This is a genomic window from Streptomyces sp. BHT-5-2, from assembly GCF_019774615.1.
Taxonomy (GTDB): Bacteria; Actinomycetota; Actinomycetes; order Streptomycetales; family Streptomycetaceae; genus Streptomyces.
Genome location: NZ_CP081497.1, coordinates 740,452 through 1,663,197 on the forward strand (window position 1 = coordinate 740,452; position 922,746 = coordinate 1,663,197).

Here is a 922,746-nt window from a genome sequence, read left to right on the forward strand (position 1 = left end):
ACATCGTCTACTTCAACGGCAACCGTTGACCGGCGGCGGGCCCGGCGACCGGCCTCGCCGGCCGCCACCGACCTGCCAGGCCCATCGGCCTTCACCCCGCGCCGATCAGAACGCCGCGGCCACCAGGCGCATGTAGCGGGGCCAGTCCCAGAGCGGGCCGGGGTCGATGTGGTCGGCGCCGGGGACCTCGCTGTGGCCGATGATGTGGCGGCGGTCGACCGGGATGCCGTAGCGGTGGCAGATCGCGGCGGTCAGGGCCGCCGACCGCTCGTAGAGCGCGGCGGTGAACCACCGCGGTTCGTCGACCCGCCCCTCGTGCTCCACGCCGATGCTGCCCCAGTTGTAGCTGACGTTCCCGGCGTGCCAGGCAACGTCGTGCTCCCGTACGGACTGGGCGAGGTGGCCGTCCTCGGAGCGCACGGTGTAGTGGGCGGAGGCACGGTAGCCGGGGCGGCCGAAGAGCATCAGGGTGTCGGGGAACGTCTCCTGGGTGACGTGCACGATCACCATCCGGACCGGATGACTGGCCGGCCGGTCGGCGGGGGTGTAGTTGGTGATGTCGGCGGGGACCCACTGTGCCTGTGGATAGCCCGACGCCGTGCGACCGGCGCCGGGGTTGGGAGCGGTGCCGGAGCCGGCACAGGCGCTGGTGGCGGCGAGCGCGGCCATGCCTGTCACCAGATGCCGTCGGCTGAGCGCGGGCTTTGCACCGTTCACCGTTGCCCCCGCGGCCCGGGGGAGAAGCGCGGACGCACCGTGGAACGCTCCTTCCGGCCTCAACGCCTGATCCTGACCCCGGCTCTGACACATGGGGAACGGGTGACTGCCGCCCCGAAAACTACCCGCGACCTGTCCGGGGTGCGGGCTCCGACACGGAGCATGGCGGCCACGGCGGCAAGCGGATCTTCGGGGCGGGCCGGGCATCGGGCATCCGCCCCGTATGACCCCTCCAGCGGTCGTACGGGGCCGTCGTGGTCGGTGTCAGAGGGGGAGGACGACGCGCATGTCGAGGCCGCCGCCTTCGCGGGGTTCGGCGGTGATGGTGCCGTCGTGGGCGCGGACCACCGAGCGGACGATGGACAGCCCCAGGCCCACCCCCTTGTCGCTGCCGGTCCGCTCCGTGCGCAACCGACGGAACGGCTCGAAGAGGTTCTCCACCTCATACGCCGGCACCACCGGCCCCGTATTGGAGACCACCAGCACCGCACTCCCCGGCTGCGGCTCGGTGGACACCTCCACCCAACCCCCCTCCGGGATGTTGTAGCGCACCGCGTTCTGCACCAGATTCAACGCGATCCGCTCCAACAACACCCCGTTGCCCTGCACGGACACCTGCTGCCGCACCCCCCGCAGCTGCACCCCCTTGCCCTGCGCCTCCTCCCGCGTCTGATCCACCGCCTGCGAAGCCACCTCCGACAGATCCACCGGACGCCGATCCACGATCTTGTTCTCACTACGCGCCAGCAACAGCAGCCCCTCCACCAACTGCTCACTGCGCTCATTGGTCGCCAACAACGTCCGCCCCAGCTGCTGCACCTCCGGCGACGCCTGCGGATCGGACAACTGCACCTCCAACAACGTCCGATTGATCGCCAACGGCGTCCGCAACTCATGCGAGGCATTCGAGACGAACCGCCGCTGCGACTCAAACGCCCGGTCCAACCGGTCCAACATCTCGTCGAAGGTGTCCGCCAACTCCTTCAGCTCGTCATCCGGACCCCCCAACTCGATCCGCCGATGCAGATCCGACCCCGCCACCCGCTGCGCGGTCCGCGTGATCCGCCCCAACGGCGACAACACCCGCCCCGCCATCGCATAACCGAACGCGAACGCCACGATCGTCAAACCCAACAACGCCAGCAACGAACGGTTGAGGAACTGGCTCAGCGCCAGCGAGCGCTGGTCCTGGACGCAGCTGCTGATCGCCGCGTTGATCTCGCCGACCGTGCCGGAGGTCGGCAGGACGGGGCAGTTGACGTTGCTGACCCGGAGGTTGGTGCCGAAGACCCGGAAGTCCGGGGTGCCCTCCTTGAGGGTCTCGGCCGCCAGGAAGTAGATGATCGCCAGCAGGACGACACCGGCCATCAGGAACATGCCGCCGTAGAGCAGCGTGAGCCGTATCCGGATGGTGGGCCGCAGCCACGGCACGGGGCGGCGCGGATCGGGCAGCGGGACGCGGGGGGCCTGCGCGACGACGGGACGGGGCGGCACGGCGGTGTGCGGGGAGTTCGCCACGGTGGTCAGCTCCGATGCCCCTGCCGCGCGGGTACGGGGGGCGGGTGACGGGATGGCGGGTGGGCGCACGGTGGTCCTCTGGTTCTTCCTCAGGTGTCCTGAGGCACACGAAAGTTGCCAAGACGCACCCATAGTGCTCAAAGAGCCCGTAAATCGGCAGTAAGCAAGGGGAGCGTGGTGGCTGTGAGGCGACGACTTCAGCTCGTTGCGGCCCCGATGGGTACGGGGCCCGGCCATCGTTTTCGATAAATGTCAGGCCAATGCGTTACTGTGCGTGCTGTACTTGCCATAAGCGGACATACGGATACACAGGGGTGGGCATGCAGAAGGGGGTCGCACGGCGCACCGGTGCCTCGCTCGTGGCCGTGGCCGCACTGGCGGGCGTGGCGAGCTGCCAGCAGACTTCCGGGAAGGCCGACGGGCCGGGCCGCAGCGCCGAGCGCACTCCGGTGCAGGCGCTCGACGCCGCGTACCGGAAGACCGCCGCGGCGAAGTCGGCCAAGGTCACGATGAGCATGTCGATGCCGGCGGGCCTGCCGGACGGCGGCGAGACGAAACTGTCCGGCGTCATGGGGTGGGACCCGATGGTCATGGACGTGACCATGAGCGAGAGCCCGCTCGGCGGCAGGTCGGACGGTGCCGAGAAGTCGCACATGGTGTGGCTCGACGACACCGTCTACGTCGATCTGGGCAAGCCCTCCGAGGCGTTCGGCGGCAAGCGCTGGGGCAAGTTCGATCTGCGGGCCGCCGCCGCTCAGTCCGGCGACAACGCACTGATGCGGCAGGTCACCGCGGGCCTGGACGACATGAACCAGGACCCGGCGCAGCAGCTCGCGCTGCTGCTCGGCTCGCCGGACGTCAAGCACCTGGGCACGGGCGAGGTCAACGGCGAACGCGCCGAGCACTACCGCGGCTCGCTGGCCGTCGAGGACGGCCTCGCCTCGCTCAAGTCCGTCAAGCACCTCACCGACGAGCAACGGGAGAAGCTCGTCGCGAACGTCAAGAAGTCCGGCATCAAGAGCTACGACTACGACGTCTGGGTCAACGGCCACGACTACCCCGTGAAGATGGCCGTGGACGTCAAGACCCCTCAGGGCACCGTCAAGTCCACGGCGGACTACTCCGACTACGGCACCAAGGCGGCGGTGCAGGCCCCGCCCGCCGCCGACACCGCCGATGTGCTGGCGGCCCTGCGGGACCTGCTGGCGCAGGGCGGCTGACCTGCGGCGGAACCGGTTACGTCCCGGCTGCGGAGAAGCCGGTGCGGCGTCACCTCCGGTTCACCAACGGCTGGTGGGCTGGGGCGCGTTGGACGAAAAGTCCGCGTTCCCCGGATCCGCAAGGAGACGTTCCATGCACAGACCCTCCCGCCGTCGCGTCGTGGCCGCCACCGCCCTGGTTGCCGCCACGGCGGCCGCCGCGGCCGTGACCACCACGGCCGGGGCCTCCGACACCAGGCAGCAGGCCCAGCACGCCATCAAGGGCGGCAAGGCCAAGAACGTCATCCTGCTGATCGGTGACGGTATGGGGGACTCCGAGATCACGCTCGCCCGCGACTACGTGGTCGGCGCCAACGGCCGCCTGAACATGGACGCCTTCCCGCTCACCGGCTCCTACACGACCTACGCGGTCCACGCCGACGGCACACCGGACTACGTGACCGACTCCGCCGCCAGCGGATCGGGCTGGGCGACCGGGAGGAAGACGGTGAACGGCCGGATATCCAAGACCCCGGACACCGACAAGGCCGTCCCCACCATCCTCGAACTGGCCCAGAAGAACGGCTACGCCACCGGCAGCGTCACCACCGCCGAACTCACCGACGCCACCCCCGCGGTGCTCGCCTCGCACGCCACCGACCGCTCCTGCCAGGGCCCCGGCGACATGGCCAAGTGCCCGAGCGACACCATCGCCAAGGGCGGTCCCGGTTCGATCGCCGAGCAGTCCGTCAACCACAAGGTGGACGTCCTCTTCGGCGGTGGCAGGCAGCGCTTCGACCAGAAGATCACCGAGGGGCCGTACCGCGGGCTGACCGTCACCGAGCAGGCCCGGAAGCTGGGCTACCAGGTCGTCACCGACGGCGCCGGTATGAAGGGCGTCAAGGCGGGCAAGCCGGTGCTCGGCCTGTTCGCGCCGGGCAACGTGCCGACCGAGTGGACCGGCAGGCCGGCGGCGGTCGGCGGCACCGACCCGCAGCGGTGTGTGACCGCCAACTCCGCCCGCCCGTCGGCCACTCCGAGCCTGGCCGACTCGGCCGCCAAGGCGATCCAGCTGCTGGAGGCCAAGCAGCAGCACGCCAAGAAGGGCTTCTTCCTCCAGATCGAGGGCGCGTCGATCGACAAGCAGGACCACGCGGCCGACCCCTGCGGCCAGATCGGCGAGACGGCCGCCTTCGACCGTGCGGTGAAGGTGGCCCGCGACTACGCCGCCAAGCACCCGGACACGCTCGTGGTGACCACCGCCGACCACGGCCACACCAGCCAGATCGTGCCCCTGGAGGCCACCCCGCCCGGCCTGTCCTCGACGCTGGTCACCAACGAGGGCCAGCGGCTGAAGGTCAACTACTCGACCAACACCCCGGGCAAGTCGCAGGAGCACACCGGCACCCAGGTGCGGATCGCCGCCCAGGGCCCGCAGGCGTACCGGGTCCTCGGCGTGACCAACCAGACCGACCTGTTCACCACCATCCGCTCGGCACTGGGCCTGCGGTGAGCGTTGCGGTGATGTCGCGCTGACGCGACGGTGGGCTGGCGGTGACGGAGCGTCAGTCCGCGTCGGCTCGCGTGGGCTCGCATGGGGTCGCATGGGGTCGCATGGTGAGGGGAGGCCGTCGCCCGGCCTCCCCTCACCCGTGGCCGCGGACGTACGTTTGGGCGGCCCTTCGCCGGACGAGAATTCCCCTCGCGGAGTCACGCCCACCCTCCGCGCCACGCCCCACACACGTCGCCCGCACCGCCCGTTCGTCACCGCCGCGGAGGTCCCCAGTGCGCCGTCCCACCGTGCCAGTCCTGTCAGCGCTGTTGACCGTCGTGGCGGCGAGCGCGCCGGCCGCGGCCGTGCCGGAGCGGGCGCCGGCCGCCGCCGACCGCCCGGTGATCTTCGTACACGGCCGCAACGCCGGCCCCGGTGTCTGGGACAGCATGATCAGCCGGTTCACCGCGGCCGGAAGGCCCGCGGGCCGGCTCTTCGCCTGGGACTACGACACCGCACAGTCCGCCAACGAGACCCTCGCCCCGCAGTTCCAGGCATACGTCGACGAGGTGCTGCGCCGGACCGGCGCATCGCAGGTGGACATCGTCGCTCACAGCCTCGGCAGCCTCACCACCCGCTGGTACGTCAAGTTCGGCTCCGGCGCGACCAAGGTCCACCACTGGGTGTCCCTGGCCGGCCCCAACCACGGCACGCAACTTGCCTGGCTCTGCGCCCCGTACGACCAGGGATGCCGGGACATGACAACGGGCTCCTATGTCGTGACCAGGCTCAACGAGGGGACGGAGACGCCCGGCCCGGTCCACTACACCACCGTCCACTCGCGCTGCGACGAGCAGATCGCGCCCGTGACCAGTACGGCACTGGCCGGGGCCGACAACATCGAGGCGCCGTGCCTGAAGCACAACGAGCTGCTGACGGACGAGACGGTGGCGACGGAGGTGCGGACGGCGCTGGACTCCGACTGATGGCGTGAGCCCTCTGGTTGCGGAATCAGCCCGCCGCCCGACCCGGTGGCATCCGCTCCAGCGCCTCCCAACTGACGTCCCGCTCCCGTACGGCGGCCTCCGCGCGGCCGCCGCCGCGCACGCCGAACAGCCGCTTGGCGAAGAGCAGATAGATCACCACCGCGAGGTTGATGACCAGGGTGAGGACCTTGGTGACCGTCACCCGGGACAGCAACTCGTAGACTTCCGGGGCGAGCAGCACGGTGGTGGCGACGAACGTGAGGTACTCCGCCCACCGCCTGGCGAACCACAGCCCGATCGCCTCTACGCCCTCCAGCACTGCGTAGCCGGCGATCACCAGCCCGATCAGCCACAACGTCGAGGAGCGCACCGCGAACGCCTTGGCCACCTCGCCGAGCAGCCCGCCGTGGGAGACGCCGCCGGTCCCGCCCACACCGTTCTGCAACAGATCCATGAACCGGTAGAACGGCGCCTGGAGGCTGGCACGCTTGTCCGCGAAGACGAAGATGCCGGTCGCCAGTGCCCCGAGCACCACGAAGTGCAGCAGCCGGTCGAGCGCGATCAGGCGCAGCACATAGCGGTCGCGCAGCGGCTTGCCGCGCAGGGGGAGAGCGATCTCGTGCCGGTCCGGCGGGTACGGACGGTCGGTCGGTGTCTGCCCGGTCACCGGTACCCAGGCATCGCACCGCAGACAGCGGTGCCAGCGCAGTCCGTCCCGGTCCTCCCGGACCAGCAAGCCGTCGCCGGGCCGTACCCGTTGCGCCCCCACGCCTTCGAGGCGGTGACCGTGCAGTGCGCAGCTCAGCAGCTCGTAGCGCAACCGCCGCTTGTCGCCGCCCGTTCCGGGCACCGGTGCCGGCGCGTTGCGGTTCTCCTCCGCCATGCGTTCCTCCGTCGTGACCGGGGGCCTGCTCCTGCGGGTGCCTGCGGTGGGAACCGCATGGCGTGCCCGGGGCCAGTTTCCGCCACGGTGGCCGGCGATCCGGGGAACGGCACGGAAGCGGCGCGTACGGCCGGAACGTATCGCTTACGCTGGAACGATCGAACTGCGGATGGAGGATGACCACATGAAAGCCGAACTCGGCCGCCTGATGTCCCGCATCGCCGGCTTCGTCCTGCACGGGCGACGCCCCCGGCTCGACCACCCCGACGCCCACCGCGCCGCCCGGGCCAACCAGCACGCGGGCCTCATCGACCACTACCGGCCCTCCGCCCCCGCCACCGGCCCCACCTTCGGTGGCAATGGACTCTAGGACACGCCGCCCCGGCCGGACCACAGTCTGAAATCAAGTCAACTGGGCATGGTCTGCGGAGAGTTGAGGTGAGGGTCGGCCGGTCTCGTCAGGTGTCCGGCGTCAGATGGTATTCGACGGCGCGTCGGGTCGTCGGGGCGAAGCCGAGCGAGAGGAGAGCCGTCTCGAAGGTGTCGTCCCCGGGCGCCAGGCAGGTCTCCGCTGCCCGGATTCCCGGGGATTCGGTCGTCACCCGACGCAACGCCAACGACATGAGTGCCGCCAGTGCGTCGGCGGTCCCTTCCTCCTGTCGGTCGTGCACCAGCACCGCCCGGTCGCCGTCCACCTCCACATCGCACCAGGCATCACCCATGCTCACCCGGAACGGGGCACCCCCGGCCGCCGATGACTTGCGCCCCCGGCTGTCAGGTGCGGGCTCCGGCGCCGTCGGCAACTCCCTCCGCCACCAGCGATGGACCTCGTCCCCGGCGGTCGCTCCCAACCGTTCCAGGGCGGCAGCGGCGGTCAGGGACAGCTCGCCGGTCTCCTCGACCCAACGAAGCGTGCGGCCACCGGCGTCCCGCACCACCGACGCCGCTGCCTCCACCAAGGGCACCCGAGCCTCCGCGGACCCCTCGGCCACCCCCACGAACCGGAGATCGGGATCGTCCGCGCCCAAGTCCAGTACCGCGAGCGAGCCGACGACCGAGCCCGCCTGCCGCGCCACCGCGACCGCGCACGTCCGGTCGTCGGACCACAACTCGTGAGCTGTGCCGCGATCCCGATGGACCTGTACAGAAACCGACATAGCGAGAGTATTTCACTTGCGGGTGTGTGGGGATCCCCTGGTCCGTCAGCGGACCGTGACGGTCACGGGGCGGGAGATCGAGCGCGTCCTGGGGTGCTTGTCCTGGGGGGATCGGCCTTCGAGGAGCAGCGCGCGCAGTTGGAGGTGGCCGCGCTGCTTGGCGCGCAGGGTGGCGTTGACGGCGCCCCCGGCGTGGCGGGCGGGCTTGGAGCACGCCACGTTGTGCCAGGCAGTGGCCGCCCAACGCTGTTGTACGCAGACCCTGTTGAACGTGGAGTTGTCGTCGCTCGCCCTGGCGGTTGCGCGGACGAGTCCGCCCTGGCCGACCGAGTGCGGGCCGGCGGCGAAGGAGAGCGAGGACTTGGCCGAGGCCGGCGCGGTGGCGGCACCCCATGAGGCGACCGCCAGGGCGCCGATGAGGGCGGAGTGAAGGGTGCGGCGGGGGTGACTGGTCATCCTTTTCTCCTCCATGGCCTGTCCGACGGTGTGGGCATTCGACGCGGCGGGAAGCCGCCGCACCGTGCGCCTACCCGGCTGATCACGTCACCTTACGTCTGCTTTACGCTGCCGATGACAGTTTTTGGTCATTTCTTGGGCAAGTGGGTGTACTGAGTGAAGATGGCTCGCGTTTCGGCCGTTGTCGCGGCCGCTGCGATAGCACCGGCCGTTCTGTTCTCCTCGCCGGCGGCTGCCGCCGACCGCGGCGCCGGAGTCGGGGAAGTCGGCCGGGCAGGGTGACGCGGCCGCCGACCAGGACCGGATGGCCATCCTGAGGATCCTCGCGGACAAGAACATCGGCAAGGGGCTGTACCGCGAGGCCCAGCTGGCGCTCGACGGTGGCCCGGAGGCCGTGCGCCACTTCCTGGAGGTCGGCCTGTGGCCGCCGCCCGCCGCCGTACCTCGGCCGGCCACTGACGCACCGTCCGGGCCCTCCTCGCACCACCCGGTCGGTGAGGGCCCGCACAGTACGCGCCACGTGGCCGGCAGGGCGCCGGTGCCGGGTCAGCCCGCCAGCGCGGTCAGGCTCCGCGGCAGCGTCCCCGTGTGGAGCACGCCCAGTCGCTGCGTCGCCCGCGTGAGCGCGACATACAGATCGCTCGCCCCGAACTCCCCAGGTTCGGCCACCAGCACCGTGTCGAACTCCAGCCCCTTGGCCTGGCGCGGGTCCAGTATCACCACCGGGTTGGTGAGGTCGGGGGCCGGGCCGGCGGAGGCCGTCGGGAGGGCGGCCGCCAGGGCGGCACAGCGCTCACGCGGGGCGATCACGGCGAGCCGGCCCCCGTGGTCGCCTTCCGCTTCGCGGGCCACGGCTTGGGCGACGGCCGCCGGCAGGTCGTCGGTGCGCCGGGCCCACGGGTGGACGCCGGTCGAACGGATCGACTTCGGCGGCACGAACGACGGGTCGAGGGACCGGGGGATCTCCGCCGCGGCCTCCATGATCTCCGTCGGCGTACGGTAGTTGACGCCCAGTCGGACGTGTTCCCAGCGTTCGCCGACGTGCGGCGTCAGGATGCTCTCCCAGGCACCGCAGCCACCCGGTTCCGAGGTCTGCGCGGGGTCGCCGACCAGGGTCATGGAACGGGTCGGGCAACGGCGCATCAGCAGCCGCCACAGCATCGGCGAGAGCTCCTGCGCCTCGTCGACGATGATGTGGCCGAAGGCCCAGGTGCGGTCCGCCGCGGCGCGTTCGGCGGCGGTGCGGTGGTCGGCCTCCTCCTGACGTTCGGCGAGCCGGTCGGCGTCGATCAGGTCGTGCGCGGCCAGCACCTCGGAGTCCTCGTCGTCCCGGTCCTCGAACTCCTGGGTGCGCGAACCGTAGGAGAGGTCCAGCACGCCCTGTGCGTAGGCGATGAGTTCCTGGCGTTCGGCCTCGGCGGCGGCCCGCACGGCCGAGTCGTCCTCGCCGAGGAGTTCGGCGGCCTCGTCCAGCAGCGCGACGTCCGCCGGGGTCCAGGCACCGCCGGTGCGGCGGATCGCGGCCGCGTCGGCGTCGGGCAGATGGACCGGCTCGGCGAGGAAGTCGGCGACCAGCTGCTGCGCGGTGAGGGACGGCCACAGCTCCTCGATGGCGCCGTGCACCGCGCCGCTGGTGGCGATGGCCTTGCCCAACTGGGCGATGTCGTCCGGGCCGAGGAGGTTGGGGCCGCCGTAGGGGTCGGCGCCGATCCGCTCGGCGAGTTGTGCGGTGAGTGCGTCGATCACGTGGAAGGCGAAGTGCGGGCGCGCGAGGTTGTGCGGCAGCAGGGTGGCCCGGGCCTGCCGGCGGGCCTCCGCCGCGATCGTCGCGTCCAGATGCAGTTCGCCGTCCTCGTGGTCGATGACGAGGACCGGGTCGGGGAGGGACTGTTGGTCGGTCACGGACCGCGCGAGGGCGTCGGCCATCGCCGCGCCGCCCTTGACCTCGGCCGCGCGGGGCGTGTCGGTGCCGGTGGCGGTCACGCCGGGGAACAGCTCCCCGGGCGTCGCCAGCAGCACACCGGTCTCGCCGAGCGAGGGCAGCACCTGGCCGATGTAGCCGAGGAACGCCGGGTTGGGTCCGACGATCAGCACCGCGCGCCGGGCGAGCTGCGCGCGGTGTGCGTACAGCAGATACGCGGCCCGGTGCAGCGCCACGACGGTCTTGCCGGTGCCCGGACCGCCTTCGACGACGAGGACGCCGTCGTGCGGGGCGCGGATGATGCGGTCCTGGTCGGCCTGGATGGTCTGCACGATGTCGTGCATGCGGCCGGTGCGGGCCGCGTCCAGCGACGCCAGCAGGACGGCGTCCGCGTCGGCCCCTTCGTGTCCGGTGCGCTCGGAGTCGGCGAGGTCGAGGATCTCGTCGTGCAGCGCGGTGACCCGGCGGCCCTTGGTGGTCAGGTGGCGCCGGCGCCGCAGTCCCATCGGGGTGTGCCCGGTGGCGAGGTAGAAGGGGCGGGCGACGTCGGCCCGCCAATCGATGACCAGCGGAGTGCGGTCGGCGTCGTCGCGCCGGATGCCGATCCGGCCGATGTGGTGGTCGCGGCCGTCCCGGAAGGCCAGTCGGCCGAAGCACAGCCCGTGCTCCCCGGCTTCGAAGCCGGCCAGCAGTTCGGCCTGTTCGGCGACCAGCACATCCCGTTCCAGACGTGCCTGGAACGTGCCCCCGGCGTGCGGGAGGGCTTCGTCCATAGCCGACCGCGCCCCGGACCGCAGGGCGTCGAGGCGTTCGTGGAGCAGGTCCACGAATTCCTGCTCCTTACGCAATTCCTCGTTTGACAATTCAACTCCGCTCGAATATGCTGTGCAGCAGTGAGGGTTTGGGTTGCACTTTATGAATGGCCCCTTGAGTCGCTTTCTCGGCACATGCAAACGCTCAATATACGTGGAGAAATCCCCCCACTGTCAATCCCCGATCGCATCGTATTGCGACGGGGTTTTTCTTTTGCCCGATTCCCGGCTGCCCGGCTCCCGGTCGGTCTACCGGCTCCCCGGCCGGGCCGCCGGCGTCTGGCCGGCGACCGGGCCGTGCGGGAGCTCCCCCTCGTGCGAGGCGCTCGGGTGGCGGGTCAGCGCCCCGGTGTCCGTGCGGCCGGGCGGCCGACCGGCCGGTCTCCGTCGGGCCGGGACCACCACAGCGCCTCACCACGGGTCAGCCCCGGCAGCCGGTGCTCGGCGGTGCGCACCCCGCTGGCCGGGATCATGCCCTTGACCAGCCATGACGTCGTACCGCCCGCGGTCTCCGAGAGTTCCGCGCCGAGCCCGGTGAGGCACGAGGTGACGGCCGGCAGGGTGTCGAGGGGGATGTCCACGTCGAAGGTGTGGCAGGGCTCGTAGAGCTGCGTCCCGGCGTCGTCCAGGGCCCGCCGGAGCACCAGCGGGGTCAGGCCCCGGAAGTCGCCCGCCGTGCTGAGCGGGCCCACGAAGCCCGAGCGGGTCAGGGTGACGGCGCAGTCGGTGACCGACCAGCCGCGCGGGCCGCTGCGGAGCGCGGAATGCACCGTCTCCTCGATGGCGGTGTGGAAGGCGTGCGGGAGGGCGCCCAGCTCGGTCTCGTACCGGAAGGCGACGCCGGAACCGCGCTGCCCGGGCTCGACGCGCAGCCCGACCGTGGCCCAGAAGCCGCTCGGGGCGGGGACCCGCCGCCCGATCTCCTCGGTCGCCTCGCCGACGCCCACCGGCCGTTCCAGAAAGACGGTCCTGGTGGGCTCGAAGACGGCCTCGATCCCGAAGTCGTGGGCGAGCGTCGCCGCCAGGATCTCCTTCTGGATCTCGCCGTAGAGCAGGACCGTCGTGGCGCCGTCGGGTCCGGCGTCGGCGTGGATGAGGGGGTCCTGCTCGGCGAGGTGCTGGAGGGCCGCGTGCAGCCGGGACGCCGCGCCGGGCGCCGCCTCACGGGGGCGGACCAGCGTCCGGAGGGTGGGGGCGGGGAAGCGCGGCGGGCGTGGGCCGTCGTCCAGGCCCGCCGGATCGGTGAGCCGGTCGCCGACCCGTACCTCCGCCAGACCGCCGATCTTTGCGATGTTGCCCGGCGTCAACTGCCGCGTGCCGTCGCCGCCGTGGCGCCGTCCGACGACGTGGAGGGAGGTGATCTGGCCGTGGTGCGTCAGTCGAGCGCCGTCCGGGCCGTTGCGATGGAGGGCCACCCGTTGGCGCGCGGCCAGCGTGCCGGTGAACAGGCGCAGACAGGCGGTCTTCTTCCCGGACGGTTCGCGCTCGACGGCGAAGACCGTGCCGCGCGGTGGCGCCGCGCGGTTCGGAGTCGTGTCGCCACCGGCGGGTGCCGGCCGGAGCAGGCCGGTGATCCCGTCGATCAGCGCACCGATGCCCGCTCCGCTGCGCGCCGAGCCGAAGTGGACGGGGTGGGTGGTGCCGTTCCGCGTGTGTGCGGCGAGTGCGGTGCGCAGCTCGTCGGCCGAGGGGTACGGGCCGTCCACGACGCGGGCCAGCAGTGCGTCGTCGATCTCGGCCAGCGCCTCGGCGACCCGGGTGCGGAACTCCGGGTCGTCGTCGAGCGCGGGCGAGAGCGCCCGGGCGGACGGCGTGCCGAGCTCCCGTACCGTCGTCATCGGGACGAGGTGCGGGACCAGCTTGCGCCGGATGTCGGCGAGCAGGGCGTCGTCGCGGGCGCCCACCCGGTCGATCTTGTTGACGAAGAGCAGCACCGGCAGCCGCATGTCCCGCAGCGTCCGCATCAGGACACGGGTGTGCGCCTGGACGCCCTCGACGGCGGAGAGCACCAGCACGGCGCCGTCCAGGACGCCGAGGACGCGTTCCACCTCGGCGACGAAGTCGGAGTGCCCGGGGGTGTCGATCAGGTTGACCTGCGTGGTGCCGGCCGTGAAGGAGGCCACCGCCGAGCGCACGGTGATGCCGCGCTGCCGCTCGATGAGGCCGGTGTCGGTCTGGGTGTCGCCGGCGTCGACGCTGCCGAGCCGGCCGATGGCGCCGGTGTCGAACAGCAGGCGCTCGGTCAGGCTGGTCTTACCCGCGTCGACGTGGGCCAGGATGCCGATGTTCAGGGTGTGCTGGATGTGCATGGGTGCCGAAGTCCTCGAAATTCACCGTCCGGTAGGGGCGCTGGGGGTTTTCGAGGAATCGGCGCATGGGGGTGCTCCCGCTCTGTGGACGATCGGCCGGCGAACAGCCTGGTGGCCTCAGGGCGGCGTCGGCAACTGATTTTCCCGGTCCGCGCGCAAGGGCCGGACGGCGCCGTGCCGTCCGGCCCTTGCGGTGTATCGGTCTGTGCCCGTTCGGACGCGCGGTCAGCGCGCGTGATGGCGCCCCAGGGTGAGGCGGTAGAGGAGCAGGACGATCAGGGAGCCGACGATGGCGGCGATCCACGTCGACAGATGGAAGAAGCCGTTGATCGAGTGGACCCCGAAGATCACCTTCCCCAGCCAGCCGCCCAGCAGGCCGCCCGCGATGCCGATCAGCATGGTGATCAGGCAGCCGCCGGGGTCCTTGCCGGGCATCAGGGCCTTGGCGATGGCACCGGCGAGCAGGCCGATCAGGGCCCAGGCGAGAATTCCCATGTCCGCAACCTCTCCGCAGGGATTCTTTCGATTCTCTCGATGCGTAAAGACTGGTTCCCGCGGCGACGGCTTTCACGCCGGCCTGCTGCAAACGCGTGACGGGACGGGGCGCGGGCGGTGCCCTGCGCACAGGCCCGGTGCGTCCGTCAACCTCGGTTGATTGCCTGACCTGCTCAACCATAGGCTTACGGCCATGACTCAGGGCTCGGACGTCGAGGACTTGGCCGGCGCGCTCTACGGAAGCATCGGTCTGTTGGCCAGGCGCCTGCGCCAGCTCCAGGCACCCGGCGAGCTCTCGCTGCCCGAGCGCGCCGCGTTGGCGCGGCTGGACCGGGGCGGCCCGGCCACGGCGGCCGAGCTGGCCCGTGCCGAGCAGATCACGTCCCAGGCCATGGGGACCACCCTGGGCGTGCTGGAGGAGCGCGGCTTCGTCGAGCGCCGGCGCGATCCGCACGACGGCCGGCGGATCATCATGTCGCTGACCGAGGTCGGCGTCGAGGTGCTGCGGCACAAGCGGGACGCCCGGGCCAGGCAGTTGGCGAAGGCCATCGAGGAGCAGTTCACCGGCGCCGAGCTGGCGACGTTGAAGGCGGCCGCCCCGCTGATCGAGCGGCTGGGCGACAGCCTCTGACGCGACGGCCCCGCCGACCGCTCGGACAGGCACCGGTCCGAACCCGGGCCGGAGCCGTCGCGCACGCGCCGATCCGGTCCCGCGCGGCCTCAGTCCCGCCCGCTCGCAGGCCGAGCGGATCGTTCGTACGTGCCCACCAGGCGCGCCAGTTGACGGCCGACCGTGCGCAGGGGTTCCTCGCTGCGGGTGACCTGCGCGGTGACCTCGGCACCTTCCAGGGCGCCGATGATGGTGGTGGCCAGTTCCCCGGCGTCCCGGGCGGGCAGGCCGCTGCGCAGCAGCTTGTCGCGGACAAGCTGTTCCCAGTCGTGCAGGGCCGCCGCGCACGCCTGTTGGATCGGCGAGTCGGTGCCGAGCGTTTCCAGGGCCGCCGCGGTGACCGGGCAGCCCTCGATCCAGCCCGACTCCCTTAGTTCTTCGGCGAGTTGACCGGCGCAGGCGTCCACTGCCGCCGCCGGATCGGGCTCGGCGTCCAGCGCGCTCTTCAGGAGTGCGGCGAATTCCCGGCTGCTGTGCTCGATCGCGGCGACCGCGACGGTCTCCTTGCCGCCGGGGAAGAAGTGGTAGACGGAGCCCAGGGTGGCCTGCGCCTCCTGGGCGATCTGCTTGATGCCGGTGCCGACATAGCCCTGCCGTTGGAGGAGGCGGGCTGCGGTGACGATGATCCGGTCCCGGGTGCTGGTCTGCATGGTGCCACCGTACCCACTGGTGAGTAGAGCGCTCGTTCTAGTGGTGTGGTACGTTCTCGGCACGCGCTAAATAGAGCGTTCGTTTTAGTGAGGGGCGGAAGGATTTCCCATGAGCAGCAACACGAGCACCGGCACCGGCGAGAACACCGCGAAGGGCGCGGCCGCCGACCGGCGGTCGGTCACCGTCATCGGGCTCGGACCGATGGGCCAGGCGATGGCCGACGCCTATCTCGACCAGGGCTACGAGGTCACCGTCTGGAACCGCACGGCCGCCCGCGCCGACGCCCTGGTGGCCCGCGGCGCGACCCTCGCAGCGGGCGTGGCGGATGCCCTCGCCGCCAACGAGCTGGTGATCCTCAGCCTCACGGACTACGAGGCGATGTACGCCGTACTGGAGCCGGCCACCGCCGCGTTGGCGGGCCGGGTGCTGGTCAACCTCAGCTCGGACACGCCCGAGAAGGCCCGGGCCGCCGCCCGCTGGGCCGCCGACCACGGTGCCGTCCAGCTCACCGGCGGCGTCACCGTCCCGCCGTCCGGGATCGGCCGCCCGGAGTCCGCCACCTTCTACAGCGGGCCGCGCGCGGTGTTCGACGCCCACCGCCCCGCGCTCGAAGTGGTCACCGGCCGGACCGACTACCGGGGCGAGGACCCCGGAATCGCGGCGCTGTACTACCAGATCGGCATGGTGATGTTCTGGACCTCCATGCTCGGCTACTGGCAGGCACTCGCCCTCGCCGACGCCAACGGCCTCCCCGCGTCCGAGATCCTCCAGCACGCCACCGAGACGGCGCAGTCGCTGCCGGGCTTCTTCGCCTTCTACGCCGAGCGCATCGACGCGGGCCGGCACCAGGGCGACGTGGACCGCCTGGCGATGGGCCTGGCCAGCGTCGAACACGTCCTGCACACCAACGCCGACGCGGGCGTCGACACCGCACTGCCCACCGCCGTCGTCGAGCTCTTCCGGCGCGGCGTCCAGGCCGGACACGGCGCGGACAGCTTCTCCAGCCTGCTGGAACTGATGAAGAAGGGTTGAGGGAGGGATGCGGGCGAGATGAGGGAGGGCGGTGAGCGCCGACGGTGGGTGGCGCCCGGGCCGGCGGTTCTCCACCCGGCGGTTCTCCATCTGGCGGCTCTCCACCCGGCGGTGGAGCGGGCGGGTGGAGGCCCGGCCCGACGGGTCCGGCCCGCGGGCCGATGCTTCTCCACCCGCCCGGCTCCTAGCGTCGGTTCAGGTCACCGAAGCGCCGGACCGCCCGGCGCCGGACCGTTGGAGGCCGTCGTGGAAACCGAGGACAGGCGTGGTGCGCGGCGGGGACGCGCCATGGGTGTATCGCTGACCGTCAACATCGTGCTGCCGCTGGTCCTGTACTACGTGCTGCGGGCGCAGGACGTCGCCCAGTGGCAGGCGCTGTTGCTGAGCGGAGTGCTCCCGGCCGTGCATGCGCTGGGCACCGCCCTGGTGCGTCGTCGAGTCGACTTCTTCGACCTGCTCGTGGTGGGGCTGCTGGCGGTGTCCGCGGGACTGTCGGCGGTCGGCGGCAGCCCCCGGCTCCTGCTGCTGAAGGACGCGGCCCTGCCCGCCGCTCTGGGGCTGTGGATCCTGGGCAGCCTGTTCGCGGCCCGGCCCTTCCCGTACCACTTCGGGTGCCGACTGGCAGGCTCCGCGGGCAGGTCGGCGGCCGAACGTGCCTGGCGTGAACTCCCGGAATTCCGGGCCGCGTTGCGGGGGCTGACGTTCCTTTGGGGCGGTGCCCAGCTGCTCGATGCCGCGCTGAGCACGGTGGCCGCACTGGCACTGCCGGTGGACCTGGTACCGGTGATCGGCAAGATCCAGTCCTTTGCGATTCTCGGCGCGGTGGTGGTGCTGACGGTGCGTCGCAGCCGTGCCTTCCGCGACCGGCACGGCCTCCCGCTGTTCGGCCTGCGGACGCCGGCCGACGCCGGGGCCCCGGCACGCGTGGCGCACGGCGCGGTGCGGACGTGATCCGGGCGTGCGGCCTCCGACGCAGGTCGGCGAGGCGGTGGGGGACTGGGGAGCGGGTGGGTTGACGCGGCCGACACGGTGTGGCCGGTCCGTCGTTGGACTCGTCGACAACCTGCTCCCCCTCTCAACTGGAGTCCCTGATGAACTCAGTCGTACGTGGTGGTCGGCGTCTGCGCGGACGGGTGCGCGCGGCGCTCTCGCTCGCGGTCGGCGCGGTCATGATGTCGGCGGCGGCCGCCGGTGCGGCCGACCTCGGCATGATCACCTACACCACCCCGAAGGGGAAGGCACAGGTCCTCAAGCAGCCCGAGCCCGGCCAGTGCTACGCCATCGCCGGCGAGGGCCTGACCTCCAACCTCTCCCTGGTCCGCAAGACCGCCCACTTCTACGCCGGGCGGCACTGCGCTGGAAAGCCGGTGGCCGAACTCGGCCCCGGCATGCACAAGAAGCTGAAGCGCTTCGGCTCCCTCCGCGTCGACGCGGACTGAGCTGCGGACACCGCGATCGATCAACCGCCGGCGTGGCCCTTCGGGCCCGCCGGCGGTCGGCTGTCATGCGGGGACGGCGATATGGCGGGACCACGTGCGCAGTGCCGCCCCGCCGTGGAAGTCGCCGATGCTCGTGTCGAGGGGCTGGTCGGTGTACTGATGGAACAGCCATGGGCACTGGATGTCCGGCCGGCCGGGCCTGTTGTTGTACTGCGCGATCCACAGTCCGTCTGCGGCGAAGGACGTGGTGTCGCGGTTCAGCCAGGAGTCCCGGTTGCAGTACAGGATCGTCTTGTGGCCGGGGGTGTGCTGCTGCACCTGCTTGAGCCAGGGGTCCTTCCAGGTGTTCGAGACGCGGGCGTCCTCCCAGTCGAGGATCAGAATGTCCCCGTCGACCAGATCGATTTTCGAGAGAAAGTAGTTGACCTGGGCGGCGGCCGGTCCCGGCCGGGCGAAATGATAGAGGCCGGTCACCAGGCCCGCGTTTCGCGCGGCCTTTCGCTGGGCCACCCACTGGGGTCTATGTAGGTGGTGCCCTCCGTGATGTTGATGAACACGAAATCGCTGCCGGAAGTCGGGTATTTCTCCGACTGGGCTGACGATACGTCGATTCCTTTGACGCTCATGGTCGGGTGTTCCCTGTCGAGTGCTGCGCCGGATACTGCTGTATGGGCACCGGGCCCCGGTCGGTGTCCCGGTGGGCGACGGCATGCGGATGCGCGCCGTGGCGTTGAGGGGGCGTCGCAGCGCCGGGGGGCATAGGTCCTTTTCATGATCTCGCGGCGGTGCGGGTGCGGCATCTGGATCACCTGGTTGTGGATTGGTCGCCGGAGTGGGGCAGTTGCCGGCCTTTGCCCGGTGGCGGCCCTCGCCCGGTGGGCGTGCGGCCTTTTCGGTGGCGGTGCCCCGGGACTCCGGTTGAAGCGGAAATTATTGCCGTCGGGGGTTTTCCGGGCCAGGTGTGCCGTGGTGTGGAGCGCTCGACAGGGGCGGGCGACGCACGCAGGATGGAAGCAGGAAAAGGGCGTGGCATATGACCCGGCCATCTGTGGCTCCCACGGGTCGTATGAGCCCGCGCCCCGATCGGAGTGTCCGGCCGGCCCTCAGGAGATGCGGAGGCGATGAGCCGCAGTACCGGGACGGAACTCGGTGTAGCGCGCCAGGCCCCGGCGGTGTGTCCGCCCGAGGCGGGCGAAGCGCACCACGGATCGCCCCCGGTCCGCGACGACGACGCGCGCATCGAACTGCTCGGCGGCTTCCGGCTGGTCACCGGCCGCGAGCCGGCGCGGATCCCCGCAGGCGCGGAGCGTCTGCTCGCCTTCGTCGCACTGCACTACGGCGCGGTGCCGCGGAGCGTGGTCGCCGAGAACCTCTGGCCGGACACCTCCGAATGCCGGGCCTACGCGTCCCTGCGGTCCGCGCTCAACCGTCTGCGCGGTGCGGGCTGCCGCCTCCTGGAAGCGGGCCCCGCCGAACTGGCGCTCGCCGGTGGTGTGGGGGTCGACTTCCGGGATCTCAGGCCACTCGCGCAGCTGCTCGTCGACTGCTCGGTGGTGTCGCCGGGCGGCAACGCGTGCCTGGGACTCGGGGCGTCGGAAATCGAGGCGCTGTCGCAGGACCTGCTCCCCGGCTGGTGCGAGGACTGGGCGCTGCGCGAGGCCGAGGAGTGGCGGCAGCTGCGGATGCACGCCCTGGAAGCGCTGGCCGCCCGCTTCATCGACGCCCGGCACTTCGGCCACGCCGTGTGGGCCGCCGGTGCCGCGGTACGCGCCGAGCCGCTGCGGGAGACCGCCCGGGCCGTCCTGATCAAGGCACACCTCGCCGAGGGTAACCAGTCCGAGGCCCTGCGCGAGTTCCAGCGCTACCGGTCTCTGCTGCAGGCGGAACTGGGGCTGTGTCCCACGCCGCGGCTGCTCGGACTCGTCGCCGATCTCCGGTCGGCGGCGGCCCGGTGCGCGCCGACCGCGGATCGGCCACGGCATGACGCCTCGGTCACGTCCGGGTGACGGCGGATCGGCCACGATGACGTCAAGGCAGCAGGAAACGTGTGCGGCCGTCCGTGTCGCCTCGGTGCGGTGCGGCCCGGCCATGAAGTTATGGCACACCGTGGTCGCTCGGTGAGGGCGGTGGAGCCGGAATCGGGGCACCGGAGGAAGACCGACGCCTTGAGGCACTGCACACCACGACAGGCACCGCACGCCATGAAGGGGATGCCATGCCGGAGCGCGAGAACATTCTGCATGTGCGGGTGACCGCCGCCGACGCCGACCGACTGCGCAGGCTGCTGCGGGAGGAGCCACTGGACATCGGCGGCCGTCCCCGTGAGACCCCGGGGCCCGGGACCGAGCTGACCATCGAGGCGTTCGTGCCGCGGGGGAAAGCTGAACGGCTGGCGCGCGATGGCGTCGCCGTGGACGTCCTCCGGGACGCGACCGAGACCGGGCGGGCCCGCCAGGCGGAGGTGGGGCACGGCAACCGGTTCGCCGACCCGCGCGAAGTTCCTTACGGGCTGGGGGAGTTGCTGAAGGACGAAGGGGCGGGAGGGTGAGATGTCGTATCTCAACAACACCGAGGTCGACTCGGCGTTGACGAACCTGTCGGGGGCCTACCCGACGCTCTGCGAGGTGGTCGACCTGCCCGAGCGGTCGGTCGAAGGCGTTGCCTGTCGTGCCCTCCGCCTGGGTGCCGCTCCGGCCGGCAGTCGTGACTGCGTGGTGCTCATCGGGGGTGTGCACGCCCGTGAATGGGGCAGTTGCGAAATCCTGGTCTTCTTCGCCGCCGACCTGCTCAGGGCGTACAGCACGCACTCCGGACTGGCCTACGGTGCGAAGAAGTACACCGCGGCCCAGGTGAAGGCGATGCTGGACGACCTGGAGCTCGTGGTCTTCCCGCTCGTCAACCCGGACGGCCGAAGGTACAGCCAGGACGTCGAGCCGATGTGGCGGAAGAACCGCAACCCGGCCTATGGGAACGGCGAGGGTGACTGTGTGGGCGTCGACATCAACCGCAACTTCGACTTCCTCTTCGACGCCGCGACGGCCTTCGCGCCCACCGCGGGCGTGCGGGTGTCGACCGATCCCTGCGACCCGCAGCTGTACCACGGCCCGGGGCCGTTCTCCGAGCCCGAGACGCGTAACGTCCGGTGGCTGCTGGACGCCTTTCCGTGGACCCGGTGGTTCATCGACGTGCACAGCTTCTCGGAGGACATCCTCTATGTCTGGGGCGACGACCAGGACCAGTCCGACAATCCGTCGATGAACTTCCTCAACCATGCCTTCGACGGAGTGCGGGGGGACGCCGACGACGCCCGGTACCGCGAGTTCATCCCCGGGATCGACTTCGAGCACGAGACCGGACTCGCCCGGGACTTCCGGGACGGCCTGCACGGCGTCCGCGGCAGGTCGTACACCGCCAAGTCGGGCTTCGACCTGTATCCCACCTGCGGGACCAGCGACGACTACGCGTACGGCCGGCACTTCGTCGACCCGTCGAAGGAGCGGATCCTCGCCTACACCATCGAGTGGGGCACGGAGTTCCAGCCGCCCTGGAACGAGATGGAGAACATCATCAAGGACGTCGACGCGGGGCTCGCGCAGTTCTGCGTCAAGGCACCGTCCACGGTTGCGATGCCCACCGTGGCGGCCTGAGCGAACCGACGCTGCCCCGGATACGACAGATACGGCCAACAGATACGGCCATGGGCGCTGTCCCGGGCCGGCGGGGTGGAGGCCGGCCCGGGGTGGTTGCGGTACGGCCCTGGTGCGGGCCGTGCCGGCCCCTGGTCGGGGCTATGCGGGTATGCGTTGCTGGCGGCGGAACGCCTGTTGGGCCAGGGCGTCGCCGGCGGGGAGGACCGCACTGTCCTTCTCGACGGCCAGGCCCTCGGTTTCGCCGGACATCTCGGGGCGGTGCCCGCCGCTGGGCGCGACCAGGTGCCTGGCGTACGGCGAGTCGGGGTGGGCGGCCAGCACCCGTACCCGGCCGTCGCCGGAACCGCGCGGGGCGACCGGGACGACCGCCACCGACAGGCCGTTGCTGTCCTGGACGAACAGGTTGAAGTCGTCGAAGCGGAAGTAGTCGATGTCCACGATCGGCTTCGGGTAGTGGTGGTAGCCGGCCGCCGTCGGGAGCACTCCGGAGTGGGTCCCGGCAGGCAGCGGCACCGAGGCGTTGAAGATCGAGTCCGTCCAGTTGGCGACCTGCTCGGCGGTCTGTATCGGCGTGTTCAGGAGATCCTCGCCGTCGTGGTAGCCGAACGACGCATAGCCGGGCAGCGTGTCCGGGAACGCGGCGACCACGCGGGCCGCGAGCTGGCGGATCTGGTCCACCTTGGCCGGGTCCGCGCAGAACTGCGCCGACCACTCGACGCCCATCAGCGTCAACAGGCACATCCACCCGTCGTGGTCCTTCACCCAGACACCGCCGCCGTGGTGGTCCTGATACGGGCCGGGGGAGAACGTCCAGTCACCGACGGTGTCGACGAGCTTGTTCATCAACGCCCGACTGGCTTTGTAGCCCGGGCTGTCGGTGCGCTGCGGGTGGTCCGCCACGGATATCGTCCATGGGTGGTTTTCGTGCTCGGTGTGGGTATCCGCTGCCGCCTGGCCCGCTGCCGTGTTCTGGTTCCCTGATGTGGTCTTCATGGTGCTCTCCGTCCGAGGGCCGGGAGATGCACGGAGAGAAGGGGGAAACGGCTCGTCGGGCCGCCCGTCCTGCGCCAACTCCCGGAATGCGGCGACGGTATGAGTCGCCCTCTCTAGCAAATGCTACCGCTGTTCGCCCTGCCCGGAACGGGCTCCTCGGCCCCTCTCTGGCGGCGACTGGGGTGTCACGTGCGGTAGTTGTCGCCCGGCGGAGGAAGGCGTTGGCGGTTCTTTCGCGGCGTATTGGAGAATTGGAGAGGGGGGAATGCTGTTATCGCGACTCGATTTCCCGTGAATGGCGGTGCAATGGCGATGCCGGCCGGCGCGCGAAATGGCGAGCGGTGATGATTCAGGAAAGCGGATCGTCCAGTCGGCCCGGATCGGTGGCGATCGATTCCCAGAACTCCGCATGGGCGCGTTCGTGCAGTACGCCGAGGCGCAGCAATCGGGCCCGGGATCGCTCTCGTGAATCCTTTCCGGGGTCGAGTTCGGCGCGCAGCGAGGTGTAGTGCGCGAGCCACTTCCGGTGCCGCTCGGCCTGACGGGCGGCGAGCGCGACGATGTCCGACGGGTCGCCGAGGTCGGCGAAGAAGAGCTTGAGTTGGGCCGGGTCGCGGGTCTCCGCCTCGGCGGTGTCGGGGTCGGCCAGCCAGCGGCCCAGCGCGGTGCGGCCGGCGGCGGTGAGATGGAAGATCCGGCGGCGCCGCCCGGTGGTCTCGGCCTCCTCCCGCAGCAGGCCGGCCTCGGCCAGTTCGGGCGGGATCCGGTAGAGCTGCGCGTGCAGGATGGGCCAGAAGGGCTGGATGTCGTCCTCGACGCGTGCCTTGAGCTCGTACGGCGTCATCGGTCCGTGCCGGGCGATCAGGCCCAGTACGACGTACCTGGCCGGGCTGTACTCCGCCATCGTTCCCTCGTCGTTCCCTCTGTCTGATCCGTTTCCTTGACATGGTCTCATTGAGACCGTACCTTCCATCTCGTTGCGACCATATCAATGAGATGATGTCGGGAAGGGCGGGCCGAGTCGTATCGCCGCAGCCGCGATGCGGCCCCCTGGTTGCCCACCCGGCCGACTGCCCGCCTGCCGAAGAACGGGGACGAATACCGCATGAATGCCCAAACCAACTCGACGCACCTCGCCGTACACCCGGAACTGGCCGACGTCCTCGCCGCGTTGCCCGAGCGCCCGGAGAATCCGTACACCGACGTCGCGGCGCTCCGGGCCGACTTCCGCAGGCTGATGGCGCCGTCGATGCCCGCGCACGACCCCCGCGTCACCGTCCGGCACGCCGCCCTGTCCGGCCCGGACGGCAACACCCTGGACGTCCAGGTGCTCCGCCCCGCCGGCGCGACGGGCGTACTGCCCGGCGTGCTCTACCTCCACGGCGGCGGTTTCGTCTACGGAGAGCTGGACGGGCCCGGTCCCATGGCGCGCGAGGCATGCGCCGCGGCCGGTGCGGTCGTGGTCGACGTCCGCTACCGCCTGGCCCCCGAACACCGTTACCCCGCGGGCGTCGAGGACTGCTACGCCACCTTGGAGTGGATGGCCGCACACGCCGCGGAACTGGGTCTGGACGCCGACCGGATCGCCGTCACCGGGGCCTCCGCGGGCGGCAATCTCGCTGCCGCGGTCTGCCTCATGGCCCGTGACCGCCGAGGCCCCGGCATCGCCTGGCAGGGGCTCCTCATCCCGTGCCTGGACGACCGCCTCCGCACCACCTCCGCGCGGCGGATCACCGATCGCCGGATCACCAACTCCGTGAGGCTGGCGCACACCTGGGACACGTACCTCGGCCCCGACCGGGCCCCGTACACCCCCGCCTACGCCGCGCCCGCCCGGGCCACCGACCTCTCGGGCCTCCCACCCGCCTACGTCCTCACCTGCGGACTCGACCCGCTGCGCGACGAGGGACTGGACTACGCCCGCCGGCTCACGGAGGCCGATGTCCCCGTCGAGACCAAGGACGTCCCCGGTGCCTGGCACTTCTTCGAGGGCTACGCACCGCACACCGAACTGGCCCGCCGCACCACCGCACACTGGCTGGCCGCCCTGCGCGCGGCCCTGACGTCCACATCGCGGACACCGGCCGCGCGGGCCTGACCTCCGCGGATCCGACCGCATCAGGGCCGGGTGTCCGCCACGTCACACCGCGCCAGACATCCGGCCCGCATCGGACGTGCGGAATTGGGCAGGTGGTCAGGATCCGCTCCGGCTACGGTGGGCCCTGCCCCGCGTCCGCCGCGACCGCCGGCGGACGGGGAAAGGGCGTAAGGGACGAGGAAGGACGAGGAATGGAACTGACCGCACTCACGCACGCCGAGCTGTCCGAGCGACGCACCGCGCTCCGCGACGAACACCGGCGCCTCAAGGAGCGGGGCCTGCGCCTGGACCTGACCCGCGGCAAGCCGTCCGCCGAGCAACTGTCCCTGGCCAAGCCCCTGTTGGGTCTTCCGGGTGCCGACGAAGGCCACGCCGCCCAGGACGGTACGGACTGCCGCAACTACGGCGGGCTGCACGGCCTGCCGGAACTGCGGGCGACGTTCTCCGGGCCGCTCCAGGTGCCGGCCGAGCAGCTGGTGGCCTTCGGCAACTCCAGCCTTGAGCTGATGTACGAGTGCATGGTGGACGCCGTGCTGTTCGGCGTACCGGGTTCCACCGCGCCCTGGCCGCGGGAGGGCCGCACGGCCGTGCTGTGTCCCGTACCCGGCTACGACCGGCACTTCGCGCTCTGCGAGAAGCTCGGCATAGACATGATCCCGGTGCCGATGACCGGGACCGGCCCGGACCTGGACGAGGTCGAACGCCTCGTCGCCGACGAGCGGGTCAAGGGCATCTGGTGCGTACCGAAGTACAGCAACCCCACGGCCGTCACCTACTCCGCCGAGACGGTGCGGCGCCTGGCCGCGATGGAGACCGCCGCCCCCGACTTCCGCATCTTCTGGGACAACGCCTACGCCGTGCACCGCTTGGCGGGCGAGGACGAGCCCCTGGCGGACGTCCTCGGCCTGTGTGCCGAGCACGGCCACCCCGACCGGGCGTTCGTCTTCGGCTCGACCTCGAAGATCACCATGGCCGGCAGCGGTGTCGCCTTCTTCGGCTCCTCGCCCGCCAACGTCGCCTGGCTGCTCGGCCACCTCTCGAAGCGGACCATCGGACCCGACAAGGTCAACCAGCTGCGGCACGCCCGCTTCCTGCCCGACGCGTCCGCCGTGGACGCCCACATGGAACGGCACGCCGCCGTGCTGCGGCCCAAGTTCGAACTGGTCGACACCGTGCTGGAGAAGCGGCTCGGCGGCACCGGGATCGCCTCCTGGACCCGGCCCCGGGGCGGCTACTTCGTGAGCCTGGACGTCCCGGACGGCTGCGCGGCCCGCGTGGTGGAGCTGGCCGGCGACGCCGGCATCGCCCTGACGCCCGCCGGGGCCACCTTCCCGCTCGGCAAGGACCCCCGGGACCGCAACATCCGCATCGCGCCCAGCTACCCCGGCCCCGACGAGCTGCTCGACGCCGTGGAGGGCCTGGCCCTGTGCGTCGAACTCGCCGCCGTGGAGGGGCTGTTGACGTCCTCCGGCGACCCGGCCTGAGTCGACGGGCCGGCCGCCGGCTGCCGCGGCGCCGCGTCGGCCCGGGGTGATCGGGAGGACGCCGGCCGCGCCCGTGGCGGGTGTCGTCGTGTGCGGCATCCGGCCGGGCACGCTGGGTGGTTGGCGGCACACATTGCGGAACGGCGGCAGGTCCGGCCGGTCCGGGTGGCGCCGTCGGGTGCGGCGGTCGTAGCCTTCTCCGCAGAGAGAGGCAGCGACAGCCCCGCGGGGACGTGTTCGGGCCGTGACGGCGACCGCACCCTGCGTCGCAGCCGGTGTCCTAGGTGTCCACGCCGCGCGACGCGGCTGAGGAGCGGTTATGCGAGTTCACAGGGCAACGGCAGCACTCATGGTCTGTGCCGGGGCGGCGCTGGCTATGGCCACCGCACCGGCCTCCGTCTCCGCGGCCGCCACGCCGCCCGGCGCCGAGCGCGTGGCGGTCATCGACTGCGTGGGGAAGGCCCAGGAGCGCCCCGGCAGCTTCATCCTCGCCTGCGGCGACGGCAACAACGTTCTGAAGTCCCTGCGTTGGTCGCACTGGACGTCCCGGTCCGCGGCGGCGGTCGGCACGGACATGGTCAACGACTGCCGGCCGTACTGCGCCGCGGGCCACTTCCACGGCTACCCGGTCCGGGTGCGCCTCGACAGCCCGCAAGCCCGGTCCGGGCACTCCGGGCAGCAGCACTACACCCGGGTGACGTTGACCTACCCCGCCGACCGGCCGGCCGGCACGCCCCGGGTCGTCACCACACAGCTCTGGAGCTGACGGGGGCGGCACCGACCCCGGGTGCCGGTACCCGTGCCGCAGGGGCGGTTCACTTCAACCGGCCCGCCTTGTAGGGCTGTTCGCCAGCCGGCCTTGGTGCGGGGCCTGCCCGGCCCGTTGTCCCGCCAGCCGGCCGCCGCCAGCAAGTTGCCCTGCGCGGTCGGTGTCGCGCTTCCCGTACGCACCTGAATTGTCCTGGTAGCCCTCCTGGTTGGGCATGAAGAAGTGGTTGCCGAGGACCCGGCCCGGCCATGCCGTGGCGAAGCTCTCCGGGGTGGCGTTGAGCGAGGCCGGCAGCAGCGGGTCGAACCGCCGCTGCCAGTCGGCGTACGGGGTGGCGAAGGTGACCGTGACCTCCTGGTCGTCGGCAGCCCGGGCCACGTCGGACATCTGGGGGCAGCCGCTGGTGTCCGCGGCGGCGAACCGCCTGTCCGAACCGCTCAGCGCCTGCCACCGGGCCGCGAAGTCCCGCCGGCCCAACGGCTTTCCGTCGGACCACTTCGCCTTCGGGTCCAGGCGGTAGCGGACCACCTGCGGACGGGTGGAGACGACCTCGGCGACCACAGGCAGTGAGCACCACGGCGGTCGACAGGGTCACGACGGCCAACGCCATGGCGCTGCGGGCCCGGTTCATACGGCGGTTCCTCTCGGTGGACGAGCGCCGCACGACCGCGGCACACAGGCACCGTAATCCGGTCCAGACCTTTCCAAAGAGCCAGTTCAGGGCATTTATCAAGGCTGCAATGAAGGGTTCACGCAACGGACCGGCGTCCGGCGGACGGTGCGGTAGCGTCTGGCCGCACCGCTTCCCGCGAAGGATGCCCACCCGCGATTCCCACCTCGTCAAACGCCTGGGTCATTACGCTCTGTGGCCGGCCCCGGCCGTCGTCATCTCCTACGTCCTGTCCTCGCTGGCCCTCTCGCCGCGCGGCTACTTCGAATCCGGGCCGCCGCAGCTCCACAAGAGCCAGGCGCCCCGCCCACACCCACCACCCAAGGGAACGAGCACCATGCACCACCACACCACCCCATGCCTCGCACCCCGACGTCCCGCGTCCCGACGCCGGACGCTCCTCACCGCCGGCGCCGTCGCCCTCACCCTCCTCGTCGCGGGTTGCGGCACCTCCGGAACCGACGCCCACCGCATCCGGGTCGGCGTCAGCGGCGACGCCGCCGAATGGGACGTCCTGGCCAAGGAGGCGAAGAAGCGAGGACTCGACGTCGAGGTGGTGCCCTTCGACGACTACTCCCTCCCCAACAAGGCACTCGCCGCCGGCGACATCGAACTGAACGCCTTCCAACACCTGGTGTTCCTCGCCCAGTCCAACACCGAGAACGGCACCGACATCGTGCCGCTCGCCCCCACCACCGTCGTCCCCATGGGCCTGTACTCCAAAAAGGCCGAGCGGCTCACCGACCTCCCCGACGGCGCACGCATCGCCCATCCCAACGACCCCGCCAACGAAGGCCGCGCCCTGCGACTGCTGGCCCGTGCCAAGCTGATCGAACTGAAACCGGGCACCGGCCTCTACGCCACCGCCGACGACATCAGCGCCAACCCCCACCACCTGCGGTTCACCCCCGTCAACGCACAGCAGACGCCCCGGCTGCTCGCCGACGTGGACGCAGCCGTCATCAACGACGGCGTCGCCGCCCTCTCCGGAATCCGCGCGGAGACCGCCCTGTTCAAGGACGATCCGCACAGCCCGGACATCCGCCCCTACCTGAACGTCATCGCCGCCCGCGCCGCGGAGCGGGACAACCCCGACTACGCCGAGATCGTCAAGCTCTACGCCGGCAAGGCGGTACAGGACGAGGCCCGACGCAACTCCAACGGCACCGCGGTCCACCTCGACCTCTCCGCCACCGAACTGGCCGGAGAACTGGCCCGCGTGGCCAAGCAGCTCAAGGGGGCCTCGTGACCGCTCACCAGTCACCGGCACCACCACGTGGCCGCGTCACCTCACAGGGCACCCGAGTCGTCGACCGCAGCAACGACCACATCGTCGAACTCCGCGACATCAGCAAGGAGTTCACCGGCGGCACCCTCGCCGTCGACCGGGTCACGCTCGCCGTCGAACCGGGCGGTGTCTTCGGCATCGTCGGCCACAGCGGCGCCGGCAAGTCCACCCTGCTGCGCCTGATCAACCTGCTGGAGACCCCCACCACCGGCACCGTCACGGTCGACGGACAGGACCTCACCGCCCTCGGCAGTCGTCAACTCCGCGCCGCCCGCCGGGACATCGGCATGGTCTTCCAGCAGTTCAACCTCTTCCGCCCCCGCACCGTCCTCGGCAACGTCGCCTACCCGCTGCGGCTGTCCGGCGCCTCCCGGACACAGGCCCGGGACCGGGCACAGGAGGCCCTGCGTTTCGTCGGACTCGCCGACCAGGCACGGCGCTATCCCGAACAGCTCTCCGGCGGCCAGCGGCAGCGCGTCGGCATCGCCCGCGCCCTGGCGACCCGCCCCCGCCTCCTCCTCTGCGACGAGGCCACCTCGGCCCTCGACCCGCAGACCACCCAGGAGGTACTGGCCCTGCTGCGGCGGATCAACGACGAACTCGGCGTCACGATCGTGCTCATCACCCACGAGATGGCGGTCGTGCGGGCGCTCTGCGACCGGATGGCGGTCATGGACGCCGGACGGATCGTGGAAACCGGCCCGGTCCGCGAGCTGTTCGCCGCCCCGCAGCACCCCACCACCCGCGCCTTCGTCCGCAGCGCCGTCCAGGCATCACCACTCCTCGACCTGCTCCCCGCGGCACTGCGCAGACACGGTGTGGACGAGGCCGTCGCCGCATCGGTGCTGGCGGAGGTGAGCACATGATCCAGCAGGACTGGGGCCTGCTCTGGCCCAAGATCGCCGAAGCCACCGGCGAGACGCTGTACATGGTGCTGGCCACCCTCGCCCTCGCCGGCGTCCTCGGCCTGGTCGTCGGACTGGCCCTCTACGCCACCCGCAAGGGCGGCCTCCTCCAACAGCGGGTCGTCTTCGCCGTCCTGAGCACACTGGTCAACATCGTCCGGCCGGTGCCCGCCCTGATCGCCATCGTCGTACTCTCCCCGATGACACGGGAGTTGATCGGCACCGCGGTGGGCACCGACGCGGTGATCCTCCCCATGACGGTCATCGCCACGTTCGGGGTGGGCCGCATCGTGGAGAGCAATCTCCTCGCCGTCGAGCCCGGCGTGATCGAGGCGGCCCGCGCGATGGGCACCGGACCCGTACGCATCCTGCTGACGGTACTGGTGCCCGAAGCGCTCGGGCCGCTGATCCTCGGCATGACGTTCATGCTGGTGGCACTGATCGACTTCTCGGTCATCGCCGGCACGGTCGGCGGCGGGGGAGTCGGCAATCTCGCCATCACCCACGGCTATCTGCGCTTCGACACGGGTGATGGTGGTGACCGTCGTCATCCTCATCGTGCTGGTCCAGGCGGCCCAACTGCTCGGCAACTTCCTGTCGCGCAAGGTCCTCAGGCGCTGAGACCGACCGCCGCGCACGACGGCCTGGCCACGGGCGGCCACGGCCAGGCCGTCGCACCCCACCAGGACGGCGTCTTCGGCCTGCCGGCCGACCTCCGCCACCCGCCCGCACCTGGTCCCCACCTGCACCGATGCCATCAGGCAGGTCAAGCACACCAGGCGCAGCGGCCGGACCGAGAAGACCTGTACACCACCGAGCACTACCAGGACTACCGGAAGACCCGCAGGGGCACCGAGACCTACCGGCGGGTGGTCCGGCCGGAGCGCTGGTGCGTGAAACTGGACGACGTCAGCGGCGATCCCAAGAAGGACGACGTCTGGAACCGCGTCACCTCCGCCATCTGGTGCCGGGCACTCGGCACCGACGCCCATGCCCGCCTGCGGCTTCGCCCCGACCGGAACCGGTTGCCGAACCGAACCAGGCGGCCGTTCGCTCCGTACGGCCGCCTGCCTCGGCCCGGGTGCCTCAGAGCGTCCGGCCGAAGAGATCCAGCAGCGCCCGCCAGTGCCGCTCGGCCGCCTCCGGGTTGTACACCGCGGTGTCCTTCTGGGTGTACCCGTGGTGGGCGCCCTCGTACAGCTCGCTGCGGTACCGCACCCCGGCGGCGTCCAGGGTCCGCTCCAGCGTCTTGATCTGCTCGGGCGTCATCGACGTGTCCTCGTCGGCGTGACCGAAGTACAGCTCCGCCGTGATGCGGTCGGCGAGCCGGTGCGGACTGTCCTCGGCGTCGGTGACCACCCGGCCGGCGTGGAAGGCGGCCGCGGCCGCGATCCGGTCCGGGTACGCCGCGGCGGTACGGATGGCCAGCACACCACCCATGCAGTAACCGGTGGTGCCCACCGGACCGTCCGCGACCAGGGGCGACGCGGACAGCCAGTCGAGATACACACCGGCGTCCCGCATCGCCACGTCCGGGGTGAGGGCCTGCAGGATCGGGCCGAGCTTGGCGAAGATCTCGGGCCGCTCGGTCAGGTCGATGTGCTCCGGCAGCTCCACCACCGGCGCGCGCCCGGCGCGGTGGACGACATTGGGCATCAGCACCGTGTATCCGTGTCCGGCCAGGCGCCGGGCCATCTCCTGCAGCGCGGGGCGCACCCCGAAGGCGTCCATGTACAGCAGGACGCCGGGGTGCGGAGCGCCGTCGTCGGGGTGGGCGAGATAGGCGTCGGCGGTCCCGTCCGGTGTGGGCAGGTCGATCGATTCACCATGCACGTTGGTCATCTTCACACCTTTTCTCAGACATCCGGGCGACGCACCACAAGCGGCCGCCCCTCCACCGACCGGCTTCACGGCCGGCGGACCTCCACACGGTAACCCCTTGCCGCGTACAACTTCCGCCCAGGGAGCCCGGGTAGGGGTTCCCGGACCGTACGCGGGCAGGGGTGCGAGGACGTACGGGTCGGGAACCGGCGGCGGAACCTCGTGCCCGGCCCGTGCCTGGCGGAGCGGACCTGACGTCGCGTCAGGCATCTGCTCCGTCCACAGTCCCCGCGTACCGGCGGACAACCGGTGCCAGATAGTCCACGCACGGCCCGTCCAGGCCCGCCAGCTCTTCCGGCGCGCGCACCAGGCGGATCCGGTCGAGTTCCGGTGCGCGCCCCTGCGCCGCCTCCGACGAGGCGACCGCCGCATACCGTTCGAGCAGCCAGGACGCCGGCCGGACGGGCGCGCGGAACAGTACCCCGACACTTCTGCGCACCCCGCGCGTGACCAGCCACAGGCTCAGTTCCTCGGGTGACGCCTCGTGCCCGGTCTCCTCGGCCAGTTCCCGGGCGGCGTACCACCGGAGCGTTGCGAGATCGAGCGTCACGTGGGGAGCGGGTGGTTCGAGGGAGCCGCCGGGCAGCTGCCAGCGCCCCGGCGCGGCCGTCCACGAGGACTGCCGACCCACCAGCATCCGTCCGTCGTCCGAGGGCTGCACCACGGCGACGAACAGGCCCGGCAGCCATGCCGTGACGCCCGGGACCCGGCGCACGGCGTAGTGCCGGTAGGTCGTCCGCACCCAGGAGACGACCACACCGTCGGGGCCCTCCTGCGCCAGGCCCGCACATGCCACCACCGGCCCGTCGAACAGGCTCGGGTTGGCCCGCACCGCCGCGTCCCAGGCACGGTCCATGACCAGCCGTTCGTCGGACGACAACCCCGGTGCGGGGACTTCCACCAGCCGCACCCGCCGCACCTCCAGCACCTCCGCGCCGGAGGCGGCACCCGAGGACGACTCCGTCACGACCGCACCTCCCCACGCCGCGGTCCGGCCGCACCCGCCGCCCACCATGGTTCGAGTGGAGCAGCGCCTCGAATCCGACGGCGAAGTTCCAGGCCGGCACCATGACGGCGAGTACGGCAGGCGATCTCGAAGAGCGGCAGCAGCATGTCCACAGGATCGCGCACCGCGCCGTGGTGGTGATGCCCTCGCGGCCGGGTCGTGCCGTGGGAACGCCCGCCGTCCGGGTGAGGACAGGCGGGCGGGAAGGTATCGTGGGCGCACCGGACCGGGCGGGAACTCAACCCCTGCAAAGCTTCCAACTGGGCTGGTTCATAGGGGAGTTGCGAGGGCGAGCGGCACGCTGACGGCGCGCCGGCAGGCACGCCGCGGATCGGGTCGGGGAGTGGCTGGGGCGTGCGGGCCCGCCGGTGGGGTGATCCACGCGGCAGGCACGCACCCACGCCGTGTCCGGCGGTGTCAGGCAGCCGCGTAGGTACCCCGACCCGGGCGGGTGACCAGGTCGGTCTTCTTCACGGCCCGGTCCAGGGTGTTCCGCACGGACTCGATCTGGCCCGGGGTGGCATCCCGGCCCAGTGCCGTGTTGATGTCCCGGGGACGCATCGGCTCGCCGGCCTTCTTCAGCACCTCCAACGCGGCGTCCAGCAGGCTGCCGGACTCCTGCTCCGCCGCGCCCGGCTGCTTGGCCGCGACGGCAGGCTTGGTGGCTGCCTTCTTCGCCCTGGGCTTCGCCGCCGCGGGCTTCTTGGCGGCCGCCTTCTTCGCCGGGCGACGCTTGGTACGGGGCGACGTCGCAGTTCGCGGCTGCGGAACGACGGACGCCTCGACGGCAGGCTCCGCAACGGCCTCCGCTCCGGGCTCGGCCGCAACCGCCGCCGAGGCCACCTCGGCGCCAGTCGCGTCGGCCGACACTCCGGCGAAGGCCGAGCCGGCGGCCACGGGCTGCCTGTCGGAGTGATCGGCGCTGGTCAAGACACGAAGGTGTTCCAGGGCACTGCGGGCGGAAGTCGCCTGCTGCACCACGGCGTCGAGTTGGTTGCGAAGGTGCCGCTCCTGCTCTTCGAGCTCGGGCAGCACGCCTTCGAGATTCTGGATGGTCTGATGGAGAACGGACTCAGTCATGTGTTTCCTAACCTCACGGGGGAATGAGATTCCAGTCACCATACGCCCAACGACCGTGAGGCGGGAGAGGGGACGGCCTTGCAGTGACGAACTGACCGACTCGTGACCTGGTATCGAAGGCCGATCCCTGACTGTGGGAGATGCTTCGGGCATAGGACCGTCGGCTGACTGGAAGTGCCCGGGCCGGTGGCGATACCCGCGGGAGCCGTGCGGCAACTGGTGCCTTGGCGGAAGTCGGCGGCAGTCGGGGCCAACGCGCCGCCTGCGCCCGGCCGGTGTTCGGGGCGCACCTCAGGCGGCCCGGGTTCCATAGGCGTTCAGGCGTGCGACGCGTACGTCCCGCGTGTGCGGAGCCGGTGCCGATTCAGTCGTCCGGGGTCTGCGCCAAGCGGAGCGCGTTGTCCTGAACCCGGCGCAACAGGCGCTGCAACTGGTCGCGTTCGGTTGCGCCAAAACCTGCGTAGAGGGCCTCCTCGGCCCGTTCCTCAACGGCCCACAGGGCGGCGATGGCCTGCCTGCCCTGGGCGGTGAGGACGAAGTCGGCAGGGTCGTCCGCGGCGGGCTCGACATGTCCGCGGTCGAGCAACGGCGCGACCGCGTCCCGCACTTCCGCCGAACCGGCACCGATATCGCGGCCCAGTCGTTCGAGCGGCGTGCGCAGTTCGCAGGCGAGCACCATCAACGGCACCGCTAGGAATCGGATGCCTGGGCCGGCGCCGGGAGATGGGCGACCGCCAGCCAGTCCACCGGTTTCGCGGCTCCGGTGATCTTGCGCAGCAGCCCTGCGCGCACGGGGGGACGGGCACCTGCGCGTCGTTGAGCTCCTGGTACGGGCGCCGGTCGGCGGTCGCGGCGTCCACCGTCGTCAGCGCGTACGCCAGGCGTGCGCCGGCGGCCCGCGACTGGCGGATCAGACCCGCTCCCTCGACCAGGCAGGGACCGGCGGCGTTTCGGCGGCGAGAGCCGCGGTGAGGCGTGCGGATTCCGTCGGGCGTCGGGCGTCGAGTGTCAGACGTCGGTCACGACCCGTTCGGTGATCAGTTCGGCCAACTGCCGTGCGGGAGCAGTGGGGTTGACGGGGTGGACGAGCTCCGTGCGATGGACCAGGCGGGGTTCGGAAACGGTGATGGCGGCGACGCCCGGGAGGGTGGTTGCCACCGACAGCGGCAGTGCGGTCAGGCCGTGCCCGGCGGCAGCCAGGGCCGCCAGGCCGTGCAGGTCGGTGCCGCGGTGCCGGATCCGTGCCCCGAACCCCTCGGTGCGGCAGACCGCCCGCAGCCGGTCCAGGGGGACAGCGGTGTCGGGGGCGTCGATCCACTGTGCCTGGGACAGATCGGTCAGCCGCACCGCACGGCGCCGCGCCAGGGGGTGACCGTGCGGGAACAGCACCGACAGGGCCTCCTCGGCCGCCGCGAGCGTGACGGTGGGACCGAGATCGGGCATCGGGAGCGGATCGCTGGGGGCGGCCGCGCCGTCGACGAACCCGGCGTCGGCACGCCCGGTGAACACCTCCGCCAGCACCGCCTCCCGGCCCATGACCCGCACCTCCAACTCCAGCGCGTGGGTGGCGGCGCGCAGTTCGGCGAGAGCCTTCGCCACAGTGGGGGCGAGGGCCGCCGGCGAGCAGGCCACGGTCAGCCGGGTGGGTCGGTCCTGGTGCAGCCGGGCGATGTCCGCACGGGCGGCGTCCAGCCGCAGCAACAGGGCCGGGGCGTGTTCCATCAAGCGCGCTCCGGACGCTGTGGGCGCCACCGGCCGGCGCTCGACCAGCCGACTGCCCAAGTCGGTTTCCAGGGCGGCGATGTGCTGGGAGACCGCGGACTGGGTGTAACCGAGCGCCACCGCGGCACCGGAGAACGAGCGGTGGTCGACAACCGCAACAAAGGTGCGCAGCAGATGCGGATCCATGGACCGCAGTATCGCATCTGCATCAGAATCCCTTATCCGTAGTGCATGAATCATCGTTGGACCTGATGCCGCGGCGCACAGCAGGATGACTGCCATGAACGACAGGACATCCATCCCACGCGCCTCAGGCTCCCCACGTACCGCGGGCCCCGCACCCCTCGCTCCCGCCGCGCCGTCGGAGCGCAGCGCGCCCCTGGCCCGCCTCGCCCTCGTAGGCGACCGCTCCGAAGCCGTCCGCTCGCACCACCGCATCCCCGGCCTCCTCGACGCGCTCCGCGTCCGCGACGGACTCGACCTGGACGCCTACTGGATCCCCTCCGACGACGCGGACGAGGACCTGACCGGCTTCGACGCGATCTGGGTGCTGCCAGGCAGCCCCTACCGCAGCGAGGCCGGCGTCCTGGCCGCGATCCGCACGGCCCGCGAATCCGGCATCCCCTTCCTGGGCACCTGCGGCGGCTTCCAGCACGCGCTGCTGGAGTTCGCCCGCAACGTCTGTGGCCTGACCCGCGCCGGCCACGCCGAGAACGATCCGCACCTCGCCGAGGAGGACGCGGTGTTCATCCCGCTCGCCTGTTCACTCGTCGGCCATGAGGGAACCGTCGACGTCATCCCCGGCTCCCGCTCGGCCGCTCTGCTCGGCACCGAACGCACCCGGGCCCGCTACCACTGCAGCTACGCCCCCAACCCCCGCCACCTGGACGTGCTGCGCGCCCACGGGCTGGCCTTCACCGGGACCGACGCCGCGGGCGAGGTCCGCATCGCCGAACTGCCCGGCCACCCGTTCTTCCTCGCCACCCTCTTCCAGCCCGAACTGGACGGTGACGGCACCCGCGCCCACCCGCTGATCACCGGCCTGGCCACCGCCGCCGTCCAGCACGCCCGAACCCGGTGAACCCGAACGCCGGACGCGGCCGACCGGGCGCCCTCCTATATGCCTGGCTCCGCGCGTGCACCGTGCCGGACGCCCACGCCGGCAGCCCGCTGGCCCCCGCCCCGGACGCCGCACTCGCCGCCCTACGCGTGGACGGCACCGCCCACCTCACCAGCGCACCATCGGAACGAGCCGCGACCACGGACCGCGCCTGAGCCCGGCCAGTCCGGCCAGGTGTGTCCAGGTCGCCGCCGTGCGAGAGGAGGGGAGGGCAGCCACGGGGCGGTGCTCATCACCGTGAGGTGTGATGGAGCCGATACGACCCGGCAAGGTCCCGTACCTCCACCGAGGACACCACCTCGTGCGCCTCGTCCCCGGACAGATGCTTGCCGAGCAGGGCCAGCACATCCTCCGACAGCCGGCCCTTCAGCTCGTCCGGACGCCCCGGCAGCAGCCCGACGGCCACATGCACGAAGGCCACCTGCTCGCCCTCCTGGTCACCGACGTAGGTGTCCGCTGCCGGACGGAAGAAGGTCTTGCACACCCCCGCCGAGCCGCTCCCTTCGAGCACCATGGGGTGCAGCTCCCGCGCGAACGCCTGCCGGTCGAAGACGCCGGCCAGCTGTGCGGAGTAGTCGACGGTGATGTGGGGCATGGGGGACCTCTCGGATGCGTCTTCGCTATGCAACCATTTTCCGCCATGCACCGGACGGGCTGTGCCGAGCCCCGGTACTCACCCCCGTGCCGCGGGGTGCTACGCGCCCGGGCGCTCGGCCGCGTCGAGGAGGACGCGGGCCAGCTCGTGCGGCTGGGAGAACATCGGCCAGTGGCCGGTGGCCATCTCGACCAGCTGCCACCGCTCGCCGCTCAGCAGCGCGGCCACGTCAGGCGTCGGCTCGGGACCGTCGAGCAGGCACTTGACGTACGTCGTGGGCAACTCGCCGAGCGGGCGGGAGAGAACGGCGGGCTCGGTGAGGGTGGCACCGGGATGCGGGGTGGCACCGGCCACGAGCCGGGCCACCTGCTCGCCGGTGAGCCCCTGGCCCTCGAAGCCGGCCGGGCCCAACGGTGGACAGACCCCTCCGTTCGCGGCTGTCGACGCCTCCACCACGGCCCGCCCCTCCGGCCAGCCGCCCGCAGCTGCGGCACCACCTCCTCCCACGCCGAGGACCCCAGCCATGCACCGGCAACCAGCACGAATTCCGTCATGAGGGAAAGGTAACGGAGGCCACTGACAACGAGCCCGCAACGGAGTGCCCCACCATGGGAATTGGATAGCGTCGAACGACGCTTACCGATCAACTCACCCCACTCACGCGCCACTCCACTCAACTCCCCACTCCACGCAACTCCCCGTTTCCCATCTCCCACTCGACTGATCGCGAGCCCGTGCATGAAGATCGTCGTCATCGGCGCCACCGGCACCATCGGTTCGTCCCTCGCCGACACCCTGGAAGCGCATCCGGAGCACGAGGTGATCCGTGCCTCCCGGAGCGGCCCCGTCAAGGTCGATCTGGCGGAGCCCGCCTCCATCGACGCCCTGTTCGCCACGCTCGGCCCCGTCGACGCCGTGGTCGCGGTCGCGGCGAGCGGCGCGATCTCCCGGATCGACGCCCCGTCCGACGCCGACTACTTCACCGGTCTCGACGCCAAGCTCCTCGGCCAGGTCCAGTTGGCCCGCCGTGCCGCCCGCTACCTCGCCGATGACGGATCCGTCATCCTCACAAGCGGCATCTTCGAGTTCAGCGAGCCCGGTTTGTCCTTCACCGCACTGGTCAACGCCGGTCTCGCCGGATTCGTCCGGACCGCGGCGCAGGAGATGCCGCGTGGCATCCGCCTCAACGCCGTGAGCCCCGGCTGGATTTCGGAGACCCTGCGTGCCATCGGGCGCGATGCGGCGGTGGGCACCCCCGTTGCCGAGGTGGTCCGCGCCTATGTCGCATTGCTGGCAGGCGCCGACCGTGGGCGCATCGTCGAACCGGGGACACCGGAGGCCCGCAAGGGCTGAACGCTGTCGGCGGACCCGGCGGTGCGCCCGGCCCGGACCGGCAAATATCCGACAGCCGGGCGGTCGTCCGGGCTGCCGCATGAGTAGGGTGCATCCATGCAGACCAGCGGGGAGGAACAGCGCGGCCACGTGCTGCTGATCGCGGGGGCCAGGGCCACGCACCGACGCACCGTCCAGGTGATACCCAGCGCCAATTTGGCCGCGCTGACGGCCGTTCCCGTCCCCGTGCTGCTCGGCAGCACCCTGCCGGCCGACCTCGTCCACCTCGATGGCGCACGTGACCAGAACACCATGCTCATCAGGTTGCGCACGGCCGCCGCGGCCTCCGGGCCGCTGCTCGTCTACCTCGCCGGACTGCTGACCGTGGACCGCAAGAACCACCGGCTCCACCTCGCGTCCCCAGGCTCGACCGCCGGCACCACCCGCTACACCGGACTGCCCTGGGAATGGGTGCAGAACGAGCTGCGCCGGCGGCCCGGACCCACGACCGTGCTGATCGACGTGGCCGCCGACAAGGGCGCCTGGTCCGTACTCCGTGAACGCGGCGGGCTGCCGGAAGTGAACGCCGAGGTGTACGGGGTCATCACGCCGCCCGGCCTCTCCGGGACGGCCGACGGCATCAGCGTCTACACCCAGCACCTGATCGACGTGTTGCGCTCCCAGCCGGAGCGGCCCGCGGACACCCGACTGCACACGCTGGCGGTGGCGGCCGCCGCCATACCGCCCGGCACGCTTGTCCTGCCGAACGCCCCGCAGGGCCAGGGTACTTACCCGTCCGACACCGCTGAAACCCAGCCAAAAGCACCGATCAAGCGACTGCTGTCCGGCGACCGCTCCTTCCTGCCCGTCCTCCGCCGCCGGGATGCCGCGCCCGCGCCCGTGCCGGCTCCGGCGGAGTTCGACGCCTTCCCGCCGTACCCGACGGCCGCGGCGTACGAGGGCCGGCCCCACATCGGCGACCAGCCCTGGTACCAGGAGCAGCAACCCGCGCACCAGGAGCAGCAACCCGCCGCGCCGAGTCCGTTCCCCGTACCGGCACCGCAGCAGCCGGCGGCCCTTCCGCCCGCTTCCGCGCCCGCCACCGCGCCCACCCCTGCCTCTGCCCCTGTCCCGGACCCGACGCCTGCGCCTGCCTCGGCGCCGCTTCCCGCCGCCGCATGGTTCGCCGGCGATCCCGACTCCTCCGGTTCGGCCGCCCCTCCGGCCGAACGGAACGCCCCCCAGGCACCCCCGCTCTCGTCTCCACCTCCACCCCCGCCGCCTGCGGGGCCTCCAGCACCTCCGGTGTCACAGCAGCACCGGCCCGCCCCTGACCCGCTCCCGGAAGCACCCGCGGCACAGCCCACTCCGCCACCGCAGCCTGCACTCCCGCAACAGTCCACGCCGACCCCCACACCGCCCCCCGCGTCCCCGTCGCCGACCCCCGTGCCCGACCCCAAGCCCCTCATCTGGCAGGCGGCGCAGGCCGGTCGGCACGACCAGGCCGCGGAGATGGCGGCGGCCTGGGAGCAACAGGCACTGCAGCGCTATGGGTACGATTCGCCGCAAGCCACCGAATGGGCGGAAATCCGGGCCGATCTGGCCCGTATCGCCGGCCGCTGGCCGCTGGCCACGCAGCTGTGGGTGGCGGCCGCCCGCACACGACTGGCCCATCAGCCGTCCGACTCCGCCGAAGTCCTCAACGCGGCCCGCGGCGCCCACTATTGCTGGAACCAGATCACCATCCCGGACCAGGCCATCGAGAACGGCCCTGAGCTGATCAATCTGCTGCGCCAGCTGCCCGCGCTCGACCCCCGCCATGTCTCCACGGCGCAGAGCCGTCTCCAGTATCTGCACCAGCATCCGACCGGGGGCTCGTGACCGCCCTGCACTGACCGCCCTGCACTGACCGCGCACGCACGGCGCCATCACTGCGCCGACATGTCGGCGTTGACGATGGCGCCGTCGGACACCGTGTAGGTCCCCTCGAACACCTTCACCGAGCCGTCCTTCTGGAGGGCCCGGACGACGGTGTGGACCTCGTCGCCGCCGTCGGAGTCCTCCGTGCTGAGGTCGATGTGGACGGTGCTGTCGTAGCCGGAGACCCAGTCGGTGTAGCTGTCGCCGCCGATGTTCTTGCCACCGAGGTCCCAGGCCGTCCTGAAGTCCCGGGAGTTGATCGCGTCGTAGAACTTCTCGACGATTGCGTTCGGGGAGTCGGTATCGGTGTCGCTGTTGGGCGTCGGTGTCGGCGTCGGCGTCGGGGTTGAGGTTGGGGTTGGGGTCGGTGAGGTGTCCGGAGTGATGGGCAGGTCGGAGTCGGGTGTCGGGGTGGGGCCGGCATCCGTGGTTGTGGGCGGCGGACCGCCGGACGGCCCGAAGTCGATGGACTGGGAGGCGCCGTCGGCGGAGTGGATGACGACGTAGGCCGTGATGCCACCGCCGACGAGCAGGACGGCCAGCAGCCACAGGAGCCACTGGGGGAGGACGGTGGGACCGACCCGGACGTAGCCGCGCGTGGGGGAGTGGGGCTGGTAGGCGTGGTCCCTCGCGCCGTCGTCGTTGGGCATACCGCATTGCGGGCAGGAGGCCGCGAAGGGATCCCCGAGGGGAGCGCCGCAGTGGATGCAGGATGGCATGGTTCCCTCCGTTCCTCGGCCTCCGGCCGCTGCCTCGCCCGCCCTCTGACGGGCTACAGACCGTGAATGGCCTCTTCGATGGTGACCGCCAGGGATGTCAGTGCGGTGAAACCGGGGACGGCGTCCACGAGGGCTCTGGCGAGGAGCCTGAGTTTGCCGCGGCGCGGGGACTCGGTGGAGAGTTCCTCGCGGGCGTCCTGCGCGGCCTCGATCAGGTCGGCACGCTCGGGGTGTTCGGACCGGCCGAGTGCGTCGACGAGTTGGGCGAGCAGTTCGGCGATCTCCTGGGGCGTGCGCTGTTGCCGGGGTCCTTCGGCCTGGCCCGGGCCGGCATTGTGGACCTCGGCTTTTGCGTTCTTGCCGCTGGCGACGGCGTTGCCGACGACGGACGAGCCGCCGGTGGCGGTGATGCCGTTGTTGCGCTGCATGGTCATGGTCCTTCGTCTCGGGCGGCGCTGGTGCGCGTCAGCTCGCGATCTTCTTGAGGATGTTCATCGAGATCCGGGACTTCTCACCGGAGGCGACGGAGCTGGATTCCACCTTCGCTCCCTCGCCCGCGATGATGCCGTTGTTGATGATGACTTCCTGACGCTGGATCAGTTCATCGACATCGATGCCGTGCGCCTCGGCGAATTCCACGAGGGCGGCCAGGACCCGCCGTTCGACCGTTTTGATGACCATTCCGCTGTCAGCCTTCTGGAAATAGCGGAGGTGCTGTGTGGTCGACGCCTGCTGGCGGACGCTCTGCCGGGCACCGTAGTTGAATCGGCGTAGCCGGGTGATGAGTTTGTCCTGGCGGCGGATGCGCCATTTCATGGCGTAGTCCGGAAAGAATCCGGCGATGGCCCGTACCGGCGCGGCCAGCAGCACGAAGATCGTGCCGGCCAGCGTCCGAGCGAGCAGGACGACGAGTTCGCCCAGGCGCGGGCGGGGCATCAGGGTGTCGATGATGCGGTACTGGGCCCGCAGCGGGAACAGCACGGTCTGTACGGCCTCCACGAAGAGATTGGAGTCCGAGCGGAAGAATCGGAGGAAGAGGGAGGTGACGAGTTCGCCGCGCCAGCTGGTGGAATGCACGGCCAGGTAGGGGCGGGCGCCTTCTTCGGGGGCGCGTTTCAGAGAATCCAGCAGCTCGGCGGGAATACGGGCGACGGGCCGGCCGAGCGGCTGCGGCAGAAAGCGTTTGTCGCCCAGTACCGTCGCGCCGTCGACGAATACCCTTTCCTCGATTTCCAGGCACGGGAGGGAAAGGGTGCCGACCCGTTCGGCGATGTGCTCGTAGAGTTCCTTGACGTCGAAGTTCCGCGGTGTGCCGCCCGGCCGGCTCGATGTGGTGACGTCGAACGAGAGGGACCACGACTCGAGTTCGGTTCCGTAGCCGATGAAGGGTGAGTAGCCGCTGTAGGTGGTGACGTTTCCGCCGGCGTACGCGGCGATCTGGCCGAGGCGTGTCGCGACGCTTCCGTTGAGCGGACGCGGCGCGTTCTTGGGGTCGAAGCGGTCGGGGCGGAGGTTTTGCAGATAGCGGCCGTAGAAGGTCGACAGTTCGAAGGAGAGCACCGTCACCCAGGAAAGGAGGAACGTCAGCAGGACGGGAAGAGGCCCGCCCCAGAAGAGGAAGACGAATCCGAGCAGGAACAGTACGGCGAGGACGAGATCCCGGCCGTGCCGGCGGGCCTTGGCCAGATACGCGTGCCGGAGCACCACCGGCACATCGCAGGCAGGGGCTGCGGCCACCCCGAGGTGGGGTTCGGCGGCGATCTCTTTGATGAGCGATCTGGCGAAGTCACGGTCGAGATAGGCCGCCGCGCACAGATACCGGGTCAGATCCCGTTCACCGCCCCAACGCGGCCCGGCGGAACGGCGGTCGGCGATCCCCTTGGCGGTCTCGTGGCCGGGGACGGGGGCGGCGGCCCGGGCCGCCGCTGCTGAGGCCGGTATCGAGGGGACGGCGGGCGACGGAAGCTGCGCGGTAGGCGCTTCGGTGTCCATGGCCGTGCCGCAGGCACTGCAGGACGCGTCCCCTGGAACGGTGTCCCGGCCGCATCCGGGGCACGCTGCTGAACGTGTCATAGCTCCCCCGTACCTGATAGGCACCACGTCCCTCCAGTGCACCACGGGGGCCGACTGAGGGAGCGTCACCGTCGCACTTCGAAGCGGGACCGTTACCTGGCGCGCCCCCGACCGCCCCGGCTGCTCCTGTCTTGTTGCCCTGGCGCCGGCGTGAACGTTCCGCGTCTCCGCCCGGCGGACCCGAACCACGATGCCGAGTGCCGGAGGCGTGGCGGCGGGAGTGCCTGGGGTGCGGTGACGGTCGGGCGCCGACGCACGGTAATTGATGTTGACGTCCGACTCGTGCGGCGAATAAATTTACGCTCGTCGTAACTTTCATGGGAGGGGCGGCGGTCTGCGGCCTTGATTGCAGGCATCCGATTTGCACCCAATTCGCCTGCAAGGAAAGGGAGTTGGCTGCCCGGGTCGGCGGTCGCGCCGTTCTGCCTTGCCGCTCTCAGGGGACGCCCGCAGGCATCACCCCCACTCCCCACCCCGCACACGGAGGATCGTTGCTGAACGTCACTGTCGTACCCGCGGCGCCCGGGCAGGCGCAGGCCGTCCGCGACCACGCCGATGCGCTGATCGCCGCCCCGCTCCCGGCCGATGCCGAGGTGCGCGGCGACTGGGTGCGTGCGCCGGGTGTCGGGGGCGGCGCGGTGCTCTATGTGCACGGCGGTGGGTTTGCCCACTCCATGCCCGAAGCCGAGCGTGTGATGGCCTACCGGCTGTCCCGGGCGACCGGACGACCGGCCCTGCGCGTGGACTACCGTCTGGCGCCCCCCGACCCCTACCCCGCCGCGCTGGAGGACGTCCTCACCGCCTGGCAGACCGTGTTGGACGAGGGCGTCGCCGCCTCCGAGGTGGTCTTCGTCGGTGAGTCGGCCGGCGCCACCCTGGTGCTCTCCGCCCTGCTGGAGCTCAGGCGCACCGGCGGTCCGCTGCCCGGCGCCGCGGTCGTGATCTCCCCGATCACCGACTTCGCCCTGACCGGTGCGTCGCTGGTCGCCAACGACGGGAAGGACGTGCTCGGTCAGGGCGTCCTGGACGCCGTGGCCCGCGCGTATCTGGCCGGCGCCGACCCGAAGGAGGCGCCCCAGTCACCGCTGTACGGCGATCCGCGCGGACTGCCGCCGCTGCTGGTCGCCGTCGGCACCGACGAGGTGCTGCGGGACGACGCGCGCCGCTTCGCCGAGGCCGCGGACGCCGCCGGAGTGAGCGTGTGCCTGGACGAGTACACGGATCTGCCACATGCCTTCCATCTCTCCGGGGCGGGCGAGGGGCTGCTCGACCGGCTCGGCCGATGGCTCGCCGATCCGGTACGCGATGTCACCGTGAGCGGCCCGGAGGCAGGTCCCTACGCACTCGCGGAGGGACCCGACGGGGCCCTGTGGTTCACCCTGGTCCACCAGGGCGCGATCGGTCGCCGGGACGAGGACGGCCAGATCACCGTACATCCGGTCGGTGCGCGTCCCACCGTGATCGCCCAAGGGCCCGACGGTGCCCTGTGGTTCAGCGAGTACGGGACCCACCGCATCGGCCGGATCACCGTCGACGGCGAGGCCACCTCCTTCGCGCCGCCGACCGCGGACGGCGGGCCATTCGGGATCGCCGCGGGCCCGGACGGTGCGATGTGGTTCACGCTGTCCGCCGCCGACCGCGTCGGCCGGATCACCATGGACGGTGAGATCACCGAGTACCCGTCACCCGGCGCCTTTCCTTCCGCCCTGACCGCCGGCCCCGACGGCGCCCTGTGGTTCACCCTCAACCAGGGCAACGCCATCGGCCGGATCACCGTCGACGGCGAAGCCACCGCGTACCCGCTGCCGACGGCGTCCGCCGCCCCGGTGGGCATCACGGCGGGACCGGACGGTGCCCTGTGGTTCACCGAGATCGGTGCGGGGCAGATCGGCCGCATCACGGTGGACGGCACCGTCACCGAGTACCCGCTGCCCGATCGCCAGGCACGTCCGCACGCCCTCACCACCGGCCCCGACGGCGCCGTGTGGTTCACCGAATGGGGCGGCAACCGGGTCGGGCGGATCGGCACCGACGGCCGGATCACCGGCTACGACCTGCCCCGCCCTGCCTGTGAGCCGCACGGCATCGTCCAGCACCGCGGTGCGGTCTGGTGCGCCCTGGAGACGGGTTCCCTGGCCAGGATCGCGGTACCCGCCGAATAGACGGTCCGCCGTGCCTGGGACGGCCGAGGATGACTTGGTGCCGCCCAGGCACGGGCGGCGGTCGTGGAGGGTGGTAGGTGGGCGTGCGGGAGTGTTGCGGGGGCGCAGGCGCCGGGGTGCGCCCGGTACGCACGCCGCAGTGCCTCGACGGCGGGGCGAAGAATCCGGAAAACCGCCCCATCGCGGCCTGGGCATCGGCCGATACTGGCGGCGGTTCCACGACTGGCCGTTGGCTTCGCCGACGGCAGTGGTCTTCCCGCCTACACCGAGGAGCATTGCCATGCGTCGCATGCGTTCGTTCGCCGTCGCTTCGGCCGCCCTGGCGGTCGTGTTCGGTCTCGCGCCCACCGCAGCCGCCGCCTCCGCGGCGCCCGCCCACCGGGCGTCCTACCGTTGTACTCCCGGCTACTTCTGCATCTACAGCGGCTGGAACGGCGGCGGGACCCGCTGCCAGTGGTCGCAGCGGAGCAAGGCGAACACCGCGGACGACTGTTCCTTCATCCGGAGGGGCCTGAAAGTCCGGTCCGTGTGGAACGGCACCGGTCACCGGGTGCAGTACTACACCCAGACCAACTACCACGGCCGGGTCGGCTCCACCCGTGCCGGAACCGGCGGCAACCTGATGGGCAACTACCAGATCCGTTCCTTCCGCCCGCAGTGACGGACGGCCTGGGCTGACGGACTGCCTGGACTGCTGGACCGTGAACTGCCTGCGCTGACGGACCGACTTCCGGCCGGTGACGCTGTGGGGCACAACAGTGCGTGCTCCACAGCGCCTTGGCCGCGGCTCGTACAAAGTCGAGGGCGAGGAGAGCGAGGGGACTAGATTCAAAAGGAAGAGGAGAAGGAAGTCCCGTCATGGCCTCGCCGCGGCCAACGATAACAGTCAGGCGGGTATCAGGTCGCGGAGATTGCCGGGGGTGATGACCCGGGAGTCCGGATGCAGACCGTCGGGGCGCGCCAGGCCGAGGTAGGTGACCGGTTCGTCGGGGAGTGCCCGGCCCTCCCACAGGGTGACCGAGGTCGCGGAGTCGGCCATCAGATCGGCGAGGTACCGGACCGTGAGGTAGTCGCGTTCCACGATGCCGCGCAGCAGGGTGGCGACGGAGACGCGGTTCCCCTCGACCTGGTTGGACGTCGGTGTGCCCCTCAGGCAGAGGTGCAGCCACTTGGCGCGCCAGCGGCCGTCGGCGCCGCGCTGGAAGGCCAGCGGCAGGGCGACCCGGCCGGGGCCGCGGAGCTCCGACTTCATCCGCACGGTACGCGGTTCGAACGGGCGGCCCCGCTGCTCGGCGTCGCGCAGCATGAAGCCGAAGAACGACTCCTCGACCTCGTCGAAGCCCTCGCCGGAGTAGATGTCGACCTGCGGGACGATGAAGGTGCCGGGCACCGCGTCCAGGCGCAGGTCGATGAACTCCGAGGCGCCGTCGGGTGCTTGGGTGATGTCGCCGGAGTGCTTGCCGCCGACGGCGGTCAGGGCCGTGTAGGACAGCCAGGAGTGCGTGGAGTAGTCGGCGTTGAGCATCAGAGCCGACAGGTCGAAGTCGGTGTCGCGGGCGGTCTGCTTCCAGTGGACGAAGAAGCGCAGCAGTTCGCCGTCGACGGGTGAGACCGAGCCGCGCGGCAGCACACCGAGGCCGGAGGCGGTCGCCTTGCCGCTGAGCGGAAGCGCGACATCCAGCATGGCGGGGTCGACGAGCAGACGGCCCGGGCTCGGCAGACGGCGGCGGATCTCGGCGTCCACCGTGGCCGTCAGTCGCTTGTGCTCGGCCGGTGGCACGGGTCGGCGGGAGTCGAAGGTGACCCAGGCACGGCCCCGGCGGTTGACGAAGACCCGGCGGTCGCCGGGCTCCTCGGTGCGGTTGTGGAGGTGTTCGCGCACCGAGAGCAGGACGCGGCCGGAGACCTGGGGCGCGACCCGTTCGGCGGCGGCCGCGACGGCGTCCCGCTCCTCCTGGGTGGGTGCGTCGCGCAGCAGCCGGTCCAGGACGCGGAACAGCTTGCCCGGTGCGGCGGTCAGCAGCTCCAGTGCGCCGGTGAGGTCGTGCCTGGCCAGGCACTCTTCGACGCGGCCGTCCAGGGAGCGGGCGGACACTTCGCCGCGGGCGACGGCGAACACCGAGGCGGCGTACGGCCGGCGCGGGTACTCGTGCGGGTGGAGCCGCTCGCCCAGCCGCTTCCACGGCTCGCGATGGGCCGCCACGTCCGCGACCTTGGCCGGGGACGCGGCGACCACGCGGTCGAGCCCTGCGAGGAGGGCGCGCCGGATCGGCCGGGACAGGGCATGGAAGCGGGTCGGCTCCTGGAGCGTCACATCACCGTCCGACAGCGCACAGGCCAGGCGGAGCACGTCCGTGACCGTGTCCAGGAGGAGGTCGGCGCCGATGGCCAGGCGTGCCTGGTTGACCAGCGCGCGGTTCTCGCGGACGGGGATGGTCTCGGGCTGGGGGCCGGTGGCGCAGTGCTCGGCGAGCAGCCGCAGGTCGTCGCGGACGTCGTCACCGAGAGGCGTGCTGCTCCCGGCCAGCGCGAGGTAGGCGGCGGTGGTCTCGTCCGCCAGGCTGCCGCCCAGGTGCAGCACCGTCAGACGGTCGCCGGCCGCCGCGATCAACTCGTCATGGGCGGCGAGCATTTCGGTGTAGGTGTGCTGGTAGACGCCGTAGGTCGGCAGGGTCAGCAGGTCCAGCACGCCGCTGCGGAGCTGTCCGAGAGTGCGGTCGCGGGCGGCGTCGTCCGCCAGTGCCTGGCCGATGCAGTGCATCCAGAAGTCGAACGTGGCGGGCACCCGGGACGGGAAGTCGCGGAAGTAGACGTTGTGTTCGACGTGGTCGCCGACCATCGTGCGGACGGTGCGCAGGGTGTGCACGGCGGTCTCGACGACCGTGTCCGTGGACAGCCCCGACAGGTGCGCCAGCAACTCCCCGGAGAGTTTGAAGCCCACCGACATCAGCGCGGAGTCGAACTGCCGCGCCGCGACGTCACCGTCCCCGGCCGGCCCCGAAGGGGCGGGCAGGCGGTGGGTGTGGCGGATGACCAGTGAAGCGAGGCCGTTTCCCATCCCCGCATGGTCCCAGACACGCGTTCGCCGGTGCACCCGGGTTTCGCTTCGCCCGCCCGAGCGCTCGCCCCAGGCAGCCGCTCCGATGCCGCAGTACGCGACAGCCCAGCGTACTGCGGCAGTTCATCGGGATTAAGGTGGGCCGCACAACGGATATCGAGGGGGCGGAACGTGGCGAATCCAGGGCAGGAAACCGGGGCGGACACCACGGGCGGGGGAGCGGCGGCGCGCGGCGGGCGGCGGCGCGTCGCCCTGCTGCTGGCAGTGGCGGGTTGCGTCTATCTGATCGACCTGCTGAGCAAACTGGCGGTGGTGGACAAGTTGGAGTTCCACGCGCCGTTCCCGGTGCTCGGCAGCTGGCTGGAACTCCGGGTGACGCGTAACTCCGGTGCGGCCTTCGGTCTGGGCGGGGCGATGACCATCGTGTTCACGCTCATCGCGGTGGCCGTCGTCGTCGCGATCGTCCGCCTGGCGCGCAAGCTCTACAGCCTCCCGTGGGCGATAGCACTGGGCCTCCTGCTGGGCGGTGCCCTCGGCAATCTCACGGACCGCCTCTTCCGGGCCCCCGGCGGTCTCCAAGGCGCGGTGGTCGACTTCATCGCCGTCCGCGGCTTCAGCGTGATGAACCTCGCCGACTGGGCGATCGTCTGCGGCGGCGTCCTGATCGTTTTCTGCTCCTTCCGGGGCTGGGAGCTGGGCGACGCCGGGAGAACGGCGGACGAGGCGACCGCCTGAGCCGCCCGGCCCGGCGGGTGCCGTCTCAGGCAGCCACCCCAGGCGCCCCCCCAGGATCTCCCCATCACGCACCGTCCGACCGACCCCACCTCTCTCCGACCCTCTCCCGACCAGTCTCCGGCCAGTCCCCGACCGGTCGTCGACCGGTCGTCGATCACAACGGTGGTACTCCATGGCAGACCATGACCTGACCGGATTCGACCGCGAAACCTTCACCCACGGCGGCGTCACCCGCCGCACCCTTCGGCGCGGCACCGGGCCCGCGGTGATCGTGATCACGGAGGTCCCGGGCATCACACCGAAGGTGCTGCGGTTCGCGGAACGGGTCGCCGCCATCGGCTGCACAGCCGTGCTCCCGGTCCTCTTCGGCACCCCCGGTCGTGAAGTGGACCCCACCGAGGTCGGCTGGCTCAAGTCCACCCTCTACGCCGCCTCGACGATGCGAAAGGTCTGCGTCAGCCGGGAGTTCACCGTCCTGGCCACCGGAAAGTCCTCGCCGGTGGTGACCTGGCTGCGGGCCCTGGCCGCCCACGAGCACGAGCGCTGCGGTGGGCCCGGCGTCGGGGCCGTCGGCATGTGCCTGACCGGCGGGTTCGCCCTGGCCATGGCCGTCGACGACCGGCTGCTCGCCCCTGTGGTCTCCCAGCCGTCGCTGCCGCTGGCCGTCACCCGCAGCCGGGCCGGCGGCATCGACATCTCCGCCGAGGACCTCGCCACCGTACGCGGCCGCTGCGAACGCGAGGGCCTTCAGGTGATGGGACTGCGGTTCCACGGCGACCGACTGGTGCCGCGCGACCGCTTCGCGTTCCTGCGCCGCGAACTGGGCGACGCGTTCACCGCCGTGGAACTCCCCGCGTCCGCCGCGAACCCGCGGTCCGCGATGGCGCCGCACTCCGTACTGACCGAGCACCTCGTCGACGAGCCCGGCCAGCCGACCCGCGAGGCGCTGGACGACGTACTCGACCTCTTCCGCAAGCGGCTGCTCGAATCGCCCGACGAGGCGGACAGGAAGACACCCGCGGGGAATTGACGGCCGATCGGCCGCGGGTGCCGCGCAGCAGCACCCTGGCCGTCCGGCCGCCTGACGGCGGAACGAGTCACGGCTGGGCGGAGTACGCGCCCTCCGCCCAGCCGGCCACCTCAGCGGCGACCGGCCTTGCGCGGCCGTTCCAGAGTGAAGGCGTCCACGGGCGTCAGCTCGCCGTAGGGTCCGTCGAAGGTGTAGTACGTGACGTGGATGCGGGTGCGGCCGGTACGGGCATCACCCGGATCGACGTCGAACGCGGCGAAGCCGTGGGTGTGGACCCGGTCCTGGACGGCGCGCCACGGCGCGTCCTCGGTGATGAAGACGGCCTTGCGGTGGCGGCCCTCGGTCTCCTTGCTCAGATCGACGACGACCCGCCCCTTGGGCTCCTCGAACAGATCGTCCTGGGTGGTCGCGAAGTTGCCCCCGCCACCGATGATCATGTGGACCGTGCCCTGGCTGGTGTTTGCGACATCGGTCCTGGTCGAGACCGGTATGGGGGTGCGCGCCTCGTTCGGCAGGGCGCCGCGGACCGGTAGCGACCGCTCGTAGTAGTGCTCGTGCCCGCACAGCACCAGGTCCACCCCGTACGCGTCGAACAGCGGGCCCCACGCCGTGCGGATGCCGAGGTCGCTGCCGCTGCCACTGCGGCTGCTGGAGATCATCGGGTGGTGCATGAAGACCACGATCCAGTCGATGCCGTCGTGCGCCCGCGCCGCCCTCAACTCACGCTCCAGCCAACGGCGTTGCGCACCATCGGAGAAACCGTGCACATAGGTGTCGCCGGTGTCCTGGATCGCCACGTCGTCGTTGGCCAGGCTGATGAAGCGGACGGCGCCGACGGTGAAGGCGTACCACAGGCCCCGTGTCCCGGGATCGGCGTCGGCCGTCGAGCCGGGCAGAGTGTAGTACGCCTGGTATCCGGTCACCCCCAACGGCCCGTTGCCCTTCTCGTTCTCGCCGTTTCCCAGGCAGGGCATCCAGGGGCGCAGGCGCGTCGAACGGCTGTTGCTGATGAACCAGTCGGCCCAGGTCGCGACGCGGTTCTGCCCGAAGACGCCGGCCGCCGAGGCGTAGCACAGGTCGCCGTTGACCAGGTTGAACAGCGGCTCGACCCGCTCCACCGCGGCCACGATGTCGGCGGACGCCGGTGTACCGGCCTGGCTGCTGGTGTAGAGCGGAAACCGCCCCGAGGGAGAAGGAGCGCCTCCCGCAGGCCATTTGACGGAACGTCGGAGATTGGGCGCGCCCTGGTCGCCGAAGCTGGTGAAGGTGAACGCGGTACGCCCGCGCGGCGCCGTCGTGAAGGTACCGCTCTCCGCCGCCGCACCGTCATGCCCGGCCGCGTAGAGATAGGTGGTGTCGGGCCGCAGCCCGCCTATCCGGGCATGGTGCACATACACCTCCTCGCCGGACAGCCCGTCCCGATAGGTGCGGGTCTCGGCCTCGACGACCTGCCCGGTGCCGCCGTCCGGCGATCCCAGGCGCACCTGCGGACGGCGAACGGACCGGGGACTGATCCAGGACACGGTCATCTCGGTGGCGGGGTCGGCGCCGAACTGGAGGTGCAGCCCGGTCACTCCGGGCACCCCGAGACGGCTGGGTGTGCGCTGGAGCAGCGGGTGCGGGGCGGCGGCCTCGGCGCCCCCCGCGGCGCCGAGTGCGGTGGCGGCCGCGGCCGCCGTCGAGCCGGTCAGGAGCGATCTACGCGCGATCGACATATAACACCCTCCGTGAAGAAGGAAGTTGGCGGCAGGTCGGAAAGAGGTGCGATGGTCAGGTGCACTGTATGCCGGTCGATGCCGGGCCGACCTGCCGGGCCGAGGAACGGGCGAACCCGGCACTGGCGGCGGTTCCGGACGGCAACGCCCACCAGCTGCGCTGCCGGGTCGCTGTCGTGGCGCCCTGGGGCCGCGGTAGTCCGGGGGTGGCGATCCGGGGGTGGCGATCCGGTTGGGGTGGACGGCGGTGGTGTCCTCCGCGGCGCGTCCTCGTTGGCCGGGCATGGAGTCTTCCGTCTCCGACCCGGAAAGCGCAGGTACGCCGCAGCTGCGCGGGGCGTACTGGCTGGAGCAGCGGCGTGTCAGAGCGGATCGCTGTTGTTCGTGGTGCGTGCCACGGGAGCTGCCGGCGGTGCCGTGCGTGAATCGCGGGGTGATCGCCGTCGCCGGCGGGGTGGTGGCCGCCCTGCTCGTCCTGACCGTCGTACTGGGGGCGGCCTACTTGCCGTGAGTTCGGTCCTTCCGGCGCCGCCCGGGCAGCGGGTGCACCTCTTCGGGAGCCGACGAGGGCCGATGGCGCAGGTCCAGATAGGCGCGGACGGAGACGCCGGGGCGGCCCGGGGTGTGCCAGGGCGCGGAGGGGCCGCTGGAACGCCACAGGCGCCCCAGCTCGGCCGCGGCAAGGGTGGCGGTGGCTTCGTCGGCGGCGGTGACGTCGATGACGACCATGCCGGGCTCGCTGACATGTTCCTCGTGGATATGCACAGTTCTGTATGACCTATTTCGCCCTGTGGCGTAAGGAGAAGCGGGCAGGGTTCATCCGAACGTGGTCCGTGGGGATGGTGGGTTGACCGTGGGCGGCTGTGGTTCGCCCCCGCTCAGCCGGGCGGCACGGTGCCGGGCCGGAACGGGACGGGACGGCCGGAAGGGCACCGTGGATGCCGGGGCGGCCGCAGGATGTCTGCCCGGGTCAGGGGCGGCGGGCGGCAGTCGGCTCCTGCCAGAGGGCCAGTGGTGTGGCGCCCACCCGGTAGCCCTCCTCGTCGAGGAGATGCCCGCCGTGCTTCATGTGCCAGAGGGCGACCGCCCGTTCGGCGACGGTCAGATCCGGGGCCCGCTCGGCCAGGCGGACCTCGAAGCGTTGGGCGTCGTCGAGAGAGCGCACCCAGGCGACGAGATGCAGGTTGTGCCGGCTGATGACGCTCGCGCACAGGCGGACCTCGCGCATCCCGGTGACCCGCCGGGTCACCTCGCGCAGCCGGGCCGCCGGGACCCGGCCCCAGAACGTCACGGTCACCGGCCATTCGGACAGCGGGCGGGCGACCTCGCACCGGGCGTGCAACATGTCCGCGGCGAACAGGCGCTGGACGTGCCGGCGCACCGTGTCGGGGCTCGCGTCGCACTGTTCGGCCAGCGCGCGGTAGGTGGCCCGGCCGTCCACGGACAGCGCCGTGACCAGCCGTTGGTCGAGGTCGTCGAGGACGAAGGCGGGGGCGGCCGGCCCGCGGCGGGGCGCGTCGGCGGCGAGCCGGGCGACCTGCTGCCGGCCGAGGGCGCGCAGGCGCCACCGGCTGCCCTCGGCGTGCACCGGACCGGCCAGATGCGTACGGGCGGCCAGCACGCCGTCCAGCGCGGCGAGGTCATGGGTCACCCAGCGGGAGAGCATCGCCGGATCGCGGGCCATGACGTTGAGTTGGAGGTCGCGGTCCCCGGTGACGTGCGACAGCGCCACGACATGCGGCGCGTCGGCCAGTGCGCGTGCGACGGCGAGCAACCGGCCGGGCGCACAGCCGATCTCCACGAACGCCAGGCACCCCTGGCCCGACGCGGCCAGCACCGGGGCCGGATGGCAGCTGATCCATGCGGCACCTGTCCCGGTCAGCCGGTTCCAGCGTCTGGCGACCGTCACGGCGTCCAGTCCGAGGATGGCGCCGATCCGGGTCCAGCTGGCCCGCGGCGCGATCTGCAGGGCATGCACCAGCGCCTGGTCCACATGGTCCAGAGAGTCCGGAGTTCGGCCGGAATCCTGCGTCACAGGCACCTCCTTGCGTTTTTCCGGCGAAATCGGGCCGTCGGACGGCTCGACCTTCAGCCTGGACTCGGTACGGACGGACCGTACCAGTCACTCCCGGAGCAACAGGAACAGGACGCGAGATGTCGGCACTGGAACGCGCCAAGGAACTGCAACCCGAACTGGTGCGGCTGCGCCGGTCGCTGCACCGGGAGCCGGAGCTGGGCCTGGAACTGCCGCGTACCCAGGAGAAGGTGCTCACGGCCCTCGACGGACTGCCGTTGGAGATCACTCTCGGCACCGGCCTCACCTCGGTGACTGCCGTGCTGCGCGGCGGCCGGCCCGGCGGGGCGGTGCTGTTGCGCGGCGACATGGACGCCCTGCCGGTCACCGAGGAGACCGGTGTGGACTACGCCTCCCGGATCCCCGGCCGGATGCATGCCTGTGGGCACGATCTGCACACCGCCGGACTCGTCGGCGCGGCCAGGCTGCTGGCCGAACGCCGGGAACACCTGCACGGCGATGTGGTGTTCATGTTCCAGCCCGGCGAGGAGGGCTACAACGGGGCCGGCGCGATGATCGAGGAAGGCGTGCTGGACGCGGCCGGCAAACCGCTCGACGCGGCGTACGCCCTGCACGTGTCCTCCAACCAGGTGCCCGGCGGCGTGGTCATCACCCGCTCCGGCACCATCACCTCCGCCTCCGACCTGCTGACCGTGACGGTGCGCGGCGAGGGCGGCCACGGCTCGACGCCGGCCACGGCCAAGGACCCCGTCCCGGTGGCCTGCGAGATGGTCACCGCCGTGCAGAACTGGGTGACCCGCGCCTTCGACATCTTCGACCCGGTCGTCGTCACCGTCGGCACCTTCCACGCCGGCACCAAGGCCAGTGTCATCCCCGACACCGCCGAGTTCCAGGCAACCGTGCGCAGTTACTCGGAGTCCGCCCGGGACCGGCTCGCCGAGGGACTGCCGCGCCTGGTGCGCTCCATCGCGGCCGCGCACGGCCTGGACGCGGAGGCCGACTACGGCAGGCACTACCCGGTCACCGTCAACAACGTGGCGGAGACGGCCTTCGCCGTGGCCACCGCCCGCGACCTCTTCGCCCCGAGCGAGGTGTGGGAGTCCCCGGTACCCACCAACGGCTCCGAGGACTTCGCCTACGTCCTCAACCGCGTCCCGGGCGCGATGCTGCTGGTGGGCGCGGCCCCGGCGGGGAGTGACTGGCAGCACGCCCCGATGATCCACTCGCCGCGCGCCGTCTTCGACGACGGGGTGCTGCACCGGCAGGCGGCGCTGCTGACGGAACTGGCGGAGCGCCGACTGGCCGACACGGCGCAGGCGGTGGCGGGGACGGGGGCGACGGTCACCGCTCCCTGAGCCGGCCCCCTTCAGGGCATGCCTTTCGGCCTGGTCGGCAGCGGCAGGTGAGCCCGGCGCATCGATGTCGCCACGTTCCCTGATGTGAGAGGGAGTTGAGGGATGGGTGGGGTCGGCATGGTGCGCACGCGTCCGTGACGGTGAAATGCGGTGGTGACGGGTGGGGCGGGTGTGCTGCGATGGTGGTGTGCGGGATGACAAGGCAGCCGAGAAGACACCCGGCAGGGCGGCCGACAGGGTGGCCGGCCGGTCAGCTGACGGGGCGATGATGGTGGATCGCGGTCGATATCCGACGGCAGTCACGCCATGGGAGAGCCTGGCGTGGCGGGATGCCGCCCTGGGATGGGTGCGGCAGGCGCTCGACGCCCGTGGTCTGCGGATGGTGGCCGAGGGGGCCGTGCGGGTGCGGCTGCGGCCGTGGTCGGTTCTGATGCGGTTGCCGGTCGCGGGGCGGGGCGATGTCTGGTTCAAGGCCAACCCGCCGGCCAGCGCCTTCGAGGCGGCGCTGACCGAGGCACTGGCCCGCTGGGCGCCCGGTCAGGTACTGGAGCCCCTCGCCGTCGAGGCCGGGCGGGGCTGGGCGCTGCTGCCCGACGGCGGGGAGCTGTTCCGGGACGTCCTCGACCACGGCCCCGCCGACCCGCGCGCCTGGGAGCAGCCGCTCGCCCAGTACGCCGACCTGCAACGCGCACTCGTCCCGCACACCGCGCACCTGGAACGCCTGGGCGTCCCCGGTGCCCGTACGGCCCAACTCCCGGACATCTTCGACCGGATCGTGGCGGGCAGCACCGCACTGTCCGCGGACGACCGCAGCAGACTGGGGGCGCTGCGGCCGCGCCTGGCGGACTGGTGCACGGAGCTGGTCGGACTGGGGATCGCGGACTCACTCGACCATGCCGACCTGCACGACGGCCAGCTGTTCGCCCCGCGGGCCGGCCGCTTCACCTTCTTCGACTGGGGCGACGCCACCGTCTCCCATCCCTTCTGCAGCTTCCGGGTCCCGGCCGCGGCGGCCCGCGAACGCTACGGCCCGGACGTCCTCCCGCGGCTACGCGACGCGTACCTCGAACCCTGGACGGGCGACGGGCGGACGACGCCCGAACTGCGGCGGGCGCTGCGTCTGGCCTGGCGGCTCGGCGCACTCGGCCGCGCCCATTCCTGGGGACGGCTGTTTCCCCCACCAGCCGGCGCGCCCGACGCCACGGCCACGGGAGCCGCCGAGAGCGCTGCCTGGCTGCGGGAACTCTTCACCGAACCCGCCGTGTGAGGGGCGGGGCGCAGGGCGGGACGGACGGATGCCGACCGGTGGCGGCCCGGTGCGCAGGGCCCGTACGCCGCCGCGTACGGGCCCGGGCCGGTCGGCTGGTTCTCGCCTACGGCTACCTACGCGCGGGGCACTCCTTCCACGCGAAGTGGTACAGGGTGTTGATGCTGCCGTCGGTGGAGTCCATGGCCATGTAGCTGGTGGCCGTGGGGGCGGCCGAGGAACCGTCCACCCTCAGTTCGGTGTTGATGTTGAAGTAGCGCTCCTCTCCGCAGGGTGCGTAGACCAGCTGGTCGACGTCGGTCTCGTCCGAGCTCTGCCAGTTGTCGTTGTAGGGCCCGGCGTAGGCGTGGCTCTTGCGGGCCGTCTGCTGCTGGCCCTGGAAGTAGTAGTTCGCCTGCTCCAGGCCCTTGGCGCCGGGCGCCAGGGAAGCGTAACCGCGGTAGTCGGCCCGCGCGATGGCGTAGGTGAAGCCCTGCGGCACGTGCACGTTGAGGGCGATCTGGCAGTTCTTGCGGGCGTCGGTGGGCTTGCTGGCGCCGCCTGCCTGGGCGAGGTACTCGCTGTAGGTGACGGTGAAGGCGGTGTTGTCGGGGGCGACGGCCACGGCGGCGCTGCCGGGTCTGCAGCCCGAACCGTTGACCGTGGCGACGTCTATGGTGATCTGTCCGGACGGCGGGTCGTCGCCGAACCGGGCCGGTGTGGTGGGGGATGCCGATCCGAGGAGCAAGGCTGCCGCTGCGGCACCAGCACTGAGCGTGCTGAGCATGGGCTCGTCCTTCCGGTCGTCCTGGACCCGCGGGTGCGGGCACATCAGGGGTGGGTGACGAGCGCATGCCAGCACGGGGATCTCGGCTTGAACAGCTGTGCATCCGAGGATTGGGGCGAATCTACGCCTTGATTCGGACGTTTGGGCCGCGCCGCCGAGCCGGGTCGACCAGCCGCGCTTCCGTGCGGGGCCACAGGCGCGTCCCCCAACCCTCCGCGCCGGGGCCCGTGGCGGAACAGCCACGGCGGCGCCGGTGACGAATGCCGTCACGAAAGCGCTCTCTGCTTGCTTTCCCGTCGTGCGAAGACGTCCTCGCGGCGGTCGTCCATCTGCCGGAGTGCCTCCTTGCGGTCGCGCTTGGCGAGCCGGTCGAGGTAGAGGTGACCGTCGAGGTGGTCGGTCTCGTGCTGCAGACACCGCGCGAAGTAGCCCGTCCCCTCGATGGTCAGGGGCTTGCCGTCCTTGTCGAAGCCGCGCACGACGGCCCGGTCGGTGCGCGGGACCTCCATGGTCGCACCGGGGACCGACAGGCATCCCTCGAAGTCGTCGATCAAGTGGCGGTGCCCCGGGTCGGGGAGCGTGAGCACGGGGTTGGCGATGTGGCCGACATGTCTGATTCCGCGGTCGTCCGGGCAGTCGTAGACGAACAGTCGGAGGTCGATGCCGACCTGGTTCGCGGCGAGGCCGGCGCCGTCGGCGATGTGCATGGTCAGGAACAAGTCGTCGACCAGCGCGGAGAGTTCGGGGGTGCCGAACTCGGTCACCTCGCGGCACGGACGGCTCAAAACCTCCTCGCCCACCTCCGTGATCCGGCGCACCGCCCCGCGTCGGGCCTCCGGCGGCAGGGCGGGGAAGGAATCGACCGGCTCGCCCTGGACGCGGACTCGCCGGTCCCCGGGACCGGGCTGTGACCGGCCACGGCGACGTGGCTGTTCGTCGTGGGTCGGCAGCACGATGTGGTGTGTCTGCTCGTCGGGTTGCGGCCGGTCGTTCCGATGCGACATCGGTGTCTCCCCCTGGGAACATGGGACTTGCACGGCTCTTTGCAAAGTAGCAGACTTTGCAAAGTGACCGAAGAAGACCTCACCCTCCCGGCCGGCCAGCCCTCCCGCACCGGTGAGGAGTTGCCCGAGCACGAGGTCCGCACGGCCCTGCTGGCACTGCTCGCCGACGTGGGCACGGTCACGGCGACCGAGGCCGCCGCCCGGCTGGGCTACAGTTCCGGGCTCTGCTCGTTCCATCTGCGGCAGCTCGCCCGCCACGGCCGTATCGAAGGGGCCCCGCACCACGGCGGTGGCCGGGCACGTCCCTGGCGCCTGCGGCAGTCGGATCCGGTGGCCGGGCCTGCGACGGAGGACTTCGGTGACCTCGCCCACGGCCTGGAGGACGAGAGTTGGCAGCGCTGGCTCGAACAGCGGGGCCAGGCACCCGCGGCCTGGCGCCGCGACGAGGCGTTCAGTGCCGTCGCCTATCTGACGCCGGACGAAATGAGCCGGGTGGCCGCCGCCATCCGTAAGGCCCTGGCACCCTACCGCGACCGCGAACAGCGGCCGTTGGCCCGTCCCGACGGTGCCCGGCCGGTGGCGCTGATCAGCCGTCTGTTTCCGCTGCTCCCGCATCCGCAGGCGCAGTCACACCCGCACCCGCCTCGCGATCCGGACCCCGAGCAGGGAGACGGTGACGGTGTCCGATAGGGCGGGTCCGACGGGGCGCGGCCGGGGCGGCCGTTGAGCGAGGTGCCGAGCGGCGCTTCGCCTCGCGTGGTGGATCGGCCAACGGGGCACTGGTGCGCGGCGGTGCGAGACGGTTCACTCCTGTCCCATGAGACGACTGCTTGTTGCGCTGTGCGCCGCCGTCACCGGTCTGGTGCTGGGTGTGGGCCCGGCGGCGGCCGCGGCGCCGCCCGGTGAGTTCGGCACCCACTGGCACGACCCGGTCACCGCGGGCCCGCCGGTGTCCGTTCCGGACACGCCCTCCTGCCAAGTGACGCTCGCCGACACCGAGTTCCGGGACTACACGCCGTACAAGGGGACCTACACACCACCCGCGAAGTGCGGCCACCGGTGGAACAAGGTCGTCCTCCGGCTGGAAGGGGCCGTCGCCGGGCGGCAGTTCGACCGGCTCGGCTATCTGCACATCGGCGGGGTGGAGGTGCTGCGCACCTCGACACCCGAGCCCTCGCCCCAGGGCATCACCTGGAAGGTGGAGAAGGACGTCACACGGTACGCGTCCGTGCTGCGCGCACGGCAGCCCGTCGAGATGCTGATCGGCAACACCGTCGACAGCACCTACACCGGCGCCATCAAGGTCAAGGCGACACTGACCTTCTATACGGCCCGCGGCCCGGTGAAGGAGGCCGCAACCCCCGACAAGGTCCTCACCCTGGACGGCGCCCGCACCGAGGGCGGGGTGTACGCGGGGCGGCTGACCGCTCCGCGCAACAGTGAACGCATCGTCGCCGAGGTGTACGCGACCGGCTCCGGCGGCGGCTGCGAGGAGTTCTGGTATCTGACGGTTCCGGACACCGCGCCCTACTCCTGCAAGGCCAGGAACGGCCCGTACCGCGAGGTTCAGGTGACCGTGGACGGCAAGCTCGCCGGAATAGCCGCTCCCTACCCGACCGTGTGGACAGGCGGTTGGTCCAACCCCTTCCTCTGGTACGTCATTCCCGGACCGCGGGCGTTCGACGTCCGTCCGGTGGAGTACGACCTCACCCCCTTCGCCGGGCTGCTGAACGACGGGCGTCCGCATCGGGTGGCGGTGTCGGTCGCCGGGTTGCCGGCGGGGCAGGAGGGGTGGAGCACCCCCACCAACATCCTGGTCTGGCAGGACGCCAAGGCGGCGCGGGTGACCGGCGGGCTGCTCACGAGCCGGGCGGGCGAGCCGGTCGACCGGACCAGCTACGAGCCGGGCGACGAGCGTCGTCTGACGGCCGAGGGCAGGCACTCCCTGACGACCGCCGGTTACCTCGACACCTCGCACGGTCGGGTCACCACGACCGTCAGTCGGAGTCTCGCCGCGGACTTCGCGCACCGTTGGAACGCGGACGAGTCGACGGACGCCCTCCAGGCGCGTTGGTACGACGACGAGACGGTGGCCGTGCACGGGCGGGGACCGGCGACCCTCGCCCGGGCCCACCGCGTATACACCATGGACGGTGCGACCGTCGTGGGCGCGGGCAACCGCCTGCGCACGACGATGGCCATGGGCGACCGCGCCGACACTGCCACCCTGCAGGCCGGCCGCCGCATCGACTGGGCGCGGCTGGACGACACTTACCGTGGTGACGCCGCCTACAACCAGAACGTGCCCCGCGAGGAGCGGCACGCCACCGGCACCTCCCGCGAGCGCTACCGCCTCGCCGGGCCGGGCGTCTGCTACGACCGGACGTTGGCCACGGCGCAAGGGGAGTTGACCGAGGACCGGACGCTGCCTAGCGCGGGCGTGCGGTGCGGTCTTCGCGCACAGCCAGATACGCGCTGAGCCGACCGGCGGCGTCGAGCATGGCGACGCCCCGAGCGGTGAGCCTGCGCTGCCAGTCCTCCAGGGCGTCGGACAGGGTGTCGGTGCCGCCCGCCGAGCGGACCTGGCGGACCACGGTGGCGACGTGGGCCAGCGGATAGCCCCCGCGCCGGAGGAGGTGGGCGAGCTCGGCGTCGCGGACGTCGCTCGGGCGGAAGACCCGGTAGCCGGTGACCGGTTCGCGCTCCGGGGCCAGGATGCCGGCGGCCTCCCACTTGCGGAGGGTCGCCGGGGTGACCTGGAGCCGGCGTGCGACATCGCCGACGGTGCGGGGCGCGGTGCCCGCGGGCGGCCCGGCAGCGGTTTCGGGACCGGTGGTACGGAAGGCCGTCAGGTGGCCGACGGCCTTCCGTACCGCGTCGAGGGTGTCGCGGTCGCGGAGCAACTGGTGGTGGCCGCGGTCGACGATCACCAGGGCGTCGTCGAGGGCGTCCCGGTGCAGCGCCCGCATGATCCGGCCGGCGGCCGCGTGTCCGTGGGCCGGGACGAGCGAGAGGAAGGCGCGGAGTGCGGCCGCGTGGACTTCGGTGTAGATCCGATAGCCGCTGGGCGTACGCTCGGCGGGTGGGAGGAACCCGTCCCGCTCGTAGTTGCGGACCGCCTGGGTCGAGATGCCGTGTTCGCGAGCGAGGTCGGTAGGGCGCAAGGTGATCACCGGTCGGGGACTCTACCGCACGACCGGGCAGCGGAAGTCGGCGGCAGGTTCGACTCGACGGGGGCGTGATGGCACGGACGGCGGATGCGGGGAGTGCGGGCGCGGCCGGCACGGAGGCCGGGCGGGTGCGGGTCGGGAAGGCGAGCGCCGACCGTGCCGTCGGGGTGATCCTGCTGCTCCCCTCGGTGGGGGCGGGGGTTGCCTGCGGTCAACTGGCCTTCGGTGCCGAGCAGTTGGCGTGGCGGCTGTACGGTCTGGGTGCCGTGGTGGTCTGGGCGGTGGTCGTACTGCGGTCGGGGTGGCGGCTGTGCGAGCCGGTGGCCCTGACGGTGTCGGGGGAGGGGCTCGAACTCCGGGGCGGCGGGCGGCGGTTGTCCCTTCCCTGGCAGGAGGTCGCGGGGCTGTGTCTGGTGCCTGTCCCGCGTACACCGCCTACGGAGGCGGCGACCGGTTTCCAGGGGCTGCTGCTCGTCCGGACGCTCGCGGGGTGTCCGCGGGGCCTGACGGGGTGGGGTTCGCTCCGGTGGTCGGTGGCCTGGCAGGGCGTCGTGCTCGACCTGCGGCGGCTGGAACTCAAGCGCGAGCGCCTCGACGAGCTGATCGGGCCGCATGCGCGGGAACGGTGGTACGGCGCGGTCCGGCTGCCCCTCGACCCGGACGGCGGTGTGACGGTACCGGGCGGTCTGCTGACGTGGCGCGGGCTCGTCCTGCTGCGCCTGCGGCCGGTGCTCGCCGTGGCGGGGGTCGCCGCCCTCGTGGCGCAGACCGCCGGTCATCGGCTGGGCTTCCTGCCGGTCGTCGGCACCTTGGGCGGATGGATCGTGCTCGTCGTGGCGGGTGGGTCGCGACTGGCCGGGCTGCTGTCGTGGGATTGCCGGCTCCGGGTGGAACGGCGCGGGCTGCGGCTGAGCGTGGCCGGCGCCGAGCGGGTGCTGCCGCGCGGCACGGTCCGGACCGCGGAGGTCGGCAAGGGCGCGGGCGACGGAAAGCGGGATGTGGTCCTCTTGCGGCTCGCGGCCGGCGTCGAGCCGCCCGTGCCGCTGCCGCACCGGCCCGTCCCGTACCGGGCGGCGGAGCGCACCGCCGAGCTGGTGCCCGTCCGCTCGGCGCACCGCGGTCACCGCCACGGACTCGCCGTCTTTCCCGGGCAGTTGACCGATGTGCTGGACCTCCTCGGATACGCCGAGCCGCCGCCCGAGGCGGAGGTGCCGACGACGGGAGAGGCCGTGACGCTGCGGGTGTCCGCCGAGGACGGGGCGGAGCACCGCACCGTCGCCTCGGCGTTGGCAGCGGCACCGCAGGGGCGCCCGTTACGGGTCCTGATCGAGCCCGGCCGCTACGACGAGAGCCTCGCGCTTTCCGGGACGGTCGAGCTGTGCGCGGCGCAGGGGCCGGACACCGTGGTGATCGAGGGCCCGGACGAGGTGACCGTCGAGTGCACCGGCCACGTCGCGCTCGTCGGCCTGCGGCTCGTCAACCGCTCCTCGGCCGCCGTGCGGACCGCCGGCCGAGGCCGTGTCACCCTGCGGCGGTGCGTGGTCGAGGGCCTGGGGGAGTTCGCCGTCCGGGCGGTGCGGGACACCCAGGTGAACGTGGACGACTGCGAGGTGCGGGTGGGCCGCACCGAGCTGGCCGGCGCGCGCGGCACCCTGCGCGGCAGCCGGTTCGTCGCCGCCAAGGGAGACGCGATCGTGGTCAACGACGGTGCCGAGGCCGACATCATCGGCTGCACGGTCACCGAGAGCCGCGGCCACGGCATCCAGGTCTCCGGCGCCACGGCCCGTATCGAGGACTGCGAACTGCGTCGCGTCGGCAGCGCCTCCCTCGCCGCCGGCGACCACGCCGAGGTCCACATCCTCCGCTGCCGGGTGCACGAGGCCCACCGGACCGGCATCTCGTACCACGACCAGGCCCGCGGCACCGTACGCGACAGCTCCGTCCACGGCGCCCGGGACGGCCTCTACATCGCACGCGGCGCCGACCCCGTCGTCCGCGGCTGCCGCTTCGACCACTGCCGCAACACCGGCGTCAACATCCAGGAACAAGGGCTCGGCCGGCTGGAGGAGTGCCGGATCGAGGCCGCGGAGGACACCGGCGTCAGCATCCTGACCGGCGGGGCGCCCCAGCTGCACGCCTGCCGGATCATCCGGGGCCGCAACGGCGTCGTGGTGAACGACTCCCGCGGCTCCTTCACCGACCTGGCGGTCAGCGGCCAGACCTCCAACGCCATGGTGGTGCGGGACGGAGCGTCCGTGCAGCTGCGCGGTGTGCGCCTGGAGGACTGCGACAGCGGACTGTTCGCCCGGGGCAACGGCGTCACCGTAGAGGTCGCCGACGCCACGGTGACCGACCTGTCCAGCTCGGGCATCGCCCTCCAGGACGGCGCCCGGGTCACCGTCGAGCGGGCCACCATCGAGCGGACCCGCCTGTTCGGCTTCAACTGCCGCGACGACAGCCACCTGGTGGCCCGCGAGTGCACGGTCGTCGAGCCCGGCGAGGCGGGCCTCCTCACCGTCGGCAGCGCCACCGTCGTCGCCGACCTGCTCACCGTCGTCCGCTCGGCCGGCTGCGGCATCCTCGCCCGCGACAACAGCCGGCTGACCGTCACCCACGCCCGGGTGCGGGACGGCGAGAGCGACGGCATCCGCCTCGACCCGCAGGCGGTCGGGCGCTTCGAGGACTGCGAGATCACCGGGTTCAAGGGAGAGGCCGTCGCCGGCAACGACCGCGTGGTGCTGATCGACGTCCGTACCGGAGCCACCGCCGAGGACGCCCGGCAGCCGGAGGCCGGACCGCTCGCCGAACTCCAGAGCATGATCGGCCTCGGCGCCGTCAAACAGCAGGTCACCGTGCAGACCGACCTGATCCGACTGGCACGCTGGCGCGCGGAGGCCGAACTCCCGGCCCCGCCCATGGCCCACCACCTGGTCTTCTCCGGCCCGCCCGGCACCGGGAAGACCAGCGTCGCCCGGCTCTACGGGCAGATCCTCGCCGCCCTGGGAGCCCTGAAGAAGGGGCATCTGATCGAGGTCGCCCGCGGTGACCTCGTCGGCGAGTACCTCGGACACACCGCCCAGAAGACCCAGCGGGTCTTCGACCGGGCCCGCGGCGGCGTGCTCTTCATCGACGAGGCGTACAGCCTGGCCCGCCGGTTCGGCGCCGGGACCGACCTCGGACAGGAGGCCATCGACGTGCTCACCAAGCTGATGGAGGACCACCGCGACGACGTCGTGGTGATCGCCGCCGGCTACACCGAGGAGATGCGCACCTTCCTGGAATCCAACCCCGGTCTGCGCTCCCGCTTCTCGCGGGTGCTGGAGTTCGGCGCCTACGAGCCCGCCGAACTCACCGAGATCGTCCAGCTACAGGCCGCCCGGCACGCCTACCTGCTGGCCTCCGACGTCGGCCCGCTGCTCACCGAGCGTTTCGAACGCCGGCGCCTGCGGGGCGACGCCGCCAACGCCCGGGACGCCCGCACCCTCCTCGAAGGCATGGTCGAGCGGCAGGCCGCCCGCCTCGCCGACCGCACGGCACCCACCCGGGACGAACTCCGCCTGCTGCTGCCGCAGGACGTGCCCGACACCGGAGCGGCCGGCCCCGGCGGAAGGACGACGCCATGACGGACGCCACCGCCGCGGAAGAGGCGGCCCGCCGCATCCTGGCGCAGGTCGAGCGGGCGGACGCCGACCCCGGCACCCTGCGGTGGTTCCTCGGCCCGGAGGCCGCCGAGGCCGCCGACGCGGTCCGCGCCGAGGCCGTACTGCCCGACGGCCGGGTACGCACCCTGGCGGTGTACACCCTCGCCTTCGCCGACTGGTGCCGCTACCTCGCCGGCGACGCCCAGGACCGCGCGGCGCTGGGCTCCGCCGTGCTGTCCTTCGCCGCACTCGGCGACCCCGACCATGTGCCACCCGCCCTGCACCCGCTCCTCGACACCCTCGCCGGCCGGCGGGCTGGAGCCGCCACCGACCCCGTCCTGGCCTACGAGGCCGGCGTCGGCGCGTCGATGGTGTACCAACAGGGGCGCCACCCCGGCGCACTGGGCGCCGCCGAGCAGCTGCTGCGGCACGCCGCCGCCGGCTTCCCCGCCGGCAGCGCCGAACACGGCACCTGCCTGTCCGACCTCGGACTCGTCCTCGTCAACACCTTCCGCGACGGCGCGGGAGCGGCGACGCTCACCGAAGGCATCGAGACCAACCGCGCCGCCGTCGCCGCGCACCCCGCCGATCAGGGCGAACAGGCCCGCAGACACGGCAACTTGGGCTTCGCCCTGCGCATCAGGGCCGCCGCGGACCAGGACCCGGCCGCCGCCCGGGAGAGCGTGACGGTGCTGCGCACGGCCGTGCGGCTCTGCTCCCCGGACGACCCGAACCGCCCGCTGTTCCGCGCCTCGCTCGGCTCCGCACTGACCGTCGCCGCCTCCACCCTCGACGACCCCGCCCTGCTGCCCGAGGCGATCGGCCTGCTGCGCCAGGCGGTCTCCGGGCCGACCCCGGCCCCGCAGCCCGCCGCCGTCCTGTCCGACCTGGGCATGGCGCTCGTCATGCGCGCCATGGACGACGGCGACGACCCCGCCCTCTACGACGAGGGCATCGAACTCTGCCGCCGCGCCGCCTACCTCGCGCCCAACCCCGTCGAGCGCACCGTCTACCTCACCAACCTCGGCCTGTTCCTCCAGGGCCGCGCCCTGCGCACCGACCGCGCCGACGCCCTGGCCGACGCCCACACCGCCGCCCGCGACGCCGTCGAGGGCGCACCGCCCGGCCACCCGGTGCACGCCCGGGCATGCCTCGTCCTCGCCGGAGTGCTGCGCTCCCGCAACGTGACCAACGGCCGGCTCGCCGACCTGGACGAAGCCGCCGCCCTCGCCCGGCAGGCGTTCGGGGCCACGCCGGCCGGGGACCGTCGCCAACGCGTCGCCCGCGGCACGGAGTTCGCCGATCTGCTGCGGCTGCGCGCGCTCGCGGCCGGCGACCCCGGCGCGCTCGCCGAGCCGATCGCACTGCTCCGCGGCCTCGCACGGGACATCCCGGAGCGCTCGGCGGAGCGGGCCGAGGTACTGCTCCAGCTAGCCCGCTGCCTGACCGCCGCCGGCGGCAACGGCGGCGCCGTCGAGGCCGTGGCACCCACCGCGGGCCGCGGCGCCGGCTCCGCCGACGCGGACGAGGCCATCGACTGCTTCCGCGCCTGCCTGACGCTGCCGCAGCCCACCGGGACCTTCGAGGCCACCGTGCGGTTCGCCCTCGGCGCCGCCCTCGCCGGCCGTGCCACCCCCGACGACGCGGCCGCCTGGCGGGAGGCGGCCGAGGAGATGCGCCGCGGCATCGCCCTGCTCCCACCGCGCGACCTGCGCCGCTCGGAGTACCTGTCCGACTTCGGCAGCAGCCACCTACGACGAGCCGTCGCCACCGGCACCACCCGTCTCTACGAGGAAGGCGTCCGCCTGCTGCGCGAGGCGCTGGCCTGTGCGCCGGGCACCGACAGCTCCGAGAAGGCGGTGCGCCACTCGAACCTCGGCGCCGCCCTGGCGACGTTCGGCCGGCGCACCGGCGACGTCGACCTGCTCGCCGAGGCGGTCCGAGCCCACCGCGCCGCCGTCGCCCTCACCCCGCCGGACGACCACTTCCGCGTCCACCGCCTCGGCAACCTCGGCGACGCCCTGCAGCACCTGGCGGAAGTCCGCTCGGACCGGAACCTGCTGACGGAGGCCGTCGAGGTGCTGCGCGAGGCGGTGACCGACGCCGGTCCGGACACCCCCAGCCGGGCCGACGCACTCACCCGCCTCGGCCACGCCCTCCGCTCCCTCACCCGCTTCACCGGCGACCCCGAACCGCTCCGGGAGGCCGTCCAGCGGCACCGCGAAGCCTGTGCCGCATCGCCCGGACCGCCCGCCCCGCGCGCTCTCCTCGGTCTCGCGAACGGCCTGATGGAGCAGTACAGCCACCACCGCGACGAGCAGATCCGCGAAGCGGCGCTGGAGCACTACGCCGCCGCCCTCGCCGCCACCCCGGCATCGTCCGACGAACGCTTCCTGGTCCTCACCAGCCTCGGCTACGCCGCCTGGGGCCGCGCCGCCACCACCGGCGACGAGACGCTCATGGACACCGCCGTCGAGCGGCTCCGCGAGGCCGCCGCCACCGTGCCCGCCGGCCACGCCGGCGCCGGCAACGTCCTGACCAACCTCGGCGTCGCCCTGCTCCAACGCGCCCAGATCACCGGCGACCGCACCTGGCAGGCCGAGGGCGTGGCCGTGCTGCGCCGCGCCGTGGACGAGGGCCCGCCGGACGCCTTCGACCGGGCCGGGCTCCTCAACAACCTCGCCGAGGCGCTGCGCGGCTGGTACGACATCACCGGCGACCCGGCCGCCGCCGACGAGGCCGCCGCCCTGCTGCGCACCGCGTTGGCGCGCGAGCACGGCGAGCGGCTCGGCCCCCAGTTCGCCGCGCTCAACCTCGGCCTGCTGCTCCAGAGCCGCGCCTTCACCGAGGAGGAGACCAGCGGCCCCCTGGCCGCCGAGGCCCGGCGGGCCCTGGAGGACGCGGTGGCCGGCCTCGGTGAGAACCACCCCTGGCGCCCCTTCGCCCTGACCAACCTGGCCGGCGCCCACCTGACCGCCGCACAACTCGCCGACGACACTCCCGATCCCGCGGTGGCGCACGGACTCCACCGCGCGGTCACCGCCGCCCGGGAAGCCCTCGCCGGCACCACCGACGGCCACCCCGACCAGGCCCGCGCCGAGTGGATCCTGGCCGCCGCCCAGGTACGCCGCGCCCTCCTCGGCGAACCCGTCGACCTGGTGGCGGCGGCCCGCCTGGCACGCCGTTCCGCGCAGAACCCGGCCTCCCCCCTCACCACCCGCCTGCTGGCCGCCCGTGCCTGGGGCGAGGCCGCCGCACACGCCGGCTGGGACGCCGGCGCCCTGGCGGGCTACTCCTACGCCGTCGAGCTGCTGCCGCGCCTCGCCCCGCGCAGCCTCGCCCGCACCGACCAGGAAGAACGCCTGCGCGCGAGCAACGGCCTGGCCGGCGACGCCGCGGCGTTCGCCCTGCGCGCCGGCGACCCCGGCCGGGCCCTGGCACTGCTGGAACAGGGGCGCGGCGTGCTGCTCGCCCAGGGCCTGGAGAACCGCGCCGACGCCTCACGGCTGCGCACCGTCGCCCCCGCCCTCGCGGCCGAGTTCGAAGAACTCCGCGAGCGGCTGAGCGCCGCGCCCGCGCGCGCTCCGGTGATGCTCGACTCCGCCGGCGCCGCCCCGCAGAACGCCGGGCAGAGCGCCGGACTCGACGCCCAGGCCCGGCACGCCCTGGCCCGCCGCTGGGACGAACTCCTCGCAGAAATTCGGGAGTTACCCGGCTTCGGGGACTTCCTCCGCCCGCCCGCGACACCCCACTTGCTCACCGCCGCCGAGGGACCCGTCGTCGTCCTCAACGTCAGCGCCTACCGCTCCGACGCCCTGTTGCTGACCGACGCGGGCATCGAGGTGCTCCCGCTGCCCGACCTCACCCCCGCCGCCGTGGTGGCGCGGGCGGCGGCGTTCGTCGAGAGCGTCGACGAGGCGTACGGCGAGCACGGCGTACCGCGCGCGGTCGCCGCGATGCGCACCCTCGGCGACATCCTGCACTGGCTGTGGGACGCGGTCGCAAAACCCGTCCTCGACCGGCTCGGCCTGCGGACCGTCCCGTGCGACGGCGAACCCTGGCCCCGGGTGTGGTGGTGCCCCACCGGCTGGCTGTCCTTCCTGCCGCTGCACGCCGCAGGACACGGCGACCCGGGTTCCGGCACCTGGGTCCTCGACCGGGCCGTCTCCTCCTACACGCCCACCGTGCGCGCCCTGCTCCAGGCACGCGCCCGCCGGGACCGCGCCCCCCGTCCGCAACCGGCCCCGCTGGTCGTCGCACTCTCCGAAACCCCCGGCGGCACGCCCCTGCCGGGCGCCTCCGACGAGGCGGCGCTGCTGGCCGAACTCTTCCCCGGCGGACGGTTCCTGACCGGCGACGCCGCCACCGTCGCCGCCGTGGGCCGGGCCCTGGCCGAGCACCCCTGGGTGCACTTCAGCTGCCACGGCGTCAGCGACCTGCTCAACCCCTCGGACAGCGGACTGATCCTCCACGACGGCCGGCTCACCGCCTTCCAGGTCGCCGCCCAGCGCCCGAGCGGCCCGGAGCTGGCCGTGCTGTCCGCCTGCTCCACCTCGCAGGGCGGCATCACCCTGCCCGACGAGGCGGTGCAACTGGCGTCCTCCTTCCAACTCGCCGGCTACCCGCATGTGATCGGCACCCTGTGGACCGTCTCCGACAAGCTGGCGACCCGCCTCACGGGGGAGTTCTACACCGCCCTCGCCGACGACCTCGCCCACCACCGCCCCCTCGACCCGGCGCTGGCCCTGCACCGGCCCCTGCGCTCGCTCCGCGACCGTTACGCCCGGGCACCGCACCTGTGGGCGGCCCACATCCACACCGGTGCCTGAAGGGCGGACCGGCGAGGGACGAGTCGCTTGGGGTGAGCGGCCGCGGCGAAATCCTGTTGCCTACGAGGGAGGCCGCCGACCATCCTCCGGACATGCACCCCGACAGCCAGCCGGCAACGCACCCCGGCACACGCCCCGATACACACCCCGACACGCACTTCCCCCGGCCCGTGATCGACCTCGGTGACGTGACACTGCGGCGTTTCCAAGCCGAGGCGGACCAAGGGGAGTTCCTCCGGGCCGTCGAGGAGGCGCGGGACCACCTCCTCCCCTGGATGCCCTGGGCCGCGGACCGGAGCCCGTCCAGAACCATCGAGTTCCTCGACAGCCGGGACCAACTCTGGGCCGAGGGCAAGGACTTCACCTACGCGATCGTGCTGAACGGGTCGATCGTCGGCTCCTGCGGACTGTTCCGGCGCGACGACACCCCGCCCGACGGCCGTGAGATCGGCTACTGGCTGCACCCCGCCGCCACCGGCCGCGGTGTGGCGACCAGGGCCGCCCGCGCCCTGGCCGCGGAGGCGTTCCGGCTGCCCGGCGTCGAGTGGGTCGAGATCGTCCACGACCCGGCCAACCACGCCAGCGGCGCCATCCCGGCCCGCCTCGGCTTCACCGTCCGCTGCCGCCGCCCCGCCGCACGCATCGCCCCGGCCGAGACCGGCGAGGAACAGATCTGGCGCCTCACCCGCAGCCAGGCACCCCGGGCCCACGCCACCCCACCGGACGGCGACACGACGACCCACGACAGGGCCTAGGACGCCTCCGGCGCCCCGCCGCCCGGCCCGGCGCGTCCTCACCCCTCGCCGTCGGCCTCACACGCCGCCGTCCCCGACGGGCCCTGCGGCACCTCCTCGGGCTCCGTCAGGTCGTCCGTGGGCCGGTAGGTCCTGCGCGCCGAGAACTCCCCGACCAGGTCCTCCAGTTCCTCCTCCGCCCCGCTCCGGTCCGTCATCGCCCTCTCCTTCCGTCACGCCTGCTGCTGCCGCCGGCGGCAGCAGGACCTCCAGGACGTCCACGTCGGCCGCCCGCAGATACACCCCCGCCGTGCCGGGAACCCGCCCCAGGAACCTGCCGTCCGGCCCCATGCGGTACTGCGCCTGTAGATAGAGGTCGGCCGGCTGCGGATACGCGGAGGCCGCCGACCGCGAACCGAGCCAACCTCCCACCCACAGCCCGCTCTTGAGCCGCACCCGCACGAAGCAGGACCCGCGGTCGCGGAAGAGGGCGTCCCAGGCGGTCGGCGTGGGGTCGTACCGTGCGGACGCGCGCCGCCGGTGCCAGGCGTGCTCCGTCCAGGCAACGGCGGACGGCACCGCGACGACCAGCAACAGCGCGGCCGCGCCCGCACGTTGGGGATGCCGCAGCACCCCGGTGAGCGGTCCGTGCCCGCCCCCGGCCAGCAGGTCGACCAGCCACGGCCCGGCCACCACGGCGTACCCGGCGTCCAGCAGCGCACCCGCGGCGATGGCGCGCACCAGGCGGTTCTGCGGCTCCTGCTCGGCGGCCGAACTGCCCTCCAACCGCTCCCGCACCGCCTGGTAGAACACGCCCGGCAGCACGAGCACCAACAGGATCGTCAGCTGCGCCACCGTCCCCGGAACCATCGAACCCCCACCTCGGCACCTTCACCCGACGAGCCCAGCATGACGCACACCGCGCACCGCCGCCACGGCGGGCCCGTGCTCGCGACGGTCGCGCTCGCCGCCTGCGCCGGGGCGCAGCCACATAGTTGGCGAAGCGTCAATGCAACGTGCGACGGCGCGGGTCGGACCAGGCGTGGTCCTCCCGCAGCCGCCGTACGTCGTCGTCCCGTCCCTACAGCACCCGGTCGGCCCGTGGCAGGCGGCGGACGGCGTAGGCCACGGTCCAGCACAGCGGCAGTGCCAGCGCGCCGACGAGGGCGAACTTGACTGCGGCCGGGGCGTGCAGCCAGCGGAAGGCCAGGCCCAGTCCGACCAGTACCGGTGCGTGCAGGAGGTAGACCGCGAAGGCGTGCCGCGAGAGGAAGGCGGCCTTCGGGCCCTGGTGGTTGAGGCGTTCACGGAAGAGCACGGTCAGACCCACGACGATGCTCACCGCGAACGTCGACTCCCAGGTGGCCGCGGCCAGGGACTGCCAGGTGCCGTTTCCGTCGACCGTTCCGCTCGCCGCCGTGGTCAGGATCGGCAGGTAGGCCAGCGTCGCGACGCCCGCGACCACGAAGCCCAGCCGTCCCGTCCGGCGGGAGAGGGTCTGTGCCCAGCCGCGGCGGTGGGCGAGGACGCCCAGCACGAAGAAGCTGGCGTACTGCGGCAGGAAGCTGGGGGTGGGCAGTCCGAGCACCGGGACGTACACGTCGCTCGGGACGAGGATGCGCCAGGCGTAGGTGGCGAGGGCCAGGCAGACGGTGAAGACGATGATGCTGCGCGGGCGCAGCGGTCGCTGCGGCTGCGGCGTCGGTCGGGAAGGCGCCGCCTCGACGGGCGCGGCCTGTGTGCGGCGCGCGGCACGGAACCGGACGAGGGCGTAGACCAGGGCGAACGCCAGCAGCACTTCCACGAACCACAGCGGGCCCGGGTCCCAACTCGCCAGGTAGTAGAACCAGTAGGGGAGTGCCTGGCCGCGTTCCGCCATGGTCGACTTGAGCTGGAGGTAGGCGTCGATGCCGGAGAGGGGGCGGAGGACGAGCAGGAAGGCGAGCAGCGGGATGCCCAGTCGCCTCAGACGGTCCCGGAGGAACGGGCCGGGGCCCTTGCGGTCGTAGGACGGCGGCGTGAAGTAGCCGGCGATCATGAAGAAGAAGCCCATGAAGAACGCCTGGTTGATCATGACGAAGGCGTCCAGGAGCAGCCCGCTGCCGTCCTTGGCGGGCTCGGTGTAGTACCAGAGCGGGATGTCGCCGTAGGTGACGGCCGTGTGGTGCAGCACGACCAGCACCGTCAGGGTTATGCGCAGGTTGTCGACATAGTGCAGGCGCGGGCGCCCGGGCCCGGCGGTGTCGGCGGGCGCCGTTGTGCGCCCGAGGTCGTGTGCCATGGAAGTTCCCCCGTTTTCGGTGTGGTTCAGGAATCGGCGCGCTGGTCGGCCCGGGTGGCCTGCCAGAAGAGATCGGTGATCTCACGGGCGTGCGCCATGAGGTCGTGCTCGGGGTGGACGCTCCAGTACGCGAACATGTTGTCGATCGCGGCCTGGAGGCTGACGGCCATCACCCGCACGTCGAACGGACGGAGTTCCCCGCTCTCCTGGCCCGCGCGGAAGATGCCCTCCGCGTGGGCGTAGATCGGCTCGCTGGAGGCGATCCCGTAGCGGAGGTCGCCGTCCTCGGAGCGGAAGTGCGTGAAGATCTCGCCGAGCGCGGCGAGTTGGGCCCGGTGTTCGGCCATGTACTCGGCGAGCGAGCCGATGTAGACGCGCAGCCAGACGTCCGTACCGGACTCTCCCGCGAGGCGGGACGCGACGAAGGTGCCGAGCGCGTCGTAGACCTGCTCGACGGCCCGCTCGATCAACTCGTTCTTGCCGGCGAAGTGATACGAGATCACGCCCTTGCTGATGCCCGCCCGTTCGGCGATCTGGGCCATCGAAGCCTTCGCGAACCCCCGTTCCGCAATGACCTCGATGGCAGCTTCGATGATCTGGGCCCGGCGCACCTTCTCGATGAGGGAGCGTTCTGGCTCCGATGCCTTCCGTCCGCCGCTCCCGCTGCCGTGCTGGCCGCCTGGCCCACTTTCTGACCGCATGGCCAAAAATTTAGCCGGTCGGCCAAGCTATGTCCAGGTGACGACCGGGCGAGGTCGGAGGCCGGGGGCGATCACGCCAACTCGGGCTCCATGGGCGGGAGGTGGCGTGGTGCGTCGGAGCGGGTGTGGCACGATGCCGTGATGAAGTCCAGTTCGCTCCGGCCGGCCACCGCGCCGGTCGCTGAGCCAGTCACCGTGCCGGGCGCCGTACCGGCCGTCGTGCCCGCCGGTCGCATGGCCCGAAACGCCCAGCCGGTGCTCGACCTGCCCGATGGAGGGGAACTGCGCCCCTGGCGCCGCTCCGACGCCGAGGTCCTGCTGACTGCCGCCCAGGACCCGGAGATTCGCCACTGGAACCGCCTTCTGGTGGCGACGACCGAGGAGGCCCACCAGCGCATCGAGCGAATGCACCAGCGGTGGCAGGCCGAGCAGAGCGCGATCTGGGCGATCGCCCGGCCGGACGGTGCGGCCGTGGGGCTGATCGGCTGGGGCGATATCGACCTCGGGGGCGGCAGCGCCGAGATCCTCTACTGGATTCTGCCCGCCGCCCGCGGCGGCGGGGTCGTCGTCGAGGCCACCCGGCGCGTGAGCCGGTGGGCACTGGACGACCTGGGGCTGCATCGGCTGCGGCTGTGCCACTCGGTGGCCAATCCCGCGTCCTGCCGGGTCGCGGTCAAGGCCGGCTACACCCTCGAAGGCACCATGCGCAGCGCCCTGTTGCACGCGGACGGCTGGCACGACGAGCATCTGCACGCGCTCGTACAGGGAGATATCTGATCCAGGGCGACATCTGACCCGCCCCACTTGGCGGATCAGGCGCCGCGGATCGCGTCCACCAGTCCGGCGACCAGTGCCGCCCGCTCGGCCATGGTGTCGACGAGCAGGTACTCGTGGTCGGCGTGGGCGCCGCCGCCGACCGCCCCCAGGCCGTCGAGCGTCGGCACGCCCAGTGCGGCCGTGAAGTTGCCGTCGCTGCCGCCGCCGACCGCCCGGCCTTCGATGCCGGGCAGCAGCCGCTGCGCCATGGCGAACAGCTCGGTCGAAGCCGACTCGGGCATCGGCGGGCGGCCGACGGATCCCTCGACGGTGATCCGCGCCCCGTCGAGATGCGGAGCCAGCGTCGCGAAGGCGGACTCGATGCGCTCCTTCTCGTCGGCCGACTCGACCCGGACGTCGACGACGACGGTGGCCTCGGCGGGCACCACGTTGTCCAGGGTGCCCGCGGAGGCGACGGTCGGCGTGACCGTCGTGCCGATCTCCGGCCGCCCCAGCGCGGCGATGTCCAGCACCTGATGGGCCGCCTCGACCAGTGCGTTGATGCCGGCCGCGGGCTCCAGACCGGCGTGCGAGGCCCGGCCCGCGACGGAGACCACGAACGTGCCGCAGCCCTTGCGCCCGGTCTTGAGGCCGCCGCCGTCCGCGGCCCCCTCGAACACCAGCACCGCGCCGCAGGCCCGGGCGCGTTCCTCGATGAGGGCCCGGGAGGAGCGGGAGCCCACCTCCTCGTCCGCGGTCACCAGGATCTCGACGCCCGACCGGTCCGCCAGTGACGCCAGACCGTGCACGGCCTGAACCAGTCCGCCGAGCATGTCGAAGACCCCGGGGCCGGTCGCCCGCCCGTCCGCCACCTTGAACGGGCGGCGAGCGAGGGTGCCGAGCGGGAACACCGTGTCATGGTGACCCAGGATCAGTACCCGGGGAGTGCCGCCGCCGGACCAGCGGACGTGCGGCCCGGCCGCACTCCCCACCAACTCGGCCCGCCCGCCGAGGCGGTTCTCGATGACGCCGGCGACGGCCTCGGCCGATGCCGTCAGGGCGTCCGCATCGCGCGAGGGGGACTCGACTTCCACGAGCGTCCTGAGGTCGTCGAGCATCGCTTCGACGCTCGCGCCGGGGGTGTTGTGCATCGTCATGGGGCGAGGGTATCCGGCCGCGGCGGTGCCGCCCCGCCCGCCGATTATCGGCGCAGCGCGAAGGCTTCGAAGAGAGCGGGAAGCGGCCGCGGAGAGTCCAGGAAGTAGCCGGGAAGAGTCCAGGAAGTGGCCGGAGCGAAGAGCCCGGGGAGCGGCGACCGGAGAAGTCTCGTAATCGCGGCTCGTTCGTGCCGGAAATCCGAGTGGTGAGGTAGGTCACCGCATTCAAAAGGAACCAGTTGGGTGTGTAGGCCATCGAGTGTGTCGGTGATGGCTAAAAATGGTCTTTGCGGACGCTACGCTGGTAACCCGGCGCTTCGTTCATGACATACCATCACGGATCGAAGTGCCCAGCGCGATGACGCTCTCGGGAACGACCCTGACCGGGTTTTCCCGAGTCCACCGCTGTTGACCCCTACACCGAGAACTGGTGCCGCACACCCCGCGGTACCGGTCCTTCAGAGTGCCAAAAAACAGGAAAACAATGCCCGTTCAACAATTGACGGATCTCATACGCTTCGTGCGTCACAACTCACACTTCTATCGGGATCTCTACGCCGGTCTTCCCGATGACGTGGACGAGCTGACGGCCTTGCCGGTCGTCCCGCACGACGCATTCTGGCGAGCCAACACTCCCCGCCGGAACAGCCTTTTGACCGGGCCGCTCGACGAGGCCGTGGTTTTCAAGAGCGGCGGCACGACCGGTGCACCGAAGTTCTCCGTCTATACCCGTGAGGAATGGCGGGAATTCACCTCCGCCTTCGGTGCCGGACTCGTCGCCGCCGGGCTCCGTCCCGGACACCGGGTCGCGGACCTCTTCTACGCCGGCGAGCTCTATGCCAGCTTCACCTTCGTCCTGGACTCCCTCCACCGGGCACCCGTCGGGAACGTCCGGCTGCCGATCGGCGGCGGCGCGCCGCTCGCCTCGACCGTGCACACCCTGGAGGAATTCGACGTCGACGTGATCGCCGGCACCACGACGACGCTCTGCGGCCTCGCGGACCACCTCGTGCGGGAGGGCCGTCAACTTCCCGGCGTGCAGATCCTGTTCTTCGGCGGCGAGGGGCTGTTCGAGGACCAGCGACCGCTGTTGCGCAAGGCGTTCCCGCACGCACAGGCCCGCTCCATCGGCTACGCCGGCGTCGACTCCGGGCTCCTCGGACAGGCGGTACCGGGCGCCGACGCCCGCATCCACCGCGCGTTCACGCCGTACACCGTCGTCGAGATCCTCGACGAGCACACCGGCGAGCCGCTGACCCGCGAGGGCGTGGCCGGCCGCGTCGTCGTCACGGACCTGCGCCGGCGGCTGATGCCGATCATCCGCTACCCCGTGGGCGACCGGGCCGAGTGGACCGACGTGGCACAGGGGCACTTCCGCATCCTCGGCCGGGCCGAGGAAGGCGTACGGATCGGCGCGATGTCGCTCTACACCCAGGACGTGCACGACCTGGTGCGGGCCGCCGACCCGACCGACCGGGTGATCGGTGTGCAGCTCGTCGTCCGCCGCTGGGACGGCCGGGACGGACTGGCACTGCGACTGGCCGTGGCCGAGGGCCCGGCGGACGGGCAGCCGCCCACCGGCCGGGACATCCGCACCGCCGACGTCGACGAGCTGGATTCCAGCGGGCTCGGGCACCTCGCGTCCGCCATCGCCAAGGAGATCGACGCGGCCCGCCCGATGTACGCCACGGAGGTCGAGGCCGGGCACATCCACCCGCTCCGCGTGGAGTGGGTCCGGCACGACGAACTGTCCGTCAACCCGCGCACCGGCAAGCTGCTGCGGGTCATCGACGAACGGCCGCACTCATGACCGTGAACCCGACCCCGCGCCGTCTTCCCGTCGTCCTGCGCAACCCGGCCTTCGGCGCCGTCTGGGCCGCCCAGGTGCTCACCCAGGCAGCCGGCCGGATGTTCCAGGTGGGCGTGGTGTGGTGGCTGGTCGGCCACGCCGTCGGCGGCGAGGGCGACCGCGGCCTGGCCTCGGGGGTGTTCCTCGCGGTCAGCACCCTGCCCGCGGTGGCGCTCGCCCCGCTGGTCGCCACCGTCATCGCCCGCTGTTCGCACCGTACGGTGCTGGCGTCCACGGCCGCCGTGGCGGGCCTGGTCGCCGCCGTCACCGCCGGATGGACCTCGCTCGCCTCGCCGCCCGCCGTCGTGGCCTACGGGGCCGCGCTGCTGCTCGCGGGCTGCCAGGCACTCTTCGACCCCTGCCTGACCACCTCCGTCCCCGAACTCGTCGACGACGCCGACATCGAGTCCGCGACCGGCTTCGAACTCGCCACCCAGTCCCTGGCCGGCTTGGCCGGCGGACTGCTCGGACCGCTGGTGGTGGACGCCTGGGACCTGACGGGCATCGTCGCCGGATGCGCCGGCGCATACCTCGTCGCCGCCCTGCTGGTGTCCGTCACCCGCTTCCCCCGCAGCGCCGCAGCGACGGGGGACGACGGCGCGGCGGCACCGTCCGGTACCGCCCCGCCCCGGCGGACACTGCGTCAGATCCTCGCCGACCACCCCTTCATCCGACGGGTACTGCTCTGCTTCGCCGCGGTGAACCTCTTCAGCACCGCGCTCTATGTCGTCATGCCCCTCTACACGCGGTCGGTGCTGCACGCGAACGGTTCCACGGCGGCCGCCCTGGAGACGGCACTGGGCATCGGCACCCTCCTCGGGTCCTTCACCGGCGCCCGGATACCGGGCTCGCCCACGGCCGTCGGCGGCGCCTGCCTGGCAGTGATGGCCGCGGCCCTCGCGACGCCCGGCCTGCTCGCGGACCGGGCCGCGATCGTCGGCGCGCTGATCGTCGCGGGCTGGTGCGTGGGGACCATCGGCGTACGGTTCGTCGCGCTCTTCCAGCGACTGGTCCCGGCCGCCGACAAGCCGGGCTTCTTCGCCATGATGCAGGCGCTGCTCGGCGCCACCTTCCCGCTGTCCTCGCTGCTGTTCGGCGCACTCGGCGACCACCTGTCGCCGCGCGTCCTGTGCGTCCTCCAGGCCGTCGGACTGGCCCCGCTCGCCGTGGCCCTGTGGTGGGCCGGACGCCACCCGGACGCCCCGACCGGCGCCGCCCACGAGTCCGGCCCGGCCGCCTCCGACGCCGCCCCGGCCACGGTTTCCGCCGCCGGCACCGCGCCCCTGGAGGAGGTCCGATGACCACCACCCTCCGCCCCGCCGCGCCCCACGACATCGCCGAACTCCGGCAGTTGTACTTCGAGGTGTACGGCCACGGCTATCCGGTCGCCCTGGGCAGCGACCCCACCGAGATGCACCGGCTGATCACCGACCCGCACAGCCACTGGCTCGTCGCGCGCCGCGCGGACACCGGTGAACTGGTCGGTTCCGTGGTCGTGCAGACCGATCCGGGCAACCGCCTGGGCAAGCTCGTCGGCCTTGCCGTCCACCCGGAACACCGGGGCGGCGGACTGGCCGGCCGGCTGACCGGCGCGGTCACCGCCGACGCCTTCGCCACCGGCGCCCTGGACTCCATCCACACCACCGTCCGCCTGGTCACCCAGGCCCCGCAACGCGTCGTCGCCCGCAACGGCTACCGCCCACTGGGCCTGCTGCCCAACGCCGCCGACGTGTCCGGCTGCGAGACGCTGGCCCTGTTCGCCTGCTACGCCGAGGGCGTCCTCGAACGCCGTGAGCAGGTGACCGCCGTGCCCCGGGAACTGCTGCCCCTGCTGGGAGCGGCCGAGGAGAGCATCGGCATCCCGTACACCGGGACGCTCGCCCTCCCCGCTCCCGTCCCCGACACCGATCGCCCACTGCCCCAGATGGGCGGTATCGGCAGCACCGGCGGCACCGGCGGCACCGCACTGGCCGAAGCACCCCCGGGGACGCTGCTGACCGCACCCGCGGTCACCCACGCCGAGCCCCGCACCCGCCCCCGTACCCGGACCCCCATGGAGGTCATCACCGCCCCCGGCTTCGTCCGCCGGCGGTTCCGTGAGCTCTTCCCGGACCCCGCGGGCGCCTACTCGCCGCTCCGCACCCCGAACACGGTGCTGGCGTCGCCGGACGGCGAGTTCGAGATCTACGCGGACCTCGACCGGGCGGCCGGCAGCTGCGCCCTGGTCGCGGTGCACCCGCACCCGTGGGCCGCCACCGGGGCCCTCGACTCGCTCATGACGGTGCTCGGCCGCGCCGGCGCCGACTACGTCGAGACGCTGGTGCCGCTCTCCGACACCGCCGGGCTGTACGCCTTCCTGGCCTCCGGCTTCGTCCCCAGCGCCGGCTACCCGGCCATGCGCCGGGTCGGCGACCGCTTCCACGACTACGTCCTCCTCTCCCGCACCGACCGTCAGATCGACTTCCGCAGCACGGCCGTCGGCCCGCTGGTCCGGCCGTACCAGAGCGCCTACCTGACCGCCTGGGCGTCGATCTACCTGCCCCCGCACGAGGTTGTCCGATGAACCCGCATCTCGCCCCCGTCGAGGTCCCCGACCCGACGGCCCTGGCCCACGTCCAACGCCTCTGCGACCTCCCGTCGCCCTACACCGCGGGCCCCGAGGCGGACGCACTGTTCGAGGCCGCGATGGCCGAGGCCAACGCCTGGCACGCCGAGCGCTCCCCGCTCTTCCGCGCCCTGCTCGCCGACTCCCCGGAGGTCCCGGCCCCCACCGTCGGCCCGCACACCCGCACCCCGCTCCTCCACGCCAACTTCTTCAAGCGCCACGAGGTGCTCTCCATCCCCCGCGACGAGGTCTTCCTGCACCTGACCTCCTCCGGCACCACCGGGCAGAAGTCGCAGATGTTCTACGACCGGTGGACCATCCGCTCCGCCCAGCGCATGGTCGCCCGCATCTTCGACCACTACGGCTGGATCACCCCCGACCAGTCCGTCAACTACCTCCTCTACAGCTACGAGCCCGCCCCGCAGCTCCGCCTGGGCACCTCGTTCACCGACAACTACCTGTGCGACTTCGCACCGGCCCACCACACCACCCACGCCCTGCGGCACACCGGAAGCGGCCACGCCTTCGACGTGCACGGCTGCATCGACGCCCTGCGCCGCTACGCCGAGGACGGCCGCCCGGTCCGCATCCTCGGCTTCCCGGCCTTCCTCCACTTCACCCTGGAGCGGATGCGCGCCACCGGCGTCCCGCCGCTCCAGCTCCCGCCGGGCTCCCTGGTCGTCCTCGGCGGCGGCTGGAAGGGCCACGCCGACCGGCAGATCGCCAAGGCGGACTTCTACGACGAGGTCACCCAGCAGCTCGGCATCCCCTCGGACCGCATCCGGGACACCTACGGCTCCGTCGAACACTGCGTGCCGTACGTCGAGTGCAGCCACCACCGACTGCACCTCCCGGTCTGGTCCCGCGCCGCCGTACGGGACACCCGCACCCTGCGGCCCCTGCCGTACGGCCGGCCCGGCTACCTCCACCTCGTCTCGCCGTACATCACCTCCGTCCCCGCCCACAGCGTCGTCATGGGCGACCTGGCCTCCCTGCACCCCGGGGACGACTGCGCCTGCGCGCTGTCCACACCGTGGTTCACCATCCACGGCCGCGCCGGGGTGAGCCGCAACCGCAGCTGCGCGGTGGCCGCCGCCGAACTCCTGAAGGGAATGTCATGACCAATCAACTCCACTTCTGGCAGGGCGAGTTCATCGACGACGCCGAAGCGGCCGAACGCCTCGCGCAGCTGCCTTCCCTGGTCGAACGCACCCTGGCCGAACCGCTCTCCACCGAAACGGTCCTGGTCGCCTGCGACACCCTCAGCCGGGCCCTGCACCAGCCGCACGGCGACGTCCACGCCCGCCTCATGGACCACCTCGCCGGCACCGCGGACGGACCCGACCGGGCCGAAGCCGGCGCCCTCCTCGCCGAACTCGCCGACGCCCTCGCCCGGCCGGCCCTGGAACGCAAACTCCGCCGCGAACTCGGTGGACCGCGCCCGGAGCGGTTCACCCGCCCCGACGCCCGCGAGACGATCTACGAGGCATGGGCCCCGGTCGGCCTGCTCGTCCACATCGCCCCCGGCAACGCCGCCGGGGTCGCCCCCCTGAGCGTGGTCGAGGGCCTGCTCGCGGGCAACGTCAACGTGCTCAAGACCAGCAGCGGCGACACCGCGCTGCCCCAGCACCTGCTCGCCGAACTCGCCGCCGCCGATCCGACGGGCGCCGTCGGCCGCCGGATCGTCGCCCTGCGCTTCCCCTCCAGCCGCCAGGACCTGATGCGGGCGATGTGCGCACCGGCCGACGCGGTGGCCGTATGGGGCGGCGAGGGCGCCGTGGAAGGCGTCGCCGCCCTCGTTCCGCCCGGGTGCCGGCTCGTCGAATGGGGCCACAAGATCTCGTTCGCCTATCTGACCCGCGAGACCTGGACGGACCGGACCGCCCTCACCGCGCTCGCCACCGATGTCTGCCGAGCCGAGCAACAGGCATGCTCCAGCCCGCAGGTCGTCTATCTCGACCTCGACGACGGTGCGGGCCTCGACACCGGCATCGGCGCCGAGGCCCGGGGCGAACTCTTCGCCTTCGCCGAGCAGTTCGCCGCCGTCCTGGACGAGGTCTCCGCGAAGACCCCGCGCCCGGAGGAGCCTGCGGAGGGCGGCGGAACCGACCTGACCGCCGCGGCCGAACACGCCGAACTCACCACCACCGAAATGGTCGCCCGAGCCGAGCAGCACCTCGGCCTGACCAAGGTCATCACCGCGGACGACGGCAGCTGGCGGGTCATCGCCGACACCCGCCCCGCTCTGGCCGCCTCTCCCCTCCACCGCAGCGTCTGGATCAAGCCGTTGCCGCGCCGGGAGATCGTCGCGACCCTGCGGCCGATGCGCCGCTACCTCCAGACCGCCGCGGTGGGCGGCGACCGCGCCGACGTCGCCCAGCTCTCCCGCACGCTGATCACCGCGGGCGTCCAGCGGATCACTCCGCTCGGCGCCATGCTCGACAGCTACCACGGCGAGCCCCACGACGGCGTCTACGCCCTGCAGCGCTACAGCCGGCGGGTCGACGTCCAGACCACCGGCACCGCGTTCACCACCGTCCCGTGCCTGGACGACCTGATCGCCCCGGCCGCACCGCCCGCCACCCCGACCGGCCCGCTGATGGGCAAGGCGGAGGCCCAGGCCCAACTGCGCTCCCTCGCACCCGAACACGCCCAGCTGTACTTCCGCAGCGGAGGCACCACCGGCACCCCCGCCCTGTCCGTCTTCACCTGCGACGACTACGACACCCAGATGCGCGCCTCGGCACACGGCCTGCTGGCCGCCGGTTTCGACCCGGCCCACGACCGTGCCGCCAACCTCTTCTTCTGCGGAGAGATGTACGGCAGCTTCATCAGTTTCTTCTCCATCCTCGAACGCCTGGGCGCCACCCAGATCCCGATGGCCGCCGGGCCCGACCACGAGGCGATAGCCGAGGCACTGGTCGCCTACCGCGTGGACACCCTGTTCGGGATGCCGTCCTACCTGTGGCAGCTGCTCCACAGTCAGTCCGAGCGGCTGCGCGCCTACGGCGGCATCCGCAAGATCTACTACGGCGGCGAGCACTTCACCGCCGAACAGCGCCGCATCCTCACCGAAACCTTCGGCGTGCAGGTGATCCGCTCCGCCGCCTACGGCAGCACCGACCTCGGCCCGCTGGGCTACCAGTGCGCCCAGGCCCAGGGCACGATCCACCACGTCCTGACCGACCTGCACACCCTGGAGATCCTCGACCCCCGGGAAGACCGACCGGTGTCCCCGGGGCAGCCCGGCAGACTGGTCTTCACCACCCGCACCAGGGCCGGTCAGCACCTGGAGCGCTACGAGATCGGCGACCTGGGCCGGGCCGTCGACGGGGTGTGCCCCTGCGGCAGCCACACCCCGCGCATCGAGCTCCTCGGACGCTACGGCGACGTGTTCCGCATGGGCACCTACCACTTCAACTACCGCCGCTTCACCCAGGTCGCCGAGGAACACCTCGGCTACCGCGGCGAGTTGCAACTCGTGCTGACCAGCACCGCCGACCGCGAACACCTCACCGTCCGCGTCGACGACCACTACGCGCCCGACCCGGAAACGGCCCGCACGGCGCTGCTGGCCCACATCCCCGAACTCGGCTCGGCGGCCGGCCCGGAGGCCCTCCTGACCTGCACCGTCGAAACCCTCCCCGGCGCCGCCTTCGAACGCACCCCGACCAGCGGCAAACTCCGCACGGTCATCGACCGCCGCACGCCGACGTCCTGACGCAACACCGCAACACAGCGGGGGCCGCGACGCGTGTTCGCGGCCCCCGCCCTTCGCCGTGCCCGGCCGTTCTCCGCTACTTCAACGCCCCCACCAGGGCCGGGACATCGGCGAACGCGGCATCGGCCGGCTGCCCGCAGACCTTGCCCGCCGTCTCACCGGCGAAGCTGAACACGCCGACCAGCTCCGGGCCGCGCCGCCCCCGGACGACCAGCGGACTGCCGCTGTCCCCGAAACACATGGTGGTGCGGCCGCCGGGCACGTCGCTGGCGCAGAAGACCGACGCGTCGTCCACGACGGCGGGTGTCTGGGCCGCGCACTGGGCGTGGGTCCGCACCGTGAGGTCACCGCGGCGCAGCACATCGCCGCGGATGTCCCGCTCCGGGTGGGACGGGTCCGGTGCGGCCGTGGTGCCGTGACTGAAGAGGGAGACCCGGGTCCCGGGGGCCGGCCGGCGGTCGGCGACGGGCAGCGGCCGGACGCCCGACACGGGCGAGGCCAGGCGGATCTCGGCGAGGTCGTAGGCCGCCGAGGACAGCTCGGGAGCGTGCGGGTCGACGGGGGAGGGCAGCAGCTCGTACCGCGGGTGCAGGGTGACCGCACGGATCTCGCGCACCGTGCCCGGATCCTTCGAGAGCACCGAGGAACCGATGTGCACCTCGGCCTTGTGGAAGTCCGCACCGTCCAGGCAGTGGGCCGCCGTGAGCACCCGGTCCGGGGCGATGAGCGCCCCGCCGCACGAGGCGCGGTTCGGCAGCGGGCCGTCCCCCTTGACGGCCAGTGTGGCCAGCCACGGTGCCGCGCCGGGCTGCGGCAGCTGTGTCCCACCCGACATCGCCTGTGCCGGACCGGCCGTGCCCAGGGCCGTCGCCACGCTCACCGCCGCCGCACCGACCGCCACCCCCGCACGCACCCGACGGCCGTGCCCGGCCCTCCGTCGCCGTCCCGCCCCGCCCAGCGCACGCGCTGCTTCGCCACTCATACCGCTCCGTACCTCTCGTATACCGGTCGCATGCCGGATGACCGCTTCGGTCCATCGATCGCTTCGAGCCATCGATCTCTTCTCAACCGCCGAACGTAGTACGTGAGTTGAATACCGTCGTCAGACCAAGGTCGCGTCCGACGTCATCCTGTGGGCTCATCCGGCCCGGTTCGTTGCGCCTGATCACGGAGGAGTGGGCTTGCCTAAAGGCTTTAGGCAAGTGCATAATCATTTCAGGTAAAGGAAGGGGAGGGTATGGCAGCGCGTGTAGGGCTGACCGTGGAGCGTCTGACCAGGGCGGCGGCGGAGCTGGCCGACGAGGTGGGCTTCGACCAGGTGACCGTCTCGGCGCTGGCCAGGCGGTTCGACGTCAAGGTCGCGAGCCTCTACTCGCACCTGAAGAACTCCCAAGACCTCAAGACCCGGATAGCGCTGCTGGCACTGGAGGAGCTCGCCGACCGGGCGGCGGACGCCCTGGCCGGCCGGGCCGGCAAGGACGCCCTCGCCGCCTTCGCGAACGTCTACCGCGACTACGCCCGGGAGCACCCCGGCCGCTACGCCGCCGCGCAGTTCCGGCTCGACCCGGAGACCGCGGCCGCCAGCGCCGGCGGCCGGCACGCCCAGATGACGCGGGCGATCCTGCGCGGCTACGACCTGACCGAGCCGGACCAGACCCATGCGGTTCGGCTGCTGGGCAGCGTCTTCCACGGCTACGTCAGCCTGGAGATGGGCGGCGGGTTCAGCCACAGCGCCCCCGACAGCCAGGAATCGTGGTCCCGCGTCGTGGACGCCCTGGACGCCCTCCTGCGGAACTGGCCCGCACCTCCCATGCCTCCCGCACCTCCCACCTCTCGATCGACAGGCTGAGGCGATGAACACCGAGCACCACCACCGGGCCACCACCCCCATCACCACTCCCATCACCACCCCCATCACCGCCGACATCCTGCGCGGCGCCCTCGACCTGGAGCGCACCGAGCACGGACTGCTGCCGCACCGGCTGCCCGCACGGGCCCGCGCCCAGTGCGCCGACAGGCAGCTCGCCATGGCCGAGTCCCAACCCTCCGGCGTACGCCTGGTGTTCCGCACCCGCGCCACCGTCGTCGAACTGGAGACCCGCCCCACCAAGCGCGTCTACCTCGGGCTCCCGCCCCGCCCGGACGGCCGCTACGACCTGCTGGTCGACGGCCGCCCGGCCGGCCAGGCAAGCGTGTCCGGCGGCAACACCCTGACCCTCGACATGACCACCGGCGCCGCCCGGCACGAGTCCGGGCCGACCGGCACCCTCCGCTTCACCGACCTGCCCGACCGCGTCAAGCAGATCGAGATCTGGCTGCCGCACGACGAGACCACCGAACTCGTCGCCCTGCGCACCGACGCCCCGGTCGAGCCCGTACCGGACCAGGGGCGCAAGGTCTGGCTGCACCACGGCAGTTCGATCAGCCACGGCTCCGACGCGGCCAGTCCCAGCACCACCTGGCCGGCGCTCGCCGCCTCCCTCGGCGGTGTGGAACTGATCAACCTGGGCCTGGGCGGCAGCGCCCTGCTCGACCCGTTCACCGCCCGCGCCCTGCGCGACACCCCGGCCGACCTGATCAGCGTCAAGATCGGCATCAACGTGGTCAACGCCGACCTGATGCGCCTGCGTGCCTTCGCCCCCGCCGTCCACGGCTTCCTCGACACCATCCGCGAAGGCCACCCCACCGCACCGCTGCTGGTCGTCTCGCCGATCCTGTGTCCCATCCACGAAGACACCCCCGGCCCCAGCGCGCCCGACCTCACCGCCCTCGGTGCCGGCCGGCTGCGGTTCCGGGCGGCGGGCGATCCGGCGGAGCGCGCGAGCGGCAAGCTGACCCTCAACGTCATCCGGGACGAACTCCACCGGATCGTCCAGCAGCGGGCGGCCGACGACCCCCGTCTCCACTACCTCGACGGCCGGGAGCTCTACGGCGCCGCCGACGCCGCCGAACTCCCGCTGCCCGACGAGCTGCACCCCGACGCCGCCACCCACCGCCGCATCGGCGAACGCTTCGCCAAGGCGGCCTTCACCCCCGACGGCCCCTTCGCCGGATAGCGCCGCCGCCTGCCGGTCACCCGCCCGCCTACCGGTCGCCCGGCCGCGAGCCACTCATCCATCCGGCGACTCATGCATCCGGTGACCCCTCATGCATCCGTCGCCCGACAGGTCAGTGGTCCGCCAGCACCGCCCGGATCACCTGCCGGGCGGTGCCGGCCATCGCCGGGTTCGTCGTCCGGTAGTACGGCAGCGCGATCAGTGCCTGGGAGAGCGCCCGCGCCCGGCCGCGCCGCCAGGTCGCGTCGTCCACGCCGAGCGCCGTGCGGAAGACCTCCCTGGCATCGGCCGGCAGCAGATTCCACGCCGGGAGCAGATCACAGGCCGGATCGCCCACCCCCAGGCACCCGAAGTCGATCACCGAGGTCAGTCTGCCGCCCGCCACCAGCAGATTGCCCGGCATCAGATCGGCGTGCAGCCACACCGGCGTACCGTCCCAGCCGGGAGCCCGCAGTGCGTCGTCCCATACGGCGGCCACGGCGGCACAGTCCACACCCTCCTCCGGGATACCGCGCAGCGCCTCGATCGCCGCCCGGGTCTCCACGTCGAGCGAGGCGACCGGCCCCCCGCGGTGGGCCTGCGGCGCACCCGGCAGGGTGATGCTCCGCAGCGCCGCCACGAACCCGGCCAGATCCCGGGCCAGCGCCCCGGGCTCGGCCAGCTCGCCTGCCCGCGGATTCTCCCCGGGCAGCCACCGGCACACCGACCACGGCCACGGATACCCCTCCGCGGGCTCCCCGGCCCCCAGCACCTCGGGAACCGCCCGGGGAAGCAGGGGCGCCAGACGCGGCAGCCACTCCCGCTCCCGCAGCACATCGCCGGCACCCCCCGCCACCATCGGCAGCCGCACCACCATCTCGTCGCCCAGCCGGAACATGGCGTTGACCGTCCCGCCCGAGGCAATCCGTACCACCGGCAGCCCGGCCCACCGCGGAAACCGGCCGTCGACCAGCCGTCGTACGAGACCGGCGTCGACGGGGTGCATGTCCGGATGCATCTGGCCGTTGCTCATGCGCGTCATCCGATCGCCCAACACCACGTGCGTCAAACGCATTTCACGCCCCGAAGACCTCACAAGTCATCGCCACCACCCGCCCCGCATCCGGAGATCGCCGAGTACATCGAGCGCATCACCGGCACCTTCGAGCCGTTCGGCGGCCGCTTCCTGGTGCACGCCACCCAGCACGAGGTGAAAGAAGGTGCCTGGCCCGGACATGTCGTGGTGATCGGCTGCGCCGGGATCGCTGAGGCACGGGCCTGGTGGGACTCACCTCGGACCGGTCCTAGCCGTCACTTCCGGCCGAAGCAGCGTTCCAACTCCTCCAGGTCGTAGAAGTGACTGCCCTCGGCGACGGGCCGGCAGCCTGCCTTGAACGCGGTCTCCTTCTCGTTGTAGAGCATGCGCACCAGGTAGGTGCCGCCCTTGCGGAACACGTCCCACTGGATGTTCGCGGCCAGCGGAGCCACGGACGCGCCGCGCCAGGGGTTGTCGGCGTAGGTGTAGGGATGTGCGGGCGCCGCGGGCCGGGTGCTGCCGGGCAGTCCCATCAGCGCGGCGAGCGGGACGATCTCCTCGGCGTGGGTGAAGCGCAGTTCGGCGCCGCGCCGGCTGGTGCCGTCACGCCTGGCCTCGACCTGCTGGAAGAAGTCGTCGAGGAGGACCCCGGCCATCTTGTAGGTGATGTCGCTGTCGGCGAAGCTCGGGCCCTTCTCGTAGAACTCCTCGGCGTCGTCGACATATCCGAGCCAGTCGGCGTCGCGCGGCGGCAGGTACCGGTCCAGGTGCCAGCCGCGGCCGTGCGGGCTCTCCGCTTTCATCGCCGGTGCGATGCTGTACAGGTTGTGGACGGCCTCGGCGGCGGTGACGTCGTCGCCGAGGGACGAGAACTCCCCGTCCACGATGCGCTGTACGAACGCCGGCCGGAAGATCCTCGCCAGTACCCGTCGGGCGGAACTGCGGGTGGCGGGCTGGTCGGTGATGCGCTTCAGGGTGCTCGCCAGGCGCTGATCGTGGGCGAGCCAGTACCGGTAGGCGGCGCCGCCGGCCGACTTGTGGAAGTAGAGCAGGTCCTTGTCCGTGCGGGCGGGCCCGATGTGCGGTTTCAGGGCCGGGTCGGCCTGGGCGAGGGCGTCGGCATAGATCGTTCCGCTGTCGACGGCCCGGCCCTGCCCGGAACTGACGACGTCGATCGACTCGCCGTCCTTGGCGATCGTCCTGAGCAGCTGTGGCAGCCGCCGCGCCATCCGCACGGCCGTGCCGCGCAGCTCCTGCGCACCGCGCCCGCTCAGCCTGCCGTAGCCGACCTTCTCCATGGCGGCCAGCAGTGCGCGCACATCCGGCCCGAAGTCCCGCCCGAGAGAGGTGAGTTGACCATCCTTTCGGGCCCGCTCCCACAGCCCCAGGACGAGGGCGCCGTCCGCGCTGTCGGTGGCGGTCCGGGAGCCGTGCCGCGAGACGTTCTCGGTGAACACGGGCACAAAGCCCCTGGGGGCCCGCTGATAGTCCCGCGGATGCTGCGCGGGCTCGTACGGCGCCTTGGTGCTGTAGCTGTAGCGGTGGGCGTCGTCGACACCGTTCCCGGCATGGGCGGCGGGCACGGAGGCGGTCAACAGCGTCCAGGAAGCGACCAGGGTGACGGCTGCGCTACGTCTCATGCGCCGCATCATTTCAGCCGGACGTGAACGCGGCGTGGCCGAGCGCCGACGGTGATGCATGCCCAACGCCCCGTCCGGATCTCCTCAGTGGCAGGCCGGTCCGGCGCCGGGCGATCTGAACGGGGCGTTGGGGGGAGGCGCGGGGGGCGCCTCGGGTGGTGGGCTTCCTAGCGCGGGTTGAAGATGACGCTGGCGAAGTGGGTGCCGGACGGTGCGGCCTTGCCCGGCGCCAGGCGCGTCGCCTTTCCCGTGCAGCGCTTGCCGGCGTAGACGGCCAGCGGCTGCTTGGTGTTGTTGCGCGGGCCGCGTGCCTCCTGGCTCATGTTGAGGCACTTGCTGTTGGGCGGGTTCTGGAGGAAGTACGACTGGCCCTTGGGCCCCATCCATGCGAACTTCCCGTTCGAGGCGAGCGCCGTGCCGGCGGGCAGCGCCAGGGCCAGCGCAATACTGCTGAGACCGATTGTAATCGGGTGGAACAGACGCATCAGGTGCCTTTCATGAGCAGAGGTAACGAATGACACCAGGACCAACGGCCGAGCCGACGGGAGGAAACGGCCTGGACCACAGCCGAAGCCATGGGGAGAGGAGTGGGGCCGGTGACTCGCTCGGGGCCGCGCTCACGCCGGATGCGGCACGTCGTCAGGCGTACGCCCGGTCGTCCGTGCTCATGCGGAAGGTGCGCCGATAGGCCAACGGTGCGACGCCGAGGGAGGCGTGGAAATGCTGGCGAAGGGACGTCCCCGTCGCGAAGCCGACCCGGCCCGCGATGTGGTCGACGGACAGCTCACTGGACTCCAGCAACTGCCTGGCGCGCTCCACCCGCTGGGCGATGAGCCAGCGGCCGGGGCTCATGCCCACCTCGCTGCCGAACCTGCGGGCGAAGGTGCGGCGACTCATCCGGGCGTGCTCGGCGAGAGTGTCCAGCGTCAGCGGCAGGTGGAGGTTCTCCAGCGCCCAGTGCCTGGTGGGCGCGGTGCCTGTCGTCGTCGGGTCGGGGACCGGCGCTTCGATGTACTGTGCCTGGCCACCGTCGCGCCACGGCGGCACCACGCAGAGCCGGGCCACGCGGTTCGCCGCCGCGCTGCCGTGATCCGCCCGGACGATGTGCAGGCAGACGTCCACCCCCGATGCGGCCCCGGCCGACGTCAGGATGTCGCCGTCGTCGACGAACAGCACATCCGGATCGAGTGACACCCGGGGGAACAGCGCACGGAAGTGGTCGGCCAGCTGCCAGTGGGTGGTCGCCCGGCGGCCGTCCAGCAGACCAGCCGCGGCCAGTACGAACGCGCCGGTGCAGATCGACACGATCCGGGTGCCCGGCCGGATCAGTGTCAGCGCTTCGAGGACCGACCGGGGGAGCGGCGGCGTGGTCAGCGCCAGGTCGTACGGCGGGATCACCACCGTGTCCGCCGTGCGCAGCGCCTCGGGGCCGTGCTCGACCGTGATCGTGAAGTCGGCGCACGTCCGCACGGGGCCGCCGTCCGCCGAGCACGTCAACACCTCGTATCGGCTCCCGGCGCTGTCGAAGATCCGCTTGGGGATGCCGAGTTCGAACGGGTACACGCCGTCCAGCGCCAGGACCACCACACGATGCATGGCATGATTCTATCGGATATTGGCTATCGTGCCATTTCGCTCGCGGGCCGGCGACGGCAGCCTGGGGGCATGACAACAGACACCACACCCACCACAGTTCCCACCACCCGCGCGATCAGCCAGGACGTCCTGGGCGGGCCGGAGGTCCTGCGGGAGGTCGAACTTCCCCGCCCGGAGCCCGGTCCGGGCCAGCTGCTCATCCGCGTCCACGCGGCCGGCCTCAACCCGACAGACTGGATCCACCGCGCCACCCCCGGCCTGCTGCTGCCCGAGCCCCCGTTCGTCCTGGGCTGGGACGTCTCCGGAGTGGTCGAGGAAGTCGGCCAGGGCGTCACGCTGTTCAAGCCCGGCCACGAGGTCTTCGGCATGCTGCCGTACCCGCACGGCCACGGCTCCCTAGCGACCCATGTCACCGGGCCCGCGAGGGCCTTCGCCCACAAGCCGGCCGGCATCGACCACATCCAGGCAGGGGCCCTCCCGCTGGCCGCGCTCACCGCATGGCAGGCGCTGGTCGACACCGCCGACATCCGGCCCGGGCAACGGGTGCTGATCCACGCCGCCGCGGGCGGAGTCGGGCACCTCGCCGTCCAGATCGCGAAGGCCCGGGGCGCGTACGTCATCGGCACCGCCAGCGCGGCCAAGCACGACCTCTTGCGTGCCCTGGGAGCCGACGAACTGATCGACTACCGCACGGTGGACTTCGCCGAGGCCGTCCGCGACGTCGACGTCGCACTCGACGCCCTGGGCGGCGACCACGGCCCCCGCTCGATGGCCACCCTGCGTCCCGGCGGCCTGTTGGTCACCATCAAGCTCCAGGGACTGGACGTCCGGGAGCTGCGTGCCGAGGCGGCCCGGCGCGGGGTGCGGGTCGAAGCGATGATGGTCGAGGCCGACCACACGGGCATGAAAGCGATTGCCGATCTCGTCGCGTCGGGCAGGCTGAGGGCGCACATAGCCGGGACGTTCCCGCTCGCCGACGCGGCCAAGGCGCACGAGCTGGGAGAAACGGGCCGCACCACGGGCAAATTGGTGATCGCGGTGCCATGACCACCCCGGGGGCGCGATGATCGGGGACGGCCCGGGACACGGGCGCAGGACGAGCAGTGTGGAGAGGGCGGCGCAGAATGACACATCCCGCACAGGAATGGCACCTGGTCGCGCGGCCGGTGGGGCGCCCGAAGCCGGCGGACTTCCGTCTCGTCGAGCGCGAGTTGCGAGCACCGGAGGACGGCGAGGCGGTCGTCCGCAATCGCTTTCTCTCCGTGGACCCGTACATGCGGGTGCTGATGGGCACCGCCCAACCCGGCGTGCCCGTCTACCCGTTGGGGCGACCCATGACGGGTGGGGCGGTCGGTGTGGTCGTGGAGTCGCGGGCCGCCGGCCTGGCCGCGGGAGATCTGGTGCTCGGCGACCTGGGCTGGCGGACCGCCGCGGTCGCCCCGGCCAGGCACTTCACGAGGTTGGAACGGGTACCGGGCGTGCCCGACTCGGCGTTCCTGGGCGTCCTGGGCATGACCGGGTTGAGCGCCTACGTCGGACTGACCCGGATCGCCGAACTGCGGCCGGGCGAGACGGTGTTCGTCTCCGGAGCGGCCGGCGCGGTGGGCAGTCTGGCGGGGCAGATCGCCCGGCTGTGCGGAGCGAAGGCGGTCATCGGCAGCGCCGGATCGGCGGAGAAGGTGGAGTACCTGACGGCCGAACTGGGCTTCACCAGTGCCTTCAACTACAAGGACGGCAATGTGCACCGACAGCTCGCGGACGCCGCCCCGGACGGGATCGAGGTGTACTTCGACAACGTCGGAGGAGACCACCTGGAAGCCGCCATCGACGCCCTCAACCCGGACGGCCGGGCCGCACTGTGCGGTGCCATCTCCGGGTACGACCTGGCCGAACCGCCGCCCGGCCCGCGCAACATGATCGAGCTGGTGAAGAAGCGGCTCACCCTCCGCGGCTTCGAGGTCGGCGACCATATGGCGCTGCGCCCGCGCTTCGTCCAGGACATGGGCGCCTGGCTGGCCGAAGGGAAGATCGGTTTCCGGGAGACCGTGGAGCACGGCATCGCCGGTGCGGTGGACGCCTTCCTCGGCCTGCTGGACGGGCGCAACACCGGGAAGGCCGTGGTCCAGGTCTGAACAGGGGCGGTGCACGGCCTGCGGTATGTCGCCCGGCGCCTCAGCGGGCGTCGGTCGCCGTCACGTGTATCAAAGCCCCGGGCTGCGCGGCCGGGAGCAGCAGTCCTGCCTGGCCGGGGCCGATCACCTTCGCCGCCGGGCCGCCGCCGGTGACGGAGAGCCGGGCGCCGTGCGGGAAGGCGGTGGCGGGGAGGGAGATGACCGTCCAGGCACGGCGGGTGGTGTGGTCGGCGGTCAGGGTGAGCGTGTAGGTGTGGGTGGCCCGGGTGTAGGACTCGGTGCCGGGGAGGCCGGCGACCGCCGGTGCGTAGGGGGCGAAGACCGGCTCCTTGCCAGGGGCGGGGCTGCCGTCGCGGTCGTAGACGCAGTAGCCGCCGCCGCGGTCCGCGCGGCAGTCGTACCACGCCGTCCAGCCCGTGGCGAACCGCTCCATGGACGGTACTTGACGACGTATCATTTCTGCATTGCCGGGGGTGGTGGCCTGGGGCGGGCCCCATTCGCCGACGAGGACCGGCAGCCGGTGGGCGGCGGGGTAGCCGCCGATGGCGGCTTCGTAGCGCTCGATGAAGCGGTCCGCGGGGTCCCAGTCGGCGCCCGACTCGACGGCGGTGTCGTAGTAGTGCGGCGCGTAGCCGATGCGGTCGGTGCCGGGCCGGGGGTCCGTGAAGCCGGGCAGACCGGTGGGGACGCCCTGGCCGACCAGGACGGTGGGTTCGACGAAGAGCCAGGCATCGCGGTCGGCGGAGCGGACGGCGCCGATCAGCCGCCGGTACATGGCCGCCAACCTGCCGCGTTCCAGTGCCGCCGCGGCATCGATCTGGTTCTGGGGATCGGTGGGGTCGCCCGGCACCGGTCCGAACGGCTCGTTGAACAGGTCGTAGCCGAGGAGGGAGCGGTGGCCGCGCAGCACGGACGCGACCTTGGCGTACACGGTCCGCTGGGCGGCGCGCAGATCGGGGTCGTCGTAGAGGTGCCTGAAGGCGGCCTGGACGGCGGGCTGGAAGTAGTCCGCGAACCAGTCGTCCGGGTCGGGCTCGAAGGGCAGACCGTCGGTTCGGGTGGCCCAGGCGGGGATGCCGTTGTGGCCGAACGCCGGGCCGAAGACGTCCTGGTGCCAGTCGATCAGGACCAGGATCCGGTAGCGGTCGGCCCAGTCCAGGACGCGGTCGAGATGGCGCAGATAGCCGGTGTCGTAGCGTCCGCGGTGCGGTTCGGCCTTCTCCCACCGGATGTTGAGCCGCATCAGGTTGAAGCCGTCGCGCGCCAGCTGGGCGACGTGCGCCTCGGCCACCGTGTCGGTCTTGCCGATGTTGAGCCCGCGCAGCCGCAGGACGCGTCCGTACCGGTCGGTGAACAGCGTGCGGCCGTCGGGTGAGGTGACGGTGCCGGTGGGGGAGGGCCTGGCCGTCGCCTGACCGGGCCGGGCATGTGGTGGCCGGGATCGGGCGGCCGGTGCGCGGCTGTCCGCCTGCGCGGCGGGGCCGGTTGCGGGGACGGCGCACAGCAGGGCCGCGCCGAGGGCGAGGGTGAGGGCGGCGCGGCGCGGTCGCATGGTGGCCTCCCGTTGACTGCGGCGGTCGGTGTCGGCGGGTGTTCGCCGACGGGATTCTGCGGCACGGAAGGCGCGGAAGGAAGACGTGTGAAGGAAGCGGAGGAAAGCGGAAGGAAGCCGTGTGAAGGGAAAGGCGGAGGGACGGGCGAAGGGCCGGGGCGGGAGGCGCTGTCCGGAACGCGCCGGGGCGGAACTTTGGCCAACACCCGCGCGTGCGGGGGAATTTAACTGATTTCCTGGTCACCGTACTGCCGCGGGCTGCACCATGTCGCTGACGACAACGGGTCGTCGGAAAGGTCGAGGCTCATGGCGGAACGCGATACGGCTCCAGAGGACAACGACGTCGACGGAGCGTCGGGGAACGAACGGGCGGGCACCGCGCCGTTCCATGCGACCCGGGCCGCCCGGCTCACCGCCGCGATAGCGGCCGCCCACCTCGCCCCCGTCAAGCGCACCCCCAAAAGGTCCACCAGCGCCAACCCCTGGATCCGGTGAGCGGCGTCGCGTCCCGTCCGCCGCGCTGCGGCGGGTGACGCGGGGCCACGCCGCAGCGCGCGAGGACCGGTATCGGCAGCGGCGGCAGTGGGCGGCAGGCGGCGGGGTCAGTTCAGGCAGCGGGCCGCGGTCGACAGGGCGTGTGCGGTGCGGCGGACCTGTTCGACCAGCGTCGTCACACCCACGCCCGGGCATCCGCCGCCGATCTCCACGGCGGCCACGACCCGGCCGGCCCGGTCGGACACCGGGGCGGCGGCATGGAACACACCGGCGCCCCAGGTGTCGGTGTGCACGGCGATCCGGCGGCGCCGGATGTCGGCCAGGCACCGTTCCCAACCCGTGACCGCGGTCGTCCGGCCGATCCCGCACGGCCGCTGCGTCTGCGCGAAGGCCAGCAGTACGCGTCCCGCGGCCGTCTTCCCGGCCGGCAGCCGGTCGGCGTCCTCGCCATCGTCGTCGAGCCGGTCGTGCCCGTAGATCCGCTCGACGAACTCCACCTCGTCGCCCACCAGCACGCCCAGGCCCACCATCTGGTGGGTCCGCTCGTAGAGTTCGACCAGGTGGGGCAGATACCAGCGTCGTGGCAGGGCGAGGGACGGCCGGGCGGGCGCGGGCGGCCCGGCCCGGGGTGCGGCCAGGCCGAGCAGATATCCGGTGGCGCCGCGCCGCGCCAGTCCCGCGTCGCACATCGACGCCAGCAGCCGGTGGGCCGTGGTCTTGGGCAGCCCCGTACGGCCGGTGAGTTCGGTCAGGGACAGGGGAGTCGTCGACTGCGCCAGTTCGGCCAGGAGGGCGCCGACCCGCTGTACGACATTGGTCGTCCGGGGAGGATCGCCGGACATCCTCGCCCGGTCGGGAGCATGGTCCGGGGCTCCGGACGCCACACTGAACACCACATGTACACCTCTGATATGGGTCCTGCCGGCCCGCCGCGGCCAGGAGGCGGCTCGGGCACCTGCAACGACCGGGTCGATCCGACTTCTCGCGGGTTCCCGGGGACCTGAAGCGAACCCGGGCGACCTCGGCGAACTTCGGCGAAGGAGAGCGGTCAGGCCACCCGCCCGGCATCTCGCGCTTCCTGGCCAGGCAAGCAGCCGGCTCTCTGTCCAGTCGACCCCGGCCCGCAGACGAGGGCAACCCCTTGCGCACAGCGCATGGTTGCGTGGCCGGCGCCCGGTCCGCGACTGCATGTGCCACCGGCCAGTGCGGACGACGCACGCCCCCGGCCGTGAGACACGCGCCGGTGCAGAAGCCCAGCTGGGCGGGGTGCGTGGCGGCCCCAGGGCTGGGCAGGAGTGTAGGGGAGGATGCCGCCGGTGTCAGCGCGACGGGGCGGGCGGCATCGCCGAACGGTCGAGCAGCGGCCAGAGTTTGGCACGCGCGTTGGCGTCGGCGCGGGCGGCCAGCTCGGCGGCGAGCCGGCAGGCGGTGGGGTTGTACTTGACTTCCTCCTCGCAGGCCTCATCCATCTGGATCAGGCTGATGACCGCCGAAGGAATGTCGGAGACCGCCAGATAGACCTTGCTGAGCTGTAGGAACGTCCGGGTTCGCCAGTCCACACGGTGGCGGGCGGCGGTCAGGTCGAGGGCTTCGGCGGCCCGCAGCGCCTCGCGGTCGCGGCCCGAGGCGTGTTCCACGGCCATCGTGGCCAGGACGGCCTCCTGGGCGACCGCCTGCCCGTGCGCGTCCCCAGGCACCTCGGCGCAGAGCGTCCGCGCCTCCCTGAGGAGGCCGTTGGAGCGGTCCCAGTCGGCCTCCCTGGCCGCGATCTGGGCACCGGCGAGCAGGGCCGACACCTTCCACGCGGTCCCGCGGCCGCCGGCGTGCAGGGACTCGGCGAGCGCGGCCAGTTCGGCCCGGGCCGCATCCAGCATCCCGCCGTCGGCCAACGCACATCCGTACCGCATCCGCAGCGCGGCGATGGTGTCGGGCTCCCCGGACGCCAGGGCCGCGGACAGTCCGCGGTCGGCGGCGAGCAGGGCGGCGGTGGTGTCGTGCATGCGGTGCAGGATGACGGAGGCGAGGTGGTACGCGTGCGCCCCGGTCCCGGCCTGCCGGCCGACCCGCGCGGTCCAGGCGGTGCCCGCCAACAGCCCGGGCAGCACCGACATCCCGAAGCTGTAGCGCTGGGACCGTTGGTGCCACGCGTGCCAGGCCCGGTCGACCGCGTCGGCGACCGCTTCGGCGGTTCTGCCGACGGGCGGGTCGGACGGTCCGCCGCCACCGGTCCGGTGCCGTGTGAGAACGGCGTCGCGGAGGGCGGAGCAGGGCGGTCTGCGCAGGGCCGGCGGCATGGCGGCCGGCGCGCCCAGGAACTCCGACAGGTCCTGGATGCCCAGCACCCGGGCCAGTTCCAGCAGCACCGGGAGGTTCTGCAGGGGCCGTTGTTGCCGTTCCACCTGCCGCAGCCATTCGCCGCTGCGGCCCACCAGCTGCGCGAGCACCTCCCGGCTCATACCGCGGCGCAGCCGCAGGAGTTCGATCTTGCGTCCGATCGGCACCGCCATCGCCATCGCCCCAGTCCTGTCGTCGTCACAACGAGGCTGACAGGCACCTTCGGCCGCTGCGCAGGCATGTCGCGGGCCGAAGGAAACCGGGCGCTGTCCGCCTACCGGATCTCCATTGAGCGACAGCCGCCCGGGAACGGCAACTAACAGTATGAAACGAGGTGTTGAAAGCCGTGCAAGATCAGGCAGGCGAGGTGTGGAGGAGCGAGGAGGCGAGGGGGCGTGCGGGTGGGGCGGGCCGCGCCGGGCGGGACGCTCAGCCCTCCGGGCAGGCTCCGGCCCGTGCCCGCGGCGCGTACCACAGCGTTCCCTCATGACCCGGTGCGGGTACCCGCACCGGGAGCATCGCGGACTCCGTACGTGCCGCCCGGAGCGCCGGCAGACCGCCCGAACGGTGCAGCGCCAGGGCCCGCGGCAGCGGCGTGCCGGTCAGCTTTGACCACGCCTCGATGCTGGTCCAGGTCCGGCACAGCTGATGGGACGTCAATGTTCCCGTTGTGCACGACAGTTGTCCGCCGATCATGCGGAGCAGATGGCGAGCGGCGGTGGCGTCGGGGACGGCCTCGATGTCGAGTCCGAGGTCCCACACCTCGCTGACGGCCACGCTCAGCAGCACGGAGGTCGCGGAGACGGAGACGGCGAGCTGCGGATGATCCGGCAGTCGCGGTGGCCGGGCGGGCCGGTGGACGATCCTCATCCACCGCGGATCCTGGTCGAGCAGCCCTCCCAGGGCGCGGCGCAGCGCGATGCGACGGGCGGCGAACGAAACCCGGGCCCGGGGAACCAGCCTGGCCAGGGCCGCTCGGTCCGCGGGCGCCAGTTGGGCCGCCAGCACTTCGGGTTCGGTCCCGACGAGCCGGGGAAGCGGGACGTGCCGCATCCTCAGCCGGCTGCCGAGCGGTGCGGCGCCGCCGTTCGGGACGGCTCGGGCGGTGGTCATGACACGGCCACCGGGGCGGGTTCGTAGTGGAGGCGGGCCGTCCACGGGTCGGCTCCGGTCAGCGTCCCCTGGCCGTGGTGTTCCACGGCGGCCAGTAGTCTGACCAGCGGGTCCGCCCCCAGATAGGTGCGGTCGGCGAGCGCTCCGGTCGTGGGCGGAGCCTCGTCGGCCGTCGTGGCCGGCCGGCCCCCTCCGGTGTCGGTCCGCAGATACGCGAGTACCGGAAGGCCCTGGGCCGAGGCCACCGAGGCGCGGCTGAGGGCGAGCACGAACGCCCCCTCGGCGAGGGCCCGTTCGTGCGTCCACGACTCGGTGGCGAGCCGCAGTTCCCGCAGGGTGTTGCCGTTGACGCCGGCGACCAGGGCGACGTCGAGCGTACGGCCGCGCAGCAGCAGGTCCGCGGTGCGCAGGGCCGCCAGGCCGGAGTCGGGGCCGGTGTCCACGGTCATGTTCAGTCCTCGGTAGTCGCGCACGGCGCAGACGCGGGCGGCGATGATGTTCGGCATCAGCCCGGGCAGCGTCGCGTCGTCGCCGGCCGGCACCGCGTCGAGGACGGCCCGCTCGACCGCGGCCCACTCCGGCGGCAGCCCGTCGCAGGCTCCGAGCACACGGGCGACGGCGAAGCGATGGCAGCGCAGGGCGTAGTCCAGGGCGTGGCGGGTCGGTCCGGTGTGCCCCACCACGACCCCGGTCGTGTCCCGGAGTTCGTGGCAGGTCGCGAGAACGGCCGGGGGCAGCTTGCCGACCGCTACGGCGGTCATGAGCTGGGCCCGGTCGGTGCCGGTCAGGGCCGGGGGCGGCAGCGGCACCTGGCCGAAGGCCGGCAGCGGGTAGCCGTCGCGGTGGGCGAGGGCGGGCGCGGGGCCGCGCCCGGTCAGCCAGGAGGTGACCGCGGCCGCGTCGGGGCGGCCCGGCAACTCCGTGCTCCAGCCCACCAGGACGGTGGGATCCCGGCCGGTGCCGGCCACCGTGGACACCGGTGGCGCGCCGGCGGGCTGCTCGGCACCGGTCAGGACGACATGGGCGTTGGTACCGCCGAAGCCGAAGGCGGACACCCCGACGTTCCGGGTGGGCAGGGGAGTGGCGACGGTGGGTACGGTGAGACCGCTCACCGTCACCTCCGGGATCGGATCCCGCACGAAGCGCTGGGGCGGGGCCAGATCGTGCTGTAGACCCGTCACGGCCTGGATCAGCGACACCGCCCCCGCGGCCCAACCGGTGTGCCCGAGCAGGCTCTTGTTCCCGGTCACCACCGCGCCGTCGGCGTGCGCCGCGGCTCCGGCGAGCGCGGACAGCTCCACTCCGTCACCCGCCGGGGTCCCCGTCGCATGGGCGACGATCCAGCCCATGTCTCGGGCCACGACGCCGGCGGCGCGGTGGGCGCGCTGCACGGCGCGGCGCTGCCCGTCCGCGCCGGGGGCGTAGATGGCCTGCCCGCGGCCGTCGCACGACAGCCCGACGCCCCTGACCACCGCCAGCACGCGGTCCCCGTCGCGCTCGGCGCGGTCCCGGGTCTTCAGGACCAGGGCGGCCGCCCCGTCGGAGAACAGCACGCCGTCCGCGGAACGGTCGAACGCCCGCACCGCCCCGGACCGCGACAGCCCCTGGATCTTGGCGAACAGCACATGCACCCGGGGCACCAGCGCGAAGGCACCCCCGCACACCGCCGCATCGCAGTCCCCCGCCAGCAGATTGCGGATCGCCAGGTCGAGCGCGTACAGCGAGGAACTGCACGCCGTGTCCACCATGACCACCTCGGTGCGCGGCGGGAGCACACCCGCCACGGCGGCCCGGCCGATGCGGTGGGGGAGGAGGGCCTCCAGGCCGGCACCGGCCCACGGATATCCCGGTCGGAGCCGGGCGCACCACTCCTCCTCGCGCGTGCCGCCCGCCCGGGCGAGCCGGTGGGCGTAACCGCGCAGCACATGCTGGCGTTCGCCCTCGTCGCTGCCGTCCGGGGTGTAGCCGAATCCCGCGAAGACGCGGTCCCGGGCGGTGATCCGTACACCGCGTACGGCCTGGTACAGCGCCTCGCGCAGCCACAGGACGGAGGGCTCGGGCAGGGGCACCGCGTTGTCCTCCAGGTCCGCGGCCAGCTCCGGGCCGGGGCGGAAGTCCTTGATGAAGCCCGAGACGGGCACGTAGGCGCGGTCGACGGCACGTGGGTCCGGGTCGTGGAAGTCCGCCATGTCGAACCGTTCGGGGTGGGTGAAGACCGACCGGCTGCCGTTCAGCAGCCGCCACATCTCCGTCGGACCGGCGGCGCCGGGCACCACCGAACCCATGCCCACGATGACGACGGGACCGGCGGCGTCCTGGTCCGACCGGCCGTGCGAGGAAGGGGACTGTGCCATGTCGGACTGTGCCATGTCGCTCTCCTGGTTCCGGCTGCTGCGGCCCAGAGCACGTCTGGCACTCCACGGTGTGGCCGACCGTCGTGGGCACGGCCAAACGCGGATGGAGCTTGTGACCGTACGGAAGTTGCCGCGCCGGCCCAACGGAAGTTGCCCGCACTCCGTTTGCCGCCCCTGGGCCGGAAGCCTGCTGCCATGGGAGGGCCAGGACGCTCCATCCCCCCACCGCCGGGAGCACCGTGAGATCTCCAGCCGAGTCCTATCGCGCCTCGTTCCACCGAATCCGGGCCCTTGTCGGGCGGCTGCCCGCGCAGCGGTTCGACACCCGTGTCCCGGCGTGTCCGGAGTGGTCGGTGCGCGACCTGCTCGCCCATCTGGTGGGCGTCGCCGACGATCACGTCGGCGGCCGGCTGGACGGTGCTCCCGGTCCTCTGTGGACGCACCGTCAGGTACGCGAGGGCCGCTGTCGTTCCCCCGCCGACCTGTTGAACCGCTGGCAGGAACTCGCCGCCGAAATACGGCCGTTGCTCCACGGCCGCACCGCACGCACCACCCTGGTCCACGACATCGTCCAACACGAGGCCGACCTCCTGGCGGCCGTGGGCGCCCCGCAGCCCCTGCCCCGCGACGCCTGGCTCCCGCTGCTGGACGACCTGTGCCGCACCGCCGACTCCTGGATGGAGCCGGACGGTGTCCTGGTGATACGGAGCGCCGGCCGCAGCTGGTGGATCGGGCGGGGCCCGCACCCGACGGCGGTGTTGGACGCCCCCGCCTTCGAGCTCTGGCGCGCCTTCTTCGGGCGCCGCAGCCTCCGCCAGATGACGGCGTGGCCCCTGGAGGGCACCGACCCGGGGCTGGCCCGCCTGCCGCGCTTCCCGCCCCGGGAGAGCGATCTGGCCGAAGACCTTCCGCAGTCATGACCGACCCGTACGGCAAGGAGCCCGCCATGGCACAGACCGCCCTGCTCTTCCCCGGCCCCGGGTCGTTCCTGCCCGGCGCCCTGTCCGCCCTCGCCGCTCCCGGCAGCGCGACCCTGCGCACCCTGGAGGCCGTGGACGCCGTCGCCGTCGAGCACGGCTGGCGGCCCGTCACCCCCCTCCTCACCGCTGCCCCCTCGACCCCATCCGATCCGACGCCCGACGAGGAACGCTCACTGCTCTGGCTGGGCTTCTTCGCCACCTCCCTCGCGCTGGCGCACGAATCCCCCGAGGCCAAGGTCGAGCCCGAGGTGCTGATGGGGCACAGCGGCGGTGAGATCACGGCGCTGGCGGCGGCCGACGCCTTCTCCGCCGGGGACGGGGCCCACATCCTCGTCGCCCGGGTGACGGCCCTGGCCGCGGACGCGACGGCCGGCGGCGCCATGACCGTGCTCGACGCCTCCGCGCGCCGCGCCGCGGGCCTGGCGACGGCCGTCGGCGACCGGTCCCTCGCACTGGCCGTGGACAACGGGCCGCGGCAGAGCGTGATCAGCGGGAGCACCGCCGGCGTCGCCCGCCTGGAGGCCGCCGCGACGGCGCTCGGGTGGCGCACCCGTCGCCTGGCCATGCCGTACACCCTCCACAACCCCCGACTCGCCGACGCCACCGAACGTTTCCTCGACGCGATCGCCGACCTCCCGCTGCACGGACCCCGGCTGCCCGTCTACTCCCCGTTGCTGAAGAAGTTCGTGGTGAGCGCCGCGGACGTGCGGGCGGTGCTGGCCGTCCACCTGATCCGGCCGGTCGAGTTCGGCCGGGCGCTGCAGCGCCTGTACGCCGACGGGTTCGACCGGTTCGTCGAGTGCGGGGCCCGCTCGGTCCTCGCCGACCTCGTCGGAGAGGTCCTGCCGCTCGCGGCGCAGTCCGTCACCCTGCTGCCCCGGCGCCTCACCCGCGAGGAGTTCAACGACCTGGCCGGGGGCCGCCGCCTCCCCGAGGCCCCCGGCCTGCACGAGACCGAACTCCCGCGGACCGAGACGGAAACGGAGGACGCGGTCCGGGCGCAGCCCGCGCCCACCCCCGCACCCGCGTCCGCACCGGCACCCACGTCCGCTCCCGCGCCCCACGCGGCCGCGCCGCCCGCCGCCGGGAGCCTCCCCGCCGACGACGAGGAGCTGCACCGCCAACTGCGCGCCGTCTACGCCTCGGTGCTCCAGTACCCCGAGGAGGTCTTCAGCTCGGACGCCGACCTGGAAGGGGACCTGGGCGTCTCCTCCATCAAGCAGACCGAGATCTTCGCCCGCCTGCTGGACCGCTTCGACCTGCCCACGCCCTCGGCGGACACCCGTGTCTCGGCCTACCGCAACCTGGGGCGCATCGCCGGCCTCCTGCGGTCCCTCGCGGAGGACTCCTGACGCACCCTCATGCCGACCCCTGCGAGGCACCCCGTGACCGACCGCGCCGACACCACCCGCCCGCCCGAACCGGCCGTGCCCGGCCTGGCGCGGGACCAGCACGTGGCCGTCGTCGGCATGGGCCTGGTCGTCCCCGGCGCCGACACCCCCGAGCGCTTCTGGGCACTCCTGCAGTCCGACGACACCGCCCTGACCGCACCCACCCGCTTCCGCGCGGCCCCGCTGACCGCGTCCCGGACACCGGGAGAGCACAGCACCGGCACCCGTGCCGGCTTCGTCCGCACCTTCGCACCGCACCCCGTCCTCGCCGCGGAACGCTCCGCCGGCGACCTCGACGACGTCCCCGACGAGACACTCTGGCTGCGCCACAGCGCGCTGCACGCCCTCAACGGAGTGACCGTCCGGCCCGACGACCGGGTCACCCACGCCTTCGGCGCCTGGAGCCACAGCACCCAGGCCATGGAGGACACCCTGGTCGCGGAGGGGATCGCCGACCTCATGGCGCAGGAGTGCGCCGACGGGCGGTTCGCGCGACTCGCCGCACACCACCGGCACCGGGGCCGGCTCGGCGCGCACTTCCGGCACGCCCGGCGGCGCCCTGCCGAAGCGCTGCCGCACACCGTGCTCGCCCGCGCCCTCGAAGGACTCACCCCCGACCCCCGCGACACCTTCCTCGTCGACGCGGCCAGCGCCTCGTCCCTGTACGCCCTGCAACTGGTCTGGGAGCAACTGCGCGCCGGCGCGACCGACGTCGCGTTGGTCGGCGGCTTCAACAACGTCGGCCGGCTGGGCATGACCCAACTCACCGCCTTCCACGGCATGTCCGCCTCCGGCCGCCTGCGGGCCTACGACCGCGCGGCCGACGGCACCCTGTTCGCCGAGGCCGCCGCTGTCCTCGTACTCAAGCCACTGGGCCGCGCGATCGCCGACCGCGACCCCGTCCACGCCGTCGTCGGTGCCGTCGCCACCGCGGGCGACGGCCGCGGCACCCATGTCGCCGTCCCCAACCCCCGCGGACAGACCCGCGCCCTGACCGCCGCCCTGACCACCGCCGGGCTCACCGTCGACGACCTCGCCCGGGTGGTCGGCCACGGAGGCGGCTCGCCCGTCGGCGACCGGACCGAACGCGCGGTCCTGACCGAGCTGTGGCAGGACGCCCCTCTGGAATGCACCTCGAACAAGCCGCACATCGGCCATCCGTCCTGGGCGGCGGGCGCCGTCTCGGTCATCCACGCGGTCCTCGCTGTGCAGCACCGGCGCCCGTCCGCCGCGTCGCCGCCCGGCCCCGCCCGCCCGCGCGCGGCCGCCGGTGTGACCGCGATCGGACTGGGCGGGGCCAACGCCCACGCCGTCGTCTGCGCACGGCACCACGCCCCCGCCCAGGACCGCAGCCGCCCTCCCCTCCCCACCGGCCTCGTCGTCGTCGCCTGGAGCGCCGTCCTGCCGGGCCACCCGGACCGCCGACGCATCGGCCACCTCCTGCGCACCGGGACCGCACGGCGCACCTACTCCGCCGCCGACCTCGACCTCCCCTTCGACATCACCCGTCTGCCCCCGGCACTCCAGCCCTCGCTCGACCCGCACCAACTCCTCGCCCTGGACGCGGCCCACGCCCTGGTCGCCGCAGCCGGCGAACTGTGGGCCGCACACCGCGGCACCACCGGCGTCATCGCCGCGCTGCCGCTTCCCTCCCCACGACTGGCGGCCGTCACCCTGCGGTCCGCGCTCCCCGAACTCGGCGAACTGCCCTGGAAGGGAAGGGACTTCGATGCCTGGGCACGCGTGCGCGCCCACCTCCGGGAGACGCCCGTCTCCGAGGAGACCATGGCCGGCCTCGTGCCCGGCGTCGCCGCGGGCCGGGTGGCCAACCGCTGGGATCTGCGCGGCCCCAGCATGGCCCTCACCGGCCCCGAAGCGGGCCGAGCCGCCCTGGCCGCCGCGGCCGCGCTGCTGGCCGCCGGCCGCCTGGACATCGCCCTGGTGCTCGGCACCGCCCTGGGCACCGGACCGCTGTCCGCCGCCCTCGCCGAGACCCCGCCCGATGCGCTGCGCGAGGGGACCTTCCTGCTGGCCGTCACCACCGCCGACCTCGCCGCCCACACCGGCCTGCCCGTCCTAGGCACGCTCAACGACCCTGCGAACACGCCCACTTGGACCACGACCCGCACCGACCGCCCCACCGCCTACTTCGGCATCGACCCCCTCGCCGACACCGTCGCCCGACTGGCCGCCCCCGCCGAGCCCCCCGCCGAGCCCCGCGCCGATCCCTCCGCCGCCGTCGCACCCACCGCACCCCCTCGCCGACCGGAGGACGACGAGATGCCAGGCACCCTGCCCCTCCCGGTGAACGCCCAGCCGCCACACCTCGGCCGAACAGGGCCCGCCGCCCCCGCCGCCACCCTGCGCACCGCGCTCGTGCTGCGCCGCTCCGCACTGCCACCCGCCGACCACGGCCCGGACCGCGTCGGTGCCTTACCCCCGGGCTGCCTCGTCCTCACCAACTCCCACGCCCTGGCCGCCACCGTCGCCCCGCGCTGCCGGGCCCGCCGGGCACTGCTCGTCAGCACCGACGACACCGACGGCGCACCGCCTGACGGAGCCCGCCGTTGGACGGGCCCGCCCGACGGCGCCGCACTGGCCGGAGAACGCCTGGCCGCCCTGCGGCCGCACGTCCGCGTGCTGGTCGACGTCCGCCCCGAAACAACGCCCTGGCCCGGCCCCGCCCCCACCGCCCTCACCCGCCTCCACGACGCCCTGCTGACCGCGCTCAAGGGCTTCGGCCCCCGCATGGCCGACGGCTCCCTGGCCGTCGTCGTCCACGACGCCCTCACCGCGGGCCTCGGCCACCCGCACGGAGCCCTGCTGACCGGCATGGTCCGCAGTCTGGCCTGGGAGCTGCCGCGCCGGCACACCCTCGCACTCGTCACGGACGCGGCACCGCGCCAGGCACTGAGCCAACTGGCCACCGAACTCGCCGCCGACCGCGACCGCCCCGTCGTCCACTACAGCAACGGCACCCGCCTCACCGAACACCTCCTCGCCGCCCCGCTGCCGGCGGACCGCGAAACCGGCAGCCCCCTCACCGCGGACAGCGTGCTCGTCGCCGCCGGCGGCGCCCGCGGCATCACCGCCACCATCCTCCGCGATCTGGCGGCCCGCCACCGACCCACCATCTGGCTGCTGGGCACCACCCCCATCGACGGCATCGGCGACGACCTCGCCCTCGCCGCCCCCGAAGCCGAAGGGACCCTGCGCAGAGCGCACATCGCCCGGGCCGTCTCCGCCCGGCCACCGCGCAGCGTCGCCGCGGCCAACCGGGAGTTCACCGCGCTCTGGCAGGGTCGCGAGGTGGTCGCCAACCTCAGGCGCCTGCGCGCCCTGTGCGGCGCCGACCGGGTGCACTACCTGCGCTGCGACATCACCGACGCCGCAGCCACCGCACGCGCCGCACGCACCGTCCTCGCCCACCACCCCCGGATCGACCTGCTCATCCACGCGGCCACCCGCAGCCGCCCGGCACTGCTGGCGGCCAAGACACTCCAGGACGTCCACCACGTACTCGACACCAAGGTCGGCGGCTACCTCAACCTCAAGGCGGCCTTCGCACCGTCACCCCCCGCCCTCTGGTGCAACTTCGGGTCCGACGTCCCGCTCTTCGGCTTCCCCGGCGACCTGGACTACGTCGCCGCCAACGCCTTCCTCGGCGCTGCCGCCCGCTACGACTCCGCACTCGGCACCGGGCGGGAGATCACGATCGGCTGGGGCCTGTGGACCGAGTCCGGCTTCGCCGCCGGAGAACTCGAACGCGAACGCACCCGCCGCTTCGGACTGGCCACCGGCCTAACCGACGCCGAGGGCACCGCCGCCTTCCGCAGCGAGATCGCCGACCCCCGCACCCTCGAAGCACACCCGCTGTGGACCAGCCCCAGCGAACGGGCGCTGGCCGAACGCCACTCACCGGGCATCACCGCCGCCCTGCACCCCGACCCGCCGGCCTCCCGTACCCTGCTGGGCGCCCCCGACCGCCAAGGCGCCGACCACGCCGAGTGGACCTGGACACTCGACCCCCACCGCGACACCTACCTGCTCGACCACACCCTCGACCAGCGCCCCGTCCTCGCCGGAACCCTCTTCCTGGCCCTCGCCGCCGAAGCCGCCGGCGCCCTGGCGCCGGGCGCCCCGCCGACCACCCTGGAGAACGCCCGCTTCCACGAGTACGTGTGGGCCGACCCCACCCACCCCGGCCCCACCAAGTACCGCATCACCGCCCGCCGTAGCGGCCCCACCCGCATCCAGGTCGCGATGCTCTCCGACATCACCGCGCCCGACGGGAAGACCCTCGTCAAGGACCGCAGGCACGCCGGCGTCGACATCCGCACCCCCAACGCCACGGCAACCGCACCCCACCCCGCCCACGGCACCGACGGACAGCCCCCCGCCACCCGCCTGCGCCGGCTCGACCCGACCTGGCAGTCCCGGTCCCCGCTCCGCCTCTTCGGCCCCTTCCGCAACCTCCTCGACGTCGAACAGACCCCCACCCACATCCACGCCCGCTGGCACACCCACCTCGGCCCGCACGACCCCTACGCCCAACTGCCGCTGCCCGCCCTGCTCCTCGACGCCATGGTCCGCACCACCTTCTTCAACGCCGGCGAGCCGGAGCACACCCATATCCGCGTCCTGCGCGGCATCGACCGCATCGAACTGCCGACCGCCTGCTCCGACCGCGAGCTGTCCCTGCGCCACCCCGAAGGCATCCCGCTCACCTGCGACCTCGCCACCGACGACTGCACCGCGACCACCCCCTCCGGCCGGCTCGTCGCCCGTCTCACCGGCGTGGACACACCTGCCGTCGCCCGCATCGCCTCCCCACCCGTACGGACCCCAAGGACCCCGCGATGACCCGCAGTTACGACATCGAACTCGTCGCCACCACCGGTGACACCAACATGGTCGGCAACGTCTACTTCGCGACGTTCTTCAAGTGGCAGGGCATGTGCCGGGAACTCTGCCTGGCGGAGCACGCGCCCAAGTACCTCCAGGAACTCGACGGCGAGAACACCGCACTCACCGAGTCCGCGTCCTGCACCTATCGTGACGAACTCTGGGTGGGGGACCGCGTCTCCATCCGCATGACCATCCCGTGGATCCGACTGCACCTGATGCCGCTGCGGTTCGCGTACCACCGCATCACCGACGAGGGCGAACAACTCGTCGCCACCGGCGAGCAGATGATCGCCTGTATGCGCAAGCACGGCCGCACCTTCTCGCCCGGCCCCTGGCCCCCCGAAATGCTCGCCCTCGGCAGCTACCTGGGAGCCGACATCCACCGCGCGTTCACTGCGTGACCTGCGCCGGGCCGTGTCACAGCACGCGCCCGCTCCCGCCCCCGATGTCGCCGTCGCCGTCGCTCAGCGACGCAACCCGGCCAGCAGGGCGTCCAGTGCGAGGTCGAAGCGTGCCTGGTGGTCGTCGGGAGTGCCCAGTCCGCCCTCGACGGCGGCGGAGAGCGTGGGGAAGGCCGTGACGTCCAGGGCGTGTTCCGGTCCCGGGTCCGGTTCGGGGTGACCGGGAGTGGTGGCGGCCTCGGCCAGACAGTGCCCGATCACCAGCGTGCTCACGGAGTTGACGATCCGCATCGCCTCGACCGGTGCGATACCGGCGCGCCCGAGCGCGGCGGCGGTGTCCTCGACTGCCTGGAGCGCGGCGGGTGACTGGACGGGCCGGGTGGCGATCAGCACGATCACGCCGGGGTGCCGCAGCAGTTCGTCCCGGAAGGCGACCGCGAAGGCCCGCAGCTCTCGCGGCCAGTCCTCCGCCGGATCGCCGAAGGACGGTCGGACGGCCGAGACCACCCGCTCGACCAGACCGTCCAACAGGGCTGCCTTGTTGGGCAGATAGTGGTAGAGCGTCATGGCCTCGACGCCGAGTTCGGACCCCAGTCGCCGCATGGACAGCTTCTCGATGCCGTCCCGGTCGACCACTTCCAGGGCCGCGTCCAACACCTTCGCAAGGCTCAGCCCCGCCCGTCTGCCGGTCATTTCCGCGCCCGCCTCCCTTGACGTCCTTACGCCGTAAGGCTCATAGTACTGCCCATCGGATTCTTACGGCGTAAGGGAGGCCCTGAATGGGCGTCAGTCAGCACAAGCAGCTCGTCACCGACTTCTTCACCGCACTCGGCGAGGCCCGCATCGACGACCTCGGCAGCTATCTCGCGGCGGATGTGGTGGACCACAACAAGATCATCCACGGCGAGCCGGACGAGCCCGGCGCGGCCTTCGACGCCATCGCCGCGCAACTCGCCGCCCTCGCCCCCTACCGGGCCCGCGTAGACGAGTTGATCGCCGAGGGCGACAAGGTCGTGGCCCGGATCACCCAGAGCGGCGTAAGCTCCGGCGCCCATCCCCGCATGCCCGTACCGACCGGCCGCAGCTTCGAGAACGAGGCCGTCTTCGTCTTCACCGTCGCCGACGGCCGGATCAGCGAGATCCGCGGCGTCTCCGACCGCCTGGGCCTCTTCCTCCAACTCGGCTGGAACTGGCCGACCACCGACTGAACGCGCTGCTTCCTCCGGAGCCCCGTCCTGCGGTCAGAGGGTCGAAATTCGCCAAACGTGACGTCCCCGCATCGGAATTCGCCGCTGCTGGTGTGTCGAGTGTCGTGTCGATTCCCGGCCGTGCCACAGTCACCGCGGCACAACTACGAACAGGGGAGATCACCTTGACCGACCGCATATCACCGCGACCGATCGCCCGGCGGCAAGGGACGTATGGCGTGGACGCACCCTATATCCCGGCGGTTTACGGCGCCGTGGGCATCGGGCTGCTGGCGTGCGGCATCGTTCTGCTGACCGCGTACGGTCTAGCCTCCGCGCTCGGGGCGCTCCTCTCCGGCATCCTGGTACTGGTGTCTGCGGGCCTGTATCTGTACGTCACCCGCCGAGGCAAGTTCGTCGTCTGGGAGAATCTCCTCGACGGACTGGCGCTACGCGGTGACGAGCACGTACTCGACCTGGGTTGCGGGCGTGGCGCGGTGCTGCTGGCGGCAGCCCGACGCCTGCCCGAGGGCCGGGTGCACGGTGTCGACCTCTGGCGCAGTCAGGACCAGAGCGGGAACGACCCGGCCGTCACCCGACGCAACGCACAGGCGGAGGGCGTGGCCGACCGCATCGAACTCCACACCGCGGACATGACCCGACTTCCCTTCGAAGACGGCCAGTTCGAAGCCGTCATCAGCAGTCTGGCGATCCACAACATCTCCGACGCGGCCGGGCGCACCGCGGCCATCGAGGAGGCGGTACGGGTGCTCCGGCCGGGCGGCCGCCTGGTCGTCGCCGATATCCGCAACGCCCGCCAGTACGGCGCCGACCTGCAACGGCTCGGCATGCGCGACATCACCCGCCGTGGTGCGGGGGCGCGCATGTGGTGGAGCGGCCCCTGGATGCCGACCACGGTCGTCTCCGCCACTAAGCCGAGCTGACCCGCGTTCGACCCCGGGCCGGGCGGATCGCCGGGCATCTGGTCCGCGGGACCCGTCCCGTCAACCAAACGGGCGTCGAACGCGTCCTATCGACGGCAGCAGTCCGCCGTCCGCACGACAGAAAGCCCGGCAGTCATGTCCTTGCAGACTCGTCGCCGCTCCCGTGGCACCCTCTATCTCGCGCTGGGCGGGCTCGCCCTGGCCGGCCTCGGGTTCGGCGGCGGACTGTGGGCCAAGGACCACACCGTCTGGTTCAAGCGGTTGCGGGGCGGAAACGCCTGGTCCCTGACCTACCAGGGTGGTGCCGCCGGCGGCCGGGGCCAGGCCACCGCCGTCCGCTACCGCTTCAACCCGGACAGCTTCAGGCCGGCCCACCACATCGCCCGGCTCGTCCGCACACCGCTCCCGTGGAGCACGCAAGTGCTGGTCAACACCGGCGAGTTGGCGCGGGTCGAGGTGGAGCCGGACGCGCACACCGTCGCGACCTGCCGCATCCTTCTCGACGGGGTCCGGGTCGTCGCCGAGGGCGCGTCTCCGGCTCCCGGCCGTCCCGCCGTGTGCCAGGTCACCACCAGCAGCACACCGGAGAAGTGGCCTCGCTGACCCGAAGAGCCGCCCAGCCGTCCCACGTCAGTCCGCGCTGCCGGCGACGGTGCGCAGATCGACGCCCCAGTCCAGTTGGGCGAGCAGCTTGTCGTCACCGGGGCGCGCGGCCGCAGGGGCCCCGCCGGTGCGCGCCGGAGGGGTGCGGGTGCCGCGGGACAGCTGTCCGCTGACGGTGATGTTGTGCTCCACGCGGGGCCGGCGGCAGGACTCGTACAGGGCGAGCGCGCTCTCCGGATCAGGCGTGTCCCGAAGCGACTTGGCCAGGATGACGGCGTCCTCCAGCGCCATCGAGGCCCCTTGGCCCGTCGCCGGTGAGGCCGCGTGCGCGGCGTCGCCGATGAGCAGCATCCGGCCGGAGCGCCAGGGCGTGCCCGGCGGCAGCTCGGTGGCGTTGGTGGCCATGATGCCGTCGGTGGAGGCCGCGACGATGTCCGCGGCGGGCGTGGCGTCCTTGCGCAGCGCCGCGACGAGGCGTTCGCGCCAGGCGGCGGGGGCCGGGTCGGCGAGTTCCGCGGCGGTGATCGCCCGACCTGCGACGCGGGCGAACCAGTACGTTTCCCGGTCCGGCGAGACCGCGTAACCGAAGGCGGCGCTGCTGCCCCGCACCATGGTGATGAGGCCCGTGTCCTCCGCCACCGGGGCGCTGCGGGTGTAGCCGTAGAAGACGGACTGTCCTGCGTAGACGGGCTCGGCGCCCGGCGCGATCGACCGCCGGACGGTCGAGTTCAGGCCGTCCGCGCCGATGAGCAGATCGCCCGTCGCGACGCTGCCGTCGGCGAAACGCGCGGTCACCCGATCCGGGCCGTCCGCGACGGACAGCAGCCGGGACCCGTGCGTCATACGGATGCCGCGGCGGATCGCCTCGGACTGCAGCGCCGCGTTCAACTCGCCGCGGCGGATGCACCGGTACCGCAACCGCGCGTCGTCGGCCTCGCCGAGCGGTACACGGGCCACCTCGCCGCCCTGGTCGTCGAGAACCCGCATCCAGGGCAGCGGAAAGCCGATCGCGGTGACCGCATCCGAGGCGTCGAGCTGCGCCAGGGCACGCATACCGTTACTCGCCAGGGTCAGGAACGCCCCGATGTCCTCGGCAGTGTCGGGATGCGCCTCGTACACGGCGACGTCCAAGCCTGCCTTGTGCAGGGCCAACGCGGTCGCCGTACCGGCGATGCCGCCCCCGATGACCAGTATGCGTGTCACGTTCCACTCCCATTCGTCCTGCTGCGCGGGCCCCTCGGGCGTCCAAGTCAATGATGGACCCTGGGCGGCCGAGCAACGCAGGATCGGGCGAACCTGAGTGCCTGCGTAAGCTGGTCCGGTAGCCGAGTCGAGGGAGCGAGAGCCGGTGTCTGGGGACGTGGGGCCCTGGGAGGCGGTGGTGCTGCTGGTCGGCGGGCTCCTGGTGTATTTCCTGCCGTCCTTGTCAGTGCGGATGTCGCCGCGGGTGCCGGTGGCGGGGCCCGACCGCCAGGGGGACACCGGTGCGGCGCGCCTGGGCGACGGCGGCGGGCGAGTCCTTGCTGCGGGCGGCCTCCAACGGGATGTCCGCGGGGCGCGTCGGACGCCCGACGGGCGGTTGGTATCCGGGCAGTCGCAACGGGCCCCAGACATAGGGATCGGCCTGGGCGCTGCCGAACGGGGACCAGGCGAGCCGGCTCTTGCCGGTCTTGTCCTTGGTGTCGGAGTCGTAGACGAAGACGTTGGCGGTGAGACGGTTCGGGTCGACGGCGGCCGGCAGGGCGCTGAAGGGGATCTTCGCCTCGACGGTGTAGCCGGTGTACGGCTCGGTCACCGTGGCCGCGACGGCCATGCCAGGCGCGGTGGTCGCCGCCGGCCCCTGGCGGTTGTCGCCGTCCCGTTCGGCGCACGGCCCGCCGCGGTGCGCGGTGAACGGCAGGATGCCGGTCTTGAAGGTGGTCGAGGTGTCGTCGGAGTCACCGCGCGGATCGAGGTCGATCTCCACGGAGTCGGTACGCCAGTGCCGCTTGCAGTCGGTCCGGGCGTCCAGGGCCGCGCCCTTGATGTTGTCGCGGACCTGCACCAGGACGTAGAGGGCCGCGCCGTGGCGGGAGATCCGGGCGGTTGCCGAGCAGTCCGCCGGCGTGCACTGCTCTCCGTCCCAGTGACGCAACGTCAGCTGCGGGCCGGGGTACTCGCCGGGGCCTGCCCTGCCGTCCACGACCGGGGCCCTGGCGACGGCAGGGGCGGTGGTGCGAGGGTTGGCGGGGTAGTCGGGCTGGGCGTCGTCGGCGAGCCAGGGCAGCCCCGTGCGCTCCGCCCACTCCCGGAACTCGGCGTAAAGCGGCCGCAGACCCGACTGGTTCCGCACCTTCGCCCGTACGAATTCGCCGTTCCTGGCCAGGACGGTGAACCACTCGCACGGAAGCCTGCGGCGCGGCGTGGTGACCTTGCGCGGCAGTGCGCCGAGGCCCTGGGTGAGATAGGCCCGTGCGGCGTTCCGCTCGATCTGGGCCCAGGTCCTGCCGTTGGGCGCTCGGACGCCGGTCCAGTAGCCGACGACGGGGAGGCCGGTCGGCGGGTCGACGGCCCGGTGCCCGGCACATCCCGGCCCCACCGGCCCCTTGAACCCCCAACTCTGGGCGAGCAGTTCGGATGGCCTCCAGGGGCGGTACTTCTCCTTGCGGATCTGCTCGGGGAAGGCCGTGGGATCGGCGGCCAGGCGGAACGCCTCGATGGCCAGTCGCGCGGCCTGCTGGTGTGCGCCGTGTTGGTTGAAGGGCCGCGGGTCCATCGTGACCACCGTCTTCGGTGTGGTCGCGCGGATCAGCCGGACGATGCGTTCCAGGGTGTCCGTGCGCCGTTGCGGCGCCCGGTTCCAGATCTTGCCGGTGAGCGGCACCGACAGCGTGTACCAGAAGTCCGGCTTGTCGAGGTAGTAGACGTTGCGGATGCCCACCAGTCCCACGGCCTTGCGTTCCTCGCGTTCCCGGATGAGGCCCAGCTCGGCCCCCTCCTCCGGGCCGACCGCGTTCCCGCCGCCCTCGCCCCGGGTGATGGTGGCCACGCCGGCCGACTGACCCCGGCGCTGCCGCCACTGGCCGAAGGTCGCCAGTGACTGGAACTCGTCGTCCGGGTGCGCGCCGATGAACAGCACGTCCGTGTGCGCGCGATCGCGGGACGGGGCGACCGCGGGACGGACGTCGGGTACCGCCCGGGCACCGGAGGAGGGAATGGCGGCGCTGGACAGCAGGACGACCGCGGCGACCAGCGTCGACGCGAAGTGCAACGGCAGACGTGGCATCAACAGATCACTCGTCCTCGGTCGTGGACCAGGGCGTGTCCGACGGGTCGGGGTCGGACAGGCCCCTGGTGGGAACCATGTCAGGCTTTCCGGGGTGCCGAAAAGTAGGCGATAAACCACCTTTCGGGGTAGTCCGGACGGCGGCGGTGGCGGTAGTAGCGACGCCTTCCCTGTGCCCTCGCGCACTCTTGCGCACCCTTGTGCCAACTCCTTGGGAACGAAGCGAAACATTTCCTCCGCCCAACGCATCGAAGAGGTGAGGAAAGCAGTGCACACGCACACCCATACCAAGATGTACAGGCACACGCACACACATGCAGGCAAACCGGATCACCGGGGCAGGGAGAACAGATGAGGCAGGGCCGCGCGGAGGAGTGCGCGGAGTTCGCGGCGGCACGGGCCGGACACCTTTTCCGGTCCGCATGTCTGTTGACCGCGGGCGACACGCATCTCGCGGAGGACCTGGTGCAGGAGACGCTCGGCCGGCTGTACGTCCACTGGGGACGGGTCAGCCGGGCCGAGAACCCCGCCGCATACGCACAGACCGTTCTCACCCGCACCTTTCTCGCCCACCAGCGGCGCCGCAGCAGCACCGAGCGCACCATGGGCGTGCTGCCCGACCAGGCCGACGCGACAGACGGCGGTGACACGGCGTTGCGCGTCACCCTGCTGGACGCGCTCGGCCGACTGCCCGCCAAGGACCGGGCCGTGGTCGTCCTGCGCTACTGGGAGGACCGGTCCATCGCCGAGACCGCCGATGCGCTCAACGCCAGTTCGGCGGCCGTGCGCACCCGGTGCGTGCGCGCGCTCGGACGACTCCGGGAACTCCTCGGCGAGGACGTCGGGGCGTATGCCCACCCCTGACAGCGGCTTCACCGCCACGCCCCTTCGCTGTTCGTCACCTCGCCCTCCCGTCCTCCTGTTCGCCGTATGCGTCTCCGGACGCGCCAACTCCCTCGACTCCCTCGACTCCCTTGATTCTCTCGATTCTCTCGACCTCGCGGAAACGGTGATTCCTCATGCCCGTTGAGCAGCACAGCGATCCTTTCGAGGAACGGCTCTCCGCCGCCCTGCACCAGGTCGGCGGGGCCTTCGACGCCGACCGGGCCGCCCTCACCACCGCCGGTGCGGCGCACGGACGGCGGCTGGCGCTGCGCCGCCGGGCCGCCTTCGTCTCGGGCGCGGCCGGCGTCGCCCTCGCCGGTGTGGGCGGCGTACTGCTGGTGCCCTGGGGCGGTTCGCCGGCCGACTCCCGGCAGGCGTCGGTGGCCGCCGACGGGCCCCCGGTCAGGTCCGCCTCCTCGCCCAACGCCGCAGTCGGCAAGGAGGAGATGATCCGCACGTTGGAGAAGCTGCTGCGGAAGTCGCTGCCCGAGGGGGGCACGATCAGCAACGAGGAGGGGCGGGGCATGGGCGGCCAGGGCCTCGATGCGCGGCCGTTCGCGTCGGCCGTCTACGACGACGGCAAGGGACCCGCCGCCCTCTCCGTCTCCCTGGGCCGGGTCGAGCCCGGCGGTCCGGAGGCCCGCAAGCAGACCGAGTGCCCGGCCAAGGCGTTCGTCCCGTACGACGCCTGCTCCACCGAGCGACTGCCCGACGGCTCGGCGTTCATGGTCCTCCAAGGCTACGAGTACCCCGACCGTCGGGTGGACACCAAGTTGTGGACGGCGAACCTGGTCACGCCGAGCGGGCAGCACGTCTCCGTGCGGGAGTGGAACGCCGCCGCGGAGAAGGGCGCATCGGCCAGCCGACCCCAACCACCCTTGTCCCAGGCGCAGTTGAAGGCGTTGGTGTCGGCTCGGGAGTGGCGGCGGATCGTCGACGCGATCCCGGAGAACCCCCCGCGACGGGCCGGGAATCCGTTCGCTCCCCGGCAAGGCGCGGGCGCCCCGGCCGTCGACACGCTCTCCGGCCTGATCCCCAAGGGCCTCAGGGTGGTCGAGAAGAACGACGACGGCGGCCCCGAATTCGCCTATGCCGTCGTGGACGACGGACGGGGCCGCAGCCTCGTGGAGGTCAACGTCCAGCCGGGCATGGGGGACGTCGCCGGCGACCTCTTCCACCCGGGCGACGAGACCCTGCCCGACGGCACCCGTATCGCCGTCCACCGGGGCCCCGGCGAGAAGGGGGGCGACGGAGTGCGGATGTGGACCGTGGACACCCTGCGGGCCGACGGCAGGCGTGTGGTCGTCAGCGCCTTCAACGCCGACACGCAGCAGAGCGCCGCGACCCGCAGGTCTCCCGCCCTGACCATCGAGCAGCTGCGGCAGATCGCCCTCAGCCCGAAGTGGTGGCAGGGCTCCTGACAGCCGACCGACCCGCCCCCGGACAGAGGCTTCGCAAGAGGGGGCTCCGGAGCGGGGAGGCACAGGAGGCATGGGGAAGGGCGGCTTCGAAAAAGGGGCTTGCCTCTCCAGCTACTGGAAGGTCGAGAGTTGTTCCCGTGAGCGACCCCACCGAAATGCTGACCATCGGCGAGCTTGCCCGGCGTACCGGAGTCGCCGTGCGCACGATCCGCTTCTGGTCCGACAGCGGCGTCATCGCGCCGAACGGCCGCACGGCAGGCGGCTTCCGGCTCTACGACGCCGGCGCCGTCGCCCGTGTCGAGCTGGTCCGCACCCTGCGCGAGCTGGGGCTGGACCTGGACACGGTACGTCAGGTGGCCGACAGGCAGGTGACGGTGCGCGACGTGGCCAGGGCCCATGTGCGCGCACTGGATGCGGAGATCCGCACGCTGCGGGTGCGGCGCGCGGTGCTGGATCGGGTCGCCCGACAGGACAGTACGACCGAGGAGCTGAGACTGATGCACGAGCTGGCACGGATGTCCGCCGACGAGCGGCAGCGGATCATCGACGACTTCGTCCGGGAGACCTTCGACGGCGTCGATGCCCAGGCGCCTGGCGCACACATCGCCCAGGCCATGAGCACCATGCCCGCCCACCTGCCCGCCGATCCGACTTCCGAACAGGTTGATGCCTGGGCGGAGTTGGCGGAGCTGGTGAGCGACGAGGCGTTCCGTAGGCGGGTACGCGAGATGGCGGTGGCCGGAGCGCGGGGCGGCCCGCGGCCGGCGGGGCCCGACCCGGCGAAGGTCGCCGAGCACGCCGGAAAGGCAGTACGCGACGAGGTCGCCCCGGCCTCGGGCGAGGGGCAGGAGATCCTGCACCGGATCGTCGACCCGCACCTGCCGATGTCCGAACGGGCCCTGCTGGCCGGCCAGTTGGCAACCTTCACCGACCGCAGGGTGGAGCGGTACTGGCAACTGCTGGCCGTACTGAACGGCCGGCCGCCGGTCCCCTCGCACGTCCCCGCGTTCGAGTGGCTGATCGCCGCGCTGCGGTCCCACGCGTAGCGACGCAACGCTGCTGTCGCCGACCTGAGGGGGCATCAGCACAGACACACCGTGCGTGCGCACGTCCTCGGATCGGACGTGCGCACGCACGGTGTGCACCGGCCCCTGGCTCAGGACAGCATATGGACCTTGTACTGCATGAACCGGTAGTTCCACGGGTCGTACCACTGGCTGACGACGATGTGGAAGTTGCCGAACGTCGAACCGGGGACGACGAACCCGCCGTACGGAGCGGCGACGAAGTTGCCCACCTCCTGGCCCGGAGCGCCAGGCACGATCATGGTCTGCTCCAGCGTCCTGGTCAGGTCCGACGTCGGGAGCGGGAAGACCATCGCCCGGATCGACAGCGGGTTCATGTTCAACCAGGTGAGGACGTACTTGCCGTCCATGGCGCGGAAGCAGATCTCGCCCCACTTGCGGGTGCCGAACACGGTCGTCGGAGGGGCACCCCACCGCCAGCCACCGTCGGCGAAGCCCCACGGCTCGTAGGCGTCCGGGTTGCCGAGGCTCTCCTTCCGCACCCGGTGCAGCAGCATCCCCGACTCCACCTCGCGGTTGAAGACCGAGGACAGGACGTAGCAGTAGCCGTCGTCGGCCACCGCGTAGGTCTTCTGCTGGAACTGGCCGCCGTGCAGGTCCCCCGGCCACTGGCACAGGTACTCCCAGGTCTCACCGTTGTCGGTGGAACGCCAGAAGTCCGTGTGGTGGGTGTCGTAGATGACACCGCGCATCAGGTGCATGTACATCACGCCGTCGACGACGAACACGTCGGAGGGGATCGCCGTGGTGGCCTTGTCGCCGACCGGGTTGTGCGGTTCGTCGACCAGGCTGTTGGCGTGCCCGCCGCCGACGCTCCCGTCGATGTGCAGATTGTTCAGATCCGCACTGCTGGAACGCAGGCCGACCGGGGCGCGCCAGTCGTCGGCGGGCTCACCGGGCCGCGGTACGTGGTCGCCGTTGAAGGTGTCGCCGCCGACGAACAGCATGGTGCCGTCGGGGCACCGCACGGGGATGCCGAGGTCGGTCCAGGGTGAGGCGAACGGGCCGGTCTCGGCCGGTCCGCTCAGGTTCTTCACCTTGTACGCGACCGTCGGGCTGGACGGGTCGTTCGGCCCGCCGGCCCTCGCGATCCCCGCGGTCGAACCGATGACTCCCGCCCCCACGGCGGCGCCAAGACCCAGCTTGAGGAGCTTGCGGCGGGAGTGCCCGCCGGCCGTCGCGTCCTTCTCGTCCGATGGACGTGTCATTGTGTCGATGCCTTTCCGAGCCGGCCCAGTTGTACGAGGAGTTGCCCTCGGTGCCACTGGCCTGGGCGAGGGCTGCCCGAGCGCTCACCTCGTCGGGAGTGCCCGACCTTAGAGACGGCCGATGAAATGACGATGACTTGGCGGTGGCCTTCCTGGCGGGACCGGGCGGGACCGGCAGCACCGGGCGTCGAAGTCCGCTCCGGAGTGCCGCGGGCAAGCCGCATGACCGACGCAGCCGGTGGCCGTTAGGGTCGGCCGCATGAGTCTGTCGAAGCGAGAACGAGAGCTGTTTCTGGCCGAACCTCATGTCGGTGCGCTGTCGGTGGTCGAGCGCCCGGACCGGGCACCGCTGACCGTCCCGATCTGGTACCACTACACGCCGGGCGGCGAACTCTGGGTGCGCACGGGCCCCGACTCCCGTAAGGCGCGGGCGATTCGGCAGGCGGGGCGCTTCAGCCTGCTGGTGCAGCGGACCGAGCCGACCGTGCGCTACGTCTCCGTGGAAGGGCCGGTGATCAGGACGGCACCCGACAGCCACGAGCTGTCCTGGGAGATGGCCGCGCGGTACCTTCCCGAGGACAAGGTCGCCGGCTTCGTCGAGTACGACAAGGCACACCTCGGCGAGCACATCGCCATCTACATGAGCCCGGAACACTGGATCTCCTCCGACATGGGAGCGTTCTGAGCCGAACGAGACGGCCCGCCGCCCCGTATCGCATCGCCGCTCAGGCGTTCGCCGACGTGTGGATGCCCAGGCGTTGGTGCACCAGGCGGGCGAAATGGGTCAGCCCGCGGCCGCTGCCCAGGAGTTCGGTGGGCGCGAGCCGGATGTCGAAGTGCTCCCGGGCACGCACCAGGAATTCCGTGGTCATCAGCGAGTCCAGACCGAGGTCCTCCAGGCCGCGCTCCGCGTCGAGTTCGTCCGGATCGGCGCGCAGCACGCCGGCGAGCAGACGGGTGAGGATGTCGGTGATGGCGCGTACGGCGTCGTCCGGGGTCATCGCGGTCAGGGAGCGCAGCAACTCCTCGCGGCCGTCGTCCGATGCGGCGAGGCCGGCCGGGACGAGAGCGGCGTAGCGCGGCGTGGCCAGGGCCGGCAGGACGCGGCGGGCGCGGGCCCAGCGATAGCGGCCGACACCGGCGACCGCGGTGTCCGTGGTGAGGAGCCGGTCGGCGGCCGCGAACGCCTCGGGCGGCGCGAGGGGTTCGAAGCCGAGGGCGGCCATACCGGCGCCGAGGTCGTTGCGGGCCACATAGCCGGTCTCGGCGATGGGCCCCCAGGCGAGGGCGGTGGCCGCCCGCCCGTCGTGCCGACGGCGTCGGGCCAGGGCCTCCAGGTAGGCGTTCCCGGCGGCGTACGGGGCCTGCGCCGGATTGCCGGTGCCGGCGCTGACCGAGGAGTACAGCAGGAACACGTCCGGATCGAGATGGGCGGTGACGCGGTCCAGGACGTCGGCGCCGCTCGCCTTGGGGGCGAGGACGTCGGCGAAGCGGTCGTCGGTGAGCTCGGCGAGCGGGGCGTCGTCGAGGTGCATGGCGCAGTGGACGATGCCGCGCAGCGGATGGCCGGTGGCCTCGATGGTCTCGACGACCTGGCGGACGGCCCGCTCGTCGGTGACGTCGACCGCATGAGCCGTGGCGTGGACGCCGGGCCGCTGGAGGCGGTCCAGGACGGTGGCCGCTTCCGGTGCGGTGGCCCCGCGGCGGCTGATCAGGGCGAGGTGCCGGGCGCCGCGGTCGGCGAGCCAGTCGGCGGTGGCGGCGCCGAAGCCACCGAGTCCGCCGCTGATCAGATAGGTGCCGTGCGGGTCCAGGGCCGGGAGGGCCGGGGCGGGCTCGACGGCGACGGGTTCGTCCAGCGGGTCGAAGGAGACGACCACCTTGCCGATGTGCCGGGAGTGCTGGAGGACCCGGAACGCCTCGTCCACCTGGGCCGCCGGATAGACGACGTGGGGGAGCGGACGGTAGTCGCCGTTGGTGACCCGTGCGGTGAACTCGCGCATCAGGTGGGGGCCGCGGACCGGGTCGTAGATGACGCGGTCGAGGTTGAACCCGAGGAAGGTGAGGCTGCGGTCGAAGGGGCGCAGCAGGAGGGGGTTGTTGCGGAAGACGTCGCGCTTGCCCAGTTCGATGAAGCGGCCGTTGGGGCGCAGCAGGTCCAGGCCGTGGGCGATGGCCTCGCCGCTGAGGGAGTTGACGACGACGTCCACACCCTGACCGCCGGTCAGCTCCCGGATCCGCGGTGCGAAGTCCAACGTCCTTGAGTCCAGGACGTGTTCGACACCGAGGGTGCGCAGCAGGTCGCGCTTGACCTCGGTGCCCGCCGTGGCCATGACCCGGGCGCCCAGGCTCCGGGCACACTGGACGACGGCGAGCCCGACGGCTCCGGCACCGCCGTGGACGAGCACGGTCTCGCCGGGGACCGGCCGGGCCTGCTCCGCGAGGGTGTGGTGGACGGTGAGGAACGCCACCGGGAAGGTCGCCGCCTCGGCGAAGCCCATGCCGTCGGGGATCCGGACGATGCTGTAGGTCGGTACGACCACGTGCGAGGCCAGCGCCGCAGGCATGAGGCCGCAGACCCGGTCGCCGGGCGACAGGCCGGTGACCTCGGGCCCGACGGCCCGGACGACGCCCGCCCCGTCGGTGCCCAGGCCGCGGCTGAGCGGGCTGCCCTCGACGGCCTCGGGCGGCAGCAGACCGTTGGCCCGCATCGGGTCGCGGTAGTTCAGGCCCACCGCGCGGATCTCCACCAGGACCTCGCCGGGGCCCGGCCGCGGGGGATCCATCGCGCGCCAGACGAGCCGGCGGGAGAGCCCCGGGTCGCGGACCTCCAGGATGTAGGGGGCGTCGGAGGGCATGGCGGCGGGTTGGTCGTACGGGCGCTCGGTCTGGCGGGGGACGAAGCGGCCGGCCCGGGTGAGCACGATCTCGTCCTCGTCGCTGGGGGACAGCAGCTCGTCCGCCAGCCGTCGGGCGTCGACGGCGGGGGCCTCGGCGCGGTCCAGGGAGATCCGTCGCAGCCGCAGGTCGGGCCGTTCGTTGGCCAGGGTGCGGGCCACTGCCCAGATGGCGGCGTCGACGGGGTGGGCGGGGCGCTCGGGGCCGGGGAACAGGCCGCTGGGGCGGGTGACCAGCCACACCTGGACGTCCGGTCCGGCGGCGGTGTCCGCGAGGGCTCGTAGGACGGCGGCACGGCGGGTGGTCCGGGAGGTGACAGTGTCGGAAGCGTCCGCCGCGGAGAGCAGCAGGACGACTCCGGGGGCGGCGTCCTCGGCGGCGAGCGCGGCGGCCCAGTCGGCCCGGCGGTCCGTGGCGGCGATCGTCCCGGCCCCGCCCAGGAGTTCGGCGAGCGCACGGGCCGTCGGTGTCTCGTCGGGGGTCTCGGTGGCGACGACCCAGGTGGTGCCGGCGGGCGGGGTGGGCGCGGCGGTTTCGGGGGGCGGGAGGTGGTCGGCGGCCGCCAGGAGCACCGAGCGGTCCTCGCAGCCCGTGCGGACGGCGCCGGTGAAGCCGCACTCCGTCAGGAGCGGCACCCAGCGGTCCGGGGGCAGCAGCCGGGTCTCCGGTCGCAGCGCGCGGTCGCGGCGCTGCCAGAAGGACTCGGTGGTGCCGAGGAGGAAGCCCGAGCGCGGTGTGCGGTGGGGTTCCGTGGCGAGCAGTACGCCGCCGGGCGCGAGCAGGGTGTGGACGTGGCGCAGCGCTGCGGTCAGGTCGGCGGCGGGGTGCAGGGCGTCACCGGCGAGGACCAGGTCGAAGCCGTGGCGGGGGAGACCTTGCGAGCCCGGGTCGGAGTCCGGATCGAGGGTGCGGAAGTCCACGAAGTCATGGGCGGAGAGCCGGTGTTCGGCGAGGGCGCAGCCGGACGTGGTGGTGGCGGTGCAGGTGTAGCGGGTGCGTTCCGGAGGCAGCAGGGGCAGCAGTGCCGTGCCGAGCCCGGTGGTCCCGGCGCCGACCTCCAGCACCCGCAGCGGCCGGTCCGGCGGCCAGCGCCGCACGACCTCGGCCAGCAGCGCCCGGGCGACACGGTCGGTGCAGCGGTGGCCGGGCGCGGTGGCGTGCAACCGCTCGTATGCGACGTCCCCGGCCGGGAGCAGCTCCAGCGGGTCCGTGGTGCCGCACAGCACCTCGGGCAGGTGCCGCAGCTGTCGGTTCAGCAGTACGGCCTCGGCGCCGAACGCCGGGTGCTCCTCGACGAGGCTGCGCAGCAACTCCGCGGGGCGGAGCGGGCCCTGGACCAGCCGCCAGCGGGCGTCGGCAGCCGGCTCGACGTGCCCGCTGCGCTCCAGGAAGGGAAGCATCAGCCGGACCAGGCGGCGGTGCTGGGGCTGGAGCCCGCCGGCCGTCAGGTCGGGGATGCCGAACACCGCGGCGGGGTCGCCGAGCAGGCCGGCGAGAGCGGCACTCCAACAGTGCGCGCCGGCCCGCTCGGCCGCGGCGACGAACCGGTCGTGGCCGGTCTCCCGCAGGGCCGTGCGCGCGGCGGTGATCCGGTCGGCGGCCGCCGCCGCGAGTTCGGCGGGAGGCGGCAGCGGCGAAGGGGCGGCCGGGGCATGCGGAGGCGGCGCGGCACGCAGCACGGTGTGCTGGACCGTGACCGGGGTGTGGTCGGTGTTGTGCATCCGCCGGGTACGGCAACCCTCGATCTCCGCGGTGACCGTGCCGTCCTCGTCGGCGTAGGTGATGTCCCAGCAGAACTCGTTCTCGGTGCGGGCACGCCGGCGCAGATGCACCAGGCCGGACGGCGCGGGGGTGCGCCAGACCCGGATCGTGCCGAACACGGACGGCAGATAGGCCCGGCCGCCGCCCATCTGCTCCTCGGCCAGTGCGACGGTGGCCTGGAGCGGGCCGTCCAGCAGCACCGGGTGCACCGTGTACCCCTCGCCGGTGCCTTCGTGGCGATAGGCGGCCACCAACTCGTCGGCACCGACGCGTAGTTCGTCGAGCAGCTGGAAGGCCGGCCCCAGCTGGAGGCCGACGCGGTGGCAGGTGCGGTAGTAGTCCGGGCGGCTGATGCGCCGCGGGCAGCGTGCGCGCAGGGCGGCGGGGTCGACCGGGTCGGGGGCGGTGCCGAGCAGGGTGCGGACCTCGGCACGGACGACCGGCTGACTCGGGGCGCCGCGGGCCTCGCTGCTGCTGATGGTCAGGACGCCGCCGTCCGGGACGACCGCGGTCTGGAGCCGGAGACCTCCCGGGTCGGGCCAGCCGAGGGGCAGCGGGCGGCCGATCTCCAGATGACGCACCTCCACCGGGCGGTCGAGCGCCAGCCGCCCGGCGGACAGGGCCATCTCGACGTATCCGGCGGCCGGCATCAGCACCGTCTCCGCGATCCGGTGGTCGCCCAGCCAGGGGACGAGCTGGGGTTCGACGGAGCCCTCCCACAACGGGTGCGGGGCGGGGAGCCGTTCGCCCAGGAGCGGATGTTCCCACAGTCCGCTGCCGCTGGTGCGCATGACGTGGTCCTGCGGGGTGCCGTTCCAGTGGCGCTCGCGCTGCCAGGGGTAGGCGGGGAGGTCGGTCACCCGGCCGGGGCGGGGGAAGTGGGCCCGCCAGTCCAGGGCGGCGCCGGCCGCGATCAGAGCCGCCACCGCGGCCGCCATGTCCCGGGCGTCGTCGCCGTCGCGCCGCAGCGTGGGGACATGGGTGGCGTCGGTGCGGCGCACATAGGACCGCAGCACCGGATGCGGGCCGATCTCGACGACGATGTCGGCCTCCTCCGCCAGGACATGGCCGATCGCGTCGGCGAACCGGACCGGCTCGCGGACATTGCGCCACCAGTAGTCGGCGGTCAGCTCCTCGCCGGCCAACGGTGCGCCGGTGACGGTGGAGACGAACGGGATCCGGGCCGCGCCGGGGGCCAGTCCGGCCAACGCTGCGCCCAACGGGGCGGCGAGCGCGTCCATCGCCCGGCTGTGGAAGGCGTAGTCGAGGTCCAGCTCGCGGAAGAAGACGTCCCGGGCCCGGAGTTGGTCGCCGAGCGCCGCCAGGGCCTGCGGGTCGCCCGCTACGGTGACGTCCCGATCGCTGTTGATGCCGGCGATCTCCAGGGCGCCGTCGTGGTCGGCGAGCGCCTCGCGCGCCGCCGTCTCGGACAGGCCGACCGCCGCCATCCGACCGGCGCCCGCCGTACCGCCCTGGGTGCGGCTGCGCTCGGCGATCACCCGGGCCGCCTCGTCCAGCGTCAGGGCACCGGCGGCATGGGCGGCGGCCACTTCGCCGACGCTGTGTCCGACGACGGCCGCCGGGTGCACGCCCCGGTCGGCGAGCAGGGCCACCAGCCCCACCTGCACGGCGAACAGGGCCGGTTGGGCGATCTCGGTGCGCTGCCAGCGCGGCGGGTGCGGGCAGGCCAGCTCCGTCGCCACCGACCAGCCCGTATGGCGGGCGAGAGCCGCGTCCGCCTCCTCCACGGCCGTGCGGAAGGCCGGCTCGGTGGCGAGCAGCCCGGCCGCCATGCCGGGCCACTGGGAGGCGTTGCCGGAGAAGGCGAAGGCGACCGTCTCCCGCCGGGCCTTGCGGACCCTGGCGCCGGCGGCGGGCGCCTCCGCGAAGAGCCGCTCCAGCTCCTCGGCGGCCCGGCGGGGGCCGTCGGCCAGGACCGTGGCGCGGTACGGGTGGGCGCTGCGGCGCCGGGTGCTGGTGTGCGCCAGGTCGAAGAACTCCTCGGGCGCCGCTTCCCTCAGGCGCGTCGAGACCCGCTCGGCCAGTGCGCGCAGTGCCTTGGGCGAGCGGGCCGAGAGGGTCACGGGGAGCGGTCCCTCGCCCCGTTCGGTGTGCTCGGGCGGTGGTGGGGGAGTCGTCAGCACGGCGTGCGCGTTGGCCCCGCCGAAGCCGAAGGAGTTGATGCCCACCGCGGCCCTGGCCGGACGGGGGAGCTCCACGGCTTCGACGGTCGGTGCCAGGCACAGTCCGTCGAAGTCGATGGCGGGGCTGAGCGGGCGGGCGTGCAACGTGGCCGGCGCCACACCGTGCCGGAGCACCAGCAGGGCCTTGCACAGGCTCGCCATTCCGGCGGCCGGCTCCAGATGCCCCACGTTGGACTTGACCGAGCCGATCGGCAGCGGCCCACAGGTGCGGAGCTGCCCGAGCGCCCGGCCGATGGCGGCTGCCTCCGCCGGGTCGCCGGCCGGTGTGCCCGTGCCGTGCGCCTCGAAGTAGACCAGTTCGTCCGGGCTCACCCCCGCCCGCTCGTAGACCACCCGCAACAGCGCTTCCTGGGAGGTGGAACTGGGCAGGGCCATGCCCCGGGTCCGGCCGTCGCAGTTGGTGCCCGTACCGGCGATGACCGCATGGATGCGGTCGCCGTCGGCCTGCGCGTCGGCCAGCCGCTTGAGGACGACGACACCTCCGCCCTCGGCCCGGACGAAACCGTCGGCGTCGGCCGAGAAGGCCGCGCACCGGCCGCGCCGCGACAGCATGGCCGCGTGTGAGAAGCCCGCGAAGCCGGCGGGGCCGATCAGCACGTTGACGCCGCCGACGAGGGCGGTGCGGCTGGTGCCGTCCAGCAGGGTGCGGCAGGCCCGGTCCAGGGCCACCAGCGCCGAGGAGCAGGCGGTGTCGATCGACATGCTCGGTCCGCGCAGGTCGAAGAAGTACGACAGGCGGTTCGCGGCGATCGAGAGGGTGGCGCCGCTCATGGCGTACGGGCTGGCGTAGGTGTCGAGTGTGCTCTGGAGCTGCCCGTAGGCCGGGTCGGAGATGCCGACGTAGACGCAGGTGTCCGACCCGGCGAGCGACTCGGCGGGGAGGCCCGCGTCGTCCAGCGCCTCGACGGCCATCTCCAGCAGGAGGCGCTGCTGGGGGTCGATGTAGGGGGCTTCCTTGGGGGCGATGCCGAAGTAGGCGGCGTCGAATCCGCTCACGTCGTCGAGGAATCCTCCGGCGGCGGTGTAGCTCCGGCGTGTGCGCACGGCGCCGGGATCCACGAAGCGGGACTTGTCGAACCGGTCCGGCGGGACCTCGCCGACCAGATCGCGGCCGTCGCGCAGTGCCGCCCAGAGTCCGGCCAGGTCGGTGATGCCGCCGGGCAGTCGACAGCCGGCTCCCACCACGGCCACGGCCGCGTCGTCATGCTGCATCTCAGCCTCCCGTCGCCCCACGTACGACTGGTTCAGCCATCCCGGTCGACCTACCCGTTCGCTGGTCGGCTAAGGCTTATTTAACTACTTCGGGTGAACTACCCAGATACATACGGAAGTTGATGTTGCGTCCTTTTATGGTGGCGGTATGGAGCCGGATGCCCCGCGTGCCCGTCTGACGGCGATCGCCGCCCATCTGCCGTCCGGTTACCGGACGATGGAGGAGACCCGGGCGAGGATCGCCGCCTCCGGCGGGGCCTACGCACCGCCGCCCGGTCTGCTGGAAGACCTCACCGGCGTACGCGGCGTCCACGTGCGAGGCGAGGGCGTCCAGGCCTCCGACCTCGCCGTGACCGCTGCCGAGCAGGTGCTGGCGCAGTCCGGCATCGGGATCGGCGAAGTGGACCTGCTGCTGTTCGCCGCGACCTGCCAGGACCTCGTCGAGCCGGCCACCGCGCACATCGTGGCCGCCAAACTCGGCGCCACCTGCCCGGTCTTCGACATCAAGAACGCCTGCAACAGCGTGCTCAACGCGATGGAGACCGCCAACGCCTTCATCGCGACCGGTCGCTACCGCACCGTCCTGATCGCCTGCGGTGAGACCGCCACCGAGGTCACCCGTTGGCGCGTGCCCGATCACGACGCCCTGCTCCGGGCCATGCCCGGCTACACCGTCTCCGACGCCGGGGCCGCACTGCTGCTGACCGCGACCCCGGCCGAGGCCGACGGTCCGGGACTGCTCGCCATGGCCTTCGGCGGTGACTCCAGCGCCTGGCGGGCGTGCACCGTGGCTGGAGGGGGCTCGATGCACACCCGCTCCGTCGACGACGAGCACACCACCCTCCGCCTCGGCGGCAACCTCCTGCGCAACGAGCTCGACGCGCTGCCGTTCATCCTGGAACCCCACCCCGAGATGGCGGCCATCCGCGCGAGCGCGTTCATCGCCTTCCACCAGATCTCGATGCCCCAGTTCCACGACACCCGCGACAAGCTCCGTCTGCCCGCCGACCGCTGCCTGGCGACCGTCGCCGAACACGGCAACTGCGCCGCGGCCTCCCTGCCGCTGCAACTGGCCAGGGCACAGCAGTCGGACCGGATCGAACGGGGTGACACCGTCGGCCTGATCGGCCTGGCCAGCGGGACCAGCTTCGGTCTCGCCCTGATCCGGTTGTGAAGGCGGCGGACGCGATGGCACCACGACCCGCCGACCGGCCGCCGCCGATCGTGCCCCACCGACTGCTGCCCGGCTATCCGGCCCCAGACGACTGGTGGCGCGTCCCGGCGACCGGCCAGCACTACCTCGACGCCGGCGCGGGCGCCCCCGTACTCCTCCTCCACGGCAACCCGTCCTGGAGCTACGTCTGGCGACGCCTGCTGCCCGTGCTGTCCCCGCACGTCCGCTGCCTCGCCCCGGACCTCCCGGGACTGGGACTGTCCCCCCGTCCCGTGCCACCACCGAGCAACGCCGACCGCTATGCGGCCCAACTCGACTTTCTGGACTCCCTGTTCACCCACCTCGTCGATCACCGCCGCATCCCGCCCCGCGGCTGGACCTTCGTCATGCACGACTGGGGCGGGCCCCTCGGCATCGCCTGGGCCCTGCGCAACCCCGGCGTGGTCGACCGCCTGGTCGTCCTCAACACCATCGGCTTCCGCTGGCCGCCGGGATACCGGTTGCCGCTCTCCCTCAGGTCCATCAGGGGCGTGGCCGCCGTCGCCGCGCTCGCGCACCTCACCAACGCCTTCCCCCGAGCCGCCGTACGCGCCGGTGTCGTCCACCGGCTCCGCGTGGAGGTACGGCGCGCCTATCTGCTGCCGTACGCCCATCGCCGGGACCGCGGGGCCGTCGTGGAATTCGTCCGCAGCATCCCCCGCGACGACGACCCGGCCTGGCGGCTCCTGGAACCTCCCGAGGGCCGGAGCCGCCTGGCCCGACTCCCGGTCTTCGTCGGCTGGGGCATGCGCGACCCGGTCTTCACCCCACTCGTCCTGGACGAATGGACCCGCAGATTCCCCCAGGCCCGCGTCCACCGCTACGCCGACGCCGGCCACTACGTGATGGAGGACGCGGCCGACGAACTCGGCCGCGACATCCGCGACTTCCTCCTGGAGACGGCACGACGATGACCGAGGCAGGCTTCTTCTCCCAGGTGACACGGCGGGCCCAGGAGCGCTCCGACGCCACCGCGCTGGTCCGCGGACGCCGGGACGGCTCCGGCGAGGCGATCAGCTTCGCCCGACTGCTCGCCGGCTGCGACCGGACGGCCCGGGCACTGCGGACGGCCGGCGTCCGCCGCGGCCAGAAGGCGGTCACCATGACCCGGGACCCGTACGAACTCGTCACCGCCGTCTACGCGCTGCTGACCCTCGGCGCCGTACCGGTCCTGATCGAGCCGGGGCTGCCCCCCGCGCACCTGCGCGCCTGCCTGGACGAGGTCGCCCCGCAGGTCTTCGTCGGCGAGCCGCTCGCGCACCTGGCCCGCCGGGCCCTGGGATGGGGACGCCGGCACGTCACCACACCCCTGGTGACCGGCCCCGCCGTCCCCGGCCTGGGACGACGGTTGCCCACCGCGGTCCCGCAGTGCGACGGGCCGGCCCCGGAGGACGTCCGGGAACCCTCCGCCGACGACCTCGCCGTCATCGCGTTCACCTCCGGCTCGACCGGAGTGCCCAAGGGCGTGGAGTACCACTACGGCACGCTGACGGGACAGACCGAGGCCCTCGCCCCGGTGCTCGCCACGGAGCCGGGCGGGGTCCTGCTCGGCGGCTTCCTGCCCGTCGCCCTCCTCGGCCCGGCCCTCGGACTGACCACCGTCGCCCCGGCCGTCAACCACCTTGCCCCCGCCCGCACCCGCCCCGAGAGCATCCTCCGCCCCCTCCTGGAACACCGCGCCTCCGTCGTCGCCGCCGCACCCGCCGTGCTGGGCCTGCTGGCCGCCCACTGCGCCCGCCGCGGCCTGACCCTCCCCTCGGTCGACCGCGTCCTCTCCTTCGGCGCCCCGCTGCGCCCCGGCCTCGCGGACGCCCTGCACGCCGTGCTCCGCCCGGACGCCGAGGTGCTCAGCGTCTACGGCGCCACCGAGTGCCTGCCGGTCAGCGCCATCAGCGCCACCGAACTGCGTTCGCTCCGCACACCGGCACGGACCGTGCGCGCGGGGACGTGCCTGGGGCGTCCGGTGCCAGGCGTCCGGGTCCGGGTCCTCGAAGCCGACGCGGCCGGGGTCGGCGAGATCGCCGTCGCCGGCCGCAACGTCAGCCCCGCCTACCACGCCCGCCCGCAGGCCACCGCCGCCTCCCGCGTCACCGACGACTGCGGGTCGCTGCACCGCACCGGCGACCTGGGACGGCTCGACGACCGGGGACGCCTGTGGTTCCACGGCCGCAAGGCGCACCGTGTCACCGGACGAGGCTTCGCCCTGACGACCGAGAGCATCGAAGCGACGGCCGACACCGCAACGGGCGTGGCGCGCACCGCCCTGGTCGGCGTCGGCCCGACGGGCGGTCAATGCGCCGTCCTCTGCGCCGAGTTGACGGCGGGCAGGGTACGTGATCCCCGCGCCGCCACCGCCGCGCTGCGCTCGGCGCTCGCCGGGCACCCGGACGGGCACCACGTCGAACGGATCCTGATCCACCCAGGCTTTCCCACCGACATCCGTCACAACTCCAAGATCGACCGGGAACGGCTGGCCGACTGGGCCACCAAGCGACTGCGGAGGGCCCGATGACCGGCCCGGAGCGGGTCCTCGTCACGGGCGGTACGGGTTTCCTCGGCACCGAGATCTGCCGGCGCCTCATCGCCCGCGGCACCGAAACCCACTCCTTCAGCCGCCGCCCCAGCATGGCGCTGAGCCGCCTCGGGGTGCACCAGCACCGGGGCGATCTCGCCGACCCCGCGGCCGTCGCACGAGCGGTCGCCGGCTGCGACGCCGTCATCCACACGGCGGCCCTGGCCGGTGTGAGCGGCCCGGCGCGCCCGTACTGGCTCACCAACGTCTACGGGACCCGCAACGTCCTCAGACAGTGCCGCATCCACGCCGTCCGCACCCTCGTCCACACCTCGACGGCAAGTGTCGTCTTCCGTCCCGCCGGCCTGGAGTACGCCGACGAAACCACCCCGTACCCCACCCGTCACCTGGCCGCCTACCCCCGCACCAAGGCCCAGGCCGAACAACTCGTCCTGGCCGCCAACCGCCCCGCCCTGGCGACCTGTTCCCTCCGTCCCCACATCATCTGGGGGCCCGGCGACCCGCACTTCCTCCCGGCCCTGCGGCGCGCGGTCGTCGGCCGTCGCCTGGTCATGCCCGGCGACGGCTTCAACCTCGTCGACACCACGCACCTCCGCACCGCCGCCCACGCCCACCTCGTCGCGCTCGACCGCCTGCACGCCAGGCACTCGGCCGACGGCCAACCCGTCGCCGGGCGCGCCTACTTCATCGCCCAGGGCGAGCCCCGCCCCCTGCGTCTGATCGTCACCCTCCTCATGGCCGCCGCAGGTATCCCCGCCAGCTGGCTGTCCGCACCGGCCCGACTGGCCCGCGCCGCCGCCACGGCCCGCGAGACCGCCGCCCTCCTCACCGGCACCTCCGGTACCCGTGAACTGAGCCACTTCCTGATCGCCGAACTCACCAGCCCCCACTGGTTCAACCTCACCGCCGCCAGGCAGAACCTGGGCTTCTCCCCACCGATCTCCTTCGCCGAGGGACTGGGGCAGCTGCATGACGCGCTGCGGCCGCGCACCTGACGGCCGCGCCGCCACCGTCTACGCAAGTCGGCATGCGTCTGTGATCCTTATGTGATCGAACTCCCGTAATGTCCAACTGGTCATGAAGTTCATTGGATACACGACAAGTCGGGGGACCAGATGACATACCGGCGCGCAGCGATACCGGCGCTGGCCGGGGGGCTGTTGCTCTTGGCGCTTGTGTGGTGGGCGGGGGCGAGTGCGCATGCGCTGGACCTCCCGGGGGCCGCCAACGTCATCGGCATTCCGGCCGCCGGCGAGCTCAAGGGCTGGCTCGCCCCCTGGACGTACGGTTCCCCGGCCTCGGCCCAGTTGGGCAACGAGGCGTTCGGCGGAGCCGGGGGCACGGCCTCGACCGACGGTATGAACTACGCCGAGCTGTACACCACCGCGCAGCAGATTCGGTACGTCGCACTCTTTGTCTTCTTCGTGGTGGGGGCGCTGTTGCTGATCCGCCGGTTGGCGCCGGCCAAGGGCCGCACGACGGCCGCCCTCCTCGCCGTGTGGACCTGGGGTCTGGTGGCCGGGACGCTGGCGGTGACCGTCTCCGCGCCGTGGATGATCGCCTCGGGGGGAAACGGCAGTTACCGTCTTCTGCCCCAGTTGTCGAGCATCATCTCCACCGGGCGGGAAGTCGTGCTGGTGGCCGCGCTGGTCGCGGCGGTGGCGGCCGTACTGCTGGCCCGGATCATCGGCGCGGGGCCGGAGCGGGAGCAGAAGGTCGTTCCGGTGCGTGCGGCCCGTCTGGCCGCCACCGTCGGGACCGCGGTGATCGCACTGTCCCTGTTCGTCCTCTCGTACACGCCGGTCGCCGCCGCCATCCAGAGCATCTCCCCGCGCACCGGGTTGCTCTCCGAACCGGGCGACCTGCTGCGTCAGTGGCTGCTGCTCGGCGGCTGGGACTGGCCAGGAGGCGGAGCGCTCGTTGGTTGGCTCCTCGACCGCGCCGTCGATGTGCTGCTGCTCGTCGTGGTGTGGTGGTCGCTGCGGCGACTGCCCGGCCTCCTCACCCGCGCCACCGTCCCTGCGATGGCCATGGCCACGGTCTGCGCGACCGTCCTCGGGCTGCTGGTCGGCCAACTGCTGCGGATGCTGATCAACGGGGCGAGCCTGGGCGAAGACCCGCTGCGCCTGGTCTCCGGCTTCGGCATCGGTGCCCCGGCCGCCCTGACCTGCGGACTGGTGGCGGGCGTCGCGGCCGCGGTGACGCTGCGGACGGCCGGTGGACGTACGGTGCCCGCCGACGCCGCACCCTCCGCCCAGGACCACCCTGCCGGCTCCTGACCCACCGCACGGCCACCGTCCGAACGCGGCAGTGCCCCGGACCTGACTTCCGGCGTCGTCCGGGCGCTGCCGCACGGTGCTCCGATTCACCCCTCGGCTCAGCTCCACCACACGTGGAACGCGGTGGGAAGCTCCCTCAACGCACCCAAGGTTTCCGTCAGTTCGGGAGTCGACACGTCGATCGGCTGCCCCTCCACCAGTGGCACCGAGCTGTAGATCTTCTGTAGTGAGAAGCCCCAAGCTGCAACCCGATGGCGTGACGGTCCAGCCCGGAAATGCCTTCCAGGGCGCGACCACGGCGCCGCCGAAGCCCTGCGACGCACTCTGCTCCAATGGCTACCCATCAGGTCACTCCAGGGCCGGCATCGAGGGGTGAGGGAGGGGGCCGACGGCACGCGCGGAGTGGAGTAGCCGAGACTGGCCTGGGTATTGCTGATGATCTTTCGCCTAGTGCTGAGTAATGTGAGCACGTCGGGCGTCAGTCAATGGGTGCGCGATGCCCTTGGAATCGGCGACGGGCATGCGCTCGACGCCGTGGAGATCAGAAAGTGGGTAGGCAGATGCAACCGACGGTCGTTCTGGTTCACGGAGCCTTCGCGAACTCCTTCTCGTTCGCGCCGCTCCAGGCCGAACTCGGCCTGCTCGGGCACCGTTCGGTCGCCGTCGACCTGCCCGGCCACGGGTTCGGGGCGACCTACCTGCGCTCCTACCAGGCGCCGCAGGACCTCGAAGGGCTGGCCACCGAGCCGGGCTCGATCAAGGGCGTCACGCTTTCCGACAACGTCGCGCATCTGATCGGGATCCTGGAACGGGCCAAGCGGAACGGCCCGGTGATCCTTGTCTCGCACAGCCGCGGCGGCATCACGGCCACGGCCGCGGCCAACGCGCGACCGGACCTGATCGACCGCATCGTGTATGTGTCGGCCTGGTGCCCGGTCGACCTCGACGCCAACGGCTACTACGCCGAGCCGGAGATGGCCACGGTCGACGTCGCGGCCCTGGCTCCGGCGATGGCCGGCAACCCGGCCGAACTCGGCCTGCTCCGCACCAACTTCCGCACCGCGGATCCGGCCGTGCTCGCCGTGTTCAAGGCGGCCTTCCTCCACGACGGCACGGACGAGGAGTTCCTGACGTTCCTGAACACCTTCCAGCCCGATGAGAACCTGGACGCGGGCACCTCCGCCGACCGGGCGCAAGCCGCGACCTGGGGTCGGATTCCGAAGACCTTCGTCCGCCTGGCCGACGACACGAGCATGCCGCTCGCCCTTCAGGACAGGTTGATCCGCGAGGGCAACGCACTGACGCCGGACAACCCCTACGACGTCCGCACGTTGGCGGGCAGCCACCTGAAGTGGCTGGTCGACCCGGCGCCGACGGCCCGACTCCTGGGCGAACTCGTCGGGTTGCTGGACTCGCCTGCCGGGTCGTGATCGGGGGGAAGCTACCTGTCGAGGGCAGAGATCCGCGCCGCCGGGGGGGGCTGTAGTCTCCCGGTATGGCCGTTCGAGCTTTTGTCCCCGACACGTTCGTAGTGCCGCGGGACCTCACCGGTGCGGGCTTCCGCCTGGAGCCGTTGGGGCCGCAGCACAACGAAGCCGATCACGAGGCATGGATGTCGAGCATCGAGCACATCCGTGCCACCCCGGGCTTCCGGGACCGCGGCTGGCCGCCACCCGCCGGTATGAGTCCCGCGGACAATCTGCACGACCTGCAGCGCCATGCCGACGACTTCGCGAAGCGGGCCGGCTTCACGTACACGGTTCTCGACAACGACGATCAGGTGATCGGCTGCGTCTACATCTACCCGGCGCGCTCCGAGCAGCCGGATCAGCCGAATCAGCCGGATCAGCCGAATCAGCCGCATGGGTCGGAACAGTCGAACGGGTCGGAACAGCCGGCGCAGTCGGGACACGGGATCGCGGCGGTGCGTTCGTGGGTGCGGGCGGATCGGGCCGCACTGGACGGTCCGCTGCACGACGCCGTGGCTGCCTGGCTGTCGTCGCACTGGCCGTTCGAGGGGGTCCGCTACCGCACCGAGCGACTGTGAACCCCCTCCGAAGCCCAGGCCCCCTCCGAAGCTCAGGCCCCTGCCGTGGCCGGTCCCTTCGTCGACCAGGCGCCCGGTCTAGCGATCGGCGTGTGCCCGGAAGAGGGCCCGGAGGTGGGACAGACTCTGCTCGGCCAGCGGGCGCAGGGCCGGGGCCGCGGCTCGGGCATCGGCCCGTAGCGTGTCGACGGCCTGGGAACCGAGAGCTTCTGCCGCCTCGGCGGTGAAGGCGGCTTCACCGAGCCAGTCGTCGAGGAGGTCCGGGGTGACCTCCAGGTGGAACTGGAGGCCCCAGGCGACCGGCCCGGCCCGGAACGCCTGGCACTCGGTGGTGTCGGTACGGGCCAGTACGCGGGTGCCGGGGGCGGGAACGATGCGGTCGCCGTGCCAGTGGAGTACCGCGGGGGCGTCCGCCAGCGGGCCGACGACGGGATCGTCGCGGTCCACGTCGCGCAGCGGTGCCCAGCCGATCTCGCTGCTCCGACCGAGTTCGCTACCAGGCCGCACCGCCAATCCCTGGGCGCGGGCGAGAAGTTGGGCTCCCAGACACACGCCTAGCGTCGGCACTTCGTGCCGCAGCGCGTCGGCCAGGAGGTTCCGCTCCACCTTCAGGGCCGGATGGCCCGCCAGGTCGTCGGCGTTCATGGGTCCGCCCATCACGACCAGACCCGCCAGGTCGGAAACCGGAGGAAGGTCGTCGTCCGAGGCGGCCGGGAGGTCGATCAGGTTGCGGATTTCGACGTCGAGGCCACTGCCGTCCAACGCGTCGAGGATCATGCCGGGCTTCTCGACCTCGACGTGTTGCAGGATCAGGACGGTTCGTGCGGGCATGTAACGGTCTCCGGGGCAACCAGTGAGCGGGGTCAGGACTCCGACACCGTAACGTGGCAGGTCAGGAGGGTGCCTGGCGGGTCGGTCAGGCAGTGGGGCGGTGCCGGCGGGCCGGGAGGGCGGTCTCCGTGCGGGCGCCGTGGCGGCGCCAGACGAGTACCGTCACGGCGGCGAGGGCGACCAGGACGGCGACGGTGCGGTACCCGGCGGCCATGGCTTCGGTGAAACCTCTTACCACTGAGGCGTGTTGAATGGGAGTCAGGTGACTTGCGGCGGTCATCGCCTCCGCGGTCGAGTGCGTGCTGCGGGCGACGGTCGACGGCAGATGGGCGAGGAACTGGGTGGTGACGACGGTGGCGACGACGGCGATGCCGATGGCGCTGCCGATCTCCCGGGCGGTGCTGTTCAGCGCGGATCCCAGACCGCTTTGGGCCCCGGGCAGGGAGGCGACGATGCCGCCCGAGAGGGGTGGGGTGGCCAGTCCCATGCCGGTGGCCATGATCAACAGATCGAGCGCGTACAGCCGGTACGGCGTCGCGGAGGTCGCCAGGGAGAGCAGCGCCAACCCGGTCACGATCAGTACCATGCCGGTGGCCACCACCCGGTGCGTGCCCCACCGGGCGGCGAGCCGGGCGGCGCGGGGCGAGACCAGTTTCATGCACAGGCCCTGCGGAAGGACGGCCAGGCCCGCCTCCACGGCGCTGAAGCCCTTGGCGTAGTGCAGGTACTGGGCGTTGAGGAAGAAGAGGCTGAACATCCCGAGGAAGGCGGCCGCGACTCCCAGCGCGCCGGAGCCGATCGCAGGTCTGGCCAGCAGCCGCAGGTCGATCAGGGGGTGGTCGCTGCGCAGGGAGTGCCGGACGAACAGCACGCCGAAGACGACGGTCGCGGCGAACGCCGTCAGGACGGATGCCGATGTCCAGCCCAGTTCCCGGCCTTCGATCAGGCCGAAGAGCAGGGTGGTGAGGGTGGCGACCAGCAGCATGGTGCCTGGCACATCGGAGGGTGCCGAGTGGCGTTCGGTGGGCGGGACCCAGCGGCCGGCCAGCCCGGCGAGCACGGCGGCGGCCGGGACGAAGAGCGTGAAGAACACCGGCCAGGAGAAGAACTGCAGGGTGGTGCCGGCGAGGAGGTTGCCGACCATGCCGCCCAGTCCGGTCGCGCCGGACCAGGCCCCCACTGCCTTGCCGCGCTCGCCGGGCGGTGTCACCGCCAACGAGAGGGCGAGCGTGGCGGGCATGACCAGCGCCGCGCCCAGTCCCGCGACGGCCCGTCCGACGATCAGCATGGTGACGTTCGGGGAGAGCGCGCAGCCCAGGCAGCCGGCGGCGAACAGGACGAGACCGCCGATGAGGACCGGCTTTCGCCCCAGGCGGTCGCCCAACGCCCCCGCCGGGATGAGGAGTCCGGCGAAGACCAGCAGATAGCTGTCGACGATCCACACCAGCTGTGTCGCCGACGGGTGCAGGCCGCTCCCGGACAGCTGGGGAACGGCCAGATTGACGCCGGAGACCATTGCCTGGATCGCGATGACGGCGGCGTTCATGAGGCGCGGAACCGTTCGCCCGCGTGCCACGGGGCGTGGGGACCGGCCGGGCCGATGCTGCGAACGACCTTCGCCCGGACGATCCTCGGTGGCGACGTCACCTGCTGCTGCGCTGTCGACAGTCATGGTCCTTCCCTTCTCGAAAGGTGCGCCAACGACCGTAGGAACGAGCCCAGTTAACTTCAAATGCATGGGAGTGATACATAAAATGCATCCCGTGCATACGAAGCTGGATTTCAATCTGCTCGTCGCCCTAGACGTACTGCTGGAGGAGTGTTCGGTCACCGCGGCCGCCGACCGGCTGGCGATGTCCGAGCCGGCGATGAGCCGGACCCTGGGGCGGATACGCAAGGTCGTCGAAGACCCGGTCCTGGTGCGGGCAGGTCACACCATGCAGCCCACGCCCCGTGCGGTGGCCATGCGCAGCGAAGTGCGCGCACTGGTGCAACGCACCCGCGCGGTGCTCGCCCCGGCCGGCGAACCGGACCCCGGCTCGCTCACCCGCACCTTCACGATCTCCGCCAACGACGCCATGGTCACCTCCGTCGGAGACCACCTGCTCACCTGCGTCGAACAACAGGCGCCCAAGGTGACGTTGCGGTTCCTGGCCGAACCGCCGGGCGATCATGCCGGGCTGCGGGACGGCAGCATCGACCTCCAGATGGGAGTCCTGGGCCCGCTCGCCCCCGAGGTCCATACCGAACTCCTCGCCACCGACCACACCGTCATGGTCATGCGCCCCGACCACCCCTTGGCCGGGGGCGAACTCACCGCCGAGCGGGTGGCCGCCGCCAGGCACATCGTCACCTCCCGCCGTGGCCGGCTGAGCGGGCCGGTGGACGACGCCCTGGCCGTACGGGGACTGGGCCGCCACGCCGCAGTCGTCGCGCCGACGTTCGCCGCCACGCTGCTGATGCTGGCCAATCGGCACGATGTGGTCGGCCTCTTCCCCTGGCGTCAGTACCGCACCAATGTGCGCACCCTCGGCCTGGTCGCCAGGGAACTGCCCATGCCCCTGCCGCCGCTGCAACTGTCCATGGCCTGGCACCCACGCGACGACGCGGATCCGGCCCACCAGTGGCTGCGCTCCCGCATCCGCCACTCCGCCAAGGCAGTGCTGGAGCCCGAGGACGTTCCCATCGGCTGAGGCGCGCCCGCTCACTCGAACGCGTCGTTGCGGTCACGACACGTGGCCACCGGAGCCTGGGACAGCGGTGGGGTGACGGCTCATCAGGTGATTTGGCGCCTGGCACCGAAAACCATGGTCACAGGTGGACAGGCTTCCACTGTCACCGCTGACGACGAAGGGAAAACCAGGTGTTCAACTTCCATCCGTCTCGTATCGCCGCGGCCGCGGTACTCGCCGCGCTCCCCGCGGTGGGGCTCGCCGTAACGGCCGCCCCCGCCCACGCCGACGCGCCCAACCCCGTGCAGCAGCCCAAGGACGGCCATGATGACGACTCCATGGGGGGCATCGACGGCATGGGCGCGGTGGGCAACGGGCTCCTCGACCATGACCGCGGAGGCCAGGGTGACGACAAGGGCGGCAAGGGCGGTCACGGATCGATGATGGGCGGTCCCAAGGGGGACCAGGGCAGCCGCGGATCGATGATGGACGGCCTTGGCTGACGTGTTCGCCGGCTGATGTGCCGGTGCGCGCGAGGAACGCATGGAGCGGGACCGGGCCGGCCGACCGACCGGGCGTCGTCGGCCGGCCCTGCCGTACCCGCTGTCCCTCGACTACCGCCGCCCTTCGCTCACGTCCTCAACGCGGATTCCACGCGGACCTTCGGACGTGGAACCGTACGCGGACACCGACTCGGAGCGTGACCCGGATTCGGCGTTGGACCCGGATGCGGAGTTGGGTCCGGCCTTGGAGGCCGGCCCGGACTCGGGGCGTGGTTCGGTCCGTCGGGCGAGGCGGTCGGCGCGGAGCGCGGTGAGCGTACCGAGGGCGGAGACGGCGGCGAAGCCGAGCAGCAGGCAGCGCGCGGAGTCGACAGTCGACGGGCCGCCGAGGCTGACGAGGAGGCCGGCGACCGCCGCACCGCAGGCGGTCGACAGCGTGAGCACCGTCGCGATCGCCGCGGCGGCCTTCGCGCCTTCCTCCTTGTCCGGCGTGCCGGTCATCGCGGCAACGGACAGATGGGGCATGGCCAGTCCGATGCCCGCGCCGGCGAGCAGAAGAACGGGCAGCCATGCGAGGACCAGAGACCGTGGTGCGTCGTGGCGCTGCATCAGGGCGAGCACGGCCAGTCCGGTTGCCAGGAGGGCAGGACCGGCCACTCGTAGCCATCGGGCCGTCCGCTCCCTGCGTGCCGAGGAGCTCGCGATCTGACTTGACGACCAGCCGAGCGACAGTGCCGCTCCGAAGAATCCGGCGGTGATCGGCGGGAGTCCGCCCAGACGCTGGCCGAACAGGGGCAGGAAGGTCTCCACGGCAACGCCCGCCGCGAGGCACACGATGGTCGAGTAGACCCATCGCAACGCGGAGCCGGGCTGGTAGGTCGAGCGGGGCAGGACTCGGACGCGGCTGCGTTTCTCCGTCACCACGAAGACCAGGATCGAGGCGAGCGCCAGGCCGAGGAGCATCATCATCGTCGGGGTGTCGGAGACGATACCGGCGATGCTCACGGCACCTGCGGCACCGATGATCGGCAGCAGGGAACCAAGCGGGGTGCCTGCTTCTGCTCCCGTCCCGGTTCTGTCGCTGGTGGGGAGTACCCGGGGGACGAACGCACCCATCAGCACCGAGGTGAGGGCCAGGGCCACGAACGCCAGGCGCCAGGAGCCGAACTGGGCGAAGAGGCCGCCGAGCGCCGGGCCGACGAAGTTGCCGAGGCCGAACATGGCGGAGACCAACGCGCTGCCCCGTACCCATAGACGGCGTGGCAGTGCCGAGTAGATCAGGGTGAAGCCCAGTCCGGTCAGCAACCCCGCTCCCAGTCCCTGGCCGGCGCGGCCGACCAACAGCACCGGCATGTTCGGAGTGGCCGCGCAGACCACCGAGCCGAGCGCGAAGACACCGAAGCCGAGCAGGTAGGAGCCGATGTTGCCGCGACGGGAAAGGATTTGGTTCACGAGCATGGTCGCCACGACCTGGGCGGTCAGGAAAACCGTCATGTTCCAGGCGTAGAGGCGTTCACCGCCGATGTCGGCGACCGTCGTCGGCAGCAGACTCGCGGCCAGGTAGATGTTGACCGCGCCGATGAGCACGCCCCCGGCCAACACCGCGGCCGTGCCGGCATGGCTCCTCAGCTCCCGCCATGAGCCGACGCTTTGCCTGTCGACCCGTCCGCCGCCTTGTCCGTCCTCTCGCCCGTCGTCCTGCGCTGAGTGTTGTGTCTGGTCTTGCCTGTCGTCCACCTGTGTGCCTCGTTCCGGTCGCAGAGTTGCTTCGTGGAGACAGGCATCATGGCGGGGCGGGGCGCCCCGGTAATCCGGCAAATCGGACGTGATATGCGTCACTTGTGATGGTGGTTGGCGTGCTGCGCCCCGGCGGCCTGGGCGGGGCGGCGGGCATGTGATCATGCCGCCATGACATCTGGCCGGATCATCTTCCTCAACGGCACTTCCAGTTCAGGCAAGTCGAGCATCGCCCGGGAGCTCCTGGACATCCTGGACGATGGTGTCTACTTCCATATGGCGGTCGACGGATTCGGCGCGATGCGCACCCGGCGGGACCTGGACGGGGCGGAGCTCGACGCCGCGCTGCGACGGACCAGGATGGGCTTCCACCGTTCGATCGCGGCGATGGCCGAGGTGGGTAACGACATCGTCGTCGACCATGTGCTGAGCGAACCCTGGCGGCTGCTCGACTGCCTGACCGTGCTGCCGCCGGAGGAGGTGCTGTTCGTCGGTGTGCACTGTCCGCCGGACGAACTGGCCCGCCGTGAGCGGGCCCGGGGCGATCGTCCGCCGGGCCTTGCCGCGTACCAGTACGGCCTGGTGCACAGTCACGGCGACTACGACCTGGAGTGCGACACGGGCGCGGCCGGCCCGCGCGAATGTGCTCAGCAGATCAAGGAGTTCCTCCCGCACCTGCCCGCCCCCAACGCCTTCACCCGCCTGTGCCGACGCCTCCTGCCGGGCGGCGGGCCGGGCCCCGCCGAACCCACCGCACCCGCCGACGCCGTGATGTGACTGGCGTCACGTCGCCTCGCTGTCACAGTCGGGGCCGCTGCGGGGTCCTCAGGGCGTGAAGTCGTCGTTCGGTCAGGAGGCGGTCGTGTTGGCACGGGTAGTGGTGGTCGGCGCGGGATATGCGGGTGTGATGGCCGCGAATCGACTGGCGGCCGCGGGGCGGTCGCAGCTGCGCGTCACGATGGTCAATCCCCGCCCGGACTTCGTGGAACGCGTCCGGTTGCACGAGCACGCGGCGGGGGTGTCGAGTGCGGTACGGCCGTTGAGCGGGCTGCTGCACCGCGATGTGGGGCTGCGGGTGGCTACGGTGGACTCGATCGCCGAGCGGTCGGTGCAGCTCGATGACGGTGGTGCGCTCGACTTCGACTATCTGGTGTACGCGGTGGGCAGTACGGTCGGCCGTGGTCTGCCCGGAGCAGGGCATGCGTGGGGCGTTGCCGACCTCGACGGCGCCGAGGCGCTGCGCACGCGGCTGCGGTGTCTGTCCGCAGGGGCTCGCGTGGTGGTGATCGGCGGTGGACTCACCGGAATCGAGACGTCCGCCGAGATCGCCCGTCGGTACCCCGCGCTGCGGGTGGAGTTGGTTGCGCCGTCGGTTGCCGCCTGGCTGCCCGCGTCCAGCCGGTCGACCGTGGAGCGCAAGCTCGTGGCCGCCGGGGTGGTGCTGCGCACCGGACTGCGGGCCGTGGCCGTCCGCCCGGACGGGGTCGAGACGGACGCGGGCCGGCTGGCCAGTGACTGCACGGTGTGGGCCGGCTCGTTCGATGTGCCGGAGCTGGCGCGGCACAGTGGCCTTCCGGTGGCCTCCGATGGGCGTCTGCGCACCGATGAGGCCCTGGTGAGCGTGGGGAACCGGCGGATCGTGGGCGTCGGTGACGCCGTTGCACCGCCTCGGCAGGTCGGGGCTCATCTGCGGATGAGCTGCCAGGCAGCGCTGCCCATGGGCGCCCACGGTGCCGACACGGTGCTCGCGTTGATACGGGGCGAGCGACCGGCACCGCTGTCGATCGGCATGGTGGGGCAGGGCATCAGTCTGGGGCGGCGGGACGGGTTCGCCCAGGCCACGGATCGCGACGACACCCCTCGGGACTTCGCGCTGTCCGGGCGGGTGGCGGCGGTGGTCAAGGAGTGGGTGTGCCGTCTCACCGTCGGCTCGATGCGGTTCCCGCGCGCCTATCGATGGCTGTCGGGGCCGACCTCGAACGAATCGAGGGGGCCGGGGGAGTCGAGGGAGCCCGAGTCGGCTCCGGCCGCGGCCGTGTCCCGATGAGCGAAGTGCGTTCCGTTGGGAGAGGGAAGGCGAGATCATGACCCGACCCTGCCGGACCGGAACCGCACTGAACTCGCCCGGTGGATCACGCAAGTGGACCGCGTCGGTGGATCGCGCAAATGGATCGTGGAAGTGAAGGGAGCATCATCATGAAGGCCATCATCGTCTGCACGTCCGTGTCTCATGGCAACACCAGGAGGGTCGCCGACGTCATGGGGCAGGTGCTGGAGGCCCCGGTCGTCGCGCCGGAACAGGCCGATGCGGCGGAACTGGCCGCCTGCGACCTCGTGGGATTCGGCTCGGGCATCTTCCTGCAGAAGTTCCATCCGAACCTGAGCGAGTTCGTCCGGTCGCTCCCGAAGGGGGAGGGGCGCAGGGCGTTCGTCTTCGCCACCAGCGGGCTGCCCGAGCTGCCGTTCCGGCCCTTCACCCGCCCTCTGGTACGGAGTCTCAGGCAGAAGGGCTTCGAGGTGGACGACACCTTCTCGTGCCGGGCACGGGACACCTGGTTTCCGTTCAAGCTCGTCGGCGGGATCAACAACGGGCGACCCGACGCCACCGACCTGGCGGCGGCGCGCACCTTCGCCGAAGGGCTGCGTGCGCGGACCGGTACGGCGTCCTGACCGCGGTGGGCAGATGGGCAGACGGGCAGGGGCGACTGGGGCCGCCGGGCGTTCCGGCGGCCCCGGCCGGGCAACACTCCTCGAACTCCACCTCAGGGAGGGGTGTGTGGCGGGCGTGGCGATCAGCCCGGCCTGACTGCGCGCCGTGCCGTCTACTCGCCGGGCGTCAACCGTAAGGCGTGCAGCGCCACGGCCAGGTCGGCCACCGCACGGGGGTCGCGCAGCGAACGCCCCGTCAGGTCCTCCAGTCTGCGCAGCCGGTAGCGGACGGTGTTGCGGTGGCAGTACAGGAGTTCCGCCGCCCCGGCCGTCGAGCCGGCCGCCGCGAACCAGCAGTCCAGGGTCTCCAGCAGACGGTCCCGCTCGTCGGCAGGCAGCCGCAGTACGCCGTCGAGGGTGGACCTGGCGATCCGCCCGGCCTCGTCCGGAGCCGCGGCCACCAGCAGGGCGGCCGGACTGTTGTCGAAGCGGGCGATGCCTGTGGGCACACCGTGCATTCCGGTGAGGGCCAGGCGGGCCAGCCGAAGGGCCCTCGGGGTCTCCCGCAGGTCACGGAACGTCGGGCTGACGCCGACCCGCACGGTGAGCGCACGCTCCAGCACGCGCACCAACGCTTCCTCGGCCGCGGGCCGCTGGACGGCGACCACGCCGACATGCAGATCCGGCAGCAGACGCCAGGCGGACCGCAGCCGTTCGGTGAGCAGGCGGGCCTCGATCCCGGGCAGTGCCTCCCGGCCGGGGCCAGGCACCTCGGCGGCCACCACGACATACGGCCCACCGGTGGGCAGGCCGAGGACGTCGGCGGCCTCCCACAGGGTCGTCCGGTCGGTGAGCAGACCGGTGAACAGCGCCTCGACCAGGGCCGAACGCTCACGCTCGCGTTGCAGTACCAGTTCGGAGACCTCCTCGCGGTACGCATCCGTGGCCGATGCCGCGAGACCGCCGTTCACCCACCACGCGGCCAGCGACATGATGACCTCGGCGGTCAGGCCCTGGGCGGAGCGGGCCTCGGCGGCGATCGCCGACCACAACACCTCGGACCCGACGCGATAGGCATGCAGCAGCTCGGCCAACGGGGTCCCCTGGCGGGCCCGTTCGCGACCGGTCTCCTGCGCGGGCGCCATGTCCCCGGCACCGCCGTCGACGAGTTGTCGGAGCACATGCTCACAGTTGCGCCGGCACGATGCCGTCAACTCCTCGAAGGGAACGTGTTCGTCACCCCGGTAGTACGCGACCTCGGAACGTATGCGGCGGGCCATCCGTGCGCCCAGTTCCTCGCTGCGGGGCAGCAGCGAAGCCGCGAGGGGCGCGATCTCGGCGGGTGCGTCGGGCGTGCGGCTCATGTTCGCAGGTTACAAAGGGTCGGGCGGGGGAGGGGCGGATTGTGCCCTGTGACAACAGAGACCCATGTGGTGCTGTGCGTCGGAACATGGCCCGTACGGTGTTTGACCGCCACGATACGAGGACGTTACCGGCAGGTAGCGGAACTGTCCCCTCGTGCTGCCTCCCCAGGAGGAACCGTGCCCAGAGCCGCAACACCGCGCACCACAAGCACCACCACCAGCACCACAGTCAGCCCGGGCGCCGTCGCCGTGCGCGCCCCAGGCACCGGCAGGTACGCGTCCGTACTGACCGGTGCCGCCCTGCTCGCCGCCGCCCTCACCATGGCCACCACCCCCACCTCCGCACACGCCGCAACCCCGGTCCCAACCGGTACCGGCACATATGTGGCCCTCGGGGACTCCTACGCCGCCGGGGCCGGCGTTCCCGCCCAGTCGGCGGGACTGTGCCTGCGCTCCGACCACAACTACGGGCATCTCGTCGCCGCGGCCCTCTCCCCGTCCTCGTACGTGGACAAGACCTGCGCCGGCGCCAAGGTGAGCGCGCTGACCACGTCTCAGACCGACGTCGGGATCGTCGTCAACGGCCCTCAGCTCGATGCCGTCACACCCGACACCTCCCTGGTCACCCTCACCCTCGGCGGCAACGAACTCGGCACCTCCGACCTCGGCTTCGTCGACGTCGCGGTCGCCTGCTCGGGCCTCTCCCTCACCAACCCCTTCGGCTCGCCCTGCCACGACTTCTACGGCAACACGCTCAGCCGACGACTCGACTCGGCGGCGACCCGCCTGGCCGACGGCCTGCGCAAGCTGTCCGCCAAGGCCCCCAAGGCCAAGGTGGTGGTCGTGGGCTACCCGGCCGTGCTTCCCGACGATCCGAAGAAGTGCCTGGGCAAGATGCCCGTCACCACCGGTGACCTCCGCTTCCTGCGCTCCGTCCTCGGCGAGCTCAACGACAAGGTGGCCAGGACCGCCACCGCGGCGGGCGCCGCCTACGTCGACACCTTCGGCCCGACCAAGGGACACGACAGCTGTTCCACGTCGCCCTGGATCGAAGGTCTCCTGCCCACCTCACCCGCCGCGCCCCTGCACCCCAACGCCACCGGCGAACGTGCCATGTCGCAGGCGGTGTTGAGGGCTCTCGGCCACTGAGCCACCGCACGTACACCGCCCCGCCGGATCGGCTCCGGCGGGGCGGCGTGGTGGTGCCGAACCTGTGGCGGGGACGCTGCGGAACGGGCGTAGCCGCCGCTCCATCGGCTCTGCCGCGCGGACCTATCCGGTCGCCGGCCTGTTCCCGTGCCCGTTCCCCTGCCTGGTGCCCGCCTGGGCGAGCAGCCGCCGGAGCCAGCGCGTGCGGGCCTCACGCGCGTCCTGGCTGACGGCCGCATTCGGCGCCAATCCGTCGAAGCCGTGACAGGCACCGGGCCAGACATGCAACTCGGCCTGGCCGCCGGCCTGCCAGATCGCGTTCGCGTACGCCACGTCCTCGTCCCGGAACATCTCGGCCGACCCGACGTCGATATAGGCCGGGGGCAGCCCGGACAGGTCCGTGGCACGAGCCGGGGCCGCGTAGGACGGCAGGTCCGCGGCGCCGTAGCGGTCGCCCAACAGTGCCTGCCATGCCGTCGCGTTGGAGGTGAGGTCCCACACGCCCAGTCCCGTCATCTGATGACTGGAGAAGGTGCTGTCGCGGTCGTCGAGCATCGGGCACAGCAGCAGTTGCCCCAGCGCCCTCGGCCCCCCGCGGTCACGGGCCAACAGGGCCAGGGCCGCCGCGAGCCCACCCCCCGCGCTCTTTCCGCCGATGACGACGCGGTCCGCGTCGATGCCCAGTTCGGCCGCATGCTCGGCCGCCCAGACGAGCCCGGCGTAGCAGTCCTCCAGTGGCTCCGGATACTGCGCCTGCGGCGCCAACCGGTACTCGACCGAGATGACGGCCAGTCCCAGCGGAAGGGCCCACTCGCGAAGCATCCGCGGCAGCACGGACCAGGCGTTGCCCATGATCATGGCGCCGCCGTGCATGTAGTAGAGCAGCGGCAGTGGCCCGACGAGTCCGGCGGGGCGTGCGCTCACCAGCGTGACCTCCGGTCCGCCGCCCGGCGGCCCCGGTACGCGGTACTCCGTCACCTCGAACCGGCCGTCGGCACGCAACTGCTCGACCGTCGGCCTGGGCCGGCTCCGGGCGTCCCGCTCCTGCCGGACCGCCAGACCGTCCGGCGTGATCGGCGCCCTGGCTTCCTCCCCCAACGCCGCGAGCACGACGCCCAGTTCGGGATCGAACGGCGGCGGTGCCGCCCTCGATGCCGAGACCTGTTCGTCCTCCGACGACACGCGACGATCAGTCATGCCTCACCCCACCGTCCTGCGGCAGCCCACCGTCCGCCACCCACCCCGACACGCCTCGACCCCGCACCCGCTCACCCGCCCGGAGCGCGCTCGCCTGATTCTCATAGGCCGTAGCCAACCACATCACCAGCCACCACGACCGCCCGTCGACGAACCGCTGCGACCGGTCTGTCTGCCGCGCTCGCCGCACCGTTCCTGGCGAAGGTCGGCGTGACGATCGCCTCCGCCAGCGTCCCCGGTGGTGAGGTGACCGACCCTGATGCCATCGGTCGCATCGTCCCGCTCAGCCACCACCAGGCTCGTCCGCCGGCACGGACGGTGTTCGGGTGACTGCGAGCAGTGCCATGTCGTCTGCGATCCGGCCCTCGGTGTGATGGTTGACCTCGGTGAGGAGGATGTCCAGCAGCGCGTCCGGGCCGGTGAAGGCCACTCCGGTCAGGCCCGCTGCCGGGTCGTAGAAGTCCCCGGCGCGGTTTCGTGCCTCGTACAGGCCGTCGGTGTAGAGCAGCAGCGTGGCTCCCATGGGAAAGGGCACCGTGTCGATCCGGTCCGGTTCGCCGTCCGGCTCCGCCAGTCCCAGAGGAAGGGCCGGCTCGGCGGGGTCCACGCTCTGGATCCGGCCGGCGTGCAGCAGCAGTGGCGCCGGGTGTCCGCGATTGACCAGCCGCACCTCGTCGTCGCCGTACGGGATCTCCACCAGAACGCCGGTGACGAACCCCTCGGTCCGTTCGGGCCCCGTCCGCCGGGCCTTTTCGCGCAGCAGTGCCCGTTCCAGTCTGACCGCCACCCCGGCGAGCGAAGGTTCCTCCTCCGCCGCCTCCCGGAACGCCCCCATGGCCACGGCCACCACCTTGACCGCGTCCAGGCCCTTGCCGCGTACGTCGGCGACCAGGCAGCGCATGCCGTACGGCGTTTCCTGTGCGCCGTACAAGTCGCCGCCGATCTGCGCCTCTTTCGCCGCTGCCTGGTAGCGCACCGCGATCTGCAGTGCCCCTATCGAGCCCGGTGGTTGCGGCAGTACCGCACGCTGTGCGGCCAGCGCGACCCTGCGCGCGGACTGCAGGCGCACATAGCTGTAGTACATGAGGCGGTTGACGACGATGGCGAGGGCGGAGACGGTCACCACCGCCGCCAACTCGCTCCACCCACCGGAGTCCCCGATCATGCCGAAGTGCGTGAGCAGCGCGACGTCGGCGGCACAGGCACCGATGCCCGCCAGGATCGTCGCGCGTAGCGACAGCAGCGCGGCGGCCGTCATCGGCGCGGCCGTGTAGAGGGCTTCTCCACTGACATGCGGAGGGGTGTAGTAGTCGAAGACGGCACCTCCGACGAGCATGATGACGGGGACGAGTTCGAGGTGGTGCAGACACCATCGACCGACGCTGGTGCGCCCTGCACTCCGCGCCCTCACGTCCACGCTCCCGCTCTGTCGTGCAGCAACACACCTCAAGCATCCTCGGGCCGGATGGCGCCTGCCAGTCGTGGAAATGCCGGTGTGTGTGCGTGTGATTACACACCGCGCCTGTGAGTCCGGTGTTGGCACGCCCGCCACCGTTGCACCCCGGCCCGAACGTCAACATCGCGCCCGCGGGCATGAGGGGGTGTTGGCGCAACACCGTCACCGGTGGAGCGGCCCTGAGCTGCGGCTCTCGAACGTTGCGGGATGTCGACCGATGGCGCAACAGCCGCCGGGTGTTGCCGGTTTGCGAGTTGTCCGGCGCAACCCGTTCGCCTGCCGCCATTGTGTGGCGCATGGCAGGGCGGGCCCAATCGGGGCGCGCCGTCCCGGCCGGTCTGCGGCGGGTTGAGGAGGCGGGTGCGATGGATGATCGTTCAAGGGCGGAGCGTTCGGGGAAGGGCGGCAGCGTCCGTGGGTGAGCTGCGCCCCCTGGGGCAGAACCTGACGCCGGAGTCCCGGGCGCTGGCCGTGGCGCTGCGGGAGTTGTTCGAGGGCCTGGGAGTGTCGGTGCGCCGCTACGCGGCCCGGCGCGTACGAGACGCCGGGACCTTTTCCCGCTACCTCAGCGGTACCCGCGTCCCGCCATGGGAAGTGGTGATGGATCTCTTCACCGATGTCGCCGAACACCGTGGCATGGCGGCCACCCCGGAGGCCATCGAACTGGTACGGCGACTGCACCGGGCGGCGGTGGAAACCGGCGCCTCACCCCGTCACGCGGTCGAAGTCCTTGAACGGCAACTCGCCGAAGCCGACCGTGTTTCACGCCGCTCGACCGCCCGCGGGGACGCACTGGGGGACGCCTTGCTGGACCGCAAGCACCGCATCGCGGACCTGGAGGTGCGCCTCAACCAGCTGGAGGCCGAATGGGGCGCGGAACGCGAGCGAGCCGAACGCCTGGCGGCCGCGGCCGGCCCCGACGTCACGGAGCTGTTGTACGAACGTGATCGGCTGCGGGTCGAAGTCGCCCGCCTGTCGGCCCAGTTGCAGGAGGCGCAGGTGCGGCGCGACGAGGCCGAGGCGCGTTGTGCCCTGCTGGAACGGCAGTTGGAGGCGGTCGAGCAGGTGCAGCAGGCCGCCGCAGACGTGACCCCCGCGGTGCCTCGGGCCATGCCCAGGATTCTCGTCGTCGACGATCAGCCGGACAACCTGCTGGCCATGACCGCCGTCCTGTCCACCCTCGACCAGGAACTGGTCGCGGTCTCCTCGGGCCGCGACGCCCTCAAGGCGCTTCTCGACCACGACGACTTCGCCGTGATCATCATGGATGTGCAGATGCCTGACATGGACGGCTACGAAACCGCCGCCCACATCAAGCGGCGGCCGCGCACCCACGATGTGCCCATCATCTTCCTGACGGCCATGGGGACCGACCCCGAGCATTCGGCGCGCGGCTATGCCGCCGGCGCGGTCGACTACATCGGCAAGCCCTTCGACCCGTGGGTTCTACGGGCCAAGGTCGCCGTCTTCACCGGCATCTACCTCGAACAACGACGCCTCGCCGGAGAGCAGTGAGGGACTGGAGAACAGTGATCTGAGGCGCGAAGCGCGAAGCGTGAAGCACGAAGCGCGCAAGGTCAGGGCTGCTCGCCCGGCCTTGAGCGCTGTTGTTCCAGCGCGATCGGCCGAACGTGCCCGGCGCGGGCGGACCCGACGGGAGCGGACCGGGAATCATGGGAGGAAGGCAGACTTGACATGAATCTTGGCATATTCACGTCAAAAATCATGGAGCATCTGCCTTGTTCTCTTCAGGGGTGCGTGCCTCAATTGGCATCCCCTCACAAAGGCGGTCTCCCATGAGACACAGCAAGCTCGGCACGGGTGCGTTAGTCGGTGTCGGCGTCGCGCTCGCGGGCACTCTCGCGATGGCGCCGGCCTCGGCCGCGGTGACACCGGACACCGCGACCCTCTCGTTCGACTGCGGGAGCTATGGCTCCGGAACGGCCACGCTCACCGCCACCCAGAGCGGAACGCAAGCGACCATCAACCTCTCCACGTCGGCGATCACTTCGCCCATCGACATCGGGGCGAACTCGGTCTCGTCCCAGCTCACACTGACCAAGAACGGCTCGGATACGACGGTCTTCAGCGGTAGTTCCAACCCGGCGATCCCGGCCGGTGGCGCGGTCTCCACCGGACCACTCACCGGCACCGTCGCCACGGGCGACCAGCTGTCCGCCTCCTCGCTCCAGGTGGTGGTGCTGGGCATCACCGCGACCTGCAACGCCACTTCGCCGCAGTCCCCGGGCCCCTTCGTCTTCTGATTCCGACGACAGGCGCCCGACGAGGGGTCGGCGGACGGCCGCCGCCGGCCCCTCTCGACGCGGCCCCGCGTGTCGGCTGCCTGTGGGCCGTATATAGGCTCACGGCCGTAGCGAGACCGACGGGGAGAACAGAAGAGTGGAGAAGCTGCGGCAGGACGATCCACCGCGGATCGGGGATTTTGTGACGTTGGCGCGCCTGGACGCCGACGGCAGCCGGGGCGTTCCCGAACGCCGCTATCTGGCGCGCAGCGCCGACGGCGGGCACACCGTCGTGGCGTGTCTGCCGCCGCCCGGTGGCGACCCGGCGCGGTGGGCCGCCGAGGCGCAGCAGGCGGCCCGGCTGACGCAGCCCGGGTTCTGGCCGGTCGCCCAGCTCGGGGGAACGGCGGCCTTCCCCTGGTCCGCCACGCCCTACCGGCCCGCGCTGCCGCTGCCGGCCGTGCTCGCCGCATACGGCGGACCGCTGCCGGAGGCGTTGGTCCGTACGCTCGGCGGTGCGCTGGCCGAGGCGCTGGCCTCGGCGCATGTGCTGGGCATCGTGCACGGCGGAGTGTGTCCGGCGGGTGTACTGCTGACCGCCTGTGGGCCGTTGTTGGGGTGTTTCGGCGCAACCCGTGCGCACCCGCTGACCGAGACGTCCGAGACAACCGAGACAACCGAGACGTCCGAGACAACCGCGACGTCCGCCACACCGGCAGTCGGCCTGGAGACCGGTTGCCTGGCTCCGGAGCTGGCGGCGGGCGGGTCCGCGGACCGGGCCGGCGACGTCTACGCCCTGGGCGCCGTGCTGGCCTACGCGGCGACCGGTCACACCGTGCCGGAACGCGCCGAGGTCCCCGTCGGCCTGCGCGACATCGTCACCGCATGCCGCTCGCGCGACCCCCGGGGCCGGCCCGAACCGGCAAGGGTACTGGCGGAGTTGCTGCCCGGCGCGGCGTACGGCGGGCTGGCCGGCGCCACCGAGCCGATCTCGTTGCCCGGCCGCGTCGTCGAGGCGTTGTCCCGTCAGTCGGCGGAGGTGCTCGCCGCCGCACTCCCCACCCACGAGCGCTGAGGCCATGATCTCCCCACTTCTGCACGACGATCCGCACACCGTCGGCCCGTTCCGGATCCTGGCGCGCCTCGGCGGAGGCGGCATGGGCACCGTCTACCTGGCGCGTTCGGCGGCCGGCCGCACGGTGGCGGTGAAGACGCTGCACACCCGCCTCGCCGGGGACGCCACGCTGCGGACCCGTTTCCGGCTGGAGGCGGACGCGGCCCGCGTCATCGGCTCCGAGCACGGCGCGGCGGTCGTCGACGCCGACCCCCAGGCACCGACCCCGTGGCTGGCGACCGAGTATGTCCTCGGCCCGCCGCTGGACATGGCCGTCGAGACGGGCGGGCCGCTGCCGGAGCCGGCCGTGCGCGCCCTCGGCGCGTCGCTCGCCGCCGGACTGGAGCAGCTCCACCGGTCCGAGGTGGTGCACCGCGACCTGAAGCCGTCCAACGTCCTGATGACGGCCCGGGGCCCGCGGATCATCGACTTCGGCATCGCCCGGGCCTTCGGCGACGAGCACCTCACGAACGTGGGCAGCGCCGTGGGCACACCCGCGTTCATGTCGCCGGAGCAGGCCGCGGGCCTGGAACACGCGGCGGCCGGCGATGTGTTCGCGCTGGCCGGCGTGCTGGTCTTCGCCGCCACCGGCGTCGGCCCGTTCGGCGGCGGCGCCCCCACCGACCTGCTGTACCGCGTACGGTTCGGCGAACCGGAGCTGGGCCGGGTCCCCGTGGCGCTGCGCCCCCTGCTCACCCGCTGTCTGGCCAAGGACCCCGCGCAGCGCCCGTCCACCACCGAGCTGCGGACCGCACTGGGCGGCGCCGGACACGCCCCGGCGGACCGCGGCGGTTTCGCGGAGCTGCTGCCCGACGCGGTGCTGCGGGAGATATCCCGGCGCAGCGACGAGGTGTGGCACGAGCCGCCGCACCGTCTGCCGCCGCCCGCGCCCGCCGAGCCGCCGCGCACCGAACCGGCCGCCGCACCGGGCGTCTCCAGGCGGCGGCTGCTGACGGTGGCCGGGGGCGCCCTCCTGGGCGGCGGGCTCCTCGGCGGCGGGGGCTGGGCGCTGTTCGCGGGCTCCGACGACGGCGGGGGCGGCACCACGAAGAAGGACGCCGTCGACCGGCCGAAGCCGCCGACGGCGCTGTGGTCCACGCCCCTGTGGTGCCCGTCCACCGGCGGCGAGGTGATGCGGGTCGGCCGCAACCTGGCCATGCGCGCGGGCATCGTACTGTGCGGCATCAACGCCGAATCGGGCAGCTCGACCTGGCAGGCGAGCATCGAGGAGACCTGGCGGTCGGCGAGCGACGGCACGCGGATGTACGCCCTGCGGGGCTACCAGGACGCGGTGTCGCTGGCGGTGTGCGAGGTCGCCCAGACCGACGGCTCGCTGGGCAAGCCCCTGGTGGAGCTGTCCGCGTTCGCCGGCAAGGAGAAGCTCAACCAGCTGCTGTGCGTCGTCGACGGCGTCGCGTACCTGGTGGCCAAGGCCGCCTCCGGCGGGCACTGGTACCTCGTCGCGGCCGATCTGGGCACGGCCAAGGAGCGCTGGCGCAGCCCGGTGGAGGGGCCGCAGACCGAGGGCGCTCCGCCCGCACTGTGCGGCGCCGTGTCGGGGGCCCGGGTGGTGCTGTGCGGCAGCCCCGCGGAGGGTTCGAAGTTCATCCGGCTGTCCGTGCACGACAAGGCCGACGGCCACCAACTGTGGGACCTCTCCGAGACGTTCGCGGGCACCCCGCCGTCCCGCCTGGTCCTCGACGACCACAACGTCTACCTGGGCTCGGACGGCCTGACGGCTCGTCAGCTGTCCGACGGGAAGCTGGCATGGGTCTTCGGCATGCAGCGGGACGTCGGCGACAGCGCGGGGGAGGAGCGGAAGTACGGCACCCCCATCGTCCAGGACGGCGTCGTCTACTGCACCGAGGCCGACCGGGGACTGATCGCCGTCGACGCCCTCTCCGGCACCCTGAACTGGCAGGAGAAGGGACTGTCCGGCAGGAAGAGCCTGCGGGACGTGGCACCGGCGGTCGGCAAGCGGTACGCCTACTGCGCCGACGACAAGGGCGTACGCGCCGTCGACCTCCAAGCCCGCAAGGCCGTGTGGACCTACGAGGCCACGCCCCTCGTCCTCACCGGCGACGCCACGGCGGGCCGTCTGTACGTCCGCCAGGAGAAGCGTTCCCTCGCCCTCCCGCTCGCCTGACCGACCCGCCCCTCCACCCCCCATCCAGGAGACGACCACCCGTGAAACCCCTCGGCCAGGGAGACCCGCTTCGCCTGGGCCCCTACCGCCTCCACGGCGTCCTCGGCGAGGGCGGCATGGGCAAGGTGTACTTCGGCGCGGACGCCGCCGGCCGCCCCGCCGCGGTGAAGGTCCTGCTGCCGGAACTCGCCCACGACGGGCATCTGGCCGACCGCTTCCTCCGCGAGGCACGCACCGCGCAGGCCGTGACCAGCCAGGGCGTGGCACATGTACTGGCCGCCGAGTTGGAGGGCGGCAGGCCGTGGATCGCCACCGAGTTCCTGGCCGGCCCGACGCTGGACGACGCCGTCACGCGCTTCGGCCCGCTCGGCGACGCCGCCGTACGGGAGTTGGCGCGGTCCCTGGCCCGCACGCTCCAGGACGTGCACACCACCGGCCTCGTCCACCGGGACGTCAAGCCCCCCAACGTCGTCCTCACCTCGCGCGGCCCCCGCCTGATCGACTTCGGCATCGCCCGCCCCGAACACGGTCTGACCCTCACCCGCACCGGACAGATCCCGGTCACCCCCGGCTACGGGGCGCCGGAACAGGTCCTCGGCCGGCGCGTGGGACCGGCGGCCGACGTCTTCTCCCTCGGCGCCGTCCTCGCCTTCGCCGCGGGCGGCCGGCCGGCGTACACCGGCGCCGAGATCACCGCCGTCCTGTACGAGGTCGTGCACGGCGAACCGGACCTGGGAGCCGTGCCCGAGGCGCTGCGCCACCTCCTCATACCCTGCTTCGCCAAGGACCCGGCGGCCCGCCCGCTGCCCGGCCAGGTCGCCGAGGCCGCGGCGGCACCGGGCCGGCCCGAGAAGCTGTGGAAGTCCGGCCCGCTGGGGGACGAGATCCGGCAGCGCGAAGCCGCCGCACGCCGCCTGACGACGCGGCCGACCGGCCCCACGCCCACCACCGGTTCCGGAGCGGCCGGCGGCGGCCCCGGCCTCACCCGGCGCCGGTTGGTCGCGGCCGCCGGCGGCGGGGCGCTGCTGGCCGCGGCGGGCGGCGGCACCGTCTGGTGGCTCGCCCGCGATGACGCCCCGGCCGACCCCTTCGACATCCCGCCGGCCGCCCAGGTGCGGATCGCGCCGCTCGGCTCCGCCGACGGCACCCCGAAGCCGCTGTGGGGACCCGTCCAGGACATCGCCGACGCCGGGTCACCGGCTCCGCTGCCGGTGCGCGACGTGGTGGTGTTCGCGGCCTCTGGCGGCGGCATCGCGGCCCGCGAGGTCACCGACGGCCGGGAGCGGTGGCGGGTCGGCGACGCGAAGGCGGGCGCCGGCTACCTCTCGATCGGGGACCGCCTGGTGGCCACCGCCGACGGCGAGGGCACCCTGCGCACCTGGGTAGCCGCCACCGGATCGCCGCGTTGGACCGTGGACGCGCAGGTGGGCGCCCTGCTGGCGGCCGACGCCCACGCCGTCTACCTACTGACCACCGACGGCCGGCTGCGCTGCGTGGGAACCGACGGGAGGGTGCGCTGGACCCAGCCGCCGCCGCTGCCGCTGTCCGGCGGCCACCCCGTCGCGGCCCTCGGCGCCGGCCACCTGGTGTTCTGCACCGAGACGGGTGACGTGGCCGCGGTCCGCGCCCAGGACGGCGCCCGCGCCTGGGTCCGCAAGGGCCAGGCCGCCGGGGCGCTCCGGCCCGCCGTCGACGGCGGAACCGTCTATCTCGGTGGCAACACCCTGGCGGCCGTGGAGGTCGTCGGCGGCCGCCAACGCTGGGCCCTGGACCCGATGCGACCGCCCAGGCGGGGCACGGCCGGCTGGGGCCCGCCCGCCGTGGCCGGCGGGGTCGTCTACGCACTGGACTGCGACGCACTGCGGTCGGTGCGCACCGACGGCAGCCAGGCGGTGAACCCGATGATGATCGCCGGCGTCGCCCCACCGTGGCAGCCACCGGTCGTCCAGGGCGGCGGCGTCTGGATCGTGGAGAGCGAGGACACCGGCGTGAGCGGCCTCCCCCGCTCCGGAGAGGGCCGGCCCCAGACCTACGCCCTCTCCGGGGGCCGGCCCCGCTCCATCGCCGCCGACGGCAACCGCCTCTTCGTCCTCAACCACGCGACTCTGCTGGCGTTGCCGGTGTACTAGGCCCGGTGTGCCCAGGCCCGGTGTCCCTAGGCCGCGGGGCCGCGGCGGCCGCCCCGGCGCTCGGGGTTGCGGCCGCCCGTGCGGCCGGCTCCGCCGGTGGCCTTGCCGGCCCTTCCCCGGTGGGCGGAGCCGCGCCCGCCCGTACCGGAGCCGCCGCCGGTGGTGGTACCGGCCGCCGTCCGGCGGTCCGAGCGCTGGCCCCCCTGCCCGGTGGCAGTGGTGGCCGAGGCCGCGCCCCCGCCGCCCGTGCGGCGTCGGCGGGACTGCCGCCTGCCGGCTTCGGCGCCGGCCTTCCGCGGCGGGCGGGACGCCGCCGGTGCCGCCTGCTGGGGGACCTCGATGGTGACGGCCACACCGGACGGCTCGCGCGCACCGGTGAGGGTGGCCAGCTCCGCGTCGCTCGACCTCATCTTGGCCGTCCGCGGGCGGATGCCCGCATGGGACATGAGCCGGGTGACGTCCCTCTTCTGCTCGGGCAGGACCAGCGTGATCACGCTGCCGGAACCGCCGGCCCGGGCCGTGCGGCCGCCGCGGTGGAGGTAGTCCTTGTGATCGGTGGGGGGATCGACGTTCACCACGAGGTCGAGGTCGTCGATGTGGATGCCCCGGGCCGCGACGTTCGTCGCGACCAGCGCGGTGACCTGGCCGTTCTTGAACTGCTCCAGGGTCCGGGTGCGCTGCGGCTGGGAACGGCCCCCGTGCAGCGCCGCCGCCCGGACACCGACGGCCAGGAGCCGCTTGGCGAGCCGGTCCGCGGACCTCTTGGTGTCGAGGAAGAGCATGACCCGGCCGTCACGGGCCGCGATGCGCGTGACGACGGCCTTCTTGTCGGTGTCGTCCAGGACATGGAACACGTGGTGCTCCATGGTGCTCACCGCTCCCGCCGACGGGTCCACGGAGTGCACCACGGGGTCGGTCAGGAACCGCTGCACCAGGCGGTCGATGTTGCCGTCGAGCGTGGCGGAGAACAGCATGCGCTGCCCGTCGGCCCTCACCTGCTGGATCAGCTTGGTGATCTGCGGCAGGAAGCCCATGTCGGTCATCTGGTCGGCTTCGTCCAGCACCGTGATGCGGACGTCGTCGAGCACACAGTCCCCGCGTTCCACCAGGTCGTTGAGCCGGCCCGGGGTCGCCACGAGCACCTCGGCCCCGCGGCGGAGCGTGGTGGCCTGCTTGGTGAGGGAGAGTCCGCCGACCACGGTGGCCAGCCGGAGGTTCACCGCCGTCGCGTAAGGGGTCAGCGCGTCCGTCACCTGCTGGGCGAGTTCGCGGGTGGGTACCAGAACGAGGGCCAGCGGTGCCTTGGACTCCGCGCGCAGTCCGGCCGTGCGGGCCAGCATCGCCAGCCCGAACGCCAGGGTCTTGCCGGAACCGGTGCGGCCCCGTCCCAGCAGGTCGCGGCCGGCCAGCGAGTTGGGCAGCGTGGCGGCCTGGATGGGGAACGGAGTGGTCACACCCTGTGCGGTGAGGGTCTTCAGCAGCGCCGGTGGCATGTCCAGACCGGCGAAGTCCTCGACGGCGGGAAGTGCGGGCGTCGTGCTTTCCGGCAGCCGGAACTCCCTCGGCGACGATGCGGCGGACGGCGAGGACGCGGTGCGCCGGTTCGACTTCTGGGACCTACGGGCCATGCAGTGTTCTGCCTTCCTGGAACAGCGCAAACCGGGGTCCGCACCATTGTGGTGCGGACCCCGGTGAGCGAAAACGCGACCGGATTTCGGGCCCGATATCAGGCCCTTCGTCGGGCCGTTATCAGGCGGGGACGATGTTCTCCGCCTGCGGGCCCTTCTGGCCCTGCGTCACGTCGAAGGAGACCCGCTGGCCTTCCTGGAGCTCACGGAAGCCCTGGGACTGGATGTTCGAGTAGTGGGCGAAGACGTCGGGGCCGCCGCCGTCCTGCTCGATGAAGCCGAAGCCCTTTTCGGCGTTGAACCACTTCACAGTTCCCTGTGCCATAACTTTCTCCTTCTGTAGGCAGAGGCCCCATCCGGAGATGCCGGAAACAAATAACGCGCCCGAAGGAAGCATTCCTGTCAGGCGCACATAGGTTCATGGGTACCACAACTGCAACTTCAAAACCGTAGCACAGCTCGGGCCCCGGCGGCGGTGCCTCGGTCGGCGGATTCGCCCGTTCCCTCCGGCGCCGCCTTCCGTTCATGATCAACTCGCCATGGCCCCGCATCACTTGGGTGGCTCGCCGAGCGGCTCCGCCCGATCGTCGCCGTCCCCGGCCGTCGGCCGGCTCGGCCGTCACTCCGCGTTCGCCCTGACGCGGACCGGCCGGCATCGGGCCGTGCGGACCGGCGCCGGCGAGGGCCACGTCGATCATCAGCACCCCATCGGAAAACCTGCGCATTCCGGCCGGTGACGGAGAAAAGTGCCGGTGTTTCGCGAATTCCCGATTTCCGCCGCCTCGCTTCTTTTCTCGTCCGCCCGGGTCTCGAACCCCTTGTCCGGGTCCTCGAACCCCTTGTAGGGCCCGCGAACGTGCCCCTAGCCTCGCTCCAGGCGCACCGCCACTCACGACATGGGGGCAGCTCGTGACGACACCGGAGCCGTTATTCCACCGCCCGCTCGTTGAACTCCTCGGCCGACATGCCGGATACGCCTTCGTCGGCGACGGTGTGCAGACGGCCGTCGGCAACCACACCAGGGCGGAGGTGGACCTGCCGGCCGCGAGCGAACTCCTGACGTGGGGGCGCACCTACAACTCGCGGGACGACCGCACCGGCGTCCTGGGCCGCGGCTGGAGTCAGTGGTTCGGGACGAGACTGGACGTACCGGCGACCGGGCCGGTGGTGCTGCACGACCGGGACGGCCGGGCGCTGCCCTTCCACCCGCTGCCCGAGGGCGGCTACCGCAGACCGCAGGACATCGACGCCGACCTCTTCCAGGAGGAGTCCGGCGCCTTCGTGCTGCGCCACTTCTCCGGCCGGACCTGGCGTTTCCATCCTTCGGGACGACTGGCGGCGGTCGCCGACGACGGGGAGAGCGTCGCGGTGGAGCACGACGCCGACGAACGCGTGCACACGGTGACGCACTCGGCCGGTGCGCGACTGGAGTTCGCCTACCACGCCGACGGCACGCTGGCCCGGGTGGCCGCCGACGACGGGCGCACGGTCTCCTACGCGTACGAGCACGGGGACGACGAGGGCGACGCCCGGCTGTGCGCGGTCACCGGCGCGGACGGCGCGGTGACCCGCTACCACGGTGACGGTGCCGGCCGGCTGGTCCGGGTGACCGACCCCGACGGCGTGGTCACCGTCGTCAACCACTACGACGCCGCCGGCCGCATCGTCCACCAGGACCTCGCCGGAGCCGGCGGAATCGGCCTGGCCTACGACGACGCCTCCGGCGAGACCGTGGTCACCGACCGCCCGACCGGCGCGCGGACCGCGTTCCGGCACGACGCCGCCGCCCGGGTCGTACGGGTCACCGACCCGCTCGACGGCACCACCACGCTGGCCTACGACGCCGAGGGCCGCTTCACCGAAGGCAGCACACCCGGCGGCACGACGGTGCGGCGCGAATACGACGACGCGGGCAACGTGATCGCCAACTCCTGGGGCGGGGCCGCCACGCGCTGGACCTACGACCGGCGGCACCGGGTCACCGGCGTCACCGACCCGGCCGGTCTGCTGACCACCTACACCTATGACGGCGACGGTCACCTCCCGGCCACCGCCACCGACCCGTCCGGCGCGGTCACCCGCAACACCGTGCGCGACGGACTGATCACCGCCCGGCAGGAACCGGACGGCGGCCGGTGGCGCTACGACTACGACCGGCGGCGCGGCCTGATCGCCCGCACCGACCCCACCGGCGCGGTGACCCGCTACACCGTGGACCGCGCGGGCCGGCGGACCGCCGAGACCGACCCGGTCGGCCGGCGGACCGGCTACGCGTACGACGCCGCCGGGCGACCGACCGCCGTCACCGGCCCGGACGGCGGCACCACCCGGTACCACTACTCGGCCGCCGGCCGGCTCACCGAGACCGTCGACCCCGCGGGCACCCGCACCGCCCGCTCCTACGACGACGCCGGCCGCCTGGCGGCGGACACCGACGCGCTGGGCGGACGGACCGCGTACGACTACGACGAGGCCGGCAACCTCGCCTCGATCACCGACCCGGCCGGGGCCCGGACCACCGTCGAGTCCGACCTGCTGGGCAGGATCACCGGCGTCGTCGACCCGCTCGGCACGGCCGTCCGCTACGACTACGACGCGGACGGCAACACCGTCTCCCGGCACGGCCCGTACGGCACCACCACGACCGACTACGACCCGCGGGGCAACCCGCTGTCGGTCACCGACCCGACCGGTGCAACCACCCACCACGCCTACGACGCCCTGGACCGTCCGGTGGCCTACACCGACGCCACCGGCGCGACCTGGCACACGCACTACGACGACAGGCACCGCACCGTCACCGTCACCGACCCCCACGGAGCCGTCACCGCAAGGGAGTTGAGCGCGGGCGGGCGGACGAGGGTGCACACCGACCCGATCGGCGGGCGCACCGAGTACCACTACGACGCGGCCGGCCGGCTGGTCGACCGCGTCGACCCGGAGGGCGGTCACACCCGGTTCGACTACGACGGGGCCGGGCGCCGGCTCGCGGTGACCACCCCCGCGGGGCTGGTGACCCGGTTCACGTACGAGGACGGCCGCCTCGTCGCGGTGACCGACCCGCGCGGCTGGATCACCCGCTACCGCTACGACGCGGCGGGCCGCCGCACCGAGGTGATCACCCCGGGCGGCGCCGGTACCCGCTTCGGCCACGACGCGGCCGGCCGGCTGATCAGCCGCACCGACAGCCGCGGCGGCATCACCCGCTACTACTACGACGCGGTCGGCGACCTGACCGCGATCACCGACGCCAAGGGCGCCCGCCACACCTTCACCCACGACGCGGCCGGCCGCCGCACCTCCGCCACCGATCCGCTCGGGCGCACCACCCGCCGCGAACTCGACGCCGCCGGCAACCTGGTGGGCCTCGTGGAACCCTCCGGCCGGACCCAGCGGCTGGAGTACGACGCGGCGGGCCGCCTGCTGCGCCGCTCCGCGCAGGACGGCACCGAGGTGCGGTACGCCTACGACGCGGCCGGCCGCCGCACCCGCATGACCGACCGGACCGGCACCACCCGGTACACCTACGACACGACGGGCCGGCTGCTGACCGTCACCGACCCGGACGGCGGGGTGCTCACCGCCGCCTACGACGCCGCCGGCCGGCGGACCCGCTGGCAGTATCCGGACGGCGCCGAGGTGCACTACCGCTACGACCTGTGCGGGCGGCTGACCGGTCTGCGCGACTCCCAGGCCGGCGAGGCCGTCTACGCCGTCGACCCCGACGGCCGGCTGCTGACCGAACAGCTCCCCGGCCGCTGGGCCCGCCGCTACCACTACGACGGCGGGCTGCTGTCCCGTTTCGCCGAGATCCGGGCCGGCGTGCCGGTCACCGACACCACGCTGACCCGCGACGCCGACGGCCGGATCGTCGCCGACGCCACCAACGGCGTCCACCGCGCCTACGGCTACGACATCGCCGGGCAGCTCGTCTCGGTGCACACCAGCGGCGCGGCCACCGGCGAGACCCACCTCGCCTACGACCTCGTCGGCAACCGCACCGACCTCGTCCACGACGGCGCGCAGACCCGCTACCTCTACGACGTCGCCGACCAGCTCGTCGCGGTCGAACACGCCGGCCGGCGGGTGGAGTACACCTACGACCCGTCCGGGCGGCTGCTCGGCGAGAACGACGGCGACCGGCGGCTGGCCCTCGGCTACGACGGGCTCGGCCTGCTGCGCGAGGCCACCCGCACCCGGCCGTGGGCCCGCGAGCAGACCCGGCTGACCTTCAACGGCGACGGGCTGCTCACCACGTTCGCGCTGGCCACCGGCGACGACGACGCCCCGTCGAGCACCGTGGACTACCGGTGGAGCGTCGGCGACCGGCTGCCGCAGATCCTCGGCCAGCGCGTGCGCACCCAGGTGCCGGAGGCGGACGACACCGCACCGGTCGGCCGCGACCTGGCCAGCGCCCGGTTCACCTACGGCCACGGGCGGACGTTCGCCACCGCCGCGCACGGCTCGGCCACCTTCGCCCGGGACGCCTACGGCTCGACGCTGCGCACCGAGGAGACCCGCCCCTGGACACAGAGCGAGAGTTACGACCCGTTCGGCGGCCCGCCCGGATCCCGGCCGGACCGGGCGCCACGGCTCGCGCCACACCTGCCGGCCTTCGGCTACCGCGGCGAACTGGCCCACGGCGGAGCGCTGTACCTGCGGGCGCGGATCCACGACACCACCGTGGGCCGGTTCACCACCCCCGACCCGGTGGCGCTGGTCGGTGCGAGCAGCCAGGCCAACAACCCCTACGCCTACGTGGGCAACGACCCGATGAACCAGGTCGACCCGAACGGCACCTGGGCGTTCACCGACCTGGTGGGTGGCGCGCTGGGCGCGGTGGTGCCGGCCGGCCTGACCGACTGCGCCAACTGTGCCGGCGACCCGGGCAACGACATCACCCGGCACTGGAAGTGCTTCCAGGGCAAGGGCTGTCTGCGGGTCCGCGGCTACTTCTCGGAGGGCGCGCTCAACGCCGAACCCGGCTCGCTCAAGGGCCTGTACTACACCCGCCGCCCGGAGCGCGCCGCACACGCCCTGACCCTGCACGAGCTCAACAGCCGCCGGGAGGGCGGCTGGGACTCCTTCTGGGGCAAGGTCTTCGGCTACACCACGGTCAGCCCCCGGGTCGACTGGGAGGTGGGCGACCGCCAGTCGCCCCGCTTCCGCGTCGACATCACCACCGAGGAACACCGCATCTTCGAGGTCAAACGCTGGGACGGCCCGGCGACCACGGCCGAGGTCGCCACCCAGCTCGCCGGGTACGTCACCCTCGTCGCCGCGCGATACGGGATGGTCTTCCAGCCCAGCGACGAGCTGAAGGACTGGGCCGACGGCTTCGACGTCACCACCGGCTTCTGGTCGTGGGTGCGCACCCCGTTCACCGACTCCACGGTGTACGTGTGGGGCCTCGACAATCCACCCGGGCACATCTACTTCGCGCAGGACGACAAGGCCCGCGACAAGGTCAGGACGAAGGCGGACGAGAAGCACGGAGTGGGCGGCATACCGGCGGCCCCGCCGATCGAGATCCCCGGCGTGCCGGACGCCCCCGCCCCGGTGGAGCCACCGATCCTGGTGCCATGAGGGGAGCGGCGAGGGAAGGGTGAGACCGGTGAGGGGAGCGGCGGCATGGCCATCCGTGTGCTGCGCGGCATGAAGCAGCCGCTGCGCGGCGGTCCGACGGTGGTCGTCCTGGTGCGCTCCGGGGCCGCGGCCGAGGCGCTGGCCCACGCGCTCCGGGCGGTCACCGGCGATCTGACGGCACGGTTCGTCTCGGAGCCCGCGGCGGTGCCCGGCGGCATGCTGCTGATGGTCGACTTCGGCGAGGACGTGCCGCCGGCCGAGCGGGAACGCCTGCCGGACGCCCTCGCCCGGCGGCTCGCGGAGGCGGGCGTGACGGACGCCGAGATCGGGCCCGCGCCCCGGATCGGCGACCGCTACACCGCGCTCGACCGCTTCGTACCGGTGGCCCGGGCCTGGCTGCTGGGCCGGGTCGGCCCGGGCGCGCCGCTGGTCGCCGACCGGCCCGCGCCCGCCCTCGTCGATCTCGCCCTGTCCTGGCTGCGCGCGGCGCACCGCGACGGACACCAACTGCTGGCCCTGGTGGTCTCCACCGAGATCCCGCTGACCTGGCGCACCGCCCGCCCGGTCGTGGACGCCGCGCTGGACTCGCACGGCTCGCTGTACGTCCTGTCCACCGACTTCGCCACCGGCGGGTCGGTGGTCGGCCTCGGTGAATTCCACCGCCACGGCCTGACCCTCGGCACCGGCGGCACCGACCGCTCCCCGGCGGAACTGGCCGCTGCCCTGCGCCGGCAACGGGACCTGCTGCGCGCCGGCGCCGACGCACTGGACTGGGCCTGCGCCGGAATCTACGAGGAGGACCGGTTCTTCCTCGCCTCCCACCCCCACCCGGCCGACCCTCGCTCCGCCGAGCCCCGCCCGCGCTGGTACCAGATCCTCTCCCCGGAACGCCTGGCTCTCCTGGACGGCCCACCGGAGGGTGGAAACGAACTTCCTGGCGGCCGGCTGGAGTTGACGTCCGGCAGCCCGGAGGACTGGCTCACTGGGTACCGGGGAGGCTAGGGCGCTTCTGACGGATCTCCGCGGCGTCCACGGAGATCCGTCAGCAGCGCCCTGGGCGTTCAGCCCCCGGGGAGGTCCTGGGGGAGGGCCGGGTCCAGCAGGTGGGGGCCGTTGTTGCGGACGCTGTTGACCGCGGTGCCGACGGCCAGGGCGTCGAGGTTCCCGTCGGCGGGTGTGGTCAGCAGGGCCCGCAGCTCGTCGCTGTCGTGGTGCGCCGGGTCCAGCCACTCGTCGTAGTGATCCGGTGCGATGGCCAACGGCATGCGCGGGTGGATACGGCCGGCGGCGTCGGTGGCCTCGGTGGTGATGATGGTGCAGGTGGCCCGCCATGCCGCCGGGTCGTCGTCCGATGCCACGCCGGGGTCGCGCCAGAACTCGTACAGGCCGGCCAGCGCCATGACCTGCCCGTCCTCGGGGCTGATGAAGTACGGCTGCTTCCGGGGCTTCGCCTTGGCGCCCTCGGCGGGCGGCAGCACCTGCCACTCGTAGAAGCCGTCCGCGGGCAGCAGACAGCGTCGCCTGGTGAAAGCGCGGCGGTAGGCGGGCTTCTCGTGCACCGTCTCCACCCGCGCATTGATCATCTTCGCGCCGACGCTCAGGCTCTTCGCCCACGACGGCACCAGCCCCCACCGCAGCGCCCGCAACTGCCGCTCCACGGCTCCGGTGTCGCGGTCCAGGCGTTCCAGCACCGTCCACACGTCGTCGGTGGGTGCCACGTTCCAACTCGGCGCGACGAGGTCCGCCGGATCCCACTGGGTGACGTGGAAGAGACCGGCCAGGCTCTGCGGGCTGCGGGTAGCCACGAATCGACCGCACATGTGCTCACGATGCCACGGCCGGGCGGCCGGCCACGGACGGACACCGGAAACAGGCAGGGCGGTCCGCCCGTTCCGTGTGCGCCGTCCGTGCCGGCCGCGTCAGTGCAGCGGTTCAGCAGATCCGCTCAGCTGCCCGCCCAGCCGATCTGCCCGGTCTCCGCTCAGCTGATCTGCGCCGGTGTCACCGTCAGCCAGCGCTTGTCCGCGGTGACCTTCTGCCCCAGCTCCTTCTGCCGCTCGGCGTTGGAGCGCTTCATCTCGTCGAGCTCCTTCATGGAGCTGTCCTTGCGGTTCACCCAGACCCGGACCCCGCCGTGCTCCACATCGGTGGAGTGGAAGAGCATCGGGCCGTCGCTCTTGGGGGTGTCGCCCGCCGCCAGGATCGGCTTCTTCCACTGGTCGATGTAGGTGTTGATCGCCGCCGGCTTGCCTTCGTACCAGGTCAGCGGGGCCCAGAGGGTCGGCGTCAGCTCATGGCCGGCGAGCTTCTTCGGGTCGAAGCGGCCGGCCGCGATCTCCTTGCGGGAACTGGTCACCTCGCCCGTCCTGCGGTCCTTGAGCAGCATGGAGACGCCGAGGACGTTCTGCGGCTTCACGTCGTAGCCGTACCTGGGGTCGCTCAGGACCATCCGCACCAGGTCCTCGGAGGCCGCGCTCACCACGTACACCTCGATGCCGTGGCTGCGCAGCGCCTTGTAGAGCTCCTGCATGCCCGGGGTGGGGCGGGGAGGCTGCACCTCGGTCCTGGTCAGCTTGCCGCCGTCGTAGTACTCGGCGGGTATCGGCTTCCCGTACGCCATGAGCTCGTCGACGTACCCCTTGAGCTGCTTCAGCGTGAAGCCCGAGAAGATCTGCGCCGCCCAGGGGTAGCAGACCTGGTCGTCCACCTCGCACAGGCGGTTGTAGTAGCTGTAGAGGCTCTCCTTGTGGGTCGCCGTGTCCTTGAAGGGGATGACCTTCAGGGACGGGTTCATGGTCTTGCGGGTCAGGACGCCCTTCTGCTCCAGGAAGGGGAGCAGGGCCTCCTCCAGGTCGTTGCGGTACGTGGTGTTGTCCGCGTCGAAGACCGCGTACGCGCCCTGGTGGCCGTGGTCCGTGATGACCTTGCCGAGCTTCTCGGCCACGGGCGCGGGCCAGTGCTTCAGCTCCACCGACGCGACCCGCGACGCCGACCCGGCGGCTTCGGCCTCGCTGCCGCCCGGCCACAGAGCACTGCCCGCGAAGACCGCGGCGGCCAGCGCCCCCACGGTGCCGAAGATCGCAAGCTTGCCTTTTGCTCGTACTGCCATGCTGTCCGTTCCCTTGAGAGCTGCGTGCCGCCCCGAGCGGAGCAGCGGGCAATCGTATGAGGCCGGGCGCGAGTTGCCCATGATCGATTTCACCGTGAACGGGGCGTGTGGATTCGGTGAACAGGGGTAGCAGTCGACGTCCGGGGTGGTGGGCCGGCCCTGCGGCCGCCTCGCCCTCGTCCAGGCACTGACCCGTCGGCCGGGCCCCGGGTCCTAATCGGCGCGGCCCGTCGCCGCCACCGTCACACCCAGGCCGATCATGGCCAGCCCGCCCGCCCCGCCCACCTTCGACAGACGGCGGTCCGAGCGGGCGAACCAGGAACGGGCCGCCGAGGCGCCCAGGCCCCAGAGAGTGTCCGTGACCAGGCCGATGGCCACCGGAATCAGCCCCAACTCCATCATCTGGAAGGGCACTTGGCCGGCCGAGGGGTTCACGAACTGGGGGAGCACCGCTGCGAAGAAGACGATGCCCTTCGGGTTGGTGGCACCCACGAAAGCACCGTCCAGGACGGTACGCAGATCGCTGCGCCGCTCAGCCGTCGGCGCGTCCAGGTCCGCCGCGCGCAGGTCCTTGCGGTGCCGGAACGCCTGCACGCCCAGGTACACCAGATACGCCGCACCGGCCAGTTTCACGCCCGTGAACACTGCCGCCGAGGTCTCCACCAGCGCCCCGAGGCCCCATGCCACCGCGAGCACCAGGACGTAGGAGCCGAGCAGGTTGCCGAGGACCGTCGCCAGCGCCGTGCGCCGGCCGTGTGCCAGGGCCCGGCCGATCACGAACAACACGCTCGGCCCCGGAATCGCGATCACCAGCAGCGACATCGCCGCGAACCCCAACAGGCTCTCCGTGGACACCATGTCCGCCTCACCCCTCCGTGTCTGCCGTCCGGTGCGTATCCAAACAGACGGCACGCCGCTCGCTCCAGGCTTCTGGCCGAGCCGAGGGGAATCCTCCACCCACACCAACGCTCCCGGCCTCCTCCCAGACGGCCGTTAGTGAGGCGTTACCGGCACGGTAGCGATCTCCCGCAGAGTCATAGGCGTCCAAGGGCGTTGAGCGAGGGCCGCCGAGGTCGTCATGGTCCTGCCGCCCATCGAACGGGGAGCGCGGTATGCGGAAGTCAGCGAGCGACGGTTGCGCAGTCAAGGCTGCGGGCGCGCTGCCGGGGTTAGCACGCAGGCCGTAGCCATCCGGTACGTCGCGGTCGGGCAAGGGTTGGTTCGGCAGACGGCCCGTGCGGCTGCGACGAGGGCAGGCCCAGCCGCTCGGCATCGGCACATCGGCTTTCCCGCTCTCTTGGGCGTCCCACTTCCCGGGCCGTCCCCACCACCAGAACTTCGAACGAATGCATGGGGATCCGCTATGCGTGAAATCAGCCGCCGGGGCATATTCGGACTCGGGATAGGGGCGGCGGCCGCGCTCTCCGTGGCCGGCTGCTCGCTCTCCGGGGCGTCGACGAACTCCGACCGGGTCGCAGCCACGTCAGGAGGGAGGACGCCGGGCAAGCCGATCGGCGACGGCTCGACCGCGTTCACCGGAAGGCAGCCCAACCAGCCGTCCACGCCGGAGAAGCTGGAACCGGGCCAGAAGCCGCCGCAGTTCGTCGTCTTCTCCTGGGACGGGGCGGGCGAGGTCGGCAACGGCCTCTTCCCGCGCTTCCGCAAGCTCGCCAAGGACCACGGCGCGGCGATGACGTTCTTCCTCTCCGGGCTGTACCTGCTGCCCGAGGCGAAGAAGCGCATGTACCGCCCGCCGAACAACCGGGTCGGCGCCTCCGACATCGGCTACCTCAACGACGACCACATCAGGGCGACGCTGACGAACGTGCGGGCGGCGTGGCTGGAGGGCCACGAGATAGGCACCCACTTCAACGGGCACTTCTGCGGCACCGGTTCGGGATCGGTCGCGCACTGGACCCCCGCCCAGTGGCAGTCCGAGATAGACCAGGCCATGGCCTTCGTCACCAACTGGCGCACCAACACCGGCTTCACCGACCTCGACCCGCTGCCGTTCGACTACCACAAGGAACTCGTCGGCGGCCGCACCCCCTGCCTGCTCGGCCAGGACAACCTGCTGCCCACCGCCCGCAAGCTGGGCTGGCGCTACGACGCCAGCTCGCCCGGCGGCCTCCAGGTCTGGCCGGTCAAGAAGCAGGGCCTGTGGAACTTCCCGCTCCAGCAGGTACCGTTCCCCGGCCACTCCTTCGAGGTGCTCTCGATGGACTACAACATCCTGGCCAACCAGTCCAAGAACTCCACCAAGGCGCCGCCGGCCAACTACCCGGGCTGGCGCAAGCAGGCCACGGAAGCCTACATAGCAGGCTTCCAGCGGGCCTACGAGACCAACCGCGCGCCGTTCTTCATCGGCAACCACTTCGAGCAGTGGAACGGCGGCATCTACATGGACGCCGTCGAGGAGGCCCTCAAGCACATCGCCGACGACAAGCGCAAGGACGTCCGGCTGGTCTCCTTCCGCCAGCTCTGCGACTGGCTGGACGCCCAGGACCCGCAGGTCCTGGCCGACCTGCGCCGACTCGGCGTGGGCCGGCACTTCACCGGCCGGGGCTGAGGACGTCGGGAGCGCCGTTGCCGTCACCCCTCAGGCTCGCATACGCCTCGGCCAGCCGTTCTTCGTTCTCCGCCCCGGACGCGGCACCGCGAACGATCCCCCGCGCCAGGCGAGACGCGAAGTAGAGCACGTGGCACACCCATCGCAGTCTGACCAAGGCGTCGAAATGGCGCAGCTCTCCGCCGACTTCGAGGGCACGGAGCCGATAGCCCTCCAGGCACGGCAACAGTGCTCTCGGCGTCCCCCGAGTCATCACCCCGAAACTCGCCAGGTCGTAAAGGAGGGGTGCCTCCATCGCGGCGCCCCAGTCGATGAGGCCATCGTCGCGGACGGACCCGGCACACAAACGGAAGGCGTCCAGCCCCGGATCCCCGTGCACCACTCCCATCCGCGGTGAAGAACGCGCGGTGACCGCCCGGGCCTCGTCCAGGGCACGCGCCGCCGCCGCGCGAACCCCGGGCGCCATGGGCACCTCCCGCAAACAGACATCGGCCCACGCCCACGGCCACCTGTGCTGCTCGCTCACGCACTCTGCCGCTTCCCTGACCGCGAGTTGGGCCCGGGCCAGGGTGCTCCCCACGCGTCGCAGGTCCGCCTCCGACGTCGCCGACGGCGACCGTCCGGGAACGTACCGGAGCAAGCCGAGCACGCCCTCCGGCACATCGACGGTCAGCCGGCCGTCGACCGTGGGAACAGGTGCGCCACTCGGGAATCCACGCACAGCGGCAGCGCCCGCCACCCGCAACCCGCTGCGGAACGCGTCACCATCCGCCGAGTCGGCCAGTTTGGCGACGTGCAGCGTGTGCCGGTCTCCGGAGGCCCCTCGGACCAGCCAACTGGTCGAGTTCCAACCGCCGGCAAGCCTCTTCACCGACGTCACGGGCCTGCCCCACAGACCGAGCACGTGCACCAATTCATCAGCGTCGATGACCACACCTCTTCCTCGGGCCGTCCATGCGCTTCCTCGGGCCGTCCATCCGTCCATCCGGTCTTTCGTCCATCCGTCGGCCGGGCCTCCCCGTCATCGACAAGCCACGAAATTCGCTTGCCCCGCCCGTCGACGGAGGTCATGGTCTCCTCCATGACGACGATCTCCGTGCGGCGGCTGGCATCGGATGACTGGCCCCTCTACCGCACGCTTCGCCTGGCGGCGCTGGCGGACGCCCCCGAGGCATTCGGTTCCACTCTGGAGCAGGAGCAGGCGTTCACGGAGGAGGCGTGGCGCGAGCGCCTCGCCCGACGCAATCAGTTCGTCGCGGAGGACGGTGACCGGGCGCGCGGACTGATCGGCATCGTTCCGGACGCGCCGGGCACCGCCCAGCTCGTGTCGATGTGGGTACACCCTGCCGCACGCGGGCGCGGAGCCGCCGACCTGTTGGTGCGGGCGGTGTTGCAGTGGGCTTCGGACCACGGCATTCCGCAGGTGGAGCTGTGGGTGACGGAGGGCAACGGACACGCGGAACGGCTCTACGCCCGCCATGGCTTCCAGCGGGACGGGCGGGTGCAACCCGTACGGGAAGGGGAGCCCGGGCTGGAGTTCGGCATGGTCCGCTCCGGGCCCGTAGGGGACGGCCACACCGATGCGACGGCGGGGAGCCGGAGGTAGGGAGGCGTCCGGCCGCCTTGGCCCGGTCGCTCTCCTTCCCCCCCCGACTCCCCGTGCGTGATCGAGGCGTCCGCCAGGGCGGGCAGGGCTACTTGGTGCGGATCTTGAACGGCAACGCCTGGTAGTAGAACGAGGTGTCGCCGGTGCCCACCGTCACACCCGCGTCGACGTCGGTCACCGGAGCGTCTCCCGCGACAGCCAGCCGCATCCGGTAGACGGCGGTCGCGCCGGGCGCCAGCGGCGTCTTGGCGGTCGGGATCAGCTCGGCGCTCATGCCCGGGTCGCAGCCGCCGGGCACCAACGAGACGCGCTGCCACCCACGGCCGGGCACATACTGCTGCAGTACCAGATCCTTGGGCGCCACGGCACGACTGCCGCTTTGCCCGTAGGCGAAGTAGCCCGCGTTCAGTGCCGGGTAGGCCCGCTTGGTGGTGTTCTTGACCGTGAGCGCGAACTCCTTCGCCGTACCGCCACGAACCAGGCCGGTGCCGCGCGACCAGCCCGTGACCGTGGTCGTGGGCCGGTCGACGACGGCGTTGCGCGTCGGTGCGCGATAGGTGTGGCCGTGGCCGTCGTCCACCGAAGCGGTCACGGCCAGGCGGCCGGGGCGGTCGATGGCCTGGACCCGCAGGGCCACCGTGGTGGGGCGGCCGGGGCCCGCCGCGACGGAGAGGGGGAAGGAGAACCTCCCCGTGTTCGGTCGATCACCGCTGTCCGGCCGGACGTTGAGATCGAGCCAGCGGTGGCTCTTCTCGTCGTAGCGCTGGATCATCAGGGAAGCGGCGATGAAGCCCTGCGTGGTGACGTCCAGATGGACGGTGCCTTTGGAGACCGGAGTCCGCAGGGTGACGTTCGAGGACGACCAGAGGCCGATCGGTGCCTCCGGCGCGAGGCTGTAGGAAAGCTTCTGCGCCGCACTTCCGGTGCCGACGGCCATGACGGCATCACCTGTGGTGCCGGTGATGCCTGTGGTGCCCCCGACGTCTGTGGTGCCCGCGACGCCTGTGGCCGGCGCGCCGCAGTTCGGCACCGACCGTGCCCCGGCAGCCGCCGCTGCGGGGACCGCCTGCCCAGGGGCCGCCGCCCCGATCACCAGGGCCATCCCGGCGGCCAGCGCCGCCGCGGAGCCGGCGGTCGCCCTCCGCGCTCCCATCGGCCGTTGCGCCATACGTGTCATTCTGCCCCCACTTCGCGTCAGACGCACCGGTGTGCGTCTCTACGAGAGTGGAGTCGACTGTGCAGCGCAGGGTTCCCGCAAGCTCCTGAAATGGCGTGTTTTGATAGGAAAGTTATGCCCCCGGAGCGTCGGGCGGCTCTCAATGTCCATGCGGTGCATGGACATTGTCGACGATGAGGGCATTGTTTTCGGCCCGCTCCTCGCGCGGGTCGTAGGGACTGTGCATCGTGAGGTAGCGGATCTCCAGATCGCGCTCCAGGTAGTCCATGCGCCGCTCCCAGAAGTCCCGGAGGTGGGGGAGGGCGAGGTGGGCGTTCAGATCCGCCTCGCTTCGCCATGCCTCGTAGAAGACGAACACGCCCGGCTCGTTGCGGTCCTCGTGGAAGTGGTACTCCAGGCAGCCGGGCTCCTGCCGGGTCGGCTCGACGAACGAGAGCAGGAGCCGGCGCAGGTCCTCCGTGCGCTCGGGCTTGGGGTGGGCTGTGCCGACGAGGGTGAAGGGTTGGGTCATGGAAGCCTCCGCTGGGATAGGTACGATTGTTCTCGTACCTTGACGAGGGGACGCTAGCGGCCGGCAAGGTGCGATGCAAGCCGTACCTGAGGTGGAGGTGATGGTGATGCCCGACGAGGAGGGGCACCCCGAGCTGATGGAGATGGAACTCGGCAGGGTCCTCTCGGCGTTGGCCGACCCCCTGCGGCGACGCGTGGTGCGGGAACTGGCGGCCGGGCCCGACGGCGAGGCCCGTACCTGTAGTTCCTTCGCGCTGCCGGTGGGCAAGGCGACGGTCACCCATCACTTCCGCACGCTGCGCGAGGCGGGGCTGATCCGCCAGGTCGACCGGGGCAACAGCCGTATGGCGACGCTCCGTCGGGCCGATGTCGAGCAGCGGTTTCCGGGCCTGCTGGCGCTCCTCGTGGCCGAGGGCGTCGCCGCTTCCGACGCGACCTGAGCGCGGACCGTGTCGGTGATGAGGCGGACACCCCGCACGAGTTGAGCGGCCGGCGTGAGGAACCGCCCGTGTGCGGGAGGCGCAGGTCACATTCGTGCGTGTCACAAGGGGTGGGGGCTGTCTCGTCCAAGGGGGTGTAACCACTGACGACGACATAGGAGTGCACGATGGAAGCTCGCCTGAACCCCATGACCAGCCCGGTTGCCGCGAAGGCCATGAAGCACCTGATCGCCGCGGGCAAGGCGCTCGCAGAGTCGACGGTCCCGGCCGCCACGCGCGAGCTGATGATGCTCCGCGCCAGTCAGATCAATGGTTGTGCCGGGTGCATCGACATGCACACCAAGGAGGCCGCCGCGGCCGGGGAGACCGCGGTGCGGCTCAACCTCGTCGTGGCCTGGCGCGAGGCCACGGTCTTCACCGACGCCGAGCGCGCCGCGCTGGAGCTGGCGGAACAGGGCACCCGCATCGCGGACGCGGCCGGCGGTGTCCCGGACGAGGTGTGGGCGAACGCCGCCAAGTACTACGACGAGGACCAGCTCTCCGACCTGGTCGTGCAGATCGCCGTCATCAACGCCTTCAACCGTGGAAACGTCATCACCCAGCAGCCGGCCGGCAACTACCAGGCGGGTCAGATCCACTGACGGACGGCCCGGGGGCCGTGGCGACCGGTGTCGTCGTGCGGCACGGCGGCGCACGGTTCGGGCCGTACCGCTTCGTGCGGGGCGGCGCTGCGCAGACCGTGCGCCGAGGGATGGCGCTCAACGCGGAATTTCCTGGTCGGCTTCGTGCCGTCGCTCCTATGATGGCCGGATCCGACCATCACCGGCGGCCCCGGGCCGCCCTGCCCGCGCCGGCCGGGGCACCTGCCCCGGCCGGCGCACGGACGAATGACTGCTGATCACATACCGCACACCTTCCAGGTCGACCTCCGCGGACTGGTGGACCTGCTCTCCCACCACCTGTACTCCAGCCCCAAGGTCTATCTGCGGGAACTGCTGCAGAACGCCGTGGACGCGATCACCGCGCGCCGAGCGGAACAGCCCGACTGCCCGGCCCGCGTGCGGATCACCGCCGGCGCCGAGGGGCTGCACGTGGCGGACACCGGCGTCGGCCTGACGGAGGCCGATGTGCACAGTCTGCTGGCCACCATCGGGCGCAGTTCCAAGCGCGACGGCCTGGAGTCGGCCCGGGCCGACTTCCTCGGCCAGTTCGGCATCGGTCTGTTGGCCTGCTTCGTCGTGGCCGAGGAGATCCGAGTCGTCAGCCGCTCCGCGCGCGATGCCTCGGCACTGCCTGTGGAGTGGACCGCCCGCGACGACGGCTCGTACACCGTGCGGACGCTCCCCGCGGACGCCCATCCGGAACCCGGCACCACGGTGCACCTCACGGCCCGGCCCGGCGCCGCCGAATGGCTGCGCGAGGAGCGGGTACTGAGCCTGGCCAAGGACTTCGGATCGCTGCTGCCGCACGACGTGCGCGTCGGGGACCAGCCGATCACCGACCGCCCGCCTGTCTGGGAGCGCCGCCACCCCAACCCGTCCGCGCGGCGGGTGGCTCTCGCCGCCCACTGCCACCAGCAGTTCGGCTTCACCCCGCTCGACGCCATCGACCTTGACCTCCCGGTCGCGGGCGTCCGCGGCGTCGCCTACGTCCTGCCCTCCGCAGTCAGCCCCGCCCAGCGCGCCGGGCACCGCGTCCACCTCAAGGGCATGCTGCTGACCGAACGGGCCGACGAACTCCTGCCCGACTGGGCGTTCTTCGTCCGCTGCGTCATCGACACGGACAGCCTGCGACCCACCGCCTCGCGGGAGAGCCTGTACTCCGACGAGACCCTCGCGGCCGTGCGCGAAGCCCTCGGCGCGCGCCTGAAGGACTGGCTCACCGAACTGGCGGCGGGCGAGCCCGAACGCCTGGCGCAGTTCCTGTCCGTGCACCACCTCGGTGTGAAGTCGCTGGCCAGGCACGATCGGGACGTGCTCACCACCATGCTGCCCTGGCTGCCGTTCGACACCACGGACGGTCCGCTGCCGCTGGCGGAGTTCGCCCGCCGGCACCCCGTCGTCCACTTCACCCGCACCGTCGAGGAGTACCGGCAGGTCGCCGCGATCGCCGCCGCCCAGGGCATCGGCGTCGTCAACGGCGGCTACACCTACGATGCCGAACTGGTGGAGCTGCTGCCGACGGTACGGCCCGGCACCGCGGTCGCCGAACTCGACGCCGACACCGTCACCGCCCACCTCGACCCGGTGGATCCCGCCGAGGAACTGGCCCTGTCCGGATTCCTCGCCGCAGCCCGGAACAAGCTCGACCCGCTCGACTGCGACGTCGTCCTGCGCACCTTCCACCCGGTGACCGTCCCCGCCCTCCACCTCGACGACCGCTCCGCCCGTCAGGAGCGGGCCCGCGCCGAGGAAGAGGCCCAGGCGGACGACCTGTGGGCCGGCATCCTCGGCAGCCTGCGCGGCGGCGCACCGCGCGCCAGGCTCGTCCTCAACCACCACAACCCGCTGGTCCGCAGGATCGCCCGGATCGGCGATCCGGACCTCGCCGGCACCGCCGCCCAGGCGCTCTACGGCCAGGCGCTGCTGATGGCCCAACGCCCGCTGCGGCCCGCCGACTCGGCCCTGCTCAACCGTGCCTTCCTGGACCTGCTCCAGTGGGCCACGCACCCCGAATCCGACGGCCAGGGGGAGGCCCGATGACGACCGACGCCCACCCGCTCCACACGCCCGAGGAGATCCGCCGCGCCCTGCGGGAGATCGACTCCCAACCCAACGGGCCGGCCCGCAACGCCCGGGCCGAACAACTCGTCGCCCTCGCCGAGACCACCGACGACCGGGCGCTGCTGCTGGACGCGCTGCTGCAACTGGTCACCTCGTACCAGTTCAGCTCGGAGAGCGGCAGGGCACTCGTGCCGTTCGCACGGCTGCTGCGCATGTGGGACGAGCGCCCCGAGGACTTCGGCGGTCCGGCCCTGCACCGGCTGCACTGGCAGTTCAAGTGGATGGTGTACGGGTTGGTCGGCAACCCGGACATCCCGCTGGTGTCCGTGCGCCGCTGGCTGCCGGACATGGAGCGGCACTACCGCCTCGCCGGGCACTCGCCGCGCCCCGTCCGCGCGGCCGAGTTCTACCTTGCCCAGCACATCGGGGACGAGGCGGCGGCCGTCCGGCTGCTCACGGAGTGGAACGCCGCCGACCGCGACCGCATGAGCGACTGCCTGGCCTGCGAACTCAACGAACAGGGCGAGTGGCACGCCGAGTCGGGGGACGACGAGCGCGCCCTCGACGCCTGGGCACCCGTGCTGAACGGCGAGCAGTCCTGTGCGGAGCAGCCGCACCACATCCTCGCCCTGTCCCTGCTCCCGCTGCTGCGACTGGGACGCTTCGACGAGGCGCGCCGCAACCACCTCCGCGGCTACCGCCTGGCCCGCGGCAACGGCAGCCTGGTACCGGCCATCGCCCGCCACGTCGAATTCTGCGCACTGACCGGCAACGAGGCCCGCGGCCTGGAGATCCTCGCCGAGCACGCGACGTACCTCGACATGGCGGACGAACCGCTCTCCCGGCTCCAGATGCAGGGCGCCGCCGCCCTGCTGCTGCGCCGCCTGGTGGAACTGGGCCACGCCGACCGCCCCGTACCGATGCCCGGCGCCGCCCTCGTCACCACGGAACAGCTCCTGACCCGCACCCGGGACGCGGCCCACGACCTCGCCCGCCGCTTCGACCTGCGCAACGGCACCGACCGGGTGGGCACCTGGCTGGCCGACCGGCTGGCCCAGACCCCGCTCACCGACCGGCTCCCGCTCGGCGTGGGCGGCGCCCGGCTCGCCACGGGCGCCCGCACCGGCTCCCCTGCGGCGGCCTCCGCGCCCGTTCCGGCGCCGCCGGCCGGCACCCGGCACGCCGACGCACTGCCGGACGCCGGCACCGACGACGTCGACGCACTGCTGGCGGAGGCCCAGCGGCGTACCGCGGCGCAGCATCCCGAGGCCCGTGCCGCCTGGCGGGCGGTCGCCGTGGCGGCCGAGCGCACCGGCACCGCACTGGACGCGCGCGCCCGCGCCGAGGTGGCCGACCACGCCGGTATGGACGCCTTCGCCGATCCGGACACCGCCGTCGCGCTGTTCCACGAGGCCGCCGAGCGGTACGAGGAGGCGGGCGACGCCGGCGAGAGCCTGGCCAGTCTGGCGCGGGCCGCCCACGCCACGGCAGTCGGCGGGCACCTGGTGGAAGGTCTGGCCGAACTCGACGCGCTGGCTGTGAAGTTGAGCACCCTGCATGCCGAGGGCCGGGCCACGGCCCGTCAGCTCACCGGCGTGCGGCTGGCCGCCGTCCGCGTCCGTCTGGGCACCCTGCACCGAGCGCCGGATCCCGAGGCGGCCGCGGACGCCCTCGCGGACGAACTCCGTGCGCTGCTCGCCCTCGCCGAGGAACACCGCGCCGAGGACCCGCGGATGCCGTCCCGGATCGCCGACGCCGCATCCCTCCTGGGGCGCCTGCTGGCCGGGCGCGGCGAGCTGCCGCACGCCGCTGAGCTGTACGGCCGCGCGGTCGAGCTGTACCACGAGGCCGCCGTCCCATGGCTGGCCGCGGACACCGAGGCCCGACTCGCCGAACTCTTCCTCGCGTCGGGCCGTCCGCAGCAGGCCGTCCAGGCCGCCCGCGCGGCCCTCGACCACGGCGCGGAACTGTTCGCACCGATGGGCTTCGCGCGTCTGCACCTCCTCCTCGCCGAAGCGCTGGCCGCGACAGGGCAGGACGACAACGACGTCGCCGCCCATGCCTTGGAGGCCACCCACTGGGCGGACGCGTCCGAGGAGGCGGACGAGGGCGACGGGCTCGGGGCGTGGGCGGGACTGCTGCTCGGCGGTGCGCTGCTCCGCCTCCGACGGTTCGACGAGGCGGCCGCGGTCCTGGAGAGCGCTCTGCCGGCTCTCCGGGAGCACCATCAGGAAGGCCAAGTGGTGCAGGCCCACTGGTGGTTGGGCGAATGCCTGGCGGTGCTCGGTGAACCCCGGCAGGCCGGCGAACACTTCCTCCTCGCCGCCGACATCGCCAAGGGCTGGGAGGAACAGCGCGACCACGCCGTCCTCGCCCACCTCGCCGCCGACGCCCTGAACCGGGCCGGGTTCGACGAACAGGCCGCCGCTGCGTACGCCCGGGCCGAGGAACTCTGGCTCGGCCTCGACCGTCCCGACAGCGCGGCCCGCGCCGTGCGCGCCCGTGCCTGGCTTCTGCTGCGCGACTCCGACAGCGGGCTGCCGGCCGCCCGGGACCTCATGGCCAGGGCGGTGCGGATCCTCGCGGACGCCGTCGCCGGAGTCCCTGAGGACGCGGACGGTTCCGGCGGGGCGGACGATGCGGACGGCGCGGACGGCGTTCACGACGACCGGCGCGCCGAGCTGCGGTCCGAGCTTGCCGGTACCCACCGGCAGACCGGCGAACTGCTGGTCCGTGCCTGTGAGTCGGAACCGGGGGAGGAGGACCAGGACGGCTCGGCCCGGGCCGCCTACGAGGCCGCCCTCGTCCATCTGGAGCGGGCCCTTGAGGTCTACGCCGCCCTCGGCGGCTCCGCCCGCCACGACCACAGCGGCACCCGGCTGATGGCCGCCTGGCTGGAGGCCGATCTCGGCCGCACCTCCGCGGCAGCCGCCCGCGCCCGGTCCGTCCTGGACGACTACGCCGACCACGGCGACGAGGAGGGCGCGGCCGCCGCCGACATCGACACCGATGCCAACGTCGATGCCGATGCCGATGCCGATGCCGATGCCGATGCCGGTGTCGGCGCTCATGCCGATGTCGATGGGGACCTTGCCAGGCGTCGTCGTGCGGAGGCGCAAGCCCTGCTCGACCACGTCGCCTAGCGACTAGCTCGCCTGGCGACTGCCGTGCCTGGCCTCGGCAGCCAGGCACCTCGTCCGGCGTCGCCCCGGCCGAGCGGCTCAGGCTCTCGCCGGGGCGCTCGCATGCCGGGGCAGCAGCGAGGCAGGCAGGAGGCCGAGCGCCGCGCATCCGGCCAGGACCAGCAGGGCCAGGCCCATGGCCGGGGCGAATGCCGTGGCCGTGGTGGCGGGGGAGCCGTGTGCGGACGGTCCGGTCGCGCTGGCGGCCAGGGCGATGCCGAGCGTCGGGCCGATGTTCATGGCGGTCTGTTTGAGCCCGCTGACGACCCCGGCGTATCCGGGCGGCGCGTCACCGACGACGGTCCCGGTGGCGGTGACCATCACGGTGGCGAATCCCGTGCCCATCACGGCGAACGTCAGCCCCGTCGCCGTCCAGGCACTGTCCGGACCGAGCCGGGACAGTTCCGCGATGCCGAGGGCGAGCAGGGCTATGCCCGTGGTCGCGGTGCTGCGCGGACCGTATCGGCGCAGTGCGCGGCCGGCGGCGGGCGCGCCGAGGACCATCAGCGCGGTCAGCGGCAGGACGCGCAGACCGCTGGCGAGCGGATCCAGGCGCAGTACGTCCTGCAGATAGAACGTGGCCGTGAACAGTGCGCCGAACAGGCCGGCGGAGCCGGCCAACAGGATGGCCATGGACGCGGTGACCGGGACGGACCGCGCCACGACGGGTGGTACGACCGGGTACGCGATTCGGCGTTCGTGGCGGACCAGGACGACGGCGAGGCCCACGACGGCGACGAGCCCGAGCAGGGTCGGCGCGGCGGTCCAGCCATGTGCCGGCACCCCGGCCAGGGTGTGCACCAGCACCACCAGCATGGCGGTCAGGACGGTGGTACCGATGAGGTCGAGCCGCTCCGAACGGGCGGGGGAGGGCGGTGCCGGTGCCCGTACGACCAGGGTGAGTGCGGCGATCAGGAGCGCGAGGGGAGCGTTGATCCAGAACACCGAACGCCAGCCCAGATGCGCGACCAGGACGCCCCCGAGGAGCGGACCGGCTCCCGCGGCCACCGCGATCGCGCTGGTGCGGACGGCGACCGGCGTACCGAGTCGGTCCGCTGGATAGGTCATTCGCAACAACGCCAGGGTTGCCGGTTGGAGCAGCGCGCCGAACACGCCCTGTGCGGCGCGCAGTCCGATCACCCAGCCGATCGACGGCGCGAGTGCGATACCGGCCGAGGCGGCTCCGAAGCCGAGCACGCCGGCAAACAGCAGCCGCCCGTGTCCGTACCGGTCCCCGAGCCGTCCGGCGACGACGAGGAGCGAGGCCACCGCGAGCAGATAGCCGGTGCTCGTCCACTGGACCTGCGCCAGGCTCGCGCCGAGATCGCGCTGCAGACCGGGTTGTGCCACCAGCAGCACCGTGCCGTCCAGCGCGACGAGCATCGCACCGGCCACACTGACCAGGAGCGCGACATGCCGCCGCGGCGACGCCGCCCCGTGCGCGATCACGTGCGCACCGGGCCGAGGTGTGTGTCCAGCACCGCCGCCACCAGCCGATCGAGCTGATCGCTCTGATCGGGCTGTTGGAGTTGATCGAGTCGGCCGCCTTGCTGTGATGTATCGCCGGGCAGTCGGGCGTTCCCCAGGGCGAGTTGCAGACTTCCCCAGGCCCACAGCTGTGCCATGCCGTGCAGGTTCGACCACAGGACGGCGGTCGTGACGGAGGGTGCCAGGGTCGCCAACTCGCCCGCACTGTCCGGCAGTTGCGTGGCATCCTTCTCCGCCCGGCATCTGTCGACAAGGGTGACCATGCGGTCGAACAGCGGCAGGGTCGACTCGCGCAGTCGCGGCTGGTCCGAGGTGTGCTGCTGCTCGCTGTCGAGCAGATCGTGACGGAACATCAGCTCGAACATGCCTCGGCGCTCCAGCGCGTACCCGACGTACGTTCGCGCGAGAGCCTGCAACTGGGCCCGTGGAGTGGTCGCTTCGGCGAGGGCGGCCGTGAACCGTTCCCCGAGGTCCGCGAAGCCGCGACGGGCGATCGCGGAGAGCAGGGCGTGGTGCGTGGGGAAGTGTCGGCGCGGCGCTCCGTGCGACACCCCGGCCCGGCGGGCGATCTCGCGCAGCCCCAGTGCCGCGGAGCCCTCGGACAGCACGAGGTCCACTCCGACGTCGATCAACCGCTCCCGCAGGGAGCTCTCAGTGTGCATGGACACTGTCTACCAGGGCGAGTAGACAGTGTCTACTCGGGCCCGGCCGGGAGGGCCTGCCCCTGGCCAAGGGCCGCCGGGCAAGGGCCGTCGGGCAGGGGCCGCCGGGCAGGGGCGTTCAGGGGCGTTGTCCCACTCCGGTGGCCAGTTCGCGGAGCCGGCCGCCCGGCAGCCGCGCGGCCAGGGGGGCGGTGTCCATGCCTGCCATGTCCCTGAGCCCGTGCAGGAACTCGTCGAGGGCTTCGACGGCGCCGTAGCGCGGGGTCCACTCCAGTTCCGTGCGGGCGCGGGCCGTGTCCAGCAGCGGCAGACGCAGTACCGCGTCGAACAATTCGGGAGAGGCCGGCACGAGGTGCAGCCGCCAGGCAGCCGCCACCGCGTCGCGCACCGGCCGCTGGGGCAGCCGTACGGCGCGGGCGGCCAGCAGGTCGGCGAGCCGGGAGCCGTCGATGACCGGGTCGGCGGCCAGATTGAAGGCGCCCCGCACCTCGCGGACCACCGCACGACGGTAGGCGTCGGCCGCGTCGTCCGTGTGCAGTGCCTGGAACCGCAGGTCGGGGAGGTCGGGGACGATCGGTATCAAGGACGGCCGGACCAGTCGCTGCGGCACCAACGGGCCCGCGATGAGCCGGCGCTGTTCGGAGGCCGCCTCCCGTTTGAAGAGGAAGCCCGGGCGCATACGGACCACCCGGATATCGGGGTGGCGTTCCTCGAAGGCGTCCAGGACCCGCTCCAGGTACGCCTTCTCCCGGCAGTAGGCCGCCTCCGGCCAGCCGTGAGTGGGCCAGGACTCGTCGACGTAGCGGTCCTTCGGTCCGGGGCTGTAGGCGCCCACCGAGGAAGCGTGGATCAGGGCGGGCACACCGCTGCGCGCCACCGCGTCGAAGACCCGCAGACTGCCCAGCACATTGGTCTCCCACGTGGTGGCCGGGTCGTGGGTGGGTTGGAACAGCCAGGCCAGGTGGACCACCGCGTCCGCGCCCCGGAAGTGGGATTCCAGATTGTCCTGCGGATCCGCCACGTCCACGCAGGCCCAGGCGGCCTTGGCGATCGACAGGCGACAGGGCCGGCGGGCCAGGCCGAGGGTGGAACCCACCGCCTGTTCCTGGCCGAGGGCCCGCATCAGGCTCGTGCCGACGTTGCCGGTCGCCCCCACGACAACCACGCGGAGTCCCGCCCCGCGACCCTCCGTACGGTTGCTCTCCGTACGGTTGCTCTCCCTACGGTTGCTCTCCATGGGGCTCCCTCCGCGGGGGCGCCGCCCACCCGGGCAGCTGCCCGCGCACCGGATGGTCCGACCCCTCTGTCGTCGTGCCCTCCTCCACGCTATGGGGACGCCTGTGATGGCGCCAACGCGTCCCGCCCGGCGCCCACGAATATCGCGTTGTGGGCGCCGGGCGATCGACATAGGGTCACCGCCATGTCTGTGCGTCTACGTATGCGTCAAGCCCTGCCGGAAGCGATGCGCGCCCGCGACAAGGCCGCGGTGAGCGCGCTGCGCGCCACGCTCGCCGCGCTGGACAACGCCGAGGCGGTGCCCCAGGACGGAGTCGGGCTGCGCGCGGCGGCCCTGGAGCAGTCGCCGGTCGGCGCCGGTGCCACCGAAGTGGCGCGGCGCGAGCTGAGCGAGCACCGGGTGGTGGAGATCATCCGCGCCGAGGTCGCCGAACGCCTCGAAGCCGCAGCGCAGTTGACGTCACCCGTGCATGTAGACCGAGCCGCCGGGCTCCACGCCGAGGCCGCCGTGCTGCTCGGGTTCCTTGACGGCCCGGGCGCTGCTTAGGACCCGTATACGACGACGGAGCGCGGGGGTGCCGGGTGTCGCGCTGCCGGCCGGGTCAGTCCTGGGCTGTGCGCGGGACGAGGGTGCCGGCACCGCGCTCAGTGTCCCAGGCGCTCCAACGCCGCCGCCGGGTAGCGTTCGCCCGCCACCGCCCCCTCCGGCACGGTCCGGCGCAGCAGATCACGGTCGGCGTCGGACAGGGCGACAGCCACCGCGGCGACGTTCTCCCGCAGATAGCGCCGGTGCTTGGTGCCGGGGATGGGCACGATGTCCTCACCCTGGGCGAGCAGCCAGGCAAGCGCTGCCTGGGCGGGCGAGCAGCCGATGCGCTCGGCGACGTCCCGTACCGCCTGGACGAGCGCCAGGTTGCGTTGGATGTTCTCGTCGGCGAAGCGGGGCCAGCGCCGGCGGTTGTCGTCCGCGGCGAGTTCGCTGCGGGAGGAGAGGGCGCCGGTGAGCATGCCGCGCCCGAGCGGGGAGTAGGCCACCACCGCGATGCCCAACTCCCGGCAGGTGGAAAGGAGTTCGCCCTCCACGACGTTGCGGGTGAAGAGGGAGTACTCCACCTGGACCGCGCTGACCGGGTGGACCGCATGGGCCTTGCGCAGCGTCGCGGGACTGACTTCGCTGAGCCCGATGTGCCGCACCAGTCCGGCCTCCACCAGCCGGGCCATGGCACCCACCGTCTCCTCGATGGGAGTGGCGGGGTCGCGGCGGTGGGCGTAGTAGAGGTCGATGTGCTCGACGCCCAGGCGGCGCAGCGAGGCCCGGCAGGCGAGGGGCACGTACTCGGCGGAGGTGTCGACGTCGCCGACCCGGCCCGTGGTGGCGTCATGGCGAAGCCCGAACTTGGTCGCCACCACCATCCGGTCGCGTTCCTGGGCGTGTCTGCGCAGCCAGCGTCCGACCAACTCCTCGTTGCCGCCCTGGCCGTAGGCGTCCGCGGTGTCCAGGAGGGTGATGCCGGTTTCGAGTGCCTGGTCCAGGGTGCGCTGGGACTCCTCCTCGTCCGGCACCCCGTAGGCGATCGACATCCCCATGCAGCCCAGGCCGATCGCGGACACCTCGGGGCCGTCGCTGCCCAGCTTGCGGTACTTCAACGAACTCTCCTCTCCCTGCACCGGTCGGTGGACCGGACGGTGGCGTAGGCGCGGGCGACATCCAGCAGCCGGCCGACTTCTTGGGTGTAGTCCCCGCCCCGGGCGGCCTCCGGGCCGACCGCCACGGAGCCACGGACCGGCGGACGGTCGTCGTGCTTGGCGCGCAGCGCCGACACCAGTGTGGTGGCCTGCACCATGGCGTGCAGCCGGTCGCCGGACAGTCCCGCCGCCTCGGCCGACTGCCGGGCGTCCTCGGCCGCGCCGGACGCCACGTACGGCCGGAGCGTGAGCAGGCCGTCCTGGATCTCGATGACCATGCGGTACAGGCGGTAGCTGATGTCACCGGGCAGGAAGCGGGCGAGGCGGCCGGCGTGCTGCGGATTGAGCGCGATGTCCGGCACCGCCGTGTACAGCGCCGCCCACAGGGGGTGCAGCCGCTGATAGGTGACGAAGTTGCGGGCCAGTCGCCGCCATTCGGCGATTCGCGGCCCCCAGGAAGGCATGGTGAGCCCTGCCACCAGGAAGAAGATACCGGTCCCGTTGGCCACCGGCGTCAGCAGTTCCCAGTCGAGCGGGTCCAGTCCGCACTGCACCGCGATCAGCGAGACCAGCCGGTTCAGGCAGTACACCAGGCAGGCGCTCGCCCCGATCGCCGTGCTGTACAGGCCCCTTCGCAACCACTGCCGGCCGGCCACCCGCCCGTAGCGGCGGCACAGCCGGATGATCTCGATCATGCCGGCGCCGAACGCGCTGACGTAGAGCAGCAGATAGGCGGCGACCACCGGCCGGTGCACGTTCTGCAACAGATAGTGGGCGCTGCGCCGCTGGTCCCCGCTGCCTGCCGCCGCCCACATGGTGACCATGGCGACCGCACACAGGGCTGCGATGAGCAGCCGGACCAGGGCCCGCCGCCGGGCGGCCTCGGGCGGGTACACCCAGAAGACGATCGCCGTCAGAAAGGCGGCACTCGAGGCGACGCCGCCGAAGAGATGGATGCCCAGCGCCCCGAGATCGGCCACCCCCACGTACCCGTCCACTGCCCGTGAGACGGAGGGTGTGGAGAGCGTGAACGAGATCCCCTTGCAGAAGAACGCGATGAGCAGCGCGAGCAGGGCCGGATCGCGCCGGTGATGCCGCAGGTCGCGCAGCTTGTACAGCAGCGCGAGCACACAGAGGACGGCGCACGCGGGGAAGACGGCGGCCTTCACCGCGTTCATGAGACACCCTGCCGTCCCACGGCCGGGCACCGTGCGAAACCGCTACTGGGCATGGGGCCCCGCGCCGCGGTTGAGCGAGCTCTCGATGCGCCCGACCGTCTCGGCATCGGCGGACGGCACACGCCACACCGACTCCACCGCGGGGCGGGTGACGCGTTCGAGGATGAGGGAGGCGACGATCTCCGCCTCCTGCTCCTCCGCGGTGGAGTAGCTGGTGCGCCCCAGCATCTCCCGCACCCGCTTGGGGTCCAGATTGGGCATCAGGCCGCGCACCGTCGCCGCGTCGAATCCCGAGGAGTCGCGGTGGTGGCACAGCATGTGGGCGAGCTCATGGGCGATGATGTGGTCCTGGTGCAGACGACTGGTGTCCGCCTCGACCACGATGACGTCGAAGGCGTCCGTCGCCAGCCACATACCGCAGGGAGCCGCCGCCCCCAGGGGAAGCGGTACCAACTGGATGGGCCGCCCCCGGTCGGCGCTGAGCCGCTCCATCACCGTGGCGATACTGCATCCGTCGGACAGGTCCAGGCGCGCCAGTACCGCGGCAGAGGCCCGGCGCAGTTCCTTGAGTTGCTTCTTGCGGGGCTGCTGGTGAGCCCTGGAGGACAAGTCCGCCACTCCCGTGCCTACTCCTTCCGCTCCACTGGCCGCTTCGTCCCGCCCGACGAGGACTCGTCCGGAGGGGCCGTGGCGTGCCGTACGGACACGCGAACACAGTAGCCGCTCTCCCGTGGTGAGGCGCATTTTCCGGGCTGCGCACGGATCGTGCCACGCCGGTGAAGCAGGGCAAAGAAAGAGGTGGTCGGCCCGGGCTCGTTGGCCCGAATTCGTCGCTCGGGACGCGGCGGGCGGGGTTTCACGACGATTCCACCGGCTCTCTCTAGCGTCGCGTCCGGCGTGTTCGCGGTGCACGAAGCACGGGGACGAGCACGCCCGATTCGGCCGAACCGAGAGGAAAGCCATGACACTTCGGACGACCCGGCACACCGCCGTGAGGGCCATGCTGGCCGCAGCCGTGGCGGTGCCGTCCCTGATGCTGGCCGCGGGCCCGGCGTCGGCCGCGCCCGAGGACATCGTCGGGGTCGCGAACGCCAATCTGGACCATCACGCCTGTGACACCAACAGCGCGGGCCAACAGGGCTACAACTCCAGTTGCACAGGCGACGGCGGCTCGCCGGAGAACTGGTGCGCGGACTTCGTGGCCTGGGCCTGGGCGCAGGCGGGCTACGACGTCAACGGCCTGTCACCGGCGGCCGGCAGCTTCGCGGAGTACGGCGCGGGGCTGCATCCGGATCCCCATGTCGGTGACGCGGTCGTCTTCGACTACCGGGGCAACGGGAGCGCCGATCACGTCGCCATCGTCACGGCGGTCAACGGTGACGGCAGCATCGAGAGCACCGGCGGCAACGAGGTCACGGAAGACGCCGCGACCTCCACCGTCCACCACGACGGCCCCTACAGCGGCGCGGTGGGCGACAGCTCGTACTGGAACATGGCGATCAGCGGTTACGTCTCTCCGACCAACCGGCCCTGATCGCCGGTGTGGCAGGTGCGGAACACCGGCCCGTCGGCCCGCCGGTCCGAAGGGCGGCGGTGGGCCGACGGGCCGGTGGTGTCACGCTCCGGGGATCGTGGCGCGGAACTTCTTCGTCAGATCGGTGCCGCGGATCACCCCGCCCTTGTGGTACTTCAGTCCCCAGGCGTCGATCACCGAGCCGTCGGCGAACATGCAGGCGGAGGTCGCCTTCGACGGGTCGGTCTCGTTCCTGGGGCCCCAACCGCCTCCGTCGGTGGGCCGGTTGCCGAACAAGGCGGTGCCGTTGATGCCCTGGCAGTAGGCGATGGACGGGTTGCCGGGGCTGCTCGGGCCGTCGGGCTTGCGGACGTAGGCGAGCGCGGCCAGGGTCGGCTTGTCCGCGGCCAGGGTGTCCGCGGCGATCATGATCTCGCTGCCGTCGGTGGCGCTGAACAGGCACATCTCGCGCTCCCCGCCCAGCGAGGTGATCTTGTTGCCGGTGCCGGTGTAGTAGGGGACGCGGGTCTCCGCCCTGCCGCCCTGCCGTGCGCACCAAGCCGCGTCCGCGGACGGGGAGTGCTGGACGGGAGCGGCGGCAGGTCGGTGGGGCGCCGGGCCGGTGGCGTTGGCCGCGTTGGCCGCCACGGCCGTGCCGGAGACCAGGGCGAGAACGGACACGGCAAGGGCATAGGAGCGCTTCACGCTTCCTCCTCAAGGACGGTCGGTGGGGACGACGTCGCCGGCCGGGCGCGGTGTGCAGGCCCATCCTCGGCAACCCCGCGCCGCATGGTCAACGCACCACCACCGGCCTGCCGGCAGCCCCGGCGACATTGACGCGTTCCCGCGGTCGCACCCCGGTCGACATGCCCCGACCGGCGATCGGATCCGGCCAGTAACGCCGGTGTAACGCCCTTGTCTGCCACAGTGGTTCGGAATTGATGAGAGTGTCCCGCCCATGAACCCTCCACTGCTGCACGTCCGTCTGCTCGGCGGCTTCCGGCTGGTACGCGAGGACGGGGCGCCGCTGGTGGAGCGCTGGTCCCGGCCCGGCGCCCGGACCCTGGTCAAGCTGCTGGCGCTGGCCCCCGACCACGCACTGCACCGCGAGCAGATCATGGCCGTGTGCTGGCCGCACGCCGAACTCCGCGCCGCGCTGGGCAGCCTGCGGGTGGCGCTGCACACCGCCCGGCATGCGCTGGAGCCCGAGCTGCCGCCGCGCGGCGCCTCCGCGTATCTGACCGGCGACGGCGAACTGCTGCGGCTCGCACCGGACACGGTACGCGTGGACGTCGACGAAGCCGAGGCCCTGGCCCGGCGGGCCCTGAACGGTGGCGACCGCCGCGAACTGACCGGCGCCCTGGACGCGTTGACCGCCGAGCTGCTGCCCGAGGACCGCTATGCGCCCTGGGCCGAACCGGCCCGCGAACGGCTGGCACACCGACGGGCCGACCTGCGCCGCGCACTGGCCGAATACCGCCGCCCGCAGGGAGGCGGCGCGGTCCGGGCCGAGGCGGACGCGGCGCGGGTCCGGCTCGACTGGGCACTGCACCTGGACCGCGCGGGACGCTACGGGGAAGCCCTGACCGTCGCTCGCGAGGCCCTCCACACCTACCAACGCCAAGGGCTGCGCGACGCCGCCGCGTTGGCCGCCGCCCGGCTGGCCGAGGTGCTCGGCCGTGGCCGCGGCGCCGACGAGGCCCTGGCGGTCCTGGCCGCCCATCAGCCGGACTCCGACGCTCCGGACGACATCCGGGCCGCCCACCACATGGCGCGTTCGGCGGTCCTGTCCTACCGCGGCCGGTACGCGGAGGCCCTGGCGGCGGCCCGGGCGGCGGAGTCCTGCGCCGGTGCCGCCCGGGGGACGGGCCGTCCGGTGCTGCTGGCCCGTTCGCTGGCGCAGCAGACGGTCTGCCTGGGCCTGTCCGGCCTCGCCGCCGAGGCGGCCGGCCCCGCCGAATCGGCGCTGGCCCCGGCCGAGGAGTCCGGTGACCGGGCGCTGCTGGCCACCGTGCTGTCCGTGCTGCGGGAGACCGAGCGGCGCGCGGGGCGGCACGGGGAGGCACTGGCATACGGGCGGCGCGCGCTGGCACTGGCCGAACAGGCGGGCCGCCCCACGGCCACCGCCTTCGAACGCGCCAACCTCGCGGAACTGCACCTGCTGCGCGGCGAACGGGCCGACGCCCAGCGGCTGGCGCTGGCCTCGGTCGAACTGGCCGAGCCGTTCGGCGGCACGGCCCTGGCCTTCGCCCTGACCGCGCTGGCACGCGTCCGCGGCGGTCCGGCGCCGCAGGAGGCCCGCCGGCTGCTGGAGCGGGCCGGACGCTGCGCGGCGGACGGTGGGCATCTGCAGGCCATCGACGAGGTGCGGTCGGCCTGGGCAGAGGTGGTGCAGGCACGCCACGCGCTGCGCTGAGACGCGCCGCGCCGGCGCCCTCAGGCGCAGTCGGGACAGACGCCCCAGTAGGTCATCTCGACGGCGGAGAGGGTGAAGCCGAACCGCTCGGAGGCGGGCAGATCCGTCAGCGGGTCGCCGTCGGGGTGGACGTCGCGAATGGCGCCGCAGCGTGAGCACACCAGGTGGTGGTGGGGCCGATGGGCGTTGGGGTCGTAGCGCTTGGCGCGGCCGTCGGTGGTCACCTCGACCACCTCACCGAGCGAGACGAGCTCCCCGAGGGTGTTGTAGACCGTCGCGCGGGAGATCTCCGGCAGCCGGGCCGTGGCGCGCGCCAGCACCTCGTCCGCGGTGAGGTGGACGTGCTCGCCGTCGAGAACCTCGGCGACGACGCGGCGCTGGGCGGTCATCCGCCAGCCACGTCCGCGAAGCCGTTCCAGCAGGTCACTCATGGTCACCAGCCTAACCGTGCGTCGTCCGGCGAATGAATTCGGTACGGATCTGGTCGCCTTATTGACTTGGATCCGGTCCATCGTAGGATCGGTTCTGGCGATAGCCAAGGGACGAGACAATCGCAGGGACAGTACGTGACGGTTCACCAGATGGGTCCGCTCACCTCCGAACCTCGCTGCTCCGGTCGCGGACACCCGCAGCGGCGAGCAGACGAGCGCCGGCGTCCCGAGGCGCGCCGCCCGTACGCTCGGCACCGGCGCCCCGGCCGTGATCAGCTGGGCGTCGAGGCGACCGCCCCCGGGGCACGCACCGGCCGTCTCCTGCCGCACTTTGCGTACGGCCCGCGCCCGACTGCTCCACCATCGCGACTTCTGAGCACCGTGATCCGCCCCATCCGGAGGGATTCCCATGTCTGAGTCCGAGATCCATGACGCAAAGGCCGCAGAGGCGACGGACGCCGCCGGTGGCTGCCCGGTCGCGCACGGGCGCGCCGCGCACCCGACCCAGGGCGGCGGAAACCGGCAGTGGTGGCCGGAGCGGCTCAACCTCAAGATCCTCGCCAAGAACCCCGCCGTGGCGAACCCCCTCGGTGAGGAGTTCGACTACGCCGCGGCGTTCCGGAGCCTGGACCTCCCAGCCGTCAAGCGGGACATCGCCGAGGTGCTGACCACCTCGCAGGACTGGTGGCCCGCCGACTTCGGCAACTACGGCCCGCTCATGATCCGCATGGCCTGGCACAGCGCCGGCACCTACCGCGTCAGCGACGGCCGCGGCGGCGCCGGCTCCGGCCAGCAGCGCTTCGCCCCCCTCAACAGCTGGCCGGACAACGTCAGCCTCGACAAGGCCCGCCGACTGCTCTGGCCGGTCAAGAAGAAGTACGGCAAGAGCATCTCCTGGGCCGACCTGCTGATCCTCACCGGCAACGTCGCCCTGGAGACGATGGGCTTCGAGACCTTCGGCTTCGCCGGCGGCCGGGAGGACTCCTGGGAGGCGGAGGAGGACGTCTTCTGGGGCCCCGAGACCGAGTGGCTCGGCGACGCCCGCTACACCGGCGACCGCGAGCTGGAGAACCCGCTCGGCGCCGTCCAGATGGGCCTCATCTACGTCAACCCCGAGGGCCCCAACGGCAATCCCGACCCGCTCGCCGCGGCCCGCGACATCCGGGAGACGTTCCGCCGGATGGCGATGAACGACGAGGAGACCGTCGCCCTGATCGCCGGCGGCCACACCTTCGGCAAGACCCACGGCGCGGGCCCGGCGGACAACGTCGGCCCGGACCCCGAGGCCGCCCCCATGGAGCAGATGGGCCTCGGCTGGAAGAGCACCTTCGGCACCGGCGCCGGCGCGCACGCGATCACCAGCGGCCTGGAGGTCACCTGGACCACCACGCCCACCCAGTGGGGCAACGGCTTCTTCAAGCACCTCTTCGAGTACGAGTACGAGCTCACCAAGAGCCCGGCCGGCGCCCACCAGTGGGTGGCCAAGGACGCCCCGGAGATCATCCCGGACGCGCACGACCCGTCGAAGAAGCGCCGCCCGACGATGCTCACCACCGACCTCTCGCTGCGCTTCGACCCGATCTACGAGCCGATCTCGCGGCGCTTCTACGAGAACCCCGCGGAGTTCGCGGACACCTTCGCCCGCGCCTGGTACAAGCTGACGCACCGCGACATGGGCCCGGTCGCCCGCTACCTCGGCCCGGAGGTCCCCTCCGAGGTGCTGCTGTGGCAGGACCCGCTGCCGGCCCGCGAGGGCGCGCTGATCGACGCCGCGGACATCGCCACCCTCAAGGAGCAGGTCCTCGGCTCCGGCCTCACGGTCTCCCAGCTGGTCTCGACCGCCTGGGCCTCGGCCTCCTCGTTCCGCGGCTCCGACAAGCGCGGCGGTGCCAACGGCGCCCGCATCCGCCTGGAGCCGCAGCGCAACTGGGAGGTCAACAGCCCCGACGAGCTGGCGCAGGTGCTGCGCACCCTCGAAGGCATCCAGCAGTCCTTCAACGCCGCCGGCGGCAAGCAGGTCTCGCTGGCCGACCTGATCGTGCTCGCGGGCGGCGCGGCCGTCGAGAAGGCGGCCGAGGACGGCGGCTTCGCCATCGAGGTGCCGTTCACCCCGGGCCGTGTGGACGCCGCGCAGGACCAGACGGACGTCGAGTCGTTCGACAACCTGGAGCCGGCCGCCGACGGCTTCCGCAACTACGTCGGCAAGGGCAACCGCCTGCCCGCCGAGTACCTGCTGCTCGACAAGGCGAACCTGCTGACGCTGAGCGCCCCCGAGATGACCGTGCTCGTCGGTGGTCTGCGCGTCCTGGGCGCCAACCACGGCCAGTCCAGGCACGGCGTCCTCACCGACAGGCCGGGCACGCTGACCAACGACTTCTTCGTCAACCTGCTCGACATGGACACGGCGTGGAAGTCCACCTCCTCGGCGCAGGACGAGTTCGAGGGCCGCGACTCCGGCGGCGCGGTCAGGTGGACCGGCACCCGTGCGGACCTGGTCTTCGGCTCGAACGCCGAGCTGCGGGCGGTCGCCGAGGTCTACGCCAGCGACGACGCGAAGGAGAAGTTCGTGAAGGACTTCGTCGCGGCGTGGGACAAGGTGATGAACCTCGACCGGTTCGACCTCGCGTGATCACCTGACCCCCGGGTAGCTCCTCCGGTGACGTCCGGGCCGGCCCCCACGGGCCGACCCGGGCGTCCGCCGTTCTCCCGCCTTTCCGTCCTCAGCGGAAGTCCGTTGCCGGCTCGGTGGCGTAACGGCTCATCGTCCGGAGGTGTGCCTGCGGGCTCGGTGCCCGGCCGCCGGCCGGCATGTCCTGGAGGTCCCGGAAGTACTGCACATACAGGTCCGGCGTGAACATGCTGAGCATGACGGCCGGTTGGTCGGTCACGTTGGCGAAGGTGTGCGAGGACGGACTCGGCGACTCCCAGGCGGTGTCCGGTGTTGCCGCCGTCTTCCACAACGCGCATCCGCGTGGCGCCCAGGACGAGCCGCTCGCCGTCCTCCGGCCGCACCACCGATACGGCGGGGGCGGCGATCGGCCCACCGGCCTCCTGCGCATGGGGCTTGTCCGATTCGACAGTCACGTCTTGACTCACGTCTTGAGCGATGTCCTGAGCAACGTCCCGAGCGATGTCCTGAACCATGTCTTGAGTCATGTCTTGATTCCACGGCCAGGCCGTGCTGACTGTCCAAGACCTGTTCTGCGGCCTCGATACCGAACGGGTATCGTTGCACCGTGGAGCTACGCACCCTGCGCTACTTCGTGGCGGTGGCCGAGGAACTCCATTTCGGCCGCGCCGCCGTTCGGCTGCACATGAGCCAGCCGCCGCTGAGCCGGGCGATCAAGCAACTGGAGACCGAGGTCGGCGCCGCGCTCTTCGACCGGTCCCCGGCCGGTGTCAGGCTCACCCCGGTGGGAGCGGTACTGCTCGACGAGGCGCGCGCTCTGCTCGCCCGGGCGGACCGGGTACGCGACCGCGTGGCCGCCGCGGCCGGCGCCGCGGCCCTCACCATCGGCATCCTGGGCGACAGCACCGACCCGCGCGCCGTGCGACTGGCCGGTGTCTACCGCCGACGGCACCCGCGCATGGAGATCCACATCCGCGAGACCGACCTGACCGATCCCACCTGCGGGCTGCGTGCGGGGCTGGTCGATGTCGCCCTGACCCGCAGGCCGTTCGACGGGACCGGCCTGACCGTGCACGAGCTGCGTGCCGACCCGGTGGGTGCGCTGCTGCGCACCGACGACCCGCTGGCCCGCCGTGACAGCCTGAAGCTGGCCGATCTCGCCGACCGCCGCTGGTTCCGCTTCCCGGACGGCACCGACCCCCTCTGGCAGTCGTACTGGAACGGCGGTGAGGCCCGCGAGGGCCCGGTGGTGCGCGCCGTCCAGGAATGCCGACAGGCCGTCCTCTGGAACGGAACGGTGGGGATGACGCTCCTGGGCCACGAGCCGACCGCGGGACTCACCGTGGTGCCGGTGCTCGACATGCCGCCCAGCCGCCTGGTGGTGGCCTGGAACGAGGGCGACACGAACCCGCTGCTCCGCTCCTTCGTCCAGATCGCACTCCGCGCCTACCGCGGCTGACGCCGACGACTTCCATGTCCTCGGGGTGCCTCGGCGCTCGTCAACACGGCCTGGAAGCCGTCGAGTTCGGTCCGTACCGAGTGTGGCAAGCATGTGCCGTGGATCACCTCCGGGTCATGTCACGTCTGGGCGGTCAGCCTGCATCTGGTGGTCGTCAGCAGCGAGTCGTCGATGGCCATGCTGGTGGTGCTGGAGACCCTCAGCCAAGGTCCGCCAGGCACTGCGCCCGGTCGTGGGCGCGGACACGGTGGCTGCCTGGTTCGCGGCCGTCGGTACCGTCACCTACCAGGGCATCGAGCCCGCCGACATGAAGACCGAACTCGTCCGGCTCAACGGCGGGGCCGGGCATCGTCTTCAGCGGGCCGGGACGCGGTAACCGACCTCACCAGGTGTCAAGGATGCGTGAATTCGGTGCCCCATCCACGTGATCCGCGGTGATCGTTTGTCTACGCTCGCCGAGCGGAAACGATCACACACGGCTTCAGCAGGGGGAACCGCGATGGCGGCGCATACGTACCATTCTCATTCGTTTCGGCCCGGGCCAGTCACGGCTCTGGCCGAGAACTTCACCACCTCGGCCGACCAACTCGCCTGTTCGGCAGGGTACTTCGCCACGCGTGCGTACCGCGTGGACGATGCCTGGGGGGCGATACCCGAGTCGGCCGAGGTTCTGTCCCAGTACCGGGAGGTGACCCAGCGGACCACGGTGGTTCTCGAAGGAGTGGTTGCCGGCCTGCGGCACTACGCCGTCGGCCTGCACCACGCGGTCGCCTCCTACGAAGCGGCCGAGACCGCGCGGGCCCAGCAGTTCGGGGGGAAGTGACATGACCGATCAGCAGCAGGACCTGGAGCACCCGTCGCAGGCAGGGGAGATCTGCGATCTTTTGAGTCCCGACGGGGACCGGTCGTCCCGCCTGCGGGCGTGTGCCGAGGTCTGGCGGGACACGGCCCGCAGTCTGGAGGGCACCATCGAAGCGCAGGGCAGGGAGGTCGCCCGGCTCGGGGACAACTGGCGGGGCCCTGCCGCGGATGCCTTCCACGCGCACTGGAACCACACCAGGCGCCAGGTGACGGAGGCGTTGCCGCAGTTCGAAGCCGTGGCCGAGCAGTTAGAGGCCGCCGCCGACGCGGTCGCGGCGCATGCGGCGGCCGCGGACGTCGCGGAGGCGGCGGACGGGGCCGCCCGACTCGGGCAGCTCCTGATCCGGGTCGCCGCGGCGCTGGAGACGGCGAGGGAGGCGATGTCGAAGAGCGAGCTGCCGGCCTGACCGGACGGGAGAGGGCGGGGTCGATCGGTGCGGGGCCGCTCAGCGCGTGGGCGCGGGTGACTGGCGCCGTTCGTAGACGCTTATCCGGCGGCCTCGTTGGACGCTGTCCGAGCGGCGGACGAAGTACGCGTCCAGGACGTGTTGCTTGGTGCGGTCGCGCACGGACCCGGCACGTCGGGGCCCCGGGTCCGTGACGAGCACGATGCGCTGTGCGGCGAGCATCGCCCGCTCTATGTCGCGCGGCTCGGCCTCTATGCCCTTCAACGTGCCGGACTCCACCGCCCCCTGGGCCAGGGCCAGGTCCCGTAGGCCGGCGAACTGACGGGGCGAGACGAGGGCGGTGTCGCGGCGGGCGGCGGGTATGTAGACGACACCGTCGGCGGCCTGGCGGACACGGCCGACCGTGGTTGCCGCCGTCAGGACGTCGTCGACGCGGCTCTCCACCGTCCGCAGGCGGAGCTCGATCGGGAGCAGTGCCAGGAGGGCCAGCGCCACGGCGGCGGGGAGCAGTACGTGTATGCGGACTCTGAGCCGCGTGGTGAGGGCGACCAGGAGGGCGCCGATGAGGAGGGCGAGCCCCGCGTAGGCGAACAGCACGTAGCGGGTGATGTAGAGCGGCTTGACGACGGAGATCAACGCCAGGGACACCTGGGGGACCGCGCAAAGGGGGAGCGCAACGGCGGCGAGGTTGATACGGGGGAGCGCGGCCGGGTCATGGGTGGTGTCTGTCCGGCGGGCCTGCGGCAGGCGTGAGCAGAGGGCCGCGAGCGCGATGGTGAGCAGCACCCCGAGCGCCGTCGACCAGCCGAGGGGTTTGATCCAGGAGACCAGGGATGCCTGGCTGCGGCTGGTCAGGATGATCGGCAGGGTGCCGACAACGGCGCCGCAGGCGGCCAGTCCCCACCCGGCACACCGTGCACGGCCCGGGCGCACCCAGGCCACCGTGACGCCGTGGGCGACCAGCGCGAACAGTGAGAACCAGTTGAGCCAGGCGGCGATCAGCACCGCTCCCGCGTAGCAGACCCAACGCCATCCGCCCGGCAGGAGCAGGGCCTCGGTGAGGAGCCAGGTCGCGAGGGTCACGAAGGCGAGGACGAGGGCGTAGGAGCGCCCTTCCTGGGCGTGCTCCTGGACGGCCGGGACGATCGCCAGGGCCAGTCCGGCCGCGATCCCGACCGGGCGGCCGGCGAGCCGGGCGCCCACGAGGGCCGTCAGTCCGCACGCGGTGGCCGTGGCGAGCACCGAAGGCAGTCGCAGGGTGATCAGGCTGTCGCCGAAGAGGGCGAACGCCTCGTGCATCACCGCGTAGTACAGGCCGTGGACGACGTCGGCCCGGCCGACCATGTGCCATATCTCGGCCAGGGAACGGTGCGCCGCCTGCCAGGTCGCCGCCTCGTCCCGCCACATGCTGTGCTGACGGGTGAGGCCCCACAGCCCCAGGGAGAGGGCAAGGAGAGCCGGCCAGACGAAGATGGATAGGCGACCGTGTCGCACTGTTCCCCCCACAATCACAACGATGTCAGGCGCCGCCGTCTCCTCGGACGAGCCCCGGGCAACGGCCGGACAGGTCAGTGTTGCCGCCGCCGCATTCCTCCTCGGTCGGTCACCACAGTCGGGCGGTTGGGGAACCTGTTCCCCAACCTCTCGCCGAACGGGCACAAGAGAGCGGTACCTTACCAAAGGGGCAGGTGGGAGGGTTTTCGGGCGGATTCTCCGGTTTGTCCGTCGTAGGACTGGAGCTCGATCAGAGTGCCTTCCGGGTCCCGGAGATGGGCGGTGCGCAGGGTCGGTCCCCACTCCGGACGGTCCGTGGCCGGGGTGACCGGCACCCCGCCGTGGGCGAGGCAGAATCCCCACGCCGCATCGACGTCGGGCACCCGCGAGACCGGCATCACGCCGTCCTGGGCCGGCCCGGCGGAGGACGGCAGATCCGAGGTGCCGACCACGCCGGCCATCGCGGCGCGGTCGAACAGCACCAGGACGCCCTGCTCGGCGAGGTCCCAGTTGGCGTACGGACCGGACTCGTCGCCCTTGCTGCGGACCGCCCCCAGCAGCTCGGGGAGCACGGCGTCGTAGAAGCGGAAGCATTCCGCGAAGCGGGTGACCAGCAGGCGGGGGCAGAGGACATCCATCTCGGCCTCCAGGCTGAATGACGGGCAGTCGCCCGTGAGTTGGGGCCAACGTACAGCCGTTCGCCCGTCGGGCCCGTCGGCGGCCGCGCGGGCAGCGCAGGCTGCTGCGCGGCGGCTCCATTTTCCGGGTCGCGGCCAGGGGCCGCGGCTAGCTTGCCGGCATCGCCTGGTTGGCGAAGCCGGCCGCTGCCGGGTTCGCTGCCGGTCGGCCGGCGGTGATCGTCTCCACCGGGGTCAGCATGTACCTCACCAAGGACGCCACCGCGGCCACCCTGCGGCAGATCGCCGGGCTCGCACCGGGCTCGACGCTCGCCATGACCTTCCTGTTGCCGGCCGAACCGCCCGTCCGGTGGGGAGGCCCTGCTGCCGGCCACCGTCTGAGCCGGCCGGCCCGGGCGGCATACCCGGGGCCCGTCGCCAGCCCCTCTCTGCCTGGGGTTCCGTCCGTGCCACTGTCCCTGTTGTCGCGGTGCCTTCTCCGTGTCTCTGTCTTTCGGCAGAGGTGGGGATCGGCCGCGAGGTTCATGCCGTCGGGAGGCCGGGCGTCGATACTGGTCGGCGTGCCAGGTACCAGCCCGTTTCGCCCGCCCCGTGCGTTCCGTCCGCTCCGTCGTACCGCCTGGCGTCCGCTGGTGTCCGGAGCGTGGCGGGGTGGGGCGGCGCGCGTGGTTGTGGCGGAGACCGCGGGCGTGGCGGTCGTGGGGTTGGGGGTCTATGGAGCCGTCGGATACTTGTGGGGCGTGCCGTACCCGGAGTTCGTGCTGGCGGTGCTGGTCGCCGCCGTCGGGTTGTTCCCGTTGCGCCGCCGGTACCCCACGGCGGTGCTGCTGGTGCTCGCCGCGCTGACCGGCCTGTCGCCCGCCGTCGGACCGGTCACGGCCGCGACCGCGTACGCCGCCGCGCGCCGGACGGTCCGCGCGCGCCGGCGCGCCCGACTGCTGGCCGTGGCCGGTGTCCTCGTCGTGGGAGTGGCGACGGCGGCCGCGCCCTGGCTCGGTCCCGGACCGGTGCCGTACGGGGTGGCGCTCGGCCTCGTCCTGGCGCCGACCGCCGTGGTCGTGCCCGGCCTGGCCGGCACGGCGCAAGGGCAGCAGGGACGCCTGCTGCGGGCGCTGCGCGAGCGCGGTGACGCCGCGGAGCGGGCGAGCCGACTCGCCGACAGCGAGGCGCGCATCCACGAGCGGACCCGTATCGCCGCCGAGATGCACGACCTGGTGGGGCACCGGCTCAGCCTGATCTCGCTGCACGCCGGCGGGCTGGAGCTGGCCCTGGACCGGGCGGCGCCCGAGCTGCGCGACGAGGCCGCCCTGGTGCGGCGGACCACCCGGGACGCGATGCGCGAACTGCGGCAGGCGCTCGGGGTGCTCGGCCCGCTCGGCCGGGACACCGGGCCCGATGTGCTCACCGACGCGACCGGCACCCGCGCCGACGTCGAGTCGCTGGTGGCGACGTCCCGCGACGGCGGGATCGACGTACGACTCCAGTGGACGGGGCCGGATCTCGACACCCGTCCGGTGCGGGTCCGCCGGGCGGTGCACCGGGTGGTGCGGGAAGCCCTGACCAATGTGCACCGGTACGCGACCGCGGCGCACGTCACCGTGACGGTGGTGCACGACGAGGAGCAGGTGCGGGTCGTCGTCCGCAACGGTGCGCCGCCGCGGCCGTCGACGGTGGCCGGGGAGCGCGGCACCGGCCGTGGCCTGACCGGCCTCAGGGAGCGGGTGGAACTGCTCGGGGGGACGTTCGCGGCCGCCGCGCTGCCGTCCGGCGGGTTCCAGGTGGCGGCGACCGTGCCCGCCGAACCCGGTGACGCCCCGGCCCCCGAGCGGCCCGGGGAAGGGACGGACGTCTCCGATCCGGCGGCGGACGCCGACGCGTCCTCCGACGGCGGCCGGTCCGCCGGCACGGCACACGTCGTGCCCGCGCGCCGGGACACAGAGGCGCTGACGCTGGCCTTCGGGCTGGTGGCGCTGAGCGTGCTGATGGTCCTCGGGATCGGGTTCGTCTACGCCACCCGGCCGCACCAGCTGGCGCCGCCCCCGATGCCCCGTATCGGCATGACCTACCACGAGGTGGCGGGCGCGGGAGTACTGGACAACGCCGCGGTCCGGGCGGCGGCCACCGGCCGTGAACCGCCGCGCCCCGCCGGCACGGCCGGCTGTGTCTATCCGTTCAACGGCGCCACCGAGATCCACCCCGGTGGCCTGACCATCGCCCGCTACTGCTTCGACGCCGCACAGCGTCTGATCGCCATCGACCGCTTCACCGTCCCGTCGGTCCGGGACGCCACGCCCTGGGAGACCCCGTGACCGAGCCCAACCGGCCCATCCGCGTCCTGCTCGCCGACGACGAGGCGATGATCCGCCACGGCGTCCGCCTGATCCTCCGGCACGCCGACGGCATCGACGTCGTCGCCGAGGCCGCGGACGGGCGGCAGGCCGTCGACCTGGCCGCCGCCCACCGTCCGGACGTGGCGCTGGTGGACATCCGGATGCCGGTGTGCGACGGCCTGGCCGCGATCGCCCCGCTGCTCGCCCTCGATCCCGCGCCGCGGGTGGTGATGCTGACGACCTTCGGCGACGAGGCCAACGTCCTCCGGGCGCTGCGCGAGGGCGCGGCGGGCTTCCTGCTGAAGGACGAGGGCCCGCAGGAGCTGATCAGCGCGGTCCGGGCGGCCGCGGCCGGGGACGCGGTGCTCTCTCCGGGCGTGACCGGGACGGTGATCGCGCGGATGCTGAGCGGCGCCGGTCCGGCGGACGCCGGCGACCCCGGACGTGTGGACGAGCGGATCGCCCGTCTCACCGGCCGGGAGCGGGAGGTGCTCGCGATGCTCGGCGAGGGGCTGTCGAACCAGGACATCGCCGGGCGGCTCGGCATCGGGATCGGCACGGTCAAGACGCATGTCGGCGCGATCCTGGAGAAGACCGGTTCGGCGAGCCGGGTGCAGGCCGCGCTGCTGGCCCATCGGACGGGACTGTCTTCCTGACCGGCCCGTGCTCCTGCTCGTTCGTGGTTGTCGCCGCTGCCCGGGCCGCCTCTGACCAAAGGGAGAGGCCGCGCTCCCGGGGCCGGTCCGAAGACAGGGGCCGGAGGGCTTCCTCCCCTGCCTCCGGCAGAGGCCAAGTCCACCCGCCGGAACGATGTTTTCGCTGGTCAGCGCAGTGAGGATGGGGAAGTCCATCCGGTTCGCGGCGTGCTGTCCGCGGACCGTCGCATCCCCGGCGGAGTTCATATGTCGCAGCTGTCCTCTTCCCCACTCGCCCTCGTCGGCGAGCCGGCCGCCCGCGCCACGGGCCTGACCAAGGTGTACGGGAAGGGGGAGACCCGGGTCACGGCGCTGGACGCGGTGTCCGTGGACTTCGCCCGGGGCCGCTTCACCGCCGTCATGGGCCCCTCCGGCTCCGGCAAGTCCACGCTGATGCACTGCCTGGCCGGGCTGGACCGGGTGAGCTCCGGTTCGGCCCGCATCGGTGACACCGAGCTCTCCGGCCTGACGGAGAAGCAACTCACCGCGCTGCGGCGGGAGAAGGTGGGCTTCGTCTTCCAGGGCTTCAACCTGCTGCCCACGCTCACCGCGTCGGAGAACATCCTGCTGCCGCTGCGGATCGCCGGCCGGCAGCCCGACCGTGCCTGGCTGGAGGTGGTCATCGCCACCGTCGGGCTGGCCGACCGGCTGGGCCACCGGCCGGCCGAACTCTCCGGCGGCCAGCAACAGCGGGTCGCGGTGGCACGTGCGCTGGTCTCCCGGCCCGAGATCGTCTTCGCCGACGAGCCGACCGGCAACCTCGACTCCCGCTCCGGCACCGAGATCCTGGGCTTTCTGCGCGACTCGGTGCGGGAGTTGGGACAGACGGTGGTGATGGTCACCCACGATCCGGTGGCCGCCGCCCAGGCGGACCGGGTGGTCTTCCTCGCCGACGGCCGGGTCGTCGACGAACTGCACGAGCCGACCTCCGGTGCGGTACTCGACCGGATGCTCCAGTTCGAGATCGGGACGCGCACCCGCTGACGCGCACCCGCTGCCTCCTCCGTCTCTTCCGCCTCCGCTACTTCCTCGCTCCCGAAAGCTCCCCATGCTGCGAACAACCCTGCGCAACCTCCTTGCGCACAAGGCCCGTCTGGCCATGACCGCCCTGGCGGTCTGTCTAGGTGTCGCGTTCGTCTCCGGCACCCTCGTCTTCGCGGATTCCGCCGCCGCGGCATACCGCGGCGCCGCCGCGAAGAACTTCGCGGACATCGCGGTCACCGTCACCCCGAAGGCCCCGCCGCCCGGATCCGCCGCGAACCAGCCCACCACGGTCCTCGACGACGCGCTCGTCCGGAGACTCGCCCAGGTGCCGGGCACCGCCGCGGTACGCCCCTCGGTCGACGGCTCGGCCACCCTGAACGCCGCGGACGGCACTCCGCTCAGGGCCGGCACGTCCTGGGCGAACCTGGCCGGCGCCTACGTCCCGGGCAAGGACGCCAAGGACAGCCGCTACCCGCTGGTCAAGGGCCATGCCCCCCGCAACGGCGACGAGCTGGCCGTGGACAGCGGCACCGCGGCCGCCGGGCACTTCGCGCTCGGCGACCGGGTCACCCTGGCCACCGACGGTCCGGTCCTGACCAAGCGCCTGGTGGGCATCGTCACCACCGAGGACAGCCGGGTCACCGCGGGCGGCACCCTCGCGCTGTTCGACAAGGCCACCGCCCAGCGGCTGTTCGCCTCCCCGGGCCACTACACCGGGATCGACCTGTCCGCCTCGCCCGGGACGTCCCAGTTCGAGCTGGCGGACCGGGTCGGCGCCGTCCTCCCCGCCGACCGGGCCGAGGCCGTCACCGGTACCGCCCAGGCCACCCAACAGGCGGCCTTCCTCGACACGTTGACCCGTGGCTACACCAAACTGCCGCTGGTCTTCGCCGGGGTCTCGCTGTTCATCGGCTCGTTCCTCATCGTCAACACCTTCACGATGCTGCTCACCCGGCGCACCCGCGAGATCGCACTGCTGCGGGCGATCGGTGCCTCGCGCCGCCAGGTGGTCCGCTCCGTGCTCGCCGAGGCGGCGCTGCTCGGTCTGGCCGCCTCGATCGCCGGTTTCCTGCTCGGCCTCGGCATCGCCGCCGCGCTGCCCGGCCTGCTGAGCACCGCACAGGACCCGCTGCCGCACAGCACGTTGGTGATCGGCGTGCGTCCCGTGGTGGCCGCGCTCGGCGTCGGCGTGGGCATCACCGTCCTCGCCGCGTGGCTGCCCTCCCGCAAGGCGGCGGCCATCGCGCCCGTCGAGGCGATGCGCTCGGCCGAGCAGCCGCCCACCACCGCCCGGTCCCGCTTGCGCGGCGCGGCAGGACTGGTCCTGCTCGCCCTCGGTGCCGGACTGCTGGTGTCGCTCACCGGGGCGAAGGACGCCTCGGTCGAGAACCTCCAGAGCGCGCTGCTCGGTTGTGGCGTCCTCGCCGTCGCCATGATCGTGCTGGCGCCGTTGCTCGCCCGCCCCATGGTCCGCCTCACCGGCCGGCTGACCGGCCGTTTCGGCGCCGTCGGCCGGCTCGCGCGGGAGAACGCGCTGCGTGACCCGCGGCGCACCGCGGCCACCGCGTCCGCCCTGATGATCAGCACCGCGCTGGTCGCCGGGCTCGCCGTCATCGGCAACTCCACCGGCCGGGCACTCGACCGTCAGGCCTCCGCCGGCCTCAGCGCCGACTACGTGATCGGCACCCGTACTCCCACGGTCGGCATCGACCCGGCGGCCGTCAGCAGGGTGGCCGGCACCGCCGGGGTGCGCACCGCGGCCGCCGTCACGGACTCCACGCTCTTCGCCGGCGGCCAGGTCCGCGAGATCTCCGGCGTCGACCCGCGCACCGTGGACACGGTGATGTCGCTGCGCTTCCTCAGCGGCTCCGCCCGGGGCCTCGGGCCCGGCAGGATCGCCCTGTCCAGCACCGTCGCCCGGGAACAGGGCCTGACCACCGGCGGCCACCTGACGGCGCGGATGGGACGCGACCAGCAGTTCACCCAGTACACCGTCGTCGGCGTCTACGAGGACAATCCGGTCGCCCGCGACGCCCTGGGGGCCCGTACCGAAGTGCGGAAGAACAGCTTCACTCCGGGTTCGACGCAGCGGGTCCTCGTTCGCACCGACGACGGCGGTGCCGCACGCACCACCGGGAACCGGCTGCGCGCCGCGGTCGGCAACAACCCGCTGCTGAAGGTCCAGGACCGGGCGGAGCTAGTCGACGAGGCCGCCGGCGCCCTCGGCAACCTGCTCACGCTGACCTACGGACTGCTGGCCATCGGCCTGGTGATCACCTCGCTGGGCATCGTGAACACCCTGGCCATGTCGGTGGCGGAGCGGACCCGGGAGATCGGTGTGCTGCGCGCCATCGGCATGGACCGGGCCGGCATCCGCCGCATGATCCAGCTGGAGTCCGTGACCATCGCCGCGTTCGGCACGCTGCTGGGGCTGGCGGGCGGGATGTTCGGTGCCTGGGCGGTCGGCGCCTTGGCCAACGGCGCGATGGCGCAGTACACGTTCGCGCCCCCGTGGGGCACGCTGCTGCTGGTGTGCCTGCTCTCCCTGGTGATCGGCGTGGCCGCGGCGGCCGTCCCGGCCCGCCGGGCGGCCGCCCTGAGCCCCCTGCAGGCGGTCGCCGGCGCATAGCGGCAGCCGCCCCCTGCCCCGAGCGGCGCGCCGGTCCGCGGGCGCGCCGCTCGGGTTGTCCGTGGCCGGCGGAACGAACGCCCCACGACGGCTGTTGGGCGGCCGCAAGGACCGGCTCACCCCGCGCGAGCTGCCGGCGCACCGTTCCGGCGTCGGCGTCGGCGGCGGCTTCACCATAGGGGAGCGGGGAGTTGGCCGACCGGTCGGGTGCTACTCCGACGGCTTGCGTCCCCAGGCGGAGATCAGCGGGGCGGTCGTGGTGTCCAGGTGTCCGGCGGCGATGTTGGTCAGGTGTCGCTCGATCTCCTCGGCGGTGGCCAGTCCGGTCTCGATCAACCGCCCGCGGATCTGCCGCACGGTCGCGGCCTCCAGGGCACTCCCGGCCGGGGAAGTGATCGGGAAGTACGCCTCGGCCTCGACCTCGGCCAGTCCGGCCGTACGCAGCAGCCGGGGGAGCGTCCGCCCGAAGGAGAGCTGCGCGCCCCGCTCCGCGAGCAGGGTGCGGAAACCGCGCCGGATCCGGTTGGCGAGCTGCTGCTCGGGGCCGTACTCATCGGGGCAGGCCAGCGGTTGCAGCGCCGGATCGGCGTCCTCCAGCAGCAGCCACCCGCCGGGGCGCAGCGCCCCCACCATGGCCCGCAGGGCGGCCTCGCGCTGCGGCACATGCACCAGGACGAGCCGCGCGTGCACCAGGTCGAACGGTCCCTCCGGGGCCTCGTCGGAGCCCACGTCGTGCCGCACCACCTCGTACGGCGCCCCGGCCTGCGGCATCCACGAGGTGTCGAGGTCGGTGGCCAGCACCCGGCCCTTCGCGCCGACCCGCTCCGCCAGCCATGCGGGCACGCTCGGGCCGCCCGCTCCGACCTCCCAGCAGCTCCACCCGTCCGCGACCCCCAGTGCCCGCAGCCGCCGGAACGTCACCGGATCGAACAACTCCGCCAGCGCCGTGAACCGCTCCCCGGCCTCGGCCTGCCGGTTGTCGAGGAGGTATCCCTCGGGGTGCTGCCTGCCGTCTTCGTAGTCCGTCACGGCCTGAAAATAACAGGGCCGCCGACGGACCGGCCGATCCGTGTCATGAAAGCGTCAGGGTCCCGCTCTCCTGCGCAAAGGACACGCCAACACTTCGCCGGAACCGTGTCCCTGCCGCTTCGATGGAGCGATGTGGAGAGGGCGCAGGGCAAGGAGCTGACCCCATGACCAGACCTGGCAACCGCGTCGTGGCGGGAGTGAGCGGTTCACTGGGCAGTCTGACCGCTCTGCACCGGGCCGCCGCGGAGGCCCGCGCCACCGGCGCCGCACTGTGGACCGTACTGGCCTGGGAACCCCCGGGCGGCAACATCGTCCATCGCGGCGGACCCTGCCCGGCGCCCATGGCCGCCTGGCGCAACATGGCGGCCGAACGCCTCGTCGAGGCGCTGGAGACCGCGTTCGGTACCGCCGGGCCCGGGGTGCCGCTGGAGCCGCGCATCGTGCTCGGCAAGCCGGGCACGGCCCTGCTCATGGTCGCCGATCACCCGGAGGACCTGCTGGTGATCGGAGCCGGCGCGCGCGGCCCGCTGCGCCGGGCGCTGTGGCCCTCGGTCTCCCGCTACTGCCTGGCGCGCGCCCGCTGCCCGGTGCTGGCCGTACCGCGCTCTCCGCTGCACCGCACGCTGCACGCCGTGCACCGCCGCAACACATGGAAACTCCCGTTCCGCACCGAGGAGTTGACCGGGCGGAGCTGACGCCGTATCCGCTCACGGCACGCCGCTCGCGACCTCGCTGCTCACGGCGTCGCGCGGACGATGACCAGCGACCCGTCGTACGTCGGCCGACGGCGCAGCCCGCCGAACTCCTCGTCCCAGGCACCGGAGTCCAGATCACGGCGCAGGGTGGTGTCGAAGTGTTCGCGGACCCGGTCGTCGACGAAGCTCCAGGCCGAACACGCCTGGCGGGCCCCCGGGTCGAGCAGCATCTCGGGGCGGCCGTAGTACGCCTCGTTGAAGCCGTCCGTGCAGTCCAGGGGGATGGGGACGGACCGGACCGTGGTGCTGCCGCCGAGGGCGGCGGCCAGTTTGTCGACGGCCGGGTAGCGGCCGGCCTCGGTGTCGAGGACCTCGGGTGCGTAGTGGTACAGCCAGAAGTCCCGCACCAGGGCGGGGTCGCAGGTGAGGAGGAGCACCGGCCCGCGGGTCACCCGCCGCATCTCGCGCAGTCCGGCCTCGACGTCGGACCACTGGTGCACGCTGAACAGCGTCATCGCACCGTCGAACTCCCCGTCGGCGAACGGAAGATCCTCGGCGACGGCGTCGATCGCCGGGGCGAGCCGCGCCGGTCGCTGGGCACGCATCGACTCCGAGGGCTCGACCGCGGTCACCTCCCGGGCGGCGGTCTCGTACGACCCGGCGCCGGCACCGACGTTGAGGACCGTCCGGCACCCGCCCAGGGTCTCCGCGATGAACTGGGCGATCCGCGGGTCCGGCCGGCGGAAGGAGGAGTAACCCGAGCCGATCGCGCGGTAGTCGACGTCGCCGGCGCTGCCGTCCGGGGAGCGTGTGGTCATCGAGCCTCGCCTCGCCTTGTGAGCAGGATTCAGGGAACGAGAGCCGGTGTGCTCTCGTGCGCCGGCCGGTGCGCAACCCCATCCTGCATCTGCGGCCGGGAATCAACAATGATCTGCCAATTGCTTGGCATTTCAGCCAAATTGCTTTGCGGGCAGGCGTGGGATATTGGAGGTAGTGACAGCCGGCCGCGTGTTTTCTGGTGTCTGTGGTGTGGCTGTCGGCTCGCGAGGCACGGGCCAGGGAGGGGAGGGGCTCGTGACGAACGGAGACGGCGGAGGTGCGGGAGGCCCGGCGGGCCGAGGGGCTGGTCGCCGCCCGGAAGAAGGCCCTCGCGCTGTTCGACGAGGTGGCGGCGCGCGGTCCGGTGGCCCCGGGCCGGGGCGAGCGCGAGGCCGGCGACCTGATCCGCGACCCGGCCAACGAGATGTTCGGCACCGCCAAGCACTGGCACAAGCGGATCGTCCGCTCCGGTCCCAACACCCTCCTGCCGTACCGGGAGAATCCCCCGGACCGGGTCACCGGGTCCGACGGCATCGCGTTCGCCGACTTCGGCCCGATCTTCGAGGAGTACGAGGCGGACCCGGGCATGCGTGGGCCCGGCGGCAGCGCCGGCCCAGGCACCTCACACGGCACTCCGGTGACATGTGCGCGAGGCGTAACCCCGGGCGCTCCCGGCGTGTGACGGGCCGGAAATTCGTTCCTCCTACGATGCTGGCCGTGGGCCGCACACCACGGTGGAATGGTCCCGGCTCGGACAGGCACACGTACGACGGGGTGGGGTTTCGGTGGCAGCTGGCTCGTCGGACGGCAGGGTCCGCACCGTCTGCTCGTACTGCGGCGTCGGCTGCGGGATGGTGCTGGACGTGGCGCGCGACCCGGCAAACGGCCGCCGGCGGGTGGTCAGGGCGTCCGGCGACCAGGCACACCCCGCCAACCGAGGCCGCCTGTGCACCAAGGGCGCGACCAGCGCGGACATGATGGCGGCGCCCGGGCGGTTGGAAACGGCACTGGTGCGGGCCGAGCGCGGCGCCCAGCCGGTCGGGACGGAGGTGGACGAGGCCATCGCGTCGGTCGCCGGGCGACTGCGGGCGATCCTGGACGAACACGGTCCGGACGCGCTGGCCTTCTACGTCTCCGGGCAGCTGTCGCTGGAGGCGCAGTATCTGGCGAACAAGCTGGCCAAGGGCTTTGTGCGCACCCACCGCATCGAGTCGAACTCACGACTGTGCATGGCCTCCGCCGGGTCCGGCTACAAACTGTCGCTCGGCGCGGACGGCCCGCCGGGCTCCTACCAGGACCTCGACCACGCCGACGTCTTCCTCGTCATCGGCGCCAACATGGCCGACTGCCACCCGATCCTCTTCCTGCGCATGATGGACCGGGTCAAGGCCGGCGCCAAACTGATCGTCGTCGATCCGCGCCGCACCGCCACCGCCGCCAAGGCCGATCTCTTCCTGCAGATCAGGCCGGGCACCGACCTCGCCCTGCTGAACGGGCTGTTGCACCTGCTGGTCGCCGACGGCCACACCGACGAGGAGTTCATCGCCGGGTTCACCGAGGGGTGGGAGGAGATACCCGACTTCCTCGCCGACTACCCGCCCGACCGGGTCGCGGAGCTCACCGGCCTGGCCGAGGACGACATCCGGCAGGCCGCGCGGTGGATCGGTACGGCCGGTGAGTGGACGAGCTGCTGGACCATGGGCCTGAACCAGTCCACCCACGGCACCTGGAACACCAACGCCCTGATCAACCTGCACCTGGCCACCGGCGCCATCTGCCGCCCGGGGTCCGGACCCTTCTCGCTGACCGGCCAGCCCAACGCCATGGGCGGCCGCGAGATGGGCTACATGGGGCCCGGCCTGCCCGGACAGCGTTCGGTACTGGACGACGCCGACCGCGCCTTCGTCGAGGACCTGTGGCAGATCCCGGAGGGCTCCCTGCCGACCGGCGCCGGGCGCGGCACCATCGAGATGTTCGAGCAGATGGCCGCCGGCGACATCAAGGCATGCTGGATCATCTGCACCAACCCGGTCGCCTCGGTCGCCAACCGCAGGACCGTCATCGCCGGCCTGGAAGCCGCCGAACTCGTCGTCACGCAGGACGTCTTCGCCGAGACCGAGACCAACGCCTACGCCGACGTCGTCCTGCCGGCGACGCTGTGGGCGGAGTCCGACGGCGTCATGGTCAACTCCGAGCGGAACCTCACCCTGGTGCAAGGGGCCGTCGACCCACCCGGACAGGCCCTGCCCGACTGGCAGTTGATCGCCCGGGTGGCCTGCGCGATGGGCTTCGCCGACGCCTTCGGCTACGCCTCCGCCGAGGAGGTGTTCGAGGAACTCAAACAGGCATGGAACCCCCGGACCGGTTGGGACCTGCGCGGCGTGACCTACGAGCGGCTGCGCAGCACACCGGTGCAGTGGCCGGCCCCGACCGCCGACGGCCCGGACCGCAACCCGATCCGCTACCGCAACGACGGCGTCAGCCAGACCCCGCGGGAACGCGAGGACGGCACCCGCCCCCGCCTGGCCTTCCCCACCGACAGCGGCCGCGCCCGCTTCTTCGCCCGTCCACACCTGCCACCGGCCGAACTCCCCGACGACGACTACCCGTTCGTGCTGAACACCGGCCGTCTCCAGCACCAGTGGCACACCATGACCAAGACCGGCAAGGTCGCCAAACTCACGAAACTCAACCCCGGCCCGTTCCTGGAAGTCCATCCCGAGGACGCCGCCGCCCTGGGCGTCGCGGAGGGCGACCAGGTCGAGGTCGCCTCCCGCCGCGGCCGCGCCGTACTGCCCGCCACCGTCACCGACAGAGTCCGGCCGGGCACCTGCTTCGCGCCCTTCCACTGGAACGACCTGTTCGGCGAGTACCTCAGCGTCAACGCCGTCACCAACGACGCCGTCGACCCGGTCTCCTTCCAACCCGAGTCCAAGGTCTGCGCCGTCGCCCTCGCCAGGACGGCCGCCCCCGTCCCCGCCGCACGCCCCGGCGGCCGGCCCGAGTCCGCCCCGGCGACCCCCGCACACCAGGAACCGCCCGTGAACCCCGCACCCGACCCGGCCGCCACAACCACCCCTGCGGACGGCGCGGTAGCCGCGCTCGCCACGCTGTTCGGCCTCACCGACCTCGCCCCCGTATCCCTGGCCGAGCCGGAGCGCCGCTACCTCGCCGGCTACCTCTTTGGCCTCGCCGCGGTCCCGCACGACGGGCGCGTCCCCGCGCTGCCGCCCGACGCGCCCTTGGCCCCGGACACCGCGCTGTGGGTCGGCGGTGTCCTGGCCGGCATGTTCTCCCGCACCGCCGCACCCACCGCACCGGCACCGGAGTCCGCGCGGACCGCCACCCGGACCTCAGGTACGGACACCCCCTCCCGTCGCCTGGTCGTTCTGTGGGCCTCGCAGACCGGCAACGCGGAGGAGTTCGCGGCCACCGTCGCCGCCCGGCTCGCCGAAACCGGCCGTGACCCCGAACTGCTGCCCATGGTGGACCTCGCCCCGGCACAACTCACCCCGGACACCGACCTGTTGATCGTCACCAGCACCTTCGGCGACGGCGACGCGCCCGACAACGGCGCCGACTTCTGGCAGGCCCTCGCCGCCCCGGATTCCGGGCCGCTGGAGGGAGTCCGCTACGCCGTGCTGGCGTTCGGCGACTCCTCCTACGACGACTTCTGCGGCCACGGCCGCCGTCTCGACGAACGGTTCCACGCACTGGGGGCCACCCGGCTCCTCGCCCGCACCGACTGCGAGCCCGACTACGAGGAGGCCGCTGCACAGTGGCTCGGCCGGGTCTCCACCGCCCTGGCCGCCCCCGGCGACCGGCATCCGGCGGCCGCGCGCACGGCCGGGACGCCCACCGCGCAACCCACCGCCTCCCAGTCGCCCGACCCCGCCCCGACCTCGGCCCACCACACCAAGGCAGACCCCTTCGCCACCCTCCTCGTCGGCAACCGGCTGCTGAGCCTGCCCGGCTCCCAGAAGGAGGTACGGCAGTTCGCCTTCGACACCCGCGACGGCGAACTCGCCTACGACGCCGGCGACGCCCTCGGCGTATGGCCGGTCAACGGCGCCGGCCTGGTCGCCGAATGGCTGGCCCTGACCGGACTGGATCCCGACGAACCCGTCGAACTCGGCGACGGCACCCGCCTGCCCTTCGAAGAGGCACTGCGCACCCGCCTGGACATCACCCGCCTCACCGCCGACCTGCTGGCCTTCGTGGCGGACCGCACCGGCAGCCAGGACCTGAGGCGACTGCTGCGCCCGGACAACAAGGACGCGCTGGCGCGGTGGAGTTGGGGCCGCCAGGCCGCCGACCTGCTCGCCGAGTTCCCGGTCCGCGCGTCCACCGCGGAGTGGACCGCCGTCCTCAAGCGCCTCCAGCCCCGGCTGTACTCCATCTCCTCCAGCCCGCTGGCCCACCCCGGCGAGGTCCGCCTCACCGTGTCCGTCGTCCGCTACACCAACGACCTGGGCCGCGACCGCAAGGGCACCTGCTCGACGTATCTCGCCGACTGCGCCAACGACGGCCCCGTACAGGTCTTCGTGCAGCGCTCACCGCACTTCCGTCCGCCCACCGACCCCGCTACCCCCATGATCATGGTCGGTCCCGGAACCGGCGTGGCACCCTTCGTCGGCTTCCTCGAAGACCGCCTGGCCCGCGGCCACACCGGCCCCAACTGGCTCTTCTTCGGCGAACAGTGCCGCGCCACCGACTTCTACTACCGCGAGGAACTGGAGGGATACCAGGCATCCGGCCACCTCGACCGCCTGGACCTGGCCTTCTCGCGCGACCAGCGCAACAAGGTCTACGTCCAGGACCGGATGCGCGAGAACGGCGCCCGCCTGTGGCGGTGGCTCCAGGACGGTGCCCACTTCCGTGTCTGCGGCGACGCCGGCCGCATGGCCAAGGACGTCGACCAGGCACTCAGGGACATCGCCGCCACGCACGGCGGTATGGACGCCGACGAAGCCGACGCCTATGTCAGGCGCCTGACCGCCGACAAGCGCTATGTCCGCGACGTCTACTGACTGGCGGCGAGACCCAGGGGGCAGGGGGGTGGGGCGGCTGGCCGGAGTATGAGCGTCGGTTATCGGCCACCTCGCAGACCGGGTCCATGGCGTCCCATGCGCTCGACCATCGCGCGTATCGGTCGGGCCAAAAGGCCGGTTAACCAGGCATAGCGGATGTCCAGGGCTGCCGCGCCCCTCGTCGCGTGCCGAGGACGGTGGACTCCGACCGGTCGGATGCCTGGCGCAAAATGATCAACGAGCCTCCGGTCGTCTCGACCAACGTCGCTACCCGCTGGTTCACTTGCGCAACAGGAGCCTCTCGTCACCCACTCGGGTGATTCCGAGGGCTCCTTCTTGATGCATGCGCCCCCATGGAAGGACCAGGATGTCGACCGCAGCGTACCGGCAGCAGCCCGAGCAGCCGTCGGGCCGGGCACAGCTCAGCCTCGGGATCGCCGCGGCGCGGAACCTGGCGACCACCACCAAGACCGCCCCGCAGATGCAGGGCACCAGCTCGCGCTGGCTGCTGCGCACCCTGCCCTGGGTGGAGGTGAAGGGCGGCACGTACCGGGTCAACCGGCGCCTGGTGTACGAGGTCGGCGACGGCCGGGTCACCTTCGTCCAGGAGGGGAGCGCGGTCCGGGTCGTCCCGGCCGAGCTCGGCGAACTTCCGCTGCTGCGCGGGTTCGAGGACGACGCGGCGCTGCGGGCGCTCGCCGACCGGTGCCGTCAGCAGCAGTACGGGCCCGGCCAGCTGATCGCCGAGCGCGGTGAGACCGTCGACCACGTCTATCTGATCGCGCACGGCAAGGTGGAGAAGGTCGGCCCCGGCAGGTACGGCGAGGAGACCCGTCGCGGTGTGCTGTCCGACGGCGGGTTCTTCGGTGGCCGGGCCGTGGCCGAGGAACCGGGGGACTGGGACTTCACCGCCCGTGCGATGACGGCGTGCACGATACTGGCCCTGCCCCGGGCCGCGTACGAGGAAGTGGCCGACCGCAACCACGGGTTGCGGGCCCACGTCCGGCGGCGCCAGACGGAGCAGGCACGGCCGCAGAACAAGAAGGGCGAGGCCGAGATCTCCCTCGCCTCCGGCCACACCGGTGAGCCGGTGATCCCGGGGACGTTCGTCGACTACGAACTGCGGCCCCGCGAATACGAGTTGAGCGTCGCCCAGACGGTCCTGCGGGTGCACACCCGGGTCGCCGACCTCTACAACGAACCGATGGACCAGGTCGAGCAGCAGCTGCGGCTGACCATCGAGGCACTGCGCGAACGCCAGGAGTCCGAGCTGGTCAACAACCCGGAGTTCGGGCTGCTGCACAACGCCGACCACAGCCAGCGCATCTCCACCCACTCCGGCCCGCCCACCCCGGACGACATGGACGAACTGCTGAGCATGCGGCGCGGAACCAAGGCGTTCTTCGCGCACCCGCGTGCCGTCTCCGCCTTCGGCCGCGAATGCAACAAGCGGGGCCTGTCCTTCGACACCGCCGACCTGGGCGGACACCCGGTGCCCGCCTGGCGGGGCGTACCGATCCTGCCCTGCGGCAAGATCCCTGTCTCGGAGGAGGGCACGTCCGCCATCCTCGCGATGCGCCTGGGCGAGGAGGACGAAGGGGTGGTCGGCCTGCGCCAGACAGGCATCCCCGACGAGTACGAACCGGGCCTCAACGTGCGGTTCATGGGCATCAACGACCAGGCGCTGATCTCCTACCTGGTCAGCACCTACTACTCGGCGGCCGTTCTCGTGCCCGACGCGCTGGGCGTCCTGGAGAACGTCGAGGTCTTCCACACCCCGTCCTGACGTCGACGGCGCGAACGGAGAGAAGAACCGGTGTCACAGCTGTCCCGGATGGCCGCGCCCATGGCCCACCACCATGTGGCGCGACTCGTGGCCACGCTCCTCACCCACGGCAACGGGATCCGCCCACCCGCCCCGAAGGCCCTGCCGGGCACCGCGCTCCGGCGGGCGCGCACCGCCGTGCCCACCGGGCCGACGGGGCTGGGCACCTCGGCCGCCCGTATCACGGCCGGGAAACCGGCCGCCGGCACGTCCGGCACGGCGGGTGGGCACGACAGCGGCGTCCCCGAGTTGTACTGCCCGCCCGCGATGCGGGACGACCAGGCACTCGGCCGGGAGGTCAACGGCCGACTGGTGGACTGGGCCGATCAGGTCGGCCTCTACGCCGGGCGCCTCGAACGTGTGCGTGCGGCCGACTTCGGCCGCCTGATGATGCTGGCCCACCCCGACAGCGACGACCCGGACCGGCTGCTGGCCGCGGCCAAGTGCGCACTGGCCGAGTGGGCCACGGACGACTACTACTGCGACGACGAGACCATGGGATCGCGGACCGACCTCCTCGGCTCGCACCTCGGCCCCGCCTACGCGGCCCTCGACCCGGCCCACCTCCCGTCCGGATACGCATCCGCATGGGAACAGGACATGGCCGGCGACCCCGTACGCGTGGCGCTCCGTGCGGGACTACGGGACCTGGCAGGCTACGCGGACCCCTCCCAGCTGGCCCGGCTCCGCCATGAGGTCGCCGTCCTCTTCGTGGGCTACGGACAGGAGGGCTCCTGGCGTTCGCGCGGCCAAATGCCCACTGTCCGTGAGTACTTGGCGCACCGTCAGATCAACAGCTTCCTGCCCTGCATCGCCCTCGTCGACGTGGTCAGCGGCAACCCGCTGGCGGCCGCCGAGTACTCCGCGCCGCGGGTCCGCCGCGCCGTGACCATGGCCGCCACGGCCAGCACCCTCGTCAACGACCTGTACTCGATGACCAAGGAACACCATTCCTCGGGAGTGGAGTTCAACCTGCCCACCGTGATCGCCGCGGAGGAGGGGTGCACGCCGCAGGAGGCGGTCGAACGCAGCGTCGCCATCCACGACGAGCTGGTGCGCACCTTCGAGACGGAGGCCGCGGCCCTGGCCGTCACCGGCTCGCCGCAGCTGCGTCACTTCCTCGCGGGTGTCTGGGCCTGGCTCGGCGGCAACCGCGAGTGGCACAGCGGCAGCCTCCGCTACCACGCCGCCTGAGCCCACCCCCAGCCTCTCTTCCCACCCCCCTTTCCCACCGCCACCACGCGGTCTTGCCTCTCCCCTCCCTCCGCATGCAGTCAAGGAGCACCCGCATGACCACCACCCCCCTTTCCCCCGCGGCGCCGGTGCTGCGCACGGCCTACCAGAAGTCCGTAGCGGAGTACTGGAACAACGAGAAGGACCCGGTCAACCTCAGCCTGGGCGATGTCGACGGCCTGTACCACCACCACTACGGGCTCGGCGACTACGACCCCTCGGTCCTGGAAGGGCCCGAGGAGACTCGCGACGCCCGCATCATCGAGGAACTGCACCGACTGGAGTCGGCACAGGCCGACACCCTCCTCGACCACCTCGGCCCCATCGCGCCCGAGCACCGCCTCCTCGACGCCGGATGCGGCCGCGGCGGCAGCAGCATCATGGCCAACGCGCGCTTCGGCTGCCAGGTCGACGGGGTCTCCATCTCCCAGGCACAGGTCGACTTCGCCAACGGCCAGGCACACAAGCGCGGTGTGGACGACAGGGTGCGCTACCACTTCCGCAACATGCTGGACACCGGCTTCCCGACCGGCGCCTTCCAGGGCATCTGGAACAACGAGTCCACCATGTACGTCGACCTGTTCGCGCTCTTCGCCGAGCACGCGCGCCAACTGGCCTTCGGCGGCCGCTATGTCGTCATCACGGGCTGCTACAACGACGTGACCGGCGGCCGTTCCAAGGCGGTCAGCCGGATCGACGAGCACTACACCTGCAACATCCACCCCCGCAGCGCCTACTTCAAGGCACTCGCCGCCAACGGCCTGGTGCCGATGAACGTCGTCGACCTCACGGCGGCCACCATTCCGTACTGGGAGCTGCGCGCCCGGTCCTCCCTCGCCACCGGCGTCGAGGACCCGTTCCTGACCGCGTACCGCGAGGGCAGCTTCCACTACCTCCTGATCGCCGCCGACCGCGTCTGACCAGCCCTCCGGGCGTCATCCCCCGGGTCGCCGGAGCCGCAGTGCCAGGGCCGGGCACTGGTTCACGGCCCGCCGGGCGCCGTGCTCCTGCCAGCGGGAGACCGGGACGGCGGGGGCGGCGGGGTAGCCGTGCGGGCCGAGCCGGACGAGGCCGGGGGCCAGCACGGCGCACAGACCGTGGCCGGCGCAGCGGGACCAGTCCACCTCCAACCGGGCGCCCTTCGCCGGCGGCAGGGGCAGTACACCACGGACCGGACGGCCGCAGCCGGGGCCGGACAGGTGGGCCGCGACGTCCGCGGAGAAGACGTCGAGCGCGGTGAGCACGAAGCGGGCCGTGCCGTCGGGGTGCGAGCAGGCACCACCGCCCTGTGCCGCGCCGAGGGCCCGCCGGGCGCTCTCCAGCACCGCGGGCTCGGCAGCACCGGCGGCCAGCAGCGCCAGGGCCTCGGCGGCGTCGGGCAGGCCGTGCCTGCACGGTCCGCACTGTCCGGTGGACTCGGTCGCCAGCCATGCCGTGACCCGGGCGAGCTCGCCGAGCGGGCAGGTGTCGTGGGGAAGCACGACGATCGCGCCCGCACCGAGGGCTCCGCCGAGGGCGGTGAGCCCGGCCCGGGAGAGCGGTGCGTCCACGGCGACCGACGGGTGCAGCCAGGCACCGTGGTAGCCGCCCACCAGCACCCCGGCCCCCGGCTGGAGACCGCAGGCAGCCAGCACCGGGCCCAGCCGGGCGCCGGTGGGAACCTCGACCACCAGCGGGACGGCGCCCGGCCGGTTGACGGTCAGCAGGGTCGTGCCTGGTTCGGCGGCGGTGCCGACCGCCGCGTAGGCGTCGGGCCCGAGCCGGGCCGCGATGGCGAGCTGGGCCCAGGTCTCGGCGTTGCAGAGCAGCGTCGGGCGGCGCCGCACCCCGCCCGCACCGCCGTCGGCCGCGCGGGCCTTCAACGGTGCCGGCACCACCGGCAGACCGTTGATCCCGCGGACCAGGGCCCCGGACTCGCCGGAGGCGAAGCGTTCGGGCAGGCACACGGTCCGGGCCGGACAGGGCAGTTCGCGCTCGGCGAGGGCGGCCGGGACCGATATCTCGCCGGGGCTTCCGGCGGCGACGCCGATCACGATCTCCTCGGCGCCGAACGCGGCCGCCGCCAGGCAGGCACCGTCCAGCACCAGGTGCGGCGTGCGGGCCAGGAGCATCTTGTCCTTGGCGCTGGCCGGCTCGCCCTCGGCGCCGTTGATCACGATGACGGGCGGCGCCCCGGTGCGGTCAGAGGCGGTGAGCGTGGCCCGCGCCTTGCGGGCGAACGGGAAGCCGGCGCCGCCGCGGCCGGGCAGGCCGACGGCCTCGGCCAGGGTGAGCAGCGCGTCCCGGCCCGGTGCCGGGAGCGGCGGATGGACCCGGGCGTGCGCGGCCAGGTCCAGGCGCTGGTGGCGGTCCAGTCCCGCGGCCAGCCGGGCCGCATCCAGCCAGCCGACCTCGGGCAGCTCCAGAGGGGTGCCTTTCACTCGCCGCTCCCCGGCCGGGCGGCCCAGGCGTTCGGGCGGACGCCGGTGTGGGGACGGGCGGACAGGGCGGCCAGTGCTGCCGGGCGGGTGGCGGTGGGACGGTATGCCTTGACACCCCGCCGGCTCCGGCTCAGGTTCCGGCGCCCGCCCAGGTAGGAGAGGCCACGGACGATCAGCGCGAGGGCGATCAGGGCCGCGCACAGACCGTAGCCCCAGACCACCCAGGCGTGTGCCCGGCGTCCGGCCGTCAGCCCGTGCGCCAGCGCGATCGGCCAGCAGACGTACGCCGTCGAATGCAGGACGCGCCAGAGCCAGGGGCGGCGGCTGCTGGCGAACCGGCCGCGGAGCACGCCGGTGACCGCGACCAGGACGAGCAGATCGGCGGCGACGGTGCCCAGGCACACCGCGAGGGCGGCGCCGCCGGTGAACGGGGCCACCGCGGTCTGTGCGGTGGTGTGCCGCTCGATCACCTTGACTGCGATGTGGGTGGCGAGGAAGCCGAGGGCCGCGACGGCGCTCGCCCGGTGCACCGACTGCACGGCCACCCGCAGCCGTGGGGTCAGCACCAGCCGGTCGGTGGCGGCCAGACCGCAGGCCACCACGGCAGTCAGTGAGAGCAGGGTGAAGACGCCGGCGAAGTGGTCCAGGAAGGCCATCGCCCGGCCGGCCACCCCGGCAACTCCGGCCGGCGCAGCGCCGACCGGCGGTCGGACGAGCAGGGCGACGCTGGACATGGGACACCTTCTTCCGTGCGCTCGGGCCGGGAGGCCGAGGCCAGGGCGGGGCCGGATGCGGAATCCCGCATGCCCGCGTCGGGGAAGGGCACCGCCGGGGTGGGGCATCGGCGGCACTGGACGACAGCGGACATTGTTAGCGCGTACCGCGGCCAGTGACAACGGTCGCCGAGGGGGCCCACGACCGTGCCGTATCCCCGCATCGGCACCGGTTTGTCGGACGCCGACCGGGAGTTGTGGTCCACGGCCCCGCGTAGTAGACGCCCGGACCCGCGTGACCAAGCTCACCCGCGCGGGAGGCGCCGGCCATGATCCCGGTCCCGGCCGTACACCGCCCGGGTCCACCCGTCATTCCGTGGTGCCCGAGTGCTCCGCGGGGCGCCAGGCCCGGGACCTCCTCGCCCCGCTGCGCGCCGTCGCCCGGCCGCTGCTCGGCACCTGGGGTCCGGCCACGCCGCCCGCCGTGGTCCGCACCCGTATGGGCCCCACCGCCCCATGCCCGTCGTCGGAGGGCGGCCTGGCTCACGCGGAGCCGGAACGATGTCGAATCCCGGCCACCGGCACCGACTTACCGGCGAGTGACGTCCGCAGGAGGCTTCCGCCGTGAGGAGCGCAGGTGAGGTACATGCTGATGCTGCACATGGATCCCGCCGCGTGGGACACCCTCGGTGACGCGGCCCGGGAGGAGTTCGTGCAGGGACACCGTGCCTTCCACCACACCGTCGCGGACGCCGGCGAACTGGTCGCCGCCCACACCCTGACCCATGTCTCCCAGAGCACCGTGGTCCGGGTGTCCGACGGCGCGGTCTCGGTCACCGACGGCCCGCTCCTGGCCACCCCGCTTTCGTTCACCGGCTTCTACCTCGTCGACTGCGAAACCGTCGACCGCGCCCACGAGTTGGCCGCCCTGCTCCCCGAGGCCCGCACGGCCGGACTGGGCATCGAGGTGCGGCCGCTCATGCTGCCGTCCGGCATCGAGATGTAGCCGGGCGGACGACCTCGACCGCGCACCCGCTCACGAACGCCGAGTGCGCCGCCTTCAGCAGCGCCGCACAGGCGACTGGCCTCGGCCGCGGCCCCCGCGACGGTCTCCCGTGCCCGCTCGGTGGCCGCCGCGTCCCGCCCCGCCGGCAGGGCACCGCCAACCCGAGGGCGCCACCGAGGTGTTTGGCGGTCTCGGCTGGCGACGCGGCCGAACCCGCGCGCTCGGGCGGAACCGAACCGACCACCAGCCCGGTAGCCCAGCACCGTCTGGCGCAGCTGGGTCACGGTCGGACCGGCACCCGCCAGGACCCTGCCGGCCGGCGCCAGTGTCGACAGGATGAGCGTGAACGAGCGACATGCCGTGCGTCTCCTCGCTCGTCAGGATGGCGTTCACGACGTCGTCGGAGCGGACGGCGGATTCTTGGGCCGGAGCGCGGAACTCTTTCCCCGACGGGCGGTGCCGCGCGCGGGTCAGCCGGCGGTGTCGCTCAGGCGGTCCGCCCGGGACTCCAGGAACCGCCGCTCGGGCAGGCTCGCGGTACGGCGCGCCGCCTCCCGGTAGCTCTCGCGGGCCGCGGCACGGTCACCGGCCATCTCCAGCAGATGGCCGCGCACGGCGTGCAGCCGGTGGTGGTCGGCCACCCGGCCGTCCTCCGCCAGCGGCCGCAGCAGGTCCAGGCCGGCCCGGGGGCCGTGCGCCATGGCCGCCGCCACGGCGTGGTTGAGCGTCACCATCGGGTTGGGCGAGACCTGCTCCAGAAGGCGGTAGAGGATCACGATCTGCGGCCAGTCGGTCTCGTCGGCGGCGCCCGCCTCGGCGTGCACCGCGGCGATGGCGGCCTGCAACTGATACGGGCCCATCGGCTGACGGGCCAGCGCCTCGGCGGTCAGCTCGATACCTTCCTTCAGGGCCACCCCGTCCCAGCGGGTGCGGTCCTGTTCGGCGAGCGGGACGAGACCGCCGTCGTCGTCGGTCCGCGCGGGGCGCCGGGCATCGGTCAGCAGCATCAGCGCCAGCAGGCCCGTGACCTCCGGGGTGTCGGGCAGTGCCCGGCGCAGTGCGCGGGTCAGCCGGATCGCCTCACGGGTCAGCTCGACCTGGTGCAGATCGGCGCCGGAGGTGCTGGTGTACCCCTCGTTGAAGATCAGGTAGAGCACGTGCAGGACGACGCCGAGCCGCTCGGGGCGGTCCTCGGGCGGGGGGAGTTCGAACGTCGCGCCGGCCGTCCGGATGCGCTGCTTGGCGCGGCTGATGCGCTGCGCCATCGTCGCCTCCGGCACCAGGAAGGCCCGCGCGATCTGACTCGTCGTCAGTCCGCCGCAGGCCCGCAGGGTCAGCGCCAGTTGGGACGAGGGGGAGATGCTGGGGTGGCAGCAGAGGAAGAGCAGGATGAGCGAGTCGTCCTGGCCGGCGGCGTGGAAGTCGGCGGGGCCGGACTCCGCCGGCTCGTCGGCGCGGACCATGGCCGCGACCGTGGCCTCCCTGCGGCGCCGGGCGATGTCGCTGCGGGCCCGGTCGGCGAGCCGGCGGTAGGCGACCGTCGTCAGCCAGCCCAGCGGATTGTCCGGGACGCCGTCCTTGCGCCACTGCACGATCGCGTCGAGCAGCGCGTCCTGGGCGGCGTCCTCGCAAGCCTCGAACCGGCCGTGGCGGCGCACCAGGGTGCCCACCACCTGGGGAACGAGGTCCCGCAGCAGCGCCCCGACGTCGCTGTCGCCGTTCACCGGGCGCCCCGGCGACGCCCCGGGAACGCGGGGCCGACACCCGCTGCGGCACTCATCCGAATTCCAACCATCCCCGAAGACGTGGCTCGCGGTGCTGGCGGGCGCCCCGGCAGCGCACGGCGACACGGTACCGCAGGCCCCGGGCGCCGTGCCGCTGCCAGGCATCCGACGAACTTCCTGACCTCGTCGGTCCACATCGGGCCCGGCGCCACGCTGTTGACCCGGACGCCCTGCGGTCCCCGCTCGGTGGCCAGGCTCTGCGCGAGCGCCGGCAGCCCCGACTTGGGCGAACAGCACGGACAGCCGCGGCGCCGCGTAGACGTCCACCTCCGCGCCCAGGAGGATGTCGTCGCGTTCGGTCTCGCAGCGCCCGGTGTGCGGCGGCACCACTCGATTCCGGGCGGCCGGACACCCGAGGGGGAGCGGGGCCCGGGGGCACGGGACCCCCGGGCGGGAGTCACGCCGAAGCGCCGTCGCTGAAGACGATCGGCCGGACCTCGATTCCCAGTCCCTCCACCGCGGCGTCCGGGATCATCGCGGCGAGCTCGTGGGCGCGGTCCCGGTCCTTGACCTCGACGACGTAGAAACCGCCGACGAATTCCTTGGACTCGGCGTACGGACCGTCCGTCACCGCCGGCACCCCGCCGCGCACCCGCACCACGGAGCTCTGGTCGGTACCGGCCAGCGCCAGGGTGCTGACGAACTCGCCGGTCTCCTTGATCTTGTTCATGAACTCGCCATGGCCCTGGAAGACGGCGTTCCGCTCCTCCTCCGACAGCGCGTCCATGACCTCGGCGTTCGGGTACATCATGATCAGGTACTTCATGGTGTTGCTCCTTACGACGTGAGGCGTCCAGTGCGCCTCGTTCGCCCCTTCGTCGGTGCCGGTGCGCCGTTCTCTACATCGACGCCGAAGATTCTTTCCGGCCGCCGGTCACCCGGCAACGCACCGGCTCCGACCTGCGGCGATTCTCGCCGTGCGGGGCGCCGGCGGCCGGTCAGCGGGTCACCACCGCCCGGCACCGCACGTCCCCGGCAGGCGTGGGACGTCCGTGGCGGCCCGGTAGGACGGGCCGGTGGCCAGGATGACGTCGGCGCCGCCCGCCGCGCGCCGCCCGCCGCGCGCAGGGTGCGGCCGCGTCGCACGTCCCGGTGGGGTCAGGGCCGTCCGGTCGGAGCCGGGTTTCCCGACGTGCCGTTGCGCGGGGTCAGGCACAGGAGGTAGGTGTGCGTGATCCGGTGGTGGTGGACGGTGGTGTAGTACTGGCCGTGGTACCGGAAGGTGGCCCCGGGGACGTCCTGGCAGCTGCGGGTGCCGATCAGGCCGTCGTACTCGTACCGCTTCGCCACGGTGTAGTTCGCCGTGGCGTCGGAGCACTTGACCTTCTCGACCTTGCTGCCGGGAGCGGTGTTGGCGGCGTGCACACAGTCGCCGACCTTGGCGTGGCGCGGGCTGGTGTCGGATCCGCCCAGGAAGAAGAACTTCACCACCAGTCCGACGACGATGGCCAGGCACACCACGATGACGCCCCAGCCGACGCAGCCGAAGTTCCAGCGACTCCTGGCCGGGCTCGGGGCCGGGGCCGGGGGTACGGGCTGTGGCGGGTAGGGCTGCTGTGGCTGCTGTCCGTAGGGCGGATACTGGCCGTACTGGGGCGGCTGTTGGGGCGGGAAGCCGTACGGCTGCTGACCGGGCGAACCGGGCGGCGGTGTGGTCATGAGTCCCCCGAAGGCTTGACGTGGATCTGACATGCGCTGGGCAGCCTAACGGGAGGAGCGCAGATCGAGGTGCCCGGGGCAGGCCACCGGCGCCGCACACGTCGGTGCCCGGGCACTCAGTCCCGCAGGCTCTGCGGACGCGGCAGCAGGTCCGGGAAGTCCACCGCGCGGACGGCGCCCTCCGAGGCCGGATGCGGTCGCCAGTCAGGGTCCGAGCACAGCACCAGGGGGCCGCCGGCGGACGAGTCCGGCACGCGACGGTGCGAGCCGCGGACGCACGACGGGTCCAGCGGCACCGCGTCCATGGTGTAGCGCAGGCCCAGGGTGGCAGGCCGGCACGCCACCGGGCCGCGGCCACCGCTCACCGCGGCCGCGGCCCGGCCCCAACCTCGTCGACCACGTGCGGCGCCCGGCCCGCGGAACCCGCGGGCCGGCCGCTGCGCACCTGACCCCATGCGCGATGCGGACGACAAGGCCGGTATGACGTCACCCGCCCAGCGCGGCATGCGCCCTGCGCGGGTGACCGTATGTGGGTGCTCAACGCCTCCGGAACACCAGGTGCGTGACCCCGCCGGCGCTGGGCACCGACTCCAGATGGAAACGGTCGGGCAGTTCGGTGTGGCTCTTCCGCAGCCGCTCGCCCCGTCCGGTCACCGGCGGCCTCCGTCGCCCGCGCCAGTGCCTCGGCCGGCTTCGCGTCGAGGAAGTGGAACGTGGTGTCGCCCAGGGCGGTTCACCCAGCTGGCAGTGGCGCCTGCCCGGGAGAAGAGCGGAGCGGGGTCCGCGTGCCCGAAGGGCCGCTCCAGGCACTGCCCCTCACCGGCACCGACCCCGTCCCGGGAGACGTTGAAGCACTGCACCCGCAACAGCTGTGACATGCGTCCTCCATCTGGCGCCGCACCGAACCCAGCGCCGGGAAGACGACAACGAACGAGGACAAGGCGCTTACGGTGCTCGTGCGTTGAGCAACGAGCCGCGTCCCGCCGGGGAACTCCGCCGGACGGATGATCCGGGTGCGACCGCCGGTGCCCGGATGCGCACCGTGTGCCCCTGGGGTCACTTCGTCCGTGGGGCACGCTGAGCAGCCGCAGCGAGCGATCGGCCGTCGACGGGCCGTCGCCGGCGCCCGCCGGCAGCCCGTGGACCTGGGCGGCGAGAGCGCTCCGCGTCGTAGGGCGGGATCGGGAAGCCGCCGAGCTTCAGCGTCACCAGCCCGTGCAGGGCGATCCACATCTGAGAGTGCGGAACTGCCGTGCCTGGCAAGTCAGTCGGCCTCGGCGGTGATTCTCTGCCTGGCAGGGACCGCCTGGCAGGGGCCGGCTGGTAGGGTCCCAGTCATGTTCTGCATGTTCGTTCCCCTTCGGATCGCCTGAGACGTCCGTCGCCGCAGTCGCTCGGCGACCGGCACCGACCCAGGAACCCGCGGCAGGCCATCCCCTCTCACGGCACCCGTCCCGCGGACGCGCTGGGCCCCGACCTTTCACGCGCACCGTTGCCGGTGGGCGTGTCCACCTCGCGCGTTGCCCCTGACCAGGCGGTACGCGCTGGTCGACCGCCGCCGTCGGCTTCCGTGCGCCAGGCCACCGGACATTGGACTGATCCGTATGACATCCACCTCCACCTCCACCTCCACCTCCACCAACTCGTCCCGTCCGCGCCGGGATCGCGCGGCGAGCCCGACGTTCGTCCTGGTGCACGGCGTGTGCACCAATTCGTTGATGTGGGCCCCGCTCCAGCGGGAACTGGCGCTGCTCGGTCACCGCAGCCTCGCCGTCGACCTTCCGGGGCACGGCTTCGACGCGCAGTACCCGACCGCCTATCAGGCGCCGCAGGACCTGGACGCGTGGGCGGCCGAGCCGTCGAAACTGGCCGGGGTCACCCTCCAGGACAACGTCGACATGGTCGTCGACGTCGTCCGGCGGATGGCCGGTCACGGGCCGGTGGTACTGGTGGGCGCCAGCCTCGGCGGAACCACCATCACCGGCGTGGGCAACACCGTCCCGGACCTGGTGAGCCGGCTCGTCTACATCTCCGGCTGGTCGTGCGTACAGCGCGCCAACCCCATCGAGTACATGCAGGAGCCCGAGTTCGGTGACAACCTGCTCGCACCGCTGGCCGCGCTGAACGTCGGCGATCCCACCGAACTCGGCGTCGGCCGGGCCAACTACCGCACCGCCGACCCGGTCATGCTGTCCGCGCTCAAGGCGTCGATGATGGCGGACGCCACCGATGAGCAGTTCCGGGCCTTCCTGAACATCCTGCAACCGGACGAGTCCCTGGCGGTGATGACGTCCGACGCGCGTGGTCACGCCGACACCTGGGGCACCATCGCCCGCACCTACATCCGTCTCACCGACGACCGGTCGCTCCCCGTGGCCATGCAGGACCGCCTGATCGCCGAAGCGGATGCCCTGACGCCCGACAACCCGTACGACGTGCACACGCTGGCCACCAGTCACGTCGGGTTTCTGCTCAGGTCGGCGGAGGTGGCCGGCATCCTCGATCAACTGACCGTCTGATCCGAAGGCGCCGGACCGGGCCGCTTTCCGGCGGGCGCTCTCGCCTTCCCGCCCCCTGCGGGATTCCGCACTGATTGCTGTTTGCTGATCGACGATTGGCAAATGCTGAGCCCGGCAGGGATCTGGTGTGGCAGCTGCCGCCGTGAAAAGGCCCTCAGGATATTTTTTGCAGTGGAACGGGATTTTCTCGTGGCGGGGGGGGGGTGGGCGAGGTCTTTGCGGGAACGGCTCGTTGTCTCAACTTGCCTGTGGCCTTGCGCGGAATGCGCCATGCGGCTCCGCGCATTCGGTTGGCAAATGTGACACGATCACAATGGCCGGGGTTTCCGTCCGATAGCGTCAGTCACGATGTCGGTCACACCGTGCCCGCCATTCCGATTCCGGATTTGTGAGGGGTTCGAGCCATGGGTATGTCCATTCGTAACCAGATTCCCGGCACCGTCACCGCCGTCGCCGTCGGCGAGGCCATGGCTTCTGTGAAGGTGCGCCTGGCCGGCGGTCAGGACATCACCGCCGCGATCACCGCCGAGGCCGTCAAGGACCTGGGGCTGGCCGAGGGTTCCGCCGTCAAAGCCCTGGTGAAGTCCACCGAGGTGGCCCTCGCGACCGGCCCGGTCGAGGGCGTCTCCATCCGCAACCAGATCCCCGGCACCGTCGTCGACGTCGCGACCGGCGGGGCCATGGGCTCGGTGAAGGTCACCGTGGAGGGCGGCGAACTGACCGCCGCCATCACCAAGGACGCCGTCGAGGCTCTCGGCCTGGCCTCCGGGACCTCCGTCGTCGCGCTGATCAAGTCGACCGAGATCTCCCTCGCCGCCGCCTGAGCAGCCCCGCAGCACCACCCACGAGGGCCGCGCACGTCATCTCCACGGTGCACCCGACGCACAACGGGGTAGGTCGGAACGACACCACCGCACACCACCGCACACGTGGAGCTGCTTGTGAGGATCTTTGTGTCGTCCGACATGGAAGGCACCGCCGGCGTCGTCGACTGGACGCAGTGCCGCCCGCCGGAGCCCGAATACGCCTACTACCGGGGCCTGTTGCAGGAGGAGGTCAACGCCGCCATCGAGGGTGCCATGGCCGGCGGTGCGACCGAGTTCCTGGTCAACGACTCGCACGGGAAGATGGCGAACCTGCGCCCCGACACCCTGGCGGGCCGGGCGCGTTGTCTCTCCGGCCGGCACAAACCCCTGTACATGATGCAGGGCCTGGACCCGTCGTTCGACGGCGTCTTCTTCGTCTCGTACCACGGCTCGATGGCGGGTGCGCCGGCCGCCCTCTCGCACACCTACAACCCGCGGGCGATCAGCGAGGTGCTGCTCAACGGCGTCACCGCGGGGGAGAGCGGGATCAACGCGCTGGTGGCGCTGGGACACGGCGTGCCCGTGGTGCTGATCACCGGGGACGATACGACGGCCGCCGAGATCGAGCCGTTCTGCCCGCGCATCCACAGCGCCGTGGTCAAGTCGTCGGTGTCCCGGTTCGCCGCCGACAGCCTGCACCCCACCGAGGCCCGGGCCCTGATACGCCAGGCCGCCTACGAGGCGGTGCGTGCCCTGCCCCAGGCAGACCCGCCGGGCATCGTGCTGCCGGCTACCCTCACCGTACGTTTCCGCAACCCCGACCTTGCGGAGATGGCCACCTGGATCACCGGCATCGAACGCGCCGACGCCGTCACCGTCCGCCTGACCGACGAGGACCCGATCCGTCTCTACCGCAGGTTCGTCACCGCGGTCCTGCTCACGCGGGGTATCGCGGAGTGACGGTGCGGTGCGGCGAACGGGCCGGATTCGTGCAGGGGGCGCAGCAGACCACCCCCTGTCACGAGGCGACTCCCGACCGTTGCGGGGTGGGCGCCGGCTCTCCCCGAGCGGGACGGGGCCGAAGGAGTGACGATGGAACGGAACCGGAAAGCCCTGACCTGATCGAGCTGGGCCCTGAGAGAGGGAGGCAGGCAGCATGACATTCCCCTCCGATCCTGCGGGCGGTGGCCCGCCACGTGAGTCCCGGACCGAGGCGATGTCCTCACCGGCCAACGAAACCCTGGGCGCCCTGGCGAACCTCGGCTGGCAAGCCCTGATCACCATCGGTCTGGCATCGATCGCGCTGGGTGTGGTCGTTCTGGCCTGGCCGCACGGGACACTGCGCGTCGTCGGAGTGGCCTTCGGTGTCTACCTGTTGGTCAGCGGTGTCTTCCAACTCGCCGCGGCCTTCGGCGCGCACGTCCCCGGACACCTGCGGGCACTGCACTTCATCACGGGCGCGGTCAGCGTGCTGCTCGGGCTCATCTCCTTCCGGGGCACCCTGCAGTCGATCTTCCTGCTCGCCCTCTGGATCGGCTTCAGCTGGTTGCTGCGCGGCATCATGATGACGGCGGCGGCCGGGTCTGCACCCGCCATACCCGCACGCGGGTGGCAGATGTTCCTGGGAGTCATCACTCTCCTCGCCGGCGTCGTGCTGATCGTGTCGCCGTTCTCCTCGATCGCCGTGCTCACCTTGGTGGCCGGCATCATGGCCATCGTCCTGGGCGTGGTCGAGGTGTTCCACGCCATCCGGCTGCGCGTCGAAGCCGGCCGCCTCACTCCCGGAACCACCGCCAGGCACCACAGGTCCCTGCGGTCCATGTTCCACATGCACCCGCATCCCCAGCACTGACCTCCACACGACTCCTCAGTACTGGCATCCTCAGCACTGGCCCCGCAGCAGTGAACACCTGCTGCGGGGCCAGTTGCGTGAGTTGAGCCGGTTGGGCCCGTCGAGTCAGCGGGCCGGTTCCGTCGGCTGCGTCAGCTGCGGAGGAAGCGCTCCAGGGCGGTGGCGAAGGCCACCGGGACCTCGTACATCGGGTAGTGGCCGGAGTTGGCGAGTACCTCCAGCTCGGCCTGGGGATAGTGGGTGAGCCAGGTGCTGCGCATCGCGTCCGGAGTCAGGGCGAGGTCGTGCTCGCCGACGAAGACCTTCACCGGATGGGGGCTGCCGGCCACTTTGGCGGCGAAGTCCTGGGTGGTCCACTCGGTCAGGTAGGCGGCGAAGGCCCCCGGCCGCGAGACGGCGACCGAGCGGGACGTCATCGCATCCAGCCACCGGTCGCATGCCCGGTGGCCGGTGACCAGGTCGAGGATGGCCCGCCGATGGGCCGGGTTCTGCGCCGCGCCGTGGAACAGCTCGTAGGCGTCGCCGTCGAGTGCGTAGGCGCTGGCCGGGACGGGTGCGACCCCCACCAGCTTGCGCACCCGCTGCGGCGACTGGGCCAGGATGCGCTGTGCCGCCTTGCCGCCCATGGAGTGACCCACCACGGAGAAAGTGTCCCAGCCCAGCTGGTCGGCCAGGGCGAGCGCGTCCGAGGCGATCTCGGCAAGCGTGAACTCGCCGGTCACGTCCCGCCGGTCGCCGTAGCCGCGGTAGTCGAGAAAGGCGTAGCCGAACTCCTCCGGATCCAGATGGTCGAGGAACTGCCCCCAGGCCGCGCTGGTGCCGAACCAGTCATGCAGGACCAGGACCTTGTGCGCGCCGCTTCCGATGGTGCGGTGACTGATCGTCATGCCGAGAGCTCCCGTCGCGTGGAGTGACGGCCGATATTTTCCCCGCCACCGCAGCACTACTCCGCTTTCTCTCGGGTGATGTCGCGGAAGGTTTGGCATGGGCATGATCTTGCTTGATATGACCCGGCCTCACCGTGCGGGCCTTGGCGGCGAGTTCCATGCCGGCGTGCTTTGCGTGCCCCACCCAATCCCATGAGAGAGGAAAGAGAAGGAAAAGGAAGGCGGCGTGGTGGGTGGTGCGTACATCGTTCGCCGGGTCGGCCCCGTCGGTCGTTCGCGCCTCTCTCGACGGTGGCGTCCACCGCGCCCAACCGCCTTCCGTCAACCGTATCTCCCCTGGCCAGGCAAGTGAACCCATGGCCGGCGGCGCCCCACAGGCACCACCAACACCACCGGACGACAAGAGCGGACAACCATCCTGCATCGTGACACACCAGCATGCTTGAGATGTTTGGGTTGTTCACGTCGCATCTGTCTCAACTGGCGGCCGCACCAGGGCTTTCGACGAGATTGACGCGCGGTGCCGGAGCCGCATAACTTCCCACCCCAAGTCGGCCCGCCGAACAGAAGTTCCACCGGAATTCACCGATGGAACCTCCGGCCTCGGCAGTCCGACGCTGCAGGCTCCTTCCCCCCACCCCTGGGAGCCGCCCGAGCACCCCGGCCACTTCCCGACGGCCGGCGGGCACAGGCTGCTTCCCTATGCAAGGAGACTCCGTTGCGGACCTCGCCTGGATCTCGACCACGCCGCCCCGGCGTACCCGCCACCGCACCCTGGCACCCGGCCACAGGCACCCCTGGAGCAGTCCCGAGGTCCCGGCGCTCCATGCGATAGTCAGGCACACGCCTCGGCTCGACAGTCAGCGGCCGCGCCGCTTCCCCGACGGGGTTGTCCCACTCAACGCGCCTGCCCTGCAAGGCCGTTGATGCGTTGCCTGCCGAAGGCCAGTAGGTCGGCCGGTCAGGCCCAGTGCCCAGTGCGGCCCGCCTTGGTCGGCACCGGCGGAACGGACCTCGCAACGGTTCCGTACCGGCACCGGCTCGCGTGACTCCGCACCACCCGGTCACGCACCGCCGGACAGCGGATGCCGGGCACGCCCACCCCCACCCCGTCGCCCGTTCAAGCTCCGCCGGCCGGTCCCGGTCGGCGGCGGTGACCCGCACCGGGTCACCAGAACCGCCATACCTCCATCCCCCTGAGGAGACCCCCCACATGAACCCCTCGCACAAGAAGAAGACGAACAAGAGAGCCCGCGCCATCATCGCCGTGGCCGCCGGCGGTGCCATCGTCGCCGTCTCCGGCACCATTGCCCTGGCCTCGGGTGCGCCCGACAACCCCACCACCGCACACCGCCACTTCGCACTCGGTGCCAAGCTGCCGTCCGGCGGCAAGGTGAGCACCTTCGCCACGCACACCTCGGTCGCCTCGCGCCTCGCGGCCCTCTCTCCGCACAAGGACGGCGCGCCCAACGGCGTGCCGGACAGCGTGGACCTGAGCAAGTACGCGATCGACCCGGGCAACCAGGGACAGGTCGGTTCCTGCGTGTCCTGGGCCATCGACTACTCCGGCTACAGCATCCAGGAGAAGCAACAGGGCATCACCACCGGCCCGCAGGCGCCGATGTACACCTACGCCCAGATAGCCAAGGGCAACGACCAGGGCAGCACCCCGGACGCGACGTTCGGCATCGCGGAGTCGCAGGGCGTCGACTCGAAGGCCGACTACACCCAGGGCGACTTCGACTTCACCAGCCAGCCGACCGACGCCGAGCGTCAGAACGCCGCGCACTGGAAGCTGTCGGGCCACACCCAACTGCACACCGGCAACCAGATACAGGCCGACGTGAAGCAGGCCCTCGCGGACGGTGAGCCCGTCGCCATCTCCCTCCCGGTCCACCAGAGCTTCCAGGACATCACCCAGCAGCAGGCGGCGGACTACTCGTATCAACCGGGCGGCGCCGACGACCCGGTGCTCGGCGGCCACGAGATCACCATCGTCGGCTACAACAACCAGGGCGTCCGCGTCGAGAACTCCTGGGGCGGCAACTGGGGCGACGGCGGCTACATCAACCTCTCCTGGGACTTCCTCGCCGGCCAGGTCCAGGAGGCCAACGCCATCGGCAAGCTCGTCCAGTAGTGCCGGCCGGACGACGGGTGTCGTCTGCGGGCCGCACACCGTGCCGCCCTCGCCTCCCGCACCACGTCGTGCCGCATCGTCCGACCTCTGACCGGTAGCCGTCAGCACGGCAGGGCCCGCACGGAGACTCCGTGCGGGCCTGTGGTGACCTACGGGGAGGGAGCTGTGGAGCACTCTGCGGGGTACGGACGGACCCCTCCCGCCCCGCTACTGGCCCACCCTTCCGTCGACGCACTCGCGCAACAGGTCGGCGTGCCCGGAATGACGGGCGTACTCGTCGATCCTGTGGACCAGCAGTTCCCGCACCGCGATCCCGTCCCGCCCCACGCGCTCGCCCAGGTCCGGATGCTCGGCCAGGGCGGCATCGGTCGCGGCCTGCTCGCGCTCCAGGTCGCGGAAGGCCGCGTCGACCACGGCCGGCTCGGCGATCGCGCCGTGGAAGTCCGAGTCCCGCTCGCCGTACAGCTTCGGCAGCGGGTCGCCGTCGCTGATCCAGTTGCGCCAGCCCCGTTCCACCTCGGCGAGGTGGCGTACCAGACCGAGCAGCGACATCGTCGACGGTGGGACCGACCGGCGTGCCAGTTGCTCCGCATCCAGGCCCTCGCACTTCATCCGCAGCGTCAGGCGGTAGTCCGTCAGAAAGTCCTGCAGCGTCGCCAGCTCGCCGTCCGGACTGGGCCCGTCGTTGTTGCGGGGATCGTCGTCCGGGTCAACCCACATGTCGGGGTGGACAGTTGCCGTGGTCCATCGCGCGGGCTGTTCGCTCATGCGTTGCATGTTGGTGTCCGACGGCCCAGGTGCGCCACTGGGTTTCCTGGGCGACAGGTAGGTTGGTGACACCGTTTGCAAGGAGACGCACCATGTCGATGTCCGACCGCCCCAGAGTTCTGTTCGTCACCGACCTCGCCTACCAGGCCCGGGGACGGCGCTACTGCGACGAGGACATCTTCCTGACCTCCCGGCTGCGCGACGACTTCGATGTCGCTCTGTGCCACCCGCTGGATGCCGCCGCCCTCATGGATGCCTTCGACGCGGTCGTGGTCCGCAACAGTGGGCCCGTCCTGCACTACGAGAAGGAGTACAGCGCCTTCCGGGAACAGGCCGTGGCCGGCGGAACCCGGGTCTACAACCCGCTGTCCGGCCGGGGTGACATGGCCGGCAAGCAGTACCTGCTGGAGCTGACCGCCGCTCGGTACCCGGTCATCCCCACCATCGACCGGCCCGAGGACCTGCACCTGCTGCCCGAGGCCGGCCAGTACGCGGTGAAACCGAAGGCGGGCGCGGACTCCATCGGCCTGTCCTTCGTGTCCCCGCAGCAGTTGGACGGCCTCGCCTACGGCGACATCCTGGTCCAGCCACGCATCGACTTCCGCTACGAGGTGTCCTTCTACTACGTCGACGACGCGTTCCAGTACGCCCTGCACGCTCCCGATCCCGAGCGGCGCTGGGTCCTCGAACCGTATGAGCCCACCGGCGCCGACCTGGCCTTTGCCCGGCGCTTCATCGACTGGAACACCCTCGACCACGGCATCCAACGCGTGGACGCCTGTCGTACCAGGGAGGGCGAACTGCTCCTCGTCGAGTTGGAGGACCTCAACCCGTACCTGTCCCTGGACCTGGTCTCCGACCGCACCCGGGACGCCTTCGTGACGAGCATGACGGAATCCCTGCACCGGTTCCTGGACGCTCGGCCCCGCACCTGAGGCGCAGACGGGCCCGGTCAGGGGCCGCAGCCAAGGCCGTGGGTTTCAACGGGCTTCCGGCCTTACCGTCCGGCCCTCCGCAGTACGCAGTCTCCGCACAGTCCTCCGCCGGGAACGCGGTAGTACAGGCAGCAACTGCGGCGGGAGAACTGCGGAACGGCAGGATCCAGCGTGCCCGAGCCGCGCAGGAGGGGGTCGTCGAGCACGGCTGCGGTCAGTGCCACGGCCCGCTCCGCCGCCTCCTTGCGGCCTGTCCTGCGGCACCAACCGTCCAGCACGCGGAGGGCGCCGACCAGCGCCGATGCCGCGTTGCCCCGCAGCAGCCGGGGAGAGATCGGGCACACGGTGCTGATCGCCCGTTGCAGCGGCACCAGATGACCTTGCACGACCGCTGCTCGCAGTCGGCTCGTCAGGTCTTCCTCGGGGGGCGATGGCCGTGTGGTCGGGGCGGGTAGCCAGAACTCGTCCGGTACGCTCCGGGCCGGATGCCACCACAGGGTGTCGTCGCCGAGGTCGGGGACGCGTCCCGCCAGCGCCGCCGGTGCGAGGGCGATCGACCACAGACGTCCGGCGAGACCCTGGTGGACGAGGGACGCGGCGACTCGCTGCTCTGTCGTGCCGAGCCGCGCGGCCACCACCTCCACCCGCTTGTGCAGCGCCGGTGAGGAGTCCTGTCGGTACAGCTCGGGCAGGGGGAGAAAGCCCTGTTCCCGCGGTGCTCCGGCGTTGGTCCGTACGGAGAAGAACGGGCCCACGGTGGCGGTGTGGCTGAGGGTTTCCGCCATCGGCTCCGGTGGTGGCAACGGTCCTCCTCGGTTCGGGTCGGCCGGTCCGGCCGGGCCCGGTGGCTGCTTCCCCGGCACTCTCGCGGTGCCTGACACTATCGGCTCCGGGCCGGCCCTCGACCTCGGACAGTCGGATCACCTCAACCGCCTCCACGGGGCGTCCGGACCGGCAGAGTGCCCGACCGCCAGACAGGACGTGTATCCGGGCAGTACGGTGGTGCGGTCCCGACCGGGGGACTTGAGGCGGAGAGGTGGGGCCCATGCCGCTGAGCGCAAGTCAGCCGCCGGGCAAGGCACGTTGCGGTCGGCCGTGACCGGCGACGAACACCGAAACCGGAATGGCGACGACCGGGACCCGGGACCCCACGACCGCCGCCGACGGGGCACCACGTCGCGAAGGCATACCTCGGAAGTCGGCTCGGTGACCAACACGCTGCGCGACAGCGTCGTGCACGGCCCCGTCATCATGGCCGGCACCGTCGGCGATGTGCAGGTGACCGTCCAGCAGTCCCCGCACGCCGTACTTCCCGGCCAGGTGGCGCTGGGTGCGATTCCCCTGCTGGCCAGCGCCTTCCAGCCGCGAACGGCGATCCGTGCAGCCTTCGAGGCGGCGGCCCGCGACCGGGCGGCCGGTGTGCGGACTGTGCTGCTGTCAGGCGCGGGCGGGGTCGGCAAGAGCCAGCTCGCCGCGTGGTACGCCCATCAGGCAGTCGCCGACGGTACGGGTCTGGTGCTGTGGGTGGGCGCCGCCGATCCGGCCGGTGTCACCACCACCTATGCCCGTGCGGCCGCCGTCGTCCAGGCCCCCGGCGCGACCGGCGAGAGCGCCGAGCAGGACGCCGCCTGTTTCCTGTCCTGGCTGGCCGGCACCGAGCGCAGCTGGCTGATCGTCCTCGACGATGTCACCGACTTCGCCGCCGACGGTCTGTGGCCCACCGCCGCCAGGCCCGGCCATGGACTGGTGCTCGCCACCACCCGCCGGCGCGACGCCGTGGCGACTGCCGCCGGCCGGGCCCTGGTGGACGTCGACCGCTACACCCCCGAGGAGTCCGCCGCCTACCTGAGCCGGCGGCTCGCCCAGGCAGGCCGCGAGCGTCTCCTCGACGGCCGGGCAGCCGAGCTGGCCGCCGCTCTCGGACACCTTCCGCTGGCACTCGGCCACGCCGCCTCCTACCTGATCAACACCGATCGGACCACCGGCGACTATGTGGAGTTGTTCGCTCGACGCAGTGTCGAACTGGACGCCGTCCTCCCGTCGTCCGCGGACAGTGAGAACTACGGACGTCCGGTCACCACCGCGCTGCTGCTCGCCCTCGACGCGGCCCAGTCACAGGAGCCGCAGGGCCTGGCACTGCCGGCCCTGCGGCTGGCCGCTGTGTTCGCCCCCTCCGGCCACCCGCGAGAGCTGTGGACCACCCAGGCCGTCACCGGCTACCTCGCCAGGCACCGCACCCCACCCGAGGCGCCCGCGGAGAACGACCGTCCCCGGCCCGACTCCCGTTGGTGGCGGCGGTTGCTGCGGCGCAACCGGGCCGCCGGCGCTGCGGCCGACGGCGCCGCAGCCCTGCGCGTCCTGGCCATGCTGCACAACTACAACCTGCTCACCGACCTCGGCCCCGACGGCGGTGCCCACGCCATCACCCTGCACCCTCTGACCGCCCGCGCCGCCCGGGACGCCACGGCCGACGCCGGAAGTGCCCACCGAGCCGCCGTCGAGGCCGTCGGCGAACTGTGGCCGGAGGACGACCGCACCCACCGCGAACTCGCCGCGGCCTTGCGCGCCTGCGTCGACAACGTGGTCGCGTTGGCCGACGACCGGTTCTGGCGGACCGTCGGTGTCGGCATCCGGCACCGGGCCGGTGAGAGCCTCGTCAGCGCGGGCCTGCACGAGGCGGCCATGACGCACTGGCAGCGGCTCCAGAACGACGCCGCACGCATTCTGGGCCCCCGGCACATCGACGCGATCAACTGTGCCGCCGGTCTCGCCGTCGCCTACCAGGCCGCGGGCCGGACCCGCGAGGCCGTCAAGCTCCACGAGCGGCTGCTCACCCGCGCCGAGCGGACGCTCGGCCCGCGGCAACCGCTCACCGTGGCCATTCGGAGCAACCTAGCCGCCTGCTACAGCCGGTCCGGGCGGACCCACGACGCGCTGCTGATCCAACGTCAACTGATGGGTCGGACCAGTCGGGTCGACGGTGGCGACGACGGTTTCGACAGCATCGCCGCCCGGCAGAACCTCGCCGGCTCATACCTGCAGGAAGGCCGACTCGAAGCAGCCCTCACCCTGCTCGAGGAATCCACCGCGGACGCCGAACGGGCGCTGGGCGGCGATCACCCGGACACCCTCGCCGCCCGCCACAACCTCGCGCTCGCCTACCGGACGGCCGGGCGGGTGTCCGAGGCGATCGACGTGGCGGAACAGGTGGTCCTGGCGCGCGAACGGGTCATCGGCGGTGACCACCCCCACACCATCGAGTCCCGTCTCGGCCTCGGGGCCCTCTATGTGCAGAACGGCCGGATCGATGAGGCCGTCACCCTGCTCGAGGAGACCGTCGCGGACGCCGAACGGGCACTGGGCCGCGACCACCCGGACACCCTCGCCGCCCGCCACAACCTCGCGCTCGCCTACCGGGAGGTGCAGGGAGGCGAGGAGGCGCAAGCCCTGCTCCGGCGGTCGCTCGAGGACAGCGAACGAGTACTGGGCACCGACGACCCCATGACCATCCGCCGTCGGCGCGCCCTGGCCGACACCTGCCACACGGCCGGTGACCTCGACCTCGCGATCGAGCTGGAGGAGCGGGCCGTCAGCGATGCCAGGCGGGTGCTCGGCGACAGCGCTCCGGAGACCGTCTTCGCACTGGAGACCCTCGCCGCCTACTACCTGGAGGCCGGCCGTGGTGAGGACTCCATCGCCGTCTTCGAACAGACCCTCCCGGCCGCCACCAAGGCGTTCGGCCCTCACGACCCGACCACCATGGCCGCACGGGGCAACCTCGCGTTTCTCCTGGTGGTGCGGGCCCGCCGGTCCCTGGAGGTCGGCCGGGCCGCAGCCGCGCTCCACGACACCGGCACCGTCATCCGCAGCCTGAGCCCCTATCTGGACGTCGCTGAACCCCAGTACGGGCCCATCCTGCGGGACGCCCGGCAAGTCGCCGAGTCCGCCGGCGGCCGGGGCCGCACTGGTGACGGCTGATCAGCTGGCGGCCGGGAACACCCAGCAGCCGGATCGGGGCCGGCACCGCGGCCGCCCGGCCGGCTCACCCGGCTCGGTTGCCGTGGGGACGGGAGGTGGGGTGCAGCTGGATCACGGCGTCCAGGCCGCCGGTGGGGTGGGCGTGGAGTTCGATGGATCCGCCGCTGGCCTGGGCGAGTTGGCGGGCGATGGTCAGGCCGAGGCCGGTGCCGCCGGGGGAGGTGTTGGGCGCGCGCCAGAAGCGGTCGAAGGCGCGCTCCCGTTCGGCGGTGGTCATGCCGGGGCCCTGGTCGATGATGTGGAGTTGCGCGGGTGGAGCGGTCCGGTGGTGCGGGGCCCGGGCCGGGGCGCGGTGGAGGGTGACGGTGCTGCCGGGGGGCGTGGCGCGCAGCGCGTTGGCCAGGAGGTTGTCGAGGATCTGCTCCAGGGCTCCGGGGATGGCCTGGACGTGGCCGGTGGGTGCGCCGGTGAGCCGGAGGGTGACGTCGAGGTCGGTGGCGAAGGCCGACCAGGTCTCGACCCGGTCGTGGACCACGGCGTCGGCGTCGACGGGGGTGGGGGCGGTGTGGTCTTCCTCCAGGCGGGCCAGGGCGAGCAGCCCGTGGATCATGCGCACCAGGCGGTCGGTCTCGGCGATGGCCTGGTCGAGATGGTGGCGGGCGTCGGCGTTGATGTCGGGTTCGAGGTTCTCCAGGCGGAGGCGGAGCGCGGTCAGGGGGGTCTTGAGCTGGTGGGAGGCGTCGGCGGCGAACCGGTGCTGGGCGCGGAGGAGGTGCTGCAGGCGGGTGGCGGTGCGGTTGAACGTGGCGGCCAGGCGGCGGAGTTCGCGCGGGCCGACGTCGGCTGCGGGGGGCTCGGTCAGGGTGCCGTCGGCGAGCTGGGCGGTGGCGCGTTCGAGCTTGCGCACCGGCCGGGTGGTCCATCGGGCGAGCGTGAGCCCTATCGCCGTCATGGCCGCGAGGACGGCGAGCCCGGCGCCGGCCAGCAGGGCCCAGGCGGTGTGGATGCGTGCGGTGGTGCCGCGGGTGGGGGCGGTGATCCGGACGGCTCCGCGGACGGTGGGCCCGGAGGCGGCGGGCACGGTGACATAGCGGGCCTCGCCGCCTGAGAGGGGGTCGCGGGTGGTGCCACTGGTGCGGTGGTTGTGCAGTGCGGCGATGATGTCCGGTGCGCCGGCGAGGTTCCGTGCCGGTGGGGAGGGGGCCGTGGGGGCGGTGGTGAGCACGGTTCCGTGCCGGTCGACGACCACGGCCTGGGTGTGGTCGCGTCGGATGGCGCCGTTCAGCAGGTGGGGCAGCGCACGGGTGTCGGCGTGCTCGATGTCCTCCTCGGCGAGTTCGGCCAGGACGACCGCGTCGCGTTCGAGGGTGGTGGTGAGCGCGGAGGTCCGGCTGCGCGCGTAGAGGATCCCGAAGGGGATCTCCAGGGTGAGCAGCACGAGCACGGTGAGGGTGAGATAGCTGAGCAGGACGCGGTGGATCACCGGTGGTCCTCGCCTCCGGCGCCGGGGGCGGTCAGCCGGAAGCCGACTCCCCGGACGGTCTCGATCCAGGCGGGGCTGCCGAGTTTGCGGCGCAGGGCGGCGATGTGGACATCGAGGGTCTTGGTCGGGCCGAAGTAGTTGGGGTCCCAGACGGTGTCGAGAATGTGCTGGCGAGAGTAGACGGCGCCGGGGTCCTCGCAGAGCAGGGCGAGGAGGGCGAACTCCTTCGGGGCGAGCGCGACATGCTCCCCCGCGACGTGGACCTTCCTGGTCCGTCGGTCGATGACGAGGTCTCCGACGCGCTGCGGTGCGCTGCGGACGGGGCGCACCCCGTCACCGGGCGTCATGTCGTGGGCCGTCGTGTCGGTGAGGTGGGCGCGGCGGGTGACGGCGCGCATGCGGGCGACGAGCTCCCTGATCCCGAAGGGCTTGGAGAGGTAGTCGTCGGCGCCCAGTTCGAGGCCGACGACGCGGTCGGTCTCGTCACCCCGCGCGGTGATCATGATGATCGGCACACGGGAGCGGGTGCGCAGGGTACGGCAGACGTCGATGCCGTCCATGTCGGGCAGCCCGAGGTCGAGCAGGACCATGTCGGGCACCGGAGCGGCGAGCGCGGCCGCTCCGGTGCCGACCCGGTCGATCACGAAGCCGTAGCGGCCCAGGCCCTCGGCCAGGGGTTCGGCGATGGCGTTGTCGTCCTCGATGAGCAGCACCCGCATGGCCGCAGCGTCACACATCTCGACGGCCGCCGACGGCTGGATCACGGCAGGCTTCCCCTTTCGGGTGAGCGGGGGCCGGGCAGCTCACGGCCACCGCCCCGGCGGCCAGCAGACCGGCCGCCCCGCCGAGGACGAGCCCGTACCGGGCGCCGAAGGTCTGGGCGATCCAGCCGATCAGGGGGGCGCCGAAGGGGGTGCCCCCGAGGAGGACGAGGAAATAGACGGACAGCACGCGTCCGCGCATGCCCGGATCGGTGCTGAGCTGGACGAGCGTGTTCGCCATGGTGGTCACCAGGACGGCGGCGGCTCCGGTCGGAACCAGCACCACGGCACATGCGACGGGCGTGGGCATGACGCCGGCCGCGGCTTCGAGCAGACCGAACCCCGCGGCCCACCCCACGAGCAGCCGCAGCGACGGCGGTCGGCTGCGGCCCGCGGCCCGCAGCGCCCCGAGCAGACTGCCCGCGGCATAGGCGGCGGACAGCGCGCCGAACGCCGCCGCGCCGGTGTGGAATTCGGTGACCGCCAGGAGGGAGATCGTCACCTGGAAGTTCAGGCAGAAGGTGCCGATGACGGCGGTCAGGGCGATGGTGCGGCGCAGCGGGGGAGTGGCGCGGATATGGCGCAGGGCGTCGGTCAGCCGTACGCCGTTCGCCGCCCGACGGCGCGTGGCGGCGGGGTCGGGCGGGCGCATGGTCGCCAGCCCGGCGAGGACCGCCGCGTACGAGAAGGCGTTCAGCAGGAAGACCCAGCCGCTGCCGAGGGCGGCGATGACCACCCCGGCGACGGCCGGCCCCAGGAAGCGGGCGGCGTTGAACTGCGCCGCGTTCACGCTGACCGCGCTGGGCAGCCGTGCGCGGCCGACCAACTCGCCGATGAAGGCGTTGCGCGCCGGCCCGTCCAGCGCGGTGGCCGCCCCGAGGGCCGTGGCCAGGGCGTAGACGTGCCAGACCCGCACCGTGCCGCCGAGCGTCAGTGCTCCCAGGAGCAGGGCCTGACCGGCCATCAGACTCTGGGTGAGGAGCAACAGGGTGCGTTTGGGGTACCGGTCGGCGATGACGCCTCCCCACAGGCCGAGCAGGCTCTGGGGGAGGAACTGAAGAGCGGTGACGATGCCGACGGCGGTGCCGCTGTGTCCGGTGAGCTGGAGGACCAGCCAGTCCTGCGCGGCCCGGTGCATCCACGTTCCGGTGTTGGACACCAACTGGCCGAGCACGTACCGGCGGAAGGCGCGGACGCGGAGCGCATGCGGCGCGGCCTGCTCGGGCGGTGGGGTCTCCGCCTGCGTGGCCTCAGCCGCGGCGCCGGGCAACATGGCCTCCCCCGGACGGCTGGGCGTGCACGGTGGGCGGGGGCGCCTCGCAGTCCGGGCGAGCGGAATCCGGGCGAACGGGATCCGGGGGTACGGAATCCGGTGACGCGGTGTCCAGGTAGTGGAACCCGGGCGCCGGGTGCATGAGGAAGTCGTGGTGGGAGATGTTCCAGGCGTAGGCGCCGGCCATCGCGAACGCCACGCGGTCGCCCGCCCGCAGCCGCCCGACGGGTGCGCGTCGGGCCAGGACGTCCTTGGGAGTGCACAACTGCCCCACCAGCGTCACCGGTTCGTCGGCGACGGCCGGCCGTGCCCACGGCCAGGGCCAGTCGTCACGGGCCACGACCTCGAAGGGCTGGTCGTGGCCCTTGGCGGCCGGAGTGCGCAGATGATGGGTGCCCCCGGCCAGCACGGCGAACGCCTCGCCGTGACTGTGCTTGACGTCGAGGACCCGGGTCACGTACCAGCCGCAGTACGCGCTCACCGACCGGCCTGGTTCGATGCGCACCCTCAGCCCCGGGTGGTCCGCCAGGATGCGGCGCAGGCCGCTGCCGAAGGCCGGCCAGTCGAAGCGGCGCCCCGGATCGGCGTAGTCGACGCCCATTCCTCCGCCGATGTTGACCTCGTGCAGCCGGATGCCTCGGGAGCGGGCCCACTCCACGGCCCAGGTGATCACGTGCTCGGCGATCCGCAGCTGTGCCACGGCATCCAGACCGGAGGCCAGATGCGCGTGCACACCCCGCAGCCGGATGCCCGGGTGGGCGGCCAGGAGCCGCAGACAGGCATCCAGGCGGGTGGGGTCGATGCCGAAGGGACTGGGCCGCCCGCCCATCGCCAACGACACCGCTCCCAGGCCGATGGGCAGATTGACCCGCAGGAGCACCTCCACGGGGCGGGCCGCGGCGAGCGCGCCGAGCATCTGCAGTTCGTGCTCGCTCTCGACGTGCAGTCGCTCCACCCCGACGTCCAGTGCCTGTGCCAGTTCCGGAGCCGACTTTCCCGGTCCGCCGAAGGCGAGGCGGGCCCGGGGCAACTCCTCGCAGACATGCCGGAGTTCGCCGCCCGAGGCGACCTCGAAGCCGTCGACGACGTCCCGCAGGACCCGCAGCAGCCGGGGATCCGGGTTCGCCTTGGCGGCGTAGAACAACTCCACCCGTTCGGGCAGTGCTTCCCGGATGGTGCGGACATGGTGGCGCAGTCCGGCCAAGTCGTGGACGTAGGCGGGAAGTCCGTCGTCCGCCAGGCGCCGCAGGTGGTCTTCCAGGTGTGCCTTCACGGGGTCACCTGCCGGGTGAAGTCGTCGGACAGCGGACTGGGCAGCGGCACATAGGTGGCGTGCCGGTCCGCCTGGCGGGCCCAGCGCAACCGGAGGTTGGCCTTGGCGGGCAGTGGCACGCCGGACAGCAGCGCCCGCAGCCTGGGCGGGTCGCCCGCGTCGGCCGCATAGGCCGCGATGTGGTCGTGGACCAGCCCCCACAGGGACGCCTCCAGCGCGGGTGCGGTGTCGGCCAGTGCGCTGACCATTTCCGCGACGTGGTTGACCAGCAGGCAGTATGCGACGCGGTCCCAGCCGTGGGCGGCGCTGTAGGTGAGCGGGCCGCCGGTCGCCTCGTCCAGCGCGGCCAGCGTCCGGTGGTGGCGCTCGGGGACGAGCTTGGTGCCTTCCAGGTCGCGGAAGAGGACGTGTGCGGGCATGCCGTCCGGGCGCACGCCGACGACCACGTTCTGCAGATGCGGCTCCAGGACCACGCCGTGCTCGAAGTACGCGGCCAGGACCGGCGGCAGCAACAGGCGGAGATAGGCGTCCCACCAGGCCAGCGGGTCGGAGCCCCGGCGGGCCAGGAGCCGGGAGATGTGCGCCGGGCTGTTGGGGTACTCGTCGGCGACGGCGGCGGCCAGCAGGGGGGTGACGGCGGGCGGCAGATGCCGGCCGAAGCCCTCGCGCACGATCACCCCGAAACCCTCGTGGATATCGCGGTCGCCGTCGAGGTCGAGGCTGCGATAGCCCGGCTCGCCCAGCATGCCGCACCCCGGGTACCGCGCGCGCAGTGCCGCGAACACCGGCCGGACGACCCTGTGCAGGACGACCGCACCGGCCAGCTCGTAGGCGGAGTTCTTCCGCACGCAGTTGGTCAGGCGCACATTCAGGCTGAACTTCAGGAACACGTCGGCAGCCGGCTCGTACACGGTGCGCACCGAGGCCGTGGGCGCCACCGGCGGACCGCCGCTGCCCAGATCGTGCACGTCGCCGCGGGCGAGCGCGGTACGCAGGGCGGGGTGGCCGGACAGCATCCGGTACTGCCACGGGTGGACGGGCAGGACGAGGTGGTCCGGCCGGCCCGGACCCAGGGCGTCCAGGGCGCCGGAGTCGCCTTCCGCGCGGAGCAGTTCGGGACGTACGGCGAGATAGCGCAGAGCGAACCGGCTGCTGGTCTCCGGCCCGTACTCCAGCCACTCGTGTGGGTCTCCGCCACGGGACTTGGGGGTGGGGTGGAAGCGGTGCCCGTAGACGAGGGACTGCTCGGAGGCGAGATAGGCGTCGGGCGCGGGCCGGTGGGCGCGCCGGGCCTGGAGCACGGAGTGGATGGTGGCCCGGCTGGCCGCCACCTGGGCGGTGAACTCCTCGTTGTCCGCGCCGGTGCACAGGGTGAGTTCCGCGCGGATCAGATCCGCCAGGGCGGCCGAGCCGAGCGGGGACCAGACGGTGCCCTCGCGGCGCTCGGGCGGCCCGCTGAAGCGGTGGGCGCCGATCAGCGACAGACGACGCAGCGCCACCCGCAGCAGCACCCCGCGGCGCGGCAGACGCACCAGGAGGTGTCCGTCGGCGACGGTGACCTGGCGTTCGGGTCCGGAGACCTCACGCACCAGGCAGTTGAGGAGGGTGTGCGCGGTCACCACGTCCGCCGTGGCGCCGTCGACGTCGGTGGCGGTGGTGCCGGGGGCCGGTGTGCCGAGGGTCGGAGAAGTCATCGCCGGGCCTCCCCTCGGACGCCACCGCGCTGGGCGGCCACCGGGTTGGGCACCTCCACCCACTGGGCCATGCCGGGGGTGTCGGCCAGTCGCATGGCGGTGGTGGCCTTCAACGGCCAGGCGGCGGCGAAGAACGCCTCCTCGTCACCGTCCTCGGTACGCAGCGCGGCGAAGACCCTCCGGGCGACGCCGGCGACCACGGCCCACAGGTCGTCGGGATCGGCTCCGCGCGCCCGGGTCAGCACGGCCACCAGCTCGCCGAACACGCCGCTCAGCAGTGCGCCGAACAGCTTGGTCCGCAGTGCGAACGGGTCCTCGCCCGCACGGCTCCCGGCCAGCCGCGGCAGTTCGAGTCCGCAGGCGGCCAGGCGCCGTCCGCTCACCCGCACGCCGTCCAGATCCCGGTACAGCACCCGTACCGGGCGGCCCTGCCGAAGCACCACCAGCGTGTTCTGCCCGTGCGCCTCCAGTGCGACCCCCATGGACAGCAGCGTCAGGGCGGGTGGCAGCACCAGTTCCGCGAACTCCCCGAGCCAGTCCGCCGCGTCACCGGTGATCAGTGCGGCTTCGGTGGCGTGGACGGCGGTCAGGGGGGCGGCGATCTCGTCCGGGCCCGTGTACCGGTCGCTCGACTCCCGCACCATCGAGGCCAGGGACGGGCACGGCCGGCCGTCCACGCGCACGGCTCCGCCGCCCAGCTCCCGAAGCACACACAGCCGGTCCGCGTGGCCGGACTTGTCGACGACCGCCGCCACCAGGTCGGACAGCGCGGGACCGTCGGCGACCTCCGCCGGAGCGATGGTGCGTCGGTAGTTGGTCAGCTGCACGTCCAGCGATGTCTTGACGTGGTGGCCGGGCAGGGCGGTCAGCGGGGCGAGGGTCCGCAGGGACATCAGCGGACGCGCCGTGAGCGACCTCCCGGAGAGCGGCAGGCCCGCGAACCGTGGGAGGACATGGTCGCGCTGCCAGGGATGCAGCGGCACCAGCACGGTGTCGTCGTCGCGCAGTTCCGCCGGCCAGGCGCCGGCCTGCTGCCACCGGTGGGCGGGAACGGCCAGCAAGGGCATGTCGACCAGGGGCCGGTGCTCGGGTGCGTAGGCCAGCACCTCGGCCACCGACAGACCGGTGCGGGTCCGGCAGCACGGGTGCTGGGGGTGGCCGTCGACCACGGCCTGTTCGGCGTCCACGCTGTCGCGCACCACGGGCAGGCCGGCTCCGACGGCGGCCCGGGCCAGGGCCAGGTTGGCCACGCTGTTGGCCAGCTCGGCACCCAGTGTGCGGGCCGCCGGCGTGCGCAGGCCCAGCCAGGCCAGCAGCCGCACCGGGTCCGACACCGGTCCCGCCGGTGTTTCCACGGCGAAGCCGGGCGGCGTCCGGACGAACCGCTCGGCGAAGACCGCGTCGCCCGTCAGACACCCGCCGTCCTCCAGGGAGACGGTCAGGGTGCCACCGGTGCGGCGCCGGCCGGCGATTCCCGGCAGCGGCTCCCGGGCGAACGCCCCCCACAGGCGCCCCAGCACCGTGGCCTGCGCTCCGGGCAGGGAACGTAAGAAGGGCCCCGTCAACTCGGGCCGGGCTGCTCGTACTTCATCGGCCGCCACCTGGAGCGGATCGTCGTGCGCCACGGACGGGGCCGGGCGGAGGTCTTCGAGCTCTCGCATCATGTGTCCCTTCGGGCCGGGTGACCTCGGGCATGGCCATCCGCGCCAAGAGCCGCTGCGAGCTTCTTCCGCCCCGGCTCTTCACGCCGATGACAACGCTACGCAGCGGCAGGTGAACACACCGCCAGCAAAGGGAGAGGGGACGGACAGCACCAGGCCAAGAAACCGAAGCCCGTCCGCAGGAGACCAAGAGACCAGGAGGTCAGGAGACGGGGCCGAGGGGCGGGGCCGAGGGACGGGTGCCGTGGGCCCGGACCGGCCGGGACCACGGCCGCCCCGCGTTCAGCAGCGGCCCGACGGCTCGTCGGAGAGGTAGGGCGGTGCGGGCTCGTACTGGATGTAACGGCGCACCGCGCGGGCGTGGTCGCGGCCGTGCAGTCGGCCGATCAGCCACAGGGCCATGTCGATGCCGGCGGACACGCCCTGGCTGGTGACCAGTTGGCCGTCGACCACATAGCGTGCGTCGCGGACGACGGTGATGTCCTCGCGTGCCTGAAGAGTGTCCTCGAAGGCGTGATGGGTGGCCACTCGGCGGCCGCGGGCCGGGCCGGCCTCGTGCAGCAGCAGGGAGCCGGTGCACACGCCGGTGGTCCAGGCGGCCTGGGCGGAGGTCTTGCCGATCCACTCGACGAGTGCGGGGTTGGACACCTGGGTCCGGGTGCCGTTCCCGCCGGGCACGAGCAGCACGTCGAGCGGCGGGTGGTCGTCGAAGGTGCGGTCGGGCAGCACCCGCATGCCCTTGCTGCAACGGACGGGGCCCGGCCGCTCGGCGATCAGCACGGTGGTGTCCGGCCGCTCGGCGGTGTTCTGCTGCTCGCGGATCATGCCGGAGGAGGTGAACACCTCCCAGGGCCCGACGAAGTCCAGTTCCTCGGCTGCCTCGAACAACAGCAGTCCATAGGTCGTCATGCAAACTCTTTCGTGTTCATGGATCGGAAACGGTCCCGGTACTCGGACGGTGCCACGCCGACGTGCCGGTGGAAGGAGCGGCGCAGCGTCTCCGCGGTACCGAAGCCGCAGTGGTGGGCGATGGCCTCGACGGGATCGTCGCCTTCGACCAGGGCCCGGCGTGCCGCCTCCACGCGCACCTGCTCCACGTAAGCCGCCGGGGGCGTGCCGAGTTCGGCGGTGAACCGGCGCTGGAGATGACGGGTGCTCAGGCCGGCGTGCGTGGCCAGGTCGGATATGCCGTGCCGGGCCCGGGGGTCGGCGTGGATCGCCGACACCGCGGCCCGGATCGGGTCGGTGGACGGCTGGCGCGACCACAGCGGCACGCTGAACTGCGACTGGTTGCCCGGTCGGCGCAGGAAGAGCACCAGTTCCTGGGCGACGGCCCGGGCGATGTCCTGGCCGAGGTCGTCCTCCACCAGGGCGAGCGCGAGATCCATGCCGGCGGTCACCCCGGCCGAGGTCCACACCCGCCCGTCCCTGATGAAGATCGGGTCGCAGTCCACCTTCAGCTCAGGGTGCTGCCGGACCAGCTGCCCGGCCCGGGACCAATGGGTGGTGACCCGGCGGCCGTCGGCGAGCCCGGCGGCCGCCAGCAGGAACACTCCGCTGCACACGGAGGTGACGCGGCGGGCGGACTTCCCGGCCGCGGCGATCCATCCGGTCAGCGTGGCGTCCCCGACGGCGTGGTCGACGCCGTTGCCGCCCACCACCACCAGGGTGTCGATGCCGTCCGGCCCCAGGTCGGCCACACCGTGCCCGGCGTGTACGGCCAGGCCGCTGGAGGACCGGACGGGCCCGGCGGCGGGTGCCAGGACCTGACAGTCGTAACCCCCTGCGAGCTTTCCCGCGTACTGGAACACCTCCTGCGGACCGACCAGATCCAGGGCCTGGAAGCCGTCGAAGACCACGAAGACAATGCGACGTTGCTGCACGTCTTCAGCCTGCTGGCTCCGGCGTGATGGCGTCAACGACATGCATCCCACGATTCGCGCCATCACCCGAGGGCGCTTCGAGGCCCTGGCCGATGCCGCCGGATTCAAGCGGGAACGGGGCCCGGGGTGACGGGCTCCGGGAACTCCAGGCGGTTGCCGACCGGGTCCGTGGTCTGGAAGCGGCGGCGGCCTCGCACGCTGACGTGCCACACCACCGGTGCGCCGTGCGCCTCCAGACGGGCGGCGAGTTGGGCATGGGCGAGTGCGGTGAGCATGGCGAACGGGCCTCCGTTCGGTGCGGTGAGAGGGGTCCGGGGCGCGATCGACTCGCCCCGGAAACAATGGCGTTGGACTGCCTCAGCCGCCGAAGGCGACCTGGGCGAGCGTGATGACGGCCAGGTCCGTCGCGACGAGGAGACAGGCGCGCAGCGCGCCCATGCCGAGCCTGCGCGCGGTGGACATGGTCGGCCTGGTCAGCGTGGCGAGCGGGGGTATGCGCCAGGTGTCCCGGCCGGTGCGGTCGATCGGGTCCTCCTTGGTGCCGGTGCGGCGGCGGGTGAAGGCGTACCCGGCGGCCAGCACCCCGACGACGCCGCAGGCGGCCATGATGTCCAGGATCGCGCCCGCGGAGATGTCCGGGAAGAGGACCGAGGCGGTCAGGATGATCGACAGGGCGACCAGGACGCCTACGACGGCCGAGGTGAACGCGTTGGTCCTCGGCCCGTTGACCCAGGGGCCGAGGACGGCCTTGTCGTTGCAGAGGAGGAGCAGGAAGACGCTGGCGGACGGCAGCAGCACGCCGGCGAGGGTCTGGACGCCTTCGGTGAGCAGGCCCCGTGGCGAGCCGGGGATCAGCACGAGCGCGGCGGCGGCCGCGACCAGGCCGGCGCAGACGGCGTAGGAGCCCTTGGCACCACCGCGATGCCGATGAAGTCGCGGGCCGTCTGCGACGCGGCGGGGTGGATCGTGCAGTAGATCGGTACCAGCAGCAGCGAGGCGGCGCACAGCGCGATGGCCATCCGCTCGAAGCGGCGGAAGGATCCGGTGAACGCGGACGCGATGATGATCGCGGCGGCCAGCACCACCGACGCCGCCCTCGGCAGGCCCAGGTAGCCGGTGGCCAGCGTGATGCCGATGAACTCGGTCACCAGCGTCAGCGCGTTCAGCAGGAACGGGTCGATGACGGAGAACGCGTCCCAGAACTTCCCGAACCGCGCCAGGATGAGCCGGGCGTGCCGGACGCCGGTGACGGCGCCCAGGCGCAGCACCATCTCCTGGTTGACGTAGAGGACCGGTGTGAGCAGGAGCAGGGTCCACAGCAGGTGCGTGCCGTAGTTCTGACCTGCCTGACCGTAGGTCGCGAACGCGCCGGCGCGCTCAGCCGCCCGGTCGAGCGCAGTCGTAGAGGGTGAAGCTGCCCTCCGAGGCGCGGCCGTATGCGCCCGGCGGGACGCGGGTGCAGCTCCGCCGCACCCAGGCCGTGGCCGGTGTGGACGGGCGGTGCGTGGTCAGCAGGGCGTAGCGCAGTTGGTGGGCGGCGACCAGGTCGCGCAGTTGGCGTGGGGCAGGGTACGGCGTCAGGCCGGTGAAGCCGCCCATGACCAGCATGGGGCGGGAGGTCGCGCGCAGCAGGGGCTCGGCGCCGTAGGCGGCCTGGGTGGCGAGCAGGTACTTCTCGCCCGAGCGGTGCCCGGAGAGGTAGTGCAGGAGCGCGGTGTCCCGGGCGGAGGGCTCGTCCAGGGGGTTGCGCGGGATCCTGGCCCGGTGGTGGAGCGCATCGCGGTAGCCGGGGCCGACCGGCCCGGCCAGCGGCTCGACCGGTGAGCCGGGGTACCGCGGGTTCAGGCAGGAGGCGGCCCATACGGCCGGGGCCAGCAGCGCCGATGCCAGGCAGGCCGCGAGGGCGCTGTGCACCGCCCGGCGCGAGGTGTGCGGACCGCCGGTCCACAGGCCGACGGCCCCGCACAGGCCGAGCATCAGGACCACCGGCAGCAGCCAGGGCGCGAAGTGACTGTGCGGGCCGTGGATCACCGCGGCCCACAACGTCGTGACGCCGACCGCGATGGGCAGCGCCGCCCGACGCCGGCCGCCGGCGCGGTACTCGGCCCAGAAGACGGCGGCTCCCGCACCGGACAGCGCGGCCAGGGCCGGGGCCAGTACGGCGGTGTAATAGCCGTGGTTGCCGTTGGAGTTGCTGAAGACCACGATGTGCATCAGCAGCCATCCGCCCCAGAGCAGAAAGCCCGCCCGCGACCCGTCGGTGCGGGGGTGCCCGGCCCGCCACCACACGCCCAGCACCAATGCCAGTACGGCCGCCGGCAGGAGCCAGGCGATCTGCGGACCCACGCTCTGGTTGACCAGCATCGTCCAACCGGTGTTGCCGGTGGTGCGGCTGGCGGCGGTGCCGGCGACGGCGCCCAGCGCATGCGGGTCGTGGCCGAAGCGGCTCAGCCCGTTGTAGCCGAAGACCAGGGTGAAGGGGTTGTTGTTGGTCGTGCCGTCGACGTACGGACGGTCGGTGGCGGGGGTCGCCCAGACCAGCAGGAGCCAGAAGCAGGAGACGGCCAGGGCGGTGGTTCCGGCCAGCAGCAGCCGCCGGGCGCGGTCCAGGCGGGAGCCGGGAGCGGCCAGTTGGTAGACGGCGGCGAAGACCGGCAGGACGAGCCATGCCTGGAGCATCTTGGCCTGGAAGGCCAGTCCCACCCATGTCGCGCACAGGAGCAGCGGCCCCGGCCTCCCGGTGGCGACGGCCTTCTGCAGCGCTCCCGCCGCCAGGACCAGCAGCAGGACCAGGAGCGTGTCGGGGATGGTGTGCCGGTCGAGGGCGACGGCGATCGGGGTGAGCGCGAGGGCCAGCGCGGCGAGCAGCCCTGCCGTGGGGCCGGCCCAGGCACGGACGATCCGGTGCAGTGCCCCGACGGCGAGTACGCCCTCCAGGACCTGCGGCAGTACCGCCGCCCAGTTGTGCGGCCCCAGCAGCCGGACGGAGAGGGCCTGCGGCCAGAGCGCACCGGGGATCTTGTCCACGGTGATCGAACCGCTCGGGTCCAGCCCGCCGAACACGAAGGCATGCCAGTCCGCGGCCATCGACCGCACGGCCGCGCTGTAGTACGGGTGCACCCCGGCACGGTCGATGCCCCAGGCGTAGAGCACCGTGGCCGTTGCCAGGATCAGCAGCAGCGCGGACGACTCCCGGCTGAGGGAGGGCCGCCGGCAGTGCCTGGCGTGGACGGCCCGGGTGGGGCGCCGGCGGCGGTCGGTGGGTTCGTGGGTGGGGGAGGCGGTGGCCACGGTGGGGTCTCTCCGGGGGCGGCGGATGGGTGTGGAAGGGGCGCGTCGGCTTCACAGGCGGCGGGCCGTGCGCAGCCCCCGGGCGTAGAAGCCGTGGCCGTCGAGCGTGGCGCGGCCGGCCAGGTCGCCCATGGTGGGGCCGTTCGCCTGCGAGCGGCTGGAGTAGAAGCGCGGATGCCCGTCGTCGTCCGGCCCCAGGTACATGCCGCAGTGATCGATGCCGTGTGGCCGGCCGATGTCGATGGAGAAGAAGACCAGGTCGCCGGGGAGCAGCGCACCGAGGTCGGCAGGTGGCGTGCCGGTGTCCGGGATCAGGGACACGCCCGGTGCCCGGGCGGCGATGGCGTAGGCCCGCCGGGGCAGGCCCACCCCCGTGTCGTTGGTGGCGTGCAGGGGGTATCCCATGCGGTAGCCCCAGACCAGGCGCATGAAGCCGGAGCAGTCCACATCCCCGTAGCGCTCCTGCTCCGGGTGCTTGCGGGTGCCGTCCGGGAAGGTCCAGGGGATGCCGAGGTAATCGTAGAAGTCGGACTTCTCGTCGCGGCGATGGAACGACCCGGGCGGCAGCCCGGGAACCTCCGGCCCGAAGTGGGCCCTGCCGGCGTAGCGCAGGCCCGATGCGGTGCGCCGGTCGGGCGCCCCGTCGCCGTACTGGAAGGCCACTGCGAGGACGTCCGGACCGCGGTCGGCGAGGGCCTTGGGAAACCACTCCCGGAACCAGCGGGTCGCTTCCTTGCCCTGGCGCCAGGCGCCGGGCATCAGCCGTACCCAGGCATCGCCGCGCACCACGGCATCGGTGGTGCGCGACTCGCTCCAGACCCGGGTCGGGCCGGCCAGTACCGCGCTGCGCGCGCCGTCGGTGAAGGTGGCCAGCACCCGGCCGTCGGTGGCGCGCGCCACCGTGCGGGCGGGCGCGGTGCGCCGCTCGAAGTGATAGCCGCCGGTCGGTACCGGGAAGTCGTCGCCCGGTGCGCCGCGGTGGGAATGGTGCCAGGCATATCCGCCGACCGCCCCCGCGGCGGCCAGGCCGACGGCGGAGCCGAGGATCTGACGGCGACTGGGCCTGCGGGGCGGAGCGGGCTCGGTGCCCATGGTGGCCTCCTCGACGTGCGGACGGGTGTGGTGGGCGAGGGCGGCCGGATCAGCCGACCGGCAGTGCCCCCAGCAGCAGGCCGGCGACCAGCACCACGTACGTGCCCAGGGTGACCGCGGTGGTGGAGACCACGGTGGCCGCGAGCGGTTGCCGGACCAGCTGATAGGCGATCAGGCCGGGCACGATGAACCCCAGTGTCTGGGCGGTGTAGAGCTGTGGGAACTCGTGCTGGAGCGCGAGCGCCACCGTGGTCTGCAACAGCACCGCGGCGAGCACGACGGCGGCGAACAGCCGCTTCCCGTAAAGGATCACATGACGCTGGAGGACCTTGGTCGCGAGGAGCGTGAGCACGGTGACGCCGATCACCATCGCGGCCCGGGCCATATCGGTGACGAGGGTCAGCGCCAGCCAGCCGGGGGTGATCATGCCGCCCGGAGAGAGGTTGGTGGTCAGATAGCAGATCAGCGAGAAGACCAACCCGAGGGCGATTCCCAGTGCGGCGGTCTGTGGAGTGACGTCGACGGGGATCACGACAGTTTCCTTGCGGGCTGGCGCCGGGCTTCGGCACGGACGGAGGACGGGATCGGAACAGGCGGGCCGGATGCCGGGGCGTTCAGCGACGCCACCCAGCTGTACGGCTCCGGCTCGGGCGGATGGGCCACCGGAAGCGGCTCGTCGACGTCGTCCGGGGGCAGCTCGGCCAGGCGCTCCAGGAACAGCTCTCCCTGACCATGGATGTTGCCGATGGCCACCAGCGAGGAATCCGGGGCCACTTCGGCGAGGATCGCGCGGGTCAGCTCCCGTGCGTCGCGCCGCTCGCCGCCCAGGTCCACCACCCGGCCCGAGGACCAGTCCGGCGGGATGCCGTCGCGGGCGCTCTTGGTCGGATGCCCGATGAGAAAGACCGTCTCCGGGGCCAGGGCGGGCACGATCGCTCCCATCTGCCCGTTGCGTTCCACCCGGTCCGGACGGCAGTTGACGACCACGTTCAGCGGGCGGCGGATCGCACCGAGCTGCTCCAGCTGCCGGACGTTCATCAGGGTCGACTCGGGGTCGTTGGCGGCGAAGACGTTGGCGAACCGCAACCGCCCCCCGCCAGGTGTGCGGTAGCGCTCGACGGAGAGCACGCCGGGGTCCGGTGGCGCCTCCCACATACCGCGCAGTGCGGTGGCCCGGTCCACCCCCAGCAGCTCGGCCACGGCCAGCGCGATCGCGACGTTCTCCTTGAAGGTGAACCAGCTGAACCCGCGCAGCTCCTCGTCGGTGACCGACTCCGGATCGACGGTGATCAGCCGGCAACTCCGTTTGTCGGCCTCCTCCTTGAGGATCGGCAGTCGTTCCTGCTCCGCGGTGACACAGATCCCACCGACCGGCATCGAACGGGACAACGAGCGCGCCACGTCGTCCAGCGTCGGACCCATCTCGTCGAGATGGTCCTCGCGCACATTGCACAGCACGCCGATGGTGGAGCGGATCAGTTTCTCCTGGTTGATCTCCTGCAGTGCCGGCATCACCGCCATGCACTCGATCACCAGGGCGTCCGGCCGGTACGCGGCCGCACGCCGTACGATGCCGATCTGCTCGACGACATTGGCGATGCCCAGCTTCCGGTACACGGGCTCCTCGGTGGCATCCGGGTGGATGAACCGGGCGGCGGTGCCGGTGGTCTTGGCGACGGTGACCAGACCGCCGCCGCGCAGCGCCCCCGCGCACAGCCGGGTGATCGAGCTCTTGCCACGGATGCCGTTGACCAGCACCCGAGCGGGGATCTGCGCCAGTGCGGCGTAGTGCCGCCGCTGTTCCAGCACACCGGCGACCACCAGCACGGCACAGGTCAGCAGCAGCACAACGTAGAGGAAGAGCACGTCAGTCGGTCCTTTGCTGCCATGGCGCGGTGCCGCGCCGGGACGAGGGGGCGGCGGGGGCCGCATCGGATCCGGTACCTCGGTCCCGTTCCACCAGTGCCTGCCGGAGCAGTTCCAGGTTGCGGGTGACCGAGCCGCACTCGTCGTGGTGGACCGGGTACAGCACGGTGCGACGGTCTCCACCGGCCAGGCGCTCCGCGCACCTGGTGAGGGCCCGCAGCGGCCTGGCGACGACGATGTGCAGCCAGGTCAGACCGGCGACGCCCAGGGACAGGGCGAGCAGTCCGGCCAGCATGGTGCGCGCCTGGAGCTGATACCCCGTCAGCTCAAGGTCGGCGGCGGCCTCGGCGGAGACCACCCGCCAGCCGAGTGCGGCCACCGACCCGGTACGGGCCAGGGGTGCCGCGGCCGCGACCGACGGGCCCTCGCCCGGGGCGGTCGCCGCGTCCAGGACGGCCGATGCCGGGTCGCCCGCGCCCCCGTGCGCCGCGCCGTTCCTGGCCACGAGACGGGCCAGGCCCCGGGTGGGCAGCGGCTGGAAGGCCCGGAAGTCGGTGTTCGCCGCGAGCACCCGATGGCGCTCGTCGGTCAGCCACACCCGGCCCAGCCCCGGCCGCGCGACCACGTCGTCCAACGCGCCAACGCCGATCTCCGCGACGACCACGGCCGGTGCGGTGGCCCCTTCGGCGTTCTTGGTCGCCGGGATCCGGGCGTAGGCGGCGAGTGTGGGGTTCCGGCCGGACGTGGTGACCTGGGCGAGGCCGTCGCCGGCCGGTGCGTCGGCGAGGGGGTGCAGCGGCCGCCTGCCCGCCCGCAGCACGATCGCGCCGGCGCGGTTCAGTACGTACAGCGACCGGTACACGGGATGGTCGGCGCGCTCCCGCCGCAGGATCTCCTCCGCCCTTTCCGGCGGCGCGTCGGAGAGGGCCGGCGCCACCGCCGCGAGGTCGGTGCGGCTCTGGTCGAGGGACTGCCGGACGCGGTCGGCGGCGGCTTCGGTACGTGCCTGTTGGTCGGCGACGGCGGTGGCCGGAACCGCCTGGGCGGCCGGTACCCGGTTGAACAGGAACAGCAGGGGCATCGCCCACGCGGCGATCACCAGCGCGCAGACAAGAAGGACGGACCGCACCCCGGGCCGACACCGCACCGGACGTACGCGCCGCGCGGGCCGCACTGGTTGCACGGGCTCCGGCCCTGCCCCGCCCAGCAGTTGACGGCGTATCGACTCCAGCGCCCGGCCGACCCTCGCGGGCTCACCGAACGCCGCGACCGGCACCGGCCGCGCCAGCCCGGCCCGCGCCGCGGCTGCTTCGCCCCGTGCCGCGGGCATGTCGCAGACGCCTCCGGCCAGCCGGGCGGCGGACAGATGCAGCCGCAGCAGCGGACGCTGCACGGCGCCCCACAGCACCAGGGTGACCAGCACGGCGATCACCACCAGTGCGCCCGCGGCAGCGAGGGCGAACGACATATGGCCGCCCCCGCCTCCGCCCTTGGCCGACGCCACCTCCCGGAACGTGACCACCGTCAGCCCCAGTTGGGAGCCTTCGTCCTGGCCGTCGCCCCGGCCGGCCTTGCCGTTCGCCGCCGCGACCGATGCCCACCCGGTGACCCGGCGCAATCCAGCGTGCTCGTCGCCGAGCACGCTGCCGGAGGTGTCGCCGGCGGACCGTCCGGCGTCGGCCGCCCGCACCACCGCGGCGGACCGGGTGCCCTCCTCGGCGTCAGGCGCCGGGGCGGTACCGGCGCCGCCGGTGGTGGCGAGCACCTTCCCGTCCCGATCCACCAACTGGCCGGTGCGCCCGTCTCCGTACACCACCGGAGCGGCGAGCTTCTCCGCTACGACCAGCAGGAGTTGGTGCCCCGCACGGGGCACGGTCACCCGGGCGAAGAGCAACAGCAGAGGTCCGTCACTCCCCGACGGGACCAACCGGGGGGCCGGGTTCGCGGTGTCCGGCCGCATGAGGGCCGCCGCATCCACACCCGACAACGGAACCGCCGCACCGCTGGACGCGAGCGGACTGCCCGTCTGCGGGTCGAGCAGTACGCCACCCAGCGCCGGCGCCGGGGGGCCGATAGGGACAAGGGACTTCAGTACGGCCGCCGGAGTGCTGGCGTCGGCGGGCGTGGCGGACGCCGCGGAACGGCGCACCGCAGTGGCACCGGCATCGACGGCGGCCCGGACCGAGGCCGCCGCGTCCTCGGCGATCCGGCGTTCCGCAACGCGTACCGCCTGCGGGACTTCCTGGTCCTGGACGGTGCCGAGAGCGAGGGTGGGGAACGCGGCGACCGCCAGCAGTGCGCAGAGCAGAGCGGCGATCGGCGGGCGGACACCTCCGAGCAGAGGCATGTCGGCACGGCGTCGCGCACGGTGGGGGCGGGGCGCGTGAGCTACCGGGGGCAGGGCGGAAGTCCTCTCGGCACGTGGGGGGATGCGGGCGGATGGCCGTGACATGCCGTCGCGCTGTGCAGTCGTCGCAGTCGTCGGGCGGTGGCCTTCCGCTGGTTCAGCGCACGAAGGCGACCTCCGGGTAGCGGTGTGAGGGGCCGTCGAGCAGATGACCGTGCCGGTCCCGCAGGTGCTTGTCGAAGAAGGCCGCGAGATACCTGCGTTGGATCTCGATGGCGCGGTCGGGGGCGATCGTGCCGAGTATCGGCACCAGTTGAGGCGGGGTGTACCCGTATGCGCCCGGTGCCTGGGGGAGCAGGGCCTCGGCATCGGTGAAGGAGTTGTGCTCGGCGCCGCGCAGCCTCAGGTCGAGCCGCTCCCCGTGCAGGTGTTTCCAGAACTGCGCCCAGCTCCCGTCGGTGCCGCGGTTGTGGTGCTGGGAACTGAACAGCAGGAAGGGACGGTCGAGCGGTTTTTTGACCTCGGAGCCGAAGAGCTGCCCGTCCAGGTTCGCGCCGGCACGGATCCTGGAGTCCGCGTGCATGGCGGCCGGCACCGCTCCTCCGCCGAGGGAGGCGCCGAACATCCCGATCCGGTGCATGTTCACGGCATGGGCCAGGCCGTGGGGGAGCGGGGCGTGTTCCACGTCCGGGTTGTGGCCGTGGGCGAGCGCGGCCAGTTGGTTGATGACGAAGTGGGTGTCCGCCGCCCGCACGGCGATCGTATGGGACGCATGGGTGCCTGGCGGCATGGTGTTCACCTCACGCCGCCCGCCCGGGAACAGCACCTCGGAGGCATCGTGGGTGTGGTCGATGGTGACGACCAGGTATCCGCGGCTGGCCAGGTCCTGCACCAGCGAGGTCCCCGATGCCCGGCTTCCGTGCAGCCCGGGGGAGTAGAGCAGCACGGGCAGCTTGCCGGCCCGGCGGTCGACCGGGGCGCCGAGATGGCCGGCGGTGGTGGGCAGGATCGCCCCGCCCGGCAGCACCTGCTGACTGTTCGGGAGTCGCGCGGCGGGATAGCGACCGGTGTGCGTGGCCGGATACCACAACGAGACCATCAGCTCGCGCGGTTGGTTTCCGGGCACCCACGGATCCGCGCGGGTGGCGTCGCGCAAGTGGAGGTCGACCGTTCCGACGCGATAGCGCCCGGTCGGGGCGGGGAGAGTCAGCTGGCCCGGAGCCGGCGGTGGATCCAGGGCCGTCGCCCTGGCCATGGGTGCACCGGCGGTCTTCTCCGCGGCGGTGGCGGGGCCGATACCGGCTCCCAGCACGACGGCCAAGGTCCCGGTGGTGCCGACGACCCGGGCGCGTAAACGACTCTGGCGCCTTCGTGCGTGTTTCCCCATGGGCAACTCCTCTCCCAGACGACGAACGCCACCTGTCCGGCGATCGGTTGGCGCTCATCGTAATAGGTAATTCGCAGTGGTCGGCCCAAGTGGCTTTCCCGTACGGAGAGTTCTCATTACCGCACAGTTGGCCACCTTTGGCCCGACCGGACTCCCGTTTCCGGGCCACGCCGTGCGCGTGATTGCGCAGGAGAAGAAAACCGGGGATTTGACCGTGAGTGGCGAGGTGTTCCACTCAGCGCCACGTCACGAACTGCCCAAACATGCCCAGCGACAGGCAATCTGGTGCGCCGGCCAAGCCCCCCGGCGGTATCCCATTGCCCTGTGCATTTCACCGAACTCGCCAGTAGCAGTGGCCGAGTTGGCGTCAGGACATTTGAACGCCTCGTGAAGATGAGGTACTAATTCCTTCTGCGGATCGCGAGCGGAAGCCCTTGCCGGCTGTCGCTGCCATTCGCCGTCGTGCGCCTTGCGCGCGCCCGATTCGCTCATGTGCATTCCCCGGGTCAAAACTGCGTCAAAACTGCGGGGAAGGCAATCGCATTGCCCACGACCACCATGTCCGCGACCACCATTGCCCACGGTCCGTCCGGCGCCGCGATGAAGGCGCCCGTCATCACAGCGCGCTGCCCGCCTGCCACTCGGACCAGGAGAGGTTCCATCCGTTGAGGCCGTTGTCCGGCTTCACGGTCTGCTCGGGCGAGTTCTTGACGATCACGACGTCGCCGACGAGTGACTGCTCGAAGAACCACCTGGCCGGGGTGTCGCCCCCGCCGCCCTGGTTGTCGTGCAGGCCGATGCAGCCGTGGCTGGTGCCGGAGCGGCCGAAGAGCGAAGGGCTGCTCCAGTAGTTGCCGTGGAGGAAGGTGCCGGAGGCCGACAGTCGCATCGCATGCGGCACGTCCGGAATCTTGTACGTGTCGTTGGGGTTGTTGAAGCCGACGGTCGAACCGTCCATCCGGGTCTGGGCGAGCTTCTCCGAGATCACCATCTGGCCGTTGTAGGTCGGGTGCTTCGGGCTGCCACCGGAGACCGGCAGGGACTTGAGGGGTTTGCCGTCCCGGACGACCGTCAGGGTCTGGGTGTTCAGATCGACGGTGGAGACCTGCGACCGGCCGATGGTGAAGGTCACCGTCTTGGACTGCACGCCGGTGATGCCCTTGCCGCCCCGCACGCCCGCCAGGTCGATCTTCATCGTGACCGTCGAGCCGGCCTTCCAGTACTCCTGGGGGCGGAAGTCCAGGCGCTGCCCGCCGAACCAGTGCCCGACGACCTTCTGGCCGCTGCCGGCGGACACCGTGAGGTGGGATTCGACGTCCTTCTTGTTGCTGATCGGCTTGTCGAAGGTGAAGGACACCGGCATGCCGACGCCGACGGTCGTGCCGCCGTCGGGGGTGTAGGAGGCGGTGAAGCTGTTCTTCGCGGAGACCGTCGTGAAAGTGGACTTCTCGGCGGCCGAACGCCTCTTGCCGTCCTTGGCGTTGGCGACCAACTGGTATCTGGTGCCGCGCTCCAACGGGGCGGAGGGCTTCCAGGAGGTGCCGTCGGCGGCTATCGAGCCCTTGACCGTGACACCGCTGTCCACCCGGACCAGCCGCACATCGGTCAGCCTGCCGCCGCTGACGCTGACGCCGGTGTCGAGGCCGGCATCGGTGGCGCCGTTCCGCGCCGAGACTTTGATCTTGATACTCGACGTGTCCTTGCCGGCCCCCTCGCCGCCGCCCGACGCGCCGCCCCCGCCACATGCGGACAGGGCCAACGCACCCGCCGCGAGGAGAGCCGAGGTGGCGAGTGCGCCCTGCCTGCGCCGGGGTCGGCGGGTAACAGGCACAGGGGTTTCCGACGCTGTCATGAGCAGCTCCGCAGGAGGTAGGGCCAAGGCCGGGAATGTCGCCGCCGACCGTACGGACAGCTCCTTAAACGTGCCTCTTAGATCTCCTGCCCCGACCCGGGCAGCCGCCGCCCTCGGTCTCAATTGCGCCCTACTGCGGGGCGGTTGGGCTGACTACGGTGCGGCGGGTGGCCAACTCATACTCCGCGCTCTCGCAGTACTACGACCTCATCGTGACCTCGGGCTACTACGACTACGGCGCCTACGACGCCTATGCGCGCACCCTGCTGGCACAGCTCGGCGACCGGAGAGAGGTCCTGGAGATCGGCGTGGGAAGCGGACTGGTCTGCGAACGCCTGCTGGAGCTGAGCGGGGCCGCTCTGCGGATCACCGGGATCGATCACGCCGAGAGCACGATCGCCCAGGCGCGGGCCAGGCTCGGGCACCGCGTACAGCTCGTCCGGCACGACATCGCGGAGCTGACCGGGCTGCCGGCCTTCGACGCCGCCTACTCCGTCGCCGGTGTCTGGTACGAGGCCGAGGACGCGACCGGCACCGCGCTGTGCAGCCACCTCCTGGAGGAGAGCGACGACATCCGGGCACTCAGGAACCTCGCCGCCGCGGTCCGGCCCGGAGGGCCGCTGCTGCTCGCCGTCCACCAGGGCCACCGGACCTACCAACGACCGCTGCCCGGCGGACTGGTGTATGCGCAGGAGGTCCGCACGGAGGGCCGTACGAAGGGCTACATGACGGGCGATCGGTATGTGCAGGACTGCTTCGTCCGGCGGGCGGGCGAGGTGGTGGCGCACCAACGCCGCCGCTTCCGCGTCTACCCCCAGGACCGGGCCGACCAACTGCTGGCGGAGTGCGGCTTCCGCTTCGATGCGGCCACCGGCGACGGGCTGCTGCGACAGTACCTGCGTACGTAGACGGCCGGCCGGCTGGCCGATCGGCTGGTGGCGGTGCCGGCGGTTGGACCGTGCGGCCGGGCGAGGTCAGCCGTTGAGGGCGTGCAGGGTGCGCTGGACGGTGTCGCGGAGGTGGGTGAGGACGTCGGGGTCGGCGTCGAGGGTGTAGTCGGCATCGAGGCCGGTGAGGGTCCGGGCGATGCGGGGCAGCTGGTCGTCGGAGGCGTCGAGGCGGCAGGTGCGGTCGTCGAGGGGCCGCAGTCGGGTGCCGAGACCGGGGGTGCGGGCGCGTATCTGCTCGGCGGGTGCCTGGACGGTGGCGATGGCGCGGTAGCGGGTGGGGGCGGTGGAGAGCCGGGCGGCGACGAAGGCGGTGGGGTCGTCGCCCGGGACCGGGCGGGGCGGGACGCGTCGGCCGGTGGGTGTGACGCCGGTGATGCGGTCGAGGCGGAAGAGACGCCAGTCATCCTTGGTGGTGTCGTGAGCGAGGAGGTACCACAGGTCGCCAGAGGCGACGAGATGGCAGGGCTCGGCTCGGCGGCCCGTGGTGGCGCCGCGCCGGGCGGTGTAGTCGAAGGCGACGATCTCGTGGTCGCGGCAGGCGACCGCGAGAGCGGCCATCAGCGCGGGGTCGGCGCGCGGACCGCGGGTCTCCCAGGCGATGCCGGAGGCGGTGCTCTGGAGGGCGGTGACCTGGCCGCGCAGGCGACGCGGAAGGACTTGTTCCAGTTTGGCCAGGGCGCGCAGGGCGGTTTCCTCGATGCCGGTCAGGCCGCCGGCGGCGGTGCGCAGGGCGATGGTGACGGCGACGGCCTCGTCGTCGTCGAGGAGCAGCGGCGGCAGGTCGGTACCGGGGGCCAGGCGGTAGCCGCCGGCGTGGCCGCGGGCGCTGTCGACGGGATAGCCGAGGTCGCGCAGGCGGTCGATGTCACGGCGGACGGTGCGCACGGTCACGGAGAGTCGCTCCGCGAGATCGGCTCCGGACCATTCCCGCCGGGTCTGCAGCAGGGACAGCAGCCGCAGCACGCGGGCGGTCATGTCGCTCGTCATGAATTCCATGATGCCCGGGTCAGAGGACACGGACTGTCCTGAATTGCTTCTACGGTGGGTGACGTCCGCATGGAGCAAAACGGGAGGTTTCCGCATGAAGATCGCTGTTCTCGGTACCGGTGGCGGTGCCCGCTGCCACATCGCCAAGCTGCTGGAGCTGGGCCACGAGGTGGTGGTCGGCACCCGCGACGTACAGGCCACGCTGGCCCGCACCGAGCCCGACATGATGGGCAACCCGCCCTTCAAGCAGTTCCTCGCCGATCACCCGGGCGCCACGCTGCTGTCCTTCGGCGACGCCGCTGCCGCCGCCGACGAGCTGGTCATCAACGGCATCGACGGCCACAACGCGGTGGCGGCCCTGTCCGCCGCCGCCGACGCTCTGGCGGGCAAGACGCTGATCGACTACGCCGTCCCGTTCGTCTACCAGCACCAGCCGGAGCACCCCTGGCCCACGCCGTGGGGAATCATGCCGAAGCTGGAGCCGGTGGACACCGACAGCCTCGGCGAGCAGATCCAGCGCGCCCTGCCCCGGACCAAGGTCGTGAAGTCCTTCGTCACCCAGGAGCAGAGCACCGTCGTCGCCCCGGCGAGCGTCGGCGGCGGGGATCACACCATGTTCGTCGCCGGTGACCACGCCGACGCCAAGCAGCAGGCCACCGACCTGCTCAAGGAGTACGGCTGGAGCGACATCCTCGACCTCGGCCCGCTGGTGTGCGCCCGCGGCATGGAGATGTACGCGCACATGCACTCCGCGATCGGCTTCGGCCTGGGCCAGCAGTTCGGCGGCCACTTCGGCATCAAGGTCGTCCGCTGAGCCGACCGCCTCGGCGGCGGTTGGTCCGGCGGAAACCGCGGGAATCAGGGAAGCCGCCACTCGTGGCCGCTTCCCCTTGCCTCCCCGCCCTGCCTGGCGGCCCGGCGCGCCGACGCACGCGACCTGCCCGCTCGGCGAGCCCACGGCACAGCGCCTCGCCTCACTTCACCTCACAGGACACTTCCCCATGCCCAGCCAAGCCCCCGCCCCCCTGTCCGGAAAGATCCTCTGCCAGGCCATGTGGGCCCGCGACGGCCGCCGGCTGGCCGATTTCTACGCCGCCGCCCTGGGCACCGAGGTCCGCCAGACCTTCCCGGACGAGCACGGCAACGAGGCCGCCTGCGCCTTCTACGTCGGCGCGACGATGTACCTCTTCTACACCTCCGGATCGTTCGCCGCCCCCAACTGGCCCGAGGAAGAGCTGCCCTTCCACATGGACCTCGCCTTCGACGACGTCACGGCGGCGGAGCAGCGACTGCTGGAAACGGGCGCCACCAAACCCGCCCATCAGCCCGGCGGAGACCACTGGACCGTCCTGCTCGACCCCTCCGGTCAGCCCTTCTGCATCCACGCGGCCCACTGAAACCACCGACCCCGCTGAATCGACCGAACCCGCTGAACCCACTGCATCCATGACCACGACCGCCCTGCCCCGCGTCACTCCCGCCCAGCGCCGTTCCCGCCTCGTCCGCCGTCACCTCCTGGCGCCCGCCCTGCGCAAGGACACGGCCGAGGCGGTCGCCGAGGCGCTGGTCGGCCTGCACGCCACCGACCCCGCCACCGTCTATCTGACCGCCGCGGCCCGCATGCACACGCCGACCGCGGCCGCCATCGACCACTCCCTCTACCACGCCCCCAACGGCACACCGGGACTGGAACGCATCCGCTGCATGCGCCGCACCATGTTCGTCGTTCCGGCCCACCTGGCCCCGGCCGTCCGGTCCGCCACCGTTCGCGACGCCCCTCGTCAACGCGCCGCCACCACCGCCCAGTTGGTCCAGGCCCTCGGCTGGGACGAGCGTCGCTGCGCCGAGGTGGAAACGGCCGTCCTGGCGGCCCTCACCACACACGGTGCGGCCACCGCCGCCCAACTCGCCGCCGAAATCCCCGCCCTGCGCGAGCAGATGGTCACCTTCCCGGGCAAGCCGTACCAGTCCCGGCAGCGCGTCAGCTCGCCCATCCTGGGGCTGCTGGCCGCAGAGGGACGCATCCGCCGGACCCGGCCGGCCGGGTCGTGGACGTCCGCACAGTTCCGTTGGGCACCGGCCCGTCCGCTGCGGGCTGTACCACCCGCCGAGGCGAAGACCCAACTGGCCCGCCGCTACCTCACCGCCTTCGGCCCGGCCACCGTGGCCGACCTGAAATGGTGGACCGGCTGGAGCCTCACCGACACCCGCGGAGCCCTCGCCGCCACCGGCGCCCAGGCCGTCGAACTCGACGAAGGCACCGGCTATCTCCTACCCGAGGACATCGAAGACATCGAAGACCTCGGGGGTCGAGACGGTCTCCAAGGCGCTGAGGGCGCTGGGCCCGCGGTGGCCCTGCTGCCCAGTCTCGACCCCACACCCATGGGCTGGCGTCATCGTGACTGGTATCTCGACCCGGACCACACCAAGGCACTCTTCGACCGCAACGGCAACATCGGCCCCACGATCTGGTGGAACGGCCGCATCATCGGCACCTGGGCCCAGCACCCCGACGGTCACCTCAATCACCACCTCCTGACCGACCCGGGAGGCCAGGCCCGTACCGCCATCGAAGCCGAGACCGACCGCACCCGGGCCTTCCTGGCGGACACTCGCGTCACCCCGTGCTACCGCACACCCCTCGAACGCAGCCTCACCACCTGACGCTCCGCCGAGCCACGTCAGCACATCAGCGGAAGGCGGCGGCATGCTCCGATGCCCACTGCCGCCTCAAGGCCCCGGCGATGAACTCCACCTGCTGACGGGGCGTCACCCGATCCGGGCCGGTCGGGCCATGGGTGTGCAGCCATAGGTGTGCCCTTGGCGACCGACCCGGTTCGGTCAGCGCCCTCCAAGAGGTCGGAGGCGTCACACCGCACTGCGCCGCCAGTGTCGGTACGGGCATTCGTTCGCGACGGCCGTGGCCCGGCGCGTCACCGAATGCCGACGACTTATCTCGTATTAGCCTCTTGTCGCTGAACGGAGTCCCTATATCACGGATTGCATTGCTCGACAACCGGAGATGAAATGCGCAAGCTTCAAAAGGCCGCCGTCGTGGCCGTCGTCCTCGGAAGCTTCGGCTTCCTCGGTGCCCGCACCGCCTATGCGGACGGCGGGCAGCAGGGCGGGATGGGCGGCACTGGGTTCGAGATCAGGCAGGGCAGCTCGTGCCGGTCGCACGACACGAACGTCGACGTCCTCGGCGAAGTCGGGGTCCTCAACGGCGTGCTGGGCAACGCGCTCGGCGGTGAGGGCTCCCCGGGTGCGCAGAGCACCACCATGGGCTCGTCCATGGGCTGCAACAACAGCTTCGACGGCACGGCAGCCATGGGAGGCGGCGGCGAAAGGGGTGGCGGCCCGGAGGGTCGAGAAGGCCACGGCGGGGGCGAAGCCCGCGGCGGGGACGAGGACAAGGGCGGCAGCCCGGACGGCGGGGAGAGCCACGAGGGCAAGGCGGGCAAGGCGGGTAAGGAAGACGGGGGCGAGCGGATGGGCGGGGAAGGCCCCGTGCACGCGGTCGGTGGGCAGGGCGGGGAGTGACACAGGGGGCGGGAAGGTAGAGGCCGCTGCGCCGGGCATCTCGGATGTGCCCGGCGCAGCGGCCGTCGCGCCTCACATGCAGGGTGGCGGGTCGTGGGGGGCGTTGCGGGAGAGGTGGTCGGCGTTGATGTAGACGTCTCTGCGGCCCAGGTCGTTGGTGGTTGCGACCCAGAGGTCGCTGGCATGGCCGAGCGCGTTGAGCCGTTCGCCGTGGGTCCAGCTCCTGGAGGCGACGACCAGTCGCTGCGGGCCCGGCGGTGTACGAGCCTGGTGGAAGGCGCCGACGCCCGGAGCGCGAGAACGGTAGCGGTTGCGGACGGCGGCGCGGTGAGGGCGAGCAGTCCGAAGAGGCGCGGTCGGGTGTGCCGGCACGGCTGCCCGGAGTGGGTCATCCGCGACGACACTGCAACTGGATTGGTGTCGCCGCGATGTGAGGGGTAATCAGTTGCTGGAGCGGACGCCGTCCGCTTTGGCTCTTCCGTTGCCCGTATGTGTTTTTCTGGTTTCCGGGACATGGCGGGATATGGACGCCGAGGCAACGGGAATCGGGTTCCGGGGAGCGGATTCCCGGAGAGTTCGGAAGTGTCCGGGGGTGACCAGAGTGGCGCGCTCCCCGCTAATTCCCCTGTGCTGTAAGGGATATGGGCGGCCCGGCTGCTCGGGGTGGGGTGTGGGCGAGCGAGGGGCGGCGGAGGTGGCAGAGTCCCAGGTCAAGAAGTCATCAAAAGCTGACGGCGATCCTTCGGGGGGTGGTGCGGGGAGCGGGGATCTACTCGACGGTAATTTCCGTCGAGGGGGGGAGAGTGGGCCGAAGAAAGCCCCCGGAGTCGGTTTTTCGTGGGGCGCGATGTGCAATTCGTGTGAAGAGGGTCACGTTGCGTCAGGCTGTGTGGCTGCTGCTACGTTGAGGAGTGTTGCAGGGCGACCGAGGGGGCGCACGACCATTTGCCACGTCATTATTGTTGCGGAATCAGATTCCTGTCGGTGTGGTGAATCCGCTGTAGCGGGAGACCGAAAAACCGGACGGTGAGCCGGTGGTGAGTCGGTGGCAACGACGAGGAGTGTCGCGTCAGTTGTCGTGAGGGTCGGGTCCGGGTCCGCGGTGTGACGTCCTGTCGTCCTCCGCCGGCCAGACGCCGTGACGCCCCGCCACCACCTCGCCCCCCATCACCCCACCCCCCCCAACCCCATCACTTCATTACCGTTCCACCGCGACGGCGCCTCGGGCGACCCCCGATGCCCGTCGGTTCGTATGCGTGCCCAACCGGCGCGTGACGTGAAAGGTCCATCCGTTGATGAACACGGCGCCTGTGCCAGGCACCAGTCAGCATCCGTTACTCGAAGAGCTCTTCCGGGAGCAGGTCGCACTCCGCCCCGACGCGCCGGCCGTGGTCGACGGCGAGACCACGCTGTCGTACCGCGAACTCCACGAACGTGCGGGCCGGGTGGCCGCCGGACTGATCGCGTCGGGGGTGCGCCGGGAGACGCCGGTGGCCATGGCCTTCCCGCGCTCGGCCGACGCGATCGTGTGCACGTTGGCCATCGTGCTGGCCGGCGGCGCCTATCTCCCGGTCAACCCCGACTTCCCCGGCGAGCGCCTGGCACACATGCTCGGTGACAGCGGCGCCGAACTGCTGGTCTGTGCACCGGGACTGGCCGGAACGCTGGCCCCCGCGTTACCGCAGGCGACCCGGGCCATGACGCTCGGGGCACTGATCGCCGAAGGGGAACGTGCCGGGATCTCCCCGCCGGCCGAGGCCGTGCCCGGTGTGGGGGAGCGGTCCCCGCTGGCCTACGTGATGTTCACCTCCGGATCCACCGGGCGCCCCAAGGGTGTGCTGGTGGAACAGGCCGGCATCGTCCGACTGGTCAGGGACAACGGCTTCTTCCGGTTCTCGGCCGACGAGCGGCTGCTGTTGACCGGCGCCCTGGAGTTCGACGCGGCGACCTTCGAGATCTGGGGGTGCCTGCTCAACGGCGCGACGCTGTATGTGACCGGCAAGGAGACGCTGCTGGTCCCCTCCGCGCTGAAGACCTTCCTGCATCAGCACGCCATCACCGTGATGTGGATGACCGCCCCGCTGTTCAGTCAGACCGTCGACGCCGACCTCGCGGTCTTCGCCGGGCTGGGTGCGGTTGTGGTGGGCGGCGATGTGCTCCCCGCCCGCCAGGCACGCGAACTGCGGACCACGTACCCGGGGCTGCGGATCATCAACGGCTACGGCCCGACGGAGAACACCACCTTCACCACCACCCACGAGGTGCGTGACGAGGAGCCGGGCGCGGTGCCCATCGGGCGCCCGCTGAACGGCACGACCGTGCGGGTGCTGGACGAGGAACGACGGCCGGTGCCCACCGGCACGCCGGGCGAGTTGTACACCGGCGGGAGCGGACTGGCTCGCGGCTACCTGGGCCGGCCGGATCTGACCGCGGAACGCTTCGTGGTGATCGACGGCGAGCGCTGCTACCGCACCGGTGACCGCGTGACCATGGACGCGGACGGTCTGCTGCACTTCCACGGCAGGGTGGACGACCAGGTCAAGATCCGTGGACACCGGGTGGAGATCAAGGAGGTCGAGGCGGCTCTGCTGGGCTGCCCAGGTGTCCTGGACGGATGCGTGATCGTCGCATCGGAAGAGGCGGACAAGGCGGACGAGGCCGGGAAGCGGCTCGTCGGCTACGCGGTCCTCGGTGAAGGCGCGGATGCCGAACGGGTCCGGGCGGCACTGGCCGGGCGGCTGCCCGACTATCTGCGGCCGGACCGCCTGGTGGTGCTCGACCGGCTCCCGCTGAACGCCAACGGAAAGGTCGACAAGGCCGCACTTCCCGTTGGAGAGACGGAAAGTGACGTCGCGTCAAACAATGATGAGACGTACGCCGGGTTGTCTCCGGAGCAGCGGCGGCTCGCCGAGGTGTGGGACGTGGTGCTGCGGCTGAAGGGCCGCGCCGTACGGCCGGAGGACGACTTCTTCGCGTTGGGCGGCAACTCCCTGGCCGCCGGGGCGCTCATCGGGCGACTGGCCGTGCAGGACGGAGTGGCCCTGTCGTACCGTGAGGTGTTCGACGGCCGCACCCTGGCGCGGATGGCGGAGGCCGTACGACGGGCCGGGCAGGCATCGTCGTCGGCCGGTCTGCCGCCGGTCGCGCCGGCCCCGACCGGTGTCCCCACCGCCCTCCACCCGCAGCAGCACGGACTGCACACCCATGCCCAGGTGGCCCCGGCGTCGGCGGCCTACCACATTCCGCTCCGTATCGACCTGGACGGACCGGTGACCGCATCGGCGGTCAGGTCCGCGCTCGGCGAACTGGTGCGTCGGCACGACGCGTTGCGGACGCGCCTGGTCGTCACCGGCGAGGGAGTGCGGCAGCTGACCGAGCCGCATGCGGTGGTGGAGATGGTGGGGCCGCCCGACTCCGACGTGTTCGCAGGTGAGGACGACCGGTCGCTGCTGGCCTCCTTCGTCCGGCCGTTCGACCTGGAGGGCGGGCCGCTGTTGCGGGCGTTGCTGATCCGCCTGGACGACAGCTGCCATCGGCTCTACCTCGACGTCCACCACGCGGTGTTCGACGGGGTGTCGCTGCGGATCGTCGCCGAGGAGCTGACGGAGCTGCTCTCGGGCGGCGTTCTGCCGGAGCCCAAGTGGGGCTACGCCGACGCCGCGCAGTGGTACGCCGAGCGGCTCGCCGAAGGGGCGTTCGCGGCGGACGAGCGGTACTGGACGGAGGTCCTGGCCGATCCGCCGCGGCTGGAGCTGCCCACCGACCATCCCCGCCCGCCCGTGCGCGCCGAGAGCGGAGCGGTGGTACGGCTGGCGCCGACGCCCGAGCGCGACGCGGCGGTCCGGCGGGTCGCCGAACGTTCCGGCAGTACGCCGTTCGCGGTGCTGCTCAGCGCCTACACCGCAGCGCTGATGCAGCTGTCCGGCCAGCGGGACGTGGTGGTCGGCAGTCCGATGAGCGGACGGATCCATCCCGACTTCGAGTCCGTGGTGGGGATGTTCGTCAACACCGCACCGCTGCGCCTCACCGTCGGCGAACCCGCCACTCTCGCCGACCTGTTGGAAGCCGCCCAGCAACGGCACCAGGAAGCCCTGGAACACCAGGCGTACCCCTTCGACCGGATCGTCGGACAGTTGGGACTACCCCGGGACACCGCCCGACTTCCCCTGCTCGACGCCTTCTTCGCCTGGCAGAACATCGACTTCCACGGCTTCGCGCGCGACGGACTCCAGGTGGACGTCACCCTGCTGCATCCGGGCTCCTGCCGCTTCGACCTGAACCTCCAGGCGTACCAGCGGCCCGACGGCACGGCGCTCGAATTGGAGTACAGCACGGCGCTGTTCACCGCCTCCTCCGCGGAATACCTGCTCAACCGCGTGGCCGAGCTGATCGACGACCTCGACGCCGCCCCGCACACCCCCCTGTTCGACTCCCCGGCGTCCACGAGCGCGGTCACCCCCGCCTACGCCGACTTCTCTTTCTAGAAGGACCCCATGACCAGCGCACTTCAGGTCCAGCAGGCCCTCCGCAACCACCCCCGCCAGCAGGAGTTCTGGGAGACCCGCAGCCAGGGCTGGACCGAACCGGTCCAGGTCATCCGCGACCACCTGCGCCCCGGCGCCGGCGAGCACCGCACCACCGGCGTCCCGTTGGACCCGGCCACCTCGGCCGCCCTGGCGCGGATCACCTCGGGTGACGCGGTGCTGCTGCGCACCGTCGCCGCCACCGTACTGGCGCTGCTCGCCGCGCGGACCACCGACCGTGACGACGTCGTCGTCCAACTGCCCGTCCCGCCCCAGCACTTCGGCGCCCCCAACCGCGCCGTCCCGCTCGATGTGCGGATACCGGCGCAGACCGCGGCCAAGCAGCTCCTCGGGGCCGTCCGCGCCGGATACCTCGACGCGGCGGCCCATCTCGACGTGCCCGTACGGCACCTGTTGGAGCGCGCCGGCAGCCGTCCGACCGACTTCATGATCGCGGTCGACGGCGACCTCGGCCCGCAGGACGCCGACCAGGCCGGTGCCCCCCTGCTGTTCACGCTGACCACCGGCGCCGACCCGCGCCTGGCCCTGCGGTACGACCCGACGCTGTTCACCGAGGCCACCGCGGAACGCCTCCTGGACGGCTACCGCACCCTGCTGCACACCCTCACCACCGCGCCGGACACCACCACCGACGCCCTCCGCGCCCCGTCGGACGCTGAACTCGCCCTGTTGGAAGGCGAGTTCAACGACACGGACGCGGAGTTCCCGGGCGGGCGGCTGCTGCACGGCTTCCTGGAGGAGCGGGCCCGCGAACACGGTGACCGGATCGCCGTCGCCGACGGCAGCGGGACCACGTACGCCCAGCTCAACGCGGACGCCAACCGACTGGCCCGCACCCTGCGCGCCCGCGGCGTGACCGCCGGCAGCATCGTCGGCGTCTGCATCCCCCGGTCCGCCGCGATGCTCACCGCCATCTACGCCGTGCTCAAGGCGGGCGGCGCCTACCTGCCGATCGACCCCACCCTGCCCGACAACCGCATCGCCTACCTGCTGGAGCACAGCCGCACGGAACTGGTGCTCACCACCGGCGACACCGCCGAGGTGCTCGGCACCCACCCCACCCTCGACCTCGACGACCCGGCGAACCGGTCGGCCGAGGACGGCGACCTCGAACCCGTCACCGGACCCGACGACGCCTGCTACGTCATCTACACCTCCGGCTCCACCGGCCGCCCCAAGGGCGTGGTCGTCGAGCACCGCGCCATCGTCAACCGACTGTGGTGGATGCAGCGCCGGTACCCCCTGGGCGCCGACGACGTCATCCTGCACAAGACGCCGTTCACCTTCGACGTGTCGGTGTGGGAGATCTTCTGGTGGTCGCTGGCCGGCGCCTCGGTCGCCACCCTGCCCAACGGCGCGGAGAAGGACCCCGAGCGGATCGCCGCACGGGTCGCCGAGAGCGGGGCGACCACCCTGCACTTCGTGCCCAGCATGCTGCACGCCTTCCTCACCTTCACCCGGGCCGCCGGCACCACCTCCGAACTCCGCACGCTCCGCCAGGTCTTCGCCAGCGGAGAGGCGCTCGCCGCCGCCCATGTCGAGCTGTTCCGCGAGGCGCTGCCGGACGCCCGGCTGAGCAACCTCTACGGCCCGACCGAGGCCGCCGTCGACGTCAGCTACTTCGACTGCGACACCGTCGACACCACCCGCTCGGTGCCCATCGGCCGGCCCATCGACAACATCAGACTGCTGGTGCGCACCCGCAGCGGCGCGCCCGCCCCGATCGGGGTGCCCGGCGAGCTGTGCATCGCCGGCGTCGGCCTGGCCCGCGGATACCTGCACGCACCGGAGTTGACCGCGGAACGCTTCGTGGCCGGCCCGGAGGGCTTCGGCCGCCTCTACCGCACCGGCGACCTGGCCCGATGGCTGCCCGGCGGGATCCTGGAGTACCTCGGCCGGCTCGACACCCAGGTGAAGATCCGCGGCTACCGCATCGAACTGGGCGAGATCGAGCACCTCGCCGGCGGCGTGGCCGGGGTCGTGGAGTGCGCGGTCGCGGCCGTCGAGGGCGACCGCGGCGAGAAGGCGCTGTGCGCCTACGTCGTCACCGGGACCGGCTTCGAGGAGTCGGCGCTGCGCACCGCGCTCGCCGCCGAGCTGCCGTCCTACATGGTCCCGCAGTTCGTCGTCACCGTCCCCGCCATCCCCACCAACCACAACGGCAAGCGCGACCTGGCCGCCCTGCCGCGCCCGGCCCAGCAGAACGTCGAGGAGCAGCACGTCGAACCGGCCACCGACACCGAGCGCCTGATCGCCGCGGTGTGGGCGGACGTCCTGGGCACCGCGCGCGTCGGCGCGCAGGACAGCTTCTTCGCGCTGGGCGGCGACTCCATCCTCGGCATCCGCGTGGTCGCCGCGCTGCGACAGGCCGGCTACGAGGTCACCGTCGGCGAGGTCTTCGCCCACCAGCGACTGGCCGAGCTCGCGGCGGTGGTGCGCCCGGCCGGGCAGTCGGCCCGGCCCGAGCCCGCGACCGGGGACACCGGCTCCTGGCCGGCCTCCGCGCTCCAGCAGGGCATGATCTACCACAGCAGCGTGGACACCGAGGTGCCCGTCTACCACGACATCTTCCGCTACCACGTGGACGTCCCCCGCGTCGACGACGACGCCCTGGTGGCTGCCTGGCACCGACTGACGGAGCGTCACCCCGTGCTGCGGGCCCGCTTCGACCTGGAGACCTTCGACCGGCCCCACATGGTCGTCGAGGACGCCCCGGAGCTGCCGGTGGAGGTCACCGACCTGCGCACCGACGCGGACCCGGCCGCCGCCGTCGCCGCCTGGGCCGAACAGGAGAAGCGCACCCCCATCGACCCGGGCACCGCCCCCGTCTACCGCGTCCGGATCTTCGTCACCGCCCCCGACCGCGTCGTCCTCGGCCTCAGCTTCCACCACGCCCTCCTGGACGGCTGGAGCGTCGCCTCCCTGGTGGAGGAGTGGGTCCGCGGCTACGGCGACCTGCTCCAGGGCCGGGACGAGACCCCCACCCCCGCCGTGACCCTGCAGTCCCAGTACGCCGTCCTGGAACGGCAGGCCGAGGAGGACCCCGCCCAGCGGGACTTCTGGGCGGCCGAACTCGACGGCGCCGAGATGACCGAGGTGCCGCGACTGGGCACCGACCGCGGCCACGGAGTCACCTCCGAGGTCGTCGTCGCCGCCCGCGCCCTGGACCCGGAGCTGCTGGCGACGCTGCGCCGCCGCGCCCAGGAATGGTCCGTCCCGCTCAAGAGCGTCTTCCTGGCCGCACACCTGCGGGTGCAGGCTTTCGTCGCCAACCGGCGCCAGGTGACCACCGGACTGGTCGCCAACGGCCGGCCCGAGGTCGACGGCGCCGAGACCGCGCTCGGCATGTTCCTCAACACCCTGCCGTTCCGACTCGACCTCGACACCGAACAGAGCTGGCGCGAACTGGCCGAACGCTGCTTCGCGTTGGAACAGCGGCTGCAGCCGCACCGCTGGTACCCGCTGCCGGCCATCCAGAAGCTGCACGGCGGCCCGGTCTTCGACGTGCTGTTCAACTTCACCAACTTCCACGTCCACCGGCACCACGCCCCGGCCGACGGCCCCGCCGTCCGCGCCGTCGACTACTTCGAGCAGACCAACGCACCGCTCGTCGTCTACGTCGGCGCCAACGCCTACGAGGGCGGCTGGGAGTACCGCATCGGTTACGACCCCGGGCAGTTCACCGCCGAGCAGATCGACCGCTACCTGGGCTACTACCGCAGCTGCTTCCAGGCACTGGCCGACGCCGGCGAACGCCCCTGGGCCGACACCGTCCCGCTCACCGCCGAGGAACGTGCCGAGCTGCTGCCCGCCGTCACCCACCCCACCGTCCCCGAACTGGACGGCAGCGCCACCCTCGTCGACCGCTTCACGGCCATGGCCGACAAGCACGGCGACGCCACCGCCGTCTCCTGCGACGGACGACGGCTGACCTACCGCGAACTGGACCGCCGAGCCAACGCGTTGGCGCACCACCTGGCCTCCCGAGGCGTGCGCCCCGGCGATCTCGTCGCCCTGGCGCTGGAGCGCGACGTCGAGATGGTCGTCAGCATCCTGGCCACCCTCAAGGCCGGCGCGGTGTACGTGCCGATCGACCCCGGCTACCCCGAGGACCGCATCCGCACCACCGTCGAGGACGCCGGCGTCCGCCTCGTCCTGGCCACCGCCGAGGTCTGCGCGCTCTTCCCGGACCGCGCCACCCTCACCGGCACCGCGGACGCCCTGGACACCCTCGTCGGCGAGGGCGCCGACCACGGACCGGAGCACCGCCTGACCGCCGACTCCCCGGCCTACGTCATCTACACCTCCGGCTCCACCGGCCGCCCCAAGGGTGTTCTGGTGACCCACGGGAACGTCCTGCGCCTGTTCTCCCGGACCGAGGACTGGTACGGCTTCTCCGAGGACGACACCTGGGCGCTGTTCCACTCCTTCGCCTTCGACTTCTCCGTGTGGGAGCTGTGGGGCGCCCTGCTGTACGGCGGCCACCTCGTGGTCGTCCCCTACTGGGTCAGCCGGTCCGTTACGGACTTCGCCGACCTCCTCGTCGCCGAGGGCGTCACCGTCCTCAACCAGACCCCGTCCGCGTTCGGGCAGGTCAAGCAGGCCCTGATGGACCGGGTCGGCCCCGACGACGTCCGCCTGCGGCACGTCGTCTTCGGCGGCGAGGCGCTGGACTTCGCCGGCCTGGCCGACTGGTTCGACCACTTCGGCGACGCCCGCCCCGAGCTGGTCAACATGTACGGCATCACCGAGACCACCGTGCACGTCACCTACCGCCCGGTGCGCGCCGCCGACACCGGCGCCCCCGGCAGCATGATCGGCGAACCCATCCCCGACCTCGGCCTCTACCTCGTCGACGACCTGGGCCGGCCGGTGCCGCTGGGCACCCCCGGCGAGATCGCGGTCACCGGCGGCGGCGTCGCCCTGGGCTACCTCAACCGGCCCGAGGAGAACGCCAAGCGGTTCGTCGCACTCGACCTCGGCCACGGACCGACCCGCGCCTACCGCTCCGGCGACCTGGCCCGCCGACTGCCCGGCGGCGACGTCGAGTACCTCGGCCGCGGTGACGCCCAGGTCAAGATCCAGGGCTACCGCATCGAGACCGGCGACATCGAGTCCGCACTGGTCGCCCACCCGCGGATCGACTCGGCCCTGGTCGTCGCCTTCACCCGCCGCACCGGCGGCAAGGCCCTGGCCGGCTACTACGTCCCGCTGCCCGGCGAGACCCTCGACCGGCAGGAACTGCGCACCCACCTCACCGAGCGGCTGCCCGGCTACATGGTGCCCAGCTTCCTGGTGGAGGTCGAACGCTGGCCGCTGACGATCAACGGCAAGACCGACCGCCGCGCCCTGCCCCATCCCGAGGACCACTCCGGCGGCACCGACCGCGCCCACACCGCGCCGCGTAACGCCACCGAGGCCCGCCTGACCGCCGTCTGGCAGGACGTCCTCGGCCTGGAGCGGGTCGGCATCGACGACTCCTACTACGACCTGGGCGGCGACTCCCTCCAGGGCATCCGACTCGTCGGTGCCCTCCGGCGCGCCGGCTACGAGGTGCCGCTGCACGAGCTGTTCCGCCTGCAGACCATCCGCGCCCTGACCGACCAGGGCATGATCACCGGTACCGGCGCCCCATCGGTCCGGGCACCCGAGAGCCGGCCCTTCGACCTGCTCGACGCCACGGACCGCGAGCGCCTCCCGGCGGACGTCGTGGACGCCTACCCCGCCACCCGGCTCCAGCTCGGCATGATCTTCCACACCGACCTCGAACCGGCCCAGGCGGTCTTCCACGACCTGATCCGCTACCGCGTCGACCTCCCCTTCGACCAGGAGGCCCTGACCCGACTGCTGACCGCCATGGTCGACGCCGACGGCCACGAGATCCTCCGCACCTCCTTCGCCCTGGACGGCCACCGCCGGCCGCTGCAACTGGTGCACCCGCACGGCCGGGTCGAGCTCACCGTCCACGACCTCACCCACCTCGACCAGGCATCGCGCACCGCACACGTCGACGCCTGGTTCGAGGCGGAGAAGAGCACCGGGTTCGACTGGCACCTGCCGACCCAGATGCGGTTCTTCGTGCACCGGGCGACCGAGAACTCCTTCTACCTCTCGGTCAGCTTCCACCACGCGATCATCGACGGCTGGAGCTTCTCCGGCCTGATGGCCCGGCTGCTGGGCGACTACCGCAACGTGCTGGCCGGCCGAGCCCCGGCGCCGCACCGTCCGGCACCGCTGGCCTACCGCGACTACGTGGCCCTGGACCTGGCCGCCCAGCAGGACACCGCGGCCCGGGACTACTGGACCGGCCTGCTGGCCGACGCCCCCGACACCACGCTGCCCCGACTTCCCGAGGTCGGACGCCGCTGGTCGGAGGCCGAACTCCTGCTGGACGAGGGGCAGTACGACCGGCTGATCGCGCTCGCCGCCCGGCACGGAGTGTCCGTCAAGCACCTGTGCCTGGCAGCGCACTTCCGCGCCCTGTCGCTGATCACCCGCACCACCGACGTGACCACCGGCGTCTTCGGCCACGGCCGCCCCGAACACCTCGAAGCCGACCGCATGGTGGGTCTCTTCCTCAACATCGTGCCGCTGCGTACGGCCACCGACGGCTCGTGGGACGAACTGATCGCCGCGGTCAACCGCGTCGGCCACGAACACCTCCCGCACCGCCGCTACGCCTACGCCGGCATCCAGCAGGCCATGGGCGGGCGCCGCCTGGTCGAGACCGCGTTCAACTTCGTCAACTTCACCGCGTACTCCGACCAGTTGGGGGAGGACGGGGGGCAGCTCATCGGCGACCTGAAGTGGTTCGAGCACGCCGACTTCGCCCTGCTGGTGACCTTCAGCGCCGACCTGTTCACCCGCCGCATGCGGGTCAACCTCAACGCCGCGGCGCATGTCCTCGGCAGCGACGCGGTCCGCACCGTCGCCGACGTCTACCGCGCCGTCCTCGCCGACCTGCTGGACGAGTCGGGGGAAGGGGCGAAGCCGGGGGAGGGGCCGGACCTCACCGCGCTGCTCGCCCAGCTCCCGCCGCCCGCCGACGGCGAGCGCCACCCCTACGACCGCCCGGCACCGACCGACCGCCCGGCACCGACCGAGCGGACGGCCGGCCTGGACGCCGTCGACCCGGCGGCCCTCCGCGACCTGCTGACCGAACTCCTCGGCGAGACCGACACCGAGACCGACACCGAGACCGACACCGAGACCGCCACCGACGGAAGCACCCCCGACGGCACCGTGCCCACCCTGGACTCCCTGACCACCCTCCGTCTCGCCCACGCGCTGAACCACCGCTTCGGCATCGACGTCCCGCTGGCGGCACTGCTCGACGGCACCGCCCTGACCGACGCCCTGGGGCGGTGACATGAAGGCGACGTTCTCCACCATCCTCCTCAGCTCCCTGGGATCGACGGTCCTATGGCTCCTGCTGGTGCCCAGCTTCCAGGCCCAGACCCACTCCGACGGACTGGTCGGCCTGCTGGGCATGGAGCGCCAGGTGCTCGGGGTGGTCGGCGCGCTCCTGGTCGGTGTCTGGGCCGACCGGGGCCGCATCGGCCGGAAGTTCGCCCTGCTCCAGGGCCTGCAACTGGCCCTGGCGGTGGTCTTCCTCCTGCTCACCTGGCTCGGCACCGCAGGGCCGGACTTCGTCCTGGTGTGGACCGCACTGCGGTTCACGCTGGTGGGCGCCAGCTCCGTCCTCGCCTACCGGCTGCTCGCCGACGCCTCCGGCTCCAGTGCCCAGGGCGCGGTGCTCCAGATGGTGACCTCCCCGCAGGGCGCCATGGTCTTCGCCGCCGTCATCTGCGCGGCGGTACCTGCCTGGACGGCACACACCCTGGTCACCGCGCTCGTCTTCGACATCGTCTCCTCGCTCCTGGTGATCTGGCTGCTGCTGGCCCGCCCGGAGCACGGCGAGGGTGAGTTCGGCTTCGAGTGGCGCCACGTCCTGCGCCGCGGCGCCGCCGCCGTGCGCAGCTACTGGCTGCCCCAACTGTGGCCGTGGAACCTCCTCCAACTGGCCTTCCTGGTCAGCCTCTCCGGCATGATGGTCTACGCCAGCGTGATCGCGGAGGCCCAGACACTGGTCCCGACCGGCATCGCCTTCTCCGGTGGCTGGTTCTTCTACGGACTGGCCTTCTGGCTGACCGCCCCCCTGCTGCGGAACCCCGAACGGGCCCGCCGCTGGGCACTGGCCTTCGCCGGCGTCCTGATCGCCTGTGGCGTGCTCGGCACCCTGATCGGCCGCTCCGCCTTCCCCGTCCACATGGCTCTCTACGTGGCGCTGACCTTCGTCAACGCCTACTGGATCCACTTCACCAACGCCCGCATACTCGAACCGGCACCCGCCGCGCACCTCGGCCAGATCCGTGCCAGCATGATCTTCTACCTCGGCCTGGTCTTCGGCATCGGCGAACAACTCGTCGGACTGCTGCTGGAGTTGAGAACGGGACTGCTGCTGCTCGGCCTGGCCCACGTGGTGGGCGGAATCGCCCTGGCCGGCGCCCTGCTCACCATCCGCACCCGCACCCGCCGCCGCGCCCTCGTGCCGGTCGCCTGACCCAAGGAGTTCCCATGACGCCCGAAGAGATCGTCGACGGCCAGCTCGCCGCCTACAACGCCCGCGACCTCGACGCCTTCCTCGGCTACTACGTCGAGGACGTCCCGGTCCACGCCTTCCCCTCCGGCGAGGTGCTCGCCGACCGCTCGGGCCCGGCCTTCCGCGAGCGCTACCGCGCCCTCTTCGACGCCAGTCCCGACCTGCACGCCGAACTCGTCTCCCGGGTGACCCACGGCCGCATCGTCATCGACCAGGAGCGGGTCTCCGGCTTCCAGGGCGACGAGGTCCGCCCCGCCGTCGCCCTCTACGAGGTCGGCGAGACCCACATCGAACGCGTCTGGTTCGCCGTCTGACCAAGCCCGCACCGGCACACCATCCCGGAGGATGAGCCGGGCACCGATCCCGGCGGCCGCCTCACCGGACGGCTGATCCACCGTCGCCGAATCCGCGAAGTCCCCAGGTCACCTGGGGACTTCGCCGTTTCTCCACACCTCCACGGGGGTGCCTGGCCAGGCACCCGCCCCCGCACCGACGACGTTCCGCAAGTACGCCGATCGAGCCCCGATCGCCGCTGTCCGAAGACCTACTGGTCCGTGATCCCCGCGGATCGGAGCCTGTACGTATGCCTTCGGGAACACGTGCGATCGCCGTACTGGACGTCGACGGCACCCTCACCCCCTCGATGCTGGGCATCGAACTCCTGCAAACCCTCAGCCAGGACGGCGCGTGCCAGGCAACCGACGTGAGCGCGCTCGACGCGCTCGTGGAGCGGAGCTGGACGGAGCGGGGCAGCTCTTCCGCGCGCACGATCGCCGCGGCCAACAACGGGTTCGCCGCCGTGCTCGCCGGGCTGTCCGCGGCGCACGTCACCGACGCCGCCCGCCGTACCTGGCACCGGGTGGCGGGAGACCTGTTCCCCTTCGTCCCCGACCTCCTGTCGACACTGCGGGGACACGGACTGCACCTCGTACTGCTCTCCGGCAGCCCCCACGAGGTGATCCAGGCGATGGCCGACCACCTGGGCGTACGCACCTGCCAGGGCGCCGTGATGGCGGCACCCAACGGTGTGTACAACGGCCGAGTCCAACTCCCCACCGGGGTTCCCGGCGTCAAACGACGCACGCTCCACACACTGCTGCGAGGCCACCGGGTCGACGCCGCCCGCTCCTACGCCCTGGGCAACTCGGCCGCCGACGCACAGATCCTGCAACTCGTCGGCGTTCCCGTGGCCTTCGAACCCGACCAGCGGCTGAGGGTGCGGGCCGAGCGTGCGGCATGGCACATCACGGACCGCCGTTCCGTCGTGGCCTGCACACAGACGGCCCTGCGGCGAGCCGGACACACCCCTGACGGGCGGAGAAAGGTGGACAACTGCTGAGCAGACGCGCACCGGAGCAGGACTCTCCAACCGGGGCGACCTGCCCGGCCACAGGCGACCGCAGCCGACACCAGCACACCACAGGGAGTTGACCCGATGCAGGACGCAACCGCACCCACACCCACACCGTCGGACCAGGCATACCCGGACGCGCCATGGATCCTGGACGGGCGCATCGTACTGGGACAGGTGACCGCCCGCCGCCCGATCACCCCGACGAGCGGCCTGCGCCACCTCCTCGACCGCCGCCTGTTGCTGTTCCTCGGACGCTATCGGCAGGGCACGCTGGACTACAGCGAACTGGTACTGGCCGCCTACGCACGCCGGGGCCTGCGCCCGGGCCTGGAAATCCGCCACATCTGGGTCGACAACGAACCGGCACTCCTCGGCGGAGTCCACATCTGGGGCCTGCCGAAGAAGCTCGCCACCTTCGACTGGAGCCACCACCACGTCCGCGTCAGCGACGACCACGGCCCCGTCACCACCCTCACCTGGACACCGGGCAGGAACGTCCCGGGGCGACTGCCGGTGCCGCTCTGGTTCTTCGGCACCCGCGACGGCGCGCTGCTGCACACCACGGCCAAGGCCCGCTGCCGTCTCACCCCGGCCCGGTTGACGGTGGACGAGTGGACCGATCGGCTCCCCGCCCTCACCAGCCACCGAGCCCGGCTCGGCGCCGTCTGCGACCCCAGCCGCGCGATCGTCCCGCCGGCCCGCGTCCTGACCCACCTTCCCGCCCCCTCGACCGGCGCGGACCACCACAGGCAAGGAGTCTGACGTGAACGTCATCGAACTCGCTCCGGAACTCGATCCCGGGGTGCTGAGCGGCTACTACGACGGCATGACGGCCAAGCTCAGGAACAAGTACGGGCCCGGCCCGCGCGTCCACTACCACCTCGGCTACTACGCCGACCGCACGGCGCCCACCCACGCCTCCGGGACCCCGCCCGAGACGGTCCGCCACAGCATCCGGCACCACCAGGAACTCCACCTGCGGCGCGCGGCGGAACTCTGGGACGCGCCCAGGCGCTTCACCGGCAGCGTGCTCGACGTCGGCTGCGGCCTCGGCGGCGGTTCCCTCTTCTGGGCCCAGGAGTACGGCGCACAGGTCACCGCCGTCACCATCGCACCGGAACATCCGCCGGTCCTGCGCGACTTCGCCAGGCAGGTCGGTGTGGAGGCCCAGATCCGCACTCTCGTGTGCGACGCCACGGACGTGCCGGTCGACCAGCGGTACGACACCGCTGTGGCGATCGAGAGCAGCTGCCAGATCGCCCGTGGCCCCTGGTTCCAACGCCTGGGCCGGCTCGTCCGCCCCGGCGGCAGCGTGTGCATCGAGGACGTCTTCCCCCTGCGCCCCCGGGGAGCGGTTGTCTGGGCCGACTACTTCCACGCCCGCCCGGGCACCGTGGAGGAGTATGTGACGGCCGCGGACGCGGCCGGCTTCACCCTGGTCGACGACGTCGACATCACCGCCGAGACCACCCCGTTCTGGCGGGAGAGCATCGACTGGACCCGGGCCGTACTGGACGACCAGGGCAGCGAGACGATCGACAGCCGGGAACGCCGACGCCTCCGCATCTCGCTCGCCATGCAGCACCAACTGGAAGCCGAGTGGAAGTCCGGCGGCATGCGCCAGGCATTCCTCCGCTTCGAGAAGCGCCGGGTGTAGCCCCCGCATCAGGGCCGAGCGAGTACGGCCCACGTCATGGCCGACCGGCCACCAGCAGATCGACGACATAGGTCTCCTCCACCGTCTCCTCGGGGAAGACCTCGCGCAGTCGCCGGCGCTCCTTGGCGAGAAAGGACCGGTTCGCGGCCTGGTCGAGGACGAGGAACGCCGAGCGGCTGCCGATGTTGGCGAGGTGCGTGTCGAGGGAGACCCTGCGCTGCCAGCGGATCTGCCGCCGCACCACCCGCAGCCCGGTCAGGCCGGCGAGCCGGACGGCTTCGCGGTCGTCGGGACGCACCGAAGAACGCGGCGGCGCTCCGCAGTGCCGTGCGATGCGCTCGTGCTGGGCACTCGACCACGGAACGTCGAAGGCCGTGGTGTTCCACCAGATCGCGAGCGCACCGCCGGGCCGCAGAACACGCAGCGCCTCGGGGACCGAACGACCGGTATCGGTCCACTGCCACGACTGCGCATACGTGACGAGGTCGTGGGACGCATCGGCGAGCGGGAGCGCATTGCCGTCGCCCCGGACGATCGGCACGTCCGGCAGCACCCGATGGAACTCGCCGGCCATCGCCTCCCCCGGCTCCACGGCCACCACGTCGGCGCCCCGCTCGCACAGGAGCGCCGTCGCGATCCCCGTACCCGCACCCACATCGGCGACCCGGGCACCCGCCAGAGCCCGCCCCAGGAACTCCTCCACGACGTCGAAGAGCGCGACCGGATACGAAGGGCGGCTCGCCTCGTACTGGGCAGCCACCGAGTTGAACGAATGAGCACGCGACCTGGCATCCATCCCCTCATCATCCCTGCTCGGCCTTGCCCCTGTCCCGGCCCTTGCCCCGGTCCCTGAAGAGACGCGATAGCCGGGCATCCCAGCCGGGCCGGATTCGGCAAGTACAGGTCAACTCGATTCTCCTGGCGTTAAGTTGGCCGTGTGAGGATTCTGCAACAGGAGATGCGCGAGGTCACCGAGGAGCCCGACCCGTGAAGTCCGTCGCCGTTTCGATCGACGTTCCACAGACGCCCGAGCAGGTCTACGACTTTCTCGATGTCATGGCTCACCACGAGCGCTTCACCCACCACTATCTGACCGACTGGCGGTACAGCGGCCCCGGCCGCGGCGTTGGTTCCTGCGCCACGGTCACCGCCGCTCTGGGCGGCAGCAGGACCGATGTCACCATCGAGGTCGTCGAGGCCGAAGCGCCGCGCCGCATCGTCGAACGCAACGTCAGCGCGGGCGGCCGGCGGCTGGCCCACGGCACCTACGTCATCGAACCCCTGCCAGGCGGCGGGAGCCGAGTCTCGTTCCGGTATGCCTGGGAGCGCGCCCCTTTCGCCGACCGCCTGCTGGCGCCCGCGGTTCGGGCCACGATGCGGCGCGCCAACCGGACGGTCATGCAACGCCTGGCCGCCGAGTTGGCTCGCCAGGCGACTGCGGGCGGCTGCTGACCGCCGAGGGTCGGGTGTCGGGGACGGGCAGGGGCGGCGTGGCGATGACCGGGCCGGTCACTGTGAACGGGGCAGGGTCACCGTGAACTCGGTGTGGGTCGGGTGACTGTGCAGTGCGACCCGTCCGCCGTGGGCGGTGACGACGGCCTCGACGATGGCCAGGCCCAGTCCGGTGCCGCCGGCCGCGCGCGAGCGATGGTGGTCGACGCGTACGAAGCGGCCGAAGATCTCGTGCCGGGCCGCCTCGGGGATGCCGGGGCCGTCGTCGACCACGGCCAGTCGGACCTCCCGGCCGTCGGTGGCCAGGCGCACCGTCACGGCGGTACCCGGCGGGGTGTGCACCCGGGCGTTGGCGAGGAGGTTGGCGACGACCTGGTGCAGGCGGTGTTCGTCGCCCACCACCGTGACCGCGGTCGCCGGCAGGTCGAGCAGCCATCGGTGGTCCGGTCCGGCCGCCCGCGCGTCGTCGGCCGCGTCGAGCACCAGGCGCGTCAGGTCCACCGGCGTGCGTTCCAGGGCCCGGCCGGCGTCCAGGCGGGCGAGCAGCAGCAGATCGTCCACCAGGCGACCCATCCGCTCCGACTCCGCCTGGATGCGCTCCAGGGAGCGCCGGACCGCACCGGGCACCGGCGCGTTGTGCCGGAGGGCCAGCTCCGCATGGCCGCGGACGTTGGCCACCGGGGTCCGCAGTTCGTGACTGGCGTCGGCGGCGAAGTGCCGCAGTCGTTCCTCGCTCGCGTGCCGGCGCTCCAGGGCGTTGCCGACGTGCCCGAGCATCCGGTTGAGGGCATTGCCGACCTGCCCGACCTCGGTGCGCGGGTCGGCCACCGGCACCGGCGCGGGCATCGCGACCTCCCCGCTGGCCAGCGGCAGCTCGGCCACCCGCGCCGCCGTGGTCGTGACGCGGCGCAACGGGCGCAGCGACAGACGAACCCACAGGGCACCCACCACGCCGGTCACCACCAGAGCCCCGCAGAACACCACCGCCTCGACCGCCTCCAGGCGGTGCACCGTCTCCTCGACCGGGTGCAGCGGCAGTCCCGTGATCAGGACGTCGCGGTCGTCGCCCTCGACCGCGTTGACGCGGTACCGCCCCAGCGCGGACAGCCGGATGTCGTGTCCGGACCCGTCGGTGGGCAGGCCGGCCAGTGCCCGGAGGTCGTCGGCGGTCAGCGGCACCCGGGCATCGGTCCGGTCCCGTACGACGGCGGCCCGGGTCGGTGTGCCGCGCAGCAGGCGGGCGCCGAAGGTGCCCTCGGACTGGCCGCGGGTGTCCGGCTGGTTGTCGGCGTCCGGCTGGGCCTCGTGTTCCAGACTGGCCGCGAACCTGCCGGCGGAGGCGGAGAGCTGCTGGTCGAGGCGGCTCACCAGGAACCCTTCGAGCGCCACGACCGTGGTCACCCCGACCGCCAGGCAGGCCAGCGCCAGGAGCGCCATCAGCCCGGCGGTGAGCTGACTGCGCAGGGTGCGCGGCAGGAATCGTTTCACGCGGGCTCCGGCTTGAGGACGTAGCCGACGCCGCGGACCGTGTGGATCATCGGGGTCCGGCCGGCGTCGATCTTCTTGCGCAGGTAGCTGATGTAGAGCTCGACGACGTGCGCCCGGCCGCCGAAGTCGTAGGACCAGACCCGATCGAGGATCTGTGCCTTGGACAGCACCCGCCGGGGGTTCCGCATCAGGAACCGGAGCAGTTCGAACTCGGTGCGGGACAGTTCGATCAGCTCGCCGCCGCGGACCACCTCCCTGGCCTCCTCGTCCATGACGAGGTCGCCGACGACCAGGTGGTCGCCGTCCCCTTCCTGTTCCTGCGCCATGCCGGCCCGCCGCAGCAGACCGCGCAGCCGTGCCAGCACCTCCTCCAGGCTGAACGGCTTGGTCACGTAGTCGTCGCCGCCCGCGGTGATGCCGGCGATCCGGTCCTCGACCGCGTCACGTGCGGTGAGGAAGAGAACGCAGACGGTGCTCAACTCCTCTCGCAGCAGGTGCAGGACCGCCAGGCCGTCGATGTCCGGCAGCATCCAGTCGAGGACGACGGCGTGCGGGCGGAAGGTCCTGGCCATCGCGAGCGCGGCGGCGCCGTCGGCCGCGCTGCGGACCTCCCAGCCCTCGCCGGCCAGAGCACCGGAGAGCACCTCGGTGAGATCCGGCTCGTCGTCGACGACCAGGACGCGTACCGGTGAGCCGTCGGTGCCGCGCAGCGGGAAAGGGGAGCGGTGACTGTGCATGGTGACTCCAGCATCCCTCCCCGCAAGGCGTGCGCAGGCATGAGCCGGCTCTGAGTTTCCTGTGAATCGCCCGGCGCGGCGCTGCTCAGAGGTTCCTCAGAGGTTGCGCTGCGACGCTGGCGCCGATCACGGAAGGAACGCCCATGAGCACCCTCTCGCACGCCCACCGCGGGGCTCGCGGCAGCGCCCCGCCGCGCCGGCTGCCGCCCTTGGCCCCCCTGCTGGTGCAGGGCGCCATCGGGGCGGGAGCGGTCGGCGTCCTGGTGCTCTGGTGGACCGGCACCTCGTCCGTCGTGGGCCCGGCGGGCTGGCTCACCGGCGCCGGACGGATCACCGGACTGCTGGCCGGCTACGCCTGCGCCGTACTGGTCGCGCTGATGGCCCGCGTGCCACTGCTCGACCACACCCTGGGCACCGACCGCCTCGCGCGCTGGCACGCGGCCGCCGGGCGCTACACGATCTCGCTGGTGCTGGCGCACGTCCTGCTGATCGTCTGGGGCTACACCCTCACCTCGCAGGGCGGTGTCGTGCAGGAGACGACCACGCTCGTCCTCCACTACCCGGACCTGCTCAAGGCCACCGCGGGCTTCGTCCTGCTGCTCGGCACCGGCATCCTCTCGGCACGGGCGGCCCGGCGCCGGATGAGCTACGAAACCTGGCACCACCTCCACTTCGCCACCTACCTGGCCCTCTTCCTCACCTTCGGTCACCAGCTCTCCGACGGCGCCGATTTCGTGGGTCGACGCCCCGCCCAACTCGGTTGGTACGCCCTGTACTTGACCGTGACCACGGTGCTCGTCTGGTACCGCTTCGTGGTGCCGGTACGGCGGGCCCTGCGGCACCGGTTGCGGGTCGCCGACGTCCGCCAGGAGGCGCCGGGAGTGGTGTCGGTGTACCTCACCGGGGAACGCCTGGCCGAACTCGGCGCCCGGCCCGGCCAGTTCTTCCGCTGGCGCTTCCTCGCGCCCGGCCTGTGGTGGTCCGCCAACCCCTACTCCCTCTCCGCGCCCCCGCTCCCGCGCCACCTGCGCATCACCGTCAAGGCGGCCGGCGGGCACAGCGCCGCCCTGGCCCGGCTGCGGCCGGGCACCCGGGTGTGGGCCGAAGGACCCTACGGTGCCTTCACCGAAGCCCGCCGCCGGTCCGCGAAGGTGCTGCTGCTCGCGGGCGGCGTCGGCATCACCCCCCTGCGCACCCTCTTCGAAACCCTCCCCGGCGAGGTCACGCTCGTCTACCGGGCACGGCGCCCGGCAGACCTCGCACTGCGCGCCGAACTCGATGCCATCGCCGCAGCCCGTGGTGCCCGCGTGCACTACTCCGTCGACGAACCCGCCGGCCACAGCACGCCGTTGACCGCTCGCGCACTCAAGCACCTGATCCCGGACCTGGCCGAGCACGAGGTGTACCTGTGCGGTCCGCCAGGCATGACCGTCGCCGCCGGGCACGCCCTGCGCGGGGCCGGGGTGCCCCGGCACCGCATCCACCACGAGTCCTTCGCGTTCTGAGGAGCCGCCGTGCGCCGAGCCGTTCTGACCACCGCGTCGACCAGCGCACTGGTCGTCCTCCTGCTCTCCCTCAAGCCGCATCAGCCCGCCGGCCTGACCGGTGGCCTGGCCCGGGCCGGGACCGCACCGCCCTCGACGCCCACCGGCCGTCCATCGCGGGCCGGCCATCCGTCCAACGGCACCTACACCGGCGATCGGGTCCGCACCCGATACGGAACCGTGCAGGTCGCGGCCACCGTCACGGCAGGCCGACTGACCGCCGTCAAAGTGCTGCAGGCCCCGTCCGACAACGACCGCGACCGCGAGATCGCCGGATACGCGGTGCCGCGCCTGACGCAGGAGGCACTCAGCGCCCACAGCGCCGGCATCGACGCGGTGTCCGGCGCGAGCTACACCAGTGCCGGGTACATCCAGTCACTCCAGAGCGCCCTGGACCGGGCCGGTGTCTGAGCCCCGCCGCGGACTGCGCCATGTCGAGCGGGCGATGGGCACGGTCTTCTCGTTCGACATCCGAGACATTCAAGACATCCGAGTCGCCCGCCGTGCGCCCGACGCCCGCACCGCCGCCATCCGGTCCGCCCTGCTCGACGCCGTTGCCTGGCTGCACCACGTCGACGCGGTCTTCTCCACCTACCGTCCGGACAGTGCGGTCAGCCGACTGGCGCGCGGCGCGATCGGACTCGACGACTGTCCCGCGGAGGTCCGCGAGGTCCTCGACCTCTGCGAGCGGGTGGGGCACACCACCGACGGCTGGTTCAGCGCCACCGCGCGCGGCAGCCTCGACCCGACCGGACTGGTCAAGGGGTGGGCGGTCGAACGTGCCGCGCGGCTGCTGCGGACCGCCGGTGCCCGCGACATCTGTGTCAACGGCGGCGGCGACCTCCAACTCTGCGGGGAGGCGGCCCCCGGCGTGCCCTGGCGCATCGGGATCGCCCATCCGCAACGTCCGGGCGAACTGTGCACCGTCGTCACCGGAAGCGACCTGGCCGTCGCCACCTCGGGCACCGCCGAGCGCGGATCCCACATCCTCGACCCGCACACCGGCAACCCCGTGACCGCTCTCGCCTCGGTCACCGTCGTGGGCCGAAACCTCACCACCACCGACGCCTACGCCACGGCCGCCTTCGCCATGGGACCGAACGCCCGGGACTGGCTGGCGGCCCTCGACGGCCATGAGGGCTTCACGGTCACCCCGGACGGCAGCACATGGCACACGCCGGGGTTCCCGACCGGCCCGGCCCGGCCGGTACCGCTTTAGCGGCGCGTTAGTGCCCCATTAGCCGACTGACAGTGCCTGGGAGCAGGCTCGGACGCACCACGGAACGGACCGACGCTGGAACGCCGACGACGGAACGGACGGGCCGACGACGGAACGGATCGGCGGCCTCATCCCGTCCTGTTCAGGGACGGTGTGGGAGGGACAGCACGGGGTAGCCGGTGAGCGAGGCGCCCCAGGCGTCGCAATCTGCCACTCACCGGGCACGGAGAGGTGGGGCGGCCCGCTTCCCGCCCGAGTGAAACCGTCCTGTGACCTGGCCCACGACCTGTAGCGCGACCGATGGGTTACCGTTTCCGGACTTGTCGGATCGTCGCAGAGCCATGCGGAGAGAACGTTTGACTTCTCACGTCCCAGCCCCTGCGCCTTCCGGGCCTTCTGAGAGCAGCGCCATGCCCCACGCCGCTGGCCGGCGCCGGCCTCGTACCGCCGTACGGGCGGTGGCGCTGGCGGCCGCGGCGGCGGGCACCGCGGCGCTGCTGGGCGGGTGTACGGAGGCCGGTGCGCCGAAGAGCGCGGGGCACGCCGCCCCCGTCACCGGCCCGGTGGCCCTGTGGCCCGGCAGCAAGCCCGCGCCGGCGACGCCACCGCAGACGGGCGGGGAGGAGAAGCCGAAGCCGCTGACCGCGTTGCCGCGGGTGCCGTCCGCGGACATTCGCAAGGTCTCCGTCGGCTCCGTCCTCCTGGCGCAGATCGACCTGGACAAGCGCAACGACCAGGCGGTCTTCGAGAAGGACGAGGAACGCAAGATCCGCGCCTGTGCCGACAGGCCGGGCTCGGCCTCCTGTCCGATCCGGGCGCCCGAGTACCACGACCTGACCGGCGACGGCAAGGACGAGCTGATCATCGGCGTCCGGAGCGGAAGCAACCTCCTGATCATGTACGCCTACACGCTCAGGAACGGGGTGGTGACCTCGATCCTGGATTCCACCAGCTCCCCGCAGCTGGTGGAGGTCGCCGACCACAAACTGGTCATCCACGAACCAGGCGATGCGCCCGGCTTCGAGAGCCGCACGGTCTACGTGTGGGATCCGCGGCACCACGTCATGACCATCCAGGACGTGGGATACGGCCGGCGGGCCCCGTCCGCCACGATCCCCTCGGGCAGGTGAGCGTGCGTACTCTCCGGCCCCGTGCGCCGCGGTGGCTGCATGCCTGGACGGCGACGCTCTACTGGAAGGCCGCCGTCTTCATCACCGTCATGTGCTGCCTGCTCGCCGCGGTGCTCGGCATCCTGGTGCACGTCCTGGTCGACCGGCAGACCCAGGACCGTGCGCGCCACACGGCACTGGCGGAACTGGAGCGCAACCAGTCCGCGTACGTCGCAGGCACCCCCCTCGACCGCAACATCTCGGTCAACCCGACGGACCTCCCCGCCCCGCTCCGCGACATGACCCTGCAACGACACGAGCGCGGGACCCAACTCGCCACCCACCAGGGCCACCCCGTGATGTGGGCCGCCACCCCCGCCACCGGCGGAAAGGTGCTCGCACTGCGGCTGGACTACAGCGAACAGGCAGCCTCCCTGCGCGGTCTGGACGCGGCCATCATCGGCTCCTCCACCGCCGCGATCGCCCTCACCCTGGGGGCCGGCCTGATCTCCGTCTCCCGCATCACCCGCAGACTGCACCACACCGCCCGGGTTGCCCGGCGGATCAGTACCGGCGATCTCGACGCCCGCGTCAACGACCCCCGCTCCCGGTGCCCCGACCGCGCCCAGGACGAGGCCGCCGCCGTGGCGACCGCGCTCGACGCGATGGCCGCCAGTCTCCAGGGCCGGCTGCACCGCGAACAGCGCTTCACCGCCGACGTCTCCCACGAGCTGCGCACCCCGCTCGCCGGTCTCCACTCGGCGGCCGAGCTGCTGCCGCCCGGCCGGCCGACCGAGATGGTGCGCGACCGCGTCCAGGCACTGCGCGGACTGACCGAGGACCTGCTGGAGATCTCCCGGCTCGACGCCCAGGTCGAGAGCGCCGACATCGACGTCCACCAACTGGGCCCGCTGGCCGAGCGCGCGGTACGGGCCACCGGAACGGCGACCGAGGTCCGCGTCGTCGGAGACGACCGGGTCGAGACCGACCGGCGCAGGCTCGAACGGGTCCTGGGCAACCTTGTCATCAACGCCCACAAGCACGGCTGTGCGCCCGTCGTGGTCACCGTCGACGCCCCGGTCATCACCGTGCGCGACCACGGTGACGGCTATCCCGCCTATCTCCTCGACCAGGGCCCGCAGCGCTTTCGGAGCCAGTCGGGCGGATCCGACGCCGGCAAGCGGACCGGCCACGGCCTGGGCCTGACCATCGCCACGGGCCAGGCCCACGTCCTCGGCGCCACCCTCCGCTTCTCCAACGCCCCCGACGGCGGAGCGGTCGCCGAACTCCACCTCCCGCCTCCCCCGGAGCAGCCCCAGTAACCGACCTCCGGCACCGGCCTCCGGAACCGGCTTCCGACCGTCGTGACGTGCGACCACAGACACGGATCGCAGACATGGACACAGACACGGACACACACCGGCGGCCCCGGCTCAAAAACCCGAGCCGGGGCCGCCGTTGTGCCGCCGGAGACGCTCAGCCGAGGTCTGCCGGGGCCTTGGGGAAGGAGATGGTCTTCACCGTTTTGCCGTCATGCCTGTAGACGATCTTGGCCGTGGCATCGGCCTGCGCCGCGGGCTTCGGCTCGGACAGCGTGAAGGTCCCGTTCGGATCCATCCGGCTCGGCACCGGGCCGTGCTTGTCATGGTTGAGCACCCTCGTGACACCGTGCTCGGGGTCCTTGATGGTGGCGGTACCGGAGTAGCCGTCCAGCGTGACGGTCTCCCCGCTGTCGACCTTGACCTGCTTGACGTAGTCCGTCGGCATGGCGGATGCCGCCCCGACCGGCAGGGCGACGGCCGCGCCGGTCACCGCGACAGCAAGGGTGGTGCGGAGCGCGGTGCGCTTACCACGTCGGTCGGAGGGCTTGGCCTGGGTACGCATGATTGCTCCTCTACGGATGCGTATGGTCTGGCGTCCGGGACTGGCCGGACCTTGCCGGGCGTTGGCGAACGCCCATGACCTGCAAGCTAGGCGGCCCTCGTCTCGGCCTGCCCAAGGTTGTGTTTCAGGCACCGCTCGGTCGTCGGCCGAGGTCGTTGCATGGTTGTGCTTCGTCGGGTGGTGGGGGAGCGGTCCCCATGCGGGGCCGGGCGATGTGCGGGGCCGCGTTGTCAGTGGGCTGTGGGAGCTTGGGGACATGCTGATCGAACGGGCTTATGTGGATCTCCCGGAGGGGGCAGGGGCGGCCGAGGAGGGCTGGCCCTGGACGGTGCCGTGTGTGCGCCAGTTGGTTCAGGAGGGGCTGGCGTTCCGGGCGCCGGTGACGTTCTTGGTGGGCGAGAACGGGTCGGGGAAGTCGACGCTGGTCGAGGCGCTGGCCGAGGGGTTCGGGCTGGACTCGTACGGCGGGTCGGCGGGCTACAAGTACGCCGGCTCGCGGGAAGTGTCCCCGTTGGGCAGCCGGATACGGTTCGACCCGACGCGGGAGGGACGGGCGATGGTGCGTGCGCCGCGGGTCCGCCGGCGGGGATTCTTCCTGCGGGCCGAGACGGCGCTGGAGGCGCTGAGCGGCGAGCGGGCCTCGCAGCGGATCTCCCGGCATCCGGACGAGATGAGCCACGGGGAGGGCTTTCTGCTGGCCTTCCGCGAGCGGTTCGCCCAGCGGGGCCTGTATGTGCTGGACGAGCCGGAGGCGGCGCTGTCGTTCTCCTCGTGCCTGGAACTGGTCGCGTTGATGGACGAGTTGGGGAGGGCCGGCGCGCAGGTCGTCTGTGCCACGCACTCTCCGCTGCTGACCGCGTTGCCCGGTGCGGAGATCGTGGAGGTGGGGGAGCACGGGATGCGGTCGGCGCAGTGGGCGGAGCTGGGGCTGGTGGACCACTGGCGGCGCTATCTCAGCGACCCGCGGGCGTATCTGCGGCACGTGCTGGCGCCGTGACGACGGCGGCCCGCTGCGCCCGTATGCCTTGAGCGCACGTTTTCGCACCCACGCGTCCTCGCGTTCACCCGTCCTCGCATTCACATGTCTTCGAGGTTGTCGACCACGGTGGAGGTCGGGGTGTGGAGGATGGCGTCGAACGCATCGAGGACGGGGCTGTTCATGTAGCCGCTCTGGAGGCGGATGCGGTCGGGGATCGGCGCAAGGTCGGCGTTGCCGTGGGCCGCCGAGCGTGCCCGGCGGAGGTCGGCGATGCCGAGGCCGAGTCCGGCATCGGCGAAGGCGGCTTCGATGCTGCCCGGCTCGGGCGGCTCCAGGGCGGTGGCGTCGACGGTGAAGCCGAAGCGCGCGTTCTCGTCGCGGGGCATGTCCGCGGTGTGTCCGGTGGTGCTCGTCAGGCCGAGCGCGAAGTAGTGGTCACCGAGTGCACGGTGCAGGTGTTGGCCCATCGGGAGACCGGTGAGGTGGCCGTCGAAGGAGATCGGTGATTTCTGGATGTGGGCGTTGTGGGCGGCCAGCACGACGCGGGTTCCGGGTTCGAGGCGCTCCAGGTGCCACCGGACCGACCCGGCCATGTAGATGTCCCGGGCCGAGGTGTCGGCGGCCAGCCCCCTGCCGGCGAAGAGGTCGGCCATGGCCCGGAAGGTGTAGTCCGCGTGGCAGGCGCCTTCGAGGCGTTGCAGGGCGGTGTCATAGCTGCGTTGGTCGCTGCGGGAGACATACAGCGGTTCGACGGAGCGGAAGCGGACGAGCAGGCGCATCAGGGTTGCGCTGAGGGTGTCCTGTTCGGTGCTGGTCAGCCGCGCCCAGGCGGGCGCGGCGACGGCTCCGGAACCACCGGCGAACGATTCCGCGATCTGCATGGCGGTTCGGACCGTCGGCAGGATCTCGGGGTCGGTCCGACGCAGGTAGTCGGCGACCGGAGCCAGGGCGGGGAGCAGGGAACCGCCGGCCGCGGGGATGTCGACGCCGGCGAAGCGGACCGGTTGCGCGGCCGCGCGGTTGTACCGGCGCATCCAGCGCAGCGGTTCGTCCAGTCCCACGGGGATCGCTGCGGCGAGGTGGTCCGACAGGCCGTCGTCGGTTCCCTCGCCCTGAGCCCACGCGTCAAGGGGGAAGCCCTCGCTGAAGCCGTACTCGAAGGCCAGTACGGTGAATCCGCAGCGTTCGACCAGGAATCGCAGGATGCGCTCCCGCATGACGGCGAACTCGTCGATGAAGTGGGAACTTTCGCCGATCGCGACGACGCGGGCGTCGCCGATGAGCGAGCGCAGCGGCTCCAGGTCGTCCAGTGGTGCCGCGCGGTCGAGATGGGTGAGGGGGACGGCGTGGGTGCGCAGCCAGTCGGCGAAGGGGTTGCGGGGAGTGGAAGCAGGCATACCGGTAACTCGATTCCCTGGCTCAGAACTTGAAACGCAACTCTGACGTGCGGAAACGCGAGGTCACCCCTCCGGGAGCGGGGGCGCGGCGTTCTCCAGGTCGTCGATGCTGCCGGACATGATCGTGCGGAGGTGTTCGGTGAGGTGCTGGAGTGGCCAGTCCCACCAGGCGAGGTTGAGCAGGCGGTTGATGTCGGCGTCGCTGTGGCGGCGGCGGATGAGGCGGGCGGGGTTGCCGCCGACGATGCCGTAGTCCGGGACGTCGTCGACGACGACCGATCCGGAGGCGATGACCGCTCCGTGGCCGATGCGGACGCCGGGCATCACCATGGACCGGTAGCCGAACCAGACGTCATGGCCCACCACGGTGTCACCGCGTCCGGCCAGGCCGGTGATGAGGTCGAAGTGCTCGGACCAGGCACCGCCCATGATGGGGAAGGGGAACGTCGAGGGGCCGTCCATACGGTGGTTGGCGCCGTTCATGATGAACCGCACGCCCTCGCCCAGCGCGCAGAACTTCCCGATGGCCAGCTTTTCCGGCCCGTAGTGGTACAGCACGTTGCGGGTTTCGAAGGCGGTCGGATCGTCCGGGTCGTCGTAGTAGGAGAAGTCTCCGACCTCGATCAGCGGCGAGGTGATCAGCGGCTTGAGCAGCACCACCCGCGGCTGCTCGGGCATCGGATGCAGCACGGTCGGGTCGGCGGGAACAGGGGGTGTCACGGATGGTTTCCTTCCTGCGGGCGGTGGGGTGTCTGTGGAGGGAGCGCGAGGTGCGTGTGCCCGGACCTCAGGCGCTGGTCGTGGCGGGCGTCGGGGCCGCCTGCAGGTTCAGCCGGGTGCCCTGCCAGCGCCGTCGCAGCCGGCGATCGTGGCTGACGATGACGAGGGTGCCGTCGTAGCCGGCCAGAGCGGATTCCAACTCCTCGACGAGGGCGGGTGACAGATGGTTGGTCGGTTCGTCGAGCAACAGGATGTCCGACGGCTCGCTGAGCAGCCGCGCCAGGGCCAGGCGCTGCAGCTGACCCGTGGACAGCCGGCCGACCGGCGTCGTCAGCTGGTCGCGCTCGAACAGGCCCAGGGACAGCAGCAGTTCGGTGTGGCCGGCGGCTTCCCCTGCCCGCCCCCGGGCGAAGGCGGCCAGCACGGTCTCGTGCGGCTCCCCGGGTTGCGGCTCCTGGGGGAGGTAGCCGATCCTGCCGTGACGGGTGACGCTCCCGCTGTCGGGTGCGACATCCCCGGCCAGAACGCGGAGCAGGGTGCTCTTGCCCGCTCCGTTCGGCCCCGTGATCAGCAGGCGCTCGCCCGCCTTGACGGTGAGGCCCGTCCGGTCGAGCCGGTCCCGGACGACGATGTCCGCGGCGTCGAGTACGACGTCCGGCAAGCGGCGGGCCCGCAGTACGGGGGCGAAGTGCAACGGCTCCGGCGGCGGCGGAACGGGGTCGGCCAGGAGTCGCCGCAGGCGCTCCTCGGCGTTGCGCACCCGGCTGGCCAGTGACTGCTGCACCCGGCCGCCTGCCCGGTCGTAGGCCATCTTGTTGCCGTCCTTCATGGGACGGCCGGGGGCCACCTGGCGGGCGGTGGTTGCGGCGGTCTCGCGGAGCCGGTCGATGTCGGTCTGCCACTGGTCGTGTGCCTGGGCCCAGCGCTGTCGGGCGGCGGTCTTCTCGGCGAGGTAGCCGGTGTAGCCGTTGCCGTACCGGACGACGCGGCGCCGGTCGGCGTCCACCTCCAGCAGGGTGGTGGCAACCCGATCCAGGAAGTCCCGGTCGTGGGAGACCGCGACCGTGGTGCCCCGACGGGACCGCAGGTGTTCCTCCAACCACCTCATCGCGGAGTCGTCGAGATGGTTGGTCGGCTCGTCCAGCAGCAGCACCTCCGGCGCGGCCGCCAGGACGGCCGCCAGCCGCAGCCTGACGCGTTCGCCGCCGGACAGGCTGCCCACGGTACGGTCCCGGGCCACCAGTCCCAGGCCGAGACCGTGCAGAGCGCGTTCCACACGGGCGTCGGCGTCGTAGCCGCCGCGCAGCTCGAAGACCGTCAGCAGTTCGCCGTACTCGGCCATGACGGACTCGTCGCCGTCGGCCATCGCGGCCTCCAGGCAGCGCATGCGCTGTTCGACGGCGCGCAGGTCGCTCAGAGCCCGGTCGACGATCTGCTGGACCGTCGCCTCCGGCGCCAACCGCTCGTCCTGGGCGAGATAGCCGACGCCGCCGGTGGCCTGGACGACGACCTCGCCCTGATCGGGCCGTTCACGACCGGCGAGCAGCCGCAGCAAGGTGGACTTGCCGGAGCCGTTCTCACCGATGATCCCGGTCCGTTCGCCCGCGGTGAGCGAGCAGGTCACGGAGTCAAGGACGAGCCGGCCGTTGAAGGACTTGCTGACGGCGAGTGCAGTGATCTGTGTGGGCATACGAGGTCTCCAGAGCATTCGGGAAGGAGGCGGCAGTCACGGGCCGCGCGGCCGGGCGAACGCTTTGGATGAGCATGGATCACTCCACTAGTGCGACAACTGATGCTTTAAGATGTTGCCACAGCCAAGTCCCCCCGAGCAAACGGAATTTCCACGATGACTCCCACAGGTCCGGAAAAGTCCCCCGAAGAAGCCGCAGAAGAAGCCCCGGAAGAAGCCGCGGAACCAGAGCCGGACGTGGATGCGGATGCAGCCCCGGCATCAGCAGGCACCCGGCCGACCCCGACCCGACGCCGCCCAGGCGGCCGCACCGCGCGCATCCGCAGACAGGTACTCGATGCGGTCCTCGCGGAGCTCGGCGACCACGGTTATGACGGGCTCACCACGGACGGTGTCGCCGCCCGCGCCGGAGTACACCGCACCACGGTGTACCGACGTTGGGGGGATGTCGGCGGCCTGCTCGCCGACGTGCTCGACGCGGCGAGCGACGATGACTGGCAGCCACCGGACACCGGCTCACTGGAAGGCGATCTGACGGCGCTGAACCAGGAGATCCAGGAAGCCCTGACCGGACAGCCACCGATCGTGACGGCCCTGATCGCCGCCTCGTTCCGCTCCGAGAAGGCCGCGCACGCCCAACGCCGGCTCTGGGAGGACCGGTACGCCCGCTGCGAGATCGTCGTCGACCGGGCGGTCCGGCGCGGCGAACTCCCCCCGCACACCGCCGCCCGGCCACTGCTCATCGCCGCCACCGCGCCCATGTACCACCAACTGCTGCTCCTCGGCACGCCCGCCGACCCCCGGCTGCCGGGCAGCGCGGCCAGAACCGCGGCGCTGGCCGCAACGGCCGGCGCATTCGCCGAACCCGCCTGAGACATGCCGGCCCGGTCGACCGCGTGGTACTGCTCCGGCGAGAAGCCGACGGGCTGGATGGTCCCGGGGCGGTTCGGGCCGTTCCGGTAGGCCGTACGCGGCCGGGACGTGGTGAAGTGCCGGCCGAGGTGGTACGGCTCGGTCGAGGGAGGCGAGCATGGAGCTGCCCGAAGACTCCCCGCTGCTCGGCGGGCACCGCAGCGTTCCGCACACCGCGGACCTGCGGATCGAGGCGTGGGGTCCGACGCGTGCGGCGTGCCTGGCGCAGGCGGTGCGCGGGATGTGCGGATCCTTCCTGGACCTGGCCGGCGCGGCCGGCGTGCGTCGGCGGGAGGTCGTGGTGCGGGCGGACACGGACGAGGATCTGCTGGTGGCCTTGTTGGAAGAGGTCGTGTACTGGCTCGACACCCATGACGAGGTTCCGGTCGAGGTGCGGCTCACGGCCGTGCCTGGCGGGCTGCGGGCCCTGCTGTGCATGGCGGACATCGGGACGCTTCCGGTGCTGGGAGCCGCCCCGAAGGCGGTCACCTTGCACGGCCTGACGTTCGCTCCTGGGCCAGGCGGCTGGCAGTGCTCGTTCACGCTCGATGTGTGACGCTCCCTCCCGGTCACCCCTTGACGACGCCCAGCGGGACCAGCCGGGCGACCAGCCGGGCCAGCCCGGCGCCCACGGTGGCGGTGGCGACCGCGTCGACGTCCTTGTAGGCGGCGGGCGCCTCCTCCGCGAGGCCGCGCCAGGAGGAGGGCCGGACCGCGATGCCGCAGGCGGCGAGGGCGTCCCGCACCTGCTCGCCACGGACCTCGCGCAGGGCCCGATGGCGGCTCCAGACCCGTCCCGCCCCATGGCACGCGGACAGGAACGCGTCGTTGCCGGGCGTCCCGACCATGACGTACGAGGCGGTTCCCATCGTGCCGGGAACGAGGACGGGCTGACCGGCCCCGGCGAGGTCCGCCGGCAGATCGGGGTGGCCGGGCGGCAGGGCGCGGGTGGCGCCCTTGCGGTGGACGCACAGCCGACGCGGCACACCGTCCACCTCGTGGGTCTCGATCTTGGCCATGTTGTGGGACACGTCGTACACCAGGTCCACGCCCACACCGGCGGTGGTGGCGAACGCACGCCGGGCGGCCTCGGTGAGCAGCTGTCTGTTGGCGCGGCCGTAGTTCGCCGCGGCGGCCATCGCCCCGAGGTAGTCGCGGCCGGGAGGGGAGACGACGGGCGCGCAGGCCAGCTGCCGGTCCGGGAGAACGATGCCGTAGGCGCGCAGCGAGTGCTCCATGACCCGGACATGGTCGGTGCACACCTGGTGACCGAGGCCGCGGGAGCCACAGTGGATCATCACGCAGACCTGCCCCTCCCGCAGGCCGAACGCGGTCGCCGTCCGCTCGTCGTACACCCGGTCCACCGCCTGCACCTCCAGGAAGTGGTTGCCCGAGCCGAGGCTGCCCACCTGCTGTAGTCCACGCTCCACGGCACGTTGCCCGACCTGCCCCGGGTCGGCGCCCGTCAGCGCTCCGCAGTCCTCGCAGCGAGCCACGTCCCGCGGGACGCCGTGGCCCCGTTCGACCGCGTACCGGGCGCCGCCGGTGAGCAGCTTCTCCATCTGGGCGCGCCCGGACAGCTTCCACAGTCCGCCGCGTCCCGCGCCGCGCGGGGTGGTGTCCCCGAGGACGTCCATCAGGCTCCGCAGGTGCGGGGTCAGCTCGGCCCGCTGGATGCCGGCGGCCAGTAGCCGGACCCCGCAGGAGATGTCGAAGCCGACGCCGCCCGGCGAGACGACCCCGGCGGCGTCGACCTCCGTGGCGGCGACCCCGCCGATCGGAAACCCGTACCCCCAGTGCACGTCGGGCATGGCGAAGGAGGCACGGACGATGCCCGGCAGCGTCGCCACGTTCACCACCTGCTCCAAGGCCCGGTCACCGGTCGCCTCGGGCAGCAGCTCGCGGCTGGCGAAGACGACGCCCGGCACACGCATGTCGCCCTGCCGGTCGATGCGGAACCGGAACGGGCACTCCTTCGTGACAGCGACGTCCATGTCCGCGTCCACCGTTCCCACTGGGGGCTGTGCTTCCACTCTGACTCCGTTCGGCGCACGCCGCACGGGCGGGATCTCCACGGGCCGGCGTCACTTCTCCAGCCGGGCGGCGTGGTCGGGGACGTAGTGCTGCAGGGCGCGTGGTGGGCGCCGGTACCCGGTGCCCGGCGGGCGAGGCGGCAGTTCCAGCACCGGTGGTGGCACGTCGCGGTACGGCACGGTCGACAGCAGATGGGCGATCATGTTGAGCCGGGCCCGGCGTTTGTCGTTGCTCTCGACGACGTACCACGGCGCTTCGGGGAGGTCGGTGTGCACGAACATGTCGTCCTTGGCCCGGGAGTACTCCTCCCAGCGGGTCAGCGATTCGAGGTCGACGGGGGAGAGCTTCCAGCGGCGGGTCGGATCGTCCAGTCGCTGCCGGAAGCGCTGTTCCTGCACGTCGTCGCTGACCGAGAACCAGTATTTGCGGAGCAGGATGCCGTCCTCGATCAGCATGCGTTCGAAGACCGGGCACTGGTGGAGGAAGCGCTGGTACTCGGTGGGCGTGCAGAAGCCCATGACCCGCTCGACTCCGGCCCGGTTGTACCAGCTGCGGTCGAACAGGACGATCTCGCCGGCCGCGGGCAGATGCTCCACATAGCGCTGGAAGTACCACTGGCTGCGTTCGCGTTCGGTCGGGCGGGGGAGCGCGACGATGCGGGCCACCCGGGGATTGAGGTAGGCGGTGACGCGCTTGATGGTGCTGCCCTTGCCGGCCGCGTCCCGTCCCTCGAAGATCACGACGAGCCGGGCGCCCTCGGCCCGGACCCACTCCTGGAGCTTCACCAACTCCGTCTGGAGGTGGTACAGCTCGCGTTCGTACCGGGCCTTCGGCAGCTTCCCCGAGCCGTGCCCCTTGCCCTCCTGATCGTCCACCATGCATCGACGGTACGGAGCGCGGGGGCGGTTGCGGTTCGGCAAGGGGCCCGAACGGGGGACCAACGGACGCCGGGGTGCCACTGCGGTATGGAAGGGGCCGGACGGCCCTGTCCGGCCGGTGCGGCACGTCGCAGGCTGAAGGGAGATACGGGACAGAGCGTGCCGTACGGCTCTCCGAGGACTGTGCGGCGCGGAGCTGCTTCCGATTCCGAGGAGGCGCCACCATGCCGAACACTCCACACCGGGTCGGCGACGTCATGACGCAGCCGGTGGCGGCCGTCGATCGTGCGGCCGGCTTCAAGACGATCGTCGAGACGATGCAGCGATGGCGGGTGAGCGCCCTGCCGGTGGTCTCGGCCGAGCGGCGGGTGGTCGGTGTGGTCTCCGAGGCCGACCTGCTGCCCAAGGAGGGGTTCCGGGAGGCGGACGAGGACCGGCTCGAACGTCTGCGACTGTCCGACGACGTGCGCCGGGCGGAGGCCGTGACGGCCGGGGAGCTGATGACCAGTCCCGCGGTGACGGTGCACGGCGACGCGCCCCTGGCCCAGGCGGCACGGACGATGGCCACGGCCTCGGTCAAACGTCTGCCGGTCGTGGACGGCGACGGCCTGCTGGTGGGCATCGTCAGCCGCGCCGACCTGCTGAAGGTGTTCCTGCGCTCCGACGACGAGCTCGCGCAGGAGGTACGGCGGGTGCTGGGGACGTACTTCGCATCACCGACCAGGGACCTGCGCGTCGCGGTCACCGACGGGGTGGTCACGCTGAGCGGACAGCTGCGCGACCGGTCGCTGGTGCCCGTGGTGGCGCGTCTGGTGCGCGGCATCGAGGGAGTGGTGGACGTGGAGTACGACGTGACGGGCGTGGCACCGGTACGTGTCGGCCCGCCGGCGGAGCGCTCCTCCCTGTGAGCGTTCGGACGGGTCTGCCGGCGTGGTGACACTCCGCGGGCCGATCCGCGACAGTGCGCTGCTGCCGTCGTAGCCCGACTGGTGCGAGGCTTGGAGGTGTGGTCGGTGGGGGTGGTGTGGGGGCTGTTCGGCCCTGGCGGGTCGGCTTGGGTGGGGTGAGGATGGAGCGGGGGGTGGGGTTTGTGGACGGAGGGCCTGATGAGCGAGACGGGTGTGTTCTCCCCGCAGTGGCCGATCCGGGTGTTCCTGGTCGATGATCATGAGGTGGTCCGGCGTGGTGTGCAGGATCTGCTCGATGCGGAGCCGGACATCGAGGTGGTGGGTGATGCCGGAACGGCCGATCGTGCGTTGGCGCGGGGGCCGGCGTTGCGGCCCGATGTGGCGGTGCTCGATGTCCGGTTGCCGGATGGCGACGGGATCTCGGTGTGTCGTGAGTTGCGTTCGCGGATGCCGGAGGTGGCCTGCCTGATCCTCACCTCGTTCGACGATGATGACGCACTGCTCGATGCGATCATGTCCGGGGCTGCTGGTTACGTTCTGAAGGAGATCAAGGGCACGGATCTGGTCGCCGCGGTGCGTACGGTGGCGTCGGGGCGTTCGATGCTGGATCCGGCCACCACGGCGCGGTTGATGCGTCGTCTGCGGGGTGGGGAGGAGGACGTGGCGCCGTCGGAGGAGGATGCTCTGTCTGGGCTGTCGGCGCGGGAGCGGGAGATCCTCGAGCTGATCGGGGAGGGTTTGACGAACCGTCAGATCGGTGCGCGGCTCTATCTGTCCGAGAAGACCGTCAAGAACCACATCTCCCGGCTGCTGGCCAAGCTCGGCGTCGAGCGCCGTATCCAGGCGGCGGTGCTCGCCACGCAGCACGGGGTGGGGGCGGGTATGGAACGGGGAAGCTAGAGAGCCGTGCGGCAGCCGGCGAAACGGCGCATCGGCGCATCGGTGCGTCAGGGAATCGGTGCGTCAGGGCCTGGTCCTGCCCCGCCGAGGATCGTATGTGCCGCAGCGCCTGTGGCAGCTCCAGGCCGGTGCCCACCGACAGCACCGCTTCCAGCAGCAGGTGCTGCGAGCCGCCGAGGTGAGGCGAGCCACCGACAGACACTTCCGCGGAACCACCGCGACCGGACAGCGCGAGTGGTGCAACACGGCGAGCACGGACGGCCCGACAGGCATCGGCGCGCGTTCGACACAACGCCCGATGGCCGGCAGCCCGGCCCGGGAACAGGCTGCCGGCAGCACGGGCACGGCCCTGCCCCGTCCGCCACTCGCTCGATCACCTCGACATCGGGAAACTTCTCCCGCCACGGTGCGATGCTCGCGGACAGCAGCTCCCGCTCGCCCGCCGCACCGTCGCGGTGCCGCTGCGTTCCGCCAGGGCGTCGGCGGCCTCCTCGTCCACCCGCTCCGCCGTCACCGCGATCCCGGGGTGGCGGCCCCTGACCATGGCTTCGGTCCGGTCGAGCGCTTCGGTTCCGTACCTGCGCTGCTCGGCCGCCGCCGGGGTTCCCAGGCGGTCAGGAGCCGCAGTCGGGACTGTCGTAGGCGCGCTTCGTGTGCCGCCCACGTCGCTGCCGCCAGGGCATGGGGGGTACCGTCCACGCCGACGGTGATGACGTTCTTCGTGACGGCGCTCTTCATGACGGCGGTCTTCATGATGGCGTCCGGCTTTCCTTGGTTCGTCCTTCGCCGATCCGGACGGTCCGGTCGTCGGCCGCCGGCGTCGGCTTGAGGTCCTCGGACACCGACACCACACCGTCGACGCTCGCGCACATCCGCACCAGCACCGGGATCAGCAGTGCGTCCGTCACGGTGCCGTGCAGGGCGACCTGGCCCCGATTGACCTCGGCGGTCACGCCGGCGGCGCCGAGCCGTGCCGTGCGCCCGAGGACCTCGCGGGTGATCTCCTCCCGGATCGCCCGGTCCTTGCGCAGGAAGACGCGCAGCAGGTCGCTGCGGCTGACGATGCCCAGCAGGACATCCGCCTCGTCGACCACGGGAAGCCGCTTGAGGTGCTGCACCTCCATCAGGCGGGCCGCCTCCACCACCGTCCAGTCCGGGTGCGCGCACACCGCCGGGGCGGACATCAGCTCTCCGGCGGTGCGCCCCTCCGCGCGGGCCTTCTCCCACGCCTCCAGATGCGGCAGCGGCGTCCGGCCGGACAGATCCGACCGGTCGGCGGCCTTCCGCAGCAGATCGGCCTCCGAGACGACGCCGGCCGGCCTGCCGAGACTGTCGAGCACCGGCACGGCGCTCACCACGTGGTCGGCGAGCGTCTGCGCGATCTCCTTGAAAGGAGTCTCCAGCCCTACGCTCACGACCTTCCGGGTCATCAGCTCGCCTATCGTGCGATGCTCCATCTCCGGCTCCTTCCGCCCCGGCGGCCCAGGGTGCGGCCACACCTCCAGCGTGGGCGGCCCGGTGGGCGCACCGGTATGAGCCACTTGGCCCTCTCGACCGGCCGGCCGTCCCCGGCCGGGCCGACCGGTCCCCAGGCCCTGGAATGGCCCGACCTGTGCTGGCTGCTGCGCGACCCGCTCTCCGGCCCCGGCCACGTCCAGATGGTCCTCCGCCTCGGCTACGGCCCCGACGGACCACCCACCCCGCGCCGCCCAGTGGACGAGGTCCTCACCATCACAGCGTGAGCACCACCTCAGCGGGCCCGACCCCGGCACATCACCGGCCGCGAACGTGCCCCTCGGCCGGCCTCGGTGCCGGGAGCGGGTTGGCGGCGCAGGTGGTGTCGGTGCGCGGGAGGGTTCCGTTGACGAGATAACCCTCGACCAGGTCGTCGACGCAGGCGTTGTGGTTCTGGAACTGTCCGTGGTCGCCCCCGCCGGCGACCGTCACCAGGCGCGAGGTGGGCAGGGCCCGGTGGTCGCGCAGGGCACCCTCGTAGTAAGTGGCGGGATCATGCGTGGAGTTCAGCATCAGGATGGGCGGCAGGTTGCGCCCGGTGATGTGGATGCGCGGTGCGGCGGAGCGCGGCCAGGCGGCGCAGATCGCGGTGTAGGCCAGCGAACGGGCGCCCACCAGCGGGTAGTTGCGTGTCATGCGGTCGCTCTGGGCGATCCAGTAGGCGGCGCTGCGGTTCCAGGGAGTGTCGTTGCAGGTGACGGAGAAGAAGTCCGCGACGAAGCCCGCGTTCATGGGCTGTGCCAGTGCCTGGGCGAGCGACTGCTTGACGGCGGGCGGTGCGCTGTCGGGGTGTTCCAGGACGGTCAGGGCGGTGGCCAGTTTCTCGAAGCCCGGGTCGGCCTGGTAGATGGCGCTGCTGCTGAGGGCGTCCAGATGGTCGGGCGTGATGGTGGTCCCGTCGAGGACGAGCGGGTGTTGGTGCAGCCTGGCGCGCAGTCCTTCGAAGGATGCCTTGGCCTGGGCGGTCGTGCGGCCCTGGTGGTAGACGCCGTCGTTCTTCGCCAGCCACGGGAGGAAGTCCTGGTCGAATCGGCGTTGGAAGCTGAACGGTTGGGATTCCATGAACGCCTGCCAGGTGCGGGTGAAGTCGATGTTGCTGTCGAGGACCATGCGTGCCACACGACGGGGGAACTCCGTTGCGTAGGAGGCGCCGAGGACGGTGGCGTAGGACGGGCCGTAGTAGGAGAGGGTGTCCGCTCCGAGCAGGGAGCGGTAGAGGTCCATGTCGTGGACGGCCTGCTCGGTGGTGATGTAGGGCAGCAGGTCGCCGGAGTCGCGTTGGCAGTCGCGGACGAAGGCGCGTGCCCGGGCGAAGGTGGTGCGGACGGCGTCGGCGGAGCGGTCGCGCTTGTCGCCGGTGAAGTAGGCGTCGACGGCCGACTGGTCGGCGCACGTCACTCTGGTGCTGTTGCCGACCCCGCGCTGGTCGAAGCTGACGATGTCGTAGGCGGCAGCGAGGCCGGGAGCGTAGGCGGCCAGACCCGCGGGCCGCTTGAGGCCGGAGGCGCCGGGGCCGCCGGCGGCCATCATCAGCACCCCGCGCCGGCCGGCGGGACCGGTCGCCCGGTGCCGGGAGACCGCCACGGTCAGACTGGGGCCCTGCGCCGGATGGTGCCAGTCCCGTGGCACGGACATGGCCGCGCACTCCAGCGCACCGGAGGCACAGGGTTGCCAGTCGAGATGCTGGTTCAGGTAGCGCGCGGGTGTGCGCACGGTGCCTGGCCGCGGTGCTGTTGCGGCCGTGGCACTGCTCGCCCCCGCGACCGGCAGGGCGCCGGCCGTGAGGAGCACGGATGCGGCGACGGCCGCCCAGCGCGCGGACTTCCCGGATACGGGCATCGGTTCCCCCTTGAGGAATAGCGGTGCCCTCGATACTGGTCCGCACGCCCCTGGCGATCCATGAAGCCAACTGCCGAATCCGGGGTGGTACCAGTGCCACCCCCTGCACCCCGACGCGGTGCAGGGGACGCCGGCTTCGCCACCGTGCGCGGTGCGCCGTCACTGCTCCCGTGGTGGGTCCGGCAGCAGTCGTGCGAAGGCGACCGGGAGCCGTTCCGGGCCGCGCAGGATGGCGTTCTCCCGGTACGGCGGCGGGTCGGCGACCAGACGGGGGGAGTCCAGGCGGCGGGCGAGCGCGGTCAGCGCGATCTGCGCCTCGGCGCGGGCGAGGGCGGCACCGATGCAGTAGTGGATGCCGCCGCCGAAGCCGAGGTGGGCGTTGTCGGCGCGGTCGGGCAGGAAGCTGCCGGGGTCGGCGAAGCGCCGCGGATCGCGGTTGCCTGCGGCCAGCAACAGGCGGATGCGCGCCCCCTTGGGGATGGTGGTTCCGGCGATGTCGATGTCCGCCAGGGTGCTGCGGCCGGACATCTGCACCGGCGGGTCGTGCCGCAACACCTCCTCCACCAGCGGTGTGACCAGGTCGGGGTCGTTGCGCAGCCGGGCGAGGAGGCCGGGGTTGCGCAGCAGCGCCAGGGTCCCGTTGGCGATGAGGTTGACAGTGGTCTCGTGTCCCGCGATCAGCAGCAACCCGAGGGTGACGCGGAGATCGATGGCGTCCATGGGCCCGCCCGGGCTCTGGCCGTTCATCAGGCCGGCCAGCAGATCGCCGCCGCCGTCGGCGTCGTGCCGTGCGATCAGTCCCTCCAGGTACTCCGCCAACTCGACGCGGGTCTGCTGGAGTTGGTGGATCTCCTCCTCGGTCTGGGTCTCGACCGGGTCCAGGCCGCGGGTCAGCCGGCGGGCCAGACTGCCGAAGAGGCGCTCGTCCTCGCGCGGTACGCCGAGCAGTTCGCAGATGATGGTGACCGGAAGCGGGTAGGCGAGGTCGCCGACCACGTCCAACTCTCCGGGCGTTTCGCTGGTGTGCGCGTCCAGCAGACTGGTGACGAGGCCGTCGATGTGGCCGCGCATGCCCATGATGCGCGGGACGAACTGCCGGGTCACCGCCTGGCGCAGCTGGTCGTGCCGGGGCGGGTCCGCTATCAGCAGGCTCTTGCGGATCGGCTGCTGTTGCGGGTTGAGCCGGTCCGCGCTGATGCGGGGGTCGCGGAGCAGCAGGCCGATCTCACGGTGCCCGGTCGCCAGCCAGGACCCGTCGGTGAGCCGTACCACCGGTTCCTGGAGCAGCTGCTCGTACAGGGGGTAGGGGTCGGCGCGGTTCTCGTACCGGAGGGCTTGGGCGAACAGCTCTGCGGCGGAGCGCTGTTGGACGGCGGAGGTCATGGTGGGCTCCCTCACTCGTGTGCGGCCAGGGCGGACGCCGTGGGCGTGGTACGCGGTGTGTGCGGTGTGTGCGGTGCGGGCGGAGCGACGGGGACCGGCGGGTCGGACGGAGCGGGCAGGCGTCCGAGTGCCGGACCGGTGGGCCGGTCGGTCGCGGTGGGGGCAGACCGGGGGAACGCGGCATCGACGGGTTCGAGCCGGTCGGGTCCGTCGGTGGCGTTGATCACCGGCGGGAAGGGCGCCCCGGCCTCGATCAGTGCCGCGTACCCGTCGAGGACGCGGGGCGAGTCCACCGCCACGACGGCGACCAGACGTCCCCGGTGCCCGTAGGCGGCGACGAACTGCCGCTGGTCGAGGGCGCCTTGGGTGACCACGACCTGGTCGGCGAGGGCCGGCAGGCCGATGCACTTGAGGTTCGTCCCGAACTGGTTGGACCAGAACGCCGGCAGCGGTCGGTGGTCTCGGTGGGCGTGCGGTGGGTGGGTCATGTTGTGGGCGGCGGTACGTGCCTGGGCGACGGCGTTGTCCCAGTGGTCCAGGCGCAGCAGCTGCCCCGGGTAGAGCGGATGCGGCCAGCGGGCGACGTCGCCGGCGACGAAGACGTCCGGCAGCGGTGTTCCGTCCTCGGCCAGGGCCCGGCAGGCCGCGTCGCAGGTCACGCCGTGGTCGTCGGCGGCCAGTCCGGAGCCGGCCAGCCACTCGGTGTTGGCCAGCGCGCCGGCGGCGACGACGGCCACGTCGGCGGTCACCGTCGTGCCGTCGGCGAGGACCGCGCGTCGCAGCCGTCCGTCGGCATCGCCTTCCAGGGCTCTGACGGTGGTGTCGAGCCGCAGGTCGACGCCCGCGTCGCGGTACCAGCGGGCCGCGACGCCGCCGATCACCCCGCCCAGCGCGCTCGCCAGCGGGGCGCCGCTGCGCTGGGTCACGGTCACCGCCAGGCCCAGGTCGCGGCAGACCGAGGCGACCTCGCCGCCGGTGAAGCCGGCGCCGATGACCAGCACCCGGCCCGGCCCGTCGGCCAGTACTGCCCGCAGCCGGTCCGCGTCGTCACGGGAGCGCAGCAGGTGCACGCCGTGCAGGGCGCCGCCCCGCTCCGCGGGCCAGGGCCGGGACCGGGTGCCGGTGGCGATCAGCAGTCGGTCGTAGTCCACCTGCCGCCCGTCGGCCAGCGTCACCCGACGGGCCCGCGCGTCCAGGCCGGTCGCGCGGGTGCCGAGCAGCCATCGGGCGCCGATGTCGCGCACCCGGGGCAGCTCGATGCGGTCGGTGGACAGCCGGCCGGACAGCACCGCCTTGGACAGCGGCGGGCGGTCGTAGGGCGGGTACGGCTCGTCGCCGAGGAGGGTGAGTTCGCCGGTGAACCCCTCGTCCCGCAGCGCCTCGGCGGCACGCAGTCCGGCCAGGGAAGCGCCGACCACGACGATGCGCTCGGGCGCGGTCATCGCACACCCTCCGGCGCTCGCGGGGCGGGCTCGGTGGCCCTGCCCAGGGTGATGGCCTGTACGGGGCAGGCCGCGGCGGCCCGCTCGACCTCCCGACGGGTGCCGGGGGCGGGCGCGTAGTCGTACTCCAGCACCTCCTCGCCGTGGAACCGGAAGACGGTCGGCGCGGCGTAGACGCACTGCCCGTAGTTCTGGCAGCGGTTCAGGTCCACGACCAGCCGGGGCCCGTCGGGCGGGGAAGCGGTGGGATCGGTCGGGTCGGCGGCTGCGCCCGAGTCGGGGAGATCAGCGAAATCAGTGGATCCGGGGAGCATGTCTGCGCTCTCCTCCCAGGTCAGTGGGGTGTGGCGGCGCTTTTCGGCGATCGGTGGCGGGCCCGGCACGGCCCCGCACTTCCGATCGTGAGCACCATCCAGATAGCGATCACTATTCAGACTGTACACGCTATCCAGGCATTGACATAGCAACCACTATGCGAATAGCTTTTTCGATATGAGTGCCGAGCAGAACGAACCCGTACGCCAGCGCCTGACCCGCGCCGAGGCCAAGGCCCGCACCCGCCGCCTCCTGCTGGACGCGGCGGCCCGGGTCTTCGCGCGCAAGGGGTTCGCCGGGGCCTCGGTGGAGGAGATCGCCGAGTCCGCCGGCTTCTCCATCGGTGCCCTGTACTCCAACTTCGGCGGCAAGGAGGCGCTCTTCCTGGAACTGATGGCGGAACGCGGACTGGGACGCGTCGCCGAAGCCGCCCAGACCCTCGAACGGCACGAGGCCGGCACCGGAGAGGCCGCCGCCGAGCTGGGGCGCCTGCTGGTCCACGTCGCCGACAAGGACACCGACTTCGCCCCGCTCCAGGCCGAGTTCTGGCTCTACGCGGTACGCAATCCGCACGTCCTCGACACCATGGCCGCCGCGCTCCGCGAACCACGCCAGGCACTGGAGGGCCTGATCGACACCTGGCTCACCGAGCAGGGCGCCCCCACGGACATCCCCGCCGAATCCGTGGCCACGGTCGTGGCCGCGCTGTTCCAGGGGCTGGTGCGCCTGCGGCGGGTCGATCCGGACAGCGTCCCCGAAGAGCTCTTCGGCCAGGCACTGGTCTGGATGTTCGCCGGCATCGTCTCCGGCGCCGCCCCGGCAGGCGGTACGGACCACAGCTGACAAGTCACCGGAGCGCCCTGCCCGCCTCCCCTTCGGTCACCCGCGAGGGCCGGTCGCACACGAGGGCCCTCGCCCCTCCCACCTGCCGGAAGCAGCCGTCATGACTCCGCACGTGCCGAAGCGCAACCCCGCCGGGAACATCCGCACGATCTACGCAGTGTCGGGCACCGTCCTCGCCCTGATGTGGCTGGGCGAGACCGACGAGCCCGCCTGGGCCCACGGGCTGCGCACCGTCGTCCTCCTGCTGATCCTCCCGCCGCTCCTGCTGCCGACCAACCGCCGCCTCACCGCCGCGTTCCACTCCGCCAGGCACCCCGCCCGCGCACTCGCCCGGCTGATCGCCGCCCGGATCCTGATCGTCACCGCGGCCCTGACCGTCAACACGTTCCTCGGGCACCTGCTGGACCCCCACCCCGACCACCACTTCCGCGCCCTCGCGGTCCGAGTGCTGTTCGTCCTGCTGACCATCCCCCTCCAGGTCCGTGCCGCCCACCGGGCGCGGGATCGTGGCACCCCGCCGTCGGCCCGCCCCACACTGTCCGCACCCCGCCTGATGTGCGCCAAACTGGCGCTGGTCGGCACCGCCCTGCTGGCCCAACTCCTCCTGGAGCCCTACGTGGCCAACACCCAACTGGTGATCGCCGCCGCACTGGCCGTCACCGTCACCGCCTGGGGGCCGAAGATCCACACCAGGCTGCTCACCACTCCGAACACCCCGGAGACCCCGAGCCCCGTCCGCGCCATGACGTGAACACCGTGCCCTCCCCGCCGGACGGACGGCAGACCTCCACGAACCCGAATTCCACGCCCGGGTGCGAGGAACGACGATGATCGGCACCCTACGGCGTGTCCCACAACGTCGCGGTCAGTTCGAGGGCGGGGCTCGGTGAGTTGGTCTCCGCGCCACTTTCGCGGGGTGGTCCCACCTTGGTGAAGGTCACCTTCGCCACCCGGTTCTCGGTGGTGATCACGCACCAGACGAGTCCGGGGGTGATCCTTGTGACCTCGATGGGCTGGGGCAGCGGCGAGCGCCCGGCCGCGGCCCGACAGTCACCGGCCGTATGGGTATCGGGTGCGGCCAGACCGACTTTCACCCGCGGGTTGTCGGAGTTGTACGCGAGAGCCCCGTAACAGCCCGAGTAGGCGAGGTCGGCGTCCTCGGTGTAGGCCAGGGCATCGGCGGTGATGGTGGTGACGGCGGGCTTGTCCAGGTCGAGCAGCTGGATCGTGCTCGGCTTGCAACTCGCCTGCAGGGTGATGGACTTGTCGTGATAGCCGGCCTTCTTCGATGCCAAGGGGTCGGGGCGCGGGTGCGGAGAGGGGGAGGAGGACGTCGGCGGGGGAGTGCTGCGGGGAGTGGGTTGTGGCGTGGCGGAGTGCGGTGTGCTGCCGTTGCCCAGTGCGCTGTCGGCGGACTGGCCGCTGGCATGCATCGCCCACAACCCCAGGGTCGCCACCAGCGCCGTGGCCAGCACGCCGCCGGCTGCGGCCGCCACCACTCGGCGTCGGCCGCGTCCGCGAACGGCCGGGGGTGGAGCCGGCGCAGCGTGTTGGAACGGGGGCGGGTGGAGCGGTGGTCCGCCGGACGTCCCTGCCGGCGTCCGCATCAGGACCAGCGACCCGGCCGCGCCCGCGGACCAGCGCTGCGGCGGGGGCAGCGCGCGGCCGGTCAGTTCGCGGTGCACCGCGACGTAGACCTCGTCGAGGGTGAGCGCAGGCGCCGTGGCCAGTGCCTGGAGCAGCGCGCCGGTGAACGCCGTGTGGCTGGCTCCTTCGGGCGCGTGCGCCGGTTCGTTCCTCGTGGTGGAGGTGAGGGTGTAGGTGCCTGACCAGTCGAGTTGGCCCACGGCGAGGTGGCTGGGCTCGGCCATCGCGGACCCCGCCCGGCCCGAGAAACAACAGTCTACCAGCAGCACCCGCGACGTCGCCCGGGCCTCGCCCACGATCCGCTTGACCAGGTCGATCGGGACGGCGGTGAAACCGGCGTGCGCGGGGTCGGTGTGGACGAGCGCCAGGTGCAGCAGCCCGTTCCCATCCAACACGCCGTGCCCGGCGTAGTACACCAGCAGCAGGTCGTCGGCCTCCTGGGCCGCCCAACTCAGCGCCGCCCCCACGGCCTTGTGGTCGGCGGGATCGGACACCAGTCGGCAGTGCTCAGGGGCGAACAGACCGTGCGTCGGATGCGTCAACGCGGCCCGCAGTGAGCGGATGTTCGCCTCGACGGCGGGGACGTGGTGCAGAGCGTCGTCCGTGAACCTGCCCGTGCCGATCAGCACGGCCCGACTGGCGGGGCCGTGCGGCGACCATCGTTCGATCACCTCTCGGGCCCGTCGGGCGGAGTGAGCAGGCTCGCTATCTCGCGGATCACGGCACGTTCGTCGTGGGCCCGTTTGACGTCGACGCTGATCTTGCGGCCGTTCGGGAGTTCGACGGTCAGCGAGACGTCGGGGCGACGGCTGGACAGCCAGGTGCAGAGCGGGGTGACGAGTGCGGCGACCCCGCCGGTGCCCAGGACGACGGTGAGGGTGTCCAGTGCGGCGCCCATATGACCCTGCTGCGGCGGCCGTCGCAGCCACTCCACCCGCCCGCGCAGCCGGTCGTCCGATACCAGCCACTCCTGCAGCGACCGGAGCCGGTCCTCGGCCTCGGCCCCTTCGGCCGTCACCGACCACCGTTCACCACTCGCACCCGAACCAGACATCAATTCCCTCCGCATGAACAGAAGTTGAAGTCTAACTCGGCCATCCTGGCACGAGGAGCCGGAAGGGGAACCCGTTTTACGGCGGTGCGGCGGTCCCGCCCGGCGTGGGACCGCGGGACCGCTCCGGACGTCAGGTGCCGTGCACGCAGGTCGCCCCCCGGAAGCCGGCCCGCGGATCGACCGACCTCAGCCCCGCAGTTCCGTCAGGAACTCGACCAGCGCGGTGTTGACTTCCTCGGGACGCTCCTGCTGCGTCCAGTGGCCGCAGCCTGGCAGCACGATCGGCGCACGACGCAGGCCGGGCATCAACTCCGGGAGTTTCGCGATGAGTTCAGGCGTACCCGGGAAGGCCGGGACCAGGTCGCGGTCGCCGTAGAGGTACAGCGCCGGCGTACGGACGACCGCGCCCTGCCAGGCGGCGGTCAGCTCCCAGTTGCGGTCGAGGTTGCGGTACCAGTTCAGGGCGCCGGTGAAGCCGTTCGCGTAGCTCTCGGTCAGTTCGTCCAGGTCCTTCTCGGTGAGCCAGTCCGGCAGCACCTCGGGGTCGGTCATCTCGGCCAGCCAGCCGCGGGCCGGGTCGGCCACCAGTGCCTGGTCGGGACGGCCGGCGCCGGGGCCGTCGCCGGACGCGGAGTAGAACAGCTTGCGCAGGGCGGTGCGGGTGTCCTCGGCGAACTCGGCGTCGGCGACGCCGGGCCGGTTGAAGTAGTTCCAGTAGAACCGCCCGCCGAACCGCTCCTGCATGGCCGCCAGCGGAGGCCGCTCCCCGCGGAACGGCGGCGGCACGCTCAGCCCCGCCACCCCGCGCACCACGTCCGGCCGCAGCAACGCGGTGTGCCAGGCCACCGGTGCGCCCCAGTCGTGCCCGACGACGAACGCCTCCCGCTCGCCCAGGGCGTGGATCAGCCCGATCACGTCCCCGACCAGATGGAGGATGGTGTACGCGTCCACGTCCTGAGGGTGGTCGCTGCGGCCGTATCCGCGCTGGTCGGGGGCGACCACCCGGAACCCGGCGGCGGCGAGCGGGGCGAACTGGTGACGCCAGGAGTGCCAGGACTCGGGGAAGCCGTGCAGCAGCACGACCAGCGGCCCCTCGCCTTCCTCCGCGATGTGCAGCCGGATGCCGTTCACGTCGATCATGCGATGCTCAACCATGGGGCGAACATACTCCTGCGCGGTGCGGCCAACGAGGCTCCTGCAGGTGATCCCGGCCGACGCGCCAGGGCGGCCCGGCCTGCCCGGTCAGTCCTCGGCGTCCTCCAGGAAGTCCGCGACCCGGAAGAGGGCGGGCAGCGCGGCCCGGACGGCGTCGCGGTCGACCTCGTCCAACGACCCCAGGGCGGCCTCAAGGCGGTTCTCGTGCGCACGCGTCCAGGCATCGAGCTGTGCGCGGCCTGCCTCGGTGAGGGTGACGACGGAGGCCCGGCGGTCCGCGGGGTCGACGGCGCGGGCGACCAGGCCCGCGTTGATCATCTGCCCGATGAGGCCGCTGACCGTGCTCGCGGCCAGCCGCTGCCGGGACGCCAGATCCCCGATCCGGGCCGGTGGGTGCTCGGCGAGGACCTGGAGCAGCTCGACCTGGGCCATGGGCAGCGTCTCCCACGGATAGTCGGTGCGGATCGAGGCACGCAGGGCCCGGCGCAGGCGCGTGACGGCCTCGGTGAGCCGACGGGAGTCGGTGGTGTCCCCCGGCTGGGTGGCCGGGAGGCGGGAACGGGACTGCGAGGGCATGAACGGCACTCTACCCACGTCACTTGCGCGGGATCCTGGGAGGAGTTTCGGTGTCCGTTGTAATCTCGGGCCCGTACCTCCCGGCAGACGACCGGGCCCGCCGCGTGAGAACGGTCGACCGCATGAACCTGGCGTACCTGCCGAGCCCTTCGCAGGGGGTCTGGCACCTGGGCCCCGTGCCCATCCGCGCGTATGCGCTCTGCATCATCCTCGGCATATTCGTGGCGGTGTGGCTGTCACAGCGCCGGTGGGCGGCGCGCGGTCGGGACCCGCAGGAGGTCGCGGACATCGCGATGTGGGCGGTGCCGTTCGGTCTGCTGGGCGGCCGGCTCTACCACGTGATCACCGACCCCGAGCTGTACTTCGCACCGGGCAAGCACCCCATCGAGGCGCTGTACGTCTGGAACGGCGGGCTCGGCATTCCCGGCGCGGTCGCCCTCGGCGCGTTCGGTGCCTGGCTCGGCTGCCGTCGGCGCGGCATCAAACTGGCCGACTTCGCCGACGCGGTCGCCCCCGGCCTGGTGCTCGCCCAGGGCATCGGCCGCTGGGGCAACTACTTCAACCAGGAGCTCTACGGCGGCCCCACCAACCTTCCGTGGAAGCTCCTGATCGACCCCGCGCACCGGCCCGTGGACACCCCCGGCGTCGCCTTCTACCACCCCACGTTCCTCTACGAATCCCTGTGGGACATCGGCGTCATGGCCCTGCTCCTGTGGCTCGACCGGCGCTACCGCCTCGGCCGTGGGCGCTTGTTCGCCTGCTACGTCCTGGCGTACGCGACGGGCCGTGTCTGGATCGAAGCCCTCCGTATCGACCACGCCAACCACTTCCTGGGCATCCGGCTCAACGACTGGGTCTCGGCGGTCCTGATCCTCTCCGCGCTGATCTACCTTCTCGTCACCAGGGGCAGGCGCTCGTCCGACACCGGCGGCGGAGAAGGCGACGGGGCGGTGGTCGCCGACGGGGGAGTCCCGGACCCCGACGACGGTGGCGCTCCCGAAGGCGAAGGCGGCGCGGACGGTGCGACCGGCGGAGCCGCGGGACGCGAACAGGGCGCGCGGCGACGGTAGTTGCCGGGCCGGCCGGCCCGGCCCTTCGCGGCAGACGCTATGACTGGCCGCGGCGCGGTGCGCCCGGCCCGGGCCCCAGCGGCTTCCGCGGGCCCAGCCAGGCGGCCGCCACGGTGATCACCGCGGCGGCCAGCAGGATCAGCACGGCCCACCGCGCGCCGTTCAGGCCCGTACCGCCGGGCGGGGCGATGTGCAGGGCGAGGGTGACCAGGGCGACCCCCAGCGCGGTGCCCAGGCCCCGCGCCATGTTCACCAGGCCACCACCGGTGCCCGACGAGCCGGCCGGAATCGACCCCATGATCATGGCGTTGTTGGCCGGGGTGAACGTGCCCAGCCCCAGTCCCAGCAAGGCAAGGACCAGGGGCAGGGTCCGGTCCGTCATCGGGAGCACGACCATGGCGGCCAGCGCGCCCACACACCCCAGCGCGCCGAGCAGGCAACGCGCCCGTTCGGACAGGCCCCTCGGCAGCAGACGGTCGGCGGCGGTCGCGCCGAGGGCGAAACCGCCGGGCAGCGCCGTCAGCACCAGGCCGGCAACCAGCTCCGAGGTGCCGCCCGTCGTCAGCGTGATCGGCACCAGCACCAGCGGGCCGAACAGCACCAGATAGCCGCACAGCGCACCGACCAGCCCGGTCGACACGGCCCGTCCGCGCAGCAGTGCCAGATCCAGCAACGGTGCCGCGGCCCGCCGCTGCCGGGCGACGAAAGCCCACCCCGCGGCACCGGCCACGACGAACAGCACGGCGATGCCCCAACCAGGCACCGGGAGCCCGGACGCGGCCGAGACCCCCAGCAGCGCGGACGTCGTCGCCAGCGCCAACCAGCCCAGCCCGGCCCAGTCGAATCCCGAGGAGGGATGGTGGGCGCGGGTCCGCGGCAGCAGGTACTGCCCGGCGACCAGTGCCAGCAGTCCGATGGGCACGTTGACGCCGAAGACCCAGCGCCAGCCCAGCGTCGCGACCAGGGCCCCGCCCACCGTCGGCCCCAGCGCCAGGCCGAGTGCCTGGGCCGCCGCCTGCACGCCCAGGGCCGTCCGCATCCGGTCCGGCGGTGCGCTGGTGGTCACCAGGGCCACGCTGTTGGCCTGCATCAACGCCGCCCCCACCGCCTGCAGGATTCGGAAGCCCACCAGCGCACCCAGTGCGGGCGCCAGGCCGCAGGCCGCCGATGCCACGGTGAAGACGACGAACCCGTAGAGGTACATCAGCTTGCGCCCGTGTGCGTCCGACAGCCGGCCCATGGGCACCAGCAGCGCGACCAGCGTCAGCAGATACGCCAGCGACACCCACTCCACCGCCGCCAGCGAGGCGCCGAACTCGCGCTGCAGGCTGCCGTACGTCAGCGTCACGATGCTGGCGTCGAGCTGCCCCATGAACGCACCGAAGCAGACCGTCGCCACCGCCAACCACCAGGCCAGCGGATGCGTACGTATGCGATCCGGCCGCGGCCGCTCGCGCGTCAGAACCTTCAGCGCCGAGCGGGGCCGAGGCATCGTCGGTCCGGTCACGCTTCCCCCTGCTCCATGGCTCGAGGCTTTACCACGCTCCAATTGTATCGGTGACCGAAATATTTTGTTACCGATGCACTGTCCGCGACGGCCCGGTCCACACAGAGCGAGCGGCGGGGTTACGCGTCATCCGGCGAGTGCCCCTCCAGTGGGAACAGGATCGGGCTCAGCAGGTGGAGGCGGCGGCCCGGTGCGGGCTCGTTGTGCCTCTTGGACTTGATGGCGGTGACGATCTCGTCGACCAGTTCGGCGAGTTCGTCTCGGTCGAGCCAGAGCGGAATCTGGGTGTAGCCCACCGAGTCGGCGGTCGGTTCGGAGCCGGCGCGGCCGAGGTAGGCGTTGAACTCGGCATGCAGGCTCGCCAGGGCCGCAGTGAAGGCTTTCTGGTGGTCGTCCAGGGACATCGACGCGGCCTCGTCGGCGTTGATCACTGCACGCTCGCGCCGCAGTCGGTAGTGCCGTTCGACGGCACCGCGCACCCGCTGCTCGTCGGTGACCTCCAGTACGTCGGCGTCGGCCAGCAGGCCGACGTGCCGGTACACGGTGGTCTTCGGGATGTCGGGGAGGCCGGCGCACAGGTCGGAGGTGGTGTGTGTGCCTCCGCCTGACATGGCGTGCACGATGCGCAGGCGTACCGGGTGCAGGAGCAGGTCGAGCTTGTCCACTCGCACACGATCCCATATCTGCTACCGTTCCCAAAGTTGGGAATGGATTGGAATGCACGAGGAGGGGCCACCCATGTCCGAGCAACAGCCTGAAACCCGGTCGGAGGCGACGAGCGACGTCCCGCCGCCGCTGGGCCGGTTCTACGAGATCGACGGTCGGCGTCTGCTGCTGCACCGGGCGGGGAGCGGCGGCCCGTCGGTGGTCTTCTTGCCGGGTGGCGGCGCGGTCGGCCTGGACTACTGGAACATCCACCACCAAGTCGCCGAGCTGACCACGAGCGTGGTCTACGACCGGACGGACACCGGCTGGAGTGACCGTGTCGAGGAGCCGCCCGGCTGCGCAGAGGTCGCCGACGAGCTCCGCCGGCTGCTGCGAGCCGCCGAGGTGCCCGGCCCCTATGTCCTGGTCGGCCACTCCCTCGGCGGCCTCTACGCCCGCCTGTATGCGACGCGCCACCCGGACGAGGTCGCCGGCCTGGTCCTGATGGAGACCGATCACGAGGACTACAGCGCCTACACGCCCCAGGAGTTGCGCGAGATGCGGGAAGCCTGGGACCCGCAAGAGGCGCTCCCCGACGGGATGCCCGAGGAGGCCGTCCGCCTCTACCGTCGGCTGCTCGGGGAGATGATGGCGGACTGGCCTCGGGAGATCCGCGAGCCACTCGTCGACCGCCACGTCAGCCGAGAATGGATCATGGATGGGTACAAGATCCTGCCGCACCGTGACCGGTTCCATGACGAGATGCGCCAGGCAGGCCCGTTGCCCGACGTACCGCTGATCCTCCTCACCGCCATGGACATCGACGACTTCAAGAAGGCGGTCCTGATCGGCGAGTCCGAGGCCCAGCTGCGCCAGGAGATCGACGGCAAGCGGCGGCTCTACACGGACCTCGCCGCGTCGGTCCCGCGAGGCGAGAACCGCCTCGTCGAGGGCGTCGGCCACGCCTCCATTCACTGGCGCCGCCCCGACGCCGTGCTCCAGGCGGTCAAGGACCTGCTCGGTCGGTGACGTACGGAAAACAGGCATATCGCGGCGCGTCACTCGGATCACGACTGGCGGCAATGAGTGTGCCTTGGAAGAGTGTGTCCTGGGGGAAAGGTGCGGGGGAGGGGCTGGCTGTGCAGTTCAGCGCAACATCACCACCGCCGCGACGGTGACCGCCAGCGCCGAGCCCATGGCCATCAGCGCCAGGCGCCCGTTCCGCGCGTGCGCCGCTGGATACCGTTCGCGCAGCAGGACGGCGGCCGCGGTCGCACCGCGCAGCAGTACGCCCGCCACCACCGCCATCAACAGTGCGTCCGTGCCGTCGGGCAGGGGCACGGCTTGAGTGACCAGGCCGCCGAGCGGCGGACCCAGGCAGGCGAGGACCAGCCATGGCGAAAGCCGTCGCCGGCCGCTGGCCTCCAACAGCGCCGTCAGCGCCAGCCCTTCACCTCCCGCATGGACCACCAGTGCCGCTATGACCGGCACTGACGGCAGCAGGACCACCGTCATCCCCTCGACGGCCCGGTGCAGTACGAGGGCGACGGCCGTACCCAGGCCGTGACCCCGCCCGCGTCCGCCGATCCGGCACAGCAGCGCTCCGCACGCGGGCACGACCACATAGCCCGCGGCTGCCCCGGCAGGCACCGTCCAGGCAGGCAACCCCGCTGTCCGCGCATCACCGAGAGCGTGCGGCAGAAGATCGAACACCGCCAGGGCGAGGAGGACGCCGCCGGCCGCAGGCAGCAACACTCCTCCGCGCCGCGGCCAACGTCGTACCGACCAGGCGCCGGCCAGGGTGCCCAGCGCGACCAGCGCCAGTCCGGCATAGGCCCCGGGTGTGAAACCCAGTGGTGCGAAAGCCAGTTGCGTCATTTCGACGGTCCGAGCGTTCACCGCATTCACCGCTTCCACCTCACGCGGCGGCAGGACTCCAGTACGCCACGAACCAGGCTCCCGCCAGCAGACGCGGTCCGCCAGCCGGGTGACGCGGGGCGGAGTGTGGGGGCCGGACGACAGTGCGTGATGGCATGCGGGCCATGGCGGCGGCGACCGGCAGATCGTCCAACGACGGGAAAACAACGGGACGTTGGCCGGTGTCGCGGCACGGTCAGCCTCGTTCCGTCGTGCGGCCGCCCGCTGCAATTGCATCTGCAAGGTCTGTTGGGTGGCGCTGACCCGCTCGGGTGGTAGCACCTGCCGGATCGGTTCATCGTTGGGAAAGGCACGATTCCCACCAGCAACGCAACTCCGAAGGAGAACACGCATGGCCAAGTACATCCGGCGTGACGCAACCGCCATGGCTACCTGGGACCCGGTGCTGTACTGGTACGCCCGGGCCGTCGGCGAAATGCAGCAGCGAAACCCCGACGAGGACCCCACCGGCTGGGTCTACCAGGCACGCATCCACGGTGTCGAAAAGAGCAGGCTCACCAAGGACACCCGACCGGGCTGGAACCAGTGCCCGCACGGCGGATGGTTCTTCCTGCCCTGGCACCGAGGCTACCTCTGGTACTTCGAGAAGATCGTCCGGGCCGCCATCCAGCAGATCGCCACCCGCGAGGGACACATCGCACCCAAGGACTGGGCCCTGCCCTACTGGAACTACGCGCGGGACCCCGCAGGCGAACTCCCCGCCTTCACCTCGCGCGCACTTCCGGCCGCGTTCCGTGAACCGACCATGCCCGAACACCCGGACGGCAGCGGCCAACAGGTGCCCAACCCGCTCTACCTCCCCGACGCAGCTGTCCCCGAAAAGGACTTCTGGAAGAAACCGCACCGTGGAGTGGGCAAGAACTCGGCCGCCGAGGTCGTCCCCTACGACGAGGCCAGCCCGTACTGCGCCATGCTGCGGAACCTCTTCTCCCTCCCGCTGGGACCTCCGGTGCCCCAGCCCAGCTTCGGCAGCGGAAACACCGACCACGACATGCCGCACTACGAGAAGAGGGGGCCCGGAGTCCTCGAACTGACCCCGCACGGGATGATCCACGACGGTGTCGCGGGCTGGATGGGTGAAGTGGCAGGCTCTGCCCGCGACCCGATCTTCTGGCTGCACCATGCCAACATCGACCGCTTCTTGTCCGGTGCAGCTCGACAGTGCATCGTTCATTGATGGTGACCAGCGAGATGAAAGGTATCCCTGCACGGCAGGTGTGCGAGTTGCGTAGATTTACCTTGCATCGTGAGGCCCGGCTACCCGGTTGGGACGCTGGTCTAGGCAGTGTCCTACGGGTCTGGTGACTGGGCGGCGTCCATGTCGTTCCGACTCTTGTGGGGCGGGGTGATCTACCCGACGCCGAGTGGGCCCGGCTGAAGTCGCACCTGCTGCGGAACGTCAGGCGAGGCGGGCGGTGGAAGGAGCCACCGCAGGGTGATCAACGTCCCCGGACGGTCCCTGAAGGCTCCTGACTGGCAACGGTCCTGCTGAACAGGAGAGGCGCGGGATATGGGGCGAGCACCCCGGCAAGGTGTGTTCCAGCAGCCGAGGTATGACGTTTCCTGTTCGGGCCCTGTTCGTGCCGTTATTCCGTAGTGCCGCGGCAGAGGCCCTCGACGCGGAACCACAGGCCCGGGGCGTAGACCGCATGGATGACGGCTTCCGCTCCTCTCATAACCCGGAGGATTCTCAGGGCCCCGCTGGGAAGTACGTCGTATTGGTAAGAGATCTCGGAATTCTCCTCAACGGTGTCGTCGTAGGAGATATCCGCCCTACGCTCGTTCGCGTACTCCTTTGGCGGCCGATTCTCCACCAGCTTGATGAAGACGCTCATGGGCCAACGCTACGGTACTTTCGTGAGCTTCGCCCTCGGGGACGAGGGGAGGTCGCGGCGTCCACTGGCTGGGGCCCTGCTCCTGCTCACGGCAGCCTGGCACGGGGCGGAGCCTCCTTCACACGGGTGAAGCCGATCAAGTCGAGGTGGCGATTCACCGATGCCCCTCAGGTCGCTGACCTGAGGGCTTGTGCAGGGGCATGCACTGCACGGGCAGTTCAGACGTCGCCGTGCTGTGGGCGGTCGGCGGCCGAAGCCCGGCTGGTCGCCAGCCAGGATCGCGCGGGTTCGGCGGAATGCGTTGTGTCCACAGTGAAGTGGAGTCGGGTACCGCCTTCGCGGCCGGCCGGGTAGCTGCGTTGTTCGGTGGAATCGAAGCAGTGCCGGAGGACTTCCGCGACGCGGCGGGCGGTCTCGGGGGACGCGGCGACGACGCGGATGTCGGCGTATCCCGCCGGGGGTACCGGATCCGCTGGTGCGGGGGTGGGCGTGGCGTGTGCGGACGTCATGATCACCGCCTCCGTCCGGAGTAGATCCGGCGGCGTCCGCGGTCCCCGTGCGGTTGCTCGCGGCGGTTACGGGCGAGGAGGGGGCCGGCGGGGTCGATGGTCGACCGGGGGCGCTTCCGGCTGCTGCTGTCGCGCCACGGCAGGACGCCGCTGTAGTGGAAGCTTGCGATCCTTTCGTCGTGCTGGGCGTTGAGCCGACGAATCAGGACGGCTCCCACAGTGATCAGGCCCAGGATCAAGGCCAGGATGACGGCGATCTCCACTGCCCTCACATCCCTCGGGCGGAGGGCGGAGGCCCGGTCGGGTTCCCGGCCGGTGGTGGTGTGGTCCCACCCTCGGTCTCCCATTCCTCTTCGCGGTCCCGTGACTCCCTTGCGTCGTCGGCCGCTCGCTCGTCCTCCATCAGCCTGCTCGCGGTGAGGAGGCCTCCGGGGGTGGTCGCGGCGGACATCAGCCTGGCGGCCGCGGCCGGGGCGGTCTCCGGCGGGATGATCAGCAGGTCCAGGCGCTCTGCGGTGTAGGAGAACACGAGGAGCTTGTGCGGGTCCTGCTCATTCGTGAACCACCCCACGTGCACCGTGTGTCCGGTGACGGGAACCTTGCGCGGGATCACGGGCCAGAAGGCCGGATTCACCGTGACGTGGGTAACCCGCCCCCAGGAGTGGTCCAGCCTCTCCGCCAGTGCGGGGAGCTCGCGGGAGAGGTCACGCGAGCGAGGCCACCAGGCACCATCCAGAAGCCCCGGCACCGTTCCCGGCGTCAGGGACAGGCGAGCGGGCGGCGGAGGGGCATGCTCGTCGGTGGTCATACGGTCGACAGTGACAGCCATGATGCGAACCCTGCCCCGGGCTCGTCGTCGACGGCCCGGCAGTGCGAATCGCCGGGAACGACACCCGCATGGGCGCCGGTGCGCGAAGTGTTCTCGGCTTCTTCACCCTACTCCGGCAGGCGGGTCCGCAGGCCTCGCGCGACCAGGCAACCTTGCGGGAACGCGGGCGTGCGACGACCCTGTGGGCGACCCGCCGCCGGCCTGCGGAGTACGGTGGGATTACTGCGAGCGCTTCGCCCGGTGCTGCCGGCACATTCCGGACGACGAGCGAATGCGCGGAACTCTCGGAGACAGGCGAGCACCTCATGGCCGATTCCGGCACCCCACGCCTTCCCGGGCTTCTGCCGGATGCGATTTACCATTCTGTGAGACCTGGGACGGCGCTCCTGCGGCTGGAGACGACGCAAGAGCGCGGGGGAGTCCTGGACGGCGCGTGGTGGCCGCGCTCCCGCGACATCGGTGCCGAGCTTCCCGGTCTGATCACTGCCCTGACCGAGCACCTCGGCCCCGTCACGCGCGTCGGCTTGGACGAGAGTGCCTGGCAGGAGCTCCCGACGCGGCTGGCCATTGACGACCGGGTCGTGCGCATCGACTCCTTCCCGGTCGGTGACGACACGGTCCTCATTACCCGGGGCGAGAACGATCACTTCGCTTTGCTGGTGGTCCCGCCCGACGCGGCACCCGACGCGGCACGGGCCGCAATGACCAGAGCCGTATGGGCCGACAATGTCACCCGGGCCGAACAGATCCTCATCGACACCGGCAGCACTCCGCGGACCTGAACGCCTGGGCAGCGCGGCGTACGGTCAGCCGAGGAAGGACAGCCGGATCTTTCGGTCGGGGGTGTCCCGGCCGGTGGTCACCAGAACGACGGACTGCGAGGTCCCCAGCTCCAGCTCACCGCCGACCACGGGCAGCGTGGCGTGGGGCGGGACCAGGGCCGGGAGCATGTGATCGCGGCCGGGGACCGCACCGCCGTGGCGGTCCTGCCAGCGGTCGTCCGCGCGAAGAACCTCACGGAGGGCCGCCAGCAGGTCGTTGTCACTGCCGGCCCCGGTCTCGATGACGGCCAGGCCGGACGTCGCGTGCGGGGTGAAGACGTTCAGCAGTCCGTCTCTCCCGTGAGCGACCTCCCGGAGGAACGCGGAGCACGCGTTCGTCAGGTCGTGCATGGTTTCGGCGGAGCCGGTTGTCACGTCGACGGTGCGGGTGGTGAAGGTGCCGGTCATGGTTCACCAGTACCCGCTGTACAGGAGCAGCGCTGACGGCTGGACGGGTTGTTCCGCCGGACTCCGATCACCGAAGCCGCCCCGCCGCTCGACCCACGTCAAGGGCCGGTCGGTTCATCCCTGTTCGCGACGTACAACTAGGGCGTGTCCGGTGGGTCACCCGTGACCCACCGGACACGCCCTAAGGCAGCGGGCGGCCGGGAGGTTCTGCGAAATTTGATCTTGCGGTTTCCGTGCGCTGGTGCGGCAGGCGAGAGCATGTGACTTCGAGTGCCCGGCGCATTTTCGCGGCCTGTTCCTTCAACTGATCGTCAGTGCGCGTGCTGTGCCAGATGGTGCCCTCCCACTTCACGTACTGGGGTTCGCCGTCGCGCAGGAGGACCGGCTTGAGGTGGCCGTGGAAGAGGAGCGTGCGGCCCTGGTTCCGGCGGAGCCGGCTGAACCACAACGCGCTCTTTTCGTGCCGGGCGAGCCGGTTCGCGGCGACGCCGGGCAGGGTGCCGCGGACGCGGCCGGGCGTGTAGGTCGTCAGGGGCCGGCTGGGCGGTCGCCAGGAGTCGGAGAGCGCCCAGTGGGCGACGGCGTCACCGGTCCGGTCGGGCGGGCTGTAGGGGTAGGTGACGCGGCCCGCGACCTCCGCGAAGAACCGGGCCTGCTCGGCTTCGGTGCCGCCGGCCAGCCGACGCCAGTAGGGGGAGGCGATCAGCGGTGCGAGGGCGACGGCTTCGGGATAGACCGCGGCGAACAGCTTCGAGGTGCTGAAGCCGACGTAGTCCTGCTTCTCCCGGTCGAAGGGGATCAGGACGTCGAGGCGGTCGTCCCAGACGTCCCAGCGGCCGAAGGGCGACGGGCGCCCCTCCGGAGACCACATATGCGCGCAGAGCATGAGGCCGGTCAGCACCGCGTCGTAGGTGGCGGCCCAGCCGTAGCGCCGCAGCACGAGCAGGTGGCGCCGCTGTGCGTCGATGATGTCCGGGAGCCGGGTGAGATCGACGGCGGGGTGGTCGATGTCGGGCGGCCCGATCCAGGTGCCGTGCCGCAGGCAGACGTAAGCGTGGTGGGGCAAGAGCCGCACCACCCGGCCGCCGGGATGGCGGGCGTCGCAGAGGTGGCAGCCGGTCTGCGGCTGGTGGCGGAACATCTCCCAGTTCGGCGGCGGGTCGCGCAGTTCCGGCATCGCCCCGGCCAGGGCGTGGACGCTGCGGCCGGTCAGCGCGGCGAGCCGTTCGGGGACGACGACGCGGCGGCCTGCCCCGGGGTATGCGGGCTGGGTGACCTGTAACCACAGGCCGTTGACGTCCAGGCCGTGCAGGGTGGCCAGGCGGCTGATGTAGGACGGGGGGATCTCGTGCCGGGCGGGCGGAACGGGGTCGGGAAGCGTGCGGAGCATCAGGCCGCGCGCCTCCGCCGCCCGGTCGCCTTGGCCGGAGCGGTGAGTTGCTCGGACTGCTCGGCGGCGAAGTCGATCGGGACAAGGGCCAGCAGGTCCTCGGTGATGCGTTCGCTCTCGTCCTCGATGGCCAGCACGGCGGCGCCGCGGATGAGCTGCGACAGGCTGCCGATCATGCCGCCGGTGCGGTGGAAGAGGTAGTCGCTCATCGCGCTCAGCGTGCCCGGCGCGTGCTCGTGGAGGCGGAGCATGGATTCCAGCGTGCCGACCAGGCCCCGCCAGGCTTCCTTGTCGCCGGTGGTGGCGTAGGAGAACGGGGCGGCGCGGATGACGACGAACCGTCCGGCGATCTGCCGGCCGCGCGTGCCGGCGAACAGGCCCTGGCTTTCGATGTCGATGCCCGCGTAGGCGAACGTGGCCGGCAGCCGCTCGGCGAAGTACTTCAGCTGGTCGGATGCTTCCGCCCCGGAGCGGGAGCCGAGGTTGAGGTTGTGCAGCTCGTCCACCAGGACCAGGTCGACGTGGACGTGCGCGGCGGTGGCGCAGACGGCGTCGACGATGTCGGTGTGGGTGGCCCGGGCCGGGAAGGTCAGCCCGAAGAACCGGGCGAACTCCTGCGCCAGCATCTTCGGGGTGGCCGCCGGCGGGACGGTGACATAGACGACCGGCAGGCGGGAGCGGTCGTGCGGGTGGCGCTTGCGGGTGGCCAGCTCGTGCGCGCGGCCCAGCTGGGTGAGCGCGGTCGTCTTGCCCGTGCCGGAGGCGCCGGAGAGGATCACGCCGCGGCGGGCGGAGACCTGGTGGCGGTTGAGCTGGATCAGCAGCCGGGCGGTGGAGATCACCTTCCGGATCGTCGGGGTGTTCACCAGCGGCAGGTCCGCGTGATACTCCCGCCGCCGCTCGTCCACCCGGGCCCGTTCCCGCCCGGTCAGCGCGGCCCGCTCGGCGGCGGGCAGCAGCTTCGGCGCCGCGGTCTCGTGCTCGACGTAGCGGCGCCAACCCTCCTTCGTCGTCAGCGGGGAGTCCGGCGGCGCCTGCTCGTCGGTGTCCGGCTGCGGGGTCGCGGTCGCGGGCGTGCTCATAGCCACCTTTCGGCTTCGGCGTGGGCGTCGAAGACCCCGAAGGGCACCACCTCCGCGGACGGCGCGGAGTCGGGCCCGGCGGGGTCGGGCGTGTTCTCGGTCTCGGGTTCCGCCGCGGGCGCGGGGAGTGCGGCGGCGGTGCGGGTGCGGCCCAGGACCCGGGCGGTGCGGATGTCCGGTCCGTGCTCGGCCCGGGTCAGCAGCGCGTCCAGGACCCGCGCGACGTCGGCTTCGTTCGCGTCGTCCAGGCCGGCCGCGGCGGCCAGGCGCCGGGCGTGGTCCCAGGTGAAGTCCGCGAAGGGGGCGTTCACCAGCGGCAGGTGGACCCAGGGTGCGGTGATCCAGCCGCCGGTGGTGCGGACGAAGACGCGGGTCAGGTCGTAGGGGTCGTAGTGCACCTCCCACAGACCCCGCTTGGCCGCGTGGCCGGAGTGCTGGCGCCGCCACGGCCCGAGCTCGGGCGCGTCGTAGGTGCGGTGGCCGATGCGGATGCCGTAGTCGTTGATCGCCCGCCAGGCCACCGGCAGCAGCTCCAGGTAGTCCTCCCCGCGCAGCACCAGCGGCAGGTAGCCGGCCGCCGCGACCAGGGAGGCGTACTTGTCGTTCGGCGACATCGCCTTGCCCGGCCGGAACGGGTCGCGCAGGGCGTCGTGCGGCCGCATCTGCCACCCGGCCAGCAGCCACTCCTCCAGCAGGTCCTGTAGTTCGGGGATCGTCCAGACGGCGGCCTGCTCGATCTTCTCGCCGCGGCGGGTGACGTCCCGGCCGGTGTAACCGGCCAGGTGCTGGCAGAACAGCGTGTTGATCGCGGAGAACGTCGCCTCCACGATCGCCTTGTCCGTCGGCGTGCGCGGACGCGCCCGCTGGACGGAGATGCCGAGGCGTTCGCAGGCCCGCAGGAAGGTGTCGGAGATGAACACCTTCCCGCCGTCGATGACCACGGTGTCCGGCACGATCACCGGCTTCGCCGCGGCCTGCTCCATCCGCGCGTCGACGCCGAGCAGCTGCCTGTGCGGCATCCGCGAGACCGCCATCCGTAGCGACGCGGACCAGCCTGGCCGCATCGGCTCCGGGACCAGCATCCGCGCAAGCAGCAGCGAAGCGTCCACCGCCTTGGTGCCCACCGGCCGCAGCACCGCCGCGCAGATCGTGCGGGTGGCGACGTCGACCGCGATCGTCAGATCCGCCCGCGCCCTCACCCCCGAGTCCAGGACCACCATCACATCCAGCGGGGTGGAGTCGATCTGCACCTGTTCCCCGGGCCGGTCCGCGAACGTCGGCGTGAACGGCCCCGCCGGCCGGTTCGCCGTCTGCCGCCGCGTGACCGCCGACCCAAAGGCGTGCCGCCCGGCCGAGAGCGTGTCGATGAGGCGGTAGAAGGTGTTCCGGCTCGGCAGGGGCACCACCCCTTCGCCGTGGGTGGCCTCCACCAGCTTCACCACCCGCCGGATCACCCGCGACCGCGTCCCGGTCGACACCTGCGTCTGGTCGTCCAGCACCTGGCGGATCGCCGCGACCACGCGCGCATCTGCCCGCCCGGTCGCCTCCCTCACCCGCACCAACCGCTGATCAACCAGCCCCCACAACCCCTGCCGGGCGTAGCGGGACCGCTTGTCCATCACCGTGCGCAGGCTCACGCCCAGCTCGTCGGCCTTCGCCTGGGCCCGCTCCACCACCGTCCGCGACACCAGGTCGTACTCCGGCCGCGCAGGTGTTCCCGGCTCGGCGCCGGGCGGCAGCCCGGTCTCCACCTCCACCACATGCCGCTGCCACTCGACCGCCGCCGCCCGCGCCGGCTCCGGCAGCGTCTCCAGCAGACCGAACGGCTCCATCTCCGGCAGCGGCTCGGCGCCGGTAACAGCGAAGTCCGGCGCCGCCATCAGATACGAGGCCAGCACCACCGATTCCGCCCCGGCAGCGGACCGCAGCCGCACCGCCGTCCCGGCCAGAGCCACCACCTGATGCTCACCGCCGTCGAAGGTCACCCAGTCACCCGGCCGCAGCACCGAGCCCCCGCCCGCGGTCACCGGCCCGCCCCCGGCGAGACCAGCGAGCCGGAGTGCAGCGGCACCGACACATCCACCGTCAGCTCGTGCGACCACAGCAGGTGGAACAGCACCGGCAGCACCGCCAGCGGCTCACCCGCCGCCGCGGCCCCGTCCATCAGCGGCAGCGGCTCGGCGAACACCTCCCGCAGCCGCGAGGCGGCCGGCTCCACCCCATGCCGGGGGTGCCGGTAGCCCGCCAGCCACCGGACGTTGCGGACCACGACCGCATCCGGGGCACCCAGCAGCCGGAACTCCCACCCCACCTCGGCGCAGGCCGCCGCCGTCGCCTCGAACTTCACCACGTCCCGCAGGCCGCGGCGATCGGCCGGACGGCAGTCGACGACCACACCCGTCCCGTCCTCGCGGCGGGCGAAGTAGTCCGGCGCGTGCGAGACCGGCCGCCCGTTCGCCGCCGACCAGAACAGCCAGAACGGCTGCGAGGAGATCCCCACCACCGCCGGATCGAAGTCCAGCAGCGTGACCTGGTCGCGCTCCAGCCAGGACTCGTACCCGACGTGCCCGCCGGTGGTCGCCGACCACCACAGGCCCGGCAGGTTCCGCTGCCGCCGGTACGACGCGAAGGCCCGTACGGGACGGGCGTGCTCGAACGACACCGCCCACGCCTCCGGCAGCGGACGCCGCAACCCCGTCCCGTCCGGGGCGACGTACGCGACCTCGAACCCAGACGCCGGAGGCCCAGCAGAACCACCCGGCAGGACCTCTAACGCATGCACCACGTCCGGCTAACCCCACCGCTCGATGCAAGGTCACGTTGACCACTGCAAGATCAGATGCAGCTTAGAGCTGACATGTGCAGAGTCAAGCCGTACCGGACACTTCTGGCCGGCATGGCTGCGAAGAGGCGACGGCCGCAAGAATCCGAACGACCAGAGCTGGCTGACCAGGAAGTACACCTTCTTCGACGAAGCGGGGACGCTGCTGACCCCCACCACCGAGGAAGTCCTGACCAGCGCAGGCGACTACGAGTACCAGTCGCTGGACAGCGGAACGGGAGAACAACCGGCCGTGTGCGCACGCCAGTTGGCACCGGCCGAGGAGAGGGTTCTGGTCATGTCCAACCCCGGCCACCCGCTCAGCCTCGCCGGCCCGACCGAAGTCCCGCTGGAGGCCGCCAACGACTCCAGCCAGACGCAGGACTTCCTCGCCGGCGGAGCCGTGCCCGAGAACGGTCTGATCCTGACCGTGCGGGGTATCCGTTCCAACGTCCCTCCGGGGACTCCGTACCGCATCTACCTCAACCCGCCGCAGGGCCAGGGCGAGGGCCGGCCTGATGACGCCTACTTCGTCGGCTGGGTCTCCTTCTTCGGATCGAGCGAGGGCGAACACCACGGCAACGGAGACGGCAACGAGTTCAGCTACGACATCACCGAACGCGTGCGCCAGCTCCAGGAACAGGGGATGTGGGCCGAAGGACCCGTCACCGTCTCCCTCGTGCCGTCCACCACCATCCCCGGCGAACTGGCCGCCGGCCCCCACGCCCCGCAACCCACCATCGACCGGGTCACCATCACCACCCGGTGACGTCGCCGCCCCAGGCGGTCAACTCCCTGCCGGGACGCTCCACCCCCCCCGTGCCACTGTCGGTGACGGTGGCACGAGTGCCGGCAGGCGCAGCCCCTGAAGCTGCCTCACTGAAGGGCCGTCAAACGACCGGTGACATGGGCGATTCCGGCGACACCGCCCCCGATACCTCGGCCAGTAGCCGCTCGACATCTGCGCCCCAGCGCGAGACGATCACCAGATCGCGTGCCGGGTCCACCCACAGCAGATGGTTGCCCCCGTTGCCACGGGCGCAGCGGCCGGTGCGCGGAGCCTGGGGCCAGACGGTGCGGTCGTCGTTGAGCCACCAGGACAGACCGTAGTTGGGCTTGGCCCGGCAGGGCGTCCACAGCTCCTCGATCCAGCGGCGGGAGAGGACCTGACGCCCGGCCCATGTGCCACCGCGCAAACAGAGATGGCCGATGCGGGCCAGGTCCAGGGCGCCGATCCACAGACCGCCGCCCCAGTGGGCGCCGCCGGAGACGACCGGCACCTGGGTGCCGTCGACGTCGACCAACGAGTTCTGGTAGCCGTGCCAGGACCAGCCGCCGGAGGCACCGATCGCCGTCATGACGCGTTCGCGCAGGACCTCCGGAAGCGAGCGGCCCAACACGACCGTCAGGGCCAGCGCCGTGAGGTTGACACGGACATCGTTGTAGGCCCAACCCTGGCCGGGAGGCCCACCGGCCGACTCGGTCCCCTCACGTGTGCTCTGGGCGTCCGCCCACGTCGGCTTGCCCCACAACTCGCCCTCCCACTGACTGGTCTGGTCGAGGAGATGACGCCAGGTGATCGCATGCCCATGGGAGTCGCCGAACTGCGGCAGGTCCACGGACTCGGCCACCGGCTCGTCCAGGCGCAGCCTCGCGTCGTCGAACGCGACGCCGCCCACCAGCGAGAGCACGCTCTTGGTGGCGCTGAACGCCATCTCGGTCCGAGTCGGGTCGCCCCACGAGGCGAGGACCGTACCGCGCCGGACCACGACACCGCTGGGCCCCTGTCCGTCCAGGAGGGGGCCCACGACCTCACGGTGGGAGGCGTCCGACACCTGCGCGGCGAGGTACGAGGCCATGTCCCCGATCCCCGACACCGGCCGTCCCGCCTGCGCCCGGACCGCCCGCGCAAGTCCCGCCCGATCCACTCCCTCCCAGGGATCGGCGGGGCGATGCACCCGTTCCAGGCACTCACCGTCATGCCGCGACGTGACTGCATCCATGCCATGCCTCCCACAGAAGTCGGAAAGCGTCTCACCGCACAGTGGAGACGAACCCAGGAACCCTACTGGCACGGGGAGTTGACCGCAGTGATGCCTGGCACATACTCCGCTGACGCGCCGATGCCCACACCACGCCGACGCTGCACGTCGTTGCCAATACAGCAACAACGTTTGCCGTCGCGGTCATGGTGGTCGCAGCCTGGTGTTCGACCAAAGGCCGTCGACAACAGCCAGGAGGCCACACGATGACCACCCGCGAAGGCGCCGGGTCCGCAACGAGCCCGGACGACACGGCACCGCCGAACAACCGCGTCCACCACGTGCGAGCCGGCGAGTTGGACGGCTACACCGCTCTCAGCGGCGGCACCGTCGGCTCGAAGAAGCTGTGGATGGGGCTGGTCGAGAACCCACCGCTGAGCGCCACGGACAACCATCACCACGGCGATTCCGAGGCGGGCATCTACGTGGTGGGCGGACACCCCGTGTTCGTCTTCCACGACGGCACACAGGAGGTGCGGATCTCCGCGGGCCCGGGCGACTTCCTCCTCGTCCCTCCGTTCGTTCCGCATCGCGAGGAGAATCCGGACCCGAACGAACCCGTGGTCGTCGTCATCGCGCGGACCACGCAGGAGCCGATCAAGGTGTCGGTGCCTGAGCTGTATCAACTCAAGGAAGCCGGCACCCGGTAGACAGGCACGTAGACAGGCACAGGCCGAGTCGCCGGTCGTGTGCCGGTCGTGCGTCAGGGGCCGCGCCCGTCACAGGCGCGGCCCCTGATCCCTACCCGGTCCTCACACCCGGTCGGCGACGATCAGCAGGTACTGGAAGCTGCCGTTGCGGTAGGCGTTCAGGAACGTGTCCTCGATGCCGGTGACCAGGTGGTCGGCCTGCCGGCGCAGTTCCCAGTACGGGAGCGCGGCCTCCGTCAGGTCCTCGACGTGCACGGGGACGAGCCGGTTGCGGGCCATGGCGTTGAAGTACGCCGACCGGGGGTGGATGTCGCAGATGTAGTGGGCGTTGATCAGGGACACCTCGCGGGAGGCGCGCCCATAGGCGTCGTTGTAGCAGCCGGTGATCGTCACGTAGCGGCCGCCGCGCCGCAGCAGTCGGGCGTGCTCGGCGAACAGCAGGTCCAGTTCGACGTACATCGTCGACTCGTTGTTCCAGGACGCCGCGTACGCGCCGGCGGTGAAGCCGGTGTCGAGCATGTTGCGGTGGTGGTAGCGGACCTTGTCGTCGATTCCGCGTTTGCGGGCCTGCTCGTTGGCGAAGTCGGCCTGCTTGGCGGAGATGGTGGCCCCGTCGGCGTGGCAGCCGTAGCGCAGATGCGCGACGACGCTGCCGCCGCCGCGTCCGCACCCGGCGTCGAAGACGCGGTCGGCGGGGGTGAGGTCACCGAGGTGGGACGCGAGGAGTTCGGCCTGGGCGTGTTCCAACCGGTGCAGCTCGCTGGTGACCCGCTCGCGACGGCGGTCGGCGTCCGGCTCGTCCAGCACCGAGCAGTCGGCCTCCCCGATGCCGTAGTGGTGGTGGTACAGGTCGTCGATCCTGCCGAGTTCCAGGTTGACCGGGTTCTCCTCGGCGTTCCAGTAGTCCGCGACCCGGGACTGGTACGTGGACTGGGTCGGCACCGGCGTGCGGGTGGCGGTGTCGGTGTGGGTGATCGTCAACGGTGACTCCTTGTGACGGTACGTGCTTGTGCTCTACCAGTAGTTGGGCAGCTGGTAGCGGTCGGTGTTGGTGGCGTGCCATTCGTGGTTGCCGGCGACCCAGTCGGTCAGTCCTCGGACGTATTTCTCCAGGAGGGGGGAGAGGGCGGCCAGCGGGGCCGACTCCGCCTCGAACGCCTCGTAGACCTGGTTGTGGATCTCGACGCTCTTCAGGTACGCGGCCTTCAGACCGCGCTTGTCGTTGGCGGCCACGACCTGCGGCAGGTTGAGGTGCGTCGGGTCACTGGCCAGCTCCTTGGTGAAGGAATACAGGTCGTTGACGATGGTCGTGGCATTGCACGCCAGGGCGGTGACCCGCTGGACCTCGGGACGGACGTAGAGCGCCTCGGGCAGCTCGTAGCCGTCCACGGCGTCCACAAGAGACAGGCAGGGACGGAAGTTGTTGAACTGCCGCATGACCAGGTACTCCCAGACATGTGGTGTGTGCCGCGTCCCCGCCCAGGACGCCTCGGCGAGATAGCCGAGGTGCAGCCGGGCCATGTCGTGCACGAACCGGTCCGTCTGGCTGGGCGTCGCGACGGCCGCGAAGTCCTTGATCGCCCAGTAGTACGAGCGCAGCGGCCCGTCGGCCTGCATGCCCTCGTGCCACTCCGCCTCCAGCGCGGGCGTGCCGTGGAACGGGTCGAGGGCCGACTGGGCCAGGATCAGACGGCCGCCCAGTTCGCTGCGCGAGGCGCCCCGGCCCTCGTCCTCCTCGCAGTAACAACTGTCGACGACGTTCTCGGCGAGCAGGAACTTGCCGGCGACGGTGAGGTGTTCGAGATCGAGTGCGCCGGGGTGTTGCAGGACGACGGCCCGGCCGCATTGGAACTCCGCGAAGTCCCCCGTCCACTGTGGGGGGAAGAGGTCCAGGCCACGGGCCCAGGCTTCCAACCTGCGGTCGATCTCCTCCGCCTTTTCCGGGTCGGCGGGAGTGGCCGGCCGGTACTTCAGGCCGGGGACGGCTCCGCCGCGGCGGGCTCGCAGGTCCCGGACGAGTCGGGGCGGTCCCGGCATCGAGAATCCGGAGTCGGTCTTGGGGGGCGTGCTCATGGTTGGTACTCCACCGGGGTTCAGTCGGCGCTCCGGCCGAGCTGGACGTTCTCCAGGATGCCGACGGCGTCGGGCACGAGGATGGCCTGCGAGTAGTAGGCGGTGACGAGGTACTTGATGATGGCTGCCTGGTCGATGCCCATGAAGCGGACGTTCAGCCCCGGCTGGAACTCCTCGGGGATGCCGGTCTGGTACAGGCCGACGACGCCCTGGTCGGCCTCACCCGTACGCAGCGCGATGATGCTGCTGGTGTGCGTGTCGCCGATCGGGATCTTGCCGCACGGGAAGATCGGGACACCGCGCCAGGCAGGGACCTCGTGCCCGTCGACGTCGGCCGTGCCCGGCGCCAGACCGCGTTTGTTGCACTGCCGGAAGAAGGCGGCGATCGCCTTGGGATGGGCCAGGAACAGCCGCGTCTTGCGGCGCATGGACAGCAGCTCGTCCATGTCGTCCGGGGTCGGCGGGCCGGTGTAGGTGCTGATGCGCTGGCCGTAGTCGGTGTTGTGCAGCAGCCCGAACTCGCGGTTGTTGACCAGCTCCCACTCCTGGCGCTCGCGGATCTCCTCGACGGTGAGCCGGAGTTGCTGCTGGGTCTGGTCCATGGGTTCGTTGTAGAGGTCGGCGACCCGGCTGTGGACCCGGAGCACGGTCTGCGTCAGCGAGAGCTCGTACTCGCGCGGAGCGAGGTCGTAGTCGACGAAGCCGCCGGACAGCGTCGGCTCGCCGACATGCCCTGCCTGTACCGGTACATCCGCCTCACCCTTGCGGTTCATGGGGCGCTGCTGCCGCTCCGCGTACGCCGACAGGTGCGCGGCCAGGCTCGGCGCGCGGCCGGTGAACTCCTGGAGCACGTCCCAGGGCAGGACCATCACCACGGCCGCGGTCTCGGCCCGGACGGAACTCAACCACCGCGGGTCGGGCCGGCCGATCGCCTCGTCCCCGATCTGGTCGCCGTCCGTGACGACGCCGATGACCTCCTCGTCGCCGTACTTGCCCGGCTTGTAGCGGGCGAACCGGCCGTGCACGACGAGGAACGCCTCGGTGACGGGCTGCCCCGCTTCGAAGAGGACCTGCCCGGCCCGGACCTCCCGGACGCGGAAGCGGCCGGCGATCTCCTTGAGTACCTCGATGTCCTCATAGCCGCGCAGCACCGGGAGTTCGGTGAGGGTCTGGGGGATCACCCTGATGTCGTCCGCGCCGTTCTGCTCGAACTGGACACGTCCCCGACCGACCCGGAGCTGCAGCCGTCGGTTGACCCGGTAGGTGCCACCTTTGACGTCCACCCACGGCAGCATCTTCAGCAGCCACCGCGACGTGATGGCCTGCATCTGGGGCACGGTCTTGGTGGTGGTGGCGAGTTGGCGTGCGGCCTGTGTGCTGAGGCTGCTGCCGGAGCCGTCCGCGAGGGCTTGGGGTACGGGCTCTTCGGCGACGGAACCGGTGACGCTGTCCGGTGTGGACACATTCCCTCCCGGGACGTGAACAGGGGTGGGCAGTACGGCGATTGGCGCGCAGGAGGACGTAGGCCGCCGTCCGCAGAGACAAGCGAAACAGGCAGGAGATCATCACTGATACGGCGTGAAGGGGGGCGCTCTCGCGTTCAGGGGGCGCAAACACCGGATTGATGCAGACGGATCACCATCACGGATTCCGCGCGCCCCCGGCTACCACGTTTCCCGGGCACGCATGCACCGTGACCAGCACCAATCGTGTCCCTCGTTGGTGACCCGCTTCGCACACTGATCCGAGGGCGAGTGATTGGGGGTTGGAGAGCCCGCCGGCGGGCGTGTCGACGACGAAGTCGTCCCAGGGCACGCCGCGGACCACTCCCCGCCGCTGCCTGCTGCCCCAACTGCTGCCCACGCTCACACCGCTGAGGCATCACCCCTGAGGCATCACCCCTGAGACATCAGAGGGTCATGTCGATCGGTGTCGGCGACGCGGGTGGATGGCCTGCCACTGGTGCCGGACGGAACGCCGGCCACCACCGCACGGTGCCCCGGATCGGGAACGGCGTCGAGCCCACGCCCCGGAACGTGGCGCGGGGTACGGGGTACCTCATCGCCCAACGATCGAAAGCCCCTCGGCGCCCGCTCCTCGTTCCCCCTTCCTTCCAGGCTTGGGCGCTGCCGGCAGCCCGAAAAGGTCGGGACGCCTGGCGGGTGGAGCAGCCAGGGCTTGCCGGCGCGTCGCTGTAGTGCCCGGGCAGACTTGGTCGAGGGTCCCTAGCCGAGGGTGGAGGCGCAGGTGGTGGGGGTGGCATGGGCCGGGTCGAGTGCGTTGGCCGTCTCGTGGAACGCGATCCGGTCGAGGAGACCGATGGTCGCATGCATGGAGATGTCGAGCGGGCACAGGTCCTGGATCAGGATGTTGTGGACGTCGGGACCGTGGAGGAACTCCGAGCCGAGGGGCGTGACGACCTCGTCGTACTTGGTGGCGATGACGGTGTAGTGGACTCCGGGGAGGGTCTCGCGCCCGGCGTTGAGGCGGCGCAACAGGGGGGAGCCGGCCTTCTGCTGGATCAGTCCCGGTGTGAGCGTGTGGAGGGTCTGCTTGATCGGGGCGAGGTCCACGAGCTTGGACAGGCCGTGCAGGTCGGTGCCGTGGTTGTCGGGGGCCAGCCCGACCAGCGTATGGACCTTGTGGCGGCCGCCGTGGAACTTCATGTACACCCGCGGCATCATGCCGCCCTGCGATTGGCCGACGATATCGACCTTCCTCGCGCCCGTCGCGGCCAGCACCCGGTTGACGAATCCGGCGAGCTGCCTGGCCGAGTCGTCGATCGGACCGAGCCCCCCGACGACGGGGAGGACGGGCAACTGGCCGTAGGTCAGGGAGAAGACGCAGTAACCGCGGGCGACCAAGTAGGGCGCGAGGCCCAGCCAGTTGTCGATGCCGTTGGCGAAGGTGCCGTGGGTCAGGACGACCGGACGAGGATGGTGGTGGGAGGGTTTGCAGGAGAAGTTGTTCCAGCCGCTGCTGACGGAGGCCGTCCAGGGAGCATGGTGTGGGATGGCGGTGGCCGACGGCCGGAGGAGCGGCAGTCCCAGGGGGCCCCGTAGGGAAGCGAGCGAAGCGATGGCCGGTGCTTGGGCGGGCGCGACGAGCGGTTTGCCGGTGGGGGCGGTGGCCGAGGGGCGGGCACCAGCGGAGGGCGAAGCGGTGAGGCTGATGGCCAGAGTGGCCGCCGGGACGGCGGTGAGCAGTCTCGACCAACGCAGCTTCATACGGTGCTCCTTGCGGGGAGGAGGGCTCCGAAGTGATTCGTGAGCCGTTCGTCAGAGATCCGGATCGCAAGGGCCAACGTGGCGACCGACGGGCAAGTTACGGCCGGTAATCATTCTGTCGCAGCGGATTCACGGGGGTGGACGCGACGGGCGGCCGCTCGACCGGCGCCGACGACGTCGGGTCGGCTTCACCACACTCCAGGGATCAGCCTGGGCGTCCGGGCTGCGTACGACTGGTACTCCTCGCCCAGGGCGTCGAGCAGCATTCGTTCCTCGACGCGTATCCGATAGCCCACCGCGATCAGACAGCAGACAGTCATCACCAACCAGGAGGCCGCGTTGTCCAGGAGCAGCGCGAGATCCGTTCCGGCGAGCAGGATTCCGGTGTAGGCGGGGTGGCGGACGTAGTGGTACGGCCCTTTGGTGACGACCTGGTGGCCGTGCTGGATGTGCACCGTGCCGCGGAAGAAGCGACCCAACGTGATCACGGCCCACAGCCGGATCCCGATCCCGGACCAGGCCACGATCAGCACCGCAATGCGCACAGCCGACAGGTCCGTGGAGTAGGAGAGGGCCGGCACCGCTTCCCGGACGGGTGCGGCCAGTGTGGCCCCGCCGTCGATCAGAACGGCGAAGACCAGCAGGCTGAGCCACTCGGTCCGTTTCGTCCGCTCGCTACGGATTCGCTGGCGTATCTGGAGCAGGATCTCCGCCGCCGCCCAGACCCAGGCAGTGACGACGAGCGCGGTGTTCACGACGTGGTGCAGCACGGCACCTCCCGGCTGTTCCCGGACCCCGTACCCCGGCGCGGGGTCGTACGGCGTCAGCTTTGCACCGGGAGCGGGTGGAGCGGATCCACTCAGGGGTGGAGTCCGGGTGGATACCCGCCCGCGGAGTGCTCGACTGTCGCTCGACCTTGCTCGCGGAGCGGGTACGGGCCAGGCAGTGCACGGGTGTCGTGGCAGGATGGCGGCATGGTGACGAATCAGTCGTGGGCGGGGCTCCACGGGGACCTGCTGGTGGCGAAGGAGTCGGTGTACGGCCCGGGCGGTTTCACCTGCTCACGGCCGGTGTCCGAACCGGAGAGCGCCGAGTACGCGGCTTGCGGGTTCACCCTTGACGGCCGGTCGGTCCGGTTCCGCGTGGCCAAGACCACCCCGACGAAGGTGGGTCAGTTCGTCACCGTCTGGCAGCGGTCCGAGGAGGGGCCGATCCGGCCCTTCGACGCCGATGACGGGGTCGACCTGTTTGTGATCAGCAGTCGTGACGACAGCGGCTTTGGACAGTTCGTGTTCCCGTCCGAGGTGCTGTGTGAGCGCGGCATCGTCTCCCGCAACGGCTCCGGTGGGAAGCGCGGATTCCGCGTCTATCCGCCCTGGGTGACCACGACCAACCGACAGGCCCGCGGCACCCAGGCATGGCAGATGAGGTACTTCTTCGACCTCGGCCACGACGGTCCCGCAGACCTGACGCGTGCCCGCGCCCTGTACCACCGGGCCGCGTCGAGGAACGTCAGTCGGTTGTCCTCCAGGTAGTCCCGTACGCTCTCGCCGTCCGGCAAGCCTTCCCACACGGTCCGGTTGAGGCCGAGGGAGTACGCGCGTGCCGCGTCATGCACGGGCCGAGGAAACTGGATGCGGACGAGCCGCTCCGCGACCCACAGCCTGTTCATCACGTCCTGAGTCCGGAGGAACCAGGCATGGGTGTCGTCGAACTCGGGCGGCCGGCCCGAACGCGGAACGCTCCGCCTCGGCCGGCCACCTCGATGAACCGCTCCAGCAGCGCCAGCCGTTCGGCGCGCCGGGCTTCTGACCGGGCCGTCTGTTGCCGTTGCTGTTCAGCACGTTCCGCGGACAGCTGCGTTCTGTGCTGGACGAGGTAGGACAGCATGCCGCCGAGGACGACGCCACCCAACGATATGAGTGCCACCCAGATCTGACCGGTCATGGCGGCCGTCGTCCCACGCTGTCGATCCGTGGGGATCGAGGGCTGATTTGAGGGCCGCGTCGGCCCGGTGAGGCAGCAGCCGTTGCTCAAGGCAGCCGCCGCAGGATGAGGAGGAGGTTCCAGGTGGCGAACTCCCGTATGCCTGGGAGGCGGGGGAGGGCTTCGGCGAGGAACGGAGCGTAGCGGGATCGGGCCGTCAGCACGGTGACGTCCGCACGGCTGCGCACGTGGCGCATGGTCGGGCCGATGTGGACGGCGAAGAGGTTCCTGCCGAGAGTGTGCTTGGCCGGGTGGCCGGTGCGCTTCAGATAGCGCCGGCGGGCGCGATCGGCGCCGAAGTAGTGCCAGGGCGCGGTCTCATGGCCGCCCCAGGGCGAGAACCAGTTGGTGAAGGCGCAGTAGATCAGTCCGCCGGGCCGGGTGACGCGGACCATTTCGTTCAGGAAGGTCCGAGGCTCCGGCACATGTTCCAGGACGTTGGAGGAGAAGCAGACGTCGGCCGCGCCGTCGGCGAAGGGAAGGCGGCAGCCGTCGGCCATCACCGCGTGGTGGGGAGCCCGTCCCTGGGCGGTCAGTTCGCGCAGGTCGGGCTCGACCAGGCAGGTCCGCGCGCCTCGGAGGCGGAACTCCTCCGTGAAGTACCCACTGCCACCGCCGATGTCGATCACGAGGGCATCGTCGAGGGAGATGTGACGTTCGATCTGGTCGGCGGAGTCGCGAGCGAGCAGTCCGTAGCAGTTCTCCGGGTCGGTCTGCTCCTGCCGGAAGGAGCGGAAGAGGGCCAGGGAGCGTCGCAGGGACGGGTCGTGCGGGGGCCGGTCGGGCGTCGAGCCTTCGAGGGTGGTGGGTGAACTCACCGTGGGGGCGCTCCCTTTGGGGAAGACGGGACGGGGCAGAGGACGGGGCAGAGTGCCCGAGCGTCCGCCGCACTGCGTCGTCGGCAATGGGGCGGACGCTCGGGCATGACTACTTCTGGTCTGCCGGCCGGATCACCGGTGCCCGTCCTCCAGCTCGGCGATGACCAGCACCTCGACCCAACCGCTGTACGCGAAGCTCGCGTCGCGTCGTGCGTCCCTTCGGGGGCTCAGCTGGGCCCGTACCGTGATCTCGGCATCGTGCTGGTACGCGTTCGGGTCGATCGACAGAGTGATGTCCTCGAGTCCGATCTCGAAGTCCTCGGACCTGCCGTTCTGGGTGACTTCCAGGTGGAACGACCGGAGCGCGACGTCGACGATGGGGCGGCCCTTGTCGTTCGACCGGATCTTGCCCTGGAAATCGACCCCCGCCGCGGCTACGGCGGGCTGGTCGAGACCGGTGGCGCTGATGGTGAGTTTCTGCGGCACAAAGGCGATCATGAGGAATTTCCTCCGCTGGAAGTCAGTGCCGGCGGGTCGTGTCGGCATGACGGGTCGGTTTGGGGATTACCGGGTCAACGGTGGCCGTCTTCCAACTCGGCGATAACCAGAGCGATCACCGTGCCGGTGCAGAGCCAGTTTCGGTCCGGAGACGCCGGCCGCAGGTTCAGCTTCGCCGCGACCGTGCCGTTCCGGCTGGCCCCCGATGTCACCTCCACCCCGATCTCTTCACGGCCGATGACGGATTCCTTGGGGTTCTTGTACTCGAGGGCGAACGTGCTGATGGCTGCGTTGATGATCGGCACACCGTCGTCGTCCCGCCGGACCTTGCCGGGGATGGTGAAGTTGCCCGCCCCCAACATCCCGTCCACGCAGTTGCCGCTCACATCGATCGGAACACGTTCGAAAAAGAGTGTCATTGCTTCGTTCTCCTGTTCGGGTTGGTGTCGCGACTGTCCTGCGATGAGTCGAGGTCGCTCGCAAGCTGGCCACGGTCGGCCCCGCCGCCAGGGGGACTGCCGGTCTTGAGTTCGGCGCGCCTGTGCTGACGTCGAAGAGCCACGGGAAGACGCCGGCCCGATTGAGGCGGGGATGGCGACCTCCGCTCTCACGGACCGCGAACGCTGCGATGCCCCCGTCTCGTTGGACCAGTCTCAGGTGCGGATTTGCGAGCGAGCAAGAACCCGCCGAAGGGAAATTCGTGTGCGTTGGCCGAATTGCCACGCCCGGGGCCCGGGCGAACCGTTTGATCGTGGTTCTCCCATGGAAGTGTGAGTGACCCGAGGTGGCTTGTTCTCGTTTTCCGGGATGATCGCCGGATTCGAGCCGTACTGCCGGGTCAAATATCCCCTGGTCGCGGTGCATTGACAACGCATCGGCGACGGGGGTATCGCGCGTTCGATGCCCAGTTGGCCGAGATGGGGGAGTGCCGTCGGACGGCTGGCCTGATGTGCATGAACGCGTATGAAGCATAAAACTTTTGCGCGTCACGGGATTTGGCCTCGGGTAGCGTCTCCTCCCATCCCAGCCGGACATGCGAGAGGGGACAGTCATGGCCTTCATCATTGCCCAGGGATTACCGCTGCCGGTGAATCTCCAGCAGGGCGAGTACGGGTTCTTTCCGATCGATCTGCTGCTGACGCCGCACAGTGAGCCCATCAAGGGCGAGAAGCTTGTGCTCGCCGTCACACTGCCCGAAGGGGTCACCTTCCCCGACGACGGCAAGGTCTTCTACAACGCCCCGGGCGTGGTCCGGCACGAGCTGCACGTCCTGGACTACGACAAGGCCAACCGCTTGCTGCGGTTCGAGAACACCGTTCACCTCGACGACGGTTCGCCGGAGGCCGGCGGGTTCTACTCGGTCGGCGTCAGGGTGCTCGACGACGCGCGGCCCGGACTGGTCTGGGGCCAGGTCGAGATCGGCGCGAGCAAGGCTCCACTGCGCATCCAGATCACCGTCCCGCAGCCGACCGAAAACCTCATCGTCAACGGTGGGTTCGTCCACTACGAGTGGAAGTCGGCGGAGGGCTGGTACGACAACAAGGGCACCGAGTACGCCAAGGACCTCCGGAAGATCGGCTCCTGGAAGGTGGGCCAGTACGAGGGCAAGGGTGCCTGGCACACCTCGGAGACCGGGGAGCCCGGGACCCTTGTCGATCTGCTCAAGGGCGACACGATCGGGAACTTCCCGCAGGACACGGAGTACCCCTTCGTCCCGCACGAGAACATCGTCGACATCGACGGGGCCAAGACCTGCGGGTTCATCAAGCAGACCGTCACGGTGAGCCCAGGCTCGTGGTACGAACTGTCCTTCTACACCGGCTACCACTTCCTGCGGACGCCGGTTTCCGCACCCACCTACCTCCGGGCCGAGGTCCTCGTGGGAGATCCCGCAGCCGAGGGCCCCACCCTGGTCTGGGACGACTACGTCCAGTACTACACCGGGCAACAGGAAACCCCCGCCAAGGCGAAGCTCAACGCCCCTGGCTGGCGCAAGCGCCGGCTCCGCTTCCGGACGCCGGCCGGCGTCTACCAGGTGACGGTGCGGTTCGCCAACCCCGGACGCGCGGGCTTCGACCACGAGCTCAGCGCCGATCCGGACGGTGACACCGGCATGCTCCTCGCACACATCCGCCTCAGCCCCGCGCCGCCCGCTCCATAGACCTGGGCGCCCGGAGCCGGTGGTCTCGTCCGTCACGTCGGCACGTGTACGGCGGGACCGCCGGCTCCGATGCGATCCGCCAGAGTCCCTCGGCCCCACGCAGGACCGCAAGAGCACCCAGGCATGGCAAGAAGGAGACCTCAGTAGTGCAAGCGCCCCAGGTGGCAGGCATAGACGTTCCGGTCCCGATACCGGCAACCGCTTCCGATCCGGCCGTCGGCTCCTGTGACCTCGAACTCCTCATCCCCGCCTACAACGAGGAAAACCGCCTGGCCCCCACCGTGCAGGCCCTCTCCGAGCATCTGCGCGGCCTGCCGCTGACCGCCGCGCTGCGCGTCATCGACAACGGCAGCAGCGACCGCACCGCCGAGTGCGTGGACCGCCTCTCCGCCGCCGGCATCCCCGTCACCGTCACCGGCTGTTCCCGGCGCGGCAAGGGAGCAGCCGTCTCCCGAGGCATGATCACAACCCGGGCGACCCGATGGGTCGGCTTCTGCGACGCCGACCTGGCCACGCCCGCCACCGCCCTCGACGACGCGCTCGCCCTCCTACGAGACGGCTGGCAGGTCGTGCTCGGCTCGCGCCGCTGTCACGGGGCACGCATACCGGTGCCGCAGTCCGCTCTCCGACGGCTTGGCGGCGCCGGCTTCCGGTTGCTGACCCGACGGCTCTGCGGCCCCGTCGCAGACACCCAGTGCGGATTCAAGTTCTTCCAGGCACCGGCCGCGCGCCGGCTCTTCGCCGACGTCACCGCCACCGGCTTCGCCTTCGACCTCGAAGTGATCGCGCGAGCCAGGGCCCGTCAGCTCAGCCTGACCGAGTTCCCCGTCATGTGGAACGACCAACAGGGTTCCACCTTCCGTCCGTTCGCAGACGGCCGACGGGTGGCCGCAGAGCTGTGGCGGCTGCACCGCACACTGCCCCGTATCCCCTCCCGCCTGTCCGAGGGAGCAGGATGAGCCAGGACGATGCGTCAGCCGAGGCCGGTGACTGGCGAGGCCGCCACGTGGTGGTGTGCAACTGGCGGGACGGCCGCCACCCCCAGGCCGGCGGCGCCGAACTGTACTGCGAGGAGACCGCCCGTGAGCTGCGCAGGGCCGGTGCACAGGTCACCTTCCTGACCGCCCGCCCGCGCGGCACGGCCCGCCGTGAGCACACCGACCACGGCGCCGTGGTGCGCGGCGGCGGCCGGTCCACCGTCTACCTCTTCGTGCTGCTGTGGCTGTTGCGGCACCGCCGCTCGGTGGACGGCGTGATCGACTCCCAGAACGGCATCCCCTTCTTCACCCCACTGGTCGTTCCGCGCCGCACCCCCGTGGTGCTCCTCATCCACCACGTCCACCAGGGCCAGTTCGCCCTGTGGTTCCCACCGCCCCTGGCAGCCCTCGGACGCTGGCTGGAGAACCGGGGCAGCGGTCTGGTGTACGGCCGCCGGGCGATCTGCGCGGTCTCGCCCTCCACCCGGACCGAGGTCCGCGGGCGTCTTGCGCTGCGTGGACCGGTGCACTTCGCACCGGCGGGCCTGACCCCCGATTCCGTTGCCACCGGGGTGACTTCGGCCAGCACAGCAACGCCGCCCAGGCAGCGTGCCACCAGACCACGCATCGTGTGTGTCGGCCGGCTCGTCCGGCAGAAGCGCGTCGACTGCCTGGTCAGGGCCATGTTCGCACTGCGCCGCGAGGTACCGGACGCGGAACTGCACATCGTCGGCGACGGCGAGGTCTACGACGGGCTGCGCGCTCTCGTCGACGACCTCGGCCTCGACAACACGGTCGTCCTGCACGGCCGGGTTGCGGCGGAGGACCGGGATGCACTGGTCGAGTCCGCATGGATCACCGCGTCCGCCTCACGCGCCGAGGGATGGGGCCTGTCCGTGATGGAGGCCGCGGCGGCCGGCATCCCCGCCGTGGCCTTCGATGTCCCGGGACTGCGCGACACGATCCGGCACGGCGTCACCGGCTGGCTCCTGGAACCCGAAGCGGACCTCGCGGCCGGCCTCGCCAAGGCACTGCGAGCCGTCGAGACCCCGCAAGAGGCCGCTCGCTGGGAGGCGGACTGCCGAGCCTGGGCGGCCCGATTCACCTGGACGGCCACCGGCGGCCACCTCCTCGCAGTGCTGACCGCCGAAGAACACCGGCTGCACTGCAGGACCCGAACCGACCGCCGCACCGTCACCGACACCTGCACACTGGTCAGCGCACCCGCCGCACTGCTCCGGCGCGCGGAACCCGGTGCGCTGCGCGCCACCGACCTGGTGGACACCACCGGTCCCGACCCCGGCCTGCTCCTGCTCGGCGCGGACGAGCGGGACGCCGAACGCATCCTGCAGCGCATCGGACTGGATCCGCACGACCCCCGCATCTCGATACGCCTCGCCAGGCACGGCGACATCCTCGGATGGCCCGCCCACCCGCCGCCCCGACGGCAAGAACCACAGCGACTCCGAGCCACGGATCAGCCCCCGGGTCGGTCGGCTCCTCGAACCGCCCCGCCCTGGCTTCCCACTTCCTTCCGCGCTCCCTGCACGCTCTTCGCCCTCTTCGTCGTCGCACTGGCACTCCGGCTGACCTTCATCCAGCGTTCCTACGACGTCTTCGTCGACGAGGTCTACTACACCGTCATCAGCCACAACCTCGCCGACGGCCACGGCCCGACGTTCGACGGGCAGTTCTTCGCTCTCCACCCACCCGCCGTCTTCGCACTGCTGGCAGCCGTCATGAGGATCACCGGCCTGGGCTCCGCCGACCTGCTCCACCTGGTACTCCAGCTCCGACCGGTGCTCGCCGTGGTCGGCTCGCTGGCCGTGGTCGCGGTGACCGTGCTGCTGCGCCGCGCCGTCCGGTGGCCCATCGCACTGACCGCCGGCCTCTTCCTGGCGCTGGACCCGTTCCTCAACCGCTTCGACAGCCGGGTGCTCCTGGAAGCGCCGGCCGTCGCGGCCGCCGCGCTCGGCTGGCTGACCCTCGCTCGCAGGCCCGCAACCCCACGAGGCCGCATCGCCGCGGGCGCGGTCGCAGGGCTGCTCTTCGCCGCGGCCGTCACCTCCAAAGAGCCGTACGCCCTGGAGACGTTCGTACCCGTGACGATGCTGGCGTGGTTCGGACACCCTTCGGTCCGGAGCATGCGACTGACCGCGGCCGTCGTCACCCTCGCCGGCTACGCGGTCTACCTCGCCTCGACGGTGGCCGCCGGAGCCTGGCCCGCATGGTGGGCGCAGAAGACCGACGGCATCGCCCGCGCCCTCGGCATCAAACAGATCAGCGGCTTCAACAGCAATGACGGCTCGGTGAGCTTCACCGCACGACTGCTCGCCCAACTCGGCCAGTTCGCCGTCCCCTACGCGCTGATCGCCTTCGGCTCGGCGGCCACCGTATGGCTGCTGTGGCTGAGACTCCGGCGACCCATGCGCCTCGCCGGCCCGCCAGGACGGACACCGGTGATCGCCTGGGCCGTGTGCACCCTGCTGCATCTGGCATACGCGATAGCCGTCGGCACCCTGGAAGAGCAGATGTTCTACCCCCTGGTCGTCACGAGTACAGCCGCACTCGCCCTCACCGCCGACCTCGCCCTTCCCCTCCGCCCCTCCACCTCCACACTGCCCCGACGCCGCGAACGTCCCCAGCGCCGCCACCGTTTTCGACGCACCGCGCCGGGCAGGGCCCTCACCGCGCTCGCCGCCGTCGCGCTCACCGTCGACGCCCTCGTATGGGTACGCGTCCACACCAGGCACGACGACGCTTTCCGACGCACCTTGGCCTGGGTCCGTACGCACCTCCCGCACGACAGCGTCATCGCGGCACAGGAGGAAACCGCCGACTTCCTGCTGCCCGGCACCCGCCTGGACGCCTGGCGGTCACCGGCGGACCTGGCACGAGTACACGCCGACTACGTCGTGCTCTCCACCGAGTTGCAAACACAGGGATACGGGCGGTTGGGACGACGATTGGCCGGCCAGTTGGAGCGGCACGCACGACTCCTCCACCGCGAACCGGGGCGGACCGCCGGCGAGCTGCGCGTTTACGACGTACGCCGACTGGCCGCCGTGCAGGGGAACGAGAAGGCGGACGAACGGTGACCGTGCCACTCTCCCGCCGATCGCCCGCGCCCACTGCCTCCGGCCCGACACCCGCGCCCTCGCCGTCCCCGACCGAAGGGACCGCGGTCCGCGGCGCCGGCCTGCTCACCCTCTCCGCCGTACTGGTGGGGGTGAGCAACTACGGCCTCTCACTCTTCCTGGTCCGCCTGCTGCCCCCGGCCGAGTTCACGGTCTACTCCTCCGTCTCCTCGGTGCTGCTCAGCGTCGGGACGCTCGCCGGCGCCACCGTGCCCTGGGTGCTCGCCCGCGAGGTGGCGATCACCGCGCCGGGCAGCGTACGGCGGCGACTGGCGTTGCGTTCCTGCCTGTTGCTGGCGCTCGGACTGTCACTGCTGTGCGCCGCAGCGGCCTGCGGGGCCGTCGCCTCCTACGCCGGGCCGGGCCCGCTGGCCGGACTCTCCGCGGCATGTGTGACGGTTTGGCTCAACTCGGTCGGCGCCGGACACCTCCAGGGGAGCCGCCGCTTCGTCGGGCTGGCCCTGCTGCGCGTGGCCGAAATGGTCGTACGGATCGCTGTGACCATGGGTGCGGTGCTGGCCGGCTGGGGCAGCGGCGGCGCCATCGGCGCGTTCGCCGTCGGCGCGGCGGTCACCTCGGCCGCCGGACTCACCGCTGTCGCACGGCAGGAGACGACAGGACAGCGGCGAGAAGGAACAGAAAGCCGGCACGAGGAGCGGCAGCAGCAGAGGAAGGGGAAGAGGAAGGGGAAGAGGAAGGAGAAAGGGGAGAAGAAGGAGCAGGCGAGCCAGGACGATCAATCGCCATACGACGACCGCCTTTGGCGCCGCGCTCTGCCCATCGGCGGCATCCAGGTCCTGACCTGCCTTCTCTTCACCCTCGATGTGCTGGTCGCCGCGGCGGTGCGGGACGGCTCCGCCGAACTGGCGCCCTACCAGGCACTGCTCGTCCTCGCCCGGATACCGCTCTTCCTCTCCACCGCCCTGGCCACGGTCGTCTTTCCCCGCCTGGCCGCAACCAACATGTCGGCCAAGAACCGCCACATCGTTGCGGGCTTCCGGGAAGCCGTCCGGGTGCACTGGATCAGCGGGGTCGTGGTAACCGCAACCGTCGCCACCTGCCCGGGACCCCTGCTCGCCCTCGTCCTGCCCCGGCACTACGCCTCCTCGGCCGGGCTGCTGCCGCCGCTCGCCCTCGCCGGCTTCGCAAGCGCCACCACGGTCCTGATGACCACCGTCTTCCAGGCATGGGGCCCGGCTCGTACGGTCACCGTCACGCTGGCAGCCGCCGGGCTGGCCGGCGGCGCCCTCTACGCCGCCCTGGCCGCCAACCTCCAGGCCCTTGCCTGGGCTTCGGCCGGTGTCACAGGCACCGTCGCCGTCACCGCAACCTCGCTCGCACGCCGCCGGCTCGTCGGGCTCGGCCCACTCTCCGGGGCCCTCGCCCCACTCACCGCAGGCGCCGCAATCACCACCGTGTTGCTGGCGCTCCGCGCCCACCCCGCACTGTGGGCCGCAGCCGCACTGACCACCGTGAGCTGCGCCGCCTGCGCCGCCTGCGCCGCCCGGCCGCGTCGGCGCCGCCCGGGCCCCTATCGCGTACTCCACCTGGGCTTCGAGGATCCCCAGCAGCCAGGCGCCGGCGGCGGCGCACTGCGCACCCACGAGGTCAACCGGCGACTGGCCGCACGCGGAGTCGAGATCACCGTTGTCTGCGCACCCTGGCCAGGTTGCTCCGCAACGGTGCGCGACGGGGTCCGCTACCTGCCCCTGCCCGCCCACCTCGGCCCGCTCGTCCACCGCCGCTTCGTGCCCCAACTCGCCTACTACGCAGCGGTCGTCACGACACTGGGGCGCCTGACCCACCGATACGATCCGGACCTCGTCGTAGAGGAGTTCGGCGTCCCGTTCTCGTCCGTCTGCATCCCGTACCTCACCCGCCGACCCGTCGTCGGTGTGGTGCAGGCGCTGGCCGCGGAGGCCAAGGCCCGCGAGTACGGGCTGCCGTTCGACGCCGTCGAACGGCGCGGGATCGCCTCGCACAGCTCGCTCATCGCGGTCAGCGACGGCCTGGGCGCCGAACTGCGCCACCGCAACACCACCGCAACCGTCACGGTGATCCCCAACGGACTCGATCCGGCAGCCTTCACCCGCCGCACCATTGTGCGCGGGGACCACTTGCTCTTCCTCGGCCGACTGGAGATGGCCTCGAAGGGGCTGGACCTCCTGCTGCACGCCTATGCCAAAGCCGCCCCCGCCGTCCCCGGCGACCTCCACATCGCTGGCGACGGCCCGCACGCCCAACGTGCCCGTACCCTCGCCGACGAACTGGGCATCGCCGCCCGCGTCCACTGGCTCGGCCGGATCGAAGGCGCGGACCGTTTCGACCTCCTCGCCTCGTCCCGTCTGCTCTGCATGCCCAGCCGCTACGAAACCTTCGGCATGGTCGCCGCCGAATCCCTGGCGACCGGCACACCGGTGCTCGCCTTCGACATCCCGCACCTGCGCGACCTGGTCACCGACGATGTCGGCGTCCGCGTCCCACCCGCCGACGTCGACGCCTACGCAACCGCCCTGACCGCCCTGGCGAACGACCCGTCCCGCTGCACGTCCCTGGGTGCCAACGGCCCCGCCCGCGTACGCCACTTGGACTGGGACAAGACCGCCACCGCCCAACTCAAGGCATACCGAACAGCTTCCGCACTGCCTCACGCCACGGACGACGAACCGACCAACCGGCACCGAGACAGGGCCTGACCACGGCGTCACCCGTCACCCGTCATGAGGATTCCAGGTGAAGAGAACACTCTTGTCGGAGGGAAATCTGCTGACCTTATCCATTTACTGCGCCGATACCCTGAGGCCGCCGAGAGTGCGAGTTATCCGATAAGCGAGACGTATCCAGGTCGCGGCAGTCGTGAAAACCAGCGTGTCACCGAGGAGTTGCGACATCTTCCGCATTAGTTTTCATAGCCGTACGAAGTCGATCAACTTCTGATCGCTTCCGTTCGACCTACCGGAGATGAAATGCGCAAGCTTCGTAAGGCCGCCGTTGTGATCGCCGTACTGGGCAGCGTTGGCCTCCTCGGCGCCGGCACCGCAAACGCCTATGGCGGGAACCAGGGCGGGACGAACTCCTTCTCCAGCGAGGGGCAAGAAGGCGGAAAGGGAGGCGGGAAGGACGGACTCTTCAACGTCTCCCAGGGCACTCAGTGCCGGTCGCACGACCTGAACATCGACGTCCTCGGAGCGGTCGGCGCCCTCGACGGCGCGCTGGGTAACGCGCTCAACGGCGAGGGCTCCTCGGGTGCGCAGCAGACCAAGCTGGGCTCCAGCATGGGCTGCAACAACGGCGCCTTCCAGAAGTAAGCGCCAACGGACAGCCCCGGTGCCGAGCCGCTGCCTGGGCACCGGGGCTCACTCCTGTCGCGCGTAGCTGGACGTGCCCGCGCTCGTGTCCGCGCCTGTGTATGGCGTGGTGACTGCTACGCGGAGGGTGGGCCCGACAACTCCAGAACGTCCAACAGCCGGTGCCGGGTGTGGGCGTATGCCTCCTGGGCGTTGCGCCTCCCCACATCCACGTTCAGCACGTGCCACGGAGTCTGTGCGAGGAGGCGCCTGGTCAGATCGGCTTCGAAGCGGAGGTGGGCGGCCGCCGACGAGAGGTCGTGAACGGCCCGAGTGCCAGGGGAGTCGGCAAGCTTCCGCACGTACCAGTCTTCCCAGGCAGCACCCTCTCGCTCGATGGCGCGGCGCAGTGCCTTCTCCGGGTCGTCGTGGACGTAGACCACGGTGACCTGGGCCGGCTCCACGGCCCGGGAAAGCTGTTCCACTACGTCGACGAGGGTCGCCTCGTCGTGCCCCCATGCCACAAGGGACGGAATGAAGGGGAGAAGGGCGTCGGTCACCAAGTAGTCCTTGCCCTCGGTGAGGGACTCCGCGACGTAGGCGCGAGTGCACTCGACCAAGGTCGCCGGCCGGACCGCGACAGCCCCTCCCACGAACTCTTCAGCAACGGGCTTGAAGGCGGACCGGGTGAGGATGTCGGCCTCCTCGAAGTGGTCGACCGATGCGCCGAGGCCGGTGAGCCACTCGGCCACCGCACGGCACAGGGTGGACTTTCCGACACCTGGGCTACTTCCGATCACGGAGATGAGATGCGTCGTCATGACGGCAGTCTCGCAGTCGTCGGCCGGCCTGTTCCCCCCTGTTCCTGATGCTGCGGGCGTTGGGTTCGCGGCCTGCACGTACTGCCGTCAATCTCAATCCGCATCCCGTGGGCGAGGCGGCGGTGCCTTGACTCAAACTTGACCGTCGAGTCCGGGTTGGTGGGGTCTTCAGCGCGCTGAGACGGCTGTCGTCGGCGCCACGGGGACAATGCGCACTGCGGCAAACCGGTCGGTCTCTACGGCTTCACTGTGGGAAAAGACGGCCATCAAAGGTTCTTGGGGCTCGGTTGGGCGGCTGTTGACCGAAACATGCACCGGGTGTACGCCGCCCGGGCGACACTGTCATAGTTCAACGATTGCGCAACTGGCGGGTGGTAGCGTCCCGCCCAGTCCGGATCCCCGGCTGGCCGCGCAGTACGCGGACAAAGTGACCGCGAGTGGGGTACCTGGGAGGGAAATCGTGCGGGAGCGTCTCGCGCCGGTGGTGGATTCGGGCGGTGGGAAGGCCGGGCCGGTTGCCGTCCTGGCCTCTGCCGAGCCGGTGTCCGTATCAGGCCCCGTCCCGAGGTGTGGTGCGTCCGTCTCCTCGCCCTGGTCAGGTGGTTGGCAGTGAAGGTCCGGAGCGAGTCGTTGGGGATGTGGCGGGTCCGGCCGACGGGATGGCGGGCCCTTGTGGCGCCTGGCTCGATCCTGCGGCGGTTGGACTGGCCGCTGTTGGGTGCCGCGTTGGCCCTGTCCGCGCTCGGCGCGGTGCTGGTGTACTCCGCCACGCGCGGGCGTACGCAGCTGACGGGCGGTGACCAGTACTCCTTCCTGATCCAGCATGTCGTCAACACCGTCATCGGCATCGCCCTGGCGGCGGGCACGGTGTGGATCGGCGCGCGCCGACTGCGGGACCTGGTGCCCGCGCTCTACGGCGTCACCCTCGTGCTGGTGCTTCTGGTGCTGACCCCGGCCGGCGCCACGATCAACGGGTCGCGGCGCTGGATCATCATCGCCGGGATGTCGATCCAGCCCGCGGAGTTCGTCAAGGTCACCATCGTGCTGGCCATGGCCGTGCTGTTGGCTACCAAGGTGGACGTCGGCGACCGCCAGCGTCCCGACCATCGCAGCGTCATGCAGGCGCTGGCGGTCGCGGGTGTGCCCGCGGCCCTCGTGCTGCTCACTCCGGACCTCGGGCAGTTCATGGGCATCGGTGTGATCGTGCTCGGGGTGCTGCTGGTGTCGGGCGCGTCCAGGCGGTGGATCGCCGGGCTCCTGGCCGTCGGCGTGGTCGGTGCGCTGGCGGTGTGGCAGCTGCATCTGCTGGACCAGTACCAGGTCAACCGGTTCGCCGCGTTCGCCGATCCCGCCCTGGACCCGTCGGGGGTGGGCTACAACACCAGCCAGGCCCGTATCGCGATCGGATCGGGAGGGCTGCTGGGGCAGGGCCTTTTCCATGGGGCGCAGACCAGCGGGCAGTTCGTGCCCGAGCAGCAGACGGACTTCGTCTTCAGCGTCGCGGGGGAGGAGCTGGGCTTTGTCGGCGCCGGTGCGCTGATCGCCCTCCTCGGGATCGTATTGTGGCGGGCGCTGCGCATTGCGCGAGAGTGCCCGGACCTGTACGGGACGGTGGTCTCGGCGGGAATCGTTGCCTGGTTGGCGTTCCAGGCGTTCGAGAACATCGGCATGAACCTCGGCATCATGCCGGTCACCGGTCTGCCGCTGCCCTTCGTCAGCTATGGCGGGTCATCCATGTTCGCCGGGTGGATTGCGATCGGCATACTGCAGTCCATTCGTCTCCAACGCCCGGTGGGCGCCTGAGTGGTTGTCGGAGCACTGCCGTCGGGTCGGCGGCGAAGTCCTTGATTCCGGGGGTGAATTGAATGGATGCGCTGACCTCCCGGAGCCGATCCTCGGAAACCGCCCGGCACCCGTGAAAACCGACCGCCTGAACTTCTGTGACCTCGCAATGGCCCCCTCGTTGTACTCCGGCGGGCGCCTTAGAGGGGAAGGGGAGTTCGGTATGGCCTGGATCTGCCCACTGTGCAGCAGTCCAAATGCTGTCCCGTATTGTGTGACCCCACCGGGTGGTCTTCATGCGCTGCCGTGCATGGAGTGTCAGCGGAGTGTTGCCGTCGCGCATGCCCCGCTCGCCGAGGTGGTGGGTTCCGCGCCGTGCGGCACCGATGGCTGCGTCGGCGCGGTGGTTGACCGGTTCCGGTACGGCGCGCAGGCGCAGCTCGTCGGTGTGGCCGAGGGGCGCTGTGCGGTGTGCGGCCAGCGGAAGCTGCGCGAGGCGACACGGGTGGGGTCGAAGGGGAGTCGTCGCGTTTCGGTGCCCGATCCGAGGACGCGCCTGCCATCGTGAATGACAGATACCCGAGGAGGTGGCGATGACTCCCGTATGCCCCACCTGTGAGCAGCCGATGCAGCTCAACCAGCCGTCAGGGAACGTGCCTGCCGGCTTCTGGTGGCTCTGTTGCGGCAACGTCATCAGGCGGTCCGAGGGCGAGTACGAGATGCCGGCGGATCATCCACTGCGCCTCATGGGGATCGTGCGATAGCGGCCTGGCGGCCTGCGAGTGCCGGTGGCGCGGTGCTCTTGCCCAAGTCCGCCCGGGCGAGAGCACCGGCTCTCAGGCTCGGCCGGGTGTCCGGCGTAGGACCAGGGAGACGAAGCCCCAGGTGTCGCGGTAGGTGCGCAGCCATTCGGAGCGGCGAATCGTGGCTGTGTCGAGCGCGTAGGAGCTGTCCGGGTCGGCGGGGTGGTCCAGGGCCCAGGCGGCCAGCGAACCCCAACAGGCCCACTCGTAGTCGTCCAACTCCTGGCGGGTGCTGACGTGCCCGTCCACGGGAGTCCAACCGTCGGCGACGACTCGGTCCACAGTCGTCGCCAGGTCGGTGAAGTCCCCGAGCATCTCGATGGCCTCCTGCGACGGTGGGCGATCCCAGAATCCCTCACCGATGAGCACCCGGCCGCCGGGCGCCAGGTGTCTGCGAGCCGCGGCAAGGGTGGGGAGCAGGCCACCGAAGGCATGCGTGGCTCCGAAGCTGAGGACGACGTCGAACGGCTCTGCGGACACGAACTCTTCGGCCTTCCGATGGTGCAGGACGAGGCGCTCCTGGACGCCGAGACCAGTCGCGGCAGCGGCGGCCTGGTCCAGGGCGTCCCGGGAGATGTCCACGCCCTCGGCATGGAGCTGCGGTCGTGTGGCCAGAGCGCGCAGGAGCCATTCCCCGCTGCCGCAACCGAGGTCGAGGACGCGCTCGTCTCCCCTCGGGAGCCCGCGTTCCAACAGTCGATGGACCGAGTCGTCGTCGAGCGGAGACTTGATCGGGTGCTCGGTGTGAGCGATACCGGATACCTGTTCACGATTCACCGGCGCACCTTGTCACCGATGGGGGGCGCGCGCACCTCGTTTTCTCCGACGTGCCGGGGTCCGGGCCCGTTCGTGATGCCTCGGTTCTTCAGGGCGGGAAACCGGCGGCGTGGTGTGAGCACGGTGACCGGGGAAATGCTGTGGGATGTCCATGGTCGGCACGGGAAGGGAGCGGACATCGGGTGGACAGCGCGCGGCTGATCTTACGAGGAGTACGGAAGGCCCATGGGCGCCGGCTGGTCCTGCGCGGGGCATCGTTGACGGTGCCGTCCGGGATGCTGGTGGGGGTGGTGGGTGAGAACGGTGGGGGCAAGAGCACGCTGTTGCGGATCGCGTGCGGGCAGTTGGCACCGGACGGGGGCGAGGTCCGCAGGACCGGGGCGGTCGGGTACTGCCCTCAACGCCTGGTGCTCGACGACGCGTTGACTGTCGAACAGCACCTTCGCTACTTTCAGGTCGCCTACCAGCTGCCGGATCTGAGGTGGTCCGAGGAACTGCTGGAGATCCTGGCGCTCGCCGGCTTCCGCGGGGAGCGGGCCGGGGTGCTCAGCGGCGGCACGCGGCAGAAGCTCAACCTCGTCCTCGCCCTCATGCACGACCCCGATCTGTTGCTCCTGGACGAGCCGTATCAGGGCTTCGACTGGGAGACCTACCAGAGATTCTGGGAGCTGACGGTCCGACTGCGGGAACGTGGCAGAGCCATTGTCATGGTCTCTCATCTGGCCTTGGACATCGGCCGCTTCGACGAGGTCCACTATCTGCGCGAGGGTCTGCTGTACGACTCCTCGGGCGTAGCGGAAGCGGCGGCCACGGTTGCGAACGGCCGTGGGGTGGTGGGCGGTTGATGCGCAGGAGGCGTCCGCTGTGGACCGCGGCAGGCTTCGCGCTGCTCGGTCACGTCCGCAACCGGCTGGCTCTGGGACTGGCCGTCTTCTTCCTCCCCCTGTTCGTGTTCGTGACCGGCACGGCCGCGCCGTCCACCGGACTGCCGCTCGCGCTCGGCGACGCGGCGGGTCCGGCGGTTGCTGCCGCGGACCGTGTGATGCGCGTGTCCTGCGCGCTCAACGCCGTTATCCTCCTGACCGGCCTGATGATGTTCATGGCGACCACCAGGGCCGGGGAGTTGGACCACCGGCTCGTTCTGGCCGGCTATCCCCGCCTTCGCCTGCTGCTGGGCAAGACACTCGCGCTGTGCGCCGTTGCCTGCCTCCTTGCCCTTTACACCACTGCCTTGCTGAGCGCCTTCTTCCCGGTGCGCCGGCCCTGGTCGCTTGCCTGCGCGGTGGGCACGGCCGCGCTGGCCTACGGGGGGATCGGGATCCTGCTCGGCGCGCTGTTGCGCAGTGAGCTGGCCGGCGTCTTCGTCGTGGTCATGGCGAGCATGATCGACATGGGGCTGCACAACCCCGCGGCCAGCCAGCTCGCCGGCGGGCCCAGTCTGCGCCTGCTTCCCATGCACGGCCCCACGCAGGCCGCTCTCGTCTCGGCCTTCACCACCGGCTTCCCGGCGAGCGGGCTGCTGGCCGGCCTCACCTGGTGGGCCGTCGCGACGGCAGCCGCCTTCACCGTCTTCCACATCCGCACCCGTCACGGCTATGTCGCAACCCCGGCACTCCGCGGCGGCAATCCGGCACGCGCCGGTCGCCAGTCACCCCACGAGGAAGGAGCACCCCTTCGATGAGCATGACGCCCCAAGCGCCGTTCCCCGACGGCTGGTTCGCTGTGGCGTTCAGCAGTGACCTACGACCGGGCCGGGTGCGTCGCTCACGGATCGCGGGGAGCGAGGTCGTCGTCTACCGCACCCGCAGCGGCCTCGTCCGGGTCACCGACCCCCACTGTCCGCACCTGGGCGCGCATCTGGGTCATGGCGGCCGGGTCGAGGGCGAGCGGCTCGTCTGCCCCTTCCACGGCTTCGCCTTCGATGCGGACGGGACATGCGTCGCGACCGGCTACGGAACCCGTCCGCCCAGGACGGCCTTACGGCTCCGTCACAGCCAGGAGGCCAACGGATTCGTCTTTGTCTGGCAGCACCATGCCGGGCTGCCGCCGCAATGGGAACTACCCTGCCTGTCCGACAACGCATATCCGGACACCGTGGAGACCTCCCACTGCTTCCGAGGCCATCCCGACGATCCCGGGGAGAACAGCGTCGACCTCGGCCACTTCGCCCAAGTCCACCGCATCACCGGGGCCCGCCCCGTCCACGCGCTCACCACGGACCTGCACCGTGCCGAACTGACCGTCAGCGGCACGAAGACCTTCGGCCGCCATGGCATCGGCGCCGAGATCAGCTACTGCTACTGGGGACTGGGCTTCACGGCCATCGACACCCACATCCCCCGGTTACGCATCCGTGGCCGTGTCCTGAACGCCGTCACGGTCACCAGTCCCGGCCAACTCCAGATGCGCACCCGCATCAGCACCGCCCTGGACAGACGTAGGGCGGACAGCGGTAGGGCCCCGACGAACGCACCCCTGTGGGACAGGCTCCTCGCCACCGTGCTGACCCGTGCCGGTCAGCCCCAGTACCTGCGCGACATTCGTCAGGACATCCGCATCTGGCACCACAAGTCCTACCTCGAACGACCCCGACTCGCCGAGGGCGACGGTCCGATCACCGCCTGGCGCCGCTGGACCCGCCAGTTCTATCCCACCACCTGATTGCGAGCCCACGAATGTTTCAGACGGGCCAGACGGGCCTTGTCGTAAGAATTCCGGAGGCGGAGTCGGCGGTCCGTGCCTGGCGTGAGCGGTTTGATCCGTCAGCGCGAGCAGGAGTGCCCGCACATGTCACGGTGCTTTTCCCGTTCCTCGACGAGCGGCGAATAGATGCGCGTGTCTGCTCGGTGCTTGCTGATGTGCTTGGCCGGCACGGCGCGTTTGGCCTGCGGTTTGCGCGCTGTGGACGGTTTCCGGGGGTGTTGTATCTCGTTCCCGAGCCGGACGGGCAGTTGCGGCGGCTCACCGAGGCTGTCGCTGGTCGGTGGCCCGAAGCGCAGCCCTACGGTGGGAAGTTCACTGAGGTCGTGCCCCATCTGACCGTTGCAGACAGTCAGGACGATGGTGTCCCGGATGAGCTGGACGAGATCGAGGCCGAGCTGCTCGGCAAGCTTCCCTTTACGTCGTGGGTTTCCTCGGTTGACCTCATGGTGCATGACGGTGCGAGGTGGCAAGGGCGTGCATCGTTCGCACTCGGTGAGACGCGTGAGATGGGGGAGACGGGTGAGAGGTGATCCGTGAGCCGCACCTTCGCCGCCGGGGCCGCGGAGGTGCGGCTCCGGCGGCGAGCCGTTCAGACTGTTGCGGCCCTGGGGCTTCGTGAGGTGTTGCTGCCGGGGACCGGTTCGGAGGCGTCGGTGCCGAGGGCCGCGATGCGGTTGTTCGCGTCGACGTGTACGACCCGCGGTCGGAGGGCGCGGGCCTCGGCGTCGTCCACCTGCGCGTAGCTGATGAGGATGACCAGGTCGCCGGGGTGGACCAGATGCGCGGCGGCGCCGTTGATGCCGATGACGCCCGAGTTGCGTTCGCCCTCGATGACGTAGGTCTCCAGGCGGGCGCCGTTGTCGATGTCGACGATGTGGACGAGCTCGCCGGGCAGCAGGTCGGCGGCCTCCATCAGGGCGGCGTCGATCGTGACCGACCCCACGTAGTGCAGGTCGGCCTCGGTCACGGTGGCCCGGTGGATCTTGGACTTGAACATGGTGCGCAGCACAGCGTCACACTCCTGCCAGAAGAAGGTCGCGCCCGCGGGTGAGGTGCGCGCCGGACCAACCATGCTAGCGGCGAGGTCGGCGAGCGGGACAGGGGCCTGCCCCCGGCCAGTCACTCTCTGTGGTTGGGGGCCGGGGTGTCGGGGTGTTCCGAAGCCCCGGTGCGGGTCGGCCGGAGTCGTGGCGCATGATGGCGGGCGTTGTTGTGGGCGGCCAGTGGAGGCGGGATGGGCAGCGGGGGCGGGGCCGGGCGGGTTCTGGTGGTGGACGATGATGCCGCCATTCGGCGTTCGCTGGGGCGAGGGTTGCGGTTGAACGGGTTCAGCGTCGATCTGGCGGAGGGCGGCCGTGCCGCGCTGGCGAAGGCGGCGGACCAGGCACCCGACGCCATGGTGCTGGACATCTCGATGCCCGACCTCGACGGCATCACCGTGTGCCGTCGGCTGCGGGCGGACGGCAACGACATACCGGTGTTGATGTTGTCCGCGTTGGACGAGGTCGCGGACCGGGTGGCCGGCTTGCAGGCGGGCGGGGACGACTACCTCGTCAAGCCGTTCGCCCTCGACGAGCTGGTGCTGCGGCTGCACGCGCTGCTGCGCCGGCGGCCGCCCGCCGCCACCGGCACGGTCCGGGTCGGCGGACTGGTGCTGGACACGACGGCGCGGACCGTCAGCCTCGACGGTCGGCAGCGCGAGCTGACCCGGCGGGAGTTCGAGCTGCTGGAGGTGCTGGCCCGCAACGCGGGGCTGGTGCTCAGCCGCGACCAGTTGCTGGAGCGGGTGTGGGGCTACGACTTCGACGTGCGCAGTGACGCCGTGGACACCTTCGTGAGCTATCTGCGGCGCAAGCTGGAGAGGGACGGGCGTCCCAGAATCATCCATACGGTGCGCGGTGTGGGGTTCGTCCTCCGTGATGAGGGGACGGATGCGGCGGCGGGCACGGGCGCGCCATGAGGCTGTCGACCCGTATAGCGCTCGTGGTGGGTGCCGTCGTTCCGCTTCTGGTGCTGGCCTCGGGGTGGCTGCTGGTGGACCTGGTGGGCAGGGACCTGCACGCGCAGGCCGACCAGCGGCTCGCCGAGCGCGCCCACGGCGTGGCGGCGGCCGCCCGGGGGCTGCTGCGCGCCGCCTCCCAGGACCGGCCGCGGGCCGAGCACGCCCGTCAACGGAAGCTGTTCAGCGCGGCGTTGGACGTCGGCATCCGGCTGGAGGGACCGGACCGCACCGTGCAGGAGGGCCCGCAGCCGGATCCGTCCGTACGGCTGCCGACGGTGCCCGGCAAGCCGGTCAGCGTCCATGCGCGGGGCGAGACCTGGCGGGTGCTGGCCGAGCGGGTCACGGGCAAGGCGCCTGGCGTGCGGGGAACGGTGTGGCTGTTCTCGCCCGACTCCGTCAACCAGGCCCAGATCGGGCTCGTGCGCGGCCGGGTGATCACCGTCGCGCTGCTCGCCGCCCCGGCGTCCGCGGGCCTGGCGTGGGCGCTGGCCGCCGGTGCCGCCCGGCCGTTGCGGCGGCTCCAGCAGCGCACCAGCGGCCTCGATCCGCGCACCAGCGACGTCCGGCTGGAACACCGTCCGACCCGGATCACCGAGGTCGACGACCTTGCGCACACCGTGCAGACGGTGCTGACCCGCTACGACGAGCAGGCCGCCCGGACCGCGGAGGCGCTGGCGACGGCCCGTTCGTTCTCGGCCGCGGCCTCGCACGAACTGCGCACACCGCTGACGAGCATGCAGACCAGCCTGGACATCCTCGACGCCTTCCAGGAGCTGGACGCCCAGGACCGGGCGGAGACCGTGGAGGATCTGCGGCGCGGCCACGCCCGGCTGTTGGCGCTGCTGGTGATGTTGCGGGCGCTGGCCCAGGGGGATCTGGTCGAGGCGGATGCGTTCGCGTCCGTCGATCTCGCCGATCTCATGGACGTCGCCGTGGCCGATTTCCGTCGTGCGCACCCCGACGCAGAGGTGGGGCTGGAGTGCACCACGGGACTGGTGGTGCACGGCTGGCAGCCGGGACTGCGGTCGCTGGTGGACAACCTCCTGGCCAACGCCCTGGCACACGGCCGGTCCGCCGATGGGCGGGCCCGAATCGCGGTGGCGCTACGGGGCGCCGACGAGGACGGTGCCCCGGTGGCCGTGCTCACCGTGGACGATCAGGGGCCCGGTGTGCCGCCGGAGGAGCGGCAGACGATCTTCGAGCGGTTCCGGCGACGGGCCGACAGCCCCGGGTCCGGCCTGGGGCTCACCCTGGTCGCCCAGCAGGCCGGTCTGCACCGTGCGCGGCTGGAGGTGCGGACGGCTCCCGGCGGTCGGGGAGCGCGTCTGGAGGTCGCCTTCCCGCTCACCCGCCCCGGCCCCGATGGACCGGCGGAACCGCACTGGGACTGGCTGTCGGACACCCACGACCTTCGACAGGAAATCCACAAGAACCGTTCCTAAGGTGCTCCTTGTGCGGAACGGCGACGTTCACGCCACAAGGAGGACACATGCCCGTGCCGGCCACGAAGACCGCAACCACGCACGTTCGCGAGGAGAGCCGCGGCCGGTTGCCGGTCGCCCGTACGACCGAGGTGGTGCTCGCCCTGCTCGCCGCGGCGGTACTCTCCCTGGCCCTCGTCCTGTGCGGCGCCCTGATCGTCGAGGACGGCAGCGGCGTGCGCGACGAGGGGCCCGCCACCGACCCGTCACGGGGCAGCTGACCGGGCCACAAAGAAACCACAAGATCGGCCCCTACCTTCGCCCACACCCGGCCCGCTCCGCGCTTCCGGCGCAGCGGGCCTTCGTACAGCACGGCGAACGGAGAGAGACATGCACGGACGCAAGCGGACGCTGAGCGCGGTCCTGGCCGGTCTGGCCCTGGCGGGAACGGTCGCGGCCGGCGCCCCGTCGTACGCGGCGGACAGCGCGGCACCGGCTTCGACGGCCACCGCCCACGCCAAGGGCCCGAAGGGGGACGGGGCCAAGGCGCTGTGCCGCCGGGTGCCGAAGCTGGAGAAGCGGATCGAGAAGCGGATCACGCGCATGACGGGCGACGTCGGCACCCGCGGCTCGATCAAGTACCTGGAGCAGCGCATCGCCAACGCCAAGAAGGCCGACCACCAGGCCATCGCCACGTTCCTCGGCGACCGCCTCACCACCCGCAAGACGCTGCTGCCGCTGCTGAAGCAGAAGCAGACCGACCTCAAGGCGGTCGCCACCTGGTGCAGCACCCACAACGACGGCACCTCGGCCGCGGCCTCATGAGGCGCCGCCGCGGGCCGTCCGCCGTCCTGCTGACCGCGGCCCTCGCGCTGCCCCTGCTCGGCACGGCGGCCTGTTCACCCTCGTCGCCGTCGGGCAGTGCGGCCCCGGCCGCCAGCAGTACGGCAACCCCGCAGGACCAGCTGCCGCAGATGCGGAAGAAGGCCGACGGGGCCCAGCAGGCCGTAGCCTCGGCGGACGCCAACGGCAACGCCGACAACGTCGGGAACTGAGGCGGGAAGGTCGCCCGTGCCGGGCCGGGGAGACCCTCCGCGGTCCGGCACGGGCGACGGCCGGCACCCCGACACCTGGCGGGCGCGGACTGCCGCGCCCTCACCTGCCCCAGATCCTCCGGTACGCCGCGCGATAGCCGGGCGGGTCCCAGGTCGTCGCCCCGTGGCTGTTGGCGGCCGTGGCGATGTGCACCGGAGCGACGTAGCCGCTGGCGGGCGCGCCGGCGAAGGCGCGGTTGAGCTCGTCGAGGATCTGCCAGCCCTGCTGGGCGAACGGCTCGGGGACGGTGGCCGCCTGGAACTGCCGGCTGTTGATGCGCTGGAACGCGGACGGATCCCCGTCGCCCGCGCCGATGTTGAACGGGGCCCCGGCGCCTTTCCGGCGCGCGGCGCGCAGGGCCGGGGCGGCGTCCGCGAAGTACAGGTCGTTGATGGCGACCGAGTGGGTCCAGGAGTCCGGGAAGCGGGAGAGCAGTGAGGCGGCCTCGACGGGGGTGCGGCTGCTGCTGTCCGAGATCGGGATGTTCTCCTCCGCCAGCACCTGTACACCGGGGCAGGTGGCGAGTTCCTGCTCGATCAGTGCGGACTTGGTTCTGGCGAACGGGACCGAGGCATCGGTGAACACGACGACTCCGGCGTGACCGCGGGAGTGCACGATGACCCAGTCCGCGCCGGCCTTCGCGACGTCCCCGACCCTGGTGGTGACGTTGCTGAAGAGCGCGGGGTGCCGGCTCGGGCCGGGGGAGCCGACCGCGTGCCAGCCGACGAGCGGGATGTGCCTGGCGGCGGCCCCGGCGACCTGAGTCGACGTCAGATCGGGGTCGAAGCCACCGACGACGATGCCGGCGGGCCGAAGGCCGATGGCCTGGTCGAAGGCCGCCTGGATTCCGGTGGGGGTGCCCTGGCCGTCGATCAGCCGGAGGCGCCAGCCGATGACCCGGGCGGCTTCCCGTACCCCCTCGGCGGCTGCCGCGACGCCGGGGTTGGTCATGGTCTGCGCGACATAGACGATGGTCCTGCCGGAGACCGCCCGCGGACCGTCGGCAGGGCCGGGCGTGGCGGGGACGCTCTTCTCGGCCCGCGCAACGGCCGCCGTGGCGCGGGCCAGGGCGGCGGGGCAGCCGGTCTTCGCCGGGCCGGGCGAGAACGATCCCCCGCCGACCGACGCACCGCGCTCGCAGCCGACGACGGCGACGCCGGTGAGAACCGCGACCGCCAGCGACCAGGCGGCGACCGCACCGCCCGGGGCCGTCCGGCGCCGCGAGCGTACGAGGACGCCGCGCGCGGCGCCGGCGTGCCGACCGGAGGTGGTCACGAGGTGACCTTCGGCAGGTCGGAGAGTGTCCGCGGAGGTCCCTTCCGCCGTTGCCGCGCCTGCCGGCGGGCGGTGTAGCCGGCCAGGCCGACGGCGAGCAGCAGCGTGGCACCGTTGAACAGCGGGATCACCCAGAACTGGGCGCCCAACTGCTCGATGCCGGCCAGCCCGATGGCCAGCACGACGACGGCGACCAGTGTGCCCGGCGCGTTGGCCCGGCCCGGTCTGATCGTGGTGGAGCCGAGCAGTGCACCGACGAAGGCGGGCAGCAGATAGTCCAGTCCGACGCTGGGGTTGCCGATGCGCTGCTGTGCGGCGAGCAGCACACCGGCGATGCCGACGACCAGTCCCGAGCCGACGAAGGCGTGGACGACATGGCGCCGGGCGGGGATGCCGACCAGTTCGGCGGCGCGCGGGTTGGAGCCGATGACGTACAAGTATCGGCCCAGGGGCAGCCGTTCCAGCAGCAGCCACAGCAGGGCGGTGAGGATCAGGACGTAGTAGGCGGACACCGGCAGCCCCAGGAATCTGGAGTCGTACAGGTCGGTGAAGGCGGCCGGCAGGCCCTGTGGACCGGGCACGATCCGCGCCCCGCCGGTGATCCGGCCGGTGACGGCGTAGAGGATGCTGCCGGTGCCGAGGGTGGCGATGAAGGAGTTGATCCTCGCGAACTCCACGACCACACCGTTGAAGGCGCCGACGACCGCCCCGCCGAGCACCACCACCAGGCAGGCGAGCGGCCAGGGCCGGCCTTCGACGGCGATGAGCTGCATCGTCGTCACATGCGCCAGGCCGAGGCCGTAGCCGAGGGAGAGGTCGAACTTGCCGGTGACGATGGGGAGCGTGGCGCCGAGCGCGAGCAGGGCGGGGATCGACTGGTTGGACAGCACCGCGGAGATGTTGTCCAGGGTCGGATAGGTGTCCGGCAGGGCGAGGGAGAACGCCAGGAACAGCAGGACGGCCAGGGCCAGGAGGCCGTAGGCGCCGAGGAGATGCCCGAACCGGCGGCCCGGCGGGCGACGGGCCGAGCGGGTCACGGGCCCGTGGTCCCGGTGAGCGCCGGCATGGCCGAGGAGGCCCGGGTCAGCGCGCCGACGGTGAGTGCGGTACCGCGCAGCTCCGCCGTCATCGCCCCGCGGACGAACACCAGGGCCCGATGGCACACGTCGGTGACCTCCTCGAAGTCGGTGGACAGCAGCAGGACGGCGAGACCGTCGGCCAGCGCCTCCCGGAGCAGGTCGTAGAGCGCCGTCTTGGCGCCGATGTCGACCCCGGCGGTCGGTTCTTCGAGGATCAGCAGCCTGCGGTGCGTCCCGAGCCACCGGCCGATCATGACCTTCTGCTGGTTCCCCCCGGACAGGGTGGAGATCGGCGCCTCGCTGTCCCGGGGGTGCACGGCGAACCGGGTCAACAGGGCGTCGGCCTCGGCCCGTTCGCGCCGCGGGACGGTCCAGCGGAGCGCCGGGTGGCCCCTCGCCCGTGGGTTGGCCAGGAGGTTCTCCCGCACGGTCAACTCGGGGGCGCAGCCCTCTTCTTGGCGGTTGCTGCTGACGAAGCCGACCCCGGCGCCGACCGCGGCCGCGACCGAGCCAGGTCGGTAGGGGCGTCCGTCGAGCAGGACCCGTCCGCCGACGAGGTGCCCGGCGCCGGCGAGGGCGCGGCCCAGTTCCAGGTGTCCGGCGCCGGTGAGTCCCACCATGCCGAGGATCTCGCCGGCGTGCAGCTCCAGGCCGACCGGTGCGGTGTCGAAGGTCCGTACCCGGTCCAGGCTCAGGACGGTGCGGCCCGTGGCCGGGGCGAAGCGGCGGCGGCCGGGTTCGTGGCCCACGATGTCGCGCACGAGCCGGGCCGGATGGTGGCCGGCGAGCGGGCCGTGGCGGACCAGGCGGCCGTCGCGCAGCACGGCGAAGGCGTCGGCCACCTGGTACACCTCGTCGAGCCGATGGGTGACGTGGACGATGGCGTGCCCCTGGTCGCGCAGAGCGTGCAGGACGTCGAAGAGCCGGGCGCAGTCCGCCGCCGGGAGACTGGCCGTCGGTTCGTCGAGGACGATGACCCGGGCCCGGGTGGACAGCGCCCGGGCGAGCGCGACCAGGGAACGTTCGGCGCGCGGGAGGTCGGCGACGAGGGTGCGCGGGTCGAGATGGGCGGCGATGACGCCGAGCGCCTCGGTGCAGCGCTCACGGGTCCTCCGCCAGGAGATCAGTCCGGCGCGGCGGGTGTAGCCGGTGCCCAGCGCGATGTTCTCGGCGACCGTCATCCACTCGACCAGTCCCAGGTCCTGGTGGATGAACGACATGGCGCGGGCGGCCGCTTCGGTGCCGAGCGGATGGCCGGCGACCGTCACCTCGCCCCGGTCCGCGTGCTGGACACCGGCCAGGATCTTGATGAGGGTGGACTTTCCCGCGCCGTTGGGACCGAGCAGGGCGAGGACGCTGCCGGAGCGGATGTCGAGGTCGACGTCGTCCAGCGCGAGGGTGCCGCCGAACCGCTTGCCAAGGCCGCGGATGCGGACCAGCGGCTCCGGGCCGTGGGGAGCGGGAGGGCTGCTGTCGGGAGTGTCGGGCACGGAGTTCTCCGGGGATCGGCCGCTCGGTGCACTGCCGGTATCCGGCACGTTCGCGCATGCTACGGCCCCTGTTGCCGTCCCCTCGGCCTCCCGACCCGGGGATGTCGCTCAGATGGCGGGAACGTCGGCGAGGTGGGCCGCGGCGGCGTCGGGCCGCCCGCCGGACACCTTCAGGGCGCACTCGGCCCAGATGACCTTGCCGTCGGGGGTGTAACGGGTGCCCCATGCCTGGGCGAGCTGTGCGACGAGGAACAGGCCGCGGCCGCCCTCGTCGGTGGTGGCCGCATGGCGCAGATGGGGGGCGGTGCTGCCGCCGTCGGCGACCTCGCAGGTCAGGGCACGGTCGTAGAGCAGGCGGACCTGGATCGGTGCGGTGCCGTAGCGGATGGCGTTGGTTACCAGCTCGCTGAGCACCAGTTCTGCGGCGAACGACACCTCGTCCAGTCCCCACGCGGCCAGTTGACTCGTCACCTCGGCGCGGATGCGGGAGACCATGGCCGGGTCGTCGGGCAGCGCCCAGGTGGCGATCCGGTGCGCGTCCAGTGTGTGGGTGCGGGCCACGAGGAGGGCTATGTCGTCGGTGGGGTGGCGGGGGACCACCGACCGGAGGACCTCCGCGCAGGTGTCCTCGGGCGGGCGGTTCGGGAACGCCAGGGCTCGGCGCAACCGGTCGAGGGCGGTGTCCAGGTCGCGGTGGCGGTCCTCGATCAGTCCGTCGGTGTAGAGGACCAGCTGACTGCCTTCGGGGAGATGGAGTTCGGCGGTTTCGAAGGGCAGACCGCCCAGCCCCAGCGGTGGGCCGGCAGGCAGGTCGGGGAAGACGACGGTGCCGTCGGGATGGACGAGCGCGGGCGGCGGGTGGCCGGCCCGGGCCATGACGCACTGCTGGGACGTGGGGTCGTAGACGGCGTACAGGCAGGTGGCGCCGATGATGCCGGTGATTCCGTCGGGCTCCTCGCCGCCGTCGTCCCGGGCCAGGCGCGCCACGACGTTGTCGAGGCAGGTGAGCACCTCGTCCGGGGGCAGGTCCAGTTCGGCGAAGTTGCGGGCCGCCGTGCGCAGTCGGCCCATGGTGGCGGCGGCGTGCAGCCCGTGCCCGACGACGTCCCCGACGACGAGCGCGACGCGGCTGCTGGAGAGCGGAATGACGTCGAACCAGTCGCCGCCGACCCCGGACTCGGCGGGCAGATAGCGGTGGGCGACCTCGACGGCGTTCTGCTCGGGGAAGCCCTGCGGCAGCAGACTGTGCTGGAGCGCCAGCACCATGTTGTGTTCGCGGGTGTAGCGGCGGGCGTTGTCGATGCAGATGGCGGCACGGGTGGCGAGTTCCTGGGCCAGCGAACGGTCGTCGTCGCCGAAGGGGGCCGGATCCCGTGAGCGGTAGAAGCTCGCCACGCCCAGGGCGATGCCACGGGCGATGAGGGGGACCGCGATCAGGGAGTGCACGTTGTGGTCGAGGAGGCGCTGGGCGTGCGCGGGATCCTGGGCGATCCAGCCCGCGGCCGTCCTCAGGTCGGGCTCCAGCACCGCCCGCCCGCCGGCCAGGCAACGGAGTTGGGGCGTCGAGGGACGCAGGTCGATCGGCTCACCGGCAGGGTAGAAGGGGCAGTCCTCCCGGTAGCCGTGCAGTACGACGCGGTACAGACCGGCGCGCGGGTCGGTCGGCTCCTCGCCGCGCAGCACCGCTTCGGGAAGCTCGATGGTGACGAAGTCGGCCAGGCGGGGCACGGCCGTCTCGGCGAGCTCCTGTGCGGTGCGGGACACGTCCAGGGTGGTGCCGATGCGGGTACTGGCCTCGGACAGCAGCTCCAGGCGGCGCCGGGCCGCCACGGCGTATTTCCCCACCCCCGGCTCGCCGACCAGCACCAGCCCGCTCGCCGCGTGCCCGGAGACGGCTTCGGGTGTGTGCTCCGTGGTGGCCGCTCGTCCGGGTACGGCGCCGGAGGCCGGCCGGAGCCGCCGGGTCGCGGGCTCGGCGCCCTGCGTTGCCGGGGGACCGGACGGGGTCTCGGGCGGGGCGGTGACGACGACGGGCAGGTGCCCCGTGGAGAGGAGCGCTTCGACGGCGATGCCCTCGACCCCGGCAGGGCTGGTGACCGGCCGGCTGAGCAAGGTCACGCACCGACCGCCGGGAAGCGGCACCTCCATGGCCGCCCGCTGGGCCAACGCCATGAGATCGGCGGCCTTCTCCTTGAGGATCATCTGGTCCCGCCAGTCCAGCACGCTGCCGGTCGGCTCGCCCGGCTGACCGTCGCCGGGCGGCATCTGGCGCCTGGCGTCGAGGTACGCCTGGAGCAGGGCGCGCTCCCGCTGCGAACTCTGCTCCAGAAGGCGTCGTTCGATGGCGCCGGCCGCCTTGCGGATCACGGTGTTCAGCGTGGCGTCCACGTCGGTGAGCGGATAGCCCAGGCAGAGCACGCCCTCGATGCGACCGCTGAGCGGGTCCCGGACGGGGATCGCCGAGCAGGCGTTGGACTGGGAGCGTTCGGCGAAGTGCTCGGCACCGTAGACGTTGATCAACTGCCGTTCCGCGAGCGCCAGACCGATGCCGTTGGTACCGCCGAACTCCTCGGCGAACACGTAGCCCGGGACGCTCTGGATCGCCGCCAGCCGTCTGACCAGGGACGGACTGCCGAAGCGGCGCTGCAGCACGGCGCCCCGGCCGTCGGCTAGGGAGACGTTCATGTTCCGGTCCGCGAACAGCTCCTGCAGCCGGTCCAGCACGGGCCCGGCCGCCCGGGCGAGCCGGCCCTCCAGATCGAGATCGGCGCGGTAGGGGAGTTCGCATCCGGCCGGCGAGAGGCCCAGGGCGAGCGAGCGCTCCCAGGAGTTCAGGATCGGGCCTCGTACGGCCTCGGCGACCGACTCGCCTCGAAGGAACTGGTCACGGGCGCGTGCGGGGCCGACACCAACTCCCACCAGCCCCATCGGAATCACTTCCCTTTCGGTACCTGCCGCAGGGCCGCCAGTCACCCTCCTGCCGTCCGCTCGGAGCAGCTGTACCGTTTGCTCCCGATTGTAGGGCTTTTGTTTCGGGGGAGTGGCGGTCGTGCCGGGGCAGTGGAGGGGCCTCACAGAACCGCGAGCGGGGTGACGGGCGAGCCCGTGCCGCCGGGGATGTTCAGCGGGGCCACCACGAACAGGAAGGCGTAGCGGCCTGCCTCCGCACAGGCGTCGGAGAGCGCTTCGAGATCGAGGTTGTCCAGGAGCGGGACTCCCATCGCGGCGATGGCCAGTGCGTGGACGGGGGAGTGCACCCCCTCGACCGGCGAGGGCCGCACATCGCTGTCGCCGTCGTTCCCGAGCAGTGCGATCCCGCGCGCGGCGAGCAGCGGCACGGCGTCCACATGGAAGCCGGCACTGGCCGTGCCGGGGTCCCAGGCACCCAGCTCCCCGCGTCGCCGGATGCTGCCGGTCCGCAGCAGTACCGCGTCGCCCTCGCCGATCGTCACGCCCAGTGCCCGCTCCGCCGCGGTGACGTCCTCGGCGTGCACCGCGTGCCCGGGCTCCAGCCAGGCGCTCCCCGAGACGCCGGGCAGGTCGAGCAGCACGCCCCGGGTCACCAGGGAGCCGAGTGCCGACACGGCGCCGAACCGGGCGCCCCGCGCATCGACGCACGCGTCGGCGGGCCGGCCGTCGTACAGCTGCCCGCGGTAGGCGATGTGGGCGAGCGCGTCCAGGTGGCTGACGGCCTTGCCGTGGTAGTCGGCGCCGACGAAGTCCTTGTACGAGGTGGGCTCCGGGGCGGGCTCCCGGGTCTCGACCTCGCCGAGCGCGGACATGAAGTGCAGGGCGGGCCTGCCGTTGTCCGGGCCGGCGGCGGTGTCCCACGGGCGCGCAATCGGGACGACCGTGCCGGTCCGGACGAGGGCGGCGGCCCGCCGCACGTGCTCCGGGGCCACCCGGTTCCAGGCGCCGCGATCGGCCGGCGTCCAGCGTCCCCAGGTACGGACCGCCGCGAAGAGCGCGTCGAACTCGCCGCGCGGGACGGCGGGCCCGTTGCCGTCATCCGCCGGCGGGGGAGACGAGGCGTTGCCGGGATTGCCGGTCATGTGGGTGCTCTTCAGTGCTCCAGGGCGGCGGTGCCGTCGTCCGGCCTCGCCGTACCACTCTCCCCAGAATGTCCCTTCCGGGCGGCGGCCCGCATGTGATCGCCAGGCCGTTCATCGCCGGGAAGCGCAAAACAGTAGGCGCCGAAAAGTAATGCCAGTGGCCTGTGATTTCAAAGTTTTCGCCAAATTGAATTCCCGCATTGAGGGGATGAATGGATGATCGAATATCTCCGGCAAGGTGCTCGGATCGACTCATCGGCCCCAACTGGCCCAATATTCGGCTGCTTTACCACGACCCCGAATCTATGAGTCCGCCATGAATTTTCTGCGGAAAGTAACTTTTCCGTTACCGCTATTTGCAGAACCTCGAAAGCTCTCTACGCTGAGGCAACTTTTCGGCCAGCTGTCTTGAAAGGCCCCCTCATGGCAAGCGTTGACCAGATCACGCCACTGAAGGCACGCTCACCAGGCTCTCTGCGCAGGGATGTCGGACTTATCGGCCTGATGTGGGCCTCGGTCGGCTCCATCATCGGATCCGGATGGCTCTACGGCGCCCAGAAGGCCGTGGTCGTCGCGGGCCCCTCCGCGATCATCTCCTGGAGCATCGGCGCGGTCGCGATCGTTCTGCTGGCACTGGTGCACGCCGAGCTCGGTGGTCTCTTCCCGGTGGCCGGCGGCACCGCGCGCTATCCGCACTACGCCTTCGGCGGCCTGGCCGGCATGTCCTTCGGCTGGTTCTCCTGGCTCCAGGCGGCGACGGTGGCCCCGATCGAGGTCGAGGCCATGATCGGCTACGCCGGGCACTGGTCATGGGCCAAGTCGCTCCAGCACGCCAACGGAACCCTCACCGCCAGCGGGTTCGTCGTCGCGGTCGTCCTGATGGCGATCTTCGTCGCGGTGAACTTCCTGGGCGTGAAGGTGCTGGCCCACACCAACAGCGCGGCCACCTGGTGGAAGATCGCCGTACCCCTCGGGGCGATCTTCGTCATCGCGGCGACCAACTTCCACCCGCACAACTTCACCTCCCACGGCTTCGCCCCGTTCGGCGCCAAGGGCGTGCTCAGCGCCATCAGCACCAGCGGCATCATCTTCGCGCTGCTCGGCTTCGAACAGGCCATCCAGCTCGCGGGCGAAAGCCGCAACCCCAAGCGTGACCTGCCGCGCGCCACCATCGGCTCGGTCGTGATCGGCGCCGTCATCTACACCCTGCTCCAGGTCGTCTACATCGGCGCCCTGCCGCTGGCGTCCTTCGCCCACGGGTGGGCCAAGCTCGACTACGCCGGCATCAGCGGCCCGTGGGCCGGCCTGGCCACCGTGGTGGGACTCGGCTGGCTGGGCTGGATCCTCTACGCGGACGCGATCATCTCCCCCGGCGGCACCGGCCTGATCTACACCACCTCGACCTCGCGGATCTCCTACGGCCTGAGCAAGAACGGCTACGCGCCCCGGCTGTTCGAGCGGGCCGACCGCCGCGGAGTGCCGTGGTTCGGCCTGATCATCTCCTTCGTGACCGGCGTGATCTGCTTCCTCCCCTTCCCGAGCTGGCAGGAGCTGGTCTCCTTCATCACCTCGGCGAGCGTCCTGATGTACGCCGGCGCCCCGTTGGCGTTCGGTGTGTTCCGCGGGCGCCTGCCGCACCGCCAGCGTCCCTACCGCCTGCCCGGCGGCAACGTCCTCGCGCCGCTGTCCTTCGCGGTGGCGAGCCTGATCATCTACTGGGCCGGCTGGACCACCCTGGAACGGCTCGGCTGGGCGATCGTGATCGGCTACGTCCTGCTCGGCAGCTATGCCTGGTACGCCACGAAGAAGCGGCTGCCGAACGCTCCGCGACTGGACTGGAAGGCCGCGCAGTGGCTTCCCGTCTACCTCATCGGCATGGGCGTCATCTCCTGGCAGGGCGGCTTCGGCGGCCAGAACCACATCCCGATGTGGTGGGACATGGCGATCATCACGGTGTTCTCGGTGGGGATCTACTACTGGGCCCTCGCCACCGCCGTCCCGCCCGAGGCGATCGAGCAGAACATCGAGGAGATCGCGGTCGTGGACGAGGGCGGCCACTGACCGAACCCCTGAACTGAAGACCCCTCGGACGAACCGCTGAGTCCGGCCGGCCACCCGGCCGGACTCAGCGCGATGTGCCACTTATCCCCGCCCAATTCCCCACTCATTAGGGCGAGTTGATCGCCAGGGTCGATGGTGACCACTGATGACCCACCGATGCCCCGCCGACGGTCCACCGATGACCCATCGGTGATCCGCAGCCGACTTTAAATGGGTTGGGCTGTTCGGCACCTGCTGCTACGGTCTGAGCAGCCGTGAGAGAACGCGAGGAGGTGAGACCCATGAAGGCTGTATCCATGTGGGTGCTCCCCCTTTTCGTCACGGTGGGCGATTGACGCAGGTGTCGCCGGGAGCGCCTCGGACAAGGCACTCCCGAGAGGCAACACCTATGAACTCTGCACATTCCACTTCGGGCACGGGCAGCCCCGCGGTCGTGGTCACGCGGGTGTCGGACACGCAGTGGCACGCCGTCGAGGACGACCGGACGGTCGGCCGCGGCGATGCCTCGCGCCGACCCGACGGGCGGCTCTTCATCAGCATCGACGCCTGGCACCGCGAGGTCTTCGACCGCATCGCCGACGCGATGCCGGCGGACCTGCCGACACCGCTGTACACCGTCGTCGACGAGGCCGACCACGAATCGAGGTCCGCCTGGGAGCGGGCCGGTTTCGCTGTCGCCCGCCGCGAGTGGGGCTATCACGTTCCCACCGATCCCCAGGCCACCGGGCTCGCCTCGATGCGGCCCCCGTCGGGCGTGACGATCCTGCCCGCCGGCGAGGCGGCGGAGGGCCCGCTGCGCGCCCTGGACCGCGCCATCCGTGACGAGGTCGAGGCCGCCGTCGGATGGCACACGATGCCGGCCGAGGTACTGCCCCGTCCCGCGGGGACCACCCTGATCGACCCCTCGAAGTACGCGGTGGCACAACACCTGGACCAGTACGTGGGACTGGTCCGGGTGGCACCGCTGACCAGGCAGCCCCGGATCGGGCTGATCGCCGTCCGGGCCGACCGGCACCGCCGCGGCACTGCCCGGGCCCTGCTGGCCCAGGCACTCGGTTCACTGCACCGCTCCGGTACGGCTTCGGCCTGGGCCGAGGTGGACGAGTCCAACGCGGCGGCCACGGCCCTGTTCGAGGGCATCGGTGCCCGGCGCACCGGCAGCACCCTGGAGCTCGTCCGTCACTGACGCTCCGCCACACCGCACCGAACGACCGGCCGAGCCGCGCCCACAGCAGGCGCGCCGACGGCCGTGCCAACCCGCCGGTACGCAGTCGACGCACCGTCAACGCACCGTCTCAGAACGGGAGAAGTGAGAGACCATGTCAACATCAGCAGGCCGAATAGAAGTCGAGGGCACCGTCACCGAGTGCCTGCGCAATGCCAGCTTCAGGGTGGAACTCCAGACCGGGCACACGGTGCTCGCCCACATCAGCGGGAAGATCCGCAAGAACCACATCAAGATCCTCCCCTACGACCGGGTCCTCGTGGAACTCAGCCCCTACGACCTCACCCGCGGCCGGATCCGATACCGCTACCGGTCGTAGCGGGAGCAGCCCATCGGCTCAACTCCGGTGACGAGCCCCTCGCTGGAGCCCCGGTCCGACGTGACCGGGGCTTCGGCCTGCCAAGCGGCGCCCGAGGGGTCGGGAATCTCGTGATCATCGCGTGGGTTGCACCGTGCGTCAGCAGCACTTGAACGAAGGGCTCTCCGTGCGCGCTCTACAGATCGACCGCTTCGGCACACCCGATGTCCTCGGCCTCGTCGAGGTCGCCCGGCCCGAGCCGGGGCCCGGGGAGGTGCTGATCCGGACCGTCGCGACCAGCATCAACCCCGTCGACGACAAGACGCGGGAGGGAGCCATCGGCGAGGGGACGCCGCCGCTGCCGATGACACTCGGCTGGGATCTGGCCGGCATCGTGGTCGACGGCGGCGACAGCGGGTTGCGCACGGGGGAGCGCGTCATCGCGATGTCGCACCAGCTCAGCTCCGGCCGCGGGACCTGGGCCGATCTGGTCGCCCTGCCGGCGGCGGCGGTGGCCGCCGCGCCGCAGGCGGTCAGCCTGGTGGAGGCGGCCACTCTGCCGCTGCCCGGATTGACGGCTCTCCAGACACTGGACTGGCTCGCGGTGTCCCGTGGCCGGCGGCTCCTGATCGCCGGTGCCGCCGGCGCCGTGGGCGGGATGGCGTTGCAGATCGCCCGGGCACGGGGCGTCGAGGTCGATGCGCTGGTCTCTCGGGACGCGCAGGCCGCCTTCGCCCGCGACCATGGCGCCGGCTTCGTCACCACCGACCGGAACGGCTTTGAGGACCGCCGTTACGATGCCGTCTTCGACACCTTCGGGGCCTTCCTGACCGAGGCGGTGGCGGACGGCGGCCGGTACGCGTCGATCGCCACTCAGGCCGGACCGGTGCCCGACCTGTCCGCACGCGGCGTCCGCACCATCGTCAACCAAGTGCACGAGGACGGGGCGGGGCTGGGCGAGCTGACCGAGCTTGTCGACAGCGGCTCCCTGCAGCCGCGGGTGCACTCCACCTTCGGCCTGCACGAGATCCATGCCGCACACCAACGCTTCCGCGCCGGAAGCCTGGCCGGAAAGATCGCCGTGGCCTTCTGAGCCGGCGCGGTACTTCCGACGCGAGGACATTCCGCTCAGTCGTTACGGTCTCAGGACATTTCTCGGGCCGGTTGGTGGGGAGGAGTGACGTGAGCAGGGGTTCCGGTGGAACGCCTGTGAGCCGCCGAGCGAAGAGGGAGAGTTCGTGATGCGTACCACCAGGAAGTTCGCCGTTGTCGCTGCCGCTGCCGTGATGGCGGGTGCGACGGCAGCGGGAGCGGCCCAGGCGACGCCGAAGGCGGCGGCCACGGCCCCGGCGGCCGGCAAGGGTGCACCGTCCGCCGCCGGCAACAGCCGTTGCCACGCCGGTGAGTTGCGCTACAGCTGGGACTCCGCGCACGGCGGTCGCCCCGACATGGACGCCACCGACCAGCAGATCGCGGCGGTGCGACTGAAGAACAACGGTGGGCGCACCTGCACCCTGCACGGCTTCCCGGGGGTCCGCCTGATCGGCAAATCCGGTGAGGCATGGGACCTGCGCCGGTCCGCGGACCGGCCGAGCACCATCACCCTGCGGCCCGGTGACGACACGGCCCTGGTCACCCTGACCATCCTGCCGGTCGCCGAGCACGGCGCGGGTGCGTTCGTGCCGAGCAAGGTCCTGATCACCCCGCCCGACGAGAAGGCGCACGTCACCCTTGCCTGGCCCTACGGCGGAGCCATCCTGGACCAGTCCGGCGCCACCCACCCCGGTACCTACGTCAACCCCGTCGGCGTGGGCTGAGCCCGGCGCGGACGCCGACAGGCCCCGGGTTCCGAATCGATGGGATCGGAACGCCGGGGCCCATCTGCCCTACCTGATTCCGTTACATGTCACCGCCGCCGTGGCCGCTGTCTTCACCGCCGCTCTTGCCGCCGCCTTCACCGCCGCCGTGGCCACCGTCCCCGCCGCCACCGTGGTCACCCATCCCGCCGCCGTGGCCGCCGCTGCCGCCGCCCTCGTGGCCGCCGCCACCGCCGCCACCGTGGCCCTCGCCGCCACCCGTCTCGCCGTCGACCGAGTTGTTGCAGCCCATGCGGGAGCCCATTGAGGTGCCCTGCGCACCCGCGCTGCCCTCGCCGCCGAGCGCGTTGCCCAGCAGGCCGTTCAGGATCCCGACCTCGCCGAGCACGTCGACGTTCAGGTCGTGGGAGCGGCAGGAGTTGTGCTGGGAGACGTCGAAGCCGCCGCCACCACGGGCGGCCGCTTGGGCGGTGCCGGCGCCGAAGAGGGCGAAGCTGCTGAGGGCGGCAGCCATGACGGCCGCCTTGTGAAGCTTGTGCATTTCTTCTCCGGAAGTTTGGGGTGATTCGGCATGGGATTTGCCGAATCCGTACAGTTGCGGAAGGCTAATACGAAATATGATGCAGGCATCTGTCGACGCGCCGGATCGATTCCGACCTTGGCGAGCGCTGCCATGCCCCAGTGCGGGCGTGTCGCGGGCCCGTTGAACGGGGTCCGCCGACGGCTTTCTCCGGGTACGCCGACGTCAGAGCGTTGCCGACGCCTCCGAGAGGCGCGCAAGTGCGACGCCCGGACCTCCCCGCCCAAGCGCGCCGACCCAACTGACCGGGTCACTGCAACTGCCGTGTGCCGCCACCCGGTCGGCGGTCCGGGGTCCTGCGGATTCCGCGCGGCCACAGGGGCGCGGCTCAAAGGCCCTTTCGCATCAGCACGCACATCGTCTCGTGGCGGCGGATCGACCCGTCCGGCCCCTCCTCGTCCCAGGCATCCGGTTCGCGGCCGTAGGCGACATAGCCCAGGCGCTCGTACAGGGAGCGGGCCCGAGGGTTGTTCTCCTCCACGGCGAGTTCGGCCCTGCGCAGACCGCGGTGCCCGATCCGCCGTTCGGCGGCACGGACCAGCAGAGTTCCCAGGCCGCGGGACTGGAGCGCGGGGAGCACGGCGAGCTGCCACAGGGTTCCGGCTCCCGGTGAGACCTGGTAGTCGATGCCGCCGATGGCCACCGGCAGATCCACCGGAGTACAGACGGCCAGGTAGTCCACCTCGCCCGCCGCGGTGCGCGCCAGCTCGCGCTCCACCTGGCGCAGGTGGGTGGCCGAGCCGGACCATGTGCACGCGGGCAGATCTCGGGGCAGCAGGTCGCGCACACTGACGCGCATCACGACGGTGGCGTCGACGGAGAGACCGGCCGTGGCGTCGATGGAGTCGTCTTGTGCGGGCATGGCCGTGAGCATGGCGCCCGAAACGGGGTCACGACAACGCATTTCTCCCGTCACGGCTCCGGACGGCGGGTGGCGGTGGTGGAGAGGACGTGGTCCGGTCCGCCGGGGCCGGCCTCGGCACGGGGAGGAGCCTCGGCACGGGGAGGAACAGAACGAAGGGCGTTAGGACCGGCCTTCGATAGTCTGGCAGGCGATGACTCATGTCCGCCATCAGCCGGTGGCGCCGACTCACATGCGGTGTCTGGCGCCGGGCGCCGGCATCGATGCCCACCGCCACGACGACCACCAGATCGCCTACGCCAGCCGCGGAGTACTGGCCGTCACCACCGACGCAGGCTCATGGGTGGCGCCGGCCAACCGCGCCGTCTGGATACCGGCCGGGGCCCCGCACGCCCACCGTGCCCACGGCAAACTCGAACTGCACCTGGTCGGCCTGCCCGCCGCCGACAACCCGCTCGCCCTGGAGTACCCGACGGTACTCAAAGTAGGCCCCCTGCTACGGGAGTTGATCCTCGCCTACACCCGCGACACCGAGGCCGGTGACAGTCCGCAACGGGCGCGGCTGCGTGCGGTCCTGCTCGACCAGTTGCGCATCTCCCCGCAGCAGCCACTGCACCTGCCGGCCCCCAACGCGCCCCGCCTCCGGGCGCTGTGCGACATCCTGCACGCCGACCTGGCCGACAACCGCACCCTGGCCGCACTGGGCAGGCAGATCGGAGCGAGCGACCGCACCCTGTCCCGGCTCTTCCAGGCCGAGCTCGGTATGACGTTCAGTCAGTGGCGGACCCAACTACGGCTCTACCACGCGCTGGTGCTCCTCGCCGAGGACATGCCGGTGACCACCGTGGCGCACCTGTGCGGTTGGGCTTCCGCGAGCGCGTTCATCGACGTCTTCCGGCGCGCTTTCGGACACACCCCCGGGTCGTTCAGGCAGCGGGCTCCTTCGACGCAGCGCCGGAACGGGGAGGCGCCTTCGGCCGAGGGCGGAATGCGAACGGGTTCGGGCTAGAGCCCCAGGGCCGTGGCCACTTGGGAGGTGTGGTGGTCGGCGTCGCCGAAGGCCAGGGCGGTGGCCGTCGCATGGCGGGTGAACAGATGCAGGTCGTGTTCGGCGGTGAAGCCGATCGCGCCGTGGACCTGATGGGCCAGTGCACACACCTCCTGGTACTGCTCGCTGGCGCAAGCCTTGGCCAGCGAGACCTCCAGGGCGGCGGGGAGATCGTGCGACAGCCGCCAGGCGGCCTCGTAGGCGAGCAGGCGTGTGGTGAGGACGCGCACGGCCATGTCGGCACAGTGCTGCTGGACCGCCTGGAAACTGCCGATGGGGCGGCCGAACTGGGTGCGGGTCTTGGCGTAGTCCACCGTCATGTCGAGTACGCCCTGGGCCGCGCCGGCCATCTCGGCGCAGGTCGCCGCGGCGCCCAGGTTGGCGACGGTCTCGGCCACGGCGCCGCCGTCGCCGACCTTGCCGATCACCTGCGAGGCGGGCACGGCGGCAGCGGTGAAGTCCACACGGTATTCGGGGGTGGTGCCGACGACGTCGAGGCGGTGCCGGCCCAGGCCCGGGGTGGTCGTGTCCACCAACAGTGCCGTCAGTCCTTCCCGGTAGTCGGTGCGGGCCATGACCACGAGGGCGTCGGCTGCCTGGGCGTACGGTACGAACAGGGCCGTTCCGTCGAGCCGGAAGCCCTCGCCCGACGGGGTCGCCGTGATGTCCGAGCCGGCCGCGCCCCAGTGGCCGTGCGGTGCCGCACGGACGTAGCTCAGGATGCGGCCCTTGGCCACCGCGCTCAGCCACTGCGCGCACTGGGAGGGGTTGCCGTGGCGCGCGAGGGGGAGCGCCGCGCAGGCCACGGTGGTCAGCAGTGGGCTCGGTGTCTGGTGGCGGCCGAGCTCCTCGCAGAGCAGCCAGAGATCCATGAAGTCGCCGCCCAGTCCGCCGTGTTCCTCGGGCAGTGCGAGTGCGGGCCAGCCGAGTTCGGTCATCTCGTCCCACAGCGTCGGCGAGTGGCCGAGTGGGGTGTCGCGTACTGCCCGTGCGCCGGCCGTGGCACGTCTGTCCGTCAGGAGGTCGGTCGCCGCCGCCCGGATGTGCCGTTGGTCCTCGGTGGCCGTCAGGTCCATAGCCGCTCCGATGTCGAGGATGTTGGGGATATGGGGATATGGGGATATGGGGAAGTGGGGAAGTGGGGATATGGGATCGAGGGGGTTGCTGGGGGTCAGGACCGGGGGAGGCCCAGGCCGCGGGTCGCGATGACCCTTCGCTGGATCTCCGTGGTGCCGCCGAGGAGCGTGGCGGCCACCGCGTCGAAACGCATATGCGCGAACGCGGCGGCCATCGGGGCCGGGCCGCGCTGCCACAGTTGTGCGTAGGGGCCGAAGGCGCGGGCGCCGGTGCGGGCGAGCCGCTGGTGCAGTTCGGCGCCCAGGAGCTGGCTGACCGACGCCTCGTAGCCGGGCACCGCTCCGGCGGCGTGACCGGCGGCGGTGAGGCGCGCCACCGCGTACTGCGCACGCATCTCGACATAACGCCGGGCGATCTCGTGCCGGAGGACGGTGGTGTCCGCGCGGACGAGCTCCTGTCCCTCGGCCGAGCGCAGCCGGCCGACCAGTCGCTTCAGCAGCTGCTCGAACTTCACGGGGGCGCCGATGCCCGCGCGTTCGAAGCCGAGTGCGGCCATCGCCACGTACCAGCCCTGGTTCTCCGCGCCCACCCGGTGGGCGACCGGGACCCGTACGTCGTCGAAGTGGATCTCGGCGAAGGGGGTGGCACCGCGCATGTCCTCGATGGGGCGGATGCTGACGCCGTCGCTGGTGGCGTCGATGAGCAGGAAGGTGATGCCCTTGTGCCTGGGCGCGTCCGGGTCGGTACGTACCAGGACGAACAGCCAGTCGGCGTACTGGGCCGACGAGGTCCACACCTTCTGCCCGGTGACCCGGTACGCCTCGGGCCCGGCCGGGCCGGCCGGCTCACGGACCGCCGTGGTACGCAGTGCGGCCAGGTCCGAGCCGGCGTCCGGCTCCGAGAAGCCCTGGGCCCACACCGTCCGGCCGCACGCGATGCCCGGCAGATGCGCCCGGCGCTGCTCCTGGGTTCCGAACTCCATCAGCGTCGGGCCGAGCAGCATCGCCCCGATGCCGTTCACGGTGGGCACCTCGGCGCGCACCATCTCCTCGCGGAGGATGAACTCCCGCATGGGGGAGAGTCCGGCACCGCCGTATGCGGCCGGGAGGTGCGGGGCGATCCAGCCCCGCTCGGCGAGGGCCGCCGCCCAGGCAAGGGCGCCGGCGCGCCGCTCCGGGTCCGGGGAGCACCGGTCGGCCGGCCAGTCGTAGCCCCAGACATCCTCGGGCTCCAGGCTGTTCTCGGCCTCCGGGTCCGGCCGGTAGCAGGCGGGGAAGGACTCCCGGACGAAGGCGCGTACCTCCCGGCGGAACTCCGCGTCCTGAGCCGTCTCCTCCCAGTGCGCCCCGGTCACCGGGCACCGCCCCTCGGCAGCAGGTGCTTGGCCACCTTGTCGGTGGCGGTGCGCGGCAGTTCGTCGAGGAACTCCAGATAGCGGGGGACCATGTGCCTGGGGAGCCGCTTCTGGCAGAACTCCAGCAACTCGGCGGCTTCCAGGCCGGATCCGGGGTGTGCGACGACGAACAGCTTCACGTCCTCCTCCTCCAGCTCCGACGGCACACCGACGGCGGCGCACTCCACCACTGCCGGGTGCAGATTGACCTCGCACTCCAGGTCGAAGGCGGAGATGTTCTCGCCACGCCGGCGGATGGCGTCCTTCATGCGGTCCAGGAAGTAGAAGTAGCCGTCCGCGTCGCGCCAGACCCGGTCGCCGGTGTGGAACCACAGGTTGCGGAAGCAGTGCGCGGTGGCCTCGGGAGCGCCGTAGTACCCGCTGGTGATGATGGACGGCTGCTTGGGGCGGAGTACCAACTCGCCCGGCTCGCCCGGGCCGACCTGCCGGTCCAGTTCATCCACGACGCCGGCCTCGAAGCGCTCGTGGTGTGCCTGGCCGCACGAGCCGAGCCGCCACTCGCCGTACGGGCTGCCGGTCGCGATGCCGGCCTCGGTGCTGGTGTAGCACTCCGCGGAGCGGACCCCGAAGCGGTCGTGCAACGGCTTGTCGAGGGCAGATTTGCCCATGTAGAAGACTTCGAGGGGGTGGTCCTTGTCCCGCTCGGTCGGCTCCTGGTTGAGCAGCATGGGGATCATCGAGAAGACGCTCAACGCCACCTGCGCGTCGAAGCGCCGCACATCGTCCCAGAACCGCGACACATGGAACCGGTCGGCGACGGCCAGTGGACTGCCGGACAGCAGCGCGGACAGCACGCCGTCCCACAGGCCCGCGGCGTGGAAGAGCGGCAGTGGGCAGTAGGCCGTCTTGCCCCACCGGTCGAGGAAGTCCAGCGAGTCCAGGGCACAGGCCAGGGCCAGCGAATGGGAGACCATCGCGCCCTTGGACGGGCCGGTCGTCCCCGAGGTGTACATGATTGCCTGGAGGTCGCAGAACGACACATCGGCGCGCGGGGTCTCGGCGCCGTAGGACAGCAGACTGGCGAGCGAGACGGCCGGCTTGCCCAGCGCCGTCAACGGCACCGAGGAAGCGTCATGGGTCCGTACGACGAGGTGCGCCAACCCGGGCAGACAGGGGGTGAGGGCCGACAGCTCCTCGGCGTACCGGGCGTCGATGACGAGATAACGGGAGCCGGAGTCGGCCAGGATGCGACGCAGGAGGTTGCCGCACAGGGCGGTGTTCACCGGAACCGCAACGGCCCCGAGGCGGCTCAACGCGAAGACGGTGTGGAGGAGTTCGGGGCAGTTGGGCAGCATCACCGCGACATGGTCGCCGGGGCGGACGCCGAGGGCCGCCAGGCCCTGGGCCACCCGGTTGGACATGTGGTGCACTTGTCCGAAGCTGAGGTCACCGTCGTGGAACCTCAGGAAGGTCTCGTCACGGTGGCTCCGTGCCCGCGTCGCGAGCACTTCCCCTATGGTCATCGACTCCAGTGCGATGTCAAACATCGGTGCCTCCGTCGCCACTGCCGTTGTGTCCCGCCGAACTCCCCGCCGGGCGCGCCCGGTTCGCGGGTGCCGTGCCTGGGAATTCCGGATCGACCTCGCCGGGCCTGGGCGGTCCGACCAGGTCGGCGTCGCCTTCCCCGCCGTCGCAGGCGGTGAGGGTGTAGCCGCGCCCCCACGCCGTGCGGATCTCCAGCCGCAGCGGGGTGAGCCGGCGGCGGATTCTCATGATGTGGAGGTCGAGCGCGTTGCGACTGGCGTGGCGGTCGCCCTGGCACAGCCGCTTCCTGAGGGATTCGCGCGAGACGACCTCGCCGAAGTTGACGGTCAGCAGCCGGACCAGTTCCGCCTCGGTGGGGGAGACGGTCACGGTGCACGAGCCGCGGCGGATGACGCCGTTGGGATCGACCTGCGGAGCGTAGTGGCCGAGGTTGCGGGCCCGGAGCGTGGCGATACGGACCTGGATGTCCTCGTTCCTGGTCGGCAACCGGATCCAGTCCTCGCGGATGTCCGCGCACACGGGTGCGTCGGTGCCCTCGTCGATGACCAGCAGCCTCAACTGGCCGGACTTCCGGCACCATTCCCGCTTGTACGCCTCCCGTGGCCAGCGGATGATCTTCACACAGGGGTGGCAGCCCGGACTGTTCAACATCGTTTCTCCTCGGCCATCCGCCGGTACCTCCGATCGTCGGTGTCCTGGAAAACCACGGTGCGGAGCGCCGCAGTCGGCTGGTCTGCCGGGGTCATACGGCTACACCACCCTGCGCAACGAGGTGCGGAACCGCCGGGCGGTCGCGACGTAGTCCTCGACGATGTCCGCGACGGCGTCCATGGGGAACAGGGTGTTCTCCCGGTTCTTCGCCGGAACGCCGAGTGCGATGCAGCCGGTCGGCACATGGCCGTCGAAGGTGATGACCGCGCCCGCCGCGACCATGGCACCCGACTCGATCACCGCGGAGTTGAGCACGATCGAACCCGACGCGACCAGGCAGCCGTCGCCGATCCGCGCGCCCTCGATATGGACCATGTGCCCGATCACCGTGCCGGAACCGATGACGGCGGGTGTCTCGGGGGCCGCGTGGATCACGCTGCCGTCCTGGATGTTCGTCCGCGCGCCCACCTCGACTCGGCCGTCGTCGCCGCGCAGCACCACCTGCGGCCAGACGGACGCATGGGCGGCCACGTGCACATCGCCGATCACGGTGGCGTCGGGGTGGACATAGGCATCGGGATGGATCTGCGGTTCCACGTCGCCCAGGGCGTAAACGGGCATGCCGGAACGTTCCTTTCCGTCGGGGGAGGAGAGAGGGAGGGGAGAGGTTGGGGGCGCCGGGCAGGGGAGGGAAACGTCAGGCGTAGATGCGGTACACCACCTGGGCGACGCACGCCGGTTTGGGATCGCCCTCGACCTCGACGGTGGCGTCCACCAGCATCTCCATTGCCCCGCCCCGCACTTCGGCGACCGTGCCGACCACGGCGTGCAGCCGCACCCGCGCGCCGACCGGTACGGGACTGGGCAGCCGGAGCCGGTTCACGCCGTAGATCACGTTCATCCGGATCTCCTGGAACTCCAACAGCCGGTCGACGAGCGTGCCCACCAGGCCCAGAGTGTGGAAGCCGTCCGCGACGGGTCCGCCCAGCGGCGGGGCGGAACCCTCCTCGGTGGCGTCGCAGTCGTGGGTGCGCCCATGGGTGGCGTGCGCAAAGGCCGCCACCTGCGCCTGGTCGACCGGCACCCACGGCGTCCGGCCCAGGTCCGTTCCCGCGAGCCCCGCGAGCTCGGCGAGTCCGTGCACGGTGGTCGTCATCGGCTCTCCCGTGCCTGGCCGCGCTGCCGCAGTGGCGTCCCGGTCGGCTGTTGCGGACTGCGCGGTGGTGGGGCGTGCCGTCCGTCGTTCCCGCCGTTCGGAAGCGCTTCGGCCCTGCGGGGGTCGCGCAGTCGCCACGCCAGGGCGGCCGGTACGAGGAGGATGCCGATCAAGGTGGCGAGCACGGCGCGCACGCCCCAGGCATCGGCGAGCATGCCGAACAGCGGAGAGAGGAGCCCGCCGGCGGACAGGGTCACGCCCAGCGTCAGCCCGCTCGCGGTGCCGATGCGGGTGGGCAGGTAGTCCTGGGCCAGGGTCACCTGCGCGGCGAACGGGACGAACAACACCGTTCCGTAGACGAGCGCACAGACCAGCACCCCGGCGATGTTCGGCATGAGCACCATGCCGGCGACCGCGAGGACGGAGACGAGATAGCCGTAGCGCAGGGACGGCAGGCGGCCCCAGCGCTCGGCGCTCCAGCCGCCCGCGAGGGTGCCGATGACACCGCCCGCGGTGAACGCGGTCAGAGCCGCCGCCCCGGTCGCCGCCGAGACACCGAAGCGGCTGATCACATACGGCGCGGCGAGTGCGCCCATCACGACGTACGGAATCGACCAGAACACCGAGATGACGGAGAGCTTGCCGAAGGCCCGCCAGTCATCCGGTCGTCCGGCCTGCGCCGTGCCGCCGTCCGCTCCCTGCGCGCGCGGCCCCGTCGCGGGGGCCACCCGCCAGAAACGCCGGACCAGACAGCAGGCCACGCCCATTGCGAGGGCGGGGAGCGCGAGCAGCCAAGTGCCCGGGATTCCCGAGCCGTTGATCACCAAGGACACGTAGAGCGGGGCGAGGGCGACGCCGATGTTGCCGCCGACGGCGAAGACGCTCATCGACCGGGTGTCGCCACCGCCGATGACGCGTGCGGCCATGGCGCCCGACGGGTGGTACGCGGCCAGCCCGATTCCCGCCAGCGCAACGGCCAACCAGGTCCACACATAGGTGTCACCCAGGCCGGAAAGACCCACGCCCACGCCCGCGGTGACCATTCCGGCCGGGACCAGCCAACCCATCGGCCGACGGTCGGCCAACAGCCCGACCACCGGCTGTATCAGACTGGACAGGCCGGTGGCGGCGAGCGTGATCCCGGTGATCAGGGTGTAGCTGTAGCCGCGTCCGGCCTGTAGGAACGGCAGCAATGCGGGGATCGCGCCCTGATACATGTCGTTGACCCCATGGGTCACGGTGAGCAGGCCCAGGTCTCTCTTGCTCTTCACAGGTCCCCCGTTGGTTGATGGACGGTCTCCGGTTCTGGCCTGACTTTGCGTCAGGCGCGTTCTTCGGCGCCGCGTACGGGATACGGCTCGCCTCTGGCCACGACGAGGCGCACCGCACGCAGGACTGACAGATCGACGCGTGGATCACCGTCGACGACCACCAGGTCCGCATCGAGACCCGGCGCGACACGTCCGGTCGTCCCGGACAGGCCCAGCGCACGGGCGGAGGAGAGGGTGGCCAGTTCGATCACTCGCTCGGCGGGGAAGCCGAGCCAGGCATAGAGCTCCAGCATGCTGACGTAGTCGTCGAACACGGCCTGCGGGATACCCGCGTCGGTGCCCGTGATCAGGGCTACACCGAGTTCGTCGAGCCAGCTCAGCCGGTCGTAGAAGGCGCGGGTGGCGGCTTCCCCGTCCCGCGCCAGTTTGGTCCGCCAGTCATACCCGCACAGGGAGCCGCAGACCGCGATCCCCTGTGCGGCCATCGACCGGGCGACGGCGGTGCGGCGGTCGACGCCCTCCGGTCCGTCCATCCACAGGCAGTGCTCGACGGTGCTCACCCCGGCGGCCACGGCCGAGGCGACGGCTGCCGCACTGTGTGCATGGGCGGCCACCGGAAGCCCGAACCGGTGCGCCTCGTCGACGGCCATGGCGAGTTGTTCGGTGCTGAACTGGGACTCCCACATCGCCGCGCCGCCCTCGGTGATGTGCCCGCCGCTGGCCATCACCTTGATCACATCGGCTCCGGCCTCCGCGTTGCGCCGTACCAGCGCCCGCAGTTCGGCCTCGTCGGCCACCTCGCCCCCCAGGAACCAGCAATGCCCGCCCGGAGGGGTCAGCGGGGACCCCGCGGCGAGAATCCGCGGACCCCTGACGTGGCCGGCGGTGATGGCCTCGCGCAGCCGGATCGCCGCGGCCCCGCGGTCGCCGAGGTCCCGGACCGTGGTCACCCCGCAGTCCAGCAGCCGACCGGCGCGCCCGGCCATGGCGTCCAGGAGCCTGGGTGTGGGCACCTCGCTCTCCATCAGTGCCCTGAAGGGTTCGGGGCCCGCGTCGAAACTCAGGTGCACATGGCCGTCGATCAGGCCGGGCAGCAGCGTCCCGCCGGGGAAGTCCCACCGGGCCACGGATGCGGGTGCCCGGGCCACGACCGCTTCGCGCGGGCCGACCGCGGCGATCTTCCCGTCCCGGACCAGGACGGCCGCGTCCGTGGTGCGTTCCCCCACGGGCCCGTGCAGTAACTCACCCACCGTGATCAGCATGCGGGCTCTCCGGTCAGGGCGTGGGGGAGGCCCTCCCGGTGGGATCCGGTGCCTGGACGTGATGCGGTGTCGGAGTCCGTACGGGCCGACGCGCGAGGCGCAGCGCCCGCCGCACCGCCCGTCGCCGGGCCCGTTCCGGCTTCCGCCGTCTCGGCCAGGCGATCCAGGAGCTGCTCCAGCAGCGGTCCTGACGTGGCGAAATTGAAGCGCACGAACCCGTCGCCGCCCGGGCCGAATCCCGGGCCGGAACCGAGTTCCACGGCCCCGCGTTCCCGGAACCGGGCTGCCGGGTCCGCGCCCCAACCCAAGGCCCGGCAGTCGAGCCAGGCGAGATAGGAGCCCTGCGGCGGATGGTGCCCGATCTGCGGCAGCCGTTCGGCCAGCCCGGCGGCGAGCCGGTCCCGCAGGCGCGTCAGATGCTCCCGAACGGCGTGCAGCCAGGCATCCCCCTCCGTCCAGGCCAGCAACGAGGCATGCACACCGAGCACGTTGGCGGCTCCGTACAGTTCGACGGGCTGGTCGTCCCAGGCCGCGCGCAGCCGGGCCGGGCCCAGGTGCCCCACGGCGCAGCGGAGGCCCGCGAGGTTGAATGCCTTGGTCGCCGAGGTGAGCGTGACGGTGCGCCGCTCGATCTCGGGGGAGAGCGAGGCAAAGGGGATGTGGCGGTGCGGGGCGTGGGTCAGGTCGGCGTGTATCTCGTCCGAGACGACCAGGAGGTCGTGTCGCTCGGCGAGTTCGGCGAGTTCGAGAAGCTCGGCCCGGGTGAAGACCCGTCCCGTGGGGTTGTGCGGGTTGACCAGCAACAGGGCACGGCAGCCGTGGTCCGCCACCAGACGGGCGAGTTCGCCGGAGTCCCAGGTCCAACCGCCGGGGCCGTCGTGCAGGGGAATCGGGACGAGCCGCCGGCCCAGCCGGGCGAGGCCCTCACGGAAGGGTCCGTACACGGGGGTGTGCACGGCTATCGCGTCGCCGGGTTCGGTGCCCAGGTGGACCGCGAGATGGACGCCCTGGGTGACGGTCGCGAACTCCCTGACCGCTCCGGGCTGCGGGTGCCAGCCGAATCGCCTCGCCATGCGTTCGGCGAAGACCTCTCGCACCGGGCTGCCGTCCGGCCAGTACGGATAGCCGAGGGCGCCGCGGCCGAGATACCGCCGTAGTCCCTCGCGTATCGGCTCCGCCACGGGGAAGTCCATCTCGGCCAGCCCGGCCGGCAGCACGCCGGCGGCCGCCTGCCGCCACTTCTTCGAACCGATGCCGGAGCGGAGAACGTCCGGGTTCACCGCGTCGAAAACGTCCCAGGCTCTCGACGGCGCATCGGACGCGCCGATCTCCCTCACGTTCATGTTTTCCTCCCCCGGTCCGTGCCTGTGCGCACGGTGTGCAGTACGGCACGTCATCGCGCCGCATATGCGTACGGCCCCTTCACTCCCATTGGTTGAATTCCGAATTTATTTCGCAAGTGACGGGGCGAAGCGGTTGCGCGTGTATCGGTCACGGCGGACGCTAATCGATCGCCGTCGCGCAGCACAGGGAATATTGCAGACATCTGTCAAAGGTAAATGGAACTTTAACTGCTGACACTCCGACAGGGTTCCATGTCCAGCTGGTCGAACGGATGGGATGCCCGCTTTGCGGTGTCGCGGCCTCCCGGCCGGCCCCTGATCTGGCGTTACCGGTCGGTATTCCACGCCGACCGGGCGGCAAATCATCGAAAACCAGACTCTCTCGCCGACTCCAAGTGGAATATCGGCGATGCAGCGCAAATCCACTTCTCGAAGCCGAATTCCAGACGAAACGCAAAAGCGACAGGCGGGTCTGTTTTTTGGGGTGTGGGTGCGGATGAGGCCGCCCCGGCATGGCTGCCGGGGCGACGCTGTCAGTTGCTCAGTTACGACCGTCAGTTATGGCTGTCGTGAAGGAAGTCGCGGATGAGGGCGGCCCATTCCTCCGGCCGTTCGACGAAGGGGAGGTGCCCGGAGGCGATCTCGGCGTAGCGCGCCCCCGGAATGGCGTCGGCGAGCTGCCGGTGGTGGTGCGGGGAGACGAGCTGGTCGAGCGCGGTGGAGATGACCAGGGTCGGCACGGCGACGGCCGCGAGGTCGGCCCGGACGTCGACACCGTCGATGATCAGCTCGACGTGCTCCGGCGTGCCTGGCGGGATCGTGGTCGCCGTGGTCGTGATGGCGGTGTCGAGGTCGCCCTGGGCGATGGCGTCCAGGGCGGGGGAGCTGAGGGCCATCAGGGTCAGGAAACGGGCCAGTTGCTCCGTCTCGCCCGCACGCAGCAGGTCGCGCCACAGTCGGGCCGTCAGCAGGAACCGCGGGTCGGGATGGGCGAAACCCGCCGTGAGGACCAGGGCCGTGACGCGGTCGGGGTGCCGGGTGGCGGCCCGGACGGCAACCGGGCAGCCCAGCGAGTACCCGGCGATGGCGAAGGTCTCCAGGCCCTCCTCGACGGCGGCGGCGACCAGTTCGTCGGCCAGTGCGTCCAGTGCGAGGGGCGTGTCGGCGCGCTCGGTCCGGCCGGTGCCCGGGTAGTCCGGGCCGACGACGGTATGGTGCGCGGCCAGTACGTCCATGACGGGGCCGTAGTTGGCGTCGATGCCTCCGCCTGCGCCATGGGCGAGCAGCAGGCCGGGGCCGTTCCCGCGCACCACGCGGCCGAGACGGGGAGCGGGCAGAGCGCTGGGCATGGGGTCTCTCCTGATTCTGTCGGAGCGGTTCCGGCCGAGCAGATCGCGTCGGCCGGACCGCCGGTCGTCGAGGGCGTCGTGCCGATGGTCATGACCGGGTGCTGGTGGTGATGGCCGGAACGCTAGAGCCTCACATCGATGTGAGAGTCAAAGCGGTCAGGGGCGGTTCGCGCGGATCGACGCGGTCCGGCTACCGCGCCGTCATGGCGGCGACCAGTTCCTCCAGTCCGTTGAACTGCCGGTCGAAGCGGTCGGAGTCCGCGGGCGGATCGCCGACCGGCCGTCGGACGTAGGCGGTCCGCATGCCCTGTGCCTGTGCTCCGCGAAGGTCCCAGGCGTGGGCCGCCACCATCAGCACGCGCTCCGGTGGGCAACCGGCGGTGTCGAGGGCGAGCTGATAGACCTCGGGTGCCGGCTTGTAGGCGAGGGCGGACTCGGCGGACAACGCCTGGTGCCAGCGCAGCCCGGCATGTGCGTTGAGCCGCAGCAGAGCGGTGCGGCTGGCGTTGGAGAGCCCCAGCACGGGGAATGTCCGCGCGAGCCGCCGGAGGCCGGCGACCGAATCGCCCCACGGTGGCAGGCGTTGACCGGCGGTGGCCAGCCGGGCGACGGCCGCCGGATCGGCGAGCGCTGCCCGGTCCGCCACCCGTTGAGCGGCCTCCCCGTCGATGATCTCGGTGTTGGCGTACGCGCGCCGTCCTTGCGCAATGCGGTGCTGCTCCTCTTCGACGTACCCCTGCCACACCTTCAGCAACTCGTCGACGGGCGCTGCCGCGTCGGAAGCCGCCACCGCCTCGCGAATCGCCGCGCGCAGCCCACTGGGTTCGTCGACCAGGGTCCCCAGGACGTCGAAGACCACGACCGCGATGTCGCGGATCTCGGTCAAATCGGTCATAACTCCTCCTCCTCCTTTTCCTTCCTTCTTCTCCTTCTTGTCCTTCTTCGCCGTGTCCCGTTCGCCCGCGTCACCATCTCAACAGGTGACGGATCTTGTCGCGGCGGCGCGTCACCGGTCAAGATGGTGACGTGGATTTCGCGTTTGTGAGCGGCGACCCCGCTCTCGATCTGACCGGCACCGTGGGATCTCGTCGAGACGAGCCCAACGACCTCTTGGCCACGCCCGCGGACCTCGAACGGTGGGTGGCGGAATGCGACGAGCTCCCCGACCGTGTTGCCGTCGACTCCGCAACCTTCGAGTCCGCACTGGCACTGCGGGAGGCGCTCTACCGACTGGCTCTCGACCGTGTGCTCGATCGGCCCTTCGACCCGGCCGGCCTTGAGATCGTCAACGAGATGGCCGCCGGGCCGGTGCTCACGCTCAGGCTCAGCGACGCCGGGCTGCACAGGTCGGGGAACCTCCGTGCAGTGCTCTCCCACATGGCCAGGAGCGGTATCGCCCTGCTCGCCGATCCCCATGCCTGTCTCAAGGAGTGCGGCCGCGCTGACTGCACCCGTATCTACCTCGACCGCTCGCGTGGCGCCCGACGCACCTGGTGCGGGATGGACGCGTGCGGCAATCGCGTCAAGGCCGCGGCCTATCGAGCCCGCAGACGCGCTTCGACCACGACCGACACGCCCGTGGCTCCGCATGGCGCACTCCCAAAGCGAGATCAGCGCTGAGCTGCTCCGGCGCCGTAGCCGATCCTGTCTGATGGAGGATCAGCTGCCCGCTTGCGGCGCTTCGTTGGGGACGGGCAGCGAGCGCCACAGTCCGCCGCCGGCAACGTCGGCGAGGTTCGGTGCGGCGTTGCGCAGACAGTGTGCGGTGGCATCGGGATCCGGTACGGAGACGGCGAGAAGGCTGAAAGGCGACGACGGGCACAGCCCGATGCACAGCACGGGGCCGCCGGGCCGTACTGCCACGAAATCCCTGCCGGCCGAGTGCCGGCGGACGCCGACACAGACCACTTCGGGTACCCACACGCCTCGTCCCCGTCTGCCACGCAAGGCGCGCCACCAGTCCCGTTCGACCACCACGGTGCGCACCGCGGCGAGCGGTACGCGGATCCGGACGCGACGTGCGGCCACCATCTCGGGCCACGTCAGGCGGAGGAGGAACTGGTCCTCCCCGATCGTCAGATGTGCCATGGGCGCGACAGCTCCTGGTCGTGTTGCGCGGGGCCGGTCCGGCGTCGGGCCGGCGGTTCGGTCTTCGGTGCGGCAACCGTTGCCTACCAGGCTCGGGCGGCGCGGCTGGCCGGTGGCGACGGCGTGGCGCACGAGTCGGGAGAGGCGCAACGACCCGACTGGCGGAGGCAGGGTCTTACGAAGTCATGACGTGAGCGTCGTGGCGCACCTCGGAACGGGTCGCCAGGCTTAGCGTGATCGGCATGCGAGTACTGGTAACCGGCGGTGCCGGATTCATCGGATCGCAGGTCGTCGAGGCACTTCTCGGGCGGGGCCATGAACCCGTCGTGCTCGACGCACTGCTGCCCTCGGCCCATCCGGAGCCCCCGCCGCCGCCCCCGGGGGTGCACCGTGTCGTCGAGGACGTACGCGATCGGGCGGCTGTCGAGACAGCCCTCGCCGGCGTCGACGCGGTCTGCCACCAGGCGGCGATGGTGGGCCTCGGCAAGGACTTCGCGGACGCGCCCGACTACGTCGGCTGCAACGACCTGGGAACGGCCGTACTGCTGGCGGCGATGGCCGCGTCGGGGGTGCGTCGACTGGTGCTCGCCGGATCGATGGTGGTCTACGGGGAGGGGCACTACAGCTGCCCCGCCCACGGCGCCGTGCGGCCGGGGCCTCGGGCGGTCGCCGAGCTGGAAGCCGGGCGGTTCGAGCCGGACTGCCCGCGCTGCGGTGCCGCGTTGCTGCCCGGCCTGGTCCACGAGGACGCGCCCGTCGATCCGCGCAATGTGTACGCGGCGACCAAGCTCGCCCAGGAGCATCTGGCCGCCTCCTGGGCCCGGGCCACCGGCGGCCGGGCCATCGCGCTGCGGTACCACAACGTCTACGGGCCAGGCATGCCACGCGACACCCCGTACGCGGGGGTGGCGTCGTTCTTCCGTTCGGCGCTGGCCCGTGGCGAGTCGCCCACCGTCTATGAAGACGGCGGTCAGCGGCGGGACTTCGTCCACGTCCGGGACGTCGCGGCGGCGAACATCGTCGCTCTGGAGGCGCTCCCGGAACGACGGGAAGGCACACTGACCGCTTACAACACCGGCAGTGGGCGACCGCACACCGTCGGCGAGATGGCGTGCACGCTGGCCGAGGCGTACGGCGGGCCGGCGCCGGTGGTGACGGGGGAGTACCGGCTGGGCGACGTCCGGCACATCACCGCCTCCTCGCGGCGGATCGCCGACGAACTGGGGTGGCGGGCGGAGACCGGATTCGCCGAAGGGATGGCGGAGTTCGCGCGGGAGGGCATGCGGGAGGGCCCGGAACAGCGTGCGGTGCAGCGTGTGGTGCAGGGGGCGGGCACGGCCCGGCACGGCACGGGTCCGGCGGCGGGGCCTGCCGGTGGTGGGCCCGGTCCCGCCCCGGTGGACGTCGTGCTGCCCTGCCTGAACGAGGCGGCCGCGCTGCCGTGGGTGCTGGCGCGCATCCCTGACGGCTGGCGGGCCGTCGTCGTGGACAACGGCTCGACCGACGGCTCCGCCGAGGTCGCCCGTGGCCTCGGCGCCACCGTCGTCCACGAACCGCGGCGCGGCTTCGGCGCTGCCTGCCACGCCGGACTGCTCGCCGCCGAGGCCGACATCGTCTGCTTCTGTGACTGCGACGCCTCGCTAGACCCGGCGCTGCTCGCCCCGTTCGTCCACGCCGTACGCGACGGGGAGAGCGACCTCGTACTGGGCCGCCGCCGCCCGCAGGGCCGTGGTGCCTGGCCGCCGCACGCCCGGGCCGGCAATGTGGTCCTGGCGCGGATGCTGCGTCGGCGCACCGGTCTGCGGCTGCACGATCTGGGCCCGCTGCGGGCCGCCCGCCGCGACGCCCTGATCGGCCTGGATCTGACGGACCGTCGCAGTGGCTATCCGTTGCAGATGGTCGTCCGGGCCGCCGACGCCGGCTGGCGCATCGAGGAGCGGGATGTGCCCTACCGGCCGCGCACCGGCCGCTCGAAGGTCACCGGCACCTGGCGCGGCACCTGGCACGCGGTCCGCGATATGCGCCGCGTCCTCAACCAGCCGCCGCTGACGGCACGGGTACCGGAGGTGGCGCAATGACCGGGGCCGCACAGCTTCCACCGGATGGGCAAAGTCTGCGGGGCTCCCACGGTCCCGCGGGCCGGCCCGATCGGCCGCGGCCGGCAGTCGGCCCGACGACGGTCCTGGTCATCGCCAAGGAACCGGTGCCCGGACGGGTCAAGACCCGTCTGACGCCGCCCTACACCCCGCACGAGGCCGCCCAACTGGCCGAAGCGGCGTTGTGCGACACGCTGCGGGCCGTCGGCGCGCTGCCCGCCCGGCGACGGGTGCTGGTCCTCGACGGGCGGCCGGGCGACTGGTTGCCGCCCGGTTTCGACGTGCGACCGCAGAGCACCGGCGGCCTCGACGAGCGGCTCGCCGCGGCCTTCGCGGACAGCACCGGACCGACGCTGCTCATCGGCATGGACACCCCGCAGGTCACACCACAACTCCTCGCCCCGGCAGTGGACTTCGGTGCCTGGGACGACTGCGATGCCTGGTTCGGGGCGGCCGACGACGGCGGATTCTGGGCGCTCGGCCTGGCCGTCCCCGACCCCGGGCTGCTGCGCGGCGTCCCCATGTCCACCGCCCGCACCGGTGCCGCGCAGCGCGCCAGGCTGACCGCGGCCGGGCTGCGGGTGCGGGATCTGCCGCCGCTGTGCGACGTCGACACCGCGGACGACGCCGACCGGGTCGCGGCCGGCGCACCCGACGGCCGGTTCGCCGCCACCCTGGCCAGGCTGCGACGGGTGGGCAGCCGATGACGCCGCGCCAAGTCCGCCGCCAGGACCGCGGACTTGTGGGGAAGGACGGAGACCAGGCAGGGCCGCTTGCCGAGGCCGCTCCGCCGTCCGTGCCCGTGCGGTCCGTGCGGCCTGTACGCAAGCGGACGGTCGGCCGCGATCTTCGGGCGGTGGCGGCCGCGGTGGTGCTGTTCGTGCTCGCGGTGGTCGTCGGGCGCGCCCTCAACCGCACCGTCTACGGAACCGAGGGGATTCTGCGACTGGGGTGGCCGCCGCTGTACGCGTCATGGCTGCCGCACCTCGGCCCCGGTACGCCGGCAGCCCTCGTCGTCGCCGCGCTCGTGGTCGTCCACGGCCCGCGGATCGCGCAGTGCCTGCGGTGGCGGGCGCTGGTGCCGGCCGTCTGGGGCGCGTCGATGGCCTGGACCTGGTCCTTGGCACTCGTGGACGGCTGGCAGCGCGGCGTCGCCGGGCGGCTCACCAGCAGCATGGAGTACCTGCGATCCGTCGCCGACGTACATGAAGTGCCCGCCTTCCTAAGGGACTTCACCCACCACATCCTGGCCGACTCGCCGCACAACTGGCCCGCGCATGTGGCCGGACACCCGCCCGGCGCACTGCTGACGTTCGTCGGCCTGGACCGGATCGGGCTGGGCGGAGGTGCCTGGGCGGCGGCCTGGTGCATCACCATCGGCTCGTCCGGCGCGGCCGCGGTCATGGTGACGCTACGGGCGCTGAGCGGTGAGCGGTGGGCCCGGACGGCAGCCCCGTTCCTGGTACTGGCCCCCGCGGCGGTGTGGATCGGCGTCAGCGCCGACGGCTACTTCGCCGGAGTGGCCGCCTGGGCCATCGCCCTGCTCGCGCTCGCGGCCACCCGCACCACCCGGGTGCCCCGCCTCGCGGCCCTGGGGGCCGGGCTGCTGCTGGGGCTCGCCTGGTACCTCTCCTACGGTCTGACCGTCCTGGTCGTGCTGGGTGCCGCCGTTCTCCTCCTGGCCCGTTCCGCCCGGCCCCTGCCGTTCGTGGTGGCGGGGGTGCTGCCTTGGGTGGTGGGCTTCACCGCGCTGGGATTCTGGTGGCCCGAGGGCTATACGACCCTCGTCGAGCGGTACTACCAGGGGGCCGCGAAGGTGCGCCCGTACGCCTATTTCGTCTGGGCCAACCTGGCCGCCCAGGTGGTGACGGTGGGACTGGCGACGGTCGCGGGACTGGGCCGGGCGGCCGCCGGGCTGTGGCCGGCCCTGCGCGGGATGCGGCGTGCGGCGCCACGAGGTAGCGGTGCGCTGGCCGTCCTGGTCGGAGCGGCGTTCTGCGCGATGCTGCTCGCGGACGTGTCCGGAATGAGCAAGGCGGAGACCGAACGCATCTGGCTGCCCTTCGCCATCTGGCTGCTGCCTGCCTGCGCACTGCTTCCGCGCCGCATGCACGGCAGGTGGCTGGCCGGCCAAGCCGTCCTCGCACTCCTGGTCAACCACCTTCTGCTGACGGGATGGTGACGAACACTCAACAGGGCATGACCATTCCTCAGCGCGGCCTGCCGGCCGGTGCCGGGCCGTGATCGGAGCCGGTGCGATGGGGGCGCCGCAGTACCAGGAAGTGGCGGTCGTCGAGCGTCCAGTGGTCGCCGGTCTGCCAGCCGGTGGCCGCCGCTTTGCGGCGCAGCGCGGGGAGGCCGACCCGGGCCCAGGGGAACGGGCGGCCCAGGCGGCCGCGGCCGTCGTCGAACCGCACGTCCAGCCGTTCGTCGATGTCTTCGGGGGCCGCTTCCACCAGCAGGGTCCCGTACGGCGCCACAAGAGAGCCGATGCGCGCCAGCAGTGCCCTGGGGTCGCCGCCGATGCCGATGTTCCCGTCCATGAGCAGGGCGGTGTTCCACAGCCCCTCACCCGGCAGTCTGTCGAAGACGGACCGGCACAGCGCGGGGCCCCCGGTGTGCTCGGTCCGCGCGACGGCCGCGTGACTGATGTCGATGCCGAGCACGACATGGCCGCGTGCGCGGAGGGCGCCGACCAGACGCCCCGGCCCGCAGCCGATGTCGAGCACCGCGCCGTGGCAGCGCCGCAGGACGCTGCGGTCGGCGGAGTCCGGTGCGGCACACCAACGGTCCACCTCCGACAGCAGGATGCCGCCGTCCGTACAGCGCATGTACAACGGGCCGCGGCCTCTGGCGAGCGCCTGGGCGTAGGGGTCCTCGTGCCGGGACTCGGGGACCGCGCGGGGCTCAGGTGTCTGTTCGTCGGTGCTCATCGGATCCGGGCTCCACGGCGGCCGGCACGTTCGGGGAGGTTCATCGATCGCTTGATCCCGCCTTCGGACGGCGCGGCCGCGCGCGCCACACCGACACCAACAGGCATACCGCGGAGACCGCGAAGAGCACGGCGGTGATCAGCAGCCAGCGCCCCCAGAAGACGTCGGCCGGCAGGCCGGTGTAGGCGCTGAAGCCCGAGACCCGGCCGAGGACGAGCGGGTACCAGACAAGGAGCAGCAGAAGGGCCAGGCAGGCGGGCACCCGGACGTAGTCGATACGGCCTGCCACCGGACGGGAGCGGCTTGCTGCCTCCCTGCTCCGGCGCCTCCGGAACAGGTGCTGCACCGCGCGGTCGGTGACGGTGTAGAGGGGGAGGAGGACCAGATCGTGCAGAAGTGCCGCGCCGACGAACCAGATGACGATGCCGAGCGTGTCCCCTCGCAGCAGCCGGAGTCCGGCGTAGCCGGTCAGGGCGAACGAGCCCAGGACCAGGACGAGGTGCGCGAGCGAACCGCCGTAGCGCGCCCGGATGCCCCTGGCCACACCCATGCCCATGCTTCTGGCCGTGCCCGTCACCCTGGCCATGGCCTGGCCCAGACCCCTCGCCAGCTCTTTCATCCGGGCCCTTCCGCGGCCTGTCATCGCGGTACTCCGAAGGTGAGGCGGGTGACCCATTTCGTGTTGTGCACACCGGGGTTGGCGGGGACGATGATCCGCGCCGGATAGCCGTGGTCCACCGAGAGAGCCGCGCCGTTGACCCGCAGAGCCAGCAGCGACCTGGGGTCCCGGACCTGGTTGTCGCGCAGATGGGCGGAGCTGAAGGCTCCGGGGCGCTGGGCGGACTCGACGAAGACCCCGGGCGGGCTCTCCCGCAGCCCGACCAGGGCCGCCAGGTCGGACAGCCGTACGCCGCTCCAGTGCTGGTCGTCGGTGGACCAGCCTTCCACGCAGGCGATCGGCAGGGCGGCGGTGTGCTGCGGCAGGGCCAGCGCCTGTTCCCGGGTGAAGCTCCGTTCCCGGCCGGGGCCGCGTACGACGAGGCGCCAGTCCGGGCCGATGTCGCGGGCGCGGATGCCGACCGCCGCGGCGGTCTTGTTGATCTGGAAGCCGTTGGGTCCGGTGCCTGGTTCCTGCCCGTGCGGAGCCAGCAGCGCGGTCCTGCGGAGGGCTCCGCCGATGCTCTGACCAGCCGTCACGACGAGCAGTACCAGCGAACCGGCGCCCACCATGCCGAGCGCGCCACGGCGCGACGTGGTGGGCGGTGCGGGGTCGGGGGTCACCAGCCCGGTGTCGTCCGGCGGTTCGGGCCGGGTACGCGTGACCGGGGTACGCAGCTCGCTGCGCCAGCTGCGGCTGCGCAACGCCGTCGTCATGGCGGGGATGCGGAAGGCGACGTGTACGACGAAGGCGCCGATGAAGATCCAGGCACCGTAGAAGTGCAGGGGGTAGAAGGACCCGGGGAAGATGTAGTGCAGCTGGATGTTGAGCACGCCCGTGACGAACTCGAACAGCACACCGCCCACGAGCAGCAGCAGCGAGAGCCGTTCCAACGCGTGGCGGGGGGAACGCAGCGGTGGCCACCCGAACAGCTTCGGGATGACCGACCACAGCTTCGCCAGCAGGACGGGGACGAGCACCACGCCCAGGGTGACGTGGACCCCCTGGGTGAGGCGGTAGAGCCAGTACGGCCGGGTCGGCCAGGGGAAGAGATAGAAGCCCAACCAGCCCTTGTCCGGCGTGTGGTCGTTGCCCGGTGCCAGGTCCGGGTTGTACGCGGCGTACGACAGCAACCCGGTCACGAACAGCACGGTGATGCCGATCAGCAACACCAACCCGAGCACCGACGTCAGCCAGGGCCCGCGCAACGGGCTGCGCCAGAAGTCCGGGCGCGCGGGGCCCGGCGGGGGAGTGCCCAGCAGCGCGGTCAGGCGACGAGGAGTGCGGGCGCGCCGCCGTCCTGCCTGCCTGTCCCGGTCCGGCGGGCTGCCGCCAGTCTTTCCGCCCGGCTGTCCGTCCGCCTGGTCGTGCTTGGGGCGGTGCGCCTCGTCACCGCGGTCACTACTCCCCACATCCGTCCCTTCCGGAGGCCGGCGCGTTGTGACAGTCACGCACAACCGCCATATACGGCATATCTCTCATAACGGACAAGGGTCCCACTGTTTGTCGGGTCGACCGGGCGCGCCACGTATGCGCGTCATTACCGTGCCCGTTGATGAGTCACGGGTAGATCTGGCACCCGGCCCCACCCCCGACCTGCAGCTTCGGCTATTTGATCGATAATCGATCGATAATGGGGCAGCGATTTCAACGCTCGAACGAAATGCGAAAAAGTTGAATTAGGGTGTGTGCGGATCACTTCGCACGGCAGAACGGACGTAGCCCGCCATGGACATGAGCGCGGCCAGTAAAAAGAACCTCAGTCTCTTCGCCCTGATCATGATCGGGCTGGGGTCCATCTTCGGCTCCGGATGGCTCTTCGGAGCCGGCCAGGCCGCACAGGTCGCAGGCCCCGCGGCGCTGGTCGCCTGGGTGATCGGAGCCGTCTTCATCGGCATGATCGCCATGTCGTACGCCGAGGTCGGGGCCGCCTATCCGCTCCCCGGTGCCATGGCGCGCTTCGGTTCGATCTCACACGGGCCGGTGCTCGGCTTCGTGAGCGGTTGGGCGGTGTGGATCGCGATCGCCTCCCTGATCCCGATCGAGTCCATCGCGGGCACCCAGTACATGGCGTCCTGGAACTTCGGCTGGGCCAAGGCGCTCGTCGCCGACGGCAGCCTCACGGCCTCCGGCATGGTGATGGCCCTCGCCCTGACCTTCGCCCTGTGGTTCGCCTGCTACTGGTCGGTCGCGCTGCTGGCCCGCGCCAACACGGTGCTGACGCTGGTGAAGTTCGCCATCCCGGTGCTCGCGGTCGCCGCCCTGATCGCCTCCGGCTTCCACACCGGGAACTTCACCGACCACGGTGGCTTCGCCCCCAACGGCTGGTCCGCCGTGATGACGGCGGTCACCACCTCGGGCGTCGTCTTCGCCTTCAACGGCTTCCAGGCCGTCGTCAACCTCGGCGGAGCCGCCCGGAACCCGGGCCGCTCCATTCCGCTCGCGCTGGTCGGTGCACTCTCCCTGGGCCTGGTGATCTACCTCGCGTTGCAGATCGCCTTCCTCGGCGCGGTCCCGCCGGAGCAGCTCGCCCAGGCGGGCGGCTGGCAGGGGATCAACTTCGCCTCCCCCTTCGCCGACCTGGCCAAGCTCCTGATGCTGCACTGGGTCGTCACCCTGCTCCAGTTCGGTGCCTTCATCTCGCCCTCCGGCGCCAACATCGCCAACGTGGCCTCGGCCTCGTACCTGGCGCAGAACCTGGCCGAGACCGGCTTCTTCCCCAAGAAGATCGCCGAGGTCCACCCCCGCTACGGCACCGCCCGCCCCGCGATGTGGCTCAACCTCGGCGTCTCCGTGCTCCTGCTGCTCACCATCGGCCACAGCTGGGAGGCCCTGGCCAGTGTCGTCTCGGCCGCCATGGTCGTCTCGTACCTGATCGGCCCGATCGCGGTGGGCGTCCTGCGCCGCACCAAGCCGGACCTGCCGCGGCCATTCCGCCTGCCGGCCGCCTCGGTGCTCTGCCCGATCACCTTCGCCTTCGCGGCCTGCGCCCTGTACTGGTCGAAGTGGCCCAACACCGGCAAGGTGACCCTCCTCGTGCTGGTCTCCGTGCCGATCGCGGCGCTGGTGCTGCGCCGCCGGGGCGAGCGGAATCTGGCCCGGCAGTTCAACGCGGCCTGGTGGCTGATCGGGTTCCTGCTGTGGCTGTCGGTGGTCTCGGCGCTGGGCGGCAGGGAGTTCGGCGGCTACGGCGTCCTGCCTGGCGGTGTGGACGTGGCCGTGGTCGGCGTATCGGCTCTCGGCTTCTACTTCTGGGCGGTACGCGCCGGTGTCCAGGCTCATCGCGCGGGCCTGACGGACCCCGATCCCCTCCACCCCGACGAGCCCGAGCCGGCGGCGGAGCCGACCGTCCTGCCCGGCCAGCGGTCCGGGGAACGTGAGGCCGTCGCCTCCTGAGACGGCACGGCTCGGACAGCCGCCGGAACCGACCACGGACGGTTCCGGCGGCTGTCTGTTTTCCGCAGGTGCCTCGCCTTTCCGGCACGGTGCTGATCTTGTCCGTCAACTCGGCCCGTGGCGAGCCGAGTTGTTCGACTCAGGCAGCGAGGACGGGCCCGGCGACGGGGTGCAGCGCGGCGTACTCCAGCGGCGCGGACGGGTCGACGGACATGCTCAGTTGGGCGGGGGCGGCACCGGCCCGTACCAGCAGATCGCCGACGGCGGCGATCATCGCGCCGTTGTCGGTGCACAGGGTCAGCGGCGGGACCCGCAGTGCCACCCCGGCCGCCGCGCACCGCTCCTCGGCAAGCGCCCGGACCCGGGAGTTGGCGGCCACCCCGCCCACCACGACCAGCGTCCCCACCTCGTACTCCCGGCAGGCGGCCAGCGCCTTACGGGTCAGCACGTCCGCGACCGCCTCCTGGAGCGAGGCGGCGCCGTCGGCCAACGGGACCTCCTCGCCCCGAAGGCGGTGGGTCTCGGCCCAGCGCGCCGCGGCCGTCTTCAGACCGGAGAACGAGAACGCGTACGGGTCGCCCTTCCCGCTGGTCAACGGCCTGGGGAAGGCGACCGCGCACGGGTTCCCGCCCCGGGCCGCCCGGTCGATCGCAGGGCCGCCGGGATAGGGCAGGCCGAAGACCCGGGCCACCTTGTCGAAGCACTCGCCGGCGGCATCGTCGACGGTGTCGCCCAGGTGCACGATGGGGTCGCGCACCAGGTCCCGCACCAGCAGCAGCGACGTATGGCCACCGGAGACGATCAGCACCAGGCACGGGTCGGGCAGCGGGCCGTGCTCCAGGGTGTCGGCCGCGACATGGCCCGCCAGGTGGTGGACGCCGTACAAGGGAACTCCGGCTGCGTAGGCGAGGCTCTTGGCTCCCGCCAGCCCCACCTGCAGGGCGCCCGACAGGCCGGGGCCGGTGGTCACGGCCACGGCGTCGAGATCACCCACCCGCAGCCCCGCCTGGTCCAGGGCCTCGCGCACCACCGGGGCGAAGGCGTGCAGATGCGCACGCGCGGCGATCTCCGGCACCACGCCACCGAACCGGGCGTGCTCGTCCATGCTCGACGCCACCACATGTGCGAGCAGCCGCCCGTCGGACACGATCCCGGCCCCGGTCTCGTCACACGACGACTCGATACCGAGCACGATCCGGCCCTGCGGCATGGCCACTCCCTCACGACTGCCGACATATTGCGTGAGTAGTGTAGTTGCAACCTATTCGCAATAAGGGCGGAGGTCGGGCACCGGGCGCCGTCCTCACACCTGAATCCGCTGCCACCGGCCCCGGAGGCGCCACTCGCCGTCGTCCTGCGCCCAGCTAGTGACGAGCGCCGCGACCTCGTCGTGGCCCTTCATGGCGTACGGCGGCGCCACGATGGTGCGGAAGTGCTGGTCGGGGCCGCCCTCGCGGTACTCCACCAGGCAACTGCCGTCCTCCGCGAGGTGCACCTGGATGTAGTGCTGCTCCGGATCCCGGCCGTCCGCGCGTTCCACGACGAGGAACGGAAGCGCCAGGTTCAGCTCGCTGAGCAGGTCGTAGAGGGTCTCCGCGTCGGGGTTGTCGTGGACGGCACCGGTGGCGGTGAGGGCGCGGGTGGCGGTCACGCGGCCTCCTCCGGGTGCAGCACCGACTGCTCGGCCAGCGCGACCAGGGCGTCCCCGGTCGTCGGCTGTGCTCCGTCCGCTCCCCGCACCGTCAGCTCGGCCGCGCACTCGGCCCGGAAGACGGCGCCGAGGCGGTTCTCCCACTCGACATGGCTGCCGGGGGAGCCGGGCAGCAGGGACAGTTCGTGCCGCAGGACGTCCAGGGTTGCCAGGCCGCGTTCGGCGCCCTCGCTGTGACTGCCGGTGCGCTCATTGCGGTAGCTCATGCGCAGGAAGGGGACCACCTCACGCCGCAGCCGCGTCGGCTGGAGGCCACGGTCGAACTGGTGGCGGGCCTCCGCGAGGGTCTCGGTGCCGGAGAACTCCCGCCGCCAGGCCGGGAAGAGCGCCACCGTCGCCTTGTGCAGATCGGCGTCCTCCTGCCCGTGGTACTCGTGCACCTCCGGTCCGACGGCGGCGACCGCGTCGAAGTCCCAACCAGGGCAGGCGAGCCCGTCCAGCACCACGAGCGGACGCTCACCGCCGACGACCTGCTCGGCGCGGTCCCGGGCCAGTTCCAGCACGGCACGGGCCAGCGCCGGGTCGTACTCGCCCATCACGCGCATCTCCAGTACGCGGCCGCGCGCGACCACGGCGTCGAACGAGAAGATCATGCGTGACCAGTGCCAGGCGTCCGGCACGCCGGGTACGGGCTCCGCGCCGGGCTGGTCGGCCAGCTTCGACGTCAGGTCCATGGTAGGTGGCTCCTCTGGGGTGGGGATCGTCCTGCTCAGGTGCAGGAGTAGTTCGGGCCGGTGTCCTGGCGGTAGGTGGAGGTCATCTTGCCGCCGCCGCTGGAGTTGTTCTTGCGGGACATGGGCTCCATGTTATTGAAGTCGTTGTAGAAGTCGTTACGGGTGGCCCGGTCGGCGTCGTAGCCCGTCTTGTTCCAGTGGTCGACCACCGGGTGCAGGTGCTCGTAGGTGAGCTGGTCCTTGCCGGCGGGTACCGATTCCCCCTTGGAGTTGAACCAGTTGAGCTGATCCCGTGGTATGCGCTGGCCGGCCTCCGGGTGGCCGGCGGGGAAGCGGGGCACGCCGCCCTGGGCCTGGCCCTCGACCGTCCACTTGGCCGCCATCGCGTCATGCGTCGACTGCCGGTAGCTGCTGGGGTATTCGGTGTCGCGGTTGTGGGTCGCCGGGCCGTTCGGGTTCGGGATGAAGCGGCCGTTCGGCCCCCGCTGCGGCGCCAGGCCCAGCGGGTCCGCGGTGGTGAACGGGTTGTCGACGTAGGCGTAGTGGTTGGGCGCCGCCGCCAGACCCAGCGGGTCGGCGGTCAGATAGCGGGCCGTCTCCGGGTCGTAGTGGCGGAAGTAGTTGTAGTTCCACCCGGTCTCGGGGTCCGCGTACTGGCCGGGGAACCGCAGGGGGCAGCCGTGCTCGCCGGTCCCGTCGCCGACGGGTCTGCCCCAGGCGGTGGTGCGCAGCCGCCAGGTGATCCGCCCGTCGGGGGTGACCAGTTCCGTCGGGGCGCCCGAGACATCGGTGACCACGGTGTGGAAGTCACGGTGGCCCCCGGCGTGCACGACGGTCTGGGTGAGCGGCCGGTGGGTGCCGGAGTGGTACTCCCATGCGGTGGCGGTCCCGTCTGACGTCACCTGCTCCGCGAGCCGGGTGCCGTCCCAGACGAAACGGATCTCCTCGGCCGTGCCGCCGTCCCCGTCGAGACGGCGCTTGGCGGTGCGCCGGCCTGCCGTGTCGTACTCGTACGTCCAGTGGGACCCGTCGGCCAGCACGGCGTCGGTGAGCTGGTCCGCCCGGTTCCACGTGAAATGCGCGGTACGCGTCCGGCCGTTGAGGAGCCGCGTGGTGCGGCGCACCATCCGGCCGTCCTCGTCGTACGCGTAGGTGTGGCGGCCGCACCGCTCGATGCGGTTGCCGGTGAAGGTGCGCTCGGTACCGGCCGGGTCGTCACCGGGGGTCGCGGCGTGCGTGAGGTTGCCGGCGCTGTCGTACGCGTAGGTCTCGGTCCAGTCCTGGGCGCGCACGGCGGTGACCCGGCCGTCCGGGTCGAGCTCGAAGCGCCGGGTGCCGCCCGTCGAGTCCGTGACCCCGTGGAGCCGGCCGTCGGCGCGATAGGCGTAGGCACGGTGCTGGAGGGTGTCGGCGCCGCGGACGACGGCCTGGGTGCTGAGCCGGCCCACCGCGTCCCACTCCTGGGACAGCACCAGATCGGGCCCGATGAGCCGCCGCACCTCCCGGTCGGCGTCGTCGAACGCGAAGCCCACCCGGTCGCCGCCGACGTCCAGGGCGGACGGTCGCCCCGCGGCGTCGTACGACCAGGTGGACAGCACCCCGCTCGGGGTGCGCCGGCCGGTGCGCCGGCCCAGTGCGTCGTAGGTCCACGTCGTGGTGCGGCCGTTGACGTCCTCGGAGAGCTTGCGGCCGAGGATGTCGTAGGTCTGGGTGACGGTGGTGGTGGCGTTGGCGGACCGCAGCAGACAGCCGGCCGGGTCGTAGGCGAAGGTGGCGACACCGTCGGCCGAGTGCTCCTCGACGGTGCGGCCCAGCTCGTCGCGGACGAACACGGTGGTGTGTCCAGCGGCACCGGTGCGGGCGGCGAGTTCACCGGTGGGATCGGGCCGGTACGCAACGGCCCGGCCCTGGAAGTCGCTCTCCCGGACGAGGTGGCCCACCGCGTTGTACGCGTAGTCCCAGGTGTGGCCGCGCGGGTCGGTGACGGTGGTGAGCCGCAGTTCGGTGTCGTGCGCGAAGGTGTGGGTGGTGCCGTCGGGCGTGGTGCGGGTGACGGGTGTCCCGAAGTGGGTGTAGGTGAACCGCGACACCTGGCCCAGGCGGTCGGTGTGGGCCACGAGATTGCCCTCGCCGTCCCACTCCCACATCTCGGTCGTGCCGTCGGCGAACTGCCGCCAGGCCGGCTTGCCTTCGCCGGTCCAGCCGAACCGCTCGGTGCTCCCGCCGGCGTCGGTGAACGAGCTGACCCGGCCGAACGCATCGCGCTCGACGGCCGTGGTGTGGCCCAGCGGATCGGTGACCGCCAGCGGCAGACCGGCCGGATTGCTCGCGATCGTACGGGTGTTGCCCAGGGCGTCGGTGACGGCGGCCAGCCTGCCGCGGTCGTAGGCGAAGGCGGTGACCGCGCCGGTCGGGTCCGTGGTGCGGGTCTGGTTGCCGTGGGCGTCGTACTCGTGCCGCCAGGTCGCGCCGTCCACCTCGACGATCTCCACGGGCAGGCCCAGTGCGTCGTAGGCGGCACGGGTCGTGCGGCCGTCGGGGCGGGTGACCGAGGTGAGGTTGCCGTGCTCGTCGTAGGCGTAGCTGCTGGTGTGCCCCAGCTCGTCGGTGACCGAGGCGAGTAGGTCCGGGCCGGTCCAGGTGCGGTGGGTGCGGTGGCCCTCGGCGTTGGTCCAGCCGGTCGGGCGCCGCTGCTCGTCGTAGTGGTAGACGGTGGTGTGGCCGAGGGAGTCGGTGTAGCGGTTGGCGCGGTTGACGGGGTCGTAGGAGAGCGTGCAGGAGAGGTAGCCGTCGGACCCGGTGCCGCGGACGCAGCGGTCGGCCGCGTCGTACTCCCAGCGGTACCAGCCGCCGTTGCGGTCGACGCGTTCGACGATGCGGCCCGCTTCGTCGTACCGGAAGTGCGTGGTGTGGCCCAACGAATCGGTCACGCCGACGAGCCGGCCCTGGTCGTAGGCGTAACGCCGCAGCACCGTGCCGGTGTCGCCGTCCTCGGTGCCCAGGAGGCGGAGCGCCACGACGCGGTTGTCGTCGGTGTCGACGGCGAGGCGGTAGCCGCCGCTGTGCCGGATCTCGAAGGGGGTGCCGTCGTCGTCGCGCCAGATGTCGACCCGGTTGCCGTTGCGGTCGGACAACGCCTGGAGGGGGAGGGACACCCGGCCGGCCGCGGCCTCCGTCGGCGTCACGGTGGCGGGCAGGAAGTGCAGGGTGTGCCCGGTGCCGCGGTCGGTGACGAGGATCTCGCCGGCCGGCGTCCCGTCCCAGTACAGCTCGTGGCGCGGGCCGTGGTGGGGGAGGACCACGGCATCGGGGCTCGGCACGTCGTACGAGAGCAGCATGCCGTCGGAGGTCGCCAGGACGAGCCCGTGCTCGTCGGCCTCCAGGCGCTGGTCCAGGGTCGAGGCCCACGAACCGCCGAACCACTGGCCGCACCGGTAGGACGACAGATGGGTGCGCTCGACGACGAGATCGAGCAGGCCGGGCAGTCGCACATCGGTCTCGGTGAGGATCATCTCGCCGGACACCAGGTCGACGGGGTCGCCGCCCTTGCAGCGGCCGTTCGCGGGCTTGGACGATCCCACGCCGTCGCGGTTCGCCCCGTCCCGCAGTGAGGGGTCGGTGGAGCCTGGCCGCCCGGACCCGGGGCCCTTCGAGGGGCCCTTGGGACCGTCCGTCCCCGGGGACGGGTGCGGTGACGAGGACGGATGCGGCGCCGAGGACGGGCCCGTGTGCGGGGCCTTGGGCAGGTCGCCGTGCCGGCCCTTGAGGATGCCGTCCATGTCCGCCGCGTGCTTGGCGTCGGTTTCCGCGTGGTTCTTCGCCACCTGCCGCAGGCGTTCACCGGTGTCGTGGTAGAGGTCCTTGACGGCCTTCCCGGCGTCGTCGCCGAGCGTCTTGCCGAGTCGCACCGCGCCGTCCTCCAGCGCCTTGACGATGCGGTTCGTCACGCGAAACTCACCCCGCTCAGCTTGCTCTTGAAGTCCTCGGCGTGCGCCGCCACCTTCTCGGCGTGTGCGGACAGCTTCTGCGAGCGGGCGTGCAGCTCCTCGGGATGGACCGAGAAGCTCTCCCCGACGCCCCCGCCGGCGGCCACGCCGAGGGCCTTGGCGGTGCCCTCGTAGACGAGCCCACTCACCGCCTTGCCGACCACGTCGACGAGCGGGGTGATGGCGGCCTCGATCACCTGGCCGACGACGTACTGCTCCAACTGCTGTTCCAGATAGCTCGTCGCCTTGCGGGCCGCCGCGATGATCCCGGCCTCCGCGACCTCGGCGAGCCCGAAGGTGACGGCCGCGGCGGCCTGGTCGGCGACGAACGTCACGGCCAGCGCGACGAGTTCGGCGATCGCCGCCGCCTTCATGCCCACGATGACACCGGACGCGGCGTCGAGCGCGGTCGCCACGGTGTGACAGGCCGTCACCAGCTCGTTCATGTGACTCGACGACATCTGGCCCCACTTGGCCATCAGGGCATCGTAGGACGCGCCCTGGTAGATCTGGGACAACTGCTCCACCGAGGAGGTGGCGTCCTGGTGACTCTGCTGCAGATTGTTCGCGAAGTCCCGCACATGACTGGCGAATTCGCTGACCTTGTCCTCGTTGACGTTCGGCCAGTGCACGCCGACGAAGTCGAGGAACGTCACCACCGCATCGGGTAGTTCCAGTGCCACCGCTTTCCCCCCAGGTGAGATACCGTCAGCCCCGCGGTTGCAACGTATCGCCGCCGGTTAAAGCGGGGGCAATACGTGGGTCACGTTTGTCTCAGGGGTCGTTGAGAGGCGCTGGTGCGCGGCAGCACAACGCCCCCGGCCGTGGTGACGACCGGGGGCGGCTGAGGGCGGCCGCGTGGCGCGGCGCGGGCGCGGTTTGCTGGGTGGGAAGGTGCCGGACGGCGGGGAGTCCGGCTCAGGTGTTGGGCAGTTGGCCCTTGTCCGGCTCACCGGCGGGCACCGGCTCCAGCACCGCGACATCCATCGGGCCGGCCAGCGCGTCCGCGATCTCCCCGCCCAGCGCGGCCAGTACCGGCCCGGCCGAGTGGGCGTCGAGGGCGGCCTGATCGGCCCAGTTCTCGACGACGGTGACCCGGTCGTCGCCGGCATGGGCGGCGTAGAGCAGGCAGCCGGGTTCGGCGTGCACCGCGGAGGCGTGCCGACGGAACGCCGCGAGCACCTCCTCCCGGCGGCCGGGCTTGGTCCGGAGAGTGGCGACAACGATGGGCACGTCGACTCCTTGGGTATGTGTCCGTCCGTAGCGCGGACGAGAACGGCTGGTCACCGGCACTCTATGCCAGGCAGGGCGCCGCCGCCCCGCCAGGATGCCTGGCCGGGTGCAGGGCGGTCGGCTGTGCGAGCATGCCGTCCGACACCGCGGCCGATGTCGGCACGGACGACCTCGCCGCAGGGGTGGGGAGCCGGAGGGCTACCGCGCATGGCGACCGGACCGGCCAAGAGGGGACGCTCCGGCCCCTTGTGGTCGTCAGCCCCGCAGGTGTTTTGTGCGGGCGCCGACTTGACGCCGCGCCGGCTTCGGCGGGCGGGGAAAGGCCGGGGCGCGGCAGCTGGGTAACGGGCTCCCGCCGGCGGGTCGGCGCAGCGCCGCCCGGCATCACTCATTTGCTACCTTGCGCAACTGTATAACCTTCCTCAAGGGAAACCGCCCCTCTTCTGCAGGAACCGGACGGACATGGGTGCACAGTTGACAGGCAGCCAGGAGGCACGGGCCGGACGCCACAGCAATCGGCCCGTCTCGCGGCGGCGGCGCAAACGCGGCAGCAAGGTGGGCATGGCTGCCGCGACAACGGCTTCGCTCCTCGTGCTGCTTGTCGGGGGAGCGGGCTGGGTCTACCTCCGCCTCAACGGGAGCATCGCCACGTTCGGCGCGGACGGCGTGAGCGAGGACCGGCCGCCCGAGGGGGCCGGCGGCAGCAATGTGCTGGTCATCGGCTCCGACTCGCGCTCGGGCGGAAACCGCAGACTGGGCGGCGGGGAAGGGGACGTGGGCCGCTCGGACACCGCGTTCCTGCTGCACGTCTACGGGGATGCCAGGCACGCGGTCGCGGTGTCCATCCCCCGGGACAGCCTGGTCGACATCCCACCGTGCCGGCTGCCCAACGGCGACTGGGCCCGGCCGCAGCGCAACGTGATGTTCAACTCCGCCTTCACCGTGGGGCTGACGGCCAAGGGCAACCCCGCCTGCACCCAGAACACCGTCGAGAAGCTGACCGGCTTACGCGTCGACCACACCGTGGTCGTCGACTTCGAGGGCTTCTCGAAGATGACCGCGGCGGTCGGCGGGGTACCCGTATGCCTCCCCAAGGACATCTACCAGGGCGATCTCAACCCCAACCGGGGCTCGAAGGGCAAGGTCCTCTTCGCCAGGGGGCCGCAGCTGGTGTCGGGGCAGAAGGCGTTGGAGTACGTCCGCATCCGGCACGGCATCGGGGACGGATCCGACATGGGACGGATCAAGCGTCAGCAGGCGTTCGTCTCCAGTCTGATCAAGAAGATCAAGTCGGAGGGGATCAATCCCTCGACGCTCCTTCCGCTGGCGAACGCCGCAACCCAGTCGATGACCGTCGACCCGGGACTGGGGTCGGCGAACCGGCTGATCGCGTTCGTGATGTCGATGAAGGACATCGATCTGCACAACACCAAGTTCGTCACCATGCCCTGGCACTACCAAGGCGCGCGGATCGCCGTGGTGCATCCGGCGGCCGACGCCCTGTGGGCCGCGCTCAGGGCGGACCGGACCATCGACGGCAAGGACGCCAGTGCCCGGCACGGCAGGAAGAACGAGGACGCCGAGGACGGGCCCAACGGCTCCCGCGCCCCGGCCTCTTCGGTCTCGGGGGCCGGCATCAGCGTCGTCGTCCGCAACGGCACGCGGGTGGCGGGACTGGCGGCCCGCGCCGCCGCCGAGCTGAGGGCCGTGGGTTTCACCGTCACCGGCACCGCCACCGCCCCGACCCAGGACCGCACCACCACGGTGATCACCTACGGACCGGGCCGGGAAGCCGAGGCACACACCCTGGCCCGTCTCTTCCCCGGCGCGGACCTCCAGCAGGCCACCACCCCCGGCATCGCCGTCACCCTCGGCCGGTCCTACGCCGAGGCCCCCGCGCCCGCCCGTGCCGCCTCCGCCGGCGACATGTCCTCCGGCGCGGCCGACAAGGCCCGTTCCGCCGACGACGACCCCTGTTCCAACCTCTCCTACGGGTAGTACGCAGGCCGGTCGCGCATCACTCCGTCGTGGGGCCCGGCACCGGGCGCGGAGCAGGCCGGCGTCGACGAGATCGGGGCCTGGGCGGGCGGCGACGAGGGCTACGACGAACGCGTCCTGGCGCGCAGCATCCCCGTTCGCTCGGTCTGCGAACACCATCTGCCGCCGTTCGTCGGCACCGCCCACGTCGGCTACCTGCCCGGCCGGCGCACCCTCGGTCTGTCCGAACTCGCCCGCGTCGTCGAGAACTTCGCGTGCTCCTGGGCACCCTCCGCAACGACGCGCGCTCCCGTGTCGAATTCCTGGCCCTGGCCGGCCTCATCTGACCCCGACAGCCGACGACGGGACGACAGTCGTGGGCCGGACACCCGAGTCGGTACGTTCCGTCATCCGGTAGGCCGCAAGCGGCGCCGGCGTCCCACCGCGGCAGGCGACGTGGTCGATGGCGAAAGCGTTGCCGGTCGGCACGGCCACGGTGAGCGTGGCGGTTGGGGCGAACGCCACGGCAATGGAGCGCACGGTCTTCTTCGTGCAGCCACCACGTCGTCCCGTCTCGTGCTTGCACAACGACGATCCTCGGCGGAGTGCGGCGGAGGCGGAATGGAGTGTGCGGCGCGGTGACTCGTGCCGGTGATGCCCAAGTTGAGGCATCAGGTCAGTGGGTGGGCTTCTCCCACACGAGCGAGTACCGGCGAAGCACATGGCGGCGATAGCGGACGCCTGGCAGCAACCGTCGGGCGGCAGCGCGCACCTGCCCGTAACTCATCTGCGGATCGACGACCGGCATGCCCGGCGGGCCGCCGGCACGGCGCAACACCTTGGTGATCCGCACGACCGGGGCGGCCGCGATCAGCGCCGCCCACTCGGCCGGACTCGCCTCACGCGCCAGGCCGACCACCACCAGCGTGCCGCCGGGCCGCAGCAGATCGCGCATGCGGATCAGGGCTGCCGTGAAGTCCATGTGGTGGATCGCGGTGACCGAGCAGACGAAGTCATAGCTGGCGGCGGGAAGGTCCGCGGCCAGGAAGTCGCCCTCGACGAAGGCGAGATCCTGGTGGTCGGCGGCCAGTTCGCGAGCGCGGGCGATCATCTCCGGCGACTTGTCCATGCCGGTGACGTGCTCGGCCCGCTCGGCGAGCTTCCGTACCAGCAGTCCGTCGCCGCAGCCGACGTCCAGGGCGTTGCCGCACCCGCTGGGGACGGCGCGCAGGATGCCCGGGTGCCTGGCGACGTTGGTGTTCCAGTACGGCTTCAGGTCGGACCGGTTCATGGCGCCATCGTAGGAGCTCGGACGGGAATATCCCTCCGGGGATGGTCAGTTGACTGCAGCCGAAGCCGGCGCGGCCGTAGGACACCCGGTCCTGCCCGCTGCCTGTCAGGCGAGGCCGGCGGCCTGTTCCCCCGCGTTCCGAGGAGCGTGCCCGCGGAGCGGGAGCAGGAGCGGGGTGGCCAGGAGGATGACTCCGGCGAGGGCGATCGCGGTGCGGGGACTGGTGACGGCGGCCAGCAGGCCCCACACGGCGGTGACGGCCGCGATGCTGGTGCTGCTGCTGACGGACCACGCGGACAGGGTGCGGGCGACCCGGTCGGGAGCGGCGTGGTCGAGCCGGTACGTGGCCAGTACGGGATTGAAGACGCCGCAACAGGTCACCAGGCCGAATTGGACGACGATGATGAGCACGATCCCGGGGACCCCGGGCTGGACGAACGCCAACCCGACGGACCAACAGGCGCGCAGCGCCCCGACGGTGAGCAGCACCTTGCGCTGCCCGCAACGCGTCACGAGCCGGCGCGCGAGACGTGAGCCGACGAGACCACCGATGCACGGCACCGCGAACACGAGGCCGTACTGCCAAGGCGCGAAGCCGAGGTGGTCCAGCAGGAGCACGGCGAGCAGCGGTTCGGAGGCCATGATCAGGCCGTTGACCGTGATCGAGTTGAGGAACAGCGGGCGCAGCGTGGGATGGGCGAGGATGTGGCGCCATCCTTCGAGGAGATCGCCGGCCCGCAGGCGTGGTGCACCGGTACGGGCGGGGTGCGGTTCGCTGCCGCCGATGGCGCGGATACCCAGCGCCGAGAGCAGATAGCTGAACGCATCGGCCAGCACGGTCGTCACCGGGCCCAGCAGCCCGATCGCGGCCCCGCCGAGCGGTGGTCCGACCACGGTAGCGGTCCAAGTCGTCGACTCGAAGCGGCTGTTGGCGACGAGCAGATCCGCCGGCGGCACGAGTGCCTTCAGATGTGCGCCGCTGGCCGTCTTGAAGGCGATGTCCGCCGCGGCGACGATGACGGAGACGACGAGCAACTGGGCGAAACCGAGCCAACCGAGCGCGAACGCCACGGGGACACTGATCAGGGCAGTGAACCGGGCCAGATCCATCGCCACCATGACCGGACGTTTGCGGCGGAACTCCATCCACGGACCGAGCGGCACCGCCACCACGGCGCCCACGGCCCGCCCCGCGGCAGCCAGCGCGGCCACCTGCGTCGGCCCGGAATGCAGCACGAGGACCGCGATCAGGGGAAACGCGCCGAACCCGAGCCCGGTCCCGTACGCACTGACCGCATACGCGGCCCACAACCACCCGAACTGCCGCCCCAGTCCCCGCCTGCCTGACATTCCCACGCCGCTCTCGTCGATCCGGACAACCACACACCGCTGACCCATCGGCATCCAAGCGGTACGAGGACGTTCGGATCAAACAACCGACGTGGCGGGAGACACAACCGCGTGTTGTGCGGATGCGCCGGTCGACGCGGTCGAAGCGGTCGACGCCTGCCGATGCCGGTCGATGTCATCGGCGGCGCGCTGAACGCGACCCGCAACTCCACGGGTGCGTGTACAGCTGCCCCTCCGACCGGATGTAGCGGGTGCCGCCCCACTTGGCCGCGGATGCCACATCAGGGAAGAATCCCGGCCGTTCAGGTTGGCGCTGGTGTCGCACAGCACCGGAACGCCGCCGAGCTGCTCGTACGCGGCAAGGGTGCGTGCGGTGGCGGTGCTCAGGGACGCATCGGTGGTCTGCGGTCGCGCGGTGCCGTCCAGCCGGGTCGGTGGCACCGCCGATCGCCGCACCGGAATCGTTCGGAAACGGCGCGATCCAGGTGACCGGTGATAGCCGCGCAAGCGCGATACATGCGCTGTCGGGGCCGGTGCCGAGCGGTGTGGAGCATGCCTGTGGTCACGCCAGGATGTTGTTGGTGTGGGAGAGGCGGCGGGCGGTGGCCAGGAGGGCGTGGATCTGGGGAGCGGCCTGCTCGATCTGTGTCAGGGGAGTGGTGAACGGCAGACGGACGTCGTGAAAGGTGTGCGGGTGTTCAAGGCGGAGGGTGATGCCGTAGCGGTCCATGGCCACCGGAAGGGCGCGCAGCACGCCGTTGGGGACGGGGCGGACCAGGCGGAGCAGGAGCGGGACGATCTCGCTGTGTGCGTCGACGAGGTGCGTCAGCATCTCCGCCTCGCTCTTCGCCAGCGGGTCGAGCTCGGCTTCCTCCAACTCCCGGAGCGTGACGTAGGTGCGTTCCGAGGTGTCTTCCAGGACCGCCTGGCCGAACTCCAGGCAAGTGCTCTTGTCGGAGTGGGGGTTGTACGGGGCGGTGAGGAGCCCGGCCACGGTGACCCGGGCACGCAGCCGGTCGCGTACGGACGTGGGGGCGATGTCGGTGAGTTCCAAGCGGACCGGCACGCGCCGGGTCGGGGCGGCGTCGGTGGCCTCGCACGGGGCGTGCAGGTGGAAGAGGCCCGTCGCCCCGCCGCTGAGACGGTGGATTTCGCTGCGGAGTCCGTCGCTCACCACCGTCATGGAGTGGGCGACGGTCAGGATCGAGCGGATGCGCTCGGCTGGGGTCGGTGTGATGGCACGGGTACGAGTCGCACGCATCCGGTCCTCCAAAGGAAGGCTACTTAGGTTTGCCTAACCTAACTTACTTCCCGCTGGCTCGCGAGCAAGGGGGGAGGGGGAAGCGGGAGGGGTTGATGTCGGGAGTCGCCTCCCGTCCCGACGGCACTCCGGCCGACCTGGCCGACGGCTCCGTCGTGTTGACGACTCCCTCGCCGTCCCCTCGCCCACTCTGTCGTGAAGTACGTCACCAGTCAGAAGAGAACCGGACTTTTCGCCCGTACGTCTCTCCACTCGACATCGGCCGCCCGACCCACGGGATTCGGAATCGAAGGAGAGTGTCTGTGTCTTTTCCCCTCGCCCTGAGCATCGGTGTTCTCGGCTGCGTTGCCATCGCGGTGGTGACGTTTCTGACGGGGCGTCCCCGGAAGGTGTCCCATCGCGTGTGCGCTGCCTTGGGGTGGTTGTGGGTGGCCGGGGTCGTGGGCCTGACGTTCGGGACGCGCTCCGGCGGCGGCCAGGCGTTGAACTTCAAGCTGCTCGACCTCTCCAACCCCGCCGATGCCTGGGACTTCTTCCTCAACGTGCTCATGTTCGTCCCCGGCGGCCTGCTCCTGGCGAGCGCAGGCGTGCGTCTTCTGGGTGCGGCGACCTGGGGGTTCCTCGGTTCCTTCGGCATCGAGACGATGCAGTACCTCACCGCCTCGGGGCGTACGGCCGACATCAACGACCTGTTGGCCAACACCCTGGGTTGCGTGGTCGGGTTCGCCTGCGCCGCAGCGGTCCGGACCTTGTTCCGCCGGACGCGGGCACTCGGCGGGCCACGTCTGCGGACCTGAGACCGGCCTGCGCACGCGCTTCAGATGCCGGTGAGCAGGCCGTGGGGGCTCCACGGCAGGGCCTCACGCTGGGTGCGGCACGAGGGGGGCCGGGGTCGGCCGGCGGGAGTCGATGTGGTGTTCACGTGGTCCGCCTGGTTGTGGCCTCGGCCAGTCGGCGCAGGGCGTCCTGGGCTTCGGGGTGGATGGCGTGGGCGGTGCCGAGCTGCCGGAGGACGCGTTCACGGCGTTCGTGGATCATGCCCTCGACGTGGGCGCGGGCGCCGGTGACGGTGAGGATGTTGCGGATCTGGGTGGCGTCCGCCTCGGTGAGGTGTGGGTTGCCGATCAGGCGGCGCAGGACGGCGGCATGTGCGGGGGAAGCGTCACGCAGGGCGAGCGTCAGCAGCATGGTGTGTTTGCCCGCGCGCAGGTCCTCCAGCCGGGACCGGCCGGTCGCCTTCGGGTCGCCGAAGACTCCCAGCAGGTCGTCACGGAGCTGGAACGCCTCGCCCAACGGCTGGGCGTAGCCGGTGAGTTCGCGAAGCAGGGACGGCCGTGCGCCACCGAGGACGGCGCCGATGTGCAGGGGGCGCTCGCAGGTGTATTTCGCGGTCTTGTAGCGGACGATCGCCAGGGCGCGGTCCAGGTCGACGGTGGGGTGTCCGGTGGCGGTCACGTCCAGGTACTCGCCGTAGATCACCTCGGTGTGCATCACGTCCAGGACCGGTAGTACGGCGAGGAGTTGACTGCTGGTCAGCCCTGCGGTGTGCAGGATTTCGTCGGACCAGGTCAGGGCGAGGCTGCCGATGAGCAGTGCACAGGAGGATCCCAGGTGCTCGGCGAGGGGCTCCGGGTGGTGTGCGGTGTGACGGGTGGCCAGGGTGCGGTGGACAGTCGGTGCGCCGCGGCGGGTGGCCCTGTCGTCGATGATGTCGTCGTGGATGAGGCGGAAGGCGTGGAACATCTCCAGACTGGCCGCCACCCTCACCACCGGCTTCGGCGGTGGCGTTCCGGTGGCCGCCTGCCAGCCGAGTGCGCACAGGACCGGGCGTAGCCGCTTTCCTCCGGCGGACAGGAATTCCTCCAGCGTCCGGGCGGCCTGGTCAGGGAGGTTGCGGGCCGCGGCAGCGGCGGTCTTGCCCTGAAGGAACTGGTGGAGCGCGGCGTCGACATCGCGGCGCAGGCTCTTGAGGTCCAGTGGCGTGGGGATGCGCTGGGCGGGGACGGTGGCGGTCACGAACGGTCACCTGCCTTGGGGAAGTTGAGGGCGTCGGGAGCGCCGGGGGCCTTGGGGTCCGTCACCGTGGTCCGCTGGCCGTGCTCGCCAGGAACGGGGCCTCGTCGAGCGGGGCGCCGACGATGCGGGATTTTCGGCACGCTGACCGGTGCGCCGCCGACGACGGGTACTGTCCCGACACGGATCTGCCGGGAACGGCGGCGCACCGGAGCCTGAGAGGAGCGCGGCGATCAGGGGCGTCGTTGCAGGAAGGATGCGGAGGGCGGCAGGGCCGGCCACTCCTTCGAGCGGTGACATAGGGCGGTCCGATGCGGTCGTCGCCATCCGGTCCTCCTCCCGCAAGGCGCGCGGCACGCCGGCCACAGGCTGCGTGCAATTCCAGGAGACCGGGTAGGCGCCGGGCAGCGGAAGCCGCTCGCGCTGCCAAGTGCGTGAACTTGTTGAAAGGCGGCACCTGCGGCGGGCCCACTGGGGCGGTTGGGGCGCGGCTGGTGTCGTGCCGCAGGCCGCGAGCACGGGTTCATGAAAGTGCCGGCATCGGCGAGGGCGATGTCTGCGTGCCGGGCCTACCCGCCGACCGCAGGAAGACGACCCGTCAGCGGGGCCACTTTTCGGGGGTGCTGCTGGTGGTCACCTGGCATACGGCCGGGCGGCCCGGCACAGGTGACTTGCCTTGTGCGACGACCCGGACGCCGTCGAGCAGGATCCGGCACGAGGCGACCGTCCCCGGCTCCGGTTCGATCACCACCCGGGCCACCTGGCCGGTGTTGACCAGGGCCTCCTTGCGCCACGGCAGGGGAGTGGTCCCGACCTGTTCATCCTTGTACTCCGACTTGAAACGGTCGGGATTGCGCCGGTAACGCACCGTGACGGCCCGCGCGTCACCGCTGACGGCGTTGCCCTCGTAGACCAGGTCCCAGGCATTGCCGCCGCGTGCCTCCTTCAGCGTGCCGATGTTGGCCCTGACCCAGAGCGCGCCGCCGATGAGGAGGGCGGCCACGGTCAGCCCGACACATGCCAGGAGGATGCCGCCGCCGCGGGAGCGACGGCCCGGAGGAGTGGGAGAGGCCATGGTGGGGTGACTTTCTGCCTGGGGGCTCGGGGATGCCTGTCGCGCCGAGCTTGTGGAACCAGGCTGCCAGACTCCGGCTGTGAGCACGGAGACGCTGATCGGGGTGGCGGGGGTCGCGTCGGCATGCGTCGCCGACCGCCGTGACGGCGATGGGTGCTGGGATGTCGACCACCTTGCCGACATCGGCAAGAACCGAGCTCGGGTCAGGTCTGTGGCGGCCGGGGGTGGAGGCATCAACGTCGCCCGCGGCGTGGCGCGACTCGGAGGACGGGCAACCGCCGTCCGCACCGCCGGCCGCGAGGTCGGCTGCCGCCTGAACAGGTTGCTGGACGAAGAGGGCATCGACCACATCGCCGTCGACATCGAGGGCGAGACCCGCGAAGCACTCGTGCTCTTCGAGACCGCGTCGCGCCGCAGCCAGCACATCGTCCCGCCCGGCCCGGACCTCGACTACGGAACGTTGCAAGGACCCGAAATTTGCCCATTGCTGCCACATGGATTCAGTTGTGCCCGAAAAGGCATTTTCTGTAAAAATTGAATCAGTGTCGCACCGGGCCGCGCGTTGGCCTCCGCTCGGACCGCACGTCGACCGGGAACGGGAGAGGTGAAGGACATGCTGGAGAGAGCCAAGGACGCACCTGCCGGCGTCGACGTGGTAAAGGCGATCGGGACTGTGTCGAAGAGCGACTACCAGTCGGTGGTCGAGCCACTCATCGAGGATGCTCGCAGGGAAGGCCGCCGCATTCGGATCCTGTGCGAGATCGGCCCTGAGTTCACGTCCTTCACCCCCGGAGCCGCCTGGGAGGACCTCAAGGTCGGCATGGGGGCCATGAGGCTGTTCGAGGGGTGTGCGGTCGTCAGTGACGCGCGCTGGATCCGTGAGTCGACCCGGTTGACGAGCTTTCTGATGGCCTGCCCGGTGCGCGTCTTCGGAAGCCAGGAGCGTGACGAGGCCCTGCGCTGGCTGGCGTCGCTTCCCGAGGGCCCCGGCATTTCCCACCGGCTGACCGAGTCCGAAGTACTCGTGGTCGAGGTCGAACAACCCCTGCGTGCACAGGACTTCGACGCCCTTGCACTGACCGTGGACACCTGGCTCGGGACGCACGCCGAATTGGCCGGCGTCGTGATCCACGCGCGAGAGTTCCCCGGATGGGAGAACATCGGCGGCTTGATCCGTCATGTGCGGTTCATTCGCGACCACCACCGGAAGGTAGGGAAGATCGCACTGGCGGCTGACAGCAAGGTCGCCGCCCTGGTACCCCAGCTTGCGAATCACTTCGTTCGGGCCGAAGTGCGGCGGTTCGAGTACGACGAACTCGATGAAGCCCTCGTATGGGCGGCCAGGCCACGGTTCGTCAGTCGTTGACGCTCCGCTTGGCCCCGCCGTCCACGCCGCGCGGTTGCCGCGCCGGATGCGGCCACGGATGCATCGCTTGCCAGGTTGCGGACAGCCTCCGACGCGAGGTGCGGCCGACGCCACGGACGAGGTCCGGGCCAAGGCCGCCCTCCGGGCAGGAGAAGACCCGGCAGTGAGCTTCCCTTGCTCCTGAAGTTGGTGCAGAGGTCGCTTCCCCAGGTGGCTGTTGCACCCCAACTGCCCTGCTCCTGGGCAAGGAAGGTTCCAGGCTGCTCGATCGACCTCTGCCGTGGCGGATGATGCCGGTGCCGGTGCCGGTGCCGGGGTGAGCGGATCACCGTCTGGGCTCTTGGGTGCCGGTCTTGCTGTGGGGTTCTTATGGTGTTGGTCAGTCCCATGGCGTTCCTGATCCGGTGGATGGCGCGGCATTCGAGGCCGAATCCTGCCCGGTAGCCCTCGCTGTAGTAGTGGCTGGCGCCCCGCCGGCCCAGCATGGGGTTCTCTTCAGGCGGCTCGAAGTCCTGCCCGCCGATGAGTTTGGCGTACTCGTTTGACGCGTGCGACCGCGCCTCGTTGCGCGGTCTCACTGCGTGTCTGATCGCGCGTGGGCGACGAGGAAGTCGGCGCTGCCGGACAGCGTGGTGAGCTGGGGGGTGTCCTCGTCGTCGATGCGGATGCCGGTGCGTTCGCTGAGGGTCTCGACGTAGTGCAGGAACTCCAGTGAGTCCATGTCGAGGGCGTCGCGGAACGTGTCGTGGGGGCCGAGGGTGGTGACGTCGGCGTCGGGGATGACGTGGGCGATCGATGCCTTGACGATGCCCAGTGCTTCGGTACGGTTCACAGCTCCTCCGGCTTCTGCAACAGGCGGTCGACCGCTGTCAGGTAGCGCGCTCCGACGGCGCCGTCGGTCGCGCGGTGGTCTGCGGACAGGGTGGCGGTGACGACCGGCCGTACACCCAGCAGGCCGTCGACGGCGCAGGGCCGGTCGATGAGCCGTCCGAAGCCGACCAGGGCGACTTGTGGCGGGTAGATGACGCCGAAGACGGTTTCCACGCCCTGGTCGCCGAGGTTGGTGACCGTGAGGGTGGAGCCGGAGACTTCGGAGCCGCGGAGTCTGCCGGTGCGGGCGCGGGTGACCAGGTCCTTCAAGGCAGCCATCAGAAGGGGGAGTTCGAGGGCGTCGGCGTTGTGCAGGGTGGGGGCGACGAGTCCGCCGCCGCGCAGGGATACGGCCACACCGAGATGGACCCCGTCGCCTGGTGTGAAGTGGTCTTCGGTCCAGAAGCCGTTGAGCTCGGGGACCTCGTGGGCCGCCAGGGCCGCGGCCTTGAGGAGCAGGGCCGCGGGAAGCAGCCGCTCGCCGACCGGGGCGCGACGGTTGTGCTCGTGCAGCCAGTCCATGGCGGTGGCCATGTCGACGGTGGTGGACAGGTAGTAGTGCGGGATCTCCTGATGGGACCGAGTCATCAGGTTGGCAATCGCCCGGCGCATCGCGGCTGTCCGGTCCTCGGAAGAAGGACGCGCGGGAGCGGGGGCGACGTGGCGCGGGGACGGGGGTGTGGCCGGTCCTGGTGCTGCCGTGCGGACGTCGACGGCGCGGACGGCGCCGCCCGTGCCCGTCCCCGTCACCGAGGCCAGGTCGACGTCCAGTTCGGCGGCCAGCCGCCGGGCCAGTGGAGTGGCCCGGACGCGTGGGGGCCGAGCGGCAGCGCCGGCCGCCGCTTGCTCGACGTCGGCCCGGGTGAGGCGCCCTCGGGGCCCGGAGCCTTCGAGGGGCTCCAGCGCGATGCCGGCGCGCTCCGCGAGGTGCCGGAGCAAGGGCCCCGCCTCGGTGCGCCCTGGCTGAACCGGCCCTTCGCCCTCGGCTTCTCGATGCCGCTCGTGTCTCTGGGGTGCCGTGTCCCGAGGCTCCTTCTTGAGCGGTTCCCGCTTCCGCGGCTTCTCTGCGCCCGGTTCGATCAGCGCGAGTGCCGTCCCGACCGGCACCGTCGTACCTGGCGCGACGAGCAGCTTCCTCACGGTCCCGGTCTCGAAGCACTCCACCTCGATGGTGGACTTCGCGGTCTCGACGACGGCAACGAGGTCGCCCTTGTGGACCTCGTCGCCTGGTTGGACCAGCCATTCCTGGAGCGTGCCCGCGTCCATGTCGGCACCCAGGGACGGCATGGTGAACTCGGTCATGGTCAGTCCACCGCCCGGTGTGCCGCCGCGACGATGCCGGCGGTCTGCGGCAGGGCGGCCTCCTCCAGCCGCCGGGCGTACGGGATGGGGACCTCCGCGCTGCACACCCGCTCCACGGGCGCGTCCAGTTCGTAGAACGATCCCTCGGCGATGCGGGCGGAGACCTCAGCGGCGAGACTGCCGGTGCGCCACGCCTCGTCGACGATCACGGCGTGGTGCGTACGCGAGACGGAGCCGGCGATGGCCGCGCCGTCGAGGGGACGGAGCGTGCGCAGGTCCATCACCTCGGCACTGATGCCCTCGGTGGCCAGTTCGTCCGCCGCCGCGAGCGCCTTGGGCAGCGAACCCCCGTAGGTGATCAGGGAGATGTCGGTACCGGACCTGCGCACCGCGGCGTGGTCCAGGTCCACCGGTGCCGTGAGAGGAGCGAGCTCACCGGCGGCGTTGTAGAGACTTCCGTGCTCGAAGATCAGCACCGGATCGGGGTCGGCCAGCGCCGGGGCGAGCATGTAGCGGGCGTCCTCGATGGTGGCCGGCGCGAGGACACGGATGCCGGGGATGTGCGCGTACCAGCCCTCCAGGCTGTGGGAGTGCTGCGCGGCGAGCTGCCGCCCCGCGCCCGTGGTCATGCGGACGACCAGCGGTACGGGGAGCTGGCCGCCGGACATGTGCAGCAGGGTGGCGGCGTTGTTGAGGATCTGGTCAAGGGCCAGCAGGCTGAAGTTGACGGTCATGATCTCCACGATCGGACGCATTCCGGCTACAGCCGCGCCGATGCCCGCGCCCACGAATGCGGACTCCGACAGCGGGGTGTCACGGATCCGTTCCCGCCCGAACTCCTCCAGCAGGCCGAGGCTGACGCCGAAGCAGCCGCCGTACCGGCCCACGTCCTCGCCCATGAGAAAGACCCGGTCGTCGGCGCGCAGTGCCTCCCGCAGCGCCTCGCGCATGGCTTCCCGGTAGGTCGTCTGCGCCGCTGCCGGCTGCTCGCCGGTGCCCATGGTCAACTCACCTCCGCCGACCTGCTGGTGACATGGCGGAGCAGGTCGCAGGCCGGCTCTTCCGGCGCCTGCTCGGCCGCTTCGACGGCGCGGTCGACCTCGTCGGTGACCCGGCGCTCGATGCCGGCGAGTTCCTCGTCACCCAGCTCGCCGTCCTCACGCATGCGGTCCGCGAGCCGATTGATCGGATCCCGGGCCTGCCACCGCTCGATCTCCGTTTTGTCGCGGTAGCGGTCCGGGTCGTACATGGAGTGGGCGCGGAAGCGGTAGGTGTGCGCCTCCAGGAAGTGGGGTCCGGCGCCTGCCCGGATGGCCTCTGTGGCCCGGTGGGCGGCCTGCTCGACGGCCTCGACGTCCATGCCGTCCACGGCCCAGGCCACCATGCCGTACGAGGCGGCCCGCATCGCCAGGTTGGTCTGTGCCTCGTGCCGTGCCAGGGCGGTGCCCATGGCGTAGAGGTTGTTCTCGCAGACGAGCAGCAGCGGAAGCTGCCACAGGGCGGCGAGGTTCGCCGTCTCGTGGAACTCGCCCTCGGCGAACGCCCCGTCACCGAAGAAGCAGCAGGTGACGCGGTGCTGTCCGCGCATCCGGTCGGCGAGGGCGAGCCCGGCGGCCAGCGGGAGCCCGCCGGCGACGATCGCGTTGCCGCCGTAGAAGCGGCGGCTGGCGTCGAACAGGTGCATGGATCCGCCGCGGCCTCCGCTGCAGCCGGTCGTCCTGCCGTACATCTCGGCCATGACGGCCTCGGCGGGGATGCCGCGGGCGAGCGCATGGCCGTGTTCGCGGTAGGTGGAGACCACCGCGTCCTCGGGGTTCAGCGCCCCGTTGACACCGACGGCGACGGCTTCCTCGCCGATGTAGAGGTGGACGAAGCCGCGGATCTTCGCCGCACTGTAGAGCTCGACGCACCGCTCCTCGAACCGCCGGATGCGCAGCATCGCGGTCAGCAGCTTCCCCCGGTGCTCGGTGGCCGGCCGGCCGGTGCGAGGCTCTCTCCCCGCCTTCCGCCTGCTCGTCTCGGCGTTCTCCGCAGGCTTCGGGGGTACCGGGGCCCTTCGGGCGTGAGTGGCGCGGACGGAACTCATGACGGCCCCTCCAAACTCGACAAGTCACCGACAGGCAGGCCGAGTTCACGCGCGCGCAGCACTCGGCGCATGACCTTGCCGCTACGGGTCTTGGGAAGGTTCTGATCGAAGGCGATCTCCCGGGGCGCCACGGCCGGGCCCAGCCGGCGGCGGGCGAAGGCCAGCAGCTCCCGCTCCAGATCCCCGGCCGGCTCGATGCCCGGGCGCAGCGACACGAACGCCTTGACAACGTTCCCCGCAACCGGGTCCGGCCGGCCGATGACGCCCGCCTCCGCGACCGCCGGGTGTTCCATCAGCGCGCTCTCCACCTCGAACGGGCCGACCAGATGGCCCGCCGACTTGATGACGTCGTCGGCGCGCCCCACGAACCAGAACCAGCCGTCCCGGTCGCGCCGGACCAGGTCGCCGGTCAGGTACCAGCCGCCGGCGAACGACGCCGCGTAACGCTCGTCGTCGTGCAGATAGCCGCGGAACATCGACGGCCAGCCCGGGCGCAGCGCCAACTCGCCCTCGACGTCAGGGCTTTCCACCTCCGTCACCCTGCCGTCGGCGATCAGCGCCCGGCCGGACTCGCCCCGCTCCAGCACGGTCGCCTCGACACCCGGCAGCGGCCGTCCCATCGAGCCGGGACGGATCTCGCAGGCCGCGAAGTTCGCGATCATGATGCAACCGGTCTCGGTCTGCCACCAGTTGTCGTGCACCGGCAGGCCCAGCACCTCCTGACCCCACACCACGGCCTCGGGGTTGAGGGGCTCGCCGACCGAGGCGATGAACCGCAGCGCCGACAGGTCGTACGAGCGCGGCAGGTCGTACGGACCTTCGCGCGGCGTCGTGCGCATCAGCATCCGCAGGGCGGTGGGCGCGGTGTACCAGACGCTGACCCGCTGCTCTGCGAGGATCCGGTACCAGCGCCGGGCGTCGTAGTCGCCCTCGTCGACGACGACCGTCAGGCCGTGTACGAGCGGGGCGATGATGCCGTAGGACATGCCGGTGACCCAGCCGGGGTCGGCGGTGCACCAGTAGACGTCCTGCGGGTGCAGATCGAGCGCGTACGCGGCCGTGGCGTGATGGGCGACGACCGCTTCGTGGACGTGGACCGCACCTTTGGGGGTGCCTGTGGTTCCGCTGGTGAAGTGCAGCAGCGCCATGTCCTCGGGCGAGGTCGGCGGGATGGTGAACCGCTCCGGTGCCGCGGACATCAAAGCGTCGAAGGAGACCGTGCCGGGAAGCTCCTGGGCACCGGGACCCACGATGAGCACGTGCTTGAGGCCGGGAAGGGATGCGCGGCGGTCCGCGACCTTCCGCCGGTACAGCACAGCGGTGGTCACCAGCACGCGAGCATCGCCGAGCCGCAGCCGCTGCTCCACCGGGTCGGGGCCGAACGCGGAGAAGAGCGGGCACAGCACACTGGTGTTCTTCAGCGTGCCGAGCACCGCCGTGTACAGCTCCGGACAGCGGCCGAGCAGGGTGAACACCCGATCCCCCCGGCCAATGCGGAGCGACCGCAGGACATGGGCGAAGCGGGCCGTACGGCGGGCCAGTTCGGCGTAGGTGACCGTCGAAACGGTGTTGTCACGGGATACGCACCGCAACGCGATCTTCTCCCCGTGGCCGGGTCCGGAATGCCGGTCGACTGCCTCGTGGGCGATGTTCAGCCCGCCGCCGGGCAGCCCGGACAGCGCGGTGCGCGCCTGCGACCAGTTGAACGCGGAACGAGCCCGGTCGTAGTCGGAGAGATTCGGCGTGACGCTCGGCGCGTTGTCCTTGCGAATCGTCTCCCCACGCATGGACATGCTCCTCCCGACGTCTGCCGCTGGGCCGCCGGGCCCGGCCCGAGCCGCACACGACGGCAGATTCCGATGGGTTGCTCTCGGGTCGCTTCCACGGCACCACCGACCGCCCGGCACGCGGCAGGGCCGAACGGTCCAGGCCGATGGCCCAGCATGCCCTGCTGTAGGTGCAGCGTCAGGCCACGCCTGCGCTTCGGCCCGGGCCGCTGCTCGCGACGCAGCGCGACCTTGAGGGCGCCGGTGTCGGTGCCGTGGGAGAAGACCTCGTAGGCGTCCGCCATCCTGTTGAGGCCGAAGGCGTGGGTGACGAGCTCGGAGATCTGGTGGCATCCGGATGCCACCAGATCGAGCACGGAACTGTCCGGATCCCCGGCGGCCTCGACAGCCACATCCTGCGCCAGTCAGTTCGGCCGAATCGGCGCCGAGGCGTGCGGAGGCCGCCGGCCGGGAAACAGACCGTCGCCCCCGAAGGCCCTCCGGGCAACAGAAGCCGTCGGACCCTGCACAGAGCAGCCGCTGAGCCATGGTGGCCCAACTCAGACATGGGGAACGACGGCGAGCGGGCAGCGTGCGTGATGGATGGCGGCCTGTGCTACCGGGCCCAGGCGCGGCGCCAGGGCGGGACGGTGCTCACGTCGGCCGACAACCAGCAGTCCCGCGCCCTCTGCCGCTCGTACGACGGCCCGGGCCGGGCTTTCGAGACGGACGGCGTCGGTGACCACCACGCCCGGGAACTTCTCGCGCCAGGGGCCGAGGACCCGGTTCAGACGCTTCCGCACGTCCTGCGTGATCTCTTCGGTGATGGTGTGGTCCACACCCCAGGGAACGTACGCATGAAGCGGCACGCTTCGGCCGTGGACGGCTCGAAGGGGCACGTCCCGCGCCGCGGCCGCACCGAACGCGAACGCGAGCAGGTCATCGCACGGACCGTGGAGTTTCAGCGCCACCACCACGTCGCCTGCCGCACGAGGAACGGGCGATGGCTCTCGTTCGCCCACTCCAGCACGCACCAGGACCACCGGCCGCTCGGCCCGCGCAACGACCGCCGTGCTGACGTCGCCCAGAAAATAGCTCTCTACGGTCCCCAGTCCACGCGAGCCGAGCACCAGCATCTCGGACTCCGATGCCGCTTGAAGCAGTGCGTTCCGGGCGTCGTCGGCCACCAGGTTGCCGACGACAGTCACGGCGGGGTGGCGCGCCTGGAGCTCCGCCCGCGCGTTGTGCACGATCCGCTTCGCCCAGTAGTTCTGGTCGACCTCCGCGAGGACAGGAGGCGGTTCCGGTGCCAGCAGGGGCCACGCATGGAGCAGACGCAGGGTGAGCTTGCGCCGCTCGGCTTCCGCTGCGGCCCAATGCGCGGCGGCAAGACTTTCGGGTGAGCCGTCGAGGCCCACGGTGAGGACTGGTTCCATGGCGCCTGCCTCCCTCTCGTAAGAGCCTGGAACGGCGGTGGAGGCGCTGCTGCCGTCCCCAGTACGCCGGTGGCCGTGAAGCCGACGGTGAGGGGTACGTGACGTGCGAGCGTCCGCGCCGGCGTGCTGAAGGACTGCGCTTCTCATTCGATGACTACCGAGGCGGACCTCGCACGTCGTCTGCCGGAGGAGCAGGTGGGCCACTTCGTCGAGGTCGTCTGCGCGACCAACTGACCATTAGGCGGGGGCGACGGGGACGGGGGCAGCTTTCCACCGTTCACCGAAGAACCAGGAGTCTCCGTGTCGGTCGATGCGTGCCATGGCGCGGGACGGCGAACTGCCGCTTGCCGAGGAGACTGATGACGAGGCAGGGCAGCGGACCACCGATCGGATCTCCGGGAGGCCGGCGAAAGTGGTGGCGGCTCAGCGGACCAGGACGTTCTCTCCTGATCGTGGCACGACCGCGTGCCAGCCCAGTTCCCTGGCAATACGGTCCCGCAGCGCCGTGGAGGCGTCCGGTTCGCCGTGCACCAGGTAGGTGGTGTGCGGAGGCGGCGCGGCACGCAGCCAGTCCACGATCTGCGCCGCGTCCGCGTGGGCCGAGAAGTGCGGGACGTTCGCCACCTCGGCGCGTACGGGAACGTACTCGCCGAACATCTTGAGCGCGCGGGCCCCGTCCACGAGGTCGCGGGCGCGGGTGCCCTCGGCAGCGAACCCCACGATCACCACGGCGTTGCGGGGATCGGGGAGTCGTCGCCGCAGGTGGTGCAGCACGCGTCCGCCGGTCGCCATGCCCGCCGACGACACGATGACCGCCGGGCCCTGGGTGTGGTTGATGTCGATCGACTCCTGGACGGAGCGGGCGGCGGTGAACGGTTCGGGACTCAGCGCGGCCACTCCGGTGGACGTGATGTCGGGCAGCAGCTCGGCGGCGCGGGAGTGGATCGCGTCCCGGTACACGTCCAGGGCCTTCAGAGCCATGGGGCTGTCGACGTACACCGGGACCTTCTTGGGCAGCGTGCCCTGGATGCGCAGGGCGGCCAGCTCGTTGAGGACGATCTCCGTGCGGTCCAGGGCGAAGGCGGGAATCACCACGATTCCGCCGCGTCGCAGCGTGCGGGCCAGCACGTGGGCGAACCGTGCCCGGCCGGCTTCGTCGTCGTGCCGGCGGTCGCCGTACGTCGACTCCACCAGCAGCACGTCCGCGCCGGAGAACGGCTCGGCCGGGCGCAGCAGGGGGTGTCCGGGGCGTCCGAGGTCGCCGCTCACCGCGAGGGTGTGTCCGTCCTCCAGCGCCAGGTGAGCCCACGCGGAGCCGAGGATGTGGCCGGCGCGGCGCAGGGTCAGGGTGGTTCCGGTGGTGACGTCGACGGCGGTGTCCACGGGCACCGGATCGAAGTACTGAAGGGTGCGCTCGACGTCCGCGTCGTCGTAGAGCGGTTCGGCGATCCGGTGCTTGGACCAGCCGTGTGCGTTGGCGTGGGCCGCCGCCTCCATCTGCAGACGGGCGCTGTCGCGCAGCACGATCCCGGCCAGTCGCGAGGTGTACGTGCTGGTGAGAATCGGCCCGCGGAAGCCCTGGCGGACGAGGCGGGGCAGATAGCCGCAGTGGTCCAGATGCGCGTGGGTGACGACTACGGCCTCGATGTCGGCGGCGTCGCGGGGAAGATCCCGCCAGTTGCGGCGGCGGAGCTCGCCCAGCCCTTGGAAGAGCCCGCAGTCGACGAGGATCCGGGTGTGATCGCTCTCGACGAGGAACTTGCTGCCGGTGACGGTGCCCACGCCGCCCATGAACGTCAGCAGTGCCGGCCTGGGCCGGGCCGCTGCGGGCGCTGTGGACATAGGAAGTGCAGGGGGCATGGCGGAACTCCTCACGCCGTGAAAGTCGGCCGCCTTCACCGTCACGCTCCGGACGTCGCGCCGGATGTGCCGACAGGGACCAATGGTCGGAACCATCTGGCCCGAATGTGGAAGGCCGTACCCGTCGCAGTTCCGTAGTCAGCCGTTTGGTCGCTGCGGAAGGCAGCTGTGCACGGTGAGCAATGGCGTTCGGTCGGGACTTCCTTGTGGGCCGATGGCCCGGCAGCGCCAGCCAGTTTTCGGCCGCACGGGGTGGAGCGGGCAGCGTGATCGGCCGTGATGTGCCACACCCGTCCGGAAGCGCCAGTCGTCGGGGGACCGGTGCGCATCTCGTGCACAGCGTCTCCCAGCCTCTCGCGGGGTGGAGGGCAGGGAATCTGGCCGCCGCGTCCAGCACCCCGACCGGTTCCGTCTGCCCGCCCGTGCAATCCCGCGGCACTCTCGGCTACACCTTGTCCGAGCTGGGCCGTGCATCGCCGGTCGGCAGCTGGGCGGTGCCCGGAGAGGAGGAACTCCGTCACCGCGCGGTCGCCGCAGGCGTTGCCGTTGGCCAGGTAGGCGCCGTGGCCGCCGTGGTCGACGGTGACCAGACGGGCGCGCCTGCCGAGGGCGGCTCGCATGCGCAGTGCACCGAAGTAGGGCGTGGTGGGGTCCCGGAGGTTCTGGATCATCAGGACGTTGGAGGGTCCGTCCGGTGTGATGTGGACCGGCTTGTCGGCCGGCTCGCTGTGCCAGAAGGCGCAAGGGGTGATTGGGGAAGCCGGCGTCCTCGGTAAGCGCCTGTTGGATGGCCTGGCGCAGGAGGTTGCCGGTGAGCGGCTGGTTCGATGTGGTGGCGGGCCGGGGCGCGCGGTCGAGTCGGTCGGCGAGGGCCAGCACCAGCGGCCTTATCGCGCCAGGGTGTTGGGCGAGGCGCAGCCCGTCGCGGTCGCGGGCCGGGTCGGCGGCCCGCGGCGCGGCCGCGCTGCTGCTCCTGCTGTCGACCGCCTGTGCCATCACCGACACCGGCCCGACGTCGGCCGGCGCTCCGGCCACGGGGCTGCCCGGCGCACCCGCCACCGCGCCGCAAGAGCTCCGCTTCGGCCCGGACGCCGCCGAACGCGTCCGCGGCCTGAGCAGCTACGCACCGCGCAACGCCGCCGCCCCCGTCGTCACCGCCCGCAGACCCGGCACGCTGGAGGTCTTCGCATGGCGCGTCCGCGTTCACGCATGGTTCGCTCGTGGTCACCAACAGTCGTCCCCGGCTCCGTCGGTCGCCCCGGGCTCCGCCCGCTTTTCAGCCAGCTGTTGCCGCACGCAACCTGCCCGGCCCCTTGGTGGAAGGAGGCGACTATGGTGAAACGTCGACGGGAACGTGGCCGAAAGCTGGTGGAGGGCAGGCAGTGTCGGACGAGGGGAGGCTCGTCGCCGGGCGCTACCGGCTCACGGAGCAGATCGGCCGTGGCGGCATGGGCACGGTGTGGCGGGTACAGGACGAGGTCCTGGGCCGCGAGGTCGCGCTGAAGCGCCTGCACGCGCAGCCTCACCTGTCCGACGACGAGCGTGCCACCCTCTACGAGCGCATGCGCCGGGAAGCGCGCAGCGCCGCCCGCATCGTGCATCCCAACGTGGTCGTGGTCCACGACGTCGTGGATGACGCGGGGCAGCCCTGCATCGTCATGGAATACGTGCCTGCGGTCACCCTCGGTGACCACATCAAGCACCATGGGCCGATTGCACCGGCGGAGGCGGCCCGTATCGGACTGGGCATGGTCGCCGCCCTGCGGGCCGCGCACAGCGCAGGCGTACTGCACCGCGACGTCAAGCCCGGCAACGTCATGCTCGGCGCCGAGGGCCGGGTGGTGCTCACGGACTTCGGCATCGCCATGACCGCCGGCGCCTCGACCCTGACCAAGACCGGCGAAATGGTGGGTTCCATCCACTACATGGCGCCGGAACGGGTACGTGGGCGGAAGCCCGGACCGGCTTCGGACCTGTGGGCGCTGGGTGCCACGCTGTACCAGGCGGTGGAGGGCCGGCCGCCGTTCCACCGGCCGACTGCGATGGAGGTCGCCTACGCCATCGTCGTCGACCCGCTGGAGCCGATGAGACTGGCCGGGCCGTTGGAACCGCTGATCTCGGCCCTGCTGTCCAAGGAGCCCGACGAGCGGCCGTCCGCGGAGGCGACCGAGCAGGCCCTGCGGGCCGCAGGGGCCACGCGGTCCAGCGGGGGTGCGACTGCGCCCGTCCCGCGAACCGCCGCCGACGCCCCGACCGCGCCCGTCGCGCCGACGGCACCGACCGCACCGCAGGCAACGAGCGGACCGACGTTGGCCCGGCCCACGTCTCCGGATACCGGCCAGGCACTGTCCCGCCCCACCGGCGAGGAGACGGTGCATACCGAACTCGCCCAGGCCGAACCCACCCGGGCCGAAAGTGCCGGGGAACGGCGTCGACGAGGCAGGCGCCGCGGCCTCGTGACAGCCGTGGTCGCCAGCACGGTGGCGGCCGCGGCCGTCGCAGGCGCGCTGTACGTGACATCGGAACGCGACGGCAGTAGCACACCGCAGACACCCGGTACCGACGCCGGTCGGAGCCCCGGTTCGGCAACCCCCTCGTACCCCCCGCCGCCCATGCCGCAGGGGTTTCACCAGGTCAGCGAGATCGGCGCGGCCTTCCGCGTGCCGGACGGCTGGACGGCCATCAAGCGGACGAGCGATACCGTCATCTACGCGGACAAGTCCCGTCGGGTCAGCATCACGGTCGGAATGACGTCGCCCGCGGGGTCGAACCCCATGCCGCACTTCGCGGACATGGAGGCGAACACCAAGCTCAACTACTCCGTGTACCGGCGACTGCGGATGCAGCAGACCTCTTTCCGGGACCAGCCGGCCGTCGTATGGGAGTTCACGTTCGGGGGGCGGGAACGCTCGTACCGTGGCATCGAGCTCGGCTTCGGCCGCGAGGGCGGCCGGGAGTACGACATCTACCTCTCGGCGCCGGAGACGCAGTGGGACACCTACCGCCCGATCTTCGACAAGGTCACGGACGGCTTCACGAAGAGCGGGAGCTGAACTCCCGCCGTGCACCGCTGTTCTCCGCCCCGTCGGAGAGTCCCAGTCTGGCGTGCAGGCGGCGCAGGGGAGGCGGAGCCCACCAGTTGGCCCGTCCCGCGAGCCGCATCACGGCCGGCACGAGGACGCCGCGCACCAGCGTGGCGTCCAGCAGTACGGCCAGTGCCAACCCCACGCCCAACAACTTCAGGAAGGTGATCCCGGACGTCGCCAGCGCGATCATGACGACGGCGACCAGCACGGCCGCGGCGCTCACCAGGCGTCCGGTGCGTTCCAGCCCGACGGCGACGGCCAGGGTGTTGTCTCCGGTCTCGTCGTACACCTCCTTGATCCGCGACAGCAGGAACACCTCGTAGTCCATGGACAGTCCGAAGGCGACGCAGAACATCAGCACCGGCATGGTGATCTCCACCGAGCCGGTCACCGTGAAGCCGCCCACCAGGGCACGCAGATGGCCTTCCTGGAAGACGTACACCATGGCGCCGAAAGTGGCGGACAGACTGAGCACATTGAGCAGTACGGCCTTGACCGGGATCAGCACGCTGCCGGTGAAGAGGAACAGCAGCACCATGGTCGTGCTGCCGATGACCAGCATGGCCAGGGCGAGCCGGTCGACGAGCGTGGCGCGGGTGTCCTCAAGCACCGCGGCGTCACCACCCACGAGCACCGGGCCCGGCGCGCCGTCCGCCCGCAACCGCTCCACCAGCTCCGTCCCGGCGGCGGAGAACGGCTCGACCGACGGCACCACGGAGAGCCAACTGGCGCCGCCCGCGGCGAAGGAGGCCGACCCGGTGGAAGGAGGCGCCACCCGCCGTCCCGCGGCGTAGGAGCCGGTGACGGTGTCCACCCGCGCCACGCCGGGCAGGGCCGACAGGCGCCCGGCGTAGTCGGCGAGCTGCTCGCGGTCCGCCGAGCCGCTGACGGTGGGCAGCACCACGGACAGGGCGGAGGACTCACGACTGGCGAACTCCTCCCGGACGAACTGCGCCGTTCGGTGCGCGGGTGCGTCGGCGGGCAGCACCCGGTCGTCGACCATGCCGAACGAGACCCGGGTGAACGGCAGTCCCAGCACCACCAGGACGGCGACCACGGCGACCGCGCACAGCACCGGCCGCCGCATGACCGCGGAGGCGAGCCGCCGCCAGAAAGAGCCCTTCCGGGCGCCCGGCGCGGAACCCATGTCCGGGTCGGTGCCCGGCCGCCTTCCGCGCCGGAACAGCCGGCGTACGTCCAGCGCGTCGATGCGCGGGCCGAGCAGCCCCAGAGTCGCAGGCAGCACCACCAGCGCGGCGAAGGCCGCCAGCGTCACCACCGCCACGCCCGCATAGGCGAAGGAGCGCAGGAAGTACAGCGGGAAGACCAGCAGGGCGAGAAGCGAGAGGGCCACCGTCAACGCGGAGAACAGCACGGTGCGGCCGGCCGTGCGGACGCTCTGCGCGACCGCCTCGGTCGTTCCCAGTCCGCGGGCCAGCTCCTCCCGGTATCGGGTGACGATGAACAGGCTGTAGTCGATGGCCAGTCCGAGCCCCAGTGCGGTGGTGATGTTGGTTGCGAAGACGGACACCGAGGTCAGTTCGGAGAGCACCCGCAGGACGACGAACGTGCCCAGGATGGAGAACAACCCGATGAGCAGCGGCAGCACGGCCGCCGCCGCACTCCCGAACACGAAGAGCAGAATGAGCAGGATGACCGGGGCCGCATACGCCTCGGCCTTGAAGAGGTCCTGCTGACTGCGCTTCTGGACCTCCACCGCGACCTGCGCGGACCCGGTCGCGGAGACCCGCAGCGCCCCCTGACGACCGGTGAAGTGGGGACCGAGTTGCCTGGCGGTCCTGCGCACCTGGTCCTCGTCGCCGGCCAGGCGTACGAGCACCAGTGCCGCATGCCCGTCGCGGGCCTTCAGCGGGGCTGCCGAGTCGTGCGGGACGGTCCAGTACGAGGCGACGGACAGGACGCCTGGCTGCCGGGCCAGCCGCTCGGCGAGGTCCCGCCCGGCGCTCGCACTCCGTGGCGCGTCGACCGGTCCGGGAGCACGTGCCAGTAGCGCCAGGTTGGGGACACCCGAGCCGAAATGGTCGGTGAGGAACGTCTGGGCCTTCGCCGACTCCGCTCCCCGGTCGGTGAAGCCGCCACTGGACAGCCGGTCGGTGACACCCCCGCCGATCGGGATCGCCACGATCATGGCCAGCAGCGCGAGCAGCAGCACCGGCAGGCGGAGGCGGACCACGAGGCGTCCGAGAGCGGCGAGCCGGGAGCGTTCGGCCGTTGTCCCGGGACCGACCCCGTCGGGCCGGTCGTCGGCCGCGGTGGTGGTGCTGATGGGTCTGGACACGGTGATTCCTGTGGATCGGCTCGGAGCCTGCCCCTGCGCGGGGTCAGACGCCGAGGAGCAGTACCGCGTACAGGGTCAGCCCGGGGCCGAAGGCCAACGCCAGGCCGTACTCCTTGGGCGCCAACGGGGACCGGCGCTGCAGCTCCTCGATCACGAGGGGCAGGCCCGCGGAGGCGCAGTTGCCGTGCTCCTGCAACACGTACCGGGAGGCGGTGAGGGCCTCGGGCGGCAGGCCGAGGCTGCTCTCGGTGGTGTCGAGGATGCGGGGCCCACCTGGGTGGACCGCCCACCAGCGCACGTCGTCGAGGCTGATCGAGTGACGTGAGAGCAGATCGCCGACCATCGTCGGCAGATAGCGTTCCAGTACCTCGGGCACGCGGGGCGACAGACCCATCCGGAAGCCATGGTCCCCGACCGTGAGCGACATGTAGTCCTCGTGCTCGGTGTCGGTCTGCGCCGCCACATCGATGATCTTCAGCCCGTGCTCGACGCCGGCGGGGCGTTCGGGCCGGATGACGGTGGCCGTGACGGCATCGCCGAAGAGCGCGTTCACCACCTGTTGGGTGGAGTTCCAGGGCGGCGGCTGGAGGTGCAACGACGACAGTTCCGCGTTGACGAGCACGGCCGACTGCTGCTGCGCACGCACGAAGTTGGCGCACGCGGCCAGAGCCGGCAGCGCTGCCAGGCAGCCCATGTGCCCCACCAGGAGGCGCTGCACTGTCGACGGTATCCCCACGTCCCGTGCCAGGCGCGTGTCCAGGCCCGGGGCGGCGTATCCCGTGGAGGACGTCACGCATATCAGGCCGACCTCGGCCGGTTCGGTGCGGGTCTCGGCCAGGGCCGACGCCACGGCGTCCTTGCACAGCGGCAGCGCCTCTTCCTGGTAGCGGCACATGCGTGCGGCCGTGGACCAGTGCTTGACGTCGTCGAGCAGTGGGCTCACCGCCACATGACGCCGCGAAATGCCTGAGCATCCGACGATCCGGTCGATGAGCCGTCGCTTGGCGTCGTTGCCTCCCAGGCCCCCCAGGCGCGCGCACTCCTCCTGACTGTAGGAGATCGCCGGCAAGCCCACCGCAACGCCGGTCACCACTGCCGAACCGCATCCGCCACCCATACGCCCGACCACCTCCCGCAGTCATGTCGATACGAACAGTAATCATACCGGCGTGGAGTGGAGCTGCCATGTGTGCCTGGTCCACGCGCTGCGGCCGCCGGGCGGAGCTGTCTTGTCGGGGCGGCAGCGGATGCGCAGGCCATGGGGATCAGCCGTGGACAGGGCTCCGGGTTGCGGACGACTGTCGCGCATAGGGTGTCCTGGGCCCGTACGGCAGTGGTGTGGTCGGCGGACTGCGACCGCGGACACCCGCCGGACGACAACGTCCAGACAACCTCCAGGGGGCGGAGAAGATCACGACCGATCACGGAGCCGATCTGGTGATCCGGGCCGGAGCGGTGCACACCCTGGTGCCCGGCCGGGCAGCACAGCGGGCGCTCGCCGTACGGGGCGACCACATCGCGGCCGTCTCGGCCGATCCGAACGGACTGGACGACCGGGCGAGTTCACGCACCACGGTCCGTGACCTGCCCGGCGAGGAACACCTGCGCGGCAGCCTCGCCCCCGGCCGCCTCGCCGACCTCACCATCTGGGACCGGGACCCGGCGCACTGCCCCGCCGACATCCTGCGCGACCTCAATCCCGTCGAGACCGTCGTCGGCGGGAGGGTGGTCGCAGGCGCCGGTCCTCGGTAGGGGAGTGCAGCGCAGGAGGGCGAGCCGTACCCGGACGGGCTCCTCGATGTCGGTGTCGGTGGATTTCAGGCTGCGAGCCCCGGGGCGCGGGTTGCCGGCTGCCCGGTGAGGTGGTGGACATACTCGTGTTCCAGGCGGAAGCCGGCGGTCCAGGCAAGGAGCCGGCTGGGGCGGTTGTCACGCGAGCAGGTCCAGCTGGGGGTGTGGCCGCGGGCCGCGATGTCCCGGCACAGGGCGGTGACACAGGCCAGGGCCAGGCGCTGGCGGCGGTGTTCGGGGACGGTGAGGCAGGCGATGTCTTCGTACCGGCTGCCGCGGAAGTAGGTGCAGGCCAAGGCGAGCACCCGGTGCCGGTCGAAGGCCGCCCAGCCGTGACCGGAGGCGGAAAGACCGGCCGGTCCGCCCCAACTGGAGTGGATCCAGGCCGACTCGGTACCCAGTGCCGCAATCGCAGGGGCGTCGTCGGGCGTCAGTCGACGCACCGTCACTCCCCGGGGCGGGTGCGGACATGCCACCGGGACGCGGTGGACGTAACCCATACGTTCCCACGGCACCAGCCGGTCGAACGCGCAGGCCAGCAGGGGGAGGAAGCGGGCCGGTGCCTGGACGTGGTGCGCGGCGAACGGGGCGAGCGCCAGCGGGGCCAGGGCGGTCGGCTCGCCACGGAGCAGCAGGTGGTCGGCGCAGGCCACGGCAATGGTGCGGGGGTCGACGGGACGATCGGCCCACCAGCGACCGGCTCCCGAGGTCAGTGTGTGTTCGGCCAGTGCCGTCGTCCCAGGGGGACCGGCCGCGAACCAGTGGGAAACTGCGGCGGCTTGTCGGGGTGAGAGCTTGATCACGGTGCTCCTTGTGACGCTCGCGGGTGGTGCCGCGGGGTGCCTGGCGCCGCCCCGCTCGGTGGTTCAGCTCCGGCCGGCCTTGCCGGTGCGGTGCGCCTTGTTCTTGCGTTTGGGTTTTTGCGCATGGACGTGTGAACTTGGCCTGCCGGCCGTTCGTTTGATGAGGTGTCATGCAGTGCCGCCGGGGCGCTGACGGGCCGCCGGGCGTACGGCAGTGGGGTGTTCCGAAGGAGGGCGGATGGCCCCTCGGAGGGGCGAGACGTCTCAGCGGGAGGCGGACGTCTTCACTTGGTACGGCGCGTCGCGCGTCGCGGGTCCGTCGGATGAGGAGGGCGGCCGAAAAGGAGCCAGGCGCTGTTCACATCGCTCATCCAATTCCGTACCGACGCCCGCCTTCAAGGGGGGCGCGCCGCAATTGATGCACCCCTGACGAGCGGGCGGCAGGGACGGGCGGAGCGCAGGGCGCCCAAGGGGGCGGCCGGGCCGTTCCGACCGGGCGGAAGTCCACGGCGTGAGCCCCGGCCCCGTTGCGCGTATGGTTGGGTTAAGTATCAGTGAAGTTCCCCGTAGGGAACGGAAACCCGGCTGATCGGCTGGAGAGCTGGTGAGGGCCGCACTGCCGCCCCCGGCGCACATCCGGCGAATCGGAGATGGTGTCGTGCGCACCTGTGTACTGTCTGTCACGCACTTGCCTGGCCCGCTCGTGGATGCGGGGCCAGGCACACACCAACGGGCAGGGCCGCCGTAGACGGAGTGGCTGCCGTTCGTGGCAGTTGATGGCCGGTGACGTGGTGCGGCCGTGGTCCCATCACCCCTCCCTGCAGGGCTGTTCGAGCCGCCTCTCCGGCGCCACCGCGGCCGGGCCCGCGTACATCGGTGTCATGAGGACGCAGAGGAAGACCGTGAAGACCGCACCGCATCGCGCACCGATCGACCACAGCGGCATGGGCTGTCTGCCCCACCTGCTCAGGCAGCAGGTCGAGGCACGGCCCGACGCCGTCGCAGTGGTCTGCGACGACCGCAGTCTGACGTACCGCGAACTCGATGAGGCGGCGCGCGGACTGGCGGCGTACCTCCGCCAGGTCGGTGCGGATGTGGAGCAGAGCGTCGGGCTGTTCGTCGAACCGTCCCTGGAGCTGATGACCGGGGTGTGGGGCATCCTGTACGCCGGAGCCGCGTATCTGCCGCTGTCGCCGGAGTACCCGGAGAGCCGGCTGCGCTACATGATCGACGACAGTCGCACCCGCGTCATCGTCACCCAGCCCCACCTGGCAGCCCGCCTGGCCGAGCTGGCCCCGACAGGCACCCGGATCGTCACCCCGGCCGACGTACTGGGCAACCGCCGCACCACGATCGCCCCGGTGGCGGTGCGGCCGGACTCGCTGGCGTACGTCATCTACACCTCCGGCAGCACCGGCAGGCCGAAGGGCGTGATGATCGAGCACCGCAGCATCGCCTCCCAGATGCGGTGGATGTACCAGTACGGCCACCTGGGCCAGGACGTCACCGTGCTGCAGAAGACACCGATGAGTTTCGACGCGGCGCAGTGGGAGATCCTGGCCCCCGCCGTCGGCGGTCGCGTGGTGATGGGGACACCGGGCATCCACCGGGATCCGCAGGCCCTGGTCGCCGCGGTGGTGCGGCACCAGGTGACCGCGCTGCAGTGCGTGCCGACGCTGCTGCAAGCGCTCCTGGACTCCGAGGAGTTCGGCCGGTGCACCTCGCTGCGACGGGTGTTCTCCGGAGGCGAGGCACTGTCGTGGCGGCTCGCCCGTGCGCTGGCCGCGGAGCTTCCGTGGGTCTCGCTGGTCAACCTGTACGGACCGACGGAGGCCACCATCAACGCCACCGCCTGCCTGGTGGACCCGCACGCGGCCGGTGCCGGTACGGGCAGTGTGTCCATCGGGGCGCCGGTCGGCGACACCGAGTGCTTCATCCTCGACGCCAACCTGGCGCCGGTGGGCATCGAGGAGACCGGCGAGTTGTACATCGGCGGCATCCAACTGGCACGCGGGTACCTCAACCAACCCGAACAGACCCGGGAGCGCTTCATCCCCTCGCCGTTCAGCCGAACCGAGCGCCTCTACCGCACCGGCGACCTGGCGTACTGGAACCGCGACGGCACCATCCAGTTCGCCGGCCGGGCCGACAACCAGGTCAAACTGCGCGGCTGCCGGGTCGAGCTCGACGAGGTCGCGCTGGCCATCGAGGAGCACATCTGGGTCAGACGCGCGGCCGTGGTCGTCACCGACAACCAGCGCACCGGCTCGCCGAACCTGATTGCCTGCGTCGAGCTGAACCCCAAGGAAGCGGCGCTGATGGACCAGGGCAACCACGGCGCCCACCACCAGTCCAAGGCAAGCCGGCTCCAGGTCAGGGCGCAGTTGTCCAACCCGGGACTGCGCCGCCGCGAGCAGCTGGCCGGTCGACCCGTGGTCGAGTTGCCCGGCAGACAGGAGACACCCCGGCAGCGCCGGGAGGTCTTCGCCCGCAAGACCTACCGGTTCTACGACGGCGGACCGGTCACCCGCGACGCCGTACTGGCCCTGCTCGCCGAACGCCCGGTGGGCGGCCCCTGCCGCGGACTGGACGAGCTGACCTTCGCGGAACTGGGCGAAGTGCTGCGGTGGTTCGGTGCGTACCACAGCGACCAGCGGCTGCTGCCGAAGTACGCCTACGCCTCCCCGGGCGCCCTGTACGCCACGCAGCTGTACCTGGAAACCGGCGGTGGCGTGGCGGGACTTGCGCCCGGCGTGTACTACTACCACCCCGTCGACCACACTCTCGTACGGATCGGCCCCGCTTCCCGCCGACCCGGCGGCTACCTCTCGGTCCACCTCCTCGGTTGCAAGCGGGCCATGGAACCGGTGTACAAGAACAACATCCAGGAAGTGCTGGAGATCGAGGCCGGGCACATGGCCGCACTGTTCGAGGACGTGCTGCCGGAGTACGGGCTGACCATCCGTCCGCTGGCCCACGACGAGTCGGTCAAGGACCTCCTGGACGTCTCCGTCGAGGACTACTACCTGGGCACGTTCGCCATCGGCCCCGCCGGCGGGGGAGCCTGGCCGGACCCCACCGAGATCTATGTGCAGTCCCACCAGGGACGCGTCCAGGGCCTGCCCGCCGGCCAATACCGCCACGTCGACGGCGAGTTGGTGCACATCTCGGACGAACTCGTACTGCCCAAGCATGTCATCGCCATCAACCAGCAGGTCTACCGGCGCGCGAGCTTCGGCATCACCGCGGTCAGCCACGCCGACCGACCCTGGCTGGAGTACGTGGCCCTGGGCAGAAAACTCCACCACCTGCAACGCAACGGCGTGCGCCTGGGCATGATGTCCTCGGGATACAGCTCGAAGACGGGCCACCCCCTGCCCGCCGCCCAACGCATCGACGACATCCTGGCCGCCTGCGGCCTGCCCACCGGCCCCTCGTACTTCTTCCTCGGCGGCAAGGTCAGCGAGGAGCAGATCCGCGGCGAGGGCATGCGCGAGGACATCGTCCACATGAAGGGCCCGGCTGAGATCATCAAGGACGAGCTGCTCCGTATCCTGCCCGACTACATGGTCCCCGACCGGGTCCTGGTGCTCGACCGGCTGCCCCTGACGGCGAACGGCAAGGTCGACGTCAAGGCACTCACCGCCTCCGACCACGTCCGTTCGGCGGACCGCGCCACCCCCTACCTCGCTCCCGCGACCAGGCACGAGAAGTGGCTCGCCGAGGCGTGGGGCAGGGCCCTGAAGTACGACCAGGTCTCGGCCGAGGACGACTTCTTCGCCTGTGGCGGCGACTCGCTGACCGCCGTCGAGCTGGTCCTGACGATCAACCGCGAGTTCGGCACGCGGCTGCCGCTCCAGGTCGTCTTCGAGCACCCGAAGCTGGCCGACCTCGCCGCCCGCATCGCCGACTGCACCGTCCGGCCCTCCTCCCGCCTGGTGCCGCTGCACGACACGGGCCTCGGCCGACCGGTCTTCTGCTGGCCCGGGCTGGGCGGCTACCCGATGAACCTGCGCCTGCTGGCACGCCAGGCAGGCATGGGACGGCCCTTCCACGGGATCCAGGCACACGGGATCAACCCGGGCGAGGAGCCCTACCCGACCATCCGGGAGATGGCCGCCGCCGACCTCGCCGAGATCCGGCGGGTGCAGACCGAGGGGCCGTACACCCTGTGGGGCTACTCCTTCGGGGCCCGGGTCGCCTTCGAGGCCGCCTGGCAGCTGGAGCAGGCCGGCCAACCGGTGGACAACCTACTGCTGTTGTGCCCGGGCAACCCGAAGGTCCACCATGCCAACGCCGACCGTCACGGGCACCGGGCGTCCTATACCAACCCGGCCTATCTGACGATCCTGTTCTCCGTCTTCACCGGCTCCATCACCGGGCCCGACCTCGACGAATGTTCGGCGGCGGTCCGCGACGAGAGCAGCTTCGTCGCCTTCATCCACCATCTGCTCCCCGCACTGGACGAACAGCTGATCCGCCGGATCACCCGGATCGTCGCGCTGACCTACGAGTTCCAGTACAACGTCCGCGAACTCGCAGCCCGGCAGCTCCATGCGCCGGTCACCCTCTTCAGGGCCACCGGTGACGACTCCTCGTTCGTCGACACCTGGTCCGGCTACTCCGCCACACCCCCGACCGCGATCGATCTCGACACCGACCACTACAGCGCCCTGCGGGACACCGGCGTCGCCGAACTCGCCGCGGCCATTCAGGCCAGGCTGAACGGCTGAGCTGCGGCCCACCGCCCGATGCCTGGACTCAGGCGCCGGTCAGCGCCACGGCGGACCGCTTCAGGGCACGCAGCAGCCAGTCGACATGGTCGGACTCCAGAATCGCCGGCGGGGTCAGCCGGATCACCGTGCTGGCGTTGAGCGTGTACGAGGTCAGCACCCGCTCGCGGAGCATATGGGTCAGGAACAGCCCGGTCAGCGCCTCGGACGCGAACTCGATCCCGATGAGCAGCCCGCGTCCACGGACCTCCACGACGAGCTGCGGACCGGCGGCGGCGAGCGCATCGGAAATCTGCGGCAGCAGCCGGCCGCCGAGCTCTCTGGCCCGTTCCACCAGGTGATCCCGCCGCAGCACGTCGATCGTGGTGGCCGCGGCCACGGCCGCGAGCGGATTGCCACCGTAGGTCGAGGAGTGGAACAGCGGGTCCTGGTTGAGCACCTCGTAGACCTCGGGCGTGGCCAGTGTCGCGGCGACCGGAACGACCCCGCCGCTGAGCACCTTCCCCGTCGTCAGCAGATCCGGGCGCACCCCCTCCTCGGCACAGCCCCACCAGGCACCGAGGCGGCCGAGCCCCGACTGGATCTCGTCCATCGCGAGCAGGGCGCGGAACTCGTCGCACAGCTCGCGCACCTGCCCGAGATAGCCCTCGGGGGGGATGCGCACCCCGCCCTCGGCCTGCACCGGCTCCAGCAGCACACAGGCCCGTGTCGGGTTGTCGCGCAAGGTGGCCTTGAGGGCGTCGACGTCACCGAACGGGACGAACTCCACATCCGGCAGCAGCGGTTCGAGACCGGTCCGGTAGCGGTCGTTGCCGGTCGCGCTGAGCGCACCCAGGGTCTTCCCGTGGAAGCCGCCCCGGGCGGCGATCAGCCGGCGGCAGCCGTTCGCCCGGGCGAGCTTCATCGTCAACTCCACCGCCTCCGTACCGGAGTTGGCGAAAAAGGCGTACTGCAGACCGGTGGGTGCCACCGAGATCAGGGCCCGTGCCGCGGACGGCAGGTTCGGCTCGATCAGGGCGCGCGTCGCCAGCGGATGCCGACCCAACTGCCCCGCGACGGCGTCGACGACGTCCGGGTGGCGGTGACCCAGGAGGAACACCCCGTACCCGCCGCAGTCGAGATAGGGGCTGTCCTCCTCGTCGTACACCAGGGCGCCTTCGGAGCGCACCTCCAACGGCAGGCCGAGCAGCGAGGCGATGCGGGAGTGGCCGCGGTTGACGTGCTCGCGGAGGTGGTCCAACGCGACCGCTCGCGCCCGGCCGGTACCCGCCGGAGTCACCGCACCGCTCCCGAGGTGTCGCGGGCATGCATCCCGTTCGCCTTCGCCCACCTCAGCAGGGAGACGCGCAGTGTCTCTCTCTGGTCGGGGAGTTTCGCCACATCACTGGGGAACGGGTGCCGTACGGACAAGTAGGGGGTCAACTGCTCGGCCAGGGCCTGGATCAACCTCCGGGCCTCCTCCGGCAGGGACTTGAGGAACACCGGCACGATCAGCCGCTCGTACATCTCCTCCTCGACGAAGCGGGTGGCCGGAAAGGGACGCCCCAGTTCCTCCGCTGCGGCATGGATCTCGCTGGTCATCTCGTCGATCCGCAGGGCGCGAGATCCGGCCGTCAGCCACAGCTCCGTCCGGTCGGACTCCGCTTCGAGGAGGCCGGCGATGTACTCCGCCACGACGTCCTGAGGCACGAAGTCGACCAGCCGGGTGGGATCCAGCGGGATGATGGGCAGGTGGCCGCCCATCAGCGCGCCGCACACTTTGTGGAACCCCTGATGCCTGGCGATATGGCCGGTAAGGGAGTCGCCGACGATGATCGAGGGCCGGACGACGACCGCCGACAGGCCACTGGCGCGCACCAGCTCCTCGGCCTGCGCCTTGGTCCTGGCGTAGGCCGGTGCGGAGGATTCACCGTCGGCGCCCAGCGCGGAGAACGCGGTACTGACGTACACCAGTCGCGCCTCGGCCTCCCGGGCGAGTTCGATGATCCGCTGGGTGCCCGCGACATTGGTTTCGGCCAGCGCGGGCGCGGCGCCGAAACTGGTGTCGGCCGCGGCGTGCACGATCACATCGATCTCCGTGCAGACCTCCTTGAATTCGCTACGGGACAGTCCCAGGCAGGGCAGTCTGATGTCTCCGCGCACGGTCTTCACCCTCGGCGCGCTCAGCGCGGTCTCGTGGAGGAGGCAGGTGACGTGGTGCGCGCCGAGGCGCGGCAGCAGAGCACTGCCCACGACTCCGGTCGCGCCGGTGAGCAGCACATTCAGTGGTCGGCCCCCGACTTCGGTCTGCCGCATGGGTGTTGTGTCCTTCCATCGGGAATTCTCCGCGGGAGAACGGGCCGGCGGCGCCGGCCCGGGGCGCTGGGAAGAAGAGATACCCACGGTTCACCTCCTCCCGTCGGGGCGGCCGGAGAACTGTCGGACGTAGCGCACCGTTACTTCAGGAACCGAGGAACATGCTATGGAGGTGTCGGAGCGGCCACCACCGGAGACACCATCAGGCCGGCCCGCTTCCAGAATGCGTTCACCCCGCGCACCACCCGTATCCGGCAGCGGCGCCATTCCCCGTACCTCGTGCCGCGCTCGTTGCGGCCTTCCCCGGATGGCGGAAGGTCGCAGCTCCCGGCAGGCGTGCGCGCCGCACCGGGACCTAGCATGACGGTACGCAGTGCCTGGCGTTGTCGGGCTGCCGAACATCACGCCTTCCCTCCACCCACGGCTCGGAACAATTGGGGGCGCAGTGCACGAGGTCCGCGTTGCTCTTCACATTCCCGGTGAACAGCCGAGGAAGGTATTCGACTCGCTCTCGGATTTCGCCAGCTTTCCCCGGCATTCCGATGTGGTGCACTCCGTATCCCTGGAGGACGGCCCGGACCGCGACCGGATCTCCACCTGGGAGGTCGACTTCGCCGGCGGAATCCTCAAGTGGCGGGAACGGGACCGCCTGGACGAGCAGCGGCTGAGGATCGACTTCGAACTCATCGACGGCGACCTGCTCGCCCTGGCCGGTGACTGGTCGATCGCGCCGCACCCGGAGGGGAGCGCGCTCCGTTTCGGCGCCCGTTTCGACCTCGGGGTGCCCGGAATGGCGGACCTCCTGGAGCCCGTCGCCGGCCGGGCCATGACGGACACCGTGACCAAGATGATGCACGGGGTCTTCGGCCCGACCGCAGAGGTCACCGAGTGCCAGGACCTGGCCGTCGCGCCATTGGAGGGTGGCGGTGGCCAGCCCTGAAGGCACGGTGCCGGCCTCCCGGGCCACCTGGCGGGTCGAGGTGGTCGACAGCGTCTCCGAGATCCCGCCGGAAGTGTGGCGGGGACTCGCACCGCCCGACGACCCCATCTACGAGTACGCGTTCTTCCAGGCCATGGAACGGACCGGAATCGGCCCGGACGCCTATCGATACCTCGTGCTCAGAAAAGGGCAGCAGATCAGGGCCGTCCTGCCGACCTGCGTCTATCGCGCGCTGTCGCTGGAAGACATTCTGGGAAACGAGGGCCGGCGAGCACTGCGGCCGCTGCACCGCATCATGGGCAGACCGCTGCGGATGAGACTCCTGATGTGCGGACACCTCCTGGGAGAAGGGAGAGTCCTGCACACGGACGGACTCGATGAATCCGCTCCGCACCTCCTGATCGAAGCGCTGCGTAAACTCTCCGCTTCGGCGGGCACTCGGTGGACCGTTTTCAAGGACTTTCCGCAGGCTGACCTGGAGTGGTTGGACCCGGCACTGCGAAGAGCCGGATACTTCCGAGCCCCCGCGATGCCCGACGCCCATGTCTCCCTGCACGCCACGACGTTCGAGGAATTCGTCTCCGGTCTGTCCAGGAACAACCGGAGTACCGCCCGACGCAATCTGGCGAGGTTCTCCGAGCACGACGACGTGACCATCGAGGTGCGCGAGCGTTTCGACGACCTCGTACCGGCCATGATGCCGCTCTACGCGGCGGTGCTCGACCATGCGGAGAGCCGGCTGGACGTGTGGACACCGGAATTCCTGTCCCTGCTCTCCACCGACCCCAGGATTTCGGCCAAGGCGGTCACCTGCTGGCAGCAGGGCCGTCTGGTGGCGTTCCTGGTCTGCCTGTTCGGGGAGAAGCACGCGGTGGCCATGCGGATCGGCATCGACTACGGCTGCTCGCGGGACCTACGGCTCTACCAGGTCACCTACTACCGCGGCATCGACGAGGCGATTCGGATGGGAATGGCCGACATCAACCTCACCCAGACCGCCTATGACGGGAAGCGCAAGATGGGGTGCCACCTCGTCCCGTTCGAGCATGCCGTGACGCACCGCAACCCAGTGTGCAGGGCGATCCTCAGGCGCTTCTTCCCGATGGCGCTCAACCGGTCCGGAAACCGTGGGCAGGACGGAGCCCGCGGGTAGGACGGATCGAGTGGGCGGGACGGGGCCGAGGCGGCAACGCCCGTATGGCTCGTGCCGCCCCCACGTACTTGCCCTCCGCAAGAGATCGCCAATAATTCCGCCTGGACGGTCCGGCCCCCACGCCGGACGCCTGGGGCATGAAACGCACGATATGAGCGACGACTCGTGTATGAAGTGCCCGCTGCGCGCGGCGCCCGCGTCATGCGCCGGCCGAACGGGAGGAGAGTGCACGTGGAGCTGGAGCTTCGGCACCTGAGAGTGCTGTGCGCGATCGCCGATGCCGGCAGCGTGGGCCGGGCCGCGTCCGAACTGGGCTACTCACAGCCGGCGATGAGCACCCAACTCCGCCGCATAGAGCGGCATTTCGGTACACCGCTCTTCGAACGGACCATGTCGGGCGTCGAGTTGACCCCGTACGGTGCGGAGGTGCTGGCGCAGGCCCGCGACGTGCTGGCCCGTGCGGATGCGATAGGGCGCCGTCCGGCCGGCAGCGGTGCCGCGCCACTGCGTCCGCTCCGTCTGGCGGCGACCAACTCCCCGGTGCTCTCCGGCATGGTCGTCCGACTGCGGAGCCGGCTGCCCGACGTCGCGCTCACGGTCAGCAGCGTCTACCCGTCCTCGGAGATCGTCCAACTCCTGGAGGACGGAGCGGTGGACGCGGCGATCGCCGCCGACTACCCCGGGCTGGAGCTGCGGCACTCGGCCGCGGTGTCGCATCGGGGCATCGTCACCGAGCCGTCCTTCGTCGCCCTGCCGGCCCGGCACCGGCTCCGGCACAGTATGGAGGTGGGGCTGGCGGATCTGGCCGACAGTGCCTGGTTCGTGACGCCGGACGACGGGGCCGGCTGGCCGGGAGTGTTCTATGCGGCCTGCGAGTCGGCCGGCTTCACCCCGGCGGCGGTCCATGAATTCCTCGGTGACCAGCTCCAGTTGCAGAGCATGATCGCCGAGGGCCTGGGGGTGGCGGTCGTCCAGGCGACCCTCCGGCCGATCTCCGGTGTCGTCGTCAAACCGCTGATCGGCACGCCGTTGTGGTGCCGCTACGTACTGGCCTGGCGGCGGGGGAGCGTCGCCGACGAGATCGCGGACACCCTCGTCGGCGCGGCCTCCTCGGCGTACCGCGCGCTCATCGCCCAGTCGCCCCATCTGCGGACCTGGGCCACGCGGACCTGGAACGTGGCCAGGCCGTAGGGGCGGCGCGGGCCGGTCGTCGGGGCCGCACGGGGCTGCCGCCGGCCGACGCGGCCGAGTTCGTCCGTGGGCGATGTTATGGCAGGCCAGCCCCATGTGCTATGTCACACCTCATTGTCGGCGGCGGGAGGCCCCTGAGAAGGTGCCGATCACGCCTCAACCTCCCGAGGCGCATCTGTCCACAAAGGAGCAGGGATGCGCTATCGCTTCACCTGGCCCAGATGTGTGGTCGGCGGCCTGGCCGCCTTCGCGACGATCGCCAGTCTCGTGGCGACGCCTGCGCTGGCCACACCCTCACCGGCGGACGCCCCCACGTCCACGGCCGGGCCCCATGCCACAACTCACCTGGCACCGCCGCCGACCGGCCCGCTCACCGGGGCGAACGAACGGCCGGCGGTGCAGGGCCGCCCGCTCAGTCCCGCCCGACTCCGCCCGCTCAGCGCGAAGAATCCCCCCACTTCTTCGACTGCGGCGGCGGAGCACAAGGGCAACAAGCACCCCGCCCCGGCATCCTGCGCCCCGGGCGACTTCGGCGGCCGGACCGGCGCCGATCTGGTCACGGCCGTCAAGGCCGCGTCCATGGACTGCATCAACACCCTCTTCTCGGTCACCGGCAAGGACGCGCACGACGTGTTCCGCGAGGAGCAGATGGTCACCATAGCCAACGCCTTCAAGGACGGGGCGGCGTCGTATCCCGGCGACGACTCCACAAAGGTGTGGCAGCTGGTGCTCTTCCTGCGGGCCGGCTACTACGTGCAGTCCAACCACCCCTCCGACGTCGGCCAATACGGCAAGGACCTGGCCACCGCGACCGAAGGCGGCCTGGACGCCTTCTTCGCCAACGCCCACTCCAAGGACGTCTCCGCGGGCAACGGCGACGTCCTCGGCGAGGTCCTCGTCCTCTCCGACAGCGCCAACGAGCAGGGCCGCTACCTGAACGTCTACAAGCAGGTACTGACCGGCTACAACAGCTCCTACGACGCCATCCCCAGCATGCTGGCCGCCGTCAACGACGTCTACACCCCGCTCTGGCGCGGCAACTGGAACGACGACTACGTCAAGGCGGTCACGGCCGACCCGAGCATCATCGACACGCTGGACTCGTTCGCCCGGGACCACCTGGAACTGCTCGGCACCGACAAGTCCTACCTGGACTCCAACGCCGGTATGAACGTGGGCCGTTACGTCGAGCACCAGCCGCTCCAGGACAAGGTCCGTCCGCTCATGAAGGGCCTGTTGGACGCCTCGAAGATCACCGGACCGACCGCGCCCCTGTGGGTCACGGTCGCCTCCCAGGCCGACTCCTACGACAAGGGCAACTGCTCGTTCTACGGAGTGTGCAACCTGGCCGACCAGCTCACCAAGGCGGCACTGCCGGTCACCCACTCCTGCGACAAGACGCACTCCATCAGGGCACAGGCACTGAACGCGGCCGACCTCGACGCCGCCTGCAGCAGCCTCCTGGCCCAGGACCCGTTCTTCCACGAACTCGTGCAGGACAACGGGCCGATACCCGGCCAGTACGAGTCGACCATCCAGATCGTCGTGTTCGGCAGCCGCGAGGACTACCAGACCTACGCCGGGGCGATCTACGGCGTCGACACCAACAACGGCGGCATCACGCTGGTCGGGGACCCGACCAAACCCGACAACCAGCCGATGTCCATCGAGTACCAGAAGAGCCCCGACGACGGCTTCCCGGCCGGGATCTGGAACCTCAACCACGAGTACACCCACTACCTCGACGCCCGCGACGACATGAAGGGCGACTTCAACCAGCAGACCACGGTCCCGGACGTCTGGTGGATCGAGGGACTGGCCGAGTACGTCTCCTACAGCTACCGCAAGGTCACCGACACCGAGGCAGTCACCGAAGCGGGCAAGCACACCTACAAGTTGAGCACGCTCTTCCAGAGCACCTACGCCAACAGCGACGTGACCCGCACCTACCCCTGGGGCTACCTCGCGGTCCGCTACATGTTCGAGAAGCACCCCCAGGACATCGCGAACATGCTGGGGCACTTCAGGACCGGCGACTACGCGGGCGGCTACGCCGTCTACAACAACGACATCGGCAGCCGCTACGACGACGACTTCGACACCTGGCTCACGGCCTGCGCCGCCGGCGCCTGCAAGGCCCAGCAGTCACGGTGACCGCGTCGCACCGAGCGGTACCGAGCACCTGACGCGAGGCTCCTGGCCCGGCCCGCTCGGCGCAGGCCGGGCGGGATCGCCGGGAGCCTCGCATCTGCCGGAGCCAGGACCGCTCCGCGCGGCCGGTGGCGCGGGCGATGGTGAGCATGCCGCGGCGGTACGGGTCGTCGGTCTGTTCGACGCGCACCGGGCGGTCGCCGTCGCAGAAGAAGCTCGCCGGCTGCGCCAGGAAGTCCGGTCGCCGGCGCAGCACCGCGCGTCGATCGGCGGTGTCGGGAACGTGGGAGAGAAAGGCCAGGACCGTGAAGTACCGGGTGCTGTCGCTGATGTCCAGGCCGTCGGCGTCCCGCAAACCGACCGGCCGGGCGTGACCGGACAAGACCGCAATGCGGTGGCGCAGTTGGTGGCCGTGCAGCGGACCTTCGGCGAGGAATCCCAGGATCGCGAGTTCGAGCATGCACCCCGCTCGACACCGTGCTGCGCGACCTCGGCCGCGACGCGGTCATCGTCACCGGAACGCTCACCAACTACTGCTGCGGCACCATGGCCCGCCAGGCATACGAACGCGGCTGCCAGGTCGTCTTCGGATCGGACGTCACGGCCACCGACGACGAATCCCGGCAGGAACCGGAACTCGCCGTCCTGCGCAAGGGTTTCGCCCTGGTACTGACGGCCGAGGAGATCGCGAAGCGGCTGGCCGCAGCCGGCTCCGTGTCGGAGCGCGGTCCGGCGCCGCGGTACGACTGAACAACTCCGCCAGGTCGACGACGGGCGCAGACAGGATGGCTATGCGCGGCCGGTCACCACGATGTTGCCGTCCGGTGTGCGCCGCGCGAGCGCACCGGTGCGGAAGTAGCCGTCGGCGGTGAAAGAGCGTGCGTTGTGGTCGGGGGCCCGGTAGTAGCCCCGCACGGTGTACGGGCCGCGGCCGAGGAGTTCGCCGGGCTCTCCGTCGGGCACGTCCTCGCCGTCGATGCCGACGATGCGGATCTCGTCGTCGGGCGAGAGCGGGCGGCCCTGCGTGGTGAGCACGGTCTCGTCCGGATCGGTCGGCCGGGTGAGAGTGAGCAGCCCCTCGGCCGTACCGAAGACCTGCTGGAGGCGACAGCCCAGTTCGGGCCCCACGCGTTCGGCGGTCGGCAGGTCCAGGGGTGCGCCGCCGATCTGCACCAGGCGCAGGCTGCTCAAGTCGGCCTGACTCGTGGGGAGTAGGTCGAGCCAGCGTCGGGCGGTGGCGGATTCGACCGATGTGAGGGTGACCCGCTCCCGTTCGATGGTTGCAAGGCATGCGCTCGTGGTGGGTTCCTGGTCGTCGGCCAGGACGACGGCGCCGCCGACGGAGAGGGTGCCGACGATGCCCGGGCCGCCGAAGGCGAAGTTGAACGCGGCGGGCTGCGCGGCGAGATACACGTCGTGCTCGGTGAGCGACACCAGCTCGGCGGCGGCCCGTGCCTGGTAGGCATAGTCGTTGTGGGTGCGCGGAACAAGTCTGGGCGCCGTGCCCGTATCACCGGAGAGCAGGAAGAACGCCACCTGGTCGGCGCTCTGCGCACGCGCCCGCTCCGGCGGGGCGTCGATCGACCCCAACGGGAAGTAGTGGCAGCCCGACGGGTCGGTCGAGAGGCCGCCGCCGAACGGGGACGCGCCGCCGCCAGGATTCGCGAGGGTGAACACCCGGCGCAGGAAGGGCCCTTGGGCGGCGATGTCTGCGGCCATCGCCCTGTGGTCGAAGCCCTGGTACGTCGAGGGCCCGACATAGCCGACGGCCTCGGTGACCCGCACGACGTGGGACACCTCGGCCGCGCGGTGCGTGACCGGGCAGAGCACGGGGACCGCGCCGACACGCATCAGCGCGAACACGCTGAGGACGCATTCCGGAACGTTCGGCAGTTGGACGACGACCCGTTGACCGGGGCGGAGGCCGCGCAGCCGGAATCCGGCGGCCATGCGGTCCACCCGTCGGTTCAGGTTCGCGTAGGTGAGGCGGGTGTCCCCGTGGACGAGTGCGGTCCGTGGCCCGTACTCCAGGGCCCAGCCGCGCAGCAGGTTGTCCAGCGTGTTGCCGCGCCAGTGCCCGACCGCCCAGTAGCGGTCGACGAACACCTCGGGCCAGGGCGTGCAGCCTTCGAGCATGGTGGTCATTCGCTTCCTTCCACCGCCTTGAATCGGAAGTCTGAGGGGACTCGGAGAGGAGTCGGAGGGGAGTGCAACGGAATCCGACGGGAGTCCCGTGGCAGTCCCACGGCGGCCCCACGGCAGTCCAACCTTCCGACGCCCCATAGGCAATGCGCTTTCCCGACCATGGATGCCGAGTCCCCTCGGTGGAAGGTCCAATGACCGGTTCGAGGACCGTCGCTGACCGGCAGGAACGGCCGGGGCTCAACCCGGTCAGCGCACCGGCGGCGGGATTTCATCGGCATTACATCGCTGCGCGAAAGACTCCCGTCCGCCGCTTCGGGTCCTCGGGTGCGCCTGTCCAGGGTTCGGTGCACGGGACTGGGGCACAGGGGACTTGGCTGTGCCGGTCCCGGCGGCGAAAACCGAACGGACTAAAGCGAGTTGACCCGTGAGTGAGATGTCGAAGCCGGACCCCCGAGAGGGTTTCGGCGCGAGCCGCCCCACCCAGCCCCTCCGGCAGGGAGCGCAGGGCCGGGAACCCGCGGCCCAGGTCCCCGAGCCGGCCCAGGCCCCCGCCCAGGCCCAGGCTCCGGCCCAGGCAGTGCCGCCCATGCCGGGTCAGGCACCGCCTCCGGTGCCGGGCCGGTCGCCGGGGGTGCCCTCGGCCTGGTCGCAGCCCGGCCCGTCGACGCCGGCGTACAACGGCGCCCCGGGCGCGGGACGGATGCCCGGCAGCGCCCGGCCCTGGCTGATCGGCGGCGGCGCCGCGCTGGCCGTGGCCGCGGTCGTCGGGGTGGTCGTCGCCGTGACGGGGGGTGGGGGCGCGAGCGACGCGTCGGGGAAGCCGCCGGCCGCCTCGGCGCCCGAGGCGGGACCGGGCGCGTCCGAGGGGAAGACGTACACCAAGGTCCCCGAGGGTTGCCAGCTGATCAAGGCGGCCACCGTCGCCCGCATCGCGCCCGGCACCGAGTGCAAGCCGTCGCAGTTCGACAACGCCACCATGCCCGCGATGATCACCAGGATGCCGGGCTGGAGGGCGCCCTTCGGCTCGGGCGGCGCGTATCTGGACCTGAGGGTGAACCTCTCGGTCAGCCCGGGCGCGAAGGGTCTGTACGACATGCACAAGAAGACCGCGCTCCACGCCCTGGGCAAGATGCGCAAGATCACCGACTCCCGGCCGCTCAGCGGCCTCGGCGACGAGGCGCACGTCGTCCACGGCGTCGACAACGAACCGATGCGGCTGGCCGAGGCCACGGTGATCGTCCGCTCGGGCAACGCCGAGTACACCGTCGGCTACACCTATGACACCGGCCGCTCCGGCATGAACCAGCAGCAGGCCGAGGACGCCGCCGTCGCCGCCGCCCACGACGTGCTCGGCTCCCTCGGCTGACCCCGCCGCCACACAGTGAACGCACACCGACAGGGCCGCAGCAGCGACGCGACGCTGCGGCAGACCCCTTCGCGCACCACCCCTCCGCACACCATCCTCCCGCAGCCGCACGGCCCGGGCCCGCAGCAGCGGGGTCCGGGCCGGATCGGCCCCTACGAGGTCTTCCAACTCCTCGGCGAGGGCGGCATGGGGCAGGTCCACCTGGCCAGATCACCCGGGTCGCGCCTGGTCGCGTTGAAGGTCATCCGACCGGAATACGCCGAGTTGCCGGCCTTCCGCGGGCGCTTTCGGCGCGAGGCCGACGCCGCCCGCAGGGTCAGCGGCTTCTTCACCCCGCCGGTGCTCGACGCGGACGCCGACGCGCCCCAACCCTGGCTGGCCACCGCCTACATCCCCGCACCGTCCCTGCACGACGTCGTACGCCGCTTCGGTGTGCTGCCGGAGCCGGCCCTGCGGGCACTGGGCACGGGCCTCGCGGAGGCGCTGCTCGCCATCCATGCGGCCGGCGTCGTCCATCGCGACCTCAAGCCGGGCAATGTGCTCGTCGCCGACGACGGGCCCCGCGTCATCGACTTCGGCATCAGCCGGGCCGTGGACGCCACCCAGCTGACCCGGACGGGCACGGTGATGGGAACGCCCGGCTTCATGGCCCCCGAACAGCTCGTCTCCAGCCACGAGGCCGGTCCGGCGGCCGATGTCTTCTCCCTCGGCTGCCTGCTCGCCTTCGCGGCCTCCGGGCAGGGGCCGTTCGGCGCCGGGACTCCCACCGAGGTCCTCTACCGGGTCGTGCACGCCCCGCCGGAGTTGACCGACGTACCCGAGGCGCTGCGCTCCCTGGTGACGGCCTGCCTGGAGAAGCATCCCGCCCGCCGGCCGCCTGCCACGGAAGTGCTGTCCGCGCTGGGGCCCGCCGACCCCTCCGCCCTGCTCACACCGGGCCTGCGGGAGGACCTCGCCACGCGCCAGGCGCACGCCGCCGTCCTGATGGCCGCGCCTCCGCTGCCCGACACCCCGCTGGAGACCGTGGCCCCGAGCGCGCCGAGCCGCCGCCGTTTCCTGTGGCTCGCCGTGGCCGGCGGAAGCGCCGCGGCGGCCGCAGGCGCTGCCGTCCTGGCCGGATGGCGGACGGCGCCCGACCGCGCCCCGGGCCGCGCCACGGGCGCCACGATCCGGCCCAATGCCAAGGTCCCCGCGGGCCCGGCACCCCAGTGGTCGCGCCCACTGCGGAAGTTGCAGAACGGACAGTTGCGGCTGCTCGGCGACACCCTCGTGCGCTGGGACCAGACCACGGCGATCGGCTACGACACCGTCACCGGAGAGGAACGCTGGACGGCCGCGCCCCGCCTGCCCTCCGGCACCAGCGGCCGGCCCGAATGGCTCGGCGTCCAGGGCTCGACGCTCTACGCCACGGCCTGGGGCGACCGCGGCCATCTGCTCGGCCTGGACGGCAACGGCGCAGTGAAGTTCAGCCACGCGGTGACCGGGCCGGAGGCGGGCAGTACCTTCCCCGCCCACATCCACGACGTCTTCTGCACCACCGGTTCGGTCGCCCTCCTGGGCACCAGCAGCGACAACGGCTACGGCGTGTACGCCGTGGACCTCGTCACGGGGAAGGCGCTGTGGTCCCGCAAGGCGGCCGGCAGCGACTTCCGGGCCCACTCCGACGGGCGCCGCTGCTTCCTGCTCGACGCAGGCACCCTCCACGGCCTGGACCTGCGGACCGGCACGGCGCGTTGGACGGTCGAGGACATCGCCAGGCCCGGCGACTATCCGCACCTGGCCACCGACGGCAACGCCCTGCTCGTCACCAGCACCAAGGTGCAGGCGTTCGGCGCGGCCGACGGCCGCAGACTGTGGACCGCCGTCGACGAGCCGACCACCCTCGACCCCACCACCGTCCTGGGCACCACGGCCTACGTCGTGGACGGCCAGGGCACCCTCTTCGCCCTCGACACCCGCACCGGCAAGCAGCTGTGGCACACCGCCGGCCCACTGTCCCTGGCCCCCGCCGGCGCCACCGATCCAGGCCCCGCCGTCTCCTCGTCCCTGCTGGCATACCCGCTGTTCAGCGCCGTCACCCCGGGCTTCCTCGTCCTGCGCGCCACCGACGGCAAGGTCCTCTGGGCACACCAGGACTCCGGCGCCGCAACCACGAACAAGACCACTGCCTGGCGGGTGCAGGCCACCGGCACCACCCTCTACGCCGCATCCGACACCACCCTCTACGCCTTCCGGAGCACCCCCCGATGACGACGCCGACCACGCGGCCCGCCGCCGCCCCACACATCGGGCCGTACCGGCTGATCCGGGAACTGGGCGCCGGCGGCATGGGCCGCGTCTACCTGGCCGCATCCCGCAGTGGCCGCGCCGTCGCCCTCAAGGTCGTCCGCCCCGAGCTGAGCGCCGACCCCGATTTCCGGCGGCGTTTCAAGGCCGAGGTGGACGCGGCCCGCGCCGTCGGCGGCGCCTTCACCGCACCCGTCGTCGACGCCGACGCCGACGGGCCGCAGCCCTGGCTGGCCACCGCCTACATCCCCGGCCCCGCACTGGACGAGGCCATCGAGGCACACGGACCGATGCCCGAGGCCACCCTGCGCGTGCTCGGCGCGGGCCTGGCCGAGGCACTGGCCGCCATCCACTGTGCGGGGCTGATCCACCGCGACCTGAAGCCGTCCAACATCCTGCTCACCTTCGACGGGCCCCGCGTCATCGACTTCGGCATCAGCCGGGCCGTCGACGGCACCGCACTCACCGCGCAGGGCCAGATCATCGGATCGCCCGGCTTCATGTCGCCCGAGCAGTCCACCGGGGGTCAACTCACCCCGGCCGGCGATGTGTTCGCCCTGGGCGCCGTACTCGCCTATGCCGCCACCGGCAACCCGCCCTTCGGCACCGGCGCGATCCACGCACTGCTCTACCGCGCCACCCACGAGCCACCCGAACTGGACGGCGTCCCGCACGGCCTGCTCGGCACCGTCGCCGCCTGCCTGGACAAGGACCCGGCCAGGCGCCCCACCATCGCCCAGCTGCAACAGTGGCTGCGCCCGCCCCACACCACAGGCTGGCTGGGCGCCGTCGAGCTCCAGGTGGCCGAGTCCGAACGCACCTTCCACCACGAGGTGCGCACCGCCCTGCCCGGCCGACGCCGGATACTGGCCGGCGGCGCGGTGCTCGCCGCGGCCGCCGCCACCACAGGCACCCTCCTGCTGCTCCGCTCGCGCGGCGAGGACCCGCCCGCCACCCCCGAACTCGCCTGGACCGCCGACCTCCCACAGCCCGACATGGGGCTGATGGCGATGGCCCCGTCCGCGCTGCTGTGTGCCGGCAAGACCTCGGGAGCCTGCTTCGACCGCACCACAGGCAAGCTCCTGTGGAAGGACCTCAGCGGCCAGAACACCGCCGCCCTCGCCGACGACCAACGTGTCTACACCGTACGCACCGACGGAAAGGTCCACGCCGTCGACGTCCGGTCCGGAAGGGCACTGTGGGCCGCGTCCCCGACCGGAACGGGCGCGCCCCACCTGGAGTTCGCCAACGGCTCACTGATGGTGACCATGGACAACACCGGGCGCTTCCACTGCCTGGACGCGTCGACCGGGCGGCTGCGCTGGCAGTCCCCGCTCACCGGCGGACTGGCGGCCGTGGGCACCACCCGGGCCGACCAGTTGATCGTCTGGGGCCGCGCCGCGACGACCTCCACCACCGCCACCCTCAACGGATACACCGCCCTGGCCCCGGACACCGGAGCCCGCCTGTGGTCCAGGGACCTCGTCGCCCTCTACCCGCCGTCCGTGGGCAAGGTGCTCTACGCCCTCGACGGCGGGATGAACCTCCTCGTCCTCAACCCCGCCGACGGCCGCACGCTCCGGCACCAACCCACCCGACTACCGCCCACCAACAGCCAGTTCCTGATGTACGAAGGGTCCCTGAGGCTCCACGACGACATCCTGTTCTGTTACCCGGGCACCGGCGCCAACGGCGCTACCAGCGGGTTGCTCGCGGCCTTCGCCCCCGCGACGGGACGCAGCCTGTGGAGCGTGCGGACCGCTGCCCGGGGGAACCGGGGCTACGACCGTTCCGGCGCGACCGTCTGCTATCTCGACAAGGCCCTGCATGCCGTCGACGCCCACACCGGGGCGGCCCGTTGGACGGCCGGCGCCGGCCTCGGCACCCTGCAGTTCCTGGGTGCGGCGGGCGATCTCTTCCTCGCCGCAGGGCCGAAGGGCCTCTACGGCTTCCACGCCGACACGGGCCGGCAGGTCTGGCACTATCCGGTCACCGGCGGCTCCGGCTCCTGGTCGCCCTTCCCCGCCGAAGGCCGCTTCTTCGCCAGCTCGTCCGGCAGGCTCTTCTGCTTCTCGGTACCCGGCTCCTCGGTATCCGGCGCGTAGCAGCCACCGGGCAGGCGGCCACGCCAACCGCCCGGGCACGATACGTGATCAATCGGCTACCAGCAGTCCGAAGAAGGTAAGGGGAATTGCGTACCTTTTCCTGAATTTTCACAAAAATCCTTGTTTGGTCTGCTGGGGCGACGTAGTGTCGACTACGCCGCAGCCAGGCGTTCCAGCCGGGCGAACCTCCAACGGCGAACCTCGCGAACGCACTGAATCGCCACCGGAAGACGATCCGGGAAGGCTGCGGCGAGGCTCGATCACAGGAGGCGAAGATGACCTTCAAGGTGTTCTTCCCCCGCAACCGCAAGACCAGCGGCTGGGACTGCGACGACTGGGGATACGGGTGCCGCGGCGACGGCTACGGCTACTGGCGCCGTGGGGGATGGCGTGGTGGTTACGGCGGCATCGTCGTGATCGTCCGTTGACGACCCGGCCCGTCGGTGCCGTACTCGGCCGACACTGAGTACCACGTCGACGACGACCGCCTGATCAGGCGGCTCACAGCGTGCCCGGCGTGCGCCGGAAGAAGCGGCGCACGCCGGGCGTCGGCACGTTCACGGAGAGAAGGGCGCCCGCGGAGCGTCGAGGCTCCCCCCGGCGTGGGCGCCCGCCGCCACGTCAGAAGCCGGCGGCGAAATCCTGGGTCCACCAAGGCCCGTTGGGGGAGAGGTTGACCCCCACTCCGGTGGATTTGTAGGAGCAGTTGAGGATGTTGGCCCGGTGGCCGGGGCTCTTCATCCAGCCGTCCACCGCCGTGGCAGGGTCCTGCGGACTCTTGAAGATGTTCTCGCCCCAGCTCTGCCAGTGGAACCCCGCGTTGGTCATCCGCGTGCCCGGGTCGACACCCTCCGGGGTCTCGTGGGCGTAGTAGTTGCGGGCGGCCATGTCGTCGGAGTGCCCCTGGGCCGCGGCCTGCACATGGGGATCGACGGTGAGTGGCGCACAACCATGCTGGGCCCGCTGGGCGTTGACCAGATCGACCACCTTCCGGGCGAACTCCGCGGCGGTGCCGGTCGCGGCCCCGGACCGGCCGGGAACGGGGGCTCGGCCGGCCCCGGATGCCACGCGCGGCGCACTGGGCACGGTCTGCTGGGCCGCGTGCGAGTGCTCCGCGGAGCTGCTTGTGGGGGACGGAGTATGCCCGTCGTCCTGCTGCCGGGAGGCCGAGGGAGTGGGCGACGGCTTGTGGCGGCGCGGCGAGTGCCAGGTACTGCTCGGCGACGGCGGGAGGGAGGCGAGCGTGGCGGGCCGCCTCGGCGTGGCCAGCTCGGCCGCCAGCTCCTGTTCGGCCCCGGACCCGGGACGTATCAGGACCAGGCAGGTCCCGCCCACCGCGAGGACGGCCGCCATCGCCGGCACCGCCACCTTCACACCGGAGCGGGCGGCGTCGGCACGGTGGCTCCCCCCTTTCCCTCCCGGCCGGCGCCCGGGACGCGACGCGGCATGACGCCGATGCACGGTGGGTCCGTCGGCCCGCCGTCCGCCGCCGATCGTCGACTCCTCATACGATGCGGGCTCAAATCCCTCGTTGCGCTCCATGATTCCGCTCCGCTCCGTTCCGTTCCGTTCAGATTCGTTTCCAGCTGGCGACCCCGGTCGTGGCGCGGTGCGCTCCGTGCCGTTGGCCGTCACTGGGGGAGACCTTCGAAGCGGACCCGGACAACAGAAAGTCGACGGCTTTTTCCACGTAACTTTTCTGTTGTCGCCGGGCGCCGGACGGGTCTCCTGAGCGCGGGGGCGATGAACGTGTACGCGAAAGAACAGGACCGAACAGGCGTGAAGTGGGAAAACGGTACGGCGACCGTCGAGGCGGCCAGGGCGGGGGACGACGATGCCCGGGAGCAACTGGTCTCCGCGTACCTGCCCCTGATCTACAACGTCGTCGGCCGGGCGCTGGACGGCCATGCGGACGTCGACGACGTGGTCCAGGAGACCATGGTGCGCGCCCTGGAGTCGTTGGCGGAACTGCGGGAGCCCGCGGCGTTCCGATCCTGGCTGATCGCGATTGCCATGAACCAGGTACGGCGGCGTTGGGCCACCGCGCACAAGGCCCCCACGATCGGCCTGGACCAGACAGCCGAACGGCCCGACCGCGCCGCCGACTTCGTCGACCTCACGATCCTGCGACTGGGACTGTCCGGCCAACGTCGTGAGGTGGCCGAGGCCACCCGCTGGCTGGACGAAGGCGACCGGTCACTGCTGTCGCTGTGGTGGCTGGAGGCCGCCGGCGAGATCAACCGGCCGGAACTCGCCACCGCCATCGGCTGCGGGACTCGTCACACCGCGGTCCGCGTCCAGCGGATGAAGCAGCAGTTGGAGACCGGACGCGTCGTCGTCCGCGCCCTCGCGGGGAACCCGCCCTGCCCCCAACTCACCGAGCTGACCGCCGCCTGGGACCACACCCCCGCGCCCCTGTGGCGCAAACGCATAGCCAGGCACGCGCGCGACTGCACCACCTGCTCCGAGCACTGGAACGACCTGCTGCCCGCCGAGGGCCTACTGGCCGGCCTCGCCATGCTCCCGCTCCCCGCACACCTCACGCTCCCCCACACCCCGGCCGCGGCAGCCTCGGCCATTCCCACGACAGCACCACCCACCAGCGCAACGACGCCGACCACGTCAACGACGCCGACCACATCTGCGAAGCCGACCACCCCTACGGCGCCGAGCACCTCAACGGCACCGACCGCGCCGCAGCCAACCCCCCGCCCACACCGGGCGGCCGTCAAGAAAACAGTCGTCGTCGGAGCTGCGGCCCTCACGCTGGCCGCCGTCGCCGCCCTGTGGTGGCACCCGCGCACGACCCGCGACGACGACCACCCCGCGCCCAGAGCAACGCCCACGGCGGAACAGTCCGCGATCACCACCACCGCCACACCTCAGCCCACTCCCACACCTACCCCCACCCCATCGCACACCGTCGTCACCACCCCGACACCCCCGATGACCTCCGCCCCGCCCACCCCCACCGCCTCCGCCACCCCACCCGACCTGGAACAACAGGCCACCGCCCTGGTCAACGACAAGCGTGCCCAAGCCGGCTGCGGCCCGCTCCACATCGACCCGCGACTGCACCTCGCGGCCCAACGTCACTCCGACGACATGGCGGCGCGCAACTACTTCGACCACATCACACCCGAGGGCGTCGGCCCCGACGCGCGGATCACCGCCGCCGGATACCGGTGGAGCAGTTGGGGCGAGAACCTCGACCGGGGCTCGGACAGCGCCACGACGGTCGTGGGGGACTGGATGGGCGACGCCATGCACCGCGACAACCTGCTCGACTGCAGATTCACCGCGGTCGGCATCGGCGTCGCACACGGCCCCGGCGGCCCCTGGTGGACCCAGGACCTCGCCGCACCACGCTGAATTCGGTACCCGAAGGCGGCGTCTATGACCGGGATTTGATCGGCGGGTAGTCGAGCCAAGGGTCCTGGAGGAACTGGTTGCGATGGGATGCGTGGTCCCGGGCGCTGATCCGGAAGTACAGTGCGCGTCGCGTCTGCTCGGATGCGTGGTTGCCTCCGACGTTGTGGCCGAGGAGGTAGTGCGCGAGCAGCAGGTCGCCGGCCCGTCCCCTGATCTGCTCGGGCTCGGGCAGGTCGATCGGTGGGTATGCGCAGAACATCTCGGGACCGTGGTCGCGGAAGTACGCGGCGTGGGTGAGATGCGTGCCCGGCCAGACCCAGAGGTTGCCGGAGTTCTCCGCGAGCTGGTCGGAAAGCAGGACACCGGCCAGCAGCGTGAACGTGTTACGGACCGGCCCGCCGGTCGGCTCGGGGTCGGCGGCGTCGATGTGGGGGAGGCCGGGACGGTGTGAGTGCGGCGGGATGTTCAGCGCCACCTGGACCTGCCAGGGGACGTCGAGCGTCCCGGCCCCGGCCAACTCCTCGGCGAGACCAAAAGCGGGGCTTTCGGTCAATGGCGCCAACAGCGCCGGATGCTCCTTGGCCGGCAGGAAGTAGAAGTGGGCGCCGCGCTTGTCGGCGGCGGGCGGATCGGCGGCGATGACCTCGTCGATCCGCTGGGCCGCCCGACCCAGTACGTCGTCCTTCACCACCTGCGGAACCAGGACGAAGCCCCGCTCGATGAACTCGTTGACCTGACTGACGCTCAGCACGCTCGCGACGATAGAGGGGCGGCGCCCGCGGAGGCGAAGGGTTTTCCCGCGAAGGATTCTCCCCGTCTGCGGACCCGTCCGTGGAGGAGAGCCACCGGCGGCTCGCGCGCCGAACGGGCCCTCCTGTCGGCTCCAACGGGCCCGCCCACCGACTCTACGGATTCGTCCTGCGCTCCAGGAACTCCAGCCGGTTGCCCAGCTTGTCGGACGCGTAGAAGCGGTGGAACCCGGGGAAGTTGTCGTCCCAGGTGACCTCCACGCCGTGGTCTTCCAGGCGCCTGGCGAGGGTGTGCAGCGAGGTGGACCAGCGAGGTACCAATCCGGTACCTTGCCCGTATGCCATCGCTGAATGTGACGTTCACCGACGACGAGATGCAGGAGGTCCGCGCAGCCGCCGCGGCCGAAGGCAAGTCCCTCAAGCAGTATCTTCACGACTTGCCGTTGCGCGAGAGGTACCGCCTGCAGTTCGTCCGCCACGCCGTCAGCTGGGGCGAGGACCACCGCGCGGAGTTCGACGACGCCTTCCCCGACGAGGTGCCGCCGGCCGCCCGGCGCGGCGAGGGCCGCGCCGCCTGATGCCCCTGCATATCGACGTCGCCTGGCTCCTCGACGTTCAGGAGCAGGCCGTCCCCGAGGACGTCTCGGTGGCCGACTATTCCGCCCTGGTCGCCGCCGTCGCCCGTCACAAGACCCGCATTCCCCGTGCCAGCGTGGTCGAGCCCGATGCCGCCTGGCGGGCGGCGTCGTTACTGGACACGCTGGTGCGGTTGCAGCCGCTGCCGCACCGCAACGCGCTCTACGCCTGCCAGGTCGCCGTGGCCTACATGCACGCCGCCGGCGAGGGCATCGACCCGCCCTACGGCGCCCTGGTCGACCTCGTCCGTGAAATCCAGGCAGGCAAGACCACCGTCTACCAAACAGCCGGTCGCCTCCGCGCCTGGCGCATCTGATGGCCCGGCCCAACCGACCGGGACACTGATTGATCGCGGTTCGTGAAGGGTGCGTTCATGGAGTGAATCTTGGTCGGCGCGGTGCCTGCGGGTTGACTGTGGGTCGGGCGGAAGAGCCGCCCACAGCAGGCAACGACTGACGGGAGCACCTCATGAACAGCACTGAGCCCAAGGACGTGGTGCGGCGCTACTTCGACGCGCTGGCGGCCGGCGACCAGGACGTGATCTGGGAGTCCTGGGACGCGGACGGCAGCTGCTGGTACGGCGGTGACCTGCCGATCTCCGGTACCTGGCAGGGCCGGGAACAGGTGATCAACGGTTTTCTGGCGACCGCTTTCGCTCACCTGGACCCGGAGCGGGAGGTCGGCGTGCGCGTGACCAATGTCTTCGGGGAGGGCGAGCAGGTGTTCGTCGAGTGGGACTCCTGGGCGACCGGCAGGACCGGCCGGCCGTACCAGCAGAAGAACAGCGCCGTCTTCACCGTCCGCGACGGGCGGATCGTCACCATGCGCGAGTACGCCGACACTCAGCACTGGGAGCGCGCGCTGGTGGCCGACCCTTCCTGACGGCGGCCGGGGGACTGCGGTTTCCAGATCGCCCCTTCGTCGGGCCTCAGCACGGGGGAGCCGGCGCTGGTGGAGGCCCCCGGGGCGGTGGTCAGGTGCCGCGCCCAGCGGCGGTCTCCCAGAACCCGGTCGATGGGGATCGCACGGTCGGTCAGGTTCAGGGTGATGAGGAGAGGCTCGGAGCCGGAGCCGGATGCGAAGGCGGTTTCCGGGGGTGCGGAGCGGGTGTAGGCCAGTACCTCCGCGGGGCCGTCGAGGAATTCGACGGTGCCGGTGCCGGCGCCGAGTGCCGGGTGGTTGCGGCGCAGGGCCAGCAGGGCGCGGGTGAGGGAGAGGAGGGATCGGGGGTCGACTTCCTGGGCTGCCGCGGTGCCTCCGGGGGGAAGCGTCAGGGGGAGCCAGGGTCGGGTGCCCGGTGTGGTGAACCCGGCGTTCGGGCCGTCGTGCCATGGCATGGGGGAGCGGGCGGGATCGCGGCTGAGGCCGGGGTTGCGCAGTCCCCAGGGATCCCGGATGTCCGCAGGGGCGATGTCGGCGTTCGGCAGGCCGAGTTCGTCGCCGTTGTAGAGGACGGCCGTCCCGGGCAGGGTGAGCAGCAGCATCATGGCGTTGGGGGCCTGCGCCGCGCCGACGCGTGCGGCCACCCTCGGGTCGTCGTGACTGCCCATGACCCAGGTCGGCACCGCGGCGTGCGGGAGGGCACGGAGGACTGCCTGGACGAGTTCCCGCACGGCACCCGGCCGCCAAGGTGTCTGGAGCAGGCCGAAGTTGAGGGGAAGGTGGATTTCGTCGAGGTCGCGGCCGAAGTAGCGGCTCCAGGCGGACCAGTCGTATTCGTGGATCTCCCCCAGGGAGATGCGTTCGCCCGGTGTATCGCCGTAGGAGTCGAGCAGCGTGCGGAAGTCGCGGTAGATTCCGTGGATATCGGGGTGGCCCTGGTCGTTGAGGTGTTGCTGACTGTCGTAGTCGCCCATGGGGCGGTGATGGGCCAGGGTTCCCGCGGCGGCCGGGGGATTGTCGCGCAGTTCGGGGTCCTTGGCCAAGAGCGGGGCGCAGTCCACGCGGAATCCGTCGACGCCCCGGTCGAGCCAGAAACGCGCCACGTCGAACATGGCGTTCCGGACGTCCGGGTTTCGCCAATTGAGGTCGGGCATGGACGGCAGGAACGAGTGCAGGTAGTACTGGCCGCTTTCGGGTTCCCGGGTCCAGGCGGATTCGCCGAACAGGGTGATCCAGTTGTTGGGCGGTCCGCCGCCCGGTGCCGGATCCCGCCAGGTGTACCAGTCGCGCCGGTGGCTTCCTGGTCCTTTTCTCGATTCCTGGAACCAGGGGTGTTCAGCGGCGGTGTGGTTGGGCACGTAGTCGATCAGTACGCGCAGGCCATGGCCGTGTGCGGTGTCGATGAGCTCGTCGAAGTCCGCCGCTTTTCCGAAGAGGGGGTCGACGGCGGTGTGGTCCCGGATGTCGTAGCCGAAATCCTCCATGGGGGAGGAGAAGAACGGTGAGAGCCACAGTGCGTCGACTCCGAGCGAGGAGAGATAGGGGATCCGGCGGCTGATGCCGCTCAGGTCCCCGACGCCGTCGCCATTGGTGTCCAGGAAACTCCGCGGATAGACGTGGTAGATCACGGCGCCGTTCCACCAGGAACGCTGCCTCATCGGCGGGTGGCCCCTTCCGCGTTCAGAAGGAGCCGGTTTCGCAGCGGCGGACCCAGTCGGTGGCCGCGGTGGCGTACACCGGATCGGGGCTGAGGGCGTCTTCGCGCCGGCAGGCTTCCACGTATTTGATGGCGTGCGGGTCCTCGCTCCGCACGGCCCGTTCGGCGAGCGTGACGTAGTCCTGGACCGGCTCCTCGGGGTGGTGTTCGCGTCGTCCGGTGCCGTAGGCGCTGCGGATGGCCGCCGAGAACCGGACGGCGGCGGCGACGCTGGGCCAGTGGAGTTCGGTGGGCAGGCTCGGCAGGGCCAGGCGCACCGCCGCGGGCGTGGTGAGCGCGTGGACGAAGGCCATGGGCGTCTTGTGCTCGTCGGTGAGATAGCTGCCGGCGGCGGCGCGGGTGAGCCGGCTCAGTGCCTGCTCCGCGTCGCCCTCGGGGAGCAGGGAGTCCACGGCCGGTGCGAAGTCCGGTTCGAGCCAGACCGATTCGAGGCGGATCCGGAAGATCATGCCCATGCCCTGGTCGCTGCGGAGTTTCGGGACGGCCTCCCAGGTCTGGGCCAGGTCCCGGGCACGTGGTGTCGAGGGGGCCTCGGGGAGTTCCTGGTAGCGGGCGGCCCAGTAGCCGAGCCCATGGGCGAGTTCGTCGACCCGCCACGGGGTGTGGGCCTCGGTCAGCATGCGGACCGCGTGCCCGGTGCGGATGACGCCGTGCCCGCCACCGGCGGCGAAGCCCGGCAGCAGGCGTGGCCACCAGCGGGCGAGGACATCGGTCCAGGCGGCGCCGTCGAGTTCGCGTCGGAAGAATTCGGTCCAGTCGCCGAGGAGACGCATGTTGCCGAGGGCGGGGCGCCAGTTGTCGTGGGTGATCTCGTGGAAGTGCCCGTAGGTGTCGTCGTAGAGGAGCTTCCGGTAGGAGGACACCCACGCTCCGATCGCCGCGGTGTGCCCGAGTTTTCCCAGCGCCTCCGCAGCCATGGGCCCGTGGTTGCTGACACCGGGGCCGAACTCCGGCCCGGAGCCGCTGAGGTACTGCAACGCGCCGTCCAGCTCGTCCACTGTGCCCCCTCAAAAGATCGCTTCCTCTCCATGGAAGGGTGAGGTGCGGCTGCCCCGTGGGCAACATGGCCGATGGACATTGGCTGATTCCCGGGCGGCCGGGGTGCCGGCGTCCGTGGTCCCTGCGACGTGACCGGACGGATTTCAGCAGGGCGGGTGAGGATCGACGGCGGGGCGTATGCCGCAGGTCTATGCAGGCCGGACCGGGCCTCGCCACCCCCGAGTTGCTGCGATCTTGGCTCGATTCCGCGATCACGGCGCGCTGGTGGAGATATGTGAAATCGAGACAGTTGCCTTTGCGGTGTTGACGTGGGAATTTCGCCAAAACTAAAGTCCGTCCTCGTCCCGCATGCCGTGCTCGCTCATCTCCGCACGGCTCAAAGAAAGTTGTCACAGGCACTTGGCGAATTGTTCGTCTTTCCTTCACTGACTATTCGGTCGGCGGACTTCATCCGCACCACCAATGTGGCGTCATCGCTCCGGGTGCGTACCCCTTCCCGTCTGTTCGGGCTGACACGTGACGACAAGGAGAGTCCATGATCAAGCACACCTCGCCGATCAGTGGGATCGATGCTCACGGCGATCTTGTGGTGACTGCCGGATACGACAACCGGGTCATTCTCTGGAATGCGAAGACGCGCACCGCCATCACCGAGGCGCGCCACGACCATCTCGCGAACCAATGCCGGTTCTCCGCCTCCGGCCGTATCGTCGTGACGTCCAGCAGCGACTATTCCGCGCGTTTATGGTCCGTCCCCGACCTGCGTCTCATCACGGTCCTCACGGACCAGAAGGACGACGTGGAGATGACCGTGGTCTCACCCGACGAGACCCGGGTGGCCACCGCCTCGCGTGACCACAACGCGCGGATCTACGACCTGGACGGTCGGCTCATCCACCGCCTGGAAGGGCATCGGGCCGACGTCCTGTCCGTCGAATGGGTGCGAGACGGCACCGAGTTGGTGACCACCAGCGACGACGGCACGGTACGGCGCTGGGACGCGGCCGGCGGATCCCAACTGAGCGTCATCGACCTGGGAGAGGTCGAGACGGACACGGTCGCGGTCCTCGGCGTGGACCGCTTCGCGCTCGGCAACGACGAAGGGGAACTGATCCTGATCGACCCGTCGGGCACCAAGCGCCACCGTGTCCACGACGCCGGGATCAAGCGCCTCGCCCACGACGCCGAGAGCGGCATCCTGCTCAGCTCCAGCTACGACCGCACGGTGCGACTGTGGCACTTGGAGCAGGGCGCGGACCCCGTTCACCTCCTGACCAGCCAGGTGCCGGCCGATGTCTGGCTGCGTTCCTGCGCCAAACTGGACGCCACCCGCTGGGTCTTCGGGACGTTCGGCTCCAGTTACGCGGTCTTCGACCGGGAGACCGGTGACTGGGACCTGTCCGCCGTGGCACCCACGCCAGGACTGAACGCGGTGGCGAGCACCCCTCTGGGGCGGTTCACGGTCGGCGACAGCGGCACCGTCCGGCGCGACGGCGAGGCGGTCGCCGAACTCGGCAGCTGCTGCAACTTCGTCGTCCCCGTCGCCGGCACGGTCGTCAGCGGCGGCCAGCTCGGCGCCCTGTACGACGCGACCACCGCAACGATGCTGTACCAGCACCGCTCCCCGCTCAACTGCGCTGCCGTGCACGCGACTTCGGACGGTGAAACGCTGGTCGTCGGCACCTACACGGGTGAGGCGCTGGTGCTGCGAGACGAGGCGGGCGCCGGGCTGAAGCTGGTCGGCGAGCACCGCATCCAGGACAACGCCATCAAGGGCCTGGCCATCCAGGGCGACGTGCTCTTCAGCGTCTGCGCCACGGGCGCCGCACGGTGGCACTCGCTGCCGGACCTCCGGCTCGTCGCCGGCAACGACGAGGCGCACGCACGCATCGCCAACGGTGCGGCGGCCCTACCGGACGGGCGGTTCGTCAGCGTGAGCCGCGATCTGACCCTGCGGATCTGGACCGCTGTCGGCGAACGCCAGGCAGTGGTGCCGACGCCACACCGCAACAGCATCAAGTGCGTCGCGGTCGACCCGCACACCAGCCTGATCGCGACCGGCGGATACCACGGCCGGGTCGCCGTCTACGACCCCGCCTCCGGGCAGTGGGTGCGCGACGAGCGGCCGACGACCGCCGGCATCTCGGCCCTGACCGCGGCCGATGAGCCGGGGTGGTTCCTGGCCTCCTCCTACGACGGCCGCGTGTACGAGATCGCCGCCCCGGCCGCCGTGAACTCCCGCCGGAGCAGGTGAGCCACCCGATGACGCCCTCTGAGGAGACCGCGCAGGAGACCGCCGAGGAGACCGCGGTGGCGCGGCTCGCCAGTGCCCCCTTACCGGTCGGCTCCACCCTCATGCAGCTGACCGTCTTCGGACAGGTCGGAACGGACGGCCAGGAGACCGAAGAAGTGGTCACCCTGCGGACCATCGCCCCGCGCAGCGAATCCGTCGCCCCGCCACTGGCACGGATCCACAGCGCCTGCTTCACCGGCGACGTCCTCGGTTCCGAGAAGTGCGACTGCGGACCCCAGCTGTCCGCTGCCCTGAACGCCATCGTCCAGTCGTCCAACGGCGTTCTCGTCTACATGCTCCGCCAGGAGGGCCGCGGCATCGGCCTGGCCAACAAGATCCGTGCCTATGCGCTGCAGTCCGCCGGACACGACACCATCAGCGCCAACCTCGCCCTCGGCTTCCCCGCGGAAGGCCGGAACTTCCGGACGGCCGCCGACTGCCTGCGGCATCTGGGCATCAGCCGGGTCCGGCTGATGACGAACAACCCCGAGAAGGTCGGACAGCTCACCGCCGAGGGCATCGTGGTCGAGGACCGCGTCCCGCTCGGAGGCTTCCGCACCCCCTTCAACGAGGCGTACCTGGAAGTCAAGGACCGTCTGATGGGCCACCTCGACGCCCTGGGCACCGCCCGTCCGCTCACCGGACTGCCGCTGGGCGTCTCGCCACAGGGGGCACCGTGACGGCCGACGCGCCCGACGACGCACAGACCTACGCCGAGGAGGAGCGGGCCGCGATGCGCCGCGCCGTCTCGCTGGCCCGGCGCGGGCTGGGCACCGTGGCTCCCAACCCCGTCGTCGGGGCGGTGGTCCTGGACCGGGCGGGCCGACCGGCCGGCGAGGGCTGGCATCGCAAGGCCGGCGGGCCGCACGCCGAGATCCACGCACTGCGCGCCGCGGGACCACTGGCCGAGGGCGGCACCGCCGTGGTCACCCTGGAACCGTGCAGCCGGCAGGGGCGCACCGGCCCCTGCACCCGGGCACTGCTCGACGCCGGGATCCGCCGGGTCGTCTACGCCGTCGCCGATCCCACCCTGGCGGGCCAGGGCGCGACGGCACTGCGCCGAGCCGGAGTCGAGGTCCGCTCCGGGCTCCTCGCCCGGCAGGCCGCGGAGGTCAACCATGCCTGGCTGGCCGCCGCGGTCACCAAGCGTCCACACGTCACCCTGAAACTCGCGGCCACCCTCGACGGGCGGATCGCGGCGCGCGACGGGAGCAGCCGGTGGATCACCGGCCCGGAGGCCCGCCGGGACACCCATCTGCTGCGGGTCCGAACCGACGCGATCGCCGTCGGCAGCACCACGGTCCTGGTCGACGACCCCCAACTCACCGCCCGCGACACGGCCGGCCGCCCGCGACCGCGGCAACCGGCCCGGATCGTCTTCGACCGCCGGCTGCGCACCCCCGTCGACGCGCGCCTCGCCTCCGACGGCGCCGCCCCCACCTGGATCCTCACCACACGCACCGCGGGGGAGGGGCGCCACGGCACGGCCGAACTGCTCACGGTCGCTCCCGGGGAGCACTTCCTGACCGCGTCCCTGCACGCGCTGTACGACCGGGGGATCCGGTCGCTCCTCGTCGAGGGCGGGGCCACACTGGCCGGCGCCCTGCTGGGCGAGGAACTGGTGGACCGGATCATCTGGTACAGCGCCGCCCGACTGCTCGGACAGGACGGCGCGCCCGCCGTGCGCGATCTCGACATACCGTCCTGCGCCGCGGCGCCGGGCTTCCGCATCCTCGGCACCCGGCGGCTCGGCGAGGACCTGCGCACCGTACTGGAACCGGAAACCGTCCGCGGGAAGCAGGAGACGTGACGTCCCACATCGCGCACACCAACCTGGTCGACGCCGACATCAACTCCCTCACCGACAGGGCGGCGATGGGACTGCCCGAAGGCTACGTGGAACCCAGAGCGGAACGCCTGGCGCACTTCGCGCAGGTCGCCGGCACCCCGCCCGCCCGGCTGGCCGACCTCGTCGAGGACGCGGCACTCCCGCTCGAACACCGCCTGGCGGCCGGCACCGCACTCGCCCTCGTGGGCGACCCGCGGATCGACTGGGAAGCCCCGGAGATGCTGCCGGTCCCCGCCGGTCGCGCGCTCCTGGGCACTCCGGACAGCGAGGTCGACGCACTGCACGCCGACTCGGCCCAGTTCGGTGTCCAGCGGTCCTGGGTGGCGAAGGAATGCCCCCGCCACACGCTGCCGATCGCGGCCTTCAACATCGCCAAGTATCCAGTGACGAACGGGGAGTTCGCGGTCTTCCTGAAGGACACCGGTCATCCGGAGCTGCCGAGCAACTGGAACTACGGCCGCTTCGATCCCGCCGCCGCCAACCACCCCGTCTACACGGTCACGGCCGAAAGCGCCGACGCCTACGCACACTGGCTCGGCCGCCGCACCGGCCGCCGCTTCCGGCTCCCCACCGAACAGGAATGGGAGTACGCCGCAGCCGGACCGGAAGGACTGCGCCACCCCTGGGGCGACACCTTCAGCGCCCAGGCGGCCAACACCCTGGAGACCGGCCTGCTGATGACCAGCCCCGTCGGCGCCTTCCCCGAGGGCAGGTCCTGGTGCGGAGCCCTGGACATGGCCGGCAACGTCGAGGAGTACACCAGCAGCACCTACGGCCCCTACCCGGGTGGGGAAATCGTCCACGACGACCTGTACCGCAGACTGGGGGCCTACCGCATCGCCCGCGGCGGGGCCTTCAACCGCTTCCGCGACCTGGCCAGATGCCAGCGCCGGCATGGTCCCTACCCCCGCTCGCTGTACGCGATGGGCTTCCGGCTGGCCGAGGACGCCCAGGCATCCGGAAAGGAGTGACGAGCGGTGCGCATCCTCCATGTCCACTGGACCGGACTGCCGGTCACCGGTGGCGTCGAGACCCATCTGCACGCGGTCGTCCGCCAACTCGGCGCCCTGACCCGCGACATACGGGCCGTGGTCGGCACCCGCCGGTCACCCGGCTGCGACTACGATCCCGCCCTCGACATCGCCGAACCCTTCGTCCCCGCCCGCGCCGCCGCACTCGCCGAACGGTGCCTGGAAGCGGACATCGTGCACTGGCACAACCCCCAGTGGCACAAACCCGAGGTCGTGACCGCCGTCGCGGACCGGCTGCGGGAGCGCCGATGGCGCGGCCACCTCGTCCTCGACCTGCACAACATCGACGAACAGCCGGAACAATGGGAGTTCCTCGCCACCCTCCCCGGGCCGGTCGTCGCCCACTCCGCCTTCGTCGCCGACGAGGTCCGGCACCGGCTGTCCGATGCCGACGTCACCACCCTCGCGCTCGCCCTGCCGCTGGAGGAAGAACCCTTCCGACTCCCGGGCGAAGGACACCCCACCGTTCTCCAACCCAGCAGAATGACCCGCTGGAAGGGCTCCCACCTGAGCCTGGAGGCGTCGATGTCCCTGCTGGACGAGGGTGCCGAACTGCACTTCGTACACGCCGGAACCCAACACCTCATCTGGCCCCCGGGCATCCCCCGTGCCCTCCTCGAACGCGCCGAAGCCTGGCAGGAGAAGGGACGCGTGCACTTCACCCACTACCGTCCCCCGCAGAGCTGGGCCGCGATCCGCGCCAGCGACATCGTGATCCACCCCACCGTCGACCGGGGCGCACACGGAGAGCCGTTCTCGCTGTCCGTCGCCCAGGCCGTCATCTGCGGACGCCGCATCCTCGCCAGCGACTCCGGCAACCTGCCGTTGCTGCTGGCCGACTACTCGGCCGCCACCCTCGTCCCCGCCGGCGACGTCCAGGCACTGACCAGCGCACTCAGGGACGCCGTACACCGGCCCCCGGTCGTACCCACGGCCGGCGACCGCGCACTGGCCCAACGCCTCCGCGACGGCTTCGCCACCGCCGGCCGAAACCACCTGACCTACTACCGAACCCTCGCCGCCCAGGCATGACGAGGCCACCGCCCGCGCCCGCGACACCGTCACCCATCCGCCACAGCCTTCGTACCGGACACCTGGAGCCTCCATGCCCACCCCCATCATCCTGGACTGCGACCCCGGCCACGACGACGCGATGGCCATCCTGCTCGCCGTCGGCGACCCCCGCGTCGAGCTGAAGGCCGTCACCACCAGCGCCGGCAACCAGACCGTGGAGAAGACGGCCCTGAACGCACGGCGCATGTGCTCACTGGCCAAGGCCCTCGACGTGCCGGTCGCCGCCGGCTACCCCAAGCCGCTCACCGGCAAGCTGCTGATCGGCGACGACGTACACGGCGAAACCGGCCTGGACGGCTGGGACTTCCCCGAACCGGAGGTGCCGCTGCACTCCGCGCACGCCGTGGACCTGATCCACAACCTGCTCTCCGACAGCCCCGAACCCCTCACCCTGGTCGTCACCGGACCCCAGACCAACATCGCCGGACTCCTCGCCCGCCACCCGCAGGACAAGGAGAAGATCAAGGAAATCGTGTGCATGGGAGGAGCCACCCATCGCGGCAACACCCAGCCCTACGCGGAGTACAACATCCTCGTCGACCCCGAAGCCGCCCACGAAGTGCTCGCCAGCGGCGTCCCCCTGACGTACTGCGGCCTCAACGTCACACACCAGGCACCCGTCACCCGCGAGGTGCTCCAGCGGATCACCGACGTGGGCACCCACATCAGCAAGGCGTCCGCGGCCCTCCTCGGATTCCGCTCCAGCACCTACGACCAGATCTGGGACCTGCCCGACGCGCCCCTGCACGACCCCGTCGCCGTCGCCCGCGTCCTCGACCCGACCCTCGTGGAATGCGTCGAAGCCCCCGTCTCCATCGAGCTCCATGGTGAGTTCACCCGCGGCGCCACCGTGATCGACCTCTACGGTGTCACCGGAAGGACCCCCAACGCCCGGGTGGCGACGCGCCTGGACACCGAACGGTTCTGGGACGTGTTCATGACGGCGCTCACCGCCCTGGGCTGACCCGTCGACCTACGGAGGCTGACCGACCGTGCCCGTTTCCCCCGCTCCGACGCCCGGTGCCCGCTTACTGACGGCACTGGCCGGGGCACAACTGCTGGTGGCGCTCGACTTCTCCATCATCTACGTCGCGCTGCCCGGCATCGGGGCCGGCCTCCACTTCTCCGCCGTCGCCCTCCAGTGGATCGTGAGCGCATACGCCATCTTCTTCGCCGGTTTCCTGCTGCTCGGTGGGCAACTGGCGGACGTCTTCGGCGCCGGCCGGATCTACCTCACCGCCCAACTGGTCTTCGCCGCCTCCTCGACCGGTGCCGCACTCTCGACCTCCGCCGCGGTACTGATCGCCGCCCGGGTCGGCCAGGGAGTGGCCGCGGCCCTGCTGGTACCCGCGACACTGGGCCTGCTCAGCTCCGCCTACCCGGCAGGGCCGCAGCGCGACCGGGCGGTGAGTGTCTGGGGGACCACGGGCGCCGTCGGCCTCGCCCTCGGCGTCACGGCCGGCGGCGGCATCCTCGCCGTCGCCTCCTGGCAGTGGATCTTCTGGCTCAACCTCCCCATCGTGGCGCTCTGCCTGCTCACCGCCGGCACCGCACTCCGCTCCCCGGCAACCGGAACACGCACCCCCGTCGCCACCGCCGCCACACTCTCCGCCTGCGCCGCGGTCGTCGCCCTCGTCCTCGCCTGCACCGAACTCTCCCGCACCCGCCCCGCCCTCCCCGTCGTCGCCGCCGCGCTGGCTGTCGCGGTCCTGGCCGGCGGCCTCCTCGCAGTCAGCCAGACCAGGCGCAGGCCGCTCGTCCCCCGGCCCCTGCTGCGCGTACGAACCCTCCAAGTCGCCTGCCTGGCCGCCGCGTTGTACATGGCCAGCTTCGGCGCCGAGTTCTACCTCGTCACCCTCTACCTCCAGGAAGTCCGCGCCTACACCGCGCTCGCCGCCGGCCTGGCCTTCCTCCCGCTGGCCGGCGCCATCACCGTCGGGAACACGGTGGCCGGCCGACTCGCCGGCCGGATCCCGCTGCGACGGCTGCTGTCCACGGCGTTCCTCACCGGCGCGGCCGGCCTCCTGGGACTCGCCCTGGCCGTCGGCCTGGACGGCGGATACCTCCTCGGCCTGCTGCCCGGCCTGCTGCTCAGCGGCTTCGGCCAGGGCATGGCGTTCACCGGCATGTTCATCACCGGGACCCGCGACCTCCCCCAGGCGAGCAACGCGACCGGGAGCGCCCTGGTGACCACGGCGCAGTACATCGGCGGCTCGCTCGGCCTGGCGCTGCTGGTCCTGCTCCACGGGGAGCACCCGACGGCCCCCGACTTCGTCCTGACCTTCAGCGTCACCGCGGTCATCGCCACGGCGGCCGCGCTCTCGGCGCTCTTCCTCCTCGTCCGCACCGGGCGAGCGCCCGCCCCGATGTCCCGACCAGACCAGACCTCAGAGCCCAGGACCGGAGGCCGTCGATGACCGCTGCCCGCCTACTCGCCAGGACCGAACTCCTCCCGCAGGCCCGGCACACGGTGGACGACTTCGAGAAACACCACGACACCTACTTCAGCCACCTGGTCCACTTCGACCCCCGACTGCTGGAGGCGCTGCACGCCCCGGGCACGCTGCCGGACACCGTACGCGTCGCCTCCACCGGCCGTTCCGGAGTGATCGAGCGGATGGCCACCGTCACCGCGGTCGCCAACCTCCCCCAACAGCGCGTCGCCGACCGCAGCCGCTACCTCCGGGCACTGCTGGACATCTACGGAATGCTGCCCATCCAGGCACAGCACAGCGCATCCGCACCCGGTACGACCGTCATCGCACCCGAACGCGAGGGCCGCATCCTCGCCGAACGCCTCGGCGTCCTGCCCCACCGGCGGGGCTGGACACCGCACGCCAAACGCATGCCGGTGGACGGCGGACTGCTCGTCGGCGTCGACGCCTGGCTGCCCTCGCCGACTGACCGACTGGTCGTCGTCGACGGCGTGGTGGCCAGCGGCGTCACGCTCATGGCGATGCTGCAGCTGACCCTCCGGCCCGGAGCCCACGCCGAGATCTTCACCTGCCACGCCACCCGCCAGGGGGCACTGGCCCTGGCCAGGTACGCCGAACAGCTGGAGGTCACCCTCACCCTCCACGTCGGCCATGTCTCAGGGACGCTGAACGGAAAGTTCTACGCCGTCCAGCCCGACGATCCCGACCGGGTGCTGCTCGGCGACGTCGGAGACACCATCAGCCCCCTCACGCCCGCCTTCCCGCCCCGCGGACCGCGACGTGACCACGCCTGAACGGCCCGGACTCCGCGCCAAACCGCCGTCACCCGCACCCGAGTCCGTTCCCGGAGCAGTCGACCGGTACTTCTCCCTGAGCACACGAGGCTCGACCTGGCGCCGCGAGATCGTCGCCGGCGCATCGACCTTCCTGGCCCTGTCCTACATCGTCGTCGTCAACCCGGCCGTCCTCGGCCGGGCAGGCATTCCGCACGCCGCCGCCTTCTTCGCCACGGCGGCCGTCGGCGGCCTCGCCACCATGGCCATGGGGCTCTGGGCCAGGCTGCCGTTCGCGGTGGCACCCGGCATGGAGATGAACGCGATGGTCGCCTTCTCCGTGGTCGGCACCCTCGCCTACACCTGGCCCCAGGCACTGGGCATGGTGTTCTGGTCCGGCATCGCCATGCTCGCCGTATCCCTGCTACGGCTGCGCGAAGCCGTGATCAACGCCATTCCGCCACAGATGCGTTCGGCACTCGCCGCCGCGGTCGGCACCTTCATCGGCCTCGTCGGCCTGCAGATCGCCCACCTCGTCACCACCTCCCACGGCCGGCTGTCCGGACTGGGCGACTGGACCGGGCCACCGGCCGTTTCCCTCTACATCGGCCTCACCACCGCCCTGGTCCTGGACGCCCTGGGCGCACGCGCCACAGCGATCCTTTGCGGCATCGCGGCCGCCGCCGTCTACTGTGCCCTCGCCGGCATCCGCACCCAGACCCTCCACGACGGCATCCACGGCAGCGGGGCCGCACTGCTCCGCTTCGACCTCACCGTCGTCGCCGACCCCAGGGCCTGGAGCGTGGTCCTGGTGCTGTTCGCCCTCGACTTCTTCGGCAGCATCGCGAAAGTCGTCGGCCTGTCCGCGCACACCCCCTTGCAGGACGGCAACGGAAAGGTGCCCGGCATGCGCCAGGCACTGCTCGTCGACGCCGGCGCCACCGTCGCCGGATCCGCAGTCGGATCGTCCAGCTTCGTCGCGTTCGTGGAGAGCGCGGTCGGTATCCGCGCCGGCGCCCGCACCGGGATCGCGGCACTCGTCACCGGACTGCTCCTGCTCTCCTGCCTGTTCCTCGGCCCGTTGCTCGCCCACATACCCGTCGAGGCCACCACCGGCGCGCTGGTCTTCGTAGCGGTCAAAATGCTCACCGCACCCCTCCCGGACCGAACCAACCGGCCGAACCGAACGAACCGACAGGCTCCGACCGACCAGCCGACCCCAACCGGCCGGCCGGACCCACCGGACCGCCTGGGCCCGGCCGTCACGGCGACCGCCGTCGGCGTCACCCTCGCCACCCTCGCGATCGACCAGGCCATGGCCGCCGCCTTCCTCGTGACCACGGCCGCCGGCCTCCTCGGCCGCCGCCGACCCCACCCCGCTCTCTGGGTGACGACAACGGTCCTCACCGCCAGCGTCCTCCTGCAGTACCTCAACCTCTGAACAGAATCGGAACAGCGCACGCCACCGCGTCAAGGAGCCTCCCCATGCCCAACGACGACACCGCCCGCCTCGCCGAGTCCATCACCCAGCCCGACGGCACCCCCGAACGACTGCGCCGCCAGATCGAGTTCATCATCGAAGTGGACCGGCTCAAGGACGTCTTCCGCCGGAGCCCCCTCCTCGCCGCCGACCGCAGGGAGAACGACGCCGAGCACTCCTGGCACCTCTCCCTGATGACCCTCGTACTCGCCGAATACGCGGACGAGCCCATCGACACCGGCAAGGTCCTCGCCCTCGTCGTCCTCCACGACCTGGTGGAGATCTACGCCGGAGACACCTTCCTGTACGACACCGCGGCCGCCGCGGACCAGCGGGAACGCGAACAAGCCGCAGCGGACAGGCTCTTCGCCCTCCTGCCCACCGACCAACAGGCCCACTTCCGCTCCCTATGGGACGAGTTCGAAGAACGCCGCACACCCGAAGCACGCTTCGCCAAGGCCATGGACCGACTCCAACCCCTGCTCCTCAACTACGGCAACCGCGGCGGGACCTGGCGCACCCCGGGAGTGACGGAGCAGGACGTCCTCACCCGCAAGTCCGTGATCAAGGACGCCTCCGCGGACCTCTGGCGCTACGCACAGGACCTGATCCACACCGGAGCCGACAACGGCTGGGTCCCGCGCGCCGACCCCACCACCTGACACCAGTCGGACCGGACCTCGGTCAGCCCGGCTTCAGCGGTCCGACTGAACAGCGCTACCGGTCCTGCACACGGGCGATGAGGAGGGCGACGTCGTCGTGGTTGTCGGGGTGGCGCAGCGCTCGCAGGAGATGGTCACAGGTGTCCTCGATGGGGCGCCGGGGATCATCGAGCAGGGCGAGGAGTTTCTTCAGCCGGTCGTCGAGGTGCTGGTGCCGGGTTTCGACCAGGCCGTCGGTGTAGAGGATCAACTGGTCCCCGGGGGAGAGGTCGAAGGTGGTGGTGCGGAAGGCGACGCCACCCACCCCCAACGGCGCGCCCGTCGGCACTTCGAGCAGCTCCGGATCCCGGCCGGTGCGTACGCGGACGGGAGGCAGGTGTCCGGCGTTGGCGATCTGGCATCGCCGGCGGTGGGGATCGTAGATGACGAACAGGCACGTGGCGATGTAGTGGACGAGGCGGGCCGTGATCTTGTCGAGCTGTTCCAACAACCGGTCGGGGGCCATTTCGAGTTCCGCCAGGGTGCTGGTCGCGGTGCGCAGCCGGCCCATGGTCGCCGCGGCGTCTATGCCGCTGCCCATCACATCGCCGACCACGAGTGCGGTCTTGTCGCCGTCCAGGGGGATCACATCGAACCAGTCGCCGCCGACCTCGCTCGCGGCTCCGGCCGGCTGGTAGCGGGAGGCGACCTTCAAACCCACGGCGTGGGGCGGGTGGTCGGGCAGCAGGCTGCGCTGGAGCGTGACCGCGGTGTTGCGCGCGTTCTGGTACCAGCGGGCGTTGTCGATCTGCACGGCCGCCCGGGCCGCCAGCTCGCGCGCCAGGACGACGTCGTCCTGGGTGAACGGCAGCGGATTGCGGGTGCGTTTGAGATCCAGTGCGCCGAGCACCTCCCCGCGGGCTGTGAGCGGTACCGCGAGATAGGAGTGGAGTCCCGCCCGGGAAAGGAGCGCGGCCGCCTCGTCGCTGCAGGCGATACGGCTCAGGTCCCGTTCGTCCACATGGCGCACCAGGACCGGACGGTCGGAGCGCACGCACTGGGTGACCAGGCGGTCCGCGCCGTACCGGGCGATGTGTCCGGGCGGGTCGGCGGCGCGGAGGGCTTCGGTGGGGTGGTCGGTCTTGACGGCGAGGGCGCGGATGACGATCGGGCCGCTGGGCGAGACATGGGCGCGGTCCCCTTGCAGGACGTCGTCGAGCAGGTCCACGGCGGCGATGTCGGCGAGGTCGGGCACGACGACCTCGGCCAGTTCGCAGGCGGTCCGGTCCAGTTGCAGGGTGGTGCCGATGCGGGCGGAGGCGTCGACGAGAAGGGAGAGCCGACGACGGGCGCGGTCGGCCTCGATCTCCGCGAAATACCGCTCGGTGACGTCCATCACGGAGATGACCACACCCAGCGCGGTCCCCGTGGCGTCCTCCAGCCGGTGATAGGAGACCGACCAGGCGTGGTCCTCGTCCGGGGCTGCCGGAGTACGGCCGACGGAGGGCTGATCGATCAGTGGGGTCCCGGTGTCCAGAACCTGGCGCACCGCGGACTCGATGTCATCGACGTCCAGGAACGGCAGGACCTCGCCGACCGTCCGGCCGAGGTGTGCGTCGGCGGGTATGCCGTTGATCCGCTCCAGGGCCGGGTTGACCGCGACGTACCGCAGTTCGGTGTCCAGGACCGCCAGCCCGTAGGGCGACTGCGAGACCATCTGCACCGACATGGCCCGGTCCCGCTCCACCCTGTGCACGGCCGCCCGGTCACTCGCGATGCCCAGGGCGTAGACGTCTCCGCCGCCGTCCATGAGGCGCATGTTGCGGAACTCCACCACCCGCGTGCTGCCGTCCTTGTGCCGGACCGGAAACGCGCCGGCCCACCCCTGGCCGGTCGACATCACCTCGTCGAACAGCTTGATCACCGTGTCGAAATCCCGCTCGTGGACCATGAGCTGCCCCGCGTACTGGCCCAGCGCCTCCTGAGCGGTGTAGCCGAACAGCTCCTCGGCCTGCGGGCTCCACAGCACGATGCGCCCCTGGGCGTCCAGCACGACGGCCGCCACGCCCAGCACGTCCAGCAGCCCGCTGGGCTCGAACGGCCCGGACGCCGACGCGCCGCCTTCCGCCCACAAGGATCCGGCAGTGCTCATCCCGGGCCCGCCTCCGCCGTCCACGGTCTCCACTGACTTCCATCGTCGCCCCGGACCCGCCGATAGCCCAGTCCTTGCCGGCCGGACGTGACATCGGGCCAGGCGCAACGTCACGCAAAGTGGCCACATGACCGCCCTGCGGCGGCAAACCGCCGGGCGGTGACCCTGCCCCTGGGTCGCCGACCAGGCTCCCTCGACACGATCCCAAGGCGACATTCCCCGCCACCGACTTCAACTCCCCGTGATCCAGCGGGAACCGGTCGCGGACCGGACTGCCGGCCGTCGGCCGGCGTCAGCCGGGCAGGAACTGCTGGCCCGCGTCGTAGACCAGCACCCGGCGCTCGGGCCACAGCCGCGCCTCCGGGCTGGGCAGATGCGGGCGCAGCGTGCCGTCGTGCATCAGGTGCAGCACCTCGACCTGGCGGGCGAGCACCAGGAAGTCGGCGATCAGTTTGCGGTGACAGCGCCACCACACGGTCTCGGCGCACATCACCGCGGTGCGCTCCACGGCGGCGTCGGCGAGCAGATCGTCGACCGCGGCGAGGAACTCCGCGGAGCGCATGTGCGCGGCGTACCCGGCGAAGGCCCGGTTGCGCAGTGCGGTATCGGGTGTGTCCGGCCGTGCCGTCCGCCGACCACCGAGCCGCTGCTCCCAGCGGTACGCGATGCCGCCCTGCGGCAGCCACCGCTCCATGGCGTGGCGCCCGGCGTCGGGATTGTGCCGACTGCCGGGCGCCCTGCGCACATCGACCAAGCGGCGCACCTCGGCCCCCTGCAACAGGTGCGTCATCTCCGCGGCATCGGCCGTCCCATGGCCGAAGGTCAACAGGAGCATGGCGGCGGCGGGCCTGAGGGGCGCGCTCCTGCAGACTCGGTCGACCTACTTCTCGTCGTGGCCGGCCTTGCCGGAACCGAAGGAGTCGTTGCAGCCCATGTCCGAGCCCATCGTGGTGCTCTGGGCGCCCGGGGAACCCTCGCCGCCGAGCGCGTCGCCCAGCAGGCCGTTGGCGATCCCGACCTCACCGAGGACGTCGACGTTCAAGTCGTGCGACCGACACTGGTTTCCCTCGCTGATGCCGGACTGACTGCCGCCATGTCCGCCCATCCTGGCGTGGGCGGTGCCGGCACCGAGGGCGCCGAGGGTCCCGAGGGCGGCGAGCATGACGGCAGCCTTGTGAAGCTTGCGCATTTCATCTCCGTAGATTGAGGCGGATGCGATCGGCGATTGATCGACTCCCTGCGGTGCGAAAGATTAGTGGGTCTATCGTTTAACCATGGAGTGACTCGCCGGATTCCACGATTGTCGGGAAAATTCCTGCCCGGACGCCGTCCGAGTCGGTTAATACTATCGATCTTATTTATAAGGGCTCTGGGATTTCCCGTTCTGCACTCACGGCATTACGGGTGTCCGCCCGCTCCGATCGCCGCACGGTAAGCGGAAAAGCTGCGGATGCAATGCTGCAGGCATATGCGTGTCCTTGCCTGCCGGGCATGCAGTGGCCCCTTAGAGTTGGCTCGCGGCCCGGGCTTGGTCGTCGTCCCCATGGGTCGTGAGTGCCTGCTGGACTGTGTACTCGGGGTATATCGCCGGCACAAGGCACTTCTGCAGTCCCCGGCTGGCGCTGGAATCTCCCGAACAGGGCGAGTCGGGGACTGCTGCCTCGCAGCGATACCTGACCTCGACCGCTCTCGGCATTTATAACGCGACGAAGACGAACCTTCCGGAGCGGCCTGCCCGGCCCGCACCGCCGGAATAGGGCGGGGCATGGGAAAAGGGTCGTCAGCCGGTTTTTCCGTAGGTATCCGAGTGCGCCGCTGACTTCGCGCATGCGGATGTGAACGGTGCAGCCCGGCGCGGGGCCGCGCGCCGGGCTCGGGGGTCATATGTGGTTCACCGGGAGACCGGCTGCCTTTCTCGGTCCACCGTGTCGCGCAGCAGGTTCGCGGCCACCGTCGCCCCGTCGGTACGGATCAGGCCCGCCATGTGCTTCGCCTGTGCGCGGGTCTGTGGGGACAGGACCGTCTTGAGGGCGGCCGACAGGGACTCGAAGGTCGGGGTGGGGCCGTCGTGCGCCGCGCCGATGCCCAGCTCGGCCACCCGGGCTGCCCAGTAAGGCTGGTCCGCCAACTGCGGGACGACCACCTGGGGCGCGCCGGCCCGGGCGGCCGTCGTCGTGGTGCCTGCGCCGCCGTGGTGCACGACGGCGGCCACTCGGCGGAACAGTGCCTGCTGGTTGACCTCGCCGACGACGAAGCAGTCGTCCCCTCCATCGGTCAGCGCCAGATCGGCCCAGCCTCGGGAGACGAGTGCGCGGCGGCCCTGTGTGCGGATTGCTTCGATGGCCGCTCGGGCGACGTCCTGCGCATCGCGTATGGGCATGCTGCCGAAACCCACGTACACCGGTGGTGTGCCGGCGCCGAGGAACGCCTCCAGGTCGGCCGGGAGCGGGCGTTCGTCCAGGCGGATCCAGGCACCGGTCTGCACCACGTCGAGGTCCGAAGGCTGCAGCCAGGGGGCCAGGTTGGGGTCCGCCGCCAACCACGGTCGGTCCGTGAAGATGTGGTCGCGGACGTTGTCCACCGGGGGCAGGCCGATCGATGTGCGGTGGGTGTTGACCGCCGCGCCGAAGAGGGCGTTCATGTTCTCCGTGTTCAGGTCCCACAGCACCTGGTTGTCCGTCACGTCCGGCGGGAGCGGCCGGCCCGGCCACACGAGCGGCGGGTGGTGCGGCGAGGGCAGGTAGGTGGGGAAGTAGGCCACGAACACGTAGGGGATGCCGAGTTTCTCGGCCGCCGACCGTGCGGCGGCCGCCGCGGGGATCAAACCGGTCGCCACCACGGCGTCGCATCCCTCGGCCACCGTGGCGATCTGCTCGTACGTAGCGGTGACCATCTGGGCCGCGCGTTCGGAAATGCCAACCCCCGGCGCCGGCTTCGTCGTCCCGGTCATCGCCTTGGTCGCCATCTCGCGCACCGACTGGCCGAGCGGCACCAACGGGAGGCCGAAGCCGTCCAGCAACTCCCCGAAGTCGGGCGGCGCGCACATCTGCACCTCGGCGCCGAGTGATCGCAAACTCACCGCGAGGCCCACCATGGGCTCGACGTCCCCACGCGACCCGTACGCCAACAACAACACACGCATATCCCGACTCCCATGCCCTTGCGTTTCGGCTTCGGTCGGCGATTCTGCGGTATGACGGGGGCCTTGCCGCAAGCCCCCCGGTACGCTATATGTTGATCTTGGCCGAGCTTCTACGCATGCTCCGTGCCCGTGATCGAGGTCAGGACCTCGTCCAGAGCGGTGGGGTCGCCGCCCGTCCGGGAGCGCCAGTCAATGAAGCCGTCGAGGTGTGCCTTACGCAGATCGATGCTGGGCGAGCCGCCCACCTTCCGTGCCGCGCTTCGCACCAGTCTTCCCCCGCGGTCCGGCCAGTACCGCGAAGCGGGAGGCGTTGAGGTCCAGGGTGGATACCTCCGAGCCGTTCAGCCAACGGTGCGGAACGCGCGACCCCGACGCTCCGTCCAGGCTCGCCGCGACGTCCTCCGTCGACGGGACGTCCGCGACCGGGCCGGCGCGCGTCCGCGGCCGGCGGGTCCCAGTGCGGCCGAGGATTCTCCCAGCGCAACAACGCCTGACGCGAGACCAGTTCGGCGACCGCGTGGCGCTCTTCGTGGTAGCTGTCGAGCAGGCGGTCGCCTGCCTGGCCGGCCCGCACCATGGCCAACTTCCAGGCCAGGTTGCGGGCGTCGGCCATCCCGGTGTTCAGACCGAACGCTCCCAGAGGTGTCACGGCCCGTGCGGCGTCACCGACCAGGAAAGCCCGCCCGGACCGGAAACGTTCTGCCATCCGTAGGGTTCCGCGCCATGGCAGCACGCTGAGGATCTCCACCGGTATGTCGGCCGCTCCGACCGCCGTGTGCACCGCTTCCGTGCAGTGCTCCGCGGACAGGCTTCCGTCCGGGGACGGCCGGGTGTGCAGCACCCAGCGCCGCTCGCCCACGGCCGGCAGGGTGCCTGCCACGTCGGGATGGTGGATCTGCGTCATGGCCGGCAACGCCCCGAAGCGGCCGATGAGATCGGCGTGATAGTCACCGGCGTGCCGGCACACCGCTGACCGGAGGCACACTGCAGTGACCGAACCAACGAAAGGCAAGGCATGCGCCACATACGCCGGGCCCGCACGGCCGATTACCCCACTCTCGTGGAGTGTGTCCAGCAGTGGTGGGGCGACTCCCGCACCCCCGAACAGGCACGGGAGCTGTCGCTTCTGCTGCCGCGGCTGTTCCTCCAGCACTTCGCCGCGACCAGCCTGGTCCTGGAGGACGAGACCGGCATCCGCGCGTTCCTGGTCGGCTTCCACTCTGCCGACGACAACCATCAGGCGTACATCCACTTCGTCGGCGTCGACCCGCGACTGCGCCAACAGGGCATCGCCCGCAGGCTCTACACGCTCTTCCTCGAACGCGCCGCAGCGGCCGGCCGCACCGAGGTGCGTGCCATCACCTCACCGAAGAACGCCGGCTCCATCGCCTTCCACCGGGCCATGGGATTCGAGTTGGACCCCGGCGACCACGAGTCCGACGGTGTGCCCGTCCATCGCGACTACGACGGCCCCGGCCAGCACCGTGTCGTGTTCCGCGGGAAGCTCGGTGCACAGTCCCACGACGACATACTGCGGCCCTTCACAACCCGTCGCGCGAAGCCCGAGGACTTCGACGCCATCGTCGAAGTCGTCGACGAGTGGTGGGGCCGTCCCGCCTCCCGCGACCTGACGCGCGTCTTCGTCGACCACTTCTTCGCAACCAGCCTGATCGCCGAGCGCGACGGCCGACTGGCCGGCTTCGTCATCGGCTTCCTCTCACCGTCCAAGTCCGACGAGGCGTACATCCACTTCACCGGCGTCGCCCCCGCCTGGCGCCGTTCCGGCCTCGGCCGCCACCTCTACCAACGCTTCTTCGAAACGGCCCGCGCCGACGGCCGCACCGTCGTCAAGGCCATCACCTCCCCGCAGAACGCCAGTTCCATCGCCTTTCACAACGCCATGGGCTTCACCGACTCCACCCCGATCCCCAACTACGACGGCCCCTCCCTCGACCGCGTCACCTTCACCCGTCCCCTCTGAACAAGCCCCCGAACATGCCCGACCCCCGGCCCGGCCGGGGGGCGCAACGCGGTGCCCTGCACCGGCAGGCCGGGGGCCCAGCCCGGGACCCGCAAATGCCTGGCGTTCCTAGGACTCCTAGGTTATAACTAGGATCCCTAGGAGATTGCGGGAGGACGTATGGCGCGGGCCGGGCTGACGGCGGAGCGGGTGACGATCGCGGGCGCCGAACTGGCGGACGAGGTCGGGCTCGACCAGGTGACCATGTCGCAGGTGGCGCGGCGGCTCGGTGTGAAGGACGCGAGCCTCTATGCGCACGTGCGGAATCTGGCGGACCTGCGCGGACGGATCGCCCTGCTGGCGGCGGACGAGAAGACCATCCGTATCGCGGAGGCAACCGCCGGACGGGCAGGCAAGGACGCGCTGGTCGCGTTCGCCGATGCCTGGCGGGAGTACGCCCACGAGCACCCGGGCCGCTACACCGCGACGCAGACACCGATCCAGATCGACCCCGAGCTGGTCGCACAGGCACCCGGACCGCGGCGCGCGATCGAGCTGACCTACGGCATGCTGCGCAGCTACGGACTGGCCGAACCCGACCTGACCGACGCGGTCCGGCTGCTGCGCAGCACCTTCCACGGGTTCGTCGCCCTGGAGGCCGTCGGCGGATTCGCACACGAGCGTACGCCCCAGCAGTCCTGGGTCCGTGCCCTCGACGCCCTGCACAACCTCCTGGAGCACTGGCCCCCGTCCCGAGAAGGAGAGCCCTCATGACTGCCCCGACCATCGGTGGCCTGCCCGTTTACGGCGCGACCCTGCACTACCAAGTGCGCGGCCACGGACCGCTGTTGCTCCTGATACCCGGAGGGGCGGGTGGCGCCGCCGCCTTCGACGGCATCGTCGACGACCTGGCCGCCGAATACACCGTCGCGACCTACGACCCGCGCGGCATGTCCCGCAGCACACTGGACGATCCCGATGCCGAGCAGTGCGTGGCCGAGCACGCCGACGACGCGTCGCGGATGTTGGAACTGCTGTCGCCCGACGAGCCCGCCCGCGTGTTCGGCGCCAGCTCGGGCGCGATCACCGCCCTCCATCTGCTCACCGCCCACCCCGAACGCGTCGAGCGCCTCATTGCACACGAGCCGCCACTGGTGGAGGTCCTGCCGGACGCTGCCGAACACCGCGCGCTCATCGTTCGCGTGCAGGAGACGTTCCGTGCCGAGGGGCTCATGCCGGCGATGGCCGTGTTCGCCGCAGGGATGAAGAAAAAGGACGCGGACACCGCCGAACCGGAGCCGGAGGCAGAGCTCGAACTTCCGCCGCAGGCGGCGGCACGGGCCGAGCAGACGATGGCCAACCTGCCGTTCTTCGTCAGCCGCATCGTGCCCCGCTTCATGCCCTACTCCCCGGACGTCGACCGGCTGCGGACGCTGTCGGAACGCCTCGTGGTCGCCGGCGGTCAGGACTCGCACGACGAGCTGCCGTACCGCACGGCCGCTGCCCTGGCCGAGCGCCTCGGCACACCGCTGCTGCACTTCCCGGGCGGGCACACCGGCACGACCACGCACCCCGCCGAGTTCGCCGAGCACCTCCGCAAAGCCTTCCGCGGCTGAACGCGGGCCCTCCTCAGCTGTCGGGAGACCGAGGAGGAGGTGGGGCGGTGGTCGGCTCCAACTATCCAGCCATCCACGGGTGTTGGGTGGACTTGACGACGGCCGCCAGATCCGTGCCCGCTTCGAGCAGTGCCACGGTCCGCAGGGCGATCTGGTCCAGACGTTGTTGCAGGATGCGTTCGGTCTCCTCCAGGCCGTCGGGCCCGGGCAGGCTGTCGATGATCTCGCGCACCGCGGGAATGCCGTAGCCGGCGTTGCGCAGCGCCGCGACGATACGGGCCGCCCTGATGTCGGAAAGTCCGTAGCGGCGCGCTCGCAGGGATGTCACTCGCTCGGGAGCGACCAGGCCCTCCTGCTCCCAGAATCGCAGGGTCGAGGGACGCACACCGAGCGCACCGGCGAGCTCCGTGATCGTCATGGTGTCGCGCTCCGCGGCACTCTTCGCGGCGCTCCCCGCACTGCTCGCTGACCGGAACGTGGGCGCGGGGTCCTCTGCCTGGATCGCCCGCAGTGCCTGCTGGGCGCGCAGAGCCTCGTCGCGTTCCTGGGCGAGCCGGACATGCAGCGTGCCGACCGCCGAAGCCGCCTCCGCGATCGTCGCGGTTCGCAACTCCGTCAGCAGCTGCCTGGCCGCGACCGGGCCGACGGCGCGTGCGAGTCCTCGATAGGCGCGAAGGGCTTGTACATGATGGGGCGCGTAGGCCCGGTAACCGTTGCTCGACCGGGTGGCCGGGGGGATCACACCCAGGCGCTCCAGGTCGCGAACCTGTTGCAGCGAGTACCCCGACGCGCCGGCGACATCCATCGTGCGGAGCGGTGCCCGCGGCGGACCGTTCGTCTGCTCGTCCAACGCCAACCCCACATAAGCACTTTAAGGTGATGCTTGAACCATGAGTATGGAACAGATCATCGCGACCGTGCGAGGCTTCGACGGTGCACTCGTGGTCGTCCCCGAGCCGGGAGGCGTCTTCCCGGAGCTGGTGTGGGGAGACGCGTTCTTCTACTACGCACCCGACGGGCAGGTCCCGCAGAACGTCCAGCCCTACGGGACGATCGTCACCAAGAACTACCCGGGCGACGACGCGTCCGACCTGGACGCTCCGGGCCGCTGGCGGGTCAGCATCCATGTCGACCGCACGACGTTCGCGCAACTCACCGGGGAACAGCCGCGCCACCTCGCCCGCCACCGCGACCACGCGAGCACCGACACCGTGCTGCCGCACCCGGTGTACGGCGAACTCGGCTGGGTCTGTGTCGTCAGTCCTGGTGAGAGGACGACGGACATGGTCGGGCAGCTGCTGCGCGATGCCCATGACGCCGCTCGGGCCCGCCTCGAACGGCGGCAGGAACGCGGGCAGGGCACCGGAGACTGACGCCCGCCGGCGCGCTCAGGCCCGGGTGGGCGTTCCGGCGACCAGGCTCGATCGGATCGATGCCGCGGTCTGGCACAGCAGCAGGCGGTAGCGGACGGACCCGGGAGCGGCCGGGTCCAGGAGGTCGTCCGGCCCGGTGACGCTCAGTGCGGCGGCGCACTCCGGTGCCTCCGGACAGGGTACGACGGTGGCCAACTCGGCGATGTGCGAGTTCGGTTGGCGTACGAACGCACAGCGCCCGTCGTGCGGTGCGGCCAGCACTCGCGCGGCCGCGGAGTCGTGCGGCAGTACGTCACCGGTGGCCAGTCGTTGTGGACTGTTGTCGGGTCGGAACACGTGGTGGATGAGCTGCACGCCCCGCGGGTGAGCCACCGCGATCTGCGCACTCATGCCGCTGAGTGCGACCAGCTCGTCGGTCCAGATCATGGCTGCGGCCCGCAGGCAGTTGCAGTCCTGCGATGGGGCGGCGGTCCGTTCGTCGATGTGCTGGGCCGCCAGTCGCAGGGACGAAAGGGCGCGGTGCAGCACGGCGGATGTGCGATCCATGGCAACAAGCTCCTCACCTGGGATCAAGGGGGGATTCCGTTTGTCGACCGGCCTGCCCTGTCAACAGTACAAAACGGACAGCGTTTGGGTGTCGGTCGTGTGGTGGGTCCGGAGGGGGACCAAAGAGAGGAGAGCGGCGGCCAGGCAGTCCGCTGATCGGTGGAGGCAGCGGTCCGCCGCCCGGTTCGCACCGGGCCGACCAGGCCACCGGCCGTGGGCTGCGGGCCGCCGCGGGCCATGCCGGTCATCCGGCACGGCGCGCGGCGGGCCACAGCCAGCGATGCGCCAGTACGGCCAGCAGACCGCCCAGCAGGTTGAGCGCCACCCGCACCACCGCCGCGTACCAGGGCACCGGCCTGTCGAAGTCGCTCAGCAGCAGGAGCAGCACCGGCGAGGCCAGGGCCCAGTAGGCGTAGTTGGCGGGTCGGAAGGCGTAGGCCGCCGCGCCGGAGATGCCGACGATCGCCGCCACCGCGTACGCGCCTGGGCGGGCCAGCAGCAGTAGGGCGGCGACGACCCCGCCCAGGCTGTTGCCCAGCACCCGCTTCTCGGACTTGGTGCGGGTGCCCTCGGGGGTGGGTTGCAGCGTCAGCAACAGCGAGGTCACCAGCCAGTGACCCTCGCCCCACAGCGAGCCCTGCCAGCCGGTGGCCACCGTGGCAGCCCCGCTGAGCAGCGCCAGGCGGCCGGCATGGCGGACGGCGACGGTCGATGGACCGACCGTATGCGCCTGGCCGGGAGCGTCGCTGCGGACCGCCTCGGGCAGCAGTGGCAGCAGCAGGGCGGTCGTCCACAGACACCCCACCAGCTGGGGCAGCCCCGGCAGCAGCACAGGATGCCCACGGTTACCGGTGATGCCCACCAGCAGCAAGGCCAAGGCGGCGGTGGTCCCCATCCGGGGCACCAGCGCGCCGACGAAGGCCGCCATCGCCACCCCGGGCGCCAGGGCCGCCACGCCGCTGCCCGCCAGGGCCACATAGATCCCGGCCACGGTCACGCCCACCGTACGAACCGCCAGGCAGCGGGCCCGCTCCGCGCGGCCGGCGCCGGCCGGGAAGGGCATCGCCACCAGTACCGCGGGCATGGCCACGGACGCGCCCGTGGCCGCATGGCCGGCCCAGGCACCCACCACGAGCGGGCCGGCCAACGCCACCCCGGCGGCGACGCCGTCGGCATACCGGGGCCGTCCCTCGGGGCGCAGCAGTGTGGTGACCGCGTCCGAGGCCGCGCGAGCACGCGAACGGATCACCACGGTACGAGCACAGCCGTGGCACCACCTGGGAGGCGCCTTGCCGGCCATGACTCATTGCCGTTCGGAATCCGACTGGCGTCGCTCGACGAACATGGCGCTCACATACGGCGACACCGTCGCGGCCGCATACCGCGACACCGTCGTTCCCCGCACCTGTGGCAGCACGCTGGCCGCCCGAAAGGCGGGCTGCCTGACTCGGGCCATGATTTCACCGTAAGGGCGTCGGTCCGCGCGCTCATCCCGACGCCGGAGCGGCCCGGATCGGCCGGGGCGGATGGCCCCCCACGAGGGGCGGTCACTCGAGCAGATGTCGCCGCATCGCCTCGGCCACGGCGGCCGCCCGGTCGGAGACGCCCAGTTTCTCGTACAGCCGCTGGGTGTGGGTCTTGACGGTGCTCGCCCCCAGATACAGTTCCGCGGCCAACTGCGGGATGCTCTTGCCCTCGGCGAAACCGCGCAACACCTGCCGCTCGCGCTCGGAGAGCACCGGCGCGTCATGGTCCGCGCGCATCCTGATCTCTTCCGCCAGGCCCCCGGACACGTCCTCCGAGATCACATGACCACCCCGGGCGATCTTCACCACCGCATCCACGATCCGCGAGCGCGGCGCGTCCTTGGCGAGATAGCCGTACGCTCCCTCCTCCACCGCCTGGTACACGACCGCGCTGTCCGTGGTGGCGGTCAGCAGCAGCGCCCGGGTCGGCAGCCCGTCCCGGGTCATGGCGTGGATGATCGCGATGCCGTCCATCCGCGGCAGCCGGTAGTCCAGCACGGCGACCTGAGGGCCCGCGTCGCGGATGGCCTGGAGAGCCGACTCGCCGTCCGTGCACTCGGCCAACACGTCGACCTTCCCGCTGAGTTGGAAGCCCCGGGCAAGACCCTGGAGATAGACGGGGTGGTCGTCGGCGATCACCACGGTCACCGGCGTACCGGAATCGGTCTCCATGGCATCCACTCCCGTCAGGTGCGGAAACCGGAAACAAGCGCTCGAGACACAACGTAACCGCCAGCCATGTTGATCACAAAGGCTGGACGGGGGAGGAGGCGTCGACCGTCCGATGGCCCACTCGGCCGATCCGCACGGTGGCGGGCCGTTCCTATCGTGGAATGCGGCGAGCAGAGGACTCGCGAGGGACGAGGAAGGAGTGCTGACGGTGAACACGATGACTTCGGTGCGGCGTGTGGTGGTCGGCATCAACGGCTCGGCCGGGAGCTCCCGCGCCCTGCGGCGGGCCGCCGACGAGGCACGCCGCCACCGGGCACAACTGTGCCCGGTGATGATCTACTCCTCACCGCAGGGCGACTACGTCGACATGCTCTGGCCCCCGGACGCCGACATGGAGCGCGAACTCGCCAGCGCGGCCAGGCACCGTCTGACCTGCATCTGTGACAGCGTCCTCGACGATCAGCGCGACTGTGGGGCCTGTGCTCCCTTGGTGGCCCGCGGTCTGCCGGGCCCCCTGCTGGTGCGGGCCGCAGACCGGGAGGGCGACCTGCTGGTCATCGGCGGTGGCTCACGGGGCCCGCTCAGCCGCCTGGTCAGCGGCTCGGTGGGCCGGTACTGCCTGCGGCACGCGGCCGGCCCGGTGTTGGTGGTACCCGATGGGGAACCCGAGCCGGCGGCAACCCACCCCGCCCCGTAAACGCCCGCTCGCACGAGCAATACAGCGATCCGCACGAGCGATCCGCGCGGGCGACGGCACGCCGCCCCGATCGCTCAGGCGGGCAGGCGCACCTCGACCGTGGTCGGGCCACCCGGCGAACTCTCCACCTGCCACTGCCCACCCGCGCTCTCCACCCGCGCACAGTGACTCGCCAGACCGATATGCCCCTCGCGCAGGCGCTGTTGAACCAGCGCCGGGTCGAATCCCTGGCCGTCGTCGCGCACCGAGAGCACCGTCCCACCCTCCTCTGTGGTGCGCAGGCGCACGGAGACCTCGGTGGCCCGTGCGTGTTTGACGACGTTGGTCAGCAGCTCCCGTGCCACGGAATAGAGGAGTTCCCGGTGGGCGACGGGCTCGGGTGCCTGGATGTCGTAGTCCACACTGAAGCCGCCGCGCTGGGCACATCGTTGGCCCATGGCTTTGAGCGCGGGCCCCAGGCCCTTCGTGGACAGGACCTGCGGGTGCAGATCGACGATGATGCCCCGGATCTCCCCGATGGTTCCGCGCAGCTGTGAACGGACCGGTGTGAGTACATCGCCGTCGCCCCGTTCGGCCACCTCGTCCAGATCCTGTACCGCAACCGTCAGGGTCTGCACCGGCCCGTCGTGCAGCGCGTCCGCGAGGTCGCCCCGCTCGCGGCTCTCTGCCTGGAGCGCGTCCTCCAGCAGCATTTCACGGGCGCGGAGCAGTTCATGGACCCGATTGGTGCGCCGCCTCAGCAGCTTGGCGATGACGATGGACGCCAGCACGGTCCACAGCAGGTACGTCTCGTCCGACAGTACCGACCAGGTCCAGTCGGTGTACTGCGACGGCGGTCCCGGAACCGACAGCACGGTGTACCCCACCACACAGATGAGGCCGAACACCGCGGTCACCAGGGGAAGCTGCCACAGGACCGTGGCCATCGGCCACATGAAGTAGGCGTAGCGCACAGCCGAGTTCCGGCCACCGGACACCGCTGCCAGGGCGGTGATCAGCGTGAGGTCGACAATCAGCGCGGCCGCCGCGCCGCGCACGTCGGTGACCGGCCGCCGGTACACCCACAGCAGACGGGCCCCGGCCCACAGCGCGTAGCCGACGGCCAGCAGGCCGAAAGGGAGCGCCGCGATGGAACGGCCTGCCTGCAGCCCGGCCGGCACCAGTGGCACCAGCATGAGCAGGCGGACCCAGGCCACATTCCGAGAGGCTTCCGCCGCCATGTCGCCGGCCGTACCCCGGGGCCACGGCGTCGGCAGTGGAACCAGGCGACCACGCGGGCGGTCGCTGCTGCGACGGTGCATGCTGCGACAGTAGCGAACAGCCGCCCCCGGTCACGCAGGCACGGCCGACCGGCTCACGGCTCGTAACGCAGCAACAGCGCCGCGGCATCGTCGTCGAGCGCGCCTCCTGTATGCGCCCGGACATCCGCATGGAGGCGGGCCAGCAACTGATCCGGGGCGCCCGTCTGCAGTGCGGCCAGGCGTTGCCGCAGCCCGTAGAACCGTCTGGCGGCGTCGCGGGCCTCAGTGATGCCGTCGGTGTAGAGCAGCACCGCGTCGCCGCGCCGTACCGGATGGTGCAGCACAGGCGGGCGCACGTCCTCCGGCGACAGCACGCCCAGTGGCGGCACCGGTTCCGGGGGATCCAACGCCTCCGGTGCCTGGCCCGCCCGGAGCAGCAGGGGAGCCGGGTGACCGCAGTTGACCACCTGGAGGTCGGCCGACCCATCGTTCGGCGACGACGGCAGGCACAGCACGGCCAGCGTGACGAACTCCTCCGTGTCCGGCGGAAGGCCGCGGTCCAGGGAGAAGGCGATACGGCGGACGAGCGCCGACGGGCAGCGCTCGTCGTAGGCCGCCTCACGGAAGGCGCCCAGCACCACGGACGCGGTGGACACCGCCGGCAGGCCCTTGCCGCGCACGTCACCGATCAGCGCCCGCACACCCCACCGGGTCAGCGCCACGTCGTACAGGTCCCCGCCGATGCGCGCGCAGGCCGCCGCGGCCGAGTAGTCCACCGCGATCCTTGCCGGTCCCAGTCGTTGGGGCGGCGGCCGCAGCAGGACCTGCTGGGCCACCTCGGCGGTGACGCGGACCTGCGCCAGCTCCCGCTCCTCGCGCGCCCGCGCCCACACGGTGGCACAGCCGATGATCGTGGTCAGCGCGACCGCATCCAGCGTGGCCAGATGGCCGACGACGAAGATCCCGTCGTTGTGGGAGGCGTCGATGAAGCTGGCGGCGGCGGAGACCACGCCAAGCTCCACCGGGTACGACGCCCGACGTCCCACCGCCGCGGCCAGTGCGGGCACCGCCGCCAACGCGGGAGCGATGACCACCCAGGCCGGGAGCGCCACATCGACGGACACCAGCACCACCAACAGTGCCCAGGGCAGAAAGGGCGCCCATGCCCGGCGGGAGAGCACCACACCGTCCGTGGGCGCACGGCGGGCAAGTCCGCCGCCGGTCGGCAGGCCGCCGCCGAGGTGCCGGTGCTGCTGGCTGATCGCGTACATCGCACCCTCGGGATCGGCAGGCGGATCGCTTCGCTCCCCGCTCGGGCGCCTTGCGCCAGCAGGGACCAACGTCCGATGGGACAGGGCCGGACACACGGCCGCTCACGTCTCGTCGTCGGTGGAGTGCACCAGGAGCACCGGGCAGTGCGCGTGCCGGAGGCAGTAGCGGCTGACCGAGCCGTGCAGCAACCGGTGCACGGGGCCGTGCCTGTTCTCGCCCACCACCAGTACGTCGGTGTCCCGGGCCGCATATGCCACCAGGGCCATTCCGGCCGGTGCACGGACGGTCCTGGGCTGCATCCGTGCCCCGTTCCCAACGGTTCCGAACGCCTCCTGACAGGCCCGTGCCAGTCGGCCGTCGGCATCACGCTCCCAGTGCGCGCGCACGTCCGCCGGCGCCGGGTAGACGGCGTCCGCCGCCTCGCCGCCCGGGGGCGCCCAGGCATGTATCGGACACAGCAGCGCCTTGTGGCGAGTGGCTTCCTGGGCACCCTGCCGGAGCGCGGCGACGCTGGCGGGCGAACCGTCCACGCCGACCACCACACGCTTGACCGTTGTCGACATAGCACTGCACTCCTTCTTTGTTGTCTTCCTCGTCGTCTTCTTGGCCGTCGGGAATTTCGACGGTAATGCGCTCCCGCGATCAGGGGGTATCGGTCAGATAGTTGATTGAGCGGGGGAGTGGGAATCGGTCGGATCGTGGCAGAAGCAGTGCAGTTCAGGACGCTACGAGAGTCGTACGTCGGTCCTTACGAAGCCCCATCGGGGGACGGTCCGGGTCCACCGGAGAGCTGAAATTCTGCCCAACCGGTTGAATCGTCCAGAATCCTCTTCGTGCCGTTCCCCCCGCCGCCTAACGTCAATTCCGTGACAGCGAAATAGTCCGCCGTGCCATCCGGACTCCTGCTCCTCCTGCACGCCGTACGAGACGGGGCGGTCCAGACTGAGCACTGCCAGGACTTCGCCCTCGAGGACCAGGAACATGGCGGAAACGAAAACTGTCGACGGAAACCCGACCCCCGGAACCCCGGGAGGCTGGTGGCGGTCCCGAGGCCCGCTGCTGGCGGTGTGCGCCGGGTACTTCATGGTGATCCTGGACGTGACGATCATCAACGTGGCCGTGCCGGTGGTGGGCCGGAAGTTGGGCACGTCCCTCACCGGGATCCAATGGATCACCGATGGGTACACCCTGGTCTTCGCGGGGCTTCTGCTGACCGGCGGCGCTCTGGGCGACCGACTGGGCAGCCGACGGGTCTTCTGCTGGGGCGTGGCGGTCTTCACCCTGGCCTCACTTGCCTGCGCACTGGCGCAGGACGCGGCCTTCCTCGTTGCCGCCCGGTTGGTGGAGGGCGGCGGCGCGGCGCTGATCGTGCCCGGTTCCCTGGCCCTGCTCCAACAGGCATACCCCGCACCGGACGCACGCTCGCGGGCCTTCGGCCTGTGGGGATCCATGGCCGGCATCGCGGCATCCGCCGGGCCGCTGCTCGGCGGGCTTCTGGTCACCACGCTGGGCTGGCGCTGGGTCTTCCTCATCAACCTGCCTGTTGGCGCCGCCTGTCTGGCGCTGACCCTACGGTGCGTCGGCCGGTCGCCCAGGCACGCCGCCCGGCCCCTGGACTGGCCGGCCCAGTGCGCCGTCGCGGCGATGGTGGCGTTGCTGACCGCCGCCCTCAACGAAGCAGGCAGACGCGGCTGGCTCGACCCTGCCGTCCTCGCCATGGCGGGACTTTCGGCGCTGTGCGCAGCCGCCTTCGTGGCACGCGAGTGTCTGGCACGCCTGCCGGTGCTGCCACCACGCCTGCTGCGCTCGCGTCCGATGGGAGGTGGAGCAGCCATCGGTCTGCTGTTCAACTTCGCTTTCTACGGCATGGTGTTCACCGCCAGTCTCGATTTTCAACGACAGCGCGGCTACAGCGCTCTGGCGACCGGAGTGGCCCTGTTGCCGGCGGTGGCGATGACCACGTTCGCCTCCGCCCTGTCCGGCCGCCTGGCCCGCCGCACCGGTCACCGACCCCTTGTCGTCTCCGGCATGCTGCTGGCCGCGGCGGGTCTGGCCGGCTGGACGGCAGCCGGTCCCCACCCCGCCTATCCCTTGCTGGTGGCCCCGATGATGGCTGCCGGATTCGGTACCTCCTTCGCCCTGACCGGTTCCACCTCGGCGGTGATGGCGGCCGCGCCCACCGGCTACGCGGGCACCGCGTCCGCGCTGTTCAACACCACTCGCCAGATCGGCAGTGCCGCAGGAGTCGCCCTCGGCGGCACGTTCCTCGCCACGGCGACCGACTACGGGAACGGACTGCGCCTCAGTATGGCCATCGGCGCCCTTGCCTACTTCGCCGCCGCCCTCCTCGCCTCGGCCTGCGTACCGGCAAAGGACCAGCCGAGGCCGCGAGGACGGAGCGAAGCCTGAGGGCGCCTGGTTCACGTGACGGCCACCGATCCGATCGGTTATCCGAGGGCGTCCTGCTGTGGGCCGCCTGCCTGCTGTATGGCGGCGATGATGGTCCGGGCCCAGTCGGCGGGGGACGGGGTGGTGAGGAGGGCGGCGAGGCGGGCGATGTGGGTCTGTCTTTGGGCCGGGGGCATGTCAAGGGCCTGGCGGAGGGTGTCGACGAGGTCCTGGGGACTGTGTGGGTCGGTCAGGAGTGCGGCCGTGCCGAAGTGTTCGGCGGCTCCTGCCTGGCCGGACAGGACGAGGGTGCCGGCGAGGCCGGTGGCCGACTTGGCGGCGATGTATTCCTGGGCGGTGAGGTTCATACCGTCGGCGAGAGACGTCACCCAGAACACGTCGGCTGCCAGATAGTGGTCGACGACCTCGGGGAAGGGCAGGGACTGGGGACGGTAGTCGACGGGTGACCAACCTTCGGTACCCCAGCGGGAGTTCAGTCTGCCGATGGCCGCTTCGAGCGCGTCGCGTGTGGTGTCGTAGGCGTGGATGCCCGGTTCGGGCGGTGGGCAGATCAGGCGGAAGCGGAGGCGCCCACGTAGCTCAGGAGACTGTTCGAGGAGTGCGGCGAGGGCGCAGATCTTCTGGACCGGGGCCTTGGCGTAGTCGAGGCGTTCGACGGACAGGACGAGCACGGAGCCGTCGTCGGGAGCGGGAGTGTGCGGCGGGCGCGAGCGGGCTATGGCGGCGACGGCCCGGCGGTCGATTCCCAGGGGGTGGACGCCGATGCGCGGAAGGTGGTCGGCGCGGTCCGCCTGCTCGGAGCGGTCGTAGTGGTCGGCGCGATCGGGGTCTTCGGAGAGGAGGTTCTGGAAGTTGCGGGCGGCGGTGGCTGTGTGGAAGCCGACCCAGTCCAACTTTCTCAAGGAGTCACGTAGTTGTTCGGCCACGGGGAGCTGGCGGAAGGTATCGGGGGCGGGGAAGGGCGTGTGGTGGAACAGGCCGGTGCGCAGGTCGGGTCGTTGGGATCGAAGGATGCCGGGGACCAGCCAGAGGTTGTAGTCGTGCAGCCAGACCGTCCCGCCGTGTTGCGCGTGCGCGCTGATGTGTTGGGCGAAGGCCTCGTTGAACGCCTCATAGGCGGCCCACTGGGGTGCCGTGTGCCGGATCAGCTGCGGCTGGGACATCAGCGCAGGCCACAGGGTTTCCTTGCAGGCACCGTGGAAGTACCCCGCCCACCGTTGGAACGGAACCGTCAGCAGCGCCATGGGGAGACCGGCAGGAGGTTCCGGGACACTGGCCGGGCGGTCGTGGACAAGGGCGGCGGCCCAGACCGTAGCGGAGGCAGGGGCGCTTTCGTCGGTGAGTGCGGAAGTCAGGGCCGGCAGGATTCCGTTGGGGCTCAGGGGGCGGTGCCACCGGCCGCGGGACCACTGCACGGGTGGGCGGTGGTAGGCGATGACCACCGGCGAGGGGGTCCGTAACCACCCCAGGCGTTCCAGGGCGGCGAGGACCCCGGAGGCTCCGTGCCTGGAGGTTCGGTGGACGCGGGCGTTCGTGGGTGCTTGGGCGGACAGGCCCGGTTCGGCGTTGCCGACGATCACTCCGTGGGTGCCGAGGCGGAACATCGACAGGTCGTTGAGCGAGTCGCCGGCCACGAGGATCCTGGATGCGGGCCACTGGAGTTTGCGGGCGAGTTGCTGGACGGCCGGTCCCTTGCCTGCCTGGGGCGGCAGGACGTCGAAGAAGCGATCTTCGGAGTACGACCACGAGCAACCCAGTTCCTCGACGGCTGACTTGAGGCGCTCGGTGAGGTGTTGCGGGGACAGGTAGTAGGAGCAGCGGCCGTCCTGTGCCACTTCCTCCTGGTAGCCGAGCTGTGGGAAGTGACCGGACAGGGCCGTGCGGACGTGGTCGTGTCCCGGCCAGCCCGCCCGGAGCTGGGCTTCCAGGACATCGACGTGGCTCATGTCGGTGGCGTCGACGACGCTCGCCCCGACGTCCGCGATGATCCACCGTGGTGACGGGACGAGGGGGTCGCGATCCAGCAGCGTCCGGACGGAGGGCAGGCCGCGTCCCGTCGCGAAGACGACGGTGATTTCCGGGTGTTGGTGCAGTGCCTGGCGTAACCGTCGCCGCTCGTCCTCGTCACCGCCGAGCAGGGTGCCGTCCAGGTCGGTCACCAAGATCTTGACGTGCGTGTGCGCCGGCCGCACACCGGTGTCGGCCTGGCTCGTTTCGTCGGCCATGGGACCCTCTCGTCGTCGGTGTGGCGTTGTCGGTGCGGCCGTCGGGCCTCGCCGACAGAATGCCAGGACCGAGTGCCGGGGCGACAGACCAGCCTGCATACCGAGCCACGGTCGTGGGGGAAGTGGCCGACGGGCGAGTGAGGTTCGAGGGCAAGCTCGTCTTGACTGTGCGACGGCGGTGGGAGGAGGGCCGTACACACCTCGTTCGTGCCTGAACCTTCCCCCCCGTCGCGATGCGACCGCTGCCGCCCATGACGCACCGCAAGCCATGTCGCCTGCGGCACTACGGCGGTCAGTTCTTGACCGGGTTGATGGTCATCAGTCCGGTGAAGAACGTGACGGGCACGGTGTCCGTCTTGTTGGTGGTCGTGCCGCTGCTGGTCGACGAGGTCTCGGACGAGCTGAGGCCCGCGCCGAACGAAATCACCTTGTCGAAGCTGGCGTTGATCTGCCCCGACACCGCCGTCTCCAGACCCTGCTGCCGGATCTGCTGCTCACTCAGGGTGACCGAGGTGAATTTGACGTCCCGTTGGATCGAGAACACATAACTGCGTTGCCTGGGATCCAGGCCGGCCAGGGTGAGCTTGCCGACCAGATGTGTGGTGATCAGCAGGCCGCGCGGCGTGCCCACGGCGGCCGGGTTTCCGGCTATGGCGGAGGAGTAGATCGAGGGGTAGGTCACCCAGTGGGTGGACGAGCCGTCGACGACGATGTCCAGCGGTTTGTCCGAGGCGATCCTGCCGTTGAGGATGATGCTGGGAGCCGCGGGCACCACATTGTCCTGGCCGAGCACTTGCCGGTTGTCCTGGAAGACGGCGATGGCGAACCTGCCGCGTTCCCAGTCCGCCTCGCTCGGGCCGAAGCTCACCGGGGCGAAGCTGAAGACGAACGACCGGTTGTCCGAGCTGATCGGCACCGGCGGCCGCGGGGTGGGACGTGGCGCGGGCGCGGGCGGGCGCGGCGTACCGGATCCGCCGTCGCCGGAGCCGGGTTGCGTACCGGGGCCCGTGGTACCGGGGGCGCCGCCGGGGTCGGGAGCCGTTCCGCCGGTGCCTGGGGCCGGACTGCCGGTCGTTCCGGTGCCGCCGCCCGGCGTTCCCGCGCCGCCCCCGGTCGGCGTGCCGGGACCGGTTCCGGTGCCTGGTGTGCTGGTCCCCGCACCGCCGCTGCCTGCTCCCGCGCCCGGCGTCCCACCGGTGCCTGGCGTCCCGGGCCCGCCGGGCGTGCCGGGGTTCTTCCCGGCCAGTCCGGCCGCGTTGCTCGCCAGTGAGGTCAGCAGCGCGGCGACCTCCTTCTGCATCGACTCGTCGCGGAAGATGTCGCCCTTGCCCAGGAGTTGCAGGGCTGCCGCCATGCCGACCGGGTCGGGCGCCGATGGCGGCTGGACGATGGTGACTGCCGACGCCGGCAGACCGGAGGGCGTGGTGGAGACGACCACCTCACGGCTCGCCGTGGAGACCGGAGCGATCTGCGGAGCACTGTCCGGGTCCGGCGACTTCTGCCAGTCCCAGAAACGCGTGTTGTCGATGACCTCCGCCGCATTGCAGTGGCCGAGTTTGGCCTCGGCGAAGACACCGCGCGTGGGCAGACTGACCAACTGTTCGCTGCGCGCCTGCGCCACCTCGGGCAGGCGTACGCGTCCCTCACCCGGGCCCTCGAACAGGGCGGGATCGAGCGGAAAGGCCGTGGCGTCTCCGAGCACTTCCAGGGCGCGGTTCTCGATGGCCTGGAACAGCGGACGCGTGGCGCCCCCGACGGTGAGGCGGCTGCCTGCCAGCTCCGTCCACCGGGCGTTGGGATCCTCCCCGAGCCGGATCAGCCGGAAGTAGTGCTCACGGTTCTGCACCAGGTGTCTGCGCAGCCGGATCCGCAGCAGGTTCTCCTCGTCGCTGAGCCGTTGGAACGGGGTCGGTGCGGGGGCGGGTTCCGGTGCCTGGCGGACGGCCAGTGCCCAGGTCGTGGACGGCTTCTGGAAGAGCTTGCCGCTGGGCTCGTCGACCAGGAGGTGGGTGTTGCCCGCGGTGTCCACGGCCGTGACGACCAGATGCTCCACGGCGACGTCGTCGTTCCTGCCCTCGGTGTGCGGCGGGATCATCGTCACCGAAATCGTGCGCAGATCACGCCAGTTGACCCGTTCGTCGGCCCTGGGCACACCGGCGAGGTCGACCATCGAGTGGGTGTGCTGGAAGTCCCCGGGATTCTGCAGATGTGTCGGATCGGGATCCCAGTCGCTGTGCTGCGGGCGGACCAGGTTGGTGTCCTTCTGGCCACCGTCCGGCGCTCGCTGGGTCAGGGTGACTGTCGTGGGCACGCGGTCCTGGAAGCTGGACAGGTCGCCGATGGTGAAGCGGAACTGGAAGAGGATGAACTGCACACTGCCCGGGTCGGGCGGGACCGGCACCTCGGGTTGGAGCTCTCGCCAGGCAGCGTACTTCTCCACCGCGTCGAATCCACCGGCCAGTTGCGGGTCGAGCAGCCCGGCCTCCAGCAGGCGGCGGTAGCGGACGATGACCAGCTCGTCGTCGAGGTTCGGCGACCCCGCGGGCAGCAGGACGGCCGGACGCACCCTGCCGCGCTCGACGAGCACCCGGAAGTGCCGCAGCACCTCGTAGTAGAGCAGCGTCATCGCGTGCGCGTGATTGTGGTTGCGCACCGTCCGGGTCTGCGCGGTGGACGTCTCCGCCTGCCGCGACTGCACGACGACCGTGCTGCGCATATCGCGTACGGAGGTGGAGTGCTGCCGGATCTGGTCGTGCAGGTTCTGCACGGTGTCCGCCGAGACACTGCGGTCACCGGACGTCGTGGCGTAGCCGCCGCCGAGCGCGGCCGAGCCACCGAACATGCCCATGGACGCCGCACCCGCCGCGCCGGCCATGACCGAACCACCACGCTGCCACTCGTTGACGGCACCCTTGACGACCTCGTCCACCGTCCGGTCACGGGTGAGGGCGTGCTCCAGGTCGTCCGTGAGGGCGATGTCCTCCAGCCGGCTGTCGGTCGACGTCCGCGACCAGTCCACGACCGCGAGCTGCACCTGCTCGCCCGGCGCCAGCGGGAGGCTGTAGGTGACCTGCCCGAGCCCGTGCCCCACCGGGATCCAGGTGACGTCGTAGCTGATGACCAGCACGATCGGCACCGGAAAACCGGCGAACCGGTCGGCGGCGCCACCGCTCTCGGCGGGGGCCGCTTCCTGCGCACCGTAGTCCAGGAGCGCCACGAGATCCGGCACGGTCACGATCTGGTGCACCTGGTACTGCTGGGTGGCGACGTTGGACGGCAGCAGGGTCTCGCAGCCGTCCTGCCCGATGAGTTCGGCCGGTACGTACGCGAAGGAGCCCGGCGAGAGATACCAGTCGAGCAGCGAGGGTGACTGCATCGACGGAAAACCGGTGGTGGAACCGGTGAAGACACCACCGCGATCCACACCGAGCCGCAGGACCAGTGCCTGGGCCTCCTCGTCGGCCTCGGCCAGGACGTCCACCGCGCTCTGCAGGGGACCGCCGAGGTACAGCCAGACATGGCCGAGCCGTACGTCCGCGGTGGATCCGTCGGGCCGCTCGGTCAGTTGCAGCACCTGCCGCCACAGCGGCGCCAGGTCCCACGAGCAGTACCCGGCGTGGTCACTGCCGAGCAGGCCCAGTGGGATGCGCACCGTTCTGTCGGCGCGGGCGGCAGCCCCCACCTCGCGGCCGGAACCCTGTTCGGAAACGGTCAGTTGGGCTTCGAGGAAGGCCAGTGCCCCGGACACCGGGCCGCCGGTCCGGTTCTCGAAGAGAAACACACAGCAGCGGGCCGGGCCACCGGTGTCGTCGGTCGGAAGTGCGATGTCCATGGTTCCCCCCATCGACCTCGCGCCTGAAGAGGAGCCGCAACGGCGGACGGTCAGGCGATGGCAGGAAGGTAACGCAAGAAGGATCGAGCAAATCTCGAACTTCTTGTGGAGTATTTGAACAGGCCGTGCAGCCCGTGACCGGACCGCGCAGAGGACAGGCCACTCCGTTCCCTCCAGCGCCACCGGCACCAACCTCACCGCGCTTTAGAGACAGTCCTATTGCTGTGTGAGGTGAAGATTGTCCTGAAGCAAGCGAGGCGGCACTACGCCTCTTCCGGAGGTCGGGGGGCACCTTGAAACCGCGTGTTCTTCACGATCTCTCTCCTTTATACGGAATACGTTAAGGGCCTTGGCAGGTGTTGAACATCGGCGAGTTGTTCCACGCGGTTTCAAAGGACGAACGACCCATCCTGAGCCACTCCAACCACTGCGGGACGGCCGAGCCGAGGGAGGAATTGCGCGATGGGCCCTGGCATCGGTACTCCACAGGCCGTCACCCTCAGCGGCGTCCCGGAAACGCTGATGTGGAACCTGTATCAGCGTGCGTGGGAAGCGCGCCGTCCCCGACCAGTACTCCACGACCCCAAAGCGGTGGAACTGGTCGACACGCTCGGCTTCCCCTTCGAGCGGCGCTTCGGGCGCCCCAACAGCCTCATCGCCCAAGGCCATGCCCTGCGCGTCCGCATGTTCGACGCCGTGGTGAAGGACTTCCTCGCCGCCCATCCGTACGGCACCGTCGTTCAACTGGCCGAAGGGCTGGAAACCCAGTTCTGGCGCTGCGACAACGGCCACGCCCAGTGGCTCGGTGTCGAGCTGCCGGAAATCGCCGAACTGCGGCGCTCCCTGCTTCCGGACGGCGATCGCCGACGCACCCTCGGGTGTTCGGCACTCGACCTCTCCTGGCGCGATGAGATCGACCCTTCGCGAGGAGTGCTGATCACTGCCCAGGGCCTGCTGATGTACCTGCGGCCGGGCCAGGTACGCGACCTGCTCGCCGGCTGCGCCGAAGCGTTTCCCGGGGGCGCGCTCGTCTTCGACACCGTGCCACGCTGGTTCAGCGCCCATACCTTTACCGGCGCCGTCCGCACGGCGCGCGGATATCCGGCACCACCCATGCCGTGGGCGATCAACCGGAGCGAGCTTCCGCGGCTGGCCACTGCGCATCCCGCCATTGCCTCGATCCGTCAGCTCCTGCCGTCTGTGGGGCGAGGTCTTTACCACGGCGCGGTAGCTCCCCTCCTCAGCCACATCGGTGTCCGCAACGCTCTGGTGCTGGTCGCGGCAGTGGCGCAATTCGCGAATCAGCGGCCCGAGAGGAGAATTTGAGGATCGCTGCGATGAAGGTCTTGCTGGTGTCCCATGGCACGCGCGGTGATGTCCAGCCGTATGTGGCCCTGGCCTGCCGTTTGACGGCGGCCGGGCACGAGGCGACGCTGATGGGCCCGGACGCATTCCGGGAACTGGCTCGTTCGGCAGGAGTTCCCTACGTTCCGGTGGTCGACGGGCCTCTTGAACTCCTCGTCGATCCCGTTGTCCTGAAAGCCAACGAGGACTGCCGCGGGCCTCGCGGCGTGGTGCGCGGAATGCGCTGGTTCAGCAGAAACCGGCCGTATTACGCGAAGCTGCTGGAAGACCTGATCGCCAAGGTCAAAGGGCTTCCTCGGCCCGACGTGGTGGTTTTCGCGCCCTGGGTGCAGGCGCACCATCTCGCCGAATGGCTCAAGGTGCCCGCTGTGCCGGTGTGTTTGCAGCCCGGTTGGGCTCCCACGCCCGACTTCGTCAATCCGCTGGTGCCCGTGCGTCTGCCCGCCTCGCTGAGTCGGGCCTCCTATGCCTACGCCGGGTGGCTGGTTCGTCTCCTCTACGGATCGTCCGTGATGCGACTGCGAGCAGAATTGCCGGGGTTGCCGACTCGGGCGCGTGGACCCGGCATTCTGTCCCGCCCCGATGGACGGCCGGCCACCGTATTGCAGGCATTCGATCCCGGTGTGCTGCCCGGCGCACCTCGTTACCCTCCGACCGTACACACCACGGGATTCTGGTATCTGCCGACCACGGGCGAGTGGCGCATGCCCGCGGATCTGCGCGCGTTTCTGGAGGCGGGTGATCGGCCCGTGTACATCGGATTCGGCAGTATGGTCGTGAGCCGTTCTGCCGCGAGAGGGCGGGCTGTTCTTGCGGCGGTGCGCAAAGCCGGGGTCCGAGCCGTGATTTCCGCCGACTGGGGCGGCGAAATGACCTCCGCACGGGAGCAGTTCCAAGGCACCGACGAAGTCTTCTTCTCCGACGAGGTGCCGCACGACCGGCTCTTTCCCCACATGGCTGCCATCGTTCACCACGGCGGCGCCGGAACCACGGCATCGGCCCTGCGGTCGGGGCGTCCGCAGGTCATCTGCCCGTTCACCTTCGACCAGCCGTTCTGGGCCGGGCGTATGCACGCACTCGGCCTCGCGTCGGCGCCCTTGCCGCAGTACGACCTGACCGAGGATCGCCTGGCCGCCGCACTCCGCCTGGCCGTCAGCGACAGCCAACTGGCCGAAAAGGCCGAACAGTTCGGCATTCGGACCCTCGCCCGGGATGGCGTGGGCAAGGCCGTCGAGGTCCTGGAAACCGTCGTGGAGTCCTCCTGACGGACGGTGCGCTGGTGCGTGGGCGATGCATCGTCCTGCGCGAGCCTGACCGACCCGGAAACCGGCCTGGCCGGCCTCCCCGCCCGGGACTGCTGACACGCCTGTGCGCACAGACCATGGCGTCGCAGCGGTGGTCCGCGTCAGCGCTCGCGACGGAGGAAGTCGCGTGCGCCGCGCAGTGTGGTGCGCAAGGTGCGTTGCGTCCGAGTGCTGTCCAAGCGGACGTCCAGCGCTCCCGGGGAGCCGGTGCCGGCGCGGCGGCCGGAGGCCAGCCGGGAGGCGTCCAATGCGTCGCGTTCGGCGATCAGGACACCGAGTTCGTGACGGCTGATGGCATCCGATCCGGCAAGGTGGCAGGTGCCGGCGCAGTCGGAGGCGGCCAGTTCGAGGACGGCCTGTGCGAGGTCGGCGACATGGACGGGGCACCGGATGTCGTCGGTGAACAGCATGCCCTTGCGTCGCCCGGTGGCCAGCTCGTGGACGAGTGTCTCGTGCACGGAGCCGCCGTCGCCGATGATCAGCGAGGTGCGAGCGATGACGGCGGCCGGAGCGAGCAGGCGGATCGCCGTTTCGGCCGCGGCCTTCGCAGCCCCGTACGGGGTGACCGGATCCGGCAGGGCCGATTCGTCGTAGTGGACGTCGGACCCGGAGAAGACGGCGTCACTGGACACGTGCACCAGCCGCGCTCCGTAACTAGCGGCGGCCATCGCCAGGTGGATCGCGCCGTCGGCCGTAGCGGCCCAATCAGCCTTGCGATAGGCCGCGTTGATGACCACGTCCGGCCTGGACTCCCTGAGCACCGGTGCGATCTCCGAACTGCGGCGGAGGTCCATGGGCAGCCAGCGGATCCCGCCGACGTCGCCGGCGCGGGTTGCGAAGGTCGCCGTCACGGTGTGCCCGGCTGCCTGCGCCTGCTTGCCCAACTCGCGGCCCAGGAAGCCGCTGCCGCCTACGATCAGGATGTTCATGACCGGTCAGGGTAACCCGGTCCCCACCGGATCGGGGCTCGTCATCCGGGCAACTACGGCGGCGGCCGGTAGGTGCGGGTTGTCCGACCGCCACCTGGGAGACTTCGGCTTCACCCAACGGCGGGTTGCGGATCCGCCGCGGCGAGGGCGACGGCCTCCCTGACGTTTTCCAGTGCGACTTCCCTGGCCTGGTCGGTCATATGGGCCGGTCCGTAGGTGATCACGGGGGCGAGGGTCTGGTAGCCGACGAACTCCAGCATCCCGCGGTGGATATGGAAGAGGAAGTCGTCGATCGAGCCCAGGGTGCCACCAGGCTGGAACGACTCGCCGGGTCCACCGGTCGTGACCAGGAGCATCGCCCGCTTCCCGGCGAGGGCTGCGTTGTCGAACAGTCCGTAGTCCCCGCCGAAGACCCCGCCCATCACGAAGACCCGGTCCACCCATCCCTTGAGGATGGCCGGCAGCGAGAACCACCACAGCGGGAACGAGAGCACCAGCAGATCAGCGGCGAGCAACCGATCGAGATGATCCTTGACCGTGGCGTCGAGCGTTCCGTCCTTCACGGCCCGCATCTGCTCGGCCTGCGGCTTGAAGTGGCCTTCCACCGGCGCGAATTCCTCGCGGCCGAGGACCGGAGCCCAGGCGTCGGAGTAGAGGTCGAGGACGTCGACCCGGTACCCGGCGTCGCGCAGCGTCCGGGCCGCGGTGGTCATCTGGGCGGTGCTGAACGAAAGGGGCTCGGGGTGAGCGTGAACTATCAGGGCGGTGGGAGCAGCATCGAAGGTCGACATGAGGAGATCATATCGACGTATTCCGATGTGTCAATCGATGGGAGGAGCTGTGTGCAAGGGAGTTGGTGATTCCGCCGCCGGGACGACAAGCCTTACGAGGGCGACGCAGGCGCCTCTTCCAGATGGGCCTTGAGGCGGACGAGTGTGGTGCTGATGTGGGACCCGTTGGCTCCCATCCGGTCGCGTACACCGGTGACGAGGACGGCGGCGGGGATGAACCACAGGGGCACCCGCATCCAGTTGGTCTCGGTGACGGCGCAGCCCTCCTCGGTGGGCGCGATGTCGTACTGCCAGCGCGCGATGGGGAGGGCGAGAGGTGTCGCCGTGACCTCGTAGGCGAAGCGCAGGGACGGGGTTGCGTCGGTGACGCGGCACTGGGTGGTCCAGCGGCGCCGACCGTTGCGGTTCCAGCCCTGGAAGCGTGCGCCCACCGCGGCTCCGGTGCCACCGCCCAGCCAGCGGACGCGGTACGCCTCCTCGGTGAAGCGCACCATGGCGATCGGATCGCTGACGACCGCGTATGCCTGGGCCGGGGTGGCACGGACCGTGACGGACCCGACGGCGGCAGGCTCGGGGAAGCGGGGTATGCGCATCGGTGTCTCCTCGGCTGACGTACTCGGCGATCACATCAGCGGGGTAGGCCCCCGTCAAGGCATTCACCGCAGCCGATGACGGGTCCGAACCCCCTGGGCGGAGGGGTGGGCAGGAGCGATGACTGGCGACTGGTCACCCGCGACGTGGATGTATGACGGAGCGGTCGCGGCCGACTGGGATCAGGCTGCCGACTCGTGCTCGGGTGCGGGCGATGGTGAGCCGGCCCATCGGCGGAGGGCGGCTTCCAGGCCGGTGGCCGTGGTGCTGTCCGCGGTGTCGGCGGCCCAGGCGACGACGCCGTCCGGGCGTACCGACACCCCGGTCGGTGTCGCATGGTCGTCCCTCACGCTGCCGACTCGCCCGGTCCGAGCGGCCGCGGCGCGGGTGAACCCGCGGTCCGGAGTGTGGTCGAGCAGCAGGAACCCGCCGCCGTGACCGTGGTCCGCCAGGCGGGAGCCGTCTCTCAGCCGCAGGTCGGGGACGGGCCGGCCGGTCAGCGGATGGCCACCGGGCAGGTCGATGCGCTGGGTGGCCCCGGAGATCTTCCTGACCGCGTAGGTCGCGCCCTCCCGAGTGCTCAGCAGATCGGCGACGACCTCCCGGATCGCGGCCGACTTGGCGTCCCCGCGCAGCACGCCGGTCTGGGCCCGCGTCCGGTCCAGCACCCAGGCACCGAGCGGGCGACGTTCGGCTTCGTAGGTGTCGAGCAGCCCCTCGGGTGCCCACCCGGCGACCACGGCACCGAGCTTCCAGCCGAGGTTCATCGCGTCACCGACACCGAGATCGAGCCCCTGGCCGCCGAACGGCGTCGCCGGCCAGCAGCACCCGCCCCGAGCGGTAGGCCGCGGCCTGGCGGGCGTTGCCCGTACAGCGGGTCGCGGCACCGCGCAGCGCGGTCAGTGTGACGTCGGTGCCCGAGACCCGGCGCAGACTGGTCTGCAACTCCTCCAGGGCCCTGGTTCTCCCCGCCCCTGCCGACCAATGGAACCGGCCAACGCCCTTGAGGCGTCCCACAGTTGCCGAATGGCGAGAAAGCGAGTAATCCATCCGAATAGCGACTGAGCGAGTGATCGGCTGCGTGCCCGAGCCGGTCAACGCACCTGAAGTCGCCGACAAATAAGCTCTGTTGAGGAGGAATCTGTGGCCAAGCGTCGGAAGGTGTCCCGCAGGTTGAAGTACGGTTCCGGTCGCTCACGCCCCGAGCTGAGCCCGGATGACTTCACCGACGAGGGCAACGATGAGGGCGGCCAGGCTGGGGTGCGCGAGCCACGAACACCACTGCCCAACGCCCCGGGCCCGGTGGCCCTGGAGCCTCCCACGGACTGAGCCTGCGGACGACGCGGTAGAGCGCCGGGGACGGGGGACGAGGATGACGGGGATGGCGGACGCACCAGACGTGAGGCGTGCGGACGAGGCCGCGAAGACCGGCAAGGCGGGCGAGGTCGACGGGCGGATCGCACCGCTGGACTGGCGGGTGCTCGCCGTCACAGGGGCGACTGCGCAACCATGCGTGACGCCCCACCACCGCGACAGGGATCGAGGTAGGGATGGACCGACGGCATGCCGCATCCGCGCGCCTCGTCAGGCAACTTCGCCCCGTCCCGTCCCGCCCCGCGACCGCAGCCCGCAACTGCCTCGTCCCGTCTCCCACACGTCCAGGCGAGACTTCCCCGACTGACGCGGTCACGCGGAAGCCGACGTCACAGGTTGGTACGCGTGGTGACTACTGGATCAGGTGCGTCTACCGCATCACAAGAAACGTTCCTGCGGGACTTCCACGCCGAGCACCCTGCGGTGACGACGGAGGCGTTCAGCCGTGGCCGTGCTCCGGACGGTCGGTCCAGTTATGAGACCTTGCGTGATCGAGTCGCTGGAAGCCGGTGTGTGCTGGACCTCGGGTGTGGCGATGGCCTGCTGCTGGAACTGCTGGCCCGGACCGACGGACGGCAACTGGCGGGGCTGGACCTGTCCGCGGAGTCGCTGAGGCTGGCACGAAGGCGACCTCAGCTCTCCCGGGCGAGGCTGGAACAGGGCCGAGCGCAAGACCTTCCCTTTCCCGACGCAGTCGTGAGGGGCTCGACGAAATCCTCGGGCCAGTCGGCTTCGCGGAGACGGAGTGGGAGACGGTCCCCATCGATCCCAGTGGCCCGGTGGAGCAGGTCTGGGCGCTCGTGTCCGGCCTCCATGACCTTGGTCCCTTCGACCGGGCAATGGTCGAGAAGCTGCGCCAGCCCTTCTTCACGGAGACGAGAGAACTCACCACGCCGAGCGGACGTGTGCCCTGTGCATTCAAGGTACATCTGGTGACAGCACCTCTTCGGTGAAAATGGCGGCAGGTCATTTCGCCTGCGCTCCGGCGGGATTTCGGCCTCAGCCGAAAGAGGCCCACCGGCGGTGGCCGATGGGCCTCAAGGAGGGGTTGTGGTGCGCGCGACGTATCCGTATCAGATCAGAGCGGAATTCCGAGGACGCTCCAATTGACCGGGGTGCCACTGTCGGTGAGGAGCTCGCTGAGGGGCATCTTGATATGCGATTGGATCGGGGTGCCGTCCTTCGGAGTGGCCACGGCCGACACCGGCATGGCGCCAAGAAGCACAGTCACCAGCGCGAGCCCGAAGAGCGTGCGACGCGTATTTTTCATGCCGTGCCAACGACTCGACGGTATCGACGTCACCATAAGGAGCCCCCACCTTAGGCCGGTTGGGCTATCGCCGCTGGCCGGTCGGCCGCCTTCCGAGGCCGAACCCGAACACCATGCCGGGCCAGCCGGTATCCGGAAATCCGTCGTCGAGTGCTTCGCTGATCGCCCGCTCTTCGTAGCTGAAGTGGGATTCCATGATGGCTGCCAGGCCGTCAAGCTCACGGCCGATCGTTTCCAATGCCGGACCGTGCAACCCGACGGCTCGCTCGGCGAGTTCGCGCACCCGGGACAAGATCGAGGCGATCATTTCGTGATCCTCGACCAGCTTCGCAACCGTCGTGGTGAGATCCGGGCGCTCTCGCAGCAATTGCGAGAACATCCCGTCGTCCTCACCCTTGTGGTGCGCGGTCAGCGAAGCACAGAAGGCCAGACAGTGGGTGAGAAGCACGTCGTCGTTCAATTCTCGGCGTCCGAGACCGTTCCTGATCTCGTCGACCTGGTGGAGGAGTTCCTGATGCGTTTGCGCGAGCTGTCGGCTCAAGGCGATTACGCGGTCGCCGTCGTGGGAGGCCATCGATGGCGGTCCCTTCGATTCCGCACCTCCATGCCTGACGCAGTCCGTCACCGGCACGCGATGCTGGCATTATCTGACCATGCGGAGGACGGGACGGCAAGCACGGCTGTCCACGCCGGGCCGTCGCACCAGTGGAGTCGGGGTGTCCATGGCAGTTCATGAGGGCGGTGTCGGGGGCTTTGAGGTCTGTACGGGCACGGAACCTTCCGAATGGTGGGAGAACGAGGAGCGAGCGGGGCAGCTCGAAGCTGCCGTGGAGGGACTGCGGCAAATCCGCCGCCTGGCCAACGTGGGTGTGTCGCAGCCGGCGGCGCTACCCGCCGAGTGGGAGCGCCGCCAACCACTGCGCGCCGTCAGTCTCCTGCTGGAGGCGGGAAGGATCGTCCCGGCCGCCGTCGACCGGTCCGGCGCGGTGACCAGAAAGGGCTACCGGACGAGCCCGGCGACCGATGGTGGGGATGGACGGGATGGTCGGGACGGAGGGGGCGGCGGTCGGGTGCGCGTGGAGTGGGTCGGCCCGCGGGGGAGCGGAGCCCGCTACGAGGAACACGAGCAACTTACTTGCTGTGCCTCGGCGTTGCGGCTGTGGGGATTCGACGCACTGATGGTCAAGGGACCTGGCCGACGCTGGCACTTGGAAGTCGAACCTCGTCCGCGCGGACGCTGAGGCGATACGAGAATCTGTTGGCTGCAGCGGCCATCGCGCACCGCCCGCGAACAACCTTGGTCGTGGGGGAGCAAGTTGGGCCGCTCCGTGAGGAGCGCGATAATTTCGGCAAATTAACCTATAGCTGCACTGGGAGTGCGGCGTCACCGTTCCGGTGTGGGTGCGGCGGCGAGGGGCTGGGGTGCCGGTCGCTCCACCGTCATTCTCAACTTCTGGAAGCTGTAACGGAGTTGATTGAGCTCTGCGGCCGTTCAGAGGAAGCTGCGGGCGCGTCTCCCGTGCCTGGAGTTGCCCGGGGTGGACTCTCGCGGGCTCACTCGGGAAGCTCTCCCTAGGCGTGTCCGGCGGGCCGCTGACCAGGTCTGCCCGTATTGTCAACCACGGACCGGAGAGTGGTCGATTCATCGCATCCACCGGGTGGATTCGCTCTTGCAGACATGTCGCTGCGGGCCAGACGCGGCGGCGTTACCCAGCACCCCGTTACCTGCCGTAGGAGGAACGCCATGCCCCGTAGCAGTCGCCGAGCCGTGTCCGTCGTCGTCGGAGCTGTTGCGCTCGTCGGACTCGTGGCTCCTCAAGCCAGCGCCGACGAGGCCGCCAGCCCGGTCAAGAGGGTCATCACGAAGCTGGGCTTTCCGACGGGGAACGTCGACAACCTCGTGATCGATGCCGCCGGCGCCGCCAGCGATCTCGTCTGACTGCGTCCCGTGAGGGCGTGAACGGCCGCGGGGCGGGGCAGTGAGACTGCCCCGCCCCGCGTCGGTGAGGTCGTGCCGTTGTTGCCGGTTCTGCAACCGCCGGGGAAGCGAAGCCGGTCAGTGCCTGCGGCCGCGGTGGAGTTCCAGTCGCTCTCCCGGGAACCGTTGGCGGAAGCCGCGGTCGTGCGAGACCGCTACGACTGCCCCGGGGAATGCCGCGAGCGCGGCCTCCAGGTCCTCGACCAGGTCGAGCGCGATGTGATTGGTCGGCTCGTCCAGTATGAGCAGGTCCGCGGGCCGGGTTATCAGGTGCGCGATCTGCAACCGTCGTTGCTGCCCCGCGGACAGGGCCGCGACCGGGACGTGTAGGTCCTCCGCGCGGAACAGGCCCAGGGCCAGCAGTTGTTCGGCGTACTCCTCCTCAGGCGGACCGGGCCGGCCGACAGCGAACGCGGAGAGCAGCGGCAGGCGTGTGCAGTGCATGGGTGGTTCCTGCGGCAGGTATCCGATCCGGGCGGCGCGGCGTACCGTGCCGGTATCCGGTTCCAGGTCGCCAGCGAGGATGCGCAGCAGTGTTGTCTTGCCTGCGCCGTTCTCGCCCGTGACCAGGAGTCGCTGCCCGTGCCTGATGGCCAACGGCCCGGCCAGACACAAGCGTTGGCCGACCGCGACGGTGTCGAGCTCGACGAGCGGGCGGTCGACGGGAAGCTCGCCGCCTGATGCCGGCAGTGCGACCGTGAACCGTAGCGGTTCCGGCGGTGCCGCCACGGGGTTGCGCTGCAGAAGAGCCAGCCGTTCCCGGACGGCCCGCACCTGACCGCCGAGCTTCGCCTCGTGCGACCGGCGGTGCTTGCCGAAGCCCTGGCGCGGGTCCTTGCCGGTGATGGCCAGTCGCTTTCCGGCGGCCTGGAGGAGCTCCTCGGTACGGGCGACGTCCCGAAGCCAGTCCGCGTGTGCCTGTTCCGCGCGGATTCGGGCGGCGGCCTTGGCGGTGCGGTAGCCGGCCCATCCGTCACCGTACCGGCGCACCGTACGCGCATCCCGGTCGACCTCCAGGATCGTGGTCGCGATGCGATCCAGGAGGCCGCGGTCGTGGGTGACCGCGATGACGGTGCCGCGGTGCGCACGCAGGTGCTCCGCGAGCCAGCGCACGGCCGATGAGTCCAGGTGGTTCGTCGGTTCGTCGAGCAGCAGCAACTCGGGGGCGGCGGCCAGGACGCAGGCGAGCGCGAGCCGCGACCGCTCACCGCCGGAGAGTGAGCCGAGTACCCGGTCGCGGCTGATCCCGGCCAGGCCGAGCCCGTGCATGGTCGCGTCGACCCGGGCGTCCGCCTCGTAGCCGCCACGATCCTGATAGGCCATCAACAGCTCGCCGTACGCGGAGAGTTCGTCCGGGGATGCGTCGCCCAGACGCTGTTCTGCCGCACGGATTCGGTGTTCCATGTCGCGCAGGTCGCTCAGGGCGTGGTCGACGGCGTCCTGCACGGTGCGGTCCGGACCGAGGCCGAGGGTCTGGGTGAGGTGGCCGGAGCCGCCTGGAAAACTGACGGTGATCTCCCCGGCGTCCGGCTCCTCGGTCCTGGCGAGCAACCGCAGCAGGGTGGACTTGCCGGAGCCGTTCTCGCCGATGACGGCGGCCTTCTCGCCCGGGCGGACGGTGAAGGAGACCTGGTCGAGGACGGTCCGGGTGCCGTAGGACTTGGTGATGTGCTGGACGGACAGCTGGGCCACGGCAGCGGGCACAGTGGTATGGGCGCGTTCGCGCATGTGACTTTCCCTGAGAGTGCGAAGTGTCCACGGGCAGCAGAAACGGCGGCGTCGGCCGTGCCCGGACTCAGAGGAAGTAGAAGAAAGCCATGCCGTCACCATAACAAGGCGCTTCGGTTGCCCGATGGCACTGGTTGCGCCGGCAAGCGGCTGCTGCTCAGTCCGTGGTTGCTCACGGTGCGACCATCACCGGCGTGGCGTCCTCGACCGGCCGGAGGGAGCCGGCCTGGTGTGGCTCAAGCGGCGCGTGGTTGCATCTGTCGGCTTGTGAGGGTCGGAAAGCTTCCGTCCGGTCGGATATATCTTCCGTGGTACTCCGATCGGACGGAGTGGGTGGCAGCATGGCGGGGTCATGTCCGCAGCATCGCTGTCGAGATGGGTGCGCGCCGCGCTGTTCGCCGCGGCGTGCGTCGTGCTGTCCGCGGCCGGCCATGTGATGATGTCCGGTCGCGATGTCGCGTGGTGGGCGCCGGCCGCCGCGTTCCTGGTGACATGGACGGGCGCCTGGGCGGCGGCTGGTCGACAGCGTGGGCCGGTGGCGATCGTGGGCGGGACGCTGGGCACGCAGGTGCTGCTGCACCATCTCTTTGCGTGGTCGCAGCGCGGAACCCACGAGGGCATGCCGATGAACATGCCCATGCCCGTGGCCACTTCTGTGCCCGTGCACGCGGAGATGCCCATGCCGGCGAATACGGGCCTGGGGCTGGAAACGGGCATCGGCATGGGTCATGTGGCGCATGGCGGGCACGGTTGTCTCGGGATGGTTGTTGCGCACGGGCTGGTCGCCGCGGTGTGCGGGCTGTGGCTGTGGTGGGGGGAGAGCGCCTTCTTCCGGCTGCTGCGCTGCCTGGGCATGTTGGCCGTACGAGCCGTCGGGTCGTTCAGGCTGCTGATCGTCTGCTTCGTCCGTCCCGTACAGCGGACCGGCGTGTGGTCCCTGGCCCGTGCGGAGCTGCCCGTCGACCGGTTGCGGGCGGTGTTGCTGTGTCATGTGGCGTCGCGGCGCGGGCCGCCGTCGGGGTCGGCCTGCTTGGCCTGTTGCTGAGCGTCCATCGAGCGCTGCCGGGCTGCCGGACCGTCGGGCTGCTGAGCCGGCCCGTTGGTCGGTGGCGCCTGCGCGCGGGCGATGGACGTGTGGAGTGAGCGACCGTCGCGGCTGCCCGTGATCCCCGTGGTCGAGGGTGCGCGGCGGGATCTGTGCTGCCTTGCGGCCGCCCGTCCCGGTCCGGCACCCATGCGGTGGCGGTGACCGTCCTCGGACGGCGGTCGTCCATCTGCCGTGCCCTGGTGCGTTGGGCACCGGCGCGGCCGTATACCGAGGACTGAACCCCGATGACACGCATACATTCCCGGCGTGCGCGTGCGCTCGACCGCGCCGTGGTTCGCCGGCTGAGGGCCCCGTTTCGGGTTCCCTGTCGTTTCCCGTCCAAGCTCAGGAACTCAGTTGTCGCCCGGACCGTCCCGGTGGGCCGTCAGCGACTTCAGCAACCGGTCCGTCCAATCAGGGGCGGGGTCGGGTGTCGTACTGCTCGTGGTGCGCAGTCGTTCGGCGTCGGCGGCCCAGCGGCGGCAGTCCGCGCACCGGGCGAGATGCCGGTCGAGGGCCTCCGACTCGGGGGCGTCGTGGTCGAGTTCGCCGTCGAGGCGGGCGGACAGGGCGGCGCGGTGGGGGGCGCAGATCATGCCTCCATTGTCGCCCCTTGGAAGCCCCCCGTGGGTATACGTGCCGTCGCTTTCCCGGGGCCGGGGGTGTGCGATGGACGATGAGCAGGTGACCGCCCTGGCGTTGGCCGCCCGTGCCGGCGACTCGGCGGCGGTGGAGGCGTTCGTCCGGGCCACGCAGCGGGATGTGTGGCGGTTCGTCGCCCACCTGACCGATGCGCAGTCGGCGGACGACCTCGCGCAGGAGACGTTTCTGCGAGCGCTGGGCGGCCTGTCGCGTTTCGCCGGGCGCTCCTCGGCCCGTACGTGGCTGCTCTCGATCGCCCGACGGGTGGTGGTGGACCGCTACCGGGCCGCCTCCGCCCGGCCGAGGAAGGCGGATGTGGCGGACTGGGAGGCGAGCGCGGAGCGCTGTCAGCCGCACGGCCTGCCGGGCTTCGAGGAGGGAGTGGCGCTCGACGAACTGCTCGCCGGCATCCCGGACGACCGGCGGGAGGCGTTCGTGCTCACGCAGGTGGTGGGCCTGCCGTATGCGGAGGCTGCGCAGGTGGTCGGCTGTCCGGTGGGCACGGTGCGGTCGCGCGTCGCCCGGGCGCGGGACCAACTGATCACCATGCTGCGGGCCGCCGAGGCCCCCGCGGAACGGACCCGCGCGGGGGGCGACGAAAAAGGCCGGGAACCGAAGGCGTTCGATGTCCGACAGCTGTCCATGGCCGGGGTGCACGCTCCCGGGACGCGGCACGCGATGAGCGCGGGGAGGAGGGGGTGATGGACGGGCTCGGCGTATGCATGGCCGAGGTCTCCTGCCGTCACGGCCGGCAGGAGGTGGTGCACGAGGTGGATCTCGACATCGCCGCCGGTGAACAGGTGGCGTTGACCGGGACCAACGGGTCGGGCAAGACCACGTTGCTGCGTGCGGTACTGGGACTGCACCGCAATGTCGACGGCCGGATCATGGTGGGCGGCCGGCCGGCCGGCACGGCGGCCGAGTGGGCATGGCGGCGGCGGGCCTGTGCCTGGATTCCGCAACGCCCCGCTGCCGGCCGTTTCCCGCTGCTGGTAGGGGAGTTGCTGGCCAGCAGCGGGGAGGCGCAGGAGGCGGCGCAGGCGGCCGGGCGGCTGCGTGTCGGTGAACTCGCCGACCGACCCCTGCACACCCTCTCCGGCGGTCAGCTCCAACGGGTCCATCTGGCCAGGGCGGTCGGCTGTGTGGCGGCCGGCGCGGGAGTGCTGCTGGCCGACGAGCCCACGGCCGCACTGGACTTCGACGGGCAGTCGGAGGCGGCCGAGGTGCTCACCGGCCTTCCGGCGACGCTGATCGTGGTGACCCATGACCGGGGACTGGCGCAGCGGTGCGACCGGGTCCTGGAAATGGCCGCCGGGCGGCTCAGGGAGGTGCGATGAACGGGTTCGAGTTCGGGCACCTCGGCGAGCTGCTGAGCCTGGTGCCGGTGCAGCGCGCGGGCCTCGCGCTGCTGCTGGCGGCCGTCGGGCTACCGGTGGTGGGTGTGGTGATCGTGGGGCTGGACATCATGCCGGTCCGCTTCGCGATGATGCACGTGGCGCTGCTGGGGATCGCGATCGGGATGCTGACCGGACTCGACCCGGCCGTCTGCGCGATCGTCACCTGCGCCCTGGCCGGAGCCGGGATCAGCCCACTGGCCCGTACACCCGACGGGCTGTCCGGTGCGATGGGGCTGCTGATGAGCCTGGCCATCGCCGCGGCGCTGCTCGTCCTGGCGGTCTCCGGCGTCAACGCCGCCGGGGCCTTCGCGCTGCTGTGGGGGTCGATCCTGTCGGTGGGCGACGGGGACGTGGCCGTCCTCGCCGCTCTCGCGGTGGTCGTCCCCGGGCTGTTCCGGTGGCGGCGCCGCCAGGTGGCACTGCTGCTGCACGACCGCGAACTCGCCGTCTGTGCCGGGGTTCCGGCGCAGCGGCTGACCCTGATCCTGCTGGTGCTCGTCGCGGTGGCGGTGGCCGGCGCGATCCGGCTCACCGGTGCACTGCTGGTGGACGCGCTCACCCTGCTGCCGGCGCTGGCCGCCCGCCGCCTGGGCCGCTCCCTCGGCTCGATCGTCGGCTGGGCGATCGGCATCGGCACGGCCGTCAACCTCGTCGGCTTCCTGCTGGCGCTGGTCCTGGACCTGCCGCCCGGACCGATTCTCGTCCTCGTGGCCGGGGCGACCGCCCTGGTCGCGCACCTCGTCCCCGAACGGAGGAACCGCTCATGGCACGTATCCACGTCTCCTTCCTCTCCGCCGTCGCACTGACGACGGGACTGTCCCTGCTCACCGCCTGCTCCGGCGGCGGCAGCACCGACGACTCCGCGCACACCGGGTCGCACGGCAAGAAGCACGGCGGGCCGGTGGTCGTGGCCACCACCACCTGGGAGGCGGCCTTCGCGCACGCCGCCGGTGCGCAGGACGTCAAGGTCATCGTGCCGTCGACCGTGCAGCACGCCCCCGACTACGAGCCCAAGCCCTCCGACCTCGCCGCGGTCGCCGGCGCCGACTATGTGCTCTACGCCTCGTTCGAGCCCTTCGCGGGGAAGATCAAGCAGGCCGCGGGGTCGAAGGCCGAACTCGTCGAGGTGGACCTCGACAACACCGCCGACAAGGCAACCGCCCAAGTGGCGGCGCTGGGAAGGAAGTTCGGCACCCAGCAGACGGCGGCTGCCTGGACGAAGACCTTCCGCGCCGAGTACGGCAAGCTCTCGGCCGAGGTGAAGAAGGCATGGCCGGGCGGCCGCCGTCCGTCGGTGGTGGCCCAGACGTTCTCCACCTGGGCCGCGCAGCTGGCGGGCGCCGACCTGCTCGGCACCTACGGGCCGGACCCGGTGACCCCCGGCCAGGTGTCGAAGCTGTCGGCGAAGAAGCCGTCGCTGGTCCTGGACAACGTCCATATGTCCACCGGAACCGTTCTGCCGGACTCCGGCGCCAAGCAGGTGGAGATCGTCAACTACCCGGGCAAGGACCTGGATCTGCTGAAGGTGTACCGCGAGGCGGCGGTCGCGATCGAGCGGAGTCTGTCCACGTCCTGAGAGAGCGGCGTGGGAATCGACGGACCATCAGGTTCGTTGTGCATCAGGCCAGTTGGCTGTTCGGTCGGCAGGTCGGCAGGTCGGCAGGTCGGCAGGTCGGTGGGGCGACGGTGCTGTGAAGGGCCGCGGATCTGCGCCGCGGCCCTCTTCTCTTGCCTGCCCGGGCCCGTGGGTGCACCTACTCCGCGTGGGCGCCACCGGTCTCGGCAAGCCGTTCACGCAGCGCCGCCCGGTCCGGCTTGCCCGCCGGGGTCAGTGGCAGTTCGTCCAGGAGCAGCAGCGCCTCGGGGTGCTTGCGGCGCTCCAGGCCGCGGTCGTCCAGGTGGTGGCACAGCTCCTTCAACGTCAGTTCCGGCGAGGGTGGTTCCGGGGTGGTCGGCGGCTCCTGGCCCGGTTTGGGCACCACACAGGCGCCGAGCCGTTCACCCATCAGCCGGTCCGGTACGCCCACGCACATCACCTCCCGCACCTGAGGATGTGTCAGGAGGTGTCGCTCCACCTCGTTGGGACTGATGTTGACGCCGCCCCGGATCACGACGTCCTTCAGCCGCCCCATGAGGCGCAGCGTGCCGGTCTCGTCCAGGATGCCGAGGTCGCCGGTACGGACCCAGCCGCCGGGGGTCCGATAGCGGGCGTCGAGTTCGGGGGAGCCCACGTACGACAGCGGGGTCATGGGGCCACGGGCGACGATCTCACCCGCGACACCCGGAGGTGTCGGCAGGACCTCGCCGTGCGGGGCGTCCAGGTCGGCGATCAGGATGTCGGCCGCCAGGGGATCCGGGCGTCCTGCCGCGATGCCCGGTCCGTCATCGGGCTCGGTCCGCTCGGCGAGTCCTGTGTGGCAGTTCACGCCGTCCGCCGACCCGTAGAGGTTCACCACCGCGCAGCCGAAGGCGCGCCGGGCCTCGGCCGCGGTGCCCGCGTCGAGGGGAGCGCCGCCCAGCACCATCGCGGTGAGGGACGAGGTGTCGGTCGGTGTTCGAGCGAGGCGCTCCAGCAGCATCCGGATCATGGTCGGTACGGCGAAGAGGTGCGTGGGGCGGTGCCGGGCTATCGCGGTGAGGGCGGTGCCGGCGTCGAAGCGGTCGAGGAGGATCAGGGTGCCGCCGTGGCGGGCGAGGGTGACGGCGGTGCCGCTGCTGCCGAATGCCGAGGCCAGCGGCACCAGGTAGAGATTGCGCGGCGGTTGGCCCGTGCCCAGCAGGGACGCCATGACGTTGCCGCGCCCGCCGGCCAGCGCGTTGTGCGAGTAGGCGACCATCTTGGGTTCGGCCTCGGAGCCGGAGGAAACCAGGATGCGCACGGCCGCGTCGGGATCCGGGCGGGCGGGCGTGCAGGCGGCGCCGTCGGCCGCCAGCAGCTCGTCGAAGCAAACAGCGCCGGGCGGGGGATCTCCGGGGCCGGCGGCGAACACCGCGTGGAGCGAGGGAAGTTCGGCGGCGAGCGCGACCAGGTCCGCGGCGTGACGGTTGCCCCGGTGCTCGGTGGCGCCGATGACGGCGACCGCACCGGAGCGGCCGAGCAGCGAGGCCGCCTCGCACCTGCCGCGCCCGACCGGAAAGGGCAGCACGACCGCACCGAGGGCCGCCAGCGCGAGGTCGGCGATGACGGCCTGACGTCCGCTGGGCAGCTGGACCCCGACGATGTCGCCGGAGCGCACGCCGGCGGCGGCGAGGCCGGCGGCCAGACGTCGCACCAGCTGGTCCAGTTCCGCGTAACTCGCCTCGCCCTGAGGGTCGATGACGGCACTGCGGTGCGGGTCGGCGCAGCGCCGGGCCCGGAAAAGCGCGTACAGATCGAGGTCGGGGCAGCTGCCGTCGGCCGCCCAGGAGCGGCGCAGCGCGGCCGGCACCAGATCGCGGATCGGTTCGCGCACCTCGGTGCTCTCCGGGGCGACGGGCGTCCTGGCCACGGAGGTCGAGTCGGTCACGGTCACTGTTCGGGTCACGAAAGACTCCAAGGGGACGGGACGGCGGGTGCACCGTGGGCGTCACGGGTCAGGGCGCCGGCGATCCGGGGGTCGCCCGGGAGGCCGGCGAGATCGGTGCTGACGGCGGTGCCGGCCAGCCCGCGGGTGCGCAGGTCGACGAGGGCCTCGACGGTAGGCAGCCGCCGTAGGCGCCCCGCGCGGCCGGCGGCTTCGGCGGCGTGCACATCGGCCGGTGCCAGCCAGCCGTCCGCGGTCCGCAGCGGACGGCGGAAGCCGGCCGGACGCCGGGGGTTCCGGCCGGCCGCCGCGCGGCGCAGGGCCGGCGCGGTGAGCATCTCCGCGGCGCCCAGCAGCGAGGAGTCGACGCGGATGCCGTGCCCGGTGCGTTCCCGGGCGAGCAGGCCGGCCAGGACGGCCTCCGCGCCCAGCAGCCCGCCCAGCACGTCCAGCAACGTCATCAGGGAGGGCGCCGGCGGCTCGTCGGCAGGGCGGACGGCCTCGCCGACGCCCGCCCTGGCCTGCACCATGAAGTCCGTGCCCACCGGTGCACCGGGCAGCTCCCGGCCGCCGAAACCACTGGTGTAGGCGTAGACGAGACCGGGGTTGGCGACGGACAGCGCCGCGGAGTCCAGACCCAGCTGCTCGGCCTTCCCCGGCGCCCAGTTGTGGAGGAACACATCCGCCCCGGCCGCCATCTCCCGCAGCCGGCGGCGTTCGGACGCGGACTTGATGTCGATCTCCACGGCCTTCTTGCCCCGGTTGAGGGCCAGCCACCGTGCGGAGAGACCGGAGCACGTGGGCGGCATGCCGCGCAACGGGTCACCGCCCGGAGGCTCTATGCGGATCACCTCCGCCCCGAGCAGACCCAGCAGGTGCGCGGCGAGCGGCGCCTGGATCCGGCGCCCGGCCTCCAGGACCACCAGGCCCCCCAGCGGACGGGCGGACGACGGTATTCGGGCACGGGCGGCAGGCGGGGCGGCCCGGCCGGGCGCGAGCGCCCACGGCACACCCGCAGCACCGCCCTCCGCCGCCCGCTCCGCCAGAGTGTGAAGCCGGCAGACGTCCGCCCCCGAGGCGTCCGCGGCGTGGCGGACCTCCGCCCAGCCACGGGTGCGGGTGACGGCGTGCAGGGCGTCGGGCAGCGGGGCGCAGCCCGTCGCGTACCGGAACTGGAACGGCCGCCAGCCCGCCCGTATCGCCTCCTGCGGCGCGCCCACCGCACGCCAGAAGGCCGCCCACACCACGGGATCCAACGCCTCCAGTTCAAAGCGCGTCCCGTCGGCGGTGGTGAACGGCGGCCCGCCCGGCCCGATCGGAGCCGCTTCCCCCTCCTCCGCTCCGGCAGCGGCTGCGTACTGGGAGACCGACAGCAGCGCCGCCCTGTCCACCGCGGTGGAGACCGGGCCGAACGCGCCGCCGCGTGCCTGGCCGACCAGCGCGGCGAGCAGCCCCTGCACCGCGAGGACACCGGCGGCGGTCGCCGCGTAGTCGACGGCCAGTCCGCGCGGGCCACCGTCGCGCTGTCCGTGGACGGCCATCACCCCGCAGACCGCCTGCGCGGTGGCCTCGTCGCACACGTCCTGCGGAGGGCATACGTCCGCCCAGCCCACGCGGGCCAGCACGGGCGGATGTCCCCTTCCCGCCAGGACCAGCCGGGCGCGTTCGGCCGGACCGCGGTCGGCGGCCGGCGCGCGGCGGGCACCCAGCGCCCGCAGATGGCCGACGGCCGTACCGGCCAGATCGGGCGGTCCCGAAGCGGTCAGTTCCAGTCCGTCGAGCGGCAGCGCCGTCCCCGTCGTCGTGGTGTGTGCCATGGGTGTTCCTCCTCCGGCGGCGATGGCCGCCGCGTCGGCACCGGACTCGGCGCGGGAACCCGATGGCGGCCGGATCCGACATCTGTCCCGCGAGCCGAGCAGTCGGACGGCGGCGACGCCTGGTTCCCGGAAGGAACGGAGAAATCTGATGGAGTTTCCGCGATCTGGGTGTGCGGCCCGGACATGGAGCGATGGATACCGCGTCGCAGAACTACGGGAACGCGTAACGGCATTCGTCACCGAACGCGTCATCCCGCAGGAGCCCCGACTCGACGCGGGCGGTCCGGAGGCGGCGCGGACCCTCGCCGCGCTCCAGCAGGCGGCGAAACGGGAAGGTCTGTGGGCCCTACCCCTACCGGCCGAACTGGGCGGCCAGGGGCTCCCGTTGACCTCGTACGTCCCCCTCGCCGAGGCCGAAGGGGTCAGCGACCACGGCCCGGCCGCACTGGGTTCCGCCACCCTCCTGGACGCCCTCATGCTCCACCGGCATGCCACGCCCCGAGTCCGCGGACGCTTCCTGCACCGGCTGACGGCCGGGGAAATCCGCGCCGCCTACGCGATGACCGAGCCCGAAGTGCCAGGCAGCGACCCGCTCCTGACCAGAACCCGGGCCGAAACCGGGGGCGACGGCTCCTGGCAGGTGCGCGGCCGCAAGTGGTTCACGACCGCGGCCGCCGAGGCCGACATGGTGACCGTCCTCGCCCGTACCGACGGCGAGCCGCCCGATCGGCACGGTCTGTCCCTGCTCCTGGTCCCCACCGACGCCCCGGGCTTCCGCCTCGTCCGGGAACTGCCCGTGCTGGGCATCGGCGGCCAGTGGGAGATCGAACTCGACGACGTACGGGTCCCCGCCGACCACCTCATCGGCGAACGCGGCCAGGCGCTGGCCGTCGCCGGGCAACGTCTCCAACTCGGCCGCACGCTGCGCTGTCTGCGGTGGCTCGGCCAGGCCGAACGGGCCTTCACCCTCATGCGCACCCGGGCCCGGGAACGGACCCTGCGCGGTGGGCCACTCGGCAACCACCAGCTCGTCCAACAGCAGCTCTTCGAAGCGCTGCTCGCCATCCGCTCCACCCGGCCGCTGGTGCACGAAGCCGCCCGGCTCATCGAGGCCGGTCACGACGCCCACATCGAGGTCGGACTGGCCAAGGTCGCGGCGGCACGCATGCTCCAGCACGTCGCGGACGCGGCGGTCCAGGTCCACGGCGCCGCCGGCCTCGGTCCGGACACGCCGCTCCCCGCTCTCTTCCGTATGGGCCGCCTGGCGCGCCTTCTCGACGGCCCGGACGAACTGCACATCACCTCCGTGGCGCGACGGGTGTTGCGGGACGAGTGAGTGACAAGGGGGAGAGCGATGCGGTGCCCCCGGCGAGTTACGGACGCCGTGGGCACCGCCCGTCGCGCACCTGTCACACGTCGTCGGCGCTCACCAACCCCGTGACCAGCGCCAGCCCAAGGGCGAGAAAGAAATCGCCCCACACCAACTCGTGTCTGACGGCAACGCCCTGATCGAGGTCGTAGCAGCCATGGAGCAGCATCCCGGGCGGCCGACCCGCGCCCGGAGGAGTCAGATGCGTGGTGACCAGATGCTCCAGGATCGTGGTCGCCCGCCCCCGCAACCCTTCCGCTTCGGACGCCCCGACCGTCGTCGCGAGCTTCAGCAACGCGACGGCTTCGATCGCGGCGGCGGACGTGTCCACCGGTCCGTGAGACGTCAACCCATCGTCAAGTACAGGTAGTTGATGAGGCATCACCTTGGCGAACGGAACGAGGCCGCCGGCCATTCCCCCGTTCCTCCCGAGCACCTCCCGGGCAACCTGCGCGTACGAACCGTCCGCCAGACACACGGCGGCGTCGGCGACGGCCAGCAGCAACCACGCCCGCCCGCGGCTCCAGCCCGGCGCCGGACGTGGGCAGTCGACCCACCGTCCCGCCGCGGTCCGTTCCCACGCCGGCCGTAGCGGCTCCGTGCCGAAGCACAGCGCGAGATGCCGGTCGAGATGGGACCGGGCGGCACGTCGCCCCTCGGCCGTTCCGGCGGTCGCGAGCAGCAGCACCATCCCGGCCACCCCGTCCACCCGCGCCACCAGGCGAGGCCCACCGAAGGCGGCGCCCCACGGCACGATGCCGAGCACGGCGTCGAAGGCGTCGAGACATACCCGAGCCGCCCGGTCCCGCAGGTCCGCCGCGCAGGGATCCCCACCGGGCCCCGCGCCCAGCGCCGTGCCGTACCAGAAGATCAGCCCCCGGGCCGCCGTATCGGCGTCCAGCCAACCCGCCAGCCGCCCGGTGCACCCGGCCGCCCCCGCCTGATCCCGTACGTCCCCGGAGTGCAGCGCCCGCAGCCATCGCAACGCCGCCCAGAAGCCCCCGGTCCACGAGCCGCGCGAAGTCGTCGTCCACCGCCCGCTCTCCGGGTCCGCATACAACGGGAACCGCTTCCCGACCTCCGCGGCCGTCATGGCCACACGGTCCAGGACGAGGGCGAGAGCATCGCGTGCCCAAGGCATCGTCCTCGGGTCGTCGGCCCGGGGTGCCTTCCTCGACCGCGGGGTCATGCTCGTGCCCCGCCGCCGGTCCGGCACCGCTCCCGCACCGCCCACGCCGCCGCGACCAGGCACGCCGCCGCGAACTCCACCGCCACCAGCAGCCACCCCGGCCCGTACCCGGACGACTCCACCAGCGCGCCGAACGCCGGCGGGCCGGCGGCGAACCCCGCGAAGAAGCCCGCGGACACCAGAGCGGAGTCCCGCCCGGCCCGACCCGGCGCCGCCCGCTGGATCACCACCACCATCGACACGGCGTTGCCGGCGACCGCGAACACCCCGACCGCCACCGCAGACACCCACACCAGCACCGGGACGCGCAGCGCGGCGACCAGCAACAGCCCGGCGACCACCGCACCACCCGCCAGCACCGCGGGCAGCACCACCGCCCGCCCCGGCCGTCCGGCCGCCCTCGACCAGCCCATCCGCCCGGCGATCCCCGCCAGTCCCAACACCGCCACAAGAACACTCGCCGAGGTCGGAGCCAACCCGAGCCGCTGCGCCCCGAACAGGGCCAGATACGTGTTCACCGAAGCTACCCCCGCCCCGAGCAACAGCGAGAACACCAGCAACCACCCCACCACGGAACCCACCACGGAATCCGCACCGGGCCCGGCCGACGACATCCCGCCACCGTCCGGCTTCCCCACCGCACACAGAGACGGACCGTCGGGCAGCGCATCGGCGGGTAGCCCACGGACCGCCCACAGCGCCGCGACCACGGCCAGGGACGCGGCCACCCACACCGCACCCCGCCAACCGATCCCGCCCGCCAACGCGGCCAACGGCAGGCCGGCGGCAAAGGCCCCCAACTGCACACCCGACTGTTTGGCCCCCGTCACCGCACCACGCCGCGCCACCGGCACGGCGGCCCGTATCACCTTGTTCGTCGCCGGGTTGGCCAGCGCCTGCGGCACCCCGCCCACCGCGACCGCGGCCAGCAGCACGCCGTACGCCGGGGCCCAGGCGATCAGGGCAAGGGCCACACCGACGAGCCACAGCAGCGCGATCAGACAGCGCCGTGGCCCCACCCGGTCCACCACCCGCCCCGCCACGGGGGACAGCACGGCGGCGGCCCCGAAGCCCGCCGTCGTGGTCAGCCCCAACATGGCCCGGCTCATCCGCAGTTCCCCCACCAGCAGCGGACCGAGCGCGCCCAGCAGGAACAACTGCAACATGGAAAACGCCATCGCCGACGTCAGCAACAGGGTCAGCGCTGCCCCCGCACGCCGTTCGGCGCCCGTGTCACCACCCCTCCGGGATTCCGCTGGTATCGAGGACGGCGGGAACGACCGATCTGCCTGCACACGCACTCTCCCTCCATGCCCGGACCACGCACCGCACGAGGCCCACGGCAGAGAGTCGTACGCACCCACCCGCCGGTTCCCGCCCGATGCCTCGGGGCGAGGCGCCGCCACCACGCCGCCACGCGTGTCATCTGCACCACCCGCGCGTGACGGGCATCACACTGACGCATGTCGACCGGATATGGGGCGCGGAGCGTATGCCTTCCGAGACCGAAGAGATCCAGGAGCTGATGGGTGACCGTCGAGGAGTTTGAAGAGTTCTATGCACAAACGGTCACCCGCTTGACGGGGCAGTTGTTCGTGATGCTGGGCGATCTGCACGAGGCCCAGGACGTGGTGCAGGAGGCGTTCGTCAAGGGTTGGGGACGCCTGCGTCATCTCGACCGCGACGGTGCGCCCGAGGCGTGGATCCGTACGGTTGCCTGGCGACTGGCGGTGAGCCGTTGGCGTCGGCTGCGCCGCTCGGCGATTGCCTGGCAGCGCAGTGGCGCCCCGCCCCCGGCCGAGGAGCCGGGCCTGGAATCGGTGGCGCTGGTGGAGGCGTTGCGTGGGCTGCCGGTCCAGCAGCGCCGCACGCTGGCCCTGCACTACGTCTGTGACCTGACCGTCGAACAGATCGCCGGGGAGACCGGACTCTCCGCCAGTACCGTCAAAACCCACCTGTCCCGGGGCCGGGCCACGCTCGCGGACCGCTTGCAGGACCCGCGTATCGAGGAGGCCCGTGGTGAGTGAATCGCACGACCCCCTGCGGTCCTTGTTCCAACAGGCCGCCGCAACGGGGCAGTCCCGCGCCCAGGCCGCGCCCGTCTCCACGATCACCCGGCGCGGACGCCGCGCCCATCGCAATCTGCTGACCGCCGTGGCCGTGGGCGTCGCACTGGTCGTCGGCGGTGCCGGTGTCGGAGTGGCAGCACTCGTGGGACGGCACCCGAGCGGCTCCGTGCCGGCCACGCCGCCCTCACCGTCGTCCTCGTCCTCGTTGCTGCCGTCGCACCCGCAGGGGACGACAGCGACCGCGCCGCCCCCGTCGCCCCTGCCGACCACGACACCGCCGCCCGGGATCTCCCCGAGCCGTACCGGTCCGCCACCGACCCCGACCCGGACGACCACGGGAGTCCCCACCACGACGCCACCGCGTTCGCAGACAGCCGGCTCGTTCCCGACGGGCGCGCCACCCCACTGACCCGTGCCCGCTCCCCGCCTCGCCGGCCGCCGCGAGGCGATTCCGCGCGCCCCGATACCGTCCAGGAGCCACACCCTCATGCCCATACCCGCCCCGCATCGTCATCGCCAACGGCATCAGCAGCGCCAGTGGCGTGACAGGCACCAGCGGCGTGCACCGCAGCCACCCGACGCCGACGGTGGCGTACCAGGGCAGCAAAGCGGGAGGACCCGAGCCATCCGGACCGGCCTCGGGCTGCCTGCGTGGGCACCCGGCGTGCCCCGCATCCCGGCCGACGCCCCGCGCCGGAAGCCGTCCTACCGAGCGGTGGCCGGTCGCCTGGGCGCTCGTCTCGGCCGTGACGACCGCGAGGTGCTGTGGTTGTATCTGCTCACCCGCGTCGGCCTGTGGGCCACCGCCTACTGCGTCCGCTGGCTCTTCCCCCAGAGCAGTGCCGCCCACGCCCCGCAGTCGCTCTTCTCCGCGTGGCAGCAGTGGGATTGGTGGCACTACCTCCACATAGCCCAGGACGGGTACTTCCCCCAAGGGGCCGGCCCGTGGCTACCCCGATGGGACAACCGGGAAGCCTTCCTCCCCGGCTTCCCCCTCGTTCTGCGCGCCGTGCACACGGTCGTCCCGCACTGGACCGCGGCCGGCCTGCTGATCTCGTTCGTCGCCGGAGCCATCGCCGTGGTGGCCCTCGCCCGCATCACCCGGCTCGCCCTGGGCAACACGACCGCCGGGCGTCGTGCCGCCCTGTTCTTCCTGCTCTCCCCGTGCGCGGTGTTCCTCGCCGCCGGCTACACCGAGGCTCTGTTCCTCGCCCTGGCCCTGCCTGCCTGGCTCGCCGCCCAACGGCACAACTGGCCCCTTGCGGCCCTCCTGACCTGTCTGGCCACCACCGTCCGCGTCAGCGGACTCTTCCTCGCCGCGGCCCTCGCCGTCCACTGGCTCACCACCGTGCGCCCCCGCCCCCACTGGCACGCGCTGCCGTGGCTCGCCCTCCCCGCGCTCCCACCGCTCCTCCACAGCTGGTACCTCCAGCGGAACACCGGTGACTGGATGGCCTGGAAACACGCACAGGAACGCGGCTGGCACCGTGAGTTCCACACTCCCTGGGACGCCTTGCAACACACCTGGACCGACGCCTTCGGACACACCCAGACCACCGGCTACGCCATCGAGTTCCAGGCCGAACTGCTCGCCATGCTCGTCGGCCTCGTCCTGACCGGTCTGCTCCTCCGCCGCCGACGCTGGGCGGAGGCGGTCTACACCGGCCTCAGCCTGTGGGCACTGGGCACCTCGTACTGGTACATGTCCATACCGCGCGCCACTCTCCTGTGGTGGCCGCTGTGGGTCCTGGTCGCCGCATGGAGCCTGCGCAACCCCCGCGTCACCACCGCCTACGCCTGCCTCGCCGCCCCGCTCATGACCGTCCTCACCGTCACTTTCATGACCGGCCGTTGGGCCGGCTGAGACGGAGCGTCCGTACTCGACCGCGGCACCGCGCCTCCACGACCGGAGCTACCCGCAGCGTCAGGATGCGTCGGAGGTCGCCGGGCCGGCGACCGGTGGCGCCGACCGCCGCTCCGTCCGCCGGCGTCGCCAGGCAAGGACGAAGCCGGCTCCCGCCAACAGCGCCGGAACGGCCGATGCGGTCGCCGACGACGCCACCCAGTCGGGGTTCAACTGCCCCGTCATGCCGCTGGTGTACCGACAGGTCGCCTGCGGGGGAAAGAAGCCGTACGCCACCGTCGTCGGCGCACTGGATTGCCAGTCGGCACCGGCGGCACAGGCCGACGAAGGACCCGCGAGAAGCCGCCATCCGGCCAACCCGTAGACCATCACGAACACGGAGCCGAACACGAAGAACGCCGTCCCCGTGCGACGAAGCTTGTCCCTTCTGGACATCGGCACCACCAGACCGCTGCCGAGTCGCGGATCCAGACACTCCGCGATCAGGGCCGCCAGAAGACAGGCCGCCAGCACCAGCAGACCGGCCCAGAGCACCACGCCGAGCACTCCATGGCCTCCGACGGACGAAACCTCTCCACGTTGGAACTCGCAGATGGTCGCCGGGGGAAACGCCTGGTCCCGCACTCGCAGGAACCGACCCGGCCCCTGCGTCAGACCCTGCATGCACCGCTCGTCGAACTCCATCATGCCGAACAGGGCAAGCCCCGATCCGACCACCACGATGCCGAGCGAAATGCCCACCGTGGCCCACAGTCCGCTCGTCCGATAGCCACCGTGTACGGGTATGTGTGACATTCGCGCACAGTATCCGATCCTGCGGCCGTCCTGACGTCCCACCGTCCACCGCCGTACAAGCCCCCACTGGCTCGTCACGGTGCTGGAGGCGGTGGGGTCGAATTACCCGGTGAGCTGACGGATCCTGCCGTCCTGGTCGAGTTCGAGCAGGCCGATGCGGCCGTTGTCGTAGGTGCCGCCGTGGATGAGTTCCGCGTGGGTGTGCCAACGGGCGAGGACGCGTTCCGGATCCCGGAGCGCATCGATCCGCAGGGCACGTATCTCGGGTGCGGCGTAGCTGCTCACCTCAAGGCGAGCACGGTAGTGGGCCGGCACGGATCAGCCTTGTGTTGCCGCACGCTCGATGCGGGCCAGGAGGCGGTGGCGGCGTACCGCGTGGGCGAAGTCAGGTACATCGTGGGTGCCGTTGGCGAGGTCCGCATGGATCTGCTCGTAGGCGTGGGCGACGGTGTACGCCATCTCGGTGCGACGACCGGCGAGTTGGGGCAGTGTCTCGTAGGAGGTGGGGACCGGCAGTTCCTTGAGGGCGGTCTCCTCGCCCCGGGCGCCGTGCACGGTGACCTGGCCGAACTGGAGGTGGCCGGAGGGCCCGGTGAGCAGCAGATCGCCTTCGGTTCCGTTGATCTCCCAGTGGAAGTCGGTCGCGCGGGACAGGCCGCCGCGGAAGTGGACGGAGGCGACCGCGCCGCCTTCCAGCACGCCGTTGAGGGCGAGCTGGTCCGGCGCGGTCATCGGCAGGACCTCGCCGGTTGCCGCGTCGCGCACGGACCTACGACGGGTGGCCATGGTTGCGCCGAGCTCGGTGAACTCTCCGAGGGCCATGGTGAGCGCGTCGATGGTGTGGCCGAAGGGGACGGTCAGCATGGTGGCGCCGTTGGCCGGGTCCAGGGTGTAGGCGTTGCGGCCCGGGATGTCGCCGCCCCACCCGCGTCCCGAGGCGATGATGCTGGTGGAGAGCACTTCGCCGACGTACCCCGACGCGATCAGATCGCGGACGTAGCGGACCGGGGGAGCGGAGCGGGCCTGCAGGCCGACGAAGGTGCGCAGTCCCTTGGAGTCGGCGAGGGTCGCCAGCTCTTCGGCTTCGGCGAGCCCATTGCCGAGCGGCCACTCGCTCAGCACCATCTTTCCGGCGTGCAGCGCGGCCAGTGCCAACTCCCGGTGCTGGGGGACCTTCACGGTGATGACGACCAGGTCGACCTCGTCGCGCCGCACCAGTTCCTCGTGGGTGCCGAAGGCGAGCGGGATGCCGTATTTCTCGCCGGCCGCCTTGGCGGAGGCGGCGCTGGACGCTGACAGCGCGCGGACCTCGAAGCCGTCCAGCGCACGCAGCGCGGGCAGATGTGCGGTGGCGGCCCAGCCACCGGAGGCGCTGAGGCCGATGATGCCGACGCCGATGGGGGTGTGGGGTGCAGGGGTGGCAGGCATGGATGTCTCCTTGGTATTGCCGACTGGCGCGGAGCGGGGCGGGGCCTCCTGCGGCCTGGTGCTTCCGGCAGCCTGGGGCCTCCGGCGGTCTGGAACCTCCGGCGGTTGATGATCACGACCGTAGCTCATGTTCGCATCGATGTGAACATGAGGCGGTGGTCATGGATACTGGAGCCATGGCCAGCCGTACCTCTTCGCCCTTGGTCCACCCCGACGAACGGGACCTGGACCTCTTTGTGATCATGAGCGCCCTCGCCGACCCGGTCCGATTGAGCATCGTGGTCACGCTCGGCCGCCACGCCGAGGTCGCCTGCGGGACCTTCCGGCTGCCGGTCGCCAAGTCCGCGCTCAGCCGCCACTTCAAGATCCTTCGGGAGTCCGGACTGCTCCGGCAGCGCGACGCGGGCACCCGACGCGTGAACACGCTGCGCTGCGAGGAGCTGGACAGACGCTTCCCGGGGCTGCTCGACCTCGTATTGCAGGAGGGGGCCGGACGGGAAGTGCCGGTTGGTGACGCGAACTGAGCCGCTTTTACGGGGACTTGGTCGGTGTGTGTCCGGGGAGGCGTCACCTCGGCGTGCCCTGCTGACGGTTCACATCAGGACGACGCACCCGCCTTCTTCCAGGCTTCGCAGCGAGCGGTGGGGGAGCGTGCAGGCGTTCCAGCGAAGATCCAGCTTTTCCAGGGCGGGCAGCTGTGCGACCCAGTCGGGAATCCGGGCCAGGCGGTTGCTGCGCAGGTCGATCTGCCGAAGCCGTGGGAGGCCGGCCAGGCACTCGGGCAGTTCGGTGAGAGCGTTCTCACGCAGGTCCAGGTGCCGTAGTTCATGCAGGTCGGCCACGGTGGACGGCAGAGTGTTGAGTGCGTTTCCCCGGAGCCAGAGCTCGCGCAGCTTGTGGAGGTGGCCGATGCCGTCAGGCAAGGTGGTCAGCTGGCTGTGCTGGGCTCGTAGCTCGGTCAGTTCCGCGATCCGGCCGATGGTTTCGGGCAGGGAGGTCAGGGGGTTCTCGCCGACGTTGAGGTAGCGCAGCCGCGTGAGGTTTCCCAATGTCTCCGGGAGCCTGGTCACATGGTTGTCGTGGAGGTAGAGGCAGCCGCTCAGTTCGACCAGGTCGCCCAGGCTGTCGGGAAGCGACGTGAGCTTGTTGTGGCCGAGGTCCAACGTGCTGAGGCGCCGCAGTCCGCCGATCTTCGGCGAGAGCGTCGTCAGGCCGGTCTCGGCCAGGATCAGTACGCGCAACTCGGTGCGCTGCCAGACCCATTCGGGCACTTCCCCGAGCTCCCGGCGCCAGAGGTTGACTGTGGGCTGCACTGCCGCGTCCCTTCCGTTGACGGTCCTGACGGAGATGCTGCCGGTGGAGGTGGGGACCGTGTGGCAGCGGAGGGTATCAGTGCCTGGAGTTCCCGTCCCGGTGCTGTCAATGATTCTCTCCCCAACGAGCTTGTGGAGTAGATGATTTGAGGATGCGAGGCACGAGCCCCGACCCTTGCTGCCCGTCGACCGGTCCGCACGGGTGTGGGCAATCCTTCGCCGCCGGTCAAGGCCGCCGGGTGAGTGGCCAGGCAGGGACGGCCGGGCGAGACGCCAAGATGGCCCGCAGGCCGCCTACCGTCCGGGACGCGGCGCCGCGCCCAGGTCGTGGGCGTCAGGCACCCTTCCTCCGCGTCGGACGCAGCCGCTCAAGCAGGGCGTAGAGCGTTGTGCTCTCGACTTCGGTCAGGGCGTCGAGGGTGCCGTGTGTCTCCTGCATCTCTTCTCGCACCCGGCGGATGATCTCGCGGCCCGTTTCCGTCGCGACGACGTTCTTCACCCGGCGGTCCGCGGGGTCGGCCTCGCGGCGGACCAGCTCGCGGGCCTCCAGTCGGTCCACGATCCCCGTGACATTCGACGCGTCGCATGCCAGCAAGGCGGCGAGGCCGCGCATCGGCAGCGGGTCGTCGAGCTGGGCGAGGACCTTCGCCTGCGTGGCGGTGAGGCCGTGATGGGCGGCGGCGGCCGCGAAATCGCGCCACTGGGCGGTGCCCACGGCGGCGAGCAGTTCCAGGAGCTGGAGCTTGGTGGGTGCCGGCCCGGGTGTGGTCCTCATGGTCGGAGCGTACCCACTGATGCTTCACGTCATCAATTGTTTACTTGACTATCTGAACTATTGAGGACTACCGTCTGTGGAAATACTTGATGCCATGAAACATCTATGGCCTGAAGCACCGAAGGTCCCCGCCAGTCATGAGCCACGCCGCATCCGCATCCGCCCCCGCCGTGGGGCGACGGCACGAGACGCTCGTCATCCTCGCCCTGAGCCTTGCCGCGATGGTCGTGTCGATGATGCAGACCCTGCCCGTCCCGATCCTGGGCCTGATTCGGAACGACCTCGGCGCCTCGGCCGCCGACGTCAGCTGGGTGACCACCGCCACCCTGTTGTCCGCCGCGGTCTTCACCCCGCTGCTCGGCCGCTTCGGCGACCAGCACGGCAAGAAGCCCACCCTGGTGGCCGTCCTCGTCGTCATGGTCGCGGGCTCCGTCATAGCCGCGGTCGCCGGCTCGCTGCCGCTGCTGATCCTGGGCCGGGTGCTCCAGGGGGCCGCCACCGCGATCTTCCCGCTGGCCCTCTCCGTCCTGCGTGAAGAGGTCCGGCCGGAGCGGCTGCCCGGCGCGATGGCCCTGGTCAGCGGCACCCTCGCGTTCGGCAGCGGGCTGGCGCTCGTCGCCACGGGCCTGCTCACCTCCGGTGCCGACGCCGACTACCGCAACGCCTTCTGGATGGCGACCGGCTTCGCGGTCCTCGCCCTGCTCGCGGTCGTCTTCCTGGTCCCGGCGACCCGGCACAAGACCGGCGGTCGCACCGACTTCCTCGGCGCCCTCACCCTCGGCGTCGCCCTGCTGCTGCTCCTGCTGCCGATCTCCCAGGGGCACGAGTGGGGCTGGGCCTCCGGCCGCACGCTCGGCACTTTCGCCGGCGCGGTCGTCATGATCGCGGTCTGGGTCCTGACCGAGCTCAAGGTTCGCCAGCCCCTCGTGGACATGCGGATGTTCGTCCATCGCCCGGTCCTCATGGCCAACCTCGCCGGTGTGCTGGTCGGCTTCGGTATGTTCGCCAACTTCCTCGGCGTCTCCTACCTCGTGCAGATGCCCAAGGCGCTCACCGGCTTCGGCTTCGACGCCTCCATCCTGCGGGCATCCGTCCAGTTCCTGCTGCCCGGTGCGGTCGTCTCCCTGCTCGCCTCGCCCCTCGGCGGCCAGCTCGTACGCCACCGAGGCCCCCGGTACGTGCTTGCCATGGCGGCCGCATTCGGAGCCGTGGGCTTCGGCTGGCTGGCCCTCGACCACGACCAGACCGCCTCGGTGATCGGAGCCGGCCTGCTGACCGGTGCGGCCGTCAGCTTCGGCTACGCCGCCATGCCCGCCGTCATCATGGCGAGCGTCCCGCACCACCAGAGCGGCATAGCCAACGGCATCAACTCGATCTCCCGCTCCACCGGCAGCGCGATCGGCAGCGCCATCGTCACCACCATCCTGGCGTCCAGGACCATCGAGCACCTGCCGGCGGGCGTGGCACCGCTGCCCGCCGAATCCGGGTTCACCCTCACCTTCGGCATCGGGGCCGTCGCCTTCGCGCTGGTCGCGGTGATCGGCTGGCTCGGCCTGCACGCACAGCAGGAACAGCAGGAACAGGGGCGGGGGCAGCAGGCGCCACTGGCAGAGCGCGGGACGCTCGACACCGGGGCCGTCCCGGCGGGCGCGACAGGTTCTGATGCTTCGCCAACTCAGGCTGCGCAAGCAACGGTTGTCGAAGTCATCACGGAGCTCGCGGCCCAGTCCGACACCGTTCCGACCGGCACCGCTCGGACCGGCGCGGCCCCGAGCGCCGTCGTCCCGGCCGACGCGGTCTCGGCCGGGGACGCCGTCCCTGCCGGGGCCGGGTTTCACGGCCTGGTGCGGGACGCCGGCGGCGAGGCGCTGGGCGGTGTCGCCCTCACCCTCATATCGCCGGACGGACGGCAGGTCGGCCGCACGCTCTCCCACCCTGACGGCCGCTACGCGCTGCCCGCCCCGGCCGGCGGTCCGTACGTGCTGATCACCGCCGCCGACGGCCATGAGCCGCAGGCCGCCACGGTCATGGCAGGGGCCGGCCCGGTGGCGTACGGCGTGCGGCTCCCGCGCGCCGTAGGAGCGACCGGCGCCCAGGTGCGGGGCACCGTCCGCGCCGGGAAGGCCGGCGATCCGCTGCCCAACGCCCGACTCACGCTGGTCGACGCCGCCGGGAACGTAGTGCGCACCACCCTCTCGGACGCCGACGGCGCATACGCCTTCACCGACCTGACCGCGGGCGAGTACTCGCTCATCGCCAGCGGCTACCCACCCATGGCGTCGGCGCTGGCCGTCGAGGGGCGCGGCACGGACGACTTCCATCTGGAACTGGCACACCCCGCACCGCAGTGAGCCATGACCTCCGGGCACGCCGAGCAGCTCGCCGGACCGCCGGACTACTGCGCCCCGACGGCCCCGGGCCCAGGGTCCCCGGTACCCCTACGCCACTCCACCCACATTGCTCACGCCTACTGATACCGACAAGGAGCACCCGATGACCGTCTCTACGTCCCCCGCCTCCCGCGCGGCCGAGATCCTGTCCCGGCCCGTCGAGCTGAACGGCCTGACCGTCCCGAACCGCATCGTGATGGCGCCGATGACGCGGATGTTCTCCCCGGGCGGCGTCCCCGGTGAGGATGTGCGGTCGTACTACGCCCGTCGTGCCGCCGCGGGCGTCGGCCTGATCGTCACCGAGGGGACCTACGTCGGCCACGAGTCGGCGGGGCAGAGCGACCGCGTTCCGCGCTTCCACGGCGAGGAGCAGCTGGCCGGCTGGGCGAAGGTCGCCGAGGACGTGCACGCGGCCGGAGGCACGATAGTGCCGCAGCTGTGGCACATCGGCATGGTCCGCAAGCAGGGTGAGCCGCCCTTCGCCGACGCCCCCGCCGTCGGCCCCTCCGGCATCCGCGTCGACGGTACCGAGGGCACCGGCAAGGCGATGACCCGAGGCGACCTGGACGACGTCATCGGTGCCTTCGCCGAGGCCGCCGCGGCCGCCGAGCGGATCGGCTTCGACGGCGTCGAACTGCACGGCGCCCACGGCTACCTCCTCGACCAGTTCCTGTGGGAGGGCACCAACCGCCGTACCGACGCCTACGGCGGCGACCCGGTAGCCCGGACGAAGTTCGCGGCGGAGATCGTGGCCGCCGTCCGGGAAACCGTCTCGCCCGACCTCCCGGTGATCTTCCGCTACTCGCAGTGGAAGCAGGAGGCGTACGACGCGCGGCTCGCTCAGACCCCGCAGGAGCTGGAGGCGATCCTGGCGCCGCTCGCCGCGGCCGGCGTCGACGCCTTCCATGCCTCCACCCGCCGCTACTGGCTCCCGGAGTTCGAGGACTCGGACCTCAACCTGGCCGGCTGGACCAAGAAGCTCACCGGCAGGCCCACCATCACCGTCGGCTCGGTCGGCCTCGACGGCGACTTCCTGCGCGCGTTCGCGGGTGAGGGCGCTGCGGTCGGCAGCATCGACAACCTCCTGGAGCGCCTGGAGCGCGACGAGTTCGACCTCGTCGCCGTCGGTCGCGCCCTGCTCCAGGACCCGCAGTGGGCGGCGAAGGTCCTGGAGGGCCGGTTCGAGGAGCTCAAGCCGTACGACGCGGCGGCGCTGAAGTCCCTGAGCTAGCCGTACCTGCCAGGGGCCGCATCTGCCCCACACGCAACGGCAGATGACGACACATGAGCGCACATGACGGCAGCACATGGCGGAGGGTACCGGTTCGTTCTTACTGACCGGTGCCCTCCCGTCGTTCCCGATCAGGCCGGGAACCGCTCTGGACGTTCGGCGGTGTGCACGTCTCGCCCCCCGCCTGCCGCTGCCGCTTGGCCGTGTTCGGCTACGAGCTCTTGTGTTCGTTGCTGTTCTGCACAACACTCTCGATGCACAGAAACGCTCACCATTGAACATGTCCGAGCCCTGGGCGGCGACCGGTCGAGTCGAGGAGAGCAGGCATGACGCACTTCAGCCGACGTGGATTCCTGAGCACGGCCATGGTGGGAGCCGCGTCCCTGGGCGTTCCTCTGGGCACCCCCCTGGGCAGCAGCCGTACGACCCTCGCCCAGGCCGGAAACCCGCGGGGACTCACCCTCCGCGGCAACGAATTCCTGCTGGACGGCAAGCCGTTCCGCATTCTCTCGGGTGCCTTCCACTATTTCAGAACGCACCCCAAGGACTGGCGCGACCGGCTGACACGGATGCGAGCCATGGGCCTGAACACGGTGGAGACCTACGTCGCCTGGAACTTCCACCAACCGTACGAGAAGAAGGCCGACTTCACCGGTTGGCGCGACGTCGCCGCATTTGTACGGACCGCGGACGAGGTCGGACTGAAGGTGATCGTGCGACCGGGGCCGTACATCTGCGCCGAATGGGACTTCGGCGGCCTGCCCGCCTGGCTCCTGAAGGACAAGGGTGTGCCACTGCGACGTTCCGACCCCGCATACGAGCGAGCGGTCGACGCCTGGTTCGCCGAACTACTGCCCCGATTCGTCGATCTGCAGGCCACGCGTGGCGGTCCCATCATCGCCATGCAGGTCGAGAACGAGTACGGCAGCTACGGCAACGACCACGCGTACCTGGAACACCTGAGGGACACCATGCGGGCGCAGGGCATGGAAAGCCTGCTGTTCTGTTCCAACGGAGCCACTCGACAAGCGCTGGAGGACGGCAGCCTCCCCGATCTCCTGTCCACCGTGAACTTCGCCGGAGATCCCACCGGCCCCTTCGCCGAGCTGCGCAAATTCCAGCCGGACAAGCCGTTGTTCTGCACCGAGTTCTGGGACGGCTGGTTCGACCACTGGGGAGAGCCCCACCACACCACCGACCCGGTGCAGACCGCCGCCGACGTGGAGAAAATCCTCGAAGCGGGGGCGTCGATCAACTTCTATATGGCGGTGGGCGGAACGAACTTCGGCTGGTCCGCCGGTGCCAATCTCAGCGGCAACGCCTATCAACCCACCGTCACCAGCTACGACTACGACGCTCCGATCAGCGAATCCGGTGAACTCACCGAGAAGTTCCACAAGGTGCGCGAGGTACTCGCCAAATACACCACGCTGCCGAACACACCCCTGCCGGAAACGCCGCGCCGGATGCCGCCCCAGCGGATCGTCGTCCGCGAGTCGGTGCCGTTGATGGATGCCCTCGATGAACTGAGCGACACCCCGGTGCGTCGTACCGGTCCCGTCCACATGGAGGCCCTCGGGCAGCCGCACGGACTGATCCACTACCGCACTCGGGTGCGCGGGCCGCAGCGCACCAAGGGGCTGAGGGTCACGGGGCTGGGCGACCGTGCGCTGGTGTTCGGCAACGGCAAGCGGATCGGTACCTTCGACCGCAACCAGCCCAACCACTCCGTCGACTTCACGGTGACCGACGCGTCCAGCACCCTCGACCTCCTGGTGGACCCCACCGGGCGGGTCAACTTCGGCCGGGGTCTCAACGACCCCAAGGGCATCAGCGGCACGGTGTCCCTCGACAACGAAGAACTGCATGACTGGGAGGTCCGCCGACTGCCCCTGGACGATCTCTCGGCGCTGAGATTCGCCAGCGGAGACACCCCGACCGGCCCCGCGTTCCACCGGGCCCGGGTGCAGATCGACACCCCCGCGGACGGCTTCCTGGCCTTCCCGGGCTGGGACAAGGGCATGGTCTGGCTCAACGGATTCGCACTCGGTCGCTACTGGTCCCTCGGCCCACAGATCACGCTCTACGCGCCGAGCCATCTGTGGCGCAGGGGACGGAACGAACTCGTCGTCCTGGAAATGGAGCGCACGGGCGAACAGATCGAAGTGCGGTCCGCGCCCGATGTCGGCTAGGACTTGTCCCCTCGATCAGGTGCCGGACACACTCACTCGCCCCGGCCTCCGTACCTGCCGTCGACCCACGTTACCGACCGTTAATCTCGTCGTTGATCAACACATGACGAAACCTCGCACTGTTCTTGCCGCGGTTGCCCTTGCGGTGTCCGCTACCGCACTCATCGCGCCAGTTGCCAACGCCGCCCCCGCACCGGGGGCCGGTGCGGAAGCCGACGCAGACCCGCAGATGTGCCCCTCCTGGTCGCAGGCAGGCTGCACCGTGGCGACAACTTTCGGCAAGGCGCTGCACACCGTCCGGGACCTCTACGACGGCTCAAGCTACTCCGATACAGAGGACTCGGCCTGATCGACTGAAGGGCCCAGAGCCCACCGGAGCCAACCGGCCTCGCGGCCTGGACGTCGTACGTTCAGAAACCGGCGCCGAGTGCCGTATCAGTCGGCGCAAGGCCGGCAGCGCGGGCGCAGCTGGTGTCGTAACGAATGGTCGGAGCCTGCCGGGCTCCGACCATTCTTGCGCCACGAGGCGCGCGAGCCCGGCAGGTTCCCGCGGTGCCAAGCCCCGACGACGCCCCACCAGCCGGTCTTCGCGGCTAGCCTGGCGGTTATGGAAGCAATTCTCGTCAGCGCGTGTCTGCGCGGGGTGCCGTGCCGGTTCGACGGGCGTCACAAGGCGGCGCCGCAGATGGAGGCGGTGGTGGCCGGTCGCGAAGTCGTCTCCTTCTGTCCGGAGGTCGCCGGCGGGCTCACGACACCGCGACGGCCTGCGGAACTGGTGGGCGGCGATGGGTACGACGTGCTCGACGGGACGGCGCGGGTCGTCGAGGACACCGGGCGTGATGTGACCGCGCAGTTCGTGGACGGAGCGCAACGCGCACTGGCGGCGGCGCGGAACGGCGGCTGCACTGAAGCCCTGCTGATGCCGCGCAGCCCCTCGTGCGGACGCGGTGCGGTCTACGACGGGTCGTTCTCCGGAGAGCTGGTGCCGGGGGACGGGGTGACGGCGGCGCTCTTCGAGCGGAACGGCATCGCCGTGCGAACCGCACCCGGAGTATGAGGGTGCGCCGCAGACACCGTTGCGGCATCCCGAGCCCGTGACCCGTTGACTGCGGAGCGTGCCGGGCGGGCGAAGCGTCCCCCGATGGCCGGCCGGCTGCCGGAGCAGTGCAGGCCAGGCATGGGGTAAGGAGGGGCCACGGCGCGCAGGTCGGGTGTTGTGGGGTTCGCACAGCTGCGTCTTGCCAGGTCTGACGGTGGCCCCACCGCCGTGGCCAGGTGTCTGCGCAACCATGGGCGGGTGCGACTTGATCCCGCGGACCCCGCCTTCTCCCACGACCCCTATCCGTACTACGGAAGACTGCGCGACCAGGGGCCGGCTGCCCGGGTCGAGTTGGCGAACGGGACGCATGCCTGGCTGGTCACCGGCTACGAGCACAGTCGCGCGGTACTCGCCGACCCGCGCTTCTCGAACGTGCCGCCGCAACGCGCCGGCCGCCCCAAGCCGAGCTCCCCGGCACAACGTGCCCGAGCCTGCCTGGCACAGCACATGCTCAACACCGACGCTCCCGACCACACCCGGTTGCGCCGCCTGACGGCCGCCGCCTTCGCACCACCTCGCGTCGACGCGCTGCGGCCGAGGATCGAGCAGCTGGCAGCCGGACTGGTGACGGAGCTGACCGGTCGGCTGGCCGCCGGCGAGACTGTCGACCTGGTCGATGGCTTCGCCTTTCCGCTGCCGATCCTGGTGATCAGCGAGGTGTTGGGGGTGCCGGAAGCCGACCGTGAGGGACTGCGGGAGTGGACCTACCGCGTCGGCTCACCCGCCGACGCGCTGCCCCAGGGCGCCGTGGACGAGGCATGGGTTCTGCTGCACACGTACGTCACATCACTGATCGCCGAGAAGCGGAAGACGCCGGGCGAGGACGTTTTCAGTGCGCTGGTCCGCAGCTCGGCCGAGGACGGTCTGGACGACGGCGAGTTGCTCGCCATGGCCTTTCTCCTGCTCTTCGCAGGCTACGAGACAACGATGAACCTTCTTGCCTCGGCCTCGCTGCGACTGCTCACACACCCCGGCGAACTGACTGCCGCCCGACGGGATCCCGATGCCCGCTGGGCCGCGGTGGTGGAGGAAACACTGCGGTACGACAGCCCGTTGGAAGGGGCAACCTGGCGGCGCGCGGCCGAGACGGTGGATCTCGGCGACGGTGTGGAGGTGCCGGCCGGGGACTCCGTCCTGGTCGTGCTGGCGGCAGCGAACCGGGACCCTGCGCACTTCCCGGACCCCGACGAGTTCCGGCCGACGCGCTACCTCGCCGCGGCCGACGGCAAACGAGCCGCTCCGCACGCTGCGTTCGGCCACGGCCCGCACTTCTGCGTAGGGTCACGACTGGCCCGAATGGAGGCGGCGATCGCGCTCCCCCTGCTCTTCGACACACCCCTGGACCTGCGTCTCGCCGCCGACCCGATGGACTTGCCGTACCGCCCGGGCCTGCTCGTCCGTGGGCCCCGTCGCGTCCCGGTCACCATCCAGGCAACGTAGGGTCCGGCCGAGCCGCCCTGGCGCCAGGACGCTGACGCCGATGAGCAGAGTGCTGACGACCCACCTGCCTGGATCTGCCTGCCTGCGTGCCTGCCCGCAACTGCCTGGTACCTGCGCCAGATGATGTCAGAGCCGAAACGCCGTGGTCACCCGCTCAGCGAGATCATCTTCCGTCATCGTGGTGTCGATCTGAATGGCAGGCAGTTGGAGACGTTCGGTCTCCTGCCTGAGGTGTGCGGTGAACATGCGATCACGTTCGGCGAGATTGCGACCGGCCCGCGCCGGATTGCCGGTCCTCCATACGAAGTCTTCCCCTGGTACTGACCGGCTCCGGATGGCCGCCTGGCGGAAGTCGGGTGTGGGAAGAAGCCAGACAGCGTGCTCAGGTGCGTCAAGCAGGGGCTTCACAAGGTGGGGGAGCAGCCGGAATCCCTCGACGACGACCCAGGGGCCCTGAGGCAGGCGAAGGAGGTCTTCGACGATCAGGCCGAAACCCTCGCCTCGAAACCAGTGGAAGGTCTCAAGCATGGTCTGCGGGGACCGGTTGACCCACCGCTCGTCCATGTCCATGGCGATGAACTGGTGCAGCAAGGGCGCCTGATCGGGGGTGGTCCGCCCGGCATGGTCCCGCATCACGTCGTCGGTCGCGTAGAGGTGCCATCCGTGGCGGTCGGCGAGTCGGCGGGCGATCGTCGACTTGCCGGCTCCGCTCCCACCACCGATCCAGAACACGTGCCGCAGCCGCGTTCGAAGCTCTGCGAGGTTGGTTGCCTCGCCGTATCGTCCGGACTTCCTGGGCTGCATTTCTCTCCCCGGTCCCATGAGACGACCAAGACGAACGTCATTATGGCCGTCCCGATGGGCGGTTGCGCTCGGAGAACGGGTCGGCCACGTTCCTGAACGTGTTCAGTGAACAGGTTCAGTCGAGGGCGGCGAAGCGGGCGGTGACGCGGCAGCAGGTGCTGGCCGCGGCCGAGCGCCTCTTCCACGACCAGGGAGCTCACCGCGCTGTTGACGCTCGTGTAGGCATGCGGCCCGGCTCGGCGGAGCCGTTTCCCCGCCATCGCCCCTCATGCCGGTGGGTGTTGGCCAGGTGTGGCTTCAGGCGCCGACGGCCCGTGACTACGTGTCCAACGCCATTGCCTTTGCCTGCCCTACCGAGCCGCACCGGCGGTTGCCGGACCGTACTCGGGCAGCGCGATGGCCCCGGCCTTGGCGAACTGTGCCGCGAGCAGGTTGCGCATCGGCCAGCGGGTCATCGACCGCATCGAAAGGTCACGCAGTCGGATGCCGAGTGCACCGGAGGGCGCGTAGCCGGCGACGCCGCGTGGTGGCAGTTGCTGAGCCTGGCTCACGTACGGGCGCATCACCGCGTCGTAGCGGGCAAAAGCGATGCGGTGGTCACCGTCGGCGGTGGCGAGTTCACCGGCCAGGACGTAGGCACCGACCAGGGCCAGACTGGTCCCCAGACCGGTCAGCGGGGTCGCGCAGTATCCGGCGTCGCCCAGCAGCGCCACCCTGCCGCGGGACCATTGGTCGAGACGGACCTGGCCCATGGAGTCGAAGAAGAAGTCCGAGGCCGTGTGCATCGCTCGCAGCAGGCGCGGGACTTCCCACCCGACGCCGGCGAAGCGTCGGGCCACGAGTTCCCGCTGGGCTGCGACGTTGCGACGGTCGTACTCGATGGGCGCCGACCGGAAGCTGAAACCGGCCTTGATCTGCCCGGGGAGTCGGCCCGGACGGGCGGAGGCGACCAGTCCGCCGGGCGCGTTGTGCATCAGATACCAGCCATCGAGATCCAGGTCGTCGGTGGCGGTGAACCAGGCGGTGTAGAGGCCGAGCGGGTGGACGAACTCCTGCTCCGGACCGAAGGACAGGCCGCGTACGACGGAGTGCGGTCCGTCTGCGCCGATGACCAGGCCGAATCGGCGGGGTGCCGCCTTTTCGAAGGTGACGGTGACTCCCTCCGCGTCCTGCGCCAGCCCGGTGACGGTGTCGTCGAAGAGGTACTCGGTATCCGGCAGGGTGGCCTCGTACAGCAGTCGGGCGAGATCCCCACGCAGAATCTCGATCTCGGAGACGATGCCCTCGCCGCCGAAGCTGTCGGCGGGTATCTGTGCGGTGGCGCGGCCGGAGGCGTTGACGAGCGCGAGGCCGCGCTGGTCCACGCTGTGTGCCCTGGCCTGGTCCATCAGGCCCATGCGCTCGATCACGGTGCGGCCCGCGCCGCGCAGGTCCACGGTCTGGCCGCCCGGCCGGGGCGCCGGCGCCCGCTCGACGACGGTCACGGTGAGACCTGACCTGCGTAGCCAGTACGCCAGCGCGGGCCCTGCGATACCGGCGCCGGAAACGAGTATCTCGGTGTTCTCCATGGCGGGGAATGTACGACGTACGCAGTGCAGTGCGCAAGCAGCAATTTCCAGCTCTCATTGGGGATTTCGGGCGTGAATGCACTAGTGCGCGGGCGAGACGTCGGTGCGAGGGGCGGGAATGCCGTGCTCGCCGACGCCTAAAATGGGGGCCGGCCTAGTGCACTAGTGCGGGAGGGGTATCGATGGGCGGACAAGCGGTGCCGCGCTACCAGCAAATCGTCGCCGAACTGAGGCGGCGGATCGAGACGGGCGAGCTGACACCGGGGGAGCGGGTGCCCTCGACCCGCGAGATCACCCGGCAGTGGGGCGTCGCGATGGCGACTGCGACCAAGGTGCTCGCCGAGTTGCGCCGTGAGGGGTTGGTCCGTGCGGCCCCGGGCATCGGGACTGTCGTCGAGGCCCGGGTGGAGACTCGTGCCGATGTGCCTGTCGAGGACCGTGTCGAGCCATCGGGTCGTCCCGCAGGCACCGTCCGCCCCCCGGTGGCCAGGCATCCGGGTGCGTCTGCCGAGGTACCTACTGGGGCGGCGCTCACGCTCGGACGGATCGTCACCGCCGCCGTCACGGTTGCCGATGGGGAGGGGCTGGCCGCGGTCTCGATGCGCAGGGTCGCCGCCGAACTCGGTGTGGCGACCATGTCGTTGTACCGGCACGTGGCGGACAAGGACCACCTGCTGGCACGGATGATGGAAACGGTCTTCGCCGAGTGTCCTCTGCCGACCGACCCACCACAGGGCTGGCGCGAGCAGATCGGGCTGGCCGCCCGCCTGCTCTGGCAACTGTTCCGTCGCCACCCGTGGCTCGCAACCGCCCTCTCGATGACCCGCCCGCAAATGGTCGTAGCGGCACTGCCGTTCACCGAGTGGATGCTTGCCGCCCTGCACGCGCACGGGCTCGACCGCCAGTCCGCCTTCACCGCACACCTCGTGCTCTTCAACTACACCCGTGGCATCGCGGTCAACCTGGAGGCGGAGCGGGAGGCGGAGGCGCTCAGCGGCCTCGACAGCGAGGAGTGGATGGACATCCAGGAGCCGGCCCTCCAGGAAATCCTGGACACCGGGCGCTTCCCGGAACTCTCGCACCTCGCCGCGGCGGGCTACGACCTCGACCTCGACAACCTCTTCGAGTTCGGCCTCGAACGCCTCCTCGACGGTCTCGCCGCACTTCTCGGCGAGAGGTCTGATCCGTGAAGAAAAGGCTGTGGGCGGACCGTGCCCGCGCGTCCGATCAACGGACCGAGTCGCGCACCGTCTTGAGGCTTTCCCTCCAGATGGCCAAGGGTATCGGGAAAAAGTTTCCACGGAAGGTTCAACGATAGCGTTCAAGGCATGGCTACTGACATCAAGGACACCATCCATGCCGTCGATGCCGGCGCCGTCATGCGGCTGTTCCCGGTGCGGCCGCGGTTGCTCGCCCTGGGCGAGCCGACCCATGGCGACAACACTCTGCTCGACCTCCGCAACGAGCTCTTCCGGCAGCTCGTCGAGCAGGAGGGGTACCGGACGATCGCGGTTGAAAGCGACTGTGTGAGGGGCCTGGTCGTGGACGAGTACGTTGCCTCGGGCGCGGGCACCCTCGATGAGGTCATGGAGACTGGATTCAGTCATGGCTGGGGCGCCTTCGCCGGCAACCGCGAGCTCGTGCGCTGGATGCGCTCCTACAACGACGGCCGGCCCGCGGCCGAGCAGGTCCGCTTCGCCGGTTTCGACGGCCCGCTGGAGATCACCGGCGCTGAAAGCCCCCGGCAGGTCCTGACCGCACTCCACGGTTACCTCGCAGCCCAGGTGGACGCGGACCTGCTCCCCTGCACCACGGAAAGCCTCGACCGCCTGGTCGGCGACGACGACCGGTGGACCAACCCCGATGCGATGATGGACCCTGCGCAGTCCGTGGGGCAGTCGGCCGATGCCGGACAACTGCGTTTCCTCGCCGATGAGTTGGTGGCACTGCTGGACGCGCAGACGCCGCATCTGCTCGCGGCGACCTCACCGGACGACTGGGACCGGGCGCGCCTGTACGGGCGCACCGCAACCGGCCTGCTGCGCTATCACCACGCGATGGCCGACACCTCACCGGCTCGCATGACGCGGCTGTGCGCGCTGCGGGATCTGATGATGGCCCACAACCTCCTCGCAGTCTCCGCCAGGGGACCGGCGCTCATCTACGCCGGCAATTCACACCTCCAGCGCGAGAAGAGCAGCATGCGGATGTGGCAGGGGTCGGTGCATTGGTGGAGTGCCGGTGCGCTGGTGAGCGCCCAACTCGGCGAGCAGTACGGCTTTGTGGCCACGGCTCTGGGCACGCTCCGGTGCCAGGGAGTGGACACGCCGCCACTGGACACCGTCGAAGGTCTCCTGTACGCGCTGCCTGAGGACCGTTGCGTTATAGACGCCCCGCGGCTGGCCACCGCCCTTGGCGACACACGGCCGGTGCTCCGAGTGTCCCCCTGGTTCGGCTACGCCCCGCTCGACCCGGCACACCTGACCGGATACGACGGGATCGTGTTCGTCAAGGACGTCTCACAGAACTAGCGCTACGGACTCTGGAGCGGCGGGGGCATTCTGCTCGAAGTGTCCGATGAGAGTGTGGCGTTGGCCTCAGGTCGCTCACGGACTGGGAAGGGTGGCGTGCAGCGGGGTGTTCCCTGCCGTGCCGGATATGGATGCGGGGGAGTGGGGGGTGAGGGTGTTCCAGGTGATGTCGATGGTGATACCGGATGCGGGGGTGGGGCCCGGACCATGACCCAGGTTGGTGTTGGTGCCGGGGGCAGGGTCGGGGGTGACGTTCAGGTGAGCGGTGACGGCGCCGTTTGCCTGGTCCCAGGAGGCGGTGCCGTTGACGGTGGCGTCGGTCACCCAGCGCACGTCGGTGAGGGTGAAGTGTGCTTGGGGCACGCCGGAGACGGTCCAGGTGCCGCCGCGCAGTCCGGTGTCGCTGCCGTGGGTCAGATAGCCGCTGCGGGCGATTGCATCGCTCAGTGCCGATGCACCGACGGCGGCCGCGCGTAGTGCTGCAGGGCGGGCCTGGTTGCCGGGCGCGGGGGTGGCAGGGGTGGTGTCGGCGAGGCGGGTGGGGTAGTCGGCGAGGGTGGGGACGGCGGGGGTGTGCTGGGTGCAGGAGGTGTCCAGGCGCTTCAGAGCGGTGGCAGGAGCGCGTAGGAACTGGCGGTACAGCAGCTGTCCGCACGCTTCCGGGCCCGGCCGGGTCGGGTCGGACATGGCGGTGATGTGGGTGAGGTTGGGGACGGTGATGAAGCGGGCGGAGGGCCCGAGTTGGGCCGCGACACGTCGGCCGCCGATGGCGGGGGTGAGCGAGTCGAGGTCGCCGCCGAGCACGAGGGCGGGAACGGTGGCCGGCACCAGGGGCGGACGGGTCGTGATGGGGGTGTGGGAGCGTTGCGGGGCGGGCCAGTCGAGGCAGCCGTCGTAGGTGTCGGTGTAGGCGTTGACGGTCGTCCATTCGGCGGCGGTGAAGGGGGCGAAGGTGGCGGCGGGCTGGGCGGATATCCGGTCGTGGAGCCTGCGGGCGCGTTCGGCGCTCGGGCTGGTCATGGCGAACAGCTGCGGGTAGTCGGTGCACGCCACGGCGAAGTACAGGGCGCTGGAGTAGTCGGGGGGCGGGAGGTTGGTGCCGTCGTGGGCGGCGGTCTGTTCGGCCAGGCGGAGCAGTGGAGCGCTGTCGCCCCTGGCGAGCAGTGCCTGGGCCGCGGCTTGCAGACTCCGGTAGATCCCGGAGTCGACTCCGGCGTCGTTGACCAGGTCGACCAGGGTGGTCACGGTTACCGTTACGGCTATGGGGTCGCCGTCCACGCCGGTGGTGGTACCGGTCAGCGGTGCGGTGCGCAGGCGGGATGCCAGGGCGGATATGAGGGTCCACGCGTCGCTGGAGGTGTGGGCGGCGCATTGCGGTGAGCGTCGGCAGACGAGGGCGAACGCGGTGCGGGCGGTGGTGGCGCTGGTGGTGTACCAGGGGTCCAGGCCCAGGACTTCGTAGGTGGCGTCCAGGGTGAGCGAACGCAGCAGGGAGGGGTGGCGTGCGGCGAAGACCTGGGCGAACCAGCCGCCGTAGGAGTCGCCGTACAGGTCGACGCCGGAAAGGCCGAGCTGGGTGAGGACATCGGCGAGGTCCTGGGCGGCGTCGACGGTTCCGAAGAGCTCGGAGGCGTGGATCCAGCTTCCGTCGGGGCGAAGCCAGGTGTGATCGAGTTGGTCGGCGCAGGCGCCGACGACCTGGGCGAAGTCGGGCCCTGAGGGCTGGCCTGCGTAGTGTTCCAGGTCCGGGCAGGTGAGGGCCTGTGAGCGGCCCGTGCCGCGCAGGTCGAAGAGCAGCAGGTTCCGGCTGGCGCGGAGTGGTCCGAGCATCTTGAGGTAGGCATCACGGGAGTGGCGCGTTGCCCAGCCGGGTCCGCCGTCGACGACGACCACGGTGCCCTGGGGCTGTCCGGTGGCCGGCACCCATTCGAAGCCGATGTCGATGGTCGGGCTGTCGGGGGCCTGGCGGTCCAACGGGAGTGCGGTGGTTCCGCACCAGCCGGTCGGGCGCTGCGTGCACGGGGTGAGCTGCAGAGACCCGAGCCGGAGCTCGGCTCTGGCTCCGAGGGCGGCGGTATGAGCGGCCGGAGTGAACATCGCCGTGAGGACCAGGGCCGCCAGTATCGCGACGGCAAGGAGACCGCGGTGGGTGGCTCCCCGGCGGATGACGGTGGAGCGCGGGAAGGGGCGTGAGCCGGGAGAATCGGGAGCAACGGTCATGTCGATCCTCCGTGGCGGACTCGATGCGGTACGAGTCGACGCCGCGCGCTGCTGCGCTGCCGACTCGTGGAGCACGTTTTCTGGCTCATCTATGCCCGACGGGGCGCCAACGACTCGTGCTCGTGGCGGGGTTCGGCCGGTTCCGTGTCGTGATGGGTGTCATCTGTCGTCCGGGCGGTTCATGACGAGAGTTGCCTCTCTGCACGGTGGGACTGAAGAGCCCGGAGGGACGGCTCGGCGGGCGGGTTCGTCGGTGGGGTTCTGGAGGCGTGGGAGGCCAACGTTCGGGCCCACGGGTTCTACCTCAAGCACGGCCGGTGTGCGGACGGCGGACGACGGCCCGGCCCCGGGGAAACCGACTGCGTGCGTATGCGGTTGCGGCCCGGCTGAAACATCCGGCGTTTCCCCGGGAGTTCGGGAAGGCCGGGAGCTTCGAGCGCCAAGGTGCGCGGTGCAGAGGAGGCAGGCTCCTCTGCACCGCGGGGCCTACGCCAGCGACAACTTCCACGTGACGCTGATCACCAGTCCCGAGACCACCACCAGGAAGACCTTGCGGACGAAGGTGGAACCGCGCTTCATGGCCAGCGAGGCGCCGAGGACGCCGCCCACGAGGTTGCACACGGCCATGGCCGCGCCAAGGCCCCACAGCACCTTGCCGGCGGGGATGAAGAACACCAACGCCCCGAGATTGGCTGCGATGTTGACGACCTTGGCGACGGCGGAGGCACGCAGGAAGGCGTAGCCGATGACTCCGACGAGGAGGAACACCAGGAAGGAGCCGGTGCCGGGCGGGCCGAGGCCGTCCCAGAAACCGATGGCCGCGCCGCCCACCGCCATGGCGACCAGTTCGCCGCGGCGGCCGAAGCGGCGGTCCTCGTCCACGCCGAACTCCGGTTTGCGCCAGGTGTACAGGCCCACGATCACCAAGGCGCACAGCACCACGGTGTTCAGGACCGACTTGGGCAGGGCGGAGGCGACCGCAGCCCCGGCGACCGAGGCCGGAAAGGTCGTGGCGGCCATCTGCCCCACGGCTTTCCAGTCAAGGGGTGTCCTGCGGGCGAAAGTGACCGCCGCGGCGGAGGTGCCCACCAGGCCCACCATCTTGCTGGTGGCCAGCGAATGGACCACCGCGCCACCGGGGTTGACCAGGAGCATCGCAGGCAGCTGCAACAGCCCGCCGCCCCCCACGATGGCATCGATCGCGCCGGCGAGAACGGCCGTCACGCAGAGAAACACCAGGGCTGCGAGGGCGACACCACCGAATCCCGGCCAGTCGAGCGGCGTCCACAGATCCATGTGCGTCATCGTTTTCCGGCCGGAGAGGGCTGTCGGTCGGCCACCTGGTGCAGGCGCCGCACGGCGTCGCGCACGACCGCTTCGTCCACGCCGAGGCGGGTGACGATCCGGACCTGTGTGTCTGTCCAGCGGGCAACCCTGACGCCGGCCTCCGCGGCGGCGGAGACGAATGCGGCGGAGGTGAGACCGGTGCCTGAGATATCCGCGATGACCATGTTGGTATCGGGCTCCCGGGCGGTGAATGCCGGGTTCTCGACGAGGAGTTGGCGCAGAAGACGGGCGTGTGCGTGGTCCTCGGCGAGTCGGTCGATGTTGTGCTCCAGGGCGTACAGTGCGGCGGCTGCCATGAAGCCGGACTGGTGCAGACCGCCGCCGTACCACAGGCGGTAGACGGCGGCCCGCTCGATCAGTTCGGACGGACCGGCGAGGACGCTGCCGAAGGGTGCGCCGAGAGCCTTGGCGAACGAGACCGCGACGGTGTCGACGGTGGCCGCGTACTCGGCGAGCGAGGCGCCGGTGGCGACGCTCGCGTTGGGCAGGCGGGCGCCGTCCATGTGCGTCGGCAGTCCTTTGGCGAGCGAGGCCGCCCGCAGGCCGGCCAGATCCGAGACCGAAATCACGCTGCCACCAAAGTAGTTGACGGTGTTCTCGACCCACACGAGGGATGGTGCGGAGGTGAGCCTGGCGCGCCGCTTGCGGTCCACGGCCGCGTCCAGGAGACGTGGAGTGAGGATGCCGTCCGGGCTGTCCACCGGGTTGAGTACCACGCCGCACAGGTCGGCGGTGGCCGCGCTCTCGAAGAAGTTGATGTGGTACTTCGCATCGGTGATGACTTCGCTGCCGCGTTCCGTGTGCACTCGGATCGCCAGCTGGTTGCTCAGGGTGCCGCTCGCCGTGAAGAGTGCCGCCTCCTTGCCGAGGAGCTCGGCGCACCGGCCTTCGAGGCGTTGGGTGGTGGGGTCTCCGCCGTACAGGTCGTCGCCCACCTCGGCATCCGCCATGAAGCGGCGCATCTGCGGGGTGATGGTGCTTAACGTGTCGCTGCGCAGGTCGATCGGTGCCAGCACGGTATCCCCTTGTCGCTCGTTCCGCACGCGGGCGGATGCGCTCGCGTCGTCGCGGAGGACGCTAGCGATCAACTCCGAGAATGGAAAGAGTATTTCGGATGATGGACTCGCTTGGTGGGGGTGGAGGTGGAGGTCGAGTCGGCGGGCGGTGGCGCGCCCAAGACTTGCCCATCCGACCCCGCTGGGCCTCTGGCAATGCCTCCCAGCCGCACGCAGTACCTTCCGAACCTTCCAACTCGATGGGGTGCGGTTGTCGGGCGGTGCGGGGAGTAGGTTCGTGGTCATGCGAGCAGTTGTGATCGACGGTAGGGGCGCGTTCGGTCTTGAGCGGCGTGCTGATCCGGTGGTTGGGCCGGGCCTGGTGGTGGTGCGGGTTCGCGCCGCCGGGCTCAATGCGGCTGACCTGCAACAGGCCCGGGGCGACTATCCGGCGCCGCCGGGCTGGCCGGCCGACATTCCAGGATTGGAGATCGCCGGTGAGGTCGAGCAGGTCGGTACGGGGGTGACGGGAGTGGGCGTCGGTGACCGGGTGATGGCGCTCGTGGGTGGCGGTGGCCATGCCGAGAGGATCGCGGTGCCTGCTGACTTGCTGCTTGCGATGCCTGAAGGGTTGGGTTGGGACGAGGCGGCGGGTTTCCCGGAGGCGTTCAGCACCGCCTGGGATGCGCTGGTGGTCCAAGCCGGGGTGCGCGCGGGAGAGCGGGTCCTGGTGACTGGGGCTGCGGGCGGTGTGGGTACGGCCATGGTCCAGGTGGCCGCTGCCTGCGGCGCTCATGTCGTTGCGAGTGTGCGCCGGCGCGAGTTGCATGACCGGGTGAGGGAACTCGCCCCGCTCGGCAGCAATGTGGAGGTGGTGGTCCCGGGCCAAGAGGGCGGAGGGGCGCCGTATGACGTCGTTGTCGAGTTGGTCGGAGGGGAGGACTGCCTGCGGCGGGTTGAACTGCTGCGTGCTCGGGGGAGGATCCTTGTGGTGGGAGTGCAGGGCGGGGCCGTGGCGCCGTTGCGGATGTTCGACTTGATGCTTGCGCGCGCCCAGTTGATCGGTACCACCATTCGGGGCCGCTCGCATGCGGAGAAGTCTCTCCTCGCGGCGACGGTGCGCACGTGCGTCGTACCGCTGCTGGCTGAAGGGCGGCTGCGGGTGCCTGTCGACGCGGCCTTCGGGCTGGCGCGTTACTCCGATGCCTATGCTCGGCTGGCCGGCCCGGGGAAGTTCGGCAAGGTCGTCATGCTGCTGTGAGGGTGCTGCGCCGGATGGTTGCTGTCCCGTACCAGCCCGTGCCCCGCCATCACCTACCGGAGGAACCGTATGGCGGTATGGAGCACGAAGCGTTCCTGGGCGAGCAGATGGCTCATGGTCTGGTAGCGGTCACACGCGAGGCGGTCGGACAGGAACTCGGCTTCCGCCGTGGACGGTTCGAAGCCGGAGCGGAGGGCGAGTCCGGTCTCCTCGGTGTCTGGGGGACCGGCTCGCAGGTGTTCGCATCAGGCGGTGGCGTAGTCGGACAGGGCGGGTTCCAACAGGCCGAACGCTTGGGTGGCTTCGGTGGCGATGATGCGGGCGATCTCGTCGTTGGGGCGGCCGGCGAGGGTGAGGGTCTGGATGCGCTGGAACAGTACGCGGTGGACGGTGCCCAGCAGGCCGGCGGTGGTCTGGACGGTGACGTCGTCGGGTTCGGCACCGGTGGCCTCGGCGAGTGCCTGGGCGAGGTGACGTTCGCGCTGCTCGTGCAGGCCGTGCAGGCAAGTGGTGAGGGTGGGACTGTCAACGATCATGCGGGCGAAGTCGTGGCCGGAGAAACCGGCGACCGGGTTGTGGGCAGCCGTCGCATCGGCGAAGGCGCGGCGCAGTGCGACCAGCGCTGATTCGCCCGGGTGTCGGGTGGTGACAGTGTGGCCCAGGGAGGTGGCGAACTCCTCCTGGTGGTCCAGGGCCAGGTCTTCCTTGCGGGCGAAGTAGTTGGTGACGGTCTTCTTTGCGACGCGGGCGGCGGTGGCGATCTCGGCGATGGTCGTCCGTTCGAAGCCCTGGGCGATGAACAGCCTGGTGGCGTGATCGGAGATGAGTTGCCGGGTCTCCTGCTTCTTCGCCTCGCGCAGCCCGATGGCCGGGGCGGATGGTTGTGTGGCCATGGGGCAATCTTACCCCCGTGGCATTTTTACGTTGACGCCCTCGTGGTCGTTGGGTTAATTTTGCGTCCGTCGTAAGTTTCCGTTGAGGGGGTGTCTGGTCCAAGGGGGCCGTGTGCAAGCGCCACTCAACTCCGTCGCCCAGTAGTGGAGTTCACGTCCCTGTCCCCTCTGCCTCGGCCGGAGCAGCCGGAGTCGTCCGTGCCCTGCCTCGCCGCCGCAGCTGCTGATCCCGCCCTGCCCCATCCCACCTCACGCCACCGCGCCGTACCCAGGAGACCCCGTGCAGTTCACCGCCTCCACCGTCTCGCTGACCGTTGACGACGTTGCCGCCTCCCAGGCGTTTTTCACCAGCCACCTCGGCTACGCCGTCCGGCATGCCGCTGATGGTTTCGCCTCCCTCTCCCGGCCCGACGCGGTCGATGTCGTCCTGCTCGCCCGCGGCCTCCAGGTGCTGCCGCCAGAGCAGCGCGACCGGCACGCCGACGGTCTGATCCTGGCCTTCACCCTCGACGGCGGCCTGGACGAGCAGGAGAAGCGACTGCGCGACGCCGGAATCGAGATCACCTTGCCGCTGCGTCAGGAGCCCTGGGGCGAGTGCCTGTTCCAGGTCACGGACCCCAACGGCGTGATCATCCAGTTCGTCGAATGGGTCACTCCTGAGCACGACTGACCCACGCCCACGACCCGAGGAATCCGAAGCTCGCGGTCTGCTCCGACGACCCTGCCCAGGCTTCTGGCCGCGCCTGCTCTGCCGCGCCCGCGGCCCTAGGTGTCCGCCCGCGACCACTGGTGGCGCCGGGTGGGTCGTCCGTGGTGCTCAGATCCTGCGCGGATGTGAGAACTTCGTCTGCAGCAGGTCGGTGAAGAGGCCGATGGGGTCGTCCCAACCCTTGTCGATCCACGCCCAGCTCGCCCCCGGTACGAAGGTGACCGGTTGGGACATGGCGATCTGCACGAGCGACTGCGGGGTGTGGGCCTCCTGGCTGTTCAGGGCTTCCCGGTCGTCTGTGTAGTTGAAGATCCATCGAGCGTCTCCTTGCTGGTGGGTGAGTGGCGTACGGCAGGCAGCGCAGGGCGGGTGTCGTCCTCGGCGATCAGGGATCTTCGCTGCTCGGCAGCTGCTGCACGCAGTTCGTCAATGCGGTCAGGTCGACGGCGGCCAGAGCCAGAGCACGTGGCACGGTGTCGAGCCGGGACTGCATGGCTTCGTCCATCTCTGGCGACAGTGTTTGTCGAGGGGTTTGTCCGTTGACAATGAAGTTAGTCCGGCCGAGCTCGGTGACCTGCACGGACTAACTTCACTGTCAAGGCGATCTTTTGACGCTGCCCGTATGCCAAGTCCGTGTCCGACTGGGTGGATGGCAAGGGACCTCCGACTCGGTTCGGCGGTCGGCCTGCCAACGGTCTCGGCGCCATCGACGGCAGGGCGGGTGCCCAGTACAGGGGAACCTCTGGCTCCCCCGAAGTGCCCTGCGCTACAAGGAGGTTGAGTGGAGAGCGCGCCGGGGGTCGGTGGCGTACGATCTGCGCAACGGAGTGCGCTTGGAGGTTTCGGCGGTGTTGGATGAGGCGATGACAGCTCTGGCGGCGGCGGGTGGAACCGCTGTCGTGCAGGCGGCGGGCACAGACGCGTGGGCTGGATTGCGGCAGGCGATAGTCCGGTTGTTCGGTCGCGGTGATGACCAGCGCGCGAGCGCTGCTCTGGAGCGCCTTGACGGGACGGCCGCTGCTGTGAGTGCGGCTGATGGCGCGGAAGCCGAACAGGTCCGGACCCATCAGGAGGCCGTGTGGCAGGGACGGTTCGAGGCCCTGATGGAGAATGCCGATGCGTGGGAGCGCGATTCAGTGATCGCCGCGCTGCGGGCCCTGGTTGCCGAGCACTATCCACCCGGGCAGGCCGGCGGGGGTGAGGTGTCGGGTAACACGTTCAACGGCCCCACCATCATGCAGGTCGGCACTGGCAACCGGCAGGACAACCGCTTCGGGAACGGTGCATGACCACGGGCCTGGGCGGGGGCGGTTTATTCGACAACACCTTCAACGGCCCTGCCGCCCTGCAGATCGGCGACCACAACCAGCAGAACAACACCTTCCACTTTCACGCCACCCAGCCACCACCTCCGCAGCCTGCCGCCCCGGAGGTGCCCGGCTGGTGGGTGGTCGATCGTGACGAAGCCGATCAGGTCATCTCCGCCGTGTGTTCACCCGCCTGCGGGCCGGTGGGGATCACGACGGCTCTGGAGGGCGCGGGCGGCTTCGGCAAGACGACCCTGGCCCACATCGTCCGCGCCAGCCCCCGGGTGCGGCAGCATTTCCGGGGAGGGGTGTACTTCTTCGTCGTCGGCCGCGAGGTGGACAGCGCACAAGCCGTCGCCCGGCTGGTGCACGATGTGACACTCGCCATCACCGGCAGGGACGTATCGTTCGACAGCCCGGATCGGGCGGGCGAGTACCTTGGCCAGCTCCTGGACCAGCGCCCCGACCAGCCCACCCTGCTGATCTTTGACGACGTTTGGACCCAAGAGCAGCTCGGCCCCCTTCTTGCGGGAGGCGAAGGCTGTGTGCGACTGGTCACCACGCGCGTCCCCGCGATCCTGCCGTCCGACGCGAAGACGGTGCGGGTCGGCGCGCTGTCCCAGGACCAGGCTCTGCAGGTGCTGACCTGTGAACTACCGAACCTGCCTGAAGAGGTGACCAGGCGCCTGGTGCAGGTCACCGGCGGGTGGCCCTTGCTGCTGCGCCTGGCCAACCGGCTGATCAACCGGCGGATCCGGACGGGAGCCAACGCGGCCTCCGTCGCCGCGGGTCTGCTGCGGAGCTTGGAGGATCGAGGACCGGCCGCAGTGGACAAGCCCACCGCCGTACCCGACCTTGGCGACCCCAAGCAACGCGCAACGACGGTACGGGCGACCGTCGAAGCCTCGATCGCGGACCTGTGCGCCGACAGCCGGGCGCGGTTCGCCGAACTGGGGATCTTTGCTCACGGCGAGGCCGCGCCCATCTCCGTCGTAGCCACGCTGTGGCGCGCCACAGCGAATCTCGACGAGTGGCAGACGCGGGATCTGTGCGCGGACCTGAACGACCTGTCCCTGATCACCGTGGACGACACGGACGGGGGGCGCTTGAGCCTGCACGATGTCCTCCGTGACTACCTGCGAGCCGAACTCGGCCCTGACCGCCTTGCTGAACACCATGGCGCACTGGTGGACGCCGTCCAGGCCGACCTGCCCCCGGCAGCCCCGCTCACCTCGACCGCGCCGCGCCCCACTGCCGCGTGGTGGGTACTGACCGACCCCTACCTGCTCGACCACGCCATCATCCATCTCCTGGCCGCACACCGCATCGCACCGGCCGAAGCCCTCGCCTGCGACCTGCGCTGGATCGAAACCCGTCTGCACCACGGCGGCCCAACCGCTCCCTGGACGGACTGCGCCCAGATCCCGACCCCCGCGGCCGCCCAGCGGGCGCGCGACCTCTCCAGCGTCACGCACCTGCTCGGACCGACCGAGCCCGCCCACGCATTGACCGCCATTCTGTACAGCCGACTCCGCCCGCTCCCTGCGTGGCACGACCAGATCGCCGCCCGGGAGAGCCGATGGCTCCACCCTGCTCTCCGCAATCACTGGACACCACCCGACCTGCCAAGCCCTGCTTTTCTGCGTACCCTCACCGGCCACACCGATACGGTGAACGATGTGGCGGTCGCGCCGGACGGCGCGTGGCTCGCCACCGCCAGCGACGACGCGACAGTGCGGATCTGGGACCCGGTCACCGGCCGGGAGACCGCTTGCCTGGCCGGCCATGAGGACAAGGTGTGTCGGGTGGCGATCGCGCCGGACGGCACCTGGCTCGCCAGCGCTGGCCGGGACAGGACGGTGCGGATCTGGGATCGGGACAGTGGCCAGGAGATCAGCTGCCTCACCGGCGATACCGGGCCGGTGCACGATGTGGCGGTCGCGCCGGACGGCGCGTGGCTCGCCACCGCCAGCGACGACGGGACAGTGCGGATCTGGAACCCGGCCACCGGCCAGGAGACCGCCCGTGTCACCGGACACAGCCTCCTGGTACATCGAGTGGCCATCGCGCCGGATGCCGCCTGGCTGGCCACCACCGGCAGCGACGGGAACGTGCGGATCTGGGATCCCGCCACCGACCAGGTGACCGCATGCCTCTCCGGCCACAAAGGTCCGGTGAGAGGGCTGACGGTAGCCCCGGATGGCACGTGGCTTGTCACCGCCGGCGACGACAAGACGGTGCGGATCTGGGACTTGGCGACGGGTCAGGAGACCGCCTGTCTGACCGCCCATACCGACCTCGGGCGTGATGCGGCGGTCTCACCGGACGGGACCTGGTTCGCCGCCACCGGCGACAACACCGTGCAGATATGGGATCGGGCCACTGGCACGAGGACCGCCTGCCTCACCGGCCCCTCCTTCTCGCTGAACGGCGTCGCGATCGCGCCGGACGGCACCTGGCTCGCGACCACGGGCGGCAACACAGCTCAGATCTGGAACCCGGCCATCGGCCAGGGCACCGCACCCCTCACTGGATACTCCCTCCCGGTCACGACAGTGGTGGTCACACCGAAGGGCACCTGGCTCGCCAGCTACGGCTACGACGGCAGAGTGCGCGTCTGGGACCAGGCCACCGGCCAGGAGATCGCCTGCCTGGCCGAAGCATGGGCGCAGGTGGAGGCGATCGCATCGGATGGCACCTGGCTCGCCACCATCCACTACGACACGGTACAGATCTGGGACTCGGCTACTGGCAAGGAGACCGCCCGCCTCACCGGCCACACCGGGCCGGTGAACGGAGTGGCGATCGCGCCGGACGGCACCTGGCTCGCCACCACCGGCAACGACAAGACGGTACGGATCTGGGATCGGACCACCGGCAAGGAGATCGCTCGCCTCACCGGCCACACCGGGCCGGTGAACGGAGTGGCGATCGCGCCGGACGGCACCTGGCTCGCCACCACCAGCAAGGACGGAACGGTGCGCATCTGGGACCGGGCCAACGGCCGGGAGACCGCCCGCTTCCCGGGAGCCACCGTTTCGACGGGTCCGGTGGCGATCGCGCCGGACGGCGCCTGGTTCGCCACCACCAGCGACACCGGGACAGTGCGGATCTGGGACCGGGCCACGGGCCAGGAGACCGTTCATGTCACCGGACACCCCGGCTGGGTGCATGTCGCGGCGATCGCGCCGGACGGCACTTGGTTCGCCACCACCGGCGGCTACAACGCGACGGTATGGATCTGGGACCGGGCCACCGGCCAGGAAATCGCCTGCCTCGTCGGCCACACCGGCCGGGTCACCAGGGTGGCGCTCTCACCGGACGGCGCCTGGCTCGCGACCGCCAGCGACGACGGCACAGTGCGGGTCTGGGACCCAAAGTCGGGGCGAGCCATCACCATGATGCGCACCGACGGGATCTTGTACGCCTGCGCCTGGACTCCCGACGGTCTCGGCGTCGTCGTCGGCGGTACACGGGGCGTGTACGTCTACGAGTTCCACCGCGGCACGTCTGCCGGGTGATCATGCCTTCGAGGCCGCGCGACGTAATGGATCGCGACTCGCACGCAGCGGCACGGCCTCGTCTGTCCCAGCCAGTACGGCCTTACAACACCCCCAGTGTGCTCGCCCCACACGACTAGATTCACTGTCAGAGAAGCTGAAACGGCTGGGTTCGCTGTCAAACGACTCGATTGGATGACAAGGGACAGGGTTCCGGAGTCACTTAGTGATCAGTTTGCTTGTGACTGTCGATGAGAAATGACGGCAGTGACGTGGCAGGGAACGCCTGCGGCGGCTGTCCGTCAGGTCTGCCAGCCGCTGGGGTGCGCCGACGAATGCCTTTGAGTGCGGGTATGAACATGCTCAGCGGTGCGTCCCCTAACACGGTAAGCGGATGATGCCTCCGGTAATGTTGGCGAGGACTCTTGACGCCTTCTCGGACGGTGGGGGACTGGATGATTCTTGTGACAGGTGCGACCGGGACCATTGGCCGGTACCTGGTACAGGCTCTTGCGGAGGCGGACGTGCCCTTTCGGGCGCTGGTGCGGGACGCGCGCAAGGGCAAGGAGCTGGACTGCGAGTTCGCGGTCGGAGACTTCGACGATCCGGTGTCGATGGTGTCCGCCCTGAAAGGGGTTGACCGTCTTCTGCTCAACAGTGGCGGCGCGCTTCCCGTGGATGGGCAGCAGCCGATGGTCCGGCAGCAGACCGGCGTCATCGATACGGCGCGGGCTGTCGGGGTCTCGGGGGTGGTGAAGGTATCGGCGTGGCAACCCGGCCCCGACGCGAAGCTGTCCGTACGCGCGCACTGGGAGATCGAGCAGTACCTCAAGGCGTCTGGGCTGCGGTGGGCGTCGTTGCAGCCCACCGGTTACATGCAGAATTTCTTCACGGGCGAGGGCGGCTTCACCCACAGCGGTGCCTTGGAAGGTCCGTACGATGCAGGACGTGTGGCGTACATCGACGCCTACGACGTCGCTGCCTGTGCGGCAGTGCTGCTGACAGGCCCGCTCCGGGGCGACGAAACCTATGCGCTCACCGGGCCGGAGGCGCTGACGCATGAGGAGATCGCCGCCAAGCTCGCCATTCCCTTCCGAAATCTGACCCCTCAGGAGGCAGCTGAGGGTCTACAGGCACAGGGGTTGCCCGACTGGTTCGTAGATGACCTTCTGCGACTCTACGCAGAGATGGCAGCTGGCACGATGTCTGAGGTGACGACGGCGGTGCGGGAACTAACCGGGCGTGCGCCTCGTGCGTTCGACGAGTTCTTGGCGAACCGGTAGGACACGCTCGTAGAACCGTCAATCCCGCAACAACCGGGATCGAAATCAGGAACGCTGAAGCCCAAACCGGGAGACCGGGTGTCAAGTCGGCTGTTCTTCTGATGACGGCTCGCCGCCCGTGAGGGCGGTGAGCCGCCGGGGCGGCGGGCCTGCAGCTGTGTCAGCTGGCCTTGACGGGTTCCGCGGCCCGGGCTCGGGTGCTGGCGAGCCGACAGGAGTCGGTGCCGGTCTCGATGATGGTGCAGTTGAAGGTGAGCCGGTCGACGATGGCCGCGCAGAGACGCGGGTCGGTGAAGGTCTTCGTCCAGTCATCTGGGGCTGGCACTTGTTCCCTCACGAGAGTTGCCGCTGCCACCTGCCCGTATCCCGCTCCTGCGGCCCTCGTTGGTTCTCGCGGTAGCACCCCGTTTTGCAAGGTGCTGCCTTGACCGTTCAGGTGCGAGGAACGTGTGCCGGTGACGGAGGCGAGACTCCAGGTCATCGCGGGAGGGGCGGTTCCGAAGGAGCCGCTGGTCACGGATCCGTGGCAGTTTCAAACCGCATGCGTCGATGCGTTCGTCGCCTCGTGGCGAGCCCGCGGATTCAGCCCGGTGACCATCGACAACGACATCGGTCTGTTGGAGCGGACCTTGGCTGCCCTGGGCCGGCCAGCGTGGGAGGTCACCCCGGAGGACATCGATCGTGTCGTGGGCGACCTCGCTGTGAAGGGCCGCAAGACCTCAACCTGTCGCGAGTATGTCCAGGTCTTCAAGGGGTTCCACCGGTTCCTGCAAGCCCGCAAGGCGGCCGAGATCGAGGCCGCATTCGGCGTCCGACTGGTCTGCCCGGTCGACGAGTTCAACGCGTCCCGACATGTCGGCGACGATTCCCCAGCTCTGGTACCGCCTCCGACACCGGAGCGGGTGGCAGAGTTCTTCGACTTCATGAAGCAGCGGATCGCCACCGCGAGGAAGTATGGACCCGCCGCCCGGGACTATGCGATGTTCCGGACGCTGCATCACGCCGGGCTCCGCTCGGAGGAGGCGTCGCTGCTGGACAAGCCGGACGTGCACTTCACCCGCGGCCCGTTCGGCAAGCTCCACGTCCGTTTCGGCAAGGGAGCCCACACCTCCGGGCCGCGTCCGTGCTGGGTTCCCATGCTCGACGGCATGGACCTGGTGCTGCGATGGTTCCTCGACGACGTGCGGCTCAAGTTCCCGGAGTCTCCGGTGCTGTTTGCCGACGAGTCCGGCGGCCCTCTGCATCGCGGGACCATCCGCAACCGGCTCCGCTATCTCATGGAACTCGAAGGACGCCCGCCGGCCCAGAGGTTCAGCCCGCATGACTGCGGAGAGCCTGCGCGACCCGCAACTACGAACGCGGCGTCGACCTTGTAGCGATCCAGCAGATGCTCGGACATTGGACCGTCAGCTCGACCATGCGGTATGTCCGGCCCTCCGCGACCTTTATCGAGGACGCGTATCAGCGGGCTGTGGCCAGCACTCTCGTCGAGCTGACGGGGAAGGACACCTCGACATGAAGATCCGATGGCGGCTTCGGATGGCTGCCGCCCAGTGCGAGGTCTGGACCGGCACCGAGTTGCGGCGGTTGCTGGCTGAGAAGGCTGGCCTGGAGTTGTCCTCCGCATCGGTGTCCGCGCTGTTCACCAAGGAACCCTCGCAGGTGAAGATGACCACGCTGGCCGCATTGTGCACCGCGCTGGAGTGCACCCCCAACGACCTCATCGAGGTCGACACGACCCCCGTCGAGCGGCCCATCGCCCCACCTCGGCCCGTCGTAGACCTCCCCAAGGCCGTCGGCTCCGCCCGGGGCCGGTCGATGCCGCCCTTGTGACCCGCGGACATCTTTATGGGTAAGAAGCAACGGGACTGCGTCACCTGCGGTGCCCCTGTCGGCTACCTCGACCGGCAGCACTGCTGCCGGTGCTGGCGCCGCATGAAGGAACAGGCAGCGAAGGCGGAATGCCCTTCCTGCAGCAAAGACCGCGTGCTCCAGCCGGACACCGGCCGGTGCATCACCTGCTCGCGCGTCTGCGAACAGTGCGGCCACCCGATCCGCTTGCCCCAGAACCGCCTTTGCCGAGAATGCCGCCGTCGGGGCGACCGACTGGCAGTCCAACAACCCTGCCCCCGCTGCGGCAAGCACGGCTATCTCCGCGAGGCGACCGGGTGGTGCGGCCCATGCTCCCGGCCCAGGCAGGGCAAGCAGCCGCCGCGGATCTGCCGAGAATGCGGGCCCTCCGTCGGCATGCCGGACTGGACTCTGCTCAGCCTGCTGGCAGAAGCACCCCGACCGCCCCTTCATCCGCGGCGAACGCCTCCGCCAACGACTCGACAACCCACCAGCCTGGCTCTACGACTTCGTCGCGCATGTCGCCGCCCACAACTGCGTCGCCCGGGCCTGCGGCTTCATCACCAGCCTGGACCGGCTCCTGCACGATGGCCAGCCCAACTTGCCCCAGGCTCTCCTGAAGCGGTCCCGTCGCCCCGGACGGTCGATGGGCTCCTTCGCTCGCGCACTTGAGGACTTCTTCACCCAGCGCGGCTTGGCCCTTCCCGCCGACCAGGCCGAACGGCTCGCCGCCGGGCGGCGCAAGGGCCGCATCGACGTGGTCCCCGAACCTCTCAGGCCGGCGGTCATCGCCTTCGACGCCGCCCGGATGCGAGCCCAGGACCGGGCCCGACGGGCCGGAACCCGGCCTCGCAGTGACCACACCCTGGAAACCGCCCTGGTACCATGCGCGACCTGGCCAACTTCCTTGTGAACCAATGCACCAAGAACGACTGGGCCCTGGCGGACGTGCACGACATCGAGGCATTCCTGGCCACTCTGCCCAGGGCCCGCAAGCGGCGGCTGACTGTGCTGCGTCAGTTCTTCCGCTTCGCCCGCTCGCAGCACATCGTGCTGGTCGACCCGACCCGTACCCTGACTGCGAAGACGCCCAGCGGCTTCCGCGGCAGAATGCTCACCCTGGACCAGCAGCGGGCCCTCTTCCGGCGCTGGACCACCGACCAGCACGTCCACCCGCACGAGGCCCTGTTGGGCATGCTCGCTCTGCTGCATGGCGCCTCCAGTGCGGAAGTCCGCATGCTCCAGATCGCCGTGGACCCTGCCTCCTGGACAGTGCTGGAACGGTGCCTGGCCCATCGCGAGGCATGGCCGGCAGCCAATCCTCACGTGATGGTCACCAAAGGAACAAAGGCCGGGCGAAGCCCGGCATCAACTGCCTATCTATCCCACGTCCTTGACGACTGCGGATACCCACCCCGGATGATTCGCAGCACCCGACTCGTGGATCTCGTGAACACCATGGACCCCAAGCTCGTCGCGGCGGCCTTCGGCATGGACGCCCAGGGCGTGCTGGCCTATCTCGCCGACCGCATCGATCCCGGGCGCTTGCCGAACCCGTGAAGCTTCGGCAGCACCTCGGACGAGTTCGCCGGAACATGTGCGCTTTTCCGAAGGACTCGTTGGAGGCGATGGCGACGCTGTTCTTCTCCTCGCGCTTGGTCAGAACCTGGAATAGGAGTTCGGCGCCGTGCCGGTCCAGCTCCATGTAGCCGAGCTCATCGATGCAGAGAAGATCGACACGGCTGTAGCGGGCGATGGTCTTGTTCAACTGCTTCTCATCGGCGGCCTCGACCAGTTCGTTCACCAGCTTCGTGGCGAGCGTGTAGCGGATCCGGTAGCCCTTCATCGCCGCCTCGGTGCCCAGAGCAATGAGCATGTGTGACTTGCCGGTGCCGGAGTCGCCGATCAGACAGAGCGGTTGCCCCAGCTTGATCCATTCGCAGCTGGCGAGGGTGTGGACGGTGGCCGCGTCGATGTTGGGGTTCGCGTCGAAGTCGAACAACCGAAGGGATTTCTCCCGCGGGAAGTTCGCCGCCTTGATTCGCCGCTCCGAACGGCGGCGGGCCCGGTCGTCGCACTCGGCCATCATCAGTTCGGCGAGGAAGCCCCGGTAGTTCATCTGCTCCTTCAGCGCACGCTCGGCGATGTCGGAGAACTCCTTGCGGATCGACGGTAGCCGCAGCATGCGGCAGGCAGTGTCAATGGCGGTGTCGGCAGCCTGCTCGGTCAAGCCTCGCTGGCGGGGCAGGGGCGTCGCTGTGCTTCTCCCTCACGGTGGTCACCGCCGCTGTCGCGGCGGCGTCGGAGCAACTGGTCATAGGGGGTCACCGAGGGCAGCGGCCTGGTGTCCGGCGGAAGATGCGCAAGGCGCCACTCGTTCAGGGGCGTCACGGTCGCTGGCAGCTTGCTGGAAGCCAGGTGGTCTGCCCTGGGGCCGGGTTCGGTCTCGGCCTGGGCGGCCTTGCGCGCCTCCAGCGCGACAGCGTCCGCGGTCAGGGCCCCGGCACGAAGGGCCGCGGCGAGGCCGGCGACGACATGCTCATGTGGAAGGTGCCGGCCCAGTAGCAGGACCTCGATCAGGGCGCGGGTGCCGTCTCGCTCGCCGTGGATCTTCTTGGCCTGGTCCCACCAGGCGTCGTGGACTGGGGTGAACTTGCCTGCCGAGCGGGCCTGTTCGAGAGCGGTGAAGCTGGGGAAGGCAGCGGGCTTGCGGACCAGAGCCTCCAGGTAGTGGTCCAGGTCCAGGCGGACGGCGCCTTTGGCGATGAGTCTCTCGTGCTGGGCCACTTCCACGTTCTTGTCGTAAACCACCAGGTGAGAAGCGTGCAGCATGACCCGAACCCGCTTCCCGATCAGCCTGATGGGGACCGAGTAGCGGTTGGTGCGGACAGGGATCTGGCCGTAGCGATCGACTCTCGGCGTGAACAGCCGGCCCGTCTCGAATGGTTCGTCGGGCAGCGGCGGCAGCAGCGGCTGTTCGAGCGCGAAACACTCCGCGACCGTCTTGGATCTCGACCCAATGCGGCGAGCGTCGTCCTGCCGGTCCCACTGCTCGACCATCTTGTTCAGCTCAGCGAGCGAGGAGACCTCGGGGACCGGAACGAAGTGATTGCGGCGGAAGTAGCCGATCTGGCCTTCGACTCCGCCCTTCTCATGGGCCCCTTCGATGCCAGGCCGGCAGTAGAAACTTTCGATGCCGAAGTGCGACTTGAACGCGATCCACCGATCCGTCTCCACCCGGGCCCGGCTCAGTCCCAACACCTAGGCGATGGCCGCCTTGAGGTTGTCATAGCGGACCTTGCTCCGCGGGACACCGCCCAGCGTCCGCAGCGCGTGCACGTGCCCTTCGAAGAAGGCTTCCTGACTGGCCGAGGCGAACACGCGGTGGACGGCCTTGCCCGAGTACGACAAGTGGAAGGAGAACAGGTAGCAGGTCACCAGCTCGCCGGCCAGCCGCACGCTCACGTCGCCGAAATCGACCTCCGCCTCGTGGCCGGGCTGGTGGGTCTGCGGGACGAACGCCTCCAGCGGCGCCTTGCCGGACTCGACCAGAATCTCGGGCTTCCGGCTGGCGACGTAGTAGCGGACGATCCCGTAGGAGACATCCGCCCCGTGTTCCTCGACCAGCCGGTGAAAGATCCGGGTGACCGTGTGCCGCTGCTTGCGCGGCGCATCTAGATCCGATCGCAGGAGCTCGTCGATCAACGGCTTGAAGGGATCCAGGGCGGTGGCCCGGGGCGGGAGCTTCTTGCGCGGCTCAGGCCAGGCCGAGTCCAGCGCTTTGCGCACCGTCCGCCACGTCACGCCGTGCTTGCGCTCAAGCTCCCGCATCGACATGCCGTCGCGATGGTCACGCCGGATCGCCGCGTGCAGCTCGACCTTCGACATCTGCGGCATGACCAGCACCTTTCACCAGGAGCATCCCGATGCTGCCCTGGCAAGAGACCTGGTGCCTCCCAAACTCATCAACATCACCCGACCGTGGATCAGGGCGCCTCCCAAACCCATCGACAAGTGCCGTCGCTACTGCTCGATAAAGCCAGACTGCAAGATCCCGAGCAACATATGGGCCGGCCGCAGGTCCTTCTTGCGGCCGACGGAGGCGAAGCTTCGCTCCAGCGCGAGCCTCGCCGAGGCACCGATCTTCGGCTGCCCGGAAGTGGGACTCGGCCGTGGCAGGGCATAGGTGGCCGGGGAGACCCCGACCGTCTGCAGGCTGTGTTCGAACTCCCGGACGGCGCAGCGCCACGACAGCTGCCAAGGCGTCAGCAGGCTCTTGCGGCACAGGATTTTCAACGGCAGACATGCAAGCAGCCCTGGTTGACTCATCCCGATAGCCAACCCCGGTTGCTACCGGCGTCGTCCTGATGAGGGGTGGTAGGGAGGTCGCGGTGCTCTCGGCAACGCTGGTTGAATCGGATCTGCCTGGCCGACCCCGCGGCGTCGCACGGCGCTGCCACCACCAGTTGCCGGTTCGACGGCGGACTCCGGCAGGCCATGGCTCATCGCTGCGGAGTCAGTGGGGCAGGCGAGTCGATGCGACGTGATCAGGCCGCCGCGGTCGACATCGGAGAGAACTTGTTGGAGTCTGCGTGAGATTATGGATAGCCATCACTGCCGAGCCGATACCTTCGCATGTGTCCGCGCTCGATTACGCCATTGTTCCGGCCCTTGAGCAGGGCCACGATGTCGCGCTCTACGCCCCGCTGATGTTCCGCCGCGAAGCCCGGCGGCGGGGCGTGGAGTTCCATCGGGCGGGTACGGACTGGACCTGCGATGCTGCCGTTGAGCGGGCAGCAAGCGAGACCTGGAAGGAGTTCGGGAACGGCCCCTTCAACCGCTTTCTCTTCGGTCGGCTCTGGCCGGATCAGGCCGAGGCGAAGGCGCGTGATCTGATCACTGCCTGGACGCGGGTGCGGCCCGATCTGGTGATCGCCGAGTGCAGCGATCTCGGTGCGCATCTTGCTGCGAGGGTCCTGGAACTGCCTGTGTTCGCAGCGGACAATGGGCTTGGCCCGGTGCTCCGGGAGCTCTGGGAGACCGACATCGCGCCCGCGTTGACCCCCGTCTACAACTCCTGCTACGGCGTAAACATGACGGCCGCCGACGCCGAGCTGTCGCGGTTGCCGTCGCTGGACTTCGCGCGGCTGCGGGACGCGGTGTGATGGTGAGGCCCCTGTCGCCACCGCGCCCGCTGCGCCGCGCGCTTTCCCTTGCGGGCCTGGGCTCTGCTCTCCTGCATGTTCTGACAGGAAGTCAGCCGGGCGTTCAGACTGGCATTCAGGCGGGCATCGTGGAGCACATCGGCACGCACCGGACCGGCCCCGACGCGCCCGCCGCGGCCGCTGATCGTCACAGGCGGGCCAAGTCTTCTGGAGTGAGCGTGAGGTCGGCGGCGGCCGCGGAGGCGCGGATGGTCTCCGGCCGGCTGGAGCCGGGGATCACGATGGTTGTCGGGGCCAGGTGCAGGTGCCAGGCCAGGCAGATCTGTTGCGGGCTCACGCCCTTTTCCGCGGCGAGCTGATGGAAGCCGGCGAACTTGGGCGGTGTGCCGGTGCCGAGGTTCGAGGGCCCGTCCAGGGAGCTGCGGGAGATGCCACCGAGCGGGCTCCAGGGCAGGAAGGCCAGTCCGAGCTCGGCGCAAAGACGCAGCTCCGGCGCGCTGTCGCGGACCGAGGGAGAGAACTCGTTCTGAACCGACACGAGGTCGTCGCCCAAGATCGCGTGGGCCTGGCGGATCTGGTCCACGGTCACGTTGGAGAGGCCGACCTTACGGACTTTTCCCTCGCCGACCAACTCGGCCAGCGCGCCGACGGAGTCGGTGAACCGCACTGCGGGGTCGGGCTTGTGCAGCTGGTAGAGGCCGATGACGTCGGTGCCCAGGCGCTTGAGTGAGCCCTCGCAGGCCCGCTTGAGGTGCTCGGGGGTACCGGTGACGGTCCAGGAGCCGTCGCCCGGACGACCACGACCGCCCTTGGTGGCCACCAGGATGCCGGAGGTGTCCTGACCGTAGGCAGCCAGGGCGCGGGCGATGAGGAGTTCGTTGTGGCCCGTCTCATCGGCGTGCCAGTGGTAGGAGTCCGCGGTGTCGATGAGGGTGATGCCCGCATCCAGGGCCGCGTGGATGGTGGCGATGGCACGAGCCTCGTCGGGGCGGTTCTCGATCGACAGCGGCATGGCGCCCAGTCCGACGGCGCTGACGTGGGTTTCGCCGAGGTTGCGGTAGTGCATGTGCGTGCTCCGAAGGCTCATACGAGGCATCGGCGGCCGTGTTCGGTCGCCAGTCGCCGGTGTGCGAGAAACGGAACAGTATCCCGGAAGACGCCCACTTCCCCCGGGGGTGAGACGCAGGTCACGGGCGTTGGCGAGGTCGGATATGGAGCCTTTCACCGAAGCGCCGAAGCGCCGAAGCGCCGAAGCGCCGAAGCGCCGAAGCGCCGAAGCGCCGAAGCGCCGGAGCATTGAAGCGAGGTGACGCTGCGTCGGAAATCGGTGATGCTGCTGGGTGGCGCCGCCCGCGCCATGACCCCTTCCTCGCCCAGGGAGCGTGCCGGGCACTGGAGGACGCCGCGGTCCTGTCCGCCGAACTCGCCGACACCGCCGTCGACATCCCAACGCGCTGACGCACTACGAACACGCCCGCCGCCCCCGCAGCCAACGTAGCCAGCGGATGGCCCGTGTCAGTCCGTGGACGGTGCCGCCGCCAGGTTCGCGGTCCCGGACTTCTCTTCCCTCTCCGCATCGCCGGGGTGCCGGCGCAGTGTTGCGGTGGCGATGTCCAGGAAGTCCGCCACGGGGCCCGTGCAGTTGCTCTCCGGTACCGCCAGGCAGGTCTCGACGGGCAGGGCGTCGGTGACGGTCAGGTAGACGAGGTCAGGGCGGGAGTACGAGTCCGCGATGCTGACGGGAACGAGTGCGATTCCCTGGCCGGAGGCGATGAGCTCGAACTTCTCCTCCGGTGACGAGGTCCGCCGGGCTCTGCCGTCGAGCATCGGCTCACCGTCGAGATCGGCCGATGTGACAGCGCGGCAGTCGGCCAGTGGATGTGTCACCGGCAGGCACGCGACCTTGGTCTCGCGACCGATGGGGACGGAGCGCAGCCCCGAGTCGTCGAAGGGGCGCCGGAGGTATCCGGCGTCCGCGCGGCCATCGCGAAGGGGCGCGTCCCGCTCCCACCAGCGCAGCGGAAAGACATCGATCGCGACCTTCGGATGGCTCGCGGTGAATGCCCGGATCGCCTCCGAAGTGCCCGGATTCCGTTGCGGCGGGGATGGTCCAGCCCGCAGGTTCGGATCGCCGAGCACCGCATTGCCGCTTCAGCCGGCGACTGTGAAGTGAGCGGTTCGCCATTCAAGGAGGAGAGTTTTGTGATCTCGAAGACGAAGAAGGTCGCGCGTTCCGTGGGTGTGGCATTCGCCGCGGCCGCGACTCTGACCATCGCCGTGCCGACGGGCAACGCTTTCGCCATTGACCATGTCACCTGCCGCGGTGGTGAGAACTTCCTGAAGATCTGGTCGCGCAACGGCGGAAGTCAGAGCGTGGACTGCTACGCCAACGCCGGGAAGACCGACTTCGGCGGATGGTGGGTCGACAAGATCTCCACGGGGAACAACGACCTGATCTACTACGACGCCAACGGCGACTCGGTGAGGGTCGAACGGTGGCATGAGATCACCTTCCCCAACCGTCCGCCGAAGGTCACCGCCATCGAAATTCTCTGAGCGGCTGAAGGGTTGGTCGTGGGGGGCGACCACTTTTGTCGGTGCTCCATTCCTGGACACCGCGGTCTCGTGGGTGAACTCGGGTTCGCCGTAGCGTGAGACTGCCCGTATCCGGAGCACTGATGCTGGCCGCGCCTTTACGGGCGTGGCCGGCATTGTTTTGTGGGGGCGCTGTACTTCCCGGGTCTCACGCCCCCGCGTTCCGGTGCCCGTTCCGTCGCAGTGTGAGTGTGGTGGCTGCGGTGAGGGCGAGTCCGGTGGCCGCGGTGAGCATGCTCCACTGCATGCCGGTCCGGAAGGTGTCGGCCCCTGCCAGGAGTGCTCCGAAGAGGGCTACCGCGAGGGCTCCGCCGATCTGGCGGCCGGTGTTGAGGAGGGCGGATGCGGTGCCGGCGCGGTTGGCGGGGACGGCGTCGAGGAGCATGGCGGTCAGCGCGGGGACGGCCAGGGCCCCGCCGAGGCCGACGGGCACCATCAGGGCCGCGACCGTCCACAAGGGGGTGTGGGGGCCGACGGTCAGCAGGGTCAACAGCCCGGCGGCGCCGAGGAGTTGCCCGGCGATCATCGGTACGCGCGGGCCGAACAGCGCGGCCAGTTTCGCGGAGGCGAGGTTGACCACGGCCACCAGCGCGGTCATGGGGATGAACAGTACGCCTGCGTGGAGGGCGGACTGGCCGCGTTGTTGCTGGAGGTAGAGGCTGAAGATGAAGACGCTGCCGTAGTAGGCGGCGTTGAGCATGAAGCCGATGGCCAGGGAGACCGCCACCACACGGGAGCGGAACAGCTGCAGGGGGAGCATGGGGTGGGCGCCCTTGGCCTGCGCGGTCAGGAAGCCGGCCGCCGAGGCCACGGCCACCACCAGCGAGCCGACCACCAGCGGCCGGCCGAAGCCTTCGGCACCGCCCTCGATCATGCCGTAGGTCAGCCCGCCCATGGCGATGACGGCGGTGACCTGACCGGTGAGGTCCAGACGGGCGGGCAGACGCGGCGAGGCCGGTATGCGGGCGAGGAGGATGAGGGCGAGAAGACCGGCGGGGAGGTTGACGTAGAAGATCCACCGCCACCCGACGGTTGCCGTCAAGGCGCCGCCCAGGACGGGACCGGCGGCCACCGCGACGGCCCCGCCGACCGTCCAGATCGCAATGGCACGGGCGCGTTGGGCCTGGTCGGGGAAGCCCTGGCGGACCAGCGCCAGGGAAGCCGGCATCATCACGGCCGCCGCCGCGCCTTGGAGGAATCGGGCGGCGATGAGGGTGGTGAGGTTGGGGGCGAGTCCGCAGGCGGCGGAGGAGAGGGCGAAGAGGATCAGGCCGGCGGCGTAGGACTGGCGGGCTCCGATGCGGTCGGAGAGGGCGCCGGCGGAGAGCATCAGGGCGGCGAAGAGGAGGGTGTAGCCGTCGACGACCCACTGCAGGCCGGACATGCCGCCGCCCAGGCTGCGGCCGATGTCCGGCAGCGCCACGGTGACGATCAACGCGTCCAGGGAGATGAGGAAGAAGCCCAGCAGGGCGGCACCGAGAACGACCAGGGAACCACCCCCAGCCGCCGCCGGGGCGCTCACCACGGCGCCGGAGCCGGGGGAGGACTTGAGTGGGGATTTCATTGGGGCACTCCTGCGGGCGTCTTGAATGTGTGTATTCGGGAGGGAGGGCCAGGGGCTGCCGCTGACGGGCCGGCCGGTAGCGGGGCACCCTGGCGCGGTGAAGGGGGCGGATGCCGGGCGGCGAAAGCTCCGCCCGCCCGCCGCCTGGTGTAGCGGTACGTGACTGTGACTGTCAGCCGGCTGCCTGGGCCGGCAGATCCTTGTTGCCGTCGCCCCAAGTGGCCGTCACCGTCACTGCGTGTCGAAGTCGGTCCCCCGCGAGACCTTCTCCCACAGGGCGAGTTCGGACCGCACCGAGTCCAGGTGCCCGACGAGGAAGTCCACCGCGTCGCCGCCGAGGGCGAGCCGAAGCGGGGTGTTCTCGGCGTCCAGGGCCAGTCGGATCGCCGCCGCGGCCTTCACCGGGTCCCCGGGCTGTGTGCCGGCGCCGTCCTGCACCAGCTTCCGGGTGGCGCCGACCTTCTCCGCGTACGCCGGGTGCTCCCGGGAGAAGTGGGCCGAGCCCTTGCCGAACAGATTGGTGCGGAACGCGCCGGGCTCCACGATCAGCACCTTGATGCCGAACGGCGCCACTTCGTCGGCCAGTCCCTCCGACAGCTGCTCCAGTGCTGCCTTGGTCGCGCTGTACGCGGAGAACCCGGCGAAGGACAGCTGTCCGCCGAAACTGCTGATGTTCACGATCGATCCGCTGCCGCGCTCCCGCATCTGCGGAAGCAGCGCCCGGGTCAGCCGCGCCGGGCCGAACACGTGCAGCTCAAACAGGTCGCGCAGCTCCTGGTCGGTGGTCTCCTCGAACGCCCCGACCTGCGTGCGCCCGGCGTTGTTCACCAGCACGTCCACCCGGCCGTAGCGAGCCAGCACGTCGGCGGCGACCACGTCGGTCCGCCCACCGTCGGTGACGTCCAGAGCGATCGCCTCCACCCGGTCGGGATGCGCGGCGACCAGGTCGGCCAGTCCCTCGGGCCGGCGGGCCGTGCCGATCACCGTGTCACCGGCGGCGACCGCGGCCTCGGCGATGGCCCGCCCGAAACCGCTGCTCGCACCGGTGACCAGCCAGACCTTGCCGTTGTCCGTCATCTCTTCGTCTCCTTGGTCGTTTTCCGTTCGGGGCCTGCCCGCCGACAGGTCCCATCCTTCGCCGGCATCCGGCACCACGTCCAAGACCTGTTGTGATAGCCATGAGTTATGGATGTCCATGGGCGCGATCTGCGCTACTTCGCCGCAGTCGCCGAGGAGTTGAACTTCACGCGGGCCGCCGAGCGGCTGTTCGTCTCCCAACCCGCGCTCAGCAAGCAGATACGGATGCTGGAGAAGCAGCTCGGCGCGTGTCTGTTCCACCGGGACCGGCGGTCGGTGCGACTGACCGCGGTGGGGGAAGCCCTGCTGCCGCACGCCCGCGGAATGCTGGCCGCATGGGAGGCCGCCGAGGCGGCGCTGGAGGAGGCGAGGACCGCCGGGCTGAACACATTGGTGATCGGCATGTCCACCAGCCCGGGCCGCGGGTTGCTGCCCGCCTTGCGAACCAGGCTGGTGTCCCGCTACCCGCAGGCACGTCCCGTCCTACGGCAGGTCAACTGGGCCGATCCCAGTGCCGGGTTGGCGGACGGGACCAGTGATGTCGCCTTTGTCTGGCTGCCGCTGCCGGACGGCGACCGTTATCAGTATGCGGTGGTGGCCCAGGAACGACGCTTGGTGGCGCTGCCGCAGGAGCACCCTCTGGCGGCGCGGGCGGCAGCCGACAGCGAGGGGGAGTTGGACTTCGCCGAGCTCCTGGACGAGCCGTTCCTCGCCCTCCCCTCCGAGGCCGGCCCGCTACGGGACTACTGGCTGGCCCTGGACGCCCGGGACGGTCGCGCGCCGCGGATAGGCGGGGTGGTGGGCAGCGCCGAGGAGACCCACGAGGCGGTCGCCAACGGCCAGGGCGTTGCGCTTCTGGCCACCGGCAACGCGCCGCTGGTCGTCCGGGACGAGGTGATCGCCGTGCCGGTCCGCGGCATCTCCCCGTCCCGCCTGGCGGTAGCAGCCCGCCGGGGCGACGAACGGCCCCTGGTACTGGCCTACTTGGCCGCGGCGGCGAAGGTGGGAGCCAGCACTTCCTGAACCGAGCCGCCCGAAGAGACTTCACGCGGCCGTTCCACTGCCCGACCTACCGAAATCCGCGACAACGATCCGGCTGCCGCGCGTTCGGCCCAGCCGTCTGAGCAGTTCGCGCTGTAGCGGATGCACCGCCCGGCGGCCCCTGTCCTTCGCGGCCGCGGGGCTTCGTCAGCCAAGACACCGGACGTCGTGCCGCCCGCAGCCGCTCCGGAATCCGGTATCCGGCCGAGTCAGCGTTCCCAGTACTTGGCGACTGCCTGTGCGTAGGCCACTCGGTGGTCGAGTTCTGCGCTGTGGACGCGGAAGCGGCCGCGTGCGGACTCGGTGAGGGCCGCCCGGCTGAAGGGCTTGCCTGGCCTCTTCCAAACCGTTCGCAGCGGCGCGGTGGTGGCGCCGGCGGGGGAGTCGGAGAGAGCCAGGGCAGCCATGTACAGCAGGACGAGGGGCAGCAGCACCAGGCACAGCAGCAGCGACGGCGTCGTCCCTTCCCGTCCGTGCAGCACCGTGCTGTCGGGCAGGTGGATCTCGTATGTGGGGCGCCACCGCCTCTTGCGCGGTGGCAGGCGCAGTTCGGCCAACTCCTCGTGATCCGGCGTGAGTACGGCGAGGCGGCCGCCGTCCTTGCGGACGACGACGGCCAGCGGTGCGGCGTAGGCAGGTCCGGCCGCGAGGGTGAAGCGTGGCTTGTGCCCGTGGCGGAGGGCATGGCCGTCGGGGACGCCGCGGAGTACGTGGACGGGGGCCGAGCCGCGGGGACGCAGTTCGTATCGGTCGGCGTCGGGGTGGCGGGTGAAGACAAGCGTCATGGGGTTCCGTCAGGTCGTGTCGGGTTGGGGCGCCGTTGCCGATGGTCGGGGTGGACGGGGGAGAAGGACGTGGGGGCCGATGCGCATATCGGAGGGCCCGTTGGGCGGTTGCTCCCGCTGACTGGGGCAGTCGTCACAGCGTGTCCGCCTGTCCACCATCCCCGCTCCGGACTAGCCGAAGACCGCACGGATGTCGTCAGCGCCCGGTGTCGTCGCGGAGGTCTCGTCCGATTGCTCCGCCGGGCGGATGGCCAGCGACTCGCCGATCTGCCGCAGGATGCCGGTATACCGCGGCAGATCGGCGAAGCACGGAGTGGTCAGCGCGAGCACGATCAACCAGCCTTGAATCGGCGAGGGGACGTACAACTCGATCTGGGCGAACTCCAACGCCGGGAGGACGGCCTCGCCCTCGGTCTCGGTGGCGTGCAGCGAGAGCACGGCTGGGCCACACGGCAGGTCCACGCGGGCGACGCTGCGATGCTCGTCGAGGGACAGCGTTTCCTGAAACGAGGCGGTGATGACTTCCGGGGCCTCCGGGGCCACGGTCTCTGCACGTACCAGGAGATGAGCGGTGCTTGCCGCGCCGTCCTCCGTCTCGTAGAGGGCGACCGAGGCGTGCAGAACCTCGTCGGCGGTCAGAGACGCGGTGAGGTCGGAGTAGAGGGTCGCGGTGGTCTCGCGCTGGAATTCTGTACCGCCTGGCCAGATCTTCTCCGCCAACTCCCACAGGGCGGCGTCGAGGACGTCCGCGGGGAGGTGCAGCGGCAGTTCGTGGAAGCCTTCGGGGGTGTCCAGGGCGATCGACACGCTTTGCGGGGACAGCGCCATCACAGCCTCCCCGCAGCCGGCGTGCCGGTATCGGTGATCTGAGTGTGGGTGTCGATGGCGATGCCTGGCAGCTGCTGGGCCACCTGCGGGCCCTTCGACCACCAGGAGAGCGGGTCGATGGAGCCGTCGGCCCGCATGGCTCCGCGCAGGGAGGTCTTGATCGCATCCGGGGTGAGGCCGCTGTCCAGGACCTTGGTCAGCCCCTTGCTGATGCCTGCCTCCTTGATGCTCGCGCCCACCACGTCCTGGACGTGGCTGTTCCAGGCCAGCTTCATGCGGTTGCCGACCCCGGTGGTCGTGAAGACCTTGCTGCCGCCGACGTATTCCTTGCCCATCCCGAAGAGCGACTTTCCTTCCAGAGCCCGGCCGGTGAACCCGGCGTCACGTAGGGCGCGGATCTTGTTGACCTTGTCGATCGAGGCGACGGTACGGCCTTCCACCTGCACCAGCTTCATGGGGACCTTGGCCCCCTTCATCGCGACGGAGCCGAACTTCCCGAACGGGATCACCCCGATTCCGTCACCCACGAGGTCCATGACCCCCACATCGGCTCCGCCGAGTTTCGCCGCTCCGTGCGTGGCGAGGGCCCCGAGGGAAGCACCGGCGCTCGCGAGGGCCAGTGCACCGGAGAGAGGCGGGCACCACATGGTGAGCAACGAGGCGACTCCCAGGATGCTGGAGGCGATCGAGAGCCAGTCGCCGATCTCCTTCAGCAGGTCGGCGTGCTTGGCACACCACTCCTGGATGCTGTGTCCCATGCGGGTGAAGAAGTCGCCGAGACCTTCCCAGAACCCCGGGTCCGGTGCGTTTTCCGTGGCGCGCCGGATGCGGTCGGCGATGCTTCGGGCCTCGTCCTGGTGATGGCCGAGGAGCTCCTCGGCCTTCTTGAGGATGCCTTCCAGCTCCTCGGTCGCGGAGTCCAGCCGGCCGCGGGCAGTGTCGAGGGCCCTGTCCGCCCGGTCCAAGCGGTCGCTGGCGGCGTCCATCCTCTTCTGCGCGGCGTCGAGGGCGGCCTGGTCGGTGTAGAAGGTGCCGGCAAGGCGGAGGTCCGGGTTGGCGGCGGCCTCGTTGTAGGCCCTTTCCGCCTGCTCGTTCTCGGTCTTCCTGGTGGTCACCGTCTGCTTGGCCGCGGCGGCCTCCGACTCGTACTGGCGGCCCTTGCTCTGGTACGAGGAGAGCGCGGTGTGCCAGGAGCGGAGCTGAGTGACCGCATCGCGCATGGCATCGCGGCTGTCACTCACGTATTTCGGCAGGTCACCGACGTTCTCGGCGAACGCGTTCGCCGCGTCACCCTGCCATTCGCCACCGCTCTTGCCGATGCGGGACAGTACGGCGTGGGCGGACTCCAGGGAGCGCTTGGCCGTATCGAGCTTGCCGGTGAGGGAGTCGACCGATCCCAGGTCGCCGGGGGCCGGATTGAAGCCGAGGGCGGGGAAGTCCCGCGTGGTCATGAAATCCCCTGTCGAGTGGTCAAAGGTACGGATGGCTCGGGTGAGTGCAGGCCGTGCGGCGCTACTTGGCGTTCTTCGCGAAGGCGTCGCGCAGCGCGTGCTCCACCGATTCGTAGTTCTGCTTGACCAACTTGAGCTTGTCCTCGATGGCTTGCGTGCCGTCGGCGATCTTCTTGATCGCGTTGTCCCAGCTGTCGTGGAACTCGTCGCAGGCGTTGTCCAGGGCCTCCGCCCCCATCGACTTCGGACCGGTGTCCTTCAGTGCGTCCAGCGCCTTGCGCATGTTGTCCTGGCTGTCGTGCAGATCCTTCAGCAGACGTCCGAGACCGTCCGCCTCGACCTGGAAATAGCCGCCCATGCGCCCCCCTGGTGATCCCTGTATCTCGGCATGGCCAGGCCAACATTACCTGCACATGACCCATGCTTTGCCAGTGGATGGCTCTTGTTCGCGTCGGAGTGTCCACTCCGACGTCGCTCCACCTGCCGCGGCCTCGGTCGCGGACCGGGCGGCGTTCGGCTTCTCCGCGGGCGAGGCCGCCGGTGTGGGGCGCGGGTGGTGTCAGAGCGGCCGTCGCTACGTCGGCACCCTCGCCACCGCCGCGGTGGTCGTGGCGGTGGCGACGGCTCGCCGCGTACGCCGGAGAGGCAGTCAGGGATAGCGGCTGGTTCCCTCACCGGTAATTGTGCGGCCGGAACACCAGTCACCCGCTGTTCCCGCGATCCATGTGGGCGCTGCCGCTTCCCCGCTCAGCGATTGAGCTTCTCTGTCGTCCCGGCGAATGGTCGTCGTCCCGGCGAATGGTCGAGGAGGAGATCCCCGCCGGTCAGCAGACCGGAGGATTGGGTGTCCCCCAGTCGCGCAGCACCTGGTTCGGTTGCCATACCCAGCCGTTGGCTTCGGGGGCATTGAGGTTCAGCCAATTGCCGTCAGGGGTTTGGCAGTTGATCGTGACCGGCTGGCCGTTGTGACCCTTGCCCACGAGCGCTCCGTCGGGAGCCGAGAGGATGTCGGCATCGGCGACGAAGCGCCCGGGCACTCCCGCCGCGGCCTGAGCCGCCTGTGCCTGTGGGGCTATCAGCGTTACTCCGAGAAAAGCAGCGGACAGGCCGACCAGCGTCAGCCGCGAAGTGAATTTCCGCACCAGGTCTCCATGGTTCGAGGCGATACTCGCGATTGCCGGAATATCGCTTGGTCAATTTCGTGTGCAGGCTATTGAGCCGTGATGAAATTCCGGTGTATCGGCTGTATCGGCCGGCGCTTCCCGATCTGGCGGGTCTCGTGTGCCGCGGCCGCAGTCCCCCACCGCAGGACCGCCGCCCATCGTGGCCGGCTGCCGACTTCAGATGCTGCTCGTCGCTGTCGTCTGTTCGGTCCCGGCTTCGCAGGGGCACGAAGAGTCGGTCGGCCGGTCGGCGGGCGAACCCGTTGATGACCAGGTCCGGCAGGGCCCTCGGGCGTAGTTGCGGAGGACCGAGCTGGGTGGCGACGGGTGTTACCGGAGGTCGTGGTGATCGAGGCGGTGGAGGAGACCGGGGCGGCGTTGATGGTCCTCGCGCAGGCGGGTCAGGCGCTGGTCTCCTTGGTGGCGATGCGCGCCGCGATCTGCTGCCAGACCGGCTCGGCCTCGTTCGCGAGGGCGGGGAGATGGCGCGCAGTCGGTCCTGCTCCTGGCGGCTGAGCGGTCGGTCAAGGGCCTGGAACTCGCAATACTGGTACTCGCTCACGTCGCGGACGCTATCGCCGCCGCGGGTGGATGTGGACGTGGAGCCGCCGCTACAGCGGAGCCGACCGGATGCCGTGGGCGAACGCCGGTGGATGAGCCGAGGCGAGCAATTCCGGGGCGGGGCAGCGGAGTTGGCGGATGCCGTTGACCAGACGGCCCGCACCGACCGCTGCGGTGACCAGCGCGCCGAGGACGGCGCCGACCTGCTTCCCGTCCATCGCGATCGTGAGCGTGGCGGCGCCCAGGCGCGCCAGTTTCGCCGCTTCCCGAGTCCCTTCGGCCTCGCTGTCACGCAGTGGCTCAGCTGTCGTGGAGTCCTGATGCTCGGCGCTCAACTCGTGGAGCTCCTGGAGCGTCGCCCGTCGGGCGGCCTCGGGACTGCCGTAGCCGTACTTCGAGCCGAACCCCTTCGCCGGGTTCCTGCCGCGGCCGAAGCGCATGACTGTTACGTACGCCCATTTCGCCACGGCAGACAGACTGTGCACCGCCCGCGGGCGGCCGTCGTCCGTGGGGACGACTGGCACACCCAGGGCGGCGAATTCCCGTCCGCTCTCCAGCGCGTCCGAGCCGGGGCGGGCGCGGGTCCTCCTCGGCATTGAGGGCGGAGGGCCGGGTGGGACTTCAGCGGGTCGGGAAGCTGTAGGTGTAGCCCTGGGCGTCGAGCTGGTCCAGCAGCTTGGCGAGTGCTGCGATGCTCTGTGAGCGGTCGCCGCCGCCGTCGTGCATCAGGACGATCGAGCCCGGGTGCAGGTTGCGGTTGATGTTCTGCAGGATGGTGGCGACGCCCGGCCGTTTCCAGTCGTCGGAGTCGTCGCTCCAGCCGATCGATCGAAGCCCGTGCTGGGCGGCGATGTTGCGGATGAAGGGTTTGAAGTCACCGCCGGGTGCCCGGTAGTACCAGAGCTTGGCCCCGGCGCCGGCCGCGTCGGATATCTCCTGCTGGGCGTCGGCGATCTCGTGGACGTTGTAGTCCAGCGGCATGCTGCTCTGCCGCTCGTTGTGGTGTACGGAGTGGTCGCACAGCCGGTCACCGGCGGCGACAATCGCCTTGGTGAGGTAGGGATAGCGCTGCGCGTGCGGACCTATCTCGCAGAACGTGGCCTTGGCGTGGTGCTGGGCCAGCAGCGCCAGTACCTGGGGCGTCCAGCGCGGGTCCGGACCGTCGTCGAAGGTCAGCGCGACTGATTTACCGCCGTCCTGGGTCTTGAGCTGGAGCGCGTTGCTCACTTTGAGCCCGTTCGGCGAGCCGGCCCGAGCGCTGCCCGGGCCGCCCGGCCAGGCGGCGGCCGAGGAGGAGGGGGCGGCGGGTGAGGGGGAGGTCGACGACGAAGGTGACGGCGCGATGCTCGTCGCCGAGGACGACGCGCTGTGCGACGGGGGAGGGGTGGCCGAGCCGGTGGCAACGACGGGGCGGGCGGCTGAAGTGGGTGGCGGCCCGGCCGTCGACGACGTCTGGGCCGCGTGGGCTCCGTACGTCGCCAGGGCGGCTGCGCTGAGCGCTACCGCAACGGTGGCTGCCGTCTTCTTCGCATTGGCCGATGCCACAGCGGGTCCCTCCAGAGGCATCCCGGGGGATGCCTGTTCAGCGGTGACGGGTGGTGGTGTGTCGCGCACGGGCAGGCGTGGGGGAGCGGGCTGTGCGGCGGTCGTCGTGGGCTTGTTTCTGGAGCCGCGGTGACGATTCGACGGCCGGATGAGCCTGCTCCTGGTTCGCTCACCTCTTGTGACGGACTGGATGCGAATAGTCCGTTTTATGCGCTATGTCTATAACGGTAGGGGAAGTCGGGGTCATGGCCCAGGGGCTCGCTGTGTGATCTGCATCCCCTTTGGACCTGCGGAGACGTGGAGGTGTGCCGCAGGCTCCGCCGCCGCGAGATTTCGGGGCGGCTTTCTCCGTGTGGCCGCCCCGCCCTCGGGTGCTGGGCGCGCTGCGCGACGCGGGGCACGTCGAGCGAGGGTGGGCGGGACCGCATCGCTTGGCCCCTCGCCCATGCGGACTCCAGCTGACCGTCGACCTCGCTCTGTAGCCGCGTTGACGCGAAGCGTGGCATCGCGCTCGGTATGCGTACCTCAGCCGCGGGCTGCGGCCGAGCGCCGCGGCCCCGGCTCGATCCCACTCCTCCGGCCCTGCCCTTCAGCCGCCGCTATCAGCCGTGATCGGGCAGGTCGCCGAGCGTGATGGCGTCGGCCGCGCGGGCGAGGCCGGCGGGCGTGACCGTCCTGCCGTCGGCCTTGTCCTGCGCGATCTGCTGGTTCTTGCCGACGTAGCCGCGCATCCCCTGCTCGTAGCGGGCGAAGGCCGCACGGTGATCGTCGTGGTTGTCGGCGAGTTCCCTCACAAGCACGTAGGCGCCGACCAGCGCCATGCTGGTGCCCTGGCCGGAACGCGGTGAAGGGCAGTAGCCCGCGTCACCGACGAGCACGACCCGCCCGTTGGACCAACGATCGAGGCGGACCTGGCTCATCGAGTCGAAGTAGAAGTCCGGCGCGTCCCACATGCTCGCCAGCAGCCTGGGCGCCACCCAACCAACGCCGGCGAAGCGCTCGACGAGAATGTTCCTTTGTCGGTCCAGATCCCGGTGGTCGAAGTCGAGTTGCCCCGACCCGAAGTGCAACATCGCCCGTGCCTCGGTGTTCTGCCGCGCGCTGTAGAGACCGACCAGTGTGTCACCAGCCGTGTGGTACACCTGCCAACGGTCCAGGCCGAGGAAGTTCTCCACACTGAAGATCGCCAGATGACTGCCGAGGAAGTGCATGAACTGCGACTCCGGGCCGAAGGCCAACCGACGTACGCCGGAGTGCAGTCCGTCCGCGCCGATCACCAGGTCGAAGCGGCGCGGGCGGCCATGCCGGAAGCCGACCTCGACGGCGTCGTCGTCCTGCCTGAGGGAGGTGATGACATCGCCGAACACATACTCCGTTCCCACGCGGCCGGCGTCGAACAGCAGGGTCGTCAAGTCGTCACGCATGATTTCGACGTCGTCGTTGTCGATCAGCCCGCCGGTCAGGGTGGCCTCGGTGGATCGGGTCAACTCCGCACCTCCACCGTCGACGAACGACATGCCGCGCATGCCTGTCGTCCCGGCCCGGACCGCGTCGAGCAGCCCCATCCGTGCCACGACCTGTAGCGCGATCCCACGGACGTCGATGGCCTGGCCGCCCCTGCGCAGGCCCGGCGCCCGCTCCACGACAGTCGGATGGAACCCCGCACGTCGCAACCAGTGAGCCAGCGCCAGTCCCGCCACACTCGCCCCGGAGATCAAAACATCCCTGTTCCGCACAACCCTCTCCCCTCCCCGTCCCGGTGCTGCCGAGGCGCGTCTGCGCGACTGCACCGCCCGCGCTTCGCAGACACCTCGAGTCTTGGGACACCGGGGCCGGGACGGCAATGCAAAGATCGGCACGCAATTGTTGCGCTGTGGGCAATGGCGTGAGCTGGGCAAGCCGAGCAACGTCCCCGAGCGGGCGACCGAGTCCTCGTTCGTGCGCGACGGGCCGGCCACTGAGGCCGCCGCCGCGACCGGTCCGGCGACCGATGGCCCTGAAGAGCCGGCACCTGTCGCAGCTTCACCAATTCCCCGCCTCACTAATTCCATCGACACGGTGCTGACCGGCTGGCAAGCTGCCTGCATGACCTACGGAATCGAGTCCCACCTCACCCGGTGAGCGCCCAGGAAGAGCGCAACGCGCTCACTTCCCCGACCGCTCTGTACGACCACGCCCTGCATCTGCTGCGCGAGTCCGCCGATGGAGTCCCGCCCCGGCGCGGCTACTCCCTGCCTCGGGAGGCAGCAACCGGCGAGGATCCGCCCTCTTGGGAAGAGGCGAAGAACGCCATCCAGGAAGTGCTCAGCCCGCTGCCGGACAACCCCGAGACCCTGCGCCGTCGCTTCGAACGACACGGCATTCGGAACCGCCACAGCCATCTGATCGAGTCCACAGTCGCCGACCTGCCACTGCCGCCCGAACAGCTTGGTGCAGCCCGCTGCCTCGGGCGGCAGTTGACCCGGACCGGCACCACCGGAGCCGCCGTCACCGCAGGCATCGCCCTGCTCGTCCGCCTCGGCGAGCCTGAGGACGTCCCGTACCTCTCCGCCCTCGGGCTGTTCCGGGAGCTCACCAGATCAGCCGTCGGCGCGCTCGACAACCTCGACCGCCAATCCGCTGCCGTCGTCTGGCTTGCGGTCTACTCCCGTCGTGACGAACTACGGCCACTGGTCAGTGCCCTATGGACGGGAAATCGGCAGGCAATACGCGCGGAGCTGGTCGCGTCTCCTGCCTCGGCCCGCTTCATCGGCAGCGCGATGGCCCGCCGGATTGCGGAAGCCTCCCGACTGCCGGACTTGCTCGACCACCACTGCTCCGACACGGACTTGCTCGCCAGGGCGGGCCGACTGCTCGTCCGGATGGGGCGCTCGCAAGACGATCCAACCGACCTCCTGGCATACTCCGACGCGCCCAGGATGTACGACAGTGTCGTCACGCGAGCCGGCCTGCTGCCGCCGACCCTCGACAACGCAGCCGGGTTGCTGTCGCTCGCCCTCGACTTGGACAGCGGCATCGGCGTACTGCTGGACTGGCCGCCCGGACGGCGCGCGGCACTGCTGGAATCCCTCCGAAAGCTGCTGGCCGAGCCCCGATGGGCGGTGGTGAGCGCCACCGCAGGCGAGGCGGAGCAGCGGCTGCGAGCCGACTGGATCCGCCGCACCGGGCGGCAGCCGTTCAAGCGTCCGGCCACGTCCGGCAGGCTGCGCATCGAGGTGGTGGTCGGCGACCCTGCCGACCGGGAACCCGTTGAGACCCGCATCCTCATAGACGGCCGGCCACTGGTTCCGGCGGTCTTCGGCCACGGCCCCGCTCACAGCCCCGAGCACCTCCTGGACGACGGCCGGCTGCGGGCCGGAGCGGAGTCTCGCGAGGTACAACTCGCGGAGGCATACTGCACGGAGGGGTGCTGCGGTGCGCTCTACGCCACGATCCGGCGGGACGGGAACCATGTGGTGTGGGAGAACTGGCGACGGCCACAGACCATGCCGGGGTCCCGCGAAACCGCACCCGAGCTCCCCGCCTATCGGTTCGACGCCTCCGCCTACGACACGGAGGTCGCTCGGGCGGAGACCGACCGTTCCTGGTCCTGGCCTGCCCGCACCACAGCTCGCCTGATCAAGGCGGGACTGATCGACAATCCTGACCTGTTGACCCGGTGGGATGCCAGGCGGGGCTGGATCAGCACCGGCTTCGAGGACCCGAACACCACAGTGGTGACCTTCTGCTACGTCCCGGGGCCGGCCTCCGAAAGACCCGAACAACCCGACAGCTTCCTGCAGTTCCGCTGGGACATCCAGGACGACGGTACCCCGCCCGAGACACAGGCCGCTGCTGCCTTGCGCCGGCTGGCTGAGGAGGATCCGAAGTCCTACGGGCAGGTGTGCGGCGGCAGCCGGGAGCGCGCCGAAGAACTCGGGTTCCCCTGGCCAGCCAGCTCCTGACGAGCCGCCGTCGTCGCCAACACACCCTGGACCGCGTTATCAGGTGGAGGACGTTGGCCAGTGGCCGGCCAACGTCCCCCGGGATGTGGCGTCGTGACAACGTGGCGGCATATCAGGCCGCCGGCTGCTGCCGGTCCGTCGCCGTGCTTCGCCGCTGCCGTCCGCCAACCCGTCTGCTGAGTCGGCAGCGCGGCCGTGGAGGGGGCACGACAACCCTTCCACGGCCGCGCGGTTCACCGAGGGACTCAGGGGGTGGCCTTGCCGGCGACACCAAGGCAGGGTGGGCCTCCTCGAGTGGTCAACGCACCACCCGCGGCGAACACATGACGGGAGTTGGGGGATGACCTGCGGCTTTGCCGCGAAAGCCCGGTGGGCCAGGGAGCACTACGCTCGGTGGAACTCCCTGGCCCACCGGGCTTTTCGGTGGGTTGTGCGCTGGGCGGGTGCCCGCCCCGCACCGAGACCGCGGCTCCGGCGTCCCGTGCTTCCGCTGCGCCGGTGCATACGACCGAACCACGGAGCAGCGCGTTCCGTCCTGCCGGACCGCCTTGCGGTTATGCGTCGGGGGTGCCTGCGGGGTTTGCAGTGGTGGCGGGCCGGGCGTCGGGTTCGCCCTCCTGGGCCGGATGCTGCGCGAGTGCGGTCCAGGAGCGCAGGAGCAGTCCGAAGGCGTCGACGACGACATCGTCCCGGATGTCGTCGGGGGTGAGCAGGCGCTGGATGAGCAGGCCGTCCTCCAGGGCGTGGACGATCAACGCGAGGAACGCGGGGTCCGCGGGCGGGTTGGCGCCGTGGGCGGCGAACGCCTGCTCCAGGCCGGAGGTGTGGGCGTCGCGGGCGAGGAGTTCGCGTTCTGCGAGCAGCGGACGCAGCTCCTCGTTCCGTAGTGCGTGCAGGACGAGTTCCATGCGCAGGGCCAGCCATTCGGGCAGGTGCTCGGCGCGGTCGCGGTTCCAGGCCCGGAGCTTGTCGAGTGCGTCGGCGCCGGAGGTGGCGTCTCGGGTCAGTGAGCGGACTTCATCCAGCTCGCGGCGGGTGCGGTCCTGGAGCAGCTGGGCGACGAGGGCGTTCTTGTCCTCGAAGTTCCCGTAGAAGGCGCCGCGGGTGTAGCCGGCGCGCTCGGCGATCTGCTCGACGGAGGTGCCGTTGACGCCGCGTTCGGTGAACAGCTCGGCGGCGGCGGCCAGTAGGCGATCGCGGGTCTGCTGTCGGCTCTCTTCGCGGGTCAGGCGCTTGCGTGCGGGAGTCACGGCAGCATCCTACGGTGCACCGGCACGAAATATTCGCTCCTACATTCAGATACAGATATGTATCTTTACTGGAGAGCGAAAGGGAGAACCCGATGAAGACGACCGAGCTGTGCGCGCTGGAAGCGTCGGAGCTGGCGAAACTGCTGGCTTCGGGAGAGGTGTCCGCGGCGGAGACCGTGGAGGCACACCTGGAGCGGATCGCCGAGGTGAATCCACAGGTGAACGCGGTGACCCGGCTGCTGGAGGACAGTGCCAGGCAGGCGGCACGGGAGACCGACCGGCGCCGGGCCGCGGGAGAGCAGTTGGGCCCGTTGGCCGGGGTGCCGTTCACGGTGAAGGAGAACATCCACGTCGCCGGATCGGCGACCACGCACGGTGTGCCGTACTTCCGCGACTGGGCGGCGCAGGCCGACGCACCCCCGGTACGACGGCTGCGCGCGGCCGGGGCGATTCCGATCGGCCGCACCAACATGCCCGACCTGGCACTCGCCGGACTGCACACGGTCAGCCAGCTGTTCGGACACACCGTCAACCCGTGGGACCCGCAGCGCACCCCCGGCGGCACCAGCGGCGGCGACGCGGTCGCGGTGGCGACCGGTATGACGCCGCTGGGCCTGGGCAACGACTCCGGCGGGTCGATTCGCAACCCGGCCACGTTCAACGGCATCGCGGGGCTCAAGCCGAGCTATGGGCGGTTCCCGGCCGACCACCGCATGAACGACCAGGAGCCGGTCCTGGGCCACCAACTCTTCCCCGTCGACGGGCCACTGGCCCGGTCGGTGGCGGACCTGCGGGCGGCATACGAGGTGCTGGCAGGGCCCGACCCGCAGGACCCGCGAGCGGTCCCCGCCCCGCTGTACGGGCCACAGCCGGACACACCGGTGCGGGTCGGCGTGGTGGTCGACCCCGGCGGCCGGGGCGACGTCCACCCGGACGTGCGCTCCGCCACAGAAGCGGCGGCAGCAGCCCTGGAGGACGCCGGCCACCCCGTCGAGGAGGTGGCGGTGCCGCGACTACAGGACGCCCTCGACGGATACGCGGCTCTCCTGCGGGCCGAGTTCTCCCGTGCCTGGCCTGTGCTCAGGCGGCTGCTCACCGATGACAGCGCCCGCCACATCGAGCTGGACATTCAACGTCACCCGCCCGTCGGCCTGGAGGAGTACCTCCGACAGACCGGCGTACGCCTCGGCGTCCAACGGGCCTGGGCCCGCTTCTTCGCACGCTGCCCGATCCTGCTCGGGCCCGTGTCCACCCAACCGATACCTGCGCCCGTGGTACCGCGGACTTTGGAGGAGCGCGACGCGACGTTCACGCCGATGCGGCTGCTGACCGCGTCGACGTATGTGGGAGTGCCGGCCGTGGCCGTACCCACCGGACTCGCCGACGGGCTGCCGCAGGGCGTCCAGGTCATGGCGGGCATGTACCGCGAGGACCTGTGCCTGGACGCGGCACAGCGGATCGAGGAGCGCCTGGGCGTGCTCACCCCGCTCGACCCGCGCCCGTACCGGTTCGACGGACGCGACAGGTAGGGCGGTCGACATGGCCTCGGGTGGCGCCGACCGGGTACGACCGGCGGAAGAGGCCGGTGAAACCCGCGAGGATCAGGGCAGGAGCGCCTGACCACGACCAGGACCCGACGAACTGGTGCCGCAGCTATCGGGCCGCGGAGGCGGACGACCACTGGCGCCGCCGGCTGCCTTCCCAGCCGGCGGCGCCACACGGAGAGGTCCTACACGCCGATCACCGGTCAGCCGATCCCAACCTTGGCGAGAGCGGTGGTCCAGTCGGTTGCGATGGCGCTGCGCGCGTCGTCGAGGTTGACGGTGCCGTTGCACACGGCTGTCTTGAGCTTGTTCTCCACGGAGTCCTTGCTGGCCGCCGGCTGGTCGCCGTAGCGGGGCTCGGGCCAGAGGTTCTTCGGGTCCTTCGGCGCGCCGCCCAGTTCGAGGGGGACGAGGTGGTCTTCCTCGTAGTCGGCGGTGTTGGTGTCGGTGTAGCCGTACTCGCCTATCTGCTTGATCTTCAGGGGGGTGGTGTAGGAGACGGGCGGGCGGACGGTCTTGGTCCAACCGGGCACGCATATCGTCGAGTTGATCGTGGACTGGGTGACGTCGGGGTTGTAGGCGCCGGGCTGACAGGCGGCGTCGGGCAGCGGCAGGTGGGACTGGGAGCAGGTGGCCATGGTTGCGTGGGCGCTGCCAGTGGTGAGGACGAGGCCGGCGCCGGTGAGCGCAATGGCTGTGAACGCGGAGGCGAGTCGTTGCGTCGATCGCATGGGGGCTCCATGTGTGGGGGATGGGCCCGGCAGGGTCCCGGGCGCGTGCCGCCATAGCAACAGCCCCGAGATCTATGCGGGTAGACGCTAGAGATGAACATGAGGTGTCCATGTCGTTTTCTGACTCATAGGTGGTGCACTTTTGGCCAAATCCTGTCCTGCGCAAGGGGGTTACCAGTCAGGTCAGGCGTCAAGGCTCAAAACAAGACCGTCCGCAGTGGCTCAGGAAGCAGCCTTCGCGCTGAACGGCGGCACCCCGGAACACCTCCCCGAGCTCAGTGCCGACGGTGTCACCGAACTCGTCGTCGTAGGCGCACCCCCGCCCGCTCCCCAGGCAGCAGCCACCTGGGTCGCGCAACTCGCCCGGACCCGGATTCGCCCGGAGGGACAGCCAGGGCCGTCCGGGGCGTCAGCCGCATGGCGCCGGGCGGCTGCTCCGGGCCCGCCGGGCGGTGTGTCGTCGGGGCGGTGCAGGCGGACGCTGCCGTACGCGTACGGCAGCAACATCCTCGGAAACTCGCGCGACCAGGACGCGTGTACGTACGAGTCGCGATGCCGACGGCAGCGGTACCCCGTCGGCTCGGCGGCATCGGTGCTTCGTATGCTCGCGGTGCGGGGAATCGGAGTTTGACCACCTTCGGAGGCGAACGAGCATGTCGGAGCAGCGTGTTGTCCTGGTGACGGGTGGGGGAACGGGCATCGGGGCCGCCACCGCCCGGCTGCTGCGTACCGCCGGGCACCAGGTCGTGATCTCCGGGCGGCGGCCTGAGCCACTGCGCCTGGTGGCCGAGGAGACCGGAGCGCTGGCGCACCCATCCGACGCCGCCGACCCCGAGGCTGTGCGTGAGCTCGTCGAGACGACGATTGCGGCCTACGGGAGGCTCGACGGTGTGGTGCTCAATGCCGGCATCGGCCGGAGTGGCGCGGTCGGCGACATCGCGGTCGAGGATTGGGAGGAGTTGATACGGACCAACCTCACCGGCCCGTTCCTGTTGCTGCGTGCTGCGCTGCCGCATCTGCTGGCGGCCCGCGGCGCGGTGGTGGCGGTTGCCTCGGTCGCCGCGCTGCGCAACAGCGTTGGCAGCGCCGGCTATGCGACGTCCAAGGCGGGTCTGCTTCACCTCTGCCGCTCCGTCGCTGTCGACTATGGGCCGCGGGGGCTGCGGGCCAATGCGGTGTGCCCGGGTTGGGTGCGTACGGAGATGGCCGACCAGCGGATGGCGCGGTTCGCGGCGGAGGCGGGGCTGGCGGGCGGTGCCGAGGCGGCATACGAGGAGGCGAACCGGCTGACTCCCGCCGGGCGGCCGGGTGATGCGCAGGAGGTCGCCGAGGCGATCGGCTGGCTGCTGTCGCCCGCCGCGTCCTACGTCAACGGGGCCGTCCTCACCGTCGACGGCGGGGTGACCACGGTCGGCGTCGGCGGTGCCGCCTTCGACCACCGGATCGAGGCACGCACCCCGCGCCTCTAGCGGACTACCGGACAGGCCAGTTACACACTGCCCCGGCGGGGCCGGCACGCATGGCGGGGCCGGCCGGGGCTCAGAATGAAGCTGGACCTGGACGGCGCCCGACGGCAGACGTGCTCGTCGCCGGGGATCCGACGATGTCAACGAGGCGACCCGTCCTGCTGATTGAAGGTCCCTGACGGCGCATGGCCACAGTGACCCGGCAGCGGGCTTCCGCGGCCGCTGCCAGGTGACGCTTCACCAGGCAGGTACTCGGCTCGGTGCCAGGACCACGGTGCGGAGTCGGAGTGCCGGCATGCCCAGGCTCTGGCGATTCGTGCCCAGTGCGTCAGCGTCCCGCAGCCGCAGGAAATCGGCGGCGCTGCCGCCATGCGGCAGACTCACGTAATCGAGATTCCGCCCGGAGCATCGGGGAGCGGCGCGGCTACGGCGGTCTGGGGCATGGACAGCTCCGCAGAGGACGATCGCCGTGCCGGTCACGGCGTCTGGGAGCAGCCTGGGACGGATCACCTGCCAATGGAGGATGGAGCCCAGCAGCCGGTGGCGGGTTTCCTTGATCAGACGTCTGTCGGTGCGGGCCGGTTTGCTCGCCAGGAGCCGTAGCGCCTGCGACCGCACCTCCAGAGCCGTACCACGGCGTGGTTCAGGCCGAGCAGGAACAGCAGCGTGCTGTTGAGGAAGCAGATCCAGAAGATGACCTGTGGCGTAGGCCCGTTGACGGACCGTTGGGACCCGTCGTCATGGACGCAGTACGAGTCGGGCGGGAACAGCCGGGAGCCGTAGCCGGCAACCGGATGGCAGGGCGACGTCTCGGGGAAGAGGACGGGCTGTGCTCGCGACACGAGGAGCAGCCAGCTGACCAGCCCGATCAGGGTGGTGGCGAACCAGCTCACGCGCCACCACCCGGGCAGCTTCCGCTCGCTCAGCAGGCCCCACACCCCAATGCACAGCACCACCGCGCACAGCAGGGTCGCCGTACAGAGCAGGATCACCGTGCTCGTCAACGGGTGACTCCGTGGAAGCGGCGCTCGGTGCCGATGGTCGACGCGACGGCGTCCGGTCCGCAGCCCGTGACAGACGGGGTGTGGGAGGAGGCGACGTCCACGATGGGGATCTCCTTGCCGTTGAGATGACCGAGAGCCGACGAAAAGGATCACTTCGTACGTGGTCGATCGTATAGGTGACAGAACGTGTGACTGGCATCGGGTGCGCGACCGGTCCCGAAGGCAGTCCCCGCCTATCGGCCTCCGGGGAGGACCGGAACAGCCCAGTAGCGGCAGCGGTCAGCCGGTGGTGAGGTGCCCTGGGATTCGGCCGGAGCGGCTGACGCCTGCCGCCCGCACCCGCGAAGGCTGGCCCTGCCACAACGGCCGCCGCCCTGCGACGGGCGCGTGCTGAGAAGGCCGGCTGCCGGACCTTGGCGGCGCCGGCGGGAAGGGGCAACTCGCGGTGCCACCGCGCCTTCGCCGCCTGGCTCGTCCACCGCTCCGGGGTCGACTCGGTCAGTTCCAGCTGGAAGACGTGGCGGTGCTGGAGCTCGACAGACGCCGATCACCTCAGCGGAAGCCCGCGAACCGCATGAACGGGTTCATATAGGCTGCTCGTTCTGTCTCTTGCACCCGCATTGATCTGGGGAGTTCCTTGTGACCGTAGCGACCGCCGCGTCCGAACCGGCCGTCCCGCCCGTCGACGAGACGCCGGGCGAGGAGAATTTCTGGAACGAGAGGGCGTCGTCCGGTGAAGAGGTCGCGGCGGGTGCCGTAGACGACCTGGTCGTGCGGGATGCCCGCGAGTTCGGGGCGTACGCGCGGACCGGCGGCTGGGCGTTCGCGCTGAAGGTCGCGCGCAGCGTGCGGCCCGGCGGGCAGGCTGCGGGGGAGACTCCGAAGGTCTCTGCGAAGGAGTTCGCCGAGCTGGCCGGGTGCTCGCCGGAACGCGTGATGCGGTTCTACAAGGCGTGGGACATGGCCGCCGACGACGGTGTCGTCCCGCAGTTCGAGGCGCTGGTCCCCGGTCAGGATGTCGAGCTGCCGGATGCCGACATGTGGCTCTCCTACTACAGCTCCCGCAACAGCGCCACGTCCGTCCGCGGTACCGCGATCACTGCTGCTGCCGAGGCCGAGGGGATCCGGCCGACCAAGGCCCTGGAGGTCGCGGAGAACCCCACCGCGCTGCGTGCCGCGATCCTCGCCGATCCCTCCACCGCCGAGGCCGCCCGGGGTGCGCTGCTGGACCGGCTCAAGGAGGACCCGGCCCTGCAGGCGGAGCTGGCTCGCGACGTCCTGCGGACCGAGGAGTTGAAGAAGGCGGTGGCCACTGAGAGCCGGGCGGCCGACCGGATCGGATACGTGCGCAAGATCGTGGAGGACGGCCAGATCAAAACCCCGGCCGGGCAGACCATCGACGCCCCCGTCGAACTCCGTGAAGAGGCCGAGCGGCACCTGTCCCTCCTCGACGAACTGGACGACGGCGAGGAGGTCGGTGAGTGGGTCACCGAGGCGTACGACACGGTCAAGGGCCTCGTCGTCGAGGCCGTCGAGGCCGACCCCGAACTGCGCGTCCAGGAACGCCGCACCAAGTTCTACAGCAGTCTGCAGAAGGCCACGAAGGTGTTTGAGGAGCTGACCTTCGACGACGCCGACGACATCTACGAGGACGACATGGTCCAGCGGCTGGAAGAGCTCCAGCAGGCCATCGCCACCTGCATCACCGCCCTCCGCAAGGCGGCACCTGAATCCTGAACATGGGCGTGCAGCCCATGCAGTGGCCGCTCTGTGTCCGACGGTTGGGCACAAAGCGGCCGTGCGCTGCCGAATCTCCTCGCGGTGTCCGATGCGCGCTTGCACCTTCGCATGCGCAGGCCAACTGGCCTCGTGTGGGGCGGTGGTCTCGAACTCGTGCTGGCTGCCGTGTGCCGTCGGGCCGGGGTGGCGGCCGTTCCTGTCGGGCGTCAGTTTTGTGCGGTGGGGCGGATGATGATCTCGCCCACGTCGATGCCGTCAGGTTGCTCGATCGCGTAACCGATGGCAGAGGCGACGGCCGAGGGTGGCATGGCGATCTGGTCGCGCTGTTGGGCCAGCGCTGCCGCTGCCTCAGGGCTCGCTCCCTTGCCCACACCCTCCGTGTTGGTGAAGCCCGGTGAGATGAGGGTGACGCGCAGGTCGGGGCCGGCCTCCTGCCGTAGCCCTTCGGTCAGCACTTTCACCGCCGTCTTGGTGGCTGCGTAGACGGCTTGGGGCGACTTCACGACATGGGCGGCGGTGGAGGCGACGTTGACGAACTGCCCGGAGCGTTGCCGCCGGAAGATGGGCAGTGCTGCTCCGATGCCGTTCAGCAGGCCCGTGATGTGGGTGGCGACCATGGCGTCCCAGTCGTCCTGCCGCAACTCGTCGAAGGGCGAGACCGCCATGGTGCCCGCGTTGGAGATCAGGACATCGAGCCGACCGAAGTGGTCGAGTGCCGCATCGGTCAGGCGCTTGAGGTCTTCTCGGTGTGTGACATCGACGACGACCCCGACGGCCGAACCGCCCTGCTCCGTAATCCGGTCGACCACGGCGTTGAGTCGGTCCTCCCGTCGGGCTCCTACCACCAGATGGGCGCCCTGCTCGGCGAGATGGGTCGCAGTTGCCTCTCCGATGCCGCTGCTGGCGCCGGTGAGCGCGATGACTTTGCCCTTGATGCCTGACATGGTCAGTCCTTTCGTGACGGTGCGCGGGGGCCAGTGCGTTGACCTACGGTGGAATTGGGGGAGCCTCCATTTTAACCTAAGTGGGCGCGCCTCCACTTAGTGTGTTCGGGGAGTCCGAGAAGGAAGAGGGCAAGTGCTCATGGTCGACGGAGTGCAACGACCGTTGCGGGCTGATGCACGGCGGAACCGGGAGAAGATCCTCGCGGCCGCGGTGCGCGTGTTCGCGACGGAAGGGCTCGACGCTCATTTGGAGCGCATCGCCAAAGAGGCGGGGGTGGGCAGTGCCACGCTGTACCGCAACTTTCCCACTCGCGAGGCACTGGTCGAGGCCGTCTACCGCAACGAGGTGGCTCGACTGTGCGAGGCGGTCCCCGCCCTGCTGGCCGCGAAGCCGCCCTTGGACGCCCTGCGTGCCTGGATGCGCCTCTTCTTGGACTATGTGAGCGCCAAGTACGGCATGATCGACGCCCTGCGCGCCATCGCAGCGACGGGGAGCAATCCGTACGGTCGCAGCCGGGAAATGATCCAGGCCGCCCTGGGCACCCTCATGGACGCGTGCGTGGCCGCCGGGGCGATCCGCACCGACGTCGGCCCCACCGATATCGGCGCCGCTCTCGAAGGCATTGCTCTGACCTCGGCGAGCCCCGAACAACGCCACCAAGCGGAACGACTGCTCGACCTCACTCTGGACGGCCTGAAGTCGCGTCCATGAGGGCAGGTGTGAAGTGAAGCCGCGTTCGGGCGTTGTAGGGCCGTGTGTGGTTCGTTCCTTGCCGGCCTCGTGTCGGCGGTACGGAGTGCCGCGGCGTTGAGGGCCAGTCCAGACGCGACGAGCTGCGTCCGTTCGAACCGCCACAGCCTGTCGGCGAGTTGGGTTTCTTGTCCTCGTCCGCCAAGGCAAGCGGTTGTGCGGAACTTGGGTGGACCGACGCCGCCGACCCCGCCAGGTGTGTCGTGGGCCGCTGATGTGTCAGGCGGATGTGTCAGAACCGCTGATCTGGAATGCCCGGTCATGGGGGAGGCTTTCGGCGGCGGGCCGATGTCCGGCTACGGTTGCTCGGCATGACCCACACCGAGATCGAGATCACGGCGGAGTTGGTCCGGGACCTGCTCCGCGACCAGCACCCTGACCTGGCTGATCACGCTGTAAGGCTTGGCGCGCGTGGTTGGGACAATCAGTTGTGGCGGCTTGGTGACGAGCTTGCCGTCCGGCTGCCTTGGGCGACGGAGTCCGCGGATGTGCTGCTGCGCAAGGAACACGAGTGGCTTCCCGCTCTCGCTCGGCACCTTCCTCTGCCGGTCCCCGTCCCACAGCGCCTCGGCGAGCCCTCAGGGCGGTTTCCGCGGCCTTGGATCGTTACCACCTGGGTGCCGGGAACGCCCGCGGACCGCGCCCCTGTCACGCGCGCTGCCGAGGCGGCCGATGCCTTGGCGGCCTTCCTGACCGCTCTTCACCGGCCTGCCCCCGAGGGGGCGCCGATCGGCCGTGACCGTGGCGGGCCGCTGACTGACCATGTGGAGGGGTTCGCCCGGATGTTGGCCTTGGCCACCGAGGCAGGACTGGTCCCCGACCCGGACGCCGTCCGCGCTGTCTGGGAGGACGCCGCCGCCGCGCCCGACTGGGCGGGACCGGCGGTGTGGCTCCATGCCGACCTGCATCCGGCCAACGTCCTCACCGCGGACGGCACCTTCTGCGGCGTGATCGACTTCGGTGACCTCTGCGCGGGCGATCCGGCCTGCGACCTTGCCGCCGCTTGGAACCTGCTGCCACAGGGTGCCGTCGACCGTTTCCATGACGCCTACCAGCCGTCCCCGGATGCCGCGATGCTGCGCCGTGCCCGTGGTTGGGCGGTGCTGAAAGCCCTCGTCTGCATCCTCATCGGGGAGGCCGGCGTCCATGGCCGCCCCGGTGGCAAGCCCACCTGGGGCCCACCGGCCCATACCGCCCTGCGACGCCTGATCGAGGCCGCCGGCCGCTGAAACCACCTACCGTCACAGAACCACCGCGTGCAGACCATCGGCAACAGGGTTCCCTGAGCGGCAGGCTGGAGACGAAGGGGCGTGATGCCGGTGTGGGCGTCGCCGGCATGGACTGCCCGTGACCGGCCCGGCCCGGCCCTGTGATGGGACGCAATCCGGCCGGGTTCACTCTTCTGTGTCAACGCCCGGACTTCCTGGCCCTGTTCGGCGAGCATGGTACTCCTGCAATGCGCCGAGTCCGGATCTCACGCCCGACACAAGCCGTCTTCCCCGTTCCGCCTCCGGCCCGGTGCTCGGTGCGAGAAGGTCACGTTGTGCCTGCATCCGGAAATGTGCAGGGTTGCCGAGCGAAGGAGTGCGTGGGTGCCGAAAGAGACGTGGGAGTCGGACGAGTTCGGGAAGTCGCACGAGGGCCGGGTCGGAGTGCTGTTGGAGGACAGGAGCGTCCCCGAGCCGGTCTACATCGACTCCGTCTCGGGCGGATTCGGGCACCGGAGCACCTTCTGGGCCCACTACAACGGGCATCCCCTGTCCGGTCCGCGCGCGCACGTCTTGCGGGCGGTCTGCGCGTGTGGCTGGACGGGCACGGAGTACCCGATCGACTGGGAACGGATCGGCGAGACGGCACTGTACGAGGACGAGGCGGTCCGCACGCACGCCGACAACTGCCTTGACGACTGGTACAGGCATCTCGACGATGTGGAGGCATCGACCGTCGCCTACCCCGAAGACGTCAACGAGCTGCTGAAGAAGACGGACGAGGCGCTCGACGCGCTCACCAGCGATGCTCCTGCAGCCGCCCTCAAAGCCGCTGTCCGTCTGGAGATCCTGGCCAACAGCATCGGGTACCACGCCGCCAACAGCGCATACAGGACGATGGAGTCCGAAGAACTCGGCACAGCCCTTGGCATCACCGCCCGCGCGGCCGAGGACCTCCTCTTCCGCTACAGGAGGCGGTAACACATCCGTCCACTGCCCTCGCCCGCCGGCCCGTCGACGGCGAAGGCCGTGCAGCAAGACGATCGAAGGTGCTCCGGCTATGGCGTTGCGGCTTCGGTGTACCGCGTGCGGAGCTGCCGCCGGTCGGTCGCGCCGAGGCGGTGCGGGCGGGGCTCTGCCGCTCCAGGGCGTGGGCGGGTTGTGTTCGAGCGGTGCCGGGACGGGGGGCTGGCCGCCGGTCGGCCGTGCCGGGCAGGGAGCCGGTGGGTGTTTGCGAGGGCGAGGTGCCCCTTCGGGTTGGTTGCCCCGAAGGGGCACCTGGCGGGAATGGTCAGTTCATGTGGAAGCCGGTGATGCGGCAGTCATTGCAGAAGAAGTGCTGGTTCGGCCCGAACGGTGTGGACTTGCCGGTTTCGGTGCCCTCGTTGAAGTAGAGGACTCCGCTGTTGTGCCCGGACCAGATCTGACCGACATGCCAGATGTAGCCTCGCCAGTCTCCCGGGTTCCCGTCGGTGGCGAAGCAGATCCGGTCGGTGCCGTTCATTCCTGTGAAGGTTAAGAAGTCGTTGCGCTCCTGGCACATCTGCTGATTGACCGGGAGGACGTCGGCCTGGGCCACGCCGCTTGTCGTGAGCGTGATCCCGCCTGCCAAGGCCAGCGCTGCCATCGCGGTGATGATGCTTCGACGGATCGTCATGATGTACCTCTCTTCGCCGAGTGCTTCGAGGCGTTCGTGATCGGTGCTGTTCCTCCACTGACCGGTGGACCCCGAGTAGGGGCTCCGGCTTGTCAGTTCAAGACTTTCCCCAACGGATGGGCTGCCTCACCGGGAGGCACGGCAACTTACTGAGGCACGGCATCTTTCTCCGGTGCAGGTGCACTGGCGCCATCCCATTGACTCCGGCTTCTCGACAGCTCCTTGAGAGCCGTCGAGGCTGTCCTGGTCGGCCACTATGCCGAGGTTGCCCTCGGTTCGCCGGCGTGGGGTCGTGCCACGGTGGGTTGCCCGGCTGTGGGGCGGGGTAGGGGAGCCGTGTTTCTTTGGCGCTTCGCGTTGCTGGTTGAGCCGTTCGCATTCTGCGTCGTCGCGCCGCATGGGGCGTTGGCCGGAGCGGGACCGGCATTCCCGGATCATCGCTCTCATCGGGTTTCTGGCCGGAGCAGAGCGGGAGCGTTGAGGGGCTCGCTCCCGGCACCGGCCAACACGGGTGCCGGCTTGCGGTCTGGAAGGAACGCAAGGGCCTACGTGATGCCGGCGCGGGCGCGCCAGGGGCGGCCCGCGCTGCGAGCCGCCCCTGGGGATGATGCCGTCAGTCCGCGATGAGCGGCCGAACGGCCTCGACCAGGACCTTTCCTCCGTCGGGACCGGTCATCACGACTCGCGGCAGCCAGGGTCCGTTGCGGTCGTAGGCATGGGTGACGGTCGCCTCGCCGGTCTCCTGCTGCATGCCGTCACCGAAGTACCAGTGGTAGCGGTACCCGGCGGCGGGCGGTTTGCCGTCCACCGTCACCGACAGGGGCACGGCACTGCCGACGTGCGCGCTGTGCGGAGCGTTCAGGTGGGCCCGGGGGCCCTGCCGGGGGAGGTGGAACCACGTACGCAGACTCGGGTTGAGGAGAAAGTTGTCCGCGTACTGCCGGGCGCCCTCGACGTCGGGGTGACCGACGGCCGCACTCAGGCACTGCAGCGGAGTCGCGCTCAGCTCGGGGCAGGCCCGCGTGCGCAGTGGGAACGCCGGGTCGGTCACCGGAGTGTTCCAGACCTTGGAGTCGCTGGCGAGGATGGCGTTGTCCACAGTGAACAGTCCGTCGGCCGCAACCGCGTAGGGTCCGTCCGTGGACGCCTTGTTGGCGGCGTCCGCTGCCTGGTGGTAGGCGGCATTGGCCAGTTGGGTGTACTGCTCATAGCGCCTGGCCACGCCCCCGAGGGCGCCCTTGCAGGAGGTCAGCCAGAACCCGGTGACGCCCGGCGTGGAGCAGCTCCCGACCCGAAGGGGAGAGCTGCTGCGGCTCAGCGCGTAGTAGAAGTCGGCCACGAGCACCTTCGGCCGACCCGGCAGGGAATGGGCTTTCTCGATCGCCGCCTGCATTCCGCGTCCGCCGTACCCGACCTTCGCGCCGCTGAAGTAGGGCACGTCCTTGGCGGGGTTCTTCGCTGCCGCGCCGACGCCGGAGCACTCGCGCTTGACTGCCTTGGGCAGGTCCTCCGAGCCGGGGGTGATGCCGACGCCGATGCCGAAGAAGGGGTCGAGGTCGTTGATGCAGCCGTTGATCACGACCAGGTCCAGGCCGTAGCCGCCCGCCCTGGCCTGTGCGCCCGCCTTCTCCAACTGGCAGAACACATCGGGGGTTTGCTGGGTGACCTCGCCGAACTCCATCTCCCCGTCGCCGTCCGGATCCTGCCGTTCCGTTGTGCGCAGACAGTCCGCGTCACGGTTGCCCGCGGGCACGTCGGGTGCGTCGAGCACCGCACCGGAGATCGAGTAGTCGAAGTGCTGGAAGCCCCGGCCGGTCTGACGGCCGAGTGACTGAGCCGTCAGGTAGGGGAACTTCTGGTCGTGGTCCAGGCCCTGCCCCCACACCACGGAGTCGCCTACGGATGCCACCCGCACCGGGTGGCATCCTCGGCGTACCGTGTCCCGCCAGACCTTTCCATAGCGGCCGGGGGCATGGCCGTCGGACGATCCGGCGATGCGGGCGTCGACCTGTAAGGCGGTCTCGGTTTCGGGCACCCGGTCGAAGGGGATGTCGAACTTCGCCGTACCGACAGTGGCGGCCATGGCCAGGTGCCCGCCGGCCAGTTGCTTCTCGCCCGCGCGCACCCGCCACTCCACGGTGGCTTTGGCCTTCGCCGCGGCGGGGTCGTAGATCTCCACCCGGCCGTGCACGGCACCGTTGCACACGGGATTCGGCGTCAGGTCCACGTCGAGGACGAGGGGGAACGCGGAGCCCGGCAGGATGCCGGCGTGCGCCACGGCGGGCGTTCCGCCGAGGAGCTGACTGAGGAGCGCGGCGGCCGCGCCGACCCCCGCCAACCGCCTCATCGCAGACGAGCGCCGGACCGTCCCCGGCGCCCTCCGAAGGGAATCCGTGCCAGTGCCCGCCCGCCTTGGCGAAATCCACCGCGGCCACGTCAATTTCACGCCAACACCCCAGGTTTCGTGGTCATTTGGTCCGCGCGGAGTCCATTGATTCCGCACCGGTAGGGATGATGGCAGGCAGGAGACCGGCATGGGGCGCGAGCGGAGGCCCATACCAAGTGAAACTGATCACTTACCCGCAGTTACGGATCGCTTCGTCGGAGCGTGACTGTCGTCCCCACCCGTGCGGCCACGTGGCGGTACATCTGGGGCCGTGGATCGGGTGCACCCGGCCAACTTGGTCAGCATGTATGCCGCGCGGCTGTGGGGTTGCTCGGCGGTCCGCGGCAGGGCGGTTCCCCGCACAGGTTGTCGTGGTCGTGGGACGGACTCGGCAGCTGTGCAGTGGTGGGTAAAGGCGGGCGGTGACCAAGGGCCGCCCCGGATGTTGAGCAGACCGTCGCAGGAGGACAATCGCCACTCCGCGCGTTGGAGCCGCGCTCGCCGCAGGTCGGACCGGCGCCACTCCCGGTGTCGGCCTGACCTGCTGACCCGCGCCGAGTCACCGTTCCGCTTCCGGCCGGGGTCTGCGGCGCTGGCGGCGACGTGGTCGGACCGCCCAGGTTGGCCGGTTCCGCCGCGGGTGCCGGGTGCCAGCTCTGCGGTGCACCGAGGGACCACCAGGCGCCGCCGGTGGGTGAGGGCACGTTGCTGTCCGTGGTCGACGAGGTCCTGGCCGCGGCCTTTCCGCACTTCGGGGGCGGCGCGGCCACGCGATCACGAATCGGACAACAGTGACAAGTGACACATCAGTGAGAAGTCGCACAGGGGTAAGTACTTGTTCTGCGCGTGACCTCGGGGTGGGATCGCCGCAACTGTCGAGTGGGGGTCCCGCCTTGCAAGGGGAATGATCATGCGCAGAGTTCGTGCGCGGCGCCGCATAGTGGCCGCAGCGGCCGGGGCCGCCGCCTTCGCCGGTGCCGCACTAATGTCCCCCGTCTTTTCCGGTTCTGTGGCCGCCGCACCCGCGCCTTCGGTGCAAGGAGTCAAAGCCGTGCCGGCAACAGTCGGGGAGCAATCGCAGAACGTGGCCCACGACTTGCTGACCACCGAGCAGTGTCGGGCCAAGTGGCAGATCTCCTGTTACACCCCGAACCAGTACCGGCAGGCGTACAACCTGAACCCGCTGTACCGGACGGGAGTCACCGGCAAGGGCCGCACGATCGTGATCGTGGATTCCTTCGGCTCGCCGACCATCCAGCATGATCTGGATGTCTACAGCGCCCGGTTCGGCATGAAGAGCACCCACGTCGACGTGGTCAAGTGGGGCACCGTACCGCCCTTCGACCCCGCCAACCCCGCCCGGGTCGGCTGGGCCGGGGAGAGCACCCTCGACGTGGAGATGGCGCATGCCGTGGCCCCGGACGCGCACATCGTCCTGGTGGAGAGCGGGGCCGACCAGAACGGGGACGGCGCCACCGGTCTGCGGGAGATGATGGACGCCGAGAAGTCGCTCGTCGACCGCGGTGTGGGCGATGTGATCAGCCAGAGTTTCGGCGCGACGGAGAACACCTTCCCCGGCTTCCGCAGCGGTGACTTCTCCAGCATTCAGAACCTGCGGTACGCCTTCAAGGACGCGGCCAGGCACAATGTCACCGTCCTCGCCGCCTCCGGCGACGGCGGAGCCACCAACACCACCGCGAACGGCAACGCCGACTACCCGTACAGGGTCAACGCCTGGCCGTCCTCCGACCCGCTGGCCGTCTCGGTCGGCGGCACCCAGTTGCACTTGGATGCCAACGGTGACCGCCTCGCTCCGGACAGTGTCTACAACGACAGCGGCGCGAGCGGCGGCGGCCCGTCCCATGTGTTCGCCCGTCCCTCGTACCAGAACGGGGTCGGGCAGGTGGTCGGCGCCCGCCGCGGCACCCCCGACGTCTCGATGTCCGCCGCGATGAACGGCGGCGCATGGGTGTACTCCAGCTACAACCCGAAGCGGGTCGGCTGGGATGTCTACACCGGCACCAGCGAGGCCAGCCCGCTCTTCGCGGGCATCGTGGCCCTGGCCGACCAGGTCGCCGGCCACCGGCTGGGTGACATCCACCAGGCGCTGTACTCGCTGTCCGCGCAGTCCTCACGGAACCCGTCCACCGGCATCGTGGATGTGAAGGACGGCACGAACAACAGCTACGCGGGTGTCACCGGCTACACCGCGGCGAAGGGCTACGACATGGCGACCGGTGTCGGCACGATCGACGCGGCCCGCTTCGTCCCGGCCCTCGCCAAGGCGGGCTGAAAGCATTCCCGTCCCCGAGGGGCGGGCGCCTGCCGCAGACCGCCGAGCCCCCGCGCCGGGACGGCGGCTTCTGCGGCCGATGCCCAACAGCGGCGAGTGCGCCCGGCCTGCCGTCGACCCCGTGCTTCAGCGCTTCCGCGCTCCAGCACGCCTCCCAGACGATCACGGCCCAGAGGCGGCCCAGTGACAGCCCGACCGCCCCTGATCTGCCCTTCTGAGCAGGTCAGGGGCCCCTCCCAGCCTATGAGCCCGACACGCGCAGCCAGCTGTGCCCCGCGCACTCTCCTGAAGAAGGGGGCGGTGACGGGGGTGTCGCCGTAAACAGGCCGGCACTGGTACCGCCGTGGGCGCCAACGTGCGTTCCACCGTGCGTAGCAACGTACGCGTACCACCGTGGGTACCAGGTTGCTTCGGACCGCGGGTGAATGCGTGCAGGTCAGGGCACGGGGGTGAGCGGTCAGCGTCGTCGACGCCTCTTCAACCTCACAGAGCGGCGCCCATCGTCCGCACGAGGGGCAGATGCCGCGGCCCGCGCAGGATCGGGCTGTGCCGGTACGGGGGAGGGTCCTCGGCCAGCCGCGGATCGTCCAGGTGGTCGAGCAGCGTGGTCAGCGCGACCTGCGCCTCGATACGGGCGAGCGGCGCGCCGAAGCAGCTGTGGATGCCGCTGCCGAAGCCGAAGTGCTGGTTGTCCGCACGGGCCGGGTCGAAGTGGTCGGGGTTCTCGAACCGCAGCGGGTCCCGGTTGCCGGAGGCCAGCAGCAGGTACAGCGGCGCGCCCTTGGGGATGACGATGCCGCCGACCTCGATATCGGTCAGCGGGGTGCGCTGCGGCAGCATCTGGACGGGCGGCTCGTACCGCAGCAGTTCCTCCACCGCCGACGGCATCAGCTCCGGTTCCCGGCGCAGCCGCTCCCTTGCGTCCGGGTGGCGCAGCAGGGTGAGCATCCCGTTGGTGATGAGGTTGACCGTGGTCTCATGGCCGGCGATCATCAGCAGCGTCAGCGTCGTCATCAACTCCGGCCTGGTGAGCCGTCCTTCGGGGCCTTCGTCGTGGACGAGAGCGGAGATCATGTCGTCCGAGGGGTGGGCGTCCCGCTCGGTGGCCAGCTCGCCCATATAGTCGGCCATCGCCGACCGTGCCTCCACGCCCGCGCGCCATCGCCTGTCCGGGTCGTCGCCCGGGGAGCGGTCGGGGGAGTCGATGACGGCGTTGGTCCAGTCGCGCAGCTGCGGCATGTCCTCCTGGGGGACGCCCAACAGTCGGCAGATGACCGTGACGGGCAGCGGGTAGGCGAAGTCGTCGACGAGGTCGATCCGTTCGCGGTCGCCGAACCCGTCGATCAGTTCCCGGGCGATCTCCTCGATGTCGCCGTGCAGGGCGTCGATCCGGCCAGGGGAGTGCGGCGGGCCGAACGGGCGCATCGTCAGGCGGCGGAGCCGGTCGTGCTCCGGGTCGTCCACGCGGATGAAGGCCGGCGGCAGACCGTCCGTGCGGGCCAGTGCCTCGTCCGGATCGGCGCGGTTGCGGAGGTCCGAGCTGATCCGCGGGTCGTGGAGCAGTGCGGCGATCTCGTGGTACGTGCCCACCAGGTAGCTGCCGTCGTTCTGCCGGGACACCCCGTTCTCGCGGAGCTCGGCGTAGAGCGGATAGGGATTGGCGCGGTTCGCGTAGTCGGTGATCCGCTCCAGCAGGGTCTCCGTGGACATGCGCAAGGCTCCTCGTGGGGTCATCGGAAGCGGGTTGCGGCGGGGCAGTCCCGCCGCACCAAGGCCGGCCGCCGGTCCGGCAGATGACCGGCGAGGGCGACGGCCGGACCGTGAGGATGACGGCCGGACAGTGCGAGAGCACCCGCGGGTCCGGTATGTCTGAGGGGACCGGTACCGGGGAGTCGGCCCGTGCAGCTCGAACGCCTCAGGTGCGGGGAAGGCGCACTGCGCATGGCCCTGGTACCCATTGAGACCGACCAGGATCTGCATCCCACACCCACCCTCCGCGCGATCCGTCGACTCCGTCCTACTAGCCATCGACGTCCGGCGCGGGCGGTGCTGGGCCGAAAGGGTGTGCACGCGGAGTGACCAACAGGGCGGGGCGATGGCGCCCGGCCCCGACCTGCCGGACGTGCTCGACCTGCGCGGCGGTCCGCGCAGCAGCTCCTCCAGCAGCTTGAGCAGCATTCGGCGGGGTCAGCCGTGCACCCCGATCTCGCGCCCGGCGGCAGCCACCTCCTTGTCCAGCCCCGGAGAGCGGACGGCCATGGAGCCTGAGGTTCCCCGAGATGCCGGGGGAGAGGGAGCGGAGGAGCTGACGTTAGGACAGTTGGGGCTCGCGAGAGGAACATCGACCATGGCTCCCCGGGAAAATGTCCGCTGGAGCTGCGTGAGCGTGCGGTGCGGATGTACCGCGACTCCGATCCGCAGCCCGCAGATCAAGCGCCTGGCTGTTGAGCTGGGTGTGCATCCGGAGGCACCGCACGGTTGAGCCCGTCAGCCCGTCAGCCCGTCAGCCCGTCAGCCCGTCAGCCTGTACTCCGAGAACCGCACATCCCCTCCTCCACCCACCAATCGGTCCGGGTGAAGTGGGCTGCGGGGTAGGGGTAGGCGTTCTGCGGGAGGGCCGTTGTTCAGCGAGGACATCACCATGCACGCTGGAGTACGACCGGATCACGGTCGTGGAACTCGGGGAGGGGCCATGGAGACTGACTGGGCGCACGAACTCGGCGACCAACTGGACTGGCACTGGCGCGAACGACTGCGTCCCCGGCTGGCGGGGCTGACCGACGAGGAGTACTTCTGGCAGCCGGTTTCCGACTGCTGGACCGTGCGCCCGCGTCGTAGCGAAGACGAGATGGGTGGCGGACGGTTCACCGTCGGCTACGCCTTCCCCGCCCCTGCCCCCGCACCGGTTACCACCATCGCCTGGCGGCTGGCGCACCTCACCGTCCACGTCCTGGCCAAGCGCACCGAAATGTATTTCGGCGGGCCGCCGATCGATTACGACAGCTACGTCTATGCCGGCACTGCCGCGGCCGCGCTGGACCAACTCGACCGGGCCTATGACAACTGGTCGTCCGGGATGCGCGCAGCCACGGCGGTAGAGCTAGGGCGGCTGCTCGGACCGAGCGCGGGCCCGTTCGCCGACCGCCCGCTGGCGACGGTCGTCCTTCACGTCAATCGCGAGGTGATCCACCACGGAGCCGAGATCGCGTTGCTCCGCGACCTGTACCCAACCAAGCCCTGCTGAGCGGCCTGGGTGAAGTGCGGTGCTGTTCTCCGGTTCTCCGGTTCTCCGGATCTCCGGTTCTCCGGATCCGGTCGCGTTGCCGCAGCATCGCCCGGTCGACGGCCTCACCGATCGCGTCAGTGCTGGTCTCGGCGCGCTGCGGGTAATCCTGGTACTTCGCCTGGCGCCATACCAGCTCGATGCCGACCAACTCCGGGCTCCGCGACGGGAGATGGAAAGCTCCCCCGAGGGCTCGCCGCGCAGTCCGGCGATCCGTATGCAGACGAAGTCCCGCAGTACGGCCGCATCGACCTTTCCGCAGGTGCGCTGCCAGAGCAGGTCCGGGGCGGTGCCGGCGATCTGGGTGCCGAGTACGTTGACCCGCCGATTCCTGGTGTCCTTCGGGGCAGGAACATTCGATGAACAGACCGCAGTCCCCGCCGAACTCGCCGCTGCGGCTTGCCCTTAGCGCCGTGAGGTCTCCTATGTCCAGTCTCCAGGCGTCCACGATCAAGGCGAAGCTTCAACAAGCGGCCTGTCACTGAAAGCGGTGTCGCCTCTAACTGCGCAGGGTGGCGCGTAGGCGCAGGCCCACGGTTGCGAGACCTCCGAAGGTGGTGACCTGGTAGCTGGGTTGCGGTCCGGGTGGTTCGCTCAAGTGGTGGCAGCGGGCGGTCTGTGCGGTCAGGAGCGTCAGCATCGCCATGGCCAGAGCGGCACCTTCGCAGCCATGCGGCCCGGTACCGAAGGAAAGGAAGACCCCGGGTTTCGTCGGCGAGCCCGAATCAACGAGCCAGCGTTCGGGCCGGAACTGGTCCGGCTCGGAGTGTTGCCGGGCGTCGCGGTGGGCGGTGTAGGGGCAGACGAGAACGGTGGATCCGGCGTCGATGGAGTAGTCGGCGAGCTGGGTCTGTCGCGTGGCGCGCCGGACCAGTAGCCAGCTCGGGGGGTGCAGTCGGAGCACCTCGCGTACCAGTGCCTGGGTGTATTGCAGACTGTCGAAATGGGTGCTGGTCGTTGCGGCCGGGTCCGCGGGCAGCAAGGCGGCTTCAGCCGCCACGCGGTCCGCTGCCTGGGGGTACCAGGCCAGGTGGAGCAGGATCCAACCGGCTGCCCGGGAAGGCGTCTCGAAGGTGGCGACGGTGATTCCAGGGAGAGTGTCGAGGATGGCTTCTTCCGTCAGTAGGCCGTAGCGGGAGGAGGGCTGGAGCATCTGTCCCAGCATGTCGTCACCGAGCTGGCCCGATGAACGGCGCCGGCGGACGATGGGCCGCAACGCGTTGGTGAAGGCGACTTGCTGCCGTGTGCGAAACCGCCGTGCCGGTGTGGGGACCCAGCGTGGCCATACCCAGCGCGAGGGGCGTTCGAGCACCTCCCGGGCCAGGAAGAGCTGTGAGGCAAAGGGCAGCAGGGCGGGAGCGTCTTCGGAGAAGACGTAGTGCACGCCGATCTCTGCCAGGGCGTTTCGGACCAGGGGCAGCACCTCGACGTCTTGGTCTGTGGGCCACTGGTCGGCAAATCGAGCGGCCCCGGGCGCAATCTCACCGATCCGGGCTGCAACCGCCTGCGGGCGCAGACCGCGCATACGGGCGGTGTGCGCGTGCGCACGCTGCTCGGACGTCGGTGCTCCGCTCGACCGCTTCAACGGCGGGAAGAGGGGCGAGGATGCCTGGCGGAAGTCCTGTGCGCGGCGCAGCACTGCTTCACACGGCTCGGCCGTAGCAGCTACGTAGACACCGGGCTCCAGCTGCCAGACGTCCCCGCACTCGTCAGCGCCACGGCGCGCCAGTGCCAGTCGGTCGCGGCTCCAGGCCGCGAAGCTGCCTTCGGGCAACCGCGGCGGCTCCGGCGGCTCATTGGTCCGGCCCATGAGATCGTCCCCGACTCTCGTACCTGTCCAGGCCGATATCGTCGGCAGCGTGACGGGGAGCCGGCGGGACCCCGAGGGCGCCCGCCGGTAGTGCGGTCACTTGCGGTCGTCGCCGGTGTACGCATCCCACCCGACCCCGTACGCACCGTAGTGGCGCGTGAAGGACAGCTTGCCGAGCAGCTTGGCGATCATGATGCACTCCTCTCGCCTGTCTGAGCATTCCCGGCCGAAAGTTCAGCAAGGAAGTCCTCGGCAGAACTCGATGCCACACGTCCCATATTGCCACATATGTTCCCCCGTGCTGGGGGTCGCCGGAACGGTCGTGGATCACCGCCCCACTCGGTGTGGTGGTTACCGAACGTGCACGGAGGCAGGGGGTGGGTGGCCGAAGCGGTCGACGTACGTGTCTTCCCGGCGCCGTACCAGGCGATATAGGCACCCCCAGGCGACAAAGGCGCCGATGAACACCACTTCGGCGACCATGCACAGAATTCCGTACGGCGGGTCCCAGCCATCCTCCTGGTAGCCCGGCAGCCCAACCGTGCGGGACAGTGCGAAGCCGAGAAGCATGCCGCCGCTGACCACTACGCCCAGCAGCCAGGCCGGTACGGGGTTCCGCCACGCGAGACCCAGGGCGGTGAAGAGCAGGGTGCCACCGCCGACGGTGAACAGGACTCCTATGTACGCCACCTCCTTGAGATGCTCGGGGGCGATGAGGAGATGGGCTCCCGCGCTGAGAAGCGCGCAGACGGCCGCGGTTCCCCTCAGCGAGACATCAGCCAGGCGTGCGGACATCGGGGTCTCCTGGGGCTTGCTAGGGCAGTTCTGCCTGAGGTACGTAGCGCGCCCGATGAATGGTTCATGATCGTCCACCTGGAAGTGTTGGCTCTCCTGCGAGCCCTCCCGTGAGCGGGGAGCTGTGCCCGCCGTCGGGGCGCGCTGCGTTGTTCCTGCTGCGGGAGGCTTTCGAGGCCGGGCGCGGAGTGTAGGGGGTGGAATGCTGAAGCTGGCTGCGCCCTGACGGTTTGTGCGCGTCTGCTCGAAGATCAATGTCCGCGCAGATGGTGGTGGTACCCGAGGCAACGTGGGCGGCTGGCCTGGCGGCATGCCGCGTCACCACGGCCTTCGACTGGCCCCAAGGACGGTTCGGTGCTCCGCAGCGGTGCTCCCGCTACTTTCCGTGCGCCGATGACTGCACAGTGGAAAGCGCGGATGCGAGTGGCCAGGTCAGACGGCCTGGGTTCTGGGTTGGTGTGGTCGTGGCTTGGTGTGGTGTCTCGCGTCGGGTGTTGCGTAGTTGGTGGTGGTGTTTCGAGTAGGAGGGTGTGCCTGGCCTGCTGGATGGGTCTTGGTGTCCGTGGAACGGTGCCAGGTGTCTGTCTGTGGAGGTTGAAGCGGAGATCCGCGAACTGTGTCGCCGGCGTCCTTGGTGGGGTGCCCGCCGGATTTCCCGCGAACTGAGTGTCGGGGGGGGGCTTGGGTTGGCGTCTTCGTGGGCCACTGTCCATGGTGTGCGTTCCTGTAATGGCCTGGTCTGCGCTCAGAACTGCGGCATCCGCGCAGGTACTGTCGGTGGCAGCGCGGGGCCCGTGCACGTGTGGCAGATGGACGTGGTCGGTGGGGTGTTGCGGGCTGGCTGTGGTGGCATCCGAAGTCGCGTCTGTGTGGCTCTTGGTCGCGGCTTGTCGCACGGGGCGGTCCAGGCCGTGTTCCAGGAAGCGTTGCCGCCAGGTGCGGACTGTATTCGGGGCGGCGCCCGGATGTTGCGACACCTCCGTGATCGAGTGTCCCTGGGTGCATTCCAGCGTGATCCGCGACCGCTGAGCCAGTGCTTGAGTGGTCGTAGGTCGGTGGGCCTGTCTCTCAAGTGCGGTCTGCTGGGTGTCTGTTGGCGATTTCAGGGGTCTGGGTGTGGTTGTGTTGTGGTGTTGTGTTGGGGGAGGTGGTTGAGGAGTTGTTGTCGGCGGGCGAGTTTTGTGTAGTTTCGGGAGAGGTGGAGTAGTGCGGTGCGTTCGGTGGCGTGGTCGGTGTCGGGGGGTGGGTTGGTTGGGGGTGTGGGGGGTGTGGGGGGTGTGGTGGGGGGTGTGTGGAGGGTTTTGAGTAGGGTGTGGGCGGATTGTGTGGGGTTGTCTGGTTGTAGGTTTAGTTGGAGTGTGACGAGGCCGTCTTGGATTTCGACGAGGCGTCGGTAGAGCTTGTGTTCTGCGGTGCCGACTGCTTGGCCGGGTGGGGAGAGGGCGATGGAGGGGTTGTGGTTGTAGAGGTCGTTCCATAGGCGGCCGAGTTGGTGGTAGTGGTGGTAGGCGTGTAGTTGGTTGAGGTGTTGGGTGAGGGTGGGGCCCCAGATCGGGATGGTCAGGCCGAGGAGCATCATGGTGGTGCCCAGGCTGAGCATGTCTGGGCTGAGGGTCTGCCATGTCGTGGTCACGTTTCCGAGTGAGGCGCCGAAGATGGACAGGGCGCGCAGTATGCACACGGACAGGTGTACCAGTGCGCCGCAGGCGGTGAGTTGGAGCCCGCGGCGGATCCAGGGTGGGCCGGCCAGTCGTGCGTAGCGCAGGCTGCGTGCGGCTACCTGAATGAGGCCGAAGCCGAGTGTGAGGAGGAAGTAGAGCATGTAGATGGCGTGGCTGAGGTGTCCGTTGAAGACGGTGTAGGTGGGTACGGGGTCTTCTTGCGGGCTGGGGGTCAGTAGCCACAGTGCTGTCATCACGGTGGCTGCGCCCAGTGCGATCAGGGTCCACCTGCGGATGTGGGCGCGTTGCTCGCCGGGTTCGGCGCACCAGAGGTCGAGCAGGATGAGTATGGAGGCGGTCCATGCCACCCCGTTGCTTGTGTCGATGACCAGTCGTGCGAGGTCGGGGAGTTTGACTGCGTGGTCGAAGGCGACGTAGACGGTGGGGATGTTGAGGGTGAAGGCCGTGCCTTTGAAGACGAAGGAGCACAGCAGGGTGACTGAGGCCGGGGAGGTGTGGCCGGCCAGGATCCGGCGGGTGCGGTCGATGGCGCACAGCCAGCACAGTGCGGCGACAAAGGTGTAGAGGAGGTCGACGAAGTGCAGGTCATGGCGTGCGCAGGGGGTGGACACCGGGCCCCCTTACCGGTCGCCCGGCTTGCGGTTGTCGGGTGCGAGCGATTGCAGCACCCGTTCGAGCAGCCGGTCCGTGGTGGGGCCGGGGAGCCGGCCGCTGCGGCTGGTGCGCTCGCCGAGCAGGGAGGCCATCATCTCGGCCTCGGCTTCTTGGCGGTCTTCGTAGCTGGTCCGTCCCAGCGTCCTTGTCAGCCCGTGGCCGGCGTCTGTGGTGTGGCCTTTGTGGTCGCAGATGACGTGGCTCAGCTCGTGCAGTATCACATGCTCGCGGTGGAGTCGGGGGGTGCCGGGCTGGAAGACGACGTAGTCGACCGCGTCGGTGGAGACCAGCATTCCGTGCACCGTGGTGCTGTGGAGTTCGAACGGCACCAGTTCGATCACGCGGCCGCTTAACTCCTGGGCGGCCGCCAGGATTTCATCGACGTCGCGGGCCTGGTCCAAGCCGAGGTCGCGAAGCCGCCGCGAACACCGGTCGTGCACCTGGCGCAGGCGTTCGCGACCGGACCGTCTGGCGCGCAGCCCGGTGCTGAGCTTCATTCGGCTTCCTGATCGCTGGAGACGGGCGGGAGCCCCTGCAACTGCCGTACGTGGTCCAGGACCGCGGCGACGGCCCTCAGGCCGTCGTCGTTGACCCCTATCGCGCGCAGCATGATGGAGCGCACGCCGGCCTGGTTGAGCTGTGGAAGGGCGGCGATCTGGTGCTCGAGGGCGGGTGGCGCCTGGGTGTCGGTGAGCCGGGAGACCGGGACCCCGAAGAACTCGGCGAGTGCGGTGAGGAGTTCGATCGAGGGTCGGCTGCGTTTGCCGGTACGCAGCGCGGACAGGTACGCGCCGCTCACCTTGACCTCGGGATGGTGGGTCTTGATCTGGGCGGCCACCTCGTCGTTGGTCCAGGGCTTGCCGTCGGGGCGGCCGGATCTGAACAGGGTGTCGATCCGTTCGGCCAAGCTGGGGTGCGCGCTCAGATCTGTCACGGTTCCAGTGAATCATCGTCAAACCCCCCAGGTCGACCGGTGGTTGAAAACAGTCGCTGTGACTCGTCTTACGGTTGACAATGCGATCTGGGGGCGGGAGTGTCGATCTCATCAACTGCTGGTCGAGTGGACTCAACTGCTGGTTGCAATGGTGTGGCGGGCAGTCTGACCACCAACGGCCCGCCCTGTGCGCAGGTGACCCATGCGCACAGGGCGGGCCATGGCATTGAGGGGGAAGAAAAGCATGTCCATCGTGATCCAGGTCGTCTGGCTCGCCCTGATCGCAACGATCGAGATCGTCGCCACCCAGTGGGACCGGCTGGTGCGCGGCCATGCCCGGAAGGTGCGCAACCTCGCTTTCACCGTCATCAACCACCTGGTCATCCCGGCGGCCACGGTCACCGTCACCCACCTGTGCCAGCCGCGGATCGGCACCCACTGGATCGCCGGGCTGCCGGCGCTGCCCGGCATCGTGCTGACCGTGGTGGCACTCGACTTCGCCGGATACTGGTTCCACCGGTTCAGTCACCGCAACCTTTTCCTGTGGCGGTTCCATCAGATTCACCACTTGGACGAGGACTTCGACGCCACCACGGGCGCCCGGGTGCACACCGCCGAAGAAGTCATGCATCAGATCGTGCTGGTCGTCATCGCCGTGATGCTGGGCGTGCCGTCGTCCTACTTCACCGTCTTCGCCACGCTCTCGTTCATCATGGCCATCTTCCACCACTGCAATGTCGCCATTGCGTGGAAGGTGGAGCGTGTGCTGCGCACCATCGTCTTCACCCCGGCCCTCCATGTGCCGCACCACAACGACGACATCGTCAACACCGACAGCAACTTCGGCTTCATCTTCCCGTGGTGGGACCGGATGTTCGGCACCTACAACACGGCTCAGCGGACGCCGCAGTGGCGCATCGGCCTGGACTACTCGCACGATCTTTCGCTCCACCGCCTGATCGTCCAGCCCTTCGTCCCCAAGCAGCTCAAGGAGTCCGCCATCGCGCCGGTCCCGTACGCCACGTACGAGACGGCCGGCCAGGCGGCCGCCCGACCGGAGGGGAAGGCGGCATGATGCTCTGCGTTCCGGCCATGCTGATGCGCGGCGGTACCTCCAAGGGGCTCTATCTGACCCGGGACGCCGTCGACGCCACCAATGTCCCGCTGGAGCTCTTACTTCCGGCGCTGCTCGGCTCGCCCGACCCCCGGCAGATCGACGGAATCGGCGGGGCGCAGACGACCACCAGCAAGGTGGCCATCATCGAGCCGTCCGCCGCGCCCGGCACCGACGTGGACTACCTGTTCGCCCAGGTGGACATCGCCACCGACACCGTCGACTGGACACCCACCTGCGGTAACCTGCTGACCGGCGTTGGGCCGTTCGCCATCGAGCGTGGGATGGTCCCGGTCACCGGCGACGTCACCGAGGTGCGGGTCCACCTGGTCAACACCGGGGCGGATGTCATCCTCACTGTCCAGACGCCCGGCGGTGTCGTGCGCTACGACGGTCAGACGGCGGTTGATGGGGTGCCTGGCGGTGCGGCGCCGGTCGGTGTGACGTTCACCGGGTTCACCGGGGGCACCACCGGGTCGCTCTTCCCCACAGGCAGCCCCAGGGACGTCATCGACGGCCTCGAGGTCTCCTGCGTGGATGCCGGGGTGGCCGCCGTCTTGATGCGTGCCGCCGACCTCGGTGTCGCGGGTCTGGAGAGCCCGGCGGAACTCGACTCGGACCAGGCGCTGTTGGAACGGATCGAGTTCCTGCGCTGTCAGGCCGGAAAGCTGATGGGGATGGGGGACGTCGCCGGTCGGGTGGTGCCCAAGGTGATGCTGCTCTCGCCGTCCGAACACGCCACCATCCGTTCCCGCTACTTCGTGCCGACCAGCTGCCACCCGGCGCACGCCGTCTCCGGGGCCGTCTGCCTCGGCTCGGCGCTCGCCCTGCCCGGCACGGTGGCGCGCGACATCGTGCCGCACCCCCCGCAGTCCGGCGACTACACGCTGGAGCACCCCAGCGGAGTGATCCGGATCGGCATCGCGAGCGACGGCGGCAGGCCGGCCAGGGCCAGTGTGGTGCGCACCGCGCGCAAGATCTTCGACGGGGTCGCATTCGCCGAGTTGACACCGGCCCGGCTCGCGGCGGCGTCATGACCGCGGTCGGCTGGCGGTGGACCGGATGCGTGGTGCTGACGACCGTGTTCGGGTTCGCACTGCAACGCATCGGGCTGATGGGCGGCTGGCTGATCGGGGCCATGCTGGCGGCGGCGGTGCTCGCCTTCGGCACCGGCGGCCAACTCGTGCCACACAGGCGACTGGTCCGCCTGGCCCAGGGGGTGATCGGGGTGCTGACCGCGCTGCCGCTCACTCAACTGCACGGCGACGACGTCGCCGGGTACCTCGGTCTGGCGGCCGTGTCGATCCTGATCACCCTCGGCATCAGCATCGGCTGCGGCCTGTGGCTGACGCGCGCCTCGGGCGGCGAGGTGACACCGAACACCGGGATCCTGGCGATGATCGCCGGAGGCGCGAGCACGGTCTCCACCATCGCCGACCAACTCGGCGCAGACCAGCGTTATGTCTCGCTCTCCCAGTACCTGCGGCTCCTGGTGGTGACGGCAACCCTCCCGGTGGTCATCCCGCTGCTCGGCGCCACCGGGGGCGGCGGCCACCTGGGCGGGCCGACGGGCGGCGCACCCTGGACGGTGAGCGGAGTACTCGCGCTCGCCGGGGTGGTCGCCTGCGCCGGATGGGCCGGCGAGCGGCTGAAGGTGCCCGCGCCCTACCTGCTTGCCCCGCTCCTGGCCGCGCTCACGCTCGGCCTGGCGGCCCCCGGCGGGGTGGTGCCCGAGGTGCCGGAGGCCATCAAGGAGGCGGCGTACATCCTGGTGGGGTGGCAGGCGGGCGGATCCTTCTCGCGGGCGGCGATGGCGCTGTTCGTACGGCTGCTGCCGCGCACCTTGTTGTTCATCGCGGTGACCATCGGCGGCTGCTTCGCGGTGGCCATGGGCGCCTCCGCTTGTTGCGGCGTCCCGCTCACCGACGCCTATCTGGCCACCTCCCCGGGCGGCATCTACGGGGTGCTCGCCCTCTCGCACGACATCGGCTCGGGGCCGGTGGTGGCCACCTTGCAGGTACTGCGCATGGTGGTGATGCTGCTGGCCGCCGTCGCGCTGCCCGAGGTGATCCGCCAGGCCCAAGTACGCCGCCGGGCGCACACCGCCCCGGCGGAATGCCGGACCCTGTCCCAGTCGGGTCCTGATCAACCCCTTTGAAAGGAACGCCCCGTTCATGACTGCACGTGTCTTCGACGCCCACTTCCACATCATCGACCAGCGCTTCCCGCTGGTGGAGAACAACGGCTACCTGCCGCCGGAGTTCACCGTCACCCACTTCCGTGAGCGGGCCGCCGCCCTCCAAGTGTCCGGTGGAGCAGTGGTCTCCGGATCCTTCCAGGCGTTCGACCAGAGCTACCTGATCGACGCACTGCGGCAGTTGGGGCCGGGCTTCGTCGGCGTGACGCAACTGCCCGCCACGGTTTCCGACGAGGAGATCGCCCACCTGGACGCCGAAGGCGTACGCGCCGTGCGGTTCAACGTCCGCCGTGGCGGCTCCGAGACCCTCGACCAACTGGACACCCTCGCCCGCAGGGTGCACGAGGTGGCCGGCTGGCACACCGAGCTGTACATCGACGCCGCCGACCTGCCCGACCTGCATGCGACGCTGAGCGCACTGCCCTCGGTGAGCATCGACCACCTCGGCCTGACCAGCGAAGGGCTGCCGCACCTGCTGCGCCTGGTGGAGACCGGTACGAAGGTGAAGGCCACCGGGTTCGGCCGGGTGGACCTCGACATCGACCAGACGGTCCGGGCCATCGTCAAGGCCGACCCCACCGCCCTGATGTTCGGCTCCGACCTCCCCTCGACCAGGGCCCGCCGCCCCTTCGAAGACGCCGACCTGCACCGCCTGGCCGACCTGGTGGGCGCCGAGCACGTCGAGGCCGTGCTCCACGACAACGCCGCCGCGCACTACCGGATCGGGAGGAGCTGATCCGCGGGCGGTGAACGGGACCCGGCGGCGAGGGACGGCTGCCGGGTCGCTACTCGCCGCCACCACGGCGTTGCGCCCGGCAGCGCCCGCATGGAACACGCCACCGCCACCGGCTGACGACGTGTTCCGGGGCACCTGAGGAGCAGCCTTGCCGACACCCACAGCTCCGCCGGGAGCAGCGGTCGAGGTTCGCACCGCCGTGCCGCGGCCGGGGCGGCAGCGGCTGGTGGCACTCCGGAACCGGCGGGCGTGGCTCCGCCCGCCGAGCGGATCGCGCCCGCGCCGCATCCAGCCCCGCCCTGACCTGATCGAGACCGCCTCACTGGCACCACACTCACGCTCACCACGCTGCCGACGACAGCCCGAAGAGCCCATCCAACTGTCGGCCCCGAAAGCCACGTTGGCTGTGCCACAGTGTGGCCAGATCACCTGAGGCGCCCTGCGCAACGCCTGCTCCCACCAGAGTGCCACCACCGCATGCGCCAGACCGAACACCCGCTCCGGCCGGGTTCCGGCCCGCCGCGCCACACCCGCGCACCGCCGCCGCGCCGCGACCACCTCCGGCAGACCGCGCAGGCGTTCGCGATCAGCCCGTTTGCGGGCCAGCTGTCCTCCGCGCTCGCGGGCCGCCTCGGTTCGACCGTGGACGTCGTGCTGCGGCAGCGGGCGATCCGCGCGGTGAACGCGCCGGTGGGCATCGCCGCCTTCCGGCGGCTCTGCAGCCGCTCACCGAGCTCGATGGTCTTCCCCGGTCCGAACGCCTCCGTGGTCTTCCCCGGTCCGAACGCCTCCGTCTCCTGGAGAGCACAACCCGCCACACGGCACCCACCCCGACGCAACCACCGGCCCCGGTGCGCAGCCGTAAGACAGGCCCCTGCCCATGCCCCTGCAACGACGCGGGATTCTGCGGTGGTTGCGGCCACGCGGGATGCGGAGACGACCGATGACATGCGCACCCGTCGCATCAGGGCGTTTGATCATTTCGACGGTTCCGGATCAGGCGAGGCCGCTCGGCGCCGACGCAGCCCTTGGTGTATCAGTCGGATGCCTGACGCGAAGGGCCAGAGCCGTGTCGCCCCGTTCCGGGCGGCGATGCCGAACCGGCTGGCCGGGATGAGCAGTGCGGTCGCCTGCCTGACGGCGCGTTGCTTGGGCGCTACCAGGTGGCGGTGTTCCCTTTCGTAGCGGTGGAAGGCCGCCTCGTGGTCCGCCGGGGTTGCGGCCAGCGCCTGGGCCAGGGTCGAGGCTCCGGCCATCGCCAGGGTTGAGCCGTCTGCGAAGAGCGATACGCAGGAGGCGGCATCGCCCAGCAGTGCCACCCGGCGGGTGGACCAGCGATCGAGCCGGACCTGGCTCACCGAGTCGAAGTAGAGGTCCTCGACCTCGCGCATGCGCTGAAGGAGCTCAGGGACGCACCACCCGGCGCCGCTGTAGGCATCGATGAGACGGCGCTTGTGGTCCGCGGTGTCCCGGTGGTCGAAGCTTGCGTCGCCGGGCCCGCGGTACAGGAACGCGGCCATGGCCTTCCCACGGCAGGGGTGCAGTGCGACGGCCCGACCGGGCGCATTGTGCAAAAGGACCGTGTGCCGGTCGAGGTTGAGGTCGTCCACCGGCATGGTGGCGACCCAGACTCCCCTGTGCCGCACGAAGGCGGCCTCGGGGCCGAAGGCGAGCTGCCGGGTCCGCGAGTGCAGTCCGTCGGCCCCGATGACCAGGTCGAATCGGCGCGGCGGGGCCTTTTCGAAGGCGACGTCGACGCCGCCCGCGTCTTGGTGCAGCGCGGCCATGGAGTCGCCGAAGAGGAACTCGGCCTCCTCGCGTGCCGCCTCGAAGAGGATCGTCGCCAGGTCGAACCGGGGCAGCTCGACCGAGTCACCCCTCCTCGCCTGCGTCGGGATGCGGCCGACCCGGCGGCCGAAGTCGTCGACGAAGTTCACTTCGGTCACCTCGGTCCCCGCGGCACGCAGCCGGGGCATGATCCCCATCTGCTCGGCGACCGAGAGGGCCGGGCCGCGCACGTCGACGGGGCTGCCACTGGAGCGCAGGCCCTGCGCGCGTTCGACCACGGTCGGTTGGAAGCCGTGGCGGGCCAGCCAGTAGGCGAGTGTGGGCCCGGCGATGCCGGCTCCGGAGATCAGAACGGCTCGGTTCGTCATGAACGAAAGATAGCTGCACCAAGTGCAATTCTGCACTCGATGCAGTCATGCATTGGGTGCACTACGCTGCTGGGCATGACCTCGCTTCGTGAACGCAAACGGGAACGCACCCGGCAAAAGATCATTGACGCCGCTGCCGACCTCTTCGAACGCCGCGGCTACGAGGCGACGACCATCGCCGACATCGCCGATGCGGCCGAGATCGGCACACGGACGTTCTTCAGCTACTTCGGAAGCAAGGAGGAACTGCTCTTCCCCGAAAGCAGCGCCCGTGTTGCCGCCGCGCTCGCCACGATCGAGGCACGTGGGCCCCAGGACCGCCCCGCCGACCTGCTCATGCGGGCACTGCAGCAGGTCAACGAAGCCAACACGGAAATGGCCGACTCGACGGCCCGACTCCGGATGCGGCTCATACAGTCCGTTCCCGCGGTACGCGGAAGAGCCCTCCAAGAGCAGTTGGACGCCCAACTGCAGATCGCCCGGCACCTGCAAGCAGCGTTCCCCGACGAACTGGACGCGGTACAGGCGGCCGCCATGGTCGGCGCCTTCATCGGCGCGGTCACCGGCGCACTGCACGTACTGCTCGCCGAGCCCGACGCCCTGGCCGATCCCCGGCGGCTCCAGCGGCGGATGCAGGAGGCCACCAACAAGGCGCTGCGACCGTTCCTGGAAGAATGAGACGGCGGCGACACATCGGGGTCGAGTAGCGCCGGCACACCGACCGGCCTGCACGTACAGCACGACCTGTTCGCCGACTTGCTCACGCCGGGATGGGTGTGGCCGCCGCACCCCAAGGGCTGCGGCGGCGCCGGCACACCGGCGGTCACGTGCACCATCGACTGTGAGTCGTTCAAGATCTAACGGCCACGTCCGGCTTGGTCAGCTCACAAGCGCCGGGCTTCTCGCCGCCGAGGAAGGGCGGCGGGCTAGGCTGACGTGCTGTCGGTGATGGTGTTCGCGGTCTGGGACGAGCTGTGGCATTGGTGTCACTGCCGGACGTCAGGGCTCGGCGCAGCGGGACCAACGCGAGGTGGCGCTGTCATACATCGCCGGCTCGCGCGACGCTGGATCGGACCGTGACCGCGGTGTCGACGGGCGGTCGACGATGTGGTGCGGCACGTGAGTGACACCGAAGGCGCTGCCGTGTACCTCGCTGTCCGCCGACCTCACCACCGAAACCGACTACCCGAGAGGCCCCAATACCTGATGTCCATATGGCCTTCGATCGTTGCTGTGCTCGGTACCCTCGCCGGTGCCCTGACCGCCGGACTCCTCCAGCACCGTTCGGCACGCACCGCACGCGCCGAGGAGCGCGCCGAGGGCCACCGCCAGGACCGGCTCGGCGCCGTCGCCGACTTCGCGGCCGCCCTGGACTCGCACCGCTCGGCGATGTTCCACCGGGAGCGCCTGGCCCTGACCGAGGCAGGCACCGAGCACCAGCTTCCAGCCCAGACGAGGTCCCACGACACCCGGGCGGCAATCACCGTGCCCCACATCCGCCTTCAGGTCCTGGTCCCTGAGCTGGCCGGCCTCGCCGAGCAGGCCGCAGAGGCCACGTACGCGCTGCGCAAGGCCATCGACCAAACCGAGCTGGACGCCCTGCGCCATGCGGCCAAGGAAGCATCCGTCGCCTTCGTCGCCGCGGCCGCCACGCTGTTGAACCCCAACAACCGCTGACAGAGAGCGACCACTGTCAGCGTCCTGGTGGTCCGGTCCCATACGCCCGCCGACACTCGTGCGCTCCCGTGGCGGGTGTTCCTGATTCTCGCCGTCATCGCGGACGTCGGTGGTCGTGAAGCGTTCCTGGAAGCCGCAGGCAACCGTTCTTGGAGATGACCTACGCGGCCATTCAGGCTCGGCTGCGGGGTATCGCCGTAGCGGTCGCCCCGAACGGATCGCTGGTTCCAGCCGGGAGGAGTCCACCGCGCCGTGCGGAGATCATCCCTGACGCCCTGCGGCTCTGTGAGGACGCAGAAGCGGCGATCGATTCCGGTGAGCCGGATGACGTCGGTGCCACAATCGCGATCACTGCGCGGTGGGGTTGCTGTAGTCGTTGAGAAGGGGACTGTGGCGTTCGGTGAGTGGGCCAACGCCGAGGTCTTCACGCATGAGCTTGCGCATCTGGGCGGCTGCTTTGCCGCGTGCCTCCCAGCGGGCGCGATCTTCTGGACTGCTGACGGCAGTGCCGTCGACGTAGCCGTCGCAGATGCTTCGCAGGCAGTGGAACACGCTGTTGGAGGCCTTGACGACGGGTTGGGGGGCGATGAGCCACATCCGTTCTGATGCGATGGCTATGCCTGAATCCCGAAAGGCTTCGCGCAGCGCAAGCGTCCTGTCGTCGGAAGGGTGCTCGCGCTCGGCCACGGCCCGCAGGGTCTCACCGAGGACCTTCACGGTGGTGGTGTACTGCGTGTAGATGTCGAGCCGCAGCCGAAGAGCCTCTTTGTCATCCTCGTGCTTCCACCGATTCCGATCGGCGATGAGCGTAGCGACGATGCCGATCGCGGCCCCGACGACGGTGGAGAGCAGTGGTAACCAGTCCATACGGGCTAGCTTGGCCCATCCCGCGATGGCGGCACCAGTGGACTTCGGGGACGAACCTGCACCCGCCGGCGACGAGACCCCCGACAACTGACCCGTCGTTCCGGCAGCGTGGTCGGCTGTGGCTATGCCCACTCCAGTCCCGCACCGAAGCGCACGCTCAGCGGCAGGTTCGATCGAAAGACGAGATCTGCCCTGGCGCTGGGCGCCGCATCCGTGGCGTGAGCGCGGGAAGCGCTGAGCGCCTTGGTGAGCGTTTGGTTCCTCGATGTCACGGGACGACCTCCAGGGCGAGTAGCTACAGCAGCGATGCCGGACTCCCGCAACTTGCGGCCAAGTGCTCCACCTTGGGAAGTGTTCCCGAGTAATCACCGCTCACGACGCGGCGTACCACGGTCTTGGCGCTTTTCAGGTCAAGGCCAAGCTCGGCGCGCAGCACGCGCATGATGGTGTCGCTCTTGGCCGAGGGACCGCTCACGTCCAGCGTCGTGGGCCATGCTCGTTAGAGCATCTGGTCCCGCCCTTTGGCCCACTGGTCGCCACCGCACACGGCTCCTGCACATCGACAGGCGGAACAGGTTGACTTAACGTCCCCTCGCAACCGGCCGCCCACCAGGGACTGAACTCCCCAACACTCCAGCTCCGCACCCTCCGCACCGCACTCCTGGCACACGGCGGAATACCTGACGGATTCGAAAACTGCCTGCTCCATACCCGCCCCCAGCGCAGTTGAGGTCAAACGACGACAAGTTCAGGGCCGCACGCAGGAAGCCGAGTTGTCCTGGCACCAGCCACCCAAGGGGTGACGCATCTCGTAGAAGCCCTGCACGAGACCGACGAGAACGGCGATGGACACCGCGAGGCACAGGGCGAGCACGGTCCACAGGGCAATCTTCCTGGCCTTGCGGCGATCGACGCCACGTGATCGCGGCTGTCGCCGGGGGCGGGGTGCTGCCCGCGGCTTGTCGGGATCGGGGAGCGGTGCTCCGGTGTGGCGGCCGACGTAGCGGGGGCTCACAGGGTGGCCTGCATCTGGCCGGAGCTGCCTTTGACATCGAAGTCGCGTGCCAGCCCGGTGGTGTTGAGGTGGGCGAGGTCGGCTTGCTCCAGCTCCATCTTGAACGGGCCTCCGAAGGCGGTCTGCGTGCGGCGATGCTCGCTGGGGATGCCCCAGTCGTACCGCTTTTGCACGTCGACGTGGTAAGTGACCTGGTCGCCGTGCTTCTCTCCCACGACGCGGTACTGGAAGTGGTTCAGGCCGTAGTACCAGTCCAGGCTCTTCTCACCATCCTTGGGGTCCGGCGCGGTCGACTGCCATTCGGTGGTGAACGGGCCGTCGGGACGCTTGCTGACGTCGTTGGCCATGGTCTTGTCGAAGTCCCGCTGGAACTGGGGGATGTCCTGCATCAACTGCTGAGGCTCGACCTCCACGGGCTTGCCGCTGCCGTCCAGGTAGTGCTGGACCAAGCCGGCCGCGTTCTTCCAGCCGCGCGCATTCGCCATCGCTCCGACGTTGTTGAGCTGATTGCGGACCATGTGATCGTGCACCGTCGGTTCGTCGACGTTGTTTCTACGGTCCTCGGTCTCGAAGTTCTGCACCGTCCCGAAGATCACCTTCAGGCTCAAGGCGATCCACTCATCGTTCTCGGACGCAGTACCGAGCACCTGCTTGGCACGCTCCTCCAGCGAGGTGGCGATGCGCTTGCTCTCGTCGAGGATCTCTTGCGCATCCGGTGCATCGGGGTCGTACATCACCGCGTACTGGATACTGCCGTCGTCGTTGATCGTCATGCCATGGCCGAACGCTTCCTGCTGCAGCGCCCGCGCCTGATTCTGCAACCCCTCGAACCCTTTGACTCCTCCCGTGCCGGAGGCTCCGTCGGCCTCCTCGTCCAAGAACCGGCGCAGACTCTTGACCTCGGCATCGAGGGCCTCGATCCCGGTCTGGGCTCGGTCGCAATACTCCTGCGCCTTCCGACCGCCTTCACCACTCCAGTGATCATCGTGAAGCTTGCGGACGACGTCGTCGTGGAAGGTCTCGCGGGCCTCTTTGATCTGCTTGTGGACGCGGCCCCACCGGTCGGCGAACGTCTCCAGGCCGTTGACGTCCAGTTCCAGAAGCTGCGTGAAAGTAACCATGCGTCGTATGCCGTTCAGCGGTAGAGGTTGCGAAACGTGGAATCCAGCGCGGCCTCGTTCTCGACGTAGGCGTCCGCGCTGCGCCGGAAGCTGTCGGCGGCGTAGTCCAAACGACCCGTGACTTCCCTCACGAGCGCCTCCCAGCGTTCCTGCATCTCGTCGATGCTCGCGACGAACGACCAACCAGGAGCAGCCTTCCGCAGATCCCCATTGGCGTCATCGGCCAGGCCCCTGGATCCAGCACCACCTTCCGAACGCCTCCCTGATCTCCTCCCACGATCCAGGATCGCCGACATCGGGCCAAGCCCGTGGGTTCCTCCGCACGGTCTCAATGAGGGGCATCACCTCAGTGCGCGCTTGGTCGTTCGGTAGCTCGGCCATGACCTCGGCCGCAAGTCCCTCCACGACAACCCCGTACCGCAGCTCTGCTCCCTTGGTCGGCTGGACAGCACCGTAGAGAGCTGCCACCGACTGCGGCGAAACCTGTGGATGTCCAGGGACGGTGGCGATCTGTCCCGCTCCCAACTTGTACAGCCCTGTGAACAGCTCATCGCTGAAGCCGGTGTTGTTCCCGTCACCCGCGCCTCGGGCAAGTCCCGCACGGTCGCCTTCCGCTTCGCGACCAACCGCAGAGCCCGCCTCGCGCTGACCGTCTTCGCCGACAACAGCCGGCACGGCAGCGACTGGGCCGCCAAGATCTACAACGACGCCTAAGAAGCGACACCCCCATGCCGTCCGCATCCTGGCGCGGGCCTGGCTGCGGGTGATGTGGGCCTGCCGGCGCGACGACGTCTGCTACGACCCCGTCATCCACCAGGCCAACAACAAGATCAACACGACCGCCGAGGAGCCTCTGGCGGCATAGAGGTTGACTCAGGAAACTCATCCGTCACCCCAGGACGGATTCCGGTAGGAGCGGGCGGTACGTAGACCATGACGTGTTTGGTTTCGCTGATGCCCGGCAGAAGGCGGCAGAGGTGCCGCCTTCTGCCGGGCTCCCGGTCCACGGGCGGACTCGGGAGGGAAAGCTGAGGAAGAGGGGCGATGAGGAGGCACGGGCCGTCAATCGGAGTCCTGGCCGGGGGCGTCGTCACCGGCTTCCAGGGCTTTGTCGACGAACTCCTCTACCAGCTGCCTGACCTGAGCGGCCGGCACGGCCTGTTCCCACTGGGGTGCAGACGCGCACTGCCAGCAGTGCATCCGGAAACGGATCGATCCGTCTTCCTCCACCGTCCCCCACGCGGAGTGGGGCGGCTGCGCACACGGGCCGTGAGGGTCGAGCACGAACGTCTGCAGCACGATGTCGGACTGATGGCGCGGCGGCACGGTCCTGTCGCGGCGGCAGCCGTCGCACAGCAGGAGATGGCGGACCGCGCCCGGCCGGTGGATGAACCTGTGACCGCCGCCCTCGTAGGTGTTGCAGCTGGCACACACCGGCCCGCGCACGAATCCGTGTGTGTGGCAGTGGTCCCAGTACACGGCCTGCCGCGGGCTGGGGCACAAGCGGCACAAGAATGCCTCAGGCTGCGAGTTCTTCGGCAGTGACGCATACAGCCTGCCGCGCAGATGGTCCTTGTAGGGGCGGGCGACGGAGGCGGCGCATGCGGGGCACAGGGTGGTGTAGCCGCTGTTGCTGGACGTGCGCCACTTCCAGACGTCTCCGGCCTTGTTGCAGCGGCTGCATCGGGCAGCCTGTTCGACGCATTCGGCGGCGATCCGGTCCGCCCGGTCGAGGAGAGCGGCGTAGGCACGCGGGACCATCCAGGCGGTGCCGGACCACGTCAGCAGCGGTAGGGGGCTGGTGCACGCGATGGGCCACTGGCCGTAGCGTTCCTTGACCTGCTCGAAGGTCGCTCCGCACCCCAGTCCATGGTGGTTCGGCCGGGTAAGGCTGCACGGCCGCTGCCCTTCACAGCGGCACCCGTTGGTGCTCTGGTCCTGGTAGGAGGTGTCGGCGAACCAGCGGCGGATCTGCGGGCGCCACGTCGGGCCGTGTTCGGCGGACGAGAGGCAGGCGTCGACCAGGTCGTCCGGATCGAACGGGAGAGAAGCGAGCCGTTTGCCGGCCTTGCGGATGTCCCGGTCGTCCAGCCGCCACCGGCCCTTGTACTTGTAGCCGCGGACTGCGGTGTCTCCGATGAGGACGTGGTTGCTGAACTGAAAGGTGTAGCGGGACAGCGAGGCGGGCGCCGCGGGGACGGGGCAGCCCTCGGTGAGTTCCGCCAGCAGCCGGTTGGCGTACTCCGGACTGATCGGTGCCATGGTGTGTCTCTCCTTTGTACGGGGGAAGGCGCGGAGTGTAGTGGGGGAGGTCCGCAGCCGCTGACGGGATGCGGCCCGGTCGGGAGGGCCGCGGGCGGAGGAGACTGTGACGGGGCTGGGAGACGTCACAGGCACGGGGCCGGCTCGGGTCGTGGTGGGGGTACAGGTTCCCAGCCGCCGGTCAGAAAGGCTGCTCTGGCCTCTTCGCACACGGTGCGGGGACGGCCGTCGGTGAGGAAGCTCGCGCGGTCGCCGTACTCGATGGGCCGAGCTGCTGTCCGGTGCACCGTCCACAAGCCGTCACTTGTGGTGCAGGCCGCAGGCGGTGAGGCGGTACAGCCACCGATCGAGAGGATCGGCCTGTACGGCTGCCCTGGGCTTGGCGCGGGTGTAGGCGATCAGCCAGTCCGCGAGCCACGGCCTGGCAGCCTGGCGGCTGATTTCCCGGAGCAGCAATTCCGTTGCGGCGAAGGTCCCTTCGGCCGCGGCCGTCCCGCGCAGCCGCTGCTGCCAGCACGCGGCGCCGAGCAGCCGGGCCACGGCGATGGTCTCCGGATAGGACACCAGCGCATGCGGCACCACCGCCGTCGGCCTGCACCCCGTGACCGCGGCCAGTCGACGTACACGGTCCTGCCAGACTGTCTCGGATCTCCATCCCTGTACCTGCCACGACCACACCACCGCCGCGGCGAGCGCCACCACGTCTGCGGCATCCGGACGGGCCCACACGAGAGCGGCGTGGCGGCGGTGAGCGGTGAGGACCTCGGGCAGGGTCTCCAGCGGAATGCTCGCCGGCCTCCTGGGATGCGTGAGGAGCCAGCGCCGGTGACGCTGGCAGACGTGCCCGGCCGTTCCCGGGTACACCAGCACCGGCACTCCGGGCCGCCAGGCCCGCCCGGTACACGAAGGGCAGGCCCCCACTACCCATGCTGTCGGGGCCACAGGCCCCGCCGCGGACGAAGCGCGCCTCAACCTCCTGTATCGCGCACCTGACGCTGTCTCTCCGGCCCGGGCGATGAATGAACCCGGGCCCGACCGCGCGGTCCAGGACGTTCCTGCATTCTTTGACGCGCCTTCAGGCACCCCCTAAAATTGATGCCTGATCTGATATCAGAGTTCGCATGTAGGTGGTGAAAATGCTCCTGACAACCGGGCAGGCAGCGGAAGAGCTCGGGTGTGCCGTCACCACTTTCCGGCGCCTCGTACACGCCGGACTACTCCCGGGGCTCTCCCGCCGGGGGGTACGCGTCATGGTTCCCCTTCGCACCGTTCAAGCCCTAAGCGTGCGTCGGGAAGCGTCACTGACCCAGCTGGACACCAAAGAGATCGCCGTCCTGCGGGTCGACTCCGCCCAGTGGACGGACGAGCCGAACCGCGACTGGATCGGCTTCTCCGCCTCTCTTACCCCCGATGACATCCTTAAGGCGCTGCGCGGCTGGTGGCGCTGCGACGCAGCCAGCGTCGCCGCCGGGGGAGTGTTGCCCGTGACGCTTTCAGGGTTCGTGGTGGCCATTTTGACCAACATCGGGACCTGGGAGAGAAACGAGCACGGCCGCCACTCCTTCCCCGCCGCCGAACTGGCTGGCTACGTCACCGACCTCGCCCAGCCAGCCATAGAACTGACGACACGAAAGCCAGCAGACCGCGCCCTCGCCCAGCAACTGCTCGGCACCCGTCTCATCTCGCACTCGGGCGGCGCCATCGCATACGTCACCACCAACACCACCACCGGCTGACCCGGCAGCCGGAAAGGGACCGTGATGGACAGCAGGACCTACACCGCCGCTCTCGCCGAACTGCGCGCCCTGCGTGATGAGATCAGGAAGAAGCAGGCCGAGGTCGCCAAGCTCGAAGCGCAGCGTGCGCGTAGCATCTCCGCCCTGGCCGGTTACGAGAAGGCCAAAGCGGACCGTATCGCACCGGCGGCCGGTCTGAGTCTGGCCGAAGTCGTCGCGATCGCCCCGATCCTGGCCCCCGAGAGCCTCACCACCCCCGCTCCGCCACCCCCAACAGCCCCCGCTCCCCGCCCCGAGGCCGACCAGGCGGCACCCGCTGCCCCTCAGCCGCCGCCGGCTGCCCCCGCCCCGGACATGACCGCCAAGACCAGCAAGCCCCACACATCCACTGCGCCCATCGGCGAGCCACAGCCACCTGCCACACCCCAGCCCGCGCACCACAATGCGACGCCCGAGGCCCCGAGGGTGTTGCCGTCCCTGCCCGAAGGGCCAGAAGGCGACCGCTGGGTCGGGCACACCGTCAACCTGGCTTCCACCCGCCCGAACTTCACCCAGCAGGCCCGCTCCACCGCCTTCCTCGACACCACCACCGGCATGCTGGTCCACCGCGACCAGACCCACCACCTCGACCTCGGCAGCCGATCGGCCGCCGACATCCTGCAGGCCGTCTTCCACACCCTCCCCGACGGCGTGGAACGCCTCTACATCACCGCAGGCGACCCCTGGCACCGCGACGCCGACCGCTACCCCTTCCTGCGAGATGCCGTCGCGGCCTGGCTGAATGCTCCCGTCCCCGGATGGCGCACCGACACCGGCCGCGGCCGCGACCGGATGGCGGGCCACTTCGTCCACGCCCGCAACCCCGTCGCCCGCTACCAACGTGAAGATGGCCAGCAGCACGTCGAGATCCGCTCGGTGGGGGAGTGGTTCGACCCCGAGGGAGCCGACCCCACCGTCATCCGCGACGCCTTCGTCCTGCTGTGGAAGGCCCTGCGTACCCACTGGTCCGACGCCGTCATCATGGGCTCCCCCTCCCAGACCGGCCGCGACCTGTGGACCCGCACCATCCCCGCCCGCGGACAGTTCGCCGACGGCTACCCCGTCCTGTCCGAAGAACTCCGCGGCCTCCTCCACGCCACCGCAGGCCAAGGCCGCACCGAACTGCTCACCCCGCCCTCGGTTCCCGAGCAGCTGCCGGCCCTGGTCGAATACGACCGCACCTTCGCCTACGCCAAGCACACCTGGAAATCCCCCGTCGGCACCCCCCGCCGCATCACCGCCACCACCTTCGCCTCCTGGAGCCAGAAGGAACAGACCAAGGCCCTCTTCGGCTGCGGCCACTGGCAGATCCGCGTCACTGTCCCCGACACCTGGAATCACGTCGGCCTCCTGCCTGCCCCCGCCCCCGGCGAACGCGCCTGGCACTACCCGGCCACCCCCGGCACCACCTTCACCACCTGGGCCGGCGGACCTGAGGTCTACACCGCCCTCACCAACCCCCTTGGTCCCTGGAAGATCGAGATCCTCGACGGCCTGCTGTGGCAGGACGGCAAACCCCTCGACGACTGGTCCAAGAAACTCAAAGACGCCTGGGCCACCCTCACCGCCCAAGCCAGCCTCCACGGCGACCCCACCCAACGCCAGGCCGCCCACCTCGCCTCCCGCGCCGTACGCGCCCTTCTCCTCTACGGCATCGGCTCCTTCGCCCAACGCCCCCGCACCGTCACCGGCACCACCCCCCGCACCGCCGAACGCGACGTCCCCGCCGACGCCGAAATCATCGGCTTCGACGACGAGGCCATCACCTGGCAACGCGCCACCGGCTTCGCCCGCGACCCCAACGCCCACCCCGAATGGGCCGCCGGCATCTGGTCCGGCGCCCGCGCAGCCCTGCTGTCCATGCGCATGCGCGAGGACGACACCTACGTCGGCGCCCTCCACACCCCACCCGGCACCGTCGTCGCCTTCCGTACCGACGCCGTCTACCTCACCGCACCCCAGAACTGGCCCTACCACGGCCAGCCCGGCGAATACCTCCACAAAGGCCACCTGACCGGCCCCATCCCCGCACCCACCACCGAAGACGAACTCCTCGCCTTGCGCGATGCCGGACGCGCAGCCCTCCACCCCAGCCCACGCGGCGGTGACGCCTGATGCCCCCCCAACGCCGCAGCCCTAAGCCCGCGTTGAACGAAGCAGCCCAACTCTCCGACCAGCTCCTCACCGCCGGCTACACCAAACGCGACATCGCACGCATCATCAACCGCGACCCCTCCCTCGTCTCCCAGTTCTACACACGCCACAAAGGCGCCGCCTTCGTCCCCGCCCTCCGCCACACCCTGGCCGCCGTCCACGCCGGCATCACCGACACCAGCGAACTCGCCGCCCTCGCCGCCCCCCACATCACCCGTCGTACCACCGCCGCCGGCACCCGCGCCCGCGTACGCACCAAAGCCGTCCTCATCACCCCCACCGGCACCGGCACCGGCCGCGCCGGCGCCCAAGCCATCGCCTCCGGCTCCACCCGCCTACGCCCCCTCATCGCCGAAGCAGCCCGCCAACGCCTCCGCCTGGCCTTCACCATCCGCATGCCAAAGAGTGGCTACACCCACGCCTCGGGCAGCCGCCTGGACTCACCCGGCGTACGTCGCGAGGTCGTCCAACGCGCTGATCACACCGAAGAACGCTCCTACGGCTCAGCCACCACTGGTGGTTTCGACGCTGCCGAGTTCGCTCAACGCGTCGACGCAGCAGGGGGCGACGTGACCGCAGCCGTCCAGCAGTGGCTGCTGGAAACCGGTCGCATCCACCCCGGCGCCCATATCACCCACCTGGAAATCCGCACCTGGCGACCCCGCTGACACACCCGTCGCGCATGGGCTAAAGGTTGTCCCGTAATTGCGAGCTGGGCCTAGTCTGAACCAGCTACCTGGGTACCGATCTTCTGGAGAGTGAGAGTGCGCCTATGGGCATATCCATGCGCGAGCTTGAGGACAGCGACCTGCCGATCTTCTGGCAGCAGTTGACGGACCCCGAGTTGCAGCAGATGGCAGCTGTGACCAGGAAGTATCACTACGATCGCGGCCACTTCGACCAGCACTGGACGAAGGTATGCTCGGACCCGTCCGTGATCTTGCGAACCGTTCTCGCTGACGGCGCTGTAGCAGGACACGCCGCTGTCTTCGGTCTGCCGTCAGAGCGTGAGGTCACGTACGTCATCGGGCGAGCCCATTGGGGCCAGGGTATTGCCACTGCGGCCCTGGCTGAACTGATCAAGCTGGAGCCCGCGAGGCCGCTGCACGTTGACGCTGCCGCTGACAATGCCGGCTCCATCCGCGTGCTGGAGAAGTGCGGCTTCATTGTCACGGGGAAGAGCCGGTGCTTCGCCCGGGCTCGTGGCCAGGACATCGACCTGGCGCACTTGACGCTGAGCTGAGCATGCCGCCGCTGTCAGGACCGCTCAACCGGCCAACGCGAGGTTGTGCAGACGGGCGATGCCGAGCATGGCCTGGTGAACGCCGTTGCCCTTGAGTCTCGGCAGTCCCTGAGGATTTTCCAGTTCTTTAGCCGGGACAGGGCGTGTTCCACCCGGGCTCGCGCCCGGCGGTGGACGGCGTTCTCCGACTCCTGTTCTTGTTCAGCGCCACCAATTCCCCCTCTTCGGTCCGACTGTAGCTCCCTGCAACTGGCCTGTCCCGCAGGTATTCCTGGGTTCGGCAACCCCGCTGTCTCAGCCCAGGTCCGGGGCCCCATATCTCAGGGTCGTGGTTTTTCTTCAGAACCGGTATCAGCAGCCGTCCGCTCCGCCCACTCGCGCACTGTCACGGCATGCTCCATGCGGCTGACGATCTCCTTCTTGGACGCCGTGTCCAGGGTCTCCGGGATCTTGTCGAAGGTGTCGGGAAGGACGTCGAGCAGACCCCAGATCTGTTCGCCGGTGCTGACAGTCAGCAGTTGCTGGCACCTCCACTGCAGCGGCGTCTCGGGACGGTGCGTGAGCCGCTGCACGAGCGTCGGGAACAGGTAGTGCGTCGCCTCTGCGGCGAGGTGCTCTCGGAGCCAGTCGACTGGGAGTCGCTGGCTGAAGCCGTGCATGGCAGCCTCCTGGGCCAGGTCCAGGAGCTGAGCAGTGTCGACGGCTCGGACGGTGCGGGGAAGGGGCGGGGTCATGTCGCGATGATGCCAAGAAGCCTCCGCGGCCGAGAGGTCAGCGGGGCCGGGATGCAATCTGGCGACGGACAGGACCCCAGACCTCCTCGAACTCCTCGAAGGTGAGTTGTTCGGGGTCGTGGCCTTCCCAATCTGAGACGGGCAGCTCGGCTGTGATCCCGAACCTGCTGTCGTACTCATCGAGGCGGCCTGCGTCGTGGGCCTGCTGCCATTCGTCGAGAGAGGCGGCTGCGATCGGTGTCAGCCCAGGCCCTTGAAGTTCGACCTGCCTGGTCACCCAGCCTTCGGCGTCGACCTCGAAGTAGAACCAGACATCTTCCTCGTCCCAGTAGCAACGCATCCATGTGGTCACCGGTCAATGATGACGGTGCTCGAACGAGGTACGGCAGCGACCTGCTGTCTTGTCACAGTGCATCTGGCTGCTGACCTGCCGGGTGCCATGTCGTTTGCGAACGGTGTTCTTCGGTATTCCCAAACGCCATGGCTTCCGGGGAAGTCCGCTGAGGTTCAGAAGATCGGCTCAGCCGTCCTGCCCATCGGCAGAGGTGTCCGTGTCGCCCGGAGACGGCGCAGTGGTCGGCGGTGGTGCTTCCTCCGGTAGCAGGCCCCAACCGAGGTGCCTTGTGAGGAACGCAGCGACCTGATCCGCATCTGTGCACTCTGCGGGCAGGTCACCCGGCCGTGGCCGGTAGAGGTCAATGAGTTCATCCCGCAGTCGAGCATCCAGAACCGGTATTCGATAGCGGTTGATGGTCCCTCGGTAGAAAAGCCAGTCGAAGATCCGGACGGCAGGGCAACGGCCGGACTGCGGCACTTCCGCGAGATGGCCGTCCTGCCAGGAGCCGACGTAGGCGTAGTGCGCCTGCTTCAACGCTCCGTCGAGGGTTGGAGTGGGGAGGTCCTTCAGATTCCAGTAGGTACGGGCTTCGGCTTCAGGTATGGGTTCCGGGACTGCGGCAAGCCAGAGGCGATATTCGAGCACCGAAGCAGCCTGTCAGACCATCTCACCCGGACTGGTCTTGCGATCGGCACCGCCCGGTTCGAAGCGTGGGTTGCGTCGGTTCGCCTGCGGCCCTTCAGGGGCCGGGGGCGGCAGCGCTGAGAGTGCCGATTATCGACGAGTCCTTTGCCTTCGGCAGGATGGGCGTCATGACTGAGATCCGTACCCCCCGCCTTCTGCTCCGTCGCTGGCATGACGACGACCTCGTGCCCATGGCCGACATCAACGCCGACCCGCGGGTCATGCGCTGGATCGACGACGGTTCGGTGCGCGACCTGGACCAGACGGCAGAGGCCATCGAGTGGTGGGAGGAGGAGTGGGACGAGGAGGGCTTCGGCCTCTTCGCCGTCGAGCTGCTGGCCTCGGGTGAACTGGCCGGCTTCACGGGGCTGTCCGTGCCCGAGTTCCTGCCGGAGGTAGGGCCCGCCGTGGCTATCAGCTGGCGGCTCGGCGCACAGTTCTGGGGCCAGGGCTACGCGTCCGAAGCCGCCCAAGCCACGCTGGAGTTCGCACTCCAGGACCGTGGCCTGGACCACGTCATCAGCATCAGCCGGGCCGGTGACGCTGCCTCCGAGAACGTCATCCGCAAGCTCGGAATGGTGCTGGAGCGCGAGACGACCCACCCGGTGCACGGTTATCCGCTGCGCGTTCACACCATCGACCTCACCGAGTACCAGGCGTGAACCAGCCGAGCCTCGGCGTACTCCAGGACGACCTCGACGCCTTCCCAGGGCTGTTGAGCGACGCTGAGGATGTGTGTGAAGGCGACGTGCTGGTTGTCGACGGCGTGGTGTGAAATGACCCCGGCGGCCGTCAGGCCGCCGGGGTCGTCGTGAACGTGGTCGGTTTCGTCGTCACTCTGTCGCGTGTGTCTCGCTGATCGCGATGCGTGTGGAGGACTCGTCCACGATGCTCTTCTCGTCGGCGAACGCGGCGATGAGGGACTGCAGGGCGATGTTGTCGACCGAGCGGGGCAGGCCGCGGCTGGTGAGGTGGATCAGGTCGACGGCGTCGTCGGAGAACAACGGGTCCGATCGCCCGGCGATCGTCAGGTGGTGCTTGATGTAACTGGTGGTCTCCTCCCTCGTCATGATCGGCATCTGGTAGCTGATCGAGATCCGCTGGTCCAGAGCTGCGAGGACACCGTGCTTCATCCGCTTCCGCAACGTGGGCTGCCCGATCAGCAACACCGCGAACGGCGTCGTGGAGTCCATCTCGTAGTTCGTGAGCATGCGGATCGCGTCCAGCTCGTGGTGGTCGAGGAGACGCGACTCGTCGATCACGACCGCAGGAGTGCGGCCGCGCTTGTCGACCTCGGCGGCCAGCGCCGCGGACGCCTGAGCTGCCAGAGCGGCCGACTGGTACTTCGGGGTGCCCCCGAGGCTGGTGACGATGCGGTCATAGAGGCTGCGCATGCCGACCTCCGGATTGGGCTGGTGGATCACGGTGAAGCGGGCCGGGTCGAGCGAGGAGACGGCGCCTTTGAGGGCGACGGTCTTGCCCACACCGACCTCGCCGGTGACCACGCCGATCGCCCGGTTGTTGATGCACCACGCGATGCGGGCCGCGGCCTCTCGATGGGAATCGTGCTGATGGAGCATGGAGGGCCAGGTCCCTGCCGAAGGGGACGCGGGTGAAGCCGTAGTAGCCCTGGACGCGGTCGATCAAGGAATCCTCCTGGGGCAGGGCCAGAACTCCGCCTGGGCAGCGGACAGTTCGGCTGATTCGTCGGCTGCGGTCCGCTGGGCGAGCCGGACGGCGAGACGGACCGCGCGGAACGGTGCGGACGGCGAGAGTGTCGAAAGGGCCGGTGTCCTGTTCGGTGCGGTGGCAGCAGATCTCCGCCAGGGCCAGGGCTCGGTCGGCCAGCTCGCGGGGCGTGAGCATGAACAGGTCGGGTTCGGGGTCGAAGTACAGTTCCTCGGCTCGGGTCGGCTTCACTGCTTGCCCGTGAATCGTTCGTCAGGGACGAGTAGTTGATGCCCTTGGCGGTGTTCGCGGTGTGCGCCTCGTCGAGGATCTTGAGGTAGTCGATCCCGGTCGGCGGCGCCGGCTCGGCCGGCGACTCCGGACTCGCCTTGGGGTGGGCATGGCGGCCGACGTGGTGCGGGACCGCCTTGCCCAGGGCCTTGCCGGAGGCCCTCACCTCGATGTCGGTCAGGTCGAACGGGTCGAAGACCAGCTCGATCCTCATCCCGGCCAGTGACGGGTCGACCTCGTAGGAGTTGCCGTGCAGGCTGACCGTCGCGGACTTCGTCACGGTGCGGAACTCAGACCACAAGAACGCCTCAGACGGCATCCCCGAGCGGCGTCCCGGACGGATCGGGCATCACCGGGTCGTCAGCGAGTGCGACCAGGGCGACAGTGAAGTGCCGGCGAACCTCCTCGGACCGACCGCGAAAGCGGCGGATCCATCCGCGGACCGTGCCGTCGGCCAAGCCTAGATGCGCGGCGACCTGGCGGTGGCCCATGCCTTGGGCTGCTATCTCCAGCCCGGCTCCGATCACCTCGGCCGTATCCGCCCGGCGCGGCCACATCATCTGCGGCAGGAGCACGTGGGTGGTCCCGCAGGCCGAACAGCGCGACCGGCGAGGGCGTACGGACAGACGGGTCCCGAGATCACCGCGTACTTCCCGCGGCCGTCCGTGCCCCCACGGCGCGAGAACCGCAGTGCACGACGGGCAGTTCAACCGGCCGGCCTGCAGCTGACGTTCCACGCTCGCCGCATCGGCGTCGACGATCAGCACGAGGCGGCCGCAGGATCAGCGGCGGGACATGTAGCGGTCGAGGGCCTTGTGCAGGACCTTGTTGAGCGGGAAGTCCCACTCGCCGAGGTATTCGACAGCCTCGCCGCCGGAGCCGGCCTTGAACCGCAAGAGCCCCAGCAGGTGGTTGCTCTGCTCCAGGGTGTCGGTGATGCCGCGGAAGTCATAGACGCCCGCGCCGAGCGCGTGGGCGTCGGACATCATCCGCCACTGGATCGCGTTGTTCGGCTGGACCTCGCGCTTGCGGCTGGTGGAGGCGCCGTAGGAGTACCAGACGTGTTCGCCGACGGTCAGCATCGTGGCCGCCGCGAGCACCTCACCCTCGTGTTGGGCCAGGTAGAGGCGCATGCGGTCGGGATCCTCGGCCCTCAACGCGGTCCACATACGCTGGAAGTAGGACAGCGGGCGGGGCATGAACCGGTCGCGCTCGGCGGTCTCCACGTAGATCTGGTGGAAGGCGGGCAGGTCCGCGTAGCCGCCCTGGACGACCTTGACGCCGGCCTTCTCCGCCTTCTTGATGTTGCGGCGCCACTGCTGGTTCAGGCCCCGCTGGACCTCTTCCAGGGATCGCCCGGCGAAGGGCACTTGGAACACGTAGCGCGGCTGGCCCGCAGCGAAGCCGTCCTCGCCACTGGGCTCGGTCTGCTGCCAGCCCAGCAGGCGCAACCGATCGGCAACGTCGAAGGCCCGCGGTTCGTGCACGGTGGCCTCCACATCGCGCAGCCGCCGGGCCTGTGGGTCGGCGGTGGCGGCCTTGACGACCTCGGCACTCCAGCGGCGGGCCACCACGGGCGGCCCCATCTTCACCGAGAACGCACCCCGCCCCTTCAAGTACGCGAGCATCGGCTCAAGCCACCGCTCCAGATCCGGCGCAGCCCAGTCGATGACCGGCCCCTCCGGCAGATAGGCGAAGTACCGCTTCAGCTTCGGCAACGGCCGCAGCAGCACCAGCCCCACGCCGACGAGGCGGTCACTCTCGTCGAACCAGCCCAGGCCCTCCGCCCGCCAGTCCGGCTTCACATCTCCCCACGAGGGAATCTGCAGGTGACTCACCGCTGGCCGGGCCCGGACGAAGGCCAGATGGTCCTCACGGGTGATCGCCTTCAGGCGAAAGCTCATGCGTACCCCTTTGTTCGACGCACAAGCCTACTGAGGCGTACGGCACTTCCAGGTCCTTCGTGCACGCACGGTCGTCGTACACGAAGCAGGCACAGACTGCCCAGCAAGATCACAAATCATGCTCATCGCGGGTGTCGCGAACCTGATGCTTCATAAACATGCAGAGTGTCGTCCAACACCGCTGGGGAGACTGCGCCCGTCCTGCCGTCATGGCTGGCTGACCGGCTCTGGGACCAATTCGCGGCACTGCTGCCCGAGTCTCCTACGGGCGCTCCGACCCACCCGCTGGGCTGTCGCCGCCGCCACATCAGCGACAGACCTTGCCGCCAACAGCCAAGTCATGGCCGTCAGTCCGCCGCCTTGGGCCGCCAGTCGGAGGCCCATGCATCGAGCTGGGCGAGACGTTCGAGAAGGGTCCTTCCCTGTCCAGTGAGCAGGTAGCCCTCGCCGGCGTGCTCGACGAGGTCGGCCTGCCCAAGCTCGCGAAGCCTGTCTGCCAGGACGCTTGATGAGACGCCGCCGCATCGTTGCTGGAGCTGGCGAAAGGTCGGAGATGAGCCGTCCCGTAGCTCCCATAGGACTCGCAGCGCCCAGCGTCGACCCAAGAGGTCCAGGAGCGCCATGATCGGGCGCCCCGTGTGCGAACCGCGGACCCGCCGGCCTGGCAGTGGTGTTGGTCGTGTCATCTGCTTCCCTTTCCGAAGCGCCAATGTTAGCGTGCCGCCGTGCCTCTGAAATCGAAGCAACCGCGAATCGAACCGCTCTCACCGCCCTACGACGAGGGGGCCAGCGAGGCCCTTGAGCTCCTCGGGCATTCACCCATCCAGCTGTTCCGGGTGTGGGCCCGCCGGCCCGAGCTCGCCCGCTCCATCGCGGGCTGGGGAAGCTACTACTTCTCTCGGCGCTCCGCTCTCACTCTGCGCCAGCGCGAGCTGGTCATCGACCGGACCACCGCGCTGTGTAGCGCCGACTACGAGTGGGCCGTGCACGTCGCAGGCTTCGCCGAGAAGGCGGGATTTGACGCCGCGCAGCTTGCGTCCCTCGCGGATGGAAAGCCAGCGGACGACTGCTGGAACGCCGCTGATCGTGCCGTGCTTGAAGCGGTCGACGAGCTCCATGCGACCGTTGATCTCTCCGACGACACCTGGGCCAACCTGGTCGCTGTTGCCGATGAAGATGCCGCACTCGAGCTGGTCTTGGTCTGCGGTTGGTACCACGCCATCTCGTTCGCTGTCAGGGCGCTCCGTCTGCCCCTTGAACCCGGCAACCGAGCCGATCGCCGCGCACTGATCGCCGGGGTCGCGGTCCTCCAGACGACCTCGGATGCTGCACAGGGCGTCCGCGACCTCCTCGGGGCGGCTCTCGAGGTCCAGTGAGGAGGCCGGGCGTCTTCAGATCCTCGGGTTCGCCCTGTTCGCGAAGGTCCGGTCGGACCTGGCCGAACTGTTCGCGGCGAGGGGCGTGCTCGGCTTCGGCGTCGGCGGCTTCTCGGCCGCGATGCCCGGCGTCATCCTGGCCGTCACCCCCAAGAGCGAGACGTCGAGCGCCATGAGCTTCAACTACGTCGTCCGCAGCGTCGGGTCCTCCCTGGGCAGCGCCATCGGCGGCCTGATCCTCGCCGCGGGCACCGGCCCCGGCCACCTCTTCCCCGACGACAGCGCCTACACCACCGCGGCGCTGGTCGGCATCGGTGCCATGGCGATCACGACGCTGACAAGCCTCGCTCTCGCCCGCCGACGCCCGTCCGAGACCAACTCGTAAGTCAGATGCACTCGTCCCAACACTGGAGGTTCCATGCCCAAGGGCTACTGGGTCAGCGTCTACCGCACCATTTCAGACCCTGAGAAGCTGGCTGCTTACAACAAGCTGGCCGGTCCGGCCGTCAAGGCCGGGGGCGGCCGGACCTTCGCCCGTGACGGTCGGGTCGTGGCGCATGACGCCGGAATCGCCGAGCGCACCGTCCTGATCGAGTTCGACAGCTTCGAGCAGGCCGTCGCGGCGCGCGAGAGTGCGGCCTACCAGGAGGCGCTGGCCGCTCTCGCCGACGGCGTCGAGCGCGACTTCCGCATCGTCGAAGGCATCGACTGACCGAGGTCCGGTCGGATCTTCACTGAAGATCCACCATCTTGGCGCTGGTGCGGCTACTGGTGTGGCGGGGTTCGTGGGTGCTCGTGCTGGTCGTGGGTGGCTGTCTTCGGTCTTGATCGTCTGTCAGCGGCCGAGTTCGAGGTTCGTCAGGACGAGCAGGGCGCGGAGCAGGTTGGTGGCGCGGGCGGGGCTCGTGCGGAGTTTGGTGAGGATGCGCCAGGTCTTCAGGTGCGCGAAGCCGTGCTCGACGGGGGCGCCCGCCAACACGGCGAGGATCACGAGCCACCGCCGCAAGCTGCCGCGCGTCCCCGCCGACTGCGGTCCACGATGACTCGCCCATGTATCGAACAAGATCAGTAAGAGCTTGCGCTGGCGTGGGGAGCCCGGGGAGCAAGGTGGGCGCAGGTCCCGGTGATCATGGAGTTGCGACGCTCTGTGACCGCTGGGGAGACTGTGCCCGTCCTGCCGTCATGGTTGGCCGACCGGCTCTGGGACCAATTCGCGGCACTGCTGCCCGAGCCTCCTACGGTCGATCCGCGTCCAGTCCGCCGCGCCCCTAGCCACCGATGGGTCTGCGCCTGTCAGCGTAGAATCTTCACCATCAGCTGTTCCCTGACCCCGTCGCCGGACACGAGATCCCCGAATTCTCCGGAGAAGTCGAACCCGTGGCGTTGATACAGCGTCACGGCAGGCTCGTTGCCCGGGATCACCGCCAGCTTCAACGTGGTGGCGCCCGATCGTCGGGCCCACGCCTCGATCACCGCGACCAGGAGGTCTCCGACGCCGCAGCCCCGGGCCTCGGGACTGACCCACACCGATCTCAGCTCGCAGACCTCGCGGTCCGCGGGAAGCCCACTGGCCATTCCCACCGCCTGCCCGCGCAGAAACGCGACGATGTTGTGAGCCCCGGTCATGGCCAGACGCGCACGCCACCGCTCCTCCCCACCGCCGTGCCAGTCCTCCAGCCGGGACTTGAAGGAGCGCGGAGCCTCACTCAGCGCAGCGAGACGAACGTCCCGCCACAACGGCCAGTCGTCAGTCGTGAGAACCCGCAGGCGCACCATGCGAGCTAGTCTGCCGCGTTGTCTATCGAGCGGTCCAACCTCGCTCGCTGAGGAAGCGACATGATCCTCAGACAACAGCTCAGCGACACGATCTGAGACAACGAGAAGAACCGCAGGTCACAGCATCGTCGCCTGACAGCGAAGTGGAGAACCTACACACCCCTGGTGACTGCAGTATCCGCGATTTCTGACCCATCTCTGCGGAACGGGTCTCCGTCTCAAGTGATCTGGTCCGATTCGCTTGTGGTCTCAGGTGGTCTGGCTCCGGTGCAGCGTGGTCCCGTGGGGCAGGTACCGTGGCGGCCCATGGAACAGCTGTCCGGGAACGTGGATCGTGACATTCTGGAGGACCGAACAATCCTCGCAATCAAGGCGATCCGCGAATCATTCGGCTGCACCCTGCGCGAGGCGGTCGATGTCTACGCCCAGCGATATGAGGAGCTCCGTCGCGACTGCCCGGACGGCTTCCATCTCAGTCGGGCGGAACCGGGCCGGATCAACTGAGACGAAGTCCGGCCTCCGGTCGCCCAAGGCCAGATCACGAGATCCTCGGTCTTCCCGTCTCACCTGGTCTGGTCGCTGCAGGTCACAGGTCCGGGCCGGGGCAAGATCGTTTGAGACGGGACAATTTCGTTGACGCAGGGCCGTCTGGCCATCGTCGAGACCCTGCTGCAGCCACGCATCCCAGGCATCAGTGGCTACCAAGGTGGGGCGAGGTCGGGGTGCTGGCCGGGCCGCGGAAGGTGGCGCGATAGGCGCTGGGAGTGACGCCGAGCCGCGCCAGTAGATGCTGGCGGAGCGATACGGAGGTGCCGAAGCCGACCTGGGAGGCGATGTGCTCGACGGTCATGTCGGTCTCTTCCAGCAACTGCCGGGCTCGTTCGACGCGTTGGAGCGTAAGCCACTGCATGGGAGAGGTTCCGGTTTCCTGGCGGAACTTCCGGGAGAAGGTGCGCGTACTCGTCGCTTCCTGTCGGGCCATGTCACGCAGCGTGACCTGGTCGTCGAGGTGGGTCAGGGCCCAGGCGCGGGCGGCGGCTGTGGACGGACCATGCGGCTCGGGAATCGGGTGTGGGATGAACTGGGCCTGACCGCCGTCGCGATGGGGTGGAACGACGGTAGCGCGGGCCACGTCGTTGGCGACGGCGGAGCCGTGATCGCGGCGTATGAGGTGCAGACACAGGTCGATGCCGGCGGCTTCCCCCGCAGAGGTCAGCACATCGCCCTCGTCCACGTAGAGCACATCCGCATCGACGCGGACGCGCGGATGCAGCCGGCGCAAGCGGTCTGCAGACTTCCAGTGAGTGGTGGCCCGATGGCCGTCCAGCAGACCGGCTGCGGCCAGCACGAAGGCGCCGGTGCAGATGGAAGCGATACGGGTTCGCGGACGGATATGGGCCCATGCGGCGGCGAGTTCGGGACCCAAGGTGCCGTCGGTTTCGGTCTCGTCGACTTCGTGCGAGGCGGGCACAAGGACGGTGTCGGCCTGAGCCAGGGCCTCGGGGCCATGGTGCACTTCGACGCGGAAGTCGGCGTCTGTGCGCACCAGCCCGGCGCTCGGCGCGCAAGTCGTCACGTCGTACAGCGGGTCGCCGGAGGCAGAGCGAGCCTGCCGGAACATCTGGTGGACGATACCGAGCTCCATGGGCATCACGCCGTGCCGCACCAGCGTGACCACCCGATGCCGCGTGCTCGTCACCGTCTTGGCGTGCACGTTCATGGCACGATTCTTTCACCCTGTGGCCCGCTGGCCACTGTCGGCGTCTGCCACGGTGCAGAAGAGTGACCGGCATGTCCTCCAGTACCACCACTCCTTCCACAGCTGAGAATGCAACGCCCCCACGTCGTCAGGGCCTTCATCGAGCGTGGCTGATCGCTCTCGTGGGTTTCACGGTCATCACCTGTGCCGGCACCTTCACGGGCATGCCCAACCTGCTGGTGAACCCGCTGCATGACTCCTTTGGCTGGTCCCACGGCACCGTCAGCCTCGCCGTGTCGGTCAACACCGTCCTGTACGGGCTGACCGCTCCGTTCGCCGCAGCCCTGATGGATCGACTCGGTGTGCGTCGTGTCGTGGTCGGCGCGCTACTGGTCATCGCGGTGGGAGCCTGCCTGACCACAGTCATCACCGCGCCCTGGCAACTCGTATTGTGCTGGGGCGTGATGGTCGGCCTTGGCTGCGGCTCGATCGCGATGGCCTTCGGCGCGCTGATCGCCGACCGCTGGTTCGCCGCCCGCCGAGGACTGGTCACCGGCTTCCTCAGCTCCGCCACGATGTTCGGTGGCATGGTGCTGCTGCCGCTGCTGTCCGAGATCACCAATCGATCCGGGTGGCGGACGGCCACCCTGACGGTGACCGCCGTCGCCGTTGCCGTCGCCGCAGTCGCGTTCCTCCTGTTGCGCGACCACCCGGCCGACCTCGGACTGGCCCCCTACGGAGCCGCCCAGCCAGTGCCCAAGCCCGCCCCTGTGCCAGGTACGGTCCTGCGGGCCCTGCGCGTCCTACGGTCCGTGGCCAAACCGGGTCCCTTCTGGCTGGTCGCAGGCACCTTCGCAGTGTGCGGGGCATCCACCAACGGCGTGATGATGGCCCACTTCGTCCCCGCCGCCCACGATGCGGGTATGTCCAGCACCACCGCCTCGACCCTGCTGGCCGTCATGGGGGCGGTCAATGTCGTGGGCACCATCATCGCCGGCTGGTGCACTGACCGCTTCGATCCCCGGTGGCTGCTGGCCGGCACGTACGCGCTGCGCGGCGTGAGTCTTGCGTTCCTGCCTGGTCTGATGGGGCCGTCCATCAGCCCGGCCATGGTGTTCTTCACCCTCTCCTTCGGACTGCTCGACCTCGCCACCGTGCCACCGACGATCGCGCTGTGCCGCGAGTTCTTCGGCACCAACAGCACCATTGTCTTCGCCTGGGTGAACGCGGCCCACCAGGTAGGCGCGGGGTTGGCCACCTTGCTGGCAGGGATGGCCCGGGACATCACCGGAAGCTACACCGCCGTGTGGCTCGGCGTTGCCGCGCTGTGCGGCCTGGCCGCGGCCCTGTGCGTCAGCATCAGGCTCCCGCGCGGTGTGCTCGCCACGACGCGGGAAGCAGGTATCTGAGGCACCAGCTCCGCCCCGCTTGTTCAGGGCACCGGCCAGAGCTGGCCGCGTCAGCTTTGCAAGCTCACGCGGAAGCCATCACGACGTTCAGGCCCATCACGACGAGGAACTGCATGCTCGACGCACTCGGAATGAGCACGACCACCGAAGCGGTCTACCGTGCCGTGCTCGCACACCCGCAGGCGGGAGTACCCGATCTCGCGAAGCGTCTTCGGTTACCCGAGCGCCGGGTCCGCGAGGCGCTCGACGACCTGAGTGAAATGTCTCTGGTACGCCCTGCTGTCGATGACCCCCACAGTTTGCATACGGTGGATCTCCGGATTGCCGCAGATCTGCTGCTGGCTCGCCAGGAAGCCGCCCTCGCGGCTCAGCAGCAGCGCGTGGAGGAAGCGCGGGTGGCGGCCTTGCAGTTGACGGCGGCCCCCTCCGCTGCCACAGCGGCCTCGCGAGGCGACAGCGTCGAGGTTCTCCACGGCATCGACAGTATTCGTGACCATCTGACATCGGCTTGTGCCAGCCAGAGAACTGAGCTACTCGTCTGTGTACCCATCAGCCCTCGCCAGGTCGATGAGTGGGGAACGTTCTTACCCGCATGCCTCAGCGTGCTGGAATGCGAAGGCGCAGTGCGAGCACTGTTCCTCGACAGCACGCGAACGGCACCCGAGGCTATAGCCTCTGTGGAGCAGCTCACTTCACGTGGGAGCCACATCCGAACGGCACCATCGCTGCCTGGCCATGTCTGCATCTTCGACCGGCGTGTCGCCTTTGTCATGCAGCACAGCGATGAAGGAGGAGGCATCGAGGCCCTGATGGTTAGGGTGCCCGCTCTGGTTGGGCTGCTCTCGGCTCAGTTCGACACCCTATGGGGAACCTCCCAGGTGCTGAACGCATCTTCACCTGCGCAAGGCCCACCGACGTCGCGTCAGGAAGCCGAGGTGCTCAGGCTTTTGTCCGAAGGGCACACCGACGAGGGGGTTGCGAAGCGACTGGGAGTCTCCTATCGAACCGCTCGCCGCATCGCATCAACTCTGATGTCACAGCTCGGAGCACGCAGCCGCTTCCAAGCCGGAGCGATCGCGGCGATTCGGGGGCTGATCCGCGACTGATAATGGTGACCCGAGACGAGGCACTCTCGGGTCACCTGCTTCTCCATTGGCCGACCTTCTTCCAAGACAAGGGACGGGCCCCGATGATGCATCTCGTCCACCTCGAGTTGGCGCCACTGAGCGCCCTTGCCGTCCTGCCTCCCGACCTGCGATCGGTCCTCTGCCGATACGCAGCCCCGCACCTCCTGGAGCACATCTCTGTACACACATCAGCCAAGCCGTACCCGGTGATCGGTTTGTACCTGCAGACCAGCAGCCCGCAGAAGGCCGAAGTGGCTGCACGAAACATCTGGGCTGCCGCAGAGCAGGAACCCACCTTGGCGGGTTGGTGCTTACGCCGGGCCCAGGTGCCGCCCATTCCTCCCAGCATGCAGGCCCTTGGTGACCCCGACGAGACCGAGGACTGAACCGTCCAGGGCCTGTTGAGGCCACCGAATCCCTCTTCCACCGGCCGATACTCACAGAGCAAGATCTTCTCCATACGGCAACGGCGTCACCGGAGAAGAGGTGGAAGATGCGCGTCCTGCCAGCAGGTTGGACCCTGTTCGTGCGATCCACGAACACACCGATCACGACGGCTCCACTGGTCGCATTCGAGATACGCAAGGTCAGGGGTGAGCATGCAGTCGGTTGACCCCCATGCGATTGCCTGCCGGGACCTTGCTGAGAGGTTCGGAACGCCTCTGTACGTCTACGACGCGGAGGTGCTGGAACAGACGTACCGCGAACTGCGCAGCCATCTGCCGCGACAGGTCGACGTGTTCTACTCACTCAAGGCGAACCCAAACCTCAGCGTCTGCGCATTCCTGCATGGTCTCGGGGCCGGTGCGGAAGTCTCGTCGTACGTCGAACTCCGCACCGCCCTCCAGGCAGGTGTCGCGCCCGATGACATCATTTTCCTCGGCCCCGGCAAGGACCTGCAAGAGCTCAGGGCATGCCTCGACGCGGGCATCCATGCCGTTGTGTGTGAGTCGCTCGACGAGGTTGCCCAGCTGGACCAGCTCGCGGCCGAGCGCGGGGAGTTGTGCCCCGTGATATTCCGGGTCAACCCCGCTTTCGGGAGCAAGGGGTCCGGACTCGCCATGGGCGGAAAGCCCCGCCAGTTCGGCATCGACGAGGAGACGCTGCAGAGCGCCAAGAGCCTCCTGGCGGACCTGTCCCATGTGCGGGTGAAGGGCATCCACGCATATATGGGGACCAGATTCCTCCACCACGAGGACGTCGTCAGCAACACCGAGCGCATCCTTCAGATGGCCGACCACCTGGCCTCCGTGCTGGGCATCCCCCTGGAGACGGTGGACTTCGGAGGTGGTCTCGGCGTCGCCTACTTCGACAACGAGTCCGATCTGGACCTGGCACGCCTGGGCAGCGGGATCACCCGAGTCGTGGAGCCGTTCACCCGTCGCCACCCCGGATGCCGGCTGATCATGGAGCTGGGCCGCTACCTCACAGCGTCATCAGGCACGTACGTGGTCAAGGTCCGGCAGGTCAAGGAGTCCATGGGGGAGATTTTCGCCGTTGCCGACGGCGGCACGAACCATCACATGGCTGCTGTCGGCGTCGGCAGTTTCGTCAAGCGGAACTTTCCGATCCGGCATCTGACCCGCTCGGGAGCCCCGGCGTCCCGCCCCTATACCGTGACCGGCCCTCTGTGCACCCCCAATGACGTGATCGGCAAGAAGGTACCGCTCCCCGAAGTCCGCCCTGGTGGCCTGCTGGGGGTGGAACGCTCCGGAGCCTACGGCCCCACCGCCTCACCCGGACTCTTCCTCAGCCACGGATTCCCTGCCGAGGTCATGACATACCGCGGGAAAGCGCACCTGGTGCGGGCGCGCGATACAAGCGACGACCTGCTGGCAAAGCAGCGACTCGTCGACCTGCACGCCGCTTCGTGAGCGGAGCGGCGGCCCCAACGGTGCGCATCGGGGTCGACGTACTGGACCGCAGCGCGAGCATAGGTCCGAGGTGGTCGATGATGCGGTCCGCTGCTGACTTGGACACTCCGAGGAGCGGGGCGAGCTGGCGCAGCGTCAAGTTCGTTCGCCAGTAGGCCGCGACCAGCAGGGCCCGGTCCTCCGGTGGAAGGCTCCACGGACGGCCCCTGCGGACCGTATCCGCACCCTCGCGCCGCAGCACGGTCACCAGCCGGCCGAACAGGCGAGGGCTCAGACCAGTGAACGGGGCTATCCAAGACGGCTCCGACCCCGTGATCACACCTGCCACGGAAAGGATCATCCCTCGACAACACCGCCGAGGGGTAAGTGTCAGTCGATCAGCAGCTCGTCAAGGCGTTGGACGGACCTCGGGGTGTCCATCTCGTCCGCCATTGCCACTAGTCGAGCGTGGTACTGCCGAGTGATGGGCAGGTCGTCCTCATAGATCCACGAGCACATGGTGTCGAACGCCAAAGCCTCCTCACCGTGCGAGAGCAGGTGGCGAACGTCCGTGATGACAGCCTCCGTGGTGAGCGGCGACTCCTCCAGGAGTGCCACCACACGTGCTCGATACGACAGGCTCACGAGCGGTCCTCCATGGCAGAACTCAACGGACCGATGACATCCGACATCCTCGCCTCCAGCCAGGGAGATGTCGACTCGCCCACCCTTAACGGGACAATGCCTAGTCGCGACGGGGCTTAGTGCAGCAGGAGCGGCTCGCGATCGGGCAGCGCAACCTGCCCCGGCGGATCGCCCGCGAGGAGCTCACTTGAAATGCTTATCCGAAAGGAGTCATCGATGTGTCGTTATCGAGGCGTGTGGCATCCGTAGTGGGCTCGGTTGGGGGCAGCGTGTGTGAACTTTCTGAGGTGGGCTGGGAACTTGAGCTGGGCACGGCGGGGTCAGGATGGTCGAAAGTGATGCTGTGCAGTAGCTCCACAATGTCGGAGCAGTACTCGTCCCAATGATCCCTGTCGGGTGTCGTGAAATTTATACAGACGAGGCACTGCTGCTGATTCTCTTCCCCTTGCGGGATGGGTAAAAAAGCCTGCATTTCCGCCATAGGTAATTCCTGCTCCTCTCTCGACGGAGATGTTTCCGTAGAAATCTGGAAACTCTTCATCCCGGACACCACGGCTATGGGGCCGTTGGGGGTGTCGAACACGCTCCCGCCCCAAGACTCCCCTCGTCCGGCAACGAGAGAGCGAATTATTCCGTTTGCCGCCACGGCTGTATCGCCGAACTCGAAAGGCGTGACGGTGACCAGCAAGGTGCCTAGTGAGAGTTCACTGTCATAGGTTCGCACGCACGTGCCGGCATGCAAGGCGCCCGACCTTTCGAGTAGCTGCGATGCCTTGTGAAGGTTTTCCGCAAGGGTTTGGAACATCGATGGGTTCGATCCGAGAGTATCCTTGGATATTCTCGCGGCGACAATTTCTTCCGCTTCTTCGATGGTCACCCCTATTGGGATGGCGGTAAACCCTTCAGGAACGGCGAATTGCAATGCTAACTCCCTGTCTGGTCGTAGGGCGGGCCTGCTGGCGGTAAGGGAGGCGGCGGGGATGGAGGGGGCACCCAGAAGCGAGCAGCTTCCTGTTGTCGGACCTCCTCGAGCAGCTCTAGATTCTTTTGTTGGCGACGTCTCCCGTAGCGCGGTCCGAGAATGGATCCGATCACGAACAGGACTCCGAGGATGCATGAGCCCGCACTGACGATCGCTGAGCCACGGACAGCCAACGCCATTGAGAAGCACACGATGGCCCCGAAAACGCACGTAATGATCACCTGAGAGGGGTGCCATCCTTTGGATGCTGTGGCTCCTCGCACCGCCTTCGCTGCGCGCAACGGGGTGATCAGGGACGGATCTGGGGCCTGGGCCACCGACCAAGGATGCGTAGTTACTGCGCACCAAGTCCCTGCAGCCTGCACCCGGGAAATTGCCGCCTGGGCGCGTAGGCGAGATGCTGGGCTGTCGTCGCGTGTAAAAGTCAATCGAATCGCTCCACGCCCCTGCATCTCCTCGGAGTCGAGTGCGTAACCCAGCTCCGTGGCGATCCAGGTGACGCGGTCAGCGCGATGTGCTGTGAACCCGGTGAGGATGACCTCGACGGACGGCCTTCCATCGAAACTTGCGGCTATGGCCTCATCATTCATGGAACATCATCACCCGGCACCAGCAGCTTTATCCTTTTCGCTTCCCTTGTTCCATGCGTTTTCGAGTGCAGGGAGCAAGGGGCCGACTCCCAGCTCAATGGCCTGTCGCGGATTCTTTGGCGCAAAATTCTCGAACACGGAGGGGTCTCCGAAGAGGCTGGCCCAGGAATCGACGAGACCGAAATTTGAGGCCCCATCCGCAGTTCGGCTCCTGAGCATCGCGGTGCCCAGCTTGCCTCCGACACGGGCGCCGGCGGCCAGTGGAATCACGCCCAGCGCATCCTGCGCCAGCGTGCGGTTCGAAACTACGTCTTCACCGCCCGCTGCGTGAGCAACGCCGTGCAGGGCAAGCGCTCCGGCCGCGAACACGGATGACGCAACCCCGAATTCCCCTGCCAGTGGGGCATTGCCCAGCACGCCGACCCCGATTCCGATCGTGCCTACCACAGCGCTGACCGTGGACAGGACGTCTCCGACGGCAGAAATGGCGTTGGCGTGCTCCTTGACCCACTGAAGCACGGAGTGGAAGAGGATTTCCTGGCCTTTGACCAGCTGTCCCAAGGCGTGCTTCAGGTCGTCGAAGAATCCCGGCCCCTTGGGGGCCTCTTCGCCTGCGGCCTTCAGCACTGCGGCGACCGTGCCCGCTAACTCCTCATGCTGACTGCGGATGCTCTTGGCCGAGGAGACGATGCCTGCCAGCTCCTCGCGTGCCGAACCGAACTCCTCGAGTGCTGCGGTGTAGCGCTTCTTGGCCTCTGCCTCCTCAGCGTCGGTCATCCCGATGCCGCCAAACCGGAAGAGATTCAGGTCCTCATTCTTCTCGGCCCGTTCGGCGCGCTTTCGGGCAGTCTCGGCCTCGGTTTCGTATGAATGCGCCTTGGACTGCATCACGCCCAGTTCCGTCTGCCACTTCTGCAGCACGCCGTGAGCAAGTCCGAAGCTTTTGCTGGCTTCATCCAAAAGTTTGGGAAGGGCCTGGGTCTTGGCGCGGAATGCGTCCGCGGCGGCGCCGGACCAGCCGCCATCGCTGATGTTGTGCAGTGTTTCCGCAGCACTTTTAATGTTCTTCTGCACGCGGTTCAGGTCCTCGACCAGGTCACTGACTGCCTGCGGAACTCCGGGGGCTGGATTGAATTGCAATCCCGGAAAGTTTCCGTTGTCCTCGTATGGGTCGCCGCCCCCGTATCCCCATAGCTGCTCACCGAGCGACAATTCCTCTTCCCCCACTGCCGTTGACTGAAATCCGAGTCATGCGCGTAGTCCGGTCGCTCATCCGAACGGGCTGGCGGCCGCGCCTCCGCCGTTACCGCCCCCACCGTTTTCGCTGCCGCCCTGACGGGTTCCCTTCGCGAGTGCCTGCTGCACGGCGCTGTCCGTCTCGTTGTACGCCTGAGCCGTGGTCTGCAGGCCCTGCTTGATGGCATCGGTCAATTGCGTGATCTGGTCGATGCCGTATTCCCAGGAGCTCTTGAACTCCGCCCCCGCCTTATCGATCTCACCGTTGCCGAGATCACTGACGGTCGCGCTCCGTAGATCACCGCTCGCGTATTTCATCGACTCCGTGCAGCGCTGCAGGCGCGTCGACAGCGAGCCCAATTCCTCGACATCAACCGTGAACTCCCCCGAATTGGACACTGAACGCAGACCCTCCCGATGTGGCATCCCGGACTGTTCGGCCGACGAGAGTAACACGCGTGTATTTCCACCGGTCAAGTGCGGTCCAGTGGACGCCAGGGATGCGAGTGCCAGGCGAAAATCGGCCAACATGCATGCTTGGCCGAAGAATTGATGAAACGTTAACCATGACCGTTCATGAGTCCTCGTCGGTTTGCTGACGGGGACTCTGCGTCTGCGTGGTGCGGTCCTTTCGGGGTTGAGAAGCTGTGTAGCAACCTCGCAGGGAGTATCGGGGCCGCTGGGAGAAAAGGACGCCTGAGCGCGAGGTCCAGGTCAGCGGGTGCTGGTCCGGCAAGCTGGGAGGTGTGGGGCAGCTCCGAGGCCATCACGGTCGCGGGGCAAGGCGCTCGGGCCGCCCGTCGGCTCGGGGATGCAACTGTGTTCTCAGGGCGGTGTGCAGGTCGCGCGTGGCGGGACTCTTCGTCGGTTTTCCGGTACCGCTCAACGCGGTTGAGCTTCCGCTGACGCTTAAGTCGTCCTGAAGGAACCGTTGATTTCTCACAAGATCCGTGGAATCCATGGAAGGCGGGCGATCCGGAGGAGGAACTGATGAGAGGTCACCGCCCCGTGACGTACGAGCTGGACGAGAGTTATCCGCTGTTCCCCGTGGCCGGCGGGAAGCATCCTTCCGCCATGGACACCGACGACTTGAAGATCGCTGACAGCGACGCCTTCGGCTTCATGAACCTGATGGGGTCGGCGGACCCCGTCCCGGACGACCTTCCCCGGACCTGACGCTGCCATGGCCATGGCGGCTGCGGCGGTGTGGCTGGTGCCGGCCGAACTGGCCCCGGCGATCGTGCTTGCCCTACTGGGCCGCCTCGAACGGGCCAGCCGTCTACGCGCCGCCAGGCGGTACCGGCCGGCCCTGCGCGGCCATCGCGAGCCGATGGCCGTGGTGTGCCCCGTCTACCGGGAGGACCCCGCCCTCTTCGGCCGGGCCCTGCGCTCATGGCTCCGCAATGATGTGGCGGAAATCGTCTGCGTGATCCACGAAAACGACACCGCGTGTGCCGAGGTGGCACGGGCACATGGAGTACGAGTGATCACCACGGCGGACCGGGACAAGCGCCGGGCGCTGCGAACCGGCTGGCAAGCGGTCACGGCGGGCCTGGTCGCTCTCACGGACTCGGACACGGTCTGGGCCCGCGATCTCGTGCCCACGGTCAGCGCGCCGTTCGTGGATCCGACGGTCGGCGGGGTGGCGACCCAGTCGTTCGTCCTGGAACCGGCCACGTTCTGGGAGGAAATCCGCCGCGGCCGGGGACCGATCGTGGTGATGGCCGCCCAGACCGTCCGGGGACAGGCCCTGGGCTGCCTTCCCGGCCGCACCGCCGTCTACCGGCGCGCTCTGCTCGAACAGATCGGCCCTGACCTGGTCCAGCAGTCCTTCCTGGGCGTGCGCTGCGGTCCCGGTGACGACACGCGGCTGTCCGCACTGGCCCTCCGGGCGGGCTACCGGACGGTCCTGCAGGCCAACGCGCACGTATGGTCCCGCTTCCCGGACACCTTCACCGGCCTCGTCCGCCAGAGACTGCGCCACCAGCGCAACAGCTGGCGGGAACACCTGAGCGCACTGGCCGGCGGATGGATCTGGCAACACCCCTACCTCGCACGCTGCGTCACCGTCTCCGTGATCCTGCGCCTGGGATTCATCCTCGGCACGGCGTACTACCTCTGTCTGGCCGCCTCCGGCGACCTCCTCGCGCCGGCCATGGTGGTGACCTACTGGTGCGGCCGGCGTCTCCTCCGCACCAGTCGCTTGCTGCACCGCACCGGCCGACGTCGGGTCGTTGCCTTCAAGCTCCTTGCCACCGACGTCCTCTCCCATGCCCTCGACGTCTTCGGGCTCCTCACCATCCGCCGTCAGGGCTGGCTCACCCGCGGCAGCGACCGGGCAGCTTGAGAGGACGCTGGCGTGATGAGGTGCGATGGGAAAACCCACCGCGGACAGAAAACTTCCGGGCCCTGCTGCTGTCCAGGGGCGCCCCGAGGTGAAGGCAGTTCTCACCGCGGCCGTTGGCTCCCTGCAGCCACAGGCCGGACTTGCCGGGATCCTCGATGCACAACTCGACAACCGATCGCTCCCTGCACCCGCGGGCCGGACTCGAAGCCGTACGCCCGGGCCCCTCGGCAGGCAGCCTGGACCGTGGAGCACGCCGGCTGATGAGAAGCCTCAGCCAGACCGTGACAAGCGCGGCGGGACCAGGTCCCGCCGCGCTTCCTCCGATTGACGATTAGGAGGATGCCCAGGATCACGCCTCTCCGTCTGGTAGAACAAATCGGCCCGGGGCCGTCGTACGCGTTCGATCGCTCCCTAGGAGTTGTCTTCAAATGTCACGCCCACATCAGGAGCGAGGCGAGGGTGACGGCTGCCTGATAGGACTCGGTGGTCTTGTCGTAGCGGGTGGCGATGCCGCGCCATTGCTTCAAGCGGTTGAAGCAGCGTTCGACCACGTTGCGCAGTTTGTAGAGCCCTTTGTCGAAGGCGGGCGGGCGTCCTCCTCGACTGCCACGCCGGAGCCGGTTGCGGATCTGGGCGGCCCGTTCGGGGATGGTGTGGGCGATGCCCCGCCGTCTGAGCCAGGTCCGGATGGCCCAGGAACTGTAGCCCTTGTCTCCCCGCACGTGGGCAGGCCGGATTCGTGGCCGTCCAGGGCCAGGCCAGGGCACCCGTATCGCCTCCATCACGGTGAACTGGGTGCAGTCGTTGGTGTTGCCGCTCGTGACGGTGAAGGCGAGCGGGCGGCCGACAGCGTCGCAGGCCAGGTGAATCTTGCTGGTCAGACCACCTCGGGACCGTCCGAGTGCCGGGCTGCGGAGCCCCCTTTTCGGGCCCCGGCTGCGTGCTGGTGAGCGCGGACAACGGTGGAGTCGACCGACACCAGCCAGTCGACGTCCCCCGCCGCCTCCACCCTCGTCTGCGCGGCCCGCAGCATTCGCTCGAACGTGCCGTCCAGCGCCCATCGGCGGAAGCGGGTGTGCAGCGTCGCCCACAGGCCGCACCGCTCGGGCACATCCCGCCAGGCCACCCCCGTCCGGAACCTCCACACGATCCCGTTGAGCACGGTGCGGTCATCCAACCGCTTCCGCCCCCGCAAGGACTCCGGCAACAGCGGCCGGACGAACTCCCACTCCGCATCCGACAGTTCATGACGACGTATCACCCGACCATGATCCACCACTCGAGATCATTTGAAGACACCGCCTAGGCCCGTGTCGGCTTCTCCGGCCCGGTTACGTCGGGAGGGGCCTGGCGCCCGGATACCTCGGCACCCGCCCTGCAGGTGAGGAGACCACGGAAGTCGGTTGTGCCGCACTGGCATGGGAACGTCGCCGGGAGGCCGCTTGGTGTAGGGTGGGCGACAGCGCGCCGTCGACGGGCGACCCGAGCAGAGCGAGCCGCGTTACGGCCGCCCTGCCTGATGGAGCATCGCGGCAACTCCGGCGTCGTTGTGTTCGTAGGAGATGCCCCGCAGTACAGCCACGGGAGCGCCGCGCCCGCGCTGTCCGAGGATCAGCCCGGCTGCCGCGGCCACCAGGTCGGTCAGCGTCTCTTCCTGCCGCTTGGTTTTCCCTCCCGGCTCGGTGTGCTCGGTGATCCGCAGGGGTGCGATGCCGGCGGCACCGATCGAGATCACCGTGGCGCCGCGGCGGTCGGGGTGCTCATGAAAGGCGGCTCCGTGCGGGGTGTTCGGTCAGGGCGGTGAACAGTCGGGCGTGGGCGGCGGCGAGTTCCGCGGCTCGCTCGCCCGGCGGTGCGGTGGCGGTGAGCCAGGTACGGACGCGGTGAACGTAGTACGGACACAATGCGCAGGCCGCCTCATGGGCCGGGGTGCCGTTTCTGACGGCGTGCCAGGCGTCGGCTACGGGCAGCGGCCAAGGGTGGGCATTGCCGGGTTCCCGGCCATGCCCACGACTGGGGCCAGCATCGCTTGAGCCCGATTAGGAGTCAGAACGACGAAAGTCGAGAGGGTAATCCCCCCGGGGCGGGCGCGGTGAACCCCCGCTCCTGCACGGGGGGATATCGGATGGGACAGGCGCGTGGTGCGCAGCAGAGTGGGGGTATGCGCCCGTCTCGAATCCTTCGATCCGTCGCAACCGCGTCAGCCGTGGCTGTTGCGGCGACCGCGCTGCTGACGGGTACCGCTGCTGCCGCCCCACCGGCTCCGGCGCCGGTGACGACCCGCCCCGTGTCCTTCACCGGTTCTGGCGGACTCACCTTGCACGGTACCGTCTTCGCCCCCTCGAACCTCCCTGCTGAAGCGACCCGTAGTCCCGGTTTGGTGATGGTCGGTGGAAGCGAATCGAGTCGGGTGCACAGCTCTTACCTGCGGTTTCCTGCGGATGCGCCCAGTGGGGGGACGGCGGGTGGTCCTCCGTTTGCGGGTCCGTCGGTTCTTCTGTCCGGCGGCTTCGTGCGAACGGCGAACGTTTGCCGAGCAGATGTCGGGGCTGACCCGGAGGCTCAGCAGGTGGACCGAGCGATTGCGTTCGACTCCCGCCGCGATCGGTCTCGCCCTTGCCGGCCGGGCTGGTGCCCGGATGGCCCGGGTCTTCGGGGTGTCCATCAGTCGCAGCGCGGTGTTGCGGCTGCTCGACGGGTTGCCTGAACCGGAAGTCCCGGCCCCGCGGGTGGTTGGTGTCGATGAGTACGCGACGGGCAAGGGCCGGGTCTACGGCACGGTTCTGGTCGATGTCGAGACCCGCCGGCCGGTTGATCTGCTGCCTGACCGGGGGCTGTCGAACAGTCACGTAATTCGGCTCAGTCGCTGATCTTGTGATCGGGGGTCATGCTCGCTGGAGGATGCGAATCCGGAGGAGGTCGAAGTTAGCCCGGCCGTATCCGTCCCTTTTGATCCGTTTGACTTGCGTGTTCTGACCCTCGACCTGGCCGGAGCTCCAGGAGCTGGACAGGCCGGCGATGACGGCGTCCTGGTCCCGGCGCAGACCGTTGACCAGGGAGTGCAGTGCGGGGAGGTCGTCGTGTTCGACGCGTTCCATCCAGGCGGGGAGTTCGCTGCCCGTCTTGTCCCGCATCATCGTGGCGAAGTCGCGGACGTGCTGGGTGACTGCATCCAGTTCGGGACAGCCGGCACGGATTTCCTTGAGCGCGAGGGCGTCCTCGTCCGGGAGGTTGCCGGGGTTCGTCGTGATCCGTCGGACGATACGGCGGGGGCGCGGTGCCACACGGGGCGCTGGCGGTGCGGTGGCGGAGGACTTGAAGGGACGCAGGTAGCGTCGGGTGGTCTGGATGCTGCCTGGGAACCCCAACGCCCCGATTTCTGCGTGGAGTTGTGCGCTGTCCCGGCAGCCCTCGTTCCACCGCTGGTGGAGGTGGGCCGTGTACGGGTCGAGGATGCTTGCTCGGTTCGTCGCTTTGACGAGCAGTTCGTCGATGCTGGTGGCGCGGGCGAAGCGGCGCACGGTGGACCGGTCCAGCCGCAGCGTCCGGCAGATGCCCTCCAGCGAACTGCCGTCGGCCAGAAGTTGCTGTACGGCGGTGTACCGCTCCTTCGTCCGGATCACCAGGCGGCGCTCGCGCCCGCAGGCATCGAGCGTGGAGGCAGCTACGGGTGGCGGCAACTGCCAGATATCGTCTCCGGGCGGCGGGCTCGCCGGTACGGAGGTCGCGAACACGGTCCGGACGCAGGCATGATGGGTACCGACGGTCTTCTCCACCGCTTCACCCAGATTCCTCCACAAATGCCAGCCGTCGGCAATCTGTGACGCCTGCGGGGCGCCGGAGCGGGCTCCCTCGGCATAGGCCCCGCCGCGGTCCCTACAAACGATCTCCACCTCGGGGTGGTCGCGGAGCCACGCGGCCAGCGGCTCGGCCTCGCGCCCCGGCAGCACGTCGACGGGCCGCCGCTGCTCCAGATCCACCAAGATCGTCGAGTACGAGTCGCCCTTGCACATGGCGAAATCGTCAACCCCCAACACCCGAATCTGCCCCACCGGTTCCTCGGGAAGGGCCCGGAGCAGGCGTAACAGCGTGTCCTTCGCCACTGGCATCCCCAGGACCGCCGCGAGCCGGCTCCCCGGCCGCCCGGCCAGAGCCACCGCGATGCTGGTCAGCATCCCCCGCAGCAGCGGGGTGAAGCGGGCGTGCGGGCTGGTCAGCCCGGTCACCTGCTCGACGAACGTCACGGCCGCGCAGGCCGTGTTGAGGCACCGGAACCGGCGCACCAGCAGCTCGATCACCACCCGGGCACCGCTGATCGCCGCATCCGACAACCGCCGCAGATACCGGCCATGCACCCGGCTGGACGCACGGCCGCAGTGCGGGCACCGTCCATCGGCCGCACGCACGCGGGCATGCATGGTGATCGCGCCGACCGACCGCTCCACCAACTCCACCACGACACCGGCCAGATGAGGAACAAGCGCCTCAAGACTTCGCGAAGTACACGCGAACCATGATCACAGTCGCGCCACCTGGAGATCACCCGATCACAAGATCAGTGACTGAGCCCGTAATTCCCCATGGCTGACGTCACGTAGTTGGCCAATTGGTCGCCTGTGCAGGCTGCGTCGTGTTCCGTCGCCGTAATCTGGTTGAGGGCCATGATGGGTCCGTGGACACTGTCGCGGTGTACTCAGACGCTGATGCTGCTGCGTTGTATGACTTGCTGAACCCGTGGGATCCGGAGCGATGGTCCGGCGACGCGTTCTATGCCGAGTTGGTGATGGCCGCAGGCTCAGTGCTGGACGTCGGCTGCGGCACCGGATCGATGCTGCGCTGGTCGCGCGAGCACGGTCATGTCGGGCGTCTCGTGGGCCTTGATCCGGACCCCGCTGCCCTCGCCCGCGCCCGGCGGCGTGCCGATATCGAGTGGATCGACGGCATGGCGGCTGGCGCGAAGTGGGAAGCTGAATTCGACCTTGCGACGATGACCGGCCACGCGTTTCAGTTCCTGGTCACTGACGACGATGTCCGTGCTTCGCTCGGCGCGATCCGTGCCGCACTGCGCGAGGGCGGCAGGTTCGCTTTCGAGACCCGCCATCCGCGGGCGCGAGCCTGGGAGGCATGGAATCCGTCGAACGCAACGGACATCACCGACGCGGCCGGCCGGATCCTGCGTGTTTGGCATGAGGTCGAGGCCGTCGTCGACGGTGCGGTCACGTTCACCGGGACGACCGCTGATCCCTATGGCACCGTGTTGCGTGTCGACCGGGCCAGCCTGCGCTTCCTGGATGTCCTGGCACTCGACGCGTTCCTGGCCGAGGCGGGCTTCGAGGTCGAGGCCCGTTATGGTGACTGGCAGCGCGGACCCGTCACCCCGGTGAGCCAGGAGATCATTACCCTCGCCCGCCGACCGTAGGCGGGGCAGATCCCCTGCAGCGGCGGGGGATCGGGGCGCGGGTCCGGGCAGCGCGTCTGCTAGGCGGTGTCTTCAAATGATCTCGAGTGGTGGATCATGGTCGGGTGATACGTCGTCATGAACTGTCGGATGCGGAGTGGGAGTTCGTCCGGCCGCTGTTGCCGGAGTCCTTGCGGGGGCGGAAGCGGTTGGATGACCGCACCGTGCTCAACGGGATCGTGTGGAGGTTCCGGACGGGGGTGGCCTGGCGGGATGTGCCCGAGCGGTGCGGCCTGTGGGCGACGCTGCACACCCGCTTCCGCCGATGGGCGCTGGACGGCACGTTCGAGCGAATGCTGCGGGCCGCGCAGACGAGGGCGGACGCGGCGGGGGACGTCGACTGTCTGGTGTCGGTCGACTCCACCGTTGTCCGCGCTCGCCAGCACGCAGCCGGGGCCCGAAAAGGGGGCTCCGCAGCCCGGCACTCGGACGGTCCGGAGGTGGTCTGACCAGCAAGATTCACCTGGCCTGCGACGCTGTCGGCTGCCCGCTCGCCTTCACCGTCACGAGCGGCAACACCAACGACTGCACCCGGTTCACCGCGGTGGAGGCGATACGGGTGCCCTGGCCTGGCCCTGGACGGCCACGAATCCGGCCTGCCCACGTGCGGGGAGACAAGGGCTACAGTTCCCGGGCCATCCGGACCTGGCTCAGACGGCAGGGCATCGCCCACACCATCCCCGAACGGGCCGCCCAGATCCGCAACCGGCTCCGGCGTGGCAGTCGAGGAGGACGCCCGCCCGCCTTCGACAAAGGGCTCTACAAACTGCGCAACGTGGTCGAACGCTGCTTCAACCGCTTGAAGCAATGGCGCGGCATCGCCACCCGCTACGACAAGACCACCGAGTCCTATCAGGCAGCCGTCACCCTCGCCTCGCTCCTGATGTGGGCGTGACATTTGAAGACAACTCCTAGGCGTCCCCGTCGACCACCTCCTCGGCACCCTCTGCGAGGGGCACGCGCCCCCGGCCGGCACCGCCGAATAACCCCCACGGTCCAACTCCGGCGGATCACCCGATCCAGCAACCCCTTGCGGACGCGTGTACGTAGATTCGAACGTGTTTGCATGGAGATTGGTCCGTATGCGGGACCGCGGCGGCACTGACACCGTGTTCCCGGCGCGCCTCCTGTCACCTTCACGGACATGCGCTCCACCACTACCTCATCCGGCCGCCGATGGGACGGCACCCCCGTCCGACCACATCACCGCCCGCGTGCCCTGCGCGTCGCTGCGGACAGCCCCAGCCGGCTCCTGTGCTCCGCCCAGCCCAGCCGTTGCCGCGACTGCGGCAACCGCATCAACTGGCACACACGCACCAACCACAACCCCATCAGCCTCCACCCGCACGAGGTACCCGCGGCCGGCGTCCCCGCCCCATACCGCTGGCATGTCAGCTCCGGCATCGCCCACCCCGCACACGACGGCACCCCCTGGTGCCGCATCCCCCACACCGCCCTCTGCCCCACCCACCCCACCGACGAGCCCCTCACCCCGAAGCTCACCGAACTACGCCGCCGCCTGGCCCTATACACCCGACACCTCATCGACACCGGCGCCTTCATCCCACAATCCACCCAACCCATCACACCAACACGGCCGACTGCCTGCCGACCAGCAAGGCCGGTGGTGCAACTGCTCTACTGCCGCTACCTCGCCCCCACCCCCCTCGACAACATCCAGTGCGTCGCCCAGACCCGTCAACGCCACCGATGCACCCACCCTGTCCTCTCCCCACAAGCACCAGCGGGAACCTGGACACTCACGCCCGCGACACCACACCGCGGACAACTTGCCTTTCCCACCTCACAGATGGCCCTCTACAACCTCAACCACCTGCCCTACCCAGAACAGCTGCGCTGGCGCGCCCAACGATGCCCCCTCCACGCCGCCCCCTCACAGGCACCAGACCTGGCGCTGGCCGAATGGGAAGTCTTCGACCCCCTCCTGCACCACACCCACATCCACACCCGACTGCCTACCGCCACCCGACGCCGCCGTTCCGCAGCCGACCGATAGCACCACGTGCCCCCTCCACGCCCGCACCCGCCACCGACCAGACGGAACCCACGTGCTCAACCCCACCGACGAACAGACAGCAGCAGCCGACGCCTTCCACGCCGGCGACCACCTGGTCCTCTAAGCCGGCGCCGGCACCGGCAAAACCACCACCCTGGCCCTCCTCGCCCACGGCACCCAACGCTGCGGCCGCTACCTCGCCTACAACCGCGCCATTGCTCAAGACACCGCCACCCGCTTCCCCGCCACCGTCACCTGCAAGACCGCACACGCCATGGCCTACGCCGCCCTCGGCCACCGCTTCGCCCGCCGCCTGGGCGGCCCCCGCCAACCCAGCTGGCGCACAGGACCGGCCCTCGGCATCACCAAACCCCTGCGCATCGGCGACCACGACATCAGCACCCGCACCCTGTCCAACACCACCCTGCGCACCGTCACCCGCTTCTGCCGCTCCGCCGACGACCACCTGGACTCCCACCACGTGCCCCGCTTGCGCGGACTGGAAGACGACGCCCTGCACACCCAGTTCGCCCGGACCATCGTGCCCTTCGCCCGCAAGGCATGGGCCGACCTGCAACACCCCGAGGACGGAGTGGTCCGCTTCGACCACGACCACTACCTCAAGATCTGGGCTCTCACCCACCCACAGATCGCCGCCGAATTCCTGCTCCTGGACGAGGCCCAGGACACCAATCCCGTCGTCGAGCAGATCTTCACCGCCCAACGCGACCACGCCCAGCTGGTGATGGTCGGCGACTCCGCCCAGGCCATCTACCACTGGCGCGGCGCCCGCGACGTCATGACCGGATTCGAAGGCACAGCTCTGGCCCTGTCCCAGTCCTTCCGCTTCGGCCCCCGCCTGGCAGCCGAGGCGAACCGGTGGCTGGCCGTCGCCGATGCCCCGATCCGCCTGAGCGGCACCGAGATCGTGCCCACGGAAGTAGGGCCAGTGGACCGCGCGGATGCGGTGCTGTGCCGCACCAACGTCGGCGCCATGGCCACCGTCATGGACCTGCTGGCCACCAGAGCCAGAGTGGCCCTGGTCGGAGGAGGAGAGAGCCTGCAGGCCCTGGCGCTTGCCGCCCGCGACCTCAAGGAGGGCCGCCGCACCGCACACCCGGAACTGGTGCTGTTCACCTGCTGGGGCGAGGTCCAGGACTACGCCGCCCACGACCCGGCCGGCCGTGACCTCCAGCCCCTGGTCGACCTCGTCGACACCCATGGCACTGACGCTCTTCTGGCCGCCATCGCTCGCATTCAGCCCGAGGAGCAGGCGGAGGTGACCGTCTCCACAGCTCACAAGGCCAAAGGCCGCGAATGGCCCTGCGTCCGCATCGCCAACGACTTCACCCCGCCCGAAGACACCGAAGAACACGACGCGAGCGGCCGCCCCCTTCCCGGCCCCATCGACGAGAGCGAAGCTCGCCTGGCCTACGCCGCCATCACCTGCGCCCGCCAACACCTCGACCTGGGCGGCCTGTCCTGGATCAACGATCACCCTGACGGACGCCCATCATGAGCATGCGGCACACGCTTCCCAAGACCGTTATGGTGCCTGCCCACTCGTCCGCGCGCTGATCCACGACGGCAGTGGGATCCGCATTGTAGGGGTGGAAGGCCGACGGCTGGCAGACATATCTCGGGTCCGGGAAGCGGCGATGCTCGCGGGCTCCGGCGATACCACCGCAGCATCCGGCCAGGGTGCCGAGGCGTAAGAGAGCGCGGTGATGACTGACGCCATCTGCCAGGCGGACTGTACCGACTGGCGTCTACGCGGTCATGGCACCGGCGAGGCGGAGGTCCGAGTGGTCGGCGAGGATGCGCTGGTGGAGTCTCTCAACCGCAGACCCGGGTTCGACTCCGTATGCCTCGGCGAGGAGCTTTCGCAGCCGGCGGTACGCGTCGCATGCCTCAATTCGCCTTCCGCTGCGGTACAGGGCCGTCATGAGTTGTTCCACGACACGTTCCTGAGGCGGATCCATTGAGGCGCGGGCCCGTAGCTCCGGTATGAGTTCTCGGTGCTCCCCGAGGTGAAGCCGGGCATCGACAAGTCCCTCGGCCACCAACTGCCGTTCTTCATCCAGTTCCATGACGAGAGGCCAGACGTCAGGAGAGTCGGGGACGTCGGTGAGCACTGGCCCGCGCCACAGGTCCGCCGCCTGTCGTAGCAGCCTGCCTGCCGCCGCGTAGTCGCTGGCGGACAGAGCCTCGCGGCCGCGGGAGGAGAGGTCCCTGAACTCCGCCAGATCCAATTCCCCGGTGCGGACCTCGATCAGGTAGCCGGCGGGGACGGTTCGTACCCTGTCGGCTGCGGAGCCCAAGGCCCGGCGCAGCGCGGCGATGTGGGTCCGGAGGGTGCTGCCGGCCATAGGGCGTGTGCCCTGCGACAGCCACTCGCACAGTTTGGTCTCTGGGACCGGTCCATCCTGGAGCAGCAGCGCGGTCAGGAGCTGTCGGACCCTTCCGCGTGGCAGCGCCACCGCGGCGCCGTCGTCTCCTACGACGCGTAATGGTCCGGTGACTTCGAATCGCATAGGGCCCCCTCTGATTGAAGATCAGTCGCGTCTCGGGCATACCTTATGGCCGGACCCAAGGTTATTCATAGACTAGAGTTCAAGAATTTTCGGACAGCTTCCGTCGTGATCGATGTGGTGTTGTGTCGTGCCTGGCCGGGCCAGCATTCCGGGTGACCGGTATGTATCGCACTCAAGGGAGGGGCCTTGCTCCGCGCTGCTGAAGTGTGTGTCCCTCATCAAATCAGGCCCAGTTGAAGGGAGTTGTGACTAGAGTTCAGCTCGAAGCAAGCCTGGAGGCCAAACTTGACCCGCGGTGCAAATTTGGCCTGAGTTAGCACCAAATCGCTGCCCAGGCAGCGCTGACATCGACGGGGTGAGCAAGGATGATCACGGGACAGGCGCCTGCCAGAGGATCGGCGGAAGACGCCGTCGCTGTAATCGGAATGGGCTGCCGCTTCCCTCAAGCGGAGAGCGTGGATCAGTACTGGCGGCTACTCACCGACCAGGTGGACGCCATCACGGAGGTCCCGGGCGATCGCTTCGACATCGCGGAGCACTACGACCCGTCGCCAGGAACGCCAGGGAAGACCGTCTCCCGTTACGGGGGCTTCCTCGAGTCTCCCTTCCACTTCGATGCCGCGTTCTTCGGCATCTCCCCACTTGAGGCCACCGGCATGGATCCCCAGCAACGTCTCCTGCTACAAGTGACCTGGGAAGCGCTGGAACATGCCGGTATCCGGCCGTCGTCCCTGGCGGGAAGCCGTACTGGGGTCTTCGTCGGCCAGGCAACGGCAGAGTACGGCGAGATATCCGCGCGTACGGCCGACACCGATGTGCGGGAGGCCGCAGGGAACAGACTGCGTGCGGTCACCGCCGGACGCGTTTCGTACACCTTCGACCTGCAGGGACCGAGCCTCGTACTCGACACCGCGTGCTCGTCGTCCCTCGTCGCGGTGCACACCGCCAGGCGCAGCCTTCTCACCGCGGACTGCGACCTCGCAATAGCGGCCGGCGTCAACATCGTGCTGTCGGCCACCGACGCGGTGGCCTACTCACAAGGGTCCATGCTGGCCCCCGACGGGCGGTGCAAGTTCGGCGATGCCAGGGCCGACGGGTTCGTGCGTAGCGACGGCATCGGTGCGGTCGTCCTCAAGCGGTTGGTGGACGCTGAGCGTGACGGTGATCCCGTCCTCGCGGTACTCAGGGGAAGCGCGGTCGTCAACGACGGGCGCGGTAGCGGACTGCTGCTCAAGCCCGCTGCCTCCGGCCAAGTTGCGGCCATGTGGGAGGCCTGCATCTCTGCCGGGATCACTCCAGGTCAACTCGACTATGTCGAGGCACACGGCACCGGGACCCGGGTCGGAGATCTGGCCGAGCTACAGGGACTGGCGGATGCCGTGGCAGGAGAGCGTACTCCTGAACGGCCCCTGCGAGTCGGCTCAGTGAAGACCAACATAGGGCACACGGAAGCCGCAGCGGGCATCGCGGGACTCATCAAGGCGGTGCTCGTGGCCCGGCATCGGCTCGTCCCCGGCTCACTTCACCTCACCACGCCCAACCCGGCCTTGGCGGACGGTCTGCCAGTCGAGGTCGTACGAGGTACCGCAGAGCTGACGCCGACGGGGGATGCGGCTGTGGTGGGAGTCAGCTCCTTCGGTATTGCCGGGACCAACGCCCACGTGATCGTGGGGGAGTACACCGGCGGGCAGGCAGAGGTGTCCGTCGTCCCGGCGCCTTCGGAGACGCCCTACCTCCTTGTCCTGAGCGCACGCTCCATGAAGTCCCTGCGCCGTTTGGCACAGTCGTACGCCTCCTACCTGGAGCCGGGTGGCAAGGGGCGGTCACTTTCCCTGGCTGACGTCTGCGCCACCGCTGCGGCCCGCCGTGATCACCATGCCTGTCGACTGTGGGTGGTCGGCGGCACCGCGGACGAACTCGCCGACCGACTGCGTGCCCTCTCCGAAGGAGGAGAGATCGCCGACGGCGGCATCGCCGAGTGCGGCTTCGAGGGGCCCAGGCGCATTGCATTCGTCTTCCCCGGCCAGGGCTCGCAGTGGCTGGGCATGGGCCGCAGGCTGCTCGCGGAGTCAACTGCGTTTCGTGCTGCGATGTCGGCCTGCGACCGGGCCGTGGTGGCCGAGAGTGGTTGGTCGCCGCTGGAGATTCTCACCCGAGGACGGGAGGAGGATCTGGCGGAAATGGACATCGTCCAGCCGCTTCTGTGGGCGGTGCAGATCAGTCTGGCGGCACACTGGCGGCAGCTGGGAGTCCGGCCCGACCTGTGCATCGGACACAGCATGGGCGAAGCGGCGGCAGCGTATGTGTGCGGTGCCTTGCCCCTTGCCGACTCGGCGGCCGTCATCTGCCGCAGGAGCCGGCTGATGAAGCGGCTGGCTGGACGCGGGGCCATGTTGGCGGTGGGACTGTCGGCCCCGGATGCCCTTCGGGTGGCAGACCGATATGGACCCGCGGTGTGTGTAGCCGCAAAGAACGCGCCCCAGGCCACCGTTCTCGCTGGTGACCCCGAGGTGCTCGGCAGGATCGAGGAAGAACTCGTCGCCGCAGGGGAGACGGCACGTAGGGTGAAGGTGAGCGTCGCCTCCCATTCACCCGATATGGACCTGATACGCGACGACCTCTGCGCGGCCCTCGCCGATCTCGCGCCGGCGGCTGTTCAGTCACCGATGCTGTCGACCGTTACCGGTGCCCTGGTGCAGGGCGAGGAACTCTCGGGCGCCTACTGGGTGGACAACCTCAGAAAGACGGTTCGCTTCGTCGACGCCGTGCGCACCGCGGCGATGCAAGAAGACACCGTCTTCATCGAGCTCAGCCCGCATCCTGTGCTGACGCACGCCGTCGAGGAGACACTCGCTGCGGCAGAGGCCGGAGGATGGGCCGTCCCGTCCATGATGCGTGACCAGGACGACACACTCGTGATGGCCCGCGCGCTTGGCAGGCTCTACTCCCACGGTGGTGACATCGACTGGAATCTCTGGGCTGGCGACAAGGCCCGTCCGGTTCCTCTTCCCGGCTATGTCTGGGACGACAGGCCGTTCCGGAGCAGAACGGAGGCATCCGGTCTCACCGAGGTACGAACCGTAGCGCTCGATAGCCCCAGCGTGCCGGTCTCCTTGCAGGGACTCGCTCCCACGCCGCCTGCCATGATCATGAATGCTGCCCTCGACACCGTCACGGAGATGACCGGGCAGCGGTTCGCGCTGGAAAACACGCGGCTCGAAGCGGTCTCCCCGCCACTCCACGAAGACGCGGAGATCCGCGTTCGCGTGGCCGTGGACGCCCCCGACAGCGACGGCAGCCGGTCGGTGACCATGGAGTCGCTCGAAGGCGCCGCGTGTGTCACCACGCTCCGGGCGACCGGGCGCCTTCGGCCCATGACCGGCGAGCGACCCCTGGACGCCAGCAAGGACATCAACATGGCTCTCGCCCGTTGCCGTTCCTATCTGGCTCCCGAAGCCTTCCGGCAGTTGACCCTGCGATGGGGATACGACAAGGAAGAGGGCTCCCTCCCGATCACCCAACTGTGGGCGCGCTCCGGGGAGTCCGTCGCCTGGCTCCGCTTCCCCCAGACCCCCTCCTACGCAGACCTGGAGTCCGGACTGCTGCCGCTGCTGGCCGCCCTGCCGCAGGCACACGCAGGCACCAGTGTCTACATTCCGACTGTCTTCTCTCGCGTCGCCTTCCACGGGCGCCTCACCGCTCAGATGTGGAGCATGACTCGCTTCACACAGGTACGAGGCCGGCCGCCGAGGGGCGATGTCCGGCTGCTGGGGCCGGAGGGGCACCTCCTCGCCGAATTCCAGGGCATCCTGCTGCGCAGGTTGGACACGGGCGGACCACACAGCCGTGGGCGGATCGGCTCCGCGCTGGCTGCATTGCTTTCCCGGGGAATGTGCCCCGACCGCGGGCCCCAGCGGTATCGCGTGACTCCGGCGCTGCCGGCCCCCCACACGCCGATCCGCGTTCCGGCACAGCGGACAGCGTCACTGCCGCAGCAGCCGGCCGGCGTGCGGGATACCGAGGCACCGGCACAAACCTTGCTGCGTTGCCTGGCTGCCATCATGCACAGCGCGCCGCAGGAGATCGAGGTGCGCCGGCCGCTGCGGGACCAGGGGCTCGACTCCTTGATGGCCATGCGGCTCCATAAGCTCCTGCTGGCCGAGGCCGGTGTGAAGATCGCCGTCGGACGTTTGCTGAGCGATGTAACCGTGGCGCAGCTCATGGACGAGCTTTCTCCCACTCTCGCCAGATCACCGGCATGAGACCGCGGACCGGCCGTGTGAGTGCGTGCCGTGCGGCAAGCCGCGGCCGGGTGCGTCGCCCGGCCGCGGCTGTCGCCCAGTCAGACCGTCGACCGTACGTCCCCGGGACGACGTCCGAGGCTGGGAGCCTTCCTGGGAAGTCCGGAGGAGGCCACCGGGTCGCACCCGGATGCGCCTCGTATGCCCTGATACCGGCCACGGTGAAACACCAGCGGGGGCGCTGCGGCCGCTCCGCAGTGACGTACCTCGCCCACGACGATGAAGTGGTCGCCGCCCGGGTGGATCTCCTTGACGTCGCAGTCGATCCACGCCGACACTCCGGCGAGAAGCGGTGACCCCAGCGGGGTCAGGGACCACCGCACGTCGGCGAACTTGTCCGCGCCCGAGTGCGCGAAGACGTTGCTGAGCTGTCGCTGGTGCTCAGCGAGAACATTGACGCAGAAGCGGCCGGATGCCGCGATCGCCGGCCAACTGCGGGACGAGCGGCCGGGAAGCACGACGACCAGCGGCGGGTCCAGGGAGAGCGAGGAGAACGACTGGCAGGTAAACCCCACGGGGGAGTCCGGCGCTCCACCGGTGACCACGGTGACCCCGGAGGGAAAGTGCCCAAGGACCGAACGGAAGGTGTCATGGTCGGGTAGGGCGGCAGTGGAAGGAGGATTTGTCATCCCGCGCTACTCCGTCTCGTCCTGGGCACGACCAGCGGCTTCGCTGACGACGTTGACGATGTCGTTGACCGTCGTGAACACCCGGTCGATGAAGAGGTCGTCCGGGAGCTCGACTCCGAGTTCGTCTTCGAGCCGGATGAACATGCCGACGAACCCGAAGGAACTCACGTTGAGGACGGGGCCGGTCAGGGGCTCGTCGTCACGCAACTCGGTGGGTTCCATGGTGAGGCGTGACTCGGCGATGAGCATGCGCTTCACGATCGTGGCCACTTCAGAGCGGGGCGGGGCGAGACGGGGGTTGGTGGTCATCGCTGTCTCCTTGTCATGGTGATGTGCTCCAGTGGAAGGTCCGCGGAGCCGGCGTCAGGTGTGCGTGTCGACGGTGCCCTCGACGGTCCAGCTGTAGGTGTAGAGGGATTCCAACGTCACCGGCCCACGGACGTGCAGTCGACCGGTGCTGATGGCGAGCGCGGTGCCGATCCCCATCGCGGCGGCGTCGTTCAGCCGCAAGGAGCCGTTGACGACGATCGTCGCCGCGTCGATCCGCTGCCCGAATGCGGCGCGAGCCTCCTGGCTCGCGGCGATAACACCCTCGGTGTGTCCGGAGCCGAAGCGGTTGATGTGCTCGATGGCCTCCGACAGGCCGGAAACGGGGCGTATCGCCAGCGTCGGGCTCATGTATTCGCGGCCGTTGTCGTGCGGACCCAGCCGGGTAGGGTCGATCTGGGCCGACAGCGCAGCAGGGACCCGGCAGACGAGTTCCTGCGGAAGGCGCAAGATGCACCGTTTGGATTCCGGGTCGTGCTCGACGGCCTGATCGAGGGCCGCCAGGTAGGCGTCGACGGCGGAGTCGTCCACCAGGACCATGTCGAGCGCTGTGCAGGCCGCCGGGTCGAAGAGTTTGGAGTCCAGGGTCAGCCGTGCCGCGGCCTGGAGGTCGGCGCTGTGGTGGACGTAGATGTGGTTCACGCCGCCGCCGCTGGCGATCAGAGGAATCCGCGATGCGGTACGGCAATGCTCGATCAAGCTGGGACTGCCGCGGGGAATGATGACATCGATGGCATCATCGCGACGCAGCAGCTCTTTGAGCTGGCGGCGGTCGCTGCTGTCGAGAAGGGTCACCAGGCCCTCGGGGAGTCCGGCATCTGCCAACGCCGCACTGAGAAGCCCGCTGATCGACCTGGCGGTTTCGGTCATTTCCTTGCCGCCGCGCAACAAGACAGCATTGCCGGTCGCACCGCACATCGCCGCGCTTCGGATCGCGATTTCCGCCCGAGACTCGAAGATCATGAGGATGACGCCGAGCGGGCGTCGCACGCGGTGGGAACGTGCCGTCGCCGTGACCAGTGAACTGTCCTGGACAGTAGCCTGGTCCGGCAGGTTCCGTTCGATGGAGACGCAGGCACGCTCCAGGGATATGCGTTGGGCGTCGGTGAGACGCAGACGTTCCAGCAGAGCCTCTGACAGCCCCTGTTCCCGGGCGGCGGCCAGGTCGCGGGCGTTGCCCTCGAGGATGAAAGGCCAATGCTCGTCGATGCGTGCCCGGATGGCCTGAACGAACGCGCGGTAGGCGCCGTCGCCTATCGGGGGCGCCGCCATTCTTGCCGCAGACGTGCGGTCAAGAATCTGATCGATGTCCATGGTCGTGCGTGCTCCTTGGGCTCGAAAAATGATGGTCACGGCCGTCGTCCGCTATGGCGCGTTGGTCGGCTTGGCGCTGCCGTCCGCCAGCGCGGTCAGAGCGCGGCGGTCGACCTTGCCGTTGCCGTTGAGTGGCAGTTGCCGCAGACAGCGGTACCGGCTGGGCACCATGTACCAGGGCAAGGACCGCTGCAGATGCGCCATCAGGTCTGCTGCCTCGGACTCTGTACCGGTGTAGAAGGCCACTGGGTCCGCTGTGCCCTCGGGCACGACCACCACGGCTTCCTCCGTCCCAGGGTGGGTGCGCAGCACGGCTTCCACCTCACCGAGCTCGACCCGGTACCCGTGCAGCTTCACCTGGTTGTCCAGACGGCTGTGGTGGACGAGGACACCTGAGGCGTGCCTGGAGACCAAGTCGCCGGTGCGGTAGTACACCTCGGCCGGCGCTGAATCGGAGATCTGTACCGGATGCGCCCGGCCGTCGGCGATGCGGACGAACCTGTTCGTGTTGTCGGCCGGGTCGAGATAGCCGGCGAACCTCTGAGGTCCGCGCACGCATAGCTCACCCTCGTCCCCGACATGGCTGCCCTCGTCCACAAGCACATGGTCGACGAGCGGATGCGGGTAACCGATGGGGACGGTGCCGTTGCGGGTCTGCGGGCGCAGGGAGGGGGAATCGGGCACCTGGTAGCCGGTGCAGGTGATGGTCAGTTCCGTGGGCCCGTAGAGATTCTCCAACCGACTTGCAGGAGCAGCGCGTTGCCAGGCGTCCGCCTGTTCCCAGGTGAGCTGTTCGCCGGCGAAGAGCGACCACTTCAGTCCCGGCATGCTGCCGGCGGGAAGCCGACGCATCCTGCGGGCCAGTGAGATCACCGACGGCACCGAGAACCAGTGGGTGATGCGCTGCCGGTTGATGAAATCGACGGGGTCGTGAAGTTCCTCGCGGGAGGGGACCACGAGAGTGGCCCCGCTGCACCAGGCCACAAACATGTCGTAGACGGAGGGATCGAAGGTCAGATCGAAGGACTGGGAGAACCTGCTCCCCGGCCCGGAACGGCGTTGCCGCGCATGATGCTCGACGTATCCGCACACGTTGCCGTGCCGAATGGGGACGCCCTTGGACCTGCCGGTGGAGCCGGAGGTGAACAGGATGTACGCGGTGTCCTCGGGACCCACCACCGGCGTGTCAGGCAGCCCGGGCTCGGTCCGCTCGGCCGCTGCGAGGAGCTCCTGGCCGGCGACGGCACAGGCGGTGGGACGTCCCTCCCGGACCAGATGAGCACAGACGTCTGCATCCGACCCGACGACGGCGTCCGCCCCGGCGGCGCGGACGATCGCGGTGTTCCGTGCGAGGGGGAACTCAGGGTTGAGCGGAATCACGGTGGCGCCCAGTCGCAGCGCCGCCAGGTATCCCAGGTAGGTGACCGCGTCCCGGCGGGCGTGCAGGGCGACTCGGGCAGGCCGACTGCCACATCGGGAGACCAGACGCCGGGCCAACTGGCCGGCAGCCGCCCACATCTCGTCGTAGGTCAACGAGGTGCCCGCCACTTCCAGTGCAGGCTCGGAGCCGTGGCGCCGGACGGACGCGTGCACGAGAGCCGCGAGGCCGGTGGTGGGTGAGTTCATGGCTGGCTCCTCGACAACGGGGGCTGTGATGCCCAGGACGGCGGGCCGAAGTGGGGGGCGGCGCGCCTAAGGGCGTGTTCCTTCTCCGCGAGGTGTTCGAGGGTCGTGGTGACCAGTGCCGTGCGGGGGCGGCCGCGCAGTGCGGAGTCCGCGGCGAACCGCAGCGTCTGCGGCAGGTGTGCCCATGCACCGTCGGCCTCGTCGACCAGTGCACACAGGTCCGGGCGGGCGACGCCCTCCGTGGCGAGCAGGCGCGTGTAGCGGAACCGGTGGTGTTGGGAGGCGCCCCACAGGTCGTCGAGGAATCCGGGCCGGAAGCCGGCGGTCATGTCCTCGTTCAGTCTGCCGGCGAGGAAGGACCACACCTCCTGGGGCTCATACAGCCACCGACCCTGCGGCTCACCATCCCCTTCCGGGGCGTCTGTCCAGGTCAGCCACCGGTAACGGGTGGGTGGCAGTGCGACGGGGAAACCGAAGACAAGTTGGTTGCGTAGCTCCTGATCGGGTGTGAAGTCCGCCGGGCCGCACATGGCGTCCAAGAGGACGGTGGTGGTGACCCAGCCTTCGAAGGCTTTCTGCTCCTGCCCGGACGCCATCAGGCCCGCGAAGTGGTCCACAGCGTGCCAACGGCCCTGATGCGGATCGTAGGAGTCGACCAGCAGGAAGTGCGGGGCATCGTGCTCCGGCCCTGAGAGGGACCATGGAAGGTGCGAGCTGTGGGTGAGAATCAGCAGACACCCCCGCGACGCGTATTCCTGCCGCAGTGCCTCGGCTACTTCGTCGGGCCGGTCGCTCCCCCGGTAGACGAGAGTGCGGCCCTCCCGGGTTTGGTTGAGTGGTGTGCTGTGGTGGGAGAAGCCGATGCCGTCGGCCAGGTCGGTGCGCACGGCCAGGCGCACCGAGCGTGCGAGGGTGTCCGCCACGTCATCGGCGGGTCGGCATTCCTCCAGGTAGGCCGCGAGGTTCGCGGTGTAGCAGCTGAGTACGCGCCAGCGGCCGAGTCCCCCGTCGAGGGTTGTGCTCTGCGGGCGGCTCATCACGCACCTGCCGTTGCCACTGCCGGTACGAGCGCTTCGGAATGATCGGCGATCAGGTCCAGAAGAGTGGCGGTGGTACCGCCCGCGATCCCGAACATGGCGGTCTCCAGGCGTAGTTGCTGTATGCCGTCAGACTTGAAGCCGTCGGCTCCCATCAAGGGGCCGCAGGTGTCCAAAACGGTGTCCAGGGCTCGTGCGCCGGCGGCCTTGACCACTGCGGTGAGGGCCATCGCCTCATCCAGACCGCCGGGGTTGTCAGGGCGCGGTTGGCTCAGACGGTCGCAGAGCGCCCGGAGGGTCTGGTGGGTGAGGACCGCTTCCGCATAGCGCTGGCGAACCGCCGCGTTGTGCCACAGGGGTGCCCCGGCGATGCGGCGTTCGGACAGGTGGGTTCGCACCTCAGCGAGGACCCGGCCGGCCAGTGCCTCCGCCCACAGTCCGCTGGCGAGGCGTTCACCGGCCATCTGCCGGGCGAACAGGGCCAGCCCGCGCCCCCGTCCACCGATGACGTGGCCGGTGCCGAGCTGGACGCGGTCGAAGGTCAGGTCGCCGAGAGCGGAGCCGTTGAAGGCGGTGGTGTCGGCGGGGCTCCGGGTGACGCCGGGCGCGTCCAGCGGTACGAGGAGCAGGGTGAAGCTGGTGAACTGTCGCCCTGGCGCGTGCCGGGCCAGTACCAGCGCCCACTCGGCTGTCATGGCGTTGACAATCCAGCGTTTGGTCCCGGTCAGTTCGACCCGGTCGCCGGAGAACTCTACGGTGGTCCCCAGACTGGTCAGGTCCGACCCAGGGGCGGCCCCGTCGGTGGCAGCGACGCCGATCTGCGCCGTGCCATCCAGAATGTCCTCGGCCACGGTGGTCAGCCGGTGGGCGGAGCCACGCCAGGCCGCCAGCAGCAGCGGCAGGGCGTTCGCCACCTGGACGCAGACGCTGGGGTGGAGCCCAATGCGGCACGGGCATCGACGTCCGCCAGCAGATTGCGTAGGTGATGCGGATCGTATCCATAGCGAGGGTCGGGTTTGGCGAACACATCGCGCAGCGTGGCGCCGCCGAGTTCGGCCCACAGCCAACGGGTGCGTTGCGCCGCCGTGTCAGACAAAGCGCACCTCGCTGTCCAAGAGGGCCATCGCACCGTCGACGGCGTGGAGCCGGTCATTGCTGTAGTTGAGCGCGGCCGACCGCAGGTCACGTACCGCGCGCTCCAGGCCCAGTTCGGAGTTCTTGAGGTAGCCGTGACGCATACCGACCAACTCGATCAGGTCGTTGACCGCGGCCAGGCACTCCTGTGACGCGGTGAGTTTGACGGCGTTCATCAGCAGTTGATACGGCGCGGCCTGGGGGGACTGCGAGGTCTTGTACACATCGGTGCCGTGTGCGATCAGCGCATGCACCAGATCCAGTCGCTGCCGGATGTGGGACAGGCGACTTCGCAGCAGGTCGGAGGTCATGTCCCGGTGCTTGCGTTCGGCCGGACTGCGCAGCCAGGCGACCGTCCGGGCCAGCGCTCCGGCCGCGGTGCCCAGCCAGCAGGCAGACCAGCCGAGGTGGGCCAGCGGCCCGAAAGTCTCGGTGACGATCTCCCTGAAGCGGCCTGACCCTCCGATCACGTTGCCGTGGGGGACCGCGCCGTCGAAGCGCATCGGGACGCTGCGCGTGGCCCGCATGCCCAGCGGATTCCAGCCGCCGAGTGGCTCGGCCGTCACGTCCTGGGCATCGGCGTAGACCAGCGACACCTGGTTCTCGGCCGCTTCAGTGTCCGCGCGCATGCTGATCAGGTAGCCGTCGGCGTATTCGCCTCCGGTGACAACGGGGGCCATCCGCTGCACTCGCAGGGTGTCGCCGAGGTTTTCCACCGCCTCACCCGCGCTGAGCAGGTATCCGCCATTGCCCACCTCGGTGGTGACGGAGGCGAGATAGACCTCGCCTCGGGCAATTCGGGGCAGCAACTGCTCGGCCAGTCGCGGTGGGCCGTAGCGGACGACGGCCTCGACCTGCTGACTGTGCATGGCGAAGATCATTCCCGAGGAGGTGCACTCCCGGGACAGGGCATGGCTGACCGCGAGGACGTCGTCGACCGTCCCTCCGGGTCCGCCGTAGCGCGTGGGAACGACCAAGCCCAACAGACGGGTCGTGCGCAGGCGGTCCATCACGGCGGTCGGGAAAGCGGCTTCCACGTCGGCGGACGGGGCGTTTTCACGGGCCGTGGCCAGCACGTCGGCCAGCGCCGCGGGATCGACCACGGAGGACGGTCGCAGGTTCAACGGGCTGGTGATGCCCAGTGCCGTGCGGCCCTCTAAGTGCCCTGCCGTGGCGGCCGGTTCTGGAGTGACAAGGGCGGTGCTCATCGCAGCTCGCCTGCCTTCTCGCGGGACTGCTCGACGACCTCCCACAGATTGCCTGCGGTCTCGAAGGTGTGGTCGTTGAGCTTGTCATCGGGTATCGCGGCGCCGTAGGCGTCCTCCAGCGCGAACAGGACCTCGATCGCCTGCATCGAGTTCAGACCCAGTTCGCGGAGCCCGTCGCCCGGGGCGAGCTCACGGTCGTTGGGCAGGTAGGGAAGGTGAGGGCGAAGTACTGCGGTGAACTGCTCGTCCATGTTTTCTCCTGTTGTGAGTCGATGGTCAACGGATCGACAGGGCAGCGTGGTCTGCCGGACCGGTCGCGGTGGAAAGGCTGACTTCTTCACGTCGGGTGCTCAGCTGGGTGGCGCCGACGAACCGGACACCGTCCACGATGATTTCGACGGGCAAGGGATGACTGAGAAACAGTGCCAAGCTGGCGGTCAGCCCGTAGGCGCCGACGTTGGGCACGGCCAGCAGGTCGCCCTCGGCCACCTCTCCGATCGGGTGTTCACCGGCCCAAGTGTCGAGGGGAGTGCACAACGGGCCGCAGATCCTCGCCGGTTCGGCTCCGGACGACTCGGCGACTCTGTGCGAGAAGCGACCCGTGGCGCGCACCACATCGGGCCGCAGCGGCGGGACACGCCGCAGGCCGGCCATGCCGCCCAGGTGGTGGATCCCGCTGTCGAGCACGACGATCCGCTTGCCATGCGTACGTTTGACGTCGAGGACCCGGGTCAGCAGCCGCCCACAGGTGGCAGCCAGTCCCCGGCCCGATTCGAAGGCCACGCGCGGACGGCCCTGGCGCCACCCCGGGAACGTCGTGTCCAGTTCGGCCGAGAGGGCCTCGGCGAGCCCCTCGTTCACTGCGGGCTCTCCGGCCACCGCGTAAGGAGCGGCGAAACCTCCGCCGAGGTCGAGCGTGCCGAACGGCACCTCGAGCATGTCCTGCAGACGCACCGCGATCGCAAGGGCGACGCGGAACTGCGCCATGAGGGCCTCGGTGTCAGGAAGGTTGGTGGCGAGGTAGAGCTGAAGCCCGTCCAGGACCGCGTGCGGATACCGGGTGAATGCCTCCGGCTCGGCGGTGATGGCGGCCTCGTCGGCGCCGAACTGCGAGGGGACACCGGTCATGGTGAGGCCGGCCACTGCCTTGACCCGCTCCGGGTTCACCCGCAGCAGATAGCGAGTGACCGTCCGGTGCTCACGCGCGGCCTCAGCCAACTGCCTGACACCATGGGCGGAATCGACGGAGAAATGACGGACACCGGCGCGCAGGGCCCGGTCGATGTCCTCACGGCGTTTGGCTGGCCCGTTGTAGAGAAACGTCGCCGGGTCCGCACCGGCCCGCAGGGCCACGTCCAGTTCTCCGGGCGAGCTGATCTCAGCACTGCAGCCCTGACCGAGCAGGGTGGCGACCACGTCCGGGTGCGGATTTGCCTTGACCGCGTACAGCAGATCCGTCGGCTGGGGGAGAGCGCGCCGCAGGGCCTGATAGCGCGTGCGGAGCTCCGCGAGATCGTACACATAGCAGGGCGTCGGAAGGGTGGACAGGGCCTCGTCGAGGGTGAGTTCAGACACCGTGTGGCTCCTTCGGCATCTGCGCCAGGCCTGTGTCGGCTCTCGGTTGGAACATCCGGCACAGGGCATCGATACTGCGCAGGTTGTGCGGGACGAGGTCCGGCGCGTCGACCTCCACACCGAGGTATGCGGGTGAAGTGCATCCACAGGTGGTCGTACGCCGTCTTGGAGAGGTCGGCGCTCATGCGCAAGCCTCGCTTCGCTCGGCGGGCTGGCATTCGCGCAGCGCGCACCCCTTGTCGATTCGCTCGCTGTGCTCGCTCATGTGCTATCTCGTTCCCCAGGTGTAGGTCTGCTTCCGGAGCTTGAGGTACACGAAGCTCTCGGTGGATCGGACGCCGGGAAGCGTGCGGATCCGCTTGTTGATCATTTCCAGAAGGTGGTCGTCGTCCTCGCAGACGATCTCGATGATGAGATCGAAGGAGCCTGCCGTCATGACGACGTACTCGACCTCCTCCATGGTCGTCAGGGCGTCGGCCACGGGGTCGAGGTCGCCCTCGACGTTGATGCCGACCATTGCCTGCCGGCGGAGACCGACCGTGAGGGGGTCGGTGACCGCGACGATCTGCATCACGCCTTGGTCGAGCAGCTTCTGTACCCGCTGTCGCACCGCCGCCTCGGACAGGCCGACGGCCTTGCCGATCGCGGCGTACGGACGGCGACCGTCCTCCTGGAGCTGCTCGATGATCGCCAGGGAGACGGAGTCGATCGACGGAGTGCCGGTTCTGTCATGACTGCTATTACGGGGCGCCACGTTCTTCACTGTGCACGAGGTTCGGCGGTATGGCAACCCCGAATCAATGAAATCAGTTGTTGATCGATCGAGATTGCACGGATTCCGTTGTTCGAATGGTGTGGGTGTGTTGAAAACGTGGTTCGCGCGGCTAGTGTGGGACCCCAACCACCGGTACATCCGAACTGAAGGGGGCGCACAGTGACCACCGCACTGCGTCGTCTGCGCAACTACATCGACGGGGAGTTCCGGGACGCCGCCGACGGCCGGACCACGGAGGTGGTCAACCCGGCCACGGGCGAGCCGTACGCCACTGCCCCGCTCTCCGGAGCCGCGGACGTGGACGCGGCCATGGCCGCGGCCGAGGCGGCCTTCCCCGCCTGGCGCGACCTGATCCCGGCCGAGCGCCAGAAGGTCCTGCTCAAGATCGCTGACCGCTTCGAGGAGCGGGCCGAGGAACTGATCGCCGCCGAGTCCGAGAACTGCGGCAAGCCGATCGCCCTCGTGCGCTCCGAGGAGATCCCGCCGATGGTGGACCAGATCCGCTTCTTCGCGGGTGCCGCCCGGATGCTCGAAGGCCGCTCGGCCGGCGAGTACATGGACGGCTTCACCTCCATCGTCCGCCGCGAGCCGGTGGGCGTCTGCGCCCAGGTCGCGCCGTGGAACTACCCGATGATGATGGCCGTATGGAAGTTCGCCCCGGCGCTCGCCGCGGGCAACACCGTCGTCCTCAAGCCCTCCGACACCACCCCCGCCTCCACGGTGCTGATCGCCGACATCATCGGCAGCGTCCTGGACGAACTGGGCCACCCCCGCGGTGTGTTCAACGTCGTCTGCGGCGACCGGGAGACCGGCCGCCTGATGGTCGAGCACCGGACCCCGGCGATGGCGTCGATCACCGGCTCGGTCCGGGCCGGCATGCAGGTCGCCGAGTCCGCGTCCAAGGACCTCAAGCGGGTCCACCTGGAACTGGGCGGCAAGGCGCCGGTGGTGGTCTTCGAGGACACCGACATCGCCAAGGCCGTCGAGGACATCGCCACCGCCGGCTACTTCAACGCCGGCCAGGACTGTACGGCCGCCACCCGGGTGCTCGTCCAGGAGTCCATCCACGACGAGTTCGTCGCCGCGCTGGCCAAGGCCGCCTCGGAGACCAAGACCGGCGCGGTCGACGACGAGGACGTGCTCTACGGCCCGCTGAACAACGCCAACCAGCTGGCGCAGGTCAAGGGCTTCATCGAGCGGCTGCCCGCGCACGCCAAGATCGAGGCCGGTGGCGAACAGGTCGGCGAGAAGGGCTACTTCTTCGCCCCGACCGTCGTCTCGGGCCTGAAGCAGGACGACGAGATCGTCCAGCAGGAGGTCTTCGGCCCGGTGATCACCGTGCAGTCCTTCGCCGACGAGAAGCAGGCGGTGGAGTGGGCCAACGGCGTCGAGTACGCCCTGGCGTCCTCGGTGTGGACCAAGGACCACGCCCGCGCGATGCGGATGTCCAAGGCCCTCGACTTCGGCTGTGTGTGGATCAACACCCACATCCCGCTGGTCGCCGAGATGCCGCACGGCGGCTTCAAGAAGTCCGGCTACGGCAAGGACCTGTCGGCCTACGGCTTCGACGACTACACCCGGATCAAGCACGTGATGACCTCGCTGGACGGCTGAACCGGCCGTCCCCGAAGGGGGATTCCCACCGTCGAGCGGCACGGAACGTTCGACACACCGTCGCGGGCGGAGGCCCGGCAGTGGACGCTCTGTCTCTTGCCGCCTCCGCCCGCGGCACATGAGAGTGCTCACCATGGTTGATCTTTCGCGGCGTTCGCTGCTTCGGGGCATGGGTGGAATCGGTGCGACCGGGGCGCTGGCCGCTCTGACGGGATGCGGGGTGCCGCCGGCGTACGTCGAGCCCGCCGACCGCGAGGCCCCCGACCGCTCCGACCGCGACCACCGGCTGGTCTTCGCCAACTGGCCGCTCTACATCGACGTCGACGACCACGACAAGCAGCGCCGCCCCACGCTCGACGCGTTCCAGAAGCGCACCGGGATCTCCGTGACGTACACCGAGGAGATCAACGACAACGACGAGTTCTTCGGCAAGATCAGTCCCGCGCTGATGAACCGCCAGCCCACCGGGCGCGACCTGGTCGTCATCAGCGACTGGATGTGCGCCCGCTACGTCCGGCTCGGCTGGGTCGAGACGATGGACCGCGCGGCCCAGCCGCAGGTCGCCCGCCACCTCGACCCGCTGCTGGCCTCCCCGCCCTTCGACCCGGGCCGCAGGCACTCGGTGCCCTGGCAGTCCGGGATCACCGGCATCGCCTACAACCGCAAGAAGCTGGGCCGGGAGATCAAGCACACCTCCGACCTGTGGAAGCCCGATCTGCGCGGCCGGGTCACGCTGCTCTCCGGGCTCGACGAGGCGTTCGCCATGCTGCTCCAGGGCAACGGCGTGGACATCACCCGCTGGACCGCCGACGACTTCCACCGGATGATCGACCAGATACGCGGGCTGGTCCGGAAGGGCCAGATCCGCCGGTTCACCGGCAACGACTACATCAAGGACCTGGACTCCGGCGATGTGCTCGCCGCCCAGGCGTACTCCGGCGACGTGATCCAGCTCCAGGCGGACAACCCGGACATCGAGTTCGTGGTCCCCGAGGAGGGCGCGGAGCTGTGGGCGGAGAGCATGATGATCCCCAACCTCGCGGCCCACAAGCGGAACGCGGAGCGGCTGATCGACTACTACTACCAGCCGGAGGTCGCGGCCGAACTGGCCGCGTGGGTCAACTACGTCTGCCCGGTGCCGGCCGCGCGGGAGGTGCTCGCCTCGTCCAAGGACAAGGAGCGGGCGCGGCTGGCGGAGGATCCGCTGATCTTCCCCGACGCGGCGATGCGCGAGCGGCTGGCGATCGCGCGGGACATCACGGCCAAGGAGCGGACCGGGTTCGCCAAGGAGTGGAACGCGATCGTGGGGCTGTAGGGCGCGTCCGGGGCGCGGGGCCCAGCCGGGCCCGGTGCCTGCCGGGGCTGCCCTTCGCGGGCGCGGTGGGGCGGTGTGAGGGGGTGTCAACCCCCGTGTCAGACTCCGGAGTCATGTCGCCCGAGAGAGTGTGGCCGCCGGTTCCCGTGCTGCCGTCGAAGCCGTCTCCGTGTTCCCGGCGTTCCCCACGAGAGCGGGCCGCCGCGCCGGCGGGTGTCCCGGCGGCCGTCACGCTGGGGCTGTTCGCCGCCTGGGCGCTGCACGACGCCGAGGAGGTGGCGTTCGGGCCGCGCTGGGTGCGGGAGAACGTACCGGCGCTGCGGAAACGGTTCCCCAGGGTGCCCGAGCGGGTGTGGCGGGCCATGGAGGGCGTCACCGAGCGGGAGTTCACGGCGGCGGTGGGGGTGATGGCGGTCATCGTGGCCGGCGCGGCGGTGCGCGGGCACCGCACCGGCGGCCGGTCGGCGTACTTCCAGGCGATGCTGGACGGCTTCGGGCTGCACGGTCTGATGCACCTCGCGCAGGCCGCCGCCGTCCGCGGCTACGCACCGGGATCGGCCACCTCGCCCGTGATCGTCGTCCCCTTCACGCTCTGGGCCCGGGGCCGGCTGCGGCGGGCCGGAGTGCTGCGGCCCGCGACCCCGGGCGGCGCGGCACGGGGCATCGCCCTCGCGGCCGCCGCCACCGTCCTCTCCCACGGGGTGGCGCGGCGGCTGGTCGGGGCGTGAGGCGGCGCCCGCCGCGGGCCCCATGGCCCGGTCGCCGCCGACGGCCCCGCCCGGCCGGATGCCGGCCAGGCGGCGATCTCGGCTAGGCGGCGCTCCACTTCGCCGCGTAGGTGTCGATCTCGGCCGTGAGGCGGGCCTTGGCGGTGTCGTCCATGAAGGAGGCGGTGACCGCGTTCCTGGCGAGGGTGGCGACGCCGGTGGTGTCCAGGCCCAACAGGCGGGCGGCGATGGCGTATTCGGTGTTGAGGTCGGTGCCGAACATCGGGGGGTCGTCGCTGTTGATGGTGACCAGGACGCCGGCGTCGACCATCTCCTTCACCGGGTGCTCCTCCAGGGTGCGCACCGCGCGGGTGGCGATGTTGGACGTCGGGCAGACCTCCAACGGGATGCGGTGCTCGGCGAGGTGGGCCAGCAGCGCGGGGTCCTGGGTGGCGCTGGTGCCGTGGCCGATCCGCTCGGCGCGCAGGTCGGTCAGGGCGTCCCAGATCGTGCCGGGGCCGGTGGTCTCGCCGGCGTGCGGGACGGAGCGCAGCCCGGCGGCGACGGCCCGGTCGAAGTACGGCTTGAACTGGGGCCGCGGGACGCCGATTTCGGGTCCGCCGAGGCCGAACGAGACCAGCCCCTCGGGCTGGAGCTCGCAGGCGATGCGGGCGGTCTCCTCGGCGGCTTCCAGTCCGGCCTCGCCGGGGATGTCGAAGCACCAGCGCAGCACCACGCCCAGCTCGGCCTCGGCCGACTTCCGGGCGTCCTCGATGGCCTCGACGAAGGCGGCGTCCGGGATACCGCGGCGGACCGAGCTGAACGGGGTCATGGTCAGCTCGGCGTAGCGGATCTGCTGGCGGGCCATGTCGCGGGCGACCTCGTACGTCAGCAGGCGCACGTCCTCGGCGTCGCGGATCAGGTCCACGACGGAGAGGTAGACCTCGATGAAGTGGGCGAAGTCGCGGAAGGTGAAGTAGTCGGCGAGCGCCTCGGGGTCGCTGGGCACGACGGAGTCCGGGTGCCGGGCGGCCAGCGCGGAGACGATCCGCGGCGAGGCCGAGCCGACGTGGTGGACGTGCAGCTCCGCCTTGGGCAGGCCCGCGATGAAGGCGTCGAGGTCGGACAACGGATCCTCCTGGGTGAGGGGGCGCGGGATGAGGGTGCGCGGAGCGGACGGTGCGGTCCGGCCATCGTATGGGGGAGGGGTCACGCCCCGTCGGGCGCGCCCTGCGCCTCTTCGGCCAGCTGCTGCCGGGCCGCCATCAGGGCGAAGCCGAGGAGGTTCGGCCCGAGCCAACGGGCCGGGTCCGCGGCGCGGGCGTCGTCGGCGGCGAGGCCGATGCCCCATATCCGGTCCAGCGGGCTGGCCTCGACCAGGACGCGGGAGCCGGTGCCCAGCAGGAACTTCCGCAGCTCCGGGTGTTGGCCGAACTTGTGCGTGCTGCCCTCGACGACGAGGGCGAAGCGGTGCTGCCGCCAGACCTCCTCGTCGAAGCCGCGGACCGTCCGCCCGGCGTCCTTGGCCTGCTTGGGGTGGGCGGCCGCGAGGACCAGGCGCTCGGCCTCGGCGTCCCCGAACAGGCGGGCCTTGCCGGCCATCATCCAGTGCTCGGCGGTGGCGTAGCGGACGCCGTCGACGGTGAACGGGGCGGGCCACCACTGGCTGAAACAGCTCGCCCCGACCCCACCGCCGCGGGGCGGGCGGTGGCCCCAGAAACAGACGTACTTGAACCGTTCGCCGCCGGCGGTCCGGGCGATCAGCTCCTCGACGGAGCGCGGGCCGTCGGCGGTGCGGTCGGCGGCGGCCCCCGGGCTGTTGTGCATCATGCCGGGATTCTGTCAGCGGGCACCGACAACGTGTCGGGCGCCCCGGCTACTGAATTCGCAGAATTCGTCGCGTAACCAAAAGGCAACAACGGAATCACTTGTTGGTCGCCTTCTGCTCTGCCAGGATCGGCCATCGATTCCGGAAATAGCTACGCCTGGCAGTGCCGCTGAGCGGCCCCGGCGCCCGGCGGAGGAGAGCACCATGGACCAGCGATTCGCAGTGACCGAACGATTCGCCGAGGGCGCGCAATTCATCGCCGGAAGCCTCCGGAGCGGCACCTCCGGCCGCACCCAGGACGTCGTCGACCCGGCCACCGGCGAGACCGTGCTGCGCTACGAACTCGCCGGCACCGACGAGGTGGACGCCGCGGTGGCGGCGGCCGCGGCGGCCTTCCCGGGGTGGGCCGGGGCCACGCCCGCCGAGCGCTCGGACACCCTGCACCGCTTCGCCGCGGCGCTCGCCGAGGACGCCGCGGACCTCGCCGCCGCGGAATCCCTCAACTGCGGAAAGCCGCTCAAGCTCAGCAACGAGTTCGACGTTCCCGGCACGATCGACAACGCCGCGTTCTTCGCCGGCGCCGCCCGCCATCTGGAGGGCAGGGCGGCCGCGGAATACAGCGGCGACCACACCTCCATGATCCGCCGGGAACCGGTCGGCGTGGTCGGCTCCATCGCGCCCTGGAACTACCCGCTCCAGATGGCCGCCTGGAAGGTGCTGCCGGCCATCGCCGCGGGCAACACCATCGTCCTCAAGCCCGCCGAGATCACCCCGCTGACCTCGCTGCTCTTCGCGCAGTCCGCACAGCGCGCGGGGCTCCCGGACGGTGTCCTCAACATCGTCTCCGGCGCCGGCCGGGACGCCGGCGAGCACCTCGTCGGCCACCCCGGCGTCGCCATGACCTCCTTCACCGGCTCCACCGCCGTCGGCAAGCGGGTCGCCGAGCTCGCCACCGGCACCGTCAAGCGGCTCCACCTGGAGCTCGGCGGCAAGGCCCCGTTCGTGGTCTTCGACGACGCGGACCTGGAGGCCGCCGTCCACGGGGCGGTCGCCGGCGCGCTGATCAACACGGGCCAGGACTGCACCGCCGCCACCCGCGCCTACGTACAACGGCCGCTGTACGACGCGTTCGTCAGCGGTGTGGCCGACCTGATGGCGACCGTGCGGGTGGGCGACCCGTTCGACCCGTCCACCGACCTCGGGCCGCTGATCTCGCACACCCAGCGGGACCGGGTGGCCGGCTTCGTCGAGCGGGCCCGCGGCTACGCCACCGTGGTCACCGGCGGTGAGGCGCCGCAGGGCGACCTGGCCAAGGGCGCGTACTACCGGCCGACGCTGATCACCGGCGCCGCGCAGGACAGCGAGATCGTCCAGGCCGAGATCTTCGGTCCGGTGCTGGTCGTGCTGCCCTTCGACAGCGACGACGAGGGCATCGCGCTGGCCAACGACACCCCCTACGGGCTGGCCGCGTCCGCCTGGAGCCGGGACGTCTACCGCACCGGCCGGGCCACCCGCGAGATCAACGCCGGCTGCGTCTGGGTCAACGACCACATCCCGATCATCAGCGAGATGCCGCACGGCGGCGCCAAGGCGTCCGGTTTCGGCAAGGACATGTCGTCGTACTCGTTCGAGGAGTACACGCAGGTCAAGCACGTGATGTACGACATCACCGGGGTTGTCGCGAAGGACTGGCACCGGACGGTCTTCGGGGACCGCGGCTGACCCGATTCCGAGGGGCGCCCGGGGTGCCCCACCTGCCCGCGGCCGGGGCCGCGCACCACCGTCACCACCGGCCGCACGCCGGGCACACCCCTGAAAGGCCACGCGCATGGAACACCACGAGCAGCAGCCCGCACCCCCGGCCCCCTTCTCCCCGGCCGAGCTCACCGCCCTGCGCCGCAGCCTGACCACCGGCCGCCCGGCCATGACCCGCCGCTCGCTGCTGCGGGCCGGCGGGGCCCTGGCGGCCGCGGTCGGCGGCGGCGCGGCCCTGTCGGCCTGCGGGATCGCGCCCGCCGGCCGCACCGACGCCGCACTGACCGTGGACCGCTCCGGGGCGGAGAAGCGCCTGAACTTCTCCAACTGGACCGAGTACATGGACGTCGGCGACGACGGCCGGAGCCACCCCACGCTGGACGCCTTCCGGCGGCGCACCGGCATCGCCGTGACGTACACCGAGGACATCAACGACAACGACGAGTTCTTCGGCAAGATCCAGGCACAGCTCGCAGGCGGGCAGGACACCGGCCGCGACCTGATCGTGCTCACCGACTGGATGTGCGCCCGGATGATCTCCCTCGGCTGGATCCAGCCGCTGGACGCGGACCGCCTCCCGCACGCCCGGGCCAACCTCGCGGCGCAGTTCCGCAACCCCACCTGGGACCCGGGCCGCAAGCACTCCTACGTCTGGCAGAGCATCCCCGCGATCATCGCCTACAACGCCGAGGCCACCGGCGGCCGGAGCGTCGACTCGATCAGCCAGCTGCTGGAGGACCCGCAGCTCAAGGGCCGGGTCGGCTTCCTCTCCGAGATGCGCGACACCGTCGGACTGACCCTGCTCGACATGGGCAAACGGCCCGAGGACGTCACCGCCGACGACTACGACGCCGCGCTCGCCCGGCTCCAGAAGGGCGTCGACACCAAGCAGATCCGCCGCTTCACCGGCAACGACTACACAGGTGACCTGGACAAGGGCGACCTCGCCGCGTGCGTCGCCTGGGCCGGCGACGTCGTCCAGCTGCAGAGCGACAACCCGCACATCCGCTACACCGTCCCCAAGGCCGGCTACATGACCTCCACGGACAACCTGATGGTGCCCAGCAGGGCCCGCCACAAGGGGAACGCCGAACGGCTCATCGACTACTACTACGAGCCGAAGGTGGCGGCCCGGCTCGCCGCGTTCGTCAACTACGCCTGCCCCGTCGACGGCGTGCGCGCGGAACTCGCGAAGATCGATCCGGAACTCGCGAAGAACCCGCTGATCCTGCCGGACGAGGAGATGACCGCCCGGTCCCACTCCTTCCGCGCCCTGACCCCTTTGGAGAACCGGGTGTTCAACCAGAAGTTCTCCGACCTCACCGGCACCTGAGCCGGCCCCACGGCGCCCGGTCCGCACCACCGGTCCCGCCCGAGCCGTTCTGCCCCCTCCGACCCACGGGACGACCCACATGACCACCACCGAGACCCCGAAGAGCAGCGGCGGCGACGTCCGCCTGCACCGGATCAGCAAAACCTACGGCTCCTTCACCGCCGTCCAGCCACTCGACCTCACCATCCCCGCCGGGTCCTTCTTCGCGCTGCTCGGCGCCTCCGGCTGCGGCAAGACCACCACCCTGCGCATGATCGCCGGCCTGGAGGAGCCCACCACCGGCACGGTCGAACTCTCCGGCCAGGACGTCACCGCCCTGCCGCCCTACAAGCGCCCGGTCAACACCGTCTTCCAGAACTACGCGCTCTTCCCCCACCTGGACATCTTCGAGAACGTCGCCTTCGGACTGCGCCGCCGCGGCATCAAGTCCGTCAAGAAGCAGGTCGAGGAGATGCTCGACCTCGTCCAGCTCGGCCCGATGGCGCGCCGCCGGCCGCAGCAGCTCTCCGGCGGCCAGCAGCAGCGGGTCGCGGTCGCCCGCGCGCTGATCAACCACCCGCAGGTGCTGCTGCTGGACGAGCCGCTGGGCGCCCTCGACCTCAAGCTGCGCCGCCAGATGCAGCTGGAGCTCAAGCGCATCCAGACCGAGGTCGGCATCACCTTCGTGCACGTCACCCACGACCAGGAGGAGGCCATGACGATGGCCGACACCGTGGCCGTGATGAACGGCGGCCGGGTCGAGCAACTCGGCGCCCCCGCCGAGCTGTACGAGAACCCCGCCACCACCTTCGTCGCCAACTTCCTGGGCACCTCCAACCTCGTCGCGGCCGAGGTCACCGAGGCCGACGGCACGGAACTCGTCCTCGCCGCAGCCGGTGCCACGCTGCGGCTGCCCACCCGGCGATGCAGCACCCCGGCCCGCAAGGGCGACAGGGTGCTGGCCGGCTTCCGCCCGGAGAAGGTCGCCCTGGCGCACGCCGACGACGCCGGGACGGTCCCCGAGGGCCACAACCGGATGACCGGCCGGGTCAAGGTCGCCAGCTTCATCGGCGTCTCCACCCAGTACGTCGTCGACGTCCCCGGTGTCGGCGAACTCTCCGTCTACGAGCAGAACATCGGGCGGGACGGCCGCCTCGTCCCCGGCGCGGACGTCGTCCTGCACTGGGAGCCGGAGCACACCTTCGGGCTCGACGCCGACCAGTCCCTGCTTGCCGGGACAGCGGGCGACGCCGGTGCGGACCTCGACGAGGAGGCCGCATGACCGCCACCGCCGCCCCCGCACCACCGGACGAGCAGGCCGAGGACGAGGCGCTGCCGCTCCGCAGGACCCCCACCCGCAAGCGGCTGGTCCCCTACTGGCTGCTGCTCCCCGGCATCCTCTGGCTGGTCGTCTTCTTCGCCGCCCCGCTCGTCTACCAGGCGTCGACCTCCCTCCAGACCGGCTCCCTCGAAGAGGGCTTCAAGGTCACCTGGCACGTCGCCACCTACTGGGACGCGCTGGCCGAGTACTGGCCGCAGTTCGTCCGCTCGGTCGGCTACGCCGCGGTCGCCACCGTGCTCTGCCTGCTGCTCGGCTATCCGCTGGCGTATCTGATCGCCTTCAAGGCCGGCCGCTGGCGGAACCTGGTGATGATCCTGGTCATCGCCCCGTTCTTCACCAGCTTCCTGATCCGCACCCTGGCCTGGAAGACGATCCTGGCCGACGGCGGCCCGGTCGTCGGCGCGCTCGACGCGCTCCACCTCCTCGACGTCACCGGCGCCCTCGGCATCACCGAAGGGCACCGGGTGCTGGCCACCCCGCTGGCGGTGGTCTGCGGTCTGACCTACAACTTCCTGCCGTTCATGGTGCTGCCGCTGTACACCTCGCTGGAGCGGATCGACCCCCGGCTGCACGAGGCCGCCGGCGACCTCTACGCCCGCCCGGCCACCACCTTCCGCCGGGTCACCTTCCCGCTGTCCATGCCCGGCGTCGTCGCCGGCACCCTGCTCACCTTCATCCCGGCCGCCGGCGACTACATCAACGCCGAACTGCTGGGCTCCACGGACCAGAAGATGATCGGCAACGTCATCCAGTCGCAGTTCCTGCGGGTGCTGGACTACCCGACCGCCGCCGCGCTCTCCTTCATCCTCATGGCGGCCATCCTCGCCATGGTCACGCTCTACATCCGCAAGTCCGGGACGGAGGACCTGGTCTGATGGCGGCCACCGACACCCCCACCAAGGCCCTGCGCTGGCTGCGCCGCAACCTCGTCACCCTGGCGGGACTGGCCACCCTGGCCTACCTGGTCCTGCCCAACGTCGTGGTGATGGTCTTCTCCTTCAACAAGCCCAACGGGCGCTTCAACTACCAGTGGACGCGGTTCTCCACCGACGCCTGGACCGACCCGTGCGGCGTCGCCGACATGTGCGGCTCGCTCGGGCTGAGCCTGGAGATAGCCGTCTGGGCCACCGTCGGCGCGACCGTCCTCGGCACCATGATCGCGTTCGCGCTGGCCCGCTACCGCTTCCGCGCCCGGGCCGGCGTCAACACCCTGATCTTCCTGCCGATGGCGATGCCCGAGGTCGTCATGGCCGCCTCGCTGGCCACCCTCTTCCTCAACATGGGCATCCAGTTCGGCTTCTGGACGATCCTGATCGCGCACATCATGTTCTGCCTGAGCTTCGTCGTCACCGCCGTCAAGGCCCGCGTGATGAGCATGGACCCGCGGTTGGAACAGGCCGCCCAGGACCTCTACGCCACACCCGTGCAGACCTTCCTGCGGGTGACGCTGCCGATCGCCGCGCCCGGCATCGCCGCCGGCGCCCTGCTCTCCTTCGCGCTCTCCTTCGACGACTTCATCATCACGAACTTCAACGCCGGCTCCACCGTGACCTTCCCCATGTTCGTCTGGGGATCGGCACAGCGGGGCACACCTGTCCAGATCAACGTCATCGGAACGGCGATGTTCCTGGTCGCCGTCCTGTGCGTGTTCGTCGGCCAACTGGCCGGAACCCAACGCAAGCGCAGCAAGCACAGTAAGCGCAGTAAACGCAGCCAGAGGAGCTGAGAACCATGGCACGAGCTGCCATGCCGAACACTTCGGGGGCCCCGGGGTCCGCCCCGACCCCCTCCCCCGTCCACGCGCTGGCCGACGCCGCCCTCACACCGTTCTGGCTGGAGGACCCGGCCCGGCCGGACGCCGGGCCCGCCCTCGTCGGCGACGAGCACTGCGACCTGCTGGTCGTCGGCGGCGGCTACTCCGGCCTGTGGACCGCGCTGCTCGCCAAGGAGCGCGACCCACAGCGGGACGTCGTCCTCATCGAGGGGCAGGAGGTCGGCTGGGCCGCCTCCGGCCGCAACGGCGGCTTCTGCGCCGCCTCCCTCACCCACGGCCTGGGCAACGGGCTGGCCCGCTGGCCCGGCGAACTGGCCACCCTGGAGGAGCTGGGCGCCCGCAACCTCGACGCCATCGAGGACACGGTCGCCCGCCACGACATCGACTGCGACTTCGAGCGCACCGGCGAGATCGACGTCGCCACCGCCCCGCACCAGGTCGGCGAACTCCGCGAGATGGCCGAGGAGGCCGGCCGACTGGGCCTGGGCGGCTACGAGTTCCTCGACCGCGAGGCGGTCCGCGCCGAGGTCGACTCGCCCACCTTCCTGGCCGGCCTGTGGGACCGCACCGGCGTCGCCATGGTGCACCCGGCCAAGCTCGCCTGGGGCCTGAAGCGGGCCTGCCGCGCCCTGGGCGTCCGGATCTACGAGCACACTCCCGGCACCCAGCTGTCCTCGCGCGGCGCGGGCATCGCGGTCCGCACCCCCTACGGCCGGGTCTTCGCCCGGCGCGCGGCGCTGGCCACCAACGCCTTCCCGCCGCTGGTCAAGCGGATCCGCCCGTTCGTCGCGCCGGTCTACGACTACGCGCTGATGACCGAGCCGCTCACCGAGGAGCAACTCGCCGCCGTCGGCTGGAAGAACCGGCCGGGCCTGAGCGACAGCGCCAACCACTTCCACTACTTCCGCATCACCGCCGACAACCGCATCCTGTGGGGCGGCTACGACATCGTCTACCACTACGGCGGCGGCGTCCGGGCCGAGTACGACCACCACCCGGACACCTACCGCAAGCTCGCCGAGCACTTCTTCACCTGCTTCCCGCAGTTGGAGGGCATCCGCTTCACCCACACCTGGGGCGGCGCGATCGACACCTGCTCCCGTTTCTCCGCGTTCTTCGGCACCGCCCACGGCGGCCGGACGGCGTACGCGCTCGGCTACACCGGGCTCGGCGTCGGCGCCACCCGATTCGGCGCGGAGGTGATGCTGGACCTGCTGGCGGGGGAGCGCACCGAGCGCACCGAGCTGGAGATGGTGCGGACCAAGCCGCTGCCGTTCCCGCCCGAACCGGTGCGCTCGCTGGGCATCGGCCTCACCCAGTGGTCCATGACCCGCGCCGACGAGAACGGCGGCCGGCGCAACCTGTGGCTGAAGGCCATGGACAAGGTCGGCCTGGGCTTCGACAGCTGACCGGTCGACCCTGACGACGCCCGTCCGGGGCGGGTGGTCCGCGCGACCGCCCGCCCCTCGCGCGTCCCCTGGTCCCGCGCCCGGATCGCATTGGTCCGGGCCCGGACGATGTTAGTCAGGTGTTAGCGGATCAACAGTGGCCCGCGGCAGGTTGGTGGTGCGAACGGAATACCGCGCACCTGACCACGAGGGGGACACGCCATGTCGCACCACAGCACGCTCCGCCGGGGCCGCACCGCCGCCGTCGCCGGCCTGATCGTCACGGCCGCGCTCGGCCTCACCGCCTGCAACGGCACGGGCGGGTCCGGCGCCGCCCCGGCCGCCTCCGCCTCCGCCGCGGACCCCGGCTCCCGGGCCGGCAGCACCGACCCGCAGGGCTCCGGCACCACCGGCGGCACCACCGGCGGGTCCGGCGGCGCGACCAGCGCCTCCTCGCACACCGGCGGCGGCACGGGCGCCGGCGGTGTGCACGGCGGTCACCAGGGCCAGTCCGGCAACCGGCTCGGCCGCTGCACCACCGACGGGCTGCGCGCCGGCTGGGGCTCGGAGGGCGGCGGCGTGCCGGACATGAAGAGCGACCAGCAGCAGACCGCCGCCGTGTGGCTGAAGAACATCAGCGGCACCCCCTGCACCATCTCCGGCTTCCCGGGCGTCCAGATCAAGGGCACCGACGGCACCGCCTGGGACCTCGGCCGCTCGGCCGGGAAGCCGGAGCCGAAGGTGCTGAAGCCGAACGCGCACACCACGTTCACCATCGCCCTGCTGCCCACCACCCGCGCGGGCGACAAGAAGGTCGAGCCCGGACAGGTGCTGATCACCCCGCCGAACGAGAAGAAGAACTTCCAGCTCCAGTGGCCCTTCGGCGGCGCCATCCTGGACCAGTCCGGCGCCACCCATCCGGGCACCTTCGTGAACCCCGTCAATGTGCCGTAAGTGTCCATGCGGGGCGGAGGAGTGACGGCCTGTCAGGTATCACTCGGCCTGGGGTGGGGCGAGCCCGTCCGGCGGTCCGAGGCGTCGGGCGGGGTGCCGGTCAGGACGACGGGCGGGGCGCGGGCCCGGTTGCCGGGTCGCCGCCGACCTCGCCGGTGTCAGCCGGTGCCGGCCCCGACGCCGCCGGTGTCAGCCGGTGCCGGCCTCGGACCCGTATCCCGGCCGCCGGCCCACCTGTCCCACCGGTCGCACACCATGCACCACAGCGGCAGCAGCACCCCCGCCAGACACCAGCCGCCGAGCACGTCCAGCGGCCAGTGGTAGCCCTGCCGCACCAGTCCGAGTCCGACGCCCGCGTTGAGCAGCCCGGTCCCCGCCACGACCAGCCGTGCGACGCGGATCCCGGCGAGGCGCCGCCGCCCCGCGTGCGCCCGGAGCAGCAGCAGCGCCACCAGCCCGTACGCCACGGCCGCCGTCGCCCCGTGCCCCGACGGATAGAACCCCTCGTGGACACCGGCCATCCGGGGCGGCCCCGGCCGGTCCAGCCACACCTTGAACGGGACGACGAGGGCCGGCACGGCGGCCAGCGCGCCCACGGCGGCGACCGGCGCCGACCACACCCGCCCCGGCCCGCGGCGGGTCCGCCACACCGTCCACCCGGCCGCCGCCAGCAGCACCGGCAGCGCCACCGTCGCCTCGCCCAGGTCGGCGAAGAACTGGGCGAGCGGCCCGGGTACGGCACTGCCCGCCACCCCGCGGCCCAGCCGCTCGTCGAGCCCGCGCACCGCACCATCGGCCGCCACCTGCCAGGTGACCAGCCCGAAGAGCAGCGCACTGCACAGCGCGACCAGGCCGTACCGCCGAACCGCCCGCGCCCCGCAGAAACGCCGGGAACCCCACCCCATCAACCGCACCCCTTCAGCCACGCCTCGTCAGGGCCGCGCATCGGCCCCGCCCCGCACAACACCTCGTCGAGCACTTCATGAACCACTCCGTGAACCCATTCCACAGAGCACCTCATGAAGCGCCCATGACGCAAAAATGCGGTCGCTCCGGAACAGGGGGGGTGGCTCCGGAGCGACCGCGAGGACCGGTGTGCCGCGCGCCCCGGGGGGTCTGGGGCGGGCGGACATCCGATCGGTGAGGATTCCCGGAGCCCCCGTGCCAGGGGTCCCGGTGGTGTGCGCGAGGGCACAGCCGGGTCGAAGCCGGGAAGCGCCGACCGGGCGCCGCCCGCAGTCCCCTGCGGGCGGGGTGTTTCTCTCATCTGCAGAAACCGTACGGCACCGGAAGCGCGGCCCGTAAGCCGCATCACGCGCCCGCCATTGCCCCCGCACATCTTCTTCACGGGGTGGGAACGGGGCGCGGCCCGGGACACGGCCTGCGCCGCACCCCGGGCCGCGTCCGGAAGGCCGCTCCCGCTCAGAGCGTGCCGAACGCCGACTCCAGGATGTCCAGACCCTCGTTCAGCAGGTCCTCGCCGATGACCAGCGGCGGCAGGAAGCGCAGCACGTTGCCGAACGTACCGGTCGTCAGCACCAGCAGGCCCTCCTGGTGGCACGCCTTGGCGAGCGCCGCGGTGGCCTCCGGGTTCGGGTCCTTGGAACCGGACTTGACCAGCTCGATCGCGATCATCGCGCCGCGGCCGCGGACCTCGCCGACGATGTCGTACTTCTCCGCGATGGCGTTCAGGCGGGCCTTCATGACCTCGCCGATCCGCCGGGCCTTGGCGTTCAGGTCCAGCTCGCGCATGGTCTCGATCGAGCCGAGCGCGGCGGCGCAGGCCACCGGGTTGCCGCCGTAGGTGCCGCCCAGGCCGCCCGCGTGCGCGGCGTCCATGATCTCGGCGCGGCCGGTGACGGCGGCCAGCGGCAGGCCGCCCGCGATGCCCTTGGCGGTGGTGATGAGGTCCGGGACGACACCCTCGTCCTCGCACGCGAACCACTGGCCGGTGCGGCAGAAGCCGGACTGGATCTCGTCCGCGACGAAGACGATCCCGTTCTCCTTCGCGAAGTTCGCGACGGCCGGGAGGAAGCCCCTGGCCGGCTCGATGAAGCCGCCCTCGCCGAGCAACGGCTCGATGATGATCGCCGCGACGTTCTCCGCGCCGATCTGCTTGGTGATCTGCGTGATCACCTGGTCGGCGGCCTCCTGCGCGCAGTTCTCCGGGCCGGTCAGCCAGCGGTAGGGGTAGGCCAGCGGCACGCGGTAGACCTCGGGCGCGAACGGGCCGAAGCCGTGCTTGTACGGCATGTTCTTCGCGGTCAGCGCCATCGTGAGGTTCGTCCGGCCGTGGTAGCCGTGGTCGAACACGACGACCGCCTGGCGCTTGGTGTACGCGCGGGCGATCTTGACGGCGTTCTCGACCGCCTCCGCGCCGGAGTTGAACAGCGCCGACTTCTTCGCGTGGTCGCCCGGCGTCAGCTCGGCCAGCTGCTCACAGACCTCGACGTACGGCTCGTACGGCGTCACCATCGCACAGGTGTGGGTGAAGTCCGCGAGCTGCGCGGCGGCCCGGCGGACCACGGCCTCCGCGCTGTTGCCGACCGAGGTCACCGCGATACCGGAGCCGAAGTCGATCAGGGAGTTGCCGTCCACGTCCTCCAGCACACCGCCGCCCGCGCGCTTGACGAAGACGGGCAGCACCGCGCCGACACCGGCGGCCACGGTCTCCTGCTTGCGGGCCCACAGCTCCTGGGACTTGGGGCCGGGGATCGCGGTGACGACGCGACGCTCCTGGGGGAGGGCGGGCCCTCCGGACAGTTCGGTCATGGCAGTCTCCTGGGGTGGAACACGGACGTACAGAGGTCTTGTTCTCGCAGGTTAGGGGCGGTGGGGCAGGTGTGGCATGTTCCGTTCGGGAGAAGTGCGCGTGTTGCGTTGTCCGCACCGGACATAGCGACGCGGCGCGGCCAGTAAATTGAGCGGCGGCACGCCCGGCGACGGCGTGCCCGCGCGGGCATGACAACGGCAGGCCGGCAACCGACGCGGCAGGCCATGTCTCAAGGGGGACAAGGGGCACCGGATGGACACCGAGGGCACGCAGGACGCACAGCACACCGCTCCGCAGCCGTCCGGCGGAGCACATCGAGGCGAAGCCGCCGTGCCGCGTCCCGCGGCTCCGCGTACGCCGTCGCCTCCGGCTGTGCCGCCGGGGGCGCCGGCCATGCCATCCACCCCGCCCGGCGTTGCCGGACCCGGCGGGGGGCAGCCGTCGCTGCTGAGTTGGCTGCGCATGCCGCGACCGGCCGCGGCGCCCGGGGTCTGGACGTACGGGCACCGGCCGCGAGCGGCGGAGGAACCCGACCGGGTCCCGGCCAGGCAACTGATCACCGGGGCGATCATTTCCTTCCTGTGCGGGTGGCTGTTGTGGTCGCTCCTGTGGAACGGCTATCTCGGCCCCTACTGGTACTGGCCTCTCCAACTCCTGCGGCCGGACTCCTGGGCAGCGGCGCAGACGTCCGGAGACCACACGGCCTACCTGGTGCTCAGCAACGCCTACTACGGGCTGTGGATCCTCGGGATCGCGTTCGTCTTCGGCCGTCTGGGCCGCTGGCCGGAGTTGTTCCGCCGGTTCGTCCTGCCCCTCCTGCGCCGCCTTGGCGCCCATGCCCCCGCCGCCAAGCCGCAACCGGCCAGCGACCCCGCGCAGTGGCCCGAACTCCGGGCCCACGGTGCGCCGGACGCCGCCGACAGGCTCGCCGCCGAGGCCCGTGCCGGTGTCATGAACGACGTGGACGTGGCGCGCATTTCACGGGCCTGGCGTTCGGTGCGCTCCGGGCGCAACTCCCTGGCCTCCTTCACCGACACCGTGCTGCGGCACGGCGCCGCGGCCTGCGCCCACCCCTCCGGGCAGCGCGACCTGGCCAGGCGCACCGCCCGGCACGACCTGCTCGCCCACCAGGTGCGGATCGGCACCGCCGCCGAGCATCCGCGCAACCCGTACCAGCACCGGGGCACCGGCAGCGCCCTGGAGCCCCGGGTGCTGGGCACCTCGCTGCTGGCGGTCGGGCCCGCCGGGAGCGGCAAGACCACCCGGCTCGTCCGCCCGGTGGTGGAGGCGATGTGCCTGCAGGCACTGGCCGGTCAGTGCGCGGTGGTCGCCGTCGGCCCGGCCGGTTCCGCGCCCGGCCCCGACGACGCGTTCGACGTGGTGGTGCGGATCGGCCGCCCCGATCCGGACTGCGATCTGGACCTCTACGGGGGCACCACCGACCCCGACGAGGCGGCCGGCATCCTGGCCGAGGCGCTCGTCGGCGACCTCGCCGAGCAGCTCCCCGGCGGTGACAGCCGGCGCGCCGCGACCGCGCTGGCCCAGGTGCTCGGCCCGTTCCGCGCCGCGCACGACCGCTTCCCGACCGTGCCCGAGCTGCGCGAGCTGCTGGACGGCGCGCCGCAGGCGGTGACCGCGCTGCGGACGGCCCTGGAAGCGGCCGGCGACCACACCCTGCTGCGCGAACTCGACGCCCGCGCCCGGCAGTCCGAGCGTCCCGGCGACGTCGCCCTCCTCCTCGCGGACCGGATCGCGCTCCTCGACCGCCCGGCCTTCGCGGACTTCTTCGACCCCACCGGAGCCACCCGGCAGGTCTCGCTGCGCGCCCTGGACCACCCCCTCCGGGTCCGTGTCGAGCTGCCCGAACGCGGCCATGCCGAGGCGTCCCGGATCCTGGCCCGGCTGGTCCTGGCGCAGTTCACCGAGTGCGCGGTGGCCCGTGCGGACCGCTCGCTGTTCGCCTGCCTGGTCCTCGACGAGGCCGCGCACACCATCACGGCGGAGGCGCTGCGCGGTCTCCAGCGCCTCCGCTCGGCCAACGCCGGGGCCGTGCTGACCCTGCGCTCGCTGGACGACGTCCCCGAGGCGCTGCGCAGCGCGCTGCTCGGCTCGGTCGGCTGCCGGATGGCGTTCGCGGGCGTCACGCCCTGGGACGGGGCACCGTTCGCCGAGGTGTGGGGCAAGGAATGGGTGGAGACCCGTGATGTGACGGACCGTCAAATCATTGCGCACGGTGCCGGGATGAAGGCGTTCCACATCGTCCGCCAACTGGTCACGGGCAAGGCGGCCACCTCCAAGGCCATCACCGTCCGCACCGTCGAGCGCGAACGCTGGTCCGCCTCCGACCTCGCGAACGCGCTCCCGGCCGGCCATGCGGTGCTGTCGGTGACCACGGTCGAGGGCGAGCACGCCCCGCCCGTCCTCGTCGACCTCCGCGGCTGAGCGTCCGGGGCGCAGGCGTTCGTGTTCGCCCCGGCGCCGGGTGTCCCCGGATGGCCGGGGTCGGGGAGTGTTCTCCAAACCCTCCGCTGAGGCAGAATCGACAGCAGCCGTTCATACAGGGCGGCGTACACGTCAGCCGTTCATGCGGGCGGCGCGGACGATCGGCGGGAGCCGGCAGGAGGCCGGCAGCGGTACTCGGCGGCCGGTCGCGGTCGTGCCGTCCGCCGGAGCCACCGAAGGTCTCATGCCGCACACCCTCGCCTCCCTGGTCAACCACACCGCGCTCAAGCTGACCGTGCTCGCGGGCGAGGACCGGCTGGACGCCCCGGTGCGCTGGGCGCACGCCAGCGAGCTGATCGACCCGGTGCCGTACATGGAGGGCGGCGAGCTGCTGCTGATCACCGCGCTCAAGCTGGACGCGGCGGATCCGGAGACCGCCGACCGCTATGTGCGGCGGGTCGCCGAGGCCGGTGTGGTCGGGCTGGGGTTCGCGATCGGGGTGAACTACGAAGGCGTGCCGGAGGCGCTGGTCGAGGCGGCCCGCCGGCACCACCTGCCACTGCTGGGCGTGCCCCGCCGCACGCCGTTCATCGCGATCAGCAAGGCGGTGTCGGCGGCCGTGGCGGCCGACCAGTACCGCGCGGTCACCGCCGGCTTCGAGGCGCAGCGGGAGCTGACCCGCGCGGCGCTCGGCACCGAGGGCCCGGCCGAGCTGCTGGCCCGGCTCGCGGCGCACCTGGGCGGCTGGGCGGCGCTCTACGACGCGTCGGGAGCAGTGGTGGCGGCCGCCCCCGACTGGGCCGCGCGGCGTGCCTCCCGGCTCGCCGAGGACGTGGCGCGGCTGCGCGAACGGCCCGCGCCCGCCAGCTCCGTCGTCAGCGACACCGACGGCGACGACCGGGTGGAACTCCAGTCGCTGGGCACCGGCCGCCGGGCCCGCGGCGTGCTCGCCGTCGGGACCGACGCGCCGCTGGGCACCGCCGCGCGCTACGCGGTGCACTCGGCGGTCGCGCTGCTGACCCTGACCACCGAGCGGTCCCGGGCGCTCCAGGACGCCGAGCAGCGGCTGGGCGCCGCGGTCCTGAAGATGCTGCTGGCCGGCGAGCCGGACCACGCCCGGGCGGTGGCCGGGCGGCTCTACGGAGGGCTGCTGGACGCCCCGTTCCGGATGGTGGTGGCCGAGCCGGTGCCCGCCGACGAGCAGCCGTCCTCCGCCAAGCTCCCGACCCCGTTCGGCAAGGGGGGACCGCCCTCGCCTCCGGCCGCCGGCGCCGCGTCCGCCCTGGAGGCGCTGGCCGACGCCATGGAGTCCGCCGCCGCCCGCACCGGCGAGGCGGTGCTGGCCGTACCGGACGGCGGCCGTCTGGTCGTGCTGGTCGCGGACGGCGGCGCGGCCGCGGACGCCTGTACCGCGTTCGCCGCCGCGACCGACGCCCGCCTGGGCGAGCAGTCGCGCCCGCGCGGCCGCAACTCCCGGAACGGCGCCCGCCGGGAGGGCGAGGGCCTGGCCGTCGGCCTCTCCGCACCCACCGGCACGATGGCCGCCGCCAACGCCTACCGCCAGGCCGAGCAGGCGCTCTCGGTCGCCCGCCGGCGCGGCCGCACCCTGGTGGAACACGAGGACGTGGCGGCCGGCTCGGTCCTGCCGCTGCTCGCCGACGACGCGGTCCGGGCCTTCGCCGACGGGCTGTTGCGGGCGCTGCGCGAACACGACGCGACCGGCCGCGGCGACCTGGTGGCGTCGCTGCGCGCCTGGCTCGCCCGGCACGGCCAGTGGGACGCGGCCGCCGCCGACCTGGGCGTCCACCGCCACACCCTGCGCTACCGCATGCGCCGCGTCGAGGAGATCCTGGGCCGCTCGCTGGACGACCCGGACGTCCGGATGGAGCTGTGGCTGGCGCTGAAGGCGACGTCGGGGGGCGCGGGGGAGTAGTGGCCAGCGGGACGCGGCAGGGCCCACCCCGCCCCGGACTCCACCACGGAGAGACGCCCCCGCGGATTACGCCGCTTCGGACAAGCGCCACGAGGCCGCCGCACCCCTACGGTGGGCTGCAGAGTCATACGCCAAGCCGCTCCCAGAGCTGCGCGCGCACCACCCACCACCACTGAAGGGCCGGGATCCACTGTGCCGAACACTGCTGCAGCCCCCACCGCCTTCTGGCTCGCCGGCCGTGAGGCCACCGGCGAGGCCACCTTCGATGTCACCTCCCCCTGGGACGGACGTCTCGTCGGCACGGTGAGCGTTCCCACCGAGGCCCAGGTCGAGGAGGCCGTGGCCGCCTCCGTCGCCGTCCAGGACGAACTGGCCGCGACCCCCGCCCACGTGCGGGCCGCCGCCCTGGACCACGTGGTGCGCGGACTGGTGGAGCGCACCGAGGAACTCGCCCAGCTGATCTCCGCGGAGAACGGCAAGCCCATCAAGTGGGCGCGCGGCGAGGTCGGCCGCGCCATCTCCGTGTTCCGCTTCGCGGCCGAGGAGGCCCGCCGCTTCAACGGCGGCGAGGCGCAGCGCCTGGACACCGACGCGGGCGGCGCCGGCCGGCTCGCGCTGACCCGCCGCTTCCCGCGCGGCACGGTCCTGGGCATCGCGCCGTTCAACTTCCCGCTGAACCTCTGCGCCCACAAGATCGCCCCGGCCATCGCCGCCGGCGTCCCGATCATCCTCAAGCCGGCCCCGGCCACCCCGCTCTCCGGCCTGGTCATCGGCGAGCTGCTGGCCGGCACCGACCTGCCCGCCGGCTCCTGGTCGATCCTCCCGGTCCCCAACGACCGGATGCCCGCGCTGGTCCAGGACGAGCGGCTGCCGGTCATCTCCTTCACCGGTTCCGACACCGTCGGCTACGCCATCCTCGACTCGGTGCCGCGCAAGCACTGCACCCTGGAGCTGGGCGGCAACGGCGCGGCCGTCGTGCTGTCCGACTGGTCCTCCGAGGAGGACCTGGACTGGGCGGCGCAGCGCATCGCCACCTTCGCCAACTACCAGGGCGGCCAGTCCTGCATCTCGGTGCAGCGGGTCGTCGCCGACGCCTCGGTCTACGACCGCCTGGTGGCCAAGGTCGTCGAGCGCGTCGAGGCCCAGGTCACCGGCGACCCGACCGACCCGGCCACCGAGGTGGGCCCGCTGGTCAGCGAGGACGCCGCCAAGCGGGTGGAGTCCTGGGTGGACGACGCCGTCGAGCGCGGCGCCCGCCTCCTCACCGGCGGCAAGCGCGACGGCGCCTCCTACGCGCCGACCGTGCTGGAGAACGTCCCGGCCGGCGCCACCCTCGCCACCGAGGAGGTCTTCGGCCCGGTGCTCACCCTCCAGAAGGTCGACGGCGCAGAAGCGGCGTTCGCAGCCGTCAACGACTCCAAGTTCGGCCTCCAGGCCGGTGTGTTCACGCACGACGCCCGGACCGCCTTCCGCGCCCACCGCGCGCTGGAGGTCGGCGGCGTGGTGATCGGCGACGTGCCGTCCTACCGCGCCGACCAGATGCCCTACGGCGGCGTCAAGCAGTCCGGTGTCGGCCGCGAGGGCGTCCGCTACGCCATGGACGACTACACCTACGAGCGCGTTCTGGTCCTCACCGGACTGGACCTGTAGAGCCCGGGAAATCCCGGCACCGTGCGGCCGGCGGCCCGGCCCGCACCACGCCCCCGGACCGGCCTGGCCCGGTGGACAGCGACGGCCATCCTTCGGGCCGTACCGCCCGCCAGGCCCCGGCCGGCGCACCCCCCGGCGCCGGCCCCTCGCGCGGCGCGCTCCGGCACCCTGTTTCCGGAGCGCGCCGCGCCCCCCCTTCTCCGGCACTGCCCCCCGCCAGCCCGGACTCCAGACGCTACGGCCCCGCTCCGCCCCGGTTCCTCCTGACCGAGGCGGATACGGGGCCGTGCCGCGGGGGGAGTGACCACCTCGCGCATACAACCAGCGCGGTATGCCGCGCCCCCTGGAAGGCCGGGCCGGACCCGTCCCCGGGACCGCACGGCCCGCCCGTGGCGGGTACCCGCTCCCGGCCTCCGCTCCGCTGGTGCAACCCGCCCGGATCGGGTACTTGTCACAAGTAGCACTGCCCGGTGGACCGACCGGTCCACCGGCAGCACCCCCGATTCGCGGCGAGGTGAGTTCCCGATGACCGCTCCGTCCATCCGTAACGTTTCCGAGCGCGAAGCCCGTCAGGTCGCCGAGGCGGCCCGCGAGCAGGACTGGCACAAGCCCAGCTTCGCCAAGGAGCTGTTCCTGGGGCGCTTCCGGCTCGACCTCATCCATCCGCACCCCACCCCCGCGGTGGACGACGTCCGGCGCGGCGAGAAGTTCCTGGCCACGCTGCGGGAGTTCTGCGAGACGGAGATCGACGGCGCCCGGATCGAGCGCGAGGGCCGGATCCCCGACGAGACCGTGCGCGGCCTGAAGGAACTGGGCGCCCTCGGCATGAAGATCGACCCCAAGTACGGCGGTCTCGGCCTCACGCAGGTCTACTACAACCGCGCCCTCGCCCTGGTCGGCTCCGCCAGCCCGGCGATCGGCGCGCTGCTCTCCGCGCATCAGTCGATCGGCGTACCGCAGCCGCTGAAACTCTTCGGCACCCAGGAGCAGAAGGAGACGTTCCTGCCGCGGCTGGCCCGCACGGACATCTCCGCGTTCCTGCTCACCGAGCCCGACGTGGGCTCCGACCCGGCCCGCCTGGCGACCACCGCGGTCCCCGAAGGGGAGGACTACCTCCTCGACGGCGTGAAGCTGTGGACCACCAACGGCGTGGTCGCCGACCTGCTGGTGGTGATGGCCAGGGTCCCCGCCTCCGACGGCCACAAGGGCGGCATCACCGCCTTCGTCGTAGAGGCCGACGCACCCGGCATCACCGTCGAGAACCGCAACGCCTTCATGGGCCTGCGCGGTCTGGAGAACGGCGTCACCCGCTTCCACCGGGTGCGGGTCCCGGCCGCCAACCGCATCGGCCCCGAGGGCGCCGGCCTGAAGATCGCCCTCACCACCCTCAACACCGGCCGGCTCTCGCTGCCCGCGATGTGCGCCGGCACCGGCAAGTGGTGCCTGAAGATCGCCCGCGAGTGGTCCGGCGCCCGCGAGCAGTGGGGCCGCCCGATCGCGAAGCACGAGGCGGTCGGCGGCAAGATCTCCTTCATCGCGGCGACCACCTTCGCCCTGGAGGCCGTCGTCGACCTCGCCTCCCAGATGGCCGACGAGAACCGCAACGACATCCGTATCGAGGCCGCCCTCGCCAAGCTCTACGGCTCCGAGATGGGCTGGCGGATCGCCGACGAACTCGTCCAGATCCGCGGCGGCCGCGGCTTCGAGACCGCCGACTCGCTCGCCGCCCGCGGCGAACGCGCCGTCCCCACCGAGCAGGTGCTGCGGGACATGCGGATCAACCGGATCTTCGAGGGCTCCACCGAGATCATGCACCTGCTGATCGCCCGCGAGGCGGTCGACGCCCACCTCTCCGTCGCCGGCGACCTCATCGACCCCGACAAGTCCCTGGGCGACAAGGGCAGGGCGGCCGCCAGGGCCGGCGGCTTCTACGCCCGCTGGCTCCCCAAGCTCGTCGCCGGACCCGGCCAACTCCCTCGCACCTACGCCGAGTTCGGCGAGCTGGCGGGCCATCTGCGGTACGTCGAGCGGACCTCCCGCAAGCTCGCCCGGTCCACGTTCTACGCGATGTCCCGCTGGCAGGGGAAGATGGAGACCAAACAGGGCTTCCTCGGCCGGATCGTCGACATCGGCGCCGAGTTGTTCGCGATGAGCGCGGCCTGCGTACGGGCCGAGCACCTGCGACTCACCGGCGACCACGGCCAGGAGGCCCACCAGCTCGCCGACGCCTTCTGCCGGCAGGCCCGGATCCGCGTCGAGGAGCTGTTCCACCGGCTGTGGAGCAACACCGACGCACTGGACCGCAAGGTCGTCTCCGGCGTCCTCGGCGGCCGCTACACCTGGCTGGAGGAGGGCGTCGTCGACCCCAGCGGCGACGGCCCCTGGATCGCCGACGCCACCCCCGGCCCCAGCACCGAGGACAACGCCCGCCGCCCCTTCCGCTGAGCCCCGCGGGTCTCGTACGGGCGGCCCGCGCGTCGCCCGTACGGGGTGCGGGCGCCCTCGGTGGCCGGGGCACCCCGCCGACCGGCCACAATGGACCACATGACGGAGACCCTCGCCCACCCGAACCTGCGCTTCGAGCCGGCCGCCGGCGGCCGCCCCGCCGGCCCCCGGGAGATCGTGATCCTCGGCTCGACGGGGTCGATCGGCACCCAGGCCATCGACATCGTGCTGCGCAACCCCGGCCGGTTCCGGGTCACCGCGCTCGCCGCGTCCGGCGGCCGGGTCGAGCTGCTGGCCGAGCAGGCGCACCGGCTGCGGGTCCTCGCCGTCGCGGTGGCGCGCGAGGCGGCGGTGCCCGCGCTCCGCGAGGCGCTGGCCGCGCGCTACGGCGCGGGGGAGCCGCTGCCGGAGATCCTCGCCGGCCCCGACGCGGCCACCGAGCTCGCCGGCGCGGGCCCCTCGGAGTGCCACACCGTCCTCAACGGCATCACCGGCTCCATCGGCCTGGCCCCCACCCTCGCCGCCCTGAAGGCCGGCCGGGTACTGGCGCTCGCCAACAAGGAGTCGCTGATCGTCGGCGGCCCCCTGGTCAAGGCGGTCGCCCGGCCCGGCCAGATCATCCCCGTCGACTCCGAGCACTCCGCGCTCTTCCAGGCCCTGGCCGGCGGCACCCGCGCCGAGGTCCGCAAGCTGGTGGTCACCGCCTCCGGCGGCCCGTTCCGCGGCCGCACCCGGCGCGAGCTGGCCGGCGTCACGCCCGAGCAGGCGCTGGCCCACCCCACCTGGTCGATGGGCCCGGTCGTCACCATCAACTCCGCGACCCTGGTCAACAAGGGCCTGGAGGTCATCGAGGCGCACCTGCTCTTCGACGTCCCCTTCGACCGCATCGAGGTCGTCGTCCATCCGCAGTCCTACGTCCACTCGATGGTGGAGTTCACCGACGGCTCCACCCTCGCCCAGGCCAGCCCGCCCGACATGCGGATGTCGATCGCGCTGGGCCTCGGCTGGCCCGACCGGGTCCCCGACGCGGCCCCCGGCGTCGACTGGGCGCAGGCGCGGAACTGGGAGTTCTTCCCGCTCGACCAGGACGCCTTCCCGTCCGTGCCGCTGGCCTGCCGGGTCGGCGAACTGGGCGGCACCGCCCCCGCCGTCTTCAACGCCGCCAACGAGGAGTGCGTCGAGGCGTTCCTCACCGGCGGGCTGCCGTTCACAGGGATTGTGGATACGGTCGCGGCAGTGGTCGACGAAGGGCTGGCAACCGGAGTGGTGATGAAGCAGAGCCAGGACGGCCCGCGCCCGGGCGGGGCGCCCGCCGACGGAACCTCCCTCACCGTCGCGGACGTCCTGCAGGCCGAGACCTGGGCGCGCGCCCGCGCCCGCGAACTGGCCGCCGCGGCGGCACGCACTCCCTCGGAGGCCCGCGCATGACGACCTGGATGACCATTCTCGGCATAGTCGTCTTCGTCGTCGGCCTGCTGTTCTCCATCGCCTGGCACGAGCTCGGCCACCTCACCACGGCCAAGATGTTCGGCATCCGGGTGCCGCAGTACATGGTGGGCTTCGGGCCGACGATCTTCTCCCGGAAGAAGGGCGACACCGAGTACGGCATCAAGGCGGTCCCGCTGGGCGGCTACATCCGCATGATCGGCATGTTCCCGCCCGGCGACGACGGGAAGCTCCAGGCCCGCTCCACCTCCCCGTTCCGCGGCATGATCGAGGACGCCCGCTCGGCGGCCTTCGAGGAGCTGCAGCCCGGCGACGAGCACCGCCTGTTCTACACGCGCAGGCCCTGGAAGCGCGTCATCGTGATGTTCGCCGGCCCGTTCATGAACCTCGTCCTGGCCGTGGTGATCTTCATGAGCGTGCTGATGGGCTTCGGCATCAACACCCAGACCACCCAGGTCAGCTCGGTCTCCGACTGCGTGATCTCGGCCTCCGCCAAGTCCGACAAGTGCCCGGCCGGCGCCAAGGACTCCCCGGCCAAGGCCGCGGGCCTGCGGGCCGGCGACAAGATCGTCTCCTTCGACGGCCACGCCGTCCCGGACTGGGGCACCCTCCAGGACCAGATCCGCAGGACCACCGGCCCGGCGACCATAGTCGTCGAGCGGCACGGCGCCCGGAAGACGCTGCACGCCGACCTCATCGAGAACAAGGTCGCCAAGACCGACGGCCACGGCGGCTACGTCCCCGGCCAGTTCGTCACCGCCGGCTTCCTCGGCTTCACCCCGGCCAGCGGCATCGTCCAGCAGACCTTCGGCCAGTCCGTGGACCGGATGGGCAACATGGTCTCGCAGGGCGTGGACTCCCTGGTGCAGGTCCCCGGCAAGATCCCCGACCTGTGGAACGCCGCCTTCAACGGCGCCGAGCGCAAGCAGGACTCCCCGATGGGCGTGGTCGGCGCGGCCCGGGTCGGCGGCGAGGTCTTCTCCCTGCACATCCCGCCGGAGCAGCGGGTGGCGACCATGCTCTTCCTGGTCGCCGGCTTCAACCTCTCGCTGTTCCTGTTCAACATGCTGCCGCTGCTGCCGCTCGACGGCGGCCACATCGCCGGCGCCCTCTGGGAGTCGCTGCGGCGCGCCTTCGCCAAGATCGTCCGGCGCCCCGACCCCGGCCCGTTCGACGTCGCCAAGCTGATGCCGGTCGCCTACGTCGTCGCCGGGATCTTCATCTGCTTCACCCTGCTGGTGCTGGTCGCCGACGTGGTGAACCCGGTGAAGCTCACGTAGGGCGGGCCGCACGGGGCGGAGCCGGCCCCGCGAACCTTCCGGCCGGGCACGCGGCGACCGTATGGGCGTGCCCGGCCGCCCCCTTTCGAGGGGCATAAGGGTTCGATGTGCCTCGGGCGAGTCGGGTGCCGTAGGCTCGATGACCGGAAGCCCGCCGAATCAGGGCCCTGATCCATACCTTGGGGTTGCACGCCAGATGACTGCCATTTCACTGGGAATGCCGGACGTACCGACCAAGCTCGCCGACCGCCGGGTCAGCCGCAGGATCCAGGTCGGTACGGTCGCCGTGGGCGGAGACGCACCGGTCTCGGTGCAGTCGATGACGACCACCCGCACCTCCGACATCGGCGCCACGCTCCAGCAGATCGCCGAGCTGACGGCCTCCGGCTGCCAGATCGTCCGGGTCGCCTGCCCCACCCAGGACGACGCCGACGCGCTGCCGGTGATCGCGAGGAAGTCGCAGATCCCGGTGATCGCGGACATCCACTTCCAGCCCAAGTACGTCTTCGCCGCCATCGACGCCGGCTGCGCCGCGGTCCGCGTCAACCCCGGCAACATCAAGCAGTTCGACGACAAGGTCAAGGAGATCGCCAAGGCGGCCTCCGACGCCGGCACCCCGATCCGGATCGGCGTCAACGCCGGCTCCCTGGACCGGCGCCTGCTCCAGAAGTACGGCAAGGCCACCCCCGAGGCCCTGGTCGAGTCCGCCCTGTGGGAGGCGTCCCTCTTCGAGGAGCACGGCTTCCGCGACATCAAGATCTCGGTCAAGCACAACGACCCGGTCGTGATGGTCAACGCCTACCGCCAGCTCGCCGCCCAGTGCGACTACCCCCTCCATCTCGGCGTCACCGAGGCCGGCCCGGCCTTCCAGGGCACCATCAAGTCCGCGGTCGCCTTCGGCGCCCTGCTCAGTGAGGGCATCGGCGACACCATCCGGGTCTCGCTCTCCGCGCCGCCCGTCGAAGAGGTCAAGGTCGGCATCCAGATCCTGGAGTCGATGAACCTCCGCCCGCGCCGCCTGGAGATCGTCTCCTGCCCGTCCTGCGGCCGTGCCCAGGTCGACGTCTACAAGCTCGCCGACGAGGTCACCGCCGGTCTGGAGGGCATGGAGGTGCCGCTCCGGGTCGCCGTCATGGGCTGCGTCGTCAACGGCCCCGGCGAGGCCCGCGAGGCCGACCTCGGCGTCGCCTCCGGCAACGGCAAGGGCCAGATCTTCGTCAAGGGCGAGGTCATCAAGACCGTCCCCGAGTCCAAGATCGTCGAGACCCTCATCGAAGAGGCCCTGAAGATCGCCGCACAGATGGAGGCCGACGGCGTCGCCTCCGGGACGCCGACGGTCAGCGCCGCCGGCTGAGCGGCGCCCTAGGGCGGGGGCGAACAGATCCCGTAAGGGGTGCGCGAGCCCCCTGCGGGGCCCCAACGTGGCGGGGCCGGAGCGGTATTCCCGTTCCGGCCCCGCCGTTCCGCTTCCGGTCGCACGGTCCCTGCCACCGCTGCCCAGGTGGTCGTCGGCCCGGTGGAGGTACAGTGCCAGGACCTGCTCCCGCCTGGCCTCCCAGGCCCCGCAACGGTGAGGCTTTCCGACACGTGCTGACGACCACCGCCCTCAAGGTCCTCGAACCGGGAGAGCTCGACGCGGCCCTCGCGGTCCTGGACCGCGAACCGGTCGCCAACGCCTTCGTCGCCGCCCGCGTCCAGGTCGCCGGCCTCGACCCCTGGCGGCTCGGCGGCGAGATGTGGGGCTGGTACGTCGGCGGCCGGCTGGAGTCCCTCTGCTACGCCGGCGCCAACCTCGTCCCCGTCTGCGCCACCTCCGAGGCCATCCGCGGCTTCGCCGAACGCGCCCGCCGCCAGGGCCGCCGCTGCTCCTCCGTCGTCGGCCCGGCCGGCCCCACCGCCGCCCTCTGGCAGCTGCTCGAACCCCACTGGGGCCCGGCCCGCGAGATCCGCGCGCACCAGCCGCTGATGGTCACCCGCACCCCCTCCGCCGAGATCGCCCCCGACCCACGCGTCCGGCGGATCCGCAAGGACGAACTCGACCTGATCATGCCCGCCTGCGTGGCCATGTTCACCGAGGAGGTCGGCATCTCCCCGCTCGCCGGCGACGGCGGCCTGCTCTACCAGGCCCGGGTCGCCGAACTCGTCGGCGCCGGCCGCTCGTTCGCCCGCATCGACGACGGCAAGGTCGTCTTCAAGGCCGAGATCGGCGCCGCCACCCCGCTCGCCTGCCAGATCCAGGGCGTCTGGGTCGACCCCGCGCACCGCGGCCGCGGCCTGTCCGAGACGGGCATGGCCGCCGTGCTCCGCTACGCCCTCGCCGACGTCGCCCCCGTCGTCAGCCTCTACGTCAACGACTACAACACCGCCGCCCGGGCCGCCTACCGCCGAGTGGGCTTCGAGGAAGTCGGCGCCTTCATGAGCGTGCTGTTCTGAGCCCGGGCCTTGTACGCTCCGAGCATGGATGACGTCGCGGTGGGCCCCCTCGATCTCACTGCCCGCGTGGACGACGCGCTCGCCGTACAGGCCCTCGCCTTCGGACTCGGCGACGAGGAGATCGCCGTCCGCCGCCACATCGTGCTCCGCCACCTCGGCTGCCGCGGCGCCCGCGCGCTGGGCGCCACCACCCCCGCCGGCCGCCTCGTCGGCTTCGTCTACGGCATGCCCAACGAACGCACCCACTGGTGGTCCACCGTCGTCGAGCCCTATCTGCGCAGCCAGGGCCTGGACCACTGGCTGGACGACTCCTTCGTCATCACCGAGCTGCACGTCCACCCCGCCTACCAGAACCACGGCATCGGCCGCACCCTGATCACCCGCATCACCGACGAGGCCACCGAACCCCGCAGCATCCTCTCCGCCATCGACACCGAGAGCCCCGCCCGCGGCCTGTACCGCTCCCTCGGCTACCACGACATCGCCCGCCGCGTCCTCTTCCCCAGCGCCCCCACCCCCTACGCCGTCATGGGCGCCCCCCTCCCCCTGAAACGCTGACGGACCACGCCCCGCACCGGTCCACTCGCGTCAGCCCCCACCCACCGTGTCCATGACCACCCACGGGAGGGGACGGGTCGGAGGGGCAGGGGGTGTGTCCGGACGTAAAGCGCAGCAGTCCGGACACACCCCCTGCCCCGGAGGCCCGTCACCGCACCCAACAGCCCCGCGCAGCGGACCGGCGCCGCCAGGCGCAGAAAGGCGAACCCCTACGGCGGGACAGCCGAAAACGTGGGAGCCAGGCCCAGCGCAGCGCATACGCATTTCGTCGCGCGACACCCCTCCGGCTAACCTCCAGGGAGTCACCTTTCTTACGCAGGAGAAACTCCCATGGCCCACGCCGCACAGGTCCAGCGCATGTCCCGCTTGATGTTCAAGACGTTGCGCGACGACCCGGCCGACGCCGAGGTGCTCAGCCACAAGCTCCTGGTGCGGGCCGGTTTCGTGCGCCGCACCGCCGCCGGTGTCTGGTCCTGGCTGCCGCTCGGCAAGAAGGTCCTCGCCAACGTCGAGCGGATCGTGCGCGAGGAGATGGACGCCATCGGCGGCCAGGAGGTCCTGCTGCCCGCCCTGCTGCCGAAGGAGCCCTACGAGGCCACCGGCCGCTGGGAGGAGTACGGTGCCGAGCTCTTCCGCCTCAAGGACCGCAGGGGCGCCGACTACCTCCTCGGCCCCACCCACGAGGAGATCTTCACCCAGCTGGTGAAGGACCAGTGCACGTCCTACAAGGACCTGCCGGTGATCCTCTACCAGATCCAGACCAAGTACCGCGACGAGGCCCGCCCGCGCGCCGGCATCCTGCGCGGCCGCGAGTTCCAGATGAAGGACTCGTACTCCTTCGACACGGCCGACGAGGGCCTGGCCGAGTCCTACGCGCTGCACCGCGCCGCCTACCAGCGGATCTTCGAGCGGCTCGGCCTGGACTACCGCATCTGTGCCGCCATCGCCGGCGCCATGGGCGGCTCCAAGTCCGAGGAGTTCCTGGCCCCGGCCGCGGCCGGCGAGGACGTCTTCGCCGACTGCCCGCACTGCGACTTCGCCGCCAACACCGAGGCGATCGCCTACGAGCTCAAGCCGGCCGACGCCGCCGGCGTGCCCGCGCCGGAGGAGATCCCCACCCCGGACACCCCCACCATCGAGACGCTCGCCGCGCACCTCGGCGTCCCGGCGTCGGCCACCCTCAAGAACCTGCTGGTGAAGGTCGACGGGGAGATCGTCGCGATCGGCGTCCCCGGGGACCGCGAGGTCGACATGGGCAAGGTCGAGGCGCACTTCGCGCCGGCCGCCGTCGAGTTGGTGACCGCCGAGGACTTCGTCGGCCGCGAGGACCTCGTCCGCGGCTACGTCGGCCCGCAGGGCCTGGAGAAGGTGACGTACCTCGCCGACCCGCGGGTCGCCCCCGGCACCGCGTGGATCACCGGCGCCAACAAGGAGGGCGTGCACGCCAGGAACGTCGTCGCCGGCCGCGACTTCGAGGTCGACGCGTACGTCGACGTCGTGGTCGTCCAGGACGGCGACCCGTGCCCGCAGTGCGGCACCGGCCTCAAGCTGGACCGCGCCATCGAGATCGGCCACATCTTCCAGCTGGGCCGCAAGTACGCCGACGCCTTCCAGCTCGACGTGCTCGGCCAGAACGGCAAGCCGGTCCGCGTCACGATGGGCTCGTACGGCATCGGCGTCTCGCGCGCCGTGGCCGCGCTGGCCGAGCAGCACGCCGACGACAAGGGCCTGTGCTGGCCGCGCGAGGTGGCCCCGGCCGATGTGCACGTGGTCGCCGCCGGCAAGGCCAAGCAGACCGAACTCGCCCTGGAGATCGGCGAGCAGCTCGGCGCCGCCGGCCTGCGGGTCCTGGTCGACGACCGGCCCGGCGTCTCGCCCGGCGTGAAGTTCACCGACGCCGAACTGATCGGCGTGCCGACCATCGTCGTCGCCGGCCGCCGCGCCGGTGAGGGCGTCGTCGAGGTCAAGGACCGGCGCACCGGCGAGCGCGAGGAGCTGACGGTCGCCGAGGCCGTCGCCCGGCTCGGCGCCTGACCGACGGCGACGGGCCGGCCGGGGCACCCGCCCCGCCGGCCCGTTCCGTCGCCGCACCCGGTCCCCGGCCCCTGCGCCCGCGGGCCGTTACACGTACGCCGCGAACTCCAGCAGCGCCTCGCCCCGCCGCCGGTCGCCCGACGCCGCCTCGCGCACCCCGCCGCGCACCGCCCGGTAGAGCGTCCAGCCGCGCAGCCGTTCCCGGTCCACGTCCAGCGAGTCGGCCAGTTTCGCCACCCGCCGCCGGGCCGCCGGGGCCGCCCCCGAACCGGCCAGCAGATCCTCGAACCGGTCCAGCACCAGCCGCGCCAGGTCGTACGCCCGCTCGCCGACCAGTGGCGACGGCCCCACCGTCAGCCACGGCGCCCGCTCCCCGGCCAGCACCTTGCCCTGCCGGAACGCCCCGTGCAGCAGATACTCCTCCGCCGCCCCGGCCGGCAGCGTCCGCCCCAGCTCCAGCGCCTCGTCCAGCAGCGGCCCGGCGCCCACGGGATCCCCGGCCGCCCGGAGCCGCTCCGCGTCCGCCGCGGTCCGCTCCGCCACCGTCGCGAACGGATGCCCCGCCGGCGGCGCGACCCACAGCCGCCGCACCGTGCCGGCCGCCTCCAGCAGCGCCCTGGCCTCCGGCAGCGACCGCAGCGACACCGAGCCCTGCAACCGTTCCAGCAGCAGGGTGCCGCCCGCCTCGTCGGCCCGCAGCATCCGCACCGCGCCCCAGCCGTCCCAGGCCCGCAGCGCCGCCGCCTCCTGCGCGGCGGCCCGCCCCGGCACCGGGAACTTCAGCACCGCCGGCGTTCCGTCCGACTGCCGCACGAACGCCACCAGACTGCTCCGGCCGCCGGGAGCGTGCACCCGATCCAGCGTCAATTCCCAGTCCGCCAACCGCTGTTGGACGAGTTCCGGCAGTTCCTCCAGCCAGGCCCTAACCGGCCCCTCCGCGGCGCCGCCGAGTGCGGTCAGCAGTCGTTGCGGCGGTTCGATGGGTGCCGTTGCCATGCCTGAGCTGTCCTTCTTCGTGGGGGAGTGGCCGCCGGGCGGCCGGTCGTTCACAGCGCGTCGGAGTCGGCGCCCGCGGTCGCCGAGGCGGTGGGCGCCGCGGCCCGCTCGACGAGCCCAGGGAAGGCTACGCCGCTGCCCCGCCAGCGCACCGCCCGCACCGCGGCCTCCCGCAGCGCGGCCGCCGCCTCGGTGCGGTGCGCCCCGCCGGCGGCCCGTACGAGGTCCGCGTAGACGGCCGCCACCCGGTCCTCCAGCTCCGCGGCCAGCCGCACCGCGGCGTCCGCGTCCGGCACCGGGAACGGCAGCTCGTAGGCGGCGGCCGCCGCCTGCGGCGTGCCGCCCAGGTCCCGCACGGCGCGGCGCAGCGCGTCCCGCCGCGCCCGATGGGCGTCGTACGCGCCCTGCGCCTCCGTCCGGCGCCCGGCCCCGATCCGCCCGCCGACCACGCCGTACCCGTACACCGCGGCGTGCTCGGCCGCCAGCGCGGCCTGCGTCGCGGTCAACTCGTCCCCGCCGCGCCCCTCGTCGCGTCGCGCGTGTGTCGTCGTCATCGCCCGCTCCTGTTCTCTCGCACGGCGCCCGTCATCCCGACTGGGCCAGCAGGTATGCGTGGGCCGCCCCCGCCGCCGCGACGGAGGCCAGCAGCCGGGCCAGTTCGGGCGGCGCGGACACCAGCGCCGCCGCGCGGGCGTCCGCCAGTGTCCGCTCCGCCTCGGCGAGCGCCGTACGGGCGCCGCGCTCGTCGCCCGGTACGCGGGGGACGTCGGCCCCGTGCGCGGCACCGGCGGCGGGCGCGGAAGCGGAGGCGGCGGACGGTGCGTCGGACCTGAACGCCTCGGCGTGGCGGGCGACTTCGGCCCGCAGCGGCCGCAGCGGCCCGCCCAGGGCCGGGTGGGCCGAGAGCGTCGCGTCGTACCGCGCGAGCAGCGCCGTGCTGTCCCGGGCCGCCTGCTTGCGCACCCGTTCGGCGGCCGCCGAACGCTCGGCCGTCAACGGGTCGGGCCGGGCGCCGCCGGCGCATCCGGCGAGCAGTGCCGCGCCTCCCAGGGCGGTGCCGGCCAGCAGGGTCGTTCTGCGTGTGAGCGCCACTTTCGGCACGTTGCACTTCCCGGGGTCTTCCGTCGTGATCACCGCAGGCGAGGGTATCCGTGACCACCCGCCGAATCGTCAGTACCCCGCCGGAACCGATAGGCTTTGACCCGACACGCGACCTAACCACAACAGCACACGCGGCCGAGGAGTCACCCGGATGAGCACGACCCAGAGCGAGAGGCTGCGCGGACTGCTTGAACCGCTCGTCGCCGCGCGAGACCTGGATCTGGAAGAGATCGAGGTGACACCGGCCGGCAGGAGCCGTGTGCTGAGGATCGTGGTCGACTCCGACGCGGGTGTCCAGCTCGACGAGTGCGCCGCGCTGAGCCGCGAGGCGTCCGAGGTCCTGGACGACACCGACGCGATGGGCGGTGCCCCGTACACCCTCGAGGTCACCTCGCCGGGCGCGGACCGGCCGCTGACCGAGCAGCGGCACTACCGCCGCGCCGTCGGCCGCCTGATCAAGGCCCGCCTCCACGAGGGCGGCGACCTGGTCGCCCGGATCGTCGCCGCCGACGACACCGGCCTGGACCTGGAGGTCCCGGGCGTCAAGGGCCGCAAGCCGACCGCCCGCCGGGTCGCGTTCGACGAGATCGCCAAGGCCCGCGTCGAGCTGGAGTTCAACCCCAGGCCCACCGCTCCCGCCCGGGACGAGGCACCGCAGGACGCCGGGCGCGACGCCGCCGGCGAGCACGACGCGAACAACGAAAACGACGAAAACGACGAGAACAAGGAGGAGGCGTAGCCGTGGACATCGACATGAGTGCCCTGCGGGGTCTGGTGCGGGAGAAGGAGATCTCGTTCGACCTGCTGGTCGAGGCGATCGAGTCGGCCCTCCTCATCGCGTACCACCGCACCGAGGGCAGCCGCCGCCGGGCGCGGGTGGAACTGAACCGCAACACCGGCCATGTGACGGTGTGGGCGAAGGAGGACCCCGAGGACCTGGAGGAGGGTGCCGAGCCGCGCGAGTTCGACGACACCCCGTCCGGCTTCGGGCGGATCGCGGCGACCACCGCCAAGCAGGTCATCCTGCAGCGGCTGCGGGACGCCGAGGAGGAGATCACCTTCGGCGAGTACGCCGGACGCGAGGGCGACGTCGTCACCGGCGTCGTCCAGCAGGGCAAGGACCCCAAGAACGTCCTGGTCGACATCGGCAAGCTGGAGGCCATCCTGCCGGTGCAGGAGCAGGTCCCCGGCGAGGAGTACACCCACGGCACCCGGCTGCGCTCGTACGTCGTCCGGGTCGTCAAGGGCGTCCGCGGCCCCTCGGTCACGCTCTCGCGCACCCACCCCAATCTGGTGAAGAAGCTGTTCGCCATGGAGGTGCCGGAGATCGCCGACGGTTCGGTGGAGATCGCCGCCATCGCCCGCGAGGCCGGCCACCGCACGAAGATCGCGGTGCGCTCCGCGCGCTCGGGACTGAACGCCAAGGGCGCCTGCATCGGCCCGATGGGCGGCCGGGTGCGGGCCGTGATGGCCGAACTCAACGGCGAGAAGATCGACATCGTGGACTGGTCGGACGACCCGGCCGAGCTGGTGGCCAACGCGCTGTCCCCGGCCCGGGTCAGCAAGGTCGAGGTGGTGGACCTGTCGGCGCGCTCGGCGCGGGTGACGGTCCCCGACTACCAGCTGTCGCTGGCCATCGGCAAGGAAGGCCAGAACGCCCGGCTCGCTGCGCGGCTGACCGGCTGGCGGATCGACATCCGCCCGGACACCGAGCACGCGCCGGCGCAGGGCTGAGCCACCGGCGGACGGGGCCGCGGCGCACGAAAAGAAGTGGTGCCGCGGCGCCCCGCGGGGAATTCTTGAGCAGCGGATCGGGCTTTACCCCATCGGGGTGGAGCGTCCGTGGGGAGGTAGACTTAAGCAGTGTCTGGCCGGACGCATGCCCGCGCATGCCCTGAGCGCACATGTCTGGGTTGCCGGGAGCGAGCGGCCAAGGGCGATTTGCTGCGCATCGTGGTGATCGAGGGCGAGTGCGTCCCCGATCCTCGCGGTACGCTGCCCGGCCGGGGTGCTTATGTGCACCGGACACTGGTCTGCCTCGACCTGGCGGTTCGCCGCCGGGCGTTCCCCCGGGCCTACCGGGGGCGCGGTCCGTTCGACACGGCGGAGTTGCGCCGGTTCATCGAAGGGGGCGCGCGTTGAGCAGCCGCCATGGCAACAACGCACAGCAGGAAATGCACAGCGCACGGAAAACCGTGCGGTCAGGTACCTCGCGAGTCGGAAGTAGGTCGAGATTGCGATGAGCACTCGATGAGTACGCGATGAGTACGCCCATGAAGTAGCGACGGTCCGGTGGACACCCGGACCTAGAAGGAGCGAAGTGGCTAAGGTCCGGGTTTACGAACTCGCCAAGGAGTTCGGTGTGGAGAGCAAGGTCGTCATGGCCAAGCTCCAAGAACTTGGTGAATTCGTCCGTTCGGCGTCCTCGACGATCGAGGCGCCGGTTGTTCGCAAGCTGACCGACGCTTTCCAGGCGGGCAGCGGCGGCGGCCGTTCCGCCGGCAAGCCCGCGGCGCCGCGCAAGTCGGCCCCCGCGAAGCCGTCGGCGCCCTCTCCGGCGCAGGCGGCCCGTCCGGCTGCCCCGAAGCCGGGCGCCCCCAAGCCGGGTCCCGCGGCCCCGGCCGCCCCCGAGGTCCCGGCCGCCCCCGCGGCTCCGGCGGCCCCCAAGCCTGCCGCCGGCCCCACCCCGGGTCCGCGTCCGGCCCCGGCGCGCCCCGCGGCGCCGAAGCCTGCCCCGGCCGCGCCCGCGCAGCCGGAGTTCCAGGCCCCGCCGTCCGCGCCGGCGCCCGCCGCGCAGTCGGGTCCCCGCCCCGGTGCCACCCCCGGCCCGCGTCCGGGCGGCCGCCCGGCAGGCGGCCAGGGCCAGGGCCGCGGCAACGCCCCCCGCCCCGGTGGCGAGCGGGCCCCGCGTCCCGGCGGTCCCCGTCCGGCCGGTCCCCGTCCGGGCAACAACCCCTTCACCTCCGGTGGCTCCACGGGCATGGCCCGTCCGCAGGCCCCGCGGCCCGGTGGCGCCCCGCGTCCCGGCCAGCCCGGTCCGCGCCCGCAGGGCGGCGGTCAGGGCGGTCCCCGGCCGCAGGGCCAGGGCGGCCCGCGTCCGACCCCCGGTTCCATGCCCCGTCCGCAGGGTGCGGCGCCCGGCGGTGCCGGTCCGCGTCCCGGCGGCGGTAACCGCCCGAACCCGGGCATGATGCCGCAGCGTCCGGCTGCCGGTCCGCGTCCGGGCCCCGGCGGCGGCGGTCGTCCGGGCGGCGCGGGTCGTCCCGGTGGCGGCGGTCGTCCCGGCGGTGGCGGCGGCTTCGCCGGTCGTCCCGGTGGCGGCGGCGGTCGTCCGGGTGGCGGCGGCGGTTTCGCCGGTCGTCCCGGTGGCGGCGGTCCCGGTGGCGGTGGCGGCGGCTTCGGCGGTCGTCCCGGCTTCGGTGGTCGTCCCGGCGGTCCCGGCGGCCGTGGTGGCACGCAGGGTGCGTTCGGTCGTCCCGGCGGTCCGGCGCGTCGCGGTCGCAAGTCGAAGCGGCAGCGCCGTCAGGAGTACGAGGCGATGCAGGCCCCGTCCGTGGGCGGCATCATGCTGCCGCGCGGCAACGGCCAGACCGTTCGTCTCTCGCGCGGTGCCTCGCTGACCGACTTCGCGGAGAAGATCAACGCCAACCCGGCGTCGCTGGTCCAGGTCATGCTGAACCTCGGCGAGATGGTCACCGCGACCCAGTCGGTCTCCGACGAGACGCTGCAGCTGCTCGCCGACGAGATGAACTACAACGTCGAGATCGTCAGCCCGGAGGAGGAGGACCGCGAGCTGCTCGAGTCCTTCGACATCGAGTTCGGCGAGAACGAGGGCGGCGAGGAGATGCTGGCGGCCCGTCCGCCGGTGGTCACCGTCATGGGTCACGTCGACCACGGCAAGACCCGCCTGCTGGACGCGATCCGCAAGACGAACGTGGTCGCGGGCGAGGCCGGTGGCATCACCCAGCACATCGGTGCCTACCAGGTCGCGACCGAGGTCAACGACGAAGAGCGTCGCATCACCTTCATCGACACCCCGGGTCACGAGGCGTTCACCGCCATGCGTGCCCGCGGTGCGAAGTCGACCGACATCGCGATCCTCGTGGTGGCGGCCAACGACGGTGTCATGCCGCAGACGATCGAGGCCCTGAACCACGCCAAGGCGGCCGACGTGCCGATCGTGGTCGCGGTCAACAAGATCGACGTCGAGGGTGCCGACCCGACCAAGGTGCGCGGTCAGCTGACCGAGTACGGCCTGGTGGCCGAGGAGTACGGCGGCGACACCATGTTCGTCGACATCTCCGCCCGCCAGGGGACCAACATCGAGCAGCTGCTCGAGGCCGTCGTCCTCACCGCGGACGCCGCCCTCGACCTGCGGGCCAACCCCGACCAGGACGCCCAGGGCATCGCGATCGAGGCGCACCTCGACCGCGGCCGCGGCGCCGTGGCGACCGTCCTGGTCCAGCGCGGTACCCTCCGCGTCGGCGAGACGATGGTCGTGGGCGACGCCTACGGCCGGGTCCGCGCGATGCTCGACGACAAGGGCAACCACGTCGAGGAAGCGGGTCCGTCGACCCCCGTCCTGGTCCTGGGTCTGACCAACGTCCCGGGCGCCGGCGACAACTTCCTGGTCGTCGACGAGGACCGCACGGCCCGCCAGATCGCCGAGAAGCGCGCGGCGCGCGAGCGCAACGCGGCCTTCGCCAAGCGCACCCGCCGGGTGTCCCTGGAGGACCTCGACAAGGTGCTCAAGGCCGGCGAGGTCCAGCAGCTCAACCTCATCATCAAGGGCGACGCGTCCGGTTCGGTCGAGGCCCTGGAGTCCTCGCTGCTCCAGCTCGACGTCGGCGAAGAGGTCGACATCCGGGTGCTGCACCGCGGCGTCGGTGCGGTCACGGAGTCCGACATCAACCTGGCGTCCGGCTCCGACGCGATCGTCATCGGCTTCAACGTGCGGGCCGAGGGCCGCGCCACGCAGATGGCCGAGCGCGAGGGCGTCGACGTCCGGTACTACTCGGTCATCTACCAGGCGATCGAGGAGATCGAGGCGGCCCTCAAGGGCATGCTCAAGCCGGAGTACGAAGAGGTCGAGCTCGGTACGGCGGAGATCCGCGAGGTCTTCAAGTCGTCCAAGCTGGGCAACATCGCGGGTGTGCTCATCCGCTCCGGCGAGGTCAAGCGGAACACCAAGGCGCGCCTCATCCGCGACGGCAAGGTGGTCGCGGAGAACCTCAACATCGACGGTCTGCGCCGCTTCAAGGACGACGTCACCGAGATCCGCGAAGGCTTCGAGGGCGGTATCAACCTCGGCAACTTCAACGACATCAAGGTCGACGACGTCATCGCGACGTACGAGATGCGGGAGAAGCCGCGCGGCTGATCTTGCAGTAGTCCGCCCGGTGTGCGGTCCACCAGGAACGGTGGCCGGGCGGCGGGCGGGCCGGGGCCGGTCGGCGGGAATTTCCGTCGATCGGCCCCGGTCGTTCCGTGTACGGTTCGAAATGACACGCACGCCTCCGGCCGACGCCGGGAGGCACCCCGAAGGCCCCACGGGTGGCTTGACCCGTCTTGCATGTACGTAGGGACGTTGTCCTTCGACCTGCTTCTCGGCGACGTACGGTCGCTGAAGGAGAAGCGCTCCGTCGTCCGCCCGATCGTCGCCGAGCTGCACCGCAAGTACGCGGTGAGCGTCGCGGAGGTGGGAGACCAGGACCTGTACCGCAGGGCCCGTATCGGCCTGGCGGTGGTGTCCGGGGACACCGGACACCTGACGGACGTCATGGACCGCTGCGAGCGCCTGGTCGCCGCACGGCCCGAAGTGGAGCTGCTGTCCGTACGCCGGCGGCTGCACGGCGACGACGACTGACCCGGGCGACCGGGCAGGTCATCGCCGGTGGAAGCACAATTGTGGAAGATTCAGAAGGAGACGGACCAGTGGCCGACAATGCGCGGGCGAAGAAGCTGGCGGACCTCATCCGGGAGGTGGTCGCCCAGAAACTGCAGCGCGGCATCAAGGACCCGCGGCTCGGCACGCACGTGACCATCACCGACACCCGGGTCACCGGCGACCTGCGGGAGGCGACGGTCTTCTACACGGTCTACGGCGACGACGAGGACCGTGCCAGCGCCGCCGCTGGGCTGGAGAGCGCCAAGGGCGTGCTCCGTTCCGCGGTCGGTGCGGCGGCCGGCACCAAGTTCACGCCGACGCTGACCTTCGTCGCGGACGCCCTGCCGGAGAACGCCAAGACGATCGAGGATCTGCTCGACCGGGCCCGCGCCTCGGACGCCGAGGTGCGCGCGGCCTCCTCGGGCGCCACGTACGCCGGTGAAGCGGACCCGTACCGCAAGCCGGGCAGCGACGAGGACGACGAGGGCGCAGCGGCAGAATGAAGCGGCAGAGCAACAAGCCGGGAGGTCTTGTCATCGTCGACAAGCCTTCCGGCTTCACTTCGCACGACGTCGTGGCGAAGATGCGCGGGATGGCCCGGACCCGCCGGGTCGGGCACGCCGGGACCCTCGACCCCATGGCGACCGGGGTCCTGGTCCTCGGCCTGGAGCGGGCCACCAAGCTGCTGGGGCACCTCGCGCTGACGGAGAAGGAGTACGTCGGCACGATCCGGCTCGGCCAGACCACGGTCACCGACGACGCCGAGGGCGAGATCACCGCGTCCAAGGCGGCGCACGGCCTGGTCCGCGAGGACATCGACGCCGGGGTCGCCGAGCTCAGCGGCGCGATCATGCAGGTGCCGTCCAAGGTCAGCGCCATCAAGATCGACGGCAAGCGCTCCTACAAGCGCGTCCTGGACGGCGAGGACGTGGAGATCCCGGCCCGGCCGGTGACGATCTCCTCGTTCGTGGTGCACTCCGTGCACGAGGCCGAGGCGGCGGACGGCACCCCGGTGACCGACGTGCTGGTCTCCGTCGTCTGCTCCTCCGGCACCTATATCCGGGCCCTGGCCCGCGACCTGGGCGCCGGGCTCGGCGTCGGCGGCCATCTGACGGCGCTGCGCCGCACCCGCGTCGGCCCGTACAAGCTCGACCGCGCGCGGACCCTGGAGCAGCTCCAGGCGGCGGTGGACGAGCCCGAGGGCGGCGGTCTGCCCGTCATGCCGCTCGGGGACGCAGCCGCCGCCGCGTTCACCCGCTGGGACGTCACCGAGGCGCAGTCCCGGCTGCTGCTCAACGGTGTGCGGGTCCCGATGCCGCAGTTCGAGGGCGACGGCCCGGTGGCGGCCTTCGGCCCGGACGGGACCTTCCTGGCGCTGGTGCAGAACGAGGGCGGCCGGGCCAAGAGCCTGGCGGTCTTCGCCTAGTACGCCCAACTCCGCCCAGGACTCCACGGGGTCTGATCGGCCGGGGGAGGTGGTGGAACGCGTGCCGTGCGGACGGGCGCGGAGCGTTCGGCCCGCGCTCCACCATCCCCCTCGCTGAGACTCTGTCCAGCGCGTTCTCATGATTCACCCCGCCGAGCAGGCGCTCGGAGTGAATCACGGCGCGGAGGGGGGCGCGTTCGCCGGACACCCTGTTGCGAAGATCACTGTCTGTCTACCGTCGTCGCCGATGAGCACGCACGGTGACGGGTGGGGAGGTTCGCTGATGGTGGTGCTGGACGCCGACACGGAGGCGTACGGGAAGGTGCGCGGCGCGGTGTGCGGGGAGGCGCTCCGGGTGCTCGGCGGAAGCGGGGTGGATGATCAACTGTCCGCGGAGTGGCGGGAGTTGGTGGTGGACGCGACCGCCGGGACGGAGCTGCGGGACGGGGCGGCCGGGCGGCTGAGCGGGGTGCTGCTGGGGGTGCCGGACGCCACGCCGTATCTGGGCGTGCTGCGGCTGCTGGCCGACCTGATCACCGTGCGGTCGGCCACGGCGGGCGGCTTCGCGGAGACCGGGCCGGCGGCGTTCGGGCCGGTGTTCTGGCGGTGCCTGGCGCTGTCGGCGGCGGACCGCCTGGAGCTGCTGCGCCGGCTGCTGCCGGCCGACGGACCGCGCGCGGACGCGCCGCGCACCCGGCCGCCGCGGGCCTTCGCCCCGCCGCCCCGGGTCCGGGTGCACACCGCGGGCGCCGCGGCGGCCGGCGCCGTGGACGACGGCGCGGACGACGGATGGGTGGACGCCCTGCGGTGGGCCGACGGCCCCGCGGGGCCGCACGAAGGCGGCGCAGAAGCGTTCCGCCCCGGCGGTGCGGGACTTCGCCCCGGGCGGTTCCTCGACCTCGTGGCGGAGCTGCTCAAGGCCGACCCCGAGCGGATCCAGCCGTTGCTGTGCGGCTGGTTCGACGACAACCGGCCGCTCCGCACGGCACCCGACGCGCCCCATGTGCTCACCGTCGCGGACGCCGCCCAGGCCCTGCTGCACACCCACCGGGCCCGGGCGCTGGACGCCCTCGTCGAGACGCTCGCCGGGGTCGCCCACCCCCGGGCCGCGGAGCTCCTGGACGCGCTCGCCGAGGACGAGCCGGCGGCCCTGCGGCGGGCCACGGCGCGGTGGGGGAGCGGTCCCCGGACGGGCGGGCGGCCGGCGGCGCCGGAGCCCACGGCCGCAGCGGCGGAAACCGGCCGGTGGCCGGCCGGACCCGCGGGGTGGCCGATGCAACAGCGGCCAGGCCCCCCTTCGCGCGTAGCCGCGCTCCCGGCATGGCAGTCTTAGACCTGCGTCATGCCGAAATGGCGCAGTGGACGGACAACAGTTCGGGCGAGGAGCGGGCAGAGTGCAGCGCTGGCGTGGCTTGGAGGACATCCCCGAGGGTTGGGGACGCAGCGTCGTCACCATCGGCTCGTACGACGGAGTGCACCGCGGCCACCAACTGATCATCGGGCGGGCCGTGGCCCGCGCCCGCGAGCTGGGGGTCCCGGCCGTGGTCGTCACCTTCGACCCGCACCCGAGCGAGGTGGTCCGCCCCGGCACCCACCCGCCGCTGCTGGCGCCGCACCACCGGCGGGCCGAGCTGATGGCCGAGCTGGGCGTGGACGCGGTGTTGGTGCTCCCGTTCACCAAGGAGTTCTCGCAGCTGGCGCCCGCCGACTTCGTGGTGAAGGTGCTGGTCGACAAGTTGCACGCGCAGGTCGTGGTCGAGGGCCCGAACTTCCGCTTCGGCCACAAGGCCAAGGGCACCGTCGAGAGCCTCGGCGAGCTGGGCCGGACCTACGACTACACGGTCGAGGTCATCGACCTCTTCGAGCGCGGCACCGCGGGCGGCGGTGAGCCGTTCTCGTCCACGCTCGTCCGCCGGCTGGTCGCCGAGGGCGACGTGACGGGCGCCCGGGAGGTCCTGGGCCGGCCGCACCGGGTCGAGGGCGTGGTCGTCCGCGGCGCGCAGCGCGGCCGCGAACTGGGCTTCCCCACCGCCAACGTGGAGACCCTGCCGCACACCGCGATCCCGGCCGACGGGGTCTACGCCGGGCTGCTGCACGTCGAGGGCGAGGCGATGCCGGCGGCGGTGTCGGTCGGCACCAACCCGCAGTTCGACGGCAAGGTGCGGACGGTCGAGGCGTACGCCATCGACCGGGTCGGGCTCGATCTGTACGGGCTGCACGTCGCCGTGGAGTTCCTCGCCTACATCCGGGGCCAGGAGAAGTTCGACACGCTCGACGCGCTGCTGGAGCGGATGGCGGTCGACGTGAAGCAGGCCCGCGGGCTGATCGCCGAGGCGGGGCAGGCGTAGCGCGCGTCGCACGCCCCCGGCGTACGAAGGGCAACGAAGGGGCGGGGCCCGGCAGTCAACTGCCGGGCCCCGCCCCTTCGTTCATGTCCGCTCACGCCGGGCGGACGCCTCGCCGCTCACTGCGGTGGCGGCTGCTGCTGCGTCCAGCCGCCCTGCTCCGGCAACGGCGCGTCCGGAGCGGGCTGTTGCTGCCAGCCGGCCGGGGGCTGCCCGGTGGGCTGCTGGCCCCAGCCGCCCTGCTGCGGCGGGTAGCCGGCCGGCGGCTGGCCCTGCTGCGGCGCCTGCTGCGCGTACTGCTGCTGGGCGTACGGGTCCTGCTGTGCGTAGGGATCCTGCTGGGCGTACGGGTCGCCGGCCATCGGCTGCTGGCCCATCTGCCCCTGTGCGTACATCCCCTGGGCCTGCTGCTGGCGGGCGAAGTCCTCGGCGACCAGGGCGGAGAGGTTGAAGTACGCCTCGCGGGTCTTCGGCCGCATCATGTCGAGGTCGACCTCGGCACCGGCGGCGAGGTGCTCGTCGAACGGCACCACGACGACACCGCGGCAACGGGTCTCGAAGTGCGACACGATGTCGTCGATCTTGATCATCTTGCCGGTCTCGCGGACCCCGGAGATGACCGTGATGCCGCGCTGGACCAGGTCGGCGTAGCCGTGTGCGGAGAGCCAGTCCAGGGTGGTGCTGGCGCTGCTGGCACCGTCCACGGACGGGGTGGAGATGATGATCAACTGGTCGGCGAGATCGAGGACGCCGCGCATCGCGCTGTAGAGCAGACCCGTACCCGAGTCGGTGAGGATGACCGGGTACTGCTTGCCGAGGATGTCGATCGCGCGCCGGTAGTCCTCGTCGTTGAACGTCGTGGAGACGGCCGGGTCGACGTCGTTGGCGAGGATCTCCAGGCCCGAGGGGGCCTGCGAGGTGAACCGGCGGATGTCCATGTAGCTGTGCAGGTGCGGGATGGCCTGCACCAGGTCGCGGATGGTCGCCCCGGTCTCGCGGCGCACCCGGCGGCCGAGCGTGCCGGCGTCGGGGTTGGCGTCGATCGCCAGGATCTTGTCCTGCCGCTCGGAGGCCAGGGTGGCGCCCAGCGCGGTGGTCGTCGTGGTCTTGCCGACGCCGCCCTTGAGGCTGATCACCGCGATGCGGTAGCAGGACAGCACCGGCGTGCGGATCAGCTCCAGCTTGCGCTGGCGCTCCTCCAGCTCCTTCTTGGCGCCCAGCTTGAACTTGGACGGCTGGGCGTTGGCACCCGGCTTGCGCTTCTTGGGCTGGTTGCGCAGCAGACGGTCGGAGGTCAGCTCGACCGCGGCGCTGTAGCCGAGCGGCGCACCGGGGGTGGCCCGCTGCGGCTGCTGCTGGCCGGGCTGGGAGTACTGGGCGTAGTTGGCCGCCGCGTTGGGGTCGCCGAACTGCTGGGCGGGGGGCTGCTGGGCTTGCTGCGCCTGCTGGGGGTAACCGTGCTGGGGCTGCTGCTGCGGCACCTGCTGCTGTGGTGCCTGCTGGGGGTAGCCCTGCTGCGGATAGCCGTAAGCGGGCTGCTGCGGCTGGGCGTTGGGCTGCGGCTGGGCCTGCTGCGGCGGCTGCTGACCCGGCTGCGGCTGCTGGGGATAGCCGTACGCGGGCTGCGGATAGCCGTAGCCGCCCTGCTGCGGCGCCTGGGCGGCCTGCTGCGGGTAGCCGCCCTGCTGGGGCTGCTGCGGCTGCTGGGGCTGCGGTGCCTGCTGGGGATACGCCTGCGGCTGCTGCTGGGCGTGCGGTTGGGCCTGCGGCTGCGCCTGTTGCGGCTGGGGCTGCGCCTGGTGGGGCGTCGCCGGCGGCTGCTGGCCGGGCTGCGGCTGCGCCATCCGCGGATCGGCGGGCTGGAACTCCGGCGGCAGCGGCGGCAGTCCGCCCTGCGCCGGGGCGCCCTGGCCGGGCACGCCCTGCTGCCCGGCGTCCGCGCCGCCCCACGGCGCGCCCTGCTGGGGAACGCCGTGCGGCGCCTGCTGCGGCGCCGCCTGCTGCTGCGGCGGCATGCCCTGCGGGGCGACGCCCTGCGGCGGCACACCCTGGGCGGGCGCACCCTGCGGCTGGGGCTGCGGCTGCTGGCCCTGGGCGGGCTGCGCGACGGGCTGTACGACAGGCTGGGCGGCCGCTGCGGCGGCTGCCGCGCCCGCGGTGGCGGCGTCCGGCCCGGGAGCCGGCGCGGGCTGTCCCTCGGGCGCCTGGGCGCCCTCGGCGGGGGCTACGGGCGCGGGCTCCGGCTGCGGGGCCGCGGCGGACTGCGGTTCGGGCGCGGCGGCGGGCGGCGCGTCGTCCTCGTCGTCGTCCCAGAGGGAGGCCGAGGGGTCCGGCCCGGTGCCCGCGCGGACGTTGCCGCCGTCCTCGGGGCCGGCGGCCGGGGCGGCGTCACCGGAGGCGGTGGGGGCGGTGGGGGCGGTGGGAGCCGACGGGCCGTCGGCCGCGGGGGCCGGCGCGTCGCCGCTCGCGTCCTGCGGGCGCAGCGTCGGGAAACCGGGAGGCGCGGTCGGACCGGGCGCACCCTGCTGCGGAACGGGGGCCGGGGCACCCTGCGCGGGCAGCGGCTGACCGGTCGGCGGCGGACCCGCGGTCGGGTCGCCGGCGGGCGGCGTGGCGATGGGGACACCGGCGCCGCCACTGGTGTCATTGCTGCTGTACCAGGCGGGAGCCGCAAAATCGATCTTGAACTCACCGGTCAGGTCGAACTCCGACTGGTCGTCGTCAGGTTCGTTCCCGTCCGGGCGGAAAGCCTCCTGGTCTTTCACTGTGCCTCCTGGTCTACTGCAACGCACCTGAACGGCAGGACCGGATACAGGCGGATCGATCGGATGTCACGGAAGTCGGAGCACGCCATCCGGGGTTGCGCCACCACTGCGGTAAGTCTCCATCCCCGTATCGACTGCCGTCGTGCACTGTCGTGCCGTGCTCCTGCGGCTCTCCCTACAGCCTAATCAACAGTCGGCTCATAACGGCAGTCGATGCCATGTGGTCTTCGGCCCCGGCGGGCACGGCTACGGGCGCACCCCGTGGATGCGCCCGTGGTCCGTGCCCCGGCAAGTGGCCGGCGGGAGTGGTCAGTCCATACGGCGCGGGCCGCCCAGCAGGTTGGTCTCCGCGTCGGTCGGCTGGGTCATCACGAACTGGTGGCCGCCGTCCCGCCGGCACCACAGCATGGCGTTGTCGCTCAGCGTCGGCAGCACCGCGCCGACGTTCTCCGGCAGCCGCATGATCCGCGTCACAACCTCCGCCTCCTCGGGCGAGAGTCGCTGCAGACCGACCAGGTCCGCCCGGCCGAGCATCTGCGGCGAGCGCGGGCCGAGGAACGGCAGCACCGTCAGCACGGTCTGCCAGGGGCTCGGCGCGAGCTGGTTGCGCGGGGGGCGCGCGCCCATGTCGCGGACGACCAGAACAGGGCTGGAAACCGACGGTCCCTGCGGCGCGATCTGGCGCACGTCGAAGACCGAGACGCACTGCTGACCGCCGCCGGCGGCCTGCGCCATCTGACCCCAGGCCGGCGGCCGGGCGGTCTCCACCGCGACCCGGGCACCGGTGGCGACCGTGCGCAGCGCCAGGACCTGCGCCATCCACATGCTGCCGACCAGCGCGATCTCCATCGGCGCGGGGCGCAGCAGGCTGAGCACGGCGGGCTGGTTCTGCGGGTCTATGCCGACGATGACACCGTCGTCGCCGACCGGCAGGGTGAGCTCGGCGAGCGACTCGGCCGTCAGGACGTGCGGGTTGCGCCGCGGGCCGCGCAGCCCGAAACCGGGCCGTGCCTTCGGCCCCGTCGGCCCGGACTGCTCCTCGTCCGGGCGCGGCTGGTGCGAGACCCGGCCGCCGGCGACGCCGTTGTTCGTCGGGGTGCGCCAGCCGTCGCTGCTGACGGTGACACGGGGCTGATACGTGGGAGTGCCCATCAGCGGGTACCTCCGAGGGGAAGCGTGGCCAGCAGGCCGGGCAGCTGCTCGCGGTCGAGCCGGACCAGCCCGACCTTCGCGGAGCCGGAGCGGCGCTCCAACTCGTCCTGCGCGGCGGTGAGTTCGTTGTCGCTACGGGTCGACAGGCGGACGTAGCCGGAGATGGCCGGCAGCCGTCCGCTGCCGTGCGTCGCGGTCAGCGCGAAGGTGCTGGCCATCGCCCGGGTGTTGGTCAGCAGCTGGGTGACGGCGGCCAACGGGGCGCCGCCGCGGCCGAGTTGGGGCCACCGGCCGATCCAGTAGGTGGTGTGCCAGCGGTCGTCGCAGCGCATCGCGCGGGTGGTCTCCTGGGTGCGGCGGGCACCCCGGCCGTCCCGGCCCATCGCGCCGTTCGCGGCCCGCGGGCTGACGCACACCGCGGTGCCGACCGCGGCCACCACCTCGCGCTCGTCGAGCACCTTGGCACGCACGCCGAGCGCGGTGAGGCGGCTGACGAGCTGGTCGGCGGCGCGCAGCAGGGAGCGCTGGGCGCCGCCCATGCCGCCGCCGCGGGCCTCGATGGCCTCCGCGCACAGCTCCGGGTCGAGCTTCAGCGCGATCCAGGTCAGCTGGATCGCCGGGGTCTGCGACTGGGCCTGGAGCGGCGCGTAGGAGCGGGCCGCGACGGCCTGTTCGGGCAGGTGCGGCGCCGGGGCGGGCTGGGTGTACTGGACGAACTGCACCGACTCCAGGTGGATGTCCTCGACGTCCAGCGCGGTGTGCAGCATCTCCAGCGGGACCATGTGGCGGCCGCGCGCCGGCCGCAGCGGCTCGTCCCGGGCGTCCACCTGGACGATCGCGGTCAGGAACGTGCCGTCGCCGACGAAGCCGACGGTGCGCTGCTCGTTGTCGGTGTACTCGTGGGTGCGCAGCGCCGGGTCGCACTCCACCACGGGGGCGAAGGCCGGGTCCACGCCCTGGGTGGCGGAAAGGCTCTCGCCCGCGGCCTTGTTGCGGCGGTTCATCGCGCGCACGGTGGTGATCCACTCGGGCAGCGGGATCCTCCGGCGCCGGCCGAGGGCGAAGACGACCAGGACGACCGCCACCACCGCGGCCACGCTCAGCGCCACCGGGTTCCGCGCCGACAGGCCCACCAGCACGAGAGCCGCGGCGATTTCGATGAGCGCCAGTTGCTGGACGCGGACGCCGCCGATGGTGCCCGCCTGCTGGCGGAGCCGGGGCGACACCGGCCCGGCCGCGGTTCGGCCGCCATTTCCTCTATTGCCGGGAGCTGTACCGTTTTGGCCCCCGTTTCCCGCGTTCTGCGGTGCAGCGGAAGGCTGTTGCTGCTGTTGCCGCCCGTTGCGGCGTCGAGCCCTGGTGGCGCTGGACATCCCCCGGCCTGCTCCTCTACTGGTGGTGGTGTCTCTAGGCGAATCGGCCGCCGTTGAGACTGGTGCGTTGGAAGGTGGCACCCGTACGGTACGGCTCGATCGATACACGGCATAGTAGAGGGCGCTACGGCGTGAGTGCCGGGGGCGGTCGATGTGGATCCGACAGGCGGGGAGAGAAAGCAACAATGGCATCACGTCGGGACGAGCTGAGTGCGTATTCTTTTGCTCGAAAGCGCACGAATGCGGCATTTCTGAAGCCGCTGCCGAACGGCTCGATCGAAAGCGCGCCCAAGCCGCTGAAAGCGGTGGTGCCCAGCGTGGTGATGGGGGTGCTGGTCACTGTGGTGTTCGGAGCCGTGGGTGTTTTCCTGCCGGCCGCCCCACAGGGATGGGACACCCCCGGGGTAAATGTCCTCGTCGGGGACCAATCCACCACGCGCTACGTCGTCCTGCCAAGTAAGGACGCAAGCGGGCAAAAGCAGAAGCTGCTGTACCCCGTCCTGAATCTGGCCTCGGCCAAACTCCTTCTCGACCCCAAGAAGTTCCAGGTGGTCAAGGTCAAGGAATCCGAGCTGGACGGGAAGCTGGCCCACGGCCCGGCCATCGGGATTCCGTACGCCCCGGACCGGCTGCCCACCGCGTCCACGGTCGACAAGCCGAAGACCTGGGCGGTGTGCGACCGCCCCGGCAGCGGCGAGAACAGCAAGACCCAGCAGGCCGTCTTCGTCCTCGACGGCAAGGACAAGAACGACATCGGCAACACCAAGAAGGGCAAGCTCGACCTCCACCAGGCCCTCTACGTCCAGGACCCGGACGGGGTGCAGTGGCTGGTGGACAGCAACGGGTACGCCTTCCAGATGATCGCCGACCTGAATCAGGGCGTGCGCGAGGCCCAGGTCGGCATGAAGCACACCGACGTCGAGGCCGACCGCTCCCTGCGGCGGATCATCTTCGGCCAGGCGGAACCGCAGCAGGTGTCCGCCGAGTTCATGAACACACTGATCAAGAGCCCGTGGCCGATCGGCATGCCGCACGTGGACGCCGCGGGCAGGCCGGCCCCCTTCCCCGAGCTCCCGGCCGCGGCGCAGAAGGTCGGTACGATCCTCCAGGACGGCGACGGCAACAAGTACGTGGTCCTCCTCACCGGCGTCGCGAAGGTCAGCAACTTCGTGGCCAAACTCCTGGAGCAGGGCGACAACGCCGAGGTGGTGAACGGCAAGAACAGCGGCAAGGCGCTGACGCCGATCAACATCTCCACCGGCAACATCCGCCACCCCGTGCTGGACAGCACCAACCACCCGTACACCTTCTACGGCAAGGTCGCGGGCACGGATCTGGACAACCCGTGGCCCAAGGAGGTCGTCTCCGCGGCCAACGACTTCTCGCACGGCTCCCAGACCAGCGGCCTGGGCGCGGCCACCCAGGGCGGCGTCTCGTGCAGCGTCTACAAGGGCACCACCACCAAGTTCCCGGGCGTCGACAAGCTCGGTTACCCCAACGGCCTCCCGGACATGGGCACTTGGGTCGGCAAGGACTACCCGGCCAAGATCGCTCCGGGCGCCACCACCTACGTCACCCCCGGCAGCGGTCTGCTGTACCAGCAGGTCGCCAACCCGAAGGCGAACTCCGGAAGCCTCTTCCTGGTCACCGACACCGGCCTGCGCTACTCGGTCCCGCGGAACAACGACTCCGCCGACAAGGCCGGCAACGACAAGCAGGAGCAGGACCAGGCGCAGGTCCACCTCGGCTACGGTGACGCCCGCCCGCCGCTCATGCTGGAGGCGTGGTCCAAGCTGCTCTCCGCGGGGCCGGCCCTGGACGTCCAGAGCGCACGTAAGCCGCAGGCGTCCTGACCCGGCGGCGGGACGTTCCGCACGGCACTTCCCGCACGGTTCCCGCAGGGCACCTTCCGCACGGTGTGAGGCGGCGCCGACCCCGCTCCGGGGCCGGCGCCGCCGCACCGCGCCGACCCACCCGCCGCGCCCGATACCACACCATCTGCCGGATTCCGGCGAACCTCGTTCTCCCGCCGCCCAGTTGACATTGTTGTGATCCCGTCACAAGACCCCTCCCCCCTGTTGGGAACACCCGTGTGGAGTGGGTAATGTGGCAGGAGGCGTCAGCAGGAGATGCCATCCGCGCAAGCCCTCGCCGGCGCCGCGCGGCCGTCGTACGAGTCTCATGGGGGACCTTGACCATGGCTGGTCAGTTCACAACCACGCACGAGGAGATGGTGGCGTTCAGCCACAACATCGACTCGGTCAACCAGGCGATCCGCGGTGAGATCCAGCGTCTCCAGACGGTCGTCGACAACATCACCTCCGGGTGGAAGGGCCAGGCGGCCTCCTCGTACCACCAGCTGCAGTCGCAGGTGAACGAGGACGCCAACCGGATCAACCAGCTCCTGAGCGAGATCAAGGAAGCGATCGACCAGACCACTGGCAACTACACTGCCTCCGAAGAGGAGCAGGCCAGCTCGATCTCGCACGTCACCGCCCAGGCTTCGCCGTTCGGATGATGGGGCCGCGCCGCTGATCCGGCGCACTCGCCCACCCGCCGCGGTCCGGCCAGCCGGCTGTTTCCGGTCCCGGCCCCCACGGCACGTGAATTCAGCCAGACATCATCGACCCCCCTTGAGGAGACATCATGGGCGGCCAGATCCTCGTCAATTTCCAGACGATCAGCCAGGCGAGCCAGGACGTACGTGGCACCGCCAACAACATCCGTCAGCAGCTGGACGACCTCGAGTCGGGCGTCAAGAAGATCGCCGCGAGCTGGGAAGGTGCCGCGCAGGAGGGCTACCAGGCCCGCCAGCGCGAGTGGGACCAGCGCGCCGCGCACCTGCAGCAGACGCTTGAGGCCATCGCCAAGGCCCTGGACACCGCGGCTCAGAACTACCAGAGCACCGAGTCCAAGAACGCCAGCATCTGGCAGTAGCCGACCTCGCATCATGCGGGTACGGAAGGCATACGGCTGAGCAGCCCCCACGGCTCGCACAGTGGTGATTGAGGGCGAGCGCGCTGCACCAGTGCGCTCGCCCTTCTGCCGTGCGGGTGGGGGTGCGATCACGGGCGACGGTCGGACGCCGGCTCCCCGCTTCCTCACTCCTTCCTCACCCACCTTCACCAAAACCTCCACCGCCGTACCCCGTACCTTGCTGTACTCGCTGTACCGCTCCGTACCTCGTTCCGTCCCTTCCTCATGGAGAGCAGACAACCCGTGGGATCTCGCGCCATTGGTCAACGAGCCGTGCACCGCCGCCGGGCGACGGGCGCCCTGGTCACGGCGGCCTGCATCGTCGGCCTGTCGACCGTCACCGCCGCGCCCGCGGTCGCGGACAGCAACGTGCCGTTGCAGAGCGGTGAGTGCAAGTTCGGCGCCGACGACATCAAAGAGACCCCCTGGTCCCTCCAGCGCCTGCTCACCAACCAGATGTGGGCCAGCGGCAAGGGCGAGGGCATCAGGGTCGCTGTCATCGACACGGGCATCGACGCCGGCAACAAGCAGCTCCAGGACGCCATCGAGGGCCCCGGCAAGCCGTACGTCGGCGGCAATCCGACCCAGGACAAGGTCGGCCACGGCACCAAGGTCGCCGGCATCATCGCGGCCCGGCCGAACTCGACGTCCGGCTTCTACGGCCTCGCCCCCAAGGCCAAGGTCCTTCCGTTCCAGCAGACCAGCGACGAGAAGGCCGGCACCGCCGACACCCTCGCCAAGGCCATCAACGACGCGGTCGCGGCCAAGGTCGACCTCATCAACATCTCGCAGGGCACCAACGCCGGCAGGGGCCAGCTGGGGCCGCTGGAGCAGGCGGTGAAGAACGCCCAGCAGAATGGCGTCCTGATCGTCGCCGCGGCCGGCAACAGCGGTGGCAACGGCCAGGAGCAGAACATCTACCCGGCCGCGTACAGCCAGACCTACGACAACGTCCTGGCCGTCGCCGCCTCCGACCGCAACAACGAGCGCGCCTCGTTCTCCCAGCCCGGCAAGTTCGTCGACATCGCCGCACCCGGCGTCGACATGGTCTCCACCGTCCCGCTCGGCGGCAACTGCGTCGACCAGGGCACCAGCTTCGCCGCCCCGTACGCCGCCGGCGCCGCCGCCCTCCTGATCGCCAAGCACAAGGACGACAAGGTCAAGTGGGGCCCGCGCGAGATCATCTGGCACCTTGAGCAGACCGCCGAGCGGGTCCGCAGGGGCCGCGACGACTACATCGGCTGGGGCGTGATCGACCCGGTCGCCGCACTCAAGGACGACACCCGGCCGACCGCCGCACCCACGCCGGACAAGCCCTCCAGCGTGGCCGAGGGCTCCAACATCCTGCCGGTCGTCGCCACCCTCGGCGAAACCACCGAGGAACGACGCGGCCGCATCTCCATCTACATCGTCGGCGGCGGCCTTCTTGCCGTCGGCGCGGTCGTGGGCTCCTCGATCGCCCTGCGCGACTGGCGCCGCAAGAATGGTTTGACATCACACGGGGAGGCCAAGCATGGCTGATCAATATCGGGTGGATCTGAGTGCTCTTGAAGACACCATCAGGAAGCTGAACGGCATCCTGAGGGACCTCGGGAGCGCCCACTCCGACGCCCGGTACAAGACTTCGCTGTCGTCGAATGCTCTGGGGACCAGCGTTGGGGCGCACGAGTTCAAAGAAGCGAACACGCTGAACCAAGCCCACACGCAAATGAAGAACGCCATCGAGTCCATCGTTGAGCATCTCCATGAGGTCACGAACGAGTTCGGCACCAAGACGAAGAAGGTGCACGGCAACTACCAGAACCAGGAAGCCGATACCGCCGCGAACATGGCCAACTGACATGGGACCCGGTAGGGATGAGCTGAAGGTCAGCGTGGAGAGCAGTAGAGGGGGAAACAGATAATGGGCGATGGCGCGAAATACGACTACGACTACACTGCGGCGAATCAGTGCTTCAACGCCAAGCACGAGTCGGACTTCGCCTCGATGGACATGGACACCATGAAGGCGATGGTGAAGGCGTCCAACCCGGGCGAGGTCCACAGCGTGGCGCAGGGCTGGTCGAGTGTGCACAACCAGCTGGTCGGTGGCAGCGGCGGAGGCATCAAGGGCGCTTTTGACGCCGCGGTGAACGAAGTGCTCCAGAGCTGGCACGGCGCCGCTGCGGAGAAGTTCAAGGCCCAGGCGCAGATCATCAGCAAGAAGATCGGCGACGGGGCGTCCTACGCCGACTACACCTCCCGGGCGATGAAGAACGCCGCCAGCATCCTCGAACATCTCAAGCCTGAGATCGAGTCGATGGAGAAGCCCAGCGGGTTCAGCAGTGCCATGAAGTATGTCGAGGACGGCGGCCACGACGACTCCGGCTTGAAGAGCGACCTGAAGAGCGGCATGAGCACGCAGGACGCCCTGGACAGGAACTCCGACAGCTTGTCTGCGGGCAAAGTGCAGCAGTTGCACATGGCTGTGAAGATGGAGCAGCTGGGGGCGGCTTATGTGTCGCAGGCTAGGTCTATGGGGACGTGGAACTCCAAGCTCCGCTCAGTTAGCGACCATGAAGACTACCCGGGATCGCCCGATGGCGGCCCGCCGCCCCCCATCCCGATGCCGATGCCGTCTGGATCACCGGCACCCCGCCAGGTAGGTCGCCCCTCGATCTCAGGGATGGGCCAGGGACCTGGTGGCTCCTCCCGAGGAGTCAAGGCGCCTACATTGCCGACGACACCTAACACGCCTGGCATCAGCGGCGGCGTCGGAGCTCCTGCGCCTGGCAAGGGTTCGCTCGGGCCCAAGGTGAACACGGGACTTGAGAGCTTCACGCCTCCGAGCGGAGGTGGAGGCGGCGGTGGCGCTACCGGCATCGGTGGTGGCGCCGGCGGGCTCGGCGGTGGTGTGCACGGCGGAGGCGGCATCGGCGGTGGCGCTGGTGGCGGATCTCTGGGCGGTGGCGGGATTGGCGGCGGTGCTGGTGGCTTGATCGGCGGTGGCGGCAGCAAGGGCGCCAGTGCTGGAATCAAGGGCGGCGGCGCCGGTGCCGGCGGTGCCGGTGCTGGCGCGGCTGGTCGCGGTGCCGGGCGTCCCGGCATGCCCGGAATGGGCGGTGCTGCGGGGGCCAAGGGCGGCGCCAAGGGCGCTGGTGGCGCCGGGCGCGGTGCACCTCTGGCCCGCCAGAAGGGCGGCATCATCGGCGGCGGCAGCGGTAAGTCTGGTGCCGCTGGGCAGGGCGGCTCCGGCCTGCACCGTAGCCGCGGTGGCGCACAAGCCGGTGCTGGCACCGGAGGTCGTCGTCCTGCCGGTATGGCGGGAGCGCCCGGGGCGCACGGCGCCAAGGGCAAGGACAACAAGGGCCAGGGCGGCGAGCGCCCTGACTACCTGGTGGAGGACGAGGAGACCTGGACGCCGGAGCGGAACATTGCTCCGAAGGTAATCGAGTAGCAAGCTGTCGTTGGCAATTCGGCAGTAACAAGACGGGGCCCGATGCGCGTAGCTGAGGGCCCCATCCTGTTGAGAGAGGTGTACGGCATGAGCTTCACGCGGACGCTGCGTGCGGTCGGCGGCGCGGTTGTGGCGGGAGCGTTGCTCTTCGGCACCGCGCCGGTTGCTTCGGCAGACCAGATCAGAGACGCACAGTGGCCTTTGAAGGCATTCAAGGCTGATGAGGTCTGGAAGATTGCTACAGGGAAGGGTGTAACCGTTGCGGTCATCGACAACGGGGTTCAGTCTCAACACCCGGACCTGAAGGGCAATGTCCTCCCAGGCAAGAGCTTTGAGGACGGAGGATCTGCGGAACCAAAGGATGGCGACACTCACGGCACGTCGATGGCCGCTAATATCGCTGGCCACGGGCACGGGCCGGGAGGTGAATCCGGCGTCAAGGGGCTAGCGCCGGACGCCAAGATCTTGCCACTGCGTGATGACGGCGGGAGGCCAGACGGCCTGGCCTCATCTATTCGCTACGCAGTAGATAAAGGCGCTTCGGTCATCAACATCTCGATGACAGGAAAATCCAGTCCTGGAGAGAGTGAAGCCATCTCTTACGCCGTGAAGCACAATGTGCTGGTTTTTGCGGGAGCTGGTAACGATGGTAAGGGGGGGGCTGACGCCATCCAATACCCTGCTCACTACCCCGGGGTCGTGGCAGTTGGCGGGGTCCAAAACCTTGGTGGCGGTGAAATCTGGTCAGGATCCAACTATGGTCCGCAGGTGATGTTGACGGGACCTGCTGTTGATATCGTGTCTGCCGGTGACAGCGGTACTTCCAAGTATCAAAAGGACACCGGGACATCGGATGCCACCTCCTTTGCGTCAGCTACTGCGGCGCTCCTTCGAGAGAAGTTCCCTGATCTGTCCGCTGGACAGATCCTCAACCGCATGGTCAAGTCCGCCGGTCTTCCTCCCTCCGCCCAGGGCATCCAACTCCCCGACCAGCACTACGGCTACGGCTTCATCAAGCCGCTTGCGGCACTCACGCGTGACATTCCTGCAGGTCCGAAGAACGGGCCGTTGAAGATGCCGACGGACCAGGCGTCGTCGGGCGGGAATCAGGCGAACTCGGCGGGGAGCAGCGGAAGCGACCCTGCATCGCAGCCCGTGAAGAAGAAGGGGTGGACTCCGGCCTTCACTGCGATGGTGGCTGGGGCCGGGCTCTTCGTCGTCGTTGTCATCGTCCTCATCGTGGTGCTGGTGCGAAAGAAGAGCCGTCGCAACGGTCCGCCGCCTGGGGGTCCCGGTGGCTTCGGTGGTCCTGGTGGCCCGGGGGGCTTTGCGCCCTACCCGCAGGCCCCGCCCCAGCAGCCCGGCGCGCCCGGTTCCTACCCGCCGCCGCCCGGCCGCTAGGGCTCTGCCGTAGGGCGAACGAGCCGAGAAGTAGACGAATTTGATTGGGGTCCGCAGCCTTCGGGCTGCGGACCCCAATGTGTTTGAGGCGTCCCACCCCGCGCCTCAGAGGGGCGGAGCCCCCGCGTTCGTCAGGATGTCTGGGCTATAGCGAAGCCGATGAATTCGGCCCAGGCGCCGGGGGACGCAGTCAGCGCGCACCGTGTGATGTCTTTCGAGTCGCGGATGTGCACAGTGGTGGCGACGGATGCGATCTCGATGCACTCGCCACCCGAGCCAGTGCTGTAGCTGCTCTTGAACCAGGCCGACTCGGGCACGGTCGGCGCGGTCGCTTCGATGTTCATGCTTCTCCCAGCAACTTCTCGACAAAGGCCAGTGATTCGCGCGGGGTGAGCGCCTGAGCCCTGAGGATCCCGTACTGTTCCTCGATCTCCCGGACCACTTTCCGCTCGGTGTGCAGGCGGCTGTCCTTGTACACCTCCACGTAGGCGATCCTCCGCCCATCGTGCGTCTCGATCAAGGTGAAGGGGCCGTCCAGCCCTGCGTGTTCTTCCCGCTCGGTCGGCATCACTTGGATCTCGACGTTGCGACGCTGACCGTGCAGCAGGATCTGTTCCAACTGTCCACGCATAACCGGCCATCCACCGAGAGGGCGCCGCAGCACTGCCTCTTCGATGACGAAACTGATGGTGGGCATCGGCCTCCGGGTAAAGATCTTCTGGCGGTCCAATCGGCCCGCCGTCCGCTCTTCGACTGTCTCCTCGTCCAGCAAGGGCCGCCACATGGTGAAGCTCGCCCGCGCGTACTCAGGCGTCTGAAGGAGGCCCGGCACTGCCTTCGTCGCGAACACATGCAACTCGACCGCCTTCGCCTCCAACCGCGCCGCATCGCGGAAGAACGCCGGATATCGGGCCCGCGCCACCTCCTCCTTCAGCTCGACGAGGACGCCGTGCGCTCCCAGAACCCCGTCGGCCTGGTCGATGAACTCGGGTGGCGGGATGCGCCGCCCTTGCTCGTAGGAGGCGATGGTGGAGGGGGAGTAGCCGGTCCGGGCGCCGAGCTCGGTGCGTTCCATGCCTGCCCATTCCCGTAGGCGTTTGAGCTGGCGTCCGAAGACTTTCAGGATGCCCGACTCGGGTTCGTGCTCCGTCTGCTGTTCGTCGTCCGCCGTCTGGCCGCCGTCGTCCATGTCCAGTTGCCTTTCCGGGTCTGACACCCGCCTCGTACCCGCGCTTTCCGCGTGCGTACAACGCACCGTGGTCGGCGCATCACTCCTCGTCAAAGGTATGTCGGTGACGGGAGGGTTGGGGCCATGAACAGCACAGTGCGCTCTTCCGGGGTACTTTCCCGGATCCGCGAAACCCAGGCCGGAATCGGCGAGTTGGCGATGCCTTTCACTTCCACACCGCGCGGAGCTCGGCTGGCCCGCCGGCTGACGTGGCTCTGCCTGGACGAGTGGGGGTATCCCTACGGCAGCGAGACCAACGATTCCGTTACGGCCGGCGCCGGTGAACTTGCCGCGAATGCCGTACGGCACGGGCACGTTCCCGGGCGGGACCTCTCGCTCCGCCTGAGGTTCTGCGCGGCAGCGGGGTGCCGGGTATGCCCGGCGGTATCGGCGTAGGTGCTGGTGCTGGCGGGCGTGCCTGCGGCACGGGCGCCGAGGGGTGCGGGCGCTTGTGCTGGCCGGGTTGGAATGCCGGGAATGGCCGGCCCCGCCGACCCGCCGAGTGCGGCGCCGATACACGTACATTCTTTCGAGGTACGTATCATGAGCTCTGCTTCAAAACATCAACACGCAACAACGGGGATCATGTTGAAGACTCGTACACGCGTCGTCCGCCACGTCACGTTCGCTGTGACCTGCGCGGCCGCGATCACTTCCTTGGCGGCCTGCGGCCCGGACAACGCTGGAGGGTCGACCGGTAACGCGTCTGCCCCCGGGAGCAGTTCCGCGCCCGGTGCCTCAACCGGCAGCCAGGCCAAGCCGAACGGCATCGAGAAGCAGTCCGCCAAGGAGATCTACGACAAGGCAAGGCAGGCGAACGCCGATGCCGGTGCCTTCCGGGAGCAGGGGACCAGCTCCAAGCAGAAGACTGACATCAAGCTTTCCGCTACCGAATGCGTCGGCAAGGTCGACAGGTTGCAGCAGGGCTCGTTCGAGGTCATCCGCAAGGGCAGCGACATCTGGGGCAAGGTGGACGCTCGATTTGCCGCGGGGATGCAGGCGCACGGCGCCACGATCCCGTCTGGCAAGTGGCTGCACGGCACGCCCGCCAACCCGCTGATGAGGGCCCTGGGCACCTACTGCCACCAAGAACAGTTCACCAAGCCCGACAAGGCATCTGATGACCTCACCGTAGGCAAGAGCACCACTGTGAACGGTGTGCCGGTCGTCTCGGTGGGCCGGAAAGTCGGAGACAAGGGCGTCACCTACTACGTCGCGACCACCGGCAAGCCGAACCTCGTCAAGCGCGAGGTGGCGGGGCGGGACGACCTGCCGACCATCAACTACTCCGACTTCGGAAAGCCCGTCGGCGCCAGCGCCCCCACGGGAGAGGTCGTCGAGGCTCCCAGCCACTGATTCCATCAGGACTGGCGGGTTGAGCCGGTCGCCGGGTGCTCTGCCCTCGTACTGAAGAGGGCAGAGCACCCGCTCGGTCCGTCAGGATGTCTGCGCTATGGCGAAGTCGACGAATGTGGCCCAGGCGTCGGGGGACGCAGTCAGCGCGCACCGCGTGATGTCTTTCGAGTCGCGGATGTGCACAGCGGAGGCGTTGGTTGCGACCTCGACGCATTCACCGCCTTCTTCGCTGCTGTAGCTGCTCTTGACCCATGCCAGCTGGTACGGGCTTTGCGTGGTCGTGTCGACGTTCATGTCGCTACCAGCACCTTCTCGATATAGGTCAGTGATTCCCTGGGCGTGAGGGCCTGAGCGCGAAGGACCCCGTACTTGTTCTCAAGAGCCCGGACCGCATCCCGGTCTGTGCGAAGGCGGCTCACGTTCTGCACTTCCACGTAGGCGATCCTGCGCCCATCCTTGGTCTCGATCAAGGTGAAGGGACCGGCCAGCCCTGAGTTCTCTTCTCGGCTTAGTGGCATGACCTGGATCTCGACAGTCTTCTTCTGGCCGATGAGCAGGATCTGTTCCAACTGGCCGCGGAGTACGTCCCGTCCTCCGATAGGGCGCAGCAGTACGGACTCGTCGATCACAAAGCTGAACAGGGGCGTCGGACGGCAGACGGAGATCTCCTGCCGCGCAAGACGTCCTGCCACACGCCCTTCGAGGATCCCCTCATCCAGGGGCGGCCGCATCATCCCGAACACCGCCCGCGCGTACTCCTCCGTCTGCAACAACCCGGGCACGGCCTGCGTCGCGTACACATGCAACTCGACTGCCTTGGCCTCCAGTCGTGCCGCGTCACGGAAGAATGCCGGGTATTGGGCCTTGGCCACCTCCTCCTTCAGCTCGATGAGGACGCCGTGTGCGCCCAGGACGCCGTCGGCCTGGTCGATGAACTCGGGTGGCGGGATGCGCCGCCCTTGCTCGTAGGAGGCGATGGTGGAGGGGGAGTAGCCGGTCCTGGCGCCGAGTTCGGTGCGTTCCATGTCCGCCCATTCCCGTAGGCGCTTGAGTTGGCGTCCGAAGACTTTCAGGATGCCCGACTCGGGTTCGTGCTCCGCCTGCTGTTCGTCGTCCGCCGTCCGGCCGCCGTCGTCCATGTCCAGTTGCCTTTCCGGGTCTGACACCCGCCTCGTACCCGCGCTTTCCGCGTGCGTACAACGCACGGTGGTCGGCACATCACTCCTCGTCAAAGGTGCGTCGGTGACGGGAGGGTTGGGGCCATGAACAGCACAGTCCGCTCTTCCGAGGCGTCTTCCGGAATCTGCGAAACCCCCGCGGAAATCGGTGAGTTCGCGATGCGTTTCACCTCCACGCGGCGCGGCGCCCGGCTGGCCCGCCGGCTGGCGTCGCACCGTCTCGACGAGTGGGGGTATCCCTACGAGACCGAGATCAATGAGTCCGTCAGTGCCGTCGTTGGTGAACTCGCGGCCAACGCCGTACGGCACGGGCATGTGCCAGGACGGGATTTCGCACTCCGTCTGACGGTTTCCGTGGCGGCGGCCGAAACCAGGGCCCTCCGCTTCCGTGTCGAGGTGTCCGATACGCGGAGCGAGAGGTTGCCCATGGTCGCCCTGGGTGGTGGAGCCGGTGCGGCGGTGGATGGAGGCGGCGGGCTCGTTGAGAGTGGGCGTGGCCTGCTGATCGTTGCGTGTATTGCGGACAGTTGGGGCGTCGTGCCGCGGCAGAGCGGGCCGGGGAAGACCGTGTGGGCGGAGTACGCCGCGACGGCTGTGGGAGCGGCGGCGGGGACGGTTGGCGGCAGGCCGGCGTGATTCTGCCATGTGCCCCTCTGGCCGCGCGGGTTGGCCAGAGGGGCAAGGTGTGAGTCATTCCGGAGTGTCGCCCGCGCCGAACCCCGACCGCGCTCCCCGGCCAGGCCGGGGCGTGTCGGCTGGGGCGGTCAGCCGAAGGGATTGCCGTCAGGGTGCGAAGGCCGGGTGGGCGCCATCAGTGCGAGGCGAGGGTCCTTCGGCGTGACGGGGATGGCATCAGGTGCGGGGGCCGAGATCTGTTCCTGCTTCACACCGGGAGGAAGGAAGCAGGGAGTGGTCACGGAGAAGACGAGCTGGGTGGGTGGCATGTAACTCTGCACCGTGACGAAGAGGTTGTCCTTGCCGCCCTTGGCGTCCATCAGGGCCCACGGGTTCTTCGTCCTGTCCTCCCGATAGCCGCTGATCTTGTAGCCCTCAGCTTCCAGCTTCTTGCGCATGGCGCGGATCGCCCTGCCGTGCTCGGGCTCAGGAAGCGTGGCCCGTACTGCGTAGGTCAGATCGAAGCGGCCATCGGTGGCGCTCTCGCCCCCCTTGCCAAAGCAGTTGCGAAACTCCTTGTCGACGGTTTTGTCGTCCGCCTTCAGACCATACTCACCGGCCATCGAGTCGACCAGGCTCCGGACCAGATGTTCGGCTTGCCCCCGGCTCTTCACCGGGAGCGGGTCGTTCTTTCCGCCGTCGTACATACATCCTCCTGATGCGAGCAGGGCCAGCAGGGCGAATCCGAGCATTCCGATGCGACCGGTCCGCTTGGGACTGCGCGGGGTCATGAGTGGTAATCACCTTCCGATGGATCCTGGCCGGCGATGATCCGTCCCTGATTGGCCAGGCTCTTGCTGCCTTTGTCCCAGTAGTCGCCGTGACCTTCGGTGTCCACTTCGAAGACCTTGCCGCCGAATTCCTTCTCCATCGGGTCCTCGCCCAAGGTCAGTCCCGACAGGTGGTTGGAGACGATGTCGTCCTTGCCGCCGCCGGCCCACACGTGGTCGGGGTTGATGTTCAGGTCCTTGGCGTGCTCCACGGTCATGCCCGGGCTCCCGACGACGACGATGTCGTCGGCGTCGAGGCCGCCGCCATGGGAGGCGCCGGCACCCACCACCGTCGAACCGTAGCTGTGCCCGAGCACGGTCATGTGCGCACGGTCTCCCTCATGGGTCTGGCGCAGGCCGTGTGTGAAGCTCCGTAGATCGCCGCCGGCCGGGTCAGCGCGGCCCGTGGTGAACATGCTGTTGTCGCCCTCGGGGGCGTCATACCCGAGCCAGGAGATGACCGCAGTGTCCTTGGCACCGTTGTTGGCAGCCGCGTTCTGAAGCCTGTCCACACGGTCGATCTGCTCACCGAGGTTGCCCAAGTCGTTGTCGGTGCCAGGAACCTGGATGGCCACGTTGCGGGCGGTCTCCGGATTCCCTTGCGAGACGACTGCCCGTCCGTCGCCTTTCGCGTCTATGCCGAGTACGTAGAGCCGTTTGTGGTCGTCGCCGGTGCCGTCGGCCTTGTCGAGTGCATCCTGCAGTTGTTGCAGCCCGTCGAAGTTCCGCTGGTCATGGATGCCCAGCTCCCCCCGCTGCTTCTTCATCTCGTACTCCGCGAGCTGGAGGTCCACCACCTTGCGGTTTGCCTCGTCACGGTCGGTGCTGGGGATGCCGTCGAGCCAGCCGATCTTCTCGGGGTAGGCGTCGAGGTATTCCTGCCGCTGCTGCTCGGTGAGGCTCGACCACCACTTGGCGTTTTCCTTCGGGTCCTTCTTCGAAGGAATGGAGTCCTCGCTGAGGTGGGCAAACTCCGCGGCCTTGCGGGCGCCTTCCTCGGCCTTGGACGCGCCGTAGTCCTTGTCAAGGTTGAAGGCGTCGATCTGCTGAAGGAGCTGCATCCCTTCCCAGGAAGCGCCGCTGGCCTCGTCGAGGCAGGCCTGGATGTCGTTCCGGTAGGCCTCCAGCTTGGCGACGCGCAGTTGATGCTCCTGCTGCGCGTCCTCGTCTGCGTTGCCGGTGGGGCAGGACGGTCTGCTGTCCGTCACATTGCCGTGGTCGTCGACGGTGTACCCGTCGAGTTCCGTCGTGCGCACACACCGGCGCAAATCCTCTTGGGCTTCCTTCATCTTGGAGTGAACGGTGTCCAAGACGGTGGCGATGGAGGTGACGTCGGACTGTGCGGTGCCGAGCTGGTTCTCGCTCGCCTCCATCTGCAGGAAGGCGTTGCCGGCGTCCGCTCCCTGCCATCCGCTGGCGTGCAGCGGGCCCGTCACCTTGTGCCGGTGCCGGACCTGAGCCTCCTCCAAGGTCTTGGCCAACTTCTGCCAGGAATTGACGGAGGCTTCCAGATCGGAGAAATCCTGCTTGAGGAGTTCCTTGAAGTTCTCGGGCACCGGTCACCGCGCCCGAAACGACTGAGCCGTGAGCTCTTCGTTGTACTCGTGACCGTCGGCGGTGCGCCGCAGACGGGACGCCGCACTTTTGGGGTCGCCGCCACCTATTCGCTTGCTCAGCTCATCCAGTGCCATACCCCAGTCGTGGGCGACACGCTCCATGTCCGGGCCGATGGGCCAAGACTTCAGCGCCGTTCCGGCCGCCTCGATATCACGCTTGGCCGTCGCGATCGGTTGCTGGAGATCCTGACTGATGGCGTCGGCGGCAGCTGCCGCCGACCTCAATTCCTCGGGTGCGACCGAGATACTGCCGTTGGACACGGTCTTTCATTCCCCCTGGCTGTTCAGTACTGTGAACGGTCGCATGCGAGTATGACAGCACGGCCGGGGGACTAGTCGCAGGGCAGGTGGATTCCGGCTCGAAACCACTGCCTATTGGCGTGTGCGTGAGCAGCTCAGGAACAGGGCAACCAATGGCCGACTGGGTTTCCCCGAGCACTACTTCTGCGGGCAGCGCGCTCCTGGAGGCGGCTATGCCGTTGTTCCATCGAAGAAGGTCACAGGCAATGCGGCAGGGCCGCTGCGGGACCGGGGCGGTCGGGATGCGGCGGCCCTGGGATGAGGCCGGGTGGGGACGGGCCGGCCGGCTGGCCGGGCGGCCGGAGCGGTCGGCGGTCAGCCGAAGACGTCCTGGATGCTGCCCTTCACGCCGCCCTTGACGGCGTCCGTGGCGCTCTGGTGGCGGGTGGCGGCGCCGCCGGTGTGCTGGTCGGTGTGTTTCTGGGCTTCGTCCAGGCCGCGGTCGGTGAGGTCGTCCCTGGCGTGGTCGATGTACGTCTTGGGGTTGGTGAGGTCGTCGGCGCTTTCTTTGACGCCGTCGACGTATTCCTCGGCCTTCTTCTTGCCGATGTCGGCGGTTTCGCCCAGGCGGATGCCGTCGCGTTCGCCGAAGTGGGCTTCGATGCCCTGCTGTGCGACGTTCTGCGCCATTTCCTTTCCGGCGTCCTTGGCCTTCGCCTTGGCCGCGTCGACGACCTTTTCCTTGACGGTGTCCTTGACCGTTTCCTTGATCTGCTGCTTGGCGTAGTCCGTGACGACCTTGCGGCCTTCCTTGGAAACGGCCTTCTTCGCAAGCTTCTTGATGGCGTCCATGGTGGCGTGCTCCATGGCCTTGGTCGCCGCCTGCATCACCTCGTGTTTGATCTTTTCGAGGATCTCGCGGACGATCAGGCGGGTCGCCTGGGTGGCGCCGGCCGCGGCGAGTTCGGACGTACCGAAAGTGAAGGGCGCGGCGGCCTGGGCCGCGATGATCTCGGCGGCCAGCATGACGAGTTGGGCGATGACCGCGATTTTTCCGGCGAGTACGGCGACGGCTGCGGCGTCGAAGGCCAGGGCGATGGCCTCGGCCGCGGCGACGGCGTCACGGAAGTAGTTGTCCCCGGTGCCGCCGCTGCCGTCGTAGGCGCCCCATTCCTGCTGGAAGTTCTCGACGGCTTCACCGGAGTTGGCGGAGAGGACCGCATCGGCTGCCGAAGAGCCCTGGCCGTGTACCTCGCTCACCGATTCGGCGAAAGCGCGCCAGGCCCGGGCGCATTCGTGGAGTTTGTCCTCGTCGGCGTCCGGCCAGTTGTAGCCGAGGAGGCCCAGGACCCAGCTGACCTCGCTTGGCAGCGTCAGTGACACAGTGCTCGTCCCCTGTGTGGTGGTAGGCGAATGCCGGCGGAAGGGAGATGCGGGAAGGGAGTGTGGCCGACGGGTGTGCGTCAGGTGGCCGGACGGCCGACCGCGCCGATGGTGTGGACGCTCTGCTCGTCGGACTCGGTGTACGAACGCGCCATTTCCCGGAGCTTGTCGCCGACGCCTTCCAGGCGCTCGCCCAGGGAATCCATCGACGTGAACATTCCGTCCCGGACGGGGGAGTAGATCGTGTCGAAGACGTCGCCGAAATCGCAGTCCTTCCAAGGGTCGCCGATACCCTTGAGGTTGTCCTGCAGTTTCTTCGACGCCTTGCTGAGATCGCTGCCGATGTGGACGAATGCGTTTCCCTGCGTCCGCAGTACATCCGGAGCTACGTCGAATGCCTTGCCCGCCACGATGTGTCCCTGTTTCCGCGGTGCGCACGCACCATGATCATTACGCGTCGTTACGCCTGCCGAACCCACGGTAGGCGAACCGTGCGCAAGCATGTCAGGAAGAGCGGCGTGCTCACCACCCGGCAGTGGGCCCACGTCAACAACGCGGAGACTCCGGAGAATTGGCCTGCTGGGGATGGGGTGAAAGCGGTGGAATTCGGATGATGGCGGGGCGGGGACTCGGCGTGCGCAGGGGTCGGTTGATGTGTGAAGTGAGCCCATAGATCATCCCGTAGCATTTCCGCTCATGGATGCAGCTGAAAACGATCAGGGAAATGGCCCCTCTGATCAGCCTGATCGGTCCGGTGCGCCCCTTCTCGACCTTGACCCCGACCTCGATTCCGAGGGCCTCGATTCCGGCGACCTCGGATCCGAGCGCGAGGACGGGCGCATGGGGCTGACGCCGCGTCAGGCGCGCCGGGTACGGGTCGTGCTGGCCTCGGTGATGATGGCGCTGGTGGCGGTGCTGCTCGTGGTGCGGCTGGCCACCCGCGGATCGGTGCTGGTGGTCGGGGTGTACGGGGCCGCGCTCATACTCTGCGGAATCGTCATCGAACTCAGCCGGCACGGGCGCACCCGACTGGGCACCTGGCTGCTGGGGGTGGGGCTGGCGGCCGCGATCGTCTCGGACTGGCTGCTGCTGCCCTGAGAGATGAGGGTCCGGGTCGCCGTTCCGCCCTGACGGGCAACGGAGTTGATCAACCCTGCTCTTCCCTGGTCTTCTCCGGTCTTCCCTGGACTCCGCGGGTCTTCCCTGATCTCCGAACGCGCCGAGGGGGCACCGTGGATGCCCACGGTGCCCCCTCGGTCGTCGACCGCCGCGCGACGGCCGTTACGTCCTACCCGAAGGGCGTATCGATCTTGGACCGGTCGACGCGGTAGGGCTTCGGGTCGTCCGCGAGGCCCGTGTCGTGCAGGATCTCCTGCTTGACGGCCTCCTTGTTGGTGTCGCTCGTCAGCCCCTCCTTGGCGGCTTCCCAGGCCGACTTGCCCGCCGCCTTCCCCATGCCCTTCGCGCTGCCGTCCTCGGCGAACTGCATGGGGTCGTCGTCATCGATGCCGAGGGCGGACTTGACCCCCGACTGGACGCCGTCCTGGACCTTGCCGGTGATGTAGTCGTCGGCCTTCTTGACGCCCTTCGCCACCAGGCCCTTGCCCTGCTCGAACTCGCGGACCCCCTCGACGGCCTTCTCGACCTTCTTGATGCTGCCGAGGGCGTTCTTGGCGGTCCTGATGTTCTTGACCGCCTTGATGGCGGAGCCGAGCTCCTTGAGGGCCTTGAGCAGCTCCTCCAGCTTGGTGGCGAGCTCCTCGGACACCTTGGCGACGCGGGAGACGAAGGCCGCGATCTCCGCCGCGTCGATCAGCGCGTCCGCGATCAGGCCGATGCCCGCCGTCAGGACGGCGATCACGGCCTCGGCGGCGAGGGAGGCGATCAACGCCTCGATCGCCTCGCTGATGATCTCGATGATCATGCCCTCGGCCTGGGCGCACTCCTGCGCGGCCGAGTTGATGATCTTCGCGGTCTGGGCCATGCCCTCGGCGGTGGAGTCGAGGGCCTCGACCACCTCGCCCATGTGGCCGCTGAAGCTGCTGGATGCCTGCCCCTCCCACTGCTGGGAAAGGGGGTTGGCCTGGGTCCTGAGCTCCTCGGCCACCAACTGCACGGCCTTGGCCTGGTTCTGCCAGGCGTCGGCGGCGCCGTTCAGCTGGGCGAGGTCTCCGGTGACCTTCTCCAGCATCTTCAGCATGCCGGACTTCTCAAGGGCGAACTCGACGGCCTCGTCCAGCATGCCGCCCAGTCCGCCCCGGGAGGGATGCGTCGCCTCGGGGAGCGAAGGCATGGGCTCCGGGTTGGGCTTCCGGATCCACCCGTACGCGTCCCCGGCCGGCACGAGGCCGGTCGTCGCGCCCGGGTACCCGCCCGCCGACCCGCCCGGGGTCCCGTACACGCCGCCGAGGCCGCCGGGCGGGACGCGGGCGGGCATGGTGGACCACTGGCCGGACCCGGGCGCGGGCGCTCCGGTATTCCTGTCGTCGAGGCCGTTGTAGCCTCCGGAGTCGCCCTCGCCGCCTGCACCGACACCGACTTCGCTGCCGGGGCCCTGGCCGCCGGGCATTCCGGGCTGCTCGCCGCCGGAGCCCGTTTCGCCGCCGCCTTGGCCGCCGCTTTCGCCGCCGGCTCCCTTGTCCTCCCCGGTGCCGAAGAGCTTGTCCGTGGCCCAGTCGGAGCCCTTGTCCACGAACTTCTGGCCCGCCTGGTGGAGGGTGTCCTTCCACCCCGAGGCCGCCCCGCCGTCGCCGCCGTCACCGCCGTTGTCGGGCTGGGGGTGCGGCTCAGGCTGGGGGTGCGGGTTCGGCTGCGGCTGCGGGTGCGGCTCAGGCTGAGGGTGGGGGTTCGGCTGGGGTTGGGGGTGCGGGTTCGGCTGCGGCTGGGGGTGCGGGTTCGGCTCCGGGGTCGGCTGAGGGTGCGGATTCGGCTGCGGCTGCGGCTGCGGCTGGGGATGCGGCTGCGGGTTCGGCTGCGGCTGGGGGTGCGGTTGCGGGCTCGGCTGGGGGTGCGGCGTGGGCGGGCTCGGGTGGTGGTTACCGCCCGACGGGCTGTGCGGCCTGGACGAGTGGGATCCCCTGCTCACTGGCCACCCCCGAAGGATGCGCTGACCTCACGGTCGTGCTCGGCGTAGTTCTGCGACGTGGACGTGAGCCCCTCTGCGGTACTCGTCAGGGCTTCCACGAGGTCGCTGAGATTCTTCCGATTCGCCTCGGCGTGCTCGGAGTACATCGACGCCAGGTTCTGGGCGTTCGGCAGGTGGCCGAACGCGTCGGACGAGATGCGGATGGCAGAAACCGCGGATTGGATCTGTCCGAGTTGCCCCACCTGGTCGCGGACCGATGACGCGTAATTTCCGATTGCTTCGGGATCAACCCGAAACCCGGAGTCCCCCATGTCAGGTACCCTTCATAAGCGAACGTGAGCCTCACATCGTACTGATGGCTCAGTCAGGTAGGACACCAGGGTGCGACGCCGACCACACTATCTGCACGAGCTGCTTCTGTTGGGCGGTTGAGCAGGAGTACGGGGGAGGATCCGTGGGATACGGCCGTAACAACTGGCGCCAAGTGGCGGGCTTCGCGGCCGACTTCATTCCGGGCGGCCAGGCGGTGCTCGGCGCGGTCGACCTGGTGCGCGACGTCAATGACAGCGTCGGGCGGAGCCGGCTGAACTACACCAAGGGCGGCCACCCGCTGGTCGAACTCCCCTGGCAGCCGCCCGGCCCGCCGCCGGACCCGCAGCGGGCCGATGCCGTCGGCGCGCAGGCGTGGAACATGCTGTTCGCCGACGAGACCCGCTACGGCGCGCGGTCGCTGTTGGACCAGGTGGCCGGCATCCTGGCCCCGCTGCCGCCGACCGAGCTGGACATGGTGGTCCGCCGCTGGGGGCAGCAGGGCCTGGAACGCTGGGACTCCCTCACCCACGTCGAGGACGAGCACGGCGAGCCCGCCTACGACTGGCGGCGGCAGAAGGAGCTCTTCGGCTGGCTGCTGCGCACGGTGAGCCCGTACGGGGCGATGCTGGTCGGCACCTGGATGGGGTGCAGCCAGCCCGACTACGACCCCGAGTGCGCATGCGGGGACCACGGCTGGGTGCTGCCCGAGGGGCCGTTCGCGCAGGTCGACGGCGCCTACTTCACCCAGAACTGGCAGCGGGTCTCGGCTTCGACCGAGGCGATCGCCTGGCAGGACATGGAGCAGGGCCTGTTCGGGGACTGCTGGCTGCTCACCAGCGCGCAGAGCGTGCTCCAGGCCAACCCGCAGCACGCCGCGCGGCACTTCCGGCAGGAGGCCAACGGCACGGTCACCGTCACCTTCTACAACGAGGGCAGCCCGATCGACATCACCGTCGTGGCCGACCTGCCGTACGGCCATGGTCGTCTCTATTCCGCCACGGGCCACACCGAGGACGCCCGTTACGCGGAGACCTGGCCGGGCTACTTCGAGAAGGCCGCCGCCCAGTTCCACGGCCACTACTGCGAGATCGCCCACGGCGGGCCCCCTTCCGTCGCGCTCTCCCTGCTCACCGGACGAGTGGGGCAGAAGCTCGACCTCAGCTCTCCATGGCTCATCCAGGAGATCGCCAACCGGAAGTCGCACGGCCAGGCACTCGTCGCCACCACGGCCGTCGCCGCCGGTGCCGACCCAGGCGACGCCACGGCGATCGCGGGCGGCCGTCTGGTCCAGAACCACGCCTACTTCGTCAAGGACGCGGACCCGGCCGGCGGCCGGATCTGCCTGGGCAACCCGTGGGGCGACCAGGCCACCCGGAAACAGTGGGAGTGCTGGCTGACGCTCCAGGAGGTGGGTTCCTACCTGGTGCAGATCGACGCCGTCGACACCCGGTGACGGGTACGTCAGCCAGTTTCGGGCTCACTCCCGGGCCCTGCCGCTCAGCGGCACGCCCCACAGGGTGCGTCACGGCAGGTCCAGGCCCAGTCCGCGCAGCGCCTCCGCGTACGCCGGCAGGTCGTCCTCGACGAACGCGGTCTCCAGGAGCGCGGCCCGCAGGGCGGCCGACGTCCCGGGGCGGGTGAGCAGGGGCGCGGTGCGCAGATACGTACGGGCCGGGGCGCCCAGCTGCGCCGGCGGTACGGCCGCCACGGCGGCGCTCAGCGCGATCGGGTCGGCGTGGGTGAACAGGCCCGGATCGGTGAGGAGTTGGGGCAGCAGGCCGGCGTCGAGGGTGTGCGCGGCGATGCGGTCGCGGACGTAGGGGTCGGCCAGGGACCAGTCCTGCCGGGGCACCGCCGCCAGCAGCGCCATCGCGATCTTGGTCTGGGCGTCCCGGGGGTCGGGTATGCCGGAGCGGATCTCGGCGGCGAGGGCCGGGTGCGCCAGGCGGACCAGGGTGCGGGTGGCGTCTCCGGGGGGTGCCGCCGCCTCCGGCCCTTCGGAGGCATTCCCGTCCGCGGGAACCTCCACCGTCTTCAAGAACGGAGCGGCCAGCGGCATCCCCTCGGCGAGGACCCGGCCCATGTCGCGTCCGGCGACAGCGTCCGCCAGCGGGCGCCACAGCGAGACCGGTAGCCCGTCGCCCTCCGCGAACGCCAGCGGTGCCAGCATCTGCCGCAGCGCCCGCGGATCGGCGCCCAGACGGCGGGCGTGCTGATCGAGCACCTCGCCGACGGTGGCGGGCAACCGGGACGTGTCGGTGGGGTCGAAGCCCTCGGGGCGGGCGAGGAGCGACCGTACGGTCAGATGGACGGTGAGCCGGCTGCCGTTCGCGCGCTCCGCCAGTGCCTCGGCGAGCGACCGGCGGGCGGCCGGGTCGGTGGTGAACGGGAGCACGGGGGCGCCGGCATCCGGGGTGAGCGCGGTCTCGGCGTGCCGGACCAGGCCCTCGGGATCGGCCCACTCGGGCGCGTCGAGGTCGATGACCTGTGCCTGGCCGCGCGGCAGCGCCTCGGCCAGCTCGGCGGCGAGTTCGCGGGGGACGTCGGTGAGCAGGTGGACGGTCGGAGTGGTGGCGAGCCGGGCGAGGACCTCCCGCACCAGGCGCGCCGGCTCGCCGGCGGCGCGCACCGGGCCGGCCAGGTCCACGTCCGGGACGACGACCGTCAACGGCTCCTCGCGGGCGGCGAGTTCGGAGAAGAGGTCCGCCGCCTGGCCCGCGGGCAGGCCGAGGTGGTCGGCGAGCAGCTCCCGTACCTGCGCGGCCGTCCGGCCCCGGGGGTTCGGCACGGCCGGGGCCGGCAGGTCCGGCGGGACCGTCGCCGGGTCCAGGTCGTCGAGCGGGAGCCGCTTGCGGTGGTCGGGGTCGCACAGCATCAGGAAGCCCGCGACCAGCCGCGAACGCCCGCTGCCCGGGCTGCCGGTGACGACGATGACGCGCGGGGCGCCGGGCCACCGCATCCGCCAGGCGGCGAGCGCGCGGAGGGCGGCGGTGCGGCCGCCGACGTACGGGTGCGGTGCGTAGCGGGCCGTCGCGGCGGCCGCGTCGCCTGAGGCGCTCATGACTTCCTGGGTCCCCCATCGATCCCGCTGTCCACTCCCGTGGACCCGTGCTTGTACCGGCTAGATCCTAGATCCGGCCCGGAAACACGGGACGGCCGAGGGGCGGCTGTTCCAGAACCGGTAGAAGGGGTGTGCGGGCTGGGCGTGCCGTGTGGGATTTCCGTGAATTCCCTGGGGGTGCGGCCCGCACGGGCATTTCGCGTTCCGCGGCGTGCGGTCGTCGTACCGTCTCCTGCCGTTCTCGCCGCTTTTCGGAGCGTTGTGCCCGGTGCCTGCCCCCTGGCGCGGAGCGTGCGGGAAATTCCCGGGAAGGCCGCGGACCAGGGGCGGGAAGCGAGGCTCGGAAAACGCCGAAGATCCGCTTTCGCGGGCCGGTTCGGCCGATGAAAGCGGATCTTCCGGATGAATGCCGCTCGCCGGTGGAGCGTCAGCGGTGGCCGCGGCCACCGCGGCGCGGGCCGGTGACGAGGTTGAGGCTCGGGCCGTCGCGCTCGGCACGCTCCCGGTCCTCCTCCTCTTCCCGCTTGCGCTGCCAGTCGGCGAACTTCGCACGGGACTCCTCGCGCTCCTCCGCCGTCTGGTTCTCGGCCGCGTGCCGGATCTGGGTCAGCCGGTCGCCCAGCGCGTCCATGTAGCCGGGCGTCTGGATAGCCTCCTTCATGCCCAGTCGGCCGGAGAGCACCTCCTTGGCCATCTCCTGGAGGCCGCCGCCCACATTGGGGTTCTCCGCGAGCACCTTCAGTGCCTTCCGCAGCCGGTGCGCCTGCTCGCGATCACGGGCGACGTCCATCAGGTCCTCGTCCTGGATCTGCCGCTCGTCGTTGCTCATCCCTGCCCCCTCGTCCGTGGTGGCACAGCAACCGCGCGTGCTGCACCGGCGTCCTGAGTGTAATGACGGATGTGAACGGGGCGTCAAGGTGGACTGTTGTCGGTAATGCCGGAAATTCACCGTCTTCCTTTCCCGTTGTGCGTGCCAGGCCGCTCCGCCGGGGGCTTCGGGCCTATTGCGGGTGTGCTAGACCTGGGGCGATGTACAGCACGTCGCTGTCATTCAATTCGGGGAGAAAAGATGTCCGATGAAGTCCGGCTCAGCACCGAGGCGCTGCATAAGCTCGGTACGACCTTCGAGATTCGTGCGGAAGAACTGAGCCGGCAACTGGGCGCATTCAGACGGCGCACGGACGCCGACGCGCTCAGGGACGGCTTCGGCAGCGACGAGGCGGCCCGGCCCCACCGCGAGCTCTTCGAGGAAGCCGAGCGCGCCCTGGCGCAGCTGCAGCAGCGGCTCGCCGAGGTCGGCGGCGGCATCAAGGAGACCGTCGCCAACGCCCAGGCGGCGGAGGACGAACTCGTCGAGATGATGCGGAGCGCCAAGTGACCGAACCACGACGCAACCCCCATGCGCTGCACGAGGCGGCGGCCGGCTGGCGGGACATGGGCAAGCACCTGGACGGGCTCGTCCGCGACCTCGACCGGCACGTCGGCGATGCCGCGTCGGCCGACTGGCACGGGCCGGCGGGCGAGGCGTTCGCCGCCGAGTGGCACCAGCTGAAGCGATCCGTCGACGAGACCCTGCCGGTCTTCGAACTCGCCGCGGCCGACCTGGAGAACGCGGCCGACACCCACCACACCGCCGGCGCCGCCGGCGACCACGACTCCGGTTCCGCGGACGCCTCGCAGGACGGTTCACAGCACACCGCGCAGTCGTCCGGCCCGCAGATGGCCTACGGCTTCATGGCGCTGGGCCAGCTCGCCAACGGCCTCGGCGGCGCGTTCGGCAAGCGAGGCAAGGGCGGTGGGGGCGGCCAGAGCCAGGCACCGCAGCTGCGGCACCAGTGGGAATCGTCCACGGCCGCGCACGGGCCCGACCCGTTCGGGACGCCCCGGGACGGCGCGGCCGCGACACCCGGCGGCGAGGGCATAGCCAAGGGCGTGCGGACGAACCCGGCCGAGGCGCAGCGCGCGGCGGAGGAGCAGGCGGCCAAGGAAGCCGCACGGCAGAGGGCGGCGGATCAGAAGGCGAAGCCGGCGAACGCGCCGGACCACCCGCCCGCCAAGGGCACGGACAAGGCCGGGAACAAGGCTGCGGACAAGGCCGGAGATGCCGCCGCCCCGGCCGGTCCGGACGTCTCCCAGCACGGCGCCTTCGGCTGACCGGCGCGCGACGACCGGCCCGCGGGAACCGCGAACGAACAGTGGGGCGCCCCTCCGAAGAGGGGCGCCCCACCGCCGTTGTACCGGGTGCCGGTTACTGGCCGCCGCCGCGGCCCTCGGGCAGGTAGCCGGTCTGGACCAGCTGAGCACCGCGCTTGCGCGTGATGAACATGCCACGTCCCGGTGTCAGCTGCTGACCCTTGATGTTGCCCATCAGCGGGCCCTCGCCCGGATCGGCGGAGAGGATCAGACCCTGCGCACCGAGCTCCTTGGTGCGCTGCATCACCGGCTCGAACGACGACCGGCCGGCCCCCGAGGAGCTGCGCGCGATGATCAGGCGCAGACCCACGTCACGGGCGAACGGCAGGTACTCCACCAGCGGCATCAGCGGGTTGCCGCTGCTGGTCGCCACCAGGTCGTAGTCGTCGACGATCACGAACGCGTCCGGCAGGTCGTACCAGCTGCGGTTGCGCAGCTGCTCCGGCGTGACGTCCGGCCCGGGCATCCGCCGGCCCAGCGAACCGGCCAGTCCGCTGATGACCTCCTGGAGCTGCGGACCCGACGCGCAGTACTTGTACAGATGGCTCTCGGGCAGCTCGCCGAGCATGGCGCGGCGGTAGTCGCCGACCACCAGGAGCGCCTTGTCCGTCGCGTACCGCTCGGAGATCTGCTTGGCGATGAAGCGCAGCAGCGAGGACTTGCCGGACTCGCTCTCGCCGTAGATGACCACCAGCGGGTCGTTCTCGAAGTCGATGAACGCCGGCGACAGCGTCGTCTCGTCGACACCGATCGCGATGCCGTGCTCCGGGTAGTCGCCGCCCCGGGGAAGGTCGCGGGCGTGCAGCATCGTCGGCAGCATCCGCACCTTGGGGGCGGGCTCGCCCTTCCAGTGCTCGCTGACCGTCTCGACCAGGTTGGCGATGCCGTCGCTGACCGTCTCCGGGTCGCTCATGCCGTCCAGGCGGGGCAGCGCCGACAGGAAGTCGAGCTTCTCCGGGGAGAGACCGCGACCCGGCTTGCCCATCGGGACGTTCTCCGCGCGCTTGCGGTCGAACTCCGACTCCATCGGGTCGCCCAGGCGCAGCTCCACACGGTTGAGGAGCTGGTCGCGCAGGGCGGGCCGCACCTCGGTGTAGCGGGAGGCGGCGATGACCAGGTGGACGCCGAAGCCGAGACCCCGGGTGGCGATGTCCAGGATCACCGGGTCCATCTGCTCGTAGTCGGTCTTGAACGTGCCCCAGCCGTCGATGATCAGGAAGACGTCGCCCCACTTCTGGTCGGGGAAGGCGCCCGCGGCCCGCCGCTGGCGGTAGGTCGCGATCGAGTCGATGCTGTTGGCGCGGAAGAACTCCTCGCGCTCGTTGAGGATGCCGACGACCTCGGAGACCGTACGGCGCACCTTCTCGGCGTCCAGCCGCGAGGCGACCCCGCCGACGTGCGGCAGGCCCTCCATCGTCAGCATGCCGCCGCCACCGAAGTCGAGGCAGTAGAACTGCACTTCGGCAGGGGTGTGGGTGAGCGCGAACGAGGCCATCGCGGCCCGGATCAGAGTGGACTTGCCGGACTGCGGACCACCCACGACCAGACCGTGACCGGCGCCGGCGGAGAAGTCCAGGTACATCACGTCACGCCGCTGCTCGAACGGCTTGTCCACCAGCGCGACCGGCACCACGAGCTTGCCCAGCGCGGTGTACTCCGGCGCGTGCACGCCCCGTTCGGGGGTGACCGCAAGGGCCGGCAGCAGCTGGTTGACCGTGGGCGGCTCCTCCAGCGGCGGCAGCCACACCTGGTGCGCCGGCGGGCCCTGGCCCTGCATCCGCTGGACCATGACGTCCAGGACGGTGTCGGCGAGCGCGTCGTCGATCTCGGGCTCGGTCGACTCCAGGACGACCGGCTCCTCGATGATCTGCTCGATGACCGGGGCCGCGGTGAACGGCACCGGCATCCGCATCGACCGGCCGCCGCTGCCACCGCGACCGCCGCCGCCGGGACCGCGGTAGGTGCCCGAGACGTACGCGGCCTTGAACTGGACCATCGTCTCGGTGTCGTACTTCAGGATGCCGGAACCCGGCACGTTCGGCAGGTGGTAGGCGTCCGGCACACCGATCGCGGTCCGCGACTCGGCGGCGGAGAACGTCCGCAGACCGAGCCGGTAGGAGAGGAAGGTGTCCAGACCGCGCAGCTTGCCCTCTTCCAGACGCTGCGAGGCGAGCAGCATGTGCACACCCATGGAACGGCCGATACGGCCGATCTGGATGAACATCTCGATGAAGTCCGGCTTGGCGGCGAGGAGTTCGGAGAACTCGTCGATGATCATCACCAGCGACGGCAGCGGGTCCAGCGGGGCGCCGGCGGCACGCGCCTTCTCGTAGTCGGTGATGTTGGCGTAGTTGCCCGCCGAGCGCAGCAGCTCCTGACGGCGCTGGAGCTCACCGGTGATCGAGTCGCGCATGCGGTCGATCAGCGTGACGTCCTCACCGAGGTTGGTGATGACCGCCGCGACGTGCGGCATCTCGGACATGCCGGTGAAGGTGGCGCCACCCTTGAAGTCCGCGAGGATGAAGTTCAGCGTCTCCGAGGAGTGCGTCACCGCGAGCGCGAGCACCAGGGTGCGCAGCACCTCGGACTTACCGGAACCGGTCGCACCGACACACAGGCCGTGCGGGCCCATGCCCTGCTGCGAGGCTTCCTTGATGTCCAGCATGACGGGCTGGCCGTCCTTGTCGACACCGATCGGCACCCGCAGCCGCTCCGATAGCGTCCGGGGCCGCCAGGTGCGCGACACGTCCAGCGCGCCGGCGTCGCCGATGTTGAGCAGGTCGGTGAAGTCCAGCGCGGACAGCAGCGGTTCCTCGCCGTCGGCGCCCGAACCGGCCCGCAGCGGGGCCAGCTGGCGGGCCAGCGCCTCCGCCTCGGGGATCGACAGGGTGTCGCAGACGCCGTTGTAGACCGCGCCGTTCGCCGACTCCAGCACCAGCTTGCCCGGCCACACCTGGACGGCCAGACCGCCGCGGATCTCGTCCAGGTCGCCCGGCACGATCTCCAGGATGGTGACGCCCTGCAGGCCCTCGGCCCCGGCGATCACCGAGTCCATCGGGACCTCGCCGCCGTCCAGCACGATGACGACGTGCGGGGTGTCGGCCACCGGCGCGCCCTGCGGGTTGAACCGCCCGCGCCCGTCCAGGTCGTCCGCCAGCAGCTCCTCGATCTCACCGAGGTCGCCGACGACCAGTCGCCGGGTGCCGGCGCCGTCGGTCGTCTTGTCCTGGACCTGCGGCAGCCACTTCGTCCACTCCCACTCGGCCTGCGCACCTGGCGCGGCGACCACGGCCACCACCAGGTCCTCGGGCGAGTGCAGGGTGCACAGCTGGGCGAGGATGGCGCGCGAGGCGCCGTAGACGGTGTCCGGGTCACCCGAGACCGTCAGGTGGTAGAAGGCGCGCAGCGACACCGCCAGCGGGAGGCTCTCCAGATGGCCGTGCTTGTCGAGGAACTCCTTCATCGCGTGCGCGGTCAGCGGCTCCAGCTCGTCGACCGGAGCGGTCTCCGGCGCCCGCAGCGGAGTGGCCAGCTGCTGGGGCCCCAGCCCCAGGCGCACCTGGGCGAAGTCCGGGTCGCTCGCACGGCGCTCCCAGACCCGCTTGCCCTCGGCCACCACGGACCACAACTGGCTCGGGTCGGGATGGGTGAACAGCTGGGCGTCCCGTTGCCGGCGCGCGGTGCGCCGCACCTCTTTCCGCTTCTGCGCCAGGTACTTGAGGTAGTCCTGGCGCTCCTGCACCATCTGCCCGGAAGGTCCCTGGCGGGACTTGACGATCTGCATGATCGCCATCGCCAGTGTGGAGGCCACCATGAAACCGCCCATGATCTTCATGAACGGCTGGTTCCCCGTGAACAGGAAGCCGGCCGAGGTCGCCATGCCCATCATGGGCATGAACGTCATCAGCAGGCTCTCCGGCTCTCCCTCGCGGGGAAGCTCCGGAGGCGCCTCAAGTACCACCTCCTCCGAGGGGACTTCAGGTGGCAGCGCGCGGGGCGGGCGCTTGACGATGACAACGCTCACCGAGGCATCAGTCCTTCATGCATCTCGCAGTCTCGGACCGCCCCCGTTGGATTCGACGGTCCCCCCGAACCAAGTCCTTGGCTCGACGCAGGCGTTGATCCTACTGTTAGGCGTCAAGTCAAGGGGTGGGTGGGGCAGTGCCCCGATCGGACGGTACGCTGACGCCCCGCGAGCGCGCCACAGTCCCGTACGGACGGCCCTATATATAGGGCGCGCGACGCGACAAAACGCCCAACGGATAGGGGGAACCGCCAGGTGAGCACGAGCACTGGCACCGGCTTCTGCCGGGTCACTGTCGCCGCGCCGGATGCACGGATCGACGTGGCACTGCCGGAGGACGTGGCACTCGTCGATATCTATCCGGAGATCCTTCGGCTCTCCGGGCAGTCCCAGGCCGAGGGCGCCCCGACCGGGTATCACCTCGTACGCCGCGACGGCACGGTCCTCGACGCGGGCCAGTCGCTGGCCCAGCAGCAGATCCTCGACGGCGACCTGCTGCTGCTGAAGCCGTTCGCCGAGTCGCTGCCGCTGCCGGTCTTCGACGACGTCTCGGACGCCATCGCCTCCGCGGTCAAGCAGAACCGCAGCCGCTGGAGCGACGACCTGATGCGCTTCCTCGGCCTCAGCGCCGGTGTGCTGCTGCTGGTGATGATGGCGTTCGCCCTGTGGTTCTCCAACCCCGTCGACCGCGACATGCACCGGCTCCCCGGCATCATCGCCGGTGTCGTCGGCGTGGTCCTGGTCGTCCTGGCCGGCGTCCGCGCCCGGATCTACGACGACCACGCCTCCTCGATCGCCCTGGGCCTCGCGTCGCTGCCGCACCTGCTGATCGCCGGCTCCGGCATCTTCCCGGTCGACCCCGGCGCCGGCCCCGGCCGGCTCCACCTGCTCGTCGGCTGTGTGACCGTGCTCATCGCCTCGGTTCTCCTGGTGGTCCTGCTGCCGCGCGGTGACGCACCCTTCGTCGCGGCCGCCTTCCTCTCCGCCGTCGGCACCCTCGCGGTCTTCGCCGCGATCCTCACCGACGCCGCCCCGAGCTCGGTCGCCGCGGTCACCGCCGTCGTCTCCATCGCCATGGTCGCCTGGCTGCCCGGGCTCTCCGCCCGCTTCGCCCGCCTGCCCATCGGCTACCGGTCGCCCGACCAGATCGTCAAGGGCGCCCTGGAGTCCGGCTCCGGCTCCGAGACCGAGTCGGTCGACTTCGTGAAGATCGGCAACCAGGCCAAGCGCGGTCACGAGCTCCTGCTCGGCCTGGTCGCCGGCTGCTCCGCCCTGGTCGTCGGCTCCGCCGGTGCCGTCCTCGGCTTCTCCGACAACGTCTGGGCCCAGGTGCTGGCCATGGCCGCCGGCATCACGATCATGCTGCGCGCCCGGCTCTTCGACTACACCGCCCAGGTCGCCTGCCTGACCGTCGCCGGCATCCTCACCATCGTGCTGCTCATCCTGGGCATCTCGCTGCACCCGCCGATGGACATCTTCTTCACCCTGGAGCGCTTCCAGGACTCCGGCCCGCTGAACATCCGCACCGTCTGGTTCTCCAGCAGCATCGCGGTGGGCGCGGCCGTCCTCGTCGGCGTCGGCCTGGTCGTCCCGAAGAAGGGCGTCACCCCCTTCTGGGGCCGGATCTTCGACATCTTCGACGGCCTGGTCCTGCTGTCCCTGGTCCCGCTGTGCCTGGCGGTCCTCGACGTGTACGCCACCGTGCGCGGCCTCACCAGCAACTAGCGCACCACCGCACCGCCCGCGGAGACGGCCCCCCGACCACCCGGTCGGGGGGCCGTCTCCAGCTGGTACGCTGTCCGACGGTCCATCCGAGTCATCCAAGATTCCCTGTGACGCAAACCAGGGACGCTCGCGGGCCGGCATTCCCTAAGGAGTACGCGTGTCGCTCGACGCCGCCACGAAGAAGCAGATCATGGCCGAGTTCGCCACCAAGGAGGGTGACACCGGCTCCCCCGAGGTCCAGGTCGCGCTGCTCTCCCGCCGCATCTCGGACCTGACCGAGCACCTCAAGACCCACAAGCACGACCACCACTCCCGCCGTGGTCTGCTGCTGCTCGTCGGCCAGCGCCGCCGCCTGCTGCAGTACCTGGCGAAGAAGGACATCACGCGCTTCCGCGCGCTGGTCGAGCGCCTGGGCATCCGCCGCGGCGCGGCGGGCGCCAAGTAATCCATAAAAGTGCCGCATAGGGAGCGGTTCCCACAAGGGACCGCTCCCTTTGCCGTACGCACCGGACAGCCGTCCCGCCGCGCGGTGGACGGAAGCTTTGTAATCTGGTGCCATATCGCAAAAGCGAACACGGCAGGAGCGCCTCCTGGCCGCCGGTCCTCGGTAGTGGCCCCCGGGCCGTCCATGGCAGACCATGCGACGTCACTCCGGGTGCTTCGATCGAAGACCGGCCCGCACCGGCGCTCCGCCGAAGACGGTCCCCTGCCACACGGGCAGCGGACGCAGACGAGGAGATATTCCTGGTGGAGAACGAGACCCACTACGCCGAAGCCGTGATCGACAACGGCTCCTTCGGCACCCGCACCATCCGCTTCGAGACGGGCCGCCTGGCCAAGCAGGCCGCCGGCTCCGCCGTGGCGTACCTGGACGACGACACCATGGTGCTGTCGGCCACCACCGCTTCCAAGCAGCCGAAGGACCAGCTGGACTTCTTCCCGCTGACCGTCGACGTCGAGGAGCGGATGTACTCGGCCGGGAAGATCCCCGGCTCCTTCTTCCGTCGTGAGGGCCGCCCCTCCGAGGACGCGATCCTCACCTGCCGCCTCATCGACCGTCCGCTGCGCCCGTCCTTCAAGAAGGGCCTGCGCAACGAGATCCAGATCGTCGAGACGGTCATGGCGCTCAACCCCGACCACCTCTACGACGTGGTCGCCATCAACGCCGCCTCCTGCTCCACGCAGCTGGCCGGCCTGCCCTTCTCCGGCCCGATCGGCGCCACCCGCGTCGCCCTGATCAACGGCCAGTGGGTCGCGTTCCCGACCCACTCCGAGCTGGAGGACGCGGTCTTCGACATGGTCGTGGCCGGCCGGGTGCTGCCCGACGGCGACATCGCGATCATGATGGTCGAGGCCGAGGCCACCGAGAAGACCGTCGAGCTGGTCAAGGGCGGCGCCGAGGCCCCGACCGAGGAGATCGTCGCCGCCGGTCTGGAAGCCGCCAAGCCCTTCATCAAGGTCCTGTGCAAGGCCCAGTCGGACCTCGCCGCCAAGGCCGCCAAGCCGACCGGTGAGTTCCCGGTCTTCCTCGACTACCAGGACGACGTCCTGGAGGCGCTGACCAAGGCCGTCAAGGCCGAGCTCGCGCAGGCGCTCACCATCGCCGGCAAGCAGGAGCGCGAGACCGAGCTGGACCGCGTCAAGGCGCTCGCCGCCGAGAAGCTCCTGCCGGAGTTCGAGGGCCGCGAGAAGGAGATCTCCGCCGCGTACCGCTCGCTGACCAAGACCCTGGTCCGTGAGCGCGTCATCAAGGAGAAGAAGCGCATCGACGGCCGCGGCGTCACGGACATCCGTACGCTCGCCGCCGAGGTCGAGGCGATCCCGCGGGTGCACGGCTCCGCGCTGTTCGAGCGTGGCGAGACCCAGATCCTGGGCGTCACCACCCTCAACATGCTCCGCATGGAGCAGCAGCTGGACACCCTCTCCCCGGTGACCCGCAAGCGCTACATGCACAACTACAACTTCCCGCCGTACTCCACCGGTGAGACCGGCCGCGTCGGCTCCCCCAAGCGCCGCGAGATCGGCCACGGCGCGCTGGCCGAGCGGGCGCTCGTCCCGGTGCTGCCCACCCGCGAGGAGTTCCCCTACGCGATCCGCCAGGTCTCCGAGGCGCTGGGCTCCAACGGCTCGACGTCCATGGGCTCGGTCTGCGCCTCCACGATGTCGCTGATGAACGCCGGTGTGCCGCTCAAGGCCCCGGTCGCCGGCATCGCGATGGGCCTGATCTCCCAGGAGATCGACGGCGAGACGCACTACGTCACCCTCACCGACATCCTCGGTGCGGAGGACGCCTTCGGCGACATGGACTTCAAGGTCGCCGGCACCAAGCAGTTCGTGACCGCGCTCCAGCTCGACACCAAGCTCGACGGCATCCCCGCCTCGGTCCTGGCCGCCGCGCTGAAGCAGGCCCGCGATGCCCGTCTGCACATCCTCGACGTGATGAACGAGGCCATCGACGTCCCGGACGAGATGTCCCCGAACGCGCCGCGGATCATCACCGTCAAGATCCCGGTGGACAAGATCGGTGAGGTCATCGGCCCCAAGGGCAAGATGATCAACCAGATCCAGGAGGACACCGGCGCCGACATCACGATCGAGGACGACGGCACCATCTACATCGGTGCCGCCGACGGCCCGGCCGCCGAGGCCGCCCGCGCCACGATCAACGGCATCGCCAACCCGACCATGCCGGAGGTTGGCGAGCGCTACCTGGGCACGGTCGTCAAGACCACCACCTTCGGTGCGTTCGTCTCCCTGCTCCCGGGCAAGGACGGCCTGCTGCACATCTCGCAGATCCGCAAGCTGGCCGGCGGCAAGCGCGTGGAGAACGTCGAGGACGTGCTCGCCGTGGGCGCCAAGGTCCAGGTCGAGATCGCCGAGATCGACCAGCGCGGCAAGCTCTCCCTGATCCCCGTGGTCGAGGGCGAGGACGGCGCTGGATCCGACAGCGGCTCCGCCGCGGGCGACAAGAAGGACGACGCCGACAAGTGACGTCCCGTACGCACCGGTCGACGGCCCGCACCTCCTCGGAGGGGCGGGCCGTCGCCCGTACCCAAACGCTCCTGAAGGGCGCCGCGGGCGCCGGCACGGTCCGCCGCACCACCCTCCCCGGCGGGCTGCGGGTGGTCACCGAGACGCTGCCCACCGTCCGCTCCGTCACCTTCGGCATCTGGGCCCACGTCGGCTCCCGCGACGAGACCCCCGCCCTGAACGGCGCCACCCACTACCTGGAGCACCTGCTCTTCAAGGGCACCCGGCGGCGCTCCGCCCTGGACATCTCCGCCGCGATCGACGCGGTCGGCGGCGAGATGAACGCCTTCACGGCGAAGGAGTACACCTGCTACTACGCGCGGGTGCTCGACACCGACCTGCCGCTCGCCATCGACGTGGTGTGCGACATGCTCACCGGCTCGGTCATCGGTACCGAGGACGTCGACGCCGAGCGCGGGGTGATCCTCGAAGAGATCGCGATGACCGAGGACGACCCGGGCGACTGCGTGCACGACCTGTTCGCGCACACCATGCTCGGCGACACCCCGCTGGGCCGCCCCGTCCTGGGCACCGTCGACACCGTCAACGCGCTCTCCGCCGACCGCATCCGCCGCTTCTACAAGAAGCACTACGACCCCACCCACCTGGTCGTCACCGCCGCCGGCAACGTCGACCACGCCAAGGTCGTCCGCCTGGTGCGCCGCGCCTTCGAGCAGGCCGGCGCGCTGCGCCGCCAGGACGCCACCCCGGTCGCCCCCCGGTCCGGCAACCGCACCCTGCGCACCGCCGGCAAGGTCGACCTGCTCGGCCGCAGGACCGAGCAGGCCCACGTCGTGCTCGGCATGCCCGGCATGTCCCGTACCGACGACCGGCGTTGGGCGATGGGCGTGCTGAACACCGCCCTGGGCGGCGGGATGAGCTCCCGTCTCTTCCAGGAGGTGCGGGAGAAGCGCGGGCTGGCGTACAGCGTGTACTCCTTCACCTCGGGCTTCGCCGACTGCGGCCTGTTCGGCGTCTACGCCGGCTGCCGTCCCAACCAGGTGCACGACGTCCTGAAGATCTGCCGCGACGAACTCGACACGGTGGCGGCCGAGGGCCTCACCGACGACGAGATCCACCGCGCGATCGGCCAGTTGCGGGGCTCCACGGTCCTCGGCCTGGAGGACACCGGTGCCCTGATGCACCGGCTCGGCAAGAGCGAGCTGTGCTGGGGCGAGCACATGTCGGTGGACGAGATGCTCGCCCGGATATCGGCGGTGACCCCGGACGAGGTCCGTGAGGTGGCCCGTGATGTCCTGGGCGCACGCCCCTCGCTGTCCGTCATCGGCCCCCTGAAGGACCGGCAGGCGGCCCGCCTGGACGACGCCGTCGCCTAGGCGACGTCGGCGGGCCGTCCCACCACGAAGAGAGAGCGGAGAACGATGAGCAAGCTGCGCGTGGCCGTCCTGGGAGCCAAGGGGCGCATCGGCTCCGAGGCCGTCCGGGCCGTCGAGGCAGCCGACGACATGGAGCTGGTCGCGGCCCTCGGCCGCGGCGACTCCCTGGAGACGCTGGTCGAGTCCGGCGCCCAGGTCGCGGTCGAACTGACCACCCCCGACGCGGTGATGGACAACCTCGACTTCTGCCTGCGGCACGGCATCCACGGTGTGGTCGGCACGACCGGCTGGACCGACGAACGCCTCGCGCAGCTGCGCAGCTGGCTCGACGCCGCCCCCGGCGCGGGTGTGCTGATCGCCCCGAACTTCTCCATCGGCGCGGTCCTCACCATGCGGTTCGCGCAGGCGGCGGCCCGCTTCTTCGAGTCCACGGAGATCGTCGAGCTGCACCACCCCAACAAGGCGGACGCCCCCTCCGGCACCGCCGCCCGCACCGCCCGCCTGATCGCCGAGGCCCGCGCCCGGGCCGGCTGCCCGCCGCAGCCGGACGCCACCACGACCGCGCTGGACGGCGCCCGCGGCGCGGACGTCGACGGTGTCCCGGTCCACTCGGTGCGGCTGCGCGGTCTCCTGGCCCACCAGGAGGTGCTGCTCGGCGGGGAGGGCGAGACCCTCACCATCCGCCACGACTCCCTGCACCACAGCAGCTTCATGCCGGGCATCCTGCTCGGGGTGCGGCGCGTGGTGGACACTCCGGGCCTGACGGTGGGCCTGGAGAACTTCCTCGACCTGGGCTGATCGGGGATCACGACCATGGGCGGAAAGATCACCTACGTCTTCCTGTCCACCGTGCTGGTGCTGGTCTTCGGCGTGGTGGCGATGGAGGGCGTACTGCTCCTGATGACCGGCGAGCCGGCCGCGATGGGCATGGGCGCCGTGGCGTTCGTGCTGCCGTGCCTGGGCGGCTGGTTCCTGTGGGCCAACACCCGCTTCGCGCGCGACGCGAACCGGCTGGCCCGGGAGCTGGAGGCGGAGGGCGGGCTGCCGCTCGACGACCTCTCGCGCACCCCCGGCGGCCGGATCGACCGGGACGCGGCCGACGAGGTCTTCGCCCGGCGGCAGGCCGAGACGGAGGAGGCGCCCGGCGACTGGCGCACGTGGTTCCGGCTCGCCGTCGCCTACCGCGACGCCCGGGACACCCCGCGGGCCCGCAAGGCCATGCAGCGCGCCATCGCCCTGCACGCCGGCAGGCCGGTGCGCGGCGACCACGAGCCCGTCCGGACCGGCTGAGCCCGCGAAACAACCGACCGCCCGGGTCGTACGGTCTTCCGTACTTCCCGGGCGGTCGTCGTTCACCAAGGCACCGCGGCGCCGCTGCCCCGCCTCAGCGCCGGCGGTGCTCCGCCGCCCACGCCTCCAGCACGTCGGCGGCCCGCTCGAACATCTCCGGGCGGCCCAGGAAGTCCGCGCTGCGGTCCGTCAGCAGGGTCCGCAGCGGCTCGCCCTGCGCCCGCTCGACGCGCAGCGCCTGGCCCTGCACCGTCCGCGGCAGCCCCAGCCAGCGCACCGGCTGCTGCACCGTGCGGACCGCGCCGACCGCGGACCACGGCAGCGTCGTGGTGCGCAGCAGGTTCACCTGCCGCAGCCCCAGGGCGCTCACCCGGATCCCCACCCGCACCAGCCGCAGCGCCAGCGCGATCACCAGCACGCCCACCGCCACGCAGACCGCCGCCCCGGCCGGCGATCCGGCCAGCGCGACGATCAGCGCGGAGAGCAGGACGAACGAGGCGAGCAGCAGAAACACCGCCGCCGCCCCCACCCGCCACGGTCCGGGGCGGTAGGGACGGCGCCAGTCTTCGGGGCTGTCGTACGAGGGGGAGACGGGGTCCGCGCGGCCGTCGGCATCGAGGGCGCGGTCGGCCGTCAGGAAGGGCAGGGGCACGGCTGGGTCCTCACTCGCGGCTGGCCGGCACGGCGCGCAACGCCGTGCCGGCGGAAGCTGTGAGCGGTGAGGCTATCGGGACCGGCGGAGCGGAACCACCCGGGCGGGAGACCCGCGGCCCGCTCCGCCGCCGGCTCAGCGGTGCGCGGCCTCGGACTGGTGCACCCCGGCCGACGCCGAGGTGTCCTGCTGGAGGGCCGGCATGCCGAAGAGCAGGGCGCCCGTCAGGCCGCCCACCACGGTGAGCGTGATCAGGGACTGGCCGAAGAGCTGCGCACGCGAGGCACGCTGGCGCGGCGGGGGAGTGACATTGCTGCGGAACCGGTCTGCCTCGGCAACGAAGGCGAACGGGACGGGCTCTCGCCGGCGGAACATGAGGGGCTCTCCTAGGAACCTCGAAGTGGGCACTGTCACAGACAAAGACGACTGGAGCGTCCGTTTGGTGCCCGTTTTCCGTTACTTCTGTGAAAAATATCAACCGCGGTTCGCCGACCCGCGAGCGGGGCCGACTTTCGTCCGCTTTGTCGCAGTTCTGTTGCTAACGCCGTATCAGTCGCCCTTCCCGGGGCTGTCAGTGGCGGGCCGTAGGCTTGACGCGCACGAGGATCGAACGGAAGGAACCGCCGGTGTCCCACACCCCCGACAGCGCCGAGAGCGCACCCGTCAGCTTCCGCAGCGAGGTGACGGTCGAGCTGGTCAAGCACAGCGCAGCGGACAGCGACGTGCTGTGGGCGGCCCGGGTCTCGACGGCCGGCGAGCAGTCCCTGGAGGAGCTGCAGAAGGACCCGGAGCGCTCCAAGGGCCTGATCAACTACCTGATGCGGGACCGCCACGGCAGCCCCTTCGAGCACAACTCCATGACGTTCTTCATCAGCGCCCCGATCTTCGTCTTCCGCGAGTTCATGCGGCACCGCGTCGGCTGGTCGTACAACGAGGAGTCCGGCCGCTACCGCCAGCTCGAATCGGTCTTCTACGTCCCCGGCGAGTCCCGCAAGCTCGTCCAGCAGGGCCGCCCCGGCAAGTACGAGTTCGTCGAGGGCACCCCCGCGCAGCACGAACTCACCGGCCGCGTCATGGAGGACACCTACCGCCGGGCGTACGCCGCCTATCAGGAGATGCTCGCCGCCGGCGTGGCCCGCGAGGTCGCCCGCGCGGTGCTCCCCGTCGGCCTCTACTCCTCGATGTACGCCACCTGCAACGCCCGCTCCCTGATGCACTTCCTCGGCCTGCGCACGCAGCACGAGCAGGCGAAGGTCCCCTCCTTCCCGCAGCGCGAGATCGAGATGGTCGGCGAGCAGATGGAGGCGCACTGGGCCAAGCTCATGCCCCTCACCTACGCCGCATTCAATGCGAACGGTCGTATCGCTCCGTAGCGCCCCGGCTGCGCACGGCACGGCGCACTCCGCGGGGTGCGCCGGCCCGGCCGTCGCGATACCCGTCCGAAGTGTCCGGATTGCGGCACTTTGAGTAGTTCATCTACGCTGAACAAACGGACCCGGCACTGCTTGAACCCCCGAGCAGGCAGTGCCGGAGTCCACATCCCTGCTCCCCAGAGGCACACCCTGTTGCGCCCTACGAGTAGCGTGGGACCCATGGCTCCGACTTCCACACCGCAGACCCCCTTCGGGCGGGTGCTGACCGCCATGGTCACGCCGTTCACGGCGGATGGCGCTCTCGACCTCGACGGCGCGCAGCGGCTCGCCGCACACCTGGTGGACGCCGGCAACGACGGCCTCGTCGTCAACGGCACCACCGGAGAGTCCCCGACCACCAGTGATGCCGAGAAAGCCCAGCTGGTCCGCGCCGTGGTCGAAGCCGTCGGCGACCGTGCCTTCGTCGTCGCCGGAGCCGGCACCAACGACACCCGACACAGCCTTGAGCTGGCCCGTGCCGCGCAGGACGCCGGCGCCCACGGCCTGCTCGCGGTGACGCCGTACTACAGCAAGCCCCCGCAAGAGGGCCTGCTGCGGCACTTCACCGCCATCGCGGACGCCACCGAGCTGCCCGTGATGCTCTACGACATCCCCGGCCGCAGCGGCGTCCCGATCAACACCGAGACCATGGTCCGGCTCGCCGAGCACCCTCGGATCGTCGCCAACAAGGACGCCAAGGGCGACCTCGGCCGCGCGAGCTGGGCCATCGCCCGCTCCGGCCTCGCCTGGTACAGCGGCGACGACATGCTGAACCTCCCGCTGCTCTCGGTCGGCGCGGTCGGCTTCGTCTCCGTCGTGGGCCACGTCGTCACCCCGGAGCTGCGCGCGCTCCTCGACGCCCACCTCACCGGCGACGTCACCAAGGCCGCGGAGATCCACCAGAAGCTGCTGCCCGTCTTCACCGGCATGTTCCGCACCCAGGGCGTGATCACCACCAAGGCCGCCCTCGGCCTCCAGGGCCTGCCGGCCGGCCCGCTGCGGCTGCCCCTGGTGGAGCTCTCGCCCGACGAGACCGAGCAGCTCAAGCGCGATCTCGCCGCCGGCGGGGTACAGCTCTAGAACACAGACTTCATAACTGCATACGGAACAACAACCGCCCCATAGCAAGTGCACGAATGTCATGCGCGCCACGTGCCTCGAAGGCAGCGTGGCGCGCATGGTGAGGAGAGTCTTTTGAGTCATCCGCACCCCGAGCTCGGCGCCCCGCCGAAGCTTCCCGAGGGTGGCCTGCGCGTCACCCCGCTCGGCGGCCTGGGCGAGATCGGCCGCAACATGACGGTCTTCGAATACGGCGGCCGGCTGCTGATCGTCGATTGCGGAGTGCTCTTCCCCGAGGAGGAGCAGCCCGGAATCGACCTGATCCTGCCGGACTTCACGTCCATCAGGGACCGCCTCGACGACATCGACGGCATCGTGCTCACGCACGGTCACGAGGACCACATCGGTGGCGTCCCCTACCTCCTCCGGGAGAAGCCGGACATCCCGCTGATCGGCTCCAAGCTGACCCTGGCCCTCATCGAGGCCAAGCTCCAGGAGCACCGGATCCGCCCGTACACGCTGGAGGTCGCCGAGGGTGACCGCGAGCGCCTGGGCCCCTTCGAGTGCCAGTTCATCGCCGTCAACCACTCCATCCCCGACGCCCTCGCGGTCGCCATCCGCACCCCCGCGGGCATGGCCGTCCACACCGGCGACTTCAAGATGGACCAGCTCCCGCTGGACCGCCGGCTGACCGACCTCCCGGCCTTCGCCAAGCTCGGCGAGGAGGGCATCGACCTCCTCCTCACCGACTCCACGAACGCCGAGGTCCCGGGCTTCGTCCCGCCGGAGCGCGACATCTCCAACGTGCTGCGCCAGGTCTTCGCGAGCGCCGACAAGCGGATCATCGTGGCCAGCTTCGCCAGCCACGTCCACCGCATCCAGCAGATCCTGGACGCGGCCCACGAGTACGGCCGCCGGGTCGCCTTCGTCGGCCGCTCGATGGTCCGCAACATGGGCATCGCCCGTGAACTGGGCTATCTGAACGTCCCCGCGGGCCTGGTCGTCGACGTCAAGACCCTCGACGACCTCCCGGACGACGAGGTCGTGCTGGTCTGCACGGGCTCCCAGGGCGAGCCGATGGCCGCGCTCTCCCGGATGGCCAACCGCGACCACCAGATCCGCATCGTCCAGGGCGACACGGTGATCCTGGCCTCGTCGCTCATCCCCGGCAACGAGAACGCGGTCTACCGCGTGATCAACGGCCTCAGCCGCTGGGGCGCCAACGTGGTTCACAAGGGCAACGCCAAGGTCCACGTCTCGGGCCACGCCTCGGCCGGCGAGCTGCTGTACTTCTACAACATCTGCAAGCCGAGGAACCTCATGCCGGTCCACGGCGAATGGCGCCACCTGCGCGCCAACGCCGAGCTCGGCGCGCTGACGGGCGTCCCCAAGGACCGCATCGTCATCGCCGAGGACGGCGTGGTCGTCGACCTCGTCGACGGCATCGCCAAGATCAGCGGCAAGGTCCAGGCCGGCTACGTCTACGTCGACGGCCTCTCGGTCGGCGACGTCACCGAGACCCACCTCAAGGACCGCCGCATCCTCGGCGACGAGGGCATCATCTCGGTCTTCGTGGTCGTGGACAGCAGCACCGGCAAGACCGTCGGCGGCCCCAACCTCCACGCCCGTGGCTCGGGCATCGACGACAAGGACTTCGACGCCGTCGTCCCCAAGATCGACGAAGCCCTGGCCAAGGCGGCCCAGGACGGCGTCGCCGAGCCCCACCAGCTCCAGCAGCTGATCCGCCGCGCGGTCGGCAAGTGGGTCTCCGACAACTACCGCCGTCGTCCGATGATCCTCCCCGTGGTCGTCGAGGTCTGACGGACCCTCGGTAGGAAGGTCCTCAAGTAGGAGCGGGGCACCCGGATTTGCATCGGGGCGCCCCGCTCCAGTACGTTTACGGCTCCGCCGGAACGGGAAGCACCGCACGCTGCGCGTACGGACCACTCCCCGCAGACCGCGGAATTCCGACCCAGAGCAATCTGATAAAGTCGGAACAGCCGAAAGGCGAACCCCTCCGACCGAAAATCGGAACCGAATTCGAAGCCGGTAGCTGCTCATCGAGAAGCGGCCGGAAACGAAAAAGGATCTGGTAAGGTCGGAACCGCGAGAAAGCCGAAAGGCCGGATCGCACCGGCGGAAATCAGGGCCGAAAGGGTCTGATAGAGTCGGAGACGCAAGACCGAAGGGAAGCGCCCGGAGGAAGCCCGCGAGGGCAGGCCGAAGGAAGCGTCCGTTCCTTGAGAACTCAACAGCGTGCCAAAAGTCAACGCCAGATATGTTGATACCCCGTCTCCAACGTCATGTTGGGGCGAGGTTCCTTTGAAAGTCCTTCCAAAGCTTTGGGAGGCGCACAGCGAGGACGCTGTGAACCGCGGGGATTATTCCTCCTTGTGGTTCCGCTCTCGTGGTGTTCGCCCCGATTACGGGGAAGCATTCACGGAGAGTTTGATCCTGGCTCAGGACGAACGCTGGCGGCGTGCTTAACACATGCAAGTCGAACGATGAACCGGCTTCGGTCGGGGATTAGTGGCGAACGGGTGAGTAACACGTGGGCAATCTGCCCTTCACTCTGGGACAAGCCCTGGAAACGGGGTCTAATACCGGATATGACACACGGAGGCATCTTCTGTGTGTGGAAAGCTCCGGCGGTGAAGGATGAGCCCGCGGCCTATCAGCTTGTTGGTGAGGTAATGGCTCACCAAGGCGACGACGGGTAGCCGGCCTGAGAGGGCGACCGGCCACACTGGGACTGAGACACGGCCCAGACTCCTACGGGAGGCAGCAGTGGGGAATATTGCACAATGGGCGAAAGCCTGATGCAGCGACGCCGCGTGAGGGATGACGGCCTTCGGGTTGTAAACCTCTTTCAGCAGGGAAGAAGCGAGAGTGACGGTACCTGCAGAAGAAGCGCCGGCTAACTACGTGCCAGCAGCCGCGGTAATACGTAGGGCGCGAGCGTTGTCCGGAATTATTGGGCGTAAAGAGCTCGTAGGCGGCTTGTCGCGTCGGATGTGAAAGCCCGGGGCTTAACTCCGGGTCTGCATTCGATACGGGCAGGCTAGAGTTCGGTAGGGGAGATCGGAATTCCTGGTGTAGCGGTGAAATGCGCAGATATCAGGAGGAACACCGGTGGCGAAGGCGGATCTCTGGGCCGATACTGACGCTGAGGAGCGAAAGCGTGGGGAGCGAACAGGATTAGATACCCTGGTAGTCCACGCCGTAAACGTTGGGAACTAGGTGTGGGCGACATTCCACGTCGTCCGTGCCGCAGCTAACGCATTAAGTTCCCCGCCTGGGGAGTACGGCCGCAAGGCTAAAACTCAAAGGAATTGACGGGGGCCCGCACAAGCAGCGGAGCATGTGGCTTAATTCGACGCAACGCGAAGAACCTTACCAAGGCTTGACATACACCGGAAAACTCTGGAGACAGGGTCCCCCTTGTGGTCGGTGTACAGGTGGTGCATGGCTGTCGTCAGCTCGTGTCGTGAGATGTTGGGTTAAGTCCCGCAACGAGCGCAACCCTTGTTCTGTGTTGCCAGCATGCCTTTCGGGGTGATGGGGACTCACAGGAGACTGCCGGGGTCAACTCGGAGGAAGGTGGGGACGACGTCAAGTCATCATGCCCCTTATGTCTTGGGCTGCACACGTGCTACAATGGCCGGTACAATGAGCTGCGATACCGTGAGGTGGAGCGAATCTCAAAAAGCCGGTCTCAGTTCGGATTGGGGTCTGCAACTCGACCCCATGAAGTCGGAGTTGCTAGTAATCGCAGATCAGCATTGCTGCGGTGAATACGTTCCCGGGCCTTGTACACACCGCCCGTCACGTCACGAAAGTCGGTAACACCCGAAGCCGGTGGCCCAACCCCTTGTGGGAGGGAATCGTCGAAGGTGGGACTGGCGATTGGGACGAAGTCGTAACAAGGTAGCCGTACCGGAAGGTGCGGCTGGATCACCTCCTTTCTAAGGAGCATCTAGGCAGTCGCAAGATTGTCCAGAGCCACTACGTCGGCGAATGTTCGACGGTGGTTAGCTCATGGGTGGAACGTTGACTATTCGGCCTGTTCAGGTCATGGCTCGTTAGTACTGCTTCGGCGTGGAACACGGGACTGTGGTTTGGGTTGGTCGGGCGCGCTGTTGGGTGTCTGAGGGTGCGAGCGTTGCTTGCCCTTCGAACGCCGGCCCCAGTGAACTCAGCCTTCGGGTTGGGGTGGTGGGTGGCTGGTCGTTGCTTGAGAACTGCACAGTGGACGCGAGCATCTGTGGCCAAGTTTTTAAGGGCGCACGGTGGATGCCTTGGCACCAGGAACCGATGAAGGACGTGGGAGGCCGCGATAGGCCCCGGGGAGCTGTCAACCGAGCTTTGATCCGGGGGTGTCCGAATGGGGAAACCCGGCAGTCGTCATGGGCTGTCACCCGCTGCTGAACACATAGGCAGTGTGGAGGGAACGCGGGGAAGTGAAACATCTCAGTACCCGCAGGAAGAGAAAACAACCGTGATTCCGGGAGTAGTGGCGAGCGAAACTGGATGAGGCCAAACCGTATTGGTGTGATACCCGGCAGGGGTTGCCAGTGCGGGGTTGTGGGATCTCTTTTCTGCAGTCTGCCGGCTGTGGGACGAGTCAGAAACCGTTGATGTAGGCGAAGGACATGCGAAAGGTCCGGCGCAGAGGGTAAGACCCCCGTAGCTGAAACATCAGCGGCTCGTTTGAGAGACACCCAAGTAGCACGGGGCCCGAGAAATCCCGTGTGAATCTGGCGGGACCACCCGTTAAGCCTAAATATTCCCTGGTGACCGATAGCGGATAGTACCGTGAGGGAATGGTGAAAAGTACCGCGGGAGCGGAGTGAAATAGTACCTGAAACCGTGTGCCTACAAGCCGTGGGAGCGTCGCTGGTGAGTTTTCTCATCAGTCGTGACTGCGTGCCTTTTGAAGAATGAGCCTGCGAGTTAGCGGTGTGTAGCGAGGTTAACCCGTGTGGGGAAGCCGTAGCGAAAGCGAGTCCGAAGAGGGCGTTTGAGTTGCACGCTCTAGACCCGAAGCGGAGTGATCTAGCCATGGGCAGGTTGAAGCGGAGGTAAGACTTCGTGGAGGACCGAACCCACCAGGGTTGAAAACCTGGGGGATGACCTGTGGTTAGGGGTGAAAGGCCAATCAAACTCCGTGATAGCTGGTTCTCCCCGAAATGCATTTAGGTGCAGCGTCGTGTGTTTCTTGCCGGAGGTAGAGCACTGGATAGGCGATGGGCCCTACCGGGTTACTGACCTTAGCCAAACTCCGAATGCCGGTAAGTGAGAGCGCGGCAGTGAGACTGTGGGGGATAAGCTCCATGGTCGAGAGGGAAACAGCCCAGAGCATCGACTAAGGCCCCTAAGCGTGTGCTAAGTGGGAAAGGATGTGGAGTCGCAGAGACAACCAGGAGGTTGGCTTAGAAGCAGCCACCCTTGAAAGAGTGCGTAATAGCTCACTGGTCAAGTGATTCCGCGCCGACAATGTAGCGGGGCTCAAGTACACCGCCGAAGTCGTGTCATTGCAGCATGAGGGCTAACGCCTGTTGTGATGGGTAGGGGAGCGTCGTGTGCCGGGTGAAGCAGCCGTGGAAGCGAGTTGTGGACGGTTCACGAGTGAGAATGCAGGCATGAGTAGCGATACAAGAGTGGGAAACTCTTGCGCCGATTGACTAAGGGTTCCTGGGTCAAGCTGATCTGCCCAGGGTAAGTCGGGACCTAAGGCGAGGCCGACAGGCGTAGTCGATGGACAACCGGTTGATATTCCGGTACCCGCTTTGAAGCGCCCAGTACTGAATCAGGCGATGCTAAGTCCGTGAAGCCGCCCTGATCTCTTCGGAGTTGAGGGGAGTGGTGGAGCCGACGGACCAGACTTGTAGTAGGTAAGCGATGGGGTGACGCAGGAAGGTAGTCCAGCCCGGGCGGTGGTTGTCCCGGGGTAAGGGTGTAGGCCGTGTGATAGGCAAATCCGTCGCACGTTAAGGCTGAGACCTGATGCCGAGCCGATTGTGGTGAAGTGGATGATCCTATGCTGTCGAGAAAAGCCTCTAGTGAGTTTCAAGGCGGCCCGTACCCTAAACCGACTCAGGTGGTCAGGTAGAGAATACCGAGGCGTTCGGGTGAACTATGGTTAAGGAACTCGGCAAAATGCCCCCGTAACTTCGGGAGAAGGGGGGCCATTTCTGGTGAGGGAACTTGCTTCCTGAGCTGGGGGTGGCCGCAGAGACCAGCGAGAAGCGACTGTTTACTAAAAACACAGGTCCGTGCGAAGCCGTAAGGCGATGTATACGGACTGACGCCTGCCCGGTGCTGGAACGTTAAGGGGACCGGTTAGTCAATCTTCGGGTTGGCGAAGCTGAGAACTTAAGCGCCAGTAAACGGCGGTGGTAACTATAACCATCCTAAGGTAGCGAAATTCCTTGTCGGGTAAGTTCCGACCTGCACGAATGGCGTAACGACTTCTCGACTGTCTCAACCATAGGCCCGGTGAAATTGCATTACGAGTAAAGATGCTCGTTTCGCGCAGCAGGACGGAAAGACCCCGGGACCTTTACTATAGCTTGATATTGGTGTTCGGTTCGGCTTGTGTAGGATAGGTGGGAGACTGTGAAGCGCCAACGCCAGTTGGTGTGGAGTCGTTGTTGAAATACCACTCTGGTCGTGCTGGATGTCTAACCTGGGTCCGTGATCCGGATCAGGGACAGTGTCTGGTGGGTAGTTTAACTGGGGCGGTTGCCTCCTAAAGGGTAACGGAGGCGCCCAAAGGTTCCCTCAGCCTGGTTGGTAATCAGGTGTTGAGTGTAAGTGCACAAGGGAGCTTGACTGTGAGACTGACGGGTCGAGCAGGTACGAAAGTAGGGACTAGTGATCCGGCGGTGGCTTGTGGAAGCGCCGTCGCTCAACGGATAAAAGGTACCCCGGGGATAACAGGCTGATCTTCCCCAAGAGTCCATATCGACGGGATGGTTTGGCACCTCGATGTCGGCTCGTCGCATCCTGGGGCTGGAGTCGGTCCCAAGGGTTGGGCTGTTCGCCCATTAAAGCGGTACGCGAGCTGGGTTTAGAACGTCGTGAGACAGTTCGGTCCCTATCCGCTGTGCGCGTAGGAGTCTTGAGAAGGGCTGTCCCTAGTACGAGAGGACCGGGACGGACGGACCTCTGGTGTGCCAGTTGTTCTGCCAAGGGCATGGCTGGTTGGCTACGTTCGGAAAGGATAACCGCTGAAAGCATCTAAGCGGGAAGCCTGCTTCGAGATGAGGGCTCCCTCCCACTTGATGGGGTAAGGCTCCCAGTAGACGACTGGGTTGATAGGCCAGATATGGAAGCATCGTAAGGTGTGGAGTTGACTGGTACTAATAGGCCGAGGGCTTGTCCTCAGTTGCTCGCGTCCACTGTGTTGGTTCTGAAGCCACGAACAGACCAACGGTTGTTTTTGAGTTTCATAGTGTTTCGGTGGTTTTAGCGTTAGGGAAACGCCCGGTTACATTCCGAACCCGGAAGCTAAGCCTTTCAGCGCCGATGGTACTGCAGGGGGGACCCTGTGGGAGAGTAGGACGCCGCCGAACAATTATTCAGCTCCGGTCCCTGAACCTTCTGGTTCAGGGACCGGAGCTTTTTTGTTTGAAGGATGAGGTGTCGGGCGTAACGTGTCGTTCAACTGACCTGGACATGCTCCGCGGCATGGGGACAGTGGGAACGCTCAGGTCGGCCGGTGTTCGTGCTGGTGACGAGGTGGTGGTGCCGGCCTACGGCAACGCCGAAGTCGCCTGTGCCGTGGTGGAGTTGGGTGCGGTGCCGGTGTTCGCCGATGTGGATGCCGACAGTTACTGCCTGGACCCGGCGGCGGTGGCGGACGCGGTGACCGGCCGGACCACCGCGGTGGTGGCCGTGCACCGGTTCGGACGGCCGGCGGAGGTGGCGTGGATCCGCGAAGTGGGCCAGCGGTACGGGTTGTTGGTGCTGGTCGAGGACGAGCCGGGGGTGCGGCCGGCGGAGGCGGAGCTGCGGGGGGAGCATGCCCGGTATCTGGACGGGCGGTTGCGTGGCGTGCGGACGCCGGTGCCCGTGGCCGGGCACGCCTACGAGCGGTACGTGGTGCGGGTGCCGGGAAACGGGCGGCCGGACCGGGACGCCTTCGCACGGGCGTTGCGGGCCAAGGGAGTTGGGTGCCGGGTGCCGGTGCAGACGCCGGTGTACCGGATGCCGGGGCTGCGGCGGGACGTCTTTCTGCCGGAGACCGAGCGGGCGGTCGACGAGACGTTGGCGCTGCCGATCGAGGCCGGGATGACACGGCGCGAGGTGCAGCGGATGGCGGGGGCCTGCAATGCGCTGGGGGGATTGCTCCAGCCGGCTTTCTAGACGGGTGCGGTCCGGTTCGGAATCGGTGCGGGAGTGGGGTAGTATTTATCTCGTTGCCGGCCCCAATAGCTCAGTCGGCAGAGCGTCTCCATGGTAAGGAGAAGGTCTACGGTTCGATTCCGTATTGGGGCTCAGATAAGGGAAAGTCCCCCACCGGTTGGTGGGGGACTTTTTCGTTTGCGGGTTACGGGAGAAGGCGGGTGGCCCCGCCGCCCGGCCATGAGGTGCTAGGCGGCGGGGATTTCGGGGACACGGAGGGCCAGGATGGCCATGTCGTCGGAGGCTGGTTCGGCGGCGAAGCGTTCCACGGCGCGCAGGACGCGGGCGGCGACGGCGCCGGCGGTCAGGCCCGTACACGTCGTCAGGACGTCGGTGAGGCCGTCGTCGCCGAGCATGCGGGTGCCCTCGCGGCGTTCGGTGACGCCGTCGGTGACGCACAGCAGGACGTCGCCCGGGTCGAGGGTGACGGTCTGTTCGTAGAGTTCGAGGTCGTCCATGACGCCGAGCAGGGGCTGGGGTTCGGCGGCCGGCTCCACCGAGCCGTCCTGGCGGAGGCGGAGCGGGAGCGGGTGCCCGGCGCAGACCACCTTCAGCAGGGCGCTGCCGTCGTCCTGCGGCCACAGCTCGCCGTAAAGGAGCGTCAGGAAGCGGCTGCGGGCGCCCTCGTCGAGGATGGCGGCGTTGAGCCGCTCCAGGACGGCGGGGCCGCCGAAGCCCTCGCGGGCGAGCAGGCGGAGGGCGTGGCGGGCCAGGCCCGTGACGGCGGCGGCCTCGGGGCCGGTGCCGCAGACGTCGCCGATGGCGAAGCCGTAGGCGCCGTCGCGGATCGGGAAGAGGTCGTAGAAGTCGCCGCCGACCTCGTTGCCCTCGCCGGCCGCGCGGTAGATGACCTCGGCCTCGACGCCGGGGATGTCGGGGAGTTCCGGGGGCAGCAGGCTGCGCTGGAGCGACTGGCTGATGGCGGTGCGCTCGCTGTAGAGGCGGGCGTTGTCCAGGGCCAGGGCGGCGCGTCGGGAGAGGTCCTCGGCGAGTTCGAGGATCTCCTGGCGGAAGTGCTCCTCGGTGGGCTTGCCGAGGGTGAGCATGCCGATGACGCGGTTGCGGGCGACCAGGGGGAGGACGACGGTCTCGCCGCCCACCGCGGCGGCGGTGGCGAGGGTGGCGCCGGGCCCCTTGGACGGGCGGGCGGACTCCTCCAGGCCCAGGCTGCGCAGGGAGGTACGCAGCGCGGCGTCGTGGGCGGCGTCGGCGGGGGCGGTCCAGACGCGGGCGCCGGGGGTGGGGACCGGTTCGGGCGGATCGACCCTCTGCAGAAGGGTCTTGAGGCCGTCGATGCGGTCCTCGTCCTCGTGGAGGACGTAGGAGAGTTCGGGTTCGGACGCCTGGTCGGCGACGGTGTAGACGGCGCACCAGGTGGCGAGGGTGGGGACCGTCATCTGGGCCATCAGGGCCAGGGTCTGGTCGCGGTCGAGGGTGCCGGCCAGGAGGTCGGACGCCTCGACGAGGAAGGAGAGGGAGCCGCGGCGGAGCTTCTCCAGCTCGGTGAGGCGGGCCCGTTCGACGGCGAGGGCGATGCGGTCGGCGGCGAACTGGAGGCGCAGGGCCTCTTCGTTGGTGTAGCGGGCGGGGCCCTCGGCGGCGACGCCCAGCGAGCCGGTGAGCCGGCCCTCGACCTTGAGCGGGACGGTGACGACCGAGCGCATGCCCGTGCCGGCCAGCAGCGGGACGGCGCCGGGGACGGCGGTGAGGTCCTCGTGGACGGCGGGCATCCGGGCGGAGCCGTAGCGTCCGGAGCCGGCCTCGACGGGGACGCGGGCGAACCGCTGGCGGGCGGAGGGCAGTCCGGTCGAGGCGCGGACCTCCAGCTCGGTCTCGTCGTCGGTGGCCAGGAGGAGGTAGGCGGCGTCGCCGTCGAGCATGTCGCGGGCGCGTTCGACGGTGCGCTGGAGGAGGCCGTCGAGGTCGTCGGGGGCGGGGGAGCCGATGAAGACCTCGAAGGGGTCGGCGGGGCGTCCCTCGTGCGTGGGGGTGGACTCGGTGGCGGGCGGGCGCTGGGGGCTCTGGAGGACGGCGCGCTCGTGGTCGCGGACGAGCAGGCAGACGGTGGACGCCTCGCCGTCGGCGTCGCGGACCCGCAGGTGGGAGGCGTAGACGGGGACGACGCGGCCGTCGGCGTCCCTTATGCCGTAGGAGCCCTCCCAGCGGGAGAGCTGGAGCGCCTCGGCGATGCCGGTGCCGGTGCCGGGGGTGTGCGGCCAGGCGGCGAAGTCGGTGAGGGGTTTGCCGATGACCTGTTCCGGGTCGTAGCCGAAGAGCTCCTGGGCGTCCTCGTTCCAGAACGTGACGCCGCCGCCGCGGTCGACCTGGATCACCGCCACCCGGACCCGGGTGTCGGTGACGGGGAGGGCGTCCACGGGGAGGGCAGGGCCGGCGGAGCGGGTGCCGGCCGGGCGCTCGGGGAGGTCGAGGTGGAACCAGACGTGTTTCTGGGCCGCGGTGTACTCCACGCCCCAGCGGGCGGCCAGTGCGCCGCACAGCAGCAGGCCGCGGCCGCCCTCGCGGTCGGGGTGGACCATGGTCTGGCCGGCGCTCTGGAGGGGGATCTCGCGCTCGGGGTAGCGGTCGGCGACGGAGATCCGGACGCCGCCGTCGGAGCGCAGGCACAGGACGTCGGCGGCGGTGCCGGCGTGCACCACGGCATTGGTGACCAGTTCGCTGGTGAGGACCACGGCGTCGTCGACGATGTCGGCGCAGCCCCAGCCCTGGAGCGTGTCGCGGACGAAGGCGCGGGCTGTGGCGACGGAGCGCCCGACCGGCTCGAAGGTGGCGGCGGCCCGCGCGGTGATCACTGGTCTCCTCATGCGTGTGTCGGTGATCTGCTCCCCCATGGTCGCGGTGCCCCTCCGGTTACCTGTCGTGCTCGCACCACCGCCCGTAGGGAAACGCCGGGTCGGGTGGACAGCCGTATGCCAGGTTACTTACCTTCGCCGGGCCCGGGGATGCCGGTCACGTGTCTTTCGCCCCAATCGTGCGTCGGGACGGTGTGCGATGCTGCCGAACTGTTATGGCCTGGTTGAGCCGTGGTGAAACACTGGGCAAGCATGAAGAGAGAGCCCGGAGAGAACAGTCGACCCTGCGGGAGGGACACGGTGGAGTCTGGCGCAGTCGCGCGGGGCGCAAGCACGCGCGCAAAAGGCGGACGATCCCGGAGCAATGGGACGACTGAGGTCGATACAGCTGCCCTGAATCGGCTGCTCGCCGCGCTCGTCGCCATGCGGGACGGGAACTTCCGCAAGCGGTTGACGGTTTCCGGCGAAGGCGTCATGTCGGAGATCGCGGCGGTCTTCAACGAGGTCGCCGACCGCAATCTGCATCTGACGGGCGAGCTGGCGCGGGTGCGCCGGGTCGTCGGACGTGAGGGAAAGCTCACGGAGCGGCTGGAGGTCGGCGCGGCCGAGGGCTCCTGGGCCGCGGCCATCGAGGCGTCCAACGCCCTGGTCGACGATCTGGTGCGGCCGGTCTCCGAGGTCGGGCGGGTGCTGTCCGCGGTCTCCGAGGGCGACCTGGAACAGCGGATGGACCTGCGGTCGCGGAGTTCGGACAGCTCTTCGGAGCATCCTCTGAGGGGTGAATTCCTGAAGGTCGGCCGGACCGTCAACGGTCTGGTGGACCAGCTCTCCGCCTTCACCGACGAGGTCACCCGGGTGGCCAGCGAGGTCGGTACGGAGGGCAAGCTCGGCGGCCAGGCGCGGGTGCGCGGAATGTCGGGTTCGTGGAAGGACCTCACGGATTCCGTCAATACGATGGCGTCCCGGCTGACCGCGCAGGTACGTGACATCGCTCTCGTCACCACGGCCGTGGCCAAGGGCGATCTGTCGCGCAAGGTGACCGTCCATGTCGCCGGCGAGATGCTGGAGCTGAAGAACACCGTCAACACGATGGTGGACCAGCTGTCCTCGTTCGCCTCCGAGGTGACCCGGGTCGCGCGCGAGGTCGGCACGGAGGGCGAGCTGGGCGGCCAGGCCCAGGTCCCCGGTGTGGCCGGGGTGTGGAAGGACCTGACCGACTCCGTCAACCTCATGGCGGGCAATCTCACCGCGCAGGTGCGCGGGATCGCCCAGGTCACCACCGCGGTCGCCAACGGCGACCTGTCGCAGAAGGTCACGGTCAGCGCCCGCGGCGAGGTGGCGCAGCTGGCCGAGACCATCAACACCATGACCGAGACCCTGCGCACCTTCGCCGACGAGGTGACCCGGGTGGCCAACGAGGTCGGGGCCGAGGGCCAGCTCGGCGGCCAGGCGCAGGTGCCGGGCGCCGCCGGCACGTGGAAGGACCTCACCGACTCGGTGAACAACGCCTTCCGCAACCTCACCGGGCAGGTCCGGGACATCGCCCAGGTGACGACGGCGGTGGCCAACGGCGACCTCTCGCAGAAGGTCACCGTCGATGTGGCCGGCGAGATGCTGGAGTTGAAGAACACCGTCAACACGATGGTGGACCAGCTCTCGTCGTTCGGTGCCGAAGTGACGCGGGTGGCGCGGGAGATCGGCGTCGAGGGCGAACTGGGCGGCCAGGCCGCCGTACCGGGCGCGGCCGGCACCTGGAAGGACCTCACCGACTCCGTCAACACCGCCTTCCGCAACCTCACCGGGCAGGTGCGCAACATCGCCCAGGTGACGACGGCGGTGGCCAACGGCGACCTCTCGCAGAAGGTCACCGTGGACGTCTCCGGCGAGATGCTCCAGCTGAAGAACACCGTGAACACCATGGTGGACCAGCTGTCGTCGTTCGCGGACCAGGTCACGCGGATGGCCAGGGACGTGGGCACCGAGGGCCGGCTGGGCGGCCAGGCGCGGGTGGACGGCGTCAGCGGCACCTGGAAGGAACTCACCGACTCCGTCAACTTCATGGCGGGCAACCTCACCTCGCAGGTGCGGCAGATCGCCCAGGTGACGACGGCGGTGGCGCGGGGCGACCTGTCGCAGAAGATCGACGTGGACGCGCGCGGCGAGATCCTGGAGTTGAAGAACACCATCAACACGATGGTCGACCAGCTCTCCGCCTTCGCCGAGCAGGTGACCCGGGTCGCCAGGGAGGTCGGTACGGAGGGCCGGCTGGGCGGTCAGGCTCAGGTGCCGGGTGTCGCCGGTGTCTGGCGCGATCTGACCGACTCGGTGAACGGCATGGCCGGCAACCTCACCGCCCAGGTCCGCAACATCGCGCAGGTCGCGACGGCGGTGGCGCGCGGTGACCTGTCGCAGAAGATCGACGTGGACGCGCGCGGCGAGATCCTGGAGCTGAAGAACACCCTCAACACCATGGTGGACCAGCTCTCCTCGTTCGCCGAGGAGGTCACCCGGGTCGCCAGGGAGGTCGGCACCGAGGGCATCCTGGGCGGCCAGGCCGAGGTCCAGGGCGTCAGCGGCACCTGGAAGGACCTCACCCAGTCCGTCAACTTCATGGCCAACAACCTGACGTCGCAGGTGCGCAACATCGGCGAGGTGACGACCGCGGTGGCCCGCGGCGACCTCTCCAAGAAGATCACCGTCGACGCCAAGGGCGAGATCCTCGAACTCGTCACGACCGTGAACACCATGGTCGACCAGCTGTCGCTGTTCGCGGAGCAGGTGACGCGGGTGGCCCGCGAGGTCGGTACGGAGGGCCAACTCGGCGGCCAGGCACGGGTTCCGGGCGTCACCGGGATCTGGAAGGACCTCAGCGACAACGTCAACCTGATGGCCAACAACCTGACCATCCAGGTGCGGAACATCTCGCAGGTCTCGGCGGCGGTCGCCAACGGCGACCTGACGAAGAAGGTGACGGTCGAGGCGCGCGGCGAGGTCGCGCAGCTGGCCGACACCGTCAACACCATGGTGACCACGCTCTCGTCGTTCGCCGACGAGGTGACCCGGGTGGCCCGTGAGGTGGGCACCGACGGCATCCTGGGCGGCCAGGCCCGCGTGCCCGGTGTCGCCGGCACGTGGAAGGACCTCACCGAGTCGGTGAACTCCATGGCCAACAACCTCACCGGCCAGGTCCGCAACATCGCCATGGTCACCACCGCCATCGCCAAGGGCGATCTGACCAAGAAGATCGACATCGATGCGCGGGGCGAGATCCTGGCGCTGAAGACCACCATCAACACGATGGTCGACCAGCTGTCGTCGTTCGCCGAGCAGGTCACCAGGGTGGCCCGCGAGGTGGGTACGGAGGGTCAGCTGGGCGGTCAGGCGCAGGTGCGCGGCGTGGCCGGCACCTGGAAGGACCTGACGGAGTCGGTGAACGAGATGGCCGGGAACCTCACCCGGCAGGTGCGGGCCATCGCCGCGGTCGCCGCCGCGGTGACCCTCGGCGACCACAACGTCCGCATCGACGTGGACGCGGCCGGCGAGATCCTGGAGCTCCAGGACAACATCAACACCATGATCTCCACGCTCCGGGAGACCACCCTCGCCAACGAGGAGCAGGACTGGCTGAAGGGCAACCTCGCCCGGATCTCCGGTCTGATGCAGGGCCGGCGCGACCTCAAGGACGTCGCCACGCTCATCATGAGCGAGCTCTCGCCCGCGGTCTCCGCGCAGCACGGGGCGTTCTTCCTCGCCGCGCGGCCCGACGTGCAGGAGATCGGCACCGACGGCGACGGCGGGTACGAGCTGCGGCTGATGGGTTCGTACGGCTACTCCATGGGGGAGATGCCGACGACGTTCCGGCCCGGGGAGACGCTGATCGGGACGGCGGCCGAGGAGGGCCGCACGATCCTGGTGGAGAACGTGCCCTCCGGCTACCTCAAGATCGCCTCGGGGCTGGGGGAGGCGCCGCCGGCCAACATCATCGTGCTGCCGGTGCTCTTCGAGGACAAGGTCCTCGGCGTCATCGAGCTGGCGTCCTTCCAGCCGTTCACCCAGATCCAGAAGGACTTCCTCAGCCAGATCGCCGAGATGATCGCGACGAGCGTCAACACCATCTCGGTCAACACCAAGACCGAGGTGCTGCTGGGGCAGTCGCAGGAACTGACCGAGCAACTGCGGGAGCGCTCCGCGGAGTTGGAGAGCCGGCAGAAGGCGCTGGAGCTGTCCAACTCCGAACTGGAGGAGAAGGCCGAGCAGCTGCGGGCGCAGAACCGCGACATCGAGGTGAAGAACACCGAGATCGAGGAGGCCCGGCAGGTCCTGGAGGAGCGCGCCGAGCAGCTCGCGGTCTCGATGCGCTACAAGTCGGAGTTCCTGGCGAACATGTCGCACGAGCTGCGCACGCCGCTGAACTCGCTGCTGATCCTCGCCAAGCTGCTGGCCGACAACGCCGAGGGGAACCTCTCTCCGAAGCAGGTGGAGTTCTCCGAGACCATCCACGGCGCCGGTTCCGACCTGCTCCAGCTGATCAACGACATCCTCGACCTGTCCAAGGTGGAGGCCGGCAAGATGGACGTCAGCCCGACCCGGATCGCGCTGGTCCAGCTCGTCGACTACGTCGAGGCGACGTTCCGGCCACTGACGGCCGAGAAGGGGCTCGACTTCTCCGTACGGGTCTCCCCGGAGCTGCCCGCGACGCTCCACACCGACGAGCAGCGGCTCCTCCAGGTGCTGCGCAACCTCCTGTCCAACGCGGTGAAGTTCACCGACAGCGGTGCCGTCGAGCTGGTGATCCGGCCGGCCGGGGAGGACGTCCCGGTGGCCATCCGCGAGCAGTTGCTGGAGCACGGCTCGCTGCGCGACCCGGACGCCGACATGATCGCCTTCTCGGTGACCGACACCGGTATCGGCATCGCGCCGAGCAAGATGCGGGTCATCTTCGAGGCGTTCAAGCAGGCCGACGGGACCACCAGCCGCAAGTACGGCGGTACGGGCCTGGGTCTGTCCATCAGCCGGGAGATCGCCCGGCTGCTGGGTGGCGAGATCCACGTCCAGAGCGAGCCCAACCGCGGTTCGACGTTCACGCTGTACCTGCCGCACAACCCGGGCGGGCTGCCGCCGCAGGGCTATCCGCAGCTGGTCGCCGGCGGGTTGGCGATGGACGCGGAGGCGCGCGAGGTCGAGACCGGGCACGTCGAGGGCGAGGAGGCGGCGCGCGAGACGGGGGCCGGCGGCAGCCTCAACCGGCGCCGGCGGCGGGCGGTTTCGGGCGCGGCGCGGCGGCTCGCGCTGCCCGGCCAGTCGCCCTCCGTGGCGGCCGGTGCGCCGCAGCCGCCGGCCGCGGCCGGCCACCAGCCGGACGAGTCCTGGCTCGGCAACGGGCAGGATCTCGTCGACCCGGGCTTCGAGGGCGGCTTCCACGGCGAGAAGGTGCTGATCGTCGACGACGACATCCGCAACGTCTTCGCGCTCACCAGCGTCCTGGAGCAGCACGGCCTTTCGGTGCTGTACGCGGAGAACGGCCGGGAGGGCATCGAGGTGCTGGAGCAGCACGACGATATCGTGCTGGTCCTGATGGACATCATGATGCCGGAGATGGACGGTTACGCGACCACGGCCGCGATCCGGCGGATGCCGCAGTTCGCCGGGCTGCCCATCATCGCGCTGACCGCGAAGGCGATGAAGGGCGACCGGGAGAAGAGCATCGACTCCGGGGCGTCGGACTACGTGACCAAGCCGGTGGACACCGATCATCTGCTGTCGGTCATGGAGCACTGGATGCGACAGAGGTGACGGGGCGTCCGGTGGGCGTCCAGTATGGGGATCCGGAAGAGGATCACCGCGTGCTGACTGAGTGTGGCCGTGGACGTGTGGAACCGCGGGATTCGGGGAACCTTCTCGTCTCTCGCTGCGTTTCCGCTACGTGCACAGTGACATCGCGGTGACAGGGTGTGGCGACAGGCGGGGTGCAGCTACCATGACCGGCACAAGGACGGGCGGCGTGACGGAGCCGTCCCCTGGGGCGGCGTCCGGTTCGATGCCGGGGCGAGGAGGACGGGCCATGGTGCAGAAGGCCAAGATCCTCCTGGTCGATGACCGGCCGGAGAATCTGCTGGCGCTGGAGGCGATCCTCTCCGCGCTCGATCAGACACTGGTGCGGGCATCGTCCGGGGAGGAAGCGCTCAAAGCACTGCTCACCGACGACTTCGCGGTGATCCTGCTCGATGTGCAGATGCCGGGGATGGACGGTTTCGAGACCGCCGCGCACATCAAGCGGCGGGAGCGCACCCGCGACATCCCGATCATCTTCCTCACCGCGATCAACCACGGCCCGCACCACACCTTCCGCGGCTACGCGGCCGGCGCGGTCGACTACATCTCCAAGCCGTTCGACCCGTGGGTGCTGCGCGCCAAGGTCTCGGTCTTCGTCGACCTGTACATGAAGAACTGCCAACTGCGCGAGCAGGCGGCGCTGCTGCGACTTCAGCTGGACGGCGGCCGGCAGAGCGTCGGCGAGACCAAGGAGTCCGCCGGGCTGCTCGCCGAACTCTCCGCGCGGCTGGCCGCCGTCGAGGAGCAGGCCGAGGCGCTCTCCAAACAGCTCGACGAATCCGCGGACGCCGCGGCGGTGGCGACCGCCGCGCATCTGGAGCGCAAACTCACCGGCCTGCGGCGGGCGCTGGACGCCCTGGAGCCGGGTGCCGGGGCACCCACCGGCTGACGGGGCGTCCGGGGCCGTCTGACGGCCTCTCATGAGCACGGCGCGCGACACGAATGGGTGAAGCGCCGCGCGCTCGTGCCGTGTGCGCCCGCGCCTGTAATCTCGTCGGCATGGCCTCACGTACGTCCGGCAAGGGAACCCAGCGCACGGCGGGCCCCTCGAAGCCGCGCGCCGGACAGTCCGGGGGCGCCGCGAAGAAGGCCGCCGCCAAGAAGGCGCCCGCGAAGCGGCCGCCGGCCAAGAAGAGCGCTGCCGCCAGGCAGGCACCGGCGCGGAAAGCGCCCGCCAAGAAGGCCGCGGCCAGGCCGGCGCCGTCGCCGACCGGTGGCGTCTACCGCGTGGCGCGGGCCTGCTGGCTCGGTGCCGCGCACGGCATCGGGGCGGTGTTCCGCGGCTTCGGGCGCGGGGCCAAGAACCTCGATCCGGCGCACCGCAAGGACGGGCTGGCGCTGCTGCTGCTCGGCCTGGCCCTGATCGTCGCGGCCGGCACCTGGTCCAATCTCTCGGGCCCGGTCGGCAATCTCGTCGAGCTGCTGGTCACCGGCGCGTTCGGCCGGCTCGACCTGGTCGTCCCGATCCTGCTCGGCGGCATCGCGATCCGGCTGATCCGCCACCCGGAGCGGCCGGAGGCCAACGGCCGGATCGTCATCGGGCTCTCGGCGCTGGTGGTCGGCGTGCTCGGACAGGTGGCGATGGCCTGCGGGTCCCCGGGGCGGGACGACGGGCTCGGCGCCATACAGGACGCCGGTGGCTATGTCGGCTGGGCGGCGTCCAAACCGCTGATCTTCACCGTCGGGGAGACCCTGGCGGTGGCGCTGCTGGTGCTGCTGACCCTCTTCGGGCTGCTGGTGGTGACCGCGACGCCGGTGAACGCCATCCCGCAGCGGCTGCGGGCCCTCGGCGTGCGGCTCGGCCTGCTGGAGGGCGCGGAGGAGCCGGCAGAGGGGTACGACGGGTACGACGAGGCGGAGTACGCCGCGGAGTGGCGCGAGCAGCCGGCCCGCCGGACGCGTCGCGCCCCGGCGGCGGACGACGAGGCGGACGCGCTGGAGGAGGCCGCGCTCGCCAGGCGGCGGCCGCCGCGGCGGGGCTCGGAGCGGCCCGCCGACCGCCCGATGGACGCTGTGGACGTGGCCGCCGCGGCCGCCGCGGCGCTGGACGGCGCGGTGCTGCACGGCGTCCAGCCCTCGCCGCTGGTCGCCGAGCTCAGCGGCGGCATCGGGGAGCGCCGGGAGCGCGGCACGGACACCGGTGAGCAGAGCGGCGGGGTGCCGCCGGCCCGGGGCGCGGAGCCGCCCACGGCGGGCAGCGGCGCCGAGCGCCCCTCGAAGGTGCCCGACCTCACCAAGTCGTCGGTGCCGGACCTCACCAAGGCCGCGCCGGAGCCGTCCGGTGAGCTGCCGCCGCGCGCCGAGCAGCTCCAGCTCGCCGGCGACATCACCTATGGGCTGCCCTCGCTCGACCTGCTCACCCGGGGCGGGCCGGGCAAGGCGCGCAGCGCCGCCAACGACGCCATAGTGGACTCGCTGTCGAACGTCTTCACCGAGTTCAAGGTCGATGCCGCGGTCACCGGCTTCACCCGCGGCCCGACGGTCACCCGCTACGAGGTCGAGCTCGGCCCCGCGGTGAAGGTCGAGAAGATCACGGCACTGGCCAAGAACATCGCCTACGCGGTGGCCTCCCCGGACGTGCGGATCATCTCGCCGATCCCCGGCAAGTCCGCGGTCGGCATCGAGATCCCGAACACCGACCGCGAGATGGTCAACGTCGGGGACGTGCTGCGCCTCGCGGACGCCGCCGAGGACGACCATCCGATGCTGGTCGCGCTCGGCAAGGACGTCGAGGGCGGCTATGTGATGGCGAACATCGCGAAGATGCCGCACGTCCTGGTCGCCGGCGCGACCGGCTCGGGCAAGTCGTCGTGCATCAACTGCCTGATCACCTCGATCATGATGCGCGCCACCCCCGAGGACGTCCGGATGGTGCTGATCGACCCCAAGCGCGTCGAGCTGACGGCCTACGAGGGCATTCCGCACCTGATCACGCCGATCATCACCAACCCCAAGCGGGCCGCCGAGGCGCTGCAGTGGGTGGTGCGCGAGATGGACCTGCGCTACGACGACCTCGCGGCGTTCGGCTACCGCCACATCGACGACTTCAACGAGGCGGTCCGCACCGGCAAGCTCAAGACGCCCGAGGGCAGCGAGCGGGAGCTGGCCCCGTACCCGTATCTGCTGGTGATCGTCGACGAGCTGGCGGACCTGATGATGGTGGCGCCGCGGGACGTCGAGGACGCCATCGTCCGCATCACGCAGCTGGCCCGTGCGGCCGGTATCCACCTGGTGCTGGCGACCCAGCGGCCGTCGGTCGACGTCGTCACCGGCCTGATCAAGGCCAATGTGCCGTCCCGGCTGGCGTTCGCGACCTCCTCGCTGGCCGACAGCCGGGTCATCCTCGACCAGCCGGGCGCCGAGAAGCTGATCGGCAAGGGCGACGGGCTGTTCCTGCCGATGGGCGCGAACAAGCCGGTCCGGATGCAGGGCGCGTTCGTCACCGAGGAGGAGGTGGCCGTCGTCGTCCAGCACTGCAAGGACCAGATGGCGCCCGTCTTCCGGGACGACGTCACCGTCGGCTCCAAGCAGAAGAAGGAGATCGACGAGGACATCGGCGACGACCTCGACCTGCTGTGCCAGGCCGCGGAGCTGGTGGTCTCCACCCAGTTCGGTTCGACGTCGATGCTGCAGCGCAAGCTGCGGGTGGGGTTCGCCAAGGCGGGCCGGCTGATGGACCTGATGGAGTCGCGGAACGTCGTCGGGCCGAGCGAGGGCTCCAAGGCGCGGGACGTGTTGGTCAAGCCCGATGAACTGGACGGAGTGCTGGCGCTGATCCGGGGGGAGGCTAACCAGTAGCACGCACGTACGGTCCAGCCCGTGCGTGCGCGGAGGCAACCGTTTCCCTTGGCGGTTCGTCAAGTTGAGGGAGGCGGGGGAGGACGCTCCGGCCTCCGGCCCCGAGGCGGTGCCGAGGGGCGTTCTGATGGCGTACAAACCCGGCTCTTCCGCTTGCCCGACCCTTTCGCAACACCCCTAGACTGAACTTCCAGCAGGTGGCTACACGCTCGAAAGGCGCACCCGTGTCCATCGGCAACTCCCCCAACTCCCCCGAAGAGGACCGGCCTTCTCCCGGTCCGGACCAGCCTTCCCCCGGTCCGGACCGGCCGTCGGTCGGTCGAGCCCTCCAGCAGGCCCGCATCGGCGCGGGACTGACCGTCGAAGAGGTCAGTACGGCGACGCGGGTGCGGATCCCGATCGTGCAGTCCATCGAGCAGGACGACTTCTCGCGGTGCGGCGGCGACGTCTATGCGCGCGGCCACATCAGAACGCTCGCCCGCGCCGTCTCCCTGGACCCCGGCCCCCTGGTCGAACGCTACGACGCCGACCACGGCGGCCGGCCCTCGCCGACCGTCGCCGCCCCGCTCTTCGAGGCGGAGCGGATCCGGCCGGAACCCCGCCGCCCCAACTGGACCGCCGCGATGGTCGCCGCCATCGTCGCGGTGATCGGCTTCGCCGGCTTCACGTTCTTCAGCGGCGGCAGCAAGCACGAGGGCGGCCCGATCGCCTCGGACACCGCCAAGGCCGACAAACCGGGACCGGCCCGCACCATCCACCCCCGGGCCCCGCAGCCTCCCCAGCCGGCACCCTCCGACAGCGCCATCGCCGGGCTGCCCAAGGACAAGGTCACGATCAAGGTGACCGCCAAGGACGGGCAGAGCTGGATCTCCGCCAAGGACGCCGACGGCACGCTCCTGCAGGACGGGCTGCTCAAGCAGGGGGAGTCGAAGACGTTCACCGACAAGAAGCGGATCGACCTCGTCGTCGGCAACGCCGGCGCCGTACAGCTGTACGTCAACGGCAAGGAGGTCAAGAAGGTCGGCGACGAGGGCTCCGTGGAGCGGCTGAGCTACACGCCGGGAGACCCGCAGGCCGGCTGACGGACCGGTGCCCGGAAGGTCTCCGCCGCCCGCCCCGGGGCTCCCGGACGGGCGGCGGAGACCTGCGCGCCATGGGGGTGTCCGGGACGAAGTAGGCTGAGCCCCATGCCCGAACGCCGTACCGTCGCCCTTGTCACCCTTGGCTGCGCCCGTAACGAGGTGGACTCGGAGGAGCTCGCAGGCCGCTTGGCAGCGGACGGCTGGGAGCTCGTCGAGGACGCCAACGACGCGGACGTGGCCGTCGTCAACACCTGCGGCTTCGTCGAGGCCGCCAAGAAGGACTCCGTCGACGCCCTGCTGGAGGCCAACGATCTGAAGGCCGCGGCCCGGGAGGGAGAGGGCCGCACCCAGGCCGTCGTCGCGGTCGGCTGCATGGCCGAGCGCTACGGCAAGGAGCTGGCCGAGGCGCTGCCCGAGGCGGACGGGGTGCTCGGCTTCGACGACTACGCCGACATCTCCGACCGGCTCCAGACGATCCTGAGCGGCGGCATCCACGCCTCGCACACCCCGCGCGACCGCCGCAAGCTGCTGCCGATCAGCCCGGCAGAGCGCCAGGGCGCCGCCGGCGTCGCGCTGCCCGGCCACGCCCAGGACGCCGCCGCGGAGCCGGCGGCCCCGCCCCAGGACCTGCCCACGGGCCTCGCGCCGGCTTCCGGGCCGCGGGCGCCGCTCCGCCGCCGGCTGGGCGACGAGCCGGTCGCCTCGGTGAAGCTGGCCTCGGGCTGCGACCGGCGCTGCTCGTTCTGCGCGATCCCGTCCTTCCGCGGCTCGTTCATCTCCCGCCGGCCCTCCGACGTGCTCGGCGAGACCCGATGGCTGGCCGAGCAGGGCGTCAAGGAGATCATGCTGGTCTCCGAGAACAACACCTCCTACGGCAAGGACCTCGGCGACATCCGGCTGCTGGAGACGCTGCTGCCGGAGCTGGCCGCGGTCGACGGCATCGAGCGGATCCGGGTCAGCTACCTCCAGCCCGCCGAGATGCGGCCCGGTCTGATCGACGTGCTGACCGGCACCGACAAGGTCGCGCCCTACTTCGACCTGTCCTTCCAGCACTCGGCGCCGGGCGTGCTGCGCGCGATGCGGCGGTTCGGCGACACCGACCGCTTCCTGGAGCTGCTGGAGACCATCCGCACCAAGGCGCCCCAGGCCGGGGCGCGCTCCAACTTCATCGTCGGCTTCCCCGGCGAGACGGAGAGCGACCTGGCGGAGCTGGAGCGCTTCCTCGGCGCGGCCCGGCTGGACGCCATCGGCGTCTTCGGCTACTCCGACGAGGACGGCACCGAGGCCGCCGGCTACGACGACAAGGTCGATCCCGAGGTGGTCGCCGAGCGGCTGGACCGGGTGTCCCGGCTGGCCGAGGAGCTGACCGCGCAGCGGGCGGCCGAGCGGGTCGGGGAGACGGTCCGGGTGCTGGTGGACCGGATCGACGACGAGGACGACGGGATCGTCGGGCGGGCCGCGCACCAGGCGCCGGAGACCGACGGGGTCACGCTGCTCACGACCGGCCAGGAGCTGCGGCCCGGTCGTATGGTCGAAGCAAAGGTGGTCGCGAGCGAGGGCGTGGACCTCGTGGCGGAGGTGCTGTCGGTGGACGGTACGGGGTGTACCGAGGAGGCGGGCAGATGAGCGGGGCCTCGGCTTCCGCCGCCGGGAGGCCGCGCCCCGCGCCGGCCGTCCGGCAGGCCGGGCTGTGGAACATCGCCAACGTCCTGACGATGCTGCGGCTGCTGCTGGTCCCGGCGTTCGTGCTGCTGCTGATGCACGACGGCGGGACGAGTCCGGCCTGGCGGTCGTTCGCCTGGGCGGCCTTCGCCGTCGCCATGATCACCGACGTCTTCGACGGTCATCTGGCCCGCACGTACAACCTGGTCACCGACTTCGGCAAGATCGCCGACCCGATCGCCGACAAGGCGATCATGGGGGCCGCGCTGATCTGCCTGTCGGTGCTGGGGGATCTGCCCTGGTGGGTCACGGGCTTGATCCTCTTCAGGGAGCTGGGCATCACCCTGATGCGGTTCTGGGTGATCAAGCACGGAGTGATTCCGGCCAGCCGGGGCGGCAAGATCAAGACATTGGCGCAGGGCACCGCGGTGGGCATGTACGTCCTGATGCTGTCCGGGCCGCTGGCCACCTTCCGCTGGTGGGTGATGGCGGTGGCCGTGGTGCTGACGGTGGCGACCGGGCTCGACTACGTCCGACAGGCCGTGGTGCTGCGCCGGGCCGGACTGGCCCAGGAGCGCGCCGAGCGGGACGAGACCCGGTGAACGCGCCGGGTTCTGCGGCGGCCGGGGCGCTGGAAGCGCTCGCCGGCCGGGGGCAGAGCCTGGCGGTGGCCGAGTCGCTCACCGGCGGGCTGGTCGCGGGCGAGCTGACCGCGGTCCCCGGGGCCTCACGGGTGGTGCGCGGGGCGGTCACCGCGTACGCCACCGACGTCAAGCGGGAGCTGCTGGGGGTGGACGGCGCGCTACTGGCCGACCGCGGGGCGGTGGACGGCGAGGTGGCGCGGCAGATGGCCGGCGGGGTGCGCCGGGTGCTCGGCGCCGACTGGGGCATCGCCACCACGGGCGTGGCCGGGCCCGAGCCGCAGGACGGGCAGCCGGTGGGCACCGTCTACGTCGCCGTCCAGGGCCCGGACGGCGCGGGGCAGGTGCGGCGGCTGGCGCTGGCGGGGGACCGTGAGCGGATCCGCCGGGACAGCGTGCAGGCCGTGCTCGCGCTGCTGTTGAGCGAACTCACAGAAAATGTGCGGGCACAGGATACGGAACAACACGGGGGGAATTGATGTTTGCAGCCCTGAGTGAACACGTACTCGCTCCCGGCACGGCTGCGGCCCGAGGCGGTACGGTGGGGCGAGAAGGATCCGCATCCGAGGTCCGAGGAGGGAGCCAGCGATGATTCTGCTTCGTCGCCTGCTGGGTGACGTGCTGCGCCGACAGCGTCAGCGCCAAGGCCGCACCCTGCGCGAGGTCTCGTCCTCCGCCCGGGTGTCGCTCGGCTACTTGTCCGAGGTCGAGAGGGGCCAGAAGGAGGCGTCCTCCGAGCTGCTCTCGGCGATCTGCGACGCGCTGGATGTGCGCATGTCCGAGCTGATGCGGGAGGTCAGCGACGAGCTGGCGCTCGCCGAGCTGGCCGCGTCCGCGGCCGTGACCGACACGGTGCCGGCACCGGTCCGGCCGAAGCTCAATTCGGTGTCCGTCACGTCCCTGGCCGGTGTGCCGGAGGAGCGCGTGACCATCAAGTCCCCGGCCGACGTCGTGGATGTCGTCGCGGCCTGACACCGCAGACCACGCATACGCGAAGCCCCGGCGGGCAGCAGCCCCGCCGGGGCTTCGCGTATGCCCGTCGGTTCCCGGCCGGGGCCCGGCCGGCCGTCTCCGGGCTGCTCGGTGTGAAGCCCTGGCCCGTACCATGGGGCCAAATCGGAATATTCGCCCGAATATCCTTAATGCACCTGAAAGGGAGTATCTGGATGTCTGTGGTCACAAGCACGCTGTCCGATGAAGCCCGTACCGTCGTCGGCAACGCCCTCCAGGGCGCCCTGGTCGATCTGGTGGATCTCTCCCTGGTCGCCAAGCAGGTGCACTGGAACGTCGTCGGTCCGCGCTTCCGCTCCGTCCACCTCCAGCTCGACGACGTCGTCGCCTCCGCGCGGCAGCACGCCGACACGGTGGCCGAGCGGGCCTCGGCGATCGGGGTCACGCCGGACGGCCGGTGCGCGACGGTCGCCAAGACCAGCGGCATCAGCGAGGCGCCCGACGGCTGGGTCAAGGACGGCGACGTCGTCCGCACGATGGTGGACGCGCTCGGCGCGATCATCGGGCGGATGCGGGAGCGGATCGCCGCCACCGACGAGCCCGACCCGGTCTCCCAGGACATCCTCATCGGCCTCACCGCCGATCTGGAGAAGCACCACTGGATGTTCCAGGCCGAGGCCCACTGACCGTGACCGCGACGCGGTGACCGGTCGCCGACCGGGCCCGCCGCCCGGGACCCGGAGCGCACCGCACGCGCCGGGCGTGCGCCGGTGCGCCCCTGCCGCCGGGCGGCGGGCCCGGTCTAGCGTCGGCCCGAGGAGGCAGGCATGGCGAGGCGTGCGAGGTCCGTGCCGGGACGGTGGATATCCGCGGCGCTCGTCGGGGGCCTGTGGTGGTGGGCGGTGTGCCGGCTGGTTCTGTGGCCGGGGTCGGCGGGGCCGGTGGAGGGCACGGTGGCCGTGGCCGGCTGGGGGCTCAGTCTGCTGCCGGTGCACTGCGTTCCGTGGAACGGGCGGCGCGAGGGCGCCCGGGGCCGCGGTGCGGGGCGCGGTGATGTGACGGCGGCCGTCGAGGCGCGGCTTGTCGAGGCGTGGCGGGGGAGTGCGCCGGGGCGGCTCGTCGAGGGGCGGCGGCGCCGGTCGGGAGAGCGGGCGGAGCGGGGCGGCGGGCCCGAGTGATGCGGGTTTCTGGTGGGTGTGGGTGTGCCTGGTGGGGTCACGGTGAGGGGGAGGGCGGTGCCGCCGGTGGCCGTGGTTGGCAGGTGGGGCACCAGTAGGTGACGCGTTCCTCGGCGGCGGGGTCCTGGTCGGCGGTGCGTACGGGCGTGCCGCAGCGCAGACAGGGGCGGCCGGCGCGGCCGTAGACCCACAGCCGGCGGTCGGGGCGGTACCCCCACGGGGTCGTGATCCGGGCGGGGCGGTTCCTGTTGGCCTCCAGTAGCTTCCGGGCGAGCGCCGGGGCGCGCTCGGGTGCGGTGAGGCGGCCGACCGGGAGCCAGGGGGAGGCGCCGAGCAGGAAGCACAGCTCGGATTTGTAGACATTGCCGATGCCGGCGAGGTTGCGCTGGTCGAGCAGGGCCTCGCCGAGGGGCCGGTCGGGCGCGGTGAGCAGCCGTCGCAGGGCCTCGGCGGGGTCCCAGTCCGGGCCCAGCAGATCCGGGCCGAGATGGCCGGTGACCTGGGACTCGTCAGCGGTGCGCAGGAGTTCCAGGACCGGGAGGCGGTAGCCGACGGCGGTGTGCGCGGCGGTGCCGAGGATCGCCCGGATCTGGTGCGCGGGGCCGCCGCGCCAGCGCTCGGCCGGGGCGTAGATCTTCCAGGCGCCGTCCATCCGCAGATGGGAGTGGAGGGTGAGGCCGCCCTCGAAGCGGGTGAGCAGGTGCTTGCCGTGGGGGACCACCGCGAGCACCGTGCGGCCGGTGAGGTCCACCGTGGCCAGGCGGGGGACGCGCAGGTCGCAGCGGGTCAGCGGGCTGCCGGCCAGCGCCTGGTGGAGACGGTGGGCCAGCCGCCAGACGGTGTCGCCTTCGGGCATGGGGCCATCATGCACCGGCGGGTGGGGGAGTTGTCGTGCACCGCGGGGTGGGGGCCGGCGGACGGGACGGGCGGGGCGGCCTGGTGCTGTGGTCCGGTGCCGGTACGGGGCCTGGGCCTGGGCCGGTGCGGGTCCTGCTTCCGGTCCGTTGCGCGTCCCGTCCCGTCCCGCCCTGTGTCCGTCCGGCCCGCCCGGCCCCGGGCCCGCGGGCGGCCCGGGTCAGCCGCGTAGGCGCAGGCCCCGGGGCGTCGGGTGGAAGCCCGCGGCTTCCAGGATCGGTGCGAAGGGGGAGGTGAGGGCGGCGGTGCCGTTGATGCGCTCGGTGGTGAGGGTGCCGACGGCGCCGGCCCGGGCGGCGTCGGTGAGGGCTTCGACGGCGGACCGGAGACGGGGGTCGGCGGCGGCCTCGGCGGGGTCCGGGCCCAACGGCCATATCAGCAGGGTCTTGCCGCCGCGCTCCAGATAGAGCGCCAGCTCGCCGTCGACGAGGACGACCAGGGAGCCCGCCTTGCGGCCCGGCTTGTGGGTGGCCCCCTCGGGCGGCTCGGGCCAGGACAGGGCGGCGCCGTAGGCGTTGGCCGGATCGGCGGCGGCGAGGACCAGGGCGCGGCGGGGCTGCCCGGGGCCGGTGTCAGGGAACGGGGCGGCGGCGCCGCGCTCCCGCTGGGTGCTGATCGCGCGCAGCCGGTCCACCGCGCCGTCCATCGCGAACTGGGCGGCGCCCAGCCCCTCGACGACATAGCCGCGGCGGGCCTGCCCGGACTCCTCGAAGGCGGACAGCACGCGATACGCGGCGGAGAAGCCGCCGGCGCCCCCCTCGGCGGCGACCGCGCCGCGGGTGACGATGCCGTGCCGGTCCAGGAGCGTACGGGCCAGGGCGTGGGCGCGGTGGGTCGGATCGGGCTCGGGGGCCGGCAGCAGCGACCAACGGCCGCCGACCGTCGGCGGGCCGGAGCGCGAGGCCGTGGGGCGGGCGGCCGCGGTCAGCGTGCCGTACCTGCCGCGGGGGACGGTGCGGCGGGCGCGGTGGGCCGTGGAGCCCGCGGTGCGGCCCGAGCCGAGCAGGGCGCGCAGCGGGGCCAGGGTGTCGTTGGTGAGCCGGCCCGACCAGGCCAGCTCCCACAGGGCGTCGGCGAGTTGCGGATCGGTGGCCTCCGGGTGCGTGGTGGCGCGGACCTGGTCGGCGATCTGCCGGAAGAACAGGCCGTAACCGGGGGCGAGGGCGGTCAGCACGGACTCGTGCAGCGCGGAGAGCTCCAGGGGCAGCGGGGGCGGGAGCAACAGGGGCGCGGCGTCGGCGAGATGGAGGGAGAGCCAGCCGTCCTTGCCGGGCAGGGCACCGGCGCCGGCCCAGAGCACCTCGCCGGTGGAGGTCAACTCGTCCAGCAGGGCCGGGGTGTAGCCGCCGACCCGGGACGGCAGGATCAGCTTCTCCAGGGCGGAGGCCGGCACCGGGGCGCCCTGGAGCTGCTCGACGGCGCGGACCAGGCCGTCGATGCCGCGCAGCCCGGACGAGCCGGCGACCGGTGGCGCGGGCGCCCCGGAGAGAGGTGCCGGGCGTGGCGCGCCGACGTGCTGCCACTGGGGGAGGAAGGCGGCCAGCGCGGCGGGCGGCACCGGCTCCAACTCCTCGCGCAGCGCGGCCAGCGAGCGGCGGCGCAGCCGGCGCAGCACCTGGGCGTCGCACCACTCCTGGCCGCCGGTCCCCTCCGGGTGGAACTCCCCTTGGACGAGGCGGCCGGCGGCGGCCAGGCGCTGGAGGGCGCCGTCGGTGACGGCGGTGCCGAGGCCGAAGCGGGCGGCGGCCTGCTCGGAGGTGAACGGGCCGTGGGTGCGGGCATAACGGGACAGCAGATCGCCCAGCGGGTCCTTGACCGGCTCGGTGAACGACTCGGGGACGCCGACCGGGAGCGCGGTGCCCAGGGCGTCCCTGAGCCGGCCGGCGTCCTCGACGGCGGCCCAGTGCTCGGCGCCGGCGATCCGCACCCGGATGGCGCGCCGGGCGGCGGCCAGCTCTCCGGCCCAGGCGGGCTCCGCGCCGCGCTCGGTCAACTCGGTGTCGGTCAGCGGCCCGAGCAGCCGCAGGACGTCGGCGACGCCCTCGACGTCCTTGACGCGGCGGGCCTCGGTGCGCCACTGCAGCTCGGCCTCCAGCTCCGCCAGCACCTGCGCGTCCAGCAGCTCGCGCAGCTCGGCCCGGCCCAGCAGCTCGGCCAGCAGCCGGGAGTCCAGGGACAGCGCGGCGGCCCGGCGCTCGGCGAGCGGGGAGTCGCCCTCGTAGAGGAACTGGGCGACGTAGCCGAAGAGCAGGGAGCGGGCGAACGGGGACGGCTCCGGGGTCGTGACCTCCACCAGGCGGACCCGGCGGGCCTCGATGTCGGCCATCAGCTCCGTCAGCCCGGGAACGTCGAAGACGTCCTGGAGGCATTCGCGGACCGCCTCCAGGACGATCGGGAACGAGCCGAACTCGCTGGCCACCTGGAGGAGTTGGGCGGCGCGCTGGCGCTGCTGCCACAGCGGGGTGCGCTTGCCGGGGCTGCGGCGGGGCAGCAGCAGGGCGCGGGCCGCGCACTCCCGGAAGCGGGAGGCGAACAGCGCGGAGCCGCCGACCTGGTCCGTGACGAGCTGGTCGACCTCGCCGTGCTCGAAGACCACGTCGGCGGCGCCCACCGGGGACTGCTCGGGGTCGTACTCGGCGCGGTCCGCGGCGCCGAAGCCGCCGTCGCCGTCGAGGAGGTCCAGGCCCATCAGGTCGGCGTCCGGGAGCCGCAGCACGATGCCGTCGTCGGCGTGCATCACCTGGGCGTCCAGGCCGTAGCGCTCGGCGAGGCGGGCACCCAGCGCCAGCGCCCAGGGGGCGTGCACCTGCGCGCCGAAGGGGGAGTGGACGACGATGCGCCAGTCGCCCAGCTCGTCCCGGAAGCGCTCGACGACGATGGTGCGGTCGTCCGGGACATGGCCGCAGGACTGGCGCTGCTCGGCGAGATAGGCCAGGACGTTGGAGACCGCCCGGTCGTCGAGCCCGGCGGCGGCGAGCCGGGTGCCGGCGTCCTCGGGGGAGAGCGAGCCGATCTCCCGGAGGAACGCGCCCAGCGCACGGCCCAGTTCGAGCGGGCGGCCGAGCTGGTCGCCCTTCCAGAACGGCAGTCGGCCGGGTACGCCGGGGGCGGGGGTGACCAGGACGCGGTCGCGGGTGATGTCCTCGATGCGCCAGGACGTCGTGCCGAGGGTGAAGACGTCGCCCACGCGGGACTCGTAGACCATCTCCTCGTCGAGCTCTCCCACCCGGCGCCCGCCGCCCTTGGCGGAGCTCTCGCCGGCGAGGAAGACGCCGAACAGGCCGCGGTCCGGGATCGTGCCGCCGGACGTGACGGCCAGCCGCTGGGCACCCGGGCGGCCGGTGACGGTCTGTGCGACGCGGTCCCAGACCAGGCGCGGGCGCAGCTCGGCGAAGGCGTCGGACGGATAGCGCCCGGCGAGCATGTCCAGCACGGCGGTGAAGGCGGACTCCGGGAGCGCGGCGAACGGGGCCGCCCGACGGACCACCGCGAGCAGCTCCGTGACGTCCCAGGTCTCCATCGCGGCCATCGCGACCAGCTGTTGGGCCAGCACGTCCAGGGGATTGGCGGGCACCCGCAGCGCCTCGATGGCGCCCGCGCGCATCCGCTCGGTGACCACCGCGGACTGCACCAGATCGCCGCGGTACTTGGGGAAGACGATGCCCTTGGACACCGCGCCGACCTGGTGGCCGGCCCGGCCCACCCGCTGGAGACCGGAGGCCACCGACGGCGGCGACTCCACCTGGACGACGAGGTCGACGGCGCCCATGTCGATGCCCAGCTCCAGACTGGACGTGGCGACCACCGCCGGCAGCCGGCCGGCCTTGAGGTCCTCCTCCACCAGGGCGCGCTGCTCCTTGGAGACCGAGCCGTGGTGGGCGCGGGCCAGCAGCGGCGGGGCGCCCCTGGCGGCGCCGGCCTCGGCCATCAGCTCGGCGGGGGAGTGGTGCTCCGGGAGCGGCTCGCCCATGGCGCGCTCGTAGGCGATCTCGTTGAGGCGGTTGCACAAACGCTCGGCGAGGCGGCGGGAGTTGGCGAAGACGATCGTGGAGCGGTGGGCCTGGACGAGATCGGCGATCCGCTCCTCGACCTGCGGCCAGATGGACGGCTTCTCGCCCGTCTCGCCCTCCTGGACGGGGGCGCTGCCGAGCTCTCCCATGTCCTCCACCGGGACGACCACCGAGAGGTCGAACCGCTTGCCGGAGGGCGGCTGGACGATCTCCACCCGGCGCCGCGGCGACAGATAGCGGGCCACCTCCTCCACCGGGCGGACCGTCGCGGACAGGCCGATCCGGCGCGCCGGGCGGTCCAGCAGCTCGTCGAGGCGCTCCAGGGACAGCGCCAGATGGGCGCCGCGCTTGGTGCCGGCGACCGCGTGCACCTCGTCCACGATGACCGTCTCGACGCCGGCCAGCGCCTCCCGGGCGGCGGACGTCAGCATCAGGAACAGCGACTCGGGCGTGGTGATGAGGATGTCCGGCGGGCGGGAGGCCAGCGCGCGGCGCTCGGCGGCCGGGGTGTCGCCGGAGCGGATGCCGACGCGGAGGTCCGGCTCCGGCAGCCCGAGGCGGACCGACTCCTGGCGGATGCCCGTCAGCGGGCTGCGCAGATTCCGCTCCACGTCGACGGCGAGGGCCTTCAGGGGCGAGACGTACAGCACCCGGCAGCGCTTCTTCGGCTCGGCCGGCGGTGGGGTGCTCGCCAGCGCGTCCAGCGACGCCAGGAACGCGGCCAGCGTCTTGCCGGAGCCCGTCGGCGCCACCACCAGGACGTCGGACCCCGCGGCGATCGCCCGCCAGGCGCCCTCCTGTGCGGCGGTGGGCGCGCGGAACGCCCCGGCGAACCAGCCGCGGGTCGCGGGCGAGAACGAATCGAGCGCTGCCTCGGTCATGTTCCCCATCGTGCACCGGACCACTGACAATCGGTCCGGAGCCGGCCGCGGCCGCGCCGCGGACCGGCCCCGCGGCCGTCCAGGGTGCGGACGCCCCGCCGCCCGGCCGCCCGGCACCCGCACAATGAGGGCATGGCCATGATCGACGCGGACGGTGCGCGGACCGCGCCGCGGGCCCGCGACGAGTGGGCGCGCCACTGGCACCACCCCGGGCTGCCCGGTCTCGACCTGCTGCGTGCCCGCTACGTCCGGCACTCCTTCCCCCGCCACGCCCACGACGGCTACGTGCTGTGCGCGGTCACCTCCGGGATCGAGGCGATCGGCCTGCGGGACGGCGTCGTCCGGGCGGGTCCCGGGGCCATCGTGATGATCAATCCGGAGGTGCCGCACACCGCGCAGGCCGGCGCCCCCGAGGGCTGGGCCTACGCCACGCTCTACCCCTCGACGGAGCTCGTCGCCGGGATCGCCCGGGAGACCACCGGGCTGCGCGGTACGGCGGGCTTCGTCCGGACCGTCGCCGACGAGCCCGGCGTCGCCCGGCTGATCGCCGGTGTCCACCGGGCCGCCGAGGCCGGCAACGCACTGGCCGCCGACAGCCTGCTGCGCGGCGTCGTGGCCCGCCTGCTGCGCGGCCACGGGGGCGCGCAGCCCTCCCGGGCCGTCCCTTCGGCGGGCGCCCGTACCGCCGCCCGGGCCCGTGCCGTCCTGGAGGAGCGGATGGCCGAACCGCCCACCCTGGAGGAACTCGCTTCGGAGCTGGGTACCGGGCCGTTCGCGCTGCTGCGGGCCTTCCGGGCCGTGTACGGGATGCCGCCGCACACCTGGCTCACCGACGCCCGGGTGCGGCGGGCCAGGCTGCTCCTGGAAGCCGGCACGCCGCCCGCCGAGGCGGCCGTGGCGGTCGGCTTCACCGACCAGCCGCACCTGAACCGGCACTTCACCCGGATCGTCGGGGTGGCGCCGGGCGCCTACCGCAGGGAGCGCGCGGCGGGCGCAAGAACGTACAAGACCGCCGGGGAGGCCGCTTCCTAGTCTCCGGGGCATGGCAGAACAGACCGACAGCGCAGCGACCCCGGAGGCCGGGCGGCCCGTACCCGTGACCGCGAGGACCGACCCCGCAGGGCGCGCGGAGATACGCACAGCCCAGGTCCGCGCCTTCGAACGACCGGCCCCTGGGGCCCATGGCGAACCACCGCCCGAATCGGAGCGGCCCGCCGCCGCGGTCATCCGGGACGCGCTGGGCGTCGGCGTCGCCGTGGGGCTCTCCGGCTTCGCCTTCGGCGTCACCTCCGCCGGCGCCGGGCTCTCCCTGTGGCAGAGCTGCGCCCTGAGCCTCCTGGTCTTCACCGGGGCCTCGCAGTTCGCCCTGGTGGGCGCGCTCGCCGCGGGCGGCAACCCGTACACCGCCGCGGCCGGCGCCTTCTTCCTGGGCGTCCGCAACGCCTTCTACGGGCTGCGGCTCTCCGCCGTCCTCGGCTACCGGGGCGCGGCCCGGCCGCTGGCCGCCCACTGGGTCATCGACGAGACCACCGCCGTCACACTGGCCCAGCCCGGCCGGCGCAGCGCGCGGCTGGGCTTCACCGTCACCGGGCTGTCGCTGTACGTCCTGTGGAACCTCACCACGCTCGCCGGCGCGCTGGGGGCCCGGGCGCTCGGCGACACCGCCGCCTGGGGCCTGGACGCGGCCGGCCCCGCGGTCTTCGTGGCGCTGCTCGCGCCGATGCTGCGGACCGCCGTGGAGCGGTGCACGGCCGGCCTCGCCGTACTGCTGCTCATGGTGACGCTGCCGGTTCTGCCGGCGGGCGTGCCGGTGCTGCTCTCGGCGCTCGCCGCGCCCGCGGTACTCGCCTTCCAGGGACGGCGGCGGACGTCCGCCGCACGGGAGACGGCCCCCGCCGGGCCGTCGTCACAGGAGCGGGCCGACGCGGACCGCGGCACTCCGGGGGAGGACCGGGCATGAACGTCTGGATCGCGATCGGCGTCACCGCCGTCGGCTGCTACCTCGTCAAGTTCCTCGGCCTGTCGGCGCCCGCCGGCCTTCTGGAACGCCCTCTCGTCAAGCGGCTGGCCGCGCTGCTCCCGGTGGCCCTGCTGGCCGCGCTGACCGCCCAGCAGACCTTCGGCGACGGGCGGCACCTGATGCTGGACGCCAAGGCCGCCGGGGTCGCCGCCGCCGTTGTGGCGCTGCTGCTGCGCGCCCCGTTCCTGCTGATCGTCGCCGTCGCGGTGGCGGTCACCGCGGGGGTGCGCGCCCTGGGCGGGTGACGCGGCCGTCGGGCCACCGTGGGGCCGGCGGCTCGGTCCCCGCCCGTCAGCCGAGGGGCCGCCCGTAGGCCCGGAGCGTCAGCAGCGCCTCCAGGGTGACCACCGGGCGGCCCTCCAGCTCCGTACCGGGCGCCCAGAGGCGCCAGTTGACGGGCCATCCGCCGTCCGCCCCCTGGAGCGCGACGAGGTGGTCCAGGGCCCGGTCCATCTCCTGGTCGGTGAACCAGCCGCGGGCCAGGGAATCGGGCGAGGCGGCGAAGTCGTAGGCGAAGTGGTGCTCCCCGGGGGCGTATCCCTCGGACACCGGGGCCTCGTCCGCCCGGGCCGGGTCCAGCACGACCAGCCCCTGCTCCCGTACCAGCCGGCCCAGCCGCCGCGCCGCCGCGGCCGCGCGCGGCCGGTCCGGGGCACCGTTCAGGAACGCCACCGCGGCCGCGGCCTCGTAGGGATGGGTGCGCTCCAGGGATTCCACGGTCGCCCAGCAGTAGTCCGTGGCCCGGAACAGCCAGGCGTGCCACACCTGGTTGCGGTGCAGCAGTCCCACCACCGGGCCGGTCGCCAGCAGCGCGCTCGGCGGGGCGTCCACCACGGGGATCCAGGGCGCGGCCGGGTAGCCGCGCAGGGAGGGGTGCACGGCGGGCAGCGCCCCGTCGGGGGTCGAGATCCGCGTCAGATAGCGGCAGATCCCCTCCACCCGGCGGCCGTCGCACCGCCCGATGCGGTCCAGGACCTTCAGCGCGTGTGCGGTGTGCAGCGGTTGGCTGACCGGGCCGCGCAGGTCGGGTTCCAGGGCGTGGCCGTAGCCGTCGTCGTCGTTGCGGTACGCGGTGAGCGCGGTCTCGACCGGGTCCGCGCCGCCGCCGAGGAAGTGGTACGCGAAGAGGCGCTGCTCCAGCACCCGGGCGGTCAGCCAGACGAAGTGCTCGGCGCGCGCCAGAGGGGTCGCTGGGGGGCTTACGTTTTCGGCCATGGCCCGACCGTAGGGGCCAGATCCCGCTGCGGCACGGGCACCGGGCCCGGTGCCCTCCCAGGGCGGGACCCTGGAGGCATGCGGTTGACGATCTCCGCGGCGGCCGCGCGGGCGTCTCCGGAGGTGGACGGGGATTGCGGGTTCGCGGCGCGCATGCCGCGATGCCGCGCCTGAAGGGTCAACTCCCGCTGCACCGGCGCCTGTTCCTGGACCTCGTGCGACTCGCCTCCGCGGCATGTCGTCCGGCGGGCCGCTGACCCTGCCCCGTTCGCCCCTTTCACTCGCCTTCGTCCCAGGCGTCAGTCGTCCCAGGTGTCAATCGTCCCGGGCGTCAGTCGTCCCGGACGAAGGCCGGACCCTCGTGCCCGGCCACCGCCTTCGGGCACCGGAGGCGACCAGGCCCCCTGGTCGCCTCGGCCGCCCTGGATGCCGCTGGTTCCCGCGTCGGCCAACCGGAACGGGCCCCAACCGACCGTCCCGACAGGGCGGTTGGCGGGCCGCCGTCCCCTACTGCCGACGTCGTTGCCCTGAGGCCCGCGTGGGCGCCGTCCCGCCCGCGTCGCCGACACCACCGGCCGACGGCGCGCAGCCTCCCCTTCGCGACCCCTGGAGCCGATCCATGCCCCTGCGCCGCACCCGCGCCCTCGCCGCCGCCCCGCCCGCCACCTCGTACCTCGCCGCGGGCAGGGCCGGGGCCATGCACGGCGACACCGCCTCCTCGGACACCACGCCCCGCCGCGTCACCGGGGTGGTGCGGATCGCGCCGCGGTAGCCCGCACGCGACGGCGCCCGGCCGTCCCCACGGGGCGCGGCCGGGCGCGACGGCGGTCATGCCGTGCGGCGGACCGTCAGTACTCGTCGCCCTCGTAGTAGTTGTTGACGACCACCTCGGGCTCGTCGTCGTCGAACGCCTCGTTCAGCAGCGCGCCGCCCACGAGGCCGGCGGCACCGGCGCCGATCAGCGCGCCGGCGCCGAAGCGCCGGCCGCCGCCCTGCTGGTGGTCCGGCTGCTGCGGGTAGCCCTGCTGGGGGTAGCCCGGCTGCGCCTGCTGCGGGTAGCCCGGCTGGGCCGCCTGCGGATAGCCGGCCTGGGCCGGGGTGTAGAACGGCGGCGCGGTGGTCTGCACCCGCTGTGCGCAACCGCCGCAGGTCTGGATCTGCCGCGGCACGCCCCACTGCGGGGACCACATCACGGGCGTCATCCCGGGGCCGTGGTTGGGGTCGAAGAAGCAGGTCATGTCGGAACTTCCTGTCGGTTGCGGTGATGTGCCAGAGGTGCGGCCCGATCCGGCCGGGACCGCTCCGGCGGCGGTCGCCACGGCCACGGACGTCGCCGTGGGCGTGGGCGGTGCCGGCGGGGCGGCGGGGCCGGTGGGCGTTGTGGGGGCCGCGGGGGCCGGGTCGGAGCGCAGTACGTCGACGCCGTAGTCCTGCGCGATGCCGGCGAGCCCGGAGGCGTAGCCCTGCCCGATGGCACGGAACTTCCAGTCTGTGCCGTGGCGGTACAGCTCGCCGAAGACCATGGCGGTCTCGGTGGCGGCCTGGCCGGAGAGGTCGAAGCGGGCCAGTTCGGCGCCGCCGGCCTGGTCGACCACGCGGATGTAGGCGCTGCCGAGCTGGCCGAAATTCTGCCGGCGCTGCTCGGCCTCGTAGATCGAGACCGGGAAGACGATCTTGGCGACCTCCGGGGGGACCGCGGCCAGGTCCACCTCGATCTGCTCCCGGTCCTCGCCGGTGGGGCGGCTGCCGGAGTGCCGCACCGAACCGTCCGGGCTGGTGAGGTTGTTGAAGAAGACGAAGTGCTGGTCGGAGAGGACCGCGCCGGACGCGCCGCACAGCAGGGCGCTGGCGTCCAGGTCGTGGCCGGTCCCCGCGACGGCCGCCACCTGCCAGCCCAGCCCCACCCTGACGGCGGTCAGACCCGGGGCCTGTTTGCTGAGCGACACATTGCCGCCCTTGGTCAGGGCCACGCCCATGAGTTCCTCCATCACGTTCCCGGCATCAGGCGTCCGTGGGCTACAACGCCGAGGAAACCGGCAAGGTTCCCTGTCTTGCGCAATGCTTGAAGTATGCGGCTGAGGCGGCGTCAAGAGGGCATCGGCACCGCGTCCTGACGCCTTCCTGTCGCCGTTCTGTCACCGTTCGGTGGTTTCGTCACCGGGCGACGGCCCGCCCGGCTTGGTCCCAGTTGTCGTGCAGCCGCTCCAGGTAGGAGCCGGCCTGGGCGCCCGGCGCGACGCCGCGGGCGAAGGCGAGCATGTTGCCGGCGCCGGCGTTGTAGCCCAGGGCCAGCAGGTCGTCCCGGGTGAGCCCGGCGGGGCGGTGCGCGGGCAGCCGGCGGTCCAGGTCGTGCAGGTACCACGCGGCCGCCTGCACGGCGAGGTTGCGGTCGTCGGGCAACTCCTCCCACGACCGGCCGGCGAAGTCCCGGCCGCGCTTGACCTCGTCGAAGGCGGCCCGGTGCATGTTGGCGATCCCGAACGCCGCGTCGGGCTTGTAGCGCTGCCAGGCCCGCTCCAGCGCCGGATCGTGCGGCTTGTACGCCTCGTTGTAGAGGATCGCCATCAGCAAGTGGGGGTGGATGCCGGCCGCCGCCGCGTACTTGCGCACCGCGGCGGCGCAGTCGGCCGGGTCGTAGCTCCCGTCCACCCGCGGAGCCGGGGCACCGCCACCGGGTGACGCGGACGGTTCCGTGCCCGGTCTGGCGGAGGCGGTGGCGGACGGCGTGGTGGACGGGCCCGGTGCGGCTGCCGGGTCGGAGTGCCGGTCCGTGTGTGTCAGCGCCCAGAGCGCCAGGGCGGCGCCGGGCAGCACCAACCACCGCCACCGCACCCGGGATCCCGCCATCTCTCGCTCCTTCCGACGTCCGCCGCTGCGGCGCGCGGCCGCCGCTCAGCCGCCCAGCCGGCGGAGCCCGGCCGGCGCGGTGTACGCCTCGCGGGCGGTGAGCTGGTCGACGAGGGTGCGCATCATCGCGACGGTGTCCGGGTCGTCGACGACGTAGACGACCCGGCGGCCCTCGCGGCGGGAGCGGACCAGGCCGGCGAGCTTGAGTTTGGACAGGTGCTGGCTGATGGCGGGCAGGGCGCCGCCGACGCGTTCGGCGAGTCCGCTGACGTCGCTCTCGCCCTGGGCCAGCGCCCAGACGATGTGCAGCCGTGGGGGAGAGGCCAGCAGCCCGAACAGCGCGGCCGCCTCGCCCAGCACCTCGGGGGACGGGTCGGCCACCGCGCCCGTTCCCTGCCCCGCGCCCTTGATGCTCTCCACCACTGCGGCTCTCCCCGTTCGTCGCCCCCGGTGGGGCCAGTCTAGGCGGCGGGTCCCCGGACCGTACGGCCGCCGGTGCCGCCGGTGCCCCGGTGACGGCCGGGGGGTTCGGCGGTCACCGGGGCCATCGGAGGCTCTCCGGGCGTCAGTTGACGCAGGGGATGCCGCCCTCCTTGACGGAGTCGCCGGCGAAGGCGTCCGACGGGACGGGCGCGGGGGAGGCGTCCTTCTTGGAGGTGTCCGCGGAGGTCTCCGGTGCCGCCGGCGGGGCCGTCGTCCCGGTGGAGGGCGGGCCGGTGAAGTCGCCGCCCAGGATGACCTGGACGTGTCCGGCGGGTACCGAGGCCGAGGAGACCGGCGCCCCGGTGCTCATCCGGTCGGCGATCTGCCGGGCGGCCTCCTGGGCGCCGGCGCCGTAGCGGACGGCGGTCTGCTGCCGGGCGGCGGCGTTGTCGGCGCGGCCCGCGGTGTAGCCCAGGGCGGCCAGCGCCTTGAGCGTGTCGCCCGCGGCCCCCGGCTTCGCCCGCCCGGCTCCGTTGAGGACGTCGACGGTCGCCGGGGCGGCCTTGGTGGACGGCGACGGGCTCGGCCCGCCCGTCTGCCCCGGACTCCCGCCTATCAGCGACTGCACGATGGACCGGATCTTGGGGACGTCCACAAGGTTGACGGACTCGCGGTTGCGGGTGGCGAAGCCGGCGATCGGCAGGGTGTGGAACACCACGTTCCCGCCGGTGAGGTTGGTGGCCTGCTGGGCGAAGTCCAGGACGTCGAACTTGCTGTCGATGACCAGGTCCTTCTTCACCACGTCGAACAGCCCCTGGAGCTTGCCCAGGTCCGTGAAGACCCCCTGGCTCTTCAGCTTGTGGGTCACCGAGGAGATGAACGCCTGCTGGCGGTGGGTGCGGTCCAGGTCGCCGCCGTCCAGGCCGTGCCGCTGCCGGACGAACGCCAGCGCCTGCTTGGGGTCGAGCTGCTGGTGCCCGGCGGGGAAGTCGGCGCCCGAATAGCGGTCCTTGACCGGGTGCTTCAGGCACACCTCGATCGGCTGGAGCACCTTGGCGATGTCGTAGAAGCCCAGCAGGTTGACCTCGGCGAAGTGGTCGATCGGCACCTGGAGGAAGTTCTGGACGGTCGCCAGCGTCGCCTCCCGGCCCGCCTCCCGGCTCCGGCTCTCCAGATCGGCACCCTTGACCCCTTGGGCGGAGAGCTTGTCGTGAGCGACCGTGTAGGCGTTGGCGTACGCCTCCTTGATCTTGAAGTGCCCCTGGGAGGAGCCGTCCCCGTTGAAGGTCTGCACATAGTCGTCGCGCGGCACGGAGAACGCGGTGACCTTCCCGCCGTCCGCCGGAATGTGCATCAGGATCAGGGTGTTGGTGTTGTAGTAACCGATGTCGCTGGAGCCGGCGTGCAGCTGGTCCTTGACGAACTCCCGCGGCAGGTCGTTGCCGTTCATGTCCTTGCGCGAGTCCAGGCCGATCAGCAGCAGGTTGACGGAGTTGTCCAGGTGCTTGGGCGCGTCCTTGCCGCCGATGGCGTTGAGCGCGTCGGAGGTGTTCAGCCCGCTGCTGACCCAGTTGTACGCCGCCCAGGACACCCCACTGGCCAGGAGGACCAGCGCCGAGGAGAGGGCGAGCGCGGTCCGTCCCACGACGACCAGGGGGGAGCGCCGCCGCCCGGCGCGCCCGTTGCCCGCCCGGCGGCGCGTGGCCCGTCCACCGGTCCCACCGGCCGCCCGTCCACCCGCTCCGTGGGCACTGCGCCCCTCGGGGCCGTGCTCGTCATGCACCGCTGTTCCTCCTGCTCCGCTCACGGCCGCCGCGCCGGCCGGCCCTCATGCCCCGGATCGCCAGCACCACGACCAGTGCCGCCTCGGCCGCCGCCATGGCCGGGAACCCGTCCACGGCCCAGCGCACCGCCGTCGTCGTCAGGCCCTTGCCCTGGACGTTTGTGGTGCCCGCCAGCTGCTCGCACACCACGGTGAGCGCCGCCACCACCAGGGGCGGTGCGGATATCAGCCACCAGGCGCCCGCCCGGGTGCACGCCTTGCCGGCCAGCGCCGCGCCGAGCGCCGCGGCCACCGCGCAGATCCAGCCCGGCCGCCCGTCGAGCGCCGTACCGGCCGCGGCGCCCGCCGCCGCCAGCACCAGCGCCACCAGGGCGGCCCGGACCGCTCGCCGCCCGTGGCCGGCGGCCGGCTCGACGCCGTCCGGCCCCGGGTACCGGTCGTCGTGGCGACGGGGGCCCGGAACCCGGCGCCGGGCCGGTACCGGATCCCGCGCCAGGTCGTCGTGCCCGTTGAGGGCGTCGGTGCGCTGACCTGTCATTCGCATCCTTTGGACGGCCGGACCGGTGGGGCGGTCACGGGCATGCCGCGCGGCGGCAGAAGAGGGTGGTTCCGGCCGGGAAGACGACGAATGCGCCGCACCGGTTGCACATTCGAATGCATCATTGCGCAATTTGGCAAGTGTTTCGGCGTCGATCGGATCCGGCCACCGGGCGCGCGGTGTGCGGCGGCGCCCGGTCCTCGCTGGCCTTTCGTCCGCCCGTGGCGGTATGAAGGGGAGCCGGGCCGGGCTGCCCCTCCGGGCACAGGGCCTGGGTAAAACGTGCAGGCCGGAGTGGGTGCGAGGCGGGAATCATGCGGTTGACGGTGTTCTGGGAGCGGATGGCGGACCACTTCGGCGCGGGCTACGCCGACTCGTTCGCCCGCGACCATGTGATGTCGGAGCTCGGCGGCCGCACCGTCCACGAGGCACTGGCGGCGGGCTGGGACGCCAAAGAGGTGTGGCGGGTGGTCTGCACGGTGATGGATGTGCCGCAGGACAGGCGGTGAGCGGACCGGGGCCGGGTGTCGGCGCGGTGCGCGACACTTGGCAGCGTGTCCGTGACAGATGAGATCAGCAGCCACGACGGCCCCCGCCCCGACGCACCGCGGCGGGACCGGCCCGGCGACCTGCGCGCGGAGCGGATGCCGCGCTGGCTGCCGCGCGCCATGGTGCTCGCGCTCGCCCTGGTGGCCTGTTTCCAGCTCGCCACCTGGGGGTTCCACCAGCTGATCGGCCTGCTGCTGAACGTCCTCATCGCGTTCTTCCTGGCGCTTGCCGTCGAGCCGGCCGTCGACTGGATGGCCGCCCGCGGCATGCGGCGCGGGCTCGCCACCGGCCTGGTCTTCCTCGCGATCCTCGTCGGCACGGTCGGCTTCTTCGCGCTGCTGGGCTCCATGGTGGCCGGCCAGATCGCCACCATGGTCGAGGAGTTCCCGCAGTACCTCGACTCCGTCATCAGTTGGATCAACAGCACCTTCCACACCCATCTCTCCCGGGTCCAGGTGCAGAACAACCTGCTGAACTCCGACTGGCTCCAGAAGTACGTCCAGGACAGCGCCAACAACGTCCTGGCGATCTCCGCGCAGGTGCTGGGCGGGCTGTTCAACCTCCTCACGGTCGCGCTGTTCTCGTTCTACTTCGCCGCCGACGGCCCCCGGCTGCGGCGGGCGCTGTGCTCGGTGCTGCCGCCCCGCCGCCAGGCCGAGGTGCTGCGCGCCTGGGAGATCGCCGTCGCCAAGACCGGCGGCTACCTCTACTCCCGCGGCCTGATGGCGCTGATCTCCGGGGTGGCGCACTACGTCCTGCTGGAGATCCTGGGCGTGCCCTACGCCCCGGCGCTCGGCATATGGGTCGGCCTGATCTCGCAGTTCGTCCCGACGATCGGCACGTATCTGGCGGGCGCGCTGCCCATCCTGATCGCGTTCACCGTCGACCCCTGGTACGCACTGTGGGTCTTCGGCTTCGTCGTGGTCTACCAGCAGTTCGAGAACTACCTCCTCCAGCCGCGGATCACCGCCAGGACCGTCGACATCCACCCCGCCGTCGCCTTCGGCTCGGTGATCGCCGGTACGGCCCTGATGGGCGCGGTCGGCGCGCTGATCGCGATCCCGGCCACCGCGACGCTGCAGGCGTTCCTGGGCGCGTACGTCAAGCGGTACGAGGTCACCGCGGAGCCGCGGGGCCGCGTCCGGGTGCGGCGCCGGCGCGGGGGCCCGGAGGAGGCCGGGGCGCCCGAGGCGGGTCCGGTGGCGGACGACGACCGGGAGAAGGCCGGGCGCTAGGGCCTGCGCCAACGAACCTTGAGCGTGTGCCATCGAACTTTGACGGACGCGAGTTTGTGTCATCGAAGATTGATCACGCCTGGTCAGAGGTGGGGAACCCGTGGCCGGGCTCCTGGGCTGCGACGCAATCTGTGAGGCAAAAGGCTCGGAGGTGTCGTACCTTGATCAGGCTCCTGCTTCGGAGGTCTCCGCGGCGGTGGCAGGATCTTCTGCTCCTTCGGTGCCGTTTTGAGGTGACTTCCTATAGCCCAGGCCATGTAGCCGTCCGCGTTCCCCGCGTGCTGTTGTGTCGCACGTGTCCGGGGCGGACGTCGCGCTGGCCTGAGTTGCGTCACCCTCCCCCGCCGTTTTCTTCCTTCTCCCGGGTGCAGCTCTGCCGTCTGCCCCGGGTTTCGTGTTCTCTGGCCCCGGCGTGGCCGTCGGCATGGGCTTCCCGGTCCCTTGGATCAGGAGTTTTCCCGTCGTGTCATCCTCCGCGCTCAACCACGAGCCGCAGCACACCACCCCGTCCCCGGACGGCCCAGCACCTCACCACCCGAAAATGGCCTTGGCCGCCCGGATCGCCCTCTTGGTCCTGCTGACCGCCGAGCTCATGGACCTCCTCGACCAGTCGGTCGTTCTGACCGCGCTGCCCGCGATCCAGGAGTCGACCGGCGCGGGACCGTCCGCGTTGCAGTGGCTGACCACCGGCTATTCGCTGCCCATCGCCGTCGGTCTGACCACCGGCGGTCGCCTCGGCGACCTCTACGGCCGGCGCCGGATCCTTCTGTTGGGCACCGTCGTGTTCACCGCGGCCTCGCTCCTGTGCGGCCTGGCCGCCGGGCCGCACATGCTGATCGGCGCCCGCATGCTCCAAGGCGTGGGAGTGGCGCTGATGATCCCGCAGGTCCTGGCCACCCTCCACGTCACCTTCGACGGCGAGAGCCGCAGCAAGGCGTTCGGCCTGTACGGAGCCGTCCTCTCCATCGCCAACGTCCTGGGCCCGGTCATGGGCGGCCTACTCACCGAGGCCGACCTCTTCGGGCTGTCCTGGCGGCCGATCTTCCTGGTCAACGTGCCCGTCGGCCTCGCCGTGCTCCTCCTCGGACGCAAGTTCATCCCCGAGTCGTCGGTCCAGAACGCCGACCGGCTCGACCTGACCGGCATGGCACTGTCCGCGCTGGCGATCGTCCTGATCGTCTTCCCCCTCTCCGAGGGTCACCTGCATCACTGGCCGCTGTGGTGCTTCGCCCTGCTCGGTGCGGGTCTCCTCATGCTGGGCGTCTTCCTGCGCCACCAGCAGCGCAAGCAGGACGACGCCCCGCTCGTGCCGCTGTCCCTCTTCCGGAACCGGCAGTTCTCCGGTGGCACGGCCGCGCAGCTCATGCACGGCCTGCTGTGCGGGCTGTTCTTCATGACCTGGACCCTCTACCTCCAGCAGGGCCTGGGCATGAGCCCCCTCCACGCGGCCCTAGCCTTCGTACTGCTCTCTCTCGGAGAACTGGCCGGTGCAGCCATCGCGGCGAAGAGCGCCGGACGCTTCGCCCGCCGCCTGCCCCAGACCGGAACCCTCATCACGATCACCGCGACGGCCGGCTACGGTCTCCAGGCCGCCGCAGGCGAAGGGGAGCTGACACTGCTCGGGATGACCGCTCCGGTGGTACTGATCGGCTTCGGCCTCGGCATGGTCAGCGGCCCGCTCGCCGACCTGTCACTGGCCCGGGTCCCGCACGAAGACGCCGGGGCCGCCTCCGGCCTGTTCAACACCGCGATTCACCTGGGCATCGCCCTCGGCACCGCGCTGACCGCCCTGGTCTTCTTCGCCACCACCGGCGGGTCACCCAACGCCGGACTCAACCGCGAGGCGTTCATCACCGTGCTGTGGTGGGTCGCCAGCCTCCTCGCCCTGATGTGGGCACTGATGTTCTGCCTGCCCAAGCAGAGGAACAGCCCGGCCAACTGATCCACCCCACGGACCACCACCTGCCGGATCCCCGACAGCGTCGAGGAGCCGGCAGGTCCTCCGTGGCGGCCGCATTCATCGCCGGCACTCAAAGTTCGATGGCACACGATCAAGGTTCGATGACACAGGACAGTCCGGGCGGCGCGACGGCGGGGCGTGCGCTGCGCTTGACACCAAAATCGAACATCCATTCTTATGGGGAAACCGGCCGCCTGACGCGGCTGCGGCCCACGGAGCCCCGGGGTCGTGCGCGGAGTTATCCACAGGCCGGAGCCGGGTCCGGGCGCATTGTCAGTGGCAGGGGTTAGCGTCATGGACGTGAAGCGATCGACTCAAGCAAACCGGGTGGAACCCATGGCAGGCACCGACCGCGAGAAGGCGCTGGACGCCGCACTCGCACAGATTGAACGGCAATTCGGCAAGGGCGCGGTCATGCGCATGGGCGAGCGGTCGAAGGAGCCCATCGAGGTCATCCCGACCGGCTCGACCGCCCTCGACGTCGCCCTCGGCGTCGGCGGCCTGCCGCGCGGCCGGGTCGTGGAGATCTACGGACCGGAGTCCTCCGGTAAGACCACCCTGACCCTGCACGCGGTGGCGAACGCACAGAAGGCCGGCGGCCAGGTCGCGTTCGTGGACGCCGAGCACGCCCTCGACCCCGAGTACGCGAAGAAGCTCGGCGTCGACATCGACAACCTCATCCTGTCCCAGCCGGACAACGGCGAACAGGCGCTGGAGATCGTCGACATGCTGGTCCGCTCCGGCGCCCTGGACCTCATCGTGATCGACTCCGTCGCCGCCCTGGTGCCGCGGGCCGAGATCGAGGGCGAGATGGGCGACTCCCACGTCGGCCTCCAGGCCCGTCTGATGAGCCAGGCCCTGCGCAAGATCACCAGCGCGCTCAACCAGTCCAAGACCACCGCGATCTTCATCAACCAGCTCCGCGAGAAGATCGGCGTGATGTTCGGCTCGCCGGAGACCACGACCGGTGGCCGCGCGCTGAAGTTCTACGCCTCCGTCCGGATCGACATCCGCCGGATCGAGACCCTCAAGGACGGCACCGAGGCGGTCGGCAACCGCACCCGCTGCAAGGTCGTCAAGAACAAGGTCGCGCCCCCCTTCAAGCAGGCCGAGTTCGACATCCTCTACGGCCAGGGCATCAGCCGTGAGGGCGGCCTGATCGACATGGGCGTGGAGCACGGCTTCGTCCGCAAGGCCGGCGCCTGGTACACCTACGAGGGCGACCAGCTCGGCCAGGGCAAGGAGAACGCGCGCAACTTCCTCAAGGACAACCCCGACCTGGCCAACGAGATCGAGAAGAAGATCAAGGAGAAGCTGGGCGTCGGTGTGAAGCCGGTGGACGTCGCGGAGCCCGGCGCGGACGCCGCGGGCCCGGCGGAAGCGGCGGACGCGGCGGCCAAGGCCGCGCCGGCGGCCGCCACCAAGAGCGCCAAGGGCGCCAAGGCCGCGGCGGCCAAGAGCTGATCCGCCATGACACGGCGAACGGAATGGCCGGACGGCGCGGGCTTCCCCGGCGCTGCCGGCGACGCCGAGAACCGTAGCGGCCGCATGGGCGGCGCCGCCCCCGAGGACGGCGCCGCAGCCAGGGACGGCGGTGGTTCCCTCCCGTCGAGGGCCGGGTCGGAACCGCCGCGCACACCCGAGGAGCAGGCGCGGGCGATCTGTCTGCGCCTGCTCACCGGGAGACCGCGCACCCGCCGGCAGCTCGCGGACGCCCTGCGGGAGCGGGGCATCCCCGACGAGGCGGCGGACGAGGTGCTCGCCCGCTTCGAGGACGTCGGGCTGATCGACGACGCGGCGTTCGCCGACGCCTGGGTGGAGTCCCGGCACCACGGCCGGGGCCTGGCCCGCCGCGCCCTGGCCCGGGAGCTCCGCACCAAGGGGGTGGACTCCGCCCTGATCGACCAGGCCGTCGGCCGCCTCGATCCGGAACAGGAGGAGGCCACCGCCCGCGAGCTGGTCGACCGCAAACTGCGCACCACCCGCGGCCTGGACCGCGACAAGCGGCTCCGCCGGCTGGCCGGCATGCTGGCCCGCAAGGGCTACCCGGAGGGCCTCGCCCTCCGCGTCGTCCGCCGGGCACTGGAGGAGGAGGGCGAGGACCCGGAGATCCTGGACTCCCACCTGCCGGACGCCTGACGGCCCCGGCGGGCGGCAGCCCGGTCCGCCGCGGCCTGCCCACTCTCCCGGCTCCACCCCTGCGCCCTCCCTCAGGACCGACCCCGGCGCCCCACCGGACGGTCGCGAGCACCCGCCGGACCGATACCGGTCCACCGCCGCAGAGGTACCGGCCACCACCGGACCGGTGCTAGCGCTCCACCGGCAGCCCCGCCGCGCGCCACGCCTGGAAGCCGCCGATCAGGTCGGTCGCGTGGTGCAGGCCCAGCTGGTGCAGGGAGACCGCCGCCAGACTGGAGGCATAGCCCTCGTTGCAGATCACCACGACCGGCAGGGCGTGGTGGGTCGCCTCGGGGGCGCGGTGCTCACCCGTCGGATCGAGCCGCCACTCCAGCTCGTTGCGCTCGACGACCAGCGCCCCGGGGATGGTGCCGTCGCGCTCGCGCAGCAGCGCATAGCGGATGTCCACCAGCAAGCCGCCGGCCTTCTGGAGCGCCGCGGCCTCCGCCGGACCCACCCGGCTCAGCCCGCGCCGGGCCCGTGCCAGCAGGTCGTCGATCGCGCTCATGTCGCGAACTCCCCTCGCCCGACCGCGTGTTCACGCGGCGCCCCGCTTCCTGTCCCGGGCCCGCTCCGCCCGGCCCCGCTCACCACTCCTCCGGCCGCTCGACCTCTTCCAGCCGCAGCACCGCCCCGTTGCGGCTGTACCGCCGCATCAGCGGCAGCGGCGGATAGTAGGCGTGCACCGACACCGCGTGGGTGTCGGGGGAGAGGTTGAGCACCTGATGGACGTGGTGCGGGCCGAACGCCCGCCCCCGTCCACCGCTCAGCCGGCGCTCCCGGTCGACGCCGTCGGCGAGCTCCAGCGTGCGCCACCCCTCGGTGGGGAGCGCGGCGGCCAGCGACTGCTCGGTCAGCTCCCCGGCGGCCGCCGCGAAGGCGCCGCGCGAACCGCCGTGGTCGTGCCAGCCGGTGCCGCTGCCGGGCGGCCAGCCGATCAGCCACGCCTCGCTGCCGCCCGGCCCGTCGAGCCGGATCCAGGTCCGGCCCTCCGGATCGAGCGGCAGGGAGGCGACCAGCGTCCGGTCGGCGGCGGTACGGCGGACGAAGTCGAGGAGTTCGGCGGCGCCGGGGCCGCCGTCATGGGCGCGGGCACGCGGCCGCGCAGGGGTGTGTACATCGGGCACGGGAACCGTCCTGAGTGATCGTGCGGAGCGCGGCCGCCGGATACCGGGCAACTGCCGCGCAGGGAGGGCCACCGCGGCAGCACGGCCGGGGCGGTGGGGATCAACAGGACGGACGACACATGCAGCCCGCATAGCGGAGCAGGTCCAGATGGACCCTCCGCCAGAACCGCGAGCTGTGATCAGTCACTCTCGGAGTCAAGCACGGAGTTTCCCGGAGGGTCAACCGGCCCCGACGCCGGCCCCGAGCCCGGTGCCGGGTCGGCCGCCGGGTCCGCCGCGGCACCGTCGGGCCGCTCCCCGGAGTCCTGGGCGGCCCCGCCGGGGGACGTCCGCCGGCCGCCCTCCGCGGGCGCCCCGCCGCGCACCGCGTCCGCGCAGGCGGCCAGTTCGTCCGGCCGCACCCCGGACAGCGCGGCGACCAGATGGCCGTCGGGCCGGACCACCAGCACGGTGTGCGCCGCGGCGCCCGGATACGCCTCGGTGACCAGGACCTCCGCGCGCATCGGCAGCGCGGCCACCGCCTCCGTCAGACGGGGCATCAGCCCCGCCGACTGCCAGTGCCGCTGGTCCCACACCCCCGTGCCGGGCGCCACCAGCACCACCAGCAGTCCCCGGTCGAGCCGGTCGCGCAGCCCCACCGACGCACCGTCGGAGGCGGTCACCGGCACGTCCACCACCGGTGCCCCCGGGAGGGTGCCGACCGCCGTCCCGCCGGGCAGGGCCGCGGGCGCCGCCAGCGGTGTCCGCGGATAGGACGGGGCCGCGCCGAGCGGGCCGCGGCCCAGGTGCCCGTCGGTCAGCAGGGTGCTGCGCCCGCGCACCGCGCCCGGCAGCACCGTCCGCCAGCGCACCGCGCCGCCGTCCCGGAGCAGCGGAAGCGCCGAGTCGGCGGCCCGCAGCCGGGCGGCGACCGCGGCCCGGCGCTCGGCCTGGTAGCTGTCCAGCAGGGTCTCGGAGGCGCCCTGGTGCCAGGCCAGGCCCAGCTTCCAGGCGAGGTTCTCGGCGTCCCGCAGCCCCTCGTCCAGTCCCTGGGTGCCCAGCGCGCCCAGCAGGTGGGCGGCGTCGCCGGCGAGGAAGGCGCGGCCCCGCCGCCACGTCCGGGCCAGCCGGTGGTGGACGGTGTGGACGCCGGTGTCGAGGAGTTCGTAGGGGGGGACCAGACCGGTGCGGCCGCGGCCGGCCGGCGCGCCGTCCTCGTCGGCCGACCCGTCCGCCGCCTCCGTCGCCCAGCCGGCCAGCGAGTCGCGGATCCGGGCCACCAGCGCGTCCGGCGTCACCAGATCGCGCCCCGGGGGGAGCAGCCAGTCCAACCGCCAGACCCCGCCGGGCAGCGGGCGGGCGGAGACCTCGCTGACCCGGCCGCCGCCGTGCCGGGCCGGCGAGCGGTGCAGCAGCGCCTCGCCGGGCCAGGGGAGTTCGGTGCGCAGCGTGGCCACCGCGTGCCGCTCGACGGCGGTGCGGCCGGGGAAGCGGACGTCCAGCAGCTTGCGCACGGTGGACCGCGGGCCGTCGCAACCGACGAGGTAACTCCCGCGCCACCAGGTGCCGTTGGGGCCGCGGGTCTGGGCACTCACGCCCTTCTCGTCCTGTTCGAGGGCGGCCAGCCGGCTGCCGGAGACGACCTGGGCGAGCGGTTCGCCGGCCAGCGCGGCGCGCAGCGCGCGGGTCAGCGCGTGCTGGGGCAGGTGCAGCGGGGACGCGTCGGCGGTCGCACCTTCGGCGCCCTCCGCGCCGTCCGGGGCAGGGGGGGCGAAGGCGACCCGTTCCAGCAGCCGGCGGCGGCGCATGGTGCGCCAGGCCGACCAGCGGGCGCCGGCGCCAGCCAGGGCGTCCGCGCAGCCGAGCCGGGCGGCGAACGCCGCGGTGTCCGGGCGGAGTACGACGGTGCGGGCGGGCCGGGCCGCCTCCTCGCCGCCGGTCTCGTCGAGGACGACGACGGGCACGCCGTTCCGGGTCAGGGCGAGGGCGAGGGCGAGACCGACCGGGCCGGCCCCGGCGACGATCACCGGCTCCACGGGGCGGCTCCCAGGATCCGGCGGTACGTACGGGACGTGCGGGAACGGGCAGTGGGAGGCCGGTGCGTGATCACACAGCGTATGCAACCCATTGCGGCCGTCGCCGTCAAGTGACGGAGGCGGTGGCGCCGTTGCCACCGCCTCCGGACGGTCCGGTACCGGCCGCGCGCGGCCGGACCTCCCGTCAGTCCTTGGTGCCGGCCGGTGCCGCGGCGCCCTCCGCGGCGTCCGCGGCGGCCACCGGTTCGGCGGCCGGGGCCACCTCGATGCCGGTCCGGGCCCGGCGCCCGCGCCGCTCGATCCAGTTGGCCAGGGCGGACAACGCCAGGCACATCGCCACATAGATGCTGCCGATGACGATGATCACCGGGATGTAGGTGTCGTTGCCGTTGACGATGATGTTGGTGCTCATCAGGCGGGCGGTGTAGAGGAGTTCCTCGAAGGTGATGATGTAGCCGAGCGAGGTGTCCTTCAGGGTCACCACCAGCTGGCTGATGATGGTGGGCAGCATCGCCCGGATCGCCTGCGGGAGCAGCACGGTCGTCATGACCTGCGTCTTGCTCATGCCGAGCGCGTACGCGGCCTCCCGCTGGCCCTTGGGCACGGCGTTGATGCCGGCACGCAACACCTCCGCCTGCACGGAGCCGTTGTAGACGGTCAGCCCCGCCACCAGCGCCCAGAACTGCGGCTGGCTGCCGGTCAGGCCCAGGGCGTCGCGGTTGCTGAGCAGGACGACCCACAGCGCGTAGATCGTGATCAGCAGCGGCACCGCGCGGAACAGCTCGATGAAGCCGGTGGCCAGCCAGCGGATCGGCTGGTGGTCGGAGAGCCGGGCGACCGTCAGCAGCAGACCCAGCGCCAGCGACAGCACCGCCGCCACCGCAAAGACCTGAAGGGTCGTCAGAACGCCGTCGCGGATGCCGGTGCGCACCCCGGCGTAGTTGAAGATCTCCCAGACCTTCGGGTCCAGTTGGCCCTTGGCGTCCAGCCGCAGGACGGCGAAGGCGATCAGCCCCAGCACCGCCAGTGCGCCGAGGACGCTGTAGACGCGGTTGCGGGCCCTCGCCTTCGGCCCCGGCACGTCGTAGAGAACGCTCGCGCCACTCATGCCCCTACCTCGCTTCGTCCCGTCCCGCCGGTGCGCGGCCACGGCGCCCGTCCGTACGTGTCGTTCCTGGTGTCGCGGTTGCCGGATCCGTTCATCGGGCGACCTCCAGTCGGCGCTCCAGCAGCCGGAACAGGCCGCTGACCGCGAAGGTGATGACGAGGTAGGCCAGCGCCGTCCACAGGAAGATCCAGGCGATCGGGTAGCCCCGGTCGTTGAGCAGCTTGGAGACGTTGAACAGCTCGCCGTAGCCGAACGCGCCGGCGATCGCGGAGTTCTTGGTGAGCGCGATGATGATGCTGCTCAGCGGCGGGATCACGGTGCGGGCCGCCTGCGGCAGCACGATCAGCCGCAGCGTCTGGGAGAAGGTCATGCCCAGGCTGCGGGCCGCCTCCGCCTGGCCCAGCGGCACGGTGGTGATGCCGGACCGCACCGCCTCGCACACGAACGACGAGGTGTAGAAGCCGAGCGCCAGCGTGCCCAGGACGTACGGGCTGGCGCCCTGGAAGAGGATCTGCGGCACGACGAAGAAGGCGACCAGGAACAGCAGCGTCAGCGGCGTGTTGCGCAGCACCGTCACCCAGGCCGTGCCGAAGGCGCGCAGCGGCGGGACCGGAGAGACCCGGAAACCGGCTATGAGCACGCCGAGCACCAGCGCGAGCAGCGCGGCGGACGCGGTGATCGCCAGGGTTCCGAGGAACCCGTCCCGGAACTCGGGCAGATAATCGAGGAGTACGTTCATGGGGTCTCCGCGGTAGCGGTCGGGTCGTCGGCGGGAAGCGGCAGGGAGCGGCGGCGTACCACGGGCAACCGCGCGGTGCCGTATACGGGCCGGTGGGCGCGGGCCCGTGGGCGCGCGGAAGGCAGCGCGCCCCGTACACCCGTCGCGGCGGGCGTACGGGGCGGCGCGGTCCGGTGCGTGCGCGGGCCGTCAGTAGCGCGGCAGCGGCGTCTCCGGGGCGACGTAGGCCGAGCCGGACTTGCCGAGCGTGCCCTCGTACGCCTTCTTGTAGTCGCCGTTCTTGATGTGGTTCTCCAGCGCGGTGGTGATCGCGTCGCGCAGCGCCTTGTCGTCCTTGTTCAGACCGACGCCGTAGGGCTCCTTGGTGAACGGCTGCCCGACGACCCGGAGTTTGCCCGGGCGCTGGGCGGCGTAGCCCTTGAGGATCGCGTCGTCGGTGGTGACCGCGTCGACCGACCCGTCCAGCAGGGACTTCACACAGTCCGAGTACTTCGACAGCTCGGTGGTGTGCGCCCCGTACTTGGGCTTCTTGATCTCCTGGAGCGGGGTGGAGCCGACGATCGAGCAGACCTTCTTGCCGCTGAGGCTGTCCGGCCCGGTGATGGCCTTGTCGTCCTGGCGCACCAACAGGTCGGCGCCCGCGGTGTAGTACGGGCCCGCGAAGCTCACCTGCTTCTTGCGCTCGTCGTTGATGGTGTACGTACCGACGTAGTAGTCGACCTGGCCTCTGGAGATGGCCGTCTCACGGACGTTGGAGTCGATGGTGTCGAACTTGATCTGCTTCTCGGAGAAGCCCAGGTCGGCGGCGATCATCTTGGCGATCTCGATGTCGAAGCCGGAGTACTTGTTGGTCGCCGGGTCCTTGAAGCCCAGGAACGGCTGGTCGGCCTTGACGCCGATGGTGATCTGGCCGGCCTTCTGGGCCTTCTTCAGGGTCGGCGAGTCGACCTTCACGTCCTTGGCGACCTTGTACTCGCCACTGTAGACATCGCTGCCGGGCTGCTTGTCGCCCGCCGAACCGGCCTGGCCCCCGCACGCGGTCGCCGTCGCCGCCAGCGCGAGCACCATCGCGCCCACCGCGGCCGTCTTACGCATCGTCATGGTGAACTTCCTTTGGCTCAACAGGTTTTGGCAGTCATCGTGGCCCAACTGCGGCCATCAGTGATGGAGGATCTTCGACAGGAAGTCCTTCGCCCGGTCGCTGCGCGGATTGCTGAAGAACTGGTTCGGCTCGGCCTCTTCGATGATCCTGCCGTCCGCCATGAAGACGACCCGGTTCGCCGCGGAGCGCGCGAACCCCATCTCGTGGGTGACCACGACCATCGTCATCCCGTCCCGGGCGAGCTGCTGCATGACTTCCAGCACCTCGTTGATCATCTCCGGGTCCAGTGCCGAGGTCGGCTCGTCGAAGAGCATCACCTTCGGGTCCATCGCCAGGGCGCGGGCGATCGCCACCCGCTGCTGCTGGCCGCCGGAAAGCTGTGCGGGGTACTTCTCCGCCTGGGCGCCGACGCCGACCCGGTCGAGCAGCGTACGGGCCTTGTTCTCCGCGGTGGCCCTGTCCGTCCGGCGGACCTTGGTCTGGCCCAGCACGACGTTCTCCAGCACCGTCTTGTGCGCGAAGAGGTTGAAGGACTGGAACACCATGCCCACGTCGGCGCGCAGCCGGGCCAGTTCGCGGCCCTCCTGCGGCAGCGGCCGGCCGTCGATGCCGATGCTGCCGGTGTCGATGGTCTCCAGGCGGTTGATGGTGCGGCAGAGGGTGGACTTGCCGGACCCGGAGGGCCCGATCACCACGACCACCTCGCCGCGCCGGATCGTCAGGTTGATGTCCTGGAGCACGTGCAGCGCGCCGAAGTGCTTGTTCACGCTGTCCAGTACGACCAACGGGTCTCCCGTGGGCGCAGCGCCCACGGCGCTCTTGGTCACCGGTACTTCGCTCATCGGCGTACAGCTCCGTCCTCCTCGATTGGGGAGGACCCTAATGACGGCCTGCGACCAGCGTCATTACATCTGAGCGAGAATTGAGCATAACGATCCGGCCGCGGACGGACACCCGGTGCGAAGGCGGGGGTGCCCCGCGAGGGGCGCGGTTACCGACGGTATGGCATCGGGGCGTACCGGGTGGGTAACGGATGGCGGCCCGGAGGCGGCCGCCTCTTGACGGGCGGGCCGTCCATCGCCGTATATGCCCTGTGGCCCGCACGCACACCGGAAGAAGGGGGGCCGGATGAGGCTGCTGCTCGTCGAGGACGACGACCATGTCGCCGCGGCCCTGTCCGCGGTGCTGTCCCGGCACGGGCTGACCGTCGTGCACGCCCGCAGCGGCACGGAGGCGTTGCAGGCCCTGCTGCCCGACGACGCCGAGCCGTTCGCCGTGGTGCTGCTCGACCTCGGACTGCCCGACCAGGACGGCTTCGAGGTGTGCGGCCGGATCCGCAAGGTCTCCTCGACCCCGGTCATCATGGTCACCGCGCGCGCCGACATCCGCTCCCGGATACACGGCCTCAACCTCGGCGCCGACGACTACGTCGTCAAGCCCTACGACACCGGCGAACTGCTGGCCCGCATCCACGCGGTGAGCCGGCGCACCGGCGCCCCAGGGGGCGGCGGCGAGCAGCCGGCCGAGGAGAGCGAGCCGCGGGAGCCGCTGCGGCTCGGGCCGCTCACCGTCGAACTCCCCACCCGCCAGGTGTCGGTGGGCGGCACGGTGGTCCCGCTCACCCGCAAGGAGTTCGACCTGCTGGCCCTGCTCGCGCAGCGCCCCGGGGTGGTCTTCCGCCGCGAGCAGATCATCAGCGAGGTCTGGCGGACGAGTTGGGAGGGCACCGGCCGCACCCTGGAGGTCCATGTCGCCTCGCTCCGCGCCAAACTGCGGATGCCGGCGCTGATCGAGACCGTCCGCGGCGTCGGCTACCGCCTGGTCGCCCCGGTCGGCGGCCCCGTCCCGGGCACCCGCCCGCCGGCCCCCTGACGGGCTGCCCGGCCGGTGCGCACCCGACTCCTCCCGCTCCTCATCGTCCTGATGGCCGGTGTGCTGCTCGCGCTCGGCATCCCGCTCGGCGTGATCACCGCCGGGGTGGAGCAGCAGCGGGTGGTGGTCGACCGGATCGACGACGCCGCCCGGTTCGCCTCCCTCGCCCAGTTCGTCACCGCTCGCCCCGGGGCCGCCGACGGCGGCAAGACCCCCGAGGAGGACGAGCGGTTGGCCACCCTCCGGGCCGAACTCGCCCGCTACCAGGAGCTCTACGGCATCCGGGCCGGTGTCTTCTACCGCGACCGCACCCCGATGGCCGCCGCCCCACGGGATCTGGCGGTGCCCACCGGCGGCGAGGGCGCCCAGGCGTTCAGCGAGGCGCTGGCCGGCCGCCGCAGCCACGACCCGCACCAGATCTGGCCCTGGGACGACACCGGCCGGATACCGGTCGCCTCACCCGTCATCCGGGACGGCGACGTGGTCGCCGTGGTCGTCACCGACTCGCCCACCGGGCGGATGCGTTCGCGCATCCTGCACGGCTGGGTGCTGATCGCGGCCGGCGAGTGCGCGGCCATGCTGGTCGCCGTCGCGGCGGCGTTCCGGCTCACCGGCTGGGTGCTGCGGCCGGTGCGGGTGCTCGACGCGGCCAGCCACGACATCGCCACCGGCCGGATGAACGCCCGGGTCGCCGCCACCGCCGGGCCGCCCGAACTCCGGCGGCTGGCCCGCTCGTTCAACGAGATGGCCGACCATGTCGAGGACGTCCTGGAGCAGCAGCGCGCCTTCGTCGCTGACGCCTCCCATCAGTTGCGCAACCCGCTCTCCGCGCTGCTGCTGCGGATCGAGCTGCTGGCCCTGGAACTCCCCGACGGCAACGAGGAGATCGCCTCGGTCCGCACCGAGGGCAAACGGCTCGCCCGGGTCCTGGACGACCTCCTCGGCCTCGCGCTCGCCGAGCACACCGAGGCCGACCTCCAGCTCACCGACGTGGCCGCGCTGGCCGCCGAACGCGTCGACGCCTGGCGCCCGCTGGCCCAGGACAAGGGCGTCCGCCTCGGCTATGAGGGCCTGCCCGCGGTCACCGGCTGGGCCGACCCGGTCGCCCTCTCCAGCGCCCTGGACGCGGTGGTCGACAACGCCCTGAAGTTCACCCCGGACGGGCAGCCGGTCACGGTCGCGGTGGCCCCCGACGGCGAACGCGTCACGATCACCGTCGTCGACCGCGGCCCCGGGCTCGCCGAGGACGAACTGGCCCGGATCGGCGACCGGTTCTGGCGCAGCGGCCACCACCAGAACGTCTCCGGCTCCGGCCTCGGCCTGTCGATCACCCGTGCCCTGCTCGCCGCCGGCGGCGCGACCATCGCCTACGCGCCGCACCCGCCGCACGGCCTGAAGGTCACCGTCTCCGTGCCGCGCAGTGCACCGTGACCCGTGGGCCGCATTGCGCCCGGCACCGTCCGGGGCACTGCGACACATTGCACCGAGGCAATCACGCCATCGCCCCGCCCATTGCACCGAGTTGCTCGTCGCACCCGGGCAACCGACCGCATCCGCCGCTCACTGCTTCACCGAGAGGTAGTACTGCCGGGCCCCGGTGTGCAGCGGCAGCGGATCGGTGAACACCGCCGTCCGCAGGTCCACGTTCTGCGCGGCGTGCACCACGTGCCCGATCGCGTCCCGGCTGTTGATGACCGTCCGGGTGATACCGAACGTCAGGGCCGCGTCCACCCGGTCCGTGGTCACCAGCAGGTTCGCCACCGCGATGGTCTTCACCGCCTGCCCGTCCTGGACCCGCGGATAGGCGTCGGCGGGCATCACCGCCGCCCGGTAGTAGCGCGTGCGCCGGCCCTGTTGGTGCAGTGCCGGAATCAGGTCGCCGAGCTGCACCAGCCGCACGGGGTACTCCCGCGCCAGCCGCTGCACCGCCAGCGTCGGCAGCCCGCCCGACCAGAAGAAGGCGTCCAGCTCGCCGCGCTCCAGCATCCCCGGCATCCGGTCGATGCCCACCCGCACCGGCACGATGCCGGTGTCGAAGTCCAGCCCCGCCGCCTCCATCAGCCGCCGGGTGATCAGCTGGACCCCCGACCCGTCCGCGCCGACCCCCACCCGCAGCCCCCGCAGGTCGCGGGCCGACCGCACCGCGGAGCCCTTGGCCACCACCAGCTGCATGTAGTCGTCGTAGAGCCGGGCGCAGGCCCGCAGCCGGTCCGCGCCGGGCTCGTGCCGCGCCTGGTAGGCGGCCACCGCGTCCGCCGTGGCGATGGTGAAATCGGCCCGCCCGGTGGCCAGTTGGCGCAGATTGTCGATCGAGCCCTCGCTGCGCCGGAGCCGCAGGTCGACCCCGGGCAGATCCCGTGCGAGATCCTCCTTCAGCAGCTCCCCGTAGCGCGCGTACACCCCGGTCGGCACGCCGGTCGCCAGCGTCACCCGCCCCTGGGGCGCCGAGGCCCCGCCCGGCCGCACGCACCACAGCGCCAGCCCGACGAGGGCCAGCGCCGCGGCAGCCGCGGTCAGCGCCCGGCCGCGGCCGGAACGGGGGAGTATCGCCATGGGCGGGATCCTGCCAGCCCCGCCGGGCCCGCGGGAGGGGCCGGAAGGTCACGTCTCGGCAGCCGTCCGGACACCGTCCCTGCCCGCTGTTCCCAGGGCCCTGCGCAGGCGCCCCAGCAGCGCCCGGGCCGCCGGGCCGGCCGGTCCGTCCGCCCGCCAGGCCAGCGCGATCCGGCCACGCGGCCGCGCCCCGCGGAACTCCAGCGTCCGCAGCCCGCCGGTCGTCGCCGCGGCGGCCGCCGGGACCACCGCCACACCCAGCCCGCGGGCCGCCAGCCCGGCCAGCAGTTTCGGCGCGGCCGCCTCGAAGGCGATCCGCGGGCGGAAGCCGGCGTCGGCGCAGACCCGTTCCAGCACCGCGCGGATCCCGGTCCCGCGCGGCAGGCTGATCAGCGGCAGGTCGCGCAGCGCCGTCAACGGGACCTGCCCGCCGGCCGCGGCGGCCAGCAGCGGACTGCCCGGCGCGACCGCCGCGACCAGCGGTTCGTCCACCACGATCTGGAACGACAGCCCCGCCGGCGGCTCCTCCTCGGCGGTCCCGAGCAGCGCCACGTCCAGCTCGCCGCACTGCAACGCGGCCAGCATCCGCTCCGAGCTGTCCTCGGTGAGCGCGATGTCCACCTGCGGGTGGGCGTCGTGGAAGTCCGCCAGCAGCGACACCGCCTCCTCCTCCCGCACCGGGTCGGCGCCCGACACCAGCCCGAGGGTGACCTGGCCGCGCAGCAGCCCGGTGAACTCCGCCACGGTCTCCCGCACGCCCTCGACGGCCGCCAGCGCCGCCCGCGCGTACGGCAGCACGGCCGCCCCCACCTCCGTCGGCGTCACCGACCGGCCGGAGCGGTCCAGCAGCGGTTGCCCCAGCTCCCGTTCGAGCTGCCTCACCTGCGCGCTGATACCCGGCTGGGCCAGATGGAGACGCGCCGCGGCCCGGGTGAAGCTGGCCTCCTCGGCCACCGCGACGAAGTACTGGAGCTGCCGAAGTTCCATAACGAACAATTCTAGGTACCAGCACTACAAAGTCTTGGACTTATGGCCGCGCCGTCAAGATCCTGGAACCGGACCGTCCATCGGGACGGGCCGGACACGGGGAGCAACCATGGACATCCGCGCCGCCATCGCCGTCGAACGCCGCGAGCTGGCCGACATGTTGGACGCCCTGACGCCCGAACAGTGGGACGCGCCCTCGCTGTGCGCCGGCTGGCGGGTCCGCGAGGTGGCGGCCCACATGTCGCTGGGCTTCCGGTACTCCCTGCCCAAGGTCGCCGCCGAGCTGGTCAGGGCCCGCGGCAGCCTGCACCGGATGACCGACCGGTGCGCCCGCAGGGACGCCGCCGCCCTCCCGCCCGCCGCCCTCGCCGCGGCCCTGCGGGACAACGCCCACCACCCCTGGACCCCGCCGGTCGGCGGCCCGGCGTCGGCCCTGGGCCACGACGTCGTGCACGGCCTCGACATCGCCGTACCGCTCGGCCTGGACCGCCGCGTCCCCGAGGACCGGCTGCGGATCCTGCTCGCCGGCATCACCACCCGGAGCGCCAGGTTCTTCGGGGCGGCCCTAGACGGGGTCGCCCTGCACGCCGACGACCTCGACTGGTCCTTCGGCACCGGCGCCCCGCTGCGCGGCACCGCCCAGGATCTCCTCCTGGTCGCCTTCGGCCGGAAGCTCCCGCCGGGCCGGCTGCACGGCGAGCCGCGGGCCCGCTTCGCCGCGGCCTGAGCCCGCGCCCGCCGCCGTGTCGCCGCCCACGAGGACGGCCGCCGGAGCCCCCCGCCGGAGCCCGTACCCTGGACGGGTGAGCGGTAACGACGTGGCCGGGGGAGCAGGGGCCGAAGTGAAAACGTACGAGGTGCGCACCTACGGGTGCCAGATGAACGTCCATGACTCCGAGCGGCTCTCGGGCCTCTTGGAGGACGCGGGCTACGTACGGGCCCCGGAGGGCACCGGCGAGGGCGAGGCCGACGTCGTCGTCTTCAACACCTGCGCGGTGCGCGAGAACGCCGACAACCGGCTGTACGGCAACCTCGGCCGGCTCGCGCCGGTCAAGGCCCGGCGCCCCGGCATGCAGATCGCGGTCGGCGGCTGCCTGGCCCAGAAGGACCGCGACACCATCGTCAAGAAGGCGCCCTGGGTGGACGTCGTCTTCGGCACGCACAACATCGGCAAGCTGCCGGTCCTCCTGGAGCGCGCCCGCGTCCAGGAGGAGGCGCAGGTCGAGATCGCCGAGTCGCTGGAGGCGTTCCCCTCGACGCTGCCGACCCGCCGCGAGAGCGCCTACGCGGCCTGGGTCTCCATCTCCGTCGGCTGCAACAACACCTGCACCTTCTGCATCGTCCCGGCGCTGCGCGGCAAGGAGAAGGACCGCCGGCCCGGCGACATCCTCGCCGAGGTCGAGGCCCTGGTCGCCGAGGGCGTCTCCGAAATCACCCTGCTCGGCCAGAACGTCAACGCCTACGGCTCCGACATCGGCGACCGCGAGGCGTTCAGCAAGCTGCTGCGCGCCTGCGGGAAGATCGAGGGACTGGAGCGGGTCCGCTTCACCTCCCCGCACCCGCGCGACTTCACCGACGACGTGATCGCGGCGATGGCCGAGACGCCCAACGTGATGCCGCAGCTCCACATGCCGCTGCAGTCCGGCTCCGACCCCGTCCTGAAGGCGATGCGCCGCTCCTACCGCCAGGAGCGCTACCTCGGCATCATCGAGAAGGTCCGCGCCGCCATCCCGCACGCGGCGATCACCACCGACATCATCGTCGGCTTCCCCGGCGAGACCGAGGAGGACTTCGAGCAGACCCTGCACGTCGTCCGCGAGTCCCGGTTCGCCCAGGCGTTCACCTTCCAGTACTCCAAGCGGCCCGGCACCCCGGCCGCGGAGATGGACGGGCAGATCCCCAAGGAGGTCGTGCAGGCCCGCTACGAGCGCCTGGTCGCCCTCCAGGAGGAGATCTCCTGGGCGGAGAACAAGAAGCAGGTCGGCCGCACCCTGGAGCTGATGGTCGCCGAGGGCGAGGGCCGCAAGGACGACGCCACCCACCGGCTCTCCGGCCGCGCCGCCGACAACCGCCTGGTCCACTTCACCAAGCCGGACGAGCCGGTGCGCCCCGGCGACGTGGTCTCCGTCGAGGTCACCTACGCCGCCCCGCACCACCTCCTCGCCGAGGGCCCCGTGCTCGGCGTGCGCCGCACCCGTGCCGGCGACGCCTGGGAGAAGCGCACCGCCGCCGAGGCCGCCAAGCCGGCCGGCGTCATGCTGGGCCTGCCGAAGATCGGCGTCCCCGAGCCGCTGCCGGCCGCCGCCGCGCCCGGCTGCGGCTGCGACTGACCGGCGGCCCCCTCCGGCCCGCGGACCCGCGCCGCGGACCTGGGGTTACGCTGCGTGCATGCTCGTTGCCGCCGCCATCTGCCCCTGTCCGCCGCTGCTGGTCCCCGAGGTCGCCGCGGGCGCCGCACCGGAGCTGGACCCGGTGCGCGCCGCCTGCCTGGACGCGATCGGGGTGCTCGCCGCGGCCCGCCCCGACCGGCTGCTCGTCCTCGGCCCGGCCGACGGGTCCGGCGAGGGACGGTATCCGCAGGGCGCCCGCGGCTCGTTCCGCGGCTTCGGGGTGGACCTCGACGTGACGCTGGGCGTCGCGGGACCGGAGCCGTCGGAGTCCGCGGCCGGGCCGCAGCTGCCGCCGTCGCTGGCCGTCGGCGCCTGGCTGCTGTCCCGTACGGCCTGGGCCGACGCGCCCGTGGAAGGGCTGGCGGTGGACGAGCGGCTGCCCGGCGACCGCTGCCGGGCACACGGCCGCGAACTGGCCGGATCCGCGCCCCGGGTGGCGCTGCTGGTGCTCGGCGACGGCAGCGCCCGCCGCTCGGTCAAGGCGCCCGGATACTTCGACGAGCGGGCCGAGCCGTTCGACGCCGCCGCGGCCCGCGCCCTGGGGGCCGCCGACACCGCCGCCCTGGCCGCCCTGGACGAGCGGCTCGCCGCCGATCTGCTGGTGTCCGGCCGGGCCTGCTGGCAGACCCTGGCGGGCGCCGCCGAGGGCGCCGGGCTGCGCGGCCAACTGCTGCGCGAGGAGGCCCCGTACGGCGTCGGCTACGCCGTGGCGGCCTGGACGTAGTCCCGCCTCAGGACGCGGCCCCGCGCCACCGGGCGCCGCGTACCGCCGGACATGCCGCGGCGCGGCGGGCCCGGGAAGCCGTGGCACCCCGCGTCCGCCGCGCCGCCGCCGGTGGGCCGGTTACTTCCGTGCGCCGTCCCCGGCGTCGCTGTCCACCGCCCGCTCCGCGCCCTGCTGCCGCGGGATGCCGGCGGCGGCGTCCGCGGCCGGTGCCGCGGCGGGCTCCGGCCCCGGGTCGTCGCCCGCGGCCGCCTCCGCCGTCGCGTCGTCCGGCTGCGCGGGGCCCGGCTCCGCCCCTTCGGCGGCCTCCCCGGCGCTCGCCGTCGCGCCCTCCACCGCCGCTTCCTCGGTCGTGGCCGCAGCCCCGTCCACCGGCGCCTTCTCCTCTTCCGTCGCCTCTTCCGCCGCCGTGGACCCCGCGTCGGACTCCGTCGCCCGCGACGCCGCCTCCGACGCCTCCGGGGCGGCCTCCTCGCCCGTCTCCGGCACCTCCTCCGCCGCAGGCTCCGCCACCGCCGCGGCGGCACTCTCCTCCGCCACGTCGGACTTGCGCCGACGGAACCGCGAAAACACGCCCATAACTGCTCCTACACTCCTCTTGTGGGCGAAATCCCTCGTCGCCCGGAGCGTCCGCTTGCGCCGCCCGACGGGCCCCGGCAGCGCACCGGCGTTCGGGATCTCGCAACAGGCAACGAGGTCATCGGTGCCCCGTCACGTCGCTCGTTCGAGATGGCACCGTGAGGTTTGCGAGACTGACGGGGTGAACACCGTCGCCCCCGCACCGCGGGTCATCGCCGTAGTCGGCCCCACCGCGGCCGGAAAGTCCGATCTGGGCGTCGCGCTCGCCCGGCACCTGGACGGCGAGGTGATCAACGCCGACTCCATGCAGCTCTACCGCGGCATGGACATCGGCACCGCCAAACTCACCCCCGAGGAGCGGCAGGGCGTCCCGCACCACCTCCTCGACATCTGGGACGTCACCCGCGCGGCCAACGTCGCCGAGTACCAGCGGCTCGCCCGCGCCGAGATCGACCGGCTGCTCGCCGAGGGCCGCACCCCGATCCTGGTCGGCGGCTCCGGCCTCTACGTCCGCGGCGCCCTCGACGTCCTGGAGTTCCCCGGCACCGACCCCGCCGTCCGCGCCCGCCTGGAGGCGGAACTCGCCGAGCTGGGCAGCGGTGCGCTGCACGCCCGGCTCGCCGCCGCCGACCCGGCCGCCGCCCGCGCCATCCTGGCCGGCAACGGCCGCCGGATCGTGCGCGCCCTGGAGGTCATCGAGCTCACCGGCCGCCCGTTCACCGCCAACCTCCCCGGCCACGAATCGGTCTACGACACCCTCCAGATCGGCGTGGACGTCGAGCGCCCCGAACTCGACGAGCGGATCGCCGTACGGGTCGACCGGATGTGGGAGGCCGGCCTGGTCGACGAGGTGCGCCGGCTGGAGGCCGAGGGGTTGCGCGAGGGCCGCACCGCCTCCCGGGCGCTCGGCTACCAGCAGGTGCTGGCGCACCTGGCGGGGGAGTGCACCGAGCAGGCGGCGCGCGACGAGACGGTGCGCGCCACCAAGCGCTTCGCGCGCCGTCAGGACTCGTGGTTCCGCCGGGACCCGCGGGTCCACTGGCTCAGCGGTGCCGTCGACCGCCGGGCCGATCTCCCGGCGCTGGCACTGGCGTTGCTCGAACGACCGGTCACAGCCTGATCACGTCATGGCATCGGGACGCTCCGGCCGTCATCCGGGCCGCTGAGGGCATGTCATCATCGACCTTCGATCGAGGCGTGCAATCTGGCAGTGGGGAGGGCGCGTGGCAATGGAGGCCGGCCCTCGCAACCGAGCCCAGGAACCGGACGCGGACGGCGCCGCGGCGGCACCGGCCACGGACGGCCCGACCGTCGACGGCACCCACGACGAACCGCACGACCGCGGGCACGCGTCCGGCGACGGCGCCCCCGACGGCCACCCCGCCACCCTCGACGCCTCGGACGGCCCCGACGCCGAGTCGGACCCGGCCCCCGAGGGCGGCGAGTCCTTCCGCGACCTGCGCCCGCCCAGGCGGCTGCGGCTGTGGCAGCTCGCCCCGATCGTGGCGCTGGCCGCCCTCGGCTCGCTGATGTTCGCCTTCCCGCTGGCCTTCGAGTTCGGCGCCGACGGCGGCGCGGTGATCGCCATGCTCGGTCTGCTGCTGTGCTGCTGCGCGGCCGGCACCGGCATGATGGCGGCCCGCCGGGTCGGCCACACCTGGCCCGGCCTCCCGGCCCGCGGCTCCGGGCGCCGCCCCAACTGGCGGGTGGTGCTCCTGTACGCCGCCGTGGTCGCCGTCCCCGCCGCGCTCGCCATCTGGCGGGTGGCCCGCCTCCGCTGAGGCCCTCGCCCCGCCCCGCGGCCGACCGGCGCCCGGCACGGCCCCGGCCGGGCCGACACCCCGCTTCCCCCGTAGGATTCAAGGGTGACCACGCAGCGCATCGCCTTCCTCAAGGGCCACGGCACCGAGAACGACTTCGTGATCGTCCCGGATCCGGACGGCCGGCTCGATCTGCCCGCGACCGCCGTCGCCCGGATCTGCGACCGGCGCGCCGGAGTGGGCGGCGACGGGCTGCTGCACGTCGTCCGGTCCGCCGCGCACCCGGAGGCGCGGACGATGGCCGATGAGGCCGAGTGGTTCATGGACTACCGCAACGGCGACGGCTCGATCGCCGAGATGTGCGGCAACGGCCTGCGGGTCTTCGCCCGTTACCTCCTGCACGCCGGGCTCGTCGAGGCCGGCGACCTGGCCGTCGCCACCCGCGCCGGGGTGCTCCGGGTGCACCTCGCCAAGTCCGGCGACGTCACCGTCGCCATGGGGCGCGCCGCGCTCCCCGAGGACGGCGTGGTGGTCGAGGTCGGTGGGCGCAGCTGGCCGGCCCGCAACGTCAACATGGGCAACCCGCACGCCGTCGCCTTCGTCGAGGACCTGGCGCACGCCGGTGAGCTGCACGAACAGCCGCGGTTCGGCCCGGCCGAGGTGTATCCGGACGGCGTCAACATCGAGTTCGTCGTGGACCGCGGCCCGCGCCATGTGGCGATGCGGGTGCACGAGCGGGGCGCCGGCGAGACCCGCTCCTGCGGCACCGGCGCCTGCGCGGTGGCCGTCGCCGCCGCCCGCCGGGACGGCCTGGACCCGACCGCGACCGGCTCCCCGGTGACGTACACCGTCGAGGTGCTGGGCGGCAGCCTGGCCATCACCGAGCTGCCGGACGGCACGGTCGAGATGACCGGCCCGGCCGAGATCGTCGCCGAGGGCAGCTTCGAGCCGGAGTGGCTGGCCGGCGCACTCGCCGGCTGACGGGGCGCCGGGGCACGCCCGCCGCCCAGGGGAAACGGTTTCGGCGGGCAGCGATGGTTCCGGCCAGAAAGTTCCCTCGAATGGGTGATCCGTTTCACGCTGAGCGAGAGGCGGGCAGCGCTGCGTGATGGGCTCGGTAGCATCAAGCACCGGCCCGGGCGACCGAACTGACGGCGTCCCACCGCCGGTCGACGCCGCCGGAGGTGCCCATGAGCGCAGAGGCCACGAACCCTGGTAACCCCGAAGCAGGCCGCCGGCGCGGCCGCCCCCGGCCGGCGCTCCGGGGACTCCGCCGCATCGGCCGCGCCGCGCTCCTCGGCCCCGCCCCCCGCGACGGCCTCCCGGACGCCCTGGAACACGTCGCCAAGGTGCACCGCCACCACCACCCCGACGCCGACCTCGACATCCTCAGCAAGGCGTACCACCGCGCCGAGTCCTCGCACCGCGGCCAGTTGCGCAAGAGCGGCGAGCCGTACATCACCCACCCGCTCGCGGTCACCCTGATCCTCGCCGAACTCGGCGCCGAGACGACGACGTTGACCGCCTCGCTGCTCCACGACACCGTCGAGGACACGGAAGTGACGCTCGATCAGGTCCGGGCGGAGTTCGGCGCCGAGGTCTGCTACCTCGTCGACGGCGTCACCAAGCTGGAGAAGGTCGACTACGGCACGGCGGCCGAGCCGGAGACCTTCCGCAAGATGCTGGTCGCCACCGGCAACGACGTCCGGGTGATGTCCATCAAGCTCGCCGACCGGCTGCACAACATGCGCACCCTCGGCGTGATGCGCCCCGAGAAGCAGGCCCGGATCGCCGGCGTCACCCGCGACGTGCTGATCCCGCTCGCCGAGCGCCTCGGCGTCCAGGCGCTCAAGACCGAGCTGGAGGACCTGGTCTTCGCGATCCTGCACCCCGAGGAGTACGCCGAGACCCGCCGTCTCGTGGAGCGCTACGCCGGCCGCCCCGACCCGCTCACCGCGATCGCCGCCCGGGCCCGGACGCTCCTCGCCGAGGCCGGCATCGACGCCCAAGTCCTCGTCCGCCCACGGCACTTCGTCTCCGTGCATCGGGTCCTGCTGGCGCGCGGCCGGATCACCGGCGCGGACCTGGGACGGCTGCTGGTCCTGGTGACCGAGGACGCCGACTGCTATGCCGTCCTGGGGGAGCTGCACACCTGCTTCACCCCGGTGGTCTCGGAGTTCAAGGACTTCATCGCCGCGCCCAAGTTCAACCTCTACCAGTCGCTGCACACCGCCGTCACCGGCGAGCACGGCGAGATCGCCGAGACCCTGATCCGCACCCACCGGATGCACCGGGTCGCCGAGGCCGGGGTGATCGCCCTGGGCAACCCCCACACCCCCACCGACGGCGCCGACGCACCCGAGGGCGAACGCGCCGACCCGACCCGCCCCGGCTGGCTCGACCGGCTCCTGGAGTGGCAGCGCACCACCCCCGACCCCGACACCTTCTGGACCTCGCTCCGCGACGACCTCGCCCAGGACCGGGAGATCACCGTCTTCTGCGCCGACGCCGCCCCGGACGGCCCCGGCGGCACCATCGGCCTGCCCGCCGGGGCCAGCTGCGTGGACGCCGCGTACGCCCGGCACGGCGAGGTCGCGCACGGCTGTATCGGCGCCCGCGTCAACGGCCGCCTCGCCACCCTCGGCACCGTCCTGCACGACGGCGACAGCCTCCACCTGCTGATGGCCCAGGAGTCCGCCGGCCCCTCGCCGGAGTGGCTCGACCACGCCCGCACCCCGGCCGCCCGGCTCGCCATCTCCCGCTGGCTGGCCCGGCCCCAGGGCCCCGGCGAACCGCCCGCCGCGCCCGCCGGCCGCCGCAGCGAGCGCCGCCGGGCACCGTCCCACCGTCCCATCGGCCCCGACCGCCCGGCCGCCGCCTCCGTCCTGGTGGCGGCCGACCTGCCCGGTGCCACCGTCCGGCTGGCCGGCTGCTGCACCCCGGTGCCGCCGGACACCGTCACCGGCTTCGCGGTCCGCGGCGGCACGGTCACCGTGCACCGCGCGCTGTGCCCGGCGGTGGCCCGGATGGCGGCGACCGGCCGGCAGCCGGTCGGGGTGCGCTGGCGGGGCGCGGCCAACGGCGGCCAGGGCTGCCGGGTGACGCTGCTGGCCGAGGCGTTCAGCCGCCCGCACCTGCTGCCCGACCTCACCGAGGCGATCGCCGCCCAGGGCGCTGCCGTGGTCTCCGCCGCCGTCGAGCCCCCGCACGAGCAACTGGTCCGGCACACCTACACCCTCCACCTGCCCGACGCCGCCGCACTGCCCTCCCTGATGCGCGCGATGCGCCAGGTCCCCGGCGTCTTCGACGTGGTCCGCGCCGCCACGGCAATGCGCTCCGGGAACGGCTAGGGCGCTTCTGACGGATCTCCGCGGCGTCGCGGTGCCTCACCCGGCCCGCCCGCGCTCGCACGATCCGGTCGGTGGAGGCAGATCGGGCATGCGGGCGCAAGCGGGACGGTCGAGGTGCCGCCCGTTCGGGTGCCGTCGTGCCGTGCCGTCCACGGGCGGGCGGGCCGCGCTGATAGCGGTAGCGCATGTCCCTTCCCTTGCGCCGTTCGTCCTGCGAGCCCCAGGGGCCCGCCGCCGACCGCACCGCCGCCGCCGACCGCTCCGCCGCCCCCGACCGGGACCACCCCCGGGCCCGCCGCGGCCGGATCCCCCGCCGGGCCACCGCCCTTGCGATCGCGGTCGCCGCCACGATCGCCGCGGCCGCGCCGCAGCCCCCCGAGCCGCTCGGCATCGGCGACCGCCTCTTCCCGTCGCTCGGCAACCCCGGCTACCACGTCACCTCGTACGACATCTCCCTGGACTACGCGGGCCACAACGACCGTCCGCTGGACATGGTCACCGTGATCAAGGCCCGGGCCACCGCCAACCTCGACCGGCTCAACCTCGACTTCGCCGACGGCACCGTGCGCTCCGTCACGGTCGACGGAAAGCCCGCCCGGCACCAGCAGGCCGGCGAGGACCTGGTGCTCACCCCCGACGCGCACATCTCGCCCGGTCAGGACCTGCGGATCGTCGTGCACCACACCAGCGACCCGCGCGGCCACGGCAACGGCGGCTGGATCCGCACCAACGACGGCCTGGCGATGGCCAATCAGGCCGACGCCGCACACCGCGTCTTCCCGTGCAACGACCACCCCTCCGACAAGGCCCAGTTCACCTTCCACATCACCGTGCCCGAGGGGCTGGTGGCCGTCGCCAACGGACTGCCCGTCGACGCCGGCGGCCGCGCCGCGCGCCGTACCTGGACGTACCGCACGGCCCACCCCATGGCCACCGAGCTGGCCCAGATCTCCATCGGGCACTCCAGCGTGATCTCGCAGCGCGGCCCGCACGGTCTGCCGCTCCGCGACGTCGTCCCGGCGTCGGCCAAGCCCGCGCTCTCCCGCTGGCTCGCCAAGACACCGGAGCAGGTGGCCTGGATGGAGAAGAAGGTCGGACGGTTCCCCTTCGAGGCGTACGGGGTGCTGGTCGCCGACGCCAGCACCGGCTTCGAGCTGGAGACCCAGACCCTCTCGCTCTTCGAGAAGCGCCTGTTCACCACCGCCCAGCTGCCCGACTGGTACGTCGAGTCGGTGATGGTGCACGAGCTGTCCCACCAGTGGTTCGGCGACAGCGTCAGCCCCCGCCGGTGGTCCGACGTCTGGCTCAACGAGGCCCACGCCACCTGGTACGAGGCCCTCTACGCCCAGGAGAAGGGCGGCCAGCGCGTCTCCATGGAGGCGCGGATGAAGAAGGCGTACGAGATGTCCGACGGCTGGCGCGCGGACGGCGGCCCGCCGGCCCTGCCCAAGATCCCCGAGCAGGGCCGCAAGATCAGCATCTTCCGGCCGGTGATCTACGACGGCAGTGCCCTGGTCCTGTACGCGCTGCGGCAGAAGATGGGCCAGGCCGGCTTCGAGCGCCTGGAGCGGGAGTGGGTCGGCAGGCACCACGACGGTGTGGCCGGCACCGCCGACTTCATCGAACTCGCCTCCGAGATCTACGGCCACAACCTCTCCGGCTTCTTGTGGGAGTGGCTCTACGGCACCAAGACCCCGGCGATGCCCGGCCACCCCGAGTGGAAGGCGCAGGCGGCCGAGCAGAGCAAGACCAAGGCCAAGGGCGCCGCACCGCAGTCGACGGCGCGGCGCGCGGCGCCCACGCAGGGTGCCCCGCAGCTCCACAAGCGGTGACCGAAGCCGGGGACGGGCGGCACGGGAAAACCCGCGTGACGCCCGTCTCCCGGCCGTGCGACCATCAACGGGCCGACACCGCGGGCCGGCCCCGGGAATCTCCCGGCCGGCCCGGACGTTGAGCAGACCGAACGGCACAGCCATCCAGTCCCGACGGGGCCCACCGGTCCCCGGGGGCTCCCTACGACGCAAAGGATCAAATGACCTCCTCTTCTTCCCTTCCGCAGGACCGGCAGCGCCTCCCCGAGAGCCTTCGGGCCGACGCCCTGATGGAAGAGGACGTCGCCTGGAGCCACGAGATCGACGGGGAGCGCGACGGCGACCAGTACGACCGCTCCGAACGTGCGGCACTGCGCCGCGTCGCCGGGCTCTCCACCGAGCTCGAGGACGTCACCGAGGTCGAGTACCGACAGCTGCGCCTGGAGCGCGTGGTGCTCGTCGGCGTCTGGACGTCCGGCACGGTGCAGGACGCGGAGAACTCCCTCGCCGAGCTGGCGGCGCTGGCCGAGACCGCCGGAGCCCAGGTGCTGGACGGCGTCGTCCAGCGCCGCGACAAGCCCGACCCGGCCACCTACATCGGCTCCGGCAAGGCCCTGGAGCTGCGGGACATCGTGCTCGAGTCCGGGGCCGACACCGTCGTCTGCGACGGTGAGCTCTCCCCGGGCCAGCTGATCCACCTGGAGGACGTCGTCAAGGTCAAGGTGGTCGACCGGACCGCCCTGATCCTGGACATCTTCGCCCAGCACGCCAAGTCCCGGGAGGGCAAGGCGCAGGTCTCGCTGGCACAGATGCAGTACATGCTGCCCAGGCTCCGCGGCTGGGGTCAGTCGCTGTCCCGGCAGATGGGTGGCGGTGGCTCCGGTTCGGCGGGCGGCGGCATGGCCACCCGTGGTCCCGGTGAGACCAAGATCGAGACGGACCGGCGGCGGATCCGCGAGAAGATGGCGAAGATGCGCCGGGAGATCGCGGAGATGAAGACCGGCCGGGACGTCAAGCGCCAGGAGCGCCGGCGCAACAAGATCCCCTCGGTCGCCATCGCGGGCTACACCAACGCCGGCAAGTCGTCGCTGCTCAACCGCCTCACCGGGGCCGGCGTCCTGGTGGAGAACGCCCTGTTCGCCACCCTGGACCCGACCGTCCGGCGGGCCGAGACCCCCAGCGGGCGGCTGTACACCCTCGCCGACACCGTCGGCTTCGTCCGCCACCTGCCGCACCACCTCGTCGAGGCGTTCCGCTCCACGATGGAGGAGGTCGCCGACGCCGACCTGATCCTGCACGTGGTCGACGGCTCGCACCCGGTGCCGGAGGAGCAGCTGGCCGCGGTCCGCGAGGTGATCCGCGACGTCGGTGCCACCCAGGTGCCCGAGATCGTGGTCGTCAACAAGGCCGACGCGGCCGACCCGCTGACGCTCCAGCGGCTGCTCCGCCAGGAGAAGCGCGCCCTGGTGGTCTCCGCCCGCACGGGCGAGGGCATCGCGGAGCTGCGGTCCCTGCTCGATGCGGAACTCCCGCGTCCGCAGGTCGAGATCGAGGTGCTGGTGCCCTACACCCAGGGCGCGCTGGTCTCCCGGGCGCACGCCGAGGGCGAGGTGCTCTCCGAGGAGCACACCGCCGAGGGCACGGTCCTCAAGGCCCGCGTCCATGAGGAACTCGCCGCCGAGTTCCGGCCGTTCGTCCCGGCCGCCTGACGGCCCGGCCCGCGCCCCGCGCACATGTGGCGAAGGCCCGCCCCCGGATTCCCCGGAGGCGGGCCTTCGCCGTAGCGCCGTGGGCGGTGTACGGGCGGGCGGCCCCGACTCCGGAGCCGCCCGCTCACGTCCTCACTGCTGCTTTGCCCACTTCTTGCTCATCGCGTCGAAGATCGACTTGGCCTCGGCGCCCAGGTGCGGGCCGGCCAGCCACTTGGCCGGACGCGGACCCATCGACGTGTTGGAGACCAGCGTCGGCTTGCCGTCCGCGCCCTTGACGAACCAGGGGCCACCGGACGAACCACCGGTCATGGTGCAGCCGATCCGGTACATGGTCGGCTTCTTGGCGTCCGTCGTCAGCCGGGTCGGCTTGTCGGTGCAGGACTCCTGCAGCGCGCCGTCGAACGGCGCCTCGGCCGGGTAGCCCTGCGCCGTCAGGCTCGGCATCTTCGACATCGCCGGGGCGTTGAAATCGACCTCGTAGGCGGCGCCGGCCACCTCCTCCAGCGACTTGCCGCCGGTGTTCTCCTCCGGCTTCACGTGGATCAGCGCGAAGTCGTACGGAGCCATCGGGACCCCCGGCACGTCGCCGCCGCCCTTGATCCACTCCTGGGACGTCGACACGTCGTCCGCCCACCACTTGCCTTCCGGAACCCGGTCCTGGAACGGCGTGTTCTTCATCTGGGTCTCGGGCACGCCGGTCCGGTTGAAGCTCGGGACGAACATCATGTTCCGGTACCAGCCGCCGTTCTTGCCGGCGTGCACGCAGTGCGCCGCGGTCCACACGAGGTTGGACTTGCCCGGGTGCGCCGGGTCCTTGACGACGGTGGCGGAGCAGCGCGCCTGGCCCTCGGGTGTGCTGAACGCCAGCACGCCGACGCCCGGAGCGGTGGAGGTGTAGGGCGTCTTCACGGGCTGCGCGGCGACCGCGGCCGGCTCCGGGTCGGTCTTGCCCTGGTCCTGGGGGATGTCCGAGGGCTTGCTCGGCTCCTGCGGAGGCTTGGCCTTACCGATCTTGTCCGGGTCCCAGAAGTTCTTGATGACCGGGTTGATGAACTCCCCGGCCTCGCGGAGCCACTTGTCCTTGTCCCAGTTCTTCCACTCCCCGTTCTTCCACTTGTCCAGGTCGACGCCGTGCTCCTTGAGCTTGTCCTGGAGGTCCTTGGGGATCTTGATCGCACCCCCGCCCGAGGTGTCCTGGGCCGACTCGGAGGGCTTGGCGTCCGCGTTGTCGCCGGACGGCCCGCAGCCGGTCGCGGTCAGCGCCACGACGGCGGTGAGGGCGGCGGCCGCCAGGGCGGGGGACCTGCGAGCGCGCAGCGCTCTCCTCTCGGGGCGGTGGTGGGCGGCGGGCGGGCGTATCGGTCGCATGGGTGGTTCTCCCCCTGTGTCAAACGGGCTGAGCCGGTGCGGCTCATGAGTGGTGCCCCCGTCCGGCTCTTGTCATGAACCGCAAGATCCGGGTGCAGCCCCCCACTATGCCGGTGTTCGGAGGGACGGCGGTACTCGGGGCCCCGGTTCCCGACGTCAAGGATCTTGCCGTCGGCCGTGTTCCCGCGCGGGTGCCGTCGTTGGTACGTACGGGGGACGGCCGCTGCCCGCCGGGCCCGCGCGGTATCCGACAGTTCACCAGCAGGAGGACACAACTCCCGTGGCGTTGACCGAAACCGTGCCGGCGGCCGCACCGCCGGCCCACGAGGGGATCCTGCGCCGTCAGGCCCTGCGTGAGTCCGCCGCCCGCACGTACGCGCGCTCGCTGCCGATCGTCCCGGTGCGCGCCCGCGGGCTGACCATCGAGGGCGCCGACGGCCGGCGTTACCTCGACTGCCTCTCCGGTGCCGGCACCCTGGCGCTGGGCCACAACCACCCCGTGGTCCTGGAAGCCATCCGCACCGTCCTCGACTCCGGAGCGCCGCTGCACATCCTCGACCTGGCCACGCCGGTCAAGGACGCCTTCACCACCGAGCTGTTCGCCACCCTGCCCGGAGAGTTGGCCGAAAGGGGACGGATCCAGTTCTGCGGCCCGGCCGGCACCGACGCCGTCGAGGCCGCCTTCACCCTCGTCCGCACCGCCACCGGGCGGGAGGGCCTGGCGGCCTTCTCCGGCGCCTACCACGGCATGACCGCGGACGCCCTGACCGCCTCCGGCGGCGCCCGCCACCCCGGCGCGACCCGGTTGCCCTACCCGTACGCCTACCGCTGCCCCTTCGGCGTCGGCGGCGAGCACGGCGCCGAACTCTCCGCGCGCTGGACCGAGAACGTCCTCGACGACCCCAAGGGCGGCGTGCCCCGCCCCGCCGGGATGATCCTCGAAACGGTCCAGGGCGAGGGCGGCGTGATCCCCGCCCCGGACGGCTGGCTGCGCCGGATGCGCGAGATCACCGCCGCCCGCTCCGTCCCGCTCATCGTCGACGAGGTGCAGACCGGCGTCGGCCGCACCGGCACCTTCTGGGCCGTCGAGCAGAGCGGCATCGTGCCCGACGTCCTGGTCCTGTCCAAGGCCATCGGCGGCAGCCTCCCGCTCGCCGTCATCGTCTACCGCGAGGAACTGGACGCCTGGCGCCCCGGCGCCCACGCCGGCACCTTCCGCGGCAACCAACTCGCCATGGCGGCCGGCACCGCCACCCTCGCCTACGTCCGCCGCAACGGCCTCGCCGCCCGCGCCGCCGAGCTCGGCGCCACCATGCTCGCCCGGCTCCGCGGACTGGCCGCCGCGCACGACTGCATCGGCGACGTCCGCGGCCGCGGCCTGATGCTCGGCCTGGAGCTCGTCGACCGCGACGCCGCCGCCGACGCGCTGGGCGCCCGCCCCGCCGCCCCCGTACTGGCCGCCGCCGTCCAACGGGCCTGCCTCGACCGCGGACTGATCGTCGAACTCGGCGGCCGGCACTCCGCCGTCGTCCGGCTGCTGCCGCCCCTGACCCTCACCGACGAACAGGCGGACGCGGTCCTGGACCGCCTCGCCGACGCCGTCGCGGCGGCCGTCCGCGCCACCCCCGGGCCCCTCGGCTCGTCCCCCACCACCCTGCGAGGCACCCCCGCATGAACGAACGTCCCGGCCCCGACGGCACCCACGCCGCCGAACGGCTCCCCGCCCCCCATCCGGGCGCCGGCCTCATCGAGCCGACCGTCCCCCGCCAGCAGCGCCGCCCCGGCGACGACACCTGCCACCAGCAGACCCCGGCCGCCGGCCACCGCGCCCCGGGCCGGCCCGACCCCGTGCGCCACCCCGACGCCGACCCCCTCGACCACCCGGACCCGGCCGTCGCCGCCGACGCCGCCGGCATCGAGAACCTCCTGCGCTGCTGGCTCCGCGAACACGGCACCTCCCGTCCCGCCGCCGGCCGGCTGCGCCTCCCGCTGCAGGCCAGCGCCACCGCCCTGCACATCCCCGTCCGCTACTGGTCCGCCACCGGCTGGCACCGCCTGGGCGCCCCCGCCCTCGAAGGCACCCCGCCCGGCTCCGCCCCGCTGGACGCCGTCACCCTGGCCGCCCTGCTGCGCCGCGAGGCCGCGCACGGCGGCGACCGGCGCGCCTCGGACGGCGGCGAACACCGGGTCGCCGACGGCGACGAGCCGCCCGTCGCGGACGACGCCCCGCAGGCCCCGGACGGCGACGGCGCCGAGCTCGTCGGCCGGGTCGCCAACTCCGTACGCAACACCGCCCTGTTCATCGCCGACCGGCGCGCCCGCCCCGCCGAGGAGCCGGGCTCCCGTTTCCTCGACGCCGAGCAGTCCCTCCTCCTGGGCCACCCCCTGCACCCCACGCCCAAGAGCCGCGAGGGCCTCACCGACGCCGAGCTCGGCGCCTACTCGCCCGAACTCCGCGGCTCCTTCCCGCTCCACTGGGTCGCCGTCGACCCCTCCGCGGTCGCCACCGACTCCGCCTGGACCGAGCGCGGCCGCACCGTACCGGCCGCCCAACTCGCCGCCGAACTGGCCGGCGACGGGCTGCCGCTCCCCGACGGCACCGTGCCGCTGCCGCTCCACCCCTGGCAGGCCCGGGACCTCGCCACCCGCCCGGAGACCGCCGCGCTGCGCGACGCCGGACTGCTGCACGACCTCGGCCCGCACGGCCCCCGCTGGTACCCCACCTCCTCCGTCCGCACCGTCTGCCGCCCCGGCGCACCCGCGATGCTCAAGCTCTCGCTGGGCGTCCGCATCACCAACTCCCGCCGGGAGAACCTCCGCAAGGAGCTGCTGCGCGGCGTCGAGGTCCACCGGCTGCTGCGCACCGGCCTGGCCGCGCAGTGGCAGGCGGCCTTCCCCGCCGCCCCCGGCTTCGACATCGTCCGCGACCCCGCCTACCTCGCCGTCGACGGACCGGACGGCACCCCCGTCCAGGGCTTCGACGTCGTCATCCGCCACCAGCCCTTCGGCCCCGACGACGACGCCGTCTGCATCGCCGGGCTCACCGCACCACGCCCGTGGCCCGACCACGGCGTGATGCGCTCCCGCCTGGAGAGCGTGGTCGGCGCCCTCAGCGCCCGCACCGGGCGGCCGGCCGGCGCGGTGGCCACGGAGTGGTTCCTGCGCTACCTCGAAGCGGTCGTCCGGCCCGTCCTCTGGCTCGACGGGACGGCCGGCGTCGCCCTGGAGGCCCACCAGCAGAACACCCTCGTCCTGCTGGACACCGACGGCTGGCCGGCCGGCGGACGCTACCGCGACAACCAGGGCTACTACTTCCGAGCCTCCCGCCGCGCCGAACTGGAGCGCCGGTTGCCCGGCATCGGCACCGCCAGCGACACCTTCGTCGCCGACGACGTCACCGACGAGCGGTTCGCCTACTACCTCGGCATCAACAACGTCCTCGGCCTCATCGGGGCGTTCGGCGCGGCCCGCCTGATCCGCGAGGAGGTGCTGCTCGCGGCCTTCCGCCGCTTCCTCGCCGACGCCGCCACGGCCCCCCTGGCCCACCGCTCCACCCTGCCGGAGCAGCTGCTCTCCGCCCGAACCCTGCGCTGCAAGGCCAACCTCGCCACCCGGCTGCACGGCCTGGACGAGCTCGTCGGCCCCGTCGACACCCAGTCCGTCTACGTCACCCTGTCCAACCCGCTCGCGCTCTAGACCCTGTCGTCCCCCAGCCCCACAGGAGAGCGTCACGTGCCCTCGACCGAATCCGGCCTCACCCCCGCGCCGGACGACACCCGCGGCGAACCGCCCGCGCCCCACCCCGGCGTGACGCCGCCCGCAGCCCCCACCCCGGCCGCGGGCCCGCTGTTGGACGACCTCGCCGGCTGGCCGCCGGCCGACACCCCCGCCGGGCCGTTCGCCCTCGTCCCGGTGGAGGTGGACCGCGACCTGGACCGGATCACCGCCTGGATGAACGATCCGGCCGTCGCCGCCTTCTGGGAGCTGGCCGGCCCCCCGGAGACCACCGCCGCCCATCTGCGCGCCCAACTGGACGGCGACGGCCGCAGCGTGCCCTGCCTGGGCGTCCTGGACGGCGTCCCGATGAGCTACTGGGAGATCTACCGCGCCGAACTGGACCGCGTCGCCGACTACTACCGCGCCCGCCCCCACGACACCGGCATCCACCTGCTCATCGGCGGCAGCGGCGACCGCGGCCGCGGCCTGGGCACCGCGCTGCTGCGCGCCACCGCCGACCTCATCCTCGACCACCGCCCGCGCTGCGAGCGCGTCCTGGCCGAACCCGACCTGCGCAACACCGGCTCGGTCGCGGCGTTCCTCGGCGCCGGCTTCCGCTACGCCGAGGAGATCGAACTCCCGGAGAAGCGCGCGGCGTTGATGATCCGCGACCGCGCGCACCGCCACCGGCTCTGAAAGTCGGGGCCGTCCGTCGACGGCCCCGGTCCGGTCCGCCATCCATCCCGCCGGTCCGGTTGTCCCCCGCACGTGCCGGGCCGGTCCCGTCCCGAGGAGTCCCACCTTGTCTCCTGTGTCCCGTCCCACTGCTCCCGCCGCTCCCGTCGCGCCCGGGCGGACCCCGTCGCACGACGCCTGGCAGCGCGCCGCCCGCCGGCTCTTCGCCAAGACCCTCGCGGAGTTCGCCTACGAGGAGATCCTCACCCCCGAACCCGACGGCACCACCCTGGACGGCACCCCCCGCTACCGCCTGCCGATCACCGACGACCTCACCTACCGCTTCACCGCCCGCAGAAGCTCCTACGGGCACTGGCGCATCGACCCGCACTCGATCACCCCGCACGCCGATCCGCTGCGCTTCGTCACCCACGCCCACGACACCGTCCTCGGCCTGTCCGGCGACACCACCGGCCACCTCATCCGCGAACTGACCGCCACCCTCGCCGCCGACACCCGCCTGGACGCCACCGCGCTCAGCGCCGCGGACCTCGCCGACCTGGACTACGCCGCCCTCGAAGGACACCAGACCGGCCACCCCTGGCTCGTCGCCAACAAGGGACGGCTCGGCTTCTCCGCGACCGACGCCGGGACCTGGGCACCCGAGGCCCGCACCCCGCAGCCGCTGCCCTGGCTCGCCGCGCACCGCCGCATCGCCCACTACCGCGGCGTCCCCGCCCTGGCCACCCCCGATCTCCTCTACGGCGAGGAGCTCGCCCCCGCCACCCGGCACGCCTTCGCCGGCACGCTCACCGACGCCGGCCGCGACCCGGCCGACTACCTCTACCTCCCCGTGCATCCCTGGCAGTGGGACGAGACCATCGCCCCGCTCTTCGCCCCGCAACTCGCCGACAAATCCATCATCGCGCTGCCCACCGACAACGACCTCCGGCTCCCGCAGCAGTCGATCCGCACCTTCCTCAACCTCACCCGCCCCCGGGCGCGCACCGTCAAACTGCCGCTGTCCATCCTCAACACCCTGGTCTGGCGGGGCCTGCCCACCGAGCGCACCCTCGCCGCCCCCGCCGTCACCGCCTGGGTGCACGGCCTGCGCGACGGCGATACGTATCTGCGCGACGAGACCCGGGTGATCCTCCTCGGCGAGACCGCCTCGGTCACCGTCGAGCACCCCCTCTACGACCGGCTGCCCGGCGTCCCCTACCAGTACAAGGAACTGCTCGGCTGCATCTGGCGCGAGCCGCTCGCCGCCCACCTGGAGCCGGGGGAGCGCGCCCGCACCCTGGCCTCCCTGCTGCAGACCGACCCCGCCGGCCGCGCCCTGACCGCGGAGCTGGTGCACCGCTCCGGCCGGTCCCCGCGGGTCTGGCTGGCCCGGCTGTTCGCCGCGCTGCTGCCGCCCCTGCTGCACTTCCTGTACCAGTACGGCACGGTCTTCTCCCCGCACGGCGAGAACGCCATCGTCGTCTTCGACGAGCACGACGTCCCCACCCGCCTGGCCATGAAGGACTTCGTCGACGACGTCAACACCAGCTCCCAGCCGCTGCCCGAGCACGAAGCCATGCCGGGCGACGTCCGGGCGGTGCTGCTGACCGAACCGCCGTCCTTCCTCACCCAGTTCATCCACTCCGGTCTCTTCGTCGGCGTCTTCCGCTATCTGGCACCGCTGTGCGAGGACCAACTCGGCGTCCCCGAGGACGAGTTCTGGTCACTCGTCCGGGCGGAGATCCTGCGGCACCACGAGCGCTTCCCGCATCTCAAGGAGCGGCAGGAGACCTTCGACCTGCTCACGCCGGAGATCGAGCGGCTGTGCCTGAACCGCAACCGACTGCACGTGGACGGTTACCGCGACCGCCGCGACCGCCCGCACGCCGCCGTCCACGGCACCGTCCCCAACCCCCTGTACGCCCCGTGACCGGGTACCCCGCGGGACCGGCCCGCGCTGTCAGTGGTCCCGCGTAGGCTTGCAAGCGCTATGACGAAGCCCTCTCTCCCCGATCTGCTCCATGCCGCCGTCTCCGCCGTCGGCGGCACCGAGCGGCCCGGCCAGGTGGCCATGGCCGAGGCCGTCGCCGAGGCCGTGGACGACCAGTCCCACCTGCTGGTACAGGCCGGCACCGGCACCGGAAAGTCCCTCGGCTATCTGGTGCCCGCGCTGGCCCACGGCGAGCGAGTGGTGGTCGCCACGGCGACCCTCGCCCTCCAGCGCCAGCTCGTCGAGCGCGATCTGCCGCGGACGGTCGAGGCGCTGCATCCGCAGCTCCGCCGCCGCCCCGATTTCGCGATGCTCAAGGGCCGCTCCAACTACCTCTGCCTGCACCGCCTCCACGAGGGCGCCCCGCAGGACGAGGAGGACGGCCTCTTCGACGTCTTCGAGCAGACGGCGCCGACCAGCAAGCTCGGCAAGGACCTGCTGCGGCTGCGGGACTGGGCGGACGAGACCGAGACCGGCGACCGCGACGACCTGACCCCCGGTGTCTCGGACCGCGCCTGGGGCCAGGTCTCGGTCTCCTCCCGGGAGTGCCTGGGCGCCTCGAAGTGCGCGTACGGCGCGGAGTGCTTCGCCGAGGCGGCCCGGGAGCGGTCCAAGCTCGCCGACGTGGTGATCACCAACCACGCGCTGCTGGCGATCGACGCCATCGAGGGCGCCCCGGTCCTGCCGCAGCACGAGGTCCTGATCATCGACGAGGCCCATGAGCTGGTCTCCCGGGTGACGGGCGCGGCCACCGGCGAGCTCACCCCCGGCCAGGTCAACCGCGCGGTGCGGCGCGCCGCCAAGCTCGTCAACGAGAAGGCCGCCGACCAGCTCCAGACCGCCGCCGAGACCTTCGAGCGCCTGATGGAGCTGGCCCTGCCCGGCCGCCTGGAGGAGCTCCCCGAGGACCTCGGCTACTGCCTGATGGCGCTGCGGGACGCGGCCCGCACGGTGATCGTCGCGCTCGGCTCGACCCGCGACAAGTCCGTCCAGGACGAGGACGCCGTCCGCAAGCAGGCCCTGGCCTCGGTGGAGACCGTCCACGACGTCGCCGAGCGGATCGCGGGCGGCTCCGAGTACGACGTGGTCTGGTACGAGCGCCATGATCGCTTCGGGGCGTCGTTGCGGGTGGCGCCGCTGTCGGTCTCCGGGCTGCTGCGGGAGAAGCTCTTCACCGACCGCTCCGTGGTGCTGACCTCCGCCACCCTCAAGTTGGGCGGCGACTTCAACGGCGTGGCCGCCTCGCTGGGCCTGGGCCCGGAGGGCACCGCGACCGAGGACGAGCCGGTATGGAAGGGCCTGGACGTCGGCTCGCCCTTCGACTACGGCAAGCAGGGCATCCTCTACGTCGCCAAGCACCTGGCCCAGCCGGGCCGGGAGGGCAGCCGCGACGACATGCTCGACGAGCTGGCGGAGCTGATCGAGGCGGCCGGCGGGCGGACGCTGGGGCTGTTCTCGTCGATGCGGGGCGCACAGGCGGCGGCGGAGGCGATGCGCGGCCGGCTGGACGTGCCGGTCCTGCTCCAGGGCGAGGAGACCCTCGGCGAGCTGATCCGGACGTTCGCCGCGGACGCCCGGACGTGCCTGTTCGGCACTCTCTCGCTGTGGCAGGGCGTGGACGTCCCGGGCCCCAACTGCCAGCTGGTGGTCATGGACCGGGTGCCGTTCCCGCGGCCGGACGACCCGCTGATGAGCGCCCGGCAGAAGGCGGTGGAGGAGGCCGGCGGCAATGGCTTCATGGCGGTCGCGGCGACCCATGCCGCGTTGCTGATGGCCCAAGGCGCCGGCCGTCTGGTCCGGGCCACCGGCGACCGCGGTGTGGTGGCGGTGCTGGACCCGCGCGTGGAGCGGGCCCGCTACGGCTCCTTCCTCCGCAGGTCCATGCCGGACTTCTGGTACACCACCGACCGCAATCAGGTCCGCCGCTCGCTGGCTGCCATCGACAAGGCGGCCAAGGAGGCGGCGGGGGAGTAGTGCGAGAGCGGGGCCCCGAGGGAGCGGGCCCCGCCGGGACATACAGAGCCCCGGGACGGAACCGGCGCAGTGGTTCCGCCCCGGGGCTCGGTCGTGGGGCGGGGTCAGACCCGGCGGAGCACCGCCACCACCTTGCCCAGGATGGTCGCCTCGTCGCCCGGGATCGGCTGGTACGCGGAGTTGTGCGGCAGCAGCCAGACATGGCCGTCCTCGCGCTTGAAGCGCTTGACGGTGGCCTCGCCGTCGAGCATGGCGGCGACGATGTCGCCGTTCTCCGCGACCGGTTGGCGGCGGACGGTGACCCAGTCGCCGTCACAGATCGCCGCCTCGATCATCGAGTCGCCGACGACCTTCAGCACGAACAGCTCGCCGTCGCCGACCAGCTGTCGGGGGAGCGGGAAGACGTCCTCGACGGACTCCTCGGCCAGGATCGGGCCGCCGGCCGCGATCCGGCCGACCAGCGGGACGTAGGACGCGGCGGGCTTGCCCGCGGTCTCGGTCGCCGTGCTCGACGGCTGGTCCGAGGCGCGGACCTCGTACGCCCGCGGGCGGTGCGGGTCGCGCCGGAGGAAGCCCTTGCGCTCCAGCGCCATCAGCTGGTGGGCGACGGAGGAGGTGCTGGAGAGGCCGACCGCCTGGCCGATCTCCCGCATGGACGGTGGATATCCGCGCCGCTGCACGGAATCCCGGATCACCTCGATCACCCTGCGCTGGCGGTCGGTGAGCCCGGAACTGTCGGCACGAATACCCGGGGGGCGCCCCGGCAGCGAACGGGTCGGCTTGTGCTCTTCGGAGTCCGACGTGGTCTCGTCCATCGGCCGCGGTGCCCTTTGCTGTTGCTCGAATCGGCTCGGGGAGTGGCTTTGTGCGGTGATGGTCGCGCTGTCTGCGGTGGTGGTCACGTCGGCCCCTCTCGAAATGTTCTCCCTAGTTAGCCAACGGTAGTTGCTTTCGAAAGGTTGCGCCAAACACACGTTCGAGTGAAAAATTCCGCGATTGGCTGACCTGATCAAGCGGTGCGGTGTATGGCCGAATGGCAATTCCGGCCTCCGGGACGTCCTGCCCGGGATTCCCGTCCGGATTCCTGTCCGAAATGCCGGTCGGTGCCCGTCCCGAAAAGCGGCGAACGGTACCGCGGCGGGGGGCCCGCCGCAGCGTCGCCGATTGTGTCATCCCCGCCCCTGCGGCCCCCGTGCCGGGTGGCTTCCCGTACCCTTTGGGCGGTCCGCCGGCCCGGCCGGCGCCCGGCCCCCACCCCTGGAAGGCGGCGCCGCGCACCGGCCCTTCGTGGCGACACGCGGTAGGCAGATATAAGCACCCCGACACCACATCTAGTGCTTAGATGCGGGCGGCCGCCTACAAGTTGTGGTGCCGGGTCCGTCGGGCCCCACGGATCGCCTATGCTTGTGGCTGCTCCGAAGGGCCCGTACGGACCGGCCGGAGGTTCCGTCACCGTACGCCGGTTCCGTCGGCGTGCGTCCGTTTTCGAGGGTGAGGAGGGTGGAGCCATGCACTGCCCCTTCTGCAGGCACCCGGACAGCCGGGTCGTCGACAGCCGCACCACGGACGACGGAACGGCGATCCGCCGGCGCCGCCAGTGCCCCGACTGCTCCCGCCGTTTCACCACCGTCGAAACGGCGTCGCTGATGGTGATCAAGCGGAGCGGGGTCACCGAGCCCTTCAGCCGCACCAAGGTCATCGCGGGGGTGCGCAAGGCGTGCCAGGGGCGCCCGGTCACCGAGGACGCCCTCGCCAAGCTCGGCCAGCGGGTCGAGGAGGCGGTGCGCGCCACCGGCAGCGCGGAGCTGACCACCCATGACGTCGGGCTCGCCATACTGGGCCCGCTGCAGGAACTCGACCTCGTCGCGTACCTGCGCTTCGCGTCCGTCTACCGGGCGTTCGACTCACTCGAGGACTTCGAGGCGGCCATCTCCGAGCTGCGGGAGCAGCGCGATGGGTCGCCCGCGCACGACGGGAGCGACGAGAAGGCCGGCGAGCCGGCCCTTCCCGTGCCCGTCAACGCCGCCGACTGAGCTCGGCGCGCAATCCAGACCCGGATCGGGGCGAGAGCAGGGCGTCCCGGTTCGGGAAAGACATACACCGTGCCACGGAATTTGTGGGCACATATGGGCGTTTGCCCGTATACAGGGAGGCGGAATGACAGAGACGACGAGCGGCCCGGCACGAGGTTCCCGCGCCAAGGGAAGCAAGACGGCCAAGGGTCTGCGTATCGAGCGCATCCACACCACCCCCGGCGTGCATCCGTACGACGAGGTCGAGTGGGCGCGCCGTGACGTCGTCATGACCAACTGGCGCGACGGCTCGGTCAATTTCGAGCAGCGTGGCGTCGAGTTCCCCGAGTTCTGGTCGGTGAACGCGGTCAACATCGTCACGAGCAAGTACTTCCGCGGCGCGGTGGGCTCCCCGGCCCGCGAGTCGAGCCTCAAGCAGCTCATCGACCGCGTGGTCAAGACGTACCGCAAGAGCGGCGAGGAGAACGGTTACTTCGCCTCCCCGGCGGACGCCGAGATCTTCGAGCACGAGCTGGCCTACGCCCTGCTCCACCAGGTCTTCAGCTTCAACTCCCCGGTGTGGTTCAACGTCGGCACCCAGCAGCCGCAGCAGGTCAGCGCCTGCTTCATCCTCTCCGTGGACGACTCCATGGAGTCGATCCTGGACTGGTACAAGGAAGAGGGGATGATCTTCAAGGGCGGCTCCGGCGCCGGCCTGAACCTCTCCCGCATCCGCTCCTCCAAGGAGCTGCTCTCCTCCGGTGGCAACGCCTCCGGCCCGGTCTCCTTCATGCGCGGCGCCGACGCCTCCGCCGGCACCATCAAGTCCGGCGGCGCCACCCGCCGCGCGGCCAAGATGGTCGTCCTGGACGTCGACCACCCCGACGTCGAGGCGTTCATCGAGACCAAGGTCAAGGAAGAGGAGAAGATCCGCGCGCTGCGCGACGCGGGCTTCGACATGGACCTGGGCGGCGACGACATCACGTCCGTCCAGTACCAGAACGCCAACAACTCGGTCCGTGTGAACGACGAGTTCATGAAGGCCGTCGAGTCCGGTGCCAAGTTCGGCCTGCGCGGCCGGCTGAACGGCGAGGTCATCGAGGAGGTCGACGCCAAGGGCCTGTTCCGCAAGATGGCCGAGGCCGCCTGGGCCTGCGCCGACCCCGGCATCCAGTACGACGACACCATCAACCACTGGCACACCTCGCCGGAGTCCGGTCGCATCACCGCGTCCAACCCGTGCAGCGAGTACATGCACCTGGACAACTCCTCGTGCAACCTCGCCTCGCTCAACCTCCTGAAGTTCCTCCGCGACGACGACCAGGGCAACCAGTCCTTCGACGCCGCGCGGTTCGCCAAGGTCGTCGAGCTGGTCATCACGGCGATGGACATCTCCATCTGCTTCGCGGACTTCCCGACCCAGAAGATCGGCGAGACCACCCGCGCCTTCCGCCAGCTGGGCATCGGCTACGCCAACCTCGGCGCCCTGCTGATGGCCACCGGCCACGCCTACGACTCCGACGGCGGCCGCGCGCTGGCCGGTGCCATCACCTCGCTGATGACCGGCACCTCCTACAAGCGCTCCGCCGAGCTGGCCGCGATCGTCGGCCCGTACGACGGCTACGCCCGCAACGCCGACGCCCACAAGCGCGTCATGAAGCAGCACGCCGACGCCAACGGCGAGGCCAAGCGGATGGACGACCTGGACACCCCGGTCTGGGCCGCGGCCACCGAGGCGTGGCAGGACGTCCTCCACCTCGGCGAGAAGAACGGCTTCCGCAACGCCCAGGCGTCCGTGCTGGCCCCGACCGGCACCATCGGCCTGATGATGGACTGCGACACCACCGGCGTCGAGCCGGACCTGGCGCTGGTCAAGTTCAAGAAGCTGGTCGGCGGCGGCTCCATGCAGATCGTGAACAACACGGTCCCCAAGGCGCTCAAGCGGCTCGGCTACCAGCCCGAGCAGGTCGAGGCGATCGTCGCCCACATCGCCGACCACGGCAATGTCGTCGACGCCCCCGGCCTCAAGCTGGAGCACTACGAGGTCTTCGACTGCGCCATGGGCGAGCGCTCCATCTCCCCGATGGGTCACGTCCGCATGATGGCCGCGGCCCAGCCGTTCCTCTCCGGCGCGATCTCCAAGACGGTCAACGTCCCGGAGTCGGCCACCGTCGAGGAGATCGAGGACGTCTACTTCCAGGGCTGGAAGCTCGGCCTGAAGGCGCTCGCGATCTACCGCGACAACTGCAAGGTCGGCCAGCCCCTCTCCGCCAAGAAGAAGGAAGAGGAGAAGAAGGCCGAGGCCGAGCCGGTCGCGGAGAAGAAGGTGGTCGAGTACCGCCCGGTCCGCAAGCGCCTGCCCAAGGGCCGTCCCGGCATCACCACCTCCTTCACGGTCGGCGGCGCCGAGGGCTACATGACCGCCAACTCCTACCCGGACGACGGTCTCGGCGAGGTCTTCCTGAAGATGTCCAAGCAGGGCTCGACCCTCGCGGGCATGATGGACGCCTTCTCCATCGCGGTGTCGGTCGGCCTCCAGTACGGCGTGCCGCTGGAGACCTACGTCTCGAAGTTCGTCAACATGCGCTTCGAGCCGGCCGGTATGACCGACGACCCGGACGTGCGGATGGCGCAGTCGATCGTCGACTACATCTTCCGCCGCCTGGCGCTGGACTTCCTGCCGTTCGAGACCCGCTCGGCTCTGGGCATCCACTCCGTCGAGGAGCGCCAGCGCCACCTGGAGACCGGTTCGTACGAGCTGCCCGACGACGAGGTCGACGTGGAGGGCCTGGCCCAGTCCGCGCCGCGGCAGATCGAGCCGCAGAAGGAGTCCGCGCCGGCCGCCAAGGCCGTCGAGGAGACCGCCGCACCGGCCCCCAAGCAGGCGCACACCAACGCCGAGCTGGTCGAGATGCAGCTGGGCATCAACGCCGACGCGCCGCTCTGCTTCTCCTGCGGCACCAAGATGCAGCGGGCCGGCAGCTGCTACCTCTGCGAGGGCTGCGGATCGACCAGCGGCTGCAGCTGAGCCGATCGCCCCTGGGGGCGAGGGCCTCGACCGGTGATCGGCCGGCGGGCCTGAGCTGACCGGGCCGGTTGGATCGGCTCGGCCACGCTGGGAGCGATCCCGGCGACGGGGCGACCAGGTCGCACATGGCGATCAGAGCGGTGGAGACGGGGAGACCCGGCTCCACCGCTCTGCTGTGTGTGGGGGCGTCTGAGGTGATGTTTCCCGCTGGTCAGCCGGGCTGTGGGAGGAAATCCACAACGGTCCGGGTGAAACGCTCCGGGGCGTCGAGCCAGGGGAAGTGACCGGCGCCCGGCTGGACGGTCAGCGTGGCGCCGGGCAGCAGGGCGGCGATCTCCTCGGCCACCCGGGGCCGCGGCCCGCTGTCCAGCTCGCCCGTGAGGAGAAGCACCGGCGCGTCCAGCGCGGCCAGGGCGGCTCGCGCCGCCGCCGGGTCGAAGGCACCGGCGGACGCGTACCGTTCCGCGGCCTCCTCATTGGTCTGGGGGACCTCGGATGCGGCGTGCTCCTGGGCTGCCGCATCCCAACGGCCGTAGAAGAACGGGGCGATGGCGTCCCAGTCGGCATCGGTGGCGGTGCCGGACCAGACCGCCTCGTAGGAGCGGTACGCGTCCGGGAACCACGGTTCGGCGGACCGCAGCGCCGCCGCTTCCCGGCGATGCCCTTCGGTGAAGTCGACGCCCAGGGCCCGGGCCCGGGCGGTGACCAGGGTGAGGCTGCGGATGCGCGCCGGAAGACGGGACGCGTAGAGCAGGGCGAGATCACCGGCGGCGGAGTGCGCGAGAAGATCGACGCGGGCGAGCCCGAGGTGCGCGCGCAGCGCCTCGACGTCGTCCACCTGACGGTCGCACCGGTAGCTCGCCGGGTCGGTGGGAATAGCGGATTCACCGGTGCCGCGCAGATCGAGCCGGATCAGTTGGCGGTGGTCCGCCATTCCACCGAGGTCGCCGAGGTAGGCGGAAGCACGCATCGGGCCACCGGGAAGGCAGAGCAGCGGCGCGCCTTTTCCGGCGAGGTGATAGGCGAGCACGGTCCCGTCGGATGCGGTGAAAACAGGCATGGGCGTAATCCTTGGCCGGGGGCGAACCGCGGGGCAAATGGTTATGCCGGAGGCATAGAGGACGCCGGGGAAATAGGGAATCGCGGTGCGGGGGAGGCGAGTTGGCGGTGTCGGGGTCCAGGTTGGAATTTGGGGGTCGGTGGTGATCGGGGGCGAGGACTGTGGGCGAGGGGCTGCTGCTGTTGTCGTCCGGCCTGCCCTCAGCTCTTCTCTCTTCTCCTTTTTTCCCCTCACCTCTTGTCTCCGTCGCGCCGTTCTTCGGCCTCGCCCAGCGCGTCGTCCTCGGGGAGGTATCCGGGGTATACGGGGTTACGGCCTGAGTGGTGGTGGGGGAGGTCGGGGTGCGAGCGTCGGAGGGGAGGCGGTTTGTCACCGCCTCCCCTCGCTGTTTGCCGTCGGCTGACCCCGGGTGTCAGGCGCCCATCAGCCTGGCGAACCCCTCCGGGTCGGTGTCGAACCCGCGCAGTACGGGCTGGAAACGCCATTCGCCCGATGCGTCGCGTGTGAATTCGGCGACTGCCGCAGCCGTGGCGTCCGGCACCCCGGCAAAATCGTTCCGCGCCAGCCTGGTGTAGCCCTCGCGTACCTCGATGAGGGTGTTCTCCACCTCGCCGAAGACCTTGCGGCCGTGTGCCTGCTGGATCACCACACCCACCACGACACGCGAGTAGTGCTCCGACAGGCGCTCCAGCTCAAGCGTCATGACCTCGTCGTCACCGAACCCCTGCCCGGTGCGGCTGTCGCGGTTGAGCATGATGGTTCCGTCCGGCGATCGGCTGTCGAAGTGCACCAGATAGGCCGGCTCGCCGTGCGGCGCGTCCGCCGCATATGTCGCCGCGATGAGGTCAAGGTCGATGTCCGGCTCACCGATGGGGCTGGGGTCCCATCCGAGCGCCACCACGACCTTCTCGATCCCCTTGTTGAACGTGCTCACCGGGTCCCCTTCCGTCAGCTCCCGTGGCCCAGCCCGTCCGCGTGTCCGCGGGCAACTCCCCGGGATTTCCCCGTGTTCGACCATCGTGCCACGTGGTCGTGGGCACCGACCCGGTAAGTCCGTGACGCTCCAGGTGCGTTGACGCACTCGCTGCAAAGCCGTCATTGCCATCGGCGCAATGTGTCCCAGTGTCTCGGTGCAATGGGATGCATTGTGTCCGCCCCTCGAGGCTTCATGTCGGCGCTTCGCCCCATAGACGGGTGAGGTGGTCGTCGAGGACGTCCAGTGCCTCGGTGGGGGAGAGGTGGCCGATCAGGACGTGGGTGGTGAGGCCGTCGGTGAGGGCGAGGAGGGCGCGGGCGGAGCGTTGTGGGGTGGCGGTCCCGGTGGCCTCGGCGATCAACCGGGCGAAGAGCTGCTGGAGTTCGGCGTAGCTGTCGCGCAGGCTGGCCGCCAGGCGCGGGGTGACCGCGGCCTGGGCGACGAAGGCCAGCCAGACGCGCGCCTCGGCGCGTTGCTGCTCCTGCAGGAGTGCGACCTCGGTCGCCGCGTGCCCGAGTGTCGTGCGGGCCGACTGGGCGGGCGAGGACGCCAGTCGTGTCGTCACGCGGGCGGTGATCTGCTCACCGATGTGGGTGAGCGCGAAGACCAGCATCTCCTCCTTGGTGCGGAAGCAGCGCTGGACGGCCCCCATGGACACCTCCGCGCGGGCCGCGACGTCCCTGAGGGTCACCCCCTCAAGGCCGCTCTCGTCGGCGAGTTGGCACACGGCGTCGGCGATCCGGCGGCGCCGGCTCTCGTGGTCGACCTGCCTGGGCATCCGGGCTCCCCGCTTTATCCGATGCGTTCGTATCGCTTGCAAGGTTACGACGATGGCGTGGCGATGTGAGCGCATCGGAACGTCGAAGGTCGGCGACCGGCCGCAGGCGTGTTGCGGGCGTCGCCCCGGGCCCGTTGGTTGGCCGGCGTGCCGTTCACGGTGGAGGAGACTGCCGCCATCGAGGGGGCGGCGGCCTTTGTCGACGCCGGCCCGTGGAGCCGCCGGAGTGACTGTGGCTTGCCGGCGCGTGAGTATCGCGACCGGCCGCGTGGGGATGCCCGCCGTGGCGGTGCCGACGGAGTGGTGGACGGGCTGCCCCGCGGCGTGCAGTTGATCGGCCGCGCCGGCCGGGAGGGCCTGTGTGCGGCGGCCGTCGGGGAGGTGGGGCGTCGCCTGGGTGTACCGACGGCCATCGATCCGCTTCCGTAAGGGAGTTCGGGGCGGCGGGAAGCCGGCGTCCAGCGGTACCCGTGGTCACCGGGCCGTACGATGGCGCGGTGCTGGTCAAGTGGATTCGCCTTACCGTCGTGGACCGCCGAGGGTTCGAACGGGGGCAGCGCAAATGGGCCGGGCTCCTGGGGGAGCCCGGTTTCCGGGGACAGGCCGGGGGCTGGAGCCGGTCCCGGCCCGGAGTGGCGCACTTGATCGGCTTCTGGGAGAGCCGGGCCTTCTACGACTCTTTCATGGCGCGCTCGCACGACCGGTTGGCGGCCGCCCAGGCCGGCACCTACAAGGACCCGCAAGTCCGGCTGTTCGAGCACGAATTCGACGTGAAGGTCGGGTTCCGGCCGGCCTTCGGGGACGCCGACGTGCTACGGCTGGCGCACTGCCGGGTGCGCCCGGACCGGGTGGAGCACTTCGTGCTCATGCAGGAGAAGGTCTGGAATCCGGCGATGGCCGGTTCGCCCGGGATGCTGCGGGGGATGGTGGGCCGGGCACCGGGCGAGGAGTTCCTGGTCCTGTCGATGTGGCAGTCGGCGGCCGAGCGCGGCAAGTACCGCCCGGAGAGGGTGGAGCGGCTGGCGCTGCGGGCCCAGATAGCCGCGGACGTCCAGGCGATCGCGGGCGACGTGGTGCAGCTCGAACCCTCCTGGACGGTGTGAGCGCAGGGCTCAGCCCGCCCGCTCCGGGAGGTCCGCCGCGCTGCCGGCGGACCGGCCGCGGGTGAAGCGGGTGAAGACGCCCGCGCGGGCCGCGGCCAGTGCCGCCGCCGCGGCCTGGTCGGCGAGCGCGGCGTCGATCGGCTCGCGGGTGACGAAGAGCCGGCAGAGCAACGGGGCGGGCGCGGCCCGGACCAGCGCCCCGGCGTCGATGTCGGTCTCCGGGCCGGCCGCCGGCTCGCCGCGCCGCACGGCGCGTTCGACGATGGCCTCGCAGCGTGTGAACCGCTCGGCGTAGTAGGCGCGCAGGGCCGTGGCCGCCCGCTCCGACCGGAAGCCGGCGGCGATCATCGCGGAGCCGGACGCGGCCGCCGCGGCTCCCGTGAACGAGCTGACGACCTCCCGGGCGAGGGCCCGCAGATCGCCCTCCAGTGACCCGGTGTCCGGCGGCGGCCAGCTGTCCTCGCCCGCCAGGTCCAGGGCCTCGGCCACCAGCCCTCCACGTCCCCCCAGCGGCGGTAGAGGGTCGTCTTGTGCACCCCGGAGTGCTCGGCGACGTACTCGACGGTCAGCCCGGGGTAGCCGAGTTCGGTGAGGCCGGACAGCACGGCGTCGCGGACGGCGGCCGGGGTGCGGGCCGGGCGTCCGCCGGGGCGCCGCGTGCCGGGCGTGGCAGGGGGCGCGGGGCCGTCGCTCCCGGCCGGGTGCTTCTGCTCGGCCTCACCGGTCAATTGCTGCTCCGGCCGCGTCGTGGGAGGGGGCGGCATCCCCATTTTAATGCAACTTGAGTTGCGTTTGGCGCCGCGCGGTGCCGTTCCTGGATGGGCGGTGCTGTTCCTGGAAGGGGCGCCCGGCCCTCGTCGTCCGCGCGGGCAGTGGCGCGGCTCCGTTCACCGGGCACCCCCGCCTGTACGGCATGTACAGGGCAGGCGTTTTACGCTGGCCGCATGGCGCGGCCCCGACGCATCGTCCTGCTCCGCCACGGCGAGTCCGTGGGGAACGTCGACGACACCGTCTACGAGCGCGAGCCGGACCACGCGCTCGCCCTGACCCGGGCCGGGCGTCGCCAGGCCGAGGAGGCCGGGCACACGCTGCGGGAGATGTTCGGCCACGAACGGATCTCCGCCTATGTCTCGCCCTACCGCCGCACCCACCAGACCTTCCGCGGCCTCGGCCTGGACGCGGGCCGCGTCCGGGTCCGCGAGGAGCCCCGGCTCCGCGAGCAGGACTGGGGCAACTGGCAGGACCGCGACGACGTACGGCGCCAGAAGGCGTACCGCGACGCCTACGGCCACTTCTTCTACCGCTTCGCACAGGGCGAGTCCGGCGCCGACGTCTATGACCGGGTGGGGGCCTTCCTGGAGAGCCTCTGGCGCAGCTTCGAGGACCCACGCCACCCGCCCAACGTCCTGATCGTGACGCACGGGATCACCATGCGGCTGTTCTGCATGCGGTGGTTCCACTGGACCGTCGCCGACTTCGAGTCGCTGTCCAACCCGGGCAACGCCGAGTGGCGCACCCTGCTCCTCGGCCCGGACGGCCGCTACCGCCTCGACCGGCCCTTCGACCGCTGGTGTGAACCCCGGTCTTATGGCGTCACCGGTTAAAGTGCACAGCGATGACGACCCCTGACCCTCGTGACACGGACCGCTGTGCGCGGGCTCTGGCGAGCCTGCGCGGCCTCTCCGTGGGCGACGCCTTCGGATCGCAGTTCTTCGTCCCCGCCCACCACCCCCACCTCAGGCGGCGCGAGCTGCCGCCCGGGCCCTGGCGGTGGACCGACGACACCGAGATGGCCTGCTCCGTCCTCACCGTCCTCACCACCCACCACCGCGTAGACCAGGACGCGCTGGCCCGCTCCTTCGCCGACCGCCACGACGACGCCCGCGACTACGGCCCGGCCGTCGACCGCCTCCTCCGGCAGATCCGCGCCGGCGGCGACTGGCGCGAACTGTCCGCCGCGCTCTTCAACGGCCACGGCTCCTGGGGCAACGGCGCCGCCATGCGCATCGCCCCCCTCGGCGCCTGGTATGCCGACGACCCCGAGCAGGCCACCCACCAGGCGGAGGTCTCCGCCTACCCCACCCACCAGCACCGCGAGGCCGTCGTCGGCGCGATGGCCGTGGCCGCCGCGGCCGCCCTTGCCGCCGACCCGGCGCGTACGCCCGGCCCCCGGGAGCTGATCGACGGCGTGCTGGCCCTGATCCCGCGCAGCGCCGTACAGGCCGGCCTGCGCCGGGCCCGCGACATGCTCGACTACGCCGACCCCGGCACCGTCGCCGCCGTCCTGGGCTGCGGCCGTCGCACCACCGCGCACGACACCGTGCCGTTCACCCTCTGGGCGGCGGCCCGCAACCTCGGCGACTTCGAGGGGGCGTTCTGGACCACCGTCCGGGCCGGCGGCGACGTCGACACCACCTGCGGCATCGTCGGCGGCATCGTCGCCGCGGCCCCCGGAGGCACCCCGCCCCGCGAATGGCTCGCCCGCACCGAGCCGCTGCCCGCCTGGGTGCCCACCCTCTGACCGGCACCCCGGAACCGCTCCCTCCGTACCGCCCGCCCTGCTGCCCCCGGGCCCAACGGGCCGTGCGCACCGGTGACTTCACGCCACGACGGCGCGTTCGGCGGGCCCGTCCGCGCCCTTCCGCCCGGCCGTCGGCGGCCGCCGGGGACCGCCGTGTACGGTCCGCCGCAGGCGCCCGCGCGGGCAAGGTCCGGATCCGATGCGGACGACGGCGCCGAATAGGCGTAATCTGGCTGGCGCCATGCCGTACGAGCCTCCCACCCATACCGTCGAGCGATCACTGCGCGCCACCACGGGCGCCCGGATCGTCGCAGGGATCGACGAGGTCGGGCGCGGAGCCTGGGCCGGCCCCGTCAGCGTCTGCGCCGCCGTCACCGGTCTGCGCCGGCCGCCGGACGGACTCACCGATTCCAAGCTGCTGACCCCCAAGCGTCGCGTCGAACTCTGCGAGGCGCTGTCCACCTGGGTCACCTCGTACGCCCTGGGGCACTCCTCCCCGGAGGAGATCGACGCCCTGGGCATGACCGCGGCACTGCGGCTCGCCGCCGTACGCGCCCTGGAGGCGCTTCCGGTCCGGCCGGACGCGGTCATCCTCGACGGCAAGCACGACTACCTGGGCGCGCCGTGGCGGGTCCGTACGGTCATCAAGGGCGACCAGTCCTGTGTCGCGGTCGCCGCGGCGTCCGTGATCGCCAAGGTGCGACGGGACACCATGATGGCCGAACTCGGCCTGGAGTACGCCGACTTCGACTTCGCGGCCAACGCCGGCTACCCCTCGCCGACCCACCGCACCGCCCTGGAGGAGCACGGTCCCACGCCGTACCACCGGGTGTCGTGGTCCTACATGGACGCCCTGCCCCGGTGGCGGCACCTCAAGAAGGTGCGCGTCACCCCCGAAGCAGCCGCTCTGGAGGCCGGTGGCCAACTCGGCTTCGACTTCTGAGCGGAGCGGGCAGGAATTCGGTACCCACTGACATGTCCCGCACCTACGTTTGATAGACATCCTTTTATGCCTCTCATCCCCGAGGAGCCTCAGATTCACGAGAGTGTCCCGGGTCCCCGCGCAACTCCGGCCGCCGGCCGCACCGCGTCGACCCCCCGTCCCGTACCTGGTCCCGGTCCCCGCCCCGCGCCGCCGCGAGGCGCCCCCGCGTCCAGTGCCCGTCCGGGCAAGCCCGGACCCACCGCTCCGCCGCGCGGAACGGTCCCCGCCCCGCCGGCGCAGCGCACCGGCTCCCCGCAGCCTCCGGTCGCCACGACCGGTGGTGCCGCGGGCGCCCAGCTCCAGCTGATCCCGGCACCCGTCGACGGAGCCGTCGACGCCGCCGACGAGGCCGTCGACCTGCTCCTGGACACCGGCCGTGCGCCGGGCGAGATCCTGGTGCTGACCACCGGCGAGAACCACCCGTGGGCGGCCCACGAACTGTCCTTCGGCGAGGCGTCCTACTGGGCGCAGCACGACGCCGGAGACGACGTGTTCTACGCGGACGCCGGTGCCGAACGCCTCGGCGGGCGGCCCGTCGTGGTCGTCGCCATGAACGGCGGCGACGACGAGGTCACCGCGCGGGCGCTGCCCGCGGCCATGGCCCGTGCCGGGGCGCTGCTGATCGTCTGCGGCGACCCGAACCGGATCAACGCCGTGCTCGGCGCGAACGCCTGACCTACGCAGGTCGGGTGCGGCCCGCCGGCCCTCACGGCCGGGCGGGCTCGTTCGCGCGCCCGCATACGGGGCGACGGGTCGGCCCCGGAGCGGTCAGCGTGCCGCCCGGTGGCGCCGCGCTTCGGCCGCTCCCCCGGCGGTGCGCCGGGGGAGGCCCCGGTCGCCGTGCCGCGGTTGTTGTTCGTCCGGCGCTGCATTTCGGGTCGGAGGGATGCGCTGCGGGGCCGTCGCGCCCTGACCGGGCGGCCGGTCCGGCCGGACGGCCTGTTCCGCCGCGGTCCGCGGGCCCGGCGGGAGCGTCGCGCCGGCCGGTATGAGGCCGTCCGGCGCGAGGCCGTCCGGAGTGGGTATTTCGCCTGTGGTGTCGGTGACTTCGGCCATCGCGGTCCCGGTGGGGTCGGTGGTGCCGCCTGGCCCGGTGGAGCCGGCGCTGCTACCCGCCACGGCGGTGTCGACGCTGCCGCTTCCCCCGGTGGTGCCGGTGGCTTTCACGGGCGCGTCATGACGGGGGCGCGGTCGCGCCGTGTCCGGTTCGCGCTCCGGCCGTCCGGGCGGGGCCGCCCTGGGGCGCCGTCCGCCCCGTCCTTCGCCCAGTACCTGCCAGCGGTCCCGGGTCAGGGCGATGAACGCGCCGCACCGGAGGCCGTGCAGCGTGCAGGCGTCGCGCAGGCCCCACATCCACGCCCCGTCCGTCTCCGTCCAGCGGGGGTCGCCCTCCCGGCAGTGCAGCAGCACCGCCGTCCGTACCGGCACGCGCAGCCGCAGATCGTGCGGGATGATCCGGCGCAGCTGCGTCAGCAGCGCATTGCGGTACTCCCAGCCGTCGGGAGCCGCCGCCGGGCCGGTGAACGACGCGCTGGCGACGATCCGCTCCCGGGGGTCCAGCACCGCCACGACCACCGCGGACCACCCCGGAAGATGGCGGTCGTGCAGATCGGCGACTACCTCACGGGGATCGCGCAGCAGCGGGATTCCGGCCGACGCCCACTCCGCGGGCTCCAGCAACCGCCCCGGACGGGCCGTGGAGCCGTCCGAGTCGGGTGACGCGTCCTGTAGGGGCCGGGCGAATCCGAAGGTCATCGTCCTCCCTTCGTCTACGCGTCCGTGCTGCGGGCCACGACCGGGCGCGCCGGCGCACCACGGCATGACCCCGCCGGGCCGCGAACGGCCGGATACCGGGAAGCGCTTCCCATTCTCGCGGTTCGTACAGGCATGCGGCAACGAGCAGTTCTCCGCCCGCGGCCGGAAACGCCCGGTGCGATGCCGTTATCCCTGCCCGCCGCGGGCGCCTCCGATACCCGGGTGCGCCCCTCCCCCTTCGCTCCCGTACCCGCCGTCGGCGACGGGGTGTCCCGGAGGACGGGGACCGGCGGGGACGCTCTCCGGGCGGCCCAATGCCCGCCCGGTGGCCGCCAGTTCGGCCGCGGAGGACTCGTGGCCGCGCGCCGGCGCCGGTCGGGGCGGGGCGCGGCCGAGCGCCCGGGCCCGACCGAGCCCGGCCGGCGGGGCGGCCTGCGAACCGTTCGCGAGCGCGGGGTCACGCTGAGTGAGTTGGCTGATTGTCGGTGGCATCCGGTTGCATGGAGGCATGGACGAACGGGAGCTGCGCGCCGAAGCCGATGCCATCCTCGCCGAGCTGGTCGGCGACCCGGCGGGCTCGGCGCGGCTGCGGGAGGACCAGTGGCAGGCGGTGTCGGCCCTGGTGGAGGAGCGCCGGCGGGCCCTGGTGGTGCAGCGCACCGGCTGGGGCAAGTCGGCGGTGTACTTCGTCGCCACCGCCCTGCTGCGCCGCCGCGGCGCCGGCCCCACGGTGATCGTCTCGCCGCTGCTGGCCCTGATGCGCAACCAGGTCGAGGCGGCCGAGCGGGCCGGTATCCGGGCGCGCACCATCAACTCCGCCAACCCCGAGGAGTGGGGCGCCATCCACGAGGAGGTCGAGCGCGGCGGGACCGACGTCCTCCTCGTCAGCCCGGAGCGCCTCAATTCCGTGGACTTCCGCGATCAGCTGCTGCCCCGGCTCGCGGCGACCACCGGCCTGCTGGTGGTCGACGAGGCGCACTGCATCTCCGACTGGGGCCACGACTTCCGCCCGGACTACCGCCGGCTGCGGGCCATGCTCGCCGACCTCCGGCCCGGCGTTCCGGTGCTGGCCACCACCGCGACGGCCAACGCACGGGTCACCGCGGACGTCGCAGAGCAGCTCGGCACCGGCGCCGGCGAGGCCCTGGTGCTGCGCGGACCGCTGGAGCGGGAGAGCCTGCGGCTGGGCGTGGTCCGGCTGCCGGACGCCGCGCACCGCCTGGCCTGGCTCGCCGAGCACCTGGACGAGCTGCCGGGCTCCGGGATCGTCTACGCCCTCACGGTGTCCGCCGCCGAGGAGGCCACCGCCTATCTGCGGCAGCGCGGCTTCCCGGTGGCCTCGTACACCGGGCGCACGGAGAACGCCGACCGGCTGCAGGCCGAGGAGGACCTGCTGGCCAATCGCGTCAAGGCCCTGGTGGCGACGTCGGCGCTGGGCATGGGGTTCGACAAGCCGGACCTGGGCTTCGTGCTCCACCTCGGCGCGCCGTCCTCGCCGATCGCCTACTACCAGCAGGTCGGCCGGGCGGGCCGCGGGGTGGCGCACGCCGAGGTGCTGCTGCTGCCGGGCGCGGAGGACGAGGCCATCTGGCGCTATTTCGCCGACACCGCCTTCCCGCCCGAGGCACAGGTCCGGCAGACCCTGGCCGCCCTCGCCGACGCCGGCCGCCCGCTGTCCGTGCCGGCCCTGGAGGCGGTGGTGGACCTCCGGCGCAGCCGGCTGGAGACGATGCTCAAGGTGCTGGACGTCGACGGCGCGGTCAGGCGCGTGAAGGGCGGCTGGACGGCCACCGGCGCCGAGTGGGTCTACGACGCCGAACGCTACGCCTGGGTGGCCCGGCAGCGCTCCGCCGAGCAGCAGGCCATGCGCGACTACGTGCGCGCGTCCGGCTGCCGGATGGAGTTCCTGCGCCGGCAGCTCGACGACGAGGGCGCCGAGCCGTGCGGCCGCTGCGACAACTGCGCGGGCCCCTGGGCCGATTCCGCGGTCTCCGCGGAGACGCTGACGGCGGCCGAGAAGGAGCTGGACCGGCCCGGGACGGAGATCGAACCGCGCCGGATGTGGCCGACGGGGATGCCGGCACTGGGCATCGAGCTCAAGGGCCGCATTCCCGCGGCCGAGCAGTGCGCCACCGGCCGTGCCCTGGGGCGGCTCTCGGACATCGGCTGGGGCAACCGGCTGCGCCCGCTGCTGGCGGAGAACGCCCCCGACGGCCCGGTGCCCGACGACGTCCTGCGGGCCGCCGTCGCCGTCCTCGCCGACTGGGCACGCTCCCCCGGAGGCTGGGCGCCGAACGTCCCGGACGCCACCACCCGCCCGGCCGGAGTCGTCGCCGTACCGTCGCTGGCCCGCCCGCAGCTGGTCGGCTCGCTGGCCCAGGGCATCGCGACCGTCGGCCGCCTCCCCTTCCTCGGCACTCTGACGTACACCGGGCCGGGCGGGGCGCACGCGGCACGCCGCAGCAACTCCGCCCAGCGACTCCGGGCGCTCTCCGGCGCCTTCGGCGTCTCCGAGGAGCTGGCGGACGCCCTGCGGCGCACTCCGGGCCCCGTGCTGCTCGTGGACGACTACACCGACTCCGGCTGGACCCTCGCCGTCGCCGCCCGCCTGCTCCGCCGGACGGGCAGCGAACGGGTCCTTCCACTGGTCCTCGCCGCGGCGGGCTGAGGGGGCGCGCCTACGGGCGGCGGGCGCGGCGGGCCCGGGCGCCCGCCGCCCGACGTCCCCAATCCGGCCCCGGAGACGTCCCGTTCGACGCGCGCCGCTGCCGTCGGCCGTACGAGACCGGCTTCCACCGCGCTCCCGTGTCGAGGAACTCGCCCCGCACACCGGCCGGTTCCGGTCGAACACCGCCGGCGTGCACGGCCACCGCCGGCCGGGGGCGCGCCGCCCTCCCCGAACACCCTTACGCTGCGCGCCGGGCTCTGGAATACTCCAGCGAAATGCGCGGAACGGCGCCGTTGATGTGCGGTGGAATTCCTGAACACCCGAACAGGGGCGCAGAACACGGCGGAAGAAAAGCGCCCGGCCCGGCCCTGAGTCCGCGACCGACACCAGACGGCCGCCCTTTCCGGGACGGGCCGCATTCCTCCCGAGCGGCAGATCACCGACGCCCGTTCCGCCACCCACCGCTGAGCGTTACCCCGATGAGACGTACACCGGTGCCCTGCGGTATACGGGCCACGGCGCACCGGGTACGCGTATCAGCCCCACGAGGCGTGAAAGACGCCCTCGCCCGCTCTCGTTGCGCGGAGCATTCGCTTACGGATTTGGAGCGAAGGATGAGCGAGTCCGAGAAGACCGGCCCGACCGGGCCGGACGTGACCGCCGCGGAGCCCCTGGCGATCGTCGCCATGAGTTGCCGCCATCCGGGCGGGATCTGCTCCCCGGAGGACCTGTGGCAGGTCGTCGACGACGAACGGGACGCCAACTCCGCCTTCCCCGACGGCCGAGGCCCGGACCTGGACTCCCGCCACGACGCCGACCCGGCCGTCCCCGGTGGGACGCACGTCGACCGCGCCGCCTTCCTGGAGCACGCCACCGACTTCGATGCCGCCTTCCCCGACCCCTCGCCCCACGAGGTGCCGGTGACGGACACCCGGCAGCGCCTGCTGCTCGAAGCGTCCCGGGACGTCCTGGAGCGGGCCGCCCCCGACCCGACCACCCTCCGGGGCAGCCGCATCGGCGTCTTCGTCGGCGTCGAACCGCATGAGCACGGCCGGTGGCTCCAGGACGCCCCCGCACGCTCCGACGGCCCGGAGGGACACCTGCTGACCAGCGACACCGCCGCCATGCTGTCCGGCCGCCTCTCCCGCGCCCTTGGGCTGCCGGGCCCGGCCGTCACGGTGGACGCCGCCGCCTCCGGTTCGCTGATCGCCCTCCACCTCGCCGCCCAGGCACTGCGCCGCGGCGCGTGCTCCCTGGCGCTCGCCGGCGGCGTCTCGGCGACGGCCGCACCGGCGGACTCCGTCGCCTTCGGCGGGCCGCGGGCCCCGGCCCCGGACGGCCGCCGCCAGGCGTTCGCCGCGGCGGCCGGTGGCACGGTGCGGCGGCCCGCCGAAGGCGTCGGCATGGTCGCCCTGGAGCGGCTGTCCGACGCCCGCCGCAACGGCCACCCCGTCCTGGCCCTGATCCGCGGATCGGCGATCAACTCCGATGGCGCCGGCGCCGGCTACGGCCCGACCGCCCCCGCCGGAGCGGCGCAGGAAGCCGTCGTCCTCCAGACTCTGGCCGCGGCCGGAGTAGCCGGCGTCATCGAGATCGTCATGGCGCTGCACAGCGGCGTCCTGCCCCGGCCGCCGCACCACGACGGACCGAACGCGGCCGTGGACGGGGCGGCGGGCGCGCTGCGGGTGCCGACCGACCCCGTGCCCTGGCCGGCGGGCGAACGGCCCCGGCGCGCCGGTGTGTCGAGCCTCGGCCCCGGTGGCACCACCGCTCACGTCCTCGTCGAGGAGGCCCCCGCAACCGAACCCGTCCCGGCCGCCGGTGTCACGCCCGCACCGGCCCGGGACGCGGCACCGGGGCCGGAGCCGCTGCCGGTGCTGTCGGCTCCCGGAACGTCCGCCTGGCCGGTGTCGGGCCACAGCGCGGCGGACCTGGCGGCCCGGGCCGGCCGGCTGCGGGAGTTCGCCCTGGCCCACCCGGAACTCGACGTCGCGGACGTGGCCCGGTCGCTGGCGACGTCCCCGGTGTCCCCGGCGTCCTTCGCGCACCGGGCCGTCGTGACCGGCGTGGACCGGGAGGAACTCGCCGCGGGCCTGGCCGCGGTGGCCACCGGCCAGCCGGCCGCCGGCGTGGTCACGGGCGTGACCGCCGCGAGGGACGACGGCGTCGGCCGGGTGACGTTCGTCTTCCCCGGCCAGGGCAGCCAGTGGCTCGGCATGGGCCGCGAACTCCGCGAGACCAGCCCGGTGTTCGCCGCCCGCCTGGCCCGGTGCGCCGAGGCGCTGGCCCCGTATGCCGACTGGTCCCTCGACGACGTCCTCACCGGCGCGGCGGGCGCACCCGCCCTGAGGACGGACGATGTCGTACAGCCCGCCCTCTGGGCCGTGATGGTCTCCCTGGCCGCCGTCTGGCAGGCCGCCGGCGTCACCCCCGACGCTGTGCTCGGCCACTCCCAGGGCGAGATCGCGGCCGCCTGCGTGGCCGGCGTCCTGTCCCTGGACCACGGCGCCCGGGTCGTCGCCCTCCGCGCCCGGGCGTTGACGGCGCTGACGGGCCGGGGCGGCATGCTCTCGGTGCCCGAGCCCGCCGTCCGGGTACGGGAACGACTCGCCGCCTGGGACGACCGGATGTCGGTGGCCGCCGTCAACGGTCCGGCGGCCACCGTGGTCGCCGGCGACCCGGACGCCCTGGAGGAGTTGGCCGCGGTCTGCGAGACGGAAGGCGTCCGCGCCCGCCTGATCCCCGTGGACCACGCCTCGCACAGCCCTCAGGTCGCCGGCCTGCGGGACGAGATCCTCCGGACCCTGGAGGGCATCAGGCCCCGCGAGGCCCGGATCCCGATCGTCTCCGCGATGACCGGCCGGATGCTGGCCGGCCCGGAGATGGACCCGGCGTACTGGTACGCCAGCCTGCGCGCCCCCGTGGAGTTCGACCGCGCCCTCCGCACCCTGGTCGCGGACGGGCACCGGACGTTCATCGAGACCTCCCCCCACCCGGTGCTGGTCTCCGCGATCGGCGACACCGTCCGGGACAGTGCGGCCGCCAACTCCCGCGGCACGCCCGCCCCTCTGATCACCGGCACCCTGCGGCGCGACGACGGCGGCCCGGCCCGTCTGCTGGCCTCCTTCGCGGACGCCTACGTCCAGGGCGTCGCGGTGAACTGGGCAGCGGTCCCCGGCCCCGGCCTACGGGCCGACCTGCCCACCTGCACCCTCCGACGCGGGCGGTGCCGGGCCACCACCGCCGAGGACCGGCCGACGACCCGATCCTGACCCGGTTCCGGATACGGGCCCGGCCCCGGACCCGTTCCGGTACAACCCCTCGGCGCCCGGCCAGAGTTGCCGCCTCCCCGACCTGTACGGGCACGCGGTCACAACCCCTTCGCCAGCGGGTGACGGACCGGCCGGACGCCGAACGCGGCCGCCTGCCCCAAGCCCCCGTCCACTCCACTCCGACACCCCGCACCCCGCGTATCCATGGGGCAGGGACTCGTACGAACCCGCGAATCTAGGTACGTTGTGTACGGGCGCCAAAGGGGCGTCCGTTGTGTGCGGTAGCAGTATTTGCGAGAAGGCGTGGCTGTTGTGTTGATGACCGGGAAGATCCTGCGGTTCGACGAGATTCGCGGTTATGGCTTCATCGCCCCTGACACGGGTGACGAAGACGTTTTCATGCATGCGAACGATCTGGTTGACGAGAAGAATTTCTACCAGGCCGGTTACGAGGTCGAGTTCTTCATGGAAGCGGGGGAAAAGGGTCCGAAGGCGTCCCAGATCAGGCTCGTCAACAAGCCGGCGAGCCGCCAGCTCGCCCGCGGCTCACTGGCCCCGGGCGCGGTCCGTACCACCCTCGTACCGGAGCGCCGGGTCGACGACGACCTGTGCGACGTCCTGACCGCCGCCGATTTCCGCGGCGAACTGATCGAGACCCTGGTCGCGGCCGATGAGACCCTGACGGCCGCACAGATCCAGCGGATCCGCAACAGCCTCGTCGACCTCGCGCGCCACCACGGTTGGGTCGAGGGCTGACCCACGCCACGGTGCCGGAACCGCCCGACCCACGGAACACGTGGACGGCACCGGAACGCCGACGACCGGCGAACTCCGCCTTGGCCGGCGGACCTTACGTCTCAGGGGTGCCGCAGGTGCGCCGACGCGCTTGCGGCGCCCCTGTTCACCGTGCCCTCCCCGGCGACAGCCACGGGCGGGGCCGAGGAAGGGATCGACGCCCGTGACACAGAGCTCCACCGCCACCGACCTGTGGGTCCGGCGCTACCACCCCGCCCCCGCAGCCGGCTCCCGGCTGATGTGCTTCCCGCACGCGGGTGGCTCCGCCAGCTTCTACTTCCCGGTGTCCACCGCGCTCTCCGGCTGCGTCGAGGTCCTCGCGATGCAGTACCCGGGCCGTCAGGACCGGCACGGCGAGCCGCCGATCGGGAGCATTTCCGTCATGGCCGACCAACTGGCCGACGCCCTGCGCCCGTGGACCGACCGGCCCTTCGCCTTCTTCGGGCACAGCATGGGCGCCGTGCTGGCGTTCGAGACCGCGCGGCGCCTGGAGAAGGACGGCATCAGCCCCACCATGCTGTTCCTCTCCGGCCGCCGGGCCCCCTCGGTCTTCTACGACGAGACCGTCCACCAGCGCGACGACGAGGGCCTGATAGCCGAGCTGAAGAAGCTGAGCGGCACGGACGCACGCGTCCTCGGTGACGAGGAGATCCTGCGGATGGTGCTCCCGGCCATCCGCAGCGACTACCGGGCCATCGAGACCTACCGCTGCGAGCCGGGCGCCAAGGTCGCCTGCCCCGTGACCGTCCTCACCGGCGACGACGACCCCCGCACCACCATCGAGGACGCCCGCGGCTGGCAGGACCACACCGACGGCCCCTTCGACCTCGCCGTCTACCCCGGAGGCCACTTCTACCTGGCCGACCACCAGGAGGACATCAACAAGCGCCTCGTCGCCCACGCCCGCTCGACCACCTGACGCAGGCCACACCCACCACGACCGCCGAGGCCCGGCCGAGCACCCCGGGCCTCGGCGGAGCCGTTTCCAGGGGCAACCGGCACGATCGGACGCGCAACGCAACTCCCCGCTCCGGCCTGTGGAAAACCGCTCGCGCGAGTTGTCCACAGGGGTCGCGGAACGTCGAGCCGCCGCGGGATCTTCGAGCCATGAATCCACACAACGAACCCCACGACCCCACCCCCGACGACGCCCGAACCCACGACGCCGAATCCCGCGCCACCCACCCCGACCCCACCGACTCCCACACCGCCAACTCCCGTGCCGGCAAGCCGCACTCCGCCAACCCCCGCCCCGACGAAACCTACGACCCTCCGAGCCCCTCACTCTTCTGCAACACCAACACCCCACTCACCGACCCGGCGAACCCCACCGACCCTGAGAACCCCACCGACCCCGCGGCCGCAGTCGACTCCGCCCCGGCCAGCCCGTCCCCGCCCCCACCCACCGAGCCCCAGGTCACCCTCCGCGGGCCCGCCGAACTCGCCGACGCGCTGCCGTATCTCCTCGGTTTCTATCCGGACGACAGCATCGTCATGGTCGCCCTGCACGGCGAACGCACCCGCTTCGGCGGCCGACTCCGGCTCGGCATCCCCACCGACCCCTCCCACTGGCCCGACGTCGGCGACCAGCTCGCCGACTGCCTGATCTCCGGCGCCCGCAAGCGCTCCGACCGCCTCGTCGGCATCCTCGTCTTCCTCTGCCAGGAGCCCGCACCGGGCGAGACCGGCCAGGACGTCAAGGAACGCCTCCGCCCCCTGGCACAGCGGCTCCGCACCGCCTGCGGCTCCCTGGACGTGCCCGTACTGGAAGCCCTGTGCCTCTCCAACGGCCGCTTCTGGTCCTACTGTTGCCCCGACTACCGCTGCTGCCCCGCCGACGGCACACCCCTGTTCCTGCCCGGCACGTCCGTCATGGCCGCGGCCGCCGCCTACGCGGGCATGCAGGTGCGCGGTTCGCTCAAGGAGATGGACGCCCGGCTGGCGCCCCGCACCGGCCCACGCGGCGTCGACCAGGAGAAGGCCCTGGACGAGGCGGCCTCCGAACTCCTGCCGCGCATGCTCCGCCCGGACGGCGTCGGCACCGTCCGGCGGGACACCCTCGAACTGGCCGCCGCGATGATCCACCGTTTCCGCCGGGACACCCCCTCGGGCAGCACCCGCGCCCGGGACGCCTGCGACGACGCGCTGATCACCGATGCCGAGGCCGCCACCCTGATCCTCGGCCTCCAGGACCGCGCCACCCGGGACCGGGCCGCGGAGTGGATGGACGGCCCCGACGCCGCCGCGGCCCTCCGCCTCTGGCGCGCCCTCGCCCGCCGCTGCACCGGCGGCTACGACGAACACGCCGCGGCGCCCCTGACCCTCGCGGGCTGGGTCTGCTGGTCCACGGCCGACGGCCCCTCCGCACGCGTCGCCCTCAGCCGCGCCCTGACCGCCGACCCCGACTGCGTCTTCGCCCAGCTACTGCATCGCGCCATCAACGAGGGCCTGGATCCCGAGCCACTGCGCCGCTGCCTGCGCCGGCAACGCGAGGAGGCCGAGGCCGAGACCGAGGCCGAGACGGCCTCCACCGGCGGCGAGGCGACCACAACGGGCCCCGGCCGCACCGCGCAACGGCCGACCGCCCCACCACGCCCAGGAAACTCCGCCCGGCGCCGCGGCCCACGGGGCGGCAGCCGCCCCGGTCCCCGGACGACCGGAGCGCCGGGCAACCGCCGGACCGGACGGGACGGTGACCGAAGTCGGCGGTGACTGCGAGGGGCGAGGTGCGGCCGGCGTGACCTGGTCGCCGGCCGCACCGTTCACCTGTATGGCGCAGTCCGTACGGAGCCCCGACCTCACCAGGGAGCACACAGCGTGCCAGGGATTGTCCCCACCACCCAGCCGATCCACCGGCCCACCGGAGACCGACGTACCACGCCGGCCCGGCCGCCCCAGCCCCAACCCGTCCACGCGGCACTGGTCTGCATGGCCCTGCCCTCGCTCACCGTGTCGTCCACCACGGGACAGCTCACCGGCCAGGGCCTGGACGGCAGCTACCGCGACGGCCGCCGCATCCTGTCCCGCTGCGAACTGCGCGCCGCGGGCAGCGAACCGCTCGTCGTCCAGGGGCGGTTGATCGCCGCGGACCGCGCCCGCTTCACCGGCGTACTCCGCAGGGCGGGCGAGCGCGGGCCCGACCCGGAGATCCGCGTCGAGCGGCTGCGGTTCGCCGACGGCACCGAGCGCATCACCTTCCACAGCAGCGCCACCCGGCCCGTCCGCCTGCCCGTCGAACTCCACCTGGGCACCGACCTCGCGGACCTCGGTGCCGTCGCCGTCGGCCTCCCCGGCCCCGAACTCCGCGCCGCCGTCCACGGATCCGGCCTCCGCTGGTCGGGACGCGGCGCCCACGCCGTGGTGACCGCCGACCCCGCACCCCAGGACGCCCTGGCCTCCGCCGGCCTGCTCCGCTGGGACCTGGAACTGCCGCCCGGGGGCAGGCGCACCATCACCCTCCACCCCCGCCTGGAACACAGCACGGGCGGCCCGCCGACCCCGGCCGGACGCGGCGGCACCCCCCTGGTCCCCGGCCCGCGCACCGGCCCCGCCGGCCCCCGCCCCCGCAGTGAACGGCCCCCGCGTTCCTGGTCCGACGCCCGCCTGGAGTGCGACGACGCCCGCGCCGACGCCCTCCTGGCCGGCAGCCTCGACGACCTGCACGGCCTGCTGATGCGCGACCCGGCCCTGCCCACGGACGTCTTCGTCGCTGGCGGTTTCCCCTGGCGCTGCGGCCTCGCGCCCGCCGAGGCCCTGTGGACGGCCCGGATGCTGCTCCCCCTCGGCACCCGCCTGGCCGCCTCCACCCTGCGCACCCTGGCCCGCACCCAACAAGCCACCCCAGGGGCGGATTTCGGCCGAATCCCCGGCCCCCTCCGGGACTCCGGACCGCACGCCCCGCCCGCCTGCACCGGCATCGAAGCCACCCTCCTCTTCCCGGTGGTCCTCGCCGAGGCCCGCCGCTGGGGCCTGCCGGACCAGGAGACCGAACGCCTGCTGCCCGCCGCCGAACGCTGCCTCCAGTGGCTCCGCACGGCCACCGACCCGCGCGGCGCCGACCGCGGCGGCTATCTCCCCGACCCCGCACCCCACGGCCCCTACCGCTGTGAGACCCAGGCCCATGCCCACCGCGCCGCGGTCCTCGGCGCCGACCTCCTGGAGGACTGCGGAGCCCCCGGCGCCGCCGCACTCCGCCACTGGGCGACAGAACTGCGCGCCCGCTTCCGCACCGACTTCTGGGCCGAGGACCGCACCGGTGGACGCCCCGCCGCCCTCCTCACCGGCGACGGCCGCCAGGTCTCCCACCTCGGCGCCACCGCCGCCCATCTCCTCGACACCGGCCTGCTCGGCGGCGGAACCTTCGCCCCCGGCCTCCTGGACGCCGCCCAGACCGACCAACTGGCCCGACTTCTCCGCGGCCCCGCCCTGGACTCCGGATGGGGCCTGCGCGGACTCGGCGCCAAGGAGAGCGGCTACAACCCGTTCGGCCACCGTGGCGGCGCGGTCCGCGTCCACGAAACCGCCGTCGCCGCCGCCGGACTCGCCGCGGCCGGCCACGAAGCCGCCGCCGGCACCCTGACCAAGGGCATCCTCGACGCCGCCGAGAGCTTCGGCCATCGCCTGCCCGAGATGTTCGCGGGCGAGCAGCGCACCGCCGGCGGCGTGCCCGTCCCGCACCCGGCGGCCTGCCGCCCCGCGGCCGTCGCGGCGGCCGGCGCGGTGCAGATGCTCATCGCTCTCGCGGGACTGCGCCCCGACGTCCCGGCCGGAACGGTCGCCGTCCGCCCCCTCGGCACCACCCCGCTCGGCGCGATGCAGTTGACCGGACTGACCGTCGCCGAGCAGCCCTTCGCCGTACGGATCGGCCGGCTCGGCATGGGAATGGTCGAGGAGGCCGCGGACGGCCTGCAACTGGGGTCGTGAAGCCCGCATGACCTGTTTATCGTCAGGCGGACGACTATGATCGCGACATGCCTCCCTACGACCCGTCGGCCTTCCCGCCCTTCGCTGTCACCGTCGACCTGGTCGTGCTCACCGTGCGCCGCCACGCCCTGTGCGCGCTGGCCGTACGCCGCGGTGAGCCGCCGTTCCAGGGCCGCTGGGCCCTGCCCGGCGGATTCGTCCGCGCCGACGAGGACCTGGCGGAGGCGGCCGGCCGCGAGCTCGCCGAGGAGACCGGCCTGCACGCCTACCCGCCGGAGGGCAGTCCGCCGCCCGCGTACGGAGCGCACCTCGAACAGCTCGCCACCTACGGCGACCCCAAGCGCGACCCCCGCATGCGCGTGGTCAGCGTCGCGCACCTCGTCCTCGCCCCCGACCTGCCGGCCCCCCGAGCCGGCGGCGACGCCCACAGCGCCCGCTGGGCCCCCGTCGAAACCCTCCTGGACCAGGACGCCAACGCCCATACCCGCGACGGCGACCTGACCGCCCCGCTCGCCTTCGACCACGCGCGCATCCTCGCCGACGGCGTGGAACGCGCCCGCTCGAAGATCGAATACTCCTCGCTCGCCACGGCCTTCTGCCCGCCGGAGTTCACCGTCGGCGAGCTGCGCCGCGTCTACGAGGCGGTCTGGGGCGTCGCGCTCGACCCCCGCAACTTCCACCGCAAGGTCACCGGCACCCCCGGCTTCCTCGTCCCCACCGGCGGCACCACCACCCGCCAGGGCGGCCGCCCCGCCCAGCTCTTCCGCGCCGGCGGCGCCACCCTCCTCAACCCGCCCATGCTGCGCCCAGAGGTCTGACACCCACCCGCACCCCGGGAAACTGCCACACGACGCGACCCACGCCACGCCCCCACGCCGGCCATCGCCGCACGACGACCGCCTCGTTTACCCACACCCAACAGCCTCCACGTTGTCAACCATCCGCCCCTGAACTCACCCTCCCCGGTGACGTCACGCCCCAGGCAACAGCACCGCCCCCGGCGGCCCACCCACCAAGGCGGCTGCGAAACCCCGACGCCCCGAGCGAAATCACCCCGGCCGGCCACCGAGCCAACCGCACCCCCCACCGCCATCGCCCCCCGGAGATCGCGACACGGCTCCCGCCAACTCATCTGCCCCTCAAGGCCACTGGCGCCCGATCCGACCACCATCGCGACAGCGGCCCCACTCCCCATTGCCGCACCCTCCGCACCGCACCGAGCCGGCCCTCCGCCCAAGGCCCCTCGGCAGCCTTCCGGAAACGATCGAGGCGTTCCGGTCATGGCGCCGCCAAGGCCCCAACCAGGAGTCACCACAGGGGCGTTGCTCCGATGGTCCTGGGCTGCGCTTATGTGTTCAGCGTGCTAACGGGCCGGAGGCGCTGATCGGCCAAAACGTCCGCTTCCAGGCCCCGTTGTTGCGCCCCCTGTCCACAACTCACCGCCGAAAGCGCATTTCTTTCCGATAAAGCGTCAATTGCGAGATAACGGGCGATCACCCTTTCGTGTGCTTTTCACCAAAGACCTCAAGGCCGTTCAGGGTGCCGCCGACAAAGGATGCGTGAGTACCCTTGCGCACACCATGATGACCGCGGCTCGCCCCGGCGACACCGGCCTCGCAGGCCCCGGCGAGCTTGACCGCTACCCCTACGCCAACGCGGCCAACGCGACCGGCCAGGACCGCGCAGAGCGCGTCGCCCCGGTCTGGGAAGGCTCCGAGGCAGACATCGGCCGGGTCGGCCGGCGCGCGGCGGGCAGCCGCGGCCGCGGCCTCCACGGCCAACTCGTCCAGCAGCTCGGCCAGATGATCGTCTCCGGCGATCTCGGTGCCGACCGCCCGCTCGTCCCCGAGGAGATCGGCCAGCGCTTCGAGGTCTCCCGCACCGTCGTCCGCGAGTCACTGCGCGTCCTCGAAGCCAAGGGCCTGGTGAGCGCGCGCCCGAACGTGGGCACCCGGGTGCGCCCGGTCAGCGACTGGAACCTCCTCGACCCCGACATCATCGAATGGCGCGCCTACGGGCCGCAGCGCGACGACCAGCGTCGCGAGCTGTGCGAGCTGCGCTGGACGATCGAGCCGCTCGCCGCCCGGCTCGCCGCCGGCCACGGTCGCGAGGACATCCAGCAGCGGCTCGCGGACATGGTCGAGATCATGGGCCACTCCGCTGCCCAGGGCGACACCATGACCTTCAACCGCGCCGACGCCGAGTTCCACACCCTGCTCCTCCAGCTCGCCGGCAACCGCATGCTCGAGCACCTCGCCGGCATCGTCACCTCCGCCCTGCAGGTCTCCGGTGGCTCCGGCAGCGGCTGCGAGCGGCCCGTCGAGACATCCGTGGGCCAGCACATGAGGGTCGTCGACGCCATCGGTTCCGGCGACGCCACCGCCGCCGAGTCCGCGATGCGCCAGCTCCTCGCCGCCCACGGCGAGACCGGCGGCCAGGGGGCCGGGGCGCCGGTGGACCACGTCGTCCCCGCGCCGCGCGAGCACTGAAGGCTCGTACCCGACCGCGTGCGGACCGTAAGCACCGCGCGGCCTCGTGCCCCGTACGCCCCTGCCGAGGGCGCGCCGTACGTACCGAAGGAGCGCAAGATCGCCGGATCCGGGGCATCGTCCGGATCCGGCGGAAGACTTTGAGAGGATTGCAGGGCATATGACGGGGAAGGGGTCGTTATGGGGTGTGACTCGGGCCACGCAGATTGGGCGTAACGCTCTCCCAGGAAGCGCGATGACGTAAGAGGTGATAGCCGAGGAGGGAATACGAGCGGCGTTCGTGGCGCTGTTCAACTCCCCGGTTGCCCCTGCGCCGTCGGTCCATCCCCACCGGCGGTCGTCGGCTCCGATCCACAGTGGACGGGGTCGGAAGCCGTTTCCATCGTTCCGAGAGGTTGTTCGTGTCGGCCAGCACATCCCGTACGCTCCCGCCGGAGATCGCCGAGTCCGAGTCTGTGATGGCGCTCATCGAGCGGGGAAAGGCAGATGGGCAGATCGCCGGCGATGACGTGCGTCGGGCCTTCGAGGCTGACCAGATTCCGCCAACCCAGTGGAAGAACGTTCTGCGCAGCCTCAACCAGATCCTCGACGAGGAGGGTGTGACGCTGATGGTCAGTGCCGCAGAGGCGCCCAAGCGCACCCGCAAGAGCGTCGCAGCGAAGAGTCCGGCGAAGCGCACCGCCACCAAGACCGTCGCGGCCAAGACCGCCACGGTGAAGAAGACCACCACCGCATCCGCCGCCACCACCGTGGCGGACCCGGTCATCGGTGAGTCCGAGTCCGAGCCTGTCAAGAAGGCCGCGGCGAAGAAGACGGCCGCCAAGAAGACGGTCGCGAAGAAGACCACGGCCAAGAAGGCCACCGCGAAGAAGACCGCGGCCAAGAAGGACGTCGACGACCTGCTCGAAGACGACCTGACCGAGGAGACCCCGGCGCCCGGCAAGGGCGAGCCCACCGACGCCGAGACCGCCGAGAACGCCGGCTTCGTCCTGTCTGACGAGGACGAGGACGACGCGCCCGCGCAGCAGGTCGCCGCCGCCGGCGCCACCGCCGACCCGGTCAAGGACTACCTCAAGCAGATCGGCAAGGTCCCGCTGCTCAACGCCGAGCAGGAGGTCGAGCTCGCCAAGCGCATCGAGGCGGGTCTGTTCGCCGAGGACAAGCTCGCCAACAGCGACAAGCTCGCACCGAAGCTCAAGCGCGAGCTGGAGATCATCGCCGAGGACGGCCGCCGGGCGAAGAACCACCTCCTGGAGGCCAACCTCCGTCTGGTCGTCTCCCTGGCCAAGCGGTACACCGGCCGCGGCATGCTCTTCCTGGACCTGATCCAGGAGGGCAACCTCGGTCTGATCCGTGCGGTCGAGAAGTTCGACTACACCAAGGGCTACAAGTTCTCGACCTACGCGACGTGGTGGATCCGCCAGGCCATCACCCGCGCCATGGCCGACCAGGCCCGCACGATCCGGATCCCCGTCCACATGGTCGAGGTCATCAACAAGCTGGCCCGCGTCCAGCGTCAGATGCTCCAGGACCTGGGCCGCGAGCCCACCCCGGAGGAGCTCGCCAAGGAACTGGACATGACCCCCGAGAAGGTCATCGAGGTCCAGAAGTACGGCCGCGAGCCCATCTCCCTGCACACCCCGCTGGGCGAGGACGGCGACAGCGAGTTCGGTGACCTCATCGAGGACTCCGAGGCCGTCGTCCCGGCCGACGCGGTCAGCTTCACGCTCCTGCAGGAGCAGCTGCACTCCGTGCTGGACACGCTCTCCGAGCGCGAGGCCGGCGTGGTGTCCATGCGTTTCGGCCTCACGGACGGCCAGCCCAAGACCCTCGACGAGATCGGCAAGGTCTACGGCGTCACCCGTGAGCGGATCCGCCAGATCGAGTCCAAGACCATGTCGAAGCTGCGCCACCCGTCGCGCTCCCAGGTGCTGCGCGACTACCTCGACTAGCCGAAGAGCTCCGACCGCGCCGCGAGCCCGGCCCTCCACCTGTGGGAGGGCCGGGCTCGCGGCCGTCCGGGTGCGGCGCGCCCCCGTTTGGGTCACGCTGGGTGGGCGACCACTGTCCCAGAGTCAGGAGTCCGTATGCGCCCCACCGTACGCGCCGCCCTAGGGGCCCTGGCGCTGATCCTCGCCGCGCCGGCCCCGGCGGCCGCAGACGACTCGGTGGTCGGGGGGAAGCCCGTCCACCGCTCCCAGAGCCCCTGGACGGTCGCCCTGGCCTCGCACCAGCGGTTCGGGAACGGGCGCTCCGGGCAGTTCTGCGGCGGAGTGCTGGTCGGGCACGCGACGGTGGTGACGGCAGCGCACTGCCTGGGCCGGGAAGTCCTGGGGCTGCCCTGGCAGGAGGTGAAGGACCTGCGGGTCGTCGTGGGGCGCAACAACCTCACCGGCAAGGACGGCGAGGAGATAAAAATCGCCAAGGTGTGGATCAATCCGAGCTACAACAGCTGGACCAACGAGGACGACATGGCCGTCATAACCCTCCAGAAGAAAGTCCCGAACGAACCCATTCCGATAGCCGGCCCCGAGGACAGCGTCTACGAGGCGGGCAACGCCGCCACTGTCTACGGGTGGGGCGACATGACGGGGGACGGAAGCTACGCGTCGCGACTGAGGTCGGCCAAGGTCAACGTCCTGCGTGACTCGGTGTGTGCGCGCGCCTACCCGGGCAGCGCGGACGGGACGTACAACGCGGCGTCGATGCTGTGTGCGGGGGAACCGAAGGGCGGGCGGGACGCCTGCCAGGGGGACAGTGGTGGGCCGCTGGTGGTGCAGGGGCGGCTGGTGGGGCTGGTGTCGTGGGGGACCGGTTGCGGGCGTCCGGGGAGCCCCGGTGTCTACACGAGGGCGTCCGCACTGCTCCCGGCGGTGCTGGCGCACGGTGCCGACTGAATGTGAGCGGGGACGCGGGAGGGCACGAGTACGGGCGGTCTCCCGGTCGTACCGGAAAGACCGCCCGCAGCACGGCGCTGGGCCGCTACTCGCTCGTCGTGGATGCGATGTGTCAGCGTTCCTCGTCGGACGCAGACTTCGGAGTGGTGGTGAGCCGCTCCGTCTCGTCCTGTATTTCCGCGGCGATCTTCTTGAGTTCTGGCTCGAACTTGCGGCCGTGGTGGGCGCAGAAGAGCAGTTCTCCGCCGGACATCAGGACGACGCGCAGGTATGCCTGGGCGCCGCAGCGGTCGCACCGGTCAGCGGCCGTCAGCGGGCTCGCGGGTGTCAGAACAGTAGTCACGTCGCCTCTTCTCTAGCTCGACGAGCTGTCGTACCAGGGTCAACATCCAACCAGGCCGAAAACGTTCCCGCTCGTGCCTTTTCCCCGAAAAAACTTTCCCGAGGGGGCCGGGTGTTGCCGGTGGCGGCGAATGAGCCGTATTGCGTGGTGGTCTGATTCACGTTGGTTGCTGGAGTCTGCCCTCCCGGCTGGCTTGCCGGTTGTTGTTGAGGACGTGCCCGGAGCCTAAATGGTTCATGCCTCGAAGGGAACGTGATGTGCACGTCACTCGTACGTCACCCCATCGAGCGATCGAACGCGTGAACGAAATTCTACTACCATGGTCACGCTCACGGGTGGCGTCACATCGGCTCTACTGGGCCTCGGTACCCTCTCACCGGCGACACCGCCACAACCGAGTCCGCGGAATGCGGACTGCCAGAAATTCAGCGAGGAGCGAACCGCGTGACCGCCGAGATGTCCGTGCCGTCCACCGCAGTGCTGACCGGGGCAGACCGGGACGGTTCCAACTACACCGCGCGGCACCTGCTCGTCCTCGAGGGCCTGGAAGCCGTCCGGAAGCGCCCCGGCATGTACATCGGCTCGACGGACAGTCGCGGCCTGATGCACTGCCTGTGGGAGATCATCGACAATTCCGTCGACGAGGCGCTCGGCGGCTACTGCGACCACATCGAGGTGATCCTCCACGACGACGGGTCCGTGGAGGTCCAGGACAACGGCCGCGGGATCCCTGTGGACGTCGAGCCCAAGACCGGGCTCAGCGGCGTCGAGGTCGTGATGACCAAGCTGCACGCCGGCGGAAAGTTCGGCGGTGGCTCGTACGCGGCCTCCGGCGGTCTGCACGGCGTCGGCGCCTCGGTGGTCAACGCGCTCTCCGCGCGGCTGGACGTTGAGGTCGACCGCAACAGCAAGACGCATGCGATCAGCTTCCGTCGCGGCGTCCCCGGCGCCTTCGCCAAGCCCGGCCCGGAGGCCCCGTTCGAGCCCGCCAACGGGCTGCGCAAGGGCAAGCGCATCCCCAAGACCAAGACCGGCACCAGGGTGCGCTACTGGGCCGACCGGCAGATCTTCCTCAAGGACGCCAGGCTCTCCCTGGAGACGCTGCACGCCCGCGCCCGCCAGACCGCCTTCCTGGTGCCGGGCCTGACCCTCGTCGTCCGGGACGAGCGCGGCATCGACGGCGCAGGGAAGACGGAGGAGACCTTCCGCTACGACGGCGGGATCAGCGAGTTCTGCGAGTACCTCGCGCAGGACAAGGCCGTCTGCGATGTCCTGCGGCTGACCGGCCACGGCACCTTCAAGGAGACCGTGCCCGTCCTCGACGAGCGCGGTCACATGACGCCCACCGAAGTCACCCGTGAACTGGGTGTCGACATCGCCCTCCGGTGGGGCACCGGCTACGACTCGACGATCAAGTCGTTCGTGAACATCATCGCCACCCCCAAGGGCGGCACCCATGTCGCCGGCTTCGAGCGCTCGGTGACCAAGACCGTCAACGAAGTGCTGCGGTCCAGCAAGCTGCTGCGCGTCGCCGAGGACGACGTCGTCAAGGACGACGCCACGGAGGGACTGACCGCCGTCGTCACGGTGCGGCTCGCAGAGCCGCAGTTCGAGGGCCAGACCAAGGAGGTGCTCGGTACCTCCGCCGCCTCCCGGATCGTCGCCCAGGTGGTCAGCAAGGAACTCAAGGCGTTCCTGACGTCCACCAAGAGGGACGCCAAGCAGCAGGCGCGCTCCGTACTGGAGAAGATCGTCGCCGCGGCCCGTACGCGCATCGCCGCCCGCCAGCACAAGGAGGCCCAGCGTCGGAAGACGGCACTGGAATCCTCCTCCCTGCCGGCCAAGCTCGCGGACTGCCGCAGCGACGACGTCGACCGCAGCGAGCTGTTCATCGTCGAGGGCGACTCGGCGCTGGGCACCGCCAAGCTGGCGCGGAACTCCGAGTTCCAGGCGCTGCTGCCGATCCGCGGCAAGATCCTCAACGTCCAGAAGTCGTCGGTCTCCGACATGCTCAAGAACGCCGAGTGCGGCGCCATCATCCAGGTCATAGGGGCGGGTTCGGGCCGCACGTTCGACATCGACGCGGCCCGCTACGGCAAGGTCATCTTCCTGGCCGACGCCGATGTCGACGGCGCACACATCCGGATTCTGCTGCTGACGCTCTTCCAGCGGTACATGCGGCCGATGGTCGAGCAGGGCCGGGTCTTCGCCGCCGTGCCGCCGCTGCACCGCATCGAGCTGACCAACCCCAAGAAGGGGCAGGACAAGTACATCTACACCTACTCGGACAACGAGCTGCGCCAGACGCTGCTGGAGCTTCAGCGCAAGAACGTCCGCTACAAGGACAGCATCCAGCGCTACAAGGGCCTGGGTGAGATGGACGCCGACCAGCTCGCCGAGACGACCATGGACCCGCGCCACCGCACCCTGCGCCGGATCAACATCAGCGACCTGGAGGCGGCGGAGAAGACCTTCGACCTCCTGATGGGCAACGAGGTCGCCCCCCGTAAGGAGTTCATCACCAACTCCGCGGCCACTCTGGACCGTTCGCGCATCGACACCTGAGCCGGCCCCAGGCCGTTACGGGCGTCTCTCCACCTGGGGGTGGAGAGACGCCCGTCGCCATTTCCACCCGCGGCCCACCCTGGCTCCGATCCGGGCCACGGGGCTCTCTCCGTAGCGTCTGGGGCATCGACATTCCCCCTTTCACGGAGGCTCGGGCCATGACCGGCTTGCTCAACATCGCCGTGCTCGTCGCGGTAGTCGCGTTCGTCTTCGCGCGGCAGTTCACCGCGCAGCGCGTCTCGTCGGAGGGCAGGATGTGGTGGCTGATACCGGTTGTCCTGGCCTTCCTGGCGCTGCGGCAGCCCGACCTCCTGGACCCCGTCCATCGTGCTGCCTCCGTGGTCCTGCTGGCCGCGACGATCCTGATCGGACTGGCGGGCGGCGCGGCATGGGCGTGGACCACCCGTCTCTGGACGGACGAGCAGGGCGCGATCTGGACCAAGGGAACCTGGGCGGCGGCCGGCGTGTGGCTCTGCGCCATGGCCTTGCGCCTGGGCCTCATGGGCGTCGCCGCCGCCCTTGGTGTTCACCAGAACAGCCAGTCGACGCTGCTGTCCGTAGCCGCCATGCTGCTCGCCCGTGCCGGTGTCACCGCCTGGCGGGCCCGGGGACTGCAGCCGACGTACCGTGTTCCTGTCGCGGGCTGAGGTCCTGCGCCACGCACCGAAAGGACCCGACGTGCCGCCGAACGCCTTGACGAGTTGGCCGCTGCGGGAGTCGCTCTCCAAGGAGGGCCTCAGCGAGACTCGTCTGCTGATCGGCCGAGGCGTCCGCGTCGTGGCGGTCGGCGGCTTGCTCTGGGCCACCTTCGGGAGCGGGACCTTCAGCGGTTGGGGACTGGCCGCCGCGGGTGCCGTGCTGGTCGTCACCGTGCTGGCGTTCCGGGGCTTCTTCCGCATGACACTGGAACGGCGTCTCTGGCCCTCCATCGGCCTGTTCGCCGTGCTGGAGGCGGCTGCCTTCGGCTTCTTCCTGGTGGGCGCCCGTGTACCGGCGATCGTCCTCTGGTGCGCCTGCGCCTTGACGGCGATGGAGCGGCTGCCTCTGGGCGCCGCGATGCCGTGCTCCGCCCTCGCACTCGGCGGCTTCGTCACGGTGAACCACGACAACTGGATGACCACCGCGGTGACTGCCGGAGGTCTGGCCCTCGCCGGCTACGTCGTGCGCCTGGATGCCGAGGCGCGCGGCAACGCACAGCGACTGCTGGCCCAGGAGCGCGCGGCCCGCAGTGCCGAGGCGGAAACCGCGGCGCTCGCCGAACGGGGCCGGATCGCCCGCGAGATCCACGATGTGCTCGCACACAGCCTCAGTGCCCAACTGGTGCATCTGGAGGCGGTTCGCCAATTGATCCAGCGCAGCAGTGATCTGGAGGCGGATCGCGAACAACTGCTGGAGCGGGTGGTGGCATGCCGTGGAATGGCGCGAGAAGGGCTTGACGGCACGCGTGAGGCTCTTTCCGCCCTGCGTGGGGAGATGGTCCCGGTCGACGACTTCCTGCGCCATCTGACGGCCGCTGAGGGCGCACAGCTGGACATCGTGGGGGAGCGGCGCACGCTGTCCGCCGAGGCGGGACTCGCGGTCCGGAGGGTTGCGCAAGAGGCGCTGACCAACGTACGCAAGCACGCCCCCGGTGCCCAGGTGCGCGTGCGGCTCGAGTACGCCGAGGGCAACGTGGATCTGGAGGTGCGCGACTCCGGTGGTCGTGGCACGCCGGGTGAGCTGGCGCAGAGCGGTTCCGGGTACGGTCTCCTCGGGATGCGGGAGCGCGCCGAACTCCTCGGCGGAACGCTGGAGTCCGCCCCCGACGAGGAGGGTTTCGTGGTGCGGTTGTGGGTGCCCGCATGACGGCGCGTACGACGAGGCGTGTGGTCGTGGCCGACGATCAGACGGTGGTGCGTGAGGGAATCGTGATGCTGCTGGGTCTGTTGCCGGGCATCGAGGTGGTCGGTTCGGCAGCCGACGGCGACGAGGCCGTCCGCCTGGTTGCCGAACTCGCCCCCGATGTCGTCCTGATGGACCTGCGGATGCCGCGCTGTGACGGAGTCGAGGCCACACGCCGCATCCGCGCGGAGCACCCCGGCACACAGGTCGTGGTGCTCACCACGTATGCCGATGACGACTCGCTCTTTCCCGCGCTGCAGGCGGGCGCTCACGGGTATCTCACCAAGGATGCCGACGGTGACGAGATCGTCCGCGCCATCGACGACGTGCTCTCGGGTGAGGCCGGCCTGTCACCGAAGATCCAACGCCGTCTGCTGGAGCGCATCGCCGAGCCCGCCGTAAGCCGGCCGCAACCCCCCGACGAGCCGCCGGACGGGCTCACGGCAAGGGAGTTGGAGGTTCTGCGTCTTGTCGCGTCAGGGCAGAGCAATCCGGAGATCGCCCGGACACTGCACGTCTCCACGGCGACGGTGAAGACCCACATCAACAATCTCTTCGCGAAGGCGGGACTCCGGGATCGGGCCCAGGCGATCCACTACGCCTACCGTCATGGGCTCGCGGAGCCTCCTGGCGCATCGGCGCGGTGATCCGCGAGGCCGGACGCTGCCCGCCAAGTCGGCGAAGGGCGTTGAGATTTCCCAGGAGGACCCGGAGGGCATGGCCTCGGGGCACGCTCAAGGCGAGGGCGAGGCATGAGCGGGCGCAGGCATGGCGGTTATCCACAGCCCGCGCGGTGGCGGGTTGTGTCTGCGTAGCCTCGCAGGGTCAGGTCCGAGGCCGGTCGTCCCGACCATCCCATGTCGGTTGGCGGCTGGAGCAGAGCGTCGCGCTCGGGCGTGCGAAAGACCGGTCGTTGTGCGCGCAAGGGCAGAGGGGGGAGCGGGCATGTGTGCTGCGGGAGGGGTTGCCGGGGCGTCGATCGTGGGCGTGCGGAGCAGCCGGAGTCGCGCCACCGCGCTGAGAGCTGCGGGGGCGGTGTTGAGTCTGGGGTTCGCTACCACGCTGGGGCTGGCGTTGGGGGTTGTGTTGGCTCGCGCTGTGGAATCCGGCGCCACACGGGTCGGTGGGACACGGAACTCCGATCGGAGCGGCGAAGCGGCGGAGCCGGATCCGCCTCCGGTGTCAGAACGGCGGACCAGCGGACGAGAAGGGCCGTCCAGCAGCGCCGTCCGTGAGCGTGGTGACGGAGGCGACCGCCATTCGCGACGGTGGACCGAGCGGCGCACCACAGCTGGCGGGCGACGGAGCACCATCGGTCCGCTCATCGACCACCACACACCACGCCCTCCCGTCGGCGTGCGCAACGGTGACGGTCCAACTGCGAGGGACATCAGCCATCGGACCACCGGCAGGCGCCCGTCCGTGCCCGTCCCCCGGTTCGGGCCGCATCGGGTCGGTCCCTACGACGTCGAGTGCGTCCGCGCGCCACTCCCGGATCAGCTCCCGGACCGCCAGGTCGGCGGCTTGGGCCGGCCGGTCCCACGTCGAGCGGCCCCGGCACTGGTCGAGCGCGACGAGTCCATGGCGCGCCGCTTCCACGACATCCTCGACGAGCTGAGCCGAGGCACGCCCGTAGGCGTAGCCGTACGGGAGGACGAAGAGAGTGGGGGAGAAGCGGTGACCGCCGATGTGCGTCACCTCCCAGGTCTCGGTGATGCCGGCAGCCAGCTGGGCGGCCAGCGGTCGTCCGAGGAGGGCGCAGCAGCGATCCCGTTTGCCGTTGGTGCACACAAGCACCACAGGGTCGCCGGTGTACGGCTCCCAGAGACCGAGGTGTTCGCCGGCTCCCGCGGCGGCGAAATCCAGGTCGAGCGCGGCTCCAGGGTCGGTGACGGTGGTGGTGCGGACCCAGGAGCGGCCGGGAGCGGTGTGCGCGAGGAACAGGCGGCGCCGGGGGGTGCCGTGGAAATCGGCGTGGCGTCCGGGGCGCCGGATGAGAGCGATGCGTACGCCAGTGCCGTCTGCCGAGGCCTCCAGGGCCCGGCCGATGTGCGGGTCGAAGTGGCTGTCTTCCAGCGCCCTGGCTCCCCACGGCCCGGCTTGCTCGATCAACAGCCAGGTCCGGGCGGTGGCTGCCGTCCCGGTCAGAGGTTCGGCCGCTTCGAGGGAAGCGCTGGCGCATCTGTTCACGAAGGCGAGCCTAACCCGGAGTGTCATGTCCGGAATGCCGGGAGGGCGGCTAGGCACGCAACGACGAGTGGTGGTGGTCGGTCGTGCCTCCGGTACAGCGGAGTCGGGCGTGGAGGCCGATGGGTGCGGCGCCGCTCGGCGAGGCGCAGGAGCAGGGGGCCGCGGCCAGCAGGGCCCAACGTGGGCAGGCAGAAGCGATGACGTCGGCGCGCAGGTATCGCGTGCCTCGGGTGTTGGGCGGGGCGGCCCTGGCCTGCCATAGGGCCAGAGCTTCGCGGTCAGCCTTGGTGTGATCTTGGTGTGATCCGTGGTGGGCATCGTTCGATGCGTGTGGTTGCTATCGGAGGCCGCGGCGCGCTTGAGCTGGGACACCGCCCCAGGTGAGAAGCGGGGCGGGGCATTACACGGGTGGTCCGTTACGATCGACAGCTCGTCCGCCGCTGGGCCGCGCGGCCCGCCACCCGCTCCATGGAGGCGTCCTCTTGGCCACGCAACAGATCCCGGTCGTCGTGCTCGCGGGCTTCCTGGGGTCGGGCAAGACCACCCTCCTCAACCACCTGCTGCGCGCCGGTGACGGCACTCGCATCGGCGCGATCGTCAATGACTTCGGCAGCATCGAGATCGATGCCATGACGGTCGCCGGGCAGGTCGACTCGATGGTCTCGCTCGGCAACGGGTGCCTGTGCTGTGCCGTCGACACCAGCGAACTGGACACCTATCTGGAACGGCTGGCCCGCCCTGCGGCCCGTATCGACGTGATCGTCATCGAGGCCAGTGGCCTGGCCGAGCCGCAGGAGCTCATCCGCATGATCCTCGCGAGCGAGAACGACCGCATCGTCTACGGCGGGCTGATCGAGGTCGTCGACGCGGCGGAGTTCGAGGACACGCGTGCCCGGCATCCGGAGCTGGACCGGCACGTGGGGATCGCCGACCTCGTAGTGCTCAACAAGGCCGACCGCCTCGGGGACGAGGCGCGCCGGGGACTCATCGGCACGCTTGCGGACCTTGCCCCCGGCAGGCCGGTGATCTGCACGGCGTACGGGCAGATCGACCCCGAGATGTTCTTCGACCGAGGGCCGGGAGGGGACCGTGACGCGGCGGTCCACCAGTTGTCGTTCGAAGACCTGTTGCGGGAGGCTTCTGCCAACGGAGCACCGGGGCAGGGATTCGTCGACGATGACGGTGACCACGACCATCAGGGCTGCCACGACTGCGATGGCGAGCACCCCGGTCACCTCCACGCCGCCTACGAGAGCGTCGAGTTCACGTCCGTCGAGCCGATGCATCCGCGCCGCCTGATGGAGTTCCTGGACAGCCGACCCGGCGGGCTCTATCGGATCAAGGGATTCGTCCACTTCGACGTGCCGGAGAGCCGCCAGAAGTTCATGCTGCACGCGGTCGGCAACTTTCTGCGCTTCTACCCCGAGCCCTGGCAGAAGGGCGAGGAACGCTGCACACAGCTGGTGATGATCGGTAGCGGCATCGACGCTCCGGCGCTGCGCAAGGAGCTGGAGAGCTGCCGGCAGACCGCCCCGGCGGAGGCGGATGAGAACAGCATGTGGGGCGTGCTGCGATACGTGCCTTCGCGGGAGGATTAAGGGCTGGCCGAGGCGGCAGGAGTGTGCCGTGCGCTCATCACAGGGTGGACCACGTGCCGTCAGGCGGTCCCGGGCCCGGGAATTGATGTCGTAGGCGCCGTCAGGCGCAGTCTGCCACCACCCGAGCCGCTTGCTGGCGCACACAACAGACGCCGCCGAGGCGGTTGTTCACCACCCGGGCGGCGTCTGGTGTGTGCGGTGTTGTCCTGCTGTCGTGGCTACACGGGACCGGCCAGTGACGACACCGGCTTGGCCAGTGCCACTCCGGAGCCGTCCCGGCGGGGGTCCGGATCCGGCAGCGGGACCGGTGCGCCCTTGGCGTCAGCGGCCCGCGCCGGCGCCGGGCCGGCCCAGGCCATCGTCAGGCAGTCCTCGCCTTTCAGGAACCGCTGACAGCGCACGCCACCGGTGGCCCGGCCCTTGCGCGGGTACTGGTCGAACGGAGTGAGCTTGGCCGTCGCCACCGAGTCGTCCAGCGTGCCGTGCGAGCCGGCGACCGTGAACACCACGGCGTCCACGGCCGGATCGACCGCCGCGAAGGCGAGCACCTTCGCGCCCTGGCCCAGTTTGATGCCCGCCATGCCGCCCGCCGGCCGCCCCTGCGGCCGTACCTGCGACGCCGGATACCGCAGCAGCTGCGCCTCGTCGGTGATGAAGACCAGGTCCTCCTCGCCGGTACGCAGCTCCGCCGCGCCCACGATGCGGTCGCCCTCCTTGAGGGTGATGACCTCCAACTCGTCCTTGTTGGACGGGTAGTCGGGCACCACCCGCTTGACGACGCCCTGTTCCGTGCCGAGCGCGAGTCCTGGCGAGGACTCGTCCAGCGTCGTCAGGCACACCAGCTGCTCGCCGTCCTCGAGGCTCAAGAACTCGGGGACCGGCGCACCACCGGCGACACTGGGCGTCGCGGAGTCCGGAAGCTGCGGCAGGTCGATCACCGTCAGCCGCAGCAGCCGCCCGAGGGACGTCACCGCGCCCACCTCGCCGCGGGCCGTCGCCGGCACCGCCGAGACGATCACATCGTGCTTGGCGCGCTTGGCGTCGGCGTCGAACGCCGTCTCCGCCGTGGTCGTACGCGCCAACAGGCCCGTGGAGGACAGCAGTACCCGGCACGGGTCGTCGGAGACCTCCAGCGGCACCGCGGCGACCGGGGCGCCCGCGGACTCCAGCAGGACCGTGCGGCGCGGCGTGCCGTACTTCTTCGCGACCGAGGCCAGCTCATTGGAGACCAGCTTGCGCAGTTCGGCGTCCGACTCCAGGATCCGGGTCAGCTCCGCGATCTCGGACTCCAGCCGGTCGCGCTCCGACTCCAGCTCGATCCGGTCGAACTTGGTCAGCCGGCGCAGCGGGGTGTCCAGGATGTACTGCGTCTGCACGTCGCTCAGTGAGAACCGGGTCATCAGGCGCTCCTTGGCCTGTGCGCTGTTCTCGCTGGACCGGATCAGGCGGATGACCTCGTCGATGTCCACGAGGGCCGTCAGCAGCCCCTCGACCAGGTGGAGCCGGTCGCGCCGCTTGGTGCGGCGGAACTCGCTGCGCCGGCGCACCACCTCGAAGCGGTGGTCGACGTAGACCTCCAGCAGTTCCTTGAGGCCGAGCGTCAGCGGCTGGCCGTCCACCAGGGCGACGTTGTTGATGCCGAAGGACTCTTCCATCGGCGTGAGCTTGTAGAGCTGCTCCAGTACGGCCTCCGGGTTGAAGCCGTTCTTCACCTCGATCACCAGGCGCAGGCCGTGCTCGCGGTCGGTGAGGTCCTTCACGTCCGCGATGCCCTGGAGCTTCTTGGCCCCCACCAGGTCCTTGATCTTGGAGATGACCTTCTCCGGGCCGACCGTGAAGGGGAGTTCGGTGACGACCAGGCCCTTGCGGCGGGCGGTGACGTTCTCCACCGAGACCGTGGCACGGATCTTGAACGTGCCGCGGCCCTTCTCGTACGCGTCCCGTACACCGTTCAGGCCCACGATCCGGCCGCCCGTCGGCAGGTCCGGCCCCGGGACGAAGCGCATCAGGCTGTCGAGGTCGGCGTTCGGGTGCTTGATCAGGTGGCGGGCCGCGGCGATCACTTCGCCGAGGTTGTGCGGCGGCATGTTCGTCGCCATACCGACGGCGATGCCGGACGATCCGTTGACGAGGAGGTTCGGATACGCGGCGGGGAGGGTGACCGGTTCCTGCTCCTGGCCGTCGTAGTTCGGCGTGAAGTCGACGGTGTCCTCGTCGATGGACTCCGTCATCAGGGACGTCGCGGACGCCATCCGGCACTCGGTGTACCGCATCGCGGCGGGCGGGTCGTCGTTGCCCAGGGAACCGAAGTTGCCGTGGCCGTCCACCAGGGGCAGCCGCATCGAGAACGGCTGCGCCATGCGCACCAGGGCGTCGTAGATCGACGCGTCGCCGTGCGGGTGGAGCTTGCCCATCACCTCGCCGACGACCCGGGCGCACTTCACATAGCTGCGGTCGGGCCGCAGGCTCATCTCGTTCATCTGGTAGAGGATGCGGCGGTGCACGGGCTTGAGACCGTCGCGGGCGTCCGGCAGGGCGCGGGAGTAGATGACCGAATACGCGTACTCGAGGAAGGAACCCTGCATCTCGTCGACGACGTCGATGTCGAGGATCCTCTCCTCGAAGTCGTCCGGAGGCGGGGTCTTCGTGCTGCGGCGGGCCATCGCGGCTGCGGCTCCTTCTGCTGCGTCTACTGCCGATGTGTGATCAACGCTGTTGGGTCAACGCTTCGGGCCAACGCCGGGGACCAACGTTGACCGCCCGGCCGGCGGACCGACCGGCGAGTCCGATGAGTCTGACGCGGACCATTGTGGACCGCCCCACTGACAACGCTCACCACGACTCCCCCCTTCGCGCCCCGCCGCGGGCCGCGGCGCACGTTCGGGCCCCCTTCCTCACGGGAACTTCGCCAGATGCCTGCGCGGTTGCATACAGTGACAGAACTTCCTCGCAAGCGGATCGAAGGGACGTACATGCCCATGGGTCACACGGCCACAGAACAAGCCGGCTCCGGCGGCCTGACAGCGACCGAGCACCGGCTGGCCAACGGCCTGCGCGTGGTGCTCTCCGAGGACCATCTGACGCCGGTGGCGGCCGTCTGCCTGTGGTACGACGTCGGCTCGCGCCACGAGGTCAAGGGCCGTACGGGCCTGGCTCACCTCTTCGAGCACCTGATGTTCCAGGGGTCCGCGCAGGTGAAGGGCAACGGCCACTTCGAGCTCGTCCAGGGCGCCGGCGGCTCGCTCAACGGGACCACCAGTTTCGAGCGCACCAACTACTTCGAGACCATGCCCGCCCATGAGCTGGAGCTCGCCCTCTGGCTGGAGGCGGACCGGATGGGCTCGCTGCTGGTCGCCCTCGACGAGGAGTCCCTGGAGAACCAGCGCGACGTCGTCAAGAACGAGCGTCGCCAGCGCTATGACAACGTCCCCTACGGCACGGCCTTCGAGAAGCTGACGGCCATGGCCTACCCCGAGGGGCACCCGTACCACCACACGCCCATCGGGTCGATGGCCGACCTCGACGCCGCCTCCCTGGAGGACGCGCGGGCCTTCTTCCGGACGTACTACGCGCCCAACAACGCGGTCCTGTCCATCGTGGGCGACATCGACCCCGAGCAGACGCTGGCCTGGGTGGAGAAGTACTTCGGTTCCATCCCGTCGCACGACGGCAAGCAGCCGCCGCGCGACGGCAGCCTGCCGGAGACCATCGGCGACCAGCTCCGCACCGTCGTCGAGGAGGACGTCCCCTCGCGGGCCCTGATGGCCGCCTACCGCCTCCCGCAGGACGGTTCCCGCGAGGCCGACGCCGCCGATCTCGCGCTCACCATCCTGGGCGGCGGCGAGTCCTCGCGCCTGTACAACCGCCTGGTGCGGCGCGACCGGAGCGCGGTCGCCGCCGGCTTCGGCCTGCTGCGGTTGGCCGGCGCGCCCTCGCTGGGCTGGCTGGACGTGAAGACGTCCGGCGGCACGGAGGTGCCCGCCATCGAGGCCGCCGTCGACGAGGAGTTGGCCCGCTTCGCCGAAGAGGGCCCGACCCCCGAGGAGATGGAGCGGGCCCAGGCCCAGTTGGAGCGCGAATGGCTGGACCGGCTCGCCACGGTCAGCGGCCGAGCCGACGAACTGTGCCGCTTCGCCGTCCTGTTCGGCGACCCGCAGCTCGCGCTGACCGCCGTCCAGCGCGTCCTGGAGATCAGCCCGCTGGAGGTGCAGGCGGTCGCCAAGGCCCGGCTGCGCCCCGACAACCGCGCCGTGCTCGTCTACGAGCCCACCGCGAACACCGACGCCGCCGGCACCGAGGAAGAGGAGGCGGCCAAGTGACCGACGCCACCACCCCCGCAGACGCCCCCGTGAGCACCATGGAGTTCCACCCGCAGCCCCGGGGCGGCGCTCCCAAGCCGTGGGCCTTCCCCGCGCCCGAGCGCAGCCGGCTGGCGAACGGTCTGACCCTGCTGACCAGCCACCGCCCCGGCCAGCAGGTCGTCGCGGTGGAGATCAACCTCGTCGCGCCCCTGGAGGCCGAGCCCGAGGGCCTCGACGGCGTCGCCACGATCATGGCCCGCGCGCTGTCCGAGGGCACCGACAAGCACACCGCCGAGGAGTTCGCCGCCGAGCTGGAGCGCTGCGGCGCCACCCTGGACGCGCACGCCGACCACCCCGGTGTACGGGTCGCCCTGGAGGTCCCCGCCTCCCGGTTGCCGCGCGCCCTCGGCCTGCTCGCCGACGCGCTGCGCGCCCCGGCCTTCCCGGACAGCGAGATCGAGCGGCTGGTCCGCAACCGCCTCGACGAGATCCCGCACGAGCTGGCCAACCCGGCCCGGCGCGCCGCGATGGCGCTCTCCAAGGAGCTGTTCCCGGCCACCTCACGGATGTCGCGGCCCCGTCAGGGCACCGAGGAGACGGTCGCCCGGATCGACGCGACCGCCGTCCGCGCCTTCTACGACGCCCATGTCCGCCCCGCCACCGGCACCGCCGTCGTCGTCGGCGACTTCACCGGCGTCGACCTGGCCGCGGCGCTGGCCGACACCCTCGGCGCCTGGACGGGCTCCACCGCCGAACCGCGGCAGCCCTCCCCGGTGGTCGCCGACGACACCGGCCGCGTGGTGATCGTCGACCGTCCCGGTGCCGTCCAGACGCAACTGCTCATCGGGCGGATCGGTGCCGACCGGCACGACCAGGTATGGCCCGCCCAGGTGCTCGGCACGTACTGCCTGGGCGGCACCCTCACCTCCCGTCTGGACCGGGTGCTGCGCGAGGAGAAGGGCTACACCTACGGGGTGCGCTCCTTCGGGCAGGTACTGCGCTCCAGCGCCCCGTCCTCCCCGGAGGGGGCCACCGGCGCCGCCCTGCTCGCCATCAGCGGGTCGGTGGACACCGCGTCCACCGGGCCGGCGCTCCAGGACCTGTGGACGGTGCTGCGGACCCTCGCGGCGGAGGGGCTGACGGACGCCGAGCGCGACGTGGCGGTGCAGAACCTCGTCGGTGTCGCACCGCTGAAGTACGAGACCGCCGCCGCGGTCGCCGGCACGCTGGCCGACCAGGTGGAGCAGCAGCTCCCGGACGACTACCAGGCGCAGTTGTACGTCCGGCTCGCGGAGACCGGCACCGTCGAGGCGACCGCCGCGGTCGTCAACGCCTTCCCGGTGGACCGGCTGGTGACGGTCCTGGTGGGTGACGCGGCGCAGATCGCCGAGCCCGTCAAGGCGTTGGGCATCGGCGAGGTGACGGTCGTCAGCAGCTGACCCCCGGTGTGACGGGCCCTCACCCGACGGCCCGTCATCTGTCGACAAAGCGGCTCCCGTGGCGGGCACTTGCCACGGGAGCCGCTTCGCGTGCACGCCATGTCACCCTGTGCCCGCGGCGGGAACGGCCGGTGGGAACCGTGCTGCGCGGACGGTCGAGGATGCCCGGCCGGTTGTGCCGGTTGCCCGATTCGCGTGTGGCGTGGCGCACAAAAATCCGGTTCTGTTTGCCGATCGAAAGTTGTCCCGATTAGCGTCGGTCCGGCTGTTCGTCACAACTCCGCCACACCAGTGGCACCGGACAGCCATCGCCGAGTCCCCGTACGGCGCGAGCCAGGGGAGCCGGGGACCCACATGTCCCTTGGGGTGAATCGGGCGCCTCCCCGGAGGAACCCGTAGGAGACCTTCCTGCTCCGAACCCGTCAGCTAACCCGGTAGGCGAGAGGGAAGGAAAGGACCAGCCGCCACATGGCGTTCACCCGTGCCACCGGGAAGCACCGCCGCGCGAGCCGTACCGCTCGCACCACCCGCAACCTCGCCGGCATAGCCACCCTGGCCGCCTCCGGTGTCGTCGCCTCCGTGGCGTCGCCCGCGCTGGCCGCCACGGACGAGCCCGCTCTCCACGACACCGGCCTCCGGCAGGCCGTCGTGATGGGTGACGAACTCGCCGTCCGGATCGAGGCCCAGGCGGACGCGCAGCAGGCCGCTGCCGAGGCCGCGGCGGCCAAGGCGAAGGCCGAAGCCGAGGCCGCCCGGCGGGCCGAGGCGGCGAAGAAGAAGGCCGACGAGGAGCGCGCGGCCAAGGTGCGCGCCGCCCGCGAGGCCGAGCGCAAGCGCCTCAACACCTTCGTCGCTCCGGTGACCGGCTCCTACGTCTCCACCGCCTACAAGGCGTCCAGCGGCCTGTGGTCCTCGGGCAGCCACACCGGCATCGACTTCCACGCCGCCTACGGCACTTCCGTTCACGCGGTCGGTTCGGGCACCGTCGTCGAGGCCGGCTGGGGCGGCGCGTACGGCAACAACGTCGTGATCAAGATGAACGACGGTACGTACACCCAATACGGTCACCTTTCGTCGATCGGGGTGACGGTCGGACAGACGGTCACCCCCGGGCAGCAGATCGCCCTCTCCGGCAACACCGGCAACACCACCGGTCCGCACCTCCACTTCGAGGCGCGGACCGGTCCCGACTACGGCTCGGACATCGACCCGGTCGCCTACCTCCGCGCGCACGGCGTCACCGTCTGACCCACCCGGACCCCGCCGCAGCACCGTCCCCCGGAGCCCCGTCCCGCCACACCGGCAGGCCGGGGCTCCGTCGTCTCCCGGAAAAGGCCGGCACGGGGGCGTGTACCGACTCCCACGCATCGGCCGAAAAGCTTCGGTGAATTCACGAGATCCCGAGGGAGAATTCCCAACGGTCGAATAAAGTCAGGGAATGTCGCCGCAGGGGCGGCGGTCCCGGTGATTACGGCGGAGGCACTGACGATGCGAGGCCATATTTCCGCGCATGCGGTGTGCACGGCGATTCGCGACGATATCGTCGCCGGTGCACTGGCGCCGGGCAGCCGACTGATCGAGGACATTCTCGCCGCGCGGTACGGCGTATCCAGGGTCCCGGTGCGGGAAGCGCTGCGCACCCTCCAGTCCGAGGGCTTCGTCACCACCCGCCATCACGCGGGCGCCTGCGTCGCCGAACTCACCGAGCAGGAGGCCGCCGACCTCCTCGACCTCCGTGCCCTCGTGGAGCCGCTGGGCGCTGCCCGCGCGGCCGCCCGCCGCACCTCCGCCCATCTGAAGGTGCTGCGCGGCCTGGTGCGGCTCGGTCGTGAGCGGGCCCGGCACGGCCATGCCGCCGACCTGCGGCAACTGGACGGCTGGTTCCACGAAACGCTCGCCCAGGCGGCCGGCAGCCCCAGCCTCACGGCACTCCTCACCCAGCTGCGGCGCAAGATCGAGTGGATGTACGTCATGGAGCCACCGTCCCGGGTCACCGCATCGTGGGACGAGCACGGTGCCGTGCTTGACGCGGTGGCCAGGGGTGACGCGGAACGGGCGCGCGCCCTCATGGCGGCGCACATCGAGCGGTCGCTTCCCGTGTACCGGCTGCGGCGCGCCGCTCCCGGTGTGAGGGACCCGAAACGCCCCGTCAACACGGCGCGCGCCCGGGCTTAACAATGGCCCCGTATAAAAAGGGACGGGAAAGGGAATTGCTTCCATGGGGGGAGAGTGGCGGGAAGGCGAGGGGGCGAAGGCGGGGGAGGCTCGTATTTCGCGCTTCGCGCTCTGTGATCCCCACTCTTTCCTTGTCCCCCATTCCGTGGTCCCGCTCTGAGGAATGTACAGGGGTGCGGATTCTGGCTGCCGATGCCGGGATTTCCCGCGCGGAGCTGCACCGGGAAATCCCGCTTCGCTGCGAGGAAAACAGTCGTGCGGCCTTTCCGGGCTCGTGTCTAATGTCCCGGTGGCTTCTTCCCCTTCTCCCCGCGAGCTTCCGGACGTCACCGGGACGCCGGTCGAAGAGTCCGCTGCCGGGCGCGACACCGAGGACGCCCCGGAGGGACAGCGCCCCCGTGACACCGCCCCAGTGAAACGACCCCGCCGCGGCACCGGGTCGTCCCGGTCACCGCGGCGGGGCCGCGTCAGCAGAGGTGGGGAGAAGGGCACCCGGCCCCGAAGCTCCTCAGACGGTCTCGGGGAGCTCCTCGAGACCCTCCGCGACCAGCTTCGCCAGGCGGTCGAGCGCGGCCTCGGCGCCCTCGGCGTCGGAGGCCAGCACGATCTCCTCGCCCCCCTGGGCACCGAGGCCCAGGACCGCGAGCATGGAGGCGGCGTTGACGGGGTTGCCGTCCGCCTTGGAGATCGTCATCGGGACACCGGAGGCGGTGGCCGCTCGGACGAAGATCGACGCGGGGCGGGCGTGCAGGCCCTCGGCCCAACCGACATTGACGCGGCGCTCAGCCATGGTGTTGCCCTTCAAAGTCGTGACTGTTGTCTAGACCATTCTGGCATGCGGCCCGGAGTGGTCCCGAAGCCCTCCGGCCCGGACTCCCGGCCGGCCCGCCCGGACCCCCTTCCGGGCCCTTGCTCCCGGGGCGAGGCCCGGGAAATCGAGCGTACGCACGCCGAGCCGGTTGTCGGTGCCCCGCCGTACTCTGTCCGCATGGAGACGCCGCCGGACCACGCGTACCCGACCCACTGGGAAGCCGACGTGGTCCTGCGCGACGGCGGCACGGCACGCATCCGGCCCATCACGCCCGACGACGCCGAGCGGCTGGTCTCCTTCTACGAGCAGGTCTCGGACGAGTCGAAGTACTACCGCTTCTTCGCCCCGTATCCCCGCCTGTCCGACCGCGACGTCCATCGGTTCACCCACCACGACTACGTCGACCGGGTCGGCCTGGCCGCCACGGTGGGCGGCGAGTTCATCGCCACCGTCCGCTACGACCGCATCGACGACCGCGGGCTGCCCGCCAAGAGCCGCGAGCACGACCAGGCCGAGGTCGCCTTTCTCGTCCAGGACGCCCACCAAGGCCGCGGGGTCGCCTCCGCCCTCCTGGAGCACATCGCCGCGGTCGCCCGTGAACGGGGCATCCGCCGGTTCGCCGCCGAGGTGCTGCCCGCCAACACCAAGATGATCAAGGTGTTCACGGATGCCGGCTACACCCAGAAGCGCACCTTCGAGGACGGAGTCGTCCGCCTGGAGTTCGGCCTCGAACCAACCGAGCAGTCCATGGCCGTGATGCGCGGTCGCGAGCAGCGCGCCGAGGCCCGCTCCGTCCAGCGGCTGCTCGCCCCCGGCGCGATCGCCGTCATCGGCACCGGCCGCGCCCCGGGCGGCCTCGGCCGCACCACACTGCGCAATGTGCTCGACGCCGGCTTCACCGGCCGCGTGCACGCCGTCAACCACGCCTTCCCCGAGGACCTGCGCCGCCTGGAGCCCGAGGGCGTCCCCGCCGTCCGTTCGCTGCGCGAGATCCCCGACCCCGTCGACCTGGCGGTCATCGCCGTCCCCGCGGCCGTCGTCCCCGACGTCGTCCGCGACTGCGGCGAACACGGCGTCCCGGGGGTGCTGGTCCTCTCCTCCGGGTACGCCGAGTCCGGCCCCGAGGGCCGCCAGCGACAGCGCGCGCTGCTCCGCCAGGTCCGCTCGTACGGCATGCGCCTCATCGGCCCCAACGCCTTCGGTCTGCTCAACACCGCCCCCGACGTCCGGCTGAACGCCTCGCTCGCCCCCCGGATGCCCGGCGCCGGCCGCATCGGCCTGTTCACCCAGTCCGGAGCGATCGGCATCGGCCTGCTCAGCGGACTGCACGAGCGCGGCCCCGGTGACGGCGGCATCGCCGGCATCTCCACCTTCGTCTCGGCCGGCAATCGTGCCGACGTCTCCGGGAACGACCTCCTCCAGTTCTGGTACGACGACCCGCACACCGACGTCGCCATCCTCTACCTGGAGTCCATCGGCAACCCACGGAAGTTCACCCGGCTCGCCCGCCGCACCGCCGCCGTCAAGCCCGTGGTCGTCGCCAAAGGCGCCCGGCACCACGGCGCCGCCCCCATGGGCCACGCCGTGCCCACCGTCCGCGTCCCCGACAGCACCGTCGCCGCCCTGATGCGCCAGGCCGGCGTGATCCGCGTCGAGACCGTCACCGAGCTGATCGACGCCGGGCTCCTGCTGGCCTCCCAGCCGCTGCCGACCGGCCCGCGCGTCGCCATCCTGGGCAACTCCGAATCGCTGGCCCTGCTTGCCTACGACGCCTGCCTCACCGAGGGGCTCCGCCCGCAGCGCCCCCATGTCCTGCCCTCCGACGCGACCCCGGACGACTTCCGCGCCGCCCTGGCCGAGGCGCTCGCCGGCGACGGCTGGGACGCCGTCGTCGTCACCGCCATCCCGTGGGTGGGGGAGGAGGGCACCGCCGGCCCGGGCGGGGGCGAGGGCATCGCACTCGCCGACGCCCTGCGCGCCGCGGTCGCCGCCGACCCGGGCAAACCGGTCACCGTCGTCCACCTCGCCATGGACGACCTGGCCGAGACGCTCGCCGCCCCGCCCGAGCCCAACGCGCCGCACGCATCCCAGGAACCGGCCACCCCGGCCCCCGGCCCGGTCCCTGACGCCTCGGGACGCACCCCCGCAGGGCCGCCCCATGAGCACGCCCCGGACCGGGCGTCCGCCCCGGAAGCCCGCCAGACCGCCGCCCCCGAGGCCCCACCCGGCCCCCGCCCCGTCCTCATCCCCGCCTACCCCGCCGCCGAGCGCGCCGTCCGCGCCCTCGCCGAGGCCGTCCGGTACGCCGCCTGGCGCCGCACGGCCGCCGAACCAGGCCGGGTACCCGAATACGACGACATCGAGGAGACGGCCGCCGGCACCGACATCGAGCGGCTCCTCGACCGGCTCACCAGGGAGGTCGCCCCCGGCCGCTCCGTCGCACTGCCGCCCGCCGACGCCGAGGCGCTGCTCGCCCGCTACGGCATCCCCATCCGCCCCGCCCTCCCGGCCCCCGACCCGGACGCCGCCGTCCGCGCCGCCGCCCGGCTCGGCTACCCGGTCGCCCTCAAGGCCACCGCCCCCCACCTGCGGCACCGTGCCGACCTCGGCGGCGTCCGCCTCGACATCGCCGGCGAGGCCGAACTCCGCCGCACCTACACCGAATTGACCGACTTCCTCGGCTCCCCCGAGGAGCTGCGGCCGGTCGTCCAGGCGATGGTGCCGCGCGGCGTCGACACCGTCGTCCGCGCCGCCATCGACCCCTCCGCCGGCGCGGTGCTCTCCTTCGGGCTGGCCGGCGCGCCCTCCCAGTTGCTCGGCGACATGGCCCACCGTCTGATTCCGGCCACCGACCGCGAGGTCACCGAGCAGATCCGGTCGATCCGCAGCGCCCCGCTCCTCTTCGGCTGGCGCGGCTCCCAGCCCGTGGACACCGCCGCCCTGGAGGAGCTCCTGCTGCGGGTCTCCCGGCTCGTCGACGACCACCCCGAGGTGGTCGCGGTGGACCTCGAACCGGTCGTCGTCGCCCCGCGCGGCCTGGCCGTCCTCGATGCCTCCGTCCGGCTCGCCAGACCGCCGGCCACCACCGACCTCGGCCCCCGCCGGCTGCCCGTCTACTGAGGCTCTCGCGGCCCGGTACGCCCCGTAAGATGGACTCCATGGCTAAGACCGGTACGACGACCCAGGGGCTGCGCGCGGCGATCGAGCGCAGTGGCTATTACCCGACGCTCGTGGCCGAGGCGGTGCAGGCCGCGGTCGGCGGCGAGCCGGTGGTGTCGTACCTCGTCCACCAGGAGACGACCTTCGACGCCAACGAGGTCCGCCGCCACGTCACGGTCCTGGTCCTCACCGGCACCCGCTTCATCGTCAGCCACACCGACGAGCAGGCCGCCGACGCCACCTCCCCGTCCCCGTACGCCACCACCTCCACGGAGTCCGTCAAGCTCGGCCGGATCTCGTCCGTGGTGCTCAGCCGCGTCGTCGCCAACCCCGAGTCCTACACCCCCGGCCAGCTGCCCCGCGAGGTCGTCCTCACCATCGGCTGGGGCGCGGTCGCGCGGCTCGACCTGGAGCCGGCCAGCTGCGGCGACCCCAACTGCGACGCCGACCACGGCTACACCGGTTCGTCCACCGCCGACGACCTCTCCCTCCGGGTCAGCGAGGCCGGCGACGGCCCGGACTCGGTGCGCGAGACCCTCGCCTTCGCCCAGGCGCTCTCCGAGGCCACCGTGGCCACCAGCACCCGCTGATGGCCCACACCGCACCCGTCTGGCCGGAACCGGAACCGCTCGACCCGCTCACCGCCCCGGTGCCGCGCTACGGCACCGGCTCGCTCGCCGACCTGCTGCCCGCCATCACCGCGGGCCAGGGCCTGCCCGGCGTCACCACGAGCATGGAGCTGACCCCCGCCGACCGCGCCTGCGTCTTCCTGATCGACGGCCTCGGCTGGGAGCTGCTGCGCGCCCACCCGGGGGAGGCGCCGTTCCTCACCTCCCTCCTGGACACCTCGTTCAACGGCACCGGTCAGCCGCTCACCGCCGGCTTCCCCGCCACCACCGCCACCTCCCTCGCCTCGGTCGGCACCGGTCTGCCGCCGGGCGCCCACGGCCTGCCCGGCTACACCTGCGAGGACCCGGCCACCGGCGCGCTGATGAACCAGCTGCGCTGGCGCCCCTGGACCGATCCGCACGTCTGGCAGCCCTACCCCACGGTCTTCCGGCTCGCCGACGCCGCAGGCATCCACACCTGCCAGGTCTCCGCGCCGGACTTCGCACAGACCCCGCTGACCCGGATCGCACTCAGCGGCGGCACCTTCCACGGCCGGCTCTCCGGCGAGGAACGGATGGACCTCGCCGCCGGACAACTCGCCGCCGGCGACCGCTCGCTGGTCTACACCTACTACTCCGAGGTCGACGGCAAGGGCCACCGCTACGGCGTCGACTCCGACGCCTGGCGCGGCCAACTGCTCTACGTGGACCGGCTCGCCCAGCGGCTCGCCGAACAACTCCCGCCGCGCAGTGCCCTGTACATCACCGCCGACCACGGCATGATCGACATCCCCTTCGACCCCGACTCCCGGATCGACTTCGACGAGGACTGGGAACTGCGCGCCGGCGTACGCCTGTTGGGCGGCGAGGGCCGGGCCCGGCACGTGTACGCCCACCCGGGCGCGGCCGCCGACGTGCTCGCCGTGTGGCGCGAGGTGGTCGGCGACCAGATGTGGGTCGCCGGCCGCGAAGAGGCCATCGCCGCGGGCTGGTTCGGGCCGCACGTCGACGACCGCGTCCGCGCCCGGATCGGCGACGTGGTCGCCGCAGCCCACGCCGACATGGCGATCATCGCGAGCGAGCGGGAGCCGGGGGAGTCGCAGATGGTCGGCCTGCACGGTTCCATGACCCCGGTGGAGCAGCTGGTGCCGCTCCTCGAGGTCCGCACCTGACCCGTACCGCACCTGTACCGCCCCACCTCCGCACGCCCCGTCCTTGCCAGACCCGCACGGTCCCTCCCGTAACGAGCCCGAAAGGCCCGCCACCCCCCATGCCCGAGCTGGTGTTCTTCTCCGGAACGATGGACTGCGGAAAGTCGACACTGGCGCTGCAGATCGAGCACAACCGCTCGGCCCGCGGCCTGCAGGGCCTGATCTACAGTCGCAATGACCGGGCCGGCCGCGGCAAGCTCTCCTCCCGCCTGGGCCTGGTCACCGAGGCCGTCGAGGCGGGGGACGACCTGGACTTCTACGTCCATGTCGTCGACCGCCTCAGTTCCGGCGGCCGGGTCGACTACATCATCGTCGACGAGGCGCAGTTCCTCGGCCCCGACCAGATAGACCAGCTCGCCCGGGTCGTCGACGACCTCGGGCTGGACGTCTTCGCGTTCGGCATCACCACCGACTTCCGCACCAAGCTCTTCCCCGGCTCCCAGCGGCTGATCGAACTCGCCGACCGCATCGAGGTGATGAAGGTGGAGGCGCTGTGCTGGTGCGGTGCCCGCGCCACCCACAACGCCCGTACGGTCGACGGCCGGATGGTCGTCGAGGGCGCGCAGGTCGTCGTCGGTGACGTGCGCGGCGAGGCCACCGGCGAGGTGCCGGACCGGCCGGCGGAGGTCGGCTACGAGGTGCTGTGCCGGCGCCACCACCGCCGTCGGCAGACCGCGGCGACCGCCCACGCGGCCGCGCTCTCCCCGGACGTCCTGCCGGTCGACGCGCCGCGCTAGCCGCGCCGCTCCGCCACGGCGCGTGGCACGCCTCAGCGCCGCTGGATGAGGGTGAAGACCGCGCCGTCGTTGTCGGCGACCGTCGCCAGCCGGCCGTGCGCCGAGTCCCGCGCCGGCCGCAGCACACGGCCGCCCAGTTCGACGACCCGGCGGGCGGCGGCGTCGGTGTCGGACACGGCGAAGTACGTCATCCAGTGCGGCCCGCGGTCGCGCGGCAGCGCGTTGCCGACGCCGTGGATGCCGGCGACCGGCTTGCCCTTGATGTGCAGCGTCAGGTAGTCGAAGTCCGCGGAGACCACGGCCTCGGACTCGAAGCCGAAGACATGCTCGTAGAACGGGGCGACGGAGTCGGTCTCCTGGGTGACCAGTTCGTTCCACACCGGGGTGCCCGGCTCGCCGCTGACCGCCGTGCCCAGCATCGTCCGGCCCTGCCAGACGCCGAAGACGGCGCCCTGCGGGTCGGAGGCGACCGCCATCCGGCCGGCGTCGTCGGCGTCCAGCGGGCCCACGCCCACGGTGCCGCCGCAGGCGCGGATCTGCTCGGCGGTCACATCCGCGTCGTCGCTGGCCAGATAGGTGGTCCAGGCGACCGGGAGGTGCCGGTCGGCCGCCAGTTCACCGACGCCGGCCACCTCCAGGCCGTCGAGGAAGGCGCGGGCGTACGGACCGAAGTGCTGCGGGCCCGGGCGGAACTCCCAGCCGAAGAGCGCGCCGTAGAACTCCTGCGTCGCGGGCAGGTTGTGCGCCAGGAGGCTCACCCAGCAGGGCGCACCGGGCATCCGCCGGGCTGCTGCCTCGGTCGTCATCGTCACACTCTCCTCGGAGCATCGGGGTGCTGGCCATGGGTACGGGCGCGGGTCCCGAGCAGATGCTCGCACCCTGTCACCGGGTGTGCGTCCCGGCCGCGCCGTCCACGGCGCGTTCGCGAGGGAGAATGCCCGTTTTGACGTTTCCCTTCTGTTTCGGCGGTGTGACGAGGCCGTACAACTCCGTCATACGGAGGGTGGACGACCGCCTTCCGTACGTAGTCATCGCTACGCAAGGATGAGTCCCATGAATGCCATCATCACCGCTACCGAACTCGCGAGCGAGTTGGCCGGCCCCGGCGCTCCGCTGCTGCTGGACGTGCGCTACCAGCTCGGCGGCCCGCCCGGCCGCCCCCAGTACGAGGCCGGCCACCTGCCCGGCGCGGTCTATGTCGACCTCGACGCCGAACTCGCCGGCCCGCCCGGCGTGGCGGGCCGGCACCCGCTCCCCGACCTCGCCGTCTTCACCGCCGCGATGCGAGCTGCCGGCGTCGGTGCCGGCCGCCCGGTGGTCACCTACGACGGCGGCCAGGGCTGGGCCGCCGCCCGCGCGTGGTGGCTGCTGCGCTGGGCGGGTCACCCGGACGTGCGGGTCCTCGACGGCGGACTTGCCGCCTGGCAGGCATCCGGCGGCGCCATGAGTATCGACAAAGTGACTCCGCCGGCCGGTGACTTCACCCCCGCGCCCGGCGCGATGCCGCTGCTCACCGCCGACGACGCGGCCGACCTGGCCCGCCGCGGCGTCCTCCTGGACGCGCGGGCGGGCGAGCGCTACCGCGGCGAGACCGAACCCATCGACCCGGTTGCCGGTCACATCCCCGGCGCGGTGTCCGCCCCCACGACCGAGAACGTCGCCGACGGCAGCACCGTCTTCCGCCCCGCCGCCGAACTGGCCAAGCGGTTCACGTCCCTGGGGGCCACCGCCGACACCGAGGTCGGCGTCTACTGCGGCTCCGGCGTCTCCGCCGCCCAGCAGGTCCTCGCCCTCGCCGTCGCCGGGATCCCCGCGGCGCTGTACGTCGGCTCCTGGAGCGAATGGTGCGCCGACCCCTCCCGCCCCATCGCCACCGGCTCCCAGCCCGGCTGAGCGGCCGCTGAGGCCCGCGACGGGCCAAAACCAACGGCTCCGCCCACCCCCTGTACGCAGGGAGAGGACGGAGCCGTCACACGCAACAGGGCCGGAGGGCCGGCCGCTCCGGGCTATTCCGGCTTCTTCCTCCGGGTGCCGAAGACGATCTCGTCCCAACTGGGCACAGCGGCCCGGCGCCCTGGGCGCACCCCGTCCGCCTCGGCCTGCCGGTCCGTCGTCCCCGTCAGCCGGTCGCGGTGCCCGGCGACCGCCCGCGGCATCAGCACGTCGGCGTACGCCGAACCCGCGCCCGCGCTCGCCGCCGGAGCCGGCGGCTCCTCGACCTCGGTCTGCTCCGCCTCGTCCTGCTGCGGCGCCTTGGCGCTGTCCGGCACGACCATGTCGCCCCGGAAACTGGGCACGGCCTCCAGCAGGCTCGTCAGCGAGTCGCGCTCCCGTTCACCGGTGGCCTCCTCGCTGCGCCCGTCCCGCTCCCGGTCCTCGCCGGACCGCTCGGGGGTCTGGCGGTCCAGGGTGCGGTCCAGCGGCCGGTCGCGCGGCAGCCGGGCGATCCGGGGCACGAACGGGAAGCTCGGCTCGGGGGTGTCGTCGGCTTCGCCGATCAGCGCCCGGGCCTCGTCGTCCACCGCCTGCACCAGCCGGCGCGGCGGGTCGTACGTCCAGGTCGCCGACCGCGGTTCACCCGCGACGCGGTAGACGAGCAGCACCTCCCAGGTGCCGTCGTCCCGGCGCCAGGAGTCCCACTGGGCACTGTCCTTGTCGGCGCCGCGCAGCAGCAGCCGCTCGGCGACCGCCTCGCCCAGCTGCGGACCGGTGTTCTCTCCGGGGCGGCGTACGGGGGTCTTGCGGGCCCGCTCGGCCATGAACGCCCGCTCGGCGAGCACCGGCCCCTCGAAGCGGCGCACCCGGTCCACGGGGATGCCGGCGAGTTGGGCGACCTCCTCGGCGGAGGCACCGGCTCGTATCCGCGCCTGGATGTCCCGGGGGCGCAGATGGCTCTCGACCTCGATCTCGATCTGGCCCAGCCGCGCTCTGTCGTTGCGGATGGCGGCGCGCAGCCGCTCGTCGATCGGAAGCGTGTACTCGGTGCTGTCCGCAGCCTTGAGCACCAGCCGTGTGCCGTCGTTGGAGACGGCCACGACACGCAGTTCGGGCATGGGGACCTCCCGGGTGGTGCCTGCCGACGTCACGTGCGTCGCTGCTTCCGCTAGTCGAGTGTGGCCTGCCCGGGTGCAGCCTGCCACAACATTGCCGAGTTGCCCGGCGTGTCGGGACTTGGCCCAGCAGCGCCGTTATGACACGGTTACCAGTTCGCAACGCTCAGTGACCATGCCGCTTGCCCTGTCACCGACCACCCGTGCCGAGCGACGGCGCCCCAGGGAGGGTGTCACCCATCAGTGCCCCTCCCGCGGGTCCGGGCAGCCGGACGGGAACCGGGGCCAGGGCTCGCCACAGTACTCCATTCGGGCCACCGAAGTAGACCGCCGCGCCGCGGAAGTTCTTGCCGCACGGCCCGGGCAAGTCACCTTGTCGACCTCTCCACCTGCGACAAGGGTGGCGAGGTTCACAGATTCCACAGATTCGGAACTATTGAATCCGCCATTTGGTCACTTCTCCATGCAAGATGGATCGAAGGGGCGATCAAAGGTAGGAGATGGACGAAAAAACCGAAGCCGACACGAAGCAAAAGGAGAAGCGGATCGACCTGAGCATCGCCCAGGTCGCCGGCAGCGCGCTCGCCGCGGCTGTCGCCGCGTACCTCGCGGGTCAGCTCGGTGTGTACGGAACCATCATCGGTGCAGGCATCGTCAGTGTCGTCGCCACGACCGGCGGCTCCATATTCCAGCACCTGTTCCGGCGTACCGGTGAGCAGATCAAGGAAGCGGCGGTCACCACCAGACCCAAGCCGCGCCGCGTCTCCACCCTCCGATCTTCATCCACCCCCCGATCCCAGCCCACCCCCCGATCCGAGGCCACCACCGGCATTCCGGGGCCCGCCGGTCCCACGATGGTGCTGCCCACCTTCGACAAGCAGGGCACCGAAGACCCGGTCACCTCCGTGGCGGCCCGTGACCCCGGCCCCGTCACCGCCCGCACCCAGTTGATCCCGCGCGCCCAGCGGCAGCCGCCCGGCTCCGACCCGGAGGCGACGCAGCTGATGGCGCGGCCCGCCGAGCGGACCATGGCGCTGGGCCGGGTCTCCCGGAGAGGCGACGACGCGACCACCGTCCTCCCGCAGGCCGGCGCGCCCGGTGCGCCTCTCCCCGGAACCGAGGAGAGCAGCGCTACCTACGGCACCCGGCTGCGCGGCTGGAAGCGGCCAGCGCTCGGCGCACTCGCCGTCTTCGTGCTCGCCATGGGCGCGGTCACCGCCACCGAGTTGATCACCGATGAGACGCCGAGCGGTGCCCAGGGCACCACCTTCGGCAACCTCATCAGGGGCAATGTCTCCCCGCACCGGCCCAGCACCCCGCAGACCCCGGACCCCGGCCGTTCCACCGGCCACGGCACCGGCCGCGACGGCGGTACCCCGTCGCCCGGCCCCAGCCACTCCGGGGGCAGCGGCACCGACGGCTCCGAGAGCGGTACGGGGCGCGGCGGGCAGAGCCCGACGCCGACCCCGAGCGACGGCGGCAGCAACTCGCCGAGCACCGGCCCCTCCTCGTCACCCGACGCGTCGTCGAACCCCTCCGAGGGGACCGACGGCGGCAAGGGCGACGGCTCCGGCGCGACCGGCGGTGGCGCCACCCCGGGCCATCAGCAGAGCGAGCAGAAACCGGGCGGCGGCCAGTCCCCCGACCCCAACGCACCCTGAAACCCCCTGACGAAGGATCGCCCCCGACGGGCGGACCGTCCAACGGCGGCCCACCCGCGACCGCGGCCCGGTGTCCCCCCACGGGACACCGGGCCGCGGCACGTCAGCGGTCGGCCGCCGCTCACTCACCCAGCACCTGCCGCAGATACCCGTTGGCGAACCGGCGTTCCGGATCCAGCCGGTCGCGCAGCGCCGTGAACTCGCCGAACCGCGGATAGACCTCCGCGAGGTACGCCGCGTCGCGCGTGTGCAGCTTCCCCCAGTGGGGCCGCCCCTCGTGCGCCGTCATGATGCGCTCGACGGCGGCGAAATACCCCTGGTACGGCGTCCCGCGGTACATGTGCACCGCGACGTAGACGGTGTCCCGGCCCGACGCCGTGGACAGTGCGATGTCGTCGGCCGGCGCCGTCCGCACCTCCACCGGGAAACTGATCCTGAAGTCCGACCGCTCCACCAGCGCCTTCAGCGCGCACAGCGCCTCGATGGCCGCCGCCCTCGGAAGCGCGTACTCCATCTCCACGAACCGCACCCGCCGCGGCGAGGTGAACACCTTGTAGGGGATGTCGGTGTACGTACGCGCCGACAGTGCCCGGCTGGAGACCTTCGCGATGCCCGGTATCGCCGCCGGCACCGCGCGCCCGACCGCACACGCCACCTGGAACACCCCGTTGGACAGCAGCTCGTCCTCGATCCAGCCGCTCACCCGCCCGGGCGGCGCCGCCGGGCCCTGACTGCGGTTGTTGCGCTTGGTGTTGCAGTTGCCGGTGTGCGGGAACCAGTAGAACTCGAAGTGCTCGTTCTCGGCGACCAGTTCACCGAAGCGGTCGGTCACCTCGTCGAACGGCATCGGCTCCTCGCGGGCGGTCAGCAGGAATTCCGGCTCCACCGCGAACGTCAGCTCGCTGACCACGCCGAGGGCGCCCAGTCCCAACCGTGCCCCTGCGAACACCTCCGCGTTCTCCCCGGCGGAACAGCGCAGCACCGAGCCGTCGGCGGTGACCAGCTCAACAGCGGTGATCTGCGCGGCGATCGACGCCGAGTCCCGGCCCGTGCCGTGGGTGCCCGTACTGGTGGCGCCCGAGACGGTCTGCTCCATGATGTCGCCCATGTTCGTCAGCGACAGCCCGTGCGCGGACAGTGTCCGGTTGAGGTCCTTGAGGGGGGTGCCGGCGGCCACGGTGACGGTCCCCGCCGCGCGGTGGATCCTGCGGATGCCGGTGAGCCGCTCGGGGCGGATCAGCAGCCCGTCGGTGGCGGCGGCCGCGGTGAACGAGTGCCCGGTGCCGGCAGCTTTGACCGTCAGTCCGTCCGCGGCAGCGGACCGCACGGCGGCCGCCAGCTCCTCGGTGCTCGCCGGCGCCACGGTCCGGGCCGGGCGGGCGGTCACATTGCCCGCCCAGTTCCGCCAGGGCGCACCCGAACCGCGCCCTCGTGAGCCGCCGATGACGTCGGTGACTGCCATGTGACGATCCCTCCCTCCGCGCGGGCCGGCCGCGTTCGACCGCCGTTGGTCAGCGCATGATGCCAGCCGCCGACGCCGCTTCCAGATGGGGTGACGGGAATCACACATCCTCGAAATCGGGTGCAACCGCACGGCTCCCGGACATGTCGTACCGCCGGTAACAAGGAAATTCGGAGCAGTCGCCCGGGCCGGCCCCGCCGCCCCGTTCGGCGGGCCGGGCAACGCGGAAGCGAACGACCTGCGGAGTCAACCGCGCGCCTGTGAACTCACCTGCAGGGGTGGGGTGGTGGTAATGGTGCAGAGGGGAGGGGTGGCGGTACAGGCGGTGTCTACGGGGGCGCATCGCCTCCGTGGGAGCGTCACCCCGGCCCGCAGCCCGGAGATGGCAACAGTGCGCGCACGGCGCCCAGTTGGGCCCGTGCCGTACGGCCGCTCCCATACGCGCCGGAGTCAGCCCGCGCGGGTCTCGTCGTGGCGTTCGGCGGCCGGGGACTCCGCGGGAGCGGGGATGCCGGTGGCAGCGGGGGAGGCCGGGGGACGGGTGGCACGGGGGCGCAGCCAGCGGTAGCCGGCGAGCGCCACCAGGGCGGCCAGGACGCCCGCGGCGAGCGGTACCAGGTAGCCGCGCGCGGCACCGGCCGCGTCCACCACCCAGCCGGCCGCCGACGAGCCCAGCGCCACACCCACCGCGAGACCGGTGCTCGTCCACGTCATGCCCTCGGTCAGCTGCGCCCGCGGCACATGCTCCTCGACCAGCGCCATCGTGGTGACCATCGTCGGCGCGATCGACAAGCCGGCGAGGAACAGCGTGACGGCCAGCAGCACCAGCGACCCGCTCAGCGACGCCGCCAGCTGCAGCGGCACCATGCTCACCGCCATCGCGGCCACTCCCACCAGCCACCGGCGCGACGGCGGCCCCGCCAGGTGCAGCAGCCCGAACACCGCACCGGCCACACACGACCCCAGTGCGTACACCGCCAGCACCAGGCTCGCCGCGGCTTTGTGGCCCGCCGCCTGGGCGAACGCCACGGTCACCACGTCGATCGCCCCGAAGATGGCGCCGGTCGCCACGAACGTGCCCACCAGCACCCGCAGCCCCGGCGACCGCAGCGCCGACCCCTTCGTCTGCTGAGCCCGCGGATGCGGCACCGGCTCCGTGGTGCGCTGCGCGGTCAGCCAGAACACCCCCGCCGCCAGGAACGCCCCGGCCAGCAGCGGCCCGGCCTCCGGGAACCACGCCGTCGACAGCCCGATCGACAGGATCGGGCCGAGGATGAAGCACATCTCGTCGACGATCGACTCCCAGGAGTACGCGGTGTGCAGTTCCCGCGGCGCCCCTCGGTACAGCTCCGCCCAGCGCGCCCGCACCATCGAGCCCACACTCGGCACGCACCCCGCGCAGGCCGCGAAGGCGAACAGCGTCCAGTCCGGCCAGCGCTGCTGCGCGCTCAGCAGCAGCCCGGCGACCGCTGCCAGCGCCACCAGCGTGGCTGGACGCAGCACCCGGCGCTGGCCGTGCCGGTCCACCAGACGGGAGATCTGCGGCCCGAGGACCGCCGCGGACAGCGCCAGCGTCGCGGACAGCGCCCCGGCCAGGCCGTACCGCCCGGTCAGCTGGGACACCATCGTGACGATGCCGATGCCCGTCATCGACAGCGGCATCCGCCCCAGCAGCCCTGCGGCGGAGAACGACTTGGTGCCGGGGCGGCCGAAGATGGCGCGGTAGGGACTGGGCAACGGGGCGCTCCGCCGGGTGAGGAGAACGGTAAGGAATGTCTGTGGCCGATACAGCTTACGGGCGCCGAGGTGCCCCGCGCCTCCCGGTTTCCGCCCGCCTTCCCACCACCTCCACCGGGGGCCTGCCCCCCCGCCCCGACCCGGGAGTGGGAGGATCGGAGGCATGCCCGAACAGTGCGACCCCCGTCCGTACGACGCCCTCCTCCTGCTGTCCTTCGGCGGTCCCGAAGGCCCCGACGACGTCGTGCCTTTCCTGGAGAACGTCACCCGCGGCCGCGGCATCCCCCGCGAGCGCCTCAAAGAGGTGGGTCGGCACTACTTCATGTTCGGCGGCGTCAGCCCCATCAACGCCCAGAACCGCGAACTCCTCGACGCCCTCCGCAAGGACTTCGCCGGACACGGGCTCGACCTGCCCGTCTACTGGGGCAACCGCAACTGGGCGCCCTACCTCACCGACACCCTGCGCACCATGGTCACCGACGGCCACCGCCGCATCGCCGTCCTGGCCACCAGCGCCTACGCCTCGTACTCCGGCTGCCGCCAGTACCGCGAGAACCTCGCCGACGCGCTGACCGTCCTCCGGGCCGAGGGGCTCCCCGTCCCGCAGGTCGACAAGCTGCGCCACTACTTCAACCACCCCGGCTTCGTCCGCCCCATGGTCGACGGCGTGCTCGCCGCCCTCGCCGAGCTCCCCGAGGAGACCCGCGCCGGCGCCCACATCGCCTTCACCACGCACTCCATCCCCACCGCGGCCGCCGACACCTCCGGTACCCCCGACGACCACACCGACGACGGCACCGGCGGCGCCTACGTCGCCCAGCACCTGGACGTCGCCCGGGTCGTCGCCGACGCCGTGCGGGACGAGACCGGCATCGACCACCCCTGGCAGCTCGTCTACCAGTCCCGCAGCGGCGCCCCGCACATCCCCTGGCTGGAGCCCGACATCTGCGACCACCTGGAGGAGCTGCACGGCGCCGGCGTCCCCGCCGTCGTCATGGCCCCCATCGGCTTCGTCTCGGACCACATGGAGGTCAAGTACGACCTCGACACCGAGGCCACCGCCAAGGCCGCCGAGCTGGGCCTGCCGGTCGCCCGCTCCGCCACCGTCGGCGCCGACCCCCGGTTCGCCGCGGCCGTCCGCGACCTCCTCCTGGAGCGCGCCGGCACCGAACGCGGCACCGCCCCCGAGCGCTGCGCCCTGGGCGCCCTCGGCCCCTCCCACGACCTCTGCCCCGTCGGCTGCTGCCCGGCCCGTGCACCGCGCCCGGCGGCCGCCGGCGCCGACTGGACCGGCCCCACCGCCGACGCCCCGGCGTAAGCAGCCCGCCCGAGCCCCCGACCACCGCTCGTCCGAGCAAGGAGCACCGTGCCCGACCCCCGGCCCACCGATCCCCTCCACGACGAACTCCTCGCACTGGCTCTGGAGGCCGCCGACCGCGCCGCGACCCTGCTGCGCGACGGCCGCCCCGCCGACCTGGGCGTGGCCGCCACCAAGACCAGCCCCATCGACGTCGTCACCGAGATGGACATCGCCTCCGAGAAGCTGATCACCGATGTCATCGGCGAGCACCGCCCCACCGACGGCTTCCTGGGCGAGGAGGGCGCCGGCAGCACCGGTACCAGTGGCGTCCGCTGGGTCATCGACCCCGTCGACGGCACCGTGAACTACCTCTACGGACTGCCCTCCTGGGCGGTGTCCATCGCGGCCGAGCAGGACGGCGAAACCGTCGTCGGCGTGGTCGCCGCCCCGATGCGCGGCGAGACGTTCCAGGCCGTCCGCGGCCGCGGCGCCCACCTCAACGGCGAACCCCTCCGGCACCGGCCCGCCCCGCCGCTCTCCCAGGCCCTGATCGGCACCGGCTTCGGCTACCTCACCGAGCGGCGCGCCGCCCAGGCGGAGGTCGTGCGTACCCTGCTGCCTCAGGTCCGCGACATCCGCCGCGGCGGCTCGGCCGCCATCGACCTGTGCGACGTGGCCTGCGGCCGGCTCGACGGCTACTACGAGCGCGGCCTCAACCCCTGGGACCTGGCCGCCGGCGTCCTGATCGCCTCGGAGGCCGGAGCCCTCACCGGCGGCCGCCCCGGCCGGCCCGCCTCCCACGAACTGACCGTCGCCGCCTCCCCGGGCGTCTTCGCCGTCCTCCAGCCCCTGCTGGACGACCTCGGCGCCTGGCACGACTGAGGCGCCACCGAGGTCCGCGGACCGCGTACGGACACGGCTGCGCCCCGGCACCCTCCCTCGGTGCCGGGGCGCAGCCGCTGTCCTGCGAGGCCGGGATCAGGCGTTGACGCCGAAGCGCACGCCGTGCTCGGTCGCCAGGCGCCGCAGGTCCTCGAGCTCCGCGAGCTCGACCTCGGCGAGGAACTCGTCACCCGACTCGCGGGCCCGGACCAGATCGGCTTCGGTGTTCTGTATGCGCTGCAAAATACCTGCGGTGAACGCGTCCATGGTGCGCCCCCTCGTCGTGGGTCGGTGGCACGGGGGTGTGCCGACAGGCGGGTCGATCACGGCGTGGCCCCTGCGATGGAAAACCAAGCGCGGCAAGACGCTGGTACAGGGCGTGATCGCGGGTGTGCAGACGTCCTCCCCACCGGCACCCTCAGGGAAACCTCAAACGCCCCGAAAATCCGGGCCCCGCCGCCCAGGCGACCGCCCTCCGCCCGTCCACACCCCCCTTACCGCCGGTTTATGACTCTTCGGGGCAGGATGGAAGGGCTCCGATCGTTGTTGTGCCCTGCTCATCGCGGGCCGTAAGGAAGGACTGCGACGTGCGTGTTCTCGTCGTCGAGGACGAGCAGCTGCTCGCCGATGCTGTGGCCACCGGACTACGCCGGGAGGCCATGGCCGTCGACGTGGTCTATGACGGCGCCGCCGCGCTGGAGCGGATCGCGGTCAACGACTACGACGTCGTCGTTCTCGACCGCGACCTCCCGCTCGTGCACGGCGACGACGTCTGCCGCAAGCTCGTCGAGCTGGGCATGCCCACCCGCGTGCTGATGCTCACCGCCTCCGGCGACGTCAGCGACCGCGTCGAGGGCCTGGAGATCGGCGCCGACGACTACCTCCCCAAGCCGTTCGCGTTCACCGAGCTGACCGCCCGGGTCCGCGCCCTCGGGCGGCGCACGACGGTGGCCCTCCCGCCCGTACTGGAGCGCGCCGGCATCAAGCTCGACCCCAACCGCCGCGAGGTCTTCCGCGACGGCCGGGAGGTGCAGCTCGCCCCCAAGGAGTTCGCGGTCCTGGAGGTCCTCATGCGCAGCGAGGGCACCGTCGTCTCCGCCGAGCAACTCCTGGAGAAGGCGTGGGACGAGAACACCGACCCGTTCACCAACGTCGTCCGGGTCACGGTCATGACGCTGCGCCGCAAGCTCGGCGAGCCCGCGGTGATCGTCACCGTCCCCGGCTCGGGATACCGGATCTGACCGGCGATGCCCTCTCTGCCCTCGTTCTCCGGCTCCAAGGCGGCACCGCCGCCGCCTCCGGTGCCGCCCAAGCCGGCCTGGGATCCGAAACCGGTCAATGTCCGGCCCTTCCCGTGGCTGCGGCCCACCATCCGGATACGGCTCACGCTGCTCTACGGCGGCATGTTCCTGATGGCCGGCATCGTGCTGCTCACGATCATCTACATGCTCGCCGCTGCCGCCCTGCACGACGGCAGCGCGCTGCCGTTGAAGATCCTCGGCGGGAAGTTCCAGTCCACCAGTGACATCTGCGACCTGCCCACCGAGACCTCCGGCGCGCTGCTCCAGGAGGCCGTGAACAACTGCCTGATGCACCAGCGGGCGGTCGCTCTCAACAACCTCCTCAACCGTTCGTTGCTGGCGTTGTTGGGTTTGACGATCGTGGCGTTCGCGTTCGGTTATGCGATGGCGGGGCGGGTGTTGTCGCCGTTGGGGCGGATCACGCGGACCGCGCAGCGGGTGGCGGGGTCGGATCTGCATCGGCGGATCGAGTTGGGGGGTCCGGATGACGAGCTGAAGGAGTTGGCGGACACCTTCGACGAGATGTTGGACCGGTTGGACCGGGCGTTTGAGTCGCAGCGGCGGTTCGTCTCGAATGCCTCGCATGAGTTGCGGACGCCGTTGGCGATCAATCGGACGTTGTTGGAGGTGCAGTTGTCCGATCCGCAGGCGTCGCCGGAGGTGCAGCAGCTGGGGCGGACGTTGTTGGCGACCAATGAGCGCAGTGAGCAGTTGGTGGAGGGGCTGCTGTTGCTGGCGCGTAGTGAGAACAAGATCGTGGATCGGCGTCCGGTGGATCTGTCGGAGGTGGCTTCGCAGGCGGTGGATCAGACGCGGGAGGAGGCGCAGGGCAAGGGGGTGCAGCTGCGGGGGGTGCGGCAGCAGGTGTTCGTGCAGGGCAACGGGGTGTTGTTGGAGCGGATCGCGTTGAATCTGGTGCAGAACGCGGTGCGCTACAACATCCCGGAGGGGGGTTGGGTGGAGGTGTCCACCGAGCCGCAGCCGGGGTGTGCGGTGCTGGTGGTCTCCAATACGGGGCCGGTGGTGCCGGCGTATGAGGTGGAGAACCTCTTCGAGCCGTTCCGTCGGTTGCGCACGGAGCGGACCGGCAGCGACAAGGGGGTGGGCCTGGGGCTGTCCATCGTCCGCTCGGTGGTCCGCGCCCACGACGGCACCATCACCGCCGAACCCCGCGAAGGCGGCGGCCTCGACATGCGCGTCGTCCTCCCCCTCTGACACCGGCCACGACGGCCCCGTACGACCGCTGGAGGGGTCGTACGGGGCCGCCGGGAGTTCCGGGCTACCCGGCGGTACGATCGCTCGCCCGGTGGCCGTACGCCCGGATTCCGTCCGCCCCGGCCCGGCTTTTCGGTTTGACGCGGCGGGGGGTCTCCGGGGATCCTTCGCCGAGTTCGCTTTGCGCGGAATTCGGCGGGTCCGCCCGCCGTCCTGACCGTGTGTGATCCCTCACAGAGGCCCCTTTCCGGCCATCTACCCTCCGTGATCGAATTGCTTGGCGGAAAGCCGGGAAAATCCGGGTTTCCCCAGGCCCAGATCACGGGAAGTACACGTGATGGGCTGCGCGAGGTGCGACTTTCGGACCGTGTACGGTCCTGATCGCCATCCAAACCGATCACCTCTTCAGGGGTGCGGTTGGGTGTCGATTGAGTAACAGACCTTGATGTGAGGCAAAATCTCCGCCTCAGGTCGGGCACAAGTCCGGCCTCTCACGCGTTACGAGCGCTGAGACACCGCAGACACCCAGAGGGGGAGAGCGACAATGGCTACGGATTACGACACTCCACGCAAGACCGATGACGACCTCAACGAGGACAGCATCGAGGAACTGAAGTCGCGGCGGAACGACAAGTCCGCCTCTGCCGTCGACGTCGACGAGTTCGAGCAGGCCGAGGGCCTGGAGCTCCCCGGCGCCGACCTGTCCAACGAGGAACTCGCCGTTCGAGTGCTGCCCAAGCAGCAGGACGAGTTCACGTGCATGAGCTGCTTCCTGGTGCACCACCGCAGCCAGCTGGCCGCCGAGGACAAGAACGGCAACCCGATCTGCCGCGACTGCGCGGCCTGACCGGCCAACGCCGTGCCAGGCGTGAACCCGTTCCGTAAGGGCCGCAAGGGCGGCGACGGTCCGGCGGCCGGCGCACGATCACGCGAGGAAACCGCGCCCGTGCCCGCCGACCCGACCGCCCACCCCGGGGAACGGACCACCGGTGGGCTCCAGCGGCGGGGCCGCCCGGCCTCGCTCGCGGACGCCGCCGTCCGGGGCGCCCGGAAGGGCCGCGACGGCGTACGGTCCGCGCTCGGCGTGATCGCCGACCGGATCATCGCCACCGCCCCCAGGATCCCGGTACGCGACCTCGCCACCCTGCGCGCGCACTTCCCCGGACTGACCCCCGAGGAGCTCGCCGACAAGCTGGTGGCGGGCGCCTGCGCGGGCACCGCCACCGTGGGCGCGGGCGTCGGCGCGGCCGCCATGCTGCCCGTACCACCGGCCCTGCCCGCCGAACTCGCCGCAGAGGTCGCGGGCGTCGCCTCCGTCGAGATCAAACTGATCGCCGAGCTCCACGAGGTCTACGGTCTGCGGCCGCCGGGCAACCGCACCCAGCGCGCCACCGCCTACCTCACCTCCTGGACCGAGGAACGCGGCATCGACATCGCCAAACCCGCGTCCCTGAACGTCGCGCTCGGCGGGCAGATGAAGCGCGAACTCCGCCAGCAGATCATGAAGCGGACCCTGCGCAACCTGCCCAGCCTCACGCCGTTCCTGATCGGCGCCGCGGTCGGCGCGTTCCTCAACCGCCGCGACACCGGGAAGCTCGCCCACAAGATCCGCGCGGACCTGCGCCGTCGCCAGATCCCCTGGGACGCCCTCCCCGACGCCCCGGCCGCTCAGCCGCGCGCCGACGCCAGCGCCGCGACCAACCGCTCCGGCTCGCGCGTCGACACATAGGCGTACGGCGTCGGATCCTCGGGGTCGGTGATCTTCACCCGCACCGCCGTCGGCACATAGCTGCGCAGCACCATGAAGGCGCGCGCATCGGCCTTGTGCGTCCGCCACGCGAGCGCCTCGGCGCGGTCCAGCGCCTCCGCCTCGCCCAGCGCCGACACCGGGATCCGTGCGTCTCCCGCGATCAGCGCGCCGCCGACCACCCGGATCCGCACCGAGCCGTACGCGCTCACCGCCACCGCGGACAGCGCCGCGCCGCCGATCAGCCCGCCGAGCATCGGCAGCGTCCCCAGGGGCAGCAGCATCAGGGCACAGGCCACGCCGACGAGCGCGGCGATCAGCCACCAGGAGCGGGGCGCGGTGAGACGTTCTTCGTACGACTGCATGCCTCCAGCTTGGCACGGCGGCACCCACCCCCTGGCCGCGCGGGTAGGGTCTGCACTCGTGAGTGGAACTGACCAACCCAGGACGCGCCTGACGCCGCCCGAGGGCGCCAAGCCCCCGGTCCGGCATCCGGACGCGCCGGCCCCCGGAGAACTGCTCGGCGCGCACTACGACCGGTGCTTCGGCTGCGGCACGGGCCAGCCCCACGGGCTGCACCTGGAGGCCCGGGCCGGCGACGGCGTGTGCGTCACCGCCGAGTTCACCGTCAAGGAGGCCCACCAGGGTGCGCCGGGCCTGGCCCACGGCGGCGTACTGGCCACCGCGTTGGACGAGACGCTCGGCTCCCTGAACTGGCTGCTGCGGGTGATCGCGGTGACCGGCCGGCTGGAGACCGACTTCGTCGCGCCGGTGCCGCTGGGCACCGTGCTGCACCTCGAGGCGCAGATCACCGCCGTGGACGGCCGGAAGATCTACTCCACGGCGGTCGGCCGGATAGGCGCTCCCGACGGTCCGGTGGCGGTCCGCGCCCAGGCCGTCTTCATCGAGGTCAAGGTCGACCACTTCATCGACAACGGAAGGACCGAGGAGATCCAGGCGGCGATGGCCGACCCGGACCAGGTCAAGCGCGCACGTGCCTTCGAGGTGAACCCGTGAGTCAGCAACGGAATCCGGTGGACGTCCTCCTGCGGCGCCTGGACCCGGACGTTCCCCTTCCGTCCTACGCGCATCCCGGGGACGCCGGAGTCGATCTCGTCACCACCGAGGCCGCCGAACTCGCACCGGGGGAGCGGACCGTCCTGCCCACCGGGGTGTCGATCGCCCTGCCCGACGGCTACGCGGCCTTCGTGCACCCGCGCTCGGGGCTGGCGGCCCGCTGCGGATTGGCGCTGGTGAATGCCCCCGGGACGGTCGATGCCGGGTACCGTGGAGAGATCAAGGTGATCGTGGTCAATCTGGACCCGCGCGAGCGTGTGCGGTTCGAGAAGTACGACCGGATCGCCCAATTGGTCGTCCAGCAGGTCGAGAAGGTGCGTTTCCACGAGGTGGCGGAACTTCCCGGCTCGGCGCGGGCCGAGGGGGGATTCGGGTCCACCGGCGGTCACGCGGCGGTGGACGGCTCCACGGGCGGGAATGAATACGCATCGGTCGGTGGCGACCGGGAAGGACAGTGACGTGTTCGGACGTCGCAAGAAGAACGAGGCTCCGGTGGAGCCGGCCGAGGACACGGCGCTCGCCGACGAGGTCGAGGACGGCGAGGACGACGCGACGCAGGCGCGCCTCAACCTCCCGCCCGCGCCGCGCCCCGACGGCCCCTGGGACGTGTCGGAGGTCAAGCAGCCCGGCGAGGGTCGGGTCGACCTCGGCGGCCTCTACGTGCCCGGTGTCGAGGGCATGGAGCTGCGCGTCGAGGTGGCCGGGGACGCGATCGTGGCCGCCACGGTCGTCCTCCAGGACAGCGCAGTGCAGCTCCAGGCGTTCGCCGCCCCCAAGAACGAGGGCATCTGGGGCGAGGTCCGCGAGGAGATCGCCGGCGGCATCACCCAGCAGGGCGGCGTCGTCGACGAGGTCGAGGGCCCCCTGGGCTGGGAGCTGCGCGCCCAGGTCCCCGTGCAGTTGCCGGACGGCACCAACGGCGTCCAGGTCGTGCGCTTCGTCGGCGTCGACGGCCCCCGCTGGTTCCTGCGCGGCGTGATCTCCGGCCAGGGCGCGGTGCAGCCGCAGGCCGCCGGCGTCCTGGAACACATCTTCCGGGACACCGTCATCATCCGCGGCGAGGGCCCGATGGCGCCCCGCGACCCGATCGTCCTCAAGCTGCCCGACGACGCCCAGATGGTGCCGGACGGCGTGCAGCAGGAGCAGGCCGAGGGGTCGCGCTTCGGCGGCGGCGTGGAGCGCCTGGAGCGCGGACCGGAGATCACCGAGATCCGCTGATCCGGCGCTGTCGAGCACGGCGCGACAACGCCGCCGTGACGGCTCAATAACGACGGTTGCAAGGGGTCGTACTCCCATACGAGGAGTGCGGCCCCTTCCCGTTTTTGCAGGTCAGATCGGGAGGCGTAAGAAAACCGTCAACGGGGCGCTAATGGCCGTAAGGGAGGCGTCAACAGCGGTCAAGTGGCGGAGGAACGACGGTTTGCTCTAGGGGTCCCATTCCGCCTGCCCATCTAGGAGCACACGATGGCCGACGTGGCCTTCGTCGTCGTCACCCTCGCGGTCTTCGCAGTGGTGGCTCTCGTCGCCAAGGGGGTGACGAAGCTGTGACCATCGAGAACATCGTCGGCCTCGTCGTGGCCGTCGCCCTCCTCGGTTACCTGGTCCTCGCCCTCGTTTTCCCGGAGAGGTTCTGAGGTGTCGACAGCTGCCAACGCGGCGGGCCACATGAGCCCCGTACTCGCGGGCGTGCTCCAGCTCACAGCGCTCATCGCGGCGCTCGCCCTGGTGTACCGCCCCCTCGGCGACTACATGGCCGCCGTCTACAACTCCCCTCGCCACCTGCGCGTGGAGAAGGTCATCTACCGCTGCATAGGCGCCAACGCGGACACCGGGATGCGCTGGCCCGCCTATCTCCGCGGCGTTCTGGCCTTCTCCCTGGCCGGGGTGCTCTTCCTCTACCTGATCCAGCGCCTCCAGGGACATCTGCCGCTCTCCCTCGGGTTCGCGTCCATCAGCCCCGACCAGGCGTTCAACACCGCCGCGTCCTTCGTCGCCAACACCAACTGGCAGTCGTACAGCGGTGAACAGGCCATGGGCCACGTCGTGCAGACCCTGGGCCTCGCGGTGCAGAACTTCGTGTCCGCCGCCACCGGCATGGCCGTCGCCATCGCCCTCGTCCGCGGCTTCGCCCGCTCCCGCACCGGCGAACTCGGCAACTTCTGGGCCGACCTGGTCCGCGGCACCGTCCGCATCCTGGTCCCGATCGCCGTCGTCGGCGCCGTGATCCTCGTCGCCTGCGGCGCCATCCAGAACTTCTCCGGCATCCACGGTGTCGGCCAGTTCATGGGCGGCACCCAGCAGACCAACGGCGGCGCCGTCGCCTCCCAGGAAGTCATCAAGGAACTCGGGACCAACGGCGGCGGCTACTTCAACGCCAACTCCGCCCACCCCTTCGAGAACCCCAACGCCTTCACCAACCTCTTCGAGATCTTCCTGATCCTCGCCATCCCCTTCGCGCTCACCCGCACCTTCGGCAAGCTCGTCGGGAACGTGAAGCAGGGCTACGCCATCCTCGCCACCATGGGCGTCATCTGGCTCGGGTTCACCGCGCTGATGATGTGGAGCGAGTTCGCCCACGGGGGCGCGGCCCTCCAGGCCGCGGGCGCCGCCATGGAAGGCAAGGAGAACCGCTTCGGCGTCGGCAGTTCCGCGATCTTCTCGGTCGCGACCACGCTGACGTCAACCGGAGCCGTCGACTCCTTCCACTCCTCCTTCACCGCATTCGGTGGCGGAATCCAGCTCCTCGGCATGATGCTCGGCGAGATCGCACCCGGCGGCGTCGGCTCCGGCCTCTACGGCATGCTCGTCATGGCCGTCATCGCGGTCTTCATCGCCGGACTCATGGTCGGCCGCACCCCTGAGTACCTCGGAAAGAAGATCGGCACCCGCGAGATCAAGCTCGCGGCCTGCTACATCCTCATCACGCCGACCCTCGTCCTCGGCTTCACCGCTGTTTCGATGGTGCTGCCCGACGCGCTCGGCTCGATGCTCAACACCAAGGCGGTCGGCGCCGGACCGCACGGCTTCTCCGAAGTCCTCTACGCGTTCACCTCCGGCGCCAACAACAACGGCTCCGCCTTCGCCGGACTCAACGCCAACACCCCCTGGTACAACACCACGATCGGCCTGGCCATCCTCCTCGGCCGCTTCCTCCCCATGGTGTTCGTGCTCGCCCTCGCAGGCTCGCTCGCCGAACAGCAGCCCGTCCCCGAGACCGCGGGCACCCTCCGTACCGAGAAGCCGCTCTTCGCCGGGCTGCTCGTCGGCACGATCCTGATCATCACCGGTCTGACCTACTTCCCGGCGCTCGCCCTCGGGCCGCTGGCGGAGGGCCTGTCATGACCGTCCCCGTGAAACCGGAGGAGTCCGGCTCCATGTCCACCGCCACTCCGACCCGCGCCCCCCAACAGGACGCCCCCGACGGGCAGCAGCCCGGCGACGGCCGCGTGGGCGGCGGTCTCTTCGACCCCAAGCAACTGCTCGTCTCACTGCCGGACGCCCTGCGCAAGCTCGACCCGCGCGTGATGGTCAAGTCGCCCGTCATGTTCGTCGTCGAGGTCGGCTCCGTCCTCACCACGATATTCGCCTGCGCCGCGCCCACCGACTGGTTCGGCTGGGCCATCGCGGCCTGGCTGTGGCTGACCGTCATCTTCGCCAACCTCGCCGAGGCCGTCGCCGAAGGCCGCGGCAAGGCGCAGGCGGACACCCTGCGCAAGGCCAAGACCGACACCGTCGCCCGCCGGCTGAACGGCACCGAAGAGGAACGCGTACCCGGCACCGAACTCCGCGTCGGCGACCTCGTGGTCTGCGAGGCCGGCGACATCATCCCCGGCGACGGCGACGTCGTCGAAGGTGTCGCCTCCGTCGACGAGTCCGCCATCACCGGTGAATCGGCGCCTGTCATCCGGGAGTCCGGCGGCGACCGCTGCGCCGTCACCGGTGGCACGAAGGTGCTCTCCGACCGCATCGTCGTCAAGATCACGACGAAGCCCGGCGAGACCTTCATCGACCGGATGATCAACCTCGTCGAGGGTGCCGCCCGTCAGAAGACGCCCAACGAGATCGCGCTGAACATCCTCCTCGCGTCCCTCACCATCGTCTTCCTGCTGGCCGTCGTCACCCTTCAGCCCTTCGCCATCTACGCGGGCGCCGAGCAGCCCATGATCGTGCTGCTCGCCCTGCTGGTCTGCCTGATCCCCACGACCATCGGCGCGCTTCTGTCCGCGATCGGCATCGCCGGCATGGACCGCTTGGTCCAGCGCAACGTCCTCGCCATGTCCGGACGCGCCGTCGAAGCGGCAGGCGATGTATCGACATTGCTGCTCGACAAGACCGGCACCATCACCTACGGCAACCGCCGCGCCGCCGAGTTCGTCCCCGTCCGCGGCGCGACCGAGGAGGAACTCGCCGACGCCGCGCGGCTGTCGTCGCTCTCCGACGAGACCCCCGAGGGGCGCTCCGTCGTCGAGCTCGCCAAGGAGAAGTACGGCCTGCGCGAGGGTGACTTCAGCGGCGACGCGTTGACGGGTGCCGAGTGGATCCCGTTCACCGCGCAGACCCGTATGTCCGGCGTGGACGTCGACGGCCGCAAGGTCCGCAAGGGCGCGACCGGCTCCGTCCTCGCCTGGGTCCAGGAGCGCGGCGGCACCCCCACCGAGGACGCCCAGCAACTCGCGGACACCATCTCCCAGGCCGGCGGCACTCCGCTGCTGGTCGCCCTGGAGGACGAGAGCGGCCCCCGGGTCCTCGGCGTCATCCACCTCAAGGACGTCGTCAAGGACGGCATGCGCGAACGCTTCGACGAGCTGCGCAAGATGGGCATCAAGACGGTCATGATCACGGGTGACAACCCGCTGACCGCCAAGGCCATCGCCGAGGAGGCCGGCGTCGACGACTTCCTCGCCGAGGCCACGCCCGAGGACAAGATGGCCCTCATCAAGCGCGAGCAGGCCGGCGGCAAGCTCGTCGCGATGACCGGTGACGGCACCAACGACGCCCCGGCGCTGGCCCAGGCCGACGTGGGCGTGGCGATGAACACCGGCACGTCGGCCGCCAAGGAGGCCGGCAACATGGTCGACCTCGACTCCAACCCGACCAAGCTCATCGAGATCGTCGAGATCGGCAAGCAACTCCTCATCACCCGGGGTGCGTTGACGACGTTCTCGATCGCCAACGACGTCGCCAAGTACTTCGCGATCATCCCCGCGATGTTCGCCGTGGCTTACCCCGGCCTGGACACCCTCAACATCATGCGGCTGTCCAGCCCCAACTCGGCCATCCTGTCCGCGATCATCTTCAACGCGCTGATCATCGTCGCCCTCGTGCCGCTCGCCCTCAAGGGCGTCCGCTACCGGCCCGTCAGCGCCGACAGGATGCTCCGCCGCAACCTCGCGGTGTACGGACTCGGCGGTCTCGTCGCCCCGTTCATCGGCATCAAACTCATCGACCTGCTGATCTCCCTGATCCCCGGGCTGCACTGATCGAAAGGCGTGGTGACAGCCATGAACAACTCCGTACGCAACACAGCCCGGTTGCTGACCGCGGGCCTGCGCGCCCTGCTCGTCCTCAGCGTGGTCTGCGGCGTGATCTACCCCCTGGTGGTCACCGGAGTCGCCCAGGCCGCCTTCCCCGGCAAGGCCAACGGCTCCGAGATCAGCTCGCACGGCAAGGTCGTCGGCTCCTCCCTCCTCGGCCAGCGCTATGACAAGGGCACCGACAAGAAGGGCAACCCGATCCCCGACCTCCGCTACTTCCAGCCCCGCCCCTCGGCCGGGCTGGGCAGCAACCGGACGGCGACGCCGCCCGTCAACCCCCAGTACGACCTCCAGGTCTCCGGCGCCTCCAACCTGGGCGCCACCAACACCGACCTGGTCAAGGCCGTCAAGGAACGCAAGCAGTGGGTCGCCACCACCTACGGCGTCCCCGAGTCTCAGGTTCCGGCCGACGCCGTGACCTCCTCCGGCTCCGGCCTCGACCCGGACATCTCGCCCGAGTACGCGCTCCTCCAGGTGAACCGCATCGCCAAGGAGAACCACCGGCCCGCCGGCGAGATCGAGAAGCTGGTCCAGGACCACGTCCAGGGACGCCCGCTGGGATTCATGGGAGAACCCCGGGTCAACGTCCTGGAGTTGAACGTGGCGCTCCGGGACCTGGTCCAGGGACAGCGGTGACGTTCGGTGGCTTACTGACACACCCACCGCACGTGACACACCGCACGTGACACACCGCACGTGACACACCGCCGCCGCACACAGGGGCGGCCCCAGGGAGGAACGTCCCCCGGGGCCGCCCCTGTGGCGCGCCACAATCCGGGTGCCGCACCGGCTGCCGCAAGTCGCGTACCGCTGACCGTGTGACCGGGTGTCCCGGGAGTCGAACGCGACCGCACGACAGGCGAGTTGAGCGAGTCACCGGCAAGGGTGACTTTCGGGGCGGCAGGCTGACGGTCCATGGGCTTGGCCCTGCGTTCGCCACCCGTCGACGAGAGCAGGGGAAGGCATCATGAACGAGCGCGGCGGAGAAGACGGCGGCACGGCGACCGCGGGCAAGGCCGGTACGGCCGTCGCCGACGCGGGCCGGGCCGGGCCGAGGCGATGGTCGTCGTCGAGGAACTGCATCGCAGTTACGACGCCGAACCGGCCTGGAGGTGATGGAACTCCTGAGGGCCGTCGTCCGCAGCGAGGGCGTCACGGCGCTCGCCGCGACGCACCACACCACTTTCCTCTCCCTCGCCGACCGGGTGCTGGAGCTCGCCGACGGGGTGGTCACGGCGGCGGCGGAGCCCGCCGGGAAGCAGGGGCGTGACCTCGGGCCCCGCGGGTCGGCGCCCCTGCCGGACGTCCGGCTACCAGACGTCGCCCTCCCGCCAGTCGCACGTCAGGTCGCCATCGAGGTCCAGCCGCACGGATCCGGTGAGGACGAAGAGGGAGCCGTCCTCGTCCGGTGTGCGTCGGATGCCGGTCGGGGTGAGGGCGGAGGACGGGCCGCGCCAGAGCTGCCAGCCGCGGCCCGCGTAGAAGGTGGCGGCGTCGTCGGCCGCGCCGAGCGCCCCGAGGTCGTAGGCGTTGCGGATGACGCCTTCCAGGGCGTCCATCATGGCCGCGCCGTGGCCGCACCCGCGGCGGTCCGCGCGGACGCCGACGCCCTCGACGTAGCCGCAGCGCAGCGCCCGGCGGTTGTGCAGCACCCGGCGCTGGACGACCGCGGCGTGCCCGATCAGAACGCCGTCCTCGTGGACGAGGGCGTGCAGACCGCCCAGCGCGTGCTCCCAGTCCTCGGCGGTCATGTCGTCGAAGACGTCGTAGAGGAGGATGCGGGCGGCCTTGAGGGTGGCGTCGTCGAGGTCGGCGGTGTGGGCGAGGCGCACCTCGACGGTGCCGGCGGGGCGTTCGGCGGGGCTGGTGGTCATATGGGGCATCGTCGCAGGGGCCGTTGGTGCCGGCGATGGTTTTGTTTCGGCCAATGGAGTGCTGGGATCGGCCACCTCTCAGGGCCGCCCGCGCCCCTTGCGCCCGACCTCCCCGCGCGGGCCGCCCGCCCGTGCCGGCCACTTCCCGGGCGTCGGTCCACTCCTCTTCCGTTCACGTCCCTCCACGTGCGTCGACGTCATCGTGCTCACCCCCGGACCGCCCCGTCCACCTCCCGCCCAGCCCCCGTGGCCTTCGCCCCACCCCCCCGATCGGCCCCCACCAGCACCCCGTATCAGAGTCGCGTCAAGACCCCGGGGGAAGCCGCTACCTGGGCGTCTTCGCGGTGGGACGGTCGGTAGGGTCGCATCAGGTCCAGCCCGGTGGGGGCGACCTTCACGTAAGACAATGGGGCCATGGCACGCGGCAAGCTACGGATATATCTCGGCGCGGCACCGGGCGTCGGCAAGACGTACGCGATGCTGTCCGAGGCACACCGGCGCGTGGAGCGCGGGACGGACGTCGTGGTGGCGTTCGTCGAGCACCATGGCCGGCCCCGCACCGAGGTCATGCTGCACGGGCTGGAGCAGATCCAGCGCCGTGAGCTGGAGTACCGCGGTTCGACGTTCACCGAGATGGACGTCGACGCGGTGCTGGAGCGCAGACCCGCCGTGGCGCTCGTGGACGAGCTGGCGCACACCAACGTTCCCGGGTCCCGCAACGGCAAGCGCTGGCAGGACGTCGAGGAGCTCCTGGAAGCCGGCATCACGGTCATCTCGACGGTGAACATCCAGCACCTGGAGTCGCTCGGGGACGTCGTCGAGTCGATAACGGGCGTGCGGCAGCGGGAGACGGTGCCGGACGAGATCGTCCGGCGGGCCGACCAGATCGAGCTGGTCGACATGTCGCCACAGGCGATCCGACGGCGGATGGCGCACGGCAACATCTACCAGTCGGACAAGGTCGACGCGGCGCTGTCGAACTACTTCCGGCCGGGCAACCTCACCGCGCTGCGCGAGCTGGCGCTGCTGTGGGTGGCCGACCGCGTGGACGAGTACCTCCAGGAGTACCGGGCGGAGCATTCGATCCGTTCGACCTGGCAGGCCCGCGAGCGGATCGTGGTCGGGCTGACCGGCGGTCCGGAGGGACGGACGCTGATCCGCCGGGCCGCCCGGATGGCGGCGAAGGGCTCCGGCAGCGAGGTGCTCGCCGTCTACATCGCCCGCAGCGACGGGCTGACCTCGGCCTCCCCGAAGGAACTCGCCGTCCAGCGGACCCTCGTGGAGGACCTGGGCGGGACGTTCCATCACGTCATCGGTGACGACATACCGCGTGCGCTGCTGGAGTTCGCGCGGGGGGTGAACGCCACCCAGATCGTCCTGGGGTCGAGCCGCCGCAAGGCGTGGCAGTACGTCTTCGGCCCCGGGGTGGGGGCGACGGTGGCACGGGAGTCCGGGCCCGATCTCGATGTGCACATCGTGACGCACGACGAGGTCGCCAAGGGGCGGGGGCTGCCGGTGGCGCGCGGGGCGCGGCTGGGCCGGTCGCGGATCATCGCCGGCTGGCTGGTCGGCGTCGGCGGTCCGACGGTGCTGTCGCTGCTGCTCACGCGGCTGTCGAACGGCCCGGGGCTGGCCAACGACGTCCTGCTGTTCCTGTTCCTGACGGTCGTGGCGGCGCTGCTGGGCGGTCAGCTGCCGGCGCTGGCGTCCGCGGCGGTCGGGTCGCTGCTGCTGAACTTCTACTTCACCCCGCCCACGCACACGCTCACGGTCAACGACCCGAAGAACATCGTGGCGATCGCGATCTTCTTCGCGGTGGCGGTGTCGGTGGCGTCGGTGGTGGATCTGGCCGCCCGGCGGACGCATCAGGCGGCCCGGTTGCGGGCCGAGTCGGAGATCCTGTCGTTCCTGGCGGGCAGCGTGCTGCGCGGTGAGACCACGTTGGACGCGCTGCTGGAGCGGGTGCGGGAGACCTTCGGCATGGACACCGTGGCGCTGCTGGAGCGGCGCAGCGACGTCGATCCGTGGACGTGCGCGGGCCGCGCGGGCGGGGACGGGAGTGCGCCGCCGCTGACCCGCCCGGAGGACGCGGACGTGGACATGCCGGTGGGCGACCACATGGCGCTGGCGCTGACCGGCCGGGTGCTGCCGGCGGAGGACCGCCGGGTGCTGGCCGCGTTCGCCGCGCAGGCCGCGGTGGTGCTGGACCGGCAGCGGCTGGTGGGCGAGGCGGAGCGGGCCCGGGAGCTGGCGGAGGGCAACCGCATCCGTACGGCGCTGCTGGCCGCGGTCAGCCACGACCTGCGGACGCCGCTGGCGGGCATCAAGGCGTCGGTGACGTCGCTCCGGTCGGACGACGTGGCGTGGTCGGAGGAGGACGAGGCGGAGCTGCTGGCCGGAATCGAGGCGGGCGCGGACCGGCTCGACCACCTGGTGGGCAATCTGCTGGACATGTCGCGGTTGCAGACCGGCACGGTGACGCCGCTGATCCGGGAGATCGACCTCGACGAGGTGGTGCCGATGGCGCTGGGCGGCGTCCCGGAGGGCAGTGTCACGTTGGACATCCCGGAGGAGCTGCCGATGGTGGCGGTGGATCCGGGGCTGCTGGAGCGGTCGGTGGCCAATCTGGTGGAGAACGCCGTGAAGTACAGCCCGGACGGGGAGGCGGTGCTGGTCGCGGCCAGTGCGCTCGGCGACCGGGTGGAGCTGCGGATCGCGGACCGGGGCCCGGGGGTGCCGGACAGCGCGAAGGACCGGATCTTTGAACCGTTCCAGCGGTACGGGGACGCTCCGCGGGGCGCCGGGGTGGGGCTGGGGCTGGCCGTGGCGCGGGGTTTCGCGGAGGCGATCGGTGGGACGTTGTCCGCGGAGGACACTCCGGGGGGCGGGATGACGATGGTGCTGACGCTGTCGGCCGCCGCGGGTCTCCCGCCGGTGCGACCTGATCTTCCGGCACAGGCGACGACATGAGTCGTGGCCACGGCGGAGGCACCGGCGGCGGGAGACGGCCGCGTTCCGGCGCCGGTGCGGGTCCGCCGCACGGCCCGGGAGGGGACCATGACGCCGGCCGGGCGGTACCGGCCGCACTCACGACTTTGCCGGCGGGCGGGGCCCGCCGGCGACCGACACCGCGAGGAGAACGCCAGTGAACCGGGTGCTTGTGGTTGATGACGAGCCGCAGATCGTGCGCGCCCTTGTGATCAACCTGAAGGCGCGCAAGTACGAGGTGGACGCGGCCCCGGACGGGGCCACCGCCTTGAAGCTTGCCGCGGCCCGCCATCCCGATGTCGTGGTCCTGGACCTGGGGCTGCCCGATATGGACGGGGTGGAGGTCATCAAGGGACTGCGCGGCTGGTCCCGGGTGCCGATCCTGGTGCTGTCCGCGCGGCAGACCTCGGACGAGAAGGTCGAGGCGCTGGACGCGGGGGCGGACGACTACGTGACCAAGCCGTTCGGGATGGACGAGCTGCTGGCGCGGTTGCGGGCGGCGGTGCGCCGGGCGGAGCCGACCGGGCCGGCGGACGACGAGGTGATCGTGGAGACCGAGGGCTTCACGGTCGATCTGGCGGCGAAGAAGGTCAACCGCGGGGGCCGGGACATCCGGCTGACGCCGACGGAGTGGCATCTGCTGGAGGTGCTGGTGCGCAACCAGGGCCGGCTGGTGAGCCAGAAGCAGTTGCTACAGGAGGTGTGGGGGCCGTCGTACGGGACGGAGACCAACTATCTGCGGGTGTACATGGCGCAGCTGCGGCGGAAGCTGGAGAGCGACCCCTCGCATCCGCGGCACTTCATCACGGAGCCGGGGATGGGATACCGCTTCGAGGGGTGAACGCGTGGCGGCGGGGTCACGGCCGGTCGTGGGGGCCGGCGTGCGGGCCCCGGTACGCTGGGGCTATGAGTGCTGGGATCCGACCCGAAAAGCCGGCCGGCCGGTTCCGCCGGATGCTCGAGCGGCTGTCGTCCTCCGAGGAGGAGCTGCAGTCCGCCGAACTGCAGGAGGACGCGCAGGCGACGGGGTGCACCCGCATATGCGACTGCGACGACCGTCAGATAGTGAAGGTCTCCGGCACCCTGCGGCATGTCACGCTGCGGCCGCGCGCCGGTGTGCCCGCGCTGGAGGCGGAGCTGTTCGACGGCTCCGCGGCGCTCGACGTGGTGTGGCTGGGTCGCCGCTCCATCGTCGGCATCGAGCCGGGCCGTAACCTCATCGCCTCGGGCCGGATCTCGTTGAGTCACGGGCGCCGGGTGCTCTTCAATCCCAAGTACGAACTGCGACCGCTCGGACAGGAGTAGCCGGTGACGTCGTACGACCGACCGACCACTGACCCTGAGGCTTCCGCCCCCGCCGATCACCCGGTGGGCGCTTCGGCCGTCACCGCCCCGCGGGTGCCCGACGCGGGCCCCGACGTCGCAGGCAGGCAGGTGACGGAGGCGGCGCTGTTCGAGGCGTTCGGCGGCGTGCGCGGCCTGGTGGAGACGGTGCTGCCGGGGCTGCTGTTCGTCGCGATCTTCACGGTCGACAAGGACCTGCACGTCTCGGCGATCGCGGCGCTGGCGGTGTCGCTGGTGCTGTGCGCGGTGCGCCTGGTGCGCAGGGACACCGTCAAGCACGCTTTCAGCGGCGTCTTCGGGGTGGCCTTCGGCGTGGTCTTCGCGATGATGACCGGCAACGCCAAGGACTTCTACCTGCCGGGGATGCTGTACACCCTGGGCCTGGCGCTGGCCTACATCGTCACCACGCTCGCGGGGGTTCCGCTCATCGGGCTGATCCTGGGCCCGGTGTTCAAGGAGAACCTCTCCTGGCGGACCCGCAATCCGGGGCGGAAGAAGGCGTACGCGAAGGCCAGCTGGGCGTGGGGGCTGATCCTGCTCGGCAAGTGCATGATCCTTTTCCCGCTGTACTGGTGGGCGGACACCACGCAGCTGGGATGGGTGCTGGTGGCGCTGAAGATCCCGCCGTTCCTGCTGGCCGTCTATCTGACGTGGATGTTCCTGGTGAAGGCGCCGGCGCCGATCGACGTGTTCGCGGAGATGGAGGCGCAGGAGAAGACGGAGGAGGCCCTGCGGGAGCGGTTGGCGACGCCGGGGCCGCCGATCGTGGTGGACCGGCCGCAGGAAGGGCCGCGGCATCGCCGCTGAGCCGCCGCGAGGCATGACGAAGGGCCCGGGAGCCGTCTGGCTCCCGGGCCCTTTGCCGTGCCGGGCGGTTCAGCTGTCGTCGCGGCGGACCGACAGCAGGTCCTCGAGCTGTTCCTCGCGGGACTGGGCGGCGACGAAGAGGAGTTCGTCGCCGGCTTCGAGGGCGTCGTCCTTGTTGGGGGTCAGGACGCGGGTGCCGCGGATGATGGTCACCAGGGAGGTGTCCTCGGGCCAGGCGACGTCACCGACGCGGGTGCCGGCGAGGGCGGCCTCCGGGGGGAGGGTGAGCTCGACGAGGTTGGCGTCGCCGTGGCTGAAGCGCAGCAGCCGGACGAGGTCGCCGACGCTGACGGCCTCTTCGACGAGGGCCGACATCAGCCGGGGGGTGGAGACGGCGACGTCGACGCCCCAGGCTTCGTTGAACAGCCACTCGTTCTTGGGGTTGTTGACGCGGGCGACCACGCGCGGCACGCCGTACTCGGTCTTCGCGAGCAGGGAGACGACGAGGTTGACCTTGTCGTCGCCGGTGGCGGCGATGACGACGTTGCAGCGCTGGAGCGCCGCCTCGTCGAGCGAGGTGATCTCGCAGGCGTCGGCCAGCAGCCATTCGGCGAGCGGTACCCGTTCGACCGAGATGGCGGTGGGGGCCTTGTCGATGAGCAGGATCTCGTGTCCGTTTTCCAGGAGTTCGCCGGCGATGGAACGACCCACCGCGCCGGCGCCTGCGATGGCGACCCTCATGCGTGCGCCTCCTCGGGACCCTGGGCGAATGCCGCCTCGACCTTCTCGACTTCGTCGGTGCGCATCATGACGTGCACCAGGTCGCCTTCCTGGAGAACCGTCTGGGAGGTGGGCAGCATGGCCTCGCCCAGTCGGGTGAGGAAGGCGACGCGGACGCCGGTCTCCTCCTGCAGTTTGCTGATCTTGTGGCCGACCCAGGAGGGGGCGGTGTGCACCTCGGCGAGCTGGACGCCGCCGCTGGGGTCGCGCCAGAGCGGCTCGGCGCCGGAGGGGAGGAGCCGGCGCAGCATCTGGTCGGCGGTCCAGCGGACGGTGGCGACCGTGGGGATGCCGAGGCGCTGGTAGACCTCGGCGCGGCGCGGGTCGTAGATGCGGGCCGCGACGTTCTCGACGCCGAACATCTCGCGGGCCACCCGGGCGGCGATGATGTTGGAGTTGTCGCCGCTGGAGACGGCGGCGAAGGCGCCCGCCTCCTCGATGCCGGCCTCGCGGAGGGTGTCCTGGTCGAAGCCGACGCCGGTGACGCGGCGGCCGCCGAAGGCGGAGCCGAGGCGGCGGAACGCGGTCGGGTCCTGGTCGATCACCGCGATGGTGTGGCCCTGGCCCTCAAGGGTCTGCGCGAGCGCGGAGCCCACGCGACCGCACCCCATGATGACGATGTGCATGCTGATTACCCCGTGCCCTGTACTAGCGCGCTGACCTGCCCAAACACCCTGCTCACTCTTTCTTCTCCGATGTGCCGGCGGCACGGAGCCGCTGTCCGCGACGGCGGCCCGGTGCGTCGGACGGGAGCGCCGGCCGCACCGTGTTCCGGTACAACCGTAGCCGTAACGGCGGCTCCGGTAGGGGGCGCGGTCGGTGCGGGGTTGTGGTGGGCGAGGTGGTGGTGCGGTGCGGATCGTGCGGTGTGCTGCGCGGGGACGGCCGGGTAGGGCACGCTACGGCGTGTGCCACAACTGCCACATCAACCCCAACAGGGTTCTCTCGCGCCGCACATGGTGGTGTGCGGCGATGACGCGTTGGCCCACCGGCTCGCCGCCGAGCTGAGGGACGTCTACCGCGAACGGGTGACGCTGCTCGTGCCGTCCGCCCGGGAGCCGCACCGGCCCCGCGTTCCGCCGGCGTCCCGCGGACTGGGCCGGGCCTCCGCGCTGCTGGGCCGGATGTCGGCGGTGATGGCGCGGACCGGTCCGGGGACGCTGCCCGGTGTCCCGCCGCCCACGGTGGCGCGCGAGGACGGCGAGGCGCCGCCGGAGCCGATACGGGTCCAGGTGGCGGCCCAGATCGACGACGCGGCACTGGTCGAGGCCGGTGTCGTGGAGGCGGGCGCCCTCGCGCTGGTCCATGACGACGACGAGCTGAACATCCATGCCGCGCTCCGGGCCCGCCGCCTCAACCCGCGGCTGCGGCTCGTCATCCGGCTCTACAACCGCAAACTCGGCCAGCATCTGGAGGAGTTGCTGGACCAGGCCGCGGCGGTCGCGGCGAGCGGTGGCGCGGACGGTGCCGGGGCACCGCGGGGCGACGCGTCCACCACGGTGCTGTCCGACGCGGACACCGTCGCCCCGGCACTGGTGGCCACCGCGGTGGCCGGGACCAGCAAGGTCATCGAGGCGGACGGGCTGATGCTGCGCGCCGTGGAGCGCGCGCCGGGGCAGTCCGGTCCGCCGGGGGCGCGGCGGCTGTGCACCCTGGCGCTGCTGTCGCCGTCGCCCGGCGATCCGCCCGGTGATCCGACCGGGGGCGCGGCCGGTGCGCCGGGTGCGGCCGCCGGCGACGAGGGCCCGGTGCTGCTGCCGGACGACGCCACGGCCGCGGCGGCCGGCGGCTGCGGACGGGTCGTCCTGGAGACCGTCGCCTATACGGGCCGGACGCTGCGGCCGAGCCGGCTGCGCGGCCGGGGCGCGCCGCTGGCCTCGCTCTTCTCCCGGCGGCTGCGCTGGTCGCTGGCGGGCATCGTCGGGGCGGTGCTGGCGCTGGCGGTGGCCGCGTCGCTGTCGACGGGGGAGCCGCCGCTGCACGCCGCGTACCTGACGCTGCTGGACCTGTTCGCGATCAACGAGCCGGCGCTCGACGCCCCGTTGGCGCGCAAGCTGCTGCAACTGCTGTCCGGACTGGTCGGGTTGTTGCTGCTGCCGGTGCTGGTGGCGGCGGCGTTCGAGGGACTGGGCACGTTCCGCAGCGCGTCGGCGCTGCGCCGCCCGCCGCGCGGGCTGTCGGGTCACGTGGTGCTGCTGGGCCTGGGGAAGATCGGGACGCGCGTGCTGGCGCGGCTGCACGAGATGCGGGTGCCGGTGGTGTGCGTCGAGGCCGATCCGGAGGCGCGCGGGATCGCCCTGGCGCGGCGGCTCCGGGTGCCGACCGTGGTGGGGGACGTGACCCAGGAGGGGGTGCTGGAGGCGGCGCTGGCCGACCGGGCCCGCACGCTGCTGGCGCTGACGAGCGAGGACACCACCAATCTGGAGGCCGCGCTCTACGCCCGGTCGGTCAATCCGCGGCTGCGGGTGACCCTGCGGCTGTTCGACGACGGGTTCGCCGCCGCCGTCTACCGGACGCTGCGGACGGCGCACCCCGGTGCGCGGACCCGGAGCCGCAGCGTGTCGTTCCTGGCGGCGCCGGCCTTCGCCGGGGCGATGATGGGCCGCGAGATCCTGGGCGCGATCCCGGTGGAGCGGCGGATGCTGCTGGTCGCCCGGGTCGAGGTGCGGGGCCATGCGGCCCTGGAGGGCCGTTCGGTGGGCGAGGTGCTGCGGCCGGGGCGGCTGCGGGTGCTGGCCGTCGACACCTCCGCGCCCGACGAGCCGTCGGCGGAGCCCGTGGCGGGTGCGGCGGGCGCGTCGCCGGCCGGTGGCGCGCCCGCGCCGGCGCAGCTGGCGGACGAGTTGAACGGCCACGTCCTGCGACCGCAGGACGTGGTGCTGGTGGCGGCGACCCGGGAGGGGCTGGGCGATCTGCTGTCCCGCCGGCCGCGCCCGGCGGCGCGCGAGGAGTGAGGCCGCGCCCCGCGGCACGTCGGCGCGCCCACGCGCGACACGCCTGGGCGGCGTGACATCCACCACGAAGTCCGGGCCCGCGGGCGTTCCCCGCATCGACGGCGCCACCGTGCGCGTACGGTGCGGATGCCGTGGAGGCGCCGCGTAGTGGATGCGTAGTCGGGGCGCCCTGTGCGGGGTGGCGCATTCGGGTGTCTATACCCGTCCGGGTGGTGGGTGGGCGAGAGCCTTGACGAACCCTTAGCATTCCCGGGTGTCCAAACTGACCGACGTGCCCAAACGGATCTTGATCGGGCGCGCACTGCGCAGCGACAGGCTCGCCGAGACCCTCCTCCCCAAGCGCATCGCACTCCCCGTCTTCGCCTCCGACCCGCTCTCCTCCGTGGCCTACGCGCCCGGCGAGGTGCTGTTGGTCCTGTCCGTGGCCGGCGTCTCCGCGTACAGCTTCAGCCCGTGGATCGCCGTCGCGGTCGTGGTGCTGATGTTCACCGTCGTCGCGTCGTACCGGCAGAACGTCCACGCCTACCCGAGCGGCGGCGGCGACTACGAGGTCGCCACCACCAACCTCGGTCCCAAGGCGGGCC

Annotated in this window: 760 protein-coding genes, 1 tRNA gene, 3 rRNA genes, 39 pseudogenes and 1 riboswitch (2 of these 804 cut by a window edge); of the genes and pseudogenes, 426 read left to right on the forward strand and 377 right to left on the reverse strand. The window is 71.1% G+C overall.

The features are described from left to right. Positions 1-29 carry the 3' portion of a hypothetical protein gene (locus K2224_RS31250; RefSeq protein WP_221910555.1) on the forward strand. It extends 481 nt beyond the left edge of the window, so only the last 29 of its 510 coding nucleotides appear in the window; its start codon lies off the left edge, out of view; it ends in the stop codon at positions 27-29. A gap of 76 nt (positions 30-105) precedes the next feature. Here the strand turns inward: K2224_RS31250 and K2224_RS31255 are convergent, their stop codons facing one another. Both K2224_RS31255 and K2224_RS31260 read right to left on the reverse strand, forming a co-directional pair. After that, complete coding sequence (locus K2224_RS31255) at positions 106-669, reverse strand: N-acetylmuramoyl-L-alanine amidase (protein ID WP_221912054.1); 564 nt, start codon at positions 667-669, stop codon at positions 106-108. A 312-nt stretch (positions 670-981) separates the two neighbouring features. Then, complete coding sequence (locus tag K2224_RS31260; protein WP_399021260.1) at positions 982-2,211, reverse strand: sensor histidine kinase; 1,230 nt, start codon at positions 2,209-2,211, stop codon at positions 982-984. A gap of 344 nt (positions 2,212-2,555) precedes the next feature. Between K2224_RS31260 and K2224_RS31265 the strand changes: the two genes are divergently transcribed. The 3 genes from K2224_RS31265 (at position 2,556) to K2224_RS31275 (ending at position 5,912) form a co-directional block, all read left to right on the forward strand. Next, positions 2,556-3,455 (forward strand): hypothetical protein, encoded by a 900-nt coding sequence (locus K2224_RS31265; RefSeq protein WP_260693577.1) that lies wholly within the window; start codon positions 2,556-2,558, stop codon positions 3,453-3,455. 133 nt (positions 3,456-3,588) lie between these two features. Then, complete coding sequence (locus tag K2224_RS31270) at positions 3,589-4,947, forward strand: alkaline phosphatase (protein WP_221910557.1); 1,359 nt, start codon at positions 3,589-3,591, stop codon at positions 4,945-4,947. Between the two features lie 287 nt (positions 4,948-5,234). Further along, positions 5,235-5,912, forward strand: a complete 678-nt coding sequence (locus K2224_RS31275) for a triacylglycerol lipase (protein WP_260693578.1) — start codon at positions 5,235-5,237, stop codon at positions 5,910-5,912. A gap of 25 nt (positions 5,913-5,937) precedes the next feature. Here the strand turns inward: K2224_RS31275 and K2224_RS31280 are convergent, their stop codons facing one another. Next, complete coding sequence (locus K2224_RS31280; RefSeq protein ID WP_221910559.1) at positions 5,938-6,795, reverse strand: DUF2127 domain-containing protein; 858 nt, start codon at positions 6,793-6,795, stop codon at positions 5,938-5,940. A 184-nt stretch (positions 6,796-6,979) separates the two neighbouring features. Here K2224_RS31280 and K2224_RS31285 point away from each other — a divergent pair, with 184 nt between their 5' ends. After that, positions 6,980-7,165: a hypothetical protein gene (locus K2224_RS31285; RefSeq protein WP_221910560.1), complete on the forward strand. Its 186-nt coding sequence runs from the start codon at positions 6,980-6,982 to the stop codon at positions 7,163-7,165. 88 nt (positions 7,166-7,253) lie between these two features. On the opposite strand, the gene K2224_RS31290 is transcribed toward K2224_RS31285, so the two are convergent. Then, complete coding sequence (locus K2224_RS31290; protein ID WP_221910561.1) at positions 7,254-7,952, reverse strand: hypothetical protein; 699 nt, start codon at positions 7,950-7,952, stop codon at positions 7,254-7,256. A 45-nt stretch (positions 7,953-7,997) separates the two neighbouring features. Further along, positions 7,998-8,408 carry a hypothetical protein gene (locus tag K2224_RS31295; protein WP_221910562.1) on the reverse strand — a complete coding sequence of 137 codons (411 nt, stop codon included), beginning with the start codon at positions 8,406-8,408 and terminating at the stop codon, positions 7,998-8,000. A gap of 304 nt (positions 8,409-8,712) precedes the next feature. Between K2224_RS31295 and K2224_RS41790 the strand changes: the two are divergent. Continuing rightward, positions 8,713-8,814, forward strand: a pseudogene (locus tag K2224_RS41790) (ALF repeat-containing protein); the annotation flags it as partial. 140 nt (positions 8,815-8,954) lie between these two features. Here K2224_RS41790 and K2224_RS31305 read toward each other — a convergent pair. The 3 genes from K2224_RS31305 to K2224_RS31315 form a co-directional block, all read right to left on the reverse strand. Continuing rightward, the gene (locus tag K2224_RS31305; protein ID WP_221912056.1) at positions 8,955-11,177 is read right to left on the reverse strand and encodes a DNA/RNA helicase domain-containing protein; all 2,223 of its coding nucleotides are present in this window, start codon (positions 11,175-11,177) and stop codon (positions 8,955-8,957) included. A 302-nt stretch (positions 11,178-11,479) separates the two neighbouring features. Next, a complete protein-coding gene (locus tag K2224_RS31310) occupies positions 11,480-13,450 on the reverse strand; it encodes a translation factor GTPase family protein (protein ID WP_221910563.1) in 1,971 nt (656 codons plus the stop codon). 225 nt (positions 13,451-13,675) lie between these two features. Beyond that, positions 13,676-13,945 carry a GlsB/YeaQ/YmgE family stress response membrane protein gene (locus K2224_RS31315; RefSeq protein WP_221910564.1) on the reverse strand — a complete coding sequence of 90 codons (270 nt, stop codon included), beginning with the start codon at positions 13,943-13,945 and terminating at the stop codon, positions 13,676-13,678. Positions 13,946-14,138: 193 nt separating this feature from the next. Between K2224_RS31315 and K2224_RS31320 the strand changes: the two genes are divergently transcribed. Continuing rightward, positions 14,139-14,576, forward strand: coding sequence for a MarR family winged helix-turn-helix transcriptional regulator (locus tag K2224_RS31320; RefSeq protein ID WP_221910565.1), 438 nt, complete (start codon positions 14,139-14,141; stop codon positions 14,574-14,576). 89 nt (positions 14,577-14,665) lie between these two features. On the opposite strand, the gene K2224_RS31325 is transcribed toward K2224_RS31320, so the two are convergent. Next, positions 14,666-15,265, reverse strand: coding sequence for a TetR/AcrR family transcriptional regulator (locus K2224_RS31325; RefSeq protein WP_221910566.1), 600 nt, complete (start codon positions 15,263-15,265; stop codon positions 14,666-14,668). Between the two features lie 109 nt (positions 15,266-15,374). Between K2224_RS31325 and K2224_RS31330 the strand changes: the two genes are divergently transcribed. From K2224_RS31330 to K2224_RS31340, 3 genes are all read left to right on the forward strand, one after another. Then, complete coding sequence (locus K2224_RS31330; RefSeq protein ID WP_221910567.1) at positions 15,375-16,298, forward strand: NAD(P)-dependent oxidoreductase; 924 nt, start codon at positions 15,375-15,377, stop codon at positions 16,296-16,298. Positions 16,299-16,586: 288 nt separating this feature from the next. Next, a complete protein-coding gene (locus tag K2224_RS31335) occupies positions 16,587-17,249 on the forward strand; it encodes a VC0807 family protein (RefSeq protein ID WP_260693579.1) in 663 nt (220 codons plus the stop codon). Between the two features lie 140 nt (positions 17,250-17,389). Beyond that, the gene (locus K2224_RS31340; protein WP_221910569.1) at positions 17,390-17,737 is read left to right on the forward strand and encodes a hypothetical protein; all 348 of its coding nucleotides are present in this window, start codon (positions 17,390-17,392) and stop codon (positions 17,735-17,737) included. Between the two features lie 63 nt (positions 17,738-17,800). On the opposite strand, the gene K2224_RS31345 is transcribed toward K2224_RS31340, so the two are convergent. After that, complete coding sequence (locus K2224_RS31345; RefSeq protein ID WP_313904810.1) at positions 17,801-18,247, reverse strand: glycoside hydrolase family 25 protein; 447 nt, start codon at positions 18,245-18,247, stop codon at positions 17,801-17,803. Positions 18,248-18,858: 611 nt separating this feature from the next. Here K2224_RS31345 and K2224_RS31350 point away from each other — a divergent pair. From K2224_RS31350 to K2224_RS31360, 3 genes are all read left to right on the forward strand, one after another. Further along, positions 18,859-19,743 (forward strand): BTAD domain-containing putative transcriptional regulator, encoded by an 885-nt coding sequence (locus K2224_RS31350; RefSeq protein ID WP_221910570.1) that lies wholly within the window; start codon positions 18,859-18,861, stop codon positions 19,741-19,743. 209 nt (positions 19,744-19,952) lie between these two features. After that, the gene (locus tag K2224_RS31355) at positions 19,953-20,285 is read left to right on the forward strand and encodes a hypothetical protein (RefSeq protein ID WP_221910571.1); all 333 of its coding nucleotides are present in this window, start codon (positions 19,953-19,955) and stop codon (positions 20,283-20,285) included. A gap of 1 nt (position 20,286) precedes the next feature. Continuing rightward, a complete protein-coding gene (locus K2224_RS31360) occupies positions 20,287-21,384 on the forward strand; it encodes a M14 family metallopeptidase (RefSeq protein ID WP_221910572.1) in 1,098 nt (365 codons plus the stop codon). Positions 21,385-21,525: 141 nt separating this feature from the next. On the opposite strand, the gene K2224_RS31365 is transcribed toward K2224_RS31360, so the two are convergent. Together K2224_RS31365 and K2224_RS31370 are read right to left on the reverse strand one after the other, a co-directional pair. Beyond that, positions 21,526-22,380, reverse strand: coding sequence for a DUF6424 family protein (locus K2224_RS31365; protein WP_221910573.1), 855 nt, complete (start codon positions 22,378-22,380; stop codon positions 21,526-21,528). Between the two features lie 349 nt (positions 22,381-22,729). Further along, positions 22,730-23,284 carry a PadR family transcriptional regulator gene (locus tag K2224_RS31370; RefSeq protein WP_221910574.1) on the reverse strand — a complete coding sequence of 185 codons (555 nt, stop codon included), beginning with the start codon at positions 23,282-23,284 and terminating at the stop codon, positions 22,730-22,732. 201 nt (positions 23,285-23,485) lie between these two features. Between K2224_RS31370 and K2224_RS31375 the strand changes: the two genes are divergently transcribed. The 3 genes from K2224_RS31375 (at position 23,486) to K2224_RS31385 (ending at position 26,728) form a co-directional block, all read left to right on the forward strand. Then, positions 23,486-24,478, forward strand: a complete 993-nt coding sequence (locus tag K2224_RS31375) for an alpha/beta hydrolase (RefSeq protein WP_221910575.1) — start codon at positions 23,486-23,488, stop codon at positions 24,476-24,478. A gap of 191 nt (positions 24,479-24,669) precedes the next feature. Continuing rightward, the gene (locus tag K2224_RS31380) at positions 24,670-25,962 is read left to right on the forward strand and encodes an aminotransferase class I/II-fold pyridoxal phosphate-dependent enzyme (RefSeq protein WP_221910576.1); all 1,293 of its coding nucleotides are present in this window, start codon (positions 24,670-24,672) and stop codon (positions 25,960-25,962) included. A gap of 319 nt (positions 25,963-26,281) precedes the next feature. After that, a complete protein-coding gene (locus K2224_RS31385) occupies positions 26,282-26,728 on the forward strand; it encodes a hypothetical protein (RefSeq protein ID WP_260693580.1) in 447 nt (148 codons plus the stop codon). A gap of 54 nt (positions 26,729-26,782) precedes the next feature. Here K2224_RS31385 and K2224_RS31390 read toward each other — a convergent pair whose 3' ends face one another. Beyond that, positions 26,783-27,292 (reverse strand): ABC transporter substrate-binding protein, encoded by a 510-nt coding sequence (locus tag K2224_RS31390; protein WP_260693581.1) that lies wholly within the window; start codon positions 27,290-27,292, stop codon positions 26,783-26,785. Between the two features lie 254 nt (positions 27,293-27,546). Here K2224_RS31390 and K2224_RS31395 point away from each other — a divergent pair, with 254 nt between their 5' ends. The 3 genes and pseudogenes from K2224_RS31395 to K2224_RS31405 all read left to right on the forward strand — a co-directional run bounded on the left by K2224_RS31395 (position 27,547) and on the right by K2224_RS31405 (position 30,215). Then, a complete protein-coding gene (locus K2224_RS31395) occupies positions 27,547-28,650 on the forward strand; it encodes a MetQ/NlpA family ABC transporter substrate-binding protein (protein WP_260693582.1) in 1,104 nt (367 codons plus the stop codon). Beyond that, on the forward strand, positions 28,647-29,555 hold the full coding sequence (locus K2224_RS31400) for a methionine ABC transporter ATP-binding protein (protein WP_399020566.1): 909 nt from the start codon (positions 28,647-28,649) through the stop codon (positions 29,553-29,555). Before K2224_RS31395 ends, K2224_RS31400 begins: the two co-directional genes overlap by 4 nt. Continuing rightward, positions 29,555-30,215: pseudogene (locus K2224_RS31405) on the forward strand (methionine ABC transporter permease). Before K2224_RS31400 ends, K2224_RS31405 begins: the two are co-directional and overlap by 1 nt. Positions 30,216-30,680: 465 nt before the next feature. On the opposite strand, the gene K2224_RS31410 reads toward K2224_RS31405, so the two are convergent. The 5 genes from K2224_RS31410 to K2224_RS31430 form a co-directional block, all read right to left on the reverse strand. Beyond that, on the reverse strand, positions 30,681-31,436 hold the full coding sequence (locus K2224_RS31410; RefSeq protein ID WP_221910577.1) for a dienelactone hydrolase family protein: 756 nt from the start codon (positions 31,434-31,436) through the stop codon (positions 30,681-30,683). A gap of 241 nt (positions 31,437-31,677) precedes the next feature. Then, a complete protein-coding gene (locus tag K2224_RS31415; protein ID WP_260693583.1) occupies positions 31,678-32,442 on the reverse strand; it encodes an NUDIX hydrolase in 765 nt (254 codons plus the stop codon). Positions 32,443-32,898: 456 nt separating this feature from the next. Next, positions 32,899-33,561, reverse strand: coding sequence for a winged helix-turn-helix domain-containing protein (locus K2224_RS31420; protein WP_221910579.1), 663 nt, complete (start codon positions 33,559-33,561; stop codon positions 32,899-32,901). A gap of 364 nt (positions 33,562-33,925) precedes the next feature. Then, positions 33,926-34,249 carry a hypothetical protein gene (locus K2224_RS31425; RefSeq protein WP_221910580.1) on the reverse strand — a complete coding sequence of 108 codons (324 nt, stop codon included), beginning with the start codon at positions 34,247-34,249 and terminating at the stop codon, positions 33,926-33,928. 320 nt (positions 34,250-34,569) lie between these two features. Beyond that, positions 34,570-35,469: a LysR family transcriptional regulator gene (locus tag K2224_RS31430; RefSeq protein WP_221910581.1), complete on the reverse strand. Its 900-nt coding sequence runs from the start codon at positions 35,467-35,469 to the stop codon at positions 34,570-34,572. Positions 35,470-35,554: 85 nt separating this feature from the next. Here K2224_RS31430 and K2224_RS31435 point away from each other — a divergent pair, with 85 nt between their 5' ends. Together K2224_RS31435 and K2224_RS31440 are read left to right on the forward strand one after the other, a co-directional pair. Then, entirely contained in the window at positions 35,555-36,364 is an 810-nt protein-coding gene (locus tag K2224_RS31435; protein ID WP_399020573.1) for a glutamine amidotransferase-related protein, read from the forward strand. After that, the gene (locus tag K2224_RS31440) at positions 36,361-36,558 is read left to right on the forward strand and encodes a hypothetical protein (RefSeq protein WP_221910582.1); all 198 of its coding nucleotides are present in this window, start codon (positions 36,361-36,363) and stop codon (positions 36,556-36,558) included. Before K2224_RS31435 ends, K2224_RS31440 begins: the two co-directional genes overlap by 4 nt. 77 nt (positions 36,559-36,635) lie before the next feature. On the opposite strand, the gene K2224_RS31445 is transcribed toward K2224_RS31440, so the two are convergent. Then, positions 36,636-36,998 (reverse strand): 5-carboxymethyl-2-hydroxymuconate Delta-isomerase, encoded by a 363-nt coding sequence (locus K2224_RS31445; protein WP_221910583.1) that lies wholly within the window; start codon positions 36,996-36,998, stop codon positions 36,636-36,638. A 99-nt stretch (positions 36,999-37,097) separates the two neighbouring features. Then, a pseudogene (locus tag K2224_RS31450) lies at positions 37,098-37,478 on the reverse strand (alpha/beta hydrolase); the annotation flags it as partial. Positions 37,479-37,736: 258 nt separating this feature from the next. Between K2224_RS31450 and K2224_RS31455 the strand changes: the two are divergent. Both K2224_RS31455 and K2224_RS31460 read left to right on the forward strand, forming a co-directional pair. After that, entirely contained in the window at positions 37,737-38,351 is a 615-nt protein-coding gene (locus tag K2224_RS31455) for a short chain dehydrogenase (RefSeq protein ID WP_221910584.1), read from the forward strand. 96 nt (positions 38,352-38,447) lie between these two features. Further along, on the forward strand, positions 38,448-40,211 hold the full coding sequence (locus tag K2224_RS31460) for a hypothetical protein (protein ID WP_221910585.1): 1,764 nt from the start codon (positions 38,448-38,450) through the stop codon (positions 40,209-40,211). Between the two features lie 47 nt (positions 40,212-40,258). Here the strand turns inward: K2224_RS31460 and K2224_RS31465 are convergent, their stop codons facing one another. Genes K2224_RS31465 through K2224_RS31475 form a run of 3 tightly spaced genes read right to left on the reverse strand, consistent with a single transcriptional unit; the run spans position 40,259 to position 42,961 of the window. Then, positions 40,259-40,969 carry a hypothetical protein gene (locus K2224_RS31465; protein WP_260693585.1) on the reverse strand — a complete coding sequence of 237 codons (711 nt, stop codon included), beginning with the start codon at positions 40,967-40,969 and terminating at the stop codon, positions 40,259-40,261. A gap of 53 nt (positions 40,970-41,022) precedes the next feature. Beyond that, a complete protein-coding gene (locus K2224_RS31470; RefSeq protein WP_221910586.1) occupies positions 41,023-41,397 on the reverse strand; it encodes a hypothetical protein in 375 nt (124 codons plus the stop codon). A 37-nt stretch (positions 41,398-41,434) separates the two neighbouring features. Next, complete coding sequence (locus K2224_RS31475; RefSeq protein WP_260693586.1) at positions 41,435-42,961, reverse strand: zinc ribbon domain-containing protein; 1,527 nt, start codon at positions 42,959-42,961, stop codon at positions 41,435-41,437. 398 nt (positions 42,962-43,359) lie between these two features. Here K2224_RS31475 and K2224_RS41470 point away from each other — a divergent pair. The 3 genes and pseudogenes from K2224_RS41470 to K2224_RS31485 form a co-directional block, all read left to right on the forward strand. After that, positions 43,360-44,271: pseudogene (locus K2224_RS41470) on the forward strand (alpha/beta hydrolase fold domain-containing protein); the annotation flags it as partial. A 33-nt stretch (positions 44,272-44,304) separates the two neighbouring features. Continuing rightward, the gene (locus K2224_RS40940; RefSeq protein ID WP_260693892.1) at positions 44,305-45,204 is read left to right on the forward strand and encodes a virginiamycin B lyase; all 900 of its coding nucleotides are present in this window, start codon (positions 44,305-44,307) and stop codon (positions 45,202-45,204) included. Between the two features lie 280 nt (positions 45,205-45,484). Further along, the gene (locus K2224_RS31485; RefSeq protein ID WP_221910589.1) at positions 45,485-45,865 is read left to right on the forward strand and encodes a peptidase inhibitor family I36 protein; all 381 of its coding nucleotides are present in this window, start codon (positions 45,485-45,487) and stop codon (positions 45,863-45,865) included. Between the two features lie 225 nt (positions 45,866-46,090). On the opposite strand, the gene K2224_RS31490 is transcribed toward K2224_RS31485, so the two are convergent. Next, positions 46,091-48,262: a TerD family protein gene (locus K2224_RS31490; protein WP_221910590.1), complete on the reverse strand. Its 2,172-nt coding sequence runs from the start codon at positions 48,260-48,262 to the stop codon at positions 46,091-46,093. A 171-nt stretch (positions 48,263-48,433) separates the two neighbouring features. On the opposite strand from K2224_RS31490, the gene lspA reads away from it, so the two are divergent. Then, positions 48,434-48,997, forward strand: coding sequence for a signal peptidase II (gene lspA / locus K2224_RS31495; protein ID WP_221910591.1), 564 nt, complete (start codon positions 48,434-48,436; stop codon positions 48,995-48,997). A gap of 172 nt (positions 48,998-49,169) precedes the next feature. Next, positions 49,170-50,027: a dienelactone hydrolase family protein gene (locus K2224_RS31500; protein WP_221910592.1), complete on the forward strand. Its 858-nt coding sequence runs from the start codon at positions 49,170-49,172 to the stop codon at positions 50,025-50,027. A 110-nt stretch (positions 50,028-50,137) separates the two neighbouring features. On the opposite strand, the gene K2224_RS31505 is transcribed toward K2224_RS31500, so the two are convergent. The 3 genes from K2224_RS31505 to K2224_RS31515 all read right to left on the reverse strand — a co-directional run bounded on the left by K2224_RS31505 (position 50,138) and on the right by K2224_RS31515 (position 53,777). After that, positions 50,138-51,742: a metallophosphoesterase family protein gene (locus K2224_RS31505; protein ID WP_221910593.1), complete on the reverse strand. Its 1,605-nt coding sequence runs from the start codon at positions 51,740-51,742 to the stop codon at positions 50,138-50,140. A gap of 498 nt (positions 51,743-52,240) precedes the next feature. Further along, on the reverse strand, positions 52,241-52,507 hold the full coding sequence (locus K2224_RS31510) for a DUF6207 family protein (protein ID WP_260693587.1): 267 nt from the start codon (positions 52,505-52,507) through the stop codon (positions 52,241-52,243). A gap of 205 nt (positions 52,508-52,712) precedes the next feature. Beyond that, positions 52,713-53,777, reverse strand: a complete 1,065-nt coding sequence (locus tag K2224_RS31515) for an Lrp/AsnC family transcriptional regulator (protein ID WP_221910594.1) — start codon at positions 53,775-53,777, stop codon at positions 52,713-52,715. A gap of 119 nt (positions 53,778-53,896) precedes the next feature. Between K2224_RS31515 and K2224_RS31520 the strand changes: the two genes are divergently transcribed. Beyond that, positions 53,897-55,132 (forward strand): M20 family metallopeptidase, encoded by a 1,236-nt coding sequence (locus tag K2224_RS31520; protein ID WP_221910595.1) that lies wholly within the window; start codon positions 53,897-53,899, stop codon positions 55,130-55,132. 268 nt (positions 55,133-55,400) lie between these two features. Beyond that, on the forward strand, positions 55,401-56,399 hold the full coding sequence (locus K2224_RS31525) for a phosphotransferase (protein ID WP_221912064.1): 999 nt from the start codon (positions 55,401-55,403) through the stop codon (positions 56,397-56,399). A gap of 112 nt (positions 56,400-56,511) precedes the next feature. Here the strand turns inward: K2224_RS31525 and K2224_RS31530 are convergent, their stop codons facing one another. Continuing rightward, positions 56,512-57,165: a DUF4360 domain-containing protein gene (locus K2224_RS31530; protein WP_221910596.1), complete on the reverse strand. Its 654-nt coding sequence runs from the start codon at positions 57,163-57,165 to the stop codon at positions 56,512-56,514. A 266-nt stretch (positions 57,166-57,431) separates the two neighbouring features. Continuing rightward, complete coding sequence (gene def / locus K2224_RS31535; RefSeq protein WP_260693588.1) at positions 57,432-58,169, reverse strand: peptide deformylase; 738 nt, start codon at positions 58,167-58,169, stop codon at positions 57,432-57,434. 63 nt (positions 58,170-58,232) lie between these two features. Here def and K2224_RS31540 point away from each other — a divergent pair, with 63 nt between their 5' ends. Next, entirely contained in the window at positions 58,233-58,859 is a 627-nt protein-coding gene (locus K2224_RS31540) for an ArsR family transcriptional regulator (protein WP_260693589.1), read from the forward strand. Positions 58,860-58,986: 127 nt separating this feature from the next. Further along, a complete protein-coding gene (locus K2224_RS31545) occupies positions 58,987-60,648 on the forward strand; it encodes a peptide-N4-asparagine amidase (protein WP_221910597.1) in 1,662 nt (553 codons plus the stop codon). Here the strand turns inward: K2224_RS31545 and K2224_RS31550 are convergent. Beyond that, complete coding sequence (locus K2224_RS31550) at positions 60,599-61,342, reverse strand: TioE family transcriptional regulator (RefSeq protein ID WP_221910598.1); 744 nt, start codon at positions 61,340-61,342, stop codon at positions 60,599-60,601. The two genes, K2224_RS31545 and K2224_RS31550, sit on opposite strands and share 50 nt — an antisense overlap. Before the next feature lie 68 nt (positions 61,343-61,410). On the opposite strand from K2224_RS31550, the gene K2224_RS31555 reads away from it, so the two are divergent. From K2224_RS31555 to K2224_RS31565, 3 genes are all read left to right on the forward strand, one after another. After that, entirely contained in the window at positions 61,411-64,962 is a 3,552-nt protein-coding gene (locus tag K2224_RS31555; protein ID WP_221910599.1) for a right-handed parallel beta-helix repeat-containing protein, read from the forward strand. Then, positions 64,959-69,809 (forward strand): CHAT domain-containing protein, encoded by a 4,851-nt coding sequence (locus K2224_RS31560; protein ID WP_221910600.1) that lies wholly within the window; start codon positions 64,959-64,961, stop codon positions 69,807-69,809. Before K2224_RS31555 ends, K2224_RS31560 begins: the two co-directional genes overlap by 4 nt. 92 nt (positions 69,810-69,901) lie before the next feature. Then, a complete protein-coding gene (locus K2224_RS31565; RefSeq protein WP_313904811.1) occupies positions 69,902-70,564 on the forward strand; it encodes a GNAT family N-acetyltransferase in 663 nt (220 codons plus the stop codon). Positions 70,565-70,621: 57 nt separating this feature from the next. Here K2224_RS31565 and K2224_RS31570 read toward each other — a convergent pair whose 3' ends face one another. From K2224_RS31570 to K2224_RS31580, 3 genes are all read right to left on the reverse strand, one after another. Beyond that, a complete protein-coding gene (locus tag K2224_RS31570) occupies positions 70,622-71,413 on the reverse strand; it encodes a DUF6338 family protein (RefSeq protein WP_221910601.1) in 792 nt (263 codons plus the stop codon). 211 nt (positions 71,414-71,624) lie between these two features. After that, positions 71,625-72,824: an acyltransferase family protein gene (locus K2224_RS31575; protein WP_221910602.1), complete on the reverse strand. Its 1,200-nt coding sequence runs from the start codon at positions 72,822-72,824 to the stop codon at positions 71,625-71,627. 26 nt (positions 72,825-72,850) lie between these two features. Next, on the reverse strand, positions 72,851-73,525 hold the full coding sequence (locus tag K2224_RS31580) for a TetR/AcrR family transcriptional regulator (RefSeq protein WP_221910603.1): 675 nt from the start codon (positions 73,523-73,525) through the stop codon (positions 72,851-72,853). A gap of 141 nt (positions 73,526-73,666) precedes the next feature. Between K2224_RS31580 and K2224_RS31585 the strand changes: the two genes are divergently transcribed. Continuing rightward, a complete protein-coding gene (locus tag K2224_RS31585) occupies positions 73,667-74,302 on the forward strand; it encodes a GNAT family N-acetyltransferase (RefSeq protein ID WP_260693591.1) in 636 nt (211 codons plus the stop codon). A gap of 35 nt (positions 74,303-74,337) precedes the next feature. Here the strand turns inward: K2224_RS31585 and K2224_RS31590 are convergent, their stop codons facing one another. Next, positions 74,338-75,438 (reverse strand): M20 family metallopeptidase, encoded by a 1,101-nt coding sequence (locus K2224_RS31590; protein WP_221910604.1) that lies wholly within the window; start codon positions 75,436-75,438, stop codon positions 74,338-74,340. Between the two features lie 484 nt (positions 75,439-75,922). Here K2224_RS31590 and K2224_RS31595 point away from each other — a divergent pair, with 484 nt between their 5' ends. From K2224_RS31595 to K2224_RS31615, 5 genes are read left to right on the forward strand one after another with little or no spacing between them, the layout of a single operon-like run. After that, entirely contained in the window at positions 75,923-77,248 is a 1,326-nt protein-coding gene (locus tag K2224_RS31595) for a phenylacetate--CoA ligase family protein (protein WP_221910605.1), read from the forward strand. Continuing rightward, positions 77,245-78,588, forward strand: coding sequence for an MFS transporter (locus K2224_RS31600; protein ID WP_221910606.1), 1,344 nt, complete (start codon positions 77,245-77,247; stop codon positions 78,586-78,588). Before K2224_RS31595 ends, K2224_RS31600 begins: the two co-directional genes overlap by 4 nt. Further along, positions 78,585-79,850 (forward strand): GNAT family N-acetyltransferase, encoded by a 1,266-nt coding sequence (locus tag K2224_RS41475; protein WP_221910607.1) that lies wholly within the window; start codon positions 78,585-78,587, stop codon positions 79,848-79,850. Before K2224_RS31600 ends, K2224_RS41475 begins: the two co-directional genes overlap by 4 nt. Then, the gene (locus K2224_RS31610; protein WP_221910608.1) at positions 79,847-81,013 is read left to right on the forward strand and encodes an acyl-protein synthase; all 1,167 of its coding nucleotides are present in this window, start codon (positions 79,847-79,849) and stop codon (positions 81,011-81,013) included. Before K2224_RS41475 ends, K2224_RS31610 begins: the two co-directional genes overlap by 4 nt. Beyond that, positions 81,010-83,613, forward strand: a complete 2,604-nt coding sequence (locus tag K2224_RS31615) for an acyl-CoA reductase (RefSeq protein ID WP_221910609.1) — start codon at positions 81,010-81,012, stop codon at positions 83,611-83,613. Before K2224_RS31610 ends, K2224_RS31615 begins: the two co-directional genes overlap by 4 nt. Positions 83,614-83,689: 76 nt before the next feature. Here the strand turns inward: K2224_RS31615 and K2224_RS31620 are convergent, their stop codons facing one another. Beyond that, complete coding sequence (locus tag K2224_RS31620; RefSeq protein ID WP_260693592.1) at positions 83,690-84,595, reverse strand: trypsin-like serine protease; 906 nt, start codon at positions 84,593-84,595, stop codon at positions 83,690-83,692. 255 nt (positions 84,596-84,850) lie between these two features. Between K2224_RS31620 and K2224_RS31625 the strand changes: the two genes are divergently transcribed. Further along, positions 84,851-85,462, forward strand: a complete 612-nt coding sequence (locus K2224_RS31625; RefSeq protein WP_221910610.1) for a TetR/AcrR family transcriptional regulator — start codon at positions 84,851-84,853, stop codon at positions 85,460-85,462. 4 nt (positions 85,463-85,466) lie between these two features. Continuing rightward, on the forward strand, positions 85,467-86,669 hold the full coding sequence (locus K2224_RS31630; protein WP_221910611.1) for a GDSL-type esterase/lipase family protein: 1,203 nt from the start codon (positions 85,467-85,469) through the stop codon (positions 86,667-86,669). Between the two features lie 112 nt (positions 86,670-86,781). On the opposite strand, the gene K2224_RS31635 is transcribed toward K2224_RS31630, so the two are convergent. Then, the gene (locus K2224_RS31635; RefSeq protein ID WP_221912069.1) at positions 86,782-87,666 is read right to left on the reverse strand and encodes an aminoglycoside phosphotransferase family protein; all 885 of its coding nucleotides are present in this window, start codon (positions 87,664-87,666) and stop codon (positions 86,782-86,784) included. Positions 87,667-87,708: 42 nt separating this feature from the next. On the opposite strand from K2224_RS31635, the pseudogene K2224_RS31640 reads away from it, so the two are divergent. Further along, a pseudogene (locus K2224_RS31640) lies at positions 87,709-87,942 on the forward strand (DUF1330 domain-containing protein); the annotation flags it as partial. A gap of 17 nt (positions 87,943-87,959) precedes the next feature. On the opposite strand, the gene K2224_RS31645 reads toward K2224_RS31640, so the two are convergent. From K2224_RS31645 to K2224_RS31655, 3 genes are all read right to left on the reverse strand, one after another. Further along, on the reverse strand, positions 87,960-89,324 hold the full coding sequence (locus K2224_RS31645) for a histidine-type phosphatase (RefSeq protein WP_399020599.1): 1,365 nt from the start codon (positions 89,322-89,324) through the stop codon (positions 87,960-87,962). 167 nt (positions 89,325-89,491) lie between these two features. Further along, positions 89,492-89,809: a hypothetical protein gene (locus K2224_RS31650; RefSeq protein ID WP_260693593.1), complete on the reverse strand. Its 318-nt coding sequence runs from the start codon at positions 89,807-89,809 to the stop codon at positions 89,492-89,494. A gap of 154 nt (positions 89,810-89,963) precedes the next feature. Next, a complete protein-coding gene (locus tag K2224_RS31655; protein ID WP_221910613.1) occupies positions 89,964-90,920 on the reverse strand; it encodes a GlxA family transcriptional regulator in 957 nt (318 codons plus the stop codon). 69 nt (positions 90,921-90,989) lie between these two features. Between K2224_RS31655 and K2224_RS31660 the strand changes: the two genes are divergently transcribed. Further along, on the forward strand, positions 90,990-91,967 hold the full coding sequence (locus K2224_RS31660; RefSeq protein ID WP_221910614.1) for an NADP-dependent oxidoreductase: 978 nt from the start codon (positions 90,990-90,992) through the stop codon (positions 91,965-91,967). Between the two features lie 77 nt (positions 91,968-92,044). After that, positions 92,045-93,052 carry an NADP-dependent oxidoreductase gene (locus K2224_RS31665; RefSeq protein ID WP_221910615.1) on the forward strand — a complete coding sequence of 336 codons (1,008 nt, stop codon included), beginning with the start codon at positions 92,045-92,047 and terminating at the stop codon, positions 93,050-93,052. 40 nt (positions 93,053-93,092) lie between these two features. Here K2224_RS31665 and K2224_RS31670 read toward each other — a convergent pair whose 3' ends face one another. After that, the gene (locus tag K2224_RS31670; RefSeq protein ID WP_221910616.1) at positions 93,093-94,604 is read right to left on the reverse strand and encodes a cellulase family glycosylhydrolase; all 1,512 of its coding nucleotides are present in this window, start codon (positions 94,602-94,604) and stop codon (positions 93,093-93,095) included. A gap of 306 nt (positions 94,605-94,910) precedes the next feature. On the opposite strand from K2224_RS31670, the gene K2224_RS31675 reads away from it, so the two are divergent. Beyond that, positions 94,911-95,099 (forward strand): hypothetical protein, encoded by a 189-nt coding sequence (locus K2224_RS31675; protein ID WP_221910617.1) that lies wholly within the window; start codon positions 94,911-94,913, stop codon positions 95,097-95,099. 107 nt (positions 95,100-95,206) lie between these two features. Here K2224_RS31675 and K2224_RS31680 read toward each other — a convergent pair whose 3' ends face one another. From K2224_RS31680 to K2224_RS31695, 4 genes are all read right to left on the reverse strand, one after another. Then, a complete protein-coding gene (locus tag K2224_RS31680) occupies positions 95,207-95,941 on the reverse strand; it encodes an IclR family transcriptional regulator (protein ID WP_221910618.1) in 735 nt (244 codons plus the stop codon). Positions 95,942-96,418: 477 nt separating this feature from the next. Next, a complete protein-coding gene (locus K2224_RS31685) occupies positions 96,419-97,612 on the reverse strand; it encodes a helix-turn-helix domain-containing protein (protein WP_221910619.1) in 1,194 nt (397 codons plus the stop codon). A gap of 250 nt (positions 97,613-97,862) precedes the next feature. Continuing rightward, positions 97,863-98,546, reverse strand: coding sequence for a hypothetical protein (locus K2224_RS31690; RefSeq protein ID WP_221910620.1), 684 nt, complete (start codon positions 98,544-98,546; stop codon positions 97,863-97,865). Next, positions 98,543-100,915: a beta-ketoacyl synthase N-terminal-like domain-containing protein gene (locus K2224_RS31695; RefSeq protein WP_221910621.1), complete on the reverse strand. Its 2,373-nt coding sequence runs from the start codon at positions 100,913-100,915 to the stop codon at positions 98,543-98,545. Before K2224_RS31695 ends, K2224_RS31690 begins: the two co-directional genes overlap by 4 nt. Before the next feature lie 224 nt (positions 100,916-101,139). Between K2224_RS31695 and K2224_RS31700 the strand changes: the two genes are divergently transcribed. Genes K2224_RS31700 through K2224_RS31715 form a run of 4 tightly spaced genes read left to right on the forward strand, consistent with a single transcriptional unit; the run spans position 101,140 to position 108,580 of the window. After that, on the forward strand, positions 101,140-101,820 hold the full coding sequence (locus tag K2224_RS31700; RefSeq protein ID WP_221910622.1) for a maleylpyruvate isomerase family mycothiol-dependent enzyme: 681 nt from the start codon (positions 101,140-101,142) through the stop codon (positions 101,818-101,820). 26 nt (positions 101,821-101,846) lie between these two features. Then, positions 101,847-103,232 (forward strand): acyltransferase domain-containing protein, encoded by a 1,386-nt coding sequence (locus K2224_RS31705; RefSeq protein WP_221910623.1) that lies wholly within the window; start codon positions 101,847-101,849, stop codon positions 103,230-103,232. 33 nt (positions 103,233-103,265) lie between these two features. Beyond that, positions 103,266-108,134: an SDR family NAD(P)-dependent oxidoreductase gene (locus tag K2224_RS41480; RefSeq protein WP_221910624.1), complete on the forward strand. Its 4,869-nt coding sequence runs from the start codon at positions 103,266-103,268 to the stop codon at positions 108,132-108,134. Then, positions 108,131-108,580 carry a thioesterase family protein gene (locus K2224_RS31715; protein ID WP_221910625.1) on the forward strand — a complete coding sequence of 150 codons (450 nt, stop codon included), beginning with the start codon at positions 108,131-108,133 and terminating at the stop codon, positions 108,578-108,580. The genes K2224_RS41480 and K2224_RS31715 overlap by 4 nt, the downstream gene beginning before the upstream one ends. A gap of 63 nt (positions 108,581-108,643) precedes the next feature. Here the strand turns inward: K2224_RS31715 and K2224_RS31720 are convergent, their stop codons facing one another. Next, positions 108,644-109,273: a TetR/AcrR family transcriptional regulator C-terminal domain-containing protein gene (locus K2224_RS31720; protein ID WP_221910626.1), complete on the reverse strand. Its 630-nt coding sequence runs from the start codon at positions 109,271-109,273 to the stop codon at positions 108,644-108,646. 86 nt (positions 109,274-109,359) lie between these two features. Between K2224_RS31720 and K2224_RS31725 the strand changes: the two genes are divergently transcribed. From K2224_RS31725 to K2224_RS31735, 3 genes are all read left to right on the forward strand, one after another. After that, a complete protein-coding gene (locus K2224_RS31725; protein ID WP_221910627.1) occupies positions 109,360-109,788 on the forward strand; it encodes an ester cyclase in 429 nt (142 codons plus the stop codon). Between the two features lie 191 nt (positions 109,789-109,979). Further along, entirely contained in the window at positions 109,980-110,711 is a 732-nt protein-coding gene (locus K2224_RS31730) for a class I SAM-dependent methyltransferase (RefSeq protein WP_221912071.1), read from the forward strand. Between the two features lie 135 nt (positions 110,712-110,846). After that, positions 110,847-111,314: a hypothetical protein gene (locus tag K2224_RS31735; RefSeq protein ID WP_221910628.1), complete on the forward strand. Its 468-nt coding sequence runs from the start codon at positions 110,847-110,849 to the stop codon at positions 111,312-111,314. Between the two features lie 27 nt (positions 111,315-111,341). On the opposite strand, the gene K2224_RS31740 is transcribed toward K2224_RS31735, so the two are convergent. Continuing rightward, positions 111,342-112,517, reverse strand: coding sequence for an NAD(P)/FAD-dependent oxidoreductase (locus tag K2224_RS31740; RefSeq protein ID WP_221910629.1), 1,176 nt, complete (start codon positions 112,515-112,517; stop codon positions 111,342-111,344). A gap of 223 nt (positions 112,518-112,740) precedes the next feature. Continuing rightward, positions 112,741-114,579, reverse strand: a complete 1,839-nt coding sequence (locus K2224_RS31745; RefSeq protein WP_221910630.1) for a sugar-binding protein — start codon at positions 114,577-114,579, stop codon at positions 112,741-112,743. A 351-nt stretch (positions 114,580-114,930) separates the two neighbouring features. Here K2224_RS31745 and K2224_RS31750 point away from each other — a divergent pair, with 351 nt between their 5' ends. From K2224_RS31750 to K2224_RS31760, 3 genes are all read left to right on the forward strand, one after another. After that, positions 114,931-115,443, forward strand: coding sequence for a SigE family RNA polymerase sigma factor (locus K2224_RS31750; RefSeq protein WP_221910631.1), 513 nt, complete (start codon positions 114,931-114,933; stop codon positions 115,441-115,443). A gap of 155 nt (positions 115,444-115,598) precedes the next feature. Further along, positions 115,599-116,885 carry a hypothetical protein gene (locus K2224_RS31755; protein WP_221910632.1) on the forward strand — a complete coding sequence of 429 codons (1,287 nt, stop codon included), beginning with the start codon at positions 115,599-115,601 and terminating at the stop codon, positions 116,883-116,885. A 137-nt stretch (positions 116,886-117,022) separates the two neighbouring features. After that, complete coding sequence (locus K2224_RS31760) at positions 117,023-117,931, forward strand: MerR family transcriptional regulator (RefSeq protein ID WP_221910633.1); 909 nt, start codon at positions 117,023-117,025, stop codon at positions 117,929-117,931. A 110-nt stretch (positions 117,932-118,041) separates the two neighbouring features. Here the strand turns inward: K2224_RS31760 and K2224_RS31765 are convergent, their stop codons facing one another. Beyond that, on the reverse strand, positions 118,042-119,178 hold the full coding sequence (locus tag K2224_RS31765; RefSeq protein WP_221910634.1) for a DUF4185 domain-containing protein: 1,137 nt from the start codon (positions 119,176-119,178) through the stop codon (positions 118,042-118,044). Between the two features lie 259 nt (positions 119,179-119,437). Here K2224_RS31765 and K2224_RS31770 point away from each other — a divergent pair, with 259 nt between their 5' ends. Further along, positions 119,438-119,863, forward strand: coding sequence for a pyridoxamine 5'-phosphate oxidase family protein (locus K2224_RS31770; RefSeq protein WP_221910635.1), 426 nt, complete (start codon positions 119,438-119,440; stop codon positions 119,861-119,863). A 40-nt stretch (positions 119,864-119,903) separates the two neighbouring features. Here the strand turns inward: K2224_RS31770 and K2224_RS31775 are convergent, their stop codons facing one another. Next, on the reverse strand, positions 119,904-127,253 hold the full coding sequence (locus tag K2224_RS31775) for a type I polyketide synthase (protein ID WP_221910636.1): 7,350 nt from the start codon (positions 127,251-127,253) through the stop codon (positions 119,904-119,906). Between the two features lie 148 nt (positions 127,254-127,401). Here K2224_RS31775 and K2224_RS31780 point away from each other — a divergent pair, with 148 nt between their 5' ends. From K2224_RS31780 to K2224_RS31810, 7 genes are all read left to right on the forward strand, one after another. Beyond that, positions 127,402-128,427, forward strand: coding sequence for a 3-oxoacyl-ACP synthase III family protein (locus K2224_RS31780; protein WP_260693594.1), 1,026 nt, complete (start codon positions 127,402-127,404; stop codon positions 128,425-128,427). Positions 128,428-128,441: 14 nt separating this feature from the next. Next, on the forward strand, positions 128,442-129,380 hold the full coding sequence (locus K2224_RS31785) for an alpha/beta fold hydrolase (protein WP_221910637.1): 939 nt from the start codon (positions 128,442-128,444) through the stop codon (positions 129,378-129,380). Then, on the forward strand, positions 129,377-130,978 hold the full coding sequence (locus K2224_RS31790; RefSeq protein ID WP_221910638.1) for an AMP-binding protein: 1,602 nt from the start codon (positions 129,377-129,379) through the stop codon (positions 130,976-130,978). Before K2224_RS31785 ends, K2224_RS31790 begins: the two co-directional genes overlap by 4 nt. Continuing rightward, positions 130,975-131,994: an NAD-dependent epimerase/dehydratase family protein gene (locus K2224_RS31795; RefSeq protein ID WP_221910639.1), complete on the forward strand. Its 1,020-nt coding sequence runs from the start codon at positions 130,975-130,977 to the stop codon at positions 131,992-131,994. The genes K2224_RS31790 and K2224_RS31795 overlap by 4 nt, the downstream gene beginning before the upstream one ends. 120 nt (positions 131,995-132,114) lie before the next feature. Then, positions 132,115-133,278 carry a hypothetical protein gene (locus K2224_RS31800; RefSeq protein WP_221910640.1) on the forward strand — a complete coding sequence of 388 codons (1,164 nt, stop codon included), beginning with the start codon at positions 132,115-132,117 and terminating at the stop codon, positions 133,276-133,278. Between the two features lie 560 nt (positions 133,279-133,838). Next, a complete protein-coding gene (locus tag K2224_RS31805; protein WP_221910641.1) occupies positions 133,839-134,708 on the forward strand; it encodes an alpha/beta hydrolase in 870 nt (289 codons plus the stop codon). Between the two features lie 65 nt (positions 134,709-134,773). Beyond that, entirely contained in the window at positions 134,774-135,325 is a 552-nt protein-coding gene (locus K2224_RS31810; protein WP_221910642.1) for an N-acetyltransferase, read from the forward strand. Positions 135,326-135,403: 78 nt separating this feature from the next. On the opposite strand, the gene K2224_RS31815 is transcribed toward K2224_RS31810, so the two are convergent. Then, positions 135,404-136,156 carry a type 1 glutamine amidotransferase gene (locus K2224_RS31815; protein ID WP_221910643.1) on the reverse strand — a complete coding sequence of 251 codons (753 nt, stop codon included), beginning with the start codon at positions 136,154-136,156 and terminating at the stop codon, positions 135,404-135,406. Between the two features lie 85 nt (positions 136,157-136,241). Then, positions 136,242-137,702: an MFS transporter gene (locus K2224_RS31820; protein ID WP_221910644.1), complete on the reverse strand. Its 1,461-nt coding sequence runs from the start codon at positions 137,700-137,702 to the stop codon at positions 136,242-136,244. 208 nt (positions 137,703-137,910) lie between these two features. On the opposite strand from K2224_RS31820, the gene K2224_RS31825 reads away from it, so the two are divergent. Together K2224_RS31825 and K2224_RS31830 are read left to right on the forward strand one after the other, a co-directional pair. After that, positions 137,911-138,849, forward strand: coding sequence for a LysR family transcriptional regulator (locus K2224_RS31825; RefSeq protein WP_221910645.1), 939 nt, complete (start codon positions 137,911-137,913; stop codon positions 138,847-138,849). 170 nt (positions 138,850-139,019) lie between these two features. Beyond that, positions 139,020-139,331 carry a hypothetical protein gene (locus tag K2224_RS31830; protein ID WP_221910646.1) on the forward strand — a complete coding sequence of 104 codons (312 nt, stop codon included), beginning with the start codon at positions 139,020-139,022 and terminating at the stop codon, positions 139,329-139,331. 111 nt (positions 139,332-139,442) lie between these two features. Here the strand turns inward: K2224_RS31830 and K2224_RS31835 are convergent, their stop codons facing one another. Continuing rightward, positions 139,443-140,933 carry an MFS transporter gene (locus tag K2224_RS31835; protein WP_399021264.1) on the reverse strand — a complete coding sequence of 497 codons (1,491 nt, stop codon included), beginning with the start codon at positions 140,931-140,933 and terminating at the stop codon, positions 139,443-139,445. A 306-nt stretch (positions 140,934-141,239) separates the two neighbouring features. Between K2224_RS31835 and K2224_RS31840 the strand changes: the two genes are divergently transcribed. From K2224_RS31840 to K2224_RS31850, 3 genes are all read left to right on the forward strand, one after another. Continuing rightward, entirely contained in the window at positions 141,240-141,845 is a 606-nt protein-coding gene (locus K2224_RS31840) for a chloramphenicol phosphotransferase CPT family protein (protein ID WP_221910648.1), read from the forward strand. Positions 141,846-141,930: 85 nt separating this feature from the next. Then, positions 141,931-143,115, forward strand: a complete 1,185-nt coding sequence (locus tag K2224_RS31845; protein WP_260693596.1) for an NAD(P)/FAD-dependent oxidoreductase — start codon at positions 141,931-141,933, stop codon at positions 143,113-143,115. Positions 143,116-143,264: 149 nt separating this feature from the next. Then, positions 143,265-143,738, forward strand: coding sequence for a flavodoxin family protein (locus tag K2224_RS31850; protein WP_221910650.1), 474 nt, complete (start codon positions 143,265-143,267; stop codon positions 143,736-143,738). Positions 143,739-143,890: 152 nt separating this feature from the next. Here K2224_RS31850 and K2224_RS31855 read toward each other — a convergent pair whose 3' ends face one another. Further along, positions 143,891-145,081 carry a helix-turn-helix domain-containing protein gene (locus tag K2224_RS31855; protein WP_221910651.1) on the reverse strand — a complete coding sequence of 397 codons (1,191 nt, stop codon included), beginning with the start codon at positions 145,079-145,081 and terminating at the stop codon, positions 143,891-143,893. 177 nt (positions 145,082-145,258) lie between these two features. Here K2224_RS31855 and K2224_RS31860 point away from each other — a divergent pair, with 177 nt between their 5' ends. Continuing rightward, positions 145,259-146,230 (forward strand): SGNH/GDSL hydrolase family protein, encoded by a 972-nt coding sequence (locus tag K2224_RS31860; protein ID WP_260693597.1) that lies wholly within the window; start codon positions 145,259-145,261, stop codon positions 146,228-146,230. A gap of 123 nt (positions 146,231-146,353) precedes the next feature. Here the strand turns inward: K2224_RS31860 and K2224_RS31865 are convergent, their stop codons facing one another. Next, positions 146,354-147,427, reverse strand: coding sequence for an alpha/beta hydrolase (locus tag K2224_RS31865; RefSeq protein ID WP_221910652.1), 1,074 nt, complete (start codon positions 147,425-147,427; stop codon positions 146,354-146,356). A gap of 283 nt (positions 147,428-147,710) precedes the next feature. Next, positions 147,711-148,838, reverse strand: a complete 1,128-nt coding sequence (locus K2224_RS31870; RefSeq protein ID WP_221910653.1) for a PP2C family protein-serine/threonine phosphatase — start codon at positions 148,836-148,838, stop codon at positions 147,711-147,713. A gap of 459 nt (positions 148,839-149,297) precedes the next feature. Here K2224_RS31870 and K2224_RS31875 point away from each other — a divergent pair, with 459 nt between their 5' ends. The 5 genes from K2224_RS31875 (at position 149,298) to K2224_RS31895 (ending at position 156,515) form a co-directional block, all read left to right on the forward strand. Then, positions 149,298-150,398, forward strand: a complete 1,101-nt coding sequence (locus tag K2224_RS31875; RefSeq protein ID WP_221910654.1) for a PleD family two-component system response regulator — start codon at positions 149,298-149,300, stop codon at positions 150,396-150,398. Positions 150,399-150,679: 281 nt separating this feature from the next. Beyond that, positions 150,680-151,147 carry a hypothetical protein gene (locus tag K2224_RS31880; protein ID WP_221910655.1) on the forward strand — a complete coding sequence of 156 codons (468 nt, stop codon included), beginning with the start codon at positions 150,680-150,682 and terminating at the stop codon, positions 151,145-151,147. Positions 151,148-151,283: 136 nt separating this feature from the next. After that, positions 151,284-152,201, forward strand: coding sequence for a serine/threonine protein kinase (locus tag K2224_RS31885; protein WP_221910656.1), 918 nt, complete (start codon positions 151,284-151,286; stop codon positions 152,199-152,201). A 4-nt stretch (positions 152,202-152,205) separates the two neighbouring features. Beyond that, on the forward strand, positions 152,206-154,386 hold the full coding sequence (locus K2224_RS31890; protein ID WP_221910657.1) for a protein kinase domain-containing protein: 2,181 nt from the start codon (positions 152,206-152,208) through the stop codon (positions 154,384-154,386). 41 nt (positions 154,387-154,427) lie between these two features. Further along, positions 154,428-156,515, forward strand: coding sequence for a serine/threonine-protein kinase (locus K2224_RS31895; RefSeq protein ID WP_221910658.1), 2,088 nt, complete (start codon positions 154,428-154,430; stop codon positions 156,513-156,515). Positions 156,516-156,541: 26 nt separating this feature from the next. Here the strand turns inward: K2224_RS31895 and K2224_RS31900 are convergent, their stop codons facing one another. Beyond that, positions 156,542-158,143 (reverse strand): DEAD/DEAH box helicase, encoded by a 1,602-nt coding sequence (locus K2224_RS31900; RefSeq protein WP_221910659.1) that lies wholly within the window; start codon positions 158,141-158,143, stop codon positions 156,542-156,544. A gap of 121 nt (positions 158,144-158,264) precedes the next feature. After that, positions 158,265-158,468: a cold-shock protein gene (locus tag K2224_RS31905; RefSeq protein ID WP_059194910.1), complete on the reverse strand. Its 204-nt coding sequence runs from the start codon at positions 158,466-158,468 to the stop codon at positions 158,265-158,267. 584 nt (positions 158,469-159,052) lie between these two features. Here K2224_RS31905 and K2224_RS31910 point away from each other — a divergent pair. Both K2224_RS31910 and K2224_RS31915 read left to right on the forward strand, forming a co-directional pair. Beyond that, complete coding sequence (locus tag K2224_RS31910) at positions 159,053-163,729, forward strand: DUF6531 domain-containing protein (protein WP_221910660.1); 4,677 nt, start codon at positions 159,053-159,055, stop codon at positions 163,727-163,729. Positions 163,730-163,774: 45 nt separating this feature from the next. After that, complete coding sequence (locus K2224_RS31915) at positions 163,775-164,731, forward strand: hypothetical protein (protein ID WP_221910661.1); 957 nt, start codon at positions 163,775-163,777, stop codon at positions 164,729-164,731. A gap of 59 nt (positions 164,732-164,790) precedes the next feature. On the opposite strand, the gene K2224_RS31920 is transcribed toward K2224_RS31915, so the two are convergent. The 3 genes from K2224_RS31920 to K2224_RS31930 all read right to left on the reverse strand — a co-directional run bounded on the left by K2224_RS31920 (position 164,791) and on the right by K2224_RS31930 (position 167,696). After that, on the reverse strand, positions 164,791-165,549 hold the full coding sequence (locus K2224_RS31920; protein ID WP_221910662.1) for an SOS response-associated peptidase: 759 nt from the start codon (positions 165,547-165,549) through the stop codon (positions 164,791-164,793). Positions 165,550-165,710: 161 nt separating this feature from the next. Continuing rightward, on the reverse strand, positions 165,711-166,838 hold the full coding sequence (locus tag K2224_RS31925; protein ID WP_260693598.1) for an HAD family hydrolase: 1,128 nt from the start codon (positions 166,836-166,838) through the stop codon (positions 165,711-165,713). 213 nt (positions 166,839-167,051) lie between these two features. Then, on the reverse strand, positions 167,052-167,696 hold the full coding sequence (locus K2224_RS31930) for a LysE family translocator (RefSeq protein ID WP_221910663.1): 645 nt from the start codon (positions 167,694-167,696) through the stop codon (positions 167,052-167,054). 505 nt (positions 167,697-168,201) lie between these two features. Between K2224_RS31930 and K2224_RS31935 the strand changes: the two genes are divergently transcribed. Next, entirely contained in the window at positions 168,202-169,407 is a 1,206-nt protein-coding gene (locus K2224_RS31935; RefSeq protein ID WP_221910664.1) for a hypothetical protein, read from the forward strand. Here K2224_RS31935 and K2224_RS31940 read toward each other — a convergent pair. Beyond that, on the reverse strand, positions 169,391-170,341 hold the full coding sequence (locus tag K2224_RS31940) for a phosphotransferase enzyme family protein (RefSeq protein ID WP_221910665.1): 951 nt from the start codon (positions 170,339-170,341) through the stop codon (positions 169,391-169,393). The genes K2224_RS31935 and K2224_RS31940 overlap by 17 nt on opposite strands. Before the next feature lie 147 nt (positions 170,342-170,488). On the opposite strand from K2224_RS31940, the gene K2224_RS31945 reads away from it, so the two are divergent. Next, entirely contained in the window at positions 170,489-171,013 is a 525-nt protein-coding gene (locus K2224_RS31945; RefSeq protein ID WP_221910666.1) for a GNAT family N-acetyltransferase, read from the forward strand. An 88-nt stretch (positions 171,014-171,101) separates the two neighbouring features. Here the strand turns inward: K2224_RS31945 and K2224_RS31950 are convergent, their stop codons facing one another. Both K2224_RS31950 and K2224_RS31955 read right to left on the reverse strand, forming a co-directional pair. Then, complete coding sequence (locus tag K2224_RS31950; protein WP_260693599.1) at positions 171,102-172,181, reverse strand: hypothetical protein; 1,080 nt, start codon at positions 172,179-172,181, stop codon at positions 171,102-171,104. A gap of 148 nt (positions 172,182-172,329) precedes the next feature. Beyond that, the gene (locus tag K2224_RS31955) at positions 172,330-172,701 is read right to left on the reverse strand and encodes a putative quinol monooxygenase (RefSeq protein ID WP_221910667.1); all 372 of its coding nucleotides are present in this window, start codon (positions 172,699-172,701) and stop codon (positions 172,330-172,332) included. Between the two features lie 106 nt (positions 172,702-172,807). Here K2224_RS31955 and K2224_RS31960 point away from each other — a divergent pair, with 106 nt between their 5' ends. The 4 genes from K2224_RS31960 (at position 172,808) to K2224_RS31975 (ending at position 179,006) form a co-directional block, all read left to right on the forward strand. Next, complete coding sequence (locus K2224_RS31960; protein ID WP_221912076.1) at positions 172,808-173,140, forward strand: helix-turn-helix transcriptional regulator; 333 nt, start codon at positions 172,808-172,810, stop codon at positions 173,138-173,140. A 167-nt stretch (positions 173,141-173,307) separates the two neighbouring features. Beyond that, on the forward strand, positions 173,308-173,781 hold the full coding sequence (locus K2224_RS31965; protein ID WP_221910668.1) for a carboxymuconolactone decarboxylase family protein: 474 nt from the start codon (positions 173,308-173,310) through the stop codon (positions 173,779-173,781). 246 nt (positions 173,782-174,027) lie between these two features. Continuing rightward, positions 174,028-175,842: an HSP90 family protein gene (locus K2224_RS31970; RefSeq protein WP_221910669.1), complete on the forward strand. Its 1,815-nt coding sequence runs from the start codon at positions 174,028-174,030 to the stop codon at positions 175,840-175,842. Then, positions 175,839-179,006 carry a tetratricopeptide repeat protein gene (locus K2224_RS31975; RefSeq protein ID WP_221910670.1) on the forward strand — a complete coding sequence of 1,056 codons (3,168 nt, stop codon included), beginning with the start codon at positions 175,839-175,841 and terminating at the stop codon, positions 179,004-179,006. The genes K2224_RS31970 and K2224_RS31975 overlap by 4 nt, the downstream gene beginning before the upstream one ends. Before the next feature lie 78 nt (positions 179,007-179,084). Here K2224_RS31975 and K2224_RS31980 read toward each other — a convergent pair whose 3' ends face one another. The 3 genes from K2224_RS31980 to K2224_RS31990 form a co-directional block, all read right to left on the reverse strand. Further along, positions 179,085-180,428, reverse strand: a complete 1,344-nt coding sequence (locus tag K2224_RS31980; RefSeq protein WP_221912077.1) for an MFS transporter — start codon at positions 180,426-180,428, stop codon at positions 179,085-179,087. A gap of 62 nt (positions 180,429-180,490) precedes the next feature. After that, positions 180,491-181,195, reverse strand: coding sequence for a TetR/AcrR family transcriptional regulator (locus tag K2224_RS31985; protein WP_221910671.1), 705 nt, complete (start codon positions 181,193-181,195; stop codon positions 180,491-180,493). A gap of 118 nt (positions 181,196-181,313) precedes the next feature. Then, positions 181,314-182,318, reverse strand: a complete 1,005-nt coding sequence (locus K2224_RS31990; RefSeq protein ID WP_399021267.1) for an NAD-dependent epimerase/dehydratase family protein — start codon at positions 182,316-182,318, stop codon at positions 181,314-181,316. A gap of 339 nt (positions 182,319-182,657) precedes the next feature. On the opposite strand from K2224_RS31990, the gene K2224_RS31995 reads away from it, so the two are divergent. Beyond that, on the forward strand, positions 182,658-182,978 hold the full coding sequence (locus tag K2224_RS31995; RefSeq protein ID WP_221912079.1) for a hypothetical protein: 321 nt from the start codon (positions 182,658-182,660) through the stop codon (positions 182,976-182,978). 98 nt (positions 182,979-183,076) lie between these two features. Here K2224_RS31995 and K2224_RS32000 read toward each other — a convergent pair whose 3' ends face one another. The 3 genes from K2224_RS32000 to K2224_RS32010 are packed head-to-tail and all read right to left on the reverse strand — an operon-like array spanning position 183,077 to position 185,913. Further along, on the reverse strand, positions 183,077-184,078 hold the full coding sequence (locus K2224_RS32000; protein WP_221910672.1) for an aldo/keto reductase: 1,002 nt from the start codon (positions 184,076-184,078) through the stop codon (positions 183,077-183,079). Continuing rightward, on the reverse strand, positions 184,075-185,295 hold the full coding sequence (locus tag K2224_RS32005) for an MAB_1171c family putative transporter (protein ID WP_221910673.1): 1,221 nt from the start codon (positions 185,293-185,295) through the stop codon (positions 184,075-184,077). The genes K2224_RS32000 and K2224_RS32005 overlap by 4 nt, the downstream gene beginning before the upstream one ends. A 42-nt stretch (positions 185,296-185,337) precedes the next feature. Beyond that, positions 185,338-185,913 (reverse strand): ImmA/IrrE family metallo-endopeptidase, encoded by a 576-nt coding sequence (locus K2224_RS32010; protein ID WP_221910674.1) that lies wholly within the window; start codon positions 185,911-185,913, stop codon positions 185,338-185,340. 343 nt (positions 185,914-186,256) lie between these two features. Here K2224_RS32010 and K2224_RS32015 point away from each other — a divergent pair, with 343 nt between their 5' ends. Then, positions 186,257-186,829, forward strand: a complete 573-nt coding sequence (locus tag K2224_RS32015; protein WP_221910675.1) for a CHAP domain-containing protein — start codon at positions 186,257-186,259, stop codon at positions 186,827-186,829. A gap of 81 nt (positions 186,830-186,910) precedes the next feature. Here K2224_RS32015 and K2224_RS32020 read toward each other — a convergent pair whose 3' ends face one another. Next, a complete protein-coding gene (locus K2224_RS32020; protein WP_221910676.1) occupies positions 186,911-187,513 on the reverse strand; it encodes a hypothetical protein in 603 nt (200 codons plus the stop codon). A gap of 253 nt (positions 187,514-187,766) precedes the next feature. Here K2224_RS32020 and K2224_RS32025 point away from each other — a divergent pair, with 253 nt between their 5' ends. After that, the gene (locus K2224_RS32025; RefSeq protein WP_221910677.1) at positions 187,767-189,224 is read left to right on the forward strand and encodes a hypothetical protein; all 1,458 of its coding nucleotides are present in this window, start codon (positions 187,767-187,769) and stop codon (positions 189,222-189,224) included. A 20-nt stretch (positions 189,225-189,244) separates the two neighbouring features. On the opposite strand, the gene K2224_RS32030 is transcribed toward K2224_RS32025, so the two are convergent. After that, positions 189,245-189,655: a Fur family transcriptional regulator gene (locus K2224_RS32030; RefSeq protein ID WP_221910678.1), complete on the reverse strand. Its 411-nt coding sequence runs from the start codon at positions 189,653-189,655 to the stop codon at positions 189,245-189,247. Positions 189,656-190,064: 409 nt separating this feature from the next. Here K2224_RS32030 and katG point away from each other — a divergent pair, with 409 nt between their 5' ends. Continuing rightward, positions 190,065-192,284, forward strand: coding sequence for a catalase/peroxidase HPI (gene katG, locus K2224_RS32035; protein ID WP_221910679.1), 2,220 nt, complete (start codon positions 190,065-190,067; stop codon positions 192,282-192,284). Positions 192,285-192,375: 91 nt separating this feature from the next. On the opposite strand, the pseudogene K2224_RS32040 reads toward katG, so the two are convergent. Further along, a pseudogene (locus K2224_RS32040) lies at positions 192,376-192,691 on the reverse strand (hypothetical protein). Between the two features lie 200 nt (positions 192,692-192,891). Here K2224_RS32040 and K2224_RS32045 point away from each other — a divergent pair. The 4 genes and pseudogenes from K2224_RS32045 to K2224_RS32060 all read left to right on the forward strand — a co-directional run bounded on the left by K2224_RS32045 (position 192,892) and on the right by K2224_RS32060 (position 195,011). Then, positions 192,892-193,743, forward strand: coding sequence for a LysR substrate-binding domain-containing protein (locus tag K2224_RS32045; protein WP_221910680.1), 852 nt, complete (start codon positions 192,892-192,894; stop codon positions 193,741-193,743). 205 nt (positions 193,744-193,948) lie between these two features. Then, positions 193,949-194,114: pseudogene (locus K2224_RS32050) on the forward strand (RNA polymerase subunit sigma-24); the annotation flags it as partial. Positions 194,115-194,371: 257 nt separating this feature from the next. Beyond that, complete coding sequence (locus K2224_RS40970; RefSeq protein WP_260693601.1) at positions 194,372-194,566, forward strand: hypothetical protein; 195 nt, start codon at positions 194,372-194,374, stop codon at positions 194,564-194,566. A gap of 1 nt (position 194,567) precedes the next feature. Next, positions 194,568-195,011 carry a WXG100 family type VII secretion target gene (locus K2224_RS32060; RefSeq protein WP_221910682.1) on the forward strand — a complete coding sequence of 148 codons (444 nt, stop codon included), beginning with the start codon at positions 194,568-194,570 and terminating at the stop codon, positions 195,009-195,011. Positions 195,012-195,050: 39 nt separating this feature from the next. On the opposite strand, the gene K2224_RS32065 is transcribed toward K2224_RS32060, so the two are convergent. From K2224_RS32065 to K2224_RS32075, 3 genes are all read right to left on the reverse strand, one after another. Beyond that, positions 195,051-196,505 (reverse strand): glycosyltransferase family 39 protein, encoded by a 1,455-nt coding sequence (locus K2224_RS32065; protein WP_221910683.1) that lies wholly within the window; start codon positions 196,503-196,505, stop codon positions 195,051-195,053. A gap of 179 nt (positions 196,506-196,684) precedes the next feature. Further along, the gene (locus K2224_RS32070) at positions 196,685-197,143 is read right to left on the reverse strand and encodes a glyoxalase/bleomycin resistance/extradiol dioxygenase family protein (protein WP_221910684.1); all 459 of its coding nucleotides are present in this window, start codon (positions 197,141-197,143) and stop codon (positions 196,685-196,687) included. A 148-nt stretch (positions 197,144-197,291) separates the two neighbouring features. Beyond that, positions 197,292-197,459: a hypothetical protein gene (locus K2224_RS32075; protein ID WP_221910685.1), complete on the reverse strand. Its 168-nt coding sequence runs from the start codon at positions 197,457-197,459 to the stop codon at positions 197,292-197,294. Positions 197,460-197,808: 349 nt separating this feature from the next. On the opposite strand from K2224_RS32075, the gene K2224_RS32080 reads away from it, so the two are divergent. The 4 genes from K2224_RS32080 (at position 197,809) to K2224_RS32095 (ending at position 203,781) form a co-directional block, all read left to right on the forward strand. Beyond that, positions 197,809-199,452: a sensor histidine kinase gene (locus K2224_RS32080; protein WP_221910686.1), complete on the forward strand. Its 1,644-nt coding sequence runs from the start codon at positions 197,809-197,811 to the stop codon at positions 199,450-199,452. Continuing rightward, positions 199,449-200,129 carry a response regulator transcription factor gene (locus tag K2224_RS32085; RefSeq protein WP_221910687.1) on the forward strand — a complete coding sequence of 227 codons (681 nt, stop codon included), beginning with the start codon at positions 199,449-199,451 and terminating at the stop codon, positions 200,127-200,129. The genes K2224_RS32080 and K2224_RS32085 overlap by 4 nt, the downstream gene beginning before the upstream one ends. 246 nt (positions 200,130-200,375) lie before the next feature. Beyond that, a complete protein-coding gene (locus K2224_RS32090) occupies positions 200,376-201,152 on the forward strand; it encodes an ABC transporter ATP-binding protein (protein WP_221910688.1) in 777 nt (258 codons plus the stop codon). 64 nt (positions 201,153-201,216) lie between these two features. Beyond that, the gene (locus K2224_RS32095) at positions 201,217-203,781 is read left to right on the forward strand and encodes an ABC transporter permease (protein WP_221910689.1); all 2,565 of its coding nucleotides are present in this window, start codon (positions 201,217-201,219) and stop codon (positions 203,779-203,781) included. A 210-nt stretch (positions 203,782-203,991) separates the two neighbouring features. Here the strand turns inward: K2224_RS32095 and K2224_RS32100 are convergent, their stop codons facing one another. After that, positions 203,992-204,810 carry a class I SAM-dependent methyltransferase gene (locus K2224_RS32100; protein ID WP_221910690.1) on the reverse strand — a complete coding sequence of 273 codons (819 nt, stop codon included), beginning with the start codon at positions 204,808-204,810 and terminating at the stop codon, positions 203,992-203,994. A 164-nt stretch (positions 204,811-204,974) separates the two neighbouring features. Between K2224_RS32100 and K2224_RS32105 the strand changes: the two genes are divergently transcribed. Then, positions 204,975-205,505, forward strand: a complete 531-nt coding sequence (locus K2224_RS32105) for a universal stress protein (RefSeq protein ID WP_221910691.1) — start codon at positions 204,975-204,977, stop codon at positions 205,503-205,505. Between the two features lie 41 nt (positions 205,506-205,546). Here K2224_RS32105 and K2224_RS32110 read toward each other — a convergent pair whose 3' ends face one another. Further along, positions 205,547-206,323: a class I SAM-dependent methyltransferase gene (locus tag K2224_RS32110; protein ID WP_221910692.1), complete on the reverse strand. Its 777-nt coding sequence runs from the start codon at positions 206,321-206,323 to the stop codon at positions 205,547-205,549. Positions 206,324-206,601: 278 nt separating this feature from the next. Between K2224_RS32110 and K2224_RS32115 the strand changes: the two are divergent. From K2224_RS32115 to K2224_RS32135, 5 genes and pseudogenes are all read left to right on the forward strand, one after another. Beyond that, positions 206,602-206,910: pseudogene (locus tag K2224_RS32115) on the forward strand (M24 family metallopeptidase); the annotation flags it as partial. A gap of 199 nt (positions 206,911-207,109) precedes the next feature. Beyond that, positions 207,110-211,354 (forward strand): bifunctional nitrate reductase/sulfite reductase flavoprotein subunit alpha, encoded by a 4,245-nt coding sequence (locus tag K2224_RS32120; protein WP_221910693.1) that lies wholly within the window; start codon positions 207,110-207,112, stop codon positions 211,352-211,354. A gap of 367 nt (positions 211,355-211,721) precedes the next feature. Beyond that, on the forward strand, positions 211,722-213,140 hold the full coding sequence (locus K2224_RS32125) for a family 2B encapsulin nanocompartment shell protein (RefSeq protein ID WP_221910694.1): 1,419 nt from the start codon (positions 211,722-211,724) through the stop codon (positions 213,138-213,140). Between the two features lie 30 nt (positions 213,141-213,170). Next, positions 213,171-214,373: a family 2 encapsulin nanocompartment cargo protein terpene cyclase gene (locus K2224_RS32130; protein ID WP_221910695.1), complete on the forward strand. Its 1,203-nt coding sequence runs from the start codon at positions 213,171-213,173 to the stop codon at positions 214,371-214,373. Between the two features lie 95 nt (positions 214,374-214,468). Beyond that, complete coding sequence (locus tag K2224_RS32135; RefSeq protein WP_221910696.1) at positions 214,469-215,332, forward strand: geranyl diphosphate 2-C-methyltransferase; 864 nt, start codon at positions 214,469-214,471, stop codon at positions 215,330-215,332. A gap of 15 nt (positions 215,333-215,347) precedes the next feature. On the opposite strand, the gene K2224_RS32140 is transcribed toward K2224_RS32135, so the two are convergent. Together K2224_RS32140 and K2224_RS32145 are read right to left on the reverse strand one after the other, a co-directional pair. Further along, on the reverse strand, positions 215,348-216,832 hold the full coding sequence (locus tag K2224_RS32140) for an NADH-ubiquinone oxidoreductase-F iron-sulfur binding region domain-containing protein (protein ID WP_260693604.1): 1,485 nt from the start codon (positions 216,830-216,832) through the stop codon (positions 215,348-215,350). Next, positions 216,829-217,566 carry a hypothetical protein gene (locus tag K2224_RS32145; protein WP_221910697.1) on the reverse strand — a complete coding sequence of 246 codons (738 nt, stop codon included), beginning with the start codon at positions 217,564-217,566 and terminating at the stop codon, positions 216,829-216,831. The genes K2224_RS32140 and K2224_RS32145 overlap by 4 nt, the downstream gene beginning before the upstream one ends. Before the next feature lie 625 nt (positions 217,567-218,191). On the opposite strand from K2224_RS32145, the gene K2224_RS32150 reads away from it, so the two are divergent. Further along, entirely contained in the window at positions 218,192-218,551 is a 360-nt protein-coding gene (locus K2224_RS32150; protein WP_260693895.1) for a YciI family protein, read from the forward strand. Between the two features lie 470 nt (positions 218,552-219,021). Here the strand turns inward: K2224_RS32150 and K2224_RS32155 are convergent, their stop codons facing one another. From K2224_RS32155 to K2224_RS32180, 6 genes and pseudogenes are all read right to left on the reverse strand, one after another. Beyond that, a complete protein-coding gene (locus tag K2224_RS32155; RefSeq protein WP_221910699.1) occupies positions 219,022-220,275 on the reverse strand; it encodes an RNA polymerase sigma factor in 1,254 nt (417 codons plus the stop codon). Then, entirely contained in the window at positions 220,272-220,736 is a 465-nt protein-coding gene (locus tag K2224_RS41485; RefSeq protein WP_313904812.1) for an SDR family oxidoreductase, read from the reverse strand. The genes K2224_RS32155 and K2224_RS41485 overlap by 4 nt, the downstream gene beginning before the upstream one ends. After that, positions 220,733-221,101: a YciI family protein gene (locus tag K2224_RS32165; protein ID WP_221910700.1), complete on the reverse strand. Its 369-nt coding sequence runs from the start codon at positions 221,099-221,101 to the stop codon at positions 220,733-220,735. Before K2224_RS32165 ends, K2224_RS41485 begins: the two co-directional genes overlap by 4 nt. A gap of 332 nt (positions 221,102-221,433) precedes the next feature. Next, positions 221,434-221,994: a hypothetical protein gene (locus tag K2224_RS32170; RefSeq protein ID WP_221910701.1), complete on the reverse strand. Its 561-nt coding sequence runs from the start codon at positions 221,992-221,994 to the stop codon at positions 221,434-221,436. 116 nt (positions 221,995-222,110) lie between these two features. Further along, complete coding sequence (locus K2224_RS32175; RefSeq protein ID WP_221912313.1) at positions 222,111-222,338, reverse strand: hypothetical protein; 228 nt, start codon at positions 222,336-222,338, stop codon at positions 222,111-222,113. A 193-nt stretch (positions 222,339-222,531) separates the two neighbouring features. Continuing rightward, a pseudogene (locus K2224_RS32180) lies at positions 222,532-222,872 on the reverse strand (hypothetical protein). A gap of 726 nt (positions 222,873-223,598) precedes the next feature. Here K2224_RS32180 and K2224_RS32185 point away from each other — a divergent pair. From K2224_RS32185 to K2224_RS32200, 4 genes are all read left to right on the forward strand, one after another. After that, positions 223,599-224,513 (forward strand): alpha/beta fold hydrolase, encoded by a 915-nt coding sequence (locus tag K2224_RS32185; protein WP_221910702.1) that lies wholly within the window; start codon positions 223,599-223,601, stop codon positions 224,511-224,513. Positions 224,514-224,917: 404 nt separating this feature from the next. Then, positions 224,918-225,337, forward strand: coding sequence for a molybdopterin-binding protein (locus tag K2224_RS32190; protein WP_221910703.1), 420 nt, complete (start codon positions 224,918-224,920; stop codon positions 225,335-225,337). Between the two features lie 117 nt (positions 225,338-225,454). Beyond that, complete coding sequence (locus K2224_RS32195; RefSeq protein ID WP_221910704.1) at positions 225,455-226,279, forward strand: M55 family metallopeptidase; 825 nt, start codon at positions 225,455-225,457, stop codon at positions 226,277-226,279. A 196-nt stretch (positions 226,280-226,475) separates the two neighbouring features. Next, positions 226,476-227,171 carry an HdeD family acid-resistance protein gene (locus K2224_RS32200; protein ID WP_221910705.1) on the forward strand — a complete coding sequence of 232 codons (696 nt, stop codon included), beginning with the start codon at positions 226,476-226,478 and terminating at the stop codon, positions 227,169-227,171. Positions 227,172-227,302: 131 nt separating this feature from the next. Here the strand turns inward: K2224_RS32200 and K2224_RS32205 are convergent, their stop codons facing one another. Continuing rightward, positions 227,303-228,058 (reverse strand): alpha/beta fold hydrolase, encoded by a 756-nt coding sequence (locus tag K2224_RS32205; protein WP_221910706.1) that lies wholly within the window; start codon positions 228,056-228,058, stop codon positions 227,303-227,305. Positions 228,059-229,271: 1,213 nt separating this feature from the next. On the opposite strand from K2224_RS32205, the gene K2224_RS32210 reads away from it, so the two are divergent. Continuing rightward, on the forward strand, positions 229,272-230,195 hold the full coding sequence (locus tag K2224_RS32210; protein WP_221910707.1) for a C1 family peptidase: 924 nt from the start codon (positions 229,272-229,274) through the stop codon (positions 230,193-230,195). Positions 230,196-230,402: 207 nt separating this feature from the next. Here K2224_RS32210 and K2224_RS32215 read toward each other — a convergent pair whose 3' ends face one another. After that, positions 230,403-230,963: a DinB family protein gene (locus K2224_RS32215; RefSeq protein ID WP_221910708.1), complete on the reverse strand. Its 561-nt coding sequence runs from the start codon at positions 230,961-230,963 to the stop codon at positions 230,403-230,405. A 98-nt stretch (positions 230,964-231,061) separates the two neighbouring features. Here K2224_RS32215 and K2224_RS32220 point away from each other — a divergent pair, with 98 nt between their 5' ends. Further along, entirely contained in the window at positions 231,062-231,898 is an 837-nt protein-coding gene (locus tag K2224_RS32220; RefSeq protein WP_221912081.1) for a hypothetical protein, read from the forward strand. 62 nt (positions 231,899-231,960) lie between these two features. On the opposite strand, the gene K2224_RS32225 is transcribed toward K2224_RS32220, so the two are convergent. Then, positions 231,961-232,701, reverse strand: a complete 741-nt coding sequence (locus tag K2224_RS32225; protein ID WP_313904813.1) for a (2Fe-2S)-binding protein — start codon at positions 232,699-232,701, stop codon at positions 231,961-231,963. A 403-nt stretch (positions 232,702-233,104) separates the two neighbouring features. Between K2224_RS32225 and K2224_RS32230 the strand changes: the two genes are divergently transcribed. Further along, complete coding sequence (locus K2224_RS32230) at positions 233,105-235,876, forward strand: tetratricopeptide repeat protein (RefSeq protein ID WP_221910709.1); 2,772 nt, start codon at positions 233,105-233,107, stop codon at positions 235,874-235,876. A 64-nt stretch (positions 235,877-235,940) separates the two neighbouring features. Here the strand turns inward: K2224_RS32230 and K2224_RS32235 are convergent, their stop codons facing one another. The 17 genes and pseudogenes from K2224_RS32235 to K2224_RS32315 all read right to left on the reverse strand — a co-directional run bounded on the left by K2224_RS32235 (position 235,941) and on the right by K2224_RS32315 (position 257,739). Continuing rightward, positions 235,941-237,359, reverse strand: coding sequence for a HAMP domain-containing sensor histidine kinase (locus K2224_RS32235; protein ID WP_221910710.1), 1,419 nt, complete (start codon positions 237,357-237,359; stop codon positions 235,941-235,943). Beyond that, positions 237,356-238,078: a response regulator transcription factor gene (locus tag K2224_RS32240; protein WP_221912083.1), complete on the reverse strand. Its 723-nt coding sequence runs from the start codon at positions 238,076-238,078 to the stop codon at positions 237,356-237,358. The genes K2224_RS32235 and K2224_RS32240 overlap by 4 nt, the downstream gene beginning before the upstream one ends. Before the next feature lie 10 nt (positions 238,079-238,088). Further along, positions 238,089-239,393 carry an MFS transporter gene (locus K2224_RS32245; protein ID WP_260693605.1) on the reverse strand — a complete coding sequence of 435 codons (1,305 nt, stop codon included), beginning with the start codon at positions 239,391-239,393 and terminating at the stop codon, positions 238,089-238,091. Continuing rightward, on the reverse strand, positions 239,371-240,666 hold the full coding sequence (locus tag K2224_RS32250; protein ID WP_221910711.1) for a type III PLP-dependent enzyme: 1,296 nt from the start codon (positions 240,664-240,666) through the stop codon (positions 239,371-239,373). Before K2224_RS32250 ends, K2224_RS32245 begins: the two co-directional genes overlap by 23 nt. Continuing rightward, entirely contained in the window at positions 240,663-242,360 is a 1,698-nt protein-coding gene (locus K2224_RS32255; protein ID WP_221910712.1) for an IucA/IucC family siderophore biosynthesis protein, read from the reverse strand. Before K2224_RS32255 ends, K2224_RS32250 begins: the two co-directional genes overlap by 4 nt. Continuing rightward, the gene (locus K2224_RS32260; protein ID WP_221910713.1) at positions 242,357-244,021 is read right to left on the reverse strand and encodes an IucA/IucC family siderophore biosynthesis protein; all 1,665 of its coding nucleotides are present in this window, start codon (positions 244,019-244,021) and stop codon (positions 242,357-242,359) included. Before K2224_RS32260 ends, K2224_RS32255 begins: the two co-directional genes overlap by 4 nt. Before the next feature lie 282 nt (positions 244,022-244,303). After that, complete coding sequence (locus K2224_RS32265) at positions 244,304-244,930, reverse strand: DJ-1/PfpI family protein (RefSeq protein ID WP_221910714.1); 627 nt, start codon at positions 244,928-244,930, stop codon at positions 244,304-244,306. After that, positions 244,927-245,904, reverse strand: coding sequence for a GlxA family transcriptional regulator (locus K2224_RS32270; protein WP_221910715.1), 978 nt, complete (start codon positions 245,902-245,904; stop codon positions 244,927-244,929). Before K2224_RS32270 ends, K2224_RS32265 begins: the two co-directional genes overlap by 4 nt. A gap of 104 nt (positions 245,905-246,008) precedes the next feature. Then, entirely contained in the window at positions 246,009-246,179 is a 171-nt protein-coding gene (locus K2224_RS32275; RefSeq protein WP_399020669.1) for a hypothetical protein, read from the reverse strand. An 82-nt stretch (positions 246,180-246,261) separates the two neighbouring features. Continuing rightward, positions 246,262-247,277: pseudogene (locus K2224_RS32280) on the reverse strand (divalent metal cation transporter); the annotation flags it as partial. A gap of 4 nt (positions 247,278-247,281) precedes the next feature. Continuing rightward, positions 247,282-249,195 (reverse strand): glycosyltransferase family 39 protein, encoded by a 1,914-nt coding sequence (locus tag K2224_RS32285; RefSeq protein WP_221910716.1) that lies wholly within the window; start codon positions 249,193-249,195, stop codon positions 247,282-247,284. Positions 249,196-249,246: 51 nt separating this feature from the next. Next, a complete protein-coding gene (locus K2224_RS32290; protein ID WP_221910717.1) occupies positions 249,247-250,287 on the reverse strand; it encodes an NlpC/P60 family protein in 1,041 nt (346 codons plus the stop codon). A gap of 49 nt (positions 250,288-250,336) precedes the next feature. Then, complete coding sequence (locus K2224_RS32295) at positions 250,337-250,819, reverse strand: poly-gamma-glutamate biosynthesis protein PgsC/CapC (protein WP_221910718.1); 483 nt, start codon at positions 250,817-250,819, stop codon at positions 250,337-250,339. Beyond that, complete coding sequence (gene pgsB, locus K2224_RS32300; protein ID WP_221910719.1) at positions 250,816-252,153, reverse strand: poly-gamma-glutamate synthase PgsB; 1,338 nt, start codon at positions 252,151-252,153, stop codon at positions 250,816-250,818. Before pgsB ends, K2224_RS32295 begins: the two co-directional genes overlap by 4 nt. A gap of 1 nt (position 252,154) precedes the next feature. Continuing rightward, positions 252,155-254,500: a HAMP domain-containing protein gene (locus K2224_RS41490; RefSeq protein ID WP_221910720.1), complete on the reverse strand. Its 2,346-nt coding sequence runs from the start codon at positions 254,498-254,500 to the stop codon at positions 252,155-252,157. Between the two features lie 157 nt (positions 254,501-254,657). Continuing rightward, entirely contained in the window at positions 254,658-255,812 is a 1,155-nt protein-coding gene (locus K2224_RS32310; RefSeq protein WP_260693606.1) for a hydrolase, read from the reverse strand. Between the two features lie 691 nt (positions 255,813-256,503). Then, entirely contained in the window at positions 256,504-257,739 is a 1,236-nt protein-coding gene (locus K2224_RS32315) for an Ig-like domain-containing protein (RefSeq protein ID WP_221910722.1), read from the reverse strand. A gap of 167 nt (positions 257,740-257,906) precedes the next feature. Between K2224_RS32315 and K2224_RS32320 the strand changes: the two genes are divergently transcribed. Beyond that, a complete protein-coding gene (locus K2224_RS32320) occupies positions 257,907-258,647 on the forward strand; it encodes a class I SAM-dependent methyltransferase (protein ID WP_221910723.1) in 741 nt (246 codons plus the stop codon). A gap of 66 nt (positions 258,648-258,713) precedes the next feature. On the opposite strand, the gene K2224_RS32325 is transcribed toward K2224_RS32320, so the two are convergent. Then, positions 258,714-259,676 (reverse strand): YafY family protein, encoded by a 963-nt coding sequence (locus K2224_RS32325; protein ID WP_260693607.1) that lies wholly within the window; start codon positions 259,674-259,676, stop codon positions 258,714-258,716. Between the two features lie 94 nt (positions 259,677-259,770). Between K2224_RS32325 and K2224_RS32330 the strand changes: the two genes are divergently transcribed. The 4 genes from K2224_RS32330 (at position 259,771) to K2224_RS32345 (ending at position 263,216) form a co-directional block, all read left to right on the forward strand. Beyond that, entirely contained in the window at positions 259,771-260,490 is a 720-nt protein-coding gene (locus K2224_RS32330; protein WP_221910724.1) for an NADPH-dependent F420 reductase, read from the forward strand. 187 nt (positions 260,491-260,677) lie between these two features. After that, positions 260,678-261,073 (forward strand): VOC family protein, encoded by a 396-nt coding sequence (locus K2224_RS32335; protein ID WP_221910725.1) that lies wholly within the window; start codon positions 260,678-260,680, stop codon positions 261,071-261,073. A gap of 49 nt (positions 261,074-261,122) precedes the next feature. Continuing rightward, positions 261,123-262,340, forward strand: coding sequence for a winged helix DNA-binding domain-containing protein (locus K2224_RS32340; RefSeq protein ID WP_221910726.1), 1,218 nt, complete (start codon positions 261,123-261,125; stop codon positions 262,338-262,340). Positions 262,341-262,703: 363 nt separating this feature from the next. Then, positions 262,704-263,216 (forward strand): hypothetical protein, encoded by a 513-nt coding sequence (locus K2224_RS32345; protein ID WP_221910727.1) that lies wholly within the window; start codon positions 262,704-262,706, stop codon positions 263,214-263,216. A gap of 72 nt (positions 263,217-263,288) precedes the next feature. On the opposite strand, the gene K2224_RS32350 is transcribed toward K2224_RS32345, so the two are convergent. After that, complete coding sequence (locus tag K2224_RS32350) at positions 263,289-263,588, reverse strand: hypothetical protein (protein ID WP_221910728.1); 300 nt, start codon at positions 263,586-263,588, stop codon at positions 263,289-263,291. A 923-nt stretch (positions 263,589-264,511) separates the two neighbouring features. Here K2224_RS32350 and K2224_RS32355 point away from each other — a divergent pair. From K2224_RS32355 to K2224_RS32385, 7 genes are all read left to right on the forward strand, one after another. Further along, the gene (locus tag K2224_RS32355; protein WP_221910729.1) at positions 264,512-267,700 is read left to right on the forward strand and encodes a non-ribosomal peptide synthetase; all 3,189 of its coding nucleotides are present in this window, start codon (positions 264,512-264,514) and stop codon (positions 267,698-267,700) included. A gap of 9 nt (positions 267,701-267,709) precedes the next feature. Continuing rightward, on the forward strand, positions 267,710-275,128 hold the full coding sequence (locus K2224_RS32360) for a non-ribosomal peptide synthetase (protein WP_221910730.1): 7,419 nt from the start codon (positions 267,710-267,712) through the stop codon (positions 275,126-275,128). Position 275,129: 1 nt separating this feature from the next. Then, positions 275,130-276,323 (forward strand): hypothetical protein, encoded by a 1,194-nt coding sequence (locus K2224_RS32365; protein WP_221910731.1) that lies wholly within the window; start codon positions 275,130-275,132, stop codon positions 276,321-276,323. Between the two features lie 14 nt (positions 276,324-276,337). Further along, on the forward strand, positions 276,338-276,676 hold the full coding sequence (locus K2224_RS32370) for a nuclear transport factor 2 family protein (RefSeq protein ID WP_221910732.1): 339 nt from the start codon (positions 276,338-276,340) through the stop codon (positions 276,674-276,676). Between the two features lie 269 nt (positions 276,677-276,945). Then, entirely contained in the window at positions 276,946-277,701 is a 756-nt protein-coding gene (locus K2224_RS32375; RefSeq protein ID WP_221910733.1) for an HAD family phosphatase, read from the forward strand. A gap of 96 nt (positions 277,702-277,797) precedes the next feature. Continuing rightward, positions 277,798-278,478: an acetoacetate decarboxylase family protein gene (locus K2224_RS32380; RefSeq protein ID WP_221910734.1), complete on the forward strand. Its 681-nt coding sequence runs from the start codon at positions 277,798-277,800 to the stop codon at positions 278,476-278,478. 1 nt (position 278,479) lies between these two features. Beyond that, positions 278,480-279,373: a cyclopropane-fatty-acyl-phospholipid synthase family protein gene (locus K2224_RS32385; RefSeq protein WP_260693608.1), complete on the forward strand. Its 894-nt coding sequence runs from the start codon at positions 278,480-278,482 to the stop codon at positions 279,371-279,373. Between the two features lie 34 nt (positions 279,374-279,407). Here K2224_RS32385 and K2224_RS32390 read toward each other — a convergent pair whose 3' ends face one another. Next, positions 279,408-280,169, reverse strand: coding sequence for a class I SAM-dependent methyltransferase (locus K2224_RS32390; protein WP_221910735.1), 762 nt, complete (start codon positions 280,167-280,169; stop codon positions 279,408-279,410). Between the two features lie 191 nt (positions 280,170-280,360). Between K2224_RS32390 and K2224_RS32395 the strand changes: the two genes are divergently transcribed. Then, positions 280,361-280,825 carry an SRPBCC family protein gene (locus K2224_RS32395; protein ID WP_221910736.1) on the forward strand — a complete coding sequence of 155 codons (465 nt, stop codon included), beginning with the start codon at positions 280,361-280,363 and terminating at the stop codon, positions 280,823-280,825. Positions 280,826-280,882: 57 nt separating this feature from the next. On the opposite strand, the gene K2224_RS32400 is transcribed toward K2224_RS32395, so the two are convergent. Continuing rightward, positions 280,883-282,313, reverse strand: coding sequence for a HAMP domain-containing sensor histidine kinase (locus K2224_RS32400; RefSeq protein WP_221910737.1), 1,431 nt, complete (start codon positions 282,311-282,313; stop codon positions 280,883-280,885). Beyond that, positions 282,310-283,050 carry a response regulator transcription factor gene (locus K2224_RS32405; RefSeq protein WP_260693609.1) on the reverse strand — a complete coding sequence of 247 codons (741 nt, stop codon included), beginning with the start codon at positions 283,048-283,050 and terminating at the stop codon, positions 282,310-282,312. The genes K2224_RS32400 and K2224_RS32405 overlap by 4 nt, the downstream gene beginning before the upstream one ends. Before the next feature lie 143 nt (positions 283,051-283,193). Between K2224_RS32405 and K2224_RS32410 the strand changes: the two genes are divergently transcribed. The 5 genes from K2224_RS32410 (at position 283,194) to K2224_RS32430 (ending at position 288,244) form a co-directional block, all read left to right on the forward strand. Then, a complete protein-coding gene (locus K2224_RS32410; RefSeq protein ID WP_221910738.1) occupies positions 283,194-284,555 on the forward strand; it encodes a ferric reductase-like transmembrane domain-containing protein in 1,362 nt (453 codons plus the stop codon). A 9-nt stretch (positions 284,556-284,564) separates the two neighbouring features. Further along, the gene (locus K2224_RS32415; RefSeq protein ID WP_221910739.1) at positions 284,565-285,005 is read left to right on the forward strand and encodes an FMN-binding protein; all 441 of its coding nucleotides are present in this window, start codon (positions 284,565-284,567) and stop codon (positions 285,003-285,005) included. Further along, the gene (locus tag K2224_RS32420) at positions 284,998-285,813 is read left to right on the forward strand and encodes an FAD:protein FMN transferase (RefSeq protein ID WP_260693610.1); all 816 of its coding nucleotides are present in this window, start codon (positions 284,998-285,000) and stop codon (positions 285,811-285,813) included. Before K2224_RS32415 ends, K2224_RS32420 begins: the two co-directional genes overlap by 8 nt. A gap of 410 nt (positions 285,814-286,223) precedes the next feature. Next, positions 286,224-286,943 (forward strand): hypothetical protein, encoded by a 720-nt coding sequence (locus K2224_RS32425; RefSeq protein WP_221910740.1) that lies wholly within the window; start codon positions 286,224-286,226, stop codon positions 286,941-286,943. Between the two features lie 2 nt (positions 286,944-286,945). Further along, the gene (locus K2224_RS32430) at positions 286,946-288,244 is read left to right on the forward strand and encodes a HAMP domain-containing sensor histidine kinase (RefSeq protein WP_221912089.1); all 1,299 of its coding nucleotides are present in this window, start codon (positions 286,946-286,948) and stop codon (positions 288,242-288,244) included. A 154-nt stretch (positions 288,245-288,398) separates the two neighbouring features. Here K2224_RS32430 and K2224_RS32435 read toward each other — a convergent pair whose 3' ends face one another. Further along, the gene (locus K2224_RS32435; protein WP_221910741.1) at positions 288,399-288,806 is read right to left on the reverse strand and encodes a hypothetical protein; all 408 of its coding nucleotides are present in this window, start codon (positions 288,804-288,806) and stop codon (positions 288,399-288,401) included. A 256-nt stretch (positions 288,807-289,062) separates the two neighbouring features. Here K2224_RS32435 and K2224_RS32440 point away from each other — a divergent pair, with 256 nt between their 5' ends. Continuing rightward, a complete protein-coding gene (locus tag K2224_RS32440; protein ID WP_221910742.1) occupies positions 289,063-289,803 on the forward strand; it encodes an AAA family ATPase in 741 nt (246 codons plus the stop codon). An 80-nt stretch (positions 289,804-289,883) separates the two neighbouring features. Here K2224_RS32440 and K2224_RS32445 read toward each other — a convergent pair whose 3' ends face one another. The 3 genes from K2224_RS32445 to abc-f (K2224_RS32455) form a co-directional block, all read right to left on the reverse strand. Then, complete coding sequence (locus K2224_RS32445) at positions 289,884-291,182, reverse strand: erythromycin esterase family protein (protein WP_221910743.1); 1,299 nt, start codon at positions 291,180-291,182, stop codon at positions 289,884-289,886. Between the two features lie 63 nt (positions 291,183-291,245). Continuing rightward, positions 291,246-291,860, reverse strand: a complete 615-nt coding sequence (locus K2224_RS32450) for a CatB-related O-acetyltransferase (protein ID WP_221912090.1) — start codon at positions 291,858-291,860, stop codon at positions 291,246-291,248. Between the two features lie 109 nt (positions 291,861-291,969). Further along, on the reverse strand, positions 291,970-293,592 hold the full coding sequence (gene abc-f / locus K2224_RS32455) for a ribosomal protection-like ABC-F family protein (protein ID WP_221910744.1): 1,623 nt from the start codon (positions 293,590-293,592) through the stop codon (positions 291,970-291,972). A gap of 237 nt (positions 293,593-293,829) precedes the next feature. Here abc-f (K2224_RS32455) and K2224_RS32460 point away from each other — a divergent pair, with 237 nt between their 5' ends. Beyond that, positions 293,830-294,465 (forward strand): TetR/AcrR family transcriptional regulator, encoded by a 636-nt coding sequence (locus K2224_RS32460; RefSeq protein ID WP_221910745.1) that lies wholly within the window; start codon positions 293,830-293,832, stop codon positions 294,463-294,465. Between the two features lie 157 nt (positions 294,466-294,622). After that, a complete protein-coding gene (locus tag K2224_RS32465; RefSeq protein WP_221910746.1) occupies positions 294,623-295,060 on the forward strand; it encodes an archease in 438 nt (145 codons plus the stop codon). Positions 295,061-295,073: 13 nt separating this feature from the next. Here K2224_RS32465 and K2224_RS32470 read toward each other — a convergent pair whose 3' ends face one another. Continuing rightward, positions 295,074-296,498 (reverse strand): RtcB family protein, encoded by a 1,425-nt coding sequence (locus K2224_RS32470; protein WP_221910747.1) that lies wholly within the window; start codon positions 296,496-296,498, stop codon positions 295,074-295,076. A 90-nt stretch (positions 296,499-296,588) separates the two neighbouring features. Continuing rightward, positions 296,589-297,416 carry a polyphosphate kinase 2 gene (ppk2, locus tag K2224_RS32475; RefSeq protein ID WP_221910748.1) on the reverse strand — a complete coding sequence of 276 codons (828 nt, stop codon included), beginning with the start codon at positions 297,414-297,416 and terminating at the stop codon, positions 296,589-296,591. A gap of 224 nt (positions 297,417-297,640) precedes the next feature. Here ppk2 and K2224_RS32480 point away from each other — a divergent pair, with 224 nt between their 5' ends. Both K2224_RS32480 and K2224_RS32485 read left to right on the forward strand, forming a co-directional pair. Then, entirely contained in the window at positions 297,641-298,324 is a 684-nt protein-coding gene (locus K2224_RS32480) for a CBS domain-containing protein (RefSeq protein WP_221910749.1), read from the forward strand. Positions 298,325-298,522: 198 nt separating this feature from the next. Next, complete coding sequence (locus tag K2224_RS32485) at positions 298,523-299,224, forward strand: response regulator transcription factor (RefSeq protein ID WP_221910750.1); 702 nt, start codon at positions 298,523-298,525, stop codon at positions 299,222-299,224. A 510-nt stretch (positions 299,225-299,734) separates the two neighbouring features. Here the strand turns inward: K2224_RS32485 and K2224_RS40985 are convergent. Together K2224_RS40985 and K2224_RS32495 are read right to left on the reverse strand one after the other, a co-directional pair. Beyond that, positions 299,735-299,977, reverse strand: coding sequence for a universal stress protein (locus tag K2224_RS40985; RefSeq protein ID WP_313904814.1), 243 nt, complete (start codon positions 299,975-299,977; stop codon positions 299,735-299,737). Further along, complete coding sequence (locus K2224_RS32495; protein ID WP_221910751.1) at positions 299,974-300,681, reverse strand: CBS domain-containing protein; 708 nt, start codon at positions 300,679-300,681, stop codon at positions 299,974-299,976. Before K2224_RS32495 ends, K2224_RS40985 begins: the two co-directional genes overlap by 4 nt. 132 nt (positions 300,682-300,813) lie before the next feature. Between K2224_RS32495 and K2224_RS32500 the strand changes: the two are divergent. Beyond that, positions 300,814-300,966 (forward strand): annotated as a pseudogene (locus tag K2224_RS32500) (nitroreductase); the annotation flags it as partial. 31 nt (positions 300,967-300,997) lie between these two features. On the opposite strand, the gene K2224_RS32505 reads toward K2224_RS32500, so the two are convergent. From K2224_RS32505 to K2224_RS32520, 4 genes are all read right to left on the reverse strand, one after another. Further along, positions 300,998-302,578, reverse strand: a complete 1,581-nt coding sequence (locus K2224_RS32505) for an alpha/beta hydrolase (protein WP_260693611.1) — start codon at positions 302,576-302,578, stop codon at positions 300,998-301,000. 159 nt (positions 302,579-302,737) lie between these two features. Continuing rightward, entirely contained in the window at positions 302,738-303,961 is a 1,224-nt protein-coding gene (locus K2224_RS32510) for a cytochrome P450 (protein WP_221910752.1), read from the reverse strand. Between the two features lie 11 nt (positions 303,962-303,972). Further along, positions 303,973-305,403, reverse strand: coding sequence for an NAD(P)/FAD-dependent oxidoreductase (locus tag K2224_RS32515; protein WP_221910753.1), 1,431 nt, complete (start codon positions 305,401-305,403; stop codon positions 303,973-303,975). Beyond that, on the reverse strand, positions 305,400-305,717 hold the full coding sequence (locus tag K2224_RS32520) for a ferredoxin (protein WP_221910754.1): 318 nt from the start codon (positions 305,715-305,717) through the stop codon (positions 305,400-305,402). The genes K2224_RS32515 and K2224_RS32520 overlap by 4 nt, the downstream gene beginning before the upstream one ends. Positions 305,718-305,895: 178 nt before the next feature. On the opposite strand from K2224_RS32520, the gene K2224_RS32525 reads away from it, so the two are divergent. Together K2224_RS32525 and K2224_RS32530 are read left to right on the forward strand one after the other, a co-directional pair. Further along, positions 305,896-306,561, forward strand: a complete 666-nt coding sequence (locus K2224_RS32525; RefSeq protein ID WP_221910755.1) for a TetR/AcrR family transcriptional regulator — start codon at positions 305,896-305,898, stop codon at positions 306,559-306,561. Positions 306,562-306,661: 100 nt separating this feature from the next. Then, complete coding sequence (locus K2224_RS32530; protein WP_221910756.1) at positions 306,662-307,312, forward strand: hypothetical protein; 651 nt, start codon at positions 306,662-306,664, stop codon at positions 307,310-307,312. Between the two features lie 88 nt (positions 307,313-307,400). On the opposite strand, the gene K2224_RS32535 is transcribed toward K2224_RS32530, so the two are convergent. From K2224_RS32535 to K2224_RS32550, 4 genes are all read right to left on the reverse strand, one after another. Then, positions 307,401-308,837 carry a caspase, EACC1-associated type gene (locus K2224_RS32535; protein ID WP_221910757.1) on the reverse strand — a complete coding sequence of 479 codons (1,437 nt, stop codon included), beginning with the start codon at positions 308,835-308,837 and terminating at the stop codon, positions 307,401-307,403. A 38-nt stretch (positions 308,838-308,875) separates the two neighbouring features. Then, positions 308,876-309,226: an effector-associated constant component EACC1 gene (locus tag K2224_RS32540; protein WP_221910758.1), complete on the reverse strand. Its 351-nt coding sequence runs from the start codon at positions 309,224-309,226 to the stop codon at positions 308,876-308,878. A gap of 222 nt (positions 309,227-309,448) precedes the next feature. Then, positions 309,449-310,417, reverse strand: a complete 969-nt coding sequence (locus K2224_RS32545) for an alpha/beta fold hydrolase (RefSeq protein WP_260693612.1) — start codon at positions 310,415-310,417, stop codon at positions 309,449-309,451. Positions 310,418-310,504: 87 nt separating this feature from the next. Continuing rightward, a complete protein-coding gene (locus K2224_RS32550) occupies positions 310,505-310,993 on the reverse strand; it encodes a MarR family winged helix-turn-helix transcriptional regulator (RefSeq protein ID WP_221910759.1) in 489 nt (162 codons plus the stop codon). A 122-nt stretch (positions 310,994-311,115) separates the two neighbouring features. Here K2224_RS32550 and lgt point away from each other — a divergent pair, with 122 nt between their 5' ends. Next, positions 311,116-312,063, forward strand: coding sequence for a prolipoprotein diacylglyceryl transferase (gene lgt / locus K2224_RS32555; RefSeq protein WP_260693613.1), 948 nt, complete (start codon positions 311,116-311,118; stop codon positions 312,061-312,063). Positions 312,064-312,100: 37 nt separating this feature from the next. On the opposite strand, the gene K2224_RS32560 is transcribed toward lgt, so the two are convergent. Then, entirely contained in the window at positions 312,101-313,555 is a 1,455-nt protein-coding gene (locus K2224_RS32560; protein ID WP_221912093.1) for an MFS transporter, read from the reverse strand. A 134-nt stretch (positions 313,556-313,689) separates the two neighbouring features. Beyond that, entirely contained in the window at positions 313,690-314,235 is a 546-nt protein-coding gene (locus tag K2224_RS32565; RefSeq protein WP_221910761.1) for a helix-turn-helix domain-containing protein, read from the reverse strand. Between the two features lie 73 nt (positions 314,236-314,308). Between K2224_RS32565 and K2224_RS32570 the strand changes: the two genes are divergently transcribed. Beyond that, complete coding sequence (locus K2224_RS32570) at positions 314,309-315,244, forward strand: alpha/beta fold hydrolase (RefSeq protein WP_221910762.1); 936 nt, start codon at positions 314,309-314,311, stop codon at positions 315,242-315,244. 117 nt (positions 315,245-315,361) lie between these two features. Here the strand turns inward: K2224_RS32570 and K2224_RS32575 are convergent, their stop codons facing one another. Further along, the gene (locus K2224_RS32575; RefSeq protein WP_221910763.1) at positions 315,362-316,093 is read right to left on the reverse strand and encodes a ZIP family metal transporter; all 732 of its coding nucleotides are present in this window, start codon (positions 316,091-316,093) and stop codon (positions 315,362-315,364) included. A gap of 391 nt (positions 316,094-316,484) precedes the next feature. Between K2224_RS32575 and K2224_RS32580 the strand changes: the two genes are divergently transcribed. Further along, positions 316,485-317,330, forward strand: a complete 846-nt coding sequence (locus K2224_RS32580; protein ID WP_221910764.1) for a tyrosinase family protein — start codon at positions 316,485-316,487, stop codon at positions 317,328-317,330. Between the two features lie 409 nt (positions 317,331-317,739). Here K2224_RS32580 and K2224_RS32585 read toward each other — a convergent pair whose 3' ends face one another. From K2224_RS32585 to K2224_RS32600, 4 genes are all read right to left on the reverse strand, one after another. After that, positions 317,740-317,988 carry a hypothetical protein gene (locus K2224_RS32585; protein WP_221910765.1) on the reverse strand — a complete coding sequence of 83 codons (249 nt, stop codon included), beginning with the start codon at positions 317,986-317,988 and terminating at the stop codon, positions 317,740-317,742. A gap of 218 nt (positions 317,989-318,206) precedes the next feature. Then, positions 318,207-318,497, reverse strand: a complete 291-nt coding sequence (locus K2224_RS32590) for a hypothetical protein (protein WP_221910766.1) — start codon at positions 318,495-318,497, stop codon at positions 318,207-318,209. 2 nt (positions 318,498-318,499) lie between these two features. Next, the gene (locus K2224_RS32595; RefSeq protein ID WP_221910767.1) at positions 318,500-318,760 is read right to left on the reverse strand and encodes a hypothetical protein; all 261 of its coding nucleotides are present in this window, start codon (positions 318,758-318,760) and stop codon (positions 318,500-318,502) included. A gap of 5 nt (positions 318,761-318,765) precedes the next feature. Next, positions 318,766-319,326 (reverse strand): DUF5994 family protein, encoded by a 561-nt coding sequence (locus tag K2224_RS32600; RefSeq protein WP_221910768.1) that lies wholly within the window; start codon positions 319,324-319,326, stop codon positions 318,766-318,768. Positions 319,327-319,631: 305 nt separating this feature from the next. Between K2224_RS32600 and K2224_RS32605 the strand changes: the two genes are divergently transcribed. Beyond that, a complete protein-coding gene (locus tag K2224_RS32605; RefSeq protein WP_221910769.1) occupies positions 319,632-320,108 on the forward strand; it encodes a DUF5994 family protein in 477 nt (158 codons plus the stop codon). 24 nt (positions 320,109-320,132) lie between these two features. On the opposite strand, the gene K2224_RS32610 is transcribed toward K2224_RS32605, so the two are convergent. The 5 genes from K2224_RS32610 to K2224_RS32630 form a co-directional block, all read right to left on the reverse strand. Beyond that, on the reverse strand, positions 320,133-320,555 hold the full coding sequence (locus K2224_RS32610; RefSeq protein WP_221910770.1) for a YjbQ family protein: 423 nt from the start codon (positions 320,553-320,555) through the stop codon (positions 320,133-320,135). A gap of 181 nt (positions 320,556-320,736) precedes the next feature. Next, entirely contained in the window at positions 320,737-321,945 is a 1,209-nt protein-coding gene (locus tag K2224_RS32615; protein ID WP_221910771.1) for a hypothetical protein, read from the reverse strand. Then, positions 321,945-323,027: an ATP-binding protein gene (locus K2224_RS32620; RefSeq protein ID WP_221910772.1), complete on the reverse strand. Its 1,083-nt coding sequence runs from the start codon at positions 323,025-323,027 to the stop codon at positions 321,945-321,947. The genes K2224_RS32615 and K2224_RS32620 overlap by 1 nt, the downstream gene beginning before the upstream one ends. Further along, a complete protein-coding gene (locus tag K2224_RS32625; RefSeq protein ID WP_221910773.1) occupies positions 323,024-325,054 on the reverse strand; it encodes a Mu transposase C-terminal domain-containing protein in 2,031 nt (676 codons plus the stop codon). The genes K2224_RS32620 and K2224_RS32625 overlap by 4 nt, the downstream gene beginning before the upstream one ends. Further along, complete coding sequence (locus tag K2224_RS32630; RefSeq protein ID WP_221910774.1) at positions 325,051-325,812, reverse strand: TnsA-like heteromeric transposase endonuclease subunit; 762 nt, start codon at positions 325,810-325,812, stop codon at positions 325,051-325,053. Before K2224_RS32630 ends, K2224_RS32625 begins: the two co-directional genes overlap by 4 nt. A gap of 22 nt (positions 325,813-325,834) precedes the next feature. On the opposite strand from K2224_RS32630, the gene K2224_RS32635 reads away from it, so the two are divergent. After that, the gene (locus tag K2224_RS32635) at positions 325,835-326,617 is read left to right on the forward strand and encodes a hypothetical protein (protein WP_221910775.1); all 783 of its coding nucleotides are present in this window, start codon (positions 325,835-325,837) and stop codon (positions 326,615-326,617) included. A 121-nt stretch (positions 326,618-326,738) separates the two neighbouring features. Here the strand turns inward: K2224_RS32635 and K2224_RS32640 are convergent, their stop codons facing one another. Then, the gene (locus K2224_RS32640) at positions 326,739-327,707 is read right to left on the reverse strand and encodes a serine hydrolase (RefSeq protein ID WP_221910776.1); all 969 of its coding nucleotides are present in this window, start codon (positions 327,705-327,707) and stop codon (positions 326,739-326,741) included. A gap of 389 nt (positions 327,708-328,096) precedes the next feature. On the opposite strand from K2224_RS32640, the gene K2224_RS32645 reads away from it, so the two are divergent. After that, complete coding sequence (locus K2224_RS32645) at positions 328,097-328,540, forward strand: cupin domain-containing protein (protein ID WP_221910777.1); 444 nt, start codon at positions 328,097-328,099, stop codon at positions 328,538-328,540. A gap of 102 nt (positions 328,541-328,642) precedes the next feature. Here the strand turns inward: K2224_RS32645 and K2224_RS32650 are convergent, their stop codons facing one another. From K2224_RS32650 to K2224_RS32670, 5 genes are all read right to left on the reverse strand, one after another. Then, positions 328,643-329,521, reverse strand: coding sequence for a geranyl diphosphate 2-C-methyltransferase (locus K2224_RS32650; RefSeq protein WP_221910778.1), 879 nt, complete (start codon positions 329,519-329,521; stop codon positions 328,643-328,645). Between the two features lie 33 nt (positions 329,522-329,554). After that, the gene (locus tag K2224_RS32655) at positions 329,555-330,613 is read right to left on the reverse strand and encodes a family 2 encapsulin nanocompartment cargo protein terpene cyclase (protein WP_221910779.1); all 1,059 of its coding nucleotides are present in this window, start codon (positions 330,611-330,613) and stop codon (positions 329,555-329,557) included. A gap of 20 nt (positions 330,614-330,633) precedes the next feature. Next, positions 330,634-332,076: a family 2B encapsulin nanocompartment shell protein gene (locus K2224_RS32660; protein ID WP_221910780.1), complete on the reverse strand. Its 1,443-nt coding sequence runs from the start codon at positions 332,074-332,076 to the stop codon at positions 330,634-330,636. A gap of 762 nt (positions 332,077-332,838) precedes the next feature. Beyond that, positions 332,839-333,840 carry a triacylglycerol lipase gene (locus tag K2224_RS32665; protein WP_221910781.1) on the reverse strand — a complete coding sequence of 334 codons (1,002 nt, stop codon included), beginning with the start codon at positions 333,838-333,840 and terminating at the stop codon, positions 332,839-332,841. A gap of 188 nt (positions 333,841-334,028) precedes the next feature. Beyond that, positions 334,029-334,610 (reverse strand): isoprenylcysteine carboxylmethyltransferase family protein, encoded by a 582-nt coding sequence (locus tag K2224_RS32670; RefSeq protein ID WP_260693614.1) that lies wholly within the window; start codon positions 334,608-334,610, stop codon positions 334,029-334,031. Between the two features lie 204 nt (positions 334,611-334,814). Here K2224_RS32670 and K2224_RS32675 point away from each other — a divergent pair, with 204 nt between their 5' ends. After that, positions 334,815-335,375 (forward strand): MepB family protein, encoded by a 561-nt coding sequence (locus K2224_RS32675; RefSeq protein ID WP_221910782.1) that lies wholly within the window; start codon positions 334,815-334,817, stop codon positions 335,373-335,375. Here K2224_RS32675 and K2224_RS32680 read toward each other — a convergent pair. From K2224_RS32680 to K2224_RS32695, 4 genes and pseudogenes are all read right to left on the reverse strand, one after another. Further along, a pseudogene (locus K2224_RS32680) lies at positions 335,333-335,787 on the reverse strand (hypothetical protein); the annotation flags it as partial. The gene K2224_RS32675 and the pseudogene K2224_RS32680 sit on opposite strands and share 43 nt — an antisense overlap. Positions 335,788-335,873: 86 nt before the next feature. Next, entirely contained in the window at positions 335,874-336,644 is a 771-nt protein-coding gene (locus tag K2224_RS32685; protein ID WP_221910783.1) for a class I SAM-dependent methyltransferase, read from the reverse strand. Positions 336,645-336,776: 132 nt separating this feature from the next. After that, positions 336,777-337,142 carry a hypothetical protein gene (locus K2224_RS32690; protein ID WP_221910784.1) on the reverse strand — a complete coding sequence of 122 codons (366 nt, stop codon included), beginning with the start codon at positions 337,140-337,142 and terminating at the stop codon, positions 336,777-336,779. 74 nt (positions 337,143-337,216) lie between these two features. After that, the gene (locus K2224_RS32695) at positions 337,217-337,561 is read right to left on the reverse strand and encodes a hypothetical protein (protein ID WP_221910785.1); all 345 of its coding nucleotides are present in this window, start codon (positions 337,559-337,561) and stop codon (positions 337,217-337,219) included. A 632-nt stretch (positions 337,562-338,193) separates the two neighbouring features. Between K2224_RS32695 and K2224_RS32700 the strand changes: the two genes are divergently transcribed. From K2224_RS32700 to K2224_RS32720, 5 genes are all read left to right on the forward strand, one after another. After that, positions 338,194-339,303, forward strand: coding sequence for a hypothetical protein (locus K2224_RS32700; protein ID WP_221910786.1), 1,110 nt, complete (start codon positions 338,194-338,196; stop codon positions 339,301-339,303). 146 nt (positions 339,304-339,449) lie between these two features. Then, entirely contained in the window at positions 339,450-340,262 is an 813-nt protein-coding gene (locus tag K2224_RS32705) for a glycosyltransferase (RefSeq protein WP_260693615.1), read from the forward strand. After that, a complete protein-coding gene (locus tag K2224_RS32710; protein ID WP_221910787.1) occupies positions 340,259-343,378 on the forward strand; it encodes a glycosyltransferase family 4 protein in 3,120 nt (1,039 codons plus the stop codon). Before K2224_RS32705 ends, K2224_RS32710 begins: the two co-directional genes overlap by 4 nt. Next, the gene (locus tag K2224_RS32715; protein ID WP_221910788.1) at positions 343,375-346,113 is read left to right on the forward strand and encodes a glycosyltransferase; all 2,739 of its coding nucleotides are present in this window, start codon (positions 343,375-343,377) and stop codon (positions 346,111-346,113) included. Before K2224_RS32710 ends, K2224_RS32715 begins: the two co-directional genes overlap by 4 nt. A 270-nt stretch (positions 346,114-346,383) precedes the next feature. Beyond that, positions 346,384-346,725, forward strand: coding sequence for a hypothetical protein (locus K2224_RS32720; protein ID WP_221910789.1), 342 nt, complete (start codon positions 346,384-346,386; stop codon positions 346,723-346,725). Positions 346,726-346,841: 116 nt separating this feature from the next. Here the strand turns inward: K2224_RS32720 and K2224_RS32725 are convergent, their stop codons facing one another. Further along, positions 346,842-347,525 (reverse strand): hypothetical protein, encoded by a 684-nt coding sequence (locus K2224_RS32725; RefSeq protein WP_221910790.1) that lies wholly within the window; start codon positions 347,523-347,525, stop codon positions 346,842-346,844. A gap of 636 nt (positions 347,526-348,161) precedes the next feature. On the opposite strand from K2224_RS32725, the gene rodA reads away from it, so the two are divergent. After that, complete coding sequence (gene rodA / locus K2224_RS32730) at positions 348,162-349,328, forward strand: rod shape-determining protein RodA (RefSeq protein WP_221910791.1); 1,167 nt, start codon at positions 348,162-348,164, stop codon at positions 349,326-349,328. Between the two features lie 815 nt (positions 349,329-350,143). Here the strand turns inward: rodA and K2224_RS32735 are convergent. Then, a complete protein-coding gene (locus K2224_RS32735) occupies positions 350,144-350,887 on the reverse strand; it encodes a cyclopropane-fatty-acyl-phospholipid synthase family protein (protein WP_221910792.1) in 744 nt (247 codons plus the stop codon). Between the two features lie 182 nt (positions 350,888-351,069). Here K2224_RS32735 and K2224_RS32740 point away from each other — a divergent pair, with 182 nt between their 5' ends. From K2224_RS32740 to K2224_RS32755, 4 genes are read left to right on the forward strand one after another with little or no spacing between them, the layout of a single operon-like run. After that, on the forward strand, positions 351,070-351,732 hold the full coding sequence (locus K2224_RS32740) for an ATP-binding cassette domain-containing protein (protein ID WP_399020724.1): 663 nt from the start codon (positions 351,070-351,072) through the stop codon (positions 351,730-351,732). Beyond that, positions 351,732-352,568 carry an ABC transporter permease gene (locus K2224_RS32745; RefSeq protein ID WP_221910793.1) on the forward strand — a complete coding sequence of 279 codons (837 nt, stop codon included), beginning with the start codon at positions 351,732-351,734 and terminating at the stop codon, positions 352,566-352,568. Before K2224_RS32740 ends, K2224_RS32745 begins: the two co-directional genes overlap by 1 nt. Beyond that, positions 352,565-353,548, forward strand: a complete 984-nt coding sequence (locus K2224_RS32750) for a Rieske 2Fe-2S domain-containing protein (RefSeq protein WP_221910794.1) — start codon at positions 352,565-352,567, stop codon at positions 353,546-353,548. The genes K2224_RS32745 and K2224_RS32750 overlap by 4 nt, the downstream gene beginning before the upstream one ends. 14 nt (positions 353,549-353,562) lie before the next feature. Then, the gene (locus K2224_RS32755) at positions 353,563-354,120 is read left to right on the forward strand and encodes a 2'-5' RNA ligase family protein (RefSeq protein ID WP_221910795.1); all 558 of its coding nucleotides are present in this window, start codon (positions 353,563-353,565) and stop codon (positions 354,118-354,120) included. A gap of 59 nt (positions 354,121-354,179) precedes the next feature. Here the strand turns inward: K2224_RS32755 and panD are convergent, their stop codons facing one another. Beyond that, positions 354,180-354,599: an aspartate 1-decarboxylase gene (gene panD / locus K2224_RS32760; RefSeq protein WP_221910796.1), complete on the reverse strand. Its 420-nt coding sequence runs from the start codon at positions 354,597-354,599 to the stop codon at positions 354,180-354,182. A gap of 225 nt (positions 354,600-354,824) precedes the next feature. Between panD and K2224_RS32765 the strand changes: the two genes are divergently transcribed. From K2224_RS32765 to K2224_RS32785, 5 genes are all read left to right on the forward strand, one after another. Then, a complete protein-coding gene (locus K2224_RS32765; RefSeq protein WP_221910797.1) occupies positions 354,825-355,550 on the forward strand; it encodes a response regulator transcription factor in 726 nt (241 codons plus the stop codon). Beyond that, positions 355,547-357,034 (forward strand): sensor histidine kinase KdpD, encoded by a 1,488-nt coding sequence (locus K2224_RS32770; RefSeq protein WP_221910798.1) that lies wholly within the window; start codon positions 355,547-355,549, stop codon positions 357,032-357,034. The genes K2224_RS32765 and K2224_RS32770 overlap by 4 nt, the downstream gene beginning before the upstream one ends. Before the next feature lie 47 nt (positions 357,035-357,081). Continuing rightward, positions 357,082-357,294, forward strand: coding sequence for a hypothetical protein (locus tag K2224_RS32775; RefSeq protein WP_221910799.1), 213 nt, complete (start codon positions 357,082-357,084; stop codon positions 357,292-357,294). Positions 357,295-357,403: 109 nt separating this feature from the next. Then, positions 357,404-357,838 (forward strand): hypothetical protein, encoded by a 435-nt coding sequence (locus K2224_RS32780; protein WP_221910800.1) that lies wholly within the window; start codon positions 357,404-357,406, stop codon positions 357,836-357,838. Next, the gene (locus tag K2224_RS32785; protein WP_221910801.1) at positions 357,835-358,068 is read left to right on the forward strand and encodes a hypothetical protein; all 234 of its coding nucleotides are present in this window, start codon (positions 357,835-357,837) and stop codon (positions 358,066-358,068) included. Before K2224_RS32780 ends, K2224_RS32785 begins: the two co-directional genes overlap by 4 nt. 100 nt (positions 358,069-358,168) lie before the next feature. Here K2224_RS32785 and K2224_RS32790 read toward each other — a convergent pair whose 3' ends face one another. The 5 genes from K2224_RS32790 to K2224_RS32810 all read right to left on the reverse strand — a co-directional run bounded on the left by K2224_RS32790 (position 358,169) and on the right by K2224_RS32810 (position 366,004). Next, a complete protein-coding gene (locus tag K2224_RS32790) occupies positions 358,169-359,287 on the reverse strand; it encodes a substrate-binding domain-containing protein (RefSeq protein ID WP_221912097.1) in 1,119 nt (372 codons plus the stop codon). Between the two features lie 92 nt (positions 359,288-359,379). Continuing rightward, on the reverse strand, positions 359,380-360,420 hold the full coding sequence (locus K2224_RS32795) for an ABC transporter permease (RefSeq protein ID WP_221910802.1): 1,041 nt from the start codon (positions 360,418-360,420) through the stop codon (positions 359,380-359,382). Continuing rightward, positions 360,417-361,952 (reverse strand): sugar ABC transporter ATP-binding protein, encoded by a 1,536-nt coding sequence (locus tag K2224_RS32800; RefSeq protein WP_221910803.1) that lies wholly within the window; start codon positions 361,950-361,952, stop codon positions 360,417-360,419. The genes K2224_RS32795 and K2224_RS32800 overlap by 4 nt, the downstream gene beginning before the upstream one ends. 108 nt (positions 361,953-362,060) lie before the next feature. After that, positions 362,061-364,880 carry a SpoIIE family protein phosphatase gene (locus K2224_RS32805; RefSeq protein WP_221912098.1) on the reverse strand — a complete coding sequence of 940 codons (2,820 nt, stop codon included), beginning with the start codon at positions 364,878-364,880 and terminating at the stop codon, positions 362,061-362,063. A 143-nt stretch (positions 364,881-365,023) separates the two neighbouring features. Next, entirely contained in the window at positions 365,024-366,004 is a 981-nt protein-coding gene (locus K2224_RS32810) for a cyclase family protein (protein ID WP_221910804.1), read from the reverse strand. 423 nt (positions 366,005-366,427) lie between these two features. Here K2224_RS32810 and K2224_RS32815 point away from each other — a divergent pair, with 423 nt between their 5' ends. The 5 genes from K2224_RS32815 (at position 366,428) to K2224_RS32835 (ending at position 371,405) form a co-directional block, all read left to right on the forward strand. Next, the gene (locus K2224_RS32815) at positions 366,428-368,065 is read left to right on the forward strand and encodes an APC family permease (RefSeq protein ID WP_221910805.1); all 1,638 of its coding nucleotides are present in this window, start codon (positions 366,428-366,430) and stop codon (positions 368,063-368,065) included. A 388-nt stretch (positions 368,066-368,453) separates the two neighbouring features. Continuing rightward, a complete protein-coding gene (locus K2224_RS32820; protein ID WP_221910806.1) occupies positions 368,454-369,251 on the forward strand; it encodes an N-acetyltransferase in 798 nt (265 codons plus the stop codon). A 133-nt stretch (positions 369,252-369,384) separates the two neighbouring features. Next, positions 369,385-369,609, forward strand: a complete 225-nt coding sequence (gene infA, locus K2224_RS32825; RefSeq protein WP_221910807.1) for a translation initiation factor IF-1 — start codon at positions 369,385-369,387, stop codon at positions 369,607-369,609. A gap of 166 nt (positions 369,610-369,775) precedes the next feature. After that, positions 369,776-370,681: an NADP-dependent oxidoreductase gene (locus tag K2224_RS32830; protein ID WP_221910808.1), complete on the forward strand. Its 906-nt coding sequence runs from the start codon at positions 369,776-369,778 to the stop codon at positions 370,679-370,681. A gap of 148 nt (positions 370,682-370,829) precedes the next feature. Beyond that, complete coding sequence (locus tag K2224_RS32835; protein WP_221910809.1) at positions 370,830-371,405, forward strand: DUF4232 domain-containing protein; 576 nt, start codon at positions 370,830-370,832, stop codon at positions 371,403-371,405. Between the two features lie 82 nt (positions 371,406-371,487). On the opposite strand, the gene K2224_RS32840 is transcribed toward K2224_RS32835, so the two are convergent. Both K2224_RS32840 and K2224_RS32845 read right to left on the reverse strand, forming a co-directional pair. Beyond that, the gene (locus tag K2224_RS32840; RefSeq protein ID WP_221910810.1) at positions 371,488-371,946 is read right to left on the reverse strand and encodes a hypothetical protein; all 459 of its coding nucleotides are present in this window, start codon (positions 371,944-371,946) and stop codon (positions 371,488-371,490) included. A gap of 367 nt (positions 371,947-372,313) precedes the next feature. Beyond that, complete coding sequence (locus tag K2224_RS32845; RefSeq protein ID WP_260693617.1) at positions 372,314-372,847, reverse strand: N-acetyltransferase; 534 nt, start codon at positions 372,845-372,847, stop codon at positions 372,314-372,316. 193 nt (positions 372,848-373,040) lie between these two features. Here K2224_RS32845 and K2224_RS32850 point away from each other — a divergent pair, with 193 nt between their 5' ends. Next, the gene (locus K2224_RS32850; protein WP_221910812.1) at positions 373,041-373,856 is read left to right on the forward strand and encodes a helix-turn-helix domain-containing protein; all 816 of its coding nucleotides are present in this window, start codon (positions 373,041-373,043) and stop codon (positions 373,854-373,856) included. Here K2224_RS32850 and K2224_RS32855 read toward each other — a convergent pair. From K2224_RS32855 to K2224_RS32905, 11 genes are all read right to left on the reverse strand, one after another. After that, positions 373,853-374,971 carry an acyl-CoA dehydrogenase family protein gene (locus K2224_RS32855; RefSeq protein WP_221910813.1) on the reverse strand — a complete coding sequence of 373 codons (1,119 nt, stop codon included), beginning with the start codon at positions 374,969-374,971 and terminating at the stop codon, positions 373,853-373,855. The genes K2224_RS32850 and K2224_RS32855 overlap by 4 nt on opposite strands. A gap of 95 nt (positions 374,972-375,066) precedes the next feature. Further along, entirely contained in the window at positions 375,067-376,326 is a 1,260-nt protein-coding gene (locus K2224_RS32860; protein ID WP_221910814.1) for an acyl-CoA dehydrogenase family protein, read from the reverse strand. Continuing rightward, positions 376,323-377,873: an AMP-binding protein gene (locus K2224_RS32865; protein ID WP_221910815.1), complete on the reverse strand. Its 1,551-nt coding sequence runs from the start codon at positions 377,871-377,873 to the stop codon at positions 376,323-376,325. The genes K2224_RS32860 and K2224_RS32865 overlap by 4 nt, the downstream gene beginning before the upstream one ends. Further along, positions 377,866-378,522 (reverse strand): helix-turn-helix domain-containing protein, encoded by a 657-nt coding sequence (locus K2224_RS32870; RefSeq protein WP_221910816.1) that lies wholly within the window; start codon positions 378,520-378,522, stop codon positions 377,866-377,868. Before K2224_RS32870 ends, K2224_RS32865 begins: the two co-directional genes overlap by 8 nt. A 99-nt stretch (positions 378,523-378,621) precedes the next feature. Then, complete coding sequence (locus tag K2224_RS32875; protein ID WP_221910817.1) at positions 378,622-379,143, reverse strand: gamma carbonic anhydrase family protein; 522 nt, start codon at positions 379,141-379,143, stop codon at positions 378,622-378,624. Positions 379,144-379,219: 76 nt separating this feature from the next. Continuing rightward, a complete protein-coding gene (locus tag K2224_RS32880) occupies positions 379,220-379,678 on the reverse strand; it encodes a MaoC/PaaZ C-terminal domain-containing protein (RefSeq protein WP_221910818.1) in 459 nt (152 codons plus the stop codon). Further along, positions 379,675-380,949, reverse strand: coding sequence for an MFS transporter (locus K2224_RS32885; RefSeq protein ID WP_398195987.1), 1,275 nt, complete (start codon positions 380,947-380,949; stop codon positions 379,675-379,677). Before K2224_RS32885 ends, K2224_RS32880 begins: the two co-directional genes overlap by 4 nt. A 50-nt stretch (positions 380,950-380,999) precedes the next feature. Further along, on the reverse strand, positions 381,000-382,211 hold the full coding sequence (locus K2224_RS32890; protein ID WP_221910819.1) for an amidohydrolase family protein: 1,212 nt from the start codon (positions 382,209-382,211) through the stop codon (positions 381,000-381,002). Next, positions 382,205-383,554, reverse strand: a complete 1,350-nt coding sequence (locus K2224_RS32895) for a MalY/PatB family protein (protein WP_221910820.1) — start codon at positions 383,552-383,554, stop codon at positions 382,205-382,207. Before K2224_RS32895 ends, K2224_RS32890 begins: the two co-directional genes overlap by 7 nt. Positions 383,555-384,108: 554 nt before the next feature. Further along, positions 384,109-384,903, reverse strand: coding sequence for an alpha/beta fold hydrolase (locus K2224_RS32900; protein ID WP_221910821.1), 795 nt, complete (start codon positions 384,901-384,903; stop codon positions 384,109-384,111). A gap of 190 nt (positions 384,904-385,093) precedes the next feature. Continuing rightward, entirely contained in the window at positions 385,094-385,789 is a 696-nt protein-coding gene (locus K2224_RS32905; protein WP_221912100.1) for a haloacid dehalogenase type II, read from the reverse strand. Between the two features lie 140 nt (positions 385,790-385,929). Between K2224_RS32905 and K2224_RS32910 the strand changes: the two genes are divergently transcribed. Beyond that, positions 385,930-386,523, forward strand: a complete 594-nt coding sequence (locus K2224_RS32910) for an ABATE domain-containing protein (protein WP_221910822.1) — start codon at positions 385,930-385,932, stop codon at positions 386,521-386,523. 39 nt (positions 386,524-386,562) lie between these two features. Here K2224_RS32910 and K2224_RS32915 read toward each other — a convergent pair whose 3' ends face one another. Then, positions 386,563-386,991, reverse strand: a complete 429-nt coding sequence (locus tag K2224_RS32915; RefSeq protein ID WP_221910823.1) for a hypothetical protein — start codon at positions 386,989-386,991, stop codon at positions 386,563-386,565. A gap of 242 nt (positions 386,992-387,233) precedes the next feature. Here K2224_RS32915 and K2224_RS40990 point away from each other — a divergent pair. The 4 genes and pseudogenes from K2224_RS40990 to K2224_RS32930 form a co-directional block, all read left to right on the forward strand. Then, positions 387,234-388,295 (forward strand): annotated as a pseudogene (locus K2224_RS40990) (NAD-dependent epimerase/dehydratase family protein); the annotation flags it as partial. Next, positions 388,272-389,069: a glycosyltransferase family 2 protein gene (locus K2224_RS40995; RefSeq protein WP_260693898.1), complete on the forward strand. Its 798-nt coding sequence runs from the start codon at positions 388,272-388,274 to the stop codon at positions 389,067-389,069. The pseudogene K2224_RS40990 and the gene K2224_RS40995, both read left to right, overlap by 24 nt. Beyond that, positions 389,066-389,794, forward strand: a complete 729-nt coding sequence (locus K2224_RS32925) for a DUF2064 domain-containing protein (protein WP_399020749.1) — start codon at positions 389,066-389,068, stop codon at positions 389,792-389,794. Before K2224_RS40995 ends, K2224_RS32925 begins: the two co-directional genes overlap by 4 nt. Next, positions 389,791-391,269, forward strand: a complete 1,479-nt coding sequence (locus tag K2224_RS32930; RefSeq protein WP_260693618.1) for a hypothetical protein — start codon at positions 389,791-389,793, stop codon at positions 391,267-391,269. Before K2224_RS32925 ends, K2224_RS32930 begins: the two co-directional genes overlap by 4 nt. 28 nt (positions 391,270-391,297) lie before the next feature. On the opposite strand, the gene K2224_RS32935 is transcribed toward K2224_RS32930, so the two are convergent. From K2224_RS32935 to K2224_RS32945, 3 genes are all read right to left on the reverse strand, one after another. Further along, positions 391,298-392,020 carry a bifunctional 2-polyprenyl-6-hydroxyphenol methylase/3-demethylubiquinol 3-O-methyltransferase UbiG gene (locus tag K2224_RS32935; protein WP_221910825.1) on the reverse strand — a complete coding sequence of 241 codons (723 nt, stop codon included), beginning with the start codon at positions 392,018-392,020 and terminating at the stop codon, positions 391,298-391,300. Between the two features lie 40 nt (positions 392,021-392,060). Continuing rightward, the gene (locus tag K2224_RS32940) at positions 392,061-392,570 is read right to left on the reverse strand and encodes a hypothetical protein (protein ID WP_221912103.1); all 510 of its coding nucleotides are present in this window, start codon (positions 392,568-392,570) and stop codon (positions 392,061-392,063) included. 89 nt (positions 392,571-392,659) lie between these two features. Next, positions 392,660-393,940: a molybdopterin-dependent oxidoreductase gene (locus K2224_RS32945; RefSeq protein ID WP_221912104.1), complete on the reverse strand. Its 1,281-nt coding sequence runs from the start codon at positions 393,938-393,940 to the stop codon at positions 392,660-392,662. 466 nt (positions 393,941-394,406) lie between these two features. Here K2224_RS32945 and K2224_RS32950 point away from each other — a divergent pair, with 466 nt between their 5' ends. Continuing rightward, the gene (locus K2224_RS32950) at positions 394,407-396,074 is read left to right on the forward strand and encodes an APC family permease (RefSeq protein WP_221910826.1); all 1,668 of its coding nucleotides are present in this window, start codon (positions 394,407-394,409) and stop codon (positions 396,072-396,074) included. Between the two features lie 139 nt (positions 396,075-396,213). Here the strand turns inward: K2224_RS32950 and tsaD are convergent, their stop codons facing one another. From tsaD to K2224_RS32980, 6 genes are all read right to left on the reverse strand, one after another. Next, the gene (gene tsaD / locus K2224_RS32955; RefSeq protein ID WP_221910827.1) at positions 396,214-397,284 is read right to left on the reverse strand and encodes a tRNA (adenosine(37)-N6)-threonylcarbamoyltransferase complex transferase subunit TsaD; all 1,071 of its coding nucleotides are present in this window, start codon (positions 397,282-397,284) and stop codon (positions 396,214-396,216) included. Positions 397,285-397,377: 93 nt separating this feature from the next. After that, positions 397,378-397,725 carry a hypothetical protein gene (locus K2224_RS32960; RefSeq protein ID WP_221910828.1) on the reverse strand — a complete coding sequence of 116 codons (348 nt, stop codon included), beginning with the start codon at positions 397,723-397,725 and terminating at the stop codon, positions 397,378-397,380. Further along, a complete protein-coding gene (locus K2224_RS32965) occupies positions 397,722-398,459 on the reverse strand; it encodes a hypothetical protein (protein ID WP_221910829.1) in 738 nt (245 codons plus the stop codon). The genes K2224_RS32960 and K2224_RS32965 overlap by 4 nt, the downstream gene beginning before the upstream one ends. A gap of 35 nt (positions 398,460-398,494) precedes the next feature. After that, the gene (locus K2224_RS32970) at positions 398,495-402,406 is read right to left on the reverse strand and encodes a DUF6531 domain-containing protein (RefSeq protein WP_221910830.1); all 3,912 of its coding nucleotides are present in this window, start codon (positions 402,404-402,406) and stop codon (positions 398,495-398,497) included. Then, positions 402,403-403,128 (reverse strand): WXG100 family type VII secretion target, encoded by a 726-nt coding sequence (locus K2224_RS32975; protein ID WP_221910831.1) that lies wholly within the window; start codon positions 403,126-403,128, stop codon positions 402,403-402,405. The genes K2224_RS32970 and K2224_RS32975 overlap by 4 nt, the downstream gene beginning before the upstream one ends. A 235-nt stretch (positions 403,129-403,363) precedes the next feature. Next, entirely contained in the window at positions 403,364-403,678 is a 315-nt protein-coding gene (locus tag K2224_RS32980) for a putative quinol monooxygenase (RefSeq protein WP_018538093.1), read from the reverse strand. Between the two features lie 561 nt (positions 403,679-404,239). On the opposite strand from K2224_RS32980, the gene K2224_RS32985 reads away from it, so the two are divergent. Beyond that, positions 404,240-405,676 carry an LCP family protein gene (locus K2224_RS32985; RefSeq protein WP_260693619.1) on the forward strand — a complete coding sequence of 479 codons (1,437 nt, stop codon included), beginning with the start codon at positions 404,240-404,242 and terminating at the stop codon, positions 405,674-405,676. A 93-nt stretch (positions 405,677-405,769) separates the two neighbouring features. Then, positions 405,770-405,934 (forward strand): annotated as a pseudogene (locus tag K2224_RS32990) (GTP cyclohydrolase I); the annotation flags it as partial. Positions 405,935-406,331: 397 nt separating this feature from the next. Here the strand turns inward: K2224_RS32990 and K2224_RS32995 are convergent. The 3 genes from K2224_RS32995 to K2224_RS33005 all read right to left on the reverse strand — a co-directional run bounded on the left by K2224_RS32995 (position 406,332) and on the right by K2224_RS33005 (position 409,557). After that, positions 406,332-406,946 (reverse strand): bifunctional 2-polyprenyl-6-hydroxyphenol methylase/3-demethylubiquinol 3-O-methyltransferase UbiG, encoded by a 615-nt coding sequence (locus K2224_RS32995; protein WP_221910833.1) that lies wholly within the window; start codon positions 406,944-406,946, stop codon positions 406,332-406,334. A 105-nt stretch (positions 406,947-407,051) separates the two neighbouring features. Next, complete coding sequence (locus tag K2224_RS33000) at positions 407,052-408,296, reverse strand: MFS transporter (RefSeq protein WP_221910834.1); 1,245 nt, start codon at positions 408,294-408,296, stop codon at positions 407,052-407,054. 562 nt (positions 408,297-408,858) lie between these two features. Further along, the gene (locus K2224_RS33005) at positions 408,859-409,557 is read right to left on the reverse strand and encodes a DUF2470 domain-containing protein (RefSeq protein WP_221910835.1); all 699 of its coding nucleotides are present in this window, start codon (positions 409,555-409,557) and stop codon (positions 408,859-408,861) included. Positions 409,558-409,985: 428 nt separating this feature from the next. Between K2224_RS33005 and K2224_RS33010 the strand changes: the two genes are divergently transcribed. Then, positions 409,986-410,354: a VanZ family protein gene (locus tag K2224_RS33010; RefSeq protein WP_260693620.1), complete on the forward strand. Its 369-nt coding sequence runs from the start codon at positions 409,986-409,988 to the stop codon at positions 410,352-410,354. 121 nt (positions 410,355-410,475) lie between these two features. Here the strand turns inward: K2224_RS33010 and K2224_RS33015 are convergent, their stop codons facing one another. Both K2224_RS33015 and K2224_RS33020 read right to left on the reverse strand, forming a co-directional pair. Continuing rightward, on the reverse strand, positions 410,476-411,573 hold the full coding sequence (locus K2224_RS33015) for a polyprenyl synthetase family protein (protein WP_221910837.1): 1,098 nt from the start codon (positions 411,571-411,573) through the stop codon (positions 410,476-410,478). A 595-nt stretch (positions 411,574-412,168) separates the two neighbouring features. Beyond that, complete coding sequence (locus K2224_RS33020) at positions 412,169-412,573, reverse strand: hypothetical protein (protein ID WP_260693621.1); 405 nt, start codon at positions 412,571-412,573, stop codon at positions 412,169-412,171. Between the two features lie 151 nt (positions 412,574-412,724). On the opposite strand from K2224_RS33020, the gene K2224_RS33025 reads away from it, so the two are divergent. Beyond that, complete coding sequence (locus tag K2224_RS33025) at positions 412,725-413,183, forward strand: PfkB family carbohydrate kinase (protein ID WP_260693622.1); 459 nt, start codon at positions 412,725-412,727, stop codon at positions 413,181-413,183. Between the two features lie 75 nt (positions 413,184-413,258). After that, positions 413,259-414,011: an STAS/SEC14 domain-containing protein gene (locus K2224_RS33030; RefSeq protein WP_221912106.1), complete on the forward strand. Its 753-nt coding sequence runs from the start codon at positions 413,259-413,261 to the stop codon at positions 414,009-414,011. A 347-nt stretch (positions 414,012-414,358) separates the two neighbouring features. Here K2224_RS33030 and K2224_RS41795 read toward each other — a convergent pair. The 9 genes and pseudogenes from K2224_RS41795 to K2224_RS41000 form a co-directional block, all read right to left on the reverse strand. Then, positions 414,359-414,556: pseudogene (locus K2224_RS41795) on the reverse strand (hypothetical protein); the annotation flags it as partial. Positions 414,557-414,585: 29 nt separating this feature from the next. Beyond that, complete coding sequence (locus K2224_RS33035; protein ID WP_260693623.1) at positions 414,586-414,843, reverse strand: acyl carrier protein; 258 nt, start codon at positions 414,841-414,843, stop codon at positions 414,586-414,588. Further along, positions 414,840-416,183, reverse strand: coding sequence for a dihydrolipoamide acetyltransferase family protein (locus K2224_RS33040; protein ID WP_221910839.1), 1,344 nt, complete (start codon positions 416,181-416,183; stop codon positions 414,840-414,842). The genes K2224_RS33035 and K2224_RS33040 overlap by 4 nt, the downstream gene beginning before the upstream one ends. A gap of 2 nt (positions 416,184-416,185) precedes the next feature. Beyond that, entirely contained in the window at positions 416,186-417,184 is a 999-nt protein-coding gene (locus K2224_RS33045) for an alpha-ketoacid dehydrogenase subunit beta (RefSeq protein ID WP_221910840.1), read from the reverse strand. 2 nt (positions 417,185-417,186) lie between these two features. Further along, complete coding sequence (pdhA, locus tag K2224_RS33050) at positions 417,187-418,122, reverse strand: pyruvate dehydrogenase (acetyl-transferring) E1 component subunit alpha (RefSeq protein WP_260693624.1); 936 nt, start codon at positions 418,120-418,122, stop codon at positions 417,187-417,189. 143 nt (positions 418,123-418,265) lie between these two features. Further along, positions 418,266-420,056: an acetate--CoA ligase gene (gene acsA, locus K2224_RS33055; protein ID WP_221910842.1), complete on the reverse strand. Its 1,791-nt coding sequence runs from the start codon at positions 420,054-420,056 to the stop codon at positions 418,266-418,268. Between the two features lie 539 nt (positions 420,057-420,595). Further along, positions 420,596-421,471: a universal stress protein gene (locus K2224_RS33060; RefSeq protein ID WP_221910843.1), complete on the reverse strand. Its 876-nt coding sequence runs from the start codon at positions 421,469-421,471 to the stop codon at positions 420,596-420,598. A 423-nt stretch (positions 421,472-421,894) separates the two neighbouring features. Then, positions 421,895-423,331, reverse strand: a complete 1,437-nt coding sequence (locus K2224_RS33065) for an MBL fold metallo-hydrolase RNA specificity domain-containing protein (protein WP_260693625.1) — start codon at positions 423,329-423,331, stop codon at positions 421,895-421,897. Positions 423,332-423,798: 467 nt separating this feature from the next. After that, a pseudogene (locus tag K2224_RS41000) lies at positions 423,799-424,354 on the reverse strand (alpha/beta hydrolase); the annotation flags it as partial. Between the two features lie 359 nt (positions 424,355-424,713). Here K2224_RS41000 and K2224_RS33075 point away from each other — a divergent pair. Continuing rightward, positions 424,714-426,384: a serine/threonine-protein kinase gene (locus tag K2224_RS33075; RefSeq protein WP_221910844.1), complete on the forward strand. Its 1,671-nt coding sequence runs from the start codon at positions 424,714-424,716 to the stop codon at positions 426,382-426,384. Here K2224_RS33075 and K2224_RS33080 read toward each other — a convergent pair. Both K2224_RS33080 and K2224_RS33085 read right to left on the reverse strand, forming a co-directional pair. Beyond that, complete coding sequence (locus K2224_RS33080; RefSeq protein WP_221910845.1) at positions 426,365-428,716, reverse strand: MMPL family transporter; 2,352 nt, start codon at positions 428,714-428,716, stop codon at positions 426,365-426,367. The two genes, K2224_RS33075 and K2224_RS33080, sit on opposite strands and share 20 nt — an antisense overlap. A 43-nt stretch (positions 428,717-428,759) precedes the next feature. Further along, positions 428,760-429,833, reverse strand: a complete 1,074-nt coding sequence (locus K2224_RS33085) for a type III polyketide synthase (protein ID WP_260693626.1) — start codon at positions 429,831-429,833, stop codon at positions 428,760-428,762. Positions 429,834-430,153: 320 nt separating this feature from the next. Here K2224_RS33085 and K2224_RS33090 point away from each other — a divergent pair, with 320 nt between their 5' ends. Further along, a complete protein-coding gene (locus tag K2224_RS33090) occupies positions 430,154-430,468 on the forward strand; it encodes an amidohydrolase family protein (RefSeq protein ID WP_260693627.1) in 315 nt (104 codons plus the stop codon). Between the two features lie 65 nt (positions 430,469-430,533). Here the strand turns inward: K2224_RS33090 and K2224_RS33095 are convergent, their stop codons facing one another. Further along, a complete protein-coding gene (locus tag K2224_RS33095; RefSeq protein ID WP_221910847.1) occupies positions 430,534-431,310 on the reverse strand; it encodes a GNAT family N-acetyltransferase in 777 nt (258 codons plus the stop codon). A gap of 881 nt (positions 431,311-432,191) precedes the next feature. On the opposite strand from K2224_RS33095, the gene K2224_RS33100 reads away from it, so the two are divergent. Beyond that, positions 432,192-436,043, forward strand: a complete 3,852-nt coding sequence (locus K2224_RS33100; protein WP_399020773.1) for an amino acid adenylation domain-containing protein — start codon at positions 432,192-432,194, stop codon at positions 436,041-436,043. 28 nt (positions 436,044-436,071) lie between these two features. Here K2224_RS33100 and K2224_RS33105 read toward each other — a convergent pair whose 3' ends face one another. Then, positions 436,072-437,322: an aspartate aminotransferase family protein gene (locus tag K2224_RS33105; protein WP_221910848.1), complete on the reverse strand. Its 1,251-nt coding sequence runs from the start codon at positions 437,320-437,322 to the stop codon at positions 436,072-436,074. Continuing rightward, the gene (locus tag K2224_RS33110; protein WP_221910849.1) at positions 437,319-438,338 is read right to left on the reverse strand and encodes an SDR family oxidoreductase; all 1,020 of its coding nucleotides are present in this window, start codon (positions 438,336-438,338) and stop codon (positions 437,319-437,321) included. Before K2224_RS33110 ends, K2224_RS33105 begins: the two co-directional genes overlap by 4 nt. Positions 438,339-438,783: 445 nt before the next feature. Here K2224_RS33110 and K2224_RS33115 point away from each other — a divergent pair, with 445 nt between their 5' ends. From K2224_RS33115 to K2224_RS33130, 4 genes are all read left to right on the forward strand, one after another. After that, a complete protein-coding gene (locus K2224_RS33115; protein WP_221910850.1) occupies positions 438,784-439,278 on the forward strand; it encodes a type II toxin-antitoxin system RatA family toxin in 495 nt (164 codons plus the stop codon). Further along, positions 439,265-440,431, forward strand: a complete 1,167-nt coding sequence (locus K2224_RS33120) for a GNAT family N-acetyltransferase (RefSeq protein ID WP_221910851.1) — start codon at positions 439,265-439,267, stop codon at positions 440,429-440,431. The genes K2224_RS33115 and K2224_RS33120 overlap by 14 nt, the downstream gene beginning before the upstream one ends. A gap of 231 nt (positions 440,432-440,662) precedes the next feature. Beyond that, positions 440,663-441,622: a LysR family transcriptional regulator gene (locus K2224_RS33125; protein ID WP_221910852.1), complete on the forward strand. Its 960-nt coding sequence runs from the start codon at positions 440,663-440,665 to the stop codon at positions 441,620-441,622. A gap of 195 nt (positions 441,623-441,817) precedes the next feature. Then, on the forward strand, positions 441,818-443,776 hold the full coding sequence (locus K2224_RS33130) for a collagenase (RefSeq protein ID WP_221910853.1): 1,959 nt from the start codon (positions 441,818-441,820) through the stop codon (positions 443,774-443,776). Here K2224_RS33130 and K2224_RS33135 read toward each other — a convergent pair. After that, entirely contained in the window at positions 443,730-444,233 is a 504-nt protein-coding gene (locus tag K2224_RS33135) for a PadR family transcriptional regulator (RefSeq protein WP_399020781.1), read from the reverse strand. The two genes, K2224_RS33130 and K2224_RS33135, sit on opposite strands and share 47 nt — an antisense overlap. A 17-nt stretch (positions 444,234-444,250) precedes the next feature. Here K2224_RS33135 and K2224_RS33140 point away from each other — a divergent pair, with 17 nt between their 5' ends. Next, positions 444,251-444,523, forward strand: a complete 273-nt coding sequence (locus K2224_RS33140; RefSeq protein WP_260693628.1) for an isochorismatase family protein — start codon at positions 444,251-444,253, stop codon at positions 444,521-444,523. Positions 444,524-444,562: 39 nt separating this feature from the next. Here the strand turns inward: K2224_RS33140 and K2224_RS33145 are convergent, their stop codons facing one another. Further along, a complete protein-coding gene (locus K2224_RS33145; RefSeq protein WP_260693629.1) occupies positions 444,563-445,918 on the reverse strand; it encodes a (2,3-dihydroxybenzoyl)adenylate synthase in 1,356 nt (451 codons plus the stop codon). Between the two features lie 424 nt (positions 445,919-446,342). Between K2224_RS33145 and K2224_RS33150 the strand changes: the two genes are divergently transcribed. The 4 genes from K2224_RS33150 (at position 446,343) to K2224_RS33165 (ending at position 452,103) form a co-directional block, all read left to right on the forward strand. Continuing rightward, complete coding sequence (locus K2224_RS33150) at positions 446,343-447,284, forward strand: hypothetical protein (RefSeq protein ID WP_260693630.1); 942 nt, start codon at positions 446,343-446,345, stop codon at positions 447,282-447,284. A 15-nt stretch (positions 447,285-447,299) separates the two neighbouring features. Next, the gene (locus K2224_RS33155; RefSeq protein ID WP_221910854.1) at positions 447,300-449,534 is read left to right on the forward strand and encodes a protein kinase domain-containing protein; all 2,235 of its coding nucleotides are present in this window, start codon (positions 447,300-447,302) and stop codon (positions 449,532-449,534) included. Further along, on the forward strand, positions 449,531-451,675 hold the full coding sequence (locus K2224_RS33160; RefSeq protein WP_221910855.1) for a protein kinase domain-containing protein: 2,145 nt from the start codon (positions 449,531-449,533) through the stop codon (positions 451,673-451,675). The genes K2224_RS33155 and K2224_RS33160 overlap by 4 nt, the downstream gene beginning before the upstream one ends. A 275-nt stretch (positions 451,676-451,950) precedes the next feature. Next, positions 451,951-452,103: a hypothetical protein gene (locus tag K2224_RS33165; protein WP_221910856.1), complete on the forward strand. Its 153-nt coding sequence runs from the start codon at positions 451,951-451,953 to the stop codon at positions 452,101-452,103. Positions 452,104-452,296: 193 nt separating this feature from the next. On the opposite strand, the gene K2224_RS41005 is transcribed toward K2224_RS33165, so the two are convergent. Further along, complete coding sequence (locus K2224_RS41005; protein WP_260693631.1) at positions 452,297-453,028, reverse strand: CAP domain-containing protein; 732 nt, start codon at positions 453,026-453,028, stop codon at positions 452,297-452,299. Positions 453,029-453,454: 426 nt separating this feature from the next. On the opposite strand from K2224_RS41005, the gene K2224_RS33175 reads away from it, so the two are divergent. Next, positions 453,455-455,047, forward strand: a complete 1,593-nt coding sequence (locus K2224_RS33175) for a sigma-70 family RNA polymerase sigma factor (RefSeq protein ID WP_221910857.1) — start codon at positions 453,455-453,457, stop codon at positions 455,045-455,047. Positions 455,048-455,069: 22 nt separating this feature from the next. Here the strand turns inward: K2224_RS33175 and K2224_RS33180 are convergent, their stop codons facing one another. Together K2224_RS33180 and K2224_RS33185 are read right to left on the reverse strand one after the other, a co-directional pair. Beyond that, positions 455,070-455,798 (reverse strand): phytanoyl-CoA dioxygenase family protein, encoded by a 729-nt coding sequence (locus tag K2224_RS33180; RefSeq protein WP_221910858.1) that lies wholly within the window; start codon positions 455,796-455,798, stop codon positions 455,070-455,072. Positions 455,799-455,952: 154 nt separating this feature from the next. Then, positions 455,953-456,093 (reverse strand): annotated as a pseudogene (locus K2224_RS33185) (glyoxalase); the annotation flags it as partial. A gap of 41 nt (positions 456,094-456,134) precedes the next feature. Between K2224_RS33185 and K2224_RS33190 the strand changes: the two are divergent. The 3 genes from K2224_RS33190 (at position 456,135) to K2224_RS33200 (ending at position 457,314) form a co-directional block, all read left to right on the forward strand. After that, positions 456,135-456,374: a hypothetical protein gene (locus K2224_RS33190; RefSeq protein ID WP_221910859.1), complete on the forward strand. Its 240-nt coding sequence runs from the start codon at positions 456,135-456,137 to the stop codon at positions 456,372-456,374. After that, the gene (locus tag K2224_RS33195) at positions 456,374-456,748 is read left to right on the forward strand and encodes a toxin Doc (protein WP_221910860.1); all 375 of its coding nucleotides are present in this window, start codon (positions 456,374-456,376) and stop codon (positions 456,746-456,748) included. Before K2224_RS33190 ends, K2224_RS33195 begins: the two co-directional genes overlap by 1 nt. Positions 456,749-456,900: 152 nt before the next feature. Continuing rightward, on the forward strand, positions 456,901-457,314 hold the full coding sequence (locus tag K2224_RS33200) for a nuclear transport factor 2 family protein (protein WP_221910861.1): 414 nt from the start codon (positions 456,901-456,903) through the stop codon (positions 457,312-457,314). Here the strand turns inward: K2224_RS33200 and K2224_RS33205 are convergent. Both K2224_RS33205 and K2224_RS33210 read right to left on the reverse strand, forming a co-directional pair. Then, positions 457,275-458,972, reverse strand: a complete 1,698-nt coding sequence (locus tag K2224_RS33205) for an alpha-amylase family glycosyl hydrolase (protein WP_221910862.1) — start codon at positions 458,970-458,972, stop codon at positions 457,275-457,277. The two genes, K2224_RS33200 and K2224_RS33205, sit on opposite strands and share 40 nt — an antisense overlap. Positions 458,973-458,994: 22 nt before the next feature. After that, entirely contained in the window at positions 458,995-460,029 is a 1,035-nt protein-coding gene (locus K2224_RS33210) for a questin oxidase family protein (protein ID WP_221910863.1), read from the reverse strand. A 536-nt stretch (positions 460,030-460,565) separates the two neighbouring features. Here K2224_RS33210 and K2224_RS33215 point away from each other — a divergent pair. From K2224_RS33215 to K2224_RS33260, 10 genes are all read left to right on the forward strand, one after another. Further along, positions 460,566-462,284, forward strand: coding sequence for a WD40 repeat domain-containing protein (locus K2224_RS33215; RefSeq protein WP_221910864.1), 1,719 nt, complete (start codon positions 460,566-460,568; stop codon positions 462,282-462,284). An 8-nt stretch (positions 462,285-462,292) separates the two neighbouring features. Beyond that, positions 462,293-463,003 carry a GTP cyclohydrolase II RibA gene (gene ribA, locus K2224_RS33220; RefSeq protein ID WP_260693632.1) on the forward strand — a complete coding sequence of 237 codons (711 nt, stop codon included), beginning with the start codon at positions 462,293-462,295 and terminating at the stop codon, positions 463,001-463,003. Beyond that, entirely contained in the window at positions 463,000-464,133 is a 1,134-nt protein-coding gene (gene ribD, locus K2224_RS33225; RefSeq protein WP_221910865.1) for a bifunctional diaminohydroxyphosphoribosylaminopyrimidine deaminase/5-amino-6-(5-phosphoribosylamino)uracil reductase RibD, read from the forward strand. Before ribA ends, ribD begins: the two co-directional genes overlap by 4 nt. Before the next feature lie 65 nt (positions 464,134-464,198). After that, positions 464,199-465,143, forward strand: coding sequence for an SUMF1/EgtB/PvdO family nonheme iron enzyme (locus K2224_RS33230; RefSeq protein WP_221912115.1), 945 nt, complete (start codon positions 464,199-464,201; stop codon positions 465,141-465,143). 6 nt (positions 465,144-465,149) lie between these two features. Then, complete coding sequence (locus K2224_RS33235) at positions 465,150-466,235, forward strand: glycosyltransferase family 4 protein (protein WP_221910866.1); 1,086 nt, start codon at positions 465,150-465,152, stop codon at positions 466,233-466,235. 73 nt (positions 466,236-466,308) lie between these two features. Beyond that, positions 466,309-467,241 (forward strand): nucleoside hydrolase, encoded by a 933-nt coding sequence (locus K2224_RS33240; protein ID WP_221910867.1) that lies wholly within the window; start codon positions 466,309-466,311, stop codon positions 467,239-467,241. Between the two features lie 28 nt (positions 467,242-467,269). Further along, positions 467,270-468,694: an MFS transporter gene (locus tag K2224_RS33245; protein ID WP_221910868.1), complete on the forward strand. Its 1,425-nt coding sequence runs from the start codon at positions 467,270-467,272 to the stop codon at positions 468,692-468,694. Further along, positions 468,691-469,506 (forward strand): hypothetical protein, encoded by an 816-nt coding sequence (locus K2224_RS33250; protein ID WP_221910869.1) that lies wholly within the window; start codon positions 468,691-468,693, stop codon positions 469,504-469,506. The genes K2224_RS33245 and K2224_RS33250 overlap by 4 nt, the downstream gene beginning before the upstream one ends. Further along, positions 469,493-470,926, forward strand: coding sequence for an NCS2 family permease (locus tag K2224_RS33255; protein ID WP_221910870.1), 1,434 nt, complete (start codon positions 469,493-469,495; stop codon positions 470,924-470,926). The genes K2224_RS33250 and K2224_RS33255 overlap by 14 nt, the downstream gene beginning before the upstream one ends. A 44-nt stretch (positions 470,927-470,970) precedes the next feature. Then, on the forward strand, positions 470,971-471,627 hold the full coding sequence (locus K2224_RS33260) for an HD family hydrolase (RefSeq protein ID WP_221910871.1): 657 nt from the start codon (positions 470,971-470,973) through the stop codon (positions 471,625-471,627). A gap of 55 nt (positions 471,628-471,682) precedes the next feature. On the opposite strand, the gene K2224_RS33265 is transcribed toward K2224_RS33260, so the two are convergent. From K2224_RS33265 to K2224_RS41015, 6 genes and pseudogenes are all read right to left on the reverse strand, one after another. Continuing rightward, positions 471,683-473,758: a SpoIIE family protein phosphatase gene (locus K2224_RS33265; RefSeq protein WP_221910872.1), complete on the reverse strand. Its 2,076-nt coding sequence runs from the start codon at positions 473,756-473,758 to the stop codon at positions 471,683-471,685. Positions 473,759-474,050: 292 nt separating this feature from the next. Then, entirely contained in the window at positions 474,051-474,548 is a 498-nt protein-coding gene (locus tag K2224_RS33270) for a DUF488 domain-containing protein (RefSeq protein WP_313904815.1), read from the reverse strand. A 90-nt stretch (positions 474,549-474,638) separates the two neighbouring features. Further along, positions 474,639-474,947, reverse strand: coding sequence for a hypothetical protein (locus K2224_RS33275; RefSeq protein ID WP_221910874.1), 309 nt, complete (start codon positions 474,945-474,947; stop codon positions 474,639-474,641). A gap of 702 nt (positions 474,948-475,649) precedes the next feature. Continuing rightward, the gene (locus K2224_RS33280; protein ID WP_221910875.1) at positions 475,650-476,900 is read right to left on the reverse strand and encodes a glycosyltransferase; all 1,251 of its coding nucleotides are present in this window, start codon (positions 476,898-476,900) and stop codon (positions 475,650-475,652) included. 110 nt (positions 476,901-477,010) lie between these two features. Beyond that, positions 477,011-477,166: a hypothetical protein gene (locus tag K2224_RS41010; protein WP_260693941.1), complete on the reverse strand. Its 156-nt coding sequence runs from the start codon at positions 477,164-477,166 to the stop codon at positions 477,011-477,013. A gap of 284 nt (positions 477,167-477,450) precedes the next feature. Further along, positions 477,451-477,804: pseudogene (locus tag K2224_RS41015) on the reverse strand (FAD-dependent monooxygenase); the annotation flags it as partial. 108 nt (positions 477,805-477,912) lie between these two features. On the opposite strand from K2224_RS41015, the pseudogene K2224_RS41020 reads away from it, so the two are divergent. The 4 genes and pseudogenes from K2224_RS41020 to K2224_RS33300 all read left to right on the forward strand — a co-directional run. Then, a pseudogene (locus K2224_RS41020) lies at positions 477,913-478,410 on the forward strand (GNAT family N-acetyltransferase); the annotation flags it as partial. Next, complete coding sequence (locus K2224_RS41025) at positions 478,390-478,881, forward strand: GNAT family N-acetyltransferase (protein ID WP_313904835.1); 492 nt, start codon at positions 478,390-478,392, stop codon at positions 478,879-478,881. The pseudogene K2224_RS41020 and the gene K2224_RS41025, both read left to right, overlap by 21 nt. Positions 478,882-479,040: 159 nt before the next feature. After that, positions 479,041-479,634 carry a TetR/AcrR family transcriptional regulator gene (locus K2224_RS33295; RefSeq protein ID WP_221910877.1) on the forward strand — a complete coding sequence of 198 codons (594 nt, stop codon included), beginning with the start codon at positions 479,041-479,043 and terminating at the stop codon, positions 479,632-479,634. Next, a complete protein-coding gene (locus K2224_RS33300; RefSeq protein WP_221910878.1) occupies positions 479,631-480,476 on the forward strand; it encodes an alpha/beta fold hydrolase in 846 nt (281 codons plus the stop codon). The genes K2224_RS33295 and K2224_RS33300 overlap by 4 nt, the downstream gene beginning before the upstream one ends. A 61-nt stretch (positions 480,477-480,537) precedes the next feature. On the opposite strand, the gene K2224_RS33305 is transcribed toward K2224_RS33300, so the two are convergent. Then, positions 480,538-481,281 carry a MerR family transcriptional regulator gene (locus K2224_RS33305; protein ID WP_221912116.1) on the reverse strand — a complete coding sequence of 248 codons (744 nt, stop codon included), beginning with the start codon at positions 481,279-481,281 and terminating at the stop codon, positions 480,538-480,540. A 91-nt stretch (positions 481,282-481,372) separates the two neighbouring features. On the opposite strand from K2224_RS33305, the gene K2224_RS33310 reads away from it, so the two are divergent. After that, complete coding sequence (locus tag K2224_RS33310) at positions 481,373-481,849, forward strand: DUF6194 family protein (RefSeq protein ID WP_221912117.1); 477 nt, start codon at positions 481,373-481,375, stop codon at positions 481,847-481,849. A 15-nt stretch (positions 481,850-481,864) separates the two neighbouring features. On the opposite strand, the gene K2224_RS33315 is transcribed toward K2224_RS33310, so the two are convergent. From K2224_RS33315 to K2224_RS33325, 3 genes are all read right to left on the reverse strand, one after another. Further along, the gene (locus K2224_RS33315) at positions 481,865-482,395 is read right to left on the reverse strand and encodes an IclR family transcriptional regulator (RefSeq protein WP_221910879.1); all 531 of its coding nucleotides are present in this window, start codon (positions 482,393-482,395) and stop codon (positions 481,865-481,867) included. Between the two features lie 244 nt (positions 482,396-482,639). Then, positions 482,640-483,647, reverse strand: coding sequence for an FUSC family protein (locus tag K2224_RS33320; RefSeq protein WP_221910880.1), 1,008 nt, complete (start codon positions 483,645-483,647; stop codon positions 482,640-482,642). A gap of 295 nt (positions 483,648-483,942) precedes the next feature. Beyond that, positions 483,943-484,593: a response regulator transcription factor gene (locus K2224_RS33325; RefSeq protein WP_221910881.1), complete on the reverse strand. Its 651-nt coding sequence runs from the start codon at positions 484,591-484,593 to the stop codon at positions 483,943-483,945. 217 nt (positions 484,594-484,810) lie between these two features. Between K2224_RS33325 and K2224_RS33330 the strand changes: the two genes are divergently transcribed. Further along, positions 484,811-485,290: a universal stress protein gene (locus tag K2224_RS33330; RefSeq protein WP_260693903.1), complete on the forward strand. Its 480-nt coding sequence runs from the start codon at positions 484,811-484,813 to the stop codon at positions 485,288-485,290. Positions 485,291-485,364: 74 nt separating this feature from the next. Here K2224_RS33330 and K2224_RS33335 read toward each other — a convergent pair whose 3' ends face one another. The 3 genes from K2224_RS33335 to K2224_RS33345 all read right to left on the reverse strand — a co-directional run bounded on the left by K2224_RS33335 (position 485,365) and on the right by K2224_RS33345 (position 488,366). Then, entirely contained in the window at positions 485,365-486,510 is a 1,146-nt protein-coding gene (locus tag K2224_RS33335) for a sensor histidine kinase (RefSeq protein ID WP_221910883.1), read from the reverse strand. A gap of 134 nt (positions 486,511-486,644) precedes the next feature. Beyond that, positions 486,645-487,802, reverse strand: a complete 1,158-nt coding sequence (locus K2224_RS33340) for a PP2C family protein-serine/threonine phosphatase (RefSeq protein ID WP_221910884.1) — start codon at positions 487,800-487,802, stop codon at positions 486,645-486,647. Positions 487,803-487,904: 102 nt separating this feature from the next. Then, positions 487,905-488,366: a universal stress protein gene (locus K2224_RS33345; protein ID WP_221910885.1), complete on the reverse strand. Its 462-nt coding sequence runs from the start codon at positions 488,364-488,366 to the stop codon at positions 487,905-487,907. Positions 488,367-488,784: 418 nt separating this feature from the next. Here K2224_RS33345 and K2224_RS33350 point away from each other — a divergent pair, with 418 nt between their 5' ends. Then, a complete protein-coding gene (locus tag K2224_RS33350; protein ID WP_221910886.1) occupies positions 488,785-490,212 on the forward strand; it encodes an MFS transporter in 1,428 nt (475 codons plus the stop codon). 38 nt (positions 490,213-490,250) lie between these two features. On the opposite strand, the gene K2224_RS33355 is transcribed toward K2224_RS33350, so the two are convergent. Both K2224_RS33355 and K2224_RS33360 read right to left on the reverse strand, forming a co-directional pair. Continuing rightward, the gene (locus K2224_RS33355; protein WP_221910887.1) at positions 490,251-492,437 is read right to left on the reverse strand and encodes an HAD-IIB family hydrolase; all 2,187 of its coding nucleotides are present in this window, start codon (positions 492,435-492,437) and stop codon (positions 490,251-490,253) included. A 292-nt stretch (positions 492,438-492,729) separates the two neighbouring features. Further along, on the reverse strand, positions 492,730-496,269 hold the full coding sequence (locus K2224_RS33360; RefSeq protein ID WP_221910888.1) for a hypothetical protein: 3,540 nt from the start codon (positions 496,267-496,269) through the stop codon (positions 492,730-492,732). Positions 496,270-496,731: 462 nt separating this feature from the next. On the opposite strand from K2224_RS33360, the gene K2224_RS33365 reads away from it, so the two are divergent. Beyond that, positions 496,732-497,595: a class I SAM-dependent methyltransferase gene (locus K2224_RS33365; protein ID WP_221910889.1), complete on the forward strand. Its 864-nt coding sequence runs from the start codon at positions 496,732-496,734 to the stop codon at positions 497,593-497,595. A gap of 11 nt (positions 497,596-497,606) precedes the next feature. After that, on the forward strand, positions 497,607-498,899 hold the full coding sequence (locus tag K2224_RS33370; protein ID WP_221910890.1) for a glycosyltransferase: 1,293 nt from the start codon (positions 497,607-497,609) through the stop codon (positions 498,897-498,899). A 140-nt stretch (positions 498,900-499,039) separates the two neighbouring features. Here the strand turns inward: K2224_RS33370 and K2224_RS33375 are convergent, their stop codons facing one another. The 4 genes and pseudogenes from K2224_RS33375 to K2224_RS33390 form a co-directional block, all read right to left on the reverse strand. Continuing rightward, positions 499,040-499,867, reverse strand: a complete 828-nt coding sequence (locus tag K2224_RS33375) for a sugar nucleotide-binding protein (RefSeq protein WP_221910891.1) — start codon at positions 499,865-499,867, stop codon at positions 499,040-499,042. A gap of 110 nt (positions 499,868-499,977) precedes the next feature. Then, the gene (locus tag K2224_RS33380; protein ID WP_221910892.1) at positions 499,978-500,658 is read right to left on the reverse strand and encodes an NAD(P)H-dependent oxidoreductase; all 681 of its coding nucleotides are present in this window, start codon (positions 500,656-500,658) and stop codon (positions 499,978-499,980) included. Between the two features lie 92 nt (positions 500,659-500,750). Beyond that, positions 500,751-501,251 carry an SRPBCC family protein gene (locus tag K2224_RS33385; RefSeq protein WP_221910893.1) on the reverse strand — a complete coding sequence of 167 codons (501 nt, stop codon included), beginning with the start codon at positions 501,249-501,251 and terminating at the stop codon, positions 500,751-500,753. Positions 501,252-501,431: 180 nt separating this feature from the next. Continuing rightward, a pseudogene (locus K2224_RS33390) lies at positions 501,432-502,203 on the reverse strand (FAD-dependent monooxygenase); the annotation flags it as partial. A gap of 609 nt (positions 502,204-502,812) precedes the next feature. On the opposite strand from K2224_RS33390, the gene K2224_RS33395 reads away from it, so the two are divergent. Continuing rightward, positions 502,813-503,559 carry a class I SAM-dependent methyltransferase gene (locus tag K2224_RS33395; RefSeq protein ID WP_313904816.1) on the forward strand — a complete coding sequence of 249 codons (747 nt, stop codon included), beginning with the start codon at positions 502,813-502,815 and terminating at the stop codon, positions 503,557-503,559. Positions 503,560-503,701: 142 nt separating this feature from the next. On the opposite strand, the gene K2224_RS33400 is transcribed toward K2224_RS33395, so the two are convergent. Both K2224_RS33400 and K2224_RS33405 read right to left on the reverse strand, forming a co-directional pair. Further along, positions 503,702-503,929 carry a hypothetical protein gene (locus K2224_RS33400; protein ID WP_221910894.1) on the reverse strand — a complete coding sequence of 76 codons (228 nt, stop codon included), beginning with the start codon at positions 503,927-503,929 and terminating at the stop codon, positions 503,702-503,704. A gap of 28 nt (positions 503,930-503,957) precedes the next feature. Then, positions 503,958-504,467 (reverse strand): hemerythrin domain-containing protein, encoded by a 510-nt coding sequence (locus tag K2224_RS33405; RefSeq protein ID WP_221910895.1) that lies wholly within the window; start codon positions 504,465-504,467, stop codon positions 503,958-503,960. A gap of 1,170 nt (positions 504,468-505,637) precedes the next feature. Between K2224_RS33405 and K2224_RS33410 the strand changes: the two genes are divergently transcribed. Continuing rightward, complete coding sequence (locus K2224_RS33410) at positions 505,638-505,832, forward strand: hypothetical protein (RefSeq protein WP_221910896.1); 195 nt, start codon at positions 505,638-505,640, stop codon at positions 505,830-505,832. Between the two features lie 117 nt (positions 505,833-505,949). On the opposite strand, the gene abc-f (K2224_RS33415) is transcribed toward K2224_RS33410, so the two are convergent. Further along, positions 505,950-507,599, reverse strand: a complete 1,650-nt coding sequence (gene abc-f / locus K2224_RS33415; RefSeq protein WP_221910897.1) for a ribosomal protection-like ABC-F family protein — start codon at positions 507,597-507,599, stop codon at positions 505,950-505,952. Positions 507,600-507,951: 352 nt separating this feature from the next. Between abc-f (K2224_RS33415) and K2224_RS33420 the strand changes: the two genes are divergently transcribed. Continuing rightward, complete coding sequence (locus K2224_RS33420) at positions 507,952-508,644, forward strand: hypothetical protein (RefSeq protein ID WP_221910898.1); 693 nt, start codon at positions 507,952-507,954, stop codon at positions 508,642-508,644. 395 nt (positions 508,645-509,039) lie between these two features. Here K2224_RS33420 and K2224_RS33425 read toward each other — a convergent pair whose 3' ends face one another. Further along, positions 509,040-509,282, reverse strand: a complete 243-nt coding sequence (locus K2224_RS33425; RefSeq protein ID WP_221910899.1) for a zf-HC2 domain-containing protein — start codon at positions 509,280-509,282, stop codon at positions 509,040-509,042. Positions 509,283-509,355: 73 nt separating this feature from the next. Here K2224_RS33425 and K2224_RS33430 point away from each other — a divergent pair. The 4 genes and pseudogenes from K2224_RS33430 to K2224_RS33445 all read left to right on the forward strand — a co-directional run. After that, positions 509,356-509,901: pseudogene (locus K2224_RS33430) on the forward strand (sigma-70 family RNA polymerase sigma factor); the annotation flags it as partial. Between the two features lie 128 nt (positions 509,902-510,029). Then, positions 510,030-510,665, forward strand: a complete 636-nt coding sequence (locus K2224_RS33435; protein ID WP_221910901.1) for an ABC transporter ATP-binding protein — start codon at positions 510,030-510,032, stop codon at positions 510,663-510,665. Continuing rightward, positions 510,662-511,531: a metal ABC transporter permease gene (locus tag K2224_RS33440; protein ID WP_221910902.1), complete on the forward strand. Its 870-nt coding sequence runs from the start codon at positions 510,662-510,664 to the stop codon at positions 511,529-511,531. Before K2224_RS33435 ends, K2224_RS33440 begins: the two co-directional genes overlap by 4 nt. Next, positions 511,489-512,301: a metal ABC transporter solute-binding protein, Zn/Mn family gene (locus tag K2224_RS33445; protein ID WP_221910903.1), complete on the forward strand. Its 813-nt coding sequence runs from the start codon at positions 511,489-511,491 to the stop codon at positions 512,299-512,301. Before K2224_RS33440 ends, K2224_RS33445 begins: the two co-directional genes overlap by 43 nt. 178 nt (positions 512,302-512,479) lie before the next feature. Here the strand turns inward: K2224_RS33445 and K2224_RS33450 are convergent, their stop codons facing one another. Together K2224_RS33450 and K2224_RS33455 are read right to left on the reverse strand one after the other, a co-directional pair. After that, positions 512,480-514,177 (reverse strand): class I adenylate-forming enzyme family protein, encoded by a 1,698-nt coding sequence (locus tag K2224_RS33450; protein ID WP_221912118.1) that lies wholly within the window; start codon positions 514,175-514,177, stop codon positions 512,480-512,482. A 68-nt stretch (positions 514,178-514,245) separates the two neighbouring features. Continuing rightward, complete coding sequence (locus tag K2224_RS33455) at positions 514,246-516,045, reverse strand: CoA transferase (RefSeq protein WP_221910904.1); 1,800 nt, start codon at positions 516,043-516,045, stop codon at positions 514,246-514,248. A 148-nt stretch (positions 516,046-516,193) separates the two neighbouring features. Here K2224_RS33455 and K2224_RS33460 point away from each other — a divergent pair, with 148 nt between their 5' ends. Continuing rightward, a complete protein-coding gene (locus K2224_RS33460; protein WP_221910905.1) occupies positions 516,194-517,381 on the forward strand; it encodes an acyl-CoA dehydrogenase family protein in 1,188 nt (395 codons plus the stop codon). A gap of 73 nt (positions 517,382-517,454) precedes the next feature. On the opposite strand, the gene K2224_RS33465 is transcribed toward K2224_RS33460, so the two are convergent. Both K2224_RS33465 and K2224_RS33470 read right to left on the reverse strand, forming a co-directional pair. Beyond that, entirely contained in the window at positions 517,455-518,507 is a 1,053-nt protein-coding gene (locus K2224_RS33465; RefSeq protein WP_313904817.1) for a sugar ABC transporter permease, read from the reverse strand. A 92-nt stretch (positions 518,508-518,599) separates the two neighbouring features. Further along, the gene (locus K2224_RS33470) at positions 518,600-519,769 is read right to left on the reverse strand and encodes an MFS transporter (protein WP_399020819.1); all 1,170 of its coding nucleotides are present in this window, start codon (positions 519,767-519,769) and stop codon (positions 518,600-518,602) included. Between the two features lie 363 nt (positions 519,770-520,132). Here K2224_RS33470 and K2224_RS33475 point away from each other — a divergent pair, with 363 nt between their 5' ends. The 3 genes from K2224_RS33475 (at position 520,133) to K2224_RS33485 (ending at position 522,536) form a co-directional block, all read left to right on the forward strand. Beyond that, entirely contained in the window at positions 520,133-520,630 is a 498-nt protein-coding gene (locus K2224_RS33475) for a SigE family RNA polymerase sigma factor (RefSeq protein ID WP_221910908.1), read from the forward strand. Next, complete coding sequence (locus K2224_RS33480; protein ID WP_221910909.1) at positions 520,623-521,081, forward strand: hypothetical protein; 459 nt, start codon at positions 520,623-520,625, stop codon at positions 521,079-521,081. Before K2224_RS33475 ends, K2224_RS33480 begins: the two co-directional genes overlap by 8 nt. 255 nt (positions 521,082-521,336) lie before the next feature. Further along, the gene (locus K2224_RS33485; protein ID WP_399020824.1) at positions 521,337-522,536 is read left to right on the forward strand and encodes a mannosyltransferase family protein; all 1,200 of its coding nucleotides are present in this window, start codon (positions 521,337-521,339) and stop codon (positions 522,534-522,536) included. Between the two features lie 60 nt (positions 522,537-522,596). Here K2224_RS33485 and K2224_RS33490 read toward each other — a convergent pair whose 3' ends face one another. The 3 genes from K2224_RS33490 to K2224_RS33500 form a co-directional block, all read right to left on the reverse strand. Then, on the reverse strand, positions 522,597-523,331 hold the full coding sequence (locus tag K2224_RS33490) for a hypothetical protein (RefSeq protein WP_221910911.1): 735 nt from the start codon (positions 523,329-523,331) through the stop codon (positions 522,597-522,599). Between the two features lie 102 nt (positions 523,332-523,433). Next, positions 523,434-523,616, reverse strand: a complete 183-nt coding sequence (locus tag K2224_RS33495) for a hypothetical protein (protein ID WP_221910912.1) — start codon at positions 523,614-523,616, stop codon at positions 523,434-523,436. A 33-nt stretch (positions 523,617-523,649) separates the two neighbouring features. Next, positions 523,650-524,759: a Gfo/Idh/MocA family protein gene (locus K2224_RS33500; RefSeq protein WP_221910913.1), complete on the reverse strand. Its 1,110-nt coding sequence runs from the start codon at positions 524,757-524,759 to the stop codon at positions 523,650-523,652. A gap of 176 nt (positions 524,760-524,935) precedes the next feature. Between K2224_RS33500 and K2224_RS33505 the strand changes: the two genes are divergently transcribed. After that, complete coding sequence (locus K2224_RS33505) at positions 524,936-525,283, forward strand: helix-turn-helix transcriptional regulator (RefSeq protein ID WP_221910914.1); 348 nt, start codon at positions 524,936-524,938, stop codon at positions 525,281-525,283. Between the two features lie 69 nt (positions 525,284-525,352). Here K2224_RS33505 and K2224_RS33510 read toward each other — a convergent pair whose 3' ends face one another. After that, positions 525,353-526,072 carry a leucine-rich repeat domain-containing protein gene (locus K2224_RS33510; RefSeq protein ID WP_221910915.1) on the reverse strand — a complete coding sequence of 240 codons (720 nt, stop codon included), beginning with the start codon at positions 526,070-526,072 and terminating at the stop codon, positions 525,353-525,355. 334 nt (positions 526,073-526,406) lie between these two features. Beyond that, a complete protein-coding gene (locus K2224_RS33515) occupies positions 526,407-526,847 on the reverse strand; it encodes a MarR family winged helix-turn-helix transcriptional regulator (protein WP_221910916.1) in 441 nt (146 codons plus the stop codon). A gap of 137 nt (positions 526,848-526,984) precedes the next feature. On the opposite strand from K2224_RS33515, the pseudogene K2224_RS41030 reads away from it, so the two are divergent. The 7 genes and pseudogenes from K2224_RS41030 to K2224_RS33545 all read left to right on the forward strand — a co-directional run. Then, positions 526,985-528,403: pseudogene (locus K2224_RS41030) on the forward strand (MFS transporter); the annotation flags it as partial. A 288-nt stretch (positions 528,404-528,691) separates the two neighbouring features. Next, positions 528,692-529,198 (forward strand): collagen binding domain-containing protein, encoded by a 507-nt coding sequence (locus K2224_RS41035; RefSeq protein ID WP_260693906.1) that lies wholly within the window; start codon positions 528,692-528,694, stop codon positions 529,196-529,198. A 142-nt stretch (positions 529,199-529,340) separates the two neighbouring features. Then, positions 529,341-530,468 (forward strand): NADH:flavin oxidoreductase, encoded by a 1,128-nt coding sequence (locus K2224_RS33525; protein ID WP_221910918.1) that lies wholly within the window; start codon positions 529,341-529,343, stop codon positions 530,466-530,468. Positions 530,469-530,794: 326 nt separating this feature from the next. Next, positions 530,795-532,660: a beta-galactosidase family protein gene (locus K2224_RS33530; protein ID WP_221910919.1), complete on the forward strand. Its 1,866-nt coding sequence runs from the start codon at positions 530,795-530,797 to the stop codon at positions 532,658-532,660. 145 nt (positions 532,661-532,805) lie between these two features. Then, positions 532,806-533,009 carry a hypothetical protein gene (locus tag K2224_RS33535; protein WP_221910920.1) on the forward strand — a complete coding sequence of 68 codons (204 nt, stop codon included), beginning with the start codon at positions 532,806-532,808 and terminating at the stop codon, positions 533,007-533,009. Positions 533,010-533,267: 258 nt separating this feature from the next. Next, the gene (locus K2224_RS33540) at positions 533,268-533,717 is read left to right on the forward strand and encodes a DUF523 domain-containing protein (RefSeq protein ID WP_221910921.1); all 450 of its coding nucleotides are present in this window, start codon (positions 533,268-533,270) and stop codon (positions 533,715-533,717) included. Between the two features lie 240 nt (positions 533,718-533,957). After that, complete coding sequence (locus K2224_RS33545; RefSeq protein WP_221910922.1) at positions 533,958-535,199, forward strand: cytochrome P450; 1,242 nt, start codon at positions 533,958-533,960, stop codon at positions 535,197-535,199. 126 nt (positions 535,200-535,325) lie between these two features. Here K2224_RS33545 and K2224_RS33550 read toward each other — a convergent pair whose 3' ends face one another. After that, positions 535,326-536,003 (reverse strand): AAA family ATPase, encoded by a 678-nt coding sequence (locus tag K2224_RS33550; protein ID WP_221910923.1) that lies wholly within the window; start codon positions 536,001-536,003, stop codon positions 535,326-535,328. Positions 536,004-536,353: 350 nt separating this feature from the next. Then, entirely contained in the window at positions 536,354-537,571 is a 1,218-nt protein-coding gene (locus tag K2224_RS33555) for an FAD-dependent monooxygenase (protein WP_221910924.1), read from the reverse strand. A gap of 182 nt (positions 537,572-537,753) precedes the next feature. On the opposite strand from K2224_RS33555, the gene K2224_RS33560 reads away from it, so the two are divergent. Both K2224_RS33560 and K2224_RS33565 read left to right on the forward strand, forming a co-directional pair. Next, positions 537,754-538,761: a TetR/AcrR family transcriptional regulator C-terminal domain-containing protein gene (locus tag K2224_RS33560; protein ID WP_221910925.1), complete on the forward strand. Its 1,008-nt coding sequence runs from the start codon at positions 537,754-537,756 to the stop codon at positions 538,759-538,761. Positions 538,762-538,899: 138 nt separating this feature from the next. After that, positions 538,900-540,102 (forward strand): erythromycin esterase family protein, encoded by a 1,203-nt coding sequence (locus K2224_RS33565; protein WP_221910926.1) that lies wholly within the window; start codon positions 538,900-538,902, stop codon positions 540,100-540,102. 75 nt (positions 540,103-540,177) lie between these two features. Here the strand turns inward: K2224_RS33565 and K2224_RS33570 are convergent, their stop codons facing one another. The 3 genes from K2224_RS33570 to K2224_RS33580 form a co-directional block, all read right to left on the reverse strand. Continuing rightward, positions 540,178-542,322 carry an alpha/beta hydrolase gene (locus K2224_RS33570; protein ID WP_221910927.1) on the reverse strand — a complete coding sequence of 715 codons (2,145 nt, stop codon included), beginning with the start codon at positions 542,320-542,322 and terminating at the stop codon, positions 540,178-540,180. A 486-nt stretch (positions 542,323-542,808) separates the two neighbouring features. Then, positions 542,809-543,618, reverse strand: a complete 810-nt coding sequence (locus K2224_RS33575) for a TSUP family transporter (protein ID WP_221910928.1) — start codon at positions 543,616-543,618, stop codon at positions 542,809-542,811. A 5-nt stretch (positions 543,619-543,623) separates the two neighbouring features. Beyond that, positions 543,624-544,685, reverse strand: a complete 1,062-nt coding sequence (locus tag K2224_RS33580; RefSeq protein ID WP_221910929.1) for a low specificity L-threonine aldolase — start codon at positions 544,683-544,685, stop codon at positions 543,624-543,626. 283 nt (positions 544,686-544,968) lie between these two features. On the opposite strand from K2224_RS33580, the gene K2224_RS33585 reads away from it, so the two are divergent. Beyond that, positions 544,969-545,925 (forward strand): alcohol dehydrogenase catalytic domain-containing protein, encoded by a 957-nt coding sequence (locus tag K2224_RS33585; protein WP_221910930.1) that lies wholly within the window; start codon positions 544,969-544,971, stop codon positions 545,923-545,925. A gap of 245 nt (positions 545,926-546,170) precedes the next feature. Here K2224_RS33585 and K2224_RS33590 read toward each other — a convergent pair whose 3' ends face one another. Then, on the reverse strand, positions 546,171-546,818 hold the full coding sequence (locus K2224_RS33590; protein WP_221910931.1) for a TetR/AcrR family transcriptional regulator: 648 nt from the start codon (positions 546,816-546,818) through the stop codon (positions 546,171-546,173). Between the two features lie 280 nt (positions 546,819-547,098). Here K2224_RS33590 and K2224_RS33595 point away from each other — a divergent pair, with 280 nt between their 5' ends. Further along, on the forward strand, positions 547,099-547,488 hold the full coding sequence (locus K2224_RS33595) for a VOC family protein (protein WP_221910932.1): 390 nt from the start codon (positions 547,099-547,101) through the stop codon (positions 547,486-547,488). A gap of 147 nt (positions 547,489-547,635) precedes the next feature. Here K2224_RS33595 and K2224_RS41040 read toward each other — a convergent pair whose 3' ends face one another. Further along, positions 547,636-547,761 (reverse strand): hypothetical protein, encoded by a 126-nt coding sequence (locus tag K2224_RS41040; protein WP_260693635.1) that lies wholly within the window; start codon positions 547,759-547,761, stop codon positions 547,636-547,638. A 151-nt stretch (positions 547,762-547,912) separates the two neighbouring features. Beyond that, a complete protein-coding gene (locus tag K2224_RS33600; protein ID WP_221910933.1) occupies positions 547,913-548,107 on the reverse strand; it encodes a hypothetical protein in 195 nt (64 codons plus the stop codon). A gap of 223 nt (positions 548,108-548,330) precedes the next feature. Here K2224_RS33600 and K2224_RS33605 point away from each other — a divergent pair, with 223 nt between their 5' ends. The 3 genes from K2224_RS33605 (at position 548,331) to K2224_RS33615 (ending at position 553,617) form a co-directional block, all read left to right on the forward strand. Further along, complete coding sequence (locus K2224_RS33605; protein WP_221910934.1) at positions 548,331-548,816, forward strand: hypothetical protein; 486 nt, start codon at positions 548,331-548,333, stop codon at positions 548,814-548,816. Then, positions 548,813-552,355 (forward strand): NB-ARC domain-containing protein, encoded by a 3,543-nt coding sequence (locus K2224_RS33610; protein ID WP_221910935.1) that lies wholly within the window; start codon positions 548,813-548,815, stop codon positions 552,353-552,355. Before K2224_RS33605 ends, K2224_RS33610 begins: the two co-directional genes overlap by 4 nt. A 434-nt stretch (positions 552,356-552,789) precedes the next feature. Then, on the forward strand, positions 552,790-553,617 hold the full coding sequence (locus K2224_RS33615; RefSeq protein ID WP_221910936.1) for an NmrA family NAD(P)-binding protein: 828 nt from the start codon (positions 552,790-552,792) through the stop codon (positions 553,615-553,617). Positions 553,618-553,777: 160 nt separating this feature from the next. Here K2224_RS33615 and K2224_RS33620 read toward each other — a convergent pair. Next, positions 553,778-553,924, reverse strand: a pseudogene (locus K2224_RS33620) (ATP-binding protein); the annotation flags it as partial. Between the two features lie 148 nt (positions 553,925-554,072). On the opposite strand from K2224_RS33620, the pseudogene K2224_RS33625 reads away from it, so the two are divergent. The 4 genes and pseudogenes from K2224_RS33625 to K2224_RS41050 all read left to right on the forward strand — a co-directional run bounded on the left by K2224_RS33625 (position 554,073) and on the right by K2224_RS41050 (position 557,028). Then, positions 554,073-555,136, forward strand: a pseudogene (locus K2224_RS33625) (tyrosine-type recombinase/integrase). Beyond that, positions 555,133-555,450 carry a helix-turn-helix transcriptional regulator gene (locus K2224_RS33630; RefSeq protein WP_221910937.1) on the forward strand — a complete coding sequence of 106 codons (318 nt, stop codon included), beginning with the start codon at positions 555,133-555,135 and terminating at the stop codon, positions 555,448-555,450. Before K2224_RS33625 ends, K2224_RS33630 begins: the two are co-directional and overlap by 4 nt. Before the next feature lie 664 nt (positions 555,451-556,114). Then, positions 556,115-556,381, forward strand: a complete 267-nt coding sequence (locus K2224_RS41045) for a hypothetical protein (protein WP_260693636.1) — start codon at positions 556,115-556,117, stop codon at positions 556,379-556,381. Beyond that, a complete protein-coding gene (locus tag K2224_RS41050; RefSeq protein WP_260693942.1) occupies positions 556,354-557,028 on the forward strand; it encodes a hypothetical protein in 675 nt (224 codons plus the stop codon). Before K2224_RS41045 ends, K2224_RS41050 begins: the two co-directional genes overlap by 28 nt. Positions 557,029-557,035: 7 nt before the next feature. Here K2224_RS41050 and istB read toward each other — a convergent pair. The 3 genes and pseudogenes from istB to K2224_RS41055 all read right to left on the reverse strand — a co-directional run. Beyond that, positions 557,036-557,653, reverse strand: a pseudogene (gene istB, locus K2224_RS33640) (IS21-like element helper ATPase IstB); the annotation flags it as partial. A gap of 41 nt (positions 557,654-557,694) precedes the next feature. Then, a pseudogene (gene istA, locus K2224_RS33645) lies at positions 557,695-559,356 on the reverse strand (IS21 family transposase). Between the two features lie 135 nt (positions 559,357-559,491). Next, the gene (locus K2224_RS41055; RefSeq protein WP_260693637.1) at positions 559,492-559,797 is read right to left on the reverse strand and encodes a hypothetical protein; all 306 of its coding nucleotides are present in this window, start codon (positions 559,795-559,797) and stop codon (positions 559,492-559,494) included. A 308-nt stretch (positions 559,798-560,105) separates the two neighbouring features. Between K2224_RS41055 and K2224_RS33655 the strand changes: the two genes are divergently transcribed. Continuing rightward, positions 560,106-560,633 (forward strand): hypothetical protein, encoded by a 528-nt coding sequence (locus tag K2224_RS33655; RefSeq protein ID WP_260693638.1) that lies wholly within the window; start codon positions 560,106-560,108, stop codon positions 560,631-560,633. A 187-nt stretch (positions 560,634-560,820) separates the two neighbouring features. Here the strand turns inward: K2224_RS33655 and K2224_RS33660 are convergent, their stop codons facing one another. The 3 genes and pseudogenes from K2224_RS33660 to K2224_RS41065 all read right to left on the reverse strand — a co-directional run. Beyond that, on the reverse strand, positions 560,821-561,699 hold the full coding sequence (locus tag K2224_RS33660) for an aldo/keto reductase (RefSeq protein WP_221912119.1): 879 nt from the start codon (positions 561,697-561,699) through the stop codon (positions 560,821-560,823). A 449-nt stretch (positions 561,700-562,148) separates the two neighbouring features. After that, positions 562,149-562,460, reverse strand: coding sequence for a LysR substrate-binding domain-containing protein (locus K2224_RS41060; RefSeq protein WP_260693944.1), 312 nt, complete (start codon positions 562,458-562,460; stop codon positions 562,149-562,151). Between the two features lie 6 nt (positions 562,461-562,466). After that, positions 562,467-562,772 (reverse strand): annotated as a pseudogene (locus K2224_RS41065) (LysR substrate-binding domain-containing protein); the annotation flags it as partial. Between the two features lie 63 nt (positions 562,773-562,835). Between K2224_RS41065 and K2224_RS33670 the strand changes: the two are divergent. Then, positions 562,836-563,189 (forward strand): beta/gamma crystallin domain-containing protein, encoded by a 354-nt coding sequence (locus tag K2224_RS33670; RefSeq protein ID WP_221910938.1) that lies wholly within the window; start codon positions 562,836-562,838, stop codon positions 563,187-563,189. Between the two features lie 187 nt (positions 563,190-563,376). Here K2224_RS33670 and K2224_RS33675 read toward each other — a convergent pair whose 3' ends face one another. Next, complete coding sequence (locus K2224_RS33675; RefSeq protein WP_221910939.1) at positions 563,377-564,792, reverse strand: MFS transporter; 1,416 nt, start codon at positions 564,790-564,792, stop codon at positions 563,377-563,379. Positions 564,793-565,023: 231 nt separating this feature from the next. Then, entirely contained in the window at positions 565,024-565,869 is an 846-nt protein-coding gene (locus K2224_RS33680; protein ID WP_221910940.1) for an oxidoreductase, read from the reverse strand. 108 nt (positions 565,870-565,977) lie between these two features. Between K2224_RS33680 and K2224_RS33685 the strand changes: the two genes are divergently transcribed. After that, positions 565,978-566,892, forward strand: coding sequence for a LysR family transcriptional regulator (locus tag K2224_RS33685; protein WP_221910941.1), 915 nt, complete (start codon positions 565,978-565,980; stop codon positions 566,890-566,892). 227 nt (positions 566,893-567,119) lie between these two features. Here the strand turns inward: K2224_RS33685 and K2224_RS33690 are convergent, their stop codons facing one another. The 5 genes from K2224_RS33690 to K2224_RS33710 form a co-directional block, all read right to left on the reverse strand. Next, positions 567,120-567,695, reverse strand: a complete 576-nt coding sequence (locus K2224_RS33690) for a hypothetical protein (RefSeq protein ID WP_221910942.1) — start codon at positions 567,693-567,695, stop codon at positions 567,120-567,122. A 171-nt stretch (positions 567,696-567,866) separates the two neighbouring features. Then, entirely contained in the window at positions 567,867-568,523 is a 657-nt protein-coding gene (locus tag K2224_RS33695) for a hypothetical protein (protein ID WP_221910943.1), read from the reverse strand. Continuing rightward, positions 568,523-569,974, reverse strand: a complete 1,452-nt coding sequence (locus tag K2224_RS33700) for a putative T7SS-secreted protein (RefSeq protein ID WP_221910944.1) — start codon at positions 569,972-569,974, stop codon at positions 568,523-568,525. Before K2224_RS33700 ends, K2224_RS33695 begins: the two co-directional genes overlap by 1 nt. 61 nt (positions 569,975-570,035) lie before the next feature. Beyond that, positions 570,036-570,332 (reverse strand): hypothetical protein, encoded by a 297-nt coding sequence (locus tag K2224_RS33705; RefSeq protein ID WP_221910945.1) that lies wholly within the window; start codon positions 570,330-570,332, stop codon positions 570,036-570,038. A 466-nt stretch (positions 570,333-570,798) separates the two neighbouring features. Further along, positions 570,799-571,116: a hypothetical protein gene (locus K2224_RS33710; protein WP_221910946.1), complete on the reverse strand. Its 318-nt coding sequence runs from the start codon at positions 571,114-571,116 to the stop codon at positions 570,799-570,801. A 348-nt stretch (positions 571,117-571,464) separates the two neighbouring features. Here K2224_RS33710 and K2224_RS33715 point away from each other — a divergent pair, with 348 nt between their 5' ends. Then, positions 571,465-571,653: a hypothetical protein gene (locus tag K2224_RS33715; protein ID WP_221910947.1), complete on the forward strand. Its 189-nt coding sequence runs from the start codon at positions 571,465-571,467 to the stop codon at positions 571,651-571,653. A gap of 95 nt (positions 571,654-571,748) precedes the next feature. Here the strand turns inward: K2224_RS33715 and K2224_RS33720 are convergent, their stop codons facing one another. Continuing rightward, positions 571,749-572,294, reverse strand: coding sequence for a hypothetical protein (locus tag K2224_RS33720; protein ID WP_221910948.1), 546 nt, complete (start codon positions 572,292-572,294; stop codon positions 571,749-571,751). Between the two features lie 25 nt (positions 572,295-572,319). Further along, the gene (locus tag K2224_RS33725) at positions 572,320-572,925 is read right to left on the reverse strand and encodes a polysaccharide deacetylase family protein (RefSeq protein WP_221910949.1); all 606 of its coding nucleotides are present in this window, start codon (positions 572,923-572,925) and stop codon (positions 572,320-572,322) included. Here K2224_RS33725 and K2224_RS33730 point away from each other — a divergent pair. Beyond that, positions 572,918-573,376 (forward strand): hypothetical protein, encoded by a 459-nt coding sequence (locus tag K2224_RS33730; protein ID WP_221910950.1) that lies wholly within the window; start codon positions 572,918-572,920, stop codon positions 573,374-573,376. The genes K2224_RS33725 and K2224_RS33730 overlap by 8 nt on opposite strands. 469 nt (positions 573,377-573,845) lie before the next feature. Here the strand turns inward: K2224_RS33730 and K2224_RS33735 are convergent, their stop codons facing one another. Further along, on the reverse strand, positions 573,846-575,033 hold the full coding sequence (locus tag K2224_RS33735; RefSeq protein WP_313904836.1) for an FAD-dependent monooxygenase: 1,188 nt from the start codon (positions 575,031-575,033) through the stop codon (positions 573,846-573,848). Positions 575,034-575,061: 28 nt separating this feature from the next. Between K2224_RS33735 and K2224_RS41070 the strand changes: the two genes are divergently transcribed. Beyond that, positions 575,062-575,364 (forward strand): hypothetical protein, encoded by a 303-nt coding sequence (locus tag K2224_RS41070; RefSeq protein WP_260693640.1) that lies wholly within the window; start codon positions 575,062-575,064, stop codon positions 575,362-575,364. Next, on the forward strand, positions 575,361-577,187 hold the full coding sequence (locus K2224_RS33740) for a hypothetical protein (RefSeq protein ID WP_221910952.1): 1,827 nt from the start codon (positions 575,361-575,363) through the stop codon (positions 577,185-577,187). Before K2224_RS41070 ends, K2224_RS33740 begins: the two co-directional genes overlap by 4 nt. Before the next feature lie 554 nt (positions 577,188-577,741). Here K2224_RS33740 and K2224_RS33745 read toward each other — a convergent pair. Further along, positions 577,742-578,437 carry a TetR/AcrR family transcriptional regulator gene (locus K2224_RS33745; protein WP_221910953.1) on the reverse strand — a complete coding sequence of 232 codons (696 nt, stop codon included), beginning with the start codon at positions 578,435-578,437 and terminating at the stop codon, positions 577,742-577,744. 92 nt (positions 578,438-578,529) lie between these two features. Here K2224_RS33745 and K2224_RS33750 point away from each other — a divergent pair, with 92 nt between their 5' ends. Continuing rightward, a complete protein-coding gene (locus K2224_RS33750) occupies positions 578,530-579,966 on the forward strand; it encodes an amidase (RefSeq protein WP_221910954.1) in 1,437 nt (478 codons plus the stop codon). Positions 579,967-580,184: 218 nt separating this feature from the next. Here K2224_RS33750 and K2224_RS33755 read toward each other — a convergent pair whose 3' ends face one another. Beyond that, positions 580,185-580,712: a hypothetical protein gene (locus tag K2224_RS33755; RefSeq protein WP_221910955.1), complete on the reverse strand. Its 528-nt coding sequence runs from the start codon at positions 580,710-580,712 to the stop codon at positions 580,185-580,187. A 653-nt stretch (positions 580,713-581,365) separates the two neighbouring features. On the opposite strand from K2224_RS33755, the gene K2224_RS33760 reads away from it, so the two are divergent. Beyond that, on the forward strand, positions 581,366-582,181 hold the full coding sequence (locus K2224_RS33760) for an SDR family NAD(P)-dependent oxidoreductase (RefSeq protein ID WP_221910956.1): 816 nt from the start codon (positions 581,366-581,368) through the stop codon (positions 582,179-582,181). Between the two features lie 554 nt (positions 582,182-582,735). Here K2224_RS33760 and K2224_RS33765 read toward each other — a convergent pair. Then, complete coding sequence (locus K2224_RS33765) at positions 582,736-583,182, reverse strand: hypothetical protein (protein ID WP_221910957.1); 447 nt, start codon at positions 583,180-583,182, stop codon at positions 582,736-582,738. A gap of 639 nt (positions 583,183-583,821) precedes the next feature. Here K2224_RS33765 and K2224_RS33770 point away from each other — a divergent pair. Then, positions 583,822-584,919, forward strand: coding sequence for a hypothetical protein (locus K2224_RS33770; protein WP_221910958.1), 1,098 nt, complete (start codon positions 583,822-583,824; stop codon positions 584,917-584,919). 209 nt (positions 584,920-585,128) lie between these two features. Here the strand turns inward: K2224_RS33770 and K2224_RS33775 are convergent, their stop codons facing one another. Next, complete coding sequence (locus K2224_RS33775; RefSeq protein WP_221910959.1) at positions 585,129-585,866, reverse strand: SDR family oxidoreductase; 738 nt, start codon at positions 585,864-585,866, stop codon at positions 585,129-585,131. 139 nt (positions 585,867-586,005) lie between these two features. Here K2224_RS33775 and K2224_RS33780 point away from each other — a divergent pair, with 139 nt between their 5' ends. The 3 genes from K2224_RS33780 to K2224_RS33790 all read left to right on the forward strand — a co-directional run bounded on the left by K2224_RS33780 (position 586,006) and on the right by K2224_RS33790 (position 588,806). Further along, positions 586,006-586,578, forward strand: a complete 573-nt coding sequence (locus tag K2224_RS33780; protein ID WP_221912120.1) for a TetR/AcrR family transcriptional regulator — start codon at positions 586,006-586,008, stop codon at positions 586,576-586,578. A gap of 350 nt (positions 586,579-586,928) precedes the next feature. Continuing rightward, complete coding sequence (locus K2224_RS33785; protein ID WP_221910960.1) at positions 586,929-587,846, forward strand: aminoglycoside phosphotransferase family protein; 918 nt, start codon at positions 586,929-586,931, stop codon at positions 587,844-587,846. Positions 587,847-588,209: 363 nt separating this feature from the next. After that, a complete protein-coding gene (locus K2224_RS33790; protein WP_221910961.1) occupies positions 588,210-588,806 on the forward strand; it encodes a hypothetical protein in 597 nt (198 codons plus the stop codon). 310 nt (positions 588,807-589,116) lie between these two features. On the opposite strand, the gene K2224_RS33795 is transcribed toward K2224_RS33790, so the two are convergent. Together K2224_RS33795 and K2224_RS33800 are read right to left on the reverse strand one after the other, a co-directional pair. Further along, positions 589,117-589,482, reverse strand: a complete 366-nt coding sequence (locus K2224_RS33795; protein ID WP_221910962.1) for a hypothetical protein — start codon at positions 589,480-589,482, stop codon at positions 589,117-589,119. Between the two features lie 613 nt (positions 589,483-590,095). Further along, positions 590,096-591,829, reverse strand: coding sequence for a PKD domain-containing protein (locus K2224_RS33800; protein ID WP_260693641.1), 1,734 nt, complete (start codon positions 591,827-591,829; stop codon positions 590,096-590,098). Positions 591,830-592,778: 949 nt separating this feature from the next. Between K2224_RS33800 and K2224_RS33805 the strand changes: the two genes are divergently transcribed. Then, complete coding sequence (locus K2224_RS33805; protein ID WP_221910963.1) at positions 592,779-594,161, forward strand: S8 family serine peptidase; 1,383 nt, start codon at positions 592,779-592,781, stop codon at positions 594,159-594,161. A gap of 483 nt (positions 594,162-594,644) precedes the next feature. Here the strand turns inward: K2224_RS33805 and K2224_RS33810 are convergent, their stop codons facing one another. Beyond that, positions 594,645-595,871, reverse strand: a complete 1,227-nt coding sequence (locus K2224_RS33810) for a cytochrome P450 (protein ID WP_221910964.1) — start codon at positions 595,869-595,871, stop codon at positions 594,645-594,647. A 982-nt stretch (positions 595,872-596,853) separates the two neighbouring features. Here K2224_RS33810 and K2224_RS33815 point away from each other — a divergent pair. Continuing rightward, a complete protein-coding gene (locus tag K2224_RS33815; RefSeq protein ID WP_221910965.1) occupies positions 596,854-597,405 on the forward strand; it encodes a DinB family protein in 552 nt (183 codons plus the stop codon). 19 nt (positions 597,406-597,424) lie between these two features. Next, entirely contained in the window at positions 597,425-597,853 is a 429-nt protein-coding gene (locus tag K2224_RS33820; RefSeq protein WP_221910966.1) for a hypothetical protein, read from the forward strand. 90 nt (positions 597,854-597,943) lie between these two features. Here K2224_RS33820 and K2224_RS33825 read toward each other — a convergent pair whose 3' ends face one another. The 5 genes from K2224_RS33825 to K2224_RS33845 form a co-directional block, all read right to left on the reverse strand. Continuing rightward, complete coding sequence (locus tag K2224_RS33825) at positions 597,944-599,254, reverse strand: cytochrome P450 (RefSeq protein ID WP_260693643.1); 1,311 nt, start codon at positions 599,252-599,254, stop codon at positions 597,944-597,946. A gap of 351 nt (positions 599,255-599,605) precedes the next feature. After that, positions 599,606-600,049: a hypothetical protein gene (locus tag K2224_RS33830; RefSeq protein ID WP_221910967.1), complete on the reverse strand. Its 444-nt coding sequence runs from the start codon at positions 600,047-600,049 to the stop codon at positions 599,606-599,608. Between the two features lie 1,102 nt (positions 600,050-601,151). Further along, entirely contained in the window at positions 601,152-602,342 is a 1,191-nt protein-coding gene (locus K2224_RS33835; protein ID WP_221910968.1) for an MAB_1171c family putative transporter, read from the reverse strand. A gap of 9 nt (positions 602,343-602,351) precedes the next feature. After that, positions 602,352-602,882 (reverse strand): ImmA/IrrE family metallo-endopeptidase, encoded by a 531-nt coding sequence (locus K2224_RS33840; protein ID WP_221910969.1) that lies wholly within the window; start codon positions 602,880-602,882, stop codon positions 602,352-602,354. After that, complete coding sequence (locus K2224_RS33845) at positions 602,879-603,319, reverse strand: helix-turn-helix transcriptional regulator (protein ID WP_221910970.1); 441 nt, start codon at positions 603,317-603,319, stop codon at positions 602,879-602,881. Before K2224_RS33845 ends, K2224_RS33840 begins: the two co-directional genes overlap by 4 nt. Before the next feature lie 244 nt (positions 603,320-603,563). Here K2224_RS33845 and K2224_RS33850 point away from each other — a divergent pair, with 244 nt between their 5' ends. From K2224_RS33850 to K2224_RS33865, 4 genes are read left to right on the forward strand one after another with little or no spacing between them, the layout of a single operon-like run. Next, positions 603,564-604,394 (forward strand): sterol desaturase family protein, encoded by an 831-nt coding sequence (locus tag K2224_RS33850; RefSeq protein WP_221910971.1) that lies wholly within the window; start codon positions 603,564-603,566, stop codon positions 604,392-604,394. Continuing rightward, a complete protein-coding gene (locus K2224_RS33855; protein ID WP_399020860.1) occupies positions 604,391-605,470 on the forward strand; it encodes a PrpF domain-containing protein in 1,080 nt (359 codons plus the stop codon). Before K2224_RS33850 ends, K2224_RS33855 begins: the two co-directional genes overlap by 4 nt. A gap of 29 nt (positions 605,471-605,499) precedes the next feature. Further along, the gene (locus tag K2224_RS33860) at positions 605,500-606,591 is read left to right on the forward strand and encodes an AbrB family transcriptional regulator (protein WP_221910972.1); all 1,092 of its coding nucleotides are present in this window, start codon (positions 605,500-605,502) and stop codon (positions 606,589-606,591) included. Positions 606,592-606,607: 16 nt separating this feature from the next. Continuing rightward, positions 606,608-607,366 carry an amidohydrolase gene (locus tag K2224_RS33865; protein ID WP_221910973.1) on the forward strand — a complete coding sequence of 253 codons (759 nt, stop codon included), beginning with the start codon at positions 606,608-606,610 and terminating at the stop codon, positions 607,364-607,366. A gap of 977 nt (positions 607,367-608,343) precedes the next feature. On the opposite strand, the gene K2224_RS33870 is transcribed toward K2224_RS33865, so the two are convergent. After that, positions 608,344-609,522 (reverse strand): FAD-dependent monooxygenase, encoded by a 1,179-nt coding sequence (locus K2224_RS33870; RefSeq protein ID WP_221910974.1) that lies wholly within the window; start codon positions 609,520-609,522, stop codon positions 608,344-608,346. A gap of 75 nt (positions 609,523-609,597) precedes the next feature. Here K2224_RS33870 and K2224_RS33875 point away from each other — a divergent pair, with 75 nt between their 5' ends. Together K2224_RS33875 and K2224_RS33880 are read left to right on the forward strand one after the other, a co-directional pair. Then, positions 609,598-610,200, forward strand: coding sequence for a TetR/AcrR family transcriptional regulator (locus K2224_RS33875; RefSeq protein ID WP_221910975.1), 603 nt, complete (start codon positions 609,598-609,600; stop codon positions 610,198-610,200). Positions 610,201-610,755: 555 nt separating this feature from the next. Further along, positions 610,756-611,199 carry a protein kilB gene (locus K2224_RS33880; RefSeq protein ID WP_221910976.1) on the forward strand — a complete coding sequence of 148 codons (444 nt, stop codon included), beginning with the start codon at positions 610,756-610,758 and terminating at the stop codon, positions 611,197-611,199. 348 nt (positions 611,200-611,547) lie between these two features. Here the strand turns inward: K2224_RS33880 and K2224_RS33885 are convergent, their stop codons facing one another. From K2224_RS33885 to K2224_RS33895, 3 genes are all read right to left on the reverse strand, one after another. Further along, positions 611,548-612,066 carry a hypothetical protein gene (locus K2224_RS33885; protein WP_221910977.1) on the reverse strand — a complete coding sequence of 173 codons (519 nt, stop codon included), beginning with the start codon at positions 612,064-612,066 and terminating at the stop codon, positions 611,548-611,550. Between the two features lie 295 nt (positions 612,067-612,361). Then, positions 612,362-612,541 (reverse strand): hypothetical protein, encoded by a 180-nt coding sequence (locus K2224_RS33890; protein ID WP_221910978.1) that lies wholly within the window; start codon positions 612,539-612,541, stop codon positions 612,362-612,364. A gap of 536 nt (positions 612,542-613,077) precedes the next feature. Then, entirely contained in the window at positions 613,078-614,202 is a 1,125-nt protein-coding gene (locus K2224_RS33895) for a hypothetical protein (protein ID WP_221910979.1), read from the reverse strand. Between the two features lie 489 nt (positions 614,203-614,691). On the opposite strand from K2224_RS33895, the gene K2224_RS33900 reads away from it, so the two are divergent. After that, entirely contained in the window at positions 614,692-614,916 is a 225-nt protein-coding gene (locus K2224_RS33900) for a hypothetical protein (protein WP_221910980.1), read from the forward strand. 348 nt (positions 614,917-615,264) lie between these two features. Here K2224_RS33900 and K2224_RS33905 read toward each other — a convergent pair whose 3' ends face one another. Both K2224_RS33905 and K2224_RS33910 read right to left on the reverse strand, forming a co-directional pair. Beyond that, the gene (locus K2224_RS33905) at positions 615,265-616,464 is read right to left on the reverse strand and encodes an endonuclease domain-containing protein (protein WP_221910981.1); all 1,200 of its coding nucleotides are present in this window, start codon (positions 616,462-616,464) and stop codon (positions 615,265-615,267) included. A gap of 300 nt (positions 616,465-616,764) precedes the next feature. After that, positions 616,765-617,340 (reverse strand): hypothetical protein, encoded by a 576-nt coding sequence (locus K2224_RS33910; protein ID WP_221910982.1) that lies wholly within the window; start codon positions 617,338-617,340, stop codon positions 616,765-616,767. 260 nt (positions 617,341-617,600) lie between these two features. On the opposite strand from K2224_RS33910, the gene K2224_RS33915 reads away from it, so the two are divergent. The 4 genes from K2224_RS33915 (at position 617,601) to K2224_RS33930 (ending at position 621,636) form a co-directional block, all read left to right on the forward strand. Beyond that, positions 617,601-618,200, forward strand: coding sequence for a helix-turn-helix domain-containing protein (locus K2224_RS33915; protein WP_221910983.1), 600 nt, complete (start codon positions 617,601-617,603; stop codon positions 618,198-618,200). A 24-nt stretch (positions 618,201-618,224) separates the two neighbouring features. Then, on the forward strand, positions 618,225-620,354 hold the full coding sequence (locus K2224_RS33920) for a hypothetical protein (protein WP_221910984.1): 2,130 nt from the start codon (positions 618,225-618,227) through the stop codon (positions 620,352-620,354). Further along, positions 620,354-621,061, forward strand: a complete 708-nt coding sequence (locus tag K2224_RS33925; RefSeq protein ID WP_221910985.1) for a helix-turn-helix domain containing protein — start codon at positions 620,354-620,356, stop codon at positions 621,059-621,061. The genes K2224_RS33920 and K2224_RS33925 overlap by 1 nt, the downstream gene beginning before the upstream one ends. A 104-nt stretch (positions 621,062-621,165) precedes the next feature. Further along, the gene (locus K2224_RS33930) at positions 621,166-621,636 is read left to right on the forward strand and encodes a GNAT family N-acetyltransferase (protein ID WP_221910986.1); all 471 of its coding nucleotides are present in this window, start codon (positions 621,166-621,168) and stop codon (positions 621,634-621,636) included. Positions 621,637-621,660: 24 nt separating this feature from the next. Here the strand turns inward: K2224_RS33930 and K2224_RS33935 are convergent. From K2224_RS33935 to K2224_RS33950, 4 genes and pseudogenes are all read right to left on the reverse strand, one after another. Further along, positions 621,661-621,803: pseudogene (locus K2224_RS33935) on the reverse strand (transposase); the annotation flags it as partial. Between the two features lie 153 nt (positions 621,804-621,956). Further along, entirely contained in the window at positions 621,957-622,370 is a 414-nt protein-coding gene (locus K2224_RS33940; RefSeq protein WP_221910987.1) for a hypothetical protein, read from the reverse strand. 37 nt (positions 622,371-622,407) lie between these two features. Further along, complete coding sequence (locus K2224_RS33945; RefSeq protein ID WP_221910988.1) at positions 622,408-622,722, reverse strand: hypothetical protein; 315 nt, start codon at positions 622,720-622,722, stop codon at positions 622,408-622,410. 168 nt (positions 622,723-622,890) lie between these two features. Then, on the reverse strand, positions 622,891-623,352 hold the full coding sequence (locus K2224_RS33950) for a hypothetical protein (RefSeq protein WP_221910989.1): 462 nt from the start codon (positions 623,350-623,352) through the stop codon (positions 622,891-622,893). A gap of 167 nt (positions 623,353-623,519) precedes the next feature. Here K2224_RS33950 and K2224_RS33955 point away from each other — a divergent pair, with 167 nt between their 5' ends. Further along, positions 623,520-624,053 (forward strand): GNAT family N-acetyltransferase, encoded by a 534-nt coding sequence (locus K2224_RS33955; RefSeq protein ID WP_221910990.1) that lies wholly within the window; start codon positions 623,520-623,522, stop codon positions 624,051-624,053. 171 nt (positions 624,054-624,224) lie between these two features. On the opposite strand, the pseudogene K2224_RS33960 reads toward K2224_RS33955, so the two are convergent. The 5 genes and pseudogenes from K2224_RS33960 to K2224_RS33980 all read right to left on the reverse strand — a co-directional run bounded on the left by K2224_RS33960 (position 624,225) and on the right by K2224_RS33980 (position 627,877). Next, positions 624,225-625,038 (reverse strand): annotated as a pseudogene (locus K2224_RS33960) (ExeA family protein). Positions 625,039-625,516: 478 nt separating this feature from the next. After that, positions 625,517-625,669: pseudogene (locus K2224_RS41800) on the reverse strand (Mu transposase C-terminal domain-containing protein); the annotation flags it as partial. Then, entirely contained in the window at positions 625,659-626,117 is a 459-nt protein-coding gene (locus K2224_RS33970) for a DUF6431 domain-containing protein (RefSeq protein WP_221910991.1), read from the reverse strand. The gene K2224_RS33970 and the pseudogene K2224_RS41800, both read right to left, overlap by 11 nt. A gap of 15 nt (positions 626,118-626,132) precedes the next feature. Beyond that, positions 626,133-627,254, reverse strand: a complete 1,122-nt coding sequence (locus tag K2224_RS33975) for a peptidoglycan bridge formation glycyltransferase FemA/FemB family protein (RefSeq protein WP_221910992.1) — start codon at positions 627,252-627,254, stop codon at positions 626,133-626,135. A gap of 347 nt (positions 627,255-627,601) precedes the next feature. Continuing rightward, positions 627,602-627,877: a helix-turn-helix domain-containing protein gene (locus K2224_RS33980; protein WP_260693644.1), complete on the reverse strand. Its 276-nt coding sequence runs from the start codon at positions 627,875-627,877 to the stop codon at positions 627,602-627,604. Between the two features lie 102 nt (positions 627,878-627,979). On the opposite strand from K2224_RS33980, the gene K2224_RS33985 reads away from it, so the two are divergent. The 3 genes and pseudogenes from K2224_RS33985 to K2224_RS33995 all read left to right on the forward strand — a co-directional run bounded on the left by K2224_RS33985 (position 627,980) and on the right by K2224_RS33995 (position 629,342). Next, the gene (locus tag K2224_RS33985) at positions 627,980-628,630 is read left to right on the forward strand and encodes a carboxymuconolactone decarboxylase family protein (protein WP_260693645.1); all 651 of its coding nucleotides are present in this window, start codon (positions 627,980-627,982) and stop codon (positions 628,628-628,630) included. A gap of 25 nt (positions 628,631-628,655) precedes the next feature. Further along, positions 628,656-629,015 (forward strand): annotated as a pseudogene (locus K2224_RS33990) (MFS transporter); the annotation flags it as partial. Positions 629,016-629,048: 33 nt separating this feature from the next. Next, positions 629,049-629,342: a DUF1330 domain-containing protein gene (locus K2224_RS33995; protein ID WP_221910994.1), complete on the forward strand. Its 294-nt coding sequence runs from the start codon at positions 629,049-629,051 to the stop codon at positions 629,340-629,342. Positions 629,343-629,465: 123 nt separating this feature from the next. Here the strand turns inward: K2224_RS33995 and K2224_RS34000 are convergent, their stop codons facing one another. Both K2224_RS34000 and K2224_RS34005 read right to left on the reverse strand, forming a co-directional pair. Then, the gene (locus K2224_RS34000; RefSeq protein WP_260693646.1) at positions 629,466-629,621 is read right to left on the reverse strand and encodes a hypothetical protein; all 156 of its coding nucleotides are present in this window, start codon (positions 629,619-629,621) and stop codon (positions 629,466-629,468) included. A 302-nt stretch (positions 629,622-629,923) separates the two neighbouring features. Next, a complete protein-coding gene (locus K2224_RS34005) occupies positions 629,924-630,406 on the reverse strand; it encodes a GNAT family N-acetyltransferase (RefSeq protein WP_221910995.1) in 483 nt (160 codons plus the stop codon). Between the two features lie 306 nt (positions 630,407-630,712). On the opposite strand from K2224_RS34005, the gene K2224_RS34010 reads away from it, so the two are divergent. Then, positions 630,713-630,910, forward strand: a complete 198-nt coding sequence (locus K2224_RS34010; RefSeq protein ID WP_221910996.1) for a hypothetical protein — start codon at positions 630,713-630,715, stop codon at positions 630,908-630,910. Positions 630,911-631,097: 187 nt separating this feature from the next. On the opposite strand, the gene K2224_RS34015 is transcribed toward K2224_RS34010, so the two are convergent. Further along, a complete protein-coding gene (locus K2224_RS34015) occupies positions 631,098-632,126 on the reverse strand; it encodes a GlxA family transcriptional regulator (protein ID WP_221910997.1) in 1,029 nt (342 codons plus the stop codon). A gap of 71 nt (positions 632,127-632,197) precedes the next feature. On the opposite strand from K2224_RS34015, the gene K2224_RS34020 reads away from it, so the two are divergent. The 3 genes from K2224_RS34020 (at position 632,198) to K2224_RS34030 (ending at position 636,515) form a co-directional block, all read left to right on the forward strand. Beyond that, a complete protein-coding gene (locus K2224_RS34020) occupies positions 632,198-633,514 on the forward strand; it encodes an MFS transporter (protein WP_221912125.1) in 1,317 nt (438 codons plus the stop codon). 113 nt (positions 633,515-633,627) lie between these two features. Next, entirely contained in the window at positions 633,628-634,620 is a 993-nt protein-coding gene (locus K2224_RS34025; protein ID WP_221910998.1) for a helix-turn-helix transcriptional regulator, read from the forward strand. Between the two features lie 620 nt (positions 634,621-635,240). Next, positions 635,241-636,515 carry a type III PLP-dependent enzyme gene (locus tag K2224_RS34030; protein ID WP_221910999.1) on the forward strand — a complete coding sequence of 425 codons (1,275 nt, stop codon included), beginning with the start codon at positions 635,241-635,243 and terminating at the stop codon, positions 636,513-636,515. 46 nt (positions 636,516-636,561) lie between these two features. Here the strand turns inward: K2224_RS34030 and K2224_RS34035 are convergent. From K2224_RS34035 to K2224_RS34055, 5 genes and pseudogenes are all read right to left on the reverse strand, one after another. Then, positions 636,562-636,843, reverse strand: a pseudogene (locus K2224_RS34035) (transposase family protein); the annotation flags it as partial. A gap of 41 nt (positions 636,844-636,884) precedes the next feature. Next, positions 636,885-637,139 carry a MafI family immunity protein gene (locus K2224_RS34040; protein WP_221911000.1) on the reverse strand — a complete coding sequence of 85 codons (255 nt, stop codon included), beginning with the start codon at positions 637,137-637,139 and terminating at the stop codon, positions 636,885-636,887. Between the two features lie 196 nt (positions 637,140-637,335). Continuing rightward, positions 637,336-638,016 carry a hypothetical protein gene (locus K2224_RS34045; protein ID WP_221911001.1) on the reverse strand — a complete coding sequence of 227 codons (681 nt, stop codon included), beginning with the start codon at positions 638,014-638,016 and terminating at the stop codon, positions 637,336-637,338. A 704-nt stretch (positions 638,017-638,720) separates the two neighbouring features. Next, positions 638,721-639,938: a putative T7SS-secreted protein gene (locus K2224_RS34050; protein ID WP_221911002.1), complete on the reverse strand. Its 1,218-nt coding sequence runs from the start codon at positions 639,936-639,938 to the stop codon at positions 638,721-638,723. Between the two features lie 42 nt (positions 639,939-639,980). Further along, complete coding sequence (locus K2224_RS34055) at positions 639,981-640,346, reverse strand: hypothetical protein (protein ID WP_221911003.1); 366 nt, start codon at positions 640,344-640,346, stop codon at positions 639,981-639,983. 591 nt (positions 640,347-640,937) lie between these two features. Between K2224_RS34055 and K2224_RS34060 the strand changes: the two genes are divergently transcribed. After that, positions 640,938-641,123 (forward strand): hypothetical protein, encoded by a 186-nt coding sequence (locus K2224_RS34060; protein ID WP_221911004.1) that lies wholly within the window; start codon positions 640,938-640,940, stop codon positions 641,121-641,123. Positions 641,124-641,130: 7 nt separating this feature from the next. After that, complete coding sequence (locus K2224_RS34065) at positions 641,131-642,294, forward strand: glycosyltransferase (RefSeq protein WP_221911005.1); 1,164 nt, start codon at positions 641,131-641,133, stop codon at positions 642,292-642,294. 431 nt (positions 642,295-642,725) lie between these two features. On the opposite strand, the pseudogene K2224_RS34070 reads toward K2224_RS34065, so the two are convergent. Continuing rightward, positions 642,726-643,552 (reverse strand): annotated as a pseudogene (locus K2224_RS34070) (IS5 family transposase). A gap of 243 nt (positions 643,553-643,795) precedes the next feature. Continuing rightward, positions 643,796-644,047 (reverse strand): annotated as a pseudogene (locus tag K2224_RS34075) (coenzyme F420-0:L-glutamate ligase); the annotation flags it as partial. 886 nt (positions 644,048-644,933) lie between these two features. On the opposite strand from K2224_RS34075, the gene K2224_RS34080 reads away from it, so the two are divergent. Beyond that, positions 644,934-645,164 carry a hypothetical protein gene (locus K2224_RS34080; protein WP_221911006.1) on the forward strand — a complete coding sequence of 77 codons (231 nt, stop codon included), beginning with the start codon at positions 644,934-644,936 and terminating at the stop codon, positions 645,162-645,164. 15 nt (positions 645,165-645,179) lie between these two features. On the opposite strand, the gene K2224_RS34085 is transcribed toward K2224_RS34080, so the two are convergent. After that, positions 645,180-646,712: an ISL3 family transposase gene (locus tag K2224_RS34085; RefSeq protein WP_260693455.1), complete on the reverse strand. Its 1,533-nt coding sequence runs from the start codon at positions 646,710-646,712 to the stop codon at positions 645,180-645,182. Positions 646,713-646,981: 269 nt separating this feature from the next. On the opposite strand from K2224_RS34085, the gene K2224_RS34090 reads away from it, so the two are divergent. The 4 genes and pseudogenes from K2224_RS34090 to K2224_RS34105 all read left to right on the forward strand — a co-directional run bounded on the left by K2224_RS34090 (position 646,982) and on the right by K2224_RS34105 (position 651,288). Further along, positions 646,982-647,713 (forward strand): bifunctional 2-polyprenyl-6-hydroxyphenol methylase/3-demethylubiquinol 3-O-methyltransferase UbiG, encoded by a 732-nt coding sequence (locus tag K2224_RS34090; protein ID WP_221909692.1) that lies wholly within the window; start codon positions 646,982-646,984, stop codon positions 647,711-647,713. Positions 647,714-647,817: 104 nt separating this feature from the next. Continuing rightward, positions 647,818-648,647 (forward strand): annotated as a pseudogene (locus K2224_RS34095) (IS5 family transposase). Between the two features lie 249 nt (positions 648,648-648,896). Beyond that, a complete protein-coding gene (locus K2224_RS34100; protein WP_221906916.1) occupies positions 648,897-649,769 on the forward strand; it encodes a DUF6083 domain-containing protein in 873 nt (290 codons plus the stop codon). Between the two features lie 52 nt (positions 649,770-649,821). Next, positions 649,822-651,288: pseudogene (locus K2224_RS34105) on the forward strand (UvrD-helicase domain-containing protein). Positions 651,289-651,538: 250 nt separating this feature from the next. On the opposite strand, the gene K2224_RS34110 reads toward K2224_RS34105, so the two are convergent. Beyond that, on the reverse strand, positions 651,539-652,303 hold the full coding sequence (locus K2224_RS34110) for an AfsR/SARP family transcriptional regulator (RefSeq protein ID WP_221906915.1): 765 nt from the start codon (positions 652,301-652,303) through the stop codon (positions 651,539-651,541). 365 nt (positions 652,304-652,668) lie between these two features. On the opposite strand from K2224_RS34110, the gene K2224_RS34115 reads away from it, so the two are divergent. Further along, positions 652,669-656,565 carry a type I polyketide synthase gene (locus K2224_RS34115; RefSeq protein ID WP_221906914.1) on the forward strand — a complete coding sequence of 1,299 codons (3,897 nt, stop codon included), beginning with the start codon at positions 652,669-652,671 and terminating at the stop codon, positions 656,563-656,565. Between the two features lie 80 nt (positions 656,566-656,645). Here K2224_RS34115 and K2224_RS34120 read toward each other — a convergent pair whose 3' ends face one another. From K2224_RS34120 to K2224_RS34165, 10 genes are all read right to left on the reverse strand, one after another. After that, entirely contained in the window at positions 656,646-657,233 is a 588-nt protein-coding gene (locus K2224_RS34120) for a flavin reductase family protein (protein ID WP_221906913.1), read from the reverse strand. Positions 657,234-657,239: 6 nt separating this feature from the next. Then, positions 657,240-657,542 (reverse strand): acyl carrier protein, encoded by a 303-nt coding sequence (locus K2224_RS34125; protein ID WP_221906912.1) that lies wholly within the window; start codon positions 657,540-657,542, stop codon positions 657,240-657,242. Positions 657,543-657,596: 54 nt separating this feature from the next. After that, entirely contained in the window at positions 657,597-658,874 is a 1,278-nt protein-coding gene (locus K2224_RS34130; protein WP_221906911.1) for a glutamate-5-semialdehyde dehydrogenase, read from the reverse strand. A gap of 51 nt (positions 658,875-658,925) precedes the next feature. Then, entirely contained in the window at positions 658,926-660,500 is a 1,575-nt protein-coding gene (locus tag K2224_RS34135) for an amino acid adenylation domain-containing protein (RefSeq protein WP_221906910.1), read from the reverse strand. Further along, positions 660,497-661,537, reverse strand: coding sequence for a hypothetical protein (locus K2224_RS34140; RefSeq protein WP_221906909.1), 1,041 nt, complete (start codon positions 661,535-661,537; stop codon positions 660,497-660,499). The genes K2224_RS34135 and K2224_RS34140 overlap by 4 nt, the downstream gene beginning before the upstream one ends. Then, a complete protein-coding gene (locus K2224_RS34145) occupies positions 661,537-662,451 on the reverse strand; it encodes an acyl-CoA dehydrogenase family protein (protein WP_221911007.1) in 915 nt (304 codons plus the stop codon). Before K2224_RS34145 ends, K2224_RS34140 begins: the two co-directional genes overlap by 1 nt. Before the next feature lie 174 nt (positions 662,452-662,625). After that, the gene (locus tag K2224_RS34150; protein ID WP_221906907.1) at positions 662,626-663,879 is read right to left on the reverse strand and encodes an acyl-CoA dehydrogenase family protein; all 1,254 of its coding nucleotides are present in this window, start codon (positions 663,877-663,879) and stop codon (positions 662,626-662,628) included. Further along, positions 663,876-664,130, reverse strand: a complete 255-nt coding sequence (locus K2224_RS34155) for a phosphopantetheine-binding protein (protein ID WP_221906906.1) — start codon at positions 664,128-664,130, stop codon at positions 663,876-663,878. Before K2224_RS34155 ends, K2224_RS34150 begins: the two co-directional genes overlap by 4 nt. A gap of 25 nt (positions 664,131-664,155) precedes the next feature. Next, the gene (locus K2224_RS34160; protein ID WP_221906905.1) at positions 664,156-665,454 is read right to left on the reverse strand and encodes an alanine racemase; all 1,299 of its coding nucleotides are present in this window, start codon (positions 665,452-665,454) and stop codon (positions 664,156-664,158) included. Between the two features lie 268 nt (positions 665,455-665,722). Then, positions 665,723-666,208, reverse strand: coding sequence for an Lrp/AsnC family transcriptional regulator (locus K2224_RS34165; protein ID WP_260693647.1), 486 nt, complete (start codon positions 666,206-666,208; stop codon positions 665,723-665,725). 180 nt (positions 666,209-666,388) lie between these two features. Here K2224_RS34165 and K2224_RS34170 point away from each other — a divergent pair, with 180 nt between their 5' ends. The 3 genes from K2224_RS34170 to K2224_RS34180 all read left to right on the forward strand — a co-directional run bounded on the left by K2224_RS34170 (position 666,389) and on the right by K2224_RS34180 (position 669,886). Then, complete coding sequence (locus K2224_RS34170; protein ID WP_221911009.1) at positions 666,389-667,843, forward strand: gamma-aminobutyraldehyde dehydrogenase; 1,455 nt, start codon at positions 666,389-666,391, stop codon at positions 667,841-667,843. 133 nt (positions 667,844-667,976) lie between these two features. Next, the gene (locus K2224_RS34175; RefSeq protein WP_221911010.1) at positions 667,977-669,158 is read left to right on the forward strand and encodes a spermidine/putrescine ABC transporter substrate-binding protein; all 1,182 of its coding nucleotides are present in this window, start codon (positions 667,977-667,979) and stop codon (positions 669,156-669,158) included. A 113-nt stretch (positions 669,159-669,271) separates the two neighbouring features. Next, complete coding sequence (locus K2224_RS34180) at positions 669,272-669,886, forward strand: HXXEE domain-containing protein (protein ID WP_221911011.1); 615 nt, start codon at positions 669,272-669,274, stop codon at positions 669,884-669,886. Positions 669,887-669,968: 82 nt separating this feature from the next. On the opposite strand, the gene K2224_RS34185 is transcribed toward K2224_RS34180, so the two are convergent. Both K2224_RS34185 and K2224_RS34190 read right to left on the reverse strand, forming a co-directional pair. After that, positions 669,969-670,994: an adenosine deaminase gene (locus K2224_RS34185; RefSeq protein WP_221911012.1), complete on the reverse strand. Its 1,026-nt coding sequence runs from the start codon at positions 670,992-670,994 to the stop codon at positions 669,969-669,971. Between the two features lie 80 nt (positions 670,995-671,074). Further along, entirely contained in the window at positions 671,075-671,695 is a 621-nt protein-coding gene (locus K2224_RS34190) for an NADAR family protein (RefSeq protein WP_221911013.1), read from the reverse strand. 202 nt (positions 671,696-671,897) lie between these two features. On the opposite strand from K2224_RS34190, the gene K2224_RS34195 reads away from it, so the two are divergent. The 7 genes from K2224_RS34195 (at position 671,898) to K2224_RS34225 (ending at position 680,218) form a co-directional block, all read left to right on the forward strand. After that, on the forward strand, positions 671,898-673,415 hold the full coding sequence (locus K2224_RS34195) for a gamma-aminobutyraldehyde dehydrogenase (protein WP_221911014.1): 1,518 nt from the start codon (positions 671,898-671,900) through the stop codon (positions 673,413-673,415). Between the two features lie 106 nt (positions 673,416-673,521). Continuing rightward, on the forward strand, positions 673,522-674,781 hold the full coding sequence (locus K2224_RS34200) for a spermidine/putrescine ABC transporter substrate-binding protein (protein WP_221911015.1): 1,260 nt from the start codon (positions 673,522-673,524) through the stop codon (positions 674,779-674,781). Positions 674,782-674,860: 79 nt separating this feature from the next. After that, positions 674,861-676,042 carry an ABC transporter ATP-binding protein gene (locus K2224_RS34205; protein ID WP_221911016.1) on the forward strand — a complete coding sequence of 394 codons (1,182 nt, stop codon included), beginning with the start codon at positions 674,861-674,863 and terminating at the stop codon, positions 676,040-676,042. After that, positions 676,039-676,977, forward strand: a complete 939-nt coding sequence (locus tag K2224_RS34210) for an ABC transporter permease (protein WP_221911017.1) — start codon at positions 676,039-676,041, stop codon at positions 676,975-676,977. Before K2224_RS34205 ends, K2224_RS34210 begins: the two co-directional genes overlap by 4 nt. Next, positions 676,977-677,828, forward strand: a complete 852-nt coding sequence (locus K2224_RS34215) for an ABC transporter permease (protein ID WP_221911018.1) — start codon at positions 676,977-676,979, stop codon at positions 677,826-677,828. Before K2224_RS34210 ends, K2224_RS34215 begins: the two co-directional genes overlap by 1 nt. A gap of 5 nt (positions 677,829-677,833) precedes the next feature. Continuing rightward, positions 677,834-679,285, forward strand: coding sequence for an NAD(P)/FAD-dependent oxidoreductase (locus K2224_RS34220; RefSeq protein WP_399020890.1), 1,452 nt, complete (start codon positions 677,834-677,836; stop codon positions 679,283-679,285). A 201-nt stretch (positions 679,286-679,486) separates the two neighbouring features. Then, positions 679,487-680,218, forward strand: a complete 732-nt coding sequence (locus K2224_RS34225; protein WP_221911019.1) for a DUF4232 domain-containing protein — start codon at positions 679,487-679,489, stop codon at positions 680,216-680,218. A 158-nt stretch (positions 680,219-680,376) separates the two neighbouring features. Here K2224_RS34225 and K2224_RS34230 read toward each other — a convergent pair whose 3' ends face one another. Continuing rightward, positions 680,377-681,123, reverse strand: a complete 747-nt coding sequence (locus tag K2224_RS34230) for a phosphatase PAP2 family protein (protein ID WP_221911020.1) — start codon at positions 681,121-681,123, stop codon at positions 680,377-680,379. A gap of 517 nt (positions 681,124-681,640) precedes the next feature. Beyond that, the gene (gabT, locus tag K2224_RS34235) at positions 681,641-682,990 is read right to left on the reverse strand and encodes a 4-aminobutyrate--2-oxoglutarate transaminase (protein ID WP_221911021.1); all 1,350 of its coding nucleotides are present in this window, start codon (positions 682,988-682,990) and stop codon (positions 681,641-681,643) included. A gap of 253 nt (positions 682,991-683,243) precedes the next feature. Between gabT and K2224_RS34240 the strand changes: the two genes are divergently transcribed. The 10 genes from K2224_RS34240 to K2224_RS34285 all read left to right on the forward strand — a co-directional run bounded on the left by K2224_RS34240 (position 683,244) and on the right by K2224_RS34285 (position 699,212). Next, positions 683,244-685,433, forward strand: a complete 2,190-nt coding sequence (locus tag K2224_RS34240) for an ATP-binding protein (RefSeq protein ID WP_221911022.1) — start codon at positions 683,244-683,246, stop codon at positions 685,431-685,433. Positions 685,434-685,677: 244 nt separating this feature from the next. After that, positions 685,678-687,366, forward strand: coding sequence for a PucR family transcriptional regulator (locus K2224_RS34245; protein ID WP_221911023.1), 1,689 nt, complete (start codon positions 685,678-685,680; stop codon positions 687,364-687,366). Positions 687,367-687,558: 192 nt separating this feature from the next. Next, positions 687,559-689,016 carry an aldehyde dehydrogenase family protein gene (locus K2224_RS34250; RefSeq protein WP_221911024.1) on the forward strand — a complete coding sequence of 486 codons (1,458 nt, stop codon included), beginning with the start codon at positions 687,559-687,561 and terminating at the stop codon, positions 689,014-689,016. Between the two features lie 525 nt (positions 689,017-689,541). After that, complete coding sequence (locus K2224_RS34255; RefSeq protein ID WP_221911025.1) at positions 689,542-691,461, forward strand: acyl-CoA dehydrogenase family protein; 1,920 nt, start codon at positions 689,542-689,544, stop codon at positions 691,459-691,461. Between the two features lie 99 nt (positions 691,462-691,560). Further along, a complete protein-coding gene (gene dxr / locus K2224_RS34260; protein ID WP_221911026.1) occupies positions 691,561-692,889 on the forward strand; it encodes a 1-deoxy-D-xylulose-5-phosphate reductoisomerase in 1,329 nt (442 codons plus the stop codon). Continuing rightward, positions 692,886-694,187 (forward strand): RIP metalloprotease, encoded by a 1,302-nt coding sequence (locus K2224_RS34265; RefSeq protein ID WP_221911027.1) that lies wholly within the window; start codon positions 692,886-692,888, stop codon positions 694,185-694,187. The genes dxr and K2224_RS34265 overlap by 4 nt, the downstream gene beginning before the upstream one ends. Positions 694,188-694,383: 196 nt before the next feature. Next, a complete protein-coding gene (ispG, locus tag K2224_RS34270) occupies positions 694,384-695,541 on the forward strand; it encodes a flavodoxin-dependent (E)-4-hydroxy-3-methylbut-2-enyl-diphosphate synthase (RefSeq protein ID WP_221911028.1) in 1,158 nt (385 codons plus the stop codon). Positions 695,542-695,774: 233 nt separating this feature from the next. Beyond that, the gene (locus K2224_RS34275) at positions 695,775-696,620 is read left to right on the forward strand and encodes a GNAT family N-acetyltransferase (protein WP_221911029.1); all 846 of its coding nucleotides are present in this window, start codon (positions 695,775-695,777) and stop codon (positions 696,618-696,620) included. A 24-nt stretch (positions 696,621-696,644) separates the two neighbouring features. Continuing rightward, positions 696,645-697,178: a GNAT family N-acetyltransferase gene (locus K2224_RS34280; protein WP_221911030.1), complete on the forward strand. Its 534-nt coding sequence runs from the start codon at positions 696,645-696,647 to the stop codon at positions 697,176-697,178. A gap of 330 nt (positions 697,179-697,508) precedes the next feature. After that, a complete protein-coding gene (locus tag K2224_RS34285) occupies positions 697,509-699,212 on the forward strand; it encodes a proline--tRNA ligase (protein WP_221911031.1) in 1,704 nt (567 codons plus the stop codon). Between the two features lie 87 nt (positions 699,213-699,299). Here K2224_RS34285 and K2224_RS34290 read toward each other — a convergent pair whose 3' ends face one another. Genes K2224_RS34290 through K2224_RS34300 form a run of 3 tightly spaced genes read right to left on the reverse strand, consistent with a single transcriptional unit; the run spans position 699,300 to position 701,300 of the window. Next, on the reverse strand, positions 699,300-700,208 hold the full coding sequence (locus tag K2224_RS34290; protein ID WP_221911032.1) for an aminoglycoside phosphotransferase family protein: 909 nt from the start codon (positions 700,206-700,208) through the stop codon (positions 699,300-699,302). A gap of 50 nt (positions 700,209-700,258) precedes the next feature. Next, positions 700,259-700,762 carry a ferritin-like domain-containing protein gene (locus tag K2224_RS34295; protein WP_221911033.1) on the reverse strand — a complete coding sequence of 168 codons (504 nt, stop codon included), beginning with the start codon at positions 700,760-700,762 and terminating at the stop codon, positions 700,259-700,261. 31 nt (positions 700,763-700,793) lie between these two features. Further along, the gene (locus K2224_RS34300) at positions 700,794-701,300 is read right to left on the reverse strand and encodes a hypothetical protein (RefSeq protein ID WP_221911034.1); all 507 of its coding nucleotides are present in this window, start codon (positions 701,298-701,300) and stop codon (positions 700,794-700,796) included. Between the two features lie 160 nt (positions 701,301-701,460). On the opposite strand from K2224_RS34300, the gene rimP reads away from it, so the two are divergent. The 9 genes from rimP to K2224_RS34345 all read left to right on the forward strand — a co-directional run bounded on the left by rimP (position 701,461) and on the right by K2224_RS34345 (position 710,970). Then, entirely contained in the window at positions 701,461-702,048 is a 588-nt protein-coding gene (gene rimP / locus K2224_RS34305; protein ID WP_221911035.1) for a ribosome maturation factor RimP, read from the forward strand. A 2-nt stretch (positions 702,049-702,050) separates the two neighbouring features. Beyond that, entirely contained in the window at positions 702,051-703,043 is a 993-nt protein-coding gene (gene nusA / locus K2224_RS34310) for a transcription termination factor NusA (protein ID WP_221911036.1), read from the forward strand. A 129-nt stretch (positions 703,044-703,172) separates the two neighbouring features. After that, on the forward strand, positions 703,173-703,451 hold the full coding sequence (locus K2224_RS34315; RefSeq protein WP_221911037.1) for a YlxR family protein: 279 nt from the start codon (positions 703,173-703,175) through the stop codon (positions 703,449-703,451). A 178-nt stretch (positions 703,452-703,629) separates the two neighbouring features. Beyond that, positions 703,630-706,689, forward strand: coding sequence for a translation initiation factor IF-2 (gene infB, locus K2224_RS34320; protein ID WP_221911038.1), 3,060 nt, complete (start codon positions 703,630-703,632; stop codon positions 706,687-706,689). A 192-nt stretch (positions 706,690-706,881) separates the two neighbouring features. Then, positions 706,882-707,175, forward strand: a complete 294-nt coding sequence (locus tag K2224_RS34325; protein ID WP_208680752.1) for a DUF503 domain-containing protein — start codon at positions 706,882-706,884, stop codon at positions 707,173-707,175. Positions 707,176-707,243: 68 nt separating this feature from the next. Continuing rightward, entirely contained in the window at positions 707,244-707,699 is a 456-nt protein-coding gene (gene rbfA, locus K2224_RS34330; RefSeq protein ID WP_221911039.1) for a 30S ribosome-binding factor RbfA, read from the forward strand. Further along, positions 707,696-708,622: a tRNA pseudouridine(55) synthase TruB gene (gene truB, locus K2224_RS34335; protein ID WP_221911040.1), complete on the forward strand. Its 927-nt coding sequence runs from the start codon at positions 707,696-707,698 to the stop codon at positions 708,620-708,622. The genes rbfA and truB overlap by 4 nt, the downstream gene beginning before the upstream one ends. 247 nt (positions 708,623-708,869) lie before the next feature. Further along, positions 708,870-709,955: a hypothetical protein gene (locus K2224_RS34340; RefSeq protein ID WP_221911041.1), complete on the forward strand. Its 1,086-nt coding sequence runs from the start codon at positions 708,870-708,872 to the stop codon at positions 709,953-709,955. Between the two features lie 61 nt (positions 709,956-710,016). Continuing rightward, a complete protein-coding gene (locus K2224_RS34345; RefSeq protein WP_221911042.1) occupies positions 710,017-710,970 on the forward strand; it encodes a bifunctional riboflavin kinase/FAD synthetase in 954 nt (317 codons plus the stop codon). Positions 710,971-711,086: 116 nt separating this feature from the next. On the opposite strand, the gene K2224_RS34350 is transcribed toward K2224_RS34345, so the two are convergent. The 3 genes from K2224_RS34350 to eccE form a co-directional block, all read right to left on the reverse strand. After that, positions 711,087-713,732 (reverse strand): SCO5717 family growth-regulating ATPase, encoded by a 2,646-nt coding sequence (locus tag K2224_RS34350; RefSeq protein ID WP_221911043.1) that lies wholly within the window; start codon positions 713,730-713,732, stop codon positions 711,087-711,089. 309 nt (positions 713,733-714,041) lie between these two features. After that, positions 714,042-714,884: a hypothetical protein gene (locus K2224_RS34355; protein WP_221911044.1), complete on the reverse strand. Its 843-nt coding sequence runs from the start codon at positions 714,882-714,884 to the stop codon at positions 714,042-714,044. Next, on the reverse strand, positions 714,884-716,110 hold the full coding sequence (gene eccE / locus K2224_RS34360) for a type VII secretion protein EccE (RefSeq protein WP_221911045.1): 1,227 nt from the start codon (positions 716,108-716,110) through the stop codon (positions 714,884-714,886). Before eccE ends, K2224_RS34355 begins: the two co-directional genes overlap by 1 nt. A 332-nt stretch (positions 716,111-716,442) precedes the next feature. On the opposite strand from eccE, the gene K2224_RS34365 reads away from it, so the two are divergent. From K2224_RS34365 to K2224_RS34395, 7 genes are all read left to right on the forward strand, one after another. Next, entirely contained in the window at positions 716,443-718,110 is a 1,668-nt protein-coding gene (locus K2224_RS34365; protein ID WP_221911046.1) for a type VII secretion protein EccB, read from the forward strand. Between the two features lie 344 nt (positions 718,111-718,454). Continuing rightward, entirely contained in the window at positions 718,455-718,775 is a 321-nt protein-coding gene (locus tag K2224_RS34370) for a WXG100 family type VII secretion target (RefSeq protein WP_221911047.1), read from the forward strand. Between the two features lie 128 nt (positions 718,776-718,903). Beyond that, positions 718,904-719,194: a WXG100 family type VII secretion target gene (locus tag K2224_RS34375; protein WP_221911048.1), complete on the forward strand. Its 291-nt coding sequence runs from the start codon at positions 718,904-718,906 to the stop codon at positions 719,192-719,194. Positions 719,195-719,476: 282 nt separating this feature from the next. Beyond that, positions 719,477-720,754 (forward strand): type VII secretion-associated serine protease mycosin, encoded by a 1,278-nt coding sequence (gene mycP, locus K2224_RS34380; RefSeq protein ID WP_260693649.1) that lies wholly within the window; start codon positions 719,477-719,479, stop codon positions 720,752-720,754. Further along, entirely contained in the window at positions 720,747-721,073 is a 327-nt protein-coding gene (locus tag K2224_RS34385) for a hypothetical protein (protein ID WP_221911050.1), read from the forward strand. The genes mycP and K2224_RS34385 overlap by 8 nt, the downstream gene beginning before the upstream one ends. Positions 721,074-721,136: 63 nt before the next feature. Next, positions 721,137-722,669: a WXG100 family type VII secretion target gene (locus K2224_RS34390; RefSeq protein WP_221911051.1), complete on the forward strand. Its 1,533-nt coding sequence runs from the start codon at positions 721,137-721,139 to the stop codon at positions 722,667-722,669. Positions 722,670-722,756: 87 nt separating this feature from the next. After that, entirely contained in the window at positions 722,757-724,070 is a 1,314-nt protein-coding gene (locus tag K2224_RS34395) for a S8 family serine peptidase (RefSeq protein ID WP_221911052.1), read from the forward strand. A 131-nt stretch (positions 724,071-724,201) separates the two neighbouring features. Here the strand turns inward: K2224_RS34395 and K2224_RS34400 are convergent, their stop codons facing one another. Both K2224_RS34400 and K2224_RS34405 read right to left on the reverse strand, forming a co-directional pair. Further along, positions 724,202-724,414 carry a DUF397 domain-containing protein gene (locus K2224_RS34400; protein ID WP_221911053.1) on the reverse strand — a complete coding sequence of 71 codons (213 nt, stop codon included), beginning with the start codon at positions 724,412-724,414 and terminating at the stop codon, positions 724,202-724,204. Continuing rightward, positions 724,411-725,259 (reverse strand): helix-turn-helix transcriptional regulator, encoded by an 849-nt coding sequence (locus K2224_RS34405; RefSeq protein ID WP_221911054.1) that lies wholly within the window; start codon positions 725,257-725,259, stop codon positions 724,411-724,413. Before K2224_RS34405 ends, K2224_RS34400 begins: the two co-directional genes overlap by 4 nt. Positions 725,260-725,883: 624 nt before the next feature. Here K2224_RS34405 and K2224_RS34410 point away from each other — a divergent pair. Continuing rightward, a complete protein-coding gene (locus tag K2224_RS34410; protein ID WP_221911055.1) occupies positions 725,884-726,654 on the forward strand; it encodes a hypothetical protein in 771 nt (256 codons plus the stop codon). Between the two features lie 81 nt (positions 726,655-726,735). Here K2224_RS34410 and K2224_RS34415 read toward each other — a convergent pair whose 3' ends face one another. Together K2224_RS34415 and K2224_RS34420 are read right to left on the reverse strand one after the other, a co-directional pair. Continuing rightward, positions 726,736-726,948, reverse strand: coding sequence for a DUF397 domain-containing protein (locus K2224_RS34415; RefSeq protein ID WP_221911056.1), 213 nt, complete (start codon positions 726,946-726,948; stop codon positions 726,736-726,738). After that, positions 726,945-727,793, reverse strand: coding sequence for a helix-turn-helix transcriptional regulator (locus tag K2224_RS34420; RefSeq protein ID WP_221912128.1), 849 nt, complete (start codon positions 727,791-727,793; stop codon positions 726,945-726,947). Before K2224_RS34420 ends, K2224_RS34415 begins: the two co-directional genes overlap by 4 nt. Positions 727,794-727,916: 123 nt before the next feature. Here K2224_RS34420 and K2224_RS34425 point away from each other — a divergent pair, with 123 nt between their 5' ends. Next, positions 727,917-728,468: an ATP-binding protein gene (locus tag K2224_RS34425; RefSeq protein WP_221911057.1), complete on the forward strand. Its 552-nt coding sequence runs from the start codon at positions 727,917-727,919 to the stop codon at positions 728,466-728,468. Positions 728,469-728,596: 128 nt separating this feature from the next. Here K2224_RS34425 and K2224_RS34430 read toward each other — a convergent pair whose 3' ends face one another. The 5 genes from K2224_RS34430 to K2224_RS34450 form a co-directional block, all read right to left on the reverse strand. Continuing rightward, positions 728,597-729,238 (reverse strand): hypothetical protein, encoded by a 642-nt coding sequence (locus K2224_RS34430; RefSeq protein WP_221911058.1) that lies wholly within the window; start codon positions 729,236-729,238, stop codon positions 728,597-728,599. Further along, the gene (locus K2224_RS34435) at positions 729,235-730,833 is read right to left on the reverse strand and encodes an alpha/beta hydrolase (protein ID WP_221911059.1); all 1,599 of its coding nucleotides are present in this window, start codon (positions 730,831-730,833) and stop codon (positions 729,235-729,237) included. Before K2224_RS34435 ends, K2224_RS34430 begins: the two co-directional genes overlap by 4 nt. Positions 730,834-730,836: 3 nt before the next feature. After that, positions 730,837-731,154, reverse strand: coding sequence for a hypothetical protein (locus K2224_RS34440; RefSeq protein WP_221911060.1), 318 nt, complete (start codon positions 731,152-731,154; stop codon positions 730,837-730,839). Positions 731,155-731,508: 354 nt separating this feature from the next. Further along, positions 731,509-732,516: a PE-PGRS family protein gene (locus K2224_RS34445; protein WP_221911061.1), complete on the reverse strand. Its 1,008-nt coding sequence runs from the start codon at positions 732,514-732,516 to the stop codon at positions 731,509-731,511. An 80-nt stretch (positions 732,517-732,596) separates the two neighbouring features. Continuing rightward, positions 732,597-732,926 (reverse strand): hypothetical protein, encoded by a 330-nt coding sequence (locus K2224_RS34450; RefSeq protein ID WP_260693650.1) that lies wholly within the window; start codon positions 732,924-732,926, stop codon positions 732,597-732,599. Between the two features lie 286 nt (positions 732,927-733,212). Here K2224_RS34450 and K2224_RS41095 point away from each other — a divergent pair, with 286 nt between their 5' ends. Beyond that, a complete protein-coding gene (locus K2224_RS41095; protein WP_260693651.1) occupies positions 733,213-733,614 on the forward strand; it encodes a hypothetical protein in 402 nt (133 codons plus the stop codon). Between the two features lie 190 nt (positions 733,615-733,804). On the opposite strand, the gene K2224_RS34460 is transcribed toward K2224_RS41095, so the two are convergent. Then, a complete protein-coding gene (locus K2224_RS34460) occupies positions 733,805-735,208 on the reverse strand; it encodes a WXG100 family type VII secretion target (RefSeq protein ID WP_221911062.1) in 1,404 nt (467 codons plus the stop codon). A gap of 389 nt (positions 735,209-735,597) precedes the next feature. Further along, on the reverse strand, positions 735,598-735,912 hold the full coding sequence (locus K2224_RS34465) for a type VII secretion target (RefSeq protein ID WP_221911063.1): 315 nt from the start codon (positions 735,910-735,912) through the stop codon (positions 735,598-735,600). Between the two features lie 143 nt (positions 735,913-736,055). On the opposite strand from K2224_RS34465, the gene K2224_RS34470 reads away from it, so the two are divergent. Then, the gene (locus tag K2224_RS34470; protein ID WP_260693652.1) at positions 736,056-737,366 is read left to right on the forward strand and encodes a C2 family cysteine protease; all 1,311 of its coding nucleotides are present in this window, start codon (positions 736,056-736,058) and stop codon (positions 737,364-737,366) included. A gap of 69 nt (positions 737,367-737,435) precedes the next feature. On the opposite strand, the gene K2224_RS34475 is transcribed toward K2224_RS34470, so the two are convergent. After that, positions 737,436-738,974, reverse strand: a complete 1,539-nt coding sequence (locus K2224_RS34475) for an ATP-binding protein (protein WP_260693653.1) — start codon at positions 738,972-738,974, stop codon at positions 737,436-737,438. A 427-nt stretch (positions 738,975-739,401) separates the two neighbouring features. After that, positions 739,402-739,803 carry a hypothetical protein gene (locus K2224_RS34480; protein WP_221911064.1) on the reverse strand — a complete coding sequence of 134 codons (402 nt, stop codon included), beginning with the start codon at positions 739,801-739,803 and terminating at the stop codon, positions 739,402-739,404. A 240-nt stretch (positions 739,804-740,043) separates the two neighbouring features. Here K2224_RS34480 and K2224_RS34485 point away from each other — a divergent pair, with 240 nt between their 5' ends. Continuing rightward, positions 740,044-740,352: a hypothetical protein gene (locus tag K2224_RS34485; protein ID WP_221911065.1), complete on the forward strand. Its 309-nt coding sequence runs from the start codon at positions 740,044-740,046 to the stop codon at positions 740,350-740,352. Continuing rightward, entirely contained in the window at positions 740,349-741,128 is a 780-nt protein-coding gene (locus tag K2224_RS34490; protein ID WP_221911066.1) for a WXG100 family type VII secretion target, read from the forward strand. The genes K2224_RS34485 and K2224_RS34490 overlap by 4 nt, the downstream gene beginning before the upstream one ends. Positions 741,129-741,222: 94 nt before the next feature. Here the strand turns inward: K2224_RS34490 and eccCa are convergent, their stop codons facing one another. Beyond that, positions 741,223-745,191: a type VII secretion protein EccCa gene (gene eccCa / locus K2224_RS34495; protein ID WP_221911067.1), complete on the reverse strand. Its 3,969-nt coding sequence runs from the start codon at positions 745,189-745,191 to the stop codon at positions 741,223-741,225. 255 nt (positions 745,192-745,446) lie between these two features. Between eccCa and eccD the strand changes: the two genes are divergently transcribed. From eccD to K2224_RS34525, 6 genes are all read left to right on the forward strand, one after another. Further along, positions 745,447-746,916 (forward strand): type VII secretion integral membrane protein EccD, encoded by a 1,470-nt coding sequence (gene eccD / locus K2224_RS34500; protein ID WP_221911068.1) that lies wholly within the window; start codon positions 745,447-745,449, stop codon positions 746,914-746,916. Between the two features lie 157 nt (positions 746,917-747,073). Continuing rightward, on the forward strand, positions 747,074-747,361 hold the full coding sequence (gene rpsO, locus K2224_RS34505) for a 30S ribosomal protein S15 (RefSeq protein ID WP_030414166.1): 288 nt from the start codon (positions 747,074-747,076) through the stop codon (positions 747,359-747,361). A gap of 302 nt (positions 747,362-747,663) precedes the next feature. Further along, positions 747,664-749,907 carry a polyribonucleotide nucleotidyltransferase gene (locus tag K2224_RS34510; RefSeq protein ID WP_221911069.1) on the forward strand — a complete coding sequence of 748 codons (2,244 nt, stop codon included), beginning with the start codon at positions 747,664-747,666 and terminating at the stop codon, positions 749,905-749,907. Then, positions 749,904-751,283 carry a pitrilysin family protein gene (locus K2224_RS34515; RefSeq protein ID WP_221911070.1) on the forward strand — a complete coding sequence of 460 codons (1,380 nt, stop codon included), beginning with the start codon at positions 749,904-749,906 and terminating at the stop codon, positions 751,281-751,283. The genes K2224_RS34510 and K2224_RS34515 overlap by 4 nt, the downstream gene beginning before the upstream one ends. Positions 751,284-751,328: 45 nt before the next feature. Continuing rightward, a complete protein-coding gene (gene dapB / locus K2224_RS34520) occupies positions 751,329-752,081 on the forward strand; it encodes a 4-hydroxy-tetrahydrodipicolinate reductase (protein WP_221911071.1) in 753 nt (250 codons plus the stop codon). Positions 752,082-752,096: 15 nt separating this feature from the next. Further along, positions 752,097-752,573 (forward strand): tetratricopeptide repeat protein, encoded by a 477-nt coding sequence (locus tag K2224_RS34525; RefSeq protein ID WP_221911072.1) that lies wholly within the window; start codon positions 752,097-752,099, stop codon positions 752,571-752,573. A gap of 94 nt (positions 752,574-752,667) precedes the next feature. Here the strand turns inward: K2224_RS34525 and K2224_RS34530 are convergent, their stop codons facing one another. Both K2224_RS34530 and K2224_RS34535 read right to left on the reverse strand, forming a co-directional pair. Then, complete coding sequence (locus K2224_RS34530) at positions 752,668-753,225, reverse strand: phage holin family protein (RefSeq protein ID WP_221911073.1); 558 nt, start codon at positions 753,223-753,225, stop codon at positions 752,668-752,670. Between the two features lie 135 nt (positions 753,226-753,360). Then, the gene (locus K2224_RS34535) at positions 753,361-753,600 is read right to left on the reverse strand and encodes a hypothetical protein (RefSeq protein WP_221911074.1); all 240 of its coding nucleotides are present in this window, start codon (positions 753,598-753,600) and stop codon (positions 753,361-753,363) included. A gap of 251 nt (positions 753,601-753,851) precedes the next feature. On the opposite strand from K2224_RS34535, the gene thyX reads away from it, so the two are divergent. From thyX to K2224_RS34575, 8 genes are all read left to right on the forward strand, one after another. Beyond that, a complete protein-coding gene (gene thyX / locus K2224_RS34540; RefSeq protein WP_221911075.1) occupies positions 753,852-754,598 on the forward strand; it encodes an FAD-dependent thymidylate synthase in 747 nt (248 codons plus the stop codon). A 219-nt stretch (positions 754,599-754,817) separates the two neighbouring features. Further along, positions 754,818-755,717, forward strand: a complete 900-nt coding sequence (gene dapA / locus K2224_RS34545; RefSeq protein WP_221911076.1) for a 4-hydroxy-tetrahydrodipicolinate synthase — start codon at positions 754,818-754,820, stop codon at positions 755,715-755,717. Positions 755,718-755,831: 114 nt separating this feature from the next. Beyond that, complete coding sequence (locus tag K2224_RS34550) at positions 755,832-757,517, forward strand: ribonuclease J (protein ID WP_221911077.1); 1,686 nt, start codon at positions 755,832-755,834, stop codon at positions 757,515-757,517. Positions 757,518-758,132: 615 nt separating this feature from the next. After that, a 16S ribosomal RNA gene (locus K2224_RS34555) occupies positions 758,133-759,661 on the forward strand. A gap of 301 nt (positions 759,662-759,962) precedes the next feature. Then, positions 759,963-763,084 (forward strand): 23S ribosomal RNA (locus K2224_RS34560). 72 nt (positions 763,085-763,156) lie between these two features. Beyond that, positions 763,157-763,273, forward strand: a 5S ribosomal RNA gene (gene rrf, locus K2224_RS34565). The 16S, 23S and 5S rRNA genes sit together here, the layout of an rRNA operon. Before the next feature lie 115 nt (positions 763,274-763,388). After that, entirely contained in the window at positions 763,389-764,066 is a 678-nt protein-coding gene (locus K2224_RS34570; protein WP_221911078.1) for a DegT/DnrJ/EryC1/StrS family aminotransferase, read from the forward strand. A 59-nt stretch (positions 764,067-764,125) separates the two neighbouring features. After that, a tRNA-Thr gene (locus K2224_RS34575) sits at positions 764,126-764,198 on the forward strand. A gap of 95 nt (positions 764,199-764,293) precedes the next feature. On the opposite strand, the gene K2224_RS34580 is transcribed toward K2224_RS34575, so the two are convergent. Then, the gene (locus K2224_RS34580; RefSeq protein WP_399020928.1) at positions 764,294-766,954 is read right to left on the reverse strand and encodes a SpoIIE family protein phosphatase; all 2,661 of its coding nucleotides are present in this window, start codon (positions 766,952-766,954) and stop codon (positions 764,294-764,296) included. A 261-nt stretch (positions 766,955-767,215) separates the two neighbouring features. Between K2224_RS34580 and K2224_RS34585 the strand changes: the two genes are divergently transcribed. The 10 genes from K2224_RS34585 (at position 767,216) to K2224_RS34630 (ending at position 782,059) form a co-directional block, all read left to right on the forward strand. Then, positions 767,216-772,708 carry a HAMP domain-containing protein gene (locus K2224_RS34585; RefSeq protein ID WP_221911079.1) on the forward strand — a complete coding sequence of 1,831 codons (5,493 nt, stop codon included), beginning with the start codon at positions 767,216-767,218 and terminating at the stop codon, positions 772,706-772,708. Positions 772,709-772,976: 268 nt separating this feature from the next. Beyond that, positions 772,977-773,636 carry a two-component system response regulator gene (locus K2224_RS34590; RefSeq protein ID WP_039632206.1) on the forward strand — a complete coding sequence of 220 codons (660 nt, stop codon included), beginning with the start codon at positions 772,977-772,979 and terminating at the stop codon, positions 773,634-773,636. Between the two features lie 110 nt (positions 773,637-773,746). After that, a complete protein-coding gene (locus K2224_RS34595) occupies positions 773,747-776,545 on the forward strand; it encodes a DNA translocase FtsK (protein ID WP_221911080.1) in 2,799 nt (932 codons plus the stop codon). A gap of 224 nt (positions 776,546-776,769) precedes the next feature. Beyond that, positions 776,770-777,627: a helix-turn-helix domain-containing protein gene (locus K2224_RS34600; RefSeq protein ID WP_221911081.1), complete on the forward strand. Its 858-nt coding sequence runs from the start codon at positions 776,770-776,772 to the stop codon at positions 777,625-777,627. A gap of 105 nt (positions 777,628-777,732) precedes the next feature. Next, positions 777,733-779,253: a 30S ribosomal protein S12 methylthiotransferase RimO gene (gene rimO / locus K2224_RS34605; protein ID WP_221911082.1), complete on the forward strand. Its 1,521-nt coding sequence runs from the start codon at positions 777,733-777,735 to the stop codon at positions 779,251-779,253. Then, positions 779,250-779,891, forward strand: a complete 642-nt coding sequence (gene pgsA / locus K2224_RS34610; protein ID WP_221911083.1) for a CDP-diacylglycerol--glycerol-3-phosphate 3-phosphatidyltransferase — start codon at positions 779,250-779,252, stop codon at positions 779,889-779,891. Before rimO ends, pgsA begins: the two co-directional genes overlap by 4 nt. Further along, positions 779,888-780,409: a CinA family protein gene (locus K2224_RS34615; protein ID WP_221911084.1), complete on the forward strand. Its 522-nt coding sequence runs from the start codon at positions 779,888-779,890 to the stop codon at positions 780,407-780,409. The genes pgsA and K2224_RS34615 overlap by 4 nt, the downstream gene beginning before the upstream one ends. Before the next feature lie 109 nt (positions 780,410-780,518). Next, positions 780,519-780,902 carry a helix-turn-helix domain-containing protein gene (locus K2224_RS34620; protein ID WP_221911085.1) on the forward strand — a complete coding sequence of 128 codons (384 nt, stop codon included), beginning with the start codon at positions 780,519-780,521 and terminating at the stop codon, positions 780,900-780,902. A 194-nt stretch (positions 780,903-781,096) separates the two neighbouring features. Continuing rightward, positions 781,097-781,567 (forward strand): Dps family protein, encoded by a 471-nt coding sequence (locus K2224_RS34625; protein ID WP_221911086.1) that lies wholly within the window; start codon positions 781,097-781,099, stop codon positions 781,565-781,567. A 141-nt stretch (positions 781,568-781,708) separates the two neighbouring features. Next, entirely contained in the window at positions 781,709-782,059 is a 351-nt protein-coding gene (locus tag K2224_RS34630; RefSeq protein WP_221911087.1) for a hypothetical protein, read from the forward strand. Between the two features lie 37 nt (positions 782,060-782,096). Here the strand turns inward: K2224_RS34630 and K2224_RS34635 are convergent, their stop codons facing one another. Then, positions 782,097-782,915 carry an Fpg/Nei family DNA glycosylase gene (locus K2224_RS34635; protein WP_221911088.1) on the reverse strand — a complete coding sequence of 273 codons (819 nt, stop codon included), beginning with the start codon at positions 782,913-782,915 and terminating at the stop codon, positions 782,097-782,099. 219 nt (positions 782,916-783,134) lie between these two features. Then, on the reverse strand, positions 783,135-787,865 hold the full coding sequence (locus tag K2224_RS34640; RefSeq protein WP_221911089.1) for an ATP-dependent helicase: 4,731 nt from the start codon (positions 787,863-787,865) through the stop codon (positions 783,135-783,137). A 132-nt stretch (positions 787,866-787,997) separates the two neighbouring features. On the opposite strand from K2224_RS34640, the gene K2224_RS34645 reads away from it, so the two are divergent. From K2224_RS34645 to K2224_RS34655, 3 genes are read left to right on the forward strand one after another with little or no spacing between them, the layout of a single operon-like run. Continuing rightward, positions 787,998-788,897, forward strand: coding sequence for an AraC family transcriptional regulator (locus K2224_RS34645; RefSeq protein WP_221911090.1), 900 nt, complete (start codon positions 787,998-788,000; stop codon positions 788,895-788,897). Positions 788,898-788,907: 10 nt separating this feature from the next. After that, on the forward strand, positions 788,908-789,825 hold the full coding sequence (locus K2224_RS34650) for an AzlC family ABC transporter permease (RefSeq protein WP_260693655.1): 918 nt from the start codon (positions 788,908-788,910) through the stop codon (positions 789,823-789,825). Next, positions 789,822-790,130: an AzlD domain-containing protein gene (locus K2224_RS34655; RefSeq protein WP_221911091.1), complete on the forward strand. Its 309-nt coding sequence runs from the start codon at positions 789,822-789,824 to the stop codon at positions 790,128-790,130. The genes K2224_RS34650 and K2224_RS34655 overlap by 4 nt, the downstream gene beginning before the upstream one ends. Positions 790,131-790,176: 46 nt before the next feature. Here the strand turns inward: K2224_RS34655 and K2224_RS34660 are convergent, their stop codons facing one another. Beyond that, entirely contained in the window at positions 790,177-791,100 is a 924-nt protein-coding gene (locus tag K2224_RS34660) for a hypothetical protein (RefSeq protein ID WP_221911092.1), read from the reverse strand. Positions 791,101-791,719: 619 nt separating this feature from the next. Between K2224_RS34660 and K2224_RS34665 the strand changes: the two genes are divergently transcribed. Next, entirely contained in the window at positions 791,720-791,872 is a 153-nt protein-coding gene (locus tag K2224_RS34665; protein ID WP_221912315.1) for a hypothetical protein, read from the forward strand. A gap of 76 nt (positions 791,873-791,948) precedes the next feature. On the opposite strand, the gene K2224_RS41495 is transcribed toward K2224_RS34665, so the two are convergent. The 5 genes from K2224_RS41495 to K2224_RS34690 all read right to left on the reverse strand — a co-directional run bounded on the left by K2224_RS41495 (position 791,949) and on the right by K2224_RS34690 (position 796,691). Continuing rightward, positions 791,949-793,076 carry a TerD family protein gene (locus tag K2224_RS41495; protein ID WP_221911093.1) on the reverse strand — a complete coding sequence of 376 codons (1,128 nt, stop codon included), beginning with the start codon at positions 793,074-793,076 and terminating at the stop codon, positions 791,949-791,951. A gap of 178 nt (positions 793,077-793,254) precedes the next feature. Continuing rightward, positions 793,255-793,947 (reverse strand): lytic transglycosylase domain-containing protein, encoded by a 693-nt coding sequence (locus tag K2224_RS34675; RefSeq protein ID WP_221911094.1) that lies wholly within the window; start codon positions 793,945-793,947, stop codon positions 793,255-793,257. A 45-nt stretch (positions 793,948-793,992) separates the two neighbouring features. Further along, a complete protein-coding gene (locus K2224_RS34680) occupies positions 793,993-794,370 on the reverse strand; it encodes a metalloregulator ArsR/SmtB family transcription factor (protein ID WP_221911095.1) in 378 nt (125 codons plus the stop codon). A 142-nt stretch (positions 794,371-794,512) separates the two neighbouring features. Continuing rightward, positions 794,513-796,153 (reverse strand): LCP family protein, encoded by a 1,641-nt coding sequence (locus K2224_RS34685; protein ID WP_221911096.1) that lies wholly within the window; start codon positions 796,151-796,153, stop codon positions 794,513-794,515. Then, positions 796,146-796,691, reverse strand: coding sequence for a DUF6542 domain-containing protein (locus K2224_RS34690; RefSeq protein ID WP_221911097.1), 546 nt, complete (start codon positions 796,689-796,691; stop codon positions 796,146-796,148). The genes K2224_RS34685 and K2224_RS34690 overlap by 8 nt, the downstream gene beginning before the upstream one ends. 314 nt (positions 796,692-797,005) lie before the next feature. On the opposite strand from K2224_RS34690, the gene K2224_RS34695 reads away from it, so the two are divergent. The 5 genes from K2224_RS34695 to recX all read left to right on the forward strand — a co-directional run bounded on the left by K2224_RS34695 (position 797,006) and on the right by recX (position 802,574). Beyond that, positions 797,006-797,200: a DUF3046 domain-containing protein gene (locus tag K2224_RS34695; protein WP_221911098.1), complete on the forward strand. Its 195-nt coding sequence runs from the start codon at positions 797,006-797,008 to the stop codon at positions 797,198-797,200. Between the two features lie 45 nt (positions 797,201-797,245). Beyond that, positions 797,246-798,475 carry an AI-2E family transporter gene (locus K2224_RS34700; protein ID WP_398202830.1) on the forward strand — a complete coding sequence of 410 codons (1,230 nt, stop codon included), beginning with the start codon at positions 797,246-797,248 and terminating at the stop codon, positions 798,473-798,475. Between the two features lie 463 nt (positions 798,476-798,938). Then, positions 798,939-800,417 carry an MFS transporter gene (locus K2224_RS34705; protein ID WP_221911099.1) on the forward strand — a complete coding sequence of 493 codons (1,479 nt, stop codon included), beginning with the start codon at positions 798,939-798,941 and terminating at the stop codon, positions 800,415-800,417. Positions 800,418-800,771: 354 nt separating this feature from the next. Continuing rightward, positions 800,772-801,899: a recombinase RecA gene (recA, locus tag K2224_RS34710; protein ID WP_221911100.1), complete on the forward strand. Its 1,128-nt coding sequence runs from the start codon at positions 800,772-800,774 to the stop codon at positions 801,897-801,899. 6 nt (positions 801,900-801,905) lie between these two features. Beyond that, positions 801,906-802,574, forward strand: a complete 669-nt coding sequence (gene recX / locus K2224_RS34715; RefSeq protein ID WP_221911101.1) for a recombination regulator RecX — start codon at positions 801,906-801,908, stop codon at positions 802,572-802,574. 169 nt (positions 802,575-802,743) lie between these two features. On the opposite strand, the gene K2224_RS34720 is transcribed toward recX, so the two are convergent. The 8 genes from K2224_RS34720 to K2224_RS34750 all read right to left on the reverse strand — a co-directional run bounded on the left by K2224_RS34720 (position 802,744) and on the right by K2224_RS34750 (position 809,546). Continuing rightward, a complete protein-coding gene (locus K2224_RS34720) occupies positions 802,744-803,121 on the reverse strand; it encodes a rhodanese-like domain-containing protein (RefSeq protein ID WP_221911102.1) in 378 nt (125 codons plus the stop codon). Between the two features lie 79 nt (positions 803,122-803,200). Continuing rightward, positions 803,201-803,740: a cysteine dioxygenase family protein gene (locus K2224_RS34725; RefSeq protein ID WP_221911103.1), complete on the reverse strand. Its 540-nt coding sequence runs from the start codon at positions 803,738-803,740 to the stop codon at positions 803,201-803,203. A gap of 100 nt (positions 803,741-803,840) precedes the next feature. Continuing rightward, on the reverse strand, positions 803,841-803,927 hold the full coding sequence (locus K2224_RS41500) for a putative leader peptide (RefSeq protein WP_311624691.1): 87 nt from the start codon (positions 803,925-803,927) through the stop codon (positions 803,841-803,843). Next, positions 803,920-805,755 (reverse strand): FAD-dependent monooxygenase, encoded by a 1,836-nt coding sequence (locus tag K2224_RS34730; RefSeq protein ID WP_221911104.1) that lies wholly within the window; start codon positions 805,753-805,755, stop codon positions 803,920-803,922. Before K2224_RS34730 ends, K2224_RS41500 begins: the two co-directional genes overlap by 8 nt. A 184-nt stretch (positions 805,756-805,939) precedes the next feature. Further along, positions 805,940-806,863 (reverse strand): amino acid ABC transporter permease, encoded by a 924-nt coding sequence (locus K2224_RS34735; RefSeq protein ID WP_221911105.1) that lies wholly within the window; start codon positions 806,861-806,863, stop codon positions 805,940-805,942. Positions 806,864-806,954: 91 nt separating this feature from the next. Beyond that, positions 806,955-807,602, reverse strand: coding sequence for an amino acid ABC transporter permease (locus tag K2224_RS34740; RefSeq protein WP_221911106.1), 648 nt, complete (start codon positions 807,600-807,602; stop codon positions 806,955-806,957). Positions 807,603-807,791: 189 nt separating this feature from the next. Further along, positions 807,792-808,703, reverse strand: a complete 912-nt coding sequence (locus K2224_RS34745) for a glutamate ABC transporter substrate-binding protein (RefSeq protein WP_221911107.1) — start codon at positions 808,701-808,703, stop codon at positions 807,792-807,794. Between the two features lie 57 nt (positions 808,704-808,760). Beyond that, the gene (locus K2224_RS34750) at positions 808,761-809,546 is read right to left on the reverse strand and encodes an amino acid ABC transporter ATP-binding protein (protein WP_313904818.1); all 786 of its coding nucleotides are present in this window, start codon (positions 809,544-809,546) and stop codon (positions 808,761-808,763) included. Positions 809,547-809,832: 286 nt separating this feature from the next. Here K2224_RS34750 and K2224_RS34755 point away from each other — a divergent pair, with 286 nt between their 5' ends. Both K2224_RS34755 and K2224_RS34760 read left to right on the forward strand, forming a co-directional pair. Continuing rightward, a complete protein-coding gene (locus tag K2224_RS34755) occupies positions 809,833-810,576 on the forward strand; it encodes a response regulator transcription factor (RefSeq protein WP_221911108.1) in 744 nt (247 codons plus the stop codon). 15 nt (positions 810,577-810,591) lie between these two features. Next, entirely contained in the window at positions 810,592-812,007 is a 1,416-nt protein-coding gene (locus K2224_RS34760; protein WP_221911109.1) for a HAMP domain-containing sensor histidine kinase, read from the forward strand. Between the two features lie 129 nt (positions 812,008-812,136). Here K2224_RS34760 and K2224_RS34765 read toward each other — a convergent pair whose 3' ends face one another. Beyond that, complete coding sequence (locus K2224_RS34765; RefSeq protein WP_221911110.1) at positions 812,137-813,129, reverse strand: TAXI family TRAP transporter solute-binding subunit; 993 nt, start codon at positions 813,127-813,129, stop codon at positions 812,137-812,139. Positions 813,130-813,177: 48 nt separating this feature from the next. Next, positions 813,178-814,116 carry a LysR family transcriptional regulator gene (locus K2224_RS34770; RefSeq protein ID WP_221911111.1) on the reverse strand — a complete coding sequence of 313 codons (939 nt, stop codon included), beginning with the start codon at positions 814,114-814,116 and terminating at the stop codon, positions 813,178-813,180. A 109-nt stretch (positions 814,117-814,225) separates the two neighbouring features. On the opposite strand from K2224_RS34770, the gene K2224_RS34775 reads away from it, so the two are divergent. The 3 genes from K2224_RS34775 to K2224_RS34785 all read left to right on the forward strand — a co-directional run bounded on the left by K2224_RS34775 (position 814,226) and on the right by K2224_RS34785 (position 817,230). Further along, a complete protein-coding gene (locus K2224_RS34775; protein WP_221911112.1) occupies positions 814,226-814,843 on the forward strand; it encodes a maleylpyruvate isomerase family mycothiol-dependent enzyme in 618 nt (205 codons plus the stop codon). Between the two features lie 76 nt (positions 814,844-814,919). Continuing rightward, positions 814,920-816,446, forward strand: a complete 1,527-nt coding sequence (gene miaB / locus K2224_RS34780; protein ID WP_260693656.1) for a tRNA (N6-isopentenyl adenosine(37)-C2)-methylthiotransferase MiaB — start codon at positions 814,920-814,922, stop codon at positions 816,444-816,446. A 58-nt stretch (positions 816,447-816,504) separates the two neighbouring features. Next, on the forward strand, positions 816,505-817,230 hold the full coding sequence (locus K2224_RS34785) for a class III extradiol dioxygenase subunit B-like domain-containing protein (RefSeq protein WP_221911113.1): 726 nt from the start codon (positions 816,505-816,507) through the stop codon (positions 817,228-817,230). A gap of 120 nt (positions 817,231-817,350) precedes the next feature. Here the strand turns inward: K2224_RS34785 and K2224_RS41105 are convergent, their stop codons facing one another. Next, on the reverse strand, positions 817,351-817,809 hold the full coding sequence (locus K2224_RS41105; protein WP_260693657.1) for a hypothetical protein: 459 nt from the start codon (positions 817,807-817,809) through the stop codon (positions 817,351-817,353). A gap of 181 nt (positions 817,810-817,990) precedes the next feature. Here K2224_RS41105 and miaA point away from each other — a divergent pair, with 181 nt between their 5' ends. The 6 genes from miaA (at position 817,991) to hflX (ending at position 826,439) form a co-directional block, all read left to right on the forward strand. Then, positions 817,991-818,929 carry a tRNA (adenosine(37)-N6)-dimethylallyltransferase MiaA gene (gene miaA / locus K2224_RS34795; RefSeq protein WP_221911114.1) on the forward strand — a complete coding sequence of 313 codons (939 nt, stop codon included), beginning with the start codon at positions 817,991-817,993 and terminating at the stop codon, positions 818,927-818,929. Between the two features lie 109 nt (positions 818,930-819,038). After that, positions 819,039-819,590, forward strand: a complete 552-nt coding sequence (locus tag K2224_RS34800; protein ID WP_221912138.1) for a hypothetical protein — start codon at positions 819,039-819,041, stop codon at positions 819,588-819,590. Positions 819,591-819,674: 84 nt separating this feature from the next. Beyond that, a complete protein-coding gene (gene dapF / locus K2224_RS34805; RefSeq protein ID WP_221911115.1) occupies positions 819,675-820,550 on the forward strand; it encodes a diaminopimelate epimerase in 876 nt (291 codons plus the stop codon). A gap of 209 nt (positions 820,551-820,759) precedes the next feature. Then, entirely contained in the window at positions 820,760-822,919 is a 2,160-nt protein-coding gene (locus K2224_RS34810; protein WP_221911116.1) for a bifunctional (p)ppGpp synthetase/guanosine-3',5'-bis(diphosphate) 3'-pyrophosphohydrolase, read from the forward strand. 185 nt (positions 822,920-823,104) lie between these two features. Continuing rightward, positions 823,105-824,751: a M1 family metallopeptidase gene (locus K2224_RS34815; protein ID WP_221911117.1), complete on the forward strand. Its 1,647-nt coding sequence runs from the start codon at positions 823,105-823,107 to the stop codon at positions 824,749-824,751. A 200-nt stretch (positions 824,752-824,951) separates the two neighbouring features. Next, positions 824,952-826,439, forward strand: coding sequence for a GTPase HflX (gene hflX / locus K2224_RS34820; RefSeq protein WP_221911118.1), 1,488 nt, complete (start codon positions 824,952-824,954; stop codon positions 826,437-826,439). A gap of 132 nt (positions 826,440-826,571) precedes the next feature. Here hflX and K2224_RS34825 read toward each other — a convergent pair whose 3' ends face one another. Further along, positions 826,572-827,810: a serine protease gene (locus K2224_RS34825; RefSeq protein WP_260693658.1), complete on the reverse strand. Its 1,239-nt coding sequence runs from the start codon at positions 827,808-827,810 to the stop codon at positions 826,572-826,574. Positions 827,811-828,090: 280 nt separating this feature from the next. On the opposite strand from K2224_RS34825, the gene K2224_RS34830 reads away from it, so the two are divergent. The 5 genes from K2224_RS34830 to K2224_RS34850 all read left to right on the forward strand — a co-directional run bounded on the left by K2224_RS34830 (position 828,091) and on the right by K2224_RS34850 (position 836,169). Continuing rightward, a complete protein-coding gene (locus tag K2224_RS34830) occupies positions 828,091-829,485 on the forward strand; it encodes a diaminobutyrate--2-oxoglutarate transaminase family protein (RefSeq protein ID WP_221911119.1) in 1,395 nt (464 codons plus the stop codon). After that, positions 829,482-831,506, forward strand: a complete 2,025-nt coding sequence (locus K2224_RS34835; RefSeq protein ID WP_221911120.1) for an IucA/IucC family siderophore biosynthesis protein — start codon at positions 829,482-829,484, stop codon at positions 831,504-831,506. Before K2224_RS34830 ends, K2224_RS34835 begins: the two co-directional genes overlap by 4 nt. Positions 831,507-831,542: 36 nt before the next feature. Continuing rightward, positions 831,543-832,223, forward strand: a complete 681-nt coding sequence (locus K2224_RS34840) for a GNAT family N-acetyltransferase (protein WP_221911121.1) — start codon at positions 831,543-831,545, stop codon at positions 832,221-832,223. A gap of 115 nt (positions 832,224-832,338) precedes the next feature. Continuing rightward, complete coding sequence (locus tag K2224_RS34845; protein ID WP_221912140.1) at positions 832,339-834,135, forward strand: IucA/IucC family siderophore biosynthesis protein; 1,797 nt, start codon at positions 832,339-832,341, stop codon at positions 834,133-834,135. A gap of 60 nt (positions 834,136-834,195) precedes the next feature. Continuing rightward, complete coding sequence (locus K2224_RS34850) at positions 834,196-836,169, forward strand: ATP-dependent DNA helicase (protein ID WP_221911122.1); 1,974 nt, start codon at positions 834,196-834,198, stop codon at positions 836,167-836,169. Positions 836,170-836,273: 104 nt separating this feature from the next. Here the strand turns inward: K2224_RS34850 and lexA are convergent, their stop codons facing one another. Continuing rightward, entirely contained in the window at positions 836,274-837,071 is a 798-nt protein-coding gene (gene lexA / locus K2224_RS34855; RefSeq protein ID WP_221911123.1) for a transcriptional repressor LexA, read from the reverse strand. A 606-nt stretch (positions 837,072-837,677) separates the two neighbouring features. On the opposite strand from lexA, the gene nrdR reads away from it, so the two are divergent. Together nrdR and K2224_RS34865 are read left to right on the forward strand one after the other, a co-directional pair. Beyond that, the gene (nrdR, locus tag K2224_RS34860; protein WP_221911124.1) at positions 837,678-838,202 is read left to right on the forward strand and encodes a transcriptional regulator NrdR; all 525 of its coding nucleotides are present in this window, start codon (positions 837,678-837,680) and stop codon (positions 838,200-838,202) included. Positions 838,203-838,326: 124 nt separating this feature from the next. After that, positions 838,327-841,209, forward strand: a complete 2,883-nt coding sequence (locus tag K2224_RS34865; protein ID WP_221911125.1) for a vitamin B12-dependent ribonucleotide reductase — start codon at positions 838,327-838,329, stop codon at positions 841,207-841,209. A 211-nt stretch (positions 841,210-841,420) separates the two neighbouring features. Here the strand turns inward: K2224_RS34865 and K2224_RS34870 are convergent, their stop codons facing one another. The 3 genes from K2224_RS34870 to K2224_RS34880 form a co-directional block, all read right to left on the reverse strand. Then, on the reverse strand, positions 841,421-842,269 hold the full coding sequence (locus K2224_RS34870; RefSeq protein WP_221911126.1) for an alpha/beta fold hydrolase: 849 nt from the start codon (positions 842,267-842,269) through the stop codon (positions 841,421-841,423). 412 nt (positions 842,270-842,681) lie between these two features. Continuing rightward, positions 842,682-843,203, reverse strand: a complete 522-nt coding sequence (locus K2224_RS34875; RefSeq protein WP_221911127.1) for a TerD family protein — start codon at positions 843,201-843,203, stop codon at positions 842,682-842,684. 232 nt (positions 843,204-843,435) lie between these two features. After that, positions 843,436-844,023, reverse strand: coding sequence for a TetR/AcrR family transcriptional regulator (locus K2224_RS34880; RefSeq protein WP_221911128.1), 588 nt, complete (start codon positions 844,021-844,023; stop codon positions 843,436-843,438). A 497-nt stretch (positions 844,024-844,520) separates the two neighbouring features. On the opposite strand from K2224_RS34880, the gene K2224_RS34885 reads away from it, so the two are divergent. Further along, on the forward strand, positions 844,521-845,126 hold the full coding sequence (locus K2224_RS34885) for a YdbC family protein (protein ID WP_221911129.1): 606 nt from the start codon (positions 844,521-844,523) through the stop codon (positions 845,124-845,126). Between the two features lie 9 nt (positions 845,127-845,135). Here K2224_RS34885 and K2224_RS34890 read toward each other — a convergent pair. After that, positions 845,136-845,890: pseudogene (locus tag K2224_RS34890) on the reverse strand (TetR-like C-terminal domain-containing protein). A 180-nt stretch (positions 845,891-846,070) separates the two neighbouring features. On the opposite strand from K2224_RS34890, the gene K2224_RS34895 reads away from it, so the two are divergent. From K2224_RS34895 to K2224_RS34910, 4 genes are all read left to right on the forward strand, one after another. Continuing rightward, on the forward strand, positions 846,071-846,730 hold the full coding sequence (locus K2224_RS34895) for a histidine phosphatase family protein (protein ID WP_221911130.1): 660 nt from the start codon (positions 846,071-846,073) through the stop codon (positions 846,728-846,730). 11 nt (positions 846,731-846,741) lie between these two features. Then, complete coding sequence (locus K2224_RS34900) at positions 846,742-847,647, forward strand: ADP-ribosylglycohydrolase family protein (RefSeq protein WP_221911131.1); 906 nt, start codon at positions 846,742-846,744, stop codon at positions 847,645-847,647. Between the two features lie 241 nt (positions 847,648-847,888). Beyond that, complete coding sequence (locus tag K2224_RS34905; protein ID WP_221911132.1) at positions 847,889-848,590, forward strand: ribonuclease HII; 702 nt, start codon at positions 847,889-847,891, stop codon at positions 848,588-848,590. Between the two features lie 66 nt (positions 848,591-848,656). After that, on the forward strand, positions 848,657-849,307 hold the full coding sequence (locus K2224_RS34910) for a hypothetical protein (RefSeq protein ID WP_221911133.1): 651 nt from the start codon (positions 848,657-848,659) through the stop codon (positions 849,305-849,307). 504 nt (positions 849,308-849,811) lie between these two features. Here K2224_RS34910 and K2224_RS41115 read toward each other — a convergent pair. Beyond that, a pseudogene (locus tag K2224_RS41115) lies at positions 849,812-850,387 on the reverse strand (hypothetical protein); the annotation flags it as partial. Between the two features lie 508 nt (positions 850,388-850,895). On the opposite strand from K2224_RS41115, the gene K2224_RS34920 reads away from it, so the two are divergent. The 10 genes from K2224_RS34920 to K2224_RS34965 all read left to right on the forward strand — a co-directional run bounded on the left by K2224_RS34920 (position 850,896) and on the right by K2224_RS34965 (position 867,431). Continuing rightward, entirely contained in the window at positions 850,896-853,055 is a 2,160-nt protein-coding gene (locus tag K2224_RS34920; RefSeq protein ID WP_221911135.1) for a RecQ family ATP-dependent DNA helicase, read from the forward strand. 614 nt (positions 853,056-853,669) lie between these two features. Next, positions 853,670-856,327, forward strand: a complete 2,658-nt coding sequence (locus tag K2224_RS34925; RefSeq protein ID WP_260693659.1) for a type I polyketide synthase — start codon at positions 853,670-853,672, stop codon at positions 856,325-856,327. A 318-nt stretch (positions 856,328-856,645) separates the two neighbouring features. Further along, positions 856,646-857,083, forward strand: a complete 438-nt coding sequence (locus tag K2224_RS34930; protein ID WP_221911137.1) for a cold shock domain-containing protein — start codon at positions 856,646-856,648, stop codon at positions 857,081-857,083. A gap of 202 nt (positions 857,084-857,285) precedes the next feature. Next, a complete protein-coding gene (locus K2224_RS34935; RefSeq protein ID WP_313904819.1) occupies positions 857,286-858,041 on the forward strand; it encodes an alpha/beta fold hydrolase in 756 nt (251 codons plus the stop codon). A gap of 188 nt (positions 858,042-858,229) precedes the next feature. Continuing rightward, positions 858,230-859,834 (forward strand): DUF4192 domain-containing protein, encoded by a 1,605-nt coding sequence (locus K2224_RS34940; protein WP_221911138.1) that lies wholly within the window; start codon positions 858,230-858,232, stop codon positions 859,832-859,834. Positions 859,835-860,050: 216 nt separating this feature from the next. Then, positions 860,051-862,045: a glycogen debranching N-terminal domain-containing protein gene (locus K2224_RS34945; RefSeq protein ID WP_221912142.1), complete on the forward strand. Its 1,995-nt coding sequence runs from the start codon at positions 860,051-860,053 to the stop codon at positions 862,043-862,045. A gap of 47 nt (positions 862,046-862,092) precedes the next feature. Next, a complete protein-coding gene (locus tag K2224_RS34950; RefSeq protein ID WP_221911139.1) occupies positions 862,093-862,863 on the forward strand; it encodes an NUDIX domain-containing protein in 771 nt (256 codons plus the stop codon). Positions 862,864-863,550: 687 nt separating this feature from the next. Further along, a complete protein-coding gene (locus tag K2224_RS34955) occupies positions 863,551-864,534 on the forward strand; it encodes a FadR/GntR family transcriptional regulator (protein ID WP_313904820.1) in 984 nt (327 codons plus the stop codon). Between the two features lie 395 nt (positions 864,535-864,929). Further along, the gene (locus K2224_RS34960) at positions 864,930-866,486 is read left to right on the forward strand and encodes an RNA polymerase sigma factor (RefSeq protein WP_221911140.1); all 1,557 of its coding nucleotides are present in this window, start codon (positions 864,930-864,932) and stop codon (positions 866,484-866,486) included. A gap of 135 nt (positions 866,487-866,621) precedes the next feature. After that, positions 866,622-867,431: a serine protease gene (locus K2224_RS34965; RefSeq protein WP_221911141.1), complete on the forward strand. Its 810-nt coding sequence runs from the start codon at positions 866,622-866,624 to the stop codon at positions 867,429-867,431. A gap of 112 nt (positions 867,432-867,543) precedes the next feature. Here the strand turns inward: K2224_RS34965 and K2224_RS34970 are convergent, their stop codons facing one another. Then, entirely contained in the window at positions 867,544-867,774 is a 231-nt protein-coding gene (locus K2224_RS34970; protein WP_221911142.1) for a hypothetical protein, read from the reverse strand. 444 nt (positions 867,775-868,218) lie between these two features. Between K2224_RS34970 and K2224_RS34975 the strand changes: the two genes are divergently transcribed. The 4 genes from K2224_RS34975 to K2224_RS34990 all read left to right on the forward strand — a co-directional run bounded on the left by K2224_RS34975 (position 868,219) and on the right by K2224_RS34990 (position 872,867). Beyond that, a complete protein-coding gene (locus K2224_RS34975) occupies positions 868,219-870,339 on the forward strand; it encodes a type IIA DNA topoisomerase subunit B (protein WP_221911143.1) in 2,121 nt (706 codons plus the stop codon). Between the two features lie 158 nt (positions 870,340-870,497). Then, a complete protein-coding gene (locus tag K2224_RS34980) occupies positions 870,498-870,986 on the forward strand; it encodes a DUF1453 domain-containing protein (protein WP_221911144.1) in 489 nt (162 codons plus the stop codon). Positions 870,987-871,017: 31 nt separating this feature from the next. Next, positions 871,018-872,184 carry a sensor histidine kinase gene (locus K2224_RS34985; protein ID WP_221911145.1) on the forward strand — a complete coding sequence of 389 codons (1,167 nt, stop codon included), beginning with the start codon at positions 871,018-871,020 and terminating at the stop codon, positions 872,182-872,184. Then, on the forward strand, positions 872,181-872,867 hold the full coding sequence (locus tag K2224_RS34990; protein WP_221911146.1) for a response regulator transcription factor: 687 nt from the start codon (positions 872,181-872,183) through the stop codon (positions 872,865-872,867). Before K2224_RS34985 ends, K2224_RS34990 begins: the two co-directional genes overlap by 4 nt. 535 nt (positions 872,868-873,402) lie before the next feature. Here K2224_RS34990 and K2224_RS34995 read toward each other — a convergent pair. Beyond that, entirely contained in the window at positions 873,403-874,410 is a 1,008-nt protein-coding gene (locus K2224_RS34995; RefSeq protein ID WP_221911147.1) for a sucrase ferredoxin, read from the reverse strand. 482 nt (positions 874,411-874,892) lie between these two features. Between K2224_RS34995 and K2224_RS35000 the strand changes: the two genes are divergently transcribed. Then, positions 874,893-876,008, forward strand: a complete 1,116-nt coding sequence (locus tag K2224_RS35000) for a GTP-binding protein (RefSeq protein ID WP_221911148.1) — start codon at positions 874,893-874,895, stop codon at positions 876,006-876,008. 218 nt (positions 876,009-876,226) lie between these two features. On the opposite strand, the gene K2224_RS35005 is transcribed toward K2224_RS35000, so the two are convergent. Beyond that, positions 876,227-878,671: a DNA topoisomerase (ATP-hydrolyzing) subunit A gene (locus K2224_RS35005; RefSeq protein ID WP_221911149.1), complete on the reverse strand. Its 2,445-nt coding sequence runs from the start codon at positions 878,669-878,671 to the stop codon at positions 876,227-876,229. A gap of 315 nt (positions 878,672-878,986) precedes the next feature. On the opposite strand from K2224_RS35005, the gene K2224_RS35010 reads away from it, so the two are divergent. The 4 genes from K2224_RS35010 to K2224_RS35025 all read left to right on the forward strand — a co-directional run bounded on the left by K2224_RS35010 (position 878,987) and on the right by K2224_RS35025 (position 883,923). Next, positions 878,987-880,327, forward strand: a complete 1,341-nt coding sequence (locus tag K2224_RS35010) for a pitrilysin family protein (protein WP_221912144.1) — start codon at positions 878,987-878,989, stop codon at positions 880,325-880,327. A 38-nt stretch (positions 880,328-880,365) separates the two neighbouring features. Further along, positions 880,366-881,748 (forward strand): pitrilysin family protein, encoded by a 1,383-nt coding sequence (locus K2224_RS35015; RefSeq protein WP_221912145.1) that lies wholly within the window; start codon positions 880,366-880,368, stop codon positions 881,746-881,748. Positions 881,749-882,047: 299 nt separating this feature from the next. Continuing rightward, positions 882,048-882,204: riboswitch (cyclic di-AMP (ydaO/yuaA leader) on the forward strand. A 12-nt stretch (positions 882,205-882,216) separates the two neighbouring features. After that, positions 882,217-882,996, forward strand: coding sequence for a M23 family metallopeptidase (locus tag K2224_RS35020; RefSeq protein ID WP_221911150.1), 780 nt, complete (start codon positions 882,217-882,219; stop codon positions 882,994-882,996). 240 nt (positions 882,997-883,236) lie between these two features. After that, the gene (locus K2224_RS35025; RefSeq protein ID WP_221911151.1) at positions 883,237-883,923 is read left to right on the forward strand and encodes a GntR family transcriptional regulator; all 687 of its coding nucleotides are present in this window, start codon (positions 883,237-883,239) and stop codon (positions 883,921-883,923) included. 508 nt (positions 883,924-884,431) lie between these two features. Here the strand turns inward: K2224_RS35025 and K2224_RS35030 are convergent. After that, entirely contained in the window at positions 884,432-884,713 is a 282-nt protein-coding gene (locus K2224_RS35030) for an HPr family phosphocarrier protein (RefSeq protein ID WP_026247283.1), read from the reverse strand. A gap of 198 nt (positions 884,714-884,911) precedes the next feature. On the opposite strand from K2224_RS35030, the gene K2224_RS35035 reads away from it, so the two are divergent. The 4 genes from K2224_RS35035 (at position 884,912) to K2224_RS35050 (ending at position 890,449) form a co-directional block, all read left to right on the forward strand. Continuing rightward, on the forward strand, positions 884,912-887,854 hold the full coding sequence (locus K2224_RS35035) for a GNAT family N-acetyltransferase (protein WP_221911152.1): 2,943 nt from the start codon (positions 884,912-884,914) through the stop codon (positions 887,852-887,854). A 38-nt stretch (positions 887,855-887,892) separates the two neighbouring features. Next, positions 887,893-888,483, forward strand: a complete 591-nt coding sequence (locus tag K2224_RS35040; protein ID WP_221911153.1) for a DUF5998 family protein — start codon at positions 887,893-887,895, stop codon at positions 888,481-888,483. Further along, positions 888,483-889,673 carry an alkaline phosphatase family protein gene (locus K2224_RS35045; RefSeq protein ID WP_221911154.1) on the forward strand — a complete coding sequence of 397 codons (1,191 nt, stop codon included), beginning with the start codon at positions 888,483-888,485 and terminating at the stop codon, positions 889,671-889,673. Before K2224_RS35040 ends, K2224_RS35045 begins: the two co-directional genes overlap by 1 nt. A gap of 98 nt (positions 889,674-889,771) precedes the next feature. Next, complete coding sequence (locus tag K2224_RS35050; protein ID WP_221911155.1) at positions 889,772-890,449, forward strand: thymidine kinase; 678 nt, start codon at positions 889,772-889,774, stop codon at positions 890,447-890,449. A 32-nt stretch (positions 890,450-890,481) separates the two neighbouring features. Here the strand turns inward: K2224_RS35050 and K2224_RS35055 are convergent, their stop codons facing one another. Beyond that, complete coding sequence (locus K2224_RS35055) at positions 890,482-891,255, reverse strand: VOC family protein (RefSeq protein ID WP_221911156.1); 774 nt, start codon at positions 891,253-891,255, stop codon at positions 890,482-890,484. 247 nt (positions 891,256-891,502) lie between these two features. Here K2224_RS35055 and K2224_RS35060 point away from each other — a divergent pair, with 247 nt between their 5' ends. Further along, positions 891,503-892,342 carry a sulfurtransferase gene (locus K2224_RS35060; protein WP_221911157.1) on the forward strand — a complete coding sequence of 280 codons (840 nt, stop codon included), beginning with the start codon at positions 891,503-891,505 and terminating at the stop codon, positions 892,340-892,342. 113 nt (positions 892,343-892,455) lie between these two features. Here the strand turns inward: K2224_RS35060 and sepH are convergent, their stop codons facing one another. Beyond that, positions 892,456-893,502, reverse strand: a complete 1,047-nt coding sequence (gene sepH, locus K2224_RS35065) for a septation protein SepH (RefSeq protein ID WP_221911158.1) — start codon at positions 893,500-893,502, stop codon at positions 892,456-892,458. 497 nt (positions 893,503-893,999) lie between these two features. Between sepH and K2224_RS35070 the strand changes: the two genes are divergently transcribed. Then, complete coding sequence (locus K2224_RS35070) at positions 894,000-895,160, forward strand: hypothetical protein (protein WP_221911159.1); 1,161 nt, start codon at positions 894,000-894,002, stop codon at positions 895,158-895,160. Between the two features lie 121 nt (positions 895,161-895,281). Here the strand turns inward: K2224_RS35070 and K2224_RS35075 are convergent, their stop codons facing one another. Both K2224_RS35075 and K2224_RS35080 read right to left on the reverse strand, forming a co-directional pair. Next, on the reverse strand, positions 895,282-896,622 hold the full coding sequence (locus K2224_RS35075; protein WP_221911160.1) for a D-arabinono-1,4-lactone oxidase: 1,341 nt from the start codon (positions 896,620-896,622) through the stop codon (positions 895,282-895,284). Positions 896,623-897,072: 450 nt separating this feature from the next. Continuing rightward, positions 897,073-898,359 (reverse strand): MFS transporter, encoded by a 1,287-nt coding sequence (locus K2224_RS35080; RefSeq protein ID WP_221911161.1) that lies wholly within the window; start codon positions 898,357-898,359, stop codon positions 897,073-897,075. Between the two features lie 163 nt (positions 898,360-898,522). Here K2224_RS35080 and K2224_RS35085 point away from each other — a divergent pair, with 163 nt between their 5' ends. Together K2224_RS35085 and K2224_RS35090 are read left to right on the forward strand one after the other, a co-directional pair. Then, positions 898,523-899,677 carry a ferrochelatase gene (locus K2224_RS35085; protein ID WP_221911162.1) on the forward strand — a complete coding sequence of 385 codons (1,155 nt, stop codon included), beginning with the start codon at positions 898,523-898,525 and terminating at the stop codon, positions 899,675-899,677. A gap of 48 nt (positions 899,678-899,725) precedes the next feature. After that, on the forward strand, positions 899,726-900,541 hold the full coding sequence (locus K2224_RS35090; protein ID WP_221911163.1) for an inositol monophosphatase family protein: 816 nt from the start codon (positions 899,726-899,728) through the stop codon (positions 900,539-900,541). Between the two features lie 96 nt (positions 900,542-900,637). On the opposite strand, the gene K2224_RS35095 is transcribed toward K2224_RS35090, so the two are convergent. Then, positions 900,638-900,808, reverse strand: coding sequence for a hypothetical protein (locus tag K2224_RS35095; RefSeq protein ID WP_221911164.1), 171 nt, complete (start codon positions 900,806-900,808; stop codon positions 900,638-900,640). Between the two features lie 320 nt (positions 900,809-901,128). Here K2224_RS35095 and K2224_RS35100 point away from each other — a divergent pair, with 320 nt between their 5' ends. The 4 genes from K2224_RS35100 (at position 901,129) to K2224_RS35115 (ending at position 904,786) form a co-directional block, all read left to right on the forward strand. Continuing rightward, complete coding sequence (locus K2224_RS35100; protein ID WP_016576171.1) at positions 901,129-901,782, forward strand: response regulator transcription factor; 654 nt, start codon at positions 901,129-901,131, stop codon at positions 901,780-901,782. A 6-nt stretch (positions 901,783-901,788) separates the two neighbouring features. After that, positions 901,789-903,057 carry a cell wall metabolism sensor histidine kinase WalK gene (locus K2224_RS35105; RefSeq protein ID WP_221911165.1) on the forward strand — a complete coding sequence of 423 codons (1,269 nt, stop codon included), beginning with the start codon at positions 901,789-901,791 and terminating at the stop codon, positions 903,055-903,057. Positions 903,058-903,601: 544 nt separating this feature from the next. Further along, positions 903,602-903,904: a DUF4193 domain-containing protein gene (locus K2224_RS35110; protein ID WP_016575747.1), complete on the forward strand. Its 303-nt coding sequence runs from the start codon at positions 903,602-903,604 to the stop codon at positions 903,902-903,904. 12 nt (positions 903,905-903,916) lie between these two features. Beyond that, complete coding sequence (locus tag K2224_RS35115) at positions 903,917-904,786, forward strand: hypothetical protein (RefSeq protein ID WP_398204924.1); 870 nt, start codon at positions 903,917-903,919, stop codon at positions 904,784-904,786. Here K2224_RS35115 and K2224_RS35120 read toward each other — a convergent pair. After that, the gene (locus K2224_RS35120) at positions 904,726-905,169 is read right to left on the reverse strand and encodes a DUF3093 domain-containing protein (RefSeq protein ID WP_221911166.1); all 444 of its coding nucleotides are present in this window, start codon (positions 905,167-905,169) and stop codon (positions 904,726-904,728) included. The two genes, K2224_RS35115 and K2224_RS35120, sit on opposite strands and share 61 nt — an antisense overlap. Before the next feature lie 58 nt (positions 905,170-905,227). On the opposite strand from K2224_RS35120, the gene K2224_RS35125 reads away from it, so the two are divergent. From K2224_RS35125 to K2224_RS41120, 8 genes and pseudogenes are all read left to right on the forward strand, one after another. Next, the gene (locus K2224_RS35125) at positions 905,228-905,821 is read left to right on the forward strand and encodes a PaaI family thioesterase (RefSeq protein ID WP_221911167.1); all 594 of its coding nucleotides are present in this window, start codon (positions 905,228-905,230) and stop codon (positions 905,819-905,821) included. After that, entirely contained in the window at positions 905,818-906,339 is a 522-nt protein-coding gene (gene dut / locus K2224_RS35130) for a dUTP diphosphatase (RefSeq protein ID WP_221911168.1), read from the forward strand. Before K2224_RS35125 ends, dut begins: the two co-directional genes overlap by 4 nt. A 1-nt stretch (position 906,340) precedes the next feature. Then, entirely contained in the window at positions 906,341-907,099 is a 759-nt protein-coding gene (locus tag K2224_RS35135) for a DUF3710 domain-containing protein (protein ID WP_221911169.1), read from the forward strand. Positions 907,100-907,425: 326 nt separating this feature from the next. Next, the gene (gene kdpF, locus K2224_RS35140; RefSeq protein ID WP_221911170.1) at positions 907,426-907,515 is read left to right on the forward strand and encodes a K(+)-transporting ATPase subunit F; all 90 of its coding nucleotides are present in this window, start codon (positions 907,426-907,428) and stop codon (positions 907,513-907,515) included. A gap of 31 nt (positions 907,516-907,546) precedes the next feature. Then, a complete protein-coding gene (gene kdpA / locus K2224_RS35145) occupies positions 907,547-909,223 on the forward strand; it encodes a potassium-transporting ATPase subunit KdpA (protein ID WP_221912147.1) in 1,677 nt (558 codons plus the stop codon). A 32-nt stretch (positions 909,224-909,255) separates the two neighbouring features. After that, a complete protein-coding gene (gene kdpB / locus K2224_RS35150; RefSeq protein ID WP_221912148.1) occupies positions 909,256-911,361 on the forward strand; it encodes a potassium-transporting ATPase subunit KdpB in 2,106 nt (701 codons plus the stop codon). A gap of 21 nt (positions 911,362-911,382) precedes the next feature. Beyond that, positions 911,383-912,051 carry a potassium-transporting ATPase subunit KdpC gene (gene kdpC, locus K2224_RS35155; protein ID WP_221911171.1) on the forward strand — a complete coding sequence of 223 codons (669 nt, stop codon included), beginning with the start codon at positions 911,383-911,385 and terminating at the stop codon, positions 912,049-912,051. 449 nt (positions 912,052-912,500) lie between these two features. Continuing rightward, positions 912,501-912,650 (forward strand): annotated as a pseudogene (locus tag K2224_RS41120) (ABC transporter ATP-binding protein); the annotation flags it as partial. Between the two features lie 75 nt (positions 912,651-912,725). Here the strand turns inward: K2224_RS41120 and K2224_RS35160 are convergent. After that, the gene (locus tag K2224_RS35160) at positions 912,726-913,298 is read right to left on the reverse strand and encodes a GNAT family N-acetyltransferase (RefSeq protein WP_399020983.1); all 573 of its coding nucleotides are present in this window, start codon (positions 913,296-913,298) and stop codon (positions 912,726-912,728) included. Positions 913,299-913,703: 405 nt separating this feature from the next. On the opposite strand from K2224_RS35160, the gene K2224_RS35165 reads away from it, so the two are divergent. The 4 genes from K2224_RS35165 to K2224_RS35180 all read left to right on the forward strand — a co-directional run bounded on the left by K2224_RS35165 (position 913,704) and on the right by K2224_RS35180 (position 918,428). After that, complete coding sequence (locus K2224_RS35165) at positions 913,704-916,259, forward strand: sensor histidine kinase KdpD (protein WP_221911173.1); 2,556 nt, start codon at positions 913,704-913,706, stop codon at positions 916,257-916,259. Between the two features lie 175 nt (positions 916,260-916,434). After that, positions 916,435-917,118 carry a response regulator gene (locus K2224_RS35170; RefSeq protein ID WP_039631982.1) on the forward strand — a complete coding sequence of 228 codons (684 nt, stop codon included), beginning with the start codon at positions 916,435-916,437 and terminating at the stop codon, positions 917,116-917,118. A gap of 65 nt (positions 917,119-917,183) precedes the next feature. Continuing rightward, positions 917,184-917,582: an OB-fold nucleic acid binding domain-containing protein gene (locus K2224_RS35175; protein WP_221911174.1), complete on the forward strand. Its 399-nt coding sequence runs from the start codon at positions 917,184-917,186 to the stop codon at positions 917,580-917,582. A gap of 3 nt (positions 917,583-917,585) precedes the next feature. Further along, complete coding sequence (locus K2224_RS35180; RefSeq protein ID WP_221911175.1) at positions 917,586-918,428, forward strand: DUF3159 domain-containing protein; 843 nt, start codon at positions 917,586-917,588, stop codon at positions 918,426-918,428. 69 nt (positions 918,429-918,497) lie between these two features. On the opposite strand, the gene K2224_RS35185 is transcribed toward K2224_RS35180, so the two are convergent. Both K2224_RS35185 and K2224_RS35190 read right to left on the reverse strand, forming a co-directional pair. Beyond that, entirely contained in the window at positions 918,498-919,169 is a 672-nt protein-coding gene (locus K2224_RS35185) for a TrkA family potassium uptake protein (RefSeq protein ID WP_018537027.1), read from the reverse strand. Then, entirely contained in the window at positions 919,166-919,834 is a 669-nt protein-coding gene (locus K2224_RS35190) for a TrkA family potassium uptake protein (RefSeq protein ID WP_221911176.1), read from the reverse strand. Before K2224_RS35190 ends, K2224_RS35185 begins: the two co-directional genes overlap by 4 nt. A gap of 330 nt (positions 919,835-920,164) precedes the next feature. Here K2224_RS35190 and K2224_RS35195 point away from each other — a divergent pair, with 330 nt between their 5' ends. Both K2224_RS35195 and K2224_RS35200 read left to right on the forward strand, forming a co-directional pair. Further along, a complete protein-coding gene (locus K2224_RS35195) occupies positions 920,165-922,162 on the forward strand; it encodes an NAD-binding protein (RefSeq protein ID WP_221912149.1) in 1,998 nt (665 codons plus the stop codon). 253 nt (positions 922,163-922,415) lie between these two features. Beyond that, positions 922,416-922,746, forward strand: the 5' portion of a protein-coding gene (locus K2224_RS35200; protein WP_221911177.1) for an APC family permease. The gene runs 1,721 nt beyond the window's last position; the window shows 331 of its 2,052 coding nt (coding positions 1-331); its start codon is at positions 922,416-922,418; its stop codon lies beyond the right edge, outside the window.

What these genes read in the sequence shown, in the direction of transcription:
- K2224_RS31255 (WP_221912054.1), bottom strand. Translation starts at nt 669, where the DNA reads ATGGCCGCGCTCGCCGCCACCAGCGCCTGTGCCGGCTCCGGCACCGCT.
- K2224_RS31265 (WP_260693577.1), top strand. Translation starts at nt 2,556, where the DNA reads ATGCAGAAGGGGGTCGCACGGCGCACCGGTGCCTCGCTCGTGGCCGTG.
- K2224_RS31270 (WP_221910557.1), top strand. Translation starts at nt 3,589, where the DNA reads ATGCACAGACCCTCCCGCCGTCGCGTCGTGGCCGCCACCGCCCTGGTT.
- K2224_RS31280 (WP_221910559.1), bottom strand. Translation starts at nt 6,795, where the DNA reads ATGGCGGAGGAGAACCGCAACGCGCCGGCACCGGTGCCCGGAACGGGC.
- K2224_RS31285 (WP_221910560.1), top strand. Translation starts at nt 6,980, where the DNA reads ATGAAAGCCGAACTCGGCCGCCTGATGTCCCGCATCGCCGGCTTCGTC.
- K2224_RS31290 (WP_221910561.1), bottom strand. Translation starts at nt 7,952, where the DNA reads ATGTCGGTTTCTGTACAGGTCCATCGGGATCGCGGCACAGCTCACGAG.
- K2224_RS31295 (WP_221910562.1), bottom strand. Translation starts at nt 8,408, where the DNA reads ATGACCAGTCACCCCCGCCGCACCCTTCACTCCGCCCTCATCGGCGCC.
- K2224_RS31310 (WP_221910563.1), bottom strand. Translation starts at nt 13,450, where the DNA reads ATGCACATCCAGCACACCCTGAACATCGGCATCCTGGCCCACGTCGAC.
- K2224_RS31315 (WP_221910564.1), bottom strand. Translation starts at nt 13,945, where the DNA reads ATGGGAATTCTCGCCTGGGCCCTGATCGGCCTGCTCGCCGGTGCCATC.
- K2224_RS31320 (WP_221910565.1), top strand. Translation starts at nt 14,139, where the DNA reads ATGACTCAGGGCTCGGACGTCGAGGACTTGGCCGGCGCGCTCTACGGA.
- K2224_RS31325 (WP_221910566.1), bottom strand. Translation starts at nt 15,265, where the DNA reads ATGCAGACCAGCACCCGGGACCGGATCATCGTCACCGCAGCCCGCCTC.
- K2224_RS31330 (WP_221910567.1), top strand. Translation starts at nt 15,375, where the DNA reads ATGAGCAGCAACACGAGCACCGGCACCGGCGAGAACACCGCGAAGGGC.
- K2224_RS31335 (WP_260693579.1), top strand. Translation starts at nt 16,587, where the DNA reads ATGGGTGTATCGCTGACCGTCAACATCGTGCTGCCGCTGGTCCTGTAC.
- K2224_RS31340 (WP_221910569.1), top strand. Translation starts at nt 17,390, where the DNA reads ATGAACTCAGTCGTACGTGGTGGTCGGCGTCTGCGCGGACGGGTGCGC.
- K2224_RS31350 (WP_221910570.1), top strand. Translation starts at nt 18,859, where the DNA reads ATGAGCCGCAGTACCGGGACGGAACTCGGTGTAGCGCGCCAGGCCCCG.
- K2224_RS31355 (WP_221910571.1), top strand. Translation starts at nt 19,953, where the DNA reads ATGCCGGAGCGCGAGAACATTCTGCATGTGCGGGTGACCGCCGCCGAC.
- K2224_RS31360 (WP_221910572.1), top strand. Translation starts at nt 20,287, where the DNA reads ATGTCGTATCTCAACAACACCGAGGTCGACTCGGCGTTGACGAACCTG.
- K2224_RS31365 (WP_221910573.1), bottom strand. Translation starts at nt 22,380, where the DNA reads ATGAAGACCACATCAGGGAACCAGAACACGGCAGCGGGCCAGGCGGCA.
- K2224_RS31370 (WP_221910574.1), bottom strand. Translation starts at nt 23,284, where the DNA reads ATGGCGGAGTACAGCCCGGCCAGGTACGTCGTACTGGGCCTGATCGCC.
- K2224_RS31375 (WP_221910575.1), top strand. Translation starts at nt 23,486, where the DNA reads ATGAATGCCCAAACCAACTCGACGCACCTCGCCGTACACCCGGAACTG.
- K2224_RS31380 (WP_221910576.1), top strand. Translation starts at nt 24,670, where the DNA reads ATGGAACTGACCGCACTCACGCACGCCGAGCTGTCCGAGCGACGCACC.
- K2224_RS31385 (WP_260693580.1), top strand. Translation starts at nt 26,282, where the DNA reads ATGCGAGTTCACAGGGCAACGGCAGCACTCATGGTCTGTGCCGGGGCG.
- K2224_RS31395 (WP_260693582.1), top strand. Translation starts at nt 27,547, where the DNA reads ATGCCCACCCGCGATTCCCACCTCGTCAAACGCCTGGGTCATTACGCT.
- K2224_RS31410 (WP_221910577.1), bottom strand. Translation starts at nt 31,436, where the DNA reads ATGACCAACGTGCATGGTGAATCGATCGACCTGCCCACACCGGACGGG.
- K2224_RS31420 (WP_221910579.1), bottom strand. Translation starts at nt 33,561, where the DNA reads ATGACTGAGTCCGTTCTCCATCAGACCATCCAGAATCTCGAAGGCGTG.
- K2224_RS31430 (WP_221910581.1), bottom strand. Translation starts at nt 35,469, where the DNA reads ATGGATCCGCATCTGCTGCGCACCTTTGTTGCGGTTGTCGACCACCGC.
- K2224_RS31435 (WP_399020573.1), top strand. Translation starts at nt 35,555, where the DNA reads ATGACTGCCATGAACGACAGGACATCCATCCCACGCGCCTCAGGCTCC.
- K2224_RS31445 (WP_221910583.1), bottom strand. Translation starts at nt 36,998, where the DNA reads ATGCCCCACATCACCGTCGACTACTCCGCACAGCTGGCCGGCGTCTTC.
- K2224_RS31455 (WP_221910584.1), top strand. Translation starts at nt 37,737, where the DNA reads ATGAAGATCGTCGTCATCGGCGCCACCGGCACCATCGGTTCGTCCCTC.
- K2224_RS31460 (WP_221910585.1), top strand. Translation starts at nt 38,448, where the DNA reads ATGCAGACCAGCGGGGAGGAACAGCGCGGCCACGTGCTGCTGATCGCG.
- K2224_RS31465 (WP_260693585.1), bottom strand. Translation starts at nt 40,969, where the DNA reads ATGCCATCCTGCATCCACTGCGGCGCTCCCCTCGGGGATCCCTTCGCG.
- K2224_RS31470 (WP_221910586.1), bottom strand. Translation starts at nt 41,397, where the DNA reads ATGCAGCGCAACAACGGCATCACCGCCACCGGCGGCTCGTCCGTCGTC.
- K2224_RS31475 (WP_260693586.1), bottom strand. Translation starts at nt 42,961, where the DNA reads ATGGACACCGAAGCGCCTACCGCGCAGCTTCCGTCGCCCGCCGTCCCC.
- K2224_RS31485 (WP_221910589.1), top strand. Translation starts at nt 45,485, where the DNA reads ATGCGTCGCATGCGTTCGTTCGCCGTCGCTTCGGCCGCCCTGGCGGTC.
- K2224_RS31490 (WP_221910590.1), bottom strand. Translation starts at nt 48,262, where the DNA reads ATGGGAAACGGCCTCGCTTCACTGGTCATCCGCCACACCCACCGCCTG.
- K2224_RS31500 (WP_221910592.1), top strand. Translation starts at nt 49,170, where the DNA reads ATGGCAGACCATGACCTGACCGGATTCGACCGCGAAACCTTCACCCAC.
- K2224_RS31505 (WP_221910593.1), bottom strand. Translation starts at nt 51,742, where the DNA reads ATGTCGATCGCGCGTAGATCGCTCCTGACCGGCTCGACGGCGGCCGCG.
- K2224_RS31520 (WP_221910595.1), top strand. Translation starts at nt 53,897, where the DNA reads ATGTCGGCACTGGAACGCGCCAAGGAACTGCAACCCGAACTGGTGCGG.
- K2224_RS31525 (WP_221912064.1), top strand. Translation starts at nt 55,401, where the DNA reads ATGGTGGATCGCGGTCGATATCCGACGGCAGTCACGCCATGGGAGAGC.
- K2224_RS31530 (WP_221910596.1), bottom strand. Translation starts at nt 57,165, where the DNA reads ATGCTCAGCACGCTCAGTGCTGGTGCCGCAGCGGCAGCCTTGCTCCTC.
- def (WP_260693588.1), bottom strand. Translation starts at nt 58,169, where the DNA reads ATGTCGCATCGGAACGACCGGCCGCAACCCGACGAGCAGACACACCAC.
- K2224_RS31545 (WP_221910597.1), top strand. Translation starts at nt 58,987, where the DNA reads ATGAGACGACTGCTTGTTGCGCTGTGCGCCGCCGTCACCGGTCTGGTG.
- K2224_RS31555 (WP_221910599.1), top strand. Translation starts at nt 61,411, where the DNA reads ATGGCACGGACGGCGGATGCGGGGAGTGCGGGCGCGGCCGGCACGGAG.
- K2224_RS31560 (WP_221910600.1), top strand. Translation starts at nt 64,959, where the DNA reads ATGACGGACGCCACCGCCGCGGAAGAGGCGGCCCGCCGCATCCTGGCG.
- K2224_RS31565 (WP_313904811.1), top strand. Translation starts at nt 69,902, where the DNA reads ATGCACCCCGACAGCCAGCCGGCAACGCACCCCGGCACACGCCCCGAT.
- K2224_RS31570 (WP_221910601.1), bottom strand. Translation starts at nt 71,413, where the DNA reads ATGGTTCCGGGGACGGTGGCGCAGCTGACGATCCTGTTGGTGCTCGTG.
- K2224_RS31575 (WP_221910602.1), bottom strand. Translation starts at nt 72,824, where the DNA reads ATGGCACACGACCTCGGGCGCACAACGGCGCCCGCCGACACCGCCGGG.
- K2224_RS31580 (WP_221910603.1), bottom strand. Translation starts at nt 73,525, where the DNA reads ATGCGGTCAGAAAGTGGGCCAGGCGGCCAGCACGGCAGCGGGAGCGGC.
- K2224_RS31585 (WP_260693591.1), top strand. Translation starts at nt 73,667, where the DNA reads ATGAAGTCCAGTTCGCTCCGGCCGGCCACCGCGCCGGTCGCTGAGCCA.
- K2224_RS31590 (WP_221910604.1), bottom strand. Translation starts at nt 75,438, where the DNA reads ATGACGATGCACAACACCCCCGGCGCGAGCGTCGAAGCGATGCTCGAC.
- K2224_RS31595 (WP_221910605.1), top strand. Translation starts at nt 75,923, where the DNA reads ATGCCCGTTCAACAATTGACGGATCTCATACGCTTCGTGCGTCACAAC.
- K2224_RS31600 (WP_221910606.1), top strand. Translation starts at nt 77,245, where the DNA reads ATGACCGTGAACCCGACCCCGCGCCGTCTTCCCGTCGTCCTGCGCAAC.
- K2224_RS41475 (WP_221910607.1), top strand. Translation starts at nt 78,585, where the DNA reads ATGACCACCACCCTCCGCCCCGCCGCGCCCCACGACATCGCCGAACTC.
- K2224_RS31610 (WP_221910608.1), top strand. Translation starts at nt 79,847, where the DNA reads ATGAACCCGCATCTCGCCCCCGTCGAGGTCCCCGACCCGACGGCCCTG.
- K2224_RS31615 (WP_221910609.1), top strand. Translation starts at nt 81,010, where the DNA reads ATGACCAATCAACTCCACTTCTGGCAGGGCGAGTTCATCGACGACGCC.
- K2224_RS31620 (WP_260693592.1), bottom strand. Translation starts at nt 84,595, where the DNA reads ATGAGTGGCGAAGCAGCGCGTGCGCTGGGCGGGGCGGGACGGCGACGG.
- K2224_RS31625 (WP_221910610.1), top strand. Translation starts at nt 84,851, where the DNA reads ATGGCAGCGCGTGTAGGGCTGACCGTGGAGCGTCTGACCAGGGCGGCG.
- K2224_RS31630 (WP_221910611.1), top strand. Translation starts at nt 85,467, where the DNA reads ATGAACACCGAGCACCACCACCGGGCCACCACCCCCATCACCACTCCC.
- K2224_RS31635 (WP_221912069.1), bottom strand. Translation starts at nt 87,666, where the DNA reads ATGCATCCGGACATGCACCCCGTCGACGCCGGTCTCGTACGACGGCTG.
- K2224_RS31645 (WP_399020599.1), bottom strand. Translation starts at nt 89,324, where the DNA reads ATGAGACGTAGCGCAGCCGTCACCCTGGTCGCTTCCTGGACGCTGTTG.
- K2224_RS31650 (WP_260693593.1), bottom strand. Translation starts at nt 89,809, where the DNA reads ATGCGTCTGTTCCACCCGATTACAATCGGTCTCAGCAGTATTGCGCTG.
- K2224_RS31655 (WP_221910613.1), bottom strand. Translation starts at nt 90,920, where the DNA reads ATGCATCGTGTGGTGGTCCTGGCGCTGGACGGCGTGTACCCGTTCGAA.
- K2224_RS31660 (WP_221910614.1), top strand. Translation starts at nt 90,990, where the DNA reads ATGACAACAGACACCACACCCACCACAGTTCCCACCACCCGCGCGATC.
- K2224_RS31665 (WP_221910615.1), top strand. Translation starts at nt 92,045, where the DNA reads ATGACACATCCCGCACAGGAATGGCACCTGGTCGCGCGGCCGGTGGGG.
- K2224_RS31670 (WP_221910616.1), bottom strand. Translation starts at nt 94,604, where the DNA reads ATGCGACCGCGCCGCGCCGCCCTCACCCTCGCCCTCGGCGCGGCCCTG.
- K2224_RS31675 (WP_221910617.1), top strand. Translation starts at nt 94,911, where the DNA reads ATGGCGGAACGCGATACGGCTCCAGAGGACAACGACGTCGACGGAGCG.
- K2224_RS31680 (WP_221910618.1), bottom strand. Translation starts at nt 95,941, where the DNA reads ATGTCCGGCGATCCTCCCCGGACGACCAATGTCGTACAGCGGGTCGGC.
- K2224_RS31685 (WP_221910619.1), bottom strand. Translation starts at nt 97,612, where the DNA reads ATGGCGATGGCGGTGCCGATCGGACGCAAGATCGAACTCCTGCGGCTG.
- K2224_RS31690 (WP_221910620.1), bottom strand. Translation starts at nt 98,546, where the DNA reads ATGACCACCGCCCGAGCCGTCCCGAACGGCGGCGCCGCACCGCTCGGC.
- K2224_RS31695 (WP_221910621.1), bottom strand. Translation starts at nt 100,915, where the DNA reads ATGGCACAGTCCGACATGGCACAGTCCCCTTCCTCGCACGGCCGGTCG.
- K2224_RS31705 (WP_221910623.1), top strand. Translation starts at nt 101,847, where the DNA reads ATGGCACAGACCGCCCTGCTCTTCCCCGGCCCCGGGTCGTTCCTGCCC.
- K2224_RS31715 (WP_221910625.1), top strand. Translation starts at nt 108,131, where the DNA reads ATGACCCGCAGTTACGACATCGAACTCGTCGCCACCACCGGTGACACC.
- K2224_RS31720 (WP_221910626.1), bottom strand. Translation starts at nt 109,273, where the DNA reads ATGACCGGCAGACGGGCGGGGCTGAGCCTTGCGAAGGTGTTGGACGCG.
- K2224_RS31725 (WP_221910627.1), top strand. Translation starts at nt 109,360, where the DNA reads ATGGGCGTCAGTCAGCACAAGCAGCTCGTCACCGACTTCTTCACCGCA.
- K2224_RS31735 (WP_221910628.1), top strand. Translation starts at nt 110,847, where the DNA reads ATGTCCTTGCAGACTCGTCGCCGCTCCCGTGGCACCCTCTATCTCGCG.
- K2224_RS31745 (WP_221910630.1), bottom strand. Translation starts at nt 114,579, where the DNA reads ATGCCACGTCTGCCGTTGCACTTCGCGTCGACGCTGGTCGCCGCGGTC.
- K2224_RS31750 (WP_221910631.1), top strand. Translation starts at nt 114,931, where the DNA reads ATGAGGCAGGGCCGCGCGGAGGAGTGCGCGGAGTTCGCGGCGGCACGG.
- K2224_RS31755 (WP_221910632.1), top strand. Translation starts at nt 115,599, where the DNA reads ATGCCCGTTGAGCAGCACAGCGATCCTTTCGAGGAACGGCTCTCCGCC.
- K2224_RS31765 (WP_221910634.1), bottom strand. Translation starts at nt 119,178, where the DNA reads ATGACACGTCCATCGGACGAGAAGGACGCGACGGCCGGCGGGCACTCC.
- K2224_RS31770 (WP_221910635.1), top strand. Translation starts at nt 119,438, where the DNA reads ATGAGTCTGTCGAAGCGAGAACGAGAGCTGTTTCTGGCCGAACCTCAT.
- K2224_RS31775 (WP_221910636.1), bottom strand. Translation starts at nt 127,253, where the DNA reads ATGCAGCATGACGACGCGGCCGTGGCCGTGGTGGGAGCCGGCTGTCGA.
- K2224_RS31780 (WP_260693594.1), top strand. Translation starts at nt 127,402, where the DNA reads ATGGAGCCGGATGCCCCGCGTGCCCGTCTGACGGCGATCGCCGCCCAT.
- K2224_RS31785 (WP_221910637.1), top strand. Translation starts at nt 128,442, where the DNA reads ATGGCACCACGACCCGCCGACCGGCCGCCGCCGATCGTGCCCCACCGA.
- K2224_RS31790 (WP_221910638.1), top strand. Translation starts at nt 129,377, where the DNA reads ATGACCGAGGCAGGCTTCTTCTCCCAGGTGACACGGCGGGCCCAGGAG.
- K2224_RS31795 (WP_221910639.1), top strand. Translation starts at nt 130,975, where the DNA reads ATGACCGGCCCGGAGCGGGTCCTCGTCACGGGCGGTACGGGTTTCCTC.
- K2224_RS31800 (WP_221910640.1), top strand. Translation starts at nt 132,115, where the DNA reads ATGACATACCGGCGCGCAGCGATACCGGCGCTGGCCGGGGGGCTGTTG.
- K2224_RS31805 (WP_221910641.1), top strand. Translation starts at nt 133,839, where the DNA reads ATGCAACCGACGGTCGTTCTGGTTCACGGAGCCTTCGCGAACTCCTTC.
- K2224_RS31810 (WP_221910642.1), top strand. Translation starts at nt 134,774, where the DNA reads ATGGCCGTTCGAGCTTTTGTCCCCGACACGTTCGTAGTGCCGCGGGAC.
- K2224_RS31815 (WP_221910643.1), bottom strand. Translation starts at nt 136,156, where the DNA reads ATGCCCGCACGAACCGTCCTGATCCTGCAACACGTCGAGGTCGAGAAG.
- K2224_RS31820 (WP_221910644.1), bottom strand. Translation starts at nt 137,702, where the DNA reads ATGAACGCCGCCGTCATCGCGATCCAGGCAATGGTCTCCGGCGTCAAT.
- K2224_RS31825 (WP_221910645.1), top strand. Translation starts at nt 137,911, where the DNA reads ATGCATCCCGTGCATACGAAGCTGGATTTCAATCTGCTCGTCGCCCTA.
- K2224_RS31840 (WP_221910648.1), top strand. Translation starts at nt 141,240, where the DNA reads ATGACATCTGGCCGGATCATCTTCCTCAACGGCACTTCCAGTTCAGGC.
- K2224_RS31850 (WP_221910650.1), top strand. Translation starts at nt 143,265, where the DNA reads ATGAAGGCCATCATCGTCTGCACGTCCGTGTCTCATGGCAACACCAGG.
- K2224_RS31855 (WP_221910651.1), bottom strand. Translation starts at nt 145,081, where the DNA reads ATGAGCCGCACGCCCGACGCACCCGCCGAGATCGCGCCCCTCGCGGCT.
- K2224_RS31865 (WP_221910652.1), bottom strand. Translation starts at nt 147,427, where the DNA reads ATGACTGATCGTCGCGTGTCGTCGGAGGACGAACAGGTCTCGGCATCG.
- K2224_RS31880 (WP_221910655.1), top strand. Translation starts at nt 150,680, where the DNA reads ATGAGACACAGCAAGCTCGGCACGGGTGCGTTAGTCGGTGTCGGCGTC.
- K2224_RS31890 (WP_221910657.1), top strand. Translation starts at nt 152,206, where the DNA reads ATGATCTCCCCACTTCTGCACGACGATCCGCACACCGTCGGCCCGTTC.
- K2224_RS31900 (WP_221910659.1), bottom strand. Translation starts at nt 158,143, where the DNA reads ATGGCCCGTAGGTCCCAGAAGTCGAACCGGCGCACCGCGTCCTCGCCG.
- K2224_RS31905 (WP_059194910.1), bottom strand. Translation starts at nt 158,468, where the DNA reads ATGGCACAGGGAACTGTGAAGTGGTTCAACGCCGAAAAGGGCTTCGGC.
- K2224_RS31915 (WP_221910661.1), top strand. Translation starts at nt 163,775, where the DNA reads ATGGCCATCCGTGTGCTGCGCGGCATGAAGCAGCCGCTGCGCGGCGGT.
- K2224_RS31920 (WP_221910662.1), bottom strand. Translation starts at nt 165,549, where the DNA reads ATGTGCGGTCGATTCGTGGCTACCCGCAGCCCGCAGAGCCTGGCCGGT.
- K2224_RS31925 (WP_260693598.1), bottom strand. Translation starts at nt 166,838, where the DNA reads ATGGCAGTACGAGCAAAAGGCAAGCTTGCGATCTTCGGCACCGTGGGG.
- K2224_RS31930 (WP_221910663.1), bottom strand. Translation starts at nt 167,696, where the DNA reads ATGGTGTCCACGGAGAGCCTGTTGGGGTTCGCGGCGATGTCGCTGCTG.
- K2224_RS31935 (WP_221910664.1), top strand. Translation starts at nt 168,202, where the DNA reads ATGCGTGAAATCAGCCGCCGGGGCATATTCGGACTCGGGATAGGGGCG.
- K2224_RS31945 (WP_221910666.1), top strand. Translation starts at nt 170,489, where the DNA reads ATGACGACGATCTCCGTGCGGCGGCTGGCATCGGATGACTGGCCCCTC.
- K2224_RS31950 (WP_260693599.1), bottom strand. Translation starts at nt 172,181, where the DNA reads ATGGCGCAACGGCCGATGGGAGCGCGGAGGGCGACCGCCGGCTCCGCG.
- K2224_RS31955 (WP_221910667.1), bottom strand. Translation starts at nt 172,701, where the DNA reads ATGACCCAACCCTTCACCCTCGTCGGCACAGCCCACCCCAAGCCCGAG.
- K2224_RS31960 (WP_221912076.1), top strand. Translation starts at nt 172,808, where the DNA reads ATGCCCGACGAGGAGGGGCACCCCGAGCTGATGGAGATGGAACTCGGC.
- K2224_RS31965 (WP_221910668.1), top strand. Translation starts at nt 173,308, where the DNA reads ATGGAAGCTCGCCTGAACCCCATGACCAGCCCGGTTGCCGCGAAGGCC.
- K2224_RS31970 (WP_221910669.1), top strand. Translation starts at nt 174,028, where the DNA reads ATGACTGCTGATCACATACCGCACACCTTCCAGGTCGACCTCCGCGGA.
- K2224_RS31975 (WP_221910670.1), top strand. Translation starts at nt 175,839, where the DNA reads ATGACGACCGACGCCCACCCGCTCCACACGCCCGAGGAGATCCGCCGC.
- K2224_RS31980 (WP_221912077.1), bottom strand. Translation starts at nt 180,428, where the DNA reads ATGCTCGTCGCGCTGGACGGCACGGTGCTGCTGGTGGCACAACCCGGT.
- K2224_RS31985 (WP_221910671.1), bottom strand. Translation starts at nt 181,195, where the DNA reads ATGCACACTGAGAGCTCCCTGCGGGAGCGGTTGATCGACGTCGGAGTG.
- K2224_RS31990 (WP_399021267.1), bottom strand. Translation starts at nt 182,318, where the DNA reads ATGCGGGCCCTCGGCCAGGAACAGGCGGTGGGTTCCACCCTCGGCCTG.
- K2224_RS31995 (WP_221912079.1), top strand. Translation starts at nt 182,658, where the DNA reads ATGCGCGCCCGCGACAAGGCCGCGGTGAGCGCGCTGCGCGCCACGCTC.
- K2224_RS32005 (WP_221910673.1), bottom strand. Translation starts at nt 185,295, where the DNA reads ATGAACGCGGTGAAGGCCGCCGTCTTCCCCGCGTGCGCCGTCCTCTGT.
- K2224_RS32015 (WP_221910675.1), top strand. Translation starts at nt 186,257, where the DNA reads ATGACACTTCGGACGACCCGGCACACCGCCGTGAGGGCCATGCTGGCC.
- K2224_RS32025 (WP_221910677.1), top strand. Translation starts at nt 187,767, where the DNA reads ATGAACCCTCCACTGCTGCACGTCCGTCTGCTCGGCGGCTTCCGGCTG.
- K2224_RS32030 (WP_221910678.1), bottom strand. Translation starts at nt 189,655, where the DNA reads ATGAGTGACCTGCTGGAACGGCTTCGCGGACGTGGCTGGCGGATGACC.
- katG (WP_221910679.1), top strand. Translation starts at nt 190,065, where the DNA reads ATGTCTGAGTCCGAGATCCATGACGCAAAGGCCGCAGAGGCGACGGAC.
- K2224_RS32060 (WP_221910682.1), top strand. Translation starts at nt 194,568, where the DNA reads ATGACCGATCAGCAGCAGGACCTGGAGCACCCGTCGCAGGCAGGGGAG.
- K2224_RS32070 (WP_221910684.1), bottom strand. Translation starts at nt 197,143, where the DNA reads ATGGATGTCCTCTGCCCCCGCCTGCTGGTCACCCGCTTCGCGGAATGC.
- K2224_RS32075 (WP_221910685.1), bottom strand. Translation starts at nt 197,459, where the DNA reads ATGGCGAGCGTCGAGCCCGGTGCGAGCCCGGCGATCTGCCGCAGGGTG.
- K2224_RS32090 (WP_221910688.1), top strand. Translation starts at nt 200,376, where the DNA reads ATGTCGCAGCTGTCCTCTTCCCCACTCGCCCTCGTCGGCGAGCCGGCC.
- K2224_RS32095 (WP_221910689.1), top strand. Translation starts at nt 201,217, where the DNA reads ATGCTGCGAACAACCCTGCGCAACCTCCTTGCGCACAAGGCCCGTCTG.
- K2224_RS32105 (WP_221910691.1), top strand. Translation starts at nt 204,975, where the DNA reads ATGACCAGACCTGGCAACCGCGTCGTGGCGGGAGTGAGCGGTTCACTG.
- K2224_RS32110 (WP_221910692.1), bottom strand. Translation starts at nt 206,323, where the DNA reads ATGACCACACGCTCCCCGGACGGCAGCGCCGGCGACGTCGACTACCGC.
- K2224_RS32125 (WP_221910694.1), top strand. Translation starts at nt 211,722, where the DNA reads ATGTCGACCGCAGCGTACCGGCAGCAGCCCGAGCAGCCGTCGGGCCGG.
- K2224_RS32135 (WP_221910696.1), top strand. Translation starts at nt 214,469, where the DNA reads ATGACCACCACCCCCCTTTCCCCCGCGGCGCCGGTGCTGCGCACGGCC.
- K2224_RS32145 (WP_221910697.1), bottom strand. Translation starts at nt 217,566, where the DNA reads ATGTCCAGCGTCGCCCTGCTCGTCCGACCGCCGGTCGGCGCTGCGCCG.
- K2224_RS32150 (WP_260693895.1), top strand. Translation starts at nt 218,192, where the DNA reads ATGCTGATGCTGCACATGGATCCCGCCGCGTGGGACACCCTCGGTGAC.
- K2224_RS32165 (WP_221910700.1), bottom strand. Translation starts at nt 221,101, where the DNA reads ATGAAGTACCTGATCATGATGTACCCGAACGCCGAGGTCATGGACGCG.
- K2224_RS32170 (WP_221910701.1), bottom strand. Translation starts at nt 221,994, where the DNA reads ATGACCACACCGCCGCCCGGTTCGCCCGGTCAGCAGCCGTACGGCTTC.
- K2224_RS32185 (WP_221910702.1), top strand. Translation starts at nt 223,599, where the DNA reads ATGACATCCACCTCCACCTCCACCTCCACCTCCACCAACTCGTCCCGT.
- K2224_RS32190 (WP_221910703.1), top strand. Translation starts at nt 224,918, where the DNA reads ATGGGTATGTCCATTCGTAACCAGATTCCCGGCACCGTCACCGCCGTC.
- K2224_RS32200 (WP_221910705.1), top strand. Translation starts at nt 226,476, where the DNA reads ATGACATTCCCCTCCGATCCTGCGGGCGGTGGCCCGCCACGTGAGTCC.
- K2224_RS32205 (WP_221910706.1), bottom strand. Translation starts at nt 228,058, where the DNA reads ATGACGATCAGTCACCGCACCATCGGAAGCGGCGCGCACAAGGTCCTG.
- K2224_RS32210 (WP_221910707.1), top strand. Translation starts at nt 229,272, where the DNA reads ATGAACCCCTCGCACAAGAAGAAGACGAACAAGAGAGCCCGCGCCATC.
- K2224_RS32215 (WP_221910708.1), bottom strand. Translation starts at nt 230,963, where the DNA reads ATGAGCGAACAGCCCGCGCGATGGACCACGGCAACTGTCCACCCCGAC.
- K2224_RS32220 (WP_221912081.1), top strand. Translation starts at nt 231,062, where the DNA reads ATGTCCGACCGCCCCAGAGTTCTGTTCGTCACCGACCTCGCCTACCAG.
- K2224_RS32240 (WP_221912083.1), bottom strand. Translation starts at nt 238,078, where the DNA reads ATGCGGGTGCTGCTCATCGAGGACGACAACGCCATCGCCGAACCCCTG.
- K2224_RS32245 (WP_260693605.1), bottom strand. Translation starts at nt 239,393, where the DNA reads ATGTTGCCCGGCGCCGCGGCTGAGGCCACGCAGGCGGAGACCCCACCG.
- K2224_RS32255 (WP_221910712.1), bottom strand. Translation starts at nt 242,360, where the DNA reads ATGACTTCTCCGACCCTCGGCACACCGGCCCCCGGCACCACCGCCACC.
- K2224_RS32260 (WP_221910713.1), bottom strand. Translation starts at nt 244,021, where the DNA reads ATGCGAGAGCTCGAAGACCTCCGCCCGGCCCCGTCCGTGGCGCACGAC.
- K2224_RS32265 (WP_221910714.1), bottom strand. Translation starts at nt 244,930, where the DNA reads ATGACGACCTATGGACTGCTGTTGTTCGAGGCAGCCGAGGAACTGGAC.
- K2224_RS32275 (WP_399020669.1), bottom strand. Translation starts at nt 246,179, where the DNA reads ATGCTCACCGCACTCGCCCATGCCCAACTCGCCGCCCGTCTGGAGGCG.
- K2224_RS32290 (WP_221910717.1), bottom strand. Translation starts at nt 250,287, where the DNA reads ATGGGCACCGAGCCCGCTCCGCCCCGCAGGCCCAGTCGCCGTCAGATC.
- K2224_RS41490 (WP_221910720.1), bottom strand. Translation starts at nt 254,500, where the DNA reads ATGCCTCTGCTCGGAGGTGTCCGCCCGCCGATCGCCGCTCTGCTCTGC.
- K2224_RS32315 (WP_221910722.1), bottom strand. Translation starts at nt 257,739, where the DNA reads ATGACAGCGTCGGAAACCCCTGTGCCTGTTACCCGCCGACCCCGGCGC.
- K2224_RS32325 (WP_260693607.1), bottom strand. Translation starts at nt 259,676, where the DNA reads ATGACGAGCGACATGACCGCCCGCGTGCTGCGGCTGCTGTCCCTGCTG.
- K2224_RS32330 (WP_221910724.1), top strand. Translation starts at nt 259,771, where the DNA reads ATGAAGATCGCTGTTCTCGGTACCGGTGGCGGTGCCCGCTGCCACATC.
- K2224_RS32335 (WP_221910725.1), top strand. Translation starts at nt 260,678, where the DNA reads ATGCCCAGCCAAGCCCCCGCCCCCCTGTCCGGAAAGATCCTCTGCCAG.
- K2224_RS32340 (WP_221910726.1), top strand. Translation starts at nt 261,123, where the DNA reads ATGACCACGACCGCCCTGCCCCGCGTCACTCCCGCCCAGCGCCGTTCC.
- K2224_RS32345 (WP_221910727.1), top strand. Translation starts at nt 262,704, where the DNA reads ATGCGCAAGCTTCAAAAGGCCGCCGTCGTGGCCGTCGTCCTCGGAAGC.
- K2224_RS32355 (WP_221910729.1), top strand. Translation starts at nt 264,512, where the DNA reads ATGAACACGGCGCCTGTGCCAGGCACCAGTCAGCATCCGTTACTCGAA.
- K2224_RS32360 (WP_221910730.1), top strand. Translation starts at nt 267,710, where the DNA reads ATGACCAGCGCACTTCAGGTCCAGCAGGCCCTCCGCAACCACCCCCGC.
- K2224_RS32365 (WP_221910731.1), top strand. Translation starts at nt 275,130, where the DNA reads ATGAAGGCGACGTTCTCCACCATCCTCCTCAGCTCCCTGGGATCGACG.
- K2224_RS32370 (WP_221910732.1), top strand. Translation starts at nt 276,338, where the DNA reads ATGACGCCCGAAGAGATCGTCGACGGCCAGCTCGCCGCCTACAACGCC.
- K2224_RS32375 (WP_221910733.1), top strand. Translation starts at nt 276,946, where the DNA reads ATGCCTTCGGGAACACGTGCGATCGCCGTACTGGACGTCGACGGCACC.
- K2224_RS32380 (WP_221910734.1), top strand. Translation starts at nt 277,798, where the DNA reads ATGCAGGACGCAACCGCACCCACACCCACACCGTCGGACCAGGCATAC.
- K2224_RS32390 (WP_221910735.1), bottom strand. Translation starts at nt 280,169, where the DNA reads ATGGATGCCAGGTCGCGTGCTCATTCGTTCAACTCGGTGGCTGCCCAG.
- K2224_RS32405 (WP_260693609.1), bottom strand. Translation starts at nt 283,050, where the DNA reads ATGCACAGTCACCGCTCCCCTTTCCCGCTGCGCGGCACCGACGGCTCA.
- K2224_RS32410 (WP_221910738.1), top strand. Translation starts at nt 283,194, where the DNA reads ATGAGCACCCTCTCGCACGCCCACCGCGGGGCTCGCGGCAGCGCCCCG.
- K2224_RS32425 (WP_221910740.1), top strand. Translation starts at nt 286,224, where the DNA reads ATGCCCCACGCCGCTGGCCGGCGCCGGCCTCGTACCGCCGTACGGGCG.
- K2224_RS32435 (WP_221910741.1), bottom strand. Translation starts at nt 288,806, where the DNA reads ATGCGTACCCAGGCCAAGCCCTCCGACCGACGTGGTAAGCGCACCGCG.
- K2224_RS32440 (WP_221910742.1), top strand. Translation starts at nt 289,063, where the DNA reads ATGCTGATCGAACGGGCTTATGTGGATCTCCCGGAGGGGGCAGGGGCG.
- K2224_RS32445 (WP_221910743.1), bottom strand. Translation starts at nt 291,182, where the DNA reads ATGCCTGCTTCCACTCCCCGCAACCCCTTCGCCGACTGGCTGCGCACC.
- K2224_RS32450 (WP_221912090.1), bottom strand. Translation starts at nt 291,860, where the DNA reads ATGCCCGAGCAGCCGCGGGTGGTGCTGCTCAAGCCGCTGATCACCTCG.
- abc-f (WP_221910744.1), bottom strand. Translation starts at nt 293,592, where the DNA reads ATGCCCACACAGATCACTGCACTCGCCGTCAGCAAGTCCTTCAACGGC.
- K2224_RS32465 (WP_221910746.1), top strand. Translation starts at nt 294,623, where the DNA reads ATGGAGCTGCCCGAAGACTCCCCGCTGCTCGGCGGGCACCGCAGCGTT.
- K2224_RS32470 (WP_221910747.1), bottom strand. Translation starts at nt 296,498, where the DNA reads ATGGACGTCGCTGTCACGAAGGAGTGCCCGTTCCGGTTCCGCATCGAC.
- ppk2 (WP_221910748.1), bottom strand. Translation starts at nt 297,416, where the DNA reads ATGGTGGACGATCAGGAGGGCAAGGGGCACGGCTCGGGGAAGCTGCCG.
- K2224_RS32480 (WP_221910749.1), top strand. Translation starts at nt 297,641, where the DNA reads ATGCCGAACACTCCACACCGGGTCGGCGACGTCATGACGCAGCCGGTG.
- K2224_RS32485 (WP_221910750.1), top strand. Translation starts at nt 298,523, where the DNA reads ATGAGCGAGACGGGTGTGTTCTCCCCGCAGTGGCCGATCCGGGTGTTC.
- K2224_RS40985 (WP_313904814.1), bottom strand. Translation starts at nt 299,977, where the DNA reads ATGAAGACCGCCGTCATGAAGAGCGCCGTCACGAAGAACGTCATCACC.
- K2224_RS32495 (WP_221910751.1), bottom strand. Translation starts at nt 300,681, where the DNA reads ATGGAGCATCGCACGATAGGCGAGCTGATGACCCGGAAGGTCGTGAGC.
- K2224_RS32505 (WP_260693611.1), bottom strand. Translation starts at nt 302,578, where the DNA reads ATGCCCGTATCCGGGAAGTCCGCGCGCTGGGCGGCCGTCGCCGCATCC.
- K2224_RS32510 (WP_221910752.1), bottom strand. Translation starts at nt 303,961, where the DNA reads ATGACCTCCGCCGTCCAACAGCGCTCCGCCGCAGAGCTGTTCGCCCAA.
- K2224_RS32515 (WP_221910753.1), bottom strand. Translation starts at nt 305,403, where the DNA reads ATGACCGCGCCCGAGCGCATCGTCGTGGTCGGCGCTTCCCTGGCCGGA.
- K2224_RS32520 (WP_221910754.1), bottom strand. Translation starts at nt 305,717, where the DNA reads ATGCTCCCCGGATCCACTGATTTCGCTGATCTCCCCGACTCGGGCGCA.
- K2224_RS32525 (WP_221910755.1), top strand. Translation starts at nt 305,896, where the DNA reads ATGAGTGCCGAGCAGAACGAACCCGTACGCCAGCGCCTGACCCGCGCC.
- K2224_RS32530 (WP_221910756.1), top strand. Translation starts at nt 306,662, where the DNA reads ATGACTCCGCACGTGCCGAAGCGCAACCCCGCCGGGAACATCCGCACG.
- K2224_RS32545 (WP_260693612.1), bottom strand. Translation starts at nt 310,417, where the DNA reads ATGGTTGAGCATCGCATGATCGACGTGAACGGCATCCGGCTGCACATC.
- K2224_RS32550 (WP_221910759.1), bottom strand. Translation starts at nt 310,993, where the DNA reads ATGCCCTCGCAGTCCCGTTCCCGCCTCCCGGCCACCCAGCCGGGGGAC.
- lgt (WP_260693613.1), top strand. Translation starts at nt 311,116, where the DNA reads ATGAACCTGGCGTACCTGCCGAGCCCTTCGCAGGGGGTCTGGCACCTG.
- K2224_RS32560 (WP_221912093.1), bottom strand. Translation starts at nt 313,555, where the DNA reads ATGCCTCGGCCCCGCTCGGCGCTGAAGGTTCTGACGCGCGAGCGGCCG.
- K2224_RS32570 (WP_221910762.1), top strand. Translation starts at nt 314,309, where the DNA reads ATGTCCGAGCAACAGCCTGAAACCCGGTCGGAGGCGACGAGCGACGTC.
- K2224_RS32575 (WP_221910763.1), bottom strand. Translation starts at nt 316,093, where the DNA reads ATGACGCAACTGGCTTTCGCACCACTGGGTTTCACACCCGGGGCCTAT.
- K2224_RS32580 (WP_221910764.1), top strand. Translation starts at nt 316,485, where the DNA reads ATGGCCAAGTACATCCGGCGTGACGCAACCGCCATGGCTACCTGGGAC.
- K2224_RS32585 (WP_221910765.1), bottom strand. Translation starts at nt 317,988, where the DNA reads ATGAGCGTCTTCATCAAGCTGGTGGAGAATCGGCCGCCAAAGGAGTAC.
- K2224_RS32590 (WP_221910766.1), bottom strand. Translation starts at nt 318,497, where the DNA reads ATGACGTCCGCACACGCCACGCCCACCCCCGCACCAGCGGATCCGGTA.
- K2224_RS32600 (WP_221910768.1), bottom strand. Translation starts at nt 319,326, where the DNA reads ATGGCTGTCACTGTCGACCGTATGACCACCGACGAGCATGCCCCTCCG.
- K2224_RS32605 (WP_221910769.1), top strand. Translation starts at nt 319,632, where the DNA reads ATGGCCGATTCCGGCACCCCACGCCTTCCCGGGCTTCTGCCGGATGCG.
- K2224_RS32610 (WP_221910770.1), bottom strand. Translation starts at nt 320,555, where the DNA reads ATGACCGGCACCTTCACCACCCGCACCGTCGACGTGACAACCGGCTCC.
- K2224_RS32615 (WP_221910771.1), bottom strand. Translation starts at nt 321,945, where the DNA reads ATGCTCCGCACGCTTCCCGACCCCGTTCCGCCCGCCCGGCACGAGATC.
- K2224_RS32620 (WP_221910772.1), bottom strand. Translation starts at nt 323,027, where the DNA reads ATGAGCACGCCCGCGACCGCGACCCCGCAGCCGGACACCGACGAGCAG.
- K2224_RS32635 (WP_221910775.1), top strand. Translation starts at nt 325,835, where the DNA reads ATGCAAGGTCACGTTGACCACTGCAAGATCAGATGCAGCTTAGAGCTG.
- K2224_RS32640 (WP_221910776.1), bottom strand. Translation starts at nt 327,707, where the DNA reads ATGGCCTCGTACCTCGCCGCGCAGGTGTCGGACGCCTCCCACCGTGAG.
- K2224_RS32645 (WP_221910777.1), top strand. Translation starts at nt 328,097, where the DNA reads ATGACCACCCGCGAAGGCGCCGGGTCCGCAACGAGCCCGGACGACACG.
- K2224_RS32655 (WP_221910779.1), bottom strand. Translation starts at nt 330,613, where the DNA reads ATGAGCACGCCCCCCAAGACCGACTCCGGATTCTCGATGCCGGGACCG.
- K2224_RS32665 (WP_221910781.1), bottom strand. Translation starts at nt 333,840, where the DNA reads ATGAAGCTGCGTTGGTCGAGACTGCTCACCGCCGTCCCGGCGGCCACT.
- K2224_RS32675 (WP_221910782.1), top strand. Translation starts at nt 334,815, where the DNA reads ATGGTGACGAATCAGTCGTGGGCGGGGCTCCACGGGGACCTGCTGGTG.
- K2224_RS32690 (WP_221910784.1), bottom strand. Translation starts at nt 337,142, where the DNA reads ATGATCGCCTTTGTGCCGCAGAAACTCACCATCAGCGCCACCGGTCTC.
- K2224_RS32695 (WP_221910785.1), bottom strand. Translation starts at nt 337,561, where the DNA reads ATGACACTCTTTTTCGAACGTGTTCCGATCGATGTGAGCGGCAACTGC.
- K2224_RS32700 (WP_221910786.1), top strand. Translation starts at nt 338,194, where the DNA reads ATGGCCTTCATCATTGCCCAGGGATTACCGCTGCCGGTGAATCTCCAG.
- K2224_RS32710 (WP_221910787.1), top strand. Translation starts at nt 340,259, where the DNA reads ATGAGCCAGGACGATGCGTCAGCCGAGGCCGGTGACTGGCGAGGCCGC.
- K2224_RS32720 (WP_221910789.1), top strand. Translation starts at nt 346,384, where the DNA reads ATGCGCAAGCTTCGTAAGGCCGCCGTTGTGATCGCCGTACTGGGCAGC.
- K2224_RS32725 (WP_221910790.1), bottom strand. Translation starts at nt 347,525, where the DNA reads ATGACGACGCATCTCATCTCCGTGATCGGAAGTAGCCCAGGTGTCGGA.
- rodA (WP_221910791.1), top strand. Translation starts at nt 348,162, where the DNA reads ATGTGGCGGGTCCGGCCGACGGGATGGCGGGCCCTTGTGGCGCCTGGC.
- K2224_RS32745 (WP_221910793.1), top strand. Translation starts at nt 351,732, where the DNA reads ATGCGCAGGAGGCGTCCGCTGTGGACCGCGGCAGGCTTCGCGCTGCTC.
- K2224_RS32750 (WP_221910794.1), top strand. Translation starts at nt 352,565, where the DNA reads ATGAGCATGACGCCCCAAGCGCCGTTCCCCGACGGCTGGTTCGCTGTG.
- K2224_RS32755 (WP_221910795.1), top strand. Translation starts at nt 353,563, where the DNA reads ATGTTTCAGACGGGCCAGACGGGCCTTGTCGTAAGAATTCCGGAGGCG.
- K2224_RS32765 (WP_221910797.1), top strand. Translation starts at nt 354,825, where the DNA reads ATGGGCAGCGGGGGCGGGGCCGGGCGGGTTCTGGTGGTGGACGATGAT.
- K2224_RS32770 (WP_221910798.1), top strand. Translation starts at nt 355,547, where the DNA reads ATGAGGCTGTCGACCCGTATAGCGCTCGTGGTGGGTGCCGTCGTTCCG.
- K2224_RS32775 (WP_221910799.1), top strand. Translation starts at nt 357,082, where the DNA reads ATGCCCGTGCCGGCCACGAAGACCGCAACCACGCACGTTCGCGAGGAG.
- K2224_RS32780 (WP_221910800.1), top strand. Translation starts at nt 357,404, where the DNA reads ATGCACGGACGCAAGCGGACGCTGAGCGCGGTCCTGGCCGGTCTGGCC.
- K2224_RS32785 (WP_221910801.1), top strand. Translation starts at nt 357,835, where the DNA reads ATGAGGCGCCGCCGCGGGCCGTCCGCCGTCCTGCTGACCGCGGCCCTC.
- K2224_RS32805 (WP_221912098.1), bottom strand. Translation starts at nt 364,880, where the DNA reads ATGGGGCTGGTGGGAGTTGGTGTCGGCCCCGCACGCGCCCGTGACCAG.
- K2224_RS32810 (WP_221910804.1), bottom strand. Translation starts at nt 366,004, where the DNA reads ATGACCGGCAATCCCGGCAACGCCTCGTCTCCCCCGCCGGCGGATGAC.
- K2224_RS32815 (WP_221910805.1), top strand. Translation starts at nt 366,428, where the DNA reads ATGGCAAGCGTTGACCAGATCACGCCACTGAAGGCACGCTCACCAGGC.
- K2224_RS32820 (WP_221910806.1), top strand. Translation starts at nt 368,454, where the DNA reads ATGAACTCTGCACATTCCACTTCGGGCACGGGCAGCCCCGCGGTCGTG.
- infA (WP_221910807.1), top strand. Translation starts at nt 369,385, where the DNA reads ATGTCAACATCAGCAGGCCGAATAGAAGTCGAGGGCACCGTCACCGAG.
- K2224_RS32835 (WP_221910809.1), top strand. Translation starts at nt 370,830, where the DNA reads ATGCGTACCACCAGGAAGTTCGCCGTTGTCGCTGCCGCTGCCGTGATG.
- K2224_RS32840 (WP_221910810.1), bottom strand. Translation starts at nt 371,946, where the DNA reads ATGCACAAGCTTCACAAGGCGGCCGTCATGGCTGCCGCCCTCAGCAGC.
- K2224_RS32845 (WP_260693617.1), bottom strand. Translation starts at nt 372,847, where the DNA reads ATGCCCGCACAAGACGACTCCATCGACGCCACGGCCGGTCTCTCCGTC.
- K2224_RS32850 (WP_221910812.1), top strand. Translation starts at nt 373,041, where the DNA reads ATGACTCATGTCCGCCATCAGCCGGTGGCGCCGACTCACATGCGGTGT.
- K2224_RS32855 (WP_221910813.1), bottom strand. Translation starts at nt 374,971, where the DNA reads ATGGACCTGACGGCCACCGAGGACCAACGGCACATCCGGGCGGCGGCG.
- K2224_RS32865 (WP_221910815.1), bottom strand. Translation starts at nt 377,873, where the DNA reads ATGTTTGACATCGCACTGGAGTCGATGACCATAGGGGAAGTGCTCGCG.
- K2224_RS32870 (WP_221910816.1), bottom strand. Translation starts at nt 378,522, where the DNA reads ATGTTGAACAGTCCGGGCTGCCACCCCTGTGTGAAGATCATCCGCTGG.
- K2224_RS32875 (WP_221910817.1), bottom strand. Translation starts at nt 379,143, where the DNA reads ATGCCCGTTTACGCCCTGGGCGACGTGGAACCGCAGATCCATCCCGAT.
- K2224_RS32880 (WP_221910818.1), bottom strand. Translation starts at nt 379,678, where the DNA reads ATGACGACCACCGTGCACGGACTCGCCGAGCTCGCGGGGCTCGCGGGA.
- K2224_RS32890 (WP_221910819.1), bottom strand. Translation starts at nt 382,211, where the DNA reads ATGCTGATCACGGTGGGTGAGTTACTGCACGGGCCCGTGGGGGAACGC.
- K2224_RS32895 (WP_221910820.1), bottom strand. Translation starts at nt 383,554, where the DNA reads ATGAACGTGAGGGAGATCGGCGCGTCCGATGCGCCGTCGAGAGCCTGG.
- K2224_RS32900 (WP_221910821.1), bottom strand. Translation starts at nt 384,903, where the DNA reads ATGCCCAGCGCTCTGCCCGCTCCCCGTCTCGGCCGCGTGGTGCGCGGG.
- K2224_RS32915 (WP_221910823.1), bottom strand. Translation starts at nt 386,991, where the DNA reads ATGGCACATCTGACGATCGGGGAGGACCAGTTCCTCCTCCGCCTGACG.
- K2224_RS40995 (WP_260693898.1), top strand. Translation starts at nt 388,272, where the DNA reads ATGCGGGAGGGCCCGGAACAGCGTGCGGTGCAGCGTGTGGTGCAGGGG.
- K2224_RS32925 (WP_399020749.1), top strand. Translation starts at nt 389,066, where the DNA reads ATGACCGGGGCCGCACAGCTTCCACCGGATGGGCAAAGTCTGCGGGGC.
- K2224_RS32930 (WP_260693618.1), top strand. Translation starts at nt 389,791, where the DNA reads ATGACGCCGCGCCAAGTCCGCCGCCAGGACCGCGGACTTGTGGGGAAG.
- K2224_RS32935 (WP_221910825.1), bottom strand. Translation starts at nt 392,020, where the DNA reads ATGAGCACCGACGAACAGACACCTGAGCCCCGCGCGGTCCCCGAGTCC.
- K2224_RS32940 (WP_221912103.1), bottom strand. Translation starts at nt 392,570, where the DNA reads ATGGGTGTGGCCAGGGGCATCCGGGCGCGCTACGGCGGTTCGCTCGCG.
- K2224_RS32950 (WP_221910826.1), top strand. Translation starts at nt 394,407, where the DNA reads ATGGACATGAGCGCGGCCAGTAAAAAGAACCTCAGTCTCTTCGCCCTG.
- tsaD (WP_221910827.1), bottom strand. Translation starts at nt 397,284, where the DNA reads ATGCCGCAGGGCCGGATCGTGCTCGGTATCGAGTCGTCGTGTGACGAG.
- K2224_RS32965 (WP_221910829.1), bottom strand. Translation starts at nt 398,459, where the DNA reads ATGGACCTGACGTCGAAGCTGGCCGACCAGCCCGGCGCGGAGCCCGTA.
- K2224_RS32985 (WP_260693619.1), top strand. Translation starts at nt 404,240, where the DNA reads ATGGCTGCCGCGACAACGGCTTCGCTCCTCGTGCTGCTTGTCGGGGGA.
- K2224_RS32995 (WP_221910833.1), bottom strand. Translation starts at nt 406,946, where the DNA reads ATGAACCGGTCCGACCTGAAGCCGTACTGGAACACCAACGTCGCCAGG.
- K2224_RS33000 (WP_221910834.1), bottom strand. Translation starts at nt 408,296, where the DNA reads ATGTCAGGCAGGCGGGGACTGGGGCGGCAGTTCGGGTGGTTGTGGGCC.
- K2224_RS33005 (WP_221910835.1), bottom strand. Translation starts at nt 409,557, where the DNA reads ATGCGTGCGACTCGTACCCGTGCCATCACACCGACCCCAGCCGAGCGC.
- K2224_RS33030 (WP_221912106.1), top strand. Translation starts at nt 413,259, where the DNA reads ATGCTGGAGAGAGCCAAGGACGCACCTGCCGGCGTCGACGTGGTAAAG.
- K2224_RS33040 (WP_221910839.1), bottom strand. Translation starts at nt 416,183, where the DNA reads ATGACCGAGTTCACCATGCCGTCCCTGGGTGCCGACATGGACGCGGGC.
- K2224_RS33045 (WP_221910840.1), bottom strand. Translation starts at nt 417,184, where the DNA reads ATGGGCACCGGCGAGCAGCCGGCAGCGGCGCAGACGACCTACCGGGAA.
- pdhA (WP_260693624.1), bottom strand. Translation starts at nt 418,122, where the DNA reads ATGCTGCGCATCCGGCGGTTCGAGGAGCGGTGCGTCGAGCTCTACAGT.
- acsA (WP_221910842.1), bottom strand. Translation starts at nt 420,056, where the DNA reads ATGCGTGGGGAGACGATTCGCAAGGACAACGCGCCGAGCGTCACGCCG.
- K2224_RS33060 (WP_221910843.1), bottom strand. Translation starts at nt 421,471, where the DNA reads ATGGAACCAGTCCTCACCGTGGGCCTCGACGGCTCACCCGAAAGTCTT.
- K2224_RS33065 (WP_260693625.1), bottom strand. Translation starts at nt 423,331, where the DNA reads ATGCCCCCTGCACTTCCTATGTCCACAGCGCCCGCAGCGGCCCGGCCC.
- K2224_RS33085 (WP_260693626.1), bottom strand. Translation starts at nt 429,833, where the DNA reads ATGGGTGGCGGATGCGGTTCGGCAGTGGTGACCGGCGTTGCGGTGGGC.
- K2224_RS33100 (WP_399020773.1), top strand. Translation starts at nt 432,192, where the DNA reads ATGAGGACGCAGAGGAAGACCGTGAAGACCGCACCGCATCGCGCACCG.
- K2224_RS33110 (WP_221910849.1), bottom strand. Translation starts at nt 438,338, where the DNA reads ATGCGGCAGACCGAAGTCGGGGGCCGACCACTGAATGTGCTGCTCACC.
- K2224_RS33130 (WP_221910853.1), top strand. Translation starts at nt 441,818, where the DNA reads ATGCGCTATCGCTTCACCTGGCCCAGATGTGTGGTCGGCGGCCTGGCC.
- K2224_RS33135 (WP_399020781.1), bottom strand. Translation starts at nt 444,233, where the DNA reads ATGCTCGAACTCGCGATCCTGGGATTCCTCGCCGAAGGTCCGCTGCAC.
- K2224_RS33145 (WP_260693629.1), bottom strand. Translation starts at nt 445,918, where the DNA reads ATGACCACCATGCTCGAAGGCTGCACGCCCTGGCCCGAGGTGTTCGTC.
- K2224_RS33160 (WP_221910855.1), top strand. Translation starts at nt 449,531, where the DNA reads ATGACGACGCCGACCACGCGGCCCGCCGCCGCCCCACACATCGGGCCG.
- K2224_RS33165 (WP_221910856.1), top strand. Translation starts at nt 451,951, where the DNA reads ATGACCTTCAAGGTGTTCTTCCCCCGCAACCGCAAGACCAGCGGCTGG.
- K2224_RS41005 (WP_260693631.1), bottom strand. Translation starts at nt 453,028, where the DNA reads ATGGCGGCCGTCCTCGCGGTGGGCGGGACCTGCCTGGTCCTGATACGT.
- K2224_RS33190 (WP_221910859.1), top strand. Translation starts at nt 456,135, where the DNA reads ATGCCATCGCTGAATGTGACGTTCACCGACGACGAGATGCAGGAGGTC.
- K2224_RS33195 (WP_221910860.1), top strand. Translation starts at nt 456,374, where the DNA reads ATGCCCCTGCATATCGACGTCGCCTGGCTCCTCGACGTTCAGGAGCAG.
- K2224_RS33200 (WP_221910861.1), top strand. Translation starts at nt 456,901, where the DNA reads ATGAACAGCACTGAGCCCAAGGACGTGGTGCGGCGCTACTTCGACGCG.
- K2224_RS33205 (WP_221910862.1), bottom strand. Translation starts at nt 458,972, where the DNA reads ATGAGGCAGCGTTCCTGGTGGAACGGCGCCGTGATCTACCACGTCTAT.
- K2224_RS33215 (WP_221910864.1), top strand. Translation starts at nt 460,566, where the DNA reads ATGATCAAGCACACCTCGCCGATCAGTGGGATCGATGCTCACGGCGAT.
- ribA (WP_260693632.1), top strand. Translation starts at nt 462,293, where the DNA reads ATGACGCCCTCTGAGGAGACCGCGCAGGAGACCGCCGAGGAGACCGCG.
- K2224_RS33230 (WP_221912115.1), top strand. Translation starts at nt 464,199, where the DNA reads ATGGGACTGCCCGAAGGCTACGTGGAACCCAGAGCGGAACGCCTGGCG.
- K2224_RS33240 (WP_221910867.1), top strand. Translation starts at nt 466,309, where the DNA reads ATGCCCACCCCCATCATCCTGGACTGCGACCCCGGCCACGACGACGCG.
- K2224_RS33250 (WP_221910869.1), top strand. Translation starts at nt 468,691, where the DNA reads ATGACCGCTGCCCGCCTACTCGCCAGGACCGAACTCCTCCCGCAGGCC.
- K2224_RS33260 (WP_221910871.1), top strand. Translation starts at nt 470,971, where the DNA reads ATGCCCAACGACGACACCGCCCGCCTCGCCGAGTCCATCACCCAGCCC.
- K2224_RS33265 (WP_221910872.1), bottom strand. Translation starts at nt 473,758, where the DNA reads ATGAGCACTGCCGGATCCTTGTGGGCGGAAGGCGGCGCGTCGGCGTCC.
- K2224_RS33270 (WP_313904815.1), bottom strand. Translation starts at nt 474,548, where the DNA reads ATGACGCACCTGTTGCAGGGGGCCGAGGTGCGCCGCTTGGTCGATGTG.
- K2224_RS33275 (WP_221910874.1), bottom strand. Translation starts at nt 474,947, where the DNA reads ATGCGCAAGCTTCACAAGGCTGCCGTCATGCTCGCCGCCCTCGGGACC.
- K2224_RS33280 (WP_221910875.1), bottom strand. Translation starts at nt 476,900, where the DNA reads ATGCGTGTGTTGTTGTTGGCGTACGGGTCGCGTGGGGACGTCGAGCCC.
- K2224_RS33295 (WP_221910877.1), top strand. Translation starts at nt 479,041, where the DNA reads ATGGCGCGGGCCGGGCTGACGGCGGAGCGGGTGACGATCGCGGGCGCC.
- K2224_RS33300 (WP_221910878.1), top strand. Translation starts at nt 479,631, where the DNA reads ATGACTGCCCCGACCATCGGTGGCCTGCCCGTTTACGGCGCGACCCTG.
- K2224_RS33305 (WP_221912116.1), bottom strand. Translation starts at nt 481,281, where the DNA reads ATGGATGTCGCCGGCGCGTCGGGGTACTCGCTGCAACAGGTTCGCGAC.
- K2224_RS33310 (WP_221912117.1), top strand. Translation starts at nt 481,373, where the DNA reads ATGGAACAGATCATCGCGACCGTGCGAGGCTTCGACGGTGCACTCGTG.
- K2224_RS33315 (WP_221910879.1), bottom strand. Translation starts at nt 482,395, where the DNA reads ATGGATCGCACATCCGCCGTGCTGCACCGCGCCCTTTCGTCCCTGCGA.
- K2224_RS33325 (WP_221910881.1), bottom strand. Translation starts at nt 484,593, where the DNA reads ATGGAGACCGATTCCGGTACGCCGGTGACCGTGGTGATCGCCGACGAC.
- K2224_RS33330 (WP_260693903.1), top strand. Translation starts at nt 484,811, where the DNA reads ATGACTTCGGTGCGGCGTGTGGTGGTCGGCATCAACGGCTCGGCCGGG.
- K2224_RS33335 (WP_221910883.1), bottom strand. Translation starts at nt 486,510, where the DNA reads ATGGCGGCGGAAGCCTCTCGGAATGTGGCCTGGGTCCGCCTGCTCATG.
- K2224_RS33340 (WP_221910884.1), bottom strand. Translation starts at nt 487,802, where the DNA reads ATGTACGCGATCAGCCAGCAGCACCGGCACCTCGGCGGCGGCCTGCCG.
- K2224_RS33345 (WP_221910885.1), bottom strand. Translation starts at nt 488,366, where the DNA reads ATGTCGACAACGGTCAAGCGTGTGGTGGTCGGCGTGGACGGTTCGCCC.
- K2224_RS33350 (WP_221910886.1), top strand. Translation starts at nt 488,785, where the DNA reads ATGGCGGAAACGAAAACTGTCGACGGAAACCCGACCCCCGGAACCCCG.
- K2224_RS33355 (WP_221910887.1), bottom strand. Translation starts at nt 492,437, where the DNA reads ATGGCCGACGAAACGAGCCAGGCCGACACCGGTGTGCGGCCGGCGCAC.
- K2224_RS33360 (WP_221910888.1), bottom strand. Translation starts at nt 496,269, where the DNA reads ATGGACATCGCACTTCCGACCGACGACACCGGTGGCCCGGCCCGCTGC.
- K2224_RS33365 (WP_221910889.1), top strand. Translation starts at nt 496,732, where the DNA reads ATGGGCCCTGGCATCGGTACTCCACAGGCCGTCACCCTCAGCGGCGTC.
- K2224_RS33370 (WP_221910890.1), top strand. Translation starts at nt 497,607, where the DNA reads ATGAAGGTCTTGCTGGTGTCCCATGGCACGCGCGGTGATGTCCAGCCG.
- K2224_RS33375 (WP_221910891.1), bottom strand. Translation starts at nt 499,867, where the DNA reads ATGAACATCCTGATCGTAGGCGGCAGCGGCTTCCTGGGCCGCGAGTTG.
- K2224_RS33380 (WP_221910892.1), bottom strand. Translation starts at nt 500,658, where the DNA reads ATGTCGACCTTCGATGCTGCTCCCACCGCCCTGATAGTTCACGCTCAC.
- K2224_RS33385 (WP_221910893.1), bottom strand. Translation starts at nt 501,251, where the DNA reads ATGCGCATACCCCGCTTCCCCGAGCCTGCCGCCGTCGGGTCCGTCACG.
- K2224_RS33395 (WP_313904816.1), top strand. Translation starts at nt 502,813, where the DNA reads ATGCCGCATCCGCGCGCCTCGTCAGGCAACTTCGCCCCGTCCCGTCCC.
- K2224_RS33400 (WP_221910894.1), bottom strand. Translation starts at nt 503,929, where the DNA reads ATGGTGACGTCGATACCGTCGAGTCGTTGGCACGGCATGAAAAATACG.
- K2224_RS33405 (WP_221910895.1), bottom strand. Translation starts at nt 504,467, where the DNA reads ATGGCCTCCCACGACGGCGACCGCGTAATCGCCTTGAGCCGACAGCTC.
- K2224_RS33410 (WP_221910896.1), top strand. Translation starts at nt 505,638, where the DNA reads ATGCCCCGTAGCAGTCGCCGAGCCGTGTCCGTCGTCGTCGGAGCTGTT.
- abc-f (WP_221910897.1), bottom strand. Translation starts at nt 507,599, where the DNA reads ATGCGCGAACGCGCCCATACCACTGTGCCCGCTGCCGTGGCCCAGCTG.
- K2224_RS33420 (WP_221910898.1), top strand. Translation starts at nt 507,952, where the DNA reads ATGTCCGCAGCATCGCTGTCGAGATGGGTGCGCGCCGCGCTGTTCGCC.
- K2224_RS33425 (WP_221910899.1), bottom strand. Translation starts at nt 509,282, where the DNA reads ATGATCTGCGCCCCCCACCGCGCCGCCCTGTCCGCCCGCCTCGACGGC.
- K2224_RS33435 (WP_221910901.1), top strand. Translation starts at nt 510,030, where the DNA reads ATGGACGGGCTCGGCGTATGCATGGCCGAGGTCTCCTGCCGTCACGGC.
- K2224_RS33440 (WP_221910902.1), top strand. Translation starts at nt 510,662, where the DNA reads ATGAACGGGTTCGAGTTCGGGCACCTCGGCGAGCTGCTGAGCCTGGTG.
- K2224_RS33445 (WP_221910903.1), top strand. Translation starts at nt 511,489, where the DNA reads ATGGCACGTATCCACGTCTCCTTCCTCTCCGCCGTCGCACTGACGACG.
- K2224_RS33455 (WP_221910904.1), bottom strand. Translation starts at nt 516,045, where the DNA reads ATGGCACACACCACGACGACGGGGACGGCGCTGCCGCTCGACGGACTG.
- K2224_RS33460 (WP_221910905.1), top strand. Translation starts at nt 516,194, where the DNA reads ATGGAGTTTCCGCGATCTGGGTGTGCGGCCCGGACATGGAGCGATGGA.
- K2224_RS33465 (WP_313904817.1), bottom strand. Translation starts at nt 518,507, where the DNA reads ATGACGGCCGCGGAGGTCGGGAAGCGGTTCCCGTTGTATGCGGACCCG.
- K2224_RS33470 (WP_399020819.1), bottom strand. Translation starts at nt 519,769, where the DNA reads ATGTTGCAGTTGTTCCTGCTGGGCGCGCTCGGTCCGCTGCTGGTGGGG.
- K2224_RS33490 (WP_221910911.1), bottom strand. Translation starts at nt 523,331, where the DNA reads ATGTCACACATACCCGTACACGGTGGCTATCGGACGAGCGGACTGTGG.
- K2224_RS33500 (WP_221910913.1), bottom strand. Translation starts at nt 524,759, where the DNA reads ATGCCTGCCACCCCTGCACCCCACACCCCCATCGGCGTCGGCATCATC.
- K2224_RS33505 (WP_221910914.1), top strand. Translation starts at nt 524,936, where the DNA reads ATGGCCAGCCGTACCTCTTCGCCCTTGGTCCACCCCGACGAACGGGAC.
- K2224_RS33515 (WP_221910916.1), bottom strand. Translation starts at nt 526,847, where the DNA reads ATGAGGACCACACCCGGGCCGGCACCCACCAAGCTCCAGCTCCTGGAA.
- K2224_RS33525 (WP_221910918.1), top strand. Translation starts at nt 529,341, where the DNA reads ATGACCGTCTCTACGTCCCCCGCCTCCCGCGCGGCCGAGATCCTGTCC.
- K2224_RS33530 (WP_221910919.1), top strand. Translation starts at nt 530,795, where the DNA reads ATGACGCACTTCAGCCGACGTGGATTCCTGAGCACGGCCATGGTGGGA.
- K2224_RS33540 (WP_221910921.1), top strand. Translation starts at nt 533,268, where the DNA reads ATGGAAGCAATTCTCGTCAGCGCGTGTCTGCGCGGGGTGCCGTGCCGG.
- K2224_RS33550 (WP_221910923.1), bottom strand. Translation starts at nt 536,003, where the DNA reads ATGCAGCCCAGGAAGTCCGGACGATACGGCGAGGCAACCAACCTCGCA.
- K2224_RS33555 (WP_221910924.1), bottom strand. Translation starts at nt 537,571, where the DNA reads ATGGAGAACACCGAGATACTCGTTTCCGGCGCCGGTATCGCAGGGCCC.
- K2224_RS33560 (WP_221910925.1), top strand. Translation starts at nt 537,754, where the DNA reads ATGGGCGGACAAGCGGTGCCGCGCTACCAGCAAATCGTCGCCGAACTG.
- K2224_RS33565 (WP_221910926.1), top strand. Translation starts at nt 538,900, where the DNA reads ATGGCTACTGACATCAAGGACACCATCCATGCCGTCGATGCCGGCGCC.
- K2224_RS33570 (WP_221910927.1), bottom strand. Translation starts at nt 542,322, where the DNA reads ATGACCGTTGCTCCCGATTCTCCCGGCTCACGCCCCTTCCCGCGCTCC.
- K2224_RS33575 (WP_221910928.1), bottom strand. Translation starts at nt 543,618, where the DNA reads ATGGATCTGTGGACGCCGCTCGACTGGCCGGGATTCGGTGGTGTCGCC.
- K2224_RS33585 (WP_221910930.1), top strand. Translation starts at nt 544,969, where the DNA reads ATGCGAGCAGTTGTGATCGACGGTAGGGGCGCGTTCGGTCTTGAGCGG.
- K2224_RS33590 (WP_221910931.1), bottom strand. Translation starts at nt 546,818, where the DNA reads ATGGCCACACAACCATCCGCCCCGGCCATCGGGCTGCGCGAGGCGAAG.
- K2224_RS41040 (WP_260693635.1), bottom strand. Translation starts at nt 547,761, where the DNA reads ATGTCCCAACCGGTCACCTTCGTACCGGGGGCGAGCTGGGCGTGGATC.
- K2224_RS33610 (WP_221910935.1), top strand. Translation starts at nt 548,813, where the DNA reads ATGACCACGGGCCTGGGCGGGGGCGGTTTATTCGACAACACCTTCAAC.
- K2224_RS33615 (WP_221910936.1), top strand. Translation starts at nt 552,790, where the DNA reads ATGATTCTTGTGACAGGTGCGACCGGGACCATTGGCCGGTACCTGGTA.
- K2224_RS33630 (WP_221910937.1), top strand. Translation starts at nt 555,133, where the DNA reads ATGAAGATCCGATGGCGGCTTCGGATGGCTGCCGCCCAGTGCGAGGTC.
- K2224_RS41045 (WP_260693636.1), top strand. Translation starts at nt 556,115, where the DNA reads ATGGGCTCCTTCGCTCGCGCACTTGAGGACTTCTTCACCCAGCGCGGC.
- K2224_RS41050 (WP_260693942.1), top strand. Translation starts at nt 556,354, where the DNA reads ATGCGCGACCTGGCCAACTTCCTTGTGAACCAATGCACCAAGAACGAC.
- K2224_RS41055 (WP_260693637.1), bottom strand. Translation starts at nt 559,797, where the DNA reads ATGAGTCAACCAGGGCTGCTTGCATGTCTGCCGTTGAAAATCCTGTGC.
- K2224_RS33660 (WP_221912119.1), bottom strand. Translation starts at nt 561,699, where the DNA reads ATGCACTACCGCAACCTCGGCGAAACCCACGTCAGCGCCGTCGGACTG.
- K2224_RS41060 (WP_260693944.1), bottom strand. Translation starts at nt 562,460, where the DNA reads ATGCTCGACGGCAGAGCCCGGCGGACCTCGTCACCGGAGGAGAAGTTC.
- K2224_RS33675 (WP_221910939.1), bottom strand. Translation starts at nt 564,792, where the DNA reads ATGAAATCCCCACTCAAGTCCTCCCCCGGCTCCGGCGCCGTGGTGAGC.
- K2224_RS33680 (WP_221910940.1), bottom strand. Translation starts at nt 565,869, where the DNA reads ATGACGGACAACGGCAAGGTCTGGCTGGTCACCGGTGCGAGCAGCGGT.
- K2224_RS33685 (WP_221910941.1), top strand. Translation starts at nt 565,978, where the DNA reads ATGGATGTCCATGGGCGCGATCTGCGCTACTTCGCCGCAGTCGCCGAG.
- K2224_RS33690 (WP_221910942.1), bottom strand. Translation starts at nt 567,695, where the DNA reads ATGACGCTTGTCTTCACCCGCCACCCCGACGCCGACCGATACGAACTG.
- K2224_RS33695 (WP_221910943.1), bottom strand. Translation starts at nt 568,523, where the DNA reads ATGGCGCTGTCCCCGCAAAGCGTGTCGATCGCCCTGGACACCCCCGAA.
- K2224_RS33700 (WP_221910944.1), bottom strand. Translation starts at nt 569,974, where the DNA reads ATGACCACGCGGGACTTCCCCGCCCTCGGCTTCAATCCGGCCCCCGGC.
- K2224_RS33705 (WP_221910945.1), bottom strand. Translation starts at nt 570,332, where the DNA reads ATGGGCGGCTATTTCCAGGTCGAGGCGGACGGTCTCGGACGTCTGCTG.
- K2224_RS33720 (WP_221910948.1), bottom strand. Translation starts at nt 572,294, where the DNA reads ATGCCGAGGAGGACCCGCGCCCGCCCCGGCTCGGACGCGCTGGAGAGC.
- K2224_RS33750 (WP_221910954.1), top strand. Translation starts at nt 578,530, where the DNA reads ATGAAGACGACCGAGCTGTGCGCGCTGGAAGCGTCGGAGCTGGCGAAA.
- K2224_RS33755 (WP_221910955.1), bottom strand. Translation starts at nt 580,712, where the DNA reads ATGCGATCGACGCAACGACTCGCCTCCGCGTTCACAGCCATTGCGCTC.
- K2224_RS33760 (WP_221910956.1), top strand. Translation starts at nt 581,366, where the DNA reads ATGTCGGAGCAGCGTGTTGTCCTGGTGACGGGTGGGGGAACGGGCATC.
- K2224_RS33775 (WP_221910959.1), bottom strand. Translation starts at nt 585,866, where the DNA reads ATGTCAGGCATCAAGGGCAAAGTCATCGCGCTCACCGGCGCCAGCAGC.
- K2224_RS33780 (WP_221912120.1), top strand. Translation starts at nt 586,006, where the DNA reads ATGGTCGACGGAGTGCAACGACCGTTGCGGGCTGATGCACGGCGGAAC.
- K2224_RS33785 (WP_221910960.1), top strand. Translation starts at nt 586,929, where the DNA reads ATGACCCACACCGAGATCGAGATCACGGCGGAGTTGGTCCGGGACCTG.
- K2224_RS33795 (WP_221910962.1), bottom strand. Translation starts at nt 589,482, where the DNA reads ATGACGATCCGTCGAAGCATCATCACCGCGATGGCAGCGCTGGCCTTG.
- K2224_RS33800 (WP_260693641.1), bottom strand. Translation starts at nt 591,829, where the DNA reads ATGAGGCGGTTGGCGGGGGTCGGCGCGGCCGCCGCGCTCCTCAGTCAG.
- K2224_RS33805 (WP_221910963.1), top strand. Translation starts at nt 592,779, where the DNA reads ATGCGCAGAGTTCGTGCGCGGCGCCGCATAGTGGCCGCAGCGGCCGGG.
- K2224_RS33810 (WP_221910964.1), bottom strand. Translation starts at nt 595,871, where the DNA reads ATGTCCACGGAGACCCTGCTGGAGCGGATCACCGACTACGCGAACCGC.
- K2224_RS33815 (WP_221910965.1), top strand. Translation starts at nt 596,854, where the DNA reads ATGGAGACTGACTGGGCGCACGAACTCGGCGACCAACTGGACTGGCAC.
- K2224_RS33825 (WP_260693643.1), bottom strand. Translation starts at nt 599,254, where the DNA reads ATGGGCCGGACCAATGAGCCGCCGGAGCCGCCGCGGTTGCCCGAAGGC.
- K2224_RS33830 (WP_221910967.1), bottom strand. Translation starts at nt 600,049, where the DNA reads ATGTCCGCACGCCTGGCTGATGTCTCGCTGAGGGGAACCGCGGCCGTC.
- K2224_RS33840 (WP_221910969.1), bottom strand. Translation starts at nt 602,882, where the DNA reads ATGAAGCTCAGCACCGGGCTGCGCGCCAGACGGTCCGGTCGCGAACGC.
- K2224_RS33850 (WP_221910971.1), top strand. Translation starts at nt 603,564, where the DNA reads ATGTCCATCGTGATCCAGGTCGTCTGGCTCGCCCTGATCGCAACGATC.
- K2224_RS33855 (WP_399020860.1), top strand. Translation starts at nt 604,391, where the DNA reads ATGATGCTCTGCGTTCCGGCCATGCTGATGCGCGGCGGTACCTCCAAG.
- K2224_RS33865 (WP_221910973.1), top strand. Translation starts at nt 606,608, where the DNA reads ATGACTGCACGTGTCTTCGACGCCCACTTCCACATCATCGACCAGCGC.
- K2224_RS33870 (WP_221910974.1), bottom strand. Translation starts at nt 609,522, where the DNA reads ATGACGAACCGAGCCGTTCTGATCTCCGGAGCCGGCATCGCCGGGCCC.
- K2224_RS33875 (WP_221910975.1), top strand. Translation starts at nt 609,598, where the DNA reads ATGACCTCGCTTCGTGAACGCAAACGGGAACGCACCCGGCAAAAGATC.
- K2224_RS33885 (WP_221910977.1), bottom strand. Translation starts at nt 612,066, where the DNA reads ATGGACTGGTTACCACTGCTCTCCACCGTCGTCGGGGCCGCGATCGGC.
- K2224_RS33895 (WP_221910979.1), bottom strand. Translation starts at nt 614,202, where the DNA reads ATGGTTACTTTCACGCAGCTTCTGGAACTGGACGTCAACGGCCTGGAG.
- K2224_RS33900 (WP_221910980.1), top strand. Translation starts at nt 614,692, where the DNA reads ATGTCCAGGGACGGTGGCGATCTGTCCCGCTCCCAACTTGTACAGCCC.
- K2224_RS33905 (WP_221910981.1), bottom strand. Translation starts at nt 616,464, where the DNA reads ATGGCACCGATCAGTCCGGAGTACGCCAACCGGCTGCTGGCGGAACTC.
- K2224_RS33915 (WP_221910983.1), top strand. Translation starts at nt 617,601, where the DNA reads ATGCTCCTGACAACCGGGCAGGCAGCGGAAGAGCTCGGGTGTGCCGTC.
- K2224_RS33920 (WP_221910984.1), top strand. Translation starts at nt 618,225, where the DNA reads ATGGACAGCAGGACCTACACCGCCGCTCTCGCCGAACTGCGCGCCCTG.
- K2224_RS33925 (WP_221910985.1), top strand. Translation starts at nt 620,354, where the DNA reads ATGCCCCCCCAACGCCGCAGCCCTAAGCCCGCGTTGAACGAAGCAGCC.
- K2224_RS33930 (WP_221910986.1), top strand. Translation starts at nt 621,166, where the DNA reads ATGGGCATATCCATGCGCGAGCTTGAGGACAGCGACCTGCCGATCTTC.
- K2224_RS33940 (WP_221910987.1), bottom strand. Translation starts at nt 622,370, where the DNA reads ATGACCCCGCCCCTTCCCCGCACCGTCCGAGCCGTCGACACTGCTCAG.
- K2224_RS33955 (WP_221910990.1), top strand. Translation starts at nt 623,520, where the DNA reads ATGACTGAGATCCGTACCCCCCGCCTTCTGCTCCGTCGCTGGCATGAC.
- K2224_RS33975 (WP_221910992.1), bottom strand. Translation starts at nt 627,254, where the DNA reads ATGAGCTTTCGCCTGAAGGCGATCACCCGTGAGGACCATCTGGCCTTC.
- K2224_RS33980 (WP_260693644.1), bottom strand. Translation starts at nt 627,877, where the DNA reads ATGGCGCTCCTGGACCTCTTGGGTCGACGCTGGGCGCTGCGAGTCCTA.
- K2224_RS33995 (WP_221910994.1), top strand. Translation starts at nt 629,049, where the DNA reads ATGCCCAAGGGCTACTGGGTCAGCGTCTACCGCACCATTTCAGACCCT.
- K2224_RS34005 (WP_221910995.1), bottom strand. Translation starts at nt 630,406, where the DNA reads ATGGTGCGCCTGCGGGTTCTCACGACTGACGACTGGCCGTTGTGGCGG.
- K2224_RS34010 (WP_221910996.1), top strand. Translation starts at nt 630,713, where the DNA reads ATGGAACAGCTGTCCGGGAACGTGGATCGTGACATTCTGGAGGACCGA.
- K2224_RS34015 (WP_221910997.1), bottom strand. Translation starts at nt 632,126, where the DNA reads ATGAACGTGCACGCCAAGACGGTGACGAGCACGCGGCATCGGGTGGTC.
- K2224_RS34020 (WP_221912125.1), top strand. Translation starts at nt 632,198, where the DNA reads ATGTCCTCCAGTACCACCACTCCTTCCACAGCTGAGAATGCAACGCCC.
- K2224_RS34025 (WP_221910998.1), top strand. Translation starts at nt 633,628, where the DNA reads ATGCTCGACGCACTCGGAATGAGCACGACCACCGAAGCGGTCTACCGT.
- K2224_RS34030 (WP_221910999.1), top strand. Translation starts at nt 635,241, where the DNA reads ATGCAGTCGGTTGACCCCCATGCGATTGCCTGCCGGGACCTTGCTGAG.
- K2224_RS34060 (WP_221911004.1), top strand. Translation starts at nt 640,938, where the DNA reads ATGAGAGGTCACCGCCCCGTGACGTACGAGCTGGACGAGAGTTATCCG.
- K2224_RS34065 (WP_221911005.1), top strand. Translation starts at nt 641,131, where the DNA reads ATGGCCATGGCGGCTGCGGCGGTGTGGCTGGTGCCGGCCGAACTGGCC.
- K2224_RS34080 (WP_221911006.1), top strand. Translation starts at nt 644,934, where the DNA reads ATGGCCCGGGTCTTCGGGGTGTCCATCAGTCGCAGCGCGGTGTTGCGG.
- K2224_RS34085 (WP_260693455.1), bottom strand. Translation starts at nt 646,712, where the DNA reads ATGCATGCCCGCGTGCGTGCGGCCGATGGACGGTGCCCGCACTGCGGC.
- K2224_RS34100 (WP_221906916.1), top strand. Translation starts at nt 648,897, where the DNA reads ATGCGCTCCACCACTACCTCATCCGGCCGCCGATGGGACGGCACCCCC.
- K2224_RS34110 (WP_221906915.1), bottom strand. Translation starts at nt 652,303, where the DNA reads ATGCGATTCGAAGTCACCGGACCATTACGCGTCGTAGGAGACGACGGC.
- K2224_RS34115 (WP_221906914.1), top strand. Translation starts at nt 652,669, where the DNA reads ATGATCACGGGACAGGCGCCTGCCAGAGGATCGGCGGAAGACGCCGTC.
- K2224_RS34120 (WP_221906913.1), bottom strand. Translation starts at nt 657,233, where the DNA reads ATGACAAATCCTCCTTCCACTGCCGCCCTACCCGACCATGACACCTTC.
- K2224_RS34125 (WP_221906912.1), bottom strand. Translation starts at nt 657,542, where the DNA reads ATGACCACCAACCCCCGTCTCGCCCCGCCCCGCTCTGAAGTGGCCACG.
- K2224_RS34130 (WP_221906911.1), bottom strand. Translation starts at nt 658,874, where the DNA reads ATGGACATCGATCAGATTCTTGACCGCACGTCTGCGGCAAGAATGGCG.
- K2224_RS34135 (WP_221906910.1), bottom strand. Translation starts at nt 660,500, where the DNA reads ATGAACTCACCCACCACCGGCCTCGCGGCTCTCGTGCACGCGTCCGTC.
- K2224_RS34140 (WP_221906909.1), bottom strand. Translation starts at nt 661,537, where the DNA reads ATGAGCCGCCCGCAGAGCACAACCCTCGACGGGGGACTCGGCCGCTGG.
- K2224_RS34150 (WP_221906907.1), bottom strand. Translation starts at nt 663,879, where the DNA reads ATGAGCACCGCCCTTGTCACTCCAGAACCGGCCGCCACGGCAGGGCAC.
- K2224_RS34155 (WP_221906906.1), bottom strand. Translation starts at nt 664,130, where the DNA reads ATGGACGAGCAGTTCACCGCAGTACTTCGCCCTCACCTTCCCTACCTG.
- K2224_RS34175 (WP_221911010.1), top strand. Translation starts at nt 667,977, where the DNA reads ATGGTTGATCTTTCGCGGCGTTCGCTGCTTCGGGGCATGGGTGGAATC.
- K2224_RS34180 (WP_221911011.1), top strand. Translation starts at nt 669,272, where the DNA reads ATGTCGCCCGAGAGAGTGTGGCCGCCGGTTCCCGTGCTGCCGTCGAAG.
- K2224_RS34190 (WP_221911013.1), bottom strand. Translation starts at nt 671,695, where the DNA reads ATGATGCACAACAGCCCGGGGGCCGCCGCCGACCGCACCGCCGACGGC.
- K2224_RS34195 (WP_221911014.1), top strand. Translation starts at nt 671,898, where the DNA reads ATGGACCAGCGATTCGCAGTGACCGAACGATTCGCCGAGGGCGCGCAA.
- K2224_RS34200 (WP_221911015.1), top strand. Translation starts at nt 673,522, where the DNA reads ATGGAACACCACGAGCAGCAGCCCGCACCCCCGGCCCCCTTCTCCCCG.
- K2224_RS34205 (WP_221911016.1), top strand. Translation starts at nt 674,861, where the DNA reads ATGACCACCACCGAGACCCCGAAGAGCAGCGGCGGCGACGTCCGCCTG.
- K2224_RS34210 (WP_221911017.1), top strand. Translation starts at nt 676,039, where the DNA reads ATGACCGCCACCGCCGCCCCCGCACCACCGGACGAGCAGGCCGAGGAC.
- K2224_RS34215 (WP_221911018.1), top strand. Translation starts at nt 676,977, where the DNA reads ATGGCGGCCACCGACACCCCCACCAAGGCCCTGCGCTGGCTGCGCCGC.
- K2224_RS34220 (WP_399020890.1), top strand. Translation starts at nt 677,834, where the DNA reads ATGGCACGAGCTGCCATGCCGAACACTTCGGGGGCCCCGGGGTCCGCC.
- K2224_RS34225 (WP_221911019.1), top strand. Translation starts at nt 679,487, where the DNA reads ATGTCGCACCACAGCACGCTCCGCCGGGGCCGCACCGCCGCCGTCGCC.
- K2224_RS34230 (WP_221911020.1), bottom strand. Translation starts at nt 681,123, where the DNA reads ATGGGGTGGGGTTCCCGGCGTTTCTGCGGGGCGCGGGCGGTTCGGCGG.
- gabT (WP_221911021.1), bottom strand. Translation starts at nt 682,990, where the DNA reads ATGACCGAACTGTCCGGAGGGCCCGCCCTCCCCCAGGAGCGTCGCGTC.
- K2224_RS34240 (WP_221911022.1), top strand. Translation starts at nt 683,244, where the DNA reads ATGGACACCGAGGGCACGCAGGACGCACAGCACACCGCTCCGCAGCCG.
- K2224_RS34245 (WP_221911023.1), top strand. Translation starts at nt 685,678, where the DNA reads ATGCCGCACACCCTCGCCTCCCTGGTCAACCACACCGCGCTCAAGCTG.
- K2224_RS34255 (WP_221911025.1), top strand. Translation starts at nt 689,542, where the DNA reads ATGACCGCTCCGTCCATCCGTAACGTTTCCGAGCGCGAAGCCCGTCAG.
- dxr (WP_221911026.1), top strand. Translation starts at nt 691,561, where the DNA reads ATGACGGAGACCCTCGCCCACCCGAACCTGCGCTTCGAGCCGGCCGCC.
- K2224_RS34265 (WP_221911027.1), top strand. Translation starts at nt 692,886, where the DNA reads ATGACGACCTGGATGACCATTCTCGGCATAGTCGTCTTCGTCGTCGGC.
- ispG (WP_221911028.1), top strand. Translation starts at nt 694,384, where the DNA reads ATGACTGCCATTTCACTGGGAATGCCGGACGTACCGACCAAGCTCGCC.
- K2224_RS34280 (WP_221911030.1), top strand. Translation starts at nt 696,645, where the DNA reads ATGGATGACGTCGCGGTGGGCCCCCTCGATCTCACTGCCCGCGTGGAC.
- K2224_RS34285 (WP_221911031.1), top strand. Translation starts at nt 697,509, where the DNA reads ATGGCCCACGCCGCACAGGTCCAGCGCATGTCCCGCTTGATGTTCAAG.
- K2224_RS34290 (WP_221911032.1), bottom strand. Translation starts at nt 700,208, where the DNA reads ATGGCAACGGCACCCATCGAACCGCCGCAACGACTGCTGACCGCACTC.
- K2224_RS34295 (WP_221911033.1), bottom strand. Translation starts at nt 700,762, where the DNA reads ATGACGACGACACACGCGCGACGCGACGAGGGGCGCGGCGGGGACGAG.
- rimP (WP_221911035.1), top strand. Translation starts at nt 701,461, where the DNA reads ATGAGCACGACCCAGAGCGAGAGGCTGCGCGGACTGCTTGAACCGCTC.
- K2224_RS34325 (WP_208680752.1), top strand. Translation starts at nt 706,882, where the DNA reads ATGTACGTAGGGACGTTGTCCTTCGACCTGCTTCTCGGCGACGTACGG.
- truB (WP_221911040.1), top strand. Translation starts at nt 707,696, where the DNA reads ATGAAGCGGCAGAGCAACAAGCCGGGAGGTCTTGTCATCGTCGACAAG.
- K2224_RS34340 (WP_221911041.1), top strand. Translation starts at nt 708,870, where the DNA reads ATGAGCACGCACGGTGACGGGTGGGGAGGTTCGCTGATGGTGGTGCTG.
- K2224_RS34355 (WP_221911044.1), bottom strand. Translation starts at nt 714,884, where the DNA reads ATGGGCACTCCCACGTATCAGCCCCGTGTCACCGTCAGCAGCGACGGC.
- K2224_RS34365 (WP_221911046.1), top strand. Translation starts at nt 716,443, where the DNA reads ATGGCATCACGTCGGGACGAGCTGAGTGCGTATTCTTTTGCTCGAAAG.
- K2224_RS34370 (WP_221911047.1), top strand. Translation starts at nt 718,455, where the DNA reads ATGGCTGGTCAGTTCACAACCACGCACGAGGAGATGGTGGCGTTCAGC.
- K2224_RS34375 (WP_221911048.1), top strand. Translation starts at nt 718,904, where the DNA reads ATGGGCGGCCAGATCCTCGTCAATTTCCAGACGATCAGCCAGGCGAGC.
- K2224_RS34385 (WP_221911050.1), top strand. Translation starts at nt 720,747, where the DNA reads ATGGCTGATCAATATCGGGTGGATCTGAGTGCTCTTGAAGACACCATC.
- K2224_RS34390 (WP_221911051.1), top strand. Translation starts at nt 721,137, where the DNA reads ATGGGCGATGGCGCGAAATACGACTACGACTACACTGCGGCGAATCAG.
- K2224_RS34395 (WP_221911052.1), top strand. Translation starts at nt 722,757, where the DNA reads ATGAGCTTCACGCGGACGCTGCGTGCGGTCGGCGGCGCGGTTGTGGCG.
- K2224_RS34400 (WP_221911053.1), bottom strand. Translation starts at nt 724,414, where the DNA reads ATGAACATCGAAGCGACCGCGCCGACCGTGCCCGAGTCGGCCTGGTTC.
- K2224_RS34405 (WP_221911054.1), bottom strand. Translation starts at nt 725,259, where the DNA reads ATGGACGACGGCGGCCAGACGGCGGACGACGAACAGCAGACGGAGCAC.
- K2224_RS34410 (WP_221911055.1), top strand. Translation starts at nt 725,884, where the DNA reads ATGTTGAAGACTCGTACACGCGTCGTCCGCCACGTCACGTTCGCTGTG.
- K2224_RS34415 (WP_221911056.1), bottom strand. Translation starts at nt 726,948, where the DNA reads ATGAACGTCGACACGACCACGCAAAGCCCGTACCAGCTGGCATGGGTC.
- K2224_RS34420 (WP_221912128.1), bottom strand. Translation starts at nt 727,793, where the DNA reads ATGGACGACGGCGGCCGGACGGCGGACGACGAACAGCAGGCGGAGCAC.
- K2224_RS34425 (WP_221911057.1), top strand. Translation starts at nt 727,917, where the DNA reads ATGAACAGCACAGTCCGCTCTTCCGAGGCGTCTTCCGGAATCTGCGAA.
- K2224_RS34430 (WP_221911058.1), bottom strand. Translation starts at nt 729,238, where the DNA reads ATGACCCCGCGCAGTCCCAAGCGGACCGGTCGCATCGGAATGCTCGGA.
- K2224_RS41095 (WP_260693651.1), top strand. Translation starts at nt 733,213, where the DNA reads ATGGATGCAGCTGAAAACGATCAGGGAAATGGCCCCTCTGATCAGCCT.
- K2224_RS34465 (WP_221911063.1), bottom strand. Translation starts at nt 735,912, where the DNA reads ATGGGGGACTCCGGGTTTCGGGTTGATCCCGAAGCAATCGGAAATTAC.
- K2224_RS34475 (WP_260693653.1), bottom strand. Translation starts at nt 738,974, where the DNA reads ATGAGCGCCTCAGGCGACGCGGCCGCCGCGACGGCCCGCTACGCACCG.
- K2224_RS34480 (WP_221911064.1), bottom strand. Translation starts at nt 739,803, where the DNA reads ATGAGCAACGACGAGCGGCAGATCCAGGACGAGGACCTGATGGACGTC.
- K2224_RS34485 (WP_221911065.1), top strand. Translation starts at nt 740,044, where the DNA reads ATGTCCGATGAAGTCCGGCTCAGCACCGAGGCGCTGCATAAGCTCGGT.
- dapB (WP_221911071.1), top strand. Translation starts at nt 751,329, where the DNA reads ATGAGCAAGCTGCGCGTGGCCGTCCTGGGAGCCAAGGGGCGCATCGGC.
- K2224_RS34525 (WP_221911072.1), top strand. Translation starts at nt 752,097, where the DNA reads ATGGGCGGAAAGATCACCTACGTCTTCCTGTCCACCGTGCTGGTGCTG.
- K2224_RS34535 (WP_221911074.1), bottom strand. Translation starts at nt 753,600, where the DNA reads ATGTTCCGCCGGCGAGAGCCCGTCCCGTTCGCCTTCGTTGCCGAGGCA.
- dapA (WP_221911076.1), top strand. Translation starts at nt 754,818, where the DNA reads ATGGCTCCGACTTCCACACCGCAGACCCCCTTCGGGCGGGTGCTGACC.
- K2224_RS34570 (WP_221911078.1), top strand. Translation starts at nt 763,389, where the DNA reads ATGGGGACAGTGGGAACGCTCAGGTCGGCCGGTGTTCGTGCTGGTGAC.
- K2224_RS34580 (WP_399020928.1), bottom strand. Translation starts at nt 766,954, where the DNA reads ATGGGGGAGCAGATCACCGACACACGCATGAGGAGACCAGTGATCACC.
- K2224_RS34590 (WP_039632206.1), top strand. Translation starts at nt 772,977, where the DNA reads ATGGTGCAGAAGGCCAAGATCCTCCTGGTCGATGACCGGCCGGAGAAT.
- K2224_RS34595 (WP_221911080.1), top strand. Translation starts at nt 773,747, where the DNA reads ATGGCCTCACGTACGTCCGGCAAGGGAACCCAGCGCACGGCGGGCCCC.
- rimO (WP_221911082.1), top strand. Translation starts at nt 777,733, where the DNA reads ATGCCCGAACGCCGTACCGTCGCCCTTGTCACCCTTGGCTGCGCCCGT.
- pgsA (WP_221911083.1), top strand. Translation starts at nt 779,250, where the DNA reads ATGAGCGGGGCCTCGGCTTCCGCCGCCGGGAGGCCGCGCCCCGCGCCG.
- K2224_RS34620 (WP_221911085.1), top strand. Translation starts at nt 780,519, where the DNA reads ATGATTCTGCTTCGTCGCCTGCTGGGTGACGTGCTGCGCCGACAGCGT.
- K2224_RS34625 (WP_221911086.1), top strand. Translation starts at nt 781,097, where the DNA reads ATGTCTGTGGTCACAAGCACGCTGTCCGATGAAGCCCGTACCGTCGTC.
- K2224_RS34630 (WP_221911087.1), top strand. Translation starts at nt 781,709, where the DNA reads ATGGCGAGGCGTGCGAGGTCCGTGCCGGGACGGTGGATATCCGCGGCG.
- K2224_RS34635 (WP_221911088.1), bottom strand. Translation starts at nt 782,915, where the DNA reads ATGCCCGAAGGCGACACCGTCTGGCGGCTGGCCCACCGTCTCCACCAG.
- K2224_RS34640 (WP_221911089.1), bottom strand. Translation starts at nt 787,865, where the DNA reads ATGACCGAGGCAGCGCTCGATTCGTTCTCGCCCGCGACCCGCGGCTGG.
- K2224_RS34645 (WP_221911090.1), top strand. Translation starts at nt 787,998, where the DNA reads ATGGCCATGATCGACGCGGACGGTGCGCGGACCGCGCCGCGGGCCCGC.
- K2224_RS34650 (WP_260693655.1), top strand. Translation starts at nt 788,908, where the DNA reads ATGGCAGAACAGACCGACAGCGCAGCGACCCCGGAGGCCGGGCGGCCC.
- K2224_RS34655 (WP_221911091.1), top strand. Translation starts at nt 789,822, where the DNA reads ATGAACGTCTGGATCGCGATCGGCGTCACCGCCGTCGGCTGCTACCTC.
- K2224_RS34660 (WP_221911092.1), bottom strand. Translation starts at nt 791,100, where the DNA reads ATGGCCGAAAACGTAAGCCCCCCAGCGACCCCTCTGGCGCGCGCCGAG.
- K2224_RS34665 (WP_221912315.1), top strand. Translation starts at nt 791,720, where the DNA reads ATGCCCCTGCGCCGCACCCGCGCCCTCGCCGCCGCCCCGCCCGCCACC.
- K2224_RS41495 (WP_221911093.1), bottom strand. Translation starts at nt 793,076, where the DNA reads ATGGGCGTGGCCCTGACCAAGGGCGGCAATGTGTCGCTCAGCAAACAG.
- K2224_RS34675 (WP_221911094.1), bottom strand. Translation starts at nt 793,947, where the DNA reads ATGGCGGGATCCCGGGTGCGGTGGCGGTGGTTGGTGCTGCCCGGCGCC.
- K2224_RS34690 (WP_221911097.1), bottom strand. Translation starts at nt 796,691, where the DNA reads ATGACAGGTCAGCGCACCGACGCCCTCAACGGGCACGACGACCTGGCG.
- K2224_RS34695 (WP_221911098.1), top strand. Translation starts at nt 797,006, where the DNA reads ATGCGGTTGACGGTGTTCTGGGAGCGGATGGCGGACCACTTCGGCGCG.
- recA (WP_221911100.1), top strand. Translation starts at nt 800,772, where the DNA reads ATGGCAGGCACCGACCGCGAGAAGGCGCTGGACGCCGCACTCGCACAG.
- recX (WP_221911101.1), top strand. Translation starts at nt 801,906, where the DNA reads ATGACACGGCGAACGGAATGGCCGGACGGCGCGGGCTTCCCCGGCGCT.
- K2224_RS34720 (WP_221911102.1), bottom strand. Translation starts at nt 803,121, where the DNA reads ATGAGCGCGATCGACGACCTGCTGGCACGGGCCCGGCGCGGGCTGAGC.
- K2224_RS34735 (WP_221911105.1), bottom strand. Translation starts at nt 806,863, where the DNA reads ATGAGTGGCGCGAGCGTTCTCTACGACGTGCCGGGGCCGAAGGCGAGG.
- K2224_RS34740 (WP_221911106.1), bottom strand. Translation starts at nt 807,602, where the DNA reads ATGAACGTACTCCTCGATTATCTGCCCGAGTTCCGGGACGGGTTCCTC.
- K2224_RS34745 (WP_221911107.1), bottom strand. Translation starts at nt 808,703, where the DNA reads ATGACGATGCGTAAGACGGCCGCGGTGGGCGCGATGGTGCTCGCGCTG.
- K2224_RS34750 (WP_313904818.1), bottom strand. Translation starts at nt 809,546, where the DNA reads ATGAGCGAAGTACCGGTGACCAAGAGCGCCGTGGGCGCTGCGCCCACG.
- K2224_RS34755 (WP_221911108.1), top strand. Translation starts at nt 809,833, where the DNA reads ATGAGGCTGCTGCTCGTCGAGGACGACGACCATGTCGCCGCGGCCCTG.
- K2224_RS34765 (WP_221911110.1), bottom strand. Translation starts at nt 813,129, where the DNA reads ATGGCGATACTCCCCCGTTCCGGCCGCGGCCGGGCGCTGACCGCGGCT.
- K2224_RS34770 (WP_221911111.1), bottom strand. Translation starts at nt 814,116, where the DNA reads ATGGAACTTCGGCAGCTCCAGTACTTCGTCGCGGTGGCCGAGGAGGCC.
- K2224_RS34775 (WP_221911112.1), top strand. Translation starts at nt 814,226, where the DNA reads ATGGACATCCGCGCCGCCATCGCCGTCGAACGCCGCGAGCTGGCCGAC.
- K2224_RS34785 (WP_221911113.1), top strand. Translation starts at nt 816,505, where the DNA reads ATGCTCGTTGCCGCCGCCATCTGCCCCTGTCCGCCGCTGCTGGTCCCC.
- K2224_RS41105 (WP_260693657.1), bottom strand. Translation starts at nt 817,809, where the DNA reads ATGGGCGTGTTTTCGCGGTTCCGTCGGCGCAAGTCCGACGTGGCGGAG.
- K2224_RS34800 (WP_221912138.1), top strand. Translation starts at nt 819,039, where the DNA reads ATGGAGGCCGGCCCTCGCAACCGAGCCCAGGAACCGGACGCGGACGGC.
- K2224_RS34810 (WP_221911116.1), top strand. Translation starts at nt 820,760, where the DNA reads ATGAGCGCAGAGGCCACGAACCCTGGTAACCCCGAAGCAGGCCGCCGG.
- K2224_RS34815 (WP_221911117.1), top strand. Translation starts at nt 823,105, where the DNA reads ATGTCCCTTCCCTTGCGCCGTTCGTCCTGCGAGCCCCAGGGGCCCGCC.
- hflX (WP_221911118.1), top strand. Translation starts at nt 824,952, where the DNA reads ATGACCTCCTCTTCTTCCCTTCCGCAGGACCGGCAGCGCCTCCCCGAG.
- K2224_RS34825 (WP_260693658.1), bottom strand. Translation starts at nt 827,810, where the DNA reads ATGCGACCGATACGCCCGCCCGCCGCCCACCACCGCCCCGAGAGGAGA.
- K2224_RS34835 (WP_221911120.1), top strand. Translation starts at nt 829,482, where the DNA reads ATGAACGAACGTCCCGGCCCCGACGGCACCCACGCCGCCGAACGGCTC.
- K2224_RS34850 (WP_221911122.1), top strand. Translation starts at nt 834,196, where the DNA reads ATGACGAAGCCCTCTCTCCCCGATCTGCTCCATGCCGCCGTCTCCGCC.
- nrdR (WP_221911124.1), top strand. Translation starts at nt 837,678, where the DNA reads ATGCACTGCCCCTTCTGCAGGCACCCGGACAGCCGGGTCGTCGACAGC.
- K2224_RS34865 (WP_221911125.1), top strand. Translation starts at nt 838,327, where the DNA reads ATGACAGAGACGACGAGCGGCCCGGCACGAGGTTCCCGCGCCAAGGGA.
- K2224_RS34870 (WP_221911126.1), bottom strand. Translation starts at nt 842,269, where the DNA reads ATGCCTGTTTTCACCGCATCCGACGGGACCGTGCTCGCCTATCACCTC.
- K2224_RS34880 (WP_221911128.1), bottom strand. Translation starts at nt 844,023, where the DNA reads ATGCCCAGGCAGGTCGACCACGAGAGCCGGCGCCGCCGGATCGCCGAC.
- K2224_RS34895 (WP_221911130.1), top strand. Translation starts at nt 846,071, where the DNA reads ATGGCGCGGCCCCGACGCATCGTCCTGCTCCGCCACGGCGAGTCCGTG.
- K2224_RS34900 (WP_221911131.1), top strand. Translation starts at nt 846,742, where the DNA reads ATGACGACCCCTGACCCTCGTGACACGGACCGCTGTGCGCGGGCTCTG.
- K2224_RS34905 (WP_221911132.1), top strand. Translation starts at nt 847,889, where the DNA reads ATGCCGTACGAGCCTCCCACCCATACCGTCGAGCGATCACTGCGCGCC.
- K2224_RS34910 (WP_221911133.1), top strand. Translation starts at nt 848,657, where the DNA reads ATGCCTCTCATCCCCGAGGAGCCTCAGATTCACGAGAGTGTCCCGGGT.
- K2224_RS34920 (WP_221911135.1), top strand. Translation starts at nt 850,896, where the DNA reads ATGGACGAACGGGAGCTGCGCGCCGAAGCCGATGCCATCCTCGCCGAG.
- K2224_RS34925 (WP_260693659.1), top strand. Translation starts at nt 853,670, where the DNA reads ATGAGCGAGTCCGAGAAGACCGGCCCGACCGGGCCGGACGTGACCGCC.
- K2224_RS34930 (WP_221911137.1), top strand. Translation starts at nt 856,646, where the DNA reads ATGACCGGGAAGATCCTGCGGTTCGACGAGATTCGCGGTTATGGCTTC.
- K2224_RS34940 (WP_221911138.1), top strand. Translation starts at nt 858,230, where the DNA reads ATGAATCCACACAACGAACCCCACGACCCCACCCCCGACGACGCCCGA.
- K2224_RS34945 (WP_221912142.1), top strand. Translation starts at nt 860,051, where the DNA reads ATGGCCCTGCCCTCGCTCACCGTGTCGTCCACCACGGGACAGCTCACC.
- K2224_RS34950 (WP_221911139.1), top strand. Translation starts at nt 862,093, where the DNA reads ATGCCTCCCTACGACCCGTCGGCCTTCCCGCCCTTCGCTGTCACCGTC.
- K2224_RS34965 (WP_221911141.1), top strand. Translation starts at nt 866,622, where the DNA reads ATGCGCCCCACCGTACGCGCCGCCCTAGGGGCCCTGGCGCTGATCCTC.
- K2224_RS34980 (WP_221911144.1), top strand. Translation starts at nt 870,498, where the DNA reads ATGACCGGCTTGCTCAACATCGCCGTGCTCGTCGCGGTAGTCGCGTTC.
- K2224_RS34990 (WP_221911146.1), top strand. Translation starts at nt 872,181, where the DNA reads ATGACGGCGCGTACGACGAGGCGTGTGGTCGTGGCCGACGATCAGACG.
- K2224_RS35005 (WP_221911149.1), bottom strand. Translation starts at nt 878,671, where the DNA reads ATGGCCCGCCGCAGCACGAAGACCCCGCCTCCGGACGACTTCGAGGAG.
- K2224_RS35010 (WP_221912144.1), top strand. Translation starts at nt 878,987, where the DNA reads ATGGGTCACACGGCCACAGAACAAGCCGGCTCCGGCGGCCTGACAGCG.
- K2224_RS35015 (WP_221912145.1), top strand. Translation starts at nt 880,366, where the DNA reads ATGGAGTTCCACCCGCAGCCCCGGGGCGGCGCTCCCAAGCCGTGGGCC.
- K2224_RS35020 (WP_221911150.1), top strand. Translation starts at nt 882,217, where the DNA reads ATGGCGTTCACCCGTGCCACCGGGAAGCACCGCCGCGCGAGCCGTACC.
- K2224_RS35025 (WP_221911151.1), top strand. Translation starts at nt 883,237, where the DNA reads ATGCGAGGCCATATTTCCGCGCATGCGGTGTGCACGGCGATTCGCGAC.
- K2224_RS35030 (WP_026247283.1), bottom strand. Translation starts at nt 884,713, where the DNA reads ATGGCTGAGCGCCGCGTCAATGTCGGTTGGGCCGAGGGCCTGCACGCC.
- K2224_RS35035 (WP_221911152.1), top strand. Translation starts at nt 884,912, where the DNA reads ATGGAGACGCCGCCGGACCACGCGTACCCGACCCACTGGGAAGCCGAC.
- K2224_RS35040 (WP_221911153.1), top strand. Translation starts at nt 887,893, where the DNA reads ATGGCTAAGACCGGTACGACGACCCAGGGGCTGCGCGCGGCGATCGAG.
- K2224_RS35045 (WP_221911154.1), top strand. Translation starts at nt 888,483, where the DNA reads ATGGCCCACACCGCACCCGTCTGGCCGGAACCGGAACCGCTCGACCCG.
- K2224_RS35050 (WP_221911155.1), top strand. Translation starts at nt 889,772, where the DNA reads ATGCCCGAGCTGGTGTTCTTCTCCGGAACGATGGACTGCGGAAAGTCG.
- K2224_RS35055 (WP_221911156.1), bottom strand. Translation starts at nt 891,255, where the DNA reads ATGACGACCGAGGCAGCAGCCCGGCGGATGCCCGGTGCGCCCTGCTGG.
- K2224_RS35060 (WP_221911157.1), top strand. Translation starts at nt 891,503, where the DNA reads ATGAATGCCATCATCACCGCTACCGAACTCGCGAGCGAGTTGGCCGGC.
- sepH (WP_221911158.1), bottom strand. Translation starts at nt 893,502, where the DNA reads ATGCCCGAACTGCGTGTCGTGGCCGTCTCCAACGACGGCACACGGCTG.
- K2224_RS35070 (WP_221911159.1), top strand. Translation starts at nt 894,000, where the DNA reads ATGGACGAAAAAACCGAAGCCGACACGAAGCAAAAGGAGAAGCGGATC.
- K2224_RS35075 (WP_221911160.1), bottom strand. Translation starts at nt 896,622, where the DNA reads ATGGCAGTCACCGACGTCATCGGCGGCTCACGAGGGCGCGGTTCGGGT.
- K2224_RS35085 (WP_221911162.1), top strand. Translation starts at nt 898,523, where the DNA reads ATGCCCGAACAGTGCGACCCCCGTCCGTACGACGCCCTCCTCCTGCTG.
- K2224_RS35095 (WP_221911164.1), bottom strand. Translation starts at nt 900,808, where the DNA reads ATGGACGCGTTCACCGCAGGTATTTTGCAGCGCATACAGAACACCGAA.
- K2224_RS35105 (WP_221911165.1), top strand. Translation starts at nt 901,789, where the DNA reads ATGCCCTCTCTGCCCTCGTTCTCCGGCTCCAAGGCGGCACCGCCGCCG.
- K2224_RS35110 (WP_016575747.1), top strand. Translation starts at nt 903,602, where the DNA reads ATGGCTACGGATTACGACACTCCACGCAAGACCGATGACGACCTCAAC.
- K2224_RS35120 (WP_221911166.1), bottom strand. Translation starts at nt 905,169, where the DNA reads ATGCAGTCGTACGAAGAACGTCTCACCGCGCCCCGCTCCTGGTGGCTG.
- kdpA (WP_221912147.1), top strand. Translation starts at nt 907,547, where the DNA reads ATGAGCCCCGTACTCGCGGGCGTGCTCCAGCTCACAGCGCTCATCGCG.
- kdpB (WP_221912148.1), top strand. Translation starts at nt 909,256, where the DNA reads ATGTCCACCGCCACTCCGACCCGCGCCCCCCAACAGGACGCCCCCGAC.
- kdpC (WP_221911171.1), top strand. Translation starts at nt 911,383, where the DNA reads ATGAACAACTCCGTACGCAACACAGCCCGGTTGCTGACCGCGGGCCTG.
- K2224_RS35160 (WP_399020983.1), bottom strand. Translation starts at nt 913,298, where the DNA reads ATGCCCCATATGACCACCAGCCCCGCCGAACGCCCCGCCGGCACCGTC.
- K2224_RS35165 (WP_221911173.1), top strand. Translation starts at nt 913,704, where the DNA reads ATGGCACGCGGCAAGCTACGGATATATCTCGGCGCGGCACCGGGCGTC.
- K2224_RS35175 (WP_221911174.1), top strand. Translation starts at nt 917,184, where the DNA reads ATGAGTGCTGGGATCCGACCCGAAAAGCCGGCCGGCCGGTTCCGCCGG.
- K2224_RS35185 (WP_018537027.1), bottom strand. Translation starts at nt 919,169, where the DNA reads ATGAGGGTCGCCATCGCAGGCGCCGGCGCGGTGGGTCGTTCCATCGCC.
- K2224_RS35190 (WP_221911176.1), bottom strand. Translation starts at nt 919,834, where the DNA reads ATGCACATCGTCATCATGGGGTGCGGTCGCGTGGGCTCCGCGCTCGCG.
- K2224_RS35195 (WP_221912149.1), top strand. Translation starts at nt 920,165, where the DNA reads ATGGTGGTGTGCGGCGATGACGCGTTGGCCCACCGGCTCGCCGCCGAG.